The organism is Pseudomonas sp. efr-133-TYG-5, from assembly GCF_030209175.1.
Classification (GTDB): domain Bacteria; phylum Pseudomonadota; class Gammaproteobacteria; order Pseudomonadales; family Pseudomonadaceae; genus Aquipseudomonas.
The window spans coordinates 684,402-1,601,857 of record NZ_JARVSM010000001.1 but is presented as its reverse complement, the minus strand read 5'-3'; the positions used below and the strand labels follow the sequence as shown (position 1 = coordinate 1,601,857).

The following is a 917,456-nucleotide window of genomic DNA, read 5'->3' as shown; positions in this document are numbered from 1 at the left end:
ACAGATCGTCGGGGTCGGGGAGGGTGGGGTGTTGTTCTTCGACCAGCAGCCAGGCGATGGCCGTGGCATAACGCAGGTTGACGGTCAGTTCCAGGTGCGGGCCGCTGAGGAAAGCGTGCTGGCTGGCCAGCCCGCGTACCAGGCTGGCGCGGTCGGGATCCAGCGCCAGGTAATGATCCCAGAGCGCCTGGTGGCGGTGCTCGGCGATCCGGTACAGGCCGTGGCCACGGCGGTCATGCAGGGCGGAACCGAGGGCGGACTGACTGGCGGCAATACCCAGCAGCAGGGATTCGGCAGTTGCGCAGTGGCGTCCCAGGTAAATCAGGGTGGGACGGATCACGAAGCGGCACAGTTCGCTGGCAGCGATACCCATAAGGCCCTCGAAACACGAAGTGGGCGGCGGGCCTGAAGGGGAGCTTGGCAGCTGTGGATCGGATCAGGCCCGCCGAAAGCGGATCATGCCGCTTGAGTTGAAGTGTAGTGTCATATTCGCGACGTAAAGGCCTGTTTTTAAAATATTTCCGGGCGGCTGTTATAACCGTTATATCGGAAGGTACTTAAGCGGATTGCGTAAAAAGAGAAACATCGGGCAATAAAAAGCCCCGCGTTTCAAGCGGGGCTTTTGCTTTTGCAGCCTTTTTGCCGTCTCAGGCGATCAGGGCCTGACGGGTACGCTCGATCACGGCCTGCAGCGGTTCGGCGCTGGAGTATTGATCGGGGTACAGACGCTCGCTGTGGCGGGCGATCCCGTGTTCATTGACCACGGTGAAGCTGAAGCAGCCTTTGCGAGCGGCCATGATCAGGCAGTTCATTGGTGCAAAAGCGTTGGTTAGGGTGCGAATGGCATCCTGAGTATGGATTTGAGTAGACATAGTTATTAGGTGTTCCTACAAATGACACGGATAAGAACCGTGCAACGTTAAAACGTTCCAGTAACGTCGACCACCATTGGTCGAACGAAGAACCCGACTGGAACAAAGCAGCCAGTTTGAAGCGCTATTAAGTTGGCGCGCTTGGGCTGGCAGGTAGGTACTTAGGAGGACAGGCATCACAACGAGGGCAGAGGTTCTGGGCCCGGGGTGAAGATCCTGATCAATTTGCAGGCTGGTTCGGTCAGAGTAATTGCTCTTCGCGACACCCTTTGCATTCATTCAAAGGCTGTGCCGTCGCAAGATTTACCTGGAAACCATCGAGGGGTCGTTCCCGCTTTTTTCGGCGCCGGCTTCTGTGCAAGAAGGTTGACCGTGGGGATGTGTTCGACCGGAATTGACTTTCAGCTTGGTACTAACGCCGCGGATACTAGCGGATGCGTTCGTTGAACGCAAACCCGATTGCAAAAAAAGCGCACATGCAGGAGCCACTGAGGCAGCGGATACCCGCGCTTGCTCTGCAATGGCTCAGATTTCGACCGCCTGTCGCCTGGCAATCCGCGCCGCTATCCACGTCTGGCGCGGTTATCCCCGGCGCGGATGGCAAAACGACCCGAAAAAGCGCATCGATATAACCGCGTAACAGGTACTTGTGCACATTAGTTGCGCAGGCTGTAACGGCGCTGTCACACCGAACCTGACCCCGGTGGCTGCCTGTATCGAAAGTTTAAGTCAATGAAAAACATCGCTTTTTTTAACTGGTGAAAAAATCGTCAGTTTGACTGCGAGCCCCATTCCACAAGGCTTTGCGCGGGTTGGAGGGCGGTTGTCCACTGAGTTATCCACAGCTTCTGTGGATTGTCCCTAGCGCTTGCTCTAGCACGGGCGTGCCGGGTTTTTTTCGACTTTACCTGTGCGAAAAAAAGAGTAGAGTGGCGCGCCTTCCGATCTGCCCTACAGTGCTTTATGAAGTTTCGCTCAGTATCAGACGCTGTTACCTCGCAACCTCCCGGTGTTACCGCTCCCAAGCGATTTTCCGTACGTGTGGCCGAATGGCTGCTGGACAGCCCGCGCCTGGGCGCCACGCAGAATGCCAAGCACTTGGCTGGCCGCCTGCTCAAGCAACCGGCGCGGGAAGGCGTGGTTGCTGCGCAGAGCCGTCTCGGCCAGTTGATGTGCCGTGAATGCGGCAACGCCCGCGATCGGCGTATCGGTCAGGACCTGCTGCGCCAGGCCGCCCGCGCCGGTGATCGACGCGCGCAACAGGAACTCGGCCTCATCGAAGACTGAGCTGTCCAAGACCTGACGCCTTGGTTAACCTTCAGGCTTTATCGGATCGGCGGGAATGACTATGGCGATGGACTTGACCAGCGTGCTGCTCGGCCTGGCGGGCGCGGGGTTGCCGCTGCTGGCACTGGCCTGGCAACTGCAGCGCCGGGCCGCCAGCGCCCAGGCTGACGTCGCGCTGCTCGAGGAGCGTCTGGCCATGGCGCAGATGGCCCAGGATGGCCTCAACGCGCAACTCGAGGCCTGCCGCGATGAAATGGCCGACCTTGGCCAGGCCAATGCCGCGAAACAGGCGGATCTCGCCGCCGTGCGCCGCGAAGTCGAGCTGCTGCAGATCGAGCGCGACGACGCCCGCGACGCCGCCCACGCCTGGAATCTCGAGCGCGCCAACAAAGAAGCCGAACTGCGCCGTCTCGATGCCCAGGCCGCCTCGCTGAACGCCGAACTGCGCGAGCAACAGGAAAGCCATCAACAACGTCTCAACGACCTGCAAGGTTCCCGCGACGAGTTGCGGGCGCAATTCGCCGAGCTGGCCGGGAAGATTTTCGATGAGCGCGAACAACGTTTCGCCGAGACCAGCCAGCAGCGCCTCGGGCAGTTGCTCGATCCGCTGAAGGAACGCATCCAGTCCTTCGAAAAACGTGTCGAGGAAAGCTATCAGGCCGAGGCCCGCGAGCGCTTCTCGCTGGCCAAGGAGCTGGAGCGCCTGCAGCAATTGAACCTGCGCCTGAGCGACGAAGCGACCAACCTGACGCGCGCCCTCAAGGGCCAGAAAACCCAGGGCAACTGGGGTGAGTTGATCCTCGAACGGGTGCTGGAGCATGCCGGACTGGAGAAGGGCCGCGAGTACCAGACCCAGGTCAATCTCAAGGGCCCCGACGGCGAGCGCTTCCAGCCGGACGTGATCATTTATCTGCCGGGCGACAAGCAGGTGGTGGTCGATTCCAAGGTCAGTCTCACCGCGTATCAGCAGTACGTGGCCGCCGACGACGAGGCCCTCGGGCAGATTGCGATGAAACAGCACGTGCTGTCTCTGCGCAGCCACGTCAAAGGCCTCGCCGGCAAGGATTACAAACGCCTGGAAGGCTTGCACAGCCTCGATTTCGTGTTGTTGTTCGTGCCCATCGAAGCGGCATTTTCCGCCGCGTTGCAGGCCGAGCCGGCGCTGTTTCAGGAAGCCTTCGACCGTAATATCGTGATTGTCAGCCCGACCACGCTGCTGGCGACGCTGCGGGTGATCGACAGTCTGTGGAAGCAGGAACGGCAGAGCCAGAACGCCCGGGAAATTGCCGAGCGCGCCGGCTGGCTGTACGACAAGTTCGTGCTGTTCATCCAGGATCTGGATGAAGTCGGCAATCGCCTGCAACAACTGGACAAGGCCTACAGCGCCGCCCGCAACAAACTCACCGAAGGGCGTGGCAACCTGGTCAGTCGCAGCGAGCAGCTCAAGCTGCTTGGCGCACGGGCGAGCAAAAGCCTGCCGGCAGATTTGCTGGAGCGGGCCATGACCGACGCTGACGGGCTGGTCGAACTGCCAGAGTGAAGCTCAGGCGATCGCCGCCGCCGGCAGCGCCGACCGGATGTATGCCAATCCCGTGCAGGCGCTGCCGCCGCCGGCGGCCGTCGTTTGCTTCACAGCGGTAGATAACGACTCAACAACGCGCGCAACGCCGCCGGTTTAACCGGTTTGGCCAGATAATCCAGGCCTGCCGCATGCACCTGCGCCACGGTTTCCGGATGGCCGTCGGCGCTGATCACCACCCCCGGAATCGGCTCACCCAGCGTGGTGCGCAGCCAGGCCATCAGCTCGGTACCGGTTTCGCCGTGATCGAGGTGATAGTCCACCAGCGCCAGTTGCGGGCGCACGCCGTCGCTGAGCAGCGCTGCGCATTCCTCGCGATTGCGCGCCGTCCACACCTGGCAGCCCCAGCGGGTCAGCAGGCTGTTCATGCCGATCAGGATGCTGTCTTCGTTGTCGATGCACAGCACCTGCGCGCCGCCGAGCAGTTTGCCATTGAGCTCCACCGCCGCGCTGGTCGGCACTGCCTGCGCCCGGGCCAGCGGCACGCGGACACTGAACACACTGCCGCGCCCCGGCCAGGATCGCACGCGCAGCGTGTGGCCGAGCACCCGACACAGGCCATCGGCAATCGCCAGGCCCAGCCCGAGACCTTTCTCGGCGCGGGTCTGATGGCTGTCGAGGCGTTTGAACTCCTCGAAAATCACCTGCTGCTTGTCTTCCGGAATCCCCGGCCCGCGATCCCACACCTCCAGGCACACCTCGCCGGCGCGGCGGCGTACCCCGAGCAGAACCGGGCCCTTGGCATAGCGAAAGGCGTTGGTTAGGAAGTTCTGCAGGATCCGGCGCAGCAGCTTGATGTCGCTGTCGATGCGCAAGTGGCTGCCGCGCACGCGGAAACTCAGGCCCTGTTCCTGGGCCAGCGCCTTGAATTCGGCGCCGAGGGTGTCGAACAGTTCGTTGACCGCGAACGGCTTGCGGTCCGGGTTGATCTTGCCGTTTTCCAGGCGGGAAATGTCCAGCAGGTCGCTGATCAGGTCTTCGGCCGAGCGCAGTGAACTGTCGAGATGCTGCACCAGTTTCTGCGCCTCGCCGCTCAAGCCATCTTCCTGGTGGGAGAGGGCAGCGGAGAACAGCCGCGCGGCGTTCAGCGGTTGCATCAGATCGTGGCTGACCGCCGCGAGGAAGCGGGTTTTCGACTGGTTGGCAGCCTCGGCGTTGCCCTTGGCCTCGGTCAGCGCGAGGTTGAGTTGCGACAGCTCCTGGGTGCGTTCGCTGACCCGTTGCTCCAGCCCTTCGTTGGCTTCGGTCAGCGCCTGCTCGGCTTCGCGGAACGCGGTGATGTCGGTAAAACTCATGACAAAGCCGCCGCCGGGCATCGGGTTGCCGATCAGCTCGATCACCCGGCCGTTGGGGAACAGCCGTTCCGAGGTGTGCGCGCGGCCCTGGCGCATCCAGTGCAGGCGTCGGGCGACGTGCACTTCCGCCTCGCCGGGGCCGCACAGACCGCGTTCGGCGTTGTAGCGAATGATGTCGGCAATCGGCCGGCCGACGCTGATCAGGCCGTCCGGGTAGTTGAACAGCTCCAGATAGCGACGGTTCCAGGCCACCAGTTTCAACGACTGGTCGACCACGCTGATGCCCTGGGTGATGTTTTCGATGGCGCCTTGCAGCAGGGCGCGGTTGAACTGCAGCACTTCCGAAGCTTCGTCGGCGATCCGCACGACGTCCTCCAGCTGCATTTCCCGACCTTCAATGGCGGCTTTTACTACAGCGCGCGTCGAAGAGGCGCCAAGTACGCCGGCCAGCAAGCGTTCGGTGTGGGCGATCCATTCGCCGTCGGCATTCTGATTCGGGTTGAAGCCTTTACCCTGGCGGTAGGCGAAACGAATGAAACTCTGGCGGGCGCGTTCTTCGCCGACAAAGCGCGCGGCCAGTTGCAGCAGGTCGTCAATCTGCACCGCCAGCATCGAGCGTGCACTCGGCCGCGCGCTGATTTCCTGGCCGATGAAACGACCGGCCTGCCAGTGTTCCGAGACGCGGGTGCGCGACAGCACCGAAACCCAGGCGAACAGGGTGAAATTGCCCGCCAGCGACAGCACCACGCCTTGGGTCAGCGGGGTGATCGGCAGGTTCAGCGGGTTGCTGTGCAGCCACGCCAGGCCGGGGAACGCCTCCAGCGACCAGCCGAGGCTGCGCGCGGCAATCGGCAGGATCAAGGTGTAGAACCACAGGAAGGTACCCGTGGCGAGTCCGGCGAACACACCGCGGCGGTTGGCCTGTTTCCAGTACAGCGCGCCGAGCATGGCCGGGGCCAGTTGTGTCACCGCCGCGAAGGCGATCTGGCCGATGGTGGCCAGGCTCGCGGTCGAGCCGAGCAGGCGGTAGCTGACATACGCCAGCAGCAGGATCACCACGATGCTGACCCGGCGCACCGAGAGCATCCACTGGCGGAACACCTCGAACGGGCGCTCGGCATTGTTGCGGCGCAACAGCCAGGGCAGCAGCATATCGTTGGAGACCATGGTCGACAGCGCCACGCTGGCGACGATCACCATGCCGGTGGCCGCCGACGCGCCACCGATAAAGGCCAGCACCGCCAGGGCCGGATGGGCCTGGGCCAGCGGCAGGCTGATGACGAACGAGTCGGGGATGACCGAGCTGGGCAGCATCATCTGCCCGGCCAGGGCAATCGGCACGACAAACAGCGCTGCCAGGGCGAGGTAGGTCGGAAACACCCATTTGGCCAGGCGCAGGTCCTGCGGATCGATGTTTTCCACCACGGTGACGTGGAACTGCCGGGGCAGGCAGATGATCGCCATCATCGCCACGCCGGTCTGCACCACCATCGACGGCCAGTTGATGGTTTCCTTCCAGTACTGCTCCAGGCGCGGCGCGAGCATCGCCTGGTTGAACAGGTCGTCGAAGCCGTCGTACAGGCCGTAGGTGACGAAGGCGCCGACGGCGAGAAAGGCGAACAGCTTGACCAGCGATTCGAAGGCAATCGCCAGCACCATGCCCCGGTGGTGCTCGGTGGCGTCGAGGTTGCGCGTGCCGAACACGATGGTGAACAGCGCCAGCACCAGCGACACGATCAGCGCGGTGTCCTGGGCGCGGGTGCCCATGGCGTCGGCACCGGCGCCGATCAGCAGGTTGACGCCGAGGACGATGCCCTTCAGTTGCAGGGCAATATAAGGCAGCACGCCGACCAGGCAGATCAGTGCGACCACCACCGCCAGCGATTGCGATTTGCCATAGCGGGCGGCAATGAAGTCGGCGATGGAGGTGATGTTCTCCTGTTTGCTGATCATCACCATTTTCTGCAGGACCCACGGCGCGCCCAGCAACAGCAGGATCGGCCCCAGGTAGATCGGCAGGAATGACCACAGCTGTTCGGCGGCCTGGCCGACCGCGCCGAAGAAGGTCCAGCTGGTGCAGTAGACCGCCAGCGACAGGCTATACACCCACGCCCGCACCCGTGGCGGCAGGGGCGCGCTGCGACGGTCGCCGTAGAAGGCGATAGCAAACATGATGGCCATATAGGCCAGGGCGACGGCGGCGATCAGCCCGGTGGACAACGACATGCAACACTCCCGACAGAAGACTCCCCGGCACTCCTGCCCGGGCGAACAGTCTCGCACGCGCGCGGCGGTTAGTCAGTGTCGACCAAGGTCGTGGCGTGGCCGGGTGTCGCAGGTGTGAAACCGGGTGGTTTTTGGAGTGACCGTTCAGGCCTCATCGCTGGCAAGCCAGCTCTCACAGGGATCTTCAGTGGACGCATATCCTGTGACATCACAGATCCTGTGGGAGCTGGCTTGCCAGCGAAAGCGTCAGTCCTGTTGTAGCGCAATATCGATCAACCGATGCAGCTCATCCACCTCCAGTGCCGCCGCCGAAAACAGAATGCGGAACACCACCGGCGCCACCACCAGATTGATCAGACGATCAACACTCGGCGCGGCTTCGCTCGGGTGACGCTCAATGATGGTCTGCAACTGCGCGCCGAGGATCGTCACGCAATACCCCGGCGTGGCACTGGCCTGCACGTCGCGCATCATGTGGCGCCCCGGCTCCGAGCTCATTTCATCGAGGTACTGTTCGGCCCAGGCGCGGATATCGCCGCGCAGGCTGCCGGTCTGCGCCGGTTCGCTGTCGGGGCGCATGCGGGCCAGGGCGACGTCGGCCAGCAGGGCGGCCAGATCGCCCCAGCGCCGGTAGATGGTCGACGGCGTAACGCCGGCGCGCGCAGCGATCTGCGGCACGGTCACGCTGGCACGGTCCTGTTCGTCGAGGAGTGCGCGGACAGCCGAGTGAATCGATTCCTGCACCCGGGCGCTGCGACCACCCGGGCGTAAACCTTCTTTAATAGTCATGCGCCAGACCTTAACACAAAGAATTTGCTTTAAGCTCAGGCCGCGAGCACACTGCGTAAAAGCAAAAAATTAGCTTTTGCGGAGTGTGCCCATGTCCAGCCTTGTTTCGAAGCGTTCCAGCCTGTGGTTTCTGGCGATCACCTTGCTCAGTTTTCTCGCCGCTTCCACGGCACCGACGCCGTTGTATCACCTGTATCAGGAGCAACTGCACTTTTCGGCAGCGGTGCTGACCCTGATTTTCGCCGTCTACGCCTTGAGTTTGCTGGCGGCGCTGCTGACGGTCGGCTCGTTGTCGGACCACCTGGGACGCAAACCGGTGATTTTCGCGGCTGTCGTGCTGAATGCGTTGGCGATGCTGCTGTTCATCCATGCCGACAGCGTGGCCTGGCTGATCGGCGCGCGGGTGTTGCAGGGCTTTGCCACCGGCATGGCCACGGCGGTGCTCAGTGCGACGCTGCTCGATACCGACCGGCAGCAGGGGCCGCTGGTCAACAGCGTCGCGCCGTTGTTGGGCATGGCCTTGGGTGGTTTGGGCTGCGGGCTGTTGGCCGAATTCGCACCAGCGCCGTTGCAGTTGACCTACTGGCTGCTGCTGGCGCTGTTTGTGTTGCAGGGGCTGTATGTCTGGCGACTGCCGGAAAGTGTCGCGCCGCAAGCCGGGGCCTGGGCTTCGCTGCGACCGACCCTGCATGTGCCTGTTCAGGCGCGTTCGACCCTGTGGCGCGTGCTGCCGCTGAACACTGCGACCTGGGCCCTCGGCGGCTTTTTTGCCTCGCTGGCGCCGTCGCTGGTGCGCACCGCCACTGGTTCGACTTCGAACCTGATCGGCGGCGCTACCGTTTCGGCGTTGACCGTGACCGGTGCCTTGATGATCTTCACTCTGCGCAATCGCCCCGCGGGCAAAGCCCTGCAAATCGGCGCCAGCCTGTTGCCTATTGGCGTGCTGCTGATTCTGCTCGGCGTGCACAGTGCCAGTCTGGCGCTGTTTTTCTTCGGCACGCTGGTCGCCGGTTGCGGCTTTGGTTCGGGCTTCCTCGGCGCGGTGCGCAGCCTGGTGCCACTGGCCTTGCCGCATGAACGGGCGGGTTTGATGTCGGCGTATTACGCGCTGAGTTATCTGGCGTTCTGCCTGCCGGCGCTGCTGGCCGGGCACTTGAGCCGCAGTTACGGCCTGCTTGTTACCACCGAGGGCTATGGCGCAGTGCTGATCGTGCTGGCGCTCGCGGCGCTGCTGTTGAGCCTGCGTGCGCCAACACCAAAGGTGTGCAGCGCTCCATAAGCGCCGGCGTTTCGGTTAGCCTTGGCCGACCCTTCTTTTCACGGATCGACTCATGAAGATTATCCGCAGCAAATCCTTCACCGCCGAACGTGCCTGGGGAGCTCTCGACATTGCCAGCATGAACGGCATCACCACGCGCCTGCACTGGACCGATCAGCCGTACAAGTGGCACACCAATGACGGCGAGGAAGTGTTTGTCGTGCTCGATGGGCAAGTGCAGATGCGCTATCGCGAAGCGGGCGAGGAGAAGCACACATTGCTGGAAGTGGGCGACATCTTCTATGCATCGATCGGCACCGAGCACGTTGCCCATCCCCAGGGCGCGGCGCGCATTCTGGTGATCGAGACTGAAGGCAGCGTATAACGCATATTTATAAAACAGATAATAGATAGAGAAATTACCCGTTATATAGATATTCGATTCGGTTCTACCATGGGCTCAACCTCACCTGAGGACAGGAGTTCATGATGATATGCCCCAACAGCGCCAAATTCGGCATCAAACCCTTCAGCCAGCTTCAGCATCCGCGCGAAGTGATCCGTCAATTCACCCCGAACTGGTTCGCTGCGACCATGGGCACCGGTGTGCTGGCCCTCGCGCTGGCGCAACTGCCGGTGGCGATTCCCGGGTTGCACGCGGTGGCCGAAGGGTTGTGGCTGTTCAACATTCTGTTGTTCACTCTGTTTGCCTTCGCCTATGCCGCGCGCTGGATACTGTTCTTCGATGAGGCGCGACGGATCTTCGGGCATTCCACCGTATCGATGTTCTTCGGCACCATCCCCATGGGTCTGGCGACCATCATCAACGGCTTTCTGCTGTTCGGCCTGCCACGTTGGGGCGAGGGCGTGATTCCTCTCGCCGAGGTGTTGTGGTGGCTCGATGTGGCCATGTCGCTGGCCTGCGGCGTGTTGATTCCCTACATGATGTTCACCCGCCAGGAACACAGCATCGATCAGATGACCGCGGTCTGGCTGTTGCCAGTGGTGGCGGCGGAAGTGGCGGCCGCCAGCGGTGGCTTGCTCGCGCCGCATCTGGCCGACGCCCATGCGCAACTGGTGGTACTGGTGACCAGCTACGTGCTGTGGGCCTTTTCCCTGCCCGTGGCGTTCAGCATTCTGACCATCCTCCTGCTGCGCATGGCCCTGCATAAACTGCCGCACGAAAACATGGCCGCCTCGAGCTGGCTGGCGCTCGGTCCGATCGGTACCGGGGCGCTGGGCATGTTGCTGCTGGGCGGCGACGCACCGAGCATTTTCGCCGCCAACGGATTGCCCGGTATCGGCGAAATCGCTGCCGGGCTGGGGCTGGTCGCCGGCATCACCCTGTGGGGCTTCGGCCTGTGGTGGATGTTGATCGCGCTGCTGATCACCGTGCGTTACCTGCGTGACGGCATACCGTTCAACCTCGGCTGGTGGGGTTTTACCTTCCCGCTGGGCGTGTATTCGCTGGCGACCCTCAAGCTCGCCAGTACGCTGAACCTGGGTTTTTTCAGCGTGGTCGGCTGCGTGCTGGTGAGCTTGCTGGCGGTGATGTGGCTGATTGTTGGTAAACGCACCGTGCAGGGCGCGTGGCGCGGTGAGTTGTTTGTCTCGCCGTGTATTGCAGGTTTGAAGAAATAACCTGAAAAGTTTAGGTAAGGTGTGGCCTGGATCGCCGATCGAGATTCCAATCAGCAGATCCAGGCCATTCTCTACCGACCTCAGGGAAACACGGAAGATGAGTCATCCCTCACAGTTCAACCTGCTTCGCACCCGGCGCTTTCTGCCGTTTTTCATCACGCAATCGCTCGGTGCGTTCAACGATAACGTGTTCAAGCAGTCGCTGATCCTGGCGATTCTCTATCGGCTGACTATCGAGGGTGACCGCTCGATCTGGGTCAACCTGTGTGCGCTGCTGTTCATCCTGCCGTTCTTTCTGTTTTCGGCGCTGGCCGGACAGTTCGGCGAAAAATTCGCCAAGGACGCGTTGATCCGTCTGATCAAGCTCGCGGAAATCGCCATCATGGCAGTGGGATCGATCGGCTTCCTGTTCGATCACCTGTCGTTGATGCTGGTGGCCCTGTTTGCCATGGGCACCCACTCGGCGCTGTTCGGGCCGGTGAAATATTCGATCCTGCCGCAGGCCCTGCGCGAGGATGAACTGGTCGGCGGCAACGGCCTGGTGGAAATGGGCACGTTCCTGGCGATCCTCGCCGGCACCATCGGCGCCGGGATCATCATGTCCTCAAGCCATTACGCGCCGTTGGTGTCGGCAGCGATTGTCGGCATCGCGGTGCTCGGCTACCTGGCCAGCCGCAGCATCCCGCGAGCAGCCGCGGCATCGCCGCAAATGCGCCTGAACTGGAACATCTTCAGCCAGTCCTGGGCCACACTGCAGCTGGGCCTGGGGCAGACGCCGGCGGTGTCGCGTTCGATCGTCGGCAACTCGTGGTTCTGGTTTGTCGGGGCGATTTACCTGACGCAGATCCCGGCCTACGCCAAGGAATGGATGCATGGCGACGAAACCGTGGTGACGCTGATTCTCACCGTGTTCTCGGTAGGCATCGCCCTCGGTTCGATGCTTTGCGAGAAGCTCTCCGGGCGCAAGGTCGAGATCGGCCTGGTGCCGTTCGGCTCGTTTGGCCTGACCGTGTTCGGTCTGTTGTTGTGGTGGCATTCCGGTGGAATCCCGGACAGCGCCAGCGGCCACAGCTGGATTGAGGTGCTCGGTTTCGGCCACGCCTGGGCGGTGCTGCTGGACATCCTCGGTCTCGGCATATTCGGCGGTTTCTACATCGTGCCGCTGTATGCGCTGATCCAGTCGCGCACCGCCGAGAACGAACGCGCGCGGGTGATTGCGGCCAACAACATTCTCAACGCCTTGTTCATGGTGGTGTCGGCCATTGTCTCGATTGTGCTGCTGAGTGTGGTCAAGCTGTCGATTCCGCAGCTGTTCCTGGTGGTGTCGCTGCTGAACATCGGCGTCAACGCCTACATTTTCAAAATCGTTCCCGAATTCAGCATGCGCTTCATGATCTGGCTGCTCAGCCATTCCATGTACCGCGTCGAGCACCGCAATCTCGAGGCGATCCCGGATGAAGGCGCGGCGCTGCTGGTGTGCAACCACGTGTCGTTCGTGGATGCCTTGTTGATCGGCGGTGCGGTGCGTCGGCCGATTCGCTTTGTCATGTACTACAAGATCTACAACCTGCCGGTGCTGAACTTTATCTTTCGCACCGCCGGGACGATTCCGATTGCCGGACGTCAGGAAGACATTCAGATCTACGAAAAGGCCTTCACCCGCATTGCCCAGTATCTGAAGGACGGCGAGCTGGTGTGCATCTTCCCGGAAGGCAAGTTGACCGCCGACGGTGAGATCAATGAGTTCAAGGGCGGGCTGACGCGGATTCTCGAAGAGACACCGGTGCCGGTGATTCCGTTGGCATTGCAGGGGTTGTGGGGGAGTTTCTTCAGCCGCGATCCGAACAAGGGCGTGTTCAAGCGATTGTGGTCGCGGGTGACGCTGGTGGCGGGTGCGCCGGTGGCAGTTGAAGCGGCGGAGCCAGTGAAGTTGCAGGGGTTGGTGGGAGAGTTGCGGGGCAGCGTCAGATAATCGGTGCTTGTGCTGGCCTCATCGCTGGCAAGCCAGCGCCCACAGGTGTTCTGGATTTACACAAGATCTGTGTTCACCGCGAATCCCTGTGGGAGCGAGCCTGCTCGCGAAAGCGCTAGTTGCTCAAGCGCTGACCTTGAGGCCAATCAACCCGGTGACGATCAACGCGACACTGGCCAGGCGAATCAATGCCATCGACTCGCCAAACAGAATGATCCCGGCAATCACCGTGCCCACGGCACCGACCCCGGTCCAGATCGCATACGCCGTACCCAGCGGTAACTCCTTCATTGCCAGCCCCAACAGGCCAAGGCTGATGGCCATGGCGGCAACGGTCAGGACGGTGGGGAGCGGGCGGCTGAAGCCATCGGTGTACTTCAGGCCGACCGCCCAGCCGACTTCGAACAGGCCGGCGAAAAACAGAATGATCCAGGACATGAAAGACCTCCATCGATTGACGGGGTCGTCCCCAGAATGAATGACTCGAGCGAGCCGCAGGGTCGTCCCCGCGTGGCGCGATATGTTGCCGATCATTAACCCGGGGATCAAGTTTCGGGCTCAATCGGCTGCTTGTTGCGCCGAGGCCTCGCGGTCGTGTTTTTCGCTCATGCGCCGGAAGTACGTCGACAGCAACGCCCCGGAGATGTTGTGCCAGACGCTGAACAGCGCACTGGGCACCGCCGCCAGCGGCGAGAAATGGGCACTGGCCAGCGCGGCGCCGAGCCCGGAGTTCTGCATGCCGACTTCCAATGCCAGCGACTTGCGCTGGGCCAGTGGCAGCCCGAACAACCGTCCGGTGAAATAACCCAGCAGGTAACCGAAGCTGTTGTGCAGCATCACCACCGCCATGATCAGCAGGCCGGATTCGGCGATTTTCGCCTGGCTGGCGGCCACCACGGCCGCGACGATGATGACGATGCTGACCACCGACACCAGTGGCAGTACGTCCACCGCATGGCGAACCTTGTCGCCGAGCAGACGCTGGGCGACTACGCCGAGGATGATCGGCAGCAGGACCACCTGCAGAATCGACCAGAACAGTTCCATGAACGATACCGGCAGCCACGCCGAGGCCAGCAGCCAGATCAGCGCCGGGGTCAGCAGCGGAGCGAGGAGGGTGGTGACGGCGGCGATCGCCACCGACAGCGCCAGGTCGCCCCGGGCCAGCCAGGTCATGACGTTGGACGACGTGCCGCTCGGGCAGCAACCGACCAGGATCACCCCGACGGCAATCTCGGCGGGCAGCTGAAATACCTGGCAGAGCAACCAGGCCATGCCCGGCATGATCACGAAGTGCGCGACCACACCCAGCGCCACGCGCCACGGGTGGCGAGCGACGGCAGCGAAGTCGTCGAGTTTGAGGGTCAGGCCCATGCCGAACATCACCAGCCCGAGCAAGGGCACGATGGCGCCTTTGAGGCCGACGAACCACGTCGGTTGCAGGAACGCGAGGACCGCGAAAATCAGTACCCAGTAAGCGAAGGTATTGCCGACAAAACGACTCAATGCAGCCAGTGCACGCATGGCCTGTTCCTTATTATGTGAAAGCGTTAGGAAGCTAAGCATACGGTGCTTGCAAAAAGATCGCAGCCTTGGTCAGCGCCTGCAGGAAAACAAATCCCCTGCAGGCGCTGACCAAGGCTGCGATCCTGGCTTTTTCAGGCGCCCTCGAACCGGAGGGCGCCGGGGAGCGGTTTAGATCCCCTGTGGCGTCTCTTCACCGCCCAGCGCTTCGACCAGCGCCGGCAGGAAGTCGCCGAAGGTCAGCATCATCAGGGTGAAGCTGGCGTCGAGTTGACCGAGGGCTTCGTCGCCGCCGTCCTGCTCTGCCTGATCCTGCAACAGGTCTTCGAACTTCAGGCGTTTGACCGTCATCTTGTCGTCGAGCATGAACGACAGCTTGTCCTGCCAGGCCAGAGACAGCTGCGTAACCACTTTGCCAGTGCTCAGGTGCAGCTGGATTTCTTCGCTGGTCAGGTCCTGACGCTTGCAGCGCACGATGCCGCCGTCTTCATGGGTGTCGCGCAGTTCGCATTCGTCGAGAACGAAGAAGTCCGGCGCGGCTTGCTGGGTGGTGACCCATTCGGTCATCACCGCGGTCGGCGCGGTTTTCACGGTCAGTGGACGCACGGGCAGGGTGCCGATCACTTCGCGCAGGGTCGACAGCAGGTCTTCGGCACGTTTCGGGCTCGCCGAGTTGACCAGGATCAGGCCCTGTTTCGGCGCGATGGCGGCGAAGGTCGACGAGCGGCGGATAAAGGCGCGCGGCAGGAAGGCCTGGATGATTTCATCCTTGATCTGGTCGCGTTCCTTTTTATAGACCTTGCGCATCTGCTCGGCTTCGATCTCTTCGACCTTTTCCTTGACTGCATCGCGCACGACGCTGCCTGGCAGAATGCGTTCTTCTTTACGGGCCGCGACCAGCAGGAAATCACCGCTGACGTGCACCAGTGGAGCATCTTCGCCCTTGCCGAACGGCGCGACGAAACCGTAGGTGGTCAACTCCTGGCTTGCACATGGACGCGCCAGTTTGCTGGCCAGTGCAGTTTCCAGCGCCTCGGCATCGACAGGCAGGTCTTGGGTCAGGCGATAGATCAGCAGGTTCTTGAACCACATGGGGTGAGTCTCTCCTTTATACAAAGGGGGGCATTATTCTCTTCGCCGTGGCATAGGCCAACCCTTCTCTAAGCCTTTGGAAGGCCTGAGAAAATTAATTAAAAAAGTGCTTGCCAGAGGTGGGGGCGCTCCGTAGAATGCGCGCCACACCGAAGCGAAGGGTGATTAGCTCAGCTGGGAGAGCGTCTGCCTTACAAGCAGAATGTCGGCGGTTCGATCCCGTCATCACCCACCATTCGTTTCAAGTGTTACGCGCAGCGGTAGTTCAGTCGGTTAGAATACCGGCCTGTCACGCCGGGGGTCGCGGGTTCGAGTCCCGTCCGCTGCGCCATATTCGGTAACCTGGAACACTGAACGTCAGGTCACCACGGAAAAACCCGCTGAGGCGGGTTTTTTTCTGTCTCAAGTTTGTACCTTGTTCCATCGGGTCGCGTGAATTCATCGGTTTTCGGATTTTTTTGAAAAAACTTCAATTAAATCAACACTTTACGAAAACTTGTGGCATAATGCGCCCCGTAACGAAGCGAAGGGTGATTAGCTCAGCTGGGAGAGCGTCTGCCTTACAAGCAGAATGTCGGCGGTTCGATCCCGTCATCACCCACCATTCGTTTCAAGCGTTTCGCGCAGCGGTAGTTCAGTCGGTTAGAATACCGGCCTGTCACGCCGGGGGTCGCGGGTTCGAGTCCCGTCCGCTGCGCCATATTCGGTAACCTGGAACACTGAACGCCAGGTCACCTCAAAAAGCCCGCCAAGTGCGGGCTTTTTGCTTTCTGCGGTTTGGCTTTCGCCTGGCCTAGGGCATGAAAAAAAGCGACCTGCGGGTCGCTTTTTTTGTTTGTGCCCTCGCTTACTGGCTGGCGTTGCGGCTGTGGCGGTAATCGCTCACTGCTTCGTACACCGCTTTGCGCAAGCGGTTGATCCCGCCGATTGGCCGGTGTGCCTCGATGCCGAACCACGGATTGAACGACAGGTTGTCGCATTGCAGATTCAGTGCCGGGGTGTCGAAGTCCTGCGGCGGCAGGGTGATGCTCGCCACGGTTTCGAACGGCGAATCCTGCTCGCGCCACTCGATGCTGGTGTCCTCGATGGGCATGTACTTGTGTGCGTCCTGACGCTGAATCTGCAACACGAAACACGCCGGCACGCGATCGGTCGACAGCTGTTGATTCAAGGCGCTGCGCAGGAAGTTCGGCAGATCCCGATTCTGCTTCGGCAGGGTGTAGGCCGGGCAGTTGTCCGGGTCCGGCGCCACCCGGAACTTGGCGTTGGCGTCGCCGAATTTATACGGCGACACCGAAAAGTAGGTGCTCTGCGTCGGGCTCGGCGGCGCTGGAGACAGCGTCGCCAGGGCAATCAACAGGTGGCGGATCTGCCAGTTGCGCGGATCCCAGCCCGGAAAAAACGCCATGACCTTCTTGCCATCGGCCTGTGCCGCCACGTTCTGCCGGTATTCGGCGACATCGCTGACAAAGAAGTTCGGGTGGCTGAACATCACGAAATCCTGCTCGTGCAGGCCTTGGCGGTCGTCGAGCAGCGGCTTACCTGCTACGTCGTGCAGTTTGATCGCCATGCCCCGGGCATCGCGGATGCTGTCGAACTGCGGGTAAGCGTTGCCGTTGGACAGGCGGATCGTCGCCTGCCAGATTTTCCCCGGTTCGCTGAATACCCCCTGGCGCAACGCCTGCGCCAGATCCGGCAACACCTGTACCTGGGCCTTCACGCAGCCATGGGCCTTGGCATGGGCATCGCGCAGGTAACGGGTGCTTTCCCGGTGCTGATCGACGATGCGTACGGCTGTCTGGATCACGTCCTGGGTCATGGCCGCTTCGCCGGGCGGAATCTGCTCCACGGCCGACACCGGGCCGCGGTGCTGCCAGGCGAACCAAGCGCTCGCTGCACCCCAGCCGACCAGGCCGATGACCAGCAACAACAGCAGCAGTCTGCCGAGCCAGTGTCCCAGCCATAGCCAGAAGCGCGCCAGCAGCGAGGGTTTTCTATACGAATTGAGCATCATGGCAATTGCGCCTCCAGCGGGCCGCCCAGCACTTTCAGGTATTCCAGCAGCGCCCAGCGCTCCTCAGGCAGCAGCAACCGGCCGATCACCCCGTTGCCGCGCGCGCCGGCGCGGAATTCATGGCCGCTGTTGTGGTTGCCGGTGATCCGCGTGTCGAACACAAAGCCATTGTCGAAGGCTTCGGTGCGGTAGCCGAGGTGGCGCGGGTCGTATTCGAAGGTGCCCTTGTAGAATGTGATGGCGCGCTCGTCCTGAGGCGACAGCAACTGATAAAGGCTGGGCACCGAGCCGTTGTGCAGGAACGGTGGCGTGGCCCACACGCCGGCCAGCGGTCGGGCTTTGTAGGCGACTTTCTCGCGCACGCCGATCGGCAGGCCGAAACCGTCGAACCGGGCTTTTTCCTCGGCCGAGGTGATCCCGGCCTCGCGATAGGCGCGCCCCTCGACGAAGGCCGTGACGTAGGCCAGGCCCTTGGCCACCGAGACCTGGCTCAGATCCAGCGGTGTCTTCGGCTCGGGATGCAGCTTGACGTCCATCCGTGCCAGCTCCGCCGGGTCCCATTGCAGCGCCGTCAGGTCGAAGCGGTGGTTGGCGATGTTGTCGGCCGCACCCGGATCGGTGCCGATGACATCGACGGGGAGCATGTGCAGATGCTGCACCCAGCGTTCGCCTTCCTGGGTCACGCGCGGGACGTGACACCCCGCGCAATTCTCGGCGAACAGTGCGCGTCCCTTGGCCGCCAACGGTTTGTCGACCGCGCCGAACACCTCTTCCGGCCAGGCGGGGGGTTGCAGTTTTTGCAGGGTTTCCTCAATGGTATGCAGGTCGCGTACACGGACGCTGGAGGCATAGCGCGCATCGCCTTGCAGCGGCTGACCGTTGGCATCGAAGAAATTCAGCGTGGCGCCCACGCCCAGCGCCTCACCGATGTTGCGCGCCATCGGCTGCTGCGCCGAGCCGTTCCACTGCACCCAGTCGAATGTCCACATGTCCCACAGTTGCGGGTAATCCACCGGGGCGTTGGCCACACGGTAATTGGCGGGGGAGATCGCATCGCCGAAGGTCGCGTTGGCTATGCGTCCGAATGCATCGGTGCGCCCCGGGCCTTCCTCGGTGGGGTAGAGGCCGCGGTGAGTGTCGTTCCACGCGACTTTGACAAATGTATTCAGCGAGGCTTTGAAATCCTGGCGCAATTGCGCGTGGCGCGCCTCGTAGTCGTCGCCGAGCACGGTGCGGGCGAAGCGCTCGAATTTCCACGGGTTGTAGTACGTCGAGGCAAGGCTGGCGACCAGGGCCTGGCCGAAACTGCCGCCACGCAATGTCGGCACGCTCGAGGGCAGCACGTGTTGCGCGGCGCCGCCATCGATGCGTACTGCCTGACCGTTGAAGCGCAGTTCGCCGGTATGGCAGGCGGCGCAGGTGATGTCCAGGTAGTGTTCGCTGCTGCCGGGATTCTGATGCCGGGCGAAGCCTACCGGCAGGTTGCCGGGGTTGTCCGGCGTGGCGTGCTGTTGCGGGTCGACCAGAAAGCCGAAGCGCGCCAGGTATTGCGGGGTGGCAAAGCGCTGCTGCGAAAACGGCAGCTCGAGGGCTTCGAACCATTCGTAGCGCAGGCCTTTGACCTGGGTACCCTGGGGGGTGAAGTAATAGGTCTGGCGTTGTTCTTCAGTCCATTGCGGCAGGTAATGCACCTGTTGCGGCGGGGTCTGGAAGGGCAGTTTCGGATTGGCGATGTAGTACAAGACCACCGCCAGGGCCAGTCCCAGAAGCACTACGATCAGGATCAGCACACGGTATAAGAGGCGCAAGATAAACGTCCTTGTCGAATTGTTGCGCTGTTATGCCTGAGCCGGGCCGTATGCGGCAAGTGGCCATTACGCCAAGTGTCGTGGGAAGCGACATCAGCCGACGTGGGAGAAAGATGACAGAAGCTTCATCGTCACTTTTTTCAAATGCGTTTTAATCCCTGAACTTATCAGCGGTTTCCTGCTCTCATGCCGGTAGCCATTGGTCGTGGCGGCCTGATAAGCTCGCGGCTTTACTCGATTGCCCTTTCGGCGCATGAACAAGGAAATAGCATGAAACAGCATCGGTTGGCGGCGGCGGTAGCCCTGGTTAGCCTGGTACTCGCGGGTTGTGATTCGCAGACCAGCGTAGAGCTGAAAACCCCGGCGCAGAAAGCTTCCTACGGTATCGGCCTGAACATGGGCAAAAGCCTTGCTCAGGAAGGCATGGATGATCTGGACTCCAAAGCGGTAGCCCAGGGCATCGAAGATGCCGTCGGCAAGAAAGAACAGAAGCTGAAAGATGAAGAACTGGTCGAAGCCTTCGCCGCGCTGCAGAAGCGTGCCGAAGAGCGCATGGCCAAGATGAGCGAAGAGTCGGCAGCCGCCGGCAAGAAATTCCTCGAAGAAAACGGCAAGAAAACCGGCGTGACCACCACCGCTTCCGGTCTGCAGTACGAAGTGGTCAAGAAAGCCGACGGCCCACAGCCTAAGCCGACTGACGTGGTGACCGTTCACTACACCGGCAAGCTGACCAACGGCACCGTTTTCGACAGCTCCGTCGAGCGCGGCAGCCCGATCGATCTGCCGGTCAGCGGTGTGATCCCGGGTTGGGTCGAAGGTCTGCAACTGATGCACGTTGGCGAGAAGTACAAACTGTACATCCCTAGCGATCTGGCTTACGGCGCACAGAGCCCGAGCCCGGCAATCCCGGCCAATTCCGTTCTGGTCTTCGACCTGGAACTGCTGGCCATCAAGGATCCAGCCAAAGAAGACGCCGCTGCCAAGTAAGCAGCGCCGCTTTCAAGACAACGCCTCGCCTATGCGGGGCGTTGTTGCATCTGGTCGACGGCAAGGGTAAACAGAGCGAACCGATGCGCCTCAGCGCAGTCCTAGACTTTGAGGCTGCCCGCGCTAGACGCCCTGAGCCGCCAAGTCAATGAAATATTGGGCTTTTTTATGTGAGTAAAAAACGCCCGATCTGAGCGCAGCCCTTATGAAACGGGGCTCTCAGCGCTGAAATGCAGCTCTGTTCACAAGGTTATCCACAATTTGTGTGGATAACATTTCAACGGGAGAAATAGATGAAAGCTCCATGGAATTTCGCCCGATTTCTGCCCTTGGCCGGACGGCTGCTGGCCCGAGGCCGCCTGCCGACTCTGTTGTTCGCCGTGGCCAGCAAGGGCGCCGCGCAAGGCAACCGCCTCGGCAAATTGAAGGACGACCTGCGCCTGCTCCAGGCCCTGTGCCTGGCTTACTGGCGCGGCGAGTACCGGGCGATCAGTCCAAAGGCCATCATCTCGGTGGTGGCAGGGCTGATGTATTTCCTCAGTCCGGTGGATGCCATCCCGGATTTCATTCCGGTTTTTGGCATGCTCGATGACATCGCCGTCCTTGCCTGGCTGATGAAGACCCTCGACGATGAGCTCGGCGCATTCCGTCTATGGCGCAATCGGCAGGCGCCGGAAAAGCTGCGCGTGGTCGAGCGGCTGCCCGATACCCCTGAGCAACTTCAGTTGCAGGGCCCGAAAAAGTCCTGAATGGCGTCAGACTCTTGCACAGATAGATACCCCCCACGACCTTGGCCGCTGTTAGGATTACACTTCTAGGGAAAAGTGCCGACTCGCTAAGTGTTGTTGTCCTACGGGGTAGTCATGGATATTCAGATAATTGCACGCGATGGCGAACCCGAATACGCGGTTCTGCCGTGGGCTCAGTATCAGGCTCTACTGAAAGCAGCAGGCATCAACGAAACACCGTCGCGTCCGGCCGCAGCGCCTGTCGCGGCCACCACGGACCCGATTCTTCCAGGTCTGGATCAATTACGCAGTTTGCGCGAAGGGAAGGGCATCGCCATCGAGGCGCTGGCCCGCACGGTAGGCATCAGCCCGTCATACCTGGCCATGATTGAAAGTGGCGAGCGTCAGCCCGACGCCGCGATTCGCCGCAGCCTGGCCTGGGAGTTGACGGTGCCGGGTTGGAGGGATGAATCGTGAGCGTACGCATCAGTCGTCAACATTGGGACGGATTGCTGGGGGAACTCGATCAGGCGCGCCGACAGCGTCATCTGCTGACCTACCGGGCGCTGCTGGAACGTCTGCAACTGCCGACGCCGGCCATGCAGACCCTGACCGCCGCGCTTGAGCACCTGGCCGCACTGGACGCCAAGGCCGAGCAGCCATTGCGCAGCTCGCTGGTGATCAGCCAGGGCGCCAGCCGCCTGCCGCGCACCGGTTTCTTCGAGTGTGTCGAACGCCTGGGGCGTTTTTCCGGACCGTCCGACGGTGTCGCCGCCGCCTCCTGGCATGCTTCGGAAGTGGTGCGGGTGTTCGAGTACGAATATCCCGAATCGGCAGAGGCCTGAGTGTTTCTGCGGCTCAAGGCGCGGGCCGGGTACTGGCTCGCCCGCCGGCTGTTCCACTGGGCGTGGTTCGTCCGCCAGCCGCGCGGCTGGCATTGGCTGGAAGGCCAGTTCGCCCGCATGGCCAATCTCGGTGATGTCGGCGCCCAAAGCTTCTACGGGCACATCCTGACGTTTCGCGGAGTCGGCCTGGGCGCGCGCGAGGAAGGCGTGCGTTTGTTGCGGCTGGCGGCGCAGGCCGGCGATGGCAAGGCGGCCTATCAGGTCGGCGTGATCAGCCTCGCCGGCACGCCGAGCCAGGCCCCGGATCCCGCGCAAGCCCGACGCTGGTGGGAGATGGCGGCCAAGGCCGGGCATCCGCTGGCCGAGCTCAAATTGAAGGAATTGGCAGGCCGCGACGAGTCGCCGTGAGCCATCGGCAAAACCCAAGAACGGGGCGCGAGGGAAACCTTGCGCCCCGTTTTTTTGCGCCCGCTTGTTGATGAACCTTATTCGCAGACTTCTCCTACATCCATCGCCTACTCGCCTGACTTCTTTTCCGACTGATCCGCTGCAAAGTCCTCGCGCCTAAATTTCTGCGCGAGGGAACGTTCATGTTCGACCCGGTTTTTCATTTCACTCTGCGCACGGGATCGCGCTGATGGAGGCCGTCAGCCGTATCGAGCAGGAGCTCGAGCGCTTTCCCGACACCCTCAGCCTTTATCGCGACCAGCTCGGACACTGGTTGAACCGTGCCGCTGAGCAGATCAGTCACACCACCGATCTGCCGTCGCTGATGGGTATGGAGCGGGTCATCCGCTTCGGCGAGCAAAGCAAGGCCGTCAGCAGCACCGACGAGCAATTTTCCAGCAGCGTGGTCCAGTGCCCGAAGAGCGGCCTGTTGGAGATCGAGAGCAAGTTCGAATCGGTCTACGACATTCCGTTGGGCAACATCGCTGTCGACGTAGTGGCGGTGGAGGGCGGCGCGGTCGAGTCGATCACCCTGGATGCGCAGGGCAAGGCGTCGTTTCGCGGAACACCGGGGAAGTTCTATCGGCTGTTGGTGCACGGCGCGGTCAGCCCGGAGCAGGTCGATGGGCTTTTCGAGTCCTACGACGGACTGACCCGGCAGCTGAATGGATGGCTGCGCAGCGAGTGGCAAGGGTTCAAGCCGCAGTGGTCGCAGGACGTGCTCCCGGCGGTCGGCAACGGCATGCTGGCCGGGAGCTGGGCGGCGCTCGAGGGGGTGTGGGACAGCATTGGCCTGCTGTCGGAGATCCTTCAGGATCCGAAGCAGTTTGGTGAACGCTTGGGCAGCGGTGCGGATCAGCTGATCGAGCTGGCTGAAACGGCGCCTGAAGTGATGGCAAAACTTCAGTTGCTGGTCAGCGATGAAGCGGCGCTGTGCCTGTTACTGCGCACCGCCAGCCTCTGGCTGGACATGCTGCCCCCCAGCGAAGTGGCCGGCAAAACCGCCGAAGCGCTGTCGATGGTGGTGGTGCAACTGTTGATCGATGTGCTGATAGGCGTTGTCCTGACGTTTGTCGGCGCGGCGGCCGGTGCCGCTTATCTGACCTTGCGCCTCGCCCACCGTGGCGCGCAGCTGATCGCGGCGGTCACGCGTCTGGTCAAGGCGCTGTTCAGCATCGTCAAAACCTTCATCGACTATGTCGACCAGTACAAGGCAATCGCCGCCCGTGGCCTCGCCGCGGGCGTGAAAAAGGGCCGCCTGCAACTGCGCTGGGATGCCAGGCGCAACACGTCGCTGAAGAAAGACGAGCAACACGACGACGCCCCCGATCAAGCGAAAAACCCTAATGGCGACAGCACCGATTACGTCGAGCTGACCTGCAAGAACGGCTGCCCGGTGTCGATGGTTACCGGCGAGGAGTTGCTCACCCTCACCGACGGCGTGCTCGACGGTCTGCTGCCCTTCGAGTTCACCCGCCTGTACCGCACCAGCGCGGTGGAGATCGATGTCGGCCTGGGGTTTGGCTGGAGCCATTCGCTGGCCCATCGGCTGGAGTTTGATAGCGATGCTGTGGTTTGGGTCGATCACGAGAACCGCCGCACGCGGTTGCCGCTGCCGAGTGTCGAGCGCCCGGCGATCCACACCAGCCTGTCGCGGGCAGCGATTTTTCTGGGCGACGAGCCGGAGGAACTGATCCTCGCGCTGGCGGGGGAAGCGGCGCGGTTTTATCACTTTCGGGCTGGGCGTCTGACTGCTGTCAGCGATGCCTACGGCAATCGTCTGACGGTGCATCGGGATCTTTCCGACCGGATTCAGCGGCTGGATAACGGAGCCGGTCGTTCGCTGCTGTTGCGCTATGAGCGGGCGCACCTGATCGCGGTCGATTATCAGGTTTTTCGCGAGTCTGCCTGGCGCACCGAGCAGACGCTGGTCAGCTACCGCTTTGATGCCCGTCATCGGCTGATCGAGGCGTCGAACGCAATTGGCGAGGCTGAGCGTTACGACTACGACGACCAGCACGTCATCCTGCAACGGCAACTGGCCGGCGGTGCGAGCTTCTTCTGGGAATGGCAGCGCGCAGGCAAGGCGGCGCGTTGCGTGCGGCACTGGGCGTCGTTTTCGCAGATGGACACGCGTTACGTCTGGGATGACGCCGGTCGCGTCACGGTGCATTACGTCGATGGGGCTGAGGAAACTTACGTCCATGACGACACCGCTCGGCTGGTACGTCAGGTCGCGGCGGACGGTGGCGAACAGCTCAAGGCCTATGACGCGCAGGGCCGGCTGGTCGCCGAGCAGGATGCGCTGGGCGCGGTTACCGAGTACCGCTACGACGAAGTCGGACGGCTGATCGCGCTGATTCCGCCGGACGATGCGCCGACGTCCTACGAATACCGCAACGGCTTCCTGCACAGTCGCTCGCGCGGCGATGCCGTGTGGACGTACCGGCGCAATGCCCAGGGTGATATCACCGAGGCGGTCGATCCGGACGGCCAGGTCACCCATTACCACTTTGACGCGCAGGGACGGTTGCTGTCGATCCGTTATCCGGATTCCGGGCGCCACGTGTTCGTCTGGAACGACCTCGGCCAGTTGATCGAGGAAAGCTTGCCGGACGGTGGGGGCCGGAGGTTTTCCTACGACGCTTTGGGGCGGCGGATTACTGCGCAGGACGAGCATGGCGCGATCACCCGCCATGTCTGGGACGCCGTTGGCCGGCTGATCCAGACCACTTCGCCAAACGGCGCCACCCGCGCCTGGTCCTACAGCGCCTACGGCCAGATCACCGCCGAACGCGATGAACTGGGGCGCATCACCCGTTACGAGTATGACGACGACCTGCACCTGGTCTCGCGCCGGATCAATCCCGACGGCACACAGGTCCAGTACCGCTACGACCATGCGCAGTTGCTGCTCACGGAGATCGAGAACGAGTCCGGCGAAAAATATCTTCTGGACTACACGCCCACCGGATTGATCCGACAGGAAACCGGCTTCGACGGTCGACGCACGGCGTATGCCTACGACCGCAATGGCAACCTGCTGGAAAAGACCGAGTACGGCGACGACGGCTCGACGCTGGTCACCGGCTATCAACGAGATGCTGCTGGGCGCTTGCTGCTCAAGACCTTGCCGGACGGGGTCGAGGTCAGCTACCGCTATGACCGGTTAGGCCGGTTGGTCGGCGTCGACGACGGCCAGGATTACCCACTGGCCTTCGAATACGACGTGCAGGATCGTCTGGTGCGCGAGCATCAGGGCTGGGGCACCTTGCGTTACGCCTACGACGCCTGCGGCCAGCTCAAGCGTCTACGTCTGCCGGACAACAGCAAGCTCGACTACCACTATGCCAAGGGCGGCGCGCTGACCGCGATCGACCTCAACGGCGCCTTGCTCACACGGCACGTCTACCAGAACGGCCGCGAACAACAGCGCCAGCAAGGCCTGCTCCTCAGCGAATACACCTACGACGAACAGGGCCGCTTACGCGCCCACGCCGTAGGCCATCAACGCAATGCGCTGTACCGCCGGGACTTTGCCTACAGTGCCAACGGCAACCTCGAACTCATCGCCGACACCCGCCACGGCCAGCGCAGCTACACGTACGACGCCCTCGACCGGCTGATCCGCGTACGCCACACCCGCGACGACCTGCCGGAAAACTTCGCCCACGACCCGGCCGGCAACCTGCTGACGCAGGACCGTCCGGGCCCGACACAGATCAAGGGCAATCGCCTGCGGCTGCAGGGCGACCGCCATTACGACTACGACGCCTTCGGCAACCTGCTCCGCGAACGCCGCGGCCGCGCGCAAACACTCGTCACCGAATACCGCTACGACTGCCAGCACCGCCTGATCGGCCTCACGCGCCCCGACGGCACCAGCGCCGCCTACCAATACGACGCCTTCGGCCGACGCATTCGCAAAACCGTCGACGGCCAGACCACCGAGTTCTTCTGGCAAGGCGATCACCTGATCGCCGAAAGCAGCCCGACCCAACACCGCAGCTTCATCTACGAGCCCGGCACCTTCCGCCCGCTGGCAATGCTCGACGGCAAAGGCCCGAAACGCGCCTGCCCGTTCTACTACCAACTCGACCACCTCGGCACCCCGCAGGAGTTGACCGACTACAGCGGCGACATCGTCTGGTCAGCCAAATACAGCGCCTACGGCAAAGTCACCTCGCTGGAACTGGCGACCGAGGATTACCTGGACCAGCCGCTGCGGTTTCAGGGGCAGTACTTCGATGCGGAAAGCGGACTGCACTACAACCGGCACCGGTATTACGACCCGGAGGTGGGGCGGTATCTGACGCCGGATCCGGTGAAGCTGGCGGGTGGGTTGAATCAGTACCGGTACGTGCCGAATCCGACGGGGTGGGTGGATCCGTTGGGGTTGGCTTGTGCGCCGTGTCCGGGGGCAATAGAAGCTGATGGACCTTATAGTGAAATAGTTCCTGGTGGCGGTTTGTCTACGCATGAGGCTCAGGGCGGGCACTTAATCGCCAGACATATTGGTAGAACTGATGCGCAGTTAGCCCAGAGATTAATGGCGGAGCCACATATTCCAGCAGCCTCTACATTTTCCGATCGCGCCGGAGCCGAGGCCGCAGTTTCAGAGGCTTTGAGAGTAAATGCGCAAAAGGTGCAAGATTTTTTAAATAGCAGTAAAGGAAAGACCACTATCACCCATTATCTCAACCGGCCAGTGGGGGTGAGCTTGCTCAACGGCGCCACACATCCTCAGCCGGCACTCAAGCTCCTACTAGTCCTTAAAAAAGACCCTACACTCCCTTTAGGATATTTTTTGCTAACCGGATTTCCAGAACTATGACTCACGAATTTCCAGAGCTTCACGATTTTTTTGGGGCCTACTTTCATCAGGACTGGCTAATAGAACACGCCACTCCCGATAAAGTTATAGCAGACTTCTTACAAGCTTCCGATGCGGAAATAGTACAGTTGGTCTGTAGAGAGTTGCAGCTCCTGCTAGCTCAAAATAAAGATGAATTGGCGATGAAAGATTACTTGTTGAGAAATCTTAGTTGCTATTACTGCTATTGGAATGAGTGGGCTTCCGGTCGAGCATGGTTAAGCTATGTGTTGGCTGCACTTCAAGATGGGATACGGTTAGAGTGAAGTGCTTTCGTGGTAAGTTTGGCGGTGCATCTATACAAAGTGTTTTGCGTATTTGGATGGCTCGACTTGGTCGCTCGCATACGATTATGTGTGTTTCTGCAGGCATTAATATTTTAGACGTGCTAATCGCATGAGTTCTGCTTGTGTCGAATCACCGATGTCCGTGTTTAAGTGTTTCTACAGGTACCTGCGCGAAAAGGCTATCAATCAAATGCACGCTATACCCCGGAACATTCTTCGCATGATGCTTCGCCTGCGAAGCCATCTCCGCCACCTGACTCGCATCCAGCTGCGCGCAAGCGTCAGGATGCAAATGCACCACGCCAATGGACAATGACAGCAACGGAAACTCCTGCCGAATACCTTGGCGGTTCGGCGCAACGAAACAACCCGCTTCGAGGTGCTCCGGGCGGTAGAAGCGCCGGCACTGGCTCTGGAAGTCGTCGAGCAGTTGGTTGAGGCGTTTGCGCCAATCCTCCGGGCCGAGCACCAGCAGGAAGTCGTCGCCGCCGATGTGGCCGACGAAGTCGCGGGAGGGGTCGACGCGTTCATTGAGGCATTGCGCCAGGCACAGCAGGACTTCGTCGCCACGGCCGTAACCGTAGATATCGTTGAAGGGTTTGAAGCTGTCGATGTCGACGTAGCAGATGACCGACTCACGGCCCTGTTGCAGCAGGCGCGTCAGGCATTGCTGGATCGGCACGTTGCCAGGCAGAAGGGTCAGCGGGTTGGCGTAGCGAGCCTGCTGGATTTTCAGTTCGGTGATCAGTTTCAGCACGTCAATCACCCGGCCGAGCCCCAGATAGCTGCCGTTGAGGGTGATGATGAAGTCTTCTTCGATGCGTTGCCGGGCGCGGCTGGTGATCAGGCGACTGACCTGTTGCAGTGACTGGCTCATTTCCACGGCGAGGAAGTCGTCGCTCATCAGGCGGCTGATCGGTTTGCGCGCGAACAGGTCGGTGGCAAACGGTTTGAGCAACGCATCGGACAACGAATGCCGGTGGACGATGCCACACGGCTGACCCTGCTCGTCCAGCACGGCCAGCGAGTTGAGGTTTGCCTGGCGGCGGAAGGCTTCCAGCACGGTGGCGGTCGGCGTATCGCGGTTAACGGCCGGTTGATCGTTGAGCAGCGCGCTGAGGTCGCTGCCTTCATCGTTCAGCGCAACGGCGCTGCTGTCGTGCTTGGGCATCAACGCGCGAGCATCGCGCGGCGGCTGTTCCTGCGGGCGTCCGAGCAGGTAGCCCTGCACCAGATCGACACCCATCTCGGTCAGTACCGCCAGCTCATCCGGCAATTCGATGCCTTCGGCAATCACCTGCGCCCGCGAGGCCTTGGCGATTTGCAGGATCGAGCCGACGAACTCGCGTTTGAGGGCATCCTGATGGATGCCATCGATGAAGTGTCGGTCGATCTTTACGTAATCCGGGCGCAGTTCCGACCATAAGCGCAGGCTCGAATAGCCGGCCCCGAGGTCGTCCAGCGCAATGGAAAATCCCATGGCCCGGTAGTGATGCAAAGCGTTTTGCAGCAACTGGAAGTCATCGATTGGCGTCTGCTCGGTGAGTTCGATCACCACCTGGCTTGGCGGAATGCCGAAATCCTGCAGCAACTGCAGGGTGCGCCCCGGTTGGTGCGCGGCCTCGAGCAGAGACTCCGGTGAGACGTTGAGGAACAGCTTGCCCGGCAGCTGTTGTTCGTTGAAACGCCGACACGCGCTTTGGCGGCAGGCGATTTCCAGTTCACTGAGGCGGCCGGCCTGACGGGCGACGGCGAACAAGGCGATCGGCGAGTGCAAAGGGCTGTTGGACGGGCCGCGAGTCAGCGCTTCATAGCCGAGAATGCGTCGTTCGGAGAGGCAAATGATCGGTTGGAACAGACTGTGCAAACCGCTTTGAGTCAGGATCGAGCTCAAGGCACTCAGCTGTTCGGTCGTGGTCATGGCAATCTCTGGCGATAAAAAAAGGACTGGGAGCGCTCTCGATGAAGAGATCCGCTCCCAGTCCTTTATTGCACGACAGAATGATGACTGTTTGATGACGATCCGGGGATCGTCAGCATTAAATTGCCATCACCTTACTTCTTGGCCACCTGATTGCTCAGCTTCAGGTAATCGAGCAGGACGCGCCCGGTTTCGCTCAGGTAGGCGTCGTCTTCTGGCTTGACCTTGTCTGGCTCGGCAGCGGCAAGTGCGTCTTCGTCTTCTTTCTTCAGCTCTTTGAGCGGTTCTTCGCCTTTGGCTTTGCGACGGATGTTCTCCATCACCAGTTGCTTGGCGTCGATGTCGGCGTGCTGGGCACGACGCTCGGCTTCATTGAGGCTGACGGTTTTTTCTTCGAGCAGCTTTTGCGCCAGGGCCAGTTTGTCACGGATGAAGACGAACTCCGCGTCCTTGGCGCTGCGCGTATCGTGTTCGGCCTTGAGTTGCGCCAGGTACGGCTTGAACGGGTCGACCGCCGGTTTGATCGCGGCTTTGATGGTGTCCCACGGCATGGCTTCCGGCAGGGCGCTCTCACCGATTTCCTTGGTGTCGATCAGCGACGGGTAGTCGATGTCCGGCAGTACGCCTTGGTGCTGGGTGCTCTGGCCGGAAACCCGGTAGAACTTGGCCAGCGTCAGTTTCAGCTCGCCATGGTTCAGCGGCTGGATGGTCTGCACAGTGCCTTTGCCGAAGGTCTGGCCGCCGATGATCAGCGCACGGTGGTAGTCCTGCATGGCGCCGGCGAAGATCTCCGAAGCCGATGCGGAAAGGCGGTTGACCAGCAGCGCCATCGGGCCCTTGTAGAACGCCCCTGGGTTTTCATCTTCCAGCACGTCGACACGGCCATCGGCATTACGCACGAGTACGGTCGGGCCCTTGTCGATGAACAGGCTGGTCAGCTCGGTGGCTTCCTGCAGGGAACCGCCGCCGTTGTTGCGCAGGTCGATGACCACGCCGTCGACTTTCTCTTTCTGCAGTTCGGTCAGCAGCTTCTTGACGTCGCGGGTGGTGCTCTTGTAGTCCGGATCGCCGGCACGGAAAGCCTTGAAGTCGAGATAGAAGGCCGGGATCTCGATGACGCCGAGCTTGTAGTCCTTGCCGTCCTGTTTCAGGTTCAGCACGGATTTCTTCACGGCCTGGTCTTCGAGCTTCACCGCTTCACGGGTGATCGACACGATCTTGCTGGTCTGGTCGCTCGGCGCATTGCTTGCCGGGATGACTTCCAGGCGGACCACGGTGCCTTTCGGGCCGCGGATCAGCTTGACCACTTCGTCCAGGCGCCAGCCGACCACGTCGACCATCTCTTTGTTGCCCTGGGCAACGCCGATGATCTTGTCGGCCGGGGCCACCTGCTTGGTCTTGTCGGCCGGGCCGGCCGGCACCAGACGCACGACTTTCACCTGGTCGTTGTCGCTCTGCAACACAGCGCCGATGCCCTCCAGGGACAGGCTCATGTTGATGTCGAAGTTCTCCGCGTTATCCGGCGACAGATAGTTGGTGTGCGGGTCGTAGGACATGGCGAAGGTGTTGATGTACGCCTGGAAGATGTCTTCCGCGCGGGTCTGGTCCAGGCGCGCCAACTGGTTCTTGTAGCGCTTGGTCAGGGTTTCCTGGATCTGCTTGGAATCCTTGCCGGCGATCTTCTGCCGCAGGACTTCGTCCTTGACGCGTTTGCGCCACAGGTCGTCGAGTTCCGCGGTGGATTTGAGCCAAGGGGCGTCCTTGCGATCGATCAGCAAGGTTTCCTTGGTGGTGAAGTCCATCTTGTCGACGCCCTTGTTCAGCTCGGCAAGGGCAAAGTCCAGGCGCGCCTTGACGCGGTCCAGATAGCGCTTGTAGATGGTGAACCCGGCGTTGAGGTCGCCGCTCTTGAGGAAGTCGTCGAACTGGGTCTTCCACTTGTCGAATTCGGCGATGTCGCTGGCCATGAAGTAGCTGCGCGACGGGTCCAGCAGCTTGATGTAGCTGTCGTAGATGATCACCGAGCGGGCATCATCGAGCGGCGGCTTGCTGTAGTGGTGACGCTTGAGCAGTTCGACGACGTTCAGACTGGCGATCACTTCGTCGCGATCAGGCTGCAACTTGTCCCAGCTGTTGGCTGCGAATGTGTTGCCCGACACCGGCATGAGACCGATACCGATGAAAAGAGCGAGGGCGGTGCTGGGGAGCAGATGCTTCATGCTGATTCGACGCGGGGACAATTGATAACGCATATTAGGCCGTCTTTGAAGTCGCCGGTACCTCCACGCTCTGCAAGAAAACTGCCGTTGAGTTTTCCCACAGACCCCAGGGCCGGTCGCATAATGCAAAAAGCCCGGCGCTATAGCTTCGGGCTCAGTCCAGACTCACTATGGAGGCAGTGTGAAGGCATTGCAAGGCGTTGAAGGTCAAGTGGCATGGGTTGAAGAGCCGAGTCCTACATGCGATGTAGGACAAGTTCGCATTCGAGTGGCGGCAGCCGGCCTCAATCGCGCCGATTTATTACAGAAAGCCGGGCTTTATCCGCCGCCTCCCGGGGCCAGCCAGGTGCTCGGTCTGGAGTGTTCCGGGGTGATCAGCGAGGTCGGCGCCGGGTCCTCGTGGCAGGTCGGTGATCGGGTTTGCGCCTTGCTGGCCGGGGGCGGGATGGCCGAAGAAGTGGTCGTCGACGGACGGCATGTGCTGCCGGTCCCGGAGGGCGTGTCGCTGGTTGAGGCCGCGGCGCTGCCCGAGGTGTATGCCACCGTCTGGCTCAATGTATTTCAACTTGCTGCGCTCAAGCCGGGTGAGAAGGTTCTTCTGCATGCCGGGGCAAGTGGCATCGGTTCAGCCGCCATTCAGCTGTGCAAGGCGTTCGGCAATCCGTGCTGGGTCAGCGTCGGTTCCGCCGAGCGGTTGCGTTACTGCGAGGCTCTAGGCGCGCAGGGCGGGGTGGTGCGCAGCGGCGACCTCGACAGCCTGCGCGACTTCGGACCGTTCGACGTGATCCTCGACCCCGTCGGCGGCAATTACGCGGCGTTGAATCTCAAGCTGCTGGCGCAGGATGGTCGTTGGGTACTGATCGGCCTGATGGGCGGCCGCGAGGCGAACCTGGATCTGGCCCAGGTGCTGGCCAAGCGCGTGCAGTTGCTGGGGTCGACGTTGCGCAGCCGTGACGATCAGTTCAAGGCCGATCTGTTCAGTGACCTCAGCCAGCACGTCTGGCCGCTGTTCGCCGAAGGACGCCTGAAACCGCAACTGGCCAGGACGTTCGCCATCAAGGACGCCGAGGCAGCGTTCGCCGAACTGGCGAGCAACACAGTGGCGGGGAAGGTGGTGCTGGTGATTGACGACAGTCTGAGTTGATTGGACCGACAAGCGCAAAAGATCGCCGCCGCCGATAGCTCCCACGGGGAACACACCATCCCGATGCAGACTGCCGGCGGCGGCGATCTTTTGCTTTTATTTCCAGAGATGGATCGGCCAGCCGGCGTTTTCGGCGTGCTCGCGCAGCACCGGATCCGGATTGACCACGTGCGGGTAGTCCACCTTCAGCAGCAGCGGCAGGTCGTTGCGTGAATCGGAATAGAAGCTTGCGCCCTCGAGGTTTTCCTCTTCGGCATCCAGCCATTCCAGCAGGCGGGTGATCTTGCCTTCGCGGTAGGTCAGAGTGCCGACGGTGTGGCCGCTGTACACGCCATGCGCCACGTCCAGTTCAATGCCCAGCACTTCATCGATGCCGAGGCGGTCGGCAATCGGCTTGACCAGGTGCGTGCCCGAGGCCGAGATCACCAGAATGCGGTCGCCGGCCTTGCGGTGGGCGGCGATGGTTTTCGTCGCGTCACTGAAGATGATCGGTTCGATGAAGTCTTCGACCCACGGCCCGACCAGGTGCTCGACTTCTTCCGGGGTGCGTCCGATCAGCGGCTCGAGGCTGAAGTCCATGTAGTCTTCCATGCGCAACTTGCCATGGCTGTAGGCGTCCATCAGCTCGTTGTTCCTGCGCATGAACGACTCGGGATCGACCCAGCCCAGGCGCCCCATCTGCTCGCTCCAGAGGGTGGCGCAGTCGCCGTGGATGAGGGTTTCGTCCAGATCAAAAATTGCCAAAGCCATCGGTTCTCTCCGAGAACAGCTGCGAGCTACAAGCTTCGAGCTGCAAGAATTGGAATCAGGTTTCGCCGCAGTCTACAGCTTGAGGCTCGCAGCTCGAAGCGTGCAGCTGCTCTCAAGCCACTTCGCACAGGGCCGTCGGATCGATGGAAAGCGCCAGGCGCTGACCGTCGGGGTGCAGATCCGCCGCCGAGCGGTTGAGCACGTCCACGACCAGTTCCACCCCGCGCGCCTCGACGCGGTAGCGGATGACGTTACCGAGCAGGCTGTGGCTGCGGATCTGCGCATCGAGTTCGCCGTCGAGACTCAGCTCGATGGCTTCCGGACGAATCGCAATGCGGTGGTTGACCGGCCGTTGCAGCAGCTTCGACGCGCTGTCGGGATCGAGCAGGTTGTAGTTGCCGATAAAACCGGCGGCGAACACATCGACCGGGGCGGTGTAGAGGGTTTCGGCGTCGCCGCTCTGAACGATTTTCCCTTGGTTCATCAGGAAAATCCGGTCGGACATGGTCAAGGCTTCTTCCTGATCGTGGGTGACGAAAATCGTCGTCAGACCCAGCTCGCGCTGGATCTGCCGGATCTGTTCGCGCAGGTGCTTGCGAATCCGTGCATCGAGGGCCGACAGCGGTTCGTCCAGCAGCAACAGGCGTGGGCGAGTGACCAGTGAGCGGGCGAGGGCGACGCGCTGGCACTGACCGCCGGAGAGCTGGTGCGGATAGCGGCTGGCGAAATCGTTGAGTTCAACCAGTTTCAACACGTCGCTGACCCGCTTGTGGCTGTCGTCGGCGTTGACCTTCTGCATGCGCAGGCCGAAGGCGACGTTCTGCTCGACGGTCATGTTGGGGAACAGCGCATAGCTCTGGAACACCATGCCAATGCCGCGTTTCTGCGGCGTCAGCGGCACGATGTCGACGCCATCGAGGAGAATCTTGCCGCCATCGACCGGCGTCAGGCCGGCGATGCAGCGCAGCAGGGTGGATTTGCCGCAACCGGACGGGCCGAGCAGGGTGACGAATTCACCCTTGTTGATCTCGCAGTTGATGTCGCTGAACACCGTGGTGCCCGCGTAGTTCTTCTGCAGATGTTGGACGCTGACATAGCTCATTCGCTTTTGTCCTTGTTCAAGATGTTGGCGACCCAGGTCAGGACCAGCACAAAAAAGAAGTAGGAAATCACCAGCGCACTGGTGAAGTGGCCACTGCTGTTACGCATGTTGTTGAGGTAGACCTGCAGGGTTTCGTAGCGGGTGCCGACGAGGATATTGGCAAACACGAACTCGCCGAACAGGAAAGAGAAGGACAGCAGCAACGCCACCATCAGGCCCTTGCGCAGGTTCGGCAGGACCACCAGGAACGCCGCCTGGAAGGTACTGGCACCGAGCAGTTGCGCGGCGTCCATCAGGTCGCGCAGGTTGATCGCCTGCAGGTTGTTGGTGATCGCCCGGTACATGAACGGCAGCGCCACGGTGAAGTAGCAACCGATCAGGATCCACGGCGTACCGACCATCGCCAGCGGTCCGGAACCGTAGAGCTGCAGCAGCCCCACCGACGACACCACCGGCGGCACGGCGAAGGGCAGCAGGATCAGGATGTTCATCAGCGCATCGAGTTTCGGGAAGTGGTAGTGCACCACGAACAGCAGCGGCAGGATCAGCACCACTGACAGCACCAGCGCACCGACACACACCAGCAGCGACTGGCCGAAGGCGTGCAGGAAGCGCGGGTCGCTCCACAACTGCAGGTACCACTTGAAGGTGAAGCCGCTGGGCAGGATGGTCGCCGACCAACTGCTGGCAATCGAATAGATCAGCGTGCCCACCAGTGGCAGCAGCAGGATGGCGAACAGCAGGTAGACCACGACGCGGTGGTAGACGCCGGCCGGGCCGGATTCAGCGCGAGACATGGTAGCTCCTCTTCAACAGCAATTGATGCACGACAGTGACGAGGGTCATCAGCGCCACCAGCACCACGGCCAGGGCACTGGCCAGGTTCGGATCGAGGGAGATATCGCCGGACACCATCGCCGCGATACGGATCGGCAGCACGTTGAAGTTGCCGGTGGTCAGCGCGTAGACCGTGGCGTAGGCGCCGAGGGCGTTGGCCAGCAGGATCACGAAGGTACCGAGCAGCGCCGGGGTCAGCACCGGCAGGCCGATATGGCGCCAGAACTGCCAGCCGTCGGCGCCGAGCAGTGCCGCCGATTCGCGCCAGTCTTCGCGCAGGGCGTCGAAGGCTGGGTAGAGCAGGAGCACGCCGAGCGGGATCTGGAAGTAGGTGTAGAGCAGGATCAGGCCGGTTTTCGAGTACAGGTTGAAGTCCTCGATGATCCCCGCCTGCTTGAGCATGATGGTGATGCTGCCGTTGAACCCGAGCAGGATGATGAACGCGAAGGCCAGGGGCACGCCGGCGAAGTTGCTGGTCATGTTGGCGAAGGCGTTGACGAAGTTGCGCAGCTTCGAGTCGACCCGGCGCAATGAGTAGGCGCCGAGCACGGCGATGACGATGCCGAACACGCTCGACCAGAAGCTGATTTCGAGGCTGTACTGGATCGCTTGCAGGTAGAACTTCGAACTGAAGATCCGGCTGAAGTTGGCCAGGCCCCAGCCGGACTCCTCCGATTGCAGGCTGTTGATCATCACCCAGATCAGCGGGGCGATTTCGAAGACGATGAAGAACAGGGCGAACGGCACCAGGCACAGGGCCGCCAGCCATTTGCCGCGAGTCATGGCATTCACTTGAGCAACTCCCGGCACACAGGTTTGTCGTGGGGCACGCCAAGCAGTTCGCAGACGGTGCCGCAGAGGTCGGTCTGTTTCGGCGCGGCGTCGGCACTCAGGCTGAACGCGTCACCGAGCACGAACAGCGGCACCTGGCGTTCTTCCGGCAGCAGGCCGTTGTGCGAGCGGTCGTTGTTCATGCCGTGGTCGGCGGTCACCAGCACCTGGTAACCGGCGTCGAGCCAGCCTTGCAGGTAGTCGGCGAGAATGATGTCGGCGCTGCGCGCACTGTTGCGGTACTGCGCGGTGTCGAGGCCGTGCTTGTGCCCGGCGTCGTCGATGTTCATCGGGTGGATCAGGAGAAAATCCGGGGCGTGGCGCAGGCGCAGGTGTTCCGCGTCGGCGAACAGATGCGAATCCGGGTAGTGGTCGGTCCAGTAGAAATGTCCGTGCTGGATCGGCAGTTGCGGGTCATCGGTATGCCGGTCGCGCGCCGCCACGAACGGCGAGCGGTTGTACAGTTCGCTGACCCAGTGATAGGCCGCCGCCGCGGTTTTCAGCCCGGCGTCGCGTGCGTAGTGATAGATGCTGCGCTGGTTGGACAGGCGCGCGACATTGTTGTGGACGATGCCGCTGTCGATTGGCTTCACGCCGGTGAGGATGCACTCGTAGAGCGGTCGGGACAGGGCCGGCAGTTCGCACTCCAACTGGTAGAGCGCGGCGCGTCCTGCGCCAACGTAAGCCTGCAGATGCCCCATGGCGTGCCGGGCGACCTGAAAGTTGAGGCCGTCGAGCACGACAAGGATGACGTTGTGCTTCATAGGGGCAAGAACTCCGCGAAAACAGGAAATTTCAGATTCCACCTGGATCCCCTGTGGGAGCGGGCCTGCTCGCGAAAGCGGTGGATCATTCAACAATGATGTTGACCGAGATACCGTCTTCGCGAGCAGGCTCGCTCCCACATTTGGGGCTTCGACCAATCACACTATGGTGATTCGTCGCCTTACTTCATCTCGACGATGACTTCTTCGTTCCACTTCTGCGGCAGGGCCTTGGAGGTCTTTTCCCACGCATCGGCGTCCTTGATCGGGGTGACCTTCTTGTACTGCTCGTTCGGCAGCAGCTTGGCCTTGACGTCTTCCGGCAGTTGCAGGTGCTCGGCGCGGATCGGCCGGGCGTTGCCGCGCGCCAGGTTGGTCTGGCCGGCGTCGCTGAAGATGTATTCGCGGGTCAGCTTGGCGGCGTTCGGGTTTTTCGCGTATTTGTTGATGATGGTGGTGTAGCCGGAAATCACCGAGCCGTCGGACGGAATCAGCACCACGTAGTCATCCGGGTTGGCCATCTTGGCCTTGTAGCTCAGGCCGTTGAAGTCCCAGACCACGCCGACTTCGATTTCGCCTTTTTCCATGGTGGCGATGGTCGGGTTGGCCATCGACAGGCGACCCTGCTTGGCGATGTCAGCGAACAGCAGCAGGGCCGGCTGGATGTTCTTCTCGTCGCCACCGTTGGCCAGGGCTGCGGCCAATACGCCGTTGGCAGCTTGCGCGGCGGTGCTCACGTCACCGATGGAGACCTTGTATTTGCCGCCCTTGAGGTCAGCCCACTTGGTCGGTACTTCGGAGCCGTGCAGCAGCTTCTTGTTGACGATGAAGGCGATGGTGCCGGTGTAGGCCAGCGCCCAGTTGCCGTCCTTGTCCTTGGCCCAGTCCGGGACTTGTGCCCAGGTGCTCGGCTTGTACGGTTGCACCACGCCTTGCTTGACCGCAATCGGACCGAAAGCTGCGCCGACGTCGCCGATGTCGGCGGTGGCGTTGTCTTTTTCAGCGGCGAACTTGGCGATTTCCTGGGCCGAACTCATGTCGGTGTCGATGTGTTTCAGGCCGTATGTCTTGGCCAGATCGTCCCAGGTGCCTTTCCAGTTGGCCCAGTCATCGGGCATGCCGACGCTGTTGACGGCGCCTTCCGCTTTCGCGGCGGCTTCGAGGGTTTTCAGATCGTCTGCCGCCATGGCGGCGGTGCACATTGCAATGGTCGAGCCTAACAGTGATGCCAGGAAAAGCTGTTTCATTCCGAAGCTCCTTGGGTCGTGTTCAACGCTGCGATTGCGGTTTGTGTTGGTCTAGGTCAGCAATACCTGAGCCAATTTAAGGGGACTGGATGACACTTTGATGTCGGTGATCGCCCGGCAGGCCTTTTATTCGCCCGGTTTCGAGAGGTGCCCGCTAAGCGTAGACCATGCGCAAAGCCCCGCCTGGCAAGGGACTTGGCCGATGTATTGCAAGTTCTTGAAGCGACCGTTGGGAGGTTTTGTCATCTCTCGGTCATCTGCACTGCCTAGGCTTGCAACACCAGCAGACGGCTCGACCGTTGTGCGCTTTTGCCCCGAAACAGTGCTGGTCTAGTCCAGATAGGTAACGTTGATGCGCGATGAGGCAACCAAAGCGGTGACAGCCATTGGCCAGGTGCTGCAGGAACAGCTCGACCACGGTCTGCTGGCGCCTGGCAGCAAATTGCCGGCCGAGCGCAAGCTCAGTGAGTTGTTCGGTACGACCCGGATTACGGTGCGCGAGGCGTTGCTGCAACTGGAGGCCCAGGGCCAGATCTATCGCGAGGAGCGCCGTGGCTGGTTTGTGTCGCCGCCGCGGCTGGCCTACAACCTGATGCAGCGCAGCCACTTTCACGCCATGGTCAGTGCCCAGGGGCGGGTGCCCTCGACCGAGGTGATTTCGGCGCGCCTGCAGCCGGCGTCGGCGGCGGTGTGTGCGTGGTTGCAGTTGCCGGCGTTGTCGAGCGTGATTCAGATCTGCCGCTCGCGGCGCATCGACGGGCGGCTGGTGCTGTACGTGGAGCACTATCTGAACCCGCAGTATTTTCCGGGGATTCTCGAGTTCGATTTGAATCAGTCGATTACCGAACTGTATGCGCGGCATTTCGATCTGCATTACGGGCGGGTGCGCTTCGAGATCGTGCCGACCTCGCTGTCAGTGGACGCGGCGGCTGCGTTGCGGGTGTCGGTGGGGAGTCCGGGGTTGCGGATTGCGCGGGTCAATTACGATCAGCATGAGCGGTTGATCGATTGTGATCTGGAGTTCTGGCGGCACGATGCGATTCATGTCGGGGTTGATGTTGTTTGAGGGTTTGCCCTTGGCGGCCTCTGTGCCGACCAGGCCTCCTCTCGATGTGTTCGACTTCGCTCCCACCCCCGGATCAATCCCGCCGCTCAGCCTGCCGACGGGCCGGTGCGGCAAGATCAAGAGCTTTCGGCGAGCTGACACTCGGCCATTTGAGTGGTGAAGAGCCTGCGGTCGGCTTTTGCTTTTCTGCAGGAGTGAGCCTGCTCGCGATGGCGGCCTGACAGCCGACCTGTTTCTGACAGGCTGCACACGGTCAAATGTGGGAGCGAGCCTGCTCGCGAAGGCGCCCCCACTCTCACTTCATCTCTACTTGCCCGTCCCGGAATGGGCATACAGATAGTCCGTCGCCAACGACGCCATCGTCCTCACGCCTACCACCAGCGCCGACTCATCGACGAAGAACCCGGGATTATGGTTCGGTGCAGCTTTGCTGATGTCCTGGTCCCGTGGCGTGACGCCGAGGAATACGAACAGCCCGGGCACCTCCTTGGCGAAGAATGAAAAGTCTTCCGCACCACCCACCAGCGGTGCATTCACCACATCATCCTTGGCCGCCCACTTCAACGTCGGCAGCATTTTTTCGGTCAGGGCCGGGTTGTTGATGGTCGGGTCGTATTTTTCGATGATGGTGACGTCGGCTTTCGCGCCGCCGCTTTCGGCGATTTTTTCGATGGTCTGGCGCACGTCGGTGTGCAGTTTCTGGCGGATGCCGTAATCGTAGGAGCGGATGGTGCCGCTCATGTCCACGGATTCGGGAATGATGTTGTAGCGGGTGCCGCCGTTGATGGTGCCGATGCTGACCACCGAGGGAAAGGACGAGATGTCGGTGCGGCGGCTGACCACGGTTTGCAGGCCGACGATGGTCTGTGCGCCGACGGTGATCGGGTCGATGCCGTCCCAGGGGCGGCCGGCGTGGGTCTGTTTGCCGAGGATTTTGATGCGCAGGTCGTCGGAGCTGGCCAGGGTCGGGCCGGGGCGGTAGGCGATCTGGCCGGCGGGGACGCCAGCCCAGACGTGCAGGCCGAACACTGCGTCGGGTTTCGGTGCTTGCATCACGCCTTCCTGCACCATCATTTTCGCGCCCCAGGTGTTCTTGCCATCGGGGATGAAGTCGCTCGGGCCTTCTTCGGCGGGCTGGAAATAGAACACCACGGTGCCGGGCAGGGTGTCGCGCATGCCGCTGAGGATTTTCGACGCGCTGAGCAGGATCGCGGTGTGGGCGTCGTGGCCGCAGGCGTGCATCACGTCAACTTCCTTGCCGAGGTAGGTGCCCTTGGCTTTGGAGGCGAACGGCAGGTCGGCGACTTCCTTGACCGGCAAGGCGTCCATGTCTGCGCGCAAGGCGACGGTCGGGCCGGGCAGGGCGCCCTTGAGCAAGGCGACCACGCCGGTGCGAGCGACGCCGGTTTTGACCTCCAGCCCCATGGCTTGCAGTTGCCTGGCCACCAGGTCAGCCGTGCGTTTTTCGCTGTTGCCCAGTTCCGGGTGGGCGTGGATGTCGCGGCGCGTCTCCAGCAGCTGCGGCTCCAGGGCCTTGGCCTGAGCGGCGATCTGCTCGCGGGTGCTGTCCATTGTGGCGGCGCTGGCGTTGCCGGCGAGCAAGGTGAACACAACGGTCTGGGCCATGCGTGTCAGTTGCATCGGATCTCTCCATGGTTATTGTTGTTCTGGCTCCCTGCCTGTGACCGCGATGCCATGCCCAGGTGCTATTCCTTCGGCTGGCCACCACCGGCGGTGATCACTTGCACACTCATGCGCGGCGTGGCCAGGTCCAGCCCGGCCTCGTCGAGATGGCGTTTGAGCGACAGGTTGAAGGCGCGGGATACTTCCCACTGTTTGATCGGCGCCGTCTTGAAACGTGCGCGCAGGATCGCGCTGCCGGACTCGAAGCTTTCCACGCCCTGGATCTCCAGCGGCGACCAGATGTTGCGCCGTTGCAGCGGATCGGTACGCATTTTCTGCCCGACTTCGCGCATCAGTTTGATTGCGTCGTCGATTTCCATGTTGTACGGCACCGCCACGCGGAAAATCGCGTAGCCGAATTCCCGCGAGTAGTTCTTGATGCTCTTGATTTCGCTGAACGGAATGGTATGCACGATGCCGTCGATATCGCGCAGGCGCACGGTGCGAATGGTCAGGCCCTCGACGGTGCCGAGGTGGCCGCCGACGTCGACGTAGTCGTCGATGGCCAGCGAGTCTTCGATGATGATGAACAACCCGGTAATCAGGTCCGCCACCAGCGATTGCGCGCCGAAGCCGATGGCCAGGCCGATGACACCGGCACCGGCCAGCAGCGGGGTGACGTTCATGCCCATGTTCGCCAGGGCGACGATCAGCGCGATGATGAAAATCGCCACGAACAGCACGTTGCGGATCAGCGGCATCATCGTTTGCGCGCGGGCGTTGGCCAGGCCTTTGCGCGAGCGGGTCAGGGCATGATGCACGGCGGTGTCGCTGAGGATCCACACCAGCCAGGCGAAGATCAGCGTACCGACCAGGCTGAACAGTTTGACGCTGATGTCATGGCCTTCGCCTTCGGCAAAACCAATCAGCGACTTGCCCCAGACGCGCAGGCCCAGTTCGATGAACACCAGCCACACCAGCAGGTGGGCGAGGGTGTAGCAGAAGCTTTTCAGGCGTTCGGAATACAGCGCATGGCGTTTCGGCCCGCGCTGTGGTTTCAGCGAATGCCGGCGCACCAGACCGTTGATCACCATGCACAGCACCAGCAACACCGTGCAGATCAGCGACTGGCGCAGCGCGGTGCTGGTATCGCCGGCAGAGACGAACGTGGCGAACAGCGAGATGCCGACCAGCACCAGCGCCGGCACGTACCAGAAGGTGCCGAGGATATCGATGGTGTCACTGAGGGCGCGGCGGGTCAGGCGCCGCGACAGCGGCTGGTTGCGGATCAGGTGTGCGATCGGTCGGCGGAAACGCAGGATGAACAGGCCGGTGAACAGCGCCGCGAGGACATTGGTGATGGTTGCGGTGGTGTGTGCCAGGTGCACGCCGAGGCTCTCGACCAGGCGCGGATCGTTCAGGGCCTCACCGAATGCGGCGAAGCTGCCGATCAGCCACAGCGGGCGGAACGCCTGATGCCGCAGGATGTACAGCGCGCGATGGCGGTGCGGACCGTCGAGCAGGGAGAACGCGATGACGCAGATCGCCGAGAAACAGGTGCCGACCACCAGCGCGTAGGCCAGGACCATCGCCAGGCTCTTGCCCAGCGATGACGGCAGGACATAACTCATGTAGACGGTCATCACCAGGGCGATCAGCCACGGTCCGAGCTTGCGCAAGGCGAAGCGCAGCATGTCCAGGGCCTTGGGGTGCTGCGGCAGTTCTTCGGTGAGGCCGAAACGCATGCGCACCCGATGGCCGAGCCAGATCAGCGCGGCGGCCAGCAGGCTCCAGACCATCAGGATCATTGCGAAGGCGAAGATGATCGGCAGCCATTCACTGGCCGGGAGCATCAGCGCCGACAGTTCATCCTTGGCCAGGTCGAACTCGGCGGACCAGCGGGTAATCGGGCTGTCGGCACCGGAAAACTGTTTCTCGAAACTGGCCAGGGTGCCGCCGATCAGGCCGAGCACGCCTTCTTCCGGCGTGGCCTGGGCCTTTTTGGTGGCATCGCGCAGCTTCTTCAGGTCGCTCAGCAGCTGCGCCCGCTGCTTGTCGTTTTCCAGCGACTTGATGACTTCGTCGAGCGACTGGCCCAGCGGCTCCTGCGCCTCGGGCTGGGTCGTGCTCGAGTTGTTGAGCAGGCCCGGCAAACCCACCGCGTGGGCAGGCGCCAGCGGCAGCAATGTCATCAGACAGACAAGAAACACGGCGGGCAGGGCAAAAAGACGAGCGAACACTAGGCGGACAACCTCGCAAGGGGCGGATCGAACGAGTGTACGAGCCCGCCCGGTTCAATGCGAGCCGGGCGCGGATTATTCGTTGAGTTTGGCGAGGATCTTGTAGACCACGGTGGCGAGGATCATCAGCATGCCGATCCACATGGCGAAGACACCGGCGTTCTTGTCGCGGAAGTTGAAGCCGATGGCCAGCAGAATCATCCCGGTCAGGATCGGAATGAGCATGGCGTGGAACGAAGACATCGAGATCATGGAGACTGCCTTGTCGAAATGAATGATGTAAGTCTAGGTCTGTTTTGCTTGAGACGTTCTGATGTGTATCAGAATCGAGTCAGCCCAGAGATGAAATATGTGCGCTCTGGACTGGCGCTTTCGCGCGCAGGCTCGCTGCCACTTCGGAATGCATTCCAAAGCGGTAGCGAGCCTGCTCGCGAAGCTTTCAGGGCAACTCGCGGGAGGCGTAGAACGCGCTCAGCACCTTGACCAGGTGCTTGAGGTCATGGCTGCCGCACAGCTCGCGGATCGAGTGCATGGCGAAGGTCGGCAGGCCGATGTCGACCGTGCGCACGCCCAGGTGGCTGGCGGTGATCGGGCCGATGGTCGAGCCGCAACCCATGTCGCTGCGCACCACGAAGCTCTGCACCGGCACTTCTTCGGCCATGCACAGGTGACGGAAGAACCCGGCGGTTTCACTGTTGGTGGCGTAGCGCTGGTTGCTGTTGACCTTGATCACCGGGCCGGCGTTGAGTTTCGGGCCGTGGTTGCCGTCGTGCTTCTCGGCGTAGTTGGGATGCACGCCGTGGGCGTTGTCCGCCGACACCAGCAGGGATTTCTGGATGGTGCGCACGAACTCGTCACCTTCGGGCAGCAGGCGGCGCAGGGTCTGCTCGAGCATCGGACCGTCGGCACCGCAGGCCGAGCAGGAGCCGACTTCTTCGTGGTCGTTGCACACCAGCACGCAGGTTTCGTCGGTTTCGGCCGTCAGCAGGGCCTGCAGGCCGGCGTAGCACGACAGCAGGTTGTCGAGGCGCGCACCGGCAATGAAATCGCCATGCAGGCCGATCACCGCGGCGCTTTGCGTGTCGTAGAAGCTCAGCTCGTAATCCAGCACCACGTCGGCGTTGAGGCCGTGTTCGCGAGCCAGTTGATCGGTCAGCACCGCGCGGAAATCCACGCGCTCGTCACCGGCGAATTGCGCGAGGATCGGCGGCAGTTCGGTCTGCGCGTTGATCGCCCAGCCCTGGTTGGCTTCGCGGTTGAGGTGAATGGCCAGATTGGGAATGATCGCGATCGGTGCCTTGAAGTCGATCAACTGGCTCTCGACCTTGCCGTCGCGCCGGAAGGTGACGCGCCCGGCCAGCGACAGGTCGCGGTCGAACCACGGCGCCAGCAGCGCGCCGCCGTAGACTTCGACACCCAGTTGCCAGAAGCCCTGGCGTTGCAGTTCCGGTTGCGGCTTGACCCGCAGGCACGGGCTGTCGGTGTGCGCACCGACCAGGCGAATGCCGTCGTGCAGCGGCGAATGACGGCCCATTTTGATCGCGACGATCGAGGAATCGTTACGGGTGACGTAGTAACGACCGTTGGCTTCGACGTTCCATGTCTCGCGCTCGTCGAGGCGCACATAACCGGCGGCCTCCAGACGCTGAACGAGGCTGGCGGTGGCGTGGAACGGGGTAGGGGAGGCCTTGAGGAAGTCGATCAGGCCTTGGTTCAACTCTTCGCGCATAAGAAGCTCCAGACAGCAATGGGCGGGAGTTTAACGCATCGGCCTGATGCTTGGGGCATGACATGCAGCGCGCGTTTCAACGAGCGGCGTTCACGCGTTTTTTCAGGTAGTTCATGATCAGCCTTTCGTCTTCCGGCTTGTCCGGACGCGGCAGTTGCTGTGGCCAGCGCTGCTGTTCCAGGAGTTTTTTCTGCCGGCTTTCGTCCCAGCGCAGGATCTCGCGCGAGGCACATTCCCACCATTCATGGCGACAGGCGCTGTAGTACGGATGCTCCGGCGCAGCGCTGCCGTACAACAGGTCGCGACCGACCTTGCGCAGGGCGCCGCTCTGGTGGCGCAGCTTCCATTTGATCTTCAGGCGCTGCCAGGCGGACGGGAACGGTTTGACCCGCGGTACGTCCTGGCACAGGTCGACCAGCCGCTGGCTGAACTGCTCGCCGTGCTGGGAGAAGAAAAATCCCTGCATCGCGTGGAAGAAGCGCTTCTCGGCGAAATAGTGATAGACGTGCTTGCGCGCTTCGACCACCGGGCGCCGGCGCATGGCGAACGACAGGGCGATCTGTTCGATGGTGTGAATCTCGAAACCGCCGAGGGTCCATTCGTCGATCAGGCGGATCGACTCTGCCAGCAACTCGCCGTCGCGGTCGGTGATGCCGCACAGTCCGCTGTTGTACAGCTTGAAACCGTTGTCCGGGGTGACGCCGTGGGCGCGCAGGTCGCGTGCGAGCTTCAGATAGTCCGGGCGCTCGTAGACATCCTTCCAGTCGTATTCGAAGCGATCCATCACCGCCTGTTCGTCAGTGATGGACCTGAACAGGCTGTTCGGGTCGCTGGTGAACAAGGTGTCGGTGTCGACGAACAGGGTTTTCTCGGCCAATTGCAGGCCGGCGGCGATCGCGCAGGCCTTGCGCCGATGGTGGTAGCCGTTCTGCCCTTGCCAGCGGGTCAGCGTCGGCTCGTCGAGCAGCACGGTGTCGACGGGCCAGCCGGCGTAGTCCTGCGGACGGTCGGTGAGGATGCGGATCGCCGGCAGCTTGCCGGTCTTGGCCTGCGACAGGGCGGTTAGGATGCTGAACTTGGCCTCGCGGCGGTAGACATCCTGGTTGCCATATATCAGGTAGAGCAGTTGATGACGGGTTTTCTTGAGGGGGGTTGCCAGGGAATCAATACAACTCATCCGGAACAAAATCCTTCTAAAGCAGGCAGCTGCCGGTCAGGCAGTGCTTAAAACGGGGCCGGGCATTCGAAACGCAAACGCTCGCCGGACTGCGGATGGGTGAAGCTGAGCATGCTCGCGTGCAGGCACAGGCGCGGCCAGGCCGCGAGCGCCTGCGGATGGGCATAGAGCCCGTCACCGAGCAGCGGGTGACCGATGGACAGCATGTGTACGCGCAACTGGTGCGAGCGGCCGGTGATCGGCGTCAGTTCGACGCGGCACCAGTCAGCGCAGCGCTCCAGCACGCGCCAGAAGGTCAGGGCGTGCTTGCCGAATTCGTGATCGACGACGTGCCGCGGCTTGGTCGGCGGGTCGTAGCGCAGGGGCAGGTCGATGCTGCCGCTGTCGAGTTCCGGCTGACCCCAGCACAGCGCGGTGTAGGCCTTTTCGGTTTCACGGTCGTGAAACTGCCGCGACAGTTCGCGGTGGGTATCGGCGTCGCGGGCCAGCAGAATGATGCCGGACGTTTCCCAGTCCAGTCGATGGACGATGCGCGCTTCCGGGTAGCCGTTCTCCTGCAAGCGGGTGATCAGGCAGTCCTTGTTGTCATCGGCGCGACCGGGCACCGAGAGCAGCAGGGTCGGTTTGTCCACCACCAGTACGGCGGCGTCCTGATGGATGATGCGGATGTTGGACAACGGCATTAAAACAGCCTCGTAACAAATGCCAACGGCGGCTCAAGGCTGCCGATAACCCCTGCGGGAGCTGCCGAAGGCAACTCCTGCACGAGCATCAACAGCCTGAGCCGCCGTAGCGACTGCCGGATCGACTCAGCGATCGGGCAGGGTGATGTTGAGTTCCAGAATCGAGCAACTGCCCTGGCTTTCCAGCGCCACGTGCACGTCATCGTTACCGATGTTGACGTACTTGCGGATCACATCCACCAGTTCCTTCTGCAAGGCTGGCAGGTAATCCGGCGTGCTGCGCTGGCCGCGCTCATGCGCCACGATGATCTGTAGACGCTCTTTCGCTACCGAGGCGGTACTTGGCTTTTTGTTGGCACGAAAGAAGTCAAAAAGGTTCATTACCTACCTCCAAACAGGCGCTCGAAGAATCCCTTCTTCTCGACATCGAGGAACCGGTGTGCTTTGTCTTTGCCCAGCAGGCGGTCGACGGTATCGCTGTAGGCCTGGCCCGCGTCGCTCTGGTCGTCGAGGATCACCGGCACGCCCTGGTTGGATGCCTTGAGCACCGCCTGGGATTCCGGGATCACGCCGAGCAGGGTCACCGAGAGGATTTCCTTGACGTCTTCGACGCCGAGCATCTCGCCCTTCGAGACGCGCTCCGGGTGGTAGCGGGTGATCAGCAGGTGTTCCTTGATCGGATCTTCGCCACGTTCGGCGCGACGCGATTTGCTCGCCAGCAGGCCGAGCATGCGGTCGGAGTCGCGGACGGAGGAGACTTCCGGGTTGGTCACGACAATCGCTTCGTCGGCGAAGTACATGGCCAGGTGGGCGCCTTTCTCGATGCCCGCCGGGGAGTCGCAGACCACGAACTCGAATTGTTCCTTGAGCTCCATCAGGACTTTTTCCACGCCTTCGACGGTCAGTGCGTCTTTGTCGCGGGTCTGGCTGGCGGCCAGTACATAGAGGTTTTCCAGGCGCTTGTCTTTGATCAGGGCCTGTTGCAGGTTGGCTTCGCCGTTGACCACGTTGACGAAGTCATACACGACGCGACGCTCGCAACCCATGATCAGGTCGAGGTTACGCAAGCCCACGTCGAAGTCGACGATCACTGTTTTGTGGCCGCGCAGAGCGAGGCCGGTACCGATAGCGGCGCTGGTGGTGGTCTTACCCACACCACCCTTGCCGGATGTAACCACGAGAATCTTGGCCAAGGTGTTTCACCCCTAAGGAAGAAGGACTTTTTAGCCCCTGAAAAACATCTCTTGAAAACTACTGCAGTCGGACAGCCTTGGCTGGAATTCGGCTTTTGGCCTTTTTCCTACTTCGTTTGAGCCGTTTTCGCTACGTTTTAGAGATGCTTGGAAAATGCGGCAGTATCCGTTAAAGCCGAATGATGTTCAACACGTCGCCCGACAGGCTGACCTGTACGCCCGAGCCCCACATCGGATCGCGACGCAGGTCCTCGGAAACCTTGTAGTGGCCGGCGATGGAGATCAGTTCAGCGCTCAATTGCTGACAGAAAATCCGTGCCTTGGTGTCGCCCTTGACCCCGGCCAGCGCCCGACCGCGCATCGGGCCGTATACATGGATGTTGCCATCGGCGAGAAGTTCCGCCCCCGGGCTGACCGAAGACACCACCACCAGATCGCCACCCTGGGCGTATATCTGTTGGCCACCACGTACTGGCGTGGTGATGACGCGGGTCGGTTTGACGGTGGGCTCCGGCGGTTTTTCCGGCTTCTTCGGGGCAACGGGTTCAGCGGTTTCCAGCGGCCGTTCACGGGCGCCGGACGGGGGCAGGACCGGAATGTCGATGGCAATCGCGGCGGCGATGTCTTCGATGCGGCTGGCCCGGATCGCCAGGGTGCGCAGGCCGTGCTGGCGACACACGCGCATCAGCCCGGGCAGGTCGACGGCGCCTTCTCCAGGTGGCAGCTTGTCCAGAGCCAGGACCAGCGGTGCATTGCTGAAAAAATTCGGCGCCTGGGCGACTTTGGCGGCCAGTTGCCGATCCAGGCCGTCGAGGTCGTTGCGGGCCAGTTCCAGCACGGTAATGGCGAGCATGCTGCCCTTCAGCTGGAACACGGGATCTTGGTCTGGCGATTCGGTTTGGCTCATATCGGCATACAACGGCTTGTCACTAAAAGTGCCGAGACTTATAACGAGAACGCCCGCCAGCCGCAAGCCGGGTCGAACGATGTAGAATGCGCGGCCACTGTATTTACGGAAGCTTTAATGGATCGCCCGCGTTTTCGAAGAGCCTTTCTTTCTCCCCGCTTCTGGCCGCTCTGGTGCGGCCTGGGGCTGTTGTGGCTGATCGTGCAGCTGCCGTATCCGGCATTGCTGGCCATCGGTCGTTTTCTCGGTGCCTTGATGTATCGCTTCGCCGGCGACCGGCGGCGCATCGCCAAGCGCAATCTCGAGTTGTGCTTCCCGGAAAAATCCGCCGCCGAGCGCAAGCGCCTGCTCAAGGAGAACTTCGCCTCCACCGGCATCGCCTTCTTCGAGATGGCGATGAGCTGGTGGTGGTCGCGTCAGCGCCTGGCGAAACTGGCCCACGTCGAAGGCCTCGAGCACTTGCAGAAGGCTCAGCGCGAAGGCAAGGGCGTGATTCTGATGGCGGTGCATTTCACCACCCTGGAAATCGGCGCGGCACTGCTCGGCCAGCAGCACACCATCGACGGCATGTACCGCGAGCACAAGAACCCGCTGTTCGATTTCGTCCAGCGCCGCGGCCGTGAGCGGCACAACCTCGATTCGCTGGCCGTGGAGCGTGACGACGTGCGCGGCATGCTCAAGCTGCTGCGCTCCGGCCGGGCGATCTGGTACGCGCCGGATCAGGACTACGGCGCCAAGCAGAGTATCTTCGTGCCGTTGTTCGGCATTCAGGCGGCCACCGTCACCGCCACCACCAAGTTCGCCCGGTTGGGCAAGGCGCTGGTGGTGCCGTTCACCCAGGAACGCCTGGCCGACGGCAGCGGTTATCGTCTGGTGGTCCATGCGCCGCTGGAAGATTTTCCCGGCGAAACCGAAGAAGCCGACTGCATCCGCATCAACCAGTGGGTAGAGAGCGTATTGCGCGAGTGCCCCGAGCAATACCTGTGGGCCCACCGGCGCTTCAAGAGCCGTCCGCCGGGTGAGCCGAAGCTGTACGCCAAGCGCGGCTGATCGAGCCCTTTTCACCAGCACCATGGAGCGTTGCGATGAGCTCAGCTGAACCGGTCACAGGTTTGATTCTTTCCGGCGGCGGGGCCCGGGCGGCGTATCAGGTGGGTGTGCTGGCGGCGATTGCCGAACTGCTGCCACCGGGTGCAGACAATCCGTTTCCGGTGATCGTCGGCACTTCGGCCGGGGCGATCAACGCGGTCAGCCTCGCCAGCGGCGCCACTGACTTTCGCGCCGCCATCGAGCGCCTGACCCTGTTCTGGCAGGGCTTTCGCAGCCATCGGGTGCTGCGCAGCGACTGGCCGGGGGTGATCCACCAGGCCAGTCGCTTCGTCAGCCACAGTCTGCTCGGGCTCGGCCGGCAGTTGCCGGTGGCGCTGCTCAACAGTTCGCCGTTGCGTGAACTGCTCAATGAAAAACTGCACATGCCAGGCATCGCCGAAGCCATCGCGCGCAAGCAGTTGCATGCGGTGGCGGTGACTGCGTTCGGCTACGAGTCGGGCCAGGCGGTGACCTTCTACCAGGGCGGCGGCAGTATCGACGCCTGGCTGCGTCATCGACGCATTGGCGTGCCGACGCAATTGTCGGTGGAGCATTTGCTCGCCAGTTCGGCGATCCCGCTGCTGTTCGCACCGGTGAAGATCGGCCAGGAGTATTTCGGCGATGGCGCGGTGCGCCAGTCGGCGCCGATCAGCCCGGCCCTGCACCTGGGTGCGAGCCGGGTGCTGGTGGTGGGGGTCAGTGGCAACCCGCGCGGGTTCGATCCGCAGGAGCCGCTGCAGCGTGCGTACACCGGCCAGCAGCCGACCCTGGCGCAGATCGGCGGGCACATGCTCAACAGCACCTTCATTGACAGCCTGGAGAGCGACATCGAGCTGCTCGAGCGCCTGAACCAGTTCAGTCACTTGATGCCCGAGGGCACGCCGACCCGGGCTCTGGGGGTGGCGCCGGTCGAGGTGCTGGTGATTTCGCCGAGCCAGCCGATCGATGAAATTGCCGCGCGGCACCGCCAGGAATTGCCGGCAGCCTTGCGCCTGTTTTTGCGCGGGCCGGGGGCGACCAAGACCAGTGGGGCGGGGGTGTTGAGTTACTTGCTGTTCGAGGCGGGGTATTGCAGCGAGCTGGTCGACCTGGGGCGGCGCGATGCGTTGGCCAAGCGTGAGGCGCTATGCCGGTTTCTCGGGATCACCGAGGCCATGATTCCAGCCTGAGATTCGGGGTGCAGCAATCGCTGGCAAGCCAGCTCCCACAGGTTCTTTGGCGTACACAAATGCTGTGAACCACGCATGACCCTGTGGGAGCGAGCCTGCTCGCGAAGGCGTCTTTTCAAACGCCGCTCAGACCAGAATCAGAAGTGGAACTTCACCAGGAAACTGGTCACGTTCTGATTGGTGGTGAACGCACGGGTGTCGTCGATCCCGTACTTGTCTTTCCAGTAGTCGTACTCGACACCGACGTACAGCTGCTTCTCGCCGAAGCTCAGCGCCTTGCCCAGGTCGTACTTGATCTGCGGGTTGAAGTGCAGGTTGGCGTGGTATTCGCCTTTGCTGTTGACGTCGTTGTCGACGACCCAGTCCATGAAGCCGTCGATCAGCACGTTCGAGTTGCCGACCGGGATGGTGTAGGACCAGACCGGGGTGATCTGCCAGACGTTGTCACCGGCGCGCGCACCTTCGGTGTGACGCTGGTAGAAGTTCAGCTGGAAGTAGTCGAAGCCGGGGATCGCCAGGTCGAAGCCCGGGCCGATCAGGTAGGACTCGACATCGCCCTCACCGAATTCGTAGGTCATTGCCAGCAGCACGTCCTTGACCGGGCCGAACTCGATCTTCTGGTCGAGGATCTTGCCCAGCGACAGGCGCGGGCTGAACTCGCCGTAGTAGGTGTTGTTGCCGACACCGCCGTCAGGCTTGCCGTTGTAGAAGATCTTGTCGACGAACAGGAAGTTGTCGCCGTACTTCCAGCCATCGGCGTGCTCGAAGGTGACGGTCTGTTGAATCGCCGGGTTGACCTTGAAGTCTTTACCGTAGAGGTAGGTCAGGCTGTTGTTCTGCCATTGCAGCAGGCCGTCGGCCATGGCCTGGCCCCCGGCCAGCATCGATCCCGCAAGCATCAGGCTGGTGCACATACGTTTCATTCGGTTGCTCCCAAAGTAGGTGTTCCACGTTTATTTTTTTAAGATCGGCGCTCTGGTGTGGCGCCTTTTTTCGTTGTTGCAAAAGTCATCCGATCGGTCAGCTTCTGTGCTGTTAGCAAGAGCCGAGCCAAGGCTTTCGGAAAGCCAAAAAACACCCGTTCGGCTGCTGAAAAACAGTCGATTGCGGGTGTTTTCGGGATGCCTCGGTACTGACCGGGGCCTGGATAAGTTGGCTTTTCGGTCAGGAATTAAATTCGGGCTTTTTTTTAGACCGAATTCAGGAGGCCGCGGAGAATACTGACTCAACGGCCAGCTCTCAAGTGCCCCGCAACAGAGCACCGACGACAGGTATGGGGCACGGTTGCGGGCCATCTCAAAAGTGCACCTTCAGCAGCAGGCTGGCGGTGTTCTGATTGGTGTCGAGAGCGTGGCTGCTTTCGACGCCGTATTTGTTTTTCCAGTAGCTGTATTCGGTGCCGACATACACCTGTTTATCGCCCCAGCCCAGCGCCTTGCCCAGGTCGTATTTGATCTGCGGGTTGATGTGCAGGTTGGCGTGGTAGGTGCCGCGCGCGTTCTCGTCGTTGTCGACCACCCAATCCAGATAGCCGTCGATCAGCAGGTCGGAATTGCCCACGGGAATGCTGTACGACCAGCCCGGGGTGATCTGCCACACGCCGTCGCCGGGGCGCGGGCCCTCGGTCTGGCGGCGGTAGAAGTTCAGGGTGACATAGTTGAAGCCCGGCACCTTGAGGTCGAAGCCGGGGCCGATCAGGTAGGCCTCGCTGTCGCCTTCGCCGTACTCGTAGGTCATGGCCAGCAACACGTCCCTGATCGGGCCGAACTCCAGGCGCTTGTCGAAGATCTTGCCGAACGACAGGCGCGGGCTGAATTCGCCGTAGAACGCGTGCGGGCCTTTGTTGCGGTCTTCCTGGCCGTTGTAAAAGATTTTGTCGACGAACAGGAAGTTGTCGCCGTACTTCCATTTGTCGGCGTGCTCGAATGTCAGCGTCTGCTGGATCGATGGGTTGATCGCGAAATTCTTGCCGTACAGGTAGCTCAGGCTGTTGGTCTGCCACAGCAGTAAATCGCCGGCCATGGCTTGCGAGGCGGCCAGCAGGCCGCCACTCAACAGCAGGTTGGTTTGCGTGCGGATCATCGATTGCTCCCTCTTGTTTTTATTGTTGAGGCAGGGTGTTGCACGTCCCTGTGGGAGCGAGCCTGCTCGCGAAGAGGCGTGTCAGTCGCCATCACTGTTGAATGACACAACGCTTTCGCGAGCAGGCTCGCTGCCACAAGGTTTTGGGGTGACCGGGTTAATGCTGATGCGCGTGGCAGTCGTTGATCGCGGCGCGCTCGGCGCCACCGAGGATGTTGAACAACAGGTTCAGGGTCAGCGCGCTGAGGGTGGCCATGGCGATACCGCTGTGGGTGATCGGGCTCATCCACAGCGGCAGGTGGGCGAAGAACTCCGGGCGAACCACCGGGATCAGGCCCATGCCGATGCTCACCGCCACCAGCAACTGGTTGCGCCGGTCACCGATGTCGGCTTCCTGGAGGATCTTGATCCCGGTCGCGGCGACCATGCCGAACATCGCAATCGCCGCACCGCCGAGTACCGCCGGTGGAATCGACGCCACCAGGAACGCCGCTTTCGGCAGCAGGCTGAGGACGATCAGCAGGCCACCGGCGACGATGGTCACCGAGCGGCAACGCACGCCGGTCATCTGCACCAGGCCGATGTTCTGCGCGAAGGACGAGTGGGTGAAGGTGTTGAAGAAACCGGCCACGAACGAGGCGCCGGCGTCGCACAGCAAGCCGCGCCGCAGCATGCGTGGGCAGACGTCCTGACCGGTGATCTTGCCCAGCGCGAGGAACATCCCGGTGGACTCGACGAAAATGATCACCACCACCAGGCACATCGACAGGATCGGCGCCAGTTCGAATTTCGGCATGCCGAAGTGCAGCGGGGTGACGAACTGAATCCACGGCGCGTTGGCCATGCCGCTGAGGTCGACCATGCCGATGGCGCCGCACAGGACATAGCCCAGGCACATGCCGATCAGCACGGAAATATTCACCCAGAAACCGCGCATGAAGCGGTGGATCAGCAGGATGGTGGCCAGCACCAGGGCGGCAATGGCCAGGTAAATCGGCGAACCGAACTGCGCGGCGGCGGCACCGCCTCCGGCCCAGTTCACGGCCACGGGGAACAGCGACAAACCGATCGAGGTGATGACCGTGCCGGTCACCAGAGGCGGGAAGAAGCGCACGACCTTGGACATGAACGGTGCAATCAGCATGCCGAAGAACCCGGCGGCGATGGTCGCGCCGAAGATTCCCTGCAGACCGATACCCGGCATGCCGGCCATGGCGACCATGCTGCCGACCGCGGCGAAACTGGCGCCCATCATCACCGGCATGCGGATGCCCATCGGGCCGATGCCCAGGGACTGCACGATGGTCGCAATACCGGCAACCAGCAGGTCGGCGTTGATCAGGAAGGCGATTTCTTCACGACTCAGGCCAGCGGCCTGTCCGATGATCAACGGCACCGCGATGGCACCGCCGTACATCAGCAGAACATGTTGCAAACCGACCAGGATCAGTTGCAAGAGGGGCAAACGCTGAATGGCGGGTGCGTCGGGGATGCGCGCTTTGGACAGCTCGGACATGCAACACCTCGGATCTTTTTATTCTTGTGATTGAACAGCTGCCGGGTGGCTCACAGCTGTCCTTTTGCATCAGGTCGACCGCATCGCGGCCATTCGCGGGCAAGCCAGCTCCGACACAGGCAGTGCAAATCCTGTGGGAGCTGGCTGGCCAGCGATGTTTTCAACGATTAGTTGGTCTGGGCTCCCTGCGCGATCCAGGCACCGATCAGGTCACGTTCCTGCTGGGTCATCTGAGTGATGTTGCCCAGTGGCATGATCTGCGTGGTGATGGCTTGCGCCTGGATCCGCGCCGCGTTCTGGCGAATCTGCTCGGGGGTGTCGAACATCACACCGGCCGGTGCAGCGCTGAACAACGGGCTGGTCGGTTTGGCCGAATGGCAGACCGCGCAGCGTTCCTGGATCACGTTGTGCACCTTGTCGAACGCAGGACCGGCGTTGGACGCCTGGGCCGGAGCGGCGGCGGGTGCCGCAGGAGCAGCCGGTTGTGCCGCTTCAGCCGGTTTCGCGCCACCGCCCAGTGCCGTTTCCGGCAGCGGTTGGTACTCGATCTTCGCAGGGGCCTTGGCCACGTCCGGGGCCGTCGTCGGTGCCGGACCGGTGACGTACGCCAGGCTGATCATGCCCACCGCTGCCACAGGCAGGGTCCAGGCAAACTTGTGGCTGTCGTGACGGGTGTTGAAGTAGTGACGCACCAACACCGCCAGCACCGCGATCCCGGCCAGGATCAACCAGTTGTACTGGCTGCCGTAGGTGCTCGGGAAGTGGTTGCTGATCATGATGAACAGCACCGGCAGGGTGAAGTAGTTGTTGTGACGCGAACGCAGCAGGCCTTTGGCTGGCAGCGCCGGGTCCGGCGTGCGGTTCTCGGCGATGGCCGCGACCAGGGCGCGCTGTGCCGGCATGATGATGCGGAACACGTTGCCGACCATGATGGTGCCGATGATCGCGCCGACGTGCAGGTACGCACCACGACCGCTGAACACTTTGCTGAAACCGAACGCCGCGCCGATGATCAGCACGAACAGGATGAAGCCGAGCAGGGCCGGTTTCTTGCCCAGTGGCGAGTCGCAGAGGAAGTCGTAGATGAACCAGCCGGCGATCAGCGAGCCGATACCGATGGCCACGCCTTCAGGGCCGGTCAGGCCGCTGCCGGGTGCCACGAGGTAGAGCACCGGGTTGGAGTAGAACACCACGCACAGCAGCGCGATCCCCGACATCCAGGTGAAGTAGGCTTCCCATTTGAACCAGTGCAGGTTCTCCGGCATCGACGGCGGGGCCAGTTTGTATTTTTCCAGGTGATAGATACCGCCGCCGTGGATCGCCCACAAGTCACCGGCCAGGCCGGTTTTCGGGTTGACGCGGTTGAGGTTGTTCTCCAGCCAGACGAAGTAGAACGACGCGCCGATCCAGGCCACGCCAGTGATCATGTGAACCCAGCGCACGCTCAGGTTCAGCCATTCCAACAGATGTGCTTCCACAGTCTTTACCTCTCGCCCGTCACTCTTGTTGTCGAGTGATCGGACCTTCTCTTATTGGTGGGGGGCGAGGATCAACCGCTCATCCTCTTTGAAGAAATGCTCATCGCAGTTATTGCCTGTGCCACTGCGATCAACCACCAGGAAGTCATCCCGCTTTTCGATCGTCAGCACCGGGTGGTGCCAGACGCCGCGATGGTAATTGATGCCCTGCCTGCCGTTGGTGACGAAGGCGCGGACCAAGCCTGATACAGGTACATCGCCAAGTGGCGCGACCACGATCAGAAAGGGGTTGCCGAGCAGCGGAATGAAAGCCTGGCTGCCCAGCGGATGGCGCTCCAGCATGCTCACGGTCAGCGGCATGTCCTGCGCGTCGGCGCGGAAGATGCTGATGATCGCGTTGTCCTCTGGCGTGGCGGTTTCGACCGTCGCCAGTTTGTGGAAGCGCATGGTCGAACCGTTGTTGATCATGAAGTGATCGCTGCCGTCGGTTTCGATCACGTCACCGAAAGGGGCGAAGGCTTCTTTGGTCAGCGGTTCAATCGTCAGTGTGCGCATGCTGTTCTTCTTATCCGAATTCTGTGTTGTTTGATCTGACGCTTTCGCGAGCAAGCTCGCTCCCACAGGAATTGCGATCAATGTGGGAGCGAGCCTGCTCGCGAATGGTCGCGCCGCTTACTTCGCTACTTTGCCGAGGACACGCAGGCGGCTCACACCACCATCCGGGAACACGTTCAGACGGATGTGGGTGATCGGGCCCAGGGCCTTGATCTGCTCGACGAACGTGTGTTCGGCGTGCATTTCCAGCTTCTGGCTCGGCAGCAGTTCACGCCAGAACAGCGACTGGGTTTCGATCTGGCTGTCGGTACCGCCCTTGACGAACGCGCCTTGGATCGAGCAGGTGTCTGGGTAGTTGCCCTTGAAGTGCAGGGTGTCGACGATGATTTTTTCGATCTCGCCCGGGTGGCCCAGTGCGACGATCACCCAGTCATTGCCCGGGGTACGACGACGCGCGGTTTCCCAGCCGTCGCCCATGTTGATGCCGCGGCCCGGGTTGAGGATGTTGCTCATGCGGCCGAAGTGTTCGTCGGAGCAGGCGAGGGCGCGGCCACCGTTGAGGGCTGCAGCCAGGTCGACCTGCTCGTTGTCGCCCACCGCGGACCAGTCGCGGAACGGGATGCCGTACACGCGCAGACGGGCCACGCCACCATCCGGGTAGATGTTGAAGCGCAGGTGGCTGAACGCCTTGTCGTTGCTGATTTCGTGGTAGTGGTGGCTGTTGCCCTGCAGCTCGACGGCCGACAGCACTTCAGTCCACTGGGTGTTTTCATCAGGCTCGCCCGAGGCCAGGAAGCAGGCTTCCAGCGAGGCCGATGGCGGGAAGTTGCCGGTGAAGAATGAAGTGTCGATGTCCACGCCTTTGATCGAGCCCGGTACGCCCAGGCGGATCACCGCGCTGTCGTAGCCTTCAAAGCGCTTGCGGCGCGACTCCCAGCCGTCCATCCACTTGCCGTTGTCGTCGAACACACCCTCCTTCCACACGGCCGGGGTCGGCTGAAACAGACGATTGGCGTCTGCGAACCAGTCATCGGTGACCGAGATGATTTTGGTGCCCAGACGGGCATCGGCCAGGTTGACGAACTTCTCGAAAGGTACGGCGTAAGCTTTCATTCTTCTTGTCTGCCTTTAATAAGTTGGCTGGGGATGCTTGCAGGGCCCTGGGTGCTCTCCGCGTTTGATGCACTCGGGCCAGGCTTCGCTAGAGAGTCAGTAATCGGAACAGGGCGATCTTGTTGATCTCCGCCAGCGCGCATTTGAACTCGGTGTCGACCGGGTTGTGAATGCGCGTTTCGAACGCCGCGAGGATCTGATGCCGGTTGCTGCCTTTTACCGCCATGATGAAGGGAAACTTGAACTTGGCTTTGTAGGCGTCGTTCAGCTCGGTGAAGCGCTGGAACTCTTCGGCCGTGCATTGGTGAATACCGGCGCCAGCCTGTTCATTGGTGCTGGCTTCGGTCAACTCGCCCTGGACGGCAGCCTTGCCGGCCAGGTCCGGGTGAGCGTTGATCAGGGCCAGCTGACTGGCGTGATCGGCGCTCAACAGGATGTCGCTCATGCGCTGGTGCAGGGTTTCGATCTCGTCGATCGACGCGTCCGTGCCCAGGTCGTAGGCCTTCTCGGCCACCCATGGCGAATGTTCGTAGATGTCGGCGAAGGCTTTGACGAAAGCGTCGCGGCTCAGGCTCGACGGTTGCAGGGTTTGAAAGCGGCTCATTTAGCGGCCCCTTGGTACGGGTGGGTTGCGTGCCAGTGACGCGCGATGTCGACGCGGCGGCTGAACCACACCTGTTCATGACTTTTGGCGTATTCGATGAAGCGCTTGAGCGACGCCAGACGCGCCGGACGGCCGATCAGGCGGCAGTGCAGGCCGATCGAAAGCATCTTCGGCGCTTCGGCGCCCTCGGCGTAGAGCACGTCGAAGGCGTCTTTGAGGTATTCGAAGAAATCGTCGCCCTTGTTGAAACCCTGCACCTGGGTGAAGCGCATGTCGTTGGTGTCGAGGGTGTACGGGATCACCAGGTGCGGCTTGCCGGTCGGGTTGTTCGGTTCCCAGTAGGGCAGGTCGTCGTCGTAGGTGTCGCAATCGTAGAGGAAACCGCCTTCTTCCATCACCAGGCGCCGGGTGTTCGGCCCGGTGCGGCCGGTGTACCAGCCCAACGGGCGCTCGCCGGTGAGTTCGGTGAGGATGCGGATCGCTTCGAGCATGTGCTCGCGTTCCTGCGCTTCATCCATGTACTGGTAGTCGATCCAGCGGTAGCCGTGGCTGCAGATCTCGTGACCGGCCTCGACCATCGCGCGGATCACGTCCGGGTGGCGCTGGGCGGCCATGGCCACGGCGAAGATGGTCAGCGGAATGTCGAATTCCTTGAACAGTTTCAGAATCCGCCAGACGCCGGCGCGGCTGCCATACTCGTAGAGCGATTCCATGCTCATGTTGCGCGCGCCTTGCAGCGGCTGGGCGGCCACCATCTCGGAGAGGAACGCTTCGGATTCTTTGTCGCCGTGCAAAATGTTGCGCTCGCCGCCTTCTTCGTAATTGAGCACGAAGGACAGCGCGATGCGCGCATTGCCCGGCCAGTGTGGGTGAGGAGGGTTACTGCCGTAACCGATCAGGTCGCGTGGGTAGTCAGCGCTCACTGCAGTCTTCCTTCTTATTCGTTGACAGGTGGTGTGGCGGCCTGGCGGTGAGATGGCAGGCTGGCGTCACAGCGATGGGCTGATTGTATACAACTTTATTCGCAATTTGTAAGTCCGATTTTTCGCATTTTTCACCGACTGTCATCTTTTGCTGTTAATGGCGTAAACCTGCAAGAAACCTGCCTGACCAGTCAGCTAATGGATAAAGGGTTCAGCGCGCGCAAGGTTCAGCGGTCGATCCGCGGGAAATCGGCGGATGGCGGGGATGGTGGGAAAAATGTCGTTTTTATTGTGTACAATTTTTTTGAAAAGTGTCTTAATCAGTCGCTCGCCGCAGCTTTTCGTGCTCCGAAACGGTGCGGTCTCCTTTTCAACTGACTTCGGGAGGCGCGAAGTCTGACTGCTTTTTGCGGCCAGGCGCGCAGAATCAATGGGACGTTTGACAACACACGTTTTGGACGCTGCACACGGTTGCCCGGGCAGCTCGATCAAGGTCGAGCTGTACCGCGTTGAAGGTTCGCACCTGGAGTTGGTCGCCAGTGCGCTCACCAACAGCGATGGCCGGGTCGATGCGCCGCTGCTGCAAGGCGATGACTACCGCACCGGGGTCTATCAGGTGCAGTTCCACGCTGGCGACTACTACCGCGCCCGTGGCGTGCAACTGCCTGAACCGGCGTTCCTCGACGTGGTGGTGCTGCGCTTCGGCATCTCTGCCGAACAGGATCACTACCACGTGCCGTTGCTGATCTCGCCTTACAGCTATTCCACCTACCGGGGCAGCTGACCCCCAAGCAGCTGCCCCCACCGGGAAGCGACTGCGCATATAGCTTCTTTGGTCTTTCGCCCGCCCACACTGCGGGCTTTTTTTTGCCTGGCGCCCGCCGCGCTCAGATTCGCGGGTGATTGTCGCGGATGATCACAAACGTCTCCGGTTCATTGGCCAGGGTTTGCGGGCCGCCGCGCAGCCAGACGATCCGGTTCGTCGCATAGGCGCGCTCCACGGCCTGCGCGGCCTGTGCGCCAATCTGATCGACCAGGCTGATCTGGCCGCGCGGATCGTTGCGCGATTCCAGGTGGATGTGCCGTCCCTTGATCCGCCGCAGACTGAGAAAGAACAGGTAGTCATGCCCGGTGCGCTGGAACGCCAGCGCGGCAAAACTGGTGGTCGTGCTCGGCTCGAAAACCGTATAGCCATTGCGTGTCAGCAGCCCGGCGGTAAACCGCTTGAGGTCGTTTGCCGACTGGCTCGGCATGAAATAACGCCACTCCTGTCGAAACAGGCCCGGGTCGAAATCCAGGCGCCGCAAGCCGCCTTCGCTGTCTGCCGGCGGCAGTTCGATTTTCCGGTGGGTCGCGTGCCCGGTCAGGGGAATGGTCTGGAGCATCAGCAGCGGATCGATCAGCTCCGCACGCGGATTGCGCGCGCCTGTCTTCCAGTCGTTGAAGGCCTGGCGCAGCAGGGTCAGGCCGGCGCAATTGGCCAGGCGCGAACCGTTGGCAAGGCGGAACTGGCGTTTGGCGACATTTTGCAGCGACGTGAAGGACAGCTCGGGGAACGACGCGTTGACCGACTGCGTCATCGATTCCGGAAACGGCAGGGTCGGATCGATCTGCCAGTGATTGGCCGGTGGCACCTGGATGGCGCCGCGCGGCTGCTGCGCGTTATCGATACGCAGAATCCGGTTCAGCGTGCCGTAGTCGTAGATCATGTGGCTCGGGTTCTTGATGTAGACAATCGGGTGATCCGCGCTGCCGCGGGGCACGGTCTTGTAGCGAATGCCGGCAATGGCGATGTCTTCGGCCGAGGCGTGCTGGGAGGGGATGCCCCAATCGCTCCACGGCGCATTCGGCGCCGCGCCCCGCGAAGCAGAGGGCGCGCCGCTTTCTGTGTGCGGGCGGCCCGAGCCGGAGGCGCTGGATTGCGTTTCAGCCTCGCCAGGTGCTTCTGCCTCTTGCGTCATGTGTGGCCGTTTGGCAGGGGGTGGCGCCAGGCCGTCGTCCGGCCGGGGCAGGTGCGTGACAATCAATTGCGAGGTTGCGGCGCCGGTGTGTCCGGCAACCACCGGCCGCCATTGCAGCGTGCCTTCGACGCGCTCGAGCAGTGGGCCGGAAGGGCTGGGTTCATTGGGCAGCCTGGCCCGGTAGCGGTTTTGCGCATCCTTGCCGATCTGCACGGTGCCGCCATCGACCAGATCGACATAGGTGTACGCCCCCGCAGTGCGCAACCCGGTCACCAGGTCGGGCAGCGACAGCCGATTGACCAGCCTGGGTGCCAGGAAGTAGCTGCCGATCGGCGGCTCGCTGGAGGTGTGGTGGATGTGCGTGTCGGTGGGCAGGTCGATGATTTCAAGCGTTGGCGGCAGCGAATCCGGGGGTTGAGTGCTCGGGCCGGCAGGCTGGTCGGGAATGTCATCGGCGCCCGGGCGGGAGATGTAGATGCGCTGGCCGGCGGGAATGTCCGGCGTGGTGTCGGGAACGCTCGGCAGGCTGTCGTCGGCACCGGGTTTGGGTTTCGTGCGAATCGGTTTTTTCGGGCTCATGGATCGTTGTGCTCACGAAGTCGAGTGATTGAGCACGTGATGATCGTCAAGCCGGTCGCGAGGGGGGCGGTATATATGTCTACCGTTTGTGGGCAATTGTTTGCGCAGGTTGCCGCCACTTCGTCGGGAAGTGGCGGTGCTGTCGGTGGGTCAATGACTGCTGAGCAGGGAGGCGGCGCCCGCACCGCCGAACAGGCCGGCACTGATGCGGTTGAACCAGCTCTGACCCTTGCCTCTGCGCAGGTAGCGCGCCGCACCATGGGCGCCGAGGCCGTAGGTCAATTTGCACAGCAGGTCGAGCACCGTCCAGGTGGCGATCATCACCAGCAGTTGCGGCAGGAACGGCTGCCCGGCGTTGAGGAACTGCGGCAGGAATGCCGCGAAGAACAGAATGTCTTTCGGATTGCTGGCACCCAGCACGAAGGCGCGGCCGAACAACGCACGGAAGCGCGGAACAGGGGCGGCTTGCGGCACCTCGGCGCCGACCGAGGGCTGGCGTGATTGCTGCCAGCTCTGCCAGGCGAGGTAGAACAGGTACAACGCGCCGATGATCTTCAAGGCGCTGAAGAGTTTTTCCGATGCCAGAAGCAGCGCACCGAGGCCCAGTGCCGAGGCGCTGAGCAGGCAGATCGACGCGCTCACGCCGCCGAGAAACGCCGGATAGGAACGGCGCAGGCCGTAGTTCAGGCTGTTGCTGATCATCAGCAACGACAGTGGCCCCGGAATCAGGATCACCACCAGTGCCGCGCCGCTGAACAGCAGCCAGGTTTCCAGACTCATCACTTTCCTCCTTTTTTTGTTGTACTCGAAAATGTGCAAAAGCCCCACCCGCAAGGGTGAGGCTGTTTTGCCGCTTGAACCGCGTGACGCTTACAGGAAGATGAACTTGGCGATGAAGATCGCGCAGAGCACCCACAGGCTGACGGAAATCTCCTGGTATTTACCCGTGCCGGCTTTCAGCGCGACATAGGTGATGAAACCCAGCGCGATGCCGTCGGCGACCGAGAAGGTCAGCGGCATCATGATCGCGGTGACGATGGCCGGAATGGCATCCGTGGCTTCGTCCCATTCGATATGCGCCATGCCGCCCATCATCAGCATTGCCACATAGATCAGCGCACCGGCGGTGGCATACGCGGGAATCATGCCGGCCAGCGGGGCGAAGAACATCGCCGCTATAAATAGCACACCCACGGTGACTGCGGTAAGACCAGTCCGACCACCAGCGGCTACACCCGCGGCACTTTCCACATAACTGGTCACCGGCGGCACGCCAACCACGGCGCCGAATACGCTGGAGGCGCTGTCGGCCTTCATGGCACGCGAGAGGTTTTCGATGCGGCCGTCGGCGTTCACCAGATTGGCGCGCTGGGCCACGCCCATCAGCGTGCCGGCGGTGTCGAACATGTGCACGAAGAGGAAGGCCAGGACCACACTGATCATGCTGACGTTGAACACGCCTGCGACGTTCATCGCCATGAAGGTCGGCGCCAGGCTTGGCGGGGTCGACATGATTCCTTCGTAGTGCACGATGCCCAGGCCCCAACCGGCCAGGGTCACGGTGATGATGCTGATGAGGATTGCGCCGAAGACTTTGTGGTAGCTGAGGATCGCGATCATCAGGAAGCAGATCGCCGCGAGCAACGGGCCGGGTTCACGCAGGGAGCCGAGCTTGATCAGGGTCGCCGGGCTGTCGACGACGATGCCGGCGGTTTTCAGGCCGATCAGCCCGAGAAACAGGCCGACACCGGCGCCCATGGCGAAGCGCAGGCTGACCGGGATGCTGTTGAGCAGCCATTCGCGGATCCGCGAGAACGTCAGGATCATGAACAGCACGCCGGAAACGAACACCGCACCGAGGGCGGTTTCCCAGTTGTAGCCCATGGTGCCGACCACGGTGTAGGTGAAGAATGCGTTGAGGCCCATGCCCGGCGCCAGGCCCACCGGCCAGTTCGCGTACAGGCCCATCAGCAGGCAGCCCAGCGCGGCGGCGATGCAGGTGGCGACGAAGGCCGCACCGTGATCGATGCCGGCATCGGCCATGATGTTCGGGTTGACGAAGATGATGTAAGCCATGGTGATGAAGGTTGTCAGACCGGCAATCAACTCGGTCTTCACCGTGGTGCCGTGCAAGTTGAGTTTGAAGATGCGCTCCAGCAGGCCATGACGTAACGGCGGCGAGAGTTCCAGCGTCGATGCTTCGGATTTGCGGCTTTCCACAGCGAGTACTCCTCAAGAGTTTTATTGTTATTTCCAGGGCCGGACCCCTTGAGGGGGGTGGCAGCGGCCCTTTGAGGCTTACGCGAATTTGTTGACCGTGTAGTCAGGAACTCGCACGCAGTGGATTATGCTTTTGTATACAAATAAAGCAAATAATGTTTTTGGTTTTGTTTACGAAAGGTCAGGCGATAGGGATATATCGCCCTTGCAGGACTCAGCGCCGGCAGGCCAGCTTCCACAGGGCGCTTGGAATTCTTCACATCCGTGTACGCCGCTGTTCTTTGGGGAGCTGGCTTGCCAGCGATGAGGTCGATCCAGTCAATCAAGCTGTGACTGAGTGCTGCCAAGCGCCAGATTCACCGCCAGCCAACCGTTCACCGCCGTCTCGCCGGCCTCGGCGAACACCCGCTCGAGCAACTTCACCTGTTCATGCCGTAACGCCTGTTCAAACTTCGCACCTTCAACGGTCAATTCCAGCAGACGCTTACGCTTGTCCGCCTCCGACGCCACGCTCTCCACCAGATGCATTTCCTGCAACTGGCGCAACGGCATGTTCAGCGCCTGTTTGCTCACGCCGAGCAATCCCAGCAATTGCTTCACACTCAAATTTGGATAACGCGCGATGAAAAACACAATGCGCTGATGCACCCGCGACAGGCCACGGCGTTCGAGCATTTCATCAGCCTTGGCGGTGAACGCCTGGTAACCGAAGAAAAACGCTTCCATGGCCTGTTGCTGACTGGCCGGGCTTTTAAGGTCAAGCATATTGACGTATCCGTAGTGACTGTCGTAATTTCGGTCAATCAGTTTGACCATTTTCCTCAAGCCTCGCTAGCGGTGATCCCCATGGCTTTTTCTGAACGTGTCTCGCGCCTCAAAAGTTCTCTGATTCGTGAAATCCTCGCCGCCGCCCAGCGTCCGCAAGTGATGTCGTTCGCCGGTGGCCTGCCGGCCGAAGCCATGCTGCCGAAGGTCGATTGGGCCGACATGCCGACGACGCTGGGGCAGTACGGCATGAGTGAAGGCGAGCCGGCGCTGCGTGAAGCGCTCGCCGCCGAGGCGCGAGCCTTGGGCCTGCCGTGCGAAGCGAGCCAGGTGCTGGTGGTCAGTGGGTCGCAGCAGACCCTCGATCTGGCCGCCAAGCTGTACATCGACCAGGGCACGGAAATTCTGCTCGAGGCACCGACGTACCTCGCCGCGTTACAGATTTTCCAGCTGTTCGGCGCGACTTGCCTGACCGTGCCGCAGGAAGCCGACGGGCCGAATCTGGCGCAATTGCGCACGCGGCTGGAGCAGCATCGCCCGGCGTTCATCTACCTGATCCCGACCTTCCAGAACCCATCGGCGGTGCGCTACAGCGAGGCCAAGCGCGCGGCCGTCGCCGCGTTGCTCGACGAGTTTGGTGTGACCCTGATCGAAGATGAACCGTACCGCGAGCTGACGTTCGACGGCGGCAGCGCACAACCGATTGCCGGTCGCCTGAAGCGATCCAGTTGGATCTACACCGGCACCGTGTCGAAAACCTTGCTGCCTGGCCTGCGCGTCGGCTACCTGATCGCCAGCCCGGATCTGTTCCCGCACTTGCTCAAACTCAAGCAATCGGCGGATCTGCACACCAATCGCATCGGCCAGTGGCAGGCGCTGCAGTGGGTCGGCACGGAAAAATATAAGCAGCACCTGAGCGAACTGCGCGGTTTCTACCGTGAGCGGCGCGATGCTTTCCAGTCAGCGCTCGAAACGCACTTTGCCGATCTGGCGGACTGGAACATGCCGCAGGGCGGGCTGTTTTTCTGGCTGACGCTGAAGCAACCGCTGGATACGCGAACCTTGCTCAACACTGCGCTGGCCAACGATGTGGCGTTCATGCCGGGCGAGCCGTTCTTTCCCGAGCCTGATAAAAACCTCGGGCATTTACGCCTGAACTTCAGCCACATCGATCCGGCGCGACTGGATGAGGGGCTCAAGCGTCTGGCGGTGGTGGTGAGGCAGGCGCAACTGGAGAAAGCGGCCTGAAAAACCAATAAACCGGCTCGAGGGCCGGTTTATTTTTGTCTGTGTAATGTGTTGGTCTTGCGGGCCTCATCGCTGGCAAGCCAGCTCCCACCGGGGGTGTGAACACCACAGATCACTGTGGGAGCTGGCTTGCCAGCGATGGGGCCATAGCAACAAAACATCAATATCAGACCGCCGCAAAGCGCTTGTCGAGATAATCGATGATCACCTTGGACTCATACATCCAGGTGGTCTGGCCATTCTCTTCGATGCGCAGGCACGGCACCTTGATCTTGCCGCCCTGGTCGAGCAGCGTCTGGCGGTCCTGTTCGTTGTTCTTGGCGTCCTTGAGCGCCACCGGCACGTTCAGGCGACGCAGGGTGCGGCGGGTTTTCACGCAGAACGGGCACGCGTGGAACTGATACAGGGTCAGGCCTTTCGCGGCGGCGTTGACCTGGGCCTGCATTTCGGCAGGGCGCTGCTTCTTGCCCGGGCGGGTGATGAAGTCGAGGAAAATGATCAGTTGGCCAAGGCCGACACGAAGCGCTTTTACGAACACGTTGAAAGCCTCACGGTGCAAATGGAGAAGGGCGCGCAGCTTACCCGATTTTTCACCGACGAAAAAAAACCGGCGATCAACGCCGGTTTTTTTGTGTGACGAATTACTTGATCAGGCTGAGGAACTCGCTGCGGGTCGCCGCGTTTTCGCGGAATTCGCCGAGCATCACCGAGGTGATCATCGAGGAGTTCTGCTTCTCGACACCGCGCATCATCATGCACATGTGCTTGGCCTCGATCACCACCGCAACGCCGAGGGCGCCGGTGACTTGCTGCACCGCATCGGCGATCTGGCGGCTGAGGTTTTCCTGGATCTGCAGGCGGCGGGCGTACATGTCGACGATCCGCGCGACCTTCGACAGGCCCAGCACCTTGCCGCTCGGGATGTACGCGACGTGGGCCTTGCCGATGAACGGCAGCAGGTGGTGTTCGCACAACGAGTACAGCTCGATGTCCTTGACCAGCACCATTTCGCTGTTGTCGGAGCTGAACAGGGCACCGTTGGTGACCTCTTCGAGCGTCTGTTGATAACCGCGGCAGAGGTACTGCATGGCTTTGGCGGCACGCTTTGGCGTGTCGAGCAGGCCCTCGCGGGAGACGTCCTCGCCCAGTTGGCCGAGAATCGCGGTGTAGTTCTGTTCCAGTGTCACAGGGGCTGATTCCATAAGGGTTTCAGAGGGGTACTGTTTCTGTCTGTACCAATTTTGTACCAATCAGGCTGTTTTCGAGCTTACCGAGTTCACCCCAGTCAGTGCTGGAATTAATCCATCGGGCGTAAGTCGATAGCAACATCTGAACGCTATGACCGAGCTGAGTGGCAATAAACGCAGGGTTCATACCCGCCATGAGGCACATGGTAGCGTATGTGTGTCGGCAGTTGTATTGCCGGCGGGCGCGAATGCCCAATTCGGTCAGTGCAGCCTGGAAGTGTTTGTCGGTCACACTCGATTGTTGAATGAACTCGAAGTTCTTGGTTGGCGGGAATACATAGGGCGACTCGGCGCGTTTGCGACGGCTCTGCAAAGCGCGTTGTTGCGCCTCCAGCGCGGCTTGCTCTAGGGCGTGTAACGCTCGGCTATTGAGCATGACCTGACGCACGTTTCGGGTTTTGGTGCGCTCCTCAATCTTGTAGTCCGCGACGATCCGACACACGTTGACCAGTCGTTTTTCCTCATCGACTTCTTCCCAGCGCAGCGCCGCGATCTCGCTGGGGCGCATGCCGGTGTAGAAGGCGAACTCGAAGTACGCCGCGTAGATCCGCATCGAATGGGTCAGCGTCTTATATAGGTGTTCGATAATCTGGTTGGCCTCACTGACCGTGAAGGGATCGATGGGTTTCCTAGCCTTCACCGGCAGTTCAATGGACTCCACCGGATTACGGTTAATCAGGCCATCTTTTACCGCGGTGCCGAACACCGTCGTCAGGCGCTGAATCGCCGCGCGCTTCACGCCCGGCGTCGGCCATTCGGTATTGGCCACGACCTTGCGCAGCATCACCGACGTGATGCTGTCGATGGGTAGCATCGCCAGATACGGCATCCAGTACAAATTGAGTGAGCCGAGGTAGTTCTTGCGTGTCCCGGCCACAATCTCGCGACTGTTGAGCCACTGTTGGGCGTACTCCCCGAAACGGGGAGTCGCCGCGTAGTTGGCATATGTGGAGTTGGGGAACAGTTCGGCATAGCGCTGATCATCCAGAACGCCGTGCTTGATCAGGCTGGTTACGTTAGCGCGTAGGTCGGCGGCAGCCTTAATCCCCTTTGGCGTTTGGGGATAGGGGAGGGTTTCGCAACGGCGTTGCCCGTTCCAGGTGAAGCGAATGCGGATGGACCGTCCTGCAAATTCAACTCCGGCGGGCAATCCCATTGACTCTCGAGCCATGCTTCGTATCTCCTGAGGCTGTAATAGATGCGGCTATCGATGCTGTTCCAGATCCCTTTGGGAATGACGCCTCTGGCGCGCTTGCCTTGCAATGCCCTGCGCGTGGTACCGATCAGTTCGGCCATCTTGTCTTCTGGAATCTTGTCGAGGTGATAGGTCGGCAGCGATGGTTCTGCCGCCTCATCACACTGCGTATACCCCTCGGAAAGCTGCGCGGGCGAGCGTTTCTCAGCGTTCAGCGTTGCATTGGGAGGCGCTGCCTGGCGCAGCTTTTGGTGGGGGGCAGATGCCTCGGTAGCGGCTTGAGGAAAAGCATTAATGCATGCTGCTGCGCAGCTGAGACTGTCTACTTCGTGGGTGTAGACTCGCGTGTCGTTGCAGAGCAAAGCGGTCGACATTCGTGCTCGTACGCGAGATTGTTCGCCGCTTTGCTCTGAGATCCGATAATGAGTTGGTCCGAAGTAGGAGAGCGTGCCGTTCATGCTGCTTCTCCTTCCGTGGCAATCTGCAGAAGTTCTGCCATGGCCAGCGCCTGGTCGCGCAGGGTTCTAGTTTCGCGTTCGAGTTTTTTGCCCGTGCGGAAGGCGGCGAATGTCTCGGCGGCGATCCGAAGCTTGTCTGCGATGTCGATCAGCGTTTGGCGTTCGGGTTCGCCAAGTGCCAAGGCTTGCTGGAGACGTTTGCTGAATTGCGTCAAGTTAGCGTGGTCAGCCTTGATGAATTCGAGGGACGCTCTCAATTCGCGAATGGTCTTAGCGCTTTCGGCCTGTTGGACTGCGTCGCGCTCCTTCCTGCCGGCAGACATGCCGTCGCTATGTCCCATGAAGTAGCCGGCCCAGACTAATAGCCCGGCCAGGGCGATCAAGGCGATGAGTGCGCAGATCTGTATAGCGGTCATGTGGTGTGCTCCTGGTGACGTGGTTGGCTGGTGGTGGCAGCCGATCGGTTTGGTTTGTTACTCGTGGGTATCTTCTTGCTGTCGCTGCATGTCCTCGTCGGCCTTGTAGGCGCGGATATCGATCAGTGAGGCGACGTGCCGGATGTGGGCGTACTTCGGTGCCTTGCGGCTGGTGTCCAGCGTGGTGATGGGGAGCTGGATGCGACCGCTGCTGATCTCGGCTACGAACGACTGCTCATTGAGATTGCGGAAGTACTGCTCGCGGACTTTTTCCAGCGGGATCAAGACGTCGCCGAATATGCGGTAGAGCAGTTCGACAGTGGCTGACTCCGGGGCCGGGAGCAGGCGAAGCGGGTTTTGTGCTGTGTTGCTCATGGCTCTATTGGGCCTCCTTGCGTTGTTTTCTGCCCGGGTGGTTCCAGGCGTTCAGGCAGTGCCGTTTGGTCAGCTCGCGCAGATGTTCGGGCACTTCAAGGAGCGCGGCGTTGCGCTCCTCTCGTGTCCGCATGGCGATGATCTGGCGGGCGTATTCCCTAGGCCACGTCACGGTTGTCTGCCGGTATGGCAGGTAGGACGATGCCCAGCTGATCAGCCAGCCAGCGGATGCCGGGTTGTTTCACCCTGGTCGACTGGCTGTACTGCATGCCGAGCTGGTCGTGGTACCACTGGCCGTCCTTGATCCGCAGGTAGTCGCGGTCGCGGTTGGGGTAGGCCGGCAGGTTCCGCTCGGTGAGCAGGCCTTTTTCTCGCATGTGAGCGATGAGCTTGGGGCGGGAGAGGCCGAGTTGGATTGCGGCCTGAGCAAGGGTGCGTTCCATGGCGTCCTCCTCAAGCCGCGTGCGCGGCTGGAGTGGCCGCTGCAGCGAGGTGGTTGATGGACTCGATCACTTTGCCGTAGATCTCGATATCAGTCCCGTACGCGGTGAAGCACCTGGTGTGCGGGCTTTTGTTGCCGATGCTCAGGATGGTGGTGACGCCCGGGCGCGAGTGGGTGCGATGCAGCGCTACTTGCAGGGGGTAGTCGAAGCCCATGTCGAGGCTCAGCACGCCGCCGGTGTGTACCAGCTCGAACACGCGTTGTTGGTCCGAAACCTCGAAGCGACCATATTCCCTGGTGGCGTGGGGGCGGTGCACCAGATCGCTGGTGTTGCTTGCGTCGAATGGGCCGTTGGCAATTTCTTCGATGAAGTCGGCCAGCTTGAGGTGCGTTTTCTTGTCGTTTGTCAGGGTCAGCGTGTGGCGTTCGCTGCCCAGCGCGACAACGAAAGTGCTCTCCGTTGTGCCGCGTTCGACCTTTAGACGGAACGCCAGACACTCACGCTTGGGCGCTGTCCTGAGGACGTGGTTGAAGGTCTCGGTCAGGTTCACTTGGGCGTTGAGCAACTGCAGGGTGCGGTTGTCGATTTTGTACTTAATCATGCTGCGTGCCCTCCGCCGTTCGGATCGAATGGGGTAGGAGCGGTACGAGCTTGCTGCTTCGGTTTGCTGGTGACAAACGAGCAGCCGCTCTCGCGGGCCAGACGGCGGATCTCGAAGATTCGGAAGGGGTCAGCAGCAGCCGGATGGACGTGTAGGGTTGCTGTGGTGTGCATGGTGTTGCCTCGCTCTGTGGTGGAAGAGTGAGACAAATATCAACCAGTGGTTGCGATAAGTCAACCTTTGGTTGATTTATGATTTTGCTGCGATTCTGGGGCGCTCATTGTTATGATCACAGTAATGAAACGAGGATCATATGAAGAAAATTTACCACTACACCTCCGCTTCTTCGCTGATCGGAATGTTGACCCATAGCCAATTTTGGGCGACAGATATCGCCTTCCTGAATGATCATAAAGAACATGTTCATGGTTATGCTGCGGCACTAGCATTTATCGACCAAAAAATCGATTCGATGGTTGATCCTTATAAGGAGGTGCTCATTCGTTTTTATGAAACTCTTCGCAAATTTATTGAACCCAACGTGCTGGGTAGAGATACATATGTCGTTTCCTTTGCCAAGGATAGGGATAGTATTTCTCATTGGTTTAGCTATTGCGAAAAGAACCAAGGCTATTGCATTTGTTTTGATGAAGATTCATTTTTTGACCCTTCAGAGAAATTAGAATTTGCGACTAAATACGCCATTAAGTTCGAAAGTGTGTTGTATGAGTCATCGAGCTTTAATGAGCGATTAGAAAAAATTCTGTCTAGAGATGTAATACTTGAGGCAATCAAGAAAGGGATTGCTGCGGAAGATCATGGCAATGCAAAAGAGAAGGATAAATCAAAAAGCACAATTTTATCTCAAGTTATAAGGGACCACCACGAGCATGCCCCTAAGAGGCAACTGGAAAGAATTTTTAATGAAATTGTATTTTCTTGTGGGGCTTACAAGTTTGAAGGATTTAAGCACGAGGTTGAGCGCAGGTTAGTGCTGTCATCCAAGATAAGTCGAGTTGATGAGCGTTATGACTATAAAGAAAGTGACGTTAAGTTCAGAGAACGTAATGGGATAATTTTCCCCTATGTGCCTGTTAATTTTAACAGGAACAGTATCCAAGAGATTATTATCGGTCCATCTGGTGATTTTGAATTACGAAGAGCAGGCTTGCAAAAATTATTAGATAAAATCGGAATAGTCTGTAAAGTTACATCATCATCGACTCCATTAAGGTTTTCCTGATCTCAATTATTCAGGAATGAAAGATCCTACTACTTTTCCGCAAATATGTGTTTCTTCCGATATTTCAATTATAGGATACTGCGGATTGATAGGTTTTAAATATTGGCGTCCCGCATCCTCCACTAACACTTTAAAGGTCGCCTCGTTCGTTCTGGGAACTCTCGCGATTACTCTATCCCCTGTTTTTGTTTCAGCCTCAGGATCAACAAAAATAATGCATCCGGTAGGGTAGCTACGTCCAGGTCCCGGATTCGTCATAGAATCTCCGAGCACTTTCAAAGCATATCCATGGCTGCTAATAGGTACGGGACAAGATAACCACGATTCCGAGTCGTAGTTCTCAAAATTTGTAAAGGCCTCGCACCAAGCACCAGCTTGTACCCACGAGATCAGAGGAACCTTGCCAAAGCGTTGATTGATTTCAGTAACGTTGCTTTGCTCACCAACGGATATTCTTCGGATATTGGTGTCCCTGGTCTGCTCCTTCGGCAATACGCCGTATTCTAGCCATTCCCTTCTTACTTTAAGCCACGAGCAGAGGGCAGACATGCTGTCCGCTTCCGCCATCGCCTCACCGTTCAACCATTTGCTAATCGCTTGAGTAGTCTTGACCACCCCCACGCTTTTCAACTGCCGATGGATATCCACCCCTCGGCCGCGGCTGCGTATGCCGGCATCATCGAGGGCTTCGTGTAGGCGCTTGCTGAAAGCTGCGCGTAAAGAATTTTTATCAACCATGAGTTGAGAGTGTCATAAAGGTTGCGCAATAGTCAGTTGATATGTAATATCAACCTCAAGTTGATAAATGGAGGTTGTCATGTTGGACCCCGCAGATTTCCCGAGTGCGATTGCCTTCGCTTTTGAAGCCGTAGGCGGTATCGGGGCCGCCGCGAAGGTATGCGATAGAAGCTATCAAGCATTGAACAAATGGCGTCAGGCCGCATGTCTGCCACGAACGGATTACACAGGGGAAACCAAATACGCCGAGCTGTTGGCGACTGCGGCGAAGCATAAAGGCAATGCGTTTCAAGCGGCTTGGCTGTTGAATGCTTCGGCTCCACAAAAAGCTGCAGCGTAGACAGAAAAAAGGCAACCAATAGGTCGCCCAGTTCCTCCCGGCACGCACCACCACAGCGCTGTCGGGTCGCGATAAAGGTAGGCGGGCACACCACATGCAACCACCTCTCTTTATCGCGCTTTTCCAAGGCTCGGAAGCCTTGGTGTTGCTGCCTTTTCCACCACAGATTGGGCAGCTGTTGCGCCAGGGGTGAGCAACGGATTGCTCGCCCCGGCACGGTGCCGGTATCGATCCCGAAGATCTAGCCGGCGTTTTGGGCCCTTTCAAGCCACGCGGCAAATGTATCACCACTGCATGTCGCGCGGCACTGGCAACTTACAAGGATTAATGCCATGAGCCGTATCATTCTGAGCTCTCTAGATCGGGCGCAGCGGGAAGTTTTGCCGCTCGATCTCGCGCTTTACCATGCCGCACGGGATTATCCCGGCGGAGCCGCCGCTATCGCCGCCACCACCGGCCGAAATGCGACCACGCTGCAGCACAAGCTGTCCCCAACCCACCCCAGCCACACGGTGAACATTCAAGAGTTCGGCGAGATTCTGGAGCTGACCAAGGATCGTCGCATTCTGGATGCAGTGCATGCGTTGGTCGGTGACACGACCTGGCAGGAGCTGGCTGAGGCGTACACCAACGACATGCCCGAGACGTTAACCACGGGGATCGCCGAGTACTTCCGGCAGGTGGCGGATCTAGCGGATACCTGGGCCAAGAGTATTGGCGACGGGGTGGTTTCCGATGAGGAGCTTGCCGCTATACGCCTGCAGGTATTCCGTGGGATTCAGGGGCTGTTGGGATTGTTCAACCGCGCCACGTATGTCAACCAGACGACGCGGGGTGTTGATCGTGGCTGACATTGCTGACTTCGCAAATGACCTGGTGCAGGAACGTATCGATCAGGCGCTCGCTGCACGCAACGCCGCTAAACCTGCATTGGCGGCGCATTCGTTTCTATTCTGTGAAAACTGCGACAGCCCAATCCCCGAGGGACGGCGTTTAGCTGTTCCTGGCTGCACGCAATGCGTGAGCTGCCAGGAGGTCGAGGAGATCATGGAGGCCATCCATGCTCGATGAAGTGTTGGGGCAATTCGCGGACTACGGTCTTGAGCCTGCGCAGCCGCTGGTGTTTGGCAAGCTGACCCGGTGTAAGACTTCGCAGGACAAGGGCAAGGAAAAGAATGGCTGGTATGTCGTCCATGAACAGCACACGGAGAAAGGCGAGACGCTGATCTTCGGTGCGTTCGGTGACTGGCGTTCGGGCGAGTCTCAGAAGATCAAGGTCAAGGCCGGGCGGATGTCGCCTGAAGAGCGCGAGGTCATGCGTGCTCGACAGGAGGAGGCCAAACGCCGCGCGGCTGAGATCTCGGCTAATGCGGCACGTCGTGCGGCGAACCGGGCGGCGGGGATGTTCAAGCGCATGCCGGAAAAGGGCCGTAGTGACTATCTGGACCGCAAGCAGATCGTTGGCTTCGGCGTTCGATACGCGCCGCGCTCTGGTGCGTTTCTGGTGCCGATGAGCAATGTGCGCGACGAGATTGTCGGCCTGCAGGTGGTGTTCCCGACCAAGCAAGAGGACACCGGCCGGGACAAATCCTATTGGCCTTACGGCATGTCCAAAGAGGGGGCTTTCCATCTGATCGGGCCGCATCCGGATCCGGGCGAGCCGGTGCTGGTGTGTGAAGGCTACGCGACCGGCGCAAGCCTGCATATGGCCACGTCACTGACCGTGGCCGTTGCGTTTGATGCGGGCAATTTGCTGGTGGTTTGCAAGGCCATGCGCGAGCGCTTCGCTGGTTGCCCGCTGATCATCTGTCGAGATGATGACTGGAAGACCACGAAGCCGAATGGCGATGCGTGGAACCCCGGTGAAGAGAAAGCGAGCAACGCGGCGCTGATTGTCGGTGGTCAGGTGGTCGCGCCGATCTTTTCCGGAGAGCGGGAAGCCAAGTGGACCGACTTCAACGACCTGCATGTCGCGGAAGGTTTGGAAGCGGTGCGTCGTCAGGTGCTGGCGGTGGTCAAGCCGCCGGCCGCTGGTGGCTGGAAGGACTTGCTGGCCCGCAGTGAAAGCGGCGCGTTGATTGCGCACATGCAGAACGTCGAGTTGATCCTGGCCAATGACGAACGTTGGGCCGGGGTGATCAGCTACAGCGCGTTCAGTTCGAAGATCGTGAAGCTGCGTGCGGCGCCTTATGGTGGCGGCACCGGCGATTGGGCGGACATTGATGATGTGCGGGTGATGAAGTGGCTCGCGCAGCAGTACAACTTGCGGGTCAAGGCCTCGCATGTGATCGAGGCGGTGAGTGTGGTTGCGCATGACCATGCGTTTCATCCGGTGCGGCAGTACCTGCGCAAGCTCGAATGGGATCGCGTGCCGCGCTTGGAAAGTTGGCTCACAGACGTCATGGGGGTGAAAGCCACCGACTATTCGTCCAAGGTGGGCAAGCGCTGGATGTTGTCAGCCGTGGCGCGGGTAATGAAGCCTGGCTGCAAGGCTGACTCGGTGATGATCCTTGAGGGCGCGCAGGGTGCCGGTAAGTCGACGGCGATGAGCATTCTCGGTGGTGAGTGGTTCATGGATACGCCGTTTGCCCTGGGCGACAAGGACGGGTTTCAGGCGATCCGGGGCAAGTGGATCGTCGAGCTGGGCGAGCTGGACAGCTTCAACAAGGCAGAGAGCACCAAGGCCAAACAGTTTTTCTCCGCGTCGACGGACACCTACCGCGAGAGCTACGGCCGCCGCACGATGGACGTGCCGCGTCAGTGTGTGTTCGTTGGTACCACTAACCAGGACGAGTACCTGAAGGACGCGACCGGTAACCGGCGTTATTGGCCGGTGGCTTGTACCAAGGTGGATCTGGAGTTGTTGCGCTCTATCCGCGAGCAGCTCTGGGCTGAGGCGGTGTTCTGTTACGACGCGGGCGATCTCTGGTGGGTGACGCTGGATGAGGCGGCTATGTTCGGCGAGGAGCAGGACGAGCGCTTTGTGGTGGACGAGTGGGAAGGTCCGATTCTGACCTGGCTCGAGGAATCGCAGATCGGCGAAACCACCACCGGTAGTGAGGTGCTGGCCAGCGCGTTGAAGCTGGATTTTGGACATTGGGGCAAGCCTGAGCAGATGCGGGTCGGGGCGATCATGCATCGATTGGGATGGCGGCGAGTGCGTCTACCGGCCTTGGCCAAGAGTAAGCAGCGGCCGTGGGCTTATAAGAAGCCAGCAGGATGGGGCGGTGCTTCTGCGTTGCAGCGGGAAGCCTTCGAGGAGCCTTGTTTCGATGATTAAGGAGATCGACTCGCTGCTTCGGTTGTGGGCTCAAGAGCTGCATTCCGAACACTCGAAAGGGGGACTTGCTGGGGGGAACATGGTTGCCATGATGATGGAGAGTAATGGGCAACTGATTCGCGGGCGGCGGGCTTTTCGTGCACCGCTGGAGAGTTCTCTCGACATCGAGCTGATCGTAAACAAGCATCTCGCGCCGGAGTTGGTGACGGTCGTGCGGGAGCATTACTGCACGCTCGATGTGGATATGCGCTTGCGCTATGCCCATTGCGGTTGCGGCCGCGACACGTACTACCAGCGTTTGCATGAGGCGCATCTGCAGATCTTCGGCGTGATGATGGGGTTGACTGCGTGACCCCAGGCATTCGTCCGGCTGTTGTTGTCCCACTGGCCCGTCTTGTCCCGCTGCGCTTTGATGCAGTGGGACAGGTGCGGGCCTTGTCGTTGTTGGGCTGTCCCACTGTCCCGCTACAAAGTGCCTCCCGCCCATGTGAGCGGAGCGGGCAGCATTACGCGCGTTTCACGCGCATGCGTGTTCTTTAAATTCTTCCTTTACACGAGAAGGGAGAGAAATAAGTAGGACAGTGGGTCGAAGCTCCGAATTTAGGCGCTCTCAGGCGTCCCACTTCGATTCTGGATGGTGGGACAGATGGGACGTCGCCGAAACAGCAGAATGCCGGGGTGGGATATTCGCCGACATTCGCTAGGCGTTCCCCCGGTGTTACCCACTTATTCACCGGGTGGCATTAAACCGGGGTTGCTGCCACCGGAATCGACCTGTAAAAAGTAGTCATCTTCGATAGGTGCGACCGCAGAGAGCGGCAGGCACTACACCACCAAACCCGGCCATTGCGCCGGGTTTTTGCGTTTAGGGGTTGGCGATGACAAACGAGCAGCAAGCACTGGCAGAGATGCCGATCTGGTTAGTGATCGTCCTGGCCCTGGTCGGCGGCGTATCGGGTGAGATGTGGCGGGCAGACAAGGATGGGGCGCGGGGCTGGGCGTTGTTGCGTCGGCTCGCGCTTCGGTCCGGTGCCTGCATCGTCTGCGGGGTGTCGGCAATGATGCTGATGATTGCGGCCGGCATGACGCTATGGACGGCGGGGGCATTGGGTTGCCTCACGGCGATGGCTGGGGCGGATGTGGCAATCGGGTTGTACGAGCGCTGGGCTGCCAAGCGGCTTGGCGTTTCGGAGTCGGCTTCGACCGACCGAGGCTAGGTCGGTGGCCGGGCGGGGACGCGGATTTTCCGGGTCCTCCCCGAGGGCCACCCCCTACACGGGTTAGGGAACTCGCGGGATCTCTGCAGCTGAAAATTTGGCAGGGATGTCCGTCTTTTCAAAGGGTTAGATATGGGCAGGACAGTTAGCAAGGCCGACTTGAGCGAGATCGTCGGTCGTGATGAACGCACCCTGACCCGATGGCAGAACGACGGCATGCCTGTGACCGAGTTCGGCCTCGGTCGAGGCAACGAAAACCAATACGACACCGAAGCCGTGATTCAGTGGCTGATGCACCAAGCCTCGCTCAACGGCAAAAAAGAATCTTCGCGCGACCGACTCGACCGGATCCGCGCCGACCGCGAAGAGCTCGCTATGGCGAAGGATCTTGGCGAGGTAGTGATTGCTGCAGACCTGGTCGAGCGCTTCGAAGCCATGATTACCGCAGCCAAAGTGGAGCTGCTCAACTCCTTCCCGGATGCCTTAGCCGCCGAATTGTCAGCGCGCTACGACGTGGAAGTAGACGAGCAACTCATTCGCGACCCCATTGAAGCCATCCTGAGGAGGCTTTCTGACTATGACAAGGATGATGCCCCGTCAGATGGATATTCTGACGAACCGGACGATTCGGAGGGCCTTGAGGAAGACGGCGACTAAAGCGCTGCGCAGCGCCTGCCGCAAATGGGCACCGCCGCCTCGCATGAGCATTATTGAGTGGGCGGACAAATACCGCTGGCTCGCACCGGAAGAAGCGGCACGCCCTGGCAAATATCGCTTCGACGTGACGCCTCACCTGATCTGGCCCGGTGGGCCACTTGAGGCGCTGGATGATCCCGCTGTGAGCGAGATCGTCGGACGCAAATCGGCACAGGTTGCCTGGACTTCTGGCGTGCTAGGAAACGCCCTGGGCAAATGGATCGACATTGACCCGTCACCGATCCTGGTGTTGTTCCCCAAAGCCGAAGCGGCTAAACAGTACGTCGGCGAGAAACTCGAACCGATGATCGAAGCCACGCCACGGCTGCGCAAGAAAGTCGACCTGCGCAGCCGCAAGCTTCAACAACGGCAAGACTTCAAGCGCTTTCCCGGTGGCTTCCTCAAAATGGTTGGCTCCAACAGCCCGGCCAGCGTGAAATCCACGCCGGTGCCCCGAGTGGCGATTGAGGAGCCGGACGACTGCAATCTCAACCTGCGCGGGCAGGGCGATAGCATCAAGCTGGCTAAGGAGCGGCTAAAGACCTTTCGTCGTTCGAAAATCATCATCGGCGGCACACCAACGATCAAAGGTCTGTCGGCCATTGATGCGGAGCTCGAGCTGTCAGACAAGCGCATCGGTTTGGTGCCCTGTCACGAATGCGGGCAAGAGCACGCGCTGAGCTTCGACAACTTGCACTGCGACGAGGATCCTGAGTACCAGCACGAGGTGTACGGCAAAAAACGTCCGGAAAAGACGTTCTACTCTTGCCCGCATTGCGGCGGTATTTGGGACGATAACCAGAAGAACGCCAATCTCAAGCATGGGCGCTGGTCAGCGACAGCTGAGTTTCGCGGTATCGCGGGCTACATCCTCAACGAGCTTTACGCGACGTTTTGGGGATCGCGCTTTGAAGTGCTGATGGAGAAGAAACTGCAGGCTGAGCATGCAGCGGCGCAGGGCAACATCGGCCCGATGATTGCGTTCGTCAACAGCTCCAAGGGCGAAAGCTACGAATACCAGAGCGATGCGCCGAAGACTGACGAACTGGAAAAACGCGCCGAGCCGTACGCGGAACTCACCGCGCCCCAGGGTGTGCTTTTGGTCACCGTCGGCGTCGACGTGCAAGGTGATCGCCTGGCGCTGGTGATCACCGGATGGGGTCGGGGAGAAGAATCATGGCGTCTGTATTGGGGAGAGTTGCACGGCAACCCCATCGATCCGCATGACGCTGTCTGGCAAGAGCTGGACCGGGTCATCTCACAGCCGATTCCCCTGGTTAGTGGCGCCCAACTCGCGGTGTCGGCGGTCAGCATTGATAGCTCCGACGGTAACACCAGCGATGCGGTTTACGCCTATGTGCGAGATCGTCAACGCTACAACGTCATGGCGATCAAAGGTGCTTCCGTCGACAGTCGCGACAAAGAGATTTTCACCAAACCGCCGCAGTCGGTGGACACCTCGCAAGACAACACTAAGGCCGCGAAATACGGGTTGCGGGTCCACATCGTTGGCACGCACAAAGCCAAAACCCTGATCGACGGCCGGCTTCGGCTTAAAGGTTCTGGGCCAGGTCGTATGCACTGGTACAGCGAGATCCGCTCCGACTACTACGAGCAACTCACCAACGAAGTGCTGGCGCCGCATCCGCGTAATCCAAGCAAGATGGTTTGGCAGAAAAAGGCCGGACGGCGCAACGAAGCGCTCGACTGCGAGGTGTACGCCTTGCATGCGGCGCGCAGTCTGAAAACCCACCTGCTGCGCGATCACGAATGGGATCAGCTGGAGCAGCAACTGCTACAGCCAACACTGTTCAACACCGAACAACCGGTCGCACCGGTACCGCGCCGAGCAGTTGCTCGCGGGCGGGGCACCCGCAGTCGCGCGGGCTACTAGGAAAACAAACATGACAGACGCACAACAGCGCCTCGCGGAAGTCCGGGCGGCGATTTCTGACGTCCTCAGGAAAGGCCAGCGCCTGCGCCGTGCGGATCGCGAATTGTACCGTGCAGAGCTGAACAGCCTTCGCCTGCTGGAACAGCAATACGCCAAGGAGGTCGCGCTGGAACAGGCCCAACAACAGGGGCGCGGCCGTAACCGCATCTCATACATGAAGATCTGACTATGGGATTTTTTCGGAAAGACCCGGCCGAGTTGCTGATGCGTGAGGCAATCAAGCTCGCCAAGTCGGCAAACGAAGCCCGGCCTATCGTCGCTCAGGGCGGCGGTGGTGGTGTTGAGACTCGGTGGCGCGGTGCCTCCCGGGTGCTGCGAAGTATGGCTAGCTGGATACCCGGCCTCGGGAGCCCGCGTCGGGATCTCGACCAGAATGAGCGGCGAATGCTGGTGGCTCGCTCGCGGGATGCCATGCGCAATCACCTGATCGCCCGTGCTGCAATCACTCGTTTGCGAACCAATGTCGTCGGCACCGGACTGGTTTGTCGTGCACAGATCGATCATGACGCCCTTGGTCTTGACGAACTGCAGGCCGATGCAATCAACGCTCAGCTCGATCGTTTGTGGTCGTTGTATGCCGATGACCCGCGGGAATGTGACGCCGAGGCCTCGCTCAATCACTACCAACTGCAGGCACTGGTGTTGATATCGTCGATGGTAGGCGGTGATGTATTGGTGGCCAGTCCCGACGATGAGCGCCCTGGATGTGTGTTCAGTACCCGACTGCAACTGATCGAGTCAGACCGGGTTTGCAACCCGGCCGGGCAGCTGGACGGCGCTAACCTGGTGGACGGTGTCGAGTTTGACCAGTTCGGTGCGCCGTTGGCATATCACGTCTGCAGCGGGTACCAGAACGAATACACCTCCGGCCAAGCGCTTAAGTGGGAACGGTTGCCGGCTTTCGGAGAAGCCACTGGCCGGCGCCGAGTGATGCACGTCATGGCAGACAAGGAGCGGCCAGGGCAAAAGCGTGGCGCGCCCTATTTGGCTCCGGTGCTGGAGCCACTGCAGAAGTTGGAGCGCTACAGCAGTGCCGAGCTGATGGCGGCGGTGATCTCAGCGATGTTTACCGTGTTCATCAAAAAGACCAATGACTTTCAGGTCGGCAACCTACCGCTGACGGCGCTGGCCAATGAAGGTGACGGCGTTGGTGGTGACACCACCGGCGATGGTGAGCTGGCCTTAGGCGAGGGCGCGATCGTCGATCTGGGCCAAGGCGAGGAACCGGTGATCGCAAACCCCGCGCGACCCAACGCGCAGTTCGATCCGTTCTTTACCGCAGTTGTCAAGGAAATCGGTGCCGCGCTCGAGCAGCCGATGGAAGAGCTGTTGCTGCATTACAGCAGCAGCTACAGCGCAGCACGTGCCGCGATGTTGCAGGCGTGGCGGTTCTACAGCCTGCGCCGCTGGTGGCTGATCTGTGACTTCTGTCAGCCCAGTCGAGAGCTGCTGATTGATGAAGCGGTGGCGAGGGGGTTGATCAAGTTGCCGGGATACGCCGATCCGGCCAAACGCAAAGCTTACTGCCAAGCGATTTGGATCGGTCCGGCCCGTGGCGCTATCGATGAACTCAAGGAGGCTAACGCCGCCGGCAAGCGCATTGAAATCGGCGTCAGCAATGAAACGCTGGAAACCGCTGCAATGACCGGCGAGCCGTGGCAGCAGGTGTACCGACAGCGCGTCCGCGAAGTCGAACAACGCCGCAAGGATGGCTTGCACGTCCTGCCCAAGGGGCGCGAACAAGAAACTTCACCGCCCAATAACCCCAACGAGGACTAACCATGCCCCGCGCATTTGAGCTGGCTGCATCGCAGCCCTGGCTGATGCTGCCTGGCGCCCTGGAAAACCTGCTGACCATTGCAGATCGGATGGGCGATCCGGCAGCGCTGGAAACGCGCACAGGCAAGCGGCTGGATAACAGTCGTACCGTCAGTGTGCGCAATGGCGTGGCCATCATTCCGGTGGTCGGCCCGGTGTTTCGTTACGCCAATCTCTTCACCGAGATCAGTGGCGCGACTAGTACTCAGGTGCTGGCCACCGACCTGCAAACGGCGCTGGATGATCCCAAGGTCAACGCAATCATCCTGAACATTGACAGTCCTGGCGGCGTAGCAGCTGGCATCAACGAGCTGGCGGACCAAATCCATGCTGCCCGTGACCGTAAGCGCATCGTCGCTTACATCGGCGGTACCGGGGCCAGCGCAGCTTATTGGATTGCATCTGCTGCCAGCGAGATCGTCATCGACGAGACCGCGCTCGCCGGCAGCATCGGTGTGGTCGTTGAAGCGGTGGTCGGCGGTGAGGAAGCCAACGGTCGCAAGCGCTACCAGATTGTCAGCCGTAACGCGCCTAACAAGCGCGTGGATCTGTCCACCGAAGAGGGCCGGGCCAAGGTTGGCGAGACGGTCGACGCCATGGGCGACGTGTTCGTGGCCAAGGTGGCCCGCAACCTGGGCGTGGAACCGAAGCGCGTTCCTGAAATGGGCGACTTCGGCGGTTTGCGTGTCGGCGTAGCCGCCGTCGACTCCGGCTTGGCTCATCGCCTTGGCTCACTCGAAACATTGATCACTGAACTGGCCAAACAGGCCGCAACACAACCGAGGAAATACAACATGACCACCGTCAGCAGCACGGCGGAGTTGCGCGAGGCGCTGGCCGCCGGCACAGATCCGCAAACCATCGAGATCGCTCAAGCCAGTCAACCTGATCTTGAGAGTATTCGCACGCAAAGCCGTGAGGAGGGTGCCACCGCCGAGCGGCAGCGCATCACCGGCATCAACGCCATGGCCAGCAAGGGCTTCGAGACTGAGATTGCCGCAGCCATCGACGCCGGTACCTCCGTTGAGGCCACCGCTCTGCAGTTGTTTAAGGCGGCGCAAGATCGCGGTATCTCACTGAGCGCGATCAAGGCCGATGCAACCGGCGCATCGACGTCCATTCCAACGGGCGATGCGGCTCAGGGTGAACGCAAAGCGGTTGTGAACGCCATTGTTGAAGGCGCTTCGCGCCGCTGATTGGAGAACCTCATGAGTAACCCTGAACGCCAAACCTATGTGCCCGACCAACTGTCGGCGGGCGACTTTCCGGTGATCATCGAAAACGCCGTGATCGCCGCCGGACAGAAACTCAACCGTGGCGCGGTCCTCGGTCAGGTGAAAACCAGTGGTGAGTTTGTCCTGGCCAAAGCAGCAGCAACTGATGGCTCCGAGGCGCCAGTGGCAATCCTCGATCTGGCCACCGATTCGACCAAAGGCGCTCAGATTGCGCCTATCCGCCTGACCGGCGAAGTGCTGGCCACCCAACTCACACTCGGCGAGGGCTTCACCCTGGTGCAGGCGAAAGCTGCGCTACGTGCCTTGAGCCTGTTCGTTCGTTAATCGGAGTTATAAATGGATATTTTTGATACCCGCACCATGCTCGAAGCGGTCGAGCAGATGCCGACTGCACGCCGTTTTCTGTTGAACACGTTTTTCAACGGTGGCAGCCCAGTGACATTCCCGACCAAAACGGTCGACATCGACATTATCAAGGGCAAGCGAAAAATGGCGCCCTTCGTCCACCCTCGTCTACCTGGCAGTGTGTCGTTGCGTGAGGGTTATACCACCAGCAACTACACCCCGCCTTACATCCAACCCAAGCGCGAAACCACTGCCGAGTTGGTGCTCAAGCGCTCGGCCGGTGACAACCCGTTTTCCTCGCGTACGCCATTGGAGCGGGCAGGTCAGTTGCTTGGCAAGGATTTGCGTGACTTAGACGACGAGATCGTGCGCCGTGAGGAATGGATGTGTGCCCAAGCCCTCACCACCGGCAAGGTGCGCGTAATTGGTGAAGGGGTGGACGACACCATCGACTTCCTGATGTCCAGTGATCACAAAATCAGCCTGGGCAGCGGGCAATGGAACAGTTCTGACGGCGACCCTATCGCTAATCTGCGTGGCTGGAAACGCAAAATCGCCAAGGACTCCGGACGCACAGCCAACACGGTCGCCATGAGTGGTGAAGCACTTGATGCCTTCCAGTCCAATGCAACCGTGATGAAGCAACTCAATACTCGCCGGGTGGATATGGGGTTGATCAAACCCGAAGAGTTGCCCGACGGTGTGACCTACCTCGGTTATTTGAATGATCCCGGTGTCGACCTCTATGGCTATGACGAGTGGTACCTGGATGACGACGATGCCGAACAGCCGATGATCCCGGCCGGTGGCTTGATTCTCGGCTCGACGTCGACACGCAATGCCATGCTGTACGGCGCTATTCAAGATCTTGAGGCTGTCGAAAGTGGCTTAGTCGAGGCGGCGCGATTCCCAAAAAGCTGGGTGACCCAGGAGCCAAGCGCTCGTTGGCTGAAGCTGCAAAGTGCGGCACTGGCTGGTCTGCTCGAACCTGATGCTTTCATTTACGCCAAGGTGGTGTGACATGGCCAAAAAAGCCGAATTTCTGGTCATCGATGGTTGCGTGCAGGACGGCCGCGTCGTTGTCGTAAAGGGCGAGCCATACAGTCCGCCGAACAAAGAAATCGAGGAATCATTACTCGCTGAGGGGCGTATTGCCCCGCTCAAGGATCCGCGAGCACGAGATCTGCTGAGCCAACAGCCTGACGTTGCCGATGAAAGCGACGACCGCGGCGGTGAGTGATGGGCTTTCGCGAATTGAGCGACGACATGGATGTCTTGATTCTGGATGGCCTGGGCGATACGGCAATGGTCGGCGGTCGAGATGTCACCGGCTTCTTTTCTGCACCCTGGTTGCAGCCCAAGTTTGGCAAACTTAACACCGGGCTGCGTGAGCCTCGTTTCGAGATCCGAGTCTGCGATTCGCAGGGGCTAGAGCAGGGTATGCAGGTCAGCATCGAGTTGCCCGCTATGGATGGCGGCGGTGACTACGACCTGGTGCAGCTAGAGCCGAGCGGTGACGGCCTGGTCGCACTCATCTTGAGGTTACGCCCATGACCGTCGGTAGCTATTTCAAACCCTCGGCCGGGGGCGGGATGATCTCCATCCAGTCTTCGGCCGCAGACTTTCAGGCGTTCCAGGATTTTGCCAAGGTGGTACCGAAAGCGGCTGCAGCGGCGCATCGGCGCGCGATCAACAAGACGTTGGGCTGGTTGCGCACTCATATTGCCCGAGCGGTCAGCCGGTCGGAGCGCATTGCTGTTGCGGCGGTACGTCAGCGGTTGCGCAGCTATCCGGTTTCTGGCGGGGCCGCGAGCGGCAAACTGTGGTTTGGTTTGAATGCCATCGAGTCCAGTCGGATCGGCCGCGCGCGGCAAGCCGGCAGCGGTGTCTCGGTGGCGGGGCGGCGTTACCAGGGGGCCTTTCTCAAGAAGGTCTACGGCAACAAGCCCGACATCTGGATCCGTACAGCCAGCAAGCATTTCAATGCGAACGACTACCCCGACAGCACAGTATCGCCCGGTCGCGGGCCGAGTTCTGGGTGGGTCGCCGAAAACGGTAGTCGTTTCCCGCTGGTCAAGGCCAAGGTGTCGCTGGAACAAGCCCGACCGCACTTCGAAAGCTGGGTAAAAAAAGCGGATGAGCGCCTGCTGGAGATCCTCAAACAGGAACTTAATTTCGAGCTGCAGAAGTACCTCAAGAGGATCGGGAATGTCTGACGAACCTTTTACCCTGGACCAGCTTTATCGGGCGGTTGAACAGCAACTGAGCATGCACCTGCAAGGTGTGGCGTCGGTCATGGCCTGGCCGAATATCGCTGACCGCGTGCTTTTGCCGGCGGTTTTTCTGGAGTTGGCCGAGATCGAACCCGGCACCGATCCCGGTACCGGTGAGACGTCATTGGTCTGCAAGTTCGAGGCTCGCATCATCGTTGACCCGATCAAGCCATACCATCACCAGCAGGCTGTGCACTTGGCCACTCAACTGGCCGTGATGCTGCGAGCGCAGACCTGGGGTTTGCCAGTTGAGCCAGCCGAATTCGTTCAGGCGCTGCAGGATTGGACCCAGCCGCACTTGGATGGCTACACCGTATGGCTGGTGGAATGGACCCAGCAGGTATACCTCGGAGTCGAGGAATGGCCTTGGCCAGACCAGCAGTCAATATTGTTCGGGTTCAACAATGACGCCAAAGAGGACTTTGTCCCTGCGGAGGAAATGTGAGCGGCTACACAGGTGCTCAGCATGACCGGATGATCGCGGGAGCGATCAAGAGTTGTTATGTGGTGGCGGTGGATCTGGCAGCGTCTCCGCCGGTGTGTCGAGTATCGGACGGCGAATGGGTCAGCGCCTGGGTGCGCTGGCACAGCATCGCCGCCGGCAAGGCCCGGCACTGGCGGGCGCCGTCGTTGGGTGAGCAGGGTGCTTTGATCAGTCCCAGCGGTGACGTCTCGCAAGGCACATTTGTACCGGGCTTGTATGGCAATGCCGGCCCGCCACCGGATAACCGCGATCACGTCGAGGTCTGGCGGTTCGACGATGGTGGCTCGCTGGTCTACGACTGGCAGGCCAAGAGCTACACCGTCACCCTGCCCAGCGGCACCGTGACGATCAAGGTCGGCAGCACAGAGGCGGTCGTGACTGACAGTGCCGTTACGGTAACGGCGGCCACTATCAACATGAAAGCGGCGGTGATGATCGAGGGGGCGTTGCACGTCACCAAGGGCATCACCAGTGCTGGCGCAATCATTGATGCCGGCGGCAATAGCAATCACCACACGCATTAAATTCAATCAGACAACCCGCCGAGTGCGGGTTTTTTTACGCCTGGAGAAACACATGGCCAAGATCGTTGAAACCTCTATCCCCGAGGGACAGAGCACCGCTGAACTGGTGACGGGAACACCGGCGTTTTCAGGTCCGGATTCCTTGAAGTTCCGCGACAAACTGTACACCTCGCGCTTGCTGATCGTCCCTGGCACCGATCGCTCGTATCCGGTCTGTAAGGCGATCGTCGAGGTGCCGGCGTCCGACAGCGACGCTGTGAAGTTCCTGAAAGCCAGCGACGAATTCGAGCCGTTCAAGGAGTGACTTAGATGATCGGAATGGATCGCCACACCGGCCAACCCATTTCCGGCATCGCTCATTTGCGGCAATCCATCGCGGACATTCTCGGCACGCCGCTGGGCAGCCGCCGGCATCGGCCCGAGTACGGCTGCGGTCTACGGCGGTTTATTGACTTGCCCGTCAATGCCGGGTGGGTGAGTGCCGTACAGGCTGAAATTGCCCGTGCGCTGGAGCGTTGGGAGCCGCGCTTGAAGCTGGATCAGGTGCGGGTCATTTCCGTGATTGGCGGGCAAATCAATCTGCAAATCGCCGGGGTCTACCTGGGCGACAGCGTCACGCTAGAGGTGGCCGTATGAATATCGGGGATCTGTCGTCACTGCCGGCACCGACCGTGCTGGAGCCTCTGGACTTCGAAGAGGTGTATCAGGATGGGCTCGGCGTCTTTCGCGGCTATATGGGCGGCAACTGGACGGCCTCGCTGGAGAGCGATCCGGTGGTCAAGACGCTGGAGGTGGGGGCCTATATCAAGGTCGGTAACCGCGCCCGGGTCAATGATGCCGGCAAGGCATTACTCCTTGCTTACGCGCGCGGCGGTGACCTCGATCACCTGGGGGCCAATGTCAATTTGAAGCGCCTGGTTATTCAGGCCGCTGACCCGGCAGCGGTACCGCCGGTGCCGGAAGTCAAGGAAGAGGATGACCCGTTTCGCGAGCGCATCCAGCTGGCCTATGAGGGCCTTTCCACGGCGGGCCCGCGTAACAGCTACATCCTGCACGCACGCAATGCCTCGGGATTGGTGGCGGATGCCACCGCCGAAAGCCCGGCGCCTTGTTACGTTACGGTAACGGTGCTGGGGTCGGACGGGGAGGGTGTGGCCTCGCCGGAGTTGCTGGCCACGGTCGCTGCTGCCGTAAACGACGAAGACGTGCGCCCGGTCGGTGATCGCGTCACGGTGCAAAGTGCGCAGGTGATCCGCTATCGGATTGACGCCATTTTGCACATGGCCAGCGCTGGCCCCGAAGCGGATGCCAGCTTGGCCGAGGCGAAAAGCCGGTTGGCGGCCTGGATCAACCCGCGCAAGCGGTTGGGCGTGGAGGTCGCGCGTTCTGCTGTGGACGCGCAACTGCACGTTGCGGGCGTTGCCCGGGTGGAGCTGGTGGGATGGCAGGACTTGGCCCCTACCAAAGCGCAGGCGGCGTTCTGCACGGGCTACGACGTGAGGCTGGCGGGCTGATATGAAAAGTCTATTGCCACTCAACAGCACGCAGCTGGAACGGGCCATGGAGGCCGCATTCTTCGAAAAAACGATTGTTCCGCTGCGTGATCTGTACAACGCCGACACCTGCCCGGTGCACCTGCTGCCGCATCTGGCGTGGGCGTGGTCGGTGGATCGCTGGGACTATCGATGGCCGGAGGCCGCCAAGCGCGCGGCCATCAAGGCCTCGTTCTACATTCACAAGCACAAGGGCACGATCGGCGCGCTGCGCCGTGTGGTCGAGCCGCTGGGCTATCTGATCGAGATAGTCGAGTGGTTCAACGCGGTGCCCCAGGGCGTGCCAGGCACGTTCGCGTTGAAAGTTGGCGTGCTCGATACCGGCATCACCGAGGAAATGTATCAGGAGCTTGAACGCCTGATCGACGACGCCAAGCCCGTCTCCCGGCACCTGACCGGGCTGGCCATCAGCCTGGAAACCCAAGGCAATTTGAACATTGCCGTATCGGTGTACGACGGCGACGAAATCGACGTTTACCCGCCTGTGATGCGCGACATCGAGGTCACCGGCAGCTTTGGCGTAACCGGTCGCGAACATTCCATAGATACCCTGGACGTTTATTCATGATTGATGCGAACTCGCAGTTCTACGCGATCCTTACCAACGTGGGGATGGCCAAGCAGGCGAACGCCGACGCGCTCGGCATTGCCTGGAAAATTACCGAAATGGGCGTTGGCGATGCCAATCCCGGAGGGTTGGTTGAGCCTCCTAACCCGATCCCATCGGCCACTCAGACCAAATTGCTCAACGAGTGGCGGCGTAAGCCCCTGAATCAGCTTAAGGTCGACCCGATCAACCCGGCGGTGATTATCGCCGAGCAGGTGATTCCGGCAGATGAAGGTGGGTACTGGATTCGCGAACTCGGCTTGTACGACGCCGACGGGGATCTGGTGGCGGTGGCCAACTGTGCGCCGAGTTTCAAGCCAGTCTTGTCTCAAGGTTCGGGCCGCACGCAGGTCGTGCGAATGAACCTGATCGTCTCCAGCACCGGCAATATCAATCTCAAGATTGACCCGGCGGTGGTGCTGGCGACCCGTGAATACGTCGACAACCGAATTCAGGAAGAACTCTACAAACTCGACAGTAAGCAATCGGTGCGACTGGCGACCATGGCCAACATCGTGTTGTCCGGGCTCCAGGCGATCGACGGCACGGCGCTGGTCGAGGGTGACCGGGTGCTGGTCAAAAATCAGACCCTGGCCAAGGACAATGGCCTTTGGGTGGCTTCGGCATCAGCCTGGAAGCGCGCGCCTGATGCTGATAGCAATGCCGAGGTGACCTCGGCACTGATCGTCTCGGTCGAGCAGGGCGTGACGTTGGCCGACACGCGCTGGCAGCTGGTCACGGATGGCGCGATTGTCCTGGGCACCACGGCGCTGACGTTCCAGAACGTGACCCAAGGCTTCGCGCCGATCAACTCGCCCGCGCTGATCAGTCCCACGGCGAACACGCCGGGCCAGTTCGATAACTCGCAGCTGCTGGTCAACTCGGCGTTCATGAAACGCGTCGGGGTCGAGTACGGGGACTACACCAACTATTCCGCCTCGGCGGTGTTGACAGTGGCCGATGTCGGCAAGGTGGCGGCTTTTGCAACGGCCGGCGCCGCCGTGGCGACCCTGCCCACCGGGGGCAATATTCCTCGCGGTGCGACGGTGAGCATTCTCTGCGGTATGGGGACGCTCACGGTCACCGCAGGCGCGGGGGAGATCGTCGATGCGGTGAACTTCATCGGCAACATTTCGCTGACTCAGGGTGACAGCGCCGAGTTTATCCGCATCGGCACCCTGTGGCGCTTGATCGGCGGAACGGCTGCACTCAAATACGCGGGGGTGATGTCCGGGCAGAACTGGACGACGCAGGCGCAGTTCGACGTCAGCAAGGCGTTGGCGACGACCGAGTTTGTAAAGCGCTCGGGTGTGGAGTACGGCGGGTACATCAACTACGCCGTGTCGTCCGTGCTGACGCTTGCGGATGTCGGCCGCGTGGCGGCCTTCGGCAGCCCTGGTGCAGCCCTGACAGCAACCCTGCCCACCGGGCCCGGGCTCACCAATGGCTGCACGGTGACGATCTTTTGCGTGCAAGGCACGGTCACCGCCACGGCGGCGGTCGGCGACACCGTTGGCGCCGTCGGTGCGCCGGGCAATATTGCCCTGGCTCAGGGTGATACCGCGGTATTCGTGCGCATCGGTACGCTCTGGCATCTGATCGGCGGGTCTGTATCGCTGAAATATGCGGCTGTCATGGCCGGCGCGAATTGGCAGACGCCGCCGCAGTTCGACAGCAGCAAGTTGCTGGCGACGACCGAGTTCGTGCAACGGGCAAGCGGGAGCTATCGCGGGTTCACCTTTCTGGTGTCGAACACCGTGTTGACGGCGGCGGCGCTCGGCACCCTGGTATCTACCAGTGGCACGTTTACGGTCACGCTGCCCGCTGCAAATACGGTCGCCCCGGGCGGGGCGATTCACTTTCGCAACGTCAGCGGCGGCGTGGTTACGGTGGTGTGTGCGGGGACGGATAGCATCTACCCGGGCAGTATTGCGCCGATTACCGCGATCACCATGCAGCCCGGTGCCACGCTGGAACTGACCTGCAGCGGCGCCGGCAGCTGGTGGGCCTCGGGTTCGGCACAGCTTCAATATTCGCAGGTGTTCGGCTCAACGCCGGCTCAGTTCGACAACAGCAAGTTGCTGGCGACGACCGAGTTTGTACAACGGGCGATCGGCAACAAACGATCCTCGACGTCCATCACCTCCAGCCGCTCGTTGACCACGGCAGACCTGGGTTGCGAGTTTGTGACCTCTTCGAGCGCAAACATCTCCTTGACGATGCCGGCGCTCTCTGCAGTCGGGGATGGCGCGTCCATCCGCTTTGTGAACCTTGGCGTCGGCCGCGTCACCTTCACCTCGCCGGCGGGTGACTGTTTTATCGGTGCCTTCAACATTTCCGGCACGGCTACAAACTTCGTTCTGGAGTATTGCGACGAAATCTCTATCACCAAATACGCCGGGCTCTGGCTGGTGGTCGGGGTGGGCAGCCACGCGCAATCCCGAGCCGTTAATGGCTACAAGCGAACCAGTGGCGGGGTGATTGAACAGTGGGGTATATGGATGAGTTCGTCCACGGCGGGCGCCCCTGTCTCGGTGCTCTTCCCGCTGACCTTCACGGGCGGTGTGCTGTCGGTACAGGCGACGCCAATCGCGCCGACGGCCAGCGGTGCCGAGGCGTGGCTTGACAATAACTCGAACCTGAACGGGTTCGTCGGTCGGGCAAACGTAGCGGGCGCGCCGGTGTACTGGCGTGCTCTCGGTTACTAATTAAGGGGCAACAATGGCACTTTTTTTTCACGATAACCCGTGTGCGTTCTACGACGAGAGTTTTCACGGGGCGCGCCAAATGCTGATTCCAGACCCTGATTGGAGCCTGGGCGAGGATGACCCCGGCGAGCCGCCCATGGTGCTGGTGGATAACCCGAATTGCGTCATTCCGAAGGGGGCCAGACTGATCGAGGTTGACCAGTACCAGGCCCTGCTCGATGGCCAATCTGTGGGCAAGGTCATTGCGGCCGATGCTGACGGTTACCCGATGCTGACTGACCCGCCGCCGCCGACGGTTGAGCAGTTGGCAGAACTCGAGCGCAAATGGCGTGACGGTGAGCTTCTGGCCACCGACCAAATGGTTTCGCGTCACCGTGACGAGCTGGAGGACGGCGCCGCCACCACCCTGACCACCGACCAGTACACCGAGCTGCAGCGTTACCGCCGGGCGCTGCGCAACTGGCCGGAGAATGGCGAATTTCCATTCCTTGAGCACCGGCCGCCGGCGCCGGACTGGCTGGCCGCGCAAATCACCTGAACGCCTCGCACTGACGGGGCGTTTTTCATTGCGTTACGCGTAACACCAACACCCTCACAGCCTCGCTCATGCGGGGCTTTTTCGTTTCTGGAGATCGAGAGTTATGAGTTTTTTCCACGGCGTTACGACCACCGAGGTCAAGACGGGTACGCGCACCATTTCGCTGCCGTCCTCGGCAATCATCGGCCTGTGCGACACCTTCACCCCCGGCGTGCTGGGTGGCGGTGCCGCCAAGGCCGGCGAGCTGAAATTGATCACCAGCGAACGCGAGGCGATCGCCGCCTTCGGCGCTGACTCGGCGATCACCAAGGCCTGCCAGGCTATCTACGTCAAAGCCAAGGCGGTGATCGTGGCGGTCGGCGTTCCCAAGCTGGAAGACGCCGCGCTGCAGACCTCGGCGATCATCGGCGGCGTTCTGGCCTCGGGTCAGCGTACCGGTATGCAAGCCTTGCTCGACGGCAAAAGCCTGTACAACGCGCAGCCGCGACTGCTGATCGCGCCGGGTCATACCGCCAAGCAGGCGGTGGCCACCGCGCTCGACAGCATTGCGCAGAAGCTGCGCGCGATCGGCATCATCGATGGCCCGGGCACCACCGACGAGGCCGCGATGGCCTACGCCGAAAACTTCGGCAGTCGCAACCTGTTCATGGTCGACCCCGGCGTGCAGTACTGGGACACCGTCACCAGCAAGACCGTCGACGCCCCGGGCTCGGCCTGGGCGGCGGGCCTGTTCGCCTGGACGGATGCTGAATACGGGTTCTGGGCCTCGCCTTCGAACAAGGAATTCGCCGGCATCACCGGCACCACCCGTGCGGTCGAGTACCTGGACGGCGACGATACGTGCCGGGCCAACCTGCTCAATAACGCCAACATCGCCACGATCATCCGCGACGACGGTTACCGCCTGTGGGGCAACCGCACGCTGTCGAGCGACCCGAAATGGGCGTTCGTAACCCGCGTTCGCACGCTGTTCATCCTCATGGATGCCGTGCAGGCCGGCCACAAGTGGGCCGTCGACCGCTCGATCACGAAGACCTATGTCAGTGACGTGACCAACGGCCTAGATGCGTTCATGCGCGACCTGAAAGCCCAGGGCGCAATCATCAACTTCGAAGTGTTCCCGGATGCCGAACTCAACACGGCCAGCCAGATCGCCCAGGGCAAGGTGTATTGGCGCATCCGCTTTACCGACGTGCCGCCGGCAGAAAACCCGAATTTCCTGTTCGAAGTCACCGATCAATGGATGACCGAAGTACTTGAAGCTGCCTAAGGAGGCCTAGCAAATGATTCCTCAAACCTTATTCAACACCAATCTTTTTGTTGACGGCGTGAACTTCGCCGGCGACGTGCCGAGCCTCACGCTGCCCAAGCTGACCACCAAGACGGACGAGTATCGCGGGGGCGGTATGGCGGGCTCGATCGAGATGGATCAGGGCCTGGAAAAAATGGAAGCGTCCTTTGTCACCAAGGGCGTGCGCCGCGAATCGCTGAAATATTTTGGTTTGGCCGATGGCACGGCATTCAACGCGGTGTTCCGTGGTGCCTTCAAGGGGCAGAAAGGCGCGGTGACGGCGGTGGTCGCCACCTTGCGCGGTCGCCTGAAAGAGGTGGAACTGGGCGACTGGAAGGCCGGCGACGCCGCCGAGATCAAGCACGCCATTGCCGTCTCTTACTACAAGCTCGAAATCGACGGGCGCCTGATGTACGAAATCGACATGGTCGCCGGCATTCAGGTGATCGATGGCAAAGACCAGCTGCTGGAAGTGCGCGCCGCACTCGGCCTCTAAGGGAATAGAACCAGATGAAACAAGTGACCAATAAAACACTGCCAGCCTGGCTTTCTCTGAGTGCGGCCGGTGCTGTCTTGGCCCTCACGCGCCCGAGCCAAGCCAACGGCATCGAGGTGGAAACGCTGAACTTGCGCGCCCCGTCCGTGCGTGAGGTGCGCGCGGCTGACCGCGCTGCCAATGGCGACGAGGAGCAGCGTGAGCTGATGCTGTTCGCCGGACTGGCCGAGGTGGGGCTCAAGGATCTGGAAGCCCTCAAGCTGACGGACTATCGCCGCGTGCAGGCCGCCTATTCGCATCTGGTGCCGGATACCGACTACTCGACTTCGACGCCGTGCTGGCTGTCGATCACCACGGATCAGGCCCTGGTGACGCTGTCGTGCCCCGCATCGATCAACGGCGTGACAGTCGACAAGCTGGCATTGCGCTCGCCGACCGTGCGTGACGTGCGCGAAGCGAGCCGCGAAGCCGGTGGCGACGACGAGCAGCGCGAGCTGGTGTTGTTCTCTGCGTTGTCCGGGGCGCCTGTTGCCGATCTGGAGGGCCTGAAGCTGGTGGATTTCAACCGCCTGCAGGCCGGCTATTTTCGCCTGGACAGTGACGACGGGGTTTAACCCCGGCGTTATCAAGGCGGCCGCGAAGCGACTGGCGGCGGAAACGGGATTTTCCGCCGCAGAGATCCAGGCAATGCCGTTTGCGGAAATGGTGTGGTGGCTCACGGACTGAGCCGCCCTCGGTGATGCTGGGCAAATGGGGGCCATGATATGGCGAACAAACTCGCCCTCGGGCTGGTGATCGGCGGCGCCGTCAGTTCGACGGTCGGCACCGCGTTTAAGGACGTAACCGGGCGCATCAAGCGCCTTGAGGAAGAAGGCAAAAAGGCACGCGTGCTGCAGCGTGCGATCGGCGACACCATCCGTCTGCGTGACGAGTGGAAGAAGGCGCACGACAGCGGTGCGGCCGACGCGTCCAAATTGTTGGGCCGGTTGAATTCCAACCTCGATAGCCTGAAAAAGCAGGGCGTTGCAGTCGGGCGCCTGGAACAGGCCTATCGATCGATGGGGCAGGCGGCCAATAAAGCCGAGTTCAAGGCCCGAGGCCGGCAGCAAATCGAAGACGGCACCAAGGGCATGAAGGGCGCCGTCGGTGCGGCGGTGGTCGGTGTGGGGGCCATGGCGGTGCCCACAAAGGTCAGCGCTGATTTTGGCGCGATCGTGCGTGACATCGCGATCAAGGCCGGTATTGCCAACCAGCCGCAAGAGCAGGAGATGACGCGCAAGATCATCGACACCTCGCGCGACACGGGCATGGCACGCAACGACGTGGCCGACGTGGTCAATCAGCTGGTCGGCGCCGGCATGGATTTGAGCAAGGCACTGGAGTACGCGCCCGTCGCGGCCAAGTTCGTCGTGGGGCAAGGCTCCAGCGGCGTCGACACGGCCAAGATGATTAATGCCCTGGGGCAAAACGCCAAGATCACCGACGCCAAGCAGATGCAGCAGGCGCTTGAGGCGATCGCTTACCAAGGGCAGGCAGGCAGTTTCGAAGCGTCCGATATGGCCAAGTGGTTCCCCGAGCTGCTGGCCAACATGGGCAGCCTGGGCATTACTGGCATGGACGCGGTAACCCAGCTGGGCGCCATGCTGCAGGTGCAGATGAAACAGGCCGGCAGTTCGGACGAAGCGGCCAACAACCTGAAAAACTGGATGGGCAAGATTGGCTCGACCGACACCGTCCAGGCCTACAAGAAGGCCGGCATTGACTACAAGGGGTCGATGCAGACCGGTTTGCAAAACGGCCTTTCGACGCTTGAAACCAGCATGGCGTTGGCACAGAAATACATTCAGGCCACTGACCCGAAGCGCGCGGCCGCGATGGCCGAAGCGACAGCCAAAATCAGCAAGGAGTCTGATCCGGAGAAAGCCAAGGCCATGATGGCTTCGCTTGAGGAATCCTTGCGCACCGGCGACCTGTTCGCCGACATGCAGGTCAAGGCGGCGCTGTCGGCCTACATGCAGAACAAGGCGTTGTACAGCCAGCTCAAAAACGATTCACGCGAAGCGTCGGGCATCCTCGACAAGAACCTGGCTGAGCGGCGTCAATCGTCCTCGCAGAAATGGGCCGAGGTGGCGCAGTCGATGGACGACGCCATGCGAAGCGTGGGGGATGCGCTGCGGCCGGTGACGGACACCGTCGCCGACACGCTGACCAAGGTCACCAAGGGCATCACCTCGCTGTCTGACAGCGCGCCCGGGGTGGTCACGGGCATTGCGGCGGTCGGGGGCGGTCTGGTCGCCCTGAAAAGCATTGTCAGCACGTTCAAGATCGGCAAAGGCCTGCTCAATCTGGCGCGCGGAACGTTGGGCGGCGGCAAGGCCGGCGAGGTGCAAAAGGTCTTTGTGACCAACGCCAAGGACGGGGCGGGTGGCGAGCCCAGGGGCAAGACGGGTAAGGCGCTGTCGCTGGTCGAGAACGGGTTGAAGGCGTTCAAGGCGTTCAAGGGCGACCCGCAGGAGGGTACGGACGAAGGGGGCGAGGGCGGCGACAAGAAGCCTGGCAAGCTGGGCATTGTGTCCACGGGCCTCAAGGCCATTGCCCTGGCGAAGGACGTGGCCACCGGTGGCGGCGAAGATTCTGCAGGCGGTGACTTCGACGGCGTCAGGAAGGTGTTTGTCGTCAATGCCGGCGCCATGGGCGGCGGCGGTGGTATGGATGGCCCAGGCGAAACGCGCCGGCGCGGTCGCGGATCCCGGCGCGTTTCCCGGCGCCGGCCGCTGCCTCGGCCGGGGGGCTCGCGTCCGCCGGTGCCAATGCCACGATCGGCGGCGCCTGTGCCACGGGCACCCGCGCCGGTGCCGCGTCCCCCAGCACCGCCGGTGCCTCGGCCTCCCGTGCCCATACCGCGTCCCCCGGTGCCACCGGTGCCGGCCGTCCCAGGCGCGGCGATGGCCAAGCTGGGCGGCGTCGTTGAGGCCGTTGGCAAGGTCGGCAAGGTCGCCAAGATGATCCCCGGCGGCACGCTGCTGGAATCGGGCGCGATGGCCTATGAGGTCTTCGAGAACGCCAAGACCAAAGACGAGAAGGCCGAAGGCTACGGCGCTGCGGCGGGCAACCTGGCAGGCACCATGGCCGGCGCCGCTGCCGGGGCGGCCATTGGTTCGGTGGTGCCGATCATTGGCACGGCCGTTGGCGGTCTGATCGGGGCCTACCTCGGCAGCCAGGGCGGTGCCGCGCTGGGCGGTTCCCTGGGCAAGGCGCTGTTCGGTGGTGAAGATGATAAGCCAGCAGACAAGCCAGAACCCAAGCCGGTGCTTTCGGCGACACCGCTGATGATGGCCAACGTACCGCCGCAGGGGCCGGTGCTGGGGGATGTTGCGCGCTCGATGGCGGTCACGGCGCCTCTGCAGTCGGCGGCGCAGGCGATTCAGGCCAAGGCGCCGGAGAAACCCGAAAAGCCCGAGCCGGCCAAGGTTGAGCAGCAGTTTCAGTATTCGCTGAACATGCCGGTCACGGTGCAGGGGGATGTCAAAGATCCTCGGGCCCTGGCTCAGGATCTGATGCCGCACATGCAGCGAATGATGGCCGACGCGGCGAAACAGAATGCCGCCAAGCTGTACGACGAACCCCACGTTTAAGGAGTTTTCATGGCTTACATGGAGCAGATGCAATCAAGCCTGAAATATCTGCTGGAGGCGGCGGAAACCGGGCGGCGCGGTGTCGACGGCATGCTCAGCCCGGTCAACGGTGCTATCCGCGAGCTGACCGGCGCCACGTCGGAGCTGGAGAACATCCCGTTTATTGGGCCGGCGATCGGGGCCAAGCTGCAGCGGGTGATGCGCGGCGTCGACGCCGCGCAGGCCAAGGTCGGTCAGGTGGCGGCGGTCTATGGCCGGGCGACCCGGGCGGCCGCGGAGGTACAGGAGCGAATGGGCACCTTGAAGGAGCAGGCGGGCAAGGCGGCCACGGCTATCAACAATGTTGCCGGCAAGGTCAGCCCTTCGCTGGCCAACATCGTGCCCACCAGTTCCTTTGCCGCGGATGCCACGCCGGCGCCCGAAGCAGTGAAGCCCTTCCCGCACCTGATGATCATCCAGCCGCGCGATCCGAAGATTGAGCCGTATTACTTCAACCTGGACACCGCGGCTTTCGACGAACTGACCCGGTCGAGTGAATTCCGTTGGGCCTCGCAGGAGCGGTTGACGCGCCGGCCGGCCCAGCAAGCCGTTGGCATGGGTGAGGAAAAATTGACGCTCAAGGGCACGATTTATCCGGGCTTCAAGGGCGGCTTGAAGCAGCTCGATACATTGCGCTCGATCGGTGCCAGGCTCCAGCCACTGACCCTGACCATGGGTTATGGCGAGGTCATCGGGACGTGGTGCTTGAAGAATATCAGCGATGAACGGGGCGTGTTTTTGCACGGCGGGATAGCCCGCAAACAAGGGTTTAATCTGGAGTTTGTGCGCTATGGCGACGACATGCAGAACGTCTGAGGGGGACATGCTTGATGTCATTTGCCATAACTTCTATGGCCACCTCAACGGCACCACCGAAGCGGTGCTCGATGCCAATCAGGGGTTGGCCGACGAGCCCCAGCCTTATCGGGTGGGGATCGTGATTGTGCTGCCGGATCTGCCCCGGCCGACCGCCGGGGGGATCAGCTTGTGGGATTGATCCGGCCCAACCTCGCCGCCGCCGATTCGTTGCGTCACGCGTAACGGATCATTTTTATCCTGGCTCGCCTTGTGCGGGTTTTTTTTTGGAAAAATCAATGACCCCGATATTTCGGATCGTCGCCGATGGTGCTGACATCACCAACAAAATCAATGATCGGCTGCTGTTACTGCGCACTTCCGACAAGCCGGGCATGGAGTCCGACGAGTTCGAGCTGCGCATCGATGACCGGGATAGCCAGGTGCAGCTGCCCCGGCGCGGCAGCTCGATCGAGGTCTATCTGGGGTATGCCGAAACGGCGTCGACCCGCATGGGGCGCTACACAGTGGACACGGTCGAGGTATCCGGGCCGCCGGATACGATCGTGATCAAGGGCAAGGCGAGCGACATGCGCGGCAGCGGTAAAACGATCCGAAGCGGAAGCTGGGAAGACGTGCCGCTGTCGAAGATCGTGGTCGACATTGCCGCGCGCAACGGCTGGCAGCCGGTCTGCCCGGTGACCACCAAGGTCGTCCGGGTGGATCAGCTCAACGAGTCCGATTTTAACTTCATTACCCGGCTCGCCAAGCAGTACGACTGCACGGCCAAAGTGGCCGACGGCAAGCTGCTGGTGATGCCGCGTCAGGGTGGCCAGACCGCGAGTGGCAAGGCCTTCGGCGCGATCACCCTGACACGTAGCGACCTCAGCCGCTGGCAATTCAGTCTTGGCGATCGCAATTCGCACAAGGCGGTTGCGACCAAGCATCAGAACAAGAAGGACGGCAAGCTGGCCATCGTCACGGTCGACAATGACGACGCCCCGGATGGCCTGCCGGCGGTGCACACCGATCGGCATATCTACCCGAACAAGACCGCCGCCGAGGCGGCCGCCAAAGCCCGCTTGGCCGCGTTCAATCGCTCGACTGCCGAGGTTCGGTTGGAGATGCCCGGTCGAACGGACATCTTCGCCGAGCGCCCCATCATCGCCCAGGGCTTCAAGGTCGGGCTCGATGGCGAGTACCTGGCCGATTCAGTCGAACAAGTGTTCACCCAGTCCGGCTGGTCGACGACGGTTGAATGCAATGCCGGCAAAAAAGGCAAATCCAAAACCAAGAAAAGGAAGGAGGAAAAGCCGCTCAAGGTCGTGAGCGTCGAGAAGCAGTAAGGCACCCGATCGCCGCCTGAGTGCGGTTTTTTTATGTCTGGAGTTTTTATGTCCGTCACTGAGCAACAGCTGCAACGCATCATGCCCAACGCCCGCCGCCAAGCGGGCGTTTTTGTATCCGCCCTCAACGCAGCAATGGCGAATAGGCAAATCAACACACCGAAACGCCAAGCTGCATTTCTGGCTCAGATCGGTCACGAGTCTGGTCAACTGCAATACGTGCGGGAGCTGGGCGGCGATCAATACCTGGGCAAATACGACACTGGTGCACTGGCCGCAAAACTGGGTAATACCCCGGTGGCGGACGGCGACGGCCAGCGTTATCGCGGCCGCGGGTTGATTCAGGTGACCGGCCACGACAACTACCTGCGCTGCAGCCTGGCGCTGTTCGGCGACGAGCGATTGCTGCGTACTCCCGAGCTCTTGGAGCTGCCTCAGTGGGCCGCTGAATCGGCTGCATGGTTCTGGTCGGTGAATGGATTGAACGCGCTCGCGGATCAGAACGAATTCAATGCGATCACCCGCAGGATCAATGGCGGTCTGAATGGCCTGCAAGATCGTCTGCAGATCTGGGAGCGGGCGAGGGCGGTGCTATGCGCCTCGTCGAACTGATCCCGGCGCCGTATCGAATGCTGGCCAGCGCGGTGCTGCTGGCCACTCTGGTCGGCGGATCCGCCGCCATCGCCTGGCGAGTGCAGGATTGGCGATACGGTAGTCGGCTCAGCGAGCAGTCCAGGCTACATACCGAAATCCTCAACCAACTGGCTCAGGCTTCGGCCGCGCAACAGCGTGCCGAACAGAACAAACGTTTCGCGCTTGAGCAGCGCTTAGCGACCAGCGAACAGACCCATTATCGAGCCTTGAGCGATGCCCAACGTGATCAAGGTCGCCTGCGCGACCGCCTTGCCACTGCTGATTTGCGCTTGTCAGTCCTACTCGACGCCACCAGCGGCGCCGGCACTGGATCGATGCCCGCCACCACCGCCGCCGGCGGCGTGGTTCATGGTCCCACAAGAGCCGAACTTGACCCGGCGCATGCTCAACGAATTATCAACATCACCGATGACGGCGATCGAGGATTGATAGCCTTGGCCGGATGCCAAGCCTACGTACGGGAATTGAATAGATAGAAAATTTTACGCTTGGCAGGACGCCATAGTGCGATGAGGTTGGATGGCCACGTCCTTGTTCCGTGGCCCTCCTAGCCTTACAACATCGCCATAACGACAGTAACCCCAAGAGCCAGTGCAACAGCGGACACTGGATCAATGCCCATCAAGCCGAAGCCGATAGCCATGTCACTGAACGCACGAATGCGTTTGTGTAAAACTGCTGAACCAGCTTGATTAGTAATACCCATTGGGTACCTCCTCTAGCTGTTCTCCCAGTCTCATGTTGCAGTTGGCGGGGAGGTTCAGACTGTCTCTGCCTATTTCCTTTTTTCCGCTTGCGCGGGATTTTCCAGGAGGTCGGTGGCAGCTACCCAACTGGACCGGTTGCAGCACGATTTACTATATCGCGGTGCTGACGTACGGAAAGTGGCGAAAAGATATCACGAGGCTTTCGATTAAGCCATGAGCATTTCGTCGCTGAAAATTAATGATATATCCACACCGCGCTTGGCACAGATACTTTTCATCCAAGGTGCGTCGCACAGCAATTAAAAAAGAGCGGCCGGTCCCGATGCGTCAACATCTGGATCGACCGCCGTCCCCGCAGATTGCCCCTGCAAGTCCGGCCTAGGCTCCAGCTTCGTGCACAAAGCGCGGCGAGCCTAGCACCTGTTTATCCATACAGTAAAGGTCTTGCTTTCAATGTCTACACCCATCATCCCTTGGATGGGCGGCAAACGCCGCCTGGCCGATCGCCTCCTTCCGCTTTTTCCGCCACACGAATGCTATGTCGAAGTCTTTGCCGGCGGAGCCGCGCTCTACTTCATGAAGCCCCAGCCATCGCCGGTAGAAGTCCTCAACGACATCAACGGCGACCTGGTCACGCTTTATCGCGTTGTGCAGAACCACCTCGAAGAGTTCGTGCGCCAGTTCAAATGGGCGCTCAGCTCACGGCAGGTGTTCGAATGGCAGAAGATGACCCGCCCTGAAACTCTCACCGACATCCAGCGCGCCGCCCGATTCTTTTACCTGCAGCACCATGCCTTCGCTGGCAAGGTCTCCGGTCAGACCTTCGGCACGGCGACGACTGCCCCGGCCATCAACCTGTTGCGGATCGAGGAAAATCTTTCGGCCGCTTGGCAGCGCCTTTCCGGCACCTACGTCGAAAACCTCCCATGGCTTGAATGCGCTGAACGTTACGACCGCGCCCATACCTTCCATTACATGGACCCGCCTTACTGGCAGACCGCCGGGTACGGCGTGGACTTTTCGTTCGAGAACTACGAGCGGATGGCCGACTTCATGCGCCGCTGCAAAGGCAAGGTGATGGTCAGCATCAATGACCACCCGGAAATCCGTCACGTGTTCGAAGGTTTCCACTTCGAGACACTGGACATACGTTACACGACGACCAACCAGCGGCAGAGGAAGGCCGAGGTCAGTGGCGAGTTGGTGATCATGAATTGGGAGCCAGCAGCGCTCGGTGGCTTGTTCTGATCACCATGGCGAATATCCTGGACAACCAATTCCCCATAGCTGTAGAAGCTCGGTTAGTTTGATAAGGAACTCGACAGTAGCCATTAGGAGAAATAGCACATTCATTTTTTTACTCGCAAAGAAACCCGCCGCATTTAAGAGTGCGGTAGCTGACAGAGAGGGGGGGTGAATCTGTTTTTAAACTAGTTGTTTACTGTCGCGTTCGTCAATGGCTGATCGAAAATAATTTAAAAGTTAGATCCGAAGAATGTGTGACATCTTGTCCTAGGGCTTGAGCTGTATGGGTTTGCGCGCTTCCTACTTTGTCATAGGGTAAAAGGTGTATATGCAGCCGGGGATGAGGGTAAGAGGTGTATACATATGCTGCTTTTCCTACAGCTGTTAATTACACGGAAAATGGAAATTACGTACGTACTTAAGTAATGCATTATTGCCCCGTTTTCCGTAGTTTGGCCGTAAGTGCTTGTCATGGCTGGGTATAAATGGCGAGGTGGTTTTAAACAGATAAACTGTTAATTACACGAAAGTTGTAAAATGATGTCGTCGCACCCGTCCGTGTATCGAGCTACTCAAATGGCATTGGGGCAGACGGAGCGATGAGCGCTGCACCTTGGTTTCGGACGTTGCCAATTGCTCGATTAACCCTGAACCACTCAAACACATCTGCCGGTTCACCCTGGTGCATCACAATATCTTCTGCGCGTTCCCTGGGCGTCGCCGGGTCCAGCCATTCCCGCGCTAGCTCAGGTGAGAGGGCGATGGGCCGCCGGTCATGTACATCCACCATCCCGCCGGCGCTGTCGGCCGTGATGATCACGAAGCCGTCGTGCTCATTGGATTCTCGCCCTGCTGTTGGGTATTGCCCGATTGCGGCGCAGAGAATCGGAGTGAGGTCGCGATGCCGTATCAAATAGGGCTGCTTTTTGGGGCCGCCTTCATCCACCCATTCGAACCAATTGTTGATCGCAACAATGGCTCGATGCGGCCAGATGGCGCGGAAAAATGGTCCGTGAGCGACCTTCTCGACCCGAGCATTTATCGGTGCTGCGCGATCCTTGGCCCAGTGCGGTCGCCATCCCCAACGCACCATGTTCGCGTGTAGAAATCCTTCCTCCTGGTGGAAGAGCGCGAGCTGGGTAGTGGGGGCGGCGTTGTACCGCTCCAGAGGGAGGTCTCCAATATGATTAACGAGCGCGTTGGGCATGCCCAGTGCGGCAACAAAATCGTGAATGCCACTGTACTGCGAGAGTCGACCGCACATTGCCTGCCCGCCTATCTGATATTTCTTACAAAAATTGACCGCAAGGCTTTCAGAAAGTTAACTGTATATCCGTACAGTTCTGGAAGTCGTGCGTATGAGTTACTCAATTCTAGGTCCCATCAGTCAGGGCGGCTCGAAGGTGCCGCTGTGCCTCTTTCGCGTCCCGGCCGGATTCCCGTCGCCGGCAGCGGATCACATCGAGGCGCAGATATCACTGGACGAAGTGCTGAACATTCGCGCGCCACACGTTTACCTGGTGTCGCTCACGGGTGAAAGCATGCAGGGTGCTGGGATCTATGAGGGGGACTTGGCCATTGTCGATCGATCAATTGAGCCAGCCCACGGACACATCGTCATTGCGTTGTTGAACAATGAACCTGTGTGCAAGCGCCTCTGCATCCGCGGTAGGGAAGTCATTCTGATGTCGGAAAACCCCAAATATCCGCCACGCTACGTCCTTGAAGGTGACGAGCTGGCGATCTGGGGAGTAGTCACAAGCAGCGTGCGCAGCCATGTCTAAGGCACAGCCGGTATTCGGCCTGATCGATTGCAACAGTTTCTACGCCAGCTGTGAACGCGTGTTCCGCCCAGACCTGGCAAAGACGCCCATCGTGGTGCTGTCGAACAACGACGGCTGCGTCATCGCCCGCAGCTACGACGCCAAACCCTACGTTAAAATGGGCGAGCCGTATTTCCAGATCAAGCACAAGCTCAAGCAGCATGGCATCGTCCCGTTCTCCTCGAACTACGCCCTTTACGGCGATATGAGCGAGCGAGTCATGACCCTGATCGAGTCGATGGTGCCGGCCGTCGAGGTGTACAGCATCGACGAAGCCTTCGTCGACCTCACCGGCATCAGCGACTTGGATAGCCTCGGCCGCAAGATCCGCAGCCAGGTACTGCGTTGCACGGGCATCCCAGTCGGTGTCGGAATCGCGCACACCAAGACCCTGGCAAAGCTGGCGAACCACACCGCCAAACGCCTGCAGGCGCAAACCGGTGGCGTCGTGAATATCTGCGACCCGGTCAAACGCGACTGGGTGCTACGCAACACGGATGTCGCGGAAGTGTGGGGCGTGGGTAGGCGCATGAAAGGGCACTTGGATGCCATGGGTATCAAGACGGCGATGGATCTCGCCAGGGCAGATGCCTGGACCCTAAGAAAAAATTTTAGTGTGGTGATCGAGAAGACTGCACGGGAATTGGCTGGTACAGCTTGCCTTGAGCTGGACGAGCCGAATCCGCCCAAGCAAGAGATCTGCTGTAGCCGGATGTTCGGCAAGCGCCTCACGGAGGTAGCACCAATCAAGGAGGCCGTCGCTAGTTATGTGATGCGCGCCTCGGAAAAACTGCGTTTCCAGAATTCCCTTTGCAAGAAGATCCGGGTCAGCATTCGTACCGGAATGTTCAACCCGGATGAGGCCAAGTACGCAAATGGCGTATTGATCGAGCTGCCGTATCCAACCAATGACGTGCGCATCATTACCAAGGCGGCTGTCGACGCCGTCGAACGCGTTTTCCGGCCGGGATTCAAATACAGCAAAGCAGAAGTGATGCTTGTCAACCTTTGCCAGCCTGGTGAATTCACAGAAGACCTTTTTGCCACCACACAATCGACCGATGCGACGAGCCTAATGAGAGCGCTAGACAAAATCAACGAGAGATGGGGTAGGGGAACACTGCGGTCCGCAGGTGTGCCGATCAATCCCGATTGGGCAATGCGTCGCGAGATGATGAGTCAGAGCTACACGACCAAACTCGACCAGCTGTGGCAAATCCCATGTGTCTAAGGAAAAAGTAACGTGTCACATGATTGCCCGTTGTGGCCTTGAGGGCGAAGTCGTCGGGTTCGAATCCATTTCTCTCAATTAATAATCCAGTCGCTGCTTTACCCAAGGCTCTCGGCGATGGGTGAAAAGCAGCTCTTTGTTCGTGATTATATGACGCGACACACCCACATCAGTAAGGCAAGGGATAAGATTGGAATGGAAAACGATATGGGGAATAAGAGCAGTCGAAGCTGCGGCGATGTAGCAACAATTTTTAAACAAGCAGCAAGGTGCTTTAACATTATTCGGTACTCAAATCAGTTTATGAAGTTGAGTTCCCGGTTGATTCAAAGCACCCTGAGATCGATCTAGGGAGGATGAAGATCTGCCCAGAAACGCCCTTGTGAGGGCAGCGGGCTTGCACCTTGGAATTGAATTGATCCTAACTCCAGAGCGTCGGCTCTGCAATAGGATTAGAAGTGAGATTGGCCAGTAAGGCGCGAGTGCTCTGAGAGTCGCGGAGCGCCCAGTGTCATGTAGGTAAAATTTGCCGGCCCGTATGCAAAATAATGCCCTCAGTGCTAATGTGGGCTATATGCATACGGTTTAAAATAGTACCGTGGCTCGTGCGGGTATTTAGGCAAATAATACTCCAGTGCAACCAGGGAAAGGACGTGTTCGCTTAGCTCAGCAAGTAGATGATGCCCAGCAAAAAGTAATAATAGGTTAATCTTTTTCGAGCATGGTTACTTTTTCCTGCAATTCTGCGGCTAAAGTCTGCACCTTCAAATCTACATGCGATCCTTTATTTTCTTTGCCCAGAAGAAAGCTAAACAAAATCGCCTGAGCTTGGCTGGTTCTGTCAGATCCAATTTTGTATAATTCGTCCCGTACCGCATCCTTATATTTAGCGTTGGTTGCATTCGGGTTGCGAAGCAACTTATGATTTGGGTTCAATAACTGCAGGAAAATCTCTTCTGGGCAGACTTCGTTGATAAAGGCTACGTGTTTTTTGCACCAATTTATCCACGCGGCTAAATCTTGTCTTGTTCCAACAATGGATACATCGTTGCCTTTTAAATATTCGATGTGTTCTTTAGTTGATTTTTCTGATAGTGAGCTCGGATCAAGATCTATAATTGTTTTAATATCCAGTTGATCACCATCAAGCACCATCAAAACATTCGCATCAGTCTGAGCATAGGCGCGCGCTTGGTTTGATAACATCTCAGATGCGCCAACCTCGGCCCCAGTCACTACTATCTTTCTTGATAGTTCTTTTGGTATGTATTTGAGAGCTTTTTTTACTAATTCTTCAAGGAGGATGTCCTCTGTAACTATTGTGATTTTGTCTTTTTCTATATGTCCGAGTCTATGAAATGCTGAAGCTTTGGTAGGTTTGCTCCGAATAGTAATGCCATGCTGGCTCTCATCAAGAACTACTAGGGCCTCAACAGGTAAAAGATCTACAAACGTCGGAGAGTGCGAAGAAATAATAACTTGTAGAAATTTTTCTTTCACTACCCCCAAAATGTACTCGAGTAGTCTAGCTTGAGCACCCGGATGGAGTGATGTCTCAGGCTCGTCTAGTAAAACTAAGTCATATTTTTTAACTTTGTTGAGGGAAAGTATATAGTTGACAACAGCAAGCTCGCCACTTCCCGCGAAGCACTCAGAGTAGCTTCGTTGCTCGGTCTCGAATATCACACTGCCCGAAAAATTTCGATCATATAGAGAGTGATTGATGTATCGTGCAGATATATAATTTTTCTGCAAGATTTTATTTATTGTTTTTAAGTTGTCTTCATTGATTTCGAAGTTTTCTTTAATTCTTTCAACTCGGTAATAACTTAGTTTTTGGCGTTGCTGATCAATCGCAATTTTTAGTTGTCGAGAGTATTTGACAAAGTTGTCTTGTCTTTTTTCTAGAGTGGAATTTTCAATTGAGTAGAAATATCTTTCGAATGCACTTGAATCGTTTTTTGAGTTGATGTAATGAGGGGTGCGGTCTACTTGATTCCATCTGTCGCCGGTGTCACTCATATATTCTTGATTTAAGCGGGTTTTCTGCGGCATTTTGCTCATGCGTTCTTTCTGCGCAGGTCGAGTTGGCTCCCAGTATCCATGTCTCTTTCTACCAGACATCTTTCGGCATTGAACAATTAAGTCTATTGATTTTATATAGTGAGAGTACCAATATCGATTTTGTCTGCCGGCACCAAAGTCGATGGGGTCAACAGGTGTCGAAAACCAGAAGCGTGAGGTGCTATATTTTACTGGCATGCCCCATGCCGCTTGAAGTATTGAGCTTTTGCCTCCCCCGTTAGGACCAATGACAACGGTTACTGGAAAGTCAAAGGCAATTTTCGAATCGGGAGCGAAATTTTTAAATTTCGGAAAATTGATTTCATGTATGAATCTATCAAATTTTTTGTTTTGGAAATTGTCTCTAATTTGATTGATTAATGTTTGCAAGTTGCTCATTGACCTAGCGCCTTTGCCATTGCTTTACCGTGAGCGGCGATGAAAGGTGGAGGAAGAGCATTACCAATCATCAATCCAATAGATTCCTTTCCATGAGATATATCAAATTTATAATCGTGCGGAAAGCCCTGTAGCAATGCGGCCTCCCTCAGTGTGATAGGTCGATTCTCCTCGGGATGTAAAAAGCGACCTTTAGAGGGGTTAATGCATCCGCTTGTAATGGTCGGCGAAATATCATCCCATCGCATGCGTCCATACACATCGTTATAGCCAGTGGTGTTAGAGTGGCATTTAAGGCGCATCTCCGGCGGTAGACTATGTCTGCTGCCGCCATCCTTGGGGATCGCCGCAATCAGCGCATGAATTCTTTCACTTCTTCTTGGTGAGGAGTAATCATGGACAGAGTCTCCGCTGTCGCCTGCTTTGGGCAGATTTTCAATAACCTCCCTGACGGTGATTCTTTTATCCGACTCCGTTGCTAACGCTGGCAAACCAATTCTGCTAGCAGATAAAATCAATCTCTTGCGTCGTTGTGCAACACCGAAATTAGAAACGTCTAAGATCTTGTAGTCCACAATATAGCCATGATCTTCGAGCTCTTTTACGAATTGTAAAAACTTTTCAAACTTCGCAAGTGATGGGACGTTCTCCATCATTACCATTTTGGGAAGCGTTGAAAGAGCCAGTCGGGCGAAATCGTCGATAAGGTTGTTACGCTTATCAGCAACTGGTGCGCGGCCGTTTCTCGAGCGCAACGTAGAGAATCCTTGGCATGGCGGACATCCTGCAAGTAAGTCTAATTCCCCAGGTTTGATACCGAGGTTATCCATTAACTCACCCGCAGAAAGCTTGCTTATATCTGAGCCAACGAAAGGAACGTCTTGGTGATTTATCGAATACGTATGGCGAGCCTTACCGTCGATTTCTACGGCTCCCAAGACTTTGTAGCCAGCATCCTTCAGTCCCTGCGTCAGCCCTCCACAACCTGAAAAAAGGTCGAGCGCTGTCAAATATAAAGCCATTTAGAAGTCGCCAATGTCCAAAGTGTGAAGAATTTATCCCTAAGAACGCCCTGAGCACACATGCTAATACGTCAGAGGCACAGTATTCTATGACTCTCAAACGATCATAGATTAGAACAGCCAACCTTTCTTTTAAGAGAGGTCGAAACCTGTACCATTTTTTGTACCAGTGGATAGGTTTTCACGCGGAAAGCCGTGTTGCCCTATGTGCCCAATCCCCCATTTTATTGACCCTGAATACCTAGCAGACGCCGCTTATCATAGCGGTGTAATTCTGTTCCAGGGACATGAAACTACCTGTGGGGATTTTCGCAAAGGGCAAGGGTACGGTGGCGGACACAACCCTGCAAGTTCGGTGTGACGGCTTTATTCGTCGCGGCCTTCCATCATGGTGCGTCTGAGCATCACATACACCGCGCCGGCGCCGCCGTGTCTGGCCTGGCACGAGGTGAAGCCGAGCACTTGCGGATGCTGGCGCAGCCAGGTGTTGACGTGGCTTTTGATCATCGGCCGCTTGCCGTCCAGGCGCACGGCCTTGCCGTGGGTGACGCGCACGCAGCGGATTTCGAATTTTGTCGCCTCGGCCAGAAAGGCCCAGAGGGTTTCCCGGGCCTTTTCCACGTTCATGCCGTGCAGGTCGAGGCTGCCTTCAAACGGGATCTGGCCGACCTTGAGCTTGCGCATCTGGCTTTCCTGCACGCCGTCGCGGGCCCACATCAACTCGTCTTCCGGACCGACATCGATCACGAACTGATCGGACAGGCCATCCACGGTAGTGGCGTCAGTGCGCACCGTGGCGGACTGGCGCAGCTTGGCGATCTGGGCGCGGTCAGCCTTGGGTTTGCCGGTGTCGGCGCGATCATGCTTGATCGGCCTGACGCCTTGGATCGCACTTTTGAACAGGGAAAAATCGTCGTCTTGCATGTCAGCCTCCGCGAAGGGCGGCCAGTTTACCCAAGTCGAAACAAAACGGCCCGGCAAAAAGCCAGGCCATCGCGTCAGTCGTGTTTTTTCATCAGGTGCGGCGACATGTTCAGTTCCCGCGATTGCCGCGCGCGGCGCCGGCAACGCCGCCACAGGGCCACGCCGAAATACAGGAACAGCAAGCCGACCGCGAGAATGATCGCCGAGCCGAGCGGGGTGGCGTTCAGATCCCCGAGCGCCGGCGGGCGCCCCAGCAGGCTGGCGGCACCGGCCATCGCCAGCAGCACGCCGAACGTCGCCAGGATGGCCGCGATCGCCGCGCCGAATCGAAATCGCCAGTTGCTTTGGCCTTTGGGCCGCAAGCGGCGTGCGTCAAATCCATCGGATAACTTCATTCCGACCTTCCTCAATGGGTATCGGCCCTTCGACCGGGAGTTGACCGGGTTGTTCCTGAGGCTAGGGTAATTGCAGCAAATGCGAGGCTTTAGCGGATGAGCGGCGGCATGGGCCGCCCATCAAGGCGCGATCAGGTCGATCGGTCAGATCAGGTCCTGGGTCAAGGCGAGCGTGGCGAAGTTGTCGGCCATGATCGCCATTTCGGCCTCCTGCACCTGTGCGGCGCTGAGCACGCGGCCCTTGAACGGCAGGTCGCGGGTCGCGCAGGCGTCCTCGACCAGGGTGCAGCGGAAGCCCAGGTTCTTCGCCGCGCGCACGGTGGTGCTGACGCTGGAATGGCTCATGAAGCCGCAGACGATCAGGTCCAGCGAGCCTAGCACTTGCAGGCGATCGTACAGCTCGGTGCCGTGGAACGCGCTCGGCAGCAGTTTGCCGATGATGGTTTCATCGGCCGCGGGCTCCAGGCCCGGGATGAACTCGCCGCGCTCGCCCTGCGGATCGAACAGACCGCCGACGGTGCCGAGGTGGCGTACGTGCACGATGGGCCGACCGGCCGCGCGCGCAGCAGACACCAGTTGCTTGATGTTCGCGACAGCCGCGTCCATGCCGCTCAGGGCCAGCGGGCCGCTGAGGTACTCTTTCTGGGCATCGATGATGACCACGGTGGCATGGCTCAACGTGGCCGCTGCGTAACCGCGACCGCTGAGTTGAAACATCGTTTTTGGAACGGACATTCTGGGGCTCCTTGGGGTGGGGCTTTTGCGCCATTGTCCTCTGGCTGAGCGTTTCTGTGAATCGCTACCATCGTAGGCACCGTCGTTACTGGCCTGCAGCGTTGTCAAGTTACACGTTCTGTTCAATACCTGAGCAGAAAAACGGAAAAGTACTACCAGCAACCCGGTATTTTTCCTGCGTCGTCGTGGCGCGTTTTGACTGCTAGAATCGCCAGTCGTTTTTTCTGGAGTTCTGCGCCGTGATCACTTCCCGACTTCGTACCCTGCGTGACCATATCCGTTGGGCCGTCAGCCGCTTCCATGGGGAGGATCTGTTTTTCGGCCATGGCACCGACAATGCCTGGGATGAAGCCCGGCAACTGGTGCTGGGGGCGCTGCACCTGCCATGGGAAATTGCCGACAGCTACCTCGACTGTGCCCTCGAAGACGACGAACTGGTCAACCTGCAACGCCTGCTCAAACGCCGTATCGACGAGCGCATCCCTACCGCTTACCTGCTCGGCGAGGCCTGGTTCTGCGGCATGTCGTTCATCGTCGACGAGCGCGTGCTGATCCCGCGCTCACCGATTGGCGAGTTGATCGAAAACCGCTTCGCGCCGTGGCTGGGCAATGACCCGGCGCGGATTCTCGACCTGTGCACCGGCTCCGGCTGCATCGGCATCGCCTGCGCCTACGAGTTCCAGAACGCCGAAGTGGTGCTGGCCGACCTGTCGTTCGAAGCGCTGGAAGTGGCCAACCAGAACATCGAACGCCACGGCGTCGACGAGCGTGTGTACACCGTACAGGGCGATGGTTTCGATGGCCTGCCGGGGCAACGTTTCGACCTGATCGTGTCGAATCCGCCCTACGTCGATGCGGAAGATTTCGCCGACATGCCGGACGAATACCAGCACGAGCCGGAGCTGGGCCTGGCCTGCGGTGACGATGGCCTGAACCTGGTGCGGCGGATGCTCGCCGAAGCGGCGGATCACCTCACCGAGAAAGGCTTGCTGATTGTCGAAGTGGGCAACAGCCAGGTGCACGTCGAGGCGTTGTACCCGGAAGTGGATTTCGCCTGGCTCGAGTTCGAGCGCGGCGGGCATGGCGTGTTCATGCTGACGGCGGAACAGTGCCGCGCTCATCAGGCCTTGTTCGCTTCCCGCGTTTAAAACCTGGAAGCTTCGCGAGCAGGCTCGCTCCCACAGGATTTGTGTCGTACACCAGACCTGTGGGAGCGAGCGTGCTAGCGAATGGCCGCGCTGCGGTCTCAACCCATCAGCGGTGCGTGGCAATCCAGATCAGCAAACCGGCCTGGAACACCGCAAACGCCACCAGGCAAGTAATGGTAAAGCGCAGTCCGGCGTCTTCGCGCTTGAACTTGCTGACCTTTTCTTCCTGTTTCTTCAGCTTCACTTCCTGCTCGGCCAGATTCTGTTCGGCCTGCTGGAGCATCTGCGCGGCTTCAAGGATTTCGACGATCTGCAGCTTTTCGCTGTTCCAGTCCGCGAGCAGGTCGCCGACCATCACGTCCTTGACGCTGCCCTTCAAATGCTGGGCATCGGCGTACACCACGTCGAAACCGTGCACGCGCAAAAAGTGGTCGCGGCGCAGGCGCGTGTCCTCGTTCAGCGCGTCCTTGTTGTTCAGGTCCATGCCGTCGACGGTGTAGGCGGGCCAGCGTTTTTTCGCCCAGGCGATGCCCTGGGCCGCCATGAAGCGGCCGATGCCGCGATTCAGCGGTTCGATCTGCAAGCCGCTGTCCGGGCCGAAACGCACGCGTCGGGTGCCATGATCGACCCACACGTCGAGGTGATTCTGCTCCTTGCGCACGCGCTGGCCGGGCAGCTTGATGGCCATGCGCATCAGGCTGTGCTCCTTGCCGTGGCGTTCGGCATAACCGAATTCGACAAAGCGCAGCGGCCGTCCGCCGGTGTGCCGGTCGGTCTGCAACGGTGCCAGGCGGAGCATCTTGTGGTGCTCGACGTGAACATCCGCCCAAGGCAGCTCGACCGCTGGCGGTGCGTCTTTTTCAGCGGTGGTGTCGGGTGAAGTCTGGGTATCAGTCATAACGGCGAGATCCTGTCCAAGCCCTGCTTGTCGCCAGCCGGTACGCTGGCGACAAAGGCTTATCGGCCGTTTTTTGCAGGACTGGAGGGTAAAGAGTGCTTAACGGGGGCGAAGTCCGTCGATAAATTCGAGGATACGCGTGCCCAGTTCCGCTGCCAGCGGCAAATTCGGGTCCTTGTAGGACGCCAGTTGGCGTTTGACATCGTTGGGAACGATGCGCAGCACATGATTCATGCCGTCGATCAGTGCCAGGCTGGCGTCCGGTTTTGCCAGGTTGAGCCGCCGCGCGTCATCGACCTGCACCTGCATGTCATTGCTGCCCTGCACGATCAGCGCCGGCATTTTCAGGCGGGCGAAGGCCGCTGCCGGATCTTCGCGGAACAGCGAAATCAGGTACGGCTGCACGCTCGGCCGGAAAATCACCTGCAACGGCGCGGGCACATTGTCGTCCGGGTGTCCGGCCTTGAGGCTGTCGAGCAGTTCGTTGCTGCGCTGCATCAACGCCGGCGGCAACTGCCGGGCCAGTTGCTGGCGCAGGACCTGGTCGATCGGCCGGGCACTGCCGGACAGGGAGATCACCGCGGCGGCCCCGGCCTGCGGCGCGGCGAGGGCGGCGATCAGTGCGCCTTCGCTGTGGCCGAGCAGAATCAGCGGGCCGAAGCGCGGATCAGCCTTGAGCTGGCGGCTCCAGGCCACGGCGTCCGCGACATAGGCATCGACGCTCAGATTACGCTCGTCCGGCGTGGCCGCCAGGCTCGCGGCCACGCCGCGCTTGTCGAAGCGCACGCTGGCGACATTGTGTTTGGCCAGCACCCAGGCCAGCCGTTTGAGGCTGTCATTGCGCCCGCCGTCGGGGTTGTTGCCGTCACGATCGGTAGGACCCGAGCCGGAGATAATCAGGACAACCGGCACCGGGCTGTCGGACTTCGGCAGCAACAGCGAGCCGAAAAGTTCTCCGCTGCCGGTGTCCAGAGTGACCGGACGTTGCAGGACAGTCGCTTGGGCGAAGCCGGTAAACAGGGTAAGGCTCAAGATCAAAACTCGCAGCATCATCACGCCATCATTGGTCAGGGTGCCGGTTGGACTCGGCAACACCGCTAAGGTTCGAGGATGAACTAGTCGGTTAGCCTGCGTATACTGGCGCGCATCACGAATTTGGGTTCGATTTCACGGAGCGTCCTGCATGTCCGGCAATACCTACGGCAAGCTGTTCACTGTCACCACCGCGGGCGAGAGCCATGGTCCGGCGTTGGTCGCCATTGTCGACGGCTGCCCGCCGGGCCTGGAGATTTCCCTCGAAGACCTGCAGCGCGACCTCGATCGCCGCAAGCCGGGCACCAGCCGCCACACCACCCAGCGCCAGGAAGCCGACGAAGTCGAAATCCTTTCCGGCGTGTTCGAGGGGCGTACCACCGGTTGCGCCATCGGCCTGCTGATCCGCAACACCGACCAGAAGTCCAAGGACTACTCGGCGATCAAGGATCTGTTCCGCCCGGCGCACGCCGACTACACCTACCACCACAAATACGGCGAGCGCGATTATCGCGGTGGCGGCCGCAGCTCGGCGCGGGAAACCGCCATGCGTGTGGCGGCCGGCGCAATCGCGAAGAAATACCTGGCCAGCCAGGGCATCGTCATCCGCGGCTACATGAGCCAGCTCGGGCCGATTGAAATCCCCTTCAAGACCTGGGATTCGGTGGAAGAAAACGCCTTCTTCAGCCCGGATCCGGACAAGGTGCCGGAGCTGGAAGCCTACATGGACCAGCTGCGCCGCGACCAGGACTCGGTCGGGGCGAAGATCACCGTGGTCGCCGAGGGCGTGATGCCCGGCCTGGGCGAGCCGATCTTCGATCGCCTCGATGCCGAACTGGCCCATGCGCTGATGAGCATCAACGCCGTCAAAGGCGTGGAAATCGGTGCCGGTTTCGCCTCGGTGGCCCAGCGCGGCACCGAACACCGCGATGAACTGACCCCGCAAGGTTTCCTCAGCAACAACGCCGGCGGCATCCTCGGCGGCATTTCCTCCGGCCAGCCGATCGTCGCTCACCTGGCGTTGAAGCCGACCTCGAGCATCACCACCCCGGGCCGTTCCATCGACATCCACGGCAACCCGGTCGAGGTGATCACCAAGGGCCGTCATGACCCTTGCGTCGGCATCCGCGCCACGCCGATTGCCGAGGCGATGATGGCCATCGTGCTGATGGATCATCTGCTGCGTCACCGTGGGCAGAACGCCGATGTGCGCGTCAGCACTCCGGTGCTGGGGCAGCTTTAATGGCTGACCTGCAAGCCGCTGCGGTCTGACGGGCGTGGCGGCGCTCCCGTACTGGCGGCTGTCCAGCTTCTATCTGTTCTATTTCGCCTTGCTCGGTTCGACAGCGCCGTTTCTGGCGCTGTACTTCCATCACCTCGGTTTCAGCGCCGCGCGCATCGGCGAGCTGGTGGCGATCCCGATGCTGATGCGCTGCGTGGCCCCGAACATCTGGGGCTGGCTCGGCGACTACACCGGCAGACGCCTGGCCATCGTGCGCTTCGGCGCGGTGTGCACGCTGCTGACGTTCTCGCTGATTTTCGTCAGCCAGAGCTACGCCTGGCTGGCGATGGTCATGGCGTTGCATGCATTCTTCTGGCATGCCGTGTTGCCGCAGTTCGAGGTCATTACCCTCGCGCACTTGCAGGGGCAGACCTCGCGCTACAGTCAGATTCGCCTGTGGGGCTCGATCGGTTTCATCATCACCGTGGTCGCGCTGGGGCGTCTGTTCGAATGGCTGAGCCTGGACATCTACCCGGCGGCGCTGGTGCTGATCATGGCCGGTATTGTCCTCAGCAGCCTGTGGGTGCCGAATGCGCAACCGACGCCAGGCAGCCGGGTGGCCGGCGAGGGCTTTCTCAGGCAGTTGCGCAACCCCGGGGTGCTGGCGTTCTATGGCTGCGTGGCGCTGATGCAGATGAGTCACGGGCCGTATTACACGTTTCTGACCCTGCATCTTGAACAACTGGGTTACAGCCGTGGCGTGATCGGCATGCTCTGGGCGGTCGGTGTGGTCGCGGAAGTGCTGATGTTCATGGCCATGAGCAGGATTCTCGCGCGCTTCTCGTTGCGCCGCGTGCTGCTGGCGAGTTTTCTGCTGGCGGCGCTGCGCTGGTTGCTGCTAGGTTCGTTCGCCGAATTCCTCTGGGTGCTGTTGTTCGCGCAGGTGTTGCACGCCGCAACCTTCGGCAGCTTTCATGCGGCTGCCATTGCGTTCGTGCAACGTAGCTTCGGCGCGCGTCAGCAAGGCCAGGGCCAGGCGCTGTATGCGGCGCTGGCTGGCACCGGTGGCGCGCTCGGCGCGTTGTATTCCGGTTACAGCTGGAATGCCCTCGGCGCAACATTGACCTTTAGTATTGCCAGTCTCGCGGCACTCGCCGCTGCCGTTATCATTGCCACACGTATGCAAGAGGACAGGCCATGAGCCTTACGCGTGAACAACTCGCCCAGCAAATCGTCGACGCCGGGCGTTTTCTTTATGGCCGCGGCTGGTCGCCGGCCACCAGCAGCAATTATTCGACGCGGCTGTCGCCGAGCGAAGCGCTGCTGACGGTGTCCGGCAAGCACAAGGGCCAGTTGGGTGTGGATGACGTGCTCGCCACAGACCTGCGCGGCAACAGTCTGGAACCGGGCAAAAAGCCGTCCGCCGAAACCCTGCTGCACACCCAGTTGTATAGCTGGCGCGCGGAAATCGGCGCCGTGCTGCATACCCATTCGGTGAACGCCACGGTGCTGTCGCGCCTGACGCCGGATGACTTCATCGAGTTCGAAGACTACGAACTGCAAAAGGCCTTCAGTGGCATCTCGACCCACGAATCGCGGGTGCGTGTGCCGATTTTCGACAACGATCAGGACATTGCGCGCCTCGCCGCCAAGGTGCAGCCTTGGCTCGACGCCCATCCCGATTGCGTCGGTTATCTGATTCGCGGCCACGGTCTGTATACCTGGGGCGCGCAGATGAGCGATGCCCTGCGGCAGATCGAGGCCTTCGAATTCCTGTTTGAATGCGAGTTGAAAACCCGCAGCGTCATGAACCGCCAAGGCTGACTTCACCAGAAGCCGCCCATTCGCCTGATGAAATGCACTGCCCGACCGGTCTGCAAGAACCGGACGGCAAGGCCGATACCGAGGAATTTCCCATGAGCAGCCTGTCCGTCTATCACGTTTCCAGCCCTGACATCCCGAACAAGGTGCTGACCCATTTCGAAGATATCGCTTCGACGCTGGCCGAGCAGGGCGTGCGCTTCGACCGCTGGCAAGCCGCCGCGAAAATCCAGCCCGGTGCCAGCCAGGAAGAAGTGATCGGCGCCTACCGGGAGCAGATCGACCAACTGATGACCGAACGCGGTTACATCACCGTCGATGTGATCAGCCTCAACAGCGATCACCCGCAAAAGGCTGAACTGCGCGCCAAGTTCCTCGAAGAGCATCGTCATGGCGAGGACGAAGTACGCTTTTTCGTTGCCGGCCGTGGCCTGTTCACCCTGCACATCGACGATTACGTCTACGCCGTGCTGTGCGAGAAGAACGACCTGATCTCGGTGCCGGCCGGCACCAAACACTGGTTCGACATGGGCGAGAACCCGCACTTCGTGGCGATTCGTCTGTTCAACAACCCGGAAGGCTGGGTGGCCAACTTCACCGGCGAGGACATCGCCGGCCGCTTCCCGCGCCTGGAGGACTGAGCCGATGTCGATCAAGGTCATTCTCACCGACATCGAAGGCACCACCAGCGCGGTGAGCTTCGTGTTCGACGTGCTGTTCCCGTATGCGGCCAAGCACCTGCCGGACTTCGTTCGCCAGAACGCCACGCGCGCGGATGTCGCCGAACAACTGCAGGCGGTGCGCCGCGACAGCAATGAGCCACAGGCCGACGTCGAGCGGGTCGTGGAGATTCTTCTCGGCTGGCTCGCGCAAGACCGCAAGGCCACGCCGCTCAAGGCATTGCAGGGCATGGTCTGGGAGCAGGGTTACCAGGCCGGGCAGTTGCAGGGGCATGTGTACCCGGACGCCGTTGACGCACTCAAGCGCTGGCATCAGGCCGGTTATCGCCTGTTCGTGTATTCGTCGGGGTCGATTCAGGCGCAGAAGCTGATCTTCGGCTGCTCCGAGGCGGGTGATCTGACGCCGCTGTTCAGCGGTTACTTCGATACGACGTCGGGGCCCAAGCGCGAGGTGCAGTCGTATAGCAACATTCAACAGGCCATTGGCGTCGAGGCAGAGCAGATCCTGTTCCTTTCCGACATCGTCGAGGAACTTGACGCCGCGCAGGCGGCGGGTCTGCGAACCTGTGGCCTGGCCCGTGATGGTGGCGAGCTGGAAGGGCATGTGACGGTCGACAGCTTCATTGCCATCGAACCGGAAGCGTTCTGACTTCGCCCTGAAGAAGTCGACAAAACTCTGCAGGAACTGCCGAGTAAAACCAGGCTGCGAGGCTCGATCCAGTAAACAGCCCGCAACGTGCCGCAGCCGCTGCAAAGAGCACCGCGCAAAAACAAACAGGCCGCCCAGCGAAAGCTGCGCGGCCTGTGTTGTTTAACTCGGTGGAACGATTACAGCGAGTGATACGTCGGCAGAGCGAAACGCTGCTGGCTCTGCAGCATGGCAATCTGCGGCAGCTCGCTGGCCTGTTCGGCCAGGTCGCGGCGAATCGCGCTGATCGCCCACGACAGTTGGTCAGCGGCATGCAGCTGCTGATAGGACAGTGCGCGCTTGAACACCTTGCCGTCGCTGCTGCGCAGGGTCAGCAGAATCCCGCCATCAGGACGCGGCGCGGTGGTGACTTCGAAGTTGGAGAACAGGGAGGTAAATTTTTCTTGGATCAGGTTCATGTCTATCAGCTCCGTATGCACTTGAATGGCAAGCATGTACAGAGAGTTGCAGTGATTGTGCCAGCAGTGAAATTTAAAAAAACGCTTATAAATCAATAAGTTAAAAAATTTTCATTTTGAAGTGGTCGTGCAATCTGCATGAATGGCCATCGTGCATCCTGCATTTTGCGGGATCAGCGCCGATCCGGTTGAACCAATCCCCAAGCGCATGATCGCGCTTTGCCGCATTCCCCCTGCGGATACAAAACATTGCAAAAACCGCGTGTACAGCGGCGAAAGCGCTGACGTATTTTCGGCTCAGACCTTCGCCGCCAACGCGCCGGTTGCCGCACCTGATTGCCCGACAATAAAAATCACCGGCCTGCACGCCAAGGTCGAACGGGAGCCGCCATGAGGCACGCGCCAAGCGACACGATTACCTGGGGCATGATGCTCCGCAAGTTGCCGACCATCGCCAGGGCCATCCCGCGGGTGGTGAAGGGCATGAAAGTCGCCAATGTCACGGATCCGACGCAAACCTGCGGCCTGGGCTGGACGTTCGAGCAGGCAACCCTGCGCAATCCCCACGGCCCGGCGCTGTTGTACGGTGACGTGGTACTCAGTTACACACAGGTCAACCAGTGGGCCAACCGCATCGCGCACTATCTGCTCGGGCAGGGCGTCGGCAAGGGCGATGTGGTGGCGGTGTTCATCGAGAACCGCCCGGAATTGCTGGTGACCATCCTCGCCCTGGCCAAGGTCGGCGCCGTCAGTGCGCTGCTCAATACCTCGCAGACCCGTGACACACTGATCCACAGCATCAACCTGGTGGCCCCGGTGGCGATCGTGGTCGGCGAAGAATTGCTGCCGGCCTTCGCTGGCGTGCGCGAGCAGGTATCGATTGACGCCGCACGCAGCTGGTTCGTCGCCGACCAGGACACCTTCAGCGATCCCGGTATCGCCCCTGAGGGCTACGTCAACCTGATCAGCGCCAGCGCCGATGCGGCGGCCGACAACCCGGCCAGCAGCCGGCAAGTGTTCTTCGACGATCCGTGTTTCTACATCTACACCTCCGGCACCACCGGCCTGCCCAAGGCCGGGGTGTTCAAGCACGGGCGCTGGATGCGCAGTTCGGCGAGCTTCGGCATGATTGCCCTGGATATGCGCCCGGACGATGTCGTCTATTGCACCCTGCCGCTGTATCACGCCACGGGCCTGTGCGTGTGCTGGGGCTCGGCGATCAACGGTGCCTCCGGTTTCGCCATCCGCCGCAAGTTCAGCGCCAGCCAGTTCTGGAGCGACGTGCGCCGCTATCGCGCGACCACCCTGGGCTACGTCGGCGAGTTGTGCCGCTATCTGGTGGATCAGCCGGCCAGCGCCGAGGACAGTCGCCACGACGTGCGCAAAATGATCGGCAACGGCCTGCGCCCCGGTGCCTGGGCCGAATTCAAGACGCGTTTCGGTGTCGAGCACATCTGTGAGCTGTACGCCGCCAGCGACGGCAATATCGGCTTCACCAACATCCTCAATTTCGACAACACCATCGGTTTTTCCCTGATGGCCTGGGAACTGGTGGCCTACGATCACGACAGCGGTGAGCCGCTTCGCGGTGCCGACGGCTTCATGCGCAAGGTCGGCAAGGGCGAGCAGGGCCTGCTGCTGGCGCGCATCGATGACAAGGCGCCGCTCGACGGTTACACCGATCCGCAGAAGACCGCCAAGGTGGTGTTGCAGGACGTGTTCGCCAGCGGCGACCGCTACTTCAATACCGGTGACCTGCTGCGCAACATCGGTTTCGGCCATGCGCAGTTTGTCGATCGGCTCGGTGATACCTACCGCTGGAAGGGCGAGAACGTCTCGACCACCGAAGTTGAAAACCTGCTGCTGCAGCATCCGCAGATTTGCGAAGCGGTGGCCTATGGCGTGGAAGTCCCCAATACCAACGGCCGTGCCGGCATGGCGGCGATTACCCCGGCCGAATCCCTGGCGACCCTGGATTTTGCCGAACTGCTGGCCTTTGCCCGCCAGCGCATGCCGGCCTATGCGGTGCCGCTGTTCCTGCGGGTGAAGGTCAAGATGGAAACCACCGGCACCTTCAAGTACCAGAAAACCCGCCTGAAAAACCAGGGTTTCGACCCCGCGCAGACCGGCGCCGACCCGATCTATGCCTGGTTGCCCGGCAGCCAGACCTACGTGCAGGTCAGCGCCGAGATCCTGGCCGAGATTCATCAGGGCAAACACCGTTATTGATTCTGGCTATCAGTGCTCGTGAGAAAAAGGGGGTGACAGCGCTCGCCGCGCTCGGGAAACTGTCGGCTTTCCGATTGACCGAAAGTGGAGTTGCCCATGTCCGACCAAAGCCGCCAGATGACCCCCGAAGAAGCTGCCGAATTCACCGAGCAGGTATTCAACAAGGCGCGCGAAGGTGATGCAGTGATGCTCGATCGACTGATCAGCGCCGGCCTGCCGGTGAACCTGAAGAACAGCAAAGGCGATACTCTGCTGATGCTCGCCAGCTACTACGGCCACGTCGACGCGGTGCAGGTGCTGCTCAAGCACAAGGCCGATCCCGAGTTGCGCAACGGCAACGGCCAGAGCCCAATCGCCGGTGCGGCGTTCAAGGGTGACCTGGCAGTGGTCAAGGCCCTGGTGGAGGCGGGCGCGGAAATCGAAGGCTCGTCGTTCGACGGTCGCACCGCGCTGATGATGGCGGCGATGTTCAACCGCGTTGAAATCGTCGACTACCTGATCGGCAAAGGCGCCAACCCGCAAGCCAAGGATGCCAACGGCGTGACCGCACTGGACGCCGCGCGCACCATGGGTGCGGTCGATACCACGGCGCAGCTGGAAAAACTGCTGGCCTGACACGGTCAAAAGCTCGCAGCCTGGCGCCGCACCTGCACGGATTCCCTGCAGGTGCGGCGCCAGGCTGCGAGCTTTTGCTTTGTGCGCTATTCTTCGCGCCCTCCAAATTCCCCTTCGCTACAGGATTCGCCCTCATGAAAGCCGCTCTCGCCGAACTCATCAGCAAAATCAGCTCCGGCTGCATGGGCGAAGACGAAATCCTGAAAGTCGCCGACGAAGCGGCGCAGGCTTACGCCGATGCTGACGCCTTCCTGGCGGCCAACCCGGACGTCAACTACGACGAGACCTTCCCGATTCCGCTGGGCGAATGGGTGGTGGTCGGCAGCCTGCCGGAAACCGTGCTGTTTCAGGCGGACACCTACGTGGATCTGTTCGCGCAGATCGTCGCCTCGTTCGGCCCGGGCGTCGAATTCAACCTCAAGCCCAAGCAATTGGCGAAAACCGAGGCCCTGACCGCGCTCAATCGCATCCAAGTGCAGATGAGCAGCCTGAACAAGGAAAACGGCGGTTACACGTTGATGAACTTCAGCCAGTTGCTCGACGACGAGCTGCAGGTGGTGCTGGTCTACGGCAACGACATGGCACGGGTGCTGGACCTGTGCGCCGAAGTCGGCATTGCTGCGGCGCCGTCGCTGGAAGCGCTGAAGGTCGCCGTTCACGTCTGAACGCAATAAAAGGGAACCCTGGTCAAGCCCGTCTATCCTAAAAGTGCATGCCACCACTACGGAGCGACACCATGGGTTCCACGTTCAACGGTCTGATCGGCCTGATCATTCTTGCCCTCGATATCTGGGCCATCATCAACGTGCTGAAAAGCGGTGCCGAAACCGGGATGAAAATCCTCTGGGTCCTGCTGATCATCCTCTTGCCGGTGTTGGGCCTGATTATCTGGGCGATTGCCGGGCCGCGGGGCAATGTACGGGTTTAGCCACAGCTTTGAATGCACCCCATAACCTGGGGTAGCGGGCTCGCCAGCGATAGCAGCGCAACGGTTTCACTGAGAGGTCGCGGCGACTGCATCGCTGGCAAGCCAGCTACCACAAGGTTATGCGGATTGCCGATGAACTGAGGTTCGACCTGTCATCTTCGGCAACGTAGAATGCGCGCCTTTCCCGGGCGATCGTCTCCACGATCGGCGCCCGCGCATTCATCGGAGCACTCGACCATGACCGTCACCAAGACCAGCGAATACCTGGAAACCCTCTACGAAGGCTACGGCCAGCGTTTCCGCATGGAAAAACTGCTGCACGAAGTGCGCACCGAACACCAGCACCTGGTGATCTTCCAGAACCCGCGCATGGGCCGGGTGATGGCGCTGGACGGCGTGATCCAGACCACCGAAGCCGACGAATTCATCTACCACGAAATGCTCACCCACGTGCCGATCCTCGCCCACGGCACCGCCAAGCGCGTGCTGATCATCGGCGGCGGCGACGGCGGTATGCTGCGCGAAGTGACCAAGCACGCCAGTGTCGAGCACATCACCATGGTCGAAATCGACGGCACCGTGGTCGACATGTGCAAGGAGTTCCTGCCGAACCACTCCAGCGGCGCCTATGAAGATCCGCGCCTGAACCTGGTGATCGACGACGGCATGCGTTTCGTCGCCACCACCACGGAAAAATTCGACGTGATCATCTCCGACTCCACCGACCCGATCGGCCCGGGCGAAGTGCTGTTTTCGGAAAACTTCTACCAGGCCTGCCACCGCTGCCTGAACGACGGCGGCATCCTGGTGACGCAGAACGGCACGCCGTTCATGCAGATCGACGAAGTCAAGACCACCGCCGGTCGCCTGCGCAGCCTGTTCCCGGACTGGCACTTCTACCAGGCCGCCGTACCGACCTACATCGGCGGCTCGATGACGTTCGCCTGGGGCTCGACCAACTCGGCCTACCGCAAGCTGAGCCGTGAAGTCCTGCAACAGCGCTTCATCGGCAGCGGCATCGTCACCCGCTACTACAACCCGGAAATCCACATCGGTGCCTTCGCCTTGCCGCAGTACGTGCTGCAGGCCATCAACAAGCCAAGCAACGACTAAACCCTGCAAAACCCTGTGGGAGCGGGCCTGCCCGCGAAGGCGTTGTGTCAGTCGACCTCTGTGTTGAATGATCCAGCGCTTTCGCGGGCAAGCCCGCTCCCGCAAAGGCTTGAAGCCCACTGAATATATTTTTTTTCATGTTCGTCCGTTGCAATCCTTTTGAACGATCATTCCGGCGACAAGTCGAGATAGGTGTAAGCCCATTTGCGGGTTTGATCGAGGAGGCACCGATGCAAAAGTGGAAAGTCACTTTCGTGGATGACCACGGTGAAATTGTCGACGAGGTCTTCGAACGTGAGGAATGCCCGTCCGATGACGAAGCCGCACGGCTGATCAAGGAGCGGCTTCTTCCGGTCGCTGCCAAGCTGGATCTGAACGATCTGGAAGGGCGCACCGCCGATGCCGGGGTGAAAAACCTCAAGACCCAGAACGGCATCGAAATCCGCAGCATCACACCTGTCTGAACACTTCCTGTCATCTTGTAAACCAGGCCTTGGCAGCGCCTCTATCTTGGCGCTACTCTGCAAACGAGATCAGCGAACGGATCGCTAAGGTCTGGTCTTGTCAGCTACATGCTTGTTTCCCGTAGGCAACGCGGTTGCCGCAGCATCCGGCCAGTGGGGCGCGGTGCAGGGAATACGGAAAGTCTATCCATCAATGCGAGGGGGACGATTCATGAGCACAGCCTATCAAGAAGACATCAGCAGCAGCGTGCTGCGCCGCATGAAAGAAGGCGGTTTCGATTTTTCCCGATTCCATCCCATCGAGTTCTACGCCATTTTCCCGGACGAGGACCGGGCGCGCAGGGCGGCAGGCAAGTTTCGCGGTGAGTCCATCAATGCTCAGGTCAGCAAGCGCGACGATGGCGCCTGGCATCTGGAACTGAGCAAGGTGATGTACGCCACCTACGACGACATTGGTGATTTCGAGCAGGGCTTTTCGGCGGTGGTCGAGCCGCTGGGTGGCATCATCGAGGGCTGGGGCGTGAAGCAGGAGGTGCGCAATCGCCACCGTCTGAACTGATCGCGGGTGACAGATATCGAGCAGCGGCTGACCTTCGGGTTGGCCGTTGTCGTTTATGCACATCAAAAGATCGCAGTCTTCGGCGGCTCCTGCAGCTTAACGTGCAGGCGCTGGCGCAGGCTGCGATCTTTGGCTTTTGCTTTCAAAACGTTTCAACCAAGCAAAAAAAAGCCACCGCAGAGGGTGGCTGAAAGGGAAGACCGATAAGGACGGGAAACCGGTCAGGATCAAGGCTTTGCGGGCTGCCTGAGCCGGTCGGAGCGATTGCGCTGAACACTTCGTCAGGGAAGTTTGTCCAGCGGATGCGCGGATTATCCGCAGCCGCCGGACAGCAGTGAAATCAACTCTGGCTATGCTGGTGATAGGCGACCGCACTGCGTCGCAATGAGGCGGGGGCAATCAGGTTGGCGCATTTGTCGCACAGGAATGGTGCGGCGCGTCTGGCGTGATTATCCAACCGATTGAAATCAAAGCGTTTATGCCGATGGCACGGGCCTTGCGATGGTCCGGATGTCCGGGTGACAAGGAGTACGGCATGATCCGCACCTATTTTGATGAAATGTACGATGCCGGCGGCCACGTCCGCCCGCATTACCGGGAGTTTGCCCGTTGGCTGGCCGACACGCCTGACGAGCTGCTGGCTCAACGCCGCCGCGAGGCCGATCTGCTGTTCCATCGCGCCGGAATCACCTTCACGCTCTATGGGGACGAGCAGGGCACCGAGCGCCTGATTCCATTCGACACCATTCCGCGCAGTATCCCGGCCAGTGAATGGCGGATCGTCGAGCGCGGCTGCATCCAGCGGGTCAAGGCGTTGAACATGTTTCTTGCCGACCTGTACCACGAGCAGCGCATCATCAAGGCCGGGATCATTCCCGCCGAACAGGTGCTGGCCAACGAGCAGTACCAGTTGGCGATGCAGGGCCTGGACCTGCACCGCGACATCTATTCACACATTTCCGGCGTCGACCTGGTGCGTGACGGCGACGGCACCTATTACGTGCTCGAAGATAACCTGCGCACCCCGAGCGGTGTGAGCTACATGCTCGAAGATCGCAAGATGATGATGCGGCTGTTCCCGGAGCTGTTCGCCGCCCAGCGCATCGCGCCGATCGACCATTATCCGAACCTGTTGCTCGACACCCTGAAAAGCTCCAGCCCCATCGACAATCCCAGCGTCGTGGTGCTGACGCCGGGACGTTTCAACAGCGCATTTTTCGAGCACGCGTTCCTCGCCCGGGAAATGGGCGTGGAACTGGTCGAAGGCGCTGATCTGTTCGTGCGCGACGACAAGGTGTTCATGCGCACCACCGACGGCCCGAAAGCCGTGGACGTGATCTATCGCCGTCTCGACGACGCCTTCCTCGACCCGTTGGCGTTCCGTCCGGATTCGATGCTGGGCGTGCCGGGGCTGCTGTCCTCGTATCGCTCCGGCAACGTGGTGCTGGCCAACGCCATCGGCACCGGGGTGGCCGACGACAAGTCGGTGTATCCGTTTGTCACCGAGATGATCCGCTTTTATCTCGATGAAGAACCGATCCTCAAGAACGTGCCGACCTGGCAGTGCCGCAACCCCTCGGAACTTTCCCACGTGCTGGCCAATCTGCCAGATCTGGTGGTCAAGGAAACCCAGGGTTCCGGCGGTTACGGGATGTTGGTCGGGCCAGCGGCAACCACGGCGGAAATCGATGCGTTCCGCGAACGGATCAAAGCCAAGCCCCATGCCTATATCGCGCAACCGACACTGTCGCTGTCGACCTGTCCGACCTTTGTCGAAAACGGCATCGCGCCGCGCCATATCGACCTGCGCCCGTTCGTCTTGTCCGGTCGCGAAACCCGGGTGGTCCCCGGCGGTTTGACCCGTGTCGCCCTGCGTGAAGGCTCCCTGGTGGTGAATTCCTCCCAGGGCGGCGGTACCAAGGACACCTGGGTGGTCGAGGATTGAAGGAAGCTTGCCATGTTGAGTAGAACTGCCTCGGATCTGTATTGGATGTCGCGTTACCTGGAGCGGGCGGAAAACCTCGCACGGATGCTCGATGTCAGTTATTCGCTGTCGCTGATGCCGCAGGACGGCCGTGGCGACGGTCTGCACGAACTGGCGATGCCGTTGCTGATCACCGGCACCCTGGACGATTACCTGGAGCGTCACGGCGAACTGCATGCCGAACGCCTGCTGCATTTCTTTGCCCTCGATGCGGCCAATCCGGCGAGCATCTACAGCTGCCTCGGCGCGGCGCGCGCCAGTGCCCACGCGGTGCGTGGGCGGATCACCGCCGACATGTGGGAGAACATCAACGCGACCTGGCTGGAGATCCGCGGGATCGCCGAGCAGGGCCTGGGACGTTACGGCATGAGCCGTTTCTGCGAGTGGATCAAGGAGCGTTCGCACCTGTTTCGCGGCGCGTCCTACGGCACGATCATGCGTAACGATGCGTTCCGTTTCATTCGCCTGGGCACGTTCATCGAGCGGGCCGACAACACCTTGCGCCTGCTCGACGCGCGCTACGAAATGGCCGGCGATCGGGCCGAGGCGGTCAGCGACGGCACCGCGCACGCCTATTACCAGTGGAGTGCGCTGCTGCGGGCGTTGTCGTCCTTCGAGGCGTATACCGAGATCTACCGTGACGCACCGGGCGCGCGGCATGTCGCCGAGCTGCTGCTGTTGCGCGCCGATGTGCCGCGCTCGCTGCGCGCCTGCACGGAGGAAATCGACCAGATTCTTGCGCAACTGCCGGGGGCCAATGGCCGACCGGCGCAGCGCCTGGCGGCGGAAATGGATGCCCGCCTGCGCTACACCGGCATCAACGAAATCCTCGCCGAAGGGCTGCATGCCTGGCTCACCGAGTTCATCCCGCTGGTGCGCCAGCTGGGCAACGCCATTCACAGCTCCTACCTGGAGGCCGCATGAGACTTTCCATCAGCCACGAGACCACCTATCACTACGAAGATCAGGTGCGGGCGAGCATCCAGTACCTGCGCCTGACCCCGCATGACAGCGAGCGCCAGCACGTGCTCAGTTGGCAGCTTGACCTGCCGCGCCCGGTGCGCGCCCAGCTCGATCCGTTCGGCAATATCCTCCACGTGCTGACCATGGACGAGCCGCACGAAGCGATCATCATCGGCGCGCGTGGCCAGGTCGACATCGACGAGTTGCGCGAGGCCGAGCATGAGAGTCAGTCGGCGCTGCCGTTCCTGCGCTTCACTCGCCTGACCGAAGCCGATGAAGCGCTGCGCGCATTTGCTGACAAATCCTGCAAGCAACGCCGCGATCGCAGCGCGCTGATCGATCTGATGCACGGTTTGAACCAGCACATGACCTACACGCCGGGGTCCACCGAAGTCGCCACCAGCGCCGCCGAAGCCTTCGCCGGTCGCGCCGGGGTTTGCCAGGATCACACCCATGCCTTTCTGGCCTGCGCGCGCAGCCTGGGGATCCCGTCGCGCTATGTCTCGGGTTATCTGTACAGCGAGGATTGCGAACATCTGGCCAGCCACGCCTGGGCGGAAGCCTGGCTCGACGACGCCTGGTACAGCTTCGATGTGACGAACCAGTTGGCCCGGCCGGAGCGTCATCTGAAACTGGCGGTAGGCCTGGATTACCTGGACGCCTGCCCGGTGCGCGGCATGCGTCGGGGCGGAGGGAGCGAGCAGATGCATGCGAAGGTGTTCGTGTCACCGACGCCGGTCATCTCCGTGCAACAACAGTAGATCCGGGGTACCGCTATCGCTGGCAAGCCAGCTCCCACAGGATTAGCGCGGATGCAGAGTCAGCGCATAACCTGTGGGAGCTGGCTTGCCAGCGAAGAGGCCAGTGAAACACCCCCGACGCTTATGGCTTGACCTTGCGCCCAGCCATGTGCTGCAAATAGCCAATCAGCAACTGCAAATCCCCATCCGGCAACACCTGCGCCGAAAACCCCGGCATCTTCGCCTGCGGCCACTGGCGCAAACTCTGCGGGTCGCGAATGTAGCGCTTGAGGAAATCCGCGCCGAAATATTCGGTCGGGTTGTATGGAATGTTCAAGTCCGGACCGAACTGCGCATCGCCCGCACCGTTCAAGCGGTGGCAAGCCAGGCAGTTTTTCTGGAACAGGGCAAAACCCTGATTCACCGGGTCATGCGCTTTCAGCGCCGGATCCGGCAACAGGGCGGGGAAGCGTTCGGCTACCGGTGCCAGGCGCTTGATGCTGGCCACTTCGAATGGCCACTGCTCCGGGCTGATGTTGCCGGCCTGCGGGTCTGTCCACACCAGATAGAACGGCCCGGCGCTGTGCTTGCCCGCAGACAGAGGCGGCCATGGGTGGGCGGGATCTTCGATCGCCAGCCAGGCCCGCGCGCCCTCGGTATTGAGCAGCGGCGCCGCGGCCAGTTCGGCGGCAAAACCATCCAGCGCCACCGCTTGCAGGTGATCGTCCGGCTTGATCCCGCTCAGTAGCGCGGCCAGGGGGACGGCGCGATAAGTCATGTCCTTCTTGTAGGACACATCGTTGTTGATGGTGAGGGTTTGTACTTGAGGGTGCTTGAGCAATTCCTCGGTCTGCCAGCTGCGCGAATTCGCACCCAGCTCCAGGTTCAGTTGTGCAGCGGACAGAGGCAGGCTGAGGAGCATCGCCCCGGTCAGAATGAGCGCTTTCAAGGTGATCGCCATCCGTGTCGTGGAAGTGCGCAAAGCTTGGCACAGCCACACTGGCCCGGATAGCGGGCCAGTCATGGGTTTTGTGGCAATGAGCGATACCTGCCGCTTGATCAGCCGAGCACCTTGGTCAGGTTCGGCAAAATCAACAACAGCGTCGTGGCGAAAAGAATGAGCCCGGCTTGACGAACTTTCGGTTGTTTGAACATGGCTTGACCGCCTTTATTGTTATTTCCTGATGCCTGCCTGCATATCCATGACGGCACGCGTTGCACTTCCTGTAGCGAACGTCAGCCTCGGCAAGACCCGACGACAATGACGTACATGTTCACCTTAGGGCCCGCGTCACGCGTGGCTTAGATCTATTTCATATGTATTTGCTGCCACATGCGATAAAAAAGGCATGAGGCCTATTGCCAGCTTCTTTGCCGCCCTTTGGCTAGACAGCTTGCCGACCTGAACCGGTTCATCTGGCCGAGAATGACCGTCCGTCTGAGCATCGGCGTCAACGTCATTGAGCGCTGCGGTCATTGAATCAATGCCGGTCCGGGCCAACAGTGACAGGACGAAATTAACTCACCGCGCAGGTTCGAGGACGTCATGACCCAGGCTTTGATTTTCGACGCGTTACGCACTCCCCGTGGCAAAGGCAAGGCCGACGGTGCCTTGCACAGCGTCAAACCGGTGAACCTGGCGGCCGGGTTGCTCACCGCACTGCAGCAACGCATGGCGCTGGATACCAGCCAGGTCGATGACGTGGTGCTCGGTTGCGTCACGCCGATTGGCGACCAGGGCGCGGACATCGCCAAGACAGCGGTGCAGGTCGCCGATTGGGACGTCAGCGTCGCCGGTGTGCAGATCAACCGCTTCTGCGCCTCGGGGCTGGAGGCGGTGAACCTCGGCGCGATGAAAGTACGCTCCGGGTTCGAAGACCTGGTGGTGGTCGGTGGTGTCGAGTCGATGTCGCGGGTGCCAATGGGCAGCGACGGTGGCGCCTGGGCGCTGGACCCGCAGACCAATCTGCACAGCCATTTCACCCCGCAGGGTGTCGGCGCCGACCTGATCGCCACGCTCGAAGGCTTCAGCCGCCTGGACGTCGATACCTACGCGCTGCACTCGCAGCACAAAGCCGCGCGGGCGCGGGCCGACGGTTCGTTCAACAAGTCGCTGGTGCCGGTGCAGGATCAGAACGGCATCGTCCTGCTCGATCACGATGAGTTCATCCGCGCCGAGTCCAGCCTCGAAGGCCTGGGCAAGCTCAAGCCGAGTTTCGAAATGATCGGCCAGATGGGCTTCGACGCTACGGCGCTACGGGTCTACAGCCATGTCGAGCGGATCAATCATGTGCATACGCCGGGCAACAGTTCGGGGATCGTCGATGGCGCCGCACTGATGCTGATCGGCTCCGAGGCCAAGGGCCGCGCCCTCGGCTTGCAGCCACGGGCGCGAATCGTGGCGACGGCGGTGACCAGCACCGACCCGACCATCATGCTCACCGGCCCGGCGCCGGCAACCCGCAAGGCGCTGGCCAAGGCCGGGCTGCGGGTCGAGGACATCGACCTGTTCGAGGTCAACGAAGCCTTCGCCTCCGTGGTGCTCAAGTTCATCAAGGACATGGCCGTCGACCCGGACAAGGTCAACGTCAACGGCGGTTCGATTGCCATGGGCCACCCGCTGGGTGCCACCGGTTGCGCGATTCTCGGCACCTTGCTCGACGAACTGGAAGCCCGGCGCCTGCGCTACGGCCTGGCGACGCTGTGCGTCGGCGGCGGCATGGGCATCGCCACCATCATCGAACGTCTCTGAGCCGCGGATTCCAAGGAAAACAGCCATGACCGAAGCCATTCGTTACGAAAAAGGCCAGGACGCCATCGTCGTCCTCACCATCGACATGCCCGGCCAGAGCGCCAACACCATGAACGCGGTGTACCGCGAGGCCATGGCCGCGTGTGTCGCCCGTCTGCTGACGGACAAAGAGGCCATTGCCGGCGTCATCATCACCTCGGCGAAGAAGACCTTCTTTGCCGGCGGCGATCTCAACGAACTGATCAAGGTTGGCAAGGCAGAAGCCCAGGCTTTCTACGACATGGTGCTGACCCTCAAAGGCCAGTTGCGCAGTCTGGAAACCCTTGGCAAACCCGTGGTCGCGGCGATCAACGGCGCAGCACTGGGCGGTGGCTGGGAGATCTGCCTGGCCTGTCATTACCGCGTGGCGCTGGACGATGCCGCGGTGCAGCTCGGTCTGCCGGAAGTCACCCTCGGCCTGTTGCCGGGCGGCGGCGGGGTGGTGCGCATGGTGCGCCTGCTCGGCATCGAAAAGGCCCTGCCGTACTTGCTCGAAGGCAAGAAAGTCCGCCCGCAACAGGCGTTGCAGGCGGGCCTGATCGATGCGCTGGCGGCGGATCGCGATGAGCTGCTGGCGAAGGCGCGGGCGTGGATCCTCGCCAACCCCAATGCCGTGCAGCGCTGGGATGTGAAGGGTTACCAGATTCCCGGTGGTACGCCGGCGAATCCGAAAGTCGCGCAGATGCTGGCGATTGCGCCGTCGATCCTGCGCAGCAAGACCCAGGGCACGTTGCCCGCACCGGAGAAAATCCTCTGCGCCGCCGTGGAAGGCGCCCAGGTGGATTTCGACACCGCGCAGTTGATCGAAACCCGTTACTTCACCGAACTGACCACCGGTCAGGTGGCGAAAAACCTGATTGGCACCTTCTGGTTCCAGCTCAACGAAATCAATGCCGGCGGCTCGCGGCCCAAGGGGCACGCGCCCTACGTGACGCGGCGGGTCGGCGTGCTCGGTGCCGGCATGATGGGGGCCGGGATTGCCTATGTCAGCGCCTTGGCCGGGATCGACGTGGTGCTCAAGGACATCAATCTTGCCGCGGCGCAGAAGGGCAAGGCGCACTCGGCAGCGCTGCTCGACAAGAAAGTCGCGCGCGGCCAACTGTCCGCCGAACAGCGCGACGCCGTGCTGGCGCGCATCCACACCAGTGAAACTGACGCCGACCTGGCGGGTTGCGAGTTGATCATCGAAGCGGTATTCGAGGATCGCGAGCTCAAGGCCAAGGTGTCCGCGGCAGCGCAGGCCGTGGTCGGCCCAGACGCGGTGATCGCCTCCAACACCTCGACCCTGCCGATCACCGGCCTGGCGACGGCGGTGCCGGATCAGAGCAAGTTCATCGGTCTGCATTTCTTCAGTCCGGTGGACAAGATGCCGTTGGTGGAAATCATCAAGGGTGCCAGGACCAGTGACGAAACCCTCGCGCGCGGGTTCGACTTCGTCCTGCAGATCAAGAAAACCCCGATTGTCGTCAACGACAGCCGCGGCTTCTTTACCTCGCGCGTTTTCGGCACGTTCACCAACGAGGGCATCGCCATGCTGGGCGAGGGCGTCAGTGCGCCGATGATCGAAACCGAGGCGCGCAAGGCCGGGATGCCGGTCGGGCCGCTGGCGATCTCCGACGAAGTTTCCCTCAGCCTGATGAGCCATATCCGTCAACAGACGGCCAAAGACCTGCAAACGGAAGGAAAACCGCTGATAGAACATCCGGCATTCGCTGTGATTGACTTGCTGCTCAACGAATTCAAGCGTCCGGGCAAGGCAGCGGGAGGCGGTTTCTATGAGTATCCGGCCGGTGGCCAGAAGCATCTGTGGCCCGAGCTGAAACCCCGCTTTGAGAAGGCTGACGGGCAGATCTCGGCGCAGGACGTGCGTGATCGCTTGCTGTTCGTGCAAGCCATCGAAACCGTGCGCTGCGTGGAGGAGGGCGTGTTGACCTCAACGGCGGACGCCAACGTCGGCTCGATCTTCGGCATCGGCTTCGCGCCCTGGACCGGTGGTGCGCTGCAGTTCATCAACCAGTACGGGGTGAAGGATTTCGTCGCCCGCGCGCAGTACCTCGCCGAGCAGTACGGTGAGCGTTTCGCACCGCCGGCGCTGTTGCTGGAGAAGGCCGCCCGAGGTGAATTGTTCTAACGCGGTGGGCAGGGCATTTCCGGGCTTGCCTTGGCGGGTGGTTTCAAGGCAGGCTCTGGGGTGTTCATTATTCCCATCACGTGTCAGGTATTTTTTATGTCGCTACGCATCTGCATTCTGGAAACCGACATCCTGCGTCCGGAACTGGTCGATCAATATCAGGGTTACGGGCAGATGTTTCAGCGCCTGTTCTCCAAGCAGCCGATCGCTGCCGAGTTCACCGTGTACAACGTGATGCAGGGCGAATACCCGAGCGATGACCTGACCTTCGACGCTTACCTGGTCACCGGCAGCAAGGCCGACTCGTTCGGCACCGATCCGTGGATCCAGACGCTCAAGCAATACCTGCTGACCCGCTACGAGCGCGGCGACAAGCTGCTCGGCGTGTGCTTCGGCCATCAACTGCTGGCGCTGCTGCTGGGCGGCAAGAGCGAGCGCGCCACCCAGGGCTGGGGCGTCGGCACCCACAACTACAAACTGGCGGCCAAGGCCCCCTGGATGAGCCCGCTGCGTGAAGAGCTGACCCTGCTGATCAGCCACCAGGATCAGGTCACGGCGCTGCCGGAGAATGCCACGGTGATTGCTTCCAGCGACTTCTGCCCGTTCGCCGCCTATCACATCAACGATCAGGTGCTGTGCTTCCAGGGCCATCCGGAATTCATCCACGATTACTCGCGGGCCTTGCTCGACCTGCGCCAGGAAGCGTTGGGCACGCAGATCTACAGCAAAGGCGTGGCCAGTCTCGAACAGGAGCACCATGGCACCACGGTCGCGGAGTGGATGATGCGCTTTGTGGCGCACAAGCCCGAGGCCAAAGCCGTTTAGCCCCTGGCGTTGAGCCTGCGGCGCAGAGCACGCTCTCGCGCCGTGGGCCTACAGCCACCCCGAACGTTTGAAGCTTGCCCACAAGCTCACACAGCCGACCGTGATGAAGCCCAGCACGGCGAAATAGCCGTAGTGCCAGCTCAGCTCCGGCATGTTCTGGAAGTTCATCCCGTAGATCCCGGCCACCGCCGTTGGGAACGCGAGAATGGCCGCCCACGCGGCGAACTTGCGTTGCACCACGCTCTGGCGCGACGCTTCCAGCAGTACACCGATTTCGATGGTCTGGCTGGCGATATCGGCCAGCGTGGTCAGGTCCTCCATCTGCCGCGTGACATGGATCTGCACATCGCGGAAGTACGGACGCATGTTCTTGTCGATAAACGGGAAGCTGAGTTTTTGCAGTTCTTCGCCGATCTCGACCATCGGCGCGGCATAGCGGCGCAGACGCAGGACATCGCGGCGCAGGCCATGCAACTTTTGAATGTCATGCTCATTCAGCGCGCTGCACAGCACGTTGCGCTCCAGCTCATCGATTTCGGCATGGATCGCTTCGCCTACCGGCTGGTAATTTTCGATGACGAAATCCAGCAGCGCGTACAGTACGAAATCTTCCCCGTGCTCAAGCAGCAGCGGACGCGCCTCACAGCGTTGACGGACATGGGCGTAGGATGCCGAGTGGCCGTTGCGCGCAGTGATGATGTAGCCCTTGCCGGCGAAAATATGCGTTTCGATGAACTGCAGGATGCCGTGCTCGCGCACAGGTGAGTAGGTGACGATGAACAAGGCGTCACCGAAGGTTTCCAGTTTTGGCCGGCTGTGTTTTTCCAGCGCGTCTTCAATGGCCAGCTCGTGCAGGTTGAACTGGCGCTGCAGGTTGGACAGCTCCTGGGCACTCGGCTCTTCGAGGCCGATCCAGACGAAATGGCCTGTTTTGGCGGCCCAGGCTGCGCCTTCGTCGAGCGCAATATTGGTGACTTTCTTACCCGCGCTGTAAACCGCAGCAGCAACAACTCGACCCATGGTGGTGATTCACTTCTTCTTGGCAGATGGCAGGGGAGACAAGGCTTCAGCTTAGCCGTGTCGCTGCTTGAGAGTCAGTGAAATCTGCACAGTTCACCCGGCAAAAGAAAACCCGCACCAGGCGGGTTTGTTTTTCAGGCAGCTTGCAGTTGCTGATCCATTGCGGCGATGCATTCGCGCATCTGCTCGCGGCACTGGCTGATGAGCATGGGCATGTCGTCCATGGTCAGCCCGACAGTAGGAATTGCCGGCAGCGAGCGTATGAGAATTTTCCCGCTGCGCCAGCGATTCAGGCGCATGTGCTTGATATAGCTGCTGACACACACCGGCACGATCGGCACGCCGGCGGCAATTGCCATTTGGAATGCGCCTTTCTTGAACGGCAGCAGTTCTTCGCCAAGGTTGCGCGTGCCCTCCGGGAACACCCAGATCGAGGTGTCCTCGTGCTGCAAGGTATGGGTGGTGGTGAGCATCGACTTGCGCGCCTTGTGCGCGTTACCACGATCGATCAACACATTGCCGGCCAGCCAGAACAACTGGCCGAACAGCGGCACCCATTTCAGGCTCTTCTTGCCAATGCACACGGTGCGGCGTGGCACGACGTTGCCGAACACAAACAGATCGTAGTTGGACTGGTGATTGGCGATGATCACGCAGCTGTCGGGCTTGTTCATCAGCGGGCCGACATCGGCCTTAACCCGCAGACGCAGAATGCACATCGCCGGCAACGCGTACAGACGGGCGCATAGCCGACTGTTGTCGGGATTGAACGGGCGGCAGATCCCGAGGATCACCCCAAGCACGCCAGCCAGAATAAAGTGCAGGCCCATCAACAACATACGAAACACAAACAGCATTTTCAGGCACACCGGGACAAAAGGTGGCGCAGTGTACGGATGTGCACTGTTTTCGGCAATTGGCACTATAGAGGCGGGAGATGGCCGATGTTTAAGCGCATGTTTCCGACTTGATGGTCAGATGCGGCCTAGAGCTGTTGCAGAGTTTTCCGAGCGCGTAAGAAAAAGCCCGACACGACGGTCGGGCTTTTCTCGATCAAGCGCGAGTGCCTCAGCCCAGATGTTCCTGGTCCTGAATGATGGCGTTGTCCAGGGTTTCCAAGAGAGCCTTGCGTACCTTGAGCTTGGTGTTCTTATGTGCGGTCATGTTGATTTTCTTCAACTGACGCGCGGCAGCCAGCGCGGCACCTTGCAGTTCTTCGGCGGCAACCACTTTGTCGAGGAAGCCGGCATCCACTGCGGTCTGCGGGTCGAACATCTCACCGTTGATCACCGAACGGTGGAAAGCCGAGCGACGCAGGCGATCGCGGGCCAGCTCGATACCGGCGTGATGCATGGTCATGCCGATCTGCACTTCGTTGAGGCCGATGCTGAAAGGACCGTCGACACCAATGCGGTAGTCGGCGGACAACAGGAGGAAGGCACCTTTGGCCACGGCGTGGCCAGGGCAGGCGACGATCACCGGGAACGGATGCGACAGCAGGCGACGGGCGAGAGTCGAACCGGCGGTCACCAGTGACACGGCTTCCTTAGGGCCAGCGGTCATCACCTTCAAGTCGTAGCCACCGGAGAGAATGCCTGGCTGGCCGGTAATGATCACGATCGCACGATCGGTCACTGCCTGATCCAGCGCCGCGTTGAACGCCGCGATCACGTCCGGGGAAATGGCATTGACCTTGCCGTTGTTCAGGGTCAGGGTCGCGATACCGTCTTCGAGGTGGTAGGAGATCAACTCACTCATGACGCTATTCCTTGTAAGAAAGATGGGGCAGAAGTTACCCATCGCGGTAGGACAGGTAAAGCGCCGTGACTGACCCGCCAGTCACCGTTTCCTGGCTCGTCCAGCGTAGCGCGCCACAGGGCTGACGCATTGCCTGCCTTATATAGATGCGTCACCCACCGAAGAATGGCCGGTTTGCCATGGTCGATATCCCGAGGAAACGGGTTTCTTCGTTAACCGCATGAAAATTCTGAAAAAAACCTTTGCCATCGGAAAAGCTTTCGACTACATTAGCGCGCCTCGACAGACGCAATGCGAATGACGAGATACGGTGAAGTGTCCGAGTGGCTTAAGGAGCACGCCTGGAAAGTGTGTATACAGGAAACTGTATCGAGAGTTCGAATCTCTCCTTCACCGCCACATTCAGTAAACACAAACCCCTGATTTTCGTAGAGAAAGTCAGGGGTTTGTGGTTTCTGGCGTCTGGAAAACGGGTACCAGGAAATGGACGGGGCCTGACGCCAGCGGCGGGTGTCTGGGCTGTTCATCAATGACAGCTAAAGTCTTGCAACTCCCGTCGCAGTTAACCAGTTGGCTTCCACTAATTCCGAATTGGCACTGCGAATTGTGTGCTGCTGCATCACGCGACCGCTTGCTTGCGCCGATGTTCTACAATCGCGACTTTTCTGCGCCTACAAGGGAATGCGTACATGATTATTTCGACCACCCACGCAATCGAAGGCCGACAGATCACGGCTTATCTGGACATTGTCAGTGCCGAGTCGGTGCAAGGCGTCAACGTGATTCGCGACATGTTTGCCGGCATGCGCGACTTTTTCGGTGGGCGTTCGCAGACACTCGAGCGGGCATTGAAAGAAGCGCGAATTCAGGCCACTGACGAGATCAAGGAAAGAGCGCGGGCGTTGCAGGCCGATGCGGTGGTGGGGGTCGATTTCGAGATCAGCATGCCGGCGGGTAAGGGCGGTATGGTCGTGGTGTTTGCCACCGGCACGGCGGTGAAGTTGCGCTGAGCCTGGCTTGGCAGGTGGGGGCCCATTCACGGGCGAACAGGCCCCGACTGTCGATCAACCTTGCGGTTTGAGTAGGACAGCGCCTTTCGAGTCGTAGGTCAGTGGTGTATCGATGGCGACCAGTGGCGGCGTGCCAATGGATTCATCCGGCTGGGCTGGCTGGCTCGGATGGTAGATGACGCCAGGCTGCAGGATGGGTTTGTCCGGGTACTTGATGGTGATCTCACCCGAGGCGATCTTCTCCTTGAATTTCTCCCCCGCTGCTTTACCCGCAGCGATCTGTTCGTCCGTGAGCGTGACAACCGGCATGTTCGGGAATCCCTTGAGTTCCATGGTCTCTCCTTGAGTTTCATTGCGTGGAAAAAGGGCAACGGCCATTCATTGGGAATCTTTAGCTGGTCGGGACCAACGGTGTTAAATGGATGTAGGCCATTCGTCGGGCACCAGTCCATCTGAATCACAAGTCCAGGAATGACCGGCTAGTCTCAAAAGTCTTGGAGGTCGATATTTTTTCAGGCAAAAGTGTTTGCCGGTATCGACCCGCGTTGGCAGAGGGGCGAGACATGACTGACCCGTATATCGAAGACGACGGAGCTGAATATCCATTCAACAATTGTGTGCGCTGTGGCCAGACCGAGTACCAGGCGGGTTTCGGCGAGGATCCAGTGCAGACGGGCAAGATCAAGTCGATAGCGCCCAAGGGGCCGAAAGCCAAATTTTTGCCCAAGGTAACGGCACGTTCGAGGAAATGACTGTTCATCGAGAAGCCCCGTCATGAGCGGGTTTTTTTTTATGGGCGCGGGAAGGGATTTTTCTTACAGATAGAGGTGATTTGTTCGGGGTCTTTCACAAACTTTTCACACCCGTCGACGTAGGGTGAAGCCATCCGTTAGAAAGCAAGTCTCCAGCCCGTCTCCCCAGCGGGCTTTTTTTTGCCCGTCATAAAACCTTTTCGATAATCGCTGTCCAATCGGCGCCAATGGCCCCGTGGCAGCGGATATTGTCCGGACATTGCCAGTACGCTGGCGTGTGATCTGTGCCCTTTTTGTCATCCCTATTTGTTGAGGTTTTCGTCATGCGTTTAACTCTGCCGGCCCTGGTTCTGGGCTTACTGGTTGCTCAAGGTGCAATGGCTGCCGGTGACGGTACCGCTGCGCTTGGCGGTGGCCTGGGTGGTGCGCTGGGTAATGTGGTTGGCCAGAAAATGGGCGGCAGCACGGGTGCAGCGCTTGGCGCCGGTGTTGCGGGTGCGGCCGGTAGTGCGCTCGCCGCGAAGAAGGGCAGTCGTACCAAAGCGGCTATCGGTGGCGGTGTTGGCGCGGCAGGCGGTTCGGTGATCGGTAACAGCCTGGGCGGCAGGACTGGCGCGACGATCGGTGCGGGCCTGGGTGGCGCGGCCGGTGGCGCGGTCGGCAGCAACCTGTCCAAAGGTCACAAACGCCACTGATCCCGATCGTTTTTCTGAAAAGGCCCGGCAATCGTCGGGCCTTTTCATGGGTGAACGTTTTCCGCAATTACACCTCCAAACCTCATGATCGCCCGCTGGGCGGATTGTCCCGCTTCGGGAACTGAGAGGTTGATATGCGACTGACATTATCTGCTTTGGTACTTGGCTTGTTGGTGGCTCAGGGCGCAATGGCGGCCGGGGACGGTACTGCTGCGGTGGGCGGTGGCCTGGGTGGTGCGTTGGGCAACGTAGTCGGTGGCCAACTTGGCGGAAGTACCGGCGCGGCGGTCGGTGCAGGTGTCGGTGGCGCCGTGGGCGGTGCAGTCGGCGCGAACAAACGAAACCGTACCGAAGCCGCCATTGGCGGCGGCCTTGGCGCTGCCGGTGGTTCGGTGGTCGGCAACAGCCTCGGCGGCTCTACCGGTTCGACCATCGGTGCAGGTCTCGGCGGAGCCGCCGGGGGCGCAGTGGGCAACAACCTCGGTGATGACGGTGGAAAGTCGCACTCGGGTGGTGGCCATAAACACAAGCACAAGAATCGCCATCGCTAGTTCTGCATTGCCTGTAAAAACCCGGCCTGGTGCCGGGTTTTTCATGCCTGTGATCCAGGCATTGGAACGATTGCCTCAAGGGCTTCTCGAAGGTTTATAACGTCTCCACTATCGAGGTGCGCCATGACTCCTGAAACCGAAGGCAAAGAAGAAAAAGGCCCAAGCGGCCTGCCGTTTATCAATGATCCGGGCAATGAAGACCCAGGTTCGGTGATGGACGATGCGACGGTGCCGCTGAGTGAAGGTGATGACGAGGAAACGCCGGAGTATCCATTGCCTTCGCCGACGGATTCGTTGGGGCGGGATCAGTTGCCGCCGGATGAGGAGGCTTAGCGGGCGATTGTAGGGAGCAAAGCTTGAGATTTGACGCCCCCTCAGCGCTTCGCTTCATTGTGTTTCCGTCTGAAGCAAATTGATGACGTGCTCTAACCAGGCTTTGCCCGAAGGCCATGCGTAAGGGTAGTAATAGGCGCATCCAATTTCATCGAACAGAAACTCACGAAGCTTCTCCTCGGTTTGAGTTTCGTTTATTAACGTCTTTAGCTCGTCTTTTACTTGAGCAAGATTTTCACTGGTTGACTCAATGATAAAAAGACGGACGACGTCATCTTCTGTGTCGTGATCACATTTCCAATCTCCATGAAAATAGCCGGCTAAGAACTGGAATAATGCTGGATATTTATTATTCGCTGGCTTATATGCTGGTGCGCAAGTAATTTAGTTAAATGATACATCGATTCTATTCGCCATAACTTTGATGTATTTGCCGTTCAGTTCTGGACGGTCGAAATGAATTTCCTCATCATAAAAATCAACAAAAGAGTGAAAGGTGTCATTGTTGAAGAATCCGTAAAGGACGCAGGAGAAACCCTCACTGATCATCTTTAGCTGCTTCTGAAGCTTCCTCGGCCTGTTCTCATCAGGCAAGGCCAATAATACATATAGAATTATAGGACTCTTAAAATGGTTGATTTTACGAGCGTTATATCTGTTCTGGCGATAATATATTTTTTAAATGCGAGTGGGTTTAAAGAGCGCATTGTATTGTTATAGTTGTCGTGATTGTTTTGTCAGTATAAAAGATTTTATTTTTTAAGATTTCTGGTGAGGACATATAAGTCATCTGAAGCTGGCATTTTTTCTATTCTGTTTTCCGACAAATATTTTAGGAATTCTTCTTCGACGTTTTCCTTTCTGCAATACCTGGGATATGACAGTGGTCGATCACATGCAAATACGTAAAGTCGCCAAATATCAAATCCATCAACTCTATTGTTGGGTCCGTAATCAAAATTTATAGTTTCCGATGGGAAGTGAATAAAGCACCCAGCGCCGTGCAGCTCATATTGGATACCTTTTGTTATTTCTCCGCAGCGTTTTATTTTTTGGGTTTTCCACAGGTTAAGAATATTCCGACTGCCGAATTTTTCTTCTAATAACTTTGTGCCAATTTCGACCTTTGACAAAAAATCATTTATTAGGTCTTCAAGCGTAATGTTATGGTTGCTCATCTTCTTCTGCGGTGCTCCAATCTGTCATTGCCTACATTAGTTGCTGATTCAATTACTTCCTCGATGCTGTCTAGGCTTCCTCTATGGTCCCGTATGTTGGTTATGAGCCGTATACTTACTTTAGTCGAAGTTTGTCGAGCTGCCGCTGCGCGGTGATGCCCATCTAGAATATAAAACTCGCCGTTGTGTTCTGCCACATCTATGGGGTATTGACTGTCGTAACCACTGCCGCGCATGTTATGGGCAATCCTTTCAACCTCTCTTGTTGAGGTTTTTCCCGATAGCTCATGAGTCCGCTTCAGATGTTTTGGGTCTACGCCATGACTAATCGTAGGTGTATGCGGCTCGCCAGCATCAATCTTGGCGTAACCAACGTCGTCCGGCACAGAGCAACCCGGCTTATTCGGCGGTGGGCAGTCGGAGCTTAGCCCCAGCGGATCCACCCACCCCGTCGGATTTCGCGTGTATTGGAACTGATTCAGGCCGCCCGCCAGTTTCACCGGGTCTGGCGTCAGATATCGCCCGATGTCCGGGTCGTAGTAACGATGGCGGTTGTAGTGCAGGCCGCTTTCCGCGTCGAAGTATTGACCTTGGAAACGCAGTGGCTGGTCGAGTTGTTCTTCGTTGCTGTGGGCTAGCGCGGTGAGCTTGCCGTAGGCGTTGTATTTGGCTGACCAGACGATTTCGCCACTGTAGTCGGTCAGTTCCTGCGGCGTGCCGAGATGGTCGAGTTGGTAGTAGAACGGGCAGGCGTGTTTCGGGCCCTTGCCGTCGAGCAGTGCCAGTGGGCGGAAGGTGCCGGGTTCGTAGACGTAGCTGCGGTGGTGGTGGTCGCTGCTTTCGGCGACGAGTTGGTCGCCTTGCCAGAAGAATTCGGTGGTGGCGCCTCTGACGGTTTTGCTGATGCGCCGACCGAAGGCGTCGTAGCGATAGGTGGCGCTCTCGCCGTCGGGGCGGGTCACGCCGATCAAGCGGTGCTGGCAGTCGTAGCGGTACTCGGTGACGAGTGTTTGCCCGCGGCCGCGCCGCTCGCGGATCAGGTTGCCGAAGGCGTCGTAGTCGTAGTGGCGGTCGCCCTGCATCAGCAGGCGGTTGCCGACGACTTTTGCCGGGCCGGGACGATCCTGCATCAGCAGGTTGCCGGCGGGGTCGTGTGCGAAAGTTTCCGGCGGATCGTTGCGGCTATGGCGGACGCGGGTCAAGCGGTTCAGGGCATCGTAGTAATACGCACGCTGACCGTGGCGGCTGTCGGCGATGGACGCGAGGTTGCCATTGACCGCATAGCTGTAGTGGCGCAGGTACAACGTGCGGTTTTGTTGGTGAACCGTGTGGGCCTGCAAGCGACCTTGTTCGTCGTATTGGTAGTGGCTGGTCAGTTGACCTTGCTGGCGCTCGCGCTCCTGGCCGAATTGAAAACGATGGCGGGTTAACGACGTTCCATTGAGATCAATTCCCGCCAGCGCACCACCCTTGGCGTACTGGTAATCGAGTTTGCTGTCGTCCGGCAGACGCAGGTGCTTGAGCTGGCCGCAGGCATCGTAGGCATAACGCAAGGTGCCCCAGCCCTGATGCTCGGTGATCAAACGGTCCTGCACGTCGTACTCGAAGGCCAGCGGCTGCCCCTGATCGTCATCAACGCCGATCAAGCGGCCCAGACGGTCGTAGCGGTAAGCAACCTGATTGCCGTCGGGCAAGGTCTTGCGCCGCAGGCGCCCGGCGGTATCGCGCTCGTAAGCGGTGACCAGCGTGGAGCCGTCATCGCCAAACTCGGTTTTTTCCAGCAGGTGACCGTTGCGGTCGTAGGCGTAAGCGGTGCGTCGCCCGTCGAAGCCGGTTTCCTGCCGAATCAATCCGGTCGGCGTATAGTCCAGTTGGTATTTTTCCCCGGACTCGTTCTCGATCTCCGTCAGTCGCAGTTGCGCGTGGTCGTAGCGGTACTGGACCCGTGTGCCGTCGGGATTGATCCGGCGCGAGACCAGGTGCAGGTCGTCGTCATATTCGTAGCGGGTGACGCGCCCCTGTTCGTCCTGCGCGGCCGTGATCTGGCCGTAGGCGCTGTAGGACCAGGCGAGGGTGGCGCCATTCGGTAGCGTGGTCTGCAGCAGGCGGCCTACGGCGTCCCAGGTGTGGCGGGTGATTGCGCCGTGTTCGTCCTGCGTGGTCAGTCGCCGGCCCAACGCGTCGTAGGAAAACTGGCGCACGCCGCCGTCGGGCAGGGTTTCCGCGAGCAGTTGGCCGAGGTCGTTCCAGGAGAACAGGTGCCGGCTGTTGTCCGGGTAACGGATCGACAGCACTCGCCCCCGCGGGTCGTAGTGGTAATGGGTGACCTGACCGTCGGGATCGATCGCTTCGGTGACGGCGCCCTGGGCGTTGCGCCGCCAGGTCGATACCGCATCGCCACGGGAACGGCTGTGCAGGAAACCGTTGCGATACTCGTAGGACGTCGGCGCATCGTCCGGCGGAATCAGCGCGATCAGCCGTCCGACATCGTCGTAGCGATACTCGGTGACCGCGCCCAGCGCATCCTGCTCGGCGACCAACCGGCCCGCCGAGTCGTAGGCCTTGAGCTGTTCACCACCATCGGCCGCGACTTTACGCACCAGCCGCGCCGTGTCGTCGTGGACGTAAACCTCTTCGGTGCCGTCGACGTATTGCACCGTGACGCTGCCGGCGTCGTCCCAGACGTAGCGGGTATCCATCTGCGAAAACGACGCCCAGTGCCGCACGCAACGCGCCGCCTTGCCGGTGCGCTGCCACTCCCAGAAGAAGCTCGCGCCGCCAGTGAGCTGGCGCTGCAGGATGACGTGCTGGTCGTCGTAGTCGTAGCGCTCGCTTTCGCCGGCGGCGTTGGTCGCTTCGATCAGGCGCTGGCGGCCGTCGTAGCGGTAGCTGACCAGCGTCTGCTCGGTGTGCCAGGGCTCGGCCAGGTTCGGTGCGGGGCGAAATACCTGGTAGTCGACGGCGATCAGTTGCGTGCGCTCGTAGCGCAAGCGCAGGGCACGGCCGGCGCCGTTGTCCAGGCGCTGGATTCGCTCGAAACGGTCACGCTGCACGTGCAGGCGGTTGTTGTAGGCATCGCTGATCGCGGTCAGGCATCCGCCGCGAAAATGGTAGAAACGCGCCGTCTCACCGGCCAGGGCGAGGATCAGTTCCTCCGGCTCGTCGCCCAGAAAAATCGCCGCCCGCGACAGGCTGTTGTGGATCGCCGGGCGCTCGACACTCGGCAGCGGCAACCGCGTGCGGCGGTTTTCGTGATCGACCCAAACCACAGCATCGCCATCAAACTCCAGCCGATGCGCCAGCGAATGGCTCCAGCCAAACCCCAGGCCGACATCGATCTCCACCGCGCTGGTGCGGTACAGGCGGGTGAACTCGAAGGGCAGCAGCCCGTCGAGCACGCCGTCGGTGAGGGTGAGCAGTTCTTCGCCGGTAACCATCGACACCGGGCAGCCGTTCTTGCAGGTCAGCTGGACGCAGTCGACGCTGTCGCCGTTGGGGTTTTTCGCCTGGTCGGGGGCGTCGTCGCGCGGTTCATGACGCTCCAGTCGGGTCATGTCCTGGGACTTGTTACGGGCAATCGCTGCCGGGTTGGCCACAGTTAATACCGTGGCGTCCGCCTGGCGGATTTCCAGTGGAATCGCAGGTGTCGGATTCAAAGGCGCCTGGCGTGCATTGACCATCAGCGGTTTCAACGCCGACGCGTGCTGGTTGAGGTCGGGGGAGGGGGTCAGCAGGCTCAAGCGCAGGGCCGAGGCCGCCAGCCATTCCCGCGCCCGTGGCGACCTGACTTTTTCCAGCACCTTGCTGCTCAATTGCAGCGAGACGCCGATACCGCCGGCCACTCTCACCAGCAGGAAACTGATCAGCAATTCGATCCGAACCTCTGCAACCACCTCGGCCAGGTACTGCGGCGGCAGCATCCGCAGCCAACTGGTGAATGCGGCGAGGTGGATGAACAGCAGGGGTTCGTCGCTCAGGAGCAGCAGGCCATTGGCGATGGTCTCGGCGGAGGCCTTGAGCAAGGCATCCAACTCGATCTCGGACACGTATTGCAGAAGTTTCTCGCTGTTGGCCTGCAAGTCTGCGAGCAGGGCGAACAGCTGCCTGACGTTTTCCCAGACCTTGTGCAAGGCCGTGTCGAAACCATCCCAGTCGGCCTGCTGCAACTGGCCGAAACGCTCGCGCAATCCAGCGCTGGAGAACTCCGCCCAGCGTGGCTGGAATTCATCCCATTCCTGACGCAGCCAGCCTTCGAGGCTATCGATCAGGCCCTGGTAGGAGGCAAACAGCGTCTTGACCTGCGCAGTTGAAACACCTGGAAAGAAGGTGATGCGATAGCGTTGGCCGCGCTGGCAATCGCTCACCTCGAGAATGCCGCTGGGACCGATCATGTGATGCACCGGCTCGCCAAAGGTCTGCACGCCGTCGACATCGGCAATCAGCGGTTCCAGCATCACCGGGGTATCGCCGATCGGCACGAATCGCGCGGCCTCGAACATGTGCACCAGGGTCAACGGACCACTGGCGGGGCACATGACGACGGCTGAACCGATGGGCTTGCGGCTGTGGATCGGTGCGCTGAGGCGCACGTCGTTGCCGACCTTGAACACCTGCTCGACGTCCAGCGCCGGGCCGGTCCAGAATTGCTCGGCCCAAGACTCATAGTCGTTGAGACACAGGCGAAATTCGCGGAACAACTGCTCTGCATCAGGCTGGTCGGGGTTCAGCGCGGCGACCACCAGCAGACCGATACTGTTGTTCAGAGGCAGAAGCCGATCAGGTTGAAGCATTGGCAGTCACCGCGCATGTCGAGGGATAGGCGCGAAACTCTGCGGGGGATCGAAAAGGAAATAAGCCGGGAAAGGAGGCAATGTTTGTAGGGCGATTCGCTAAATGCGCGGGAGTCGTTCAGCCCGCTTTAAGACATTGCCCGTTGCTCAACGTCCGCCGTGCTCGTTATGCTGCTGAACCCTTTAATCAGATCCCGGCGGCGGCACGCGCCAGAACGCGCGGGATGTCATTGCTAACGGATCCGCTGATGAATGCACCGCTGAAGGCGTTCGGCCCGATCAAGGCCGTGATTTTCGATATGGACGGTTTGTTGCTGGACACCGAGGGCATTTATACCGAGGTCACCTCGCTGATCGCCGCACGGTACGGGCGCACTTTCGACTGGAGCATCAAGCAGAACATCATCGGTCGCGGCGCGGGCGATCTGGCGCGTTACGTGGTCCAGGCGCTGGAGTTGCCGATCACGCCCGAAGAGTTCCTGGTGATCCGCGAGCCATTGATGCGCGAGCGCTTTCCCAGCGCACAGGCGATGCCGGGCGCCGAGGAGTTGATTCGCCACCTCAAGGCGCACAACATCCCGATCGCCGTTGGCACCAGTTCGTCGCGCCAGTCGTTCGGTCAGAAAACCACGCTGCACCGCGACTGGTTTGCCCTGTTCGACTTCATCGTCACCGCTGACGATCCAGAGGTCGGTGCGGCGAAACCGGCACCGGATATCTTCCTCACCGCGGCCCGGCGTCTGGGCGTGGCTCCTGAGGACTGTCTGGTGTTCGAGGATTCGCCATTCGGCGTGACGGCCGCGAAAGCGGCCGGCATGACCGCCATCGCGATTCCCGATGCCGCGATGGCCGATGAAAAATACGCCCACGCCGACGGCATCCTGCGGACATTGAAAGCGTTTACCCCGAGTGCCTGCGGCTTGCCGGCGCTGGAATGGACCTGATCGACCGCTGAAACCGGTGCACAGCAAAACGCCGCCCTCTGTCATGGAAGGGCGGCGTTTTCGTTTGCGGCCGGGGGGCAATCAGGCGCCGAAGCCACCGTCGATGGTCAGGCTGGCACCGGTGATGTAGCCGGCTTCCGGGCCCGCCAGGTAGGCGACGAAACTGGCGATTTCCTCAGCCTTGCCGTAGCGCCCGACGGCCATCAGTGGAATCAGGCTGTCGGCGAACTCGCCGTGAGCCGGGTTCATGTCCGTGTCGACCGGGCCAGGCTGCACGTTATTGATGGTGATGCCGCGCGGGCCGAGGTCGCGGGCCAGGCCCTTGGTCAGGCCGACCAGCGCCGACTTGCTCATCGCATACACGCCGCCACCGGCGAAGGGCATGCGGTCGGCGTTGGTGCTGCCGATGTTGATGATGCGCGAACCTTCGCCCATATGTTTGGCGGCTTCCTGGGAGGCGACGAACACGCTGCGCACGTTGATGGCCAGGGTCTGGTCGAAATCTTCCAGTTTGAATTCTTCCAGCGGCGCGATGGCCAGTACACCGGCGTTGTTGACCAGGATGTCGAGGCGCCCGAAGGTTTCGACGGTGGCGTTGACGGCGTGGCGAATGGCGTTGGCGTCGGCACTGTCGGCCTTGATCGCCAGGGCTTTGCCGCCGTTGGCGGTGATGCTGTGTTGCAACTCTTCGGCCTTGGCGGCGGAGCTCACGTAGGTGAAGGCGACGGCAGCGCCTTCGGCGGCCAGACGTTTGACGATAGCGGCGCCGATGCCGCGGGAACCGCCTTGAATCAGAGCGACTTTGCCGCTGAGGTGTTGAGTGGTCATGTTCGATCTCCAGAGTGTTCAAGGCGGGTTGCCTTGTTGTTGGAGCCGAGTATCGGCTTGGCATCCGCGACCGTGTAGACCCTGATTGCTATAGTCTGTGTAAACCAGAAGTTTATAGTGGCGATCATGGAAACCTTCAGCAGTATCGAATGCTTTGTACGCAGCGCCGAAGTCGGCAGTTTTGCCGAGGCCGCGCGACGCTTGAGCCTGACGCCCGCGGCGGTCGGCAAAAGTGTGGCGAAGCTGGAGGCGCGCCTGGGTGTACGGCTGTTCCAGCGTAGCACTCGCAGCCTGACGCTGACGGAAGCCGGGCAATTGTTCCTGAGTGAGGTCAGCGCCAGTCTCACCACGATCCAGAATGCCGTGGCCAACCTGGCCAGCGCCGGCGGGCAGCCGGCCGGCACTTTGAAAGTCAGCATGGGCACCGTGTTCGGACGGTTGTTTATCGTGCCGCTGCTTGGCGAGTTCCTGCGACGATTTCCGGCGATCAATCCGGACTGGCACTTCGATAACCGCCAGGTCGATCTGATCGGCCAGGGTTTCGATGCGGCGATTGGCGGTGGCTTTGAATTGCCGCAGGGCGTGGTTGCCCGTCGGTTGACGCCGGCGCATCGGATCCTGGTGGCCTCGCAGGATTACCTCGACCGCCACGCGGCGATTCGCGAGCCGGATGACCTGGCGCCGCATGACGGCATTCTGATCCGCTCACCGCAGACCGGCCGCGTGCGATCCTGGCAACTGACCCATCGCAGTCGCCAGCACAACCCGCTGGTCCTGCGCGCGCGGATGACCATGAGCGATTCCGAGGCTGCCTGCGCGACGGCGCTGCAGGGCCTGGGAATCGCCTTGGTGAGCATGCCGTTTGCCGTGAGCTATCTCGACGCTGGCACATTGCAGCGGGTGTTGCCGGACTGGTACGTCGATGACGGCAACATTTCGATCTATTACGCCGAGCACAAATTGTTGCCGGGCAAGACCCGGGCGTTCGTCGATTTCGTCATCGAGCAGTTTGCCGAGCAGCGGCTGGCGCAGCGCTTCAGCGCGGTATGACGGGGTTCAGCGCCCGAACCGTCCCGCCCAGCCGATGATGGTTTTCGGCCGAGGCGTCGCGTAGGTGCGCACTTTCGAGGTCGACAACCCCAGGCGCACCAGCGATTCGGCAATGGTCACTGCTGCCGTCACGCCATCCACCACCGGCACCCCGGTGCGCTGGCGAATCTGCTCGTCGAGCCCGGCCATGCCACCGCAACCCAGGCAGATCACTTCCGCCTTGTCCTGCTGCACCGCCAGTTCCGCCTGCTGCACGATGGCTTCCAGTGCGCGCTCGGGTTCATGTTCCAGCTCCAGCACCGCCAGGCCGCTGGCGCGCACGGAGGCGCAGCGGTCCCACAGGCCGGAGAGTTTCAGGCGATCCTCGATCAACGGCACGGTGCGATCCAGTGTGGTGACCACCGAATAGGCGTGGCCAAGGAACATCGCCGTGCTCGCGGCGGCGTCGGTGATGTCCACCACCGGCACGTTGAGCAGTTCCTGCAAGCCTTCGCGGCCGTGTTCGCCGTAGCCGGCCTGGATCACGGCATCGAAGGGCTGATCGTAGGCCATCACCCGATCCATCACGGCGATGGCGGCCAGGTAGCTTTCGAAATTGCCCTCGACCGAGTCGGCGCCGAAGTACGGCGTCAGGCCGACGATTTCCGTGCCGGGGGCTGCGACCGCCTGGGCCGAGCGGGCGATGGCCTGGGTGATGGATTCGGTGGTGTTGACGTTGACCACGAGAATGCGCATGAGAAGTCCTTGTAACGGTTGGTTCTGCGGCCCGCTGCCGGGCCGCCGGAAAAAATCAGTGGCTGACGTTGTCGACGGCAATCGCTTCGCCATCGACTTCGGCGTAATGCGCCTGGCGCCTGGCAACGATCAGGTACAGCATCCCGGCAATCCCGGCACCGATCAGCCAGGAGAACGGCGACACGCTGTGGAAGCCCGGCACCAGGGCCAGGACGATGGCAATCAGCGCCGCCGGAATGAACGCCGCGACCGCGCGCAGGTTGATCCCGCGGCTGTAGTAATACGCGCCGTCGGGGTCTTCGCTGTACAGCTGCGGGACGTTGACCCGGCCTTTGCGGATCAGCCAGTAGTCGACCATGATCACCCCGTACAGCGGGCCGAGCAGGGCGCCGAGGCCGGAAAGGAAATACACGATCACCAGTGGGCTGTTGTAGAGGTTCCACGGCAGGATCAGCACCGCGAGGGTCGCGCTGATCAGCCCGGCGCGGCGAAAGGTCAGGTATTTCGGCGCCAGGTTGCTCAGCACGAAAGCGGGGGCGACGAAGTTGGCCATGATGTTCACTGCGACCGTGACGATGAGGAAGGCCAGGCAGCCGAGAACCAGGAAGAACGTGTTGGGAATCGAAGCGATGATCTCGGTCGGGCTTTCGATGATCTTGCCGTTGATCTGGAATTGCGCGCCGCAGAGCAGCACGGTGATCCCGGCGAATACCAGAATGTTGACCGGCAGGCCCCAGAAGTTGCCGATCTTGATGGTCCTGCGGCACGGGGACGAGCGGGCGAAGTCGCAGAAATTGAGGATCAGCGTGCCGTAGATCGCCAGCCACAGCGCGCCACCGGCAAAGATATTGCGCCACATTTCGCCGCCGCTCAGGGGCTCGCGAATCGACCAGGCAATGGTGGCGTTGGCCTGGGTGTACATCCAGGCGGCGAGGGCGGCGACGGTCAACAGGATCACCGGCCCGGCGAAGGCTTCGTAGCGGCGCACCATTTCCATGCCATAGGCGAGGATCGCCAGTTGCACGAACCAGATCGCCACGAAGCACACCCAGCCCAGGCTCGACAGGCCGAGGATCGAGTCATGGTCGTAGGCGGCAAAGCCAGGGTGGATGGCCGTGAGCAGTACGCGGAATACCACCGAGGCCAGGTAAGTCTGGATGCCGAACCAGGCAATGGCGATCACCGCCCGGATCAGGGCCGGAATCTGCGCGCCGTGGATGCCGAAGCTGATCCGGCTGATGACCGGAAACGGCACCCCGGTTTTCTGCCCCATGTAGCCGGACAGGTTCATGAAGAAGTACACCAGGGCCGCGCCGATCCCCAGTGACAGGAGGATCTGCCAGCCGCCGAGGCCGAGGGCATAGAGGCCGATGGCAAACGAGTAGTTGGCGATGTTGTGCACGTCGTTGGTCCACAACGCGAAGATGCTGTATTTGCCCCAGCGCCGGCCTTCGGCCTTGGTCGGTGCGAGGTCGCGGTTGTGCAGCCGCGGGCTCAGTTGCAGCGGCTCGGCAATGCCCGCATCGGGCAGGGTCTGATCGAGGGTCGAGGAAGCGGCGGGCAGATTCAGCGCGATGTTGTTATTGGAGAGACTTGTACGCATTCCGGCAGGCTCCTGATGTTCAGGCCGCGATGACTGTGCATGAGCGGGCAGGCTCGACAAATCTTCGTCGCGGCAGTGAAAGCATCACTGGTTAGGGGCATCTGCAGCCTTTACGGGATAGGGCGCTTAAGGCGTGCGGATCGAAAGTGTGTGTATGTCTTGAATTTATTGTATACAAAACATGCATGCACTTAAGCCAGATCTATGCCAGTCATTGATCTATGCAACGCTGTACTGATTTCGAAAAGTTATTGCGCAGCGCTAAGTGCCTGAAATTCTGGCGATATAAATTGACCGATCGAACAGGTATTTATTTTTGCAGGGGAATGTTGGTGGGTATCAAACAAGGCGGGGGTGTAACTTTTCAGGGCGTTGAAACGAAAAGTGCACACATAAATGGCACCGATGGTGACATTCGTGTGTACACATTTTCTGGGTCGATGGTTTGCAGCGTGCGGCCATTGCGGCCGGCTGCGTTTCTCAGGCGTTGGACTTGCTGATGATGTTCCCGGCGTGCAGCCCGCACTCTTTCTGGGTCGCTTCTTCCCACCACCAGCGGCCTTCGCGCTCATGCTGGTTCGGCAGTACCGGGCGGGTGCACGGTTCGCAGCCAATGCTGATGAAACCGCGCTCGTGCAGGCTGTTGTACGGCAACTCGAGCATGCGGATGTAGCCCCAGATCTCTTCGCTGGTCATCTGCGCCAGCGGGTTGAACTTGTACAGGGTGCGCTCCGGGGTGGAGAACGCGGTGTCGATTTCCAACACCGCCACGGCGCTGCGGGTGCCCGGGCTCTGATCGCGGCGCTGGCCGGTGGCCCAGGCCTTGACGCCGGACAGTTTGCGCCGCAGCGGCTCGATCTTGCGGATGCCGCAGCATTCGCCGTGGCCGTCCTTGTAGAAGCTGAACAGGCCTTTTTCCTTCACGAACGGTTCGAGTTTGGTGTAGTCCGGCGAGACCAGTTCGATGTCGATCTTGTAGTGCTCGCGCACCTGATCGATGAAACGGTAGGTCTCGGGATGCAAGCGCCCGGTATCGAGGCTGAACACCTTGACGTTCTTGTTCAGCTTCCAGGCCATGTCCACCAGCACCACATCCTCGGCGCCACTGAAAGATATCCACAGATCGTCGCCGAACTCGGCAAACGCGAGTTTGAGGATGTCCTGGGCGGATTTGCTGGCATAGGTCGTGGCGAGTTCCACGACGTCGAACGTTGGGCTCATCAGGGCGGCTTCCTACAGGTCAGTGGCGCTGGGCGCTCTATATGGCGGCGATGGTAACAAAAAGCGGCCGTGCTCGGGGCACCCTGTGCGTTGCGTGGTCGGGGTGGAGCCGCTAGAGTTCGGGCTCGCTCGACTCAATAAAACATTACAACGGGAGTGTCCTGTGGAAATCGCCTGTCTTGATCTTGAAGGGGTGCTGGTGCCGGAAATCTGGATCGCCTTCGCCGAAAAAACCGGAATCGAATCGCTCAAGGCCACCACCCGGGACATTCCCGATTACGACGTACTGATGCAGCAGCGCCTGCGTATCCTCGACGAACACGGCCTCAAGCTCTCCGACATCCAGGCCGTGATCGCCACCCTCGAGCCGCTCGACGGCGCCGTGGAATTCGTCAACTGGCTGCGCGAGCGCTTCCAGGTGGTGATCCTCTCGGACACGTTCTACGAATTCTCCCAGCCGCTGATGCGTCAGTTGGGTTTTCCGACCTTGCTCTGCCATCGTCTGCTGACCGACGACAGCGGGCGGGTGACGAGCTATCAGCTGCGCCAGAAAGACCCGAAGCGGCAGTCGGTATTGGCCTTCAAGAGCCTGTATTACCGGGTGATTGCCGCGGGCGATTCGTACAACGACACCAGCATGCTCGGCGAGGCGGATGCGGGGATTCTGTTCCATGCCCCGGACAACGTGATCCGTGAATTCCCGCAATTCCCGGCGGTGCACACCTTTGCCGAGTTGAAGCAGGAATTCCTCAAAGCCTCCAATCGTGATTTGAGCCTGTAGCCACCTGCTGATCGTTCCCACGCTCTGCGTGGGCATGCAGCCCGGGACGCGCTGCGTCCCCAGAGCGGACGCGTAGCGTCCATTGAGGCCTGCCCACGCGAAGCGTGGGAACGATCAGCACGCAGTCTGGTTAAAGGTTTTGCAGGGTTTCGAGCAGGACTCTGACCTTGGTGATCGACTCCTGATATTCCGCTTGCCAATCCGAATCGGCCACAATTCCGCCACCGCCCCAGCAGCACACCTGCCCATCCTTGACCAGCAGACTGCGGATGGCGATCGAGCTGTCCATCTCGCCGCGCACATCCAGGTACAGCATCGAACCGCAATACAAGCCACGACGCGTTGGCTCCAACTCGTCGATGATCTGCATCGCGCGGATTTTCGGTGCGCCGGTGATCGAGCCGCCGGGGAAGCTGCCGGCAATCAGGTCCAGGGCATCGCGATCCTGCGCCAGCTCGCCGGTGACGCTGCTGACCAGGTGATGCACGTTGGGATAGCTTTCCAGACTGAACAGCTCCGGCACCCGTACCGAACCGATGCGGCAGGTACGGCCAAGATCGTTGCGCAGCAGGTCGACGATCATCAGGTTTTCCGCGCGATCCTTGGGGCTGGCCAGCAGTTCGGCGGCGTTCGCTGCATCTTCAGCCGGGGTCATGCCACGGGGGCGAGTGCCCTTGATCGGGCGGGTTTCCACCTGGCGCTGGCTGACTTTGACGAAGCGTTCCGGCGACAGACTCAGCACCGCGCCGCCGTCCGGCAGGCTCTGGAACGCGGAAAACGGCGTCGGGCAGGCTTCGCGCAGCGCGCCATAGGCCAGCCATGGATCGCCCTGGCACGGCGCGCGGAAACGTTGGGCGAAGTTGACCTGATAGCAGTCGCCAGCCTGGATGTAATGCTGAATGCGCTCGAACGCCTGACGGTATTGCTCGGCCGAAAGATCAGCCGCCATCGGCGTGTTCAGCTTGAACGGGGTCGGTTCGGTGCTGCGCGGTTGGCTGAACACGTCGATCAGCCGCTGTTTCTCGCAGGCGCTGACCGACGGGTGAAAGACCAGCTGGCTGGTGGCTGATTGGTGATCGCTGATCAAGGCCCAGTCGTACAGGCCAAAGCGCGCATCGGGCAATTGCAGATCGTCCCGGGCCTGGCTCGGCAGGTTTTCCAGATGACGGCCGAAGTCGTAGCTCAGGTAACCGATCAGGCCGCCGGCGAAGGGCAATGGGCAGGCGTCGGGCAATTGTGCATCGCCCAGGCGGGTCAGATTGTCTCGCAGACGTTGCAGGAAATCGTCGCCGCGCTCGTCCGGCAAGACCGCCAGTTGTTCCAGCGGCCAGGCGCTGAGCAGGTCATAACGGCCCCGGTCGGCACTCGGCCGGCCACTGTCGAGCAGCACGGCGCCGGGCGCATGGCGGACGGCCGCGAAATAGTCGGCGGGGTTGGCGCGGTAGGGCAGCGGGTGTACGGAACAGGTCAACATGGGCGGGGCAGATCGGCCATCGAGGCGGGGTGGCGATTGTAGTCCTCTGCGGGAGTTGCTCCTAGAGGGATGTCGGTGATTGGCAGGTTGGCGGCAGGTATCGCGCTTGATCGTTCCCACGTCGAGGCGTCGAACCGTCTGCGTGGGAACGATCAACGATCGACTATCAGCCCTCGACCGCCGGAATATGCCCGAACATTTCCTGAGTAAACGCCACCCGTTCCTCCACCGACTCGGTCACCCCACGCGCTTTGAGCTCTTCCAGATGCGCTTCGACCGCGTGGGTGCGCAAGGTCAGCCCGCAGTCGTTGGCGATCTGGATATTCAGCCCCGGCCGCGCATTGAGCTCGAGGATCAACGGCCCTTTCTCCTGGTCCAGCACCATGTCGACCCCGATGTAGCCCAGGCCGCACAGTTCATAACAACCGGCGGCGAGCTTCATGAAACCGTCCCAGTAGGGCAGTTGCACGCCATCCACGGCGTTGGTGGTGTCGGGGTGCTTGGTGATGATGTTGTTCAGCCAGGTGCCGCGCAGGGTCAGGCCGGTGGCCAGGTCGACGCCGACACCGATGGCGCCCTGGTGCAGGTTGGCCTTGCCCCCGGACTGGCGGGTCGGCAAACGCAGCATGGCCATCACCGGGTAACCCATCAGCACGATGATGCGGATGTCCGGCACGCCTTCGTAGCTGATGCTCTTGAAGATCTGGTCGGGCGTGACCCGGTACTCGATCAGCGCCCGATCGCGGTGGCCGCCCAGCGAATAAAGGCCGGTGAGGATGCTGGAAATGTGATGCTCCAGCTCTTCGTGGGCAATGATTTTGCCTGAGACCGTGCGATAGCGGCCCTCGAAGCGGTCGGCGACGACAATGATGCCGTCGCCGCCGGCACCCTGGGCCGGTTTGATCACAAAGTCGCTGCGCCCGCCGATGATCTCGCCGAGCTTGTCGATTTCCTTCTCCGTGGAAATCACGCCATACAGTTCCGGCACATGAATGCCGGCCTCGATGGCGCGCTCCTTGGTGATGATCTTGTCGTCGACGATCGGGTACAGGCTGCGCTTGTTGTACTTGAGCACGTAGTCGGCGTTACGCCGGTTGATGCCCATGATGCCGCGGGCCTCGAGGGCCTTCCAGGTCTTCCAGAAACCGAACATCAGGCGTCAGCCTTCTTCAGGAAAGCCTTGAAACGCATCAGCTCGGTCAAGCGATAACCGCGATAGCGACCCATCGCCAGCATGAAACCGACCAGGATCAGCAGGATCGCCGGGAAGGTGAAGACGAAGTACACCAGCTCCGGCACGGTCATGATCAGGTGCGCCAGGGAGGCCGCGAACAGCGTGCCGATCGCCACTTTCAGCGCATGGCTGGCACCGCGTTCTTCCCAGGTGATCGACAGGCGTTCGATGGTCATGGTCAGGATCACCATCGGGAACAGCGCCACCGACAGGCCGCGTTCGAGGCCAAGCTTATGGCTGAACAGGCTGATGGCGGCGATCAGCACCACGACGAAGGTCAGCACCACCGACAGGCGCGGCAGCATTTGCAGCTTCAGGTGTTCCAGGTACGAGCGCAACGACAGGCCCAGTGCGGTAATCACGGTAAACAGCAGGATGCCGAAGCCCAGTTGCGTCTCGCGGAATGCCAGGGCAATCAGCACCGGCGTAAACGTGCCGAGGGTCTGCAGGCCGATCAGGTTGCGCAGAATCAGGATCACCAGCACGCCAATCGGGATCATCACCATGATCATGAAGGTCTGCTGGGTCTGCAGCGGCAGGCCGTACAGCGAGTATTCGAGGAAGTTGGCGTCGGTGTTTTCGTCGGTCAGCTTGGCCAGGCGGATCGCGTTCATCTCGCTGTTGTTGAGGCTGAACGTCACGTTGGCTTTCTTGCCGCCGTCGACCGTGATCAGGTTCTCGTCACCGCTCCACCACAGCAGGCGGTCGGTCGGCAGGCCCTGTTCGCCGGTTTCCGGGTTGAAGTACAGCCAGTCGGTGCCGTTGAAGCTGCGCAGCCACAGTTCCGGGGTCTGCGGCTGGTCGGCGACGAGGCGGATGGTGTGGACTTTTTCCACCGGCACGTGGGCGATCGACAGCAGCAGCTCGACGATTTTCGCCTTGTGCGGGGTCGAGGGATCGCCGGCCAGCAGCAGTTTGACGTTGTCGTCGTTGACGTTGTTGACCCGCTTGATCGCTTCGCCGATGAAGGTTTCGACGTCGGCCGAGTGTTGGCGGATCGGCGCGAGCAGGGCTTCGGCGGCGATTTTCTCCGGGCCTTCGATGGCCATGCTGTCGCGGAAGGTCGGGCCTTTGACCTTGGATTTTTCTGCGGTATAGCGCTTGGTCAGCACCAGGCGGTAATACAGGGTCTGGTTGCCCTTGGCGCGGCGCGCCGACCAGGTGACCTTGCGGTTGCCGTCGACGCGGTTGACCGCCACGCCGTAGTTATTGGAGATGAAGCTTTCGTTGAGACTGACGTAGTCGCGGCTCAGGGGCGGCACGAACATCTGGATCTTCACCGGATCCTTGGTGCTGGCGACGAACTCGACCTTGGCGTCGATGTTCCACAAGTCGTCGGTGGCGTCTTCCGTTACCGGGATGCCGAGCACGAAAATCTGATAGGCCGTAACCGAAACGCCCAGAAGCACCAGAATGGTGATCAGGATTTTCAGGTGGAAGGTTAGAGAACGCATTGAAATTACTCGGCGGTATGAGCGGCGATGGTGCAGGCGGGTTTGCCGGCAGCGTATTTAAGACTGGGATCGACCAGCGCATCGAAGCGTTTCAGCGCTTCGGAGCCGATCAAAAGCGGATATTGGAACGCACTACGGTCGGTCAGGTTCACTTCGATGCTGCGCAGGGCCGAACCCATGCAGATATCCAGCTCGATTACCGGACGGGCGGTGTACTTCTTGCCTTCTTCCGGGTCGTAGTCGCCAGCGCGGCGCTTGATCTTGCTGACCCGCGCCAGCGGCCGTTCGATCGGGTGCGAATGCGCCGCGTCGATGGCCAGGTAGAAACGTACCCAGGACTCGCCATTGCGTTTGAAGCGTTTGATGTCGCGGGCACTCAGCGAGGCGGTTTTTGCGCCGGTGTCGAGTTTGGCCGCGACTTCCAGATTGATGCCGTCGAGCGAGGCATATTCGTTGAGACCGTACACGGTCTTTTCCCCCGCCGCGGCGAGACCGGGCAGGCAAAACAGGGCGAAAAATGTGGGGAAGGGCTTGAGTCTCATAAATCCTGGTGCGCAGCGTTCCGTTTTCGGTTCAGGTTCCTGGCAAGACTTGCGCAAGCTCCTTCGTGTGCCTATCAGCTTTTTATGACAAGCCGTACAAATGGCCAGCAAATGCGGGCGGCATTCTAGCACGGTGGTTTTATGGCGCCAGCGCTCGCACCGGTCTATACCCCTTGGGTATTGCTGTGCGAGCGAGCCTGCTCGCGAAGGCGGTGCGTCATCCAGGCAGACGTTGGCTGACACTGCGCTTTCGCGAACAGGCTCGCTCCCACAGGGATTAACTGATCAGCGGAAGATTGCTTTGGGTTATTAGACGATTGTCGACAATGTCTATTTATCCTTTGACTGATGCGGGCTAATTGGCTAGTTTTTACCGCATTGGATTTCAAGGTGTCGACAATATGCTGGATCAACTCGATCCCCCGGTCATCAGCGGCGACGATTCGGAAACCCTCTCGGAAAACGTCTTCCGGCGCATCCAGGCGGCCATCGTCAAAGGCGAGATTGCCCCGGGCAGCAAGATCTCCGAGCCGGAACTGGCCCGCACCTACGGCATCAGCCGCGGGCCACTGCGCGAGGCCATTCATCGTCTGGAGGGGCAACGCCTGCTGGTGCGCGTGCCGCATGTCGGCGCGCGGGTGGTGTCGCTGAGCCACGCCGAGTTGCTGGAGCTCTACGAAATCCGTGAATCCCTTGAAGGCATGGCGTGCCGACTGGCGGCCGAACGCATGAGCGTCGAAGACATCGACGAACTGCGCCGGGTGCTGGAAACCCACGAGCGCGACGCGGCATTCCAGGCGGGTGTCGGCTACTACCAGCAGGAAGGCGATTTCGACTTCCACTACCGGATCATCCAGGGCAGCGGCAATCGCACCCTGACCCAGATGCTCTGCGGCGAGCTTTATCAACTGGTGCGCATGTACCGCATCCAGTTCTCCACCACGCCCAACCGTCCGCGCCAGGCGTTCGCCGAACATCACCGGATTCTCGATGCCATCGCCGACCGTGACGGCGAACTGGCCGAATTGTTGATGCGCCGCCACATCGGCGCCTCGAAACGCAACATTGCCCGTCATTATCAGGACGGCGCCAACCAGACAGCCACTGAACGAGGTGAGTCATGAGTTCCAACAAGAGCACTGCAGGCCAGCGTTTCCGCGATGCGGTCGCCAGCGAGCACCCATTGCAAGTGGTTGGCGCGATCAACGCCAACCATGCGCTGCTGGCCAAGCGCGCCGGGTTCAAGGCGATCTACCTGTCGGGCGGCGGCGTGGCCGCAGGCTCGCTGGGCGTGCCGGACCTGGGCATCACCGGCCTGGATGACGTACTGACCGACGTACGGCGCATCACCGACGTCTGCGACCTGCCGCTGCTGGTGGACGTGGACACCGGTTTCGGTTCGTCGGCGTTTAACGTCGCGCGCACCGTCAAGTCGATGATCAAGTTCGGCGCCGCCGCGATTCACATCGAAGACCAGGTCGGCGCCAAGCGTTGCGGCCACCGGCCGAACAAAGAAATCGTCAGCCAGCAGGAAATGGTCGACCGCATCAAGGCGGCGGTCGATGCGCGCACCGACGACAGCTTCGTGATCATGGCGCGCACCGACGCGCTGGCGGTAGAAGGTCTGGAATCGGCACTGGATCGCGCCGCCGCGTGCATCGAGGCGGGCGCCGACATGATCTTCCCGGAAGCCATCACCGAACTGGAGATGTACAAACTGTTCGCCAGCCGCGTGAAAGCGCCGATCCTGGCCAACATCACCGAGTTCGGCTCGACGCCGCTGTACACCACCGAGCAACTGGCGGGCGCCGACGTGTCGCTGGTGCTGTACCCGCTGTCGGCGTTCCGTGCGATGAACAAGGCGGCGGAAAACGTCTACACCGCGATCCGCCGCGACGGCACCCAGCAGAATGTCATCGACACCATGCAGACCCGCATGGAGCTTTACGATCGCATTGACTACCACACCTTCGAGCAGAAGCTCGATGCGTTGTTTGCGCAAAAGAAAGGCTGAATCAATCCCTGTGGGAGCGAGCCTGCTCGCGATGGGCGTTAACCATAACGCGGTGTCCCTGATGCGCCGAGGTGTTCCAGCTACCTTCGCGAGCAGGCTCGCTCCCACACGTTTCCCCATACAAATTCAAAAAGATTGGAGAACACAATGGCCGAAGCAAAAGTACTCAGTGGCGCCGGGCTCCGGGGCCAGGTTGCCGGGCAGACCGCATTGTCCACCGTGGGCCAGGCCGGTGCCGGCCTGACCTATCGCGGCTATGACGTGCGCGAACTGGCAGCGGATGCGCAATTCGAAGAGGTGGCGTACCTGTTGCTCTACGGCGAACTGCCGACCCAGGCGCAACTCGACGCCTACCAAAACAAACTGAGCAAGCTGCGCGACCTGCCTGCTGCACTGAAAGAAGTGCTGGAGCGCATTCCCGCCGACGCCCACCCGATGGACGTGATGCGCACCGGTTGCTCGTTCCTCGGCAACCTCGAGCCGGAGAAGGATTTCTCCGAACAGCGCGACAAGACCGATCGCTTACTCGCCGCGTTCCCGGCAATCATGTGCTACTGGTACCGCTTCAGCCACGACGGCAAACGCATCGACTGCGTCAGTGACGAGCCGTCCATCGGCGGGCATTTCCTGCACCTGCTGCATGACAAGAAGCCGAGCGAGCTGCACGTCAAAGTGATGAACGTGTCGCTGATCCTCTACGCCGAGCACGAATTCAACGCCTCGACCTTCACCGCGCGGGTTTGCGCCTCGACCCTGTCCGACCTCTACTCATGCATCACCGCCGCCATCGGTTCGCTGCGTGGCCCGCTGCACGGCGGCGCCAACGAAGCGGCGATGGAAATGATCGAACGCTTCAGCTCGCCGGAAGAGGCGATCAAGGGCACCCTCGGCATGCTCGAGCGCAAGGACAAGATCATGGGCTTTGGCCATGCGATCTACAAGGACAGCGATCCGCGCAACGAGGTGATCAAGGGCTGGTCGAAACAGCTCGCCGACGAAGTCGGTGACAAGGTGTTGTTCGCGGTTTCCGAAGCCATCGACAAGACCATGTGGGAGCAGAAGAAGTTGTTTCCGAACGCGGACTTCTACCATGCCTCGGCATACCACTTCATGGGCATCCCGACCAAGCTGTTCACGCCGATCTTCGTCTGCTCGCGCCTGACCGGCTGGGCCGCGCACGTGTTCGAGCAGCGCGCCAACAACCGCATCATCCGTCCAAGCGCCGAGTACATCGGCGTCGAACAGCGCAAGTTCGTGCCAATCGAACGTCGCTGAATGGTGAGCTGACCGGAACCAGAGAACACCGCCAAACCCTGTGGGACCGAGCCTGCTCGCGAAGACGGACTGACATTCTCCATGGATGTCGACTGATCTACCGCTTTCGCGAGCAGGCTCGCTCCCACAGTTGACGGTGTGTAACTCAGGCTTGTGTCAGCCGCCCTTTGAAACTACCGTGCCCCGAGTCCTGACCCGATGAACACAGAATTCCGCAAGAACCTGCCCGGCAGCTCCCTGGATTATTTCGACGTCCGTGCGGCGGTCGAGGCGATCCAGCCCGGCAGCTACGACACTCTGCCGTACACCTCCCGCGTGCTGGCGGAAAACCTCGTGCGTCGCTGCGACCCGGCCACGCTGACCGATTCGCTGAAACAACTGATCGAGCGCAAACGCGATCTCGACTTCCCGTGGTTCCCGGCGCGCGTGGTCTGCCACGACATCCTCGGCCAGACCGCGCTGGTCGACCTCGCCGGCCTGCGCGATGCGATTGCCCAGCAGGGCGGCGACCCGGCGCAGGTCAACCCGGTGGTGCCGACGCAACTGATCGTCGACCACTCGCTGGCGGTCGAGGCGGGCGGTTTTGACAAGCAGGCGTTCGAGAAGAACCGCGCCATCGAAGATCGGCGCAACGAAGACCGTTTCCACTTCATCAATTGGACCAAGAAGGCCTTCAAGAACGTCGACGTGATTCCGCCGGGCAACGGCATCATGCACCAGATCAACCTGGAGAAAATGTCCCCGGTGATCCAGGTGCGCGACGGCGTGGCATTCCCCGATACCTGCGTCGGCACCGACAGCCACACCCCGCACGTCGATGCGCTCGGCGTGATCGCCATCGGCGTCGGTGGCCTCGAAGCCGAGAGCGTGATGCTCGGCCGCGCCTCGTGGATGCGCCTGCCGGAAAGCGTCGGCGTCGAGCTGACCGGCAAGCTGCAACCGGGCATCACCGCCACCGACATGGTGCTGGCACTGACCGAATACCTGCGCAAACAGAAAGTCGTCGGCGCCTGGCTGGAGTTCTTCGGCGAGGGCGCGTCGGCGCTGACCCTCGGCGACCGCGCAACCATCTCCAACATGGCCCCGGAATACGGCGCTACGGCTGCGATGTTCTACATCGACCAGCAGACCATCGACTACCTGAAACTCACCGGTCGCGAAGACCAGCAAGTGCAGCTTGTCGAGCAGTACGCCAAGCTCAACGGCCTCTGGGCCGACAGCCTGAAAGGCGCGCAATACGAGCGCGGGCTGACCTTCGACCTGTCGTCGGTGGTGCGCAACATGGCCGGCCCGAGCAACCCGCACGCCCGCGTGGCGGTGTCGGACCTGGCGGCCAAAGGCATCTCCGGGCAGTGGGATGACGTGCCGGGGCAAATGCCCGACGGCGCCGTGATCATCGCCGCCATCACCAGCTGCACCAACACCAGCAACCCGCGCAACGTGATCGCCGCCGGCCTGCTGGCGCGCAATGCCAACAGGCTCGGACTGACGCGCAAGCCGTGGGTCAAGTCCTCGCTGGCGCCCGGTTCGAAAACCGTGGCGCTGTACCTCGATGAAGCGGGGCTGACCCCGGAGCTGGAGCAACTCGGTTTCGGCGTCGTCGCGTTTGCCTGCACCACCTGCAACGGCATGTCCGGCGCACTCGATCCGCTGATCCAGCAAGAGATCATCGACCGCGATCTGTATGCGACTGCCGTGCTGTCCGGCAACCGCAACTTCGACGGCCGGATTCACCCGTACGCCAAACAGGCGTTTCTCGCCTCGCCGCCGCTGGTCGTCGCCTACGCCATCGCCGGTACCATCCGTTTCGACATCGAGAAGGATGTGCTGGGCGTGGTCGACGGCCAGGAAATCCGCCTCAAGGACATCTGGCCGAGCGACGAAGAAATCGATGCCGTGGTGAAGTCCTCGGTCAAGCCGGAGCAGTTCCGTCAGGTCTACATCCCGATGTTCGCCATCCACGAAGACACCGGGCCGAAGGTCGCGCCGCTGTACGACTGGCGCGAAATGAGCACCTACATCCGCCGTCCGCCGTACTGGGAAGGTGCGCTGGCCGGCGCCCGGCCGCTGAAAGGCATGCGCCCGCTGGCCGTGCTGCCGGACAACATCACCACCGATCACCTGTCGCCGTCCAACGCGATCATGCTCGACAGTGCCGCCGGTGAGTACCTGGCGAAAATGGGCCTGCCGGAGGAGGACTTCAACTCCTACGCCACGCACCGTGGCGACCACCTGACTGCGCAACGCGCGACGTTCGCCAACCCGAAACTGTTCAACGAAATGGTTCAGGAAAACGGCAAGGTCAAGCAGGGTTCGCTGGCCCGCGTCGAGCCGGAAGGCAAAGTGATGCGCATGTGGGAAGCCATCGAAACCTACATGGAGCGCAAGCAGCCGCTGATCATCATCGCCGGTGCCGACTACGGTCAGGGTTCGTCCCGCGACTGGGCGGCCAAGGGCGTGCGTCTGGCAGGTGTCGAAGCGATTGTCGCCGAAGGTTTCGAGCGCATTCACCGCACCAACCTGGTGGGCATGGGCGTGTTGCCGCTGGAGTTCAAGCCGGGCACCGACCGTCACACACTGGCCATCGACGGCAGCGAAACCTACGACGTGATCGGTGCGCGTACGCCGCGCGCCGACCTGACCCTGGTGATCCACCGCAAGAATGGCGAGCGTGTTGAAGTGCCGGTGACCTGCCGTCTGGACACCGCTGAAGAGGTGTCGATCTACGAGGCCGGCGGTGTGTTGCAGCGCTTCGCCCAGGACTTCCTCGAAGAGTCGGCGGTCGCCGTTTAAATCACCCTTTGCCAATGCGGGTCGTTCGACCCGCATTGGCTGATTAAGGAGCACCATGGCTCACGCACCACAAATCAGAATCCCCGCCACCTACATGCGTGGCGGCACCAGCAAAGGCGTGTTTTTCAGCTTGCAGGATCTGCCCGAAACGGCCCAGGTACCGGGCCCGGCCCGCGATGCCTTGCTGCTGCGGGTGATCGGCAGCCCCGACCCATACGACAAACAGATCGACGGCATGGGCGGCGCGACTTCCAGCACCAGCAAAACCGTGATCCTGTCGAAAAGCATCAAGGCCGATCACGACGTCGATTACCTGTTCGGTCAGGTGTCCATCGACAAGCCGTTCGTCGACTGGAGCGGCAACTGCGGCAACCTCTCGGCGGCGGTCGGCTCGTTTGCCATCAGCAATGGCCTGGTCGACGCCAGCCGCATTCCGCACAACGGTGTCGCGGTGGTGCGCGTGTGGCAGGCCAACATCGGTAAAACGATTATTGCCCACGTGCCGATCACCAACGGCGCAGTGCAGGAAACCGGCGACTTCGAACTCGATGGCGTGACCTTTCCGGCGGCCGAAGTGCAAGTCGAGTTCATGGATCCGGCCGCGGAAGAAGAGGGCGGCGGCGGTTCGATGTTCCCTACCGGCAATCTGATCGATGAGCTGGAAGTGCCGGGCGTCGGCACGTTCAAGGCGACGATGATCAATGCCGGGATTCCGACGATTTTCGTCAACGCCGCCGACATCGGCTACACCGGCACCGAGCTGCAAGGCGCGATCAACAGCGACCCGCAAGCCTTGCAGATGTTCGAAACCATCCGTGCCTACGGCGCGTTGCGCATGGGCCTGATCAGTCATCTGGAGGAAGCGGCCAAACGCCAACACACGCCGAAAGTCGCGTTCGTGGCCCGGCCCGCCGATTACGTGGCGTCCAGCGGCAAGGCGATTGCCGCCGGCGATGTGGACTTGCTGGTGCGTGCGCTGTCGATGGGCAAACTGCACCACGCGATGATGGGCACGGCAGCCGTGGCAATCGGCACGGCGGCGGCGATTTCCGGAACGCTGGTGAATCTGGCGGCGGGCGGTGTCGAGCGCAATGCCGTGCGCTTCGGCCATCCCTCCGGGACCCTGCGCGTCGGTGCCGAGGCGAGCCTGGAAAACGGTGAGTGGGTGGTGAAGAAAGCCATCATGAGCCGCAGTGCGCGGGTGTTGATGGAAGGGTTCGTCCGCGTGCCGGGCGACTCTTTCTGATCCCGACACCGAGCGCACGTGGGAGCGAGCCTGCTCGCGATGACGGACTGACATTCAGGATTGAGGTCGGCTGATAAACCGCAATCGCGAGCAGGCTCGCTCCCACAGTTGTCTGCATTTCAATAAGAACAAAATCAGCCCTGAACCGAGGTCCCATCAACGAACCACTTTGAAGAGTGAATCGAACATGAGCGCCAACGTCGACTTGAACAACCGCCCCGACTACGACGCTGTCCTGCAGGACATCGCCGATTACGTCCTCACCTACAAAATCGAATCCGCCGAAGCCCTCGACACTGCCCGCAACTGCCTGATGGACACCCTGGGTTGCGGCCTGCTGGCCTTGCGTTTCCCCGAATGCACCAAGCATCTCGGCCCAATCGTCGAAGGCACCGTCGTCCCATTCGGCGCCCGAGTCCCTGGCACCTCCTATCGTCTCGATCCGGTAAAAGCCGCGTGGGACATCGGTTGCATCGTGCGCTGGCTCGACTACAACGACACCTGGCTCGCCGCCGAATGGGGGCATCCCTCGGACAATCTCGGCGCGATTCTCGCGGTGGCCGATCACCTCTCGCAAAAACGTCTGGCGAACGGCGAAGCGCCGCTGACCGTTCGTGACGTGCTGGAAGCGATGATCATGGCCCATGAGATACAGGGCGTGTTTGCCCTGGAAAACTCCTTCAATCGCGTAGGACTCGACCATGTGGTCCTGGTCAAAGTCGCCTCGACCGCCGTCACCGCCAAGCTCATGGGCGCCAATCGCGAGCAGCTGCTGTCGGCGTTGTCCCATGCGTTCGCTGACGGGCAAGCGCTGCGCACCTATCGCCACGCACCGAATGCCGGCTCGCGCAAATCCTGGGCGGCGGGGGATGCGTCCAGTCGTGGCGTGCGGCTGGCCGACATCGCGATGCGCGGCGAGATGGGCATCCCCGGCGTCTTGAGTGCCAAACAATGGGGCTTTTACGACGTTCTGTTCAGCCACACCAACAACGATCTGGCGCTCAAGCCCGAAGACAAACGCGCCTTCATCTTCTCGCGGCCGTTCGGCAGTTACGTCATGGAAAACGTGCTCTTCAAGATCAGCTTCCCCGCCGAATTCCATGCGCAAACGGCCTGTGAAGCGGCCGTGACCTTGCACCCGCAGGTGCGCAATCGCCTGCACGAAATCGACCGGATCGTCATCACCACCCACGAATCGGCGATCCGCATCATTTCCAAGGTCGGGCCGCTGGCCAATGCCGCCGACCGCGATCACTGCATCCAGTACATGACGGCGGTGCCGCTAGCCTTCGGCAATCTGGTGGCCGAGCATTACGAGGACGATTTCCACAAGGCCCACCCGATCATCGATGTGCTGCGCGAGAAAATGCTCATCGTCGAAGAACCGCGATTCACCCGCGAATACCTGGAGCCGGACAAACGCTCGATCGCCAACGCGGTGCAGGTGTTCTTCAAGGACGGTTCAAGCACGGAAAACGTGGTGGTGGAGTACCCGATCGGCCATCGTCGGCGCCGAGTCGAAGGCATTCCATTGCTGGAGGACAAGTTCAAGGCGAATCTGCTGACACGATTCACCGGGCAGCGCAGCGGCGAGATCTTCGCGTTGTGCGAGGATCAGGCGCAGCTTGAAGCGACCCCCGTGAATCGTTTCGTCGACCTGTTTGTGATCTGACCACGCGAGCATTGAAGACCAATTGCGGGCGTGAGCCTGCTCGCGCCCGCGGTGTGTCAGGCCACATCAATGCTGGATGTGCCATCGCCTTCGCGGGCAAGCCCACGCCCACAAGGTTTTGAGCCCAGCACAGCCTGCGTGAACACTCTGAAACGCTGTGGGAGCGGGCTTGCCTGCGAAAGTGCCAAAGCGCGGGCAAGCCACGCTCCCACAGGGTTTTGTTTTGAATGCAAAATCTGCGTACACCACAAGCCCTGTGGGAGCTGGCTTGCCAGCGATGGCGGCTGCAAGGACGCTACAAATCTATTTGAAGCGCCGCTCCACGCCTTTTTCCACGAGGATCTTCGCGGAAATCTCTTCCACGGAAAAATGCGTGGAGTTGATGTGCGGGATGTTCTCGCGGCGGAACAGGTTTTCCACCTCGCGCACTTCGAATTCGCACTGGGCGTAGCTCGAGTAGCGGCTGTTGGGCTTGCGCTCGTTGCGAATCGCGGTGAGGCGGTCGGGGTCGATGGTCAGGCCGAACAGCTTGTGCTGGTGCGCGCGCAGGGCGGCCGGCAGGGTCAGGCGCTCCATGTCGTCTTCGGTGAGCGGATAGTTGGCCGCGCGGATGCCGAACTGCATCGCCATGTACAGACACGTCGGCGTCTTACCACAACGCGACACGCCCACTAGTATCAGGTCCGCCTTGTCGTAATAGTGGGTGCGCGCGCCGTCGTCGTTGTCGAGCGCGAAGTTCACCGCCTCGATGCGCTCCATGTAATTGGAGTTGTGGCCGATCGAGTGGGATTTGCCCACGGTGTAGGACGAATGCTCGGTCAGTTCCTGCTCGAGCGGGGCGAGGAAGGTCGAGAAAATGTCGATCATGAAACCATTGGACGTCGCGAGAATCTCACGAATGTCCTGATTGACGATGGTGTCGAAGATGATCGGCCGGAAGCCGTCGGTTTCGGCGGCCTTATTGATTTGCTGTACCATGGCCCGGGCTTTTTCCACGCTGTCGATGTACGGTCGCGTGAATTTGCTGAAGGTAATGTTTTCGAACTGCGCCAGGAGGCTTTGACCCAGGGTTTCGGCGGTGATGCCGGTGCCATCGGAGATAAAGAAAGCAGATCGTTTCATTTGCACCTTGGGCCTTAAGCTAGTCATCAATCTTGGATATGATAGGCGCGATTTGCCGGCCGCCAATGGCCCGCATTCTCACTTATTTTCCAGGTCCAGGCCATACAACCGGCCAATGCTCTCCCGAGCCGCCGGTTTCTGAGCTTTTCCAACACAGTTAGTGGAGAGATCACCTTGGTAGAGTACGTAGTTTCCCTCGATAAGCTCGGCAAACACGATGTTGAGCATGTGGGGGGCAAGAACGCATCCCTGGGCGAGATGATCAGCAACCTGGCAGGCGCCGGTGTGTCGGTCCCTGGCGGCTTCGCCACCACCGCCCAGGCCTATCGCGACTTCCTCGAACTGAGCGGCCTGAATGATCAGATCCACAAGGCCCTCGACGCGCTCGACGTCGATGACGTCAACGCGCTGGCCAAGACCGGCGCACAGATTCGGCAATGGATCATGGAAGCCGAATTCCCGGAAAAACTGAACACCGAGATCCGCACCGCGTTCGCCGCGCTGTCGGCCGGTAACCCTGACGTGGCCGTGGCCGTGCGTTCCTCCGCCACCGCCGAAGACTTGCCGGACGCTTCGTTCGCCGGCCAGCAGGAAACCTTCCTGAACATCCGTGGCGTGGAAAACGTCATTCGCGCCGCCAAAGAGGTGTTCGCTTCGCTGTTCAACGACCGGGCGATTTCCTACCGCGTGCACCAGGGCTTCGACCACAAACTGGTCGCCCTGTCCGCTGGCGTGCAGCGCATGGTGCGCTCGGAAACCGGCACCGCCGGCGTGATGTTCACCCTCGATACCGAATCCGGCTTCCGTGACGTGGTGTTCATCACCGGCGCCTACGGCCTGGGCGAAACCGTTGTCCAGGGCGCGGTCAACCCTGACGAATTCTATGTGCACAAGGGCACCCTGGAAGCCGGTCGTCCGGCGATCCTGCGCCGCAACCTGGGCAGCAAAGCGATCAAGATGATCTACGGCGACGAAGCCAAGGCCGGTCGTTCGGTGAAGACCGTCGACGTCGACAAGGCCGAGCGCGCGCGTTTCTGCCTGACCGATGCCGAAGTCAGCGAGCTGGCCAAGCAGGCGATGATCATCGAGAAGCACTACGGCTGCCCGATGGACATCGAATGGGCGAAGGACGGTGACGACGGCAAGCTGTACATCGTGCAGGCCCGTCCGGAAACCGTGAAGAGCCGCACCCAGGCCAACGTCATGGAACGTTACCTGCTGAAAGAGACCGGCACCGTGCTGGTCGAAGGTCGCGCCATTGGCCAGCGCATCGGCGCCGGCAAGGTACGGATCATCAAGGACGTGTCCGAGATGGACAAGGTCCAGCCGGGCGACGTGCTGGTTTCCGACATGACCGACCCGGACTGGGAACCGGTCATGAAGCGCGCCAGCGCCATCGTCACCAACCGTGGCGGCCGTACCTGCCACGCGGCGATCATCGCCCGTGAGCTGGGCATTCCTGCGGTCGTCGGTTGCGGCAACGCCACCCAACTGCTGAAAGATGGCCAGGGCGTGACCGTGTCCTGCGCCGAAGGCGACACCGGATACATCTTCGAAGGCGAACTGGGCTTCGACATCAAGAAGAACTCCGTCGACGCCATGCCGGAGCTCCCGTTCAAGATCATGATGAACGTCGGCAACCCGGACCGCGCCTTCGACTTCGCGCAGTTGCCGAACGCCGGTGTCGGCCTGGCCCGTCTGGAGTTCATCATCAACCGCATGATCGGCGTCCACCCGAAAGCGCTGTTGAACTACGACGGCCTGCCGCAGGACATCAAGGAAAGCGTCGACAAGCGCATCGCCGGTTACGACGATCCGGTCGGTTTCTACGTCGAGAAGCTGGTCGAGGGCATCAGCACCCTGGCCGCCGCCTTCGCGCCGAAGAAAGTCATCGTGCGCCTGTCGGACTTCAAGTCCAACGAATACGCCAACCTGATCGGCGGCAAGCTGTACGAGCCGGAAGAAGAAAACCCGATGCTCGGTTTCCGTGGCGCCTCGCGTTACATCAGCGAATCGTTCCGTGACTGCTTCGAACTCGAGTGCCGTGCGCTGAAACGCGTGCGCAACGAGATGGGCCTGACCAACGTCGAAATCATGGTGCCGTTCGTGCGTACCCTCGGCGAAGCCAGCCAGGTGGTCGACCTGCTTGCCGAGAACGGCCTGGCCCGTGGCGACAACGGTCTGCGCGTGATCATGATGTGCGAACTGCCGTCCAACGCGATCCTGGCCGAAGAATTCCTCGAATTCTTCGACGGTTTCTCCATCGGTTCCAACGACCTGACCCAGCTGACCCTGGGCCTGGATCGCGACTCGGGGATCATCGCGCACCTGTTCGACGAGCGTAATCCGGCGGTGAAGAAACTGCTGGCCAACGCCATTGCCGCGTGCAACAAGGCCGGCAAGTACATCGGCATCTGCGGTCAGGGCCCTTCGGACCACCCTGACCTGGCCAAATGGCTGATGGAACAGGGCATCGAAAGCGTGTCGCTGAACCCGGATACCGTGCTGGAAACCTGGTTCTTCCTCGCCGAAGGCCAGGCCCAGGCTTGATACATATGTGAACGGCCCGTTCCCCTTGTGGGAGCGAGCCTGCTCCGGGCGGCGTTCCGAAGAAGGCAAAGTAACATTCAACAGTGATGTTGGCTGACACTCCGCTTTCGCGAGCAGGCTCACTCCCACAGGAGGCGGGTTTGAGATTTGAGTAGGGCGGGCTCCTGTAGATGCCGCCCTTTTTTGTGCAAGAGCATTATGCAAAGCAGCAGCAACCTATTTCCTGTCGCCCTGATCAGCGCCGAACGGCGCGGCGATCTGAGCGAAGACGTTTATCGTTTGAAACCGGGCAACAGCCCGGACTGGTCCGTGGAGATTGCGGTCACCCGCCTGGGCATGGCCGATGAACCTGCGGTGCGCGGCGTGCCGGTGATTCTGCTGCACGGCAGCTTTTCCAACCGACGCTTCTGGTTTTCGCCCAAGGGCCTGGGGCTAGGCGCTTACCTGACGCGCCTGGGTTACGACGTGTGGATCCCGGAGATGCGCGGCCACGGCCTGTCGCAGCGCAACGAGGACTACCGGCGCAACCGCGTCGCCGACTACGCACGCTACGATCTGCCGGCGATTGCCGCGTTCGTTCGCGAACAAAGTGGCCAGGTGCCGCACTGGATCGGCCATTCGCTGGGTGGCATCACCCTGGCGGCGGCGCTGGGCGGCGAATACCTCGGCGAACCGGCGGTGGCCTCGGCGGCGTTTTTCGGCACCCAGGTCAGCCGCACCTACTGGCCGTTGAAGATTCCGCCGGTGGAGTGGAGCGGGCGCTTCATTCTCAAGCGTTTCGCCCAGTTGTCCGGCTCGCGCCTCAAGCGCGGCCCGGAGGACGAGCCGATCGGTCTGGCCCTGGAAAGCATGCGCTGGTATGGCCTGTTCGGCCGTTTCGGCGACAAGGACAAGGATTGGTGGGCCGGGCTGGCCGACGTCCAGGTGCCGGTGCTGACCGTGACGGCGGCCGGCGATCATCAGGATCCGGCCTGGGCCTGTCGCAAACTGTTCGAGCAGATCGGTTCCGAGCACAAGCAGTTCATCAATCTGGGACGCGAACAGGGTTTCAAGGATAATTTCGGCCACGTCGAAATGCTGGTGAGCAAGGCAGCGCAGGCAGAGGTCTGGCCATTGGTGGCACGCTGGCTGGCGGATCAGCACACACCGTTACTGGACCAGAAGAGCGATCTGGCAGCGGCGGGGTAAGCGCGGAGCGCGGAAAAGGGCGTTTCGTTCGAGGCGGCTTGCGGCTAAGATATGACGCATTGTGCTGTTCCGGTCATATTTGGTGGCTATTTAGCTATTACGTTTCAGCGTTTGTTCAGGTTCGCTCAGCGACCATGGCATGAACTAAGGTAAACAGCGACCGCCGGGACTCGTTTCACAAGAGTGCGACATCCTTGATCGTCTTCCTTGTTACAGGAGTTTTTCGATGAACCATTACCTCACGCCTGACCTGTGCGACGCCTATCCGGAGCTGGTACAGGTGCTGGAACCGATGTTCAGCAATTTCGGCGGCCGTGATTCCTTCGGCGGCGAAATCGTGACCGTCAAATGCTTCGAAGACAACTCGCTGGTCAAGGAACAGGCCGAGCTCAAGGGCAACGGCAAGGTGCTGGTGGTCGATGGCGGCGGTTCCCTGCGCCGTGCGCTGCTGGGCGACATGATCGCTGAGAAAGCGGCGAAAAACGGTTGGGAAGGCATGGTGATCTACGGTTGCATCCGCGACGTCGACGTCATTGCCCAGACCGACCTCGGCGTGCAGGCCCTTGCCAGCCACCCGATGAAGACCGAAAAACGCGGTATCGGCGACCTCAACGTAGCGGTGACTTTCGCCGGCGTGACGTTCCATCCGGGCCACTACATCTATGCGGACAACAACGGCGTGATCGTTTCGCCGAGCCCGCTGCAGATGCCTGAATAAATCGCGGTACGCACAGGGGTGAGGATGTTCGAGGAAGAAAACGCGCAGTGGGGGCTGGTGCATGCCCTGGTGCTGGACGGTAAAGGCGGTGCGCGTTCGATAGCCCGGACTGAACTCGACGACTTGCAGCTGCAGGCCCATGAAAGCCTGTGGCTGCACTGGGATCGCAGTCATCCGCAGACCCAGACCTGGTTGCGCAAGTCCAGTGGCCTTAACGAGTTCACCTGCGACCTGTTGCTCGAAGAGAACACCCGGCCGCGCCTGCTGCCACTGGCCGATAGCGAACTGCTGCTGTTTCTGCGCGGGGTCAATCTCAATCCGGGCGCCGAGCCGGAAGACATGGTCTCGGTGAGGATCTTCGCCTCTGCGCAACGGGTCATTTCCCTGCGCCTGCGACCATTGCGCGCCACCGACGAGTTGCTCGCGTTGCTGGGAGAGGGCAAAGGGCCGAAAACCGCTTCCGAACTGATCCTGTATCTGGCGCAGTTTCTCACCAACAAGGTGCAGGACCTGGTCACCTGCCTGTCGGAACTGGTCGATGAAGAGGAAGAAAAACTGGATGCCGACGAACGGTATACCCCCGAGCACGGCTCCATTTTGCACATTCGCCGGCGTGCGGCCGGACTCAAGCGTTTCCTTGCGCCGCAGCGGGACATTTTCGGCCAGCTGACGCGGATAAAACTGCCGTGGTTCGTCGATGACGACGCTGACTACTGGAATGAATTGAACAACAGCCTGACCCGCTATCTCGAAGAGCTGGAATTGACTCGAGAGCGCATGGGGCTTGTGCTGGAGGCGGAAGACCGGCGTTTGAGCGTGCGTATGAATCGCACCATGTATCGCTTCGGGATCATTACCGGGATCTTTCTGCCGATGAGTTTTCTCACCGGCCTGCTGGGGATCAACGTCGGTGGCATTCCACTTTCCGGGAGCCCCTACGGCTTCCTGGTGGCGTGCCTGTTGATGGTCACGGTGGCGCTCGGACAATGGTGGTTGTTCCGCCGTTTGCGCTGGGTATGACGATGCAGCATGTGACCCGACCAGATTTGCCCGCGTCTTTCACAGACATCACGAGAGGTGCGTATGCACGATCCGTTTGAACAGTCTCTGCGCGACATGCTCAACGCTTCGCCGTCCAGCCGCGACGACGATGCCTGCCTGGGTCGCGTACTCAAAACCGCCAACCGCCAGGTGGGCGCCGGTGATCTTTTCAGCCTGCTGGGCCGCTGGCTGCCCGCGCTGATGATCGCCCTGAACAACGGCTCGGCCCATGTCGCGCCGGTTTCCCGTCTTCGTAAACCTACTGCTCGCACTGCTGATAAGGCTGATTGAACATGGAATTAGATCTCTGGACTCAGAGCCTCGTCACTGCAATGACTGCGTTGTGGACCAAAGTCGCCAACTTCATTCCGAATCTGTTCGGCGCACTGGTCGTGCTGCTGCTGGGTTTCGTCGTGGCCAAGCTGCTGGACACCTTGCTGTCCAAGTTGCTCGCCAAGCTCGGCCTCGATCGCCTGATGGGCGGCACCGGGCTGACCAAACTGCTGTCGCGCGCCGGCCTGCAAGTACCGATTTCGACGTTGATCGGCAAAATTGTCTATTGGTTCGTTCTGCTGATTTTTCTGGTTTCTGCAGCAGAATCCCTTGGACTCGAGCGAGTTTCAGCTACGCTGGACATGCTGGCGCTGTATCTGCCGAAAGTCTTCGGCGCCGCGCTGGTGTTGCTGGTGGGTGTGCTGCTGGCGCAACTGGCCAACGGCCTGGTACGCGGGGCGGCAGAAGGCGTAGGTCTGGACTACGCTTCGGGGTTGGGGCGTATTGCCCAGGGGCTGGTGATCATCATCAGCATCTCGGTTGCGATCAGTCAGCTCGAAGTCAAGACCGACCTGCTGAACCATGTGATTGTCATCGTATTGATTACCGTTGGTCTGGCGGTTGCGCTGGCCATGGGGTTGGGAAGCCGGGAAATTGCCGGTCAGATTCTTGCGGGAATCTATGTGCGTGAGTTGTATCAGGTTGGGCAACAAGTGCGTGTTGGCGAGGTCGAAGGCCAGATCGAGGAGATCGGCACGGTTAAAACCACATTGCTGACCGATGAGGGTGAGCTAGTCTCACTCTCCAATCGGATCCTGCTGGAGCAGCATGTGAGTAGCCGCTAACCCGGCAAACCCTGCTAATGTATGCCGCCGCAAAATGCCAGCTGACGCTGGCTGCGGTGGACATTGACCTGACTGTCGGCACGACTTGTTTTGAATAAAGCCCAAACGCTATCCACGCGCTACGACCCCCGCGAGCTCTCTGATGAGGAGTTGGTCGCGCGCTCGCATACCGAGCTGTTTCACGTGACGCGCGCGTACGAAGAACTGATGCGGCGTTACCAGCGAACATTATTTAACGTCTGTGCACGATATCTTGGGAACGATCGCGACGCGGACGATGTCTGTCAGGAAGTGATGTTGAAGGTGCTGTACGGCCTGAAGAACTTCGAGGGGAAATCGAAGTTCAAGACATGGCTCTATAGCATCACTTACAACGAATGCATCACGCAGTATCGGAAGGAACGGCGAAAGCGTCGCTTGATGGACGCTTTGAGTCTTGACCCCCTCGAGGAGGCGTCCGAAGAAAAGGCGCCGAAACCGGAGGAAAAGGGCGGACTCGATCGCTGGCTGGTGTATGTGAACCCGATCGACCGGGAAATTCTGGTGCTACGATTTGTCGCAGAGCTGGAGTTTCAGGAGATCGCAGACATCATGCACATGGGTTTGAGTGCGACAAAAATGCGTTACAAACGTGCTCTAGATAAATTGCGTGAGAAATTTGCAGGCATTGCTGAAACTTAGTTCGGCGCAAATATCTCTTACGTGTAGGCAAGTTCTGATAGACTTGCCGCCGAGTTGTCCCCCGGTTTGCGGGACTGCTTCACAATCACCAGATGGGGATTTAACGGATGAAACTGAAAAACACCTTGGGCTTGGCCATTGGTTCTTTGATTGCCGCTACTTCGTTCGGCGCACTGGCACAAGGCCAAGGCGCAGTTGAAGGCGAACTGTTCTACAAGAAGCAGTACAACGACAGCATCGATCACGTCGAAGACGGCTTCAACCCAGGCGCCTCTATCGGTTACTTCTTGACCGACGACGTAGCGTTGAACTTCACCTACGACCGTAACAACCACACCCGTTCGAACGACGGTACCGGTAGCCAGAAGCTGCACGGCGACAACTTCGGTCTGATCGCTCAGTACCACTTCAACAATGCTGGCGACGCTCTGCGTCCTTACATCGCTGGTGGTGTTAAGCACGGTAGCCTGACCAACGTTGAAGCTGACGGCCACAGCGGTCGCGATCAGTCGACTTACCTGAACGCCGGCGCTGGCGTTAAGTACTACTTCGCTGAAAACTTCTACGCCCGTGCTGGTGTAGACGCTGACTACAAACTGGACAACGGTCGCTGGAACTACGCTCCAGTTGTTGGCCTGGGTGTGAACTTCGGTGGCGGCAACAAGCCTGCTGCTGCTCCAGTTCCAGCTCCGGCTGAAGTCTGCTCCGACAGCGACAACGATGGCGTTTGCGACAACGTTGACAAGTGCCCGGACACCCCAGCCAACGTAACTGTTGACGCTGATGGCTGCCCAGCAGTTGCTGAAGTTGTTCGTGTAGAGCTGGACGTGAAATTCGACTTCGACAAGTCGGTCGTCAAGCCAAACAGCTACGCTGACATCAAGAATCTGGCTGACTTCATGAAGCAGTACCCAGCCACTCACACCACTGTTGAAGGTCACACTGACTCCGTCGGTCCTGACGCTTACAACCAGAAACTGTCCGAGCGTCGTGCAAACGCCGTTAAGCAGGTTCTGACCCAGCAGTACGGTGTTGAATCGTCCCGCGTTCAGTCGATCGGCTACGGCGAATCCCGCCCAGTTGCTGACAACAAAACTGAAGCTGGCCGCGCTGTAAACCGTCGCGTAGAAGCGCAGGTTGAAGCCCAAGCTAAGTAATTAGCTCGCCGCTTTGAGAAAAGCCCGGCTCAGGCCGGGCTTTTCTTTGCCTGCGATTTGACCTCGAACGCCCGTCTGCGGGCGTCACGCTGCGTCAGTGCCGTCCCCGACGTTGCTGTCGATCACTTGGCTGCTGTGCATTTCTCGGCCCCTGGGTGCGATTCCGACGGGATTGGTGGCCTGCAGCTGAAGGGCGCCGCCGAGGCAAAATCGGTGGATGACGCCACAGTCTGGCCTGCACGCATAGTTGGTGGGGGCTGATTGCGCCGTCGGCGTGAGGCATAGGCCAGTGCACAGGGATTTGCGCGTGCGCCTCGCGCGGTGCACGGTTGGCCGGCTATAATCGCCGCCTCTTTTCGCCGCCTCGAGTCAAAGCCGCCCATGTACACCCTGGCCCGTCAGCTGTTGTTCAAACTTTCCCCGGAAACCTCCCACGATCTGTCGCTGGATCTGATCGGCGCGGGCGGGCGTTTGGGCCTCAACGGGCTGCTGTGCAAGGCCCCGGCGTCGTTGCCGGTGAATGTCATGGGCCTGGAGTTCCCCAACCCTGTGGGGCTCGCGGCCGGTCTGGACAAGAACGGCGCGGCCATCGACGGCTTCGCGCAGCTGGGTTTCGGTTTTGTCGAAATCGGCACTGTGACCCCGCGTCCGCAGCCGGGCAATCCGAAACCACGGATTTTCCGCCTGCCGGAAGCCGAGGCGATCATCAACCGCATGGGTTTCAACAACCTCGGTGTGGATAACCTGCTGGCGCGGGTGGCAGCGGCGAAATACAAGGGCGTACTGGGGATCAACATCGGCAAGAACTTCGACACCCCGGTCGAGCGCGCGGTGGATGACTACCTGATCTGCCTGGACAAGGTCTACGCCCACGCCAGTTACGTCACGGTCAACGTCAGTTCGCCGAACACCCCGGGCCTGCGCAGCCTGCAATTCGGCGATTCGCTCAAGCAGTTGCTGGCGGACCTGGCCACGCGCCGCGCCGAACTGGCCCTGCGCCACGGCAAACATGTACCGCTGGCGATCAAGATCGCGCCGGACATGACCGACGAGGAAACCGCGCAGGTCGCCCAGGCGCTGATCGAAACCGGGATGGACGCGGTGATCGCCACCAACACCACCCTCAGCCGCGTGGGCGTCGAAGGCATGGAACACGGTGACGAGGCGGGCGGTCTGTCCGGCGCGCCGGTGCGTGAGAAGAGCACCCATACTGTGAAAGTGCTGGCCTCCGAGCTGGGTGGCAAGCTGCCGATCATCGCGGCGGGCGGTATCACCGAAGGCAAGCATGCGGCCGAGAAGATCGCCGCCGGCGCAAGCCTGGTGCAGATCTACTCCGGCTTCATCTACAAGGGCCCGGCGCTGATCCGCGAATCGGTTGACGCCATCGCCGCTCTGCGCTGATCCGTTGTGGGAGCGAGCCTGCTCGCGATGGCGTCCGTTCAGTCAACATATCCTGTGACTGATGCACTGCCATCGCGAGCAGGCTCGCTGCCACAGGTTTGTGCACAAGTAATGGGGCAGGCATAAAAAAGGGCTCCTCGAAGGAGCCCCTGGGCCGCAGCCCGCCGTCCGGGAAGGACGTGCATGGTAAGTCGTTAGCTATTCAGATTGTCGTGTCGGAATAAGTGCCCTGTGTCAGCCGACGGCGTGAAGTTCGTTGAGTCTGTGGATTCCCGCAGTGCCGGTCATACCGTCCCAGTTGTCGCCGCGTCCTTCTCGCCAGCCGTTGATCCAGGCTTGACGTACCGACGGTAGAGTAAATGGGCAAAGCTCACGGGATTTGCCACCAACGCCATATTGATATCCGCGCAAAAATGCTCTTTCCAACGGATCACGCTTAAGTCTTCTCATAGGGTGTTTCCCTCACTTGTTGACTGTTTTTGTCGCGTTGACCTCAACCGAGGTCTGGCAGAAAAACTCTGCCGTTGGCGGCTCGCTGCCGGCGTGGCGAGCCAAGGTGTTGACGCCGTTGCGACGTCAACCTGTGTGAAGTTCTAACCAATGAGTCACATCGAGGGAATGACCGTTTTGTCATAAGGACGTAACGAAAAAGATGCTATGGCCATAAGTAACAGCGTATTTGCCCAACGTTTATTGGGCAAACCCCGGTATGATCGGCCCTGCGCTGGATGATGGGGTTAATCCTTTAGTGAGAATGACCCACGCCTGCAGTCGGGTACTATTCGACGAAGGGTTGCTTTGAGTCATTTTGTTGCTCCAACTTTTTTATCTGTCCCGGCATCTAAGCTCTTTTAACCCGAGCAGCGGGGATGGAACGGCACACCTTCGTGCCACGCGGGCGCTCTTGTAGAAAAGCGCCTGATTGAAAACCGGGTCGGCAATGCGTTGCCGGTCCCACTCAGCCAAAGGCTCTGGAAATACCATGTCCGATCGTTTCGAACTCTTCCTCACTTGCCCCAAAGGCCTTGAAGGCCTGCTCATCGAGGAAGCCGTCGGGCTTGGCCTTGAAGACGCCCGCGAGCACACCTCCGCCGTGCGTGGCATGGCGACCATGGAAACCGCTTATCGCCTGTGCCTCTGGTCGCGCCTGGCCAACCGCGTGTTGCTGGTGCTCAAGCGCTTTGCGATGAAAGACGCCGAGGACCTGTACCACGGCGTGCTCGATGTCGACTGGCAGGATCACATGCTCGCCGACGGCACCCTGGCGGTGGAATTCAGCGGCCATGGCTCGGGCATCGACAACACCCACTTCGGCGCCTTGAAGGTCAAGGACGCCATCGTCGACAAATTGCGTACCCCGCAGGGCGACCGCCCGTCCATCGACAAACTCAATCCGGACCTGCGCATCCACCTGCGCCTGGACCGTGGCGAAGCCATTCTTTCCCTCGACCTCTCCGGCCACAGCCTGCACCAGCGCGGTTATCGCTTGCAGCAGGGCGCCGCACCGCTGAAGGAAAACCTCGCCGCAGCCATCCTCATTCGCTCCGGTTGGCCGCGCATTGCCGCCGAAGGCGGGGCGCTGGCCGACCCGATGTGTGGTGTCGGTACGTTCCTGGTCGAAGCCGGCATGATTGCCGCCGACATGGCGCCGAACCTGCGTCGCGAGCAATGGGGCTTTACCGCCTGGCTCGGCCATGTGCCGGCCCTGTGGAAAAAACTTCACGAGGAGGCGCTCGCGCGTGCCGCCGCCGGCCTGGCCAAGCCACCGCTGTGGATCCGCGGCTACGAAGCCGACCCGCGTCTGATCCAGCCGGGCCGCAACAACGTCGAGCGCGCCGGCCTGAGCGAGTGGATCAAGATCTACCAGGGCGAAGTCGCGACCTTCGAGCCGCGTCCGGACCAGAACCAGAAAGGTCTGGTGATCTGTAACCCGCCGTACGGCGAGCGTCTGGGCGATGAAGCGAGCCTGCTGTACCTCTATCAGAACCTCGGCGAGCGTCTGCGCCAGGCGTGCCTGAACTGGGAGGCGGCGGTCTTCACCGGCGCGCCGGATCTGGGCAAGCGCATGGGCATCCGCAGCCACAAACAGTATTCGTTCTGGAACGGCGCGCTGCCGTGCAAGCTGCTGTTGATCAAGGTCCTGCCGGATCAGTTCGTCACCGGTGAGCGTCGCACCCCGGAGCAGCGTCAGGCCGAGCGTGAACAGGCCGCGTACGACCAGACCCCGAACGAGCCGCAGGAGCGCAAGTTCAACAAGAACGGCAACCCGATCAAGCCAGCGCCGGCTCCGGCCCCGGTGATCGAGCAGCCGCGCTTGAGCGAAGGCGGGCAGATGTTCGCCAACCGGCTGCAGAAAAACCTCAAGGCGCTGAGCAAATGGGTCAAGCGCGAAGGCATCGACTGCTACCGCGTGTACGATGCGGACATGCCGGAATACGCCATGGCCATCGACCTGTACAACGATTGGGTGCACGTCCAGGAATACGCCGCGCCGAAATCGATCGACCCGGAAAAGGCGTCGATCCGTATGTTCGATGCGCTGGCGGCCATTCCGCAGGCGCTGAACATCGACAAGAGCCGCGTGGTGGTCAAGCGTCGCGAGCGGCAGAGCGGCACCAAGCAGTACGAGCGGCAAGCCGCGCAGGGCAAGTTCAATGAGGTCAGCGAAGGCGGCGTCAAACTGCTGGTGAACCTCACCGACTACCTCGACACCGGCCTGTTCCTCGACCACCGGCCGATCCGCATGCGCATTCAGAAAGAGGCCGCCGGCAAACGCTTCCTCAACCTGTTCTGCTACACCGCGACCGCCAGCGTGCACGCGGCCAAGGGTGGCGCACGCAGCACCACCAGCGTCGACCTGTCGAAAACCTACCTCGACTGGGCCCGGCGTAACCTGTCGCTCAACGGTTTCTCCGACAAGAACCGCCTGGAGCAGGGCGATGTGATGGCGTGGCTGGAAAACTGCCGCGAGGAGTACGACCTGATCTTTATCGACCCGCCGACCTTCTCCAACTCCAAGCGTATGGAAGGCGTGTTCGATGTGCAGCGTGACCAGGTGCAACTGATCGACCTGGCCATGGCGCGCCTGGCCCCGGGCGGGGTGTTGTACTTCTCCAACAACTTCCGCAAGTTCCAGCTCGAAGAAAATCTGGCCGAGCGTTATGCGGTCGAGGAAATTACCGCCCAGACCATCGACCCGGATTTCGCGCGAAACGGCAAGATCCACCGCGCCTGGAAAATCACGGCTCGTTGACGCCATGGCAAATTGGATCCACAGAGCCTTGATTTTTAAAGGCTCTGCGGTTCCTTCAGCCCTAGCCAAATTAGTGGCTAATAGCTATAACTCATCTCACGGCCAATGGGGTTTTCCCGCAGATGCTGGCGTAGTGAGTGGCTCTTATGTCGTTGCACCCCGTGCGCCCAAAGATCCTGGGTTTCATCAGCGAAGACGTCTCGGCCTGGCTGGTCGCGCTGCTGGTATTGCTCGCCGGCGGGATTCTCACGGGGCTGCTGGCCTGGGCCTCGCTCAATCAGTTTCATAATCAGCTGCGCCAGCGCTTCCAACTGCTGGCCAACGAACGCTACAGCCGCATCGAGGAGCGCTTTCAGGACCAGGAGCAACGCCTCGATGGCCTGCGACGATTCTTCGCCAACTCCGAGTCGGTGTCCCGCGCCGAATTCGATGGCTATGCCAAACCTCTTCTTCTGCGCACCCAAGCCTATTCCTACGCGCCCCGCATCACGCTCGCCCAGCGCCCTGCACTGGAGCAGGCGGTGCGTAACGAGGGCCTGAGTACGTTCACCCTGCGTGAATTGAATGGCGACGGCCAGTTGCAGATAGCCGGCAATCGTGACCAATACGTGCCGGTGCTCTACACCCAGAGCCAGAGCCGCCTGCCGACGCCGCTGGGCTACGATCTGCTGGCACAGCCACTGCGGCGGGCCACTCTCGAGCGTGCGGATAGCACCGGCCGCATGGCCGTTTCCCAGCCGCTGCACCTGGTCGGCATCGAGCCGGCCTACGCCCGGGGCGTATTGCTCCTGGCCCCGGTCATTCGCACGGGCAATCCGCGCGGACTGGCCGAGGGCTATGTCATGGCGGTGATCAGCATGCGCCAGTTGCTGGCGGACGGGCTGCCGGAAGAAAACCAGGATTTCCTCACGGTGCGTATCCTGGATCTGTCCACCGCGGACCAGCACGAGGTGCTGTTCGAGTCCTCGAACAAACCCGGTGCCAGTGATCTGGCTGCCACCCGTCTGCTGCGCCTGGCGGATCACGACTATCAGGTGGAAATGCAACCCAGCGAGGCGTTCCTGCAGGCCAACCATTCGTCCGTCAGCAGCCTGGTGATACTGGGGGCGATGCTCAGCCTGTTGCTCAGCGCGCTGCTGTACGTGCTGGTCAGTCAGCGTCAGCGGGCGTTGCGCATGGTCGAACTGCGCACTCAGGAGCTGCACGAGCGCGAACTGGAACTGCGCGGCACCCACGGCCAGTTGCGCGGAGTGCTCAACGCGGCGACCCAGGTGGCAATCATCGCCACCGACCTGCGCGGCGTCATCAACACCTTCAACCCCGGCGCGGAACAGATGCTCGGCTACCGCAGCGACGAAGTGGTCGGGCACATGACCCTGGAAAACCTGCATTTCCCCCGCGAGCTGGTGGCCCGCGCCGCCGAGCTGAGCGCGCGCTACGGCAAGAGCATTCCGACTTGCCAGGCGATGCTGGTGGAGGGCGGCGAGGTCGGCGGCCACGAGGCCCGGGAATGGACGCTGGTGCGCAAGGACGGCAGTCACTTGCCGGTGAACATGCTGGCGACCCCGGTGCTCGACGAGCAGGGCCTGTGGGTCGGTCACCTGGCCATCTGCATCGACATTACCGAGCGCAAGCGCGTGCACGAAGCCCTGGCAGCACGCGACGTGCTGTTGAAGAAGCTCAGTGCCCACGTGCCCGGTGGCATCTACCAGTTCAAAATGGAATTCGACGGCCGTTTCAGCGTGATTTACGCCAGCGACGGTATCCGCGAGATCTACGAGCTGGAGCCGGATGTGCTGCTGCTCAATGCCGAGACCATCTTCACCCGCATCCATCCGCAGGACGTGTCGCGGGTGCGCAAGTCGATCCGCGCCTCGGCGGACCTTCTCAGCCCGTGGCGCGAGGAGTACCGCGTGCTGCTGCCCGAGCGCGGCCTGCGTTGGGTGCGCGGCGAGGCGACGCCAGAGGAACTGCCGGGCGGTGGCGTGCTGTGGCACGGCTATATCTCGGACATTTCCGACCTGAAACGGGTGGAAGAGGAATTGCGCGCGCTATCGGTGACCGATTCCCTGACCGGCATTCACAACCGCCGCTATTTCCAGGAGCGCCTGACCACCGAAATGGCTCGGGTCGAGCGCGGCGGTGGCGAGCTGTCGGTGATCATGCTCGACATTGACCACTTCAAGCGCATCAACGACCAGTACGGCCATGCCGTCGGCGACCGGGTATTGCAGGCGGTGTGCGAACGCATCGGCCATCGGCTGCGGCGTACCGATGTGTTCTGCCGACTCGGCGGCGAGGAGTTCATGGTGCTGTGCCCGGACATCGACGGTGAACACGCCTACATGCTGGCCGTGGAGTTGTGGCAGGGCCTGCGCAGTGCGCCGGTGGACGTGGTGGGCGTGGTCACCGCCAGTTTCGGCATTGCCAGCTGGCGGCCGGGGGAGGGCGCGGATGCGCTGTTGCTGCGGGCCGACTCGGGGGTGTATGCCGCCAAGCAGGGCGGGCGGGATCGCGTCGAGCAGATGGATTAGCGCGTGGCGCCAGGCCGGCCGTGCCGTGGCGGCGTGTTGATCGTTCCCACGCCAGGCGCGGGAACGATCCGCTCAGCAGCGGTTACAGGGCGGCAGCGGTTTGCGGCGCCTTCGGCTGTTTGTAGAGGTCCAGCAACACCTGATCCAGCACCGACGACGCACCGAACGGCGCCTTGTCGTTGAGAATCGCCACCACCGCCCAGGTATTGCCGTTGACGTCGCGGCTGAAGCCGGCAATCGCCCGTACGGTGTTCAGGGTGCCGGTCTTGACGTGGGCTTCGCCGCGCATCGCCGTGGTTTTCAGGCGTTTGCGCATGGTGCCGTCGGTGCCGGCGATCGGCAGCGAACTGATGTACTCGGCGGCATACGGGCTGTGCCACGCGGCCTGCAGCATGTTGGCCATTTCACGGGCGCTGACCCGTTCGGCACGCGACAGGCCGGAGCCGTTCTCCATCACCAGGTGCGGCGCGGTGATGCCTTTCTTCGCCAGCCACTGACGCACCACGCGTTGCGCGGCCTTGGCGTCATCGCCATCGGCGTCGTTGCGGAATTTCTGCCCGAGGCTGAGGAACAGCTGCTGGGCCATGGTGTTGTTACTGTATTTGTTGATGTCGCGGATGATTTCCGCGAGGTCCGGCGAGAAGGCCCGGGCCAGCACCTTGGCGTTGCTCGGTGTCGCGGCGAGGCGATCCTTGCCCTGGATGCTGCCGCCCAGCTCCTTCCAGATCGCCCGCACGGCGCCGGCGGTGTAGGTGGCGTGGTCGAGCAGCGACAGGTAGGTCTGCGAGCTGCAGCCATCCCCTAACTGGCCGGCGACGGTCACGGTAACGCTGCCGTCGGCCTGCGGTACCGGGTTGTAGCGCACGCCACCGGTGCACTGCTTGGAGTTGACGGCTTTGACGGTGTTCTCGATATGAATGCTGGCAATCGGTGGCTCCACCGAAATCAGCACCCGGCCGCCGTCATTGCGCGCGACGAAACGCAGCGCCTTGAGGTTGACCAGCAGCGAATCGGGCTTGACCAGGAACGGCTTGTTCTCGTCATTGCCGTCATCGTTGAACTCCGGCAGCTGTGGCTGCACGAAGAAGCTGCGGTCGAGCACCAGGTCGCCGGTGACCTGGGTCACGCCGTTGGCGCGCAGGTCGCGCATCAGCAGCCAGAGTTTTTCCATGTTCAGCTTCGGATCGCCGCCACCCTTGAGGTAGAGGTTGCCGTTGAGGATGCCGCCGCTCAGGTCGCCGTCGGTGTAGAACTCGGTTTTCCACTGATGGTTGGGGCCGAGCATTTCCAGGGCGGCGTAGGTGGTGACCAGTTTCATCGTCGAGGCCGGATTGACCGACACGTCGGCGTTGTACACGGTCGGCGTGCCCTGGCCTTCCAGCGGAATCATCACCAGCGACAGGGCGCTGGGTTGCAGCTTGCTGGCCTTGAGGGCTTTTTCGACGTTGGGGGTCAGGGAGGTATTGAGGGTGGCAGCGGAAGCGGGCAGGGCCAGCGGCAGAAGAAGGCCGGCCAGGAGCAGAGGACGCAACGATTTGATCATATGAAGTAAAACCCTACAGCCGAGGGGAAAAAGACGAAGGCATGGATGAAAAGGCCCTCAGTGGTCATGAAAGTGTCGGCATTATGCCCCAAGGTGTTAGCGCTTGTGCCGTCCCGGGAGCGGCCAATTTGTTATTTTTTTACAAGCGGTCGGCTCCGCGGCCCAGAGAGTCGGGCAATTGGCGGCTTAAACTGCTAAAGTGCCGGCCGTTATTACTTAAGAGGATTGTTCCAATGGCGACTAACCGTTCCCAGCGTCTGCGCAAAAAACTGTGCGTCGATGAATTTCAAGAGCTGGGTTTCGAACTGAACCTGGACTTCAAAGAAGACTTGTCCGAAGAAGCCATTGACGCTTTCCTCGAAGCATTCATCAAAGAAGCCATGGAAGCCAACGGTCTGGGTTATGTCGGCGGCGACGACTTCGGTCTGGTGTGCCTGCAGAAGCGTGGCTCGGTCAACGAAGAGCAGCGCGCTGCCGTTGAAGCCTGGCTGAAAAACCGTAGCGAACTGACCGGCATGACCGTCAGCCCGCTGCTGGACGTCTGGTATCCGGAAAAGCCGATCAACCCGGCTAAGTGATACTGAAAAAAACGGCGACCTTCGGGTCGCCGTTTTTTTTGGAACCAGCAAAAGATCGCCGCCTGCACCAGCGCCTGCAAGGATCCGTGCAGGCGCAGGCGGCGATCTTCGCTGTCAGGCTTTACGCCAATTGAGAATCAGCAGGGTCAGCACCCCGGCGACAATTCCCCAGAATGCCGAACCGATGGAAAACAGCGTCAGCCCGGACGCCGTGACCATGAAGGTGATCAGCGCCGCCTCTCGCTCCTTGACCTCGGTCATGGCAATGCTCAGACCGTTGATGATCGAGCCGAACAGCGCCAGCGCGGCAATCGACAGCACCAGTTCCTTGGGCAGCGCGGCAAACAGCGCCGCCAGCGTCGCGCCGAACACCCCGGCGATGCCATAGAAAATTCCGCACCACACCGCCGCCGTGTAGCGCTTGTTGCGATCCTCGTGGGCGTGCGGCCCGGTGCAGATTGCCGCGCTGATCGCTGCCAGGTTGATGCCGTGGGAGCCGAACGGTGCCAGCAGCAACGAGGCGATCCCGGTGGTGGTGATCAGCGGCGAGGCCGGCACGTTGTAGCCGTCGGCGCGCAGCACGGCGATGCCGGGCATGTTCTGTGAGGTCATCGCCACCACGAACAGCGGAATGCCGATGCTGATGGTCGCGGCGAGCGAGAAGTGCGGGGTGGTCCACACCGGCGTCGCCACTTCCAGCTCAAAGCCGCTGAAGTCCAGCAGGCCCATCAAGCCGGACAGCGCCGTGCCGATCAGCAGCGCGGCGAGCACCGCGTAGCGCGGCGACAGGCGCTTGACCAGCAGATAGGTAAAGAACATGCCCAGCACCAGCCCGGTCCGGTGTTGCGCGGCGACGAAGATTTCACTGCCGATCTTGAACAGGATGCCCGCCAGCAGCGCGGCGGCGAGGGAGGCGGGAATTTTTTTCACCAGGCGTTCGAAGCTGCCGGTCAGGCCGCAGATCGTCACCAGCAGCGCGCAGGTGATGTAGGCGCCGATGGCCTCGCCATAGGTGACGCCGCCGAGGCTGGTGATCAGCAATGCCGCGCCGGGGGTCGACCAGGCGATGGTGATCGGCGTGCGATAGCGCAGCGACAGGCCGATGGAGCACACCGCCATGCCAATGGAGATCGCCCAGATCCACGAGGAAATCTGCCCGCTGCTCAGGCCCGCCGCTTGCCCGGCCTGGAACATCAGCACCAGCGAGCTGGTGTAGCCGGTCATCATCGCGATGAAACCGGCGACGATGGCCGAAGGCGAGGTGTCGGCCAGGGGGCGCAGTCGGGTGTACGTGGCGTCGCTCATGACGGCGGTGTTCCTTTTACAGATGGAGATCCCCGCCCTCACGCAAAGCCCTGCGGAAGCTGGCGCAGGCTGCTCCTGCCGGGGTTTGTGCGCAAAAGGCGGATTCTGCGATCAAGCCTAAACTCAAACGTAACGGATCGTTGCAATACAGCCGAGGTCACAAACAGCCATACAGTCGTGTTGCCACCATCCATTGTGTACAATCGCGCTGTTTTTTACGCGATACTTGCCAGCGACCCACTGTGCCGTATTACAGTCACGGTCAATTCGCCGCAGTTCTCCCGACTCGAGTGCCCATGAACGAACAGTTGCAACCCCTCAAGAAACAACCGCGAGCAGGCAAAGCCGGCCGCAGCGGAACCCAGGACGATATTGTCTACGCGCATATCTTCGAGGCCATCCTCGAACAGCGTCTGGCGCCCGGTACCAAATTGAGCGAAGAAGCGCTGGGGGAGATTTTCGGGGTCAGCCGCACCATCATTCGCCGCGCGTTGTCGCGCCTGGCCCATGAAGGCGTGGTGCTGTTGCGGCCCAACCGTGGCGCGGTGGTTGCCAGCCCGAGCGTCGAAGAGGCCCGTCAGGTGTTTCTCGCCCGCCGCCTGGTGGAGCGCGCGATCACCGAACTGGCGGTGCAGCACGCCACCGCCGAGCAGATCGCCGAACTGCGGCAGATGGTCAATGACGAACGCGACAGCTTTTCCCGCGGCGATCGCGGCGCCGGTATCCGTCTGTCGGGCGAATTCCACCTGAAACTGGCTGAAGCGGCGAAGAACGCGCCGCTGATCAGTTTCCAGCGCAGCCTCGTTTCGCAGACCTCGCTGATCATCGCCCAATATGAAAGCGGCAACCGCTCGCACTGTTCCTATGACGAGCACACCCAGTTGATCGATGCCATCGAGGCGCGCAACGGTGAGCTGGCGGTGGACCTGATGATGCATCACATGGACCACATCGACAGCAAGCTCAACCTCGACGAGGAAAGCGCGTCGGATGACCTGCATGCGGTGTTCTCGCACCTGTTGCAGACCAAGAAGCCTGGGCGCCCTGCGGCCAAGCTCTGAAGTAGACCGAGTTGCCCCAATCGCTGGCAAGCCAGCTCCCACGGGGCGTCTGGTGTAGCGCAAATCGGCTGAACACCGCAAAAGCTGTGGGAGCTGGCTTGCCAGCGAAAGCAATCTGACAGGCAACAAAAAATCCCCCGGGGTGAACACCACCGGGGGATTTTTTATGCCTTGGGAAAACTCAGCGCTGATGCACCAGCGCACCGGCCGCGTAGGTCTGGGCAACGGTGCGGTCATCCCCCAGCGTCATCAGCACGAACAACGTCTCGGCAATGTTGTTGGCCTGTTTCAGGCGGTAGCTGAGCAGCGGCGTGGCGTTGTAGTCCAGCACCAGGAAGTCGGCGTCCGAGCCTGGCTGCAGGTTGCCGATCCTGTCTTCCAGGCGCAGCGCCCGCGCACCGCCGAGGGTTGCCAGGTACAGCGACTTGAACGGGCTCAGCCGTGCCCCTTGCAGTTGCATGACTTTGTAGGCTTCGTTCAGCGTTTGCAGCAGCGAGAAACTGGTGCCGCCACCGACGTCGGTGCCCAGGCCGACGTTCAGTCTGTGCTTCTCGGCCATCGGCAGGTTGAACAGGCCGCTGCCGAGGAAGAAGTTCGAGGTCGGGCAGAACGAGATCGCCGAGCCGGTTTCCGCCAGCCGTGCGCATTCGTCATCGCACAGGTGCACGCCGTGGGCGAACACCGAGCGCTCGCCGAGCAACTGATAGTGATCGTAGACGTCGAGGTAACCCTTGCGCTCCGGGAACAGCGCCTTGACCCACTCGATCTCCTTGAGGTTTTCGCTGATGTGGGTCTGCATGTACAGATCCGGGTACTCGGTCAGCAACTGGCCGGCGAGGGTCAGTTGTTCGGGAGTGCTGGTCGGGGCGAAACGCGGGGTCACGGCGTAGTGCAGGCGGCCCTTGCCGTGCCAGCGCTCGATCAGTGCCTTGCTGTCGACGTAGCTCGATTCGGCGGTGTCGGTGAGATAGTCCGGGGCGTTGCGATCCATCATCACCTTGCCGGCGATCATGCGCAGGTCGAGCTTCTCGGCTGCTTCGAAGAACGAGTTCACCGATTGCGCATGCACGCTGCCGAACACCAGCGCGGTGGTGGTGCCGTTGCGCAGCAGTTCCTTGATGAAGATGTCGGCGACTTCGTCGGCGTGGGCCTTGTCACCGAACTGGCTTTCGCACGGGAAGGTGTAAGTGTTGAGCCAGTCCAGCAGCTGCTCGCCGTAGGCGCCGACCATGCCGGTCTGCGGCAGGTGGATGTGGGTATCGATGAAGCCCGGGGTGATCAGCGCGTCCTGGTAGTGGCTGATCTCGATGTCCGCCGGCAAGGTCGGCAGCAGGTCGCTGGCGTGGCCGAGGGCGCTGATCTTGCCGCCATCGACCACCAGCAGGCCGTCCTCGAAATATTCGTAGGAGGCGTCGATGCCGACTTCAGCGGGGTCGGCGATGCTGTGCAGGATGGCGGCGCGGTAGGCTTTGCGAGTCAGAGGCATGAGGGTTCTCTAATCAGTTTGAGGCTTTGAGTTTGGCGGCCTGACTGCGCCGGGAAACCGGCAGCAGTTTGGCAATCGGTTCGGCGCTGGCGCTGTGCTGGCCGAAATTGGCGTTGTAGGTGGCGATGATTTCGCCGGCGATGGAGATGGCGATTTCCACGGGCAGCTTGCCTTTGACTTCGCCGATGCCCATCGGGCAGCGCATGCGTTGCACGACACTGGCGTCGAAGCCGCGGTCACGCAGGCGGTGTTCGAACTTGGCGCGTTTGGTCTTCGAGCCGATCAGGCCGAACCAGGTGAAGTCGTTGCGCTTGAGGATCGCGGCGGTGAGTTCCAGGTCGAGCTGATGGTTGTGGGTCATGACGATGCAGTAGCTGCCGACGGGCAGGTCGTCGATTTCATCCACAGGCTCTTCGGCGACGATTTTACGCACGCCGTGGGGAATCTGTTCGGGGAATTCCTCTTCCCGCGAATCGATCCAGCGCACCCGGCACGGCAGGCTGGCGAGCAGCGGCACCAATGCGCGGCCGACGTGGCCGGCACCGAACACGGCGATCTGCGCCTGCACTTGGCCCATCGGCTCGAACAGCAACACGGTGGCGCCGCCGCAGCACTGGCCGAGGCTGGCGCCGAGGCTGAAGCGCTCCAGGTGGGTGTCCTGGCGGCCGCTGGCAAGCATCTCGCGGGCGATCTGCATGGCTTTGTATTCCAGGTGCCCGCCACCGATGGTGTCGAAGGTCTGTTTCGCGCTGACGACCATCTTCGAACCGGCGTTGCGCGGCGTCGAGCCGAGTTCTTCGATGATCGTCACCAGAACGCAGGGTTCGCCCTGGTTCTGCAGGTCGGCGAGGGCGTCGATCCAGTTGTACATGTTCACCTCGACATCTGTGGTTGTCTGTTCGGGCCTCTTCGCTGGCAAGCCAGCTCCCACCGTGATCTGTGGTGATTCCAGGATATGCGGTAAACCACAAAACCTGTGGGAGCTGGCTTGCCAGCGAAGAGCCGCACCTCGGTCCCTAGAGCGGAGCCAACTCGGTTTCAGCTTCGACCGCTTTCACCGCTTTGAGCTGGCGCATCTGCTCACAACCCCACAACACCCGTTCCGGGGTCGCCGGGGCGTCGATTTTCGGTTGGTGCTGGTAGTCGCCGAGGCTGGCCACCGCGTCCTTGATCGCGCACCACGCCGCGATGCCGAGCATGAATGGAGGCTCGCCGACGGCCTTGGAATGGAACACCGTGTCTTCCGGGTTCTTGCGGTTTTCCACCAGTTTCACCCGCAGGTCCAGGGGCATGTCGGCCACGGCCGGGATCTTGTAGCTGGCCGGGCCGTTGGTCATCAGCTTGCCCTTGTTGTTCCACACCAGCTCTTCCATGGTCAGCCAGCCCATGCCCTGGACGAAACCGCCCTCGACCTGGCCGATATCGATGGCCGGATTCAGCGAGGCGCCGACGTCGTGGAGGATGTCGGTACGCAGCATCTTGTACTCGCCGGTCAGGGTGTCGACGATCACCTCGCAGCACGCTGCGCCGAAAGCGAAGTAGTAGAACGGCCGGCCACGGGCCTGGCTGCGGTCGTAGTAGATTTTCGGGGTCTTGTAGAACCCGGTGCTCGACAGCGAGACCTGGTTGAAATACGCCAGCTGGATCAGCGCTTCGAAGGTCATGATGTGGTCACGCACGCGTACGTGGCCATTGTGGAATGCCACGTCTTCTTCGCTGACCTTGTAGTGCCGCGCAGCGAACTCCACCAGGCGTTGCTTGATCGTCTCCGCCGCATTCTGCGCGGCCTTGCCGTTGAGGTCGGCGCCGCTGGAGGCGGCAGTCGGCGAGGTGTTCGGCACCTTGTCGGTGTTGGTCGCGGTGATCTGCACGCGGTCCATTTCCACCTGGAACACTTCGGCGACCACCTGCGCGACCTTGGTGTTCAAGCCCTGGCCCATTTCCGTGCCGCCGTGGTTCAAGTGGATGCTGCCGTCGGTGTAGACGTGCACCAGGGCTCCGGCCTGGTTGAGGAAGCTGGCGGTGAAGGAAATGCCGAATTTCACCGGGGTCAGCGCCAGGCCTTTTTTCAGGATCGGGCTGTTGGCGTTGTAGCGGCGGATCGCTTCGCGGCGTTCGGCGTACTGGCTGCTTGCTTCCAGTTCGGCGGTCATTTCCTCGAGCATGTTGTGCTCGACGGTCTGGTAGTAGTGGGTGACGTTGCGCTCGGTCTTGCCATAGTAGTTGGCCTTGCGCACCGCCAGCGGGTCGAGTTTGAGATGACGGGCAATGGCGTCCATCACTTCCTCGATGGCGACCATGCCCTGCGGGCCACCGAAGCCGCGATAGGCGGTATTCGACGCGGTGTTGGTCTTGCAGCGGTGACCGTTGATCGTCGCGTCGCCCAGGTAATACGAGTTGTCCGAGTGGAACATCGCCCGGTCGACGATCGACGCCGACAGATCCGGCGAGCAGCCGCAGTTGCCGGCCAGGTCCATGGCGATCCCGTGCAGGCGCCCGGTGCTGTCGAACCCGACGTCGTATTCGACGTAGAACGGGTGGCGCTTGCCGGTCATCAGCATGTCCTCGACCCGGGGCAGGCGCATTTTGGTCGGCTGGCCGGTGAGGTGCGCGATCACTGCGCACAGGCACGCCGGGCTGGCGGCCTGGGTTTCCTTGCCGCCGAACCCGCCGCCCATGCGGCGCATGTCGACGACGATCTTGTTCATCGACACATCGAGCACTTCGGCCACCAGTTTCTGCACTTCGGTGGGGTTTTGCGTCGAACAGTAGACGATCATGCCGCCGTCTTCGGTGGGCATTACCGAGGAAATCTGCGTCTCCAGGTAAAAGTGTTCCTGGCCGCCGATGTGCAGCGTGCCCTGGATGCGATGTTCAGCGCTCGCCAGAGCGCTGGCCGAATCGCCGCGCTGATGGGTGTGGCTGTCGAGCACGAAGTGACGCTTGCGCAGGGCTTCGACCACATCCAGCACCGGCTCGAGGTCTTCGTATTCGATGATCGCCGCCATTGCCGCCTTGCGTGCGGTTTCCAGGTCTTTGGCCGCCACCGCCAGCACCGGTTGGCCGACGAACTGCACGTCGTCGATGGCCAGCAGTGGGTCACCCGGCAGCAGCGGGCCGATGTCTTTCAGACCCGGCACGTCTTCGTGGGTAATCGCAATGCGCACGCCTTCGAAGGCGTAGCAGGGTTTGGTGTCGATGCTGATGATTTTCGCGTGGGCGCGATCCGACAGCCGTGCGTAGACGTGCAGCTGATTGGGAAATTCCAGACGATCATCGATGTACTGCGCTTCACCGGACACATGCTTGGCGGCGCTGTCGTGCTTGACACTGCGGCCGACACCGCTGGTCAGGTCCTTGGCGAACAGTTCAGCCAGTTCGGCCTGGGTCTTCTCTACGGCGTGATGGTTAGACATAAGCGGTCACCCGAGTCTCGATGTGCGGTGTTTGCAGTTCGATGAAGTATTTGCGCAGCAGGTTCTGCGCGCTGAGCAGGCGGTATTCCTTGGTGGCGCGGAAGTCCGAGAGCGGCGTGAAGTCCTCGGCGAGGGCGGCGCAGGCGCGTTCGAGCACGGCGTTGTTGAACGGTTGGCCAAGCAGCACGGCTTCGCAGTGGGCGGCGCGTTTCGGGATTGCGGCCATGCCGCCGAATGCGATGCGCGCATCGGTAATCACGCCTTTCTCCACGCGCAGGTTGAACGCGGCGCAGACTGCAGAGATGTCGTCATCCAGGCGCTTGGAGACTTTATAAGCGCGGAAGCGCTGCTCGGCACTGGCGCGCGGGACGATGATCTTCTCGATGAATTCGCTTTCCTGACGGGCGGTGACGCGGTAGTCGATGAAGTAGTCTTCCAGGTTCAGCGTGCGCCGGGTTTCGCCCTTGCACAGCACGATCTGCGCGCCGAGGGCGATCAGCAGCGGTGGCGAATCACCAATCGGCGAAGCGTTGCCGATGTTGCCGCCGAGGGTGCCCTGGTTGCGGATCTGCAACGAGGCGAAGCGATGCAGCAATTCGCCGAAGTCCGGGTACTCGGCGTTCAGCGCTTCGTAGCAGTCGGAGAGGGCGGTGGCGGCGCCGATTTCGAGACGGTCGTCGAAAGTCTCGATGCGCTTCATCTCGGCGACATTGCCGACGTAGATCATCACCGGCAGGGTGCGGTGGAACTGCGTCACTTCCAGCGCCAGGTCGGTGCCGCCGGCGAGCAGGCGGGCCTGTGGATAAGCGTCGTAGAGGTCGGCCAGGTCGGCCACGGTCAGCGGCACCAGGCAACGCTTGTCGCCGCTGTTGAGTTCGCCGATATCGGTCGGCGCAATGGCTTTGAGGCGGGCAATGGTCTCGGCTTCGCGGGCATCGAACTGATCCGGCTGCTTGCCGCAACACGACTGCTCGGCGGCGGCGAGGATCGGCCGGTAGCCGGTGCAGCGGCAGAGATTGCCGGCCAGTGCTTCGTGGGCCTTGGCCTGATCCGGGGCGTCGCTGTTCTTCTGCAGGGCGAACAGCGACATGACGAAACCGGGGGTGCAGAAACCGCACTGCGAGCCGTGGCACTCGACCATGGCTTGCTGCACGCTGTGCAGTTGGCCCTGATGCTTGAGGTCTTCGACGCTGATCAGTTGTTTGCCGTGCAGCGAGGACACGAAGGTAAGGCACGAGTTGAGGCTGCGATAGCGAATGTGTTCGCGGCCGTCGTCATCCGTTTGCAGCTCGCCGACCACCACGGTGCAGGCGCCACAGTCGCCGCTGGCGCAACCTTCTTTGGTGCCGGGCTTGCCCACGTGTTCGCGCAGGTAATTGAGCACGGTCAGGTTCGGGTCCAGGGCGTGCTCGCTACGGAGTTCCTGGTTAAGTAAAAACTGGATCACGGAAGGCCTCGCAGACTCATTATTGTTGTTAACCGACGTGAACCGAATTTAGCAGGTCTGACTTTTCGGTCAATGATTTTCTGACTTAAAGGTCAGGAAAAACGGTTTTGTCGATCAGCAACGTGTCTATTCAGTATTGACCCTCGTCGAGTCCCCTGCTTTTTTGCTGGAATCGTGCCAAAAACCGCGGTGCGGGCACTCCGCCATGACCGTGCAATTGCGCTACACTGCGCCGCTTGTGCAGATCGAAGAGTTTGAAGGACAACCATGACGTTCAAGGCGCCGGACAGCCTCGCCGAGCAAATCGCTCACCACCTCGCCGAACGGATCATTCGCGGCGAAATGAAGCCGGGAGAGCGCATCCAGGAACAGAAGGTCACGCTGGCGCTGAACGTCAGTCGCGGTTCGGTCCGCGAGGCCCTGCTGATCCTCGAGCGCCGTCACCTGATCGCGATCCTGCCGCGCCGCGGCGCCCACGTCACCGAGCTGACGGCGCACAAGGTGCAGAGCCTGTGCACGTTGATGAGCGAGCTGTACATCCTGCTCGGCAACGCCGTGGCCAATGGCTGGCAGACCCAGGCCGACATGGCGCCGTTCGTGCAGATCCAGCAGCGCCTGAGCGCCAGCTACGAGCGGCAGGACATCCGCACCTTCGTCGACGACAGCTTCAACGTCATGCGCGCCGCGTACCCGTTCGCCAACAACCCGTACCTGCAGGAAACCGTCGAGAACCTGCAGCCGGCGATGAGCCGCGCGTATTTCCTCGCGCTGGAACAGCGCAAGGCGGAAATGAGCGAATTCCTCGAGCTGTTCCAGCGTCTGCTGGCCGCCGTGCTTGCCCGTGACCTGCCGCAGATCCGCATCGTGCTGACGGCTTACGCCCAGCGCAGCTGCGATCTGGTGGTGTCCGCCCTGACGGTTGCCTGAGCGTGCGGCTCAAGTGCATCAAACTGGCGGGGTTCAAATCCTTCGTCGACCCGACCACGGTGAACTTCCCCAGTAACATGGCGGCGGTCGTCGGACCGAACGGTTGCGGCAAGTCGAACATCATCGACGCCGTGCGCTGGGTGATGGGCGAAAGCTCTGCGAAGAACCTGCGTGGCGAGTCGATGACCGACGTCATCTTCAATGGCTCGACCAGTCGCAAACCGGTGAGCCAGGCGAGCATCGAACTGGTGTTCGACAACTCCGACGGCACCCTGGTCGGCGAGTATGCCGCGTACGCGGAAATCTCGATTCGGCGCAAAGTCACCCGCGACAGCCAGAACAGCTATTTCCTCAACGGCGCCAAGTGCCGCCGCCGGGACATCACCGATATCTTCCTCGGCACCGGCCTCGGCCCGCGCAGCTACTCGATCATCGAGCAGGGGATGATCTCCAAGCTGATCGAAGCCAAGCCGGAAGACCTGCGCAACTTTATCGAAGAAGCGGCCGGCATCTCCAAGTACAAGGAGCGCCGCCGCGAGACCGAAAACCGCATCCGCCGCACCCATGAAAACCTCGCCCGCCTGACCGACCTGCGCGAAGAGCTCGAGCGCCAGCTCGAACGCCTGCACCGCCAGGCCCAGGCCGCCGAGAAATACCAGGAATACAAGGCCGAGGAGCGCCAGCTCAAGGCGCAACTGTCGGCCCTGCGCTGGCAGGATCTGAACGATCAGGTCGGTCAGCGCGAATCGATCATCGGCACCCAGGAAATCAGTTTCGAGGCGCTGGTCGCCGAGCAGCGCAACGCCGACGCCGCCATCGAGCGCCTGCGCGACGGGCACCATGATCTGTCCGAACGCTTCAATCTGGTGCAGGGCCGCTTCTATTCGGTCGGCGGCGACATCGCTCGGGTCGAGCAGAGCATCCAGCATGGCCAGCAACGTCTGCGCCAGTTGCAGGACGACCTCAAAGAAGCCGAGCGCGCCCGCCTGGAAACCGAATCCCATCTGGGTCATGACCGCACGCTGCTGCTGACCCTCGGCGAAGAGCTGGACATGCTCACGCCCGAGCAGGAAGTCACCAGCGCCGCCGCCGAAGAAGCCGCCGCCGCCCTCGAAGAAGCCGAGCTGACCATGCACGGTTGGCAGGAACAGTGGGACGCGTTCAACCTGACCGCCGCCGAGCCGCGGCGTCAGGCCGATATGCAGCAGTCGCGCATCCAGCAGCTGGAAACCAGCATGGAACGCCTGGCCGAACGGCAAAAACGCCTCGGCGAAGAGCGCGCGCTGCTCTCGGCGGATCCTGAAGACGCGGCGATCATGGAACTCAGCGAACAACTCGCCGAGTCCGAAGCGACCCTCGAAGACCTGCAGACCAGCGAAGAAGCGCAGGTCGAAAAACTCGAACAACTGCGTCAGGAATTGCAGCTGGCGCTGACTGCGCAACAGCAGGCGCAGGGTGACTTGCAGCGGCTCAACGGCCGCCTGGCTTCGCTGGAAGCCTTGCAGCAGGCCGCGCTCGATCCGGGCACCGGCACCGCCGAGTGGTTGCGCGAGCAGCATCTCGCCGAGCGCCCGCGTCTGGCCGAAGGCCTGAAGGTCGAGGCCGGTTGGGAGCTGGCGGTGGAAACCGTGCTCGGCGCCGATCTGCAGGCGGTGCTGGTGGATGATTTCGCCGGCTTCGATTTGTCCGGCTTTGCCCAGGGCGATCTGCGTCTGCTCAGCCCGGGTAGCGATGGCGTGCGGGTGGCGGGCAGCCTGCTGGATAAAGTCGAGGCGCAGATCGATCTGTCGCCGTGGCTTGGCCAGGTAAAACCGGTCGACAGCCTCGAGCAGGCGTTGGCCCTGCGCGGCCAGTTGAGCGCCGGGCAGAGCCTGATCAGCCGCGACGGTTACTGGGTGGGCCGGCACTTCCTGCGCGTGCGTCGTGCCAGCGAAGCCGAAAGCGGCATGCTCGCCCGTGGTCAGGAAATCGAGACGCTGCAGGCCGAGCGGGAAGAGCGCGAGGCCACGGTCGAAGCCATGGAAACCCGTTTGCAGACCCTGCGCGCGCAACAGCGCCAGCAGGAAAACGGCCGCGAACATTTGCGCCGTCTGCTGCAGGACGAAGCACGTCAGCAAGGCGAATTGAAAGCGCAGCTGTCTGCCGGCAAGGCCAAGGCCGAGCAGTTGACCCTGCGCCGCACCCGTCTCGACGAAGAGCTGGTCGAGCTCGGCGAACAGCGCGAACTCGAGCACGAACAGATCGGCGAAGCGCGCATGCAGTTGCAGGAAGCCCTCGACGCCATGGCCCTGGACACCGAGCAGCGCGAACTGCTCCTGGCCCAGCGCGACAGCCTGCGCGAACGCCTCGACCGGGTACGCCAGGAAGCCCGTCAGCACAAGGATCACGCGCATCAACTGGCGGTGCGCCTGGGCTCGTTGCGCGCGCAGCACGATTCCACGCGGCAGGCGCTGGAACGCCTGGAAATGCAGGCCGAGCGCCTGACGGAAAAACGCGAGCAACTGAACCTGAATCTGGAGGAGGGCGAGGCTCCGCTGGAAGAACTGCGCCTGAAACTCGAAGAATTGCTCGACAAGCGCATGAGCGTCGACGAAGAACTGAAGACCGCGCAGATCGCCCTGGAAGACGCCGACCGCGAACTGCGCGAGGCGGAAAAACGCCGGACCCAGGCCGAACAGCAATCGCAATTGATCCGTGGCCAGCTCGAACAGCAGCGCATGGAATGGCAGGCCCTGACCGTGCGCCGCAAGGCCTTGCAGGATCAACTGCTGGAAGACGGCTACGATCTGCATGGGGTGATCGCGACGTTGACGCCGGAAGCCAGCGAACGTGCCGCCGAAGACGAATTGCAACGCATCGACGCGCGGATCCAGCGCCTGGGTGCGATCAACCTTGCGGCTATCGACGAGTACCAGCAGCAATCCGAGCGTAAACGTTATCTGGACGCCCAGGACGCCGATCTGGTGGAGGCGCTTGAGACCCTGGAAAACGTCATTCGCAAGATCGACAAGGAAACCCGTAACCGTTTCAAGGATACCTTTGATCAGATCAATGGCGGTTTACAGGCACTTTTCCCGAAAGTTTTCGGTGGTGGCAGCGCGTATTTGGAACTGACGGGCGAAGATCTACTCGATACAGGGGTGACGATCATGGCGCGGCCGCCAGGAAAGAAGAACAGCACCATCCATTTGCTCTCCGGTGGCGAAAAGGCGCTGACGGCACTGGCCCTGGTTTTTGCCATCTTCAAATTGAATCCGGCGCCGTTCTGCATGCTCGATGAAGTTGACGCGCCACTGGATGACGCTAACGTTGGACGCTACGCACGCTTGGTCAAAGAGATGTCGCAGACCGTGCAGTTCATCTATATCACCCACAACAAGATCGCCATGGAAATGGCCGATCAACTGATGGGGGTGACGATGCACGAGCCGGGATGTTCGCGACTGGTAGCCGTGGATGTCGAGGAGGCGATGGCGATGGTGGACGCCTAGCGGCGCAGCGGTGAGCGACGGGCTTTGAGCTACAGGCTGGAAGCTGATGGCTCTGAGCCTGAGCGAAGCGAGCCACAATTTGCGCAGCGATTTCGACAGACGGTGTAAAGTTGTCTTTGGTCGTGCTAGTTTAATGTCAATTTTTCGTATACGTGGGCAAAACGCCTGTCAGAACATAGAGTTGGCGCCACGTTTTAAAGCGGTTTGCACAATGTAAACCCCTTATTTTTCAGCATTTTTTATAGAGGCACGGGATTACATGGAAATCGGTCTGCGCGAGTGGCTGATCGTCATCGGCATCATTGTGATAGCCGGTATTCTTTTCGATGGCTGGCGCCGTATGCGCGGCGGCAAGGGAAAACTGAAATTCCGTCTTGACCGAAGTCTGTCCAACCTGCCGGACGAGGACACCAGCGCCGAGCTGTTGGGCCCGGCCCGCGTTCTGGACACGCATAAAGAACCGCAACTGGACGAACACGACCTGCCGTCGGTGAGCATGCCGGCCCGCGAAGCACGCGAGCCTCGCGAATCCGGCTCCAAGCGTGGCAAGCGCGGCAGCAACGGTCCGGCCCAGGGCGACCTGAACCTCGATCTGGACCTGGACGGCGGTCCGAGCTTCAGCAGCCGTGACGACGATTTCGCCGAAGACAGCAAACCGGCGCCAGCCGTGGTCGACAAGGATCAGCCGCAAGCCGAGGAAGTGCTGGTGATCAGCGTGATCTGCCGCGATCCGGCCGGCTTCAAGGGCCCGGCGCTGTTGCAGAACATTCTCGAAAGCGGCCTGCGTTTCGGCGAGATGGACATTTTCCACCGCCACGAAAGCATGGCCGGCAATGGTGAAGTGCTGTTCTCGATGGCTAACGCGGTCAAGCCGGGCATCTTCGATCTGGACGACATCGACCATTTCAGCACGCCGGCGGTGAGCTTCTTCCTCGGCCTGCCAGGTCCGCGTCATCCGAAGCAGGCCTTCGACGTGATGGTCGCGGCGGCACGCAAGCTGTCCCAGGAACTCAACGGCGAGCTCAAGGATGACCAGCGCAGCGTCCTGACTGCGCAGACCATCGAGCACTATCGTCAGCGCATCGTCGAATTCGAACGCCGCGCCCTGACCCAGAAGCGTTGATTGAAAAGGTTGCCTCGCCATAAAGGGGCAATCGGCAAAAACAGATTGAGCAGCCTCGGCTGCTCTTTTGCTTTATGAGAGAACACCCATGACCGCCGCCAAAACCCGCATTCTAGAGCTGCGCGCTGAACTCGATCAGCACAACTACCGGTACCACGTACTCGACGAACCGAGCATTCCGGACGCCGAGTACGACCGCCTGTTCCATGAGCTCAAGGCGCTCGAGGCGGCCCATCCGGAGCTGATCACCAGCGACTCGCCGACCCAGCGTGTCGGCAGCGTGGCGCTGACCGCGTTCACCCAGGTGCGTCACGAAGTGCCGATGCTCAGCCTCGGCAACGCGTTCGAAGAAACCGATATGCGCGAATTCGACCGTCGGGTGACCGAAGGCCTCGACCTGCCGGCCGGTGACCTGTTCGGTGGCGGCGCGGCGGTGGAATACAGCTGCGAGCCGAAGCTCGATGGCCTGGCGGTCAGCCTGCTGTATCAGGACGGCGTGCTGGTGCGCGGCGCTACCCGTGGCGACGGCACCACCGGCGAAGACATCAGCGTCAACGTGCGCACCGTGCGCAACATTCCGCTGAAGCTGCACGGCAGCGGCTGGCCGGCGACCCTGGAAGTGCGCGGCGAAGTGTTTATGTCCAAGGCCGGTTTCGAGCGCCTCAACGCCTCGCAACTGGAAAGCGGCGGCAAGACCTTCGCCAACCCGCGCAACGCCGCCGCCGGCAGCCTGCGTCAGCTCGATTCGAAGATCACTGCCAACCGTCCGCTGGAATTCTGCTGCTATGGCATCGGCCAGGTGTCTCACGATATTTCCGACACTCACATCGGCAACCTCAAGCAATTGCAGCAGTGGGGCATGCCGATCAGTCACGAGCTGAAACTGGCCAAGGGCATCGGCGAATGCCTCGATTACTACCGAGACATCGGCGCGCGGCGCAATTCGCTGGCCTATGAAATCGACGGTGTGGTGTTCAAGGTCAACAGCATTGCCGACCAGCGTGAACTGGGCTTCCGTGCCCGCGAGCCGCGCTGGGCCATCGCGCATAAATTCCCGGCCATGGAAGAGCTGACCGAACTGCTCGATGTCGAGTTCCAGGTCGGCCGCACCGGCGCCGTCACCCCGGTGGCGCGCCTGAAGCCGGTCAAGGTGGCCGGCGTCACCGTGGCCAACGCCACGCTGCACAACATGGATGAAGTCGCCCGCCTGGGCCTGATGATCGGCGACACGGTGATCATCCGTCGCGCCGGTGACGTGATTCCGCAAGTGGTGCAGGTGGTCACCGAGCGCCGTCCGGAGCATGCACGTCCGGTAGCGATTCCACAGAACTGCCCGGTCTGCGGCTCCCATGTCGAACGCACGCAACTGGTCAAGCGCAGCAAGGGCAAGGAGACCATCAGCGAAGGCGCGGTCTACCGCTGTGTCGGTCGACTGGCGTGCGGCGCGCAGTTGAAGCAGGCGATCATCCACTTCGTGTCGCGGCGCGCCATGGACATCGAAGGTCTGGGCGACAAGAGCGTCGAGCAACTGGTCGACGAGGGTCTGGTCAGTTCGCCGGCGGACCTGTATGCATTGAAGTTCGAGGATATTGTCGACCTGGAAGGTTTCGCCGAAGTCTCCAGCAACAAATTGCTGGCGGCGATCGCGGACAGCAAGCAGCCGAGCCTGGCGCGCTTCATTTATGCCCTGGGCATCCCCGATGTCGGCGAAGAGACGGCCAAGGTGCTGGCCCGCTCGCTGGGCTCGCTGGAGCGCGTGCAGCAGGCCTTGCCGCAAGTGCTGACCTACCTGCCGGATATCGGCCTGGAAGTGGCGCACGAGATTCACAGCTTCTTTGAAGACGCGCACAACCAGCAGGTGATCGCCGAGCTGCTCGGCCATGGTCTGCAGATTCAGGATCAGGGTGAGCTGGGCGCCGAGTTCGCCGCCAGCACCACGCTCGGCGGCTTCCTCGACAAATTGCACATTCCCTCGGTCGGCCCCGGTGGTGCGCAGAAGCTGGCGGACAGGTTCGGTTCGCTGCAAGCGGTGATGGACGCCGACTGGCTGGACATGCGCCAGACGTTGCCGGAGAAACAGGCCAATTCGGTGCGCGAATTCTTTGCCCAGGCGCAGCACCGGCAGATCGCTGAGGCCGCCGAGCAGCAATTGCGCGACTTCGGCATGCACTGGCAAAGCGCGAAGAAGGTCGTCGAAGGCTTGCCGCTGTCCGGCGAGACCTGGGTACTGACCGGCAAGGTCGAACTGATGAGCCGTGACGTCGCCAAGGAACACCTGGAAAGCCTTGGCGCCAAGGTCGCCGGTTCCGTGTCGGCCAAGACTCATTGCGTGGTGGCGGGGCCGGGTGCCGGCTCGAAGCTGACCAAGGCCAATGAGCTGGGCGTGAAAGTGATGGATGAAGAGGCGTTCATCGCGTTCCTCAAGGGACACGGTATCAGCGCCTGATGATCGTTCCCACGCTCCGCGTGGGAATGCCGCCGCGTCCGCGGTGACGCGGAGCGTCACGGTATGCATTCCCACGCAGAGCGTGGGAACGATCTCTGGGCGCGAATGATCTAGTCTTGGCAAGCCCCAGGGAGAGATCGCCATGTACCGCTTTTTCGAGCAGCTGAGTTCCCGCATCGTCGCGCCGTTCATGGGCGAACCCTCACGCAACAGCAAGGTCTGGCCGTGCCGCTGCGGCCAGTCGCTGTTCTTTCGCAACAGCCAGTGCCTGGCCTGCAATGCCTTGCTCGGCTACCAGCCAGAAGAGAGCCGCCTGACCTCGCTGCAGCCGGGCCCGCAGGAGGGCACCTGGACGCTCGACGTCGATCCCGATGCCGGGTTGTTCCGCCGCTGTGCCAACCTCGACACGCCGGCCGCCTGCAACTGGCTGCTGCCGGCCAATGATCACGCCACGTTGTGCGCCGCATGCAGCCTCAATCGCACCATTCCCGACCTGTCGATCGCGGAAAACCCCGAGCGCTGGCGCAAGGTCGAAATCGCCAAGCGCCGCCTGGTCGCGCAATTGATCACCCTCGGTTTGCCGGTGATCGCAAAGACCGAGAACGAAGAAACCGGCCTGGCCTTCGATTTCATTGGCGTCGACCTGGAAGGCAATGCGCCGATGACCGGCCACGCCAACGGCCTGATCACGCTCGACATCAAGGAAGCCGACGACGCCCACCGCGAACAGGTGCGCGCGCAGATGCACGAACCCTATCGCACGCTGCTCGGGCACTTTCGCCACGAGGTCGGACATTATTATTGGGATCGGCTGATTGCCAATGGCCCATGGCTCGCGGCGTTTCGCAGCCTGTTCGGCGACGAACGCGCCAGTTATGCCGAGGCGCTGGATCGCCACTATCAACAGGGCGCGCCGCTGGACTGGCCGCAGCACTACGTCAGCGCCTACGCGACCATGCATCCGTGGGAAGACTGGGCGGAAACCTGGGCGCATTACCTGCACATGATGGATGCGGTAGACACTGCGCTGGGCTTCGGCATGAGCGCGCGCGAGCTGGATTTCGACTATCAACCGTTCCCGACCAGTACGCTTTACGATCCGGAACATCCCGGCGGCGCGGCGTTCCTGGCCTTCGTCAACGCCTGGATCGAACTCGCCGGCATGCTCAACGAGCTGTCACGCAGCATGGGCCAGCCGGATTTCTACCCGTTCGTGCTGCCACCGGCGGCGATTGCCAAACTGCATTTCATCCATCTGGTGATCCAGCAGGCGGGCGGTCGAGCGGATGAGGTGCTGACCCTGTAACAGCGGGCGGGGCGGCGAGGATTTCCGGTGCGACGCATGTCCTTGAACCGGTTCAGGTTTTTTATCTGCAACCAACGGTTGTAACTTCACCTCAGATAGGTACAATGGCGCGGCTCGCCGACTGGCGAGTGTCGTTATGGTGACCCTATCGGTCCCCCCGCAACGATTACCCGTGAACCTGGTCAGAGCCGGAAGGCAGCAGCCACAGCGGGAACATTGTGTGCCGGGGTGTGGCTGGTAGGGTTACCACCTTAACGAACATTGAACGCTTCAAAGCAAACTGCATGGGTTTCGCCCACTGCGGTTTTTTTGTGCCTGCGATTTGCCTGAGCCTATTCAATCCGCGTTAACGGGCGCTTTCGGAAGCGCCGGTGTACAACCGGATCATCTCATCAATCTCCCCCGACATTTTCATCCGCAGCAACGTACGCAGGATCCGCTGCACTGGCACGCCGGGGTCGTTGCGCACATAACAGCCGATCTCCTGCTCCTGCAATACCGCCACACCCTGCAATTGTTGCCCCGGCAGCAGGCGTTGGTTGAACCAGTCGAGCGTCCACTGGTTGCTGACGGCATAGCGATAGCGGCCGGCCAGGAGTTTTTCCAGCACTTGTTCCTGGTTGCGCGCATCTTCGCGTTGCAGTTGATCGGCGTCGAACAGCGGTTGCAGGGTCGGGTAGGTGTAGCCGAGGACGGTGCCGATCGACTGCCGGGGCAGGCGTGCCGGGTCGACCTCCGGCTGGTCCGGGTGGCTGACCAGCAGGTCGCGCTGGGACAGCAGCGGAATGCTCCAGATGTAATCGCCGGACTGGTTCGGCAGCCATGACTGCGCGGCATAGCAGCGCACGTCGACCTCGCCGTGCTCCATGGCGCTCTGCACCCGGGCGCGGGGCAGGACGTTGAACTGTGCCGGCACCCCGACCTGGGTCGCCAGGCTGAGCATCATGTCGTAGAGAATGCCCTGGGTCGGGCGGCCGCGTTCGAACTGGATCAGCGGCATCGCCCAGCTGTCGGCCACGGCGAAGCGCAGCGGCGGCGCGGCCATCACGTTCAGGCTGATCAACAGTATTGCCCCCATGGCCCAGCGCATAGACGCTCCGGTAATTCCTGATCCCGAGCCGACAAAAGCCCCCGCTCATGCAGCTTAGCCAGAATAGACGAGCACACCGGATGCAATTTTGCCCTTGCTCCGCTAGCATTAGCCGCTTCTGCTTCCTTTGCCGCGACGGTTTTCGATGAGTTATCAGGTTCTTGCACGTAAATGGCGTCCGCGCTCGTTCCGCGAAATGGTCGGCCAGACCCATGTGCTCAAGGCTCTGATCAATGCCTTGGACAGCCAGCGGCTGCACCACGCCTACCTGTTCACCGGTACGCGCGGGGTCGGCAAGACCACGATTGCGCGGATCATCGCCAAATGCCTGAACTGTGAAACAGGTATCACTTCCAGCCCGTGCGGCGAGTGTTCGGTGTGCCGCGAGATCGACGAGGGGCGCTTTGTCGACCTGATCGAGATCGACGCCGCCAGCCGTACCAAGGTCGAAGACACCCGCGAACTGCTCGATAACGTGCAGTACGCGCCGAGCCGCGGGCGCTTCAAGGTCTACCTGATCGACGAAGTGCACATGCTCTCCAGCCATTCCTTCAATGCGCTGCTGAAAACCCTTGAAGAGCCGCCGCCCTACGTCAAGTTCATCCTGGCGACGACCGACCCGCAGAAACTTCCGGCAACGATTTTGTCGCGCTGCCTGCAGTTCTCTCTGAAGAACATGACCCCGGAGCGCGTGGTCGAGCATTTGACCCACGTCCTCGGCGCCGAAAACGTACCGTTCGAAGACGATGCGCTGTGGCTGCTCGGTCGTGCCGCCGACGGTTCGATGCGCGACGCCATGAGTCTCACCGACCAGGCCATCGCCTTCGGTGAAGGCAAGGTGCTGGCCGCCGATGTGCGGGCGATGCTCGGTACGCTGGATCACGGGCAGGTCTACGACGTGCTGCATGCGTTGATCGAAGGCGATGCCAAGGCCCTGCTCGAAGCCGTGCGGCACCTGGCCGAACAGGGCCCGGACTGGAACGGCGTGCTCTCGGAAATTCTCAATGTGCTGCACCGCGTGGCCATCGCCCAGGCGTTGCCGGAAGGTGTCGACAATGGCCACGGCGACCGTGACCGGGTATTGGCGCTGGCCCAGGCCTTGCCGGCCGAAGACGTGCAGTTCTATTACCAGATGGGCCTGATCGGTCGACGCGACTTGCCGCTGGCGCCGGATCCGCGCGGCGGTTTCGAAATGGTCCTGCTGCGCATGCTGGCCTTCCGGCCGGCCGACACCGCGGACGCCCCGAGGCAACCGCTAAAGCCAGTGGGGATCAGCCAGGCCACAGTTGATTCCGCAAACTCAGTGGCTGCCGCGCCGAAGCCTGCGCCGGTGGTCGCTGCGGCTGTTGCGCCGGCTGCCGCGCCTGTAGTGCCCTTTGTGCCGGCCGCAGAACCTGCGCCCGTTGCGCCGCCAGTGGTAGCCGAGCCGGAGCCAGAACTAGAGCCGGTTGCCGTCGAGGACGTCGTCGATCTGCCCTGGAACGACCCGGTCGAGCCCGCGCCTGCGCAGCAACCGGCCGTCGAACCGGTGCTGGAAACCGCCGCCGAGCAGCCTGAGCTGCCACCGATGCCGCTGCCGACGCCGGACAGCGTCGTCCCGGACGCCCCTGAATGGGCTGCCGCGCCCATTCCCGAACCGTCGGTGGCCGAAGTCGCCGCCGCCACGCCGGGGATCGACCTGGACGACGAGCCGCCGCTGGACGAGGACTACATCGAGCCGGATATCGATTCGGCCTACAGTTACCTCGACGACCTCGCCAGCGAGCATGCCGCCGAGCCGGCGCCGGAGCCCGAACCGGAACCCGCCGCGATGCCGGCCACCGGTCTGGCCCTGCAATGGCTGGAGCTGTTCCCGAAACTGCCGATCTCCGGCATGACCGGCAGTATCGCCGCCAACTGCACGCTGATCGCGGTCGATGGCGACCATTGGTTGCTGCACCTCGACCCGGCACACAGCGCCCTGTTCAACGCGACCCAGCAGCGTCGGCTCAACGATGCGCTCAACCAGTTCCACGGACGCACGCTGAGCCTGACCATCGAGCTGATCAAGCCCGAGCAGGAAACCCCGGCCCAAGCGGCGTCGCGCCGCCGTGCCGACCGCCAGCGCGAGGCGGAGGAATCGATCCATGGCGATCCGTTCATCCAGCAGATGGTGCAGCAGTTCGGCGCGGTCGTGCGGCACGATACTATTGAACCTGTCGACGCCCTGATCAGTCAGGGCTAATAACTGAAGGCGTGCGGCGTTGCCCGCCGGACGCTGTTTTGATCCAAGTACTTTTGAGGTGATTACCATGATGAAAGGTGGCATGGCCGGCCTGATGAAGCAGGCGCAGCAGATGCAGGAAAAGATGGCCAAGATGCAGGAAGAACTGGCCAACGCCGAAGTCACCGGCAAGGCCGGTGGCGATATGGTCACCGTGGTGATGACCGGCCGTCATGACGTGAAGAGCGTCAGCATCGATCCAAGCCTGGTCGAAGGCCTGAGCGAAGACGACAAAGAGATGTTGGAAGCCGTGGTTGCCGCCGCCGTCAACGACGCCGTGCGCAAGATCGAAGCCAACAGCCAGGAAAAAATGGGCAGCATGACCGCCGGCATGAACCTGCCTGCCGGGATGAAATTGCCATTCTGATTCGCCTTCGGGTGGCAGATGAGCTACACAAAATGCCAGGCATTACGCCTGGCATTTTTGTTTTCGGCGGCTGATCGTTGCCATGCTCCGCGTGGCAATGCAGCTCGGCACGCTCCGCGTCGCAAATCCAATGCCGAACACGGAGCGGTCGTTAAACTCTTCGCGCGTGGCGAGATCGAGGCCTTGACCGGAGAACGATCATCAAGCGGAACGCAGCATGCCCACCAAGGTCTGCTCCCTATACCACCGAATTCATCATTCACAGGAGACGCTGACATGTCCGATCCACTGACGCTCAATCAACGCTTCGTCCTGGCTTCGCGCCCGACCGGTGCGCCGACCCCGGAAAATTTCCGCCTGGAGCGCGAGGCGCTGCCGGAGCTGGAGGAAGGCCAGGTACTGCTCAAGACCTTGTATCTGTCGCTCGACCCGTACATGCGCGGGCGCATGAGTGACGCACCGTCCTACGCCGCGCCGGTACAAATCGGCGAAGTGATGACGGGCGGGGCTGTCAGCCGTGTCGAGCAGTCGCGTCATCCGAAATTCCACGCCGGTGATCTGGTGGTTGGCGCCACGGGCTGGCAGAGCCACAGCATCAGCGACGGCCGCAACATCATCCCGATTCCGTCCGGGTTGCCGAGCCCGTCGATGGCCCTGGGTGTGTTGGGCATGCCGGGCATGACCGCGTACATGGGCCTGATGGACATCGGCCAGCCGAAAGAGGGCGAGACCCTGGTGGTGGCTGCCGCTTCGGGCGCAGTGGGCTCGGTGGTCGGCCAGGTGGCCAAGATCAAGGGCCTGCGTGCCGTGGGCGTGGCCGGTGGTGCCGACAAGTGCAAGTACGTGGTCGAAGAGTTGGGTTTCGATGCCTGCGTCGATCACAAGGCGCCTGACTTTGCCGAACAACTGGCCAAGGCCTGCCCGGATGGCATCGACATCTATTACGAGAACGTCGGTGGGCATGTATTCGATGCCGTCGTGCCGCTGCTCAACCCCAAGGCGCGGATTCCGCTGTGCGGCCTGATCGCCGGTTACAACGCCTCGGAAGCACCAACTGGGCCGGATCGGCTGCCGGCATTGCAGCGCACGCTGCTGACCAAGCGTGTGCGTATCCAGGGTTTCATCGTCTTCGATGACTATGGCGACCGTCAGCCGGAATTCATCCGTGCCATGGTGCCGTGGGTCAGCGACGGCAAGGTCAAGTTCCGTGAAGACATCGTCGATGGCCTGGAGCAGGCGCCGGAGGCCTTCATCGGTCTGCTGGAGGGGCGCAACTTCGGCAAACTGGTGGTCAAGGTTGCCCAGGACTGAGGATTTGACGCTGGCCGGAGGCGCGGGTATAAACCGCGTCTCGTTGTTTTGTCGGACTTTTTCCCCATGAGCTTCAGCCCTTTGATTCGCCAACTGATCGATGCCCTGCGCACATTGCCGGGCGTGGGTCAGAAAACTGCCCAGCGCATGGCGTTGCAGTTGCTCGAACGTGATCGCAGTGGCGGTACACGCCTGGCCCAGGCCTTGAGCCAGGCCATGGAAGGGGTCGGCCACTGCCGCCAGTGCCGTACGCTGACCGAGGACGACCTCTGCCCGCAGTGCGCCGATACGCGCCGTGACGACACGCTGCTGTGCGTGGTGGAAGGGCCGATGGATGTCTATGCGGTCGAGCAGACCGGTTTCCGTGGGCGCTACTTCGTGCTCAAGGGCCATCTGTCGCCCCTGGATGGCCTCGGCCCGGAAGCCATCGGCATTCCGCAGTTGATGGCACGGATTGAAGAGGCGGGTACCTTCACTGAAGTGATTCTGGCGACCAACCCGACGGTGGAGGGGGAGGCGACCGCGCATTACATCGCCCAACTGCTCAGCAACAAAGGCCTGATCGCCTCGCGGATTGCCCACGGTGTGCCGCTGGGCGGCGAGCTGGAGCTGGTGGATGGCGGCACGCTGGCGCATTCGTTTGCCGGGCGTAAACCGATCTCTCTTTGAGTGGTGCGATCTCTGATTTGACGCCTTCGCGAGCAGGCTCGCTCCCACAGGGGATTTGTGAACGACACAAAGCCAATGTGGGAGCGAGCCTGTTCGCGAATGGCGCGCCTCGGTCTGCCTTACTCACACAATTGTGTTGAAAACCAAGCAAGCGCTCGGTTAACGTCGGCCAACCCTTCCGTGGAGTTCGCCGATGCCTGCCTTCCAGGAATACTTCGATCCCAGCCAGCAAATGGTCCGCGACAGCGTCAGGCGTTTCGTCGAGCGCGAGATCCTGCCGCACATCGACCTGTGGGAAGAAGCCGAGACCTTCCCGCGTGAGCTGTACCTGAAGGTCGGTGCGGCCGGCATTCTCGGCATCGGTTACCCCGAAGCGCTCGGCGGCAGCCACGAAGGTGATCTGTTCGCCAAGGTCGCCGCCAGCGAAGAGCTGATGCGTTGCGGCTCCGGCGGGCTGGTGGCCGGCCTCGGTTCGCTGGATATCGGCCTGCCACCCATCGTCAAATGGGCGCGTCCCGAGGTGCGCGAGCGCGTTGTACCGCAGGTGCTCAGCGGCGAGAAGATCAGTGCCCTGGCCATCACCGAACCCGGCGGTGGCTCCGATGTTGCCAACCTGCAAACCCGCGCTGTGCGTGACGGCGACCACTACTGCGTCAGCGGCAGCAAGACCTTCATCACCAGCGGCATCCGCGCCGACTACTACACCGTGGCGGTGCGTACCGGCGCGCCGGGATTCGCCGGCATCAGTCTGTTGCTGATCGAGAAGGGTACGCCGGGATTCACCGTCGGTCGGCAACTGAAGAAAATGGGCTGGTGGGCGTCGGACACGGCTGAATTGTTCTTCGACGATTGCCGGGTGCCCGTAGGCAATCTGATCGGCGCCGAAAACATGGGCTTTGCCTGCATCATGGGCAACTTCCAGAGCGAACGCCTGGCGCTGGCAGTGATGGCCAACATGACGGCACAACTGGCGCTGGAAGAAAGCCTGAAGTGGGCGCGCGAGCGTGAGGCGTTCGGCAAACCCATCGGTAAATTCCAGGTGATCAAGCATCGCCTCGCCGAAATGGCCACGGCGCTGGAGGTGTCACGCGAGTTTACTTACCGGCAGGCGGCGAAAATGGCGGCGGGGCACAGCGTGATCAAGGAAATCTCCATGGCCAAGAACTTTGCCACGGACACCTCGGACCGGATCACCACGGAGGCGGTGCAGATTCTCGGTGGCCTGGGTTACATGCGCGACAGTCTGGTGGAACGGCTGTACCGGGATAACCGGATTCTGTCGATTGGCGGCGGCACGCGGGAAGTGATGAACGAAATCATCAGCAAACAGATGGGGCTCTGAGCGATAGCCCCACGCGGAGGACTGATTGTTTCCACGCTCTGCGTGGGAACACCGCCCGGGACGCTCTGCGTCCCTTCCAAAGCCGAACGCGGAGCGTCCGTTGAGGCGTTCCCACGCAGAGCGTGGGAACGATCGGTGGCGCAGGGTTGCTTACATGTCAGTCAGGGCAAACTGGGTCAGGCAGAAGGTCGGAATGCCCATGTCCTGCAGGCGCTGCGAACCTCCCAGCTCCGGCAGGTCGATGATCGCGGCCGCTTCGTGCACCCGGGCGCCCATGCGGCGGATCAGGTTGGCCGCTGCGATCAACGTGCCGCCGGTGGCGATCAGGTCATCGAACATCACCACCGAGTCGCCTTCGCACAGGCTGTCGGCGTGCACTTCGAGAAACGCTTCGCCGTACTCGGTCGCGTAACCTTCGGCCAGCACGTCGGCCGGCAGTTTGCCTTGCTTGCGGAACAGCACCAGGGGCTTGTTCAGCTGATAGGCCAGCACCGAACCGATCAGGAAACCCCGCGCATCCATCGCGCCGATATGCGTGAAGTCAGCTTCCACATAGCGGTGGGCGAAGCTGTCCATCACCAGGCGCAAGGCCGTCGGCGACTGGAACAGCGGGGTGATGTCGCGAAAGATCACGCCCGGTTTCGGGAAGTCGATCACGGGGCGGATCAAGGATTTGATGTCGAAGGAGTCGAAGACCATCGTCGAAGTGTCCTGGCAGGGCTGCAAACGGCGCAGTATACCCGCGGCTGAAACGGTTCGCTCGGCCGCGGGTCGAGATCAGCCGTCGAGCGAGCCGCCGGCCAGGGCGCAGAGCTGGATCGGATCGAGGATGTGGATTTCCTTGCCCTCGGCGGCGATCAGTTCGTTCTGCTGGAAGCGGGTGAACACCCGCGACACGGTTTCCACCGCCAGGCCCAGGTAATTACCGATTTCGTTGCGCGACATGCTCAGGCGGAACTGGTTGGCCGAGAAGCCGCGAGCGCGGAAGCGCGCGGACAGGTTGACCAGGAAGGTAGCGATGCGCTCGTCGGCGGTTTTCTTCGACAGCAGCAGCATCATCTGCTGGTCGTCGCGGATTTCCCGGCTCATCACTCGCATCAACTGGCGGCGCAGCTGTGGCAGTTGCAGGGCCAGTTCGTCGAGGCGTTCGAAGGGGATTTCGCACACCGATGTGGTTTCCAGTGCCTGAGCGGACACCGGATGTTTCTCGGTGTCCATGCCGGACAGGCCGACCAGCTCGCTCGGCAGGTGGAAACCGGTCAGTTGTTCTTCGCCGGTGTCGCTCAGGCTGAAGGTCTTCAGGGCGCCGGAGCGTACTGCATAAACGGAATCGAACGTGTCGCCCTGGCGGAACAGGAACTCACCCTTTTTCAACGGGCGGCCGCGTTTAACGATTTCGTCCAGCGCATCCATGTCTTCCAGATTCAGAGAAAGTGGCAGGCAGAGAGGAGCCAGGCTGCAATCCTTGCAATGGGCCTGGTTGTGAGCGCGCAGTTTAACTGGCTCGGACATTTCTTAAATCCTTGTGGGAAAACACACATAAGCCGTAAGGGTAACCCACGGGAGGACATTCAGGCCAGTCTGTGGCGAGATTGCCCCGCGGGCATAAGGCCGCAGGGCAAACGTTGGGCATCGGGTTTCTGCGAGACTCGGCAGCCAGCGGATTCATCAGCAGAACGCTTCAGATCACCCGGGAAAAACGCTGACGGTTCTGCTGTTCCAGGTAGGCATCGAAGACCATGCACACCGACCGTACCAGCAGGCGGCCGGCAGGCAGCACGCGGATCCGCTCCCGACTCAGTTCGATCAGGCCGTCATTGGCCATGCCTTGCAGCTGCGCCCAGAGCGCGCCGAAATAGCCCTGGAAGTCGATGTTGAAGGCTTGCTCGATAGCGGCGAATTCCAGGTTGAAATTGCAGATCAGCTGTTGAATCACTGCCCGGCGCAGGCGGTCGTCGGCGTTGCACACCAGGCCGCGACTGGTCGCCAGTTGCGCGGCGGCCAGGGTGTTCTGGTAGTGATTGAGGTCGCTGCTGTTCTGGCAGTACAGGTCGCCGATCTGGCTGATCGCCGATACGCCGAGGCCAATCAGGTCGCAGTGGCCATGGGTGGTGTAGCCTTGGAAGTTGCGTTGCAGGGTCGATTCTTCCTGGGCAATCGCCAGTTCATCGTCGGGCAGGGCGAAGTGGTCCATGCCGATGTAGCGGTAACCGGCGGCGGTCAGTTGTTCGATGGTGCGCTGCAGCATCTCCAGTTTCTGCGCCGGTGCCGGCAGTTCATTGCCGTTGATCCGCCGCTGCGGCATGAAGCGTTCCGGCAAATGCGCATAGTTGAACACCGAGAGCCGGTCCGGCTGCAGGCTGATGACTTCCTCGACGGTGCGGGCGAAATTGTCCGGGGTCTGCTTGGGCAAGCCGTAGATCAGGTCGATGTTGATCGAGCGAAATTGCAGGGTGCGCGCAGCGTCGATCACCGCCCGGGTTTCTTCCAGGCTTTGCAGGCGGTTGACCGCGCGTTGCACCGCCGGATCGAGATCCTGCAGGCCGATGCTGACGCGATTGAAGCCCAGCTCGCGCAGCAGGCCCATGGTCGACCAGTCGGCCTCGCGCGGGTCGATTTCGATGCCGTAGTCGCCGGAATCGTCGTCGAGCAGGTTGAAGTGCTTGCGCAGCTGCGCCATCAGTTGCCGCAGTTCATCGTGGCTGAGGAAGGTCGGGGTGCCGCCGCCAAAGTGCAGCTGCTCGACTTTCTGCCCCGGGTCGAGGTGGCAGGCGATCAGCTGGATCTCCTGTTCGAGTCGTTGCAGGTAGGGCAGGGCCCGACCGCGATCCTTGGTAATGACCTTGTTGCAGGCGCAGTAGTAGCAAATGTTCGCGCAGAACGGCACGTGCACGTACAGCGACAACGGGCGCAGGGCCTTGCGGCTGTCGCGCAGGGCGTGGAACAGGTCGAAGGTGCCGACCTGACTGTGAAATTGCACGGCTGTCGGGTACGAGGTGTAGCGCGGCCCCGCCAGGTCGTAGCGGCGGATCAGATCAGTGTCCCAACGAATGGCGTCGAGCATGCGGGCATTCCCCCGGATAGGCTGGCAGTGTGGCGAGTCTATCGGGGCGCGGCGCGGGGGCTCTTGATTTGCATCAAGCGCATAGGAGCAAAAACTCGCCGCCTGCGGCAGCGCCTGCATCTTGAGTGCGTCGCTCTGCAAGTACTGCCGAAGGCTGCGGTGTGGGGATTTTCAATGACCCATCAGCCAGTGCTGATGCGGTCCCGGCAGGGTCCAGATGCCGAACACGATCACCAGCAAACCGCCGGCCATGCGCACGCTGCGTTTGCGCAACAGCGCGGTCACCCGTTCGGCGGCAAGCCCGGTGGCGAGCAGCACCGGCCAGGTCCCGAGGCCGAACGCGAGCATCAACAACGCACTGTCCAGCGCATTGCCCTGGCTCGCCGACCACAACAAGGTGCTGTAGACCAGTCCGCACGGCAGCCAGCCCCACAGCGCGCCGAGCAACAAGGCGCGGGGCAGCGTCGACACCGGCAGCAGGCGGTTGGCCACTGGCTGGATGTAGCGCCACAAACCGCGACCGAGGCTTTCGATGCGGGTCAGGCCACTCCACCAGCCCGCCAGATACAGGCCCATGGCGATCAGCAACAGGCCCGCCAGCACGCGCATGAACAGCGCGGCCGGGCTGTTGGCCACCGCCCATCCGGCCAGGCCAATCAGCAGCCCGGCCGTGGCGTAGCTGAGGATGCGCCCGAAGTTGTACGCCAGCAGCAGGCGAAAGCGCCGGCTGCGCTGCTCCTTGGGGATCGCCAGAGTCAGCGCGCCCATCAGGCCGCCGCACATGCCCAGGCAATGGCCGCCGCCCAGCAGGCCGAGGATCAGCGCCGAAACCAGCAGGGGCGCCAACTCAAGCATGGGGTGGCGCCTTGTCGTCCGGTTGCGCCGCTTTGGCTTCGTCCACCGCCGCGGTGTGGTTCGGGTCCTGGTCATCGAACAGGATGCTGTGGGCCGGGCCGTCGAGGTCGTCGTACTGGCCGCTGTCCACCGCCCAGAAAAAGATGTACACGGCGATGGCCACGATCAGCAGGGCGGCCGGGATCATCACGTAGAGAGCTGGCATCGGTACTCCAGGCCCGCGCGGCTCAGGCCGGCAACGGGCGGGTTTCTGACCGGCTGCCGACCGCCGGCGCACCCGGCGGGCGGGTCAGGCGCAGGGCATTGAGCACCACGGTCAACGAACTGATCGACATACCGACCGCGGCCCATACCGGAGTGATCCAGCCGAGGGCGGCGAACGGCAACATGAAGCCATTGTACAGCGCCGCCCACAGCAGGTTCTCGATGATGACCCGGCGGGTGCGGCGCGCGAGGGTGAAGGCCTGTACCAGGGCGTCGAGGCGGTTGGACAGCAGCACCGCATCGGCACTGGTCTTGGCCAGGTCGGTGGCCGAGCCCATCGCCACGCTGATGTCGGCGGCGGCGAGCACGGGCACATCGTTGACCCCGTCACCGAGCATCAACACCTTGCGTCCGTCCTTGTGCAGTTGTTGCAGCACTTGCAGCTTGTCGTCCGGACGCAGGCCGCCACGGGCCTCGTCGATGCCCAGTTCGGCGGCGACACTGGCGACCATCGGCGAACTGTCGCCCGACAACAGCAGCGTACGCCAGCCCCGCGCCTGGCACGCAGCGAGCAGGGCCGGGGCGTCGTCACGCAGGCGGTCGTCGAGGCCGAACCAGGCCAGCGGGCCATGGCCATCGCCGAGCAGCAGCCATTGCCCTGGCTCAGCCGGCATCGGCGGCACCGCTGCCTTGCTCATAGCGCAGACGAACGCGGCCTGACCGATGCGCAGGCGTTGGTCGCCGACCCGACCTTCCAGGCCCAGCCCCGGAGTGCTGTGCACATCCTCGGCGGCCAGCGGCGCACGGCCGAAGGCGCGGGCAATCGGGTGCTCGGAACGGTTCTCCAGGGCGGCGGCGAGGCTCAGGCACTGGTCGCTGTTCAGCGCGCCGAGGGGGCGGATCGAACGCAACACCAGGCGCCCCTCGGTCAGGGTGCCGGTCTTGTCGAAAATCACCGTGTCGATCTGGTTCAGGCCTTCCAGCACATGACCGCGGGTCAGCAGCAAGCCGAGTTTGTGCAGGGTGCCGGTGGCGGCAGTGAGCGCGGTCGGGGTGGCCAGGGACAGTGCGCATGGGCAGGTCGCCACCAGCATCGCCAGGACGATCCAGAACGCGCGCGACGCGTCCAGTTGCCACCACAACAGGCCGATGGCCGCCGCGGCGATCAACGACAGCAGGAGGAACCATTGCGCGGCGCGATCGGCGATTTCCGCCAGTCGCGGCTTCTCGGCCTGGGCGCGGTCGAGCAGGCGGACAATCGCCGACAGCCGCGTGTCCTGGCCCAGCGCCTGGACTTCGACCGTCAGCGCGCCTTCGACATTCAGCGTCCCGGCGGTCACCGCATCGCCCGCCGTGCGTGGTTGCGGCAGGTATTCACCGGTGAGCAGCGATTCGTCGATGCTCGACTGGCCGTCGACGATCCTGCCGTCCGCCGGCAGCACCGAGCCGGGCTGCACCAGCACGCGGTCGCCCAGACGCAGCTCGCTGAGCAGAATGCGCTCGCTCTGGCCGGCGTCATCGAGGCGCAGGCACGACGCCGGCAACAGATTGACCAGTTGCGCGGTGGCGGCGGCGGTGCGCTCGCGGGCACGGCGTTCGAGGTAGCGTCCGGCGAGCAGGAACAGCGCAAACATGCCCACCGCGTCGAAATACAGCTCGCCCACCCCGGTGATCGATGTCCAGATCCCGGCGACGTAGGCGCTGCCGATGGCCAGCGAGACCGACACGTCCATGGTCAGGTGGCGGGTGCGCAGATCGCGCATCGCCCCTTTGAAAAAGGGCGCGCAGCTGTAGAACACAATCGGCGTGGTCAGGAACAGCGCGACCCAGCGCAGGATCGTGTGCAGTTCGGGGCTGAGGTCGATGTTGAATTCCGGCCAGGTGGCCATGGTTGCCATCATCGCCTGGAACCACAGCAGACCGGCGACGCCGAGCTGGCGCAGGGCGAGGCGGTTCTCGCTGGCCAGTTGTTCGCTGGCGCGGTCGGCCTGATACGGGTGGGCGGCGTAACCGATATGACGCAGCTCGGCGAGGATCTGGCTCAGCGGCAGCTGTGCATCGGCCCAGCGCACATGCAGGCGATGGTTGGACAGGTTGAGTCGCGCCTCGGCCACGGCGGGCAGGGTGCGCAGGTGTTTCTCGATCAGCCAGCCGCACGCGGCGCAACTGATGCCTTCCATCAGTAGCGTGGTCTCAGCCAGTTCGCCCTCGTGGCGCACGAAGGGTTGCTGCACGTCGGCGCGGTCGTACAGCTCAAGCTCATCGACCAGTTGCACCGGCAACGCTTCGGGGTTGGCCGAGGCTTCGCTGCGGTGCTGGTAATAGCTGTCCAGCCCGCCGGCGACGATGGCTTCGGCCACGGCCTGGCAGCCGGGGCAGCAGAACTCGCGGGATGCCCCGAGCACGACGGCGGTGAAGCGGCTGCCCGACGGGACGGGCAGGGCGCAGTGGTAGCAGGGGGTTGGAATGGTCATGAGGCGTTCCGATGATCGTTCCCACGTTCCGCGCGGGAATGCCTCCCCGGACGCTCCGCGTCCGCTTCGGCTGGGACGCGGAGCGTCCCTGGCTGCGTGCCCACGCAGCGCGTGGGCACGATCAGAGTCAGGCTTATTTCTTCAGGTCTTCAGCGCCCTGCAGCGGTTCATCGCCCAGCAACAAATCCTTGTCATGGCTGACCAGCTCTTCCTCGAACATGCGCCACACGTGATCGTCCTGGGTACCGAGCAATTCGACAAAGCGCCGGCCTTCGATCTTGTCCGTCAGCTGGCCGATGTAGCGACCCTGTTCGGTGTCGCTGCGGGCCAGGACGATCTTGCGATCCTTCTCCGGCTGGGTCGGCGAGATCAGGTTCAGCTCCAGGGTTTTCGGTTGGCTGTCGCCGCTCAGGCGCAGGTCGACTTCGCCGGTGACCTCATCCAGGTGCACGGCGGCGCGCATCTTCAGGGTCTGCGCCAGCAGCTCACGGTCCAGCGAACGGTTGATGCCCTTGCCGGCCTCGTAGTAGTTGTCGTTGACCAGGTTGTCCGGGTTATTCACCGCAATGGTCACCATGGACAGGGTCAGGGTCACCGAACAGGCCAGAATCGCGATGATGATCCATGGCCAGAGGTGCTTGTACCAGGGACTTGCGGCGTTTGCTGCGGGCATGGGCAGTTCTCTCAACGATTTTGTGGGCCGATGAATCGGCTCTTGGCTTCGACGTGGACGCTGGCGTCATCGGCGTCCTTGAGGATGAATTTCACCTCGTTGGTGCTCGACGGCAGTTGTTCCGGGGCGCTCGACAACTCGACCGGCATGCTGAAGATTTCCCCGGCCGGGACTTTGATCTCGCGCCTGCCTTGCAGGCGCAGATCCGGCAGGCCGGTGGCTTCGAGCAGGTAGGTGTGGTCGCGCTGATCCTTGTTCATGATTTTCAGGCTGTAGACGTTTTCGATCCGCCCTTCAGCGTTCTCGCGGTACAGCACGCGGTCCTTGCTGACGTCGAAACCCACCAGCGAGCGCATGAAGAAGGCGCCCACCAGCAGACTGATCATCGCCAGCAGTACCACGGCGTAGCCAATCAGGCGCGGACGCAGTTTATGGGTTTTCTGCCCGGACAGGTTGTGTTCGGTGGTGTAGCTGATGAGGCCGCGCGGGTAGTCCATCTTGTCCATGATGCTGTCGCAGGCGTCGATGCACGCGGCGCAGCCGATGCACTCGATCTGCAGGCCGTCACGGATGTCGATACCGGTCGGGCAGACCTGCACGCACATCGTGCAGTCGATGCAGTCGCCCAGGCCCAGGGCCTTGTAGTCGACACCTTTCTTGCGCGGGCCCCGGCTTTCGCCGCGACGCGGGTCGTAGGAGACGATCAGGGTGTCCTTGTCGAACATCACGCTCTGGAACCGCGCATACGGACACATGTAGATGCACACCTGTTCGCGCAGCCAGCCGGCGTTGCCGTAGGTGGCGAGGGTGAAGAAGCCGACCCAGAAATACGACCAGCCATCGGCCTGGCCGGTGAAGAATTCGATCACCAGTTCGCGGATCGGCGAGAAGTAGCCGACGAAGGTCATGCCGGTGACGAAACCGATCAGCAGCCACAGCGCATGCTTGGCGAACTTGCGCAGGAATTTGTTGGCGCTCATCGGCGCCTTGTCGAGTTTGATGCGCTGGTTGCGGTCGCCTTCGGTGACCTTTTCGCACCACATGAAGATCCATGTCCACACGCTTTGCGGACAGGTGTAGCCGCACCACACGCGGCCGGCGTAGACGGTGATGAAGAACAGGCCGAACGCCGCGATGATCAGCAGGCCGGAGAGCAGAATGAAGTCCTGCGGCCAGAAGGTCGCGCCGAATATGAAGAACTTGCGCTCCGGCAGGTTCCACCACACCGCCTGATGCCCGCCCCAGTTCAGCCACACCGTACCGAAATACAACAGGAACAGCGTCGCACCGCCGATCATCCGCAGATTGCGGAACAGGCCGGTGAACGCACGGGTGTAGATTTTTTCTCGAGAGGCGTAGAGATCGACGCTGTTGTTCGCGTTTTTGCTCGGTGGTGTGACGTCGTGTACCGGAATCTGGTTGCTCATCATTGCATCCCACGGCAGTGGACAAACGCCTCGGTCGATACGTGCCGACCGCGGTCAGAAAGAGGTGTTGCACTGGCGCAATGATACGCCTGTCGCTCTGGCTCAAGGGTGCGACCTTTGGTCGCGTTGGGTGACGCGCGTTATTGGTGTAGCGAATGCGGTAAAGCCTGATGCAGATCAATTGACTTGTTGAGTATGGACGGTTTTGTGCTGGCGGCTAACTCATTGTTCGCCTTGGGAGCCGTGACCGAGCAAGACAAAGCGCCGCCGTCCGCTGGCCGGACCGTGGCTGGCCTTGGTCGAGCCGGCCTCGCTTGAGACCCAGGCCGGCTCGGGTTGAGGCAAGCGTGCCAGCAGGCTTCAGAGCAGCCTGCCGCCGCCCAGGCTGTCGAGATTGCCGGTTTTTCTGTGGGGTTTCGTAGTGCCTGTGGCAGCGCGTTGCACGGGTTGGCGTGGTGGCGTAGCGGACTCCCCGGGGGTGGCCGATGGTTCGATCGGATGATCAGATTCAGCAAGGGGCTGATCAACCGGGAGGCGGGCGTCGTCATCATTGAGCATGGTGGTTTCATCCTTGAAGTGGCTCCGATGCGGCTCATCGGGCCTGGGGAAGACGCTACAGGCCACCCTCCATCGAGTCCATCGGGGATATGTCGCAAGGTATGAAGCGCGAGAGGGCGGCGAAAAAAAAAGCCCCCGCCAGTGCGCTGGCGGGGGCTTTTTTCCTGCGTCGGGCGTTGGCCTTACTGGGCCTCGGCTTCCGGCGCTTTCTCACCGTGGGACAGGCTGTAGACGTACGCCGCCAGCAAGTGCACCTTGTCGTTGCCTTGCAGCTGTTCCTGCGCAGGCATCTGGCCCTGACGGCCGTAACGGATGGTCTGCTGCAGTTGCGCGAAGCTCGAACCGTAGATGAACGCGGCCGGGTGGGTCAGGTTCGGCGCGCCCATCGCTGGGGTGCCTTTGCCTTCCGGCCCGTGGCAGGCCACGCAGTTGGCGGCGAACAGTTTCTGGCCGTTGGCCGGGTCAGCCTTGGTGCCTTCCGGCAGCTTGCGGCCATCGAGGTTGGTCACGACGAACGCCGCCACGTCGGCCACGCCTTGCTCGCCGATCACTTCAGCCCAGGCCGGCATCACCGCGTGACGACCGCCCATGATGGTGGTCTTGATGGTTTCCGGCTCGCCGCCCCAGCGCCAGTCGGCGTCGGTCAGGTTGGGGAAGCCGTAGGCACCCTTGGCGTCGGAACCGTGGCAGACCGAGCAGTTGGAGGCGAACAGCCGGCCACCCATCTTCAGGGCTTGCGGATCCTTGGCCACTTCCTCGATCGGCATGGCCGCGAACTTGGCGAAGATCGGCCCGAACTTGGCGTCCGAGCGAGCCATTTCCTTTTCCCACTCGTGCACGCCGGTCCAGCCGGTCTGGCCGTTGGCGAACGCGGTCTGCTTGTCGTTATCGAGGTAGTTGTAGCCCGGCAGCAGGCCTTTCCAGTTGCCCAGGCCCGGGTACAGCACCAGGTAACCGAGGGCGAAGACGATGGTGCCGACGAACAGCATGAACCACCATTTCGGCAGCGGGTTGTCGTACTCCTCGATCCCGTCGAAGGAGTGGCCCACCGTCTCGTCGGTCTGCTCGGCGCGCTGACCCTTGCGGGTCGACAGCAACAGCCAGGTCAGGGAAAAGATCGTACCGAGACTGAGGACTGTGACGTACAGACTCCAGAATGTAGTCATTCTTTGTTACTCCTAGAAGCTTGCTCGACGTGCTTGATGGCTTCGGGATCATCCGCAAAAGGCAGCAAGGTCGCGTCTTCAAACTCCGACTTGCGCTTGGGGCTGAACACCCACAGCGCCAGACCGATGAAGGCCACCATCACGACAACGGTGCCCAGGCCACGAATCATCCCGATATCCATTAAGAATCACCGTTTGCTTTTGATGATGGTGCCCAGGCCTTGCAGATAGGCCACCAGCGCGTCCATTTCGGTTTTGCCCTTCACGGCATCCTTGGCCCCGGCGATGTCTTCGTCGGTGTAAGGGACGCCGAGCGTGCGCAACACTTCCATTTTCTTGGCCGTGTCTTTGCCGTCGAGCTTGTTTTCCACGAGGAACGGGTAAGCCGGCATTTTCGACTCCGGCACCACGTTGCGCGGGTTGTACAGGTGCGCGCGGTGCCAGTCATCGGAGTAACGACCGCCCACCCGGGCCAGGTCCGGACCGGTGCGCTTGGAACCCCACAGGAACGGGTGGTCCCAGACGCTTTCACCGGCGACCGAGTAGTGCCCGTAGCGTTCGGTTTCGGCACGGAACGGACGGATCATCTGCGAGTGGCAGCCGACACAACCGTTGGCGATATAGACGTCGCGGCCTTCCAGTTCCAGCGCGGTGCGCGGCTTCATGCCTTCGACCGGCTTGTTGGTGACGTCCTGGAAAAACAGCGGAACGATTTGGGTCAGACCACCGACGCTGACGGCGATGACCATGAAGAAAGCCAGCAGGCCAATGTTCTTCTCGACGGCTTCATGCTTCATCAGTGAGCTCCAACTACGGCAATCTTGGCGGCGGCTTCGGCTTCAGCCGGGTTCGAGGCGCGCACGGTGCGCCATACGTTGTAAGCCATCAGCAACATGCCGCTGGCGAAGAACGCACCGCCCAGGGCACGCACGATGTAGCCAGGGTGGCTGGCCTGCAGCGCTTCGACGAACGAGTAGGTGAGGGTGCCGTCATCGTTGATTGCACGCCACATCAGGCCCTGGGTGATGCCGTTGACCCACATCGAGGCGATGTAGAGCACGGTGCCGATGGTGGCGAGCCAGAAGTGCGCGTTGATCAGGCCGACGCTGTGCATCTGCGCACGCCCGAACAGTTTCGGAATCATGTGGTAGATCGCGCCGATCGAGATCATCGCCACCCAGCCCAGAGCACCGGCGTGTACGTGGCCGATGGTCCAGTCGGTGTAGTGCGATAGCGAGTTGACGGTCTTGATCGCCATCATCGGACCTTCGAAGGTCGACATGCCGTAGAACGCCAGCGACACCACGAGGAAGCGCAGGATCGGGTCGGTGCGCAGCTTATGCCAGGCGCCCGACAGGGTCATCATGCCGTTGATCATGCCGCCCCAGCTTGGCGCCAGGAGAATGATCGACATTGCCATGCCCAGCGACTGCGCCCAGTCCGGCAGCGCGGTGTAGTGCAGGTGGTGCGGGCCGGCCCAGATGTACAGGGTGATCAAGGCCCAGAAGTGCACGATCGACAGGCGATAGGAATAGATCGGACGTTCGGCCTGTTTCGGCACGAAGTAGTACATCATCCCGAGGAAACCGGTGGTCAGGAAGAAGCCCACGGCGTTGTGCCCGTACCACCACTGGATCATCGCGTCGGTCGCGCCGGAGTAGGCCGAGTACGACTTGAACAGGCTGACCGGCAGCGACATGTGGTTGACGATGTGCAGCATCGCGGTCACCACGATGAACGCACCGTAGAACCAGTTGCCGACGTAGATGTGCTTGGTTTTGCGCTTGGTGATGGTGCCGAAGAACACCAGACCGTAGGTGACCCAGACAATGGCCAGGAGAATGGCCAGCGGCCATTCCAGTTCCGCGTATTCCTTGGTGGTGGTGTAACCCAGCGGCAAGGTAATGATCGCGCCGACGATGACCGCTTGCCAGCCCCAGAAGGTGAAGGCCGCGAGGCTGTCGGAAATCAGTCGCGTCTGGCAGGTTCGCTGCACGACATAGTAGGAAGTGGCAAACAGTGCACAGCCACCGAAGGCAAAAATCACCAGGTTTGTGTGCAACGGGCGCAGGCGTCCAAAGCTCGTCCACGGCAGACCGAAATTCAACTCCGGCCAGACCAGTTGCGAGGCGATGAAGACACCGAGCCCCATGCCAAGGATCCCCCAGACCACCGTCATGATGGCGAACTGGCGGACTACCTTATAGTTATAAGCAGTCGGACTGATTGCTGTGCTCATTCTAAGGTTCCACGGTTTGGGTGTTTTATTAGGATTAAAATCGGCCGCAAGTATGGAGAAAGCAGGGGGTCAATGCAACGCGCCATGACCTGGGTCAATGCTTTCGAACGCTGATTCTGCGGCCTTTCCATGCGCCGCGTAAGGACAAAATCGGCCTCTGTCAAAATGTCGCAGCGGACGAAAAAAACCGGGGCTTCGGGTTACATGTAACCGGGTGTGTTGAAAAGCCGCGAGCGGCAGACGGACGGCATCTGGCGCGACAGCCGGTATCTACCGGCCTCTGCCGCCTGGTCAGTCAGCCGCTGGGGCGAACACAGCGCCTGGAAGCAACCCCGAACCGGCACGCGCCAGTCCGCATCGAGCAAGCGTAGACCCGAATCCGGGGAACCGAAAGGCGCGGGTGTGAAGGGTGCGACAATGCGTCGCAAAGGGGCGGGGTACTGCCGCACCGAGAATGGTGCGGCAGTGGTGCATGCAATGACTGCTATTTATTGTCCTCGGTAATAAGTTTTTCTGTGTTCAATCCATGGCTAAGGCTGTACACATAAGCGGCCAGCAATTGCACTTTATCGTTGCCCAGCAACTCGCTCTGCGCGGGCATATGGCCCTGGCGGCCATGGCGAATGGTCTGCTCGAGCTGAGTCAGGCTGGTGCCGTAGATAAACCCGGCCGGATGGGTCAGATTCGGCGCGCCCATCGCTTCAGTGCCCTGGCCGGCTGCCCCATGACAGGCGACGCAGGTGGTGCTGAATGCTTGCTGTCCGGCCTGCAGGTCGGCCTTGCTGTCGGCGGGCAGCGGCAGGCCGGCCAGTTCATGACGCACGTACGCGGCGACGTTCTTCACGCCCGCCTCGCCGAGCACTTCGCCCCAGGCCGGCATTGCCGCCATCCGCCCGCCCATGATGGTGGTCTTGATGGTCTCGGCACTGCCGCCCCAGCGCCAGTCGCTGTCGGCGAGGTTGGGGAAGCCGAATGCACCCTTGGCGTCGGAGCCGTGGCACACCGAGCAGTTGGAGGCGAACAGACGGCCACCCATTTTCAGCGCCTGCGGATCCTTCGCCACTTCTTCCACCGGCATGGCCGCGAATTTGGCGAAGATCGGCCCGAATCTGGCGTCGGCCTTGTTCATTTCCTTTTCCCACTCATGGACGCCGGTCCAGCCGTCCTCGTAGCCGGGCAGGACACCTTTCCAGTTGCCCAGGCCCGGGTACAGGATCAGATAGCCGACGGAGAACACCAGGGTGCCGGCGAACAGCATGAACCACCACTGCGGCAGCGGGTTGTCGTACTCCTCGATGCCGTCGAAGCTGTGGCCCATGGTCTGGTCGACGCTGCCCTTGGTTTCGCCCCGGCGGGTGCCGATCAGCAGCCACGTCAGGCCGATCAGGCTGCCGATGGTCAGTACGCAGATCCACGTACTCCAGAAGGTGGTCATGACCGGGTACTCCTTGTTTCAGATGCGGGGGTAGTGTCGGGTTGCGGCTCGTCGGCGAACGGCAGCAGACGCGCTTCGGCGAATTCCGGCGTGCGCTTGCGGTTGAAGACCCACAGGGTCAGGCCGACGAAGGCGACGAACACCACGACGGTGCCGAGGCCGCGGATCAGGCCTGCACTTATTTCAAAGCCCATTTCAGTGACCATGGCTCACCTCTTGCTCTTGATCGCAGTGCCGAGCACTTGCAGGTAGGCGACGAGGGCGTCCATCTCGGTCTTGCCCTTGAGGCTGGCCACCGCACCGCCGATGTCGTCGTCGGTGTACGGCACGCCGAGGGTGCGCATGGTCTTGAGCTTGGTTTCGGTGTGGCTGCTGTCGACCGCTTGCGTCACCAGCCATGGGTAGGCCGGCATTTTCGATTCCGGCACGACGTTGCGCGGGTTGTACAAGTGCGCGCGGTGCCAGTCATCCGAGTAGCGCGCACCGACCCGCGCCAGGTCCGGGCCGGTACGTTTCGAGCCCCACAGGAACGGGTGATCCCACACGCTTTCACCGGCCACCGAGTAATGCCCGTAGCGTTCGGTCTCGGCGCGGAACGGGCGGATCATCTGCGAGTGGCAACCGACGCAGCCTTCGCGGATGTAGATGTCACGGCCTTCCAGTTGCAGCGCGGTGTAGGGTTTCATGCCCTCCACCGGCTTGTTGGTGACGTCCTGGAAGAACAGCGGGACGATCTGGGTCAGGCCGCCGATGCTCACGGCGAACACCATGAGCAACATCAACAGGCCGACGTTCTTTTCAATCGTTTCGTGTTTCATGGCGGACTCCTCAGGCCATCTGCGCGGCAGCAACGACGTCAGCAGGCTGCGAGGCCCGCACGGTGCGCCAGGTGTTGTAAGCCATCAGCAGCATGCCGCTGAGGAAGATCGCCCCGCCAATCAGCCGCACGACGAAGCCCGGGTGGCTGGCCACCAGGGTTTCGACGAAGGAGTAGGTCAGCGTGCCGTCCTCGTTCACTGCACGCCACATCAGGCCCTGGGCGATGCCGTTGACCCACATCGAGGCGATGTAGAGCACGGTGCCGATGGTGGCGAGCCAGAAGTGCGCGTTGATCAGGCCGATGCTGTGCATCTGCTCTTTGCCGAAGACTTTCGGGATCATGTGGTACAGCGCACCGATGGAAATCATCGCCACCCAGCCGAGCGCGCCGGCGTGAACGTGGCCGATGGTCCAGTCGGTGTAGTGGGAGAGGGCGTTGACCGTCTTGATCGCCATCATCGGACCTTCGAAGGTCGACATGCCGTAGAACGCCAGCGAGACCACGAGGAAGCGCAGGATCGGGTCGCTGCGCAACTTATGCCAGGCGCCCGAGAGGGTCATCATGCCGTTGATCATGCCGCCCCAGCTCGGCGCCAGCAGAATCAGCGACATCACCATGCCCAGCGACTGCGCCCAGTCCGGCAGCGCGGTGTAGTGCAGGTGGTGCGGGCCGGCCCAGATGTACAGGGTGATCAGCGCCCAGAAGTGCACGATCGACAGGCGATAGGAATACACCGGGCGTTCGGCCTGTTTCGGCACAAAGTAGTACATCATCCCGAGGAAACCGGCGGTGAGGAAAAAGCCCACGGCGTTGTGCCCGTACCACCACTGCACCATGGCGTCGGTGGCGCCCGAGTACAGCGAGTAGGATTTGGTCAGGCTCACCGGCAACTCAAGGTTGTTGACGATGTGCAGGATCGCCACGGTGATGATGAACGCGCCGAAGAACCAGTTGCCGACGTAGATGTGCTTGGTCTTGCGCTGCATGATCGTGCCGAAGAACACGATGGCGTAGGCGACCCAGACGATGGTGATCAGGATGTCGATCGGCCATTCCAGCTCGGCGTATTCCTTGGAGCTGGTGTAACCCAGTGGCAGGCTGATCGCCGCCAGCAGGATCACCAGCTGCCAGCCCCAGAAGCAGAACGCGGCGATTTTCGGCGCGAACAATTGCGTCTGGCAGGTGCGCTGCACCGAGTAGAACGAACTGGCGAACAGCGCGCAGCCACCGAAGGCGAAGATCACCGCGTTGGTGTGCAGCGGGCGCAGGCGGCCGAAACTGGTCCAGGGCAAATTGAAGTTGAGTTCCGGCCAGACCAATTGGGCGGCGAGAAAAACCCCGAGCCCCATGCCGACGATGCCCCACACCACCGTCATAATGGCGAATTGGCGGACCACCTTGTAGTTGTAGGCGGTACTGATAGAAGTGTTCATGGTTCCCCATCCACGGTTCAGCCGAAGCGAGCGCGCGCAGCGCGTCCTTCGCCTGGAGTTATAGGCAGACTAAAAGCGAGGCAAGCATGGACAAACAGCACAAGGCCAGTATTGACGGGGATCAATGGGCGCAGTGCGTGCGGGATCACGGGTGGCTTTGGGATGCCGCTGTTGGTGAGGCTTCGGCGACTCTGATCCTGGCGCATGGGGCGGGGGCGCCGATGGACAGTGAGTGGATGACGGTTATGGCTGGGCGCCTTGCTGCATTGGGCGTGAACGTGTTGCGGTTTGAGTTTCCTTATATGGCGCAGCGGCGGGTTGATGGCAGCAAACGCCCGCCAAATCCGGCGCCGAAATTGCTTCAGTGTTGGCGCGAAGTGTTCGCTGAAGTGCGACGTCATGTCGCTGGGGTGTTGGCCATTGGTGGCAAGTCCATGGGCGGACGGATGGCCAGTCTCCTGGCCGATGAGCTTGGCGCTGATGCGTTGGTTTGCCTCGGTTATCCGTTTTATGCGGTGGGGAAACCGGAGAAGCCTCGGGTTGAGCATTTGGCTGGTTTGCAGACTAGGACGTTGATTGTTCAGGGGGAGCGGGATGCTCTTGGCAATCGGGACGCTGTCGAAGGGTATTCCTTATCGCCGGGGATTGAGGTGTTTTGGTTGGGGGCGGGGGATCATGATTTGAAGCCGCTCAAGGTTTCCGGGTTTACGCATGAGCAGCATTTGGCTTCGGCGGCGCAGAAGGTTGCCGGGTTTCTTCGGTGAGGTTTGGTTTGGGGTGTATATCCGTTGCTGCGGTTATGGCGGCTTAGGGTTCCGCCCTTACGGCGGGTCACTTTTTACAAACGCCTAAAAAGTAACCAAAAACGCTTGCTCCTGCGTGCGGCCCGCTCGCTAAAGCTCGGGGTTCCTTCGCTCCGGGATCCATCCGGGCGCAGCGCCTACGGTTTGCTTCGCTGCACCTCCTCTCGCTGTGTTTGGCTGCGCCAAACGGTCGCTGCGCTCCCACTCCCGGATGAATCCCTCCACTCAGCCTCCCGACGTCGCCCGTGGATCAAGATCAAAAGCGGTACTCGAGCTAACGCTCATCGTGTTGAGTGGTGAGAAGCGGATGCGGGCTGCTTTTGCTTTCTGTGGGAGCCAGCCTGCTGGCGATGGCGGCCTGATAGCCGACCAGTTCTTGCAGACTGCACGCAAGCTCTGTGGGAGCTGGCTTGCCAGCGATGGCGGCCTGACAGCCGACCAGTTCTTGCAGACGCACGCAATCCTGTGGAAGCAGGCTTGCCAGCGATGGCGGCCTGACAGCCGACCAGTTCTTGCAGACTGCACGCAATCTCTGTGGGAGCTGGCTTGCCAGCGAAGGCGGCCTGAATGCCGACCAGTTCTTGCAGACTGCACGCAATCCTGTGGGAGCTGGCTTGCCAGCGAAGGCGGCCTGACAGCTGACCAGTTCTTGCAGATTGCGCGCAATCCTGTGGGAGCTGGCTTGCCAGCGAAGGCGGCCTGAAAGCCGACCGGTTTCTTGCTAGCAGTATGCAAGCCCTGTGAGAGCCAGCCTGCTGGCGATGGCGGCCTGATAGCCGACCAGTTCTTGCAGACTGCCCGCAATCCTGTGGGAGCTGGCTTGCCAGCGAAGGCGGCCTGAAAGCCGACCGGTTTCTTGCTAGCAGTATGCAAGCCCTGTGGGAGCCAGCCTGCTGTGATGGCGGCCTGACAGCCGACCAGTTTTTGACGGGTGCAGTTATCCAATGTGGGAGCGAGCCTGCTCGCGAAAGCGGTCTGCCAAAGCACAACAAAGGAACAGTCAAACATCCGGCCTTTTGGTGCTTAAACGTAGTCCTGCAAGCACGTTTAAAGTACACGAACCGTTACGCCATAAGGGCTACAACACCTTGCGTCGTTACCTACGCGTACGCCAGAATCCGCCGGCTTACGCGGCTATGGGCCGGGCGATATCGTTCCCCCGTCACTGAAAATCAGTGATCGGGTTTGGTAGCCCGCTTCGGTACGGTCGTATAGCGTCACCTTATGCAGCCGCTTTTCGGGCCGCGTTTTATATGGTGGACATGCGTGGGGCTCATTCGTGAGCGCCGGGTTTCCGTATCGACCGGTCTACCAACCCGCGCATGGCCGCCACCCATCGTTTGGTAGCGAGGGTGATGGCTCCTATTTTCTCGATACGGAGCTTCATCCATGTTCAAAGTCACACCCAATCCACCAAAAACCGAAACACCCCTCCACGACCCCGAGCTTGAGTCTCAGAAGACAAAAGAAGCCGCTGACCGCGCACTCGACTATTACCTCGGCCCCGAAATCCCGAAGTACTTCCCACCCAGGTCCCGCCCCATCTACATGGTCGATCCCACGCTCGATGACGAAACACTGCTCGTCGAAGCCAGTGAATCACTGTCGTCAGCCAATGCCATGGCCGGCAATATCGCCAACTCGGTGAAAGGTCCTGAGCGCAAACCGCTGCTGGCGCTGCAACAGCTGATCATGTTGAACGAGCTGCTGGTCAATCGACTGCTGGACAGACTGCGCTTGCCGCAGTAATCGCCAGCTCTAAAGTTGTACGTTTCAGCGGGGTAAAAAAAGCCCGGATGCTTTCTCTCTCCGGGCTTTCAAAATCACCAGATTGATCCTCCTCGATAATCGGGAGGCAGCCTGCCGGTGATCACAAATTTATCGAATGCTTTCTGCCCATCACGCGCCGCTCGCTGCACATCAAGGAATGTCAGTTCACCCCGGACTTTCTTTCTCACAGGTTCGTCGGTCCTGACCATCGGATTCTGCGTAGGTGATGTATCCATTCTGGCTAGCCCGTGTGAATAGGTTTGAACGACAAAGTAGAGCCGGGCTTCAACGCGTGCCAGTCAGTTGGGGCTGATTCAGTTGTAGGCACTGTCCGCGCTTTTTGAATGAGATTTTCGCCGGCAGACTGGGCCTCTTCGCGGGCAAGCCCGCTCCCACAAGGATGGTGGTGTTGCGAGGTTTTGTGGCCACTGCGAAACCCTGTGGGAGTGGGCTTGCCCACGAAGAGGGCGGTGCTGGCCACATCCATTTCAGACAGGCAACAAAAAACCCGGAAGCTCGCGCTATCCGGGTTTTTCGTATTACCCATCCAATCAGCGGTTAAACCGCTCCACCAACGAATACTGCGTGTTGGCCGTCTTGGTCAGTTCTTCACTCAGCAACGCCGAGTTATGCGCCTGTTCCGAGGTCTGATCCGCCAGTTCCGAAATGTTGCTGATGTTGCGGCTGATTTCTTCAGCCACCGCACTTTGTTCTTCGGTCGCCGCGGCGATCTGGGTGGTCATGTCGGTGATGTTGGCCACCGCTTCACTGATGCCGACCAAGGCCTGATCCGCTTCCAGCACTCGCGCCACACCTTCTTCCGCCTGGCGATGGCCGGCTTCCATGGTTTGCACAGCGCTGGATGCAGTCTGCTGCAGCTTGGCGATCAGGGCATGGATCTGCCCGGTGGATTCGCTGGTGCGTTGCGCCAGTTGGCGGACTTCGTCGGCGACTACGGCAAAACCACGGCCCATCTCACCGGCACGTGCGGCCTCGATGGCGGCGTTGAGGGCGAGCAGGTTGGTCTGGTCGGCGATGCCTTTGATCACGTCGACCACGCCGCCGATTTCGTCGCTGTCCTTGGCCAGTTGGGTCACGGTCAGGCCGGTTTCACCGACCACCACCGACAGACGCTGGATGGCTTCGCGGGTTTCGCCGGCGATGTCGCGGCCGCGACCGGTCAGGCGATTGGCTTCCTGGGTGGCGTCGGCGGTGCGCTGGACGTGGCTGGCCACTTCCTGCGTGGTGGCAGCCATCTGGTTGACGGCGGTGGCGACCTGTTCGGTTTCCACGCGCTGGCGTTCCAGACCGCTGGAGCTGTTGTGCGCCAGGGCGTCGGACTGTTTGGCCTGATCGGTCAGGTGCTCGGCGGTGTCCTGCAGACGGGTCAGGCAGGTTTTCAGGCGGGCTTCCTGGCTGAGAATCGACATTTCCAGACGCGCCTGGGCGCCACGGCTGTCGGTGTACATCTGCGCGATCAGCGGGTCGGAGGTGGTCTGTTCGGCCAGGCGCAGCAGGCGCTTGAGGCCGCGTTGCTGCCACTGCAGGCCCATCAGGCCCAGCGGTACCGACAGGCCGGCAGCGAGGGCAAAGCCCCACTGCGAGTTCAAAGTCGCGCCGATCACGAAGCTCAGCTGGCTGACCAGGATGAACGGCAGCCAGTCCTGCAGCACCGGCAGCCATTTGTCGCTGGAAGGGATCGCCGACTTGCCTTGGTTGATGCGTTGGTAGAGCGCTTCGGCACGGCGGATCTGTTCGGCGGTGGGTTTGATCCGCACCGACTCGTAACCGACCACCTGGTTGCCGTCGAACACCGGTGTCACGTAGGCGTTGACCCAGTAATGGTCACCGGATTTGCAGCGATTCTTGACAATGCCCATCCATGGCAAGCCTTGTTTCAGTGTGCCCCACATGTGCGAGAACACCGCGGCCGGGACGTCAGGGTGACGGACCAGGTTGTGCGGCGCGCGGATCAGCTCTTCACGCGAAAACCCGCTGATCTCGACGAAGGCGTCGTTGCAGTAGGTGATCACGCCCTTGGCGTCGGTTGTGGAAATCAACCGCTGCTGAGCCGGGAAAGTCCGTTCGCGTTGTGTAATGGGCTGGTTGTTACGCATGGTTTTTCAATCCGCAAGGCTTTGAAAGGTTGTCGGCGCTGACAGGAAATTATTGAAGTTTTTTTTCAGTAATAAGTACGGCGTCGCAAAACCGGCCTTGCTTCAACCCGCCAGCATCGGATAGGTGAACAGGCCGAAGTGCAACAGGTTCAGGCCGAAGTGCGTGGCAATCGCTGCACCCAGTCCGCCAAAACGGTAGGCCAGACCATAGCCGACGCCCGCCAGGCCCGCCAGCAGCATCCACTGCCAGCCGGCTCCCGCGTGCGCCACCCCGAACAGCAGGGAAGCCAGCAGTAGCGCAAGGTTGTCGCCGTAGGGCAGGTGTTTGAACTGGCGGCTCAACCCGCCCTGGATATAGCCGCGGAACAGCGCCTCTTCGACCAGCGTGACCAGCAGCAGATTGTTCAGCAGCCACAGCCACGACTGCTCGGGCCATTTCGGTGCCCAGGCGATCATGCCCAGCAGCTCCGCGCCGCCGAGGGCCAGGATCACGCAAAGGGGCAGGGCGAGGGCGCTGGCGTAGGCCGTCAGGCGCAGCGAACGGCGCGCGACGATCCACGGGCAGACCAGCAGGAGCCAGAAGCCGATCAGCGGTTTATCCAGGTTGAGGTACATTGCGAACGGTACGGCGTCGTCGGTGAGGCGTTGCGGCGCGATCGCCCGGCCGTTGTAGAAGCCGGGCAACCAGTGCAAGGCCAGCGCCACGGCCAGCACAATGAACAGACCATGGCCAAGAAAACGCGCGACCGGGACGCTGCGCAGGTGCACGGCAAAACCGGCGAGTACCAGTAATCCCAGGGTAATCAGCGCCAGCCAGCCGAACTGGCCGACACTCAACGCCAATGCGTAGCCGAGACCGAGAAGTGCCAGATAGGGCCATGGCAGCGCCTTCATCGAAAGTCCTTGTGCAGAATTGAGTGGAAGGGCTTTCTACACGGACGCGGGCGTGGGGACAAGTAAAGGTGTGGCGGGAGGTGGGGGCAGTACTTGGCGGGTGGTTCACATAAGTACCTGTGGGAGCTGGCTTGCCAGCGATGACGACTGTGTAGCCGATATATTCATCGACTGACCCTCCGCTATCGCTGGCAAGCCAGCTCCCACAGGTTTTTTTGCATGGCAATCAATCAGCGCAGAGCGAGCCTCGCCGCCGCCCGCTCGGTGATTTCCGTGCGCAGTTTCAACGACGGCGCCGCACGGTGCCGGGCCTCGTCGACCACAGCGCTCGGCGCCGTCTGCGGGCTGCCCGAATTGAATGGCGGGGCGGGCGCGTACTCGAGTTGCAACTGGATCAATTGCGCGGCATCGGCGCCGACCAGTTCCTCGGCCAGCACCAGGGCAAAATCGATCCCCGCGGTAATCCCGCCACCGGTAAACAGATTGCCGTCGCGCACCACCCGATCCTGCACCGCAATCGCGCCCAGTTTTGGCAGCAATTCGTGATAGGCCCAGTGTGTGGTCGCACGTTTGCCTTGCAGCAGGCCCGCCGCGCCGAGCACCAGCGAACCGGTACACACCGAGGTCACATAGCGCGCCCGGGCCGCTTGCGTCTGGAGGAAAGCCAGGGTCTGCGCGTCTTCCATCAGCGGGCCCACGCCTGCGCCGCCGGGCACGCAGATCACGTCCAGCTGCGGGCAGTCGTCGAACGTGCGGGTCGGTTTCAGCACCAGCCCGGTGCTCGCGGTGACGGGCACCAGATCCTTCCAGACCAGATGCACCTGCACGTCCGGCAGCGAGGCCAGTACGTCATACGGGCCGGTCAGGTCGAGTTGCTGCACTTGGGGAAACAATAGAAAACCGATCTGCAACGCCATGGCTTTAGCTCCATTGAAAAGGGGTGGACGGCTTTACTGTAGGCGCGTAGGTTCTGGCGCATACGCCAATCACCCCACGAATTACGCCAAATGCCGAAAACCATCCACGTTCTTGCGTTCACCAACGTGCAGTTGCTCGACGTCACCGGGCCGCTGCAGGTGTTTGCCTCGGCCAACGATATCGCTCGCCAGCAGGGGCGGCCTGCACCCTATGCGCCAATCGTGATCGCCAGTGGTGGCGGGGCGGTGAATTCCTCGGCCGGGTTGGCCCTGGTCGCCGAGCCGCTGCCGCAGCAGGCCAGCGACACCCTGATCATCGCCGGTGGTTGGGGCGTCTATGCGGCGGCCGAAGATGCCGCGCTGGTGAATTGGGTGCGTGAACATGCCAGCGGCTGCCGGCGCGTGGCTTCGGTGTGCACCGGGGCGTTTCTGCTCGCGGCCAGCGGCTGGCTCGACGGGCGTCGCGTGGTCACCCACTGGACCCGCTGCGAGCAACTGGCCCGGCAGTATCTGCGCTTGCAGGTCGAGCCGAATCCGATCTTCATCAACGACGGCCCGGTCTGGACCTCGGCAGGCGTCACCGCCGGTATCGACCTGGCGCTGGCCATGGTCGAGGACGATCTCGGCCGCGACATGGCCCTGGAGGTCGCCCGGCAACTGGTGGTGTTCCTCAAGCGTCCCGGCGGGCAGTCGCAGTTCAGCGTGACCCTGGCGCTGCAGAAACAGGGCAATCGCTTCGACGAGCTGCACGCATGGATCGCCGAAAACCTCACCTGCGATCTGGGCATCCCGACCCTGGCTGAACAGGCCGGCATGAGCGAACGCAGTTTCGTCCGCCATTATCGCGCCGACACCGGCCAGACCCCGGCCCGGGCCATCGAGCTGATCCGCGTCGAAACCGCGCGGCGCCTGTTGAGCGACACCGGCCTGCCAATCAAACGAGTCGCGGCCAATTGTGGTTTCGGCAGTGAAGAGACCTTGCGTCGCAGTTTCCTGCGGGCCATGGGCGTGACGCCGCAGGCGTATCGGGAGCGGTTTTCGCTCAGCGCTGGAGCAGATCCCGTAATGCCTTGAGGGTTTGCTGCGGGGCTTCCTCGGGAATGTTGTGGCCGATACCGGCCAGCACACGCCTTTCGTAGGGGCCGGTGAAGTGCGCAATGTCTTCATCTTCTACCGACGCCGGGCCGACCCCGTCGTCGGCACCGCATAGGGAAATAGTCGGTACGCTGATCGGCGGTTGCCGGATCAAGGCGTCTTCCATCCATTGCAGCGCCGGATCACCCGGCGCGTACATGAAACGATGACGGTAGGAGTGAATCACCACGTCGACGAAGTCCGGGTTATCGAAGGCCGGGGCCGTCAGCGGGTATCGCTCGGCATTGCGGCTCCAGGTCGGCGACCACAGGTTCCAGAGCAACGCACAGAAAGCACGGCGGTTGTGAGTCAGGCCTTCTACGCCGCGCGGGGTATGAAAATAGTACTGATACCAGAGCCGATGCTCGGTCTGCGGATCCAGCGGCTGGGCGGACATGGCAATGTCCTGCAGGTTATAGCCGTCCCCCGTCACTAACCCGCGCACGCGATCGGGAAACAGCGCCGCGAAGATGCAGGCGGCCCTACCGCCCCAGTCATAACCGCACAGCGTGGCTTGCTCGATCCCCAGCGCATCCATTAACGCCAGCAAATCCTCAGCGAGCGCCGCTTGCTGGCCGGAGCGCAGGGTTTCCGGGTGATTGAAGCGGGTTGGCCCGTAACCGCGCAGATACGGCACGATCACCCGATAACCCTCGGCGGCCAGGACCGGGGCAATTTCGTCGTAGGCGCGGGGAGAGTAGGGGAAGCCGTGGAGCAGGATGACCGCGGCGCCAGTCGCCGGGCCATGCTGCTCGAGCGCAATATTCAGCGTGGGTGTCAGGACGTGGTGTACGGCGGGGATCCCCATCACGGCGAACTCCAGAGCAATTAACCTCAGGCAACCCTAGACCACACGGCTACGCTTGTCTGTCGACCTAGACCTCGGCTTCCGCCACCTGATTGAAATACTTCGCCCGATCCGGGGTGAACGTCACCACCATTTGCGTCCGTGAACAGGTCAGCGCGCGTTCGGCCGTCAGGTCGATATCCAGATCTTCGCCACGCAGGCCCTGCCACTGTGCAAGGTATTTCAGCGAGCCGTATTTTTCGTTTTTCTTCAGGCTGCGGCTGACTCCGCCTTTCCAGCCGAGCACCGGCAGTTCGTCGGCGCGGCAGCGCTGGGCGAGGTCGGGGAAGCGGGCGGCGCGCTGGCGGCCGATTTCCCAGCATTTGATCAAGCCCTTGTCGGCGGCTTCCCACAGGTCGCTGCGGGTCAGGCCCGTGCGCAGTGGGGTATCGATGTGGCGGTGGATACGCTGGCTCATTCTGCTTCCTTGGATCGGGTTTTGTTGGACAGCTCCGCTGTTCCCGTTGCGGTGGATGGTAGGGGTGGTTGTAACAGCTGGCAACAAGGTATTTCGGGGTGTAAGTGCAAGTTGCCGGTTAGGCGAATCATCAAAATTGTTGAGCATTTGTAGGAAGTAGCATCGCTTAGTTGCAGACGAATGGTTGGCCCGGGCGTCCGGTTCGCTTGCGAGGCAATAATCTGGCGCAGGCGCGAACTGTAAAAAAACAGATAGGCCGCAAAAAATTTGTACGGCAATCATCCGCAAGACATTTCTCGCAAAACAACGTTGAAGCAGATACTTCTGACAAGAGTCGGCGTTTTTTCTATGGGGCAGTGGATTCCCGACTTGACCGACCTGTCGTCGATCGGTCAAGCAGACGTGCAACTGTCATGTCGGGGATGACATCTCCTTTATTTTTTTCAAGTAACAACTGAACAGGCGGTCGTCGAACTCGGGTTCCTGAATGTCACTGTCCTGCAGGAAGCGCTGGACATTGCAGCAGTCCCAAAGGTAGGTGTTCTGATAGAGCTCGACCGTGGATTTTCCGTCGACGATGCTGTCGGTGAACAGGCTGGACAACGGGTAAAGGGGGGCCATTTGATTGCCGGACCATAACGCCACCCAGTCTTTGAACGGAATTTTTTCAAACTGCTGGTCGAGGTGTTCGCCAAGCCGTTGAAAAAAGTCTTGAAGGGTCAGGTTTTTCTCCGCAGAGGGGATGAGGTTGAATTTTTTGCCCAGTGCCAGCGGATTGCGGGAGATGTGCGCAATTGCGCTGGCCATGTAGTCCACCGTAGTCAGGCCTTCACGCAGGTTTTCCAGATCAGGAATGGCTTTCAATGCCATGCATGTGCGTACCAGCCCGCTCCACCATTGGTATCTGGCAAATTCGCCGCTTTTGCTGTGACAGGTCGCATAGCCCAGGCGAAATGTCATCAGTGGCAATCCCCTCGAGGCTGCCAGGTCGGCAATTTTCTCCATGACCCATTTACTGCGCACGTAGCCCAGGTCGGTGAGTACGGCCGGGAGATTCTGGTCGATGTCGTCGTCTTCACGCATCGTGGACCTTCCCGTGAACAGGTGTCCCCAGCTATACACTGAAATCGTCGACAGCAAGATCAAGGGTTTGAGCCGAGTACACGCAGCAAATTCGATAATCCGCTTGAGCCCCTTCACGTTGTCTTTCTTCATATACGAATACGGTTGAATGAAGTTGACGGCGCTGGCTGAGTGATAGATGAGCTCAACCTCTTGGCTCAGGTAGTCGTAGACCTCCTGCGCCAGCCCTAGGCTGGGCTCGGAGAGATCACCCGGATAGGTATGAATGCGAGCAAGCTCGTTGGCTGCCGGGCGGATGTTGTAGCGCTCGAAGGTGGCCATCATCCGCTGCCGCGCCTGCGCCGGGCTGCCGGCCCGGATCGGGCAGTGAACGTGCGCAGTACCACTCGACAACTGGGTTTGCAGCAGGTGCACGCCGACGAATCCGCAGGCTCCGGTCAGGAGGATATGGGTGGGTGAGGTCAGTTGTCTTTCATCGAAGTCATCCGCGGGATCGAAGGGCGTTGGCAGGCTGACTTCCTCTTGCAAGGCGAGCACCGGTTCGCTTTCCGATACGTGAACGTGGCTGTCTTGTCTTTGCTGAAGTCTGTGCGCCAGTGCACGAATGCTCGGCGACTGGTAGATGTCCCTGATGTACGCCCCGACCTGCAGTCGTTGGGCAATATCCTTGAGAATGGCCGCGGCCATCAGGGAGTTTCCACCCGCCTCGAAAAAGTGGTCATCGATGGTGAAATCGGCATGCCGCAGATGCTGTTGCCACACCGCAGCGATGACTCGCTGTGCCTCATTTTCGACGTTGATGACGTCAGCCCGGGTTTGTGCGTTGCACAGTTGCGCTCTGAGTGCTGACTTGTCGGTTTTGCCATTGGGTGTCTGCGGAATCGAGTCAAGCAAGATGTAACGACTTGGCAGCATGTAGTCCGGTACAACACCTTTCATGTGCGTCTTCATGCTGCCGACAAGTTCGGCGGCAGCTCCCTCAGCGGCGACGACAAACGCGACAAGGCGATGACCCGCCGGGCCATCCCAATCATCCAGCAGGACCACAGCCGTCGCGACGTGCGGATGTTTCAACAGCGCGACTTGCACCTCTGCCAGTTCGACCCGGTAGCCGCGGATCTTCACTTGATCGTCATTACGACCCAGGTACTGAATGCTGTTATCCGGCAACACACGACCGAGATCGCCTGTGCGATATGCCCTTTGATCCAGATCGACCAGGTTGATGAATCGTTGCGCTGTCAGGTCCGGACGATTCAGATAGCCGCGAGCCAGGCACGGGCCGCTGATGAACATTTCACCGATCTCGCCTGCGGGCACTTGATGCAACTGTTCATCAAGCAGGTAGATCTGCGTATCGGCAATCGGAAATCCGATAGAGGCCACCGCATCGGCACGCGGGTCGTCGAAAATGCGACAGGTTGCATAAATCGTCGTCTCCGTGGGGCCGTAGTAATCCACCAGGGTGTACGGCAGATGACGGGTTTCGACGTGCGGCAACTTTTCTCCTGCGGTGAACAGATAGCGCAGCGCCAGGTTCCGATTGACGGGGTGGCGAACCAGCTCACTGACCAGAATCGTTGGCACATAAGCATGGGTAATGTGGTGTTCGCAGTAGAACGTCAGGAGGTCAGGAACGCAGAGGCGTGTTTCTTCGGGTAAGAGAAACAGGCAGGCCCCGGCCGCCAGGGTGGACCAGATCTCCCATTGAGATACGTCAAAGCCAACCCCGGCCATCAGTGTCGTACGGCAATCGGGCGTCATCGCGAATCGGGCGTTGTGCCATTCAACCACGGTGTACAAAGCGTGATGTTCAATCACGACACCTTTAGGTTCTCCCGTGGTACCGGAGGTGAAAATCACGTAGACGACATCGTGGTCAGAGGGGGGATCCGCAAGGGGCGGGTTCGCTGAAGAAGTGGCAAGCAATGCGTCGACGGCGAACGCCGGCACGCGCAGATGGCTGGCGTATTCAGCGTCCGTCACCAGCGCAAAGCCGCTCGAGCATTGTTCGATGATGTTGTTCTTGCGCAGGTCGGGTTGCCTGGCATCGATGGGGACATAGCTGGCGTTGATTTTCATGACGGCCAGTTGAGCGATGACCAGTTCAATCGAGCGATGCCCGATGATGGGGACAAGGTCGCCGGGAATGACTTTCTTTTGAATCAGGCAGTTTGCAAGCCGGTCGCTTTGCTGGTCGAGATCGGCGTAGGTGATCTGTCGATCAGGTCCGTGCACTGCAATGTGATTGGGATGGCGTTCGATACTGCGTTTGAAAAGCTCCAGAATTGTTTGACGTTGCATGATGACGCTCCGGTCAGCGCCCCGTCCAAACCGCATTTTGTTCTGGTGTAGCCAAAAAATTGTGGGGCAACAGCGATTCTAGATTCCGCTGGCAGTGGCTTGCTGCCGGGAATCTAGAACCGTTCTTCATAGGCTATCGCGACGGGTCATATCGTCCTTGAGCCGTCACGGCTGCCACTCACTTTTCTCTCCGCTTAAACGCCGATCGAGAAAGCTCGCCGCACTGATCAACGCCAGATGCGTCAGCGCCTGCGGCGTGTTGCCCAGGTGCCGGCCATGGCTGTCGAACTCTTCGGCATACAGACCCAACGGGTTGGCGTAGCGCAGCAGTTGTTCGAATTCGAGGTGAGCCTTTTCCACCTGACCGGCGCGGGCCAGGCATTCGACGTACCAGAACGAGCACGCGGCGAAGGCGCCTTCGGTGCCGCTGAGGCCATCGATGCCGGCCTCCTCGTTGCGATAGCGGTAGACCATGCCGTCGCGCACCAGGGTTTTTTCGATGGCTTGCAGGGTCGACAGCCAGCGCGGGTCCTTGGCGCTGACGAAACGCACCAATGGCATCAACAGCATCGAGCCATCGAGGGCGGTGCCGCCCTGATACTGCACGAAATGGCCGCGCTCCTCGTTCCAGAAGTTGTTCCAGATGTCGGCGTAGATCGCCTGGCGGGTTTCGTCCCAGCGCGCGAATGGCGCGGGCAGCGAGCGTTTCGACGCCAGGCGGATCGCCCGGTCGAGCGCCACCCAGCACATCAGCCGCGAGTGCAGAAAGTGATGTTGCTCACCGCGCATTTCCCAGATGCCGACGTCCTTGGTCTGCCAGGTCTCGCACACCTGGTCGACCACTTCCTGCACGTGCTGCCAGCCTTCGTGGGAAATCGCATCGCCGTACTTGTTGACCAGATACACCGCGTCCATCAGCTCGCCGAAAATATCCAGCTGGATCTGGTCATAGGCGCCGTTGCCGATGCGCACCGGTTGTGCCCCGCCATGGCCGGCCAGGTGCGTCAGTTCGGTTTCCGGCAGCTCCTGGCGGCCGTCGATGGCGTAGAGGATGTTCAGCTTCATCGATTGCCCGCTGCAATCGCTGACCCGCCCGCGCAGCCAGCGCATGTAGCCGTTGGCTTCGTCGACGAAGCCCAGGCGCATGAACGCATAGACGGTGAACGAGGCGTCGCGGATCCAGGTATAGCGATAGTCCCAGTTGCGCTCGCCGCCGGGGGTTTCCGGCAGGCCGAAGGTGGCGGCGGCGAGGATCGCGCCGTGTCGGCGGGACGTCAGCAGCTTCAGCGCCAGCGCCGAGCGATTGACCATTTCCCGCCAGCGGCCCCGGTAAATCGACTGGCCGATCCAGTCGCGCCAGAATTTCAGCGTGCGTTCGATGCACAGCTCGCCGGCTCCGGCGGCGAAGCGTGGATCGTCGCTGGCGCCGAGCATGAACGCGGCGTGCTGATCCTGCTTGAGGGTGAAGTGGGCGACCGCTGCCTGCCCGTCGACCTGCATCGGTTGATCCGCGGCCAGGCGCAGGGTCGGTTGCCCGCTCGCACTGAAGGTGACGTCCTGCTCGTCCATCTGCGCGCGGGTGTCGGCGCGGGCGTAGTCATGGCGTACCGCGCAACGCATATGAAAGGTCGCCTGGCCGCTGACCACGCGCACCCGGCGCATCAGCAATGGCAGGCTGTCGTCGTTGTCGCCGATGGGCAGCAGGTCGGTGATTTCCACCACTGCGCTTTCACTCAGCCAGCGGGTCTGCAGGACATTGGTGTCCGGCAAGTAGATCTGCTCGCGACGCGCATCGGGCAGGTCCGGCGCCAGCTGGAAAATCCCGGCGTCGGGTGTGTCGAGCAGCGAGCAGAAGATCGACGGGCTGTCGAATTCCGGCCAGCAGAAAAAATCCACGCTGCCCTTGTCGTTGACCAGTGCGGCACTGCGCAAGTCGCCGATGATGCCGTGGGCGTCGATCGGGCTTTGTCGTTCAGGATGCTGCTCAGCCATTGCCACGGAACTCCGGATAAAGACTCATGCCGCCGTCGATGAACAGGGTGGTGCCGACGATGTAGTCGGACGCATCAGAGGCGAGGAAGACCACGGCGTTGGCGACGTCTTCGACGTCACCGATGCGCCCGTAGGGAATCAGTTTGAGCAGTTGTTCGGCGGCCTCGCCTTCGGTGACCGCGCTGTTGATCGCGGTGCGAATCGCCCCCGGCGCAATGCCGTTGATGCGAATGCGCTGCTGGCTGACTTCCTGGGCCAAGGTCTGCATCAGCTGGTCGACGCCGCCCTTGGACGCCGCGTAATTGACGTGCCCGGCCCACGGTATGCGCTGGTGCACCGAGCTCATGTGGATGATCTTGCCGGCCGCCCGCGACACGCCTGCGCGGATGCCCTGGCGATTGAAGATCCGCAGTGCGGCGCGGGCGCAGAGGAACTGGCCGGTGAGGTTGACGCCAATCACCGCGTTCCAGTCGGCCAGCGACATATCCACCGCCGCGGCGTCTTTTTGCAGGCCGGAGTTGGCCACCAGAATGTCCAGTGCACCAAAGGCATCGAGGGTCTGCTGGAACAGCCGCTCGACGTCTTCTTCCTTGGAAACATCCGCCGCAATGGCGATGGCCTGGCCACCGTCGGCGACGATCTGCCGGGCCAGTGCTTCGGCCGGTTCGGCCTGGCGGTTGTAGTTGATGACCACGGCAGCACCGGCGGCGGCCAGGGCTTTGGCGGCTGCGTGGCCGATGCCGGAACTGGCGCCGGTGACAAGTGCCACCTGACGGGCGAGAGAAATCTGCATGCGAAGTCGCGCCTTGGGTTGAGGGCTTATTTAGCTGACTGATGAGCGACGGCGAGAGTTCATCAGGGTTCATGAAAAGATCGACAGGTTTCGCTTCGGCGCTGGCGTATCCGTATGGGACGCGGAGCGTCCCGGGCTGCATTCCCACGCGGAGCGTGGGAACGATCAGTGCGCGGACGGTTTGTCGCCTCGACGTAGGAACGATCAACAACGCGGAGTGTGGGAACGATCATCATGCGGCAGCGATTGCCCCTGCGCGCGTTGGGGACTTCACATTCCACCAACAATTGCGCGCTTCCCCGGCCGTCAGGCTTTGTGGCAACTTGGCGGCCCCTGATGAGGCTGCACCCATGGCAAATCCTTACCGCGAACTGTTCACCGCCCCCGGTGCCCGCGCTTTTGTAGTCGCCGGAATGATCGCGCGCATGCCGATTTCCATGACCGGCATCGGCGTGATCACCATGCTCTCGCAATTGAAGGGCGGCTATGCGCTGGCGGGTGCGGTGGCGGCGACGTTTGCCCTGGCCACGGCGTTTTGCGCGCCGCAAGTGTCGCGGCTGGTCGACCGTTTCGGCCAGGGGCGGATTCTTCCGGTGTCGGCGCTGATCGGCGGCGGGGCGTTGCTTTTGTTGCTGCTCTGCACCCGTTTGCAGGCGCCGACCTGGACCCTGTTTGTCTGCGCGGCGCTGGCCGGGTGCATGCCGAGCATGTCGGCGATGGTGCGGGCGCGCTGGACGGAAATCTATCGCGGCCAGCCGCAATTGCAGACCGCCTACGCGCTGGAATCGGTGCTCGATGAAGTGTGCTTCATCGTCGGCCCGCCGCTGTCGGTGGGGCTGTGCGTGGCGGCGTTTCCTGAGGCCGGCCCGCTGGCGGCGCTGGTGATGCTGGCGATTGGCGTGACCGCGTTCGTCGCCCAGCGCAGCACCGAGCCGCCGGTGCATCCGCACGAGTCGCAGCATCAGGGCTCGATCATTCGTTCCACGGACGTGCAATGGCTGCTGCTGTTGATGGTTGCCATGGGCATGATCGTCGGCGTGGTCGATGTGGTCAGCGTCGCGTTCGCCCAGCAGCAGGGCCAGCCGGCGGCGGCGAGCATCGTGTTGTCGGTGTACGCCATCGGTTCCTGCCTGGCGGGCATCGCGTTCGGCGCGATGCGCTCGAAGCTGCCGCTGCCGCGCCTGTTTCTGTACGGCGGATTGGCGACGGCAGTGACCACGTTGCCGCTGTTGCTGGCGAGCAACATCTTTGGCTTGTCCCTGGCCGTGTTCGTCGCGGGCCTGTTCTTTTCGCCGACCCTGATCGTGGCGATGGCGTTGATCGAGCGCATCGTACCGCCCGCCAAACTCACCGAGGGCCTGACCTGGCTGGTGACCGGCCTGAGCATCGGAGTGGCCATCGGCGCCGCCGGCTCCGGCGCACTGGTGGATGCCTTTGGTGCACGCAGCGGTTTCTGGCTGGCGATAGCCGCCGGGGCGGTGGTGCTGGGTTCGGCGGTGCAGAGCTTTCGTCACCTCAAATGAGGCCGGTTACCAGCCTCGTCCCGAATTCACCCAGAAGTTCACCGACAGCGACGTCGACACCGACTCCACTTGATGGAACCAGCCTTCGGGCAGGAACAGCAGGTCGCCGGCCTCCAGGGTCACGCGCAGAAAGGTCACGTTGCGTGCGGCGGGGAAGCGCTCGTAGTCCGGCGCGTCCGGGTTGAAGTCGCAGCCATCCAGGCCACCTTCCGGCGCAGTGGACCAGGTGCCCAGCGCTTCGCGGTGGTGCGGCGCGGCGAGGGTGAATTTCTTCTGCCCCCAGACCTGGGCGAACAGGTTGTCGGAGTCGTCGCGGTGCAGCGGCGTCAGCGTACCCTTGGGGCCGATCCAGATGCGTGGCGGGATGAACAGCGCGGCGTCGAAGTAGGGCGGGTATTGAATCTGTTGCATCAGGGCGGCCGGCAGGATGTTGTTGCCCATGTACGCCGGCGGCTCGCCGTCCGCGCCTTTGACCGCCGGGCTGTCCAGCGAAGCGATGAAGTCGGCCATCGAGGTGGAGCGAAAATCGCGCTCGGTGGAGAAGGTTTTCTTCACGTAATCGCCATGACGGGTGATGCCCTGCAGTTCGGCGAAATGCACCAGCGACTCTTCGCGGCTGAGCTTGAACAGCGGCCAGTCGTGCAGGGCGTTGCTGATGACCACTGGCGTGCCGGCGGGCAGGTAACGCTCCTTGAACTCCCGAGGCGATAGCTCACTGCGCGGCCGACGTTCGATGACGGTCTGCAGCGGTCGTGCGGCGGTGATGGTTTCACTGCGGCGCGGTGGCGTCGGGTAGCGCTTGTTCATGTCGACCTTCTGCGCCGGCGCCCCGCCGTAGCGGGCGTGGTCGATGATCTGCGGCAGCATCGTCGCCAGGCCCATGTTGCCGCCGATCTTCAGGCGACCGCTGGCGAACAGTTCTTCGACGTTGGCGGTGCCGCTGAGGATCCCGGCAAAATCGTCCGGCGCCACTTCAATGGTCACGTCCGGGTTGGGGTGGCGACCGGCCTCGGTGCGGGTGCTGGCCGTGACCTGCGACCAGCACGCCAGCTGCGGACCCAGGACGAATTGGAAAACACCTTCGATGCCGACGGCACCGGCATTGGCGAACAGCTTGCCCAGGATGGTCTGCAGGTCCACGGTGACTCCTCGTTGTTGTTTTGGCCTGAACGGTTAACGAGGGTTTGCCCGGGGAATTTAGCCGTCTTCGACTAATTTGCCCGGTCGTTGATCCGTAACCTCTGGAAGAGACATTTTTCGAGGGAAGCGTGGTGACCAAGTTGACCCTGCTGTGCCTGCCGTACTCCGGTGCCAGTGCCATGGTTTACAGCCGCTGGCGGCCGAAGCTGCCGCAATGGCTGCAATTGCAACCGGTGGAGCTGCCGGGGCGTGGCGCAAGGTTCAACGAACCGCTGCACACCGACATGCGCGTACTGGCGCTGCAACTGGCCAGGGAACTGCGCCCGACGCTCAAGGCGCCTTATGCGCTGTTCGGCCATAGCCTGGGCGCGTTGCTGGCCTGCGAAATCGCCCATGCACTGCGCGCTCTGGGCTGCCCGGAGCCGGTGGCGCTGTTCGCTTCGGGGACGGCGGCACCGACCATGCGCGCCGATTACGACCGCGGTTTTGCCGAGCCCAAGACCGACGCCGAACTGATCGATCAGTTGCGCACGCTCAACGGCACCCGCGAAGAAGTGCTGGCCAACCAAGAATTGATGAGCCTGACCCTGCCGATCCTGCGCGCGGATTTCCTGCTGTGCGGCAAATTCCAGCCGTTGCAGCGCCCGCTGCTCAATTGCCCGGTGCATGTGCTGGGCGGCAAGGCCGACAAGGCCGCCACCGAGCAATTGATCGGCTGGAGCAAGGAAACCTCGGGCAGCTTCTCGGTGGACATGCTGGCCGGTGGGCACTTCTTCATTCATGAGCACGAAGCTCGGGTGCTCAAGGTGATCAAGGATCAACTTGAGGTGCATTACCGGCGCCACGCGCTGGCCGTCAGCGCCTGAGTTTCAACTGGCGACTGCAGGCTTTTTGCCAGGCAGTCGCTCCCTCTTGTGGCTTGCAGCTTTGAGCTTGCAGCTGCCCCTCTGACAGTTGTTCTCATTCGCTAATTTTTCCGGTCTGCATTCGTTTTATAGGGACGACGTGCCTTTGTGCTGCCTGCCTACTGATCCGGATGCCAAGAAATGAATGCAGAAGACTCCTTGAAACTCGCTCGCCGGTTTATCGGGTTACCCCTGGAAAAGCGCCAGATGTTCCTGGCTGCGCTGGCGAAAGAAGGGGTGGATTTTTCCCGGTTTCCGATTCCCGCCGGGGTCGAGGCCGAGGACCGGCAGGCGCTGTCCTATGCGCAGCAACGCATGTGGTTTCTCTGGCATCTGGACCCGCAAAGCGGCGCCTACAACCTGCCGGCCGCGGTGCGCCTGACCGGTCGCTTGAACCAGTCGGCGCTGGAACAAGCCTTCGCCAGCCTGATCGAACGTCACGAAACCCTGCGCACGGTGTTCCAGCAGCAGCCTGACGACAGCCTGCGGCAAGTGCCGCTGCAACAGCCGCTGGACATCCAGCGCAGCGACCTCAGCGCTTTGCCGGCCGGCGAACGCGAGGCCCGGGTGGCCGCCGCCGCGCAGGAGCAATCGCTGCTGCCGTTCGACCTGGCCAACGGCCCGCTGCTGCGGGTGTGCCTGTTGCAGCTGGCCGAGCAGGAACACGTGCTGCTGCTGACGCTGCACCACATCGTCTCCGACGGCTGGTCGATGAACGTGTTGATCGACGAATTCTGCCGCTTCTATGACGCTCACGATCAGGGCGGCACTGCCGAGCTGCCGCCGCTGGCGGTGCAATACAGTGACTACGCCCTGTGGCAGCGGCGCTGGCTGGAGGCGGGCGAACAGCAGCGCCAACTCGACTACTGGCTGGCGCAGATGGGTGACGAACACCCGGTGCTGGAATTGCCGCTGGATCACCCGCGCCCGTTGCTGCCGAGCAATCACGGGCAGCGCCTGGAAAGCGTGGTGGACGCCGCGCTGGTCGAGCAATTGCGCGACATCGCCCGTCAGCACGAGGTGACGCTGTTCATGCTGTTGCTCGCCACCTTCAATATTCTGCTGCACCGTTACACCGGCCAGACCGACCTGCGCGTCGGCGTGCCGATCGCCAACCGTAACCGCCGGGAAATCGAAGGGCTGATCGGTTTCTTCGTCAACACCCAGGTACTGCGCGTCGAACTGAACGGGCAGACCGCCATCGCCGAGCTGCTGCGTGATCTCAAGGAAACTGCCCTCGGCGCCCAGGCCCATCAGGATTTGCCGTTCGAACGTCTGGTCGAGGCGCTGAAACTGGAGCGCAGCCTGAGCTACAACCCGCTGTTCCAGGTGATGTACAACCACCAGCCGGAAGTCGCCGATGTCACCACGCTCAAGGTCGGCAGCGGTCTGGAGCTGGGCGTCATCGAGTGGCAAAGCCGCAGCACCCAGTTCGACCTGAGCCTGGACACCTACGAGAAGGGCGGGCAACTGCACGCGGCGTTCACCTACGCCACGGATCTGTTCGAGCCCGCAACCATCGAACGCATGGCGCGGCACTGGACACACCTGCTGCGCAGCCTGGTCAGCAATCCGCAGCAGCGCGTCGGTGACATCGCGTTGCTGGAAACGACCGAGCTGGAACAGCTGACTCACGACTGGGGCCGCCACGACAGCCAGTGGCCGAGCGAGCGCCCGGTGCATCAACTGTTCGAAGCCCAGGCTGCGCTGACGCCGGATGCCGTTGCACTGATTTTCGATGGCCAGCGCCTGACTTACGCCCAGCTCAACGCCCGGGCCAATCGCCTGGCGCGCACGCTGCTGGCGCAAGGCGTCGGCCCGGAGGTGCTGGTGGGCGTGGCGGTGGATCGCGGCCTGGAGCTGATCGTCGCCATCCTCGCCGTGCTCAAGGCCGGTGGCGCTTACGTGCCGCTGGATCCGCAATACCCGCGTGATCGCCTGCTGGGCATGATCGAAGACAGCGGCAGCCGTTTGTTGCTGAGCCAAAGCCATCTGCTCGCGCATCTGCCGGTGCCGCAGAACGTCCGGAGCCTGTGCCTGGATCAGGCCGAAGCCTGGTCCGACGCCGATGAAAGCAACCCGCAACTTGCCGTGTGGGCCGACAACCTCGCCTACGTGATGTTCACCTCCGGCTCCACCGGGCGCCCGAAAGGCGTCGGCATCAGCCACGGTGCGTTGAGCAAGCACGCGTTCGCCTCGCAGCGTTACTACGGCTTGAGCGCGGCTGATTGCGCGCTGCAATTCGCGACCTTCAACTTCGATGCCTTCGGCGAGCAGCTGTTCGGCCCGCTGACCTGCGGCGCCTCGGTGGTGTTGCGCGGCAATGAGGTGTGGGACAGCGAAACCCTGTACCGGAACATTGTCGAACTCGGCATCACGGTCATGGACCTGACCACCGCCTACTGGAACATGATCGCCAAGGAATTCGCCGCTGCCGGCCCGCGTGACTACGCGGCGCTGCGTCAGGTGCACAGTGGCGGTGAGGCGATGCCGCCGGAAGGCGTGCAGGCCTGGCGGCAGGCCGGGCTCGAACACGTCAGATTGCTCAACACCTACGGCCCGACCGAAGCCACGGTCACTGCGACCACCCTCGATTGCAGCGACTACGTGTCCGGGCGCCAGCCGTTGCCGCTGACGATGCCGATCGGTCAACCGCTGCCGGGCCGTCACACCTATCTGCTGGATGCCGATGGCCAACCGACCCCGGTCGGTGTGGTCGGTGAGTTGCTGATCGGCGGCGAGCTGCTGGCGCGCGGTTACTTCCAGCGTGCCGATCTGACCGCCGAGCGCTTCATTCCCGATCCGTTTTCCACCAGCGGCGCGCGTCTGTACCGCACCGGCGACCTGGTGCGCTACAACGCCCGCGGCCAGATCGAATACGTCGGTCGCGTTGACCATCAAGTGAAGATCCGCGGTTTCCGTATCGAGCTGGGTGAAGTCGAAGCACGCCTGCTGGAACTGAACGACGTCAGCGCAGCCGTGGTGCTCGCCGTGCAGGGCGGCAGCAGCCTGCAACTGGTGGCCTACGTGGTGCCGAAGCAGGCATCGGTGGTTGCAGCGAACCCCGATGAACAAGTCGCGGCGCGGGAAGCGATCAAGGCGCAGCTCAAGGACAGCCTGCCGGACTACATGCTGCCGACGCAGCTGCTGTTCCTCGCCGAACTGCCCCTGAGCCCGAACGGCAAACTGGACCGCAAGGCCTTGCCGGCGCCGGACGCCAGCCAGATGCAGCAGGCGTTCGTTGCGCCGCGCAGCGAGCTGGAACAGAAGATTGCCGGCATCTGGCAGGACGTGCTCAAGCTCGAACAGGTCGGCCTCACCGATAACTTCTTCGAGCTGGGCGGCGACTCGATCATCTCGATTCAGGTGGTCAGCCGCTCGCGTCAGGCCGGCATTCATTTCAGCCCCCGCGACCTGTTCCAGCACCAGACCGTGCAAGGCCTGGCCAGTGTGGCGCAGCAGGGCAGCGCTGGCGTGAGCATCGATCAGGGCCCGGTGAGCGGCGAACTGCCGTTGTTGCCGATCCAGCAAGTATTCTTCGAAGACTCGATTCCCCAGCGTCACCACTGGAACCAGGCGGTGCTGCTGCGCAGTCATCAAACCCTGAACGCCGAGGCGCTGCTTCAGGCGCTGAATGCATTGCTCGCGCACCACGACGGCCTGCGTTCGCGCTTCGTTGAAAGCACTGAAGGCTGGCGGGCCGAAGTGGCGCCAATTGCGCACGAGCCGGAACTGTTGTGGACCGCCGACACGCTGGCCGACAGCGAACTGCAAGCGTTGTACGCCAAGGCCCAGCAAAGCCTGAATCTGGAAAACGGCCCGCTGCTGCGCGCGGTGCTGGCGAACGTCGCCGATGGCAGCCAGCGTCTGCTGCTGGCGGTGCATCACCTGGTGGTGGACGGTGTTTCCTGGCGGATCCTGCTGGAAGACCTGCAACGGGCTTATCAACAGGCCGCGCAAAAAACCGCGATCAAGCTGCCAGCGAAAACCAGCGCCTACAAGGCCTGGGGCGAGCATCTGCAGGCCTATGCCGCGACCGAAGCGTTGCACGCCGAGCTGGGATTCTGGAAGCAGCAACTCGACGGCGCGGCACTCGATCTGCCCTGCGACAACCCGCAAGGCAGTCTGCAAAGTCGTCACGCCTTGGTGCTGCACAGCCGCCTCGACAAAACCTTTACCCAGCAATTGCTGCAACAAGCCCCGGCCGCTTATCGCACGCAGGTCAACGACCTGTTGCTCACCGCACTGGCGCGAGTCATCAGCCGCTGGACCGGCTACGCCGACACCCTGATTCAGCTGGAAGGCCATGGCCGCGAAGACCTGTTCGACGACGTTGACCTGACCCGCACCGTCGGCTGGTTCACCAGCCTGTTCCCGGTGCGCCTGACCCCGGCGGATTCTGTCGCGGCGGCGATTAAACAGATCAAGGAACAACTGCGCGCCATTCCGCACAAGGGCATCGGTTTCGGTGTACTGCGCCATCTCGGTGACGCAGCCACCCAGGCCAGCCTCAAGGCGCTGGCGCTGCCGCGCATCACCTTCAACTACCTCGGCCAGTTCGATGGCAGCTTCGATGCCGAGGACGGTGCGCTGTTCAGCCCGGCCGGTGACAGCGCTGGGCTGGAGCAAAGCCTCGATGCGCCGCTGGACAACTGGCTGGGCGTCGAAGGCCAGGTCTACGACGGCGAACTCGACCTGCGCTGGACCTTCAGCCGCGAGCAATTCAACGAGGCGACCATCGCCCGCCTCGCCGAGGATTACGAGCGTGAACTGCAAGCGTTGATCCGCCATTGCTGCGATGCGGATGCGATGGGCGTGACGCCGTCGGACTTCCCGCTGGCGCACATCGATCAGGCGCAACTGGACGCAATCGCGGTGCCGGCCGCCAACATCGAAGACCTCTATCCGTTGTCGCCGATGCAGCAGGGCATGCTGTTCCACACCTTGTACGAGCAGGGCAGCGGCACTTACATCAACCAGTTGTGCGTCGATGTCGACGGCCTCGATCCCGAGCGTTTCCGCGCGGCGTGGCAAGCGACCATGGACGCCCACGACATCCTGCGCAGCGGCTTCATCTGGCAGGGCGAACTGCAGGAACAACTGCAGATCATCCATCGCCAACTGGCGTTGCCGTACACGCTGCTCGACTGGCGCGAGCGCAGCGACATCGCCCAGGCCCTCAAGGATTTCACCGCCGCCGACCTGGCTGAAGGTTTCGACCTGAGCCAGGCCGGGCTGCTGCGGGTGACCCTGATCCGCGTCAGCGACACGCGTCATCACCTGATCTTCACCAACCACCACATCCTGATGGACGGCTGGAGCAGTGCGCAGATGCTCGGCGAAGTCCTGCAACGCTATGCCGGCCAGCAACCACCGCGTCCGCTCAGCCGTTACTCGGATTACATCCAGTGGCTGCAACGTCAGGACGTGGCGCTCAGCGAAGCGTTCTGGCTGCAACAACTGGCGGATTTCCACGAGCCGACGGTGCTGGCGCAAGCCGCGGCCGGCGCTGGCGAAGTGCGCAGCGAAGGCGGGCACCTGCTCAGGCATTACGATCTCGAGGCCTCGCGCACCCGGCGTTTGCACGCGTTTGCCCGGGAGCAGAAAGTCACCGTCAACACCCTGGTGCAAGCCGCGTGGCTGCTGCTGTTGCAGCGCTATACCGGCAGCGCCTGCGTGGCGTTCGGCACCACCGTGGCCGGGCGGCCGGCCGAACTGGTGGGGATCGAGCAGCAGGTCGGTCTGTTCATCAACACCTTGCCGGTGATCGCCGGCAGTCGTCCGGATCAGACCGTGGCCGCATGGCTGGCGGCGGTACAGGCGCAGAACCTGGCGCTGCGCGAGTTCGAACACACGCCGCTGGCGAGCATCCAGCGCTGGGCCGGACAGGGCGGCGAGTCGCTGTTCGACACGCTGCTGGTGTTCGAAAATTTCCCGATTTCCGAAGCGCTGCAACACGGCACCGCCCAGGGCGTGGTGTTCGGCGCAGTCGCCAACCAGGATCAGACTCACTATCCGCTGACCCTCGGCGTGACGCTGGGCGAAACCCTGGCGCTGCACATGAGCTTCGATCAGGCGCATTTCAGCGTCGCCACGGTCGAGCGCCTGAGCGCACAGTTGCTGCACGTGCTGGAGCAGTTCGCCGACTCCGCCGAGCGTCGTCTCGGTGAAATCGCCCTGGCCACGGCCGACGAACAGGCGCGGCAACAGGCGCAGAACCATCCGCAGGCGTACCCGAGCGATATCCCGGTGCACCAGCGCTACGCCCGATTGGCGGCGCAGCAGCCGGATCGCACGGCAGTCATCTTCAATGGCAAGCATTACAGCTACGGTGAACTCGATGCCCGCGCCAACCGACTGGCCCATGAGCTGGTGGCCCGTGGCGTGCGTGCTGAAGTGCGCGTCGGCGTGGCAATGCCGCGCGGTGAAGGGCTGATCGTTGCCTTGCTGGCGGTGCTCAAGGCCGGCGGCGCCTATGTGCCGCTCGACACCAGCTACCCGCGCGAGCGTCTGGCGTACCTGATGCAGGATGCTGGGCTGGCGCTGCTGCTGACCGATTCCCGGGTCTCGGCGCAGCTGCCGATCGACGACGCCATGAGCGTGCTGGAGCTGGATCGCCTCGACCTCAGCGGCCATTCGGCGCAGGCGCCGCTGGTAACGCTGGACCCGGACAACCTGGCCTATGTGATCTACACCTCCGGTTCCACCGGCAATCCGAAAGGCGTCAGCGTCACCCACGGGCCGCTGGCGATGCACTGCCTGGCCATTGGCGAGCGCTATGAAATGCGCGCCAGCGATTGCGAATTCCACTTCATGTCGTTCGCCTTCGACGGTGCCCATGAGCGCTGGCTGACCAGTCTGACCCACGGCGGCTCGTTGCTGATCCGCGACGACAGCCTGTGGACGCCGGAGCAGACCTACAACGCGATGATCGAGCACGGCGTGACCGTGGTCGCGTTTCCGCCGGTGTACCTGCAACAACTGGCCGAACACGCCGAACGCGTGGGCAATCCGCCGCCGGTGCGCATCTACTGCTTCGGCGGCGATGCGGTGCCGAATGCGAGTTTCGAACGGGTCAAGCGTGCGCTGAATCCGGAGTACATCATCAACGGCTACGGCCCGACCGAAACCGTGGTCACGCCGCTGATCTGGAAGGCCGGTCGCGAGGTGCCGTGCGGCGCTGCGTATGCGCCGATCGGCAGCCGCATCGGCGACCGCAGCGCCTACGTGCTCGACGCCGATCTGAACCTGCTGCCGCAAGGCATGGCCGGCGAGCTGTACCTGGGAGGCAGCGGCGTGGCCCGTGGTTACCTGAATCGTCCGGCGCTGACCGCCGAGCGTTTTGTCGCGGACCCGTTCAGCGCAACCGGTGGCGTGCTGTACCGCACTGGTGACCTGGTGCGCCAGCGCGCCGACGGCACCTTCGATTACCTGGAACGTATCGACAACCAGGTGAAGATCCGCGGGTTCCGCATCGAACTGGGCGAGATCGAAGCCAGTCTGCAAGCCCTTGACGGCGTGCGTGAAGCGGTGGTCGTGGCCCAGGAAAGCGCCGGCAGCAAACGCCTGGTGGCGTACGTGGTCGGCGACGCGCAACAGGCCGATTTCGCCGAGCAACTGCGGGCGCAACTCAAGGCCACTTTACCGGCGCACATGGTGCCGGCCTACGTGCTGACCCTCGAGCGCATGCCGCTGACGCCGAACGGCAAGCTCGATCGCAAGAACCTGCCCAAGCCTGATGTCAGCCAATTGCAGCAGTCTTACGTGGCGCCGCAAAGCGCACTGGAGCAGCAACTGGCAACGATCTGGCAGGACGTGCTGAAGCTGCAGCGCGTCGGCCTGACCGACAACTTCTTCGAGCTGGGCGGTGATTCGATCATCTCGATCCAGGTGGTCAGCCGTGCCCGTCAGGCCGGGTTGCGCTTCACCCCGAAAGACCTGTTCCAGCACCAGACGATCCAGGCCCTGGCCAATGTGGTACAGAGCGGCGCGCCGCTGCAGCAGATCGATCAGCAAGCGGTGACCGGCGCCACCGCGCTGCTGCCGATTCATCAGTGGTTCTTCGCCCAGCCGATTCCCGACCGTCATCACTGGAACCAGTCGGTGATGCTCAAGACCACTCAGGCGTTGGACGCTGTGGTTCTCGAGCAAGCCCTGGATGCGCTGGTGGTGCATCACGACAGCCTGCGCCTGGATTTTGCCGAACAAGGGCAGGGTTGGACGGCGCAGTACCGCGACGTCGAAACCCAGGCCGGCGAAACCGTGCTGTGGCACGTCGAGGTGCCCGATCTGGCGGCGCTCGAAGCACTCGGCAACCAGGCCCAGCGCAGTCTGCAACTGAGCGGCGGTTCGCTGATCCGCGCGGTGCTGGCAAACCTCGCCGATGGCAGCCAGCGCCTGTTGCTGGTGGTTCATCACCTAGTGGTGGATGGCGTGTCGTGGCGAATTCTGTTCGAAGACCTGCAAAGCGCTTACCGGCAGATCCAGGCGGGGGCAGCCGTGCAACTACCGGCCAAGACCAGCGCTGTGAAGGCCTGGACCGAAGCGTTGCAGGACTACGCCGGCAGTGCGCCGCTGCAAGCCGAGCTGGCTTTCTGGCAGCAACAACTGCACGGCGCATCGAACGCGTTGCCGTACGACAACCCGCACGGCGGCCAGCAACATTGCCAGGCACTGGCGATTCGCACGCCGCTGGACAAGATCCTGACCCGCCAACTGTTGCAGGAGGCCCCGGCGGCCTATCGCACCCAGGTCAACGACCTGCTGCTGACCGCGCTGGCGCGGGTGATGGTGCGCTGGACGGGAGACGACAATGTGCTGGTGCAACTGGAAGGGCACGGTCGTGAAGACCTGTTCGATCACGTCGACCTGACCCGCACCGTGGGCTGGTTCACCAGCCTGTTCCCGGCAAAACTGACCCCGAGCGCCGACCTCGGCACCTCGCTGAAACAGATCAAGGAACAGCTGCGGGCGATCCCGAACAAAGGCATCGGTTTCGGTGCCCTCGCGCATCTGGGCGACGACCACGCCCGGGCCACCCTGCAAGCGCTGCCGACGCCGCGCCTGACCTTCAACTACCTGGGCCAGTTCGACGGCAGTTTCGCTGCCGGCGAGCAAGCGCTGTTCGTGCCGACCAGCGAATCCGGCGGCGCAGAAGTCAACCTGCAAGGTCCGCTGGGCAGCCCGCTGGCCCTCGATGGCAAGGTGTTCAACGGCGAACTGGACCTGAGCTGGACCTTCAGCCGCGAGATGTTCGAACCCGCGACCATCCAGCGCCTGGCCGACGATTACCTGCAGGAACTGACCGCGCTGATCGGCCATTGCTGCGACAGTGGCAACCGTGGCGTGACCCCGTCGGACTTCCCGCTGGCGACCCTGACCCAGGCCCAGCTCGATGTGCTGGCGCCGCAACCGCAGAGCATCGACGACATCTACCCGCTGTCGCCGATGCAGCAGGGCATGCTGTTCCACACTTTGCTCGAACACGGCAACGGCGACTACATCAACCAGATGCGTCTGGACATCGAGGGCGTCGACCCGCAGCGTTTCCGCGCCGCGTGGCAAGCGGTGGTGGATGCCCATGACATCCTGCGCACCGGCTTCGCCTGGCAGGGCGATCTGGAGCAGCCGGTGCAAGTGGTGCAGCGTCGGCTCGACGTGCCGTTCCGCGTGCTCGACTGGCAGGGCCAGGCCGACTTCGATGCCGCGCTGAAAAAACTTGCCGACGAAGAACGCGCGCAAGGCCTGGACCTGACCCGCGCACCGTTGCTGCGTCTGGTGCTGGTGCGCACGGCCGCCGAACGCCATCACCTGATCTACACCAACCATCACATCCTGATGGACGGCTGGAGCAGCGCGCAGTTGCTTGGCGAAGTGTTGCAGCATTACAGCGGCCAAGCGCTGCCGCGTCCGACCGGGCGCTACCGCGATTACATCGCCTGGCTGCAACGTCAGGACGCGGCGATCGCCGAAGCCTACTGGCTGGCGGCGCTGGGCAACCTGCAGGAGCCGACGCGTCTGGCCGATGCCATCGTGCGCCCCGATGCGGGTCTGCCGAGCGTCGGTTATGGCGATCATTTCCAGGTGCTCGATGCCGGTCTGACCCAGCGTCTGGGCGAGTTCGCCCGGGCCTCGAAAGTCACCGTCAACACCCTGGTACAAGCCGCGTGGCTGCTGCTCTTGCAGCGCTACACCGGCAAGGACTGCGTGGCGTTCGGCGCCACCGTCGCCGGGCGTCCGGCGGATCTGCCGGGGGCCGAGCAGCAGGTCGGTCTGTTCATCAACACCCTGCCGGTGATTGCCGCGCCACAAGCGCAGCAGAGCCTGGCCAGCTGGCTGCAAGACGTGCAGGCGCAGAACCTGGCGCTGCGCGAGTTCGAACACACGCCGCTGGCACAGATCCAGCGCTGGGCCGGGCAGGGCGGTGACGCACTGTTCGACAGCCTGATGGTGTTCGAGAACTACCCGATCGCCGAAGCGCTGGAGCAAGGCGCGCCACCAGGCCTGCGATTCGGTGCGGTGGAGAACCACGAACAGACCAACTATCCGTTGACCCTGCTGGTGCATCTGGGCGCCGAGCTGTCGGTGCACTTCAGCTACCAGCGAGACCGTTTTGCCGATGTCAGCGTGGCGCAATTGGGGGCGCACCTGCAGCGTTTGCTAGAGCAGATGACCGAGGCGGGTGAGCGTGCGCTCAGCCAATTGCGTCTGATCGACACACTGCCGGTTGCCACCGAGTTCGCCACCGATCTGTGCATCCACCAGGGTATCGCCCGCCAGGTTGCCGCCACCCCGGATGCGCTGGCCGTGACCTTCGCCGAGGCGACGCTGACTTACGCCGAACTGGACGCCCGGGCCAACCGCCTGGCGCACAAACTGATCGAACTCGACGTCGGCCCGGAAGTGCGGGTGGGCGTGGCCTTGCCGCGTTCCGAGCAGTTGCTGGTTGCCCTGTTGGCGGTGCTCAAGGCCGGTGGTGCCTACGTGCCGCTGGACCCGGATTACCCGGCCGATCGCGTCGCCTACATGCTCGAAGACAGCCGCGCGCGCGTGTTGCTCACCGAACAGATGCTGGCGGCAACACTGACCGTGCCGTCCGACACGCAGGTGTTGCTGCTGGATCAGGTGGAGCTGGGCGGCTACCCGACTCAGGCACCGCAAACCGCAGTGACCCCGGACAACCTCGCCTACGTGATCTACACCTCCGGCTCCACCGGCAAGCCGAAGGGCGTGGCGATTGCCCACCGCAACGTCATGGCGCTGATCGACTGGTCGGCGAAGGTCTACCGTCGCGAAGACATTCAAGGCGTGCTGGCCTCGACCTCGGTGTGCTTCGACCTGTCGGTGTGGGAGCTGTTCGTCACCCTGGCCAACGGCGGCTCGCTGATCATCGCCCGCAACGCGCTGGAACTGCCGCAACTGCCGGCGCGGGACCAGGTGCGCCTGATCAACACCGTGCCGTCGGCGATCAACGCCTTGCACCGGGCCGGGCAGATTCCGCCCGGTGTGCGGATCATCAACCTGGCGGGCGAACCGCTCAAGCAAGGGCTGGTGGACGCGCTCTATCAGCAGCCGAACATCGAGCATGTCTACGACCTCTACGGTCCATCGGAAGACACCACCTATTCGACCTGGACGCGCCGCACCGCCGGTGGCCAGGCGCGCATCGGCCACGCACTGGATCACGCCGCCAGCCACTTGCTCGATGCCGATCTGCAAGCGGTGCCGCACGGCGTGTCGGCCGAGTTGTACCTGTCCGGTGCCGGCGTCACGCGCGGTTACCTGGGCAAGGCGGCGATGACTGCCGAGAAGTTCGTGCCCAACCCGTTTGCCCGCAACGGCGAGCGGCTCTACCGCACCGGCGACCTGATTCGTCAGCGCGAGGACGGTGAGCTTGAGTACATGGGGCGGATCGACCATCAGGTGAAAATCCGTGGTTTCCGTATCGAACTGGGTGAAATCGAAGCGCGGCTGCTGGCGCAACCGGGCATCAGTGAGGCGGCCGTGCTGGCCGTCGAGGCCGAGGGTGGCGCGCAACTGGTGGCCTATGTGGTCGCGCCGCAACTGCACGTGTACGACGGTGAAGCGCAGCGCCAACTGCGCGACGGACTAAAGACTGGCCTCAAGTCTTCGTTACCTGACTACATGATTCCCGCGCACCTGTTGTTCCTTGAGCAGTTGCCCCTGACTCCCAACGGCAAGCTCGACCGCAAGGCGCTGCCGGCGGTGGATGCCAGCCAGATGCAGGCCGCGTATGTCGCGCCGCAATCGGAGCTCGAGCAACAGGTCGCGGCAATCTGGCAGCAAGTGCTCAGCGTGGAACGCATCGGTCTCAACGATCATTTCTTCGAACTCGGCGGGCACTCGCTGCTGGCAGTCAATGTCGTGTCGCGCATCGCCCTGGAACTGGGCCTGACGCTGACGCCGCAACTGCTATTCCAGCACCCCGTCCTGAGCGACTTTGTCGCTCACCTCGATACAGGAGGCGGGGCAATCAACGAACAGAAACTGAACAAGCTGGAAGCCCTGCTTGACGATATGGAGGAGTTCTGATGGACACGAGTGTTGCTTTGAGGATTGCCAAGCGCTTTATCACTCTGCCGCTGGACAAACGTAAGCTCTACCTGGAAAAGATGCTCGAAGAGGGCGTCTCGCCGGCCAACCTGCCGATTCCGGAAACTCGCTCAAGCTTCGAGGCGATCCCGCTGTCCTACGCCCAGGAACGCCAGTTGTTCCTGTGGCAGATGGACCCGCACAGCACCGCGTACCACATTCCCAGTGCCTTGCGTCTGAAGGGCACGCTGGATGTCGCGGCGCTGGAGCGCAGTTTCAACGCGGTGGTCGCCCGTCACGAAAGCCTGCGTACCACGTTCGTCGAGCAGGGTGAAAGCTTCTGCCAGCAGGTTCACCCGCAGATGCCGCTGAGCATTGCGGTCGAGACGCTGGCGCCCGGTCTGGACGCCGATGCGGCAATCAAGGCCTTCGTCGAACGCGAAACCGCACGCCCGTTCAATCTGCAACAGGGCCCGTTGCTGCGGGTGGCGTTGCTCAAGGTCGGCGAAGACGATCATGTGCTGGCGCTGATCCAGCACCACATCATCTCCGATGGCTGGTCGATGCAGGTGCTGGTCGGCGAGCTGATCCAGCATTACGCCGCCGACACCAGCGGCCAGTCCCTGAGCCTGCCGCCGCTGCAGGTGCAATACGCCGACTACGCGATCTGGCAGCGCCACTGGCTGGAGGCCGGCGAGCGTGAGCGGCAGCTGAAATACTGGATCGACACCCTCGGCGGCGAACAGCCGGTGCTGGAGTTGCCGATCGATCATCCGCGCCCCGCGGTGCAGAGCTTCCGTGGCGCGCGCCTCGACCTGAACCTGCCGCCGGCGCTCGGCGATGCCCTCAAGCAACTGGCGCAGCGCGAAGGCGCCAGTCTGTTCATGGTCCTGCTGGCGTCGTTCCAGGCGTTGCTGCACCGCTACAGCGGCCAGTCGCAGATCCGCGTCGGCGTGCCGACCGCCAACCGCAATCGGGTGGAAACCGAAGGCCTGATCGGTTTCTTCGTCAACACCCAGGTGCTGAGCGCGGACGTCCACGGGCAACTGCCGTTCAAGCAATTGCTGGCGCAGGTCAAGCAAGCGGCGATGGCCGCCCAGGCGCATCAGGATCTGCCGTTCGAGCAACTGATCGAAGCCCTGCAACCGGAGCGCAGCCTGAGCCACAGCCCGGTGTTCCAGGTGATGTACAACCATCAGGCAGTCAACGATCAGGCCCAGCATCAGCGCCAGGTGCAACTGCCACAACTGAGCGTCGAAGACATCGTCTGGGAAGGCCGCACCGCGCAGTTCGACCTGACCCTCGGCACCTACGAATCCAGCGAAGGCGTGGCGGCGGAACTGACCTACGCCACCGACTTGTTCAAGCCGCAAACCATCGAGCGTCTGGCGCGCCATTGGCTGAACCTGCTGCACGGCATCGTCGCCGCGCCGGGTCAGCGGGTCGGCGAGCTGCCGCTGCTGGAAACCCGCGAACATCAAGTGCTGTTGCAGGACTGGAAACGCGTGGTCGACCACGGTGCGTCTGCACCGTGCGTGCAGCAACGCATCGCCTTGCAGGCCGAGCAAACGCCTGAAGCCACCGCGCTGATCGTCGGCGAAGACCAGCTGACTTACGCCCAGTTGAACGCCCGCGCCAACCAGCTCGCGCACAGGCTGATCGAGCTGGGCGTCGGCCCGGATCGACTGGTCGGCATCGCGGTCGAGCGCAGTGTGGAAATGATCGTCGGCCTGCTGGCGATCCTCAAGGCCGGCGGCGCCTACGTGCCGCTGGACCCGGCGTATCCGCAGGATCGACTGGCTTACATGATCGAGGACAGCGGCATCGAACTGCTGCTGACCCAAGCGCATCTGCAGGCGCTGTTGCCAGTCCCGGCGGGGCTCGCCACGCTGCTGCTGGATCAGCCGCAGGACTGGCTGGCGGCATACCCGACTACCGTGCCCGAGGTGGCCGTGAACGGCGAGCATCTGGCCTACACGATCTACACCTCCGGCTCCACCGGCAAGCCTAAAGGCGTGATGGTCCGCCATGCCGCCCTGAGCAACTTTGTCGCGAGCATGGTCGAGCAACCGGGCATCGCTGCGGCGGATCGCATGCTGTCGCTGACCACCTTCTCGTTCGATATTTTCGGTCTGGAAATCTACGGCCCGCTGCTGGCCGGCGCCGCCGTGGTGCTGACCGGCAAGGACGTGCATCAGGACCCGCAAGCGGTGCTCGAACTGATCGCCCGCCACGGTGTGACGATGCTGCAAGCCACGCCTTCGAGCTGGCGCATGTTGCTGGACAACGAACACGCTGCAACTCTCGACGGCCGCACGTTCCTCTGTGGCGGTGAAGCGCTGCCCCAGGAACTGGCGCAACGCATGCTGGCGCACTCGCCGCAGGTCTGGAACCTCTACGGCCCGACCGAAACCACGATCTGGTCGGCGCTGCATCCGCTGAGCGTGGACCACAGCCGTCCGTTTCTCGGCAAACCGATCGACAACACTGCGCTGTACATCCTCGGCAGCGATCTGCAACTCAATCCGCTCGGCGCGCCGGGCGAGTTGCTGATCGGCGGCGATGGCCTGGCGCGGGGTTACTTCCAGCGTCCTGCGCTGACCGCCGAACGCTTTGTGCCGGACCCGTTCTCGTCCACCGGCGAGCGTCTGTATCGCACCGGCGACCTGACCCGATACCGCGCCGAGGGCGTGATCGAATACATCGGGCGGATCGACCATCAGGTGAAGATTCGTGGTTTTCGCATCGAGCTGGGCGAAATCGAAGCGCGCCTGCTGGCGCTCGACAGCGTGCGCGAAACCGTGGTCGTCGCCCAGGACGGCCCGACCGGGGCGCAACTGGTGGGCTACGTGGTGCCGACGTTCGCCGAGGTGCTGGATGTCGACGGCGAAGCCACGTTGCGCGCGGCATTGAAGGCCAGCCTCAAGGCTGAACTGCCGGAATACATGGTGCCGGCGCACCTGTTGTTCCTCGCGCAACTGCCGCTGACCCCCAACGGCAAAGTCGACCGCAAGGCCTTGCCAGCGCCCGACGCCAGCCAGTTGCAATCGACGTACATCGCGCCGCAGACCGCCACCCAGCACACCGTCGCCGAAATCTGGCGAGCGGTGCTGAAACTGGAGCAGGTGGGGCTGGGCGACAACTTCTTCGAGCTCGGCGGCCATTCGCTGCTGGTGACGCAAGTCGTTTCGCGAGTGCGTCAGGCACTCAATGTCCAGGTGCCGCTGCGCACCCTGTTCGAACACAGCACGCTGGTGGATTTCGTCGCCGCGCTCGGCGTCGAGCAGCCGCAGCAGGAGCCGCCGATTGTGGCGCTGCCGCGTCTGCAACCGCTGGCGCTGTCCTACGCGCAGGAACGTCAATGGTTCCTCTGGCAGCTGGAGCCGACCAGCACCGCTTACCACGTGCCGGCCGCGCTGCGTCTACGTGGCGAACTGGACCTGCCGGCGTTGCAGCGCAGCTTCGATGCACTGATCGCCCGCCACGAATCCCTTCGCACCTGCTTTGTCGAAGAGCAGGGCCAGACGCTGCAAGTGATCCAGGCTCAGGCGTCGCTGGAGATCGCCGTCGAAAGCATCGACAGCGAGCTGGACGACGCCGCGCTGCAAGCCCTGGTCGCTGCCGAAACCCGGCACTTGTTCGACTTGCAGAAAGGCCCGCTGCTGCGGGTCAAGCTGCTGCGCCTGGCGGCCGATGACCACGCACTGATCATCACCTTGCACCACATCGTGTCCGATGGCTGGTCGATGACCCTCATGGTCAATGAACTGGTGGCGTTGTATGCCGCGCACAGCGAAGGCACGACCGCGTCGTTGCCGGCGTTGCCGGTGCAGTACGCCGACTACGCCGTGTGGCAGCGCCAGTGGATGGACGCCGGTGAGCGCGAGCGTCAACTGAGCTACTGGGTCGCGCAACTGGGCGACGGCGAACAGCCGTTGCTGGAGCTGCCGACCGATCGTCCGCGTCCCCCGGTGCAAAGCTACCGCGGCGCGCGTCAGGACATCCCGCTGAGCGCCGAACTGGCCGCCGGCCTTAAGCAGGTCGCGCAACGGGAAAACGTCACCCTGTTCGCGCTGCTGCTGGCGTCGTTCCAGACCCTGCTGCATCGCTACAGCGGCCAGGCCGACATTCGCGTCGGCGTGCCGGTGGCCAACCGCAACCGGGTCGAGACCGAAGGCCTGATCGGCTTCTTCGTCAACACCCAGGTGCTGAAGGCCGAGTTCGACAGCCAGCAGACTTTCCGCAGCCTGCTGCAGCAAGTGAAAAACACCGTGCTCGGCGCCCAGGCCCACCAGGACCTGCCGTTCGAGCAACTGGTCGATGCGCTGCAACCGGAACGCAGCCTGAGCCACAGTCCGCTGTTCCAGGTGCTGCACAACCACCAGAGCCAGGCCCGTCGGGCCGAGGGCGCGACACGTCTGGCGAAGATCGAGATCGCAGGCCTGAGCTGGGCGTCGCACACCGCGCAGTTCGACCTGACCCTCGACACCTTCGAGTCGGCGGATCACGTCTGGGCCGAACTGACCTACGCCAGCGACCTGTTCGATGCGGCCACGATGGAGCGTCTGGCGCAGCACTGGACCAATCTGCTGCACGGCATCGTCGCCGATTGCGCCCAGCGCATCGCCGAGCTGCCGTTGCACGACGCCGCCGAACGTCAGGCCACGCTGCTGCAATGGAACCCGGCCGTGGCCGATTTCCCGAGCGAGGCGTGCCTGCATCAATTGATCGAAGCGCAGGCCGCGCGTGCGCCGCAGGCGGTGGCCGTGACCTATGGCGAACAGACCCTGAGCTACTTTGAGCTCAACAGCCGCGCCAACCAGTTGGCCCACAAGCTGATTGCCAGCGGTGTCGGGCCGGACGTGCGCGTCGGGCTGGCGGTAGAGCGCAGTCTGGAAATGCTCGTCGGTCTGTTGGCGATTCTCAAGGCCGGCGGCGCCTATGTGCCGCTTGATCCGACCTATCCGCAAGATCGTCTGGCCTACATGATCGGCGACAGCGGCATTGCTCTGCTGCTGACCCAGAGTCATCTGCTCGGCCGTTTGCCGGTGCCCGACTCGGTGCGCAGCGTGATGCTCGATCAGGAGCGCGACGGCCTCGAAGGCTACAGCGAATGCAATCCGCAGGTGTCCATGAGCCCGGACAACCTGGCGTACGTGATCTACACCTCCGGTTCCACCGGTCAGCCGAAGGGCACCTTGCTCGCGCATCACAACGTGCTGCGCCTGTTCAACGCCACTGCTGCCTGGTTCGATTTCGGCCCGCAGGACGTCTGGAGCCTGTTCCATTCCTACGCGTTCGACTTCTCGGTCTGGGAAATCTTCGGAGCGCTGCTGTACGGCGGCAAACTGGTGGTCGTGCCGTACGAAACCAGCCGTTCACCGGAAGATTTCTACGCCTTGCTGTGCCGTGAAGGGATCACCGTTCTCAACCAGACACCGTCGGCGTTCAAGCAATTGATGCAGGTGGCGTGCGCTCCGCAACACGCGGCGGCGCAAACGGCCCTGCGTTACGTGGTGTTTGGCGGTGAGGCGCTGGAGGTCAAGAGCCTGCGTCCCTGGTTCGAGCGTTTCGGCGACCAGACGCCGCAGCTGATCAACATGTACGGCATCACCGAAACCACGGTGCATGTCACTTATCGGCCGATCTCCCTGGCCGACCTGCAACGCGATGCCAGCAGCCCGATCGGCGAGCCGATCCCGGACTTGTCCTGGTACTTGCTCGACGGCGACCTGAACCCGGTGGCCAAGGGCTGCATCGGCGAGCTGTACGTCGGCCGCGCGGGCCTGGCCAGGGGTTATCTGAACCGTGCGGACCTGACCGCGCTGCGCTTCATTCCCGACCCGTTTGCCGCCGATGGCGGGCGGCTGTACCGCACCGGTGACCTGGCGCGCTATCGTGCCGACGGCGTGATCGAATACGTCGGCCGGATCGACCATCAGGTGAAGATTCGCGGCTTCCGCATCGAACTCGGCGAGATCGAAGCGCAGTTGCTCGAACAGGCCGCCGTGCGCCAGGCCGTGGTGCTGGCGCAACCGGGCCTCAGCGGTCAGCAACTGGTGGCGTACCTGGTGCCGAGCGATGCGGCCCTGCTCGCCGCCGACTCAACCGAGCAAACCCAGTGGCGTGACAGCGTGCGGGCCGCGCTCAAGGAACATCTGCCGGATCACATGATCCCGGCGCACCTGTTGTTGCTCGAACAGTTGCCATTGACCGCCAACGGCAAACTCAACCGCAGTGCCTTGCCATCGCCGGATGCCAGCCAGGCGCAGCAGGCTTATCAGGCGCCGCAAAGCGAACTGGAACAGCGTCTGGCCGAGATCTGGCAGGACGTGCTGAAGCTGCCGCAGGTCGGTCTCAACGACAACTTCTTCGAGCTGGGCGGCGATTCGATCATTTCGATCCAGGTGGTCAGCCGCGCCCGTCAGGCCGGCATCCGCCTGAATCCCAAAGACCTGTTCCAGCACCAGACCGTGCAACGTCTGGCGCTGGTCGCGCAGATCGCTGACAGCGAGTCGAGCATCGATCAGCAACCGGTCACCGGCGCGGCGTTGCTGCTGCCGATCCAGCAGCAATTCTTCGAGGACGAGATCCCCGAGCGTCACCACTGGAACCAGTCGGTACTGCTCAAGCCGCGTCAGCCGCTGGCGGCCGAAAAGCTCGCGCAAGCGTTGCGGGCACTGGTCATTCATCACGATGCCTTGCGCCTGGGTTTCAGCCAGCAGGGCGGCGTCTGGCAGGCCGAGCACTTGGCGGTCGACGCCTTGCCGCAAGACTTGCTCTGGCAGGAAGACCTTGCCGATATCGCCGATCTTGAAACCTTGGGCAACCGCGCCCAGCGCAGCCTCGACCTGCAGAACGGTCCGTTGCTGCGTGCGGTGCTGGCCAATCTGGCTGACGGCACGCAACGCCTGTTGCTGGTGATCCATCACCTGGCAGTGGACGGCGTGTCGTGGCGGATTCTGCTGGAAGACCTGCAGACCGCGTATCAGCAAGCCAGCAACGCTCAGGCGCTGAGCCTGCCGGCCAAGACCAGCGCCTTCAAGGACTGGAGCGAACACTTGCAGCGCTACGCCAACGGCGCGGCACTGCAGGAAGAACTGGCGTACTGGCAGGCCTGCCTGAACGACGTCAGCAGCGATCTGCCGTGCAAGCGTGTCGACGCCGGCCAGCACAACCGTCTGGCGCAGACCGTGCAGACCCGCCTCGGCGCGGAGCTGACCCGGCAGCTGCTGCAGCAAGCCCCGGCGGCCTATCGCACCCAGGTCAACGATCTGCTGCTGACCGCACTGGCCCGGGTCATCGGGCGCTGGAGCGGGCAGCCGTCGACGTTGATTCAACTGGAAGGTCACGGTCGCGAAGCGCTGTTCGACGACATCGACCTGACCCGCACCGTGGGCTGGTTCACCAGCCTGTTCCCGGTGCGCCTGACCCCGGCCGAAGAGGTGGGCGACTCGATCAAGCGGATCAAGGAACAACTGCGCTCGATCCCGAACAAGGGCATCGGTTTCGGGGCGTTGCGTCACCTCGGTGATGCCGACGCGCAAAGCAGCCTGAAGGCATTGCCGACCCCGCGCATCACCTTCAACTACCTCGGCCAGTTCGACGGCAGTTTCCAAGCCGATGACGGCGCGCTGTTCGCGCCGGCGCCGGACAATGCCGGTCTCGAGCAAAGTCCGGAGGCGCCGCTGGGCAACTGGCTGACCCTCAACGGTCAGGTGTATGGCGGCGAATTGACTGTTGGCTGGACCTTCAGCGAAGAACGCTTCGACAGCGCCACGATTGAAGCGCTGACCCGCGACTACGCCGATGAACTCGCCGCGCTGATCGCTCACTGCCTGACGCCGGGCGTTGAAGGTCTGACCCCGGCGGACTTCCCGCTGGCCGGCCTGACCCAGGCGCAACTCGACAGCCTGCCACTGCCGGCCGCGCAGATTGCCGACATCTATCCGCTGTCGGCGATGCAGCAGGGCATGCTGTTCCACAGCCTGTACGAGCAGGCGAGTGGCGACTACATCAACCAGGTTCGCCTGGACGTCGAAGGCCTCGACCCGCAGCGCTTCCAGCACGCCTGGCAAGCGGCGGTGGACAATCACGACATCCTGCGCACCAGTTTCGTCTGGCAAGGTCAGCTAGCGCGTCCGCTGCAAGTGGTGCACAAGCAGCTGGAAATGCCGTTCAGCGTGCTCGACTGGCGTGAACGCGGTGCCGATCCGGCAGCCCTGGACCGGCTGGCGGCCAGCGAGCAGGCGCAAGGTTTCGACTTGAGCCACGGGCCGCTGCTGCGCATGGTCGTGGTACGTCTGGACGAGCAACGCTGCCATCTGATCTACACCAATCACCACATCCTGATGGATGGCTGGAGCAACTCGCAGTTGCTCGGCGAAGTCCTCCAGCGTTATGCCGGGCAAACCCTGCCGGCGCTGGCCGGGCGTTATCGCGACTACATCGAATGGCTGCAACGCCAGGACGCCAAGGTCAGTGAGCATTACTGGACCGCGCAGCTGGCCAACCTGCAGGAACCGACCCGTCTGGCCCAGGCGATTCAGCCCCAGCGCAGCGACGAGTCGCGTGCCGGTCACGGTGAACGCTACGTGTTCATCGACGCCGAGCAGACCCGACGCCTGGGCGAGTTCGCCCGTCAGCAGAAGGTCACCCTCAACACGTTGATCCAGGCCGCATGGCTGCTGCTGTTGCAGCGCCTGACCGGTCAGGAAAGCGTGGCGTTCGGCGCCACGGTGGCCGGTCGTCCGACCGAGCTCAAAGGCGTCGAGCAGCAGATCGGCCTGTTCATCAACACCTTGCCGGTGATCGCCAGCCCGCGTTCGGAATACAGCGTCGGCCAGTGGTTGCAGCGCGTGCAGGCACAGAACATCGGCCTGCGTGAGCACGAACACACGCCGCTGTTCGACATTCAGCGCTGGGCCGGGCAGAGCGGTGAGGCGCTGTTCGACAACATTCTGGTGTTCGAGAACTACCCGGTGTCCCAGGCCCTGGAAGAGGGGGCGCCGCAGGAGCTGCGCTTCGGCGAGGTCAACAACCACGAGCAGACCAACTACCCGCTGACCCTGGCGGTGAACGTCAGCGCTGAACTGTCGCTGCACTACAGCTACCAGCGCGGGCACTTCACCGATTCGGTGATCGTGCAGTTGAGCGCGCAACTGCACAACCTGCTGCAGCAAATGGTGCAGTCGGGCGAGGCCATGCTCGGCGCGCTGGATCTGCTCGACAGCGCCGAGCGCCGTTTGCTGGTCGAGCAGTGGAACGCCACCGGCATCGACTATCCGCTGGAGCAGGGCGTGCACACGCTGATCGAGGCCCAGGCCCTGCGCACCCCGGATGCGCCAGCGCTGGTGTTCGCCGGCCAGACCCTGAGCTACGCGCAGCTCAACGCCCGCGCCAACCAGTTGGCCCATGGCTTGATCGCCCGTGGGGTCGGCCCGGATGTGCTGGTCGGTATCGCAGTCGAGCGCAGCCTGGAAATGGTCATCGGCCTGCTGGCGATCCTCAAGGCTGGCGGCGCCTACGTGCCGCTGGACCCGGAATACCCGCGCGATCGCCTGAGCTACATGATCGCCGACAGCGGCATCGACCAGTTGCTGACCCAGCCGCACCTGCTGGCCAGTCTGCCGATTCCCGACGGCGTACAGACCCTGTGCCTGCAGCCGTCCGGTGCGGACTTCGCCGAGTTGCCGACGCACAATCCGCAGGTCGACTACGACGCCAGCAACCTGGCCTACGTGATCTACACCTCCGGCTCCACCGGCATGCCGAAAGGCGCAGGCAACGCCCATCGCGCCCTGACCAACCGCCTGCTGTGGATGCAGCAGGCCTATGGTCTGGACGCCAGCGACACGGTGCTGCAGAAAACCCCGTTCAGCTTCGACGTGTCGGTGTGGGAGTTCTTCTGGCCGCTGATGACCGGTGCCCGACTGGTGGTCGCGGCACCGGGCGATCACCGCGATCCGGCGAAACTGATCGCGCTGATCAACGCCGAACGCGTCACCACGCTGCACTTCGTGCCGTCGATGCTGCAAGCCTTCCTGCAGGACGCCAACGTGTCGAGCTGCGCCGGTCTGAAGCGCATCGTCTGCAGCGGTGAAGCGCTGCCGGTGGATGCCCAGGTGCAGGTGTTCGCCAAACTGCCGCAGGCCGGTCTGTTCAACCTGTACGGCCCGACCGAGGCCGCTATCGACGTGACCCACTGGACCTGCCGCGACGAAGGGCGCGACGGCGTGCCGATCGGTCAGCCGATTGCCAACCTGTCGACCTTCATTCTCGACAGCGGCCTCAATCCGCTGCCAGTGGGTGTGGCCGGTGAGTTGTATCTCGGCGGTACCGGCCTGGCGCGCGGTTATCACCGGCGTGCGGGGCTGAGCGCCGAGCGGTTCGTCGCCAACCCGTTCGCGGCCGGCGAGCGCATGTACCGCACCGGCGACCTGGCGCGCTATCGCGCTGACGGCGTGATCGAGTACGTCGGGCGCATCGACCATCAGGTCAAACTGCGCGGTCTGCGCATCGAGCTGGGCGAAATCGAAGCGCGCCTGATGGAACACGCTGCCGTGCGCGAAGCGGTGGTGGTTGCCCGTGATGTGCTGGGCAGCCAGCAACTGGTGGCATACCTGGTGCCGAGCGATCCGGCGACTGTCGACGCAGGCGATGCCGCGCGCAATGCATTGCACGACAGCCTGTCGACCTGGCTGGGCACGAGCCTGCCGGACTACATGGTGCCGGCGCACCGGATGTGGCTGGCGCAGATGCCGCTGAGCCCCAACGGCAAGCTCGACCGCAAGCGTCTGCCGACGCTGGAGTTCGCGGCTGCGCAGCACTACGTCGCGCCGGCCAATGCCGTCGAACAGACGCTGGTGGACATCTGGCAAGACGTGCTGGGTCTGGAGCGGATCAGCACCACCGACAGTTTCTTCGCCCTGGGCGGCGATTCGATCATCTCGATCCAGGTGGTCAGTCGCGCCCGTCAACAAGGCCTCGAGCTGAGCCCGAAAGACCTGTTCCAGCAGCCGACCATCCAGCAACTGGCCGTACGTACCCAGGCGACCGAGGGCACTCAGGCACCAGCGCCCGCGCTGGTCGACATGCCGTTGCACGGTTTGAGCGAGGCGCAGATGGCCGAGCTGCCCCTGCCAGCAGGGCAACTGGACGGCTTGTACCGCTTGTCGCCGATGCAGCAGGGCATGCTGTTCCTCGGCCTGAACTCGCCAGAAGCCGACCTCTACATCAACCAGGTGAGCATTCCTGTGCAGGGCCTGCAGCCGGCGCGCTTCCAGGCTGCGTGGGAAGCGGTGAGCCGTCGTCACGACATTCTGCGCACCGGTTTCCTCTGGCAGGACATGGCCGAGCCGCTGCAATTCGTCCTCGCCGATCCGCAGCTGCCGGTAAGCCTGCTCGACTGGCGCGGTCAGGATCACTCGCAAGAAGCCTTGCAGGCACTGGCCGCCAGCGAACGGGCCAAGGGGTTCGACCTCGACCGTCCGCCGCTGCAACGCCTGACCCTGGTGCAGGTGGGCGAGGCCAGCTATCAGTTGATCTGGACCTATCACCACATCCTGATCGACGGTTGGAGCAGTTCGCAGCTGATCGGTGAAGTGCTGAGCCAGTACTCCGGCCAGCCGCTCGCCGAGGCGGTGCCTTACCGCCGCTACATCAACTGGCTGCAGCAGCAGGATGGCAATGCCAGCGAAGGTTTCTGGCGCGAACACCTGAGCCTGCTCGACGAGCCGACCTATCTCGCTGACGCGGTGGCCCGCACCGGCGAAGGTCGCGGTCACGAAGCGCTGTACAGCCGTCTGGGCGAAACCCGCACCGAACAGCTCAAAGCCTTCGCCCAGTCCCAGCAGATCACCCTCAACACGCTGGTGCAGGGCGCATGGCTGATGCTGCTGAGCCGCTACAGCGGCCAGCGCTGCGTGGCGTTCGGCGCCACGGTGGCGGGGCGTCCGGCGAGTCTGCCGGCATCGGAATCGATCCTCGGTCTGTTCATCAACACCTTGCCGGTGATCAAGGACGTGCCCGCCGAGCAGGCGGTCGGCCACTGGCTGCGCGACTTGCAGGATTTCAACCTGGAAATGCGCGAGCGCGAATACACGCCGCTGTCCGACGTGCAGCGCTGGGCCGGGCGGACCGGGCAGTCGCTGTTCGACAGCATCATCGTGTTCGAGAACCACCCGATCGATCAGGCGCTGCGCGAGTGGCGCGATGACTCGCTGACATTCGGCGAGAGCGCCAGCGCCGGCCTCACCAACTTCCCGATGGACCTGATGGTCACGCTCGAAGACGGCTTGGTGATCGAGTACATGTTCCTGCGCGAGCACTTCGACCGGGCCACCGTGGAAGGCATTCGCAGCAATATGGAAGGGCTGCTGACCGCGCTTACCGAGGACGCTGCGCAACCGTTGGGCCGTATCGGCCTGCCGACCGCGCAGGTCGCGCAATCGACTTTGGTTGCCGGGCAACCGCCAGCCCTGGCGGTACATCAGCGCATCGGTGAGTGGGCCGCGGAGCGCTGCGCGCAGACCGCCGTGATCTTCAATGATCAGGCGTTCAGCTACGGCCAGATCGAGACCCGGGCCAATCGTCTGGCCCACGCGCTGATCGCCGAAGGCGTCGGCCCGGAAGTGCGGGTCGGCGTGGCGTTGCCGCGCAGCGAAAACATGATTGTTGCGCTGCTGGCAGTGCTCAAGGCTGGCGGTGCCTACGTGCCGCTGGACGCGACCTATCCTCGCGAGCGTTTGAGTTATCTGATGCGCGATTCCGGCATCGCGTTGCTGCTCAGCGATTCGTGCCTGCGTCAGGTGATGCCGGCGCAGGACAACCTGCATGTGCTGGAACTGGATCAACTGGACCTGAGCGCCCAGCCGGAGACTGCGCCGGCGGTTTCGGTAGCACCGGGCAACCTCGCCTACGTGATCTACACCTCCGGTTCTACCGGGTTGCCGAAAGGCGTCGGCGTGGCTCACGGGCCGCTGGCGATGCACTGCGAGGCGATCGGTCAGCGTTATGAAATGAGCGAGGCCGATTGCGAATTGCACTTCATGTCGTTCGCGTTCGACGGCGCCCATGAACGCTGGCTGACCACCCTGACCCACGGCGCCCGCCTCTTGATCCGTGACGACAGCCTGTGGACGGCCGAGCAGACCTACCAGGCCATGCATCAACACGGCGTGACCGTGGCGGCGTTCCCGCCGGTGTACCTGCAACAGCTGGCCGAACACGCCGAGCAACACGGCAACCCACCGCCGGTGCGGATCTACTGCTTCGGCGGCGATGCGGTGCCGGTGGCGAGTTTCGAACTGGCCAAGCGTGCACTCAAGCCGCGCTACATCATCAACGGCTACGGCCCGACCGAGACCGTGGTCACGCCGCTGATCTGGAAGGCCGGTGCCGAGGATGAATGCGGCGCCGCCTACGCGCCGATCGGCAGCGTGGTCGGTGAGCGCAGCGGTTACGTGCTCGACAGCGATCTCAATCGTCTGCCGGTCGGTATTGCCGGCGAGTTGTACCTCGGTGGCGCGCTGGCTCGTGGTTATCTGGGCCGCGCCGCTGGCACCGCCGAGCGCTTCGTGGCCAACCCGTTCAGCGCCGATGGCAGCCGTCTGTATCGCACCGGCGACCTGGTGCGCCAGCGCGCCGATGGCACGGTCGACTACCTCGGCCGGATCGACCATCAGGTGAAGATCCGTGGCTTCCGTATCGAGTTGGGGGAAGTCGAAGCACGCCTCAAGCAACAACCGGGCGTGCGCGATGCAGCCGTGGTCGCTCGCGAGGGCGCCAGTGGCAAACAACTGCTCGGCTATGTGCTGGCCGGTGCCGAAGCGTCGGTGGAAGGTCTGTGCGAACGCCTGCGCGAACAGCTCAAGGCCAGCCTGCCGGACTACATGGTGCCTGCGCACCTGATGCTGCTCGAGCGCATGCCGCTGACGCCGAACGGCAAACTCGACCGCAAGGCATTGCCGGACCCGGACGCCGAACAGCGTCAGGATTATCGGGCGCCACGCACCGAGCTGGAGAAAGCCCTGGCGAAGATCTGGCAGGAGGTACTGAAGATCGAACGCGTCGGCCTCACCGACAACTTCTTCGAACTGGGCGGCGACTCGATTCTCAGCCTGCAAGTGGTCGCTCGCAGCCGTGTGCTCAAGGCCCAGGGCCTGAGTCTGAAACTGCGCGACCTGATGCAGAAGCCGAGCATCGCCGAGCTGGTGGCCAGCGTTCAGGGCACTGCCGAGAAAGCCTCCGGGCTGCTGGCGATGAACGCCGAGGTCAAGGGCCGGGCAGCGTTGTTCTGCATCCATGCCGGTTTCGGCACGGTGTTCGATTACGAGCCATTGGCCCGTCGCCTGAGCGGTCAGCGCCAGGTGCTGGCGATCCAGTCGCGGATGTTGCTCGACCCGAACTTCAGCGATACGTCGCTGCACAGCATGGCCAGCGATTACGTGGCGCAAATCCGCGAGCAACAACCGCAGGGGCCGTATTACCTGTTGGGTTGGTCGCTCGGCGGTACGCTGGCGATGCTGATGGCGGCGCAACTGGAACAGGCGGGGCAGCAGGTGCAGTTCGTCGGTCTGGTCGACAGCTTCGTGGCCTCGGCGGCCATCAATGCCGGGGCCGTGGATGACTGGCGAGCCGATCTGCGCGACTTCCTGCGGGTCACCCTGCCGGACGCTGCCGCGCACGTGACCATCGATGGCGAGGAAACCGTGCACAACCTGCGCGCAGTGTTCAACGCTGCCATGGGCGCCGAGTCCGGGGCGTCGACGTATGTCGCGCTGGGGGCCGATGAACTGGCCCATGTGTTCAGCGTGGCGCGCCGGCTCAAGCAGTTGTCGTTGCAGCTCGACCGCTGTCCGCCGCTGACGGTGCAACCGGTCTGCTGGTGGACGCTGGGCCGAGAGGAGGAGGCGGTCGAACTGGCGGCGCAACTCGCACAGCCGGGCATGGGCGGCGAATGGCTCGATTGCGGGCACTTCCAGATCCCGCGGGATGAAACTTTCCTGTCCGAGGCTGAAGAAATCCTCGGCGAGTTCGTTGAATCAGTAGCCATGTCCTGAAACCTGCTGGGTAACCGTAAACACCACTCGGGCGCTCAAGGCGCCCGAGTGGTCTGGAGAAATTGAATGTCGTTGAATCCTGATATCGCCGCATTTCTGCAATTGGTCGGCAACGGCCGGGCCAGCGGCAAACGCGTGGGCATGCATGAGCTGAGCCCGGAACAGGCCCGCGAGCAGTTCGATCAGTCTTCGTTGCTGATGGACGCTGGCGGTGAGGACCTTGCGGTGGTCGATGAACTGCAACTGCCGGTACGTGACGGATCGCTGCTCAACGCGCGGGTCTACAGCGATCAGCCGTTGAACGCTGGGGCCGGGCGTCCTGCTCTGTTGTATTTCCATGGCGGCGGTTATGTGGTCGGCAGCCTCGATTCCCATGATTCACTGTGCCGGGCGCTGGCGGCGCTGGCCGATTGCGTGGTGGTGTCGGTGGCCTATCGACTGGCGCCGCAATTCCGCTTTCCGACCGCCGCTGACGATGCGCACGATGCCTGGCACTGGTTGGTCGCCAGCGCTCAGGACCTTGGGCTGGACAGCACACGCCTGGCGATTGCCGGTGACAGCGTCGGCGGCAGTCTGGCCACGGTGCTGGCCGCGCAATTGGCCGGTGCCGCGGTGCAGCCGCGGTTGCAGGTGCTGATTTACCCGGTCACCGACGCCAGCCGCAGCACGTCCAGCATCGAGCGCTACGCCGAGGGCTATCTGCTGGAGAAGGCATCGCTGAACTGGTTCTACAACCACTATCAGCGTGAGGCGGCCGACCGTCTCGATCCGCGTTTCTCGCCGTTGCTGGGTGCAGTCGCAGCCGATGTGGCACCGGTGTTGCTGGTGCTGGCCGAGTGCGATCCGCTGCATGACGAAGGTGTGGCGTATGCCCGGCATTTGCAGGCGGCGGGGGTCGAGGTCGAGCTGAAAGTCTACGAAGGCATGACTCATGACTTCATGCGCATGGGCGCAATCGTCGATGAGGCCGAAGAGGCGCAGCACTACATTGCCGAGCGGTTGAAGGCGGTGTTTGCGGCGCGCTGACACGCGTTGTCGAGGGACTGGAAAAGGGCCGCTGACTGCGGCCCTTTGCTTTTGCCCGGGGCTGGCTTTCGGGCAGACAGCAAAACGCCGGCAGATGCCGGCGTTCTGTTTGACGCTGAACGTGTTACCAGTTGTAGGTCACGTCGGCGGTCATGGTCCGGCCTTCGCCGTAGTAGCAGTCCAGCGTGCTGTTGCAGCTGGCGACGTACTTCTTGTCGGCGAGGTTTTCCAGGTTCATCTTCACTTTCACGCCTTTGACGTGCAGCGGCGATTTTTCCAGGTCGTAGGAGATCATGGCGTCATACACGGTGTAGGACGGGATCTGGAACGAATCTTCCTCGTAGTCCGAGCCATAGCTGCTGCGCACGTAGCGGGTGCCCAGGCCCATGCCCAGACCGGCCAGCGACGTGGACTGGTCGAAGCTGTAGTCGATCCATGCCGATGCGGTCAGCGGCGGGCTCATGGCCAGGGTGCGACCTTCGCGACCGTCGTTGACGCTGCGCCACTTGATCTGGTTACGCGACACCGAGGCCAGCAGGCGCAGGTTCTGGGTCACGTTGACCTTGCCTTCCAGTTCCACACCGCGCGAGCGCACCGAGCCGCTCTGGCTGCTGAAACCCGGGTTGAGCAGGTCGTTGGTCAGCATGTTGCTCTGGTCGATCTGATAGGCCGACAACTGGATGAAGCCGTCGATGGACGTCGGTTCATACTTGACGCCGACTTCGTACTGTTTGCCTTCGGTCGGTTTGAACGGGCTGCCGTTCATGTCGGCACCGGTCTGTGGCAGGAACGACTCGGCGTAGCTCACGTACGGTGTCAGGCCGTTTTCGAACTCGTAACCGAAGCCGGCGCGACCGGTGAACTTCTCGTCCTTGATGTTCGAGCGGTTGCCGCCCAGCGGTTCCTTGTTGATGGTTTCGGCGAAGTCATAACGACCGCCGATGGTCAGGAACCACTGGTTCCAGCGCATCTGGTCCTGGGTGTACAGGCCGGTCTGCTTGACGGTGTTGTCCCACTTGTAAGGCTGGCGGAAGTTGAATTCGCTGCCGTACACCGGGTTGTACAGGTCGATGGCCGGGCCCTGGCGGTCATAGCGGCCGAGGAACTTGGTGTTGAAGTGGTAGTAGTCCACGCCCAGCAGCAGGGTGTGATCCACTTCGCCGGTCTTGAACTTGGCCTGGGCGATGTTATCGATGCCGTAGACCTTGTTGTCCTGGGCCCAGTCGACGCCAAAGCGAGTCTGGCGGCTTTCGTCGTCGGCGCCGGTCACTGGATTGGGTTCGAACGAGTAACCGTGCAGCGGTGCAACATAACGGTCGTTGAGTTGCGCGTAACGAGCGTTCTGCTTGAGGGTCCAGACATCGTTGAGTTCGTGGGCGATCTCGTAGCCGACCACGAATTGCTCGCGGTCGTACTTGTTCACGCCCGGCTCGCCGAGGAACAGGCTGCGACTGATGCGACCGTTGGCGCTGCGGAACACGGTGCCGTTGGCGGGCAGGCCCTGAGCTTCCGGGGTGTCACGGTCTTTCTGGTACTGGCCGTACAGGGTAATGCTGGTGCTGTCGTTCGGCAGCCAGGTCAGGCTGGGCGCGAGCATCATGCGGTTCTGGTCGGCGTAGTCGATCTGCGAGTTGCTGTCGTTGACCACGCCGGTCAGGCGATAGAGAAACTCGCCCTGGTCGTCGATCGGGCCACCGAGGTCGAACGCGCCGTATTTGCGGTCGTAGCTGCCGCCACCGATGATGACTTCGTGCAGCGGTGTGGCGGTCGGGCGCTTGCCCACCATGTTGACGATACCGCCTGGCTGGTTCTGGCCGTACAGCACAGACGCCGGGCCTTTGAGCACTTCGATGCGCTCCAGGCTGTACGGGTCGATCTGCAGCGAACCACCGGTGCTGCCGCCGCCGTAAGGCAGGTGCAGGCCGTCGAGGTACAGCGGGGTCGGCGAGAAGCCGCGGGACGTCGGTTCGTCGAAGATCTTCACCCGGTCGGAGAAACCGCCACCCGTCATGCCCGCGGTGTAACGCAAGGCTTCGGTGACCGATTGCGAACCGCGCATCTTGATTTCGTCCTGGGTGACGACGTTGATGGTCTGCGGGATTTCCTTGAGCGCGGTATCGGTCTTGGAACCGGTGGCGCTGCGCTTGGCGACGATGCCGTCGACCGGGCCCCACGCCGATTCCTGCGCCGCCGTGATGCTGGTCGGCGCCAGGTCCAGGCTCGCAGCGTTGCCGCGCACGCGCAACGCAACGCTGTTGCCCTGCACGCTGTAGGCGATGTCCGTGCCCTGCAGCAATTGCGCGATCGCCGCAGTCGGTTCCAGGTTGCCGCTGACGGCGGTGCTGCGTTGACCGCTGACTTCGTCCGGGCTGTACAGCACTTGCAGATTGGTCTGGCGACCGAATTCCTGCAGGGCGCTCCCCAGCGACTGCGCAGGAATGTTGATCGCCACGGCCGCTGCCTGCGCCTGGCCGATCATCGGCAAGGTGAGGGCCAGGGCGCATAGGGCTGGAACGGTTGTGCGGAAGGAACGGCGGATCAGCAGAGCCTTGGCGAGCGGGTTGAGTCCGTGCGGTGCGGGCATTGTTCTTCTACTCTTCAAAGTGTTGACTGAGAACTATTTCTATTAACTTTAAGTAAGACGTTGAGCCTTCCGAAAACCGGAAAGGCTCAACGCACTTTTTTTACAGAATTTTCACAATCAGGCGGGCTGCAGCTCGGTGACCACTTTGCCGGCGCTCATGCGCACCAGTTGGTCGGCGACGTCGAAGTAACGATCGTCGTGGGAAATGACGATGATGGTCTTGCCCAGACGCTTCAGGTCCGGTAGCAGTTCGGTGTAGAAAATCCGCCGGAACGTCGGGTCCTGGTCCGCGGCCCATTCGTCGAATACCAGCACCGGACGCTCTTCCAGCCACGCGTTGATCAACGCCAGACGCTTGCGCTGGCCGGTGGACAGATCGGTGGTGGTGAACGAGCCGTCACGCACGCTGACCTTGTGCGCAATCTCCAGGCGCTCCAGGTATTTGTTGGCGTCTTGCGGAATGTGCGTGTCGCCCTGGACCACGTCGTCGAACAGGTAATAGTCGGCGAAGATCGTGGTGAACAGCTGGCGATAGTCGTCGCGGGTGAGGGCGGTCACGACCTGATCGTTGAGGCGGATCTCACCCTGCTGCGGCGCGTACAGGCCCAGCAGCAGCTTGATCAGGGTGGTCTTGCCGCAACCGTTTTCACCGACGATGAAGATGATGTCGCCCTGATCGATCTTCAGGTTCACCGGCCCCAGGCGGAACGGCGCAGCGCCTGCCACGCTCGGGAAACTGTACGCGACGTCGCTGAGTTCCAGGCTGTGCACCGGGGTCTTTTCGTTGCCCTGATCGCTGAGCAGCAAGTGCGGTTCGGGCGAGGAAAACTGCTCGGACAACTCGGCGATACGGCGGAACGCGATCTGCGCCCGGCCAACGATCGGCAGAGCGGCCATGACGTGTTCCAGCGGGCCTTTCATGTACAGCAGCACCAGCACGAAGCCGCTCATCACTGCCTTGTCGGCACTCGGCCACAGCGATTGCAGGGCCAGTGCCAGCCCGATCACCACGAAGAACAGCATCGAACCGAGCGTCTTGGCGACCACATAGATGTTCACCGAACGCACCTGGGTATCGCAGATCTGATCGGCGGTGGTCTGGATGCCCGAGACGAACATGCGCTGACGGCGTGGACGGTGGATGCGCAGTTCCTTGGCGCCTTCGGCAATCGCGTTGTAGTGCTTCTGCAGTTCGTCTTCGTGGTCGCGGGCCTTCATGAAGCCTTGCATGCCACGGCCTTGGGCAATGTACTGGATGACCGTGCCAAGCAGAACCGCTACCGCCATCATCAGGAACATCGGCCACGACAGCATTGCCAGGTAACCCATGCAGCCGAGGGTCACCGTCATGGAGATGGCCAGCGGCGAGAAGGAAAAGGCGAAATCGCTGATGGTGTCGACGTCGTGGGTCAGCACCGGGATCAGCCGATGGCTGCGGTAGCGTTCGATCTGCTCGATGGGCGCCGACAGCACTTTTTCGCCCAGCTCTTTGCGCAGCTTGGCGATGATGTGCTGGCCGACGTAGTTGGTGCCGATGTCGGAGAAGATCGAACTGGCCAGGGCCAACAGGCACAGGCCGGCGAATACGGCGACCACGGTGCTGGTCAGGCCGGCTTCGGAATGCAGCGCGTTGTTGATCGTCGCCAGCAGCGCCGTGACGCTCAGGCCGCCGACCATGCCGAGCAGGATCGAGCCGGCAACGATCAGCCGAAAGGGTTTGAGCAGGGCGAACAATTCATTGATCACCCCGCGTGTTGGTTTGCTCATGGAGGTTCCCTGCGTGAAAGAACGGCGAAGGCCGGGATCGGCTGCGGGCTTCGCCTGGGTGACGTAGAGGGCAGTGGCGCGTCGCAATGGATCGCGCCATCTGTAGAACGACTGGCGGGAGGGTTAATTTAGCGTGGCGGCAGGGGTGTTACAGATCCCGCGCCACGCGGAAACCGATCCAGTCGCCGCGCTCGTCGGGCGCCAGTGCGTTGCGGTTGCCGGAGCGCGAGAACACCGGCGCTTCGCCCCAGTCGTTGCCGCGGATGCGCTTGAACTGGCATTTGCCGGTCTGCCAGGCACTGCCGTCGCTCGGTGCGCCTTCGTAGTTGTCGTTGTAGCAATCGGCGGTCCATTCGTAGACGTTGCCGTGCATGTCGTACACGCCAAAGGCGTTGGGCGCGAAGCTGCCGGCCGGTGCGGTGAAGTTGTAGCCGTCGGCGGCGCCGTAGGTGTTGGCGTGCTTGGCGATGCTGTATTCCTTGCCCTCATCGAACGGGAACGGGAACGGCCCGCTGGTGCCGCCACGGGCGGCGTATTCGCGCAGGGATTCACTCACCAGCCGATACGGCTTGCCGGTCTTTTTCGACAGCCACGCCACGTAGTCGTTGGCTTCGGCGAAGTTCATGCACACTGCCGGATGCCTGTCGGTGTACTGCTTGCGCGGGTCGCTGCCGGCATAGTCCGGCACTCCGGCCTTGCACGCGCGGCCCGGGCGCTCATCGCCGTCGGGCATCGTGTATCCGGTGTCCTTGAGGTAGGCGAACCACTCGCCCTTGAGCACCTGGAAACGGCTGATCGCCAGCGGTCTGGCGAACGTCACCGGGTGCATCGGGCCTTCGTCGGGCTCGCGGCCGACTTCATCTTCCGGAGTGCCCATGGTGAAGGTGCCGGTGGGCAGCACGACCATTTCCGGGCAGTCCTTGCAGTCCTTGAACACTTTGCCCGGTGCTGGCGGGGTGGCGGCTTGTGCAGCGCTTGGCAGCAGGCACGCGGCGAGGGCGGCGAGCATCAGCGCCGGCAGGGTGGGCAAGGCAGAACGAGGCAGTTCACTGTTCATTTCGAGTCTCGTCAAAGGAAGGAAATCGTTGGCACTCAAAGCGCCCGGTCGAGCACCGCCAGCAAGCGGTCAATCTGCGCTTCGTCGTTGAGCAGGCCCGGTGCGGTGCGGATCACCGGCCCGACATCGCGCTCCACGGCGTCGGCCACCACCTTATTGGCCATCAGGTGGGCGGCGATCCTGTCGCTGTCCTGACCCTTGACCCGGAAGAAGGTGAAACCGGCGGAAAATTCCGCGCTCAACGGCGTGACCAGCTCGATCTGCGGGCGTTGCAGCAGGCGTTTTTTCAGGTAGCCGTTGAGCTCATGAATACGCGCCTGCACGTCGGCCTTGCCCAGTTGCAGGTGCAGCTTGAACGCCTCGCTCAGTGCCCAGCGATGCTCGAACGCGTGGTAGCCGCCGGGCGTCATGGTGGTCGAGAAGTGCTCGGCCTCGGAAAAGGTCGGGATGATCGGCGTGACGTATTTCACTTCCGGCGTGCGGCTGACCACGATCCCGGTGCCGCGCGGACCGAACATCCATTTGTGCGTGCCGGCGATGAAGAAGTCGCAGTTCATTGCCGGGAAACTCACGTCTTCCACGCCGAAGCCGTGCACACCGTCGACGACATAGATGATGCGATCGGCTTCGCTGCGACCCCGGTTGTGTTTGTCGACCAATGCACCGATGTCGCCGAGCGGCAGTTTCACGCCACTGCCGGAATGCACCCAGCACATGCCGAGCACACGGGTCTGCGGGCGGATGCTGCGATCGATGTTGGCCAGCAGTTCATCTTTGCTGATGCGGTACGGATCCTCGAACAGGCGAATCTTGCGCACCTTGGTCCCGTCGCGCTGGGTACGCAATTCGAGGATGGTGTGGGTCGCGTAGTGTTCGTGTTCGGTGGTGAGAATTTCCTGATCGGCGCGCACCTGGACGCCGCCGTAAATCATCGCCAGGCCTTCGGTGGTGCTGCCGGTCAGGGCAATCTGGCGAGCATCGGCCTGCACATACCTGCCGGCCCAGGCGCGCACGTCTTCTTCACGTTTTTCGGTGACGCCGTGGTCCCAGTCCATCGCCAGCCCCGGATTTCTGTCGAGGGCGGCGCGATGCATCTCGATCGCCTCGCGCACCGGGCGCGGGTGCGTGGTGACGAGGAAATTGGAGAAGTGCAGCCAGGCCGGATCCTGATCGAACAACTGCTGCAACTGCGCCCACTTTTCGCGTGGCAGCGGTGCGGCGGCGCTGGCAGCGCTGGCGATGTTCGGCAGGCTCGCGCCCAGTGGCAGAGCGGCAGCGAGGATCCCGGCCTGTTTCAGAAAGTCACGACGGTTGCTCATGGCGTGGCCACTTCCCGGCCAGCGGCCAGGGCCGGTTTGGCGGATTTTTCCACCTGATCCCAGACTCGCAGGAAGTTGCCCCCCCAGAGCTTGGCAATGTCGGCTTCGGAGTAGCCGCGCGACAGCAGTTCGGCGGTGACATTGCGGATTTCGCCGACGTTCTCCCAGCCTTTGACGCCGCCACCTTCGTTGAAGTCGGAGCTGATGCCGACGTGGTCGATGCCGATCTTGCGGACGGTGTAGTCGATCGCGTCGCCGAGGTCCTTGAGGCTGGCTTTCGGCTCTTCTTCGAGGATCGCGTAGAGCTGGCCGGCATACTCGCCGAACTTCTGCTCGGACCACGCGGAGATGATCGGATCGCCCGGCATCAGGGCCACGGCGAGGTTCGGCAGCGGCGGCAGGTCGAAGCGCTTGCGCAGTTCATTGAGCTTGTCCTGGGTGCCTTGGGTCAGCGGTCGCAGGTACTGCGAGAAACCGACGATCTGCACCACGCCGCCGCTGTTCTTGATCAGCTGCATTTCCTTGTCGCTGAGGTTGCGCGGGATATCGACCATGGCGCGCGGCGCCGAGTGCGACGCCACCAGCGGCGTGCGGCTCAGTTGTGCGACTTGTTCCAGGGCCTTGCTCGACATCTGCGACACGTCGATGATCACGCCCAGGTCGTTGAGGCGCTTGACCGCTTGCTTGCCCAGGTCCGAGAGGCCGTCGAGGGCGTCCGGCGAATCATTGAAGAACGGCAGCGGCCGCGACGAGTCGGCCCAGTCGTTGTTGCCGATGTAGCTGAAGCCGAACATGCGCATGCCGCGCGCCGTCCACAGGTCCAGCTGGTTCAAGTCGTGGCCCAGCGGGTAGGCGTTGAGCATGCTGATGAAGATCGCGAACTTGCCTTCGCCGTGCAGCCGCCGGAAGTCGTTGGCGGTGTAGGCGATGCCGACCTGGTTGGGGAAGTCGCGGACCATCCCGGAAATGATCTTGTAGCGGATTTCCTGCTGGTTGCGCGCCTCGTCGACGAAGCCGGCGGTGGGCTTGTGCGGGGCGTTCGGGCCGTTCCAGATTTCCGGCCAGCCGAAAATCGTCAGTGCTGCGCCGGACAGCCGACCGCGATTGGCCTTGACCAGGTCGAACTGCTCGCTGCCGTCCTTGTCGACTTCGTTGCCGGTGGTGCCGAAGTTCTGGGTGATGGTGATGTGGCTGTCGAACGAAAGCATGTGCTCGTGCAGTTCTTCGGCCTGCTGCATGACTTTGACCGGGTAGCCGGGGTTGTCCTTGAACCAGATGTCCCAGACCGCGAAACCGGCGCCGGCGCTGATCGCCAGGGCCAGTGGCAGGCCGATGAATAGAGCCTTTTTCGAACGTGGTGTTGTCATTGCCATCTCAGTCAGGTTCGCCGTCGAGGTACAGGCGCGGAGGCCTTTGTTATCTGGGAAGAACGAGCGGGCACGGGGGAAAATTAGTCCGCCGCGTTGGCGCTTAAATTTGTTCGGTCAGCAAACGTTCTAGCTTGGATAAAGCCTGCTTCAGGGCTGAACACAGGTAGGGCAATGAGGATTTCTCGACGATGGTTCATGGCAGGCCTGGCGCTGACCGGCGCTGCCGTGCCTGCAGCTTATTTCGGGCATCGCGAATGGACGAAGCCCGACCCGACGATCACGCCCGGTGAGGCATCGTTCGATGTCGCCGACGTGGCCGGGCAGCGCTTGGCGAATGCGCTGCGCGGGGTCTGGAAGATCCGTTTCGTGGGGCGTGACGCGGGTCTCGACGGCTTGCCGCTCGAGGGCCTGGAAGTGTTCATCGACATCGGCCAGAAGGGCCGGGGCGTGTGCGGCTTCCTCGATACGCCGGAGCGTTTGCGCGCTGCCGACACCCCTCGTTACCGCATTCTCGGCGATCTGGCCGGGGCCGAGGCCTCCAGACTCAGTTGGCGCCTGCTGGGCGCCGGTGGCAGTGTCGACTATGAACTGAACATGGTCCTCGACGAGGTCTGGGCCGATTTCGGCAATGCCGGCAGCGGCACCCTGAGCGGCACGGTGCAGCGTCTCGACCGCGCACTGGCCCTGCCGGCCGAGGATCACCGCTTCATTGCGGTCAAATGCCTGTTCCCGGAAGCGCGGCAGCGGACGCCGTTGAATCCGACACTGCTGGCGTGGCTGGTGTCGCCCGAGCATCGGCTGTTTCACCAGGTCTGGCACGCGACGCGGGACAAGTGGCACGCCTTGTCCGAAGACAAACGCAATGCCTTGCGCGGCCTCGGCTGGCAGCCCGGCCCGCGCGACCTGGAGCGTGATGCTCGCGGTCCGCGCAAGGATCGCAACGGTTCGGGCGTCGACTTCTTCTTCATGCACCGCCACATGCTCGGCACGGCGCGCTCGATGCAGGATCTGCCGTCATGGTCGTTCTTCCCGTTGCCGCAGCCGGAGCTGGTGCGCGACCGTGTCGGGTTTGCCCGTTACTTCGATAACCACGACGGCACCTCGCTGCCGCCGACCTGGCTGGCCGAAGGTGATGACGAGTACGCGCAATGGGTCAGCGACATCAAGACCGCCGAGACCTACCAGAGCAATTTCGAGGTCTGGGAGTCGCAATACCGCGATCCGCAATATCTGTCGAAGCTGACCCTCGGCCAGTTCGGCTCTGAAGTGGAGCTGGGGCTGCACGACTGGTTGCACATGCGCTGGGCGTCGGTGCCGCGCGATCCCTCCAATGGTCAGCCGGTGCCGTTGGCCCGCGATCTGGATGACTTCGCGGCACGCTGGTTCGCCCCGGAAAACGACTTTCTCGGCGACCCGTTTTCATCGCATGTGAACCCGGTGTTCTGGGCTTTCCATGGCTGGATCGATGACCGTGTCGAGGACTGGTTCCGTGCGCACGAGCGTTTCCATCCGGGGCAGGTCACCCGGCTGCAAGTCAATGGCGTGAAATGGTTTGCTCCGGGTCGCTGGGTGGAAGTGGCTGATCCGTGGCTCGGCCCGAGCACGCACGGTTGCAGCACCACGCCGGGCCTGCAGGTCGGCAAGTCAGTGGAAATGGACCCGGAAACCATGAAGCTGGCGCTGCGCATCACCTTTGGCGAAGACGAGAAGAAACTCGAAGGGTTGTTCCGGCGAGTACCGAAGCGGCCGTGGTACGCACGTAATCTGAAGGCCAAGACCAACGCGGTCTGAAGACCGCATCACCGTTCAACTGGCAGGCTCGTTTGCACAACGATCGCGTCCATGGAAATGGCATGCGCTCACGGTGGGAGCAAGCCTGCTCGCGAAAGCGGTCTCGAGTGCGCTGCGCCTACAGCGTCTGCCACCCACCGCCGAGTGCCTTGTACAGCGCCACGCTCGCCTGCAACCGCGACAGGCGCAATTGCACATTCAGATCCTGCGCCGCGTACAGCGTGCGCTGGGTTTCCAGCACCGTCAGCAAATCCTCGGCGCCGGCCTGATAGCGGCTCTGGGCGATATCGAACGCGGTCTGCGCCTGATTCAATTCTTCACTTTGCCATTGCCGCTGTGCGTCGAGTCCGCGAATCCCGTTGAGGGCTTTTTCGACGTCGGCGAAACCGTTGATGATCGCCCCGCGATAGGTTTCCAGCAGTTCTTCCTGGCGTGCCGTGGCCTTGTCGCGCTCGGCGCTGAGGCGACCGTTGTTGAAGATCGGTGCGACCAGTCCGGCGGTGAGGTTGTAGAACGGGCTGCGAATGAGGTCATCGAACTGGTTGGCCCCGGAGCCCAGTTGGGCGGTGAGGGTCACGGTCGGCAGCATGGCCGCGCGGGCGACTTTGACGTCGGCCGCGGCCGACGCCAGTTGCGCTTCCGCGCGGGCGATGTCGGGGCGACGGCTGAGCAGATCGCTGGGCACGCCGGCATCGATGGTCGGCCATTGCAGTCGCTCGAACGGTTCTACGCCGGTCTGCAGCTCCTGCACCGGCCGGCCCAGCAGGGCGGCGAGGCTGATCAGGGCATCCCGTGCCTGTTGTTGCACCAGCGGCAATTGCCGTTGCTGGGCGGCCACCAGGCTTTTCTGCTGGGCCAGCTCCAGCGCGGTGGCCGAGCCCGAGTCGAAGCGGGTCTGCACCAGTTTCAGCACGTTCTGCGCGTTGGTCAGGTTGAGTTCGGCGATGCGACTTTGCTCACGCAGCGACAAGGCTTGCGCATAGGTGTTGGCCACGCTGCTGAGCAAGGTCAGTTCCACGGTCGCCCGGTCGAACTCGCTGGCTTGCAGGGCAAGCTGCGCACTGTCGCGGGAGGCGCGTTTACCGCCCCAGAAGTCGATTTCGTAGGACGCGCTCAAATTCGCATCGAAATAATCCACTGCCTTGTTGCTGCTGTCCGCGTCGAGTTGGCTGTAGCCATTGCCGCGCAGCAGTTTCTGCCGATTGGCGTTGACCCCGGCCTTGATTTCCGGCAACTGCGAGCCGCCGGCGATCACCGTGCCGGCCTGGGCCTGGCGCACCCGGGCGACGGCGGCCGCGAGGTCGAAGCTGCCGCGCCGGGCCTGTTTGATCAGGCGGTCGAGCTCGGGGCTGCCAAACTGTTTCCACCATTGCGGATCGACGCGCGCAACCCTGGCGTCGTGGGGCGACTGCCAGGTGGCGGGCGGTTGCAGGCCGCTGTCGGGACGCTGGACGGGACTGCCGCAGGCGCTGAGCAACAGGCACACGGTCAACAGGCTGAGGCGCGGTTTCATAGATCGATCATTCACTGGTAAGGGCCGTCACCGGGTCGAGTCGGGCAGCTTTGCGGGCCGGCATGAAGCCGAAGACAACACCGGTCACGAGGGCACAGCCGAAGGCGCCGAACACCGCCAGCAAGGAAAACGCCACGGCAACTTCGCTGAGCATCAGCACGCCGCCGACGATCAGCGCCAGGGCGATCCCGGCGATGCCGCCGACCACCGACAGCATCACCGCTTCGGTGAGGAATTGGCGCAGGATGTCGCGCTGGCGGGCGCCGGTGGCCATGCGAATGCCGATTTCGCGGGTGCGTTCGCGTACGGTCATGAGCATGATGTTCATCACCCCGATGCCGCCGACCAGCAGCGAGATCGCGGCAATCGAACCGAGCATCAGCGACAGGGTGTTCTGCGTGCGCGCTTCGGCCTGGATCATCGCGGCGTTGTTGGTCAGCTCGAAATCCTTCTTGCCGTTGTGCAGGCGCAGCATCAGTTGCTCGATGGCGTGTTCCGCTTCCTTGACCTTGCGCGCGTCCGCCGCGGCAATCGCCACGTACTCGGGGTCGCGTGTGCCGAACAGCCGCACGCTGGCGGCGGAGTAGGGGATGGCGATGCGGTCGTCGCTGTCCTGATCGCCGGAGCTCGCCCCTTTCTCCTGAAGTACGCCCACCACCTGGAAGGGCACGTTCTCGATCAGGATGTATTGGCCGATGGGGTTGGCGACGTCCTTGAGCAGTTTGTCGCGAACCTTTTTGCCGATCACGGCCACGGCGCTGGCGTTGCGTTCGTCGGCCTCGGTGAAGTAGCTGCCCTGGACCACTGGCCAGTTGAAGATCGCCGGGAAGTTGGTGTCGTTGCCGCCGACGTAGCTCAGGTGGTCGACGTTGCCGAAACGCACGCCAGCCTCGGCGCCGTTGACCGGCATGATGCGTTGCACCTGCGGCAGGCTGGCCAGCGCCGAGACATCGGCGAGGCTGATGATGCCCGGCGGCGTGCGCGGATTGGGGGCCGAGCCGCTGAGGTAAATGATGTTCGAACCGAACGCGCCCATCTGCGCCATGACCTGGCGTTTGCTGCCTTCGCCGACCGCGAGCATGACCACCACCGAAGCGACGCCGATGATGATGCCGAGCAGGGTCAGCGCCGTGCGGAAGCGGTTGATCCACATGACGCGCCAGGCGGCGTGCAGGGCGTCCACCAGTTCACCTTTCCACGCGCCGGTGGCTTCGGCGCCCTCGGCCAGACGCTGGCGCAGGTCGACCGCTTGCAGGGCGCCGGGATTGGCGGTGGTCTGGGCGTCGGGATTGTCCCGGGCGCTGTCGCTGATGATCAGGCCGTCGCGAATCTCGATGATGCGCTTGGCCCGCGCCGCCACTTCGCGGTCGTGGGTGATGAGAATGACCACGTGGCCCTGGCTCGCCAGTTCGTCGAGCAACGCCATGACCTCTTTGCCGCTGTGGCTGTCGAGGGCGCCGGTGGGTTCGTCGGCGAGGATGATGTGGCCGCCGTTCATCAGCGCCCGGGCAATCGATACCCGCTGCTGTTGACCACCGGACAACTGATGCGGACGGTTGCCGGTGCGCGAGGCCAGGCCGAGTCGGTCGAGCAGCGCGGCGGCGCGGGCGTGGCGTTCGGCGGCGGGTGTGCCAGCGTAGATCGCCGGCATCTCGACGTTTTCCTGGGCCGAGGCGGACGGAATCAGGTGATAGCCCTGGAACACGAAACCGAAGGCTTCACGCCGCAGCCAGGCCAGTTCATCGGTGTCGAGGCCGGCCACGTTTTCCCCGGCAAAACGGTACTCGCCGGACGTCGGCCGGTCGAGGCAGCCGAGGATGTTCATCAGCGTCGATTTGCCGGAACCGGACGCGCCGACAATCGCCACGAACTCGCCGGCATGGATCGTCAGGTCGATCCCGCGCAGCACGTGAACTTCGGGAGCATCACCACCGCCGTAGGCTTTGCGGATGTCCTGCAGCTCGATCAGGGGCGTGTGCATTCAGCCTCCGTTGCCGTCGGCCGGGCCGATCAGCAGGTGATCGCCTTCGTTCAGGCCTTGCAGTACCTGAACTTTCAAGCGATCGCTGATGCCGGTGTGCACTTCACGGGACTGCACGTCGCCATTGGCGGCGATCACTTGCGCAGTCTGGCGGTCGGCGCGGGCAGTGGCTTGCAGGGCGGCAACCGGCGCGGTGAGGACGTCTTTGGCCTGGCTGGCGACGAAGAACACCTGGGTGGTCATCTCGGCCATCAGCGCGTTGTCGGCGTTTTCGACATCCAGCAGCACGGTGTACAGCACCACGCGGGCGCTGCCGCTTTTGCTCGCACTGGCCGGGCTGCCGCCGCCCTGGCTGGTCTGGTCGAGCGGCTTGGGCGGCACCGGCAGAATCTGCCGCACGGTGCTGCTCCAGCGTCGCTGGCCGCCGCTGAGGGTGGTGAAGTAGGCCGTCATGCCCGGTTTGACGTGGCCGATGTCGGCTTCGGAAACCTCCGCCCACACGGTCATCGGTGACAGCTTGGCGATGCGCAGGATCAGCGGTGTCTGTTGTTGGGCGTTGAGGGTCTGCCCTTCGCGGGCATCCAGGGCAGCCACGGTGCCAGCCATCGGCGCGTAGATGCGGGTGTAGCCGAGTTCGGCCTGATCGCTGCGCAGGCTGGCTTCGGCCTGACGGATCTGCGCCTGGAACATGTCGATGCGCGCCTGGGTGGCTTTCAGTTCGGCGCGGGCAGTCTGCACGTCTTCTTCGCGGGTGGCGCCGCCGGCGGCGAGGTGCTGTTGGCGCTGGTATTTCTGTTGCGCGAGTTCGTGCTGGGCCTTCTGTTCCTGTAACTGGGCCTTGAGGTTTTCGATGGAAAAGCGCCCGGCGTCGAGTTTGGCCTTCTGTGTCGACGGATCGATCTCCACCAGCAGTTGACCTTCCTTGACCACGTCGCCGACTTCCACGTGGATCTTCTGGATCTGTCCTGACGCCTGGGCGCCGACATCCACATACCGCCGTGGTTGCAGAGTGCCCAGCGCGGTGACGCTGCTTTCGATGTCGCCGCGGGTCACTTGCACGGTGGCGAACCTGTCCCGGCCGGGCGGCAGGATCTGCCAGGCGGCGTAGGCGACAACAGGGATCAGACAGAGGACTACGAGCAGGGCGCGTCGGGCGGGGCGGGGACGTTTCATGCAGGGTTCCGGCCAGTGGAAATCGGCCCGTCGTCCAGCGGGCGCTGAACGCTGCCGCCAGGGGCGACAGACACGGGGAGCTGTCCTGTAAACGAGGCATGCACGCGGGAATTTAAGCGGGGACACACGATGTTACACGTATAGATCAGCACTATTTGGCGGGCAACGACAAACACCACTTTAAATCTATATGAGAATTACTATAAATTACGCGCCTCACGTTGCCACTATCTTGCTACCGCCTGTCAGACCCTGGCGGATCAGTGCCCCCAAGGAAAGAAACCGCCGCCTGCGGCCGGGAGTCATGTTGGAAAACTACTATCGAGAGCTGGTGTGTTTCCTCAACGCCAAGCTCGGCAACCGTCAGGTCGCCGAAGATGTGGTGCATGACGCCTACGTGCGGGTCCTGGAGCGCTCCAGCGACACACCGATCGAGCAACCGCGAGCCTTTCTCTACCGCACTGCGCTGAACCTGGTGATCGACGATCATCGGCGCAATGCCCTGCGCCAGGTCGAACCACTGGACGTGCTCGACAGCGAAGAACGCTATTTCACGCCGTCGCCGCACAGCACGCTCGATCACGGCCAGCGCCTGGAGATGCTGCAACGCGCCCTGGCCGAGCTACCGCCGCTGTGCCGCGACAGTTTCCTGCTGCGCAAGATCGAAGGCCTGTCGCATCCGGAGATCGCCGCGCAACTGGGGATTTCCAAGGCGCTGGTGGAAAAGCACATCGTCAACGCGATGAAACATTGCCGCGTGCGCATCAAGCAATGGGACGCCCATTGAGCCGTCGTCGTTAAATTTTATTTCCCTGTCCTCGTTCCTACTCAACAGACGACCTGCTGTCCTGCTTCAGGGCCGGCCGGTCACCCAAGCTCTCCCTCCGCGCTGTTCGGGGGTTCATCCAGAGGACACTGGAAATGACACAGGCAATTGCATCGCCCATCGTTCACGACCTGATCGGCGTCGGTTTCGGCCCTTCGAACCTGGCGCTGGCCATCGCTCTGCAAGAGCGCGGCGCGACCCAGGGCGAGCTGGATGTGCTGTTCCTCGACAAGCAACCGACCTACAGCTGGCACGGCAACACGCTGTCGACGCAGAGCGAGTTGCAGATTTCCTTCCTCAAGGATCTGGTGACCCTGCGCAATCCGACCAGCCCGTACTCCTTCGTCAATTACCTCAAGCACCACGGCCGTCTGGTGGACTTCATCAACCTCGGCACCTTCTATCCGTGCCGCATGGAGTACAACGACTACCTGCGCTGGGTCGCCGCGCAGTTCACCGAGCAGAGCCGCTACGGCGAAGAGGTGCTGACCATCGAGCCAGTGCTGCACAACCAGCAGGTCGAAGCGTTGCGGGTGATTTCCCGCGGGACGGACGGCCAGCAATTCGTGCGCACCGCGCGTTCGGTCGTGGTCAGCGCCGGTGGCACGCCGCGCATTCCCGAGGCGTTCAAGGCGCTGAAGGGCGATTCGCGGGTGTTCCACCATTCGCAGTACCTGGCCGAAATGGCCAAGCAACCGTGCGTCAACAACCAGCCGATGAGCATCGCCATCATTGGCGGCGGGCAGAGCGCGGCGGAAGCCTTCATCGACCTCAACGATTCATTCCCGTCGGTGCAGGTCGACATGATCCTGCGCGGCTCGGCGCTGAAACCGGCGGACGACAGCCCGTTCGTCAACGAAGTGTTCTCGCCGGAGTTCACCGACCTGATCTTCCAGCAGAACAGCAGCGAGCGTGAGCGCCTGGTCAACGAGTACCACAACACCAACTACTCGGTGGTCGACATTGACCTGATCGAGCGCATCTACGGCATCTTCTACCGGCAGAAAGTCTCGGGCATCGCCCGGCATGCCTTCCGTACCCTGACCACGGTCGAGAAAGCCAGCGCCACCGAGCACGGCATCGAATTGACCGTGCGCAACAATGCCACCGGCGAAGTCACCGTGCGTGCCTACGACGCGGTCGTGCTGGCCACCGGTTACGAGCGCCAGACCCACCGCAAACTGCTGGCGCCGCTGCAGGAATATCTGGGCGACTTCGAAGTCGACCGCCACTACAAACTGATCACCGACGAGCGCTGCAAGGCCGGCCTGTACATGCAGGGCTTCTGCCAGGCCAGCCACGGTCTGAGCGACACGCTGCTGTCGATCCTGCCGATCCGCGCGGACGAGATCGCCGGCTCGCTGTATGAGCATGGCAAGCACCGTGGGCATCGTTCGATGGCGGACCTGCTGCTGGCGACTGCCAGCTAAGTAGCCTTTTCAGCCAGACCGTTGATTGTTCCCACGCGCCGCGTGGGAATGCAGTCCGGGATGCTGTTGATCGTTCCCACGCTCTGCGTGGGAATGCCTCAAGGAACGCTCAGCGCTCAATGGGACGCAGAGCGTCCCCGGCTGCATTTCCACGCAGAGCGTGGGAACGATCTCGGCGATCTCGTCGGCAATCCTGAACCCTTCCTGAACACCCGCCACAATCCCCGACACACTTGCTTTTGCCGGTTTACTCTCCAGACATCGGGGCGTAAGCTTCGCGCGTTTTCATCAATAGCGGAGACCCACAGTGGGTACTTGTTCGAGTGACAGTTGTCGGCCGGTCCTTGTAACCGGCAGATTCTCGGCAAGATAACGCGCATCTTTCTGTGCCGTTGTCTCGCCGAACAGCGAGCAGCGGCATCCCGATCATGACCGGTCCCGGTCATGTCCCGACGTCCTTCTCATCGACACTGAAAAGCCTGTGAAGTCGACTTTACGTCGTCATCGCAGCCCTGTCGACACGCCTGTCTTTTCCGACCGGTGTGCCACGCCTTGCCGTGCCGTTTTCACGGTGGCCAAGGCGTGGACGTACCTGCTTGACGGTTTCCCGGCTGACCAGAGGGGCACCAGCCATGAAACTCACGCTCAAGGAATTTTTCGCAGGCTTCCTGCGCACCCGCCACATCGCCCGGCACTTCCGTCGCCTGGCGTTGCTGGAAACCATCAACGACACCACGGTCAGCCGTGAAGTGCCGCCCACCCTGGCCAACACCCTGGTCGATGCTGCGCATTGCGACGCCGGCGTGCTGCTGGCCAACCTCGGCACCCACACCGACGGCCTCACCGATTTCGAAGTCGATGCCCTGCGCGCGCAGCATGGCCTCAACGAAGTCGAGCACGAGCAGCCGCTGCCGTGGTGGACCCATCTGTGGCACTGCTACAAAAATCCGTTCAACCTGCTGCTGACCCTGTTGGCGGTGATCTCGTGGCTGACCGAAGACCTCAAGGCCGCCATCGTGATTTTCTCCATGGTGGTGCTCTCGACCCTGCTGCGCTTCTGGCAGGAAAGCAAATCCAACCAGGCCGCCGACGCCCTCAAGGCGATGGTCAGCAACACCGCCACGGTGATGCGGCGCGACGCGCCACGGATTGAATTGCCGATCAGGCAACTGGTGCCCGGCGACCTCATCGTGCTCTCGGCCGGCGACATGATTCCTGCCGATTGCCGGGTGCTCAGCGCCAAGGACCTGTTCGTCAGTCAGGCAGCGATGACCGGTGAATCGATGCCGGTGGAGAAATTCCCGCGCCAGCAGGACCGCGACACGCACAACCCGCTGGAGCTGGACAACATCCTGTTCATGGGGACCAACGTGGTCTCCGGAACCGCCGTGGCGGTGATCCTGACCACCGGCAACAGCACCTATTTCGGTGCGCTGGCGCAACGGGTCGGCGCCACGGATCGGGCGGTCACGTCGTTCCAGCAAGGGGTGAACAAAGTCAGCTGGCTGTTGATCCGTTTCATGTTCGTCATGGCGCCGCTGGTGCTGTTCATCAACGGTTTCACCAAGGGTGACTGGACCGAGGCGTTGCTGTTCGCCCTGTCGATTGCCGTGGGCCTGACCCCGGAAATGCTGCCGATGATCGTCACCTCGACCCTGGCCAAGGGCGCGGTGTTCCTGTCGCGCAAAAAAGTCATCGTCAAGCGCCTCGACGCCATCCAGAACTTCGGCGCCATGGACGTGCTGTGCACCGACAAGACCGGCACCCTGACCCAGGACAAGATCTTTCTGGCGCGCAACGTCGATGTCTGGGGGCAAGACTCCGACGACGTGCTGGAAATGGCTTACCTCAACAGCTACTACCAGACCGGGCTGAAAAACCTGCTCGACGTGGCCGTGCTGGAACACGTGGAAATCCACCGTGAGCTGAAAGTCGGCACGGCGTTTCGCAAGGTCGACGAGATCCCGTTCGACTTCAATCGCCGGCGCATGTCGGTGGTGGTCGAGGGGCGCGGGCAACCGCATCAACTGATCTGCAAAGGCGCGGTGGAAGAAGTGCTGGCGGTGTGCAGCCGCGTGCGGCATGGCGACGTCGACGAAGCCTTGAGCGATGAATTGCTGGCGCGGATCCGTCAGGTCACCGCAGCATTCAACGCTGAAGGCTTGCGCGTGGTCGCGGTGGCCGCGCGGTCGATGCCGCAAGGGCGCGACACCTACAGCCTGGCCGATGAACAGGAACTGACGCTGATCGGTTACGTGGCGTTCCTCGATCCACCGAAGGAAAGCACCGCGCCGGCGCTCAAGGCCCTGGCCGAGCATGGCGTGGCGGTCAAAGTGCTGACCGGCGACAACGAGTTGGTGACCGCGAAGATCTGCCGCGAAGTCGGCCTGGCGCAACAGGGCCTGTTGCTCGGCAACGACATCGAGCGCATGAGCGACGCGCAACTGGCGGTGGCGGTGGAAACCACCAACGTGTTCGCCAAACTGACGCCGTCGCACAAGGAACGCATCGTGCGCATCCTCAAGGGCAACGGTCATGTGGTCGGCTTCATGGGCGACGGCATCAACGATGCGCCCGCGCTGCGCACCGCCGACATCGGTATTTCCGTGGACAGCGCGGTGGACATCGCCAAGGAGGCGGCGGACATCATCCTTCTGGAGAAGAGCCTGATGGTGCTGGAGGAGGGCGTGCTGGAGGGCCGCCGCACCTTCGCCAACATGCTCAAGTACATCAAGATGACCGCCAGCTCGAACTTCGGCAACGTGTTCTCGGTGCTGGTGGCCAGTGCGTTCATTCCGTTCCTGCCGATGCTGCCGATGCATCTGCTGGTGCAGAACCTGCTCTACGACATCTCGCAGATCGCGATTCCGTTCGACAACGTCGACGCCGAGATGCTCAAGCAGCCACAACGCTGGCAGCCGGGGGACGTCGGGCGCTTCATGCTGTTCTTCGGGCCGATCAGTTCGATCTTTGACATCACCACGTTCGCCTTGATGTGGTACGTGTTCGATGCCAACACCCCGGATCACCAGACCCTGTTCCAGTCGGGCTGGTTCGTGGTGGGGCTGCTGACCCAGACGCTGATCGTGCACATGATCCGCACGCCGAAGATCCCGTTCCTGCAGAGCCGTGCCGCCATGCCGCTGCTGGTGATGACCGCAATCATCATGGCAGTGGGGATCTTCTTGCCGATGGGGCCGCTGGCGCATTACTTCAAGCTGCAGGCGCTGCCGTCGCTGTACTTCGTGTTCCTGCCGGTGATCCTGCTGGCGTACATGGCGCTGACCCAGGCGGTGAAGGGCTTCTACATCCGCCGGTTCGGCTGGCAATAACAGCAGGACTCGTGGCAGCAAGCCTGCTCGCGAAAGCGCAGTGTCAGCCACTGCAGCTGTGGCGCAAAGAACGCCTTCGCGAGCAGGCCCGCTCCCACAAGGGACTGCCGGGTTTTCAAGGAAATGACGATGCAAGCCATCAACAACCTCAACCTGACCTCGCTGCTCGACACCCTGGTCAGCCTCAGCGCCGCCTTCATTCTCGGCGGCCTGATCGGTTTCGAACGCCAGTACCGGCAACGCACGGCGGGCCTGCGCACCAACGTGCTGGTGGCGGTCGGCGCGGCGATTTTCGTCGACATGGCCAACCGTCTCGGCGGTGCCGAAGGCGCGGTGCGGGTGGTCGCCTACGTGGTCTCCGGGATCGGTTTTCTCGGCGCCGGGGTGATCATGCGTGAAGAGGGCAACGTCCGTGGCCTGAACACCGCGGCAACGCTGTGGACGTCGGCGGCGGTCGGTGCCTGCGCCGGTGCCGACCTGCTCGCCGAGGCGGTTCTGGGCACATTATTCATCCTCGCGGCCAACACGCTGCTGCGGCCGATCGTCAACAACATTAACCGCCAGCCACTGGACGTGGTCTCGGCGGAAGTCACCAACATCGTCTACGTGATTGCCCGCCGCGCGCAGCAGAAAGCCGTGCTGGCCTTGCTCGAAGCGGAACTGGAGCGCAGCAATTACCCGGCCAGCGATGTCGACGTGCATGCCTTTGGCGCCGACGAAGTTGAAATCGAGGCGACGCTGGCGACCACCTCGGTCGATGGCGATGAACTGGATGCGCTGGTGGCGCGGATCTCGACATCGGCGCTGGTGGTACAGGCGTTCTGGAGTCCGAGTACCACCGAGTGAGATCGTCGGGCAATCCGGATGAGTGGCGGTTTTTTTCGGAATCGTCCTACAGAGGTTGCTCAGGGGCTTGGGTAGTCTTGCCCGCACCTGGAGCCGCCATCGACTGGAATCGACGATGACCCACAAAGCCTTGCGTATCCTGATTGCCGACCCGCAGCACTTTCAGCGGATGAAGATCGAGCGGATCTTCAACCGCCTCGACTGCTACCGCATCGCCCCGGTGCAAAACCTCGCTGAACTGCTGACCCTGGTGGATTATGGCTGCGAGCCGTTCGATGTACTGGTAATCAACGCGCAACTGGCGGGCGGTCGCCTCGATCTGCACGGCTTCCTGCTGGATCAGCCGCACGTTCGCCGAGCACTGGTCTACAACGCTCCTGACTCCGGGGTTTTCCACGACAGGCTGACGATCAGCCAGGCGCCATTGCCGGCGGCGGCAGCCATCGAGCACCTGCTGGCATCGGCCATAGCATCGCGGGGCCGTCCCGCCGAGGCTCGATCGCGGCTGGGCCTGCGGGCCTGAGCACAGTTTCTTCGATTGCACAACTGTCAGGTCTGACAGGTGCTTATGCGCAATGGCCGTGCAACAGTCATTGCGCAGCCACCGGGCGTGTCGTTCCAGGCGGAGCGGCGGCGTCCCCGTCACGTATTGCTACCGGGAGTGGTCATGAGTTCAGCCTTGATCGTCGACGATCATCCGGTGGTGGTCGCCGCCGTCAAACTGGTTCTGGAAACCCAGGGCTACACGCAAATTCACGTGGCGTCCCGTGGCGTCGATGTGGTGCCGATGATTCGCGAGCACACGCCGGAGTTGATCGTGCTCGACCTGAAGCTGGAGGGCATGAGCGGCCTCGAAGTGCTGGAGCGGATCCGCGCGATCGGCCTGAGCTGCAAGGTGGTGATTTTCACCTCCAGCGAGCCGGTGCATTATCTGCCGCGCTGCCGGCGGGCCGGAGCGATGGCCTACGTCACCAAGTCGGCGCAATTGCAGCAATTGCAGAGCGCGATCAAGGCGGTGCGCTCGGGTTACACGTTCTTTCCGGAAATGCCGGATGCCAGCGTCGGCCAGTTCGACATGCAGAGTAACGAGCGCGCGTTGATCGATCTGCTCTCCGACCGCGAATTGCACATTCTGGTGCAACTGGCCCACGGCAAGCCCAACAAGCTCATCGCCAGTGAAATGAACCTCAGCCACAAGACCGTCAGCACCTACAAGACGCGCCTGATGATGAAGCTCGGCATGGGCTCGCTGGTGCTGCTGCGCGAGCTGGCAAAACGTAACCAGTTGCTCTGAGACATCGAGCATGAGGCCGCTGCAATGGATTGTCTGCCTGAGCCTGATGTTCGTCGGCGTGCTGCAGGCGCAGGAAACGACGCCAGCGTTGCAGATCGTCAGCCGCGACCGCCTGGAAAACGTCCAGGTGCGCCTCGATGAGGCGGATCGCCAGTGGCTGCGCGAACACGCGCTGCTGCGCCTCGGTGTTTCCGGGCCGGACTACCCGCCCTTCGAATTGACGCGCCACCAGCAGGAACTGGAGGGCCTGACGCCCGACTACGCCGAGGCGGTGGCGCAGGTGCTGAATGTGCGGATCGCCGTCAGGCGTTATGCCGACCGGGACACCGCCATGGCCGCGCTCAAGTCCGGCGAACTGGATCTGCTGGGCACCTCGAACAACTTCGAGATCGCCGACCCGGCGTTGGTCCTGTCCCGGGCCTACGCCGAGGATCAGCCGATGTGGGTGACCCGGCTCAACGCGCCATTGCCGGCGGATCTGGCCGGTAAACGGATTGCCATGGTCGAGGATTACCTGCCGGCATCAACTGTCCAGCGCGCTTATCCGGACGCCACCCTGGTGCGCTACGCGTCGATCCTCGATGCCCTCGGCGCGGTGGCGTTCGGCCGCGATGACGTGTACCTCGGCGACTTCATCAGCGCCTGCTACCTGATCAACACCCACTACCGCAATGACCTGCAGCTGGCCGGGGCGTCCGGGCTGGATGCCAATCCGTTCGGTTTCGCCCTGGCGCGCAGCAACGTGCGTCTCAAACGTCTGGTGGACAAGGCGCTGCTGGCAATTCCCATGGAGCAGCGCCTGGCCATGGAGCTGCGCTGGAGCGCCGGCCGTGCCGACATGGCCGTGCAGTCGCGGGTAAGCCTGAGCGCCAGCGAGCAGGTGTGGCTCGAACAGCATCCGCGGGTGCGGGTGGGCGTCATCGATGACTTTGCGCCGTTGACGTTTTTCGATGCCGAGGGGCGGTTCAGCGGCCTGACCGCGCAATTGCTCAAGCTGATCGGCCAGCGCAGCGGCCTGACGTTCGAGATCGTGCGCGGGCAGTCCCTGGAGCAGCAGGTCGAGCAGATCAAGCGCGGTGAACTCGACGTGTTGCCGGTGCTGACGCCGAGTAGCGAGCGTGAGCTGCAACTGCGCTTCACCCGAGCCTACATGAACAGCCCGTTTGTCCTGGTCACCGATGCAAAAGCACAGGCGCTGCGCGGCCTCGATGATATGGCGGGCAAGCGCCTGGCGATCTATCGCGGCAATACCCTGCGTGATTATCTGCTGGCGCAGGTGCCGCAACTGCAGCTGGTCGAGGTGGCGACCCCAGCGGCTGGCACGCAGGCGGTGCTCAACGGCCAGGCCGACGCGACCTTGAGTTCGTTGCTGGTGGCGCGCTACCTGATTGATCGGCAGTACCGCGCGCGGATGCGCATCGTCAGCACGGTCGGCGATCAACCGGCGCGAATCGCCATGGCCACCGCACCCGAGGCGGCGCAGTTGCATTCGATCCTGAACAAGGCGTTGCTGACCATCGCCCCGCAGGAAATGGACGATCTGGTCGCGCGCTGGAGCCATCAGGTGGTGGTCAACGACAGTTACTGGCAGCGCCACCGCCGGCAGATTCTCCAGGGGTTTGCCGCGGCCGCCGGGTTGTTGCTGCTGGCGCTGGCCTGGATCGCTCTGCAGCGCCGGCAGATTCGCCAGCGCCAGCAATGGATGCGCCAGTTGCAGCAGGCCAAGGACGCCGCCGACGAGGCCAACCGCGCCAAATCGACCTTCCTGGCAACCATGAGCCACGAAATCCGCACGCCGATGAACGCCTTGCTCGGCATGCTCGAACTGGCCCTCAAGCACGCCGACGCCGGTGTGATCGATCGTCCGGCCATCGCCGTGGCATCCAGCGCCGGCCAGCAGTTGCTGGCACTGATCGGTGACATCCTCGACATCGCACGGATCGAAGCCGGGCATCTGAGCCTGGCCCCCGAGCGGGTCAATCTGCGCCAACTGGTAGCCTCGGTGGCGCAGGTGTTCGAGGGGCTGGCGCGGCACAAGCAGCTGCTTTGGCATGTCGACCTGGATGCGCGCAGTGACGTCGACGTGCAGCTTGACCCACTGCGGTTCAAGCAAGTGCTGTCGAACCTGCTGAGCAACGCCATCAAGTTCACCGAGGCGGGCGAAGTCAGTCTGTCGTTGCTCGCGGCGCCGACGCCGGCCGGGACGATGGCGGTCACGCTGGTCATCGAGGACAGCGGCATCGGCATCAGCGCCGAAGACCGGCAACGCCTGTTCGCTGCGTTCGTGCAGGTCGGCGACCGTACGGACATGGCGCGCACAGGTTCCGGCCTGGGTCTGGCGATCAGCCGCTCGCTGTGGGACATGATGGGCGGAGATCTGGCGCTGGACAGTGCACCGGGGCGTGGCACGCGGGTGGTGCTGCGCATCGACGTGCCGTTGCTGGCGGCAGAGCCATCGTCCATGGCCCCGGTGCAGCGAGCGACAGCGCCGTTACGGCCACTGACGGTGCTGGTGGTCGACGATCACCCGGTCAACCGCCTGCTGCTGTGTCGCCAGTTGAGTGAACTCGGCCACGCTACCGTCGAAGCGGGCGACGGCGAACAAGGGCTGGCGACGTGGTGCGAGCAGGCGTTCGACGTGCTGATCACCGACTGCAACATGCCGCGCCGCAGCGGTTACGAACTGGCGCGAGCAGTGCGTGAGCGGGAGACGGCGACGGGCAGGGCGCGTTGTTGGATTTTCGGTTTCACGGCCAATGCGCAGGTCGAGGAAAAGCACCGCTGTCGGGCTGCCGGCATGGATGACTGCCTGTTCAAGCCGATTCTGCTGGAGGATTTGCGTCAGGCGTTGAACGGCGCTGCGAGCGACGCGCGCGCAATCGAACCGCCAGCCGTCGAAATCGACCTCAGTGCGCTGGAACAGTTGGCGGCAGCGAATCCGGCAATCCTCCAGCGCTTGCGCCAGGAAGTGCTGAACAACCTGCAACTGGATCTGCAACGCCTGGAGGCGCTGAGTCAGCAGCGCGATCGCGCGGGGCTGGCCGACCTCGCCCACCACATTCTCGGTGCCGCGCAAATGATTGGCGCGGCGCGAGTGGCTGCGGCATGCCGGGTGCTGCAACAGGCCTGCCCGGATGCGGACACCGCCGGGCTGGCGGCGGCGGTCGAGGCATTGCGCGAGACCCTGCTGGGCCTCGCGCAACGCTTGCAGGGCTAGCCGGTCAGTCCCACTGCGGGGCAATGCCCTTGGGGCTGGTCAGGCGCTGGCCGCGCTCGAGGGTGGCGATCAAGGCCATGTCGGCCGCGCTCAGGGTCAGTGCCGTGGCGCCGAGGTTGCTTTGCAGGTTGGCGCGTCGGGTCGACGACGGGATCACCGCGTAGCCCTGTTGCATGGCCCAGGCCAGGGTGACCTGCGCCGGTGTCGCTTGCAGGCGTTCGGCGATCTGCTGGATCAGCGGGTCCTTCAGCACCTCACCGTAGGCCAGGGTCATGTACGACGTGATCTGGATGCCCTGGCTGCGGGCGAAGTCGGCGACCTTGCGGTTTTGCAGGTACGGGTGCAGCTCGATCTGGTTGGTCGCAATGTGCTCGGCGCCGACGGCGGCAATCGCCTGTTGCAGCAGATCGATGGTGAAGTTCGACACGCCGATCTGCCGGGTCAGGCCCAGGCGTTTGGCTTCCAGCAGGGCACCCATGAATTCCTCCACCGGCACCTGGTCCTGCGGTGATGGCCAGTGGATCAGGGTCAGGTCGAGGTAATCGGTCTGCAGTTTTTGCAGGCTCTCCCTGAGGCTGTCGATCAGCCGATCCCGAGCGAAATTGGCCACCCAGATCTTGCTGGTGATGAACAACTCGTCACGGGCGATACCGCTGGCGGCGATGGCCTCGCCGACCTCGGCTTCATTTTCGTAGATCTGCGCGGTGTCGATGACCCGGTAGCCGAGTTCGAGGGCGGTGCTCACCGAATCGATGACCACCTGGCCTTGCAGGCGAAACGTACCAAGACCGAAAGCGGGAACAGACATGCATGACTCCAGGGTGACAGTGGGAATGGCCAGGAGTATCGGTGTCAGCGCCGCGGAGAAAAACCGTCAGTGGGACAAAGCACTGTTGAGTGCAAGTCACGAATCCGCCTGAGGTCTGTGTTGGCAGGCCGAGAGCGGCTGTCGAGTCGTTCCATAGATGGGACGATCAGGCCGACATTCGGGGTCTAGTGGCAAATACGTTGCGGATTTAAGATGAATTCATGTCCACCCTCTCTTCAGGAGCCAGCATGAAAAACATTCTTGGCGTTTTCCCCAGCCCTCGCGGCCATTGGGTCGGCGATGGTTTCCCGGTGCGCACGCTGTTTTCCTACGACAATCTGGGCAAGCACATCAGCCCGTTCCTGCTGCTCGATCACGCCGGGCCTGCTGAATTCTCCCCAACCACCGAACGGCGTGGCGTTGGCCAGCATCCGCACCGTGGTTTCGAAACGGTGACGATTGTCTACGACGGCGAGGTCGAACACCGCGATTCCACGGGCAGCGGCGGCAAGATCGGCCCCGGCGATGTGCAGTGGATGACCGCGGCGTCCGGCATCCTGCATGAGGAATTCCATTCCGCCGACTTCGCCAGAACCGGCGGCAGTCTGGAAATGGTCCAGCTGTGGGTCAACCTGCCGGCCAAGGACAAAATGGCCGCCCCCGGTTACCAGACGATTGTCGACGCGCAGATTCCCGACATTGCGCTCAAGGACGGCGCCGGTCGCCTGCGGTTGATCGCCGGTGAATTCGACGGCCAGACAGGCCCGTCGCGCACCTTCACGCCGATCGACGTGTGGGATTTGCGCCTGAACGCCGGCAAGTTGCTGACCCTCGACCTGCACGAAGGCCGCAATACCGCGCTGGTGCTGTTACGCGGCACGGTGCGGGTCAATGGCCAGGAAACGCTGGGGCCGGGCCAGTTGGCGCTGCTCGAGCGCGAAGGTCGGCAATTGACCCTCGAAGCCAGCGAAAACGCCGTGGTGTTGCTGCTCAGCGGCGAGCCGATCGATGAGCCGATCGTCGGCCATGGCCCGTTCGTGATGAACAGCGAACAGGAAATCCATCAGGCCTTTGCCGACTTCCAGTCTGGACGTTTCGGACGCATGCCGGCCTGATTCGCGGCGCCTTCAACCCCCTGGGAGCCAACCGGCTCCCAGGTTTTTTTGCGCCGCGGATGCCGGCGCCCATTCCGCCAAATCAATTGCTCCTACACTATGGCCAATCTGTGCGATCTTCTCGCGATTGGCCATTGTCGGAGTTGTTTGATGCTGTCTCTGCTCACCGAACATCCGTTGTTCTGCGCGTTGATTCTGATCCTGGTCGACCTCGGTCTGTGGCGCCTGATCAGCTCCCGAGGCAGCGAATGGAAGCTGCTGGTGCGGGTGCTGATCTTCAGCCTGTTCAGCATTCTGCTGTTCAACGAAGGCCTCAACCCGATGGAGCCGGCGCCGTGGGCCGACAATGTGCCGCTGCACCTGGCGGCGACCGGGTTGCAGATCGGCTGGTGGCTGTTCGGCGCGCGCACCCTGACCGTGTTGATCGGTGCGGTGATGATGCAGCGGGTCGGGCATACCGGGCGGCTGTTGCAGGATTTGCTCGGCGCAGTGATTTTCCTCATCGCGATCATTGCGGCGCTGGCCTATGTCCTGGATCTGCCGGTCAAAGGCGTGCTGGCCACGTCCGGCGCGCTGGCGATCATCGTCGGCCTGGCGTTGCAGAGCACCTTGAGCGACGTGTTTTCCGGAATCGTGCTCAACACCACCAAGCCCTATCAGCTCGATGACTGGATATCCATCGACGGCACCGAAGGCCGGGTCACCGACATCGACTGGCGTGCCACGCGCCTGCAGACCAGCCAGGGCAGCATGGCGGTGATCCCCAACTCGCTGGCGGCCAAGGCCAAGATCATCAACTTCAGCCGGCCGAGCAACATGTTCGGCGTGGCCGTCAGTGTCCAGGTCAGCCCTCATGCGCGGCCGAGCGCGGTGATCGACGCGCTGGAGCGGGCAATGCAGGGCTGTCGCCAGTTGCTCGACAATCCCGCGCCGAGCGTGGCGCTGAAAAGCTCCGGCAGCGTCGGCGTGGAATATGAAATCAGCGGTTTCGTCGCGTCAATGAACGAGAAGCGCTCGGTGCGCAATCAACTGTTCGACCTGGCGTACCGGCATCTGCAGGCGTCCGGGGTCAATCTGCTGTCGAACAATGAACCGAGCACACCGAGCAACCTCTCGCGGCCGCGGGCCTTGCTCGACAGTTCGCCGATCTTTTCCACGCTGCGCCAGGAGGAAAAGGAAACCTTCAGCCAGAACATGACCCTGCAGACCTTCCGCGCCGGCGAGACGATCCTCGAGGCGGGAGAGGTCAGCGATCACCTGTTCATTATCGAGTCCGGCGTAGTCAGCGTGACGTTGACCCGCCACGGCGCGCCTTTCGAATCCGGACGCATGGGGCCGGGCGAGGTGATCGGCGAGGCCGGGATCCTTTCCGATTCCTCGGTGCCGGCGATGTTTGCCGCGAAAACCTTCTGCGCCCTCTATCGCATCGAGAAGTCCTACCTCAAACCGTGCCTGGATGCCCGCCACGACATCAACGATGCGATGAAAGCGCTGCTCGATTTCCGCCTGCACAAGGCGCAGGCCCTGACCCAGGAGACGCCGGTGGCCGAGCCGAAAAAGGGCTTCCTCAACTGGTTGCGGCATCGCGTTTAAGGTCGACGCAAAGCGTACTGCGCCAGCTTGTCTTCGAGGTTCTGCCGCACCTGCGGCCATTCGTCATCGATGATGCTGAAGCGCACCGAGTTGCGCTTGCGGCCGTCCGGCATGATCCGTTCATGGCGCACGATGCCCTCCTGTTGGGCACCGAGACGCAGGATGGCGTTGCGCGACCGGTGATTGTTCTCGTCGGTGGTGAACTGCACGCGCACGCAGTCGAGCACTTCGATGGCGTGGCGCAGCAGCAGGTATTTGGCCTCGGTGTTGACGAAGGTTTTCTGCAACCGCGCGGCGATCCAGCTGCTGCCGATTTCCAGCTTGCGGTTGTGCCGGTCGATTTTCCAGAAACGGGTCGAACCGATGACTTCGCCGGTTTCGCGCAACACGATGACAAACGGCATGACGGTGCCGGCATCCCGCCCGTCGAGGGCTTTTTTCAGGTAGCTGTCGACGGTGCTCGCCGAGGGTACGACGGTTACGGTGAGATTCCACAGCTCACCATCGGCGGCGGCGTGAAGCAGGGCGTCGGCGTCGGCATATTGCAGGGGGCGCAGGAGGATGCCCTGGCCGTGCAGCGTGGGTTGCATGAGGGCGGTTCCCGGCAGTCAGGTGAGCGCCTATTACGCCGCAGCGGGCCGATCCGATGCAACCTGCGTAGCGCCCGCAGGGTCAGATTTTTTACATTTCCCGGGCAGGAGCGTCAGACGATGAAAAAACTGCGGATCGCCACCTTCAACGTCAACGGCCTGCGTGCGCGTCTGCCCAACCTGCTGGACTGGCTCAAGCGCGAACAGCCCGACATCGCCTGCCTGCAGGAACTCAAGTCGGTGGACAGTGCCTTTCCCGCCGCCGAGCTGGAAGCCGCCGGTTATGGCGCGATCTGGCACGGTCAGGCGTCGTGGAACGGGGTGGCGATCCTCGCCCGCGATGCGCAACCGCTGGAGAGCCGGCGCGGTTTGCCCGGCGATCCCGCCGACACGCACAGCCGTTACCTCGAAGCAGCCGTGCATGGCGTGTTGGTCGGTTGCTTGTATCTGCCCAACGGCAACCCGCAGCCGGGGCCGAAGTTCGACTACAAACTGGCCTGGTTCGAACGCCTGATCAGTTACGCCAAGGATCTGCAGCGCAGCGACCATCCGGTGGTGCTGGCCGGTGACTACAACGTCGTGCCGACCGATCTGGACATCTACAACACCCGTTCCTGGCTCAAGGATGCGCTGCTCCAGCCGCAGAGCCGCGAGTGCTATCAACGCTTGCTGGACCAGGGCTGGATCGATTCGCTGCGGCACCTGTACCCGGAGGACCGGCTCTACACCTTCTGGGATTATTTCCGCCAGCACTGGCAGAAAAATTCCGGCCTGCGCATCGACCATCTGTTGCTCAACCCGGCGCTGAGTCCTTATCTGGTCGAGGCCGGTGTCGATGCCTGGGTGCGCAACGAACCGCATGCCAGCGACCATGCACCGACGTGGATTCGTATCGATTCGCGCAAGCGCCGTTAGCCACGATTGGCGAAATCAATTGTCGGTCCGCGCCACGAATCCCGTATACATGGCGACCATCGGCGGAATGATCCGCGGCGCCATGCATAAGGACCGAGCAATGAGCGAGCCACGCCTGAACGATGTGCACCTGTACCTGCAGCGCCTGGGGTTCGCCACACGGCCCGCGCCCACCCTGGAAACATTGCAGCAACTGCAACGGCGCCACACCAGCACATTTGCCTTCGAGAATCTGTCGACCATCGGCGGCGCGCCGGTGCCGATCGACTTGCCCTCGGTGGAGCGCAAAGTCCTGCATGAAGGGCGGGGCGGCTACTGCTACGAACTGAACAATCTGTTCCTGGCGCTGTTGCTGGAGCTCGGTTTCGAGGCGCGCGGAATCAGTGGCCGTGTGGTGCTGGGCCAGCCGGAAGGCAGCTGGACGGCGCGCACCCATCGTTTGAGCCTGGTGCACATCGACGGCGTGCGCTACATCAGCGACGTCGGCTTCGGCGGCATGGTGCCGACCGCGCCGCTGATCCTCGACAGCGAAAGCGCGCAGGCCACCCCGCATGAGGCTTATCGTCTCGACAGGCAGACTGACGGCTATCTGCTGCGAGCCCAGGTCGCCGGCGAGTGGCGGCCGGTGTACCTGTTCGATCTGCAGCGCCAGGAAGCCATCGATTACAGCATCGGCAACTGGTACGTCTCGACCCATCCCGATTCACCGTTCGCCCAGCGCCTGATGGTCGCGCGCACCGGCGACGGTTGGCGCCGCACGTTGAACAACGGCAGTTTTGCCATCCACCGCGTGGGCGCCGAGAGCGAACGGCGTGAGCTGACAGACGTCGATGAACTGCTCGAAGTGCTGGTGGACGAGTTCGGTATCCGCCCACCCCCGTATCCTGCGCTCAGGCCAGCGCTCAAGCGTCTGCTCGAGACGAACCCGCCAGCACCGTAAAACGCCACAGGCCAGCGCCTGCGACACCAATGGCGCGGCGTGCCCAGCAATCTCCGCTAAAGGCATCGACCTCGATGACGAAGGGGTCGATGACGGTCCAGGCTGAGCGCTGTCTGCTCAGCGTTTCCCCGCAGTCCATGCTCAGAAGATAGTTGCCGCTCGTGACCTTGCAGGGTAGGGCGCTCCTGCCGCGCTCTATCGGTCAACTCCACCTGGATCTGCGCGACAGAGGTCGTACAACCGTTGATGATTTGTTGTATACAAAAACATGGACACTTGTCGCGAGTTTTGAATACAGTGTGCGCATAACAAAAACCAGGGAACCCCCCCACCATGAAAACGCCCCATGTTTCACACCAACGGCCCGAGGATGAAAATCTCGGGGTCGGCGCGAATATGGCTTACGGCCTGCAACATGTTCTGACCATGTACGGCGGTATCGTTGCGGTGCCGCTGATCATCGGTCAGGCCGCCGGGCTGTCGCCCGCGGACATCGGTCTGTTGATTGCTGCTTCATTGTTTGCGGGGGGGCTGGCGACGTTGCTGCAAACCCTGGGTCTGCCGTTTTTTGGCTGTCAGTTGCCGCTGGTGCAGGGCGTGTCGTTTTCCGGTGTGGCGACCATGGTGGCCATCGTCAGCAGTGGCGGGGAGGGCGGCTTCCAGTCGGTGCTCGGCGCAGTGATTGCGGCGTCGCTGATCGGCCTGTTGATCACGCCGGTGTTCTCGCGGATCACCAAATTCTTCCCGCCGCTGGTCACCGGTATCGTGATCACCACCATCGGCCTGACCCTGATGCCTGTCGCCGCGCGCTGGGCCATGGGCGGCAACAGCCACGCGCCGGACTTTGGCAGCATGCAGAACATCGGCCTGGCAGCGGTTACGCTGGTGCTGGTGCTGCTGCTGAGCAAAGTCGGTAGCGCGACCATCTCGCGCTTGTCGATTCTGCTGGCGATGGTGATCGGTACGGTGCTGGCGGTGTTCCTCGGCATGGCGGATTTTTCCAGCGTGACCCAGGGGCCGATGTTCGGCTTCCCGACGCCGTTCCATTTCGGCATGCCAACCTTCCACTTTGCGGCGATTCTGTCGATGTGCATCGTGGTCATGGTGACGCTGGTGGAAACCTCGGCGGACATTCTCGCCGTCGGTGAAATCATCGACACCAAGGTCGACTCCAAGCGCCTGGGCAATGGCCTGCGCGCTGACATGCTGTCGAGCATGATCGCGCCGATTTTCGGCTCTTTCACCCAGAGTGCCTTCGCCCAGAACGTCGGGCTGGTGGCGGTCACCGGGATCAAGAGCCGCTACGTGGTGGCCACCGGCGGCCTGTTCCTGGTGATCCTCGGCCTGCTGCCGTTCATGGGGCGGGTGATCGCGGCGGTGCCGACCTCGGTGCTCGGCGGCGCCGGTATCGTGCTGTTCGGCACCGTGGCGGCGAGCGGGATTCGCACGCTGTCCAAGGTCGATTACCGCAACAACGTCAACCTGATCATCGTCGCCACTTCGATCGGTTTCGGCATGATCCCGATTGCCGCGCCGAACTTCTACGACCACTTCCCGAGCTGGTTCGCGACCATTTTCCACTCCGGCATCAGTTCCTCGGCGATCATGGCGATTCTGCTCAACCTGGCGTTCAACCACTTCACCGTCGGCAACTCCGATCAGCAGTCGGTATTTGCCGCGGCGGAAGAGCGGACCCTGCGTTATCGCGATCTGGCGGCGCTGCGTGAAGGCGATTACTTCAGCGACGGCAAGCTGCACGATTGCGATGGCAACGAAGTACCGGTGATCGAGCCCGATGAGCACGATCATGGGCACGGTGCACCGAAGGTGCAGGTGAAGAGCGGCGAGCACGTCTGACGCCTGCCTCTGAATAGCAAAGGGCCGATTTGCCAAGCGCACATCGGCCCTTTTTCATAGGCACGGCAAGAGGATCGCAGCGTTCCGAGCTTTTCGAGCGCCCACAAAAAAGCCCCTGAATCTTTCGATTCAGGGGCTTTGCTATTTGGCTCCACAACCTGGACTCGAACCAGGGACCCAGTGATTAACAGTCACTTGCTCTACCAACTGAGCTATTGCGGAATTGGTGCGTATGTTACTGATTCAAAAAGGGAAGTCAAGCATCGAGTGTAAAATTTCCGATGTCGGCAGGACGGACGGCGATTTGTCAGTGATTAGCGATTACCAGAATCGCCTCACAGGTCTACCATGGTCGCCCGGAAGTGGTCACACGCGCTGCCGGCCATTCGCCGAAAAGGTACGCGCCATGACTCAAACCGTTCTGATTTCTCTTTCCCGCGAGGTGCTTGTATGAGCGTCACGCAAATCAGTCTGCCCAAAGGGGTCGGCCCGCACGCCGAAAAACTCTTCGACGCTATCACCCAGGCCAGCACCGTTGAAGAGCTGAACCGCGCTGGCGGCAAGGCCGAAGGGTTCGTGCTCGGTCTGGAAAGCACCAAGGCGATCAAAAGCCAGATCGCCGAATCGCTGTACGTCGCCTATGACGATGCGGCCACTCAACGGGCGACGGAACTGGCTTAACCGCCGAAAGTGATCGTGCCCAGCATGAATTTGGCGTAAGCCGCCGTCAGCGCCAGTTGCACCAGCCACAGGGCCAGGCCGCCGAGGAAGACGCCCGCTGCGACTTGCAGCACCAGGCTTTTGTCGCGTTTGACCGTGGTGCGGGGGATGAAGTCATCCAGGTCGTCACGGTCGGCGCGCAGGTTGTCGTTTTTCATTGGGGTTCTCGCAAAATTCTTGGATGTGTACGAAACCTGTGGGAGCGAGCCTGCTCGCGAATGCTGTCAGCCACCATCAATGGCGACTGACCCACCGCATCCGCGAGCAGGCTCGCTCCCACAATTCAGATTTGTGTGCAGTTTAGAGGGAATGTTGCATTCCTTCGGACAAATAAAAAACGGGAAGCCCAGGGCTTCCCGTTTTTCATGACAAAGCGAAATCAGATGACCTGAACGATGGCGTCCGTCACAGCCTTGATGTTGCGCTGGTTCAGCGCGGCGACGCAGATGCGCCCGGTGTCCAGGGCGTAGATGCCGAATTCGTTGCGCAGGCGGTGCACCTGTTCAACGGTCAGGCCGGAGTAGGAGAACATGCCGCGCTGACGGCCGACGAAGCTGAAGTCGCGCTGCGGGGCTTTTTCCGCCAGCAGAGCAACCATCTGTTCGCGCATGCCGCGAATGCGCAGACGCATTTCCGCCAGCTCGGCTTCCCACTGGGCGCGCAGTTCCGGGCTGTTGAGCACGGCGGCGACGATGCTTGCACCGTGGGTCGGCGGGTTGGAGTAGTTGGTGCGGATCACGCGTTTGACCTGCGACAGCACCCGGGCGCTTTCTTCTTTCGATTCGCTGACGATCGACAGCGCACCGACGCGCTCGCCGTACAGCGAGAACGACTTGGAGAACGAGCTGGACACGAAGAAGGTCAGGCCGGACTCCGCGAACAGGCGTACGGCCGCGGCGTCTTCGGCGATGCCGTCACCGAAGCCCTGGTAGGCCATGTCGAGGAACGGCACGTGGCCTTTGGCACGCACGACGTCGAGCACGTTGTTCCAGTCCGCCGGGCTCAGGTCGACGCCGGTCGGGTTGTGGCAGCAGGCGTGCAGGACCACGATCGAGCCATTCGGCAGGGCGTTGAGGTCTTCGAGCAGGCCGGCACGGTTGACGTCGTGCGTGGCGGCGTCGTAGTAGCGGTAGTTCTGCACCGGGAAACCGGCGGTCTCGAACAGCGCGCGGTGGTTTTCCCAGCTTGGGTCGCTGATTGCCACGACGGCGTTCGGCAGCAGTTGCTTGAGGAAGTCGGCACCGATTTTCAGCGCGCCGGTACCGCCGACCGCTTGAGTGGTGACCACACGACCGGCCGCCAGCAGCGGCGAGTCGTTGCCGAATAGCAGCTTCTGCACCGCCTGGTCGTAGGCAGCGATGCCGTCGATCGGCAGGTAGCCGCGGGAGGCGTGCTGAGCGGCGCGAATGGTTTCGGCTTCGATAACGGCGCGCAAGAGTGGAATTCGCCCCTCTTCGTTGCAGTACACACCGACGCCCAGGTTGACCTTGTCGGTCCGGGTATCGGCGTTGAATGCTTCGTTGAGGCCCAGGATTGGATCGCGGGGTGCCATTTCGACAGCGGAGAACAGGCTCATTATTACGGCGGCTCTGAATGGAGAGTGGAGGGACGTGTCGCGCTCCAGCCGAATGCACTAGAGCGGTGCACAAACGGGGAGCTAGTATAGAGGCCATCACTGACCGCTGGCGACAGGCGAAACGGCTTTTACGGTAAGTTTTTCCGATTATTTCTCGACCGTTAGTCGATTGGATGTGTCAGAGAATGTACCGGATGTAGGACGTTTGCCTTGAAAGGCGCGGCAATCGACTCCACATTCAGCACAATCCTGATTTTTCCTCGGGCGACATCGCTCGTATGCGGTCTTTCCCGTGGCAGGCCGGTTGACCCGGAGCGTCACGACCCAGAGGTGTTTAATGTCCGAATTCCAGCTTGTCACCCGCTTCGATCCCGCCGGCGATCAACCCGAAGCCATTCGCCAGATGGTCGAGGGCATCGAGGCCGGGCTGGCGCACCAGACGCTGCTCGGCGTAACCGGCTCGGGCAAGACCTTCAGCATCGCCAACGTGATTGCCCAGGTGCAGCGCCCGACCCTGGTGCTGGCGCCGAACAAGACCCTGGCCGCGCAACTGTACGGCGAGTTCAAGTCGTTCTTCCCCAACAACGCTGTCGAGTACTTCGTTTCCTACTACGACTACTACCAGCCGGAAGCCTATGTGCCGTCGTCCGACACCTTCATCGAGAAGGACGCGTCGATCAACGACCACATCGAGCAGATGCGCCTGTCGGCAACCAAGGCGCTGCTTGAGCGCAAGGACGCGATCATCGTCACCACGGTGTCGTGCATCTACGGTCTGGGCAGCCCGGAAACCTATCTGAAGATGGTCCTGCACGTCGATCGCGGCGACAAACTCGATCAGCGCGCGCTGTTGCGGCGTCTGGCCGACCTGCAATACACCCGCAACGACATGGACTTTGCCCGCGCCACATTCCGCGTGCGCGGCGATGTGATCGACATTTTTCCGGCCGAATCCGACCTCGAGGCGATCCGCATCGAGCTGTTCGACGACGAGGTGGAAAGCATTTCCGCGTTCGACCCGTTGACCGGCGAAGTCATCCGCAAGCTGCCGCGCTTCACCTTCTACCCGAAGAGTCACTACGTGACGCCGCGGGAAACCCTGCTCGACGCCATCGAGGGGATCAAGGTCGAGTTGCAGGAGCGCCTGGAATACCTGCGCAGCAACAACAAGCTGGTCGAAGCCCAGCGTCTGGAGCAGCGCACGCGTTTCGACCTGGAAATGATCCTCGAGCTCGGCTACTGCAACGGTATCGAAAACTACTCGCGCTACCTTTCCGGGCGCCCAGCAGGCGCGGCGCCACCGACGCTCTACGATTACCTGCCGGCCGATGCCCTGCTGGTGATCGACGAATCTCACGTCAGCGTGCCGCAGGTCGGTGCGATGTATAAGGGCGACCGCTCACGCAAAGAGACGCTGGTGGAATACGGCTTCCGCCTGCCATCGGCGCTGGACAACCGGCCGATGCGCTTCGACGAGTGGGAAGGGGTGAGCCCGCAGACCATTTTCGTCTCGGCGACGCCGGGCAACTACGAAGCCGAGCACGCCGGGCGAGTGATCGAGCAGGTGGTGCGGCCGACCGGTCTGGTCGACCCGCAGGTGGAAGTGCGGCCGGCGTTGACCCAAGTCGACGATCTGTTGTCGGAAATCACCAAGCGCGTGGCAGTCGAGGAACGGGTGCTGGTCACCACGCTGACCAAGCGCATGGCCGAGGACCTGACCGATTACCTCGCCGATCATGGGGTGCGCGTGCGTTACCTGCACTCGGACATCGACACCGTGGAGCGCGTGGAAATCATCCGCGACTTGCGCCTGGGCACCTTCGATGTGCTGGTCGGGATCAACCTGCTGCGCGAAGGCCTGGATATGCCGGAAGTCTCGCTGGTGGCGATTCTCGACGCTGACAAGGAGGGCTTCCTGCGTTCCGAACGTTCGCTGATCCAGACCATCGGCCGTGCGGCGCGCAACCTCAATGGCCGGGCGATTCTGTACGCCGACCGCATGACCGGCTCCATGGAGCGAGCCATCGGCGAAACCGAACGCCGGCGCGACAAGCAGATTGCCTTCAACCTGGCCAACGGCATCACCCCCAAAGGGGTGTTCAAGGACGTCGCCGACATCATGGAAGGCGCCACCGTGCCGGGTTCGCGCAGCAAGAAGCGCAAGGGCATGGCCAAAGCGGCCGAAGAAAACGCCAAGTACGAAGCCGAACTGCGCTCGCCCAGCGAGATCACCAAGCGCATTCGTCAGCTGGAAGAAAAGATGTACCAGTTGGCGCGCGACCTGGAATTCGAAGCGGCGGCGCAGATGCGCGATGAAATTGCCAAGCTGCGCGAACGGCTTCTGGCGGTTTGATCTTCGTCGCCTGACTGGGTCTCTTCGCTGGCAAGCCAGCTCCCACAGGTTTTTTTGGTGCTACACATGTTGTGTACACCATCAATCTCTGTGGGAGCTGGCTTGCCAGCGAAGGGGCCGGTCCAGGCACCACAAAAATCAGTGCGCCTCCCCAGCCTTCAAACCCGCCGGCAATTTCTTGGTCAGCAGGATCGCCAGCATGCTGACCCCCAACGCAATCCCGACAAAGTGAAACGCATCGTTGTAGGCCATGATCAGCGCCTGCTGGTGCACTATTTCGCTCAACTTGCCCAGCGCTGCCGTATCGCTGCCAAACCGGTCCGTCATCGACGCCAGCCGCTCGGCGACCTGCGGATTGGTCGGCACCACCGCTTCACGCAGATAATCGAAGTAGGTCTTGGTCCGTGCATCCAACAGCGTGGCGAGCAGGGCGATGCCGATGGCGCCGCCGAGGTTGCGCAGAATATTGAACAGACTCGATGCCGAGCCCGCGTCCTGCGGCAGGATGTACGCCGTGGCGATCAGCGAAATGGTCACCATGATCAGTGGCTGGCCCAGTGCGCGGATGATCTGGATCTGGTTGAACTGCGGCCCGGCGAAGTCCGGATTGAGCACGCCGGAGGAAAAACTCGCCAGGCCAAACAGGCCGAAACCCAGGGTGCACAGCCATTTCGGCGAGACGAACTTCATCAGCTTCGGCACCAGCGGAATCAGGAACAGCTGCGGCACGCCCATCCACATGATCACTTCGCCGATCTGCAGGGCGTTGTAGTTCTGGATCTGCGCCAGGTACAGCGGCAGCAAATAAATTGATCCATACAGCCCGACGCCCATGCCGAGGCTGGAAATGCTCGACAGGCCGAAGTTGCGATTGCGCAGGATGCCGAGATTGATCAATGGATTGGGCTTGGATATCTGCACGATGACGAAGGTGATCAGGCTCAGCAGGGCGATGCTGCCGAGGGTCACGATCAGGTTCGATTCGAGCCAGTCCTTGCGATGACCTTCTTCGAGAAACACCTGCAGGCAGCCCAGGCCGACGCCCAGCGTGAGGATGCCGGTGTAGTCGGTGCTTTTCAGCAGTTCCCAGTGCGCCTCCTTCTTCTCCAGGCCGTACATCAGCCCGGCGATCATGATCAGCCCCGGCGGGATGTTGATGTAGAAGATGTATTCCCAGCCCCAGTTTTCCGTGAGCCAGCCGCCGAGGGTCGGGCCGATGGACGGGGCGAAAGTGGCGGTCATGGCGAACATTGCCATGCCTTTGGCGCGGTGGTGTTCGGGGAGCTTGATCAGGGTCAGGGTGAACGCCAGGGGGATCAGCGCGCCGCCGGTGAACCCCTGCATGGCGCGAAAGACGATCATGCTCTCCAGGCTCCAGGCCATCGAGCAGAGCAAGGAGGAAATCAGAAAGCCCAGCGACACCCACACCGCCAGCCGCCGCGCCGAGAGCAACTGCACCAGCCAGGCGGTCAGCGGAATCATGATGATTTCCGCCACCAGGTACGAGGTGGAAATCCACGAGCCTTCTTCCAGGGTGGCCGACAACGCGCCCTGGATGTCCTTGAGCGACGAGTTGGTGATCTGGATGTCGAGCACCGCCATGAAGGCGCCGAGCATCACGCTCATCACCGCGATCCAGTCCCGTCGGGTCGGCTCGCCAACGGGGCGGATCAGTTGATCACCGGCCATTGTCGGGGGCGTCTTTGATATTCACGGTCGCGGTGACTGACATGCCCGGGCGGATCTTGCCATGCAGCGGGTTGTCGGCCTTGAAGGTCAGTTTCACCGGAATCCGTTGTACGACTTTGGTGAAGTTGCCGGTGGCGTTGTCCGGCGGCAACAGGCTGAACTGCGCGCCGGAGGCGGCGAACAGGCTGTCGACTCGTGCTTCGATCGGCGTGTCGCCATAGGCATCGAAGATCAGTTCGGCTTTCTGCCCGGGCTGCATGTGGCCGATCTGGGTTTCCTTGAAGTTGGCCTGCACCCAGATGTCTTCGTCGGGGACGATCGACAGCAGGTACGCGCCAGCTTGCACCACCTGGCCATTGCGCGCGGCACGCTGGCCGATCATGCCGCTGATCGGCGCATGGATTTCGCTGCGGGTCAGGTTCAGTTCGGCTTGCGCCAGATCGGCGCGGGCGTTGGCAATCTGCGCATCCAGGCGTTTGATCTCGGCGGTCAGCGCGTTGACCTGCTGGCGCTGGCTCTGGGCGTCGGCCTGGGCCTTGGCCACCTGTGAACGGGCAATGTGGTTGTCGGCGGAGAGAGTGGTCACGCGCTCTTCGGAGACAAACCCAGGCTTGCGCAGGGCCTGCGCGCGGGACAAATCGAGCTGCGAGCGCCCCAGCGAAGCCTGGGAGGCGGCGACTTGCGCGTCGCTGGAGGCAATCAGGCTCGATTGCTGGGTCAGCTTGCTCTGCGCTTGCAGGCGTTCGGCCTCGCGAGTGGCGAGGGTGGCGTTGGCGCGATCGACGGCCAGGCGGAAGTCATTCGGCTCGAGGCGCACCAGCAACTGGCCTTTTTCCACGTGCTGGTTGTCCTGCACCAGGACTTCGTCGATCCGCGCGCTCAACTGGCTCGAGACGCGGGTGATCTCGCCCTGGACATAGGCGTTGTCGGTGCTTTCATAAAAGCGCCCCTTGAAAAACCAATGGGCGAAAAAGCCCCCGGCGATCAGCACGACGAGCAGCAGGAAGATAAACAGGCGACGCTTGAGTTGGGCAGGCATGGGCAAACTGTAGTCGAGGAATTGTAAGGAAAGTTATCAGCAGGCGAATCTGGCATACAGCCGATGAGCGGTAAATGCCATCGGCTGATATTCGGCCATTCACTGCGCCCTACGGGCATTCCAGACGCAACCTTGGCTTAAATGCCCTGCCCGCTGGAGCGGGGCGGGTGTCGCCTGTTACCATTCGCCGCTTGATTGTTCTTTGCTTTTCATTCTTTTCGAGACATGCCATGACCACCGTCCGCACTCGCATCGCGCCATCGCCTACCGGGGATCCCCACGTAGGTACCGCTTACATCGCATTGTTCAACTACTGCTTTGCCAAGCAGCACGGCGGTGAGTTCATCCTGCGCATCGAAGACACCGATCAGTTGCGTTCGACCCGCGAGTCCGAACAGCAGATCTTCGACGCCCTGCGCTGGCTGGGTATCGACTGGAGCGAAGGCCCGGACGTCGGCGGCCCGCACGGCCCGTACCGACAAAGCGAGCGTGGCGATATCTATCAGAAGTATTGCCAGCAGCTGGTCGACATGGGGCACGCGTTCCCGTGCTTCTGCACCGCCGAAGAGCTCGACCAGATGCGCGCCGAACAAATGGCGCGCGGCGAAACCCCGCGTTACGACGGCCGCGCGCTGCTGCTGTCGAAGGAAGAAGTCGCTGCGCGTCTGGCGGCTGGCGAACCGCACGTGATCCGCATGAAGGTGCCGACCGAAGGCGTCTGCGTGGTGCCGGACATGCTGCGCGGCGATGTCGAGATCCCGTGGGATCGCATGGACATGCAAGTGCTGATGAAGACCGACGGCCTGCCGACGTACTTCCTGGCCAACGTGGTCGACGATCACCTGATGGGCATCACCCACGTGCTGCGTGGCGAAGAATGGCTGCCATCGGCTCCGAAACTGATCCTGCTGTACGAATATTTCGGCTGGGAGCAACCGGAGCTGTGCTACATGCCGCTGCTGCGCAATCCGGACAAGAGCAAGCTGTCCAAGCGCAAGAACCCGACGTCGGTGACGTTCTACGAGCGCATGGGCTTCATGCCGGAAGCGATGCTCAACTACTTGGGGCGCATGGGCTGGTCGATGCCGGACGAGCGCGAGAAGTTCTCGCTGCAGGAAATGGTCGACAACTTCGACCTCAAGCGTGTGTCCCTCGGCGGGCCGATCTTCGACATCGAGAAGCTGTCGTGGCTCAACGGCCAGTGGCTGCGCGATCTGCCGGTGGAAGAATTCGCCGCGCGCGTGCAGAAGTGGGCGTTCAACGCCGAATACATGATGAAGATCGCGCCGCTGGTCCAGGGCCGCGTTGAAACCTTCAGCCAGGTTGCGCCGCTGGGTGGGTTCTTCTTCGCCGGTGGCGTGAGTCCGGATGCCAAGCTGTTTGAATCGAAGAAGCTCTCGGGCGATCAGGTGCGTCAGCTGATGCAATTGATCCTGTGGAAGCTGGAAAGCTTGCGCCAGTGGGAGAAGGACAGCATCACTGCGACGATCCAGGCGGTGGTCGAATCCCTCGAGCTGAAACTGCGCGATGCGATGCCACTGATGTTCGCGGCAATCACCGGCCAGGCGAGTTCTGTGTCGGTGCTCGATGCGATGGAAATCCTTGGCCCGGACCTGACCCGTTTCCGTCTGCGCCAGGCCATCGACCTGCTGGGCGGCGTGTCGAAGAAAGAAAACAAAGAGTGGGAAAAGCTGCTGGGCGCGATCGCCTGAGCCTTTGTGATCAACCCTGTAAGCGCTGACGCAGCCGGCGATCTTTTGATCCTGCTTCGCAAAAGATCGCCGGCTGCGGCAGCCCTTGCAGGTCTGCGGGGTGAGCAAAGCTCCCGGATTTTCGGGGGGAGGGCGGTAAGTGATTGTTATGCCGACAAAAAATTTTGAAATTTTTCAAAAATAAGTTTGACAGGCTTTCGATACGCCCTTAAGATTCGCCCCGTCCTCAGCGATGACATCAACGATGAGGGGCTATAGCTCAGCTGGGAGAGCGCTTGCATGGCATGCAAGAGGTCGACGGTTCGATCCCGTCTAGCTCCACCAATTTACACTTCGAGGTCTGGCCACACCGGCCTTGAAGCGATCAGTACTCAGCACTGGTCAGTTGTATAGAAGGGTTTGCGTCCCCTTCGTCTAGTGGCCTAGGACACCGCCCTTTCACGGCGGTAACAGGGGTTCGAGTCCCCTAGGGGACGCCAGTTTTACAGAAGCGATGTTGCAAGATGTCGCTCCGCCGCGAGGCGAAAAATCCGGGGCTATAGCTCAGCTGGGAGAGCGCCTGCATGGCATGCAGGAGGTCAGCGGTTCGATCCCGCTTAGCTCCACCAATTTACACTTCAAGGTCTGGCCACACCGGCCTTGAAGCGATCAGTACTCAGCGCTGATCAGTTGTAGAAGGGTTTGCGTCCCCTTCGTCTAGTGGCCTAGGACACCGCCCTTTCACGGCGGTAACAGGGGTTCGAGTCCCCTAGGGGACGCCACGATTACCCGCACTGCGGGATTTTTAAGGGTCATTCAATTATTGAATGGCCCTTTTGTTTGTCTGGCGTTTGGCCAAATCTCCTTTTTCCCTAACACTGTGCTTCAGACCAGCGGTCACATTCATGACTTGCAGAATATTATTATGATAATAATATTCTAATCGTAATATTCGGAGGCGACGATGAACGACAAGAAAGCTCAAACCCGCGAACGCATCCTCAAGGCCGCCAGCGCCGCGCTGATTCAGCGTGGCCCGGCCGAGCCAAGCGTGGGTGAAGTGATGGGCGCAGCCGGCCTGACCGTCGGTGGCTTCTATGCGCACTTCGAAAGCAAGGACGCGATGATGCTCGAAGCGTTCAAGCAACTGCTGGGTCGACGCCGCGACCTGATTGCCGACATGGATGCCGAGCTCACGGGCGAAGAGCGTCGCGCCCTGGTCGCGGCCTTCTATCTGTCGCGCAAGCACCGTGATTCCAGCGATTCGGCATGCCCGATCCCGGCCTCCATCGGCGAGTTGGGGCGCTTGCCGGAAGCCTTCCGCATCGCCCTGAACGAGCACATGGAACTGATGATCGCGCAGCTGGCGTCCAGCCCCGAAGACACTGATAAAGCGTTGGCCGACGTGGCCTTGATGGTGGGTGGCCTGGCGCTCGCACGCGCGCTCGGCCCAGGTGATTTATCCGATCGATTGCTGCGCGCCGCCAAGTCGGCGGTGCGTTGAGCTGAAGGCAACAAGGCCTGAGGAGAGAGCGATGAGCACGTTGAAGTGGGTTCGCGGCGTTAATGGCACCTTGGGCTGGTTTGCACCGAAACTGGTAGCGAGCAAAATGCGCCTGGCGTTCATGACGCCGCGCGAACTGCCACCGCGGGATTGGGAGCTGCCTCTGCTGGCAAAATCGGAACGCATCACCCTGCGTTTCGGCCTCTCGGCGCTGCGCTGGGGCCAGGGGCCCACCGTGCTGCTGATGCACGGCTGGGAAGGCCGTCCGACCCAGTTCGCCTCGCTGATCACCGCACTGGTCGAATCCGGTTACACCGTCGTCGCTCTCGACGGTCCGGCCCACGGCCGCTCGCCGGGGCGCGAAGCCAATGTGGTGCTGTTCGCCCGCGCCATGCTCGAAGCCGCTGCCGAATTGCCGCCGCTGCAGGCGGTCATCGGCCACTCCATGGGCGGCGCCAGTGCCATGCTCGCCGTGCAACTGGGCCTGCGCACCGAAACCCTGGTGAGCATCGCCGCGCCGGCACGCATTCTTGGCGTACTGCGCGGGTTTGCCCGCTACGTCGGCATGCCACCGCGGGCGCGCTCGGCGTTCATCCGCCAGGTCGAGCAGGATGTCGGCATGCGCGCGGCGACCCTCGATGTCGCGCACTACCAACTGGATATGCCGGGCCTGATCGTGCATGCCGAAGACGACACATTCGTCTCGGTCAAGGAATCGCAGCTGATCCACGAAGCCTGGTTCGACAGCCGCCTGCTGCGTCTGGAGAGCGGCGGTCATCAGCGCGTGCTGGCCGACCCGCGGGTGATTGAAGGCGTCTTGTCACTGCTGGCCGGGCGCAGCTTGCAGGCGCGCCAATCGGCCTAAGCATCCGTTACACTGCCCCGGTGAATTTTCTGACCGGAGTGGGGCATGGGCTGGGATCGAGCAACGCCGTTTACCATTGATCTGCAAGTGGGCGCCGAGGACATCGACGGGCTAGGGCACGCCAACAACGCGGTTTACGTGACCTGGCTCGAACGCTGCGCCTGGCGCCACTCGCAGCGTCTGGGCCTGGACCTGGTCGAATACCGGCGTCTGGATCGGGCGATGGCGGTGGTGCGCCACGAAATCGATTATCTCGCCGCTGCCTACGAAGGCGACGAGCTGCAACTGGCAACCTGGATCGTCGACTGGGACCAGCGCCTGAAAATGACCCGGCACTTCCAGCTGATTCGTTCTAGCGACAACACTACGCTGCTGCGCGCGCAGACCACGTTTGTCTGCATCGAACTGTCCAGCGGCAAGCCCAAGCGCATGCCGGCGGAGTTCATCGAGGGTTATGGCCCGGCGATCCAAAGTCCGGAAACAGCCCAAATCTGACCTGTAGGAGTGAGCCTGCTCGCGATAGCGGAGTGTCAGCGGATGCACATGTAGCTGATCCACCGCTTTCGCGAGCAAGCCCGTTCCCACAATGATCCCGCGATAAACCACAAAACCTGCTGCAGACCTCAATCCCTGTGGGAGCAGGCTCACTCCTGCAAGGGATCTGCGGTTTGTCTCGTAATCCAGTAAACTGCCGCACGTTTTTTCTTCTTGAGTAGTGTTTTTCCCATGCAAATTGCTCTGGCGCCGATGGAAGGCTTGGTCGACGACATCCTGCGCGATGTGCTGACCCGTGTCGGCGGTATCGACTGGTGCGTGACCGAGTTCATCCGGGTCAACGATCAGTTGCTCACCCCGGCCTATTTCCACAAGTTCGGCCCGGAACTGCTCAACGGCGCGCGCACCGCATCCGGGGTGCCGCTGCGCGTGCAGCTGCTGGGTTCCGATCCGGTGTGCCTGGCGGAAAACGCGGCGCTGGCCTGCGAACTGGGCTCCGAGGTGATCGACCTGAACTTCGGTTGCCCGGCCAAGACCGTGAACAAGTCCCGTGGCGGGGCGGTGCTGCTCAAGGAGCCGGAACTGCTCAACCAGATCGTCGAAACCGTGCGCCGCGCCGTGCCCGCGCATATTCCGGTGACCGCCAAGATGCGCCTGGGCTTCGACAGCCCGGACGGTTCGCTGGTCTGCGCCACCGCCCTGGCCGAGGGCGGCGCCGAGCACATCGTGGTTCACGCGCGGACCAAGGTCGACGGTTACAAGCCACCGGCCCATTGGGAGTGGATCCCGCGGGTGCAGGACGTGGTCAAGGTACCGGTGTTCGCCAACGGCGATATCTGGAGCGTCGAGGACTGGCGGCGGTGCCGGGAAATCAGCGGCGTGGAAGACATCATGCTCGGTCGCGGCCTGGTGTCGCGGCCGGACCTGGCCCGGCAGATCGCTGCGGCGCGCGCCGGCGAAGAGGTGGTCGAGATGACCTGGGCCGAGTTGATGCCGCTGATCCAGGACTTCTGGCTGCAGGCCAAGGCGCAAATGACCGCGCGGCAGTCGCCGGGCCGTCTGAAGCAGTGGCTGGCGATGCTGACGCGCAATTATCCCGAGGCTGCCGAGCTGTTCAGCGTGTTGCGGCGCGAGACCGAGCCGGATCACGTCTCGCGTCTGCTGGGTTTGCCGGTGGTTGAAGCCGCCTGAAAAAAATCTGCGAATAATCTCTTGAAATCAATTGAGCGGTCCCTATCTAAGGGTTACGCGATGCCGAATTCGGGTCGCGGAGACAAAAAAACTTGCTGATTGTTTTCAGGAGATTTGAACCATGAGTACCGCTTTTTCCCTCGCTCCACTGTTCCGTTCCTCGGTAGGTTTCGACCGTTTCAACGACCTGTTCGAAACCGCCCTGCGCAATGAGCCAGGCAGCAGCTACCCACCTTACAACGTCGAAAAACACGGTGACGACCAATACCGTATCGTCGTGGCGGCAGCCGGTTTCCAGGAAGAAGACCTGGAGCTGCAAGTCGAGAAAGGTGTGCTGACCATCAGTGGTGGCAAGCGTGATGCCAACGAAGGCGTGACGTACCTGCACCAGGGCATCGCCCAACGTGCATTCAAGCTGTCCTTCCGCCTGGCCGATCATATCGAGATCAAGGCTGCGGATCTGAGCAACGGTCTGTTGAGCATCGACCTGCTGCGAGTGATCCCGGAAGAGGCGAAAGCCAAGCGCATCCCGATCAACGGAGCGCAGCCGGCCCTGCAGCACTAAGCGCAAGCCGCTGGTAAAAAAATCCGATGCCGTCATGGCATCGGATTTTTTTATGCGCGCGATTCAGGTGCTCAGGCTTCGCTCAGATCGCGCATCAGCAGCCCGAACTGCAAATCCACCGCATCCGGAATCGGCAGGTAAACCGTGTGCCCGTCGCCCGGCGCCACGTCGATCGCTTCGCCCTGGTGGTTGCACAGTTGGCTCAGGTCGAAATGGAAATTGCCCTTGGGGGTCATCAGTTCCAGATGATCGCCCAGCGCAAAGCGATTTTTCACCTTGACCTCGGCCAGGCGATCGCGGCGCTCGCCGGTCAGCTCGCCGACAAACTGCTGACGTTGCGAGACCGAACTGCCGTTCTGGTAATTCTGGTATTCGTCATGCACATGCCGGCGCAGAAACCCCTCGGTATAGCCGCGCTGGGCCAGGGACTCGAGGTCGTGCATCAGGCTGCGGTCGAAGGCGCGGCCGGCCATCGCGTCGTCGATTGCCCGGCGGTAGACCTGGGTGGTGCGGGCGCAATAGAAGTGCGACTTGGTACGGCCCTCGATTTTCAATGAATGCACGCCCATGCGGGTCAGGCGTTCGACGTGCTGCACGGCGCGCAGGTCCTTGGCATTCATGATGTAGGTGCCATGCTCGTCCTCGAAGGCGGGCATCGACTCGTCAGGGCGATTGGCCTCCTGCAGCAGGAACACCTGATCGGTCGGCGCCCCGATGCCCAGGGTCGGCTGGGGTTCGCAGGTCTGCACAATCTCGCCGAGCTGGTTTTGCGTGGCCTCGATAGCCGAATACTTCCAGCGGCAGGCGTTGGTGCAGGTGCCCTGATTGGCGTCGCGCCGGTTCATGTAGCCCGACAGCAGGCAGCGCCCGGAGTAGGCCATGCACAGCGCACCGTGGACGAATACTTCAAGTTCCATGTCTGGCACCTGCTCGCGGATTTCAGCGATTTCTTCCAGCGACAGTTCCCGCGACAGGATGATCCGGCTCAGCCCTTGCTGCTGCCAGAACTCGACACTCGCCCAGTTCACGGTGTTGGCCTGTACCGAAAGGTGGATCGGCATCTGCGGGAAATGCCGGCGCACCAGCATGATCAGGCCTGGGTCGGACATGATCAGGGCGTCCGGCGCCATCTCGATCACCGGGGCCAGGTCCTTGAGGAAGGTCTTGAGCTTGGAGTTGTGCGGCGCAATGTTGACCACCACGTAGAAGCGCTTGCCCTGGGCCTGGGCCTCGCGAATGCCGAGCGCCAGGTTGGCGTGGTCGAACTCGTTGTTGCGCACCCGCAGGCTGTAGCGCGGCTGGCCGGCGTAGACCGCATCGGCACCGTAAGCGAAGGCGTAGCGCATGTTTTTCAGGGTGCCGGCGGGGGCCAGCAGTTCCGGGGCGGCGAGGGGCAAGGTGAGGTTCATGGCGGCGTCGGTGGCAAAAGCGCGGCAGGGTAGAGCAGTTGCGCCCGAGGTTTATTGATCTGGATCTATGCTGCATGAACAAACAGGGCACTCGCGCGGGCGGGCGCTGACTAAGTTGGGCGGGTGCGCGTGGCGCCTGACTGACATGGACTGGACATGAACCAAAAGAGTCTGCAATTCAAATCCCTCACCATCCTGCTGTTTCTGGTGACGGTCGCCTTCATCTGGATTTTGCTGCCGTTCTACGGCGCGGTGTTCTGGGCGGTGATTCTCGGCATCGTCTTTGCGCCGCTGCAGCGGCGCCTGCAGCTGAAGTTCGGCTGGCAGCGCAACCTGACCTCGCTGTGCACCCTGAGCATCTGCCTGGTGATCGCGATTTTGCCGGTGATCATCATCAGCGTGCTGCTGGTGCAGGAAGGCGCGACGGTCTACAACAATATCGAAAGCGGCAAGCTGGATATCGCCGCGTATCTGGCGCAGTTCAAGCACAGTCTGCCGCCGTACTTCCAGCATCTGCTCGATCGCTTCGGCATGGGCGAGCTCAACGGCCTGCGCGAGAAAATCGTCAAGGCCTCGATGCAGGGCAGCCAGGTGCTGGCGACTCAGGCGTTCAGCTTCGGCCAGGGCACGTTCGAGTTCGTGGTGAGCTTCTTCATCATGCTTTACCTGCTGTTTTTCTTCCTGCGCGATGGCGCCGAGCTGGCGCGCAAGGTGCGCTCGGCGGTGCCGCTGGAGGAGCAGCACAAGCGTCGTTTGCAGCTGAAATTCAATCGGGTGGTGCGCGCCACGGTGAAAGGCAACCTGCTGGTGGCGATCACTCAAGGGGCGTTGGGCGGGGCGATTTTCTGGTTTCTCGATATTCCCAGCGCCTTGCTGTGGGCAGTGCTGATGGCGTTTCTGTCGCTGCTGCCGGCGGTGGGGGCGGGCATCGTCTGGGGCCCGGTGGCGGTGTACTTCCTGCTCAGCGGGATGATCTGGCAGGGTGTGGTGCTGGGACTGTTCGGCGTATTCGTGATCGGCCTGGTGGATAACGTGCTGCGCCCGGTGCTGGTGGGCAAGGACACGCGGATGCCGGACTACATGATCCTGATCTCGACCCTGGGCGGCATGGCCGTGTTCGGTCTGAACGGCTTCGTCATCGGGCCGCTGATCGCGGCCCTGTTCATGTCGAGCTGGGCGCTGTTCATCGAGACCAAGCCGAAAGTCCAGCTGCCTTAGGCGTGGAACGGTGTGTCGACGATTTTCTGCGACAGCGCCTGGGCGGCGGGCAGAGAAGTGAGCGGGCCGCTGATCGGCTCGCCGTCGCGCACCAGATACCAACAGGCGAGCAATCCCAGCTCTCTGAGTGATGCGGGAACGGCGCTGCCGATAACGGACATGATTTGAACCTGAGCCATGACAAGTACCTCCATCGATCTATGGAGCTACCTTAGGGACTTGCCGGTTTCAGCGACAATCAACGTTTTCGATAGTGGTCATTGACGCCAGTGAGGACTGTTTCAGTCGACCACCTGATCGAGCATGTGCACGATCTCGTGTTCGTTGAGCAGGCCCTTGCGCACCAGGTTTTCCGCCAGCAGCGAGAGAAACTTGGCGCTGCGGTGACCTTCCAGGTGCTTGAGTTCGGTCAGCGCGTTGTACACCTTGCTCGAGGTGCATAGACCGACAATGCGGTGCGGGTTCTGTGTAGGCATTTCGTCGTCCTTGTTTTTATCAACCTGTTGTTTACGGACGGATTCAGAGTGCGGTTCCGTCATGACAAATGCATGACCGTTCTGCGTTTCGCCCCCAACGGTCAAATCCATCATGCCGACTTTAACGGTTGAAACTGTCCCGATAGCGACGTTGGCGCGATTTTTTCAGACGCTGGCCGACGGACGGCCATAAAAAAGCCCCGCTCGATAGCGGGGCTCCAGAGTGGCGCTTACCAGCGCGGACCACCGTAGTAGTGCGGGCGACCGTAGTAACCACGGGGCGGGCCGTAGTAGACCGGGGCCGGCTGCACGTAGACCGGTTGTTGCACGTACACCGGCGCCGGCTGGTAGTAGACCGGTGGTGGCGGTTGCTGCACGTAGACGGGCTGCGGCTGAGCGTAAACAGGCTGTTGGACGTACACCGGCCGGTCCTGATTGATCAGCGCCGAGCCGATGATGGCCGAACCGACGATCGCACCAAAGACCGCCGGGCCCTGCCAGCCACCGCCGTGGGCTTCTGCCTGACCTGTGATCGCGCATGCACCAATCAACAAGGCCACGATGGGGAGTTTACGAATCATGATAAATCCTCGGTTCTTCGACCCGGGCGTCCGGCCTGCAACAGGCGCGGGATAGCGCGGGGATACTTCTAAGACAGCGAAATTCGGAAAATCAGCACAGCGGCTGGGTAAATTTTGTGTAAGGTCTGTACCGACTTCCTTACCGGTCGCCGTGCATCGGCCGCGATGCCCGTTGTAGACCCGCTTTATGATCGTTCAGAACCCGGTGGTCTGGCTAATCCCGTCCATCCGAAAGTGCATTCGAAGGAGCTTTTCATGCAGATGAACCCGAACAAAGACACCCAATTATGCATGTCCCTGTCGGGGCGTCCGGGGAATTTCGGCCTGCGCTTTCATAACCATTTGTATGAACAGTTGGGTCTGAATTTCTACTACAAGGCGTTCAGCAGCCAGGACCTGCCCGGCGCCGTGGGCGGGATCCGGGCCCTGGGCATCCGTGGCTGCGGCGTGTCGATGCCGTTCAAGGAAGCGTGCATCGCGCTGGTCGATGAGCTGGATGCCTCGGCGGCGGCGATCCAGTCGATCAACACCATCGTCAACACCGCCGGCCACCTCAAGGCCTACAACACCGATTACATTGCCATCGCGCAATTGCTGCAAACCCACGCCGTCCCCCAGCAATCGACCTTCGCCTTGCGCGGCAGCGGTGGGATGGCCAAGGCCGTGGCCAGTGCCTTGCGCGATGGCGGCTACCGGCATGGCTTGATCGTCGCGCGCAACGAGCGCGCCGGGCGGGCGCTGGCTGATTCCCTCGGTTATCGCTGGCAGGCCGAGCTGGGCGACGAGCGCCCGCAGATGCTGATCAACGTCACCCCGATCGGCATGACCGGCGGCGCCGAAGCCGAGCAACTGGCGTTCGAGCCCGAAGTGATCAAGGCTGCCGACACCGTGTTCGATGTGGTGGCGATTCCTTCGGAAACCCCGCTGATCGTGCGCGGCCGTGCCGAAGGCAAGCGGGTCATCACTGGCCTGGAAGTCATTGCGATCCAGGCGCTGGAGCAGTTCGTGCTGTACACCGGCGTGCGGCCGACGGTGGAGCAGTTCGAGGCCGCGGTGGCGTTTGCCCGTAGCTGATCAGGGTATCCGCGGCAAGGATCACGCTGGACGGCAGACGCTGCTGGCCAGCGATGAACCCTATACTGCGCCTTCAGCAAGCTGAGACTTGCCCTCTACAAAAAACCGAGGTTCGCATGCATCCGCCCATTCTCAACCTGCATCAGGTCGAACTCCAAGCGCTGCCCGAAGCGCTGGCCCCGGAAGGTGAAACCGCCGGGCGCTACCAGCAACGCATGGCCCGCATTGGCCAGCAACTGGGGGCGCAAAAGCTCGGTTATCGCCTTTACGCGCTGCCGCCGGGCATGCGCGGCAGTCCGTTTCACAGTCATCGGGTCAATGAGGAAATGTTCTACGTGGTCGCCGGGGAAGGTGAGGTGCGCCTCGGTGCCGAGCGCTTTGCGATCCGCGCCGGTGACGTGATTGCCTGCCCGCCCGGCGGCCCGGAAACCGCGCACCAGATCATCAACAGCAGTGCGGCGGAGCTGCGTTACCTGGCGGTCAGCACCCAGCAGCAACCGGATATCTGCGAGTACCCGGACTCGAACAAATATGCGGTGATGGACAACTTCAACGTCGATGCCCAGGGCAATGCTTCAGGTTTTGTCGCCGTGGCGCGCCAGGCGGACGGGGTGGATTACTGGGACGGCGAGTAGCCGACCCTGCAACCGAGGGAGCACGCGGGCTCCCACGGTTTGCGGCGCTTATTCGAGGCGCGCCAGGCGTTCTTCCAGCGCGGCGATCCGCGCTTCCAGCTCTTCGATCCGTTCCACCGACACCGCGCCGCCGGCACTGCGCTCCTGCGGGTTGTGGCGTGCCGCGAGAATCGCCTCGATGTCGGCGGGATCACCCAGGGCGTGGGTGTAGCGGTCTTCGCGCTGACCGGCCTGACGCGGGATCAGTACCGCCAGCCCCCGGGCAATCAGGCGCTCGAGCTGATGCACGACCTGCTCGGCGTCTTCGAATTCGTGCATGCGACCGCTGCGGGTTAGCAGTTCATTGACGGTCTGCGGGCCGCGCAGAAACATCAGCCCGGTGAGGATCAGCTGTGGCGGAATCAACTCGAGCGCCTTGTCGACCTTGTGCTCCCAGCGGTCGGCACGGCTGCCCATGACCAGTTTGGCGAAACCCCGGCCCTCAAGCGCCCGCAGGCTTTGCCCGACCTGACCCTGGGTCAGGTTCATCACCGGTTCGCGGCTGGTCTTCTGATTGCAGGCCAGGACCAGGGCGTTGAGGGTCAGCGGATAGGTTTCCGGGCTGGTGGCCTGCTTCTCGATCAGTGCACCCAGGATGCGGATTTCCGTGGCGTTTAGCCGCGGTTCGTCGAAGGTTGCTTCAAGTTCTGTGGTCATCGCGCGTTCCCTCTGCAGTCGAAGGCGCCTAGCCTAATCCTTGCTGGATAAAAGACAAGCCGCGGCGTCGGCGAGCACGGCTATAATCGCTCCACGATTCACTCTGCCACCACACGAGACTGTCATGACCATTTCCCTGTACGCCGCATCCGTCCCGGTTTTCCAACAAATGCTCAATGCCCTGAGCGATGTGCTGAAGAAGGCCGAGGCCCACGCCACCGAGAAAAACATCGACCCGAACGCATTCCTGCAGGCGCGCCTGTTCCCGGACATGTTCCCGCTGGTGCGTCAGGTGCAGATCGCCGTCGACTTCGCCAAAGGCGTTTCTTCGCGTCTGGCCGAAGTCGAAATCCCCAAATATGACGACAGCGAAACCACCTTCGCCGAGCTGCAAGCCTTGATCAACAAGGTCCTGGCCTTTATCGGCGAGATCAAGCCGGAGCAGATCAACGGCAAGGAAGGCATCGAAATCGTCACCCGTCCGGGCACGCCGAAAGAGAAGCGCTTCAGCGGCCAGGCTTACCTGCTGAGCTACGGTCTGCCGCAGTTCTTCTTCCACGTCACCACGGCTTACGATCTGCTGCGCCACAACGGCGTCGAAATCGGCAAGCGCGATTACATGGGCGCGTTCTAAACCACCCGCCAATAAAAAACCCGCCTTGGCGGGTTTTTTATTGGCTCGAAACCAGCGATCGCGGCCTCAGGCTGAACGCTGGACCTTGGCTTCTTCACCCAGGCACGCCGCGGCGGTAAACAGCACGTCGGTGGACGAATTCAGCGCGGTTTCGGCGGAGTCCTGCAGCACGCCGATGATGAAACCGACCGCTACCACCTGCATGGCAATCTCGCTCGGAATACCGAACAGGCTGCACGCCAGTGGAATCAGCAGCAGCGAGCCGCCGGCCACACCCGACGCACCGCAGGCGCAAATCGCCGCGACAACGCTGAGCAGAATCGCCGTCGGAATATCCACCGCGATACCCAGGGTGTTCACGGCGGCCAGGGTCAGCACGGTGATGGTGATCGCCGCGCCGGCCATGTTGATCGTGGCGCCGAGCGGAATCGATACCGAATAAGTGTCTTCGTGCAGGCCCAGGCGCTTGCTCAGTTCCAGGTTGACCGGAATGTTCGCCGCCGAGCTGCGGGTGAAGAACGCGGTGATGCCGCTTTCGCGCAGGCACTTGAGCGTCAACGGGTAGGGGTTGCGGCGCAGCTTCCAGAACACGATCAGCGGGTTCATCACCAACGCGACAAACAGCATGCAGCCGAGCAGCACGGCCAGCAGGTGTGCGTAGCCGACCAAAGCGCCGAAACCGGAAGTGGCGAGGGTCGAGGCCACCAGGCCGAAGATCCCCAGGGGCGCGAAGCGGATCACCACGCGCACGATCAGAGTCACGCCGTTGGACAGGTCGCCGACCACTTCGCGGGTGGTGTCGCCGGCATGCCGGATCGCCACGCCCATGCCGATCGCCCAGGCCAGGATGCCGATGAAATTGGCGTTCATCAGCGCGCTGACCGGGTTGTCGACCACGCTCAGCAACAGGCTCTGCAGGACTTCACCGATGCCGCCCGGCGCAGTCACCGTGACGTTATCAGTGGCCAGCACCAGGTGCGACGGGAACACCGTGCTGGCAACCACGGCCACGACCGCTGCGCCAAAGGTGCCCAGCAGATACAGGAACAGGATCGGCCGGATGTGGGTTTCCTGGCCATGCTTGTGGTTGGCAATCGAGGCCATGACCAGCACGAACACCAGGATCGGCGCCACGGCCTTGAGTGCCGAGACGAATACCTTGCCGATAAACGCGGTACCTTTCGCCGCTTCCGGGGCGAGCAGCGCCAGGGCGATGCCGGCAATCAGGCCGATCAGGATCTGGGTGACCAGGCTGAGATTTTTCAGGCGTTGCAATAGAGAAGGGGATGAAGCGGTCATGACGGCGTCTCTGATTTTTTATAGGGTGCAGGGTGCGTGAAACCGGTGGCGAATCGGGGGCAGACCACAGGTACGAACCAAAAGGGCTGACGCGGTATCAACGCCCTGAAACAGGCCATTGAATAGGGTGTACGTTTTGCAGGGCGCGGACTTTATCACAGCGTAGGCCTGATCCTTCAGGCCTGTGACGATCTGCCACCCGAATCGGCGACAAGATCGACAGGTTTGTGCAAGTCAGTCAGGAAACACTCTGTTAAGATTCTCCGTCCTCATTTTCAAGTTCTGCCAGCGGGCCCTCGGGTCATCGCTGGTGTCGTCGTTTTGCTGGAGTTTGCCATGCTGTTGCCCATTCTTCTGTTGTCTGCCGCCGGGTTCACGGTGCTGACCACGGAATTCGTCATCGTCGGCCTGCTGCCGGCGATCGCTCGCGACCTTGAGGTCACGATCCCGCAGGCTGGCCTGCTGGTGACCCTGTTTGCCTTCACCGTGGCCCTGTTCGGGCCGTTCCTCACGGCCTATTTTGCCCGCTTCGAGCGGCGCCGGCTGTTCATCACCATCCTGATCATGTTCGGCCTGGCCAATACCGTCGCGGCGCTGGCACCGAACATCTGGGTGATGGCGATTGCCCGCCTGATCCCGGCGCTCGGCCTGCCGGTGTTCTGGGCGCTGGCCAGTGAAACCGCGGTGGACATCGTCGGCCCGGACTACGCCGGTCGCGCCATCGCCAAGATCGGCTTCGGCATCGTTTGCGCCACGGTGTTCGGCATTCCGGTGGGGACGCTGATTTCCGACGCCTTCGGCTGGCGCAGCGCTTTCGGCATCCTGGCGGTGATCGCCTTCGCCAAGGCCTTGCTGCTGTTCGTATACCTGCCGAAAACCAGCCTGCACCAGCATCAGGTCAGCTTCGCCTCACAGTTCAAGATCCTGCGCAGCCCGCTGATGCTCGGCCATGTGCTGTTGTCGATCCTGGTATTCAGCGGCATGTTTACCGCCTATACCTACCTGGCCGACATTCTCGAACGCCTGGCCGGGTTCAACGGCACCGTGGTCGGCTGGTGCCTGATGGGCTTCGGCGCGGTCGGGCTGATCGGCAACTCGCTGGGTGGCCGTGCCGTGGATCGCCATCCGCTGGGCGCGTCGGTGCTGTTCTGTGCGTTCATGATCGCCGGCATGGTGTCGCTGGTGCCAAACATCCATTCGCCGTTGGGGCTGGCGGTGGCGATGGGGATCTGGGGCATCACGCAGGCGGCGCTGTTCCTGGTCAGCCACGTGCGCCTGATGAAAGCCGCGCCGCAGGCACCGGCCTTTGCCGCTTCGCTGAATATCGCCGGTGCCAACCTCGGCATCGGCCTGGGCGCGATGATCGGCGGCCGGGTGATCGACAATGCCGGCCTGGGCTTCCTGGGTTTCGCCGCTGCCGGTTTCATCCTGTTGTCGGTGTTCCTCGCCATGGTGCTGATGACCCTCAAACCGCGCGACGAGTGCGCGCAGCCGTCATAACGCGGTAAACAGCTCGCGTCGGGCACCTTCGGTAATCGCCACGATGCCGGGGTGCTTGACCTTGCGCTCCACCGAAATCGCGTAGAACGATTCGCTCACCGCGTCGGTCTGGCCGATCAGTTCGACGCCGTACTGGCGCTTCACCTCCTCGGCAATCACGCTCGGGCCGATGAAAATCCCGCTGCCGGACTGACCGAACGCCTGCATCAATGCACTGTCATCGAACTCGCCGACGATGCGCGGCTGGATCTGCTGCTCGGCGAACCAGCGCTGCAAGCGGCTGCGCACCACGGTTTCCGCCCCGGGAATCAGCAGTGGCGCACCGTTGAGGCTGCGCGGGAAATCCTGACCGTATTGCGCCGCCAGTTCGGCGGTGGCGAAGAAACTGATGCCGCATTCGCCGAGTTTCTGGCTGTAACCCTTGATGTCCAGGTGCGACGGCATCGGGCTGTCGGAGATCACCAGATCCAGGCGCTGGATCGCCAGATCCGCCAGCAACCGCTCCAGTTTGTCCTCACGGCAGGTGATGCGCAGCGGTTCGCTGAGCTCCATGGTCGGCGCAATCAGGCGATAGACGATGGATTTGGGCACCACATCGGCCACGCCGACGCGGAACAGGATCTGCTGTTCGTTGGGCTGGGCGCGCAGCATCAGCTCCAGTTCTCCACCGATCTGGAACATCTGCTCGGCATAGGGCAGGGCCTGGCGCCCGGCCTCGGTCAGTTCCAGCTGCCGTCCGACCCGCTGAAACAACTCGATGCCATACGTCTGTTCGAGCAGGGAAATCTGTCCGCTGATGGTTTGCGGGGTCAGGTTCAGCTGTTCGCAGGCGCGTACGATGCTGCCGGTCTTGGCGACCACCCAGAAGTAATGCAGTTGGCGGTAGTTGAGCATGGTCTCGGGTCCGTCGAATACAGTTCGTATAAATCGAAGTATAGCCGCTAAAAATACGAATTTTCCTGAAGTGTTTGTCTCCCTAGAATGCCCAGCCATCGACGGACGGTCGCAGGCCGACGTCTGTTCTATCGAGGGAAGCATGATGAAACTGAAAAACACTGCATGGCTGATTGCGTCTTTACTGGTTCTGGCCGGTTGCGATCAGGCCGAGAAAAGCGCGCAGCAGTTGCTGGGGCAGGCGGCCGAAAGCGCCAAGCAGGCCATCGACGACACGCACAAGGCCGCCGAGCAGGCCCTCAGTGACGCTACCGGCAATTTGATCGGCAAGAAAGAAGCAACGGAACAGGACTCGGAGAAATCCGAATCTTCCTCCCAGGAAATCTAAACCGTCTTACGAGAGTCAGGACTGACCCATGGAATATCTGTTAGAACTCGCCGCCAGCCCCACCGCCTGGGTTGCCCTGGCCACACTGGTGGTGATGGAAATCGTGCTCGGCATCGACAACCTGATCTTTATCTCGATCCTGACCAACAAGCTGCCCGAGCAGCACCGGCAGAAGGCGCGCCGCATCGGTATCGGCATGGCGCTGATCCTGCGTCTGGCGTTGTTGAGCACCATTGCGTTCATCGTCCAGTTGACCGAGCCGGTCATCGAGATCCTCGGCCAGGCATTCTCCTGGAAGGACATGATCCTGATCGCGGGTGGCCTGTTCCTGGTCTGGAAGGCGACCACGGAAATCCATCACAGCATGGACCCGGCGCCGGAAGATCCGAAGACTGCTACATCGACCGTGACCCTGGGTTTTGCCGCCGCGATCGGGCAGATCCTGATGCTGGATATGGTGTTCTCCATCGACAGCATCATTACCGCGGTCGGCATGACCGAACACCTGCCGATCATGATTATCGCGGTCGTGGTCTCGGTGCTGGTGATGCTGCTGGCAGCTGATCCGCTGGCCAAGTTCATCAACGACAACCCGACGGTGGTGATGCTGGCGCTGGGCTTCCTGATCATGATCGGCATGACGCTGATCGCCGAAGGCTTCGGCGCCCACGTGCCGAAAGGCTACGTGTACGCGGCCATGGCGTTCTCGGCAGCGATCGAGGTGCTGAACATGATGTCGCGTCGCGCCAAACAGAAGAAGCTGAGCGCGCAAGCGTAATCGGCAGCGCTAAACAAAGGCCGCCTGTACTCGCCAGAGTCCAGGCGGCCTTTTTATTTGCGTGGGGTGAGACAAATCAGTGTGCGGTCGCGTGGCGGGTGCGCGGCTCGACGGATTTTTTCACCGCAGGGGAGTGGACGGGGTGGTGGCGCCGGGAAATACGCAGTACGCCCCACAGCATGGCGGTGGCGACGGCCAGCCAGCCGGCAATCAACATTACGATGGTCATGGTCAGGCTCATGTGTGCCTCCTCTTTGCCCTGCGCCGGGCTCACGCTTTTTCGGCTCTTGTCTTAGTGACAGTCTAGTCACTGACGTGTTTCAGGCTATTGACCAAAGGTCGGTGATGACCAATCACTTCGCTCTATGCAATCGCGGGGTCTGCGGTTTAAGGCTATACCGCAGGCGTGCGCCGTCCTATGATCGTCGGTCAAGCCGGAGCATGATGACCGGCACCTGATCAAGAGAGTGAAGATGGAGCAGCTATTTTCTCGGATGCGCGTGGCATTGCTGGTGGCCGGTTGCGTGGCCACGCTGGCGGGGTGCGCCGGCAGTGTCGCGCCGGAGGTCAAGCGCCTGCCGGAGCGGGTCGAACTCAGCGGTACGTTCTATCGCGGCGAAGCCCATCAGAGCGGGCCGCAAGTGCTGGCCAGCCTGCTGTCACAGCAGGGCATCGTGATCACGCCGGGATTGCTGGAAAAACCCCTGCACCTGCCGGGTGCCGAGGACAAGTTGCAACAGAATCTGCAAAACCTTGCCCGCGAGTACGGCATGGTCGTCTATCCACTGGACAATAAGCTGCCGGCATTGCTGACCCAGGTTGCCGCCGGTTATCCGGTGATGGTGCGTTTCAGTGAGGGCTCGGCGTTCTGGGCGGAGCCGCGCTACGCGATTCTGTCCGGTTACGATCGGCAGAAGCAGAACGTCCTGCTGCGCGCCGGGATGAATCGGCGCGAACTGATGAGTTTCAGTGCCTTCGAGTCAGCCTTCGAGAAATCCGGCGGCTGGGCGGTGTTGATCCAGAAACCGAACCAGCTGCCCGCCGCCGTCGACCCGCAACGCTGGCTGAAAGCGGCCGACGAGCTGGCGCAGGCCGGGCAGGAACGCGAAGCCGCGCAGGCGCGCAAAACCCTCGCGGCGCACTGACGGCCCGTTCGTCACTTGCCGGGCACCCCGGCGCGCGTCACGCCTCTGAAGAACAATGCCCGGTATTTCCGGGCCACGTTCTCAGGAGGCGAACATGGCAATTCCCCAATCTCCCAGCGGCCCGCACTCGTCCGAGCATTCCAGTGGCGATGATCTCGGCTTCGATCCGGATTCGCCGGATCTGGATGATCCGCAGGTCGATCCCGTTGGCCCGGCCAAAGCGCCGAAGGACGTCAAGCCTGGCGAGGACAACAAGCGCCCGGCCGAGCCCTATGACCCGTTGGCCAATCTCAAGCCTTGAGGCGAGGTGCGTATGAGTACCGATTCGAGTTTCGACGACCATAAGCCCGACAGCGTGCCAACCACGCCAGAGCAGGACGTGGATCCGGTGCTGGATCCGGACAGCCCGATGCGCGATCCGCTGGCCCGGCCGGCAGTGGTGACGACGGAGCATCCGCATGACCCCAGTGCCGGGGACGGCATCCCGGATGACGACAAGATGCCGCTGCCCAACGACTGAAATGACAGGCGAAAAAAAGCCCCGGGGATCCGGGGCTTTTTTTCTGCTGGCGATTTATTTGGAGGCTTCGACGACGCCACTCTGGCGCGCCTTGAGGTTCTTCTCGGCCTTGTACTGTTGGGCCACGGCAGGCACGCTGGCGCTGCGGCCGGTCTCGACCCAGCTGCGGATACGGCTCGCATCGGCGAAGTGCGTGTATTTGCCGAACGCGTCGAGAATCACCAGAGCCACCGGGCGGTTGCCCATTTTCGTCACCAGCACCAGGCAATGACCGGCCGGATTGGTAAAGCCGGTCTTGGTGATCTTGATGTCCCAGTCGGCCTTGTTGACCAGGTGATCGGTGTTGCGGAAACCCAGGGTGTAATTGGGGTTACGGAAGGAAACGGTCTTTTCCTTGGTGGTGGTCAGTTCGCTGAGCAGCGGGTATTTGTGTGCGGCCACCAGCAGTTTGCTCAGGTCGCGCGCCGTTGAGACGTTGCGCTCCGACAGGCCGGTGGGTTCGACGAAGTGCGTGCTGGTCATGCCCAGCGCCTTGGCCTTGGCGTTCATCGCGGCGATGAACGCGGCATAACCGCCCGGATAGTGGTGGGCGAGGCTGGCGGCAGCGCGGTTTTCCGAGGACATCAGGGCAATCAGCAGCATCTCCCGGCGTGGCAGTTCGCTCTTGAGCTTGACGCGGGAGAACACGCCTTTCATTTCCGGGGTGTTGCTGATGTCGACGTTAATCCATTCGTCCATGTTCTGACGGGCTTCCACCACGACCAGGCCGGTCATCAGTTTGCTCACGGAAGCGATCGGCACAATCACGTCCGGGTTACTGGAATAAATGACCTTGTTGGTCTGCAGATCCATCAATAGGGCGCTGCCGGAAGCGATTTTCAGCGAGGAAGCGTCGCGTGGAGCGGCGGTGGTTTCGGCGGCGTTGACCGTGGGCGTGAGAAATGTGCCTGAAAATGCGAAAACCAGACTCAGGATGGAAAGACGAATATTCACGCGGGCGAACTCATGAAGGTTGGAAATGCCGTTATTTGTAACGGGCTGTGTCGTAAAAGCGACGCATTTTAGGAGTATGGCTGAAGAACTGTCGATGGTTGTTTGTGGGGCATGAAAAACTCGTGAAAACGCCTGTAAAAATAGGGGTTTCCGGCGAACGGTAAAGGTTTTTTCGAGGACATGAAAAACCCCGCACAAGGCGGGGTTCTCGGAGCATGGAAAATGCCGATCAGCTGTGCAGGGTTTCTGCCGCGTAGAGGGTGTTTTCCAGCAGGCAGGCTCGGGTCATCGGCCCGACGCCGCCCGGTACCGGGGTGATCCAGCCGGCGCGGGGCAGGGCGGTTTCATATACCACGTCGCCGACCAGTTTGCCGTCGTCCTGACGGTTGATGCCGACGTCGATGACGATTGCGCCTTCCTTGATCCATTCACCCTTGACCAGGCCCGGCTTGCCGGCGGCAACCACCACCAGGTCGGCGCGACCGACGTGGCCGGCCAGATCCTTGGTGAAGCGGTGGGTGACGGTCACGGTGCAACCGGCCAGCAACAGCTCCATGGCCATCGGCCGGCCGACGATGTTGGACGCGCCAACCACCACCGCGTCCATGCCGTAGAGATCCGCACCAGTGCTTTCCAGCAGGGTCATGATGCCCTTGGGTGTGCATGGGCGCAGCAGCGGGATGCGTTGGGCCAGGCGGCCGACGTTATAAGGATGGAAGCCGTCGACGTCCTTGTCCGGACGAATGCGCTCCAGCAGTTTCGAGGCGTCGAGGTGTTCCGGCAGCGGCAGTTGCAGCAGGATGCCGTCGATTGCCGGATCGTCGTTGAGACGATCGATCAGCTCGGTCAGCGCTTGCTGGGTGGTGTCGCAGGGCAGGTCGTAGGCTTGAGAGAGGAAGCCGACCTCTTCACAGTCTTTACGCTTGTGCGAGACATAAACCTGAGAGGCAGGATCGCTGCCGACCAGGATCACCGCGAGGCCGGGAGTGCGCAGGCCTTGCTGGCGACGCTCGGCAACTCGTTGGGCGATCTGCTGGCGCAGGCTGGCGGCGATCGATTTGCCGTCGATTAGTTGTGCAGTCATTGCGCGTGATTAACCATCGAGAGGGGGAAAAAAGAGAACGCATTCTCGCATGTCAGACGGTGAGGGCAAAGGCGCTTGGTCTGCAAATTCCCCTAAGCCCTTTAATTAAATGAATTTTTTTCAAAAAGGATTTGACGGTCTCTGGGTGGCTCTATACTATTCGTCGCACTTGTCGGGCACAGCCTAGCACTGGTTAAGAAGGTTGAGCGGAATTACGGTTCTGCGAAGCTGAAAAGCACTTAGTTTGTAGTCCTTCAAGGGTACAGATTAACAAGGCGCCCGTAGCTCAGCTGGATAGAGCATCCGCCTTCTAAGCGGATGGTCGCAGGTTCGAGTCCTGCCGGGTGCGCCAATCAGGCAGCTTTGGCACAAGTAACGCGATATGGTGGGCGTAGCTCAGTTGGTAGAGCACGGGATTGTGACTCCCGTTGTCGTGGGTTCGATCCCCATCGTCCACCCCATATTTCGAAAGGCGCCAGATTTAACGGTCTGGCGCCTTTGCTTTAAAAGGCTTCATCTGCGGATGTGGTGGAATTGGTAGACACACTGGATTTAGGTTCCAGCGCCGCGAGGCGTAAGAGTTCGAGTCTCTTCATCCGCACCAATCAAAGCTTCATTCAAGCCGCTGGCCTGATGAGGTTCTACAAAGAAGTTGTTTGGCTTCTTTGGCACGCAATATGGTGGGCGTAGCTCAGTTGGTAGAGCACGGGATTGTGACTCCCGTTGTCGTGGGTTCGATCCCCATCGTCCACCCCATATTTCGAAAGGCGCCAGATTTAACAGTCTGGCGCCTTTTTTGTTTTACGGATTCGCGTTTCCGCGGCTGCTGGTTACGGGTCGCAGGGCAGGGCACTTCGTCGTATTTATGTATCGCGATGATGCTGCATTGCCCGCCGGTCTTGCTGCAAGGTCGGTTGTCGGGGGAATGTTTGGCGACCGCTTCTATATATAGAAGGGTTGGTGCAGAGCCCTGACTTGATTGGCTGTATTTGCAAACAGGGCGAGGCATAACCGTTTGTCTTCGCCTTCAAAATGCCTGCTGCTTTTTTACCCGTTTTCAGTAGGGTGACTTCTTGAGTTTGACCCACTAGAATGCATGCCCTTGATTCTGGGGTCGGAAACGGCCGGCTTACGTCTGTGCAACGAGGAATATCCATGCAAGTTTCTGTTGAAAATACTACTGCTCTTGAGCGCCGCATGAGCGTCACCGTGCCGGCTGAGCGCATTGAGAGCCAGGTCAACAAGCGTCTGCAGCAGACTGCCCAAAAGGCCAAGATTGCTGGCTTCCGTCCAGGCAAAGTGCCAATGAGCGAAATCAAGCGCCGCTTCGGTGCCGATGCTCGTCAGGAAGCTGTTGGTGATGTGATCCAGTCGTCCTTCTACGAAGCTGTGGTTGAGCAGAAGCTGAACCCGGCCGGTTCGCCGTCGATCGAGCCAAAGTCGCTGGAAGCTGGCAAGGACCTGGAATACGTTGCCGTATTCGAAGTGTTCCCTGAGTTCACCGTTGCCGGTTTTGACGGTATCACCGTTGAGCGCCTGAGCGCTGAAGTGGCTGACGCCGATCTGGACAAGATGCTGGACATCCTGCGCAAGCAGAACACCCGTTTCGAAGTGACCGAGCGTGCTGCGCAGAACGAAGACCAGCTGAACATCGATTTCGTTGGCAAGGTCGACGGCGAAGCGTTCGCTGGCGGTTCCGCCAAGGGCACTCAGCTGGTGCTGGGTTCCGGTCGCATGATCCCTGGCTTCGAAGAAGGCCTGGTGGGTGCGAAAGCGGGCGAAGAGCGCGTTCTGAACCTGACCTTCCCTGAGGACTATCAGAACCTCGACCTGGCTGGCAAAACCGCCGAGTTCACCGTGACCGTCAACACCGTTTCCGAGCCGAAACTGCCTGAGCTGAACGAAGAGTTCTTCGCGCAATTCGGCATCAAGGAAAGCGGTCTGGAAGGCTTCCGCACCGAAGTTCGCAAGAACATGGAGCGTGAACTGCGCCAGGCGATCAAGTCCAAGGTGAAGAATCAGGTCATGGACGGTCTGCTGGCCACCAACCCGATCGAAGTGCCAAAGGCGCTGCTGGCCAACGAAGTTGATCGTCTGCGCGTGCAGGCTGTTCAGCAGTTCGGTGGCAACATCAAGCCTGACCAACTGCCGGCTGAGCTGTTCGAAGAGCAAGCCAAGCGCCGTGTCGTGCTGGGTCTGATCGTGGCTGAAGTGGTCAAGCAATTCGACCTCAAGCCTGACGAAGCTCGCGTTCGCGAAATGATTCAGGAAATGGCTTCGGCTTATCAAGAGCCTGAGCAGGTTGTGTCGTGGTACTACAAGAACGAGCAGCAGCTGAACGAAGTCCGTTCGGTTGTGCTGGAAGAACAAGTTGTGGATACTGTTCTGCAGAAAGCTAGCGTGACCGACAAATCGGTCTCTTACGAAGAAGCGGTCAAGCCGGTAGAAGCTCCAAAAGCCGACTGATTGCTGCTGCGTTAGAAGTACACACCATAAGCCAGCTCTCGAGCTGGCTTATGCGTATTCAAGACATAACTATTTGGGAGTGACTGCAGAGCATGTTCCGTAATTCTTATATTCAGCAGAACTCTGATATCCAGGCCGCCGGCGGCCTGGTCCCGATGGTTGTCGAGCAATCCGCTCGCGGCGAGCGCGCCTACGACATTTACTCGCGTCTCCTCAAGGAGCGCGTGATCTTTCTGGTGGGTCCGGTAGAGGACTACATGGCCAACCTGATCTGTGCGCAGCTGCTGTTCCTTGAAGCGGAAAACCCGGACAAGGACATCCATCTCTATATCAACTCGCCAGGCGGTTCGGTAACGGCGGGCATGTCGATCTACGACACCATGCAGTTCATCAAGCCGAATGTATCGACCACCTGCATTGGCCAGGCATGCAGCATGGGCGCATTCCTGCTGACCGCAGGTGCGCCGGGCAAGCGCTTCTGCCTGCCCAACTCGCGTGTGATGATTCACCAGCCTCTGGGCGGTTTCCAGGGCCAGGCCTCGGATATCGAAATCCATGCCAAGGAAATCCTCTTCATTCGCGAGCGTCTGAACACGCTGATGGCCAAGCACAGCGGTCGTACTCTGGAAGAAATCGAGCGCGATACCAATCGCGACAACTTCATGAGTGCAGAAGCTGCGAAGGAATACGGCCTGATCGACGAAGTGATCAACCAGCGCCCAGCGTAAAATAAGCAGCTCAAAATAGGCTTGGTCGGCACGTCTGATCAGCGGCGGGCTTGAAAAAGCCCGCAATAGCCTTCATCTTGTGTTGCAAGCCTATCGGATTTGGATCGAACGAATGACTGACACCCGCAACGGCGAGGACAACGGCAAGCTGCTCTATTGCTCCTTCTGTGGCAAAAGCCAGCATGAAGTGCGCAAATTGATTGCCGGCCCCTCGGTCTTTATCTGCGACGAGTGCGTCGACCTGTGCAATGACATCATCCGTGAGGAGGTGCAGGAAGCACAGGCCGAAAGCAGCGCGCATAAATTGCCTTCGCCTAAAGAAATCAGCGGCATCCTTGACCAGTACGTAATTGGTCAGGAGCGTGCGAAGAAGGTTCTGGCCGTAGCGGTGTACAACCACTACAAGCGCCTGAACCAGCGTGACAAGAAAAGTGACGACGTCGAACTCGGCAAGAGCAACATCCTGCTGATCGGCCCGACCGGCTCGGGCAAGACCCTGTTGGCCGAGACACTCGCGCGGTTGCTGAACGTTCCGTTCACCATTGCCGACGCAACCACCCTCACCGAGGCGGGTTACGTGGGTGAAGATGTCGAGAACATCATTCAGAAACTGTTGCAGAAGTGTGACTACGACGTGGAAAAGGCCCAGATGGGCATTGTCTACATCGACGAAATCGACAAGATTTCCCGCAAGTCCGACAACCCGTCGATCACCCGTGATGTTTCCGGTGAAGGCGTGCAGCAGGCCTTGCTCAAGTTGATCGAAGGTACGGTCGCTTCCGTTCCGCCGCAAGGTGGCCGCAAGCACCCGCAGCAGGAATTCCTGCAGGTCGACACCCGTAACATCCTGTTCATCTGCGGCGGTGCGTTCTCCGGTCTGGAAAAGGTTATTCAAAACCGTTCCACCAAGGGCGGCATCGGCTTCAACGCAGAAGTACGCAGCAAGGAAGAAGGCAAGAAAGTCGGTGAATCCCTGCGTGAAGTCGAGCCTGACGATCTGGTCAAGTTCGGTCTGATCCCGGAATTCGTTGGCCGTCTGCCGGTCCTGGCGACGTTGGACGAGCTGGATGAGGCTGCGCTGATGCAGATTCTCACCGAGCCGAAGAATGCCCTGACCAAACAGTATGCCAAGCTGTTCGAGATGGAAGGCGTGGATCTGGAGTTCCGTACAGACGCGCTGAAATCGGTCGCCAAGCGTGCCCTGGAGCGTAAAACCGGTGCCCGTGGCCTGCGTTCGATTCTCGAAGGTGTGCTGCTCGACACGATGTATGAAATCCCCTCGCAGTCTGAGGTGAGCAAAGTCGTGATCGATGAAAGCGTCATCGAAGGCAAGTCCAAGCCACTGTATATCTACGAAAACAGTGAGCCGACGGCCAAGGCAGCGCCGGACGCGTAAGCGCCCACTCTGCCGGAACAAAGAAGGGGCCTTCGGGCCCCTTTTCTTTTAGTACTTTTTTACATCCGCTTTGTGCTTGTTTTTTTTCAAGGCAGCCCCCATCTTGGTTTCAAGCTTAATTCCATCTGATTACGGCCATATGGCCGCCGTAGAGGCGAAATCATGAAGACAACCATCGAATTGCCTCTCCTGCCATTGCGTGATGTCGTGGTTTATCCGCACATGGTTATCCCGCTGTTCGTGGGGCGCGAGAAATCCATCGAAGCCCTCGAGGCAGCGATGACGGGTGACAAGCAGATCCTCCTGCTGGCCCAGAGAAACCCGGCTGACGATGATCCCGGTGAAGAGGCTCTCTATCGCGTAGGTACCATCGCCACCGTTCTGCAGCTGCTGAAGCTGCCTGACGGCACCGTCAAGGTTCTGGTCGAAGGCGAGCAGCGCGGCGCCGTGGAGCGCTTCAGTGAGGTCGACGGCCACTGCCGTGCCGAGGTGTCGTTGATCGACGAAGTCGACGCCGCCGAGCGCGAATCGGAAGTGTTCGTGCGCAGCCTGCTGTCGCAGTTCGAACAATATGTGCAGCTGGGCAAGAAAGTCCCGGCTGAAGTCCTGTCATCCCTCAACAGCATCGATGAGCCGGGCCGCCTGGTCGACACCATGGCCGCGCACATGGCGCTGAAAATCGAGCAGAAGCAGGAAATCCTCGAAATCATCGATTTGTCGGCCCGGGTCGAGCACGTTCTGGCGCTGCTGGACGCCGAGATCGACCTGCTGCAGGTTGAAAAACGCATTCGTGGTCGGGTCAAGAAGCAAATGGAGCGCAGTCAGCGTGAGTACTACCTGAATGAGCAGATGAAGGCCATTCAGAAAGAACTCGGCGACAGTGACGAAGGCCACAACGAAATCGAAGACCTGAAGAAGCGCATCGACGCTGCCGGTCTGCCGAAAGACGCCCTGGCCAAGGCTACCGCCGAGCTGAACAAGCTCAAGCAGATGTCGCCGATGTCCGCCGAAGCCACCGTGGTTCGTTCCTACATCGACTGGCTGGTGCAGGTGCCGTGGAAGGCCCAGAGCAAGGTGCGCCTGGACCTGGCCCGCGCCGAAGACATTCTCGACGCCGATCACTACGGTCTCGAAGAGGTCAAGGAACGCATCCTCGAATACCTCGCCGTGCAGAAACGCGTGAAGAAAATCCGTGGCCCGGTGTTGTGCCTGGTCGGTCCTCCTGGCGTGGGTAAAACCTCGCTGGCGGAGTCGATTGCCCACGCCACCAACCGTAAATTCGTGCGCATGGCCCTCGGTGGCGTGCGTGACGAAGCGGAAATTCGCGGTCATCGCCGGACTTACATCGGTTCGATGCCGGGAAGATTGATTCAAAAGATGACAAAAGTGGGCGTGCGCAACCCGCTGTTCCTGCTCGACGAAATCGACAAAATGGGCAGCGACATGCGTGGCGATCCAGCCTCGGCGTTGCTGGAAGTGCTCGATCCGGAGCAGAACCACAACTTCAACGATCACTATCTGGAGGTCGATTACGACCTGTCGGACGTGATGTTCCTCTGCACCTCGAACTCGATGAATATCCCACCGGCGCTGCTCGACCGGATGGAAGTGATCCGTCTGCCGGGCTACACCGAGGACGAGAAGATCAACATCGCAGTCAAGTACCTGTCGCCAAAGCAGATTCAGGCCAACGGCTTGAAGAAGGGCGAACTGGAATTCGACGAGGAAGCGATCCGCGACATCATCCGTTACTACACCCGCGAAGCCGGTGTACGTGGCCTCGAGCGGCAGATTGCCAAGGTCTGCCGCAAGGCGGTCAAGGAGCATGCCCTGGAGAAACGCTTCTCGGTGAAAGTGACAGCCGACCTGCTCGAGCACTTCCTGGGTGTGCGTAAGTTCCGCTACGGCCTGGCCGAGCAGCAGGATCAGATCGGTCAGGTGACCGGCCTGGCCTGGACTCAGGTTGGCGGCGAGTTGCTGACCATCGAAGCCGCCGTGGTACCGGGCAAAGGGCAGTTGATCAAGACCGGCTCGCTGGGCGATGTAATGGTCGAATCGATCACTGCGGCGTTGACCGTGGTGCGCAGTCGCGCCAAGAGCCTGGGTATTCCGCTGGACTTCCACGAGAAGCGCGATACCCACATTCACATGCCGGAAGGCGCGACGCCGAAGGATGGCCCGAGCGCCGGTGTGGGCATGTGCACCGCCCTGGTGTCGGCATTGACCGGCATTCCGGTACGTGCCGATGTTGCCATGACTGGCGAGATCACATTGCGTGGTCAGGTATTGGCAATTGGTGGTCTGAAGGAAAAACTGCTCGCGGCTCATCGCGGCGGAATCAAGATCGTGATTATTCCGGAAGAGAACGTGCGTGATCTGAAGGAGATTCCTGACAATATTAAGCAGGATCTGCAGATCAAACCGGTTAAATGGATTGACGAGGTCCTGCAAATTGCGCTGCAATACGCGCCGGAGCCCTTGCCGGATGTGGCTCCCGAGATAGTTGCCAAGGACGAAAAACGTGAGTCTGACTCTAAGGAAAGAATTAGCACGCATTAGTACGCATTTGCCTGGGGGGCTTCCTTGACAGCTTTTTAGAGCCCTTGTTATAAAGCGGCTCTTAAGTGTCTGTAGGCCATTCAGCACTGGTTTTTGCTTTCACCAAAAAACTTAGAATCATACTCAAATAGATATAAGGGGACTTAGAGTGAACAAGTCGGAACTGATTGATGCTATCGCTGACTCCACTGATTTGCCGAAAGCTGTTGCTGGCCGTGCGTTGGACGCTGTCATCGAGTCCGTCACTGGCGCTCTGAAGGCCGGCGACTCCGTTGTACTGGTCGGTTTCGGTACTTTCTCCGTGACTGATCGTCCGGCTCGCACCGGTCGTAACCCACAGACCGGCAAAACTCTGGAAATTCCAGCTGCTAAAAAGCCAGGTTTCAAAGCCGGTAAAGCCCTGAAAGAAGCTGTCAACTAAGTTTGATTCAGGTTTTTACCCATCCGGGTCGGGGTCATGCCTGACTTGGCAGCGGAGCGGTAGAGCAGGGGGCTGAAACAGTCGCCTGCTAAACCGGGATCGAGGGTTCGAGCCCTGTCCGCTCCGCCAGTTACGAGAAGGCGCATCCTCGGATGCGCCTTTCTTCTATCCGGATTCTACCCACGCTCCACGGTTGCCTAAATTGAAGTTCAACCGTTTCTGGGGGACGCATGCTGCAGAATATCAGGGACAATTCACAAGGCTGGATTGCCAAGACCATTATCGGGGTCATCGTTGCACTGATGGCCCTGACCGGTTTCGATGCCATTTTCAAGGCCACGACGCACTCCAACGAGGCGGCCAAGGTCAATGGCGAAGAAATCAGCCAGAACGAGCTGAGCCAGGCGGTGGATATGCAACGCCGCCAGCTGATGCAACAGCTGGGCAAGGACTTCGACGCTTCCTTGCTCGACGAAAAAATGCTGCGCGACTCGGCCCTCAAAGGCCTGATCGATCGCAAACTGCTGCTGCAAGGCGCAGAAAAATCCAAGTTCGCCTTCTCCGAAGCCGCACTCGACCAGGTGATTCTGCAAACCCCTGAATTCCAGGTGGATGGCAAGTTCAGCTCCGAGCGCTTCGACCAGGTGATCCGTCAACTGGGCTACAGCCGTATGCAGTTCCGCCAGATGCTGGCCCAGGAAATGCTGATCGGCCAACTGCGTGCGGGCGTGGCCGGCAGCGGTTTCGTCACTGATGCCCAGGTGCAGTCGTTCGCCCGTCTGGAAAAACAGACTCGCGACTTCGCCTCCCTGAACATCAAGGCTGACCCGGCCGCGGTGAAGTTGACCGACGATGAAGTCAAGGCTTACTACGACGAGCACGCCAAGGAGTTTATGACTCCCGACCAAGTGGTCATCGATTACCTGGAACTGAAGAAGGCTTCGTTCTTCGATCAGGTTGCCGTCAAGGACGAAGACCTGCAGGCGGCTTATCAGAAAGAGATTGCCAACCTGTCGGAACAGCGTCGCGCGGCGCACATCCTGATCGAAGTGAACGACAAGACCACCGAGGCCCAGGCCAAGGCGAAGATCGAGGAAGTCCAGGCGCGCCTGGCCAAGGGCGAGAAGTTTGAAGCACTGGCCAAGGAGTTCTCCCAGGACCCTGGTTCGGCCAACAATGGCGGTGACCTCGGTTACGCCGGTCCTGGCGTTTACGACCCGGCTTTCGAAAAAGCCCTGTACGCGCTGTCCAAGGATCAGGTTTCCGCGCCGGTTCGCACCGATTTCGGTTTCCATCTGATCAAGCTGCTGGGTGTCGAAGCACCGGAAGTGCCAAGCTTCGCCAGCCTCAAGGACAAGCTGACCCGCGAGCTGAAGACCCAGCAGGTCGAGCAGCGTTTCGTCGAGGCGACCAAGCAACTGGAAGACGCTTCGTTCGAGGCCTCCGACCTGGCGCAGCCGGCGCAGGATCTGAAACTGACCGTGCACACCTCCAAGCCGTTCGGCCGTGAAGGTGGCGAAGGCATTGCGGCCAACCGCGCCGTGGTGACTGCCGCGTTCAGCACCGAAGTCCTGGATGAGGGTGCCAACAGCACCGCCATCGAGCTGGATCCGGAAACCGTTGTCGTGCTGCGCGCCAAGGAGCATCTCAAGCCTGCGCAACTGCCGCTGGAAGCCGTGTCCACGGCCATTCGCGCGCAGTTGACCAAGGAGCACGCCAGCGCTGCCGCCAAGACCAAGGCCGAGCAACTGATTGCCAGCCTGCGTGATGGCAAGACCCCGCTCGACGGCGCGATCGACGGCCAGAACTGGAAAGTCACCGAAGCGGCCACCCGTGCCCAGGACGGTGTCGATCCAGCGGTACTGCAAGCGCTGTTCCGCATGCCGAAACCGGCGGCCAAGGACAAGCCGACCTTCAGCAGCGTGACGCTGGCTGACGGCAGCCTGATGATCCTGCGCCTGAACGGTGTCAATGAAGCTGCTGCGCCGACCGATGAAGAGAAGGCGCAATACCGTCGCTTCCTTGCTTCGCGTATCGGCCAGCAAGACTTCGCGGCTTACCGCAAGCAGCTTGAAAGCGAAGCGGACATCAAGCGTTACTGATGTCTGACTGAGTGGCAGGACCAGAGCCCCGGATGAACATCCGGGGCTTTTTTTTGCCCGTCAGGTTGCCCGGGGAAAGCCATGACGGCGGGCGTTGAAGGTCGCCGACAGCGTCAGCACCAGGATGGCCACGACGATCCACGGAAACGTCTCGACGCCGACGTTGCCCAGCAGCAGGCCGCCGGCCAGGCCACCGCCGGCAATGCCGACGTTCCACAGAGTCACCAGCATCGATTGCGCGGTGTCGGCGGCGTCCCTTGCGGTTTTCGCTGAAGCGGTCTGCAACAGCGAAGGCATCGCGCCGAAGGCCAGGCCCCAGACGCCGGTAGCGAGGTAGACCACGCTCGGCCACTCACGCCAAAGCCCCAGGGCAATGGCCGCGAGCATGAACAGCATGGCACTGATCAATGCCAGCTCGCGCAGCCAGCGATCGATCAGGCTGCCGACGATCCACAGGCTCAGCACCGAGGCCAGGCCGAACACCAGCAGCACCCGGTCGATGTCGTCGCCAAGCCCCGAGGGTTGCAGGAAGGGCGCGATGTAGGTGTACAGCAGATTGTGCGCGACCACGTAGGTCAGGGTTACGAACAGCACGGATCTCACGCCCGGCAGGGTAAACACCTGACGCAGCGGCAGGCGCTTGCTGGCACGCTCGCCGGCAAAGTCCGGCACTTGCCAGCGCACCCAGAGCACCAGCAGCAGCGTCAGTGCGGTCATGATCGCGAAGCTCAGGCGCCAGCCGATCGCGGTGCCCAACAGTGTGCCCGCCGGAATTCCCAGCGACAGCGCAACGGGTGCGCCGAGCATGGCCACGGTGATGGCACGTCCTTGCAGGTGCTCGCCGACCATGCGGCTCGCGTACCCCGCAAGCAACGCCCACAACAGTCCGGCAAACACGCCGGCAATCAGTCGCGCAAGCAGCGTCAGCCAGTACAGATCCGACAGGGCTGTAATGCTGTTGGCGATGGCAAAGCCGCCGATCGCCGATAACAGCAGCGGTCGCCGACGCCAGCCACGGGTGGCGATGGTCAGCGGAATGGCCGCCAGCATCGAGCCGAGGGCGTACACCGTGACCAGTTGCCCGACCAATGCCTGCGAGACGCCCAGGCCGCTGCTCATTTGTGGCAACAGGCCAGCGGGCATGGCTTCGGTCAGCACCGTGATGAAGCCGGCAGTGGCGAGCGCGAGCAGTGCGCCAAGGGGCAGGCGTTCGCGCGCCTCGACCGGGTGGTCGAGGGACGGGGAGGTCAGTTGTGCATCGTTCATGGGGTCAGCATCCGTTTTGCCGAAGGTGATGAAGGCCATAGGGTAGGGCGCTGTGTATTAGGGAAAAACAGGTTATGGTTCCGAACATATCGGACCTGGATGTCGGCAATCGGAGAATGGGTATGGATAGCCTGGGCAGTATCGCGGTGTTCGTGCAGGTGGCGGAAACCCGCAGTTTCACTGAGGCGGGGCGCCTGCAAGGGGTGTCGTCTTCGGCGGTGGGCAAAAGCATTGCCCGCTTGGAAGCGCGGCTCGGCGTGCGCTTGTTTCACCGCACGACCCGCAGCATCACCCTGACCAGCGAAGGCGCGTTGTTTCTCGAGCGGTGCCGCAAGATTCTCGCAGAACTGGAGGCTGCTCAATTCGAGCTGTGCGACGCCACATCGGCGCCGCACGGCAAGCTGCGAGTCAGCCTGCCGCAGGTGCACGGGCTGGTCATGCCGGTGATGACCGAGTTCATGGCGCTGTTTCCCCAGATCGAGCTGGATCTGGACCTCACCGATCGCATGGTCGACGTGGTCGAAGAGGGCTTCGACGCGGTGATCCGCACCGGCCAACCGCGGGACTCCCGCCTGATGGCGCGGCCGTTGGGAGAATTTCACATGGTGCTGGTCGCCAGCCCGGACTATCTGCGCCAGCGCGGCGTACCGGCGACGCCTGCCGACCTGGCGGATCACGCCTGCCTGCGCCACACGTTCCACGCCACTGGCAAACTGGAGCCCTGGCCGCTGGTGCGCGAGCCGGGCGCGGTCGAACCGCCGTTGCCGACGCGCCTGGTCAGCACCTCCATCGAGGCGGTGAGCCACGCGGCGCTGGCCGGCATGGGCATCGCCTGCCTGCCGGACTTCATGACCCACGAGGCGGTTGCGCAAGGGCGTCTGCAGCGAGTGCTGGACGCGCACCTGGCGCATGTCGGCCAGTTCTGGGTGCTGTGGCCATCAAGTCGCCACGCGACCGCCAAATTACGCGTGTTCGTCGATCATTTGGCGGCTCGACTTTTTCCTGTCGACCACGCTCGGTAGAGTTGTAACTGTTTTAAGACACTAATCGGTGCGCCGCCGGGCTGCGATCTGTTGCACAATACGCCCCGGACCGTTTTCCCTCAGGATGTTTAATGTTGAATTCTATTCCCGTGCGTTTCATCGGGTTGGCGTTGTTGCTGACCGCCGCTGCCGGCTGTTCCAAGGACAAGCCGATCTACGAGCATGAGAACTTCGACGACTCCGGCACGTTCTCGCGCAACTATCCGGTCACCGACACTGCCAGTTGCGAAGCGGCCCGCCGCGCGTTGCTCAGCCAGGGCTACATCATCACCAGCAGCGACCCGAAACTGGTCAGTGGCCACAAGAGCTTTCAGCAGACCGGCGAAACCCACCTGGAAATCAGTTTCAACGTGGTCTGCGCCGATGACGGCAGCGCCGGCCACCATGCCACGGTGTTCGCCAATGCCTTGCAGGATCGCTATGCGCTGAAGAAGACCAATAACTCCGCCAGCCTCGGGGTCGGCGTGCTCGGTTCGGTGTCGATGCCGATTGGCTCGTCGGACGATTCGATGGTCAAGGTGGCCAGCGAAACGGTGTCTTCGCAGAAGTTCTACGAGCGCTTCTTCACGCTGGTCGAGCTGTTCCTGCCGGCCGAAGCGAAGAAAGCCGCGCACATTACGGAAAAACCCAAGACCGACCTGGGCGTGCCTGAAGCCAAGGCCGCGCCGGCCGCCCTGGCACCGGCTGCAGCGCCGGCCCCGGCGGCCACGCCCGCACCGGCAGCAGAACCGGCGGCGACACCCTCGCCAGCGCCGGCCGACGTTGCGCCGGTCAGTGCCGAACCCGTCGCCCCGCCGGCCGAAGCGGCTCCGATCACTCCGGCCCCTGCGGCTGAACCCGCCCCGGCGAGCGAGACCATCACGCCGCCGACCAATCCAAGCGATCTGCCGCCACCGTCCGAGCCGATTCCGGCCATGCCTGCCACTGGGCAGTGACCCGCGGGGGAGCGAGTGCGCTCGCTCCCGTCCACTGGCGCTGAGGCGACGCTGGAAAAGCTGACCCTGCCATCAAAAAATCCCGTGATAAATTCCTGAGCGCCTGCTACGTTTCAAACATGAAGGCCGGGTTTCATTTTTCCTTCATGCGGGCACTTTATGCTCGAGGCGCTGGTCCTTTGTTCAGGACCATTTTTAGCGAGCAGTCAGGGGGATTACACGATGGATGATTATCAAGAAGAGCTGCTCGAATATCAGGCCTACGAGCTGGACTCCCCGGAGCCGGCGGAAGACGCCACCGAGCTGTAAGGCGTCAGGCGGTCTTGCGGTGACTGCGACGGAACTCGCCAGGGGTCTGGCCGTTCCAGCGCTTGAAGGCGCGCTGGAAAGCTTCGGCTGAGGCAAAACCCAGCAGGTAGGCGATCTCGCCGAACGCCAGTTCGGTGTCGCGAATGTAGGTCATCGCCAGGTCACGGCGCGTGTCGTTGAGGATCGCGCGAAACTGCGTGCCTTCCTCGGCAAGTTTGCGCCGCAGCGTCCAGGTCGGCAGCTTCAGGCGCGCCGCCACTTCCTCCAGGTCGGGTTCCCGGCCACCATTGAGCAACGGCCCGAGCAATTGCGTGATGCGTTCACGTAGGCTGCGGGTGCGGGTCATCTGCTCCAGTTCGCGTTCACACAGTTGCAGCAGGTGCCGCCAGGTGCTCGGGCAGTGCTGCGGGTTGCGCAGGGCGAGGCTGGCCAGGCTCAGGCGCAACTGGTTCTGTTCGGCGCCGAACTGGATCGGCGACTCGCCGAGCACGGCGTAGGCGTCGCGGTAGTCCGGGGTATCGAACTCGATTTCAATGCGCTCGGCACGCAGCGCAGCACCGCCGACACTGCCGAGCTGGTGCAGCCAGCCGGCAATGATCGAATCCACCACAAAGCGGTTATAGGCGTTGTACGGGCTGATCGAGTAGAAGCGCAGCCAGGCGCCGTTGGCGTCCTCATGGAAGCTCGACTGGCCGCGATAGTTCGAGCCATAAAGCGGTTCGAAACGGATCAGGCAACGGGCAGCCTCGCGTACGGTCGGGGCCTGGGCGGCCGTGACACCGGCCAGGCCGGCCTGGCTCAGGCGACTCAATTGGCCCATGCGCAGCCCCAGCGCCGCGTCGCCGGTCAGCTGAATCGCGGCGTGGCCCAGGCGCATGTAGCGCGGAATCGACAGGCGTGCCCCGGCTTCCGCGAGCCGGGCGGCGTCGAGGCCGTACTGCTCGAGCAGCGGCACGGGGTCAATGGCATGGCTGCGCACGGCATCGGCGAGGCTGTGGACGAAGCCCACCGACAGATCCCCGAGACGCATCGGCAGCGGCTTCATGCTTACAACCAGAGATTGAGCAGGCGTGCACCGCGCGCTTCGCCATCGGCGAACTGCTGGCCGTTGCTGCTGAGGAAGCTTTGCCCGGAACTCGGTTTGTCCCAGAACTGCCCGCGCAGGAACACGCTCATGCCGGCAATTGCCCGGCTGCTGGGTGGTTGCGCGGTCAGCGTGAGGCGATGCCAGGCCTGGCCTTCGCTGACTTCACCGGGCTTGAGGCTGACCGAACTCGGTGTGCTCAGACCCTTGTAGCCGCGCCACGGCTGATCCCAGACGCCGTGGCCGATGACGAATGCCGGCACCGCGATCAGTTGTGCGCCTTGCTCGTCGAGTTTGCGGTAGTTGTCGGGGTACCAGCTGTCGCTGCCGATCAGTACACCAAGGCGCCCGGCCGGAGTGTCGACCACAGTGACCAGGTGCGCGTCGTTGGCTTGCAGCACTTCGCGCTGGTCGAAGATCGGATGCATCTGCCGCTGTGGCTGGCCGAGTGGCAGGCCGTCGCTGCCGAACACCACGCTGCTGTTGAACAACGGGCCGCTGCCGACCTTGAGCCGGCCGTCGATCACGCGCGGCTCCGGGAGGACGATGGAGCCGGCCACCAGGGTGACGTGAAACTCTTTGGCCAGGCCGCCGAACAGCGCCTGGTAATCCTTGGCCATGTCGCGGGATTTCATGCGCAGGTGGGCGTCGTCGAGGCGGTTGCTGCCGCTGGCGCTGAGCCACGCGCGGGCGAAGCGCAACGGGTTGCTCGCCGCCAGCCAGTTCATCGCTTCGGCGAGGGTGGGCGCCTGGTACAGCTCGTCTTTCTCGCCGCTGATCATCAGCCAGGTGCCAATGTGCTCGGGCAGCACCACCACGGTTTTTTCGTTCAGCAGGCCCTGATCCTGAGCCTGTTGCAGATAGGCCGCGAGCTTGCGATGCAGGCGTGCCGGGCTCTGGTAATCGGTGGGGAACAGTTCCGGCTGGATGCCCAGCAGGTTGCCATGGTCGGCGGGCGTGCCCTGGTCGACCGCCAGCCTGATGCGCAGGTCCGACAAGTAATGCCCCACCGGGCGGTCGGCCGCCCACATGGCGTAGGCAGCAACGGCGGCCACAAGGGCCATGGAAAAAGTCAGGTACAAAAGTCTGCGCATGAAAACCAACAACAACCGGGTACAGGGTGTGGCGACTAGGGTAGGGCCCATGCCTGCGCTTGCCAAGGGGCGCTGCTCATTTGGATCAATAAGTTGTCAGTTACGGTCATTGAGTGACAGCGACGCGACTCTTAGTCTGTCGAACATGACTGACGGGGGACGCAGAGCTCCCGCACTTTTTCCGTGATCGCTCGTTGTGGAGTTACCGATGACCGCCGCTCATTACCCGCACCTGCTGGCCCCGCTGGACCTGGGATTCACCACGTTGCGCAACCGCACCCTGATGGGGTCGATGCACACCGGCCTGGAAGAGAAGCCGGGCGGTTTCGAGCGCATGGCGGCTTATTTTGCCGAGCGTGCCCGGGGCGGCGTCGGCCTGATGGTCACCGGCGGCATCGGCCCGAACGACGAGGGCGGGGTGTATTCCGGCGCGGCCAAGCTGACCACCGAAGAGGAAGCGCTCAAGCACCGCATCGTCACCCGTGCGGTGCATGATGCGGGCGGCAAGATCTGCATGCAGATCCTCCACGCCGGGCGTTACGCCTACAGCCCGAAACAGGTCGCGCCGAGTGCGATCCAGGCACCGATCAACCCGTTCAAGCCCAAGGAGCTGGACGAGGAAGGCATCGAGAAGCAGATCAGCGATTTCGTCACCTGTTCGCTGCTGGCACAGAGCGCCGAGTACGACGGCGTGGAAATCATGGGCTCGGAAGGCTACTTCATCAACCAGTTCCTCGCCGCCCACACCAACCACCGTACCGACCGCTGGGGCGGCAGCTACGAAAACCGCATGCGCCTGCCGGTGGAAATCGTCCGCCGCGTGCGCGAAGCGGTCGGCCCGAACTTCATCATCATTTTCCGCCTGTCCATGCTCGACCTGGTCGAGGGTGGCAGCACCTGGGAAGAGATTGTCCTGCTGGCCAAGGCCATCGAGCAGGCCGGCGCAACGATCATCAACACCGGCATCGGCTGGCACGAAGCGCGGATTCCGACCATCGCCACCAAAGTGCCGCGCGCCGCGTTCAGCAAGGTCACGGCCAAGCTGCGTGGCTCGGTGTCGATCCCGTTGATCACCACCAACCGCATCAATACCCCGGAAATCGCCGAGCAGATCCTTGCCGAAGGCGACGCCGACATGGTGTCGATGGCGCGCCCGTTCCTCGCCGACCCGGACTTCGTCAACAAGGCTGCCGAAGGCCGCGCCGACGAAATCAACACCTGCATCGGCTGCAACCAGGCCTGCCTCGACCATACGTTCGGCGGCAAACTCACCAGTTGCCTGGTCAACCCGCGCGCCTGCCACGAAACCGAACTCAACTACCTGCCGGTCAAGCAGATCAAGAAGATCGCCGTGGTCGGTGCCGGCCCGGCGGGTCTGTCCGCCGCTACCGTGGCCGCCGAGCGCGGGCATCAGGTGACGCTGTTCGATTCGGCCAGTGAAATCGGCGGCCAGTTCAACATCGCCAAACGCGTGCCGGGCAAGGAAGAGTTCTACGAGACGCTGCGCTACTTCAAACGCAAGTTGCAGACCACGCATGTCGAGGTGTGCCTGAACACCCGCGTCGACGTGGCGCAGCTGCTGGAGGGCGGCTATGACGAAATCATCCTCGCCACCGGCATCGCCCCGCGTGTCCCGGCCATTGCCGGCGTGGACAACCCCAAGGTGCTGAGCTATCTCGACGTGATCCTCGAGCGCAAACCGGTCGGCAAGCGCGTGGCCGTGATCGGCGCCGGCGGTATCGGTTTCGATGTCTCGGAATTCCTCGTTCATCAGGGCGTGGCCACCAGCCAGGATCGCGCCGCGTTCTGGAAAGAGTGGGGCATCGATAGCCACCTCGAAGCGCGCGGTGGCGTGGCCGGGATCAAGGCCGAGCCGCATGCGCCGGCCCGCGAAGTGTTCCTCCTGCAACGCAAGAAAACCAAGGTCGGCGACGGCCTCGGCAAGACCACCGGCTGGATTCACCGTACCGGCCTGAAGAACAAGCAGGTGCAGATGCTCAATAGCGTCGAATACCTGCAGATCGACGATCAGGGGCTGCATATCCGTATCGGCGAAACCGGCGAGCCGCAAGTGCTGGCGGTGGACAACATTGTCATCTGCGCCGGCCAGGATCCTCTGCGCGAACTGCACGATGGCCTGGTGGCCGCGGGGCAGAACGTTCATCTGATCGGTGGTGCCGACGTGGCGGCCGAACTGGATGCCAAGCGTGCAATCAATCAGGGTTCGCGCCTGGCCGCCGAACTCTGAGTACAACCCTGCAGGCGCTGCCAAAGGCTGCGCCTGCAGGATGTTGGGCTGCTGTTAGAATGGCTTTTTTCTGCTGCTGCGGCGCCCATGCTTGTTCCTTCCGACTGGCTCCCCCAAGCCCCCCTCGAACGACTGCAACTCGGCTGGCTCACTCACGCCGGCATCGACGTGGCGATCCTGCGCCTGGACCGCATCGACCCGCTGATCAGCGGCAACAAGTGGTTCAAACTCGTCGAACACCTCAAGGCCGCCGACCGCGCGGGTGCCGCCGGCATCATCAGCCTGGGCGGTGCGCACTCCAATCACCTGCATGCACTGGCGGCGGCGGGCAAGCGTCTGGGCTTCGCCACGGTCGGGCTGCTGCGCGGCCATCCGCAGGTCACCCCGACCGTGGCGGATCTGCAGGCGTTCGGCATGCAGTTGCACTGGCTGGGCTACGCCGGTTATCGCGCCCGTCACCAAGCGGATTTCTGGCAACCGTGGCAGGCGCTGTACCCGACGCTGCAGGCAGTGCCCGAGGGCGGTGGCGGCTGGCTGGGCGCGCAGGGCTGCACGGTGCTCAAGACACAGGTTGAGCAACAACTGCCGCGCCTCGGCTGGGATGATTTTCACGGCTGGTGGCTGGCCTGTGGCACGGGCACGACCCTCGCCGGGCTGGTTCTTGCCGAGGCCGGCGAGCGGCGGGTGTACGGCGCCCTGGCCGTGCCGGAGGATCATGGCGTAGCGCCGCAGGTCGAGGCGATTGTCCGTGAAGCCGGGCAGGCCAATCCGCGTTACCAGCTGATCGACGCCAGCCGTGGAGGATTCGCCAAGGTCGACGCGGCGTTGCTCGCGTTCATCGCGCAGAGCGAGCAGGTCAGCGGCGTGCCATTGGAGCCGCTGTACACCGGCAAAGCGCTGCTGGCACTGCGCCGGGAGGTCGAGGCGGGACGGTTCGCCCCTGGCACGCGGCTGGTCTTCGTCCACACCGGTGGCTTGCAGGGGCGTCGCGGTTTACCCCAGAGCGGCGAATGAGCCGCGCGAGCATCAGCCGCGCTTGGGCATCATCCGCAGCAACGTGTTATCGCCGACCACGTAGTGGTGATAAATCCCCGCCAGCGCATGCAGTCCGATGAGCCAGTAACCGAGGGTGCCGATCAGCACATGCCAGTGCTCGATCTGTTTGGCGAACGCCTTGTCCTCGTTCACCAGCAGCGGCAGATCGAAGCCGTAGAACATCACCTGATGGCCCTCGGCGCTGGTAATCAGCCAGCCGAGAATCGGCATGGCGATCATGAACAGGTACAGCGCCCAGTGCATCAGCCGCGCGAGCACGGTCTGCCAGTGCGGCGACGCCGGGAAGATCTGTGGCGCCGGCCCCAGGCTGCGGGCGAGCAGGCGAAACCACACCAGCACGAACACGGTCAGGCCGAGCATGTAGTGCACTTCACGGATCAGCGTGCGGCCACCGCTGCCCTTGGGAAAGACGCCGCGCAACTCCATGCTGGCGTAGACCAGCACCAACAGCACCAGCATCAGCCAGTGCAGCAGGATCGATACGGTGCTGTAGCGCGATTGCGAGCTTGTCCACGGCATACGGTGTTTCCTCACAGGTCCGGGCTGACGCGCGCCATTGCGCGCTGACCGCATGCTTTAACTGTAATCCGCTTTGGCGGATTTGCCCGACGCTGCTCGGCCTGTGAAAGGGCTGGATCAGGGCTTTGCCATAAAAAAACGCCAGTGTCGGCCGGACACTGGCGTTTTCTGTTTGCGGCGCAGACAGCGATCAGGCGCTTTGCGGCATCTCGCCGTTGGCCAGGCGCTTGTTGATGTCGGCGATAACGTCCGGCAGATCGCTGATGGTGTCGATCATGTAATGCGGCCGCGAGCCTGCAAACAGCGCGTGGATACGCGTGCGCTCGGCGGCCAGGGTGTCGCTGCTCAGCGCACGGAAGCCCTCGTAGTCCAGGCCCAGGGCGTTGCCGGAGCAGATCAGCGCCACGGTCCACATCCCGGCGCGACGGCCTTCGAGGATGCCCGGCACGGTGTCGTCGATCTTCACGCAGGCGGCGACATCGTCGATGCCCAGGGCAATCACGTTGGCCAGGGCCTGGGCCGGCCATGGGCGACCGTTGGGCACTTCGTCGGTGGCAACCACATGGTCGGCAACGTAGCCGTTGGTGGCGGCCAGTGCCACGACCTTGTCCATCACCTGCTTCGGATAGCCGGAGCACGAACCGATCTTGATCCCCTGCTGGCGCAGGCCGGCGATGGTTTCCAGTGCGCCGGGAATCAGCGCCGAGTGTTCGGCGATCTTCTCGATCTGCAGCGGCATGAAGCGGTTGTAGATGGCCGTGACATCGTCGTCGGTCGGATAACGGCCGAACGCCTTGCGATAACGCTCGGCAACCTGCGGCTGGTCGCACAGGGTGCGGATGTGGTCCCACTTGCCCATGCCCATCGGGCCGCGGGCTTCGTCGATGGACACCTGGACGTCGAATTCGGCGAAGGCTTCGACAAAAATCTGCGTTGGCGCGAAGGAACCGAAATCGACCACGGTGCCGGCCCAGTCGAGGATGGCGGCTTGCAGCTTGCTTGGGTTGGTGTAGTTCATGGCAATCAAAATCCTGAGTTGGTAATACAGCTCAAATGTGGGAGCGGGCTTGCTCGCGAATGCGCTGGCACATTCAACATTGATGGCGGCTGACACTCCGCCTTCGCGAGCAAGCCCGCGCCCACAGCAGATTGGTGGTGTTGTTCAGATCGCTGACACTTCCATCTCGCGCAGCACTTCACCCACCGCCGCAACGGCTTCGCGCATCTGCGCCGGGGTGACGTGGCCGATGCAGCCGACCCGGAAGGTTTCGACCTGGGTCAACTTGCCGGGGTAGAGGATGTAGCCCTTGGCCTTGACCCGCTCGTAGAAGTCCTTGAACTGGTAGCGCGGATCTTGCGGCGCATGGAAGGTGGCGATGATCGGTGCCTGGATCGCTGCGGGCAGGAAACTGCGCAGCCCCAGCTTCGCCATCTCTTCCATCAGCGCCTGGCAGTTGGCCGCGTAGCGCGCATGGCGGGCAGGCAGGCCGCCTTCTTCGTTGTATTGCAGCAAGGCTTCGTGCAGCGCGGCGACTACGTGGGTGGGCGGCGTGAAGCGCCACTGACCGGTCTTTTGCATGTAGGTGAATTGGTCGTAGAGGTCCATGGCCAGCGAATGCGAGTTGCCGGCGGCAGCGGCCAGGGATTGCTTGCGGGCGAAGACGAACCCCATCCCCGGCACGCCTTCCAGGCATTTGCCGGAGGCGGCGATCAGTGCATCGAACGGCACTTGCCGGGCATCCACCGGCAGTGCGCCGAAGGAACTCATGGCATCGATAATCAGGCGTTTGCCATGTTGCTCGACCACGGCGGCGATGTCCGCCAGCGGGTTGAGAATGCCGGTGCTGGTTTCACAGTGGATCAGCGCGACGTGAGTGATATCGCCGTCGGCACGCAGCAGCCGATCGACATCGGCCGCCGTGGTCGGCTCATCTTCGGCGGTTTCAAAGGTGCTGAACGCGCGGCCGAGCACTTCGCAGATCTTCGCCAGGCGCTTGCCGTAGGCGCCGTTGATCAGCACCAGTACTTTGCCGTCGCGCGGCACCAGGGTGCCGATGGCGGCTTCGACGGCAAAGGTGCCGCTGCCTTGCAGAGGCACGCAGTGGTGGGTCGCGGCGCCGTTGAGGATCGCCAACAGTTGCTCGCAGAGGCTGGCGGTCAGTTGGTTGAAGCGGTCATCCCACGAGCCCCAGTCGACCAGCATGGCCTGGCGGGTACGGGCCGATGTGGTCAACGGGCCGGGAGTGAGCAGGATGGGTGCGGCAGTACTCATTCGGGTGTCCTCGCGAAAGCGCTGTGGGATGAAGCTACGGGGCTTAAGTTGCAATTCGCCGAGCCATCAATCAAATTGTTTGTTGTTATGCCAGCCATCAGTGAGGGTTATTCATGAACCTGTTTCAGCTCCGCGCATTCGATGCCGTGGCCCGCGAGGGCAGCTTCACCCGCGCGGCGGCGCGGCTGTTCATCAGTCAGCCGGCGGTCACCGGTCACATCAAGGCGCTGGAAGAGCACTACCAGATCACCTTGCTGCGGCGCACCGCGCGTCGGGTCGAGCTGACCGAAGAGGGCACCAAACTGGCGGCCATCACCCGCGCGATGTTCGGTCTGGCCGAGGAGGCGCAGGCGCTGCTGGAAGCCAACCGGCAGTTGCTCACCGGTCGCCTGGAAGTCGCGGCGGACGGCCCGCACATGGTCATGCCGATGCTCGCCAGCCTGCGCGCACGGTATCCGGGGATCACGGTGAATCTGCGTCTGGGCAATGCTCAGGAAACCCTCGCCGCGCTGTTGTCGGAGCACGCGGACGTGGCGGTGCTGACCGAGGTGGAGCCGCGCAAGGGCCTGCATCTGCAAGCGTTGAGTCAATCGCGGATCTGCGCGTTGGTGCCGGCCGGGCATCCGTGGGCGACGCGCAGCGGTGAGGTCAGGCTCAAGGAGCTGGATCAGGTGATCATGGTGTTGCGCGAACCGAGTTCGATTACCCGGCGCACGTTTGATCAGGCCTGTGCGCAGGCCTCGGTGAGTCCACGGGTATTGCTCGAACTGGACAGCCGCGAGGCGGTGACGGAGGCGGTGGCGGCTGAGTTGGGGGTGGGGGTGGTGTCGTCGGTGGAGGTCAGCCATGACCCCCGTGTCGTCGCGATTCCCATTGCCGGAGACGGGCTGGTGAACCGGCACATGATCGGCTGCGTGGAGCGGCGGCGGGAGTTGCGATTGATTCAGGCGTTTTTCGGTCTCGCGCCGGCCTGATACTGCGAGTCAAGGCTATTCGCGAGCAGGCTCGCTCCCACATGGAATGCCTCTCTGCTGTGGGAGCAGGGTGGGTCCCAGATCGGCATGCCTTCAACTTTGGGGGACAGGCTGGGTACCCGATTAGAATGCCTTTCAACTGTGGGTGCAGGCTGGGTCCTAGATTGGAATACCCTTTCAACTGTGGGTGCAGGTTGGCTCCTAGATTGGAATGCCTTTCAACTGTGGGTGCAGGCTGAGTCCTAGATTGGAATGCCCTTTCAACTGTGGGTGCAGGTTGGCTCCTAGATTGGAATGCCTTTCAACTGTGGGTGCAGGTTGGCTCTCAGATTGGAATGTCTTTCAACTGTGGGAGCGAGCCTGCTCGCGAAGGGGGCAGGCCTGCCTACAGGAGGCTTTCGCGCACCATCTCGAGGAACGTCGCCACCACCCGCCGCGAACTCTGTTCACGCAGACACACCAATGTCTCGGTCAAGCGCCGGGTGCAATCGGTAATCGGCAACGCGCAGACCCGCGAGTCCGCGCCGAATTCCGCCGCCGACACCACCCCCACGCCGATCCCCACCACCACCGCCTCGCGCGCCGCTTCGCGGCCTTCGACCTGGATCGCCGGGCGGATGCGCAGACCGGCGCGGTCCATTTCTTCCTCGAGGGTCTGGCGGGTCACCGAACCATGCTCGCGCAGCACCAGCGGCGTGTCGTCGAGGTCGGCCAGGCAGATCGACGCGCGTTCGGCCCACGGGTGATGGCGCGAAACGAACGCCACCATCGGATCGTTGCGCAGCGGCACGCACAACAGACGTTCATCACTGACATCGCGGCCGAGCAGCGCCAGATCGGCCTGGTAGTTGAACAGGCGAAACAGCGATTCATCGGTGTTGCCGGTTTCGATCTTCACGCTGATCCCCGGGTAGCGCTCGCAGAAACGCGCGATCTGCGGCAGCACGTGTACCGGCGCGTCCACCGCCAGGATCAGGCTGCCGGTCTGCAAGGCCTGGGATTCCTGCAACAACTCCTGGGCCTCGGCTTCGATCACGAACAGGCGCTGAGTGATCGCCAGCAGGCGCTCGCCGAGATCCGTCAGGCGTACCGAACGCTTGTTGCGATGAAACAGCAACACGCCAAAACGCTCCTCGAGTTTGCGCACCTGGTCGGAAATCGCCGGTTGCGTCAGATAAAGACGCTCGGCGGCTTTGGTGAAGCTTCCATGCACGGCCACCGCGTGGAAGGCTTTGAGCTGGGAGTGGGAGACCGACATGCTGACTCCAGTAACAAGCTGGGCTTATGTGTGAAATACGATAAATCGATTTTATTTATTAAACAGTAATTGCTTTGATCGGCTCACGCCAGCGCTGAGCGCCCGTTCGGGGCTCCACACTGGCGATGAGCCTGTGCGTGCAACAGCAGGACTCATCTGACCGGTATCGCCGTAGGGACGGGGTGATATCGCAGTGCTCAACAATAAAAAACACAGGCGTTTACTTACCGATTCTGCCGGCACACTCACACCCTGAGGTCAGAACCACAATGAACAAGCACATCGGCACCATCGCGCGTTGGCGCGTGCAGATCTTCGCTGTCACCTGGCTCGCTTACGCCGCGTTCTATTTCACCCGCAAAGCTTTTTCGGTGGCCAAACTGGGCATCGCCGAAGACCCGACCTTCATGCTCGACAAAATGGCCATGGCCAACCTCGATGCGATCTACCTGGCGGCGTATGCCATCGGCCAGTTCACCTGGGGCATGCTCGCCGACCGCTTCGGCCCGCGGGTGGTGGTGCTCGGCGGCCTGCTGATTTCCGCCGCGGCGGCGCTGGTGATGGGCAGTTTCGCCACGCTGCCGATCTTCGCCACCTGCATGCTGGTCCAGGGCCTGGCGCAGTCCACCGGCTGGTCGGGGTTGTGCAAGAACCTCGGCAGCTTCTTCCCCGCCCAGCAGCGTGGGCGGGTGCTCGGTTTGTGGAGTTCCTGTTATGCATTCGGCGGTCTGGTGGCGTCGCCATTTGCCGGTTGGTGGGCGTATACGCTGATCGGCAGCTGGCACGCTGCATTCATTTCCAGCGCGGCGGTGGTCGCGGTGGTGGCGTTGCTGTTCTTTATCTTCCAGCGCAACAAGCCGGAAGACGTCGGCCTGCCGGCGGTGGAAGCGGAACCGCAGCTGAGCGCCGAGGAAACCGCAGCCAACAGCCAGCTCAGCGTGTGGGAGCCGTTGAAGGAAATCCTGCGCAACCGCACAGTGCTGGTGCTCGGTCTGGCTTACTTCCTGTTGAAACCGGCGCGCTACGCGATTCTGTTGTGGGGCCCGGTGATCGTTTTCGAGCAGATGCCCACCGTCGGCAAGGTGGGCGCGGCGATCATTCCCACGTCGTTCGAACTGGCCGGGCTGCTCGGGCCGATCATGATCGGCATGGCCTCGGACAAACTGTTCGGCGCGCGCCGCATGCCTGCCTGCGTGCTGAGTCTGCTGGCGCTGACCGTGACCCTGGCGCTGTTCATGGGTGCCTTGCATACCGGCAGTGTGGCGCTGGTGGTGGCGCTGCTGTTTGTCATGGGCCTGACCCTGTACGGCCCGGATTCGATGATCAGCGGCGCGGCGGCGATCGACTTCGGCAAGGCCAAGGCCGGCGCCACTGCGGCCGGCTTCGTCAACGGCTGCGGTTCGGTCGGTGCGGTGCTCGGTGGTCTGCTGCCGGGCTATTTCGACTCGGTGACGGTGTTCATCGTCTTCGCCGGGTGCGCAATGTTCTCGGCGCTGGTGCTGATTCCCCACTGGAACAGTCGCCCGGTCGGGGTCATGGAGCTCCGTGCCGCAGTGCCCAATCACGCCCTGACGATCAAACCCCTGCGTAACTGAACAACCTTGCCTCGCGGCCTGCTGCGGCGTTCGCGGCAGGCTGTGTCGTGGGCAACTGACGGGAGAATCCCATGAGACCTTTCTGGCTCGAGCAGGCCTTGCTGGCCGACGCGTGCGAACCCTGTCCGACGCTGCACGGCGAAGTACGCGCCGACGTGTGTATCGTCGGCGGTGGCTACACCGGGCTGTGGACGGCGATCATGCTCAAGCAGCAGAACCCGCAACTCGATGTGCGCCTGGTCGAGGCCGACATCTGCGGTGCCGGCGCCAGTGGCCGCAACGGCGGTTGCGCGCTGTCGTGGTCGGCCAAGTATTTCACTCTGGAACGTTTGTTCGGCGTGGCGGAGGCGGTGCGCCTGGTCAAGGAATCGGAACGCAGCATCCACGCCATCGGCGCGTTCTGCGAACAGTACGGCGTGGACGCCGACTACCGCCTCGACGGCACCTTGTACACCGCGACCAACCGCGCCCAGGTCGGCTCGACCGACGCGGTGATCGCCGCGCTGGAGCGGCACGGCATCAACTCGTTCACGCAACGGCCGCTCGCCGACGTGCAGCGCATGGCCGGTTCCACCAGGCACCTGGAAGGCTGGTTTTCCCCGGCCGCCGCCAGCGTGCAACCGGGCAAACTGGTGCGCGGTTTGCGTCGGGTGGCGCTGCAACTGGGGGTGACCATCCATGAAAACACGGCGATGACCGGCCTTGAGGAAGGCCGCCCGGCGCGCATTCACACCGCTGCGGGCTGTGTGGTCGCCGACCGCGTGGTGCTGGCGATGAACGCCTGGATGGCCCGGGCGTTCCCGCAGTTCGAACGCAGCGTGGCGATCGTTTCCAGCGACATGCTGATCACCGAGCCGCGCCCCGATCTGTTGCAGGCCATCGGTCTGACCAGTGGTGTGACCGTGCTCGATTCTCGGATCTTCGTGCACTACTACCACAACACCGCGGACGGCCGGATCATGCTCGGCAAGGGCGGCAACACCTTCGCCTACGGTGGGCGCATGCTGCCAGTGTTCGATCAGCCGTCACCGTATGCCGGGTTGCTCAAGCGCAGCCTGGCGGATTTCTTTCCGGCGTTCGCCGACGTCAAGGTCGACGCAACGTGGAACGGCCCGTCGGATCGTTCGGTCACCGGCCTGCCGTTTTTCGGCCAGATGAGTGCCAGCGGCAACGTGTTCTACGGCTTCGGCTACTCCGGCAGCGGCGTCGGCCCGTGTCACATGGGCGGACAGATTCTGGCGTCACTGGTGCAGGGGCTCGACAACCCGTGGACCCGTTCACCCCTGGTCAACGGCCCGCTGGGGTATTTCCCGCCCGAGCCGATGCGCTATCTCGGCTCGTTGCTGGTGCGCAATGCCATTCGCCGCAAGGAACGCGCCGAAGACCACGGGCGCCGGCCTCGGCCACTGGACGTGCGCCTGGCCAAATTCGCGGCGGCGGCGGGCAAGGCCGACAAAGCCTGAGCGCGCTCAGCGTCGGCCGGGGCTGCGCAACCAGTCGAGCAACAGGCTGTTGTCCGGCGTTGCGTGGTTGCTGCGCGGCGCCGGATCGTGGCCGGTGCCCAGGCATACGATGGGACGGTCCGGGTCGCTGTCGAGAAAACTCACCCACACGTCACTGCCGGCGCGCGGCAGCGCCGATGGGCTGAGGCGCCCGTCGGCGCTGGTGGCGGCAATCGGCAGGTACACAGGGGCGTCGTCGCCCGCCGTCAGCTGCGGCCACAACTGCACGGCGATACGGCCCTGATCGTCGAGCTGCGCCGGTTGTCCGGGTGGGCCGAGCACGCGCGCCAGGTGATAGCCGGGGATGTTCGGCCGCGGCTGTTGCAGCGCCGGGCGAAACTCGGTCGACCAGGGCAGGGCGGTGAACTCGTTGTGATACCGATGGCTGACCGGCGTTGGCTCGAGGATCGACGATTGCTGGCCCTGGTGGCGCAACTCGGTAATCAGCCATGGCTCGTTGAAAGACGCTACCGGGTGCTCCGTTACATGCAGCAAGCTCGCGCAGCGCAGTCCCGGACAGTCGCTGCGGCCCTGGACAAAACGGTACTGGCAGCGCTGCCGCTCCAACTGGCGGCGACTGCGGCGTTCGGCGTGGCGCTGTGCGCAGGACAGCCGCCGCGCGGTATCGGCAGGGTGGGCCAGGGGGTGATTGGCCGCCAATGGATCGGCGGCCGGCTGGCCGCGATTGCGAATGCCCGGCAGCGTCAGTGGCAAAGCGGCGTCATGGCGCTGGAACAGGCTACTGACAGCGGGGGCGTGGCCTTCCTGCAGGGGGTCGAAGGCCAGCAACCGCGGCTCTTGCGGCAGGCGCATATTGTCATCGGCGAACACCACGACATGGCCGTCGCTGCGATGCTCGAAGTGGTAGTGGATGCCTTCTTCCTCGCACAGGCGCTGCAACAACGCCAGGTCGCTTTCCTCGTACTGGATGCAGAAATCGCGCGGCGGGTAATGGCCGGGGCTGAGGTTGAGCTGATAGCTGTCGGCCGGCAGGTGATGTTCGTCCAGCAGTTGCTCGAGGATCTGCGCCACGCTGCGGTGCACCAGCACCCGGCGCCGCGGAGCAGCGTCGAGGACCTGCAGCGCCGGCACCAGTAGCAGGCGATAACTCAGGCGATGGCTGGCGCGGTGCTCGCAACTGGCGCTGTGGATGATGCCGTGAATCACGTGTTCGTCATCCAGGCGCAAACAGGCGCTCTGATGCAGCAACGTCGTCGGTGCCAGGGCGGGCGCGAGACCCAGCACTTCAATGTCGAAACGGAACGGCTGATTGAGCGCCTCCTGGCCGCTGAAACGCAGGACCGGCAGGCATAAACCGCCCGCGGTCAGGGTCAGGGTAAACGGACTTTCCTTGTCGTTGAGCATCGAACAGGCTCTGTCAGGCAATACGGGCGACAGAGGGTACGAAAACGCGCTGGGCAATGGTCATGTCAAAGCGACTTTTCAGAATCACCCTACAAGCTTTGGTGAATATGTCGATTCGGCGACGGATTTTTTGGTCGATTGCCGGGTTTAGGCCGTATAAACTTGGCGCCCATGCGTCGGCCAATAGATGTCTCGGCGCCACAGATCAAGAGAGTGAGTAATGGGCGCACAGTGGAAGGTTAAACACAAAGAAGCGGCAGCCAACGCCAAGGGGAAGATCTTCGGCAAACTGGTGAAGGAAATCACCATTGCTGCACGCAACGGTGCCGATACCGCCACCAACGCACACCTGCGTCTGGTGGTCGAACAGGCCAAGAAAGCCTCGATGCCCAAGGAAACCCTGGATCGCGCCATCAAGAAAGGCGCCGGCCTGCTCGGTGAGACCGTGCAGTACCACCGCGTGACCTACGAAGGTTTCGCCCCGCACCAGGTTCCGCTGATCGTCGAGTGCGTCACCGACAACATCAACCGCACCGTCGCGGAAATCCGCGTGGCCTTCCGCAAGGGTCAACTGGGCGCCTCCGGTTCGGTGGCCTGGGACTTCAACCACGTCGGCATGATCGAAGCGTCGCCGGACACCCCGGACGCCGATCCGGAAATGGCCGCGATCGAAGCCGGTGCCCAGGATTTCGAAGCGGGTGAAGAGGGTGCGACCCTGTTCCTGACCGATCCGACCGACCTCGACGCCGTGCAGAAAGCCCTGCCCGAGCAAGGCTTCACCGTGCTGTCGGCCAAGCTCGGCTACCAGCCGAAGAACCCGGTCAGCGGCCTGAGCGCCGAGCAGATGGCGGAAGTCGAAGCGTTCCTCGAAGGCCTCGACAACCATGACGACGTGCAGGACATGTTCGTCGGTCTGGCCGGCTGATCTGCCGCTGAACTGATCGGTGGCGAGGGCGCAGGCGTCCTTGCCACCGAGCGCGCCGCCGCTACAGCTCCTGCAGCTGTTGCAACACCTCACCGAAGCTCGGCCGCGCCAGCACCTGCGCCTGGCAGCAACGCTGTTGCAGCTGCTCCAGGGCCTCGCGCTGCTGATCGCTCAGCCCCGCGTCGATGCGCTCCAGCAATTCCCCCAGCAAAATCCCGAACGCCCGCACTTCGATGCGTTGCAGTGCGCGGGTTTCCGTGTTGTCCGTGGTGGCATGGAACGACGCCGCACCGAAGTCACCCAGCAGGCACTCGCCCTGATCGTTCAAGAGAATGTTGTGGCCGTACAGATCGCCATGGGTGATGCCGTGCTGATGCAGGTGTTCGGCCACCGAGGCAATGCCGCGGGCGATGCGCAACGCGACGTCGGCACTGAAGCGGCAATCCTCGGCGTACACATCCCGCGAGCATGACGCCAGGCTCGGCAGCGCGGCCAGATTGCGATAGCTCGGGTCGATCAGTTGCATCACCAGCCCTTGCTGGCCGTGCGGATGATTGCCGATCCGGCCTTCGACGCGGATCAGGTTCGGATGCAGTCCGGCGGTGATACAGGCATTCATTTCATGCAGCGGCGAGCCATCGCTGGTCATTTCGCCCTTGTACAGCTTGACCGCCACAGCCACCGCCGGTTGACCGGCGCGGTGCCATTGCGCCCGCGAAATCACTCCGGAGGCGCCTTCGCCCAGCCGCTGCTCCAGCTGCAATGACGCCCAGTCGATGAAAGGCGTGGCCTCCAGTGCAGCGGCGTCGGCCTCGGTTTCCAGCGGATTGCCGGCGTAGGCCAGCCAGGTCAGGCTCGGCAGGCTCAGCAGCCATTGCGGCAGTGCGCTCAGGCGGTTGGCGGCGATGCGAATCAGCTCCAGGCGATGGCAGTTGTGCAACGACGGCGGCAGCGCTTGCAGGCGATTGCCGGCCAGCATGAGTTTCTGCAGCAGCGGCCGTTCGCCGAGTTCCGTGGGCAGGCTTTCAATGGCGTTGTCGGTGAGGATCAGCCAGCGCAGCAGCGGCGGCAGGGCCGCGCCGGGCACGCGGGTGATGCCATTGGACTTGAAGCCGATCATGCTCAACGCCTGGCACTGCCCCAGGCATCGCGGCAGCTCGGTGAAACGGTTGTCGGAGCAGAACAGCACCCGCAGGCGGGTCAGCCGGTGCAGGTCATCGGGCAGGCTGCTCAGGGCATTGCCACTGAGGTTGAGGATCTCCAGGGTGTCGGCCAGCGCGAAAATCTCCGCGGGAAACTCGGTCAGGCCGCAGGACAGATCCAGGCGAGTGATGCCGGACAACTCGCCGGAGCGCAATTGAGCAAGGGTGTGCATGGACAGGCTCGCTGTGACGGAAGAAGGGCGCGCGGCGGCGCAAATGGCCGACATGATAGCGGCAGGCGGGCGATCAGCGCAGCGCTGCCGCTCGCAACCTCACGGCGCGTCGTGGACTTCCTGCAATTGCCCGAGCCGGCTGCGTGTGCGCGCCAGGTCGATGGCGTCGCCGCCGAGGCTTTCGCGCAGCGGCAGGCGACCGAGCAGGGTCAGGTGCTTGTCCTGGTCGTAGAGCACGTCAATCAGGTTGATGAAGCGCTGTTGCGCGGCAATCGAGCATGTGCCCAGTTCCGGCAGGTCGTCGATGATCCACTGGTCGAAGCGCCGGCACAGCTCCAGATAGTCCATCACTGCCGAGGGTTGCTCGCACAGGTCGCTGAAAGTGAAGCCGACCCGCCGCTCCGCGCACAGGCGGGCCTGGAAGTGGCGGGTGCCGACCGGCAGTGCCAGCGGCGGGGCATCCTGCGGCGGCAGGTTCAGGCGCTGGCGCTGTGCAGGCGTTGCCGGCCACACGTAGTGGCCCTGGGTAAACAGTTGATGCGCGTGGTTGCGCGCCTGACTGCGGTAATCGTGGGGGCCGCCGACTTCCATGACCTGCATGCGTGCGTTGATCAGGTCGATCACCGGTTTGAACCTGGCGTGATACAGCGGGTTGGGCAACAGGCCCTCGGGGGCGTAGTTGGACGTCACCAGCAGCAGGATGCCGCGCTTGAACAAGGCCTTGAACAAACGGGTGATGAGCATGGCATCGCCGATGTCATGCACATGGAATTCATCGAAACACAGCACCCGGCAATCTTCGAGCAGGGCGTCCAGGGTCGCGCCCAGCGCATCGTCGAGATGACGATGGCTGAACATGCCCTGATGCAATTGGGCGAAGAACTGATGGAAGTGCAGGCGGCGCTTCTGCTCGATCGGCAGGGCCTGGAAAAAACCGTCGAGCAGCCAGCTCTTGCCGCGCCCGACGGCGCCGTACAGGTACAGGCTCGGCGGGGTCTGGCGGCTTGCGCCGAGCAACAGGCTGGCCTGCTGGGCCATGCTGTCGATCACCCGCTGCTGGCTGTGGCTGAGGGTGTAGCCCTGGGCGTGCGCCTTGTGTCGGAAGTAATCGCGAATAGTCTGGGCATGGGCACAATGCCCCGCACGGGCCGGCGTACCTTTGCCGAACAGGCGGCGCAACACGGCCCAGCGTTGGGTCGCCAGCGAACGTTTGGGCGGTCGAGCGGGCACTGTCGGGTTTCTCCGTGGTGGTCTGGCCGGCTCCCCCGAGCGCGACGGCGTAGTTTAACCAGACGGATAGTTTGCCTTCCACCGCGGTTCGTCGACGGCAGGGCCGTGGCTGCACGCTGTTGTGCGGCGTGTATAGCTTTTTTCGGCGATATAGACGCTGTTCTGGCCAATCTTTCGAAACATATCCCGGCAGAAACCTGGATCCAATCGACTGGCGGATTCTTCGACCGTTGCTAACCTGAAACACAGTAACGCCACCGCCAGGGAATGCGAAAGTGAATGGGAGAGCGGTCTTGGGTCTGCTGGGGGTGCTGGTTGCGCCAGCCTACGCGGCGGATTTGCAGGTCGAAGTGCGGGTCGATGTGCAACGCGGTTGCCAGTTGATCGGCCAACAGCGCGAGGCCGGTATCGAACAGCTCGGTGTGCTCGATTTCGGCAGCACCGCGCGTCTCGACGATCCCGCCGGGTCACTCGGCGCGGCGCTGACCAACCAGCGTCTGCCGCGCCTGGAGTGTAACCCGGACACGCCGTATCAGATGCGGGTCGACGGTGGCCTGCACGGTGGTGTCGGCGAAGTGCGCTACATGGCCGGCGCAGTGGGGAGCAAGCCGATTCCGTACCGCTTGTACCAGGACGCCGCGCGGCGGCTGCCGCTGGTGGTGGATGTGCCGGTCAGCGGCCGGGTGCCGGACAGCGGCACGGTCGAGTTGCCGCTGTACGCGCGGATCGAACGGCTGGCCGAGGTGCCGCGGGTCAGCCGCTACTCGGATCTGGTCAAGGTGACGGTCACCTGGTGACGATTGCAAGCCGCCGGATACGGCTTGCGCAGGGAAGGGCGCTCAGCACTGAGCGCAATGGCTGGAGTGATCCTGAAGGAGTAGGACGGCAATGACAGGCAAGCACTGGCTGCTGATCGCCACGGGCACGCTGCTGTTGCTCACTGAAGACGCGCAAGCGGCGGTCAGCGGGCAGATCAATGCGCGGCTGACGCTGATGGCGGGCTGCGAAGTGACCAATTCCTCCAGCCCTGCGAGCCCGGTGGGCGATCTCGGCAAGCTGGATTTCGGCCAGCAGGGCCCGACCTGGAACGCGCCGATCAAGGCCAGTCTCGACTCCGCAGCCAGCGGCAAACTCAATGTGGCGTGCAACCCTTCGGTGACCGGTTTCACCGTGACCATCGATGGCGGCACCCATGGCGACGGCACTACCCGGCGCCTGAGCAACGGGCGTCAGACCATCCCCTATCAACTGTTTCTCGATGCCTCCGGCAGCCGCAGCTACAGCATCGGTCAACAACACAATTTCGCTGTCAGCAACGGTGCGCAGATACCCATCCCGGTATTTGGCTCGGTGGTGGCGAATACCCGCGCAGTACCGGCCGGTGTCTATACCGACACCCTGACGGTGACGCTCGATTGGTAAACCGTAGAGGAAGGACACCATGCGCAAGATTGCATCAAGGATCGGTTTGTCGCTGCTGGGCCTGACATTGGCCTCCAGCCTCAATGCCGCCACCACGGTCACCGGCCAGATCACCTCCAGCCTGACCCTGATCAGCAGTTGCCAGGTCAATGGCGCCGGTGGCTCCAGCGGCCTGAACTTCGGTGCGTTGAATTTCGGCACCGCCAACAGTCTGTTCACCACGGCGACCGGGCAGGTGTTGGGCGGGGGCGGCGGCGCGCTGTCGATTCTCTGCTCCAGCGGCACCACGCCGACGGTCAAGGTGCGCGCCGGGGCCAACGACGGCAAGTCGCCGGGCGGTACCCGCGCGCTGTACGACGGCGTCGCCAACTATGTGCCGTACGACCTCTACACCGATGCCGGCCACTCGCAGCTGCTGGCGATCGACGGGGTCATCAGCCTCGCCGCCAGTACCGGGGTGGCGCAGACCGTGAATATCTACGGCCAGGCGGTGGGCAAGGCCGGACTGCCGGCGGGGACCTACACCGACACCATTTCCGTCGAACTGACGTTCTAGCGCCATGGGCCGGCAGGGTTGTGCGGCACTGCTGATGCTCTGCGCCGGGAGTGTACCGCTGCCGCTGGCGGCAGTGACCAGCCAGAGCTTCCAGGTCAGCGCCACGATCACCCCGGGTTGCCTGGTGGTGGGCGGTGCGTCGAATTACGGCGGGTTGAACTTCGGCTCACGCTCGGCCCTGGCCACCGGTACGGTGCAGGTCGCGCTCACCGGTGGCGTGCAGTTGCAATGCACGCCGGGGGTGACGCTGAACATGAGCGTCGATGGCGGCCAGTACAACAGCAGCGGGCGGCACATGCAGCTCAACAGCGGCAGTGCGCGGGTGGCTTATGCGCTGTTTCGCGATGCGGCCTACAGCCAGAGCCTGGGCATCGGCCAGAGCGTAGCGGTGGCCTACAGCGATGCCAATAACATCAGCCTGCCGATCTACGGCCAGGTGCAGTTGCCGGGCAATCAGCCTGGGGGAACTTACAGCGATGTGTTGCAGGTGCAGCTGTCGTGGTGATGCGAGGTTTGAATTGCCGACAAGGAGCAGGTTTATGGGGTCATTCACGACAGGGCAAGCGCTGCGGCGCGGCATCCTGCTGGCGTTGCTCATGGGGGCGGCTGTCGGGGCGCAGGCCGCCAGTTCGGTGCTGATCTGGCCGATTGACCCGGTGCTGGAAGCCGACCAGCAGGCCAGTGCGTTGTGGCTGGAGAATCGCGGCAACGAAACCGCCAACCTGCAGATCCGCGTGTTCGGCTGGAGCCAGAACGGTTTCCAGGAGCAGTACCAGAACCAGCGCGACGTCATCGGCAGCCCGCCGGTGGCGAAGATCGAGCCGGGGCAGAAACAACTGGTCCGCCTGACCCGGACCAAGGCAGTGCCGCCGGGACAGGAACTGGCCTATCGGATCATCATCGACGAAATCCCTTCGGCCGAGGTGCCCAGCGCGGAGAACGGCAAGACCGCGGCCGCCATCCGCTTCCAGATGCGTTACTCGGTGCCGCTGTTCGCCTATGGCGCGGGGTTGTGGAGCAAGGAAGACGCCACGCGCCCACGCGATCCCAAGGGCATCGGCGTGCCGCAACTGAGCTGGCGCACGGTGACCGTGGACGGTCGGCCCTATGTGGAGGTGCGCAATCAGGGCGCGGTGCACGCCCGCCTGACCGATGTCGCGGTAAAACAGGGCGGGCAGAACAAACCGCTGGCCGAAGGCCTGCTCGGCTACGTCCTGCCGGGCGCGGTCATGCGCTGGCCGGCCCCCGGGCCACTGGCCGCGGATCCGGTGTTGCAGGGCCGGATCAACGGCACCGCGCAGGTGCAGAGCATCACCCCGGCACGCTGACAGGCCGGCGATTCGCCACGCGGGCCAACGGTCTCGCCACTCTGCACAAGGGCGGCAGCGGCTGAAGAGGTATCAGGAGGATTGAGTCCATTGACGGACGTACAGCGCTAATGAGCTCGGGATGGGCTCGCCGTATTCAGCGTCCGTTGTGGCTCATGACCGGCGCGTGTTGCCTGATGTTCAATCATCCATCCGGGGCCGGCGAACTGCCGCCGCCCCCCAGCGGCATGGAGGCCGTGAGCGATGCACAGTTGTTTCTCGAGCTGGTGGTCAATCAGATGAATACCGGGCGGGTGGTGGCGGTGGAGCAGCGGGGTGGGCGCCTGTTTCTGCCGGCCAGCGTCCTGCGCGACACCGGCATGATGCTGCCCGAGACGGTCGGCACCGAAGTCGACCTCGACAATCTGCCGGGACTGCACAGCGACTACGACAGTGTCGGCCAACGGCTGCTGCTCGATGTGCCGGTGCAGTGGCTGCCGGCGCAGTTCATCGGCAATCGCCAGGTGTATCCGCGCGCGCCGGCGCTGAGCAGTTTCGGCGCGCTGTTCAACTACGACCTGTACCTGAACGACACCGATGACGCCGGCACCTACCTGGCGGCGTGGAACGAAGTCCGGGTATTCGACAGCTGGGGCACCTTGTCCAACACCGGGCAGTATCGGCGCACGCTGTCGGGGGACGCGGTCAGCAGCCTGGACAACGGTTACCTGCGTTACGACACCACCTGGCGTTACTCCGACGATGAGCGAATGCTCACCTACGAGGCCGGTGACGTGATCAGCGGCGCCTTGCCCTGGAGCAGTTCGGTGCGCCTGGGTGGCGTACAGTTTTCCCGCGACTTCGCCGTACGCCCGGATCTGGTCACCTACCCGCTGCCGCAGTTCGCCGGGGAAGCGGCGGTGCCGTCGTCGGTGGATCTGTTCATCAACGGTTACAAGTCCAGCAGCGCCGATCTGCAGCCGGGGCCGTACACCCTGACCAATATTCCCTTCATCAACGGTGCCGGCGAGGCGGTGGTGGTGACCACCGATGCGCTGGGGCGGCAGGTGTCGACCACCGTGCCGTTCTACGTCACCAGCAACCTGCTGCAAAAAGGCCTGAGCGATTTCTCGATCGCCGCCGGGACCTTGCGCCGCGACTACGGCCTGAAGGATTTCAGTTACGGCCCGGGGGTCAGCTCGGGCAGTGCGCGCTACGGTGTCAGCGACAGCTTCACCCTCGAAGGTCACGCTGAAGCGGCCGATTCGCTGACCCTGGGCGGCCTCGGCGGCAATCTGCGCCTGGGCAATTTCGGCGTGCTCAACAGCGCAGTCAGCCAGAGCCGTTTCGCCGGCGACGCGGGCCAGCAACTGAGCCTCGGTTACCAATACAACAGCCAGCGCTACAGCTTTTCCTACCAACGCCTGCAACGCCGCGACCAGTATGCCGACCTGAGCGTGGTCGACAGTCCGTACATGAACCTCAGCCGCCGCAGCGAGCAGGCAACGCTGAGCCTCAACCTCGAGCGCTGGGGCAGCCTCGGTGCCGGCTATTTCGACATTCGCGCCGCCGACGATACGCGCACCCGCCTGGTCAACCTGAGCTGGAGTAAACCGCTGTGGCGCAACAGCAGTTTCTACCTGTCGGCCAACCGCGAAATCGGTGACAGCAACTGGGCGCTGCAGGCGCAACTGGTGATCCCGTTCGATCTGCGCGGAAGCCTCGCGATCAGCAGCGAACGCAGCAAGAACGGCCAGTCGCAGCAACGGCTCAACTACAGCCGCGCGGTACCGTCCGAGGGCGGGGTGGGATTCAATCTGGGCTACGCCAAGGGCGACGGCGCCGATTATCGCCAGGCCGACCTGACCTGGCGCCTGCAATCGGTGCAACTGCAGGCCGGGGTCTACGGCACTTCCGCGGCCGAAACCCGCTGGGCCGATGCCAGTGGCTCGCTGGTGTGGATGGACCAGCAGGTGTTCGCCGCCAATCGCATCGACGACGCCTTTGTCGTGGTCAGCACCGATGGCTACGCCGATATTCCAGTGCGCTACGAAAACCAGCAGGTCGGCCAGACCGATCGCAACGGCCACTTGCTGGTGCCATGGAGCAGCGCCTACTACCGCGGCAAATACGAAATCGATCCGCTGAACCTGCCGGCCAACGTGCGCAGTCCGAACGTCGAGCAGCGCGTCGCCGTGCGCCGCGGCAGTGGCTACCTGCTGGAGTTTGCGCTGAGCCGGGTGGTCGCCGCGAGCATTGTGCTGGTGGACGCGCAACAGCATGAATTGGCGCTGGGCAGTGGCGTGCTGCACGAGCAGAGCGGCACCCACACGGTGGTCGGCTGGGACGGTCTGGTCTATCTGGAAAACCTCCAGGCGCAGAACTCGCTGCGGGTCACGCTCGCCGATGGCAAGACCTGCCAGGCGCAGTTCAACGTCGATATGCAGCAGGATCAGGTGCCGCTGATCGGGCCGTTGGTGTGTCAATGAACCGCGCGCGGCTCTGCCTGTGGCTGGCGCTGCTGGTGCCGGGAGCGGCGCAGGCGTTGTGTTCGGTGGTCAGCACCACGCCGGCGGCGTTCGGTTCGATCAGTTCGATTGCCGTGCGTACCACCTCGCAGCCCAGCTCTACGCTCAACGGTGGCTTGAGTTGCACCGGATCACTGCTGACCCTGCTCAGCAGCAGCGATCACTTCTACGCCACCGTCACCTCGACGCAGAGCGGCCTGGTCGGGCCGACCGGCGATGTCATCGGCTACACCGTTTACGCCAATAACAGCACCAGTTATCCGCTGACTCGCGGCAGTGCCTACGATTTCGCCCGCAACGGCATCATCGATGCGCTGGGGCTGCTCGGCGGTACGGTGCCGAAAACCGTGCCGCTGTATTTCGCCACCACGATTGGCAGCAACGTCGCGGCGGGGGTGTACAGCGAAACCCTGAGCATCTTCTGGAACTGGAACTACTGCTCGGGGATCGGCGTCGGCGGACTTTGCCTGGGCCGTGACGTCAACAACGGCACCACCACCCTGACGATCAATCTGACCGTGGCCAACGACTGCACCATCACCGCGCCGAATATCGCCTTCGGTAGCGCTCCGGTGGTCAGCGCCTTCACCCCGGTAACGGGGCAGACCATCAACCTTGCCTGCACCAAGGGCAGCGCCTACACCGTGGGCCTGGGCGACGGGCAGAACCCGGTGAGTGCCGGCGGCCGGCGGCGCATGGTTGCCGCTGGCAATTACCTGGCCTACGACATCTTCAAAAGCGCCGGGACCACGCGTTGGGGCAGTGTCGGCGCCGCGCGCCGGGCGAGCACCGACGCCGAAGTCAATCCGGGCAACGGCTTGGGTACCGGCAGCCAGATCTTCAACTACAACGCGAAGATCTACACCGACCAAGCCACCCCGCCGGCCGGCACCTACCTGGACAATGTGGTGCTCGACGTGGGTTTCTGAGCGCGCCGGCAGGGCGAATTTCCCAGGGCAGGCAGCCGACGCCGCGGGTTTCAGAATGGCAGAGACTGTTTGAGCTGTTGTGCCGCCGGTGAGCCAGCGGGGCTGACCAGCGCGTAGTTGTAGCCGCCCCCCGACCAGTAATCGGCCTGCAGGTCACCGTCGTTGCGACTGCCGCGCGGCAGGAAGGTGTTTTTCGGTCCCGGCGGGCGCACATAGAAGCTGATCTTGTGGCCGCCGCGATCCTCGTACATGACCATCGCCGCCGCGCCCTCATCGGTGCTGAGCAGGCGTGCACTGACCGGTTGAAACCCGGCTGCGCTCAGATCCGGCAGGCGGCTGGCGCGGCTGAAGTAGCGGTCCAGCCATTGCTGCAGGCCGCCATCGCTGGCCGTGTAGTCCGCCGGCAGCAGGCCTTGCTGGGCGATCAGGCGATAGGCCTGCAAGGCGTCGGTCATGGGCGCGGGCGCGTGCACCAGGGTCATCTCGCGGGCTTGCCAGCCACTGAAGCCACCGACGCCGACCGCCACGAGCAAGACGGCGGCGCTGGCCAGGTGCCGCCGTGACTGGCGCTTGAGGCGTCGGCGAATCATGGCCGGATCGAGATCGGCATTGACCGGTTGTTGCAGCGCACCGCCAAGCGCCGCGCGCAGTTGTTGCGCGTCGTGTTGCCAGGCGCGCACTTGCACAGCGGTGTCCGGATGACTGGCCAGCCAGGTGTCGAGCAGGCGTCGGTCGGCCTCGCTGAGCTGGTGGTCGACGTAAGCGTGCAGGTCACGCTCGCTGGGAGGCAGGCTGATCATTTGAGTCTCCGCAGGGAAGGGCTGCTGATTTCGCCGTCGCTGAGCTGGCGCAGCGCCTGACGAGCGCGGGACAGGCGCGACATGACGGTGCCGGTGGGCACCTCGAGGATTTGCGCGACGTCCTTGTAGCTCAGGCCTTCCACCGAAACCATCAGCAGCAGGGCGCGCTGCTCGGTGGGCAGGCGGTCGAAGGCTTGCAGGGTCGACTGGGCGATGACCGTGCGCTCCACCGAGGGTTCGGCGTCGTCGCGGCCGGTGAAGAATTCGAGCATTCGCGCGTAACGTCGCGAACGCCGATTGGCGTCGAGGAACTGCCGATAGAGGATCGCGAACAGCCAGGCGCGCAGGTCACCCTCGGCGCGCCTGGCGGCCCAGCTCGACAAGGCCCGCTCCAGGCTGGCCTGCACCAGATCGTCGGCGCTGCTGCCGTTGCGCGTCAGCGACAGCGCGAAGCGGCGCAGTCTGGGAATGATTTCACGCAGTTGTTCGTCGATTTCGCTCATGAAGTTCTGCTAGTCACTACGCTGTGGACTAGGAAGACGCCCGGCGTTCGAGGTTATTCCACGTTCGGAAAAATAAATACCGGCCCGTGGAATAAATCCTCGCGACGCGCGTCTTGCTGATTCTTCCTACTTGTGGCCGATGGCCCTGGAGTCGTTCATGGTTGATCGCACCTCACCCCCCGGCGGGCCGCAGCGCCCGCCATTGAGTGCCGCGAGCCTGGTGTTGCGTCTGGGCGGCATTGCCGTCGTGGTCGCCGCCGTCGCCGGAGCTTTTGCCTACGTTCATGGCAACCTTGACCCACAGCGCCTGACCCCCAAAGCGCTGGTCGACGTGCTGGAAAAGAACAACGGCGTGCATCCCGGGTTTCGTCGCAACCACGCCAAGGGCGTGTGCGTGATCGGGCATTTCGAGAGCAGTGGCGAGGCGCGGGTGTATTCCGCCGCGCAAGTGTTCAATGAACCGCGCACCCCGGTGGTCGGCCGTTTTGCGCTGCCGGCGGGCAACCCGTATGCGCCGGACAGCGCCGTGCCGATCCGCAGCCTGGCGCTGCGTTTCACCCAGGCCAACGGCCAGCAGTGGCGCACCGGGATGAACAGCATGCCGGTGTTCCCGGTCGGCACGCCTGAGGCGTTCTATCAGTTGCAGCAGGCGCAGTCGCCCGACCCTGCCACCGGCAAGCCGGATCCGGCCAAAGTCCCGGCGTTTTTTGCCGCGCACCCGGAAACCGTGCCGTTTCTGACCTGGGTGAAAACCGCCAAGCCGTCCGCCAGTTATGCGACGGAAACCTACAACAGCGTCAACGCGTTCTATCTGGTCGACGCCAGCGGCAAGAAGCAGGCCGTGCGCTGGAGCATGGCCCCGCTGGCCCAGGACGCTGCGGGTGCCAGCGCACCGGAGGGCGCTGACTTTCTTGAAAAGGATCTGGTGCAGCGCCTCGCCGCCGCACCGCTGCGCTTTCAGTTGAACATCACCCTGGCCAGCGCCGATGACCCGGTCAACGATGCCAGCAAAGCCTGGCCCGCCGGGCGCAAGGTGCTGAATGCCGGCACCCTGGTGCTGGAGAAAACCCAGCCGCAACTCAGTGGTGAGTGCCGCGACATCAACTACGACCCGCTGGTGCTGCCGGCCGGCATTCAGGGTTCCGACGACCCGTTGCTCGCCGCCCGTTCCGCCGGGTATGCCGATTCCTACCTGCGTCGCACCAGCGAAGTCAGCCAGTTGCCGACCACCCGACAGGAGGCTCGCCCATGAGCACGCAACCGACCCATTTCAATCCGCTGGCGCGGCTGCTGCACTGGCTGATGGCGCTGATGATCATCGCCATGCTGTTTATCGGTGCCGGTATGGTCACCTCGGTTTCGGCACGGCATGAGTGGCTGCTCAATCTGCACAAGCCGCTGGGCATTGCGATTCTGTTGCTGGTGGTGGTGCGCCTGGTGGTGCGGTTCTCCACCCGCCAACCGCCGTTGCCGGAGGATCTGCCGGGCTGGCAGGTGATGGCGGCCAAGGCTTCGCATGTGTTGCTGTACGCGCTGATGCTGGTTCTGCCCTTGTTGGGCTGGGCGATGATCAGTGCGGCGGGCGATCCGGTGATGCTCAGCCATTCCTTGCAACTGCCGTCGATTGTGCCGGCGGATGCGCAGGTGTTCGCACTGCTGCGCAAGGCCCATGGCTATCTCGCCTACCTGCTGTTCCTGACGGTGCTGCTGCACCTGGCGGCAGCGCTATTCCACGGCTGGGTGCGTCGTGACGAGGTGCTCGACAGCATGTTGCGCGGCCGCGATCGCGGCTAGTTAGCTCGCTGGCGTGGCGCATCGCGACGGTGCGCCACGTTTTACCGTCAACCACCAGTAGCCCAGCGCCAGGCTATTGATCGCGGCACCCAGCAGGCACACGCCGAGCCAGCCGGCCCAGGCGTACATCGCCGTCGAACCGATCGACCCGAGGGCGCTGCCCAGCGAATAGAACAGCATGTAGCCGGCGGTCAGGCGGCTCTGCGCCTGCGGGCGGACGCTGTAGATCATGCTCTGGCTGGTGACGTGCACTGCCTGCAAGCCCAGGTCCAGGGTAATCACCCCGAGCAGCAGCGCCCACAGCGACGACTGGGTGAGGGCGATCGGCAGCCACGAAGCGAGCATCAGCAGCAGCGACAGACCGCTGACCCACTGACCGTATCCGCGATCCGCCAGATGGCCGGCCCGCGCGGCAGCCAGCGCGCCGGCGGCACCGGCGAGGCCGAACAGACCGATTTCACTGTGCGACAACGACAGCGGCGGGGCGGCGAGTGGCAGCACCATCGGCGTCCACAGCACCATCGCGCTGGCGAACGTCAGCAGGGCGAGGATGGCGCGCTGGCGCAGCACGGGTTCTTCCTTGAACAGGCTGAACACCGAGGCGATCAGTTGTGCGTAGGGAGTGGTCGCTTGCGCGGTTTCGTCCTTGGGCAGCACGCGCAGCAACAGCAGCGCCATCACCAGGGTCAATCCGGCGGACAACAGATAGATCGAGCGCCAGCCGGCCAAGTCGGCCATGCCGCCGGCGACGGTACGCGCCAACAGAATACCGACGACGATGCCGCTGGTAATCACCCCCACCACTCGGCCACGGACTGCGGGCACGGCGAGCGTCGCGGCGTAGGCCACCAGCACCTGGGTGACGACGGCCAGCAGACCAGTGAGGCTCATGCCTAGCAGCAACCAGGCGCTGTTGCTGGCCAGGCCGATCATCAGCAGCGCCAGTGCCGACAACAGCGTTTGCGTGACGATCAGGCGTCGGCGGTTGAGCAAGTCGCCCAGCGGCACCAGCAACACCAGGCCGATGCCGTAGCCGATCTGGGTCAGGGTGATGACGATGCCGATGGTCGCTGGCGCCATGGCGAAGCTGGCGGCCATGGCGTCGAGCAGCGGTTGTGCGTAATACACGTTGCCCACTGCCAGGCCGCAGGCGATCGCAAACAGCAGCACCACGCCACTGCCGAGGGTTTGAGGTTGCATGGATCCATTCCTTTTGTGGTTTCAACTTGAAACTGAATTCACGGTAGGTAATCTGGTTTTAATTTGCAACCTGATCCCATAAAAAAAGATCGCAGCCAGGCTGCGATCTTTTTTTGAAAGCGGGGCGCCAGAGAATCAGCGCAGGCTGTCGACCATGTCGGCGATCGTGGTCAGCACGTCCTTGCCCAGTTGTTTCGAGCGTTTGCCCGACCAGCCCGTGAGCGGGTTCGGCGCATCGTCATGGTCCTTGAACGGCATCTCCAGGGTCAGCGCCAGGCAATCGTATTTCTGCCCGACGCTGTTGCAGGCCAGCGTCATGTTGGCCTGACCCGGTTCGTCGCGGGTGTAGCCGTATTTGGTCTGGAAATCCTTGGTGGTGCGTTTCAGGTGGTTGCGGAAGCGTTCTTCGAGTTGCTCCAGACGCGGCGTATAGCGCGGATTGCCTTCGCAACCGGCAGTGAACACGTGGGGGATTTCTTCGTCGCCGTGGACGTCGATGAACAGGTCGACGCCGTACGTTTCCATCTGCTGCTGGACGAACAATACCTCCGGGCTGAGTTCCTGGCTGGCGTTCTGCCAGGCGCGGTTCAGGTCCTGGCCCATGGCGTTGGTGCGCAGGTGCCCGTGGAAGGCGCCGTCGGGGTTCATGTTCGGCACCAGGTACAGGTCGGCGCTGGCCAACAGCTGGTTGAGAACCGGGTCGTCCTGGCGCTCCAGGCGTTCGATCACGCCCTCCATGAACCACTCGGCCATGTGCTCGCCGGGGTGCTGCTGGGCGATGATCCAGATCTTGCGTCGACCTTCGGCGCCGCTGCCCTTGCGCAGCAGCTGGATATCGCGACCCTCGACGCTTTTGCCGGTGGCCAGCAGCTCGGTGCCGGCCTTGGTCAGTGCCTGTTCGATCAGCCAGTCGTGGCGACCGCGGCTGTAGGGTTCGAAGTAGGCGAACCAGGCGTGGGTCTGCGTGGCTTCGAGGCAGAAGCGCAGGCAATCGCCTTCGAAAATGGTCGGAATACGGAACCAGTTGACGTGATCGTAGGAGGCGACCGCCTGGTAACCGGTCCAGGCCTTGTTGTAGGAAGACTGGCTGGCGTTGTTCAGGCGAAACCAGTGTTCCTGGCCGACATGCAGGCCGCTGGCCTTGAAGTGAAACCACTGGAAATGCGCGCTGCGGGTGTCCGGGCGGATGGCCAGAACCGGGCTGAGCGGATTGCTGATATCGATGACTTGGATGTTGCCGCTGTCGAAGTTGGCGCTGATGTCGAACGAGGATTTGGCCACGGTCATAATCGGTTCCTGAATATGATTTTTATGGCGCTACTGTACACGCAAGACTGCGCTGAAACCGAGGGAAATTGCCGGGTGTGGCGGGGGGCGTCCTCCATGACGCGCAGGCAGCTTAGAGACTGTGCGATTGATTCTCAAGTGCTAATTGCCATTAGTTTGCCCCAATGTCGGCGGGCTCTGCTTGCCATTCGATAGTCTTTTGATATTATCCGCGCCATCGAATTTGCAGCACCCAAAGACTTCATTAGCCTGAAGACTCAAGCCAGAAAACTGGCAAAAAAAAGACCCGGCAAAAAGCCGGGTCAAAAACCGTGATTAGCCTGATGAGGAGATAGTCCAGAAGACCGACCTAAGGTCTCTGGTCCATCGACTGATCTCGCGACCAGCTGCTTGCAATAATAATCATTATCATTTGCAAGTCAAACGTTTTTATCTGCGCGATTGGAAAATTCTTTCCTGTCCGTTCGAACGCGTGCTCAGCGTTCACCGCGATCCAATGCGTGATCGACCATCGCCCGTGCCATATCCACCATGTGTACCGCCGAAAAGGCCAGGTCGCGATTGACCCCCTGCAGATTGTCCGCGGCCTTGAACGCCGTCGCGGCCGCGCAACGCAACAGGTCGGACGCATGCACCAGGGATTCTTCATTGCTCAGGTTGCGGTTGACGCCGAAGAAGCGATCTTCGTTGCTCGGTTCTGAAACAGCCGGTTTCAAGTAGTAATCCAGTGCGCGCTGGGCCGCCGCGTTGCCTTGCGGCGTGTTCAAACGGGTGTCGAGGTCCGGTTCGGGCAGGTCATTGCAGGTGTTGTTCATGATGAAGTAGCACTCCTTGGTCGATGGAAAATCCGTGTCTTCAGCATAATACCCAGCGTATTTGTGACCAGAATTTAAATACTACAATATGTGTTTTGCTGGCCGAAGGCGGGGCACGTATGGTGCCGCACATGGATAAATGGATTGAATTGGTCAAGGCCAAAATGAGTGAACTCAAAATCACTCAAGTCGAACTCGGCGAACGCGTCGGCATGTCCCAGGGCGGTATCGGCCACTGGCTGAACAAGCGTCGCGAGCCGGGTGTCACGGAAATGAACAAGGTGCTGAAAGCCCTGGGCATGGATTTTCTCGAAGTGGCGCTGGTCATCCGCGAGCCGCAGGCCGACGCCGACGACGAAATGCCCCTGGCGCAGAAGTACAACCCGTACTTCCGCTATCCGGTAAGCGACTGGCGCGTGTCGTCCGAGGTGCGCGAAAGCGCAACGGCGTATGCGACCACCCAGGACAAGCGCCGCTTCGAACTGACGGACTATCACGCCCGTGGTCCGGCGTTCTGGCTGATCGTGGCGGGTAATGCGATGACGGCGCCGAGCGGCCCGAGCATCGCTGAAGGCATGTTGATCCTGGTGGACCCGGCAGTGGAAGCGGTGCCCGGCAAACTGGTGATCGCCCAGTGGCAGGACAGTGACGAAGCGATTTTCCGTCAGCTGATCGAAGAGGGCGGCCAGCGTTACCTGATGCCGCTCAATCCGACCTGGCCGAAAGCGCTGTTCACTGACGAGTGCCGGATCATCGGCGTCGTGGTGCAGGCAACAGCCAGGTACTGAGTCGGATCGATCCTACTTCGTTGTAGGATCGATCCTTTTCTTCAGGCCTCTTCCAGCTCGACCAAGGTACTGCCTTCACTGACCATTTCGCCTTCCTGGCAATGCAGCGCCTTGATCACGCCGGCACGAGGCGCGCGGACGCTGTGCTCCATCTTCATCGCTTCCAGCACCACCAGTTGCGCGCCGGCTTCCACCGCTTGCCCGGCTTCGACCAGCACGCGCACGATGCTGCCGTTCATCGGTGCGGTCAGGCCGCCCTGATGGCTGTGGCTGGCTTCGACAGCGCTGATCGGGTCGAAGCGTTCGACGCGACGCAGTTCGCCATCCCATTGCAGATACACTGCCTCACCCTGACGAATCGCCCGCAGCCGACGCCGTACGCCATCCTGCTCGATCAGCAATTGATCGCCCACCAGCGTCGCGTTGCCGCCTGCATCCAGGGTCATCGCCCGGTCCTGATCTTCACAGCTCAGGTGCAAGGAAATTTCCCGCGGCAGACCGGCGCGCAAACCATTGCTCAGCGCCCACGGCGAAGCCGCATCATCACCCCGCACGACATCGGGCAGACTTTGCGCGAACGCCTGCGCGGCGGCGTGCCAGAACGCGTCGCCGAGTGTGGCGGGCGCCGGCAGCAACTGCTCCTGATAACGCGGAATGAACCCGGTATCCAGCTCTGCCGCTGCGAACGCCGGATGCGCGATGATCCGCCGCAGGAAGTTGATGTTGGTTTTCAGCCCGCCAATGGCGAACTCATCGAGCATGCTCAACAGGCGCAAGCGCGCCTGTTCGCGATCCGCGCCCCAGGCGATCAATTTGCCGAGCATCGGGTCATAGAACGGCGACACCTGATCGCCTTGCTCGACGCCGCTGTCCACCCGGCGCCCCGGCCCCTCATTCGATTCGCGATACAACTCGAGGCGCCCGGTGGCCGGCAGGAAATCATTCGCCGGATCCTCCGCATACAAACGCACTTCAATTGCATGGCCGTGCAGCGGCACTTGTGCCTGGGTGATCGGCAGCGTTTCGCCGCGCGCCACGCGGATTTGCCAGGCCACCAGATCCAGCCCGGTGATGGCTTCGGTGACCGGGTGCTCGACCTGCAAGCGGGTGTTCATTTCCATGAAGAAGAATTCGCCGCGCGCGTCCAGCAGGAATTCCACGGTGCCGGCGCCGACGTAACCGATGGCCTGCGCCGAGCGCACGGCCGCTTCGCCCATCGCCCGGCGCAACTCGGGGCTCAGGCCGGGTGCCGGGGCTTCCTCGACGACTTTCTGGTGGCGACGCTGGATCGAGCAGTCGCGCTCGTTGAGGTACAGGCAGTTGCCATGCTGATCGGCGAACACCTGGATTTCCACGTGGCGCGGCTTGAGCAGGTACTTCTCCACGAGCATGCGCGAGTCACCGAACGACGACTGCGCTTCCCGCTGCGCCGAGGCCAGGGCTTCGGCCAGCTGGCTGACGTCCTCGACCACTTTCATGCCCTTGCCGCCGCCCCCGGCGGTTGCCTTGAGCAGCACCGGATAGCCAATGCGTTCGCAGGCATCGCGGAACGTGTCGAGGTCCTGCGCTTCGCCGTGATAGCCCGGCACCAGCGGCACACCGGCGGTTTCCATCAGCGCTTTGGCGGCGGATTTGCTGCCCATGGCATCGATGGCCGCGGCAGGCGGGCCGAGGAAGATCAGCCCGGCCGCTTCGATGGCGCGGGCGAACCCGGCGTTTTCCGAAAGGAAGCCATAACCCGGATGGATCGCCTGGGCACCGCTGGCCTTGGCCGCGGCGATCAGTTTGTCGATCTGCAGATAGCTGTCGGCGGCCTTGCTGCCTCCGAGGTCGACGCGGATATCCGCTTCGCGGCTGTGGCGCGCCTCGCGGTCGGTGGCGCTGTGCACGGCAACGGTGGTCAGGCCCAGGGCCTTGGCGGTGCGCATCACCCGGCAAGCGATTTCGCCGCGGTTGGCCACCAGCAGAGTGGTGAGTACGGGGGCGCTCATCAACGCGGCTCCTTGGTGGTGGTTGCGGCTTGCCAGCTCGGCGCGCGCTTTTGCAGAAACGCGCGCAAGCCTTCCTGGCCTTCGGGGCTGACCCGGATGCGGGCGATGGCATTCTCGGTGTAGCGGCGCAGGGCCGGGGTCAGTGCGCCGTTGCCGACTTCGCGCAGCAGATCCTTGCTGGCGCGCAGGGCGGCAGGGCTGTTGAGCAGCAGATTGTCGATCCACTGTTCGACCTTTTGCTCCAGCTCGGCGGCCGGGAAACTCTCGCAGAGCAAGCCGATTTCCCGCGCCCGTTGGCCGTCGAAGCGCTCGGCAGTCAGGGCGTAACGCCGCGCCGCGCGCTCGCCGATGGCTTGCACCACGAATGGACTGATCACCGCCGGCGCCAGGCCGATGCGCACTTCCGACAGGCAGAACTGTGCGTCATCGGCACCGATGGCCATGTCGCAGCAACTGATCAGGCCCAGCGCACCGCCGAACGCCGCGCCTTGCACCACGGCCACGGTCGGAATCTTCAGTTTGGCGAGGTTGTACATCAGCTCGGCCAGTTCGCGGGCATCGTCGAGGTTGGTGTGGTAGTCGAGTTCCGCCGATTGCTGCATCCACGCCAGATCCGCACCGGCGCTGAAGTGCTTGCCACGGCCGCGCAGCAGCAGGAAGCGCAGGCTGGCGTCGCTGGCCACTTTGTCCAGCGCGAGGATCAGCTCGCGGATCATCTCGGCGTTGAACGCGTTGTTCTTTTCTGCGCGGTTGAGCCACAGGGTGGCGAAACCCCGTGGGTCGTTGTGCAGTTCAAGGGTGTTGAAGTCGCTCATATTCATCCGTCTCCACGGTTCCGTGGCAGCGGGCCGGCTGGCGAAGAACGCTACGCGGGCGTGCCGATACACCGCGCTGAAGCCTTCGCGAGCAGGCTCGCTGCCACAAAAAAGCATCACATCCGGAACACGCCGAAGCGGCTCGGTTCGATAGGCGCGTTCAACGACGCGGACAAGGCCAGGGCAAGTACATCGCGGGTCTGCGCCGGGTCGATGACACCGTCGTCCCACAGGCGTGCACTGGAGTAGTAGGGGTGACCCTGTTCTTCATACTGGTCGAGGATCGGTTGCTTGATGTCGGCTTCCTGCGCGGCACTGAAGGCTTGCCCGCTGCGTTCGGCCTGCTCGCGCTTGACCTGCACCAGCACGCCGGCCGCCTGCTCGGCGCCCATCACGCCGATCCGCGCGTTCGGCCACATCCACAGGAAACGCGGGTCGTAGGCACGGCCGCACATGCCGTAGTTGCCGGCGCCGAAACTGCCGCCGATGATCACGGTGAATTTCGGCACCTTGGCGCAAGCCACGGCGGTGACCAGTTTGGCGCCGTGCTTGGCGATGCCGCCGGCCTCGTATTTCTGGCCGACCATGAAACCGGTGATGTTCTGCAGGAACAGCAGTGGAATGCCGCGCTGGCAGGCCAGCTCGATGAAATGCGCGCCTTTCTGCGCGGCCTCGGCGAAGAGGATGCCGTTATTGGCGAGGATCGCGATCGGGTAGCCGTGCAGATGGGCGAAACCGCACACCAGCGTGGTACCGAACAGCGCCTTGAATTCGTCGAACACCGACCCGTCCACCAGCCGCGCGATCACTTCACGCACATCGAACGGCTGCTTGGCATCGGCCGAGACCACGCCGTACAACTCGTCGCTGCTGTACAGCGGCGCGATCGGCGCGCGTTGCTGCACCTCGCCGAGCTTGCGCCAGTTGAGGTTGGCGATGCTGCGGCGGGCGAGGGCGAGGGCGTGTTCGTCACTTTCGGCGTAATGGTCGGCCACCCCGGACACCTTGCAGTGCACATCGGCACCGCCGAGGTCTTCGGCGCTGACCACTTCACCGGTGGCGGCTTTCACCAGTGGCGGGCCGGCGAGGAAAATCGTTGCCTGGTTGCGCACCATGATCGCTTCGTCCGCCATCGCCGGCACATAGGCGCCACCGGCGGTGCAGGAGCCCATGACCACGGCAATCTGCGGAATGCCCATGGCGCTCATGTTGGCCTGGTTGAAGAAGATCCGCCCGAAGTGCTCGCGGTCCGGGAACACCTCGTCCTGACGCGGCAGGTTGGCGCCACCGGAATCCACCAGATAGATGCACGGCAGGCGATTCTGCTGGGCGATGGTCTGCGCGCGCAGGTGTTTCTTCACGGTCAGCGGGTAGTACGAGCCGCCTTTCACCGTCGCGTCGTTGGCGACGATCATGCACTCGACACCTTCGACCCGGCCGATGCCGGCGATCACGCCTGCGGCCGGGACGTCTTCGCCGTACACCGCGTGCGCGGCGAGCTGGCTGATTTCCAGAAACGGTGAGCCCGGATCGAGCAGGCGGTTGATCCGCTCACGCGGCAGCAATTTGCCGCGCGAGGTGTGCCGTTCCTGGGCTTTCGCGCCCCCGCCCTGGGCCACCTGGGCGAGCAGGGTGTGCAAGGCGTCGACCTGTTCGAGCATCGCCGCCCGGTTGGCGGCGAACTCCGCTGAACGGAGATTGAGCTGGGTATGCAGGGTAGCCATGTGCAGCTCCGTTTAGCGGGTTTCGTTGAACAGTTCGCGCCCGATCAGCATGCGTCGGATCTCACTGGTGCCGGCGCCGATTTCGTACAGCTTGGCGTCGCGCAGCAGGCGCCCGGCCGGGAATTCGTTGATGTAACCGTTGCCGCCGAGAATCTGGATCGCATCCAGGGCCATTTGCGTGGCGCGTTCGGCGGTGTAGAGGATCACCCCGGCGGCGTCCTTGCGCGTGGTCTCGTTGCGTTCGCAGGCCTGCGCCACGGCGTAGAGGTAGGCGCGGCTGGCGTTGAGCTGGGTGTACATGTCGGCGACCTTGCCCTGGATCAGCTGGAATTCGCCGATGCTCTGGCCGAACTGCTTGCGATCGTGGATGTACGGCACGATCAGGTCCATGCACGACTGCATGATCCCGGTCGGGCCGCCGGAGAGCACCACGCGCTCGTAATCGAGGCCGCTCATCAACACTTTCACCCCGCCGTTGAGTGCGCCAAGGATGTTCTCTTCCGGCACTTCGACGTCATCGAAGAACAGCTCGCAGGTGTTGGAGCCGCGCATGCCGAGCTTGTCGAACTTGTTGCTGCGGCTGAAGCCTTTCCAGTCGCGCTCGACGATGAACGCGGTGATGCCGTGCGGGCCTTTTTCCAGGTCGGTCTTGGCGTAGATCACGTAGGTGTTGGCGTCAGGGCCGTTGGTGATCCAGGTCTTGCTGCCGTTGAGCACGAAGCGGTCGCCGCGCTTGTCGGCGCGCAGTTTCATCGACACCACGTCGGAACCGGCATTCGGCTCGCTCATGGCGAGGGCGCCGACGTGTTCGCCGCTGATCAGTTTCGGCAGGTATTTGCTTTTCTGTTCGTGGTTGCCATTGCGGTTGATCTGGTTGACGCAGAGGTTGGAGTGGGCGCCGTAGGACAACGCCACCGAGGCCGAACCGCGGCTGATTTCTTCCATCGCCACCACGTGCGCCAGGTACCCCAGGCCGGCGCCACCGTACTCTTCCGACACTGTGATGCCAAGCAGGCCCATGTCGCCGAATTTGCGCCACATGTCGGCGGGGAACAGGTTGTCGTGGTCGATCTGTGCGGCGCGCGGGGCGATCTGATCGGCGACGAAGGACTGGACCTGATCGCGCAGCATGTCGATGGTTTCACCGAGGGCGAAGTTCAGGGATGGGTAGCTCATGGGTCACCTTTTGGCTTTTTTGTCGGGTGGGGAGGGCGGTTGGACAGCTCTCACCTTTACGTTAACGTAAGCCTGTGACGGATGGCTGTCAATCACCCTTTACGTTAACGTCAACTTAAGCGAGAGTAGGGTCAGTTCTGAATGGTCGGAGCTGTTCGAGGCTCCGTTCCAACACCCACTAATAAAGACAATAGGGGTCGTCATGGATCAACCCAGTGCAAACCCGGCGCGCAGCTACACCCGCGGTTCCCAGGACAAAGCCTTGCTGGCGATGACCATCGGGCAGAAGTTCGACCAGACGGTGGCGCAATACCCCGACGCAGAAGCGCTCGTCGTGCGCCATCAGCAGCTGCGCTATTCCTGGCGGCAACTGGCCGCCGCGGTGGATCTGCACGCCAGAGCGCTGCTCGCCCTGGGTCTGCAGGCCGGCGACCGCTTGGGCATCTGGGCACCGAACTGCGCGCAGTGGTGCATTACTCAGTTCGCCACGGCGAAAATCGGCGTGATCCTGGTCAACGTCAACCCGGCCTACCGCAGCTCCGAACTGGAATACGTGCTCAGGCAATCCGGCTGCCAATGGCTGGTCTGCGCCGGGGCGTTCAAGTCCTCCAACTACCACGCCATGCTGCAAGGCCTGGTGCCGGAACTGGCCGAACACTGCATTGGCCAAGTGCGCAGTGAGCGTCTGCCGGAGTTGCGCGGGGTGATCAGCCTCGACGCGCAGCCACCCTCGGGTTTCCTGCCGTGGTCACAATTGTCGGACATGGCCGCCAGCGTCACCCCGCAACAACTCAGCGAATGTAGCGCCAGCCTGCACTTCGATCAAGCGGTGAACATCCAGTACACCTCCGGCACCACCGGTTTCCCCAAGGGCGCGACCCTGAGTCACTACAACATCCTCAATAACGGTTACATGGTCGGCGAAAGCATCGGCCTGACCCCGACCGATCGCCTGGTGATCCCGGTGCCGCTGTACCACTGCTTCGGCATGGTCATGGGCAACCTCGGCTGCATCACCCACGGCAGCACGATGATTTACCCCAACGATGCGTTCGATCCGTTGCTGACCCTGCAAACCGTCGCCGAAGAAAAAGCCACCGGTCTGTACGGCGTGCCGACCATGTTCATTGCCATGCTCGATCAGCCGCAACGGGCTGCGTTCGACCTGTCGACCCTGCGCACCGGAATCATGGCCGGTGCCACCTGCCCGATTGAAGTGATGCGCCGGGTCATCAGCGAGATGCACATGAGCGAAGTGCAGATCGCCTATGGCATGACCGAAACCAGCCCGGTGTCGCTGCAGACCGGCCCGGCGGACGAGCTCGAACTGCGCGTCACCACGGTCGGCCGCACGCAGCCGCAACTGGAAAGCAAGATCATCGACGAGGCCGGCAACCTGGTGCCGCGCGGCACCATCGGCGAGCTCTGCACCCGTGGCTACAGCGTGATGCTCGGTTACTGGAACAACCCGCAGGCGACCGCCGAGGCCATCGACGAGGCGGGCTGGATGCATACCGGCGATCTGGCGAGCATGAACGAGGAGGGTTACGTGAACATCGCCGGGCGCAACAAGGACATGATCATCCGTGGCGGCGAGAACATTTATCCGCGCGAGCTGGAAGAGTTCTTTTTTACCCACCCGGCAGTGGCGGACGTCCAGGTGATCGGCATTCCGTGCTCACGTTACGGCGAGGAAATCGTTGCCTGGATCAAGTTCCATCCCGGGCACAGTGCGACCGAGCAGGCGCTGCAGGCGTGGTGCAAGGAGCGCATCGCCCACTTCAAGACGCCGCGGCATTTCAAATTCGTCGAGGAGTTTCCGATGACGGTGACGGGCAAGATCCAGAAATTTCGCATGCGTGAAATAAGCATCGAAGAGTTAAAAACAATCGAACGCTAACCATCACCCCTTGTGGGAGCTGGCAAGCCAACTCCCACAGGAGTGTTCGGGAATTCGGGAATCGCAGGAAGCACAAAGGGGAGCCGAAGCTCCCCTTTAATTTTGTCGTCGCGTGCTCTTTTTATTATTGAGGGGCGGTCTGTTGTTGTTTTTGGCAACCGTGGCCCTTTACCGCTGTTTTTGGCGATCCCCATCCGGGATCAAGAGCAAACGTATTTTTTTGAGCGCTGATCTGCTTTCTCGCCAAGCGATCCAACCGATTCGGGAGCTACCTGAAGGTAGTTTTATTGTTCTCTGCCCGGTTGCGGGTCACTCCTGGGAGCACCCTGAAAAACACACCTTCTCCAAAAAAATCTGTTAGCTGCGTCTCTGCCGTGTTGTTTTTGTTATGTCAGAGTCGGTACGTCTTATTTTTATTGGTTTGCTGCTTTTTATTCTTGTTATGCCATAGAGATAGCAGAAGCCGTGCCAACTTTTTGAAACCCTTGTAAATCAAGGGCTTGAGATTTTTGAAGGATTTTTCCTTCAGGCAAAACCAGACAATTTGTTTCCGTGTTACTCGCTTGTGCCCACGTTTCGCGCTCGGCGGTAACACCGTCCCCCCTCACTGTGCGCTGCGAGCCTTGGCCACGCGCGAACCGGTCGGGCGACCCAGTACCGCACTGATCTGCTGGCCGGCGGCAATCAAGGCGTCGAGGTCGATACCGGTCTCGATCCCGAGGCCATTGAGCAGGTACACCACGTCTTCGGTAGCGACGTTACCGCTGGCGCCCTTGGCGTACGGGCAGCCGCCGAGGCCGGCGATCGAGCTGTCGAACACCGCGATGCCTTCCAGCAGGCTGGCATAGATGTTGGCCATGGCCTGGCCGTAGGTGTCGTGGAAGTGCCCGGCAAGCTTTTCCCGTGGCACTTGCGCCGACACCACGTCGAACAACCGCCGGGTCGCGCCTGCGGTGCCGGTGCCGATGGTGTCACCCAGCGAAACTTCATAGCAGCCCATCGCATACAACTCGCGGGCCACCATCGCCACTTGCTCGGGGGCGACTTCGCCTTCATAAGGGCAGCCCAGCACACAGGAGACGTAACCGCGCACGGTAACGCCGTGCTGTTTCGCTGCCTCCATGATCGGCGCAAACCGCGCCAGGCTTTCGCTGATCGAGCAATTGATATTGCGCTGCGAGAATGCTTCAGAGGCGGCGGCGAACACCGCGACTTCCTTTACGCCGGCAGCCAATGCATCTTCAAAACCGCGCAGGTTCGGCGCCAGCGCGCCATAGGTCACGCCGGGCTGGCGCCGGATCTGCGCGAACACTTCAGCGGAGCCGGCCATCTGCGGCACCCATTTCGGGGAAACGAAACTGCCGACTTCGATATAGCCAAGGCCGGCGGCGCTCAAGGCGTCGACCAATTGCACCTTGTCAGCCACGCTGATCGGCTGGGCTTCGTTTTGCAGGCCATCGCGCGGGCCGACTTCGATCAGGCGTACTTGGGAGGGGAGGGACATGGGATTGACCTGCTCTGCTGAATTCGAGGAGAACCCTTGAAGGGGAGATGTTGCGTTCAATTACTGCGCTGGCTGCTGGCTCTTGAGCGTCTGCTCCAGCGCCTGCACACAGCGCTCTTCGGCGGTGTCGAGTTCGAGCTTCATCTGTTCGATGTCGAGCAGTTGCTGTTCCAACTGTGCGCGGCGCTCGCTGATCTTCGCCAGCATGCTGTTGAGCTGTTTGGTGTTACCGCTGGACGGATCGTAGAGTTCGATCAGCTCGCGGCATTCGGCCAGCGAGAAACCGATGCGCTTGCCGCGCAGGATCAGCTTCAGGCTGACCTTGTCGCGGGGCGAATAAATGCGTTCCTGGCCGCGACGCTCAGGGCTGAGCAGGCCTTGCTCTTCATAAAAGCGAATGGCCCGGGTGGTGATGTCCAGCTCGCGGGCGAGGTCGGAAATGCTGTAGGTCTGGCTGCTCATGGAAGCGCTCGAGAAAGGGTCTTGGCGCTAAGCTAATGGCAGGTTGACGTTTACGTCAAGGGTGAAACGGATCGCAGCCCGCGGCAGCTCGCGCCGGTTGATCGGTCGCGCGGCTGCGATCGTTGCGCCTGGTTACGCCTGCTGCTTGTCGAGCTTCTTCTCGTGCGCCGTGACCTGCTGGCACAACTCGATCATCTGCTCGCGCATCCAGCGGTTGGCCGGGTCCTGGTCGGTGCTTTCGTGCCAGTACAGGTGCGTCTCGACCGGTGGCACATCATTGACCGGCAGGTTGAACGCATGCAGCTCATGGCGGCGGGCGAAGCGCTCGGGCACGGTCATGACCATGTCAGTCTGCTGCAACACCTGCGAGGCCATCAGGTAATGCTGCGAGCGCAGGGCGATCTTGCGCTGAATGCCCATTTTGCCCAGTGCCAGGTCGACATGGCCCAGGCCGCTGCGGCGACTGGAAATATGGATGTGGGTCAGCGACAGGTAATCGTCGAGGGTGAATTTTTCCTTGCCCGCCAGTGGATGGCCCTTGCGCATCGCGCAGACGTAGCGGTCTTCCATGAGTTTGACGTGGCGCACCTGTGGGTCGGTATTGAGCGGTGCGTCGACGGCGAAGTCGAGGCGGCCGGCGGCCAGTTCCTTGGTGGTTTCCCGGCGTTTGGACAGGAAGCTTTCGATGATTACCGTCGGCGCCAGGCGGCGCAGGCGCTGGAACAGCGGCGGCAGGATCACTGCTTCGGTGAGGTCGGTCATGCTGATGCGGTAGGTCTTGACCGCCTGCGACGGGTTGAAAATCCGGCTTTCCTGCACCGACACGCGCAGCAACGACAGGGCGTTGCGCACCGGGCCGATGATGTTCTGCGCCATCGGCGTGGGGACCATACCCTGGGCGGTACGCACGAACAGCGGGTCGTTGAAGGTTTCGCGCAACCGCGCCAGGGCATTGGATACCGCGGGCTGCGTGATGCCGACGATCTGCCCGGCGCGGGTCAGGTTGGCTTCGGTGTAGATCGCGTCGAAGACGATGAAAAGGTTGAGGTCGACCTTGCTCAGATTCATTACGCGGCTCTCTTCTTATAGGGACGGGGCTGACCCGGAAAATCAACCAATCATATATCGGTGATGAATGTTAATACACGCCGAGAATAGGCTAGGTAAATTATCAACGCTGTTCTAGCATCGATTGCATGACTTAAACAACCTCTGCCACAGAAGGTAATTGCTCATGGATTTCGCTTATTCGCCCAAGGTTCAGGAACTGCGTGAGCGCGTGACCGCGTTCATGGACACTTACGTCTACCCGGCCGAAGCCGTGTTCGAGCGCCAGGTCGCCGAAGGCGATCGCTGGCAGCCAACGGCGATCATGGAAGAGCTGAAAAGCAAGGCCAAGGCCGAAGGGTTGTGGAACCTGTTCCTGCCGGAATCGGAACTCGGTGCCGGCCTGACCAACCTCGAATACGCACCGCTGGCGGAAATCATGGGCCGTTCGCTGCTGGGGCCGGAGCCGTTCAACTGCTCGGCGCCGGACACCGGCAACATGGAAGTACTGGTGCGCTACGCCAACGAAGAACAGAAACAGCGCTGGCTCGAACCGCTGCTGCGTGGCGAGATCCGCTCAGCGTTCGCCATGACCGAGCCGGACGTCGCCTCGTCCGACGCGACCAACATGGCCGCCCGCGCCGTGCGCGACGGTGACGAGTGGGTCATCAACGGCAAGAAATGGTGGACCTCCGGCGCCTGCGACCCGCGCTGCAAGATCCTGATCTTCATGGGCCTGAGCAACCCCGACGCGCCACGCCACGCCCAGCACTCGATGATCCTCGTGCCGGTCGACACCCCCGGGGTGAAAATCCTCCGTCCGCTGCCCGTGTTCGGCTACGATGATGCGCCGCACGGTCACGCCGAGGTGCTGTTCGACAACGTGCGGGTGCCGTACGAAAACGTCCTGCTCGGTGAAGGACGCGGCTTCGAAATTGCTCAGGGGCGCCTGGGCCCAGGGCGGATTCACCACTGCATGCGCTCGATCGGCATGGCCGAGCGCGCCCTGGAATTGATGTGCAAGCGTTCTGTCAGCCGCACCGCATTCGGCAAGCCATTGGCGCGCCTGGGCGGTAACGTCGACAAGATTGCCGACTCGCGGATGGAAATCGACATGGCGCGCCTGCTGACCCTGAAAGCGGCGTACATGATGGACACCGTGGGCAACAAAGTGGCCAAGAGCGAAATCGCGCAGATCAAGGTGGTTGCGCCGAATGTGGCGCTGCGCGTGATCGACCGGGCGATCCAGATGCATGGGGGTGCCGGGGTGTCCAACGATTTCCCGCTGGCCTACATGTATGCCATGCAACGCACCCTGCGCCTGGCCGATGGCCCGGACGAAGTGCACCGCGCGGCGATCGGCAAGTTCGAGATCGGCAAGTACGTGCCGAAGGAAATGCTGCGCAGCGAGCGCTGATTCAGCACCTCACCCCGGATCGATCCCACGCAGAGCGTGGGATCGATCGCCCGCCTGACGCCTCGCCGTGGGAGCGATCAGGACACCCGATTCAGTAAACCCAAACCTCGACCCGCCGATTCTTGATCCGGCCTTCATCCCCGCTGTTGGCCGCCACTGGCATCAGCGCGCCAAAGCCGCGCACCTCGCGCAATACCACGCCGTTCTTGACCAATTCCCGGCGTACCGCCATCGCCCGCAGCTTCGACAGTAAATCCGCCCGGGCCGGATCGTCCTTGGCGTCGCCGAAACCCACCAGGGTGACCGCGCGGTCGATCTTGTCGTGGCGCTTCATATAGTCCAATACCCGCGCCAGGTCCTGGCGGGCCTTGTTGTCGAGGCTGGCGCTGCCTTCCTCGAAACGGAAGTTCACCGTCAGACGTTGCGCATGCCGGCTGAGCGATTGATAGCCCTCGGGCATCAGCGGATTCGGTGTTACCGCGATGGCCTGCACGGTCTGCGCGATAAACCCGTTGGCGGCGACAATCGCCTGGCCCTGGCGGCTTTGCGCAAACTCGACCAGCGCTTTGGCCCAGGGGTTTTGGCTGTCGGGCGGCAGATAGAAGAACAGCCGTCGGGACAGCGGGTAGTCCTCGGTGGCGATCAGACTGGTGAGCGGTAGCATGGCCTGGGATTGGCCGTCGATAATCGCCACGGCTCTGGCCTGGCGCACGTAGGGCAGGCCGATGAAGCCGATGGCCTGCGGGTCGGCGCTCACCGCGTCGGACAATTGCTCGCTGGATTCGAAACGTTTCGCCGCGCTGCTCAGGGATTTCCCACGACGGCTGAGGACCAGTTCCTTGAACGTGTCGTAAGTGCCGGATTGGTCATCCCGCGCATACAGATGAATAGTCCCACCGCTGCCGCCGAGTTCTTCCCAGGTTTTAGCCTCGCCGCTGAAGATCCGCGCCAGTTGCTCGGTGTCCAGTTGCGGTAACGGATTGTCCGGATGGAGGATGATCGCCAGGCCGTCGATGGCGATGACTTGCTCGGCCGCGGGGCTCTTCAGGTCGCCGCGGGCTTGCAGGCTCTGCAGTTCGCTGTCCTTGATCGGACGTGACGCGGCGGCGAGATCGGCGCTGGCGGCTTTCAGCGCGGTGAAACCGGTGCTCGAACCATGGGCGGCGATTTCCACCACGACGCGCTTGCCCTGGGCGGTCTGGCCGACGAGCCGTTGTTCGTTGGCAGTGTCGGGGTTTTCGCGATGGATTTTCAGCACGCCTTGTTGCTGCAGCAGGCCTTCGACCAGCGCCGGGCCGAGTGCCGCGCCGATGGTGTTGGAGCCTTGAATGCGCAGGACCGGGCCGTTTTCAGGAAGGGGCAGGGTCGCGGCGGTTGCCGTCAGCCACGCACTCGAGAGAAAAACGCACAGAACACGCAGGATCATGCCGGCACCGAATCAGGCCAAGGGGATTGCCGGGGAGATTAAGTCAGGTGCATGACCGAAAGATGACAGTCGAACAGGCCGCCGCCTGCGTCAATGCCTGCAGTGCGTGCGTCTGCAGGCGCGGGCGGCGAGCTTTTTCATCCTGCAGGGCAATCAGCTCAATTCAAGCCAGATCGGTGCATGGTCGGACGGTTTTTCCATGCCGCGCAGTTCATAGTCCACGCCGGCATCCTTGACCCGTGGCAACAGGCCATGGGAGGCGAGAATCACGTCGATCCGCAGACCGCGCTTGGGCTCGTCCTCGAAACCGCGGCTGCGGTAGTCGAACCAGCTGAACATGTCGGTCACGTCTGGGTTGAGGTGGCGATAGCTGTCGGTCAGGCCCCAGTTTTTCAGGCGCGCCATCCACTCGCGCTCTTCCGGCAGGAAGCTGCATTTGCCGGTTTTCAGCCAGCGCTTCATGTTGTCCGGGCCGATGCCGATGTCGCTGTCTTCCGGGGAAATATTGACGTCGCCCATCACCACCAGCGGTTGTTCATTGTGGAACTGGCTTTCCAGCAGGGCTTGCAGATCGCTGTAGAAACGCTGCTTGGCGGGGAATTTGGTCGGGTGATCGCGGCTTTCGCCCTGCGGGAAATAGCCGTTCATGATGGTCACCGGCACGCCGTTGGCGTCGGCGAAGGTGCCCCAGATGAAGCGGCGCTGGGCGTCTTCTTCGTCGGTGGCGAAACCTTTGTGAATGGCAATCGGCTCGCGTCGCGAAAGCAGGGCGACACCGTAATGGCCTTTCTGCCCGTGGAAATACACGTGATAACCCAGCGCCCGCACTTCTTCGAGCGGGAACTGGTCGTCGTGGACTTTGGTTTCCTGCAGGCCGATGACGTCCGGCTGATGCTTGTCGATCAGCGCCGCCAACTGATGCGGACGGGCGCGCAGTCCGTTGATGTTGAAGGAAACGATCTTCATGGTCGGCAGTCCTGGCAAAAGGGCGATGCTAGCTGACATGTAGGATCTGGGCCAGTGTGGGGTGAGTCGATTCGTTGTGAGCTGTCAGAGATGCGCCGCCAGTGGCGAGGGTCGTGCGGTCGAAGATCGCGGCTTGGTCTATACCTGTGGGGAACTGTGCCAACGCTGAAAGGTTCGTACCAACAAGAGCGCGGTCATGTGAGCCGCGCCTCGGGGAGAATCACCGTCATGCCTGAAACCCAGACCGCCATTGCCGACATTCATATGCTCGACCGCGGTTATTCCCGCGAAGCCCGTTCTCTGTTGTACCAGGCCTACCGACACGAGCCGACCTTCGCCTACCTGTTCGAGGCCGAGCGCCCGGGCTATGAGCAGCGCGTACGCGCGACCGTGCGCGAGCTGGTCAAGCAGCACTTCCTGCAGGATCTGCCGGCCATCGGCCTGCTGGTCAACGACCGGTTGATCGGCATCGCGCTGATCGCGCCGCCGCAACGGCGCCTGGGCGTCACCGAGAGCTGGGCCTGGCGCCTGCGCATGGTGTTGAGCACCGGTTTTCGCTGCACCCGACGCTATCTCGAATATCACGCTGCGGTCGAAGCCTGCGTGCCGACGGATTCGGTGCACATGCTGCCGCTGCTGGGCATTCACCCGCAATTCCAGGGCAAGCATTTCGGCGAACAGTTGCTGCAGGCCGTGCACAACTGGTGCGCGGTGGACGAAAGTTCGCAAGGCGTGGTGCTCGACACCGGCAATCCGCGTTACCTGGAGTTCTACAAACGCCAGGGTTATGAAGAAATCGGTGAGGTGGCGGTCGGGCCGGTGCGCGAGCACGTGTTTTTCCACGCCAATCCGCAAGTGTTACAAACAGCAACGGCTTAGAGGTCGAACTTTACCGGCACCCCAGGCTCTATCACGCTCCCAAGCTCGTGATAGCATCCGCGCCTATGAAGTTTCCAGGAAGATTTACCAGCGGTTTGCTGATGCTGTTCGCCAGCGTCGCAGCGCTGGCGCAAAGTGAATTGGATGTGCGGATCAAACCGTCCAACGATGAACTCAAAGCCAATATAGAGGGCTATATCGGCAGCCTCGGCGATCGTGACGCAGAAGCCTTGCAGCGCTTCAGTCGCGGCGCCGAGGAACAGGCGCGCAAGGCCGCCCAGGCCCTGGGCTATTACCAGCCGCAGATCGACAGCGAAGTGAAGGGCGGGGAAAAGCCGCGCCTGGTGCTGACGATCGAACCCGGCGAGCCGATCCGCTTGCGCAACGTCACGGTGCGCGTCGACGGCCCGGCGGCCTCGCTGAAATCCTTTCGCCTGCCCAAGAGCGACATGCTCAAGCCCGGTGCGGCGCTCAACCATGGTCGCTACGAAGACGCCAAGCGCCTGATCCAGAACCAGGCCTCGCGCTTCGGTTTTTTCAGTGGTCATTTCACCAGCCAGAAGCTGCTGGTCGATCCGCGCGCCGGCGTCGCCGACATTGAACTGATCTACGACAGCGGTCCGCGCTATGCCCTGGGCAAAGTCAGTTTCGAGGGCGACACGCCGTTCGACGAAGACCTGCTGCAACGCATGGTGCCGTTCAAGGCTGGCGAGCCGTATGACTCGGAACTGATCGCCGAACTCAATCAGGCCCTGCAATCGAGCGGTTATTTCGAAGGCGTGCGGGTCGACGCCGCGCCGACGGCGGCGAAGAACGAGGTGATTCCGGTGGCGGTCAAGCTCGACACGCGCAAGCCGCGCACCATGGGCCTGGGCCTCGGCTATTCCACCGACGTCGGCCCGCGGATCAAGGCCAACTGGACCCGCCACTGGGTCAATCCGCAGGGCGACAGCTATGGCTGGGAGGCCGAACTGTCGGCGCCCCGGCAGAACGTCGGGCTGTTCTATGACATCCCGCTCGATCCGCCGCTGACCGACAAACTGCGCTGGGCCGGCGGCTATCAGTACGAAGACATCGACGGTTCCGACACCCTGAGCAAACTGCTGACCTTCGGCCCGGAATGGCACAGCAAGTTGCCCAGCGGCTGGCAGCGGGTGATCTCGCTGAAGTGGCAGCGCGAGGAATACCAACTCGGCGACGACTCCGGCCTGAGTACCTTGCTGATGCCCGGCATCAGTTATTCCTACCTGAAAAGCGACAACCGCATCGATCCGCACCACGGCTATCGCCTGACCTTCGAAAGCAAGGTCGCCAAGGAAGGCCTCGGCTCGGACAACAACCTGCTGTATGGCACGGCGCTGGTCAAAGGGCTGACCACGGTGTTCGACAAGCACCGCTTCCTCGGTCGCGTGCAGGTCGGCGGCAGTGCCACCAACGGTTATGCCTCGGTGCCGCCGTCGCTGCGCTTCTTTGCCGGTGGCGACCAGAGCGTGCGTGGTTACGATTACCAGAGCCTGTCCCCGGAAAACTCCGAAGGCGACCGCATCGGTGGCCGCTACATGATCGCCGGCAGCGTCGAGTATCAATATTCGATTGCCGAGAAGTGGCGAATCGCGACGTTTGTCGACCAGGGCAACTCTTTCAACAAGCTCGAACTGCCGAGCCTCAAGACCGGGGTCGGCATCGGTGTGCGCTGGGTTTCGCCGGTGGGGCCGCTACGGCTCGATCTGGCCCACGCGCTGGACGACGATGGCGGCATCCGGCTGCACTTTTCCATGGGGCCTGAGCTGTGAAGCGTGGTTTGAAAATTTCGGCTCTGGCGCTGCTGTCGCTGGTGCTGCTGATGGTTTTGAGCATCACCGCGGTGCTCGGCACGCAGGCTGGCAGCCGTTGGGTGCTGGGTCTGGTTCCGGGCCTGAGCGTCGAAAACTTTCAGGGCCGCCTCGGTGGGCAATGGAGCGCCGATCATCTGTTGTTGCAGCAGGACACCCGCCGCGTCGAACTGAATCGGGCGATCTTCGCCTGGTCGCCGCTGTGCCTGACGCGCATGACCCTGTGCATCGAGCAGCTCAAGGCCGATACAGTCAGCCTGCAATTGCCGCCGAGCGAGGAAACCCGTGAAAGCGCTCCGATCGCGCTGCCTGATCTGCAATTGCCCGTGGCCATCGAGCTGGGCGACGTGCAGGTCGGCAGCCTGTTGTTCAACGGCAGTGAAGCGTTGAAAGGCCTGCAACTGGCGGCGCACTGGACGGCCAAAGGCATGCAGATCGACAGCGTGAAACTGCAACGCGACGAGTTGAGCCTGAATCTGTCGGGCCTGCTGCAACCGACCGGCAACTGGCCGCTGAACATCAGCGGTGACCTGACCTTGCCGTCGCCCGCTCCCGAGCCGTGGACGCTGGCGCTGAACATCGACGGCGACTTGCTGAAAACCCTCAACCTGCACGCCGACAGCCGTGGCTACCTGGACGGCCAGTTGCGCGGCGAATTGCAACCGCTGGCGGAAAACCTGCCAGCCAAGGTACGCATCACCTCGGACGCGTTCAAACCCAGCGCCGATCTGCCGGATACCCTGCAATTCAATCAACTGGTGTTGACCGGCGAGGGCGATCTGAAGAACGGCTACCAGCTCGACGGCCATGCCACGCTGCCCGCCGACAAAGGCCCGGTGGCGCTGCTGCTCAAGGGTAAGGTCGATGCCAGCGGCGCGCAGATCGCCGGCCTCGACCTCAGTGCCAACGACAAGCAAAGCCTCAAACTCAGCGGCAGCGTCGACTGGAGCAAAGGCCTCTCCGCCCAAGCCACGATCAACTGGCAGGATTTCCCGTGGCATCGGCTCTATAACGAAATCGACGAGCCGCAAGTCGCCTTGCGTACCTTCACTGGCGAAGTCTCCTACACCGATGGTCAATACCTGGGTAACTTTGCCGCCGCCCTGGATGGGCCGGCGGGGGCATTCACCCTGAGCAGCCCGTTCAGCGGCAACCTGCAACAGATCGCCTTGCCGCAGCTGCAGATGCAGGCCGGGCAGGGCCAGGCTGAAGGGCATGTCAACGTGCGGTTCGCCGATGGCATTGCCTGGGACACCGCGCTGGAGCTGTCGGCGCTCAACCCGGCGTACTGGGTCGCGGAGTTGCCGGGCACCCTGGCCGGGCCGTTGAAAAGCCGGGGCGAGATGAAGAACGAGCGCCTGAGCCTCAGCGCCGACCTCGACCTCAAGGGCAAGCTGCGCGGGCAACCGGCAATCCTCCAGGCCAAGGCTGACGGTGCCGGCGAGCAGTGGAACCTCAATGCGCTGCAAATCCGCCTCGGCGACAACAGCATCAGCGGCAAGGGCAGCCTGCAACAGAAGCTTACCGGCCAGATCGACATCAAGTTGGCGCGCCTGGCCCAGCTCTGGCCGCAACTGCGCGGGCAGGTCATGGGTCAGGTCAACGTCGCCGGTACGCTGAAAGCGCCGCAAGGCAAGCTCGGCCTGCAAGGTTCGCAACTGGCGTTCCAGGACAACCGCCTGCAAAGCCTCAACCTGGATGCGACGCTCGACAGTGCGCAACGGGCGAAGATCGACCTCAAGGGCAGCGGCATTCAGGCCGGCGACACCAATCTGGGCGTGTTGACCGCCAGCGCTCAGGGCGACATCAAGCGCCAGCAACTCAACCTCGATCTGCTCGGGCCGAAGCTGAAACTGGCCCTTGGCTTGGACGGCACTCTGGACCAGGGCAACTGGCGCGGCCGTCTGGCCAGCGGCGACATTCAGGCTGGCGGCCAGGACTGGAAATTGCAGAGCCCGGCGAAACTCGAGCGTCTGGCCGACGGCAAGATCAACTTCGGCGCGCATTGCTGGCTGTCCGGCAATGCCAGTCTGTGCGGCGAAGACCAGCGGCTGCTGCCCGAGCCGAAGCTGCGCTATCACCTCAAGCAGTTCCCCATCGAAAGCCTGGCGCAATGGTTGCCCAAGGATTTCGCCTGGCAGGGCCGGCTCAACGCCGACCTGCAACTGGACTTGCCGGCCAGCGGCCCGAACGGCGCGGTCAGCATCGATGCCAGCGGCGGCACCCTGCGCATAAAGGAAAAGCAGCAGTGGCTGGATTTCCCCTACCAGACGCTGAAACTGACCAGCAAGCTGACGCCCAAGCGCGTCGACACCGACCTCAACTTCGTCGGCGGCAAGCTCGGCGAATTGAACGTGCAGGCCCAGCTCAATCCGCTGCCGAAAAACAAACCGCTGAGTGGCTCGTTCCGTTTGAGCGGGCTGGATCTGTCGGTGGCGCGGCCGTTTGTGCCGATGGTGGAAAAACTCACCGGGCGTCTCAACGGCAGCGGCACGATTTCCGGTGGTCTGCTGGCGCCGCTGGTCAACGGCACCGTGCAGTTGAGCAATGGTGAAGTCGCCGGGCCGGAACTGCCGATGGAGCTGCAGGCGCTGCAACTGCAAGCGGTGATCGCCGGGGAAAGCGTGCGCCTGGACGGCGGCTGGAAAAGCGGCCCGAACGGGCAGGGCAGCCTCAACGGCAATATCGCCTGGGGCCAGGCGCTGGTGGTCGATCTGGCGCTCAAGGGCGCGCAGCTGCCGGTCAGCGTCGAGCCGTACGCGAAGCTCGAAGTGGCGCCCGACCTGAAGATCTCCATGGCCGGCGACGAGCTGGCGATTGCCGGCAAGGTGCTGGTGCCCAAGGGCGAAATCACCGTGCGCGAACTGCCGCCATCGACGGTGAAAGTCTCCGATGACACGATCATCGTCGGCCAGCAGACCGAAGAGGGCAAACCGCCGCTGGCGATGAAAATGGACATCGACGTGGTGGTCGGCCAGGACCGACTCGCCTTCAGCGGATTCGGCCTGACCGCCAACGTGCAGGGTCAGGTGCACATTGGCGACAACCTCGACACCCGTGGCGAGCTGTGGCTCAACGACGGCCGCTACCGCGCCTACGGACAGCGCCTGAGCGTGCGCCGGGCGCGCCTGCTGTTCGCCGGGCCGCTCGATCAGCCGTACCTCGATATCGAGGCGATCCGCCAGACCGACGACGTGATTGCCGGTATCCGCCTGAGCGGCAGCGCCGAGCAGCCGACCACGCAGATCTTCTCCGAACCGGCAATGAGCCAGGAGCAGGCGTTGTCCTACCTGGTGCTTGGACGCCCGTTGAGCACCAATGGCGAGGACAACAACATGCTCGCGCAAGCGGCGTTGGGCCTGGGCCTGATGGGCAGTTCCGGCGTGACCAGCAGTCTGGCCAAGGACCTCGGCATCCAGGATTTCCAGCTCGACACCCAGGGCAGCGGCAACACCACCAGTGTGGTCGCCAGCGGCAATATCTCCGAGAAACTCAGCCTGCGTTATGGCGTCGGCGTGTTCGAGCCGGCCAACACCATTGCCTTGCGTTACAAACTGAGCAAGAAGGTCTATGTCGAAGCGGCCAGCGGCGTCGCCAGTTCGCTGGACATCTTCTACAAGCGCGATTTCTAGGCGCGCGTCCCCCTGACCGGATCGTCGCGCGGCGATCCGGTCTGTGCAGAATGTATTAGACTCAGCGCAGCCTGAGCGCTGCGCGGTTTGCGGCTGCCCGAAGAGAACAGGGACGCCTATGGTCCGCTTGAGTATGGTCCTGCTCGGTAGTGATTTTGTCCGCCAACGTTGGTCGGCGCTGGCGCTGACGGGCGTTGTCTGGGGCGCGGCGGGCGTGGCCATCTTCATCGATGCGCTGGATGGCGTGCTGTATTTCCCGTTGCATGTGTTCGGCTATCTGCTGTTGCTCGAAGCCCTGATCATTCTGCTGGTGCCGGCACCGCACACTGGCACCGCCGCGGTCCTGCGCAAGGCGCGAGGCCTGGCGTTTCTGGTGCTGGGCCTGCTGATCGTCGACAGGCAACATGCCGCCAGCCTGATTCTGGCGCTGCTGTTTGGCGGGGCGTTTCTGCTCGATGGCGTGTTTCGACTGGCGGCCGCCGGGGTGGTGCGCTTTGTCGGTTGGCGCCTGTCCGTGCTCACCGGGTTGTTTGAAATCGGCTTTGGCCTGTTCATCTTCGAACCGTATCCGACGCTGTACAAGGGCACGGTGCCGTTCTGTATCGGCATGAGCCTGTTTCTTTCGGGTTGCGCCTTGTTGCGACAAGCCGTGCGCTTCAAACGCCAGCCAGCACAGACAAGCCCAGTTGCGGTCAATACGCCGGCCAGCGGCGACGCCTTGGTGATTCACGTCTGGACTCCCAGCGGCACCGTGGATGACACCCTAGTGCGCAATCGGCTGCTCAACCGCTACATCGCGGCAGTCGATATCAACGGCGTGATCTCCGCCGGCCATGCGGCGCTGGAATGTGGCCCGGACATTTACATCAGCCATTACCCGCAGGATGACATCGATCGTTCGGCGGGAGATTTCGTGCGCTTGCTGCGGGCGACGCCGAACAACGATGTCGCCGGCAGGTTCCTGCCTGACTATGCGGGGGAGGTGGCCGACTGGTGCCCGTCTTCGGTTCAGGTCAGTTTTGCCCACTACGACGCCCGGCGGTTGCAGGCGTTCTGGGCTGAGTATCGACAGAACAGCACGTACAACCTCACCAGCCGCAACTGCTCGAGTGCCGTCGCCCATAGCCTCGAAGCGGCCCTTGAAGGGGCGATGAATCGTGGACATTCGAGCATGCTCGACTTCGCCCGAGTCATTTTCAGCCCCGAGTTCTGGGTGGCCGCGCAGGTGCGCAAGCGCGCCGAGGTGATGGCCTGGACGCCGGGGCTGGTGCTCGATTACGCACGGGCGCTGCATGCTGCAATCGAGCCCGCGCCACCGGGCTGGCACAGCATTTATGCCGTGACCAGGCGTGCCTGTGGCTATGCAGTCACCGCCTTGCGCGGGCGCGAAGTGCATCCCCTCCAGCCGCCGGCGGCTGCCCAGCCTTCCGACGACGCCTGACACCTTTAAACCGAGTTGTCCCAATCGCTGGCAAGCCAGCTCCCATAGTGTCCGTGCTGCACTCAAAATTCACGTACACCGCAGAAACCTGTGGGAGCTGGCTTGCCAGCGAAAGCGTCCGCCTGTCTGTTACAAAACCCAGTCCACTGGTCAACTAATTACCAAGCTCCCTAACTATTCCGTTGACATTCGCTGCCTAGGCAGTAACATCTCGACATACATTCACTGCCTAGGCAGTTATTAGGTGAGCAAATGAAGCATTTCACCCCCGACGAATTCCAGCATTGCCATCTCGGCCTGTTGCTTGGCCGCGCCGCGCTGCTCAAGGACCGGATCATCGACACCCACATGGAACCCCACGGCATCACTGCCGCGCAGTTCAAGGTGTTGATCATCATGGCCCAGTTCGGCGTCGACACCCCGGCCGAGCTCTGCCGGCACCTGTCGCTGGACAGCGGTTCGATGACGCGCATGCTCGATCGTCTGGAACAGAAAGGCTTCCTGGTTCGCCAGCGCAGCGCAGGCGACCGACGCCAGGTGCAATTGAAACTGACCGAGCAAGGCCAGCAACTGGCCGATCGCCTGCCGCACATCGGTGCCGACGCGATGAATGAACTGGCCGGCGCCGTCACCCCGGACGAGTTGAAAACCCTGGAATACATCCTCAAGAAAATTTTGCTGGCGGCCGGTGACCCGATCACCCTCCAGCGCTTAGGTGAACACAATGAGCGGTAAAACCTTGCGCAGCAGCCTGACCCTGGTGCTTTCGGCGATGATCCTCGCTGGTTGCGCCAACTACAGCGGCCTCGACACCCAGGGCCAGAACCTGGATGCCAAGACCCTGAAGACCGGGCAATCCCTCAACGGCGTGACCCTGTCAGCGGCCGCGTGGCCAAAAAGCGACTGGTGGACCAGCCTCGGCGATCCGCAGCTCGACGGCCTGATCCGCGAAGCCCTGCACGACAACCCGGACATGCAGATCGCTGCAGCCCGCGCCCATCAGGCCAGTGCCGCCGCCTACGCCGCCGATGCCGAACGCTATCCGACCCTCGACGCCAGCGCCGGCATCAGCCGTTCGCGCCTGGCCAAGGATCAGGATCCGCGCGGGCAGGGCGATGCCTACGCCACCGTGCGTAACGTCAGCGCCGGTTTCAATTACAACTTCGACCTGTGGGGCGGTCAGCGTGACGCCTGGGAAGCCGCGCTTGGCGAAGCCCGCGCCGCGGAAGTCGACCGCCAGGCCGCGCAACTGACCCTCGCCGCTGACGTGGCCCGGGCCTACAGCGACCTCGGCCAGGCCCATATCATTTATGACCTGGCCAGCGAAGACCTCAAGCGCACCCGGCAGATGCTCGACCTGAGTCAGCGCCGACTGGGCGCCGGCATCGACAGTCAGTATCAGTTCCAGCAGACGCAAAGCCTGGAAGCCAGCTCCGAAGCCAGCCTGATCGACGCCGAAAAACGCCTGAACAGCGCGAAAATCGCCCTGGCCGTGCTGCTGGGCAAAGGCCCGGACCGCGGCAGCGAAATCGCCCGGCCGAAAGTCCTGCAGGCCAGCGCCGTGGCGCTGCCATCGGTGCTGCCGGCAGAACTGCTCGGGCGGCGTCCGGATCTGGTCGCCGCGCGCTGGCGCGTCGAGGCAGCGAGCAAGAACATTGCGGCAGCCAAGACCCAGTTCTATCCGAACCTGAACCTGTCGGCAGCGGCCGGTGCCGAATCCTTGCTGGGTGACGCGATGTTCGGTTCGGCCAGTCGCTTCTTCAATATCGCCCCGACCCTTTCGGTGCCGATTTTCGATGGCGGACGCCTGCGCGCCAACCTCGACTCGCGCGACGCCGATTACGACCTGGCGGTGGCGCAGTACAACAAGAACCTGGTCAAAGCCCTTGGGGATGTCAGCGACACCATCAACCAGTTGCGTGACATCGGCCGCCAGATCGGCGCCCAGCAGCACGCGACCGAGATCGCCCAGGACTCCTACAACACCGTCGTCCAGCGCTACGGCTCCGGTATCGGCAACTACCTGGACGTGCTCAGCATCGAGCAGCAATTGCTGCAGGCCCAGCGTCAGCTGGCCAACCTCAATGCCGAGCAGATCGACCTGTCGATTCAACTGATGCAAGCGCTCGGTGGCGGCTACCAGGGTGAAACCCTGACCGCAGCCAACGCCACTCCAGCCACCGCGCACAACTAATTCAAGGTATTTGTCATGGCCACTGCCGAACACACTCAACCTCAAGACAACACACCCGACACCGGCAATCCGCGCAAACGCAAACTGATGCTGCTGGTGCTGGCCGTGGTGGTGCTCCTCGCCGGTGCCGGCGTCTGGGCCTATCACGAATTCATCGGACGCTGGAACGAAAGCACCGACGACGCCTACGTCAACGGCAACGTGGTCGAGATCACGCCGCTGGTGACCGGCACCGTGGTCAGCATCGGCGCCGATGATGGCGATCTGGTCCACGAAGGCCAGGTGCTGGTCAACTTCGACCCCAACGACGCCGAAGTCGGCCTGCAAAGTGCCCAGGCGAAACTGGCGCGCACCGTGCGTCAAGTGCGCGGCCTGTACAGCAACGTCGATGGCATGAAAGCCCAGGTCAATGCGCAACAGGCTGAAGTGCAGAAAGCTCAGGACAACTACAACCGCCGGAAAAACCTCGCCGCCGGCGGGGCGATTTCCCAGGAAGAGCTGTCCCACGCCCGCGACGACCTGACCTCGGCGCAAAACGCCCTGGCCAATGCCAAGCAGCAACTGAAAACCACCAGTGCGCTGGTCGATGACACTGTGGTTTCGTCGCACCCTGACGTGATGTCGGCCGCTGCCGATCTGCGCCAGGCCTACCTGACCAACGCCCGTAGCACCCTGATCGCGCCGGTTACCGGTTACGTCGCCAAACGCACCGTGCAACTCGGCCAGCGCGTGCAGCCGGGCACCGCGCTGATGGCGGTGATCCCGCTGGATCAGCTGTGGATCGATGCCAACTTCAAGGAAACCCAGTTGCGTGACATGCGCATCGGTCAACCGGTGGACATCGAGTCCGACATCTACGGCAGCGATGTCAAATTCAGCGGCACCGTCGACAGCCTCGGCGCCGGTACCGGCAGCGCGTTTGCCCTGTTGCCGGCGCAGAACGCCACCGGTAACTGGATCAAGATCGTCCAGCGGGTGCCGGTGCGGATTCACATCAATGCCGAAGAACTGGCCAAGCATCCGCTGCGCGTCGGTCTGTCGACCAACGTCGAGGTCAATCTGCATGACCAGAGCGGCCCGGTCCTGGCCCAGCAGCCGCCGCAACAGGCCTCGTTCAGCACCAACGTCTACGACCGCCAACTGGCCGAAGCCGACGCGATGATCGCCCAGTTGATCCATGACAACAGCGCTGCGGTCAGCAAGACCGCGCAACGCTGAATCGAGACTTTGGCACGACCCCTTGTGGGAGCGAGCCTGCTCGCGAAAGCGGAGTGTCATTCGCCGTTGATTTGTCTGGTACACCGCCTTCGCGAGCAAGCTCGCTCCCACAGGGGTGGCGGTGTTCATCAGCACGCGGCGCCAACCTGGTTTCATAGGATTCGCGATGAGCAATAACGCTTCTTTCACGCCGCCCAGCCTGTTGCTCAGCACCATCGGCCTGTCGCTGGCGACCTTCATGCAGGTGCTCGACACCACCATCGCCAACGTGGCGCTGCCGACGATTTCCGGCAACCTGGGCGTCAGTTCGGAGCAGGGCACCTGGGTCATCACCTCGTTTGCCGTGAGCAACGCCATCGCGCTGCCGCTCACCGGCTGGCTGAGCCGGCGCTTTGGCGAGGTAAAGCTGTTTCTCTGGGCCACCATGCTGTTCGTGCTGGCCTCGTTCCTCTGCGGCATCTCCACCTCGATGCCGGAACTGATCGGTTTCCGCGTGCTGCAAGGCCTGGTGGCCGGGCCGCTGTACCCGATGACCCAGACCCTGCTGATCGCGGTCTATCCCCCCGCCAGGCGCGGCATGGCCCTGGCGTTGCTGGCGATGGTCACGGTGGTGGCACCGATTGCCGGGCCGATTCTCGGCGGCTGGATTACCGACAGCTACAGCTGGCCGTGGATCTTCTTCATCAACGTCCCGATCGGCATCTTTGCGGTGATGGTGGTGCGTTCGCAACTGGCCAAGCGGCCGGTGGTCACCAGCCGGCAACCGATGGACTATGTCGGGCTGATCACGCTGATCATCGGCGTCGGTGCGTTGCAGGTGATCCTCGACAAGGGCAATGACCTGGACTGGTTCGAATCGAACTTCATCATCATCGGCGCGGCGATTTCGCTGATCGCGCTGGCGGTGTTCATCATCTGGGAAATGACCGACCAGCACCCGGTGGTCAACCTGCGCCTGTTCGCCTATCGCAATTTCCGCATCGGCACCCTGGTGCTGGTGCTCGGCTACGCCGGGTTCTTCGGCATCAACCTGATCCTGCCGCAGTGGTTGCAGACGCAGATGGGCTACACCGCGACCTGGGCCGGGCTGGCCGTGGCGCCGATCGGCATTTTGCCGGTGCTGCTGTCGCCGTTTGTCGGCAAATATGCGCACAAGTTCGACCTGCGCCTGCTGGCCGGGCTGGCGTTCCTGGCGATCGGCCTGAGCTGCTTCATGCGCGCCGAGTTCACCAACGAGGTGGACTTCCAGCACATCGCCCTGGTGCAGCTGTTCATGGGCATCGGCGTCGCGCTGTTCTTCATGCCGACCCTGAGCATCCTGATGTCCGACCTGCCGCCGAGCCAGATTGCCGATGGTGCGGGCCTGGCTACCTTCCTGCGGACGTTGGGCGGCAGCTTCGCGGCGTCGCTGACCACGTGGATCTGGATTCGCCGGGCGGATCAGCATCACGCCTACATGAGCGAGAGCATCAGCACCTTCGAGCCAGCGACGCGCGAGACCTTGCATTCGCTGGGTGGTGCGAGCCAATCGGCCTATGCGCAGATGGATCAGATCCTCACCAGTCAGGCGTACATGCTCTCCACCGTGGATTACTTCACGCTGCTGGGCTGGGGCTTCATGGGCTTGATTCTGATTGTGTGGCTGGCCAAGCCGCCGTTTGCGGCGAAGGCAGGTCCGGCCGCAAGCGGTCACTAAGGCATTACGTGGGCAAAAAATGTGGGAGCGAGCCTGCTCGCGAATGCGGTACGTCAGTCAGCACTGAGCTGTCCGATTCACCGCTTTCGCGAGCAGGCTCGCTCCCACATTGGGTTTTGTGTTGTGTCAGTTGGCAGGGGCGGGCAGTGCTGGCGGCGGGGCAAAGTCGAACGGCGCCAGGGCAAACCCGCTCTCATCCACCTGCAACGCCCAGCCCTGACGATCCCAATCGCCCAATACAATCCGTTTTGCCGCCTGATCGCCGATCTGCAACTTGTGGATCGCCGGCCGGTGGGTGTGGCCGTGTACCAGGGTTTTCACCCCGTACGCCTGCATGATCCGCGGAATTTCCTCCGGCGTGACATCGACGATGTCATTGGCCTTCATCCGCGTCTGCGCGCGACTTTCGCTGCGCAGCTTGCGCGCAAGCTTGTGGCGGGTGCGCAATGGCAGGTGACGCAGGATGAACAGGGTGAGCGGGTTGCGCAGGTAGCGGCGCAGCTTCATATAGGCTTCATCGCGGGTGCACAGGCTGTCGCCGTGCATCAGCAGCACCGGTTCACCGTTGAATTGCACGACACTCGGGTCTTTCAGCAGGGTGCAGCCGGCCTGTTTGCAGAAGGCCTGGCCGAGCAGGAAGTCGCGATTGCCGTGCATCAGGAATATCGCCGTGCCGCTGTCGCTGAGTTCGCGCAGGGCCTGGCAGATGGAACGCTGGAAGGGGGTCATGGCATCGTCGCCAATCCACGCTTCGAAAAAGTCGCCGAGAATGTACAGCGCACTCGCCGAGCGGGCGCGTCCGGCGAGCAAATCCAGAAACGCCCGGGTGATGTCCGGGCGCTCCTCTTCCAGATGCAAGTCTGAAATCAGCAATATCACGCTTCGATGATCTCGGCTTTCTCGATGATCACGTCGTCGCTTGGTACGTCCTGGTGGCCAGCCTTGGAACCGGTGGCGACTTTCTTGATGCTGTCGACAACGTCGGTGCCCTGGGTCACTTTACCGAACACCGCGTAGCCCCAGCCCTGCACGTTCTTGCCGCTGTGGTTGAGGAAGGTGTTGTCGGCGACGTTGATGAAGAACTGCGCCGAAGCCGAATGCGGCTCCATGGTGCGGGCCATGGCGATGGTGTACTTGTCGTTGGAAAGGCCGTTGTCCGCTTCGTTCTGGATGCTTGGACGCTTGTCTTTCTTTTCCTTCATGCCTGGCTCGAAACCGCCGCCCTGGATCATGAAGTTGCCGATGACGCGGTGGAATACGGTGTTTTCGTAGTGACCGGCTTTGACGTACTCGATGAAGTTGGCCACGGTGATCGGGGCCTTCTCGGCGTTCAGTTCGATGACGATGTCGCCATGGTTGGTGGTCAGTTTGACTTGAGTCATGATCGCTACTCTTTATAAGGAATTCGTGGTCTTGGAGCGCCAGGCCCCGCAACCGGTTCAGCCTGTTCCGGCCAAGGAGCGCAGTTTAGCGTGACAGGCGCGAATTTCGAGGCTGTTTTTCAAAACCCGGCGATTAAATGCATGCCTTTATCGGGCCTGCTCTGTCAGCCCCTTGACAGCATCGGCTATGATAGCGGCTTTGTTTTGTCTGGCCCCCACTGCGGCCGCGCACCTGTAAGTCAAGGATCCTATGAGCAAGCCCACTGTCGACCCTACCTCGAATGCCAAGTCCGGCCCTGCCGTGCCGGTCAATTTCCTGCGGCCGATCATCCAGGCGGACCTGGACTCGGGCAAGCACACCCAGATCGTCACCCGTTTCCCGCCTGAGCCCAACGGCTACCTGCACATCGGCCACGCCAAGTCGATCTGCGTGAACTTCGGCCTGGCCCAGGAGTTCGGCGGCGTCACGCACCTGCGTTTCGACGACACCAACCCGGCCAAGGAAGACCAGGAATACATCGACGCAATCGAAAGCGACGTCAAATGGCTGGGTTTCGAATGGTCCGGCGAAGTGCGCTACGCCTCGCAATACTTCGACCAATTGCACGACTGGGCGGTGGAGCTGATCAAGTCCGGCAACGCCTACGTTGACGACCTGACTCCGGAGCAGGCCAAGGAATACCGTGGCAGCCTCACCGAGCCGGGCCGCAACAGCCCGTTCCGCGAGCGTTCGGTGGAAGAGAACCTCGACCTGTTCGCCCGCATGAAGGCCGGCGAGTTCGCGGACGGCGCCCGTGTGCTGCGCGCGAAGATCGACATGGCCTCACCGAACATGAACCTGCGCGACCCGATCATGTACCGCATCCGCCACGCCCATCACCACCAGACCGGCGACAAGTGGTGCATCTACCCCAACTATGACTTCACCCACGGTCAGTCGGACGCCATCGAAGGCATCACGCACTCGATCTGCACCCTCGAGTTCGAAAGCCACCGGCCGCTGTACGAGTGGTTCCTCGAGCACCTGCCGGTGCCGGCCAAACCACGCCAGTACGAATTCAGCCGGCTGAACCTGAACTACACCATCACCAGCAAGCGCAAGCTCAAGCAACTGGTCGATGAAAAGCACGTCAACGGCTGGGACGATCCGCGCATGTCCACGCTGTCGGGCTTCCGTCGCCGTGGCTACACGCCGAAATCGATTCGCAACTTCTGCGAAATGGTCGGCACCAACCGTTCCGACGGCGTGGTCGACTTCGGCATGCTCGAATTCAGCATCCGTGACGACCTCGACCACAGCGCCCCGCGTGCCATGTGCGTACTGCGTCCGCTGAAGGTGGTGATCACCAATTACCCGCAGGACCAGGTCGAAAACCTCGAACTGCCGCGTCACCCGAAAGAAGACATGGGCGTGCGCGTCCTGCCGTTCGCCCGGGAAATCTACATCGACCGTGAAGACTTCATGGAAGAGCCGCCGAAGGGCTACAAGCGTCTGGAAGCCGGTGGCGAAGTGCGTCTGCGCGGCAGCTACGTGATCCGTGCCGACGAAGCGATCAAGGACGCCGACGGCAACATCGTCGAGCTGCGTTGCTCGTACGACCCGGACACCCTGGGCAAGAACCCTGAAGGCCGCAAGGTCAAGGGCGTGATCCACTGGGTGCCGGCCGCTGCCAGCGTCGAGTGCGAAGTGCGTCTGTACGATCGCCTGTTCCGCTCTCCGAACCCGGAGAAGGCCGAAGACAGCGCGAGTTTCCTGGACAACATCAACCCTGATTCGCTGCAAGTGCTGACCGGTTGTCGTGCTGAACCCTCGCTGGGCCAGGCACAGCCGGAAGACCGTTTCCAGTTCGAGCGCGAAGGCTACTTCGTCGCGGATATCAAGGACTCGAAACCGGGCGCGCCGGTATTCAACCGTACCGTGACCCTGCGTGATTCGTGGGGCCAGTGATCAAGTCTTAAGGAAACATCGTGCTTACGATCTACAACACGCTCACCAAGAGCAAAGAGGTTTTCAAGCCGCTGGATGGCAACAAGGTGCGCATGTACGTGTGCGGCATGACCGTGTACGACTACTGCCACCTCGGCCATGGCCGCAGCATGGTCGCGTTCGACCTGGTGACGCGCTGGCTGCGTTTCAGCGGTTATGACCTGACCTACGTGCGCAACATCACCGACATCGACGACAAGATCATCAACCGCGCCAACGAGAACGGCGAGTCGTTCGAAGCGTTGACCGAGCGCATGATCGCCGCGATGCACGAAGACGAAGCGCGCCTGAACATCAAGAAGCCGGACATGGAGCCGCGCGCCACGGATCACATCCCGGGCATGCACGCGATGATCCAGACCCTGATCGACAAGGGCTTCGCCTACGCCCCGGGCAATGGCGACGTGTACTACCGCGTCGCCAAGTTCATGGGCTACGGCAAGCTCTCGCGCAAGAAGATCGAAGACCTGCGCATCGGCGCGCGCATCGAAGTCGACGAGTCGAAGGAAGACCCGCTCGACTTCGTCCTGTGGAAAGCCGCCAAACCGGGCGAGCCGAGCTGGGAATCGCCATGGGGCGCCGGGCGTCCGGGCTGGCACATCGAGTGCTCGGTGATGTCGACCTGCTGCCTCGGTGAGACCTTCGACATTCATGGCGGCGGCAGCGACCTCGAGTTCCCGCACCACGAAAACGAAATCGCCCAGAGCGAAGCGGCCACCGGCAAGACCTACGCCAACGCGTGGATGCATTGCGGCATGATCCGTATCAATGGCGAGAAGATGTCCAAGTCCCTGAACAACTTCTTCACCATTCGCGACGTGCTCGACAAGTACCACCCGGAAGTCGTGCGTTACCTGCTGGTGTCCAGCCACTACCGCAGCGCGATCAACTATTCGGAAGACAACCTCAAGGACGCCAAGGGCGCCCTGGAGCGTTTCTACCACGCGTTGAAAGGCCTGCCGAACGTGGCGCCGGCCGGTGGCGAAGCGTTCGTCGAACGTTTCACCACGGTGATGAACGACGACTTCGGCACGCCGGAAGCCTGTGCGGTGCTGTTCGAGATGGTGCGTGAGATCAACCGCCTGCGCGAGAGCGATCTCCAGGCCGCGGCCGGTCTGGCGGCGCGCCTGAAGGAACTGGCCAGCGTCCTCGGTGTGTTGCAGCTCGAGGCCGATGACTTCCTGCAGGCCGGCGCTGAAGGGCGTGTCGATGCGGCCGAGGTTGACGCGCTGATCGCTGCACGGCTGGCGGCACGCGCTGGCAAGGACTGGGCCGAATCCGACCGCATCCGCGACCAGCTCACCGCCATGGGCGTGGTGCTGGAAGACGGCAAGGGCGGCACGACCTGGCGCCTGGCTGACTGATTGCTGTGCCCGCTACCAACAAAACCCGCCTTGTGCGGGTTTTTGTTTTTCAGCGCAAAAGCACCCTCACCCCAACCCGCTCCCGGCGGGAGAGGGGACTGATCGGGGAATGCTCTGGAAATGCGCCAATCTGAAGGATTGTCACCGAGTCCATAATCACCCCGGTTCCTCAGGTCGATGTACGGCGCCAGACACCGCGGTCGGCTGGGTGAGGGGCAAGGCGGTGCCCTCATTCGCCAGGCTGGCGCAAGCGTTTGTAGAGGGTATTGCGGCTGACCCCCAAGCGTCGCGCCAGGTGCGAAATATTGCCCCCGGCGGCCTTGAGTTCGCGGTTCAACGCTTCGGCATCGTTCAGATCTATCCCCAGGGGCACGGCGCTTTCCACCGGCTCCATCTCCAGATCGACAAAAAAGTCATCCGGCAGATGCTCCGGCCGTACCGGTTGTTCTTCGGCCATGGCCAGCGCCACCTGCATCACGCTGCTGACCTGGCGCAGATTGCCCGGCCACGGGTGACGAATGAACAACTCAAGCACCTCATGGCTCAGCCCTGCCCATTGGCTCGGCTCGCGATGCTGTTCCCACAGGCGCTTGAACAGCGCTTGCTTGTCACTGCGTTCGCGCAGCGGCGGCAGCTCCAGGGTCAGGCCACCGATGCGGTAATACAGATCCTCGCGAAACCGGCCCAATTGCACCTGTTCGCGCAACGAGCGATTGGTCGCCGAGATGATCCGCAAGTCCACCGGAAACAGCTCGCTGCTGCCCACCGGCTGCACGCAGCGCTCCTGCAGCACCCGCAGCAGCCGCGCCTGGGTCGGCAGTGGCATGTCGCCGATTTCGTCGAGGAACAGCGTGCCTTTGTCGGCCTTGCGGATCAGGCCGATGCTGCCTTTCTGGTTGGCGCCGGTGAATGCGCCTTTTTCATAGCCGAACAGCTCGGATTCCACCAGTTCGGCGGGGATCGCCGCACAGTTCACCGCGATGAACGCCTGTCTGTTGCGCGAACTGGCCTGGTGCAGGGCTTTGACGAACACTTCCTTGCCGACTCCGGTTTCGCCGTGGATCAGCAGCGGAATGTCTTTCTCCAGCAAGCGCTCGGCCTGGCGCACGGCTTTTTCCACGCGGCTGTCGCCAAAGTGCAGGGTGTTGAGGCTGATCGCGCTGGCGGCGGCGCTCCTCGACGCAACCGGCTCTGGCGCGGCGAACACGCGGGGCTGGATCGGCATTTGCTTTGGCCGCTTCAACAGGCACTGGAAGCGATTGCGCCCGGATGTCTGCAAGGCAAACGGCAGGCCCTCGGGCTGGTTGAGCAGTTCCAGCAACGATACCTTGAACAGGCTCTCGACACTGACCCGCGACAGGCGTACGCCGAGCAAGTTGTCGGCACGGCGGTTGGCCGACAGCACCTGGCCGCTCTCATCGAAAATCAACAGCCCGGCCCACTGACTGTCGAGGTTGTTCAGGCCGGTGTTGAACGTCAGTTGAAAGTGCTGGCCGTGGAACAGGTTGAGGATCAGCCGGTTCTCCACGGTCTGGCTCATCATCTTCACCATGCCGAGGGTGTGCGAGGGCGGCAGGTAGCTGTCGCTGGACACATCGAGCACGGCGATGACCTTGCGCTCGGCATCGAAAATCGGCGCGGCGGAACCGGTCATGAAGCGATTGGCCTTGAGAAAATGCTCGTCATGTTCGATATGCACGGCCTGCTCGCAGGCCAGCGCGGTGCCGATGGCGTTGGTGCCGCTGCAGCGTTCCATCCAGCTCGCGCCGGCCTGGAAGCCGCGCGCCAGGTTCGGCTCGATAAAGCGCTGGGTGCCCCACGAGGTGAGGACCTGGCCCTGATTGTCGGCGAGCATGATCAGGCAGTTGGAATTGCTCAGGATGTTTTCGTAGTAGGGCAGCACTTCCTGGTGAGTGGTCTGCACCAGCGCGTGATGACAGTCGAGCAACTGCGCGATGCCACTGGCGGGCAACTGATCGAAGGCCGGCGCACTCTGGTGGTTGAGGCCGAAGGCGCGGCAGCGTTGCCAGGAATGCTGGACGATGGCGTCATGGGACAGCGGCGGGGCAGGTGCGGCCATGGCAGTGGGCCTCTGATGCAGCGATTTTATTATTGTTATGAAACCAATCTTCGAAACCTGCACAGATCCCCGTGGGAGCGGGCTTGCTCGCGAATGCGCAGTATCAGTCAGCAAATCAGTTGAATGACACAGCGTATTCGCGAGCAGGCCCGCTCCCACATTGGATCGATGTTCACGAAATCGAGCAAAAAGCGTTCATAGAGTGTTGTTCACTATTGTTCATTGTCAATCGTCCAACTGTTCAAATGTGTTCAGCAATGAACGCTCGTTCGCCACGTTTTCGGCTGTTTTCGCGGTAAATCAAGCACTTGCCATTTCTGGCACGAAAGTCGCTCCAGTGCACCGGTCGCTTGACTCCAATAATAAAAAGGCCGAGCCATGTCACTTACCCTGGAGCACGTCAGCCGCACCGTCGAGGGCCAGACCTGGATCGACGACGCGAGCCTGAAATTCGAACCCGGATCCTTCAACGTTCTGCTGGGCCGCACGCTGTCCGGCAAGACCAGCCTGATGCGTCTGATGGCCGGTCTGGACAAGCCCGACAGCGGGCGCATCCTGATGAACGGCGTCGATGTCACCCAGCGCCCGGTGCGCCTGCGCAATGTGTCGATGGTCTATCAGCAGTTCATCAACTACCCGACCATGACCGTGTTCGAGAACATCGCCTCGCCGTTGCGCCAGGCCGGCGTCTCGAAGGAGATCATCCACAGCAAAGTGCAGGAAACGGCGCGCATGCTGCGCATCGAGAAATTCCTCCAGCGCTATCCGCTGGAGCTGTCCGGTGGCCAGCAGCAACGCACCGCGATGGCACGGGCGCTGGTCAAGGATGCCGAGCTGATCCTGTTCGACGAACCGCTGGTCAACCTCGACTACAAACTGCGCGAAGAATTGCGCCAGGAAATGCGCGAGCTGTTCAAGCTGCGCCACACCATCGCGATCTACGCCACCACCGAACCCAACGAGGCCCTGGCCCTGGGCGGCACCACGACCATTCTGCACGAAGGCCGGGTGATCCAGAGCGGCCCGTCGACCGAGGTCTATCACCAGCCGCAAACGGTGCTGGCGGCCGAACTGTTCTCCGAACCGCCGATCAATCTGATGCCGGGACGGATTGCCGGCAACGAAGTGAGTTTCGCCAATTTCGTGCACTTTCCGCTGAACGTCGACCTGCGTCCGGTGGGCGAGGGCGAGTACCGCTTCGGCGTGCGCCCCAGCCACATCTCGCTGGTGCCGAGCAACGACGACGACCTGGAACTGGCGGTGACCGTCGAGGTGGCGGAGATCAGCGGTTCGGAAACCTTCCTGCACGTACGCAACGAGCATTTCCTGCTGGTGCTGCACTTGCCGGGTGTTCACGAATACGACGTCGATGCGCCGATCCGCATCTACATCCCCACCCATAAACTGTTCGTCTTCGATGCGCAGGGCCGGCTGGTGCAGGCGCCGGGCCGGCGTGTCGCGAGGGTTGCCTGATGGCCGAAATCCGTTTGCAGCACCTTGCCCACAGTTACAGCAAGCACCCGAGCGGCGCCGAGGACTACGCGATCCGCGAGATGGACCACATCTGGGAGCAGGGCGGCGCCTATGCACTGCTCGGGCCGTCCGGTTGTGGCAAGTCGACCTTGCTCAACATCATTTCCGGTCTGCTCAGCCCGTCCCAGGGCCACGTGCTGTTCGACGGCAAAGCGGTCAACGACCTGACCCCGGAGAAGCGCAACATCGCCCAGGTGTTCCAGTTCCCGGTGGTCTACGACACCATGACCGTGTTCGACAACCTGGCCTTCCCGCTGCGCAACCAGGGCCTGGCCGAGGCGAAAGTGCACAGCAAGGTGCAGGAAATCGCCGAAGTCCTCGACCTGCAGAACCTGCTGAGCAGGAAGGCGCGCAACCTCACCGCCGACGAAAAACAGAAAGTCTCCATGGGCCGTGGCCTGGTGCGCGACGACGTCTCGGCGATCCTCTTCGACGAGCCGCTGACGGTGATCGACCCGCACCTGAAATGGAAGCTGCGGCGCAAGCTCAAGCAGATCCATGAGCAATTCAACATCACCATGGTCTACGTCACCCACGATCAGCTCGAAGCCTCGACCTTCGCCGACAAGATCGCCGTGATGTACGGCGGCCAGATCGTCCAGTTCGGCACGCCGCGCGAGTTGTTCGAGCGGCCGAGCCATACGTTTGTCGGCTACTTCATCGGCAGCCCGGGGATGAACCTGATCGAGGTGCAGCCGCAGCCGGGCGGAGTCGGGTTCGCCTCGACGCATCTGCCCCTGTCCGACGCCTTGCAGCGCCATATCGAACACGGCCAGTGGAAAAATCTGAAGGTCGGTATCCGCCCGGAGTTCATCCATGTCTGGGACGAGCCCTTCGATGACGCCATGCAGGCACGCGTCGTACACGTCGAAGACCTCGGCACCTACAAGATCATGACCCTCGACCTGGACGGCGCGCCGCTGAAAGTGCGCCTGGCCGAAGACAAACCGGTGCCGCAGGGCACGGCCTACATCAGCTTTCCGGCGCAGTGGCTGATGGTCTATGCCGACGAATTCCTCCTCGAAGTTCCTGACCACGAAGCGATTGCCACCGAAAACGAGGCGCAGCCATGAACAAGGTGCAGAACAACAAGGCCTGGTGGCTGGTGCTGCCGGTATTCCTGCTGGTGGCGTTCAGCGCGGTGATCCCGATGATGACCGTGGTCAACTATTCGGTGCAGGACATCTTCGATCAGTCCAGCCGCTATTTTGTCGGCGCCGACTGGTACAAGCAGGTGTTGCTCGATCCGCGCCTGCACGATTCGCTGCTGCGCCAGTTCATCTATTCGGCGTGTGTGCTGCTGATCGAGATCCCGCTGGGCATCGCCATCGCCCTGACCATGCCGACCAAGGGCCGCTGGTCGTCGGTGGTGCTGATTGTCCTGGCGATTCCGCTGCTGATCCCGTGGAACGTGGTCGGCACCATTTGGCAGATCTTCGGCCGCGCCGACATCGGGCTGCTCGGCTCGAGCCTGAACGCCCTGGGCATCAGCTACAACTACGCGGCCAACACCATGGACGCCTGGGTCACGGTGCTGGTGATGGACGTGTGGCACTGGACATCGTTGGTGGCGCTGCTGTGCTTCTCCGGGCTGCGCGCAATTCCCGATGTGTATTACCAGGCAGCACGCATCGATCGCGCCTCGAACTGGGCGGTGTTCCGCCACATCCAGTTGCCGAAGCTCAAGAGCGTGTTGCTGATCGCGGTGATGCTGCGCTTCATGGACAGTTTCATGATCTACACCGAGCCCTTCGTGCTCACCGGTGGCGGGCCGGGCAACTCCACGACCTTCCTCAGTCAGACCCTGACCCAAATGGCTGTAGGCCAATTCGACCTGGGACCGGCGGCGGCATTTTCGCTGGTGTACTTCCTGATCATCCTGCTGGTGTCGTGGCTGTTCTACACCGCCATGACCCACAACGATGCCAACCGCTGAGGCCCGGCCATGAGCAAGAGAAAGCTGATTCCGTTGCTGGTGTACATCCTGTTCCTGCTGGTGCCGATCTACTGGCTGCTGAACATGTCGTTCAAGAGCAACACCGAAATCCTCGGCGGGCTGACGCTGTTTCCGCAGGATTTCACCTGGCACAACTACAAGGTGATCTTCACCGACCCGAGCTGGTACACCGGCTATCTCAACTCGCTGTACTACGTCAGCCTGAACACGGTGATCTCCCTGAGCGTGGCGCTGCCGGCGGCGTATGCGTTTTCGCGCTACCGTTTTCTCGGCGACAAGCACCTGTTCTTCTGGCTGCTGACCAACCGCATGGCGCCACCGGCGGTGTTCCTGCTGCCGTTCTTCCAGCTGTATTCGTCCATCGGCCTGTTCGACACGCACATCGCCGTGGCGTTGGCGCACTGCCTGTTCAACGTGCCGCTGGCGGTATGGATTCTCGAAGGCTTCATGTCCGGGGTGCCCAAGGAAATCGACGAAACGGCCTACATTGACGGCTACAGTTTCCCCAAGTTCTTCGTGAAGATCTTCATCCCGCTGATCGGCTCCGGCATTGGTGTCACGGCGTTCTTCTGCTTCATGTTTTCCTGGGTCGAACTGCTGCTGGCGCGCACGCTGACTTCGGTCAACGCCAAGCCGATCGCGGCGGTGATGACGCGCACGGTGTCGGCGTCCGGTATCGACTGGGGGGTACTGGCGGCGGCGGGGGTGTTGACCATCCTGCCGGGCATGCTGGTGATCTGGTTTGTCCGCAACCACGTGGCCAAGGGCTTTGCCCTGGGCCGGGTCTGAGGAGCGAATGATGGAATGGATGAGCTGGACCGTCCCGACGGCGGCATTTTTCATCGCAATCGGCTTGATCCTGGTGGGCATGACCACCTGGGAGCTGCGTTCGCCGAGCATTCTGCGGCGAGGTTTTCTACCGATTGCCACCACCCGTGGCGATCGTTTGTTCATCGGTCTTCTCGGCAGCGCCTACCTGCATCTGCTGGTAATCGGCGTCACCGACTGGAGCATCTGGGTGGCGTCCGCGTTGTCCCTGGTGTGGCTGTTGGCTGTGATGCGTTGGGGCTAGTCGAATCGCTCGGCAATCGTGCTCCGGAACTTAAACAGGAGGTCTCTATGTTCGACAAAAACAATAAGCTGCGACATAGCATTTCATTGGCAGCCATGCTGGCACTCAGCGGTTTGAGCGCATCGGCCTGGGCCGATGCGTACGAGGACGCGGCAAAAAAATGGATCGGCAGCGAATTCAAGCCGTCGACCCTGACGGCCGATCAGCAGCTTGAGGAATTGAAGTGGTTCATCAAGGCTGCGGAGCCTTTTCGCGGGATGGAGATCAAGGTCGTCTCGGAAACCCTGACCACCCACGAATATGAATCCAAGGTCCTGGCCAGGGCGTTCAGCGAAATCACTGGGATCAAACTGACCCACGACCTGCTGCAGGAAGGTGACGTGGTAGAAAAAATGCAGACCGTGATGCAGTCGGACAAGAACATCTATGACGGCTGGGTCAACGACTCGGACCTGATCGGCACGCACTTTCGCTACGGCAAGACCGAATCGATCACCGACCTGATGGCCAACGAAGGCAAGAACTTCACTTCGCCGACCCTCGACATCAAGGACTTCATCGGCATTTCCTTCACCACCGCGCCGGACGGCAAGATCTACCAGTTGCCCGACCAGCAGTTCGCCAACCTGTACTGGTTCCGCGCCGACTGGTTCGAACGGGCCGACCTGAAAGCCAAGTTCAAGGAAAAATACGGTTACGAGCTCGGCGTCCCGGTGAACTGGTCGGCCTATGAAGACATCGCCAAATTCTTCAGCGAAGACGTCAAGGAAATCGACGGCAAGCGCATCTACGGGCACATGGACTACGGCAAGAAAGACCCGTCGCTGGGCTGGCGCTTCACCGATGCCTGGTTCTCCATGGCCGGTGGCGGTGACAAAGGCCTGCCCAATGGCCTGCCGGTGGACGAGTGGGGTATCCGTGTCGAGGACTGCCATCCGGTCGGTTCCAGTGTCACCCGTGGCGGTGATACCAACGGCCCGGCAGCGGTGTTCGCGACGACCAAATATGTCGACTGGCTGAAGAAATACGCGCCACCGGAAGCGGCGGGCATGACTTTCTCCGAATCCGGCCCGGTGCCGTCCCAAGGCAACATCGCCCAGCAGATCTTCTGGTACACCGCGTTCACCGCCGACATGACCAAACCCGGCCTGCCGGTGGTCAACGCCGACGGCACGCCGAAGTGGCGCATGGCCCCGTCGCCGCGCGGGCCGTACTGGGAAAATGGCATGAAGCTCGGTTATCAGGACGTGGGTTCGTGGACGTTCATGAAATCGACGCCGGAGAAACAGAAACTCGCAGCGTGGCTGTACGCGCAGTTCGTCACCTCGAAAACCGTGTCGCTGAAGAAAACCATCGTCGGCCTGACGCCGATTCGCGAGTCGGACATCAACTCGCAGGCGATGACCGATCTGGCGCCGAAACTCGGTGGTCTGGTCGAGTTCTACCGCAGCCCGGCCCGCGTGCAATGGACGCCGACCGGGACCAACGTGCCGGACTATCCACGCCTGGCACAGCTGTGGTGGAGCCACATCGCCGAGGCCGCCAGCGGCGAGAAGACTCCGCAGGAGGCCCTCGACGGTCTCGCCAAGGATCAGGACGCGATCATGACCCGTCTCGAACGCTCCAAGGCCCAGGCCGTGTGCGCGCCGAAAATGAACCCCGAGCGCGACGCGCAGTACTGGTTCGACCAACCGGGGGCGCCGAAACCGAAACTGGCCAACGAGAAACCGCAGGGCGAAACCGTGAGCTACAACGAACTGCTGAAGTCGTGGGAGGCGGCGCGCAAGTAAGCGCAGCACGGGCAAGGCAAAAACGGCACCGTGAGGTGCCGTTTTCATTGGGCGCGGGTCAGACCTGTATCGCCAGATCGGTGTACTGCGCAACCAGCGGATCGGCAGTCAGCAGTTTCATCGGCTCGCTCAGCGCTGTGGCAACGATCAGCCGATCGAACGGATCACGATGCAGAGGCTCGAGGTCTCTCACGGCAATGGCGTGTTCCGACGTGACGGGCAATTCGATAAAACCACTGTCAAGGCTGAATTGCCGAATCTGTTCAAGGTCCACCTGCAACTTGCCGAGACCGACCTTGATCGCCATTTCCCAGAATGTCGCGGCACTCACGTAGATTTCGCCGGCGTTTTCGATGGTCGTTCGGGCTTTGCTGGAAAGCCTGGCGTCATCACTCAATGCCCATAGCAAAATATGTGTGTCGAGTAGCAGCCTCATCCGAGGTTGCCCTCGAACGCGTCCAGCGTGGCGTCCGACAGTGGCGCATCGAAGTCGTCAGGTACTTGCAGTATGCCTTTCATCGCGCCAATTCGCGGCCCATGGGCTTTTGCGACCGGCACCAGGCGAGCGAGCGGGCGACCGTGCTTGGCGATCGTGATGATCTGCCCAGACGCGGCGTCATCGACGAGTTTCGATAAATTGTTTTTGGCTTCGGCCAACGGGACGATGATCATCATGCTTCCTCCATATTCTGGACAAATATAGCCAGAATTTTCGAGGGCAACAAAGTCCAGCGTTGATTCGACGCTATTGGATGGATGCACGGCTTGCCTGCCTGTAGTGAAAGTGGTGATTACGCCATGACGGTCATGCGATAAAACTGAAACAACTCGGCTTGCCCCGGTTCGAGCACTTTGGAAGGTGCGCCGAGGCGCGCGTGTTGCGCATAACCTTTGCCGGAACCACGGGCCCGGTGAGTACCGTTGCCGTAAATATCTACCTGCACGGCCAGGACCTTGCGACCGACGGTGCGTGTGACCGGCGTCAGCCCCAGGTGCGACAGCTCGGCGAGGATACCCGCCGTCAGTTCGCGTTCGGCGATTGTGGTCTGGTGCATGAGATTGCTTTCCCGATTGAGCCTGCCCCGAAACAGTCGCCTGGAACGCGTGGCCCCCGGCGCAGCTGTCACTCGCCAGCCAGTTCCGCCAGCTCTTCTTCGGTCGGTTGCAAGGCTTCGATCTGGTCGGCGCCAGGGCTTTCCTGCTTGTCGAGTTCGTCGATTCGGTTGGCGTTCCAGCTACCCATGTAACCCATTGGCATGTTCCTCATTGGTGGTGGTTTGCGTGTGCCGTTGCAAGCACGAGTCGAATCTAGAGGTGCGGCGCGGCTGGGGTCAAAGATGTCCAGACGTTGCCGATCACAGATTCTGCCTGTGTCGAAATACGTACTGGCAAAGCGTGAATTGACCACCGGGCAGAACAGTTGCGAGCGCATGAACAGCGCTCTGCAGGGCAGGCGAGCGTCGCTCGTCGAGCTCCATCGGCGCCGGCAGGATCAGATTGTTTAACCGCAGGCAGGGCTTTGTAGTGCGGATGTGTCGGAGATTTCAGCGCAAGATTGCTGCACATTCGTCAAGAGACTTTGCGCCTCACCATTTGCGCCGGACACGTGATGACTTTTCCTATGCCAGCAGGGAAGCAACGTACATCTCAGCCACTAGAACCCGTCGTGTCGGCGTTGTTGCCGGTGTTCGGCGGGTTGTCGATGATGCTCGACAAGCGCAAGGTGTCTGCCGCGACAGCAGCAAGTGATGCCCTGTCGCTTGTACGGTTCAGTTCAGGCGAATACCCGCAAGATCACTGCAACGCTGCAAATCGTCACAAATCCTGCACATGAGTAGCCAAACAGGCGTGCCGGAATAATCAGCCAGCGCCGAAGCCGTAATGGCAGATCATTGATCGCGGCGATGGCATCGGGATCGCTTTGGCGCAGAAAGTCGTCGTCCAGTAACACCACGAAGGCAATGTGGTAGAGGCGGCAGGCTCGACCATAGACGCTGTCCCCCAGTACCCGCCGATTGCGCCCGACGAAGTAGGATTGTTCGAGGAACGACTCGATTTCGGCCAGTTTGAAAAAACTCACCCAGGTGCGCACGAACAGTGCCGCCACGGCTATTGCCCCACAGGCGATCAATCCGGCAAGGCACAGCAGTTGCAGGTCGCTGGCCGGCGTGGAGAAGACTGTGGTCAAGCGTGCGACAGCCAGCCAAAGCCCAAGCAGCACGGCACCCGTCCACGCGGTGCGCAGGAGGTGGCGTGGCACGCTCAGCCACTGCTCGAGGTTTTTCGGAAAGCGCTCGGCCGCCATCACCGCGTGGCGCTCGAGCATCAGCGGATAGCCCACACGCCCCGTCAGTGCGGCCAACTGCCTGACTCGCTTGATTCGCCCGAACGGGCTGTTGCCCAGGCGCTTGCGCTCCTTGCCGACATAGTCGCAAGTGATGAAGTGCGCCTCCATCCGCTCAAGGTACGCATAGGCGGCGAACAAGGTGATTGCCTGACTCAGGCAGACCAGCAGCACGATAACTGCCCATGAGCAGCGGTCAATGAGGTCGATCACAGTAATCCTTGTCGTTGATCCACCTGAGTCCGATTCAGGCACGGGTGCTTGGGAACGCCTTCTTTACCCGATAGCGTGCAGGGCTTCAAGCGAACGAATGAGGTGAACGGCAAAAGATCGCATGCGCCCTGCAGGCGCTGCCGCAGGCGGCATCTTGGCTGTCGACGGCCGAAAACAAAAACGGCACCCGAAGGTGCCGTTTTCATGGGTAGCCAGTCGAGCAATCAGCCCGCCAGACCTGCCTGCTGAACCAGGGTCAGCAATGGCTGCGGGTACACACCGAGGAAGAACGCGACCACGGCGATGGCCAGCAGCATCACGCCGCCTGCCTTCTGTTCCCAGTGCAGCTGGGCGTCGTGGCGGCGCAGGTTCGGCTCGATCAGGTACAGGGTGACCATCACGCGCAGGTAGTAGAACACGCCGATGGCGCTGCCCAGTACCAGCGAACCGACCAGCCACCATTGGTGCGACTCGACACCGGTAGCGATGATGTAGAACTTGCCGATGAAGCCGGCAGTCAGCGGGATGCCGGCCAGGGACAGCATCATCACGGTCAGTACGGCGGTCAGGTACGGACGGCGCCAGAACAGGCCGCGGTACTCGTACAGCGCGTCGGCGTCACGGCCGTTGTACGGCGAGGACATCAGGGTGATCACGCCGAACGCGCCGAGGCTGGTGATCACGTAGGTGACCAGGTACACGCCGATGGCTTCCACCGCCAGACCCTTGCTCGCCACCAGCGCGATCAGCAGGTAGCCGAAGTGCGCGATGGACGAGTAACCGAGCAGACGCTTGAGGTTGCTCTGGGTCAGGGCCAGCAGGTTGCCGAACAGGATCGAGGCGATGGCGATGATGGTCAGCACGTTGCTCAGTACGCCACTGCTGGCAGCAGGGGAGATCTGGAACAGACGCACCATCACCGCAAACACGGCAACCTTCGACGCCGTGGCGAGGAACGCGGCCACCGGCGCCGGAGCACCTTCGTAGACGTCCGGCGTCCACAGGTGGAACGGAACCAGCGACAGCTTGAACGCCAGGCCGATCAGCATCATGCCCAGGCCCAGTTGCGCCAGCGAGCTCGGCAGGTTGGTGGTGGCCAGGGCCTGGCCGATACCGACGAAGCTCAGCGAACCCGAGTCGGCGTACAGCAGCGCCATACCGAACAGCAGGAACGCGGACCCGGCGGCCGACAGCACCATGTACTTGATGCCGGCTTCCAGCGAACGCTTGTTGAAGAACGCGTAGGCCACCAGACCGTAGACCGGTACCGACAGCAGTTCCAGACCGATGAACAACCCGGCCAGGTGCTGCGCGCTGACCAGAACCAGGCCACCGGCGGCGGCCATCAGGATCAGCAGGTACAGTTCTTCACGGTTGCCCGGGTAACCCGAACCGCCGTCGCCGAGGTAGGCGTGGGCGAGGGTGACGCAGGCGAGGGTGGCGACCAGGATCAGCGCCATGTACAGGCAGGCGAAGGTGTCGATTTGCAGCAATGGGGTCACGGCCAGAGGCGCGACTTTCAGGGCTGGCAGGATCGACAGCAAGGCCAGGTTCAGGCCAGCGACCGAGATCAGGAAGGTCTGCGAGTGGTTGCGGCGCCAGGCGATTGCCAGCATCACCACGATAATGGTGAGGCTGGTGATCAACAGTGGCGCAAGCGCAATAAAGTGTTGAATCGTGAATTCCATAGCGCTCTTACCGGGCCGAAGCGAGTTGAGTGAAGGCGGTGCCGAGCCACTGCTGCACGCCATGCATCGTGGCGGCGGAAGTGTCGAGGAACGGTTGCGGGTAGACGCCGAGGTAAATCAGCAGCACCGCAAGGCCCAGCACCATGATCAGTTCGCGACCGTCCATGCCATGCAGGATCGAATCCGATTTCGACGGACCGAAGTAGGCACGGTGGATCATGATCAGCGAGTAGACCGAACCGAACACCAGACCGGAAGTGGCAATCGCGGTGATCCACGGAGCACTGGCGAACGTGCCGATCAGGATCAGGAACTCGCCGACGAAGTTGCCGGTACCCGGCAGACCCAGGGAGGCGGCTGCAAAGAACAGGCTGATCGCCGGCAGGTAAGCGATACGCGACCACAGACCGCCCATCTCACGCATGTCACGCGTGTGCAGACGCTCGTACAGCTGACCGCTGAGGATAAACAGTGCCGCAGCCGACAGACCGTGCGCCAGCATCTGGATCACGGCACCCTGCAGCGCCAGTTGGCTGCCGGAGTAGATGCCGATCAGGACGAAGCCCATGTGGGAAACGGACGAGAAGGCGATCAGACGCTTGATGTCGGTTTGCGCGAACGCCAGGAACGCACCGTAGAAGATCCCGATCAGACCGAGGGTCATGGCGATCGGCGCGAACTCGGCCGAGGCATTCGGGAACAGCGGCAGGGCAAAGCGCAGCAGGCCGTAGGCCGCGGTTTTCAGCAGGATACCGGCGAGGTCGACGGAACCGGCAGTCGGTGCCTGGGCGTGGGCATCAGGCAGCCAGGAGTGGAACGGCACCACCGGCAGCTTGACCGCGAAGGCGATGAAGAAGCCGAGCATCAGGATGTACTCGGTGGTCATCGACATCTTGGTTTTCAACAGGTCGGCGTAGTTGAAGGTAATCACGCCGGTGTTGTTGAAGTTGACCAGCACCAGACCGAGGATCGCCACCAGCATGATCAGGCCGGAAGCCTGCGTGAAGATGAAGAACTTGGTCGCGGCGTAGATCCGGGTTTTCTTGCCGTCCGAAGAACTGTGACCCCAGAGCGCGATGAGGAAGTACATCGGCACCAGCATCATTTCCCAGAAGAAGAAGAACATGAACAGGTCGAGGGCGAGGAACACGCCGACGACGCCGCCCAGGATCCACATCAGGTTCAGGTGGAAGAAGCCAACGTGACGCTGGATCTCTTTCCACGAGCAGAGTACCGAGAGGATACCCAGCAGGCCGGTCAGCAGGATCATCAGCAGCGACAGGCCGTCGAGGGCCAGGTGCACGTTGATGCCGAAGCGCTGGATCCAGACGTGCTTGAACTCAAGCGCCCAGGTCGGATCGGCGCCAGGCGCCGGTGCAAATGAATAGTCACCGTGGGCCCACAGCCAGAGGCCGAGGGCGAGTTCCAGGGTCATGGTCAACAGCGCAATCCAGCGCGGGAGGGTGGCGCCGAAGCGTTCACCCATCCAGCACAGCAGGCCGCCGATGAAGGGGATCAGGATTAGCCAAGGCAGAATCATGACGGGCTCGTTTCCTTTCGCAAATTCGCAAGGTTCATATCAGACCGCTACCAGCACGATGGCGCCGATTACCAGCACGGCACCAGCAGCCATCGAGGCGGCATACCAACGCAGTTGACCCGTCTCGGTGCGGCTCAGGGCGGTGTGACCACCCTTGGCCATACGCGGGATCAGACCGATGGTCTGGTCGAGCGGGTCTCTGCGCAGGACATGGCTGATCGCAAGGTACGGCTTGACGAACAGTTTGTCGTAGATCCAGTCGAAGCCCCAGGCAGCGAACCACCAGGCCGAAAGGAAGCGGCCGATGCCGCTGTTGGCGATTGCCGTCACGAAGCGACGCTTGCCGAGGAACAGCACGGCTGCCAGCAGGATACCGGCCAGGGCGATGGCGCCCGAGGCGATTTCCAGGCTGTGCTTGGCTTCGCCACCGGCATGGCCAACGCTCTGCGGCAGGACGCCGTGCAGCGGTGGCACGATCATGGCGCCGACGAAGGTCGACAGCACGATCAGTACCGACAGCGGCAGCCAGTGAGCGATGCCGTGACCGGCGTGGGCTTCGGTCTTGGCTTCACCGTGGAACGCGATGAAGATCAGGCGGAAGGTGTACAGCGAGGTCATGAACGCACCGACCAGGCCGGCGTACAACAGACCGTTGTTACCGCTGGCGAAGGCTTCCCAGAGGATTTCGTCCTTGGAGTAGAAGCCTGCGGTCACCAGCGGCAGGGCGGCCAGGGCAGCACCACCGACGATGAAGCTGGCGTAGGCCAGCGGCAGTTTCTTCCACAGGCCGCCCATCTTGAAGATGTTCTGCTCGTGGTGGCAGGCCACGATCACCGCACCGGACGCAAGGAACAGCAGGGCCTTGAAGAACGCGTGGGTCATCAGGTGGAAGATCGCGCCTTCCCAGGCGCCAACGCCCAGCGCCAGGAACATGTAGCCGATCTGGCTCATGGTCGAGTAGGCGAGGATACGTTTGATGTCGGTTTGCACCAGCGCGGCGAAACCGGCCAGCACCAGCGTGACACCACCGACGATGCCGACTAGGTGCAGGATGTCCGGCGCCAGGGCGAACAGACCGTGGGTACGGGCGATCAGGTAAACGCCCGCGGTCACCATGGTGGCGGCGTGGATCAGTGCCGATACCGGGGTCGGGCCGGCCATCGCGTCCGCGAGCCAGGTCTGCAGTGGCAGTTGCGCCGATTTACCGACCGCACCGCCCAGCAGCATCAGGGTGGCCAGGACGATCCAGAAATCGCCGACCTTGAAGTGCTCGGGCGCCTTCACCAGCAGTTCCTGGACGTTCAGCGTGCCCAGTTGCTGGAACAGGATGAACAGGCCGATGGCCATGAACACGTCGCCGATACGGGTGACGATGAAGGCCTTGAGTGCGGCGTTACCGTTGTTGCGGTTGCTGTAGTAGAAACCGATCAACAGGTACGAGCACAGGCCCACCCCTTCCCAACCGAAGTAGATGAACAGCAGGTTATCGCCGAGGATCAGGAACAGCATGCTGGCGATGAACAGGTTGGTGTACGAGAAGAAGCGCGAGTAGCCGTCTTCGCCACGCATGTACCAGGAGGCGAACAGGTGGATCAGGAAGCCCACGCCGACCACCACACCGAGCATGGTCACGGACAGACCATCCAGGTACAGGGCGAAGTTGGGCTGGAACCCTTCCACCGACATCCAGCGCCACAGCACCTGGGTGTACACGCCACCTTCCGGCGGTGCGACGTTGAACTGCCAGATCACGTAGGCCGCGACGATGGCAGACAGGCCGATGGAGCCGACGCCGATCAGCGCCGAGAGGTTTTCCGAGAAGCGGCCGCGCGAGAACGACAGCAGCAGGAACCCGATCAGAGGGAATACGAAAGTCAGAAAGAGTAGGTTCATCCGCGCATCTCACTGGCAGCGTCGATATCGAGCGTGTGGAAGCGGCGATACAGTTGCAGCAGGATCGCCAGGCCAATACTGGCTTCGGCGGCTGCCAGGCTGATCACCAGGATGAACATGATCTGTCCATCCGGTTGCGCCCAGCGGGCGCCCGCAACGATGAAGGCCAGGGCAGAGGCGTTCATCATCACTTCCAGACTCATCAACACGAACAAAATGTTGCGGCGGACCATCAGGCCGACCAGACCAAGGCAGAACAGGATGCCGGCGACGGCAAGCCCATGTTCGAGAGGGATAGCAGGCATGTCTTACTCCTTCGCCTCGTTACGGCCCAAATGGAACGCCGTGACGGCTGCGGCGAGCAGCAGCATCGAGGCGAGTTCGACCACCAGCAGATACGGGCCGAACAGGCTGACGCCCACGGCTTTGGCATCGACGGTGGTGTGGCCGATGGCCTGACCGCTCTGGTGAGCGAACAGCACATACAGCAGTTCGGCCAGCAGCAGGGCGGCGAGAATCACCGGCCCGGCCCAGATACCGGGCTTGAGCCAGGTGCGTTCCTGCTGCACCGAGGCCGGGCCCAGGTTCAGCATCATCACCACGAACACGAACAGCACCATGATGGCGCCGGCATAGGCGATCACTTCCAGTACGCCGGCGAACGGTGCGCCGAGTGCGAAGAAGGTCATGGCCACGGCGATCAACGAGATGATCAGGTAGAGCAGGGCGTGCACGGGGTTGGTGTTGGTGACCACGCGCAGCGTGGACACAACAGCGATACCCGATGCGAAATAGAAAGCGAATTCCATCGTTCTTCCTTAAGGCAGCAAGCTCTTCACGTTGATCGGTTCGGCTTCGTTCTGCGCGGAGCCTTTCGGCTTGCCAGCGATTGCCATACCTGCAACACGATAGAAGTTGTAATCAGGGTTTTTGCCGGGGCCGGAGATCAGCAGATCTTCTTTCTCGTACACCAGGTCCTGACGTTTGAACTCGGCCATTTCGAAATCCGGTGTCAGCTGGATCGCGGTGGTCGGGCAGGCTTCCTCGCAGAGACCGCAGAAAATGCAGCGCGAGAAGTTGATACGGAAGAAGTCCGGGTACCAGCGACCGTCTTCGGTTTCAGCTTTCTGCAGCGAGATGCAACCGACCGGGCAAGCCACGGCGCACAGGTTGCAGGCTACACAGCGTTCTTCGCCATCGGGGTCGCGGGTCAGGACGATGCGGCCACGGTAGCGTGGCGGCAGGTAGACCGGCTCTTCCGGGTATTGCAGGGTGTCGCGCTTGCGGAAGCCATGGCCGAAGACCATGACCAGGCTGCGCAACTGGGTACCGGTACCCTTAACGATGTCGCCAATATATTTGAACATGGGTCAAATCCTCACTGAACCGCAACCGCAGGCGTGTTCCACAACACGATTGCAGCGGTCACCAGCAAATTGATCAGGGTCAGTGGCAGGCAGAATTTCCAGCTGAAATCCATCACCTGGTCATAACGCGGACGCGGGATGGACGCGCGCAGCAGGATGAACAGCATGATGAAGAACGCGGTCTTCAGTGCGAACCAGACGAAGGACAGTTGCGGCAGGATGCCGAACGGACCGTGCCAGCCACCGAAGAACAGGGTGACCAGCAGCGCCGAGATCAGGATGATGCCGATGTATTCACCGACGAAGAACATGCCCCATTTCATACCGGCGTATTCAATGTGGTAACCGTCGGCCAGTTCCTGTTCCGCTTCCGGCTGGTCGAACGGGTGACGGTGAGTCACGGCGACGCCTGCGATGAAGAAGGTACAGAAGCCGAAGAACTGCGGAATGATGAACCACAGGTTCTGCGCCTGGTACTCGACGATGTCGCGCATGTTGAACGAGCCGACCTGGACCACGATGCCCATCAGGGCCAGGCCCATGAACACTTCGTAGGACACGGTCTGCGCCGAGGCACGCAAGCTGCCCAGCAGGGCGAACTTGTTGTTGCTCGACCAGCCGGCGAACAGCACCGCGTAGACCGACAGACCGGCCATGGCGAAGAAGAACAGCAGGCCGATGTTCAGATCCGCCACGCCCCAGGTCGGGGTGATCGGGATGATCGCGAAGGCGATCAGCAGGGCGGACATGGCCACCACCGGTGCCAGGGTGAAGATCACCTTGTCGGCAAACGGCGGGGTCCAGTCTTCCTTGAAGAACATCTTCAGCATGTCGGCGGCGATCTGGAACATGCCGAACGGGCCAACGCGGTTCGGACCGTAACGGTCCTGCCACCAGCCCAGCAGGCGACGTTCGACAAAGCTGAGCAACGCGCCCGCGACCACCACGGCCAGCAGGATCACGATGGCCTTGATGACCGTCAGGAGCACATCGATCACTTCAGGGGTGAACCAGGTCATTGCGCTGCCTCCTGCAGACCGTCGACGGATGCGCCGGCGAATGCCGGTGGAATGCCGGCGATGCCCGCAGGCAAGGCCACCAGGCCTGCGCCCAGTTCTTCATTGATGCGCAGCGGCAGACGCAGGGTCTGACCGGCGACGTTCAGGCTCAGCAGGGCACCGTCGTTGACGCCCAGGCGATCCGCTTCGGACTTGGCCAGCGCCACGTATGGAGCCGGGATGCGTTCCTGCACCGGCGCGGCTTTCGACGAGTTTTCGTCGCTGCCGAACAGGTGGTAGAACGGCACGGCTTGCCAGGTGCCCGGTGCCGGGTTGAACGCACGCGGTGCGGCCGCGAACCAGTTCAGCGAATCGCCCGTGCTTTCGATCAGGCGGGTGCCCGGGTCGCCAGCACGCAGGTGACCACCGACTTCGTCCTGGAACTTGTTCCATGCTTGCGGCGAGTTCCAGCCTGGCGACCAGGCAAATGGCACTTGCTGACGCGGTTCGGCAGAGCCCGAGTAACCTTCCATGGAGAAGGCGAACGCGGTGTCCTTGTCTTGCGGGGTGCGTGGTTCGTGAACGCTGATGTCGGCACGCATCGCGGTGCGACCGGAGTAACGCAGCGGCTCACGCGCCAGTTTCAGGCCCTTGATGCGGAACGCGGCAGACGGCGCGGCATCGACGATACGCGCCAGTTGCTCGGTGCTCGAGGCAACGGCAGCGGTGACGTGGTCGAGTTGCGTCCAGTCGATCGGCTGGTTCAGCAGGGTAGCGCGCAGGGCGTGCAGCCAGCGCCAGCCTTCGTGCACGAGGATGCTCGCGTCCATGTATTGCGGATCGAAAACCTGGAAGAAGCGCTGCGCGCGACCTTCCTGGCTGACCAGAGTACCGTCGCCTTCAGCGAAGCTTGCGGCTGGCAGAACCAGTTGCGCGCGGTCGGTGGTGGCGGTCTTCTGATGGTCGGCAACGATCACCACTTTCGCCGCGTTCAGCGCGGCATCGACCTTGGCTTTCGCGGTGCGGGTGTACAGATCGTTTTCCAGCACGACGATGGCGTCGGCCTGGCCGTCGATCACCGCTTGCAGCGCCGCGTCGACCGATTCGCCACCGAGCATGGCCAGGCCGAGGCTGTTGGCTTCCGGCACGATCAGGCTGATCGAACCGTTTTTCTCGCGCAGCTTCAGGGCCTTGGCGATGTTCGCCGCCGCTTCGATCAGGGCTTTGGAGCCCAGCGAAGTACCGGCGATGATCAGCGGACGCTTGGCCGCGAGCAGGGCGTCGGCGATGCGCTTGGCGAGTTCCAGGGCTTCGGCGTCCAGACCTTCGACGGCCGGCGCGCTGGCGTCCAGGGCGTGAGCCACGGCGAAGCCGAGGCGGGCCAGATCGTCAGGAGCGGCGTGTACACACTCTTCGGCGATGTCGTCGAGCTTGGTTTCGGCCAGGCTGGCGATGAACAGCGGGTTCAGTTCGTGCTGACCGATGTTCTTCACTGCGGCGTCGAGCCACGGCTGCACGCGCATGGCTTCGGCCATGTCTTCAGCCTTGCCCTTGACCGACTGACGCAGGGCCAGGGCCATGCGGGCGGCAGTCTGGGTCAGGTCTTCGCCGAGGACGAAAATGGCGTCGTGGTCTTCGATGTCGCGCATGTTCGGCACGGGCAGCGGGCTGTCCTTGAGCACTTGCAGAACCAGACGGATGCGCTCCAGCTCGGAGGCTTCGATACCGGAGTAGAAGTGCTCGGCGCCGACCAGCTCACGCAGGGCGTAGTTGCTTTCCAGGCTGGCACGCGGCGAACCGATACCGACGATGTTGCGCCCGCGCAGCAGGTCGGCAGCCTTGTCCAGCGCCTGATCCAGGCCCAGCTTGGTGCCGTCGGCCAGCAGCGGCTGACGTGGACGGTCGGTGCGGTTGACGTAGCCATAACCGAAACGGCCACGGTCGCACAGGAAGTACTGGTTCACCGAACCGTTGAAACGGTTTTCGATGCGCCGCAGTTCGCCGTAACGCTCGCCCGGGGAGATGTTGCAACCGCTGGAGCAGCCATGGCAGATGCTCGGCGAGAACTGCATGTCCCACTTGCGGTTGTAGCGCTCGGAATGCGTCTTGTCGGTGAACACACCGGTCGGGCAGACCTCGGTGAGGTTGCCGGAGAATTCGCTTTCCAGGGTGCCGTCTTCAACGCGACCGAAGTACACGTTGTCGTGGGCGCCGAACACACCGAGGTCGGTGCCGCCGGCGTAGTCCTTGTAGAAACGCACGCAGCGGTAGCAGGCGATGCAGCGGTTCATTTCGTGGGAAATGAACGGGCCCAGTTGCTGGTTCTGGTGGGTGCGCTTGGTGAAGCGATAACGGCGCTCGTTGTGGCCGGTCATCACCGTCATGTCTTGCAGGTGGCAGTGACCGCCTTCTTCGCACACCGGGCAGTCGTGCGGGTGGTTGGTCATCAGCCATTCGACAACGCTGGCGCGGAACGCCTTGGATTCTTCATCGTCGATGGAGATCCAGGTGTTGTCGGTGGCCGGGGTCATGCAGGACATGACGATGCGACCACGGGTGTCGTTCTCGTCGGTGTACTGCTTGACCGCGCACTGGCGGCAGGCCCCGACGCTACCAAGCGCGGGGTGCCAGCAGAAATAAGGGATGTCGAGGCCCAGCGACAGACATGCCTGTAACAGGTTGTCTGCCCCGTCGACTTCGAGCGCTTTGCCGTCTACGTGGATAGTGGCCATGGTTCAAAGGTCTTCGTTGGCCCGGTGTCAGCGGGCGTGGCTAATGGAATCTTGTTATCCGTCCGAATCCAGTCAGCCCCGAAAGGCGTCATCGGACGAAAGGCGAAGGGCACGGACCCTTCGCCTTTTTAAGCGTTTACGCGCCGACTACGATCGGCCTTGCCAGAGGCGGGACGGCGGCGCTTGCAGGCGCGATACCGGCTTCGAACTCTGGACGGAAGTATTTGATGGCGCTGCCCAGCGGCTCCACGGCACCCGGTGCGTGAGCACAGAAGGTCTTGCCCGGGCCGAGGAAGCCGACCAGACCCAGCAGGGTCTCGATGTCGCCTTCGCGACCCTGGCCGCTTTCGATCGCGCGCAGCAGCTTCACGCTCCATGGCAGACCGTCGCGGCAAGGGGTGCAGAAACCGCACGACTCACGGGCGAAGAACTCTTCCATGTTGCGCAGCAGCGACACCATGTTGATGCTGTCGTCCACCGCCATGGCCAGGCCGGTCCCCATGCGGGTGCCCACTTTGGCGATGCCGCCGGCGTACATCTGGGCGTCGAGGTGTTCCGGCAACAGGAAACCGGTACCGGCGCCACCTGGCTGCCAGGCCTTGAGCTTGTAACCGTCGCGCATGCCGCCGGCGTAGTCTTCGAATAGCTCGCGTGCGGTCACGCCGAAGGGCAGTTCCCACAGGCCCGGGTTCTTCACCTTGCCGGAGAAGCCCATGAGCTTGGTGCCCATGTCTTCGCTGCCGTCGCGGGCCAGCGATTTGTACCAGTCGACGCCATCGGCGATGATCGCCGGCACGTTGCACAGGGTCTCGACGTTGTTCACGCAGGTCGGCTTGCCCCACACGCCGACGGCGGCAGGGAAGGGCGGTTTGGAGCGCGGGTTGGCGCGGCGACCTTCGAGGGAGTTGATCAGTGCGGTTTCTTCACCGCAGATGTAACGCCCGGCGCCGGTGTGGACGAACAGCTCGAAATCGAAGCCGCTGCCCAGGATGTTCTTGCCCAGCAGGCCGGCTGCCTTGGCTTCTTCCACGGCACGGTTGAGGTGCTTGGCGGCGGTGGTGTATTCGCCACGCAGGAAGATGTAGCCACGGTAGGTTTTCAGCGCGCGGGCGCTGATCAGCATGCCTTCGATCAGCAGATGGGGCAGTTGCTCCATCAGCATGCGGTCCTTCCAGGTGTTCGGCTCCATTTCATCCGCGTTGCACAGCAGGTAGCGGATGTTGATGGATTCGTCCTTGGGCATCAGGCCCCACTTCACGCCAGTGGGGAAGCCCGCACCGCCGCGACCCTTGAGGCCGGCGTCTTTCACGGTCTGGACGATGCCGTCCTGGTCCATCTCGGCGAAGGCCTTGCGCGCAGCGGCGTAGCCGTTCTTGGCCTGGTACTCGTCGAGCCATACGGCTTCGCCGTCGTCACGCAGGCGCCAGGTCAGCGGGTGAGTTTCGGCCGAGCGCTTGATGCGGTTGGCCGGACCAAAAGATGTCAGGGTCATACGTAGCCCTCGAGCAGTTTGGCGACGCCAGCCGGCTGGACATCGCCAAAGGTGTCGTCATCGATCATCAGCGCCGGTGCCTTGTCACAGTTGCCCAGGCAGCAGACCGGCAACAGGGTGAAACGACCGTCGGCCGTGGTCTGGCCCAGGCCGATGCCCAGATTGTTCTGGATTTCGCTGACCACCGACTCGTGGCCGCCGATGTAGCAGACCATGCTGTCGCAGACGCGAATGATGTGACGGCCGACCGGTTGACGGAAGATCTGGCTGTAGAACGTCGCCACGCCTTCAACGTCGCTGGCCGGGATGCCGAGGATCTCGCCGATGGCGTACAGGGCGCCGTCCGGCACCCAGCCACGTTCCTTCTGGACGATCTTCAGGGCTTCGATCGACGCCGCGCGCGGGTCTTCGTAGTGATGCAGCTCGTGCTCGATGGCCGAGCGCTCGGTTTCACTCAAGGTGAAACGGTCTGTCTGGATAAGCGTGCTGTTCATGCTTAGCGGTCCACGTCGGCCATAACGAAATCGATACTACCCAGGTACGCAATCAGGTCCGCGACCATGCTGCCTTTGATCACCGAAGGGATCTGCTGCAGGTGGGCGAAGCTCGGAGTACGGATCCGGGTACGGTAGCTCATGGTGCCGCCGTCGCTCGTCAGGTAATAACTGTTGATGCCCTTGGTCGCTTCGATCATCTGGAAGGATTCGTTGGCCGGCATGACCGGGCCCCACGAAACCTGCAGGAAGTGCGTAATCAGGGTTTCGATGTGCTGCAGCGTGCGCTCTTTCGGCGGCGGCGTGGTCAGCGGGTGATCCGCCTTGTACGGGCCTTCCGGCATGTTGCGCAGGCACTGGTCGATGATCTTGATGCTCTGGCGCATCTCTTCGACGCGCACCATGCAGCGATCGTAGGCATCGCCATTGGCCGCCAGCGGTACTTCGAATTCGAAGTTCTCGTAGCCGGAGTAGGGGCGCGCTTTACGCAGGTCGAAGTCGCAACCGGTGGAACGCAGGCCGGCACCGGTGACACCCCATTCCAGGGCCTCTTTGGTGTTGTACTGCGCGACGCCGATGGTCCGGCCCTTGAGGATGCTGTTCTGCAGGGCCGCCTTGGTGTACTCGTCGAGGCGCTTCGGCAGCCATTCGACGAAGTCTTTCACCAGTTTGTCCCAGCCGCGCGGCAGGTCGTGGGCGACGCCGCCGATGCGGTACCAGGCCGGGTGCAGACGGAAACCGGTAATGGCTTCGATCACCGTGTACGCCTTCTGGCGGTCGGTGAAGGTGAAGAACACCGGGGTCATGGCACCAACGTCCTGGATGTAGGTACCGAGGAACAGCAGGTGGCTGGTGATGCGGAAGAACTCGGCCATCATGATGCGGATGACGTCGACCTTCTCCGGCACCTTGATGCCGGCCAGCTTCTCGACCGAGAGCACGTACGGCAGGTTGTTCATCACGCCGCCGAGGTAGTCGATACGGTCGGTGTACGGGATGAAGCTGTGCCAGGACTGACGCTCGGCCATCTTCTCGGCGCCACGGTGGTGGTAACCGATGTCCGGTACGCAGTCGACGATTTCTTCACCGTCGAGCTGCAGGATGATGCGGAACGCACCGTGCGCCGAAGGGTGGTTCGGGCCGAGGTTGAGGAACATGTAGTCCTCGTTCGGGCCGGAACGCTTCATGCCCCAGTCTTCCGGGCGGAAGCGCGCGGCTTCTTCCTCGAGCTGCTGCTTGGCGAGGTTGAGGCTGAACGGATCGAATTCGGTAGCGCGCGCCGGGAAGTCCTTGCGCAGCGGGTGACCTTCCCAGGTCGGCGGCATCATGATGCGCGACAGGTGCGGGTGACCTTTGAAGTCAATGCCGTACATGTCCCAGACTTCACGCTCGTACCAGTTGGCGTTCGGCCAGATACTGGTGACGGTCGGCAGGCTGAGGTCGCTTTCGGACAAGGCGACCTTGATCATCACGTCACTATTACGCTCCAGCGACATGAGATGGTAGAACACGGTGAAATCCGCACCGCTCGGCAGGCCTTGACGCTTGGTACGCAGACGCTCGTCCACGCCGTGCAGGTCATAAAGCATGACGTACGGCTTGGGCAGGTTGCGCAGGAAGGTCAGGACTTCGACGAGTTTGGCGCGGGCCACCCACAGCACCGGCATGCCGGTGCGGGTCGGCTGGGCGGTGAACGCTTCGGCGCCAAAACGGTTGTTGAGTTCGACGACCACATCCTGGTCGTCTGCCTTGTAAGGCGGGATGTACAGAGCACTGCCTGTAGTCATGGTTATGTTTTCGCTTTCGGTCAACGTAAAGAATGAAGCCAGCTTCTCGTTTCTTTGTCAGAACAGATCTGGATCAGACTTCGTCAGGGCTGCGCAGGTTGGTTACCTGAATACGCTGTTCGCGGCGCTGTTCCTTTTGCGAAGGCATGTCGGCGCGATAAACGCCTTGATCGCCAACGACCCAGGAAAGTGGGCGACGCTCCTGGCCAATCGATTCCTGCAGCAGCATCAAGCCTTGCAGGAACGCTTCTGGACGGGGCGGGCAGCCAGGTACGTAGACGTCCACGGGCAGGAACTTGTCCACCCCCTGAACCACGGAGTAGATGTCGTACATGCCACCGGAGTTGGCGCACGAACCCATGGAGATAACCCACTTCGGCTCGAGCATCTGCTCGTACAGGCGCTGGATGATCGGCGCCATCTTGATGAAGCAGGTACCGGCGATAACCATGAAGTCGGCCTGACGCGGTGATGCCCGGATAACTTCGGCGCCGAAGCGCGCGATGTCGTGGGGCGCCGTGAAGGCGGTGGTCATTTCCACGTAGCAGCACGACAGGCCGAAGTTGTACGGCCACAGGGAGTTCTTACGTCCCCAGTTGACCGCGCCACTCAGCACGTCTTCCAGCTTGCCCATGAAAATGTTTTTGTGGACTTGATCTTCTAACGGATCGGCAACGGTTTCCCGCTGGCCAATCGGATATTGCTCGTTAGGAGCATCAGGGTCGATCCGGGTGAGATTGTATTGCATTGCCAAAGCCTCATTGTTTCAGCTTCGCCTGCCGCTTGCGACGAGCTTCCGGAGCCCAGTCAAGGGCCCCCACTCGGAACAGGTAGACAAGACCTGCCAACAGAATTGCTATGAAAACGAGAGCTTCGACGAATCCGGTCCAGCCGCTTTCGCGGACGGACACAGACCATGCAAAGAGAAAGAGGGCTTCGATATCGAAGATCACGAACAGCATCGCGACCAGATAGAATTTGGCTGAGAGCCGCAAGCGGGCGCCACCTGTAGGTAGCATGCCGGACTCGAACGGTTCGTTTTTGCTGCGGCCCCAGGCTTTTGACCCGAGGAGGCTGGAGACGCCGAGCATGAAGGCACACAGGCCGACTACACCCAGAAGGAAAATGGCAAAGCCCCAGTTGTGGGCCATGAGTCCTGTCGCTTCGGGCATGCTGGAAATCCTTAACAGAGAGCAAAGGTCTCTGAGCTTGATAAAGAAATAAGGCAGTGACGATATGTCGCAGCAATCAATCGCGCTGATTTTATGGCTAAACACCCGGCAAGTAAAATTCCTATAGCGAAATTATTTATTGGAATAAGGACATAGCGCACCTCGAAGGCCCCGCAGCCCATGCGTTGCGGGCATTAGCCGGGATTCCGTCAATTATGTTTTGTAGGAAATGTAACGAGCATAGTTGCTGCTAAATGATAATCAATATTGTTTGGATCGGTTTTGTAAGTATTTAGCGGGTGGCCAGTTGGGAAGTTGTCTTATATGCACGTTACTGCAAGTAGCGGCGGCCCCCGTTTTAGCTGATTTTTCTGACGTCTGTACCGCTCTGGATCAATGTTTTTCAGGACGGTTCGACACAGGACCTGTCGGAGCAGACTTGCCCGCGATTTGCGGTGTATGAGTTCGCCCATGCGCTGAAGCCGAAATCGTCATCGCGGGCAAGCCCGCTCCCACGGGTTTTTCAGGCCGGAGCAACCTGCGGGCAAAAAAACGCCCCGAACCAGTCGGGGCGTCAGTTGTGCGGCAGTGCGGTTAGCTTTCTATACGATCCGCAAAGGCCGTTTGCTCAGCGAAGTCGACTCAGTGGAACTGTTCTTCTTCGGTCGAACCGGTCAGCGCGGTCACCGAGGACGAACCGCCCTGGATCACGGTGGTCATGTCGTCGAAGTAGCCGGTGCCCACTTCCTGCTGGTGAGCCACGAAGGTGTAACCCTTGGCGGCGTCAGCGAATTCCTGCTCCTGCAGCTTCACGTAGGCAGTCATGTCGTTGCGGGCGTAGTCGTGCGCCAGGTTGAACATGCTGTGCCACATGTTGTGAATGCCGGCCAGGGTGATGAACTGGTGCTTGTAGCCCATGGCGGACAGTTCGCGCTGGAACTTGGCGATGGTCGCGTCGTCCAGGTTTTTCTTCCAGTTGAAGGAAGGCGAGCAGTTGTACGACAGCAGTTGGTCCGGGTATTCCTTCTTGATCGCTTCGGCGAAGCGACGCGCCTCGTCCAGGTCCGGCTTGGCGGTTTCGCACCAGATCAGGTCGGCGTACGGGGCGTAGGCCAGGCCACGGGCGATGGCCTGGTCGAGACCGGCGCGAACCTTGTAGAAACCTTCCTGGGTGCGCTCGCCCGTCACGAATGGCTGGTCGTACGGGTCGCAGTCGGATGTCAGCAAGTCAGCGGCGTTGGCGTCGGTACGGGCCAGGATGATGGTCGGCGTACCGGCAACGTCGGCCGCCAGGCGCGCAGCAACCAGCTTCTGTACCGCTTCCTGGGTTGGCACCAGCACTTTGCCGCCCATGTGACCGCATTTCTTCACGGACGCCAGTTGGTCTTCGAAGTGCACGCCGGCGGCGCCTGCTTCGATCATGCTCTTCATCAGCTCGTAGGCGTTCAGTACGCCGCCGAAACCGGCTTCGGCGTCAGCCACGATTGGCGCGAAGTAGTCGATGTAGCCTTCGTCGCCCGGGTTCTTGCCGGCTTTCCACTGGATCTGGTCGGCGCGACGGAACGAGTTGTTGATGCGCTTGACCACGGTTGGCACCGAGTCCACCGGGTACAGCGACTGGTCCGGGTACATCGATTCGGCGGAGTTGTTGTCCGCAGCCACCTGCCAGCCGGACAGGTAGATCGCCTGGATACCGGCCTTGACCTGTTGCACAGCCTGGCCGCCGGTCAGGGCGCCCATGCAGTTGACGAAATCTTTCTCTGGGCGGAAGGACGGCTTGGCACCCTGGGTCACCAGGTTCCACAGCTTCTCGGCGCCCATTTTCGCGAAAGTGTGCTCAGGTTGAACCGAGCCACGCAGACGGACGACGTCAGCAGCGGAGTAAGTGCGAGTCACGCCTTTCCAGCGCGGGTTTTCAGCCCAGTCTTTTTCAAGGGCTGCAATTTGCTGTTCGCGTGTCAGTGCCATGGAGATAAACCTCGTCGCGTCTTTATGAAAAGTTGTTCTGCGGTGGAAAATTCCTGCGCTCGCTGACCAGAAGCTTAGGGGGTCAGGGCGGGTTCGGCGGGGTAGGCGACGGGATGAACGATGGGCTCGAGGGGAAAGTGAGCAGGTAAAGGCGAACTGGCGGGCGCATTCGGGCGTCGTGGGCCGTTATACGAACTACAGTGTGATGCCGGGTTACCTAATTACGCTTCCGTCCCTCGGGACAACTTCGTTCCAGTCGGCAACCTCGTCAAACACACCTTGTGGGCGGTACAGACACGAAACGGCTCGCGGGGTAGGTGCGAACGTCGCTTCGAAGGCCCTTGCCAGGGCCCCTGATTAGCGGGAGCGAGGCCATCATGCCTTCGCTTTTTTGCCTCGTCAAACGTTTTGTAGTGCTTTTTTTCAAGCACTACATCTTTCGTCTAATACGACTAATCAGTCAGTTTTCGGTGCTTTAGTCCAGGGCGTCGACTTTCACTCGCAAGGTCATGTCATCCCGGCCTTGAGTCGAGTAGCTGCGGGCCAGGCCCTGTTTATCGGCCTGAGTCTGGCGATTCACACCGGCGAGGGTGATCCATTCGCCGAGGCGTCCGGTGACGGTTGTGTCGGTGCTTTGCACGTTCACTACATCGGGACGTTCCTGGCTCATGCGGTCACGGTTGGTACTGATGGCCAGGTGAACGGTGTCGCCGGTGACGCTGGCGGTGACATAAAACCCCTGCGTGACGTTGCGATATTGGGTCTGGCTGCTGTAGCCACCGTAGGAATCGCTCTGGCTGCTGGTGATCGGCACGCTCTGGCCGACCTGGATCAGTGCCGGCGCACCTTCGCTGGCCTGCACTTGCTGGATGCCGCCGTCGCGGCTGGCGGTGCTGCGGCTGATGATGCGGGTCTGCGCGCCGTTGACCGAGTAGCCTTCGTCGCCACGGCCGTTGTTTTCGTTGGTGTCGACGGTAATCAGCAGGCGCTTGGGGGCGGTATCGAGCTGCGCGAGCAGGTTCTTCAGTTCCTCGATCTTGCCCGGTTCGGCCTTGACGATCAGCTGGTTGCCGTAGGCGCTGACCTGGCCGTCCTTGCCGATGAAGTCCTGCGCTACCGGCAGCATGTCGGCGCTGGTGTGGTATTTGAGGGGCACGATTTCTGTGGCTGCCAGCACCGAAAAGCTGCAACCGAGCAGCAGGGTGGTGAGCAGGGTGCGTAGGGACATGTCCGTTATCTCCGCTTTCGAAAGGCTTGATATTGCCAGTTTGTCGGCCCGCGGTGGGGCAAGTTGAATCGTAGACAGCAAAACGCCCCGGCATCGTGAGATGGCGGGGCGTTTTGTGGTGTGCTCGCGGGCTTCTTCGCGAGCAGGCTCGCTCCCACATTCAATCTCTGCCTGACACAAAAATCGTGTCCGCTGGAAATCTCTGTGCGAGCGAGTCTGCTCGCGAAAGTCGCGGCTGCGTCTTATGCCGAATGGCGAACCATATCGACATGCGGAATCCCGGCTTCGAGGAATTCCTCACTGACCAGGCTGAAGCCCAGGCGTTCGTAGAACGCCGTGGCCTGCACCTGCGCGCTGAGCATTTGCTGCTGCAGGCCACGGGCTTCGGCTTCGGCGATGACCGCTTGCATCAGCGCATCGCCGACCTTCATGCCGCGCCAGTCCTTCAGCACCGAAACCCGGCCAATGTGCCCGTCAGGCAGCAGGCGGGCAGTACCGATCGGAAAGTCGCCCTCGAACGCCAGGAAATGCACGGCGGTGGCGTCGTCGGCGTCCCATTCCAGCTCGGGTGGCACCGATTGTTCGGCGATGAACACCGTTTCACGAATGCGCCGGATCTCGGCGTTGTCCTTTTGCCAGTCTGCGACACGTACGCGAATCTTATTCATCGGCGAACCCCAGGCTGCCCTGCTTGACCAGTTCGCACAGCAGGCCGCGACCATCCTCGTCGCTCAGCCATTCGCCGAGGTTGTCGACGTGCAGCGCGTCGGCGGCGCAGATCATCTTCAGCAGCTCGCGCAGTTTGCCCGGCAGGTAGCGGCTCTGGCCGCTGGCGAACAGCAGCAGGTCGTCATCGACTTCCGACCAGGCCAGGCGCGCGCTCGGGTTGCGGATCAGCACGGCGCCGTCTTCCAGAGCGGCGAGGAAATCCTCTTCCTCGACGTCTTCCGGGCCGACCACCAGTTCCGGGTAGCGCGGTTCGGTCATGTACTGGCCGAACCAGGTCAGCAGCAGGCGCTCGTCGCTCATGTGTTCGGCGAGCAGGCTCTTCAGGCGGTCCAGCGCATCGTGCTGAATCTGGTGCGGATCGGCCGCCGGCTGGGCGTCGGCGTCGGTGTAGCGCTCTTCGTCCGAGAGGAACTGGCTGAGGAAATCGGTGAAGTGGGTCAGCACTTCCGAGGCGCTCGGGGCGCGGAAGCCGACCGAGTAGGTCATGCAGTTGTCCACGGCGACGCCGCAGTGGGCCAGGCGCGGTGGCAGGTAGAGCATGTCGCCCGGTTCCAGGACCCACTCGGCGGTTTCTTCGAATTCGGCGAGGATGCGCAGGTCGGCGTGCTGCAGCAGCGGGCTCTCTGAGTCGCACATCTGGCCGATTTTCCAGTTGCGCTTGCCGTGGCCCTGGAGCAGGAACACGTCGTAGTTATCGAAGTGCGGACCGACGCTGCCACCTGGCGCGGCGAAGCTGATCATCACGTCGTCGACGCGCCAGCTCGGCAGGAAGCGAAAGTTTTCCAGCAGCTCGCTGACTTCCGGTACGAACTGGTCGACCGCCTGCACCAGCAGGGTCCATTCGGTTTCCGGCAGTTTGCTGAATTCGTCTTCGGCAAACGGGCCGCGACGCAATTCCCATGGGCGCTCGCCGTGCTCGATGACCAGGCGCGATTCGACTTCTTCTTCCAGGGCCAGGCCGGCCAGTTCGTCGGCATCGATCGGGCTTTCGAAGTCAGGAATCGCCTGACGGATCAGCAGGGGTTTTTTCTGCCAGTAGTCGCGCAGGAATTCGCGCGCCGTGAGGCCGCCCAGAAGTTGAAGAGGAATATCGGAATTCATATGTAACCTATTGAAAAAAATCACTTTTCAGACGGGAATAAAAACGCCCGGCGCGGCCGGGCGTCTCAAACGGGTCAAGCGGTCGATCAGATGCGTTTGGCTTGTGCCACGGCGTTGCCGATGTAGTTGGCCGGCGTCAGTTGTTTCAGCTCGGCCTTGGCGGCGGCAGGCATGTCCAGGCCATCGATGAAAGTCTGCAGGGCTTCAGGGCTGATGCCCTTGCCACGGGTCAGTTCTTTCAGCTTTTCATACGGGTTTTCGATGTTGTAGCGGCGCATCACGGTCTGGATCGGCTCGGCCAGGACTTCCCAGCAGGCGTCCAGGTCTTCGGCGATCTTCTGCGCGTTCAGTTCCAGCTTGCTGATGCCTTTGAGGCTGGCTTCATAGGCGATCACGCTGTGGGCGAAGCCGACACCGAGGTTGCGCAGCACGGTGGAGTCGGTCAGGTCGCGCTGCCAGCGCGAGATCGGCAGCTTGCTCGCCAGGTGCTGGAACAGCGCGTTGGCGATGCCGAGGTTGCCTTCGGAGTTTTCGAAGTCGATCGGGTTGACCTTGTGCGGCATGGTCGACGAACCGATTTCGCCGGCAATGGTGCGCTGCTTGAAGTAACCCAGGGAGATGTAGCCCCAGATATCACGATCGAAGTCGATCAGGATGGTGTTGAAGCGCGCAATGGCGTCGAACAGCTCGGCGATGTAGTCGTGCGGCTCGATCTGCGTGGTGTACGGGTTGAAGCCCAGGCCCAGTTCGTCTTCGATGAAGGCGCGGGCGTTGGCTTCCCAGTCGATCTGCGGGTAGGCCGACAGGTGTGCGTTGTAGTTGCCCACGGCGCCGTTGATCTTGCCCAGCAGCGGCACGGCGGCGACTTGAGCGATCTGCCGCTCGAGACGGTAGACCACGTTGGCCAGCTCTTTGCCCAGGGTGGTCGGCGAAGCCGGCTGACCGTGGGTGCGCGACAGCATCGGCACGTCGGCGAAACGGATCGCCAGTTCGCGGATGGCGTTGGCAGTCTGGCGCATCAGCGGCAGCATCACGTCGTCACGGCCTTCGCGCAGCATCAGGGCGTGGGACAGGTTGTTGATGTCTTCGCTGGTGCAGGCAAAGTGGATGAATTCGCTGACCTTGGCCAGTTCCGGCAGCTTGGCCGCCTGCTCCTTGAGCAGGTATTCGATCGCCTTGACGTCGTGGTTGGTGGTGCGCTCGATCTCTTTGACGCGCTCGGCGTGCTCCAGCGAGAAGTTTTCAGCCAGTTCGTTGAGAACGGCGTTGGCCTCGGCGGAAAAGGCAGGCACTTCCGGGATGCCGGCGTGGGCGGCCAGGCGCTGGAGCCAGCGCACTTCAACCAGAACACGGGCACGGATCAGGCCGTACTCGCTGAAAATAGGGCGCAGGGCCTGGGTTTTGCCGGCGTAGCGGCCGTCAACAGGGGAAACCGCAGTGAGCGAAGAGAGCTGCATGGGGTGTTCTCGGACAGTCGGGCAACGAAATGGGGCGCGTATCATACATGAAAAAATCCGCCGATCCGCTGCCAACTGACCGGCGTATTACGCGTTACTGACGTGAAGCGGTGTTGCAGGCGCAGTTCAGCTGCTGCGCATCAGCGGATAAAGCTCTTTGAGCAGCTTGCGGCGACTGATCACCAGCTGCCAGCGATGACCGCCGAGCTGGCGCCACAGGCGCGCCGAACGGATGCCGGCGAGCAGCAGGGCACGGATCTTCGAGGCATTGCTCGGTTGCTGCAGGTTGCGCATGTCGCCGTGCACCTGGATGCGCTGGCGCAGGGTGCTCAGGGTGTCCTGGTACAGCGCGCCACACGCGGCGATGACGTTTTCGTGGGCCGGGCCGAAATGCTCGACCTGCGACTGGATTTGCGGCAGGCGCTTGCCGATGGTGTCGAGCATGTCGTCGCGCTTGGCCAGTTGGCGCTCCAGGCCGAGCATCGACAACGCGTAGCGCAGCGGTTCACGCTGCAGGGTGCTCGGGTCGCGTTCGAGGGCGCCAATCAGCGCGCGGTAGCCTTCGCGCAGATTGATGTCGTCGCCGCCGTATACGTCGAGGGTGTCCTTCGGATCGCGCACCAGCAGACTGCCGAGCATGCAGCTCAGGCCGGCTTCGTTGGTCTGCCCGGTCTTGGCGATGCGGTCGACCAGCACGGCGGCGAGGAACACGCCGCCGAGTGCCGTCAGTTGCTCCTGAGTCGGGCTCATGCCTGGCCGCTCCACGGCTCGGCGACTTCGATCACGCCGCCACCGAGGCAGACTTCACCGTCATAGAACACCACGGACTGGCCCGGGGTTACCGCACGTTGCGGTTCGTCGAACACGGCGCGGTAGCCGCTGGCGGTTTTTTCCAGGGTGCAGGCCTGGTCGCTCTGGCGATAGCGCACTTTCGCCGTCAGGCGCAGCGGCTGGCTCAGGTCGATCGGGTTGACCCAGTAGATTTCCGAGGCGAGCAGGGCGCCGGAGAACAGCCATGGATGGTTGTTGCCCTGGCCGACAATCAGTTCGTTGCTGTCCAGGTCCTTGCGCAGTACGTACCAAGGCTCGTCGCCGGCGTCTTTCAAGCCGCCGATGCCCAGGCCCTGGCGCTGGCCGATGGTGTGGTACATCAGGCCGTGGTGGCGGCCGATGACTTCGCCTTCGGTGGTCTTGATCTCGCCCGGCTGCGCCGGCAGGTATTGCTTGAGGAAATCACTGAAGCGCCGCTCGCCGATGAAGCAGATCCCGGTGGAATCCTTCTTCTTGGCGGTGGCCAGTTCATATTTCTCGGCAATGGCGCGCACTTCGGGTTTTTCCAGCTCGCCGACCGGGAACAGGGTCTTGGCGATCTGCTCGCCGCCGACGGCGTGCAGGAAGTAGCTCTGGTCCTTGTTCGGGTCGAGGCCCTTGAGCAGTTCGGTGCGGCCATCGATGTCACGACGGCGCACGTAGTGGCCGGTGGCGATCAGGTCGGCGCCGAGCATGATGGCGTAGTCGAGGAACGCCTTGAACTTGATTTCGCGGTTGCACAGGATGTCCGGGTTCGGCGTACGCCCGGCCTTGTATTCGGCCAGGAAGTGCTCGAACACGTTGTCCCAGTACTCAGCGGCGAAGTTGGCGGTGTGCAGCTTGATGCCGATCTTGTCGCACACGGCCTGGGCATCCGCCAGGTCGTCCATGGCGGTGCAGTATTGCGTTCCGTCGTCTTCTTCCCAGTTCTTCATGAACAGGCCTTCCACCTCGTAGCCCTGCTCGATCAGCAGGAGAGCGGAAACGGAAGAGTCCACGCCGCCGGACATGCCGACAATGACGCGCTTCTTGGATGTGTCAGAAGGGGCTGGATCACGCATAGGGATTCAATGAGTGTCTTGAAAAAGGACGCGATTCTAACAGGCCGGAGCCCGCAAGGCTAAAGAGAAGGGCGGATCAGTTCGAGGCTGAAGCGATGGCCGGCCAGATAATCGTCGATGCAACGGATGATCAGCTCGCTGCGCCAGTTGTCGCGCTGGGCCAATAATTCGTCGCGGGTCAGCCACTTGGCGCCGACGATGCCGTCGTCCAGCTGATAGTCCGGGTGATGTTTCACGGCTTTGGCGCTGAAGCATACGCGTTGATAAGTCACGCCGTTGCTCGGCGCGGTGTACAGGTAAATGCCGATCACGGCGGTCGGTTCGACGTCCCAGCCGGTTTCCTCGAGGGTTTCGCGGATGGCGGCATCGATCAGGGTTTCGTCCGGATCGAGATGCCCGGCAGGCTGGTTGAGAACGTTACGCCCGGCCTTGTGCTCTTCGACCATCAGAAAGCGGCCATTGTCCTCGACGATGGTGGCGACGGTGATGTGGGGGAGCCATTCCATCATTCTTCCTCGATTTCCAAAACTTGAAACACTATCCCTGTGGAAGCTGGCTTGCCAGCGCTAGCGCTGGGTCAATCACCATCAATGGTGGATGGGAAACAGTCATCGCTGGCAAGCCAGCTCCCACAGGGTTCTGAGTTGATTGACAAATGGGCCGCAAACACAAACCCCGGCGCAGGGCCGGGGTTTGTGATGTTCCCTTTACAACCTTATACCAGCGCAGCAATCGCCGCGTTGAAGGTTGCGCTTGGGCGCATGGCCTTGCTGATCAGCTCGGCATTTGCGTGGTAGTAACCGCCGATGTCGACTGGCTTGCCCTGCACGGCGTTGAGCTCGGCGACGATGGTCGCTTCGTTCTCGGTCAGGGTCTTGGCCAGGGTCGCGAACTGCGCTTGCAGTGCAGCGTCTTCGGTCTGGGCAGCCAGAGCCTGAGCCCAGTACAGCGCCAGGTAGAAGTGGCTGCCGCGGTTGTCGATGTTGCCGACTTTGCGCGATGGCGACTTGTTGTTGTCGAGGAACTGGCCGGTGGCCTGATCCAGGGTCTTGGACAGTACCAGGGCTTTCGGGTTGTTGTAGTTCACACCCAAATGCTCGAGGGACGCTGCCAGGGCCAGGAACTCGCCCAGCGAATCCCAGCGCAGGAAGTTTTCTTCCAGCAGTTGCTGCACGTGCTTCGGTGCCGAACCGCCAGCACCGGTTTCGAACAGACCGCCACCGTTCATCAGCGGCACGATCGACAGCATCTTGGCGCTGGTGCCCAGTTCCATGATCGGGAACAGGTCGGTCAGGTAGTCGCGCAGTACGTTGCCGGTCACCGAAATAGTGTCCTTGCCTTCGCGGGTGCGCTGCAGGGTGTACTTCATGGCGTCGACCGGGGCCATGATCTGGATGTCCAGACCCGCGGTGTCGTGATCCTTCAGGTAAGCCTGAACCTTCTCGATCACTACGCCGTCGTGGGCGCGCATCGGGTCCAGCCAGAAAATGGCCGGAGTGCTGCTTGCGCGAGCGCGGTTGACGGCCAGCTTGACCCAGTCCTGGATCGGCGCGTCCTTGGTCTGGCACATGCGGAAGATGTCGCCGGCTTCAACGGCCTGCTCCATCAGCAGCTTGCCCTGGCTGTCGGTGACGCGAACCACGCCGTCGGCCTTGATCTGGAAGGTCTTGTCGTGCGAGCCGTACTCTTCGGCTTTCTTCGCCATCAGGCCGACGTTCGGCACGCTGCCCATGGTGGTCGGATCGAACGCGCCATTGGCCTTGCAGTCTTCGATCACCGCCTGGTAGATGGTTGCGTAGCAGCGATCCGGGATCACCGCCTTGGTGTCGTGCAGCTGGCCGTCGGTGCCCCACATCTTGCCGGAGTCACGGATCATCGCTGGCATCGAGGCGTCGACGATGACGTCGCTCGGCACGTGCAGGTTGGTGATGCCTTTGTCGGAGTTGACCATCGCCAGCGCCGGACGAACGGCGTACACCGCTTGAATGTCGGCTTCGATCTGCGCCTGCTGCTCGGCCGGCAGGGCCTTGATGCGGGCGTACAGGTCGCCGATGCCGTTGTTCAGGTTGAAGCCGATCTGGGCCAGCACGTCCGCGTGCTTGGTCAGGGCGTCTTTATAGAACTCGGCAACGATCTGGCCGAACATGATCGGGTCGGAAACCTTCATCATGGTCGCTTTCAGGTGAACCGAGAGCAGTACGCCCTGGGCCTTGGCGCTTTCGATTTCAGCGGCGATGAACGCGCGCAGGGCGTTTTTGCTCATCACGGCGCAGTCGAGGATCTCGCCGGCCTGAACGGTGGTTTTTTCTTTCAGGACGGTCGTGCTGCCGTCCTTGGCGATCAGTTCGATCTTCACGGCGTCAGCGGCGTCGATCAGGGCGGCTTTTTCGCTGCCGTAGAAATCGCCGGTGCTCATGTGAGCGACGTGGGACTTGGAGTCCTTGGCCCAGGCGCCCATCTTGTGTGGGTGCTTGCGCGCGTAGTTCTTGACCGACAGCGGTGCACGGCGGTCGGAGTTGCCTTCACGCAGGACCGGGTTCACGGCGCTGCCCTTGACCTTGTCATAACGCGCCTTGGCGTCTTTGTCGGCGTCGCTGGTCACGGTTTCCGGGTAGTCCGGCAGGTTGTAGCCCTGGGCTTGCAGTTCTTTGATCGCGGCTTGCAGCTGTGGAACCGAAGCGCTGATGTTCGGCAGCTTGATGATGTTGGCTTCAGGCGTAACGGCCAGGTCGCCCAGTTCGGCGAGGTGGTCGGCTACGGCTTTGTCGCCCAGTTGCTCCGGGAAGCTGGCCAGGATGCGCCCTGCAAGAGAGATATCGCGGGTTTCCACGGCGATATCGGCCGAGGCGGTGTAAGCCTCGATGATCGGCAGCAGGGAATAGGTGGCGAGGGCTGGAGCTTCGTCGGTGAAGGTATAGATGATCTTCGAGCGGGTGGGCATATTCGGATTAACTCTCTCTTCTTTGCTAAAGCGTGCGCAGAAACTCGAGGGGCGCCGGGTAAGCGCGTTCGTTCAAAGTCATCCATGAACCGAGTGTCGAGATTTCTTCGCGGTGATGTTGGGTGCATCAGTAGAGCGTCAAGCAGTCGGACTGCGGTAACAGCCCGACCAATCAGGCGGAAAGTCTCGTGCTAGAGAGGCCAGCCGTCGTGACCCTGTGGTCAGCGGGCGGCATTATACATAGGTAGCTGGCAATCTGCCGATGGTTCATATGCAACGATTCTCGTCCATTGGTCTAAAGGTCGCAGGGCGGGGTGGGGCGTAGAGTCGTCGCGAATGCTTGATTTTGGCGCTTTTCCCTTTGCTTTCAGGCTTGTACGAAACGAGATGTGTCCATGCCCGGAACATAGGGTTTGCGTGTTGATTCAACTGGGTTACGCTCGAACCAAGCCAGATGTTCAATCCAATCAATGGAGTTCAGCATGGGTTACAAGAAGATTCAGGTTCCAGCCGTCGGCGACAAAATCACCGTCAATGCAGACCATTCTCTCAATGTTCCTGATAACCCGATCATCCCCTTCATCGAAGGTGACGGCATTGGTGTCGACATCAGTCCGGTGATGATCAAGGTTGTCGATGCTGCAGTTCAAAAGGCATACGGCGGCAAGCGCAAGATTTCCTGGATGGAAGTCTACGCCGGGGAAAAAGCCACCCAGGTTTACGATCAGGACACCTGGCTGCCCCAGGAAACCCTGGACGCGGTCAAGGATTACGTGGTTTCCATCAAGGGCCCGCTGACCACTCCGGTCGGTGGCGGCATCCGTTCGCTGAACGTGGCCCTGCGCCAGCAACTCGACCTGTACGTCTGCCTGCGCCCGGTGCGCTGGTTCGAAGGCGTGCCAAGCCCGGTGAAAAAGCCTGGCGACGTCGACATGACCATCTTCCGCGAGAACTCCGAAGACATCTACGCCGGCATCGAATGGAAGGCCGGTTCGCCCGAAGCGACCAAGGTCATCAAGTTCCTCAAGGAAGAAATGGGCGTCACCAAGATCCGATTCGACGAAAACTGCGGCATCGGCGTCAAGCCGGTTTCCCGCGAGGGCACCAAGCGCCTGGCGCGCAAGGCGCTGCAATATGTGGTCGACAATGACCGCGACTCGCTGACCATCGTGCACAAAGGCAACATCATGAAGTTCACCGAAGGTGCCTTCAAGGAATGGGCCTATGAAGTGGCGGCCGAAGAGTTCGGCGCGACCCTGCTCGACGGCGGCCCGTGGATGCAGTTCAAGAACCCGAAAACCGGCAAGAACGTCGTCGTCAAGGATGCCATCGCCGACGCCATGCTCCAGCAGATCCTGCTGCGCCCGGCCGAATACGATGTGATCGCGACCCTCAACCTCAACGGCGACTACCTCTCCGACGCCCTGGCGGCGGAAGTGGGCGGTATCGGCATCGCGCCGGGCGCCAACCTGTCCGACACCGTGGCGATGTTCGAAGCGACCCACGGTACCGCGCCGAAATACGCCGGCAAGGATCAGGTCAACCCGGGGTCGTTGATTCTCTCCGCGGAAATGATGCTGCGCCATATGGGCTGGACCGAGGCGGCGGATCTGATCATCAAGGGCACCAACGGCGCGATCGGCGCCAAGACCGTGACCTACGACTTCGAGCGTCTGATGGATGGCGCCAAGCTGGTTTCGTCGTCCGGCTTCGGTGATGCGCTGATCTCGCACATGTAAGCGAAAACCGCTGCAACAAAAAACCGCCCGGCTCGAGTGATCGAACCGGGCGGTTTTTTATTGGCTGGCGGTTTACGCGGGCGTCAGCTGGTGACCGATTGGGTCTGCACGCTGGCCGGAGCAGCCTCCTGGGCGGCGTCGACGGCGCGGATGCTCACGGCATGCAGGCCTTTGGGGCCTTGCACGATGTCGAATTTGACGAGCTGTCCGGCCTTCAGGGTTTTGTACCCGTCCATTTCAATGGCCGAATAATGGGCAAAGAAATCAATGTCCTTGCCGTCTTCGTCGCGACCTTCGCGGGCGTCGGTGTTGATGAAACCGAATCCCTTGGCATTGTTGAACCATTTCACCTTGCCGACAGCCATGCTCAAATCCCTCTGCAACAGACTCCAACGCTGGAGTATCATCCAATTCATCCGCAGTCGAATCCGTGAATAAAGATTGACTCGGCGGATCTTTTTTACCCACTGTGGGCTCTATTGGTTGTAACACCGTTTTCCCGATAGTCAAGGTGACCGGGCAGTCGGAGTTGAAAACGTGTCAAACCGCCCCCACCACTGTATTTGCACAACTGACGAACCTTTCTTTCCATGCATGCAATCAGCCAGATTCGACTAACATTCAATCAGGATCGCCCTGATTTACACGACGACGATTCAGCGGGTATTGCTGTTCAGGAAGCAAAGCCTGCGTTACAGGCGCCGCCGATGTACAAGGTGGTTTTGTTCAACGATGACTACACACCGATGGATTTCGTCGTCGAAGTGCTCGAGGTGTTTTTTAACCTGAATCGCGAGCTGGCGACCAAGGTCATGCTGGCCGTTCACACAGAAGGACGGGCAGTATGTGGAGTGTTTACCCGCGACATCGCCGAGACAAAGGCCATGCAGGTCAACCAGTACGCCAGGGAAAGCCAGCATCCGCTACTCTGTGAAATCGAGAAGGACGGTTAATCGCCGACCACTTGGGTATGAGGTGAAGCTATGTTAAACCGCGAGCTCGAAGTCACCCTCAATCTTGCCTTCAAGGAGGCTCGTTCGAAGCGTCATGAATTCATGACCGTCGAACACCTGCTGCTGGCCCTATTGGACAATGAGGCTGCCGCCACCGTTTTGCGTGCCTGCGGCGCGAACCTCGACAAACTCAAGCACGACCTGCAGGAGTTCATCGACTCCACCACGCCATTGATCCCCGTCCATGACGAAGATCGCGAAACCCAGCCAACCCTGGGCTTCCAGCGTGTATTGCAACGTGCTGTCTTTCACGTACAGAGCTCGGGCAAACGCGAAGTGACTGGCGCCAACGTGCTGGTTGCAATCTTCAGTGAGCAAGAGAGTCAGGCGGTGTTCCTGCTGAAACAGCAGAGCGTTGCGCGCATCGATGTCGTCAACTACATCGCCCACGGCATTTCCAAGGTGCCGGGGCATGGCGATCACTCTGAAGGTGAACAAGATATGCAGGACGACGAGGGCGGTGAGTCTTCTTCTTCAGGCAATCCTCTGGATGCTTATGCCAGCAACCTCAACGAACTGGCGCGCCAGGGGCGGATCGATCCACTGGTCGGGCGCGAGATGGAAGTCGAGCGTGTCGCGCAGATCCTCGCGCGCCGGCGCAAGAACAATCCGTTGCTGGTCGGCGAGGCGGGCGTGGGCAAGACCGCGATCGCCGAAGGCCTGGCCAAGCGCATTGTCGACAACCAGGTGCCGGACCTGCTCGCCAACAGCGTGGTTTATTCGCTCGATCTCGGTGCTCTGCTCGCGGGTACCAAGTATCGCGGCGATTTCGAGAAGCGCTTCAAGGCGCTGCTCAATGAGCTGAAAAAGCGCCCGCAGGCGATCCTGTTCATCGACGAGATCCACACCATCATCGGTGCGGGTGCCGCGTCCGGTGGCGTGATGGATGCCTCGAACCTGCTCAAGCCGCTGCTGTCGTCGGGTGATATCCGCTGCATCGGTTCGACCACGTTCCAGGAATTCCGTGGCATCTTCGAGAAGGATCGGGCCCTGGCGCGTCGTTTCCAGAAAGTCGATGTCGTCGAGCCGTCGGTGGAAGACACCATCGGCATCCTGCGTGGCCTGAAAGGTCGTTTCGAGCAGCACCACAACATCGAGTACAGCGACGAGTCGTTGCGTGCCGCTGCCGAACTGGCTTCGCGCTACATCAATGACCGGCATATGCCGGACAAGGCCATCGACGTGATCGACGAGGCGGGCGCCTACCAGCGTCTGCAGCCGGCGGAAATGCGCGTCAAGCGCATCGAAGTACCGCAGGTCGAAGACATCGTGGCCAAGATCGCGCGGATTCCGCCGAAACACGTCACCAGCTCCGACAAAGAGTTGCTGCGTAACCTCGAACGTGACCTGAAACTCACCGTGTTTGGTCAGGATGCGGCGATCGACTCGCTGTCGACCGCCATCAAACTGTCGCGCGCCGGGCTCAAGTCGCCGGACAAGCCAGTCGGTTCGTTCCTGTTCGCCGGTCCTACCGGTGTCGGTAAGACCGAGGCTGCGCGGCAACTGGCGAAAGCGCTGGGCATCGAACTGGTGCGTTTCGACATGTCCGAGTACATGGAGCGCCATACCGTATCGCGTCTGATCGGTGCGCCTCCAGGTTATGTCGGCTTTGACCAGGGCGGTCTGTTGACCGAAGCGATCACCAAGCAGCCGCACTGCGTGCTGCTGCTCGATGAAATCGAGAAGGCGCATCCGGAAGTCTTCAACCTGCTGCTGCAGGTGATGGACCACGGTACGCTGACCGACAACAACGGGCGCAAGGCGGACTTCCGCAACGTGATCGTGATCATGACCACCAACGCCGGCGCCGAAACGGCCGCGCGTGCTTCGATCGGTTTCACTCATCAGGATCATTCGTCCGATGCGATGGAAGTGATCAAGAAGAGCTTCACTCCGGAATTCCGCAACCGCCTGGACACCATCATTCAGTTTGGTCGCCTCAGTCACGAGGTCATCAAGAGTGTGGTGGACAAGTTCCTCACCGAACTGCAGGCGCAGCTGGAAGACAAGCGGGTGCTGCTGGAAGTCACCGATGCGGCGCGCAGCTGGCTGGCGGCCGGTGGTTACGACTCGGCAATGGGCGCACGCCCGATGGCGCGTCTGATCCAGGACAAGATCAAGCGTCCGCTGGCGGAGGAGATTCTGTTTGGCGAACTGGCCGAGCATGGCGGTGTGGTGCACATCGACATCAAAGACGGCGAGCTGACCTTCGACTTCGAGACCACGGCGGAAATGGCCTGACGGCTGGCGGTAAAGCGAAAGGCGCCTTCGGGCGCCTTTTTGCTGTCTGCGATTTTGGTTTTAGTCGTGGGGATGTGCCCCAGAACCTCAAACCCAAAACACAGATACAAAAACGCCCGGCATTAAGCCGGGCGTCTTGTATTGACTTGATTAGCGAGCGCGGTAAGTGATGCGCCCTTTGCTCAAGTCATAGGGCGTCAGCTCGACACGCACTTTGTCACCGGTAAGAATACGAATGTAGTTCTTGCGCATCTTGCCGGAAATATGCGCGGTTACGACGTGCCCATTTTCCAACTCCACACGAAACATGGTGTTGGGCAGGGTGTCGACGACAGTGCCTTCCATTTCGAAGCTGTCTTCTTTCGACATGCAGTAAAGCCCTCGGTATCCAATGAATGGCCCGGTGCAACTGCGCCAGGCAAAAGCGGCGTGCATTGTGCCCGAAAAATGGGGTTTACGCCAAGGGGTTTAGGGTTTGCGTTTAGTTGAGGACGACCCAGCGCTGATTAATCAGTAGTTCAATGGGGCGATACTGGGTCTTGTAGTTCATCTTTTTGCAGTTTTTGATCCAGTACCCCAGGTACACCGCTTCGAGGCCCAGGCGCTGGGCTTCGGTGATCTGCCAGAGGATTGCGTAACGGCCCAGGCTGCGGCGTTCTTCCTCCGGCTCGTAAAAGGTGTAGACCGCCGACAGACCGTTGGGCAGCAAATCGGTGACGGCGACAGCCAACAACCGTCCGTCGAGCCGGAACTCGTAGAAGCGCGAGAAAGGCAGGTCACGCACCAGAAACGTCGAGAACTGATCGCGGCTCGGCGGGTACATGTCGCCATCGGCGTGACGCTGTTCGATGTAGCGCTGGTACAGGTCGAAATATTCTTCACTGAACGCTGGTTTGACCGGGCGCACCTGCACATCGGCGTTGCGCTTGAAAATACGCTTCTGCTGTCGGTTAGGGTTGAACTGCGCCACCGGAATGCGCGCAGGCACGCAGGCATTGCAGTTCTGGCAATGCGGGCGGTACAGGTGATCGCCGCTACGACGAAAGCCCATTTCCGACAGGTCTGCGTAGACATGCACATCCATGGGCTGGCTCGGATCGAGGAACAGGGTCGTGGCCTGCTCCTCGGGCAGATAACTGCAAGAGTGGGGCTGAGTGGCATAGAACTTCAGGCGCGCCAACTCGGTCATGATCAACCCTCGGGATAAGCTGGTGAATTAAGTGTAAGCCACGCGCGCAAAAGTCGCTCAGCAAACCCAGGTGGCGCGATGCGGTTGATCCAGGTGTCGGGCCAGATAATCGGCGAATGCGCTGCGGGAGATGGCACGCGCGCCGAGGCTGTGCAGATGATCGGTCGGCATCTGGCAGTCGATCAGCACGAATCCTGAGTCTTTCAGGTGCCGTACCAGCGTGGCAAAGCCGAATTTCGAGGCGTTGTCGGCGCGACTGAACATCGATTCGCCAAAAAACAACTGACCCATCGCCAGGCCATACAGGCCGCCGACCAGTTCGCCTTGATCCCAGACTTCCACCGAATGGGCGAACCCGCGGCGGTGCAGTTCGACGTAGGCGTCCTGCATGGCCTGGGTGATCCAGGTGCCGTCGGCATAGTCGCGGGGCGCGGCGCAGGCGCGGATCACGGCAGCGAAATCCTGATCGAAGGTCACCTGATAACGCTGTTGGCGCAGCAGTTTGGCCAGGCTGCGCGAGACGTGCAGTTCGTCGGGGAACAGCACGGTGCGTGGATCGGGCGACCACCAGAGAATCGGCTGGCCTTCGGAAAACCACGGAAAGCAGCCATGGCGATACGCCTGGATCAGGCGATCGGCAGAAAGATCGCCACCGGCGGCCAGCAACCCGTTGGGGTCGCGCATGGCCTTTTCCAGTGGCGGAAAAGTCAGGGTGTTGCGTTGTAACCAAGTCAGCATGGCATCCGGGCTTGCAGAAGGGGAGGGCGGTGGGCGCCTGGGCCCGCGGTAAAGTGTGCCGTTAAATGGCGCGATTGTCGTGTCGATCCTGCGTGACCTGTGCGTCGCTGCAACTTGCCGTCAGGGACGCGGTCGTAAGCGAGCATCCCGGTCGCCTGCGAGGCGTCTGCGCTGAGTCTGGCGGGGGATTTGCCCGCGGACTGCCGCGGTGCTGGGAGCATGCTTCGCTACGTTCATCAAATACACCTCATAAGCCTTTGTCACAAAAGACAATGCATGCTCAAATTGGGTCGCAGGGCCGGCGTGCTTGGCTATGCTTGAGCAGGAGGTCTGAAGCATGGCATCGCACGCACAAACCCGTACAATGCCGGGCTGTTACAGAATATTCGCCGGGTGCCCGGTTTATAAAAACCGCGGTGCAGTGTTAAAAGTAGTCTCAGTTGCGCCCGTCAACTTTTTTACCTGCCTGGATTGGGCAGTTTTTTATCGTCATTCAATAGATGGACGCGCCTCTGGCGCAGGAAAAGAAGCGTTTTGAAGAAATCCACCGAAGCACCAAAAACAGTCGTTCCGCTCTGGCGCCAGCATTTGCACTACCGACTCAAGGAAGGTGCTCTGATCGCCATCGGTGCCTTGTGCCTGTTCCTGATGATGGCCTTGCTGACCTACGGCAAGGACGATCCGGGCTGGAGCCACAACAGCAAGATCGACGACGTGCAGAATTTCGGCGGCCCGGCCGGTTCCTACAGCGCCGACATCCTGTTCATGGTGCTGGGCTACTTCGCCTACATCTTCCCGTTGTTGCTGGCGATCAAGGCCTATCAGATCTTCCGCCAGCGCCACGAACCCTGGCAGTGGAGCGGCTGGCTGTTCTCCTGGCGCCTGATTGGCCTGGTGTTCCTGGTGCTGTCTGGCGCCGCGCTGGCGCACATCCATTTCCACGCGGCCACCGGTCTGCCGGCGGGCGCTGGCGGTGCCCTGGGCGAAAGCCTGGGCGACCTGGCCCGCAACGCGCTGAATATCCAGGGCAGCACGCTGCTGTTCATTGCGCTGTTCCTGTTCGGCCTGACGGTGTTCACCGACCTGTCGTGGTTCAAGGTGATGGATCTCACCGGCAAGATCACCCTCGACCTGTTCGAGCTGTTCCAGGGCGCGCTCAATCGCTGGTGGTCCGCGCGCACCGAACGCAAGCAACTGGTCGCGCAATTGCGCGAAGTCGACGATCGCGTACACGACGTCGTGGCGCCGACGGTTACCGACAAGCGCGAGCAGGCCAAGGTCAAGGAACGCCTGATCGAACGTGAGCAGGCCCTGAGCAAGCACATGTCCGAGCGCGAGAAGCAGGTGCCGCCGGTCATCGCCCCGGCTCCGGCCAAGGCGCCCGAGCCGAGCAAGCGCGTGCAGAAAGAGAAGCAGGCGCCGCTGTTTGTCGACAGCGCGGTGGAAGGCACCTTGCCGCCGATCTCGATTCTCGATCCGGCGGAAAAGAAACAGCTCAACTACTCGCCGGAGTCCCTGGCTGCGGTGGGCCACCTGCTGGAGATCAAGCTCAAGGAGTTCGGCGTCGAAGTCACCGTCGATTCGATCCATCCCGGCCCGGTGATTACCCGCTACGAAATCCAGCCTGCCGCGGGCGTGAAAGTCAGCCGCATCGCCAACCTGGCGAAAGACCTTGCGCGTTCCCTGGCCGTGACCAGCGTGCGTGTGGTCGAGGTGATTCCGGGCAAGACCACGGTCGGTATCGAGATTCCCAACGAAGACCGGCAGATCGTGCGGTTCTCCGAAGTGCTGTCGACGCCCGAGTACGACAACTTCAAATCGCCGGTCACCCTGGCCCTGGGCCACGACATCGGCGGCAAACCGGTCATCACCGACCTGGCGAAGATGCCGCACCTGCTGGTCGCCGGTACGACCGGTTCCGGTAAGTCGGTGGGCGTCAACGCGATGATCCTGTCGATCCTGTTCAAATCCGGGCCGGACGACGCCAAGCTGATCATGATCGACCCGAAAATGCTCGAGCTGTCGATCTACGAAGGCATTCCGCACCTGCTGTGCCCGGTGGTCACCGACATGAAGGACGCGGCCAACGCCCTGCGCTGGAGCGTTGCCGAGATGGAGCGGCGCTACAAGCTGATGGCGAAGATGGGCGTACGTAACCTGTCCGGCTTCAACGCCAAGGTCAAGGAAGCCCAGGACGCCGGCGAGCCGCTGAGCGATCCGCTGTACAAGCGTGAAAGCATCCATGACGAAGCGCCGCTGCTGCAGAAGCTGCCGACCATCGTCGTGGTCGTCGACGAATTCGCCGACATGATGATGATCGTCGGCAAGAAGGTCGAAGAGCTGATCGCCCGGATCGCGCAGAAGGCCCGTGCGGCCGGGATCCATTTGATTCTCGCGACCCAGCGCCCGTCGGTGGACGTGATCACCGGTCTGATCAAGGCCAACATCCCGACCCGTATGGCGTTCCAGGTCTCGAGCAAGATCGACTCGCGCACCATCATCGACCAGGGCGGCGCCGAACAATTGCTCGGCCACGGTGACATGCTCTACATGCCGCCGGGCACCAGCCTGCCGATCCGTGTGCACGGCGCGTTCGTTTCCGACGATGAAGTGCATCGGGTGGTCGAAGCCTGGAAACTGCGTGGCGCGCCGGAATACAACGACGACATTCTCAATGGCGTCGAAGAGGCAGGCAGCGGTTTCGAAGGCAGCAGTGGCGGTGGTGACGGCGACGATCCGGAAGCCGATGCGCTGTACGACGAAGCCGTGCAGTTTGTCCTGGAAAGCCGCCGGGCCTCGATTTCCGCTGTACAGCGCAAGCTGAAGATCGGTTACAACCGCGCCGCACGGATGATCGAAGCCATGGAAATGGCCGGCGTCGTCACCGCGATGAACACCAACGGTTCGCGTGAAGTCCTGGCCCCGGGGCCGATGCGCGACTGATGCCAGGCCCGGTTTCACAAGCAAGGGATGGCGCAATGACGCGCCGTCCGCTCTCCCACGAGTATTCAAGAGGATTCCCATGCGTCTTATCCGCATGCTGCTGCCAGTACTGGCGTTGACGACATTCACGGCCCACGCCGATGACAAGGACGTGGCACGCCTGACCCAGCTGCTGGAAACATCCAAGACCCTGACGGCACGCTTCTCGCAGCTGACCCTCGACGGCAGCGGTACCCAGTTGCAGGAAACCGCTGGTGAAATGTCGCTGCAGCGCCCGGGCCTGTTCTACTGGCACACCGAAGCACCGGCCGAGCAGACCATGGTTTCCGATGGCAAGAAAGTGACCCTGTGGGACCCGGATCTCGAGCAGGCGACCATCAAGAAGCTCGACGAGCGCCTGACCCAGACCCCGGCGCTGCTGTTGTCCGGTGATGTGTCGAAGATCAGCCAGAGCTTCGACATCACCGCCAAAGAGGCCGGTGGCGTGATCGACTTCACCCTGAAGCCGAAAACCAAGGACACCCTGTTCGACAGCCTGCGCCTGTCGTTCCGCAACGGCCTGGTCAATGACATGCAACTGATCGACAGCGTCGGCCAGCGCACCAACATCCTGTTCACCGGGGTGAAGGCCAACGAAGCGATCCCGGCGTCGAAGTTCAAGTTCGACATCCCCAAGGGTGCCGATGTCATCCAGGAATAAACCCAGAGGTTTCAACGCGACGTGATGGATCTGTTTCGCAGTGCACCGATTGCCCAGCCGCTGGCCGCACGTTTGCGCGCGACCAACCTGGACGAGTACGTCGGACAGGAACACGTGCTCGCGCGCGGCAAGCCTCTGCGCGAGGCGCTGGAGCAGGGTGCCCTGCATTCGATGATCTTCTGGGGCCCGCCGGGCGTGGGCAAGACCACCCTGGCGCGGCTGCTCGCGGAAGTCTCGGATGCGCACTTCGAAACGGTCTCGGCAGTGCTCGCCGGGGTCAAGGAAATCCGTCAGGCGGTAGAAATCGCCAAGCAGCAGGCCGGGCAATACGGCAAGCGCACGATTCTGTTCGTCGATGAAGTGCACCGTTTCAACAAGTCGCAGCAGGATGCATTCCTGCCGTATGTCGAAGACGGTACGCTGATCTTCATCGGCGCCACCACCGAAAACCCTTCGTTTGAATTGAACAACGCTTTGTTGTCGCGGGCGCGCGTCTATGTGCTCAAGAGCCTCGATGAAACCGCGCTGCGCAAACTGGTGCAGCGCGCGCTCACCGAAGAGCGCGGCCTGGGCAAGCGCAACCTGACCCTCAGCGATGAAGGCTTCCAGATGCTGCTGTCGGCCGCCGACGGCGACGGTCGGCGCCTGCTCAATCTGCTGGAGAACGCCTCCGACCTGGCCGAAGACAACAGCGAAATGGGCACCGAGCTGCTGCAAAGCCTGCTCGGTGATACGCGGCGGCGTTTCGACAAGGGCGGCGAAGCGTTCTACGACCAGATTTCCGCCTTGCACAAATCGGTGCGCGGCTCCAATCCGGACGGCGCGCTGTACTGGTTCGCGCGCATGATCGACGGCGGTTGCGATCCGCTGTACCTGGCCCGACGCGTGGTGCGCATGGCCAGCGAAGACATCGGCAACGCCGATCCGCGCGCGCTGAGCCTGTGCCTGGCGGCGTGGGAAGTGCAGGAGCGCCTCGGTAGCCCGGAAGGCGAGCTGGCAGTGGCCCAGGCCATCACCTACCTGGCCTGCGCGCCGAAAAGCAATGCGGTGTACATGGGCTTCAAGACCGCGTTGCGGGCCGCCGCCGAACACGGTTCGCTGGAAGTGCCGCTGCATCTGCGCAACGCACCGACCAAGCTGATGAAGCAGTTGGGCTACGGTGACGAATACCGCTATGCCCACGATGAACCGGACGCCTATGCCGCCGGCGAAGACTATTTCCCGGAAGAACTCGAACCGATCCCGTTCTATCAGCCGGTGCCTCGCGGCCTGGAATTGAAGATCGGCGAGAAGCTCAACCACCTCGCCCAACTCGATCGCCTGAGCCCCCGGCAGCGGAGAAAATAGTGATCCCACTGATTGTTGCAGTCTCGGTCGGCGGGGTTGCCGGCACCCTGTTGCGCTTCGCCACCGGCAATTGGGTCAACGCCAATTGGCCGCGGCACTTCTATACCGCGACGCTGGCCGTTAATATCGTGGGCTGTCTGCTGATCGGCGTGTTGTACGGTCTGTTTTTGATACGCCCGGAAGTACCGATCGAGGTGCGTGCCGGGTTGATGGTCGGCTTCCTCGGGGGGCTGACGACTTTTTCATCCTTTTCACTGGATACGGTGCGCCTGCTGGAAAGCGGGCAGGTGCCGCTGGCCCTGGGCTATGCGGCGATCAGCGTATTCGGCGGGCTGCTCGCCACCTGGGCCGGCCTGTCCCTGACCAAACTTTGATAACGAGAAACCGACATGCTCGATTCCAAACTGTTACGTAGCGACCTTCAGAACGTAGCGGCCCGCCTGGCTTCCCGTGGCTTTGCCCTGGATGTCGCGCGCATCGAAGCGCTGGAAGAACAGCGCAAGACCGTACAGACCCGCACCGAAGCACTGCAGGCTGAACGTAATGCGCGCTCCAAATCCATCGGGCAGGCCAAGCAGCGCGGCGAAGACATTGCGCCGCTGATGGCCGACGTCGAGCGCATGGCAGGCGAGTTGAGCGCCGGTAAAACCGAACTGGACGCGATCCAGACCGAGCTGGATTCGATCCTGCTGGGCATTCCCAACCTGCCGCACGAATCGGTTCCGGTCGGCGAAGACGAAGACGGCAACGTCGAAGTGCGCCGTTGGGGCACGCCGACCGTATTCGACTTCCCGGTGCAGGATCACGTGGCCCTGGGCGAGAAGTTCGGCTGGCTGGATTTCGAAACCGCCGCCAAGCTGTCCGGCGCGCGTTTCGCCCTGCTGCGCGGCCCGATCGCGCGCCTGCACCGTGCTCTGGCGCAGTTCATGATCAATCTGCACGTCACCGAGCACGGCTACGAAGAGGCCTACACGCCTTATCTGGTCCAGGCGCCGGCGCTGCAAGGCACTGGCCAGTTGCCGAAATTCGAAGAAGACCTGTTCAAGATCGCCCGCGAAGGCGAAGCCGATCTGTACCTGATCCCGACCGCCGAAGTGTCGCTGACCAACATCGTTGCCGGTGAAATCGTCGATTCGAAACTGCTGCCGATCAAGTTCGTCGCCCACACCCCGTGCTTCCGCAGCGAAGCCGGGGCGTCCGGTCGTGACACCCGCGGCATGATCCGCCAGCACCAGTTCGACAAGGTCGAGATGGTGCAGATCGTCGAGCCGGCGAAATCCATGGAAGCCCTGGAAAGCCTGACCGCCAACGCCGAGAAGGTCCTGCAACTGCTGCAGCTGCCTTATCGCACCCTGGCGCTGTGCACCGGCGACATGGGCTTCAGTGCCGTGAAGACCTACGACCTCGAAGTGTGGATTCCAAGCCAGGACAAGTACCGCGAAATCTCCTCGTGCTCGAACTGCGGCGACTTCCAGGCCCGGCGCATGCAAGCGCGTTTCCGCAACCCGGAAACCGGCAAGCCTGAGCTGGTGCACACCCTCAACGGTTCCGGCCTGGCGGTCGGCCGTACGCTGGTGGCGGTGCTGGAGAACTACCAGCAGGCCGACGGTTCGATCCGTGTGCCGGATGTGCTGAAGCCGTACATGGGTGGCCTCGAGGTCATCGGCTAAATGAAATATCTGCCGCTGTTTCACAACCTGCGCGGCAGTCGTGTGTTGGTTGTCGGCGGGGGGGAGATTGCCTTGCGCAAATCCCGCCTGCTGGCCGATGCCGGTGCGCTGCTGCGGGTGGTCGCACCTGAAATCGAGGCGCAACTGCGCGAGCTGGTCGTCGCCAGCGGTGGCGAATGCCTGCTGCGTGGTTACGTCGAAGCGGATCTGGACGGTTGCGGGCTGATTATCGCCGCCACCGACGACGAAACGCTCAATGCGCAAGTCTCCACCGATGCCCATCGGCGCTGCGTGCCGGTCAACGTGGTCGACGCACCGGCCCTGTGCAGCGTGATCTTCCCGGCGATCGTCGATCGCTCGCCGCTGATCATCGCGGTGTCCAGCGGCGGCGATGCGCCGGTGCTGGCGCGGCTGATCAGGGCCAAGATCGAAACCTGGATTCCCTCGACCTACGGCCAGTTGGCCGGGCTGGCGGCGCGCTTCCGCAATCAGGTGAAGAACCTGTTCCCGGATGTGCAGCAGCGCCGTGGTTTCTGGGAAGACGTGTTCCAGGGCCCGATTGCCGACCGGCAGCTGGCCGGGCAGGGCGCCGAGGCCGAGCGTCTGTTGCAGGCCAAGATCGATGGCGAAGCGGACATCACCACCGGCGAGGTGTACCTGGTCGGTGCCGGACCGGGTGATCCGGACCTGTTGACCTTCCGCGCCTTGCGCCTGATGCAGCAAGCCGACGTGGTGCTGTACGACCGCCTGGTGGCGCCGGCGATTCTCGAGCTGTGCCGTCGCGATGCCGAGCGCATCTATGTCGGCAAGCGTCGTTCCGATCATGCGGTGCCGCAGGATCAGATCAACCAGCAACTGGTCGACCTGGCCAAGGCCGGCAAGCGTGTGGTGCGCTTGAAGGGCGGTGATCCGTTCATCTTCGGCCGTGGCGGCGAGGAGATCGAGGAACTGGCGGCGCACGGCATTCCGTTCCAGGTGGTCCCCGGTATCACCGCGGCCAGCGGTTGTGCGGCGTATGCCGGGATCCCACTGACGCACCGCGATTACGCGCAGTCGGTGCGTTTCGTGACCGGGCACTTGAAGGACGGCTCCACCGATCTGCCGTGGTCCGACCTCGTCGCACCGGCGCAGACCCTGGTGTTCTACATGGGCCTGGTGGGCTTGCCGATCATCTGCGAGCAACTCATCCAGCATGGGCGTGCGGCCGATACCCCGGCGGCATTGATCCAGCAGGGCACCACGGTCAATCAGCGGGTCTTCACCGGCACGCTGGCCGATCTGCCGCGGCTGGTGGCGGAGCATGAAGTGCATGCGCCGACCCTGGTGATCGTCGGCGAAGTGGTGCAACTGCGCGAGAAACTGGCGTGGTTCGAAGGGGCTCAGGCGCAAGTCTGAGTCTTTAAACAAGATCGCAGCCTGCGCCAGTGCCTGCACGGTTCAAACGTAAACCGTGCAGGCACTGGCGCAGGCTGCGATCTTTTGCTTTCAGAGGTTACGCCACACGCCTTTGCCATTCAGCCGCGCCCGGTCATGCGCCGCGCGGAAATCCTGCTCAGGTCCTTTCGGCACCACGCCGGTCGGGTTGATGGTCTTGTGGCTGCCGTAGTAGTGATGCTTGATGTGCTGGAAATCCACTGTCTCGGCAATCCCCGGCCACTGATACATTTCCCGTAGCCAGTTCGACAGGTTCGGATAATCGGCAATCCGCCGCAGGTTGCACTTGAAGTGCCCGTGGTAGACGGCGTCGAAACGGATCAGCGTGGTGAACAGGCGCACATCCGCTTCGGTCAGGTACTCACCGCTCAGATAACGGTTGGCGCCCAGCAACTGTTCCAGATGATCCAGTTCGGCAAACACATCATCGAACGCTTGTTCGTAGGCCTGCTGCGAGGTGGCGAACCCGGCGCGGTATACGCCGTTGTTCACGGCCGGGTAGATGCGCTCGTTGAGTGCATCGATCTCGCCGCGCAGGGGCGCCGGGTAGAAATCCAGGTCATTGCCGGTGAGGTCATCGAAAGCGCTGTTGAACATGCGGATGATCTCCGCCGATTCGTTGCTGACGATGCGCTTGAGCTTTTTGTCCCACAGCACCGGCACGGTGACGCGGCCGGTGTAGTCGGCGGTGTCAGCGGTGTAGCGCTGGTGCATGAAGTCGAAGTGATCGAGTTTGTCGCCGGTGGAGCCGAGGTTCTGGTCGAAGGTCCAGCCGTTTTCCAGCATCAACCAGCTGACCACCGACACGTCGATCAACGTTTCCAGGCCTTTGAGCTTGCGCAGGATCAAGGTGCGGTGCGCCCATGGGCAAGCCAGGGAAACGTAGAGGTGATAGCGTCCGGCCTCGGCGGCAAAACCGCCTTCACCACTCGGGCCAGGCTCGCCGTCACGCGTGACCCAGTGACGCCGTTGCGCCTGTTCGCGCTGGAATGCGCCGTCCTTGCTGCTTTCGTACCACTTGTCCTGCCAGCGGCCTTCGACTAACAAACCCATGTTCAAGACTCCTGAAACCAATAATCGTTGGAGTCGAGTCTATTCCGCTGAGTTCGAACAAAAAGCGCAAAGATCGGGCGCGAATGATCGGTTAAATCGATTTGTTGCGCGCAGCCCAGTATTGCTCGGCGGTGGCGAACGCCTGTTCGCGGCTCTGGCCGAGGCCCCGCAGCGCCAGGGCCATGGTCGAAATCAGTGCCAGCTGCGGATAGCTGTCGATCACCTCGCCGCGCCAGACCGCTTTCAGATGTTCGACGTCCAGCGACGCCGGTTTTACGTGGCGCTGTGCCGACAGCTGAGGCCATTCCTCGTCCCAGCTCACGCCGCCGGTGGTGCCGTAGAGGTGACTGTCGGCATCGGGATTGATCTCGATTTCGCCGCCGTCGCCCTTGATGACGATGGCGGTATCGCCGAGCAAACCGCTGGCGTCGCGATGCACAGCCTGATAGCCCGGGTGGAAGATACTTTGCAGCCCGCACCGCGCGCCCAGCGGATTGAGGATCCGTGCCAGCGAATGGATCGGCGAACGCAGGCCGAGGGTGTTGCGCAGGTCGATCATCCGTTGCAGCTGCGGCGCCCAGTCCACCAGCGGCATGAAGGCCAGGCCGCCGTTGTCCAGTGCCGCGCCAACCTGCTGCCAGTTGCGGCACAGCGGGATGCGCAGTTCGCCGAGCAATTGTTCCGAGTACAAACGGCCAGCAGTGTGCGCGCCGCCGCCATGCATGAAGATGCGCACGCCGTTTTGCGCCAGGCATTTGGCCGCCAGCAGGTACCACGGCAGGTGGCGTTTCTTGCCGGCGTAGGTCGGCCAGTCCAGGTCGACCGCCAGCGCCGGTGCCTGCAAGCGCTCGCGCAGGGCCTCGGTGAAACCGGCCATCTCTTCGGCGCTTTCTTCCTTGTGCCGCAGCAGCATCAGGAAGGCGCCGAGCTGGGTTTGCTCGACGGCTTCGTCAAGCACCATGCCCATGGCTTCCCGGGCTTCGGCGCGGGTCAGGTCGCGGGCGCCGCGCTTGCCTTTGCCGAGGATGCGCACGAATGTCGCGAACGGATGCTCGGCTGGCGTTTCGAGGGTCAGCGCTGGGTAGTCGGTCATAGGCAATTGGTCGGTTTGGGCAGGCCCGCCAGCTTCGCGGCGAGTTTGGCGGGGGTGCCGTTGAACAGGCGGTTGAGGTGCAGGCTGTTGCCCTTGTCCGGGCCGAGCTTGAGCGCGGTGTACTTGATCAGCGGCCGGGTGGCCGGGGACAGCTGGAATTCGGCGTAGAAGCTGCGCAGCAGTTCGAGGACTTCCCAGTGCTCGGCGCTCAACTCGATGCCTTCGGCGGCGGCGAGGGCGCTGGCGACGTCGGCCGACCAGTCGTCGAGGTCGACCAGGAAGCCGTCCTTGTCCAGTTCAATGGCGCGAGCGCCGATGGTCAATGCTTTCATAACCAGCTGTTGACCTTGTCGTGGTGGATCGACAACTCGACGAAGGCCGGGTAGTCGATGGCTTCGGCCCAGTGCGGAACCTCCACGGCACGGGCCTGCAGGTCTTCGGCCAGGGCAAACAGTTTTACCCGGCGCGCCGCCAGCGTATCGAACGGCGCGGTGCCCGGTTGCAGGGCGTACACCGCGTCGCCGGACAACAGCAGGGCATCGGCAGCGCCGATCACGCGCAGGCAACTGCTCAGGCGCTCGTCGCCGAACGGGGAATGAGACAACACATGCAAAGTCGACATCAGAGGGTGATCACCTGGTCGTAACGGTCAATAAGGGCGGTGATTTGCTCGGCGGCCAGCGCTTGCGCCTCGTCCAGCGACAGCGCGCCGAGGCCGCGGGTGCTGGCGCTTTCGGCGCAGTAGAACAGGGCCTCGACGCCGAACATCGGCAATGCCTGCAGGTTGGCACTGAGGTCTTTCTGCTGCACTGCCCTGGCATTTTGTCCTGCCGCCAGTTGCAGCACGCCGTCATCGAGAAACAGCAGGCCGATCGGCAGATCGAAGGCGCCGCCGGCCAGCACGATGTCCAGCGCCTCGCGGGCGGCGGGGCCGGACCACGGCGCCTGGCGGCTGATAATCAACAGGGATTTGGCCATCTCACGCGCCTCCGAAACAGATCAGGCGGTCGGCGTCTTGCACCGCATCGTGCAACTGGCCGAGTCCGGACAGCTCCCACGGGGCGCTGACAGCCACCGCGTCACGCTGATAGCGCTGGGCTTCTTCGCCGTTCAGCACGCCACGGCGCAGGGCGGCGGCGATGCATACCACGCCGTCCAGTTGCTGCTCGGTGATGAAGGTGCGCCATTGTCTGGGCAGGTCCGGTTCGTCCTGCGGCGTAACCACCGCGTCGGAGGCGTTGTGGACGCCGTCCTGATAGAAAAACAGCCGGACGATCTCATGCCCGCCGGCCAGTGCCGCCTGGGCGAACAGCAGGGCGCGGCGCGAGGAGGGCGCGTGGGCGGCGGAAAACAGCGCAATGGCGAACTTCATGACGGACTCGATCAGCGAAACTGCGGCCATGATAAAGCTTTCTCGGCGGAGCGGCTAAGGCGATCTTGCCACAGCCGCTGTCGGCGTTTTCAGCGTGGCATGTAGCCCAACTGCCAGCGCCGCGGGATCTTCAGCGACAGCAGGCCGATCAGCGCCGCCAGCAGGCCGCTGACGAACAGGGCCCTGAGCCCCAGGTGATGCTCCAGCACGGCGCCGATCACTGCGCCGATGAACATGCCGCTCCACGGCACCAGTTGCACGCGCCAGCCGTTTCGCCGCTCGCCGAGCATCCAACGGCCCAGGCCGCGACCGAACCGCGACAGTGCACCGGTGACGTACGTCAGCCCGACCGCCAGGCCGTTCACTTCTTCCACCGCCGCATTGAGCATGCCCATGGCGATGATCGCCGCCAGCAGCGCCGGCAGCTGCACGTCGGACGGCCAGGCGGCCGCGCCGCAGAGCAGGGTGGCGATGCACAGCAGCAGGGGCAGCGCACGCCGCCCGCCAAATCGACCGACCACGACGCCGAGGGCATTGCCGACCACGAACGTGGCGACCAGCAGCACCAGCCGTAGTGTCAGGCCCATGTCGCCAGCACTGATCGCCACGGCCAGGCGCGTAGTGTTGCCACTCATGAACGAGACGAAGTCGCCACTGGCCATGAAGCCGATCGCATCGGTCATGCCGGCCAGGACCGAGAGCGCGGCCACCAGCGCCAGCCCCACGCGACCGCGCCATTTCTGCGTGTGCAGATGGCCGGGGCTGGCGCGGTGGGTCGGGGCGGATGGCAACATGGGCAACGGGTCCTTGAGCGGTGACTAAGGTTCTATGCCATACAGATCGCAGTATTCCAGCCAGTCCATGCCGGCCATTTCCGCGACTTCGCGATGCACCTCCAGGCGCTGCGCCTGATATTCCTCGGACGAAGCGGCGGTCAGTTGCAGAGTCAGTTCCCAGGCGAACAAGCCCTGGCTTTCCGCCTCCGCCTCGAACGCCTCATGCAGGCGTTCTTCGCGATATTGCGCCGGGGTTTCGCCTTTGGCCTGGGCCAGGAGCGGGTTGAGATGGTCGAGACTTTCGCGCAACTCGGGGCGCGCATCGAGAAACAGTTTCAGGGCGTGTTCGTGTCGTTGGTCGGTGGCCGCCATGGGCTTTCCTTATCGGGCTGGTTGACCATAGGGTGCCGCAGCGGCCGGCACCTGTCGCGCTCTAAATGCAGTAAAGCAGAACGATTCTGCGTGCCACGGTGCTACAGTCCGCTTTTTTCCGGATGAGCGAATGCAATGCGAATTCTGATGGTAGCGCTGGCGGCGACCGTGCTGGCCGGTTGCGCAGGTTCGGTGATGGACGATGCCCGCACCAGGACCCCTTACAAGACCCTGACTTCGGAGAAACCCGAGAAAGTCGTGGCCCAGTGCGTGCAGTTTTCCTGGCAGGACGAAGCCGTGTTCGGCGTCGATGCCGCCGCGTACCTGGAGCCGGGCAAGCAGGGCGGTTCGACGGTCTACACCCGTTCGGCCGAGTCGTTTGTCGATATCAACAGTGACGCGTCGGGGACGACGCTGAATTACTACGCGCAGCAGGATGATTTTGTCGCCAAACGCCGTCTGGCGGCATTGGCGACCTGCCTGTAAGCGGTCATGGCGGCAGTTGCCATCAGCGCGAGTCGACTCGCGCCGATGGCCCTGGCGCTCAGCCGTTCAGGCGTTTCTGAAAGAAATGGCGCTTGTGGCCCGGCGGATAATCCAGCAGTTCGCCGAACTGGCTATAACCCAGTTTCTTGTAGAAGTCCGGCGCCTGAAAATCGAAGGTATCGAGCCAGACGCCGATGCAGCCCTGTTCGCGCGCCAGATCTTCTGCCATCTGCATCAGTCTTGAGCCGATGCCCTGGCCCCGGCCTGCTTCGGGCACCGCCAGCAAATCGACAAACAGCCATTGGCAGACCTGGCGCCCGTACAGACCGCCGAGGATGGCGTCGTGCTCGTCGCGCACCAGCAGCGTCAACGGTTCCGATTTGGCGATCCCGGCCTTGGCAACGTTATAGGCGTGCAGCGGGGCCAGGATGGCCAGGCGTTCCTCTTCCGTGGAGTGTGGCGACAACTCGATCCGCAAGTTCATCTGCGCTTCCTTGTGGGCAGTGGACGGGCAGCCTAGCGCGCCGCGCCGATTTCTTCCATCCCTGCAAAAGCCGTGGAACCGCCGCTTGCGCGCCGGGGTCTAGGCTTTAACGGCGTCATCCCGGACGCGTTCACCGAGGACCTTCCATGAATATTTTCGAAGCCCTGCGCGAAAGCCACGACCGTCAGCGCGCCTACGCCAAGACTTTGATCGAAACCAGCGGCGACACCCCGGAGCGTGTCGCGGCGTACAAGCAGCTCAAGGCCGAACTGCAGGCCCATGAGACGGCAGAAGAGCGGCACTTTTATATCCCGCTGATGGAGTTCGATAACGGCGTCGACCTCAGCCGCCACGCCATCGCCGAACACCATGAGATGGACGAGATGATGGAAGAGCTGGACGAGACCGAGATGTCCAGTCCGGCCTGGCTGGCCGCGGCGAAAAAGCTTTCGGACAAGGTCCATCACCACCTCAAGGAAGAAGAGCAGAAGTTCTTCCAGATGGCCGGCAAGCTGCTCGATGACAAACAGAAGGAACAGCTCGCCGGTCAGTATCAGAAAGAGTTCAAGGCACAGTTGTCCTGAGCCATGAATGCAGGTTCTTGTGAGTTCGGCGTGTAGTCCTTCTGCCATGCGTGGCGTGCGAGTCGGTGCAATGCACTGTATTTATATCCAGTGTTCTGGCGGGTTTGCCAGGAATTGACCGACACGCTGCGACAAATCCGCCGATGGACAAAAAAACCAGCTCCGCTAGGTTGAAGGCCTCTCCTCGGAAAGGAGAGTTCTCAAATCAACGGAGTGAACAACATGAATCAACCACAAGCTCAAACCCAACTGCGACACGGTCGCGTGATTTCCCCGGCCAGCCGCGGCGCGGTGGCCATCGAGCAGGGATTGCTCGAGGCCTGGCAGGTCAACGAAATGGAAGGTGGCAAGAACTTCCCGGCGCTGGTGGCCGGGCCGTTTCCCGCGCCTTTCGAGTCGGACAACCCGAGCGTCGTGCCGCCGGCCGATGGCTACATCCTCAGCGGCGGCAAGACCGATGCGCGTGATTGCGTGAACTTCACCGCGGCCGAAATGAGCAAGAAGCTCGGTCGTCCGTTCGACTGGCCGCTGCTCAACGTCACGCCCGGGCAGATCCTCGAAGTGAAGTGGGAATACACCGCGCCGCACACCACCCGTGGCTATCGATGGCTGATCACCAAGGATGGCTGGGATCCGCAGCAGCGCATCAGTCGCGCGCAACTGGAGGCACAACCGTTCGCCGAGGATTTCTATCCGCAGGTGCCGTACTACAGTCATGCGGCGGAATTGAAAGCCAAGGTCAATCACGCGGTGAAACTGCCGGCCAACAAACGCGGCCATCACGTCATCGTGCTGATGTGGATCGTTGCCAACACCGGCAACGCCTTCTACCAGGCGTTCGACGTCGACTTCAAATAAGTCCGCGTTCTCTCTCACACGTTCTGAAGGATTAGAACATGGCAAACATCGACTTCACCTTGTTGCACACCCAGGCGAGCGACGCTGCGTCGCTGATGCCGAGCATTGCCGGCAAGAAGATCCTCATGGGCTTCTGGCACAACTGGCCGGCCGGTCCGAGTGACGGCTACCAGCGTGGCCAGTTCGCCAATGTCGCCCTGGAAGAGGTGCCCAAGGAATACAACGTGGTCGCCGTGGCGTTCATGAAGGGCAACGGCATCCCGACGTTCAAGCCGTACAACGTTTCCGATGCCGAGTTTCGCCGGCAGGTCGGGGTGCTCAACAGCCAGGGCCGGGCGGTGCTGATTTCCCTCGGCGGCGCCGATGCGCACATTGAGTTGCGTAGCGGCCAGGAGCAACCGCTGGCCAATGAAATCATCCGTCTGGTGGAAACCTATGGCTTCGACGGTCTGGACATCGATCTTGAGCAGAGCGCGATTGATTTCGCCGCCAACAAGACCGTCCTGCCCGCCGCGCTGAAGCTGGTCAAGGATCACTACGCCGGCCTGGGCAAGCACTTCATCATCAGCATGGCGCCGGAATTCCCGTACCTGACCAGCAACGGCAAGTACCTGGCCTACCTGCAGGCGCTGGATGGCTACTACGACTTCATCGCCCCGCAGTTCTACAACCAGGGTGGCGACGGTGTCTGGGTGCAGGAGGCCAACAATGGTGCCGGTGCGTGGATCGCGCAGAACAACGATGCGCTCAAGGAGGACTTCCTCTACTACCTGACCGAGAGTCTGGTGACCGGCACTCGTGGCTTTACCCGGATCCCGGCGGACAAGTTCGTCATTGGCCTGCCAGCCAACGTCGATGCCGCCGCCACCGGTTATGTCAGCGACAAGAACGTGGTCGGCAACGTACTCAAACGCCTGGCGATCAAAGGTCTGCCGATCAAGGGGCTGATGACCTGGTCGGTGAACTGGGACAACGGCACCAGCAAGGATCGGGTGCCGTACAACTGGGAGTTCAGTCGGCGCTACGGGCCGTTGATTCATGGCGCGAGCCTTTCCGCGCAGGCATCCGATGCGGTCGTGCACGACATCGCAAGCCAGCGCTGAGTAGCGGAAAAGCCCGGTAGCGCTGCCGGGCTTTTTTCGTAGGGGCAGCGGTTTTTTTCGCCTACCATGGGCGCTTCCCATGAACACAAAGGATCAGGCGTCATGCCCAACACCGCCGAGCGGATCAACATCGTTGAAACCCAAGTGTTGTCCCACGACTGGTATCTGCTGAAGAAAATCACCTTCGATTACCTGCGCAACGACGGCGCCTGGCAACGTCAGACCCGCGAGGTCTACGACCGTGGCAACGGCGCGGCGATTCTGCTGTTCAATCGCGACAAGCGCACGGTGGTGCTGACGCGCCAGTTTCGTCTGCCGGTCTTTGTCAACGGCCATGACGGGTTGCTGATCGAGGTGGCGGCGGGGCTGCTCGAAGGTGCGGCACCGGAGCAACGGATTCGTGCCGAGGCCGAGGAAGAAACCGGCTATCGCGTGCATGACGTGAAAAAGGTGTTCGAGGCTTACATGAGCCCGGGATCGGTGACCGAAAAACTGCACTTCTTCATTGCCGAGTACGACGTGCAGGCAAAGGTCAGCGACGGCGGCGGTCTGGAGGAGGAGACGGAAGAGCTGGAGGTGCTGGAGTGGCCTTTCGAGGAGGCGCTGGCGGCCTTTGCGCGTGGTGAGATCTGCGACGCCAAGACCATCATGCTGTTGCAGTACGCGGCGATGAACAAACTGTTTGCCTGATCTGCCGAGCAGATCGTCTAGAACAGATCCGCGGTCTCGCCAACCCGCGGGCCGTTGCCGCCTTCAAGGGTCAACAGGTGCGCCTTGGCTTCGAGGCCACCGGCAAATCCGGTCAGTTTCCCGGAAGCACCGATCACCCGATGGCACGGCGCAATGATCGAGATCGGATTGCGCCCGTTCGCAGCGCCTACTGCCCGCACCGCGGCGGGGTGGCCGATCTGAACGGCAATTTCGCTGTAGGTGCGGGTCTCGCCAAAGGGAATGGTCAGCAGCGCCGCCCAGACCTTTTTCTGAAAGGCGGTGCCGGCAAAATCCAGTTCCAGCTCGAAAGCCTGGCGGGTACCGGCGAAATATTCTTCCAGCTGCCGGGCGGTGTCGCGCAGCAGCGGATGCTCCGGCGCTTCGCTCATCGGCCCCAGGCGCACGCGATCGGGTTTGTCGTTTTCCCAGAGGATGGCTGCCAGTCGCGCGCCGTTCGCGACCAGCTTCAGCTCGCCGACCGGCGAAGGCAGGGTGATGAACGTGTAGGCCATGGGCAGCAACTCCGGAGCGCGGCGGCAAAGTGTCCAGCATACTGCCGGATCGGGGAGGCGCAAACCGCAATCGCGACCATACTGCTGGGTGCTCTTCAAGCGCTTTCCCTCTGTGTTGCACAGAGCCTAAAAACAAGAAAAGAGATCGACTCATGAAGTACGAACCTTTTGCCAAGTCGCTGATAGCGACCGCTCTGACGCTCAGCTGCCTCATGGCCCACGCCGCTTCGGTGGCACCGGTGGCCGCGGAAAACGGCATGGTGGTCACGGCCCAGCACCTGGCCACCCACGTCGGTGTCGATGTATTGAAAAACGGCGGCAATGCCGTCGATGCGGCGGTCGCCGTCGGGTATGCGCTGGCGGTGGTCTATCCCGCGGCGGGCAACCTTGGCGGCGGTGGTTTCATGACCATTCAACTGGCCGACGGACGCAAGACCTTCCTCGATTTCCGCGAAAAAGCGCCACTGGCCGCGACGGCCGACATGTACCTCGACAAGCAGGGCAACGTCATTCCGGACCTGAGCACCCGTGGTCACCTCGCGGTTGGGGTACCCGGCACGGTGTCGGGCATGGAGCTGGCGCTGAGCAAGTACGGCACCAAACCGCGCAAGGAGATGATCGCTCCGGCGATCAAGCTGGCCGAAGACGGCTTTGAACTGGAGCAGGGCGACGTCGAGCTGCTGGAGTACGCCACCGATGTGTTCAAGAAGGATATGCGCGACTCCGGCTCGATTTTTCTGAGCAACGGCGAGCCGATGCAGGTCGGCCAGAAACTGGTGCAGAAAGACCTCGGCAAGACCCTGCGCAGCATCTCCGAGAAAGGCGCCGACGGCTTCTATAAAGGCTGGGTGGCCGACGCCATCGTCACCTCGAGCCAGGCCAACAAGGGCATCATCACCCAGGCCGACCTCGACAAATACAAGACCCGCGAACTGGCCCCGGTGGAGTGCGACTATCGCGGCTACCACGTGGTGTCGGCGCCGCCACCGAGCTCCGGCGGTGTGGTGATCTGCCAGATCATGAATATCCTCGAAGGCTATCCGATGAAGGATCTGGGCTTCCATTCCGCCCAGGGCATGCACTATCAGATCGAAGCGATGCGCCATGCCTATGTCGACCGCAACAGCTATCTCGGCGACCCGGATTTCGTCAAGAATCCGATCGAGCACCTGCTGGACAAGAACTACGCGACCACGCTGCGCAACGCCATCGCGCCGCAGAAGGCTGGCGTCTCGGCCGAGCTGAAACCGGGAGTCGCGCCCCACGAAGGCAGCAACACCACGCACTATTCGATTGTCGACAAGTGGGGCAACGCGGTGTCGGTGACCTACACCCTCAATGACTGGTTCGGCGCCGGGGTGATGGCGAGCAAGACCGGGGTGATCCTCAACGACGAAATGGACGACTTCACCTCCAAGGTCGGCGTGCCGAACATGTACGGCCTGGTGCAGGGCGAGGCCAATGCGATTGCTCCGGGCAAGGCGCCGCTGTCGTCGATGAGCCCGACCATTGTCACCAAGGACGGCAAGGTGGTGATGGTGGTCGGTACGCCGGGCGGCAGCCGGATCATCACCGCGACGCTGCTGACCATGCTGAACGTCATCGACTACGGCATGGGCCTGCAGGAGGCCGTCGACGCGCCACGCTTCCACCAGCAATGGATGCCGGAGCAGACCAACCTCGAAGACTACGCGGCCAGCCCGGACACGAAGAAAATCCTCGAGAGCTGGGGCCACAAGTTCGCCGGCCCGCAGGATGCCAACCACATCGCGGCGATCCTGGTCGGTGCGCCGTCCCTGGGCGGCAAGCCGGTCGGCAAGAATCGTTTCTACGGTGCCAACGATCCACGGCGCAACACCGGGTTGTCATTGGGTTACTGAGGGGCGTAAAAAGGGGGCGGACCCTGGTCCGCCCCCGTCTCGAAGTCCGATCAAGGAAGGCACATCATGACCACCGCATTGCTCATTATCGACGTCCAGCATGCCTTGTGCGTCGGCGAGTACCAGTGCTACGACATTGCGCGCGTGATCGACACCATCAACGACCTCAGCACTCGCGCACGCGAGGCGGGGGTGCCGGTGGTGCTGATCCAGCATGAAGAAAAGGACAGCCCGCTGGCCCATGGCGCCGAAGGCTGGCAACTGGCCCCGGGGCTGCTCACCGGCGCTGACGATCTGCGGGTACGCAAGACCACCCGCGATTCGTTCTACCAGACCCCCCTGCAGAAGCTCATCCCCAGCGAAGACTTCGAGCGCCTGGTGATCTGCGGCCTGCAGACCGATTACTGCGTCAACGCCACCGTGCGCCAGGCGCATCAACTGGGCTACGACGTGGAACTGGTCGCCGACGCGCATTCCACCGTCGACAACGGCAACATGAGCGCCGAAGACATCATCGCCGAACACAACAAGGACCTCGCGCACCTGAGCGGTTCCGTGGCGCGGATCGATGTGAAGCCGGCGGCGGATATCCGCTTCTGAGCAGCGCCACCGTGCGCGACCGGCGATTGAAAAAATCCAGCGCATCGACAGCCCGGGCGCGGCATACTGCCGCCGCCTCAGGAATGGAATCTATCGATGCTCGCTGTCAATTTCCGTCACGCCTTGCTGCTGACAACCCTGGTTTTCACTGCCCATGGCCATGCCGCCAGTTTCGACTGCGCGGCTGCATCCAGCCCGGTTGAAAAAGCCGTTTGCGCGGACCCGTATACCTCGAGTCTGGATGAGAAACTCGGCTCGCTGTGGCCGTCGGCGCTGGCGAAAGTCGCTGACCCGAAGGCGCTCAAGGCGGCCCAGCGCCAATGGCTGAAGAATCGCAGTCTCTGCCACGAGCAACTCGCCTGCCTGCGTCGGGAGTATCTGCAGCGGCTTGTCGAACTCGAGTACACCGGCAAACCCTTCAACTGGAATGCGACCTGGCAACGCATTCCCGCAACCCCGGCCTCTGCGGCGCAGATAACCACCCAGCGGCGTGACGCCACGCACATCACCTTCGATATTACGGCGCAGGAGGGCGGCAATTCCGGTGATCTGGATGGCGTTGCGCTGTTGAAGGGCAGCCAGGCCGACTACGCCGAAGGGCAATGCACGCTGAGTTTCAGCGCCGTCAACGGCCTCTTGCAGGTCACGCAAAACGGCAGCGATGCAGACTGCGGCGGCGGCATGGGTGTCTACTACGCCGGCCAGTACGTGGCCTCCGAGCGACCCTTGCGGTTGGACTTCGATCTGCTCAGCCTCGGCCTGGCCCGTTCGCTCGAGGAGAACCGGATGCTGCAGCAGTTGCTCAAGGCGGATTATCAAGTGCTGGTGGACCTGTCCGGTTCGATGCTGACTGCTGATCCGAGTGCCGACGTGCCGGGCAGTCAGGTTGCAGAAATGTGGATGCGCGGCCTGGGCGGCACGGCGTTGTACATGAGCGCGCCGGATGGCCAGGTGTGGGTCATGCTGATGGCTTACGACGCTCAGGGCCACTCCCACGTGCGTTACTACACCAACGTCGCGCAATGGAAGACACGCTTGCCCGAGGCCATGCAGGCCTGGTACGCGCGCCGCTCGGGGGATGAAGCGTTGCCTCTGGATTACATGCCCTGAGCGTTCACGTGGCAAACAACACGCCGCGGATCTCCCCCTCGCGCGGCGCCGCCACGCCGCCGAGCACCAACCGCGTAATGGTCTCGGCCGCCGTCGCATAGTCCTCATCCTGCGGCACTTCGCGACCGGTGATGCAGCCCATCTGCCAGCCGATATTGGTGTAGGTACGGGTCGCCGACCAGATGAACAGCATCAAATGTTCGGGATCGACTGGCGCCAGCAAGCCGCGGTCGATCCAGCTGCGCAGACAGTCGACATTACGCCGGGCCTCGGCGTGCAGCAGGTCGCGGCATTCGTCGGGCAACTGGCGACCGCCGAGCAGCAGTTCGCCGCTGAACACCTTGGCGATGGCCGGATGCTCGCGGGCGATGCGGATGCGCGCCGCGACGTAGGCACGCAGGCCGATCAGCGGATCGTCGCTTTCGCGCAGCACCGCCGAGGCTTCCAGCAGCGGCTCGACGAAGCCGAGCAGAACCCGGCCGTAGAGGTTTTCCTTGCTGCGGAAGTAGTAATACAGATTGGCCTTGGGCACGCCGGCGCGGGCGGCGATGTCGCGGGTCTGCGTGGCGTCGAAGCCGTTGGCGGCGAACGCTTCGCTGGCGGCGGCGAGGATCAGTTGCTGATTGCGTTCGCGGATGCTGCTCATGGACGACATGGAGAGGTTCTGGCGAATTCGGCTTCGCAATATACAAAACTATATAGCGCGGAAGCCAGCGTACTCGATGGCGCGCGCTATGCTGGTTCAGACATTCAGCGCAATCAGGGCAGGGGAAATGGCTATCGAGGCAGTGCGTGCCCATGTGGATCGGCTTGATGCCGTCGCCGGACTATTCGATGCCTATCGCGGCTTTTATGGCCAGCCAGCGAACCTGGCGCAGTCGCGGGCGTTTATCGCCGAACGCATGGCGGCTGCCGAGTCGGCGATTTTCCTGGCTGAGGACGAGCAGGGCGCTGCCCTGGGTTTCGTCCAGCTTTACCCGACGTTTTCGTCGATCGATGCCCATCGCACCTGGTTGCTCAGCGACCTGTTCACCGCGCATGAGGCTCGGGGCCGGGGTGTCGGGCGATTGTTGATGAATGCCGCGCGTGACTTCGCGCTGGCCACCGGGGCCAAGGGCCTGGTGCTGGAAACCGCCACCGACAATTTCACCGCCCAGGGTTTGTATGAGTCGCTGGGCTATGTACGCGACAGCGGTTACTACACCTACATCCTCGACCTGCGGACAAGCTGAGCGGCAGTAGATTTTTCGGCTTTTTCTTGCCACAGCTCTTTTCCCGAAAGCGGGCGATCACTAGAATCCGCCCCGGCTCTCCGCAATGGAGGCTCTTTGCTATCATTTAGGGAAGACATCATGCAATTCGGGAAAATCCTGGCACTGGGCCTGGCACTGACGCTGGGCGGTTGCGCCAGTTTTACCAAGGACGAGGTCGCTCCGGTGACACTGCCGTCGATGGCCAATTACGCCAACAAACCCAATGTGTACGTCGATTTCGATTTCTACCAGGGCGAGCCGAGAAGCGCTTCCGCCGTGGAAATGCCGCAAGCGCGGGACATGCTCAAGCCGCAACTGCAAAGCGTGCTCAAGGATTCCGGCCTGTTCGGTCGCGTGACGTTTGACCAATTCGAAAAGCAGCCAGGCGACTACAGCCTGCGCTTGAAAATGTACAACCATCCGCCGAATGGCGGTGAGTTGGCGCTGGCGTTCATCAGCGGTTTGACCATGACGGTCATCCCGGCCTACGCCACCGACCAGTACACCATGAGCCTGGAAACCCTCGATCAGCAGGGCCAGCCGCTGACCACCGCGAGCAACCATGACGCGGTCGGCACCTGGATGGGCATCTGGTTCATTCCACTGGCGTTCAATACGCCGAAAGCGGCGGTGACCGATACCTTCACCCGTCAGGTCAACGCGTTGCTCAAGGAATGGGCCGACAGCAATCGGCCGAAATACTCGGGTATCTGATCCGCGCCTGACGATGCTGAAGGACAAAAAAAGAGCCGCGATTGCGGCTCTTTTTTTCGCCCTTACTTCAGGGCCTGGATGAACTGCGGATCGCTGTACAGTGCACTCAGCAGATCCTTGAGCATCGGGTTGTAGGCGTTGGCGGCGTTGGGAATCGCAATGGCGCCGAAGAAACTGCTGCCCCACTGGTGGCTGACATCCTTGGTCGCGTCGTACAGCACATCCTTGCCGTCGAGCAGGGTGAAGCGCGCGGCGATCTTGCCGTCACCGCTGCCCATGCCAGCGTTCAACTGGTTTTTCACCACCAGCACTTGCAGGTGACGGGAGGCGTTCGGGTCGAGCAGGCCAGCCTTGCGCAGTTCTTCGCTGATGGCGTCCTGGATGTGCGCCGGGATGCTGCCGGTTGGCGAGCTGATCGGGTTCGCCCGTACCACCAGCGAGCCTTCGCCCGGGGCAGCGGTGACTTGCGGGTTGCCGAGCGCGTGCAGCGGCGGGGTCTGCTTGAGCTTCTGCACGTTGTCGTAGCTGGGCTCATAGCGGGTCATGGTCACCCCGCAACCTTGCAGCAGCAGGGCCAGCAGCGGGACCAGCAGCAGAGATTTTTTCACGGCATTTCCTTGCGTGTAGAAAAGAGGGGGCGAATTATGGGCAGAGTGCCATCATCGAGCAAGCGGATTGCCCCGACTCGTTAACACGGGCGCAACATGCCCTCGATCTGCGCCAGTTCCCAGGTGCTCAGCAGGCTGACCGCATCGGTGCCGAAGCGTTGCCGGGTGTCGTGCGTCCAGACGCGACCGTCGGGACAACGACACTGGCCGCAGTGATGCAGGTGCTGGCCGTCGAAGTCGAGCTGCAACAGCCAGCCCTCGATATCGACTTCGAGCGCGCCGCCCTGCGTGCTCACTGTCTGGAGCGGGCGCACGCCCAGCGCCGCATCGCGCAGGCGTTGGCAAACTTCACGGGTGGTCAATTCACTCGGCATGGCCGCTCTCGATCAGGCAAAACAGCGCGCAAGCATAGAGCGCCAGCGATTGGCTGTCAGCGACGGTGGCCCGAACCCGGACAATTCCGTAACATCCGCAACCCTGTTTTTTTCCGCGAATATCCGCGGCCGTGCCCGACGGCCGCTCTGTCAGGTAAGCCATGAAACCGATTCGTCTGCGTGCCGATGTCCTGGCCGGACTCACCACCTCGTTTGCCCTGTTGCCCGAATGCATTGCGTTCGCGCTGGTGGCCCACCTCAATCCGCTGATGGGCCTGTACGGCGCCTTCATCATTTGCACGCTGACTGCGCTGTTCGGCGGGCGGCCGGGCATGGTGTCCGGGGCGGCTGGTTCGATGGCAGTGGTGATCGTCGCGCTGGTGGTGCAGCACGGCGTGCAGTATCTGCTGGCGACGGTGCTGCTCGGCGGCGTGATCATGGTCGCGTTCGGGCTGCTGCGCCTGGGCAAACTGGTGCGGATGGTGCCGCATCCGGTGATGCTCGGCTTCGTCAACGGCCTGGCGATCATCATCGCGCTGGCGCAACTGGAGCATTTCAAGCGCGGTGACAACTGGCTCAGCGGCACACCGTTGTACCTGATGACCGGGCTGGTGCTGCTGACCATGGCCATCGTCTACGTCCTGCCGCGCCTGACCAAAGCGGTGCCGCCGGCACTGGTGGCGATCCTCGGTGTGGGCCTGCTGGTTTACCTGCTCGGCCTGCCGACCCGCACGCTCGGTGACATGGCGCACATCGCCGGCGGCCTGCCGACGCTGGCCCTGCCGGATATTCCGTGGGATCTGCAGACCCTGCGCATCATCGCCCCTTACGCGATTCTGATGGCGCTGGTCGGCCTGCTGGAAACCTTGCTGACCCTCAACCTCACCGACGAAATCACCGAAACCCGTGGCTACCCGGATCGCGAGTGCGTGGCGCTTGGTGCGGCCAACATGGTGTCCGGTGTGTTCGGTGGCATGGGCGGCTGCGCGATGATCGGCCAGACCGTGATCAACCTCAGTTCCGGCGGGCGCGGGCGTTTGTCCGGCGTGGTGGCCGGGGTGTTGATTCTGTTGTTCATTCTGTTTCTGTCGCCGCTGATCGAGCGTATTCCGCTGGCGGCGCTGGTGGGGGTGATGTTTGTGGTGTCGCAGCAGACGTTCGCCTGGGCGTCGTTGCGGGTGCTGAACAAAGTGCCGCTCAACGATGTGCTGGTGATTATCGCGGTCACCACCATTACCGTGTTCACCGACCTGGCGACGGCGGTGCTGTGCGGGATCATCATCGCTGCGCTGAATTTCGCCTGGCAGCAGGCCCGGGAGTTGTACGCCGACGAACATCTGGAGGCGGATGGCAGCAAGCTCTATCGCCTGCACGGCACGCTGTTTTTTGCCTCGACCACAGCGTTCCTCAATCAGTTTGACCCGGCCAACGATCCGGCCCGGGTGACCGTCGATTGCCGGCATGTGAGTTTTGTCGATTACTCGGCCATCGCCGCGCTGAAAACCCTGCGCGAGCGCTATGCCAAGGCGGGCAAGCACTTGCAGGTGTTCCACTTGTCCGAGCGGTGCAAGACATTGCTCAAACGTGCCGGGGTCGATCACGACTGAGACCGACCCCGAGCACCGATCAGGCATCGATCGCCGGGAAGTCGATGTCCGTCAGCGCGACGTTGTTCAGGTAGTTGGTCAGCGTCTGCGCGGCGACGATGGCGATCACTTCGATGATCTTTTTGTCGTCGATGCCGGCGGCGCGGGCGCTGGCAATCTGCTCGTCGCTCAGATGACCGCGGGTCTGCGTCAACTGCTGGGCGAGGGCGGCGAAGGCGTTGAGCCGGCCATGCCGGGCCTCGACAATGTCCGCCGCCGACAGCCCGGCCTTGCTGGCAAACAGGCTATGCGCGGCCAGGCAGTAGTCGCAGCCGTTGACCTGCGACGTGGCGAGGTACACCGCTTCTTTTTCCTTGGCGCTCAGTGAAGTCTTGCCCAGGGTGGTGGAAATCTGCACGTAGGCATCCAGCGCAACCGGCGCGGTGGCGAGGGTCTTGAACAGGTTGGGCAGGAAACCGATTTTTTTCTGTACGCCTTCCAGCACCGGGCGAGTGGCGTCGGTGGCGGTGTCGAGGCTGATCGGGGCAATGCGGCTCATGGTGATTCTCCAGAAGTCCGGTGCGAAGTGCGCCGGGGATGGAGGTGATGCTACCGAGCGTGGCTGGTGCTTTGGCGGCAAATCGTCGAGGATATGCGACAGATCGTCCAAACCTGCCACCGAGGATGTCATCCGTGGATCGCCTGTCGACTTTGCTCAGCCATTTCGGCGTCAACGCCGGTACGTTCCATAGCGGCACGTTTTGCGGAATCAGCGCTTACGGTGGCGAGCAGACCTGCGGGCACGTGCATCTGCTGCAGGCCGGCCAGTTGCGGCTCAAACCGGGCAATGACCCGGAGCTGCACCTCGACGAACCGACGCTGATTTTCTTCCCTCGCCCACTCGCCCATCGGCTGTTTGCCGACGAAGCCATGGACACCCGCCTGGTCTGTGCCTCGCTGACCTTCGACGGTGGCGCGGGCAATGCGCTGGCGACGGCGCTGCCGGATTACCTGGTGCTGAAACTCGCCGAGTTGCCGGAAATGGCCAACACCCTGGAGTGGCTGTTCAAGGAGGCGTTCGACGGCCACTGCGGGCGCGAAGCGGTGATGGATCGGTTGTTCGAGTTGTTGGTGATCTTGCTGCTGCGCCACCTTATCAGTCGGCGTGAACAGCAACCCGGCATGCTCGCCGGGCTGGCCGATCCGCGTCTGTCGCGCGCCTTGAACCTGATCCATGAGCAACCGGGCAAAGCCTGGAGCGTCGCCGAACTGGCGGGCGCGACGAACCAGTCGCGGGCCAGTTTTGCCGAGTATTTCCGCCGGGTGGTGGGGCAGACGCCGGTGGATTACCTGGTCAGCTGGCGCATCAGCCTGGCGCAGAAACGCCTGCGCGAGGGCCGGCCGATTGCGTTGATCGCCGAGGAGGTCGGCTATGACAGTCCGTCGGCGCTGGCCCGGGCGTTTCGGCGCAAGACCGGGCTCAGCCCGCGCGAGTGGAAAGCCGGCGCCGGTTAGCTATCGGGCGAATTTCTTCGCTCCGGCCACGCAGAGAATCACACCCAGGGTCACCGCCAGCATGCCGAGGCTGACCTGTTCGTGCAGCAGCGTCGCCGCCAGCGCCAGGCCGAAAAACGGCTGCAACAACTGCAATTGCCCGACCGCCGCGATCCCGCCCTGTGCCAGCCCGCGATACCAGAACACGAAGCCGATGAGCATGCTGAACAGCGACACGTAGGCCAGGCACGTCCACGCCGCAACGCTGATGCCACTCAACGAGGCGGGTTTGAGCCAGACGCTCAGCGCCGCCATCAGCGGTAGCGCCACCACCAGCGCCCAGCAGATCACCTGCCAGCCGCCGAGCGTACGCGACAGTTTGGCGCCTTCGGCGTAACCGAGGCCGCAGGCGAGAATCGCCGCCAGCATCAGCAGATCGCCGGTGGGCGATGCACTGAGCCCCTGGGCAATCGCGAAGCCGACCACCAGCGAACTGCCCAGCAGCGAGAACAGCCAGAACACCGGACGCGGCCGTTCACCGCCACGCAGCACGGCAAAAATCGCCGTGGCCAGCGGCAGCAATCCGACAAACACAATCGAATGAGCTGACGTCACGTGTTGCAATGCCAGCGCCGTCAGCAACGGAAAACCGAGCACCACGCCCAGCGCCACGATCACCAGCGACAGCCATTGCTCGCGGGCCGGCCGCCGTTCGCGAAACAGCCACAGCAACGCCACCGCCAGCAGTCCGGCGATGGCCGCGCGGACCACGGTGAGGAACACCGGATCGAACTCCAGCACCGCCAGGCGCGTGGCCGGCAGCGAGCCGCTGAAGATCACCACGCCGATGAAACCGTTGATCCAGCCACTGGTTCTTTCCAGGGCCGGGTTGCTCAGAGGTGTTGTTCGTTCCATGTTCAGTCACGCTCAATAGTGGGGTTGCCTGCGAGCCATGCTAGGGCGGAGAATCAGCACAATCAAAAAATTGTCATGGATACATCCGCCATGCCGCGTTCCCGCTACAAGACCCTGGTCGACACCCTTGCCGCCGACATTCGCAGCGGGCGCCTGTTGCCCGGCACACGGCTGCCAACGCACCGGCAACTGGCGACCAGCGAGGGGCTGGCGCTGGTCACGGCGTCGCGCGTGTATGCCGAACTGGAAGCCATGGGGCTGGTCAGCGGTGAAACCGGGCGCGGCACTTTTGTCCGCGAAATCTCGCTGCCGCCGGGGCACAGCGTCGATCAGAAAGACGTCGCGGTGGGCATGGTCGACCTGAATTTCAACTACCCGGCGGTGCCCGGGCAGGCGGAATTGCTGCGCACGGCGCTGCGCCAATTGGCGCTGTCCGGCGACCTCGAAGCGCTGCTGCGCTACCAGCCTCACGCCGGGCGTCAGCATGAGCGCGCCTCGATAGCCCGGCACCTGCAAAGCCGTGGCCTGCGGGTCGACGCCGAGCAGGTGCTGATTGTCAACGGCGCGCAGCAGGGGTTGGCGGTGGCGCTGATAGCGTTGTGCAAACCCGGTGACGTGATTGCCGCCGACGCCTTGACCTATTCCGGTTTCAAGGTGCTCGCCGAGGCGCTGCATCTGGAGGTGGTGGCGATTGCCGTGAGTGAGCAGGGGCCGGACCTGCAGGCGCTGGAAAAACTCTGTCGCACGCGTCCGGTACGCGCCGTGTACAGCATGCCGACCCTGCACAATCCGCTCGGTTGGGTGCTGTCGCTGGCGCAGCGCGAGCAATTGGTGGCGATTGCGCGGCGGCATGATCTGACGCTGATTGAAGATGCAGCCTACGCCTTTCTGGTGGATAACCCGCCGCCGCCACTGGCCGACCTGGCGCCCGAGCGGACGATCTACGTATCTGGCCTGTCGAAAAACATCGCCACCGGCCTGCGCGTCGGTTTCATCGCCGCGCCGTTGCCGCGAGTGCCGGCGCTGGAACGCGTCATTCGCGCCACCACCTGGAACACGCCGGGGGTGATGACCGCCATTGCCTGTGGCTGGCTCGACGACGGCACGATCACGCTGCTCGAAGCGCAGAAACGCAGCGACGCCCGCGCGCGCCAGGCCCTGGCCCGGGACATTCTTCGAGACTTGCCGTGCATCGGCCATCAAGCCTCGTATTTTCTCTGGCTGCCGTTGCCGGAGGATGCCCGTACCGATCAGGTGGTGGTCGAGTTGATGCAGCAGCACATTGCGGTGTCGATTGCCGAACCGTTCGTGGTGTCGGCGCACGTGCCGCATGCGATCCGTATTGCCTTGGGGTCGGTGCCGATGGACGTGCTGCGTGAAGCGCTGCTCAAGGTGCGGCAGGTAGTGGCCGCCTACAGCTGAGTGAGGGCACAAAATGCTACCCTTGCCGCCGCCCGATTGATGCCGACCCGGATACCGCAATGAACCCGACTGCCTTGTTGACTCTCGCCCTGTCCCTCAGCGCTGGCCTGCTCAGCACGCCGACCCTCGCGGCGGGTGATGCCGAGGCGGGCGGCAGACTGTTCCCGCGCCTGTGCGGCGGTTGCCATCAGGTCGGCGAATCCGCCCGCCCCGGATTCGGCCCGCAACTCAATGGCATCTTCGGTCGCCCGGCCGGCACCTCGGCCAACTACGTCTATTCCGATGCCATGAAAAACGCCGGGCTGACCTGGAATCGGGAGACCCTGACGGCCTACCTGAAGGACCCGAAAGCCGTGGTGCCGGGAACGCGGATGATCTTCTGGGGGCTGAGCGACGAAGAGAAAATCGACGACTTGCTGGCCTATCTGCAGACGTTCGCGCAACAACCCCAACCCTGATTTTGCTCGCTCAAGGCAGGCGACTGCGCGATTGACTACGCAGCTCTGGACCCGACTCAAAACCAACACGTGAGTTGATCCGCGCACGCCGGGCGCCCGTTGCGGGCGGCCAGCGGGCAAGTGACGGTTATCGTCAGGCGACCTGGTTGCGGCCCGCTGCTTTCGCCTGGTACAGCTGCTGGTCGGCGCGCTTGATCAGCATCGCGTGGCTGTTGTCCGCCGGATCGGCGAGGCCGACGCCAATGCTCACAGTCACGTGGCCGACCTGCGGGAAGTGCGCCCCGGCCACTGCCACGCGGATCTTCTCGGCAACCACTTCAGGGGTGTCCGGTTTGGCGATTTCCGGCAGCAGCACGGCGAACTCTTCGCCGCCATAGCGCGCGACGAAATCGGTGCTGCGGATGCTCATCTGGATCAGTTGCGCCAGTTGCCGCAGCACGTCATCACCGACCGCATGACCGTAGTTGTCGTTGATGCGTTTGAAGTGGTCGGCGTCGATCAGCAGCAGCGCGAACGGCCGTCCGGTGCGGCGGAACAGCAGGCTGTACTCGGTGAGCTTTTCATCGAAGCGGCGGCGGTTGTAGACGCCGGTCAGGGCATCGTGGGTGGCCAGGCTCAGCAGCTCGGCGTTGGCCTGGGTGAGGGCGGCGGTGCGTTGCGCGACCGTGGCTTCCAGGGACGCATTGGCCTCCTGCAATTCACGCTCCTTGCCGAGCAACGATTGGGTCATGGCATCGATGGACTGGCCGAGCTGGGCGATTTCCCGCACCGGGTGCTGCAATTGAAATTGCGCGCCGGGTTGCTTGTCCTGCACTTGTTTGGCCGCGCGCGCCAATTGCTCGATCGGCCGGCTGAGGTGCAGCGCCAGGTAATACGCGACCAGGCCGAAGACCACGGCGGCGACCACGCCGAGCAACAGCAGTTTGTACAGCAGCAGGCGTGCCGGTTGCAGCGCCGAGTCCAGCGGCTGGCGCACAGCGATCGACCACGACAGCGCCGTGCTCGACGGCGTGGGTACCGCGACCATGCTGGTCAGGTAGCCATCGCCCGCGGTCCATCCGGGTGACTGCGGTGCATTCGCCGCCAGTTGCTGGCCAACCAACGCTTCCGGATACAGCACTTTGCCGTCGTGATCGATAATCAGCGCTTCGATATCCGGCGTCGCGCCCCTGTGCGATTGCGCGGCCGATTCGACGATGCGCGTTACCCAGCTCCAGTGTGCGTGGGCGCCGAGCACGCCGATCACCTGGCCGTCGGCATTGTGGATCGGCGCGGCAAAATCGATGAAGCGCAGCGGCTCACCGTTCGACTGGCCGGGCAGCAACTTGGCGAGCAGCACCGCTTCATGCGGATCACCGGTGTACTCGCCGCGCAGGCCGGCCTGGAACCACGGTCGTTGCTGCACCGACTGCCCGACCAGCAAGCCATTGACCGCCTGGTGGACGTGGCCCTCGCTATCCGTCACGCCCATCCACGCGTACTCGGCGCGCGCCTGGGTGCGCAGTTGCATCGACACCAGAATCGACGGGTTATCCAGATCGCCACGCTCCAGGTGCGGCGCGCGGCTGAGCAGGTACACCTCCAGCTGCCGCTCGCGCAGTTGCTCGCCCAACAGCGCCGCCGCCGAACGCGCGGTGCTCAGCAGCGCGTTGCCGCTGGCCTGTTTGATTTGTTCGGTGGCGATGTGGCCGACGTAGAAGCCCACGCTGAGCAGCGTCAACAGGGATAAACCGGCAAACCAGAGGGTCAGGTGGCTGCGCAGACTGGCGTTGATCATGAGGGGCGTTCTTTATTGGAGTGGCGCCATGGTATGCGTAATCGCCGAGCGGGTGCCAGCGACGTGCTTCACGAAACCTGGCGACGTTGATACCAAAGAGCCACTACCTCCGGTAAAGTGTGCGCCGCCCGAGAGATGGATCCCGGGCGTTTTCCCATGGAGTTTCGCAGTGAAATATCTCAGCAAAGTAGTCGCCGCCGCACTGTTCGGTGTGGTTCTGGCAGGTTGCACCGGCACCCCGATGAACACCAAACAATACGACAGCAGCCAATACACCGTGATTGGCCACAGCGAAGCGACGGCCACCGGTCTGCTGCTGTTCGGCGTCATCCCGATCCAGCAGAACAGCCGCTTCGTCCGCGCCCAGAACGCCGCGATCAAGGCCAAGGGCGGCGACGCCATGATCAACACTCAGGTCCAGGAAAACTGGTTCTGGGCCTGGGTCCTGACCGGTTACACCACCAAGATTTCCGGTGACGTGGTCAAGCTGAAAACCGTGCAGTAAGCGCCGGTTGAATGCAAAAAAGCCCGGCTGATCAGACCGGGCTTTTTATTGTGTAGCGTTAGCCAGATCGATTCAGGCCACGCGGCGTTCGATCAGACGATCCGAGCCACCTTCGGCTACACGGCGTTCCTGCAGACGATCCGAACCACCTTCGGCTACACGGCGTTCCTGCAGACGATCCGAGCCACCTTCGGCTACACGGCGTTCCTGCAGACGATCCGAGCCACCTTCGGCTACGCGGCGCTCCTGCAGACGATCCGAGCCACCTTCGGCTACGCGGCGTTCCTGCAGACGATCCGAGCCGCCTTCGGCTACGCGGCGCTCTTGCAGACGATCCGAGCCACCCTCAGCCACACGACTTTCAATCAGCCGATCCGAACCGCCTTCGGCGATCATGGTGTGCGCGGGTTTCGCTGCGAAAGCGTTGACTGCCAGAACCGAGAAAGCGATGCCGAGAAGGATTTGGCGTTTCATGATCGTGTGCTCCGGGGTGTTGTGGTTAGGTATGGAGCAGATGTTACGCCGCGGATTTTTTATGAGAACTTCATTGGCGTGATGGTGACTATCGACGCCAGCAATGGCTGCCAGCGCCGCGATTCACGGCGCCGTCGGGCGCACGCACAACTCGCCGGTGGCGCGGGTCAGGGCCAGTTCATGCAACGTGTCGTGGGCCAGACCGCGACGTGCCTTGGCCAGCCAGGCCGGGCAATTCGCATCGTGGCGATAGGGCGTGAAGTCGGCGTACTGTTGCAGCAGCCGGGTTTGCAGCTCATCCAGACGCGGGCGAATCTGCTGCGCCAGATCCGGCCGCGTCGTCGCCGGCGCGGCACCTGCCGCTTGCCACTGTGCCAACAGACCGTATTGCACCAGCTTGTTGGCCTCGATTTGCGCCGCGAGCAATTGCGCCACGTCATCCGGATCGAGTTGACGTGCGCTGGCCAGGGTGCGGGCGTTGGCAATCACCTGGGCTTCACGCGGACCGTCCTGGATCGGCTTGCCGCTGTCCCATTTGGTCAGGGCGACCAGGTCGGCGATGTTCAGGCGTTCGTTGAGCGTTGCCAGCAAGGGTTGCAGAACTTCCGGCGCGGGCGCGACGGCAGCGGCCTGCACCGTGCCGGCACCTAGCGCCAAAACGATGCAGCTGAGCAAGTGTGAAGGTCGGAGCATGGTAGATTCTCGATGGGCCTGAAGGACGCATTTGATGGTCAAGTACGGATACGAAGTTAAACGGAGTTAGCAAATGTTGCACGCCACGCTTCACCGGCTGATCACCGAAGACCCCGCACGCATGAAGGTTCTGCAGCTCGTCAGGGAGTTGCATCTGAGTGATTGCTGGGTGGCCGCCGGGTTCGTGCGCGGTCGGGTCTGGGACCACTTGCACGGTCGGCCGTCTTCGCCATTGCCGGCCGATGTCGACGTGATCTGGTTCGATGTCGAGGACACCTGTGCCCAGCGCGATGCCGCGTTGGAGGCGACGCTGCGGGCAATGGATGACAGCGTCAACTGGTCCGTCAAGAACCAGGCGCGCATGCATGCGCGCAACGGCGATCAGCCCTATGCCTCGGCGACCGCAGCGATGAGGTGCTGGCCCGAGACCGCCACGGCTGTCGCTGTGCGGTTGACCGCCGCAGACCGTATCGACATTGCTGCGCCGCTGGGTCTGGAAGACCTGTTTTCCTTGCGGGTGCGTCCGACGCCGCGATTCCTCGCCGAGAAGTACCCGGTTTACCTGGAGCGCGTTCGCTCGAAGAACTGGCAGCGCACCTGGCCGCGCCTGGATGTGCAGATGCAGTGATGAGCGCGCTGCCACCTCGTCCCGGTCGAATGGCTGCAGGGCAAATCAGCCGCAGCGCAATTGCCTCGCACCAGTGGCAAACCATCTAGCGTAATATCCCCGAACTCTGCCCCGAGACGGAAACTCATGCCAACCCCCACCCAACATCCCCTCTGGAAAACCTACTTCCTGTTCCTGGCCCCCATGGTGTTGTCCAACTTCCTGCAATCGATGTCAGGCACGGTCAACAGCATTTATATCGGCCAGATGCTCGGGACGCAGGCGTTGGCGGCGGTGTCCGGAATGTTTCCGATCATCTTTTTCTTCATCGCCCTGGTCATCGGTCTGGGCGCCGGGGCAGGGGTGTTGATCGGGCAGGCGTGGGGCGCGCGCGAGCCGCACATGGTCAAGGCGATTGCCGGGGCGACGTTGTTGCTCGGGGTGTTGATCGGTCTGGTCGCGGCAGTGCTGGGCAGCGTGTTTGCGCGGCCGGCGTTGCAGGGGTTGGGGACACCGCTGGACGTGCTGGACGATGCCGTCGCGTATGCCCATGTGATGATGTGGATTCTGCCGTCGCTGCTGGTGTTCGTGCTGTTCACCCAGTTGTTGCGCGGGGTCAGCGATACGCTGTCGCCGCTGCTGGCACTGATGGTGTCGACCTGCGTCGGGCTGGCACTGACGCCGGCACTGATTCGCGGCTGGTTCGGCTTGCCGCAGTTGGGGATCCAGAGTGCGGCGTTCGCCGGCCTGGCCGGTAACCTGGCGGCCATGGCGTGGCTGGCGTGGCGGCTGATTCGCAAGGGCCATCCGCTGGCGCCGGATCGCGAGTTTTTTGCAGCGCTGCGCCTGAACCGCGGAATCCTCGGCAAAGTCTTGCGCATCGGGCTGCCGACCGGGGTGCAGATGATCGTGCTGTCGCTGTCGGAGCTGGTGATTCTGGCGCTGGTCAACCAGCACGGATCGCAGGCGACGGCGGCCTATGGCGCGGTGACGCAGATCGTCAACTACGTGCAGTTCCCTGCGCTGTCGATTGCCATCACCGCGTCGATCCTCGGCGCCCAGGCCATCGGCGCCGGGCGTCTGGAACGCATCGCGCCTATCCTGCGCACCGGGCTGTGGATCAACGTCTGCCTGACCGGTGGCCTGATCGTGCTCGGCTACCTGCTGTCGCACTGGCTGCTGGGGCTGTTCCTCACCGAAGACGCCACCCGGGCGATGGCCGAACATCTGCTGCACATCATGCTCTGGAGCCTGCTGGTGTTCGGCTTCCAGGCAATCATCGGCGGCATCATGCGCGCCAGCGGCACGGTGCTGGTACCGGTGGCGATCGCCATTATCTGTGTGGTCGGCGTGCAGTTGCCGGCGGCGTACTGGCTGGACGCGCGGTTCGGCCTGCAAGGGGTGTGGATGGCGTTCCCGGTGGCGTACCTGGGGATGCTGGTGTTGCAGACGCTTTACTACAAACTGGTCTGGCAGCATCAGAAGATCGAGCGGCTGGTGTGACGGGGTGGCGTTGATCGTCAGCCGCCGTGCTGGCGTTATCGGCGGATGTTTGCTTAAGTCAATCGAACCCCTCCCGGGCCTCTGCGGAGAATCCCATGTCGATCCGCCTATCGTTGGCTGCCGCGTGTTGCCTGAGCGTCATGCCGTTGGCGCACGCCGTGGAATACACCCGGGTCAACACCACCGCCAGCCAGATCAGTTTCACCTTCAACCAGATGGGCTCGCGAATGTACGGCACGTTCGGCAAGTTCGAGGCGACGCTGGCGTTCGATAGCGAAAACCTCGCCGCGGCCCGCACCACGCTGCACATCGACCTCGCCAGCATCGATGCCGGCAGCGAAGACGCCAATACCGAGCTGGTGAAACCGGCGTGGTTCGACACGGCGAAGTATCCGCTCGCGGTGTTCGAATCGAGCGCTTTCACCCAGGTCGGCGACAACCGTTATTTGATCGCCGGTAAGCTCACCCTCAAGGGCATCACCCGCGACGTGCAGGTGCCGGTCGAACTGAAACCGGACAGCCAGATCGGCATCTTCGACGGAGAACTGGTGCTCAGGCGCGACGAGTTCGGCCTCGGCGCGGGGGAGTGGGCGGACACCGTGGTGTCGAAGGATATCGACATCAAGTTCAAGGTGGTCGCCCCCCAGCAGTGACCGGCCTCAGTAGGCGCGCCAGTGACCTGGCACCCAGCGCCATTGATTGCCGGCCCAGCGGTAATGCCCGGCCACCCAGTGATAGCCCGGCGCAGGCATGACCGGAACCACTTCCACCGGTGGTGGCGGACGGTGCGGACGCGCGGGTGCGATCACGCAGCCGGACAGGGTTATCGCCACCAGGGCGCTGGCGAGCAAGGTTTTCAAGGTTCGCGACATGTTGATCTTCCGGGTCGATGACGTGGGCGGGCGCGCGACGATCAGCGCGCCCAGTGACCTTCAATCCAGTACCAGTTGGGCCCGCGGGCCTGCCAATGCCCGGGCTTCCAGCGCGCACCGTAGCGCACCGGTTGCCAGTGCCCCGGCACCCAGGCATAGCCGCGGCCGTCCCAGCGCCAGTGGCCGCGATCCCAGGCATAACCGGGACGGGCGCCGGGCATTGGCTCCATGCGCAGCGGCGGCGGCGCCTGACGGATGATCATTTCGGGTTGGGCAAACACCGGGGCGCTGCTCAGCGCCACAACCGTCAAGGGCAGCGCCAGCCATGCCTTTCGCCATTTCGACAAAGAACGCCAAACGTTCATGACAACTCCTCAAGGCCTGCGTCGGGAAGTGAACGCAGCTGAAGAATTTGACGCCGAATCGGCGAAAGATCCGCTGCCGGGCGGATGAAATTTTTGTCAGGCTCGAGCGCGCAGTATGATGTCGCCGATTACCGCCGGAGTTCACCCGCCATGCCCTGCATCACCCACTACAAAGCGCCGTGCCCCGAGGGCGTCAACAGCCAGATTCTGCAGATGGTGGTCGACTACCTGACCGACATCAGCGCGGTCGGCCTCGGCCCGAGCAACCTCTTGTACAACGTCTACCAGTACGCGGTCGGCTACGAGGTGCATTTGTATCTGGAGGCGTTGAACGGTGAGAAGGGCACGGAAGTGGAGCTGCTGGTCGCCACCGCCGAGGACGACCCGGAGCAGGTCATCGGTTTTCTGTTGTACCTGCCGGTGCAGGGCGACTGGGAGGCGTGCAACGTCGCTTACCTGGCGGTGCGCGAGGGCCATCGGCGCCAGGGTGTGGCGCGCAGCTTGATTGGCGAGATGCTCGCACGCTACCCGCACGCCGAACTGACCTGCAGCGTCGGCAAGGTGCCTTATTTCGAAGCGCTGGGCTTCGAGGTGATCGGCCAGCGCGAGACGCAAGTGCTGATGAGCACCCGCCATTACCGCAGCAACGGCCTGCGCGGATTCATCGACACCACACCGATCTACCGTTCCCTGGAAGTGCAGCAGATCCACACCTATCTGCTGCAAAAGCATGGCAAGCGGGCGATGCTCGATGCCGAGAAACAGCGCGACCGCCACCTGGATCAGGTAACCCGCCACACCGAAGCGTTCGTGCGGCAGCGCATGACGTTGCATTGAATGTGCGGCGTCCTGCCCGACGCTTTGGCGCTATAGCTGATTCCACTGGTTGATTGTGGCGAGCAGTTCGCTGATTCGCTCAGGCAGATCAGTGCCAGGCTTGAACGAATGGTCGAATGTTTGATATTCCTCACGGAAAAATTCGGCGATATCAGTCTTGGAGTAACCGCTGTCCTTGACCACCCGGCCATCGACGATGCTGAAATAGCGCTCGAAGAAGGCTGTCGGCAGGTAGCTTTCCATTGTGTATTCCTGAGTCAGCCAGGACGCTACATCCTTGAGGAATCTGGACTTGGTTAGCTCAGTACCGCCGGGCTTGCTGGCATCAAGGAAGTCCAGGTCGCGATCCATCACCACAAACGAGTTGCGATTGATCCTGAACATGTCGATCAATCCTGCTTCGTGGTTGGCGCTGTAGTGCTTGAGCATGGAACCGCCATAAGGAAGGAACGCGTAGTCGTGGTTTTCCTTGGGCGCTGCCGTTTTGTTCTTCTGGCTAAGCAAGTCGATCCAGTGCAGCAGGTACAGCTTGTCCGAGGCGCCTTCGACCCAGATAACACCGTTGGCCTGACTGACATCACTGGGTCTGACTCCAAGCAACGACAGGACATGGCTCTGTTCGGTGAGATCGCGTGCTTCAAACCCGTCAACTTCAAACAACGCTACGTCTTCGATCGCCCAGGCTCGCACATCGATCATTGCGGGGGCGTGAGTGGTGATGAACAGTTGCAGTTGCCTTTGCGGATCGCTCGCCATCTCGCCGAGCCTGCGCATCAACAGACGTAACAACGTCGGATGCAGATGCGTTTCAGGTTCTTCGATAACGCAGATCGAGCCGTGGGGAACTTCAGCCAGCCAGCCAAGCAGGCCGCCAAATGCCCTCCAACCGGAAGGCAGCAGTGTCATCGGAAGAAAATTGGGCTGCATTTGATCGTCATTGAAAAAGACTTTGAGCAACCCTTCGTCAGTGATCGAAATGGCAGGCCAGGGATTATCCAACAGCCATTGCGCCTCCTCATCGATTTCATCGCGAGTGTCATTGCTGCTGTCGGCATCAGGGTCGAAGTCAGGTCGATCCATGCTCGACTGACGAGGATGCAGTGGATAGGCCAGCAAGCCCACCAGCCGGCTGGCTTCGGCATTTAACGCAGCGATAAAGGCAGGAAGTGATGTGTCTCGTTCGTCGTGATGTGTGCGAACGCAAACCTTGAGATTGAGCGTGGTTGTCAGTGTCGACAAAGTTTCAGGAACTGTGCCGTGTTCGATTATGTCATGGGTCAGAGCGCTTATGCCGTAGGGGCCTTTTACCTTCATCTCGACGGCATAAACCTGGGGCTTGCGGATTGTAAATTGAACATCGAAGCGACGCCGGTCATTGAACTCGACGGCGAATGTCGAGCGGGTAGACGAGCCGATATTTTCGCGGGAGATGTGGGTCAGTACCTGCGAGTCCGAGCAGCAGCGGATGATGTCGACGATGGTGGATTTACCGCCGCCATTGGGACCGATGATGACGTTGATTCGTTTGGGAGCAAGAGCCGATAGTGTAGGTGCCCGGGACTTTTCCTTGTTGTGGTTGAGGCGCAGCTTTCTCAAACCTTCGAAGGCGATGGAGGTGATATGCATGAATTCGGGAATCAACAGACCTGAGGTGAAGGTGGCGTTGTAACCGAGTCAGGAATCGCTCGCGTAACGCACCATAATGGCTCAATGATACCGCTTTCTCACCGGTGGTCGGAGTATTCAAGGGGCTTTTCGCACGGACAAAAAAAGAGCCTCAAAGCTCTTTGATGGGGAGGAAGTAGAGCCCTCGAGGCTCAAGATGCGCATGAAGCCAGGCGTGGGCTTGATTGGGGTTCAGAGCACCCGCGCCTACGCAGCAGAGCTGCGTCACTCCATCCTAGGAAGGTGCGCGGGGGCGCTCAAGTACCGTCAGTCAGCTGTGTGAGTGGCGCCGGCGGTGGCCCTTGCGACCATCGCCAGGATCGTCGCGAACAGCTCGTCACGGGCCTGCGCGGCGCTGATTTCCGCGCTCGCCGCGGCCTGGGAAAGCGCTTCGGCGGCGCCCAGCATGGCGCGCAGGCCGGCCTGGGTGATTGCGCCTTCGCCCACAAACGGCGACAGCACTTTGCGACATTTCTCCAGGAAGATCGCCTCGTATTCGCGCTTGATCTTCTCCAGCTCCGGCGTGCTCGCCAATGCGGCAATCACCCCGCCAATCTCGTTGCCCTGGGTCAACACGCACTCGACATACGCCGTGGCGATCACCGCGGCGGTGGCGTTCAAGGTCGGCTCGCAGTCGGCGAGTGCGGCGTCCATCACGGCGGTCTGGCGCTTGTCGAAATCTTCGTACAGCGCCGCGAGCAGACCGGGCCGGCTCACAAAGTGGTCATAGACCACCGGTTTGGTGACGCCGGCCTGTTCCGCCAGATAGCCCAGCGTCAGGGCGTCGCTGCCCTGAGCGCGCACCACTTGCCAGGCTACGTCGAGCAATTGGCGCTGGCGATCTTCGCGGGACATGCGCCGCCGAGGGGCGGTGGCAGGGGAATTTTCAAGGGTTGACATCGCTAATATACCAAACGTAACTTACTGATCGTAACTTACCAAGAGTATATAGCCCTTGGTCAGCGCCACCAACCGGAGATTTGCCCATGCACGCCTTGATTGTTGTCGACCATGACGATAGCCGTTCGCTGACCCACGCGTTGGCACAGGAGATAGCCCGAGGGCTGTCCGCAGCCAATCCGGCCAACACTTTTGAAATAGCCGACCTGCACGCCGAAGGTTTCGATCCGCGTTTCACCAAAGCCGACTGGGCCGTGCATCACCGCGAATCCCGGCCACCGGCGGATGTGCTGGCCGAGCAGGCGCGGATCGACCGCGCCGACGCACTGGTGCTGGTCTTCCCTGTGTTCTGGTGGGCCATGCCGGCGCTGCTCAAAGGCTGGATTGACCGCGTGTTCAGCAACGGCTGGGCGTTCGATTTCAATGGCAACGAGAAATTGGTGAAAAAGCTCGGGCACTTGCGTGTGCATCTGGTCGGCGTCGGCGGCGCGGATGAAGACGTCTACGCGCGCCACGGCTATGGCGCGGCGATGCAAGTGCAGATCGATCACGGCATCTTCGATTACTGCGGGGCGACGGTGGCGGGATCGACGAAGTTGCTCGACTCGGAGTTGCGCGATGCGGCGGTGCAATTGCAAGCCGCACGCGAACTCGGCGCCGGGTTGTTTCGCTGAACCCTGCAGGGCCGGCGAGCCGGCGCCTGCGGGGCGGCGGTCAGCGGGTGCCGGGCCAGCCGGCCTTGTCGAGCGCGGCGAGCAAGGTCGGCGCATCCAGCCCCGGCACCGCGTGTCCGTTGCCGACCGTGCTGTCGCTGGCGAGCAGGGCGTTGATGATGGCCTCTTCAACGGCTTCGGTGGCCGCGAGGAACAACTCGCTGATGTGGTCGTTGTTGACCATGCGCAGTCCGTCGCAGGTCGGTGCGCCTTTGCCTTCGTAGGCGGCCGGCGGGATCTGTGCGTTGCCGGTGGCGAAGGCGAGGAAGATGTCGCCGCTATGGTCTTCATTGCCGCCGCCGGTACGCGCCAGGCCGAGGCTGGCCCGTTGCGCCAGGCGCGTGCACTGGTGTGGCAACAGCGGCGCATCGGTGGCCAGGCAGACCACGATCGAGCCCATGCCCGGATGCGGCAGCGCCGCGCGCAGGAATGGCGAATCCACTTGCTCCATGTAGCGCCCGACCGGGTAACCGTCGACGCGCAATTCGCTACGGATGCCGTGGTTGGCCTGCACGATGGCGCCGACGGTCCAGCCACCCTGGGCACGGCTCAAGCGGCGCGACGCGGTGCCGATGCCGCCCTTGAACTCATGGCAGATCATGCCGCTGCCACCGCCCACCGCGCCTTCCTGCACCGGGCCGTCCACCGCGGTGTGCAGGGCCTCGGCGACGTGTTCGGGTCTGACGTGAAAACCGTTGATGTCATTGAGCAGGCCGTCAAAGGTTTCCAGCACCACCGGCATGTTCCAGTAGAGGCGACCATCATCGGCTTGCTGCGCACGGTCCAGCGCGATCAAGGCATCGCGCACCACGCCAAGGCTGTGGGTGTTGGTGAAGGCGATCGGGCTGGTCAGCAGTCCGGCTTCGCGAATCCATTCCAGCCCCGTGGCATCGCCGTTGCCGTTGAGCACATGCACGCCGGCAAAGCACGGCTGCGCGTTGGTCGAGCCGGCGCGCGGTTCGATCAGGGTGACGCCGCTGCAAATGTCACGACCGGTCGCGCTTCGACCGCGCACATTGCTGTGGCCGACCCGTACGCCGGGCACGTCGGTAATGGCGTTGAGGGGGCCGGGTTGCAGTTGGCCGATACGGATATTGAGGTCGCGGGCACGTGGTTTCATTGAGGCGGTTCTCTCGGTAAAAGGCAGAAAAATCATGCAGGGGGCTTACTGGCCGTTCTTGACCTTGCTCCACACCCGGGTGCGCACGCGTTCGGTGGCTTTGGGCAGCGGTTCGAGGGTGTACAGCGTGGCCAGCGCTGCCGCCGACGGGTACACCGCCGGGTTGTCGCGGGTGGCGGCGGCGACCAGCGCGGTGGCGGCGCGGTTGCCGTTGGGGTAGGACAAGTGATCGCTGACCGGGGCAATCACCTCCGGCCGCAGCAGGTAGTCGATGAACGCCAGGCCCTGAGTCGGATGCGGCGCATCCTTGAGCAGCACCAGGGTGTCGAACCACACCGGTGCGCCTTCCTTGGGCAGGCTGTAGGCGATCTTCACGCCGTTGCCGGCCTGCTCGGCGTTGGTCTTGGCTTCGAGCATCGCCCCCGACCAGCCGACCGCCACGCAGATGTTGCCGTTGGACAGATCGCTGATGAATTTCGACGAGTTGAAGTAGGCGATGTGCGGGCGCAGCTTGAGCAACAGTGCTTCGGCCTTCTGGTAGTCCTCGGGGCGCGTGCTGTTGGGCGGCAGGCCGAGGTAATGCAGGGCCACCGGGAGCATTTCCGCCGGCGAGTCGAGCATCGCCACCCCGCACTGGCCGAGCTTGGCCAGGTTTTCTTCCTTGAACACCAGGTCCCAGGAATCCACCGGCGCCTGATCGCCCAGTGCGGCGCGGACCTTGTCGACGTTGTAGCCGATGCCGTTGGTGCCCCACAGGTACGGCACCGCGTACTGGTTGCCCGGGTCGTTGTTGGCCAGTTTCGCCAGCAGGTCGCTGTCGAGGTTTTTCCAGCCCGGCAGTTGCGCACGCGGCAGCGGCGTCAGGGCGCCGGCCTTGATCAGGGTCGGCAGGCTGAAGTTGCTCGCCACCACCACGTCGTAGCCGCTGCGGCTGGTCATCAGTTTGCCTTCGAGCACCTCGGCGCTGTCGAAGGTGTCGTACACCGGCTCGATGCCGCTGTCGCGCTTGAAGTCGTGCAGGGTGTTCGGGCCGATGTAGTCGTACCAGTTGTAGACGTGCACGGTTGGCGCTTCGGCCGCCATGGCGGCGGTTGCCAGCAGACAGGTGCCGAGGCCCAACGCCGTCCGGCAACCCCGGTTGATATACCCACGATGACCACGCATGATGCGGCACTCCTGGCCTGTGCAGGCCGGTGATAAACAGGAGTGGTCAGCCTATCGGGCGCGCCACGCCTGACCCATTCCCATCATGGGTTACTCGAAAGGGGTAGAGCGTGGACGCGTTGTTGCAGGAACTGCCGGTGCATCAGAGTCTGTCGCGGGTATTCGCCAGTGTTGGCCAGGACGGTTTCTGGCGGGCGCTGGTCGACACCGTGCGGCTGCTGGTGCCGTTGGACAACGCCCTGGTGGCGTTGATGAGCGCGGGACGGGTGCCGCAGTTGCTGATCGACTTCGACAGCCAGGGCCGCGCCGACGAGCAGGAAGAACTGGCCGGTTACAGCGCCGGCATGTACTTGCTCGATCCGTTCTACCAGGCCGCCAGCGCCGGCATTGCCGATGGCCTGCACAGCCTCGCCGCGGTCGCGCCGGATCAGTTCCTGCACAGCGAGTACTACCAGAGTTACTTCCGCTCTGTGGTCGGCGCCGATGAATTGCAGTTCATGGTCAATGTCAGCGGTGGCGTACTGGGGTTGTCACTGGGGCGCGCAACACCGTTCGAGCTGGCCGAGCAGGGCCGTCTGCTGTGCGTGCGCGACTGGGTGCTGGCGGCGATGCGCCGTCACGTGCAATTGCTGCCGCCGCAGGGGCCGCTGGCGGAGGCGGGCGTCGGCGATCTGGCGACGCTGCTCGATCGCTTCGACGCGCGCCTGACCGCCCGCGAAATCGATACCGCACGACTGATTCTGCAAGGGTTCTCGAGCAAGGCGATCGCCCAGCAGATGAGCATTTCCCCGGAGACGGTGAAGGTGCATCGGCGCAATCTGTACCACAAGCTCAACGTCACCGGGCATGGCGAGTTGTTTGCGCTGGTACTGCGCCCGCGCTGAGCGTGTTCAGTCGATACGCTTGAACACCAGCGCCTTCAGACCGCTCTGCGGATCGATATCGGGGAACTCGGGCGGGTTCTCCAGGCGCTGTTGGAATTGCAGGCTCGGCGCCTCGCGGGTGACACCATCGATCAGGAAGTCGGCGCCGAACGCCGGATCGTTCATGCACGCCAGCACGCTGCCCTGCGGGCTCAGCAGTTCCGGCAGGCGGCGCAGCACGCGCTGGTAATCCTTGGTCAGGAGGAAACTGCCTTTCTGGAACGACGGCGGGTCGATGATCACCAGATCATAGGGGCCGCTGTTGATCACCTTGCCCCAGGACTTGAACAGGTCGTGGCCAAGAAAGCTGACCTTGCTCAGGTCGTGGCCGTTCAAGCGGTGATTGTCGCGGCCCCGGCTCAGCGCCGCGCGCGACATGTCGAGGTTGACCACATGGCTGGCGCCGCCCTCGATGGCCGCCACCGAGAAGCCGCAGGTGTAGGCGAACAGGTTCAGCACGCGCTTGCCGGCGGCCTGCTCACGTACCCAGTTGCGCCCGTAGCGCATGTCGAGAAACAGCCCGGCGTTCTGCTTGCGGCCGAGGTCGACGCGGTACTGCAAGCCGCCTTCGACAATGCTCATCTCGTCGATTTCCGTGCCCAGCAGCCACTCAGCAGTGCTTTGCGGCAGGTAACGGTGCTGGATCAACAGGGTGTGCGCACCCGACTGCTGCCACGGCGCGGAGCCGGCGAGGTCCAGCAGCAGGCGCTTGAGCGCTTCGAGCTGAGCGGCCTGCGGTTCCTTGAACAGCGAGACCAGCACCACGCCTTGCAGCCAGTCCACGGTGAGCTGTTCCAGGCCCGGCCAGCAACGCCCGCGTCCGTGGAACAGGCGCCGGGTTTCGCGCGGTGCCGAGGTCAGCGCGGTGAGCAGGTGGGCGTGCAGGGTGGCGAGGGCTTCAGCGTTCATCAATCGGGATCGGCAAGCAAAAGGGCCGGCATTTTAACCAGAAAAACCCCGCCGCGACGGTCCGTCGACCGGACGTTGTTGAAAAGACCTGTATCAAAAATGAATTTCTGTACAAGCCGCTGCTCATACCAGATAAGCAGCGGGGTTCAAGCCGCTAAACCGTTAATGCAATTCAGGGAGTGCCAGTTCATGAGTCCAATTTCGACATCGAGCGCGCACCTTCCTGGCGGATTGATCCTGGTGGTCGAGGACGATCCGTTGATTCTGGAGTTTCTGTGCGAAATTCTTCAGGAGGAAGGTTTCAAGGTCGAACCGCAGACCAGCGCCGATGCGGCTTCGCAATATCTCGAGGAGCATGCGCCGGAAGTCGCGCTGTTGCTCACCGACATCACCATGCCCGGCACCCTCAATGGGGCGGACCTGGCCAATCTGGTCGGCGAACGCTGGCCGGACAAACCGGTGATGGTCATGTCCGGCTACGAGACCCCGGAGACTTCCGGGGTCAAGCACCCGGTGGCGTTCATCAAGAAGCCCTGGGCCATCGGCCAGTTGCTCGACTGCGTCGACGGCGCGTTCAAGTCCAAGGCGCCACGTCTGCACTGAGGTCTGCGCAAGTGCTACATTGCCGGGCTATCGGCCCGGCCCCTTGCCAGAGGATGTGAATCTTTGTCTGCTCACGATGCTGTTTTCCACCGCGCGTTCGGCGCGTTTTTGTTCGACATGGACGGCACCGTCCTCAATTCCATTCCCGCCGCCGAGCGCATCTGGTCAGCCTGGGCGGTGCGCCATGGCGTCGACGTCGAGACATTTCTGCCGACCATTCATGGCGTGCGTGCGATTGACACCATTCGCCGCTTGAACCTGCCGGGCGTCGATGCCGAGGCGCAGGCGGCGTTCATCACCGAAGCGGAAATCGCCGACGTCGAGGGCATCATCGAGATCCCCGGTGCCGCAGCCTTTCTCCAGGCCTTGCCGGCACAGCGCTGGGCGATAGTGACGTCGGCGCCACGGGATCTGGCGTTGCGGCGCATGGCGGCGGCGGGAATCCCCGAACCGGCGGTGATGATCACGGCCGAAGACGTCAGCGCCGGCAAGCCGGATCCGGCCGGTTATCGCCTGGCGGCCCGGCGCCTGGGGCTCGAGCCGGCTGATTGCCTGATTTTCGAAGACGCCAGCGTTGGCATCCAGGCAGCCGAAGCCGCCGGCGCGGCGCTGATGATTGTCACCACCACGCACCAGCATCCGCTGCAAACCGCGCACGCGACTGTCGCCGGTTATGACGCGCTCGCCTTCAGCGTCGATGGTGACGGCCGCCTGCACCTGCAACCCCGCTGACGCCTGCAGGTCAGTAGATTCCCGGCAGCAAGCGCCAACTGCGCGCGCAATAGGCGTCGTATTCGGCGCCGAACTGCGCCCGCAGCAGCGCTTCTTCCGAGTGAATGCGGGCGATCAGTGGAATCAATGTCAGCGCGGCCAGCACGATCCCCACCACCGAGCGAAACGCCAGCGCCCATCCCAGGGCATTGACCACCAGGCCCAGGTAACTGGGGTTGCGCAGATGGCGGTAGATGCCGTCGGTGACCAGCCGATGCCCCGGCTGGATCGCCACCAGGCCGCTGAAGCGATGGCCGAGGACGAATACCGGCCACAAACGCAACGTGCCGCCGACGATAAACAGCCATGCGCCGAGCCAGCGCACGCCTTCGCCACCCAGCGTCCAGACATCGAGGCGGTCGCAATACGCCGGCAGGAAGCCGCTGACCACACCAATCACGGCGAACGCCGGAATCACCCAGCGGTTGGCCCGATCCTCGCGTTCGCCCGAGCTCAGGTTGACCTCGCTGAACAGCGACGCCACCACCATCGCCAGGGTCGCCAGTGCGACCACAACCAGCGCTCCGTGGGAAAAGAACACCGCCACACCGCCGATGCCCCCTACCGCCAGGCCCAGATAGGCGAGCGTGGCCAACACCGCGACAACGGTCATTTGCGCAGACATTTTCATGGGCACCTCACGGCTGATCCGTTCAGTGTAGATCCCCGCTGTGCGCGGCGCGCCCGCTGGCGGGGCGGGGTGCCCAGCGCTCAGGCCGGTGCGGTGCCGCCCTCTGTCAGCACCGTGCGGAACGTCTCCACCAGTGGCCGCAGGTTGATCCGGTGCGACGCTGCCCACAGCGGTGTGGTGAGCGCCAGCCACGGCGCTTCGCGCAGCACCACGCCGGGCGGGGCGTTGTGGCTCAGGCCTTTCTGGATCATCGCGATGCCCAGCCCCGAGGCCACCAGACCGAGCGCGGTCAACGGCTCGGTGGCCTGGTGCGTCAGCGCCTGCTGTTCGGGCAATGCCAGCAGCCTCGGCTCGTCGAGCACCCGGAAACCGAGCAGATTGGGTCGTCATGCGTCGGCGGCTGGCTGACAAGGGCAATATCCAGACTACGCTGTCGCAGACCTTCGAGTGGCTCGGCGCACCTGAGGTTGCGCGACATGCACGTTGGGCCGAGCCACCCGCAGCACGCGCAGGGCCAGCCGATTTCCCTGGCCAATCCGGCGGTCGCGGCGGTGATTGCGGCCGCGTTCCGGCAGGCAATGCGCGAAGCGAAACTGGTTTCTGAACGAGCGCCGCTGCCCGGTCAAACGATCGCAGCGAGTGGTGACTCCTACCGTGGAGGTGTGCAATGAAGATTGATCTGAGTGGCAAACTGGCGATTGTCAGCGGCAGCACGGCCGGCATCGGCCTGGGGATCAGCCAGTCCCTGGCCGAATCCGGCGCCACGGTGGTAGTGATCGGCCGTGACACGGCCAAGGTCGAGCAGGCGCTGGCGAGCATTCGTGAAAAAGTCCCGGCTGCGCAGCTGCGTGGTTTGACCGCGGATCTCGGCACCGCCGAAGGCGCGGCGAAACTGTTCGCCGCCGAGCCGAAGGCCGACATCCTGGTGAACAACCTGGGGATCTACAACGACGTGGATTTCTTCGAAGCCGCGGACAGCGAGTGGACGCGCTTCTATGAGGTCAACGTGATTTCCGGCGTGCGCCTGGCCCGGCATTATGTACCGGCCATGGTCGAGCAGGGCTGGGGCCGGGTGATTTTCCTGTCTTCGGAATCCGGTGTGGCGACGCCGGCCGACATGATCAACTATGGCGTGACCAAAAGCGCCAACCTCGCGGTGTCCCATGGCCTGGCCAAACGTCTGGCGGGGACCGGGGTCACGGTCAACGCGATTCTGCCGGGGCCGACCTTCACCGATGGCCTGGAACTGATGCTCAAGGACGCTGCCGCCGAGTCCGGCCGCAGCCTGCGCGACGAGGCCGATGCCTTCGTGCAGAAGGCCCGTCCGACTTCGATCATCCAGCGGGTGGCGGATGTCGAGGAAGTGGCGCACCTGGTGACGTACATTGCTTCACCGTTGTCCTCGGCCACCACCGGCGCTGCGCTGCGGGTCGATGGCGGCGTGGTCGACAGCCTGACCATCTGAATCGGAATTGTTCTGGAGAGACGTTTAAACATGGCAACTGCATCAGCATCGATCGACATCCCGGCCTCGGCCGATCAAGTCTGGCAATTGATTGGCGGCTTCAACACGCTGCCCGACTGGCTGCCGTTCATTCCCAGCAGCGAACTCAGCGAAGGTGGACGCGTGCGTACCCTGAAGACCGCCGACGGCGCAGTGGTCATCGAGCGTCTGCAAGCGTTCGATAATGCCGCCAGGACTTACAGCTACTCCATCGAACAGGCGCCGTTTCCGGCGACCGATTACCTGGCGACGATCAAGGTCGAAGCCCAGGGGCAGGGTGCGCGGGTGACCTGGTCGGGACGCTTCACCGCCCAGGGCGTCAGTGATGAGGAAGTGGTGGCGTTGTTCAGTGGCATCTATCAGGGCGGTCTGGAGGCGCTGCGCGCCAACTATCCGGCCTGATGCGGGCAAAGATCGCAGCTTGCGCGGTCAAGTGCGCACTTGAGGCACTGGCGCAGGTTGCGTTCTTTTTTGCCGTTTCACGACGGTGAAATCAGATGCTGTTGGCAATTGAGCAGCAGTTTCGCTCCCCCCAGTTCACTGCTGCCCACCTCCAGTTCGAAGCCATGCAGGCTGACAATCGCCGCGACAATCGACAGCCCCAGGCCGAAGCCACCTTGCGGTTGCCCGCCCTCGGCGCGGTAGAAGCGCTGGAACACCGCTTCGCGCTCGGATTCGGGAATGCCCGGGCCGGAGTCGTGCACTTCGATCCGCGTGTGCCCGCCATCATTGATGCCGCGCAGAATCACCGTGCCGCCGGGCGGGGTGAACTTGATCGAGTTGCTCAACAGGTTGGCCAGTGCCTCGAACAGCAAGGCCCGGTCGCCGTTCAGTGGCGGCAACGATGGCGGCATGTCCAGCGCGAAGTTGAGTTGATCGTCCTCGGCCAGCGGCAGGTAAAACTCGTGCAGCTCCTGCAACAACTGCCGCGGATCCAGCTCGACAAACCCCGAACGGCGCTGGCGATCCTCCAGTTCGGAAATCCGCAACAGGCCACGAAACCGCGCCATCAGCGTATCCGCCTCGGCCAGCACCAGGTCCAGTTGCGCGGCTTCCTGCGAGCCTTCGCCGGCCTGCTGCTGCATGCGGTACAGCTGCGCACGCAGGCGGGTCAGCGGGGTGCGCAAGTCATGGGCGATGTTGTCGCAGACGCCTTTGACTTCGTTCATCAGCCGCTCGATGCGTTCGAGCATGGCGTTGACGATGGCGGCGAGCATGTCCAGTTCGTCGCGGCGGTTGGACAGCGGCAGGCGCCGGGTCAGGTCGCCGGCGACGATGGCCTGGGCGCTGGCCTGGATCGCGCGGATCCGTCGCAGCGGGCGTCGGCGCAGCAAATGCCAGCCGGCGATGCCCGGCAGGATGGTCAGCGACACCCCCCAGAACAGCGCATGCAGAATGATCCGTGTCACGGCGAACAGCGAGCCGTTGTCGCGCAACAACACCAGCCAGCGGCCATCGCGGGTCTGCGTCGCGACCGCATCGCAGCTGTCGGCCGGCAGGGTCGGGTCATCGGAGTCGGCGCAGTCGGCGAGCATGTGGATCTTGCCGTCCAGCGGCAGGCCCTCGGGGATCTGCTGCAAGGCACCGCCGAGGTAATTCTGCTCGGCGTCGAACAGGCCGTAGGCGTCGATGCCGCGAATGTCGAACGTCATGCTCGCGGCCAGCGCTTCTTCCAGTTGCTCGCCCTGGAAGTGCGAGAACAGATGCTGGCGTTGCATCAGCGAATGCTTGGCCAGGTTGTCGAGATAGCCGGACACTTCGAAGTACATGACCCCCATGAGGATCGCGCTCCAGGCCACGAACAACGAACTGTACAGCGCCAGCAGCCGGCTGCTGGAGGAACGCCAGCCGTCAGACGGGTTCGGCAATGACATAACCCGAGCCTCGCACCGTGCGGATCAGCGGGACATTGCCCGGTGGATCGATTTTCTTGCGCAGGCGGCCGATGTGCACGTCGATCAGGTTGGTGCCGGGGTCGAAGTGATAGCCCCAGACTTCCTCGAAAATCATCATCCGCGAGAGGATCTGGCCGCTGTTGCGCATGAGGAATTCGAGCAGCTTGTACTCGGTCGGCAGCAGCGTCAGCACCTGCTCGGCGCGGCGCGCCTCGTGGCTGATCAGGTCGAGTTGCAGGTCGGCCACCTGCAACGTGGTCGGCTGCGTGCCGCCGCTGTTCTGCCGGCGCAGCAGCACTTCGACGCGCGCGGCCATTTCGTCGGTGGCAAACGGCTTGGTCAGGTAATCGTCGCCGCCGGCGCGCAGGCCGCGCACGCGTTCATCGACATCGGACAGGGCGCTGATCATCAGAATCGGCGTGGCCACGCCCATGGTGCGCAGCGTGGTGACGATGGCCAGGCCATCGAGTTCCGGCAACATGCGGTCGAGCGTAATCAGGTCGTAGTGGCCGCTGACGGCGCGGTCGAGGCCTTCACGGCCGTTGTCCACCCAATCCACGTCGAGGCCGTGGCTGCTGAGTTCGGCGACGATCTCCCGAGCGGTCACGGCGTCGTCTTCGATGGTCAAGATACGAGTCATAGGCAGGCCTGCTGATCGGTTCAAACGGAATGGCAGCATTTTGCCAAGATTTTGCCGCGTCGCTTTAAATTAACTTTCATGTTGTAGCCGCGATTGCCTGAGGCGGCGGATTTATTTTTCCGCAACATTGATATCATCCGGCCATTATCTCGACCAGGAGTGGCGCGGTGCGTGGTTTGATTCGTTGTGGCTGGATGCCCATCACGGGCTTGTTGCTGGCGCTGTGCAGCGCTGCGACCTGGGCAGGTAACACCCCGTGTTCCGGGACAAAGGGTGGCATCGACCGGTGTGACGGCGATCTGTTTGTCTGCAATGACGGCTCGATCAGCGGCTCGAAGAAAAGCTGCGCGGCGCTGTTTGGCGACCCCAGCCCCGCGCGCCCGCAGCGCTTTCTGCAACGTGACGAGGGCTGTGCGTGCGGCACTGGCGCGTTCTGCACCGGACCGCGCGGGGGCGTCTACTGCCTGACTCCCAGTGGCAATAAAAGCTACAAACGCAAATAACGCGCTGGCCAAGCAATGCAGAAAACCCGCTGTTATTCGGCGCTTGTTGCAAATTGCATGGTCCTAGGAAGTTCAGTCTTTTTAACTAATTGAAATATAAAGATTTATTAAAAGTTGGCGACTGGCACGGTCACTGCAATTCATCTCGTGACGAGTTGTAACACCATTTTTCATGCCTGGAGCACTACAACAATGAATAGATCCTCTGATGGGTTTTATCCTGCCTACGAAGGAGAGTCGAGCAACGTCTCAGGCGTGTCCTGGGGTGCGATCTTCGCAGGTGCCGCCGCGGCGGCCGCCTTGTCGTTGATCCTGGTGCTGCTCGGTTTCGGTCTGGGTTTCTCTGCCGTTTCACCGTGGGCCGGGGAGGGCGTCAGCGCCAAGGGCCTGGGCATTTCGACGATTGTCTGGCTGGCGGCGACGCAGATCATCGCTTCCGGCCTGGGTGGCTATATCGCCGGTCGCCTGCGGGTGAAGTGGGCCAACATGCACGGTGACGAGGTGTACTTCCGCGATACCGCGCACGGTTTCCTCGCCTGGTGCGTCGCTACGCTGGTGACCGCGACCCTGGTGGTCGGCTCGGTCAGCAGTATCGTCAGCGGTGGTGTGCAGGCCGGGGCCAGTGTCGCCGGTGGTGCCGCCAGTGCCATGACCCAGGCAGCCGGCAGCGCTGCGGCCAATACCGACAGTGATCAGTACGGTTACTTTGTCGACAGCCTGTTCCGCGACGACCGTCCGGCCGCCGTCAGCGATGATGCCGCCCGTGGCACCGTCACCCGGATCTTCGCCCAGAGCCTGGCCAACGGTCAGCTGAGCGCCGAGGATCGTACGTATCTGGCGCAACTGGTCGCTCAGCGTACCAACCTCAGCCAGGCTGATGCCGAGCGTCGTGTCGACGAGATCTATGCGCGTACTCAGAAAGCCATTGCCGACGCCAAACTGAAGGCGCAACAGGCCGCTGATACCGCCGCCAAAGTGGCTGCCTGGACCTCGCTGTGGATGTTCATCGCGCTGCTGGCCGGTGCGTTCTTCGCCAGCCTCTCGGCCACCTTCGGCGGTCGTCGTCGCGATGCGGTCGAGTATGTCGAAGTCGAAACCTACACCACCACGACCACGCTGCCTCCAGTCCGTTAAACAAGGAGAATCACCATGCGCTCACTTCTACTGTTTTTCCTCGGTGTACCGATCCCGATCATCATTCTGATCGCCCTGTTCGTACACTGATTGTTGCGGGGCTCATGCCCCAGCCGCTGCCACCTTCGGGTGGCAGCGGCTTTTTGCATTCTGCAGGCGCTGCGGCCGCTGTCCGACGCCATGGGGCGTGGCGGCGTGCCAGGCGACGAACGCAGAACCGTCCGGTCATTTTCATCGACCTGGATCAATGTTCCCGGGGCCGATATCCCCTAACGTAAAAGATCCAGGCCCTTGCCGCTGGATCGACTACATTGCTTGCGCGCCTGTTGTTGCGCTGACGGAGTCACCCCAGCCGGCCGATTGAACCCCGTAAGGCCCCTGCGCCGGCGCGGTGTAGTGCAGCAAGGAGCTGTCGCAATCTCACCTGAACCTTTCACGGATGATTAACGCAATGCACTGCCTAGAAAGAACCTTTGATATCCAGCCCCTGGCGCAGGCGGATATGACCGTGCACATCAACGGTCAACCGGTCACTGCCGCCATTGGCGAAACCGTCCTCAGCGTCATTCAGTCCCTCGGCCTGCGCCAGGTCGCGCGCAACGATCACAACCAGATCAGCGGTGCCTACTGCGGCATGGGCGTGTGCCAGTGCTGCCTGGTGAAAATCAACGGCCGGCACAAGCGCCGCGCCTGCCAGACCGTGGTCCGCGACGGCATGCGCGTCGAAACCCAGGTCAATCGCCTCAACACGCAGGAGGCGCTATGAGCCTCGATCCGGTGATTGTCGGCGGCGGGCCGGCGGGGATGGCCGCCGCCATCGAACTGGCCCGCCACGGCGTGCGTTGCACCTTGCTCGAAGAAGCCTCGCGCCTGGGTGGCGTGGTCTATCGCGGGCCGCTGCGCGACGGTGTGCAGCTCGACTATCTGGGGCCGCGCTACAGCGAAGCACTGGGCAGACTGCACGGTGATTTCCAGGCGCAATCGGGCCTGATCGACGTGCGCCTCAACCATCGCGTGGTCGGCGCCGAAGGCACGCGTTCGCTGGTGGTGCTCGATGGCGACGAGCAACTGCAGGAATTTCACTATGCGCAGTTGCTGCTGGCGGCCGGTTGCCACGAGCGCAGTGTGCCGTTTCCCGGCTGGACGCTGCCGGGGGTGATCCTGCTCGGCGGCTTGCAGCTGCAAATCAAGAGCGGTGTGGTCAAGCCGCAAGGTCCGGTGCTGATTGCCGGCACCGGGCCGCTGTTGCCGCTGGTGGCGTGTCAGCTACATGCGTCAGGCGTGCGCGTGGCCGGCGTCTACGAGGCCTGTGCCTTCGGCAAGATCGCCCGCGAGAGCCTGGCGCTGCTGAACAAGCCGCAACTGTTCCTCGACGGTCTGAGCATGCTCGCCTACCTGAAGTTGCACGGTATTCCGATGCACTACGGCTGGGGTGTGGTCGAGGCTCACGGCGACGGCGAGTTGAGCAGCGTCAGCGTGGCGCCGTACTCGGCGACGTGGGAGGCCGACCTGACGCGGCTCGAACGCATCGAGGCGCAGACCCTGGCGGTGGGTTACGGCTTTATCCCGCGCACGCAATTGAGCCAGCAGATGGGCCTCGATCACGGCTTCAGCGACGATGGCTATCTGCGTGCCAACGCCGACATTTGGCAGCAAAGCAGCGAGGCGCACGTGCACCTGGCGGGGGACATGGGCGGCATCCGCGGCGGCGAGGCGGCGATGCTGGCCGGCAGGATCGCCGCGACGTCGATCCTGCTGCAACGCGGGGTGCTCGAGGAAGACCTGGCGCGGGTGCGGCGCGACCGCTACCTGGGCAAACTCAAGGCCATCGTGCGCTTCCGGGCGGCGGTGGATCGCTACACCGAGCGCGGCGTCGGGCAAACGGCATTGCCGGCGGCCGACACCGTGATCTGTCGCTGCGAGCACGCCACCCGTGCCGACATCGACCGCGCGCTGGAGCAGGGCGTGCGCGACATCGCCAGCCTGAAAATGCGCACCCGGGTGAGCATGGGCGATTGCCAGGGGCGGATGTGCGTCGGCTACTGCAGCGATCGGCTGCGCCAGGCCACCGGGCGTCAGGATGTCGGCTGGCTGCGGCCGCGCTTCCCGATTGATCCGATCCCTTTTTCCGCGTTCCAGTCCCTCGGCACGGAGGCCGCTGCTCATGAGTAAGTTCTATGACGTGGTCATCGCCGGCGGCGGTGTGATCGGCGCGTCGATTGCCTATCAACTGTCCAAGCGCAAAAACCTCAAGGTCGCGCTGATCGACGCCAAGCGTCCGGGCAATGCCACCCGCGCCTCGGCCGGTGGCCTGTGGGCCATCGGGGAGTCGGTGGGGCTGGGGTGCGGGGTGATTTTCTTTCGCATGATGTCGGCCAACCGCAAGCGCGCCACTCAGGGCGCGGCGGTGGCGGTGGATGCGAGCACGCCGCACATTCTGCCGCCGTCGTTTTTCGAGTTCGCCTTGCAATCCAACGCGCTGTATCCGGCGCTGCACCGCGAGCTGGTGGACAACCATGGGATGGATTTCAAGTTCGAGAAGACCGGGCTGAAATTCGTCATTTATGACGATGAGGATCGGCTCTACGCTGAACATATCGTTGGCTGCATTCCGCACCTGGCCGACCAGGTGCGCTGGCTCGATCAGGCGGCGCTGCGTGCGGCTGAGCCGAGCGTCAGCCATGAAGCGCGCGGGGCGCTGGAATTCCTCTGCGATCATCAGGTCAGTCCATTCCGCCTCGCTGACGCCTACACCGAAGGCGCGCGGCAGAATGGCGTGGAGATGTTCGTCAACACCAACGTCACCGGCGTGCTGCATCACGGCACGCGGGTCACCGGGGTGCAGACGGCCGAGGCCGGCGTGTTCCACTGCAAGACCCTGATCAACGCGGCCGGTGCCTGGGCGGCGGATCTCAGCGAGTGGGCCACCGGCGTGCGCATTCCGGTGAAGCCGGTGAAAGGCCAGATCCTGCTCACCGAGCGCTTGCCCAAGCTCCTCAACGGCTGCCTGACCACCAGCGACTGCTACGTGGCGCAAAAGGACAACGGCGAGATCCTCATTGGCAGCACCACCGAGGACAAAGGCTTCGACGTCAGCACCACCTGGCCGGAAATCGCCGGCCTGGTGCAGGGGGCGGTGCGCTGCCTGCCGGAACTGGCCGACATCAACCTCAAGCGCACCTGGGCCGGCTTGCGGCCGGGCTCGCCGGACGAACTGCCGATTCTCGGGCCGATGCGCGGGGTCGAGGGCTATCTGAATGCCTGCGGACATTTCCGCACCGGCGTGCTGACCTCGGCGATCACCGGGGTGCTGCTGGACAAGCTGATCAACGATGAAGCACTGCCGCTGGACATCACGCCGTTTCTGGCGGATCGGTTTGAAGTGGCGTCGGCCAAAGAAGAGAGGGCGCTGGAGATAGCCTGAGCCTGCTGGGTCCCACCTGATCGTTCCCACGCGCACGGTTCGCCGCCTGGACGTGGGAACGATCAGGGTTATCGGCGGGGGCTCAGGACTTGCCCGATTGTTCTTCCAGTTGATCCGACTCGAACAGCCGGGCCAGTTCCGCCCGCGCTTCCTGGGCGGTCTGCAGCACTTTGGCCGCGTCGTCGTACACCGCGTGTTGGGCCTCGAGCACCTGTTCGTCATGGTGCTTGAAGCGCTTGATCCGCGCGTCTGCCTGGGCCTGGGTCAAGCCAAGGCCAACCAGCGTACGACGGCTCATTTCGAGGCTTGAGTAATAGGTCTCCCGGATCGGATCGGCCCCCACATCCACCAAACGATGCACGTGCTGGCGGTTACGCGCCCGGGCGATGATCTTCATGTGCGGGTAGAGCTTGCGCACGATCTCAGCGGTCTTGATGTTGGTTTCCGGATCGTCGGTGGCGATGACGAAATATTCCGCTTCCCCGACCTTGGCGGCGTTGAGGATTTCCGGCCGCATCGGGTCGCCGTAGAACACCGGTACGCCGCCGAAACTGCGCGACAGCTCGATGGTTTCCACCGAGGTGTCGAGGGCGACGAACTTGATGTTCTGTGCACGCAGGATCCGCGCCACGATCTGACCCATCCGGCCCATGCCGGCGATCACCACGCGTGGGGTTTCGGTGTCGATCTGGCGGAATTTCTCCGGCACTTCCACCGGCTGCACCTTCGGGCTGACCAGCCGTGCGCAGATCAGCAGCAACAGCGGCGTGACGGCCATCGATAGAGTGATGGTCAGTACCAGCAGGTCATACAGACGCGGTTCGAACAGGCCCTGATCGCGACCGATCTTGAACACCACAAACGCGAATTCACCACCCGCCGCCAGCACGATGCCGAGGCGAATCGCGCTGACCTTGTTCAGCCCACCGGCCAGACGCCCGACCACAAACAACAACGGCAACTTCAGGGCGATCAGCAGCAGAGTCAGCCCCAGCACCGTGATCGGCGCACTGAGCAACAGACTGAGGTTGGCGCCCATGCCGACGCTGATGAAAAACAGCCCGAGCAGCAGGCCCTTGAACGGCTCGATCTGCGCTTCCAGCTCATGGCGATATTCCGAATCCGCCAGCAGCAGGCCGGCGAGAAACGCGCCCAACGCCATCGACACACCGACCATATCCATCAGCCACGCCGTGCCGATCACCACCAGCAACGCGGTGGCGGTAGACACTTCCGGCAGACCGGTTTTCGCCACCACGCGGAACACCGGGCGCAACAGATAACGCCCGCCGATTACCACGACGGCGATGCTGCCCAGCACCTGCAAACTGTGGCGCACATCGTCGGCGGTGCTGGTGTGGTGATCGACGCCCGCGAGCATCGGCACCAGCGCGATCAGCGGGATCGCGGCGATGTCTTGGAACAGCAGAATCGCAAACGCCAGACGACCGTGCGGGCTGGTCAGTTCCTTGCGTTCCGCCAGGCTTTGCAAGCCGAACGCGGTGGACGACAGCGCCAGACCCAGGCCCAAGACGATCGCACTGTTCAGCGGTTGGCCGAACACCGACAACGCCAGCACGCCAATCACCGAACCGGTCAGCAGCACCTGCGCCAGACCGACGCCAAACACCGATTTGCGCATCACCCACAAGCGTCGCGGCGACAGCTCCAGACCGATGATGAACAGCAGCAACACCACGCCCAGTTCCGAGATATGGCTGACACTCTGCGGATTGCCGATCAGGCCCAGCACCGACGGGCCGATGATCACCCCGGCAAACAGATAACCGAGCACCGCGCCCAGTTGCAGGCGCTTGGCCAGGGGCACGGTGAGCACGGCGGCCAGGAGAAAGACGACGGCGGCTTGCAACAGATTGCCTTCATGGGGCATGAGCGGGACTCCAGTAACGCGGTACGGCGGGGGGCGACAAGGATAAAGGTTGCAACGATTGAAGATCCACTGACGATCCAACTGTCGGAGCGAGCTAGCTCGCGAAAAGGATCTGTCAGACGGCGTGTCTGCTGAATGACACACCACTTTCGCGAGCAATCTCGCTCCCACAAAGGGCTCGGACGATCTCAGGCCATGTGAACACTCTAGGGCAGCACATGCTTGAGCAGATGTGCTTCTGTAATAATTTGCATCAATTGGTTACATTTATAGCCTCAGCGAATCAATTCCTTTCGAGTCCGCCATGGCCATCAACTTCGACCTCAACGACCTGCAAGCCTTTCGTGCGGTGGTCGAGCAAGGCAGTTTCCGCAAGGCCGCCGACACCGTGCGCATTTCGCAACCGGCGCTGAGCCGGCGTATCGAAAAGCTCGAAGATGCCCTCGGCGTGAAACTGTTCGAGCGCACCACGCGCCGGGTCAGCCTGACCCAGGCCGGGCGCGGTTTCATCCCGCGGGTCGAACGTTTGCTCGATGACCTCGACCTGGCGCTGCTGGGGATCAGCGAGGTTGCCTCCAATCGACTCGGCCACGTCACCGTCGCCTGCGTGCCGTCGGCGGCGTACTACTTCATGCCGCGGGTGGTCGCGCACTATCACCGGCAATTTCCCCGGATCAAAGTCAAAGTCCTCGATTCCAGTGCGCACGACGTGCTCAGTGCGGTCGTCGAGGGCGCGGCGGATTTCGGCTTGAGTTTCATGGGCACCCAGGAGGCCGGCGTCGATTTCGAGCCGCTGGTGCAAGAGAGTTACGTGGTGGCCTGTCGCCGCGATCATCCGCTGGCCGGGCGCAGCAGTGTGACGTGGGACGAGTTCTATCAGCAGGATTACATCTCGCTGGACAAGACCTCGGGCAACCGCTTCCTCCTCGATCAAGCGCTGAGTCGGGTGGTGCCGCAACGGCCGAGCATCTGCGAAACCCTGCATGTGACGACGATGATCGGCCTGGTGGAAGCCGGGCTCGGCGTGGCGGCGGTGCCGCTGATGGCGATGCCGGCTGCCGATCACCCGATCCTGACGCGGGTGCCGCTGACCGATCCGCAGGTGATGCGCAGTGTCGGCATCCTCAAGCGCCGGGGTCGCACGCTGACCCCGGCGGCGTTGGAGCTGGAGCGCCTGGTGGTGGCAATGAAAGTCCAGGCGCCGACGGTCAGCGCTTGACCGAGTCGAGGCCGGTAGCCTGCACATCGGCCTGGGCGGCCGGCGCGGCGAGGTAGGCGAGCAGGGCCCGGGCTTCGGCCGGGTGTTGTGCGCCGACCGGAATGCCGGCGGCGAAACGCGTCACCGACTGCACTGATTCCGGAATCTTCGCCACGAAACTCACCCCTGGCACCGGCAGCAACTCGCTGACCTGCTGGAAGCCCAGTTGATAGTCGCCGGTGGCCACCACCGAGCCCACCGGGATTTTCGCAATCATCTTCGCTTTCGGCTTCAACTGCGCTTCGATGCCGAGTTTGTTGAACAGCTGCTGCTCGATGTACACGCCGCTGGCGCTATCGGAGTAGGCCACCGATTGCGCCTCGAGCAGAGTTTTCTTCAGCGCCTCGACGCTGCTGATGTCCGGTTTCGGCGCACCTTGGCGCACCACCAGGCCGATCCGCGAATCCGCCAGTTCCACCCGCGAGGCCGGGTCGACCTTGCCTTGCTTGATCAGGTCGTCGAGGGCGTAGCCGACCATGATTACCACGTCGGCCGGCTCGCCGCGGGCGAGGCGATTGGGGATCGCTTCCGGTGCCTTGCCCATCGACGGGCCGAGGCTGGTGTCGAGGGTGTTGCCGCTGGCCGCGGCGAATTTCGGCCCGAGGATCTTGTAGGCGGCGGTGAAGCCGCCGGAGGTCATTACCCGCAGTTCTTCGGCCTGGGCCAGGGCGTTGAAGGCAAGGCCGGCGAGCAGGGCGCTGACAGTCAAAAGTTTGTTCATGGGGGATTTCCTCAGGCTGCGGCGGGTTGCAGACGACCGCCGGCACGGCGATACAGATAAAGAGTGGCGCACAGCGCGCAGAGTGCGCCGATGCTCATCCAGTAACCCGGAGCCGCCTTGTCGCCGGTGTACTGGATCAGGAAGGTCGACATCGCCGGCGTGAAGCCGCCGAAAATCGCAGTAGCCAGGCTGTAGGCCAGGGAGAACCCGGCCACGCGCACTTGCACCGGCATGATTTCCGTCAGCGCCGGAATCATCGCGCCGTTGTACATGCCATAGATGAACGACAGCCACAGCAGCGACAGCAACATGTGACTGAAACTCGGTGCCTGGACCAGGTACGACAGCGCCGGGTAAGTGGTGGCCAGCGCCAGCAGCGCCATGGCAATCAGCACCGGCCGGCGGCCAATGCGATCCGACAGCGCGCCGCCGATCGGCAGCCAGAAGAAGTTCGACACGCCTACCAGCAGAGTCACCAGCAACGCATCCGCGGTGCTCAGGTGCAGCACGGTTTTACCGAAGGTCGGCGCGTATACGGTGATCAGGTAGAACGCCGTGGTGGTCAGGGCGACCATCAGCATGCCGCCGAGCACCACGCCCCAGTTCTGGCCCAGGGTACGGAACACTTCAGCCATGCTCGGGCGATGTTTGCGCGCCGCGAATTCTTCGGTTTCCGCCAGGTTGCGCCGCAGCACGAAAATGAACGGCACGATCATGCAGCCGACGAAGAACGGAATCCGCCAGCCCCACGCCGCGACCGCGTCCGGCGCCATCCATTGGTTCAAGGCATAGCCCAGCGCCGCGGCGACAATGATTGCCACTTGTTGGCTGGCCGACTGCCAGGCGGTGAAGAAACCCTTGCGGCCCGGGGTGGCGATCTCGGCCAGATACACCGACACACCGCCCAGCTCCGCACCGGCCGAGAAGCCTTGCAACAGCCGGCCGATCAACACCAGCGCCGGGGCAAACAGGCCGATGGTTTCGTAACCGGGCACCAGCACAATCAGGATCGTGCCGCTGGCCATGATCGACAACGTGACGATCAGGCCTTTGCGCCGGCCGACGTCGTCGATGTAGGCACCGAGCACGATGGCGCCCAGTGGGCGCATCAGGAAACCGGCGCCGAACACGGCGAAGGTCATCATCAGGGACGCGAACTCACTGCTCGCCGGGAAGAACACCGCCGCGATCTGCGTGGCGTAGAAACCAAACAGGAAGAAGTCGAATTGTTCGAGGAAGTTGCCCGAGGTGACCCGGAAGATCGCACTGGCCCGCGCGCGACCGGAGGTCAGGGGGCGTTGGGATGAGGCTGTCATAGAAAAGTACTCCACCGCTTTTATGACGTGCGCGACGGGAGGGCGGCGCACGGTTTTTATTGAGGCGGATAGTGGCGCAAGGTGATCGATCTGTTAATTGCATAGTTGGCATGCATTGATGCGCAGGGCGGATCAATGCCCTGCGTGTGTTGCCAGAAGGTCTTCAGACGGCGTTGAGCGTTGCCGCTGTCGATGCGGCTGGTGCCGGTTCGTCACTCGGTCGAGGGGTCGCCAGCAGCGGCGGCACGGGGCAGTCGAGCAAGTCCGCGAGGGCGCGGAACAGCTCGGCTTCGGCGACGGTGATCACCCCGTCGTGCAACACGCAGCGGGTCATTGCCGCGAGCATGGCGGGACGTTCTTCCGGCATCAGGTGACGCAGGCGTTTGATCGCGGCTTCCAGTCCTGGCAGATCCTCCAGCTCCGGGCGCAGCTCCTGCGGTTGCTCGAACGGCAGATCTTTCCAGGCGTACTGCAGGGCCTGCACGGCGGCTTGCGCCTGGTTCTGCCCGGCGCGGGTCAGGGCGTTCAACAGCACCAGCAGTTCCTCGGCGCACTGGAACAGGCCGAACTTGAACTGCACCGGCGGCGCGCCCTCGACATTGCGTTCGACGATGCGCAGCAGAGTCCATTCGAGCAATTCGGTTTCGTTATCGGCGTCGATCAGCTGTTGCATGTTGCGCTTCAACGCGGCAAACGGTTTTTTGCCCAGGCGCTTCAGGCTGGGGATGGCCAGGTCCAGCAGCGGCAGGCGCAGACCGGGGTTCAGCGCCGCCAGAGGTTCACGCATGGCCTGCAGGGTATTGAACAGGGTGCGATCGACGAGGCTTTCCAGTAGCGCCAGTTGCTGTGTCAACAGCGAGTCGTAGCGCGACAGCAACAGCCCGTACACCAGCGCCTGGGCGCTGTCGGTGCTGCGCGCGGCGAGCTTGAGTTTTTGCGGAATCGCCTCGAGCATGCGCCGGGCTTCGGCCAGATGTTCGGGGTGGGGCGCGCCGATGGACGCCACGGCACCCTGCAGCGCATTCAAGTCATACAGCACGGCCGTCGCTGCTTCGGGGACGCCGCTGAAGGCATCGGCCACCGGCAGCACGGGTCTGGCCACCATGGAATCCTGGGGCGGTGCGGCAATTTTGACGAAGGTGCCGTCCCAGCTGGCGTCGATTCTGCGGATGCGCTCACTCAAGTCCGGGTGCGTGGCCATCAGGTCATAGCTGGAACTGCCGGAACCGAAATACAGGTGGCTGAACTCGGCGGCGCGGGCAGCCTTGAGGCTCGAGCCCAATTCGTAGCCACCGATCTTTTTCAGCGCGCCGGCGATGCTCTGCGGGTCGCGGGTGTATTGCACCGCGGTCGCATCGGCGAGGAACTCGCGCTGGCGGCTGACCGCTGCCTTGATCAGGTTGCCGAAAAACGTCCCCGAGTAACCGACGATGCACAGGATCGTACCCGCCATCACCGCGAGGATCGCGGGTCGCGAGCGATCGACCGGGGTGCGGCGGACATCCTCCATGCCGCGCAGAATAAAGCTGCCCGCGAGGCCGAGCACGAGGATGCCGTGCACCACGGCGACCAGGCCCGTGTTCAGGCGCATGTCACCGTTATAGATGTGGCTGAATTCGTGGGCGATGACGCCTTGCAGTTCGTCGCGCGAGAGCAGGGTGATCGCCCCTTGGGTGACACCGATGACGGCGTCCTGCGGGGTGAAGCCCGCGGCGAACGCATTGATGCCCAGATCCGGCAGCAGGTACAGCGAAGGCACGGCGATGCCGGACGCCAGGGCCATTTCTTCCGCGACATTGACCAGGCGGCGCTCTTCCAGCGTCTGCGCGCTGTGGTTGATCAGCCGCCCGCCCAGACGGCGCGCAATCACTTTGCCGCCGCCGCGCAGTTCGGCGTATTTGACCAGGCCACCGAGCAGCACCGTAGTTGTCACCACCACCGATACGGCGATGAACATCTGCGCACTCAATTCCAGATCCATGACGATATTGCCGTCGCCGTCCGACACCGGCACGGTGAGCAGCATGCAAGTCATCAGAATCAGACTCAGCACCGCCAGAAACATCAGGATGACGAGCAGCACCGTGAGGCGCTTGGCCTGGCGCTGTTGTTGAAAAAAGTTCATCGAGCCTTCCTTGGGCTTGCGGATTAGAAAGACACCTTGGGGGCGGTCTTGATGGCCAGGGTGTCGGCGAATTTCAGCGGCGCGGCATCCTCGCGATGGCCGAAACTGGCGGCCAGCAGCACGGCCGGGAAACTTTGCTTGAGCGTGTTGTAGGCCATGACCGCGTCATTGAAGGCCTGGCGGGCGAAACTCACGCGGTTTTCGGTGCTGCTCAATTCCTCGCTCAGTTGCAGCATGTTCTGCGAAGAGGTGAGTTGCGGATAGGCTTCCAATGTCAGGTTCAGGCGTCCCATCGCGCTGCTCAGGGCACTGTCGGCGACACCCAGTTGCGCAATGTGTTGCGCATTGCCCGGCTGCGCCTGCGCCGCTGCGAGACCGGCCACGGCGGCATTGCGCGCGGCGACCACCGCTTCCAGGGTTTCCCGTTCGTGCGCCAGGTAGCCCTTGGCAATCGCCACCAGATTGGGAATCAGGTCATAGCGGCGCTTGAGCTGGACTTCCAACTGGGCAAAGGCATTGCGGACTTCGTTGCGGCGTGCGACCAGCGCATTGAACAGGTACGTGGCGTAGAGGGCGCCGAGTCCAAGCAGGAGCAGATTGACGACAAGGTAGGTGCTCACGGTGATGTCCTTTCACTCGGTGGAATTTTGCGCGGCATCTTAGCGCAAATGCAGCGGCCAGCGTGGTTGGCGATCACTGCACTGGCCTGGGACAAATCCGCCAACGGCAAGGAATGATTCCGGCGCGGCGCAGTCGGAGTTCAGGTAACGCAAATCTATGGAGGTTCACCGATGAACAACAAGACCCTAATCGCCAGCCTGGCCCTCGTCGCCGGCATCGCCGGGATCACCCCGATCGTTCAAGCGGCCGAAACCTCGAGCGAGCCCGTCGCCCAGTCGCCGACCGGCAACCGTGACCTGAAAGTCAACGACCGCGCCCCGGACATTTACCAGCGTAGCGAAAAAGCCATCAGCAACTGGAAGCAGAAGGGTCTCAAGCAACCCGAGCCGCAGTCGCAATGGGTACAGATCAATGACAAGTACGTGATGGTGATGATTACCAACGGTACGATCGTCGACATCAAACCTGTGGAGCGCTAACGCTCACGCGACCACTGGCCATGGACGGCTGCCTGCATCCGAGCGCCATTGCGATAAAACGCGCACCGCGTGAGCAATGGCCGATGCAGCCAGCGACCTGCCCCCCGACTGCCAGTGCCGCATCCCTACCTTTGAAAATCGAGTATTGGCAATCGGCCTTGGTGCAATGGCAACGTTCACGGCAATTGGCCCTTGTCCCAAAGATGCACCAGATCACCGGGTGCCTGATCTTCCGGCACTTTCAGCACCATTTCGCCCGACTTGTAGCGCATCTCGATCTGATAGAAGCGCTGATCGCCCCGCCCGGATTCGCCACTGTCGAGCGGCAGGCAGCCCTCCAGTACCGAACAGATGCGCGTACGCTGGCTGATATCGCATTGGGCAAATTCAATTTCCCGCGGGCGACTGAGGCTGTGAATCGCCGCCACGCCACCCTGACGGGACACGCGCACCACGGAATCGTCGCCCAGATCGGGCAGATTTTTCATACAACCTCCACGGATAATTCGATACCGACCTGGGCCCAGCCCTGCTGCACCGCGCTGACTTCTCTAGCGCCGAAGCGTTTGCCCGCGTGGTCGACGGTCAACCGGGCAAAAGCGTCGAACGTTGCATCCGCGCTCAGGCGCTTGTCGCACAGCGTGTCGTACCAGATGCGCCCGGCCTTTTCCCAGGCAAATCCGCCCAGGGCCCGGGCCGCCAGATAGAACGCGCGGTTGGGAATCCCGGAATTGATGTGCACGCCGCCATTGTCTTCCGTGGTGATGACGAACTTGCGCATGTGCTCGGGCTGCGGATCCTTGCCCAGCAACGGATCGTCGTACGCGGTGCCCGGATGCGACATCGAGCGCAGGCCCTTGCCCTTGATCTTCGGTGTGAGCAGGTCGGCGCCAATCAGCCAGTCGGCCTGCTCGACCGTGTGGCTGAGGGCATACTGCTTGGTCAGTACGCCGAACACATCCGACAGCGATTCATTCAGCGCGCCGGACTGGTTGGAATAGATCAGCCCGGCTTCGCTCTCGGTCACGCCGTGAGCCAGTTCGTGAGCGATCACATCCAGCGAGCGGGTGAAACGCTGGAAAATCTCGCCGTCACCGTCGCCGAACACCATCTGCGCGCCATTCCAGAAGGCATTTTCGTAGCCCTGGCCATAATGCACGCTGCCGATCAGGGCAAAACCCTGATTGTCGATGGAATCGCGCCCGAGCACCTTCCAGAAGAAATCATAGCTGGCGCCCAGCGCGTCATAGGCTTCGTCGACCGCCGGATCGCCCGACGCCGCCTGGCCTTCAAGGCGCACCGCCATCCCCGGCAGCAACATCTTGTTCTGCGCGTCATACACGCTGCGCTGGGCCAGGCCGGGCTTGCCCCGCGTCGGCAGGAGCGCCTGGGCCGGGCCGCGCACGGGTTGGCCGGGGTTGGGCAACAGGCTGCGCACATGATTGAGGGTGAGCATCGCCGCACTGCGCTGCGGCTCGGAACCATGGGCAATGATTCGATTGAGGATGTACGGTGGAATGAAACTGCGCAGCGGTCGTGAGTCGGTCATCTGAGCTTCCCTGGCTGAATGCGATGTCGATAAACATGTGAGCAGCGGCGAGAGTTTCCGTTCCATGCATTGCCATTGGCGACGGTTTCTGCGAAAACCTGCGCCCGCGCCCCGACCGGGCCAACGTTAACGAGTTAAGAACATGACCGACGAACTGCAAATCATCGACCTGCAAGCAGGTGACGGCAAAGCCGCCGTCAAAGGCGCGCTGATCACCACCCAATACACCGGATGGCTGGAGGACGGCACCGAGTTCGATTCTTCCTGGAGTCGCGGCAAACCGTTCCAGTGCGTGATCGGCAGCGGCCGTGTCATCAAGGGCTGGGACCAGGGCCTGATGGGCATGCGCGTCGGCGGCAAGCGCAGACTGCACGTGCCGGCGCACCTGGGTTACGGCGAGCGGACGATGGGCAAGATCCCGCCGCACTCGAACCTTGTGTTCGAGATCGAGTTGCTGGAAGTGCTGACGCGCGACGATTGAAGCAAGCGTCCTCAGGATCGCCAAAACCCGCTGCCTCCGTGACCGGACGCAGCGGGTTTTTTATTCATGGCACCCGGCAGGATCGCAGGCGCCAGTGGGCCGCGCTGCGTCTTGCCTGATCTGCGCTGATCTTTTTACCCGCGCCGCCACTTGTGCCACCGGGCCCGATCAGCGACTATGTCCGGCATATAGGGGTAGGGGGTATAGGTATGTCGCACATTCATGAACACAAGGAAGATCTGCTCAACCGCGTGCGGCGCATAGCCGGGCAGGTGCAGGCCGTGGAAAAGGCGCTCGAAGGCGATGCCGAGTGTGCCAAGACGCTGCATCTGGTCGCGGCGATTCGCGGAGCGGTCAATGGCCTGATGGACCAGTTCATCGATGCCCACGCCCGCGAACACGTCGCCCGTCCGGGGCTCAGCGACGAAGCGCGCGCCCAGGGCGTGGAAGAGTTGCTGCAAGCCATCCGTCGTTATTCCAAGTAGAGCGCGCCACCATGACCCTGACACCGAAGGCTGACCACTTCAGCCACGATCACCAGTTTCTCGGCGCCTCCCACGACGAGAACGCCCGGCGCACCTTGTGGGTGGTGGCGCTGACGTTCGTGATGATGATCGGCGAGATTGCCGCCGGTTACCTCACCGGCTCCATGGCATTGCTGGCCGACGGTTTTCACATGGCCACCCACGCCGGCGCATTGGGCATCGCGGCGGCTGCCTATGGTTTTGCCCGGCGCAATGCAAACAATCGCCGCTACAGTTTCGGCACCGGCAAGGTCGGCGATCTCGCCGGATTTGCCTCGGCCATGGTGCTCGGCCTGGTGTCGCTGGGGATTGCCGGCGAGTCGATCCTGCGCCTGTTGCAGCCCACCAGCGTGGCGTTCGGCGAGGCGACGGTGATTGCCGTGGTCGGCCTGGCGGTGAATCTGCTCAGCGCCTTTCTGCTGATGGGCCATCACGGGCACGACCATGGCCATCATCATGACCATGACCACGCGCATGGCCACGACGCTCATCACCATCACGACAACAACCTGCGTTCAGCCTATGTGCATGTGCTGGCCGATGCCCTGACTTCGGTGCTGGCCATTGCTGCGCTGCTCGCCGGGCGCTACCTGGGCTGGGTGTGGCTGGACCCGGTGATGGGCATCGTCGGTGCGATGGTCATCGGCAAATGGGCCTACAACCTGATGCGCGACAGCGCCGCGGTGCTGCTCGACGCCACCGACGAACCGCTGGCGGCGCAGATCCGCGCACGCCTGGAAACCCCCGGCGACGTGCGCATCAGTGACTTGCACGTGTGGCAGGTCGGCCCGCAGGCACGGGCGGCGATTGTCAGCGTGGTGGCGGCTGACGGAGTCAGCGCGCAGACGATCCGCGAACGCCTGGCACCGCTGCATGAGTTGTCGCACCTGACCGTCGAACTGCGCAGCGGCTGATCGCTGGAACCTGCTTTGCACCTTGTGCCAGGCCACCAGACTCGATACTGTACGCATAACCAGTATCGAGTCCACGCCATGCAAATCATCGACAAGCTCAGCATTCTCGCCGACGCCGCCAAGTACGATGCCTCCTGTGCCAGCAGCGGCGCGCCCAAGCGCAGCTCCGAGGGCAAGAGCGGCCTGGGCTCCACCGACGGCATGGGCATCTGCCACAGCTACACGCCGGACGGGCGCTGCGTGTCGCTGCTGAAAATCCTCCTGACCAACTTCTGCCTCTACGACTGCCAGTACTGCGTCAACCGCCGTTCCAGCGATGTGCCCCGCGCGCGCTTCACGCCGGAAGAGGTGGTGGCGCTGACCTTGGACTTCTACCGGCGCAACTGCGTCAGCGGCCTGTTCCTCAGCTCGGGGATCATCCGCTCGGCGGACTACACCATGGAACAGCTCAATCGTGTGGCGCGGCTGCTGCGCGAGGAGCACGAATTTCGTGGCTACATCCACCTCAAGACCATCCCCGAAGCCGACCCGGCGCTGATCGCCGAGGCCGGCCGTTATGCCGACCGCCTGAGCGTCAACATCGAACTGCCGACGGACGCCAGCCTGCAGACCCTGGCCCCGGAAAAACAGCTGGGTTCGATCAAGCAGGCCATGGGCACGATCTACACCGGCGTGCAGACCGTACTCAACGAGCCGCGTGCACCGAAATTCGCCCCGGCCGGGCAGAGCACGCAGATGATCGTCGGCGCCGACGACACCGACGACAGCACCATCCTGCATGGCGCCCAGGCGTTGTACGGCAATTTTCGTCTGCGCCGGGTGTATTACTCGGCCTTCAGCCCGATCCCCAACAGTCCGAAAAGCGTACCGCTGGCTGCGCCGCCGCTGATGCGCGAGCACCGTTTGTATCAGGCCGATTTCCTCTTGCGCAGCTATGGCTACAGCGCCGGGGAATTGCTCAAGGGCCCCGGCAACCTGGCGCTGGACATCGACCCGAAGCTGGCCTGGGCGCTGCAGAATCGCGAGGTGTTTCCGCTGGACCTGAACCGCGCCGAACCGGCGTTGATCTCGCGCATTCCCGGCATCGGCCTGCGTACCACCGAGCGGCTGGTGGAACTGCGCCGGCAGCGGCGCATTCGCTACGAAGACCTGGCCCGCATGCGCTGTGTGCTGGCCAAGGCCAAGCCGTTTTTCATCACCAGCGACTATCACCCGCAGCAGGCGGAAGTCACCAGCCAGATGCTCTATCAGCAACTGCGTGACCGGCCGCTGCCGCAGCAGATGGGGTTGTGGGGATGATCAACCTCGATTGCGACGATCTGTTCGCTACCTGGCGCCAGCAGGCGCGATGGCTGCTCAGCCATGAGGTCGACCCAAGTCTGGTCAGCTGGGCGGCGGAAGGTGTCGGGGATCTGTTTGCCAGTGAGCATTCGGTTCCAGAGGGGCAGGGGCCGTTTCAGGCACGGATCCCGCGGGCGTTGCTCGACACCCTGGAACGCGCCGCGCGCTATCGCGGCGAGCAGCGCTGGAGCCTGTTGTACGAAGTGCTGTGGCGGGTCAGTCACGGTGACCGCACGGCAATGATGGCCGGCGACCAGCTGGGCAGCGAGCTGCAGCGGCGGATCAAGCAGGTGCAGCGCGAAGCCCATCACTTGCACGCGTTCGTGCGCTTCATCGAACGACCGGCGGGCAGTCCCGGCCCGCAATATGTGGCCTGGCATGAGCCGGCGCATGACATTCTGCACAGTGCCAGCGAGCATTTTGTCGGGCGCATGGGTCGCCATTCCTGGCTGATCGCCACCCCGCGCGACGGGGTTTATTACGATGGCGAGCAGTTGCTTCATCAACGCCGCTGTCCGCTTGAGTGGCAACAACTGGCACAGAACGTCGACGACCCGCATGGCGAATTGTGGTTGACTTATTACAGTCACATCTTCAATCCGGCGCGGTTGAACGAGAAGGTCATGCAGGGGCACTTGCCGACGCGGTTCTGGAAAAACCTGCCGGAGGGCGAGTTGATTCCCGGACTGATTACCCAGGCGCGGATGGGCAAGCAGCAGAACGGCCAGGCCAGCGGGATTGCCGCACGGGGCGGCAAGCGTATTGCGTTGAAGTAGAAGATCCGAAGAATATCGCCACCTGCGGCAGCTCCTACAAGGGGCACCGCGTTTCTCCTGCAGGCGCTATCGGGCGGCGATCCTCGGATTCTGCGGTTCAAGAAACACAAAGCCCGCCATCAATCACTTGATGGCGGGCTTTTGTGCATCAGCGGCCGTCAGTTCAAACCTTGACGATCCAGCCCGCTGGCGCTTCGACGTCGCCGGTCTGCACGCCGGTCAGCTCCTTGTAGAGCTTCTGGGTGACCGGGCCGACTTCGGTTTCGCTATGGAACACGTGCAGGTGGTCGTTGTAGCTGATGCCACCGATCGGGGTGATCACCGCTGCGGTACCGCAGGCGCCGGCTTCCTTGAAGTCCGACAGCTTGTCGATGAACACGTCGCCTTCGACTACTTCCAGGCCCAGGCGGGTCTTGGCCAGTTCGATCAGCGACAGGCGGGTGATGCCTGGCAGCACCGACGGCGAGTTCGGGGTGACGAACTTGTTGTCGTGGGTGATCCCGAAGAAGTTGGCCGAGCCGACTTCCTCGATTTTCTTGTGGGTCAGCGGATCCAGGTAGATGGCGTCGGCGAAGTGCGCCTTCTTGGCCTGGGAGCCCGGCATCAGGCTGGCAGCGTAGTTGCCACCGACCTTGGCCGCACCGGTGCCTTGAGGCGCGGCGCGGTCGAAGGTGGAAATCTGGAAGTTGTGCGGGGTCAGGCCGCCCTTGAAGTAGGCGCCGACCGGAATCGCAAACACCGAGAAGATGAACTCCGGCGCGGTACGCACGCCGATGTTGTCACCCACGCCGATCACGAACGGGCGCAGGTACAGCGCGCCGCCGGTGCCGTAAGGCGGGATGAAGCGCTCGTTGGCGCGAACCACTTGCTTGCACGCTTCGATGAACTGCTCGGTCGAGACATGCGGCATCAGCAGACGGGCGCAGCTGCGCTGCATGCGTGCGGCGTTCTGGTCCGGGCGGAACAGGTTGATCGAGCCGTCCTTGCAACGATAGGCCTTGAGGCCTTCGAAGCACTGCTGGCCATAGTGAAGGGCCGTCGAGCCTTCGCTGATGTGCAGCACGTTGTCTTCGGTCAGGGTGCCTTTGTCCCACTCGCCATTGTGAAAGTACGACAGATAGCGTTTGTCGGTCTTGATGTAATCAAAACCCAGCTTGTCCCAGTTGATGCTTTCGTTACCCATGACACCCTCTATCACTGAACAACCGTCGAAACGGTTCAAGGCTTCTGACGTTTTTTGGATGGGCACAACAATACTTCATTCTTGAGCGGTTTCGCAGCCCGGACGATGGGGGGATTGGCAAAAATCGTAGCTTGCTTATTAAATTCCCATCATTCCTCTATCTTTCTGCTCTTTTGTGGCGAGGGAGCTTGCTCCCGCTCCAGTGCAGCACTGGTAAAACCGGCCATCGCGGTGCATCAGGTGTACCGCAGTGGCAGGGTTTGGGGCCGCTTCGCAGCCCTGCGGGAGCAATCTCCCTCACCACAAAAGCTGGGCGTTACAGGTGCAACGCATGCCCCAGAGCACGCAATGCCGCTTCCTGCACCGCTTCACCCAAGGTCGGATGGGCATGGATGGTGCCGCCGATGTCTTCCAGCCGCGCGCCCATTTCCAGGCTCTGCGCGAACGCGGTGGACAATTCCGACACCCCGACACCGACCGCCTGCCAGCCGACAATCAGATGATTGTCGCGACGCGCGACCACCCGCACGAAACCGCTTTTTGACTCCAGGGTCATTGCCCGGCCGTTGGCGGCGAACGGGAAGCTGGAAACGATGCAGTCCAGCCCGGCAGCCTTGGCTTCGTCCGGCGTCCTGCCGACCACCACCAGTTCCGGGTCGGTGAAGCACACGGCGGCGATGGCGGTCGGGTTGAATTCGCGGTGTTTGCCGCTGATCAGCTCGGCGACCATCTCGCCCTGAGCCATGGCGCGGTGCGCCAGCATGGGCTCGCCGCTCAGATCGCCGATGGCATAGACGTTGCGCATGCTGGTCTGGCAGCGGCTGTCGATCTTGATCGCCGAGCCGTTCATGTCCAGGTTCAGCGCTTCGAGGTTCCAGCCCTGGGTGTTCGGTTTGCGCCCGACGGCCACCAGCACCTGATCGGTTTCCAGGCTCAGCGTGTCGCCGTTCGGATCGCGCACCTGCAGGGTGCCGTCGAAACCCAGCACGCTGTGCTTGAGATAGAGCTTCACGCCCAGTTGCTTCAGCGCTTCGTGCACCGGTTGCGTCAGCTCGGCGTCGTAGGCCGGGAGAATACGCTCCTGCGCCTCGACCACGCTGACTTCGGCACCCAGCTTGCGATAGGCAATGCCCAGCTCCAGGCCGATGTAGCCGCCGCCCACCACCACCAGGCGCTTAGGCACGGATTTCGGCGCCAGCGCTTCGGTGGAGGAGATGATCGGCCCGCCGATCGGCAGGATCGGCAGGTTGACACTGGTCGAACCGGTCGCCAGCACCAGATGCTCGCAGTGGATACGGGTGTCGCCGACGTCAACGGTCTTGCCGTCGACAACCTTGGCCCAGCCGTGGATGACCTGAACCTTGTGCTTTTTCAGCAGCGCGGCAACGCCAGTGGTCAGGCGATCGACGATGCCATCCTTCCACTCGACGCTTTTATTGATGTCCAGGGTCGGCGCGGCAACGCTGATGCCCAGCGCCGAATGCTGGTTGTGATGCTGCGTCTGGTGGAACTGCTCCGCCACGTGGATCAGCGCTTTCGACGGAATGCAGCCGATGTTCAGGCAGGTGCCGCCCAGCGACTGGCCTTCGACCAGAATCGTCGAAATGCCCAGTTGCCCGGCGCGAATCGCCGTGACGTAACCGCCGGGACCGCCGCCGATGATCAGCAGCGTGGTGTTCAAGGTTTGCATGGCATCACTCCACAAACAGGGTCGCGGGTTGTTCGAGCAGGCCGCGAATGGCCTGGATGAAGAGTGCCGCGTCCATGCCGTCGACCACGCGGTGATCGAAGGAACTGGACAAGTTCATCATCTTGCGGATCACCACCTGGCCTTTGACCACCATCGGCCGCTCGACGATTTTGTTCACGCCGACAATCGCTACTTCCGGCAGGTTCAGCACCGGCGTACTGACGATGCCGCCCAACGCGCCGAGGCTTGTCAGGGTGATGGTCGAGCCGGACAGTTCATCGCGGCTGGCCTTGCCATTGCGTGCGGCATTGGCCAGGCGGGAGATTTCCGCGGCGCTGTCCCACAGGCTGCGCGCCTCGGCGTGACGCACCACCGGCACCATCAGGCCGACGTCGCTCTGCGTGGCGACACCGACATGCACCGCGCCGAGGCGGGTGATGACCTGCGCTTCGTCGTCGTAGCGGGCGTTCATCTGCGGGAAGTCGCGCAGGGCCACGACCAATGCGCGCACGAGGAACGGCAACAGGGTCAACTTGCCACGGCTGGCGCCATGTTTTTCGTTGAGGTGGGCGCGCAGCTCTTCAATGGCGGTGACGTCGATTTCCTCGACGTAGCTGAAGTGTGCGGCGCGCTGCGTGGCATCCTGCATGCGCTGGGCGATCTTGCGGCGCATGCCGATCACTGGAATCTGTTCTTCGTCGTTGCGCTGGGCGTACGCCGCAGCTGCCGGCGCCGAAGCGTTGGACTGACCCTGCGCCAGATAGGCCTCGAGGTCGTCGTGCAGGATGCGCCCGGCCGGGCCGCTGCCACGCACCAGACGCAGTTGAATGCCCAGGTCCAACGCGTGCTTGCGCACGGCAGGCGAGGCGAGTGGACGCTCATCGGCCTCGCGGGCAACCATCGGGCCCTGGCACACCGCTGCCGGACGCGGAGCAGCCGCGGCGGCAGGCTTGCTCTCGACTGCGACTTCAACTTGCGCTGCAGCAGGCGGCTCTTTCGCAGCCACAGGCGCTGGCGCGGCGGACTCTTTCAGATTGCCGGCGCCTTCGACTTCAATGCTGATCAGCACACTGCCGACCGCCATCACTTCACCCGGCTGACCGCCAAGGGCGATGACCTTGCCGTGGACCGGCGACGGAATATCGACCATGGCCTTGTCGGTCATGACATCGGCCAGCACCTGGTCTTCGACGACCAGGTCACCGACCTTGACGTGCCACTGCGACAGTTCGACTTCTGCGATGCCTTCGCCGATGTCCGGCATCTTGATAACGTGCGTGCCCATTCAGACCTCCATGACCCGTTTCAACGCCGCGCCCACTCGGGACGGCCCAGGGAAATACGCCCACTCCTGCGCGTGCGGGTAGGGCGTGTCCCAACCGGTGACGCGTTCGATCGGCGCTTCCAGGTGATGGAAGCAGTGCTCCTGCACCAGCGACACCAGTTCGGCGCCGAAACCGCAGGTGCGGGTGGCTTCGTGCACCACCACGCAACGGCCGGTCTTCTTCACCGATTTGACGATGGTGTCCAGGTCCAGCGGCCACAGGCTGCGCAGGTCGATGACTTCGGCGTCGACGCCGCTTTCTTCAGCGGCGACTTGCGACACGTACACGGTGGTGCCGTAGGTCAGCACGGTGACGTCCTTGCCCGGCCGGGTAATCGCGGCAACGTCCAGCGGCACGGTGTAGTAACCGTCCGGCACTTGCGCGGCCGGGTGTTTCGACCACGGGGTTACCGGGCGGTCGTGATGGCCGTCGAACGGGCCGTTGTACAGGCGTTTGGGCTCGAGGAAGATCACCGGGTCATCGTTTTCGATGGAAGCGATCAGCAGGCCCTTGGCGTCGTACGGGTTGGATGGCATCACCGTGCGCAGGCCGCAGACCTGGGTGAACATCGCCTCGATGCTCTGGCTGTGGGTCTGGCCGCCGTAGATGCCGCCGCCGCAAGGCATGCGCAGGGTCATCGGTGCGGTGAATTCGCCGGCCGAGCGATAACGCAGGCGCGCCGCTTCGGAAATGATCTGGTCGGACGCCGGGTAGACATAGTCGGCGAACTGGATCTCGGCCACCGGACGCAAACCGTAGGCGCCCATGCCGACGGCGACGCCGACGATGCCGCTCTCGGAGATCGGCGCGTCGAACACCCGCGAGGTGCCGTACTTGGTCTGCAGGCCTTCGGTGCAACGGAACACGCCGCCGAAGTAGCCGACGTCCTGACCGAATACCACCACATTGTCGTCACGCTCAAGCATCACATCCATGGCCGAGCGCAGGGCCTGGATCATGGTCATGGTGGTCGTGGTCATGGCGGTTTCCAACTGAATATTGTTGTTGTGATCGTTCATGTCAGATCCCCAACTGCTGACGCTGGCGCTTCAAGTGCTCCGGCATCTCTTTGTAGACGTCTTCGAACATGGTCGCGGCGCTCGGAATCTGCCCGCCGGCGAGGGTGCCGTACTGTTCGGCCTGTTTCTGCGCGGCGATCACTTCGGCTTCGAGCTCGGCGCTGACCGCGGCGTGTTCCTCTTCCGACCAGTGGCCGACCTTGATCAGGTGCTGCTTGAGGCGGGCAATCGGATCGCCCAGCGGGAAGTGGCTCCAGTCGTCGGCAGGACGGTATTTGGAGGGATCGTCGGAGGTCGAGTGCGGACCGGCGCGGTAGGTGACCCACTCGATCATGGTCGGACCGAGGCCACGGCGGGCGCGCTCGGCAGCCCAGGCGGAGGCGGCATAGACCGCGTAGAAATCGTTGCCGTCGACGCGCAGCGAGGCGATGCCGCAGCCGACGCCGCGTCCGGCGAAGGTGGTGGCTTCACCGCCGGCGATGGCCTGGAAGGTCGAGATTGCCCACTGGTTATTGACCACGTTGAGGATCACCGGCGCGCGGTAGACGTGGGCGAAGGTGAGGGCGGTGTGGAAGTCGGATTCGGCGGTAGCGCCGTCGCCGATCCAGGCCGAAGCGATTTTCGTGTCGCCCTTGATCGCCGAGGCCATGCCCCAGCCCACACCCTGGATGAACTGGGTGGCGAGGTTGCCGGAGATGGTGAAGAAACCGGCGTCCTTGACCGAGTACATGATTGGCAGCTGACGACCCTTGAGCGGATCGCGCTCGTTGGACAGCAACTGGCAGATCAGGTCGACCAGCGGTACGTCGCGGGCCATCAGGATGCTTTGCTGGCGATAGGTCGGGAAGCACATGTCATCGATGTTCAGCGCCAGGGCCTGGGCGCTGCCGATGGCTTCTTCGCCGAGGCTCTGCATGTAGAACGACATTTTTTTCTGCCGCTGGGCGACCACCATGCGGTTGTCGTAGATCCGCGTCTTGAGCATGGCGCGCATGCCCTTGCGGAGAATCTCGACCGGCACGTTTTCCGCCCACGGGCCGAGGGCGTTGCCCTGGTCGTCGAGCACGCGGATCAGGCCACGGGCGAGGTCGGCGGTGTCCGCCGGTTCAACATCGATGGAAGGTTTGCGCACCGTACCGGCATCGGTCAGATGCAGGTAGGAGAAGTCGGTTTTGCAGCCTGGGCGGCCCGAGGGTTCGGGGACGTGCAGACGCAGCGGTTCATACGCTTGGGTCATGGCTTCTACGCTCGATCTTGTGAATTTCTTGTAGTGAGCTGGCAGTCATTCTTCGATAAAAGAAATCTTGTCCTACAACAATCATAGGCCCGGGGCAGAAGAATATTTCTCTCTGTTTCGTTGCGCTGGCGACCATTTGCAGATAGAAATTCTGCATAAACATAAAAAACAGGTGGTTTTGTCTCATGCGCAAACTGGACCGTACCGATATCGGCATTCTCAACAGCCTTCAGGAGAACGCGCGCATCACCAACGCCGACCTCGCGCGCTCGGTGAATCTGTCGCCGACGCCGTGTTTCAACCGGGTCAAGGCCATGGAGGAACTGGGGCTGATTCGCGAGCAGGTGACGCTGCTCGACGCCGACCTGCTGGGGCTGCATGTCAACGTGTTCATTCACGTCAGCCTGGAAAAGCAGGTCGAGGAAGCGTTGCAGCATTTCGAAGAGGCGATTTCCGACCGCCCGGAGGTCATGGAGTGCTACCTGATGGCCGGCGACCCGGATTACCTGATCCGCGTTCTGGTGCCGACCATTCAGTCGCTGGAGCGCTTCATGATGGACTTTCTGACCAAGGTGCCGGGGGTGGCGAACATTCGCTCCAGTTTTGCCTTGAAGCAGGTGCGCTACAAGACGGCGCTGCCGTTGCCGGCGAATGGTTTGACGCTGGGCAGTTAAAGCTGGTTGATCGGCACCTTCAGATACACGACGCCGTTGTCTTCGGCCGCGGGAAAATTCCCCGCCCGCACATTCACCTGAATCGCCGGCAGCAACAGCGTCGGCATGCCCAGCCCGGCATCACGCTTTGTGCGCATCTCGACGAACGCGGCCTCATCAATCCCGTCATGCACATGAATATTGCTTTTGCGCTGCTCGCCGACGGTGGTTTGGCACTGCGACTCGCGGCCTTCCGGCGGGTAGTCGTGGCAGACGTAGAGCTTCACGCTGGCAGGGAAGGCCAGCAGTTTGTGGATCGAGTTGAACAGCTGATGCGCGTCGCCGCCGGGGAAGTCGCAGCGGGCGGTGCCGACGTCGGGCATGAACAGCGTGTCGCCGACCAGAATCTGTTCGCCGTCGATCAGGTAAGCCATGTCCGCCGGGGTGTGGCCGGGCACGTGCAAGGCGGTGGCCTTGAGGTTGCCGATCTTGAACGACTCGTTCGGCGCGAACAGGTGATCGAACTGCGAGCCGTCGACGCAGAATTCCGGCTCCAGGTTGAACAGCGCCTTGAACACGTTCTGCACTTTGCTGATCGACTGGCCGATCGCAATTTTGCCGCCCAGTTCGCGGCGCAGGTACGGCGCGGCAGACAGGTGATCGGCGTGGGCATGGGTTTCCAGCAGCCACTGCACCTGCAAGCGGTGTTCACGGACGAAGGTGACGATTTTGTCGGCCTGCACGGTGCCGGTGCGACCGGCAGCGCCGTCGTAATCGAGTACCGGATCGACGATTGCACACTGCCCGCCATCGGCTTCGTAGACCACATAGCTGTAGGTCGAGGAGGCGGGGTCGAGGAAAGCTTCAATCTGCGCGGGCATGGACACCAACCTGAGCGAGGGAAATGGGTTGCAACACTTTATCTAAAAACATAATGTTCGCAGCTTAAGTGACGTTGAAGGCATCGTGCAAATGCAATCCAGTCTGACCGAATGTGAAGTTGCCCAGTTGCGGGCGTCCGCCTCCAAGGCCTGCGCGCTGCTCAAGGCGCTGGCCAATGAGGATCGCCTGTTGATCCTGTGCCAGCTGACCCAGGGCGAGCGCAATGTCGGCGAACTGGAAAAAATGACCGGCGTGCGCCAGCCAACCCTGTCCCAGCAATTGGGCATCCTGCGCGATGAAGGCCTGGTAGCGACCCGACGTGAAGGCAAGTACATCTTCTACGGTCTGGCCAGTCCTGAAGTGATTCAGGTGATGAAGACCCTGTCCGGGCTGTATTGCGGGGCGGTGCTGAAAAGTCTCGGCCATCAATAAATGTCAGCCACCACAATACAAACCCTGGGGGAGCTGGCTTGCCAGCGATGGCGGAGTGTCAGTCGCCATCAATAGCGGCTGACAAGTCCCTTTCGCTGGCAAGCCAGCTCCCACAGGGTGAGTGGTTTGATTCGAAAAAATCCTTGCGTGCAGCCATAAGGAACAAGCAATGAACGATCAACACTGGGGCCCATCCATCAGTGCGGACATCGTGGTCATCGGCGGCGGCACCGCCGGCATCGGTTTCGTCGCCAGTCTGCTCAAGCGTGATCCGACTGCGCAGATCACCGTGATCGAGCCGAGCGCTCAGCACTATTACCAACCGGCGTGGACGCTGGTCGGCGGTGGCGCCTACGACGCCAGGGACACTGCCCGGCCGATGAGCAAGGTGATGCCGCGTCAGGCCACCTGGATTCAGGCGGCGGTGACCGCTGTCGACCCGGACAAGCGCCAGTTGACCCTCAACGATCAACGCACCGTCTCCTACCGGAACCTGATCGTCTGCCCCGGCCTGCGTCTGGCCTGGGAGAAGATCGAAGGCCTGCAGGAAAGCCTCGGCCAGCACGGCGTGACCTCCAACTACAGCTATCAGCATTCGCAATACACCTGGGATCAGGTGCAGAAACTGCGCGGCGGCAAGGCGCTGTTCACTCAGCCGGCGATGCCGATCAAATGTGCCGGCGCGCCGCAGAAGGCGTTGTACCTGTCGTGCGATCACTGGCGCAGGACCGGTGTGCTGAACAAGGTAGCGGTGGAATTCAACCTGGCCGGCGCGGCGCTGTTCGGCGTTGCGACGTTCGTTGCGCCACTGATGAAGTACATCGAAAAGTACAACGCGCAACTGGCCTTCAACGCCAACCTGGTCAAGGTCGACGGCCCGGCGAAAACCGCCTGGTTCGAGATCAAGGATGCTGCCGGCAACGTCACCACACAGGCGAAAACCTTCGATCTGCTGCATGTGGTGCCGCCGCAGGTCTCACCGGATTTCATCGCGCACAGTGCGCTGGCCGACGCTGCTGGCTGGTGCGAAGTCAACCCGCACAGCCTGCAACATCCGCGTTACCCCGAGGTGTTCGGCCTCGGTGACATCTGCGGCACGACTAACGCGAAAACGGCTGCGGCGGTGCGCAAGCAGGTCGTGGTGGTCGCGGAAAATCTGCTGGCCCTGCGCAAGCAACGACCGCTGCCACTGAAGTACGACGGTTACGGCTCGTGCCCGCTGACGGTGGAGAAGGGCAAGGTGATCCTCGCCGAGTTCGGCTACGGCGGGAAGTTGCTGCCGACCTTTGCCCTCGACCCGACCGTGCCGCGGCGCTCCGCGTGGTGGCTGAAGGCGACGCTGCTGCCGTGGTTCTACTGGCACGGCATGCTCAAGGGCCGCGAGTGGCTGACCGGTTTGTCGAAGGTCGACTGAGGGCATCCCATGTTGCTGGCGAGTCTGTTTGGCGTGGTGATGGGCCTGGTCCTCGGCTTGACCGGGGCTGGCGGTGGCATTCTGGCGGTGCCGGCGCTGGTTCTCGGCCTGGGCTGGAGCATGACGCAAGCGGCGCCCGTGGCGCTGTTCGCGGTCGGCAGTGCGGCGGCAGTCGGGGCGATCGACGGTTTGCGCCATGGTCTGGTGCGCTACCGCGCGGCGCTGCTGATCGCGGGGCTCGGCGCGGTGTTTTCGCCGCTGGGCATCTATTTCGCGCACCAGTTGCCGGAGCAGATCCTGATGATCCTCTTCAGTCTGCTGATGGTCATGGTGGCCTGGCGCATGTTGCGCCGCGAACGTCAGCAGGAAGGGCCGAGCGATCACGGCCACGCGAGTTGGGGGCAGAAAAACTGCATGCTCAACGAGCAGACCGGGCGTTTCGACTGGACCGCCAAATGCACCGCGACCCTTGCGGCGTTGGGCGCGGTGACCGGTGTGGTTTCGGGGTTGCTCGGCGTTGGCGGTGGTTTCCTGATCGTGCCGGCGTTCAAGCAACTGACCGATGTGCAGATGCGCGGCATCGTCGCCACGTCATTGATGGTGATCAGCCTGATTTCGGCGATTGGCGTGATCGGCGCGTTTCATGCCGGGGTGCGCATCGACGGTGTTGGCGCGGCGTTCATCGGCGCCAGCATCGTCGGCATGATCCTCGGTCGCAGGCTCTGCGCGCGGGTGCCGGCGCGGGCCTTGCAGGTGGGGTTTGCCAGTGTCTGCCTGGTGGTCGCGGCTTACATGCTGCTGCGCGCCTGAGGTCGCGCAGCCGAACCATCGCAGCCTGCGCCCGTGTGCTCCTGCAGGCACGGGCGCAGGCTGCGGTCGTTCAGCGGATTACAACACCAGATGCGGCAACCACAGCGAAATCGCCGGAATGTAGGTCACCAGCATCAACACCAGAAACAGCACCGCGTAGAACGGCAGCAGCGCCTTCACCGTGCTTTCGATACTGACCTTGCCCACCGCCGAACCGACGAACAGCACCGCGCCCACCGGTGGCGTTATCAGGCCGATGCCGAGGTTGACCAGCATGATCATGCCGAACTGCACCGGGTCGACGCCGATGCCGAGAATCACCGGCATCAGGATCGGCGTGAGGATCAGAATCAGCGGCGCCATGTCCATCACGGTGCCAAGCAACAGCAGCATGACGTTGATGCACATCAGGATCACGTAGCGGTTGTCCGACAGGGTCAGGAACAGCGTGGTGATCTTCGCCGGAATCTGCATCAGGGTCATGATGTAGCCGAAGCTGGCGGCGAAGCCGATCAGGATCATCACGATGGAAATGGTGCGAACCGTGCGGTGCATCAGTTTCGGCAGTTCACGCCACTTGTAGTCGCGGTAGATGAACATGGTCACGAAGAACGACCACAACACAGCGATGGCCGCCGATTCCGTGGCGGTGAAAATCCCCGAGAGGATGCCGCCGAGGATGATCACCATCGCCATCAGGCCCCAGAGGGCTTCGCCGACGATTTTCAACGCCTGGCGCATCGGGATGACTTCACCCTTGGGGTAGTCGCGTTTTTTCGCGAAGATCAGGCACAGCACCATCAGGCAGGCGCTCATCAGCAACCCCGGCACGACGCCCGCCATGAACAGCGAGGCAATCGAAACCGTACCACCGGCCGCCAGGGAGTAGAGCACGGAGTTATGGCTGGGTGGCGTGAGCAGGGCTTGCACCGAGCCGCTGACGGTCACCGCGGTGGAGAAATCCCGTGGATAGCCCTTGCGTTCCATTTCCGGAATCAGCACCGAACCCACCGACGCGGTGTCGGCCACCGAGGAACCGGAGATCGCGCCGAAGAAGGTCGAGGCAACAATGTTGACCAGCGACAGACCACCGCGCACAAATCCCACCAGCACCCCGGCACACGCCACCAAACGCCGGGACATGCCGCCCTCGGCCATGATCGCACCGGCCAGGACGAAGAACGGAATGGCCAGCAGCGAGAATTTGTTCACCCCCGACGCGACCTGGATCATCACCGCCTGGAACGGGATGTCGATCCACCATGCACCGATCAGCGCGGCGGCGCCCAGCGCATAGGCGACTGGCATGCCGATGAGGATCAATACGATAAAACTGCCCAGCAGAATCAGAGCGTCCATTAAGCGCCACCTTCACTTTCTTCAACCAGATCGAACTGCACGACCCGCCGTTTGCTCTGGTCACCGAGCAAGAGTTTTTCCACGACGAAAACCAGCGTCAGCAAGCCGCCCACGGGAATCGGCAGATAGGTCACGCCAACCCGCAGATCGGGCAGGGCCGCCATGAACTGGTTCCAGGTGGACATGCACAACTTGGCGCCCCAGATAGTCATGAAAATGCAGATCGACGCCATGAGCAGTTGCGAGAATATCGCCGCCGCCGATCTCAGCGGTGCTGGCATGCGGTCGGTGAGCATGGCCACGGCCATGTGCGCGCCGGCGCGGTAACTGGCGGCGGCACCGATGAAGGTGAACACCATCATCAGCAGGATCGCCGTCGGCTCCGGCCAGCTCGAGCCGGTGCCCAGCACGTAGCGGGCGAACACGCCCCAGGGAATCATCAGGGAAATCGCCAGGACGGAAAGACCGGCGACCCAGATGCACGTCATGTAGATCTTGTCGTTGATACGCAGCAGTAGATTCTTCATCGGGTTCCACCGTAACCGGGCGCGCCTGAGTCATCAGGAGCACCGGGCCTGGTCAGTGAGGACGGAGCGGGAGGCGTTACTGAACGGCTTCGATTTTCTTGATCAGGTCGGCGTACTTCGCGCCGTACTTTTCCCGGACCGGTGCGGTGGCGTCGTAGAAGGGTTTCTTGTCGACCTGAATGAACTCGACGCCAGCGGCCTTGAGTTTTTCTTCGCTGGCAGCGGACTTGTTGTCCCACAGCACGCGTTCTTCAGCCTGGGCAGCCTTGGCGGCGGTCTTGACCAGCGCCTGTTGATCGGGGGTGAGTTTTTCCCAGGTGATTTTCGACATCACAATCGGCTCTGGCAGGATCAGGTGACCGGTCAGGCTGTAGAACTTGGCATTCTGGAAGTGGTTGTGTTCGAGCAGGGTCGGCGGGTTGTTCTCCGCGCCGTCGATCACGCCGGTCTGCAAGGCGCTGAAGATTTCCCCGGTGTCCATGGCGATACCGTTACCGCCCATGGCGTTCATCATGTCGATGAACATCGGGTTGCCCTGGACACGGATCTTCATGCCCTTGAGGTCCTCGAGCTTGCGTACCGGTTTCTTGGTGTAGATGTTGCGCGTGCCGCCGTCCATCCAGGCCAGGGCCACGAGGCCGAATTCGGAGTTGGTGATTTTGTCGAGGATCTCGTCGCCCACCGGGCCATCGATGACGTTACGCATGTGTTGATGGTCGCGGAAGATGAACGGCATGTTGAACACGTTCACGTCCGGCACCACCGGGCCGACGATACCCAGGCTGACGCGAGACAGCTGTACCGCGCCGACTTGCATCTGCTCGATGACTTCCTTTTCAGAGCCCAGCACGCCGCCGGGGAAGTATTGGAAGGTCAGTTCGCCGTTGGTTTCCTTGGTCAGGGTCTTGCCCATGTTTTCTTCGGCCACCACGGTTGGATAACCGGCGGGATGGATGTCGGCGAATTTGAGTTGCAGGGCCTGGGCGGCGCCAGTGAAGCTAAACATCAGCGGGAGTGCAGCGGCCAGCAAGGTGCGTTTGAAGTACATGGGGGTGAGTCTCCAGTCTTGTTATTGTTGTGTTCAAGGCGCAGCGGTGCAGCAGAGCGGTTAAAGCAGATCGTTGAACAAGGGTTCGGCAAGGCCTTTGACGTTTGGCTTCAACGCGAAAACGCCGCCGGCCAGGGATTGCGGATCGCGGTCGTCGCCGGGACGAATCGAGGCGACAAACAACGTGTCCATGTCGCTGCCGCCGAAGGCACACATCGTCGGTTTCTTCACCGGCACCTGCAGCGAGAAATCGAGGCGGCCGTCCGGGGCAAAACGATGAATCAGTCCGGCGTCGTTGGCGCAGATCCAGTAGCAGCCTTCGGCATCCACGGCGGCGCCATCCGGGCGGCCGGGGAAGTGGTTCATGTCAACGAAGATCCGCCGGTTCGACGGCGTGCCGGTCTCGGTGTCGTAATCGAAGGCCCAGATCAATTGCACGTGCGGATGTGAATCGGACAGGTACATCGTCTTGCCGTCAGGGCTGAAGCCGAGGCCGTTGGGCACGATGAAGCCGTCGAGCGGCGCTTCGATCACGCCTGACGGGCCGGCGCCGTAGCGGTAGAGGCGGCCTTCAGGCGCGTTCAGGCCCATATTGAGCACCATGCTGCCGGCCCAGAAACGGCCCTGGCGGTCGCAGCGACCATCGTTGAGGCGCATGTCCGGTCGGCTGTGTTCGACGGTGGCGAGCAATTCGCTGTCGAGGCTGCCGTCGCTGTGCGGGTGCAGATGAAAAAAGCCGCTCTGCATGCCGGCAACCCAGCCGCCACCGCTGTGACAGGCGATGCAGGCGAGCATCTGCGGGGTTTTCCAGGCCTGCACATGGCCGGAGGCAGCGCTCCAGCGTTGCAGTCCGCCGTTGGGAATATCGACCCAATACAGCGCGTTTTCCTGCGGCACCCAGACCGGGCTTTCGCCCACGGCGTTGCGAGCATCGACGATCAATTCGGCTTGCATACTCATTCCTTTGCGTCGTTGGCAGAGTGTTCAGTCGCCGAAGGGGCCGGCCGCGACGAACGCGCCGCCCTGATAGATCCGCGCCGGGTCGTCGGCGGCGGGCATCGGCTGCGCTTCGACTTTCTCGCGGAACACTTCGGAGCTGTCCTTCGCTTCGAAACCGAGGTGACTGGCGAAGCGGTTGTCCCACCAGACGTCCTTGTTGGCGGACATGCCATAGACCACGGTATGGCCGACGTTGGGTGTGTACAGCGCGCGCTCGAGCAATTGGGTGAGGTCGTCGAAGCTCAGCCAGGTGTGCATCATTCGGCGGTTCTGCGGCTCGGGGAACGAGGAGCCGATGCGGATGCTGACGGTCTCGATGCCGTAGCGATCGAAGTAGAAACTGGCCATGTCTTCGCCGTAGGACTTGGACAATCCGTAGTAGCCGTCGGGGCGGCGGGCGCAGCTGGCGTCAAGCGGCTCGTCCTGTTTGTAGAAGCCGATGACGTGGTTGGAACTGGCGAAGATCACTCGCTTCACACCATGGCGGCGTGCAGCTTCGTAGATGTGAAACACGCCGCAGATGTTGGCGCCGAGGATTTCTTCGAAAGGCCGCTCGACGGAGACACCGCCGAAATGCAGGATCGCGTCGACGCCTTCGACCAGTTGGTGCACGGCGTGTTTATCAGCCAGATCGCAGGGGACGATTTCTTCGCGGTCATCCACGGCCGGGGCGAGGGCGGCAATGTCTGACAGGCGCAGGACATTGGCATAAGGGCGCATACGTTCGCGCAGGACTTTGCCCAGGCCACCGGCAGCGCCGGTCAGCAGCAGACGGTTGAACGGGGCACGTGGAGCAGAGGTAGACGTCATGGCAATCCCTTACACGTTGTTATTAGGTTCGTTGTAGGTTGTCGTATGACTGCGCTGAAGTATCGGTAGGCTTTCCAGAACTTGTCAACGCGACTTTTGCTGTAAATGACGGAAGGGGCTCATTCACTTTGCAATCACCGCGACGCCTTCGTTGCAATGCAATTCCTTTTGGAAGCGCACCTGCTCGCGACGACGCTGTGGCAATTGACATCAAGGGTGAATCTGTCGCCGCCATCGCTGGCAAGCCAGCTCCCACAGGTATCAGCGTTGTCTTCGTTTACCGCATTCAGCACAAAATCCTCTGGGAGCGGCTTGCCCGCGATGAGGCCGATCCAGCAACTCTGGCATCGACTGACAACGCGCCTTCGCGAGCAGGCTCGCTCCCACGGGGTAAAGAGAGGTCTGCTTACAACAACGAAATCGGATAGCTGATAAAGACCCGGTTCTCGTCGAACTCGTTGGTGCTGAAGTCCCGGCGTATCGTCGCGTTGCGCCATCTCACATTGAGGTTTTTCAGCGGCCCGCTCTGCACGGTGTATCCCAGTTCCGACTCGCGGCCCCATTCCTTGCCGTCGGTAATCGCCCCGGTGTGCACGTTATCGCCGCTGATGTAGCGGTTCATCAGGGTCAGGCCGGGAATGCCGAGGGCAACGAAGTTGTAGTCATGACGCAACTGCCAGGAGCGCTCTTTGGCGTTGTCATAACTGGCGTTGTAGCTGTCGTTGGCCAGGGTGCCGCCGCTGGTGCCGTTGACCCGCATCCACGCGTCGTCGCCGCTGAGTCGTTGCAGGCCGACATAGAAGGTGTTGCCGCCGTAGCGGGCCGAAAGCAGGGCGAACGCGGTCTTGTTATCGAGGTCGCCGGCCTGGGCGCTGCCGTCTTCCTTGCCAGTGAAGAAACCGAGGTTGGCGCCCAGCGTCCAGTCGCCCAGTGGTTGGCTGTGGCTGAGGTTGAAATACTGCTGTTGGTAGATGTCGCTGAGTTCGGCGTACCACACGCCGACCAGGGTGCGCTTGTCGTTGAAGGTGTATTCGCCGCCGCCGAAGTTGAAGCGATCGGAGGTGAACGCGCCGCGGCCGTTCATCGACATGTCTTCCATGCTGGCATCGTTGCGCGGGCTGTTGCCACGGAACTGCCCACCGTAGAGGGTCAGGCCGTTGATTTCGGTGGAGGTGATCTGGCCACCGCGAAAGGTCTGCGGCAACGAGCGACCGTCGTCCGAGCGCAGGATCGGCAACACCGGCATCCATTCACCCACCTTCAGTTCGGTCTTCGACACCTTGGCTTTGAGCGCTACACCCAGTCGTCCGAAATTGTCCGCGGGGCGCCCGTCATCGTGGATCGGCAGCAGTTGCGTACCGCCGGTGCCTTTGCCGCCATCGAGTTTCTGCGAATACATTCCCAGCACATCGAGACCGAAACCGAGCGTGCCTTGGGTGAAGCCGGACTTGGCATCGAGGATGAAGTTCTGCGTCCACTCTTCGGCTTTGCCCTGCGGGTAGTTCGGATTGACGAAGTTGCGATTGAAGTAGGCGTTGCGCAGGTTCAGCGTGGCTTTGCTGTCTTCGATGAAGCCTTCGGCGTCTGCGCTCATCGGCAAAACCAGGGCTAGGCTGCCGCAGCCGATCAAACTCAGGCTGGAACGCGGGCGGGGCATGCAAATACGGGACGTGCGAACGGAATTGCAGACGAGTGTGCTCACGGTGACGCTCCCTGTTTCATTTGTTGTTCTTATTATTTGTCGTACGTCGTCGTACAACATGGTTGCGGATATTTGCGAGGTTTTCCGCAAAAGTCAACAGGGCTTTTTACGATGACTTGCGCGAGTCGGCAGCCCTGCAAATGCTGCAAAGAGGGCTGCTTCAGGCGTTTTTACCGGTTGTAGAACGCCTCGGTGTCATCGATCAGCGGGTCTTTTTCGTTCAGCACAATCTGCGCAATCCGATCCTTGCGCATGAAACTCACCTTCGGATGCGCCTGGGCGTAACGAATGAACCGCTCCATCGCCTCGACCATCGCCGGGGTGCCGCCGATGCGGTCGTGCAGACTCACCGACATCATCCGCCGCTTGCTCGCACCTTCGGCGTAGAGACGATCGAACTCCAGCACCAGTTGTTGGTAGAACTGCTCGGCGGAGAAGTGCCGTCCCTCGATCAGCACGATGTCGTTATTGCGCAGGGTGTAGGGCACCACGGCGAATTTTTTCCCGCGCACCAGGGTCACGAACGGTTCGTCGCGGCTGACGTCGTCGATGTGGTAGGTGAAGTTCAGGTCCTGCAGCACTTTCAGCGTATTCGGACTGCGCCGCAGCCAGTTGGCGTTGTAGCCGACCGAGCGCTGGCCGGTGAGTTTTTCCAGCGCCGCCACGCCGTCGCCGATGAACTGTTTTTCCTCGGCGTAATTCATGTTGTAGGAATCGGCCCAGCGCATGCCGTGTGCGGCCAGTTCATGCCCGCGCGCGGCAATTGCCCTGGTGAGTTCCGGGTGCTTGAGGGCGGCCTCGCCGACCACGTGGGAGGTGACCTTGATGCCGGTGCGGTCCCACAGATCGAGCAGGCGCCACAGGCCTTCCTTGTAGCCGTAGTCGAACCAGGTCTGCGCCGGCAGGTCCGGGTAGCCCTTGGGCAGCGGGCTGCCGGAGAAGGGACTTTCGGCGCCTTCGGGCTGGCCGCCGGTTTCGAATTGCATCGACACCGAAATCACCAGTTGCGAGCCGTCCGGCCATGGCCGTTGCTGGGCGAAAGCGAGAGCGGGCAGCAACAGGGTCGCGGCCAGCAGGTTTTTCAGCAGACGCGGGGAGCGTTGCCAGCGGGGAGTGGTCATAACGGGCACCTTGCAGGTTGAGAAGGGCTGCAAGGGTGGCAGTTGCCCGGCGCAGGAAAAATCCGTTGCGGGCGAGAGGACCTTTAAACAGAATTTACGAATCCACCACGAAACCTGTGAGGGCGGGCGTGCCCGCTATAACGGTCTGCCAGGCACCCTGTTGCCGAGCCGACTGCCGTCATCGCCGGCAAGCCAGCTCCCACAGGATTGTGGGTTTGCCGCAAGATTTGCGGCAAACTCCCGGCAACACAAGCACAAGGCCTTTCAATGGATCGATACGCCCCGCGCGACTGGCAGCCGCACGAGAAGCCCAGTCTGCCCGGTTCCCCCTCGACGCCGCTGCACTCCAACCCCAAGCGCCTGGCCTACGCGCTGGTCGGGCTGCTGGTGGCGGTGACCGGTGGTTTGGGCAACTCGCTGGTGGTCGCCAACCTGCCTTACCTGCAAGGCGCGCTGGGCGCGACCACGGCGGAGATGGCCTGGCTGCCGGCTGCGTTTGTGATGACCAATGTGTCGATGAACCTGCTGCTGGTGAAGTTTCGCCAGCAGTTCGGCCTGCGCGCGTTCACCGAAGTGTTTCTGGTGCTGTATGCGCTGGTGACGTTCGGCCATCTGTTCGTCAATGACCTGAGTTCGGCCATCGCGGTGCGGGCGGCGCACGGCATGGTCGGTGCGGCGCTGAGTTCGTTGGGCCTGTATTACATGATCCAGGCATTTCCGGCCAAGTGGCGGTTGAAGGCGCTGGTGCTGGGCCTCGGTGCGTCGCAATTGGCCCTGCCGCTGGCGCGCCTGTTCTCCGAAGACTTGCTGCAGATTGCCGAATGGCGCGGTTTGTACCTGTTCGAACTGGGCATGGCCTTGCTGTCGCTGGGCTGCGTGTTGCTGCTCAAGTTGCCGCCCGGTGATCGCTTCAAAACCTTCGAGCCGCTGGACTTTCTGACCTTCGCCATTCTCGCCAGCGGCGTGGCACTGCTTTGCGCGGTGCTCTCGCTGGGGCGCATCGACTGGTGGCTGGAGGCCAACTGGATCGGCTATGCGCTGGCGGCCTCGATTGCCCTGATCCTCGCGGGCCTGGCGATCGAGCACAATCGCAGCAACCCGATGCTGATGACCCGCTGGCTCGGCAGCGGCACGATGATCCGCCTGGCGCTGGCGGTGACCCTGATTCGCATGGTTACCTCGGAACAGTCCACCGGCGCCGTCGGTTTCATGCAGAACCTCAACATGGGTTATGAGCAACTGCACAGCCTGTATGTGGTGATGCTGATCGGCAGCATCGCCGGGTTAGCGACCAGCGCCCTGACCATCGACCCCAAGCACCTGCTGATGCCGCTGATCATCTCGCTGGCGCTGATGGCCACCGGTTCGGTGATGGACAGTTTTTCCAACAACCTGACCCGCCCGCAAAACCTGTATTTCAGCCAGTTTCTGCTGGCCTTCGGCAGCACGTTTTTTCTGGGACCGACCATGGTGTTCGGCACCCGCAACGTGCTGACCAATCCGCGCAATCTGGTGAGTTTTTCGGTGTTGTTCGGGATCTGCAACAACCTCGGCGGCCTGCTTGGCGCGGCGTTGCTGGGCACGTTCCAGATCGTGCGCGAGAAATTCCATTCCGGTCATCTGGTCGAGCATCTGACGCTGTCCGATCCGCTGGTGGCTGCCCGTGTGCAGAGCGGCGGGTCGGCTTACGGTTCCTTGCTGGCCGACCCGAGCCTGCGCAATCTGGCCGGGATTCGCAGCCTGTCGAACGCGGCCACTCGCGAAGCCAACGTGCTGGCCTATAACGATGTATTCATGCTGATCGCCGTGATTGCGGTGCTGACCATGATCTGGCTGTCCATTCGTGCGCTGTGGCTGATGAGCACCACCAAAGCCGTCGACCCAGCGCCTTCCGTACCTCCTAGCGGTGCTTCCAATTCATGACCGAACCGACCACCACAACCACCAATGCCATCGCCGCCACCCCGGAAGGCGTGGCACCGCCGTCCTCGCCGAACACCGAGCCGCGCTCGCTGCGGGTGCGGATCATTTCGTCGCTGGGCTTTGCCGCGATCGCCATTGTCGGCGTGCTGATCGTGTTGTACGCCTGGCAACTGCCACCGTTCAGCAGCGCGGTGGAAACCACTGAAAATGCCCTGGTGCGCGGGCAGGTGACGATCATCGGCCCGCAGCTCAGCGGCTATGTCTTCGAGGTGCCGGTGCAGGACTTCCAGTTTGTGAAGGCCGGCGACCTGCTGGTGCGGCTCGATGACCGCATCTATCAGCAGCGCCTCGATCAGTCGCTGGCGCAACTGGCGGTGCAGAAAGCGGCGCTGGCCAACGTCGTGCAGCAGCGCAACAGCGCCGAAGCCACGATCAAGTTGCGCCAGGCGGTCCAGGCCGACAGCGAAGCGCAGTTGCGCAAGAGCGAGGCTGACCTGCGCCGCAACAAAGAACTGGTGCGTGACGGCTCGGTGTCCAAGCGCGAGATGGACGTGGCGCTGGCGGCCAATGCGCAAAGCGTCGCGGCGGTGGCGCAGGCGAAGGCCAATCTGGAAATCGCCCGTCAGGACCTGCAAACGGTGATCGTCAACCGCGGCTCGCTGGAGGCGGCGGTGGCCAGTGCCGAAGCGGCGGTGCAACTGGCGCGGATCGACCTGTCGAATACGCGCATCTACGCCCCGCGCGACGGTCAGCTCGGCCAGATCGGCGTGCGCCTCGGTGCCTACGTCAACTCCGGGGCCCAACTGATGGCGCTGGTGCCGGACCAGAAGTGGGTGATCGCCAACATGAAGGAAACCCAGATGAACAACGTGCGGGTCGGGCAACCGGTGCATTTTACCGTCGATGCCTTGAACCACCGGCGCTTCACCGGGCATGTGCAGCACATCTCGCCGGGCACCGGTTCCGAATTCGCCCTGTTGCAGGCGGACAACGCCACCGGCAACTTCGTGAAAATCGCCCAGCGGGTGCCGGTGCGGATCACCATCGATCCGGATCAGCAGGAGATCGAACGGCTGCGTCCGGGGATGTCGGTGGTGGTCAGCATCGACACCGCAGCGGGCGACACACAACCGCACTGATCGCAGCAGATCCTTTGCAGGCGCACTCCTGCAAGGGGTCTGCGCTGGGTTCAGGCCGCGATCATCGGCGGCAGGGTCCCGAGCAGCGAGACGGCCGCCACAGCGCCCACCCCCAACAACCACTCCATGACCACACTGCGTTTGAGCGCGCCCATCCGCTGTTGGCAATCATCGATCCGCAAGCGGTTGAACAACGCCAGTGCGAGCATGCCCAGCACCAGCGTCGCCTTGATCAGCAGAATCAGGGCAAAGCCGCTGAACAGCGGCGTCGGCCACCACTGGCCGGTCAGCACGCGCACGTTGATCAACCCGGTGATCAGCAGCCCGGTCACCAGCCAGTATCCGACACCGCTGAAGCGTCGCAACACAGCACGCGGCTCACTCGGCTGACGCAAGATCATCAGCAGCAGCAACAGCCCGCCGAGCCACGCGGCGACGCAGGTGAGGTGGATGAGCTGGTTGAGAATCAGCAGTTGCCCGCTCAAGCCATCGAGCATCGCCCCGTGACCGACCGGCGCCAGCGTTGCCAGCAGCGCACCGCTCAAGCCCAGCCGTAATGCCAGGTTTGAACGCCACGGTGTGAACAGCAATGCCAGCAGTAGCGCATTGATCAGCAGATGCCAGCGCCACACCTGGCCGAAAAACGTATTGCCCAGCACCACAGCAAGCGTGTTCGGGTCGAACGCCGCCGCCGTCGAACCGGCCATGCTCGCGGTGATCAACAGCGCCCAGGCAATGCCGCTGGCCAGTGCAGTGGCCGTCAACCAACGCACCAGTCGCGCCAGATGCCGGTCCAGCTCCGGTGCCTCACGGGTGAGCAGCAGCGGGCGGAACAGCCAGACCCCGAACAGCAGCAGCACCACGATGAAATGCACAAAACGGCACAGCACCAGCGCTTCACTCATGAGTTACTGGCCGACCTTGAACTGGTAGGCGCCTTCGCTCTTGTGCGTGTCGACCGACACCGCGTGCCATTCGACCTTGTACTGGCCGGCGGTCAGCGGCGCTTCGGGCGTGACGATCAGGGTCTTCTTGTCGCCGTCGGTGGTCAGCGGCTTGACCTTCACCGGCTCGCCGTCGCGAGTGACAATGACCTTGGTGAAGCTGGCCTCGACGCCTTCGGAAAACACCAGGCGCAGTTCGCTGGGTGCGGCGACGCTGCTGTCGGCAGCCGGGGTCTGGCTTTTCAGGTGCGCGTGGGCAAACGCCTGCGAGGTGATGAACAGCGTCGCCAGCAGGGTGCTGGTGCCGAGCAGTTTTTTCAGTGTCATGGGCAATTCCCTTTCAGTGAATGACGACACACAGCGTAGCCTTTTACGACGACTTCAGGCGCATATGAATGACCGGAAACGGCCGGCCTTCGCCATCGAGCGGCGAGCGGCCGATGTCTTCGAAACCGTAGTGCAGGTAGAAGCCGTGGGCCTGCGGATTCTGTTCGTTGACGTCGACCTTGAGCAGCGGGCGGGCGACGTGATCGAGCAGCCGGCGGCCAACGCCCTGACCGCGTCGGGCCGGATCGATAAACAGCATTTGCACGGTGTCCGCGTCGGTGGCGATGAAGCCGGCCGGGGTCTGGTCGGGGTTTTCCGCGACCCAGACATCGAGCGCCGGCAGGTAGGCGTCGCGTACCAGCGGCAGCAGGCGGAAGATGTCGTCCTCGGGGAGGAAATCATGCGTGGCGCGTACCGAGCGTTCCCACAGCGCGGCGAGCTGCGGATCGTCCGCGGCGATGCGTTTGCGAATGTTCATGGGCAGGGTCCTTCAGGCAACGCAAGGAGAAGGGGGGCGATCCTAAACCAGAAAAAAGCCGCTGTGTGTGAAGAATCGTTCTCGCCTGTCGCCCGCGTGCCTGAGCGGATGCTAGTCTTCAACAACGTTGTCGTCAGGGAGCCCACATGGGCAATCACAAGATCGAGATCCGTCGCAGTAACGTCGAGAAAATCCTCCTGGCGGCGGAAAAGGTATTCGCCGAAAAAGGTTTCGGCGGCACGGCCATGGCCGACATCGCTGCCGAGGTGCAACTGCCGCGCTCCAATCTGCATTACTACTTCAGCACCAAGAGTGAGCTGTACAGCGCGGTACTGTTCGACCTGCTCGAAGTGTGGAAGCAGGACGCGCTGTGCTTCGAGATGTTCGACGATCCGCGGGTGGTGCTCAGCAGCTATATCCGCGCCAAGATGAACCACTCGCGCAGTCGCCCGTACGGTTCGAAAGTCTGGGCCAACGAAATCATCCACGGCGCCCCGACCCTCGGCGAGGCGCTGGACGCCAGCCTGTACGACTGGGCGAAGATGAAAGAGGCGAAGATCCGCCAGTGGGTGGAGGACAAACGTATCCTGGCGGTGGAGCCGTCGAGCCTGCTGTACATGATCTGGGCGTCGACTCAGCACTACGCCGATTTCGATCACCAGGTGAACATTCTCAATGACCATCAGCCGCTGTCGGACATGCAGTTCGAGCGGGCGGTGCAGACGGTGACCGGTGTGATCCTGCGGGGGATCGGGCTGGAGCCTTGAAGGATGGCTTGCAACCGATGGCTCATTCGCGAGCAGGCTCGCCCCCCACAGGGGAATGCATTGCAAATGTGGGAGTGAGCCTGCTCGCGAAACGTCGGGTCAGACGCCGCCGACCTTAAGCAGAGACGTGGTACGGGTTGCGCGGATCATGATTCCAGTCCAGGAACGGCTTGCCCGTGTCCATCGGCACCATCTCGATGCAGTCCTGCACCGGGCAGGTGATCTGGCACAGATTGCAGCCCACGCACTCGGCATCGATCACTTCATATTTATGCGTACCGTCAGCCTGACGCAGGCTGCTGATCGCCTGGTGCGAAGTGTCCTCGCAAGCGATGTGGCAACGCCCGCAACCGATGCACGCCGCCTGGTCGATTTTCGCGATTACCTGATAGTTGATATCGAGGTACTTCCAGTCCGTGGTGTTGCCCACCGCGCGCCCGGAAAAGTCGGCGATGCTGGCGTAGCCCTGACTGTCCATCCAGCGCGACAGGCCATCCTGCATTTCCTCGACAATCCGGAAACCATGCAGCATTGCCGCGGTGCACACCTGCACCGCGCCGCTGCCCAGCGCGATGAACTCCGCCGCATCGCGCCAGCTGCCGATGCCCCCGATGCCACAGATCGGCAGGCCCTGGGTCTGCGGGTCGCGGGCGATCTCGGCGACCATGTTCAGCGCAATCGGTTTGACCGCCGAGCCACAGTAACCGCCATGCGTGCTTTTGCTGCCGACGGTGGGCAGCGCGACCATGTGCTGGAGGTCGACGCTGGTGATTGAGTTGATGGTGTTGATCAACGACACCGCGTCCGCACCACCGCGATGCGCGGCGCGGGCGGCGACGCGGATGTCAGTGATATTGGGAGTCAGCTTGACGATCACCGGCAGCGAACAATAGGTCTTGCACCAGCGCGTCACTTGCTCGACATATTCCGGCACCTGGCCGACCGCCGCGCCCATGCCGCGTTCGGGCATGCCGTGCGGGCAGCCGAAATTCAGCTCGATGCCGTCGGCCCCGGTGGCTTCCACCAGCGGCAGGATGTGTTTCCACGATTCCTCGACGCACGGCACCATCAGCGAGACGATCAGCGCACGGTCCGGCCAATCCTTCTTCACCTGAGTGATTTCGCGCAGGTTGATCTCCAGCGAGCGGTCGGTGATCAGTTCGATGTTGTTGATGCCCAGCACTTCGCGGTTGTTGCCGTAATGCGCCGAGTAGCGCGACGACACATTGACCGCCGCCGGGTCTTCACCGAGGGTTTTCCAGACCACGCCGCCCCAGCCGGCCTCGAAGGCGCGCACCACGTTGTAGGCCTTGTCGGTCGGCGGCGCGGAGGCCAGCCAGAACGGATTGGGCGCTTTGATGCCAGCGAAGACAATCGACAGATCGGCCATTTATGCAGCCTCCACATTGAGCATCAGTTGAGCGTTGATCGCCTCGGCGGCGCGCTTGCCGTGTTGTACGGCTTGCACGGTCAAGTCCTGGTCGAGACTGGTGCAGTCGCCGCCGGCATACACCCCGGGGATGCTGGTACGCAGGTTGTCGTCGACCTCGATCCGCTCGCCCTGACGCTTGAGTTCGCGCGCCAACGGGTCGGCGAGGGCGCTGCTGTCGAAGGCCTGGCCGATGGCTTTGAAGATCGCGTCGGCGGCCAGCTCGAAGGTTTCCCCAGTGGTTTGCAGGCGCCCGTCGACCAGATGGGTGCGGGCGAAACGCATGCCGCGCACCCGGCCCTGCGCGTCGAGCAGAACTTCCTGCGGTTGCGCCCAGGTCAGCAGGCGCACCTGATTGGCCTTGGCGATGTCCTGTTCGTGGCCGGTGGCGCCCATGTCCGCCGCACCTCGGCGGTACACCAGATTGACGTCACGGGCCCCGAGGCGGGCCATTTGCACGGCCATGTCGATTGCGGTGTTGCCGGCGCCGAGGACGATGCAGCGTTCGGCCAGCGGCAGTTGCGTGAGGTCATCGGCCTGGCGCAGTTCGCGGATGTAATCGGTGGCGGCGAGCAGGCCGGGGGCGTCCTCGTGGGGCAGGCCGAGTTGTTTGCTGGCGTTGAGGCCGAGGCCGAGGAACACCGCGTCGAACTGCTGGTGCAATTCGCTGAGGCTGAGGTTGTCGCCGAGTTTCTGCCCGTGGCGGATTTCGATGCCGCCGATCTGCAGGAGAAAATCCAGTTCGCGCTGCGCGTAGTCGTCGACCAGTTTGTACTTGGCGATCCCGTATTCATTGAGGCCACCAGCCTTCTGCCGCGCTTCGAAAATCACCACGTCATGGCCGTGCATGGCGCTGCGGTGGGCACAGGACAAACCAGCGGGGCCGGCGCCGACCACGGCGATGCGTTTGCCGGTAGCAGCGGCGCGCTTGAACGGGTGTTCGTTGAAGTGGGCGTTGTCCACGGCATAGCGCTGCAGCAGGCCGATGAGCACCGGCGCGCATTCCTGGGCGTTGTTGCGCACGCAGGCTTGCTGGCAGAGGATTTCCGTCGGGCAGACTCGCGCGCAACTGCCGCCGAGGATGTTCGCCGAGAGGATTTTCTGCGCCGCACCGGGCACGTTGTCCTGATGGATATTGCGAATGAACGAGGGAATATCGATTTCACTCGGGCACGCATTCACGCACGGCGCATCGTAGCAATACAGGCAGCGCGAGGCTTCCAGGTGTGCCTGCCGGGCGTTGAGCGGTGGCGCCAGATCAGTGAAATGGCCGGCGAGGGCGGCCGCACTTTCGTGCGGATGCGGGAGATGGTTCAGGGTCTCGATCACGGTTTTTTGCCTCACGGTTATTGAGGTTCTCTGCCTCTGTCGGGCAGTGGTTTTTGTGTCGTTAGGGAGGGCCTCTTCGCGAGCAGGCTCGCTCCCACAGGGGAATGCATTTCAAATGTGGGAGCGAGCCTGCTCGCGAAGGCCGAAGGCCTGGATTTCAGCGTTTCACTGCAGTCGGCTTGTGCAACTCAGCCCGCTTGCTCAGCAGATCGAACACCGCCGGGTACGCCGGCCGTTCGATATACCGTCCGGCCCCGCGCTCGGCGCGCAAGTCGCCGTCGGCCCACACCAGCCGGCCCTGGCTGACGGTGTGGCTCGGCACGCCGCGCACGGTCTTGCCTTCGAAGATGTTGAAGTCGACCTGCTGATGGTGGGTCTTGGCGGAAATGGTGCGGGTGCCTTGCGGATCCCACAGCACCAGGTCGGCATCGGCGCCGACACGGATCGCGCCTTTGCGCGGATAGAGGTTGAAGATCTTCGCGGTGTTGGTGGAGGTGAGGGCGACGAAGTCCTGCATCGACAGGCGGCCGCTGTTCACTCCTTCATCCCAGAGCACGGCCATGCGGTCTTCGATGCCGGCGGTGCCGTTGGGGATCTTGCTGAAGTCGTCGCGGCCAGCGGCTTTCTGTTCGGCGCAGAAGCAGCAGTGGTCGGTGGCGGTGGTGTGCAGGTTGCCGCTCTGCAGGCCATGCCAAAGGGCGTCCTGGTGCCCGCGCGGGCGGAACGGCGGACTCATCACGTAGCCGGCGGCAGTCTGCCAGTCGGGGTGCTGGTAGACGCTGTCATCAAGCAGCAGGTGCCCGGCCAGCACTTCGCCGTAGACCGGTTGGCCTTTGCTGCGGGCGTAGGTGATCTCGTCGAGCGCTTCCTTGGTCGAAACGTGCACCAGATACAGCGGGGTGCCGATGGTCTCGGCAATACGAATCGCCCGGCTCGCCGCTTCGCCTTCGACCTGTGAGGGTCGCGACAGCGGATGCGCCTCCGGTCCCGTAATGCCCTGGGCCATCAACTTGCGTTGCAGGTGATACACCAGCTCGCCGTTTTCCGCATGCACGGTGGGCACTGCGCCGAGTTCCAGGCAACGCTCGAAACTCGCCACCAGGGTGTCGTCGGCGGCCATGATCGCATTCTTGTAGGCCATGAAATGCTTGAAGCTGTTGATGCCGTGATGGCTGACCAGCTCGGCCATTTCCTCGCGCACCTGCTCGCTCCACCAGGTGATGGCGACGTGAAAACCATAGTCCGATGCGGATTTCTCCGCCCAGCCGCGCCATTGCTGGAACGCTTCGAGCAAAGACTGCTGCGGATTGGGAATGACGAAATCGATGATCGACGTGGTGCCGCCGGCGAGCCCCGCCGCGGTGCCGCTGTAGAAATCCTCGCTGGCTACGGTGCCCATGAATGGCAGCTGCATGTGGGTGTGCGGGTCGATGCCGCCGGGCATCAGGTATTGGCCGCTGCCGTCGAGTACTTCGGCACCGACGGGAATATCCAGATTTTCACCAATGGCCTTGATCACGCCATCGGCGCAATAGACGTCGGCGCGGTAACTTTCATCATGCGTAACAACGGTGGCGCCACGGATCAACAGAGACATTCCGAGTTCCTCGCAGGCATGACCGACTGGTATCGGTTCTAGGTGTTTTATTGTTCAGGTCGCCAACCGTGTATTCCTGTCAGCGCTGTCAGGAATAGAAACTAGTCGCAGTCTTGCAATTGAGCAAGATTATTTTTTATAAGCTTATGCGTGTTTTAAGTTCTTGAAAAATAACGATAAAAATACAAAATCACCAAAATGGGGAGGCTGTTCACCATTTTGACGCACTTGACAGGATGGAAATATGGTCAAGATTTCCTATGTGAAATCAGCCGCTTGAAGTTGTGCTGCGGGTGATGGGCCACGACGAAAAAAAGTTGCAGTGCACCAGATTGAGTCCTGACAGTTCGGACAACTTGGCAAACGTTTAGCCTGAGCGTGCAGACAAGTTTTCGAGAACTCTTCCGGTGAATAATTAAAACTGTGAAATATCAGAAAGTTGCAATGCGTTGGTAGCACCGCCCGAGCGTCAGACGGAGTACCCGGCACGTTTATTGATGCCGCCGCTGACAGCATGGCCGGTGCATGAAAGTTGTCAGTTCCTCCGGCCATCGTCCGGCTCGCACATGAGTGTGCCAGCCGCCTGATGAGCAAAAAATAATCAGAAGAACAGTGGAGCGGCCATGCAACAGAACAGATCGCAAGTGACCGAGCGCGACGGCTTGTTCGAACTCGAAGCCGGCAGCGACGTCCTCGACAGTCCCCGTTACAACCACGACATGGCACCCACCAAGGTGCGCGAACGAACCTGGAACAAATGGCACATCACTGCGCTGTGGGTCGGCATGTCGATCTGCGTGCCGACCTACACCCTCGGTGGCGTGCTCACCGCGTATTTCGGTCTGAGCGTCGGCGAGGCACTGCTGGCGATTCTGTTTGCCAACATCATTGTGCTCATCCCTCTGACGCTGAATGCGTTTCCCGGCACCAAGTACGGCATCCCGTTCCCGGTGCTGCTGCGGTCGTCGTTCGGCATTCTCGGTTCCAACGTGCCGTGCCTGATCCGCGCGCTGGTGGCGTGCGGCTGGTTCGGCATCCAGACCATGTTCGGCGGGCTGGCCATTCACCTGTTTCTCGGTTCGGTGTTCGAGGGCTGGAAATCCCTCGGCGGGACGGGGGAGGTGATCGGCTTCATGATTTTCTGGACGCTCAACCTGTGGGTGGTGATTCGCGGCGCCGAATCGATCAAGTGGCTGGAAACCCTGTCCGCGCCCTTGCTGGTGGCGGTCGGCGTCGGCCTGCTGGTGTGGGCGATGCCCAACGTGTCGATGACCGAGTTGCTGGCGATTCCACCCAAGCGTCCGGAAGGCGCCAGTGTGGTCAGTTACTTCGCCGCCGGGCTGACGGCGATGGTCGGTTTCTGGGCCACGCTGTCGCTGAACATCCCGGACTTCAGCCGCTACGCCAAGAGCCAGAAAGACCAGATTCTCGGGCAGATTTTCGGCCTGCCGCTGACCATGTTCCTGTTCGCCGCACTGGGTGTGGTGATGACCGCGGCCTCGGTGAAACTGGTGGGCGTCAGCGTCTCCGACCCGGTCAGTCTGATCGGCCATATCCAGAGCCCGGTGTGGGTCGCGGTGGCCATGGCGCTGATCATCATCGCCACGCTGTCGACCAACACCGCGGCGAACATCGTCTCGCCGACCAACGACTTCCAGAACATTGCGCCGAAAGTCATCAACCGCAGCAAAGCAGTGATCCTCACCGGTTTTGTCGGCCTGGCGCTGATGGCCCACGAGCTGCTGAAAAAACTCGGCCTGATCGTTTCCGACGTCAGCCTGGAAACCGTCTATTCGAACTGGCTGCTGGGCTATTCCAGCCTGCTCGGGCCGATTGCCGGGATCATGGTGGTGGATTATTTCCTGATCAAGAAGCAGCAACTGGACCTCGCCGGACTCTATCGCGATGACGTCTACCCGGCGTGGAACTGGGCCGGTTTCATCGCGTTCGGCGTGCCGGTGGTGTTGACCCTGCTGTCGCTGGGCAGCGATGCGTTCAGCTGGTTCTACAGCTATGGCTGGTTTACCGGCTCGGCGCTGGGCGGCCTGATCTATTACGGGTTGTGTGCGATGCGGGCACAGCCTTCGGTCGTGAAATCGGCGGTGTGACTGAGGGACCCATCGCTGGCAGCCAGCTCCCACAAGGATCAAGTCGTACACAAACCATGAGTTCACTCAAAACCTGTGGGAGCTGGCTTGCCAGCGATGGCGGCCTGGAAAACACCACAGAAATACCATAAGAAACTGCCTGAGGAGATCCCCATGAACGCAGCCGTAGACGTTCTGCAATCGACCCATCAGCATATCAATCGCGACCGCCTGTGGGCCTCGCTCATGGAACTGGCCAAACTCGGTGCCACGGTCAAGGGCGGGGTCTGTCGCCTGGCCCTGACCGACCTCGACCGCCAGGCCCGCGACCTGTTCGTGCAGTGGTGCAAGGACGCCGGCTGCAGCGTCACCGTCGATGAGGTCGGCAACATCTTCGCCCGCCGCCGGGGGCGCAATCCGGACCTGCCGCCGGTGATGACCGGCAGCCACATCGACACCCAGCCCACCGGCGGCAAGTTCGACGGCTGCTTCGGCGTGCTGGCCGGGGTCGAAGTGCTGCGCACCCTCAATGACCTCGGCGTGGAAACCGAAGCGCCGCTGGAAGTGGTGGTCTGGACCAACGAAGAAGGCTCGCGCTTCGCCCCGTGCATGATGGGCTCGGGGGTGTTCGCGGAAAAATTCACCCTGGAAGAGACCCTGGCCAAGGTCGATGCCGAAGGCGTCAGCGTCGGCGAGGCGCTCAATGCCATCGGTTACGCCGGGTCTCGCAAGGTCAGCGGGCACCCGGTCGGTGCCTATTTCGAAGCACACATCGAACAAGGACCGATTCTCGAAGACGAGAAGAAAACCATCGGCGTAGTGCTCGGCGCTCTGGGGCAGAAGTGGTTCGACCTGAAACTGCGCGGTGTCGAAGCCCACGCTGGTCCGACCCCGATGCACCTGCGCAAGGACGCCCTGGTCGGCGCCTCGGTAATTGTCGGTGCAGTCAACCGCGCCGCTCTCGGCCATCAACCTCACGCCTGCGGCACCGTCGGCTGCCTGCAGGCCTACCCCGGCTCGCGCAACGTCATCCCCGGCGAAGTGCGCATGACCCTCGACTTCCGCCACCTGCAACCGGAGCGGCTGGATTCGATGATCAGCGAGGTGAAACAAGTCATCGAGGCGACCTGTGAAGAGCACGGCCTGACCTTTGAACTGACCCCGACCGCCGACTTCCCGCCGCTGTACTTCGAAAAGGGCTGCGTCGACGCGGTGCGTGGCGCGGCGAAAGGCCTGGGCCTGTCGCACATGGACATCGTCAGCGGCGCCGGCCACGACGCGATCTTCCTCGCCGAACTCGGCCCGGCCGGGATGATCTTCGTACCGTGCGAAGGCGGCATCAGCCATAACGAAATCGAAAATGCCGCACCGGATGATCTGGCGGCGGGGTGCGCGGTGCTGTTGCGGGCGATGCTGGCGGCTTCGGCGGCAGTAGCGGGAGGGCAGCGCGCGGCCTGACTTCAAACTGTCATCTGTTCGTGCGACGTTGCCGCCCCGGAAAAGGAAGTCAGGGACGCGCAATGTCGCCCATCAAAGTCATCACCTCAGGCTCGGCGTATCTGGACATCGACGCCTACGCCTGCTGCATCGCCTACGCCGAGTTGCTCAATCTGCAAGGCATTTCCGCCCGCGCCGTCAGTAGCGCAGCAGCGAACCGCAGCGTGTCGCCGAGCGTCCTGAGTTGGCGCGCTACTTTCCACCCATACACCCCGCAGGCCAACGACGAATTCGTCCTGGTCGACGTGTCCGACTATCAGCATTTCGACCCATTGGTGGTGCTCGAACAGGTGGTGGAGGTTATCGACCATCACCCCGGTTTTGAACGCTACTGGGATGAACGCCTGGGTTCAGCCGCCGATATCCGCCCGATTGGCGCGGCGGCGACACTGATATTTCAGCGCTGGCAAGCCGCCGGTCTGCTTTGGCGAATCAGCCAGCAAAGCGCGGCATTGCTGGCCACGGCGATCCTCGACAACACACTCCACTTCAGCGGGCAAATGACCACCGAACTGGATGTTCGCGCCTATGACTTGTTGGCGCGGCAGGCGAGGCTGCCGGCGAACTGGCCCGAGCAGTATTTCCTCGAATGTCAGGCAGCCATCGAGTCAGATCTGCATGCCGCGTTGGCGGCGGATCTGAAACGCTTCAAACCGGACAGCAACCTACCGGCGGTTTTCGCACAGATGACGGTGTGGGATGCCGACGGATTGATCCGCGAGCAGCGCAACGAGATCTGCCAATGGATGGCCGGGCAGGGTGACGACTGGGTGCTCAACGTCATCGGCATCCGTGACGGCCAGAGTTGTCTGCTGGCTGGGCCAATGGTCAGCCAGCAGAAGTTGAATAGCTTGTTGCCGCTGCAATGGCAGTCGGCAATGGCTGTGGTGAAACCTTCGCGGCTGCGCAAAGAACTGTTGCAGCTGGGGCTGAACCTCAACCCGGCCTGATGCGCTGATCAACCTGGACGGTCATTCCTGCCAGCAGGGCCCTGGCGTCGGTCAGGGCCGCTCGGGTTGCCCAGATCCAGCAACCGTCGTTCGAGCAAAACATTCTCCAGGGCCTGACGCTCGACCGGCGCCATTTGGTGTTCGCGCTTTTTCAGCTCGAGCAGAATCGGGCTGGACCAGGTGCGATAGGTCTGTTCGATGTTGCGACGCGACGTCATCAGTCTCTCCTTGATCAAGAGCCCGGTGGCGCTGGCAGGGGCTCAATCCGATGAGGGCTTAACCTTAGTCGACAAAACTCGGGTACGCGAATGACTCTCTTTTTGTGGGAGCTAGCTTGCCAGCGATAACGGTTGGTCAGTCACGGCTGTATTGCCTGACAGTCCGCGTTCGCTGGCAAGCCAGCTCCCACAGGGTTTTGTCTTGCAGGGGGATCCGCGGTCAATCGTCGACGTTCATCATCGCCTGCACACCCTCCCACGCTTCGGCGCGCATGCGCTCGATGTCCAGCCCCGGTATCACGCCGTTATCGACCACGATCCGTCCGCCCACCAGGCTGTATTTCACCGTGATCGGTTCGCCGGCCACCACCGGTGCAACGGCGCGGTCGTGGAAGCCGAAGAAGCGTGGATGGTCGAGGCTGTAGATCACCAGATCCGCTGCCTGGCCGACTTCCAGCGTACCGACCGCGCCCAGTCCCAACACCTGCGCACCGCCCGCCGTGCCCCAGTGGATCACATCTTCGGCGGTGGTGGCGGCAGCACCTTGTTCGGCGCGGTGCAGCAGCCACGCGGTGTTGGCTTCGCCGACCATGCTTCCGGATTCGTTGGACGCCACGCCGTCGACGCCGAGTGAGATCGGCACGCCGGCATCGAACATTTGCGGCACCGGGGCGACGCCGCTGCCCAGGCGCGCGTTGCTCACCGGGCAGTGTGAAATGCCCGTGCCGGTTTGCGCGAGCATGCGGATTTCGCCGGGTTGCAGGTGCACGGCGTGGGCGAACCACACATCGGGGCCGAGCCATTCGTGTTCGGCGACGAATTCCACCGGCAGGCAGTTGTACTTGTCGCGGCAGAAATTCACGTAGTTCTGCGTTTCCGACAGGTGCGTGTGCAGGCGCAGACCGAGGCCGCGCGCGGTGTGCGCCAGTTCGCGCAGCAGGGTCGGCGGTAGCGAGAAGGTCGGCGTGGTGGGTGCGACAACGACCCGGCGCAGGGCGTCTGGGATGTCCTGGTGATAGCGCGATTTCAGGCGCTCGATGTCGCCGACCATTTGCTCGAGGCTTTCCGGTTGCAGCGCGGTTTTCGAGAAGCCCGGATGCGCGCTGGCCGATTCCAGTGCGCCACCGCGGCACAGCACGAAACGCAGGCCGAAATCTTCGGCCAGGTCGAACAGCAGGTCGCCGGTCTCGGTGCTGCCGTGTGCGTGGTAAAGGTAGTGATGATCGGCGCAGGTGGTGACGCCGGACAGCAGCATCTCGACCATGCCCAGGCGTGCGGCGATCCGCGCCAGTGGCGGGGTGAAGCGGTTCAGACGCGGGTAGGGCACGCTCGCCAGCCAACCCTGCAGATCCTGATTCAAACCTTCGGGCACGGCTTTGAGCAGGTTCTGGAACAGGTGATGGTGGGTGTTGATCCAGCCCGGATAGACCACACAGTTGCGCGCATCGATGACCCGTTCGCCGGGTTGCGCGTCGAGGTTGGCGGCCATGGCGGCGATGCGTCCGTTGACCACGCGAATGTCCACTGCACCGGCCCGGGCACTCGGGCCGCGCAGGCCGGTCATCACCGCGACCGGGTTTTTGATCAGGATGTTTTGAAGTTGAGTCATGGGCAGGCTCCAGTCAGAGGGTGTGCGAGGCGGATTTGCCGGTTGTGGTTTCTGGCACGCTGACGCCGTTGAGCGCCGCGTTGAGCAGCACTGACACCAGGCAGGCGATGACCACGCTGCTGTGCAGGAACGGCTGTGACCACTCGGGCATTTGTTTGAACAGGGTCGGCGCGAGCACCGGTACCAGCGCCGCGGCGATGGTGAAACCGACGATCAGCACGTTGTAGCGATTGCGTTCGTAGTCGACCTTGGCCAGGGTCTGGATGCCGGCCGCGGCGACCACGCCGAACATCGCGATGCCGGCACCGCCCAGCGCCGCTGTCGGCATCGACGCGATGATCGCCCCGGCCTTGGGCACCAGCGCGATCAGGCACATCAGCAAGCCACTGACCGCCACCACCCAACGGCTGCGCACACCGGTCAGGATCACCAGGCCGACGTTTTCCATGAAGGCGATGAACGGGAATGCCGCGAACATCCCGGCGATGGTGCTGGCCAGGCCATTGGCGCGCAGGCCGTTGATCACCTGTTGGTCTTCCACCGGTTTGTCGACGATGTCGCCAATGGCCACGAACAGCCCCATCGACTCGACCATCTGCACAATCATCACCACCACCATGGTGGCGATGGGGATCAGGCTGAACGTCGGCAGGCCGAAGTAGAACGGGTAGGGCACGGTCAGCCAGGGCGCCTCTTCGACGCTGTGGAAATTGCCCATGCCCAGACCGTAGGCCAGACCCGCACCGACCAGCATGCCCACCAGCACCGCCATGTTGCGCAGCAGCGGACTGCCATAGCGATTGACCAGCAGAATGGTCAGCAGCACCACCACCGCCACCGCGAGAAAGGCCGGGGCGCCGAAGTTGCTCGCGTTGCGCCCGCCGCCGACCCATTCGTAGGCAATCGGGAACAGCTGCAAGCCGATCACCGTGACGATGCAGCCGGTGACCACCGGGGGGAAAAACCGCCGTAATCGGCCGACGAAGGGCGCCATCAGCAGGGTGAAGATACCGGCACCGATCACGGCCCCGCAGATCCCGGCAAACCCCACCTCGGGGTTGCTGCCGATGGCAATCACCGGGCCGACGCTGCTGAACGCCACGCCTTGCAGAATCGGCAGGCGCACGCCGAATTTCCAGAAGCCGACGGTTTGCAGCAGGGTGGCGATGCCGGAGCAGAACAGCGTGGTGCTGATCAGCACCACGGTGTCGGCGTGGGACATCTTCAGGGCACTGGCGACAATCAACGGCACGGCGATGGCGCCGATGTACGAGACGGCCATGTGTTGCAGGCCGAGGGTGAGCATCTGGCGCACCGGCAGAACGCGGTCAACGGGATGCACGGTGGAGGAAGGAGTGGCTGACGACATGGGAAACACCTCTGGCTGTTTTTATGCGGTAGAGAGGGGTATTCGTCTGATGCCGCGCACCTCAGGAACACAGTGCAACCCTGTGGGTGCTGGCTTGCCAGGGATGGCGATTTAGCAGTCACCACCTTTATCAACCGGCAAGCCAGCTCCCACAGGTTTTGTGTTGGGCAAAAAATCTGGCATCAGTCATTCGTGCGCGGAACCGCCATCCACCGGCTCCGATGCCTTGTTCAGCCTGCCAGGCAGGCGGCAAAGCCCTGGTTCAGTGCCGCACGATCCAGGTCGCGGCCGATGAACACGATCTTGCTCGAACGCGGCTCCGTGCCCCAGGCGGTCGAGGCGCGGAACTCGACCAGGCTGTGCACGCCCTGCAGCACATAGCGCTGGTCCTCGTTGGCCACGGCGAGCACGCCTTTCATGCGGTACAGGTTGTCGGCCTGGGAGGAGCGCAACTCGCTGATCCAGCGGTGGAACGCCATCAGGTCGACCGCGCCTTCGACGGCGATGCCCACCGACGACACGCTCGGGTCGTGTTCGTGGTCAGGCCCTTCATGATCGTGGTGGTCATGGTGATCGTGCTGCTCAGCGCCGATTTCCATGAGCTTCTGCGTGCACTCGAACGCGCCGATACCGAGGATTTTCGTCAGGTCGATTTGCGCGTGGGTCGAGGTCACCAGGTCTGCCGTGGCATTCAAGCCACGGATCTTGCCGCGCAAGGCTTCCACCTCGGCGCTGCTGACCAGATCGACCTTGTTGATGACGATGCGGTCGGCACAGACGATTTGATCCACCGCCTGATTGTCGACCCCATCGAGCTGCAGGTCTTCCAGGTGCTGGGCGATGTGCCTGGCGTCGACCATGGTCACGATGGCATCGAGTTCGACTTCCTCGGCGATCGGGTCGTTGATGAAGAAACTCTGGGCTACCGGGTACGGGTCGGCGAGGCCGCTGGTCTCGATCAGGATGTGATCGAGGCGCACCGGACGCGCCACCAGTTCGCGGACGATGCGCACCAGGTCCTCGCGAACCTCGGCGGTGCAGCACACGCAGCCGTTGACCATTTCGTAGATCTCTTCGGTCTCGGAACTGAGCACCAGGTCGCCGTCGATGCCGACCTCGCCGAACTCGTTTTCGATCACCGCGATCTTGCGTCCGTGGTTCTCTTTGAGGATGTAGTTGAGCAGGGTGGTTTTGCCGGCACCGAGGAAGCCGGTGAGGATGGTGACCGGGATTTTGGTGTTGGGGGTTGGGGCGTTGAATGGGCTGTTCATCTGGAGCTCCTTACCTGTGTTTTTTCTCGGGGTGCGATCAACTGTGGGAGCTGGCTTGCCAGCGATGGCGGTGTGTCATTCACCCGTGATGCCGACTGATCTATTGCTTTCGCTGGCAAGCCAGCTCCCACAGGGGCCGGGGTGTTCTCTCCAGCGGGTGGCGACACCGGCATCCAGGCCGAACAAGTCGAGGACGCGGCCAAGGCTGTGGTCGACCATCTGCGCCAGGTTCTCCGGGCGGGCATAGAACGCCGGGACCGGCGGCGCGATGATTCCGCCCATTTCGGTGACGGCGGTCATGTTGCGCAGGTGGGCGAGGGTCAGCGGCGTTTCCCGGGCCATCAACACCAGGGTGCGGCGCTCTTTTAGGGTGACGTCGGCGGCGCGACCGATCAGTCCCGAGGACGTGCCGCAGGCGATCTCCGCCAGCGTGCGCATCGAACACGGTGCGACCACCATGCCCAGGCAGCGGAACGATCCGCTGGCGATACCGGCGGCGACGTCATCGGCACGGTGATAGTGGCTGGCGCGGGCAATGACGTCGGCCAGTTTGTAGTCGGTTTCGTGGGCCATGGTCAGCAGCGCGGCGCGGCTGACGACCAGGTGACTTTCGATGTCCAGTTCGCTCAGTAACTCCAGCAGACGCACGCCGTAGACAAAACCGGAGGCGCCGCTGATGCCGACCACCAGCCGTTGGCGATTCATGCTGGCAGCCCTTTGAGCAACGCCCGCGCGCGTTCGAGCACCGCCGCATCGAGCTGCGCCTTGATACCGTCGAAGCCTGAACCGCGCGTGGCATCCAGGCCCATGCGGGAGGTGGTGCCGTTGACCGAGGACGACGGATCCAGCGGACTGCCGGGCAGGCCGTCGATCATGAACAGGTCCAGATGCGGCTGGAAATGCGTGGCCAGCGCCCACAACACCTGGCTGTCGTCGCTGATGTCGATATCGCTGTCCACCGCGATCACGCTTTTCAGGTAGGGATCCCAGCCGAGCAGGGCCAGCATGATCTGCCGCGCCTCGCCGTCGCGGCTCTGATCCAGCGCCACGTAGCAATGAAAGTGGGTGCCGGAATTCGGATAGTGCACGGCGGTCACTGCGGGGAAACGTGCCTTGAGCTTCTCGCTCATTTCCGCCTCACGGGGCAGGCGCGCCAGAGTCAGGTGCTCGGCGTAGCGGCCGCCCATCACGTCCACCAGCCAGGCATCCTTGCGCCGCAGCAGGGTGTCGACACGCAGCACGTTGTTGGTCGAGCGATCCGAGGAATAGCCGCTGAACTCACCGAACGGGCCTTCTTCGGCGTAGGCCGCCGGATCGATGGCGCCTTCGAGGACGAACTCGGCGTAGGCCGGCACGCCGATGCCGTAGCGCGGGGTCTTGACCAGCTCCAGCGGTGCCCCGAACAGGCCGCCGGCCACGGCGCGTTCATCGCTGCCGTAGGGCAGGCGTGCGGCGGCCGCGAGCATGAACAGCGGATGGGCGCCGATCACCATGGCCACACGCAATTCTTCGCCGCGTTCACGGGCGGTCTGCAGCATCCGCCACAGGTGGCCGCGCGAGTGCAGACTGGTGGCCAACGCCTGGCGCGCATGGCGCATCGAGCGGTGGTAACTCATGTTGGCGATGCCGGTCAGCGGGTCCTCGGCGATGATGATCGCGTTGGTGATGTACGGACCGCGATCGCTGTCGAAATGCTTGAGCATCGGCAGCAGCGCCAGGTCCAGTGCCTCGCCTTCGAATACCTCATCGAGGATCGGTCCGCTTGCCACGTAGCGCGGCGCGATGGGCTGGTTGGCGCGGGTCTGGAAGGTTTCGTGAAGCTGCCCCGGCGTTACCCCGAACAGGCGGGCGATGCGGGTCCGCGAAGCGAACAGATTGGTCGCCACCGGCACGCCGAGGTTGCCGACCTGGGTGCAGATCAGCAACGGATCGCGCCCCTGCGCGGCGAGGGCATCGACCAGGGCAGTGACGTCCTGATCGGCAGAAACGGTTTGGGTGAGGGTCAGCACATCGTCCGGGTACTCACGGCGATAGGCATCGATGAACACGTGGAAGTCCTGAGAATCGCCGAGCGTCGAACGGGTCATGGTTTCACCTCGTAAAAAGCAGGCACGCAGGGGTGAGAAAGCGTTCGATCGAGCAGCCGTTGGCCTGCCGGTCGAGCGAACGCCGGATCATCTTCGCGCCTGTAAAGTCGCTGTGTTGCCCACATGAAACACTGAGAAACCCGGGTGGGAACGAGCCCGCTCGCGAACGCGGCGTGTCATTCAGTGGTGAAGGTGACCGCTCCACCGCCTTCGCGAGCAGGCTCGCTCCCACAGGGGATTGTCTGGCTACAAGTAGGTGGTGGTCAGGCGTATGTCCGCCTCGGCCAGGTCCTTCGGCGGTGGCGTCGGCTCGATCCCGCACAACCGGGCGATGTTGTTGCCCAGGTAGTCCTCCAGATGATCCTCATCGATGCCCAGGCCCTGCGGCGCCGGCGAGCACAACACCTCGAGTTCGCGCAGCCACATGCCCGGTTCGTTGGGTGGCGAATCGGTGCCGAACACGATCTTGTTGCGCGGCAGCTCCTTGGCGAACTCGACGATCCGCGATTGGAAACACCAGCCCGATTCGCAGTACACGTTCGGCGTGTCCATGGCCATCCAGAACGCCTCGAACGAGTAATTGCCGCCGGTCTGGATGCCGAAGTGGCCGATGATGAAGTTGACCATCGGGAATTCGCGGATGATCGGGTAGAACATCGTCGGAATGGTGTACGGGCCGTCGCCGGTGTGGATCAGCACGACGATGTTGTACTTGGCGCAGACCTTCATCGCCGGGCGCAGCCAGTCCAGCGCACGGTCCGGGCGATAGCCGTGCATGTTGGCGTGCAGCTTGAGCATCTTGAAACCGTATTCCTTGATGTGGAATTCCAGCTCCGCCGCACCGTTTTCCGGTCCCCAGCGCGGGTTGAAGTTGAAGTTGCCGATGAAACGGTCCGGGTACTTCACGCAGAGCTCGGCGACGTACGACATGTAGTCACGCACGCCTTCGCGGCCACGGCGGTTGCCGTCGCGATAACCGGTGTTGCCCGGCGGTGGCTGGATGAAGCCCATGTCGATGCGGCGCGGCTTGCCGTTGATGATGTACGGGCCGTCCATCAGTTTGAGCATGCGCTCGCCGGTGAACGGTTCGCCGGTGTGGCGCCAGGCCTCGTCGACCAGATTGGTAGGGTGCAGATGGGTGTCGATGATCATCGGTTCAGCTCCTGGCCAGTTGGGTGGTGACGGGGCGCTTGAGTTGCGCCTCTGCCTCGATGACGGAACGTGGCGGCGCAGTGGGCTCCAGGCCGATCATCCGTGCGGTGTTGTTGCCCAGGTAGTCTTCGAGGGTGTCTTCGTCGAGGTTCAGGCCCTGCGGCGGTTCGTGGCAGAGCACTTCGAGCAGGCGCAGCCACATGCCCGGCTCGTTCGGCGGGGTGTCGGTGCCGAACAGGATCTTGTGCGTCGGCAGGACCTTGGCGAACTCGACGATCCGCGATTGCAGGCACCAGCCCGATTCGCAGTAGACGTTGGGCAGCTCCATCGCCCATTGCATCGGTTCGAACACATAGACGCCGCCGGTCTGCACGCCGAAGTGGGCCATGATGAAATCGACGTTGGGGAATTCCTTAATCATCGGCACCCATTCCGACGGGATGCTGTACGGCCCGTCGCCGGTGTGCAGCTTGACCGGGATGCCCAGCTCGGCGCATTTCTCGAACGCCGGGCGCACCCAGTCCAGCGCACGGTCGGGCCGGTAGGCGTGCATGTTGGCCTGCATCTGGACCATTTTGAACCCGTGTTCCTTGACGTAGCGCTCGATTGCCTCGACGCCGTTTTCCACGCCGCAGCGCGGGTTGTAGACGAAGCAGCCGATGAAACGGTCCGGGTAGGTCTGGACCATTTTCAGGGTGTAGGCCATGTAGGCGTCGATGGATTCACGGCCCGACAGGTCGCCGTCGGTCCAGGTGTAAATGGTGTTGCCTTGCGGTGGCTGGATGAACGCTTTGTCGATGCGGCGCGGCTTGCCGTTGACCAGGTACGGGCCATCCATCATCTCCAGCAGACGCTCGCCGGTGAACGGGTCACCGTCGTGCCTCCAGGCGAGGTCCACCAGGTCGGTGGGATAGCAGCTGATATCGATGATCATTGCAGTCGATCTCCTGATAGCGGGGAAGGGAGCCTTGCGGCTCTCGGCATCCACGTCCCGGGCAATCGGCCGTTGCTATGCGCAGCACTCGCGCATTCCCTCGCCTGTTCGCATCCGGCCCGGGTGGGTGGCTGCTGGGGGCGAGTATTGGAAGGCGGGGGAGGGTTCGTACAATATTAATTGGGCGCGGTGGTGATACTTGGGCGATATGGTTCGGATTTCAGGGTGAATGTGCCGACGCCATCGCTGGCAAGCCAGCTCCCACAGGTTTTTGTGGTGTGACACAGATCGGATTGGCACTTCGATCCCTGTGGGAGCTGGCTTGCCAGCGATGGCGTCAAGTTTGTGTACGCAGGGCCAACTGTTTGATGGCTTCAACCACCGGCGCCACCCGTTCGGCCTGGCCGTGCGGCCACAGCGCATAGAGGTTGTAATGCGCGGCAATCTGCGCTTGGTTCAACGCCACCAGCCGTCCACTGCGCAATGCATCGGCCGCCAATAAACCACGTACCAGCCCGGCACCCACGCCAGCTTCAGCGGCAGCAATCAGGTTCGCCGCATTATCGAAAATCACCCGCGCCGCGGGTTCCACCGGGGGCATCCCGGCCGCATCCAGCCACGGAATCCACGAGCGCCGCGTATAGCCCAACAGCGGCAACTGCAGAATCTGCTCCGGGCTCAGCGGCAACTGCAGACCATAGCGCTCAAGCAGCGCCGGTGAAGCCACGGCCAACACCCGGTCGCCGCAGATCTGCGTCATCTCGCAGTCATCCCAATCGCCATAGCCATACCGCAACGCCAGGTCGATGCGCTCGAAACTGCTGCGATCACTGCGCGGCATCGACAGCAGCGTCACCTCGTAATCCGGCAGACCGTCGAGCAACTCCGGCAGGCGTGGATTGAGCCAGCTCTGCGCCAGTTCACTGTCAACATCCAGCGTCAGGCGCTGGGCGACGCTGCGGTTCTTCACCGAGGACAGCGCCCGGTCAATCTGCGCCAGGCCATCGGACAGTACGCTGGCAAACAATTGCCCGGCATCGGTCAGGTTGCTGCCGCCACCTTCGCGGACGAACAACGGCTGGCCGATGAAGTCTTCGAGTGCGCGGATCTGCTGGCTGATCGCGCTGTGCGTGAGGTCGAGCTTGCGCGCGGCGCTGGAGAAACTGCCGCTGCGCGCGGCGTGGATGAACGCGCTCATGGACTGCACCGACGGGTATCGCTTGTACATGTTGTTAGTCCTGCTTACAGCGGTTGGCAGAAATCGTCGCTGGCCGCGTTTTGCCCGGGCTCCCAATAATCGGTCACCAGGCCTGCACAAAGACGGGCCGCTCTTTCGGAGCCTGACAATGATCGAATTCACGGTAAACGGCGAACGACGCGAGCTGGATGAAGCGTCCCCCTCCAAGCCCTTGTTATGGGTGTTGCGTGACCAGTTGCAGCTCACCGGGACCAAGTTCGGCTGCGGCATGGGCCTGTGCGGAGCCTGCACCGTGCACCTGGACGGCGTCGCGGTGCGCTCCTGCCAGTTGCCGCTGGCCGCCGTCGCGGGCCACAGCATCACCACCATCGAAGGTCTGTCGCCGACGCAAAGCCATCCACTGCAACTGGCCTGGGTGGCCGAAGATGTGCCGCAATGCGGCTACTGTCAATCCGGGCAGATCATGTCGGCGGCAGCCTTGCTCAACACCGGGGCGGCGGTGACCGACGATTCGATCCGTAACGCGATGTCGGGGAATATCTGCCGTTGCGGCACGTATGGGCGGATCAACAAGGCGATCAAGCGCGCGGCGAATGCGCCGAAGGAGGCATGATGCGCCTGCACGACGAGAGCTTGCCCGAACCGTCCCGCCGGGTGTTTCTCAAGCACACCGCGACAGCCGCTGCGGGTCTGGCGATTGCCCTGTATCTGCCATCCGGCATGGCGGCAACCGACTCTGAGGCCCCGGCACCGGTCACTGAATTCGAACCCAACGCCTGGGTGCGGATCTTCCCCGACGGCACGGTAAAACTGGTGGTGCACAAGCACGATTCCGGCACCGGTACGCAGACGGCGCTGGCCGCGTGCGTGGCCGAAGAGCTGGATGTCGATCCGATGACGGTGCAGGTCATCACCCCGGAAGATCCGTTCTTCGAGACCTACATCCATCCGGTCTGGAAAGTCTTCTCCACCGGTGGCAGCACCAGCGTGTCGCTCGAATACGAGCGCTTGCGCACGGCCGGGGCCACCGCCCGGGCGCTGCTGATCACGGCGGCAGCGCAGCACTGGCAGGTCAGCCCCGACAGCTGTACCACCGAGGAAGGCCGGGTGGTGCACCTGGCCAGCCAGCGTAGCCTCGGCTACGGCGAACTGGTCGCTGTCGCAGCAAGTCTGCCGGCGCCGGCCCACGTCACCCTGAAGGATCCGGCGCAGTTCAAGTACATCGGCAAACTGCGCCACAAGCGAGATGCGTCCGCCAAGGTCTGCGGGTGCTTCAAGTACAGCATCGACGTGCAGTTGCCGGGGATGCTGGTGGCGGTGATTGAGCGAGCGCCGGTGATCGGTGCCAAAGTGATCAGCGTCGATTCGGCGGCGGCCTTGCAGGTGCCGGGCGTGCGCAAAGTGATTGCCGTTCCCGGGCGTCCGGACGTGCTCGGCGGCAACCTGGAAGGCGTCGCGGTGCTGGCCGAGACGTTCTGGGCGGCGCAGCAGGGGCGCAAACTGCTGCAGATCAAATGGAGTGAATCGCCCCTGGCCGGGTTCGACAGCGCAGCACTGGCCAAGGCGCAAGCGGCCGCTATTGCCGACCCGCAGAGCCAAACCGTCAAGGCCATGACTCATGGCGATGTCGATGCGCAATGGCCACACGCGGCGCAGCTGATCGAAGCCGATTACCACATGCCGTACAAGGCGCAGAACCCGCTGGAGCCGATCTGCATCACCGCACACGTCAAGGACAACGCGATCACCTATTGGGGTGGCGTGCAGGTGCCGTCGTCGGCGCTGGAAGCGGCGCAAACCGTGTGCGGCATCGGCAAGGACAAGGTCACCATCAACGAACGGGTGTCTGGCGGCAGCTTCGGCGCGCGGGAGGCCAAATACTGGTTGTTCGAAGTGGCGTATCTGGCGCAGCAGACTGGCGTGCCGGTGAAGTTGCTCAACAGCCGCGAAGACGAAATGCACGCGCTGTTCAATCACCCGGCGACACTGCACCGGGTCAAAGGCGCGCTCGACGCCCAAGGCAAACTCAGCGCTCTGCAACTGCACGCGGTGTCACCGGCCTCGCCGGAGCAGTGGGAACCGGGATACTTCGAACGCCCGGACCATATGGACTACAGCACCACCGAGGCGCTGACCGCGTGGGACTTCGCCTACCGTCCGGCGCATCTGCAACTGAACTGGGTCAAGCACGAAAGCCACGTGCCCAGCGGCTGGTATCGCTCGGTCAGCTTCATTCCCAATGTGTTCGCCGTGGAAAGCTTCATGGATGAACTGGCCCATGCGGCGGGCGCCGATCCGCTGGCGTTCCGCCTGGCCCACATGCAGGAACGGCCACGGCATGTGACCGTGCTCAAACAGGCTGCCGAGCGCGCCGGCTGGGGCCAGCCATTGCCGCCGGGCACCGCGTTGGGGATGGCGACCCATCAGGGCTACAGCAGTTTTATCGCGGTGGTGGCCCGGATCGCCACGGTCGATGGCAAGCCGAAGGTCGAGAAGCTGACCTGCGTGGTCGATTGCGGTCTGGCGGTGTCGCCGGGCGGCGTCGAGGAGCAGATCTACGGCGGCCTGATGTGGGGCCTGGGCCATGCGTTGTTCGATCGGCTCGACATTCAACAGGGCCGGGTGGTGCAGAGCAATTTCCACGACTATCGCGTGGCACGCCTGTCGGACATGCCGGCCACGGACATCGTGGTGCTGGACGGCGAGCCGGGCAAACCCGGTGGCGTCGGCGAGTTGGGCAGTCCGTCGGTGGCCCCGGCAATCGCCAACGCCTTGTTCGCGCTGACCGGCGTACGTCAGCGTTCGACCCCGCTGAGCCTGGGATAAGCCGCCATGGACCTGCGTCTGCTGCGCTATTTCATGGCCCTGGCCGACGAGTTGCACTTCGGCCGCGCCGCCGAGCGCCTGCACATTTGCCAGCCGCCGTTGAGCCAGCAGATCCGCCTGCTGGAGGAAGAGCTCGGCACGCCGCTGTTCGAGCGCAGCCATCACCGGGTCGAGCTGACAGCGGCAGGGCAGATGCTCAAGGAGCAGGCGCCGCTGGTGTTCGAGCAACTGGAGCGGGCGCTGGACCTGACGCGCCAGACCGGGCGCGGGCAACTCGGCGAGCTGGAAATCGGCATGATCAGCTCGGTGATGGTCGGCGTGTTGCCCCGCGCCCTGCACCTGTTTCGCGAGCGTTATCCGCAGGTGACGTGGCGCCTGCATGAAATGACCCCGGCGGCGCAGGTCAAGGCGTTGAAGGAAAAACGCATCGACGCCTGCGTGTTCCGCGTCGGTTATGACGACCCGCAATTACGCAATGAATTGCTGATCTACGAGCCGATCCACGTGGTCATGCCGGCGGATCATCCGCTGGCCCGGCGCGAGGTGCTGGCCCCGGCCGATCTGGCCCGGGAACCGTTCGTGGCGCTGGAGCTGAAGCAGTCGCGGTTTGCCCATTTCCTCTATCAATGTTGTCTGCAGGCCGGGTTCACCCCGCAGATCCGCCAGCAGGTGATCGAGGTGCAGACCTTGCTCAGCCTGGTCCGCGCCGGTTTCGGTGTGGCGTTGTTACCGGCATCGATCGAGCAACTGGCGCCGGCGGGCCTGGTGTTCCGCCGCCTGACGCCAGCGTTGCCGGAGGTGCCGCTGTACGCGACGTACCGTGCCGACGACACCTCGCCGGTGCTCAGGCTGTTCCTCGATACGTTGCGCGAACTGGCCGAACTGCCCACTGCTGGCATTTGATCGGCACGTTCACCGCCGGCTGCGGTCGTAATCTTCACACGTGGGTACTTGTGGAGAACCGATGAGCCAGGACGTCTTGACCACCGAAACCAATCGTCGCCAGTTGCAACAGATCATCGCCGCGCTGTCGGACGGGGTGATTCTGCTGGAGCTCGACCAGAGCATTCTCTGGGCCAACGAGGCCGCGCTGCGCATGCACGGCGTCACGCGCGTCGGGGAGCTGGGGCGCAATGTCAGGGAATATGCCGAGTGTTTCACCCTGCGTTATCGCAATAACCACGCCCTGACGATGGAGCAATACCCGATCAGCCGGGTGGCGAACGGCGAGACGTTCAGCGACGTGCTGGTCGAACTGACGCCGGTGGATGACGACCGCACCTGGGTGCACAGCGTGCGCAGCATGGTGCTCACCGACCGTGACGGCGAGCCTGAGTCGCTGGTGTTGATCATGAGCGACGTCACCGACTGGGCCAACGCCGAGCAGCGCTTCGAGAAAACCTTCAATGCCAACCCGGCGCCGGCGGTGATCTGCCGGCTCAGCGACCTGCGTTACATCAAGGTCAACCCGGGTTTCCTGGAGATGACCGGCTACAGCCGCGATCAAGTGATCGGCGCCTCGACCTACGAACTGGATATCTTCGAGCAGGCCGAGCGCAAGGAGCTGGCGATCCAGCGTTTGCGCGACGTGGCGACCATCCCGCAGATGCAGGCCGAACTGCGCCTGCCCGACGGCAGCCGCAAACAGGTGATCGTCGCCGGTCAGCCGCTGGTGCTCAATGACGAGGACTGCATGCTGTTTTCCTTCGTGGACATGGAGCTGCGCCACAAGGCCGAAGTCGCCTTGCGCCAGAGCGAGGAACGCTTCGCCAAGGCATTTCGACTGAGCCCGGTACCGATCCTGATCTGCAGCAGCGACGAGCAACGGGTGATCGATGTCAACCAGGCGTTCCTCGATACCCTGGCCTACGACAGCGACGACGTGATCGGCAAAACCGTGACGCAGCTGGAATTTATCGATGACCAGGCGGCGCGCACGCGTCTGTTGGCGGCACTGGAGAAAAACGGCCGGATCGACCGTGTCGATGTGCGGGTGCGCAGGAAAGACGCCGAACTGCTGGAATGCGCGCTGTCGGCTGACACCGTGAATATCGAGGACAGCCCGTGCTACCTGCTGGTGCTGATGGACATCACCGAGCGCAAACGCACCGAGCTGGAGCTGGTCGCGGCAATCGAGGAAGTGATGAAGGATGCGTCGTGGTTCAGCCGCACGCTGATCGAAAAACTGGCCAATGTGAAAAAGGTCAACTCGCCGCAGTTGCCGAGCGTGTCGTTCACCGATCTCACCGCCCGCGAACGCGATGTGCTGGGGCTGATCTGCGAAGGGCTGGCGGACAAGGAGATCGCCGCGCGGCTGAAACTGGCGCCCAATACCGTGCGCAATCATGTGGCGACGGTGTATTCCAAGCTCGACGTGCACAGCCGCAGCGAGGCGATCGTGTGGGCGCGCGAGCGCGGTCTGTTCTCCGGAGCGTGGAACGCCAAGGGCCAGCGTTGAGGTGCAAATGCACTAGTGCAGGCAGTGCAATTTGAGGTTCTTGCGCGCAGGTGATGTTCTTAGTCTGTTGGGGTGCGATACAGGTCCGAGCGATCTGGTCGCGTCCCCTTCGCAACAGTTTAAGGATCGATCCCATGAGTCAGTCGTCTTTCATTGAGTCATGCCGGGTGCGGCGTTGCGTGGAGCAGCCGGGATGATTTACCTGGCGCAGTTGCGCGCACACCTTGAACGCAGTTTTTCACCGTTGGCCTGTGATTGTTCGGTTTCCGGCGATCATTCGCTGACGGTGAAGTTGTATCACCCGGCCTCCGGGCAGGTCGATCTGGTGATCAGCGGCCTGAGCCTGGATTCGTTGCGCACGCCTGAGGCGGTAGCGGCCCTGGTCGAAGAGTTGCGGTACGAGCTGGAGATCGCTTCTCTGCAATCTTCCACGGACCCGGATCTGGCTTGAGCCTTGGCGGCCCGTCAGCCGCGCCGTTGCAACCGCGAATGCATCCAGTACTCCGGCGGGTGCCGCCGCTGATCGCGATCTTTTGATTTCCCCTCCCTTGCGTCCAACGCAGAATCGACAGCCCGTCGCGCCGGATGTGTCCATTTCACTGGCACTTGCGGGGCACTGGGCTATAAGGAATGAGTGGTCAGGTTTCCGTAGCCGGGTGCTGCTGTGCGCGGTGGCGGGAGTGGGTCTTCCATTTGTCGCGGGTCATCCTATGAACAATCTTGGGAAACGCGTGTGTTCACCGTTGTCGCTGGCTGTTGTGGTGGTGCTGCTCGGAGGGTGTGCCAGTCCGCCACCGCCACCACCGGCCGCGCCGCCTCCGCCGCCGGAGCGTACTTGCCAGGTCCTCGAGAATACCGAGGTGGCGGGCGATATGTACGTTGACGGGCAGGTCACTCGGCACATCACGACCACCCGCTGTGTCACGCAGTAGGGTAGGTGATGTCAGTTGAGGTGGGGCTTGAGCGGATTGTGCCGGCGGCCGATCTGCTCGGGGGCGCGCAGTTTGCTGCACAAGCTGGCGCCGGCGGCGATCCTCGCTAAAGGCTCGTCGCCGGCAGCCGCAGCGCGAGGAATCAGGACAGGAAACCGCCGTCCACGTTCAGCGCCACACCGGTGGTGTAGCTCGACGCATCGCTGGCCAGATACAGCACGGCACCGGCCATTTCACTCGGGTCGGCGACGCGCTTGAGCGGGATCTGCGTCAGTGCCTGCTTGAGAATCGCATCATTTTTCACCAGCGCCGAGGCGAACTTGGTGTCGGTCAGGCCCGGCAGCAGGGCATTGCAGCGGATGCCGAACTGCGCGCATTCCTTGGCGAACACCTTGGTCATGTTGATCACTGCGGCTTTGGTCACCGAATAGATGCCCTGGAAAATCCCCGGCGAAATGCCGTTGATCGAGGCCACGTTGATGATGCTGCCGCCACCGTTCTCGCGCATCAGCTTGCCGGCTTCCACCGACATGAAGAAGTAACCGCGGATGTTCACGTCGACGGTTTTCTGGAACGCGCCCAGATCGGTGTCCAGCACGTTGCAGAACTGCGGGTTGGTCGCGGCGTTGTTGACCAGAATGTCGAGACGGCCGAACTGCTCCTTGATCCCGGCGAAGACCTGGCTGATCTGTTCCATTTCACCGATGTGGCAGGCGACGGCCGTGGCCTTGCCGCCGGCGGCGATGATCGCGTCGGCGACGTGCTGGCAGCCGTCGAGCTTGCGGCTCGAGACGATCACGTGGGCGCCTTGCTGGGCCAGCAGTTTGGCGATGGCTTCACCGATGCCACGGCTGGCACCGGAGACGAAAGCGATCTTGCCGTCGAGGTCGAACAACTGAGTCTTGGACATGGAATTCCCTTGTTTTGGCGCCGTAGTCAGAGGCTGGATTTCGAAATGACCTGCAAGCTCATCTGCTCCAGCAGTTTGTTCATGTGAATGAACTGCGCGAAGCGTTTGTCCTGGGTCTGGCCGTGGTAGAAGCGGTAGTAGATCTGCTGCACGATGCCGGCCAGGCGGAACAGGCCGTAGGTGTAGTAGAAGTCGAAGTTGTCGATGCGGATGCCTGAGCGTTCGGCGTAATAGTCGACGAATTCGCGGCGGGTGAGCATGCCCGGGGCGTGGCTCGGCTGGCGGCGCATCAGTTGCACCGGGGCCGGGTCGTCGGCCTGGATCCAGTAGGCGAGGGTGTTGCCCAGGTCCATCAACGGATCGCCGAGGGTGGTCAGTTCCCAATCGAGCACGCCGATGATCTGCATCGGGTTGTTCGGGTCGAGGATCACGTTGTCGAAGCGGTAGTCGTTGTGGACGATGCTCGAGGTCGGGTGATCGGCCGGCATTTTATCGTTGAGCCAGGCTTTGACCTGCTCCCAGTGCGGCGCATCCGGGGTCAGGGCCTTTTCGTAGCGTTCGCTCCAGCCCTTGATCTGACGGGCGACGTAGCCTTCCGGCTTGCCCAGATCGCCGAGGCCGCAGGCGTTGTAGTCGACGCGGTGCAGTTCGACGAAGCGGTCGATGAAGCTCTTGCACAGGGCTTCGGTTTTCGCCGAGTCCAGGCCCAGTTCCGGCGGCAGGTCGGAGCGCAGGATGATGCCCTTGACCCGCTCCATCACGTAGAACTCGGCACCGATCACCGCTTCGTCGGTGCAGTGCACGTAGGCTTTCGGGCAGTACGGAAAACCGTCGCGCAACTGGTTGAGGATGCGGAATTCGCGGCCCATGTCGTGGGCAGACTTGGCCTTGTGGCCGAACGGCGGGCGACGCAGGACGAACTCCTGGCCCGGGTATTCCAGCAGATAGGTCAGGTTCGACGCCCCGCCGGGAAACTGGCTGATCTGCGGGGTGCCGGTCAGGCCCGGAATGTGCGCCTTGAGATACGGATCGATCAGGCTGGCATCGAGTTCTTCGCCAGAGCGGATACGGGTGGACTGGTCAGTAAGCGCCATGCTTATCCCTTCTGCTTATTTTGGAGGCCAGACATCATTGGCTAATCTAATGGCGCGCAGCGGTGCCCACAAGCGCGCCCGGGTCTTATAGGCTAGCGTGTTGCCGGATAATCAGCGTTCCGAATGCGGCGCTGGCGCCTGCGCTCAATGCACGCGTCGACTGTCCAGCTTCGGCGGCAATGGCAGCGGCGTCAGCACCGGTTGCCCGGAGAAGAATGCCTGGAGGTTTTTCCCCACCAGCTCCACCGTGCCCTGGGTCGCTTCCGGCGACAGGCCGGCGACATGCGGGGTGAGGATCACGTTGCTCAGGGTTTTCAGCGCGTCCGGCACCTGCGGTTCATGGTCGAATACGTCCAGCGCGGCGCCGGCGATTCGCCGTTGTTCAAGGGCGCTGATCAGATCGGCGCTGACGATCACGCTGGCGCGGGCGATATTGACGATGAAGCCATTCGGCCCCAGCGCATCGAGTACTGCGCGGTTGACCAGGTGTTTGGTGCCGAGCCCGCCGGGCGTCGCCACGACCAGGAAGTCAGAGGCGCGGGCCAGTTCGGTCGGGGTCGAGCAGAACGCGTAGGGCACGTCGCTGCGCACCTGGCGGTTGTGATAGCTGATCTGCATGTCGAAGCCATGGCCGGCGCGCCGGGCAATCGCCATGCCCACCGCACCCAGCCCGAGAATGCCCAGGCGCTTGCCGGCGAGCGACGGGCGCATGATCTTCGGCCACTCGCCACGGCGCACGGCGGCATCGCAGCGCGGAATGTCGCGCACCAGCGCCAGCAGCATGGCCATCGCATGGTCGGCCACCGACGAGGCGTTGACCCCGGCGCCATTGGTCACGGTCAACCCGCGATCACTGGCGGCCTGCAGGTCGACCTGTTCGTAACCGGCGCCGATCACGCAGATGATCTTCAGCGCCGGCAGGGCGGCGATTTCTTCGGCGTACAGGCCCAGCGGGCCACGGGTCAGCACGGCATCGATACGGGCGCCGTGGGTGGCGATGGCCTGGGCGCGCTCGGCGGGCGTGGGGGCGAGGATCAGGTGGAAGCCCTGTCGTTCGAGAATCGGCAGGTAGTCATTAATGGTTTCAACCAGTACCAGAACGGTTGCGGGCATTGCTCGGCTCCTGTGATCGTCGGCTTGCGTACGCGAAATTCGGTTCAGAGTGCTGATTCCAGAGCGGTTTGGCAATCCTCGGCAAGCGCCGGCTCCGGCCTCGCATCAGCCAGTGTAGAAGCTGATGCGCGGGCGCGGGCGGGCGCCGATCAAAGTGCACGGCGGCCGTCCGGTTGCGCCGCCAGGCGTCGATGCGCAGGGTGTCGTCGGGCGCTCAACTGGCGTATTGGGCGATGCCGTTGCCGAACGACCAGTTCTCCTTTTTCACTTCCACCAAATTGATGAATACGTCCTCGCGGCGTACCGCCAGGTGCGTGTGCAGATTCTGCGCGATGGTCTGGTACAGCGCTTTCTTCTGCTCCAGCGTGCGGCCTTCGTTGAGGGTGATCTGAATGATGACCAACTGGTCGCTGCGCGGGATGCCCAGGTACTGCGGGTCGAAGATGAAATGCTCGCCGTCGTGCTCGGCGAGAATCTGAAAATTGTCATGCTCGGGCACGTTGATCGTGTCGCGCATGGCGGCATAGATCTGCTCGCCGACGCGCTTGGCGAAGGTGGGATCGGGGCGTTTCTGGAGTTCGACGCGAACGAGGGGCATGAAGTGGCTCCGTAGGTAGGGGCTGAGGACGCTGTCAGACCATTCGCCATTGGGTATAGCCGATAAATGCTGTTCGGTGGGCTGTTTAAGGATGCTCGGCGATAGCCGCCCTGTCTGGCGAAATTTATCGACTTTGCCTACGAGCCGCGTGGGGCTCATCCGCTATTCCGCAGACGACGAAGGAGCAATGATTGGGCTCACAAAAACGGCAAGCACACTTCAGGGCGCCATAGACAGCCCGAGTGTCAATGGCAGACAGCCAAGGACGGCCCATGTTTCTGGACGAGCGCGACAGCGTGGAACTCGAAAAGCTACAGACTGAAACCCAAAGGCTCGCCGCCGAAAGACGCAAGCTTATGGCCGAGGAATTCAAACTGAAACGAGAGACGTTCTTTTACCCAATAGTAGTGGGAGCCGGGGTTGTGACCGCACTGGCCGCCGCGGGAGGATTTTTCCTCAAGCTCTAACGCGCTGAATGCTGGCGCATTGTTGATTAAACGACCACATGGCTCAACGCCGAGCCGCTGCAGACCGGTCCGACCAGGAAAAATGCCTCATGAAAACGTACAACCGCAAAGCAAGACTCGAGCAGATGCAGCGAGAGCACGACGAGCTTTACAGGGAAATGCTGACGCTGACCCCGGCCGAACTCCGCGCAGCCCTGATACCGTTCGGTATTGGCATGCTCCTGGCGACGATAGGCATCGTGATTGCCATGGTCGTCGTCCGCTGTGTGTGAGCACGCCGTCTTGCCAGTACCGGTGCCACGGCTTGTCGGAAAACGACATTGAGCATGCCCATTGGCGACAGGTATTTTGCCAAAAACGACAACCTGCCATCTGCTCCGCATAACCATTCCTCAGCTAAGTCTTTGCTTCTGCTCATTTATCCAGGAGAATCGCGCCCCTGTTTCGGTTGCGACGTTTCTGTCGGTTTTTTCCGGCGCGTTTCGACCGAGTGGCAAGTGACCGGAATGCGGAGATCCGACCGGATGAATGATCAGGCCAATAGCGTCGACGAACGCTATGAAGCGGCGGCACCAGCTGAACTTTCGAGCTGGAGTCGCCATGACACCACCTGGATGTTGGGACTGTTTGGGACGGCCATCGGCGCCGGTACCCTGTTTTTGCCGATCAACGCGGGCCTGGGTGGCTTCTGGCCGCTGGTGATCCTGGCGCTGCTGGCATTCCCCATGACGTTCTACGCACACCGCGGCCTGACCCGCTTTGTGCTATCCGGTCGTGAAGGCGCCGACATCACCGAGGTGGTCGAACAGCATTTCGGCATCAAGGCCGGCGCGCTGATCACCTTGCTGTACTTCTTCGCGATCTTCCCGATCCTGCTGATCTACAGCGTCGGCCTGACCAACACGGTCGCCAGTTTCCTTGAGCATCAATTGCACATCACGCCGCCACCGCGCGCCTTGCTGTCGTTCGTGCTGATTCTCGGCCTGCTGGCCGTGGTCCGTTGCGGCGAGCAGGCCATCGTCAAGGCCATGAGCCTGATGGTCTACCCGTTCATCGTCGCGCTGCTGTTCCTCGCGGTGTATCTGATTCCGCACTGGAACGGCGGCATCCTCGCCACCGCATCGCAGGTGCCGGCACCGTCGGCGCTGCTGCACACGCTGTGGCTGGCGATTCCGGTAATGGTGTTCTCGTTCAACCACTCGCCGATCATCTCGGCGTTCGCGGTTGACCAGAAGCGCCGCTACGGCGTGCACGCCGAGGCGCGCAGTTCGCAGATCCTGTCCCGCGCGCACGCACTGATGGTGCTGATGGTGCTGTTCTTCGTCTTCAGTTGCGTGCTGACCCTGTCGCCGGAACAACTGGCCGAAGCCAAGGCGCAGAACCTGTCGATCCTGTCTTACCTGGCCAACCATTTCAGCAACCCGACCATCGAGTTCGCCGCGCCGCTGATTGCCTTCGTGGCGATCTCCAAGTCGTTCCTCGGCCACTACATTGGTGCCAGCGAAGGCTTGAAAGGCCTGATCATCAAGAGCGGCAAGCGTCCGGGTGCCAAGGCTCTGGATCGCATCGTCGCAGCCATCATGCTGGTGGTGTGCTGGATCGTCGCCACGCTGAACCCGAGCATCCTCGGCATGATCGAAACCATCGGCGGCCCGGTCATCGCGGCCATCCTGTTCCTGATGCCGATGTATGCGATCCGCAAGGTGCCGGCCATGGCGCGCTACCGCGGTCAGGCGTCGAACGTGTTCGTCACTGCCGTGGGCCTGGTGGCGATTTCGGCGCTGATCTATTCGCTGAGCGCTTGAGATCCAGCACAGGATCCCAATTGACTGCGTGAAACAGAAGGGCCGATCTGCCTCGCAGATCGGCCTTTTTTGTGCCTGCGATCTTCGCGGGCAGGTCAACTCCCGCAAAGTGATCCTCCCCACGCAGAGCGTGGGACCGATCAGCGCCAGCCGTTCAGCAGGCATAAAAAAACGCCGCTCATCTCGCGATGGGCGGCGTTTTTCATTGCGTTGCAGCGTTAGGCTTGAACGACCGGGATCTTGGCGTTCGCAGCGGCTTCACGGAACTCGGCAATCTGGTCGAAGGACAGGTAGCGGTAGACATCGGCCGCCATGCTGTCGATCTTGCCAGCGTATTCCATGTACTCCTCGACGGTCGGCAGGCGACCCAGGATCGAAGCAACGGACGCCAGTTCGGCCGAGGCCAGGTAGACGTTCGCGCCGTCGCCCAGACGGTTCGGGAAGTTACGCGTGGAGGTCGAGACCACGGTGCTGTTCGGCTCGACGCGTGCCTGGTTACCCATGCACAGCGAGCAGCCTGGCATTTCCATGCGCGCGCCAGCCTTGCCGTAGATGCCGTAGTAGCCTTCTTCGGTCAGTTGGTGAGCGTCCATCTTGGTCGGCGGCGACAGCCACAGACGGGTTGGCAGCTGACCCTTGACCTGATCCAGCAGTTTGCCGGCAGCGCGGAAGTGACCGATGTTGGTCATGCACGAACCGATGAACACTTCGTCGATCTTCTCGCCAGCAACGCTGGACAGCAGACGGGCGTCGTCCGGATCGTTCGGCGCGCACAGGACTGGCTCGCTGATGTCGGCCAGATCGATTTCGATGACTTCGGCGTATTCGGCGTCGGCATCGGCTTCCATCAGCTCAGGGTTGGCGATCCAGGCTTCCATCGCTTGTGCACGACGTTCCAGGGTACGCGCATCGCCGTAGCCTTCGCCGATCATCCAGCGCAGCAGGGTGATGTTGGACTGCAGGTACTCGGTGATCGATTCTTTCGACAGCTTGATGGTGCAACCGGCAGCCGAACGTTCGGCCGAGGCGTCGGACAGTTCGAACGCCTGTTCCAGGGTCAGACCTTCCAGGCCTTCGATTTCCAGGATGCGGCCGGAGAAGGCGTTTTTCTTGCCTTTCTTCTCGACGGTCAGCAGACCGTTCTGGATGGCGAAGTAAGGAATGGCATGAACCAGGTCACGCAGGGTGATGCCAGGTTTCATTTTGCCTTTGAAGCGCACCAGGATCGATTCCGGCATGTCCAGCGGCATGACGCCGGTGGCGGCGGCGAACGCGACCAGACCGGAACCGGCCGGGAACGAGATGCCCATCGGGAAACGGGTGTGCGAGTCGCCACCGGTACCCACGGTGTCCGGCAGCAGCATGCGGTTCAGCCACGAGTGGATGATGCCGTCGCCCGGACGCAGGGATACGCCGCCACGGGTCATGATGAAGTCAGGCAGGGTGTGGTGGGTGGTTACGTCGATCGGCTTCGGATACGCCGCGGTGTGGCAGAAGGACTGCATTACCAGGTCAGCGGAGAAGCCCAGGCACGCCAGGTCTTTCAGTTCGTCACGGGTCATCGGACCGGTGGTGTCCTGAGAGCCGACGGTGGTCATCTTCGGTTCGCAGTAGGTGCCAGGACGTACGCCTTTGCCTTCTGCCAGGCCGCAGGCCTTGCCGACCATTTTCTGCGCCAGGGTGAAGCCCTTGGTGCTTTCAGCCGGAGCTTCCGGCTTCTTGAACAGATCGAACGGCGGCAGACCCAGTTCGGCGCGAGCCTTCTCGGTCAGGCCACGGCCGATGATCAGCGGGATACGACCGCCGGCACGGACTTCGTCGAGCAGCACAGGGGTCTTCATTTCGAAGGTGGTGATGACTTCGTCGGTACCGTGCTTGCAGACCTTGCCAGCGTGCGGGTACAGGTCGATCACGTCGCCCATGTTCATGTTCGAGACGTCGAACTCGATTGGCAGTGCGCCGGCATCTTCCATGGTGTTGTAGAAGATCGGAGCGATTTTGCTGCCGAAGCAGAAACCGCCAGCGCGCTTGTTCGGCACGTAAGGGATGTCGTCGCCGAAGAACCACAGCACCGAGTTGGTCGCCGATTTACGCGAGGAACCGGTACCGACCACGTCACCGACGTAGGCGATCGGGAAGCCCTGGCCGCGCATTTCTTCGATCTGCTTCATCGGGCCGGTCTTGCCTTGCTCGTCCGGAACGATGCCGTCACGGGCCATTTTCAGCATGGCCAGGGCGTGCAGCGGGATGTCCGGACGCGACCAGGCGTCTGGCGCCGGGGACAGGTCGTCGGTGTTGGTTTCGCCGGTGACCTTGAACACGCGCAGGCTGATCTTGTCGGCCAGCACCGGGCGTTTCTTGAACCACTCGCCGTCAGCCCAGGATTGCAGCACGGCCTTGGCGTGAACGTTGCCGTTCTTGGCTTTTTCAGCCACGTCGTGGAAGGCATCGAACATCAGCAGGGTGTGCTTGAGTTCTTCGGCGGCCACTGGCGCCAGCTCGGCGTTGTCCAGCAGTTCAACCAGGGTCACGATGTTGTAGCCGCCCTGCATGGTGCCGAGCAGTTCTACCGCGCGCTTCTTGTCCAGCAGAGGGGAGGTGACTTCGCCTTTGGCCAGGGCCGACAGGAAACCGGCTTTGACGTAAGCGGCTTCGTCCACTCCTGGTGGTACGCGATTGGTGATCAGGTCAACGAGGAAAGCTTCTTCGCCAGCCGGAGGATTCTTCAGCAGCTCGACCAGGCCTGCAGTTTGTTCGGCGTTAAGCGGCTGGGGAACGATACCCAGGGCTGCACGCTCTTCGATATGTTTGCGGTAGGCTTCAAGCACAGTTATTACCCTCATCAGTGGTCCCAAATGGGTGTCCGGGACGCTCATCCCGAAATTGCCGTACTCATGCACCTCACGACGTTGTGGGTCGCCTGGTCAGAATTACCGGCAATTCCTTACAGAAGCTGCTTTCAAAGTTTTACGCCTGCAGAACGGGGAGCTGATGAGGGTTGGCGTTGGGCTTTTCCCCGCTGGAAAAACCCTTCGCCAACACCGCTCTGAAGGAACGACTGTGCTCGTGACGCTTTGAAAACAGCTTCTAACGGACATTGGCGCCTTAAAAGGCTGGCTGATTCTACGGCAAAAAAAATTTAAAGGTAAGTCGCGCTCTATTGGACTTTGGTGGCGGGCCCGGCGTGCGCGGCAAAGTCCGCGCGCCGCCCCGACCTTGCAGTTTGAGGGGTGATGTATGGCCGACAAAGGGCTAACATGCCGGCCTGTTCCGCGTTTCAGTGTTTGCCCGATTTATGCCCAATCAGACCATCAAGACCCCGTGCGTCGGCCTCTGCTCCACCGTTTACGGTGATCTGGTGTGCCGTGGCTGCAAGCGTTTCCACCACGAAGTGATCCACTGGAACGGTTACGACGAGGAGCACAAGCGTGCGGTGTGGTTGCGTCTGGAACAATTGCTGTCACAAGTGATGGCGAGCAAGGTCGAGGTCTTCGACCGCGCGCTGCTGCGCCAGCAGCTGGAACAGCGCAAGATCCGCTTCGTGCCGCATCAGTCGGAATATTGCTGGGCCTACCAGCTGATCGCCCGGGGCGCGCGGGTGATCATTAATCTGGAAGCCTACGGCATGGTGCTGCTGCCGGAGTTTCGCGAATGGAACCTGCCGGAATTGCGCGACGCCATTGATCGGGAATTCTTCCTGCTGTCGGAAGCGCATTACCAGCGCTACATCGCGCCGGGTTTCCTGAAAGACGCCTTCGGCGCCTAGAAGCTTCGCGAGCAGGCCTGCTGCGACAATGATCGGAGTGGAATGCAGATCCTGTGGGAGTCTGGCTTGCCAGCGATGAGGTCGGTGCATCCAGGATCAATGCTGACTGACCCAGCGCTATCGCTGGCAAGCCAATTCCCACAGGGGAATGCATTCCAACCGTGGGAGCGAGCCTGCTCGCGAAGGCGCCGGTTCAGGCAGCGTATTGCTCAGTGTTTCACCGCCAACTCCACCAGATGATCCTCAACCTCCTGCGGTTTGAGCACCAGCACGTCGCTTTCCAGCGCATCGAGCACCACCTCGGCCGTATTGCCGATCAGCGCCCCTGACAGCCCGGTGCGCGCCACGGTGCCGATCACGGTCACCGCCGCCTGCAGCTTGTGCGCCATGAACGGAATCAGCACATCCGCCGGGCCTTCCTCGATATGCAGGTGCGCGTCGTCGATATCGAACTCGGCCTGGAACGCGCGGCACTGCTCGCGATAGCGCGCTTCGATGGTTTCCTTGAGCTGGAAAGTCGGATCGGCGGCCGAGAGCATCGGCGACGGATGCGCAGTGATTACATGCAGGTGCCCCTTGGCCAGGCTGGCGATGTCGTAGCCGTGGTCGATGATCGTGGTGTGCAGGTGCCGATGCTCGCCGTCGGCGTTGCCCACGTCGACGGCGGCGAGAATCACTTTGTCCTTCCACGAACCGGCGGTTTTCACCAGCAGCACCGGAGTCGGGCAGTGACGCAGGAGTTTCCAGTCCGCCGGGGTCAGCAGGGCCTTTTTCAGCGGGCTGTCGGGGAAGTGTTGCTTGATCACCAGCCCGCAGCCTTCGGCCTGCTGCACGTCGACGATGGTTTCGTGCAGGCTGTCGTTCCACGCCTGCTCGGTGGTGACGCTGTAGCCGTCCGCCAGCAGCGCCGCCTTGAGCACGGCGAGCATGCCGGCGTGGTCATGCTTGCGGTCGCACACCAGCAGGTGCAGATGCGCCTGCGTGACCCCGGCGATCAGCTTGGCGCGCTTGAGCGCCAGGCTTTCCGCATGTTCGGGTTCGATGACCACCAGAATGCTGCGAATGGCTTGCATGAGTGAGTCTCCAGCAATGAAAAGGCACGGCGTTGCACAACTATAGTTGCTGCGCATCGGTCCGCGACTTGATGCATATCAACGCGTGCGGCTGGTGGTCTGCGGGCAGGCCGGTATAATCGGCGGCCTTCGCTTGAACACCTTTTTGACCGTGAGTCCCATGATCCTTCCCGAAATTCACGAATTCCTTGGCTGTCGCACCCCCGATGCCTGGGTTCAGGCCGCGCTGGCCGATCAGGAAACCCTGCTGATCGACCACAAGAACTGCGAGTTCAAGGCCGCCAGCACGGCGTTGAGCCTGATCGCCAAGTACCATTCCCACGTTGATCTGATCAACATGATGTCGCGCCTGGCCCGGGAAGAACTGGTGCACCACGAACAGGTCATGCGCCTGATGAAACGGCGCAAGATCGAACTGCGCCAGCTGCATGCCGGTCGTTACGCGTCAGCCCTGCGCAAAGTGGTGCGCAGCCACGAACCGGTGAAGCTGGTCGACACCCTGGTGGTCGGCGCCTTCATCGAAGCGCGCAGTTGCGAGCGCTTCGAAGCGCTGGTGCCGCACCTGGACGAAGAACTCGGCAAGTTCTATTTCGGCCTGTTGAAAAGCGAGGCGCGGCACTTTCAGGGCTACCTGAAACTGGCTTACCAGTACGGCGATGCGAAGGATATCGCTCAGGTGATCGACAAGGTTCGTGCTGCCGAGCAGGAACTGATCGAGTCGCCGGATGAAGAGTTCCGCTTTCACAGTGGCGTGCCTGTCGCCGCTTGAAGACCCACCAGCGCTCGCACGGATCGCAGGGCAAATGCGGGGCGATCTTGCGCTCAACTGTTAAAAACTCTTAAGAGTATGAAACATCGACGAAAACCGGCCCGCGCGGCCGGTTTTTGCTGTCTGTGCTGAACGTCGCGGCCGCGAATGCCGCCATAATGGCGCCCACTTCACACATGGGTTGGCGCGCGGACGTTATGGATAACCTGGGTTTTGGCAGAGTCTTGCTGGTGGAAGACGATGAGCGGCTGGCTGCGCTGATCGCGCACTTCCTCGAACAACACGGCTACGAGGTGCGCACCGTGCATCGCGGTGATTTGGCCATGGCCGCGTTCCTCGAGTTTCGCCCGAAAGTGGTGGTGCTCGACCTGATGCTGCCGGGGCAGAGCGGCTTGCACGTGTGCCGCGAGATCCGCAGCGTGGCCGACACGCCGATTGTCATCCTCACCGCCAAGGAAGATGACCTCGACCACATCCTCGGCCTGGAGTCCGGCGCCGACGACTACGTGATCAAGCCGATCAAGCCGCCGGTGCTGCTGGCACGCCTGCGCGCGCTGCAACGGCGTCAGGTGCCGGACACCAGCGTGGTCAGCGCGCTGGAGTTCGGCCGGCTGAGCATCGACCGCAGCTGCCGCGAAGTGCGCCTGGCGGGCGACAGCATCGAGCTGACCACCATGGAATTCGAACTGCTGTGGCTGCTGGCCAGCGCCGCCGGGCAGATCCTCTCGCGCGATGACATTCTCAACCGCATGCGCGGCATCGCCTTCGACGGCCTCAACCGCAGTGTCGACGTGTACATCAGCAAATTACGCAACAAGCTCAAGGACAACCCGCGCGAACCGGTGTGCATCAAGACCGTGTGGGGCAAGGGCTACCTGTTCAATCCGTTTGCCTGGGAGTTGTAGATGCTGCGGCTATTTCTCGGTCTGTTCCTGGTGATGACGGTCGGCCTGGTGCTGGCCCTGCAAACCGTCGAGCGCACGTTCGATGCGCTGCTCGATTACCAGATGCAGGATTACAACCGCGAAGCCGTGCGCGGCCAGGCCTGGACGCTGGGCGAGCAGTTGCGCGGCCTCGACGGCCCGGCCCGCGAGCAACACCTGCAAGCGATTCGTCCGCACTACGGCCTCGGGCTGAGTCTGGTCCAGGCCGATCAGCTGGCATTGACCGACAAGGAACAGGCCGAGCTGGCCCAAGGATTGTTGGTGATCCGCGACAAGTACACGCAATACATCGGTGCGATCGATGGCGGCTCGCAATTGCTCAGCATCAAATTGCCGCCGGAGCCGAGCCTGATGCCGTTCTATATCGCCGCGGCGTACCTGATGATTGCGGTGCTGATCGGCATCGTGCTGTTCTTCTGGGTGCGCCCGCACTGGCGCGACCTGGAAAAACTGCGCCTGGCCGCCGAGCGTTTCGGCGACAACGACCTGTCGGTGCGCATCCAGCTGTCCAGGCGCTCGAACATCCGCGACCTCGCCGAGCACTTCAACCTGATGGCGGCGCGCATCGAGGGCCTGATCGCCAACCAGCGCGAACTGACCAACGCCGTGTCGCACGAATTGCGCACGCCGATTGCGCGGCTGTCGTTCGAGCTCGACCAGCTCAAGCAGCAACCGGATGCCAGCCAGAATCGCGAACTGATCGCCGACATGTACGCCGACCTCGGCGAACTGGAGGAAATGGTCTCCGAACTGCTCACTTATGCCAGTCTCGAGCGCGGCGCCACGGTGATCAGCCGCGAGAACATTCAGGCAGCCAATTGGCTCGACAGCGTGGTCGGCAGTGTGGCGCTGGAGGCGGAGGCCGCCGGGGTGCAGTTGTCGATTGGCGAATGTCGCGTCGAGGAAGTGCGCATCGAACCGCGCTTCATGGCGCGGGCGGTGATCAATCTGCTGCGCAATGCCATTCGTTATGCCGAGCAGCGGGTCGAGGTGTCGCTGGTGCGCATTGGCGATCAGTACCAGGTGCTGGTCAATGACGACGGGCCGGGGGTGCCGCCGGCCGGGCGGGAAAAGATTTTCGAACCGTTTTCGCGCCTGGATGCCAGCCGCGACCGCCGTACCGGCGGCTTCGGTCTGGGCCTGGCGTTGGTGCGGCGGGTGTCGCAGTCCCATGGCGGGCACGTCGAGGTCGGCGATTCGCCGTGGGGCGGGGCGTCGTTTCGCATGACCTGGGCGCATCAGGACTGATCTGCGTTGGCGGTTCCGGCCCTATCGCTGCAAGCCAGCTCCCACAGGTTCCTGGGCGTACACAAAACCTGTGGGAGCCGGCTTGCCAGCGATAGGGTCATCAATCACGGCACAAAACCCTGCTCATTTGACCAAACCCAAGCGTTCGTGCCACTGCGCAATCGACTCCTCGGGATACAGCGCAAACTGCTTGTCCTTGGGCCTGGCATCCACTTCAACCCACGGCGCCTTCGACCCCAGCATCAAATGCGTGTGTTCCGGCGGTACCGGCAGCGGGGTATCGATGGCCGAGGCGAACGGGTGGATCAGCTCCGGCCACTCAGGGCTGAACAACCATAAACCGCTGCCGCACTGTGAGCAGAAATGCCGTTCGGCGCTGCTGCGGTGGGCGCGTTTGTCACCGGCACTTTTCATTTTCGCGTGGTAGATCGAGATATGTTGGCGACCCCGGACTTTCAGGCTGCTGGCGTCGCCGCCGAGGTTGATCGCATAGCCGCCCCCGCCCTGGGTCTTGCGGCAGATCGAGCAGTAGCAGCGTTGATAGGGGTAGGGATGGGCGCTGGTCAGGCTGAACGTGACGGCGCCGCAGTGGCAGGAACCTTCGAGGTGCATGAGGGGGCCTCCGGTTGGCTGAAGTGGTGCGGTTCAGCCTAGAAGAATTGTGTGAATGTGCCGACGGCATCGCTGGCAAGCCAGCTCCCACAGCGATTTATGGTGTGCGCGGCTTTGCCATTCGACACAAAACCCGTGGGAGCTGGCCTGTGGGAGCTGGCTTGCCAGCGAACAACGATAACGCGCTGGCACTGGACGCCCACCGCCAGCCCGGTCAGCATGTCCGACAAAAAAGGCACCCTCCCATGCGCAGACTCCCCTCACTGGCCGCCCTAAGAACCTTCGAATGCGCCGCGCGCCACGCGCATTTCGGCCGGGCAGCGGCGGAACTGTGCGTCACCGACAGCGCCGTCAGCCACCAGATCCGCCAGCTCGAAGAGCAATTGGGCGTGGCGTTGTTCATCCGTGAAGGCCGGCAGATTCGCCCGACCATCGCCGCCGGGCGCCTGATGCAGAGCCTGCAACAGGCCTTCGAACTGATCGGCGATGCCTGCGACGAACTGCGCGATCCGTCCTCGCTGGCCGTGCTGCGCCTGGCGGTGACCGCCGAGCTGGCGCAGAAGTGGCTGATGAGCCGCCTCAGCGATTTCTATGCGCGTTACCCGCACATCACCTTGCACCTCTACGAACAACCGATCGACGCCACGGCGCCAGGGGAAGACATCGACCTGGCGATCACCTACGGCACCGGCCCGGTGGACAGCAGCGCCTATTTCGTCCGGCCGTTGCCGGCGTTGCAGTTCTTCCCGGTATGCAGTCCCGGCCTGTTCAACCAGGGCATGCTGAAAACCCCGAAAGACCTGGCCCGGCATTGCCTGCTGCACGACGATCAGGACGGCAAGACCTGGACTGCGTGGCTGACCAGCCATGCCGGCGATCAACGCCCCGAGCGCCAGTTGTACTTCGCCCATGCCGGCCTGGCGCTGGAAGCGGCGGCGCAGGGGCAGGGCGTGGCAATGGGCGACAACCTCACCGCGCAGGAAGATTTGCAGAGCGGGCGGCTGGTGCGCCCGTTCACCTCGAGCATGACCGCCCTCGGCCAATACGCACTGGTTTGCGAGCGGGTGCGGCTGGAGCGGCCAGCGGTGTCGCAGATCCTCGAATGGTTCAACGATCAGTTGGCCGATTGATGAGTTGAATTCAACTGTTCCGAAATAATCATCGTTGGCGGGGCGCTCGCCCGCGACCGTAGCCTGTGGTCATTCCCATCCCCGAGACGAGGTTTGACCATGGCACGTTTGCTCGACACCACCCCGAAACAGGACGGCTTCCGTCTGCCCGGCGAATTCGAAGCCAAGGCCGGCTGCTGGCTCGGCTGGCCGGAGCGCACCGACGTCTGGCGCAACGGTGCGAAACCGGCGCAGAAAGTCTGGGTGCAGATTGTCACGGCGATCTCCCATAGCGAACCGGTCACCGTGTGCGCCTCCGCCGCGCAGTTCGCCACCGCCCGCCGCCAGTTGCCAGCGCAGGTGCGCGTGGTGGAAATGACCTGCAACGACACCTGGTTTCGCGACAGTGGCCCGTGCTTCGTGGTCAACGACCAGAGCGGCGAAGTGCGCGGCGTCGACTTCGAATTCAACGCCTATGGCGGCCTCGACGGCGGCCTCTACTACCCGTGGGACAAGGACGACCAGATCGCGAGCAAGATCCTCGAAATCGAGCGCTTCGACCGTTATCGCGCGCCGTTGATCGCCGAACTCGGCGGCATCCAGAGCGATGGCCAGGGCAGTATCCTGACCACCGAGCAATGCCTGCTCAACCGCAATCGCAACCAGCATCTGGGCAAGGCCGAGGTCACCCGACGCCTGACCGATTACCTCGGCGCCGAGCAAGTGATCTGGCTGCCGCGCGGGTGCAAGTTCGACGAAACCGACGGCCACGTCGACGATCTGGCGTGCTTCGTGCGTCCCGGCGAAGTGGTGCTGCAATGGACCGACAACCGTGATGACCCGCAGTGGGAGATCTACCAGGAGGCCTACGACATCCTGCGCAGCACCCGCGACAGCCGTGGCCGCGAGTTGATCGTGCACAAACTGCCGCAGCCCGACGTGCTCGAGTGGACCGCCGAAGAAGCCGACGGCCTCGACCAGCAGGACAGCACCCACACCCGCCAGGCCGGCACGAAGATCTGCGCGTCGTACATCAACTATTACGCTGGCAACCGTTCGATCGTGGTGCCGCTGTTCGGTGACCGCAACGATAACGTCGCCCTGGCCACCCTCGCCGAGCTGTTTCCGCAGCACAGGATCGTCGGCATCGACAACTCGCGGGAAATCCTCCTCGGCGGCGGCAACGTCGCGTGTATCACCATGCCGCAATACGCCGGCCGGCAAACAGGAGCCTGAGCATGCGCCTGCACAAACTGAGTAAAGCGTTACTGCTGGTGCTTGCACCCCTGTGTGTGCAGGCGGCCGAAACCGCCAGGCCGGTGGTCAATCTGTATATCTGGGGCGAGTACCTGGCCCCGGATACCCTGAAGAATTTCGAGGCGCAGACCGGCATTCATGTGGTCGCCGATCATTTCGATTCGCTGGAAACCGTAGAGACCAAACTGCTTACCGGGCGCAGCGGCTACGACCTGGTGCTGACCGCTGGCCAGCATTTGTCGCGGGCCATCGAGAGCGGCGCGATCCAGCCGCTGAACAAGCAACAGATTCCGCACTTTGCCGGGGTTGGCGAGGAATTCCGCGAGCACATGGCGGTGTTCGATCCGGGTAATCGCTACGCCGGGATCTATGCCTGGGGCACCACGGGCGTCGGTTATCAGGAGGAGGCGATCAGGCAGCGTCTGCCGGACGCGCCGCGCGACAGCTGGGCGATGCTGTTCGACCCGGCGGTGGTGGCGAAATTTGCCGATTGCGGGGTGAGTCTGCTCAACGATCCGAATGAAGTGTTCGCCGCCGTCATGAAGTACATGGGCCTGGACATCAACCGCCAGAGCCTCGACGACCTCAAGCTCGCCGAGCAGCAGCTGGCGAAGATCCGCCCGTACATCCGCTATTTCGACAACGACCTGAACATCAGCGACCTGGCCAATGGCAACACATGCGTGGCGATGTCGTGGAACGGCAACGTCGCCATTGCGGCGGGCCAGGCCGAGGCGGCCGGCAAACCGTTCAAGCTCACCTACCGGATTCCGAAGGAGGGCACGCTGATCTGGTTCGACGCCATGGTCATTCCCAAGGACGCACCGCACCCGCAGGCGGGGCTGGCGCTGATGGATTACCTGATGACCCCGCAGGTGATCGCGCCGATCACCGACACCATTCACTACGCCAATGCGATCACGGCAGCGGATGCGCTGATCGATCCGGCGATTCGCAATGACCCGGGGACGTATCCGCCCGAGGCGGTGAGGGCTTCGCTGTACAGCAAGAATGACAATGGCAAGGCGTTCAACCGGGCGTTGATTCGGGCGTTCAGCAAGTTGAAGTCCGGTCTCTGAAAAACACCCTTCATCGGGCTCGGTGCCCTCTCCCGCTCGGAGAGGGCCAAGCGGGCGGCGTGCCGCTCAGGGGTTCTTCGGCACCCGCCACAGATACCACGCCGCCACCGTCCGAAACGGACGCCAGGCCAACCCAAGCTCAATCATCTGCTTGCGCGTCGGCTGCACGTCCAGCCCCTTCAAGCGCCGATAACCCTCGCGCACACCGAAATCATCGGCGGGCAGGATGTCCGGGCGTTCCAGGCTGTAGATCAGCAACATTTCGACCGTCCAGCGCCCGACGCCGCGCAGGCTGACCAGACGCTCGATCAACGCCTCGTCAGCCAGCGCCAGCGCCGTGGCGTAATCCGGCACCACGCCGTCCAGGGTCGCCTGGGCAATGCCCTGGATCGTGGCGATCTTGCCCGCGGAAAACCCGCAACCGCGCAGTTGTTCAAACGGCGTCGCCAGGAGCTGCTCGGGACGCGGGAACGTCTGCCCGGCAAACAACCCCACCAGGCGCCCGACAATCGCATCGCCCGCCCTGGCGTGCAGCTGCTGATAGGCAATCGCCCGCACCAGCGATTCGTAAGGATCGCGCGTCGGGTGCGGCCGATGCAGGCACGGGCCGACCGCGGCGATGTGGCGTTGCCAGTCGGCATCGACCGCGGCGAGAAACGCGCTCGCCGCCTGATAGCGATCGGGCATGGTTACTTGAGCAAGCCGTTGACGTCGGCATAGCTCAGCGCCTGCCACTCGCGGCTATCGAGCCGGCCACTGGCGAGGAAGCTTTTCACCAGCGACGCCATCGCGCCGTAGAGACATTCGGCGATCCCGGAGCCGGCGCTCAAGCGGCGCACGCCCAGGGCTTGCAGCTCGGCCGGCGAGGGCAGGCCGGCGACACCGAGGACGTTGACCGGCAGCGACGTGCCTTTGCAGATCGCTTCGATTTCGTAGGCGGCGCTCACCCCGGCGGCGAACAGACCATCGGCGCCGGCGGCTTGATACAGGCGGGCGCGGTGCAGGGTTTCGGCGACGCGATCCTCGGCCGGCACCAGGCTTTTCAGGTAAACGTCGGTGCGCGCATTGATGAACAGCTGCACATTGCGCCTGGCGGCAACCTGCCGGGCCACTTCGATCTTGCGCACCAGCAGCTGCGCAGTGCCGCTGCCGTCCTCGATGTTGATCCCCACCGCACCGGCCGCGATCACCGCGTCGACGACCTCGGCGACCCGCCCGAGGTCATCGGAATAACCGGCCTCGATGTCCACGCTCAGCGGCACCTGGATCACTCGGGCGATGGCTTCCACGCTGCTGATCAACCGTTCGAGGGGCAGGGTGTTGCCGTCAGGGTAGCCGTGGGCCCAGGCCACGGCGGCGCTGCTGGTGGCGACGGCGGTGCCGCCCAGCTGTTCGACCAGTCGCGCACCGGTGGCGTCGGCGACGTTGGTCAGGATCAGCAAGTCCTGCTGGTGCAACTGGTGAAAGCGAGTATCGAGCGTGCTCATCGAGATCCCTTCTGGTGGTGGCTCAGAAAGCCAGTGGTTGCGTGAGTTGCACGGCGGCATTTTCCAGGCGCAGCAGAAACGCCTTGCGCGGCTGCCCACCACCATAGCCGGTCAGCGAGCCGTCCGCGCCAATCACCCGATGACACGGCACCACGATCGACAGGCGATTGTGCCCGTTGGCCAGGCCCACCGCTCGGCTGGCGCCGGGTTTGCCCAGCCGTGCGGCGATGCTGCCGTAGGTGCTGGTCTGGCCATAGGGAATCCGCTGCAGTTCGCCCCACACCTGACGGGCGAACTCGCTGCCGGGCAAGTGCAACGCCACCGTGAACTCGCTGAGTTTGCCGGCGAAGTACAGCGCCAGTTGCTGTTCGATCTGCTGCAAGTGAAGGTTATGCCCCGGCGCGACCACGTAGCCATGGCGGTTTTGCAATGCTTCGACCTCGCGGGTCAGCGCCGGCCGGTCAAGGAACTCCAGCAGGACCAGGCCCCGCCGTTCCGCCATGGCGATCATCGGCCCCAGCGGCGTCGTCAGGCGGGTGAACAGCAGCGGCTCGCTGGCCGCCGCGCGCCCGGGGGTGATGTGGAACGACTTCTGGAAGGCATCGCGAAAACCGCTGAGGGACTCATAGCCGGAATCGAATGCCGCATGGTCGATGGACGTGCCTTGCCTGATCCCGCCCAGGGCCATGCCGAGCCGACGGGTGCGCAGCCACGCATGGAAGGTCATGCCGAAATGCTGCTTGAACCAGCGCCGCAGTTTCAGCGGTTCGATGCCCTGGGCGAGCAGTTGCGCATCGCTCCAGCGCGTCTCCGGTTCAGCGTCCACCGCGTTGAGCAGGCGCTGCACCCAGTCCGGGGCGATGGCGGCGGCGTCCAGCGGTTTGCAGCGCAGGCAGGCGCGGTAACCCGCCGACAGGCAGTCGTCGGCGTGGGCGAAGAACTCGACGTTCTCCGGTTTCGGTTTGCGCGCCGTGCAGCTGGGGCGGCAGAAGATCCCGGTGGTTTTCACGGCCGTGAAGAACACGCCTTCGTAGGCGGTGTCGCGTTCGAGCATGGCGCGAACCATTTCGGCGTGGGGCGGCAGGACAGCGGTATGTATATTCATGGGCTGAGAGTAAATCCAGCTTTTCGATGGCTCCACCGAAAAATCGACAGTGAATTTTTGTGATTCTGCAGCACAATCAGTGGGTCGCTCGTCGAGGAACTCACAGCATGCATCCCTTCATCATCCAGCACATCGATCACATCGTCCTGCGCGTCGCCGACATGCAGCGCAGCATCGACTTCTATCAGCGGGTGTTCGGCGCCGAGGTGGTCAGGCGCAATGAAAAGCTCGGCCTGGTGCACCTGCGTGCCGGTACGTCCATGATCGACCTGGTCGATCTGCAAGGCGAGCTCGGCCGCAAGGGCGGCGGGGCGGCCGGGACCGAGCGGCGCAACGTCGATCACTTCTGCCTGCGCATCGAGCCGTTCGACGAAGCGGCGCTGCTCAGTCATCTGCAGTCCTGCGGCCTGGCCGTGGACAAAGCCGCCAGCCGTTTCGGTGCCGAGGGGTACGGCCTGTCGCTGTACTGCTTCGATCCGGACGGCAACCAGGTCGAGCTCAAGGGCCCGTCCGCCGCTTGACGCTCAGGCCCGCTTCGCCATCAGCAACACCGAAGCCGCCGCCGCCAGCAGCCCCGCGCAGCAGCGGTTGAAGAGACGCTTGCCGCGCGGCTCGGCGAACCAGCGGCGCATGTGCAGGCCCATCCAGGCGTAGGCGCTGATGGCGATCCATTCCAGCAGCAGGAACAACACCCCCAGCACCGCGAACTGCGGGCCCATGGCGCGGCCCGGATCGATGAATTGCGGCAGGAACGCGGTGAAGATCAGGATTGCCTTGGGATTGCCTGCGGCTACTAAAAACTCCTGACGCGCCAGGGCCAGAAGCCCGTTTGCCGGTGCTGCAACGGCGCCTTCGGCGGCAGGATTGGCCCGCCACAGCTGCCACGCCAGATACAGCAGATACCCCGCACCAACAATCTTGATCGCATAGAACAACAGTTCGGACGTTTGCAGCACCACCGCCAGCCCCGCCGCCGCGAGGGCGATCATCCCGGCGAACGCCAGCAAACGACCGATCCCGGCCATGCAGGCGCGACGATAGCCGTAGCGGGTGGCGTTGCTGACCGACAGCAGGTTGTTCGGCCCCGGCGCCATGTTCAGGGCGAAACAGGCCGGGAGGAAAAGGGCGAGGGTGGCGAGATCCATGGTGCGGGCTCCGGTGGTGACAGCGGTTTTTTATCACGGCGCAGGGCCCGCTGTACCGTACAGTCAGGCGCGAGTGTCGTGGTACAGCCGGGCGCAAACAGCGGCATCGACCAATGCGCGTTGATCGGCGTTTTCGAACTTTATGGCACTTTGCTAACTCGAAAACGGACACAAAGACTGTGTTTGGTCAGAAAAAACCACCTTTACAGTCAGAAAAAACGCCATGTCGTGTTAGATTCACGCCACGTTTTTTCACCCCCCATGGCCGCAGGCGGCCCACTGTACGAGCGACATAGATGCAAGCAAAGGCCCGTGAGGTTTATGTGCCACCGGTGCTGCAAGATCTGCGCTCCGGCACCGCCGAACTGCACATCGCACTGGAAAAACGCCTTCCCTTTTTTTCCGATTCTCTTGATTTGCGCGCTTTCGAGCGGCTGATACGGGCTTATTACGGCTTTTATCTGCCGCTGGAGCAGGCGTTGCAGGACAGTCAGGCGCTGCCTGGCGACTTCGACCTGACGCCGCGCCTGAAGGCTGCCACCCTGCGTGGCGATCTGCAGGCGTTGGGCGTGTCCACTGCCATCCCGATGTGCCCGCAGCTGCCGCTGATCGACTCTGCCGCCGCGTGCCTGGGCGTGTTGTATGTGCTCGAAGGCGCGACGCTGGGCGGGCAGATCCTGCGCCGCGAGATCGCCGCGCGGCTGGGCCTGGACGCCGGCAACGGCGCGGCATTTCTCGACGTCTACGGCGCCGCCACCGGCCGCCGCTGGCGCGACTTCATCGAATACCTGGGCAGCCGCCCGCTGACCGCCGCCGAACGCGCCGCCGTGGTCGCGGCAGCCTACTCCACTTTCAGCTGTTTCGAGCGCTGGCTCGAAAGCCAGGAGGTTCTGCTATGAACCCGCAAGACAAAGAAGCGTTTGAACAATTGCTGGCCAACTGCGCCGACGAGCCGATCCGTTTTCCTGGCGCGATCCAGCCGCACGGCCTGCTGCTGACCCTGAGCGAGCCCGACCTGACCATCGTGCAGATCAGCGCCAACGTCGAAACCCTGCTCGCGCGCCCGGCCCACGAGATGATCGGCCAGCCGCTGGATGCGTTGCTCGGCGCCGAGCAGGCCGGCGAGGTGCGCCAGGCGCTGCAGCAACCGTTGCTGTCCGATGCGCCACCGCTGCACTTTCGCCTCAACGGCACGGCGTTCGAAGGATTGCTGCACCGCCATCAGGGCGTGTTGATCCTCGAACTGGAAATCCATGTCGAAAACTTCCAGCCGCGCAACATCGCCGGTACCGAAACCCACCTGGGGCGCATGCTCCAGCGCCTGCAAGCGGCCAAGACCCTGCAAGCGCTGTACGACATCAGCGTCAAGGAAATCCAGGCCATGACCGGTTACGACCGGGTGCTGATCTATCGCTTCGAAGAAGAGGGCCACGGCCAGGTCATCGCCGAAGCGTCCGACCCGTCGATGGAAGTCTTCAACGGCCTGTTTTTCCCGGCGTCCGACATTCCCGAGCAGGCGCGCGAGTTGTATCGCACCAACTGGCTGCGGATCATCCCCAATGCCGACTACGAGCCGGTGCCGCTGCTGCCCAAGCTGCGTCCGGATACCCAGACCCCGCTCGACCTGAGCTTCGCCACCCTGCGCAGCGTGTCGCCGATCCACTGCCAGTACATGAAGAACATGGGCGTGCTGTCGTCGATGAGCATTTCCCTGCTCAAGGGCGACAAGCTCTGGGGCCTGATCAGCTGCGGCAACCGCGAGCCGTTGCATGTGCCGCACGAACTGCGCGTTGCCTGCCAGACCATCGGCCAGGTGCTGTCGCTGCAGATCAGCGCGATGGAAGCGCTGGAAGTCAGTCGCCAGCGCGAAGAGAAAGTCGAGGCGCTGGCGCTGCTCAATCAGGCGATGATCGACTCGCCGCAGAATGTCTTCGACGGCCTGGCCAATCAGCCGCAAGTCCTCATGGCGCTGACCAACGCCGGCGGCATTGCAATCATCGAAGACAAGCAATTGCACCGTTACGGCAACTGCCCGGAGCCGGAAGACATCCGTGCCCTGCACAAATGGCTGCAGGAAAGCGGCGAGCCGGTGTTCGCCAGTCATCATCTGGCCAGCGTCTACCCGCCGGCCGCGCAGTATCAGCAAGTGGCCAGCGGCGTGCTCGCCATGAGCCTGCCGAAACCGGTGGACAACGGCGTGCTGTGGTTCCGCCCGGAGGTCAAGGAGAACATCAACTGGAGCGGCGACCCGCGCAAACCGCTGGACCTGGAAAACTCTGACGCCGGCCTGCGCCTGCGCCCGCGTACGTCGTTCGAGATCTGGAAGGTCGAAATGGCCGGGATCTCCACCAAGTGGAGCCACGGCGATCTGTTTGCCGCCAACGACCTGCGCCGCTCGGCACTGGAAAACGACCTGGCGCGCCAGGTGCGCCGCGAACAGGAAGCGGTGCGCGCCCGCGATGAGCTGGTGGCGGTGGTGTCCCACGACCTGCGCAACCCGATGACGGTGATTTCCATGCTCTGCGGCATGATGCAGAAGGCCTTCAGCTCCGACGGCCCGCACACTTCGCGACGCATCTCCACGGCCATCGACACCATGCAGCAAGCGGCCGGGCGCATGAACACGCTGCTGGAAGACTTGCTCGACACCTCGAAAATCGACGCCGGACGCTACAGCATCGCCCCGCAGCGGCTCGACGTCGGGCAGATGTTCGAAGAGGCGCAGGCGTTGCTGGCACCGCTGGCGCTGGACAAGGACATCAGCATCTCGTTCGCGGCCGATCCCGACCTGACCATCCATGCCGACCCGGAGCGGCTGTTCCAGGTGTTGTCGAACCTGGTCGGCAACGCCATCAAGTTCACCCCGCGCCTGGGCACGGTCGGCGTGCATGCGACGTCGGTGGGCGACGACATCGTCTTCACCGTGCGCGACAGCGGCGAAGGCATTCCCAAGGAACACCTGCCGCACGTGTTCGACCGTTACTGGACCGTGAAGGAAGGCAACCCGACCGGCACCGGTCTCGGTCTGTACATCACCCAGGGCATCGTCGAGGCCCATGGCGGGCGCATCGAGGCCGAGAGCGAGCCGGGGCAGGGCAGTGAGTTCCGCTTTACCGTGCCACGCCTGGACTGAACGAGCGGCTCAGCATTGGGGGGCCTGCAACATGGCCACCCATTCTGCGGCGAATCGATGGCAGTCGCCGGGCCAGCGCGCCGTGAGCAGTCGTCCGTCGCGCACCACAAATCCCGCTTGCGGTTGCTGCGCGCAATCGCGTCTGGCGATCAGCGGCCCGCGTATGAAATCGGATTGGCTGGCCAGTGCGGTTTTCACTTCCGCTTCGACGGTCTGCCGGTAGGTGCGGTAGTAACGCCCCAGCCACAACGAGGTCAGCAGCCATGCCGGCAACTCCATGGTTGCCGCCAGCAACGCCGTCACCTTGCGCCCGAACAACAGCGAACGCCCGGTGTCGGGATCGAGCGTGCGTGCCAGCAACAGCACGCCATGACACACCGCCGCGACGGGTTTTTCGGCCTTGAAAAATTGCAGGGCGATCTGCTGGGCCTGCTTGGACTCCAACAGCGTGCGCATGCCTTTGGCATGACCGCCGGGGATCAGCAGACCGTCAAAAGCGTTCGTGTCGACAGCGGCATACGCCAGTGGCTGCCTGAACGCATCGGACTCGATCATCTGCGCGTAGCTGTGCAGATCGGCCTTGCGCGTCATCAGCATCGAATTCAACAGACCGAAGCCGATATCCACCAACCGTGGGTCGGCGTGGGCAGGCAAGCCTTGGGGCGTGGCAAAGCGTACTGCGATGCCCGCCTCGCGCAGCGCCTGCCAGGGCACGCTGCTTTCGGTGGGATCGTAATCGGCAGAGGGCAGCAGAATCAAAATCATCGAGGACAGACTTCCAAGTCGAGAGTAATCGCCTGGCCATAGCGTAGTGGGTCTGCGCGTGCGGGGGTAATTTCCTTCAATACCGCCCGCTGTGTGCTGGCTACTGTGGGCGCCTTGTTCCTCGATTTGAAGCAGGTGTGCGATGAGTCTGATTGTGTCGATGGCGGCGTTTGCCCTGGTCGCGTCCATTACCCCCGGGCCGGTGAATATCGTCGCGTTGAGTTCCGGCGCGCAATTCGGCTTTCGGGCCAGCCAGCGGCATGTGGCCGGGGCGACGCTGGGGTTTGTGCTGTTGCTGGTGTTGATGGGCCTGGGCCTGCACGAAGTGCTGACGCTGTGGCCGTCGTTGACCCGCGTGGTGCAACTGGCCGGCGTTGCGTTTCTGCTGTTCATGGCCTGGAAACTGGCCGCGGATGACGGGCAGTTGAACAGTACGGATTCGGCGCGCGCGCCGTCGATGCTCTACGGCGCGGTGATGCAATGGCTCAACCCCAAGGCCTGGCTGGCCTGCGTCGCGGGCATGGGCGCGTTTGTCGCCGATGGCGAGGCGCGACTGGTCTGGCAGTTTGCGGCGGTGTATCTGGTGATCTGTTATCTGTCAGTGGGCTGCTGGGTGTATGCCGGGACGTTTCTGCGCGGCTACCTGAACAACCCGGCGGGGATGCGCCTGTTCAACCGGAGCATGGCGGCGTTGCTGGCGTTGAGTGCGGGGTATCTGTTGTTGCCGTGAGGCTGGCGGCCCTTGGGTTTAAAGGTGTTTGAGGTAGCGTCCGGCAAACCAGAACGCCTTGCGCCTTTGCCTACGTATTGCGCCAGAATTCGCGGATTTGTTTGTCTTGAGTGCCGGCTGTCGAGGATTGTGCAACTGATTATGCTCGGATAACTGGTGGTGAATCGGACGCTGAACGATCTAGAGGTGGCGGCAGAACCTCGAGCCTGAGCGTTGAAATTGAAGCGGCCCTTTACGGGGCCGTTTTTGCGTCTGCGGGAACACCGCTCAACAGCGACCATTCGTCTTGAAATTACGCTCACCTGTCAGATCTGACAGGTGACGGTTCTCTTCTATCGCGGTGTGATGGGACTCGTCCCGAAGATGGCTTCTCACCGTACGCCAGGAGAGCAACATGAGCATTAACATCAATTCGACACAGATCAGCGCCTTGCTCAAATTGTATCCGATGGCGATTCCGGGCGCGGTAGAAAACCTGCTACCGGAAGGAACGTACCACCTTGGCATTCCTGAGAGTATTCATTCGCCGTCCACCGCCCTCGGCATGGTGATCGACCCTGTCACGTTGTTTTCCACCGACTTTGCAGCGGGTGATTCGGTAAGGCTGTGGGCCAACGGCCAGGCGACATCTGTGATCAAGCCTATAAAACCGGGCGAAGAGCAGGATCCTATTTGGATGGAGTTGCCTTGGGGATGGTTGAAGGATGGCCTCAATACTCTCTACTACGAAGTCACCCGGATCAGCGGTAATAAAAATAAGTCCGATCCGATACTGAACCTGCTGTTCAACAACCCGGTTTCCGATATCACGGCCAGCCATCCGCCCATCATCAGCCCCGGGCAGCCGGCCACCTTCACCCTCACGCGTGCCTATCCGCGCGCCTATGACGTGATGACGCTGACCGTGGGAACGTGGAGCAAGACAATTTCCAGCGTCCATCCTGCCGACCCGGTCACATACACCCTGACGACCACTGACCTGCAGCAGATCGGTGACGGTACCCGCACGGTGAGCGCGATGGTCATCGATCAACTGAGTAACAGTCACGTGTCGCCGACGTCCTCTATCGTCATTACCGGCAACACACTTGTATTACCGCCTCCCACCGTCAAGGGACAGACAGGCAACAATTTCGATTCGACCTTGCAGAATGTCGAAGTATGGGTGCCTCAGGGCACTCTTCTGCCCACTGACGAGATCCACGCCAATTGGGAGGGCGCGATCAGTGCGCCGGGCGCGTCCTTCACCAGTCCGAAACGACTGGTCAGTGCCGGGCTGACGTTCGTGGTACCGCGTTCGGTACTCGCCTATAGCCTGGGCAAAGTGGTCAATGTTACCTACGTCATCAAACGCAATGGCGTTACGACCTCATCGCAAGTCCTGCCATTGAATATCCTGCCATTGCCGGTCACGGCGCTGATCCCGCCGAAAATCGTGGAAGCGGATGCCAATAACGTGCTCGACGTTGCCGCACTGGGTGCCCGGAACGCCACGATTCATGCTTTGCTCTGGACGCTGATTGCCGATGGCATGCCGTGCTGGCTTTCGTTGGAGGGCAAGAAACCGGACGGTTCAGCGCATAACCTGGCCTTGTGGGAGGGGCTGCCGGCGCGGGTCAATCCGCTGTGGGTCAGCCAGGGTTTCTGGCCTGAGGCGTTGCTGAACAGTTACCTGAAGCAACTGGGAGATGGCACCTCACTGCGCATCAAGTTTGCAGTGTCGATGGACATGAGCAATGTCAGGGCGACGGCAGTGGAGTTTCCGGATCGGGCTTACACGATCAAGGTGGTGGCCGTCGTCAACGCAACCATCACCAAGGTGAACGAGAACACCGCCACCGGTGCGCTCGTTGCGAATGGCGGGTCAACCACGGCGACCACCCTGGTGATCAGCGGTACGGCGAGTCCGGGTCAACAGGTTGAGGTGCGCAATCACAATACTGTACTCGACACGGTCCCGGCCAATGCTCAAGGTATGTTTTCTTACTCTCATTTGTCAGCTTTGCCGGGAGCGCGCAGATATACGGCCAAGGGACTTTACGGTTCGGAGGTAGTATCGCTACCTTGGACGGTGAATGTATTTGCGTACGGTACAATTGCAGTTCCCCAATGTCGGCACCTGGCTATCAATTCCAGCGGCACACGTCTCTTTGTCGCAAGTGCTCCAGGTTTTCCCTCTCCGCACCATGCGACACTCATTGATACGGTCACCCGGGAAGTAATCAAGGTTCATCAAACTACCTATCCCACGTTCATCACGGTGCATCCTGATGACAGCAAAGTATATTTTAACGATCAGGCGAACCTTGTTGAGATGGATTCAAGCAACTTTACAGTTATTCGCACACAGTCAGATGGCTTGAATAGATATCCGTATGACATGGAAATTAATCCCGATGGAAAATATTTTTATGCGATCTGGCAGCTGCCAGACACTACATTTGGTGAGTTGGCAATTTACAATTCTTCAAATTTTCAGATAGTTAAAAGAATCAACTTGCAAAGCTCCGTTTATGAGATTGCTGTAAGTAGAGACGGTAGTCGAGTATATGTAATTAATGTTGGTGGCGATGAGGAAAGCGTCAAGGGTTCGGTTTCGGTTGTTGATGCTCGCAGTTTGAGCCTTATTAAGCACATCGACGTAGGTTCTCGTGTTTATTCAATAGGAGTGAGCCCAGACGGAAATTTTGTTTACGTGCTCTTGGAAAATCTCAGGTCATTTGTCGTGATAGATACACTAAGCCTGGTTGTCGTTCGCACTGTTACGCTGGAGGCCACAACCTATGCGTTTGCGGTGGGGGCGGATGGCAAGTTTATTTATCTCAGTGTCGGAACCAAAGTAATGAAAATGGATGCTGTAACTTTCAATAGTGTGTCAATTTGGGAGAAGGTAACGTTTTATGCAGTTGTGGTGAGTCAGGATCAGAAGATGTTGTATGGGAGTAATTCTCAGGAGAACTTGATTTATGCAATCCCTATTGGCTAGGTCGGAAAATGGAAAATTGAGGATCATTTATTTGTCCGTGGCAAATGAGGGTCAGTAACTTTGCCCGTTACACTCACTGCCCATAGCGATGAGCGCCGTTTTATATTTCACCCCCGATACTGCCCCGGCGTCGCCGCCAGATGCTGTTTGAACGCCCGTTGAAAATGCGCCTGATCGGCGAAGCCGGCCTCCAGTGCGACGTCGGCGATCAACTGGCCGCGGCGCAGGCGTTCGCGGGCGAACTGGATGCGCTGGTTGACCAGGAAGGCGTGGGGTGTCATGCCGTAATGCTGCTTGAAGGCACGGATCAGGTACGACGCCGACAGCTGCGCGGCGGCGCAGATGTCCTCGAGGCTGAGCAGCTCGGTGCAGTGTTCGCGGATGTATTCGGCGGCGCGCTGCAGTTTGCAGTTCGGCTCGCGTAGCGCGGGTTGCGCCGGGTTCAGGCGCAGTTGTAGGTCGCTGAAGAACTCCACGGCCGCGCTGTGTTTGCGCAGCACGTCCTGTCGGGCGTCGACCAGCACGCTGTAGAACGTTTGCAAGTCATGGAACAGCTGCGCATCGCTCAGGTGCGTGGTGGAAAAGCGCCGAAACGTAAGGTCTGCGCCGAACCCCATCTGATGCTGCAAATCCGTCAGCCAGGGCGTTTCGACGTACAGCATCAGGTACGACCACGGCTGGTCATTGATCGGATTGCAGGCGTGGACGTCACCCGGGTTCATCAACACCACGGTGCCGGCGGCGACTTCGAATTGCGCGTGCTCGTGTACGTACGTGCTGCGGCCGGCGGTGATCGCGCCGATCGAAAAGTGCGCGTGGGAATGCCGGGAATAACAGACTTCGCGGCCATCGGCGATGGCCCGCGCTTCGATGAAGGGCAGGGCCTCGTCGCGCCAGAAACGCGGGGCTTGTTCAGGTTTTTTGGCGGCAGCGTGCTTCATCTTTTTATTCCCGGCGGGCCAGGGCTGGAGTGTATTAGCTCTGGCCGGCAAAGGCTCGCTCGAGTTCGGCGATGTCGAGTTTTTTCATCCCGAACATGGCCTGCATGGCCCGTTGGGCCTTGGTCTGGTCGGGGTCGGTGATCATGTGCATAAACGCGACCGGTACGATTTGCCACGACACGCCGAACTTGTCCTTGAGCCAGCCGCATTGCTGCGCTTCCACCGGTCCGCCGGCACTGAGATTGCCCCAGAAGTGATCGACTTCTTCCTGGTTCTGGCAATTGACCTGAAACGAAATGGCTTCACTGAATTTGAACTGCGGCCCGCCATTGAGCCCGGTGAACGTCTGGCCGTCGAGTTCGAAACTGACCGTCATCACCGCGCCTTCGGGGCGGCCGTGGAATTCCTGGCCGACCTTGCTGTAGTGGGTCAGGGCGGTGATTTTCGAGTGATCGAAGATCGCGCAGTAAAACTTGGCCGCCGCTTCGGCCTGGTCGTCGAACCACAGGCACGGCGTGAGTTTCTGGAAGCGTTGCATGGCAGTCATCCTCGGCAGGTTAGACAGGCTGGATTAACAGCGTAGTCAGTCCTTGCTCGACTGGCGGGGCCGTGGATCGAATGGTCGGCGTCCGCCGCAATGGTGGTGTAGTCATAGTGACTCTCTTGCAAGTCAAAATGACTTTAAACCAGCTGAGTCAATATGACTCCACAGAACGCAATGTACTGATTTTCCTCACTTAAAAAACTGGCACGACAGTTGAAAGGGTTGACGTACCCACTGAACCGCTCAGGAGTACGAAACCATGTTCGCTTTCTTCGAGAGTCCGCTTAACGTCCTGCACCTGTCGAGCAAGTTGCTGGGCGCCGGCCTGGTCATGCTGCTGGCCGGGATCTACGGCGCTTACCTGTACGCGGGCGCCATGCCGATAGCTGCGCTGGTGGCCCTGCACGCTATGACCATCATCGGCCCGACGCTGCTGAAGATCGGCTACGTGATGCGCTTGTTGGCCCAGCATCGGTTGGGGCAGCGCCGCGCGCGGGTTGCGGCGGCATAGGTTTCAGCGCCGGGGCTCGGCCACCAGGAGCAACGACTGCGGCAGCGCACTCTGCGGATGCTGCGGCTCCTGCAGGCTGGCCAGTTGAAAACCGGCCATGTCCAGCGCGTTGAGCCAGCTCGCCAGGGTGCGGAAGTACCAGGGCATCGGTTGCCACTGGCCTTTGAAACCGGCGAAAGCCTCTTCGCGCCAGCCATCCTGATAATCGCCCCCGGCGACCGCCCACGGATGCAGGGTCTGGATCACCAGCGCCCCGCCGGGAGCCAGCAGGGCATGCAGGGTGGCGAGCAGCGGGATGATGTCCTGATGCAGCAGGGAAAAATTGGCGCAGATCAAGTCGAAGTCGCGGCCGATGTCGACCTTTGCGTCGAGCAGATCCTGGTAACTGGCCACATGCACGGGCGCAGAGCCGGCCGCGCGCGCCGCGTCGACCAGCGTCGCATCGCCATCGACGCCGACGCTGCTGATTGCGCGGTCCGCCAGCGCCCGGAGCAGCCAGCCTTCGCCGCAACCGAGGTCGAGCACCCGCTCGGGCTGGCGGCTCATGATCGCCAGCAGGATCGCCTGGTCGGTAACCTGCAGGCGACTGTCGATCGCACCGCTGCGGATGGCGTCGATCCAGGATTGCGCGTTGTGCTGCCAGCTCTGCAGCAGCGTGGCTTCGGGGGAGGGCATGGCGATCTCCGCGGGGGTGGGGTGACGCCAAGGATAGGCCAAATCGCAGGCGTGTCAGCGGATGGCCTGCTCCTCGGCCGGTTGCGCATCGATCAGGCGAATCCTGTTGCGCCCGCCGCGCTTGGACTCATACAGCGCGGCATCGCCTTGCTCGATCAACGCCGCGAGGTGTGCCGGTGGCTGGACAAACCGCGTGGCGCCAATGCTCAGCGTCACGGCGGCGGGGGTGGGGAAGGTCTGCGAGGCTTGCTGATGAAACTGGTCGCGCAAACGGCTGCCCAGTTCGACCACATACTCGCGGGAGGCATTGCTCAGCAGAATGACGAATTCGTCACCGCCCAGGCGGGCCGCCAGCGCCTCTTTCGGCAGTGCCGCGCGAATCATTTCACTCAACGCGATCAGCAAGCGGTCGCCGGCCGTGTGGCCGTAGAGGTCGTTGACCAGTTTGAAGTTGTCGATATCGATCAGCAGCAGGGCCCCGGGGCGCGCGCTGGAGACTTCCGCCAGCAAGCGCCGCGAACGATCTTCGAGGGCGCGGCGGTTGTACATGGCGGTCAATGGGTCACGGGCGGCCAGGCGGGCGATCTGTTTCTCCCGGCGGTAACGCTCGGTGCCGGTCATCGACAACGCAATGAGCATGATCGCCATTGCGCCTTCGACCAGGGAAATCTGAATGATCTCGCCCCGGAACGCGGCCAGATCGATCAAGGTGCCCGGCACCACCGCAGTGATTGCCTTGGCCAGGTAGAACAGGCCGTGGATCAACAGCACGTAGCACAGTTGCACGGCGCCCACGCCCAGTGACTTGCCATGCGGACGCAGTAGCTGGCTGGCGCGCAACATCAACAGGGCAATCAGCAGCGAGTTGGCCATCAGCATGATCTTCGACCACGACGGCTCGTCGGGTAACAGCAGCAGGCTCAGCCAGACCAGGAACACCAGGTACCAGGCACGCGACAGGCGCGTCTGGGTGAACCGTGTCACGCCCAGCAGGAACAGCCAGTGCGCAACCACCAGTAAACCGTTGGCGAACCAGATGCCGATCAGCGGATAACCATTGGCGCGCAGCAGGGCCAGGCTCGAGCCGACGGTGATGGTGGCGAAACCGGCGCTCCAGAACAGCAGGGAGGATGCGCGGATGCTGCGCCATTCGACCGCCAGGTACAGGGCGGCCGCCGCGGCCAGGGCGGTGGAAATGGTCAGCATCGTGAGAGGATCGAGCGCCATGAAAGAACAGGTCTGCCTGAATAGTATTAATGGGCCACGATTGTAAGCGTTCCCCCCTTGAGCTGCTATTTTCACTCACCGGATATTCCATTTTCAGGCGAGGTGTCCCATGGGCCGATTGACCGGCGGTTGTCTGTGCGGCGAGGTGCGGATCGAGGCGTCAGGGCGACCCTACAGGGTTGGCGTTTGCCATTGTCTCGATTGCCGCAAACACCATGGCGCGCTGTTTGCCGCGTCGGCGATCTTTCCCGCGGCAGCGGTGACGATCAGCGGCGAAACCCGCGACTATGCCGGGCGACACTTCTGTCCGCGTTGCGGTTCATCGGTGTTCGGCCGCAGTGGCGACGAAGTCGAGGTGAATCTGGGCGCGCTGGATGCAGCGGATCAGTTCAAGCCCACCTATGAGCTGTGGACGGTGCGTCGCGAGTCGTGGCTGCCGGCCTTTCCATTGGCCCGACACTACGAGCGAGACCGCCAGGCAACGGGCCGAACTGAAGAGTAGCCGGGGTCAGGCAGGGTGCCTGACCCCGGCCACCACGATCAACCGCGAATGAACGCCAGCAGATCCGCGTTGATCGTTGGCGCTTCGGTGGTCGGCATCCCGTGGGGGAAGCCCGGATAAATCTTCAGCGTGCTGTTTTTCAGCAATTTCGCCGACAGCACGCCAGCGTTTTCATAGGGCACGATCTGATCGTCGTCGCCGTGCATCACCAGCACCGGGATCGAAATGCTTTTCAGGTCCTCGGTGAAGTCGGTCTGCGAGAAGGCGACGATGCCGTCGTAGTGGGCCTTGGCGCCGCCCATCATGCCTTGGCGCCACCAGTTCAGGACCACCGCTTCCGAAGGTTCGGCACCGGGCCGGTTGTAGCCGTAGAACGGGCCGGCCGGCACATCGTGATAGAACTGTGAACGATTGGCCGCCAGTTGCGCCTGAAGATCGTCGAACACCGATTTCGGCAAACCGCCGGGGTTGCTCTCGGTTTTCACCATCAATGGCGGCACGGCGCTGATGATGGCGGCTTTCGACACCCGATCTTCGCCATGCCGGGCGATGTAATGAATCACCTCGCCGCCACCGGTGGAGTGTCCGACATGCACGGCTTTCTGCGTGCCCAGATGGTTGACCACCGCCGCCACATCGTCGGCGTAGTGATCCATGTCGTGGCCGTCCCAGACCTGGCTCGAACGCCCGTGACCTCGGCGATCATGGGCCACGACGCGGAAGCCCTGTGCGAGGAAGAACAGCATCTGCGCGTCCCAATCGTCGGCGCTGAGGGGCCAGCCGTGGTGGAAGTGGATCACCGGGGCGTCTTTCGGGCCCCAGTCCTTGTAGAAAATTTCGACGCCGTCTTTCGTTGTGACATATCCCATGTTCGTTACTCCTGAAAATGCGGAACGTAAACCTGAGGGGTTAGGACAAGCGTTATCAACTCTAGGATTGAAGTGCACTTCAAGGTCAAGCAGGTTCCGAACGGTCATCGTCGCGGCATGGCTGCCGTGAGGCGCTGCGGCAATGACCGGTGGTCGCGACGGCTGGTCGTCGGGGCAAAATGCGCTTAGCTGAAAGGGATAAGCCGAGGCGTGCGCAGCCATCGCGAGCTGTGCCGCGCCCTTCAGAACACCGTGAGTCTGAGGAAGTCCCCCGATGCTGACCTTGAACATCAATGGCAAGGATCAGGAGCTCGATGTCCCCGCGGACATGCCGTTGCTCTGGGTCCTGCGCGACGTCGCGCACCTGACCGGCACCAAATTCGGCTGCGGCATGGCCCAGTGCGGCGCCTGCACCGTGCATGTCGACGGGGCGCCGCTGCGCGCCTGTATCACCCCGGCCACCGCCGTCGCCCATGGCCAGAAGATCCTCACCATCGAAGGCTTGTCGACCGACGGCTCACACCCGGTGCAGCAGGCCTGGGCCGAGCTGGACGTGGTGCAGTGCGGCTACTGCCAGTCCGGGCAGATCATGTCGGCCGCCGCGCTGCTGGCGAAAATCCCCAAGCCCAGCGACAGCGACATCGACCAGGCCCTCTCCGGCAACATTTGCCGCTGCGGCACCTATCCACGCATTCGGGCCGCGGTAAAACGCGCCGCCGAGCTCGGTTGAGCCGGCGCGGGGAGAAACTTGATGAACAGTTCTGTATCCCGTCGCGCTTTTCTCAGGGGCAGCGCGCTGCTGGGCGGTGGCCTGGTGGTGGCGTTCGTCGTTCCCGGCGGCCATCGCTTTGCCCTGGCGGCCGAGAATGAAGGCAAGGTGTTCGCGCCGAATGCGTTCCTGCGCATCGCCGCCGACAACAGCGTCACCGTGTTGCTGGGGCACTCGGAAATGGGCCAGGGCATCTGGACCGGCCTGACCATGTTGATCGCCGAGGAACTCGACGCCGACTGGGCGAAGATCCGCGTCGAGCACTCGCCGGCCTCGGCCGCCGACTACGGCATGCCAGGTTTTGGCGGCATGCAGATCACCGGCGGCTCGACCTCGACCTGGATGGAGTTCGACCGCTACCGCCTGGCGGGCGCTACGGCGCGGCAGATGCTGGTCGAGGCCGCGGCCAGGCGCTTCGAGGTGGCGGCCTCGACGATTCGCACCGAAGCAGGCGTGGTGATCGCCGGTGACAAGCGCGCCACCTACGGCGAACTGGCGGACGCCGCCGGGCAATTGCCGGTGCCCGATCCGAAATCGATCACCTTCAAGGAGGCCAAGGACTGGAAAGTCATCGGCAAACCGACCAAGCGTCTCGACACCCCGGAAAAAATCACCGGCCGCGCCAAATTCGGCATGGACGTGCAGTTCGATGGCCTGATGACCGCGATGGTCGCCCGCGCACCGGTGTTCGGCGCCAGCGTGAAATCCTTCGAAGGTGCGCAGGCGCTGGCGATCCCGGGCGTGCATAAAGTGGTGCAAGTGCCGACCGGGGTGGCGGTGATCGCCGAGCATTACTGGGCGGCGAAACTCGGTCGCGATGCGCTGAAAGTCGACTGGGACCTTGGCCAGCACGCGGACCTGAGCAGCGAAAAACTCCTCGCCGAGTTTCGCAAACTCGCCGCCACGCCGGGCACTTCGGCCGCTCAGGCCGGCGACGCCAAGGGCCAATTCGCCAAGGCCGGGAAGAAAATCGACGTCGAGTACAGCGTGCCGTACCTGGCTCACGCACCGATGGAGCCGCTCAACTGCACGGTGAAAATCAGTGCCGAGCGCTGCGAGATCTGGACCGGCACCCAGTTCCAGACCCTCGATCAGATGGTCGCCGGCAAGATCACCGGGCTCAAGCCGGAACAGGTGGTGATCCACACCGAATTTCTCGGCGGCGGGTTCGGCCGGCGCGCCAACCCGACCTCGGACTTCGTCGCCGAAGCCGTGCAGGTGGCGAAGGCGGCGGGGTTGCCGGTGAAAACCGTGTGGTCGCGCGAGGACGATATCCGTGGCGGCTACTACCGTTCGATGTTCCTTCATCAGGCGCGAATCGGCCTCGGCGCCGATGGCCTGCCGCAATCCTGGCAGCACGTACTGGTCGGCCAGTCGATCATGGCCGGGACCATGCTCGAGGCGACCATGGTCAAGAACGGCATCGACCAGACTTCGGTCGAGGGCGTGGCCGACAGCCCCTATGTCAAGGGCCTGGCCAACCATCAGGTCGAGCTGCATTCACCGCAGACCGGCATCAATGTGCTGTGGCTGCGTTCGGTGGGGCACAGCCACACCGCGTTCGTCATGGAGTCGCTGGTCGACGAAATGGCCACGGCGGCCGGCAAGGACCCGGTGGAGTACCGGCGCACGCTGCTCAAGGAACATGCACGGCATCTCGGCGTGCTCAACCTGGCGGTGGAGAAGGCCAACTGGCAGGCGCCGCTGCCCGACGGCCATGCCCTCGGCGTGGCGGTGCACGAGTCGTTCGGCAGCTATGTGGCGCAGGTCGCCGAGGTCTCCCAGGACAATCTGCAGATCCGCGTGCACCGGGTGGTGTGCGCGGTGGACTGCGGGATTGCGGTCAACCCGCAGAGCATCGCCGCGCAGATGGAGTCGTGCATCACCTTCGGCCTCGGTATGGCCCTGCACAGCAAACTGACGCTCAAGGACGGCCAGGTGGTGCAGTCCAACTATCACGACTATCAGGTGCTGCGCCTCAACGAGATGCCGGTGGTCGAGGTGCACATCGTGCCCAGCACCGACAAACCCGGCGGCATCGGCGAGGCCGGTGTGCCGCCCACTGCGCCGGCGGTGGCCAACGCGGTGTTCGCCCTGACCGGGCAGCGCCTGCGCGAACTGCCGCTGCAACTGTCGGGGGTGTGACATGAAACGTCATCTGATGCTGGGAACGGTACTGCTGCTCGGTCTGGGCGGGTATGCCTCGGATCTGTTCGCCGACGACCAGCAGGCGCTGCAAGCCTTCGGCACGGTACAGAAAGTGTTTCAGAGCCCGCGTTGCCAGAATTGCCACATTCCTGGCGATTCGCCGCTGCAATTCGACGCCGGCCTGCCGCACGCGATGAACGTGGTGCGCGGCCTGGACGGCAAGGGGGCCGCCGGGTTGCCGTGTGCGACCTGCCACGCCGAAAGCAATCCGCCGGCCAGCTACGGCCCTCACGCGCCACCTGGCGCGCCGCACTGGAGCCTGCCGCCGGCCGCGCACAAAATGGCCTGGATCGGCCTGCCACCGGATCGCCTCTGCGCCATGATCAAGGACCGCGCCAGCAACGGCGATCGCGACTTCGCCGCGCTGCTCAAGCATGTCAGCGAGGACAAACTGGTGCTGTGGGGCTGGAACCCCGGAGCAGGGCGTGCGCCGGTGCCGGTGCCGCACGATATTTTTGTTACCCAGTTCAAGCTTTGGGCAGATGCCGGCGGGCCATGCCCGGTGGCGGGCAGTTGAAGGTGGGTGGCGGCTGAGAATCACGCTACTCTAACGGCCACTGACCCCGATGGAGTGTGTGATGCTGGCCCCGAGCAAACCCGTCAACGAAGCCGCGCGCATTCAGGTGCTGCATGGCCTGAATGTCCTTGATTCGGCGCCCGAAGAGCGCTTCGACCGGCTGACCCGCCTGGCCAAGCGCCTGTTCAACGTACCGATTGCGCTGGTCACGCTGGTGGACAAGGATCGCCAGTGGTTCAAGTCCTGCGTCGGCCTCGACGTCAATGAAACCTCGCGCGATGTGTCGTTCTGCGGTCACGCGATCCTTCAGGACGAACTGCTGCTGGTGCCGGACGCCAAGCAGGACGAGCGCTTCCACGACAACCCGTTGGTGACCGGCGCGCCGAATATCCGTTTCTACGCCGGCTATCCGCTGACCGTGCCCAATGGCAACAAAATGGGCACGCTGTGCCTGATCGACACCCAGCCCCGCCAACTCGACGACGAAGAACGCGCCTTGCTGCGCGACCTGGCCGGCATGGCCGAGCAGGAGCTGATGGCGGTGCAGATGGCGAGCATGGACGAGCTGACGCTGCTGTCCAACCGGCGCGGTTTCAAGACCCTGGCCCAGCACGGGCTCGACGCCTGCAAGCGCCTCGACAGACCGGCGACGCTGCTGTTTTTCGATCTCAACGACTTCAAGCAGATCAACGATCTCTACGGCCATGCCGAGGGCGACAACGCGCTGAAGACTTTCGCCGACGTGCTGCGCATCGCCTTTCGCGAAAGCGACGTGGTCGGGCGCCTCGGTGGCGATGAGTTCGTCGCGTTGCTGACCGGCTCCAGCCATGTCGAAACCACGGCGATCATGGCGCGGCTCAAGGAAATTCTCGACGAGCGCAATGCCATGCTGCAGCGCGGTTATGACATCCGTTTCAGTGTCGGCCAGATCGAATACGACCCTCAGCGCCATGACAACGTGGCGACCTTGCTGGCGGATGCCGACTCGGCGATGTATGCGCACAAGCAGGCATTGAAGCGACGCTAGGGTCTGGCGCCGGCGCGGATGATCCGCGTCGGCCGTACCGCACTCATTTGGCAAACAATTGGCCGATGTCCTTGAACGCCTTGAATTCCAGGGCATTGCCGCACGGGTCGAAGAGAAACATGGTCGCTTGCTCGCCGACCTGGCCCTGAAAACGAATCCCCGGCTCGATGACAAACTGCGTACCCAGCGCCTGCAAGCGCTCGGCCAGCGCCTGCCAGGCCTGCATCGTCAGCACCACGCCAAAATGCGGCACCGGCACGTCGTGACCGTCCACGGCGTTGGTGTGCGCGGCTTCCTGGGCGGCGTTCTTCGGCGCCAGATGAATCACCAGTTGGTGGCCAAAGAAATTGAAGTCGACCCAGTGCGTACTGGAACGGCCTTCTTCCAGACCAAACACGTCGCGATAGAAATGCCGCGCGGCGGCCAGGTCATACACCGGAATGGCCAGATGAAAAGGGCTGAGAGGCATGTGATCAATCTCGGTCAACGATGGGGTAACGCCAGTTTACCGCTGTGCTTTTCGATGGAAAGACGATAGTTTTTTCGTCGAGCTCAAATTATTTCGATCAATCGAGAAGCCCATGCTGCGTGAACTGAAAACCTTTCTCGCGGTGGCCCGTCACGGCACCTTCGCCGCCGCCGGCCTGCATATCGGCCTGACCCAATCGGCGGTCAGCGCGCAGATTCGCAACCTGGAACAGGCGCTGGGGGTGCGCCTGTTCGACCGCACCGGGCGCCAGGCCATCCTCAATCCGGCCGGGCAGCGCGCGGTGCCGCTGGCCGAGGAAATGCTCGCGACTTTCCAGCGCATGGCGGTCAGCGAAGCGGCGGGCGAATATCGCGGCGAACTGAAAATCGGCGCCGTGGCCACCGCGCAAACCGGGCTCTTGCCGCACGCCCTGGTGCGCCTGCGCCAACAGGCGCCGGGCCTGGAGCCCAAACTGGTGCCGGGGGTGTCGCTGAACCTGCTGAGTCAGGTCGATGCCGGTGAAGTGGACTTGGCGATCATGATCAAGCCGCCGTTCGAACTGCCCAAGGAACTGTCGGCGCAGGTGATCCGCCGTGAGCCGTTCGTGCTGATCGTGCCGCTGACTGTCGATGGCGACGAGCCGTTGCAGCTGCTTGCCGAACAGCCCCACGTGCGCTACGACCGCAACTCGTTCGGCGGCCGACTGGTGACGCGATTCCTGCGCGAACAGCGCCTGGAGGTCCGTGTCGCGCTGGAGCTCGACGAGCTGGACGCCATTGTGAAGATGGTCGAGTGCGGCCTCGGCGTTTCGCTGCTGCCGAAGGCCGGTTTGTGGCTGGAGCAGCCGTTGAAAGTGCGGGTGATCGAGCTGGCTGAACTGACGTTCTATCGCGAACTGGTTCTGCTGCAGCGCTACAGCCAGCGTGGATTGCCGATCCAGCAGATGTTCGCCAGTTGCCTGCAGTGAAAAAGCCACCGCCGTGAGTATTGGCCGGTAAAGACACCGATATGGCCCGGCCGGACCATCGAACTGTCAGATCTGACAGGTGCCAACGCCGCCTGGTGCGCGCAATAGTCCTTCCTGTCAGCGCGTCGGCTCTTCGCCACTCGATTGCGAGTGCACGGGCGAGCAGGGCGCAACTACCTGAAGGATGCAGACCATGGCCGCTCCGAACCACTTCGACGATCGCGCAAAACCTGGCGATCTGGATACGACGTTTGCCGACAACGGCATCTTCACCTTTCCAGCCTCCTGGGGCTCGATCCGCTCCATCGCTGCCGATTCCCAAGGGCGCCTGGTGCTGGTGGCCTGGGCCTCGCCTGAGTTTTACCTGTGCCGCATCCTCGCGGACGGCACGCTGGATCGGCAGTTTGGCCGCGACGGTGTCACCGCGTGGACCTTCGAGCCGCAGACCGACTCGTTGCCGGCCAAGGTGATGGTACAGGCCGATGGCAAGATTCTGGTGCTGGGCGCCGCCGGCAACAATCCGAACCAGCGGGTGACGATGTTGACCCGCTTCAACGAGAACGGCAGCCCGGATCTGGTGTTCGGCAATAAAATCATTCCCGGCAAAGAGTTCAGCGGCCCGCAAGGTTGTCTGCAGCAGGATGGCAAGGTCCTGGTGCTGGTGGTCAGGGGCGTGGATAACAGCGATGAGCAGATCAGCCTGCTTTATCGCCTGCAGGCCAACGGCGAGATCGACCGGGAGTTTTTCGAACAGGGGTTCATCAAGCTCAAACTCGACGGTGCGCAACTGCGCGGCGAAGCCGTGACCGTTACGCCGGACGGGCGGATTCTGGTGGGGGTCACGGCGCGGCGAGAAAATGACATGCCATTGACCAAAGCCGTTGCCAGATTCCTCCCGGATGGAACACTCGATCACTCTTTCGGCCAGGCGGGCTGGTGGGAGTCCGAAGGCATCACCTCCTTGATCAATATCGCCGCAGACCCGCAGGGCATTGTCTGTGTCGGCTATCACACGACGCCGGACCAGGGGCGTTTTGCGAGCATCTCCAGACTGACCCCTGACGGCGCCTATGCACCGACATTCAATAATGGCCAATCCCTCCATATCGATATTCCCGCCGACAGGCCTGGCTACTTCGTTAAATGCAATTCAGCGTTGGTCCAGACCGACGGGAAAATCGTCGTGGCCGGTGATGCTGGATTCGAATCCCACGCCTTCTGGCTGCGACTGTTGCCCGATGGCAGTCTCGACCCGGATTTTGGCGAGCAAGGGCTGGTGGTGCATGACCGGCGAACCGCGTTCTGGGATGTGCATCAGCAACATGCCCGCCAGCGCATGCTGGCGGCCGTGGATCAAATGCCGGCGCGCCTGCCGTGTGTATTGGGGATCTGGCTCGGGGAAACCGGTGAGTGAACCTGGAGCATTACGCTGGCGTGTTGCTCAGTGTTCGGCGGGCATTGGTTGACGCAATGCCAGTGCCACCCTTCAGAAGGAGGAAAACCATGGCAATTGAAGACCGCTCCATCCACCTGGCCGCTGCGGGTGAACTGGATCCTGCGTTTGCCAACAACGGTATTTATGCGATTCCAACGTCCAGGGGCTCGATCAGGTCGATCGTGATCGATGAACAGGGGGCCATGCTCCTGGCGGTCTGGGTCACATCGCGGATCTGGATTTATCGCGTCTTGCCCGATGCAACGCTGGACCCGCAGTTTGGCCGCAATGGTGTCATTGAGTGGGAGTTCATTACCGGCGTCGATTCGCTGCCGGCCAGGCTGATGTTGCAGGCGGACGGCAAGATTGTCGTGATCGGCCAGGTGGGGCTCGATCCCTTTCGCCGCGAGACGGCGCTGACGCGGTTTAATCCCAGTGGCAGTCCTGATCTGATTTTCGGCAATAAAATCATTTCCGGTGCAAATGCCTGGGGGCCTACCGGTTGTTTGCAGGCAGACGGCAAGATACTGGTGCTGGTGCACCGATCGGACCCACAGAATCAACGGACAACCGAACTTCATCGACTGCTGGCCAATGGCGAAGTCGACCTGGCGTTTGGCGGGCAAGGTTTCATCGAGGTTCGTTTCAATGATGCGCGCTCCGAAGGCGCGGCTGTCGCGGTCACCGACGATGGCAAAATCCTCGTGGGCGGAACTGTCAGACGGGAGGGCGAAAACCCCTGGACCCAGGCGGTGGCCAGATATTTCCCGGGCGGCGGGCTCGATGCTTCATTCGGACGCGCCGGTTACTGGGAGTCGGAACACAATTACACAATGGAAAACATGTCCGTCGATGCCAACGCCATCGTGTGTGTCGGCCATGGCGTGAGCAACGCGGGTCTGCGTGTCGCGTGCATCTCCCGATTGACGGCTGATGGGCTAGACGACCCGACGTTCAATGACGGGCGAACCGTTGTTGTCGACATTCCCTCGCAAGTACCCGGCTACGAGGTGAATTGCCGATCGGTTGCAATCCAGGCCGACAACAGCGTGGTCGTCGGCGGTCTGGTGGGGCCTTATCCAAACGCATACTGGTTGCGTCTTTTGCCGGATGGCCGTCTCGATTCGGATTTTGCCGATCAAGGAATCAAGGTGTATGAGCGGCCCAGCCTTCTGTACGACTTGCAGATCCTGGCCAATCAGCAGCGTCTGCTGGCGGCGGTGGATGACAACGATCCGCGCAAACCCTACGTGCTCGGCATTCAACTGCAATAAACGGCGGCGAATGGCGCGCGCCGACAGCAAAAAAAACCCGCCAATCGGCGGGTTTTTTCCTGGCTAGGCGAAGATCACTCTTCGATGTTGCCCATGGCGGTGGTGTTGAAGCCGCCGTCCACGTACATGATTTCACCGCTGATGCCCGACGCCAGGTCGGAGCACAGGAAGGCGCCGGCGTTGCCGACTTCTTCGATGGTGACGTTGCGGCGCAGTGGGGTTTGCGCTTCGTTGGCGGCCAGCATCTTGCGGAAGTTCTTGATGCCCGAGGCCGCCAGGGTACGGATCGGACCGGCCGATACGCAGTTGACGCGGGTGCCGTCCGGGCCCAGGGAGCCGGCCAGGTAACGTACGCCGGCTTCCAGCGAAGCCTTGGCCATGCCCATGACGTTGTAGTTCGGCATGGTGCGCTCGGCGCCCAGGTACGACAGGGTCAGCAGGCTGCCGTTGCGGCCCTTCATCATTTCGCGACCGGCCTTGGCCAGGGCCACGAAGCTGTAGGCGCTGATGTCGTGAGCGATGCGGAAACCTTCGCGGGTGGTGGCTTCGGTGAAGTCGCCGTCCAGTTGGTCGCCCGGGGCGAAGCCGACGGAGTGCACGATGCAGTCCAGGCCGTCCCACTTCTTGCTCAGTGCTTCGAAGACCTTGGCGATTTCTTCATCGCTGGCCACGTCGCACGGGAAGCACAGCTCAGGGCTCGAGCCCCAGCCCTGGGCGAATTCTTCGACACGACCTTTGAGTTTGTCGTTCTGATAAGTGAAGGCAAGCTCAGCGCCCTCGCGATGCATGGCGGCAGCGATGCCGGATGCGATGGACAGCTTGCTGGCGACACCGACGATCAGTACGCGCTTACCGGCGAGAAAACCCATGTGTTGCTCCTCTTTCAGGTTATTGCGCAGTGGCTGGTGCCAGAAAAGCGGCCTCCAGCAACTGCTGTGTATACGGATGTTGGGGGGCGGCAAAGATGCTTTGCGCGTCTCCCTGTTCGACCACTTGGCCATGCTTGACCACCATCAGCTGGTGGCTCAGCGCTTTGACGACAGCCAGGTCATGGCTGATGAACAAATACGTCAGGTTGTACTTGGCTTGCAGTGAACGCAACAGCTCCACCACTTGCCGCTGCACCGTGCGGTCGAGCGCCGATGTCGGCTCGTCCAGCAGGATCAGCGCCGGTTTGAGCACCAGGGCCCGGGCAATGGCGATACGTTGCCGCTGCCCACCGGAAAATTCGTGGGGGTAGCGGTGCCGGGTTTCCGGATCCAGACCTACCTCCTTCAATGCCGCGATAATCGCTGCTTCCTGTTCCGCCGGCGTGCCCATCTTGTGGATCCGCAGGCCCTCGCCAACGATGTCGCTCACGCACATCCGCGGGCTCAGGCTGCCAAATGGGTCCTGGAACACCACCTGCATCTCCCGGCGCAACGGGCGAACCTCGTTCTGCGTCAGGCAGTCTAGCTGCTTGCCCTCGAAACGGATCGCGCCCTGGCTGCCGATCAGCCGCAAAATCGCCAGGCCGAGGGTGGATTTGCCGGAACCGCTTTCGCCGACGATCCCCAGCGTCTGCCCCTGGGGCAGGCTGAAATTGATGCCGTCCACCGCCTTGACGTGATCCACCGTGCGCTTGAGCAGGCCTTTCTTGATCGGGAACCAGACTTTCAGGTCTTCGACCTCGAGCAGCGGCGCGCCGATTTTATTGCTCGCCGGGCCTCCGCTGGGCTCCGCGCCAAGCAGTTCCCGCGTGTACGGATGCTGCGGCGAACGGAACAACTCTGCGCACGATGCCTGTTCGACGATGCAACCGCGCTGCATGACACATACACGATGCGCAATTCTTCGCACCAGATTCAAATCATGGCTGATCAGCAGCAGCGCCATGCCCAATCGAGCCTGCAATTGCTTGAGCAGGTCGAGGATTTTCAGCTGAACGGTCACGTCCAGCGCAGTGGTCGGCTCGTCGGCGATCAGCAGTTCCGGTTCGTTGGCCAGGGCCATGGCGATCATCACCCGCTGGCGCTGGCCACCGGACAATTCGTGGGGCAGGGCCTTGAGGCGCTTGTGCGGCTCGGGAATGCCGACCATCTCCAGCAGCTCGAGGGTACGCCGGGTCGCGACTTTGCCGGTCAGCCCCTTGTGGATGCCCAGCACCTCGTTGATCTGCTTCTCGATGGAATGCAGCGGATTGAGCGACGTCATCGGCTCCTGAAAGATCATCGCGATGCGGTTGCCGCGAATGTGGCGAATGGTTTTTTCTTTCAGTTCCAGCAGGTTCTGCCCGGAGTAGGTGATGCTGCCGGACGGATGGCGGGCGATCGGATACGGCAGCAGGCGCAGGATCGAGTGCGCCGTCACCGATTTGCCCGAGCCGGACTCACCGACCAGGGCCAGGGTTTCGCCACGCTTGATGTCGAAACTGACGCCTTCGACCACACGGTGTACGCGCTCGCCCAGGCCGAATTCAACGGCGAGGTCGCGCACTTCGATCAGATTGTCCTGATTCATTTCACTTCCTCGGGTCGAAGGCATCGCGAGCGGACTCGCCGATAAACACCAGCAAACTCAACATCAATGCCAGCACGGCAAACGCGCTCATGCCCAGCCACGGCGCCTGCAGGTTGGATTTGCCCTGGGCCACCAGTTCACCCAGCGACGGACTGCCGGCCGGCAAGCCGAAACCGAGGAAATCCAGTGCGGTCAGGGTGCCGATGGCGCCGGTGAGGATGAACGGCATGAAGGTCATGGTCGAGACCATGGCATTGGGCAGGATGTGGCGGAACATGATCGCACCGTTCTGCATGCCCAGCGCGCGTGCCGCGCGCACGTACTCGAGGTTGCGCCCTCGGAGGAATTCGGCGCGCACCACGTCGACCAGGCTCATCCACGAGAACAGCAGCATGATGCCCAGCAGCCACCAGAAGTTCGGCTGCACAAAACTGGCGAGAATGATCAGCAGGTAGAGCACCGGCAGGCCCGACCAGATCTCCAGGAAACGCTGCCCGGCGAGGTCGACCCAGCCGCCGTAGAAACCCTGCAGGGCACCGGCAATCACGCCGATGATCGAACTGAGCACGGTCAGCGTCAGGGCGAACAGCACGGAAATGCGGAAGCCGTAGATCACCCGTGCCAGTACGTCGCGGCCCTGGTCATCGGTGCCCAGCAGGTTGTCCGCCGAAGGCGGGGCGGGGGCCGGGACTTTCAGGTCGTAATTGATGCTCTGGTAGCTGTAGGGAATCGGCGCCCACAGAATCCAGGCGTCCTTGGCCTTGAGCAGCTCGCGGATGTACGGGCTCTTGTAGTTGGCTTCCAGCGGGAATTCGCCGCCGAAGGTGGTTTCCGGGTAACGCTTGATCGCCGGGAAATACCAATGGTTGTCGTAGTGCACCACCAGCGGCTTGTCGTTGGCGATCAGCTCGGCGCCGAGGCTCAGGCCGAACAGAATCAGAAACAGCCACAGCGACCACCAGCCACGCTTGTTGGCCTTGAACAGTTCGAAACGCCGGCGATTGAGCGGGGACAGGTTCATCTCAATGCTCCCGGCTGGCAAAGTCGATGCGCGGATCGACCAGGGTGTAGGTGAGGTCACCGATCAGTTTCACCACCAGTCCGAGCAGGGTGAAGATGAACAGCGTACCGAACACCACCGGGTAATCGCGGTTGATCGCCGCTTCGAAACTCATCAGGCCGAGGCCGTCGAGGGAGAAAATCACCTCCACCAGCAGCGAGCCGGTGAAGAAGATGCCGATGAATGCCGAAGGGAAACCGGCGATCACCAGCAGCATGGCGTTGCGGAACACATGGCCGTACAGCACGCGGTTGCGCGTCAGGCCCTTGGCCTTGGCAGTCACCACGTATTGCTTGTTGATCTCGTCGAGGAAGCTGTTTTTGGTCAGCAGGGTCATGGTCGCGAAGTTGCCGATCACCAGCGCAGTCACCGGCAGCGCCAGGTGCCAGAAGTAGTCGAGGACCTTGCCGCCCAGGCTCAGCTCATCGAAGTTGTTCGAGGTCAGCCCGCGCAGCGGAAACCAGTCGAGGTAGCTGCCGCCGGCGAACACCACGATCAGCAGGATGGCAAACAGGAACGCCGGGATCGCGTAGCCGACGATGATCGCCGAACTGGTCCAGACGTCGAAATGGCTGCCATGCCGGGTGGCCTTGGCGATCCCCAGCGGGATCGACACCAGGTACATGATCAGCGTGCTCCACAGCCCGAGGGAGATCGACACCGGCATCTTTTCCTTGATCAGGTCGATGACCTTGGCGTCGCGGAAGAAGCTGTCGCCGAAGTCGAGGCGCGCGTAGTTCTTGACCATGATCCACAGGCGTTCCGGGGCCGATTTGTCGAACCCGTACATGTGCTCGATTTCCTTGATCAGCGCAGGGTCCAGGCCCTGCGCGCCGCGATAGGCGGAGCCGGCCACCGAAACTTCGGCGCCGCCACCGGCGATGCGGCTGGTGGCGCCTTCGAAGCCTTCGAGCTTGGCGATCATCTGCTCGACCGGCCCGCCGGGCGCGGCCTGGATGATCACGAAGTTGATCAGCAGGATGCCGAACAGGGTCGGAATGATCAGCAACAGTCGTCGGAAAATGTAAGCCAGCATCTGATTACTCCGTGCCCACAGGTTCGGCTTGCAGTTGGGTTTCGACTTCTACCGCCGGTTTGGTATCGGGTTTGACCCACCAGGTATTAATGCCGATGTCGTACTTGGGGGAGACTTTCGGGTGACCGATGTGGTTCCAGTAAGCCACGCGCCAGGTCTTGATGTGCCAGTTGGGGATCACGTAGTAGCCCCATTGCAGGACGCGGTCGAGGGCGCGGGCATGGGCCACCAGGCTCTTGCGCGAATCGGCGTTGATCAGCTGCTCGACCAGTTGATCGACCACCGGATCCTTCAGACCCATGGTGTTGCGGCTGCTGGGTTTGTCGGCGGCGGCGCTCATCCAGAACTCGCGCTGCTCGTTACCCGGCGAGTTGGACTGCGGGAAACTGCCGACGATCATGTCGAAATCCCGTGAACGCACGCGATTGATGTATTGCGAAACGTCGACGCGGCGGATCACCAGGTCGATGCCGAGGTCGGCGAGGTTGCGCTTGAACGGCAGCAGCACGCGCTCGAACTCGGTCTGCGCGAGGAGGAATTCGAGGCTTACCGGTTTGCCGGTGGCGTCGACCATTTTGTCGTCGACGATTTTCCAGCCGGCCTCCTGCAGCAATTGATAGGCCTCGCGCTGCTGGGCGCGGATCATGCCGCTGGCGTCGGTTTTCGGGTTTTCGAATGCTTCGCTGAACACCTGGGCCGGCAACTGGTTGCGGAACGGCGCGAGGATTGCCAGTTGATCGGCGTCGGGCAGGCCGGTGGCGGCCATTTCCGAGTTCTCGAAGTAGCTGCGGGTGCGCGCGTAGGCGCCGTTGAACAGCTGCTTGTTGGTCCATTCGAAATCGAGCAGCAGGCTCAGCGCCTGACGCACCCGCACGTCCTGGAAAACCGGACGACGCAGGTTGTAGACGAAGCCCTGCATGCCGGTCGGGTTGCCGTTGGGGATCTGTTCCTTGATCAGGCGCCCCTCGGTCACTGCCGGGATGTTGTAGGCGTTGGCCCAGTTTTTCGCGGTCATTTCCAGCCAGTAGTCGAACTGCCCGGCCTTCAGTGCCTCGAGGGCCACGGTGTTGTCGCGGTAGTAATCACTGGTCATCACGTCGAAGTTGTAGAAACCGCGATTGACCGGCAGGTCCTTGCCCCAGTAGTCCTTGACCCGTTCGTAGCGCACCGAGCGCCCGGCCTTGACCTCGGCCACCTTGTACGGGCCGCTGCCCAGCGGAATCTCCAGGTTGCCCTTGTTGAAGTCGCGGCTGGCCCACCAGTGTTTCGGCAGCACCGGCAACTGGCCGAGGATCAACGGCAGTTCGCGGTTGTTGGTGTGCTTGAACCTGAACAGCACCTTGAGCGGATCTTCGGCGATCACCTCGGCCACATCGTTGTAATAGCCGCGATACAGCGGCGAGCCGTCCTTGGTCAGGGTCTGGAAGCTGAACACCACGTCCTCGGCACGCACCGGGTGGCCGTCGTGGAAACGTGCTTCGGGGCGCAGGTAGAAGCGCACCCAGCTGTTGTCCGGCGCCTTTTCGATCTGGCTGGCGATCAGGCCGTACTCGGTGAACGGTTCGTCGAGGCTGTGCTTGGTCAGGGTGTCGTAGATCTGCCCGATGTCATCCGCCGGCACGCCTTTGCTGATGAACGGGTTGAGGCTGTCGAAGCCACCGAACCCGGCCTGGCGGAAGATCCCGCCCTTGGGTGCGTCGGCATTCACGTAATCGAAATGCTTGAAGTCGGCCGGGTATTTCGGCGGCTCGTTGTACAGGGTCACGGCGTGTTGCGGGGCGGCGCAGGCCAGCCCGGCGAACAACAGGCCGCCGGCCTGCACGAGCAGGGCGCGCAAGGGCTTCATTGAACGTTCTCCGAAGACTTCAGCCACCACGCGCTCAGGCCCAGGGTGTAGGGCGGCGTGGTGACGAAGGCGAACCGGTTGCGGTACGCCAGACGGTGATAATTGAGGTACCAGTTGGGAATGCTGTAGTGCTGCCAGAGCAACACGCGGTCCAGGGCCTTGCCGGCGGCGACCTGTTCATCGCGGGTGCGCGCGGCGAGCAGTTGCTCGAGCAGGTGGTCGACCACCGGGTTGGCAATGCCGGCGTAATTCTTGCTGCCCTTGATCCCGACCTGGCTCGAGTGGAAATACTGCCACTGCTCAAGGCCGGGACTGAGGGTCTGGTTCAGGGTCATCAGGATCATGTCGAAGTCGAACTGATCCAGGCGTTGTTTGTACTGCGCGCGGTCCACCGTGCGCAGGCGCGCGTCGATGCCGATGCTGTTGAGGTTCTCGATGTACGGCTGGAGGATGCGTTCCAGGTTCGGGTTGACCAGCAGCAGTTCGAAGCTCAGCGGCTGCCCTGCGGCGTTCTGCAAGCGCTGGCCGTTGAGCTTCCAGCCGGCCTCGGCTAGCAGCGCCAGCGCCTTGCGCATGGTGTCGCGGGGGATGCCGCGGCCGTCGGTCTGCGGCAGGGTGAACGGCTCGGTGAACAACCGCGCAGGGAGCTGCTCCTTGTACGGCTTGAGCATCAGCCATTCGTGGCCGACCGGCAGGCCGCCGGCGCTGAATTCGCTGTTGGGGTAGTAGCTGGTGGTGCGTTTGTAGGCGTCGCTGAACAGCGTGCGATTGGTCCACTCGAAATCGAACATCAGGCCCATGGCCTCGCGCACCTTGACGTCGGCGAAGGTCGCGCGCCGGGTGTTCATGAACAGGCCCTGGCTCTGGGTCGGGATCTGGTGCGGGATCTGCGCCTTGATCACATCGCCTCGGCGGATCGCCGGGAAGTTGTAGCCGTTGGCCCAGTTCTTCGCCTGATGTTCGATATAGATGTCGAATTCGCCGGCCTTGAAGGCTTCGAAGGCGACGTCGCTGTCGCGGTAGAACTCGACCTCCATGCGATCGAAGTTGTACTTGCCGCGATTGACCGGCAGGTCCTTGCCCCAGTAGTCCTTGACCCGCTCGAACACCAGTTGCCGCCCCGGCGTCACCGAAGTGATCCTGTACGGTCCGCTGCCCAGTGGCGGTTCGAACGTGGTGGCCTTGAAATCGCGGCCCTTCCAGTAGTGCTGTGGCAGTACCGGCAACTCCCCGAGGCGCAGAATCAGCAACGGATTGCCGGAACGCTTGAGCACGAAGCGGATGCGCTGTGCATTGAGGATGTCGACGCGCAGCACTTCCTGCAGGGCGGTGCGGTACAACGGGTGGCCTTCCTTGAGCAGCAGGCGATAGGAAAACGCCACGTCGTAGGCGGTGATCGGCGTGCCGTCGTGGAAACGCGCCTGCGGGCGCAGGTTGAACACCACCCAGCTGCGATCTTCGCTGTACTCCACCGATTGCGCAATCAGGCCATAAGTGGAGGCCGGCTCGTCGCCGGACGGTGCGTACTGGCCGGTGCCGACCATCAGCGGCTCGTTCAGCTCGTTGATGCCGTACTGCAGGAAATTCGCCGTGGTGACCGGGCTGGTGCCCTTGAAGGTATAAGGATTGAGCGTATCGAAGGTGCCAAACGCCATCACCCGCAAAGTACCGCCCTTGGGCGCTTGCGGGTTGACCCAGTCGAAGTGGGTAAATCTGGCCGGGTACTTGAGCGTGCCGAACTGCGCATAACCGTGGCTTTCGGTAATCGTCGCGCTTGCGGGGGAGCTCAAGGCCAGGCTGATCAGGAGCAGGAGGAGGGGACGCTTCAAGTCAGATCCGATCCAGGCGGCTTGGGCTTTGTGGGCCGTACAGTAACAGCTTGTCCGGACAGGAAAAAGATCGCGGGTTAATGCGCGCTTAATCGCTGCCGCGAAGAGCCGCTCACCCTGAGCTTCTCCCGGAGGAAGAGGGCAGTGACCGCGGTGTCCCCTGGTACGACGCCGAGCTGAACGATCGAGTCGAGCGCGGAATTTGATCAGCTCCCGATCGGCCCCCTTTGTGCTCGCTCCCTTGGGGGCGGTCCGACGTTTCGGGAGGGCTGGGGCAAGGGTCTCAGGGGTTCCATAAAAACCGCATGCAAAAAAAAGCCCCTGGATTCCAGGGGCTCGTCTGTCAGTGCGGCTGATAAACCGTAAGCATCTGCCCCGGTTTCAGTGCCTTGCCCGCACCCGGGTTCCAACGCTTGAGATGCTGCATCTCGACGTTGAAGCGCTTGGCCACCACGTACAGCGTGTCACCGCGCTTGACCTTGTACTGGGTCTGCTTGCTGTCGTCGCTGGCCTTGCTCTTGCTGTTGGCCGCGATCACGGTGTTGACCCGACCACCGCTGCGCGCAGGGCTGCGCTTGGTGGTGTCCTGCATGACCAGGGTCTGGCCGACCTTGAGGTTCTTGCCGGTCAGCTTGTTCCAGCGTTGCAGGTCCTTGACTTCAACCTTGTTGGCCTTGGCGATGGAGCCGAGGTTGTCGCCACGCTTGACCCGGTAGGCTCGCTTGAGCTGGGCGACTTCACGGCTGTCGACCCCTTCGAACACCGGTTTCAGCGAGCGCGGGCTTATCAGCTCTTCCGGCCGCATGGTCTGCAGGCTCGCAGTCAGCAACTGCGCCTTCGAGGTCGGCACCAGCAGGTGCTGCGGGCCGTCGATGGTGGTGCGTTGCTTGAAGGCCGGGTTGAGCTGGAACAGCTCGTCTTCGTCGATGTTGGCCACCGCAGCGACCTTGGACAGGTCCATGCGCTGGTTGATTTCGACGACCTGGAAGTACGGTTCGTTGGCGATCGGGTTGAGGTTCACCCCGTACGCTTCCGGTGCCATGACCACTTGCGACAGCGCCAGCAACTTCGGCACGTAGGCCTGGGTTTCCGCCGGCAGCGGCAGGTTCCAGTAGTCGGTGGGCAGGCCGAGTTTCTCGTTGCGTTCGATGGCGCGGCTGACCGTGCCTTCACCGGCGTTGTACGCGGCCAGGGCCAGCAGCCAGTCGCCGTTGAACATGTCGTGCAGGCGGGTCAGGTAATCCATTGCCGCGGTGGTCGAGGCCGTGATGTCGCGACGACCGTCGTAGAAACGGGTCTGGCGCAGGTTGTAGTAACGCCCGGTGGAAGGGATGAATTGCCAGAGGCCCACGGCGTCGGCCCGGGAATAGGCCATCGGGTTGTAGGCGCTCTCGATCACCGGCAACAGCGCCAGTTCCAGCGGCATGTTGCGTTCTTCAAGGCGTTCAACGATGTAATGAATGTAGAGACTGCCGCGTTCACCGGCGTTCTCGAGGAAAGAGGGGTTGCTGGCGAACCACAGGCGCTGCTGCTCGATGCGCGGGTTGACGCCCAGGCCTTCCTGCAGCTGGAAGCCGCCGCGCATCCGTTCCCAGATATCCTGGGGCACTTGCGGGCTCGGCTTCTCGCTCAGCCAGATCGGCTTCTGCTTGGCTCGCGCAGCCATGTTCGGCGTATGGGTCGCTTCAGGCTGCGGAGCATGGCTGGAACAGCCCGCCAGCGTGGCGGACACAGCCACCGCGATGGCTTGCGCCAGGCGGGTCAATGCGTCTGAATTGACGGACTTACGTATGGATGACGACATTGGCTGGAAGTAAGTTCCGGGCAAAAATGTCGGGCGATTCTAGAAAGCGCACCCCTTGCGGTCAACCATTCAGAATTTTTGTACCAAGTGGTGAGTGCCCTAGAACTTATCTTTCCACGCACGCAGGGCCGCAAAAACCTCGCTCGGCGCCCGGTTTTGAGCGCCGTTCCGTTCGTCCACTTTTTGTGTAACTAATGTTTCAGCGGTGCGTAGAAACGGATTGGTGAGCTTTTCCAGCGCCAGGGTCGAGGGCAGGGTCATGACGCCGTTCTGCCGTTGCTGAGTGACTTTTTCCAGACGGGCGGCAATGTCCGGGTTGCCCGGTTCGACGGCGGCAGCGAATTTCAGGTTGCTCAAGGTGTACTCATGGGTGCAGTAGACCAGCGTATCCTCGGGCAGGGCGGCCAGTCGGCTCAGCGAGTCGTGCATCTGTTGCGGCGTGCCTTCGAACAGGCGCCCGCAACCGGCGGCGAACAGCGTGTCACCGCAGAACAGCAGGCCATGGTGGTAGTAGGCGATGTGCCCCAGGGTATGCCCCGGCACGGCGTAGACGGCGAAATCCCAGCCCAGCACGCGAACGCTGTCGTTGTCGTTGAGCGCGACGTCCCGGCCCGGGATGTTTTCGCTGGCCGGACCATAGACGGTGGCGTTGCTGGCCTGTTTCAAGGCCTCGACGCCACCGACGTGGTCATGGTGATGGTGGGTGATCAGAATGTCGCTGAGCACCCAGCCCGGGTGCGCGGCAAGCCAGGCCTGCACGGGCGCGGCGTCGCCCGGATCGACCACCGCGCAGCGCTGGCTGGCATGGTCCTGTAACAACCAGATGTAGTTGTCGGTGAAGGCGGGCAGGGCACTGATCTGTATCATCTTCGGGTTCGCCAAGCGGGAAACATTGGCGCATCTTAGAGGTTCCTGGCGCGTTGGAGAATGACATGACCGATAAAGCATTCGCTCAGGCTGATCCGGACTGGCTGGCCCTGATCGGCGCAGCCCGTGAATGGCTGGCTGGCCCGCTCGGGCAATTTCTGCTGGATGAAGAGCGGCGCATGCTCGAAGACGAGCTCGGCCGCTTCTTCGGGGGCTACCTGGTGCATTACGGGCCGTCTGCCGAGACCCCGCCGGCGGCGCCGCAGGTGCAGCGCAACGTGCGGCTCGGGGCACCGTTGCCGGGCGTCGAGATCGTCTGCGAAGAGCAGGCGTGGCCGTTGAGCGAGCACGCTGCCGACGTGGTGGTGCTGCAGCATGGCCTGGATTTCTGCCTGTCGCCTCACGGTCTGCTGCGAGAAGCGGCCAGCAGCGTGCGGCCCGGCGGGCATCTGCTGATCATCGGCATCAACCCCTGGAGTACCTGGGGCCTGCGCCATGTGTTCGCCCATGACGCGTTGCGCCGGGCGCGCTGCATCTCGCCGTCGCGGGTCGCCGACTGGCTCAACCTGCTCGGCTTCGCGCTGGAGAAACGCCGCTTCGGGTGCTATCGTCCGCCGCTCGCGTCGCCCACGTGGCAGGCCCGACTGGCCGGCTGGGAACGCAAGGCCGGTGACTGGCAACTGGCCGGTGGCGGCTTCTATCTCTTGGTGGCGCGCAAGATCGTGGTGGGCCTGCGGCCGGTCCGTCAGGAGCGCCGCGAGCCGATGGGCAAGCTGATTCCGCTGCCGATGGCCAAGGTCAATCGCCGCCGCGTCGAACCGTAAACCTTCTTTTTATAGTGGCCGGATCTGCTCCGGCCGCGGCCTTCGTCGATCCACAAGCGGCGGGGCCAGGCATTTCTGGATAGATTGGCATGAGCGAAAGCGTCGACAACGTAGAACTGTTCACCGACGGCGCCTGCAAGGGCAACCCCGGTCCCGGCGGCTGGGGCGCCTTGCTGGTGTGCAAGGGCGTCGAGAAGGAACTGTGGGGCGGCGAAGCCAATACCACCAACAACCGCATGGAACTGCTCGGCGCGATCCGCGGCCTCGAAGCCTTGAAGCGGCCCTGCGAAGTGCTGTTGGTGACCGACTCGCAATACGTCATGAAAGGCATCAACGAGTGGATGGCCAACTGGAAAAAACGCGGCTGGAAAACCGCCGCCAAGGAGCCGGTGAAAAACGCCGACCTCTGGAAACAGCTCGATGAGCAGGTCAACCGCCACAAGGTCACCTGGAAATGGGTGCGCGGCCACATCGGCCACCACGGCAACGAACGCGCCGACCAGTTGGCCAACCGGGGTGTCGACGAAGTGCGCGGTTACAAGCAGAGCTGATGACCGGCGCTGCACGGTGGTACGCCCCGTTCGCGAGCAGGCTCGCTTCCCCATTGGAATGCGCTTTCCTGTGGGAGCGAGCCTGCTTGCGAATGGGCGCGACACGGTCTGACTGAAACACCCCGGCGAGCGTGTTAACATCGCCGCTTTTGCACGATTGACCCCGTTGAGAGCTGAACACTGATGGCCACCAGATCCGTTGTACTCGATACCGAAACCACCGGCATGCCGGTGACCGACGGCCACCGGATTATCGAAATCGGTTGCGTCGAACTGATCGGGCGGCGCCTGACGGGCCGGCATTTCCACGTGTATCTGCAGCCGGATCGCGAGAGTGACGAAGGCGCAATCGGGGTTCACGGCATCACCAACGAATTCCTCGTCGGCAAACCGCGCTTCGCCGAAGTCGCCGACGAGTTCTTCGAGTTCATCAACGGCGCGCAGCTGATCATCCATAACGCGGCGTTCGACGTTGGCTTCATCAACAACGAATTCGCCCTGATGGGTCAGCACGACCGCGCGGACATCACCCGGCACTGCTCGATCCTCGACACCCTGATGATGGCCCGGGAACGTCACCCGGGGCAGCGCAACAGCCTCGACGCCTTGTGCAAACGCTACGGCGTCGACAACTCCGGCCGTGAACTGCACGGCGCCTTGCTCGACTCGGAGATTCTCGCCGACGTCTACCTGACCATGACCGGCGGCCAGACCAGCCTGTCGCTGGCCGGCAATGCCTCCGACGGCAATGGCACGGGGCAGGGCGCGGACAACTCGGCCACGGAAATCCGTCGTCTGCCGGCCGACCGCCAGCCCGGGCGCATCATTCGTGCCACGGAAGACGAACTGGCGCAGCATCTGGCGCGTCTGGAAATCATCGCCAAGTCGGCCGGTGCGCCGGCGTTGTGGACACAGATCGCCGAGGCCGACGCGCAGGCATGATCCTTCGGCAGGGCCCGAAGCTCAAAGCATCGCAGCCTGCGCCGGAATGCCCGCTGCTGCAGTAACGGCCGCAGACTGCGATCCTTTAGCCTTTGGAAGTACTGACAAGTGGCCACCCTCGCCACTTTCGCTGCAACCCTCTACCCTGAGTGCATTGGCGGATTCGATTCCGCCGTCTCGGGACACTGAGCTCCATGTACAAAGACTTGAAGTTTCCGGTGCTGATTGTCCATCGCGACATCAAGGCCGACACCGTCGCCGGTGACCGCGTCCGTGGCATCGCCCGCGAGCTGGAACAGGAAGGCTTCAGTATCGTCTCGGCCACGGACTACGCCGAAGGGCGTCTGGTGGCTTCGACTCATCACGGCCTGGCCTGCATGCTGATTGCCGCCGAGGACGCCAGCGCCCACTCGCATCTGTTGCAGAACATGGCCGAACTGATCGGGCTGGCCCGGGTCCGGGCGCCGGATCTGCCGATCTTCGCCCTCGGCGAGCAAGTCACCCTGGAAAATGCCCCCGCCGATGCCATGGCCGAGCTCAATCAATTGCGCGGCATTCTCTATCTGTTCGAAGACACTGTGCCGTTTCTTGCCCGGCAAGTGGCGCGGGCGGCGCGCAAGTACCTGGATGGGCTGCTGCCGCCATTCTTCAAGGCCTTGGTGCAGCACACTGCCGACTCCAATTATTCCTGGCACACGCCTGGCCATGGCGGCGGCGTGGCGTATCACAAAAGCCCGGTGGGCCAGGCGTTCCATCAGTTTTTCGGCGAAAACACCTTGCGTTCGGATCTGTCGGTGTCAGTCCCGGAGCTCGGTTCGCTGCTCGATCACACCGGCCCGCTGGCCGAAGCCGAGGCGCGTGCGGCGCGCAATTTCGGCGCCGATCACACCTTTTTCGTGATCAATGGCACCTCGACCGCCAACAAGATCGTCTGGCATTCCATGGTCGGGCGCGATGACCTGGTGCTGGTGGATCGCAACTGCCACAAGTCGGTGCTGCACGCGATCATCATGACCGGCGCGATTCCCTTGTACCTGTGCCCGGAGCGCAATGAACTGGGCATCATCGGCCCCATTCCGCTGAGCGAATTCAGCCGTGAATCGATCCTCGCCAAGATCGACGCCAGTCCGTTGACCAAGGGCCGGGAGCCCAAGGTCAAACTGGCGGTGGTGACCAACTCCACCTATGACGGGCTGTGCTACAACGCCGAGCTAATCAAACAGAGCCTGGGCAACAGCGTCGAGGTATTGCATTTCGATGAGGCGTGGTACGCCTACGCGGCGTTCCACGAATTCTTTGCCGGGCGCTATGGCATGGCCACCTCACGCAGCGCCGACAGTCCGCTGGTGTTCACCACCCATTCCACGCACAAATTGCTCGCGGCGTTCAGCCAGGCTTCGATGATCCACGTGCAGGATGGCGGTGCGCGGCAGCTCGATCGCGACCGTTTCAACGAAGCGTTCATGATGCATATCTCGACATCGCCGCAGTACAGCATCATCGCCTCGCTGGACGTGGCCTCGGCGATGATGGAAGGTCCGGCCGGGCGTTCGCTGTTGCAGGAAACCTTCGATGAGGCGCTGAGTTTTCGCCGCGCCCTGGCCAATCTGCGCCAGCACATTGCAGCGGATGACTGGTGGTTCTCGATCTGGCAGCCGCCGGGCGTGGAAGGCATCGACCGGGTGCAGACCGCAGACTGGCTGCTGCAGCCCGAGGCCGACTGGCACGGCTTCGGCGAAGTCAGCGACGACTATGTGCTGCTCGATCCGATCAAGGTCACGTTGGTCATGCCGGGCCTGACCGCCGGTGGCGCGCTGAGTGACAAGGGTATTCCGGCGGCGGTGGTCAGCAAGTTTCTCTGGGAGCGCGGGCTGGTGGTGGAGAAAACCGGCCTGTACTCGTTCCTGGTGCTGTTTTCCATGGGCATCACCAAGGGCAAGTGGAGCACGCTGCTCACCGAGCTGCTGGAGTTCAAGCGCAGCTACGACGCCAACGTCAGCCTCGCCACCTGCCTGCCCTGTGTCGCCCAGCAGGACACCGCGCGTTACCGCGGCATGGGCCTGCGTGACCTGTGCGATCAACTGCACGCCTGCTACCGCAGCAATGCCACGGCCAGGCATCTCAAACGCATGTACACCGTGCTCCCGGAAATCGCCATGAAGCCTGCTCACGCCTACGATCAACTGGTGCGCGGCGAAGTCGAGGCGGTGCCGATCGATGAGCTGGAGGGGCGGGTCGCGGCGGTGATGCTGGTGCCGTATCCGCCGGGCATTCCATTGATCATGCCCGGCGAGCGCTTTACCGAGGCGACCCGCTCGATCATCGACTACCTGAAATTTGCCCGGACGTTCGACGCCAGTTTCCCGGGCTTCGTCGTCGATGTGCATGGACTGCAACATGAAGATCAAGGCAATGGGCGGCAGTACACCGTCGATTGCGTCAAGGAATGAGGACTTTTCCCAGTATGCAACCGGTGATGAATCCGAAATACCCAGGGCTGTCGGTGCGGGTCGCCGACGATGGCTTTGCCGCGTATATCTGGGGCAGCGACTTCAGTTTCGAAGTCGCTGCCTACGGGGCGGCGCAGATCGGCAGGGCGGTGGAGCAGTGGGCGGTGACGCCAATCGTGCCGTACCGCAAGTGCTACGGTATCGACCCTGAAGAATTCAGCAGCTTTCGCGATGCCGCCGACAGCGCGATCTTCATGGCGTACCTCGACGACGAGCCGGTCGGCCACCTGGTGATCAGCACCAACTGGAACGGCTTCGCCCATATCGACGAACTGGCGGTGCATGCCCCGGCGCGTCGCCATGGCGTGGCCAAGGCCTTGCTCGACGTGGCGCAGTTCTGGAGCCGCAAGAAGAAACTGCCGGGCATCATGCTGGAAACCCAGAACAACAATCTTGGCGCCTGTCGTTTGTACGAGCGCTGCGGTTATGTGATTGGCGGCATCGACCATCTGCGCTATCGCGGTATCGACCCGAACACCGCCGAAGTGGCGCTGTTCTGGTATCGATTGTTCGATAATCCGCTGGAAAACCCGCTCAGCTCGCCAGCATCGCCTCGGCTTGTGCCGTGACGATGCCGAGCAGGGCCTGAATCGCTGCCGAGGGCTTTTCGTGCCTGAAGGTGAGGGCGTAGAGGCTGATCGGCACCGCCGGTGACAACGGGCAGACGTCGAGTCCGGCGGCGCGCGCGCCAAGGGCGGTGAACGGGTCGACGATGGCCAGGCCTTCACCCGCCTCGACCATGCTGCGCATCATCAGCTGGGTTTGCACGCGGGTCTGGATCCCAGGCGCCGGGCGCAGGGCCTGCAGCTTGTGTTCCAGCGCCGGGCTCAACGGCTCCTGGCCCTCGAGACCGACCATCGCCTGGCCGGCCAGGTCCTGCACGGAAATGTATTTCTGCCTGGGCTGCAGCCAGCCGTGGGGCGCGAGCAGTTGCAGTTTGCCCTGGGCCAGGACCTGGCAATCGATGTCGGGGTGTTCGGGGTCGTGCAGGCTCAGGCCCAGATCGCTTTCGCGCAGCAACAGGCTGCGGACAATCGCATGGGTGGCATCGCTGAGCAGTGTACAGGGGGCGTCCGGCAGGCGCCGGCGCAGGGCGGCAAGACTTTGCGGGAGCAATTGCTGCGCCAGGGGCGGGGTGCCGATGATACGCAACGGCGGTGCAAGGTACTGGCGCAGGCTGCTGGCCAGGCGTTGCACGGGCTCCAGCGCGGCATACACGTGGGCGATTTCGGCCTGCAGGGCGCGGGCTTCAGGCGTGGCCTGCAAGCGTCCGCGAACGCTGGCAAACAGCATGAACCCCAGTTGACTCTCGGCGTCGCGCAACAGGTCTTCGACCTCGGCTGCCGGCAATTGCAACCATTCGGCAGCGGTGCCGACGTGACCGGTCTGCAAAAGCGCCTGAATCACTTCGATATGACGTAAACGCATGCGTGAAGTCCATGTCCGAGCGGTTGGGGTCAGTGGCTGAATCCTACCCCAACTCGGCGTGTGTGACTTCTGCTCATAACGCCCGGTTATGAAGCGACGGTGGGCTCGGGCTCGCGGATCAGGGTGATGCCCGATTGCACCAGCAGGAACTCGTTGTCCGCGACCTTGTTGACGCGATCGCCAATGGCCAGCTTGTAAGTGGTGACAGGCTCCATGCCGGTGAAACCGTCTGCCGACGGGTTGGATTCCTGGAATTCATGCACGGAATAAACGCGGCCTTCCGCATCTCTTGCATGGAACTGACCGACGAGTACTGCTGCCATCTGCTTAGAACCTCTGGAGATAGAACGCTTGATTTGCGGCTTGGTAGACCGTCGTCAAGCGCGGTAAGTTTTCCTACGGGAAAAAAATAATCAGGACGCAGGAAATTCCTTCGTCGTCTGGTGGAACCGGCGCCGGATCATCTATAACTACACGCTCCTCCCCACGCACAGTCGAGAGTCTTCCAATGAGCAATGTCTATAACGTCGCCGTAGTGGTCGGCAGCCTGCGCAAAGCGTCGATCAACCGCAAAGTCGCCCTGGCACTGGCGGAACTGGCGCCGCCGAACCTCAAGCTGAGCATTGTCGAAATTGGCGATCTGCCCCTGTACAACGAAGATATCGACGGCGATTCACCGCCGGCAGCCTACAGCACTTTCCGTCAGCAAGTGCGTTCATCCGACGCGGTGCTGTTTGTCACCCCCGAATACAACCGTTCGGTGCCGGCGCCGTTGAAGAATGCGATTGACGTCGGCTCGCGGCCTTATGGCAAGAGCGCCTGGAGTGGCAAGCCGGGTGCGGTGATCAGCGTATCGCCGGGCGCCATCGGTGGTTTTGGCGCCAACCAGCACTTGCGCCAGTCCTTCGTGTTTCTCGACGTACCGTGCATGCAACAGCCGGAAGCCTATCTGGGCGGTGCCGGCAATGCGTTCGACGAAGCGGGCAAATTGAGCGAGTCGGTCAAGCCGTTCCTGCAGAATTTCATCAATGCCTACGGGCAATTTGTGGAACAACACAAAAAATAATCTGGTCAGAGCTGCGATAAACCAGAGATCCTGTGACAGCGGGCTTGCTCGCGAAAGCGCTGTGTCAGACAACCTCTCGGTTGCCGGCCTGGCGCTTTCGCGAGCAAGCCCGCTGTCACATTTGGATCTCCATTCATTTGATATTTGAAGGTTGTTGCGAATGCTCGCTGCGTCGTTGATTTTCCTGCTGACCATTACCCTGGTGATCTGGCAACCCAAAGGCCTGGGGGTCGGCTGGAGCGCGACGTTCGGCGCGATCCTGGCGCTGATCTGCGGCGTGGTGCACCTGAGCGATATTCCGCTGGTGTGGCAGATCATCTGGAACGCCACCGGCACCTTCGTGGCGCTGATCATCATCAGCCTGCTGCTCGACGAAGCCGGTTTTTTTGCCTGGGCGGCGCTGCACGTGGCGCGCTGGGGGCGGGGCAGCGGGCGCAAGCTGTTTGCCTTCATGGTGTTGCTGGGGGCGCTGGTGTCGGCGCTGTTCGCCAATGACGGTGCGGCGCTGATCCTCACGCCGATTGTGATTTCGATGCTGCTGGCCCTGCGCTTTTCGCCGGCGGCGACCCTGGCGTTCGTGATGGGCGCCGGTTTCATTGCCGACACCGCGAGCCTGCCGCTGGTGGTGTCGAACCTGGTCAACATTGTCTCGGCGGACTTCTTCCACATCGGCTTCAACCGTTACGCGGCGGTGATGGTGCCGGTGAACTTCGTCAGCGTCGCCGCCACGCTGGGGGTGTTGCTGTGGTTCTTCCGTCGCGACATTCCGCAGACCTACGATCCCGAGCAACTCGAGCACCCGCAAACCGCAATCCACGACAAAGCCACGTTTTACGCCGGTTGGGCGGTGTTGGTGATCCTCCTGGTCGGCTGTTTCGCGCTCGAGCCGCTGGGCATTCCGATCAGCGCGATTTCGGCGGTGTGCGCCGCGTTGCTGCTGGGCATCGCCGCTCGCGGGCACAAAATCTCCACGCGCAAGGTGATGAAAGAGGCGCCGTGGCAGATCGTGATTTTTTCCCTGGGCATGTACCTGGTGGTCTACGGCCTGCGCAACGCCGGGCTCACGGATTATCTGGCCGGATGGCTGAACGTCTTCGCCGGTTACGGTGTGTGGGGCGCGGCGCTGGGGACCGGGCTGCTGACGGCATTGCTGTCGTCGGTGATGAACAACCTGCCGACGGTGCTGGTCGGTTTGCTGTCGATCGATGCCAGCCAGGCCACCGGCGTGGTCAAGGAGGCGATGATCTACGCCAACGTGATCGGCAGTGACCTGGGGCCGAAAATCACCCCGATCGGCAGTCTGGCGACCCTGCTCTGGCTGCATGTGCTGGCGCGCAAGGACATCCGCATCGGCTGGGGCTATTACTTCAAGGTCGGCATCGTGCTGACGCTGCCGGTGTTGTTGGTGACCTTGGCGGCGTTGGCAGTGCGCTTGTCCATCTAGACCGCATTGGGCCCTTCGCGAGCAGGCTCGCTCCCACATGTTCAATGGCAATTGAGCAATTGAGCAATTGAAATGTACGCCCCCTGTGGGAGCGAGCCTGCTCGCGAAGAGGCCGCTGGGGGCGCAACGAGTCTCAGGCCTGCCCCGGTACATTCGGCCAAAGGTCCGCCACCAGAAACAAGCGCTCCGCCTCTTCCCATTCCCCTTGTGCATTCTCGATCAGGCGCACCATCAGTTGCGCCGGGGCCAGCGGCTCCAGCTCGTCCAGCCACTGCTGCAGATGTTCAACACTCCAGGTCTGATCGGCCGGATAGTGCGCCGGCGCCAGCCAGGCGTGGCGGGGCAGGGGCTGCCAGCGGCCGGGCGGACGCTGGGCAACGAACGCCGGCCAGTCGCGCTGATGCAGCCAACTGCCCCGCAGGTGTTGCGGATGTGCGCTCCGCGGCGGTTCAGCGCGGCCCGGCCACGGGTACAGCAGATAGCCACCCAGCCACAACTGTGCGCTGAACGCTTCGATATCCAGTGCGGCCAGCGCGGCGCGGCTCTCCGGGCGGGCGGAGATCGGCAGCTGATGCTCGCTCAGGTGCGCCAGTTTGCGGTCGAGACGGTCATGGCAGCCGGGGCCGAGCCACTGTGCCGGATCCTGGCCGTCGCCGTTCTGCGGGCCGAGGTAGAGCTTGATCGCCAGTTCCAGGTGATGGACGCCGTCGCGGTCGCGTAGGAGCATGTCCAGCTCGCCGAGGGTATGGCCCTCGCGGCGAATCGGCAGGTTGGCGGCGATCAGCTCGATGCCCGGCGCCTGTTCCACGGCAAACTGCCACAACCGCTCGTAATACAGCCCCAGGCGCCGGGTGCGGGCCTGGGACAGCCAGTGCAGCAGGCCGTAGCTGTCGCGGTCGAGCTGGCGCAGCCAGTGTTCCAGGCGTTCGGGATCGTCCACCCAGTCGCTGCCGGCCAGCGGATGGCGCTGCGGCCACGGGGTGGTGGCCAGCATCGGCGGGGCGAGGATCACCCACGCCAGGTCGCGCACCTCCGGGTGGCGCAACTGGTGGGGCAACTGCAGCAAATCGGGAAATAGGATCATGTTGGCAGGATAGCCTTAAACGTGAGCACACCCTTGAGGCTGAAAGGATTTTGTCTATCGCAGGCTTTCGCCCATAATCGTGCTTTTCGCGTTTTCGATTGTCCGCAGAGGTCCCATGGAGCAATTTCGTAATATCGGCATCATCGGTCGCCTGGGCAGTTCGCAGGTGCTGGATACCGTCCGCCGACTGAAACGCTTTCTGCTCGACCGGCACCTGCATGTGATCCTCGAAGACACCATCGCCGAAGTGCTGCCGGGCCACGGCCTGCAAACCTCGTCGCGCAAGATGCTGGGTGAAGTCTGCGACATGGTCATCGTCGTCGGCGGTGACGGCAGCCTGCTCGGCGCCGCCCGGGCGCTGGCGCGGCACAACATTCCGGTGCTGGGAATCAACCGCGGCAGCCTCGGTTTCCTCACCGATATCCGCCCGGACGAGCTGGAAATCAAGGTCGCCGAAGTGCTCGACGGCCATTACCTGGTGGAAAACCGCTTCCTGCTGCAGGCCGAAGTGCGCCGCCACGCCGAAGCCATCGGCCAGGGCGATGCGCTGAACGACGTGGTTCTGCACCCGGGCAAATCGACGCGGATGATCGAATTCGAGCTGTACATCGACGGCCAGTTCGTCTGCAGCCAGAAGGCCGACGGCCTGATCGTCGCCACGCCGACCGGTTCCACCGCGTATGCGCTGTCCGCCGGTGGCCCGATCATGCATCCCAAGCTCGACGCTATTGTGATTGTGCCGATGTACCCCCATACCTTGTCGGGCAGACCGATCGTGGTCGATGGCAACAGTGAGCTGAAAATCGTCGTGTCCAAAGATATGCAGATTTACCCGCAAGTCTCCTGCGACGGGCAGAACCACTTCACCTGCGCCCCGGGCGACACCATTACCGTGAGCAAAAAAGCGCAGAAACTGCGGCTGATCCATCCGCTCGACCACAACTACTACGAAGTCTGCCGCACCAAGCTCGGCTGGGGCAGCAAGCTGGGTGGTGGAGGCGACTGATGCTCGATCCCGCGCGTAGCTACGACCTGATCGGTGACGTGCACGGATGCGCCCTGACGCTGGAACACCTGCTTGACCGGCTCGGTTACCACAAGCAGGGCGGGGTCTGGCGGCATCCTTCACGCATGGCCGTGTTCGTCGGCGACATCATCGACCGCGGCCCGCGGATTCGCGAGGCGCTGCACATCGTCCACGACATGGTCGAGGCCGGTCAGGCGCTGTGCATCATGGGCAACCACGAATTCAACGCGCTGGGCTGGAGCACCCCGGCGCCACCGGGCAGCGGCAAGCAGTTCGTGCGCGAGCACACGCCGCGCCATGCGCGCCTGCTGCACGAAACCCTGACCCAGTTCGAACAGCATCCGGGCGACTGGCACGACTTCCTGCAATGGTTCTATGAACTGCCGCTGGTGGTCGATGCCGGGCGCTTCCGGGTGGTGCACGCGTGCTGGGATGCCGGCCTGATCGAGCCGCTGCGCGGGTTGTTCGCGGATGCGCGGATCGATGAGCACTTCCTCCAGGCTTCGGCGGTGCCCGGCAGTTTCGCCTGCACCGTGTTCGACCGCCTGCTGCGCGGCACTGACATGCGTCTGCCCGATGGCCTGACCATGACCAGCGGCGACGGTCTGGTGCGGTCGTTCTTCCGCACCAAGTTCTGGGAGGACGACCCGCAGACCTACGGCGACATCGTGTTCCAGCCCGATGCGCTGCCGGAGCCGGTGGCACAGAAGCCGCTGACTTCCAGTGAAAAGAATTCCCTGCTGCGGTATGGCGCCGACGAGCCATTGCTGTTCGTCGGCCACTACTGGCGCAGCGGCAAACCGGCGCCGATCCGGCCGAACCTGGCGTGCCTGGATTACAGCGCGGTGCTCTACGGCAAACTGGTGGCCTATCGTCTGGATCAGGAAACCCGTCTCGATCCGCATAAATTCGTCTGGGTCGATGTCGAGCGGCCGGAGGTGCTGCGATGAGTGCGATAGCGGTATTACGCCTGCCGCTGGCGGTGGATCTGAGCGGTTTCGTCAAACTGCTGCAGCGCATGCAGGTGCCCCATCGCGTCAGCGAAGAGGCCGGCGAGCAGGTGTTGTGGGTGCCGGCGGAAATCAGCGATGACGTGCGTTCGCTGTACGAGCGGTTTCCGGCGGGCGATCCCGAGCAGCAACTGGACATCCCGGAAGCGCAGCCGCTCAAGCGCCCGGGCTTCATCGAGCAACTCAAGCACGCCAGGGCCACCGGGTTGATCCTGCTGCTGAGCCTGCTGGTCGGGGTCCTGACTCTGCTCGGTGACAACCTCGAGACGCTGCGCTGGCTGACCTTCCTCGACTTCCGCGTGGTCGGCGACTACATCCACTTCACGCCGCTGGCCGACAGCCTGGCAGCGGGGCAGTGGTGGCGCCTGTTCACGCCGATGCTGATTCACTTCGGCATCCTCCACCTGGCCATGAACGGCATGTGGTACTGGGAGCTGGGGCGGCGCATCGAATCGCACCAGGGCAGCGTCAACCTGATCGGCCTGACCCTGTTGTTCAGCCTGGTGTCCAACTACGCACAGTATTATTTCAGCGGCGCGACCCTGTTTGGCGGCCTGTCCGGCGTGCTCTACGGCCTGCTCGGGCATTGCTGGATCTTCCAGCTGCTGGCGCCGAACCCGGCCTATCGGCTGCCGCGCGGCGTGCTGGTGATGATGCTGGTGTGGCTGCTGCTGTGCCTGTCCGGACTGGTGTCGATGATCGGTTTCGGCGAAATCGCCAACGCCGCTCACGTCGGCGGGTTACTCATCGGATGCTTCACCGGTTTGTTGGGTGGTTTGTACAACCGCCGTAAACTGGCCGCCTAAATTTTCTGCATGAAGAGCACGGAGACCCTGATGTCCTCTTTTAACGAACTGATCAAGAACATCACCCCGGACATCTACGAGAGCCTGAAACTGGCCGTGGAGATCGGCAAGTGGTCGGACGGTGGCAAGCTCACCGCCGAGCAGCGTGAACTGTCGTTGCAGGCGATGATCGCCTGGGAAATCCAGAACCTGCCCGAAGAACAGCGCACCGGTTACATGGGCCCGCAGGAATGTGCGTCGAAGTCGATCGAAGTGCCGAACATCCTGTTCAAGTCGGATGCCATCCATTGATCGAGATTGGCCGCGGTGCAATCAGCAAGATGTCGGCACGCCTGGACGGGCCGCACGTGCAATACGCGTTTCGTCTGGATGACGTCGAGGTGCCGGTCAATCCGTTGATCGGCTCGACGCTGCGTCTGGAGTTTCTGGGGGCGATCCACTGCTCCCATTGCGGGCGCAGAACCAAGACCAGCTTCAGCCAGGGTTACTGCTACCCGTGCATGACCAAACTGGCGCAGTGCGATATCTGCATCATGAGCCCGGAGCGCTGCCACTTCGAGGCAGGCACCTGCCGCGAGCCGGCGTGGGGCGAGAAATTCTGCATGACCGACCACGTGGTCTACCTGGCCAATTCGTCCGGGATCAAGGTCGGCATTACCCGCGCCACCCAGCTGCCGACGCGCTGGCTCGACCAGGGCGCCAGCCAGGCGCTGCCGATCATGCGCGTGGCCACGCGCCAGCAGTCGGGCTTCGTCGAAGACCTGTTCCGCAGCCAGGTGGCCGACAAGACCAACTGGCGCGCCTTGCTCAAGGGCGATGCGCCGGCGGTGGATCTGGCCCAGGTGCGCGATCAGCTGTTCGAAAGCTGCGCCGCCGGCCTGCAAGGTTTGCAGGAACGCTTCGGCCTGCAGGCGATCCAGACCATAGCCGATGTCGAACCGTTGGAAATCCGCTATCCGGTCGAGCAGTACCCGGCCAAGATCGTCAGTTTCAACCTGGACAAGAACCCGATTGCCGAAGGCACGCTGTTGGGGATCAAGGGCCAGTACCTGATCTTCGACACCGGTGTGATCAACATTCGCAAGTACACGGCCTATCAGCTCGCCGTGCATCAATAAGGACACCAGCATGCGCACCGAACAACCGAAGATGATCTACCTCAAGGACTATCAGGCGCCCGAGTACCTGATCGATGAAACACACCTGACCTTCGAGTTGTTCGAGGACCACAGCCTGGTCCACGCGCAGCTGGTGATGCGCCGCAACCCGGCGCAGGGCCCGGGCCTGCCGCCGCTGGTGCTCGACGGCCAGCAGCTGGAGCTGCTGTCGGTGAGCCTGGCCGACCAGGAACTGAGCGCCGCCGATTACCAGCTCAGCGACAGCCACCTGACCCTGCAGCCGAACAGCGAACGCTTCACGCTCGACACCAGCGTGCGCATCCACCCGGAAACCAACACGGCGCTGGAAGGCCTGTACAAGTCCGGCACGATGTTCTGCACCCAGTGCGAGGCCGAGGGCTTTCGCAAGATCACCTATTACCTCGACCGTCCGGACGTGATGAGCAAGTTCACCACCACGGTGGTGGCCGAGCAGCACAGCTATCCGGTGCTGCTGTCGAACGGCAACCCGATTGCCTCCGGCCCTGGCGAAGACGGCCGGCACTGGGCGACCTGGGAAGACCCGTTCATGAAGCCGGCGTACCTGTTCGCGCTGGTGGCCGGTGATTTGTGGTGCGTCGAAGACAGCTTCACCACCATGACCGGGCGCAACGTCGCGCTGCGCATTTACGTCGAGCCGGAAAACATCGACAAGTGCCAGCACGCGATGAACAGCCTGAAGAAGTCGATGCGCTGGGACGAAGAGGTCTACGGCCGCGAGTACGACCTGGATATCTTCATGATCGTCGCCGTCAACGACTTCAACATGGGCGCGATGGAGAACAAAGGCCTCAATATCTTCAACTCCAGCGCCGTGCTGGCTCGCGCCGAAACCGCCACCGACGCCGCGCACCAGCGGGTCGAGGCGATCGTCGCCCACGAATATTTCCACAACTGGTCGGGTAACCGCGTGACCTGCCGCGACTGGTTCCAGCTGTCGCTCAAGGAAGGCTTCACCGTGTTCCGCGACGCCGGGTTCTCCTCGGACATGAACTCGGCCACGGTCAAGCGCATCCAGGACGTGGCGTACCTGCGCACCCACCAGTTCGCCGAAGATGCCGGTCCCATGGCCCACGCCGTGCGCCCGGACAGCTTCATCGAAATTTCCAACTTCTACACCCTGACCGTGTACGAGAAGGGCTCGGAAGTGGTCGGCATGATCCACACCCTGCTGGGCGCCGCGGGCTTCCGCAAGGGCAGCGACCTGTACTTCGAACGCCACGATGGCCAGGCCGTGACCTGCGATGACTTCATCAAGGCCATGGAGGATGCCAACGGTGTCGATCTGAGCCAGTTCAAGCGCTGGTACAGCCAGGCGGGCACCCCGCGTCTGGCGGTCAGCGAGGCTTACGACGCGGCGGCAAAAACCTACAGCCTGACCTTCCGCCAGAGCTGCCCGGAAACCCCGGACAAAGTGGAAAAACTGCCGTTCGTGATTCCGGTCGAACTGGGCCTGCTCGACAGCCAGGGCAACGAGATCGCCCTGCGCCTGGCCGGTGAAGCATCGGCGCAAGGCACGACCCGGGTCATCTCGGTGACCGAAGCCGAGCAGACGTTCACCTTCGTCGACGTTGCCGAACATCCGCTGCCATCGCTGCTGCGTGGCTTCTCGGCACCGGTGAAACTGAGCTTCCCATACAACCGCGACCAGCTGATGTTCCTGATGCAGCACGACAGCGACGGGTTCAACCGCTGGGATGCCGGCCAGCAACTGTCGGTGCAGGTCCTGCAGGAACTGATCGCCCAGCAGCAGAAGGGCGAGAGCCTGGTGCTCGATCCGCGCCTGATCTCGGCGCTGAAAACCGTGCTGTCCGACGAGTCGCTGGATCAGGCCATGGTCGCCGAAATGCTCTCGCTGCCAAGCGAAGCGTACCTGACCGAAATCAGCGAAGTGGCCGACGTCGAGGCGATTCACACCGCCCGCGAATTCGCCCGCAAGCAACTGGCCGACAACTTGTTTGAAGCACTGTGGCTGCGTTATCAGGCCAACCGTGACCTGTCGAAGCAGACGCCGTACGTGGCCGAAGCAGAGCATTTCGCCCGTCGCGCGCTGCAGAACATCGCGTTGTCGTATCTGATGCTCAGCGGCAAGCCGGAAGTCCTCGCCGCGGCGCTGGAGCAATTCGACACCTGCGACAACATGACCGAGCGCCTGACCGCGCTGGCGGTGTTGGTCAACTCGCCGTTCGAAGCGCAGAAGGCCCAGGCGCTGGCGACCTTCGCCGAGCACTTCAAGGACAATCCGCTGGTCATGGACCAGTGGTTCAGCGTCCAGGCCGGCAGTCCTCTGCCAGGCGGGCTGGAGCGTACCAAAGCGTTGATGCAGCACCCGGCGTTCAACATCAAGAACCCGAACAAGGTGCGGGCGCTGGTCGGTGCGTTCGCCGGGCAGAACCTGATCAATTTCCACGCCGCCGACGGTTCGGGTTATCGCTTCCTTGCCGATCTGGTGATCGAGCTCAACGCCTTCAACCCGCAGATCGCCTCGCGGCAATTGGCGCCACTGACCCGCTGGCGCAAATACGACAGCGCGCGGCAGGCGCTGATGAAGGCTGAGCTGGAGCGAATTCTGGCGTCGGGGCAGCTGTCGAGTGACGTGTATGAAGTGGTCAGCAAAAGCCTGGCTTAAGCAGGGATAACACCAGACCTTGTGGGAGCGGGCTTGCCCGCGATGGCGGCGGCAGATTCAACGTTGAGGTTGAATAATCTACCGCCATCGCTGGCAAGCCCGCGCCCACAGGTTTTTGCGTTTTCGGTTATTTCAGATCAAACCGATCCAGCTCCATCACCTTGGCCCACGCCGCCACGAAGTCCTTGACGAACTGCTCCTTCGCGTCAGCACTGGCATACACCTCGGCCAGCGCGCGCAGGATCGCGTTGGAACCAAACACCAGGTCGACCCGCGTCGCCGTCCACTTCACGCTGCCGGTTTTACGGTCGCGTCCTTCGAACTCGTCCGCCGCCGCTGAGGTGGGTTTCCACTCCACGCTCATGTCCAGCAGGTTGGTGAAGAAGTCGTTGGTCAGCGCTTCAGTGCGGGACGTGAACACGCCATGCCGGCTTTGCCCGACGTTGGCGCCCAGCACGCGCAAACCACCCACCAGCACTGTCATCTCCGGTGCGGAGAGGGTGAGCAGTTGCGCCTTGTCGATCAGCAGCGCTTCGGCCGAAACGGTGTATTTGCCCTTGCTGTAGTTGCGGAAGCCGTCGGCAATTGGTTCGAGGAAGCCAAACGACTCGACGTCGGTTTGCTCCTGCGTCGCATCGGTCCGGCCGGGATTGAACGGTACGGATACCGAATGCCCGGCGTTTTGCGCTGCTTGCTCGACCCCGGCATTACCCGCCAGGACGATCAGGTCCGCCAGCGAGACTTTCTTTCCGGATGAGCCGGCGTTGAACTCGTTCTGGATGCCTTCGAGGGTCTTCAGCACCTTGTCCAGCTGTTCCGGCTGGTTGGCCTGCCAGAATTTCTGCGGTGCCAGGCGCAGACGGCCGCCGTTGGCGCCGCCACGCTTGTCGGAACCACGGAAGGTCGAGGCGGCCGCCCACGCGGTGGACACCAGTTGCGATACCGACAGGCCGGAGGCCAGCACTTTGCTTTTCAGCGCCGCCGCATCGTTGCTGTCGATCAGCGGGTGAGTGACGTCGGGAATCGGGTCCTGCCACAGCAGTTCTTCGTTCGGCAGTTCTGGCCCGAGGTAGCGCGACAACGGCCCCATGTCACGGTGAATCAGCTTGTACCAGGCACGGGCAAAGGCGTCGGCCAGCTGATCCGGATTGGCCAGGAAGCGCCGGGCGATCGGCTCATAGATCGGGTCGAAACGCAGCGCCAGGTCGGAGGTGAGCATGGTCGGCGAGAGTTTTTTGCTCGGGTCGTGCGCATGCGGCACGGTGCCGGCACCGGCGCCGTTTTTCGGTCTCCACTGATGCGCGCCGGCGGGGCTCTTGAACAGCTCCCACTCGAAACCGAACAGGTTCTCCAGGTAGTTATTGCTCCACTGGGTCGGGGTGGTGGTCCAGGTCACTTCCAGGCCGCTGGTGATGGTGTCGGCGCCTTTACCGGTGCCGAATGCGTTTCTCCAGCCAAAGCCCTGTTCTTCCAGGCCCGCCGCTTCCGGTTCGGGCCCGACATTGTCGGCAGGGCCGGCGCCGTGGGTCTTGCCGAAGGCGTGCCCCCCCGCGATCAGCGCCACGGTTTCTTCGTCGTTCATGGCCATGCGGCCAAAGGTTTCGCGGATATCGCGACCCGACGCCACCGGGTCCGGGTTGCCCTCAGGGCCTTCCGGGTTGACGTAAATCAGGCCCATCTGCACCGCTGCCAGCGGGTTTTCCAGGTTGCGTTCGCCTTGATCGGTGCGGCTTTCCTCTTTGCCGTGCAGATCGGGTTCGGCGACTAGCGTGCCGTCACCGGGTTCCTGCATGGCCGACTTGTCTTTGCCGTAGCGGCTGTCGCCACCGAGCCATTCGTGCTCCGAGCCCCAGTACACATCTTCATCCGGTTCCCAGGAATCCGGGCGGCCGCCGGAGAAGCCGAAGGTCTTGAAGCCCATGGATTCCAGCGCTACGTTGCCGGTGAGCACGATCAAATCGGCCCAGGAAATATTCCGGCCATATTTCTGTTTGATCGGCCACAGCAGGCGCCGGGCCTTGTCGAGGCTGACGTTGTCCGGCCAGCTGTTGAGTGGCGCGAAGCGTTGCTGGCCGGAGCCGGCGCCCCCGCGGCCATCGGCGGTGCGATAGGTGCCGGCGCTGTGCCAGGCCATGCGAATGAACAGCGGGCCGTAGTGGCCGAAGTCCGCCGGCCACCACTCCTGGGAGTCGGTCATCAGTGCGGTCAGGTCGCGTTTCAGGGCCTGGAAGTCGAGGCTCTTGAAGGCTTTGGCGTAGTCGAAGTCCTTGCCCAGCGGATCGGACTTGGGCGAGTGCTGGCTAAGGATCTTCAGGTTGAGTTGATTCGGCCACCAGTCACGGTTCGTCGTGCCACCACCGGCAGCATGATTGAACGGGCATTTCGATTCATTTGCCATGTTCGGGTCCTTATCAGGTCTTGTGCGGCCGGCTCGTGCCGACTTCGGACTTGTAAGGCTAGACCCGACTTGGCAAGTCGGCTAATAGGCCGACTATTGGAGGCCGATAGGCCCAGTCTTTCACCGCGCGCAGAGTGGCCGTGGGGTCAGCTCGACTGCGCGGTGTCGTCGTCCGCCATGGCGTCCAGCGGATCTTCCTGGCCGGGCACCTCGGTAATCACGCTGAAATCGCTGACCTCGACCGCTCCCTGGCCATAGCCCAGCAGGTGGAACGAGAACGCCTTGCGCGGCTGCGGATTGTCGAAGCTGAAATCCATCTCCAGCGGTTGATCCGCGGTGGCGACCATTTCCGCCGGCAGGCCGAGTTGCACGTCCTGTTCGAATTCCTTGGCCTTGAGCTGGATATACGCCGCTTGCTGCGGGTCCACCGAGCGCACGGTCAGGCGCACCCGGGTGTGCGAACCCTTGGGCATCTCCAGGTATTGTGCGCCGATCAGGTTGTCGGCCCAGTCGTCGTTGATCTGCGCCTGCAGCGGGATGACGTTGTTGCTGCCGAACTGGTAGTGCTGGTTAAGCGGGGTGCGCAACAGTGACAGGTCCAGCGCCGTGGCGCGGGCAGCGATCTGGCGGGCGCGCTGGCCGCTGTAATTGCCCTTGAAGGTGGCGTTCTCGGCGATGAAACCGGCGCTGGCGTAGTAGCGGCAACGGCGCGGCATGTCGCACTCGGCGAGGATGCCCTGGCCGTCGTGGTAGCGCAGCTTGCCGTTGGTGAACGACATGATTTCGCGCCCGCTGTCGTAGTCACGAAACAGCGAGCGGCCGCTGAGGGCCGACGGCACCGGCAGGTCGAAGTAGTCGAGAATCGATGCGCTCAGGTCGACATGACCGTAGACCCCGGCGTTCAGGCGCGGCAGTTGCGCCTGCTCCGGGGCGAGGGTGAGGTTGAAGCCCCAGGACGACGCGAGGCGTACGCCATCGATGCCATGGGATTCATCCGACGTGATCACCACCAGGGTGTCCTCGAGCACGCCCTGGCGTTCGAGGCCGCTGAGGAATTGTTCCAGCGCATCGTCCAGATAACCGACGGCGGCCTGCTTGGGCGTGTCGTAGCGCTGCAGATAGTCTTGCGGGGCGGAGTAGGGCTGGTGCGTGCCAACGGTCAGCAAGGTCAGCATCCACGGCTGTTTCTGCTGTTTCAGCTGGCCCACGTACTCCAGCGCACCTTCGAAGAAGGCCTTGTCATCCTTGCCCCAGGGAAACTCCAGGTGATTGGCGTTGGTGAACCATTCCAGGCCATGGGTCGCGTCGAAGCCGATGTGCGGCATGATCTTGTCTTTGGCCATGAAGCGCAGGCCGGCACCTTGCAGGTAATGGGTGGCGAAACCGTTCTTGCGCAGTTGCGCCGGCAGGCAGGCCTGGTTGCGTTCGTGCTGGGTGAGCATTTCCACGCCTTTGGGCGTGCCGTTGTTCAGCTTGTCGTAGTCACCGCAGAGCATGGCGTACAGGCCGCGAATGGTCTGGTGAGTGTGCAGGACGTAATCCGGGGTGTTCATGCCGCGCTCGGCCCAGCGGCTGAGGTTGGGCATCAGGTCTTCCTGATAATGACTGCCGATGGCTTCGCGGTTGGCACCGATGTAGGCACCGGGGATGCCTTCGAGGGCGATGATCAGCACGTTGCGCGCCCGGCCCGGGGCGGCCAGCAACTTGTGGCCGTTGAGGTCGAGGTCGGTGAGGCCGGTCATCGCCGGGGGAATCTCATCGACATCGCCGGCCAGCCAGTCTTCGGCCTGCATCTGGCCTTCGGCGACCTGCGTCGCCAGCAACTGGTGCGGCAGGTTGTACAGGCGCCAGGCATCGGCGTCGCTGGGGGCGAGAATTTGCGCACCCCAGTGCGCGCCGAACAGCAGCAGCGGTGCCGCCCACACGGCGCGCGGCAATGCCGGGGCCGGCGTGGCGCGGCCCGCCCAGTGGCTCAGCAGCCACAGCAGCAGCGCCAGCAGCAGGGCAATGCCCACGCCCGGATGGGCCAGGCCGCCACCCGTGGAGTTCTCCACGAACTGCGGGTCGAACAGATAATGCAGATCCTCCGGATTGGGCATGCGTCCTACGGCACTGACCAGCTCCGCCGTGGCCACGCTCAACAGCGCGCAGAACAGCAGCAGTGGCAACGCCAGCCACCATGGCCGGCGATGCAGCAAGACCACCAGCAGACTGCCGATCGCCAGGTCCGACAGATAGCCGAACGGGCTCGACCAGCCAAGCGCCGCGCGCAGGCCCAGCGGCACGACCAGCACCAGGAACACCAGAGAAAACAGGCGGGCATGGGGATGCCGCAGCCGCTGAAAAAGTGCGCTCACAAAAAAGACCTTCCAGCCATCAAATCTTCATAAAAGTGTGCCCGATGATAACAAGGGCAGGCTGTCGGATCGCGGTTTTAAACAGGTCAGACTTTTCCTGAAAAAACGTAATCGACGGCGCTCAGCCCGTGCAGGCATTGCGTTGCCTTCGATGCAGGCGCGCGCAGGGCGGCGCCAGGGCCGCGAATTTATTGTTTCAGGCTGTTTAACCGAGTCGCCGTCCACAAGACGTGTCTGGCTGGCAGATTGCTAACAATCGGTAGTCATGCATGCCTTTAATCGTCGGCCGCGGGCAATCGCTGTCTGACTGAAAGTGGTGCGTGTTGCACGCAATCTGTGCGCATTTGTTGGGTTGTACGCTTGGAGGGGCCGGAATCAAGGGGGCGCGCAAGTGGCATCAGGTTTGCTAGCAATGTTCTGACGAACACTCGCCCTCAGGAGAATAACAATGTTGCCGACGCGCTTTTCGCTCAAACGTCTGCTGCCTTGCGCAGCCTTCACCACGTTGTTGCTGACCACCGCGGCGCATGCCGGCGAACCGATCAAGGTCGGCCTGGTGGCCGCGCTGTCGGGGCAGTCGGCAAAGTCCGGCGAAGCGCTGACGCGCGGCCTGAGCATCGCCATCGACGAGGTCAACGCGGCGGGCGGGGTGCTTGGCCGGCCACTGGAGCTGGTGCGTCGCGACGATGAGAGCAACCCGTCCAAAGGCATGCTGGCGGCACGCGAGCTGATCCAGCGGGAGAAGGTCACGCTGTTGTTCGGTGGCCTCGATACCCCGGTGTCGCTGGCGATCGTGCCGCTGGCCAATCAGTTGAAGGTGCCGTTCATGGGCATCTGGGCCGCCGGCACCAAGATCACCGAGAATGGCGCCGCAGACAATTACGTGTTCCGCGTCTCGGCGGTCGATGAACTGGTGGACGAAGCGCTGGTGGATTACGGCGTGCGTACCCAGGGCATGCACAAGCCCGGATTGATCCTGATCAACAACCCCTGGGGTGAATCCAACGAGGCCGGGTTCAAGCGCGCACTGGACAAGCGCGGCCTGAGCAACGCCGGGGTCGAACGGATTCAGGACAGCGACCTCGACGTGGTGCCACAACTGGCGCGGCTCAAGGACGCCGGGGCCGACAGCCTGTTGCTGGTGGGTAACGTCGGGCCGTCGGCGCAGGTGGTCAAGTCCCTCGATCGCATGGGCTGGAACGTGCCGGTGGTGTCCCACTGGGGGCCGGCGGGTGGACGCTTCGGCGAACTGGCCGGGGCCAATGCCGGGCGCGTGCATTTCATCCAGACCTACGTCTTCACCGAGCACAACTCGCCGCGTGGCGACGCGGTGCTGGCCGCGCTCAAGCAGCGTTATGCGGTCAAGACGCTGGCCGACGTCACCCCGGCCGTCGGTATCGCCAATGCCTACGATGCGCTGCACCTCAGCGCCCTGGCCATCACCGCCGCCCGCAGCACCGACGGCAAAGCGGTGCGTGACGGCTTTTACGCGATCCAGAACTACGACGGCCTGATCAAGGATTATCGCCAGCCATTCAGCAGTAGCCGGCACGATGCCCTCGGCCCCCAAGACTACGTGTTCACCCGTTTCGACGGTGATCGCATCGTTCCCGTCGCTCCCTGATTGTTCCGCACGGATCGGTGTGCGGATGCGCGCCGGTCGGAGGATTTGTGCATGATCACCACCACACTTCTGTCCGGGCTGGGCCTGGGCAGCATGTATGCCTTGCTGGCCCTGGGGTTCCACATCACGTATGTGGTGTCGCGCACGGTCAATTTCGCCCAGGGCAGCGCAATGATGCTCGGCGCGGTGCTGGGCTACAGCTTCAGCATCACCTGGCAATGGCCGGCGTGGCTGGCGTACCCGGCGGCGCTCGCGCTGGCGGCAGTGTACGGCCTGCTCATCGAGCGTTTTCTGGTGCGCCCGTTTCACGCCCGTGGCTCGCAGGCGTGGCTGATGGCAACGGTGGCCGGCGGCATTCTGCTCGACAATCTGGTGCTATTCAGTTTCGGCAAGGAGCCGCGCCAGTTCGTCAGCGTGCTGACCGAGCACAGCGTGCAACTGGCCGGCAGTCAGGTGTCGCTGTTGCAACTGCTGATCCCGCTGATCGGCGCCGGTGTGGCGCTGGCGCTCTGGCTGGTGCGGCGCCACACGCGGCTGGGCAAGGTGCTCGAGGCCTGTGTGCAGAACCCGCAAGCAGCGATGCTGATGGGCATTCGCGTGAAGCGGGTGGTGGCGGTGTCGTTCGCCGTGTCGACCGTGTTCGCCGCGGTGGCCGGGTTGTTGATTGCGCCGCTGTTCAGCGTCAATGCCGACATGGGCACCTTGTTTGGCCTGAAGGCCTTTGCCGTGGCGATTCTTGGCGGAATCGCCAGTGCCGGCGGGGTGTTTGGCGCCGGCTTGCTGTTCGGTCTGGTGGAAGCGCTGGTGACCTTGTACTTCGGCTCGGCGTTCACCCAGATCTTTACCTTCGCCCTGGTCATCGTGACGCTGGCGATCCGTCCGGATGGCCTGTTCGGCCTCAAATCATGGGTGAAAGTATGAGCACCGCACGTCACTCCCTGGCGCCTGTCGCGCTGCTGGCCCTGGCAGTGTCTTGCGCCGTCGCCGCATTCCTGCTCGACAGCTATTCGCTGCTGGTCCTGACCCTCTGCGCCCTGGCGACGGTGGTTGGCGTGGGCCTGAATATTCTGATCGGCCTGACCGGGCAGATGTCTTTCGGGCACATCGCCTTTTACGCCCTGGGCGCGTACGCGTCGGCGCTGCTGACACTGGCCGGCTGGCCGTTGCCGGCGGCCATGGCGGTGGCGGCGCTGGTCAACGCCATGGTCGGCGGGTTGCTGGCGATTCCGGCATTGCGGGTCAAGGGGCCGTACCTGGCGATGATCACCATTGCCTTTGCCTTCGTCGTGCACCACAGCCTGATCGAATGGCGCAGCGTCACCGGTGGCTCCAACGGCCTGATGGGCATCCCGATGCCGGCGCTCGGCAGCCTTGATCCGGCGATTACCCTGGCGTTGATCGCAATTGCCCTAATGACCGTGGCGCTGGCGTTTTACCTGCGTCTGCGCAGCAGTGGCTGGGGGCTGGCGATGCTCGCGGTGAAGTCGTCGGAGATTGCCGCGCGCTCCCTGGGTCTGAATCCGGTGCTGGCGAAAACCCTGGCCTTCGCGCTCTCGGCGGCGTTGACCGGGCTGGCTGGCGCGCTGCTCGCGCCGTTGATGATGTTTATCAACCCCGAGTCGTTTCCGTTCAGCCAGTCGATCCTGTTCGTGCTGGCGGTGATCGTCGGCGGCAGCGGCACCCTGTTCGGGCCGCTGCTTGGTGCCTTGCTGATTGTCTTGTTGCCGGAAGCCTTGTCGGATTTCGCCGAGTACCGCTTGCTGATTTTCGCCGCGCTGCTGCTGTGTGTGTTGTGGCTGGCGCCGGACGGTGTGCTGGGCGCGCTGGCCCGGCGCTGGTGGCGACCGCTCGACCGACGGGCACCGGCCGTGGCCGATTCGGCGCGTCTGCGGGAGTTTTTCCATGGTTGCGCAGGGGCGTTGCGGGTCGACGATATTGGCATCCGCTTCGGCGGTGTGCAGGCGGCGCAGCATGTCAGCCTGCAGGCCAGGGCCGGCAGTATCACCAGCCTGATCGGACCCAATGGCGCCGGCAAGAGCACGGTGCTCAACCTGATCAGCGGGTTCTACCGGCCCGATCAGGGCAGCATCCGCCTCGATGACGGCGAGTCGCTCGCCGGCTGGCCTTCCTGGAAAGTCGCCCGCGCCGGCATCGGTCGAACCTATCAGACGACTTTGCTGTTCGCCGAACTGTCGGTGCTGGAAAACCTGCTGGTGGCGATGCAGGGCGGGCGCATGGGCTCCCCGATGCGTACCGCCAGTGCAGAGCAGAAGGCGTTGGCGCTGGACCTGCTGGCACTGGTCGGCTACAGCGGCTCGGTGAACCTCCCGGCCGAACAGTTGCCGCATGTCGACCGGCGGCTGGTGGAGATTGCCCGTTCGCTGGCCAGCCGTCCCAAGGTGTTGCTGCTGGATGAGCCCGCGGCCGGGCTGGGCCGCCAGGACACTGATCGACTTGCCGGCCTGCTGCGGCGCCTGGCGGGTTTCGGCCTGACGATCATTCTGGTGGAGCACGACATGCCCTTGGTAATGGCGGTGTCCGAGCGCTTGTTGGTGCTCGACGCCGGCAAGCCGATTGCCTGGGGGACGCCGGCCGAAGTGCGCGCCAATCCGCAGGTGATCGCGGCCTATCTGGGCGTCACCGAATATCAGGCGCAACCGCGGCTGCAGGCCTGGAATGGCAGTCGCGACGCGCGCCTGTTCATCAAGAACCTGAGCATCGACTACGGCGCCGCGCCGGTGGTGGAGGGCGTCGACCTGACCGTCAATCCCGGTGAACTGGTGGCGATTCTCGGCGCCAATGGCGCGGGCAAGTCGAGCATCCTGCAGTGCCTGGCCGGGTTGCATCGCGCCTCGGGCGCCAGCAGCATCCTGCTGGACGACGTCGAGATCAGCGCGTGTGATGCCAGTGAAATCGCCACGCGCGGACTGGCCCTGGTGCCCGAAGGGCGGCAGATGTTCGGCCAGTTGAGCGTACGCGACAACCTGTTGCTCGGCAGTTACGCACGCCGCGAAGCGTTCGATGCCGACGCCGAGATCGAAGCGATCCTGCGGCGCTTCCCGCGTTTGCGCGAGCGCATCGACAGCCCGGCGGGTCTGCTGTCGGGCGGTGAACAGCAGATGGTCGCCGTCGGCCGCGGGCTGATGGCCAAGCCGCATATCCTGCTGCTGGACGAGCCGACGCTGGGGCTGTCGCCGGCGATGATCGGCGAACTGTACGACGCCCTCGCGACGTTGCGCGACGAAGGCATGACCCTGTTGCTGGTCGATCAGATGGCCAACCTGGCCCTGCAAGTCGCCGATCGCGCCTACGTGCTGGAGAACGGGCGTATCGTCAACAGCGGCAGCGCCGCGCAATTGCGCGACGACCCGCAACTGGAAGCCGCTTACCTGGGTGAAGGAACACTGGTATGAAAACCTTGAAGATCACCGGTTCGCGCAGCGCTGAACGCTACGTGCGCGAGGGTTTTTTTGTCGCCGCGCCCCTGCCTGGCGAGGCTTGCGAAACCCTCGACATCGGTGCCGGCTATCTGCACCCGGGCCTGGTCGAAACCCACATTCATCTGGACAAGGCGTGCATCCTCGACCGCTGCCGGTTGCAGGCCGGCACGCTGGCCGAAGCCATCGCGCAAACGCGGCTGGCCAAGGCCGCTTTCACCGAGCAGGACGTCTATCAACGCGGCGCGACGGTGCTCGAACAGGCCATCGTCCAGGGCACGATGCACATGCGCACGCATGTCGAACTCGACCCGCAGATCGGCCTGACCGGGTTCAACGCGATCCGCCGGTTGCAGGCCGACTACGCCTGGGCGATCACCCTTGAGCTGTGCGTGTTTCCCCAGGAAGGTCTGCTCGATAACCCCGGCACTGAGGCGCTGCTGTGTGCGGCACTGGAGCAGGGCGCCGAAGTGCTGGGCGGCTGTCCGTACATGGATCGCGATCCGGCGGCGCAGATTCGCCGCTTGTTCGAACTGGCGGTGCACTACGACCGTGACCTCGACCTGCACCTGGATTTCGACCTCGACCCGGCCGGCATGACCGTGCCCGAGGTGATCCGCTGCTGTGAATTGCACGGCTGGGGCGGGCGGGTGACCATCGGCCATGCCACCAAGCTGTCGGCGCTGCCGCTCGGACATTTGCGCGAGATCGGCCAGGCACTGGCGGCGGCCGGGGTGCAGGTCACTTGCCTGCCGTCCACGGACCTGTTTCTGACCGGGCGCGAGCAATTTCACAACAAGCCGCGCGGCCTGGCACCGCTGGAGCAACTGCACGCGTGCGGGGTGACCTGTTCGATCTCGACCAATAATCTCGGCAATCCGTTTACCCCGTATGGCGACGCATCGCTGGTGCGCCAGGCCAATCTGTTTGCCAACGTCAGCCAGTTGGGCACCGAAGCGCAGTTGCAGCGTTGCCTGGATTGGGTGTCGTGTGAATCGGCGCGCCTGCTGCGCCTGAGCCGTTACGGTCTGGAGCCGGGCTGTCGCGCCGATTTCCTGGTGTTCGAGGCGCCGACGCCGGCCGCCGTGGTGGCGCAGATCAGTGCGCCGCTGATGGGCTTCAAGGCCGGGCGCAAGACGTTCGAACGGCGTGCGCCGCAGGTCTGGCGGCCGCAGTGATCAGAGTCCGGCGAGGGCCTCGCGCAGGTTGATGTCCGGCTCGGGCTGCTGTTCCAGGGCGAGCTGGGCTTCCAGCTCGTCGAGGTGTTCCAGCATCACCGCCACGGCCTTGTCGCGTTCACCCTGTTGCAGCGCGGTGATGATGTCCTGGTGTTCGTCCGAGGCACAGGACGGCACGTCATTGCGCTGATACAAGGCGACGATCAACGAACTGCGCACCATCAGGTTGGCGAGGATTTCGCTGAGTACGCTGTTGCCGCAGATCTCGCCGAGCATCAGGTGAAATTCGCTCAGCTCGCGGACGATGGCCCGGCGATCGGTGGCGTTGGTGGCCGCGCGTTCGTTGTTCAAGTGGCGGCTGATGCGTTCGTGCTGCTTGTGCATGATCGCCGGGGTGATGCATTCGACGATCGCCCGCTCGATGGCTCGGCGGGCGGCGAACACTTCCCGTGCTTCGCGCGCGCTGGGTTGCGCCACCATGGCGCCGCGATTCGGTTCGATGGTGATGATGCGCTGCATGGCAAGGCGCTGCAGTGCCACCTGGACGTGGTTGCGGTTGGCTTGCAGGGTCTCGACGATTTGCGCCTCGATCAGCCGCGTGCCGGGCTTGAGCCGATGCTGGGCGATGGCCCTGGACAGCACATCGACGATGCGCTGGACTTCGAGTTGTTTGGCGGTAACGGTCTGTGAGGCCATCGTTTCCTCTATGGCGGCGACGCGGCAGAAGCGAATGCGGCGGGCATTATCCGCCAGCGCCGGTCGCCCGGCAAACGCCGATCTCAATCGCTCTGGCCCAACGCGCAACCCTGGCCGCGCGGGTCGTGCTGCGCGTGGCGGCGGCCGTCGGGATACAGCGCGATGATGCCGGCCTGGCCGGTGTAGGCGTTGAGCGGGGCGATGCTTTCCACGCCGTGTCCGAGCGCGGCGAGGCCGCTGATCACCGCGTCACCGACATCGGCTTCGAGCTTGAGGTTGTCGCTGCCGTCGAAAAAGCTGCGCCCGAGCAGAAAACGCGGGGTGCGCAAGGCCCGGTCGATCGGTTGGGCGAAATCGATCAACTGGCTGGCAAGTACCAGTTGGGTCTGTGGCTGGCCGTCGCCACCCTGGGTGCCGAAGAACATCCGGCGCCCGTCGTCGGCGACATAGCAGGACGGATTGAGGGTGTGCGCCGGACGTGCGCCCGGCGCCCAGGCGTTGCGATGACCGGGTTCGCTGCTGAATCCGGCGGCGCGGTTTTGCCACAGCACCCCGGTGTCGCCCATCACCACGCCGGAGCCGAAGTCATGGAACAGACTCTGGATCAGACACGCCGTGCGGCCCTCGGCGTCGGTGGCGGCCATCCACGCCGTGTCGGCCGGGCGACCCGCTTCGTTCCAGGGCTGGGCCTGGTGCGGATCGATGCAGGCGGCGTAGCCGGCGGCGGCCTCAGCGTTGAGTGTGGCGGCGAAATCCCAGTCCGAGCGGCGCGGGTCGTGCAATTCGGCGTTGCGCCGCAACAAGCCCTGTTTGATCGCCTCGACCAGGTGGTGATAGTAGGCAACCGTGCCATTGCCGCACGCGGCCAGATCGCGTTGCCCGAGGGCGAGCATGGCTTGCAGCGTGTACAGACCCTGGCAGGGCGGGGCAACGTTGAACAGACGTCCCTGGCGATAGCGGATCGACAGCGGCGGCACTTCTGCGGCGGTCGTTGCTTGCAGGTCGGCCAGGCTCAGGCCGCAGTCCAGCCGCGCGAACTGCTCGGCGAAGGCATGGGCCAGCTCGCCCTGATAGAAGTCGCTGATGCCGTGGCGGGTCAGCTGTTCCAGGGTGTCGGCCAGCTGTGGCTGGCGCAGCACATCGCCGGCACGCAGCCAGCGGCCGGCGGTCTTGCACAGCGCGTGCAGGTCGGGAAGGGTGTCGATCAACGCTTCGCGGTGGCTCTGCCAGAACAGTTGCGACGCCGACACCGGCACCCCGGCGCGGGCAATGTGCACGGCGTCGGCGAGCAACTGGCGCCAACCCAGGCGCGAGCTCCATTCGCCGGCGCTGATCCGCTGCGCGGTGCGCCAGCTGGCCAATGCCCCGGCGGTGGTCGCCACGCTGGCCGGTCCGCGCAGGTCGATGCGGCCGCTGCCGGGCAAGCGCTGACCCGCCTGGCCGATCCCCATGATGGTGCGCACCTGTCCATCATGCAGCAGCCACAAGGCATCGCCACCCAGCCCGGTCATGTGCGGATACACCACGCCGAGCACCGCGCTGGCGGCCAGCATGGCGTCGATTGCCGTGCCGCCGGCATCGAGGATTCGCAGGCCGGCAGCACTGGCTTCGGGGTGGGGAGAGCAGATAACGCCACGGCGGGATTCGGCCATCATTGCGGTTGGCTCCTTATTGCTAGCTAGAAATTTATTCTTGGCTAGCAATCGCTGTGCCGATCTTCGGATGCCTGGAATCTGGGCAGTTACGACCCTTTCGGGTGCAGAGCTTTGGGTGCTATAGATATGCAATATCGGTATTTAAATTAGCTTTTTTATAGCGATAAAGTTCACAGCTTCCGTCTCATTTCCAAGCTGCGAGGATGCCATGGCCACACCGTTCAAACGTTCCGCGCTGGCCCTGTTGGCCGCGAGTACGCTGCTCAGCGCCGGCGTGCATGCCGAAGGCAAGATCAGCATTGCCCAGCAGTTCGGCATCGGTTACCTGATTCTCGATGTGGTGCGCGACCAGCACTTGATCGAGAAACACGGCAAGGCGCAGGGCCTCGACATCAAAGTCGACTGGAACAGCATTTCCGGCGCCACCGCGATGAACGAAGCGCTGCTGACCGGCGCGCTGGACGTGGTCTCGGCGGGAGTGCCGCCGATGCTTACGGTGTGGGATCGGACCAAGGGCAAGCAGAACGTCAAGGCCATCGCTTCGCTCGGCTCGATGCCCAACTACCTGCTGACCAACAACCCGAACATCAAGAGCCTGAAGGATTTCAGCGACAAGGATCGCATCGCCGTTCCAGCCGCTGGCGTGGGCTTCCAGTCGCGCACCCTGCAGATCGAAACCGCCCGGCAATTCGGTAACGACCAGTACAAGAAATTCGATGACATCTCGGTCAGCCTGCCGCACCCGGACGCCACGGCGGCGCTGATCGCCGGCGGTTCGGAAATCAACTCGCACTTCTCCAGCCCGCCGTTCCAGTACCAGGCGCTGCAGAGTCCCAACGTGCACAAGGTGCTGAGTTCCTACGACGTGCTCGGCGGCCAGGCGACGTTCAACGTGCTCTACACCACGGAAAAATTCCACGACGAAAACCCCAAAACCTACAAGGCGTTCTACGACGCCCTGGCCGAGGCGGAGAAAATCATCAAGGCTGACAAACCTGCCGCCGCCCAGGCCTACATTCGCGTCGAGCAGTCGAAGTTGCCGCTGGCGCTGGTCGAGCAAATCGTCCAGGACCCGGAAATCGATTTCACCGTGGTGCCGCAGCGTACATTCATCTACGCCGAGAAATTGCAGGAGCTGGGTGTGCTGAAGAACAAGGCGGACAGCTGGAAGGATTACTTCTTTGAAGAGGCCCATGGCGGCGCGGGCAGCTGATCGCACAGGGGCAACAGGGCGTTGCCCCTTGCTGGAGGGTTATTGCCCTGGCGCATCATCGAAAATGCTTTCAATCGGCAGGCCGAACGCCCGGGCAATCTGGAAGGCCAGCGGCAGGCTCGGGTCGTAGCGTTCGTTTTCGATGGCGTTGATGGTCTGGCGCGACACGCCAAGACGTTCGGCCAGTTCGACCTGCGACCATGTGCGCTCGGCGCGCAGTTCCTTCAGACGGTTTTTCATTGGTAGCGACGCTTGGCGATGCGCAAACCGATCATCCACATCAGCCCCATCACCGGCCACACCCACAACCAGGGGACGTGCGGCGCGCCGACGGTTTCCAGAAAACCGTAGGTGAAGGTCAGCATGGCCGAGGCCGCGAAGGCAAAACCCAGGGCTTCGAACTGGATGCGCAGGTACATTTCGTCGAGCCGGCGCATGTCACGCACCACGGTCCAGCAAAACAGGGCGACCGGGATCATCGGCAACAGGACGATGACCGTGCGCAGCCAGGCGTTGGCCTCGCCCAGGTACAGCAATGCCCATTGCGATGCCAGCAGCACCAGGACGTACAACGCCATTGCGGCGGCCATTTCCTTATTGAAGTGCTTCATTTTCAACTCCCTGTGTAAAAGACGCTTTACATGTTCGTCGAAGCGTTCGCTGATGTAAAGCATGCTTTCCATCATCGGTCTGATCGCTGGGTACCGTCCGCGTGTCCGTTTCGCCGGTGCCCGGCAAACCCGCGTCTATAGTGAGAAAGCTGTGCGAATCGGGTGGCGCCTCAGGACCCTGGGGCGCCGTGAACTCAGGTTGTTATTGCTCAGGAGATCGCCATGAGTCAGATCGAAAAAGTTCTCTATACCGCCAAGACCCACACCACCGGCGGGCGCGATGGGGCGTCACGCAGTTCCGACGGGATCCTCGACGTCAAGCTGTCGTCCCCCGGCACCAACGGCGGCGGGACCAATCCGGAGCAGCTGTTTGCGGCCGGTTGGTCGGCGTGTTTCATCGGCGCGCTGAAAGTCGCCGCGCAGCAGCAGAAGGTCAGCCTGCCAGCGGATGTGGCGGTGGATGCCGAGGTAGATCTGGGCACCAACTCCGGTGGCTATCTGCTGCAGGCTCGGCTCAATGTGAGCCTGCCGGGGCTGGACCGCGAGGCGGCGCAGAAACTGCTGGAAACCGCGCATCAGCTGTGCCCGTATTCCAAGGCCACGCGCAACAATATTGATGTCGAGGTGAAGCTGGCCTGACGCGCAATGCAAACGGGGCGGCATGATCGTCGATCATGCCGCCCCGCGTTTTTTCAGTCGGCAGCGATCAATGCATCTTGCTGTGATCGTGGCCTTCCATGTTAGTCAGCGAGCGTACCGGCGCCTTGATTTCGATGGCCTGTTTTTCGCCCTTGGCGTTCTCCACGGTCAGGGTCAGCGCCACGCTGTCGCCTTCCTTCAACTGGCCGCTCAGGCCCATCAGCATGACGTGGTAGCCGTTCGGATCGAACTTCACCGCTTTGCCGGCCGGCAGGTCGACCGAGTCGACCGGGCCCATGCTCATCACGTCGTTCTTCATGCTCATTTCATGAATCTGCACGTCCTTGGCTACCGGCGAGGCAACGCTGAGCAGTTTGCTGTCGCTGTCGGCGGTGAGGGTCATGAACGCGCCGCTGGCGGACTGGGTCGGCACGGTCGCACGCACCCAGGCGTCGCTGACGCTGGTTTGTGCCGACGCGTTCAGCGCCAGGCCCAGCAGGGACAGACCGAAAACGGCGCGTTTGATGTTGTTCAGAACGGGATGCATCAGCAAACCTCCATGACGGTGAGCAAATCTTCCGTGCACTCTTGTGCCGAAAGCGAGGTAGACAGACCCAGGCGCAGTTCGCCGCGCGAGTCGTAAACGTAACTGGTGGCGGTGTGCGAGATGGTGTAGGTGTCGCCTGCCGGGACCTTCTCGAAGAACACGTCGAATTCCTTGGCCGTGGCCTGGGTTTCTTCGAGCGTGCCGTACAGCGCGACGAATGTCGGGTCGAAGGCTTTGACGTAGGCGTCGAGGATCTGCGGGGTGTCGCGCTCAGGATCGAGGGTGATGAAAATCACCTGCAGGCGGTCGCCATCCTTGCCCATCAGCTTTTTGATCTGCGCCGCGCGGGCGAGGGTGGTCGGGCAGACTGCCGGGCACTGGGTGAAGCCGAAGAACACCATCGGCATCAGGCCGCGGAAGCTCGACAGCGTCATGGTTTCGCCTTCGGGATTCTTCAGCTTGAAGGTGCGTCCCATGATCTTGTTACTCAGATCCTTGCCGTACTTGTACGACAGTTGGCCGCGGGTATCACAGCCGGCGAGCAGGCCGAGACCGAGCACGCCCATTCCCGCAAGCACCTTGCGGCGAGTCAACAAAGCCGTCATTTCATACCGCCTTTTCGAGCCCGCCGGTCGGCAGGACAGGCGGGCGGTTAACCGTAAAAGCGGCGCATGATACCAAAATGATCCGCCGCGCCGGCCTTCGATCACCGGGCAATGTCGGATCGGGCGACAAAAGGTGTAAGAAAACATGACGCAGGGTGCGTCACGGTTGGCCTGTGTGGTTCAAGGCACGATTCGAACATCATCGGCGATGACCACGCCACTGGGCGATGATCGGAACAGGCAATTGACGACTCCGCCGACGTTGTTCTTCAAGAACCATGCAGGAATGACGCCTTCCAGCAGCGTGGAGCCGCTGTAATTCGTCAGGTGCAGGTCGACCGTGCTGTTGACTCCCGTGAAGATGAGTCGCTCGACGTTGGAAGCCGTTGTGGCCTGGATTTTTGCCCCGGGCGCCGTGGTCTTTGCCAGAGAAATGGTTTTGCTCGCCGCGTCGAAACCGTCGATTTCATACGGCAGGAACTGACTGATTTTATCCGCCATGGAATGTGCTCCTTTTCGAACTGACCCAGTTGCCAGTGCGGACAGCTTATAAGTGGGCGAGATGGAGCTACAACTGTCATTACTGACAGGTTTATAAGGAAGTTCGTAATAACCATCGACGGTTATATAACTCTTGATAAGTGTGGCTGTGAGCCTCCTGGCTGCGCTACATCGCCGCTACCCGCGCCAGCAAAAAACTCGAACCAATGGAAATCGGCTCTGGTCTGTCAGTTATCGGCCACCGCGATGTGAGTGGCCCACCGGCAGGCAGGAGCAAGCACATGATTGGCGTCGTCATCCCCGCTCACAACGAAGAAGCATGGCTTGCACAATGCCTGGAGTCGGTCCTGACCGCGGCGGCGCATCCGCTGCTGGCGGAACCGGTGGAAATTCTGGTGGTGCTCGACAGCTGCACGGATGACTCGGCGCAAGTGGCGCACGAGATGGGGATCAAGACCCTGGTCACCGACGGGCGCAATGTCGGGGAGGCCCGATGCGCCGGGGCGGCGGCGTTGATCGTCGCCGGGGCGCGCTGGCTGGCCTTCACCGATGCCGACACGGTGGTTGCCCCGCACTGGCTGGTGCGCCAGCTGGATTTTCAGGCCGATGCGGTGTGCGGCACGGTCAGCGTCGACAGTTGGGCGGAGCACCCGGTGCACGTACAGACGCGCTACGAGAGCCTGTATCAGGCAGTGGAAGGTCACCGGCATATTCACGGTGCCAACCTGGGCGTGTGTTCGATGGCGTATCAGCGGGCGGGCGGTTTCCGGCCGCTGCCGGCCCATGAAGACGTGCATCTGGTGCGCGATCTGGAGCGTGCCGGTGCGCGGATTGTCTGGACCGCGACCAACAGCGTGGTCACCAGTGCTCGCAAGCACAGCCGTTGCCGGGAAGGTTTCGGCGATTATTTGCAGGCCCTGGGTGCGGGCTGAGGCGGGTGGCATTCCATCCGTCGCGGATGAGGAACGACTGGTCGTGGGCTTCGCTCTACCGAATCACATCCCCAAGAGGTCATCCCTATGTTCGATCAGCGAAAGAAAGAATCCCTGGCGGCATGGCGCAAACTGGCCACGCAAGCGCAACTGCGCATGGATCCCGAACAGCAATACGACGAGCTGCTGAAAGCGGCCGACGACATGGAAGAGCAGGGCCTGATCACCAGCGCCGAATGGCGGCAGCTGGTACGCGATGCCGGCAATGTGTTTACCGAGTCCCGCGAGGGCCAGGTGCAAAGATAAAAAAAGGCCCGACAGCGGTCGGGCCTGGTGTTCACGCCAATCAATCACGCCGCCAGGTTGCCGGCGGACATCTCCTTCTTGTAACTGGCTTTCAACGCTTCCATCTGCTCGCCCAGCTCATCGAGCCGGGCCTTGCCGAGGAGTTTTTTCGCCTGCGGAAACATCTCCGTTTCTTCCTCTTCGATGTGGTGCTCCAGCAGCTCCTTGACCACTTTCACCCGACCGGCAAACTCCGGGGTACCCGGGTCGGTGAGCTTCAGATCGGGCAACACCAGGGAATCGACGGTGCGGTGTTCCTCCTTGGCTTCGTAGTACATGACGTCCTGTTCCTTGCCGCCGGCTTCCTTGAATGCGGGGTAGAGGATTTCTTCTTCCAGGCGCGTGTGGATGGTAATTTCCATCTCCAGTTTGCTCAGCAGTTCGCTGCGTTTTTTCAGGGCGCGCTCGGTGGATTCGCTCAGTTGGCTGAGGATGGCTTTGACTTTTTCGTGGTCGGCTTTCAATAGGTCGATGGCGTTCATGGGGTGTGGCCTCTGCTATCACGGAACAAACACAGGCCGTTGTCCCACGGCGCTGTGCAATCCATTGGGTACTCGCATTTGCCGTGCCAGCCCGGGTCAAGAAAAGTTTCTTTACCGATCAAGCAGTTGCGTCGCTGCAGGCATAAGGCCTTCGTGCAGCCTGCCTGAATCGTCGCCCGTCGCCATTGCAGATCACGGCTCGATCGTGCGCGCCACGAAGCGCAATTAATCGAAACTTCGCCGATGGCAGGGCTGTCCAGTCCTTTACGACGACTGCCTGCCGCGCGGCCTTCAGCAGCGGCGGGCGGCCATGGGCAATGCACAGAGTGAGGGTTCTCATGACGCAGACAGTGGGTGATTTTCTGGTTGAACGACTCAGTCAATGGGGCGTGACACGCATCTTTGGTTATCCGGGGGACGGCATCAACGGCGTGTTCGGCGCCTTGAGCCGCGCCCAGGGCAAGATCGAATTCGTCCAGGCCCGGCATGAGGAGATGGCCGCGTTCATGGCTTCGGCGCACGCCAAGTTCACCGGCGAACTGGGGGTGTGCATCGCCACTTCCGGCCCCGGTGCCTCGCACTTGATCACCGGACTCTACGATGCGCGGCTCGATCACATGCCGGTGCTGGCGATTGTCGGCCAACAGGCGCGTACGGCATTGGGTAGTCACTATCAACAGGAGCTCGACCTGGTGTCGATGTTCAAGGACGTCGCCGGGGCTTTCGTACAACAGGCAGCGGCGCCTTCGCAGGTGCGCCATTTGCTCGATCGCGCAGTGCGCACGGCGATTGGCGAGCGGCGGGTGACGGCGTTGATCCTGCCCAACGATCTGCAGGATCTCGAATACAAGGCCCCGGCACGCGCGCACGGCACGGCGCATTCCGGGGTCGGTTTCAGCAAGCCACGGGTGCTGCCTTACGAGGCCGACCTGCAGCGCGCCGCCGATGTGCTCAATGCCGGGGAGAAGGTGGCGATTCTGGTCGGCGCCGGCGCGCTGGGCGCCAGTGAGCAAGTGTTCGCCGTCGCCGAAAAACTCGGTGCCGGGGTGGCCAAGGCGCTGCTCGGCAAGGCCGTGTTGCCCGACGAACTGCCTTGGGTGACTGGCAGCATCGGCCTGCTGGGGACCGAACCGAGCTACAAGTTGATGACTGAATGCGACACCCTGCTGATGATCGGTTCGGGGTTTCCCTATGCCGAGTTCCTGCCCAAGGAGGGTCAGGCGCGCGGGGTGCAGATCGACTTGCAGCCGGACATGCTGGGCCTGCGTTATCCGATGGAGGTCAATCTCTGTGGCGATGCGGCCGAGACCCTCGCCGCGCTGGCACCGTTGCTGGAACACAAGACCGCGCGCAAATGGCGCAAAAAAATCGAGGGCTGGCGTGGCAGCTGGGACAGAACCCTCGAGAAACGCGCCATGGCCAAAGCCGATCCGGTCAACCCGCAACGGGTAGTGTTCGAGCTGTCACCGCGATTGCCCGAGCAGGCGATCATCACCAGCGACTCCGGTTCCTGCGCCAACTGGTTTGCCCGTGACCTGAAAATTCGCCGAGGCATGAAATGCTCGCTGTCGGGCGGACTGGCCTCGATGGGCGCCGCCGTGCCCTATGCGATTGCGGCGAAGTTTGCCTTCCCGCAACGCCCGGTGATTGCGCTGGTGGGTGACGGTGCGATGCAGATGAACAACATGGCCGAGTTGATTACCGTCGCCAAGTACTGGCGGCAGTGGGACAGCCCGAAGTGGATCTGCGCGGTCTTCAACAACGAGGACCTCAACCAGGTGACCTGGGAGCAGCGGGTGATGGAGGGCGATCCGAAATTTGTCGCCTCGCAAAGCATTCCGGACGTGCCGTATCACCTGTTCGCCATTTCCATCGGCCTGAAGGGGATCTTCGTTGATCGCGAAGAGGACGTTGCAGCGGCCTGGGAGCAGGCGCTGGCGTCGGAGGTGCCGGTGGTGATCGAGTTCAAGACCGACCCGAACGTGCCGCCGCTGCCACCGCATATCAAGTTGGAACAGGCGAAGAAGTTCGCCACGACGCTGCTCAAGGGCGACCCTGATGAAGCCGGGGTGATCGTGCAGACGGCGAAGCAGGTGCTGGGTGCCGTGCTGCCCGGTGGCAAGCGCAAGTGATTGTGCGCTCGAGGCCGCTCAGGTGACGCGGCCTTTCCTGTGTCGCGAGGGCTCCGGCTGCACGTTTCTGGAAGCGTGCAGCAACAGCGCGAACGCCGTTTTGTCGACGGGGCGACTCATGAAGTAACCCTGCACTTCGTTGCATTGATCCCTGCCGAGGATGTCCAGTTGCTCCTCGGTTTCGACGCCCTCGGCCGTCACCGTCAGGCCCATGGCCTTGCCCAGGCCGATGATCGCCTGTACCACCGCGCGGTCATTGGCGCCGCTGCTGATGGAGGCGATGAAACGCTTGTCGATCTTGATCCCGTCGAACGGATAGGCACGCAGATAGCCCAGCGACGAATAGCCGGTGCCGAAGTCATCCATGTTCAGGCGCACCCCCAGTTCCTTCAGTGCATTCATCGTGGTCAGCGCACCATCGGTGTCGTTGAGCATGACGTTTTCGGTGATTTCCAGTTCCAGGCGACTGGCCGGCAAGCGCGTGCCGACCAGCACCTGGCGTACATCTTCGACCACATCGCTGTGGGCGAACTGCGCGGGTGACAGGTTGACCGAGAGCAGGATGTCCTGCGGCCAGGTCAGCGCCGTTTCGCAGGCCTCACGCAGCACCCAGCGGCCGAGCGGAACGATCAGGTCGGTCTGTTCGGCGAGGGGAATGAACACGTCCGGGCCGAGCAGGCCCTTGGTCGGATGTTGCCAGCGCACCAGGGCCTCGACCGAGACGATCTGCTTGCCATCGATCTTGTAGCGCGGCTGGTAGTGCAGGACGAACTCATCGTTGACCAGCGCCCGGCGCAGATCGTCCTCCATTTGCCGACGTGTCTGGATCTGATCGCTCATGTGCGCTTCGAAATAGCACCAGGTGTTCTTGCCTTCGGATTTGGCCTGATACAGGGCGATATCCGCGCAACGGATCAGTTCCGTAGGCACGAAGCCCTGGCGCCGGCTCAGGGCGATGCCGACGCTGGCACCGATGTGCAGCGGATGCTGCTCGAAGAGCACCGGCTGATGCAGGTTGCCGATCAGGCGGGTGCAGAATTTGTCGATTTCATGATGGGTGTCCATGCCGTTGAGCACCACCACGAACTCGTCGCCACCGAGGCGGGCGACGATGTCGTGATCGCGGGTGCATTCGCGCAGGCGCGCGGCGACTTCCTGCAACACGGCATCGCCGGCCGGATGGCCCAGGGAATCGTTGATCGGCTTGAAATTGTCCAGGTCGATCATCAGCAGCGACAGGGGCGGCGCGTGTTCCTTGAGCAGCAGTGCTTCATCCAGATAACGCGCGAGTTTGTTGCGATTGGGCAGGCCGGTAAGCGCGTCGTGCATCGACAGGTGCTGGATCTGCGCATGTGCCGCCACTTCGTCAGTGATGTCGCTGGCGGTGCCGCGAAAGCCGACGACGGTCTGCTGGTCGAAGATCGGGCGGGCGGAGAGGCGACAGTGGCGTTGCTGGCCGGATCGGTCGCGGTAGGTGCAACGCAGGTCGCTGGTCGGGCTGGCCTCCGTCAGTTTCTTCAGCCACAGCTCCAGTGGTGTGGTGTCGCAAAAGAGCAGCTGGCCAATATCCTGGCCCAGCCATTGCGCCTGGTCATAGCCGGTCACCTCGCTGAAGCGTGCCGAGAGATAGGTCAGGGCCAGGTGCTGGTCGACCTCCCAGATCCAGTCCGACGCGGCCTCGGCCACGGCTCGAAAGCGCTCTTCGCTGGCCTCCAGGGCACGGTTGGCGGCTGCCAGTGCCTGGTTGGTCGCCTGCATCGTGTCGAAGCTCTGGTCGACGTAGCGCGAGGAGCGCATGGCATGGCGAAAGAAGTACGCGGTCAACAGCGTCAGCACCACCAGAGTGACCGCGAGCGGCGGCAGCAACGACCACAACAGTTGCCGGCCGGGCCGCTCGAGGTCCTCGATGAGGCTGTAGCCGGTGCTGTCCAGGGCCACCCTTGGCTGATCGGCGGCAATGGTTTCGTCGGGGGCGAGGGTCAGATTGTTCAGGCCATAAGCGCTGCCGATCTTGCGCAATTTGGTCGGGGTCAATTGGTCGACGAAGACCAGCACAGAGGTCTGCTGTGGATCGCCCAGTGGCCGTTCATCGTTGGGAATGATCGCCGCCGCCGTGACCAGCGCCGGCCAGCCCTCGAACAAGGTGTACGTGCTGATGGGGTCGGCGATGTTGGCCTGGCTGTGCACCTGATCCACCAGCGTGGCGGCCGGCACCTTGAGGAACGAGGATATGTCCGCGTCGAGCAACTGGCCGCGGATGACTGCGTACTTGGTGCGTTGCCGGTCAAGAACGAACACGCCTTCGTAGCCGTCGCTGGTGAACAGGGTCTTGCCGATGTTCTGCTCGGTGAACGCCCATTGCGTATCGATCTGGTCGTGCAGGTGTTCGTAGGCCGTGGTCCAGTAGGCATAACTGGTGATGTAGCTTTTCGACGCGGTGATGCGGTTCTCCAGTGCCCGCGCCGAGTAGAACTGGTTCTGGCTGACATCCTCGGCGTCGAGGTGCCGGGCGATACTGAACAGGGCGCTGACCGCGGCAAACACGCCGACGACAAACAGCAGGCTTACGGCGAAGGCCAGGCGCCGGGTGACCGCGCGTTGCGGGGTGGGGAGGGGAGCTGCAGCGGTGGAAATATCCATTTGCTCGTCCTTGATCCGGGTGTCATGCGCATCTGGAACAATGCGCTCGGCGTTTTGTTCAGATCTTCTGCAATCCGCTGAGCCCAATGGCGAAAAGCATAGTGAAGAGGCTCGCGCTTCGCCCTGGCGAATTTGAACTGGATCACACTTTGTTCAAATGTTCGGCGGCGCTGAGGACACATGAGGTGAGACATACACAGCCCGAGCCCACCCGCTACGGCGTACCAGAACCGCCCCGCAAGGGCGGTTTTTTTCGCCTGCGAATTGACCGTCAGCCCAGTGCCAGCGCTCCGGCCTTGGCCACCTGCGCGTCCTGCTCGGCCTTGACCCCGGAGACGCCGATGGCGCCGATCACCTGGCCGTCGAAGACAATCGGCACGCCGCCCTCGAGCGACGTCAGCAGCGGTGCCGACAGAAAGGCATGGCGGCCGCCGTTGACCATGTCCTCATAGCCTTTTGATTCGCGCCGGCCAAGCGCGGCGGTGCGGGCTTTTTCCGTGGCGATGTAGGCGCTGATCGGCGATGCGCCGTCGAGGCGTTCGAGGGCCAGGGGATGGCCGCCGTCATCCACCACGGCGAGGCTCACCGGCCATTGGTTGTGCAGCGCCTCGTTGCGCGCGGCATCGAGGATCTTGCGGATTTCCACCTGACTCAGAATGGCTTTGCTGTTCATCACCGTGCTCCATTGACGCGGGCGGGCATGGCCGCGTCGACCAGTTCGATCCAGTGGCGCACCGGCGTGCGCCCGGCGCCGTCAAGGTGTGATTGACAGCCGATGTTGGCGGTGACAATCAGTTGCGGATGACCGCTTTCCAGGGCATTGAGCTTGTTGTCGCGCAGTTGCCGCGCCAGTTCCGGCTGGGTAATCGAGTAGGTGCCGGCCGAGCCACAACACAGGTGGGCGTCGGGCACGCTGGTGAGGTTGAAACCCAGGCGCGTCAACAACGCTTCGACGGCGCCGCCGAGCTTTTGCGCATGCTGCAAGGTGCACGGGCAATGGAACGCCAGGCGTTGATCGCCGTGCACGCCGAGGGTCTCCAGCGGTTCGTCGCGCAACACTTCCACCAGATCGCGGGCCAGGGCGCTGACTCGCCTGGCCTTGTCGGCATAGGTGGGGTCGGTACTGAGCAAATGGCCGTAGTCCTTGACGAAAGCACCACAGCCGCTGGCGGTCTGCACGATGGCTTCGGCACCTTGTTCGATGGCCGGCCACCAGGCGTCGATGTTGTGGCGGGCGCGGTCGAGGCCGGCAGCCTGCGCATCGAGGTGATAATCCACCGCGCCGCAGCAACCGGCCGCGCGTGCCGGTGTGACGCTGATGCCCAGTCGATCGAGTACCCGCGCCGCCGCCGCATTGGTATTAGGTGACAGCCCCGGCTGCACGCAGCCTTCGAGCAGCAGCACCTGACGTGGATGGTGGGTGACGGGACGCGGCGCGGCAGCCGGGGTGCTGCGTGGCAACTTCGCCTGCAGCGGCCCCGGCAGCAACGCGCGCAAGACCTGGCCGCTGCTGACCAGGCTCTTGAACAGAGCAGGGTTGGGTACCACGCTGCGCAAGCCCTCGCGCAGCAGGCGCTGACCGAGTGAGCGCGGCACGGCGGCGTCGACCACTGCGCGGCCGATATCCAGCAGGTTGTGATAGTCCACACCGGACGGGCAGGTGGTTTCGCAATTGCGGCAGGACAGGCAGCGATCCAGATGCTCCTGGGTCTTGCGTGTCACCGCCTGGCCTTCGAGCACCTGTTTGATCAGATAGATGCGCCCGCGTGGGCCATCGAGTTCATCGCCGAGCAGTTGATAGGTCGGGCAGGTCGCATTGCAGAACCCGCAGTGCACGCAGCTACGCAGGATGCTTTCGGCCTCGGCGGCGCGCGGCAGTTGTTGTGATTGGGGGCTGAGAGTGGTTTGCATGGTTCACAGCTCCGCGTACAGACGGCCCGGGTTGAAGATGCCCCGCGGGTCGAGCTGGCGCTTGAGGTTGCGCTGATAGTGCAGCAGCGCGGGCGGCAGGGGCTGGAAGGGGTCGTCGAGCAGCCCGTGGCTGTAGCACGTCGCATGGCCACCGACCTCGCCGACTACTTTGCGGATAAACGCCGCTTCGGCCGCTGACTTGAGCCAGCGTTGGGCGCCGCCCCAGTCGAGCAATTGCGGCCCCGGCAAGGCCAGGGGCGGCGTGTTGTTGGGCACCGACAGCCGCCACAGTGGCTGATCTTCGTTGAAGAAGCCCAGGCGCTGCTCATTCAGGTCGGCCCAATAGCCCGCCTCCAGCAACTCGCCACCGAGGCGATCATGCGCTGCCGTCACCGAACCTTCGCCGCCCTCCAGACGCAGATGCAGACGCTCGCCATCGTGGCACGCCGCACTGATGGGCAACGGCTGCTGGCCCCATTCGGCCAGGCGCTGCAGGGCGCGCTCGCTGCTCATCGGCAGACTGATGCTCAGGCACTGGCGCGGTTTGGGCAGCACCTTGAGCGAGACCTCGGTGATGACCCCGAGCGAACCGAAACTGCCGGCCATCAGGCGCGACAGATCGTAACCGGCGACGTTCTTCATCACCTCGCCGCCGAAGCGCAGATGCTTGCCGTAGCCGGTGATGATGCGCGTACCGAGGACGAAATCGCGTACCGCGCCAGACCACGGCCGGCGCGGCCCCGACAAGCCGCTGGCCAGCATGCCGCCAACGGTGGCGTCGTCGGCGAAGGCCGGTGGCTCGCAGGGCAGCATCTGCTGCGCGGCGTCGAGCACGGCGAGCAACTCGGCCAGCGGCGTGCCGCAGCGCACCGTCACCACCAGTTCGGTCGGGTCGTAACTGACGATGCCGCGATGGTTGCGGGTGTCGAGAATTTCGCCGGCGCCGATGCGCCCGAGGAAGGCCTTGCTGTTCGCTCCCTGGATGCGCAGCGGCGTGGCATTTTCCAGGGCCTGGTTCACCTGTTCGAGCAGCGCTGCGCTGTCGTCGAAATCCGCTGCGTTGCCCATCAAAAGCGCTCCAGTTCAGGGAAGGGCAGTTGCCCGCCGTGTACGTGCATCGCACCGAATTCGGCGCAGCGGTGCAGGGTCGGAATATTCTTGCCGGGATTGAGCAGGCCACCGGGGTCGAACGCCGCTTTGACGGCATGGAACAGGGTCAGCTCGTCGCTGTTGAACTGCGCGCACATCTGGTTGATTTTCTCCCGGCCGACACCGTGTTCGCCGGTGATGCTGCCGCCGACGCTGACGCACAATTCGAGGATCTTGCCGCCGAGGGCTTCGGCGCGGGCGAGTTCGCCGGGTTGATTGGCGTCGAACAGGATCAGCGGGTGCATGTTGCCATCGCCGGCATGAAAGACGTTGGCAACCCGCAGGCCGTAGTCGGAGGACAACTGCGCAATGGCGTGCAGCACGCCCGGCAATTCGCGGCGGGGAATGGTGCCGTCCATGCAGTAATAGTCCGGCGACAAGCGGCCCACCGCCGGGAAGGCATTCTTGCGGCCGGCCCAGAAGCGCACGCGCTCGGCTTCGTCACGGGCCTGGCGCACTTCGCTGGCACCGGCCTGTTCCAGCACCTGGCGGACGCGGTCGCAATCGTCGTGGACATCGGCTTCGACGCCGTCGAGTTCGCACAGCAGAATCGCTTCGGCATCCACCGGATAGCCAGCGTGAATGAAGTCCTCGGCGGCGCGGATCGCCAGGTTGTCCATCATTTCCAGGCCCCCGGGAATGATCCCGGCCGCGATGATGTCGGCGACGGCGCGGCCTGCCTCCTCCACCGAGTCGAACGCGGCCAGCAGCACTTTGGCGGTCTGCGGTTTGGGCAGCAGTTTGACGGTGACTTCGGTAATCACCCCGAGCATGCCTTCGGAGCCGGTGAACAGGGCGAGCAGGTCGAAGCCGGGAGAATCGAGGGCGTCGGAGCCGAGGGTCAGGTGCTCGCCGTCGACGGTGAGGATGTCGACCTTGAGCAGGTTGTGCACGGTCAGGCCGTACTTGAGGCAATGCACGCCGCCGGCGTTTTCCGCCACGTTGCCGCCGATCGAACAAGCGATCTGCGACGACGGATCCGGCGCGTAATACAGGCCGAACGGCGCCGCGGCCTGGGAAATCGCCAGGTTGCGAACCCCGGGCTGAACCCGTGCGGTGCGGGCGGCGGGGTCGATGTGCAGGATCTGATTGAAACGCGCCATCACCAGCAGCACGCCTTTCTCCAGGGGCAGGGCGCCGGCGGACAGTCCGGTGCCGGCTCCCCGGGCGACCACCGGGACCCGCCGTTCGTGGCAGAGGCGCAGCACGCCTTGCACTTCCTCGATGTGCCGCGGCAATACCACCAGCAACGGCGTGGTGCGGTAGGCGGAGAGACCGTCGCATTCGTACGGTCGCAGCTCTTCCTGCTGGTGCAGGACCTCCAGCACCGGCCACTGTTCGTGCAGCGCCTGCAACAGCGCGGCCCGGTCGACGTCCGGCAGCACGCCGTCGACGCGTTCATCGTAGAGAATGTTCATGATCGGTGGACGGTCCTCCATTTGTTGTTATCAGAGGTATTCCCGTGGGCAGCTCCCCCATCATTGAGCTGCGCGCACCGTTGAGTAAAGCTCGCTATTCGATTCGCGGGTGCTGTTGGACCAAATGCTCACGCTTGGCCTGCAGCTCGGCGATTTCGTTATCGATGTCTTCGATCTTCTGCTCGATGTTGTCGTGATGCTCCTGCAGCAGCTCGCGGGCTTCTTCCAGGTCGGACGCCGCTGGCGCTGCGCCGCGCAGCGGCTTGTTCGCGGTTTCCTTCATGGTCACGCCGGTGATCAGGCCGACCAGCGCAATCACCATCAGGTAATAGGCCGGCATGTACAGGTCTTGCGTGGCTTCTACCAGCCAGGCCACGGCCGTCGGCGTCAGGCCGGCGATCAGCACCGAGACGTTGAAGGCGCTCGCCAGGGCGCTGTAGCGGATGTGCGTGGGGAACATCGCCGGCAGGGTGGAGGCCATCACGCCGATAAAGAAGTTGAGCAGCACCGCGAGGATCAGCAGCCCGGAAAAGATCAGGCCGAGCTTGCCGCTGTTGATCAGCATGAACGCCGGAATGGCGAGGATGAACAGGCCGATGCTGCCGCAGATGATGAAGGGGCGCCGACCGATCTTGTCACTGACGAAGCCGATCATCGGCTGCACGAACAGCATGCCGACCATGATCGCGATGATGATCAGCACGCCATGGTTTTCGCTGTAGTGCAGGTTGTGGGTCAGGTAGCTGGGCATGTAGGTGAGCAGCATGTAATAGGTGACGTTGGTCGCCGCCACCACGCCGATGCAGGTCATCAGGCTACGCCAGTGCTTGGTCGCGACTTCCTTGAACGACACTTTCGGACCACCGGCCAGGCCTTCGCGGTCACCTTGCTCAAGCTTCTCGACATGCTGCTGGAACGCCGGCGTCTCTTCGAGTGCGTGACGCAGATAGAGGCCGATCATGCCCAGCGGCAGGGCCAGGAAGAACGGCAGGCGCCAGCCCCATTCCTCGAATTTCTGGTCGCCAAGAATCGTCGAGATCAGCACCACCACGCCGGCACCGAAAACGAAGCCGGCGATGGAGCCGAAGTCGAGCCAGCTGCCGAGGAAGCCGCGCTTGCGGTCCGGGGCGTATTCGGCGACGAAGATCGAGGCGCCGGTGTACTCGCCGCCGACCGAGAAGCCCTGAGCCATCTTGCACAGCAGGAGCAGGATCGGCGCCCAGATGCCGATCGAGGCATACGAGGGAATCAAACCGATGGCGAAGGTGCTGAGCGACATGATGACAATCGTCGCCGCGAGGACTTTCTGCCGCCCGTACTTGTCACCCAGCGCGCCGAAGAACAGGCCGCCCAGCGGCCGGATCAGGAAGGGCACCGAAAAGGTGGCCAGCGCGGCGATCATCTGTACGCCGGGATCGGCGCCGGGGAAAAACACTTTGCCCAGCACATAGGCGACAAAGCCATACACGCCAAAGTCGAACCATTCCATGGCGTTGCCCAGTGCCGCGGCGGTGATCGCCTTGCGCATCTTGGCGTCGTCGACAATGGTGATGTCCTTCAACCCGATGGGATTGACGCGGTTTTTACGTGATTTCATCCTGGTCACTCTGTAGCTGATCGGTCTTGATGCAAGCCGCCTGGCCCCGTATGACGCGGGCCAGAGCGGTTTGTCTGGGTCGATGCCATCTAATTGATGGCACGGCTTCTTTCAGATCAGATACAAGAGGACACGAAAAAATTCACAGCCCGCGGTCATTTTTCTTGACGACGCCGCGGCTCACTGTGCCCGGTCAAAGCGGAAGGATGCGCCGTATGCCGAGTCCGGCAGGTGACTGGCGCCATCGTCGCGCAAACTCGAGCGGAAAGTGCCGCGTTGCGGTTCGGTGCGATACAGGCCGCGTTTCTGCAGTTCGGGAATGATCAGTTCGACGAAGTCTTCCAGGCTGCCAGGGCTGATCAGCGGATTGAGCATGTAGCCGCTGGTGCCGGAGATTCGCGCGTGCTCTTCGATGCGTTCGGCGACCTGCTGCGGCGTGCCGACCAGGATCAGGTCGCTGCCCCGGGTAACGCTGGCGAAACGCTGTTTGACGTCCCCGGCGGTCAGCGGCTTGCCGCTGCCATCGGGGCGCATCACGTAGGAGGTCAGGCCTTCGGTGTGCGTCGAGAGCGCGTCGCCGTCGGCGTAGCGGCTGATGTCGATGCCGGTGTCGCCGGCGTAGCTGACCAGTTGCGCCTGCAGGTGATAGTTGCTCTGCAATTCATCGTATTTGCGCTGCGCTTCGATTTCGGTTTTTGCAGTGACGATGCGCAGTACGGTCAGCGATTTCACGTCCTGCCGTTGCCGGCCGCGCGCCTCGGCCTTGGCCCAGATGTCTTCCAGGCCCTGGCGGATTTCCTGCGGGTTGGACTTGGCAATGAAGATCAGCTCGGCGTGCTTGGCGGCGAATTCGCGGCCGCGCCCCGACCAGCCGGCCTGGATCAGCAGCGGCGTACGCTGCGGCGAGGGCGAAGTCAAATGCGGCCCGGCGACCCGGTAATGCTCGCCCTCATGGTTGATCGGCCGTACCCGCTCACCTCGGGCATAGAGCTGGCGAGCCTTGTCGGCGACCACGGCGTCGTCGGCCCAGCTGCCTTCCCAGAGTTTGTACACCACGTCGAGAAACTCTTCGGCACGTTCGTAGCGGTCATCGTGCTTGATCATCTGCTCCAGGCCGAAGTTGCGCGCGGCGCTGGACAGGTACGAGGTGACGATATTCCAGCCGACCCGGCCATTGGTCAGGTGGTCGAGGGTGCTGAAACGCCGCGCGTGGGTGAACGGATGCTCGTAGCTGGTGGTGACGGTGACGCCGAACGCCAGATGCTCGGTGAGCGCCGCCAGTGCCGGGATGATCATCAAGGGATCGTTGGCCGGCGCTTCCACCGCCCATTTCATCGCCGCATCGGCATTGCCGCCGAACACGTCGTAGAAGCCCAGCACATCGCCAAAAAACAGCATGTCGAGGTGTGCCTGGTCGGCGATTCTCGCCAGGTTCGACCAATAGCCCAGCGAGTTGATGCGCAGGCGCTCATCCGCCGGATGGGTCCACAGGCTGGGCGCACCACCGCAGCCGACGCTGGCTTGTTCGTAGAGTGCAAACAACAGAGGTTTTCGATCGGACATCGTGGTTCCTGCAACAAAGTCGTGATTCGGGACGGGGGTCAGCGTTGCTGCTTGAAGCCTCTGCCGTAATGGCGTTCGAGGCGGTGCTGGATCAATTCGAGGCCGATGGACAGCAGCCAGTAAATCACCGCTGCAGTGGTGAGCATTTCGATGTAGCGGTAGGACGAGCGGCCGTACGACTGCGCGAGGAACATCACTTCCCAGACGCCCATGACCGAAATCAATGAAGAGTCCTTGAGCATTGATATGAACTGGCTGGTGGTCGGCGGAATAATCGTGCGCATGGCCTGCGGCAGAATGATGTGCAGGAACGTCGCCGCCGGCTTCAGCCCGAGTGCCGCCGCCGCTTGCCGTTGACCGGGGGCGACGGCCTGGATGCCGGCGCGGAAGATTTCACTCAGATAGGCGCCGTAGTTGAGCGACAGCGCGATGATCCCGGCGCTGATCGCCCCCGGTACGACGCCCAGTTGCGGCAGGCCCAGATAGATCAACAGGATCTGGATCAGCAACGGCGTGCCGCGAAAAAAGGAGGCGTAGAAGCTGGCGATGCCGAACGCCACGGCGCTGCGTGACAGGCGCGCCAGTGCGGTGACAAAACCCAGCAGCAGGGAAATCCAGATCGAGCACAAGCAGAGGAAAACGGTCAGCGCCGCGCCCTGCAGGAAACCGTTCGGCCCCAGGCGCAGGCCGACCAGGTTCGGCCACTTGTCGAGAATGATCGAAAATTTCAGGTCGAAGCTCAGGAAGAACAGCACGCACACGCCGAACAGCGCCGCCCAGGTCAGGTACAGCCGCGTGCGAAAGCCGAACCACTGACGCCAGCGCTGCGCCCGGGGTTCGGCGGCCAGTGCCGTTTTGGCTGGATGAGGATTGAGGGCTGTCATTGGCTGATATCGGCGCCGATCCACTTCCTGGAGAGCTTGCTCAGGGTGCCGTCCGTCTTGAGCTGCGCGACGACGTCGGCGACCTTGGCGTTCCACTGTGGATCGCCTTTCTCTACCGCGACGACGTTCGGTTCGGCATACAGCGTGTCACCGGCGATCTTGAAGCGCGGATCCTGGGCGATGCGTTCGCGCGCGGTGATCAGGTTGGTGACCATGGCATCCAGACGTACGCCTGTGCCCAGGGCAAGGTCCTGGAAGGCCACCGTTTCGTTGTCGTACGGCGCGACCTGCACACTGTCGAACGGATAGTGCAACGGTCTGTCTTCGGCGCCTTCGATGACCAGATCCTTGTTCAGGTAGGCCTCGTAGGTCGAGGCGCTGATCACGCCGACTTTCTTGCCCGACAGGTCCTTGCCGGCGGTGATGTTGTTGTCGTTGGCGTTGACCACAATCACCGCCGGTGACTGGTAGTACTCGACGGGGAAATCGAACACTTCGGCGCGGGCCTTGCTCGGAGTCATTGAGCACACGCAGATGTCGTAGCGCCCGTTCCAGTGGCCCGCGGCAATCACGTCCCACGACGGCGTTTCCAGTTGCAACTTGAGGCCCAGGCGTGCGGCCACGGCTTTGGCCACGTCGACGTCGAAGCCGTCGAGCTGGTTCTGTTCGTTGAGGAAGGAGAAGGGCGGGTAACTCTCCATCAGCACGCCGGTCAGCACACCCTTTTCAGTGACCCGGTCGAGAATCGGCCCGGCGAATGCGGCGGAGCAACTGGTGGCCAATGCCAGGCCGAGGGTCAACAGTGCCGAGGTCTTCACGTACAGGTGCTCCAATCAGATAAGTTCTGATTAGATTAAAACGCACTATAAAATTTGTTTGTACTTTGTTTTTTGCATATCAAGCTTGCTGGGGGCTATATCGATTGGTCGCTACTTGCGCAGTTGCGCCGGACTGACCCCCAGCCGCTGACTGAAGGCACTGGTCATGTGCGCCTGGGAGTTGAAGCCGCAGGCCAGGGCGATCTGGGCGAGGCTGGCGGTCGAATCGCGCAACAGCGCCCGGGCCCGGGCGAGGCGGCGGTCGATCAGATAACTGTGCGGGCTCTGGCCGGTGGCGCTCTTGAACGCGCGCATGAAAAAGCCCTCGGACAAGCCCAGCACCTGCGCCATCGCCTGAATGCTCAGCGGGCCTTCGAGGCCGGCATCGATGAACTCGTCGAGCAGGCGCATGCGGCTGCGGGTGAGCGAACCGCGCGGGGGTGTCTGCGCTGCGCTGGCCTGCGCGCGCTCCGCCAGGGCCAGCGCCCAGGCTTCACAGTCATCCTCGCCGGGGCGCAGCAGGGCGCGGCGCAGGTGCAGGGCGAGCAGGGTGGCTTGCGGATCAATACGATTGTTGAAGGCGGCATCCCCCGGCAAAGGCCTGCCGTCGCTGCGAATGACCCGCAGGTATTCACCACCTCGAGGCGACTCGGACAGCACGTCACACCCAGCGGGGACGAAGGCCAGCCCGTTGGGCAGGGCCTCGAACGGGCGCACCCGGTCGCTGCCGATGGCATGCACGCCGCGCTGGCTGTCGAAGGCAAAACCGATCGCCGATTGCGTCGCCACGTAGCGGGTCGCGTAGGCGGCGCCGGGTAGCAGCTCGATCGTCCACGGCCCGGCCTCGACACGACGTATCGTTGCTTCACGGGGCGGGGCAGGCGGACGCTTGTGCTGGCTCATGCAACGCATAGTAGTGAAGTGCGCGGGCAAAAGTCAGGTCAGTTTTTTGAAAGCCGACATGCCGTCCGGGGGCTAAGGTGCGGCAAAGCCTCAGGAGGATGAGCGATGTACACACTGACTCTCGACGATCTCGAACAAGCCGCCCGCCAGGTGTACCGGGTGATGCCGGCGACCGCCCAGTACCGCTGGCCATTGTTGGCCGAACGGCTGGGTTGCACGGTGTGGGTCAAGCACGAGAACCACACGCCGACCGGTGCTTTCAAAGTGCGCGGTGGCATCACCTTCATGCACTGGCTGCGCCGCGAATTCCCGCAGGTCAAAGGCATTGTCTCGGCGACGCGCGGCAATCACGGCCAAAGCCTGGCGTTGGCCGCCAGTGCCGCGGGGTTGAAGGCGTTGATCGTGGTGCCGCAGGGCAATTCGCTGGAAAAGAACAACGCCATGCGCGGCTTTGGCGGCGAAGTGGTCGAGTACGGCGAGGATTTCGACGAGGCCCGCGAAGAGGCCGCGCGCCTGGCGCACGTGCACGATCTGTATCTGGTGCCGCCGTTCCACACCGAACTGGTCAAGGGGGTGGCGACCTATGCTTTGGAGCTGTTCAGCGCGGCGCCCGATCTGGACACGGTCTACGTGCCGATCGGCTGCGGCTCGGGTATCTGTGCGGTGATCGCCACCCGCGACGCATTGGGCCTGAGCACCGAAGTGGTGGGCGTGGTATCGACCGAAGCGGCGGCGGCAAAGTTGTCGTTCGAAGCCCGGGCCATCTGCGAGACCGCATCGGCAAACACCTTCGCCGATGGCCTGGCGGTGCGCAAGCCGATTGCCGAGGCGTTCGACATTTACGGCGCGGGGGCGGCGCGGGTCGTCGCGGTCAGCGAGGAGGAAATCGCCGCAGCCATGCGCGTGTACTACAGCGATACCCACAACCTCGCCGAAGGGGCCGGGGCTGCGGCACTGGCGGCCTTGATGCAGGAACATGGACGGATGCTGGGCCGAAAGGTCGGGGTGATTCTTTCCGGGGGCAATGTCGATCGCTCGGTGTATGCGCGGGTGATTGGCTGACTGCGCCGCGCCGCTGTCCAGGCTGGATGCGTACCCGGTGCCGGCCCTGGTTCCGCATCCGCGGCGATAGCGGGCGGACTCCGTCCGGCACGGTTGTTCGCCAGAGAGGGCGCGACCAATCAACCCTTCGCCGCGCTGACAATGACCTCCACCAACAAGCGCGGATCCGCCAGTTTGGCCTCGCCACAGGCCCGTGCCGGTGCATGGCCTTCGGGCACCCAGGCATCCCACACGGCGTTCATCGCTGCGAAGTCGCCCATGTCGGCCAGCCAGATGGTGACTTGCAGCAAGTCTTGCCGTGACGCCCCGGCCTCCGTCAGCAGGGCGTCGACGCGGGCCAGGGCGTCGCGGGTCTGTCCGGCAATGTCGTGGCGGGTTTCGCCGACCTGGCCGGCCAGGTACACCGTATTGCCGTGGATGACGATCTGGCTCATGCGCTGGTTGCCGTGTTTGCGCTCGATGGTGGGCATCACATAGTTCTCCTGTGGGGCGACTCAGAAACGTTGCACGGAAAAGTGCTCGAGCCAGGCGGGTGCCTTGCCGGCGATGCAGTCGGCGACCAACTGGCCGGTGGCACCGGCAAGCGTCAGGCCCAGGTGTTGATGGCCGAAGGCATAGATCAGCCGTGGCTCGTTCGGTGACGCGCCGATGACGGGTAACGAGTCCGGCAGCGAGGGGCGAAAGCCCAGCCACTTGCGCGCCACCGGTTCGGTCAGGCCGAGAACCTGGCGTACACGGCTCTCCAGGTAGTCGAAGCGCCGGGGGTTGGCCGGGTCGTTGATCGATCCGAGTTCCACCGTGCCCGCGACCCGCAGGCGCCCGGCCATTGGCGTCATGTAGAACGCGCTTTCCACCGGACAGCAAGGGCGGTTGAGCAGGGTGTCCTGCAGGTCGAACTCGATGTGGTAACCGCGCTCGGTATCCAGCGGAATGTGATCACCGACTTGCCGCGCGAGCGCCGCCGACCAGGCACCGCCACACAGCACGACCCTGTCGGCACGGTAGGTCTGGCCTTCGCCACTGCGCAGCTGCAGGCCATCGCCCTGGCGTTGCAGGGTGGTGATGGTGGCTCGATGCAGGGCGCCTTCGGCCACCAGCGGCGCCGCCAGTGCCTCGATGAAGGCGCGAGGGTCATCCATGTGCGAGGACTCGGGAAACAGGATGCCGGCCACGGCCTTGCCTGCCAGTGCGGGTTCCAGTTGTGCGACATCGGCGGCATTGAGCACCTGCTGGGCGATGCCCAATGAGCGCCGCAGTTCGATGGCGGCCTGGGCATTGGCGAAGCCGTGCTCGCTGCCGTAGGCATAGATGCAACCGTTGTGACGCAGATGGCGATCGGCTGCGGGACTGTCGGCCAGCAAGGGCGCGTAGCCGCTGTAGGTGAGTTGCAGGATCTGGCTCAAGGCCCGCGTGTTGACCTCGCAGCGCGAGGGCCGGCATTCATTGAGAAAGCGCAGCAACCAAGGCATCAGTTGCGGCAGGCGCGCCCAATTGATGACGAAGGGCGAATCCTTCGAAAACAGCAGCGACGGAATCGCTTTCAGCAACGAAGGCTGGGCAATCGGCATCACGCCATAAGGGGCCAGGGTGCCGGCGTTGCCATAGGACGCCCCGGCGGCAATCGCCTCGCGCTCCAGCAACAACACCCGGTAGCCCTGGCGACGCAGCCAGAGTGCGCTGGCGACACCCACGACGCCTGCGCCGATAACGGCAATTTCACAATGAACGGGCTGTGTCATGTCCTCAGATCCGGTTGTGCATATAGAGATGTCCCTGGCGGGCCAGCTGACTGATTACGCCAAGCGCCTTGACCAGCTGCGCCCGTGACAGGGCAGCCGAGATATTGATGCGGACCGCTTGCGGCGACAGTTCCGGACGCAGGGTGAAGGCGCCCCCCGCGAGCAACACCACGCCGCGCTCCTGGCACAGACGGGCGAAGCGCGAGCCGGTCCAGGGTTGCGGCAACACGAGCCAGGCATGAGTGCCCGTCGCACTGTGCTGGAATTCCAGACCGTCGAGATGCGTGGCCAGCAAGGCCTGGCGGCTGCGCAATTCTTCGCGCTGTTCGGCGACCAGTTGCTCGGCGTGTCCGTCCTCGATCAGGCGGGTGGCGATCAGCGCCGTCAGTGGCGAGGTGCTCCAGCAATCGATGCGTTGCATCGCGGCGATGTCCTGCACCAACGGTTGGGGAGCCATGACAAATCCCATGCGCAGGCCCGGGGCGATGCACTTGGACAGCGCCGAAATGTAGATCGTCCGTTCCGGCAGCAGCGCGGCGAAGGCCGGCGGTGACTGATCCAGCAACGGTCGGTACACATCGTCCTCGATCACCAGCAGGTTGGTTTCGCGAATCACGCTCGCGAGCTCTTCGCGACGCCCGGCATCGAGCGTAATCGCGGTCGGGTTATGGATCGACGGCACCAGAAACAGCAGCCGTGGCTGGTGTTCGGCACACGCCGCCCGCAGTGCATCGGGTGACATGCCCCGCGCATCGGCATCGACGCCGACCAGAATCAGGCCGAGCGAGCGGCACAGGGCGTTGATGCCTTGGTACGTCACGCTGTCGGCCAGCACGGTGTCGCCGCTGTTGGTCAGGCTGCGCAGGGTATTGGCAATGCCGTGCTGGGCACCTTCGACAATCAGCATCTGGCTGGCCTGTGCCTGCACGCCGGTGTGACGCAACCATTGCGCGGCGGCTTCGCGGGCCCAGAGCGGGCCTTCGGACGGGTGATAGTCCTTCATGTCGGTAAAGCGCGGATCGCCTGAGAGCTTGGGCAGCAACTGCCCCAATACGCGATTGAAACCGTCGGTGGCCGGGCGATTGACGCTCAGGTCGACGGTACCCGGATCATTGCTCGGCGCAGATTGAAACTGCGCCGCCGGATGCCGTGGCTGGGCGACCTGGGTGCCGCGACCGGGGCGGCTTTCGACCAGGCCTTTCTGTTGCAGCACCGCCATGGCTTTGGTCACGGTGGTGATATTGACCCCCAGTGCGCTGGCGAAATCGCGGTGCGGTGGCAGACGTTCGCCCGGCTTGAGCCGGCCGTTGCCGATCGCCTCGGCCAACGAGTCGGCCAACTGCGCATAAAGCGTTTCTGCCTTGTCTCGTTGCAAGGCTGCACCAGCCTTGAGTTCGTCCAGCAGTTGTTCGAATTGACTCATGATGCTTTATCCCTGCTTGTCATGCTTGCAGCAAGACAATAAGCAAATTTGTATTGCTTTTTATCCGATACAACGCCCATTGACAAGCTAAAAAACCGTGATTAGTGTGTAAGTTGTAATGCTTGTCATGCAACACAATAAGAAAATAGCTGCCATGCCGCAGTTAAACGGGTACGCACATGACTATCAAACCGTTCCGGCCGGGTTCGATCCCGGCTTGCAGACACCACCAAGCCCTGCGCCAGACAGCTGGCGGCACAGAGTATCCGGTGTGTTGTCCCCCTCACGCAAAGTCTTCGATGAAATTGTCTGGTCGGTCGACCTCATCCATTACTGCGCAGGTCTTGCCATGAACAACGTTCAGCCAAACCAGAACCAGGCTTCTCGCCAACGCCTCAGCGGGGCGTTGCGCCAGCGTCACATCACCATGATTTCCCTGGGCGGGATCATCGGCGCCGGACTGTTCGTCGGCAGCAGTGCCACGATTCAGGCGATCGGCCCGGCCGCTTTCCTCAGTTATCTCGCTGCCGGCATCGTGGTCATGCTGGTGATGCGCATGTTGGGTGAAATGGCCGTGGCGTTGCCCGGTGTCGGGTCCTTTACCGAATACGCCCGGATTGGCCTGGGCAACTGGGTCGGGTTCACCAGCGGCTGGTTGTACTGGTATTTCTGGGTGATTGTGGTGGCGGTGGAAGCGGTGGTCGGCGCCAACATCCTCGAACAATGGATAGCGCTGCCCGCCTGGGTGATCGGTCTCAGCCTTCTGGCCGTGATGACCGCGATCAACTGCCTGTCGGTGAAGTCCTATGGCGAATTCGAATACTGGTTCGCTTCGCTGAAAGTCTTCGCGATCATCGTGTTTATTTTCGTCGTCGGCGCCTACCTGTTCGGATTCGCGCCGAGCACTGGCGCGCTGCTGGGTAATCTGGTGAATGACCGCGGCTTCATGCCGTATGGCGTGAGCGCGATTCTGGCTGGCGTGCCGACGGTGATTTTCGCCGTCGGCGGGGCGGAGATCGCCACCATCGCCGCTGCCGAATCGGACGACCCCTCGAAGAACGTGGCGAACATGACCCGCTCGGTGATTTTCCGCGTCATCACGTTCTACGTCGGCTCGATCTTCCTGATTGTCTGCGTGGTGCCCTGGGGGCAGATCGTGGCCGGGCATTCGCCGTTCGTGGCGGCGCTGGACGTCATGCGCATTCCGGGCGCGGCAATGATCATGCAGGCGGTGGTGCTGGTGGCGGTGTTGTCGGCACTGAATTCAGGGTTGTATGTGTCTTCGCGGATTCTCTTCGGCCTCAGTCAGCGGGGCGACGCGCCGGCGCAGCTGGCAGTGCTGACCGCACGCAAGGTGCCCAGGGCAGCGGTGCTGCTCAGCAGTGTGATCGGTTACATCGCGATCATGGCGGCGATCATTTCGCCGCAGGGAGTGTTCCTGTTTCTGGTCAATGCTTCCGGGGCCGTGATGCTGTTCGTGTACCTGGCGGTGGCGCTGGCGCAGATCAAGGTTCGACGCCAGGTCGAAGCCACGGCGCCGAGCCGGCTGACCCTCAGGATGTGGCTGTTTCCCTGGCTGTCCTATGCTGTGGTGGCAGTCATTGCGGGCGTTCTGGTCGCCATGGCATTCCAGCAATCGCTGCGTACCCAGTTCCTCGCCAGCCTGGTCAGTCTCGGCGTGGTCTCCGCGGCGTATTGGCTGCTCAAGCGTCGTCGCCAGCAGACCCCCACAGCGCATGTCAGCGCGATCGACATCCTCGCGGGCCTGTCGACGCGTTCGTGAATCCCGGAAGCGTTCGAGCCAGGGACGGCAATGGAGTGGTAAGGCTTGTACCGGTCAACACAATAAATTTGCCAACAGGTGACCTATGTCCGATTTCAAGTTTGCTCCCCAGGGTTTTTCTCGGCGCGGATTGCTCAAGGCTGCCGGCTATGGCTCATTGGCGGCACTGGTCGCCAGTGCGACCGGGCCGATGTCCTTCGCGTTAGCCGCCGACAAGCCGATCAAGACCGTGCGCCCCGGCTACCTGACCGCCGCCTGCCTGGGCGATATGCCCTTGGGCGCGTTGCGCGAAGGTGTGCCGATCGGCACCGATCTGGAGTTGCTCAAACTCATTGCCGACCGCCTCGAACTCAAGCTCGATGTGCTGACCATGGGCTTCCCGGCGGTGGTCGAGGCGGTGCGCTCCGGGCGTGCCGACTGGTTCGGTGGCAACTTCGCCTGGAATCCGATGCGTTCGAAGATCCTGCTGCTCACCGACCCGGTGTTCTACACCGGCGCCTACGTGATCATGCGCGACAGCGAGCCGTTCCAGACCTCGATCACGGTCAACGATGTGAAGGGCCGTACCATCGGCGCCATCACCGGTTACTTCACCATCCCGGACATGAAGAAAATCGACGGTGTGAAGGAGGTCAAGCTTTACGACAACACCGATTCCTGCCTGCGCGACGTGCGCGCCGGGCGCCTGGATTTTGCCGTGCTGGACGCCCCGACCATCGACTACATGATCCTTCAGGATCCCAGTCTCAAGCTCAAGCAGATCCCCATGGCCTACGACGAGAGATTCCCCAGCCTGACCGCCAAGTTCGAGGCGATCTGGGGCGTGCATCCGCAGAACCAGGATCTGTTCGATGGCGTCAACCAAGGGCTGCGCTGGTTGAAGGCGACGGATCAGATCCGCCCGATCCTGGCCAGGTACGGGATCAAGAATCCGGATTACCTGGTGCCACCGGCCAAGGACCCGCGGATCGGCGTCGACCGTGACGAGCAGGGCAATCTCATCGGCCCGTTCGAACATGCGCCGCGTGATTTCAGTCAGGCCTTTGCCTGAGTCGTCTTGTCATTCACTTACGGACATTGCTCATGGCTGAATCCACTCCACTGGTGCGCATCGAAGGACTGTACAAGTCCTTCGGTAGCCTGGACGTTCTCAAAGGCATCGACCTCAATGTGCAGCAGGGCCAGAAAATCTCGCTGATCGGGCCCAGCGGCTCGGGCAAGACCACCTTGCTGCGTTGCGTCAATTACCTGGAAGAGCCGACCCGCGGTGACATCTACATCGATAACGCACTGATCGGCCAGCGCCTGGTCGGCACGCGCAAGGTGCCCATGAGCGACAGGGAACTGGCGCGGATGCGCACCGGGATCGGCATGGTGTTCCAGCGCTTCAATCTGTTTCCGCACCTCTCGGTGCTGGAGAACATCATCCTCGGTCCGCTCAGGGTCCAGCAGCGCGAACGCCGTGAGGCGGTGGCGATGGCCGAGGACCTGCTGAACAAAGTGGGCATGTTCGCCAAGCGTGACGTGTACCCCGAGCAACTGTCGGGCGGCCAGCAACAGCGTGTCGCCATTGCCCGGGCCCTGGCGATGCGGCCGAAGCTGATGCTGTTCGACGAAGCCACTTCGGCGCTCGATCCGGAACTGGTCGGCGAAGTGCTTGGGGTGATGCGCAAGCTCGCGGAGGAGGGCATGACGATGATTATCGTCACCCACGAAATGCACTTCGCCGAGAGCGTCTCCGATCAGGTGATCTTCATGGCCGACGGCAATATCGTCGAGCAGGGGCCGCCGCGGCAGATCTTCCGCGAGAGCCAGGTCGAACGCACTCGTTCTTTCATTCGTGCCGTGCAGGAGCATTGATCGATGATCGATTCCGCTGCCCTGCACAAAGCCCTCGAGATGCTGCCGTACTTTTTGCACGTGCTGGGCATCGGCGCCTTGACCACAGTTGGCCTGACGGCCGCCGCGTTCGTCGTGGCAGCCGTATTGGGCTTCTGTCTGGCGCTGATGCGCCTGTCGCGCAGTCGGTTGCTGAGCCTGATCGCCAGTGTCTATCTGGAGATTTTCCGTAACATTCCGATCCTGACCCAGCTGTTCATCCTGTACTTCGGCCTGACCTACATCGGCATTACCCTGCCGGCGGTCGGTGCGGCGATCATCGGCTTCGGCCTGAACGGCGCGGCGATCCTGTCCGAGGTGTTCCGTTCAAGCATCCGCACCATCGACCGCGGGCAAAGCGAAGCGGCATGGTCCATCGGCATGACGCGATCGCTGGCGATGCGCATCATCGTGCTGCCCCAGGCCTTCAAAGTGGCCATTCCGGGGATGGCCAACTTTGCCATCGGCCTGCTCAAGGACACCTCGCTGGCCTCGGCAGCTGCCGTGCCGGAGCTGACCTTCAAGGCGAAAATGCTGGTCAGCGAGACGTACCAGACCAACCTGATCTACTTCCTGCTGGCCATGATCTACCTGATCCTGAGCCTGATGCTTTCGCATTGGGCCGCTCGCACCGAGCGCCGCCTCAACGTCGTCAAGGAGCATTGACATGGGTTATGGCGAGTTGTGGGAAGCCACGCATGTCGAGCTGCTGTCGGCGGCGTGGGCGACGCTTCAATTGGCCTTCGGCGCGCTGGTGATCGGCCTCATCGTCGGCTTGCTGGTGGCGCTGGCACGTCTCTCGGGGAGCCGGCCGCTGCGGCGTGCGGCGTTGATCTACATCGAGGTGTTCCGCGGCACCCCGGCTCTGGTGCAGCTGTTCATTGTCTATTTCAGCCTGAGCGAAATCGGCGTGCAGTTCAGTTCGTTCCAGGCGGCGATGATCGGCTTGGGGCTGAATGCGGCCGCCTACCTGTCGGAGATCTACCGTGCGGGACTGGAGGCGGTGCCCAAAGGGCAGGTCGAGGCCGCGAAGGCGATTGGCATGCCGCGTCTCAAAGTGCTGCGCTGGGTGGTACTGCCGCAGGCCATTCGCATTGTTCTGGCGCCCATTGGCAATGTGGCGATCTCGCTGTTGAAGGACACTTCGGTGGCGTCGCTGATCGCCGCGCCGGACCTGATGCTGCGTGCCCAGGATCTGAGCTCGGTGTACTTCATGCCACTGGAGATCTACATCCTGGTCGGCGCGATTTACTTCGTGCTGTGTTATCCGCTGTCGCTGGGCGTGCGATTACTGGAGCGCAAGACCCGGCATTGAGGCCTGGGGTCGTCGGTGCTGGCGCGACGCCCCCGCGTTCAAGTCAGGGCAAACGGCAGGCGCTCCTTGAACCAGTTGATGGCGTGGGCCTTGAAGGCTTCGGCGGGTGGTGTCAACGGATAGCGCTGGTCGCAGGCGAGGACGATACGCTGGGTCGGCAGCGCTTCCCGGATCGCCCGGCAGACCAGCGGCTGGCCGTCGTAACTGTGGTCACCGAAGGGCCGGGTGTAGGTCAGCGCCACGCCGAAGCCATTGGCCACAAGGCTGCGCTGAAACTCGAAGCTGCGTGCGCGCTGGACGCTGTGCGGCGTCAGTCCGTGGACATTGAACAGGTCCAGCACATGCTGGGCGCTGTGGATCTGCTCCGTCACCACCAAGTTGCACTCGGCGAGTGCGTGCAGGCTGACCCGGGTTTCGCCGGCCAGCGGGTGATCGGCCGCCAGCAGGGCGTGGGCCGTCAATTGGCACAGCGGGGTGCGCTGCACATTCGGCGGTAACCCCAGGTCGTAGGTCAGTGCCAACTCGAGAGCGCCCTCGGCGAGGCGCTTGCCGAGGTATTCGAAGTCGCCCTCATGCATCTCGACCGTGACCTGTGGATGGTCATGGTGCACGCGCCTGAGGATCTGCGGCAGGCAATACGGCGCCAGATCCTCGTAGCAGCCCAGCACCAGCTCCCCGGAAAAGTCGCTGCTGTCGGTGCCGATATCAGCAAAGCTGCGGGCCTCGGCCATGACCCGTTTGGCCCGAGCCATGACGGTGCGACCGAAGGGCGTCAGCGACACGCCGAGACCGCGCTGGCGCACGAACAGCGGTTGCGCGAACAGCGCCTCCAGTTCGCTGATGGCGGTGGAGATCGAGGGCTGGGAAACGTGCAACTCTTCGGCGGCCAGCGTGAGGTTGCCATGCTTGGCGGCGGCGAGGGCGTAACGCAGTTGACGCAGGCTGAACTTCATAAGGTTTTCTTCGGTGATAGATCAATACATATTATTTTATCCTTTCTGAGTGTCATGAAATATTGGCCCTGCGACCACCTTTATTTCTGCCGACGGGAGTTTCAGGTCATGACACGCAGTGCTTACACCCTTGATGAAAAAGACATCGAAGCTTTCCAGCGCGACGGGGCAGTCTGCCTGCGCGGAGTGTTCAGTGACTGGATCGAAACGATCGCCGCCGGTGTCGAGCGCAACCTTGCCGAACCGGGCGTCTATGCCAGTCGCTATGTCGAGCCGAACGACCAGCCGGGCGGCTTCTTCGATGACTACTGCAACTGGCAGCGGATCCCGGAATTCCGCGCCATGGTCGAGCAATCTCCGGCCGCCGCTGTCGCTGCCGCCGTGATGCGTTCGAAGTCGGCACAATTCTTCCATGACCATGTGCTGGTCAAGGAGCCGGGCGCGCAGAAAGCCACGCCCTGGCACCAGGACATTCCCTACTACTTCGTCGAAGGCAACCAGCACGTCAGCTTCTGGATCCCCGTGGACCCGGTGCGCGAGTCGACATTGCGTCTGCTCGCCGGCTCCCATCGCTGGGAGAAGGGCATCAAGCCGGTGCACTGGGCCGATCAGAGTGATTTCTACAAGGGCGTCGACGGCTACCGAGACGCGCCTGACCCCGACTCGGAGGAGGGCATGCAGGTATTGGAATGGGAGATGCAACCGGGCGACGCGGTGCTGTTCGATTTCCGCACCGTGCACGGCGCCAGGGGCAATGCGTCGGCGCAGCGGCGACGGGTACTGTCGCTGCGCTGGCTCGGCGACGACATACGCTATCTGGAGCGTCCGGGACGGACGTCTCCGCCGTATCCAGGGCATGCCATGCAGACCGGGCAACGGCTGCGGGAAGACTGGTTTCCAACGATTTACCCAGGCGTTTGAGATTGACCCAGAGGCCGGGTGTGCACCGTTCAGGCGCACACCCGTGCCGCCATCGTCCAGTCACTGTGTTGGAGCGTGCGATTGTGAATAGCAAAAAGAATCTGCTGGCCTCACTGCTAACCCTCGGTGTCCTTGCGGGCAGTGCGACGAGCCAGGCCGCCGATTGGTGCGAGTCGGGCAAACCGGTGAAATTTGCCGGGCTCAATTGGGAAAGCGGCATGTTCCTGACCGACGTCTTGCAGGTGCTGCTCAAGACCGGCTACGGCTGTGCCATCGACACGTTGCCGGGCAACTCGATCACCATGGAAAGCGCCTTGAGCAGTAACGATATTCAGGTGCTGGCCGAGGAGTGGGTCGGGCGTAGCGAGGTCTGGAACAAGGCCGCGGACACCGGCAAGGTGGTGGGCGTCGGCGCCCCGATCATCGGGGCCACCGAAGGCTGGTACGTGCCGCGTTATCTGGTCGAAGGCGACAGCCAGCGCAATATCAAGGCCAAGGCCCCGGAGTTGAGAAACATCGCCGACCTGAACCGCTACGCCGCACTTTTCAAGGATCCGGAAGAGCCGGGCAAAGGCCGTTTCTACAACTGCCCGGCCGGTTGGACCTGTGAGCTGGAAAACAGCGAGATGCTCAAGCGCTATGGCCTGGAAGCGAGCTACACCAACTTCCGCCCGGGTACCGGGCCGGCGCTGGATGCGGCGGTCCTGTCGAGCTACAAACGTGGCGAACCGATCCTGTTCTACTACTGGTCACCGACGCCGTTGATGGGCCAGGTCGATCTGCTCAAATTGCAGGAGAAGCCCGGCGTCGATAAAAAGATCAGCATCCAGGTCGGACTCTCCAGCGTGTTCCATCAACAGGCACCGGAGTTGGTCGCGGTACTGGAAAAGGTCAACCTGCCGATCGATCTGTTGAACCAGAACCTGGCGCGGATGAGCAAGGAACACATCGACTCGGCGAAACTGGCGAGGATGTTCTTCAAGGAGCACCCGGAAATCTGGCACACCTGGGTCAGCGACGCGGCGGCGAAAAAAATCGACGCATCGCTGTAGTCGTTCGCACAGCACGGATGCCCCTTGATCTGGCGCTGGAACGCTCATGTCGACAGGGCCTCGCGGCGTATCCCCGTGCGCCCTGAAGCTTGCACTTTGCTGATAACGCTCAGCGTCCTCGCGGGCTGGGCTCATCGCCGATGCAGTCAGGCTGGTTGGGGCCGATGTTGATCATCACCGCGGAGACGTTGGGATCGTCGCGGTAGCCCCAGTCAATCGGGCCGCCATCGCTGACCAGGTCATAGATTGCGCTTTCACCCAGCAACTGGCCGTTGCGGTGATCGTACAGGCGAAAGAATGCCGGCACTTCCCAACGCACGAACCAATGGGTCTGTTCCTGTTCATCCGGGTGCGACATGGGGTGAAAGAAACCGGGCAGTACCCAGAACGGCTTGAATACCTGCACGCGGTAGCAGCCATTGGGGCTGATGATGGGCGCGCCCGATGGCTTGGCCAGGGCCTTTTCCCACCACTGTGACGCGGCCCACAGCGCGGCGCACAGCACAATCAGCATGAATGCTCGCGAACGGATAAGGTTTTTCATGCGTGCGGTCCTTGCTGGAGATTGTCTGTGAGACGCGGCTGCCCGGACTCGCCGTCGCCTTGGCCGATCGCCGGCAAGCTATGCAGAAATGCGTCAATCCGGCGTTTCCCGCGCAGGTGCAGCACCGGGACGTGTGGCCCGCTGGCCAGGCGTATGTGCTCGATGCCGGGCCGATAGCCACGGTCGAAATTCCACACGAAATGCAGAAAGGTCAGAAACGCTCGATCGAGCTTTTCCTTGCAGCCCGGCGCAAGGTCGGCACGCGGGCGGTTCATCACGCTGCGCAGGAGCACCCGGGTGAAACAGACGAGGCGCGGGGTATCGAGCCAGATGATCAGGTCGGCGCGAGGCAGGCGCAGGTCAAAGGTGCGTCGTGCGTAGTTGCCTTCGCAAATCCACGCGTCGCTCGCCACGGCTGCGCCAACCTGGGTGCGGAACTGCTCGGCGTCGGGCTCGACCCAGCCGGGTTGCCAGAACAGCGCGTCGAGGTGAATCACCGGCACGCGCAGGCGCTGGCCAAGCGCCCGGGCGAGGGTGGATTTGCCGCTGCCGGCATTGCCCAGAATTACAATCCGTTGCATGAAGACGTCCTGTCGCGCAAAAAGCCGGCAATTGTGCAGGTTCTGCGGGGCGGGTTAAAGGCCGGGCGTGGAAATAAGTGTTGGCGCCTTATTGTGCTTGTGATCGGTCGCGCCTAGCGCTTATAAGAGCCACTTTTACTCCCGAATCAAAGGATGCAAAGCATGAGCAGTGCCTGGAACGAAGGGTATTTCACCGACGAAGGCTACACCTACGGGTATAGCCGGGAAATCAATCCGGTTTTCCAGCGCTACTGCCTGTTGCTGCGCGGTTACAGCAGTCTGGAAAACCCTGATGGCGTGCACTGCGAACTGGGTTTTGGCCAGGGCGTGTCGATCAACATCCATGCCGCGGGCAACCCGGGCTCCTTCGTTGGCACGGACTTCCATCCGGGCCACGCGGCGCATGCCCGTGCGTTGGCGAACGACTGGGGCAGCGATGCCCGGCTGTACGATGACAGCTTCGAGCAACTGCTGGCGCGCACCGACCTGCCGCAGTTCGACAGCATCAGCCTGCATGGCATCTGGACCTGGGTCAGCCGCGACAACCAGGCCCTGATCGTCGAGTTCGCCCGCCGGCATCTCAAGCCAGGTGGCCATTTGTACGTCAGCTACAACTGCTTCCCGGGCTGGTCGCCGTCGGCGCCGTTGCGCAATCTGTTCAGCCTGCATGATCGCTTTGCCTCGCAGCCGGCTGCCCGGCCGGCCGAGCGGATTGACGCCGCGCTGCAATTTTCCGAGGCGCTGTTGGCGGCCAATCCCAAGTACGCGAGCGCCGCGCCGAACCTCGGCGCCAAGCTGCAAAGCGTCAAGGGCCAGGATCGCCAGTACGTCGCCCATGAATACTTCAACCGTTCCTGGGACTGCATGTACTTCGCCGATGTGGTCGATGCCCTGGCGCCGGCCAAACTCGACTACGTGACCACGGCGGTGCCGCTGGATGCGGTGGATGCGCTCAACCTGAGTGCCGAAGGCACGGCCTTCCTCAACACTGTCGCGCATCCGGTCATGCGCGAGCAGGCGCGGGATTACTTCGTCAATCAGCATTTCCGTCGGGATCTGTATGTGCGCGGCGCCAACCGCTTGTCCGCCGCCGAACACCGCGAGCGCATGCTCAGCAGCCGTTTTGTCCTGCTGCAGGTCGCCGAAAGCGTGCCCGACAGCGTCACGGGCCCGGCAGGGGCTGCCTCGCTGCAGGCCGAGATCTACACGCCCTTGCTCGCAGCGCTGGCCGCCGAGGACTACGTGCCGAAAACCTTGCGGCAATTGTCGGCCGCCGTGCCGTCGTTGCCTTATGCCGACGTGGAGCAGGCGATCAACGTGCTGATCGGTATGAGCGTGTTGGCGCCGTGCCAGAGCGAGGCCGCCGAGAAGCTGGTGGTACCGCGCTGCAACACCCTCAACCTGCAACTGTGCCGACGCGCGCTGTACAGCAACCGGATCCAGGTGCTGGCCAGCCCCGTCACTGGCGGCGGCGTACTGGTCAGCCGCTTCCAGCAACTGTTCCTGATCGCGATCAAGCAAGGCCGCAAACACCCCGCCGAATGGGCGCAGCTGGCCTGGGGCATCATCGGCGGTCAGGGCGAAGGCCTGCTCAAGGACGGCAAGGCGCTGACCACGGCCGACGAGAACCTGGCTGAACTGACGGAGCAGGCCCAGGCCTTCGCCGAAAAAAACCTGGTGATTCTGCTGGCCCTGAAAATCATTTAAGCGATGGCGCGGCGTGCGGGCGGGGCTGGCTGGACGCCTGCCACCGCGCGCGCCTGCCACGGCGACCGTGCCGGCCCCCACGCCGTCGTTGTATTGCGTGCTGAATGCATATTAGATTCAGCGGATCACATCACATCACGGCAAAGTGCCGCCTCGCATTTTATGTAGCAGCCAGGTTCAGGTGGAACGCATGGAATTGTCTGACCTTCAGCGCGAGCAGGATTTTTCCATAGCCGAGCAGGTCAATACGGACCGCTTGCATCAGTTGTTCCGCCAATCCGTTTCCGCGGTGATCGGCAGCTACCTCGCCGCCCTGATGCTGTGCGGGTTGTGCTGGGATCGTTTTGATCACGGCGATGCCTACGGGTGGCTGGTGCTGTTGACCGGTTCGACGCTGCTGCGCATTGCCATGTTCGTGGCCTATTTCCGCAGCGACGAGCGTGAACGTACACCCCGGCGCTGGGAGCGAACCTACTGGGCGACCCTGGTGCTGTCCGCCGGCATCTGGGGGGCGGGCGCCTTCGTCGTCATGCCCGCTGACGATCTGTTGGCGCAGGCGCTGGTCATGCTGTTCACGGTGGGCATGTCGGTGAGTGCGGTGTCCTGCTATTCGGCATATCGCTACATGACGCTGGTGTCCATGGCGCTGGTGCTGTTGCCGTGCACGCTGTGGCTACTGTGGCAACCGACCACCCTGCAAGTCGGCATGGCGCTCGCCGTGCTGGTCTTCGCCTCGTTCGTCGCGCGGGCCACGCGGAAAATGTCCGATGCCCTCGAGGCCGCTTTTCGCCTGACGCGGGAAATGGAACGGGCGCATAACATTTCCCGGCTGGCCGCCCAGACGGACGAACTGACCGGCCTGAACAATCGCCGGGCGTTCTTCGAGCGCGCGCAGCAACTCTTTGAGGATTGCCGGCGCAACCACCTGAGCCTGTGTGCCGTGATGCTCGATATGGACCATTTCAAGCATATCAACGACACCTACGGCCATCAGGTCGGCGACCGCGTGTTGCGGCAAATGGGCGGCATCATCGGCACCTGCTTGCGTGACAAGGATGTGCATGGCCGGTTGGGCGGCGAGGAGTTCGCCATTTTGCTGCCTGACACGTCGATCGAGCGCGCGCTGGAAATGCTCGAAGCGCTGATCGCGACGATGCCGCGGGTGATGACGGGGCCAGTGCATCGCATCACTGCCAGCCTCGGTGTCGCCGCAATGGGAGCGGGCGATGGCGATCTGCACAGCCTGATGAACAATGCCGACAAGGCCCTGTACCGAGCCAAGGCGTTGGGGCGCAATCAGATTGCGGTGGCTGATCCGGCGTAACGCCGCCGCTGTTCAGCGGGCAGGTTCGCTGCTGGCCGACGCGATGCACTGCGTGATCCATGTATGGCTGTGAGCCAGAACGCTGTCGGCCATCGCCGTCGGGAAATGGATGAAGCCATGGGCTGACGCCGGCAAAAGATGCACCTCGACCGGCGCTGACGCCTGCCAGCGTGCGGCCAGTTCGAGAGTATCGTCGCGCAACGGGTCCAGTTCACCGGCAAACATCAGGGCAGGGGGGAAGTCGCTGAAATCACCATACAGCGGCGACAACGGTGCCTGTCGCCGTTGTTCGTCATCGGCGTCCGGCGTCAGCAGGCGGAACGCCTCGACCATGCCGGGGCCATCGAGCAACAGCGTGGCTGCCGGTGCGTTGCGCACGCTCGGCGTGCCGGTCAGGTCGTAGACGCCGTAATACAACAGCGCGCCGCTCAGGCGCTGCAGCAAATCGGGCCATTGCCTGAGCCTGAGCATCGTGGCCACGGCCAGATGGCCGCCCGCCGACTCACCCACCACCACCACCGGCAGATCAGCGAACTCACGCGCGCTCAACAGCCAGCGCGCGGCGCACAGGCAGTCGTCCATCAAGCCTTCGACCGGCGTATCGACGGCCAGCCGATAATCGACCGAGACCACCGCGACACCACAGGCGTTGACGATGGCAGCGTTGAGGTCGTCATTCATCTGCGCATTGCCGATCACCCAGCCACCGCCGTGTATATCCAGCACCACGCCTTTGACCGGACCGTTTGGCCGGATGATGCGTACCGGCACCGATGCACCTTGCACCGTCACCACGCTGGTTTGTGCCTGGAGCCCCTGTTTGCGCAGCTTGTTCGCCGCGCCAAGCTGACTGCCTCGCAGCAGCGCCTGAATCAGGCGTGGCGTCAGGCGATTGCGAATCCTGAAGCGCGGCAGCCAGGCCAGTTTCTGGTTGAAACGGCGCATTTGCGCGATTTGCCGTTCGCCTGTCCACGGCATCGGAGCAGCAGTCTTGTCCATGTCAGCCTTCACGGGTTGTTGCGCAGGATGGAAAAATTCAGCGCGGCGGCGACGCACAGCCACAGCAGATAAGGCAGCAGTAACAGCCCGGTAAGGATATCGAGTTGCAACGCCAGAATCACCATGGCTGCCACCACGCACCAGAGCAGCGTCAGGATCACCATCGCGGCCAGGAGACGATGGGCGCCAAAAAACACCGGCGTCCACAGCGTGTTCAAGGCAATCTGCGCCGCCCACAGCGCCAGTACCGTTGCGCTGCCCGGGATCAGGGTCAGGCGATAGCCGGCCCACGCGAGCAGCAGGTAGATCGTCGTCCAGGCCAGCGGAAACAGCCAGTTCGGCGGAGTGAAGCCGGGCTTGTTCAGCGACGCATACCAGGCGCCGGGTTTGAACATGATTCCGGTGCTCGCTGCGGCACCGCAGGCAATCAGAAATATCCAGAAGGTCATCGTCAGTCCTTGGCCGAGGCCGGCTCGCGGGTGGGCAACGCCCATTGCAGTCTCAAGGTTCGATGCCGGGTGCGCGGAAAAGTCCGCTGGATCTGCGGATTTTTTTCAATTGCGTTGCGCTGTCGCATTCCTGATGGGAATGCAGTAAATAAAATTAATGAATTTTTCTTATTGTAGAGGCTGGCGTAGCTTGATTTCAGGCCATGGAGAATCGCCTTGAAATCATCCGCACTCAACGCTGCTGACAAATTCGACGACGCCCGCGCCGCTGAGTATGGCCGTCAAAGCCGTATCGCGCTGGCGGGTTATGACGCCTGCCAGGACCTCGCCGCGTGCATGCTGGCGGCGAGCCTGGAGCCGGCATCTGCGGCGCAGATACTCGTCGTTGGCGCCGGTGGCACGGCGCAGGAAATCATTGCGATGGCCGCGCTTGAACCGCACTGGCTCTTCACCGCTGTCGATCCGTCCGCCGCCATGCTCGACGCGGCCAGAGCGCAATTGCAAGCGCACCACTTGCTCGAACGTACCGTCATTCACCACGGCCATCTCGAAGACCTGGCGGCAAGCGCGTCTTTCGATGCCGCGACCTTGATTGGCGTGCTGCATCATCTCGAAGGGGATGTCGCCAAGCGGCAAATTCTGCACTCGATCAACACGCGGCTCAAACCGGGTGCGCCGCTGATTGTGGCGGGCAATCAATACGCCTACGCCAGCCAGCCGTTGCTGCTGGCGGCCTGGGGGCAACGCTGGCGACAACATGGCGCCAGTGCCGATGAGGTACAGGCCAAGCTCGGCAAAATCCTTCAGGGCGCGGATCCGCCGCATTCCGAGGCGGTGGTGCAACAGCTGTTGCATGACAGCGGATTCGGCGACGCCACACGTTTTTTCAGCAGCCTGTTCTGGAGCGCCTGGCTGGCACGCAAAACGGCTTGAAGCCGCCGTTGCCGGTCAGGAAGGCCGTGCGGTCTGCTCGAAGGCTTGAATGCTTTGAAAAGTGGCAGCAGGGGTTAAGTCTCGGCGCCACAAGCCATGGCCCATTGCTGCGCTTTTGTTCTTGTGATTCGGGGAGCGCGCAAAAATTTTCTGCTCTGGTTTTGCCTCCAACTTCAGGTCAGCAAACAGGATATGGCAGTCAATAGACTTAGCCAGAAGTCTTTCCCGACCCGGTTACTGCTGGAGGCTATACATCGCACGTTCGACGTCGATGGCGCGCCAAGGGAATGCCTGTCCATTGCGGTCCCGCCAGTATGACCCTTCACCCTTCTCATTGCGCTGGCTGGCGTTGGTCGACAGCGCAATGCAATACCGTTGGTAATGTTCGAAATTCTCCTTCACCAGGCTGACGTAGCCTGCGCGAAGTTTGAATCCGTATTGAGTGAATTTCCGGGCAATGACCGAGTCGATGACGCCGCATTTGTCAGGTGCGAGAAACGCAACCACTTTGGATGCAAAAGCAAACTGCAGTTGCGGCAATCCACACAGAACACGTATCGCGCCGGCAAAATCCCCTGCATCGACCAATCGTATTGCCTGGCGAATCAAGCCGACGGCCTCACCCGGTGCGAAGTCCACCAGCCCCCGCCGACGACGGGGCTGGCCGCGATGCAAAAAGTTGGCTCCGTTGATAGCGGTGCGCACCTTGGACAGGGCACGAGCAGCGTTGGTACGGCCGTTGGAACCCGCGTAATGGCCCCAATAGAGGACGCTCAAGTAACCCATCAGCACGCAGTCGTCTTCGTTTGAACGCAGCAACTGGTGATGGTAGTGGTCCAACTGCGAAGACGTGGCAAAGGCAGTGTGAGCGTGTTGTGCGACAGTGCCGCGCAGGCCTACCGTTGGATAGGCATAAGCCTCTCGACTTTTCTTGAATTCCATAGAAGAGAACCGATAGCAAAATGGCACTATGCCATAGGGCACGTTTCTGGCAAAGGCGCTCAAGTCAAAGTGGCGTTAGCCTGTCCACCCGCATCTACGCCTATTTAATCGGTCCGGACAGACATCAAGTCACTGACCCGCGCCACCAGTGTGTCGACTGCAAACGGCTTGGTCAGCACCTGCATCCCCGGGCCGAGCTGGCCGGCGCCGATCACGGCGTTTTCGGCGTAGCCGGTGATGAACAGCGTCTTCAGGTTCGGACGGATTTCGCGGCCGGCGTCGGCCATCTGCCGGCCGTTCATGCCTCCCGGCAGGCCGACATCGGTAATCAGCAGATCGATGTGGGTGTTCGAGCGTAACGCCTGCAGGCCGGCGACGCTGTCCGCCGCTTCGATGACGGTGTAGCCCAGTTCGCTGAGCACCTCCGACAACAGGACGCGCACGGTCGGTTCGTCGTCGACCAGCAGGATGGTTTCGCCGGCCTTGGGAAACGGCGCTGCAACGTTCGCCTGGTCGTCGTTGTTCTGCACGGCGCTGCCGGCGTAGCGCGGCAGATAGATGCACATGGTGGTGCCCTGGCCGACTTCCGAGTAGACGCGCACCTGACCGCCGGACTGCTTGGCGAACCCGTAGATCATCGACAGGCCCAATCCCGTGCCCTGGCCGAGCGGCTTGGTGGTGAAAAACGGGTCAAAGGCCTTGGCGATGACATCGGCGGTCATGCCGGTGCCGGTGTCTGTCACGCACAGGCACAGGTATTGCCCGGCGGGCATGTCCAGCGCCTGGGCCGATTCGGGCGCAATGCTGCGATTAGCCGTTTCGATGGTAATCCGCCCGCCGTCGGGCATTGCATCACGGGCATTGATACACAGATTGAGCAGGGCGTTTTCCAGTTGGCTGGCATCGACCAGCGCCGGCCAGAGATTCGCCGCACCGATCGTCTCGACCAGGATGCTCGGGCCCACCGTGCGCTGGATCAGCTCGGTCATGCCGATCATCAGCGAGTTGACGTCGGTCGGGCGTGGGTCGAGCGTCTGCCGACGCGAGAACGCCAGCAGGCGATGGGTCAGGGCCGCGGCGCGCTTGGCGGCGCCCTGGGCGGTGGCCATGTATTTGTCGACGTCCTGCAAGCGGCCCTGGGCGATGCGCGTGCCCATCAATTCCAGGGCACCGGAGATCCCGGCCAGGAGATTGTTGAAGTCGTGGGCGAGGCCGCCGGTGAGTTGGCCGACCGCTTCCATCTTCTGCGACTGGCGCAGTTTTTCCTCGGCCTGCATCAGCTCGGCGGTGCGTGCCGAGACGCGCTGCTCCAGGGTGTCGTTGAGCGCGCGCAGGGCGGCGATGGCGCGGTCGCGTTCGGCCTCGACATTGCGCCGCTCTTCAACGTCGATGAGCACGCCGGGAAAGCGCCGCGGGGTGCCGTCGGCGTCGCACTCGACCCGCCCGTTGGCCTCGATCCATTGATAGTTTCCGTCGGCGCGGCGCACGCGGTACTGATGGGAATAGGCCCCGCCGCGGGCAATGGCTTCATTGATGGCGACGGTCAGACCGTCGCGATCGTCGCGGTGCACGGTTGCCATCACTTGCTCCAGGCTCAGGCCCTCACGACCCAGGGCCGGATCCAGGTCGAAGACCCTGGCAAAGGCTTCGTCGACGGCGAAGCGATCGGTCGGCAAGTCCCAGTGCCAGGTGCCGATAATGGCCCCGGCCGCGAGGGCCAGTTGTACGCGCTCGATGTTTTCCCGCGCCACGGCCTCACTGGTCAGCAGGCGTTCCTGGGCGTCGCGGCGTTCGGTGACATCGTTGAACAGGATCGCGATCTGCCGGTCGGCCGGGTCGCCGACACGCACGGCGCGAACATCGAACCAGCGTTCAAAGGTATTGGCGTAGTTTTCGAAGTTCGCCGGCTCGCCGGTCTTGGCCACATGGCCGTAGGTCTCGAACCAGAAGCGCTCCAGATTGGGGGCGAATTCGGTGACCCATTTGCCCCGCAGGTTGACGCCGCACTGACGTTCGAATGCCGGGTTGGCCTCGACGAAGAAATAGTCCACCGGGCGGTCGTCGGCATCGAATTTGACTTTGACGATGGCAAACGCCGATTCGATGGTTTCCAGGATCGTGCTGAAACGCTCCTCGCTCTGCCGCAGGGCGGTTTCGGCGCTGCGTGAGCGAGTCAGGTCGAGCATTGCGCCGATCATGCGCTCGGCGCGGCCTTCGGCATTGCGGATTACGTGGCCGCGATCCAGCACTTCGGCGTAGGAGTTGTCCTGGCAGCGGAAGCGGTACTCCGCGCTCCAGGTCGTACCGACGCCGTCGATGGCCGCGCGGATCGAGCTTTCGACACGCGCACGATCCTGCGCATGGATCTGCGCAAAGCGCCAGTCGCCGCTGGCATCGACGCTCGCCAACGGGTAGCCGTAGGCCTGTTCGAGCGCGTCATTCCAGACAATCTGGTTGTTCGTCAGGTCCCAGTCCCAGACGGCATCGCTGGTGGCCTTGACGGCGAGGCGGTAGCGTTCGCGGGTTTCGACGATTTCGCGCCCGGCCAGGTGTTCGCTGGTGCGGTCGCGGAGGATTTTCACGAAGCCCAGATGACTGTGATCGTCGGCGTACAGCGGCATCAGTTCGCCGGACGCCCAGAACCGCTGGCCGTCCTTGCGCACGTGCCAGCGTTCATCGCAGGCGCGGCCCTCGAGCAGGGCGCGTTGCATCTCCTGCTCGACGCGGCCGGCGGCACGGTCCTCGGGGGTGAAAAAGCACGCGGCGCTGTGGCCGCGGATTTCCTCGGCGGTCCAGCCCATGACATTCACCGCGCCACGATTCCAATCGGTGATGTTGCCGCTCGGGTCGGTGACGACCATGGCGAAATCCACTGCGCCATCGAAGATCGCCCGTTGCCGGGCCTCGCTGCGGGCGAGCGCCGTGCGGCTGGCGGCGAGTTGCGCGGCCATGTCTTGCGCGCCATCCGGCTGCGCCGTGGCCGTGGCGTCTGCAAGTGCCAGGCGCAGACGGAGGACCTCGGCTTCTAATGCCTCGCGAGTCAGCTGTTTCAGGGTCTTCACCACGCCTGCCTTATGAATTGTTGTGGTCTTGCTCATTCAATATATGTTTAGCGCTCTGGTGCCATCCATTGACACGGTGCGGCGCGCTTAAGTTGCACCCGGTAACGGCCCTGACTGAACGGTTCTGCGCAACCCGTCCGCCTTGCGAGCGCTCGCTCAGATCGACTCGCCGGCATCCAGCCGCGCCAACAGCGCTTCGCCGCGTTGCCAGAGTGCCTGTTGCTTGGCGGGCGGCATGCGGTCGAGGTTCTTGTACATCATGCCCATGCGCTGATTGCGCCGCAGCAGCTCGCCGTGGCGCATGAGGAAATGCCAGTACAGTGCATTGAACGGACAGGCCTCATCGCTGCTGCTTTCCCGCACGTTGTAAGTGCAGTCGCGGCAGTAGTCGGACATGCGATTGATATACTGGCCGCTGGCGCAATACGGCTTGGAGCCGAGATAACCGCCATCGGCGTGCATGACCATGCCCAGGGTATTGGGCAGCTCGACCCAGTCGAATGCGTCCATGTAGATCGCCAGGTACCACTCGCAGATCTGGCTCGGCGCAATCCCGGCCAACAGGGCGAAGTTGCCGGTGACCATCAACCGCTGGATGTGGTGCGCGTAAGCGTGTCTGAGGCTTTGCCCGATGGCCTGGCGCATGCAGTTCATCTGCGTGGCGCCGGTCCAGTAGAACTCGGGCAGCCCGCGCTGGTTGCCGAATGCGTTGCCGCTGGCGTAGTCGGGCATTTTCAGCCAGTACACGCCGCGCACGTACTCGCGCCAGCCGATCAGTTGGCGGATGAAACCTTCGGCCGCATTCAAGGCGATGCTGCCAGACCAGTAGGCCGCCTCCACATCGCTGCACAGCTGCCGCAGATCGAGCAGGCCGATGTTCAGGGCGGCGCTGATCCGCGCATGAAACAGGAACGGCTCGTCACTGGCCATGGCGTCCTGATAGTCGCCGAAGCCGGCCAGGCCATAGTCCAGGAAGTGCGCCCACAGCGCCTGGGCATCGGCGTGAGTCACCGGGTAATTGAAATCATCCAGCGTGCCGTAGTGGCTGGCGAAGCGCTCGCGCACCAGGTCGAGCACTGCGCCGGTGATCGCATCGTTGGCGAAACGCAGCGGGTAGGGCGCCTTGGTGTTCTTGGGCAAGGCCTTGCGGTTCTGCGCATCGAAATTCCATGCACCGCCTACCGGGGTGCCGTCGCCATTGAGCAGCAGGCCGCTTTTGCGGCGCATCTCGCGGTAGAAGAACTCCATGCGCAGCTGCTTTTTCCCCGCGGCCCAGGCGCGGAATTCGTGGCGGCTGCAGAGGAAGCGCTGGTCGGCATGCCAGGTGATGGTCAAGCCACAATCTTTCAGTGATTGCTCCAGACGCCAGTCGCCGCACTCGGTGACGTGAACTTCCTCAGCCTGCAGGGCGGCCTGCCAGCGCCGCAGCTCGCCCGGCACCGAACCGCTGTTCTGCGGATCGTCGAGGCTGACGTACTGCACGCGCAGACCTTGTGCCTGCAGGGCCTGGGCAAAGTGGCGCATGGCGCTGAAAATCAGCGCAATCTTCTGCGGATGATGGGCAACGTGACTGGCTTCCTCCATGACCTCGACCAGCAGCAGCGTGTCGCGCGCCTGGTCGAGCCCCTGCAACGAGGCGAGGTCGAAGGACAACTGGTCGCCCAGGACCAGGCAGAGACGGCGAACCTGGTTCATGCAACGGCACCCGGCGTCGAACGGCGCATCAATGCGCTGCCAGCGAAAAAGGAATGCGCAGCTCCTCGACGGGGCCTGCGCTCCTGCCGCACATTTCGTCGTGCACACATTGCTGCACCAGCACGCAGGGGAAGGGCGCGACCAGTTGCAACAAGTCGCGCAGGTGATTGATCGAGCGCAGGTGCAGCGGCTTCGCGGCATCGTCGAGCAATGTGAACTGGCCGTGATCGAGACGGATCCGGGCCAGATAGAAACCGCCCTCCAGCGACAGCAGTTCCAGTTCGCGCACCTCGCTGTTGGCGGCGCGTTGGGTCAGGGCTTGCAGGTTCATCGTTCACTCCTGGCCTACCACGGTAGGCGTGCTCCGTCATAAGCAAAGAACTGACCGCTGTCGGCGGCGGTCAGGCGGTCGATCAGGCTCAGCAGTTGGTGACTGGCTTCGGTTGCCGGGCGGGCTGCCGTCGCCCCGCGAAAGGGTTGCGACAGGCGGGACACCACCGTCCCCGGATGAAGGCTCAGCAAGCGGCTGTGCGGACGGCTGCGGGCCAGTTCGATCGCCGCGGTTCTGATCAGCATGTTCAGCGCGGCTTTCGAGGCGCGGTAGCTGTACCAACCGCCCAGGCGGTTATCGCCGATGCTGCCGACCTTGGCCGACAGCATGGCCATGGCCCCGTGGGGATCCAGCAGCGGCAGGAAATGGCGCAAGACCAGCGCCGGGCCCAGGGTGTTGACCTGAAACACCGCCGTGAGCGCATCCGCGTCGATCGCGGCATAGCTTTTTTCCGGTTTGATGCCATCGCGATGCAGCAGGCCTGCCGCGTGCACGATCAATTGATACGGCGCTTCGGCCTGCAGTTCGGCGGCGGCTGCGGCGATGCTGGCCGGCACTTCCAGGTCGAGCGCCGGAAAGCTGTGACGTCCCAGTTCACGCACGCTGGCACAGCGTGGATCCTGTCCCAGCCATTGCGAAAACGCCGCGCCGAGGGCGCCGCTGGCGCCGATCACCAGGGCGCGATAACCGTCGCCGAGGGAGGTCATGGTGAAGGCGGCGCTCATGGTGTCGCTCCGCCGGATTGCCGGCGGAAGAACAAGGTCACCTGACCCACCTCGACACCGAACTTGGACATGCTGGTGCGATTGATCAATGTGTCCTCGTCCATCAGGTACATCCAGTCATCCATGCTCATTTCATAGGTGGAGTCGTCCACGGCCAGGTTCAGCCGGTAGCGCCAGTGCAAGGTATTGCCGGCCACTTCCCCCCTGGCTTCGCCGACCACGTCGCCGGCGCGGCCGCGCCAGCTGTTGGGGCCGTCCGGGGTGAGCGTCCAGATTCGCCGCTGGCGGGTGCCGTCGCTGTAGAGAAAGCGCTCGTCGAGAATCAGGTCATTGCCTTCACGGCGGCTGTCAATGTTGACCTCGAAACGCTTGGCGACTTCGCCGGAGCGTTTCTGGAACATGCCCCAGGCCTTCACCGGTTGACTGAAGAAGTGCTGCAGATCGAGGCGCGGCTGCTCGCCGGCATAGCGCCCGACGTCGACGCTGCCACAGCTGGACAGACTGAGCAGCAGGGTCAATACCAGCAGAAGACGGGTCATTGCATTGCTCCTGAGTCCACGGATGACGGCGAAACACGCTTTAGCATGAAGGTTTGTACATGATTTGAGTTTTGTACAGGTTTGCCCGGTGGATTTCCCTGGAAATCCGCCCAATGAACTCATCGGTGTCGGCGGATCAGCTGCAGGAACTCCTGGCGTGTCGTCGGCGAATCGCGGAACGCGCCGAGCATCACCGAAGAGGTCATCACCGAGTTCTGCTTCTCTACGCCGCGCATCATCATGCACATGTGCCGGGCCTCGATGACCACGGCCACGCCGGCGGCATCGGTGATCTGCTGCAGCGCCTCGGCGATCTGTTTGGTCAGGTTTTCCTGGATCTGCAAGCGTCGCGCGAACATGTCGACCACCCGCGCCACCTTCGACAGTCCCAATACCCGGCCGGTGGGGATGTAGGCCACGTGCGCCTTGCCAATGAACGGCAGCAGATGATGTTCGCACAGGGAATAGAGCTCGATATCGCGCACGATGACCATTTCATCGTTGGTCGATTCGAACAGCGCACCGTTGATGATTTCCTGCAGATTCATCGCGTAGCCGTGACACAGGTACTGCATGGCTTTGGCGGCTCGCTGGGGCGTGTCCAGCAGTCCTTCGCGCTCGGGGTTCTCGCCGATACCGAGGAGAATTTCACGGTAATGACTGGCCAGTAGTGGGTTCATTCGGATGTCTCGCAGCCTTGCTGCATGGAAGGGCGCCGCGATGGCGGCGGTGATTGCGACAAGCGTCTGACCGGCCGCGCACCGTGCGGGCATTCAGCGCCAGAGTGGAGCCTGAGCCACTACGGCTTTAAGTTGTACATGATTGGCGGCCTTGTATAGGTTTTTCACAAGATAGGCCGAAATCATCAGACTGACAATGCAGCCCGATGATTTTTCTGTGGATGAGAGCGCCTCACATCCCGCCGCCCCGGAAGCGGGGCGAAGGGCTGGCTACTTGTGGGCAGGTGTGCGGTGCGCGGGAGGCGGGCGCGCTGATGCGCCGATGCGCCTGGATCCGTGGGTTACGCGCGATAGACCGGGTAATCGATATACCCCTCGGCATTGCCGCCGTACACCGTGGCCGGGTTCAGCGGATTGAGCGGCCAGTCATTGGCGATGCGCGCCGGCAGATCCGGGTTGGCCATGAACGGTCGACCGAATGCCACCAGGTCGGCCAGACCGGATTCGAGCAGGCGCGCGCCCGATTGCGCGGTGTAGCGGCCGGCGTAAATGATGGCGCCGCTGAAAGTACTGCGCACCGCGCGGCGGAAGGTTTCCGGCATCGCCGGGGCATCGTCCCAGTCGGCTTCGGCGATGGACAAGTAAGCAATGCCGACGTCTTCCAGCACCTTGATCGCTTCGATGTAAGTGCTGTGCGGATCGTCCTCGACCATGCCCAGATAAGTCCGCGCTTCGTCGGTAGTGGTGAACAGCGGCGCGAAACGCACGCCGACCTTGTCCTTGCCGATGCACTCGGCAACACCACCGACGATTTCCCGTAGGAAGCGCAGACGGTTGTGCAGTGAGCCGCCGTACTGATCGGTGCGCAGGTTGCTGTGTGCGGAGATGAACTGGTTGACCAGATAGCCGTTGGCGCAATGCAGTTCGATGCCGTCGAAGCCTGCCGCCATGGCATTGCGCGCCGCCTGAATATAGAGCTGCACCAGTTCCTCGACTTCAGCGGTGCTCAGGGCGCGCGGAGCGGATGGCGGGACGAGGGCGCCGGCACCGGGCGCGGTTTCGATGAACACGCTGACGCGCTCGGTGGCCACGGCGGAGGCCGATACCGGTGCCGCGCCGCCGGGTTGCAAGGCGGTGTGGGACACGCGGCCAACGTGCCAGAGCTGGGCGAAGATCACACCCTGTGCGGCATGCACGGCGTCGGTGACTTTGCGCCAGCCGGCGATTTGCTCGGCGGTGTGAATGCCCGGCGTCCAGGCGTAGCCCTGGCCACGGGGTTCGATCTGCGTGCCCTCGGTGACCAGCAGACCGGCGCCGGCGCGTTGCTGGTAATACTCGGCCATCAGTTCATTGGCGATGTTGCCCGGCTGGGTGCTGCGCTGACGGGTGAGGGGCGGCAGGACGATGCGGTTTTTCAGGGTGTGGCCACCCAGTTTGACGGGGGTGAAGAATGCACGGTTGTTCATCGGATAAACCTTGTCTCAGCTCTAATTAGACCAGTCGACTAATCAGGCGGCGAAAAAAACACCGTGCATGACGCGCACGGTGTCGGAGAGGGATTGAGCGCGGGAATCAGGCCAGCAGTTGCAGGAGTTTTTCAGCTACAGCGGCAGAACTGGCCGGATTCTGGCCGGTGACCAGATGCCCGTCGGTGACCACATGCACCTGCCAATCGGCGCCTTTGGTGTAATGCGCACCGAGGCGCTGGAATTCGTCCTCGATCAGGAACGGCACCACTTCGGTCAGGCCGACGGCAGCCTCTTCGGCGTTGGTGAAGCCGGTTACTTGCCGCTGGCGGATCAGCGGCTGGCCGTCCGTACCCACGACATGGCGCAACACGCCAGGCGCATGGCAGACGAAACCGTGAGGCTTGTTGCTGCGGGCGAAGGCTTCGATCAACGCGATCGAATGGCGGTCTTCGGCCAGGTCCCAGAGCGGGCCGTGGCCGCCCGGGTAGAACACCGCATCGAAGTCTTGCGCGCGGACATCGGCCAGGCGCCCGGTGTTGGCCAGCGCTTGCTGGGCGGCCGGGTCGTTGCGGAAGCGCTCGGTTTCGGCCGTCTGAGCATCGGGCTCGTCGCTCTTCGGATCGAGCGGCGGCTGCCCACCGGCAGGCGAAACCAGGGTGACGTCGGCGCCGGCATCCTTGAAGGCGTAGTAGGGGGCAGCGAACTCTTCGAGCCAGAAGCCGGTTTTCTTGCCGGTGTTGCCGAGCTGATCGTGGGAAGTCAGAACCATCAAGATTTTCATAGAGCACCCTGGATTGGTCAGGTGCGATCACTGTGCGAGGAATTCGCACGCCGTCACACCGGGGAAAAATCGTTTGTCGGGGCCCAGCATAGTTTCCAATTAGACCAGTCGTCTAGTAATTTTTTTCACCAGGGTTTTTCCCCGGCAGGTGTGGCAAACTCTCGATCCTGTGAAATATACGACTGGTCTATTGTCTGGTAATTTGCCGCCCATGAAAGCGACCTACGACGACACCCGCCAACACTTGCTCGATACCGGCCACCGCATGATGGCCGAGAAGGGCTTCACCAGTGTCGGCCTCAACGAAATCCTGCAAACCGCCGGCGTGCCCAAGGGCTCGTTCTACCACTACTTCAAGTCCAAGGAGTTGTATGGCCAGGCCTTGCTTGAAGATTACTTCGTCGGTTACCTCGCCGACATGGAGCGGCGCCTGACGCTGCCCGGTTTGAGCGCCCGTGAACGGCTGATGGATTACTGGCAGGGCTGGCAGGACCGTTGCACCCTCGAAGGGCATGGCGACGAATGCCTGGTGGTCAAACTCAGCGCCGAGGTGTCCGACCTGTCCGAGGCCATGCGGCTGACCCTGCGCGATGGTGCCGAGCAGGTGGTGGCGCGCATCACCCTGTGCATCGAACAAGGCCAGGCCGAGCACAGCCTGCCGACGGGCGATGCCCGGCAACTGGCGGAAACCCTGTATCAGCTGTGGCTCGGGGCCAGCCTGCTGAACAAGCTGCAGCGCACCGGGCAATCACTGGACACCTCGATGGCAATGACCAAGCGCCTTCTGGCCGTTTGAGCGCGGTGCTCCCGGCGCCACGGATTGACGTGCGCAGTTGTACGCAGGAAGAAGGCCGGCTGAACTAAATAACTGACCAGTCAGTCAGGATGTTCAGCGATTCTTCTTCCCTTGTGAGGATTCACCATGCGCACCTACACCCTCGAATACCTGTTCAATGGCGAGCTCCGCAGCCAGACATTCGAATTCACCCAGCCGCAGCTGGCTGTCCACGAAGCGGCCATGCACCTGCTGCAACTGCATTTCGGCGATGGCGAAAACAGCCTGGTCATGCCCAGCGCCGACTCGAGCCCGGAAGAAATCCTGCAGCAGGCCGAGCTGCTCGGACTGACGCAGATCAGGATTGTCGAAGCGCCCGGCGCCTGAGCCGCGCGGGCTGGCGCCGTGGCTCACCGTTCGTCCAGCGCTCGGCACTCGTCCTGCCTGCTCGCTTCTAAATGGCAAGCACGGATTTCCCGCGCGTCAGAAGGAGAGCCCGCATGGAAATTGATGAGAATGCGCCTGGCAACACGTCCCAGCAGGTGGTAACCCGCACCACGGACAACGAAACGGGGCATGACCCGCGGCGCGATGAAGCCGAGGTGCCGTTGCCGGCAGACGACGAAGCGCCGGTCGATGAAGACATGAGCGATGTGGCGGCGACCAACTCGGTGTCCAGCGAACATCCCGAACCGAAATAATCGAGCGGCAATAAAAAACCCGGCCATTGCGCCGGGTTTTTTATTGCGTCGATCACGGCGATGACCCGCCAGGCGCGCGGTCAGAGTGCAGCCTTGACCTGCAGACCCAGCACCAGCGCGTTGTCGATGTCCTGCCCGGAAAACGCCCCCGGCTCAATGATGTACTGCATATTCGGGCGCAGCGTCAGCCAGGGCGTGGCCTGGTAGCCGTAGCCGAGTTCGATCAACTGTTCGGCGCTGTCGAGGTTCGGGAATGCGCTGCCGTTGTTCAACGCCGCGTCTTCCTGGACATCGCGACTGCGCGGATTCGGCACCGCGCGGCCGTAGCCGAGGGCGACAGTGTCGCGCGGGCGGCCTTCAAACGGCTTGTACAGGACGACGCCGGCACCATACCACTTGCTGAACGGCGAGGCCGCGGCACTGGCCGCCGAATATTGGCCAAAGGCATGCAGGCTGCGCCCTTCGGAGGTCGGTGAACGCCACACGGCCTGGTCGACCAGCAGGTAATGCCCGCCGCGGCCAGACACTTCTTTGTCGCTGTCGATGCGTTTGACGTCGGAGCTGTCGTAGTAATAGCCCAGCTTGTACTCGCCCGGCAGCTCACCTGCGCGCTTGTAGACCAGCTCGACGGGAACCACGGTGCCGGTCGTGTGTTTCGGTCCCAGATGCCAGGCGCGACTGGAATTGCCGTTGCTCTCGGGGTCGACATTGAACGCCGCTACGCGCAATTGCCAGGCCGGCGTCAGGTCGTATGTCACCCGCACGCCCAGATGGGCATTGGGGTAGTTGGTCCAGCCACTGCCACCGGACATGTTCAGCGGATGGCCGCAGAAACCGGCGTTCATGAAGTTGCAGAGAATGCCGCTGTCGAGGCCACCGAGGTCGTTGCCCATGGCCATGTACCCCAGCTTGACGTTCAGCGCCGGGGTAAACAGGCTGCGCTCGTAGCTCAGTTCGGTCAGGCGGGTGTACAGGCCGCCGTAGTTTTCCTGGATCGGCAGACGGTTGCCGACCAGATCCTCGGACGCGCTGTTGCCGCGTCGATCGTTGATGCTCAATTGGACCTTGCCGGCGTTGTCCACGCCGGACAGTTTGCTCAGGTCCCATTGCACACCGAGCTTGATGTTCTGCGAATAGCGCGCCGAACGGTGCAGGCCACCGTCAGCGTTGTATGCCATCTCGCCGCTGTAGTCGCCGGTGAACTTGAGGCCGTCTGCGTCCAGCTGATGGCGCAGGCCGCCCCAATCGCCGGTCAGGGTGTTGCGGGTAAATACATTCGAATCAGAGTCGGCGCAGGCGGGCAGGGCGATGCTGCAGGTCAGGCCCAACAGTACGCCGTTGAGCAGGCGCGAATGGGAAAAGCGAACAGGCAAAAACATGTGAATCTTCCTGCTGGAATCTTGAGCGAAAGGGCCAAACGGACGCGGCACCCGCAGGTGCCGCGCACGCTGGAATACGCCCGCGATCGACGCGGGCGCAGGGGCTTACGGCAGGGCGTAGGCCATCACGTAGTCGCCGCGATCGGTCGACTGGCGTGCGCCACCGGCGGTGATGACGATGTACTGCTTGCCGGTTTTCGGCGAGACGTAGGTCATCGGGCCACCCTGGCTGCCGACTGGCAGGCGGGCTTTCCAGACTTCTTCACCGTTGCCGCTGTTAAAGGCGCGCAGGTAGAAATCCTGGGTCCCGGCGATGAACACCAGGCCACCCTGGGTCGACAGGGTGCCGCCGAGGGTTGGCAGGCCGATCTTGATCGGCAGGTGCATGCGGATACCCAGCGGGCCGGTGTCCTCAACGGTGCCGACCGGTACTTGCCAGGCGACTTTCTGGGTCTTCATGTCGATGGCGGTCAGCGTGCCGAACGGCGGCGCCTGGCAAGGAATGCCGGCCACCGAAAGGAAGCGGTTCTTGTTCACCGCGTAAGGCGTGCCCTTGAGCGGCACCGCGCCCATGCCGGTGTTCAGCGATTCACCGCCGGAAGCAGCCTGGCCCTTGTTCTGCGACGGGATCATCTGGATCCACAGGCCCAGGCGCATGTCGTTGACGAAGATGAAGCCATGCACCGGATCGGTGGAGATGCTGCCCCAGTTCATGCCACCCAGCGAACCCGGGAAGCTCAACGATTTGTCGGTGCCCGGCGCGGTGTACAGGCCTTCATAACGCATGGACTTGAAGTCGATACGGCACAACAGCTGGTCGTACGGGGTGGCGCCCCACATGTCCGATTCAGTCAGGTGCTGGGCACCGATCTGCGGCATGCCGACCGACTTCGGCTGGGTCGGCGAGTACGGCTCGTTGGGAATGTTGGCCGCTTTGACCGGGACTTCGTCGACCTGGGTCAGCGGTTTGCCGGTGGCGCGGTCAAGCACATAGATCTGCCCGGCCTTGGTGCCGATGACCACGGCCGGTACGGTTTTGCCGTCCTTGGTGAAATCGATCAGGCTTGGCTGCATCGGCAGGTCAAAGTCCCAGAGATCGTTGTGCACGGTCTGGAACACCCACTTTTCGTTACCGCTGTCGGCGTCCAGGGCCAGGATCGAGGCACCGTAGGTGTGATCCAGCTTGCTGCGCTCGACACCATAGATGTCGGTAGACGAACTGCCCATCGGCAGGAAGACGGTGTTGGTCGCCGGGTCATAGGACATCGGCGCCCAGCTGTTCGGCGTGCTGCGGACATAGCTGGAGCCGTCTGCCGGCGCCTGGCGATCCTGCGGATTGCCCGGGTCGAACGCCCAGCGCATGGCGCCGGTCATCACGTCGAAACCACGGATCACGCCGCCCGGCATGTCGGTTTGCACGTTGTCGGCCACTCGACCGCCGACCACGACCGTGGTGCCGGCCATCAGGGGCGCGGAGGACAACTGGTAGTAGCTGTCCGGGACATCACCCAGACCGGCCTTCAGATCGACCTGACCGTTGTTGCCAAAACCCTGGCAGAACTCGCCGGTGTCGGCATCCACGGCGATCAGGCGCGCGTCGATGGTGTTGGTCAGCAAGCGGCGCTGGCAGTTGGCTGCTGGCGCTGCCACTGCAGCAGGCTGGGTGGCCGGCGACTCGCTCGGCTTGGCAACCGCGGTGGTGGCGTCGAAATAGGCCATGCCCCGGCAACGCTGCCAGACCTTGGACTGCGCGTTGATCGGGTTTTTCCAGAGTTCCTTGCCGGTATCGGCATCCAGCGCGATCAGGTTGTTGTGCGGGGTGCAGATGAACACTTTGTTGCCGATCTGCAGCGGGGTGAGCTGGTCTTCGGCACCATTGCCATCGCTCTCGGCGACGTCACCGGTGTGGTAGGTCCAGGCGATCTGCAACTTGTCGACGTTGTTGCGGTTGATCTGGTCCAGCGCGGCGAAGCGGCTACCACCTTCGGTATTGCCGTAGTGCGCCCAGTCCTTCTGCGCCTGCGCCGGCTCCACTGGCGTCAGGCCAGGGCCGGTGCCCGTTGCGGCCACGGTCGGGTGGGCGACAAACATGTTGCCGACCGCCACGGCCAACGCCACGGCCAGCACCGCGGCCAGGCCATAGGCGCCGCGACCCGCGACGCCGCCATTGGCGCGTACCAGCACCGGATAAATCAGCGTTACTGCCAGACCTATCGCGCTGAACATGAACAGCCGCGAAAACATCGGCCAGAATTCCAGCCCGACATCGCTCACGGCCCAGATCGCGGTAGCGATCAGGAACGCGGCGAACAACCAGGCGCCGGCCACCTTGCAGCGCGCGATCAGCAGACCGGCTACGGTCATCAGCAGACCGCCCGCCAGGAAGTACCACGAGCCGCCCAGGCTGACCAGTTTGACACCCCCGGCCGCCAGTGCCAGACCGAGCAGGGCGATGATCACACCCAGCCCCACCACGATGAATTTTGCTACGCCTGAGACGCGTTGACCTTGTTTCACGTTGAGAGTCCCGTTGAAAAGAGGAGGGCATTATATAGATAGCTAACTATCCAATAAATGACAGATTCGGGCCTGTGTCGACTATTCATCGGATTCACCAGGGCCGAGGATCGCAATCCGGCCCTTTTTCGCTTGAACCGCTGGTGACTGAACACGAACAACGTCAGCCCGGGCAACGCCAGTTAAAGCATAGACAGTCTTGCGCCAGATCTGCGAATGCGTACGGCTAACGGGCGTTGGCGTGCGCTGGGGGGGAGGGAAATGCGCCGCAGATGCGGCGCATTCTGAGGATGTTGGCGTGATGGCACTCATCCGCAATGGAAGGGGGGCACGCGAGGGCTGTCTGCCAGGACTTTTGTAAACATCGGCCGCTTCGCAGGCTGCGACGCGTGTCCGTCAGTCAACGGAAACGCGTCGCTGGAGAACGCTGCCGTCAGCGTGCCGCCGATCCGCCGCAGACGCCCTCAGCCTTGAGGCAATGCGCCGCACGTCCCTCCCACTTGGCAATCACCAACGGCGCCAGCGCGTTACCGAGGACATTCAACGCGGTGGTCGGCATCTCCATCAGGCGGTAGACGCCGGCGATGAACGCGATGCCCTCCAGTGGCAGCCCGGCGCTGGCCAGCGTGGCCGAGAGAATCACGAACATGAAGCCCGGCACACCGGCGGCGCCCTTGGAGGTCAGGACCATGGTCACCACCAGCAGGGCCTGGTCGGTGAAGCTCAGGTCGATGCCGTACAACTGCGCCACGAACAGCGTGCCGATGCCGAGGAACAGCGAGGCGCCGTCGAGGTTGAACGAGTAGCCCACCGGTACCACGAAGCTCACCAGTGAGGGCGGCACGCCGTAGGTTTCGAGCTTCTTCATCAACTGCGGCATCACCGCGGCGGAACTGGCGCTGGAGAAGGCCAGGATCAATTCGTCCTTGATATGGCGCATCAGGGCGAACAGGTTGATGCCGCACAGCCTGGCCACCAGATGGAGTACCACTAGGACGAAAAAGGCGATGGCCACGTAACTGACCAGAATCAACTTGGCCAATGGCAGCAGCGAGCTGAAACCGAAGTTGGCCACCGTCACCGAGATCATGCCGAACACGCCAATCGGCGAGTAAGCCATGATCATCGCCGTGACTTTGAACATCGCATCCGACACCCCGCGCAGCAGCGCTATCAGCGGATCCTTGCGTTCAGGGCTCAACCGCGACACACCGAGGCCGAACATCACCGCAAAGAACAGCACCGAGAGCAGGCTGCCCTGGGCCATGGCGTTGATGACGTTGTCGGGAATGATGCCGACGATGATCTGCCCGAGGCTATGGGCGCTGCCGGTGCTGGTTGGCAGGCTGATGACGGCGGCTTTCAGGCTGGCCAGATCCGTCCCGGCACCGGGCTTGAGCAGGTTGCCGATGACCAGGCCGACAATGATCGCCAGGGTGGTGATGGTGAAAAAGTACGTCAGCGACTTGATTCCGATACGGCCGAGGGACCTGCCGTCACCGTGACCGGCAATGCCCACCACCATGCAGGAAAACACGATCGGCACGACAATCATCTTCATCAACTTGATGAAGATATCGCCGGCGGGTTGCAGCAGGTTATCGACCAGCCACGGACGGGACTCGGGGAAGCGGTGCAACAGGGCGCCGATGGCGATGCCGGCGAGCAGGCCGAGCATGATTTGCCAGACCAGCGCGATACGGGGCGTGTGCATGGGAATGCCTCATTTGATGACAATGATTATGAGTGTTGTTCTAGGCAGTCAATGAGCAGCCGTCCGTTGGCTGTCGGGTGTTGCAACGGGCCGTCAGCGCAATTCTTGGCACGCTTCTCTGAGGCGACGGCAACCTTCTTCAATCACCTCCAGAGCGCTGGCGAACGACAGACGGATATACGGCGACATGCCGTAGGCCGCCCCGCTGACAGTGGCCAGACCGTGTTCCTTGAGGAAGTAGGCGACCAGGTCCGAGTCGCTGGCGATCAGTGTGCCGTCCGGGCTGGATTTACCCAGCAGCGCGCCGACGTTGGCGAACACATAGAACGCGCCTTGTGGTGGGGTGAAGCGCAGATCCGGGATTGATGCGAGCCGCTCGAGCATGTAATCGCGGCGTTGCTGATACACCTCGCGCATGGCGCCAATCGGCGCCTGATCCCCGGCAAACGCCGCCACCGCGGCCGCCTGGCTGATCGAACTGGGACATGTGGTGGTCTGTGACAGCAGTTTGCCGATGGCCGCGATCAACCAGGCCGGGCCTGCACCGAAGCCCAGGCGCCAACCGGTCATGGCATATCCCTTGGAAGCACCATTGACGATCAGCGTGCGTGCCTTGAGATCGGGGGCGAGCCGTGCCAGCGACACGTGTCGGGCGGCGTCGTAGACGAACTGTTCGTAGATTTCGTCGGCCATGATCAGCACGTGCGGGTGCCTGCGCAGGACGGCAGCCAGCGCCAGCAGCTCGGCTTCGGTGTACACCGCACCGCTCGGATTGTTCGGCGAATTGAGAATCAGCCATTTACTGCGCGGCGTGATGGCCTGTTCCAGTGCCTGCGGCGAGAGCTTGAAAGCGCTGCTTTCGTCGCCGGCTATGATCACCGGCGTGGCATCGTTGAGCCGGGCAATGTCCGGGTAGGACACCCAGTACGGCGTGTGCACGATGACCTCGTCACCGTGGTTCAGCGTCGCGGCCAGGGCGTGGTAGATGATGTGTTTGCCGCCACACCCGGCGACGACTTCATCGAGCCCGTACGTCAGGCCGTTGTCGCGCTCAAGCTTGGCGCAGATCGCCCGACGCAGGGCGAGGGTGCCGGTGGTGGCGGTGTAATGCGTGTCACCATTGCGCATCGCCGCGCTGGCCGCCTGGAGGATATGTTCCGGGGTGTCGAAGTCTGGTTCGCCGACCGTGAAGTTGATGATGTCCCGACCCTTCGCGCGCAACTCGCTGACCAGCGCGTTGGCGGCAATGCTCGGCGACGGCTGGATGCCGAGGACGCGCTCAGACAAGAAAGTGTTGCTCATGGTGTTCCCCTCAATCGGCCAGGCCGGCCTGTTGCAAGACCTTGTCCATCCAGCTCTGGCGCACCGCACCGGTGGCGATTTCGGCTTTCACCTGCTCTTCGTGAGCGGCGTGTTGCGCCGCGCGGCGCAGCACCTCGGCCGCGTCGGCCTGGGCGAATGCCACCAGTCCGTCTTCGTCACCGACCAGCAGATCGCCCGGCTGCACCAGCATGCCGCCGATGGAAACCGCCACGTTGATCTCCCCCGGACCGCTCTTGTAGGGGCCGCAGTGCACGACACTGCGGGCATAACACGGCGTGTCCGCAAAGCTGGCGACGTCGCGAATGGCACCGTCGATGACGAAGCCGACGCAGCCGCGTTGCTGGGCGTACAACTTGACCAGTTCGCCGATCACCGCGTTGTTGCTGTCGCCCTGGGCGTCGATTACCAGCACATGGCCGGGCTGCAACAGGCTCATGGCTTTGTAGACCAGCAGGTTGTCGCCAGGACGGGTCTTCACGGTCAAGGCGGTGCCAACCAGTTTGCCGCTGCGGTTGTAGCGGGTCAGACCGCGGGCACCGATGTGCCGACCGAGGTTGTCGCTGATGTGCGGCGTGACCACATGGGCGAAGGCTTCGAGCACTTCGGCGGCCGCCATGGGCGCGTTGGGCAGAATGCGTGAGCCGGGCAAGGACATGGGAATCTCTCCTGAGGTTTGAGCGGGCAGCCCGTGGGGGGCTGTGGCTCGATCTTAGGAGCGATCAATAAACAGTTTTAGCGATATTTTATTATGCGTTAGCATCTCTTTTTTTCATGTGGTGCCGAGATGATCACCTTCAAGCAGATCGACGCGCTGTACTGGATCGCCGAGCTGGGCAGCTTCGAAGCGGCGGCGAACAAACTCAACATGTCGCAGTCGGCCATTTCCAAGCGCATCCAGGAACTGGAAGAAACCTTCGATGTGGAGATTTTCGACCGCAGCAAACGCAATGCGCGCCTGACCGAGAAGGGCGCCGAACTGCTCGATTACGCCAAGGACCTGCTCGAGCGGCGCGATTACCTGCTGGAGCGCGTCAGTGCCCGCGAAGTCCTGGTGCGGCGGTTTCGCCTGGGCGTCACCGAACTGACGGCATTGACCTGGCTGCCGGCGCTGGTGGAGGCGCTGCGCCAGGCGTATCCGAAAGTGCAGATCGAACCGTCGGTGGAGTTGAGCAGCGAACTGTTTCGCAAACTGGAAAGCGATCAACTGGACCTGGTCATCGTGCCTGACGTGCACAGCGATGCACGATTCGTCACGACGCCATTGCAGAGCGTCGAAAATGCCTGGATGTGCGCGCCCGGGCTGATCGCCGAGGCCGATCCGGTCAGCCTCGAGGTGCTGGCAAATTGCACGGTGCTGACTCAGGGCGCCCAGTCCGGCACCGGGCTGATCTATGAGCGCTGGCTGGCCGCGCATAACGTGCAGTTGCCCAAGACGCTCACCAGTCACAACCTGCTGGTGCAAGTCGGGTTGACCCTGTCCGGGATCGGCGTCAGTTATCTGCCCAAGGCATGCCTATCGCATCTGATCGAACGCGGCGCGTTGCGCGCGCTGGTCACTTCGCCGGGGTTGCCACGGGTGCGCTACGCGGCGCTGTATCGCAGCGATCGGCAGTTCGGCCTGAACCGCAACGTGGCGCAACTGGCGCTGCAATGCTGCGATTTTTCCAGGCTGTTGCTGTAGGCCTTGAAGGGATAGGTTGCCGGCCCGAGTCGCGACCGCACTGGCGCAATCACGACTCAGGGCGACAGCGACTCAGTCCGCCAGGGTGGCGTTGTCGATCACAAAGCGATATTTCACGTCACCCTTGAGCATCCGCTCGTAGGCGTCGTTGATCTGCTCGGCGCGGATCAGTTCGATGTCGGAGACGATGCCGTGCTCGGCGCAGAAATCCAGCATTTCCTGGGTTTGTGGGATGCCACCGATCATCGAGCCGGCAATCGTGCGACGCTTCATGATCAGGTTGAACACATTGGGCGAGGGGTGCGGCGAGGCCGGTGCGCCGACCAGGGTCAGGGCGCCATCGCGTTTGAGCAGCACCAGGAACGCGTCGAGATCGTGCGGTGCGGCAACGGTGTTGAGGATGAGGTCGAAGCTCTTGGCGTGCGCCGCCATCTCTTCGGCGTTGCGCGACACCACGACCTCGTCGGCGCCCAGTTCTTTCGCCGCCTCACGCTTGGCCGGCGAGGTGGTGAATGCCACGACGTGGGCGCCCATCGCATGGGCCAGTTTGATGCCCATGTGGCCCAGGCCACCGATGCCGACCACGCCGACCTTCGTGCCCGGCCCGACGTTCCAGTGGCGCAGCGGCGAGTAGGTGGTGATGCCGGCGCACAGCAACGGCGCGACGGCGGCCAGTTGGTGCTCCGGGTGGCGAATGCGCAGCACGTAGCGCTCGTGCACGACGATGTTCTGCGAGTAGCCACCCAGGGTCCAGCCTGGCGCATCCGGGGTCGGGAAGTTGTAGGTGCCGATCATGCCGTCGCAGTAGTTTTCCAGACCGGTTTCGCAGTCATCGCAATGTTTGCAGCTGTCGACGATGCAACCGACACCGACCAGGTCGCCGACCTGGAAATCCGCCACATGGGCGCCGACCGCGGATACGCGTCCGACGATTTCGTGACCCGGTACGCAGGGGAATTGCGTGCCGGCCCATTCGGCGCGGACCTGGTGCAAATCCGAGTGGCAGATACCGCAGAAGGCGATATCGATCTGCACGTCATGGGCGGCCGGGGCGCGGCGATTGATCTGCAGGGGTTCGAGGGGTTTGTCGCCCGCGTGGGCACCATAGGCGTGTACAAGCATGGGAGCGTCCTCTGTAGTTGAGCAAAAAACCATCTTGCAGCGTGGCCTGCACGCGCCTGTAGTTCATTTCTCTGCGATGCTTGCCTGATTCTGCTCGGATTTTTTACTCGCGATGTACCTCGACAACAGGTGGCGCACGACCGAGCACAGCATCGCGCCGATCAAGGATTGCGCAGAATGCACATGGCCAATGACTTGTCCGCGATAGAAACGTAGTCTTGCCGGTTCACGTGCACGCTAAAACAATAATCAGGAGTTACTGATGCGACCCATACGCCTCGGTCTGGTGGGCTACGGCAAGATTGCCCAGGATCAACACGTTCCCGCTATCCACGCCAATCCAGCGTTCGAACTGGTGGCTGTCGCCACGCAAGGGCAGCCCTGCGCCGGGGTGGAGAACTTCAAGTCGCTGAGCGCGTTGCTTGCCAGCGGCCTGCAGGTCGATGCGCTTGCCTTTTGCACGCCGCCGCAAGGACGCTTCGCCCTGGTGCAGGAGGCGCTGGCTGCCGGCAAACACGTGCTGGTGGAAAAACCGCCCTGCGCCACCCTCGGTGAAGCGATGGCGTTGGCGAGTCAGGCCGAGCAACAGGGCGTCAGTGCGCTGTTCGCCTGGCATTCGCGCTACGCACCCGGTATCGAGGCCGCCCGTGACTGGCTCGCCACGCGCACCCTGCAACGCGTGCAGATCGACTGGAAGGAAGATGTGCGCAAGTGGCACCCGGGCCAGGCGTGGATCTGGCAACCCGGCGGCCTCGGGGTCTTCGATCCGGGCATCAACGCGTTGTCGATTGCCACTCACCTGTTGCCGTTGCCGCTGTTTGTCGAGTCGGCTGAACTGCGCGTGCCAGGCAATTGCCAATCGCCGATTGCCGCTTCGATCAACATGGCGGATGCGCGTCAGCTCGAGGTCCGCGCCGAATTCGATTTCGATCACGGCCACGACGAACTGTGGAGCATCGAGATCCGTTGCGCCGAAGGCACGCTGCGCCTGGACAACGGTGGGGCGCTGTTGAGCATCGACGGCGTGCGCCAGCCCGTATCGGAGGAGGGCGAGTACGCGGCGGTGTACCGGCATTTTCAACAACTGATCTGCGCCAACGCCCGCGATCTGGACCTGCAACCCTTGCGCCTGGTGGCCGACAGCTTTTTTGTCGGCAGCCGAACAGTGGTAGCCGACTTCCACGACTAGCGCTCAAGCGCCGGACGCGCCAACGCCTGGTCGAGTCAGGCTGAGCGTTGCAGCGAACCCGGGTCGAATGCCATGGCGGCGATTGTGGCGGCGTCAGCTACCGCCGCCCATTCGGTGGTGGCGGTGTCCGGGATTTCACGCACGGTCCATTGCTGCGGTCCCGACCAGGACAACTCGATGAACGGGCCAGCCAGTTGGTTGCCAGCAATCAGCAGCGCCACTGCGTCAGCGGGCCCCGGACACATGCCGCCCACGGCCAACGGCACGCGTTCACGCAGCAGCCTGGCGAGCAACCGCAGCAGCTCGGCCTGCGTTGCGAACGGCACGCGACGGTGCACGGCGAGTGGCTCGCTGAACAGCAGCGAGCCCGCGCCATCAGCCCCGGCATCGATTGCCGCCAGATGCACCGGGGCTGTGCCCTGACCCTTGGCGTAACGTGATTTGAGCATTGCGCTTCCTTCAATAGGTTCGGACGACCACTTGGGCGTCATGCCGGTGCTCACGGGTCTGACGGCGCGGATGTATCCTCCGCGCACCAGCGGTTGCGGCCTTGCTGTTTGGCCTGATAGAGGCAGGCATCCGCCGACTTCAACAGCGTCGCAGCGCTCACCTGCTCATCGACCGGATGTCGAGTCGCAATCCCCGCGCTGGCGGTGACATACCCCAGCGGATGCCCGGCATGTTGCAGTTTCAGCGCGCGGATGGCCTGCAGGATCGCTTCGCCAACCTGAATCGCTCCCGCGCGGTCGGTATTGGGCAGCAGCACGGTAAATTCTTCGCCCCCGTAGCGCACGGCCAAATCGCCAGGGCGTTTCACCGCTTGTTGCAGCGTCTGCCCGACCACGCTCAGGCAATCGTCACCGGCGGCATGCCCGTACTGATCGTTGTAGCGTTTGAAGTAATCGACATCGAGCATGATCAGCGACAGCGCGCAGCCCTGGCGCCGGGCCAGACGCAGCTGATCTTCCAGGGCGTTGTCCAGGCGCCGGCGATTGCCCAGGCCGGTGAGGCTGTCGGTCAGCGCCATGTCGCGCAGGGTCTGATGCGCCTCGCGGATCTCGCGTTCCATGGCGATACGCTGGCGCAACTGCTGCAGGACAACGAGGCCGAAACCGCTCAGCACGAGGATCAGGAACACCAGCACCAGGCCGTTTTTCAACAGGTCCTGTTGCCACGGCGCGATGATCGACTCGCGGGATAGGCCGGCCTCGACCACCAGTGGATAGGTGGTCAACGCGCGATAGCCGTACAGCCGCTCGGTGTCGTCGACCACCGCTTTGACTTGCGCGATGCCTTCGTTGGACGTGGGCAGGTAAGTCTTGAAAATCTCGCTGCCGGCCAGGCTTTTGCCAATCACTGAAGCAATGAACGGTCGCCGCACAAGGATCGTGCCGTCACGCCGGGCGAGCACCAGCGCGCCTTTGTCATCGATGCGGAAATCGCCGTAGTAATCGACGAAATAGCTGACCTTGACCGTACCCAGCAGCACGCCGGCGAACGAGCCGTCGGGGTTGTTCAGGCGCCGCGAGACAGGAATGATCAAGTCGTGGGTGGAGCGGCTTTGCACCACATCACCGATGCGCACATGGCGATCCTCGTGGGTGCGGTGATACTGGAAATAATCGCGGTCGGCGTTGTTGGCCGTCTCCGGCGTCACCTCCTTGTCGGTGACGATCCACTGGCCGTCGGCGCCGTAGATAAACAAGCCGTGCAGTTGCGGCATGATCTTCGATTGCTGCACCAGCAGGCTGTGGATGCGCGGCACGTCGATGTTCTGCAAGCCATCACCTTCGACTCGCTCAGCCAGCGCGGCGGTCAGCACGTCCATCTGGCGAATGGTGTCTTCGGCATGCTGCGCGGTGGCGCGAGTCAGGTTGGTCACCGAGTCACGCGCAGAGGCGAATGCCGCGCGGTAGTCACGCCACGTGCGCCAGCTCTCGACCGCCAGAAAGGCCACGACCACCACCAGCATGAAACTGACTGTCAGGCGCAACGTCGACCCGGCGCGCACAGATTTGATGGAAGCGGGCGGGGTGAGCGTGTCCGGGTTCGGCGCTGGCGACTGGCGTCCGAGCATCTACATCTCCTTGGGTGTGTTGCAGGCGCACTGCTGCGCAACATTATGACAAGGATCGCCGGGGAGGTCGGGACGGATTGGCCTTCAACTCCGTGGAGGTGTTGATTGTCCTGTCTGGGTTGACGGTTAAACGCTTTTCAGGCGATTTATCGAGCTGCGCGGCGTCAGTAATCTGTGCCCATGTTCAACGCAAGCCAACCACCACAACCAAGAAAAGGGATTCAAACATGAGCACTGCAACCTACAACCGCCTGAACAAAGACGACGCCGTAGTCCTCCTGGTCGACCACCAGACCGGCCTGATTTCGCTGGTTCAGGACTTCTCGCCGAACGAGTTCAAGAACAACGTGCTGGCCCTGGCTGACCTGGCCAAATTCTTCAACCTGCCGACCATCCTCACCACCAGTTTCGAGCAAGGCCCGAACGGCCCGCTGGTGCCAGAGCTCAAGGAGATGTTCCCGGACGCGCCTTACATCGCCCGCCCAGGCCAGATCAACGCCTGGGACAACGAAGACTTCGTCAAGGCGATCAAGGCCACCGGGCGCAAGCAGATCATCATCGCTGGCGTAGTGACGGATGTCTGCGTCGCGTTCCCGACATTGTCGGCGCTGGCTGAAGGCTTCGATGTGTTCGTGGTCACCGATGCCTCCGGCACCTTCAACACCACCGTGCAACAGGCGGCCTGGAACCGCATGACCCAGGCCGGCGCACAGATGATGAACTGGTTCTCGGTGGCCTGTGAGCTGCACCGCGACTGGCGCAACGACATCGAAGGCCTGGGTAACCTGCTGTCGCAGCGCATTCCCAACTATCGCAACCTGATGAACAGTTACTCGGCGCTGACAGCCCAGCACAAGTGACACGATGCTGATCGACAAAAGCCTGCTGGTGCACAGCAGGCTTTTGTCGTTTTGAAGGCGGGAAAATGCATGGCGCCGGCATGCGGGTCAGTCGCAAGCGCAATCAGCGCCTCTTGGAGTTGATCGCGTCCACTTTTTGCTTGATGTACTGGCACCACTGCTCGGAGTTGCGTTGCGGGACCTCGGCCTTGTCGCGAACGCCCAACTTGAACTCGATCACCGATTTCCATTCGTCAGAGCCCAGATCCGGCCCATGCCCTTGAGTATCGGCCGTGGTCAGTTGCTGCTCGATCGATTCGTACCAGGCAGCCGAGCAAGTGGGCGCAGCCTGGGCGAGGCCCGTGGCGCCCAGTAGCAACAAGGTCAAATAGCGTTTCATGTGCACTCCTTGGTCGAATGGCCACTGCTGCCGACTGAATGCTGTGCATTGCCATTGAAGACGATAAGCATCGGTTGTCCTGCCATCACCGGTTCATCCTGTTTAACGGTCATTTACCGCAGCACCTTATAAAGCAGATCGCGCCGCGCTCAAGGCATTGTTTCAGAAACGCTCCAGGCGATACGGCCGCAGTGTCGGCAGGACGCGGGCCGGCGGTGTCACGCTCGGCGACACCAGCCGCCCGATCATCTCGGTCGTCAACCGTGAGCGGGTTGCCCGGCGCAGGGTCTAGACTGAACAACGCCCCCTCCAGCGCCAGGTGAATCGCAATGATCGCAACCAACATGCGCCGATGCTCACTGTGGGGCCTGGCCACCCTGACGGTATTCAGCCTGGTACTGAGCGCAGGCTGTTCCGCCAGGAAACACGCTTCGGCGTCCGACATCGGCGACGCCTGTTACGCCAAGGCGCTGCCGACGGTGGGCGAGGGTGGTCTGGCGTGGGGCTCCAGCCTGAACATGGCGCGGCAGAAGTCGATGACCAATTGCATCCGCTACGCCGGGCGTTCCGGCGGCACGCCAGCCACCTGTCAGGTGGTATTGGCCAAGTGCAAGTAGTGGAGTAAAAAATTGACATGATTGCCTTAGGCAATTATATAGTTGCCTTGAGCAACTATCGAGCGCGTGTCATGTCCAGTCATCCTCTCTTCGCGCAAGCCGACATCGTTCGCGGCTTCAATCGTTTCTACACCCACCAGATCGGCGTGCTGCAGGAGCACCTGCTGCACAGCGACTATTCGCTGACCGAACTGCGCATTCTCTATGAACTGGCTTCGCGCGGTGACCTGACCAGCGCCGATCTGCGCCAGCTGCTCAGTCTGGACGCCGGTTACATGAGCCGGATCATCAGCCGGTTCGAGAACAAAGGGCTGATCCAGAAAGTCCGCTGCACCAGCGATGCCCGCGCTGTCCGCTTGCACCTCAGCGATCTCGGCCGCGCGATCCTCGCCCCGCTGGAGCAGGCCTCCCGCGAACAGGTCGTGGCCATGCTCGAACGCCTTTGCGAGCCACAGCAGCGGCAACTGATCGATGCCATGACGACGATTCAGACGTTGTTGGGTGGCGCGCGCGACACCACGTACATCCTGCGCGATCCGCAACCCGGCGACATGGGCACCGTCATGCAACAGCAGGCGTCGCTCTACGCGCGCGAGTACGGCTGGAACGGAGAATTCGAAGCGTTGGTGGCCGAGGTCATCGCTCAGTACCTGCGCGAGTTCGACCCGAGCGCCGAACGCTGCTGGATCGCCGAAAAGGACGGCAAGGTGATCGGCTCGGTGTTCATCGTCAGGCTCGACGAAACCACCGCCAAGCTACGCATGCTCTACGTCGACGCCAGCGCCCGGGGACTGGGCATCGGCAGTCGCCTGGTCGAGGAATGCCTGCGGTTCGCGCGCCAGGTCGGCTACAGCAGAATGACGCTATGGACGACCAGCAACCTCAGCGCCGCGCGCAAGATCTATCAGAAGGCCGGCTTCGAGCTGGTGGAAGAAACCCCGGTGCACAGCTTCGGCAAGGACCTGGTGAGCCAGACCTGGGCGCGGGCGTTGTGATCTAACCGTGAGCCGCGCCGGTCAATGTGCGCGGCCACGCAGACGCCATCCAATGCGAGTGTTACCCGGCTACCGTTCTGCACCTTTTCGGGCTCGCAATGAGCCAATAGGTAGCACGCCCTCGGCAGGAAGGCCGCCCGCTATTGCGCGTTAAATCAGGCGAATCAAGTGCTTGCCCCCTGGCGACAACCTTTGGCACGCATTGTGCTTTTTTGTATCCGTGGATAATTGGATACAAAAATACAAAAGGTACCGCCATGCAATTCGCTCCCGCCTATGACCCACGCCAACCGCTGACCGCCGAAGAGGAGGCTTACAACTTTCTTCTCGAAGGCATCTGCGGCGGTCGTTACCGCAAGGGCGACCGGCTGATCGCCGAGGACATTGCCAGTGAAATCGGCATGAGCCGGATGCCCGTGCGCGAAGCCTTTCGCCGGCTCGACGCGCAGGGCCTGGTGACGTTGCGACCGAACCGCGGCGCGATTGTCAGCGGGCTGGATGTCGAACAAATGCACGAGGTGTTCGAGATGCGCAGCGCCCTCGAGGGCCTGGCCATTCGCATTGCCGTGGCGAAGATCAGCGAACGCCAGTTGACGGCGCTGGAGCGCCTGCTCGATGAAATGGATGACTACCGCGACGAGAGCGCCGCGTGGGTCAGCCGACATCGCAAATTCCATGAATACCTGTGCAGCCTCAGCGGCCGCCCGCGTCTGGTGAAGCAGATCAGCGCGCTCTACGCGCTGATCGAAGCGCCGATGCGGCTCTGGCTGCAACACGTGGAAAAACCGTTGAGCGCGCGCGAAGAACACGTGGTGATCCTCGAGGCGATTCGCGCCGGCGATGCCGCCAGGGCCGAAGCCGTGGTGCGCGAGCACATCGAGGGCACGGTCCCCGAACTGATCCGGTTTCTGCAATCGGAAAAATAATCCCAGAGCGGGCCGCGAGCCCGCCGATGTTTTGACTTTGAGTACTGCCCCGTTACTAACCGAACTGGAGTGTCTGGTCATGCATACGTCTCGCCTGTTACTCGCTGCAATTTCCCTCGGCCTCTGTACGCAGTGGGCGGTTGCCGCTCCCGTGGTGCCGGAGCGTTTGCTCAAGGTCGACAAACTCACCTATTGCTCGGGCATGGATTCGCCGCCGCTGGTGTCCTTCGATGAAGCGCAGAAGCCCAAGGGCCTGACTGTTGACCTCGGCGTGGAAATCGCCCGGCGTCTGGGCGACAAGAAGGTTGAGTGGCGGGTGATTCCGTTTTCCGGATTGCTTCCGGCGTTGCTGGCCAAACAGTGCGACATGATCGTCGACCAGTTGTTCGACAAGCCCGAGCGCCGCGAGGTGATCGACATCGTCAACTACATGTATTCCAGTCAGGCGGTGGTGGTGCCCAAGGGCAATCCGAAGGCGCTCAAGACCCTGGCGGACCTCAGCGGGCACAAGATCGCGGTGCTCAACGGTTCGACCATCAAGACCCTGCTCGATAGCGAGAATGAAAGCCTGGCCAAGGCCGGCAAGCCGCCGATGAAACTGGTGGTCTACAACACCGACACCGACGCGTTCCAGGCCTTGCGCATCAGTCAGGTCGACGCCTACGGCACCACGGTGGAAACCGCCGGTTACTACGCCGCGATGGCCCCGGACCTGTTCGAGGAAGGGGTGCCGGCCTTCAGCCGCATCCTCACCGGCCTGGGCATCCGCAAGGACGATCCACAACTGAGCGCCGCGGTGCAGCAGATCATCACCGACATGCGCAGCGACGGCAGCTACAAACAGCTTTTGAGTCAATGGCACGTTTCCAGCGACACACTCGATTGAGGTAGACGTTGATGAACTTCAATTGGGATGTGTTCTGGCAGTACCTGTTGCAACCCAGCGGCGTGTACCTCACCGGGCTCTGGCTGACGTGCCTGATCAGTGTACTGGCGATGGTGCTGGGCTGCGTGCTGGGGCTGGCCGCCGCGCTGCTGCGCTTGTCGAAGAACCCGCTGCTGCATCTGCCGGTGCGTTTTTACGTGTGGCTGATGCGCGGCACGCCGTTGCTGGTGCAGATCGTCTTTCTCTACACGGCGCTGGCCGCGGGCGGGATTTTCCGCTTCGAAGACATCGAGCTGTTCGGCCTGGTGATCCCCGGCAACATCCAGGCCGCGATCATTGCCCTGGGCCTCAACGAAGGCGCGTACATGGCCGAAATCATTCGCGCCGGTATCGGTGCCGTGGACAAGGGCCAGTACGAGGCCGGGCGCTCCCTGGGCATGACCTTCGCCAAGCTGATGCGGCGGATCGTCCTGCCGCAAGCGTTTCGGGTCATCGTGCCGCCGCTGGGCAACGAGTTCAATGTGATGCTGAAGAATACGACGCTGGTCAGTGTGATCGGTGTGCAGGAGTTGCTGCTCAGCACGCAGATGGTCACGTCGGCAACCTTCCGGGTCTTCGAGTTGTACCTGGTGGTGGCGATCTATTTTCTCTTGCTCACGACACTGTGGGGCTTCTTCCAGCGCTGGCTCGAGCAGCGCTTCGGCCAGTCGGATCGACCCTCGTCGCCGCCACCGGCCTCCAGCCGGATGTTCGGACGGCACACGCTGAAACTGTTGAGGGGACGTTAATCATGGCGCAGCAAAGTGACGAGCTGATCATCGAGGCGCTGAACATTCACAAGTCCTTCGGCGACCTGCAGATTCTCAAGGGGATCTCCCTGCAGGTGCGCCGAGGCGAGGTGGTGGTGCTGATCGGTGCCTCGGGTTCCGGCAAGACCACGTTCATCCGCTGTATCAATCTGCTGGAAGACATTCAGGCCGGGCAGATCCGCGTCAATGGCCAGCCCATGGGCTACCGCGCCAGGGCCGACGGCAGTCTGGTGCGCGATTCGGAACGCAACATTGCCCGGCAGCGCCGGGACATCGGCATGGTGTTCCAGCGCTTCAATCTGTTCCCGCACATGACGGCGCTGGAAAACATCATCGAAGCGCCGATTCAGGTCCTCGGTGTGCCACGCAAGGCCGCCATGGAGCAGGCGCAGGCGCTGCTCAAACGTGTCGGGCTGGCGGACAAGGCCAACCACTATCCGTCGATGCTTTCCGGTGGCCAGCAGCAGCGTGTGGCGATTGCCCGGGCGCTGGCCATGAAGCCTCAGGCGATGCTGTTCGACGAACCCACGTCGGCACTCGACCCGGAAACCGTCGGCGAGGTCCTGCAGGTGATGCAGGAGCTGGCCGAGGACGGCATGACCATGGTGGTGGTCACTCACGAGATGGGTTTTGCCCGCGAAGTCGCCGACCGCGTGGTGGTGCTCGATCAGGGGGAGCTGATCGAACAGGGCCCGCCGGAACAGATTTTCAGTCACCCCAGCCATCCTCGTACCCAGGCCTTTCTCAGCCGCGTGCTGTGAAAGCGGACTTCATGAATGCGCGTTTTCAAGAGCCCTTGCCATGTTGAAATTCTCTGCTCACGAGTATCCCTATCCGTCACAGCGCCAAAGCGTGTTCGCCCGTCGCGGCATGGTGGCGGCGTCCCAGCCCCTGGCCGCGCAGGCCGGCATCGAGATGATGCACAAGGGCGGCAATGCGATTGACGCCGCGATCGCCACGGCCGCGGCATTGACCGTGGTCGAGCCCACGGGCTGCGGCCTGGGCGGCGACGCGTTCGCCCTGGTGTGGGTCAAGGATCAGTTGCACGGGCTCAGTGCCAACGGCCACGCGCCGGCAGCGCTGAGTATCGAAGCGGTCAAGGCCGCCGGCCATGCGCACATGCCGTTGTACGGCTGGACACCGGTAACGGTGCCCGGTTGTCCATCGGCCTGGGCCGAGCTTTCGCGGCGTTTCGGCGTGCTGCCGTTCGCTGATTTGCTGCAACCGGCCATCAGCCTGGCGCGCGACGGTTTTCCACTGTCGCCCGTGGTTGCCCAGCAGTGGCAGAAGGCACTGGAGGAGTTCAGTCCCCATCGCGATGCGGTGCTCGATGCCTGGTTCGACACCTTCCTGATTGACGGCCGAGCGCCCAGGGCCGGCGAGCTGTTCCGTAATCCGGCGCAGGCGCGCACGCTGGAGGCGTTGGCGGCGAGCCGTTGTGAGAGCTTGTATCGCGGCGCTTTGGCGCAGCGTCTGGATGCGCATTCGCGGGCGACCGGCGGCTATCTGCGCGCCAGCGATCTGCAGGATTACCGCGCGCAATGGGTCGAGCCGATTCACGTCAACTACCGTGGCGTGGACGTCTGGGAAATCCCGCCGAGCGGGCAGGGCCTGGTGGCGTTGATGGCGCTGAAGATTCTCGAAGGTTTCGACTTTGATCAGCGTGACAGCCAGCAGACCTGGCATCGACAGCTGGAGGCGATGAAGCTGGCCTACAGCGACGGTCTGCACTACATCACCGATCCGCTGCACATGCGGGTGGCGGTCGCCGACCTGTTGAGCGATGACTACAGCGCCCGGCGCCGTGGGCAGATCGGCGAGCAGGCGCAGCCACCGCAGCCCGGCGATCCGCATGCCAGTGGCACCGTGTACCTGGCAACGGCCGACGCGCAAGGCAATATGGTTTCGTTCATCCAGAGCAACTACCACGGCTTCGGTTCGGGGGTGGTGCTGCCTGACAGCGGCATCGCCCTGCAGAACCGCGGACAGGAATTCAGCCTCGACTCGGCGCACGCCAACTGCCTGGCACCCGGCAAGAAGACCTTCCACACGATCATCCCCGGGTTCCTTACCCGCAATGGTCAGGCACTCGGCCCCTTCGGCGTGATGGGCGGCTACATGCAGCCGCAGGGCCATGTGCAGATGGTCATGAACCTGGTGGATTTCGGCCTCAATCCGCAATCGGCGCTGGATGCGCCGCGCTGGCAGTGGCTGGGCGGCATGCAGGTCGGTATCGAGCACGGGGCCTCGCGGGATCTGGCCAATGCCCTGGCCCGGCGCGGGCACGCTGTGCAGATCGCCAGCGACCTGACGGACTACGGCAGGGGGCAGATCATCCTGCGTGACCCGGTCAGCGGTGTGCTGTGTGGCGGCACGGAGCCGCGGGCGGATTCGCACATCGCGGTCTGGTAAAGTCCGGGCGCGCGTGGAACGAGCCACGCCATCATTTTTCAGGTCACCAGCAGAGGCACCCATGAAAGGAAGCTGTGCTTGCGGGGCTGTCGGGTACGAGATCGACAGCATTGATATGCCCATCAGTCATTGTCATTGCGCGACCTGTCGCAAGACTCACGCGGCCGCGTATGTCGCCACGGCGGGTGTGCTGAAAGCGCATTTTCGCTGGACCCGAGGCCTGGATGCCTTGAGCGCTTTCGAGTCGTCACCGGGCAAGCGCCGACACTTCTGTTGTCGCTGCGGGTCGCACCTCGCTGCCGAGCGCGACGGCGCCCCGGCAATGATCGTGCGAGTGGCGACGCTGGACGAGGATCCCGCCGCGCGCCCGGAATACCACATCTGGACCGAGCACGATGTGGCGTGGCTGGAGGGCGAAGGGCTGCCCAGGTATGCGCACTGGCAACCGCAGCGACAGTAGCTGCGTGGTCGACAATGTCGCCCTTCGCGGTGCAACGCGCCGGGTGGTTGAGCGTCAGGGTTCGGCCTGGTGAGCAGTGCGCAACTTTTTGCGCACTGGCTGTGCATCTTTGCTCGTTGAAACCCTTACTCCTCAAGTAAAACAAGGCCTGTGGCCAAGTGCGCAAGAAGTTGCACACCAGTGCGCAACTTCTTGCGCACTGGTGTGCCGATGCACGCGTCCGGGCGCCCTGAAAAACCGCGTTTGCAGGCGCAGGCCTTGCCCGGTTGTGGCGATTTGATGGCTGGCACGGCTTTTGATTACGCAGACGGCACCCGCCACCTCCAGCGGCCCTTTAAAGGATTAAACATGAAACCCACCGCCGTACTCCTCGCACTCACCGCCGCCCTCGGCACCGTCAATCTGGCTCACGCCGATGATCCGGATCCTGCTGTCATGAAAAAGCAGATGTACGACATGGGCCGCAACATGTCCGGACTGATCAATCACTGCATCGACAAGGGCTTTCTCAAGGCCGATAGCGCAGAAAACGCCAAGAAGATGGTGGCATACGTGGCCGGGATACCTGGCGGCATGGACCAGAGTGACGGTGACAAGAGCGAAGCGCATGGCCGCAAGGGCGAAGCGCTGCAGAACGGCGACTACCTGAACCTCGAGCAAACCTCGTCGCTGGGCCTCAAGCAATGGTGCCAGCAGGCGGATGAAGGCATGCGCCAAGGACTGAAGTCCGTCGGGCTGTAATAGTCGCCTAGCGGTTTGTGCAATGGGAAAAACGCTCGCGTAACTGCGAGCGTTTTTTTTGCGCGGCAACCCGGCGGCGGACGCCATGAGCGCCAGCCTTACAGCGCTAAGCTAATGCAAAAAAGATATTTGTTCGCGGTTTTATATATCGTTTAGTTTTGGCTCATCGACGAATCAAAGCATCAAACCGATAGACCTCCCGATTGCCATGACGGCACGCGCTGAATCGATCACAGGGTTCTTCAGGTTTGATTCACACGGGAGTGAATCATGCCGCACACCTTGGACATCAGCACCTTACCGACCCTGGACCTTTCCTGGCTGGACGGCTCGGCGGCACAACGCCAGGCGTTCCTCGAGGATCTGCGCCACGCCGCGCGTGACGTCGGCTTTTTCTACCTGAGCGGGCACGGCATCGATGCCGGTCTGTTGCAACAGGTGCAGGATCACGCCCGGCAGTTCTTTGCCTTGCCGGACAGCGAGAAAGTCGCGGTCAGCATGATCAACTCGGCGCATTTCCGAGGTTACAACCGCGCCGCTTCCGAAATCACCCGTGGCCAACCCGACCAGCGCGAGCAGTTCGACCTCGGCGCCGAGCGCGAGCCGCTGCCGTTGCAGGCGGACAGCCCCTTGTGGGCGCGCCTGCAAGGGCCCAACCAATGGCCGCAGGCACTGCCGCAACTCAAGCCGCTGTTGCTCGACTGGCAGCGAGCGATGACCGCCATGTCCCTGCGCCTGTTGCGCGCCTTCGCCGAAGCGTTGTCGCTGCCAGCGGGTGCTTTCGACCGCCTCTACGGCGATAAACCCAACGAACACATCAAGCTGATGCGCTACCCCGGCCAGGCCTCCACGGCGAGCCAGCAGGGCGTCGGTGCGCACAAGGATTCCGGCTTCCTCAGTTTCCTCCTGCAGGACGACCAGGCCGGTCTGCAAGTGGAGATCGAAGAGGGGCGCTGGATCGATGCGCTGCCACGGGAGAACACTTTGGTGGTGAACATCGGCGAATTGCTGGAGCTGGCCACCAACGGTTACCTGCGCGCCACGGTGCACCGTGTGCAGTCGCCACCGCAGGGCAGCGAGCGCCTGTCCATCGCGTTCTTCCTCGGTGCGCAACTGGATGCGGTGGTGCCGCTGTATCCGCTGCCGACCGCGCTGCTGCGCGAAGCGCGTGGTCCGGCCAGCGATCCGCTCAATCCGCTGTTGCGCGACGTGGGCTGGAACTACCTCAAGGGCCGCCTGCGTTCGCATCCCGACGTCGCCCGGCGCTTCTACGCCGATGCACTCACCCCGCAGAACCCGACTCGCCAGGCGCTCGGCGCCTGATCCGCCACTCGATCAAGGAAGCACATCATGCTCAAGAAAACCGCATTGACCCTGGCTGTGTTCGGCGCGCTGTCGAGCGCTTTCCAGGCCCGGGCACTGGAACCGTTGCGAGTGGCTGCCGACCCGGTGCCCCATGCGCAGATTCTCGCGTACATCCAGACCATCGATCCGCAACTCAAGCTCAAGGTCATCGAGATTCCCAACGGCGTGAACTCCAACGAGCTGCTGGTGCATGGTGATGTCGACGCCAATTACTTCCAGCATCTGCCGTACCTCAAGTCCCAGGAACAGGCGCTGGGACAGCCACTGGCGGTGGCCGCCACGGTGCATATCGAACCCTTGGGCATCTATTCGCGCCGGCACAAAAGCTTCGCCGCGGTGCCGGAAAAAGGCACTGTCGCGGTGCCCAACAACGTCACCAACCTGAGCCGCGCGCTGTACCTGTTGCAGGACAACGGGCTGATCCGGCTCAAGCCCGGCTTCAAGGACCCGGCGGCCGATCAGGCCACGCCCAAGGACATCGCCGAGAACCCGAAACAGCTGAAAATTCTCGAAATCGAATCACCGCAGATCCCGCGGGCGCTGGACGATGTCGACCTGGCGGTGATCAACGGCAACTACGCACTGGAAGCCGGACTGGTACCCGCGAAGGATGCGCTGGGCCTGGAAAAGGCCGAGCACAATCCATACGCCAACATTCTGGTGACCACGCCGAAACTGCAGAACGATCCGCGCATCGCGCAGCTGGCCAAGGACCTGACCTCGCCGCAAGTGGCGAAGTACATCAGCGATCACTTCCAGGGTTCGGTGATCCCGGTGGGGGATGCCAAGCCATGATCGTCGTCGAGCAGTTGAGCAAGACTTACCCATCGGCGCCCGCGCCTGCGCTGGATCAGGTGTCGCTGAGTATTCCCGACGGCGCGGTCTACGGCATTCTCGGGCGGAGCGGGGCGGGCAAGTCGACCCTGTTGCGTTGTCTCAATCTGCTCGAACGCCCCGACAGCGGGCGAATCCTGCTCGACGGCGTCGACCTGCTGACCCTGTCGCCCAGCGACCTGCGCCGTCAGCGCCAACGCATCGGCATGATTTTCCAGGGCTTCAACCTGCTGCATTCACGCACTGTGTTCGACAACATCGCCGTGCCGCTGGAGATTGCCAACGTCGGCAAACCCTGGCGCCACGTGCGGGTGCGTGAACTGCTCGAACTGGTCGGTTTGAGCGACAAGGCACAAGCCTTTCCGTCGCAGTTGTCCGGTGGGCAGAAACAGCGCGTCGGCATTGCCCGCGCCCTGGCCGCCGAGCCGGCGTATCTGCTGTCGGACGAAGCCACCAGCGCGCTGGACCCGCAAACCACCGCGTCGATCCTGGAACTGCTGCGCGACATCAACCGGCAGTTGGGCGTGACCATTGTGTTGATCACCCACGAACTGGACGTGGTCAAGTCGATCTGCGATCACGCGGCGTTCATGGCTGACGGACGTCTGGTCGAAGCCGGCCCGGTGCCGCGCCTGCTCGCCGATGCGCAATCGCCGCTGGGCATGTCCCTGCGTCCTACCTGCGGGCTACCGCTGGGCCACGACATCCCCGGGCTGAGTTTCCTCAGGCAATACGGCGTACGGGCGGCCCAGTCATGAACCGCGCGATCGACTGGAATGAAATCCTGCAACTGCTGCTCAACGCCACTGGCGAAACCCTGTACATGGTGCTGCTCGCCGGGCTGTTCACGCTGCTGATCGGCTTGCCGCTCGGCGTATTGCTGTTCGTCAGCCGTCGCGACGGACTGTGGCCGATGCCACGCCTCAATGCCGCGCTGGGTGCGCTGGTCAATCTGGGGCGCTCACTGCCCTTTGTGGTGATGCTGATTGCATTGATTCCGCTGACGCGCCTGGTAGTGGGCACCACCCTCGGCAGCACGGCGGCCGTGGTGCCGATCACCATTGGCGCGTTTCCGTTTTTTGCGCGGATCGTCGAGAACGCCCTGGACGAAGTCGACCAGGGCCGGATCGAAGCCATCCTCGCCATGGGCGGCGATCTGCGTCATGTGATTTTCAAAGTGCTGCTGCCCGAAGCGCTGCCGGCGTTGCTGGCCGGGATCACCCTGACGCTGGTGATGCTGATCGGTTTTTCTTCCATGGCCGGTGTCATCGGCGGTGGCGGCCTCGGCGATCTGGCAATCCGTTATGGCTATCAACGCTTCAACAATCAAGTGATGGTCGCCACCGTGGTGGTGCTGGTCATCCTCGTTCAGGGCGTGCAGAGCCTGGGCGACCGGCTGGTGCGTGCGCTGGCCCATCGACGTTAAGGAATTTTATGAGTGTCGTCGTGGCCCGCGCGCCGCTGATCCAGGTGCGTGAACTGAGCAAGACCTTCGGCTCGAACCGTGCACTGGATCGCGTCAGCCTGCAGATTCATCCCGCCGAAGTGGTGGCGTTGCTCGGTGCCAACGGTGCCGGCAAATCGACGCTGGTGAAGATCCTCGCCGGCAGCCAGTGCGCCGACGGCGGCGAGATTTACATCGACGGCCAGCCTCGGCAATTCAGTTCGCCGTTGTCGGCGCGCCGGGTCGGGATTGTCGCGGTGCATCAGCAGATCAACGAGGGCATTGCGCCCGGTTTGAGCGTGGCGGAAAACCTCCTGCTCGATGAGTTGTGCAAGCCCGACGCGGACTTCTGGCTCAATCGCAGACGTCTGCTGGAGCGCGCCGCGAGCATCGCGGCCGGGCTGGGTCTGGTCTTGCCGCTGGAGCAACCGATTGAGCACCTGGGCCAGGCCGAGCGGCAACTGGTGGTGCTGGCCCGGGCCTTTGCCCTGCAGCCGCGCCTGCTGATTCTCGACGAGCCGACGGCGGCCCTGTCGGATGCCGAGGCACAGCGCCTGTTCGGCTTGATCGATACGCTGCGCAGCCGAGGCGTGGCGATCCTCTACATCTCGCACCGACTGTCCGATCTGCAACGCGTGGCCGACCGCGCCATTGTCCTGCGCGACGGCCGCCTGGCCGGCGAATTCAGCGCGCGGCAATTGCCCCAGGCGCTGCAGGCGATGCTCGGCCAGGCGCTGGCGGCACATGTCTACACACCGCGTGCCGCAGGACGTCAGGTGCTGCATGCGCGTGGGCTGAAAATCCTGCCGCGCACGCAAGCGTTCGATCTGAACCTGCACGAAGGCGAAGTGGTGGTGCTCTGCGGACTGCTCGGTGCCGGCAAAAGCGAGATCGCCGAGGTGCTGTTCGGCCTGCGCAAGGCGCTGGCCGGCCACGTGCAACTGGACGGTGTCGAAGGGCTGCCGGGCTCGCCTCGAGAGGCGATTCGCCGCGGCGTGTTCTTCGCTGCCGAGGACCGCGCCAGCCACTCGCTGGTACCGGATTTCTCCCTGCGCCGCACCCTGACCTTGCCGTTTCTCGAGCGCTTCAGCCGTGGCGGTTTTATCCGTAACCGTGCCGAAGCGGCGGCGGTCACGGCGCAGGTCGCGGCGTTGGGCATCAAGACGGCCGGCATCGATGTGCCGATGAGCGCGTTGTCCGGCGGCAACCAGCAGAAAGTCGTGCTCGGCCGCTGGTTGCTCGGGGCAGGGCGGCTGCTGATCCTCGACGAACCGTTCCAGGGCGTTGATGTGCGCGCCCGCCGCGAGATTGGCCAATTGCTGCGCGACAGCGCCGGCGCCCGCGCCACCCTGGTGATTTGTGCCGATGTCGACGAAGCCCTGGAGATCGCCGACCGCATCCTGCTGGTGCGTGATCACGCCGTGATCGGCGAGTACCCGCGAGCCGGCCTGGAGCGCGCCAGCCTGGTGGCCGCGCTGGCCGGCGGCGAGCTGGACAACCTTTCCCCGCATGCCACGCCAAGGAGTAGAGCGAGTGCCTGAATCGAGTTCGTTGTTGTCTGTCGCCCCGGCGTGGTCCGAGCGCCTGGTTCAGGCGCTGATCCGATATGGATTGCTCTGGGTGCTGGCGTTGATCGTGGTGTTTTTCAGCGCGGCGGAGCCGGCGTTCCTGCGCGTGGGCAATCTGTTCAGCATTTTGCAGTCGGTGTCGATTGTCGCGCTGCTGGCGCTGGGCGTGACCCTGACCATGGCCGTCGGCGGGCTGGATCTGTCGATCGGCGCGGTGGCGGCCATGAGCCTGATGATCGCCAGTTACGTGATGGTGGTGCTCGGCTGGGGCGCGGTGCCGGCGGTGTTGATCAGCCTCGCCGGTGGCGCGCTGGTCGGGCTGCTCAATGGCTGGCTGATCGTGAAGATGCGCGTGCCGGACATTCTCGCCACGCTGGGCAGCATGTTCCTGGTGATCGGTGTGCAACTTATTCCCACGGGCGGACGTTCGATTGCAGTGGGCATGACCTTGCCCAACGGTGAGGAGGCGCAAGGCGCATTCAGTGCGGCGTTTCTGGCCCTGGGGCGCGGACGCCTGGGCGATATCGTGCCGATTCCGGTGCTGATCACGGCCGTGGTCGCGCTGGCGGTGTGGTTGTTCCTCGAGCGCACACGCATCGGCCGCTTGTTCTATGCCATTGGCGGCAACGAGCAGGCGGCGCGGCTGGCCGGTGCGCCGGTGCAGCGCTTCAAGTTGCTCGCCTACGTGCTGTCGGCGCTGCTGGCCTCGCTCGGCGGTTTGTTGCTGGCGGCGCGCCTGGGGCGTGGCGATGTCAGCTCCGGCAACGGTCTGGTGCTGGATGCGCTGGGGGCTGCGCTGATCGGTTTTGCCGTGCTCGGGGCGAAGAAGCCGAACGCCTTCGGCACGCTGGTCGGGGCGTTGCTGGTGGCCGCGCTGCTCAACGGTCTGACCATGCTCAACGCGCCGTACTACGCGCAGGATTTCGTCAAGGGACTGGTGCTGGTGCTGGCCCTGATGTTCACCTTCGGCCTCGCGCATCGGGCGCGTTGAGCCGGTTCATTGTTGCTGCAAGGAAGATCTATGCACGGTTCAATCAAGCAGTTCGCACGTCATTGCCTCGCGGGTGCCTTGCTCTCGGCGCTGGCCGTCAGCGCTCAGGCCCAGGCGCTGGCCGGTGCCCCGGCGCCGTTCGACAAGGGCCAGGTGCAGATCGCCCTGGTCGGTTACCTGTTTTCCGGGGATTTCCCCGAAGCGTATTTGCGTGGCGTGGAGCAACAGAGCGCCGCGCTTGGCGCCAACCTGCGGGTGTTCGATGCCCGGCAGCAGGCGGCAAGCCAGGGCGAGATGATCGATCAGGCAGCCGACCTCGGCGTCGACGGCATCATCGTGCAACTGGGCCTGGCGGAAACCCTCAAGGGGCCGATTGACCGGGCCATCGCCAAAGGCATCAAAGTAGTTGCCTTCGACGTCGACTTGAACAACCCGCAAGTGACCCAGGTCGAGCAGGATCACCACGCCCTGGCGCGCCTGGCGCTGGAGCAGGCGCTCAAGGACAACGGCAATCGCTTCGACGCCGGCTACGTGTACATCAGTGGCTTCACGCCGATGGAGCGCCGCGACGAGATCTGGAGCCAGGTCAAGGCCAGCAACCCGGGGATCATCGAGAAGGCCCGGTTCGGCACGCTCAATCCGCCGATTGCCAACTCGGTGGCGGATCAGGCCAGTGCGGTGCTGCGCGCCAATCCCGGGATCAGCGTGATCTTCGCGCCGTTCGACGAGTTCGCCAAAGGCGCGAAAATCGCCGTCGACGAGGCCGGGCTGGGACGCCAGGTGAAGATCTACAGCGCCGACATTTCCACGGCCGACATCCAGATCATGAAGGAGCCGGACAGCGCCTGGGCCGCGACGGCGGCAGTCAATCCGCAGGTGGCCGGAGCGATCAGCGTGCGCAGCCTGGCGATGTTGATCGCCGGGGAAAACCCGGGTCACACCGTGTTGGTGCCGCCGACCCTGATCACCCGCCAGCAGTTGCTCGATCTGGACGTGAAAAACGTCCGCGACCTGGGGCAGAAACTGCCGGCATTCGGCGACAGCGCCAATGTCGCACGGGCGCCGTGGATTCCCGTGGCCAACTGAAAACCTTTCGCCTGACAACGCCGCCGACAGACAGCGTGGCGCTTGCCATTGTGTAAATCCCGGGAGTGACCATGCACGACAAGGCCAGACGGTTGCGCAAGAGCCGAGCGCCGCAAACCGACCCCGCGTTCGGCCAGCGGTTACCGCCGGGCCAGGTGTTGACCGAGCGCTTTCCGATCCTCCACGAAGGCGCCGTGCCGCAATATGACCTGGCGAGCTGGTCGCTGCGCCTGTTCGGTGCGCTCGACAAGCCGCTGCAGCTGAGTTACGCCGACCTGCAAGCCTTGCCGCAACGCCAGCTGCAATGCGACATCCATTGCGTGACACGCTGGTCGAAGTTCGACACGCAGTGGCGCGGGGTGCATCTGCAGGATCTGCTGCAGGCCCTGGAGATCCGCCCGGCTTCAGCGTTCGTCATGGCCCACGCCGATCATGACTATCAGGCCAATCTGCGCCTCAGTGATCTGCTGCACCCGGACAGCCTGCTGGCCACCCATTACGCCGGCCAGCCGCTGACCGCCGCGCATGGCTGGCCATTGCGCCTGGTGGTGGCGGGGCGGTACTTCTGGAAGAGCGCGAAATGGCTGCGCGGGCTCGAATTCGTCGATCAGGAACAACCGGGGTTCTGGGAGCGCAACGGCTTTCATCTGCACGCCGATCCGTTCGCCGAACAGCGTTTCAGCGGCGAGGCGCTGGATATTGCGCAAGATGCCTGGCGCGACAAGGCCTTCGATTAACGCGCTTTCGGCTTTTGTTGGTACAGCAACTAGTGAGCAACTTCAGGTTAATGTCTGGAGCGTATTTGTATGTCTGTAAAGTTGCTGTTAGTTGGTTTCAGCTGTTCTGTGGTGAACACTGCTGTTGCCCAGGCAACAGGCCAGTCGTCGGCTATAACCTAAGCGTTATTGGTTCTTTTGCACGTGTGTAGCGCTCCTCTAGCATGGGGCTTAAGGGGAGTTTGTACTAACTTTGGGGGTCTTTCGCTCAAGTGCCTTGGCACTTTGAAACACACTTTAAGCCGTTGCCGTCTATTCGAAATTCACAACTAAAGCAGACATTGCCGAGCATTGATTGCCGACGCCTTATTGTCGGTAACGGCCGGGTATCAGCTGCGATAAAGGAGCTGTTGCATGTATCACCGTTCTCGATCTTTACTGGCCATCGCCGTGTTGGGCGCCATCTGGCAATTGCCTGCGCAAGCCGAAGAAACGTCCGCGCGCGTTGACGATGACACTCGCCTGGGCACCGTGCTGGTCACTGGCACCCGCGGTACCGCGCGCACCGTACTGGATTCGCCGGTGCCGGTGGATGTGTTGACCGCCGCCGACCTGAAGTCCGCCGGCGTCGCCGACGGCGAACTCGGCCAGGCTCTGCAGACGCTGCTGCCGTCGTTCAGCATGCCGCGCCAGTCCAACTCCGGTGGCGCCGACCACGTGCGCGCGGCCCAGTTGCGCGGCATGAGCCCGGATCAGGTACTGGTGCTGGTCAACGGCAAGCGCCGGCACACCTCGGCGGTGGTCAACGACTCGTCGAAAATCGGTCGCGGTACGGCGCCGGTGGATTTCAACTCGATCCCGATCAGTGCGATCAAGCGCATCGAAGTGCTGCGCGACGGCGCCGGTGCGCAGTACGGCTCCGATGCGATTGCCGGGGTGATCAACATCATTCTCGACGACGCTCCCGAGGGCGGCGAAGTGTCCACTTCGTATGGCGCCTTTCACACCCATCAGGACGCCATCGGCAGAACCACCACCGACGGCCAGAACAATGTGACCACCGCCAAGATCGGCACGCGGCTCGGCGAGGAGGGCGGCTTCATTCGCGGCGGCACCGAGTACAAGAATCGCAACCCGACCAACCGCGCCGGCTTCGACGGTTTTGCCGACACCCCCGAGCAGCGCAACTATGTGATGGGCGACGGCCTGGCGCGGGACGTCAACCTGTGGTTCAACAGCGAACTGCCGCTGGCCGGCGGCAAGGCCTACAGCTTCGGCACCTACAATCAGCGCCACACGACCGGCGCCGAGTTCTATCGCTACCCGTCCGAGCAGCCGCAGTTCTACCCCAATGGCTACCTGCCGCAGTCGTTGGGCGACAACAAGGATGTCTCCGCCACCGCCGGTTTCAAGGGCATGATTGGCGACGAGTGGGATTTCGACAGCAGCGTCACCCATGGCCGCAACCGCTTCGAGGCTTCGACCCGGCGCACCCTCAATGTCAGCCTCGGCGAGGACTCGCCGAGCACATTCGACACCGGCGACTACGAGTTGCGCCAGACCACCAGCAACCTCGATTTCAGCCGTGAATTGCGACTGGGCGGGCGTTCCTTCGTCCTGGCGCTGGGTGGCGAATATCGCTACGAAAACTACCTGACCTACGCCGGTGACGAGGCCTCTTACATCGGCTCCGGGGCCGATGGCGCCAACGGCTTGCGCCCCAGCGAAGAGTCGGACCTGGATCGCAATGTCTTCGCCAGCTACGCCGAGTTGTCCGGCGATCTCAGCGAGCGCTTCTTCATTGACGCGGCGACCCGCTGGGAGCATTACGACGACGCCGGCAGCAAGCTCACCGGCAAGCTCAGCGGTCGCTACAAATTGACCGAGCAATGGGCGCTGCGCGGGGCGCTGTCGAACAACTTCCGGGCGCCGTCGCTGGCCCAGAGCGGTTTCCAGAACACCACCAGCAACTTCGGCGATGGCGGCACGCTGACCGACATCCGCGTGCTCTCGGTCAACGACCCCATTGCCCGCGCCCTCGGTGCCGAGAAACTCGATCCGGAAACCTCGAAGAACTTCAGCCTCGGGCTGACCTTTCAGTTGAACGAGCGCTTCGATGCTTCGCTGGACGTGTTCCGCATCGACGTCAAGGACCGCATCACCCTGTCGCAGCGCATCGGCAGCGATGCGCTGGAAAACTACATCAATGACAACTTCGGCGTGGCCGGCGTGCATGACGTCAATTTCTTCACCAACGCCGCCGACACCAGCACCCACGGCGCCGAACTGGTACTCAACTACCACCAGCCGTTGTACGACGGGCAATTGGCGCTGACCACCGCGTACACCTACAACCACACCAAAGTCACCAGCACCAAAGGCACGCCCTCGCAGCTGACGGCACTGGGGATCGGCAACGATGCGCTGGTCGGGGTCGAGGAAACCAACACCCTGACCGACGCCGCGCCGAAGGACCGCTTCATCGTCTCCGCCAACTGGGCCAGCGAACATTGGGGGCTGCTCGGCCGTTTGACCCGCCAGGGCGAAACCACCCGGGTGTTCGACTTCGGTGACTCGCAACCGGAGCAGACCTACGGCGCGGTGTGGCAACTGGATGCCGAGGTGACCTACAAATTCACCCCGAAATTCAGCGTGGCGCTGGGTGGCAACAACCTTACCGACAACTACCCGGAGCGCTCCGGTTCGGCGATCAACTACGGCGGCAACCTGCCGTACGACGTGCTCTCGCCGATCGGCACCAACGGCGCTTACTACTACGCCAGCGCCACCTACGGCTTCTGAGCCGGTCCGCCACGGACGGCGGAACATTTGCGGGAACCCTCATGAGTCATACCAACGGTCCCGGGCGCCACCTGCCGGTTCTGCAGGCGTTGCTGATCACGCTGGGCATGGTGATCACCACCGATATTCTCAAGACCGCGCCGACCGTGGCGCTGCATGTCGGTGAGGACTATTTCTATGCGGTCTGGGTGCTTGGCGGACTGGCATCGATGGCCGGGGCCCTGTGTTTTGCCGAGATGGCCAGTGCGTTTCCGCATCCGGGCGGCGACTATCATTTCCTGCGAACGGCCTATGGCGAGCGCATGGGTTTTCTGTTTGCCTGGTCGCGTTTTTCGGTGATGCACACCGGCTGGATCGCGTTGTCGGCGTTCATGTTTGCCGATTACGTGGACGCGGTGCTGCCGCTGGGGCAACTCGGTTCGGGGCTGTTTGCCGGCGCAGTGATCGCGGCGCTGGTGCTGCTCAACCTGACCGGCAAGCACATTGGTTTCATGACCCAGACCTTGCTGGTCGGGTTGCTGGCGTTGGGCTTTCTGAGCATTGCCAGCGCCGGGGTGTGGCTGGCCTGGCAGGGCATTGAGGCGCCTGCGCCGGCGCTTGTCCCGGCCGCCGCTGACAGCGGCGTCGCCGGTTTTTCTGCGGCGATGATTTTCGTCTTTCTGGCCTTCGGTGGCTGGAGCGATGCGGCTACGTTGTCGGCAGAAGTGCGTGACGGGCGGCGTGGCATCTTCATCGCCATGCTCGGCGCGTTGAGCGTGCTGCTGGTGATTTATCTGGCGCTGAACTGGGCCTTTGTCCGCGGCCTGGGTTTTGCTGGCCTGGCGGCGAGCAATGCGCCGGCAGTGGAGTTGTTGAACCGCGCATTCGGCGCGCCCGGCGTCACCCTGATTGTGCTGATGGTTGGTATCGCCGCCATTGCCACGATCAATTCGACGCTGCTGGTGGGTGCCCGTACGACCTACGCAGCGGCGCGGGATGTGCCGCAGTTGCAACGCTTCGGCGAATGGGACGCCCGCCACGGCGTGCCGCGCAAAGCCTTGCTGGCCGAGGGCGCGGTGGCGCTGTTGCTGGTGCTGTTCGGCAGTTTCACCCAGAGCGGGTTCAACACCATGGTCGAGTACCTGACACCGGTGTACTGGCTGTTCCTGAGCCTGAGCAGCCTGGCGCTGATCGTGCTGCGACGGCGTTTTCCGGACGTGCCACGGCCGGTCAGGGTGCCGTTTTATCCGTGGTTGCCGCTGCTGTTTTTTTCCCTGTGCCTGTACATGCTGGTTTCCAGCGTGACGGCGGTGGGGTGGGGTGCATTCGTGGGGATCGCTGTGTTGCTGGTCGGGGCCGTGTTGCTGGCCGGGTTGAGCCGCCGGGTGTCGACACCTCGGCAAGCTCTGCAGCAAGGCCGCGACTAGAACGAGACTTGCGCCGGTTGTGACAGGCGCAGCACGGACAAGTCGCCGGTTATGCGCTTGTACGCCAGGCGAATCGCTTCGATGTTGGCGATGTTCTTCGCGCTGTTTTCATGCAGGATCACGATGACTTTGGTCGCCAGGCGCTCCGGTTCCCGGGCCCCGTGGTCACGCCACTGGCCGTATGCATCGAATACCGTGAAACCGTCGGGAAACCGCGACGTCACTTCCTGATCGAGAAATTCGCGCCAGCGCGCGGGGCTGACGGCACCTTCCTTGCCTTCCAGCGTGCCCACCGAGAAATACAGCTCGGTGCGGATCCACTGCGCCTGCGCAGGACGCGTGGCGTCGCCTTGCAGGGTGGCACTGGCGGGATCATGGGTATGAACGGAAACGGCAGGAGGGCTGGCACAGCCGGCGACCGCAAGAAACAGCGCGGCCAGTAACAGGCGTTTTTGCATGGAACATCCCTTTTGGCAGTTGAGTGCAGGCGGGACGCATTGTAAAACGCCGGGTTAATAGCAATAAAAGATTAAAAAGTGGCTGGTTGGTTGCTTTATGGAATAAGCGCGGCCCTGGTTGTGCAGCGGGGATCGCCCTACAGCCAGGTATCCACCACGCGCCGATCGAGTTCTTCCCAATCCGCCATACCCAGCACACGGGTGGTGTTGAGGCCGCGCAGATAGCCGCGCAACTGATTGGCGACGGCCTGGACCGTCTGCGCGTCGGCGGTGCCTAGGCCGAGCACGCTTTCGTAATCGATCAGGTATTCCGCCACACGCTCGCGGAACTCGGGCAATACGGCATCGCGGATCAGGTCAAAGGTTCGCACGGCGTCATCCTCAGGGTGTTATCGGTTGTTATTGATGTCGGCCAGTCTGCCCCGTCGGCAACTATCGCTTCAAGTAATAGTGACCATCAAGAAACGCAAGTTCTGCTTTGGCGGCGATCGGCGGAAAATCGCCTCCATCGAACACGCCGCCGAAGGAATTGCGCGATGAAGACATTGACCCGACTGGCTGTAGTCGCCCTGCTGATGGGCGGGGTGGCAGCGACCGCACCGGCCTACGCGGCCGACACCGCGTCGTGCCATTTTCTGCCCATCGCCGCCAGCGGCGCCGGCCTGCAACGTTCGCAAACCGTGGGCGTGCTGTACAGCGAGAGCACTCTGGACAACCTGCAGTACCTGGAGCGCTACCACGATGTGGCACTCAACGGCGCCAAGGATGCGCTGGATGCGCGGATCCGCACGGCCTTCGTCAACAGCTCCGATCCTGAACTGGCAATTGACTGGCTGACCCATTCGCTGGAGCAGCAATTCCTCTCGGTGACGGTCTACGCCAGCCTCGATGAGCTGCTGCAGGCCCATCCGGATGTGGTGGTCATGCTCGACACCCACAATCAGTTACTGACCCAACGCAACAGTCAGGTCGAAGCTCGTTTTGCCGCCCGCTTCTACGACGCCAACCTGCAGTACATCGGCAAGGCCGAAGGCGCGATTGAAAAGCACATGCCGTCGGTGTGGGTGCACAACAAGGCTGCGCCGGAAATCGCCGCGCAGATCGAACGGCAACGGGATCTGCAACTGAGCGCGCTGCGCCAGTTCGATGATTCGCTGAAGGCGCTGGTCAGCGCCGGTTGAACAGCAACGAAGAATGGCAACGACAGCGCCCGTGACGGTGGACGTTGCCGCACGATACGAACCCTTTATTTTCAGGATTTCACCCATGCGCCCTTTGTTTTTCCCCGCCATGGCGATTGCCACGTTGACGCTGACTGGCTGTGCCTCGGCGCCGAATGACCCGACGCTGACCCTGCAGACCCACAAGACCCCTGCGCAATACGCCGAGTGCGTCGTGCCGAAACTGCAGGGCAGCGCACTGCATCCAACGGTTTCGCAGACCCAGCGCAGCTACCGCATCGTGGTGCCGAGCAAAGTCGCGGCGGACAACGTACTGGAAGCCTACAAGGCCCAGGGCGGCGGCAAGGTGTTCTTGTACGAGCGCCATTTGCTGGCCTCCAGTTTCGTACCGTCGAGTTTCGAACGCGCCGCTCAGGAATGCCTGTAACACCCGAACGTTTTTTGAAGATGCTCCTTTGGTTGGCCGCAACCAACCAATGTTTAGCCCCGCACCTTTCGGTAGCGGGGCTTTTTTTTGGCGGCGCTTTACTTGGTCGGCTGCGCTGGCGAGCGCCGCCGGCGAGGCTACGCTGGAGGGGCAGCAGCAACGCTGGCAGCGGAGGCGGGAAACATGAAGCAGGGCAGTGCGGGATTATCCAGTGCTGACGGTACAGCCGCGGCACTGATCGACGCCAGAATCCGCGAGCTCGACGACTGGCGCGGCGCGATGCTGGCGCAGATTCGCGCGATCATCCATGAAGCGGATGCCGAGGTGATCGAGGAGTGGAAGTGGCGCGGTGTGCCGGTGTGGTCGCGCAACGGCATCATCTGCACGGGCGAGACCTACAAGGCAGCGGTGAAAATGACCTTTGCCAAGGGCGCGGCGCTGGCGGATCCGGCGCGATTGTTCAACGCCAGCCTGGAGGGCAATACCCGCCGGGCAATTGATTTTCATGAAGGCGACACGATCGATGCCAAGGCCCTGAAAGCGTTGGTGCGCGAAGCAATTGCGTGTAATTCGAAGAAGAAATGAAAGCCGATCAGCGCATGCCGTGGTGCAGGCTGTGGGATCAGGAAGATTTCGGAGGGATGAAACGAGGAAGAAAATGGCAGGGGCGGCTGGATTCGAACCAACGCATGGCAGGATCAAAACCTGCTGCCTTACCGCTTGGCGACGCCCCTGTTGCTATTGCTACGGATCCGAATGGGTCCGCTGCAAGAACGGGCGGAAATTTACCAACATTCCGTCCGTGTGGGAAGCCCTCAAGCGAATAAATTTCATGGAAAACAGCGACTTATTTTCCGAACGGGTTTGCGGCTCAGATTTTACAGGCATTTGCCGCGATTGCACGGTCATGGTCGTTGGCAACTTCGACCTGGAAAGCTTGCCCAAGACCTGACGACAACCGCTCAGGAATTCATCTCATGCGCCACAATCGCCTGTGTCTCGCCGCCGCCCTCGGGCTTTCCTGCCTGCTGGCGACAGCCGCCGCGCCGGCCGCCAGTTTCGATTGCGAGCGCGCCAGCGCGGCGGACGAAAAAGCCATCTGCGCCAATCGCTCCCTGAATGACCTCGACGTCAGCATGGCGCTGCTGTACCGACTCGACCGACGCTTCCTGCCCATGGGCGGGCGTGATGCGCTGATCGGGCAACAGCAGGCCTGGCTCAAGTCCCGCAGCCAATGTGCGGCCAGCGTCAGTTGCCTGACCGCTGCCTATCAGCAGCGGATCAAGGTACTGCAAGACATCATCGATAGCCGCGTCGTCACGCAGGGACCGTTTTAACCTGCGGCGCCCGGTCAGTTGCCGTCGGCGACCTTGCGCTCAATCTCATCGACCTTGCGCTGCAGCGTCTCGGCGTCCTGTTCCTTGGTGCGGGTGGAAGAGGGCGTGATGACTTCATCGACGCCTTGCGTGTCGTTGTCCCGATCTGCGAGATCGCGCTGCACCACATTCACCGGTTTGCCGGATGTGTCGGTGGGCGGGGCGTTCGAAGTGACGGGCGATTTTCTGTCGTCGTTCATGGTGCTGACCTCCGTGGGTGTAAACGTTGGAGGCAGCGCTGACGCGCAGAGTTCGAGTTTTTTCCGGCTGACGCGGCAGACGGTCATCCGCTCCACGGCCATAACGCGCAGGCGCCGGACCGATCACGCAGGCATTTGCCCTGCGACGCAACTTGTAACATTCGCGCTGTTTTCGTTGTCGATAGTGACCAGCCCAACCTGTTGCTAGTGAGGCTGCACCGTGTTTCAACGTCTGTTGTGTTCGCTGTCCGTCCTGAGCCTGTCCATCGCCGCCGCCCAGGCTGCCGATTCCACCGCCCTCGATACCCCGCGCCTGGCGGGCATCGACAACTTCCGCGATATCGCCGGCACCACCACCGCCTACGCCACGGCCCACGATGGCACCATGCGCGCCGGGGTGTTCTACCGCTCCAATGCGCTGACGCCGACCGCAGCCGATCTGGCGACCCTCAACGGTCTCGGCATCAAGGCCATCTACGACCTGCGAACGCCGAGTGAAATCGCCGCCACGCCCGACACCCTGATCAGCGGCGCGACCTACCAGAACATCGACATCATCGGCAGCACCACCTCCGGCTCGAACATCACCAACATTTCGTTCAGCAGCGCCGCCGACGCCATCGCCATGATGCAGGAGACCAACCGCGCGTTCGTCAGCGACGCCGGCATGCGCAGCCAGTTCAGCGTGTTGTTCAACGAGCTGGCCGCGGTCGACGGTGCGGCGTTGTTCCACTGCACCGCCGGCAAGGACCGCACCGGCTGGACCGCCGCCGTGTTGCAGAGCATTGCCGGCGTCGACAGCGCGACCACCATGAGCAACTACCTGGCGACCAACGACTACACCGCCGCGCGCGTGGCGGCGACCCTCAAGGCGTTGCCGCCGAGCATGGCGGCGATCTACGCGCCGCTGCTCGGGGTGGAGGCCAGTTACCTGCAGGCCGGTCTGGATCAGGTCACCGCGCAATACGGCAGCATGGACAACTACTTGAAACAGGGGCTGGGCCTGTCGCAGGCGACCATTTATGTACTGCGCGGCAAAATGGTCGAGTACAACAGTCTGCCGGGCCAGGCCGGGTTGATCGGCAACGCCGCGGCCGGCGCGCAGCTGTTGCAGCAGTTACAGAACAGCAACCTGTCCGGCACCTACAGCGCCTACAACTACTATCTGCAATCGGCGATTGATGCCGGCAGCCTCGGCGGCGTCGAGTCCACGGTCGGCGGTCAGGTACACGCCGATGCGGCCAGTTATCTGCTGCGCCAGGACAATCTGATCGCACAGGCCGCCGCGCCCTACGCCAGCGGTACCGAGCTGAAGGTCGGCCAGTATCGTCTGTGGACCACCGCGTTGGCGGGGTATCTCGGCACGGACGGTTCTTCGCAGGCCGCCAGCAGCAACGAACACAGCCAGGGCCTGATGGTCGGTTTGACCCAGCGTTTTTCCGAGCAGCTCAGCGCCCACGCCGGTTTCGGTTACAGCCGTGGCAGTGTCGGCGGCGCGGGAGGCGAGGCGGATACCGACCTGACCTTCTTCACGGTGGGCACACGGTTTGCCCCCGATGGCCTGGAGCGCGGCCTGTTTCTCGAGGCCGCTGCCAGCGCCGGTTACCTCGACTACGCCAGCAAGCGCGAACTCGGCGGTGGCCTGGGCACGGCCAAGGGCGATAGCCACGGCAATCTCGCCGGTGCCAGCCTGGCCCTCGGTTACCGTGTGCCGGTCAGTGGCGTGATCCTTGAGCCGAGCCTCGGCGTACGCGTCAGTCGCCTGGACCTGGCCGGCTTCCAGGAGAAGGGCAGTGAACTGGCGCTCGACGTCGACAGTATCCAGCAGACCCGACGCAGCGCCGTGGCCAATCTCAACGCCGCGTTTGCTCCGGTGCCGCTGGGCGCCTGGCAACTGGTGCCGGGCGCGCGCGTCGGCTATGAGCATGTGCTCGGCGAGCATCAGGTCGACAGCGAAGGGCACCTGCTGGGCCTGGACATCGAGCAACGCGCGGCATTCGACAACCGTGACCAGTTCAGCGGCGCGGTCAATGTCATGGCCAGCCTCGGTGCCCTGAGCGTGGGCGCGGAAGTCGGCGCAATGGGCGGCGGTGACAGCCACGGTTTCAGTGGCGGCCTCAAGGCCAGCTACCTGTTCTGACGCCACCCGGGTCGCTGCTCAGCGGCGACCCGCTTACCCGCGGCTGCGCGCCCGGCAGCCGTTGCGCACGTCCGCCGGGCTGACGCCATAGGCACTCTGGAAGTACTGGCAAAACCGCCCGACGTTGCTGAAGCCGAACTGCAACGCTACCTCCGTCACCGAAGGCGCGGCGTCCTGGCTCAGCACCGCATAGGCGCGCTCCAGGCGCACCTGGCGCTGGTAGGCGACGATCGATGTGCCCTTGAAACGCCGAAAGCCCTCCTGCAGCGCGCGCAGGCTGACGTTGCTCAATTGCGCCAGATCGCTGCCGCTGACCAGCACCTGCGGATGCTCATGGAGGTAGTCGATGACCTGTTTCACATGCCGTGGCGCAATCAGTGGCTGCGGACGCTGCAGCCTTTGCGTGTAATTGTGCGGCCAGGCTTCCAGCACGGCGTCCACCAGCATTTCGCGCAAACGCGATGGCAGCAGCGTGCCGGTGCTCATCAACAGGTCGAACTCGGTGCCGGTGGCCAGGTCGATCAAAGCCTTGATGCCCTGAAACACCGCGCTGTCGAGGTCCACCTGTGGCTGGAATTGCAGCTTCTGCACGATCGGTTGGTCGAGCAGTGTCGACAGCCGTTCGGTGAGAATCCGCCGGCTGATCGACAAGCCGTGCTGGGCGTGGTTGTCGATAAAGCGCATCGAGCGCAACTCGGCCTTGTCGATGGCCAGCCCGATCTGGTTGACGCCCACCGATTCCGGGCCGTGGTCGAAGATGATCTTGCCGGCCGTGGGGATGACGAAGGTGACCTCGTCGAACGGTGCCGGAAATTGCACGGTGAAATCGCCGCGATAGTGCATGCGACGGAAACTCACGCCTTCATGGCGACCGTAGACGCCGCCGATGATGATGTTCTTCGGTGGCGGGGGAGAATCGCCGTAGCGATTGCCGAACATGCTGCTGAACAGCGCGCCGAAGTCGTCGCAGTTCATGTCGTTGGATCTGAGGATGATGTGCTGTCGCGTCGTGCTTGAGGACACCTTGGGGTTCACCTTGGCGAGAGGGCGGCGGTCGAGGAAGCGCCGGAACGTTAGCAGCGGCGAATGACAGAATCGTGACCGCGCGTCAGTTCGCGGTTATCGCGCCGCCTCGCCATGCTCGGCCCAGTGCTGTTGCAGCGCCCCCATGGCGCCTTGCACCGGGTCCCGATCGGGAAACGGCAAGGCCTCAATCGTCTTCTGTTGCGCCGGCGTCGGCGCCTGGCGACGAATATCGGCACGTTGCCCCGGCGGGTAGGCGCCGACGACCAGGAAGTCGGCGCTCGCCGCCAGGTTGCAATGGCCGATGCCGGCCGGCAGCAGCAACACATCGCCGGCGCGGACTTCAAGCTCATGCCCGTGCGGGCCGCCGAGCATCAGCCGGGCGTGGCCGGCGGCGATGCCGAGCACTTCGTGACCTTCGGTATGGTAGTGGTGATAGGCGTAGACCCCGTCGCGCCACTGCGGTGGCCAGCCGTGGGCGCGGAAGGTCGCTTCGAACAGCGCTGCCGGATCGTCGCCGACGATGGCAACGGCTGCGGGATAGATCAGCACGGGCAGGCGTGGATTGTTCGGCACCCAGCCGTTGCGTTGCAGCAGCAGGGTGTGCACGGTTGGCGAGGTGTTCATCGAGGGCGCTCCTTGTTGGGCTACGGCTGGCACAGCGGTGGTAAACCAGGGACAGCGCCGAGCCTTCGACAGTTCGCCAGACCGCTGAGCGTTCAGGCAACGAAGCCCAGCAACAACGTGGCGAGGATCACCGTCGAGGCGCCGCCGATTCGCGTCGAGATCTGCGCGAACGGCATCAGCGCCATGCGGTTGGCGGCCGACAGGATCGCCACGTCGCCAGTGCCGCCCAGGCCGCTGTGGCAGCAGGTGACGATGGCCGATTCGATGGGGAACATCTTCATCAGGTTGCCGATGAAGAACCCGGCAACGGTCATCGACACCACCACGCTGATGCACACCAGCACGTAACCGACGGAGAACACTTTCACCACGCTGTCGAGTGGCACGTAGAGCATGCCCAGACCGATCATCACCGGCCAGATGAACGCCGCCGACACCAGTTTGTAGAACGACTGCGCGCCTTTTTCCAGAGGCTCGGGCAGGACCCGGATGTATTTGAACAGCACCGCCGCGACAATCATCATCACCGGCCCCGGGATGCCGACGAGTTTTTCCAGCAGGCCGCCGAGGACGAAGAATGTGCAGATCACCAGTACGCCAGCCCCCATCACGCGCAGGTCGATGCCGCTGTCGGCGTGCTCGTTGACCTTGAACCGGTCGTTCTCGGCCCTGGCCCGAATCAGCGCGCCTTCGCCATTGATCGCCGGACGCTTGAGCGCCAGGCGTGCCAGGTAACCGGCGCAGATGATCGCGGCGATGTTGCCGACCACGGCCGCCGGCACCAGTTGCGCGACGTAGAGATCCGGCGTGCCACCGAGGATCGCCGAGTAGGCCAGCGACAACGGCAGAATTCCTTCGCCAATGCCGCCGCCAATGATCGGCACGATGATGAAGAAGAACGTGTGATAAGCGCTGTAGCCGGCGAGCTTGCCGACGATCAGGCCACTGGCGACAGCGGCCAGGGTGCCGGCGAGCAGCGGCATGAACATGCGCAGCATGCCCTGGACCAGAATGAAACGACTCATGCCCAGAATGCTGCCGACCACCAGGCTGGCAATGACGAAGTAGAGGAAATTGGCTTCCTTCATCAACATCTTTGTCGCGTCGAGGGTGGGCGCGCCGAAGAAGCCATAGAACACCAGCACCGACGGCAGCATCAGACAGAGAATGGCGCCGCCGCCGATCTCCCTGAGGATCGGCAGGCGCGAGCCCATCTGCCCGAAAAACACCCCCATGGTCATGATTACGGCCAGGCCGCCGATCATGTTTTTCGGCAAAAAGCCGAGGTGCGCCGACAGAAACACAATCACGGCGATGCCGACAAAGATCGGCAGCGGGATCACCCCGATGGGGTAATGGCGCATACGTTGCAGCCAGCTCGCAGGGCGGTGGCCGGCCACACTCAGGGGTTGCTCAAGGGTTTCGTTCATGACGCTATTTCCTCATGTTTGTTTTTATCGAGGATTCAGGAAAACCACGGTGAACCCGGCCGGATGGCGGCTCGGTGAATCGATGGTATCCTTCGCAAATTGCGTGATAAACAGTGGAAGTATGCGGCCCATGAACACAAATCGTGACCAATTGCCCTTGCCCGAAGACCTCAAGGTTTTCCTCACGGTCATCCGCAAAAACAGCTTCGCCAGCGCTGCCGAGGAGCTGGGGTATTCGCCGGCGTACGTCAGCAAACGCATCTCGGTGCTGGAAACCACGCTGGCTACGCGCCTGCTGCATCGCACCACCCGGCGGATCGCCCTGACCGACGATGGCGAGCGGGTGCGTGGCTGGGCGGAAAAGCTGCTGGGCGACTTCGATCAGTTTCTCGGTGAAATTGCCCAGGCGCGGCACCAGCCCAGCGGTTCACTGCACATCTGCAGCAGCTTCGGTTTCGGCCGCAATCATGTGGCGCCAGCGATCAGCCGACTGTCGCAGGCCAATCCGAAACTGGATATCCGCCTGGACGTGTTCGACCGCGTGGTCGATCTGGTCGGTGAGGGTTTCGATCTGGAAATCCTTGTCGGCGACGACCTGCCGGGCCAGCACATCGGGCGCAAACTGGTGAGCAATCGGCGCGTGCTGTGCGCGGCACCGGACTACCTCGAGCGCCGCGGCACGCCGCACACGCTGGCTGACCTGAAAGACCACGATTGCCTGGTGCTCAAGGAGCGCAACAACGCTTTCGGTATCTGGGAACTGACACGGGACGGGCAGGCGGAGTCGGTGCGGGTCAGTGGCCCGTTGTCCTCCAACAGCGGCGAAATCGTATTGGAGTGGGCCTTGAGTGGCGGCGGCATCCTGCTGCGCTCGATGTGGGACGTCAAGCCGTTGCTGGAACAGGGGCGACTGGTACAGGTGCTGGCGGATTACACGCAGAGCGCCAACGTCTGGGCGGTCTACCCGACGCGGCTCAGCGAGTCGGCAAAATTGCGCGTGTGCGTGGAGTTTCTCGAAGACTATTTTCGCCATCTGTCGCTGGCGTGAATGCGGCGGTTGCACGCGCTGTCGCGCGCAACCGCCAGGCGGATTGCGTCAGCTCAACCAGGGATTTTCTGCCAGGTGCCGCGCCTCGAAAGCACGAATCTGCTCGGCGCGTTGCAGCGTGGTGCCGATGGCGTCGAGCCCGAGCAGCAACGACTGCTTGCGTAACTGATCGATATCGAAGGCAATCTGCGAACCATCCGCCAGTGCAATGCTTTGCTGCGGTAGGTCGATGCTGATCTGCGCCGTCGCGGCGACGCTGATGACCGCGGCCAGGCGTTTGAACTCGGCTTCGCCCAGTTGAATCGCCAACACGCCGTTACGCTGGCAGTTGTCGTAGAAAATCCCGGCGAACGTGGTGCCGATCAGGGCGCGGATGCCGACCTGCTTCAACCCCCACACCGCGTGCTCGCGGCTGGAGCCGCAACCGAAATTCGGTCCGGTGACCAGAAAAGTCGCGGCATCCCACGGCGCCCGGTTGAGGACGAAATCCGGATTCGGCGCACCCGAGGCCAGAAAGCGCGAATCGAAGAACACGCCGCGATCCAGCCCCTGGCGATCGATGCCCTTGAGGAACTGCTTGGGCATGATCACGTCAGTGTCGATGTTGGACGCGAGGAACGGCGCGGCGCTGCCGCTGACAATATCGAACGGTTGCATGGCTCAGGCCTCCAGCGCGAATGCGCGTACGTCAGTCAAATGCCCGGTAATCGCCGCGGCGGCGACCATGGCCGGACTCATCAGGTGGGTGCGCGCACCGGCGCCCTGACGGCCTTCGAAGTTGCGGTTGGTGCTCGAGGCGCAGCGGTCGCCGGGGGCGAGCACGTCGTCATTCATCGCCAGGCACATCGAGCAGCCCGATTGCCGCCACTCGAAGCCGGCGTCGAGGAAAATCTGCGCCAGGCCTTCGTCTTCGGCCTGTTGGCGCACCAGGGTCGAGCCCGGCACGATCATCGCCCGTACGTGCGCGGCCACCCGCTTGCCGCGCACCACGCGGGCCACTTCACGCAGGTCTTCGATCCGGGCATTGGTGCAGGAGCCGATAAAGGCGTGACTGATCACCACGTCGCTGAGCGGCATGTCCGCTTCGAGGCCCATGTAGGTCAGGGCGCGTTGCATGCCCTGGCGCAGGATCGGATCGGGCTGTGCCGCCGGGTCTGGCACGCGGCTGCCGACGGGCGCGGCCTGATCGGGGCTGGTGCCCCAGGTGACCATCGGTTCCAGGGTGGCGACATCGAGGCTGACCTCGCGATCGAACACCGCGCCGTCATCGCTGTGCAGGGTTTTCCAGCGTTCGAGCGCGAGCGCCCAGGCCTCGCCCTTGGGCGCGCGCGGCTTGTCTTGCAGGTAGGCGAAGACCTTGTCGTCCGCCGCCATGAACGCGCCGCGGGCGCCGGCTTCCACGGCCATGTTGCAGATAGTCATGCGCGCTTCGATGCTGAGCGCGCTGATCGCCGGTCCGGCGAATTCGATGGCATAGCCCGTGGCACCCGCGGCGCCGATTTTCTCGATCAGGGCCATGATGATGTCCTTGGACGCAACGCCGGCGCCGAGCACGCCGTTGACCGTCACGCGCATGCTTTTCAGGCGCTTGTAGACCAGGGTTTGCGTGGCCAGAAGGTGCTCGATTTCCGAGGTGCCGATGCCGAAACCGAAGGCGCCCAGCGCACCGTAGGTGGTGGTGTGGCTGTCGCCGGCGGCCACTACCATGCCCGGCAGAATGAAACCTTGCTCCGGCGCCACGACATGTTCGATGCCCTGGCGCTTGTCGAGGACATCAAACAGTTCGATGCCGAAGTCGCGACAGTTTTCTTCGAAGTACGCCACCTGCCGGGCACCGCCGGCGTCGGGCATCGTCGCAATGCGATCGGGCGCTGTCGGGTTCACATGGTCGACCACCGCCAGCGTCGCGCGCGGCCGCCAGACCTGGCGCCCGGCCTCACGCATGCCGCTGAACGCTTGCGGGCTGGTGTATTCGTTGGCGACCTGACGGTCGATGTACAGCAACACATGACCCTGATCGTCGAGGGTGCAGACGGTGTGGCTGTCGATGTGTTTCTGGTACAGCGTTCTGGGGATGGACATGCTGGGTGCTCTATTGTCTGTTCAGGAACTACACGGGCACAGCATTATTGAACGCAGGATTTGCATCAACTGCGCACAGATGAACCTTGAAAACACGAAATGTGATTAATTCGGTTGAGATTCCGGATGTTGAGCGGAATTGATTTTAGTTGGGTTGCTAGCATGACCAGCAACCCCAGAACAATGAAAAAGGGGCACCCAGTGCCCCCTGTCGATCAGGTTTTAGGCTGGCATATGAAATGACCGGACCTCAGGAATGTTTCGTGAGAGTCAGGCGAATATACGCTCAGAATTCCCTGGTCATTGGCGCAGGCATACTGCCAGTTGCCTTCGTCGAGCATGACTTCCTTGAACTCTTTTCCATCCTGGCTGAGATAAATGACTTGGCCACTATGCTGCGATGGGAAAAGGCTGACATTTTCCAGGTGGAAACATTCGCGGATATACATCTCTGTGGGACGAGGCTTCCAGTCAAAACCTTTGTCGGAGGTCAGCAGTTGATTGGAGTAGAAACACATCAGTGTTTCGTTCATCCGGGCAACTACGATGTCCGAGTAATAATCGTTGTCGCTGGCCCATGTGCACTCGCGCCAGCTTTTGCCTGGGAGGTAGTAGCTGACGAAGGATTCGGCACTGGTTTTCTTTTTCACCATTTTGTAAAGGTAGTTGTACTTGCAGAACACCAACAGACAGGCCACGCCTGGCAGTGAGCGAATACTTTCCACCACTACTCCCTCGGCGAAGTTGGGCGTGCCATCCCAGCGCTGCCAAGCTGCATCGAGACTTTTGGTGCAGAAAATTACGCTCTTGTCGTAGCTTGAGGTTTTCGTCGAATCAAAGAGAAAACCCTTGTCGGTGTACTGATACTCGGTGCGTTCGGTAAAGCGCCACAGCCACAGACCATTGAAGCGGACGACGTCTTCAGTCCTGGAAAAACCAAAGGAAGATGGACGCTCGGGGAATTGACTCTGCCGCCAGGTGAGGGCATCGCTGGAATAGTAGAAGCCTTCGTCATAACCCACCATCAGAATCCAGATGCCATCGACGATGTCCAGTTTGCGCACGTACAAGTTGTCATTCGAAGCGTCAGGCGGCGCCAGTTGCCAGTGCTTGCGGTCTTCGCTGCGGTAGAAGCCGCCATCGTCATCGACGATCAGCCAGACTTTGCCATCGGTTTTGATATGGCGGATTTTTTCCGGGTCGCAAGGGGGATTGTCGACTTGTTGCCATTCGATGCTGAACAGATGCTCACGGCCATCCTGCTCGATGACGACTGATTGCTTCGAAAGTTTCTCCTGCTGTTTTTCCAGCAGGCGCGCTGCATGGTTTTGCGCCTTGATTGCAATGACGGACTTGTCGAACTCGCCATTTTTTAAGAAGCCGAGCTGGTCGTCAGCGTCGGAGCAGGCGTCCCTGAAGGCCGTCAGCGTATCGTCGAGTTGGCGCTCAAGGTCGCTGTACTGTTGGTACCAGTCGTCGTTGGTAGCGGAGTTATCCAACTCGTAATTTGAGTACGCCAGATTGTCGTTGAATTCGATTCGCGGGATGTTCAAGCGCCCGAACAGTGCGTTGGCCTCATACAGCGCCGTCGAGTGCTTGGCAATGAACTCTTGTACCTTCTTGCGCATATCGTTGAGGCTCGACAGACTCGAACTGCGTCCCAGTGCGTAGGCTGAACCGCCTACCGCGGAGCCGAATTTTCCGAGTAATGAGTCGCCGTCGAAAGATCCCATGAAGTAGGAGTAGTCCGATGCCTTGCTGGTGGCTGTCATGATATCCATGCTCAGTGAACTGGCATCGATACACGCTGAGTACAGTTTCTTTTTGATATCGCCAAACGTCTGATCGAAGCGCAATTCGCGGTACTGGACAATATTTTTCCAACCCTGCGTACGCTTGCTCAATTTCGTCGCTGCATCGATAACAAGGGCCTCGTCGCTGCCGTTGATGACGGCCAGCAAGTGCGGGAAGTTTTCCTTGAACTGAGCAGGCTTGAGTGTGGCAAGGATGCGCGCCACCTGCGGATTTTCGATTTTCTTCTGGCATATCGTCAGCAGGAAAAAAGCATCAAGCAGCCAGGTATAGACGTCGTCATCGTCCTTGAGCAGCGCCTGCAAGACGGGAAGGTATTCATGGGTTTTGTGGGGGCTGTCTGCAATCCCGATGACCTCGCTGACGAGTTGTGGACGGCCAGCCTTTTCCGACAGCAACGCGAGAAACTCCTGACCTGATTTGTTCAGCGTCGCTGAGTTCTCGATGCACAGTGCGAACAGATGCAGGTAGTTGCGCCGGGCTTCGTCGCTCTCGGTTTTGTCGATGAACGAATGAGAACGTATATCCGGCAGCGAGGAAGTCAGTGACAGGGTCTCCGGTTCATCTTGCTCGTCCTCTTCCTCCGGCGTTTCGTTCAGCCCATTCACGTCTTTATAGATATCGATGGCGAGCAGGCTGCCACCAATCACCTCCTCAATCAGATCACGAATACCATAGGTGGTATTCAGGCCCGAGAATTCGCTACCGAACAGCTTGGAGATAATTTTTTCGCGGGCTTCGTCGCTGTTGCACAGGTCGCCATCCCCGGTCAGGTCGATAATCTTCTCGTATTGTTCAGACAGAAAATACAGAGAGTTGAAGGCAATGCCGGAGATGTTCTTTTGAATGAAGTGAGAGTCGATCAAGTGATTGTCGAAAGACAGTTCGGTCATCGCGCGATAGCGCTCAATGCCAGCGACCTCAATCTGATCGATAAGCTCGATGATAAATTCCAGTAGCTCGATCTCGTCATCGCAGTTGACGCCCAGTTTATCCAGGGTCACCACCAGATGATTGATATCGCGCGACGTCAACATGACTTCGCGGTGCTTGCGCATGAAGTCGAAGGTCAATTCCAGTATCAGCAAAGTGCTTGGCATGGACTTGTAGCGACGCTTGTTCGCTTCAATATTCAGCGACCAACTGCTGAAACTGGTGTTGTTTTCGACATGCTGGAGCCGCCGATTGATCTTGTCGACGGCCTCTTCAAGAAAGTCGCGGGTTTCGATGATGTAGCCGTTCATCTCTCCCAGATTATTGCGAATGACTGCAATACTTTGTGCGTTGATCAGGTTTTGCTGCTGCAACTGTTTCAGGTAGTGCCATGCATATTTTTGCATCTGCAGCATGTCGACCTGGTTCTGCAACTGATTTTCGCTGGTCTTGCCACTGATCTTGCTGGCAAAGCGTTTGAAAAAACCGCTACCGGCCTGTTTTTCCAGACGTTCCTGACTTGTGGTAATGAGCCTGGAAGCATCGACTGCCAATTGTTGAGTGAGTGCTGCATTGCCTCTGTGTTGGTTAACCAGGGCGTTGACCGCCTTGAGATCGTCACCTGTCAGCGATTGATCGAAGATCTCCTGCTGCACCTCTACAGTAGTGTCCGTCATTTCAAATACCTTAAAGATTCTTCAGCTGGTTTTTCAGTCGTTTGCTTTGCGCTTCCATGGTTTTTATCTGGCTGGCGAAGTGCCGCTCGGATAAATACAGACCTTTGTGGAAGTCGGCATAGAACACTTGGGAGACGTGCAGATATTCCAGGGCCTCGTGCATGCCCATGGCTCCTCCAACCACAAGTTCGGTGCTGGCGAGCGTCAGTCGGAAGTCTTTCTCGATGTGGTTATCGAGTGCGATATTCATCGCAAGGGTGGTGATAAGTCCTCCAACCAGGCCACCCACCATTGCGCCTGCAGGGCCGCCCAGCGCACCCACCGCTGCGCCAACAGAGGCTCCCACGACTCCGGCGCCGGTCTGGAAGAGGTTTTTGCCGGTACGTGTTTCGAGTTCTTCGAGTGTCATCCTGCCGGCGGCAAACAGCACCACGCACTGCACGACATCGACGGCGCAGACCGCTGCGCCGGCAACGCCGCCGCTGGCGAAGCTGCGTTTGAACACCGAACCGGCGAACAGGCCCGGAAGCGAGCGTGCAGTGATGCTGACGGTTGCTGTCGCCACTCCTGCTTTCAAGGCGCTGTCGCCTGCAGCGATGGCGGTGTTTTGCAAGATCAGCAGCGTCGCCTGTTCGGCGCTGATCTGTCCTTCTTTAACTTGCCGGATGTACTGGAAAGTATTGATGCTGCCAGCGATGACAGTCGTGATGACTGCGGCGGAGCCCGCCGCGCGTGCACTCTGCTGGATTGTTGCTTTATTCAGAAATCCGGTCTGCATCTTCTCACGCAGGTCTTTTCCCGTTTGCGAGCCAGTGCCGACGTGCTCCGCATCCCGTTTACTCAGTGGCGTGGACTGGACGCCATCAGCGTCAAGATGTCCGCTGGCCCTGTCACGGACCTTTTCCGCCGCTTGGGAAACCTGCGGGCGAGTTTGCTGGTTCTTCAACACATCCCGTTGCGCGGAGACTTTGATACCTTCGATCTGATCCGAGGGGCCGAGGAACACATCACTGTTTTCGTAACGATGAACACCGTCTTTGGTAGAGCGAAAGGCCTTCTGTGTCGCATCGGCGTTCTTGAAATATTTCAGTTGCGCGCCCGCCACTTGTTCATCGCCTCTCATGAGCACGATATCGTGAGTCATATCGTTTTTTGCCAGGGGCGTATTGGCGAAGTTGTCGGTGAACGCGCGTACGTCCTTATCCTTGAGGATGGCATCCAGGTTGAATGATTCCGCATGCCAGGTCTCGGCGGCGAAACCACCCTTGATTGCACTGTTTTGTGCAGTCGTGGAAACCTTGGCCATGATCGAATTGGCCTGACTGATTTCGCTGATCATCCGACCGGTCTTTTCCGCCGCCTGCATGGGCCAGATCGGGCACAGGCTGACTGACTGGTTTATGGCGTTCTTGCGTTCATTATCCATGAGTGCGTCCTTGGGCGTTTTCCTGAATAGCGTTACCGGTGAATCGTTATATGCGCTGGCCGTGCTTTCACTAAACCTCTCGGTAAAGGTCTTGCATGGTTGTCAGTCGCAGACGGATTTCCTCGACCCAGACCTGAGGAGCGTGGACACGAATGTTGTCGTTGAGGCCGAATACCCACCACAGCGTTTCACGATCCAGCGAAACCTGAGCGCGCAGACGTTTCCAGGTGTGATCTGGAATGTCGCTCAGGGTTTGTTGGAGGCTCAACGGCGTTTCGCTGAGCAGGGTTGCAATCTGCGGGTGCACATCTGCCACTAACTCAACACTGTTTTCGGTTTGTCGATGGCTGAAAATGCCGGTAGCGATGTAATCGTCGACATCGAAAGAGGCGTGTAACAAAGCCGGCTCAACAAGAACGCGAACCTGCTGAATACGATGCAGGGCAAACTGACGCACATCGCTGTAACCATCCACTGACGCCAGCAGATAGCTGATGGCATGGCGAGACACCAGGCCTGCCGGATGCAAGCGAAACTGTTTGAGTTCGCCTTTGCTGCGACTCTGGTAGGTCACTTCCATTTGTTTACGCTCCAACAACGCCGCAGACACCTGCCTCCATACGTCCGGTGCGATGGCAGCGGGCAGCAGGCTTTTGCCATAAGGGATCGCTCGAACCCGTCGCGCCCAGTCGGCCAGGCCGTTGTTGCCAAGATCACCGAGAAAATTGCGCGCGCGGCGGAACTGCGGGCCGAGTTGATCCAGAACGGTCTGCGGCAGCAGGGAGTGCAGATGGCTTTGTGACAGATACAAGGCAAGCGCCGTAGGTGCGTCCATGTCTTCCAGCTTCAACGGCGCATCACGGGTGAAGCTCCAGCGAAACGGTGTTTCGCTATCGTTGCACTGCAACGAAAAGGGAATCGACAGGCGGTTCAAGTCGCGTTGAATGGAGCGCAATGTCACGGAAAAGCCCTTGTCACGGAGCTTTTCCAGCAGGGTGGGTGTGGCGATTCGTTGCGGTTCTGTGGGGATCAGGCGCAATAATGCGAACAGTCTGAGCAGCGTGTCCTTCGCTTGTGACATGACGACTACCTTGTTGTGCGTCTCAACTGGTGGCTACCTAATGGCACCAAGTTGGCGACGATGCTACTGAGGTTGATGGCTTATTGCTATCTCTAGATGTTCACACAGACGAAAGTCGAACGCCCGCATAAGAAAATCGGGGCAACGACACATCATCATGCCGGCGAAGAGTCGCGCTCTTTGCAGCCGCGCTTGAGTTCGTTGTACTCGCGGTACAGCTCGTAACCTTTCTTCAGAACCACAACGAGTCCGACCGCAGCAAGCAGGTTTTTCATAGGTAATCACTCCGGGCTTTTCAGCTATTTTCATCACTGGTGCGACAACCCGTGTCGCGTCAGTAACCAATCAATGGTCTAGTTTGAGGAACTGGTCCAGACGCGCTCGCAGAATGTCCCTGCGGCTGGCAGCCCGACGTTCGAGCTGTGGCTGGCGACATTGGGGACACTCGAGAAACCAGTCTTGATTCAATTTCAACAAATCACTGCACGGCAGCATGGTCTGTTGCCAGGCGCAGTTGCGGCAAGCGAGGGTGAACGGACGTGGAGGAGGGGGCATGGCTCAATCCTGCAGCTTTTGAATGCCTGCAGATTGCTGTTGAGGTGCGACAGATCATGTCGCGAATAGTGGGAACTTCAGCCTTTGGCTAGGCCTTTTGATGTGGGAGCGAGCTTGCCCGCTCCCTAATGGACTCCGGGGGAGCCTGCGGGTACGTCACTGCTTCGGCAATCCAGCAATCACCTTGATCTCGAAATCAAAACCGTAGAGCCAGGTCACGCCGACGGCGGTGATGTTGGGGAACGGTGCTTCGCCCCAGAACTCCGGTACCACTTCCCAGATGGTTTCGAACTTCGATTGCGGGTCGACCATGAACACGGTCACGTCCACCACGTCATCGAAGCTGCAGCCCGCTGCGCCAAGAATCGCGTTGAGATTGCGGAAGGCCAGGCGAACCTGCTCCTTCAGGTCTGGCTCGGGGGAGCCGTCTGGGTGGCTGCCGACTTGTCCGGAGACAAACAGAAAACCGTTGCGGCGCACGGCCGGTGAGTAGCGGTTGCGTTCGTAAAGCGCCTGGCGGCCAGGGGGAAAAACAACGTCTCGATGGTTCATCTCGAATGCCTCGATGGGGAAGTGGAGGCACAGTAAGGGCTTGCGCCGGGCCGATAAACGCGCAACCTTGGCGATCACTGTTTGTAAAACCCAAACAATCGACTCGCGACTGGAGGTGGCCATGGACCGTTTCGATGCGATGCAAGCCTTCGCCCGGGTAGTGGAGGCGGGCAGTTTCACCAAGGCTGCCGAGACGCTGCACATGAGCAAGACCACAGTGACGCAACTGGTGCAGCAACTGGAAGCGCGGCTGCGGGTCAAGTTGCTCAATCGCACCACGCGCAAGGTCAACGTGACGGTGGACGGCGCGGCGTACTACGAGCGCGTGATCCGCTTGCTGGCCGATATGGACGACGCCGAAAGCAGTCTGTCCGGTGCCTCGGCGTTGCCCAAGGGACGCTTGCGTATCGACGTGCCGAGCCCGTTGGCCAATCTCATACTGGTGCCGGCGCTGCCCGAGTTCTGCGCGCGCTACCCGGACATCCAGATCGACATGGGCGTCAGCGACCGCATCGTCGACATCATCGATGAGAACGTCGATTGCGTGCTGCGCGGTGGCGAACTGCGCGATCAGTCGCTGATGGCGCGGCGGGTTGCCGATCTGCAGCTCGGCGTGTTCGCGGCGCCGGGTTATCTGGCGCGTGCCGGCACACCGCGGCACCCGCGGGAGCTGGAAGACTCGCATCACCGGGTCGTCGGGTTTCTCTGGGCACACACGGGCAAGGCCGTGCCGTACGCCATGCACAATCAGCAAGAACATCTGCAGATCAAGGGGCGCCACGTGCTGGCTGTCGACGACGGCAATGCCTACCTCGCGGCCGGGCTGGCCGGGCTCGGTGTACTGTGGCTGCCGACCTACATGTCCGGCCCGCACCAGGCCCGCGGCGAACTGCTGCCGCTGTTCGAAGACTGGCGCCTCGAGCCCATGCCGTTGTACGTGGCCTATCCGCCGAACCGCCATTTGAGCCGCAAGGTGCGGGTGTTTATCGATTGGGTCGCGGAGCTGATGGCCCGGCATGCGCCGGTCGCTGCTCGGCATCTCGGACACTGAGACAACCCGCAGGAAGACCGCGAACCTTCAGCGAAAGCGCGAGGGCAGGGCCTCGGCAAACGGGTAGAAGGCAAACCATGGCCTGGCCTCTTCGAGCACCTGGTTGAAAGACGGGCGTTCGAGCAGCCGTTCGAAGTAGTCCAGCAGGCGCTGCTGGTCGGCACTAATCGGTACCAGCGTGCTGGCGTAGAACAGGGCCGGGGCAGCGGCGCAGTCGGCGAGGCTGAAGTCCGCACCGGCGATCCAGGCATGCTGCGCCAGCTGCTGGTCGAGCATGTCGTAGGCGCTGGCGAGCAGCCGGCGTTGGCCGCTGAGATCGGCATCGGCGGCGTGGATCCGGTCGACGACGATCTGCTGCATCGGGGTGTGCACATAGTTGTCGATAAAGCGATCCCACAGGCGCACTTGCAAGGCGCTGTCCCAGTCTTCGGGAATCAGCCGCCGGGGGCCGGCGAAGTAGTGGTCCAGATACTCGATGATCACGCTCGATTCCGGCACATTGCGCTGACGCGCGGAATCCTGCAGGACCGGGAATTTCACCAATGGCCACAGCGCCTGCAATTCGGCGCGTTCGGCATCGCTGGAGAGATCGATCAGGCGTTTGTCGCAAGCCGTTCCGAGTTCGTAGAGCGCGATCAGCACCTTGTGGCAGTAGGACGACAAGGGATGGTAGTAGAGGGTCAAGGCCATCTTGCAACTCCTCGCGGCGACAGTGAATGACCTACTCAGGTATAGCGCGCCTGCGCACCGCCACACACTTGATTTCCACGAGCAGCCCCGGATGCGCCAGCTCGCTGACACCGACACAGGTCCAGGCGCATTGCCCTTTGGGGAACAGGCGGTTCTTCACGTCGCGAAACACCGGCATGTGGCGGGCCATGTCGACGTGATAGGTGGTCATCTCGACGACGTCCGCGAAACCGCAGCCGCCGGCCTCGAGCACTTGCTCGAGATTTTCCCAGGCGCGGATGAACTGCTGCTCGGGGTCGGCGATGACGTGCAGGTCGGCGGTCCGGCCGACCTGGCCGGCGCAGTACAGGGTGTCGCCGACTCGCACCGCCGGGGCATAACCGGCGCGCTCGACGATGGCGTGCATGGCGTCGGGAATGATGATTTCTCGGTCGGACATTGCAGCGTGCTCCGGGGGGTTGGCGAGCGGTTACCTCGCGCGGAAGTAACGGATCAGGTGGGCGGTCTTGCTCCATCCGGCATAGCCCAGCGCGGCGAGCATCAGACCGGCAATCGCCGCGCCCACCACATTGATGCCGGTCAGGAGCAGAAAATACAGCGACAGCACGAGTATCAATGCCGCATAGGCGCACAGCGTGTGCCGAAAAAACGCCAGCAGCCACGGCACACCGGCAACCACCACCGAATGAATGGCAACGGCCAGCAGAATTTCGCGTACCAGCGCTGATGAGTCAGCGTCGGGGCCTTCTCGCGGGAGCATCAGCAAAGGCTCGTTGAGCAGCCATTGCAGCCCGCCGACGAACGCGAGGCTGATGGCGGCAATCAGCAGCAGGTTGACCGTCCGAGTGGTCATCAGGCGTCCTTGCGTCCATGGGCGGCGGCCGCCAATTGTTCGGTATCCACGCGCACGAAAATCGAATCGCCGACGGCCGTCAGCACCTCCCCGGCGTAAACCTCGCAAACCACCCGCGATTTGCGCCCGACCTCACCCTCGACCCGTGCTTTGAGGGTCAGCGGTACGCCCATCGGCGTCGGCTTGATGAACTTGATCCCGAGATTGCCGGTGACGCAGTTGATGCGCGGCAGGCTTTGCGGTTCGCGCTGCTCGGCGCGGTAGTGATAGGCCATCGCCGTCCAGTTCGAATGACAATCCACCAGCATCGCGATCAGGCCGCCATAGACCAGGTCTGGCCAGCCGCAGTACTGCGCGTCGGGCACATGTTCGGCGACAACATGCACGCCGTCCGCGTGCCAGCGGCTCTTGATATGCAGGCCATGCGGGTTGCTGCTGCCGCAGCCGAAACACACGCCATCGGGCGCGGCGGTGTCTTGCAGGGAGGTGTCGAGGGTGGACATGCCAGGATCATCCTTAAACGGTGGGTCGAACCGGGGCGGATTCTAACCCTCAAGTGCGCGTTTTGAGGATGCGCTTTTTCGTCCAGGCCCTGCGACGCAGTGGGGAGCGCACGGTTCGCTCCCCACAGGTCTTGCACGGCAGGCGTCTCAGCTGTGATTGATCTCGCGATCCTTGGTTTCCGGCAGGAAGAAAATCCCCAGAACCGCGGTCATCACGGCGATGACGATCGGATACCACAGGCCGTAGTAGATGTCCCCGGTGGCCGCCACCATGGCGAACGCCACGGTCGGCAGGAAACCGCCGAACCAGCCGTTGCCGATGTGGTACGGCAGCGACATCGAGGTATAGCGGATGCGCGCCGGGAACAACTCCACCAGCCATGCGGCGATCGGCCCGTAAACCATGGTCACGTAGATCACCAGAATGGTCAGCAGGAGCAGCACCATCGGGTAGTTGGTCTTGGCCGGGTCAGCCTTTTCCGGGTAGCCCGCTTCCTTCAGTGCGGTGCCGAGACTGGCGGTGAAGGCGTCGTTGCGGGTCTTGAAATCGGCGGCGGGCAGGCTCGTGCCTTCGAAACTCTCGATCACCTTGTCGCCAATCCGCACCTGGGCCACGGTGCCGGGTTCGGCGATCACGTTTTCGTAGGGAATGGCGCGCTTGGCCAGGATGGTTTTCGCCAGGTCGCAGGAACTGGTGAATTTGGCCTTGCCCACCGGATCGAACTGGAACGAGCACTGGTCGGGGTTGGCGATCACCTTGACCGGGTTTTTCTCCTGGGCGATGAACACGTCGGGGTTACCGTACTGGGTCAGCGCATGGAAGATCGGGAAGTAGGTCACCGCCGCCAGAATGCACCCGGCCATGATGATGCCCTTGCGCCCGATGCGGTCGGAAAGACTGCCGAAGACCACGAAGAACGGCGTGCCGATCAGCAGCGAGCCGGCAATCAGCAGGTTGGCGGTCTGCGGGTCGATCTTCAGGGTCTGCAACAGGAAGAACAGTGCATAGAACTGCCCGGTGTACCAGACCACGGCCTGGCCGGCGGTGCCACCGAGCAGGGCCATGATGACGATTTTCAGGTTGTCCCAACGGGCGAAGGACTCGGTCAGCGGCGCCTTCGACGCCTTGCCTTCGGCTTTCATTTTCATGAACACCGGCGACTCGCTCAGTTGCAGGCGAATGTACACCGACACCGCCAGCAGCAGGATCGACAGCAGGAACGGAATCCGCCAGCCCCAGGCTTCGAAGGCCTCGGTGCCCAGTGCCGTGCGACAGGCGAGAATCACCAGCAGCGAGAGAAACAGACCGAGGGTCGCCGTGGTCTGGATCCACGAGGTGAAGTAGCCGCGTTTGCCCTTGGGTGCATGCTCGGCCACATAGGTCGCGGCGCCGCCATATTCACCGCCCAGCGCCAGGCCTTGCAAAAGGCGCAGGGTGATCAGGATGACGGGGGCTGCCACGCCGATGGTCGCGTAGCCCGGCAGGAAGCCGACAATGGCGGTCGACACGCCCATGATCACAATGGTGATGAGGAATGTGTGCTTGCGCCCGATCATGTCGCCCAAGCGCCCGAACACCACCGCGCCGAACGGCCGCACGGCAAAACCCGCCGCGAAGGCGAGCAAGGCGAAGATGAACGCCGTGGTCTCGTTGACGCCGGCGAAGAAGTGCTTGGCGATGATCGCCGCCAGAGAGCCGTAAAGGTAAAAGTCGTACCATTCGAACACCGTGCCCAGGGACGAGGCAAAAATGACTTTGCGCTCCTCCTTGCTGACGCTGTGATGCGGGGCGCTGCCCGTAGACATACTGTCGATAACCGCCATGAGTCTTCTCCGTCATGCTTATTGTTGTTGCAGGCCGGAGCACCTATCACTGTTGCCGTACCCATGGCCTGGGGCTGAAGTCACATCACCAGATGCGTGAAGCCTGGACAGACTGACGGCCTCGCCGGTGGGGCGGGGTTCTCTTGAGCATAATTCGCTTTGGGGGGATATCCAGTGGCCAGCATCTGCCGCCCCCTGATCAGTGCCGTTCGTCGCCAGCACCGCACGCCGGGCGCCGTTCATCGCTCCAAAACGGCATGACCCAGACCATCAGCGCCAACGATCTGCACATTCGCCTTGAGCCGCTCAACGAAGCCGGCCTGTTCAAATGGCTGCTCGCCAGTTTCCTGATGGGCAAGCGCATTCAGGCGCAGATTGCCGCCGAGGCCTATCGGGTGATCGTCGACCGCCACCAGCGCGATACGCCGCGCAAACTCGCCCACTGCACCCACCGCGAACTGGTGCGCATGCTTGGCCAAGCGCATTACGTGCGCTACGACGAAACCACGGCCGAGCGGCTGCTCAAGCTGGCGGCCAGACTCAACGACGAATACGCCGGTCAGGTGACGAATGTGCTGGCGGCGAGCAGCGACCGCCGCGACTTCGAAAAACGTCTGCTCGCCTTCGACGGCATCGGCCCGAAGACCGTGGAAATCTTCATGCGCGAAGCGGGCAGGGTGCTGTTTTGAGCTGCCCGTCGATTGTCATCGGTTGCGCCGGCTGGAGCCTGCCGCGCGAACACTGGCCAGCCTTCCCGGTGCAAGGCACGCATCTGCAGCGCTACGCCGCACAATTCAATGGCGTGGAAATCAACAGCTCGTTCTACCGCCCGCACCAGCCGCAGACCTATGCGCGCTGGGCCGAGTCGGTGCCGGACGGCTTTCGCTTCTGTGTGAAAGTGCCGAAGTCGATCAGCCACGAGCGGCGCCTGCGCGACTGCGAGTCCGAGCTCGATGCGTTTCTCGGGCAATGTTCCGCACTCGGTGAGCGTCTGGGCTGCCTGCTGTTGCAATTGCCGCCGTCGCTGGCGTTCGATGAGTCCCTTGCCGAGGCGTTTTTCATTGCGCTGCGCCAGCGCTACGCCGGGGCGGTCGTGCTGGAGCCACGACATGAAAGCTGGGTGGCGGCCGAGCTGCTGTTGATGGCCTATCGCATCGCGCAGGCGGTGGTCGACCCTTCGCGCATCAGCAATGACACTGCGCCTCAGGGCTGGCCCGGGGTGAGGTATTGGCGGCTGCACGGTTCGCCGCGCACCTATTACAGCGCCTACGACCTGCCGTGGCTGGAAACCCTCGTCGGTCGCTTGCAGGTCGCTGCCGGCGACGGTGTCGACACGTGGTGCGTGTTCGACAACACCGCCAGCGGCGCGGCCCTGGGCAATGCGCTGCAGCTGCAGCAAATCCTGATGCCGGGCTGATGTCCTTCCAACTGCCGGGCGGGCCTGTAAACTGGCGGCCCGAAACGGCGCACGATGGCGCCGTCCTCACTGCCAGCGAAGGACTTTCCCATGGCCAACCAAGACATCACCTACACCCCGGATCCGGATGCAGACTCGATCTCTTCGGACGTCACCGCGTTCAACGGCATCCTGATGTCGACCCAGATTCCGACCCGTGCCGACGGCAGCCTGGAACTGGGCGACATCACCGCGCAAAGCGAATGCACGTTGCAGGCGCTGAAAGTGGCACTGGAAAAGGCCGGCAGTTCGATGGACCGCGTGCTGCACCTGACCATTTACCTGACCGACATGGCCGACCGCGCGGCGTTCAACGAGGTGTACAAGCGCTTCTTCGCCAAGCCCTGGCCGGTGCGTGCGGCGGTAGGGGTGGCGGCGCTGGCGGTGGAAGGGATGAAGGTGGAAGTCACGGCGATGGCCGCGAAGGCCTGATAGCAGTTCCAGATCCATCCATTTCAAGGCGGCTCGAGTGGGATTTTCAACTCTCGAGTCGCTGCAGGATTTTGGTACGCAAACCTATATTGAAATTACACAACTATACTTCTTCAAATAAGTTGTTTTTCAACTCAAGAGCAGTGCCGTATTTTTGCTTTAACGTCTCGTCATGAGTGACGATAATCAAGCAGGGCGTATTGGATGCCAGCCATTCAATGATTTTTTGCGCTGTTTTTTTGTCCAGTGCCGAAGTCGGTTCGTCCAGTATTATCGTGGATTTCTCTCTTAGAATTGCTCGGCCAATGGCGATTCGTTGTCTTTCTCCACCGCTTAGTCCACTGCCAGAAATGTCGACAAAGGTATCGAGTGATATTTCATTGTCTTGGTGTGAGAACTCCAAAAGCTTAAATACCTGGGTTAATTTCTGTGAGCTAATATTCGTAGCACCGTACAAAAGGTTGTCCTTGATGGTTCCTGGTATCAAAGTGGGTTTTTGTGGTGCTACGGAAATTTCAGAAAGTATGTATTCGCTTAATGACTCGTTTATGACGTGTCCTTTGTAGAAAGCTTTGCCTGTATAGTTTTCTTCAAGGCCTAGTAGAGTGTTTATTAGCGTGGTTTTTCCGGCGCCTGAGCGACCCGATATTATATTTACACCCGATTTGAACTGGCAGTCGACATTGTTGAGAATGGTTTTATTGTCTTTTACAAGTGACAGGCTCTCGAGAACAAAACCATGCATGCCCTGGCTTTGTTTTGGGTGGTAGGGTTCTTTGATGTTTTCTTCGAGATATTTGATGCCGTCGTTCAAGGATAGAAGATTTGCTTGTAAGTTGATTAATGTTCCTGCCAGTATATGTAACTGCATTGTGAATATCGTGATGTACCCCACAATCATCACAAAGTCCCCCGTGGTGAGGTTTGTATGATTGATTGTTCCCGATAGAATTACAAAAAAAGCCAGGACTATTCCGATTGCCAGTCCTTGGCAACCTATACGAATACCCATATGAAGGTTGGCATCTCTGATGGTATTTACGTAACTGTCGAAAAAAGATCTTCCCAGATAAAGCTCCTTGGATAGGCTGTTGTTAAGTCTGATGTCGTAAACTCGGCTGAGCCTTTCTATGGTGTAACTGGAGAGGTTGTTGTCGGCCTCAAATAGAGTTTTATGAATATTGGAGCTGGATTGGGCAACGTAGATAGATATAGCGATCAAAGCTATACAGGCGATGAGGAATAATATTGCATAAGGTGCGCCCATTACCGTGAATAAAACACCTATTGCAATAATCATTTCTATCGCAATAGGAACGATTGTCCAGAATATTCCAACAGTGACCATACTGAAACTGCCAGCAGAACGGTTTATGTCGGCGACTACGTAGCCGGGGTCAAGCTTCTGTTGTTTTTTATAAGGGTATCTGAATATCCTGGCGATAATGGCTTCGTAGAGAGTGGTATCGCACTTCGCTAAAATCCAGGCTGAGCCTACACCACGAATGTTGGAAAGAATCTGCGAGACTGTCCATAAGGCTGCATAGGATCCTGCGAAGAAAAAGAATTGGGTTGGTGCATGCTCTGCTTCGTTAAAGGTATTTGCTGCATTTCTCAATAGAATTGGTATAAGCGAACTCAGAATGCTGCAAGCGAGGAACGTCGCAGAAACAGCGGCAAAACCGATGGTGAACCAGCGATAGTTCTTCGATATTATTTTAAATGTTTTTACGTAGCGAGTGATCCAGTTCATTTGCGGATCCATTATATTTTCAGGATTTTTGAAAGTTTTCTTGGAAGATTTTTGTCATCCGCGACGACCTGTCCATTTACCTCGATCCATGCATGCGAAAGGAAATCATACAATTGAACGCCGATGAAGAAATCACAAGGCATGCCATTTTTTATCGCGCGCTTGAACAAGCAGATAGAAGACTCAAGGCATTTGACCTTAAATGGAAGTGCAAGTGATGAAAGATAAATATCGTATGCATAGCTTTCCAACGCGTGTAGACAAGAAGTTTCGTGTTTTTCTGTAAGGTGTTTTTTTGATAAGCACATGTTGTTGAATACTGCTCCTAATCCACATCGCTTGAGCTGTGCTTTAAGTCGTAAGATGTCGAGGCCAGCACGTAAAATAGGTAGTGGTCTAGTGATTTTGGATATTTGGTTTCTAATCGGTCTCCATGAATAATCGTCTATTGCTTCTTGGTTTATTTTCGCGGTTATTAAGATTTGAGTAGTGTTTGAGTGCGTTATCATATTCAGTGTGGTGAGCTTTTCTAGCATCGCACTGTACGAGTCGTCGAACCTATTTCTTTCGATTAAGATTTTTGTTTGTGTTTCGCTAAAGATTGTGTATGAATCACTTTTTTCATCAAGAATTACGAGTTGGTTTTGTATCAGAATATGGTGTATGTGTGGCTGAAAGGAAAAATCCATTTAATCCTAATCCTTCTTTATGGTTCTTTGATTAAGGATGCGCAAATGATTTTCAAAAGAAGCTGGTCGACGCCGCCGATACCCATAGCAGAACGGCTGGTCATGGTTTCTATGTGTGATAAGTTGATTAAGTTATTCTTTGCGAGCCAGCTATTTTTCAGTGTTGTCAGGATTCTGTTTTTGTGGAGTCTCAATCCTCGTTGATAGGCGCTTGTGATATGCCCCTTGTCACTTCTGAGGGGAATGGTTGGATACCTTTTAGCTATGGCTCGCCTTAGTGGGAGTCTGGTAAGGAATTCGTCGAACATGTTGTAAGGATCTTGTTTTAATGCGTACTCGATCATTTCCTTGCTTGTAAAGGGGAAGATGATTTTTGTTTCTTTATTGAAAGTTTTACTGGTCGCATTTTGAGATATGGCCTCAATTATCGCATGCTGGTGCGCTTCTCGCAGTGTTTCAGGTTTTTCGAGAGTCAAGGGAGGCGTGATCTGGGCATTGAAAAAGTCACTCCTTTGATCGGATTCGTTGTTTCGTTGCCTTCGATTTCTGAATAGAGTCTCGTATATGCTTGAACCAGTCATTTTTGAAATTTTTGTAGCTATCTTGAAAGCCTTGATGATTTTTTTTCTTCTAAATAAATCCTGAAAGGCTTCTGTTGGAACCGGGTCTAGAAATACGTGATCCCCACCGTGTCCATCCAAGATTATGTAGTCATCGCCTAAGTGACCGGATATAAAGTATCTTTCGTTCTCGAAAACTTGATCGGAGGCCATGCCTGGGGTTATCAATAAATGATTGTCCGGATCAATGGGTTGAAAGAAATGTCGAGGCTCAAATCTGAAAAAAAGATGATTTATTTGTAATGTTTTGCATGTTGCCATGGCAGCGATGCAATCACTGTTTGCGCTGAAGTCACTATCGATCCAAGTAACTGCGGCTACGCGATCTGCTCCAGCGACTTCAATTGCTGCCAGCAGCAAACACGTCGAATCGGCTCCACCAGAAAAACGCACTACCAGTTTTTTGTCATTGGTTCCACTCCGCTCTATAGCGATGCTTGAAGCGAGTATCTCAAAGGGATCATCTGTGCTATTTGGGTTGGGAGTTATAGTGTTGTAAGGGGCTATTTTGATTTCGCTTGATTTGGATTTGATGTCGTGCGTATAGATGCAGCCTGGAGGAAGTAGTATTACTCCTTCTCTATAACTTGATGTGGGTATTTTTTCAGTGTGTGAAATTTGGCGAAGGATTTCATGTTTGTCCAGTTTTTTGTTGCGGATTGTTTTCGTGTTGTTGTTTAAAATGTTTCCGTTCTCTGCGTCTATTAGGATTATTTCGCAAGAGCTTACGGGGTTGGTATGCACTATTTTGTTTTTTACAGGACTCGCGCGTAGTGAATAATGTTGTAGGTCGTGATCATGTTTTTTTTTGAATTTTCACTGCCGCTCCTTGGCTTTTGTTTGCTGATTGAGTCACCGGGTACGCAATAATGAATACCCGGTGAAATACTCAGTGATTACCTTGGCATTCTAGGGCCGCAGTCCGGTCGAAAGACGCTGTACTTTCCTTCTAAAACACATCCTCCACCGTATCCGTTGATTACCGGGGTAGCTTTGAATGTCACAAGATTTTCGAAGACGGCAGGCGCGTGAGTCCTTTTTCTTTTGAACATGAACTAGTCCTTTATTTCAGAAGGTTTGAGCAGTTTCGTGCCATTTGTGGTGAATTCTCCCGCTTCACCCAGTCACTGTTGTTTCGTGACTTGGCAACGTTAAAGTTCGGACCTGTGATGCACAAGCCGGTGGATTCCGCTGTGTTTGTAGGTAGATACGCAAGCGGTTGTAGCCTTCTTTGGTACTGCTGAAGGATCGAAATCAAAATCCGACGGGACTGCAGGAAGTGTAGGAATGGATTGGCCGATCCAGGTAGCCACCCGGCAGCACAGACGTGCCGGACGGGCGTTTCGCGGCTACAATGCGCGCCTCGACCGTGACAGCCTGACTAAAAAAACATATGTCCTTGCCCAAGCATCACCTGGAACTGCTCAGCCCCGCCCGTGACGTGGCCATCGCCCGTGAAGCCATCCTGCACGGCGCCGACGCCGTGTACATCGGTGGCCCGAGCTTCGGCGCGCGCCACAACGCCTGCAACGAGGTGAGTGAAATCGCCGAGCTGGTGGAGTTTGCCCGTCGTTACCACGCGCGGATCTTCACCACCATCAACACCATCCTGCACGACAACGAACTGGAGCCGGCGCGCAAGCTGATCCATCAGTTGTACGACGCCGGTGTCGATGCGCTGATCGTCCAGGATCTGGGCGTGATGGAGCTGGACATTCCGCCGATCGAACTGCACGCCAGTACGCAGACCGACATCCGCACCCTGGAGCGGGCCAAGTTCCTCGATCAGGCCGGTTTCTCGCAACTGGTGCTGGCCCGTGAGCTGAACCTCAAGGAAATCCGCGCGATCGCCGACGAAACCGACGCCGCCATCGAATTTTTCATCCACGGCGCGTTGTGCGTGGCCTTCTCCGGCCAGTGCAACATTTCCCATGCGCAGACCGGGCGCAGCGCCAACCGTGGCGACTGCTCGCAAGCCTGTCGCCTGCCGTACACCCTGAAAGATGAAAAGGGTGGCGTGATCGCCTACGAGAAGCACCTGCTGTCGATGAAGGACAACAACCAGAGCGCCAACATCCGTGCCCTGGTCGAAGCCGGCGTGCGCTCGTTCAAGATCGAAGGTCGCTACAAGGATATGGGCTATGTGAAGAACATCACTGCCTATTACCGCCAGCGCCTCGACGCGGTGCTCGAAGATCGCCCGGACCTGGCCCGCGCCTCCAGCGGCCGCACCGCGCACTTCTTCGTGCCGGACCCGGAAAAAACCTTCCATCGCGGCAGCACGGACTATTTTGTCAGTGAACGCAAGATCGACATCGGCGCGTTCGATTCGCCGACTTTCACCGGCCTGGCGGTGGGCATCGTCGAGAAAGTCGGCAAGCGTGACATGCAAGTGGTCACCCACGAACCGCTATCCAACGGCGACGGCCTCAACGTGCTGGTCAAGCGCGAGGTGGTGGGGTTCCGTGCCAACATTGCCGAGGCCAAGGGTGAGTTCGAGGAAGAGGGCGAGAAGCGTTATCGCTACCGCGTCGAGCCGAATGAAATGCCGGAAGGCATGTACAAGTTGCGGCCGAATCATCCGCTGAACCGCAACCTCGACCACAACTGGCAGCAGGCCTTGCTCAAGACCTCCGCCGAGCGCCGCATCGGTCTGACCTGGGTCGCCCGCCTGCGCGAAGAACGCCTGGAACTGACGGCCACCAGCGAGGAGGGCATCAGCGCCAGCGTCGCCCTGGACGGCCCGTTCGGCGCGGCCAACAAGCCGGAACAGGCGCTGGAGACACTGCACGACCTGCTCGGCCAACTGGGCACCACGCCGTACCACGCCACGTCGATCAAGCTCGATGCACCGCAGGCGTTCTTCATCCCCAATTCGCAACTCAAGTCGTTGCGCCGCGAAGTCATCGAAGCGCTGACCGCGGCGCGCGTCGCCGCTCATCCACGCGGTAGCCGCAAGGCCGAAACCACGCCGCCGCCGGTGTACCCGGAGTCGCATCTGTCGTTCCTGGCCAACGTCTACAACCACAAGGCCCGCGAGTTCTATCACCGCCACGGGGTGAAACTGATCGACGCGGCCTACGAGGCCCACGAAGAAGCGGGCGAAGTGCCGGTGATGATCACCAAGCACTGCCTGCGCTTCTCCTTCAACCTGTGCCCGAAACAGGCCAAGGGCGTCACCGGCGTGCGCACCAAGGTGGCGCCGATGCAACTGATTCATGGCGACGAAGTGCTGACCCTGAAGTTCGACTGCAAGCCATGCGAGATGCACGTCATCGGCAAGATGAAGGGCCACATCCTCAACCTGCCGCAACCGGGCAGTGTGGTCGGCCATATCAGCCCGGAAGACCTGCTGAAAACCATCCCCCGCGCACCGCACTGACAACGTAGCGAGCGCGACGCTTCGGCGTCGCGCTTGCGTTCGGCGGCGCCCGCGCTTAAAAGTCCTGTTCCAATAAAAATATCGGGCAAAACCTTGATCGAACGACGCCAATTCAGCGGTGGCATGAAGGGCAAGAACCTTCGCTACCTGAACGAGCCTTCCTCCCGGCCGGGACGCATGACCCGCACGGGGTTTGTCTTGCTGGAGCATTTCTCCCTGCCGGCGTTTACCCAGGCGCTGGATACCATTGTGACCGCCAACCTGTTGCGTCCCGGGTTGTTTTCGTCACGCACGTTCGGCCTGGACGACGGCGAAGTGGTCAGCGACCTCGGGCTGGTGATCCGTCCGGACGCCCGGCTGACGACGAGCGCTGCACAGGAACTCGATCTGTTGGTGATCTGCGGCGGATACCGCACCGAACTGAAAGCCAGCGACGAATTCATCGGCCTGCTGAAAATAGCCGCGGAGGCGGGGATAGTGCTCGCCGGTCTGTGGAACGGCGCGTGGTTTCTCGGCCGGGCCGGCGTGCTGGAGGGCTACCGTTGTGCGATTCATCCGGAGCACCGTCCGGCACTGACGGAAATTTCCAAAGCCACCCTGGTCAGCAGCGAGCCCTACGTGATCGACCGTGACCGGTTGACCGCGTCGAGTCCGTCCGGGGCGTTCCACATGGCGCTGGACTGGATCAAGAGCCTGCACGACAAGGCGCTGGTCGAGGGCATCGAGGACATTCTGGCGTTCGAGGAGTCACGTTATCGGCGGATCAAACCGAGCGAGAACATCTGCGTCAGCGCACCGTTGCGCGAGGTGATCAAGCTGATGGACGCCAACCTCGAGGAGCCGCTGGAGCTGGAGCAACTGGCGGTGTACGCCGGGCGCTCGCGGCGGCAACTGGAACGCCTGTTCAAGGAACAACTCGGCACCACGCCGCAGCGTTACTACATGGAGTTGCGCATCACCGAGGCGCGCCGTCTGTTGCAGCACACCGAGTTGTCGCAGGTCGATGTGCTGGTGGCGTGCGGGTTTGTTTCACCCAGCCACTTCAGCAAGTGCTACAGCGCGTATTTCGGTTATCGACCGTCCAAGGAAAAGCGCCTGGTCAAGTAATTGCCGCCGCAGGCGCTGACGGCGAGCTTTGCATCAGAGCAAAAACTCGCCGCCATCGTTAGCTGCTGCGCACAGCAAGGGTCTGGTCAGAGAGCGTCGGCGTCGATGATTGCCTTGGCGAACGCTTGTGGGTCTTCCTGCGGCAGGTTGTGGCCGATACCGCCGTTGATCAGGCGGAACTCATACTTGCCGGTGAAACGCTTGGCGTAATCCTCCGGCGCCGGGTGCGGCGCACCGTTGGCGTCGCCTTCCAGGGTGATGGTTGGCACATGGATGGGCGGTGCACTGGCGAGTTTCTGCTCCAGCGCCTCGTATTGGCTTTCGCCCTGCACCAGGCCCAGGCGCCAACGGTAGTTGAACAGCGTGATGGCGACGTGATCCGGGTTGTCGAGGGCGGCGGCGCTGCGGTCGAAGGTAGCGTCGTCGAAGGCCCATTTCGGTGAAGCGGTCTGCCAGATCAACCTGGCGAAATCGTGGGTGTTTTTCGCATACCCGGCGGCACCACGCTCGGTGGCGAAGTAGAACTGATACCACCATTGCAGCTCGGCCTTGGGCGGCAGCGGATTCTTGCCCGCGGCCTGGTTGCCGATCAGGTAGCCACTGACCGACACCAGCGCCTTGACCCGCTCCGGCCACAGCGCCGAAACGATATCCGCCGAACGCGCGCCCCAGTCATAGCCACCGAGTACCGCTTGTTTGATCTGCAGGGCGTCCATGAAATCGATGACGTCACTGGCCAGCGCGGCCGGTTGGCCATTGCGCACGGTCTTGTCGGAGAGGAAATGCGTGTCGCCGTACCCCCGGGCGTAAGGCATCAACACCCGGTAACCCTTGGCCGCGAGCAACGGCGCCACCTCGTCATAGCTGTGAATGTCGTACGGCCAGCCGTGCAGCAGAATCACCACCGGGCCATTGGCCGGCCCGGTTTCGGCGTAGGCGACGTCGAGCAGGCCGGTCTTGACGTGCTTCAGGGCGCCGAACGGCAGGCTAGCCAGGGCCTGGGTGGCCGCCGGTTGGCTTGCCGCGGTCGTCGCCGATTGCGCGTTGGTGGCGCTGAAAGCACCGAACTGCAACAGCGCGGTGGCGAGCAGTGACAAGCCCAGCAGACGGCGACGATGTTGAGTGGAAGGCGTGGTACGCAGTGCAGTGTTCATGGCAACTCTCCTTGGCAAGCGACGGGGGTTGGGTTCTGGCTGAACCCTGCAAACCTTGGAATCGATTGAAACGCTGCGGCGTATCCGGGGTGTTTCAGTTTTTGCGCGGTGATGTGCAGATGTGTATCGGCCGGGCATTGGTACACAGTGCGATACAAATCCCGGGCGAAAAAAAGCCCCGCACGGACGGGGCCTTGGGTTTGCCGCTAAGCCTACGCCTGGGTGACGTGTTTCGGCCCCGCCAGCGCCCAGGCGATCAGGCCAATCAGCGGTACAAAGACGATCAGTACGATCCACACCCCCTTGTTACTCGACTTTCCGGCGCTTTTGCGCACCCGGTTGATGGCCCACAACTCGATGAGCAAAAGCACGACTGCCAGTACGATCCACGTGGTTTCGATATGCATGAGCTACCTCCTGATGGTCTTTGCGTTAGGCGGGCGCAGACCAGCAGGGTTCAATAAGTTTGCAGGTGCACGGCGCTGGCGGTCTGCACAAATCTTCTAAACGTCCTGCGGGAAAGCGCGGTAACGTATTCGTCCGCCCGTGCAACGCTGACACCCTGACCCCTGGAGCCTCGCGTGGACCCATCCAACTGGATCGAACTGTCCCAGGATGCCGACACCGGCATCGAGTCGATTCGCGCGCATTTTCGTGGGCACGCCTATGACCCGCACTGGCACGACAGTTTTCTGGTCGGGATCACGGAGCAGGGCGTGCAGCAGTTCAATTGCCGGCGCGTGCGCCACTTCAGCACCCCGGGCAAGGTGTTCATGCTCGAGCCCGGCGAGATCCACGACGGCCATGCGCCGACCGAGGAGGGTTTCACTTATTCGATGCTCTACTTCGATCCGCAGTGGCTGGAGCGTGAGGTGCGTGCCTTGTTCGAACACACGCCGGATCACAGCCAACTGGGCTTTGCCGATACGCTGAGCCAGGATCCACGTCTGGCGGGCGCCATCAATCAGGCCTTCCACGCCTTGCATGAAGGCGATCTGCGCATCGTGCGCCAGGATGCCATCGACAGCTTGCTCGGTGCGCTGACCTGCCACCTCGACTGGCGCAAGCGCCTGAGCGTCGATCCGCGCCTGCCGCTGGTGGCACAGGTGGCGCGTGACTACCTGCATGCGCACGCCTATCAGGACATCGGCCTGGATGACCTGGCCCGGGCCTGCGGCGTCGATCGTTTTCGCCTGACCCGCGCATTCAAGGCCGCTTTCGGCCTGGCACCGCATGCGTATCTGATTCAGTTGCGCCTGGCCAAGGCCCGGCAGTTGCTGGCCCGGGGCGAGTCACCGGCCGAAGTCGCCAGCGCCCTCGGTTTCGCTGACCAGAGCCACATGGGGCGCTGGTTCCGTCGCGCCTATCACCTCACGCCGGCGGATTACCGCAAGCGTTGCTCAAACCTTCCAGACTGAACCGCGCCGACTGGCGACCATGGCCTCCTGTTCTGATTCGGGAGTTCACCTCATGCAATCGCTGTTGCCTTTTCTGCTGTTCGCCTTCGTCGCCTCGATCACTCCGGGGCCGACCAACATTCTGGTGATGAGCCACAGCTCCCGGCGCGGACTGGTGGCGACGCTGCCGATCATTTTTGGCGCCTGCGTGACGGCGGCGCTGGTGGTCTTGGCCGTCGGGCTCGGTGTGGGGGAAACGCTGCTGCGCTTCCCCCGCGTGCAGCAGGTCATGGCCTGGGCCGGGGTGCTCTGGTTGAGCTGGCTGGCGTGGCAGATCTTTCGCAGCTCGGCACCCTCCACCGACCCTGAGGCGGCGGGCGATAATGGCCTGGGCATGGTCGGCGCCGCCGGTTTGCAACTGATCAACCCCAAGGTGTGGATGATGGCCGTGGCGATGATCAGCGTGTTTGGTGCCAGCGGCGACGAGCGCGCACGCATATTGCTGTTGTCGTTGGCGTTTCTGCTGGTGTGTTTGCCGTGCATGACGGCCTGGGCGCTGCTCGGCGTGGGCAGTGCGCGGTTCCTTACCTCGCCGCAGGCATTTACCCGGATGAATGCCTTGCTGGCGTTGCTGTTGCTGGCATCGGCGTGGCTGACCGTGCTGGTGTGAGCGCCAGGCTCAACGCCGGCTGAACGCCAATCGCGCTGCAAACAGCAGGAAAATCATCCCTGTGGTGCGATCCATCCAGCGGATCACGCGCTGCCGGCGCAGAAACCCTGACAGCGGCCGGGTCGCGCCAATCAGCACGCACGACCAGATCAGCCCGAGCACCACGTGGATGCTGACCAGGCCGAACGTCCACGGCACCAGCGCCTGGCCTGGCGGAATGAACTGCGGCAGGAAAGACACGTAGAAAATGCCGATCTTGGGATTGAGCAGATTGCCCAGCATGCCCTTGAGAAACCAGTTGCCACCGGGTTTGTCGCTGGCTTCGACGGGCACGGGCGAGCGGCGCGGGCGCAGCAGCATGTTCAGCCCGAGCCACGCCAGGTACGCCGCGCCGCAGTACTTCAACAGGTTGTAGGCCAGCTCTGAAACGGCGACCAGCGCACCGAGGCCGAACGCCACTGCTGCGCCCCACAGCAGGCAGCCGGCATTGATCCCCAGCGTCGCGCGCAACGCCTGATGCTTGCCTTCCACGGTGGCGGTGCGCAGCACCAGCGCGGTATCCAGCCCCGGCGTCAAGGTCAGCAGGGTGGCGGCAAACGTGAAGGCGAGGAGGTTGTCGGTGATGGACATGGGCGTGCGGATCCGGGGCAGGTTGCAGGCACGTTAGCGGTTTCCGACGGGAGGATCCACAGCCGTTGCGGCGTTATCGAGGCCTGTTCGCCGTCGCAATCGTTTGAATTTCCCGACGCGGCCCGACAGAATCGCGCCCCGATCCGGCCAGAGGTGCCGGACGCTACGGGTCAAAAAGGGGCTGGGGTTGAACGAACAGACATTGTCCATGCGCCTGGAGCGCGTGGCGGCGCAGGTGCCGGCCGGTGCGCGATTGGCCGATATCGGCTCGGACCACGGTTACCTGCCGGTGGCGCTGATGCGCCGTGGCGCCATCGTCGCGGCGGTGGCGGGCGAGGTGGCGCTGACGCCGTTTCGCGCCGCCGAACGTACCGTTCGCGAGAACCGATTGGAGCAGCGTATCAGCGTACGCCTGGCCAGCGGCCTGGCGGCAATCGAACCGGGCGACGGCATCACCGCCATCAGCCTGTGCGGCATGGGCGGCGAAACGATCCGCGACATCCTCGACAGCGGCAAGGCCCGCCTGACTGGCCAGGAGCGCCTGATCCTGCAACCCAACGGCGGAGAGCAACCGCTGCGCCAATGGCTGATGGACAACGGTTACCGCATCCTTGGCGAAGAAGTGCTGCGCGAAAACCGTTTCGACTACGAAATCATCGTCGCCGAACGCGGCGCGCCGGTGACGTACAGCGCCGAGGAGCTGTACTTCGGCCCGCTGCACCTGCAAACGCGCAGCGCGGCGTTCCTGAGCAAATGGCAGCGCCGGCTGCACCTCAAACTACGTACGCTGCGCCAGTTCGCCCGGGCGCGACACGGCGTGCCTGAAGACAAGGCCCGCCACCTCGCCGAAGAAGCGCGCTGGATCAGTGAGTTGCTCGCCTGAACGGCTATGCCTGTCTGTGAATGCCTTCAGGCACCGTCCCTGAGCAACTGACTGAACGCCTCCAGTTCACTTTTCTCGACATCGGAAACCAGCACGAAGCGCATGTGGTTGGCTTGCCAGGACACCACATTGAAGCCGCGTATCGTTTCACTGTGGCGCGGTGTATCGGCCTGTGCCGTCGGCAGGATGAACACATTGATGATGTGTTTGGCGCGGCCGTAGCTGAGCGCGGCCGTCGCCTGATGTTGCAGATAATCCAGGCGCCCGCCGAGCAATGGAAAACCTTGCGCTGCGTAGTCCAGCACAGGTGGGGAAAAATCCAGTTTGCCGGTGAACCAAGGCTTTACCGTGTGCCGGTCGGACGACGCCACATCGTTCAAGTGCTCGCCCATCAGCGAGCGGACATGGCTGGAAACCGCTTCATCCATCAGCGGCTGTTCGCTGCCCGGGGTTGCCACGTACAGCACCATGGCCAGCGCCAGCGTCGTGGCGCAGAACGCCGGTGCCAGCCATTGCCGCCAGCGCTGGAGCAAGCGCGGCGTGCCAGACCGTTGGGCAAACACGCTGGTCGCCAGCGAGGCCGGCGCGGCGTAGTACGGCGCATGCTGTCTGACGCTGAGCTTGAGTTTCTTCAGTTCGTCATGTCGCCGCGCGCACCCAGTGCATTCGGACAGGTGCGCGGCCACCTGGGCTGCACTCGCCGGGTCCAGTTGCTGATCCAGGTAGCCATGCAGGCGGGTCTGGCAAACCGTGCAGTCGGTGTCATTCATGATCGTGCAACTTCAGTAGTTCGAGCTTGAGCATGGCGCGCGCCCGGGCCAGCCTCGACATGACCGTGCCGATGGGAATGTCCACGACCAGGGCAATGTCTTTGTAAGGCATGTCTTCGAGCTCCTTGAGCACAATCACCTCGCGAAATACCGGCGGCAGGGCCTGCAGGGCTTGCTCGATCAACGCGGCGCTTTCCGTGTGAATGGCCTGTAGTTCCGGGGTCTGGTTGTGGCTGAGCGCGGTGTCGTCATCACCGATGTCGTCACCGATCGCCAGCCAATGGCGCCCGGCCGACGCCTTGAGCCAGGTGTAGCTTTCGTTGCGCACGATGGTCAGAAACCAGGCCTTGGCGTTGCCGTCGGCGAAACGCTGCAGGAAGCGGAACGCACGCAGGGCGCTTTCCTGCACGACATCACGCGCGGCGCTGTCGTTGCCGGTGAGCCAGCGCGCGAGGTTGTAAGCGGCGTCCAGATGGGGCGCAATCAGTTGCTCGAATCGCTTCATAGTCGGTTCCGCACCGTCACCCCCCTATAACCGTGTGGCGCAGGGTTTTATTCCCGAAAAGGCATTTATTTTCTGCCGTGGAATAAACCCTGGCCCGGCAAGGTTTACCTCGTGTCAGCTACATCACTGTAGCCCGCCAGCGAGGACATACCGATGGACACGCAAGCGAAACCGCCACGGCGCACCGATGGCCCGCTCAACCCGGAGCGGCGCACGCTGCTCAAATGCTCGGCGTGGGCCGGTGCCGGGGTTATCTGGGCGCTGAGCGGCGGCATTCCGCGCGCCTTTGCGCTGGATGACGCAGGCAACGTCAGCGACCCCCAGGCCCTGGCCAGCACCTTTCATTTCGTGCAGATCAGCGACTCGCACATCGGCTTCAACAAGGAGGCCAACCCGCAGCCGGTGAAAACGCTGCAAGTGGCGATCGACAAGGTCATCGCACTGCCACAGCGGCCAGCGCTGATCCTGCATACGGGCGACATCACCCACTTGTCGAAAGCCGAAGAATTCGACACGGCCGCGCAGTTGCTCAAGGGCCTGCCGTCCATGGTGCATTACGTCCCCGGTGAACATGACACCCTCGACGAGGGCGGCGGCAAGCTGTATCTGGAGCGCTACGGCAAGGGCACCAAAGGCAATGGCTGGTACAGTTTCGATGATCACGGCGTGCACTTCATCGCGCTGGTCAATGTCTTCAACTTCCAGGCCGGCCATGAGGCCAGTCTGGGCGCCGAGCAACTGGCCTGGCTGGCCGATGACTTACGCGCGGTGACCGCGAGCACTCCGGTCGTGGTCTTCACCCATATTCCGCTGTGGACGGTTTATCAGCCGTGGGGCTGGGGCACCGAAGATGGCGATCAGGCCATCGCGCTGCTGCGCAAGTACGGCTCGGTGACCGTACTCAACGGCCACATTCATCAGGTGATCCAGAAGGTCGAAGGCAACATCACCTTCCACACCGCACGTGGCACGGCCTACCCGCAACCGGCTCCGGGTGCGGCTCCGACACCGGGGCCGATGACGGTGGCCGCCGAGCAGTTGCGCAATTACCTGGGCATCACCGAGGTGCGCGCCACGCAAGGCGAGCATCCGTTGGCGCTGATTGATTCGACACTGGTCTAGGCGAGGGTGGTGCGATGAAAAGACGATTTCTTGCCGCGGTGTGTCTTCTGCTGTCGACGGCGACCTGGGCGCAGGATGTGACGATTGACATCAAGGCGTTCATGTTCGAGCCCAAAGACCTGACCGTCGCCGTCGGCACCCGAGTGACGTGGGTCAACGACGACCAGATCCCGCACACGGTGGCGCAATCCCAAAAACTGTTTCGCTCGGCGGCACTGGATACCAATGACAGTTTTTCCTGGGTGTTCGATAAGCCGGGCGAGTTTGAATATTTCTGTGCGCTGCATCCGCAGATGATCGGGCGGGTGCTGGTGACTCAGTAGGTGAGGCGCAATTCGATCAGCATCCCTGATGGGGGACTGACAACGGTGGAGCTGTCGCGGGCAGCAGCGGGTGATGGTCATCCGATTTGCAACGGCTCGAACCATTCGTTCGAATCCATCCGCACCCCCCGCAACTGCGCGGTCTGCAGATGTGACGCATACAACGGCGCCGCGCAGTAGCTGATCAAGATCGAGCGGCGCCGAGTGCCGAGTGTATTGCGGCTGCCGGCGTGCACCAGGTCGGCATCGAACACCAGGATGTCACCTGCTGCACCTGACAGCTGCAGCGTCCGCGATTCGTCGTTGAAGTCCATTGGCGGTGCTCCCGGTGTTGGCCGATGACTGCCGGGAACAAGGCGGGTGGCGCCGTTCCCGGCACTGTAATCGTCGAGGAAAACCAGCGCGCCGACGGTATCGCCGGGGCGTTGGGCCGAGAGGTCGCGGTGCAGTTGCTGATGGCCGCCGCCGGCCAGAGGCTCGCGGCCTTCGGCCTGGGCGAGGAAGAAGCGTGCGCCGATCAACTCGCCGACGACGGCCAGCAGCCGTGGCAGACGACATACCGATTGCACGGTCGAATCGGTGTCCAGCTGCGAATGCCGCCAGTCACTGCCGCGCGGCACCGGCCATTGATCCGATGGCTTGACAGCGGCGTCGAAGGTGGCGCGCAGCTCGCTCAGCCACTCGGCCGCAATCGCCTGGCGCAGGAGGGTGTAGCCATCGCGATGCAATTGTTTGCGGTCGATCATGATGCTTTCGATTCCTTGTCAGCCATCCCGCCCAGGCAACACCTCATCCGGCAAACAGCGCAAGCCGGGGACTGTGGATGCGCCCCGCGGCGGCCAGATCCTTGAGCCGTTGCTGCAAAGCCGCGCGCTCGTCCTTCGGCGTGACGGGGTCGACGATCTGGTACTGGCGTTGGCACCAGCCCTCGATCTGACGCAGCCACAGGGCCTCGGCGACGGGCTCGGCATCCAGCCGTTGCAACAGGTAGGCGATCTGTTGCCAACTCGACATCAGGTTAAGGATCGCCGCGCGGCGCGAGGTCGGCAGGTCATGCCAATGGCCATCCAGCCTGGCGCGCACGCCGGCATTCAGGGCCAGCCAGGGCAACTTGTGGAGCAACCCGAGGGCAACCTGAAAGACCTTGTCCGACGGATCACCGAGCGCTTGCAGCAGTTCGTCCAGATGCTCATCGCCGAGCAGACGCACCGCCGCCTGGCGCACGCTGGGATAGTCGCAGCGCAGCGCTTCGTTGAGCCAAGGCATGTCGAGACTGACGTCGAGTTCCGCGGCCAGGCCGAGAATGCCCAGCCACGGGCGTTTGCCGCCGGGCATGTCCCGGCGCAGTCGCTCGGCGAGGACCGCCAGGGCATCGACGTCGTGGCGCGGTGCGGCCCAGCGCGCCAGATTACGGATGGCAGGCGAGGCGTCGAGCAAGGCATCGCGCAGCAGCGGCGCTGGATCCTCGACTCGGCTGAGCAGGGCGCGCAGCACGCAGACACGTACCTTGGCCCCCGGCCGCGCTAATGCCTCATGCAATAGAGGCGCAGCGTCGGCCGCCGGCAGATCCTCGCAGGCGGCGACGGCGGCCAGCCGCACGGTCAGTTCGCGATGGGCCAGGGCCAGACGCAGCAGCGATTGCGTGTCGACACCCTGTTCCAGCAATAACGCAAACAGGTAGCGTGCGGTTTTGCCCTGGCGACCGCGAAAGTGCGCGAGGACCTCGTCGCGGATCTGCGCCGATTGCAGCACGGCGCGCGCCGCCAGCAGTGTCGGCCCGTGATCGCCGCGGTGTCGCGCAGCCAATGCCATGAGCGATGGCAGGGCGAACAACAGGGCCGGCGCCTGGGCAGGCGTCAGATAGCGGTTCATTGCGGCCAGTGCCAGTTCGCGAATCTGCGGTACCCAGTCGTTCAAGCGCTCGATCAGCGCGACCAGAGCCTCGGGCGAGCTCTGCCGACTCAGTTCTCTCACCGCGACTTCGCGCACGAAGCCGTTGTAGTGAGCGCTGAGTTCGATCCAGCTGCCACTGCCGCGGGCGTTCGCCAACAGTTCCAGCGCTTCATGGCGTCGACGCTCGGCCCATGTCGATTCGGGCAAGTGCCTGCTTTTCAACCTGTCCAGCCATTCCCATGTGGAAGTCACGCATCAATCCTTTGAATCTGCCAAGAGATGGCGCGCACTTTACCAATTCGCGGTGCTGTTTGACGCGAGCAGGAGGTATCCGCGGTTGTTTGCAGGGGGAATTTCAAGAAAAGGTGCCTCTTCACAAGTCGCCTCTGCCTGTTGCACCGCTCTGGCACAGGGCTTGGCGCAACTATTAGCTGAGTCAATAACAACCATTAATTCAATGAAGTTCTCTTATCAGGGCGGCGGCGTAAGCTCAGCGCCATACCCACTCACTGCATCAAGGAGCACACACCATGAAACGCCAAATGCTTTTCGGCCTCGCTTTCTCGGTCTTCGCACTGAATGCTTTTGCCGCGGCCACCGAGACTGACCCATTGTTCAGCGACGCCGTTGCCGCGACAGAAACCAGCCCTCTGTTCAGCGATGCCGTTGCCGCCAACGAAACCGATCCACTGTTCAGCGATGCGGTTGCTGCCAACGAAACCGATCCACTGTTCAGCGATGCGGTTGCCGCCAACGAAACCGACCCGCTGTTCAGCGATGCTGTAGCGGCTGATGGCTCGGATCGTCTGCAAGGCAATCAGGTCGCCGAAGGTGGCGCGGACCGTCTGCTTGAACGCCGTGCCGTCTGAATGCACGGTTTTACCGCAGCACTCGACTGAAAACCCGACCTCACCCGTCGGGTTTTTGCGTTGCAGGGCCTGGTGGATGTTCAGCCCGCGGGCTGCGCCGGTTTCGCCAGCTCGATTCCTGCCGCGCCCAGCCGCTTGAGAATCTCGAACAGCAGATCACTTTTGGTCGTCCCGACAATCCGCGGGCTGGCCACGTAACCGGTCACCGTCAAGGTGATGCCGTCCGGGGAAAGCTTGCTGAAACGCACGAACGGCGACGGTTTTTCGAGGATGGTTTCGTGGCCGGTGTAGCTGTCGAGCAGCAGGTCCTTGACCTGTTCCGGGTCGATGTCCAGGGGGAACATCAGTTCCAGCGTCGCCACACCCTGGGCACTGCCGCCGAGGGTGACGTTGCGCAGGTTCTGCGAGATCAGTTGCGAGTTGGGCACGATGACAATCGAGCGGTCGCTGAGCTGGATTTCCGTGGCGCGTACGTTGATCCGGCGGATGTCGCCTTCGACGCCGCTGATGCTGATCAGGTCGCCGACCTTGACCGGGCGTTCGGTGAGCAGGATCAGCCCGGAGACGAAGTTCTTGACGATTTCCTGCAAGCCGAAGCCGATGCCCACGGAGAGGGCGCTGACGATCCACGCCAGGTTGGTCCATTGCACGCCCAGCGACGACAGCGTGAGCAGAATCACCACCGCGTAGCCAATGTTGGAAAACAGCGTGCTCAGCGACGCGCACATGCCCGGGTCCATGTTGGTCTTGGGCAGGAATTCGTTATCCAGCCAACGGCGCAGCGCGCGGATCAGGTAAACGCCGATCATCAAGGCCAGCACGGCATTGAGCAGGTGCCCGGGGACGATGTTCAGTTTGCGCAACCCGGCACCGCCGAGGATGGTGCCGATGTTGCTCAGCAACTGTCCGAGGGTGGTGCCGATGCCGCCGACGAACAGGGTGATCACGGCCAGCAGCAACAGCGCCGCGCGTCCCAGGCCAGCCAGCAGCACCGACATTTGCTCCAGGCGCTGATCACCGATGCCCAGCAGCTGTTTCAGCGCCTTGCCGCTGGAGTATTTGGGCGAGAACAGGTATTCGCAGCTGTCCTTGAGCAACTGGATCAGCAGGTAGAAACCGGCCAGGACGATGTAACCCCAGACCAGTTCGTAGGTGACGAAACGCGCCAGTGAAACGTAGCCGGTGAGCAGCGCCAGCAGCGAGATGAACATCGACAGGCTGGCGATGGTGAAGATCACCCCGGCCAGGGTATTGCCGGTCGCCGAGGTCTCTCCGGCGGCCACCAGCGTCTTGCGCGCGCGGCCGGTGCGTACCAGCAGCGTGACGATAATGACCATGACCACCAGCGCGATCACCCCGCGTCCGGCGATCACGATCTGGCTGCTCATGCCCGAGGCGTTGCTGACTTGCACCAGCGTCACCAGCACCAGCAGGGTGCCGGCCAGGATCCGTGGAAAGGGCTTGATCGCATGGGCCACCGTATCGTCGATGGCCGGCAGGCGCCATGACGGATGCTCGGTGGAGAGCAGCGCCCGGCTCAGGCTGGTGATCATCACGCAGGCATACACGGCCTTTTCGAATTCATCGGAGAAGGTCGCCAGCATCGGCGGCAGCGGCACGTGGCGCGTGCAGGCGTAGTACAGCAGCTGCAGGGCGATGCCGGTGGTGACCAGCGTGGCCAGGGCCGAGGCGAAGGCCAGCGAACTGCGGCGCAGACGACCTTCCGGCATGCGGTGAATGCACAGCCAGGTCAGCCAGCGGCCAGCGAGCCGGCGGCCGAAGGTCCAGGTGACCCAGGCCAGTACCACCAGCAGCGCGGTATAGAAACGCTGCCCGGGTTGCCAGGCCTCGGCACCGGTCTGCCGCAGCTGCTCGAGGAAAAACCGCATGCGTTGGCGATCATCCGTCGACGGATCGAGCAGCGGCGACCAGAACAGCGGGCTGAGAATGCTGTGGGTGCCGAGGGTCAGTTCACTTTCCAGCAGACTGCGGCGAATGGTGGCGATCTGGTTAATCAGGTCGCTGGCATTCTGCTTGAGCGTGGCGAGGTTGTTCAGCGCGGTATCGACCTTGTTTTTCTGCTCGATGAGCATGATCCGCTGCACGGCAAGGTCCGCCTGTTCGGCGGCCACGGTCTGCGCGGGCTCGACCCCCAGGACATTGAGCTGCACCGCCAGTTGCGCCTGCTGCGGCAACAGCGAGGCCGAGAGCCGGTCGATGTCCAGGATGAACGCCTGCACCTGGTCCTGCGGGCCTTCGAGCTGGTTGTAATTGTTCGCGGCGGAGATCTGCTGCTTGAGCCCGTCGAGGCGTTGCTGCAGCGCTTGCAGGTCGCTCTGCGTCACGCCCGGCAATGGCGCGTCGACGCTGTTGCCGGCGGGGTCCGGCGCAGCGGCGGCGAACGCCGTCGTCAGCCCGGGGCCGAGCACGATCGCGACGATCAAAAGCAATGACTTCAAGGCGTTGCGCATGAGCGGGCTCGATGGCGGTTGATCACACAGTCTATGAGGTTAGGTGATCGGGCCGGGCGTCGAGGAAAACTTTCCGCCATCAGCGCAGCACCCCGTGACGTACGGGGGCTGCGCCACGCTCAGAAGGCGTAGGGGATGCTCACTTTGGCCCAGAGCATTTCGCCTTCCGGGCGGTTCTCGACGTCGAACTCCTTGGCCCAGCGAATCTCCGCGCTGGCGTATTTGAGAAAGGTGAAGTGCAGCGCCGGACCGATGGCGAACACCTTGCCGCGCACACCGTCGTTGACGTCTTCGCCGGCGAACTGCACGGTATGGCCGAACTGTCTGTCGTCGGTGGTCTGCTTGAGGTAGTAGCCGTTGAGGCCGAGCATCAGGTCATCGGTGATCCTGTAGCTGGCCGAGTAATCGAAGTGGAAGATCTGCCCCGACTTGTAGTCGGTGTCCTTGTTCTTCTCGTTGAAGCTGTAGGTGGTCTTCATCGACACCTCGGTCTTGTCCGTGGGCAACCAGGTGAAGGAGAACAGCGGCTTGTAGGTGTAGAAGTTGTTGCTGGTGTTGGCCAGGCGATCGACGCTGTATTCACCGGTGGGTACGGTGATTTCCACGGCGGCGCCGAGGGTCAGGTTCTTGCCCATGTCCCACAGGATGATCGGCGCGATGGTGGTGTCACCCATGCCTTCGCGGGTGTCGCTGAGGCCGAACACCGAGACTTCCTGCTTCAGCCACGGCTGGGCGATGTAGCCGGCCAGGCGGCCGCCGAAGATCCGCACCGGGCTCAGGTAATCGATGCGCGGGATGACGGCGGTGGATTCGATTTCGACATTCGGCACTTTGCCGCCCAACGAGCTGATGTTGAGTTTCGTCGACTTGTAGTGGTTGTAGTAGACGTTGAACGCGACCATGTTCTGCGGAAGGCTGTCGACCTCCAGCGGCAGCATGAAGAAGCCGTCGGTGCCGGGGCCGATGTTGTCGACGCCGGCCTCGGTGGCCAGGGCGGGCAGGGTAGCGCCGCCGGCTGCCAGGAGCAGGGCGAGGCGCAGTGGGGAAGTCGCGCGATGGGGGATCATGTCCGTCCTCATTATTATTGTGGTTGACCGCACCGCCGGCACGCAGGGCGTCCGGCACCATAGAAATAAGCCCTTGGCGCCCGCCGGGGCAGGGTATTGGCGGACACGTAGGGGGACTTCTGCGGACAGCCCGCCGACCCTGTGCTAACTTCTTTCGACATAACCGGTTACAAAAATAACAATTCAGCGTGATCCGGAATGTCCAGCCCCATGAACGCAAAAATTCACGACCCCACCTACGAACTGGCGCTGGTGTCGCCGTTCCTCCTGCAAACCCTGGCCGAAGTCGCCGCCAACAAGGGCGTCGAGCCGGAGAGCCTGTGCCGTGGCCTGGGCTTTACCTGCGACGACCTGCAGGATCCGGCCCAGCGGATTTCCTATCGCCAGGCCGTGGCAATGATTCAACGTGCGCTCAAGGCCTTGCCCAATCAGGGGCTGGGGTTGTGGGTCGGTGCGCAGAACGTGCTGGGCACCCTGGGCCTGCTTGGCCATGTGCTGTCGCTGTGCAAGAACCTGCGCGATGCGTTCGCCCTGGGCATTCGCCACCAGCACACCTCGGGCGGGATCGTGGTGTCGAGCGTCGATGTCGTGGCTGGGCAGGTGCACGTCGACGTCGAGTGCCGCTTGCCGTTCGCCGAAGTGCAGGTGTTTGCGGTGGAGGAGTTTTTCGCCAGCCTGCTGGTGTATGGCCGGGCGCTGGTGGGCAACGCGTTCAAGCCGATTGCCGTCGAGTTCGTCCATGCGGCGCCGGATTACCTGACGGAATATCAACGTCTGCTTGGCCCGGACGTGCGTTTCGGCTGCCTGCACAATCGCATGTTGATCGATGTGCAATGGCTGGACGTGAACCTGCCCAATCACCATTCCCTGGCGTTGCGCCAGGCCGTCAAACTGCTTGAGCTGGAAGCGGCGCAGGTGCATCAGAAGCTGGACCTGATCCAGGCCGTCGAGCGGGCGATTGCCCGGGACCTGAGTCGCGGCAGCCACATCGAGAAGATTGCCGGTGACCTGAACATGAGCAGCCGCACCCTGCGCCGGCGCCTGACCGAACATGCACTGACTTTCGAAGCGCTGCTGGAGCAAGTGCGTCAGGCGCGGACGATGAGCCTGCTGGCCAACCCGGACATGCCCATCGAGCGCATCACCGAGGAAGTCGGCTACAGCGATGTGCGCAGCTTTCGCCGGGCGTTCAAACGCTGGACGGGGATGAGCCCGAGCGCGTGGCGCAATGAGGGCTCCGCGGCCTGACTGAGAACTGCAGCCCCTCACAGCGAGGGGCTTTTGCGGTCATTGAAGCCCACACAAAAATGCTGGCTACAGGTAAACTCCGCGCACTTTCCCAAGGAGTTCACATGAGTTACTACCAGCCGGGCATTCTCGCCACCCCTGTTCCGCCACAAGCACGTCACCTGTTTTTCGCCCTGCAGTCGGTTGAAGCTCTGCCGCAGGCGTTCGACAACCTGATGAATCTGGTGGACGGCAAGTCGGCGGTGGTCGGTTTGGGTGAATCCCTGGTCAAGGCGATGAATGTGCAAGTCGCGGGGCTGCGCAGTTTTCCGGCGCTGAGCGGGGTGGGTGTGGAAAACCCGTCGACCCAACACGCGCTGTGGATCTGGCTGCACGGTGTCGACCGGGGCGAGTTGCTCAACCGCAGCACTGCTGTGGAAGCGGCGCTGGCGCCGGCCCTGCGCCTGGTGCAGATGAACGAAACGTTCCGCCACAAGGACGGCCACGACCTCACCGGTTATGAAGACGGCACCGAAAACCCCCACGATGAGGCCGCGATGGCCGCGGCGTTGCTCGGCGAGGGCGCCGAAGGTCTGGTGGGCGGCAGCTTCGCCGCGATCCAGCAATGGCAGCACGACCTCAAGGGCTTCCATGCCTTGTCCGCCGCAGACAAGGACAACATCATGGGCCGGCGCCTGAGCGACAACGAAGAGATCGATGACGCTCCGGTTTCTGCTCACGTCAAGCGCACCGCCCAGGAAAGCTTCGCCCCCGAGGCGTTCGTCGTCCGGCGCTCGATGCCGTGGATCGAAGGCGAGCGTGCCGGCCTGATGTTCCTCGCGTTCGGCTTCTCCCTCGACGCGTTCGAAGCGCAACTGCGGCGCATGAGCGGGCTGGAAGACGGCATCGTCGATGGCCTGTACCGCATCAGCCGGCCGATCACCGGCGGCTACTACTGGTGCCCGCCGCTCAAGGACGGCCACCTCGATCTGCGCGCACTGCGCATCGGCTGAGGAACGACCATGGACGTTGTGCGTTGGGGCATGATCGGGTGCGGCAGCGTCACCGAGCGCAAGAGCGGGCCGGCCTTCTACAAGGTACCCGGCTCGGCGCTGGTGGCGGTGATGGGGCGGCGCCGCGAAGCGGTCAGCGATTACGCGACACGACACGGCATTGCGCGGTTCTACACCGATGTCGATGCGCTGCTCGCCGATCCCGAGGTGGATGCGGTGTACATCGCCACGCCACCCGACACGCACCACGCCTACAGCCTGAAAGTCGCCGCCGCCGGCAAGCATTGCTGCGTGGAAAAGCCCATGGCGCTCCATGCCGGGCAAAGCCGGGAAATGCAGCAAGTGTTCGCCGCTGCCGGCCTGCATCTGTTCGTGTCCTACTACCGGCGTTCGCTGCCGCGTTTCCAACAGGTGCGGCAATGGCTGGAGCAGGGGCGCATCGGCGAGGTGCGGCACCTGAGCTGGACGTTGACCAAAGCGCCGTCGCCACTGGACCTGAGCGGGAGCGCCAACTGGCGCACCGATCCGGCGGTGGCCGGTGGCGGCTACTTTGCCGATCTGGCCAGCCATGGTCTTGACCTGTTCCAGTACCTGCTCGGCGACATCGTCGAAGTCGCCGGCTTCACCGCGCGTCAGGCCGGGTTGTACGCGGCGGAGGATGCGGTCAGCGCCAGTTGGCGCTTTGCCAGCGGGGCGCTGGGCATGGGCTGCTGGAGCTTTGTCGCCGATCGCCGCGAGGATCGCGTCGAAATCATCGGCAGCCAGGGGCGCATCCGCTTTTCCGTATTCGACGAGCATCCGGTCGAGCTGCACGCCGATGAACACCTCAGCCTGCAGATCCCCCATCACGAGCATATCCAGTGGCACCACGTGCAAGGCATCAACGCGCATATCCGCGGTGAATCGCAGCATCCAGCACTGGCCGAGCAGGCGCTGAAGACCGATTGGGTGATGGACCAGATTCTCCGGCGCTGAAGTCGTTGTGCTTGCACAAGCGCATCTAAGGTTATGCCCAAACAATATTTCTCAAGCTTGTCATAACGTCTCTAAGATCACGTCATAACTCGTTATAACAAGTGATCCCGCGATGACCGATAACGTTCTATCCCTGAGCAGCGTGCCGCTGCACACGCAATTGCGCGATGTACTGCGTGCGCGCATCCTCGACGGCGAATACCCGCAAGACAGCCAGATGCCCTCCGAAAGCGAACTCGGTGCGCTGTTCAAAGTCAGCCGCATCACCGTGCGTCAGGCACTGGGCGATCTGCAGAAAGAAGGGCTGATCTTCAAGATCCACGGCAAGGGCACCTTCGTCGCCAAGCCGAAAACCTTTCAGAACGTCAGCAGCCTGCAAGGCCTCGCCGAGTCCATGACCGGGCGCGGCTACGAGGTGATCAACCGCCTGCGCAGCTTCAAATTCATCCCCGCCGACAAGCGTGTCGCCGAACGCCTGCAAGTGGCCGAAGGCGAAATCGTCGCGCAAATCAAACGCGTACGGCTGATCAACCGCGAGCCGATCTCGCTGGAAATCACCTACCTGCCCAAAGCTATCGGCGAGCGCCTGGAGAAGGCCGACCTGGTCACCCGCGACATCTTCCTGATCCTGGAAAACGACTGCGCCATCGCCCTCGGCCACGCCGACCTGGCCATCGACGCGGTGTTGGCCGACAGCGACCTGACCCAGGCGCTGAACGTCGAGGCCGGCTCGCCGATCATGCGCATCGAGCGCCTGACCCACGACGCCCACGGCCAGCCGCTGGACTTCGAACACCTTTACTACCGTGGCGATGCGTTCCAGTACCGCCTGCGGATCGACCGGCAAAAAGGGGCGTGACATGAGCCGCAAGACCCTCGAACAGGAATACGACATCGTCGTCATCGGCGGTGGCACCGCTGGCCCGATGGCCGCGATCAAGGCCAAGGAAAACAACAAGGCGCTGCGCGTGCTGCTGGTCGACAAGGCCAACGTCAAGCGCAGCGGGGCGATCAGCATGGGCATGGATGGCCTGAACAACGCGATCATTCCTGGCCACTCGACACCCGAGCAATACACCAAGGAAATCACCATCGCCAACGACGGCATCGTCAACCAGGCCGCGGTGTACGCCTACGCGACGCACAGTTTTGCAACCATCGAGCAGCTCGACCGCTGGGGCGTGAAGTTCGAGAAGGATGAAACCGGCGATTACGCGGTGAAAAAGGTCCACCACATGGGCGCCTATGTGCTGCCGATGCCGGAGGGGCACGACATCAAGAAAGTCCTCTATCGCCAGTTGAAGCGTGCGCGGGTGAGTATCACCAATCGCCTTGTCTGCACGCGTTTGCTGACCGACGAGGAGGGCGCCGTCAACGGTGTGATGGGCTTCGACTGCCGCAGCGCCGACTTCCATGTGATCAAGGCCAAAGCGGTGATTCTCGCCTGCGGTGCGGCCGGACGCCTCGGTCTGCCGTCCTCGGGCTACCTGATGGGCACCTACGAGAATCCGACCAATGCCGGCGACGGCTACGCGATGGCCTATCACGCCGGGGCCGAGCTGGCGAACCTCGAATGCTTCCAGATCAACCCGCTGATCAAGGATTACAACGGCCCGGCCTGCGCTTATGTCACCGGTCCGCTGGGCGGTTACACCGCCAACAACAAGGGCGAACGCTTCATCGAGTGCGACTACTGGAGCGGGCAGATGATGTGGGAGTTTCACCAGGAACTGGAAAGCGGCAACGGCCCGGTGTTCCTCAAGCTCGATCACCTGGCCGAGGAAACCATCCAGAACATCGAGGAAATCCTGCACAGCAACGAGCGCCCGAGTCGCGGCCAGTTCCACGCCAACCGCGGCACCGACTACCGCACGCAGATGGTCGAGATGCATATCTCGGAAATCGGTTTTTGCAGCGGCCACTCGGCGTCCGGGGTGTGGGTCAACGAGCGCGCCGAAACCTCGGTGAAAGGTTTGTACTCGGCCGGTGACATGGCCGCGGTGCCGCACAACTACATGCTTGGCGCGTTCACCTACGGCTGGTTTGCCGGGCACAACGCCGCCGATTTTGTCGCCGGTCGTGAGTTTTCCGCGCTTGATGAGGCACAGATCGAAAAGGAAAAAGCGCGGGTCTACGCACCGCTGGAGCGCGAGCATGGCCTGCCGCCGGCGCAGGTCGAGTACAAGCTGCGGCGCTTCGTCAACGATTACCTGCAACCGCCGAAAGTGACCAAAAAAATGGAAATCGGCCTGCAACGCTTCAGTGACATTGAACGCGATCTCAACGAGATGAAGGCCAACAACGCCCACGAATTGATGCGCGCCATGGAGGTCAGCGTGATCCGCGACTGCGCCGAAATGGCCGCCCGTGCTTCGCTGTTTCGCGCGGAAAGTCGCTGGGGCCTGTACCACTATCGGGTCGACCACCCGCAACGCGACGACCACGAATGGTTCTGCCACTGCCACCTGAAGAAGGATGAAGACGGCCGGATGAGCAGCTTCAAGAAAGCCGTCGAGCCCTACATCATCCCGCTCGATGCCGAGGAAATGCAGGCCTACGACCGTCTGCGAGTCGGCGCCTTCGCTGCTTGATGCATCACTGACAGAGAGTCCGAACCATGGCCTATCAAGCCCAGGAAATCTTCTTCCGCTCCAACGCCCCCGTCACCGTCGACGAGGACAAATGCATCGCCGAAAAGGGCTGCACCGTGTGCGTCGACGTCTGCCCGATGGATCTGCTGGCGATCAACCCGGCCACGCAGAAGGCCTACATGGCCTTCGATGAATGCTGGTACTGCATGCCTTGTGAAAAGGACTGCCCGACCGGTGCCGTCAAAGTCGAAATCCCCTATTTACTGCGTTGACCGGTCGTCCGCTTTCGCGAGCAGGCTCGCTCCCACAGGGGAAAGACGCCAGCCGCTGATAATGAGTACACCGAAGAGTATGTGGGAGCGAGCTTGCTCGCGAAGAGGCCCGCACAGACAACCCCAAAGCCATCCGGAACACCCGGACGCTGAACTGAAAAAACACCCCTCGTTTCCCACCGCGCCCTGATCGCGGCGGAGACGAACATCCTATAAATGATTCGAGGGGATTCAACCATGTTGCGTGCAGCAATCGCCGGTCTGGTACTGGCTTCGTTCACCTTGTCGGCCTCGGCCGAAACCATCCGCATTGCCATCGGCACCCAGGACAGCACCATCAACTGCGCCGCCGGCGGCCTGTTGATTCGTGAACTCGGCTTGCTCGACAAATACCTCCCGCACGACGGCGCTTACAAGGACGCGCAATACGACGTGCAGTGGAAAAACTTCACCAGTGGCGCGCCGCTGACCAACGAGATGGTCGCCGGCAAACTCGACTTCGGCGCCATGGCCGATTTCCCCGGCGCGTTCAACGGCGTGGCGTTCGAAACCGCCGGCAAGCACAGCCTGTTCATCAGTGTGCTGTCGGGCAGTATCAAGGGCAGCGGCAACGGCATCGTGGTGCCGAGCGCTTCGGGTGTGCAGGCGCTGAGCGAGCTCAAGGGCAAGACCATTTCGGTGCCGTTCGCGTCCACGGCCCATGGCATGTTGCTGCGCGCGGTGGCGGAGCAGGGCTGGGATCCGCTCAAGGATGTCAACATCATTGCCCAGCCGCCGGAGGTCGCCGGCTCGGCGCTACAGGCCGGCAAGATCGACGCGCATGCCGACTTCGTACCGTTCGCCGAGCTGTTTCCCAGCCGTGGCTTCGCGCGCAAGATCTATGACGGCGCCCAGGCCAATGCGCCGACATTCCACGGCGCGCTGGTGGACCAGGCCTACGCTAAAAAGTATCCGGAGATCGTCGTTGCTTACCTGCGCGCCAGCATCGAGGCCAATCAACTGCTGGCCGCCGAACCTGAGAAATACAGCGAGTTGATCGCCAAGGTCACCGGCGTCGATGCCGAGGTCAATTACCTGTTCCACGGCCCGCTGGGCGTTCAAACCCGCGACCTCAGCTGGAAGCCGGAATACCGCCAGGCTGTCGGCACTGCCATCGACACCCTGAAATTGCTCAAGAAGGCTGATCGTGGGCTCGACCTGAACACCTTTATCGACGACCAGTACATCCGCGCTGCCTTCAAGGCTTCGAATCTGGACTACAGCGCGCAACTCGCCAACTACGCGCAGACGCCGTTGAAAGCGCAGGATGCGGCGACCGGCAAAGCGATCACAGACTTCAGCCACGTCGCCGAAATCTGGGTGCGCGGCGAAGACAAGGTGCGCCAGTACGCCTCCGCCGAATCGGCCTTTACCGCGCTGGCCGCCTTGAAGCAGGAAGGCAAGAACATCCGGGCGGTGTATGCCCAGGCGAGTGACAGCGGGATCAAGTTGCTGGCGGAGCAGGCGTGGTTTGCCAGTGATGCGCAGGGGCGCCTCAGCGCGTTCCTGCTCAAAGGCCAGGCCCAGCAGTTCGCCACGGCCCAGGGCGGCAAAGTCCTCGGCTTCACCGACGCGACCACCCAGGCCGTCGCCACCCGCTGATTAACAGATCGCTCCCACGCTCCGCGTGGGAACGATCAGAGGTGACCTATGTTTTCACGCTGGATCCCCCGAGCCGCCTCACTGCTGCTCTGCCTGCTGTTCTGGCAACTCGCCGCCAGCCACCACTGGAACCTCGGCCTGGTCACCTTCGCCAACGTGCCAACCCCAGTGGCCGTGATCGAAGCTGCCCTCGGCCTGGGCGACTCCGGCAAGCTCATCCAGCACCTGGGCGCCAGCCTCGGCCGAGTCTTTGCCGGCTACCTCGCCGCACTGGTGATCGGCATCGCCCTGGGCCTGGCCATCGGCCGTTCAAAGTGGGCCGAAGACCTGCTGCTGCCGCCACTGGAAGTGCTACGGCCGATCCCGGCGGTGGCGTGGATTCCCCTGGCGATCCTGATGTTCCCGTCGTCCGAGCTGTCGATGGTGTTCATCACCTTCACCGGTGCGCTGTTCCCGATTCTGCTCAACACCGTGCACGGCGTCGAAGGCGTCGATCCACGCCTGATCGCCTCGGCAAAAAGTCTCGGCGCCGGGCGTCGGGCGATGCTGCTGGAGGTGATCCTGCCGGGTGCCGCGCCCAGCATCATCACCGGGCTCGCCATCGGCATGGGCACCTCGTGGTTCTGCCTGGTGACCGCCGAGATGATTTCCGGCCAGTTCGGCATCGGTTACTACACTTGGGAGTCCTACACCATCCAGAACTACGCCGACATTGTCGTCGGCATGTTGCTGATCGGCGTGCTGGGCATGGGCAGCAGCCTGTTGATCAAACGCCTGGGCGGACTGTTCACGCCCTGGCATCGACCACGAGGAAAAGCCTGATGAGCGTGATGCAAACCCCGGAAGGGCGGATCGACATCCGCCAGTTGTCGATTGTCCTCGGCGAGGGCCGGCAAGCGTTCGAAGCCGTGCAAGGCCTGGACTGCCAGATCGAGCCGGGCCAGTTCGTGTGCATCCTCGGCCCCTCGGGTTGTGGCAAGTCGACGTTGCTGGGGGCGCTGGCCGGGCACCTGCAACCTCAGGGCGGCACGCTGAAAGTCGATGGCGCCGAGGTATCCGGTCCATCGCCGCAGCGTGGCATGGTGTTTCAGCAGCACACGTTGTTTCCGTGGCGCACGGTGCGCGACAACGTAGCGTTCGGCCTGAAGATGCGCGGCATCGGCAGAGGCGAACGCCAGCGCGCGGCGCAGGAAATGCTGCAACTGGTCGGTCTCGAGGATTTTGCCGAGCGTTGGCCGGATCAACTTTCCGGCGGCATGCAGCAACGGGTGGAAATCGCCCGGGTGCTGGTCAACCGGCCACGCCTGCTGCTGATGGACGAGCCGTTCGGCGCGCTGGATGCCCTGACTCGCCTGAGCATGCAGGAACTGCTGCTGGACATCTGGACGCGGATTCGCACCACCGTGGTGTTCGTCACCCATGACATCGACGAAGCCTTGTTTCTCGCCGATCGCCTGCTGGTGATGAGCGCACGACCCGGACGGATCATCGAAGACCTGCGCCTGGACTTCCCGCGCCCACGCACCACTGAACTGGTCACCAGCCATGAGTTTTCGCGCCTCAAGCGCCATTGCCTGGACCTGCTGCGTCACGACAACGACCGGCCGCTGCCGCGCCTCAATCCGCTCGGCCTGCCTCCCGAAAACCCTTTACCGCGATTTGCCCTATGACCTCATTGTTTGCTGTGACCGATAACGACGACATTCTTGCCCTGCAACCTCGCCTGACCGCTGACGATGCCGGGGTGCGCCGGATTGCCCTGATCGAGCTGGCCGATCTCGAGGAACCCGACGGTTTGCTCTGGCTGGTCGAGCGCCTGGCCGTCGACCCCGCCGAAGAAGTGCGTGCCGAAGCGGCGCGCCTATTGGAAGCCTGGGAAGACGAACCGGTGGTTGCGGCGCTGTGCCAGGCACTGACGGATCCTGCGCCGGCGGTGCAAGCCGCTGCGGCGCAGAGTCTGAGCCTGCTCAAAACCGAAGCGGCGGGCAGGGTGATTCTGCCGTGGACCGCCCATGCCGAAACCGGGGTGCGGATTGCCGCGTTCCGGGCCTTGCGTGAATTGCGCTTCCCCGGCGCTGCACCGGCCGCGATTCAGGCGCTGAACGATGCCGATGCCAGTGTTCGTCGCGAAGCCGTCGGCGTGCTCGGCTGGCTCAAGCAACTCGACGCACTGCCGGCCTTGGCCCGCTTGGCCAGTGATGATCCGGATACCGAAGTACGCCGCGCCGCCACCGGTGCACTGGGGCTGGCGAGTGGGGCTGAGGTGCTGCCGGCATTGCGTAAAGCCTTGCAGGACGGCGCCTGGCAGGTGCGCGAAGAAGCCGCGACCACCCTCGGCAAGGTCGGCCACACCGACGCCGGGCCCGCGCTGATCGAAGCCTTGGCCGACGACTACTGGCAAGTTCGCCTGCGCGCCACCCGCAGCCTCGGCCGTTTGCGCTACGTGCCGGCTCTCGACGCCTTGATCGACACCCTCGGCCATCGCATCAGCAACCTGCGCAAGGAAGCCGCGCTGGCCCTCGGCGAACTGAATGACCGCGGGGCCGTGGCGGCATTGCAGGCCGCGCAGGACGATGGCGATCCGGAAGTGCGCAAAGCCGTGCGCATTGCCTTGAGTCAGTTGCAATGAATCCGCTGTCAGTCGGTAATTCCCAAGGTGAACAGCGGTTACGGCTGAGCTGGCCGGATGGCCGCGAACAGCTGCTCGACCATGCCGAACTGCGCCGCCAATGCCCGTGCTCGCAATGCCGGGCGTTTCGCCTGCGGGGCACGCCACCCTCGGTTGACCCGCGTGTGCGGGTCATCGAATTGAACGCTCAGGGGTACGGCCTGCAACTGGTGTTCAGCGACGGCCATCAACGCGGGATTTATCCGTGGGCCTATCTGGCGCAGCTGAGCGAGATCACTGTCCCGCCGTCATCGCCGGCCGACAGCCGTGGAAAATATCCAGCGCGGGCTGATACAGCGAGGTCTTGACCTCGAACAAGCCCAGTACCGAATGGAACAGGTTGTCATGGCTCAGGTCCGCTGCGGCGCGCTTGCCTTGCAGGCAGCCGCGGTCGATACCCAGCTGCGCCAGGGTGTTGTTGCCGAACCACATCACCATCGGCACATGGGTCTGGGCTTCCGGGGCCAGGGCGTAAGGCGCGGCGTGCAGGTACAGGCCGTTCTCGCCCAGGGATTCGCCATGGTCGGAGACGTACAGCATCGAGGTGTCGAGGCTGTCCTGATTGTGCTTGAGCAGCTCGATGACCTTGGCCAGGAAATGATCGGTGTAGAGGATCGTGTTGTCGTAGACGTTGACCAGCTCATCGCGGCTGCAACTGCCCAGCTGATTGGTGTGGCAGATCGGTTTGAAGCGTTCCATGTCCTTGGGATAGCGCTCGTAGTATTCCGGGCCGTGGCTGCCGTCGGCGTGCAGGACGATGATGGCGTGGCCCTTGAGGCTGTCGATGTAGGCTTGCAGGTCGGCCAGCAGCGCTTCGTCGAGGCAGTTGTTGCCGTCGCAGAAGGGCCCCGGCTGGTTCTTCGCGATGTCGCGGTTCGGCACCCGCAGGCAGGTGCCCTTGCAGTCGCTGTTGTTGTCCAGCCACAGCACCTGCACGCCGGCCCGTTGCAGGATATCCAGCAGGCCCTGGTAGGTTTTGCCTTTCTTGTCGCTGTAGTCCTCGCGCGGGAACATCGAGAACATGCACGGTACCGACACGGCCGTCGAGGTGCCGCAGGAGTGCACGTTGCTGAAGTTGAGGATGTCCAGTTTGCTCAGCTCGGGATTGGTCTCGCGCTCATAGCCGTTGAGCGAGAAATGGTCGGCGCGGGCGGTTTCCCCGACCACGAAGATCATCAGCGATTTCTTCTCGCGGGCCGCCGCTTTGGCGCTCATCACCGCATCTTCGCCGATGGCCTGCACCACGAAGTGCTTCTTGATCCCCAGGCGTTGCTTGGCGTACTTGCTGATCGCGTAGATGTAGTTGGTCGGGTTGATGAAGTGGGTGAGCTTGTCTTCCTCGCGAAAGATCGGCGCGTAGGTCGAGTAGAACGCGCCCACCGAAGCGCCGATCACCAGGACGCAGGCGACGATCACCAGCACCTTGTTGAGCAAGCCGCGAAAGAACGGTCGATAAACCACCGGCCAGCGCCAGATCAGCACGGCTGGCAGTACGCCGAGCAGCAGCACATAGGCCAGCAGCTTGCCGCTGAACAGCGCGGTGGCCTCGGCGGGATTGGTTTCAAAGACGTTCTGGATCATCACCGTGTCGATGGTGATGCCGTATTCGTTCATGAAATACGCGGCGCAGGCCGAGAGCAGGGCGACCAGGGTCAGCGCCGGCTTCAGCGTCCAGCGGAACGACACCAGGGTCAGCAGCAGGGTGATCGCCGCCCACAGAAACAGGCCGAAGGAGACAAAGAACGCCAGTTTGTGCGCACCTTGCAGGGTGATCAGTGTGGCCAGCGCTTTCCATGTCGCCAGGTTGTACATCGCCACCAATGCCAGGGAAAACAGCAGCACCAGGCGGGTCGGAGTGATGGACGGTAAACGCAGTCCTTTGCCCAAAGCCATTCGAATCGTTCCTCTACATGAATGGAAAACACCTACGGTTACGCGTGTAACTGTAGAAGAACATTAGTAAAAATTCCGTAAACATCCTGTCACATATTTGCGCGCGGCTTCTCGGTGGCGCTACCTGACTGGCGGTGCTTGTCAGGAAAATCCCACAGGAGTACAAATGTACTCCATGACGACTCTGACTCCCCGCCGTACCGCCATTCTGACCTTTATCCGCGAACGCATCGCCGAACACGGTCAGCCCCCAAGCCTCGCTGAAATCAGCGAGGCTTTTGGTTTTGCCTCGCGCAGCGTGGCGCGCAAGCATGTGCTGGCGCTCACCGAAGCCGGCTTCATCGAGGTCAATCCGCATCAGGCCCGGGGCATTCGCCTGCTCAATCAGCCGCCGCGTCCGGAGCTGCTGGAGATTCCGGTGCTCGGTCGGGTGGCCGCCGGTGCCCCGATCGGCGCCGATGCCGACATTCACCAGCGCCTGATGCTCGACCCGGCGCTGTTCTCCCGGGTGCCGGACTACATGCTGCGGGTGCAGGGCGACTCGATGATCGAGGACGGCATCCTCGACGGCGATCTGGTCGGTGTGCGGCGCAACCCCGAAGCGCTCAACGGCCAGATCGTGGTCGCGCGGCTCGACGGCGAGGTCACCATCAAACGCTTCGAGCGCCACGGTGCCGAGGTTCACCTGTTGCCACGCAACCCGGCGTACCAGCCGATTGTGGTGCGGGCCGACCAGGACCTGGCGATCGAAGGGGTGTTCTGCGGTCTGGTGAGGCAAGGCTGATGGGCGTCGTCGTTGCTCTGGATACCCTGTTCAATGGCGGCCAGGTCTGGAAAGGCCGGCCTGCGCCACCGGCCGCCAGTCCGCAACCCACCGGCCACGCGGCGCTGGACGCGGCCCTGCCCAGCGGCGGCTGGCCGGAAGCGGCACTGAGCGAAATCCTCCTTGCCGCGCCCGGCGTCGGCGAACTGCAACTGGTGTGGCCAACCCTGGCGCGGCTGTCGGCAGCGGGTGAGCGCATCGTGCTGGTGGCGCCGCCATTCGTGCCGTATCCGCAGGCGTGGGCCAATGCCGGGGTCGATTTGCGTCAGCTCGCGGTGATCCAGGCCAGCGAACGCGAGGCGTTGTGGGCGGCGGAACAATGCCTGCGCTCGGGCAGTTGCGGCGCGGTGCTGTGCTGGCCGCACAAGGCCGATGACCGCGCGTTGCGGCGCCTGCAGGTGGCGGCGGAAACCGGCCAGACCCTGGCCTTCGCCTGGCGTTCGCTGAGCGAGGCGCTCAACCCGTCACCTGCGGCCTTGCGCATTGCCATCGACGCCAAGCCTGGCCAATTGCGCGTGCTCAAGTGCCGTGGCGGGCTGGCACGTACGGCGCCGATTGCTTTCGCCGTCGGGCACTGAGGTCGCCATGCGCTGGGTGTGCATTCTGTTTCCGCAATTGGCCCTCGACGCCGTGTTGCGGCAAAGCCCCGATCCGGAAAAACCGCTGGTGTTGCTCAGTGGCCCGGCCCAGCGCCGCGTGCTGCAAGCGGTGAACGCCTCGGCGCGAGCGCTGGGCCTGCGTCCCGGCCAGTCGATGACGGCGGCGCAGGCCTTGAGCAAGGGTTTTGCCAGCGCCGATTACGACGTTGCCGAGGTCGAGCACTGGCAACAGTTTCTCGCTGCCTGGGCCTATCGCTTCAGCGCGCAGGTCAGCGTGCATTATCCGCGCACGGTGGTGTTCGAGATCGAGTCCAGCCTCGGCCTGTTCGGCTCATGGGCACAGTTCGAGGCGCGCTTGCGGGCGGAGCTGACCGAGCTGGGCTTTCGTCATCGCATCGTCGCCGCGCCCAACCCGGTGGCGGCGCGGGTGCTGGCCAACGCCTATGACGGCCTGGTAGTGCCGGACGGCGAAGCCTTGCGCTACCACCTCGGGCAACTGCCCATCGACCGCGTCGGCCTGGAACCGAGCGTGGCCACGGCATTGGCGCGCATGGGCCTGCGCAACCTCAATCAGGTGCAGGGCTTGCCGCGCCAGGCGCTGGCCCGGCGTTTCGAGGCGGCGATGCTCAAGCACCTGGACATGCTGTTCGGAGCCCGACCGCTGGCGCTGGCGTTCTACCTGCCGCCGGATCGCTTCGATGTGCGGATCGAGCTCAACTTCGACGTGCAGTCGCATCAGGCGCTGCTGTTCCCGCTGCGGCGCCTGACCGCTGACCTGGCGGCGTTCCTGTGCGGACGTGACAGCGGCGTGCAGCGCTTCGACCTGCACCTGGAGCACGCCGGGCTGGCGGATACGCTGATCAAGGTCGGCCTGCTCAGCGCCGAACGCGATCCGGCAATGCTCTTTGAACTGGCCCGTGGGCGCCTGGAGCAGGTAACGGTCGAGGCGCCGGTGCGCGGTTTTCGCCTGCGTGCCGAAGATCTGCCGAGCTTCGTGCCGCAGTTTCAGGAGCTGTTCGATGACCGTCCGCAGCAGACCCTGCCCTGGGAGCAACTGCGTGAACGCCTGCGCGCGCGACTCGGCGACGATGCGGTGCAGGGCTTGCGCTTCCAGGCCGACCATCGCCCGGAGTGCGCGTGGCAGCACGCCGACGACCGGCAGCCTTGTGCGGCGTTGCCGGGGCTGCAGCGGCCGGGCTGGCTGTTGACGGAGCCGCAGGCCGTGGCCGAGGGCTCGGCGCGGATTCTCATGGGCCCGGAGCGCATCGAGTCCGGCTGGTGGGACGGCGGCGACGTGCGCCGCGACTATTACCTGATCCAGAACCGTAGCGGCCAGCAGGGCTGGGCCTATCGCGCGGTGGGTGAGGGCGGCCCGTTGTGGCTGCAGGGCTGGTTCGCATGAGCACGGGTTACGCCGAACTGCACTGCCTGTCGAACTTCAGCTTCCAGCGCGGCGCCTCCAGTGCACTGGAGCTGTTCCAGCGGGCGAAAAAACATGGCTATCAGGCGCTGGCGATTACCGACGAGTGCACCCTGGCGGGGATTGTCCGCGCCTGGCAAGCGGCGAAATCCGTTGAGCTGCCGCTGATCATCGGCAGTGAAATTCGCATCGACAACGGTCCGAAACTGGTCCTGCTGGTGGAAAACCTCGCGGGCTATCAGGCGTTGTGCGGTCTGATCACCCGCGCCCGCCGGCGCACGCAGAAAGGCCAGTATCAGGTGCTGCGCGAAGACTTCAGCGCGCCGTTGCCGGGCTTGCTGGTGCTGTGGGTGCCGGACGCACTGGATGACCTAGAGGAGGGCCGCTGGCTGCACCAGACCTTCGGCGAGCGCCTGTGGCTGGCGGTGCAGTTGCATTGCGGCCAGGACGACCAGCGGCGTCTGGCCGCGTCGTTGCAGTTGGCCGCCACGCTGGGGATTGCCGCGGTGGCCTGTGGCGATGTGCACATGCACGCCCGAGGGCGGCGCGCCTTGCAGGACACCATGACCGCGATCCGCCATCACCTGCCGGTGGCCGAAGCCGGATTGCGCCTGTACCCCAATGGCGAGCGCCATCTGCGCAGCCTTGAGGTGGTGACCGCGCTGTATCCGCCGGCCCTGCTGGAGGAATCGCTGAAGCTGGCCCGGCGGTGCACCTTCGACCTGGGCCAGTTGCAGTATCAATATCCGAAAGAGCTGGTGCCGCAGGGGCACACCGGCAGTTCCTGGCTGCGTCAGTTGACCGAAGAGGGCATCGCCTGGCGCTGGCCGCAAGGCCCTCAGGCGAAAGTGCTCAAGCAGATCGACGATGAGCTGCAACTGATCGCCGAACTCGGCTACGAAAGCTACTTCCTCACCGTGCACGACGTGGTGCGCTTCGCCCGCGAGCAACACATCCTCTGCCAGGGCCGGGGTTCGGCGGCCAACTCGGCGGTGTGCTTTGCCCTGGGCATCACCGAGATCGACCCGGACCGCACCACGCTGCTGTTCGAGCGCTTCATGTCCAGAGAGCGCAACGAGCCGCCGGACATCGACGTCGATTTCGAACACGAACGCCGCGAAGAAGTCCTGCAATACGTGTTCCGACGGTATGGCCGCGGCCGTGCTGCGTTGACGGCGGTGGTCAGCACCTACCACGCCGCCGGTGCAGTACGCGACGTGGCCAAGGCCCTGGGCCTGCCGCCCGACCAGGTCAATGCCTTGGCCGACTGTTGCGGCCACTGGAGCGATGAGACCCCGCCACTGGAGCGTCTGCGTGAAGGCGGTTTCGACCCCGACAGCCCGGTGCTGCGCCGGGTCTTGAGCCTGACCGGGCAACTGATCGGGTTCCCCCGGCATCTGTCGCAGCACCCCGGCGGTTTCGTGATTTCCGAACAGCCGCTGAACACCCTGGTGCCGGTGGAGAACGCCGCGATGGCCGATCGCACCATCATCCAGTGGGACAAGGACGACCTCGACGCCGTCGGCCTGCTCAAGGTGGATATCCTCGCTCTGGGCATGCTCAGCGCGATCCGCCGCTGTTTCGACCTGCTGCGCCGGCATCGCCAGCTCGACCTGAGCCTGGCGACGATCCCGGACAAGGACCAGCCGACCTACGACATGATCAGCCGTGCCGACACCATCGGCGTGTTCCAGATCGAGTCACGGGCACAGATGTCGATGCTGCCGCGCCTGCGGCCGCAGGAGTTCTACGACCTGGTGATCGAAGTGGCCATCGTCCGCCCGGGGCCGATCCAGGGTGGCATGGTGCATCCGTACCTGCGCCGCCGGAACAAGGAGGAGCCGGAAACCTATCCGTCGCCGGAACTTGAAGTAGTGCTCAAACGCACTCTTGGCGTACCGCTGTTCCAGGAGCAGGTGATGCAGATCGCCATTGTCGCCGCCGACTACAGCCCCGGCGAGGCCGACCAGCTGCGCCGCTCCATGGCCGCGTGGAAACGCCACGGCGGCCTGGAGCCGCACAAGGAACGGCTGGCCGCCGGGATGAAAAAGAATGGCTACACCGAGGAGTTCGCCGCGCAGATCTTCGAGCAGATCAAGGGCTTTGGCAGCTACGGGTTTCCCGAGTCCCACGCCGCCAGTTTCGCCTTGCTGACCTACGCCAGTTGCTGGCTCAAGTGCCATGAGCCGGCAGCGTTCGCCTGTGCGCTGATCAACAGCTGGCCGATGGGCTTCTACAGCCCGGACCAGATTCTCCAGGACGCCCGGCGTCATCATTTGCAGATCCGTGCGGTGGACGTGCGCGCCAGCGACTGGGATTGCAGCCTGGAACCGATTGCCGGAGCGCAACCGGCCATTCGCATGGGCCTGCGGATGATCAAGGGGTTTCGCGAGGACGATGCCCGGCGTATTGAAGCGGCGCGCAGCCGCGGGGCATTTGCCGATGTCGCCGACCTCGGCGAGCGGGCCGGGCTCGACAGTCGCGCGCAGGCACTTCTGGCGGATTCCGGGGCGCTGCGCGGCTTGGCCGGCCATCGCCATCGGGCACGCTGGGAGGTCGCCGGGGTGGAGAAGCAACTCGGTTTGTTCGCCGGCCTGCCGAGTCAGGAAGAGCCTCGGGTGACGCTGCCCAAGCCGAGTGTCGGCGAGGATCTGCACGCCGATTACGCGACGCTCGGCACCACGCTGGGGCCGCACCCGCTGGCGCTGCTGCGCGGCGAACTCAAGGCCCGGCGCTGTCGCAGTTCGCGCGAATTGCTCGACGTCGAGCATGGCCGTCCGGTCAGTGTCGCCGGGCTGGTCACCGGCCGGCAGCGCCCTGGCACGGCCAGTGGCGTGACCTTCGTCACCCTCGAAGACGAGTTCGGCAACGTCAACGTGGTGGTCTGGCGTGATCTGGCCGAACGGCAGCGCCGGGTGCTGGTGGGCTCGCAATTGCTCAAGGTCGACGGCCGCTGGGAGCGCGAAGGCGAAGTACGCCACCTGATCGCCGGGCGGTTGAGCGACTTGAGCCCGTTGCTGGATGGCATCCGTGTGCGTAGCCGCGATTTTCACTGAGGCACGGGGCGGGCGGCGTTCCCGCGCGGCGCGCGGGAACGTTCAACGGACGGCCGTTATTTGGCCGCGGGCCAGCACCGCTCGCCACCCCCCGGTGCCTCCGTCCATGCCTGCAACGAGCGGGTCGGCAGGTCGAAGTAATCGCGGGTGCGCGCGTAGCCATGGCCGCCCATACGACCGATCGCGTCCAGGCCCAGTTGGTCGATGTACAGGGTTTGCGGGTCGATCAGTTCGTCACGTACGTGGGCCATCAGCACTTCGCCAAAAATGATCTCGCGGGACTGGCCGATGTTCAGCGCCATCATTCGCCGACACTCCAGCGCCACTGGCGCCTCACCGATTCGCGGGCATTTGACGGCGGTGCCGGGAATCGCCGTGAGGCCGGCGGCGGTCAGTTCATCGAAGCCGGGGGCGAACGGCACGGCGCAGACGTTCATGGCTTCCACCAGCGCGTCGCTGACGATGTTGACGGTGAATTCCTGGTTCATCTGGATATTGCGCGTGGTGTCCTTGGGGCTCTGGTCGCCGTAGTTTTCCACGCCCAGCGCGAGGATCGGCGGATCCGCCGACAGTGCATTGAAGAAGCTGAACGGCGCGGCGTTGACCCGGCCCTCGGCATCGATCGTGGTGACCAGGGCAATGGGCCGGGGCACTACACTGCCGATCAGAATCTTGTATTTTTCCCGTGGGCTGAGCTGGCTGAAATCGAAGCTGTGCATAGTAGAGGTCTCTAGGCGAGTGGATCGATGGCGCTCAACGGCGCCTCGGCGCTGTAGGCATCGGCGAACGGAATGGCCGGCTGGAACAGGGTTTTCCAGTCCGGTCGGCCAGGCGCCCGGTCGCTGTGGCTGCGCATGAGTTTGTTGTATTGAAGTTGTGCCTGGCGTTGCAGGGCGGAGTAGTCGACGCCGCTGACCTGACCGTCGTGCATCACGCAGCGACCGTCGATGTAGCTGGCGATGCAATCGTCGCCGCGGCCGGCCAGCAGCAGGTTTTTCAGCGGATCGAACAGCGGCCCGAGATGCAGGCCGCGCAGGTTGAACACGGTGATATCGGCTTTGGCCCCGGGTGCCAGGCGCCCGAGGTCGTCACGCCCCAGGGCTTTGGCGCCGCCGAGGGTGGCGGCGTTGTACAGGTCGAGGCTGCTGGTCAGTTGCGGCCCACCCTCGAGCAAGCGGGCGATATTCAGGCCATGGCGCATGTTTTCCAGCAGGTCCGCCGGCCACGTGTCGGTGCCCAGCGCGAAGTTGATGCCCCGGGCGCGATAACGGCCGAACGAGTGCAACGCTTCGCCATCGCGGGCGAACACCAGCGGGCAGTGCACCAGGCTGGCGTCGGCATCCACCAGGCGCTGCAGATCGTCATCGCCGGCGGTGTAGATGCCGTGGGGCAGCACGGCGTGAGGGTTGAGCAGGTCCAGTTGTTTCATCCAGCCCAGTGGCGACACCCCGCGCAGGCGCAGCACCATGGCGAATTCACTGGGCGACTGGCAGCAATGCAATCGCAGCGGCGCTTGCAGTTCGCGGTTCAGCGCCGCCGTGCGCCGCAGCAGGGCCGGGGTGCAGGTCTGGATGCGATCGGGCAGCAGGGCGCCACGAATCAGGTCGCCGTGGCTGCCGTTGAAATCGGCGAAAAACCGTTCTGCCGCTGCCAGCCCCGCCAGGCCCCGGGTTTCATCCCAGTGATGGCCGAGGCTGCCGTCGGTGCGCCAGTAACTCATGCCGCTCATGTAGCACGGCCCCAGGTACGTGCGCAGGCCCAGTTCGGCGGCGACCCCGGCCACGGCGGCAAACTCGTCGTAGGTTTCCGCCCACTCGCGGTAATACATCGAGGTGATCGGCATGGCCGTGGTGATGCCGTTACGGATCAACTGGGTGAAGGCGTAGCGGTACTTGAAGACCTCTTCGTCGGCGCTGTAGCTTTCGCGCGGCCCGGCGGCCAGGTATTGCTCGGACCACATGCGGCCCATGGCCTGTTCGTCGCCGTTGTCCAGGGTCAGTACGGTGGAGTCGAGATCGCCGAGGGCGTCGAGGTCGATGAACCCGGGACCGATCAGCGCATTGCCGTAGTCGACCCACTGGTCCACCGGCCCGCTGTAACCGCGGCCGACAAATTCGATGCGCGAGCCGCTGAAGACCACTTCGCCGTCGCGCCACAGCACATGCCGGGAGCCGTCGAAGCCGACCACGCAACTGGCCTTGAGACCGATGCGTTTCACAGCCGGCTGCTCAGCAAGCGAGCGCCGCTGGCGATCAATTCACCGCCGCGATAGACCTGCCGCAACGGGCGCGCCACCACCGCCTCACCGAGGGTTTCCACCGGCATCAGCAGAAAGTCTGCCGGCCGGCCGAGGTCGATGCCATAGTCCTCGATCCCCAGCGCCTGGGCCCCATTCTCCGTCGCCGCCGCGAATGCCGCCGCCAGTTCCTCGTCCTTGCCCAGGTCGAAACGCAACGCCAGCAGCATCGCTCGCTCCAGCATGTCGCCATTGCCCATCGGCGACCACGCATCGCGAATGCCGTCAGAGCCCAGACAGACGTTGACCCCGGTTTCGCGCAGCGCCAGAAATGGCGGCGCGGCGCAATCGGCCGGCGCCGAACTCATCAGCGAGATGCCCAGCGCCGCCAGCCGCTCGGCCAGCGGTTGGACCTGGCTCCACGGCAGCATGCCGAGGCAATAGGCGTGGCTGATCATCACCCGCTGTTGCAGGTTGAAATGCTCGGTGTAATCGGCGATCCGGGCGATCTGCCACAGGCCCAATTCACCTTTGTCGTGCAAGTGAATGTCGACGCCACGGCCGAACTCGGCAGCCAGTTTGAAGACGAAATCCAGTTGCGCGATGGGGTCGTTGTCGATGCCGCAGGGGTCGAGGCCGCCGACGTTTTCCACGCCCAGGGCCATGGCCTCGCGCATCAGCGCGGCGGTGCCGGGGCGGCTGATCAGGCCGGTCTGCGGGAAGACCACCAGTTGCAGGTCGATCAGGTCTTTGTAGCGTTCGCGCAATTGCTGCATGGCCTCCACGTGGCGCAGGCCGAATTCCGGGTCGATGTCGACGTGGCAGCGCATGGTCAGCGAACCGCGGGCGATGCAGTTTTCCAGCAGCGCGCCGGCACGTTCGGCGATGGGCGCCTGGACTTCGCGCAGCACCCGGCGTTCGTTGCTGATGTAGTCCTTGAGCGTCGGCCCGGCGCTGTTCGGCCGCCACGGTTGGCCGTACAGGGTTTTGTCGAGGTGGACGTGGCTCTCGACCAGCGGGGCGGTGAGCAGCTGGTTCTGGCCGTCGATGTCGTTGGCGGCCAGTGGTGCAGGGGAGGCCGGGCGGCGTTGGCTGAACCGGCCGTTTTCGATCAGCAGGTCTTCGGCAGGGGCGCCGTAGGGGCGGATGTTTCTGAGCCAGTGTGGTTGGGTCATTGGTTTACCTCAGGTTCAGGGGTGTCCGGGCGGGCCTCATCGCTGGCAAGCCAGCTCCCACAGGTTCAAGGTCTGCGCAATTTCTGTGAACGACACAGATCCTGGTGGGAGCTGGCTCGCCAGCGATGGCCGCGCCGCGGTCTCAAGCAAAAAAGGTCAGCCCTTGAGCTTCGACCAGATCCGATCCTGCAGCTCGCGCGCCTTGTTGCTGCATTCCTTTTCCGGGCGCAGGCGCGAGGCGTATTCGTCGGGCATGTTGATGGCGTCCATGACTTTCCATTTCGGATCGAGCAGCGCATCGCTCTGGATGCCGTTGGCGTAGGCGATGGCGTTCGACACGGCGGCAGCGTTTTCCGGTTTCATCATCCAATCGATGAAAATTTTCGCGTTGCCCGGATGCGGCGCGCTTTTCGGTACGGCGAAGTTGTCCTGGAACATCGCCAGGCCTTCGCGCGGATAGACGTACTTGATCGTGCTCTTCTGCAGCGTCGCGCGGGCGGTCGAGCCGTTCCAGTTCTGCATCATGATCACTTCGCCGGAGGCCATGCGGTCGACGGTGTTGTCCGAGCTGTACATCTTCAGGAACGGCTTCTGTTTCTGCAGCAGCTCGAGGATGCGCTTGGCGTCCTGCGGGTTCTCCGTGCACTCGTCGACGTTGAGGTAATGGCTGGCAGCGTTGATCACGCTGCTGGACGTGTCGAGGGCGGCGAGCTGGCCTTGCAGTTCCTTGCGTGGTTCGAAAAATTCTTTCCACGAGTCGTCGAGCTTGCCGCCGGGCACCCGCGCGCTGTCATAGGAGAACCCGGTGGTGCCCCACAGGTACGGCGCGGAAAACTTGCGCCCGGGGTCGAAGCTCGGGTCGCGGAACGGCCCTTTGACGTACTGGAAATTGCTCAGGCTCGGCGTGTCGATCGCCAGCAGCAGATCCTGCTTGATCAGCGTTTGCATGATCGACTGCGATGGCACGATCACGTCATACGCCGCGCCGCCGGCCTGCAACTTGGCGAGCAGGGTTTCATTGCTGTCGTAGCCGTCCATGGTGACCTTGATCCCGGTTTCCTTTTCGAACTTGGCCAGCAAGTCCACCGGGTAGTAGTCGGTCCAGTTGTAGAAGAACAGCTCCTTGGGCTCGGCGGCGTGGGCACCGAAGGCAGTGAAACAACTCAGGGCCAGACCGGACATGGCCAGACGCAGGTTTTTGACTTTCATGGCAGCGCTCCAGGTTTATTGTTGTTTACCGCGTTGGCCGAGCCAGAAGGCCAGGACCACCAGGACGATGGAAATCACCAGCATCAGCGTCGAGATCGCATTGATCTCCGGCGTCACGCCGGCCTTGATCGCCGAGAAGATGTACACCGGCAACGTGGTCGAACCGGGGCCGGCGACGAAGAACGTCATGATGAAATCGTCGAGGCTGACCACGAACGCCAGCACCGAACCGGACAGCACGGCCGGCCACAGCAGCGGCAGCGTCACGCGCCGAAGCACCTGCCAGGGATTGGCATAGAGGTCGTTGGCCGCTTCCAGCAGACTCTTGTCCAGGTCGTTGAGTCGCGCCCGGATCGGCAGGTAGGCGAACGGAATGCAGAAACCGATGTGCGCCACGATCACCGTCAGCAACCCGAGCTTGATCCCCAGCGCCATGAACAGCAGCAGCGTCGCCACGGCGGTGACGATTTCCGGCAGGATCAGCGGCAGGTTGATCCCGCCCTCGATCATTTTCTGCCCGTAGAACGGCCGGTAAGTCGCCAGCGCCGCGAGCAGGGCAATCGCCGTGGCGCACACCGTGGCGATGCTGGCGACGATGAGCGAATTCAGCGCGGCGGTCTGGATCGACGGGTTGGCGAGGATTCGCCCGTACCAGGCGAACGAGAACTCGGTCCACACCGTCGCCGAACGGTTGGCGTTGAAGCTGTAGACGATCAATACCAGGATCGGCAGGTACAGGTAGGCGAGGATCAGCAGGCTGACTTCGCGGGTCGCGGGGAGTTTTTTCAGGTGCAGAGAGATCATGCCTTGGCTCCCCGGTTGAGGGTTTTTGCCGCGCTGCGGCTATACAGGGCGTAGAGCACCAGCGACAGCAACAGGATGCCGAGCAACAGGAACGACAGCGAACTGCCCAGCGGCCAGTTGCGCGCCGTGCCGAACTGCTGCTGGATCAGGTTGCCGATCATCAGCGTCTTGCCGCCGCCGAGGATCGCCGGAGTGATGAAGGCGCCGAGGCTCGGCACGAACACCAGCAGGGCACCGGCAATCACCCCCGGCATCGACAGCGGCAGGATGATCCGCCGCAGCGCGTGCCAGCGGTTGGCACCGAGGTCATAAGCGGCTTCCACCAGGCGCCAGTCGAGTTTTTCCAGGGTCGAATAGATCGGCAGAATCATGAACGGCAGGAAGCTGTAGACCAGGCCGACGCTGACCGCAAAGTCGTTGTAGAGCAGGGTGATGCCGCCCGCACTGGGAAACAGTGCGTTGAGGCTCTGGGCGACCCAGCCCTGTTCGCGCAGGATGATCAGCCACGCGTAGTTGCGGATCAGCAGGTTGGTCCAGAACGGGATGGTGATCAGCAACACCATCAGGTTGCGCCGGCGCGGCGTCAGGCTCGACATCCACAGCGCCACCGGGAAGCCGAACAGGAAACACAGCAGCGTGGTGCCGCCGGCCTGCAGCACCGAGCGCAGCAGCGCCTGGGCGTAGACCCAGTTCAGTTCCAGTTCGCCGTCGAAGCCTTCCTGGAAAAACAGCTGCACGTAACTCTGCAGTTGCCATTGCGCCTGCCAGTCGACGCCACCGTAGGTGTTGCGCGGCAGCAGGCTGATGTAGCCCATGATCCCCAGCGGAATGGCGATCAAGGCAAGCAGGGTCAAGACCACCGGGCTGAGCAACAGCGCGCGGTTGAGGGACGGGGAAGTGCTGCTGACGCTCATCTCAGGCCTCCATCAGCAGGCAGGCCTGCGGCGGCAGATGCACCGCGACGCGCTCGCCCACGGCGCGTGCGCGGTTCAGGCCTTCGTTGTTTTCACGCAGCATGACTTTGATGTCGTTGTTCAGGCGGCACTGATAGAGCGTCGCGGTGCCGACATACAGCACCGCCTCGATCACCCCGCGCAGGTGATGCGGCTGGCTGGCATCGACCAGTTGTGAACGCTCCGGGCGAAACGCCAGTTGCACGCTGCTGCCGTCGATCCCCTGCGGCTGGCAGGGAATTTCCACCGGCATGCCATGGGGCACGAAGATGTTCTGATTGTGCAGATCGCGCTTGAGCTGGCCGGGGAGAAAGTTGATGTCGCCGATGAACTGGGCGACGAAGCGATGTTGCGGGTGCTCGTAGATGTCGGTCGGGGTGCCGATCTGCAGGATCTTGCCGGCGGACATCACGGCGATACGATCGGACAGGGTCAGGGCTTCTTCCTGATCGTGGGTGACGAAGATGAAAGTGATCCCGGCTTCCTGCTGCACGCGCTTGAGTTCGACCTGCATTTCCTTGCGCAGCTTCAGGTCCAGCGCCGACAGCGGTTCATCCAGCAACAGCACCTTCGGCTTCGGCGCCAGGGCCCGGGCCAGCGCCACGCGTTGCTGCTGGCCGCCGGAGAGTTCCGCCGGTTTGCGCCCGGCCAGGTGGGCCATCTGCACCAGCGCCAGCATCTCGTCGACCCGTGCGGGAATGACCTTGCGCTCAAGACCCTGCATCTCGAGGCCGAAGGCGATATTCTGCGCCACACTCATATGCGGAAACAGTGCGTAACTCTGGAACACCGTGTTGACCCGGCGCTTGAATGGCGGCAGGTGATTGACCGTTTCACCGGCCAGGCGGATTTCGCCTTCGCTGACCTGTTCGAATCCGGCGATGGTGCGCAGCAGGGTGGTCTTGCCGCAGCCGGACGGGCCGAGCAGGGTGAAGAATTCGTTGTCGGCAATGTTGACCGAGACGTTGTCGAGGGCCGGCGCGAGGCCAGGATCATCAGAGTAGCGTTTGGAAACGTTACGCACTTCAATTGCTATTGGTTGACCCATAATGGTGCAATCCTCTAATTATTGTATGCAATATCTGAATGCAATTTAGAAATACCCGGATTAATCTGCGCGTGCAACCCCCTTTTTCCTGGCTGCACTGTCGTCGCGGCAGTCGCCAGGGCCGCGTTGCCCGCACTGAAGGAGCTTTTGCATGACCGAAAAGAAACTGGAGACCACGGTCGACCGCGTCTACCAAGGGGTTTACGAGGCGATCAGCAAGCGTTCGCTGCGACCGGGGATGAAGCTGGGCGAGGCGTCGCTGGCGGAATTGTTCAACGTCAGCCGCACGTCGGTTCGCGCTGCGCTCAAGCAATTGGAGGCGGACGGCCTGGTCACCACCGAGCCCAATAAAGGTGCGTCGGTGTCGTTGCCCAGTGATGAAGAAATCCGCTCGCTGTTCGAGACCCGGCGGCTGATCGAGATCGGCATCGTCACCGAACTGTGCCGGCGCAAGGACAGCGCCGCGATGCAGGACCTGCGCGATCACCTGTTGCTGGAGGATGAAGCCCATGCGGCGGGCGACCACGAACGGCTGATTCACCTGCTCGGTGAATTCCACATCAAACTGGCACGCAGCCTGAACAACCCGGTATTGCTCGACTGGTTCCAGAAACTGATTTCCCGCGCGTCGCTGTACGCTGCCGCGCTGGATGACGACAGCCACCAGGCCTGCCGTGACGATGAGCACCTGCGCTTGATCGAGTACATCGAGGCGGGCAACCAGAACGCTGCCATCGAGCTGACCTGCATGCACCTCAACGGCATCGAAAAGGCCATTCTCGACGTCGCCGCCCAGCTGAAAACTGGCTACCATCCGCTCAAACATTTGATCGAAGTCTGAGCCTGGCCGAGAGCGAAATCGGCTATACCTCAAATGAAACCATTGGCGCCGCCCGGGCTCGAAACAGACGGGTGCGGCGTCACTGGGCGTTGTCAATGATCGGTCACACACCACAGGACATTGAGCGAGTCGATGCAGTTTTTATCCGATAGCCATGGGTGCGACGGCTGGAAAGGCGAGATGGCCGGGCGCATTCGCGCGTTCGACTGGAGCCGGACTGACCTGGGCCCGCTCCAGGCCTGGTCGGCCAGCCTGTGCAGCGCCGTGCAACTGATGCTGGCCTCGCCACTGCCGATGGTCATGCTCTGGGGCCGGGCCGGTTACATGATCTACAACGATGCCTATTCGGAGTTCGCCGGCGGCCGTCATCCGTATCTGCTCGGCTCGCCGGTGGAACTGGGCTGGCCGGAGGTCGCCGATTTCAACCGGCATGTGGTCGACACCTGCCTGGCCGGCGGCACCTTGTCGTTCCGCAACAAGGAATTGGTGCTGCTGCGCGACGGTGTTCCCGAAGATGTCTGGATGGACCTGTATTACAGCCCCGTGGCCAACGACGACGGGATTCCCGCCGGGGTCATGGCCATGGTCGTCGAAACCACTGAATTCGTGCACTCCGAACGCCGGCGCCAGGCTGCCGAGGCGGCGTACCGCGCCGACAACGAGCGGGTGCGTCTGGCGCTGAACGCCGGGGCCTTGCTCGGCTCGTTCGTCTGGGACGTGAAAAACAATGTGCTGTCGGCGGACGAGCGTTTCGCCCGTACGTTTTCCTACCCGCCCGATCAGGACCTGAGCAATCTGCCGCTGGACGTCACCGAGGCGCACATCCATGCCGATGACCTCGCCTGGGTGCGGGAGCGGATCGACCACGCGGTGCGCACCGGTGAGCCGTACAACGCCGAATATCGCGTGCTGCGTGCCGATGGCAGTTACCTGTGGGTGTTGGCCAGTGGCTGCTGCGAGTTCGACGCACAGGGCGAGGCGTTGCGGTTCCCCGGCGTGCTGATCGATATCCACGAACGCAAGATCGCCGAAGAGTCCCTGCTGAAGTTCACCCGCAACCTCGAGCAGCGCGTGGCGGCGGAGGTCGATGCGCGACTGGCTGCTGAAGAGCAACTACGCCAGTCGCAGAAGCTCGAAGCCATCGGCGGGCTCACTGGCGGTGTCGCCCACGACTTCAACAACCTGCTGCAAGTGATCGCCGGCAACCTGCACCTGCTGGCCCGGCACGAGCCGAACAACGCCAACGTGCAGCGGCGGGTCAGCGCCTCGCTGGCGGCGGTCGAGCGCGGGGCCAAATTGTCGTCGCAGCTGCTGGCGTTTGCCCGGCGCCAGCCGTTGTCGCCGGCGGTGTGCGATCCGCGACAGATTTTCGAGGGGGTCGGTGAGCTGCTGCAGCGCGCCCTGGGCGAGACCATTCAGATCGACGTGCAGTTGCCGCAGCAACCGTGGCACATCAACGTCGACCGCAATCAATTGGAAAACGCCATTCTCAACTTGGCGATCAATGCCCGCGACGCCATGAAAGGCGAGGGCACCATCGGCCTGAGCGCACAGAACATCTGCCTCGACCATTCGTTCTGCGCCGGCAAGGGCATCGTCCCGGGCGACTATGTGCGGGTTTCGGTCAGCGACAGCGGGGTGGGTATCGCTCCCCATCTGCTCGAGCAAGTGTTCGAACCGTTCTTCACTACCAAGGCCGACGGGCAGGGCACCGGCCTCGGTTTGAGCATGGTGTTCGGCTTCGTCAAGCAGAGCGGCGGCCACGTCGAGATCGACAGCCAGATCGGCGAGGGTACGCGGGTACAGCTGTATTTCCCGCGCAGCCTGCGCGCACTGCGCCACGAGACGCCGGTTATCGATGAAGGCCTGGGCGGTGGCCACGAGACCATTCTGGTGGTCGAGGACAATGAAGCGGTGCGCGCCTCGGCGGTCGAGCTGTTGCGCGAAGAAGGCTATCGCGTGCTGACCGCCGGCAATGGCGATGCCGCCATGCAGATCCTGCTCGACGGTGCGGAAGTCGACATGATCTTCACCGACGTGGTCATGCCGGGGCTGATCAAGAGTTCCGACCTGGCGGCCTGGGCCAAAGTGCAGGTGCCGCCCGTGGCCGTGCTGTTCACCTCCGGGCATACCCGCGACATCATTTCGCGCAATCACCAGCTCAGCCCCGACACCCACTTGCTCGGCAAACCCTACAGCCCCGAAGCGCTGTTGCAGATGTTGCGTTCGGTGCTGGGTGGCTGAGGCCGCCCGGCAGCGACGTATTTCACACCTTTCGTTCAAGGCAGGCCGATGACTACCAAGCGTATCTCCAAGGCACCCTCCGGCATGGTTCGGGTGCGTGGCGCCCGTGAACACAACCTGAAGAACGTCGACGTCGACATCCCCCGCGACGCCCTCGTGGTGTTCACCGGCGTATCCGGTTCGGGCAAATCCTCGCTGGCGTTTTCGACCTTGTATGCCGAGGCGCAACGGCGCTATTTCGAATCGGTGGCGCCTTATGCCCGGCGGCTGATCGACCAGGTCGGCGTGCCGGATGTCGACGCCATCGAAGGCCTGCCGCCCGCCGTGGCCCTGCAGCAGCAGCGCGGTACACCGAGTACGCGCTCGTCGGTGGGCAGTGTCACCACGCTGTCGAGCCTGATCCGCATGCTCTATTCGCGCGCCGGCAGCTATCCGCCAGGGCAACCGATGCTCTACGCCGAGGACTTTTCGCCGAACACTCCGCAAGGCGCTTGCCCGCAATGCCATGGCCTGGGCCGGGTGTATGAAGTGACCGAAGCGCTGATGGTGCCGGACCCTAACCTGACCATCCGCCAGCGTGCGGTGGCGTCCTGGCCGCTGGCCTGGCAAGGGCAGAACCTGCGCGACATCCTCGTGACCATGGGCATCGACGTCGATATCCCCTGGCGCAAACTGCCGAAAAAACAGCGTGACTGGATTCTCTTCACCGAAGAAACCCCGACTGTGCCTGTGTACGCCGGACTGACGCCGGAAGAAACCCGCGTCGCCCTCAAGCGCAACATGGAGCCGAGCTATCAAGGCACGTTCATCGGCGCCCGCCGCTACATCCTGCACACGTTCACCCACTCGCAAAGTGCGCTGATGAAAAAGCGTGTTTCGCAGTTCATGCTCGGCAGCCCGTGCCCCTTGTGCGACGGCAAGCGCCTCAAGCGTGAAGCGCTGTCGGTGACTTTTGCCGGCTACGACATTGGCGAGCTGTCGCAGATGCCGCTGCTGCAAGTCGCCGAGGTGCTGAAGCCGGTGGCCGCCGCGACGTATCTGGAGCACGCCGATGAAAGCGGCGAAACCCTCAGCCACGCGCAGACCCGCGAGGCCCGCCAGCAGCGCGTCGCCCACGGCGCCAGCGGCCATGCCAACGCGCCGGATGTGCGGCATACGCCGAACCTGTCGCTGGAGAAACGCCTGGCCGCGCAACGCATTGCCGAAGACCTGCTGGAGCGGGTCAGCACCTTGACCGATCTCGGCCTCGGCTACCTGGCGCTGGAGCGCAGCACGCCGACCCTGTCGTCCGGTGAGTTGCAGCGCCTACGCCTGGCTACACAGTTGGGGTCGCAGCTGTTCGGCGTGATCTATGTGCTCGACGAACCTTCGGCCGGTTTGCATCCGGCCGATGGCGAGGCGTTGTTCGAAGCGCTGCAGCGTTTGAAGGCTGACGGCAATACCTTGTTTGTCGTCGAGCATGACCTGGAAACCATGCGCCGCGCCGACTGGCTGATCGATGTCGGCCCGGCGGCCGGCGAGCAGGGTGGGCGCGTACTGTACAGCGGCCCGCCGGCCGGGTTGGCCGCGGTCAGCGAGTCGCAGACGCGGGCTTATCTGTTCGCCGAACAGCAACGGCCGACGCGCGTCGCCCGCAAACCGTCAGGCTGGTTGAAGCTGGACGGCATCACTCGCAACAACCTGAATAATCTCAGCGCCGAGTTTCCTCTGGGCTGCTTCACTTCGGTGACCGGTGTCTCCGGTTCCGGCAAGTCGAGCCTGGTCAGCCAGGCGTTGCTGGAACTGGTCGGCGCGCAATTGGGCCGCCCGGCCAGCGATGCGCAAGAGCAGGAGCTCAGCCTCGAGGACGACACCCCGCAGGTCAGCAGCGGTCAGGTGGTGGCCGGGCTGGAGTCGATCAAACGCCTGGTGCAGGTCGATCAGAAACCCATCGGTCGCACACCGCGTTCCAACCTGGCGACCTACACCGGGCTGTTCGACAACGTGCGCAAGCTGTTCGCCGCCACCCCCGAAGCACAGGCGGCGGGTTACGACGCCGGCCAGTTTTCCTTCAACGTCGCCAAGGGCCGTTGCCCGACCTGCGAGGGCGAGGGTTTTGTCAGCGTCGAGTTGCTGTTCATGCCCAGCGTCTATGCGCCGTGCCCGACCTGCCATGGCGCCCGTTACAACCCGGACACGCTCGCCGTGCACTGGCAGGGGCTGAGCATCGCCCAGGTGCTGCAGTTGACCGTGGACGAGGCCGTGAGCGTGTTTGCCGAGCAGGCGGGCATCCACCGCTCGCTGGAAGTGCTGCGCGATATCGGCCTGGGCTATCTGCGCCTCGGCCAGCCGGCGACGGAGTTGTCCGGCGGCGAGGCGCAGCGGATCAAACTGGCCACCGAGCTGCAACGCAACCAGCGCGGTGCCACGTTGTACGTGCTCGACGAGCCGACCACCGGACTGCATCCGCGTGACGTCGATCGCCTCCTCGAACAACTGGACACGCTGGTCACGGCAGGGCACACGGTGATCGTCGTCGAGCACGAAATGCGCGTGGTCGCGCAGAGCGATTGGGTGATCGATATCGGCCCTGGTGCGGGGGATCAGGGGGGCCGGATCGTCGTGGCTGGCACGCCGCAGAAAGTCGCGGCGAACAAGAAGAGTCGCACCGCGCCGTTCCTGGCCCGCGCGCTGTCGAACCAGCGCTGAAGCGAGGACGGCAGTGCGCACAATCGCCCGGCCAGCGTCGATCTTTTGAACGATTGCCCATCGCGCGGCTTCGAATCATCAAGGCCCGGCTCATTTGAGTCGGGCTTGATTCGATGAATGAGGTGCGTATGAACGAGCAATCGACGCAACAGCAGAACCCTTCCGCCGAACCGATCAATCGCAACGATCCGGCGATTGACCCGCAGGTGCCAGGGCAACCGGCGCCGACGCAACAACAGGGCGAGGGCAAGCAGGCGCAAAGTGCCGATCCGGCGGTGGACCAGAAGAACCAGCACACCGACAACGACAATGAGTTCAGCCCCGGCTTCAAGCCCGAGCCGGATCGGGCCCAGCCCGGTGATGACACCGACGCCGACATCGACACCGACGGCGGTTAGTCGCTGCATAAACAAAGAGGCCGCATCGATCGATGCGGCCTCTTTGTTTATGCAGTGCAGGAAATTTACTTGCTTGGATGCTTGGCTTGCAGCTCTTTGGCCTGGGCCAGGTGTTTTTCCAGCGCCGGGAGCATTTTCTGCGCGAAGGCTTTCAGTTCCGGGGCGCCTTTGACCTTGTCGTCGGTCACGGTGTTGGCTTCTTTCTTGAACAGCTCGATGGTCTCTTCGTGGGCCTTGACCTGATTGTTGGCGTAGGCTGCGTCGAAGGATTCATCGCGCATGTCGAGGATCTTTTCCTTGGCCTGTTTGACCAGGGTGGTTTCGTCGGGAACCTTGATGTCGTTGGCCTTGGCGATGCTCGCCAACTCATCGTTGGCCTTGCCGTGATCGGTGATCATCATGTTGGCAAATGCCTTGATGTCGGCCGAGGAGCTTTTTTCCAGCGCCAGGCGGCTGGTTTCGATCTCGGCAATGCCACCGGCTGCGGCGTCGTCGACAAAACTGTTGGAAGTGGCAGCGAAGGCGCTGCCCATGCCGCAGCTCAAAGCGACAGCGAGGGCCAGGTGACGCAGGTTGAATCCGTCCATTGATGTTTCTCCACGCAGGTTGTTGTGAGCGTTGTTCAATGGAGCGACGCGCAGCGGCAAAGGTTTGATCGGATTTGCCAAAGGACGACGAACGGCCACCGCTGGTCAGACAGGAGGTCGACAGAACCCGACAACCGAGGCCATTCTGATAACTGGCTGGCGCAATCAGTCGCGCTGGCTGCCGATCAATTGACGGAGGTGTTCCATGCCGGTTTCCCATGACCTGTTCCAGGATTTGAAGATATCGAAGGAAGAGATCCAGCAAAAACGCACCGAGGATCCATTTCTGGATTCATTGATCAACAAATACGCCCAGGCCGACGCCGAAGTGGTCAAAGCGGAAACCGCCACGTCGGACGCGCCCAGTGACGATGTGCTGAAGAAACTCAAGGAGAAGCGTTTGCTGGTCAAGGACAAGATCGTCCAGCAATTGCAGGCGCGTTCCTGAGCATCGGCTGATCCGCCGACCATCGGTGGCGGATCCTTTTGAACGCCGTGACCACCTGGCACCTCGAATGTTCAGAGTCCGAATTCATCGACTCCTTGCGAGGTGCCCCATGGCCGATCCGAAATTCCCCAGCGAACAACAGGGTGCATTCGACCCGGTTCCGACCCATCCCGAACCCAACAGTCCGGCGCACACCACGGCCTATCCCGAAGAAGAGCCGGAACCGGATCAGTTGCCGACGGATGAAGATCCGGAAAAATTCGACAAGTCGAGTAACTGAGGCAGTGCCGGCAAGCCAGCGTGTGCAGGCGCTGGCTTGCCTGCGATAGCGGGCATCCTCCTGGGTTACTGCAACGCGTCCGCCAACGGCAGCCGCGCCATGTGCGTGGCTTTCAGCGAGCCGAAATACAACCAGTCGCCATACTCTCGCGCCGTGGTAATCGGCGAGTAATTGCCGTTGCTCGCGTCCTGCAGATTGGCGATGACCTTGCCCTCCAGGTCCAGGCCCAGCACGAAGCCGCGCTTCTCCACCGGTTTGGGCAATACGGTGAGGGCACGCACGATCATCTTGCGCACGAACGGATGCGCGGCAGTGCCATCGAGCAACGGATTGCGCGGCGCATACAGCGCCACCCAGAAGCGCTCGCGACCGTTGAAGGCGAGGTTGTCCGGCAGTCCCGGCAGGTTGTCGATGAACAGGTCATGCGTGCCGGCCTTGGGCCCGGTCAGCCAGTAACGGCTGATGCGGTAGGCTCCGGTTTCGTTGACCAGCACATAGGCGTCGTCAGGGCCGAGGGTGACGCCGTTGGCAAACTCCAGTTTGTCCAATAGCACGCTGGTCTTGCCGGTCTGGAAGTCGTAGCGCAGCAGGCGCCCGTCGCCACCGTGCTCGATGATGGCCTCGCCGTCGTGACCGTAGCCCCAGCGACTCGACGCGTCGCTGAAGTAGGCGTAATGCCCGGACTTGTCGATCGCCACGTCATCGGTGAAACCGAAGGCCAGGCCATTGGCGGCGGTGGTCAATGCCACCAGTTGCCCCTGGGCATCGAGCGACAGCAACCCCTTGACGCCATCGGCAATCACCAGCAGACCATTGGGGTGCCGCGCCAGACCAAGGGGACGGCCGCCGGTGTCGGCCAGCACCTTGCGCTGCTGACCGTCGAGGCTGCTCTGGATCAGGCGCCCGTCATGCAGCCCGGTGATCAGCAAATCGTTTTCCAGCAACAGAGCCTCGGGCCCTTCGATGTCGCTCGGGCCGATCCGCTCCACGCGCTTGAGCCGTTGGTTATCGGCGTATACCCCCTCGGTCAGCGACGGTGCCGGTGGCGGCGTCCAGGCCACGGGCTCGACGCGGGTCGGCAGCAACAACAGGAATGCCACAACGACGATGATCAGCAGCCCCACGCCCTGAAGCAGCTTCATGCGCTGGCCCGCACGGAGGCCAGGGACTGCACCGCTCGCTCACGCAGGGCGAGCATCGAGGCTGCCGACTCGCGCTCGATGCGCCGTTTGAGCAGCAACTGATTGGCCACGCGCATGGCCAGGCCCTCGAACCGGTAATCCAGGGTGCGGATGAACCGCGTGCCACTGCCCTCAGCCGAACACTCATAGGTCAGCAGCAACGATAGGCCGTGATCGCCCTGGGCCCGCGCGCACCAGCGCCGACCGGGCAGGTACTCGGTCACTTCCCATCGCAGGTGCCCCGAGCGGCCGCCGGCATGGATGTCCTCGGCGAAGCGTGCACCGGCATGCAGCGGCCCGGCGGGGCCCTCGATCTTCAGCGACGACGGGTGCCATTCCGGCCAGCGAGTGACGCTGGCCGCGTAGGTGAGGACGGCAATCGGCTCGCCGGCGATGTCGATCTGGTGCTGCATGCGGGTCATGGGCGTTCTCGAAAGGCTCAGCGGCGTGGGTTCCGGTTCCCAGTAGAGGGTGCCGAACAGGTAGTCCATCAATGGCAGGACGATATTGAAATTGCGCTCCTGCATGCGCTCGCGGCGGTGATGCAGCTCATGCAGGCGGCGCATCTGGCGAATCCACGGCAGGCGGGTCAGCGGATTGCTCGCCGGCAAATGTTCGAGCGCGTGAAACACTTCATAGGTCAGGTAACCGAGGACCATGCAGGCGCCGAACAACCCGGCGACGTTGGTATTGACCTGCGCGATCAGCCACCACAAGGGCAGGGTGATGACCAGGGTGTGCAGCACGATTAGCCACGCCGGGAACAGGATCACCCGCCAGTCGCGGGCGCTGTCGTAGGTCATGTGGCCGGAAGTGAAAAAACTGTGATGGTCGCCGGCGTGGCGGGCGTAGAACATTTTCGCCAAGCTTTTCTTGTGATGCCCCAGGTGCCGGTGCACCGCGTAGACGCCAGCGTTGAACAGCAGCAGGGTCAGCGGCACGGTCAGCCATTCCAGCGCCTGCACCCGGTGCACAGCGCTGCAGAAGGCGCCGATGGCCAGGAGGCCGAACAGCATCACGAAGGTGCCGTGCAGCCACGGGTTATAACGCCGATGGATGGCGGCGCGGTAGCGGCTGCGGAACGCTTCGGTGGTCTGCCTCACTGCGGTCACCTGCGGGATTGTTGTTATCCCAGCAGCGTAGCCGATCCCGCGTCGGCGGCAGGGCCAACCTTGAGGACACAAATGCCATCATTCGGTGCAAAGCGGTCGTGGGCGCCCGGACTCAGCTCAACGGATTCCAGCGTTGCGACCAGTCGTCATCGGCGCGGATCACTTCGCGCAGCAGGTCGAACGCCTGTTGCAGGGTCGCCGAGTCCCGGTCGCGCGAATACACCAGGTAGGTCGGATAGCCGAACTCCGGCGCTTTGGTCACCGTCTCCAGCGCGCCGCTCTCCAGGTAGGTGCGAACCACGCGGGTGCGGAAATAGCCGCTGCCGCCGTTTTCCAGAATGTATTGCAGGGCCAGCGGGCCGAGATTGAAACCCAGCGCCGCCTTGGCTTTTTCCGGCAGCGCGGCGTCGTGCTGGCGGCGGAAGTCCGGGCCCCAGTCGATATAGACGTAGGGATCGGGGCGGTCCGGGGTACGCACCAGAATCAGTTTTTCTTCCAGGACCTGCTCGACCTGCAGGCCTGGCCAGTATTCCGGCTGGTACACCAGCGCGGCGTCGAGCACGCCGAGTTCGAGCTGGCGCAGCAGGTTCTCGCCGTCGCGGATTTCCATGCGCAGGGCGTGGCTGGGAATTTTCTCGCGCAGCTCGGCGGCCCAGCTGAGCATCAGCGGATTGCACAGGCTGACTTCGCCGCCGATGTGCAGCACGTCGCGATAGCCCTCCGGCAGCGGCAGGTCGCGGCGCGCGGCTTCCCAGGTCTGCACCAGTTGGTTGGCGTAGACCACGAAGGCCTCACCGTTGGGCGTCAGTTTGGCCCCGGCGCGGTTGCGCACGAACAGGGTGCTGCCCAACTGGCTTTCGAGCTTCTGCACGCGGGCGGTGATCGCCGTTTGCGTGACGAACAGCTTCTGCGCCGCCGCCGCGAGACTGCCGTGACGGACGATTTCCAGAAAGGTACGGGCGAGGTCGATGTCCATGGGCGGGCCGATGCATGAGGTGCGCGCATTGTAAGGGCTGGGCGGCAACGCGTCATCGGTCATAACGGCGCTTGGCCCAGCCCTTCGCGGTCACCGCGCCAGTTCAACCTCACGCACGCGCGCCCAGTCCGCCACCAGCCGCGCTGGCGTGCCGCAGACCTTGCGCTTGTAGACGAAGTGGCGGCACTTCTCGGCAAACTGACTGCGGTTGTACAGCATGTCTTCCTGCATTTCCTGCAGTTCGTTTTCGCGGCATTGCTGGATCAGCACCGTGTCGACGCGCAACTTGCGTTCGCGAATGGCGGCGTAGGTCGGATCGGTCAGCGCGGCATTGGCCCTTTGCAGCAGCCACAGCGCGAACTCGTCCGGGCAGCGCGGGCCGACTTCCTGGATCATGCCCAGTTGCAACGCCTGGCCTGCGCTGATCGGCAGGCAAGCCTGGGTCAACTGCTCGGCCATGGCCGGGCCGACAGCGCGGGGCAGGCTGTAGGTCCAGTATTCCGAACCGTACAGGCCCATGCTCCGGTAGTGCGGGTTGAGCACGATGTCGGCGCGGGCGAACACGATATCGGCGGCCAGGGGCAGCATCACTCCGCCTGCCCCGGCGTTACCGGTGATGCCGCTGACCACCAGTTGCCGCGCGTTGAGCAGTTCGGCGCAGACGTCGTCGATGGCCTGGATATTGGCCCAGGCCTCGGCCCCCGGATCTTCGGCAGCCTGAATCACGTTCAGGTGCACGCCGTTGCAAAAGCTGCCGCGGCCGCCGCGAATCAGCAGCACCTGGGTGTCGCGGGCCTTGGCCCAGCGCAAGGCCTCGACCATGCGTTGGCACTGCTCGGTGCTCATCGCGCCATTGTAGAACTCGAACGTCAGCTCGCCGACGTGACCGCACTCTCGGTAACGCAGTGGCTGATAGGCCTCGGTGCTGAACGGCGCATGGGCCACCGACCAGTCCAGCAGCGGCACCCGCGCCAGTCGCTCGGCCAGGACATGCCGCGCCGGGCGCTTGAAGGTTTCTTCGCCGGGTTGCGGTTTGCGCCGCAGCGCGCCGATCCACAGGCTGTGATCGCCGGTCGCCACCAGCACTGCGTCGTCATGCACCGCAAGGATTTCACCGGGCACGCCGCTGCGCTCGTCAAGGTGGGCGTCGTACACGTAGTACTGAGCGCCGGCGAGGCTGGCCAGCACACCGGGCTGCCCGTCTGCGGCATCGATGCAGCGCTTGATGAAGCGCGCGCAGTCATGCCAGCTGAAGCTGCGGTCGTCCTGTTTCATGTTCGGCTGCAAGTGTCCGCGCACGTTCGGATCGGCGTAGTCCAACGCCACCGGGACGAAGCCGTCGACGAATTTTTCCACGACTTCGCGAATGCAGCGCATGCCTGCGTCGCTGACCCGGCCGTTGTACAGCTCGGACTTGCGCAGGCCCGCCGGCAGGTTGAATTCGCAGGTGGCCCAGACCGGCCCGGCGTCCATTTCCTCCACCGCTTGCAGCGCGGTCACGCCCCAGGTCGGCAGCTCGCGGGTGATCGCCCAGTCCAGTGCACTGGCGCCACGGTCACCGACGATGCCGGGGTGAATGATTACCACCGGGCGCTGCGGGTTGCTCCATAACACCTGGGGGACACGGTCCTTGAGGAACGGGCAGATGACCAGGTCGGCGCCGCTGTGTTCGATTTGCGCGCAGACCGCGGCTTCGTCGGTGAACAGCACCACGCTGGGTGAATGCCCGGCCTGGCGCAGTTCCAGCCAGGCGCGTTGCGTCAGGCCGTTGAATGCCGACGACAGTAGAATAATCTTGAGTGATCGCATGTTTGCTCTTCCTTGCAGGGGATAGCCGCTGGCTCCCGGGAGCCGTCCGTGGCTTTCGATGGAGACGCAAGGTTAGAGAGGGCTGTGGCGCGCACCACTGATCGAGGTCAACGTTGTGTCAGCCAATGTTGCCGAGGCGATCAACTGTCTTATGCATCATCGTTTGCGTGGGGTGATTTCTTGTTGCTGCAGTGCTCGGTGTGCAGCTGGCGCCGTTTACCCAGGCCAAGACGCACGAATCCCGCCACAGGGGCGGGATTCGTGGGGTAATCCGGCAGGCTTCGCATGGGCGAAGCCGCGGTATTACGAAGGGAACAGCTCGGACAGTTTCATCGACAGCATCATGTCGCCTTCAACGCGCAGCTTGCCGCCCATGAATGCTTGCATGCCATCGGTTTCGCCGCTGACGATGTCTTTCAGGGTTGCACTGTCCAGCACCAGGGTGCAGTTGGCGTCGGCGTTTTCGCCTTCCTGAATGTCGCAAGTGCCGTCTTTGACGATCAGGGCGTAGTGCTTGTCTTCGTCAGTGATGTTGAAACCGAAGACCAGATCCAGACCGGCAGCAGCGGCTGGGTTGAACTTGGCTTGCATTGCTTTTACGGCATCGGCTACGGAGGTCATTGTTCGATCCTTTTGGGTTGATTGCAGCAGGGTCACAGTAATCCGGACTCAGCGGAAAGTGATGAGTTCCGGGGCCTTCAACAATTGCAGGTGCGCATGACTGTTGAAGGAAGCCAGGGCCACCTCGCGGCCGCGGAATTTCAGCTGGTTGAGCGAGGTGTTGACGATTTGCCAGTTCAGCTCGAATGCCTGGCTGGCCGGCATCCGGGTAATCAGGTGGAGCAGGGCGGTGATGGTTCCGCCCGAGGTGAACACGGCGATTTTCTGGGTGTTGTCGGCTTGTTCGAGGATGCGCTGCAGACCGGCCTGCACGCGTTCGACAAAGCCCAGCCAGCTCTCCAGGCCCGGGGTGTCGTAGGTGCCGGCCAGCCAGCGTTCGATGATCAGGGCGAAGATGCGCTGGAACTCGCCACGGTTCTGCGCGGCGTTGCGCAGGATGTCGAGCGCTTCCGGCTCGTCCGCGAGCATTGCCGGCAGCAGCGCACGAATCACCGCATCGGCGTCGAACTCGTTGAACGCGGAATCGATTTCCAGCGGCGGTATCGCCAGACCCGCCGCAGCGAGCTGTTCCAGCGCACTGTTGGCGGTGTGTTGCTGGCGGCGCAGGTCACCGGACAGGCAGCGGTCGAAGCGGATCCCCAGCTCGGCCAGGTGGCGACCGAGGATTTCTGCCTGGCGCACACCGGTCGGCGAGAGAACGTCATAGTCGTCTGCACCAAAGGAGGCCTGGCCATGTCGAATCAGATAGATGCTGCCCACGTCCGCGTCATCCCGGTACGTTGAAGGTTGAGGCGAGGTTATGGGGATGCAGGTGAGCTGTCAATGAAAAAACATACGCTTGTTTGAAATGCCCGTTACAGGCCTGTTGCCAGAGGTTTCACGGCTGGCCGATGAAGCGGCGCATGGGTATGCTGGCGTTATCCCGCGTGTGTTACACGACCGCGCATCGTTTGAAGGAGTCCCTGTGGAGTTTTTGACTGAATATGCCGGTTTCCTGGCCAAGACCGTGACCCTGGTCATCGCCATCCTGGTGGTGCTGGCCAGTTTTGCTGCGCTGCGCAGCAAGGGCCGGCGCAAGTCGGCTGGCCAGTTGCAGGTCAGCAAGCTCAATGATTTCTATAAAGGCCTGCGCGAGCGCCTGGAGCAGACCCTGCTCGACAAGGATCAGCTCAAGGCCCTGCGCAAGGGCCAGGCCAAGTCCGAGAAGAAGCAGAAGAAACATCCCGAAAGCAAACCACGGGTATTCGTGCTGGATTTCGACGGTGACATCAAGGCGTCGGCCACCGAGAGCCTGCGTCACGAAATCACTGCGCTGCTGACCCTCGCCACGCCCAAGGATGAAGTCGTGCTGCGCCTGGAAAGCGGTGGCGGCATGGTCCACAGCTATGGCTTGGCTTCGTCGCAACTGGCGCGTATCCGCGAGGCGGGCGTACCGCTGACCGTGTGCATCGACAAGGTCGCGGCCAGCGGCGGCTACATGATGGCCTGCATCGGCGAGAAGATCATCAGCGCGCCGTTCGCCATTCTTGGCTCGATCGGCGTGGTGGCGCAGCTGCCCAACGTCAACCGTCTGCTGAAAAAGCACGACATCGACTTCGAAGTCCTGACCGCCGGCGAGTACAAACGCACGCTGACCGTGTTTGGCGAAAACACCGAGAAGGGCCGGGAAAAATTCCAGGAAGACCTGGACATCACCCATCAGCTGTTCAAGAACTTTGTCGCCCGCTATCGCCCGCAGCTGGCCATCGACGAAGTGGCCACCGGTGAAGTCTGGCTCGGTATCGCCGCGCTGGACAAGCAACTGGTCGACGAACTCAAGACCAGCGACGAATACCTCGCCGACCGCGCCAAACAGTCCGAGGTCTACCACCTGCATTACGCCGAGCGCAAAAGCCTGCAGGAACGCATCGGCATGGCGGCCAGCGGTTCGGTGGATCGCGTGCTGCTGAGCTGGTGGAGTCGTCTGACCCAACAGCGTTTCTGGTAAGCGCAACAGGGGGCTGGCCCGTGGCAATCACGGACCAGCCCCCTGGCATTTGCCCTGGCGCAATGTGCGCTACATAGTTGTTTTTGCGCCTCGAATTGTTGTTGCTTGCAGCCGTTCATTCATCAGCTATTCGCGCTTTTTCCAGGTAAATCCCACCCTTAAGCTGGTTGTTCCCAACTGCTTCAAGGTGGTTTTACATGGAAGTCAAATCAAGCAGTACCAAGGTGCCGGCGATGACACCTGCCGAGCAGGGTGTCTTCTTCGATCTGTTGAAGAGGCAGATTCCGGCCTGGCTGCTCGAAGCGCCCGAGAATGTCCGTACCGCGCTGTATAAAAGCCTCAAGGCCAGCTATCGGTCACGCAGTGCCGCGCGTGAGGAAATGCGCGCCTTCAAGTCCCCGGAAAATTACTGCTCGCCGCTACTGGCCAAGGCAATGTCCGACAAACTGGGCAAGCCCTTGCAGGTCGAAGGCGTGGTTTTCCAGCATGTGCGCTCCACTTCCAGCCTGCTCGGGTTGCGCAAGAAGCTGGTGCTGCCGATCAATCGCGACCTGCTGACCGCCGCCTGCGAGAACTTCGAAGCCAGCGAAACCAAGGCGCAGAATTACCACGACAGTTCCTTGATCTACATCCCCGAACAGATCACCGGCCGGGCCAACGACATCCTGTCGATCCAGCCCCATGAGTTTGCCCAGCTGTGCCGCACGCTCGATCTCGGCAAAAGCTACCAGGGCCATGTCACTGCGCTGTTCGGCACCGCAAGCCAGACGGGTAGCCTGCAGGAAAAATCCTTGGCCTATGCCCGCGACCGTTTTGAAGTCGAACGCCACGTGGCTTACCTGCAGAAGCACATCAGTGCCGATGTCTATGCAATGCTCGAAGCCGTCAGGGAGCGGCAACCGACAATCACCCTGGGCAGCAATACCCTGGGTCTGCAGCGTCTGGAAATGCTCGACACGCAGCTGCATGGCCCGATGTTCATCGGCCCGGTCAGCGAACGCAAGGATGAAGATTACCGCTGTGTGGTCTACCTGCCGGGCGATCCGCTGCATCCGTTGAAAGAGTACGCCTCGTTCACCCACTTCGAAGTCGAGCTGAGTAAACGCCTGCGCGACGCTGAGTACCTCAGGTTCTTCAAGCGCTTCATCCGGTTGCAGGATCGCAGCGGCTTTGTCACGGCGCTGTCTGAACGCCTGTTGTCCCTGAGACATCCCAGCCTGCCCGCGGACAAGGCCTACGCGGCGATCACCGGTGTCGATCTGCGGGAGGCGCAGAAGCACGATATGTTCCTGGCGATGTTTCAGCAGCACGCCGAACAGGTGCGGGCCGATGCGCGATTGCTGGTGGTACCGACCGACGACGAGGACGAGAAGACTCGTCTGGCGAGGCTGGAGACGTACAAGGTAATAGGGCTGAACACCATGTTGTTCGTGGCCTCGTTCGTCCCGGTGATTGGCGAAATCCTCCTCGCCGTGGCCGGTTACCAGATGCTGAAAACCATCTATGAGGGGCTGTCCAGCTGGGCCGCGGGCGAGCAGGAACAGGCCACGGACTACCTGTTCGATACTCTTGAAAACCTGATCGTGATGGCCACGTTGGCGGCGGGCGGCAAAGTGGTGGGCGCCGCTTACCGCGCGGTGAGGGCGTCGGAGTTTGTCCTGCGCCTGCGCACCGTGCCGATTGCCCCGGGGGTGCTGCGTCTGTGGAACGCCGACCTGAGCGCCTACCGCCTGCGGCACCGGCTGCCCCGCAACATCCGGGTGGACGAGCGCGGCCTGGTCTGGCAACACAATGCCCGTTACCTGCGCATCGGCAAGGACCATTACGCCGTGCATCCCCGGCAGGATAGCGACGCCTGGGAGGTGCAGCACCCGCGGCTGTCCGGACGTTATTCACCGGTGCTCGAAACCAACGGTGTCGGGGCCTGGCGGCACGATTCGGAGCTGGCCGAGGACTGGAACCTGCTGACACTGTTCCGTCGCCTCGGCTACCGTCAGGAGGAGGTGCCCGATGCCCAGGCCCTGCAGATTCTTGCCGCCATCGGCGTCGACGAGCAGCCCTTGCGCCAGCTGTTCGTCGAGCCACGCAGGCCGATGGCGATCCTCGCCGATACCGTCAGGCGCTTTCGCGCCGATACCGCCGTGAATCAGTTCATCCAGCAGATACGCGATCCTTTGACCGCCTACACGGCCGATGCCGATCTGCAATTGTCTCTCCTGGTGGCCGACGCAAAATGGCCAAAAGAGCTGGCCGTGAGTGTTGTCGATATTCTCGGCAGCGAGCTGCAGCGCTATGGCCGAACGAGCGCCACGCAGACGCTGAAACTGCCCCAGGCGCTGGTCGACAAGGGCGAATTTCATGCAGCGCTGGTGACCGCCCTGGACACGCAGCAACGTTCGCGATTGCTCGGCGAAGGGCTCAGCGACCAGGCCAGTCAGGTTGCGCGGCTCACCGAATTGATTGCTGACAGCGCCGGGCGGTCGCGCCTGGAGCTGTTCAACCGTCTCGATCGGCGCACCGATCGGTTGGCCGAGCCCAATGCCGAACCGGTGCGCAAGGCGTTTGCCGGATTGCCGGCAAGCGTCGCCGATGAACTGGCACTCAATGCCGACGCCGGGGAATGGCAGGAGCTGGAGTCTGACAAACTGCCGCTGCGCCTGGCGGAGGAGGCTCGCCGTTATGCCCAGGTCGTACGCCTGAACCGCGCCTATGACGGCTTGTATCTGGATGCGGCCAATGGCCTGGGCAGCGATCTGGTGGTGCTCGATGCGCTGGCCAATCTGCCGGGTTGGCCCGACGATGTGTCGATCGAAATCGTCGAGTGGGCGGTGCCGTCCGAGGAACGGGCGAAGATCGGCACGGCGAATGCGCCGCAGCGGATTTACATCGAAGCGTTCCGCGACCGTTATGAAGCGTTCGATGGCAATGACAAGGCCTTGGCCAGCCATCCCGCACGCACCCGTGCGCTGTTTTTTCAGACGCTGTGGGAAAGCCTGCCCGTGCACGCGCGAAAAGCGCTGGGGGTCGAGACCAATGATGGCGGGGTCGGTCTGCGCCAGAAAATCACCTCGCTGGCCTTGCAGCGGCGCGCCGCGTTCGCCCGTCTGCTTGAGGACAACACGCTGCGCGAAGGCTATCGCTCGCCCATGGGCCTGGCCGATCGTCTGGTCGAGCGCTCCGTGTGGCTGACCGAGCCACCGCCGGATGCGCGGCCAGCATGGTCGCCGGTGCTTATCCGACGCGCCCGCGAGCTGTTTCCCTCGCACTCGCTGACGCAAATCAAGCACTTCCTGATGACTCTGGAGCGTGACGAGGTGCTGGCGATCCGCACTCTGGAGAGCCTGCGCCAACAGTACCTGACGCTGCGCAATACGCTGGAGCAATGGGTGCATCGCGAAACCCATTATCAGCTCGACGAGGGGCCGCGACGCACAGTCCCCAGGCACAGCAAGGCACGCGCTGCGCAGGCTATTCTCCGGGCCTGGCGCCGCGAGTCAGACGCAGCCTGGCAGGCGTCGCAGATGCTCTACGGGCTGACACTGGATGCGCAGCCGTTGGGTGAGTTGCCGGTGCTGGTCGGCGATTTTCGTCACATCGGTGCGCTGGAGATGAACAACGTCGGGGCCAGTGCCGGGCTGAATGCGTTTCTGCATAACTTCATCAACCTGCATGCCTTGAGCCTGACCGGCAACGGCCTGACCCGCGTACCCCAGGCCATTGCCGCGATGCCACGGTTGACGCAACTGGACCTGAGCAACAACCGGATTCTGCTGACCGCCGACGCCGCAACCCAGCTGGGTGCGAAGGAGCATCTGCAATCGCTGAACCTGAGCTTCAACCCCGCTCTTGGCCGTGTGCCGAACGTCACGGGGCTGCGTCGCCTGCGTCATCTCGCCCTGCGCGGCACCGGGATCAGCCAGTGGCCGGTCGGGGTGGATGCGCTGGCCGAACTGCAGACGCTGGACCTGCGCGACAACCGGATCGCGACCCTGCCGGCCTCGCTGTTCAAGGCCCGCCCCGAGCTGAACCGTGGCACCAATGTCGATGGCAATCCGCTCTCGGTCGCGAGTCTGCAGGCGATCAGCGCGTATCAGCAATCCAGCGGCATCAGCCTCGGCGTGATCACTGCCGATTACATCGATCCGCCTTCATTGCTGCCGCGCTCCGACACGCAAGGCGCGCAGTGGGTAGCCGGTCTGTCGAGTGCCGATGTCGAGCGCATGCAACTGACCTGGTCGGCGCTGGCGGCGTATCCAACGTCCAGGGATTTCTTCCTGGTGCTCGAGCAACTGCGCAACACCGCTGATTACACCCGTCAGCATTCGCTGCTCGCGACGCGCGTATGGCACGTGCTGCAGGCCGCAGCGGAGGATGACGACCTGCGCAATTCGCTGTTTCGCATCGCGCGCCTCGGGCGGGTCAGTGCCAGCGACAGCACCCGGGTCTTCAGTGATCTTGAGGTGCGCGTGCTGAGCTATCGCGCCGTGGTGGCGGCGCGCACCGGCGCGCAGTCCCTGGAGGGCGAACTGGTGCGCTTGCTGCGCGGCCTGTTCCGCCTGCAGGAGGTCGAACGTCAGGCCTCGATTGAGATCGGCAGTCGCGCCCTGAGCGGTTCGATCAACCGCCAGCAGGCACTGGAATTGAGCCTGATTTACCGGGTCAGGTTGGCGCAACGCCTCGATCTGCCGGCGCAACCGCGGGCCATCACCGTGCAGCTGGACGTTGAGGTCAGCGAGGAACAACTGGAAAAGGCCTACGGTGAAGTGGCGAAGGCGGAAAACACCCCGGCGTTGCTGGCATGGATCAATCAACAGGGGTTCTGGACGGAGTATTTGCACACCACTTATCAGCAGCAGTTCGTCGGCGTCATTGAAACTACGGCCGACGCGCTCGCGCGGGTGGATGCACAGAGTGGCCTGCCACGCGCCGAGGCGACCCGGCGGATGAATGCCATCTACGAAAATTTCCGGAATGAAAACCTCAGGCTGCGCCAGGCACTCACGGCGCAGGCACTGGCTCGCCATCCCGGTCTGGCCGTTCCCGCCAGCAAAGCGTCAGGCAGTCGACCCCAGGGTTGAGGAACAGAAAAGGGCAGGGAGGATGAAGCGCCTCGAGCCCGGGTGTCCGGGCTCGAGGTGCGCGATCAACGGCGACGGAACAGCGGCAGCGGTTCGTCAGTGGCGGCCTGATAGGTCACCGAGAAGTCCTGGAGGCTTTCCAGGGCGTCGTACGGGTCTTTGTCGGCGCGCAGGGCGAACGCATCGAAACCGCAGCGGCGCATGTAGAACAACTGGTCGCGCAGCACATCGCCAATGGCCCGCAGTTCGCCTTTGAAGCCGTAGCGGTCGCGCAGCAGACGCGCGTTGGAGTAGTTGCGGCCGTCGGTGAACGCCGGGAAATTCAGGGCGATCACCTGGAACTGCGCGACGTCGTCACCGATTTCCTCGGCTTCTTCATCGGCGTCCAGCCACACACCCAGGCCGCCGTCACGGGCCTTGAGGGCGTGGGCGTGCTCACGCCACAGGGCCAGCGGCACGATCAGGTCGTCGCAGTTGGAAATGCCGTCGAGGGTCGCGTCCTTGGGCAGCAGGTGCCAGGTTTCGTCGACGACTTCGTTGTTCTTAATGATTCGCTGCATAGACGCGTTCCTTGAAGAGGTCGATGCCAATACGCTGGTAGGTGTCGATGAAACGCTCGTCTTCGGTGCGTTGTTCAACGTACACGTCGATCAGCTTGGAGATCACATCCGGCATGTCTTCCTGGGCGAAGGACGGGCCGAGGATCTTGCCCAGGCTCGCGTCACGGCTGGCGCTGCCGCCGAGGGACACCTGGTAGAACTCTTCACCTTTCTTGTCCACCCCGAGAATGCCGATGTGACCGACGTGGTGGTGACCACAGGCGTTCATGCAACCGGAGATGTTCAGGTCCAGCTCACCGATGTCGAACAGGTAATCGAGGTCGTCGAAACGGCGCTGGATCGATTCGGCGATCGGGATCGACTTGGCGTTGGCCAGGGAGCAGAAATCACCGCCCGGGCAGCAGATGATGTCGGTCAGCAGGCCGATGTTCGGGGTGGCGAAACCTTGCTCGCGCAGCTCGCCCCACAGGGTGAACAGCTGGCTCTGCTCGACGTCGGCGAGAATGATGTTCTGCTCGTGGGACGTGCGCAGTTGTCCGAAACTGTAGCGCTCGGCCAGGTCGGCGACGGCGTCGAGCTGCTTGTCGGTGATGTCGCCCGGGGCAACGCCGGTCGGCTTCAGCGACAGGGTCACGGCGACATAGCCCGGCTTCTTGTGCGCCAGGGTGTTGCGGGTGCGCCAGCGGGCGAAACCCGGGTGTTCCTTGTCGAGTTCGGCCAGCGCGGCGTCCTGGTTGTCCAGGGCCTTGTAGTCCGGGTCGACGAAGTGCTTGGCGACGCGGTGCAGTTCGGCTTCGGTCAGCGTGGTCTGGCCGCCGCGCAGGTGTTCCATTTCCGCATCGACTTTCTGTGCAAAGACTTCCGGCGTCAGTGCCTTGACGAGGATCTTGATCCGCGCCTTGTACTTGTTGTCACGACGGCCATAGCGGTTGTAGACCCGCAGGATCGCATCGAGGTAGCTCAGCAGGTCCTGCCATGGCAGGAACTCGTTGATGAAGGCGCCGACCACCGGGGTACGGCCCAGACCGCCACCCACCAGCACGCGGAAGCCCAGCTCGCCGGCTTCGTTGCGCACTGGCTCCAGGCCGATGTCGTGGACTTCGATGGCCGCACGGTCAGCGGTCGAACCGTTGACGGCGATCTTGAACTTGCGTGGCAGGTAAGCGAATTCCGGGTGGAACGTGGTCCATTGACGGACGATTTCGCACCATGGGCGCGGGTCGATCAGCTCATCCGCAGCGACGCCGGCGAACTGGTCGGTGGTGACGTTGCGCAGGCAGTTGCCGCTGGTCTGGATCGCGTGCATCTGCACGGTGGCCAGTTCGGCGAGGATATCCGGGATGTCTTCCACGGCTGGCCAGTTGAACTGGACGTTCTGCCGGGTACTGATGTGGGCGTAGCCCTTGTCATAGTCGCGGGCAATCTTGGCCATCATGCGCACCTGACGCGAAGTCAGCTGGCCGTAAGGCACTGCCACCCGCAGCATCGGCGCGAAGCGCTGGATGTACAGGCCATTTTGCAGGCGCAGGGGGCGGAATTCTTCTTCGCTCAGCTCACCTGCCAGATAGCGTCGGGTCTGATCACGGAACTGCTTGACGCGGTCCTCGATGATCCGCTGATCGTACTCGTCGTATACGTACATATAAGTCCTGTTCTCAGGCTTGGGTCACTCGGAGGGGCACTCGCGTTTTCGCTTTGCCGCAGTCCAATATGCCTCTGCAATTCTGCGCGCACGGCCGCGCACTCCCAACGGAGCCGGGGCAATATACCCGTTTGCGTTTATGCGCAAAAGTGATGTTTGAGTATATGTAAAGAACCAAATCGCCTAACGAGAACGGCTATCAACTAACCCACATTTGTCGTGCGGACAATCATCGTCTTAACTGTGGTCGAGTCTTTCTGCAATCACCGATAAAACCGACAAGAGGCGATGCAATGAGCAATCCAACCAAAGCAAGGAAAAGCGATAGCAGCGTTGATGCCTGGGCGATTCTGTTTTTGATCATCCTGGTCGTTGGCACAGCGGTATTCTGGGTCAGCCACCAGTAAACGACCTCTCCGGGCCCGCCACCGACGATTGTCGGACAAAAGGCGGGATCAGGCGCTAATGGCCGGCGTTCTCAAGGCTATAATGCGCGGCCGTTTTTCCCTGGGCCCGGATGCTTCATGCGCAAGATCTTTCATTTCAGCCTGCTGCTGTGCAGCGTTGCCTTCGGCAGCGGCGCACGGGCGGAGTCCGTGCTGTTCCTCAATCCCGGCTCGACCCGGGAAGCGTTCTGGGTGAGTTACTCGCAATTCATGCAGGCCGCCGCCCGCGACCTGGGCATTGATCTGCAGATTCAGTATTCCGAGCGCCAGCCCGAACTGACCCTGGCCCAGGCCCGCGTCGCCTTGCAGGGCGAGCATCGTCCCGACTACCTGATGTTCGTCAACGAGCAATATGTGGCTCCGCAGATCCTGCGCATGGCCAGCCAGAGCGGGGTGAAGCTGTTTATCGTCAACGCCGCGCTGACCCCCAACCAGCAAAGCCTGGTCGGCGAGCGTGCCGACCGGATCGGCAGCCTGGTGCCCAATGACGAGGAGGGTGGCTACCTGATGATGCAGGAGTTGATTCGCCTGCACCCGCCGGTGGCGCCGGGCGAACGCATCGAGCTGCTGGCGTTCTCCGGGCTGAAAATCACCCCGTCGGCGCAGCTGCGCGAAAAAGGCATGCAGCGCGCACTTGCCGAGCATCCGCAGGTGCAGTTGCGCCAGCTGGTCTACAGCGGCTGGACCCAGGAGCGGGCCTATGAACAGGCGCGGCAGTTGCTGGGGCGCTATCCGAAGGTGTCGCTGGTGTGGTCGGCCAACGACGAGATGGCCTTCGGCGCGATGCGTGCCTTCGCCGAGGCCGGCAAGGTGCCGGGCAAGGACGTGCTGTTCAGCGCGGTCAACGCATCGCCGGCGGCGCTGCAGGCCAGGCTCGACGGTCGCCTGAGTGCCTTGCTCGGCGGCCATTTCACCCTCGGTGGCTGGGCCTTGGTGGAAGTGCATGACCATGCGCAGGGCGTCGACCTTGACCAGTACGGCGGCCGCGACCGGCAGATCCCGTCGTTGCAGCTGATCGACCGCGAGCAGGCCCGGCAGCTCCTGGCCATGGGTGCGGCGCCGGACTACGGCGTGCCGTTTCGCAAGCTGTCGGCGAAGGGGCGGCCGCCCACGTACCGTTATCCGTTCAACCTGCAGATGCTGATGCACTGACGCGTATCAGACGCCTGCCAGATGCAGCACCAGTTTGACGATGGCAAACAGCGTCAGGGCGAACAGCGCGGTGAACGCGATCCCGAGGATCACGAAATGGCTGGGCTTGCCATGGGTGAAATCCCTGGCCCGGTTCTTGCCGCTTTGCACCCCGAACGCGGCCGCCATGACGCTGTGCAGCATCTGCCAGAAGCTTGGCGGTTTGTTGTCGACTGGATCGTCCATAAATCCCTCGTCTTGAAGTGGGCCCTGTGAGCATAGCCAATCCTGCGTTGACTGCCGTTCACGAAACGCCTTGTAAAGCGATGGACGGGACCCGGATAACTATCTACCGCAAACCGCGACGCCCCGAATGATCTGCTGAAGCTCCCATTTTCAGGAGCGAGAGCATGTCCGAATCTCTTCCGTCCGCGCCTCACGGCGAACACCGACACGTGACCCGCAGCATTCACGCGCCGTTGCTGGAACAGTCGATCCCGGATTGGCTGAACCAGGCGACAGCGCAGCATCACGAGGGATTGCGGAACACCCACGCGCCGCTGCCGCCGTGGTATCGCAAGGCTGCCAGGCAGCAGCGCAAGGCGTTCGATGAAAGCCTCGCCGCCAGCTTCAACGCGCAGAGCCGATTCGCTCGGACGATGGCCGATCTGCACGATATCCATGCCTTCGCCGGACCCCTGCTGGCGCGCAAGCTACGCGATATGTTCAGCGTCGAGCTCGACCTCGACAACACGTTCCTGCTCCTGGTCCAGGCGATCGAGGCGGGGATCTGGGGGATTGAAGTCGGCACCTTCGAAGTGTCGCGGATGTCCCTGCTGCAAGCCGCGCTGCACAACTTCGAAGCGGCGGAGGGCGAACACGGCGCCTTTCACCGATCGTCGGCGTTCTACCGCAGGAATGGCTCGTCGGGCTGGCAGGAGGCGATCAGCCCGTCGATGTCGGTTCGCCAATTCATTCAAGCCTGTCGCGCGCTGGACATCGGTGCGCAATATCAGCAGTACCTGAAGCGTTTTCTCTACCCGCAAAGCAGCGTGGAGTTACAGAACCTGCGCGAACAATTCATTGCCGTGCAGAAAACCGCTCTGCGTGCGGCGGCTGAGCGAGCGCTGTTGCAAAACGATATCGAACCGCAGGATCACGCCTCGATCCTGGCGATCATCGATGGCCAGTTACAACCGTGCCAAGGCGAGAAACGTATCTGGTTCTGCGAGTTGGGCTTGATGAAACGGCGTTTGAACGGCTGCCTGTGCCTGGCGATTGGCGCAAGGTTCGAGGCGCCGACCGAACTGCTGCTGTACATCCCCGATGATCCATACCATCCGCTGAAACGCTACCGGGCCGAGCACCTGGAAAGCGCGCTCAGGCAGCGCTTCACCCAACACCAGGCCAGCTCGGCCGAGCACTCGGGCGCTGCGGCCTACCAGCGCTTCTTCAGCCGCTTCGTACCTTATGCCGACCGTGCGTACTATTTCAGCCAGTTCACCTGCGACGCCGCGGATGCGACGTTCGTCAGCAAGTATTGGTCCTACCTGCGGCTGCTCAATGATTGGCTCAATGGTTTCAGCCCGCTGCCCAGCGTTGCGCTCAATCATTTGCCGCCCGCGCCTGCGATCCGCCAGGTGCCCAGCGCAGACCCTTTTCTCGCGCCGGTGTGCATGCCGTTCAAGGGGCGGTTTTTCTGGGATGACAATATTGATCCGTGGGATTACCTGTTCGAACGTCATCGCGAGCAGATGATCGACGACGCGCGAAGCTACGCCGTGCCGTCGGCGGAGATCGATGCCCGGGTGCGCAAGGCGTTGTTCGCCAAGCTGTTGGGTATCGGCATGCTCGCGTTGAACACCTTGTCGATGTTCGTGCCGGTGCTGGGTGAAACGATGATGGCGGTGATGGCGTGCCAGTTGCTGGAGGAGTCCATCGAAGGCGTGGTCGAGTGGAGCGAGGGCGACCGCAAGGCGGCTACCGCGCACTTGGCCGACATCGCACAGAACCTGCTGTTGCTCGGGCTCATGGCCGGTGTCGGCAAAGGGTTCGACCGGCTGTTGGCGGCGGATGCGACGCCCGTCATCGAGGATTTGCACCCGGTCACCTTGCCCGACGGCAGCCGCCGACTTTGCCGCGCCGAACTCGATGGATATGAAATGCCAGGGCCGTTCAATCCACAGACCGGGCCCGATGCGCAAGGCCGGTACGAGTGGGACGGCAAAACCGTCATCCGCATCGACGGCCGGGTGTACGAGCCGTTCTACGACCCTGCCCAGGCGTGCTGGCGCATCCGCCATCCCGTTGACCCGCAGGCCTATCAGCCGATGTTGACCCACAACCGTGCCGGCGCCTGGCGCCACACCCTGGAAAATCCGCTGGGCTGGAGCCGGATCCAGCTGTTGCGGCGCCTGGGACACGTCGCCGATGCCTATTCCGACTCGCAACTGCTGCAGATCGCCGATATCAGCGGCGTCAGCGACAACGCGTTGCGCAGGGTGCACCTGGACAATCGGCTGCCGCCGCCCGAGCTGGTCGATGCGCTGCGTCTGTTCGACGCCGACCGCAGTGTCGCGCAGGTGCTCGAGCAGATCGTCGGCGAGCGCGCTATCGACGAACGCTACCTGCTGGCTTTGCACCTGGTCAGCGAGTTGCCGGGCTGGCCTGCCGGGCGGATTGTGCAGGTCTTTGAACATCCGCGTCTCACCGGCCCGCGGATCGAATACGGCTTCGATCGCCTGACCGCCGACACACCGCGCAAACCGCCGATCCGCATGAGTCGCTTCGATGTGCTCAGTGGGGAATTGCCGATGCGTGTCCTGGCGGCATTGGAAGAGTCCGAGGTAATCGCGTTGCTGGGACCGGAGCTGGCCCGGGACCGGGGCTGGCGACCGCAGGCGCTCCGGGACCGGATTGCCGCTTACGCCCAGACTCGTCGGCCGGCGCTGTTCGACAGCCTTTATCGCCGCAATGCCACGGCAGACCCTTGGGTCACCAAGTTGCAACGGGTCTTTCCCGGGCTCAGTGACGCAGCGGCGCAAGAGATACTGGCCCACGCCGATGCGCCCGACCTGGCTACCCTGCATACCAGCGGTCGGGTGCCACATGCGATGCTTGAAGAGGCGCGCTGGTATGCGCGACGCGGGCGCCTGACGCGCACGCTCGCCCAGCTGCAAATGGACAACATGCTCTCGGCCGACACTCGACGCCTGGCCTTGCACACCTTGAGCCGGTTGCCGGGGTGGACCGACGATGTGCGTCTGGAAGTGCGCGTCGGCCACATCGCAGGGCGTCTGCTCGACGCCATTGGCAGCGAGACCGCTGGCCTGCGCGGCTACGTGGTGAAAAAAGGCCCGGTCTATCAGGCGTTCAATGAGCGCGGTGAAGCATTGAATGCGCCGTCGGCGTCGGCGGACAATTTCTACGCCTCGGTCATGCAGGCCTTGCCCGCCGCCACTCGACGGGCGCTTGGCGTGGCGCAGGCGGGGCAGAGCCTAGCGCTGCAGCGAGCGATCCGTGTCTACGCCACCGAACATGTCGCCGACAGCGCCGCAATCCTCGCGCCCCACGGGCCGGGGCGACGGGCGTTCGTGCCGCCGCAGCGGATCAGGGAACACCTGCTGGGCTACCCGACCAGCGGTGAGGGCGCGGCCGGTGCCGCGGGCCTGAACACCGCGTTGGTGGTGCGGATTCAGCAACTCTACCCGGGCCTCAAATTTACCGGGGCCAATGGCTTTCTACTCAACCTGCTGCGGGCTGGCAAAACCGAACCGCAGATCCTGCAGTTGCTGGAAGAGCTTCGCCAGCAATGGTTGAGCCTGCGCAACACCCTGGATACGTGGGCCGAGTGGGGGAGTAACCTGCGACAGAAAAGCCTGGTCGTGCTGAACCTGAAAGTTGCCTGGCGCAACGGGCCTCTGGCCGAAGAAAAGCCAGCGTTACGCCGTCTCGAACTGATCAGCGACGAACCGTTGCCCGCACTGAGCGTGGATTTTCCCCACATTTCGCTGTTGCGCCTGCGCCTGCCCAACTCCTCCGAGGCGCAAATACGTGACTTGCTGGTGCGTTTTCCTGAGCTCAAGTACCTCGACCTGCGCGACAGTCGCTTGATCGTCGACCCGATACCTGCCGAGAACGCTGCCGGGTTAGTCGAACTCGACTTGTCCGGCAACCCGTTGTACTGGCTGGATGTCGCGTCGATGTCGAACCTGCGCACCCTTATCCTCAAGGACACGCGAATGCAGTCCTTGCCGCACGGCGCGGAACATCTTCCGCACCTGAGCTGGCTGGATTTGCGCAACACGCTGATTCGCGAGCTGCCGCCGGGGTTCCTGGCGCGCGATGACATGCTGCTCAACTGCAATCTGGCGGGCACTACACTGACCCCGCAAACCTGGCTCGAGCAGCAGATTGCCAACTATCGCTACGAAGTCGCCCATGGCCTGCCCCATGGCGCACTGGAGCGATTTCACCTGGAGCAAACGCCTGAAATCGATACGCAGCCCATCGAGAACGGCACGCTGCTGGCCAGCCGATTGTTGCCGTTTCCGCCGGAGCTGCCAGCCAGCGAGAACCTGCCGTCGTTTATCGAGCGCCTGCAAAGAATCGATGCCGAGTTGAATGAGGACGAGGCCCGGCAAGTGATCCAGCGACTGCGTGACGGTGCCAGCGACGAACAGGTCAATGCGCGTCTCAACCACTGGGGCGAGCGCTTCGCCGCGCTCACCCGGCAACTGAACGGCTGGGTGTTCTCGCGCCGCAGCGGCAGTCCGTTGTACGGAGGGCGCTGGTCATCGTCGCAGGGGCGCAGTGAAGCGGCGGCTCGCATCATCGCCTGCTGGAAAAAAGGCCTGGCGGGGGAGGCGGTCGGCGACGCGCGGGTCCTCGATCTGGAGGCTGTTCATGGCCTGGGCGCACTGCCTGCACTGCCGCCGGAGTTCACTCATGTCGAGGCATTGAATCTGCGCGGGAATGCTTTCAATGAGGCCGACCTGCAGGGGTTTCTGCCGGCGTTCCCCCGGTTGCGCTGGCTCGAACTGGGCCTCAATGACCTGAGCAGCGTGCCCCAGGCCATCGCCGACATGCCGGTACTGGAGGAGCTGGGCCTGTCCGCCAACCGCTTTGCCGATATGCCGTCGCTGGTCCGGCAATTGAGCCATCTGGCGCACTTGCGTTGGCTCAAGTTGAACTACAACCGTTTCAAAGTGTTCGACGGCCCGGTCCTGCAGGCATTGCCGGGCCTGCAACGGCTGGAGTTGAGCTACAACCAGTTGAACCGCTTCGTGGGGCCGGTCAGCCACGCGCTGCAACGCCTGCTGTTAACCGGCAATAGCTTGGCGGAGTGGCCCGACGGTGTCCTGCAGGCGCCCAATCTCGAGTACCTGGGCCTGACCGGCAATCCGATCGCCGAGATTCCCGTAGAGGCCTTCGATGGCAGCCACGATCGCTTGCTGGCGGGGACGCGTATGTCCAGCGACCAGCGCCACCTGTCCGCAGACAACCTGCTGCGGATCAGAGCGTATCTGGACCGGGTGGGTGGAACCCGCGCGCTGGGCATCAGCCGACAGAAACTGGAGAAATGGATCGCCGCTGACCAACGGCAAGTGTCCGACGACACGGACCTCGATACGTCCACGGACGATTCGCAGAAGTAGCCCGCTGCCACCTGCGACGGCCTGCAGGCCCGGTGCCGTTGGAGCGACACCAGGGGCTTGCAGCACCGCAAGCGATGCTTAGTCGTCGTACCCCAGGTTCGGCGCCAGCCAGCGCTCGGTGACGCTCAACTCCTGGCCCTTGCGCGAGGTGTAGCTGGCGACCTGGTCCTTGTCGATCTTGCCCACCGCAAAGTACTGCGCCTGCGGGTGAGCGAAGTACCAGCCGCTGACGGCTGCCGCCGGGAACATCGCGTAGTGCTCGGTGAGAAACACGCCGCTGCGGCCGGCACGCAGTTCCTGCGCCTCGGGATCGAGCAGGGCGAACAGCGTGGCCTTCTCGGTGTGATCGGGGCACGCCGGGTAGCCCGGGGCAGGGCGGATGCCGGAGTATTGCTCCTTGATCAGCGCTTCGTTGTCGAGCGCCTCGTCCTTGGCGTAACCCCAGTGCTCTTTGCGCACCTGCTGGTGCAGCCACTCGGCGCAGGCTTCGGCGAGGCGGTCGGCTAGGGCCTTGACCATGATCGAGTTGTAGTCGTCGCCAGCGTCCTGATAAGCCTTGGCCACTTCTTCGGCGCCGATGCCGGCGGTGGTGATGAAGCCGCCGACATAGTCGGTCACTTCGCTGTCCTTCGGTGCAACGAAGTCGGCCAGGGAGAAGTTCGGCTTGCCGTCGGTCTTGATGATCTGCTGGCGCAGGTGATGCAGGCGCGCCAGAGGCTTGCCGTCGTCGCCGTACAGCTCGATGTCGTCGTCATGCACCTGGTTGGCCGGCCAGAAACCGAACACCGCACGGGCGCTGATCAGCTTCTCGTCGATCAGCTTGCCGAGCATTTCGCGCGCGTCCTTGTACAGCGCGGTGGCGGCTTCACCCACCACTTCGTCTTCGAGGATGCGCGGGAACTTGCCGGCCAGGTCCCAGGAGATGAAGAACGGCGTCCAGTCGATGTACTCGGCCAGTACGTTGAGATCGATATTGTCCAGCACGCGGGTGCCGGTGAAGGTCGGTTTGACCGGGGTGTAACCGGCCCAGTCGAACTGTGGTTTCTTGGCGATTGCGGCGGCGTAGCTCAAGCGTTCGGTGCGGGCACTGCGGTTGGCGGTGCGTTCACGCACGTCGACGTAATCGGCGCGGGTCTTCTCGACGAAACCGGCCTTGAGTTCCTTGGACAGCAACTGCGTCGCCACGCCGACGGCGCGCGAGGCGTCGGTGACGTAGACCACCGCGTCGTTGCTGTACTTGGGCTCGATCTTCACCGCCGTGTGCGCCTTGGAGGTGGTCGCGCCGCCGATCATCAGCGGCAGATGGAAGTCCTGGCGCTGCATTTCCCGGGCAACGTGGACCATTTCATCCAGCGACGGCGTGATCAGGCCGGACAGGCCGATGATGTCGCACTTCTCTTCGCGGGCCACTTGCAGGATCTTTTCCGCCGGGACCATCACTCCGAGATCGACGATGTCGTAGCCGTTGCAGCCGAGCACCACGCCGACGATGTTCTTGCCGATGTCGTGCACGTCGCCTTTTACCGTGGCCATGAGGATCTTGCCCTTGGCTTCCGGCTTGTCGCCTTTTTCCAGTTCGATGAACGGGATCAGGTGGGCCACGGCCTGTTTCATCACGCGCGCCGATTTCACCACTTGCGGCAGGAACATTTTGCCGGCGCCGAACAGGTCGCCGACGATGTTCATGCCCGACATCAACGGGCCCTCGATGACTTCGATCGGACGGGCGAACGACTGCCGCGACTCTTCGGTGTCTTCGACGATGTGCGTGGTGATGCCCTTGACCAGCGCATGCTCCAGACGCTTGTTGACGTCCCAGCCACGCCACTCTTCGGTCTCGGCTTCCTTGACGCTGCCGTCGCCCTTGTACTTGTCGGCGATGGCGAGCAGGGCGTCGGTGCCTTCCGGAGTGCGGTTGAGGATCACGTCCTCGACGGCGTCGCGCAGCTCCTGCGGGATCTGGTCGTAGATTTCCAGCTGCCCGGCGTTGACGATGCCCATGGTCAGGCCGGCGCGGATCGCGTACAGCAGGAACACCGAGTGGATCGCCTCGCGCACCGGGTTGTTGCCGCGGAACGAGAACGACACGTTGGACACGCCGCCGGAACTCAGCGCGTACGGCAGTTCGTCGCGGATGTAGGCACAGGCGTTGATGAAGTCCACAGCGTAGTTGTTGTGTTCTTCGATGCCGGTGGCCACGGCGAAGATGTTCGGGTCGAAGATGATGTCTTCCGGCGGGAAGCCGACTTCGTTGACCAGGATGTCGTAGGAGCGTTTGCAGATTTCCTTCTTGCGCGCCTCGGTGTCGGCCTGGCCGGCTTCGTCGAACGCCATCACCACCACTGCCGCGCCGTAGCGTTTGCACAGCTTGGCGTGATGGATGAACTGCTCGACGCCTTCTTTCATGCTGATCGAGTTGACGATGCCCTTGCCCTGGATGCACTTCAGGCCCGCTTCGATCACTTCCCATTTCGACGAGTCGATCATGATCGGCACGCGGGAGATGTCCGGCTCACCGGCGATCAGATTGAGGAAGGTCACCATGGCCTTCTTCGAATCGAGCATGCCTTCGTCCATGTTGATGTCGATCACCTGCGCGCCGGCCTCGACCTGCTGCAGGGCGACTTCCAGGGCTTCGGTGTAGTTGTCCTCGCGGATCAGGCGGGCGAACTTGGCGGAACCGGTGATGTTGGTGCGCTCGCCGACGTTGACGAACAGCGAGCTGCGATCGATGGTGAACGGCTCCAGACCCGACAGGCGGCAGGCCTTGGGAATATCCGGAATCTGCCGAGGCGCGTAACCGGCCACGGCTTTGGCGATGGCTTCGATGTGCCCCGGGGTGGTGCCGCAGCAACCGCCGACGATGTTGAGGAAGCCGCTCTGGGCGAATTCTTCGATCACCTTGGCAGTGTCGACCGGCAGTTCGTCGTACTCGCCGAATTCGTTCGGCAGGCCGGCGTTCGGGTGCGCGGAGACGTGGGTGCCGGCCTTGTCCGACAGTTCTTCCAGGTACGGACGCAGCTCGCGGGCGCCGAGGGCGCAGTTGAGGCCGACCGAAATCGGCTTGGCGTGGGCCACGGAGTTCCAGAAGGCTTCGGTGGTCTGGCCCGACAGGGTACGGCCGGAGGCGTCGGTGATGGTGCCGGAGATCATGATCGGCAGCTCGATGCCCAGTTCTTCGAACACGCCTTGTACGGCGAAGATCGCCGCTTTGGCGTTGAGGGTGTCGAAGATGGTTTCGATCAGGATCAGGTCGGCGCCGCCCTCGATCAGGCCTTTGCTGGCCTCGGTGTAGTTTTCCACCAGTTCATCGAAGGTGACGTTGCGGTAGCCGGGGTTGTTGACGTCCGGCGACAGCGAGCAGGTGCGGCTGGTCGGGCCGAGGACGCCGGCGACAAAGCGTGGCTTGGCCGGGTTCTCGGCGGTCTTGGCGTCGGCAATCTTGCGCGCCAGGCGGGCGCCTTCTACGTTGAGTTCATAGGCCAGCTCTTCCATGCCGTAGTCGGCCATGGAAATGCGCGTGGCGTTGAAGGTGTTGGTTTCCAGAATGTCGGCGCCGGCATCCAGGTAGGCCTTCTCGATACCCCCGATCACGTCGGGACGGGTGATGACCAGCAGGTCGTTGTTGCCCTTGACGTCGCTCGGCCAGTCGGCGAAGCGTTTGCCGCGATAATCCTGCTCTTCGAGCTTGTAGCTCTGGATCATCGTGCCCATGCCGCCATCGAGAATCAGGATGCGCTCTTTGAGGGCTTGCTTGAGAGCTTGAAGGCGGACGCTGCGATCGGACATTGGGACTACTCGAAAAGACCATGACGAAGGGCCGGGATCATAACAAACCTGTGCGGTTTTGGAGCATGTGGCACTTTTGCATGAATATCGTTCATGTTGGTACGAACGTCATACTGTAGAATCGCTGCGTTTTTTTCAGGATCGGGATCAAGGGCATGTCGTACCGCGTCATCAGCACTGTGTTGCTGTTTTTAAGCTGGGGCGCCGTGGCGCAGGAACCCGCGATCTCCTATACCCGTGACATTCAGCCGATCTTCACCGAAAAGTGCGTGGCCTGCCACGCGTGCTACGACTCCGCCTGCCAGTTGAACCTGGGCAGTGCCGAGGGCGCGACGCGCGGCGCGAGCAAGATGCCGGTCTACGATGGCGAACGCAGCCAGGCCGCGCCGACCACCCGGTTGTTCTACGACGCCTTCGGCAAACGTGCCTGGCAGCAGAAAGGCTTCTATTCGGTGCTTGACGCTCAAGGCAGCCAGGCGGCGCTGATGGCGCGCATGCTGGAGCTGGGCCACACAACCCCGCTGACCCCCAACGCCAAATTGCCCGAAGACATCGTCCTCGGCCTGCAACGGGAAAACATGTGCGCGATGCCCGCCGAATTCGACGGTTACGCCGGGGCGCACCCGAAAGAGGGCATGCCGCTGGCGGTAACCGGCCTGACCGATCAGCAGTACCAGACCCTGCAACGCTGGCTGGCGTCCGGTGCTCCCATCGACGAACAGGGCCTGGTGCCGAGCGCCAGCGAAACCCGGCAGATCGTGCAGTGGGAAAACCTGCTCAACACGCCCGGCGCGCGGCAGAGCCTGGTCGGACGCTGGCTGTTCGAGCACTGGTTCCTCGCTCATATCTATTTCAAGGATGGCGAGCCCGGGCATTACTTCCAGTGGGTGCGTTCGCGCACGCCAACCGGCCAGCCGATCGATCTGATTGCCACCCGCCGTCCCAACGATGATCCGGGCACCCAGGTGTACTACCGCCTGTGGCCGGTGCAAGGGGTGATCGTGCACAAGACTCACATCACCTATCCGTTGAGCGCGGCGAAGATGGCGCGGGTCAAGAGCCTGTTCTACAGCGGCAACTGGCAGGTCAATGCCTTGCCGGGCTACGGCCCGCAGAGCCGGGCCAACCCGTTCGCCACGTTCGAGGCGATCCCGGCCCAGGCGCGCTACCAGTTCATGCTCGATAACGCCGAGTACTTCGTGCGCACGTTCATTCGCGGCCCCGTCTGCCGTGGGCAGATCGCGACCGATGTGATTCGCGACAACTTCTGGGCGCTGTTCCAGGCCCCCGAACACGACCTGTACATCACCGACCCGAACTATCGCGGCCAGGCCACGCCGCTGCTGGCGATGCCGGGGCAGAACGACGATGTCGGCAGCGTGCTGAGCCTGTGGCATGACTACCGCAACAAGCGCAACCAGTACGAGGCGTTGCGCCGCGACAGTTACGCCGATGCGCCGCCCCCGAGCTGGTCGACCCTGTGGGCGGGCAATGACAATGCCTTGCTGAGCATCTTCCGCCACTTCGACAGTGCGTCGGTGACCAAAGGCCTGATCGGCGAAGTGCCGCAAACCATGTGGCTGTTCGACTACCCGCTGCTCGAGCGCACTTACTACCAGTTGGCGGTGAATTTCGACGTGTTCGGCAACGTCTCGCACCAGGCGCAGACTCGCCTGTATTTCGACCTGATCCGCAATGGCGCCGAGCAGAACTTCCTGCGCCTGATGCCGGCCGATTCCCGCGAGGCCTACCTCGACGATTGGTACCAGAGCAGCGGCAAGTTCAAGATGTGGCTGGATTACGAAGCCATCGACGACGACAAGCCGACCGCGCTGAAACTCGACGAAAAAGACCCCAAGCGCGACTTCGCCCGGCAGTTGCTGGCGCGTTACGGCGATCTCAATGCGCGGCCGGATCCGCTCAACCGCTGCGAGGACGCCTACTGTTCGCGGCCGAACATCGACCCGGCGCTGCAAAACGCCGAGCAGGCCCTCAGCCGCCTGACGTCGCGGCCGGCGGCCGGCCTCAAGGTCATCGATCAGTTGCCGGAGGCGACCATGCTGCGCGTCGAGACCCGCAGCGGTAAACGCGAGGTCTACAGCCTGATGCGCAACCGTGCCCACAGCAACGTGGCGTTCCTGCTCGGCGAATCGCTGCGTTATCAACCGGGACTCGACAGCCTGACCATCTACCCGGGCGTGCTCAGCAGCTACCCGAACTTCATGTTCAATATCCCCGCCGAACAGGTGCCGGCCTTCGTCGATGCCATGGAAAACGCCAGGGACGCCTCGCAGTTCGAGAAAATCGTCGAGCGCTGGGGCATTCGCCGCAGCCATCCGCAGTTCTGGTTCTACTTCCATGACCTGAGCCAGTACCTGCACGAAACCGAGCCGGTGGAAGAGGGCGTGCTGGACATGAACCGCTACGAGAATCTTTGATCGTTTGAGGCCGGCCTGCTGTCCGAGACTCTGGTAGCACCGCAAAAACCTGCAGGCACGAGCCTGCTCGTGATGGCGTCAGGGCATTCATGATGAAGCTCGCCTGAAACGTCGCCACCGCGAGCAAGCTCAGCCCTGCAAGGGGCTGGCGGTGGTTTTCAGAGGCGTGGACGGGAGCCGGTCATGTTGATTTCAGTGCAGGCCCTGCGTGCGTTTGCGGCGTGGACCGTGGTCTGTCACCACTTCATGCAGATTTTCTTCGACTTCAAGGCGCGCGGGCCGATCGGGCAGTTGTTCATCGACAAGGGTGCCGTCGGGGTCGATATCTTCTTTGTCATCAGCGGTCTGGTGATCTTCCTGTCCACCGAGGGCAAAGACCTGCCGCCCGGGCGATTTCTGCTGTATCGGCTGTTCCGCATCGTGCCGGCGTATTGGCTGTACACCCTGTTGATGGCGCTGTTGGTGGTGTTCGCCCGGCCGCTGTTACCGGATCAGAGCGTCGACTGGGGGCATTTCCTGCTGTCGCTGCTGTTTATTCCTACGCAGAACCCGGGCGGCTACGGCATTTATCCGACCCTGAACGTCGGTTGGACCCTCAACTACGAAATGCTTTTCTACGTGCTGTTTGCCTGGGCGCTGCTGTTTCGCCTGCAGGTACGGCTGTTGGTGGTGGCGGCGCTGCTGTTTGCCGTTTGTCAGGCGTGGACAGGGTTTGGCTGGGTCAGCACGTTCTATCGCTCGGACATCGTCTACGAGTTTCTCCTCGGAATCGGCATCGGCATGCTTTATCGCCGGGGCTGGATCGGTCCCGGCCTGTGGCTGCCGATCCTCGGGATCGGCGCAGCGCTGCTGGCGATCTATCACTTGCCGCCGGCGCCTCGGTTGTTGAACTGGGGTGTGCCGAGCGCCGTGCTGGTCATGGCGTGCATGGCGCTGGAGCGTTACGTCGAGGGTAACCGTGTGCTCAAACTGCTTGGCGACTGCTCGTACTCGGTGTACCTGATGCACGTTCTGGTGTTGTCGGCGGGCGGGTTCCTCGCGCGCGCGTACGGAATCAACCCGTACCTGATGTTCATCCTGTGCGCGCTGGCGATTGGCGTGGGCTCCTGGTTCAGCTACCAGTGGGTGGAAAAGCGCAGTTACCAGTGGCTCAAGGCAAGCATCGACGGCAAACCGACGAACTGAGCGATGCGAACTATTCCTACGTAAATACTAGGACTTTGTCCCGGCCGCCGATTGGCGTAAACTGCGCCCAAGCCTGCGAGGAGTTTCCATGACCGCTATTACCATTACCGACGCCGCCCACGATTACCTGGCCGATCTGCTCTCCAAGCAGAACACCCCGGGCATCGGCATCCGCGTCTTCATCACCCAGCCTGGCACCCAGTACGCCGAAACGTGCATTGCCTACTGCAAGCCGGGCGAAGAAAAACCCGAAGATACCGCGCTGGGGCTGAAAAGCTTCACCGCCTACATCGACTCGTTCAGCGAAGCGTTTCTTGACGATGCCGTCGTCGACTACGCCACCGACCGCATGGGCGGCCAGCTGACCATCAAGGCGCCAAACGCCAAAGTACCGATGGTCAATGCCGACAGCCCGATCAACGAGCGCATCAACTATTACCTGCAAACTGAAATCAACCCGGGCCTGGCCAGCCACGGCGGTCAGGTCAGCCTGATCGATGTGGTCGAGGACGGCATCGCCGTGTTGCAGTTCGGTGGTGGTTGCCAGGGCTGCGGCCAGGCCGACGTGACCCTCAAGGAAGGCATCGAGCGCACCTTGCTCGAGCGCATCCCGGAGCTCAAGGGTGTACGTGACGTGACCGACCACACGCAGAAAGAAAACGCCTACTACTGAGTAAGGTGTGCACTGCGGACATGAAAAACGGCGCCCCGTGAGCGCCGTTTTTTATTGGGTAAGGAAAAACGTCGCAGGCTGTTCAGGGCCTGTAGAGATGCGCATGCCCGGCGCGATACAGCGACGACTCGCTGAACACCTCGCTGCCCAGCACCCGGCCCACCAGGATCAACGCCGTCCGCCGGAACCCCTTGGCCTCGACCTTCGCGGCAATATCCGCCAGCGTGCCCACCACCCAGTCCTGGTCCGGCCACGTCGCCCGATGAATCACCGCAATCGGGCAATCGGCACCGTAGTGCGGCAGCAGTTCGGCAAGGATCTTCTGTAGGTGATTGACTCCCAGGTGAATCGCCATGGTCGCGCCGTGCTGCGCCAGATTGCCCAGTTCCTCGCCTGCCGGCATCGCGGTCTTGTCGGCATAGCGGGTCAGAATCACACTTTGCGACACGTCCGGCAGGGTCAGTTCGGCACCCAGAAGCGCGGCGCAGGCCGCGGTGGCGGTGACGCCGGGAATGATCTCGAACGGGATCTGCAGCTCGCGCAGGCAGCGGATCTGCTCGCCGATCGCGCCGTACAGGCTCGGATCGCCGGAATGCACACGGGCCACATCCTGGCCGTTGTCGTGGGCGGATCTGATCAGGTCGATGATCTGTTCCAGATGCAATTCGGCGCTGTTGACCACGGTTACGGCACGATGACCTTCGAGCACGGCGGCGGGTACCAGCGAACCTGCGTAGATAATCACCGGGCAATTGCGGATCAGCCGCTGGCCTTTGACGGTGATCAGTTCCGGGTCGCCGGGGCCGGCGCCGATGAAGTAGACGGTCATCGTTGAATCCTGTGAAAACGCTGTTTATGAGCGCGCAGATGAAGATTGCTCATGATCGAAGGCGGGGATTATCGGCGGTTTACGCGGCGCCGGCCAATGCCAGGGTGGCCTGGGCAAACTTTTGCCGGGAGATCAGCAGTTTGGCCGGGGCCCGCATCAGTTGTTCGGCGAGGGCGAGCGCAGCGCTTTCCGCTACGCCGTAGCAGCCGGTGCGCTCATAGGCGATCTGTGAATGGTGGCTCAGGCGCGGCTGGTAAACGGCCAGTTCGGCGCTGCTGAAGTACAGCAGCGGTAGCGCCAGTTGCGCGGCCAGTTCCTGCAGGCCCGGTTCATCGCACTTGAGATCGATACTGGCCAGGGCCTGGACCGCCTCAAGGTCGATCTGGTGGGCCTGCAAGGCCTGGTCGAGCAATGCGCGCAGCGTGCTGGCGGGGCAGCCTCGCTGGCAGCCCAGGCCGACCACCAGGGTCGGCGCTGCGCGGGTATCACTCATGCGTGGTATTGGCCTGCGCTTTTGCGACGGAACAACCAGGCGCTGATCAGGCCCAGGGCCAGCCAGAACGCGACGTTGGTCAACTGCGAAGCGATTTTGAACTGCGCTTCCAGGGCCTCCGGGGCCAGCATCGAATGCACTTGCGGTTGCGGCGCGCCGATCACGTGCGGCACGGCCAGGATCGCTACGCCGAGGAGCTTCATCAGCCAGTTGTGGCTGAAGGCGATCAAGGCCAGGCCGACCGCGGTGGATGCGGCAGTCCCGATCCACCACATCTGCCGCGAGGCGAGATCCGCCGCGGCGGTGCCCGGCAGTTCCGGCGGCAGGCCCAGGGTCGGCGCCAGCACGAACGTCGCATAACCAGCCAGGCCCCAGAGCAGTCCTTGCGAAGTCTTGGTCGGTGCACGCAGGGTGTACAGGCCCGCCAGCATCAGGGCGAACCCGACGGCGACCACCAGGTTGCCACCCGTGGTCGATGCCACGCGCTGCCAGCCGTCTTCCGGCTCCCAGGCTTCGGCATCATGGCTGTGCGCGGCGGTACCGGCGGCGTGTTCGTGAACCGGCGCCACCGGCTCGGATTTTTCGTAGGTTTCCGCCTGGAGAATCAGCGGCGACACCCAGAAGCTCTGCATCAGGGTGAGCAGCAGGGCGGCCAGCAGGCCGCTGAAACCGGCGGTTTGCGCGATACGCTTGATCATGTCGGTAGGTCTCAGTGGCACGGGAACGCGGCGCTGTGGCGGGTATCGTGGGCGGCGTTGTGCACCGCTTCGATGTGCGAGAAACCGGCGAAGTAGACCAGGCTGGCGCCGAGGATCGACGCGAAGATCGCGGCGCCCAGGCGTTGGCTCAGGGTGGTGCTGCTGGCGGAGCGGGTGTCCGTGCTGCGAGTGCTGGTGATGATCGACATGGCGCTTCCCTCTGGAATGTCAGCGGGTGAACAGAGCGCATGAGCACCCCTGCGAGACAGGCACGCAGAGGTTCGAACAGCGCCCGCCCACCGCGGGTTTGTTATGTGCAGTGACGCCTTGGCGCACTGTGTGTTGCGGGCCGGTCTCCGGGCTCGCGAGGGGTCGGCACCAGGCCCACCGACAAGCATCACCTTCCCATGCCGCTGGCACAGTGGATCTGACGCTTCACTCGCTTACCGTTGCGGGGGCAGCACCGGACTGACATGGCTTCAGAGTAAAGCACATGATTCACCGGTTTCCCGTTTCACCCTGTGAAGGGCACCCGTAACAAGTTGTGTAGGAGAGCATGGGCGAGGGATTCGCGTCAATCGACGCCTACCGCATCGCCAGCATCACGTACACCGCCAGGGCGATCAGGAACGCATAGTAGGACTTGATGCGCGTCAGGCTCAGCAACCAGGCCAGGGCCACCGGCACGATCCACGTCAACGACGCGGTGTGCTGGCTGGCCAGCGGGTAGAGCGACCCTGCCAGGAGGCTGACCAGCATCGCCACCGAGGTGTATTTGCCCAGACGGTCGATAAAGCTGCGCGCGCCACCGGACAGCCGCTCGACATCGACCGCCAGCGGCAACAAGCGGCAGACCGCTGAAACCAGCGCGCAGATCAGCACGTACAGCCAGAAGGTACTAGGTTCGGTCATAGGCATAACTCGTCAGAACGGTGACCACCAGCACCAGCAGCAGGCTCACTTCGCCCAGCCACAGCAAGCCTGCGGCGGTGGCCAGGCCGGCGATCCATTGCGCATGGAAACTGTGCCGGTCGCGGGCCATTTTGCCCAGCGAGGCACTGATGAAGATCGCGATCACCACGCTGACGTGGTCCATCACGGCGTTGTCGGCCAGGCTGGCGAAGCAGTAACCGGCCATGGTGCCGAACAGGGCGGCGGCGTACAGCAGGAAACATACGGTGTTGGCGTACGCGCGGCTGATCGGTTGCTGTTCCTTGCGGATCGACATCAGCGTGAAGGCCGCATTGGCCATTACCGCCAGCGCCGGAACGAAGGTTTTGATCGGTCCCTCGAGGCTGGATTTCAGGCTCAGGGTAAACACCAGAAAACGCAGGTTGATACTCAACGCCGAGACCAGCACGCCAAAGGCGTTCAGCAGGTGTGCGGGCGTTTCCAGCAGGGTCAGTTGCAAGGGCGAGGCCATCACCGTACCGCTGAACACCACCATGGCCGGCAGGTCGAGGCCATGGCGGCGCCCGAGCATGCCGATCAGGGTGAAGGTCAGCAGCAGCGAGAACACGAACGGCAGCGCATCGCGGATGCCGGTCACGATCTCGCTGGGCGCCGCCGCTTTGCCCAGGGCGGACTCAGCCGGCATGGGTGCTGTGCCGCGCGCCGGCCAGCAATTGCTCGACACCGTGTTTGTAGGCCAGGGCCTTCTCCAGGTAGTACTCGGTGGAGAAGCGCGGGATGAACTCTTCGACCACGGCCACGCCGCGATAACCGTTGACGGCAAAGCGATTGAGCACATCGCTCAGGCGCAGGTTGCCCTCGCCGATCGGCAGATGCTGGTGGTGCGTGTCGTTGAGGTCGGCGATGTGCAGGTGGCGGGTCACCGGCGCCAGATCGGCGATGGCGGCGAACAGGCTCTCGCCATACGGCAGCAACGAGCACAGGTGGGTTACGTCGATGGTCACGAAGCAGCCGGTTTCCTGGTGAAAGCGCAGGTGCTCCTCGACCGTGAACACCGGAAACTTCGGCCGCTGGCCGCCCATGTTTTCCAGGCACAGCGCGATGCCCTGGGTGTTGCAGCGCGCCTTGACCTGATTGATCGCCACGATCAGGTTGTCGAGCAGTTCGGTGTTTTCCAGTTGATCCTTGTAGCCGGGATGGAAGGTCACGCTGGTGGCGCCGGCCTCACGGGAGAAATCCACGGCGGCGCTCAGGCAATCCACAGCCTGGGCGCGTTCGGCCAGATCCGGGGAGCACAGGTTGTACTGGCGGCCCCACCACCCGGCATGCACGGTCAGCGTGATGCCGTGCTGTTCGGTGAAGTGGCGGATCTGCTGCGCCAGCGCGACGCGTTGGGCGCTGTCCAGCGACCAGAAAACCTGTTCGGCGTCTTCGCCGATTTCGAACTCCACCGCTTTGAAATGCCGGGCCAGATCGGTGATCGAACCGAGGATGTCCGCCGGGTTGTCGTAGACGTTGGTGGAGAAGGAGATCAGCGGAAAGTCCGGGCTGATCGGGCCATCGATGCGGTACAGCGTGTCATGGGTGGTCATTGCGCCTGTCCTTGCGTGGTGAACCGTGAGTGGGAAATCGCAGCGTTGAAGAGCGCCGGGTCGTCCGCGTCGCTGCAGGCCAGCAGCACGTAGCCGTGGCGGTCGGCGGAGCGGCGGATGGGGCGGCCGAATCTGTCGTGGTTGAGGCTCGCGCGCAGCGCAAACGGCTGTTGCAGCAGGCGTGCCTGGAGGGGTTGCGGGTCGGTCGCGCGGTCGGCCTCGATGTAGCGGATCGCCATGCGCGCATAGGTTTTCTGCGGTTCTGGCAGCGACGTGCCGGTCATTGCAGCGATGGTGCTGGCCGCCAGGTGAACGCCGGTGGTCTTCCAGACCATTTCCCAGATCTGATCGCCGCCGAAGCGGGTCTGGGTCTCGATGAAGTGCAGTCGCTCACCGTCGAGCTTGACCTCGGTATGCGCCGGGCCCCAGCGGTTGCCCATGCGCTCGAGCAACCACAGCACGGCCTGTTCGATCTGCACACGGCTGGCGTCGTCAAGGCCGGCAGGAAAGTCATGCCCGGTCTCGACGTAACCCGGCGCGCCGCTGGTGTGTTTACGGGTGATGCCGAGAATCCGGTGGCGGCCATCCAGGCTCAGCGACTCGACGCTGTATTCATCGCCGCCGGCGAAGGCCTCGATCAGGTTGCTGCCCTCCAGCGGCAGATGATCGACATCCTCGGGCCTGTCGATGGCGTAGACGCCTTGGCTGCCCGAGCCGCTGACGGGTTTGACAATGGCCGGGCCATGCTGCCGCACGAAGGCGCGCACTTCCTCGCTCCCGGTGACGGCGGCGGCCGGCAATTCGTAGCGGCTGCCCTGCAGCAATTGGCGGAACAGCAGTTTGTCGCGACTGACTTCGACGCTGCGCAGGCTGTTGTGCACGATGCCCAGCTGTTCACCCAGCAGGGAGGCCGGCAGCAGGCCGAGTTCCGAGAACGACACCACGGCAGCGAAGGGGCGCTGGCGGTGCAGTTGCTCCAGGGTTTCGCGGTAGGACGGCAGATCGGCAATGTCGTGCGTCAGTACCAGCGTCGCGTGCTGGCGCTGATAGTCAGACACATCCCCAGGTTGCTGGACGAGGGTGAAGCGAAACTGATGGTGCGTATCCCAGTCCAGTCCGGAATCGCGCCCGCCAATCAGCAGAATGTGTTTGGTGTCCGTCGTGTCCGGGTTTTCGCCGTAGACGTCGAGGTCGGCGACGGCCAGCAGCGATTGGCGCAGGCTGGCGGTGTCGGGCTGCCTGAACTCGATGTACAGGTAGTTCTGGAAGCCGTTGCTGACCGGACCGATGGCATCGCCCGGATTGACGTAGGCGTACCAGCGCTGGAAGCCCGGCAACTGGCTGATGCGTTCGGCGCCGTGCAGGCCGTCATAGCGTCGGTCGGTGCGGGCGAAAGGCGTGGCAATACCGAACGGCTGCGGCGTCTGGTTCGCCGATGGCAGCGCTTGCGCGGACAGCGCGCGGTGGTAGCAGACGTCCAGCGACAGCGCCCAGGCCTGGCGAATCACGTGAATCCGGCTGCCACCGGGGCGTGCGCCGACTTCGAGAACCCTCGGCCCGCGAGCGGTGAGAATGAACTCGACATGGGCAAACGTGCCCGAAAGCTCGAGCGCCTTCACCGCGTCATGGGCCAGGCGATGGCAACGTTCTTTCAGGGCCGCATCGGGTTCCAGCAGCGACGGCGTGTAGCGGGCGAAATGGTGAAAGTCACCGCGGCCGATATCGACACCGGCGATCACGTCGACAATCGGAAAACTGCTGATCGTGCCATCGGCGGCGATGGCGCAGTCGATGGAGTGGTTGGAACCCTGCAGGAACTCCTCCAGCAGCAACTGCTCGGTTTCCCGACTTTTGCCCGCCACATAACGCTGCAACGCCGGCCATTCGTGATGCGCGTAGTCGTGCAGCTCGTGCTGATCGTGGATGCAGCGCACGAACAGGCTGCTGTAGAGGTTGGCCGGCTTCAGAATGAACGGGTAGGGCAGTTCAGCAGGGCGCGCCAACAGGTCGTCGATCTGCACTTCGCGGGATATGACGTGCAGGTCCGGGTTGTGCGACTGCTGGAAGCGCTGACGCTGCAGCACCTTGTCCAGAGTGTTTTCCACGTTGCGGTGCAGGTGGGCCAGCGCGGGCAGCGCCGCACACAGCCGCGCGGTGATCGCGACGTAACCCTCGCGGAAATTCAGCACGCTGGTGAACCCGTGTTCGTCCAGCAGCCGTTGCGTCAGAGCGAGCAGTTCCGCGCTCAGCCCCTTGGAGAAATCGTACGACGCCACGGCTGCGATTCTGCTCGCATCAGCGATCTTGCTGGTCTTGCGGCTGTCGGCGATCAACAACGGCGTGATGCCCTCAGCGATCAGCCCTTCGTATTCACCGTCGCGGATATTGCCGATGATCAGGCAGGCAGGTGCTTTCATTGGCACGCCTCCTGGTCGAAGCTGTAGTGGATCTGGTTCAGGCGCTGGCAGATGTGCGCCAGGCGGATCCGGTCGCCACCGTTGGCGACGCCGCTCAGCACATGGCGAATGATGTGCGCCAGGGCATCGAGATCCTCGCTGCTGATCCCCAGGCGAGTGATTTCCTGCAGGCCGAAGCGCAGACAGTCGCGGCCATTGACCTGTTTATTGTTGACCCGGATGCCCAGCTCATTGAGCTGTTGTGCGGCTTGCCGGGCCTGCTCGCCTTCGAGCAGGAGCAGGTGCGTGTCGGTGGGGTGCAGTGTCCAGCCTGGCAGATCGGCCAGCGCAGCGTGCAACTGGCGGGTATTGGCGCACATGCGTTGCGCGTAGGCCTGGCCGTAATGCCGGGTTTCCACCAGGGTGACGAACAATTGCAGCAGGCCGGGCAGGTTGGGCGACGAGATCAGGCCAGCGCTGAGCGTTTGCTCGATCTGTGCGGCCAGATCGGCACGCCGCGCCACGATCAGCGCGCGGTGCGGGCCGGCGAGGGATTTGTGCGTGTTGCCCTGAAGGATATCGGCGCCGTCATCGAGCGGGTTGGGAAAGGCCTGCCCGGCAATCAACCCCAGGGTGTGCGAGGCATCGTAAATAATCAGGGTGCGCTCGAGGCCCTGGCGGTTGAGCAAGGCGCGCAATGGCTTGATCGCGATCGCCCGGGTGGTCAGGCCATGGTCGAGCAGCACGGCGGCGGGGCGGGTTGCCAACGCTTGCAGGAGGCGGGCGAATTGCTCGAGGTCGATTTGCCCGTCCGCGGTCAGGCTGACAAATGCGCTGTGCCGACCGATTTTTTCCACCAGCGGCCCGGTTGCAAAATGCCCACCGCTTGCGGGCGCCAGCGACACAATGGTGTCGCCCGGTGCGGTCAGGGCAGTCAACACGCTCAGCGTGCAATGCACGCCGGACAACACGCGGTACTCGACGAACGGCGCGTTGAACATCGCTTGCACGGCCTGGGTCGCCAGCGCCTTGAGGGTTTCCACTTCCGGGAAATGCTCGACATGCATGCCGTTGAATTCGGCGGCATAACGCTGGCCGTCGATGGCCTGGGCGTTGAACAGATAACGCTCGTAATGCCGGTTCTGCCCGAGGGTGCGCGCAGTTTCGGACAATATGTTTTCGTTGGCGGTCAACGATAAAGTGCAAGTTCGGCGTGCGCAGGCTTGTTGGAACTGCTCAATAATAAAGTTATGCGCGCCGGGTGTACTGACTGAAAGTGCATGCGTCGAGTAGTTCATTAGTAGTCCGCCAGGTCGAAGTCGATAATCAACATGTCGCGGCTGCCGCGATCCGAATTAATGCCAGATGTTTGCAATGGGGAAACTTCGTGCAGAAGTATTCGGTCATTCAATACGGCGGTTTCCATGTAGTTGCTCAAAGTTGCATGGAATACACAGTCGCCATTGTCATTGAATATTCGACTTTCACCGCCGCTGACATGCTGGCGTTGAATCAAGTGCTGAAAGACGAAATCGTGGCCGTCGCGATGGCGGCCTTCGGGGGTGGCTTGGCCGGCATTGCCCTGATCGCAGAGGATGCGGAACTGATGGCAGGTCACCAGCCAGTCGCGCGGGCCGAGCGTCAGGTCCATCAGCGCCAGGTCGGCGGCGAGCAGTGCGTGCAGGACCGGGGAGTCGATGAATGCCGCTTCGCTGCGGCTGTAGGTGCGCTGGACGCCGCCCAGCAACGGGTTGTGCGCCTGGGCCTGAAAAAAATGGCAGTCTGGCAGCGGCGTCCACTGGCGTTGTCGTTGCCGGTATTCGAACTTGCAGATGCGCCGTTCGCGGATGCCGTTCGCCGGGCTCAGGTAGGCATCGCGGTGCAGATGCTCCCAGGTGGCGTTGAATGCGCGGCACTCTTCGCGCCCCAACAGGGCAACTTGGGCCGCCGGATAATGCTCACTGTGTGCATAGTGGCAATTAACCAGTAGTTGGGAAAGTTCCTTCAGTACGGCATCGTCGGAGTGCCGCAATGCGTTGCCGGCACTCATGTTGCGGACACGCAAGTCTGAACGGCAGAAATAGACAGGATCAAACACTGATAATAATCAGGCATGCAAGAAGTCCTTTCTTGTGTGATTCATAGTCCTTATGAATCTTCATAGTTCATATCTTGTATTAAATTATCAATTCGGTTTTTGTAAAGATATGTAAACGAAGTGTTCGAGCGCTCTAGTCCGAGGCTGTGCGCGATGTCAGGTTTAATATCGCGTTGAATAGTATGTAAGAGATAACCTACAACTAATTTTTAAGTGAGAACTGTTCGCGATTGATATATGAAAGTTCGATGGCGTTATAACGACAATGCCGCAAACGTTGACCCGCCTGGCGTGCATGCGTAGCCTTGCGCTTTCGAGGTTCTTCGACAGCTGTCGAAGCTAAGAAGGGAACGCGGTTCAAGCCGCGGCTGCCCCCGCAACTGTGAACGGTGCTGTTCGTTGCCACGCCACTGCCAACTCCTTGCCAGGAGCCAGCGGGAAGGCGCAGCGAATGCCGGGCCCATGGCCCGAACACCGTCAGCCAGGAGACCTGCCTCGAGACAGATTCTCACTACAACCGGGCGGGGTGATCCGGTGGCGAACGCTTCCGGCGCGTGTCTGCGTGGCCGGTTCTCGTCCCGTATGCCCGCCACCTTGCCAAAGGGCATCCGATGAAAACACTGGCCAAACTCCCCGTCACCATCGTCACCGGTTTTCTCGGCTCGGGTAAAACCACGTTGCTGCGGCACATGCTCGACAACGCCCAGGGGCGCCGCATCGCGGTGATCGTCAACGAGTTCGGCGAGCTGGGCATCGACGGCGAAATCCTCAAGCAGTGCAGCATCGGTTGCACCGAAGAAGAAGCCACTGGCCGCGTCTACGAACTGGCCAACGGCTGCCTGTGCTGCACGGTGCAGGAAGAGTTCTTTCCGGTGATGCGTGAACTGGTGGCCCGGCGCGGCGACCTCGACCACATCCTTATCGAAACCTCGGGCCTGGCCCTGCCGAAACCGCTGGTGCAAGCCTTCCAGTGGCCGGAAATCCGCAGCGCCTGCACGGTTGACGCGGTGATTACCGTGGTCGACAGCCCGGCGGTGGCTGCCGGTACGTTCGCTGCGTTCCCGGATCAGGTCGACGCACAACGCAAACTCGACCCGAACCTGGATCACGAATCGCCACTGCACGAGCTGTTCGCCGACCAACTGGCCAGCGCCGACCTGGTGATCCTCAATAAAGCCGACCAGACCAGCGCCGAAGACCTGGCCCGGGTACGCCTGGAAGTCGCCGAAGAACTGCCGCCGGCGGTGAAAATCATCGAGGCCAGCAACGGCCGGTTGCCGCTGGACGTGCTGATCGGCCTCGGCGCCGGTTCCGAAGAGCACATTGACAGCCGCCACAGCCATCACGATCACCACCACGACGGTGATGACGATCACGATGACCACGATCACGACGCCTTCGATTCGATCTCCATCGAACTGCCACAGGCTGACGAAAGCCTGTTGCTCGACGCGCTGACGCAACTGGTTGTGCAGCACGGCATCCTGCGTGTGAAGGGCTTCGCGGCGATTCCGAACAAGCCGATGCGCCTGCTGATCCAGGGCGTGGGCACGCGTTTCGACAAGCACTTCGACCGCCAGTGGGGCGCCGATGAGGCGCGGGTTACCCGTCTGGTATTGATCGGCCAGGCGCTCGACGCCGCCCAACTCGAAGCGCAACTGCGCGCCGCGCTCAGCGTTTAAGCCATGCACCTGCTCAGGACCCAGCCCGGCGGTTTCGTGTCGGATGACAACATTGCCGACCTTGGACAAACCCCCGCCGAGCTGGTGATCCTGTGCAGCGGCGATTCCAGCCTGGCGCTGCTCGCCGAAGCCGCGCAACAGCTGCCCGAGGATTACCCGAGCCTGCGTCTGGCCAACCCGATGCAGGTGCAGAATCACGCGTCGGTCGATCTGTATGTCGACGAGGTGTTGCGCCATGCCAAGGTGATTCTGATCTCGCTGCACGGCGGCATCGCGTATTGGCGCTATGGTGTCGAACGACTGGTCGAGCTATCCGAACGTGGCGTGCAAGTGATTCTGGTGCCGGGTGATGATCGCCCCGATCCGGAGCTCAGCGACCTCAGCACGGTCGCTGCCGAAGACCGCGACCGGCTCTGGCAATTCCTGCGTCAGGGCGGCATGGCCAACGCGCTGGATTTCTTCCATTGCCTGGCCAACCGCTGGCTGGCGCGCGATTACGCCTGGGGCGAACCGCAGGCGTTGCCGCGCACAGCGATCTACCACCCCGATAAAAACACCGCCGCCCTGAGCGACTGGCAAGCCGATTGGCAGCCGGAGCGCCCGGTGGCGGCGGTGTTGTTTTATCGCTCGCATTTGCAAGCGGCGAACACTGCGTTCATCGATGTGTTCTGCCAACGCTTGCAGGCGGCGGGGCTCAATCCGTTGCCGATCGCCGTCGCCAGCTTGAAAGAGCCCGGCTGCCTGTCAGTGGTCGAGGACTGGTTGGACGAGGTCCAAGCCGCGGTGATTCTCAACACCACCGGCTTCGCCCAGTCCAGCCCGGAAGCGCCGCACCTGCGGCCGTTTCGCCGCAATATCCCGGTGATCCAGGCCATCTGTGCCCAGGACAACGAGCCGGGCTGGCGCGCCAGCGAGCAGGGCCTGGGCCCGCGCGATCTGGCGATGCACATTGCCTTGCCGGAACTGGACGGGCGCATCATCAGCCGGCCGATCAGCTTCAAGGACCTGGCCTGGCGCAGCGAGCGCAGTCAGTCCGATGTGGTCTGCTACCGCGCCGCTGCCGAACGCATGGATTTCGTCGCCGAACTGGCGCGGCGCTGGAGCGATCTGGCGCGCGTGCCGAACGCTGAAAAACGCATCGCGCTGATCCTCGCCAATTACCCGACCCGCGACGGCCGCATTGGCAACGGCGTCGGCCTCGACACGCCGGCGGCGGCGCTGAACATCCTGCGCGCGATGCAGGCCGAGGGTTATCCGGTCGCGGCGGACCTGCCGGCCAGCGGCACCGAGCTGATCCAGCGATTGCTCGGTGGCGTCAGCAACGACCTCGACAGCATCGATCAGCGCCCATGCCAGCAAAGCCTGGCGCTGGACGAATACCTGACGCTGTTCAACGCCTTGCCTGCGGCCAATCGTGCGGCGGTGCTGGAGCGCTGGGGCGCGCCCCAGGACGATCCGATGTACCGCGCCGGGCGGATGATGATCGCTGGTCTGCGCTTGGGCCTGACGTTTGTCGGTATTCAACCGGCGCGCGGTTATCAGGTCGATCCGAGCGCGGTCTATCACGACCCGGACCTGGTGCCGCCCCACGCCTACCTGGCGTTCTATTTCTGGCTGCGCCAGACCTACGGCGCGCATGGCGTGATCCACGTCGGCAAGCACGGCAACCTGGAATGGCTGCCGGGCAAGGGCGTCGGGCTGTCGGAGAATTGCTGGCCGGATGCACTGCTCGGGCCGTTGCCGAATATCTATCCGTTCATCGTCAACGATCCGGGCGAGGGCGCCCAGGCCAAGCGCCGCACTCAGGCAGTGATCATCGATCACCTGATGCCGCCGCTGACCCGCGCCGAAACCTACGGCCCGTTGCGCAACCTGGAACTGCTCGCCGACGAATATTACGAAGCGCAACTGCTCGATCCGCGCCGCGCCCGGGAGTTGCAGCGCGACATCCTGCAACTGGTGCGCGAGACGCAGATCGACCGCGAGTTGCAACTCGATGCCGGCCTCGACAGCGACGCCGACGCGGCGATCTGGCTGCCGCGTCTCGACACTTACCTGTGTGATTTGAAGGAGTCGCAGATCCGCGACGGCCTGCACATCTTCGGCGAATCGCCGAGCGGGCGTTTGCGCCTCGATACGCTGCTGGCCTTGCTGCGCATCCCGCGTGGCGACGGTAAAGGTGCGCAGTCGAGTCTGCTGCGCGCGTTGGCCAAGGCGTTTGAACTGGGGTTCGATCCGCTGGATTGTGCGTTGGCCGATCCGTGGCTTGGCCCGCGTCCGGCGCCGCTGCAAAACGTCAGCGACGAGGTCTGGCGCACCGCCGGTGACAGCCGCGAACGTCTCGAACTGTTCGCCACCCAATTGATCGCGCAGGCACTGCACATTTCCTGTGGGAACGAGCCGGCTCGCGAAAACGCTGTTTCAGTCGAGATTGATTCAGCGGACTCAGCACATCCGCCAGCAGCCTCTCTCCTGCAGGATCCGCGCTGGACTGAAGTCAGCGCGATCCTCGACCACCTGCGCGAAGTCGTCGCGCCACGCCTGGACGCCTGCGGCCCGGCGGAAATGCGTGGCTTGCTCGATGCCCTCGGCGGCCGCTTCGTTCCGGCCGGGCCGAGCGGTGCGCCGAGTCGCGGGCGTCTCGACGTACTGCCGACCGGGCGCAATTTCTATTCGGTGGACGTGCGCAACCTGCCGACGACCACGGCGTGGCGCATCGGTTTCCAGTCGGCCAACCTGATTCTCGAACGGCATTTGCAGGATCACGGCGACCACCTGCGCCAGCTCGGCCTGTCGGTGTGGGGCACGGCGACCATGCGCACCGGTGGCGATGACATCGCCCAGGCCATGGCGCTGATGGGCGTGCGCCCGGTGTGGGCCACCGGCAGTCAGCGCGTCGACGACTTCGAGATTCTGCCGCTGAGTCTGCTCGACCGGCCGCGGGTCGACGTGACGCTGCGGGTGTCGGGGTTCTTCCGCGACGCCTTCGCCAACCTGATCCGCCTGTTCGATGCGGCTGTGCAAGCCGTGGCGGCACTGGATGAGCCGGACGATCTCAATCCGCTGGCCGCCAAGGTCCGCGCCGAGCGTGAAGCCTTGCTGCAGGCGGGGCTGGATGCCGAGACGGCGCGACGCCAGGCCGGGTGGCGGATTTTCGGGGCGAAACCCGGCGCTTACGGCGCGGGCGTGCAGGGCGCCATTGACGGTCGCCTGTGGCAAAGCCGCGAGGATCTGGCCGAGGTCTACCTGAACTGGGGCGCTTATGCCTACGGCGGCGCGGACGAAGGCACCGCGGCCCGCGAGCAGTTCGTCCAGCGCTTGAGCCAGGTGCAGGCCGTGTTGCAAAACCAGGACAATCGCGAGCACGACCTGCTCGATTCCAACGACTACTACCAGTTTCAGGGCGGCATGCTCGCGGCCGTGGAAACCCTGCGCGGGACCGCAGCTGCCAGTTATCACGGCGACCATAGCCAGCCGGATCTGCCGAAAATCCGCACCCTCAAGGAAGAGCTGAACCGGGTGATCCGTTCCCGGGCGGCCAACCCGAAATGGATCGACGGGGTCAAGCGCCACGGCTATAAAGGCGCCTTCGAACTGGCGGCGACGGTGGATAATCTGTTCGCCTTCGACGCCACCACGCAGTTGATCGACGATCACCAGTACGCGTTGCTGGCCGACGCTTATCTGCTGGACCCGGCGACGCGCGATTTCGTTCGCCAACATAACCCGCACGCGCTGCGGGACATGACCGAGCGCATGCTCGAGGCGCAGCAGCGGGGCCTGTGGCAGGAGCCCGGGGCCTATCGCGAAGCCCTGGAGAATCTGTTGCTGGATATCGAAGAGGATGGCTGAGCCGGCAAAAGGCGTTCACCCGCCAGCGCGCGACAGGTCGGACTGCCCGCCGGCCCGCGCCTTGATGAGACTCGCTTTCTCTCCCGCAGGGAGAGCGCTGGGGTGAGGGTCGCCCCACGAATACGCTACAACGATCAAGCACACCGATGACCACGACAGAGAAAAAAACCATGACCGATACCGCGCATTTCCCCCTCTCCGCCGTGGTCGGTGCCGATGAGCTGAAACTGGCCCTGTGCCTCAGCGCCATTGACCCGAAAATCGGCGGCGTGCTGATCGAAGGTCCGCGCGGCATGGCCAAGTCGACCCTGGCGCGCGGCCTGGCGGATCTGTTGGCCAGCGGTCAATTCGTCACCTTGCCGCTGGGTGCCACCGAAGAACGGCTGGTCGGCACCCTCGATCTCGACGCCGCCCTGAGCGCCGGTCGCGCGCAGTTTTCTCCCGGTGTGCTGGCCAAGGCTGACGGCGGCGTGCTGTACGTCGACGAGGTCAACCTGCTGCCGGATCATCTGGTGGATCTGTTGCTCGACGTCGCCGCCAGCGGCACCAACCTGATCGAGCGCGACGGCATTTCCCATCGGCACTCGGCGAAGTTCGTCCTGATCGGCACGATGAACCCGGAGGAGGGCGAACTGCGTCCGCAATTGCTCGACCGCTTCGGCCTCAACGTCGCGCTCAGCGGCCATACCGCGCCGGCCGAGCGTGGGCAGATCATTCGCCGGCGGCTGGATTTCGACAGTGATCCGCAGCGGTTCTGTGCGCAATGGCAAGCCGCGCAACAGGCGCTGCGCGAGCGCTGCGAACACGCGCGCAATGCCTTGGCAAGCATTCCGCTCGACGATGAAGCCCTGGCGCAAATCACCGAGCGCTGCTTCGCTGCCGGTGTCGACGGCTTGCGCGCCGACCTGGTCTGGCTGCGGGCAGCGCGGGCGCATGCGGCGTGGCGCGGCGCCGCGGCGATCGCCGAGCAGGACATCGACGCCGTCGCCGAATTTGCGCTGCGTCATCGCCGCCGCGAGCCCGCGGCGTCCAGCCCGCAACCGCCTGCGCAGCCCGCGGCCGATGCCCAGGCCAACCCGAGCGAAGGCCAGGGCCAGTGGGGCGACATGCCGGCGCCGGCACTCGCCACCGGCGCTCGCCGCGAAGTGCCGAGCTGGCCAAAAAAGTAAACGGCATTCGTCCCCGAGCCGCCGCAGGGGCGAATGCCAGACCCCGCGCCGGCACACTCGACAATGGCCGCCAGGGCAAACGCCGCAGCGCCCGCAGCGGTGCGGTGAACTGGCCGGGGACCCTGCTCAAGGGCCGGCCGCGGCAGCGCGCCGACCTGCTGTTGCAGGTCCGCACCCGTTCACCGCATGAGTTGTGGCTGGTGATCGTCGACGCCTCCGCCTCGACTCGGCGCCATCAGGCCTTGAGCGACGCCAAGGGTTTGCTCGCGCAAGTGTTCGACGACGCGTATCGGCAACGGGCGCGCCTGGCGCTGCTGACCGCCAGCGGTGCCGCGCCGCAATGGCAGGTGCAGGGATTGAAAGCGTCCAGCGGTCTGCGCGCCTGGCTCGAAGGGCTCGGTGCGGGCGGCGGCACCCCGTTGCTGGCGGCGCTGACCCAGGCCGAGCACTGGCTGACGCTGCGGCAAAAGCGCTTTCCGGCCGAGCAGCAGCGTTTGTTGCTGATTACCGACGGGCGTCTGAAAGACTTGCCGCAAGCGCCGCCACTGGCGTGTCCAGGCTTGTTGATCGACATCGAGCGCGGGCCGATCAGGCTGGGGCGGGCGCGACAGTTGGCGCAGGTGTTGGGGGCGGACTATCGGCATATCGATGACTCGCCTGCGCTCTGAAGTCTTGCGTTACGCGCAATTGGCCGGCGCTGCTCTATGCTGCTCAGCAGCCATTTCACAAGGAGTGAAACCATGCGCGTATTGGTCGCCAACCCTCAGGATGATTTCCGCATCAAGGCTTACGCCGGAACCAACGGCGTGCTGCTGGCCATGGACCTTGCCGAATCCCGACGCACAGGCTTGCTCGGATTCGCCATCGAAAAACAACAGGGCGACAAGCCCTGGCTGTTCCTCTTCAACAGCCTGACGTTCCCCGGCAAAGCCCACACCTTTGCGCAGTTTCACGCGACGCCAAGCGACAAGGCGCCGTTGCAGAAATTTCGTTGGGCCGATTACGCGGTCAATCCCGGCATGACCCTCCACTATCGCGTGCACCTGGTCTACGGGACGGCGGACGCCCCGGTGTTGGCCGAGTCGCTGCAACTGAGCATTACCGCGGATGACGGCCACCCGGCCAACCAGAGCGTGATCTTCAATCGCGCGGTGGCGGCCAGTCAGGCGTTCCAGCGCAAGTTTCCCGACCTCGACGCGCAGATCAGCGCGAACAAACTGATGCCTATCGAAGCTTGGCCGGACGCTGCCCGCCAGTGGCTGGAGAACGGTCTGTTGGGGCGCTTGCAGGGGTTTATCGAACGCGCGCTCGACGGGCAGTGGGCACTGGACATTGCCATCTACGAATACCAGTTGCAGGCCATCATCGACACGGTGAACGCGGCGTTCGCGCGCGGGGTGCAGTTGCGCGTGCTGTATCACGCCAGGCCCGATGACGAAGACACCACGATCAACGCGGCGAATCTGGCGAAACTGCCGGCGGCGAACAAGCGCGGGCGGGTCACCCACAGTATTTTCCATGACAAATTCATTGTCCTCAGCCGTGTCGACGCTGCGGGTGAGCGCCAGCCACAAGCGGTGCTCTGCGGCAGCACCAATTTCACGGCCAACGGCGTCTATCGCCAGGCCAACGTAGTGCACGTCCTCGACGACGCGGCCATCGGCGCCAGTTACCTGGCGACGTTCGAGCAGATCTGGGCCACGCCGGACGACGTCGGCGCCACTCGCGACTGGATCAACCAGCACAACCCGATGAATCCTCAGCGGGCGCTGTTCGCCGGGTTCTCGCCGCGCACGGGCGGCGGCGATCTGCGCGAATTCGTCGAGATCATCGACGCGGCGCAAAAGGATGTGCTGTTTGTCACGGCATTTGCCCTGCCGGAGGCGATTCTCAATGCCTTGCTCGGCCAGCCACACGACAGCGTCCTGCGTTACGGTCTGCAGAACACGGCCAGCGAAATCACCGGCTTCCATGCCGACCGCACGGCCGAATTTGCGGCCACGGCGCTGCTCAACACGGGGCTGGAGGGCTGGCTCAAGGAAAACATGAAAGGCCAGAAGGGCAACCTGCTGGTGCACACCAAAGCGGTGATCACCGACTTCACCAGCGACAACCCGACCATCATCAGCGGCAGCCACAACCTCAGCACCTCGGCCAGCCAGGGTAATGACGAGAACTACCTGATCATTCGCGGCGACACCGATCTGGCCGATCGCTATGGTCTGGAGTTGCTGCGGTTCTACGAGCACTACCGCTTCCGGTACTTCGCCAGGCAACTGGATTTGAAACAGGTGCAGCCGTTGGCCGTGGACGACCGCTGGACTCACGACTATTACCTCGAAGGCGATTTGCGCCAGCTGTCGCGCCTGCGGTTTGCCGGTCGTTAGGCCGCGGCGATTCCCTCGAGCGCAGCGCAATGCACTGGATTGCGCTGCCTGTACAGATTTTGAAATGATTTCCGGCTGTAGGAAAAGTCGCTTTAGGCTGTACGCTCCAAGGCCTTTTTCCTTTCAGGATTTGCATGAACAGCCTCTCGGAGCCTCCCAGTTACCCTTTCTCCACGCGCCCCGGCGCGGTCTTGACGCACTCGCAGCATCCGGTCTTCCGACTCCCGACTATCGTTGTTGGCGCAGCCTTCGAGCTTTCGCGCCGCGCTTTGCCGTGCCCGGCAGCCTGAATTCACTGAAGAGAGATCGAGACGTTTTATGGAATGGTTAGCGGATCCCACGGCCTGGCTGGGCCTGGCGACATTGATCGTGCTGGAACTGGTGCTGGGTATCGACAACCTGGTGTTTATCGCGATTCTCGCGGACAAACTGCCGCCGCATCAGCGCGACCGCGCGCGGATCATCGGTCTGAGCCTGGCGTTGATCATGCGCCTGGGCCTGCTGGCGAGCATTTCCTGGCTGGTCACGCTGACCCAGCCGCTGTTCGAGGTGTTCGGCAAGAGCTTCTCCGGCCGTGACCTGATCATGCTGTTCGGGGGTGTGTTCCTGCTGTTCAAGGCGACCATGGAGTTGCACGAGCGCCTCGAAGGCCATGTCGGCCAGCGCACGAGCAATAGCGCTTACGCCCTGTTCTGGCCCATCGTGGCGCAGATCGTCGTGCTGGACGCGGTGTTCTCGCTGGACGCGGTGATTACCGCCGTGGGCATGGTCGATGAGCTGGCGGTAATGATGATCGCGGTGATCATTTCCATCGGCCTGATGATCGTGGCCAGCAAGCCGCTGACCCGTTTCGTCAACGCGCACCCGACGGTGATCATGCTGTGCCTGGGCTTCCTGATGATGATCGGTTTTGCCTTGACCGCCGAAGGCCTGGGCTTCCACATCCCGAAAGGTTACCTGTACGCGGCCATCGGTTTCTCGATCCTGATCGAGGTGTTCAACCAGATCGCCCGGGCGCGGCGCAAGCGTTCGATGCAGGGCCTGCGGCCGATGCGCGAACGTACCGCCCACGCGGTGATGCGCTTGCTGGGCGGGCGCAAACTGGCGGTCGAGGAGGTTGGCGAAGAGATTTCCGATCTGCTCGACGACGGCGAGGCGCCGAGCGCCGAGCTGTTCGACCGCCGCGAGCGAGTGATGATCAGCGGCGTGCTGCAACTGGCCGAGCGACCGATTCGCAACCTGATGACGGTGCGCGCGGATGTCGACAGCATTGATCTGGCGGAGGACGCCGAGACGATTCGCACGCGTCTGATGCATTCGTCCTACTCGCGTCTGCCGCTGATTCGCAACGGCGCGGTGGATGAGCCCCTGGGCTTCGTGCACAAGAAGGAATTGCTCAAGGAGTACCTGGCCGGCAACGAGCCGAACCTCGAACACCTGGCGCGCAAGACCATCAACCTGCTCGACAGCTATTCGATCCTTAACGCACTGGAGCAGATGCGCGCTGCGTCGACGCACATTGCCTTCGTGGTCAATGAATTCGGCGACTTCGTCGGTGTGCTGACCATGACCGATATCCTCGAATCGATTGCCGGCGAGTTGCCGGATGCCAGCGAAGTCGCCGGCCCCGATGTGATCGAGGAGCAGGGCGGGTTTGTCGTCAGCGGCGCCTTGAACCTGACACGCATCCGTCAGCACACCGGTTTCGGCGCCGAGCCGACCGAGGACTATCAGACGCTCGCCGGGCTGGTGATGAGCCTGCTCGACCGCTTGCCGATGAAGGGCGACCGCCTGGACTACGAAGGCTGGCGAATGACCGTGATGGCGGTCGAGGAGCGGCGCGTGACGCGGGTGTTGCTGGTGCGCCACGCCGCAGTCACCGGCTAGACGTGGAAGGTGTAGCGATCCTTCCCGGTGTGCTTTGACTCGTACAAGGCTTCATCGGCCTTGACCAGCGCCTGGTTGAGGCTGTCGCCAGCCTCGACCCGGGCCAGGCCAATGCTGATGGTCACCGGATGCCGGGTGGGCTGCTCACGCACCACCCGGCACAGTTCGGCGGCCAGTGCCTCGACGTCTGCGCGGCACACACCGGCCAGATAGATGGCGAACTCCTCGCCACCCAGCCGCGCGTATTCGAAGTGGCTCATGACCGCCTTGATATCCGCCGCCACGCGCTTGAGCACTTCATCGCCGACGTCGTGGCCATACACATCATTGACTTTCTTGAAGTTGTCGATGTCGACCATCGCCAGGTACTGCTCATGCTCGCGTGGCACGGTTTGCAGGTGTTGTCCGGCGCTGGTCATGAACGAGCGGCGGTTGGGGATTTCGGTGAGCGGATCGTTGTAGGCCTGATCGAGCAGCAACCTGGACATGATGTAGTTGTAGAGCTTGGCCTGGCGCAGCTTGAGGAATGTGTAAATGGTCAGCGCGCAGAGAAAAATGCTGTAGCTGGCAGTCATCACGCCCCTGAGTTCGATCAGGCGCGTGGGAGTGTTGATGAACGGGTTGAGCACCAGCCAGATGATGGTTTGCGCGGCAAAGAACGCCCCGCGACTCAATGGCAGCACCGAGACGCTATAGAGCATGCTGGCTGCCGCGAGCACCAGCCAGGAACTGTGCACGTTGGCGGGAATGCCGGTGATGATCAGCCGTACGCCGATGGTCAGGATCAGCACGAACAGCAGGGTGATCAGATCGAAATGCCGGGCCTTGCGGGTAAAACCCATCACCAGGGTGAGGATCGCAAACAGCGAGATAAAAATCATCGAGCGCCAGGTGAAGCCCTGTTCACCGAGAAAACTGACGACCAGATCGAACACCAGCCAGATCGCAATGCTGGCGAGATAGATCAGTACGCTGAATGAATGCAGGCGTTCGAATTCGTGCTGGATGAACTCGGCCCGCAGTTCAGCGGGCGCGGCCTTTTTCAGCACCTGTTCTTCAATGGTTTTGTACATCGCGGCCCTGCTGTGTGCGTTGATTGTCGAGGATCACCCGGCCCCACGGCCGGTAGCGCAGGGAAAATACCGCCGTGCGATGGCAGCCGGCCGGCGTGGCGTCCGGGTTGGCGGGTTCGGCGCGGAACGGCTGGCCCTCGGCGCTGACCTGGCGAAACGCTTCGCGCACGATGCCTACGGAGCAGGGCAGTGCGCTGGCATAGCCATCGCGCACCTGTGGCGCCAGCCGGCGGGTGCCGGCGCCATCCTGCCACCACACCTGGATGCCTGTTGCACTGAGGTCCCCGAGCCAGCTGCCGGTGACCTGCGGCGCCAGCTTGCCGGCACTGAAGGCGCTGACATGCAGCGGTGCATCGAGTCTGGAAGCAAAATCCTTGAGCTGGCGCTGCAGGGTGGCCCGTCGGTCCGCCGCCAGGAAGTGCAGATCATCCAGCTCCAGCGGCAAGTACCAGCCGCTGACCTTCAGCTTCCAGTCCTGGCGCAGCTTGTACTGTTGCGCCAGCGACCGTCCGAGCTGCGCCTGCCAGTAAAACTTGAGCCCGGCGCTGTCCAGTTGCTCGATACGCTGGTAATAAGCCGGATCCATCGCCAGGCCCAGCACCAGTTGCAAGCCCTGGCGCTCAGCCAGTTTCAGGCTGTTGGCGAGCCAGCCATCGGCACCGCCAAAGTCCGAGTCGCCATAAGCCGTCCACTGTACGATCAGCGTCCGCGTACCGTGTTGCGCGGTGTCCTGCCAGATCTTTTGCCACTGCGCGGTGGTCAGGTTGGCATCGACATTCAGCGGCTGATAGAACACCCGCTCATCGGCCTGCGTCATGCTCGCGCCCAGCATCAGGCAGAAAAACACTATCCATCGAGCCATCAGAAATTCCACTCCACACCCAGCAGCACGCCATTGCCGCCTTCATACAGATTGCCGCCCAGCGACTGCTGGTACTCGGTGCGCACCGACAGTTTCGAGCGATAGGCGTTGTAGCGGTCATCGTCGTACCACCATTGCCAACGCAGACCCACACCGGTGCGCAGGTCCTGGCGCCAGTCGTTGCTCGGGTCCTGGCTGGCGAACTCGAGGAAGCCGTACGGCATCAGGGTTTGTGCGCCGTTGAACGGCAGTTTCCACGTATGGCCCTGCTGGAACCGTGACAGCCACTGGTGATCGCCTGCCTTGGTCCACCACGCGGCATCGAGGTAGAGGAAGCGTTCCTCCCAATCGCTTTCGTCCACCCGCCAGTCATTGCGGAACCGGCCCTGATCGAGAAACGACGCCGTGGCGCGCAGCAGGTAGTCGGTGCTGGTATGACCGTCCTGGCGATGGTCGTTGATCTGCTCCAGGAGTTTTTCCGGTACCAGCATCTGGCCGAGGCTCAGGCTATGGTCGTCCTGATCGTTGAACTGACTCTGCTTGTAGATCTCACCGTAGAAATTGATGTTCTGTGTGCCCCATGGCTTGTAGCGCAGGCCGACACCGGCGGCGAGCGATTGCGCATAGTTCGAGCGGCCCTGGCCGCCGAGCAGCACCCGGCCGTACACCGACAGGGAACTGCCGGCGCGACTCGGTTCGTCGCCGAGGGCGTGGTCCCACATGGCCAGTTGCACATTCTGCGAGTCGGCGCGGCGCCGCGAGCCCTGGCTGTCGTCCGGGCGCACGAAGTCGTTGGTCGACACCCCGGCCGGCGACCAGGTACTGGCGATGGTCCGGCTGTCACGCCGCGCCAGGCTTTCATGAGCGCGCCGCTGGCGATAAAGCCGTGCTTGCATACTGCCTTCCTCGTCGTCGGCGGCGACCGGATACTGTTCCAGATCGATCACCCGGCGCAGTTCCTGGCGGGCTGCGGCGCTGTTCTCGGCTTCGTCGTAGCGCCAGGCGAGGGTTTCGCCGAGACGGTAATCCTCGGGGAAATCGCGCGTGGCCTGTTGCAGGTAGGGGATTGCCAGCGCGCGATCCTCGCGGGACGCGGCGCCCGCCAGGCGCATGCCGTAATCGGCGCGATAACGCGGGTTCTGCGGCTCACGGCGCACGGCTTCGGCCAGCCACGCGGTGCTTTGCGGCAAGTCGCCGGCCTTCTGTGCGGTGACCGATGCGGCATAGAAATGCCCGGCATCCGCTGCCTGCTGCAAAGCCTGGCGTTGCCGCTGCAGGGCCTGCGAATGGTCGCCACGGGCGTCGGCGATGGCCGCACCCAATGCCCATTCGTTGGCACCCCGGGTCGTGCTCTGCTGCCAATAGCTTTCTGCGGCCTGATAGTCACCGGCGCTCAAGGCGCTGCGACTGGCGGTCAGGCGCGCGTTGTCGCTGAGTTCGCTTGTCGGCAGGCTGCGCCAGATCAGCAGCGCACCGGCGGAGTCACCGGCGGCTTCCAGGGCGTAGGCCAGTGGCAGGCGGCTGCCGCGGTCGCCGAGTCGCTCGGCCTGGCGGTAATACACCACCGCTTCCCCCGGACGATCCGGCATCGCGCAACGCCCGAGCGCGCGGTAGTCGCCCGCTGCTTGCGGATGGTCGGCGATGGCGTCCTGCACCACTGTGCATTGGCCGGTTTCTGCCAGTTGCGCCAACAGTTGGCCGCGGGTAGCACCGTCGACATGCGCGAGCAGCGAGGTGATCCGTCGTTGCCCGGCGGGCGTGGTGTCCGGCGCCGAGGCATACAGTTCGGCCAGGCGTTGCCGCGCGGCTGCCGGCAGGCGTGCGCCGTGACGGTCATAGGCGCTGCCGAGCAGTTGTTGCGCGTGCACGCGATCGCCTGAATTGACCGCCAGATAGGTCGCCTGATCCAGCGAATCGAGATTGCCGGTCTGCCGATAGTGATATTCCCAGAGCGTTTGCGCTTCGGTGCTGCGCCCCATCTTCTGCGTCAGCTCGGCCCGCCGCTTGACCACCTCGGGTGTCTGTTTCTGGCCGGCGAGCCAGATGTTCACTTTGTTGTCTTGGCCTTGCTCCTGCCAGACGTCGACGAGTTGTGCCTGGCGACGGCTGTCCCACGGCTCGGGCAAGCGGGTGTCTTGCAGCAGGTCGGTGGCTTGCAGGCGTTGGGCAAGCACCAGCCAGGTGCGCGGATCGTCCGACGGCCGACAGCCGCGTAACTGCCCCAGCGCGGCTTCCGGGTCATGGCGCGACAGCCATTCGGCGGTTTCCAGGCACGGACGCTGCAAGTCATTGCTCAAACGCTGCACGTTCGGCACGTCTTCGCTCTGGCGTGCCAGCTCCCACAGGCGCTGGCGTTGCGCCGGATCGGCAAGGTCCGAGGCCGGCAGCGATTGCATCCAGCGCAGAGCCTGTTGCTCGTGGCCTACGGCGATGGCGCGATTGATCATCGCCAGGCGCACCTGGCGTGCTGCTTCGGGGCTCGGCGCCTGCGCGAGCAATTGCTGCAAGGGTTTTTCGTCGAGGCGCTGCACATAGGCGTTGGCCAGCCGTTGCCAGGCTTCGCCATCGAGTTGCCCGCGCGCGGCCAGCGGCGCCAGTTGCTCGATGGTGCCGCTCCAGTCGCGCAGTTGTTCGGACCAGTTGGCCCGCGCCAGTCGCAGAATGTTGTCGTCGCCCTGGGGGGCCAGTTGCGCTAGCCAGTCATGGGCCTTGGCTGCACCGCCGAACTTGGCCAGGCTCAGGCTGTAGGCCTGCCATAGACGCACGCGGTCGTTGAGGCTGCTGCTGGCCATCCAGCTTTCGACCTGACTGCTGCTCGGCGGATCCTGTTCGATCCAGGTCAGGCGCAGGTCGAGCAGCGCTTCGCTGTCGTTGGGCAATGCTTGCAGCGCTTCCTTGTAGCGCCGCTGCCTGGCCAGCGACTCGACCAGCAATGTTCGGGCCTCTTCGTTTTTCGGCACCTTTTCCAGCAAATGGCGCATCAGCCGTTCGACTTCTTTCCAGTTGCCTTTTTTCGCCTCGCGGTAGCTGCGATCCATATAGGGGTAGCTGCGGAACTGCTCGAAGTCGCTCAGCGCTGCCGCGTGCAGCGTGCTGCCGGCGCTCAGACCCAGTAACAGGCCGCCGATCAGCAGGGTGTTGCGCGGTACCGGCTTCATGCGACCTCCCGGACAATACGGTAGGCGGCTTGCTGTTCGCTGGCCTGATCGGCGAGTGCCTGCTGCAGGACCTCCTGGGTAATCATGCCGCGGGAAATCAGGTGCTCACCGAGTGACATGGTTTCGGCGTCGAAATCGATCAAGGCCTGGTTGAACAGGGTTGGCGGCACCATACCGCGTACCTGCAGCAGGTTGCCGAGCAGCACCTGATGGCGGCTGACGCGTTCCAGCAGGGCGTCATCGTCCTGATGACGCTCGAGCACTTCAAGCATATGACGCACTTCCTCATTTTGCCGGGGACTGGCGTACCAGTAGCGGATTCCCAGGGTGACGCGGCCCTGAGGCGCGAGTCGGCAGCGCACCGGGCGTTGCAATTGGCGGCTGATCGCACCGAGCGAAACCTGGCTGACCGGACCTTCCGAGGCCAGCAGCAGGGTGTCGCCTTCTTCGCCTACCGGCAGCACGCCGTAGTGCGAGGCGACCCGGCGTGGCACGGCGGCGATCAGGCGTCGATCGAGCTTGAACGGATTGAGCGGCGCCCACTCCAGGTCCAGTTGTTCGGCCAGGGCCTGGACCAGTTGCGTGCTGTCGATGTATTCACGCAGCAGCAGTTCTCGACCGAGGCGACGGCGCACCGGGCTGGTGATCGCCACGCTCAGCTGTTCTTCGCTGAGCAAGCCTTTTTCCACCAGGCGCTGGCCCAGCGGGGTGCGCTGCGCCTTGGTCAGTGCCGGGAATTCATGGGTGGTCTTGTCCCAGGCCACCCGCCGCGAGTCGCCCATTTCCATGACCTGACGCAGGGCGCGCAGGTTGGCGAAGAAGTTGACGAAGTTGCTCCACATCATCCGTGGGGCCGACAACAGACCTTCGGTCAGGCCGTAATAACGCGTGACGAACCAGCCACGCTGGAACAGCCGATTGAGCAGCATCAGGCCGTTGAGCCAGAGCAGTACGGAGAGCAGTGAGCTGTCGGCGAGGATCGATGGATAGCGCCACGAATCCGGCGAGATTACGGTGACCGCCCACATGACCAGCAGCACCAGAAACAGCAGGTTGACCAGGAAGCTCAGCAGGTAGGCGATCAGGCCGCGACGGTCGCGCCAGAGAAAGTAGTTGAGCAGGCCCTTGCGACTCCAGCCGAGGTTCTTGGTGCCCTGGAAGACAATCCCGACGATCCAGCGCGACTTCTGCCGGATCGCGTGCTGCAGGTCCCGCGGGAAATGTTCACGCACGCAGATCACCTGCGAGAACTCGCGGTTCATGCCGAAGACCCAGGGCTGTTCCAGCGCCAGTTTCGGATCACTCACCGAGTAGCGGGCGAAGATGCACTTCATGCCTTTCTGTTTGAGGCGAAACCCGATGTCGTAGTCTTCGGTGAGACTCTGCACATCGAAAGCGATGCCGTCGCCATCCTCGAGCAGTGCGCTGATCGCCCGGCGGCTGAAGCAGGTGCCGACGCCGGCACTTGGCACCTGGCCAGTCAGGGCCTCGCGCACGATCACGTCCTTGCCATGGTTTTCCGCGAACTCGTCGACGTAGTGGCCGGCGGTGAAGCCTTTCCACTCCGGCGCATAGGGATAGACCGGGATCTGGATCAGATCCTTGTTGGGCAGCAGGTAGTTGAACAGGCGCAACTCCATTGGCGAAATCACGTCTTCGGCATCGTGCAGGATGAACCCGGCGAACTCGATTCTGGCTTCGCTTTCAAAGCGCAGGATCGCGTCGATGATGTTGTTCAGGCAGTCCGCCTTGCTGGTCGGACCGGGGCGGGCACAGACCACTTTGTGCACGTTGGGATAGTGCTGGCACACCGCGTCGACGTCGGCCTGGGTGTCGGCGTCGTTGGGGTAGGTGCCGACGAAGATCTGATAGTTCTCGTAGTCGATGGACGAGGCGGCCAGACGTGCCATCTCGCCGACCACGCCGACTTCGTTCCACGCCGGGACCATGATCGCCAGGGGCTTTTCGGCAATCGAATACAGGCGCTGCTCATCGGCACGCTTGAATTTTTCGTAGATACGCCAGCGGCGGATGAATTTGCGGGTCCAGTACACCAGATCGATGAACAGGTCATCGAGGCCGAGGATGAACATCAGCAGGGCGAGGGCAATCGCCACATACTTCAGACCGAACAGCACATACGCGAAGAAATCGACCCAGCCCAGGCTCATACGTCGCTACCCGCCGCCGAGCGTGCGCTCAGCCAGGCGTGCAGGCGGGTGGCGATGAGTTCACTGGCGTGGCCGTCGCCATAGGGGAAATGCACGCGGCTCATGCGCTTGTAGGTTTGTTCGTCATCGAGCAATTGACGCGCCTCATGGACGATGCGGGCCCTGTCGGTGCCCACCAGCAGCAGGGTGCCGCTTTCCAGGACGGACGGCCGTTCGGTGACATCGCGCAACACCAGCAGCGGTTTGCCGATGGCCGGTGCCTCCTCCTGGACGCCGCCGGAATCGGTAAGGATGAAATGGGCCCGGCCCATCAACCAGACGAAGTTGGGGTAGTCCTGCGGGGGCACCAGGTAGATGTTCGGTTTGTCGGCGAGCATGCCGTATACCACTTCCTGCACCAGCGGATTGAGGTGCACCGGATAGACCCACTGTACGTCCGGGTAATGTTCGGCCAGCTCGGCCAGTGCCTGGCAGATATTGCGGAAACCGTCACCGAGGTTTTCCCGGCGGTGGCTGGTGACCAGGATCATCCGGCGGTTATCGTCGAGCGCAGCCAGCGGCGAGTCGGCAGCGGGGCGCCAATCGGTCTGCCGTTGGTGCTCGCGCATCCACAGCAAGGCATCGATCACGGTGTTACCGGTGATTTCGATGTGCTCTTGCGGCACGCCTTCGCGCAGCAGATTGGCTGCCGATTTCGAGGTGGGCGGGAAGTGCAGGTCGGCGATTACCCCGGTCAGGCGCCGATTGGCTTCTTCCGGCCATGGCGCCCGCAGGTTGCCCGTGCGCAGACCGGCTTCGACATGACCAATGGGCAGTTGACGGTTGAAAGCGGCGAGGGCGGCGATGAAGCTGGTGGTGGTATCGCCATGGACCAGCACGATGTCGGGCTTTACCCGTTCGTAGGCTTGATCGAGTGCTGCGAGCAGATGTTGCGAAAGACCGTTGAGGGTCTGACCCTGGGTCATGACTTGCAGGTCTTCGTCGACGCTCAGTTCAAAGGCATCGAGAACCTGGGTGAGCATCTCCCGGTGCTGGCCGGTGGAGCAGATATTCAGCTGGATATCGGGCCACTGGCGCAGTACCCGGGCCAACGGGGCCATTTTGATAGCCTCCGGGCGAGTACCGAAAACCATCATGACGTTAAAAGACATTGACCCCTCCTGGGACATGGCAAGGCACCAGGCCGCAGAACCTGGTGCGCTATCTCTTACTGAGAAATAAATGAAAGCAGCCGTATTGGAGCTTGTCCAATAGGCCTTCGCGGCGAGTTGTTACAGATCAACTGGAACGAAAGTGCCAACGGGTGAAGGCATTTAGGTGGCACTTTCAGGAAAAGTTCCTGCGCCGTTTGTCCTTGATGGTGCGCAGAGTACGCAGGGTGCCGCGCAGCCAAAGCAGGTCATGCGCAGGTTTGCGGCGCGGGGCGGGCGCCTTGACCCTGCCGATATGTGCGGCGAAGTGCTGCGCCAGGGTTTCCTCGCTGCCGATGCCTTTGAGTTTTTTCAGCAGTTTGCCGTGGCGATAGAACAGCACGGTCGGCGTGCCGGTGACTTGCGGGTGGCGTGGCGATTCGCTGGTGTTGAGCATGTAGATGCTGGCGCGGTGGCGATACGGCTCGGCGATCTGGCGAAACACCGGGCCTGCCCATTCGCACGCCGCGCAGCGCTCATTGGCGAAGTAGAGGATCACCGGGCGCCAGGTTTTCAGCGCCTTGCGGTAGGACGGCGGGAGTGCCGCGTACGACGTTGAAGGGTTCATTGAAGCCTCCTTGGCGAAGCTGACGGGACGGCTAGACGGTAAACCAGCCGACGCTGCCCCGCACCTGTCAGAGTTGACAGGTGCGGGGTGCGCCATCGTCGTGCGCGCGCCCCGCAATGTGGCCCGAATACCCGTGGTGTGTGGCCAACGGTAGCGCCACCCCTGACTGGCGACGTGTCACTCGCGCTCCGGTGCTTCGCGCATCCTCTTGATTCAACGAGACTTTCAATCCGCTGCAGATTCCCGGCGAATCCTGTGGCACACTTTCTGCTGTCTATTCCGTAGTAACAAACCGTGTTCCGGTATAGCGGAATAAACATCATTCTGGAGTGCTTGCCATGCATCGCCGACCTTCCTTGTTCAAAGCATGTGTTTTTGTTCTCGCGGCTTCCTCCGCTGTCATGGCTGCGGCCCAGGCGGCCGACAGCAAGCTCGACAGCGTCCTGGCCCGTGGAAAACTGATCGTCGGCACCGGCAGCACCAATGCGCCGTGGCACTTCCAGGGCGCGGACGGCAAGTTGCAGGGTTTCGATATCGACATCGCCAGGATGGTGGCCAAGGGGCTGTTCAATGACCCGAGCAAGGTCGAGTTCGTCGTGCAGTCGTCCGATGCGCGGATCCCCAACCTGCTCACCGACAAGGTCGACATGAGCTGCCAGTTCATCACCGTTACCGCCAGTCGCGCGCAGCAAGTGGCGTTCACCCTGCCGTACTACCGCGAAGGCGTCGGTCTGCTGCTGCCGGCCAACAGCAAGTACAAGGAAATCGAAGACCTGCAAGCCGCCGGCGACAGCGTCACCGTGGCCGTGCTGCAGAACGTGTATGCCGAGGAGCTGGTGCATCAGGCGCTGCCCAAGGCCAAGGTCGATCAGTACGACAGCGTCGACCTCATGTATCAGGCGGTGAACTCCGGTCGCGCCGATGCCGCCGCCACCGACCAGTCTTCGGTCAAATACCTGATGGTGCAGAACCCTGGCCGCTATCGCAGCCCGACCTACGCCTGGAGCCCGCAGACCTATGCCTGCGCGGTCAAGCGCGGCGACCAGGACTGGCTGAACTTCGTCAACACCACCCTGCATGAAGCCATGACCGGCGTTGAATTCCCGACTTACGCGGCATCGTTCAAGCAATGGTTCGGCGTGGATCTGCCATCGCCCGCCATCGGTTTCCCTGTCGAATTCAAATGATCCCGTGAGAGTGGGGCGCCATCACGCGCCCCGCTCAAGGTACTGCGAACCATGAACTATCAGTTGAACTTTGCCGCCGTGTGGCGCGATTTCGACACCTTGCTGGCGGGGCTCGGTCTGGGCCTGGAGCTGGCGCTGGTGTCGATCGCCATCGGTTGCGTGATCGGCCTGCTGATGGCGTTTGCCTTGCTCTCGAAGCATCGCGCCCTGCGGGTGCTGGCCTCGGTGTATGTCACGGTGATCCGTAACACGCCGATCCTGGTGTTGATTCTGTTGATCTACTTTGCCTTGCCGAGCCTGGGAATCCTTCTGGACAAGATTCCCTCGTTCATCATCACGCTGTCGCTGTACGCCGGGGCGTATCTGACCGAAGTGTTCCGCGGCGGCCTGCTGAGCATTCCCAAGGGCCAGCGCGAAGCCGGGCTGGCCATCGGTCTGGGCGAATGGCAGGTGAAGGCCTACGTCACCGTGCCGGTGATGCTGCGCAACGTGCTGCCGGCGTTGTCGAACAACTTCATCTCGCTGTTCAAGGACTCGTCGCTGGCCGCCGCGATCGCGGTGCCGGAGCTGACCTATTACGCGCGCAAGATCAACGTCGAGAGCTACCGGGTGATCGAAACCTGGCTGGTCACCACGGCGTTGTATGTCGCGGCCTGTTACCTCATCGCCATGCTGCTGCGTTATCTCGAGCGGCGTCTGGCGATCCGCCGCTAGGAGGCTGCGATGTACGAATCCCCCAGTTGGTTGCATGCGTTGTGGGTTGCACGCGAAACGTTGTGGCAAGGCTTTCTGACCAGTGTGCAGGTGTCGGCACTGGCGATCCTGTTCGGCACGCTGCTCGGTGTGGTCGCCGGTCTGGTGCTGACCTACGGCAGATTCTGGATGCGCGCGCCGTTCCGCTTTTACGTCGACATCATTCGCGGCACCCCGGTGTTCGTCCTGGTGCTGGCCTGCTTCTACATGGCGCCGGCGCTCGGTTGGCAGATCAGTGCGTTTCAGGCCGGTGCGTTGGGCCTCACGCTGTTTTGCGGGTCGCACGTCGCCGAGATTGTGCGCGGTGCCCTGCAGGCGTTGCCGCGCGGGCAGATGGAAGCGAGCAAGGCCATCGGCCTGACGTTCTACCAGTCTCTGGGCTACGTGCTGTTGCCCCAGGCGCTGCGGCAGATCCTGCCGACCTGGGTCAACTCGTCCACGGAAATCGTCAAGGCCTCGACCTTGCTCTCGGTGATCGGCGTGGCCGAGTTGCTGCTCAGCACCCAGCAGATCATCGCCCGGACGTTCATGACCCTGGAGTTCTACCTGTTCGCCGGTTTTCTGTTCTTCGTCATCAACTACGGCATCGAATTACTCGGCCGGCACATTGAAAAGCGGGTGGCCCTGCCATGACTCAAGCTCAAGTTTCCAACGTTCAGAGCGCTCAGCCGCTGCTGGACATCCGTGGCCTGCACAAACAATACGGCGCCGTCGAAGTGCTCAAGGGCGTCGATCTGAGCATGCAGCGCGGCAACGTGGTGACGCTGATCGGCTCCAGCGGTTCGGGCAAGACCACGCTGCTGCGCTGCGTGAACATGCTCGAGGAATTCCAGGGCGGGCAGATCCTGCTCGACGGCGAATCCATCGGCTATGACGAGGTTAACGGCAAGCGTGTGCGCCACGCGGAAAAAGTCATCGCCCGCCATCGCGCGATGACCGGCATGGCGTTCCAGCAATTCAACCTGTTTCCACACCTGACTGCGTTGCAGAACGTCACCCTGGGGCTGCTCAAGGTGAAGAAAATGCACAAGGACCAGGCTGTGGCGCTCGCCGAGAAATGGCTGGAGCGGGTGGGGCTGCTGGAGCGGCGCAATCACTTTCCCGGGCAGTTGTCCGGCGGTCAGCAGCAGCGCGTGGCGATTGCCCGGGCAATTGCGATGAACCCCAGCCTGATGCTCTTCGACGAAGTCACTTCGGCCCTCGACCCGGAGCTGGTCGGTGAAGTGCTGAACGTGATCAAGGGCCTGGCCGAGGACGGCATGACCATGTTGCTGGTGACCCACGAAATGCGCTTCGCCTTCGAGGTGTCGGACAAGATCGTTTTCATGAATCAGGGACGCATCGAAGAGCAGGGGCCGCCCAAGGAACTGTTCGAGCGTCCGCAATCACCGCGGCTGGCGGAATTTCTCAAGAGCACGCGGTTCTGACTTTTCACTTTTTCAAGCAGGAGAAACATCCATGAGCATTACTCGTTACGGCACCGGCAGCACCGCCGCTGGCGGCCAGCCACGGCCCTTCGCGCGCGCCGTCGAAGCGGACGGTTGGCTGCACGTCTCCGGCCAGGTCCCGGCGGTGGATGGCGAGATTATTGTCGGTGGCATTGTCGAGCAGACCCACCAGACCATGAAGAACCTGATCGCGATTCTCGAAGAGGCCGGTTACGGCCTCGAAGACGTGGTGCGTGCCGGCGTGTGGCTGGACGATCCGCGGGATTTCAGCAGCTTCAACAAGGTTTTCGGCGAGTACTTCAAGCCTGAGCACGCCCCGGCGCGGGCCTGTGTGCAGGCGAGCATGATGGTCGATTGCAAAGTCGAGATCGATTGCATCGCCTACAAGAAGAAGCCCTGAAAGCTGTGCTGACTTCTTCGCGAGCAGGCTCGCTGCCCCATTTGAACTGCAATCCCCAGGGGGAGCGAGCCTGTTCGCGAAAGCGACTTACCAAGCGACGAAATACTCGCGATAAACTCCCGGCACTTTGAATGGGAACCACTGACATGACCGAAGACACCATCAAACGCCGGGCCCGCGGTCTGGACCGGGCGTTCGATATCCTCGATTTCCTCAAGGAAATCGGCCAGCCGTTGCGTCCGAACGACATCGCCAACGGCATTGGCAGCCCGAAATCGACGGTCTACGAGCTGGTCGCGTCGCTGCTCGAGCGGCGCATTCTCGAGCCGGTGGGCAAGGAGGGGCACGTCTACCTCGGCCGTCAATTGTATTTCCTCGGCCAGGCCCACCTGCGCCATTTCGACCTCAGTCGCGAGGCCGACCACGCGTTGCAGGAGATCGTCAGCCAGACCCGCGAGACCGCGCAGATGTGCCTGCTCAACGGGCGCAAATACACGGTGGCGCTGATGAAGGAGGGCGAGCGGCACTTTCGTATTTCCTCGGACATCGGCGAGAACGCGCCGATTCCGTGGACCGCTTCCGGGCGCCTGCTGCTGGCGCACTTGAGCGATCAGCAGATCAGCGACCTGATCGATCCGGACGACTTCATCCTGCCGGACGGAGAACGCCTGCCGATGGAGACGTTTCTCAAGGAAATCCGTCAGGCCGGCATCGACGGATTTTTTTCCTTCGACAGCGTGGCCGACACCTTTACCCATTGCTTCGCCGCCCCGGTCAAAGACCCGAACGGCGTGGCCATCTGCACCCTGTGCATTGTCGCGCCGCGCGCCGATGCCAGGAACAATTACCACGACTACCGCCGGGTCCTGATCGAGAGCGCCAACAGCCTCGCCCGGCGGATCAACGAATAGACCGCGACCGCCAGCGGACGCGAATCCGAGGAGTTCGACCATGACGACTGCCAACAATACCGCTGCCGTGGACAAGGGTGATGCCGCCATCGGCGCGCACCTGGTGCGCGACGTCAGCCTGCCGGCGCTGGTGCTGCACCGCGACGCGCTGGCGCACAACATCCACTGGATGCAGAAGTTCGTCAGCGACAGCGGCGCGGAACTGGCGCCCCACGGCAAGACCAGCATGACCCCGGCCCTGTTTCGCCGTCAGCTCGACGCCGGCGCCTGGGGCATCACCCTGGCCAGCGCCACGCAGACCCGCGCGGCCTATGCCCATGGCGTACGCCGGGTGCTGATGGCCAACCAGTTGGTGGGCACGCCGAACATGGCCCTGATTGCCGATCTGCTCGCCGATCCGACATTCGATTTCTATTGCATGGTCGATCACCCGGACAACGTCGCCGACCTCGGCGCCTACTTCGCCTCGCGCGGGGTGCGCCTGAACGTGATGATCGAATACGGCGTGGTCGGCGGTCGCTGCGGCTGCCGCAGCGAGCAGGAAGTCATCGCGCTGGCCAAGGCCATCGCGGCGCAACCGGCCCTGGCCCTGACCGGCATCGAAGGTTACGAAGGGGTGATCCATGGCGATCATGCCGTCAGCGGCATTCGGGCGTTCGCCGATTCGCTGGTGCGCCTGGCCGTGCAGTTGCAGGACAGCGGCGCCTTCGCCATCGGCAAACCGATCATCACCGCCTCGGGCTCGGCGTGGTACGACCTGATCGCCGAGTCGTTCGAAGCGCAGAATGCCAGTGGCCGTTTCCTCAGTGTGTTGCGTCCGGGCAGCTACGTGGCTCACGACCACGGCATCTACAAGGAAGCGCAATGCTGCGTGCTCGATCGGCGCAGCGACCTGCATGAAGGCCTGCGCCCGGCGCTGGAGGTCTGGGCACACGTGCAGTCGTTGCCGGAGCCAGGATTCGCGGTGATTGCCCTGGGCAAGCGTGACGTCGCCTACGACGCCGGCCTGCCGGTACCGCTGCTGCGTTACAAGGCGGGCGTGTTGCCGGCGGTGGGCGACGATGTCGGCGCCTGCAAAGTGACGGCGGTGATGGATCAGCACGCGTTCATGAGCGTGGCGCCGGGCGTGCAGCTGCGGGTCGGCGACATCATTTCCTTCGGCACCTCGCACCCGTGCCTGACCTTCGACAAATGGCGGGTGGGGCTGCTGGTGGATGAGCAGTTGGCGGTGGTCGAGACCATGGACACCTGTTTCTAAGACTTGAGACCGCGTTGCGGCCAATCGCCGGCAAGCCAGCTCCCACAGGGATCTCATGAACTGTGAAGATCGTGTGGGCGCTGGCGTGCCAGCGATGAGGCCGAATCAACCACCACCGAATCAGCAGAGACGCCAGCCGATGACCAGCCTCAGCCCCCTGGGCCCGAACACCCCGCGCATCGCCCTGATCGGCGAGTGCATGATCGAACTGCAGCAGCGCGCCGACGGCAGCCTGCAGCAAAGCTTCGGCGGCGACACCTTGAACACCGCGGTGTACCTGTCCCGTGCCCTCGGCGACAAGGCCCAGGTCGATTACGTCACCGCGCTCGGCGACGACAGTTTCAGCGACGCCATGTGCCAGAGCTGGGCCGAAGAAGGCATTGGCCTGGAATGGGTGCAGCGTCTGCCCGGTCGTTTGCCGGGCCTGTACTGCATTCAGACCGATGCCAACGGCGAGCGGCGTTTCCTCTACTGGCGCAATGAAGCGGCGGTCCGCGACTGTTTCACCACCCCGGCGGCGGAGCCGGTCCTGGCGGCGTTGGCGGATTACGATGTGTTGTATTTCAGCGGTATTACCCTGGCGGTGCTCGGCGCGCAAGGCCGCGAGAAGCTCATCCAGACCCTGATCGAAGCCCGCCAGCGCGATGCGCGGATCGTCTTCGACAACAACTACCGGCCACGTCTGTGGGCCTCACAGGAAGAGGCGCGTGCAGCCTACCGCAGCGTGTTGCCGCACATCGACCTGGCGTTGCTGACCGTGGATGACGAACAGGCGCTGTTCCATTTTGCCGACAGCGCGGCGGTATTTGATGCGTACGCGCAAATCGGTACGCCGGAGGTGGTGCTCAAGCGCGGCGCCGAGGCGTGTCTGATCCGTTGTGATGGCGAGACGTTCGAGGTGCCAGCGCAGAAGGTTGCAAGGGTCGTGGATACGACGGCGGCGGGGGATTCGTTCAGTGCGGCGTATCTGGCCAGGCGGTTGCTGGGAGGGAGCCCGGTGGAGGCGGCGCAGGCGGGGCATTTGCTGGCGAGTCGGGTGATTCAGGTGCCGGGGGCGTTGATCCCCAAGTAAGCGCTGAATGGCCGATTGCTGCGCAAGCGGTTCGCGGGCGAGCCCGCTGCCACGGGTTGTGTGTCTTACGCGGACATTGTGAGCGCGCGCCTGCTCGCGAAGAGGCCCGAAGGCCAGGCAGTCAATCGCGAAAAAACACCTGCACCAGGTGATAGCCGAACTTGCTTTTGATCGGCCCATGCACCGTGCGCAGCGGCTTCTTGAAGATCACCGCGTCAATCGCACCGACCATCTGCCCCGGGCGCACTTCGCCCAGATCGCCACCGCGTTTGCCGGACGGGCAGGTGGAGAATTTCTTCGCCAGCACGTCGAACGCTTCGCCCTTGGCGATGCGTTGTTTGAGCTGTTCGGCCTCTTCGGCGGTTTTCACCAGAATGTGGCGGGCTTGGGCTTTCATCGTGCAATACCTGTAGCGGGGTGACGGCGGGGGCGCGGATTATGCCTCAAGTCACGGTGTTTGGCTGATCATCGTGCGGATCTTGCTGGCCAGCAGCTCGATGGAAAACGGTTTGGCAACCATGTCCATGCCGTCCTCGAGAAAGCCCTGGCGCTCGGCGGCCTTCTGCGCGTAACCGGTCATGAACAGCACTTTGAGGCCCGGCCGGTTCTGCCGGGCGATCTCCGCCAGTTGCCGGCCGTTCATGCCCGGCAGGCCGACATCGGTCACCAGCAGGTCGACCCGCATGTCTGACTCGAGCAGGGGCAGGGCGCTTTTCGCGTCCGCGGCTTCATGGGCGCTGTAGCCCAGTTCCTTGAGCAGATCGAGGACCAGCATGCGCACGGCCGGATCGTCCTCGACCACCACCACGGTTTCCCCGCAGGCGACGGCAGGTGCCTCGTTCAGCGGTTCCTCGGCGTCGGCCGGGCTCTCCAGCGCATGCAGGCGTGGCAGGTACAGGCGCACGCAGGTGCCCTGGCCGGGCAGGCTGTCGAGGCTGACGTGCCCGCCGGACTGCTGGGCGAAACCATAGATCATCGACAGCCCCAGGCCCGTGCCCTGGCCAATCGGCTTGGTGGTGAAGAACGGGTCGAACGCCTTGGAACGCACCGAGGGCGTCATGCCGGTGCCGTTGTCGCTGACCGCGAGCATCACGTAATCGCCGGCCTTGACTGGCTCCAGCGTGGTGATGTCGTTGCCGTCGAGGTAGACGTTGGCGCTTTCGATCAGCAGTTCGCCGCCGTCCGGCATGGCGTCGCGGGCGTTGATCACCAGGTTCAGCAGGGCGTTTTCCAGTTGGCTGACGTCGGTGCTGACCGGCCACAGTTCGTCGGCCAGACGCAGGGTGAGCTCGATCGGATCGCCCTTGGTGCGGCGGATCAGGTCTTCCAGCGACTGGATCAGTTCGTTGACGTTGAGGGTCTTGCGGTCCAGCGACTGGCGCCGCGAGAACGCCAGCAACCGGTGCGTCAGCGCCGCCGCGCGATTGGCCGAAGACACCGCTGCCTCGGTAAACCGACCGATCTCGTCGGTACGGCCATTGGCGATGTAGCGCTGCATCAGGTCGAGGCTGCCGATGATCCCGGTGAGCATGTTGTTGAAGTCATGGGCGATGCCGCCGGTGAGCTGGCCGACCGCTTCCATTTTTTGCGCGTGCCGCAGGGCGTCCTCGGCGCGCTCACGTTCGAACATTTCGTTCTGCAATCGCTGGTTGGCCTGGGCCAGTTGTTCGGTGCGGGCACTGACCCGTTCCTCGAGGGTTTCGTTGAGGTTGCGCAGGGCTTCCTCGGTCTTTTTGCGTTCGGTTTCGTCGATCACGAAGATGTAGAAACCGTTCACCCCGCCGTCCGGGCCGAGGCGTGGCACGTAGTTCATCAGCGCATGGCGGATGCTGCCGTCGCGGTGCGGCGTGTATAGGTTGAATGAGCAGGCGCGGCCCGCCAGAGCCTCGGCGATGTACGGCGCGCGCAGGAAGTAGCCTTCTTCGCCAAGCACTTCGCGGATGGTGCGGCCGTACAGCTCTTGCGGCGTCAGGCCATACCAGTCGAGGTAAGCGGCGTTGTTCAGGCGAAAGCGTTCTTCATGGTCGACATAGCTGATCAGGATCGGCATGGCGTTGATGATCAGTTGCAGCTCGGTCTGGCTCTGGCGCAACGCCTGTTCGGTGTGTTTGCGCTCGGTCAGGTCGAGGGCGGCGCCGAGAAAACGCATCGGCCGGCCATGATGGTCCTTGTAGCAGCGGCCACGGGCGAACACCCAGCGCAGTTGTCCGTCAGGCTGCAACAGGCGGTATTCCTCGGCGTACTCGGTGCCCTCGGTGATGCAATGACGGATGCTGCGAGCGACAAATGCGCGGTCTTCCGGATGCACGCCTTGCAGGTATTCGCTTATCGGCAATTGGTCGGCCAGCGTCGGGTCGACGCCATGCAACTGGGCGAAATGCGCATCGGCGATGAAGTGGTCTTCGCCGATGTCCCAATCCCAGGTGCCGACCGCGTCGGTGGCGGCCAGCGCCAGTTGCAGGCGTTCTTCGGATTTGTGCTGGGCCTTGAGGCTGTCTTCCGAGCGTTGCTTGAGTTCGAGGGCAATGCGCCGGCGTTCGTTGGTTTCGATCGCCGTCACCAGAATCCCGGCGACCTGCGCGCGCTCATCGCGAATCGGGCTGTAGGTCAGGTCGAGCCAGAAGTCGGAATCCTGGCCGTCGCGGTGCAGGGTGAAGCGCCGTTCGCTGTAGGTGCGCACCTGGCCTTGCAGGACGGCGCTGTAGATCGGGTCGGTAAAGTCGCGAAGTTCCGGCCAGATCTGGTGCGCGGGCTGTCCGAAAGCGTGTGGATGCTTGCTGCCGGCAAGCAACGCAAAGCCGTTGTTGTAGATCTGCGTCAGGTGCGGCCCCCACAGCAACAGCATCGGCATTGGCGAGTGAATCACGATGTCCACCGCGGTGCGCAGGCTCTGCGGCCAGGTGCCGGCGGCGCCCAGTGGAGTGCGGCTCCAGTCGGTGCGGGCGATCAATGCCTGGGCGTCATCGTTGGTCGGTACAGCGTTCATCACGTCCATCCTGAAAATCGGTCGGTGAGGCGGCGTCTACTATGGTTACCAAGCGGTAGACGCTATATGGCCCGTTGCGTCACCGCACCGGGCCAATTCGTTCATTGAAAACCTCGTGGGTGCTTTTTGCCATGGAAATCGACGCGTTACTGATCCGCCTGTCCAGTCAGCACGGTTCCGATCTGTTCCTCTCCACCGGTGCGCCGCCCAGTGCGCGCATCGACGGCGTGCTGACGGCATTGAGCGAGCGGCCGTTCAAACCCGGCGAAGTGGCGGCCATCGCCAACTCCCTGATGGACGCCGAGCAGCGGCGAGAGTTCGACCGCGATCTGGAAATGAACCTGGCCATCTCGCGCACTGGCATCGGACGTTTCCGGCTTAATATCTTCAAGCAGCGCAACGATGTGTCGATGGTGATTCGCAACGTCAAGCTCGACATTCCACGTTTCGAAGATCTCAAGCTGCCCCCGGTGCTGCTGGAGACGGTGATGCTCAAACAGGGCCTGATCCTGTTCGTCGGCGCCACGGACTCCGGCAAGTCTACCTCGCTGGCCGCGCTGATCGATCATCGCAATCGCCACAGCCCCGGGCACATCATCACCATCGAGGACCCGGTCGAGTACATCCATCGGCACAAGCGCTCGATCATCAATCAGCGTGAAGTCGGTGTCGACACCCGCAGTTTCCACGCCGCGCTGAAAAACACCCTGCGCCAGGCGCCCGACGTGGTGCTGATCGGCGAAATCCGTGACCGCGAAACCATGGAACACGCGCTGAACTTCGCCGACACCGGGCACCTGGTGCTGTCCACGCTGCATGCGCACAACGCCAACCAGGCGCTGGAACGCATCGTCAATTTGTTTCCCGAAGAACGCCGGCCGCAGTTGCTGCATGCGCTGGGCAACAACCTCAAGGCGTTCGTGTCGCAGCGCCTGGTGCGCACCCTCGATGGCCAGCGGCGGGCGGCTGTGGAGGTGATGCTCGGCTCGCCGACCATTGGCGACCTGATCCGGCGCAATGAACTGGGCGAACTCAAGGGCATCATGGAAAAGTCCGTCCAGTTGGGGATGCAGACGTTCGACCAGGCGTTGTATGCCCTGGTCAGAGAAGGCGTCATCAGCGAAGAAGAAGCACTGAAGAATGCCGACTCGTTGAATAATCTGAAGTTGTCACTCAAGTTGCAGAGAGAATCCGCCAGTGCGCCTGATGAAACTTCCGGAGGCTGGGGGTTAATGGATTAGTGTCTGGCGTTACAACCGATTTTGTTTCCAGTTACTGGTAAATTCCACTCATGAATTAACCCTGGAAAGTTCTGCGCTGCCAAGTAATCTTGCGCCGCGCTGAATGATTCGGCGGTATTTAATTCAAGGTGGTTTTATGAGTATTGAAGTTGCAGGTAAAGTTCGTCAGCGCGCCATGGCAGCGCTCCAGGATCAGCAGGTTCGCGACCTGGCGGATGCACAGGAACGGGTGCTGGTTCTCCAGCAATTGAAGGACGTGCTGGATGAACAGGACGAGCAGGGCGACATCAGCTGGCAGGGTTATGAACTGGCCCTGAAGGCCGGCTCTTCGCTGCATGAGGTCTACATGCCGGGCCGTGTCATGTGGAACCGGATGCTCAGGCACACGCTGCTGATTGAAACGATCCGCGATCAAAAACCGCAGTCCCTCGATTACGTGCGGGTCACGGGCGCCGGCGAAATCGCTGTGCTGGAACGCTCGACGCTGGACTGGAAAGTGATTGCCGGGCCGAACACATTCCATCGTATTACCGGTTTTCCGGAGCAACTTTCACGGTTGGCCGATATTGCCCAACAATGTGGCGGATATATTCAATACGAGGACTTTGTCGGGATTGACCAGTGGTTGCGATTCCATGATCTGGATGTGCCGAAAAACCTCGCGCAAGTTAAAAGCCTGATCGACTTTTTCGACTTTGAAATACCCGCGGTCGAACCGCTGACAGCCTATTGGGCGCAACTAGTTGCAGAGCAACCTTCGCAAGTTGTATTGACCGCCGCGCAACAGCAATCGGTGCGCCAGGTCACGGCGCAACTGGTGCCGGCAAAAAAGCGATTGCTCGATGTGCTGTACGAGCAGAGCAAGCTGCCAGCGGCCACGCATGACAACGCGGCGCAACTGATCGGCCAACTGATTCGTCAGCCTGTCGCCCAGGGCTATGCCCGCAAATACATCGAGCTGCTCAACTGGTACGGCGCCGAGCCCGGGCAGACGCTGTCCGCAGAGGACCTGGGGCAGGTGTTGCTGACGGCGATACTGCTCGATCTCAACCCCTTCATCGGCAAAGCCAACGGGCGCAAAAGCGTCGGCAGTTTCCAGTTGTACGAGCCGTCATTCGTCGAACGCCCGGCGTTTATTGCCCTCGAAGCGCTGCACGGCCACTTGCTCAGCAATCAGTGGGTCTCGGCAGCCGCGGCGCCCCTGGCGGCGCACCTGTTGCTGGCCGAGATCGCGCCGGAGTTTGTCGTCAGGCAAGTGCCGAACACCGCGCTGCTCGGCTCGCCCGGCTGGGTTGCCTTCAGCCGTGGCGTCGCACTGGTGGAAGCGGTCAGCAAGGGCGCTGCCTGCGTGATGACTCACGCCCAGGTCATGGCCTATGCCGCACTGGAACCGGTCAGCCCGGCGCAGGAGCAGTTGCAGGCGCTGGCCCTGATCGAGCCGCTGGTGGACTGGGCGATCCTCAACGCAGTCATCACCCCGCAGACGTTGCAGCAGGACAAGAAAGCCGCGACCGAGCGCGCGGTGGCCGCCTATCAGGGTTACGCCGAAGACTTCGCCCGGATCACCCACGCCTTTGCCGCGCCACTGCCGGATCGCCAGGCGATTGCCCGCCAGGCCCTGCAACAAGCGGCGCCGGATTGCGACTTCCTCGAAGCGCCGCTGCTGTTTCAGCGGCCAGGGCTGTATGCCTCGCCAACGGCCATGTCGATACTCGATCTGCACATGTCCGGTGATTTGACCGGCGGTGCCTGGGATCTGCGCGGCGTGCATCCGACCCAGCCAGCCACCGATCTGCTCGGTGCGGTGTCCGGCAGGCCGAAACCCGCACAAGCGCCAGTGACGAGCCTCTTTAGCCGCTTCCCGCGACTGGCAGAGCTGCCCGCCAACAACATCGAGTTCCAGCGCCAACTGCGTGCGCATCTGCAGACACTTGACCAGGCCATGCTGATTCAACTGCAACTGGCGCTCGCGCAATTGCCGATTTCCGACCTGGAAGCGTTGCTGCAAAGCGAGATCAGCCTGTTCAGCGTGCGCGATTCGGCGGCCTTCACCCGCATCACGCCGATTGGCGGTCCGCTGGTGCGCGAAGAACAGGTCGAGAGCCAGCAAGGTCGCGATGCCGCGACCGGGCGCTACGGTCTGATCCTGTGTTTCACCGCGCGCGAGCGGGTCACGTGCTACGAGCTGTTCCGCCTGCGTGGCGAGATCCGGCCGAACCCTGCGCTCGGCAAGTTCCTCGTCGACAGCGGCAAGCTGCGCGGTGCCTCCCGGGCCGAGTTCAAGGGTGACCTCAAGGCGCACCTCACGCCGGCCACCAAGGAGCGCGTGCCACTCGATCTGCGCTGCTACACCGAAGGCGTTGGCGATACGCAGTCCAGCGCCAGCAGCCTGGCGATCATCGACAAGCTCGCCGTGCTGGCGGCGCCGCAGGCTTTTACCCGGCTGGCGCAGAGCGTCTACCGCAACTTCTCCGATCCGCAGCTGCTGCGCCTGGTCGAGTTCATCGTCAAGACGCATCCGCTGATCAGCCTGGATGAACTGCAGGCAATCGCCAGCAAGCCGACCGCGCTGGAGCGGGAGCGCGAGCAGGGTGAGCGCACGGCGACGTATCTGCTCGATCTGGCGGTGCCGTTCAAGAAGTGTGTCGAAGACCTGGCGAGCGGCGAGCACAACCGCATCGTCGATGGTGTGTACGGCTGCGCGATGGACAGCATTGCCCTGGTGGGCGCGTTCGCCGGTGCCGCGACCAAGGCGGCGAGCATTTCCGCCAAGGCCGTATCGCTGGGCTCGAAAAGTGCCCGCCTGGCGAAACTGATGGTGGGCACCAGCATCGCCTTGTTCAACCCCTTGGACGATGTTCCGGCGGTGCTGTCCGGTCTGGGCAAACTGCTACACAAGGGCGGCCTGCGCTTGAGCAAGGAAACCCAACAACTGCTGGCACTGGCGAAAATCCAGCTGGGCAAGACCCGGGCCGGCCAGGCCACGCAGAACGTCATCAGTGCCTCGGCGACCGCAACGATTGGCCAGGGCCACTGGCGGCCGACCGGGGCGACGGGTGAAGCGCGCTCGGTGCTGGCCGCGCGCGAGGAGTTTCGCTGGTATGCCCTGGATCGGCGCGGCAAACCCTGGGGGCAGCCGCTCGGTGACTTCAGCTACCAGGCGCCGGGGCGGTTTGTCCGGCCGTTCAAGACCTTGCCCGCCAGCTACACCCGACACTTCATCGAGCAGAGTCTGCCGCTGGCCCGGCAAAAAATCGACAACGCAATCCAGGCCCTGACCGAGCATGATTTCGCCCGCGAGCGCGCGGTCATTCTCCGGGCGCTGATGGGCTCCGATCCGGTGGATGCCCTGGACCGGATGTTGAAATACCTGAAGACCGTGCGCACCGATTTCGCCGGGGCGTCGATCAGCAACTTTCTCCTCGACCCGTTCAAGGACACCGATCACCTCGCTGCCTTCAACAAAGCCGCGTACACCCTGTGGAAAGGCGCTCGAGGTGGATCCGACACACCGTTCATCGAGGTTTATTCGCGCAACTTCAATCGGCATTTCATCCACAGCGGATTCAATCAGCACGTGGTGGCCGACGACTTGATTCATGAGATGTTTCACGGTGCGGCGGATACCGCCGATGTGAGTTATGCGCAAGAAACCCGCTCGGAAACGACGCACGGCCAGGTCCTGAACGTGACGCCGTTGCTGAACCTGGCGCGCGGTTATCTGCCGCTTCTAGCGACCGATGGCGCAGCAGGTTATCACGCGAGCAGCAGGACATTCGCCAATGCCGACTCGCTGGCCCTGACCACGGCGCTGCTCAGCCAGTTGCTCAGCGACAAGCCCACCTGCCTGCAGAACCTGGCGCTGCTGAGCGCCGCGGTCGAGACCGATCGCAACGCCAGCCTGACGCAACCGGTGTTGCTGACGCTTAACCAGGCTTGATCGATACGCCCGGCCCGCATCGGCCGGGCGTACCGTCAATGGCTCAGTTCCGGGCGCTGGCGAAACTGCTCCAGCGCCTCGGGATTGGCCAGGGCATCGGTGTTCTTCACCGGCTCGCCGTGCACCACATTGCGCACCGCCAACTCGACCACCTTGCCGCTGATGGTCCGGGGGATGTCGCTGACCTCGACAATCTTCGCCGGCACATGGCGCGGCGTGGTGTTGGCGCGGATCACCTGGCGGATCTGCTGCTCAAGTGCCGCATCCAGCTGCGCGCCAGGCTTGAGGCGCACGAACAGCACCACGCGCACGTCGTCCTGCCAGTGCTGGCCGATGGCGACGCTGTCGAGCACCTCTGGCACCTTTTCCACCTGACGATAGATTTCCGCAGTGCCGATGCGCACGCCGCCGGGGTTGAGTACCGCGTCGGAACGGCCGTGAATCAGCATGCCGCCGTGGGCCAATTGTTCGGCGTAGTCGCCTTGGGCCCAGACGCCGGGGAACAGGCTGAAATAGGATTTGCGCAGCTTTTCACCGTCGTCATCGTTCCACAGACCGATAGGCATCGCCGGGAAATGCCGGGTGCAGACCAGTTCGCCTTTTTCGCCGACCACCGCCTGGCCCGCGTCATTCCAAACTTCGACCGCCATGCCCAGGCTCTTGCCCATGATTTCGCCACGGCGCACCGGCAGCAGCGGGTTGCCGTTGACGAAACAGGAGACGATGTCGGTACCGCCGGACATCGAGGCCAGGCAGACGTCTGCCTTGACGTCGCGGTAGACGAAGTCGTAACTCTGCGGCGACAGCGCCGAACCGGTGCAGAGCAGGGTTTTCAGGCTGCTCAGGTCATGGCTGTCGCGAGGCCTGAGCCCGCTGCTTTCGAGGGTAGCGAGAAACTTCGGACTGGTGCCGAACACGCTGATGCGCTCATCGTCGATCAACTCCAGCAGACGCTCCGGGCCGGGATGGAACGGTGAACCGTCGTACAGCACCACCGCGCTGCCCACGGCCAGCGCCGAGACCAGCCAGTTCCACATCATCCAGCCGCAGGTGGTGTAGTAGAACAGGCGATCGGCCGGCCCCAGGTCGACGTGCAAGCCGTGTTCCTTGACGTGTTGCAGCAACACGCCGCCTGCGCTGTGAATAATGCACTTCGGCACACCGGTGGTGCCGCTGGAGTACAGCACGTACAGCGGATGGTTGAACGGCACCGGGACAAATTCCGGCTCGCCGCCCGGCTGATAAAACGCATCCCACAAGGTGACGTTGGCCCGGGTCTGGTAATCCTCGGCACGCGCCCGGGGCCGGGCGTAAGGCACGATGATCAGCTGTTGCAGCGATGGCAGTTGCGCGAGGATGCCGTTGATTTTTTCCGTCTGGTCGATGGTTTTTCCCGCGTAGCGGTAACCGGCGCAGGTGATCAGCACTTTCGGTTCGATCTGGCCGAAACGATCGATCACCCCGTGGCTGCCGAAATCCGGTGACGAGCACGACCAGACCGCGCCAAGGCTGGTCGTCGCCAGCATCGCCACCAGGGTTTGCCAGGTGTTGGGCATACACGCGGCCACACGGTCGCCGAGGCCGACACCGGCGGCGCGCAAGGCGGCCTGGAAGCCAGCAACCTGGGCGGCCAGTTCGGCCCAGGTCAATTGCTCGCGCTGGCCGTTTTCGGCGATGGCAATCAGCGCCACGGCATCGTCACGCCGGCGCAGCAGGTGTTCGGCAAAGTTCAGGGTCGCGCCGGGAAACCATTCGGCACTGGGCATTTGCCCGCCCTCGCGCAGCACGGCGTCGGGCTGGCTGTGAAAGCGGATGTCGAAGAAATCGACGAGCGCCTGCCAGAACGCGGGGCGCTGTTCGATGCTCCAGCGATGCAGGGCAGGGTAGTCGGCGATATGCAGCGAATGGCGTTCGTTGACGAAGCGCCGGAAGGTGTCCATGCGGGACTGGGCAATGCGTTCGGCATCGGGCTGCCAAAGAATGTCGGACATGGTTTGCCTCTGGTTTTCTGGTGGGTGCACAAGGCGAGCGTGCCGCAGCTGGACGTGGCGGACGCAAAAACGTGCTGCCGCCACGACGGCTCGGCAGGCGCAGTGGCCGATTACTGCGCCAGCCAGCCACCGTCGATATTCCACGCCGCGCCGCGTACCTGACTGCCGGCCTCGCTGCACAGAAACAGCACCAGCTCGCCCAGATGCGTCGGGGTCACGAACTCCAGCGACGGCTGTTTCTCGGCCAGCAGATCATGCTGCGCCTGTTGCGGGTCGACCCCTTTGGCGGCGCGATCATCGATCTGCTTTTGCACCAGCGGCGTCAGCACCCAGCCCGGGCAGATGGCGTTGCAGGTGATGTTGCTGGTGGCGGTTTCCAGACCGACCACCTTGGTCAGGCCGATCACCCCGTGCTTGGCCGCCACGTAGGCCGCTTTGCCGGTCGAGCCGACCTGACCGTGCACGGAGGCAATATTGACGATACGCCCCCAGTCTTTGGCGCGCATGCCCGGCAGGCTCAGGCGCGTGCTGTGGAACACCGAGGACAGGTTGATGGCGATGATCGAATCCCAGCGCTCCACCGGGAAGTCTTCAACCGCTGCGACATGCTGGATACCAGCATTGTTGACCAGAATGTCGACGCCGCCGAATTCACGCTCGGCGTAGGCAATCATCTCGGCGATCTGCGCCGGGTCGCTGACATCGGCCGGGTGGTGGCCGACCTTGCCGCCGAACTGCGCGACCTCGGCGATCACCGCCGAGGCATCGCCAAAACCGTTGAGGATCAGGTTGGCGCCGGCCTTGGCCAGCGTCAGCGCGATCCCGAGGCCGATGCCGCTGGTGGAACCGGTGACCAGTGCGGTCTTGCCCGAAAGAGTCGTCATGAATACCTCACACAATGCCAGTGGCGTAGAAAGTGCCGATTACCACAAAAACCGCCAGGGTCTTGATCAGCGTAATACAGAAAATATCTTTGTAAGCCTCGCGATGGGTCAGGCCGGTGACGGCCAGCAAGGTGATCACCGCGCCATTGTGCGGCAGGGTGTCCATGCCGCCGCTGGCCATCGCGGCCACCCGGTGCAGCACTTCCAGGGGAATGTTCGCCGCGTGCGCCGCCGCGATGAACTGCTCGGACATCGCCGCCAGCGCAATGCTCATGCCGCCCGAAGCCGAACCGGTGATACCGGCCAGCAGGGTGACGGTGATCGCTTCGTTGACCAGCGGATTGGGGATGCTCTTGAGCCAGTCGGCCAGCACCAGGAAGCCCGGCAGGGACGCGATGACCGCACCGAAACCGTATTCCGACGCGGTGTTCATCGCCGCCAGCAGTGCGCCGCTGACCGCGCTTTTGCTGCCCTCGGCGAGTTTGCTGCGAATCGCCTGGAAGCCGAACGCCAGCACCATCAGGATGCCCACCAGCAACGCGGCCTGCACCGCCCAGATCGCCGTGAGCTTGGCGATTTCCGTGGTCACCGGTGCAGCCATGCCGGGTAGCGCCAGGCTGTGGGTCTTGCCGTACCACTGCGGAATCCACTGGGTGAACAGCAGGTTCATGATGCCCACCGCGAGCAATGGCGAAAGCGCGATCCACGGGTTCGGCAACTCCAGGTCTTCGGCGGTTTCCGGCTCGTTACGCAACTCCGTGCCGTAACCTTCGCCGGCGCGCTGGGCCTTGTTGCGCTGGCGCTGGAGAAACAGCATGCCGGCGCAGAACACGAAGATCGTACCGATCACCCCCAACCACGGTGCCGCCCACGCGGTGGTGTTGAAGAAGGTGCTGGGGATGATGTTCTGGATCTGCGGGGTGCCGGGCAGGGCGTCCATGGTGAAGGAGAAGGCGCCCAGGGCAATGGTCGCCGGGATCAGGCGCTTGGGGATGTTGCTCTGGCGGAACATCTCGGCGGCGAACGGATAGACCGCGAATACCACCACGAACAGCGAAACACCGCCGTAGGTGAGCAGGGCGCAGACCAGCACGATCACCAGCATCGCCTGGCGCGTGCCGAGCAGGCGAATGGCGGCGGCGACAATCGAGCGCGAGAACCCCGACAGCTCGATCAGCTTGCCGAACACTGCGCCGAGCAGGAATACCGGGAAATACAGTTTGATGAAGCCGACCATTTTCTCCATGAACACCCCGGTGAATGCGGGCGCGACGGCGGAGGGATCGGTCAGCAGGACAGCGCCGAGGGCGGCGATGGGGGCAAAGAGAATAACGCTGTAGCCACGATAGGCCGCGAGCATCAGCAGCGCCAGGGCTGCCAAGGCGATGATCACACTCATGGAGTGCTCCTTCGATTGTTATTTTTGTGGGTGAGGCTGGACAGGAAGGAGCTTTAGCGAGAACTGTGCCATATGACTAAGTCATTGAAGTGTAAGGGAATAGTGTTGGGGTGGAGGGCGGGCGAAAGGGAATTGTCTCGTTTTGGAGAATTTATGCGGCGGGTCGGACGTCTTCGCGGGCAAGCCCGCTCCCACAGTGGTGCATATTTCTCCTGTGGGAGCGGGCTTGCCCGCGAAGCTTTCGATATAGTCCCTATATTGAGATTTGTGTCTCCCTATTGAGACTCTGCAATCCCCAGCGCAATCATCTTCTTGTACAACGTCGACCGCCCAAGCCCCAATCGCTCAGCCGCCTCGGTCACCTTGCCCCCGCATTGCGCGAGGGTGGATCGAATCAACTGGCGGTCAAAACGCTCCCTCGCCTGACTGAAGGTTTCGTGGGTGACAGGCTCTGACAGGGGCGTCAGTGTGCGCGCAACGGGGGTAAACGTACCGATTGCTGAACGAATGTCGCTTTCGGTGAGCACCAGGTCATCGCTGAGCAGCGCCGCCCGTTCCAGCACATTACGCAGTTCGCGGATATTGCCCGGCCAGGCATGCTGGCCGAGCAGCTGCAGCGCAGGGCGGTCCAGTTCGTGCTGGCTGCGCAGTTCTTCCAGGATCGCCTCGCTGAGCGCCGGCAGATCGTCGAGGCGTTCCCGCAAGGGCGGCACGCGAATCGGCAGCACGTTGAGGCGGTAATACAGGTCGGCGCGAAACTCGCCACGTTTGATCGCTGCTTCCAGATCCGTCGACGTCGCCGCGATGACCCGCACATCGCTCGAAATCACGTCATTGGAACCCACCGGTTCGAATTCTTTCTCCTGGAGCACGCGCAGCAGCTTGCTTTGCAGCGGCAGCGGCATGTCGCCGATTTCGTCGAGAAACAGCGTGCCGCCCTGGGCGATCTGCAACTTGCCGGTGCGCCCCTTGCGGTCGGCGCCGGTGAATGCACCGGGGGCGGTACCGAAGAATTCCGCCTCCAGCAGGGCCTCGGGAATCGCCGCACTGTTGACACTGACGAACGCCTTGTGCGCTCGCGGCGAAGCACTGTGAATTGCCTGGGCCAGCAACTCCTTGCCGGTGCCGGTTTCACCCAGCAGCAATACCGGAGATTCGGCACTGGCGCTGCGTCGGGCGCGGCGCTTGACCTCGAGGCTGGCGGCACTGGTGCCGATGAAGTGGGCGAAGTTGTATTTGGTCTGGCGCGCGCGCAACAGCGAGCGGGTCGAGGCCAGTTCTTCCTGCATACTCAGATAGCGCTTGAGCATCGGCGACAGCGTGCGCAACTCGTCGAACAGGGCGAAGCCGATTGCGCCGATCACCGCGCCGGCATCGTCGTGGATCGGCAGGCGCATCACCACCAGCGGCTCCTTGGGGGTGTCCTGCATGTCCAGCAGGATCGGCCGTCCGGTGCGCACCACCTCGCGCAGCAGGCTGCCGGGGATCACGCTTTCACACGGCTTGCCGATGGCGCCGGCAGCGGAGTCCAGGCCAAAGCGCCGGGCGTAGCGCTCGTTCATCCAGACGATATTCGCGTCGCGGTCGACAATCACCGTGCCTTCGCTGGATTGCTCGATGATCTCGAACAGCGAGCGGATCGCCAGGGTGCGAACCCGTTGGTAGTCCTTGAGGCTTTCGGTGGTGTTCATGACGAAGTCCATTGGCGAGGATCAGGGTGGCGCGGCAATTATGCCTAGCCCGGGTGCGCAGCCGCCAACAGCTCTTTGGTGTACGGATGCTGAGGCGCATCGAAGACGTTGTGGCTGGCACCGCGCTCCACCACTTTGCCGTCCTTGATCACGATCATGTCGTGGGCCAGCGCCCGCACCACCGCGAGGTCGTGGCTGATGAACAGGTAGGTCAGGCCGTATTTTTCCTGGAGCTGGCGGAGCAGGGCGACCACTTGTTTCTGTACGGTGCGGTCGAGCGCCGAGGTCGGCTCGTCGAGCAGGATCAACGCCGGTTTCAGCACCAGGGCGCGAGCAATGGCGATGCGTTGGCGCTGGCCGCCGGAGAACTCGTGCGGGTAACGATGACGGCTTTGCGGATCGAGGCCGACTTCCTCGAGCACGCGAATCACCTGGGCGTCGCACTCGGCAGCGCTGGACTGGCAGTGCACTTCCAGGCCTTCGCTGATGATCTGCGCCACCGACATCCGCGGGCTGAGGCTGCCGAACGGGTCCTGGAACACCACCTGCATCTGCCGCCGCCATGGGCGCAGCTGCTTCTGATCGAGGCCGTCGAGCGCGGCGCCCTGGAAGCGAATGCTGCCTTCGGAATCGAGCAGGCGCAGGATTGCCTGGCCAAGGGTCGACTTGCCGGAGCCGGATTCACCGACGATCCCCAGGGTTTTGCCGCGCTGGATGTTCAGGCTGATGCCATCGACCGCGCGCAGGTATTTCTTGCGCTGGAACAAGCCGCCGGCTACCGCGAAATCGACGCGCAGGTCGGTGACTTCCAGCACGTTCTCGCGCTCGTCACGCGGCAAGGCTTCACCTTCCGGTTCGGCGTTGAGCAGCACGCAGCTGTAGGGATGTTTCGGCGCGGTGAACAGGGTTTCGCAGGGGGCCTGCTCGACGATCTGCCCGGCCTTCATCACGCACACCCGTTGCGCGATGCTGCGCACCAGGTTGAGGTCGTGGCTGATCAGCAGCAGCGACATGCCCAGGCGCTGTTGCAAGGATTTGAGCAGCAAAAGAATCTTGCGCTGCACGGTGACGTCGAGTGCAGTGGTCGGTTCGTCGGCGATCAGCAGCTCCGGCTCGCAGGCCAGGGCCATGGCGATCATCACCCGTTGCCGCTGGCCGCCGGACAATTGATGCGGATAGGTCTTGAGGCGTTCCTGCGGTTTCTGGATGCCGACCAGCTCGAGCAGTTCGAGGATTCGCCGTTGCGCCGCTTTGCCACCCAGCCCGCGATGCAGCAACAGGGTTTCGCCGATTTGCTTTTCGATGGTGTGCAGCGGGTTGAGCGATGTCATCGGCTCCTGGAAGATCATCGCGATGCGGTTGCCACGCAGATCGCGCAAGGTCCTGGCGTCGGCGCCAAGCAGTTCCTGGCCGCGATAGCGGATGCTGCCGCTGGTCTGCGCTTCATTCTCCGGCAGCAGTTGCAGGATCGAGTGGGCGGTCACCGATTTGCCGGAGCCCGATTCGCCGACCAGCGCCAGGCATTCGCCGGGACGGATATCCAGGCACAGGTCGCGCACCACGGTCTGGCCATGGAAGGCCACGTTGAGCCCGCGGATTTCGATCAGGTTGTCTGTCATCTCAGTCTTCATCTCAGGTTCCTGGCTCAGGAGCGGGGGTCGAACGCGTCGCGCAACGCTTCGCCAATGAACACCAGCAAGGAAAGAATCAGCGCCAGGGTGAAGAACGCTGTCAGCCCGAGCCAGGGCGCCTGCAGGTTCTGCTTGCCCTGGCCGATCAGTTCACCCAATGAGGCGCTGCCGGCCGGCATGCCGAAACCGAGGAAGTCGAGGGCGGTGAGGGTGGAGATCGCTCCCGTCAGAATGAACGGCAGATAGCTCAACGTGGCGTTCATCGCGTTGGGCAGGATGTGCCGGACGATGACCTTACGGTCGGTCAGGCCCAGCGCCCGCGCTGCCTTGACGTATTCCAGGTTGCGTCCGCGCAGGAACTCGGCACGTACCACGTCCACCAGCGCCAGCCAGGAAAACAGTGCCATGATCCCCAGCAGCCACCAGAAATTCGGTTCGACGAAGCCGGACAGAATGATCAGCAGGTACAGCACCGGCAGCCCCGACCAGACTTCGAGCAAGCGTTGACCGAGCAGGTCGACCCAGCCGCCGTAATAGCCTTGCAGGGCGCCGGCCGCGATGCCGATCAGCGCGCTGACGAACGTCAGCATCAACGCGAACAGAATCGACACCCGTGCGCCGAAAATCACCCGCGCCAGGACATCCCGCGCCTGATCGTCGGTACCCAGCCAGTTCACCGACGACGGTGGGCTCGGCGCCGGTTTGTCGAGGTCGTAGTTCGGCGTGTCGTCACTGAACGGAATCGGCGGGAACAGCAGCCAGCCGCCATCCTTGCGAATCAGGTTCTGGACATAGTCGCTGCGGTAATCGGCCTGGAACGGCAGTTGCCCGCCGAACTCCTGCTCGGTGTGGCGCTTGAACACCGGGAAATACCATTGGCCCTGGTAACTGACCACCAGCGGCTTGTCATTGGCGATCAGTTCGCCACCCAGGCTGAGCAGGAACAGGCCGATAAACAGCCACAGCGACCACCAGCCCCGACGGTTTTTCTTGAAGCGCGCGAAGCGGCGCCGGCCCAGAGGCGAGAGCTTGAGCATCAGGCATTCCTCGCGGCGAAGTCGATGCGTGGGTCGACGAGGGTGTAGCACAGGTCGCCGATCAGTTTTATCAGCAGGCCGAACAGGGTGAAGATGAACAGCGAGCCGAACACCACCGGGTAATCCCGGGACACTGCCGCTTCATAACTCATGCGCCCGAGGCCATCGAGGGAAAAAATCACTTCGATCAACAGCGAGCCGGCGAAAAACACGCTGATGAACGCCTGGGGAATGCCCGACACCACCAGCAGCATCGCATTGCGGAATACGTGGCCGTACAGCACCCGGCGCTCGCTCAGGCCCTTGGCCCGCGCGGTGACCACATACTGGCGGGTGATTTCATTGAGGAACGAGTTTTTCGTGAGGATGGTCAGGGTGGCGAACCCGCCGATCACCAGGGCGGTGACCGGCAGCACGAGATGCCAGAAGTAATCGGCGATCTTGCCCAGGGTCGACAGCGATTCGAAGTTGTCCGACACCAGTCCGCGCACCGGAAACCAGTTCAGCGAGGTGCCGCCGGCAAACACCACAATCAGGAACATCGCGAACAGAAACGCCGGCATCGCGTAGCCAATGATGATCGCCGTGCTGCTCCAGATGTCGAAATGGCTGCCATGGTGCACGGCCTTGCGGATGCCCAGCGGGATCGAAACCAGATAAGTGATCAGCGTCGCCCACAGCCCGAGGGAGATGGTGACCGGCATTTTTTCCAGGATCAGGTCGGTGACCGTGGCGCCGCGGAAGAAGCTCTTGCCGAAGTCCAGTTGCGCGTAGTTCTTCAGCATCAGCCACAGGCGTTCGTGCGCGGGTTTGTCGAAGCCGTACTGTTTTTCGATGTCCTTGATCAGTTGCGGGTCGAGGCCACGGCTGGCGCGCGAGGTGCCGCTCATGGTTTCGCTCGAACCGCCGCCGACGTTACTGCCGCCGATGCCTTGCAAATGAGCGATGGCCTGCTCCACCGGCCCCCCGGGGGCAGCCTGGATGATCACGAAGTTGACCAGCAGAATGATCACCAGCGTCGGGATGATCAGCAGCAGGCGCCGCAGTATGTAAGCCCACATCAGCGCGGCCCTCCGGGTCTGCCACGGCTGATTTTCTCGGCCGTCATCTGCTGGTTGGTCAGCGGCGTGCTGCTGATTTCCCACCAGCTGTCGATCGCCTCGTCATTGCTCGCCTGCACCGTGGGGATGCCGAAGCGATTCCACCACACCGTGGAGGTGCCCGGCGGGTAATAGTTGGGAATCCAGTAGTAGTTCCACTGCAGCACCCGGTCCAGCGCATGAGCGTAATGCAGCATGTCGGATTGGGTCGAGGCGCGGATCAGGCCGTTGATGAGGGTGTCCACCGCCGGATTCTTCAGCACCATATAGTTGTTGGCACCGGGGTCGTTGGCCGAGGCCGAGCCGAAGTAGTTCAGCAGTTCACCGCCGGGGGAGGTGGTGACCGGGTAGCCGGTGACGATCATGTCGTAGTCGCGGCTCATCAGACGATTGACGTATTGCGAGGAATCGATACGGCGGATGTTGAGATCGATACCGATCTGTTTCAGCGTGCGCTTGTACGGCAGCAGCAGGCGATCCATGCCGTTCTGGCTGACCAGGAAGGTGAAGCTCAATGGCTCGCCCCGGGCGTTGACCAGCTGGTCGCCATCCGGCTTCCATCCGGCCTGCTCCAGCAGTTCGAGGGCCTGCAACTGCTTGTCGCGGATCACACCGCTGCCATCGGTTTTCGGCGCTTCGAAGACCTGGGTGAAGACTTCGTCGGGAACCTGGCCGCGCAGGGGCTCGAGGATTTTCAGTTCGGCTGCGTCCGGCAGGGCACGGGCGGCCAGGTCGCTGTTGGAAAAGTAGCTTTGCTGACGGATGTACAGGTTGCGCATCATCTGCCGGTTGCTCCACTCGAAATCCCAGAGCAAGGCCAGCGCCTGGCGCACCCGGCGATCCTGGAACATCGGTTTCTGCAAATTGAACACGAAGCCCTGGGCCGACTGCGGCGCTTCGGTGGCCAGGTGGGCCTTTTGCAGGCGGCCGTCGCTCAGCGCCGGGCTGTCGTAGCCAATCGAATAGCCAGTGGCGGAAAACTCGCGATTGTAATCGTAGGCGCCGCCACGCAGGACCTGGCGGGCGACGTCGGTGTCGCCGAAGTATTCGATACTGAAGTGGTCGAAGTTGTACAGGCCGCGGCTGACCGGGAGGTCCTTGCCCCACCAGTCGGGATTGCGCTCGAAGGTGATGCTGCGTCCGGAGTCGACCTTGCCGACCCGGTACGGCCCGCTGCCAAGCGGTGGCTCGTAACCGCCACCGCCGGCGAAGTCGCGGGTTTTCCACCAATGCTCGGGAAACACCGGCAGGGTGGCGATATCCAGCGGCAGGGTGCGGTTTTCGTTGCTCTTGAAGTCGAAACGCACGATCAGCGGCGCTTCCACTTCGACGCCTTTGACGTCGGCGAACTGGGTGCGGTAACGCAGGCTGCCCTGGGTCATCAGCAAGTCGTAGGTGTAGCGCACGTCTTCGGCGGTGATCGGCTTGCCGTCAGCGAAGCGCGCCTTTGGATTGATAAAGAAACGCAGGGACAGGCCGTCATCCGCACGTTCCATTTTCTCCGCCACCAGGCCGTAGACGGTGTAGGGCTCGTCCATCGAGCGTTGGGCCAGCGGCGAATACAGCATGCCGTCGATCTGGGTGACGCCGATGCCCTTGTCGATATACGGCAGCAAATGGTCGAAGTGGCCGATTTCGATGGCCGAACGGCGCATGGTTCCGCCTTTCGGTGCCTGCGGGTTGGTGTAGGCGAAGTGGCTGAAGCTGGCCGGGTATTTCGGCGCTTCGCCATAAACGGTCAGCGCATGCTGGGGAGCAGCGTTCACGGCGCTGGCAGCCAATAACAGGGCCACGGCAGTGAACATCAATGTGGAGAAAGCCAGTCGCATTGTCAGCCTTAGCGCCGGGTGATCGATAAGCGCAATTTGTACGCGAGCGGCGCGTCGCTCGCCAGTCGAATCATGTTTGCAAAACACAACGGCCCACCAAGGGGTGGGCCGTTGTGCAGCGCGTCGGTGGACGAATCAGTCCTGACGGCTGGTGACTTCCAGCAGGTGGTAGCCGAACTGGGTCTTCACCGGGCCTTGCACGACGTTGATCGGCGCGCTGAACACCACGGTGTCGAATTCCTTGACCATCTGGCCAGGACCGAACGAACCCAGGTCACCGCCCTGACGGCTGGACGGGCAGGTGGAGTTGGCCTTGGCCACTTCGGCGAAATCGGCACCGGCTTCGATCTGAGCCTTGAGTTCGTTGCACTTGTCTTCGCTGGAAACCAGGATGTGGCGGGCAGTGGCTTTAGCCATGGGAAAACTCTCCAATCAATTTCAGTAAAGTGCGGAGCCTACCGGATTCAGTGGCCGATTTCTCGGCAAAGTTCCATTGCACCGCTCACGGCCTGCGCGCTACAGACGCTTGGCACGCAGGCGCGCGGCATGCTCAACATACAGTTCGATGGGGTCGAAGGAGGTCATGCGCTGACCAGCGGTGCGGCGCAGGCTGGCCAGATGGTCGAGCGGGTAGTCGGAGCGGATCACTGTGCCCAGGTGGGAACTGAAGCGGCCGACGAAACCGTCGTTCTGTGCCGGTTCGGTAATGAAGTACTCCGCCAGCGCGCGGGAGATGCCTTGCAGCGAATCGATCGCGTTTGCGCCAGTTGCGGGCAGTACGCCGCTCCAGGAGAAGTAGCGGATGCCGTTGACCAGTTCGGTGCCGTGCCCGCCCCAGGTCGAGGGCAGCCCTTGCGGGTATTTGTCGTTGAAGTTGCCGACGCCCTCGGTGGTCAGCGCATTCAGCGCGGCCAGCGCACTCTGTGGCAGGGCCGCGTTGCCGCTGAGCAGAGACAGAAAGTCGGCAAACAGGGTGGCGACACCCTGCGCGACGTTTTCCGGCAGGCGCCCGGGGACCAGCGCCTTGCGCAGGAAGTCGGCCAGTTCCGAACCGTGGTTCGGTCCGCTGACCGAGGTCACCGAAGCGACGCTCTTCGGTGCAACCGCTGCTGCATAGCGTGCGGTGAGTGCGCCCTGGCTGTGGCCGATCAGGTTGACTTTGCTGGCGCCTGTGCCACGCAGCACGCAGTCGATCTGCGCCAGCAATTGCTCGCCGCGGACTTCATTGTCATGGGTGGCTGACAGGTGCGCGACGAATACGCGGTTGCCTGCCGCTTTCAGTGCCTGCTTGACATCGTGGAACAGCTCGAACGGGCCAATGCGCTCGAAGCCGAACAGGCCGTGCACCAGCAGGATGGGGTAACGGGTGGAAGCATTCCGTTGCATGTTCTTACCTTTTTCGCAGAAGTTTGGCGGTGAAATCTGCGGGCCACTCTAAAACACTCACCTCGCTGCAGACGTACGAAGCCGCCTCAGTCGTTGCGGGAAAGTGGACTAGCACCTGTACGATTCTTCGGATCTTTCTGAAATCCGGGTCGGAATATTTGGACATCTTTTCCAACCGTCCAAGGCGTTTCCGCTCGCTTGCCTACTTTCTCCATCCAGATTGCCAGTGGAGCGCAATGCATTGTGCTGACAGCGGATCCTTGCTGATTGGCGTTCAATTCAGGTTGTCGGCGCCGTCATTGACGACAGCGCCTTATCCAGGGAATGGAAATGCAAATGACGACTCAGGAAGTACACCGCGCAACGCCGTTGTCGCAACGCGCGAACCATGACATCCACCTGGCGGACGGAGGTCAGCTGCGCCTCAAGGTCGACGAGCATTCGCTGGAGATCTGCTACGACCTGCATTCCAGCGCAAGCGGCAGGCTACAGCCGCCCATGCTCGACTCGGTCGACGGTGCGGTGCTCGATCCGGCGTTGCCGCGAGGGATTGTCCGTGTTGCGCCTTATCCCGGCATGGCCTGCGGCGACAAACTGATTCTTAGGTGGGATGGGCTGGATCTTGAGGGTTATGCCTACCAGCACGAAATCGTCCGCTTCGTCAGTGAGAGCCAGGTAGGCAGGGAAGTGGTCTTCGTGGTCAAGGGCATGCACATCGCCGCACTGGATGGCGGTTCGCTGGAAGTGTATTGGACCCTGGTCAGTGCCGCCCGGTCTGCGCCATTGTGCTCCGACCGCCTGCAACTGACAGTCGGCGATGCGCCGCCGCGGCTGCTGGCGCCGCACATTGAAGAGTCGGTGGGCGCGGTGCTGGACCCTGATCGGGTCGCGCAGGGAATCTGCATCACCGTTCAGCCTTACGCGCGCATGGCGGTTGGCGACCGGGTCCTGCTGTGCTGGCAAACGGAGGGCGCTGCGCTGACGTACAGCGATAGTTTGCGGGTCGAGGCGTTTATCGTCGGCGAGGCGTTTTCGTTCTGGATTGCACCGCAAAGCGTGGCAGCGGTTCTCGGCGACAAAGCCACGGTGCGTTATCAGGTGCGGCAGAGATGCGGCACGACGCGAGAATCCGAACCGGTGCAGATTGTCTTCGCTGCGCTGAATCGGGGGATTCTGGATGCGCCTGATGTCCTCGAGTCCGAAGATGGCGTGGTGCAGGTGGACGACTCCCTGGATGGCATTACCGTGGTCATCGGTAATGCCCAGGTGCAGGAAGGCGAGTTGGTGTACCTCAAGTGTGACGGCGATTTCTTCAGCCATGCTGATGACCGGGAGATCAGTCGGGACATGGCGGGGCAGCCGCTGGTGTTTATCGTGCCCCACAAGTTCTGGCGTGAGCATGCAGGCTCGACCGTGCGTGTCGCCTACTCGGTCGAGCATCTGGACGATGTCAGTCAGGCGTCGGCGGTGACCACGGTACGCGTCGAAGCGTAGCGAGCCGCGACGGTTGCGCCCTTCCGGTCGACGAGGCGAACCGGAAGGACGTCATTGCGCTCAGGCTTGCAAGGACTGGCGCAAGCGTACGGCAGCTTCCTGCAACAGACGCTCGGTGGCATCGAAGCCGAGGCAGCCGTCGGTCACCGATACCCCGTAGCGCAGTGCCGGACTCAATGGCTGGCAGCCTTCGAACAGGTGTGATTCCAGCATCATGCCGATCAGCGAGCGGTCGCCTCGCAGGCGTTGTTGGAGCACGTCATTGAACACCGCCGGTTGTCGCAGTGGGTCTTTGCCGCTGTTGGCGTGACTGCAATCGACCATGATCCGGCTCGGGATCTTCAGGCGCTTGAGCTCGCTGTCGATACGGGCCACGCTGGCGTGGTCGTAGTTCGGTCCCTGGTGGCCACCGCGCAGTACCAGGTGCGTGTCCGGGTTGCCAGGGGTCTGGATGATTGCCGGGTGACCTTGACTGTCCACGCCGAAGTGCCGGTGTGGGTGTGAGGCCGAGCGCATCGCATCCACCGCGATCGCCACGCCACCGTCGGTGCCA

At 62.3% G+C, this 917,456-nt stretch carries 805 protein-coding genes, 15 tRNA genes, 1 other RNA gene, 4 pseudogenes and 2 riboswitches (2 of these 827 cut by a window edge); of the genes and pseudogenes, 416 read left to right on the top strand and 409 right to left on the bottom strand.

Annotated features, from left to right (window positions below; all coding sequences use genetic code 11):
- Both QRN70_RS07180 and QRN70_RS07175 read right to left on the bottom strand, forming a co-directional pair.
- On the bottom strand, positions 1-373 hold the 5' portion of the coding sequence (locus QRN70_RS07180; protein ID WP_285416633.1) for a hypothetical protein. The gene continues 110 nt to the left of window position 1, outside the view; the window shows 373 of its 483 coding nt (coding positions 1-373); the start codon lies at positions 371-373; the stop codon falls past the left edge of the window.
- A 274-nt stretch (positions 374-647) separates the two neighbouring features.
- Positions 648-872, bottom strand: coding sequence for a hypothetical protein (locus QRN70_RS07175; RefSeq protein WP_285416632.1), 225 nt, complete (start codon positions 870-872; stop codon positions 648-650).
- 963 nt (positions 873-1,835) lie between these two features.
- Here QRN70_RS07175 and QRN70_RS07170 point away from each other — a divergent pair.
- Both QRN70_RS07170 and QRN70_RS07165 read left to right on the top strand, forming a co-directional pair.
- A complete protein-coding gene (locus QRN70_RS07170; RefSeq protein ID WP_285416630.1) occupies positions 1,836-2,159 on the top strand; it encodes an SEL1-like repeat protein in 324 nt (107 codons plus the stop codon).
- Between the two features lie 175 nt (positions 2,160-2,334).
- Positions 2,335-3,699, top strand: a complete 1,365-nt coding sequence (locus tag QRN70_RS07165; protein WP_285418043.1) for a DNA recombination protein RmuC — start codon at positions 2,335-2,337, stop codon at positions 3,697-3,699.
- A gap of 89 nt (positions 3,700-3,788) precedes the next feature.
- Here QRN70_RS07165 and QRN70_RS07160 read toward each other — a convergent pair whose 3' ends face one another.
- Entirely contained in the window at positions 3,789-7,259 is a 3,471-nt protein-coding gene (locus QRN70_RS07160; RefSeq protein WP_285416628.1) for a hybrid sensor histidine kinase/response regulator, read from the bottom strand.
- A 246-nt stretch (positions 7,260-7,505) separates the two neighbouring features.
- Positions 7,506-8,048, bottom strand: coding sequence for a TetR/AcrR family transcriptional regulator (locus QRN70_RS07155; RefSeq protein WP_285416626.1), 543 nt, complete (start codon positions 8,046-8,048; stop codon positions 7,506-7,508).
- Between the two features lie 91 nt (positions 8,049-8,139).
- Here QRN70_RS07155 and QRN70_RS07150 point away from each other — a divergent pair, with 91 nt between their 5' ends.
- The 4 genes from QRN70_RS07150 to QRN70_RS07135 all read left to right on the top strand — a co-directional run bounded on the left by QRN70_RS07150 (position 8,140) and on the right by QRN70_RS07135 (position 12,919).
- Complete coding sequence (locus QRN70_RS07150; protein ID WP_285416624.1) at positions 8,140-9,327, top strand: MFS transporter; 1,188 nt, start codon at positions 8,140-8,142, stop codon at positions 9,325-9,327.
- A 52-nt stretch (positions 9,328-9,379) separates the two neighbouring features.
- On the top strand, positions 9,380-9,691 hold the full coding sequence (locus QRN70_RS07145) for a cupin domain-containing protein (RefSeq protein WP_285416623.1): 312 nt from the start codon (positions 9,380-9,382) through the stop codon (positions 9,689-9,691).
- A 104-nt stretch (positions 9,692-9,795) separates the two neighbouring features.
- The gene (locus QRN70_RS07140; protein ID WP_285416622.1) at positions 9,796-10,947 is read left to right on the top strand and encodes a TDT family transporter; all 1,152 of its coding nucleotides are present in this window, start codon (positions 9,796-9,798) and stop codon (positions 10,945-10,947) included.
- A 97-nt stretch (positions 10,948-11,044) separates the two neighbouring features.
- On the top strand, positions 11,045-12,919 hold the full coding sequence (locus QRN70_RS07135) for an MFS transporter (RefSeq protein ID WP_285416620.1): 1,875 nt from the start codon (positions 11,045-11,047) through the stop codon (positions 12,917-12,919).
- A 123-nt stretch (positions 12,920-13,042) separates the two neighbouring features.
- Here QRN70_RS07135 and sugE read toward each other — a convergent pair whose 3' ends face one another.
- The 3 genes from sugE to rdgC all read right to left on the bottom strand — a co-directional run bounded on the left by sugE (position 13,043) and on the right by rdgC (position 15,535).
- Positions 13,043-13,357: a quaternary ammonium compound efflux SMR transporter SugE gene (sugE, locus tag QRN70_RS07130; protein WP_095139452.1), complete on the bottom strand. Its 315-nt coding sequence runs from the start codon at positions 13,355-13,357 to the stop codon at positions 13,043-13,045.
- 120 nt (positions 13,358-13,477) lie between these two features.
- A complete protein-coding gene (locus QRN70_RS07125) occupies positions 13,478-14,443 on the bottom strand; it encodes a bile acid:sodium symporter family protein (RefSeq protein ID WP_285416617.1) in 966 nt (321 codons plus the stop codon).
- Positions 14,444-14,614: 171 nt separating this feature from the next.
- Positions 14,615-15,535: a recombination-associated protein RdgC gene (gene rdgC, locus QRN70_RS07120; RefSeq protein ID WP_285416616.1), complete on the bottom strand. Its 921-nt coding sequence runs from the start codon at positions 15,533-15,535 to the stop codon at positions 14,615-14,617.
- Between the two features lie 159 nt (positions 15,536-15,694).
- On the opposite strand from rdgC, the gene QRN70_RS07115 reads away from it, so the two are divergent.
- The 4 genes from QRN70_RS07115 to QRN70_RS07100 all read left to right on the top strand — a co-directional run bounded on the left by QRN70_RS07115 (position 15,695) and on the right by QRN70_RS07100 (position 16,235).
- Positions 15,695-15,770 (top strand) — tRNA-Val (locus QRN70_RS07115).
- Between the two features lie 19 nt (positions 15,771-15,789).
- Positions 15,790-15,866, top strand: a tRNA-Asp gene (locus QRN70_RS07110).
- A 197-nt stretch (positions 15,867-16,063) separates the two neighbouring features.
- Positions 16,064-16,139: transfer RNA gene (locus tag QRN70_RS07105), tRNA-Val, on the top strand.
- Between the two features lie 19 nt (positions 16,140-16,158).
- Positions 16,159-16,235: transfer RNA gene (locus tag QRN70_RS07100), tRNA-Asp, on the top strand.
- Between the two features lie 147 nt (positions 16,236-16,382).
- Here the strand turns inward: QRN70_RS07100 and QRN70_RS07095 are convergent.
- Both QRN70_RS07095 and QRN70_RS07090 read right to left on the bottom strand, forming a co-directional pair.
- Complete coding sequence (locus tag QRN70_RS07095) at positions 16,383-17,519, bottom strand: catalase family protein (protein ID WP_502941569.1); 1,137 nt, start codon at positions 17,517-17,519, stop codon at positions 16,383-16,385.
- A gap of 26 nt (positions 17,520-17,545) precedes the next feature.
- Positions 17,546-19,357, bottom strand: coding sequence for a di-heme-cytochrome C peroxidase (locus QRN70_RS07090; protein ID WP_285416614.1), 1,812 nt, complete (start codon positions 19,355-19,357; stop codon positions 17,546-17,548).
- 270 nt (positions 19,358-19,627) lie between these two features.
- Between QRN70_RS07090 and bamJ the strand changes: the two genes are divergently transcribed.
- The 7 genes from bamJ to QRN70_RS07055 all read left to right on the top strand — a co-directional run bounded on the left by bamJ (position 19,628) and on the right by QRN70_RS07055 (position 27,503).
- Positions 19,628-20,344, top strand: a complete 717-nt coding sequence (gene bamJ, locus QRN70_RS07085) for a BamJ family beta-barrel-assembly machinery protein (RefSeq protein ID WP_285416612.1) — start codon at positions 19,628-19,630, stop codon at positions 20,342-20,344.
- 293 nt (positions 20,345-20,637) lie between these two features.
- Positions 20,638-21,093 carry a YkvA family protein gene (locus tag QRN70_RS07080; RefSeq protein ID WP_285416610.1) on the top strand — a complete coding sequence of 152 codons (456 nt, stop codon included), beginning with the start codon at positions 20,638-20,640 and terminating at the stop codon, positions 21,091-21,093.
- Between the two features lie 114 nt (positions 21,094-21,207).
- Positions 21,208-21,549, top strand: coding sequence for a helix-turn-helix domain-containing protein (locus QRN70_RS07075; RefSeq protein WP_285416608.1), 342 nt, complete (start codon positions 21,208-21,210; stop codon positions 21,547-21,549).
- The gene (locus QRN70_RS07070) at positions 21,546-21,917 is read left to right on the top strand and encodes a hypothetical protein (RefSeq protein ID WP_003223109.1); all 372 of its coding nucleotides are present in this window, start codon (positions 21,546-21,548) and stop codon (positions 21,915-21,917) included. The genes QRN70_RS07075 and QRN70_RS07070 overlap by 4 nt, the downstream gene beginning before the upstream one ends.
- Complete coding sequence (locus tag QRN70_RS07065; protein WP_285416607.1) at positions 21,918-22,325, top strand: SEL1-like repeat protein; 408 nt, start codon at positions 21,918-21,920, stop codon at positions 22,323-22,325. It abuts the gene before it with no gap.
- A gap of 229 nt (positions 22,326-22,554) precedes the next feature.
- Positions 22,555-27,198: an RHS repeat protein gene (locus tag QRN70_RS07060; protein ID WP_285416606.1), complete on the top strand. Its 4,644-nt coding sequence runs from the start codon at positions 22,555-22,557 to the stop codon at positions 27,196-27,198.
- A complete protein-coding gene (locus QRN70_RS07055; protein WP_285416605.1) occupies positions 27,195-27,503 on the top strand; it encodes a contact-dependent growth inhibition system immunity protein in 309 nt (102 codons plus the stop codon). Before QRN70_RS07060 ends, QRN70_RS07055 begins: the two co-directional genes overlap by 4 nt.
- A gap of 151 nt (positions 27,504-27,654) precedes the next feature.
- Here the strand turns inward: QRN70_RS07055 and QRN70_RS07050 are convergent, their stop codons facing one another.
- Both QRN70_RS07050 and QRN70_RS07045 read right to left on the bottom strand, forming a co-directional pair.
- On the bottom strand, positions 27,655-29,445 hold the full coding sequence (locus tag QRN70_RS07050) for a bifunctional diguanylate cyclase/phosphodiesterase (protein ID WP_285416603.1): 1,791 nt from the start codon (positions 29,443-29,445) through the stop codon (positions 27,655-27,657).
- 134 nt (positions 29,446-29,579) lie between these two features.
- Positions 29,580-31,664, bottom strand: coding sequence for a carboxy terminal-processing peptidase (locus tag QRN70_RS07045; RefSeq protein ID WP_285416602.1), 2,085 nt, complete (start codon positions 31,662-31,664; stop codon positions 29,580-29,582).
- Positions 31,665-31,845: 181 nt separating this feature from the next.
- Between QRN70_RS07045 and QRN70_RS07040 the strand changes: the two genes are divergently transcribed.
- Positions 31,846-32,808, top strand: coding sequence for a zinc-binding dehydrogenase (locus QRN70_RS07040; protein WP_285416601.1), 963 nt, complete (start codon positions 31,846-31,848; stop codon positions 32,806-32,808).
- Positions 32,809-32,904: 96 nt separating this feature from the next.
- Here the strand turns inward: QRN70_RS07040 and QRN70_RS07035 are convergent, their stop codons facing one another.
- The 6 genes from QRN70_RS07035 to QRN70_RS07010 form a co-directional block, all read right to left on the bottom strand.
- The gene (locus QRN70_RS07035; RefSeq protein WP_285416600.1) at positions 32,905-33,558 is read right to left on the bottom strand and encodes an HAD family hydrolase; all 654 of its coding nucleotides are present in this window, start codon (positions 33,556-33,558) and stop codon (positions 32,905-32,907) included.
- Between the two features lie 112 nt (positions 33,559-33,670).
- A complete protein-coding gene (locus QRN70_RS07030) occupies positions 33,671-34,660 on the bottom strand; it encodes an ABC transporter ATP-binding protein (RefSeq protein ID WP_285416598.1) in 990 nt (329 codons plus the stop codon).
- Entirely contained in the window at positions 34,657-35,457 is an 801-nt protein-coding gene (locus tag QRN70_RS07025) for an ABC transporter permease (protein ID WP_285416596.1), read from the bottom strand. The genes QRN70_RS07030 and QRN70_RS07025 overlap by 4 nt, the downstream gene beginning before the upstream one ends.
- Complete coding sequence (locus tag QRN70_RS07020) at positions 35,444-36,280, bottom strand: ABC transporter permease (RefSeq protein WP_285418041.1); 837 nt, start codon at positions 36,278-36,280, stop codon at positions 35,444-35,446. The genes QRN70_RS07025 and QRN70_RS07020 overlap by 14 nt, the downstream gene beginning before the upstream one ends.
- Before the next feature lie 5 nt (positions 36,281-36,285).
- Positions 36,286-37,092: an alkaline phosphatase family protein gene (locus QRN70_RS07015; protein ID WP_285416594.1), complete on the bottom strand. Its 807-nt coding sequence runs from the start codon at positions 37,090-37,092 to the stop codon at positions 36,286-36,288.
- Positions 37,093-37,274: 182 nt separating this feature from the next.
- A complete protein-coding gene (locus QRN70_RS07010; protein WP_285416592.1) occupies positions 37,275-38,339 on the bottom strand; it encodes an ABC transporter substrate-binding protein in 1,065 nt (354 codons plus the stop codon).
- A 352-nt stretch (positions 38,340-38,691) separates the two neighbouring features.
- Here QRN70_RS07010 and QRN70_RS07005 point away from each other — a divergent pair, with 352 nt between their 5' ends.
- Positions 38,692-39,405 (top strand): UTRA domain-containing protein, encoded by a 714-nt coding sequence (locus QRN70_RS07005; protein ID WP_285416591.1) that lies wholly within the window; start codon positions 38,692-38,694, stop codon positions 39,403-39,405.
- A gap of 306 nt (positions 39,406-39,711) precedes the next feature.
- On the opposite strand, the gene QRN70_RS07000 is transcribed toward QRN70_RS07005, so the two are convergent.
- The 9 genes from QRN70_RS07000 to minC form a co-directional block, all read right to left on the bottom strand.
- Positions 39,712-41,046, bottom strand: a complete 1,335-nt coding sequence (locus QRN70_RS07000; protein ID WP_285416590.1) for an amidohydrolase — start codon at positions 41,044-41,046, stop codon at positions 39,712-39,714.
- Positions 41,047-41,111: 65 nt separating this feature from the next.
- Positions 41,112-43,268, bottom strand: a complete 2,157-nt coding sequence (locus QRN70_RS06995; protein ID WP_285416589.1) for a mechanosensitive ion channel family protein — start codon at positions 43,266-43,268, stop codon at positions 41,112-41,114.
- Positions 43,269-43,343: 75 nt separating this feature from the next.
- Positions 43,344-43,520, bottom strand: coding sequence for a hypothetical protein (locus tag QRN70_RS06990; protein ID WP_201148638.1), 177 nt, complete (start codon positions 43,518-43,520; stop codon positions 43,344-43,346).
- A 187-nt stretch (positions 43,521-43,707) separates the two neighbouring features.
- Positions 43,708-44,997 carry a M18 family aminopeptidase gene (locus tag QRN70_RS06985; protein WP_285416586.1) on the bottom strand — a complete coding sequence of 430 codons (1,290 nt, stop codon included), beginning with the start codon at positions 44,995-44,997 and terminating at the stop codon, positions 43,708-43,710.
- A 76-nt stretch (positions 44,998-45,073) separates the two neighbouring features.
- Entirely contained in the window at positions 45,074-46,174 is a 1,101-nt protein-coding gene (locus QRN70_RS06980; RefSeq protein ID WP_285416585.1) for a hypothetical protein, read from the bottom strand.
- A 47-nt stretch (positions 46,175-46,221) separates the two neighbouring features.
- Positions 46,222-46,857: an RluA family pseudouridine synthase gene (locus QRN70_RS06975; RefSeq protein WP_285416584.1), complete on the bottom strand. Its 636-nt coding sequence runs from the start codon at positions 46,855-46,857 to the stop codon at positions 46,222-46,224.
- Positions 46,858-46,983: 126 nt separating this feature from the next.
- Positions 46,984-47,238 (bottom strand): cell division topological specificity factor MinE, encoded by a 255-nt coding sequence (minE, locus tag QRN70_RS06970; protein ID WP_003223146.1) that lies wholly within the window; start codon positions 47,236-47,238, stop codon positions 46,984-46,986.
- Positions 47,238-48,050 carry a septum site-determining protein MinD gene (minD, locus tag QRN70_RS06965; protein ID WP_285416581.1) on the bottom strand — a complete coding sequence of 271 codons (813 nt, stop codon included), beginning with the start codon at positions 48,048-48,050 and terminating at the stop codon, positions 47,238-47,240. The genes minE and minD overlap by 1 nt, the downstream gene beginning before the upstream one ends.
- A 169-nt stretch (positions 48,051-48,219) precedes the next feature.
- Positions 48,220-48,957 carry a septum site-determining protein MinC gene (gene minC, locus QRN70_RS06960; RefSeq protein ID WP_285416579.1) on the bottom strand — a complete coding sequence of 246 codons (738 nt, stop codon included), beginning with the start codon at positions 48,955-48,957 and terminating at the stop codon, positions 48,220-48,222.
- Positions 48,958-49,074: 117 nt separating this feature from the next.
- Here minC and QRN70_RS06955 point away from each other — a divergent pair, with 117 nt between their 5' ends.
- Positions 49,075-50,007 carry a lipid A biosynthesis lauroyl acyltransferase gene (locus tag QRN70_RS06955; protein ID WP_285416578.1) on the top strand — a complete coding sequence of 311 codons (933 nt, stop codon included), beginning with the start codon at positions 49,075-49,077 and terminating at the stop codon, positions 50,005-50,007.
- A 35-nt stretch (positions 50,008-50,042) separates the two neighbouring features.
- Complete coding sequence (locus QRN70_RS06950) at positions 50,043-51,215, top strand: patatin-like phospholipase family protein (protein WP_285416577.1); 1,173 nt, start codon at positions 50,043-50,045, stop codon at positions 51,213-51,215.
- A 137-nt stretch (positions 51,216-51,352) separates the two neighbouring features.
- Here QRN70_RS06950 and QRN70_RS06945 read toward each other — a convergent pair whose 3' ends face one another.
- From QRN70_RS06945 to puuE, 8 genes are all read right to left on the bottom strand, one after another.
- The gene (locus QRN70_RS06945) at positions 51,353-52,138 is read right to left on the bottom strand and encodes an outer membrane protein OmpK (protein ID WP_285416575.1); all 786 of its coding nucleotides are present in this window, start codon (positions 52,136-52,138) and stop codon (positions 51,353-51,355) included.
- A 373-nt stretch (positions 52,139-52,511) separates the two neighbouring features.
- Positions 52,512-53,297 carry an outer membrane protein OmpK gene (locus tag QRN70_RS06940; protein ID WP_285416573.1) on the bottom strand — a complete coding sequence of 262 codons (786 nt, stop codon included), beginning with the start codon at positions 53,295-53,297 and terminating at the stop codon, positions 52,512-52,514.
- Between the two features lie 157 nt (positions 53,298-53,454).
- Positions 53,455-54,813 carry a nucleobase:cation symporter-2 family protein gene (locus tag QRN70_RS06935; protein WP_285416571.1) on the bottom strand — a complete coding sequence of 453 codons (1,359 nt, stop codon included), beginning with the start codon at positions 54,811-54,813 and terminating at the stop codon, positions 53,455-53,457.
- 167 nt (positions 54,814-54,980) lie between these two features.
- A complete protein-coding gene (locus QRN70_RS06930; protein ID WP_285416569.1) occupies positions 54,981-56,291 on the bottom strand; it encodes a urate hydroxylase PuuD in 1,311 nt (436 codons plus the stop codon).
- A 51-nt stretch (positions 56,292-56,342) separates the two neighbouring features.
- Positions 56,343-56,846 carry an ureidoglycolate lyase gene (locus tag QRN70_RS06925; RefSeq protein ID WP_027613342.1) on the bottom strand — a complete coding sequence of 168 codons (504 nt, stop codon included), beginning with the start codon at positions 56,844-56,846 and terminating at the stop codon, positions 56,343-56,345.
- A gap of 117 nt (positions 56,847-56,963) precedes the next feature.
- A complete protein-coding gene (alc, locus tag QRN70_RS06920; protein WP_007960036.1) occupies positions 56,964-57,959 on the bottom strand; it encodes an allantoicase in 996 nt (331 codons plus the stop codon).
- An 88-nt stretch (positions 57,960-58,047) separates the two neighbouring features.
- Entirely contained in the window at positions 58,048-58,563 is a 516-nt protein-coding gene (uraD, locus tag QRN70_RS06915) for a 2-oxo-4-hydroxy-4-carboxy-5-ureidoimidazoline decarboxylase (protein ID WP_285416567.1), read from the bottom strand.
- Entirely contained in the window at positions 58,560-59,486 is a 927-nt protein-coding gene (gene puuE, locus QRN70_RS06910) for an allantoinase PuuE (RefSeq protein ID WP_003223169.1), read from the bottom strand. The genes uraD and puuE overlap by 4 nt, the downstream gene beginning before the upstream one ends.
- A gap of 430 nt (positions 59,487-59,916) precedes the next feature.
- Here puuE and uraH point away from each other — a divergent pair, with 430 nt between their 5' ends.
- A complete protein-coding gene (gene uraH, locus QRN70_RS06905; RefSeq protein WP_011333195.1) occupies positions 59,917-60,270 on the top strand; it encodes a hydroxyisourate hydrolase in 354 nt (117 codons plus the stop codon).
- A gap of 103 nt (positions 60,271-60,373) precedes the next feature.
- Here the strand turns inward: uraH and QRN70_RS06900 are convergent, their stop codons facing one another.
- From QRN70_RS06900 to QRN70_RS06885, 4 genes are all read right to left on the bottom strand, one after another.
- Positions 60,374-62,026 (bottom strand): hypothetical protein, encoded by a 1,653-nt coding sequence (locus tag QRN70_RS06900; RefSeq protein ID WP_285416564.1) that lies wholly within the window; start codon positions 62,024-62,026, stop codon positions 60,374-60,376.
- 150 nt (positions 62,027-62,176) lie between these two features.
- Positions 62,177-62,806: a LysE family translocator gene (locus tag QRN70_RS06895; protein ID WP_285416563.1), complete on the bottom strand. Its 630-nt coding sequence runs from the start codon at positions 62,804-62,806 to the stop codon at positions 62,177-62,179.
- A 90-nt stretch (positions 62,807-62,896) separates the two neighbouring features.
- Positions 62,897-64,246, bottom strand: coding sequence for an NCS2 family permease (locus tag QRN70_RS06890; RefSeq protein WP_285416562.1), 1,350 nt, complete (start codon positions 64,244-64,246; stop codon positions 62,897-62,899).
- 318 nt (positions 64,247-64,564) lie between these two features.
- On the bottom strand, positions 64,565-65,011 hold the full coding sequence (locus tag QRN70_RS06885; RefSeq protein WP_285416561.1) for a MarR family winged helix-turn-helix transcriptional regulator: 447 nt from the start codon (positions 65,009-65,011) through the stop codon (positions 64,565-64,567).
- Positions 65,012-65,092: 81 nt separating this feature from the next.
- Between QRN70_RS06885 and QRN70_RS06880 the strand changes: the two genes are divergently transcribed.
- Positions 65,093-66,259 carry an aminotransferase-like domain-containing protein gene (locus QRN70_RS06880; protein WP_285416560.1) on the top strand — a complete coding sequence of 389 codons (1,167 nt, stop codon included), beginning with the start codon at positions 65,093-65,095 and terminating at the stop codon, positions 66,257-66,259.
- 166 nt (positions 66,260-66,425) lie between these two features.
- On the opposite strand, the gene QRN70_RS06875 is transcribed toward QRN70_RS06880, so the two are convergent.
- The 8 genes from QRN70_RS06875 to QRN70_RS06840 all read right to left on the bottom strand — a co-directional run bounded on the left by QRN70_RS06875 (position 66,426) and on the right by QRN70_RS06840 (position 70,994).
- Positions 66,426-66,797 carry a glutathione S-transferase N-terminal domain-containing protein gene (locus QRN70_RS06875; RefSeq protein WP_285416559.1) on the bottom strand — a complete coding sequence of 124 codons (372 nt, stop codon included), beginning with the start codon at positions 66,795-66,797 and terminating at the stop codon, positions 66,426-66,428.
- Between the two features lie 103 nt (positions 66,798-66,900).
- Positions 66,901-67,446 carry a GTP cyclohydrolase I FolE gene (folE, locus tag QRN70_RS06870; protein WP_218189694.1) on the bottom strand — a complete coding sequence of 182 codons (546 nt, stop codon included), beginning with the start codon at positions 67,444-67,446 and terminating at the stop codon, positions 66,901-66,903.
- A 22-nt stretch (positions 67,447-67,468) separates the two neighbouring features.
- On the bottom strand, positions 67,469-68,617 hold the full coding sequence (locus QRN70_RS06865; protein WP_285418038.1) for a tyrosine-type recombinase/integrase: 1,149 nt from the start codon (positions 68,615-68,617) through the stop codon (positions 67,469-67,471).
- Complete coding sequence (locus QRN70_RS06860) at positions 68,518-69,159, bottom strand: hypothetical protein (RefSeq protein ID WP_285416558.1); 642 nt, start codon at positions 69,157-69,159, stop codon at positions 68,518-68,520. The genes QRN70_RS06865 and QRN70_RS06860 overlap by 100 nt, the downstream gene beginning before the upstream one ends.
- On the bottom strand, positions 69,156-69,575 hold the full coding sequence (locus QRN70_RS06855) for a hypothetical protein (protein WP_285416557.1): 420 nt from the start codon (positions 69,573-69,575) through the stop codon (positions 69,156-69,158). The genes QRN70_RS06860 and QRN70_RS06855 overlap by 4 nt, the downstream gene beginning before the upstream one ends.
- Positions 69,576-69,632: 57 nt before the next feature.
- On the bottom strand, positions 69,633-69,950 hold the full coding sequence (locus tag QRN70_RS06850; protein ID WP_285416556.1) for a pyocin activator PrtN family protein: 318 nt from the start codon (positions 69,948-69,950) through the stop codon (positions 69,633-69,635).
- Positions 69,951-70,108: 158 nt separating this feature from the next.
- Complete coding sequence (locus QRN70_RS06845) at positions 70,109-70,393, bottom strand: phage antirepressor KilAC domain-containing protein (RefSeq protein WP_285416554.1); 285 nt, start codon at positions 70,391-70,393, stop codon at positions 70,109-70,111.
- 10 nt (positions 70,394-70,403) lie between these two features.
- Positions 70,404-70,994: a hypothetical protein gene (locus tag QRN70_RS06840; protein ID WP_285416553.1), complete on the bottom strand. Its 591-nt coding sequence runs from the start codon at positions 70,992-70,994 to the stop codon at positions 70,404-70,406.
- Between the two features lie 313 nt (positions 70,995-71,307).
- Here QRN70_RS06840 and QRN70_RS06835 point away from each other — a divergent pair, with 313 nt between their 5' ends.
- On the top strand, positions 71,308-72,237 hold the full coding sequence (locus QRN70_RS06835; protein WP_285416552.1) for a DUF2971 domain-containing protein: 930 nt from the start codon (positions 71,308-71,310) through the stop codon (positions 72,235-72,237).
- 6 nt (positions 72,238-72,243) lie between these two features.
- Here the strand turns inward: QRN70_RS06835 and QRN70_RS06830 are convergent, their stop codons facing one another.
- Positions 72,244-72,975, bottom strand: coding sequence for a LexA family protein (locus QRN70_RS06830; protein WP_285416550.1), 732 nt, complete (start codon positions 72,973-72,975; stop codon positions 72,244-72,246).
- 79 nt (positions 72,976-73,054) lie between these two features.
- Here QRN70_RS06830 and QRN70_RS06825 point away from each other — a divergent pair, with 79 nt between their 5' ends.
- From QRN70_RS06825 to QRN70_RS06660, 33 genes are all read left to right on the top strand, one after another.
- The gene (locus QRN70_RS06825) at positions 73,055-73,315 is read left to right on the top strand and encodes a hypothetical protein (protein WP_285416549.1); all 261 of its coding nucleotides are present in this window, start codon (positions 73,055-73,057) and stop codon (positions 73,313-73,315) included.
- Positions 73,316-73,647: 332 nt separating this feature from the next.
- A complete protein-coding gene (locus QRN70_RS06820) occupies positions 73,648-74,166 on the top strand; it encodes a phage regulatory CII family protein (RefSeq protein WP_177413691.1) in 519 nt (172 codons plus the stop codon).
- Positions 74,159-74,386 carry a TraR/DksA family transcriptional regulator gene (locus QRN70_RS06815; protein WP_083369365.1) on the top strand — a complete coding sequence of 76 codons (228 nt, stop codon included), beginning with the start codon at positions 74,159-74,161 and terminating at the stop codon, positions 74,384-74,386. Before QRN70_RS06820 ends, QRN70_RS06815 begins: the two co-directional genes overlap by 8 nt.
- Complete coding sequence (locus QRN70_RS06810; RefSeq protein WP_285416544.1) at positions 74,376-76,595, top strand: virulence-associated E family protein; 2,220 nt, start codon at positions 74,376-74,378, stop codon at positions 76,593-76,595. The genes QRN70_RS06815 and QRN70_RS06810 overlap by 11 nt, the downstream gene beginning before the upstream one ends.
- Positions 76,588-76,947, top strand: coding sequence for a PA0613 family protein (locus tag QRN70_RS06805; protein ID WP_285416542.1), 360 nt, complete (start codon positions 76,588-76,590; stop codon positions 76,945-76,947). Before QRN70_RS06810 ends, QRN70_RS06805 begins: the two co-directional genes overlap by 8 nt.
- A 526-nt stretch (positions 76,948-77,473) precedes the next feature.
- The gene (locus QRN70_RS06800) at positions 77,474-77,812 is read left to right on the top strand and encodes a phage holin family protein (protein WP_285416541.1); all 339 of its coding nucleotides are present in this window, start codon (positions 77,474-77,476) and stop codon (positions 77,810-77,812) included.
- A 132-nt stretch (positions 77,813-77,944) separates the two neighbouring features.
- The gene (locus tag QRN70_RS06795; protein WP_285416539.1) at positions 77,945-78,469 is read left to right on the top strand and encodes a DUF1441 family protein; all 525 of its coding nucleotides are present in this window, start codon (positions 77,945-77,947) and stop codon (positions 78,467-78,469) included.
- A complete protein-coding gene (locus tag QRN70_RS06790) occupies positions 78,414-80,402 on the top strand; it encodes a phage terminase large subunit family protein (RefSeq protein WP_350224497.1) in 1,989 nt (662 codons plus the stop codon). Before QRN70_RS06795 ends, QRN70_RS06790 begins: the two co-directional genes overlap by 56 nt.
- Before the next feature lie 10 nt (positions 80,403-80,412).
- The gene (locus QRN70_RS06785; protein WP_285416537.1) at positions 80,413-80,628 is read left to right on the top strand and encodes a hypothetical protein; all 216 of its coding nucleotides are present in this window, start codon (positions 80,413-80,415) and stop codon (positions 80,626-80,628) included.
- A gap of 2 nt (positions 80,629-80,630) precedes the next feature.
- A complete protein-coding gene (locus tag QRN70_RS06780) occupies positions 80,631-82,241 on the top strand; it encodes a phage portal protein (RefSeq protein WP_285416535.1) in 1,611 nt (536 codons plus the stop codon).
- A gap of 2 nt (positions 82,242-82,243) precedes the next feature.
- Positions 82,244-83,476, top strand: coding sequence for a S49 family peptidase (locus QRN70_RS06775; RefSeq protein ID WP_285416533.1), 1,233 nt, complete (start codon positions 82,244-82,246; stop codon positions 83,474-83,476).
- Between the two features lie 12 nt (positions 83,477-83,488).
- Positions 83,489-83,839, top strand: a complete 351-nt coding sequence (locus QRN70_RS06770; RefSeq protein WP_285416532.1) for a head decoration protein — start codon at positions 83,489-83,491, stop codon at positions 83,837-83,839.
- Positions 83,840-83,851: 12 nt separating this feature from the next.
- A complete protein-coding gene (locus QRN70_RS06765) occupies positions 83,852-84,880 on the top strand; it encodes a major capsid protein (RefSeq protein ID WP_285416530.1) in 1,029 nt (342 codons plus the stop codon).
- Position 84,881: 1 nt separating this feature from the next.
- Positions 84,882-85,100 (top strand): hypothetical protein, encoded by a 219-nt coding sequence (locus QRN70_RS06760; RefSeq protein ID WP_285416529.1) that lies wholly within the window; start codon positions 84,882-84,884, stop codon positions 85,098-85,100.
- Positions 85,100-85,414 (top strand): head-tail joining protein, encoded by a 315-nt coding sequence (locus tag QRN70_RS06755; RefSeq protein WP_285416528.1) that lies wholly within the window; start codon positions 85,100-85,102, stop codon positions 85,412-85,414. The genes QRN70_RS06760 and QRN70_RS06755 overlap by 1 nt, the downstream gene beginning before the upstream one ends.
- Positions 85,411-86,076, top strand: coding sequence for a hypothetical protein (locus QRN70_RS06750; protein WP_285416527.1), 666 nt, complete (start codon positions 85,411-85,413; stop codon positions 86,074-86,076). Before QRN70_RS06755 ends, QRN70_RS06750 begins: the two co-directional genes overlap by 4 nt.
- Entirely contained in the window at positions 86,069-86,578 is a 510-nt protein-coding gene (locus QRN70_RS06745; protein WP_285416526.1) for a hypothetical protein, read from the top strand. The genes QRN70_RS06750 and QRN70_RS06745 overlap by 8 nt, the downstream gene beginning before the upstream one ends.
- A gap of 29 nt (positions 86,579-86,607) precedes the next feature.
- Complete coding sequence (locus tag QRN70_RS06740; protein ID WP_285418034.1) at positions 86,608-87,141, top strand: phage baseplate assembly protein V; 534 nt, start codon at positions 86,608-86,610, stop codon at positions 87,139-87,141.
- 52 nt (positions 87,142-87,193) lie between these two features.
- The gene (locus QRN70_RS06735) at positions 87,194-87,445 is read left to right on the top strand and encodes a hypothetical protein (protein ID WP_285416525.1); all 252 of its coding nucleotides are present in this window, start codon (positions 87,194-87,196) and stop codon (positions 87,443-87,445) included.
- A 5-nt stretch (positions 87,446-87,450) separates the two neighbouring features.
- A complete protein-coding gene (locus QRN70_RS06730) occupies positions 87,451-87,777 on the top strand; it encodes a GPW/gp25 family protein (protein ID WP_285416524.1) in 327 nt (108 codons plus the stop codon).
- The gene (locus QRN70_RS06725) at positions 87,774-88,655 is read left to right on the top strand and encodes a baseplate assembly protein (RefSeq protein WP_285416523.1); all 882 of its coding nucleotides are present in this window, start codon (positions 87,774-87,776) and stop codon (positions 88,653-88,655) included. Before QRN70_RS06730 ends, QRN70_RS06725 begins: the two co-directional genes overlap by 4 nt.
- Position 88,656: 1 nt before the next feature.
- Positions 88,657-89,262, top strand: a complete 606-nt coding sequence (locus QRN70_RS06720; RefSeq protein ID WP_285416522.1) for a phage tail protein I — start codon at positions 88,657-88,659, stop codon at positions 89,260-89,262.
- Positions 89,259-92,009: a phage tail protein gene (locus tag QRN70_RS06715; RefSeq protein WP_285416520.1), complete on the top strand. Its 2,751-nt coding sequence runs from the start codon at positions 89,259-89,261 to the stop codon at positions 92,007-92,009. The genes QRN70_RS06720 and QRN70_RS06715 overlap by 4 nt, the downstream gene beginning before the upstream one ends.
- A 13-nt stretch (positions 92,010-92,022) precedes the next feature.
- Positions 92,023-92,547, top strand: a complete 525-nt coding sequence (locus tag QRN70_RS06710; RefSeq protein ID WP_285416518.1) for a tail fiber assembly protein — start codon at positions 92,023-92,025, stop codon at positions 92,545-92,547.
- 103 nt (positions 92,548-92,650) lie between these two features.
- The gene (locus QRN70_RS06705; RefSeq protein ID WP_285416516.1) at positions 92,651-93,817 is read left to right on the top strand and encodes a phage tail sheath subtilisin-like domain-containing protein; all 1,167 of its coding nucleotides are present in this window, start codon (positions 92,651-92,653) and stop codon (positions 93,815-93,817) included.
- A gap of 13 nt (positions 93,818-93,830) precedes the next feature.
- Positions 93,831-94,334, top strand: a complete 504-nt coding sequence (locus QRN70_RS06700; RefSeq protein WP_285416514.1) for a phage major tail tube protein — start codon at positions 93,831-93,833, stop codon at positions 94,332-94,334.
- A gap of 14 nt (positions 94,335-94,348) precedes the next feature.
- Positions 94,349-94,948 carry a phage tail assembly protein gene (locus tag QRN70_RS27755; RefSeq protein ID WP_502941530.1) on the top strand — a complete coding sequence of 200 codons (600 nt, stop codon included), beginning with the start codon at positions 94,349-94,351 and terminating at the stop codon, positions 94,946-94,948.
- A 150-nt stretch (positions 94,949-95,098) separates the two neighbouring features.
- Entirely contained in the window at positions 95,099-97,969 is a 2,871-nt protein-coding gene (locus QRN70_RS06685) for a phage tail tape measure protein (protein WP_285416512.1), read from the top strand.
- 9 nt (positions 97,970-97,978) lie between these two features.
- Complete coding sequence (locus tag QRN70_RS06680) at positions 97,979-98,824, top strand: phage tail protein (protein WP_285416511.1); 846 nt, start codon at positions 97,979-97,981, stop codon at positions 98,822-98,824.
- Positions 98,799-99,005 (top strand): tail protein X, encoded by a 207-nt coding sequence (locus QRN70_RS06675; protein ID WP_285416509.1) that lies wholly within the window; start codon positions 98,799-98,801, stop codon positions 99,003-99,005. Before QRN70_RS06680 ends, QRN70_RS06675 begins: the two co-directional genes overlap by 26 nt.
- Before the next feature lie 97 nt (positions 99,006-99,102).
- Positions 99,103-100,149 (top strand): phage late control D family protein, encoded by a 1,047-nt coding sequence (locus QRN70_RS06670; protein ID WP_285416507.1) that lies wholly within the window; start codon positions 99,103-99,105, stop codon positions 100,147-100,149.
- A gap of 48 nt (positions 100,150-100,197) precedes the next feature.
- The gene (locus QRN70_RS06665) at positions 100,198-100,761 is read left to right on the top strand and encodes a glycoside hydrolase family 19 protein (RefSeq protein ID WP_285416506.1); all 564 of its coding nucleotides are present in this window, start codon (positions 100,198-100,200) and stop codon (positions 100,759-100,761) included.
- Positions 100,743-101,279: a lysis system spanin subunit gene (locus QRN70_RS06660; RefSeq protein WP_285416504.1), complete on the top strand. Its 537-nt coding sequence runs from the start codon at positions 100,743-100,745 to the stop codon at positions 101,277-101,279. Before QRN70_RS06665 ends, QRN70_RS06660 begins: the two co-directional genes overlap by 19 nt.
- 77 nt (positions 101,280-101,356) lie before the next feature.
- Here the strand turns inward: QRN70_RS06660 and QRN70_RS06655 are convergent, their stop codons facing one another.
- Positions 101,357-101,509, bottom strand: coding sequence for a hypothetical protein (locus QRN70_RS06655; protein ID WP_285416502.1), 153 nt, complete (start codon positions 101,507-101,509; stop codon positions 101,357-101,359).
- Positions 101,510-101,963: 454 nt separating this feature from the next.
- Here QRN70_RS06655 and QRN70_RS06650 point away from each other — a divergent pair, with 454 nt between their 5' ends.
- On the top strand, positions 101,964-102,758 hold the full coding sequence (locus tag QRN70_RS06650) for a DNA adenine methylase (protein WP_285416501.1): 795 nt from the start codon (positions 101,964-101,966) through the stop codon (positions 102,756-102,758).
- A gap of 565 nt (positions 102,759-103,323) precedes the next feature.
- Here the strand turns inward: QRN70_RS06650 and QRN70_RS06645 are convergent.
- Positions 103,324-104,019 (bottom strand): SOS response-associated peptidase family protein, encoded by a 696-nt coding sequence (locus QRN70_RS06645; protein ID WP_285416499.1) that lies wholly within the window; start codon positions 104,017-104,019, stop codon positions 103,324-103,326.
- 94 nt (positions 104,020-104,113) lie between these two features.
- Between QRN70_RS06645 and QRN70_RS06640 the strand changes: the two genes are divergently transcribed.
- Positions 104,114-104,539 (top strand): LexA family protein, encoded by a 426-nt coding sequence (locus QRN70_RS06640; protein ID WP_285416497.1) that lies wholly within the window; start codon positions 104,114-104,116, stop codon positions 104,537-104,539.
- Positions 104,532-105,809 (top strand): translesion error-prone DNA polymerase V subunit UmuC, encoded by a 1,278-nt coding sequence (gene umuC, locus QRN70_RS06635; RefSeq protein WP_285416495.1) that lies wholly within the window; start codon positions 104,532-104,534, stop codon positions 105,807-105,809. Before QRN70_RS06640 ends, umuC begins: the two co-directional genes overlap by 8 nt.
- Before the next feature lie 705 nt (positions 105,810-106,514).
- On the opposite strand, the gene QRN70_RS06630 is transcribed toward umuC, so the two are convergent.
- From QRN70_RS06630 to QRN70_RS06610, 5 genes are all read right to left on the bottom strand, one after another.
- Complete coding sequence (locus QRN70_RS06630) at positions 106,515-108,272, bottom strand: ATP-dependent nuclease (protein ID WP_285416494.1); 1,758 nt, start codon at positions 108,270-108,272, stop codon at positions 106,515-106,517.
- A complete protein-coding gene (locus QRN70_RS06625) occupies positions 108,269-109,294 on the bottom strand; it encodes a DNA cytosine methyltransferase (protein WP_285416492.1) in 1,026 nt (341 codons plus the stop codon). Before QRN70_RS06625 ends, QRN70_RS06630 begins: the two co-directional genes overlap by 4 nt.
- Positions 109,295-109,660: 366 nt before the next feature.
- On the bottom strand, positions 109,661-110,218 hold the full coding sequence (locus QRN70_RS06620) for a Smr/MutS family protein (protein ID WP_285416490.1): 558 nt from the start codon (positions 110,216-110,218) through the stop codon (positions 109,661-109,663).
- 74 nt (positions 110,219-110,292) lie between these two features.
- Positions 110,293-110,613 (bottom strand): hypothetical protein, encoded by a 321-nt coding sequence (locus QRN70_RS06615; protein WP_007960009.1) that lies wholly within the window; start codon positions 110,611-110,613, stop codon positions 110,293-110,295.
- Positions 110,614-110,757: 144 nt separating this feature from the next.
- Positions 110,758-111,348 (bottom strand): cysteine hydrolase family protein, encoded by a 591-nt coding sequence (locus QRN70_RS06610; protein WP_285416489.1) that lies wholly within the window; start codon positions 111,346-111,348, stop codon positions 110,758-110,760.
- A gap of 239 nt (positions 111,349-111,587) precedes the next feature.
- Here QRN70_RS06610 and prmB point away from each other — a divergent pair, with 239 nt between their 5' ends.
- Positions 111,588-112,496, top strand: coding sequence for a 50S ribosomal protein L3 N(5)-glutamine methyltransferase (prmB, locus tag QRN70_RS06605; RefSeq protein WP_285416488.1), 909 nt, complete (start codon positions 111,588-111,590; stop codon positions 112,494-112,496).
- 106 nt (positions 112,497-112,602) lie between these two features.
- On the opposite strand, the gene QRN70_RS06600 is transcribed toward prmB, so the two are convergent.
- Together QRN70_RS06600 and QRN70_RS06595 are read right to left on the bottom strand one after the other, a co-directional pair.
- Positions 112,603-113,394, bottom strand: a complete 792-nt coding sequence (locus QRN70_RS06600) for a hypothetical protein (protein ID WP_285416487.1) — start codon at positions 113,392-113,394, stop codon at positions 112,603-112,605.
- Between the two features lie 99 nt (positions 113,395-113,493).
- On the bottom strand, positions 113,494-114,447 hold the full coding sequence (locus tag QRN70_RS06595; RefSeq protein WP_285416486.1) for an alpha/beta hydrolase: 954 nt from the start codon (positions 114,445-114,447) through the stop codon (positions 113,494-113,496).
- 130 nt (positions 114,448-114,577) lie between these two features.
- On the opposite strand from QRN70_RS06595, the gene aroC reads away from it, so the two are divergent.
- The 5 genes from aroC to mtnC all read left to right on the top strand — a co-directional run bounded on the left by aroC (position 114,578) and on the right by mtnC (position 118,798).
- Positions 114,578-115,669: a chorismate synthase gene (gene aroC / locus QRN70_RS06590; protein ID WP_285416484.1), complete on the top strand. Its 1,092-nt coding sequence runs from the start codon at positions 114,578-114,580 to the stop codon at positions 115,667-115,669.
- Positions 115,670-115,703: 34 nt separating this feature from the next.
- On the top strand, positions 115,704-116,849 hold the full coding sequence (locus QRN70_RS06585) for an MFS transporter (RefSeq protein WP_285416482.1): 1,146 nt from the start codon (positions 115,704-115,706) through the stop codon (positions 116,847-116,849).
- A complete protein-coding gene (locus QRN70_RS06580) occupies positions 116,846-117,472 on the top strand; it encodes a methylthioribulose 1-phosphate dehydratase (protein WP_285416481.1) in 627 nt (208 codons plus the stop codon). Before QRN70_RS06585 ends, QRN70_RS06580 begins: the two co-directional genes overlap by 4 nt.
- Before the next feature lie 92 nt (positions 117,473-117,564).
- A complete protein-coding gene (locus QRN70_RS06575; RefSeq protein WP_285416480.1) occupies positions 117,565-118,110 on the top strand; it encodes a 1,2-dihydroxy-3-keto-5-methylthiopentene dioxygenase in 546 nt (181 codons plus the stop codon).
- Between the two features lie 4 nt (positions 118,111-118,114).
- Positions 118,115-118,798 (top strand): acireductone synthase, encoded by a 684-nt coding sequence (gene mtnC, locus QRN70_RS06570; RefSeq protein ID WP_285416478.1) that lies wholly within the window; start codon positions 118,115-118,117, stop codon positions 118,796-118,798.
- A gap of 179 nt (positions 118,799-118,977) precedes the next feature.
- Here the strand turns inward: mtnC and QRN70_RS06565 are convergent, their stop codons facing one another.
- The gene (locus QRN70_RS06565) at positions 118,978-119,256 is read right to left on the bottom strand and encodes a DUF3509 domain-containing protein (RefSeq protein WP_285416476.1); all 279 of its coding nucleotides are present in this window, start codon (positions 119,254-119,256) and stop codon (positions 118,978-118,980) included.
- A 142-nt stretch (positions 119,257-119,398) separates the two neighbouring features.
- Between QRN70_RS06565 and QRN70_RS06560 the strand changes: the two genes are divergently transcribed.
- From QRN70_RS06560 to QRN70_RS06510, 11 genes are all read left to right on the top strand, one after another.
- The gene (locus QRN70_RS06560) at positions 119,399-119,650 is read left to right on the top strand and encodes a hypothetical protein (RefSeq protein ID WP_285416475.1); all 252 of its coding nucleotides are present in this window, start codon (positions 119,399-119,401) and stop codon (positions 119,648-119,650) included.
- A complete protein-coding gene (locus QRN70_RS06555) occupies positions 119,647-121,485 on the top strand; it encodes a long-chain-acyl-CoA synthetase (protein WP_285416474.1) in 1,839 nt (612 codons plus the stop codon). The genes QRN70_RS06560 and QRN70_RS06555 overlap by 4 nt, the downstream gene beginning before the upstream one ends.
- 96 nt (positions 121,486-121,581) lie before the next feature.
- The gene (locus QRN70_RS06550; protein ID WP_285416473.1) at positions 121,582-122,100 is read left to right on the top strand and encodes an ankyrin repeat domain-containing protein; all 519 of its coding nucleotides are present in this window, start codon (positions 121,582-121,584) and stop codon (positions 122,098-122,100) included.
- 134 nt (positions 122,101-122,234) lie between these two features.
- Entirely contained in the window at positions 122,235-122,765 is a 531-nt protein-coding gene (locus QRN70_RS06545; protein ID WP_285416471.1) for a hypothetical protein, read from the top strand.
- Between the two features lie 71 nt (positions 122,766-122,836).
- The gene (locus tag QRN70_RS06540; RefSeq protein WP_007960694.1) at positions 122,837-123,028 is read left to right on the top strand and encodes a PLDc N-terminal domain-containing protein; all 192 of its coding nucleotides are present in this window, start codon (positions 122,837-122,839) and stop codon (positions 123,026-123,028) included.
- Positions 123,029-123,265: 237 nt separating this feature from the next.
- Positions 123,266-124,141, top strand: coding sequence for a polyamine aminopropyltransferase (gene speE, locus QRN70_RS06535; RefSeq protein WP_285416469.1), 876 nt, complete (start codon positions 123,266-123,268; stop codon positions 124,139-124,141).
- A 230-nt stretch (positions 124,142-124,371) separates the two neighbouring features.
- Positions 124,372-124,605, top strand: coding sequence for a hypothetical protein (locus tag QRN70_RS06530; protein ID WP_285416468.1), 234 nt, complete (start codon positions 124,372-124,374; stop codon positions 124,603-124,605).
- Between the two features lie 211 nt (positions 124,606-124,816).
- Positions 124,817-125,164, top strand: a complete 348-nt coding sequence (locus QRN70_RS06525; protein WP_285416466.1) for a ribonuclease E inhibitor RraB — start codon at positions 124,817-124,819, stop codon at positions 125,162-125,164.
- A gap of 535 nt (positions 125,165-125,699) precedes the next feature.
- On the top strand, positions 125,700-127,109 hold the full coding sequence (locus tag QRN70_RS06520; RefSeq protein WP_285416464.1) for a circularly permuted type 2 ATP-grasp protein: 1,410 nt from the start codon (positions 125,700-125,702) through the stop codon (positions 127,107-127,109).
- A gap of 12 nt (positions 127,110-127,121) precedes the next feature.
- Positions 127,122-128,072 carry an alpha-E domain-containing protein gene (locus QRN70_RS06515; protein WP_285416463.1) on the top strand — a complete coding sequence of 317 codons (951 nt, stop codon included), beginning with the start codon at positions 127,122-127,124 and terminating at the stop codon, positions 128,070-128,072.
- Positions 128,069-128,872 (top strand): transglutaminase family protein, encoded by an 804-nt coding sequence (locus QRN70_RS06510; RefSeq protein WP_285416461.1) that lies wholly within the window; start codon positions 128,069-128,071, stop codon positions 128,870-128,872. Before QRN70_RS06515 ends, QRN70_RS06510 begins: the two co-directional genes overlap by 4 nt.
- 121 nt (positions 128,873-128,993) lie before the next feature.
- On the opposite strand, the gene QRN70_RS06505 is transcribed toward QRN70_RS06510, so the two are convergent.
- Positions 128,994-129,812: a c-type cytochrome gene (locus QRN70_RS06505; RefSeq protein ID WP_285416459.1), complete on the bottom strand. Its 819-nt coding sequence runs from the start codon at positions 129,810-129,812 to the stop codon at positions 128,994-128,996.
- A gap of 585 nt (positions 129,813-130,397) precedes the next feature.
- On the opposite strand from QRN70_RS06505, the gene QRN70_RS06500 reads away from it, so the two are divergent.
- From QRN70_RS06500 to QRN70_RS06490, 3 genes are all read left to right on the top strand, one after another.
- Complete coding sequence (locus QRN70_RS06500) at positions 130,398-131,603, top strand: acetyl-CoA C-acetyltransferase (protein ID WP_285416458.1); 1,206 nt, start codon at positions 130,398-130,400, stop codon at positions 131,601-131,603.
- Between the two features lie 25 nt (positions 131,604-131,628).
- Positions 131,629-133,773, top strand: a complete 2,145-nt coding sequence (locus tag QRN70_RS06495) for a 3-hydroxyacyl-CoA dehydrogenase NAD-binding domain-containing protein (RefSeq protein ID WP_285416457.1) — start codon at positions 131,629-131,631, stop codon at positions 133,771-133,773.
- Positions 133,774-133,869: 96 nt separating this feature from the next.
- The gene (locus QRN70_RS06490; protein ID WP_285416456.1) at positions 133,870-134,598 is read left to right on the top strand and encodes an amidotransferase; all 729 of its coding nucleotides are present in this window, start codon (positions 133,870-133,872) and stop codon (positions 134,596-134,598) included.
- Between the two features lie 48 nt (positions 134,599-134,646).
- On the opposite strand, the gene QRN70_RS06485 is transcribed toward QRN70_RS06490, so the two are convergent.
- The 3 genes from QRN70_RS06485 to QRN70_RS06475 form a co-directional block, all read right to left on the bottom strand.
- A complete protein-coding gene (locus QRN70_RS06485; protein ID WP_285416455.1) occupies positions 134,647-135,618 on the bottom strand; it encodes a magnesium and cobalt transport protein CorA in 972 nt (323 codons plus the stop codon).
- 134 nt (positions 135,619-135,752) lie between these two features.
- On the bottom strand, positions 135,753-136,475 hold the full coding sequence (locus tag QRN70_RS06480) for a 1-acylglycerol-3-phosphate O-acyltransferase (protein ID WP_285416453.1): 723 nt from the start codon (positions 136,473-136,475) through the stop codon (positions 135,753-135,755).
- Positions 136,476-136,686: 211 nt separating this feature from the next.
- A complete protein-coding gene (locus QRN70_RS06475; RefSeq protein WP_285416452.1) occupies positions 136,687-137,376 on the bottom strand; it encodes a crotonase/enoyl-CoA hydratase family protein in 690 nt (229 codons plus the stop codon).
- 309 nt (positions 137,377-137,685) lie between these two features.
- Between QRN70_RS06475 and QRN70_RS06470 the strand changes: the two genes are divergently transcribed.
- Both QRN70_RS06470 and QRN70_RS06465 read left to right on the top strand, forming a co-directional pair.
- Positions 137,686-137,775, top strand: a tRNA-Ser gene (locus tag QRN70_RS06470).
- 290 nt (positions 137,776-138,065) lie between these two features.
- Positions 138,066-138,386 (top strand): YbjQ family protein, encoded by a 321-nt coding sequence (locus tag QRN70_RS06465; RefSeq protein WP_285416450.1) that lies wholly within the window; start codon positions 138,066-138,068, stop codon positions 138,384-138,386.
- A 54-nt stretch (positions 138,387-138,440) separates the two neighbouring features.
- Here QRN70_RS06465 and QRN70_RS06460 read toward each other — a convergent pair whose 3' ends face one another.
- A complete protein-coding gene (locus QRN70_RS06460) occupies positions 138,441-138,719 on the bottom strand; it encodes a hypothetical protein (protein ID WP_285416449.1) in 279 nt (92 codons plus the stop codon).
- Between the two features lie 230 nt (positions 138,720-138,949).
- Here QRN70_RS06460 and QRN70_RS06455 point away from each other — a divergent pair, with 230 nt between their 5' ends.
- The 4 genes from QRN70_RS06455 (at position 138,950) to QRN70_RS06440 (ending at position 140,717) form a co-directional block, all read left to right on the top strand.
- A complete protein-coding gene (locus tag QRN70_RS06455) occupies positions 138,950-139,138 on the top strand; it encodes a hypothetical protein (protein WP_285416447.1) in 189 nt (62 codons plus the stop codon).
- 323 nt (positions 139,139-139,461) lie between these two features.
- Positions 139,462-139,833 carry a glycine zipper domain-containing protein gene (locus QRN70_RS06450; protein WP_285416446.1) on the top strand — a complete coding sequence of 124 codons (372 nt, stop codon included), beginning with the start codon at positions 139,462-139,464 and terminating at the stop codon, positions 139,831-139,833.
- Between the two features lie 134 nt (positions 139,834-139,967).
- Entirely contained in the window at positions 139,968-140,384 is a 417-nt protein-coding gene (locus tag QRN70_RS06445) for a glycine zipper domain-containing protein (protein WP_285416444.1), read from the top strand.
- Between the two features lie 123 nt (positions 140,385-140,507).
- Positions 140,508-140,717 (top strand): hypothetical protein, encoded by a 210-nt coding sequence (locus QRN70_RS06440; RefSeq protein WP_285416442.1) that lies wholly within the window; start codon positions 140,508-140,510, stop codon positions 140,715-140,717.
- 54 nt (positions 140,718-140,771) lie between these two features.
- Here the strand turns inward: QRN70_RS06440 and QRN70_RS06435 are convergent, their stop codons facing one another.
- The 4 genes from QRN70_RS06435 to QRN70_RS06425 all read right to left on the bottom strand — a co-directional run bounded on the left by QRN70_RS06435 (position 140,772) and on the right by QRN70_RS06425 (position 146,685).
- On the bottom strand, positions 140,772-141,101 hold the full coding sequence (locus tag QRN70_RS06435; RefSeq protein ID WP_285418030.1) for a contact-dependent growth inhibition system immunity protein: 330 nt from the start codon (positions 141,099-141,101) through the stop codon (positions 140,772-140,774).
- Positions 141,102-141,311, bottom strand: coding sequence for a UCP019853 family protein (locus tag QRN70_RS27750; protein ID WP_502941526.1), 210 nt, complete (start codon positions 141,309-141,311; stop codon positions 141,102-141,104).
- 158 nt (positions 141,312-141,469) lie between these two features.
- Entirely contained in the window at positions 141,470-141,895 is a 426-nt protein-coding gene (locus tag QRN70_RS06430; protein WP_285416441.1) for a DUF6896 domain-containing protein, read from the bottom strand.
- Entirely contained in the window at positions 141,892-146,685 is a 4,794-nt protein-coding gene (locus QRN70_RS06425; RefSeq protein WP_285416440.1) for an RHS repeat-associated core domain-containing protein, read from the bottom strand. The genes QRN70_RS06430 and QRN70_RS06425 overlap by 4 nt, the downstream gene beginning before the upstream one ends.
- A 248-nt stretch (positions 146,686-146,933) precedes the next feature.
- Between QRN70_RS06425 and QRN70_RS06420 the strand changes: the two genes are divergently transcribed.
- On the top strand, positions 146,934-147,629 hold the full coding sequence (locus tag QRN70_RS06420; RefSeq protein ID WP_285416439.1) for an HAD-IA family hydrolase: 696 nt from the start codon (positions 146,934-146,936) through the stop codon (positions 147,627-147,629).
- Positions 147,630-147,710: 81 nt separating this feature from the next.
- Here QRN70_RS06420 and QRN70_RS06415 read toward each other — a convergent pair whose 3' ends face one another.
- Positions 147,711-148,457: a 3-oxoacyl-ACP reductase family protein gene (locus QRN70_RS06415; protein WP_285416438.1), complete on the bottom strand. Its 747-nt coding sequence runs from the start codon at positions 148,455-148,457 to the stop codon at positions 147,711-147,713.
- A 126-nt stretch (positions 148,458-148,583) separates the two neighbouring features.
- Here QRN70_RS06415 and QRN70_RS06410 point away from each other — a divergent pair, with 126 nt between their 5' ends.
- Positions 148,584-149,507, top strand: a complete 924-nt coding sequence (locus QRN70_RS06410; RefSeq protein ID WP_285416437.1) for a LysR family transcriptional regulator — start codon at positions 148,584-148,586, stop codon at positions 149,505-149,507.
- A gap of 6 nt (positions 149,508-149,513) precedes the next feature.
- On the opposite strand, the gene QRN70_RS06405 is transcribed toward QRN70_RS06410, so the two are convergent.
- The 3 genes from QRN70_RS06405 to QRN70_RS06395 form a co-directional block, all read right to left on the bottom strand.
- Complete coding sequence (locus QRN70_RS06405; RefSeq protein ID WP_285416435.1) at positions 149,514-150,242, bottom strand: aspartate/glutamate racemase family protein; 729 nt, start codon at positions 150,240-150,242, stop codon at positions 149,514-149,516.
- Positions 150,243-150,297: 55 nt separating this feature from the next.
- Positions 150,298-151,845: an NCS1 family nucleobase:cation symporter-1 gene (locus QRN70_RS06400; RefSeq protein ID WP_285416434.1), complete on the bottom strand. Its 1,548-nt coding sequence runs from the start codon at positions 151,843-151,845 to the stop codon at positions 150,298-150,300.
- A gap of 480 nt (positions 151,846-152,325) precedes the next feature.
- Positions 152,326-153,066 (bottom strand): phosphoadenylyl-sulfate reductase, encoded by a 741-nt coding sequence (locus tag QRN70_RS06395; protein ID WP_285416432.1) that lies wholly within the window; start codon positions 153,064-153,066, stop codon positions 152,326-152,328.
- 163 nt (positions 153,067-153,229) lie between these two features.
- On the opposite strand from QRN70_RS06395, the gene thrH reads away from it, so the two are divergent.
- A complete protein-coding gene (thrH, locus tag QRN70_RS06390; protein ID WP_285416431.1) occupies positions 153,230-153,847 on the top strand; it encodes a bifunctional phosphoserine phosphatase/homoserine phosphotransferase ThrH in 618 nt (205 codons plus the stop codon).
- Positions 153,848-153,977: 130 nt separating this feature from the next.
- On the opposite strand, the gene pabB is transcribed toward thrH, so the two are convergent.
- From pabB to rloA, 4 genes are all read right to left on the bottom strand, one after another.
- A complete protein-coding gene (gene pabB / locus QRN70_RS06385) occupies positions 153,978-155,321 on the bottom strand; it encodes an aminodeoxychorismate synthase component I (protein WP_285416430.1) in 1,344 nt (447 codons plus the stop codon).
- Positions 155,322-155,487: 166 nt separating this feature from the next.
- Entirely contained in the window at positions 155,488-156,474 is a 987-nt protein-coding gene (locus tag QRN70_RS06380) for an alpha-L-glutamate ligase-like protein (protein WP_285416429.1), read from the bottom strand.
- The gene (rloB, locus tag QRN70_RS06375; RefSeq protein WP_285416428.1) at positions 156,474-158,009 is read right to left on the bottom strand and encodes an osmotic stress tolerance membrane protein RloB; all 1,536 of its coding nucleotides are present in this window, start codon (positions 158,007-158,009) and stop codon (positions 156,474-156,476) included. Before rloB ends, QRN70_RS06380 begins: the two co-directional genes overlap by 1 nt.
- Before the next feature lie 5 nt (positions 158,010-158,014).
- The gene (rloA, locus tag QRN70_RS06370; protein WP_007916436.1) at positions 158,015-158,551 is read right to left on the bottom strand and encodes a retropepsin-like aspartic peptidase RloA; all 537 of its coding nucleotides are present in this window, start codon (positions 158,549-158,551) and stop codon (positions 158,015-158,017) included.
- A gap of 404 nt (positions 158,552-158,955) precedes the next feature.
- Between rloA and QRN70_RS06365 the strand changes: the two genes are divergently transcribed.
- The 6 genes from QRN70_RS06365 to prpD all read left to right on the top strand — a co-directional run bounded on the left by QRN70_RS06365 (position 158,956) and on the right by prpD (position 167,551).
- Positions 158,956-159,675, top strand: a complete 720-nt coding sequence (locus QRN70_RS06365) for a GntR family transcriptional regulator (RefSeq protein WP_285418028.1) — start codon at positions 158,956-158,958, stop codon at positions 159,673-159,675.
- Complete coding sequence (gene prpB, locus QRN70_RS06360) at positions 159,672-160,565, top strand: methylisocitrate lyase (RefSeq protein WP_285416427.1); 894 nt, start codon at positions 159,672-159,674, stop codon at positions 160,563-160,565. The genes QRN70_RS06365 and prpB overlap by 4 nt, the downstream gene beginning before the upstream one ends.
- Positions 160,566-160,712: 147 nt before the next feature.
- Complete coding sequence (gene prpC, locus QRN70_RS06355) at positions 160,713-161,840, top strand: bifunctional 2-methylcitrate synthase/citrate synthase (RefSeq protein WP_285416426.1); 1,128 nt, start codon at positions 160,713-160,715, stop codon at positions 161,838-161,840.
- 198 nt (positions 161,841-162,038) lie between these two features.
- A complete protein-coding gene (gene acnD / locus QRN70_RS06350; RefSeq protein WP_285416425.1) occupies positions 162,039-164,633 on the top strand; it encodes a Fe/S-dependent 2-methylisocitrate dehydratase AcnD in 2,595 nt (864 codons plus the stop codon).
- A 55-nt stretch (positions 164,634-164,688) separates the two neighbouring features.
- A complete protein-coding gene (prpF, locus tag QRN70_RS06345; RefSeq protein ID WP_285416424.1) occupies positions 164,689-165,879 on the top strand; it encodes a 2-methylaconitate cis-trans isomerase PrpF in 1,191 nt (396 codons plus the stop codon).
- 187 nt (positions 165,880-166,066) lie between these two features.
- On the top strand, positions 166,067-167,551 hold the full coding sequence (gene prpD, locus QRN70_RS06340) for a 2-methylcitrate dehydratase (protein ID WP_285416423.1): 1,485 nt from the start codon (positions 166,067-166,069) through the stop codon (positions 167,549-167,551).
- A gap of 303 nt (positions 167,552-167,854) precedes the next feature.
- Here prpD and ppsR read toward each other — a convergent pair whose 3' ends face one another.
- Positions 167,855-168,673, bottom strand: a complete 819-nt coding sequence (gene ppsR / locus QRN70_RS06335) for a posphoenolpyruvate synthetase regulatory kinase/phosphorylase PpsR (protein WP_129391417.1) — start codon at positions 168,671-168,673, stop codon at positions 167,855-167,857.
- A gap of 174 nt (positions 168,674-168,847) precedes the next feature.
- Between ppsR and ppsA the strand changes: the two genes are divergently transcribed.
- The 9 genes from ppsA (at position 168,848) to QRN70_RS06290 (ending at position 178,527) form a co-directional block, all read left to right on the top strand.
- Positions 168,848-171,223, top strand: coding sequence for a phosphoenolpyruvate synthase (gene ppsA / locus QRN70_RS06330; protein ID WP_285416422.1), 2,376 nt, complete (start codon positions 168,848-168,850; stop codon positions 171,221-171,223).
- 198 nt (positions 171,224-171,421) lie between these two features.
- Positions 171,422-172,411 carry an alpha/beta fold hydrolase gene (locus QRN70_RS06325; protein WP_285416420.1) on the top strand — a complete coding sequence of 330 codons (990 nt, stop codon included), beginning with the start codon at positions 171,422-171,424 and terminating at the stop codon, positions 172,409-172,411.
- A gap of 226 nt (positions 172,412-172,637) precedes the next feature.
- The gene (gene rraA, locus QRN70_RS06320; protein ID WP_285416418.1) at positions 172,638-173,129 is read left to right on the top strand and encodes a ribonuclease E activity regulator RraA; all 492 of its coding nucleotides are present in this window, start codon (positions 172,638-172,640) and stop codon (positions 173,127-173,129) included.
- A gap of 24 nt (positions 173,130-173,153) precedes the next feature.
- Entirely contained in the window at positions 173,154-174,149 is a 996-nt protein-coding gene (cmaX, locus tag QRN70_RS06315) for a divalent cation transporter CmaX (RefSeq protein ID WP_285416416.1), read from the top strand.
- A gap of 63 nt (positions 174,150-174,212) precedes the next feature.
- A complete protein-coding gene (locus tag QRN70_RS06310) occupies positions 174,213-174,461 on the top strand; it encodes a hypothetical protein (protein ID WP_007951986.1) in 249 nt (82 codons plus the stop codon).
- A gap of 2 nt (positions 174,462-174,463) precedes the next feature.
- The gene (locus QRN70_RS06305; RefSeq protein WP_008048604.1) at positions 174,464-175,288 is read left to right on the top strand and encodes a mechanosensitive ion channel family protein; all 825 of its coding nucleotides are present in this window, start codon (positions 174,464-174,466) and stop codon (positions 175,286-175,288) included.
- A gap of 90 nt (positions 175,289-175,378) precedes the next feature.
- Positions 175,379-175,969: an RNA polymerase sigma factor SigX gene (sigX, locus tag QRN70_RS06300; protein WP_011333251.1), complete on the top strand. Its 591-nt coding sequence runs from the start codon at positions 175,379-175,381 to the stop codon at positions 175,967-175,969.
- 107 nt (positions 175,970-176,076) lie between these two features.
- Positions 176,077-177,126 carry an OmpA family protein gene (locus QRN70_RS06295; RefSeq protein WP_285416414.1) on the top strand — a complete coding sequence of 350 codons (1,050 nt, stop codon included), beginning with the start codon at positions 176,077-176,079 and terminating at the stop codon, positions 177,124-177,126.
- A gap of 381 nt (positions 177,127-177,507) precedes the next feature.
- Positions 177,508-178,527, top strand: a complete 1,020-nt coding sequence (locus QRN70_RS06290; protein WP_285416412.1) for a quinone-dependent dihydroorotate dehydrogenase — start codon at positions 177,508-177,510, stop codon at positions 178,525-178,527.
- 234 nt (positions 178,528-178,761) lie between these two features.
- On the opposite strand, the gene rmf is transcribed toward QRN70_RS06290, so the two are convergent.
- A complete protein-coding gene (rmf, locus tag QRN70_RS06285; protein ID WP_003223300.1) occupies positions 178,762-178,977 on the bottom strand; it encodes a ribosome modulation factor in 216 nt (71 codons plus the stop codon).
- 532 nt (positions 178,978-179,509) lie between these two features.
- Between rmf and rlmKL the strand changes: the two genes are divergently transcribed.
- Positions 179,510-181,780, top strand: a complete 2,271-nt coding sequence (gene rlmKL / locus QRN70_RS06280) for a bifunctional 23S rRNA (guanine(2069)-N(7))-methyltransferase RlmK/23S rRNA (guanine(2445)-N(2))-methyltransferase RlmL (RefSeq protein ID WP_285416410.1) — start codon at positions 179,510-179,512, stop codon at positions 181,778-181,780.
- A gap of 146 nt (positions 181,781-181,926) precedes the next feature.
- A complete protein-coding gene (locus QRN70_RS06275) occupies positions 181,927-184,314 on the top strand; it encodes a sensor domain-containing diguanylate cyclase (RefSeq protein WP_285416408.1) in 2,388 nt (795 codons plus the stop codon).
- Positions 184,315-184,396: 82 nt separating this feature from the next.
- Here the strand turns inward: QRN70_RS06275 and dacB are convergent, their stop codons facing one another.
- Positions 184,397-185,857 (bottom strand): D-alanyl-D-alanine carboxypeptidase/D-alanyl-D-alanine endopeptidase, encoded by a 1,461-nt coding sequence (gene dacB, locus QRN70_RS06270; protein ID WP_285416406.1) that lies wholly within the window; start codon positions 185,855-185,857, stop codon positions 184,397-184,399.
- A gap of 233 nt (positions 185,858-186,090) precedes the next feature.
- On the opposite strand from dacB, the gene QRN70_RS06265 reads away from it, so the two are divergent.
- Positions 186,091-186,435 (top strand): YggL family protein, encoded by a 345-nt coding sequence (locus tag QRN70_RS06265; protein ID WP_285416405.1) that lies wholly within the window; start codon positions 186,091-186,093, stop codon positions 186,433-186,435.
- Positions 186,436-186,549: 114 nt separating this feature from the next.
- Here QRN70_RS06265 and QRN70_RS06260 read toward each other — a convergent pair whose 3' ends face one another.
- Positions 186,550-187,740, bottom strand: a complete 1,191-nt coding sequence (locus QRN70_RS06260; RefSeq protein WP_285416404.1) for a benzoate/H(+) symporter BenE family transporter — start codon at positions 187,738-187,740, stop codon at positions 186,550-186,552.
- A gap of 296 nt (positions 187,741-188,036) precedes the next feature.
- Here QRN70_RS06260 and QRN70_RS06255 point away from each other — a divergent pair, with 296 nt between their 5' ends.
- Positions 188,037-188,801, top strand: a complete 765-nt coding sequence (locus QRN70_RS06255; RefSeq protein WP_064378756.1) for a GntR family transcriptional regulator — start codon at positions 188,037-188,039, stop codon at positions 188,799-188,801.
- A gap of 181 nt (positions 188,802-188,982) precedes the next feature.
- Here the strand turns inward: QRN70_RS06255 and guaD are convergent, their stop codons facing one another.
- The 4 genes from guaD to xdhA form a co-directional block, all read right to left on the bottom strand.
- Positions 188,983-190,287, bottom strand: coding sequence for a guanine deaminase (gene guaD / locus QRN70_RS06250; protein ID WP_285416403.1), 1,305 nt, complete (start codon positions 190,285-190,287; stop codon positions 188,983-188,985).
- Positions 190,288-190,300: 13 nt separating this feature from the next.
- Complete coding sequence (gene xdhC / locus QRN70_RS06245; protein WP_285416401.1) at positions 190,301-191,158, bottom strand: xanthine dehydrogenase accessory protein XdhC; 858 nt, start codon at positions 191,156-191,158, stop codon at positions 190,301-190,303.
- 145 nt (positions 191,159-191,303) lie between these two features.
- A complete protein-coding gene (gene xdhB / locus QRN70_RS06240; RefSeq protein WP_285416400.1) occupies positions 191,304-193,703 on the bottom strand; it encodes a xanthine dehydrogenase molybdopterin binding subunit in 2,400 nt (799 codons plus the stop codon).
- The gene (gene xdhA, locus QRN70_RS06235; protein WP_285416399.1) at positions 193,696-195,150 is read right to left on the bottom strand and encodes a xanthine dehydrogenase small subunit; all 1,455 of its coding nucleotides are present in this window, start codon (positions 195,148-195,150) and stop codon (positions 193,696-193,698) included. Before xdhA ends, xdhB begins: the two co-directional genes overlap by 8 nt.
- Before the next feature lie 267 nt (positions 195,151-195,417).
- Between xdhA and QRN70_RS06230 the strand changes: the two genes are divergently transcribed.
- The 6 genes from QRN70_RS06230 to ffs all read left to right on the top strand — a co-directional run bounded on the left by QRN70_RS06230 (position 195,418) and on the right by ffs (position 204,686).
- A complete protein-coding gene (locus QRN70_RS06230; RefSeq protein ID WP_285416398.1) occupies positions 195,418-196,077 on the top strand; it encodes a GntR family transcriptional regulator in 660 nt (219 codons plus the stop codon).
- A gap of 2 nt (positions 196,078-196,079) precedes the next feature.
- Positions 196,080-199,568: a chromosome segregation protein SMC gene (smc, locus tag QRN70_RS06225; protein WP_285416396.1), complete on the top strand. Its 3,489-nt coding sequence runs from the start codon at positions 196,080-196,082 to the stop codon at positions 199,566-199,568.
- 259 nt (positions 199,569-199,827) lie between these two features.
- Entirely contained in the window at positions 199,828-200,691 is an 864-nt protein-coding gene (gene zipA / locus QRN70_RS06220; protein ID WP_285416394.1) for a cell division protein ZipA, read from the top strand.
- A gap of 88 nt (positions 200,692-200,779) precedes the next feature.
- Entirely contained in the window at positions 200,780-203,137 is a 2,358-nt protein-coding gene (gene ligA, locus QRN70_RS06215; protein WP_285416392.1) for an NAD-dependent DNA ligase LigA, read from the top strand.
- A gap of 142 nt (positions 203,138-203,279) precedes the next feature.
- Positions 203,280-204,443, top strand: coding sequence for a zinc-binding metallopeptidase family protein (locus QRN70_RS06210; protein WP_285416391.1), 1,164 nt, complete (start codon positions 203,280-203,282; stop codon positions 204,441-204,443).
- A 146-nt stretch (positions 204,444-204,589) separates the two neighbouring features.
- Positions 204,590-204,686, top strand: an RNA gene (gene ffs / locus QRN70_RS06205) — signal recognition particle sRNA small type.
- Between the two features lie 103 nt (positions 204,687-204,789).
- On the opposite strand, the gene QRN70_RS06200 is transcribed toward ffs, so the two are convergent.
- Positions 204,790-205,533, bottom strand: a complete 744-nt coding sequence (locus tag QRN70_RS06200; RefSeq protein ID WP_285416389.1) for a substrate-binding periplasmic protein — start codon at positions 205,531-205,533, stop codon at positions 204,790-204,792.
- A gap of 145 nt (positions 205,534-205,678) precedes the next feature.
- Here QRN70_RS06200 and dnaX point away from each other — a divergent pair, with 145 nt between their 5' ends.
- The 5 genes from dnaX to QRN70_RS06175 all read left to right on the top strand — a co-directional run bounded on the left by dnaX (position 205,679) and on the right by QRN70_RS06175 (position 211,485).
- Entirely contained in the window at positions 205,679-207,757 is a 2,079-nt protein-coding gene (gene dnaX / locus QRN70_RS06195; protein ID WP_285416388.1) for a DNA polymerase III subunit gamma/tau, read from the top strand.
- Positions 207,758-207,824: 67 nt separating this feature from the next.
- Positions 207,825-208,163: a YbaB/EbfC family nucleoid-associated protein gene (locus QRN70_RS06190; protein ID WP_003223337.1), complete on the top strand. Its 339-nt coding sequence runs from the start codon at positions 207,825-207,827 to the stop codon at positions 208,161-208,163.
- Positions 208,164-208,439: 276 nt separating this feature from the next.
- Complete coding sequence (gene curA, locus QRN70_RS06185; protein ID WP_285416386.1) at positions 208,440-209,474, top strand: NADPH-dependent curcumin/dihydrocurcumin reductase; 1,035 nt, start codon at positions 208,440-208,442, stop codon at positions 209,472-209,474.
- 66 nt (positions 209,475-209,540) lie between these two features.
- Positions 209,541-210,143 (top strand): recombination mediator RecR, encoded by a 603-nt coding sequence (gene recR, locus QRN70_RS06180; RefSeq protein ID WP_003223341.1) that lies wholly within the window; start codon positions 209,541-209,543, stop codon positions 210,141-210,143.
- 193 nt (positions 210,144-210,336) lie between these two features.
- Positions 210,337-211,485, top strand: a complete 1,149-nt coding sequence (locus QRN70_RS06175) for an acyl-CoA dehydrogenase family protein (protein WP_285416384.1) — start codon at positions 210,337-210,339, stop codon at positions 211,483-211,485.
- 150 nt (positions 211,486-211,635) lie between these two features.
- Here QRN70_RS06175 and QRN70_RS06170 read toward each other — a convergent pair whose 3' ends face one another.
- The 16 genes from QRN70_RS06170 to ccoN (QRN70_RS06095) form a co-directional block, all read right to left on the bottom strand.
- Positions 211,636-212,184 (bottom strand): adenine phosphoribosyltransferase, encoded by a 549-nt coding sequence (locus QRN70_RS06170; protein ID WP_285416383.1) that lies wholly within the window; start codon positions 212,182-212,184, stop codon positions 211,636-211,638.
- Positions 212,185-212,262: 78 nt separating this feature from the next.
- Positions 212,263-212,997, bottom strand: a complete 735-nt coding sequence (gene fnr / locus QRN70_RS06165) for a fumarate/nitrate reduction transcriptional regulator Fnr (RefSeq protein ID WP_103303904.1) — start codon at positions 212,995-212,997, stop codon at positions 212,263-212,265.
- Between the two features lie 169 nt (positions 212,998-213,166).
- Entirely contained in the window at positions 213,167-214,549 is a 1,383-nt protein-coding gene (gene hemN, locus QRN70_RS06160) for an oxygen-independent coproporphyrinogen III oxidase (RefSeq protein ID WP_285416380.1), read from the bottom strand.
- A 171-nt stretch (positions 214,550-214,720) separates the two neighbouring features.
- Complete coding sequence (locus QRN70_RS06155) at positions 214,721-215,404, bottom strand: sulfite exporter TauE/SafE family protein (RefSeq protein ID WP_285416379.1); 684 nt, start codon at positions 215,402-215,404, stop codon at positions 214,721-214,723.
- Entirely contained in the window at positions 215,397-215,609 is a 213-nt protein-coding gene (gene ccoS / locus QRN70_RS06150; RefSeq protein ID WP_285416378.1) for a cbb3-type cytochrome oxidase assembly protein CcoS, read from the bottom strand. The genes QRN70_RS06155 and ccoS overlap by 8 nt, the downstream gene beginning before the upstream one ends.
- A gap of 22 nt (positions 215,610-215,631) precedes the next feature.
- The gene (locus tag QRN70_RS06145; RefSeq protein WP_285416376.1) at positions 215,632-218,082 is read right to left on the bottom strand and encodes a heavy metal translocating P-type ATPase; all 2,451 of its coding nucleotides are present in this window, start codon (positions 218,080-218,082) and stop codon (positions 215,632-215,634) included.
- 133 nt (positions 218,083-218,215) lie between these two features.
- On the bottom strand, positions 218,216-218,755 hold the full coding sequence (locus QRN70_RS06140) for a FixH family protein (RefSeq protein WP_285416374.1): 540 nt from the start codon (positions 218,753-218,755) through the stop codon (positions 218,216-218,218).
- Positions 218,756-218,766: 11 nt separating this feature from the next.
- Positions 218,767-220,182 carry a cytochrome c oxidase accessory protein CcoG gene (gene ccoG / locus QRN70_RS06135; protein ID WP_285416372.1) on the bottom strand — a complete coding sequence of 472 codons (1,416 nt, stop codon included), beginning with the start codon at positions 220,180-220,182 and terminating at the stop codon, positions 218,767-218,769.
- Between the two features lie 740 nt (positions 220,183-220,922).
- Positions 220,923-221,906, bottom strand: a complete 984-nt coding sequence (gene ccoP / locus QRN70_RS06130) for a cytochrome-c oxidase, cbb3-type subunit III (protein WP_285416370.1) — start codon at positions 221,904-221,906, stop codon at positions 220,923-220,925.
- Positions 221,903-222,088, bottom strand: a complete 186-nt coding sequence (locus QRN70_RS06125; RefSeq protein ID WP_003175465.1) for a CcoQ/FixQ family Cbb3-type cytochrome c oxidase assembly chaperone — start codon at positions 222,086-222,088, stop codon at positions 221,903-221,905. Before QRN70_RS06125 ends, ccoP (QRN70_RS06130) begins: the two co-directional genes overlap by 4 nt.
- 6 nt (positions 222,089-222,094) lie before the next feature.
- A complete protein-coding gene (gene ccoO / locus QRN70_RS06120; protein ID WP_285416368.1) occupies positions 222,095-222,703 on the bottom strand; it encodes a cytochrome-c oxidase, cbb3-type subunit II in 609 nt (202 codons plus the stop codon).
- Entirely contained in the window at positions 222,703-224,145 is a 1,443-nt protein-coding gene (ccoN, locus tag QRN70_RS06115; RefSeq protein WP_285416366.1) for a cytochrome-c oxidase, cbb3-type subunit I, read from the bottom strand. The genes ccoO (QRN70_RS06120) and ccoN (QRN70_RS06115) overlap by 1 nt, the downstream gene beginning before the upstream one ends.
- 484 nt (positions 224,146-224,629) lie before the next feature.
- Entirely contained in the window at positions 224,630-225,580 is a 951-nt protein-coding gene (gene ccoP / locus QRN70_RS06110; RefSeq protein ID WP_285416365.1) for a cytochrome-c oxidase, cbb3-type subunit III, read from the bottom strand.
- Complete coding sequence (locus QRN70_RS06105; RefSeq protein WP_285418026.1) at positions 225,577-225,774, bottom strand: cbb3-type cytochrome oxidase subunit 3; 198 nt, start codon at positions 225,772-225,774, stop codon at positions 225,577-225,579. Before QRN70_RS06105 ends, ccoP (QRN70_RS06110) begins: the two co-directional genes overlap by 4 nt.
- Positions 225,775-225,789: 15 nt before the next feature.
- A complete protein-coding gene (ccoO, locus tag QRN70_RS06100) occupies positions 225,790-226,398 on the bottom strand; it encodes a cytochrome-c oxidase, cbb3-type subunit II (RefSeq protein WP_285416363.1) in 609 nt (202 codons plus the stop codon).
- A gap of 10 nt (positions 226,399-226,408) precedes the next feature.
- Positions 226,409-227,833, bottom strand: a complete 1,425-nt coding sequence (ccoN, locus tag QRN70_RS06095; RefSeq protein WP_285416362.1) for a cytochrome-c oxidase, cbb3-type subunit I — start codon at positions 227,831-227,833, stop codon at positions 226,409-226,411.
- An 86-nt stretch (positions 227,834-227,919) separates the two neighbouring features.
- Between ccoN (QRN70_RS06095) and QRN70_RS06090 the strand changes: the two genes are divergently transcribed.
- On the top strand, positions 227,920-228,597 hold the full coding sequence (locus QRN70_RS06090) for an alpha/beta family hydrolase (protein WP_285416360.1): 678 nt from the start codon (positions 227,920-227,922) through the stop codon (positions 228,595-228,597).
- Between the two features lie 1,428 nt (positions 228,598-230,025).
- On the top strand, positions 230,026-230,385 hold the full coding sequence (locus QRN70_RS06085; protein ID WP_285416358.1) for a DUF6124 family protein: 360 nt from the start codon (positions 230,026-230,028) through the stop codon (positions 230,383-230,385).
- Positions 230,386-230,957: 572 nt separating this feature from the next.
- Here the strand turns inward: QRN70_RS06085 and QRN70_RS06080 are convergent.
- The 3 genes from QRN70_RS06080 to inhA form a co-directional block, all read right to left on the bottom strand.
- Positions 230,958-232,523, bottom strand: a complete 1,566-nt coding sequence (locus QRN70_RS06080) for a methyl-accepting chemotaxis protein (RefSeq protein ID WP_097087658.1) — start codon at positions 232,521-232,523, stop codon at positions 230,958-230,960.
- A gap of 102 nt (positions 232,524-232,625) precedes the next feature.
- A complete protein-coding gene (locus tag QRN70_RS06075) occupies positions 232,626-233,417 on the bottom strand; it encodes a CPBP family intramembrane glutamic endopeptidase (protein ID WP_285416356.1) in 792 nt (263 codons plus the stop codon).
- A 230-nt stretch (positions 233,418-233,647) separates the two neighbouring features.
- Positions 233,648-234,334 carry an isonitrile hydratase gene (gene inhA, locus QRN70_RS06070; RefSeq protein ID WP_285416354.1) on the bottom strand — a complete coding sequence of 229 codons (687 nt, stop codon included), beginning with the start codon at positions 234,332-234,334 and terminating at the stop codon, positions 233,648-233,650.
- A gap of 90 nt (positions 234,335-234,424) precedes the next feature.
- On the opposite strand from inhA, the gene QRN70_RS06065 reads away from it, so the two are divergent.
- Positions 234,425-235,408 (top strand): GlxA family transcriptional regulator, encoded by a 984-nt coding sequence (locus QRN70_RS06065; RefSeq protein ID WP_285416352.1) that lies wholly within the window; start codon positions 234,425-234,427, stop codon positions 235,406-235,408.
- On the opposite strand, the gene QRN70_RS06060 is transcribed toward QRN70_RS06065, so the two are convergent.
- From QRN70_RS06060 to QRN70_RS06040, 5 genes are all read right to left on the bottom strand, one after another.
- Positions 235,377-236,276 (bottom strand): alpha/beta fold hydrolase, encoded by a 900-nt coding sequence (locus QRN70_RS06060; RefSeq protein ID WP_285416350.1) that lies wholly within the window; start codon positions 236,274-236,276, stop codon positions 235,377-235,379. The genes QRN70_RS06065 and QRN70_RS06060 overlap by 32 nt on opposite strands.
- A 67-nt stretch (positions 236,277-236,343) precedes the next feature.
- The gene (locus tag QRN70_RS06055; protein WP_285416348.1) at positions 236,344-236,733 is read right to left on the bottom strand and encodes a hypothetical protein; all 390 of its coding nucleotides are present in this window, start codon (positions 236,731-236,733) and stop codon (positions 236,344-236,346) included.
- Positions 236,734-237,144: 411 nt separating this feature from the next.
- Positions 237,145-240,120, bottom strand: a complete 2,976-nt coding sequence (locus QRN70_RS06050; RefSeq protein ID WP_285416346.1) for an amino acid adenylation domain-containing protein — start codon at positions 240,118-240,120, stop codon at positions 237,145-237,147.
- Between the two features lie 165 nt (positions 240,121-240,285).
- The gene (locus QRN70_RS06045; protein WP_285416344.1) at positions 240,286-242,112 is read right to left on the bottom strand and encodes a glycoside hydrolase family 15 protein; all 1,827 of its coding nucleotides are present in this window, start codon (positions 242,110-242,112) and stop codon (positions 240,286-240,288) included.
- A complete protein-coding gene (locus QRN70_RS06040) occupies positions 242,105-242,905 on the bottom strand; it encodes a glucose 1-dehydrogenase (protein ID WP_285416342.1) in 801 nt (266 codons plus the stop codon). The genes QRN70_RS06045 and QRN70_RS06040 overlap by 8 nt, the downstream gene beginning before the upstream one ends.
- 350 nt (positions 242,906-243,255) lie before the next feature.
- Here QRN70_RS06040 and QRN70_RS06035 point away from each other — a divergent pair, with 350 nt between their 5' ends.
- The gene (locus tag QRN70_RS06035) at positions 243,256-244,428 is read left to right on the top strand and encodes an MFS transporter (protein ID WP_285416340.1); all 1,173 of its coding nucleotides are present in this window, start codon (positions 243,256-243,258) and stop codon (positions 244,426-244,428) included.
- Positions 244,429-244,434: 6 nt separating this feature from the next.
- On the opposite strand, the gene QRN70_RS06030 is transcribed toward QRN70_RS06035, so the two are convergent.
- Positions 244,435-245,568 (bottom strand): cupin-like domain-containing protein, encoded by a 1,134-nt coding sequence (locus tag QRN70_RS06030; protein ID WP_285416338.1) that lies wholly within the window; start codon positions 245,566-245,568, stop codon positions 244,435-244,437.
- Between the two features lie 128 nt (positions 245,569-245,696).
- On the opposite strand from QRN70_RS06030, the gene QRN70_RS06025 reads away from it, so the two are divergent.
- From QRN70_RS06025 to QRN70_RS06010, 4 genes are all read left to right on the top strand, one after another.
- A complete protein-coding gene (locus QRN70_RS06025; protein ID WP_285416336.1) occupies positions 245,697-246,434 on the top strand; it encodes a thioesterase II family protein in 738 nt (245 codons plus the stop codon).
- Between the two features lie 180 nt (positions 246,435-246,614).
- Positions 246,615-259,025 (top strand): non-ribosomal peptide synthetase, encoded by a 12,411-nt coding sequence (locus QRN70_RS06020; RefSeq protein WP_285416334.1) that lies wholly within the window; start codon positions 246,615-246,617, stop codon positions 259,023-259,025.
- A complete protein-coding gene (locus QRN70_RS06015; protein WP_285416333.1) occupies positions 259,025-274,087 on the top strand; it encodes a non-ribosomal peptide synthase/polyketide synthase in 15,063 nt (5,020 codons plus the stop codon). Before QRN70_RS06020 ends, QRN70_RS06015 begins: the two co-directional genes overlap by 1 nt.
- A gap of 66 nt (positions 274,088-274,153) precedes the next feature.
- A complete protein-coding gene (locus QRN70_RS06010) occupies positions 274,154-275,113 on the top strand; it encodes an alpha/beta hydrolase (RefSeq protein ID WP_285416331.1) in 960 nt (319 codons plus the stop codon).
- A gap of 124 nt (positions 275,114-275,237) precedes the next feature.
- On the opposite strand, the gene QRN70_RS06005 is transcribed toward QRN70_RS06010, so the two are convergent.
- From QRN70_RS06005 to pvdM, 5 genes are all read right to left on the bottom strand, one after another.
- Positions 275,238-277,697, bottom strand: coding sequence for a TonB-dependent siderophore receptor (locus QRN70_RS06005; RefSeq protein ID WP_285416330.1), 2,460 nt, complete (start codon positions 277,695-277,697; stop codon positions 275,238-275,240).
- Positions 277,698-277,814: 117 nt separating this feature from the next.
- A complete protein-coding gene (locus QRN70_RS06000) occupies positions 277,815-279,464 on the bottom strand; it encodes a cyclic peptide export ABC transporter (RefSeq protein ID WP_285416329.1) in 1,650 nt (549 codons plus the stop codon).
- 148 nt (positions 279,465-279,612) lie between these two features.
- Entirely contained in the window at positions 279,613-280,521 is a 909-nt protein-coding gene (gene pvdO / locus QRN70_RS05995) for a dihydropyoverdine dehydrogenase (RefSeq protein WP_285416327.1), read from the bottom strand.
- 35 nt (positions 280,522-280,556) lie between these two features.
- Positions 280,557-281,840, bottom strand: coding sequence for a pyoverdine-tailoring periplasmic protein PvdN (gene pvdN / locus QRN70_RS05990; protein ID WP_285416326.1), 1,284 nt, complete (start codon positions 281,838-281,840; stop codon positions 280,557-280,559).
- On the bottom strand, positions 281,837-283,207 hold the full coding sequence (pvdM, locus tag QRN70_RS05985) for a pyoverdine-tailoring dipeptidase-like protein PvdM (protein ID WP_285416325.1): 1,371 nt from the start codon (positions 283,205-283,207) through the stop codon (positions 281,837-281,839). Before pvdM ends, pvdN begins: the two co-directional genes overlap by 4 nt.
- A 174-nt stretch (positions 283,208-283,381) precedes the next feature.
- Between pvdM and pvdP the strand changes: the two genes are divergently transcribed.
- A complete protein-coding gene (gene pvdP, locus QRN70_RS05980; protein ID WP_285416323.1) occupies positions 283,382-285,001 on the top strand; it encodes a pyoverdine maturation tyrosinase PvdP in 1,620 nt (539 codons plus the stop codon).
- 118 nt (positions 285,002-285,119) lie between these two features.
- Here the strand turns inward: pvdP and QRN70_RS05975 are convergent, their stop codons facing one another.
- The 3 genes from QRN70_RS05975 to QRN70_RS05965 are packed head-to-tail and all read right to left on the bottom strand — an operon-like array spanning position 285,120 to position 289,668.
- A complete protein-coding gene (locus QRN70_RS05975; RefSeq protein ID WP_285416322.1) occupies positions 285,120-286,514 on the bottom strand; it encodes an efflux transporter outer membrane subunit in 1,395 nt (464 codons plus the stop codon).
- A gap of 7 nt (positions 286,515-286,521) precedes the next feature.
- Positions 286,522-288,495 carry a MacB family efflux pump subunit gene (locus QRN70_RS05970; RefSeq protein ID WP_285416321.1) on the bottom strand — a complete coding sequence of 658 codons (1,974 nt, stop codon included), beginning with the start codon at positions 288,493-288,495 and terminating at the stop codon, positions 286,522-286,524.
- Positions 288,496-289,668, bottom strand: coding sequence for an efflux RND transporter periplasmic adaptor subunit (locus tag QRN70_RS05965; protein ID WP_285416320.1), 1,173 nt, complete (start codon positions 289,666-289,668; stop codon positions 288,496-288,498). It lies immediately after the preceding gene.
- A 304-nt stretch (positions 289,669-289,972) separates the two neighbouring features.
- Between QRN70_RS05965 and QRN70_RS05960 the strand changes: the two genes are divergently transcribed.
- From QRN70_RS05960 to QRN70_RS05930, 7 genes are all read left to right on the top strand, one after another.
- Positions 289,973-290,455 (top strand): sigma-70 family RNA polymerase sigma factor, encoded by a 483-nt coding sequence (locus QRN70_RS05960; RefSeq protein WP_285416319.1) that lies wholly within the window; start codon positions 289,973-289,975, stop codon positions 290,453-290,455.
- A 134-nt stretch (positions 290,456-290,589) separates the two neighbouring features.
- Positions 290,590-291,924 carry a lysine N(6)-hydroxylase/L-ornithine N(5)-oxygenase family protein gene (locus QRN70_RS05955; protein ID WP_285416317.1) on the top strand — a complete coding sequence of 445 codons (1,335 nt, stop codon included), beginning with the start codon at positions 290,590-290,592 and terminating at the stop codon, positions 291,922-291,924.
- Positions 291,925-292,556: 632 nt separating this feature from the next.
- Positions 292,557-295,256 carry a magnesium-translocating P-type ATPase gene (mgtA, locus tag QRN70_RS05950; RefSeq protein WP_285416315.1) on the top strand — a complete coding sequence of 900 codons (2,700 nt, stop codon included), beginning with the start codon at positions 292,557-292,559 and terminating at the stop codon, positions 295,254-295,256.
- A gap of 129 nt (positions 295,257-295,385) precedes the next feature.
- Entirely contained in the window at positions 295,386-296,102 is a 717-nt protein-coding gene (locus QRN70_RS05945; RefSeq protein WP_285416313.1) for an MgtC/SapB family protein, read from the top strand.
- Positions 296,103-296,217: 115 nt separating this feature from the next.
- A complete protein-coding gene (locus tag QRN70_RS05940; RefSeq protein WP_285416311.1) occupies positions 296,218-296,625 on the top strand; it encodes a chemotaxis protein CheY in 408 nt (135 codons plus the stop codon).
- Between the two features lie 144 nt (positions 296,626-296,769).
- On the top strand, positions 296,770-297,396 hold the full coding sequence (locus QRN70_RS05935) for a response regulator transcription factor (protein ID WP_285416310.1): 627 nt from the start codon (positions 296,770-296,772) through the stop codon (positions 297,394-297,396).
- A 10-nt stretch (positions 297,397-297,406) separates the two neighbouring features.
- Entirely contained in the window at positions 297,407-300,613 is a 3,207-nt protein-coding gene (locus tag QRN70_RS05930) for an ATP-binding protein (RefSeq protein WP_502941524.1), read from the top strand.
- Positions 300,614-300,617: 4 nt separating this feature from the next.
- Here QRN70_RS05930 and dkgB read toward each other — a convergent pair whose 3' ends face one another.
- Positions 300,618-301,421: a 2,5-didehydrogluconate reductase DkgB gene (gene dkgB / locus QRN70_RS05925; protein WP_285416308.1), complete on the bottom strand. Its 804-nt coding sequence runs from the start codon at positions 301,419-301,421 to the stop codon at positions 300,618-300,620.
- Positions 301,422-301,669: 248 nt separating this feature from the next.
- Between dkgB and QRN70_RS05920 the strand changes: the two genes are divergently transcribed.
- Entirely contained in the window at positions 301,670-302,536 is an 867-nt protein-coding gene (locus tag QRN70_RS05920) for a pirin family protein (protein ID WP_285416306.1), read from the top strand.
- A 150-nt stretch (positions 302,537-302,686) separates the two neighbouring features.
- Positions 302,687-304,129 (top strand): mechanosensitive ion channel family protein, encoded by a 1,443-nt coding sequence (locus QRN70_RS05915; protein WP_285416305.1) that lies wholly within the window; start codon positions 302,687-302,689, stop codon positions 304,127-304,129.
- Here QRN70_RS05915 and QRN70_RS05910 read toward each other — a convergent pair.
- Positions 304,126-304,719, bottom strand: a complete 594-nt coding sequence (locus QRN70_RS05910; protein ID WP_285416304.1) for a GNAT family N-acetyltransferase — start codon at positions 304,717-304,719, stop codon at positions 304,126-304,128. The two genes, QRN70_RS05915 and QRN70_RS05910, sit on opposite strands and share 4 nt — an antisense overlap.
- A 120-nt stretch (positions 304,720-304,839) precedes the next feature.
- Here QRN70_RS05910 and xth point away from each other — a divergent pair, with 120 nt between their 5' ends.
- From xth to QRN70_RS05895, 3 genes are all read left to right on the top strand, one after another.
- On the top strand, positions 304,840-305,634 hold the full coding sequence (gene xth / locus QRN70_RS05905) for an exodeoxyribonuclease III (protein ID WP_285416302.1): 795 nt from the start codon (positions 304,840-304,842) through the stop codon (positions 305,632-305,634).
- 100 nt (positions 305,635-305,734) lie between these two features.
- Positions 305,735-306,574 carry an arylamine N-acetyltransferase family protein gene (locus tag QRN70_RS05900; protein ID WP_285416300.1) on the top strand — a complete coding sequence of 280 codons (840 nt, stop codon included), beginning with the start codon at positions 305,735-305,737 and terminating at the stop codon, positions 306,572-306,574.
- Between the two features lie 333 nt (positions 306,575-306,907).
- Entirely contained in the window at positions 306,908-308,431 is a 1,524-nt protein-coding gene (locus tag QRN70_RS05895) for a nucleobase:cation symporter-2 family protein (protein ID WP_285416298.1), read from the top strand.
- A gap of 146 nt (positions 308,432-308,577) precedes the next feature.
- Here QRN70_RS05895 and QRN70_RS05890 read toward each other — a convergent pair.
- Positions 308,578-308,653 (bottom strand) — tRNA-Asn (locus tag QRN70_RS05890).
- 228 nt (positions 308,654-308,881) lie between these two features.
- On the opposite strand from QRN70_RS05890, the gene QRN70_RS05885 reads away from it, so the two are divergent.
- The gene (locus QRN70_RS05885; RefSeq protein ID WP_285416296.1) at positions 308,882-309,112 is read left to right on the top strand and encodes a hypothetical protein; all 231 of its coding nucleotides are present in this window, start codon (positions 308,882-308,884) and stop codon (positions 309,110-309,112) included.
- Here QRN70_RS05885 and QRN70_RS05880 read toward each other — a convergent pair.
- On the bottom strand, positions 309,109-309,309 hold the full coding sequence (locus QRN70_RS05880) for a hypothetical protein (protein WP_285416295.1): 201 nt from the start codon (positions 309,307-309,309) through the stop codon (positions 309,109-309,111). The two genes, QRN70_RS05885 and QRN70_RS05880, sit on opposite strands and share 4 nt — an antisense overlap.
- Before the next feature lie 221 nt (positions 309,310-309,530).
- On the bottom strand, positions 309,531-310,727 hold the full coding sequence (locus tag QRN70_RS05875) for an amino acid aminotransferase (RefSeq protein ID WP_285416294.1): 1,197 nt from the start codon (positions 310,725-310,727) through the stop codon (positions 309,531-309,533).
- A 337-nt stretch (positions 310,728-311,064) separates the two neighbouring features.
- On the opposite strand from QRN70_RS05875, the gene uvrB reads away from it, so the two are divergent.
- Positions 311,065-313,080, top strand: a complete 2,016-nt coding sequence (uvrB, locus tag QRN70_RS05870; RefSeq protein WP_285416293.1) for an excinuclease ABC subunit UvrB — start codon at positions 311,065-311,067, stop codon at positions 313,078-313,080.
- A gap of 138 nt (positions 313,081-313,218) precedes the next feature.
- Here uvrB and QRN70_RS05865 read toward each other — a convergent pair whose 3' ends face one another.
- Both QRN70_RS05865 and QRN70_RS05860 read right to left on the bottom strand, forming a co-directional pair.
- Positions 313,219-314,769, bottom strand: a complete 1,551-nt coding sequence (locus tag QRN70_RS05865) for an MDR family MFS transporter (protein ID WP_502941522.1) — start codon at positions 314,767-314,769, stop codon at positions 313,219-313,221.
- On the bottom strand, positions 314,759-315,808 hold the full coding sequence (locus QRN70_RS05860; protein ID WP_285416292.1) for an HlyD family secretion protein: 1,050 nt from the start codon (positions 315,806-315,808) through the stop codon (positions 314,759-314,761). Before QRN70_RS05860 ends, QRN70_RS05865 begins: the two co-directional genes overlap by 11 nt.
- Positions 315,809-316,038: 230 nt before the next feature.
- On the opposite strand from QRN70_RS05860, the gene gltX reads away from it, so the two are divergent.
- From gltX to QRN70_RS05810, 10 genes are all read left to right on the top strand, one after another.
- Complete coding sequence (gene gltX / locus QRN70_RS05855) at positions 316,039-317,520, top strand: glutamate--tRNA ligase (RefSeq protein WP_285416290.1); 1,482 nt, start codon at positions 316,039-316,041, stop codon at positions 317,518-317,520.
- 248 nt (positions 317,521-317,768) lie between these two features.
- Positions 317,769-317,844 (top strand) — tRNA-Ala (locus tag QRN70_RS05850).
- Between the two features lie 79 nt (positions 317,845-317,923).
- Positions 317,924-317,999, top strand: a tRNA-Glu gene (locus QRN70_RS05845).
- Positions 318,000-318,052: 53 nt separating this feature from the next.
- Positions 318,053-318,128 (top strand) — tRNA-Ala (locus QRN70_RS05840).
- A 77-nt stretch (positions 318,129-318,205) separates the two neighbouring features.
- A tRNA-Glu gene (locus QRN70_RS05835) sits at positions 318,206-318,281 on the top strand.
- Between the two features lie 182 nt (positions 318,282-318,463).
- Positions 318,464-319,003, top strand: a complete 540-nt coding sequence (locus QRN70_RS05830; protein WP_285416289.1) for a TetR/AcrR family transcriptional regulator — start codon at positions 318,464-318,466, stop codon at positions 319,001-319,003.
- Between the two features lie 31 nt (positions 319,004-319,034).
- Positions 319,035-319,868 carry an alpha/beta fold hydrolase gene (locus tag QRN70_RS05825; RefSeq protein WP_285416288.1) on the top strand — a complete coding sequence of 278 codons (834 nt, stop codon included), beginning with the start codon at positions 319,035-319,037 and terminating at the stop codon, positions 319,866-319,868.
- Positions 319,869-319,913: 45 nt separating this feature from the next.
- Positions 319,914-320,363, top strand: coding sequence for an acyl-CoA thioesterase (locus tag QRN70_RS05820; protein WP_285416287.1), 450 nt, complete (start codon positions 319,914-319,916; stop codon positions 320,361-320,363).
- Positions 320,364-320,594: 231 nt separating this feature from the next.
- Complete coding sequence (locus QRN70_RS05815; protein ID WP_285416285.1) at positions 320,595-321,554, top strand: tRNA dihydrouridine synthase; 960 nt, start codon at positions 320,595-320,597, stop codon at positions 321,552-321,554.
- Between the two features lie 121 nt (positions 321,555-321,675).
- The gene (locus QRN70_RS05810) at positions 321,676-322,119 is read left to right on the top strand and encodes an Hsp20 family protein (RefSeq protein ID WP_285416283.1); all 444 of its coding nucleotides are present in this window, start codon (positions 321,676-321,678) and stop codon (positions 322,117-322,119) included.
- 71 nt (positions 322,120-322,190) lie between these two features.
- On the opposite strand, the gene trhP is transcribed toward QRN70_RS05810, so the two are convergent.
- Positions 322,191-323,528 carry a prephenate-dependent tRNA uridine(34) hydroxylase TrhP gene (gene trhP, locus QRN70_RS05805; RefSeq protein ID WP_285416281.1) on the bottom strand — a complete coding sequence of 446 codons (1,338 nt, stop codon included), beginning with the start codon at positions 323,526-323,528 and terminating at the stop codon, positions 322,191-322,193.
- A 156-nt stretch (positions 323,529-323,684) separates the two neighbouring features.
- Between trhP and QRN70_RS05800 the strand changes: the two genes are divergently transcribed.
- Complete coding sequence (locus QRN70_RS05800; protein WP_285416279.1) at positions 323,685-324,746, top strand: AI-2E family transporter; 1,062 nt, start codon at positions 323,685-323,687, stop codon at positions 324,744-324,746.
- Here QRN70_RS05800 and QRN70_RS05795 read toward each other — a convergent pair.
- The 3 genes from QRN70_RS05795 to QRN70_RS05785 form a co-directional block, all read right to left on the bottom strand.
- Entirely contained in the window at positions 324,743-324,925 is a 183-nt protein-coding gene (locus QRN70_RS05795) for a hypothetical protein (RefSeq protein WP_285416278.1), read from the bottom strand. The two genes, QRN70_RS05800 and QRN70_RS05795, sit on opposite strands and share 4 nt — an antisense overlap.
- A 102-nt stretch (positions 324,926-325,027) precedes the next feature.
- Entirely contained in the window at positions 325,028-325,222 is a 195-nt protein-coding gene (locus QRN70_RS05790) for a hypothetical protein (RefSeq protein WP_217830574.1), read from the bottom strand.
- A gap of 230 nt (positions 325,223-325,452) precedes the next feature.
- On the bottom strand, positions 325,453-325,803 hold the full coding sequence (locus tag QRN70_RS05785; RefSeq protein WP_285416277.1) for a hypothetical protein: 351 nt from the start codon (positions 325,801-325,803) through the stop codon (positions 325,453-325,455).
- Positions 325,804-326,058: 255 nt separating this feature from the next.
- Here QRN70_RS05785 and QRN70_RS05780 point away from each other — a divergent pair, with 255 nt between their 5' ends.
- Positions 326,059-326,877: a shikimate 5-dehydrogenase gene (locus QRN70_RS05780; protein WP_285416276.1), complete on the top strand. Its 819-nt coding sequence runs from the start codon at positions 326,059-326,061 to the stop codon at positions 326,875-326,877.
- 116 nt (positions 326,878-326,993) lie between these two features.
- Positions 326,994-327,512 carry a cupin domain-containing protein gene (locus QRN70_RS05775; RefSeq protein ID WP_285416274.1) on the top strand — a complete coding sequence of 173 codons (519 nt, stop codon included), beginning with the start codon at positions 326,994-326,996 and terminating at the stop codon, positions 327,510-327,512.
- Positions 327,513-327,560: 48 nt separating this feature from the next.
- Here QRN70_RS05775 and QRN70_RS05770 read toward each other — a convergent pair whose 3' ends face one another.
- Positions 327,561-328,208 (bottom strand): YceH family protein, encoded by a 648-nt coding sequence (locus QRN70_RS05770; protein ID WP_285416272.1) that lies wholly within the window; start codon positions 328,206-328,208, stop codon positions 327,561-327,563.
- 124 nt (positions 328,209-328,332) lie between these two features.
- Here QRN70_RS05770 and QRN70_RS05765 point away from each other — a divergent pair, with 124 nt between their 5' ends.
- Entirely contained in the window at positions 328,333-328,842 is a 510-nt protein-coding gene (locus QRN70_RS05765; RefSeq protein WP_285416271.1) for a DUF1993 domain-containing protein, read from the top strand.
- 66 nt (positions 328,843-328,908) lie between these two features.
- Here QRN70_RS05765 and sstT read toward each other — a convergent pair whose 3' ends face one another.
- Positions 328,909-330,141, bottom strand: coding sequence for a serine/threonine transporter SstT (gene sstT / locus QRN70_RS05760; RefSeq protein WP_285416269.1), 1,233 nt, complete (start codon positions 330,139-330,141; stop codon positions 328,909-328,911).
- 336 nt (positions 330,142-330,477) lie between these two features.
- Between sstT and QRN70_RS05755 the strand changes: the two genes are divergently transcribed.
- On the top strand, positions 330,478-331,641 hold the full coding sequence (locus tag QRN70_RS05755; RefSeq protein ID WP_285416267.1) for an MFS transporter: 1,164 nt from the start codon (positions 330,478-330,480) through the stop codon (positions 331,639-331,641).
- Here QRN70_RS05755 and nhaR read toward each other — a convergent pair.
- Positions 331,636-332,535, bottom strand: a complete 900-nt coding sequence (gene nhaR / locus QRN70_RS05750) for a transcriptional activator NhaR (protein ID WP_285416265.1) — start codon at positions 332,533-332,535, stop codon at positions 331,636-331,638. The two genes, QRN70_RS05755 and nhaR, sit on opposite strands and share 6 nt — an antisense overlap.
- A gap of 145 nt (positions 332,536-332,680) precedes the next feature.
- Between nhaR and QRN70_RS05745 the strand changes: the two genes are divergently transcribed.
- Together QRN70_RS05745 and QRN70_RS05740 are read left to right on the top strand one after the other, a co-directional pair.
- On the top strand, positions 332,681-332,923 hold the full coding sequence (locus QRN70_RS05745) for a hypothetical protein (RefSeq protein WP_285418020.1): 243 nt from the start codon (positions 332,681-332,683) through the stop codon (positions 332,921-332,923).
- 28 nt (positions 332,924-332,951) lie between these two features.
- Positions 332,952-333,701: a TerC family protein gene (locus tag QRN70_RS05740; protein ID WP_285416263.1), complete on the top strand. Its 750-nt coding sequence runs from the start codon at positions 332,952-332,954 to the stop codon at positions 333,699-333,701.
- A 76-nt stretch (positions 333,702-333,777) separates the two neighbouring features.
- Here the strand turns inward: QRN70_RS05740 and QRN70_RS05735 are convergent, their stop codons facing one another.
- A complete protein-coding gene (locus QRN70_RS05735; RefSeq protein ID WP_285416261.1) occupies positions 333,778-333,942 on the bottom strand; it encodes a hypothetical protein in 165 nt (54 codons plus the stop codon).
- Positions 333,943-334,174: 232 nt separating this feature from the next.
- Between QRN70_RS05735 and QRN70_RS05730 the strand changes: the two genes are divergently transcribed.
- The 3 genes from QRN70_RS05730 to QRN70_RS05720 all read left to right on the top strand — a co-directional run bounded on the left by QRN70_RS05730 (position 334,175) and on the right by QRN70_RS05720 (position 335,366).
- The gene (locus QRN70_RS05730) at positions 334,175-334,846 is read left to right on the top strand and encodes a peptidase C39 family protein (protein WP_285416256.1); all 672 of its coding nucleotides are present in this window, start codon (positions 334,175-334,177) and stop codon (positions 334,844-334,846) included.
- A 94-nt stretch (positions 334,847-334,940) separates the two neighbouring features.
- Complete coding sequence (locus QRN70_RS05725) at positions 334,941-335,147, top strand: DUF6021 family protein (RefSeq protein WP_285416254.1); 207 nt, start codon at positions 334,941-334,943, stop codon at positions 335,145-335,147.
- Between the two features lie 12 nt (positions 335,148-335,159).
- Complete coding sequence (locus tag QRN70_RS05720) at positions 335,160-335,366, top strand: hypothetical protein (protein WP_285416253.1); 207 nt, start codon at positions 335,160-335,162, stop codon at positions 335,364-335,366.
- Between the two features lie 54 nt (positions 335,367-335,420).
- Here the strand turns inward: QRN70_RS05720 and pbpG are convergent, their stop codons facing one another.
- Complete coding sequence (gene pbpG / locus QRN70_RS05715; protein WP_285416252.1) at positions 335,421-336,359, bottom strand: D-alanyl-D-alanine endopeptidase; 939 nt, start codon at positions 336,357-336,359, stop codon at positions 335,421-335,423.
- A gap of 229 nt (positions 336,360-336,588) precedes the next feature.
- Positions 336,589-337,443, bottom strand: a complete 855-nt coding sequence (gene folD, locus QRN70_RS05710) for a bifunctional methylenetetrahydrofolate dehydrogenase/methenyltetrahydrofolate cyclohydrolase FolD (RefSeq protein WP_285416251.1) — start codon at positions 337,441-337,443, stop codon at positions 336,589-336,591.
- Positions 337,444-337,718: 275 nt separating this feature from the next.
- On the opposite strand from folD, the gene QRN70_RS05705 reads away from it, so the two are divergent.
- The 10 genes from QRN70_RS05705 to QRN70_RS05660 all read left to right on the top strand — a co-directional run bounded on the left by QRN70_RS05705 (position 337,719) and on the right by QRN70_RS05660 (position 347,115).
- Positions 337,719-337,795 (top strand) — tRNA-Arg (locus QRN70_RS05705).
- A gap of 33 nt (positions 337,796-337,828) precedes the next feature.
- A tRNA-His gene (locus tag QRN70_RS05700) sits at positions 337,829-337,904 on the top strand.
- Between the two features lie 58 nt (positions 337,905-337,962).
- Positions 337,963-338,047, top strand: a tRNA-Leu gene (locus QRN70_RS05695).
- 76 nt (positions 338,048-338,123) lie between these two features.
- A tRNA-His gene (locus QRN70_RS05690) sits at positions 338,124-338,199 on the top strand.
- Between the two features lie 399 nt (positions 338,200-338,598).
- Positions 338,599-339,909: a trigger factor gene (gene tig, locus QRN70_RS05685; protein ID WP_285416249.1), complete on the top strand. Its 1,311-nt coding sequence runs from the start codon at positions 338,599-338,601 to the stop codon at positions 339,907-339,909.
- A 92-nt stretch (positions 339,910-340,001) separates the two neighbouring features.
- Positions 340,002-340,637, top strand: coding sequence for an ATP-dependent Clp endopeptidase proteolytic subunit ClpP (clpP, locus tag QRN70_RS05680; protein WP_007951559.1), 636 nt, complete (start codon positions 340,002-340,004; stop codon positions 340,635-340,637).
- Positions 340,638-340,749: 112 nt separating this feature from the next.
- A complete protein-coding gene (clpX, locus tag QRN70_RS05675) occupies positions 340,750-342,033 on the top strand; it encodes an ATP-dependent Clp protease ATP-binding subunit ClpX (RefSeq protein WP_285416247.1) in 1,284 nt (427 codons plus the stop codon).
- A 162-nt stretch (positions 342,034-342,195) separates the two neighbouring features.
- Complete coding sequence (lon, locus tag QRN70_RS05670; RefSeq protein WP_285416245.1) at positions 342,196-344,592, top strand: endopeptidase La; 2,397 nt, start codon at positions 342,196-342,198, stop codon at positions 344,590-344,592.
- Between the two features lie 148 nt (positions 344,593-344,740).
- The gene (locus QRN70_RS05665; RefSeq protein ID WP_285416243.1) at positions 344,741-345,013 is read left to right on the top strand and encodes an HU family DNA-binding protein; all 273 of its coding nucleotides are present in this window, start codon (positions 344,741-344,743) and stop codon (positions 345,011-345,013) included.
- Positions 345,014-345,243: 230 nt separating this feature from the next.
- On the top strand, positions 345,244-347,115 hold the full coding sequence (locus QRN70_RS05660) for a SurA N-terminal domain-containing protein (protein ID WP_285416242.1): 1,872 nt from the start codon (positions 345,244-345,246) through the stop codon (positions 347,113-347,115).
- Between the two features lie 60 nt (positions 347,116-347,175).
- Here the strand turns inward: QRN70_RS05660 and QRN70_RS05655 are convergent, their stop codons facing one another.
- A complete protein-coding gene (locus QRN70_RS05655; protein ID WP_285416240.1) occupies positions 347,176-348,381 on the bottom strand; it encodes an MFS transporter in 1,206 nt (401 codons plus the stop codon).
- A gap of 122 nt (positions 348,382-348,503) precedes the next feature.
- Between QRN70_RS05655 and QRN70_RS05650 the strand changes: the two genes are divergently transcribed.
- The 3 genes from QRN70_RS05650 (at position 348,504) to QRN70_RS05640 (ending at position 350,668) form a co-directional block, all read left to right on the top strand.
- Positions 348,504-349,403, top strand: a complete 900-nt coding sequence (locus tag QRN70_RS05650; protein ID WP_285416238.1) for a LysR family transcriptional regulator — start codon at positions 348,504-348,506, stop codon at positions 349,401-349,403.
- A 92-nt stretch (positions 349,404-349,495) separates the two neighbouring features.
- A complete protein-coding gene (locus QRN70_RS05645) occupies positions 349,496-350,359 on the top strand; it encodes a DUF2242 domain-containing protein (protein WP_285416237.1) in 864 nt (287 codons plus the stop codon).
- Positions 350,360-350,518: 159 nt separating this feature from the next.
- The gene (locus tag QRN70_RS05640) at positions 350,519-350,668 is read left to right on the top strand and encodes a hypothetical protein (protein ID WP_285416236.1); all 150 of its coding nucleotides are present in this window, start codon (positions 350,519-350,521) and stop codon (positions 350,666-350,668) included.
- A 4-nt stretch (positions 350,669-350,672) separates the two neighbouring features.
- On the opposite strand, the gene QRN70_RS05635 is transcribed toward QRN70_RS05640, so the two are convergent.
- A complete protein-coding gene (locus tag QRN70_RS05635; protein ID WP_285416234.1) occupies positions 350,673-351,713 on the bottom strand; it encodes an AraC family transcriptional regulator in 1,041 nt (346 codons plus the stop codon).
- A gap of 2 nt (positions 351,714-351,715) precedes the next feature.
- Positions 351,716-352,846, bottom strand: coding sequence for a carbon-nitrogen hydrolase family protein (locus QRN70_RS05630; RefSeq protein ID WP_285416232.1), 1,131 nt, complete (start codon positions 352,844-352,846; stop codon positions 351,716-351,718).
- Between the two features lie 208 nt (positions 352,847-353,054).
- On the opposite strand from QRN70_RS05630, the gene QRN70_RS05625 reads away from it, so the two are divergent.
- Both QRN70_RS05625 and QRN70_RS05620 read left to right on the top strand, forming a co-directional pair.
- Positions 353,055-355,094 (top strand): NADPH-dependent 2,4-dienoyl-CoA reductase, encoded by a 2,040-nt coding sequence (locus QRN70_RS05625; RefSeq protein ID WP_285416231.1) that lies wholly within the window; start codon positions 353,055-353,057, stop codon positions 355,092-355,094.
- 87 nt (positions 355,095-355,181) lie between these two features.
- Positions 355,182-356,108 carry a 1-aminocyclopropane-1-carboxylate deaminase/D-cysteine desulfhydrase gene (locus tag QRN70_RS05620; RefSeq protein WP_285416229.1) on the top strand — a complete coding sequence of 309 codons (927 nt, stop codon included), beginning with the start codon at positions 355,182-355,184 and terminating at the stop codon, positions 356,106-356,108.
- 12 nt (positions 356,109-356,120) lie between these two features.
- Here QRN70_RS05620 and QRN70_RS05615 read toward each other — a convergent pair whose 3' ends face one another.
- From QRN70_RS05615 to QRN70_RS05605, 3 genes are all read right to left on the bottom strand, one after another.
- Positions 356,121-356,669, bottom strand: coding sequence for a cytochrome b (locus QRN70_RS05615; protein ID WP_285416228.1), 549 nt, complete (start codon positions 356,667-356,669; stop codon positions 356,121-356,123).
- Between the two features lie 190 nt (positions 356,670-356,859).
- Positions 356,860-357,687, bottom strand: a complete 828-nt coding sequence (gene phnX, locus QRN70_RS05610) for a phosphonoacetaldehyde hydrolase (RefSeq protein WP_285416225.1) — start codon at positions 357,685-357,687, stop codon at positions 356,860-356,862.
- A gap of 144 nt (positions 357,688-357,831) precedes the next feature.
- Entirely contained in the window at positions 357,832-358,941 is a 1,110-nt protein-coding gene (locus QRN70_RS05605) for a 2-aminoethylphosphonate--pyruvate transaminase (RefSeq protein ID WP_285416224.1), read from the bottom strand.
- Positions 358,942-359,054: 113 nt separating this feature from the next.
- On the opposite strand from QRN70_RS05605, the gene QRN70_RS05600 reads away from it, so the two are divergent.
- Positions 359,055-359,915 (top strand): LysR substrate-binding domain-containing protein, encoded by an 861-nt coding sequence (locus QRN70_RS05600; protein ID WP_285416223.1) that lies wholly within the window; start codon positions 359,055-359,057, stop codon positions 359,913-359,915.
- 385 nt (positions 359,916-360,300) lie between these two features.
- Here QRN70_RS05600 and QRN70_RS05595 read toward each other — a convergent pair whose 3' ends face one another.
- The gene (locus QRN70_RS05595; RefSeq protein ID WP_285416221.1) at positions 360,301-361,173 is read right to left on the bottom strand and encodes a LysR family transcriptional regulator; all 873 of its coding nucleotides are present in this window, start codon (positions 361,171-361,173) and stop codon (positions 360,301-360,303) included.
- 269 nt (positions 361,174-361,442) lie between these two features.
- Here QRN70_RS05595 and QRN70_RS05590 point away from each other — a divergent pair, with 269 nt between their 5' ends.
- On the top strand, positions 361,443-362,768 hold the full coding sequence (locus QRN70_RS05590; protein ID WP_285416220.1) for an MFS transporter: 1,326 nt from the start codon (positions 361,443-361,445) through the stop codon (positions 362,766-362,768).
- 71 nt (positions 362,769-362,839) lie between these two features.
- Positions 362,840-364,231 (top strand): FAD-dependent oxidoreductase, encoded by a 1,392-nt coding sequence (locus tag QRN70_RS05585; protein WP_285416219.1) that lies wholly within the window; start codon positions 362,840-362,842, stop codon positions 364,229-364,231.
- Between the two features lie 6 nt (positions 364,232-364,237).
- Here QRN70_RS05585 and QRN70_RS05580 read toward each other — a convergent pair whose 3' ends face one another.
- Entirely contained in the window at positions 364,238-365,635 is a 1,398-nt protein-coding gene (locus QRN70_RS05580) for a type VI secretion system Vgr family protein (protein ID WP_285416217.1), read from the bottom strand.
- A 220-nt stretch (positions 365,636-365,855) separates the two neighbouring features.
- Between QRN70_RS05580 and QRN70_RS05575 the strand changes: the two genes are divergently transcribed.
- Positions 365,856-366,560 (top strand): YebC/PmpR family DNA-binding transcriptional regulator, encoded by a 705-nt coding sequence (locus tag QRN70_RS05575; protein WP_285416216.1) that lies wholly within the window; start codon positions 365,856-365,858, stop codon positions 366,558-366,560.
- A gap of 61 nt (positions 366,561-366,621) precedes the next feature.
- Here QRN70_RS05575 and QRN70_RS05570 read toward each other — a convergent pair whose 3' ends face one another.
- Together QRN70_RS05570 and zapE are read right to left on the bottom strand one after the other, a co-directional pair.
- Positions 366,622-367,935, bottom strand: a complete 1,314-nt coding sequence (locus QRN70_RS05570) for a protein kinase (RefSeq protein ID WP_285416215.1) — start codon at positions 367,933-367,935, stop codon at positions 366,622-366,624.
- Between the two features lie 99 nt (positions 367,936-368,034).
- On the bottom strand, positions 368,035-369,165 hold the full coding sequence (gene zapE / locus QRN70_RS05565) for a cell division protein ZapE (protein ID WP_285416213.1): 1,131 nt from the start codon (positions 369,163-369,165) through the stop codon (positions 368,035-368,037).
- 275 nt (positions 369,166-369,440) lie between these two features.
- On the opposite strand from zapE, the gene QRN70_RS05560 reads away from it, so the two are divergent.
- From QRN70_RS05560 to QRN70_RS05530, 7 genes are all read left to right on the top strand, one after another.
- Complete coding sequence (locus QRN70_RS05560) at positions 369,441-369,962, top strand: Csu type fimbrial protein (RefSeq protein ID WP_285416211.1); 522 nt, start codon at positions 369,441-369,443, stop codon at positions 369,960-369,962.
- Between the two features lie 91 nt (positions 369,963-370,053).
- Positions 370,054-370,587, top strand: a complete 534-nt coding sequence (locus QRN70_RS05555; RefSeq protein ID WP_285416209.1) for a Csu type fimbrial protein — start codon at positions 370,054-370,056, stop codon at positions 370,585-370,587.
- Between the two features lie 19 nt (positions 370,588-370,606).
- On the top strand, positions 370,607-371,143 hold the full coding sequence (locus tag QRN70_RS05550; protein ID WP_285416208.1) for a Csu type fimbrial protein: 537 nt from the start codon (positions 370,607-370,609) through the stop codon (positions 371,141-371,143).
- A 4-nt stretch (positions 371,144-371,147) separates the two neighbouring features.
- On the top strand, positions 371,148-371,648 hold the full coding sequence (locus tag QRN70_RS05545; protein ID WP_285416207.1) for a Csu type fimbrial protein: 501 nt from the start codon (positions 371,148-371,150) through the stop codon (positions 371,646-371,648).
- A 34-nt stretch (positions 371,649-371,682) separates the two neighbouring features.
- Positions 371,683-372,471 carry a fimbrial biogenesis chaperone gene (locus tag QRN70_RS05540; protein WP_285416205.1) on the top strand — a complete coding sequence of 263 codons (789 nt, stop codon included), beginning with the start codon at positions 371,683-371,685 and terminating at the stop codon, positions 372,469-372,471.
- A 110-nt stretch (positions 372,472-372,581) separates the two neighbouring features.
- Positions 372,582-374,939, top strand: coding sequence for a fimbria/pilus outer membrane usher protein (locus tag QRN70_RS05535; protein WP_285416204.1), 2,358 nt, complete (start codon positions 372,582-372,584; stop codon positions 374,937-374,939).
- Positions 374,936-375,907, top strand: coding sequence for a Csu type fimbrial protein (locus tag QRN70_RS05530; protein ID WP_285416202.1), 972 nt, complete (start codon positions 374,936-374,938; stop codon positions 375,905-375,907). Before QRN70_RS05535 ends, QRN70_RS05530 begins: the two co-directional genes overlap by 4 nt.
- A 50-nt stretch (positions 375,908-375,957) precedes the next feature.
- Here the strand turns inward: QRN70_RS05530 and QRN70_RS05525 are convergent, their stop codons facing one another.
- Positions 375,958-376,707, bottom strand: a complete 750-nt coding sequence (locus QRN70_RS05525; RefSeq protein ID WP_285416201.1) for an anti-sigma factor family protein — start codon at positions 376,705-376,707, stop codon at positions 375,958-375,960.
- Positions 376,704-377,210 (bottom strand): sigma-70 family RNA polymerase sigma factor, encoded by a 507-nt coding sequence (locus QRN70_RS05520; RefSeq protein WP_285416200.1) that lies wholly within the window; start codon positions 377,208-377,210, stop codon positions 376,704-376,706. The genes QRN70_RS05525 and QRN70_RS05520 overlap by 4 nt, the downstream gene beginning before the upstream one ends.
- A gap of 157 nt (positions 377,211-377,367) precedes the next feature.
- Between QRN70_RS05520 and QRN70_RS05515 the strand changes: the two genes are divergently transcribed.
- Both QRN70_RS05515 and QRN70_RS05510 read left to right on the top strand, forming a co-directional pair.
- Complete coding sequence (locus QRN70_RS05515; protein WP_285416199.1) at positions 377,368-378,462, top strand: catalase family peroxidase; 1,095 nt, start codon at positions 377,368-377,370, stop codon at positions 378,460-378,462.
- A complete protein-coding gene (locus QRN70_RS05510) occupies positions 378,459-379,004 on the top strand; it encodes a cytochrome b (RefSeq protein WP_285416198.1) in 546 nt (181 codons plus the stop codon). The genes QRN70_RS05515 and QRN70_RS05510 overlap by 4 nt, the downstream gene beginning before the upstream one ends.
- Here QRN70_RS05510 and QRN70_RS05505 read toward each other — a convergent pair whose 3' ends face one another.
- The 3 genes from QRN70_RS05505 to QRN70_RS05495 all read right to left on the bottom strand — a co-directional run bounded on the left by QRN70_RS05505 (position 379,005) and on the right by QRN70_RS05495 (position 382,306).
- A complete protein-coding gene (locus QRN70_RS05505) occupies positions 379,005-380,204 on the bottom strand; it encodes an MFS transporter (protein ID WP_285416197.1) in 1,200 nt (399 codons plus the stop codon).
- A 135-nt stretch (positions 380,205-380,339) separates the two neighbouring features.
- Positions 380,340-381,491: a M14 family metallopeptidase gene (locus QRN70_RS05500; RefSeq protein WP_285416195.1), complete on the bottom strand. Its 1,152-nt coding sequence runs from the start codon at positions 381,489-381,491 to the stop codon at positions 380,340-380,342.
- Positions 381,492-381,967: 476 nt separating this feature from the next.
- Positions 381,968-382,306 carry a DUF6124 family protein gene (locus QRN70_RS05495; protein WP_285416194.1) on the bottom strand — a complete coding sequence of 113 codons (339 nt, stop codon included), beginning with the start codon at positions 382,304-382,306 and terminating at the stop codon, positions 381,968-381,970.
- 131 nt (positions 382,307-382,437) lie between these two features.
- On the opposite strand from QRN70_RS05495, the gene QRN70_RS05490 reads away from it, so the two are divergent.
- Positions 382,438-383,094: a LexA family protein gene (locus QRN70_RS05490; RefSeq protein ID WP_285416192.1), complete on the top strand. Its 657-nt coding sequence runs from the start codon at positions 382,438-382,440 to the stop codon at positions 383,092-383,094.
- A 41-nt stretch (positions 383,095-383,135) separates the two neighbouring features.
- Here the strand turns inward: QRN70_RS05490 and QRN70_RS05485 are convergent, their stop codons facing one another.
- The 4 genes from QRN70_RS05485 to QRN70_RS05470 form a co-directional block, all read right to left on the bottom strand.
- On the bottom strand, positions 383,136-385,085 hold the full coding sequence (locus QRN70_RS05485; protein ID WP_285416190.1) for an acetyl/propionyl/methylcrotonyl-CoA carboxylase subunit alpha: 1,950 nt from the start codon (positions 385,083-385,085) through the stop codon (positions 383,136-383,138).
- Positions 385,085-385,900, bottom strand: coding sequence for a gamma-carboxygeranoyl-CoA hydratase (locus QRN70_RS05480; protein WP_285416188.1), 816 nt, complete (start codon positions 385,898-385,900; stop codon positions 385,085-385,087). Before QRN70_RS05480 ends, QRN70_RS05485 begins: the two co-directional genes overlap by 1 nt.
- Before the next feature lie 116 nt (positions 385,901-386,016).
- A complete protein-coding gene (locus QRN70_RS05475) occupies positions 386,017-387,624 on the bottom strand; it encodes a carboxyl transferase domain-containing protein (RefSeq protein WP_285416186.1) in 1,608 nt (535 codons plus the stop codon).
- A gap of 12 nt (positions 387,625-387,636) precedes the next feature.
- Positions 387,637-388,800, bottom strand: a complete 1,164-nt coding sequence (locus QRN70_RS05470; protein WP_285416184.1) for an isovaleryl-CoA dehydrogenase — start codon at positions 388,798-388,800, stop codon at positions 387,637-387,639.
- A gap of 202 nt (positions 388,801-389,002) precedes the next feature.
- Between QRN70_RS05470 and QRN70_RS05465 the strand changes: the two genes are divergently transcribed.
- Positions 389,003-390,700 carry an AMP-binding protein gene (locus QRN70_RS05465; RefSeq protein WP_285416183.1) on the top strand — a complete coding sequence of 566 codons (1,698 nt, stop codon included), beginning with the start codon at positions 389,003-389,005 and terminating at the stop codon, positions 390,698-390,700.
- 604 nt (positions 390,701-391,304) lie between these two features.
- Here QRN70_RS05465 and QRN70_RS05460 read toward each other — a convergent pair.
- The 3 genes from QRN70_RS05460 to QRN70_RS05450 all read right to left on the bottom strand — a co-directional run bounded on the left by QRN70_RS05460 (position 391,305) and on the right by QRN70_RS05450 (position 393,734).
- Complete coding sequence (locus QRN70_RS05460; protein ID WP_285416182.1) at positions 391,305-392,204, bottom strand: hydroxymethylglutaryl-CoA lyase; 900 nt, start codon at positions 392,202-392,204, stop codon at positions 391,305-391,307.
- Positions 392,205-392,264: 60 nt separating this feature from the next.
- Positions 392,265-392,666, bottom strand: coding sequence for a MerR family transcriptional regulator (locus QRN70_RS05455; RefSeq protein WP_285416181.1), 402 nt, complete (start codon positions 392,664-392,666; stop codon positions 392,265-392,267).
- Between the two features lie 132 nt (positions 392,667-392,798).
- Positions 392,799-393,734, bottom strand: a complete 936-nt coding sequence (locus tag QRN70_RS05450) for a LysR family transcriptional regulator (RefSeq protein WP_285416180.1) — start codon at positions 393,732-393,734, stop codon at positions 392,799-392,801.
- Between the two features lie 166 nt (positions 393,735-393,900).
- On the opposite strand from QRN70_RS05450, the gene QRN70_RS05445 reads away from it, so the two are divergent.
- Complete coding sequence (locus QRN70_RS05445; protein ID WP_285416178.1) at positions 393,901-395,130, top strand: acyl-CoA dehydrogenase; 1,230 nt, start codon at positions 393,901-393,903, stop codon at positions 395,128-395,130.
- Positions 395,131-395,221: 91 nt separating this feature from the next.
- Here QRN70_RS05445 and QRN70_RS05440 read toward each other — a convergent pair whose 3' ends face one another.
- Both QRN70_RS05440 and xthA read right to left on the bottom strand, forming a co-directional pair.
- Positions 395,222-396,556: a substrate-binding domain-containing protein gene (locus tag QRN70_RS05440; protein WP_285416177.1), complete on the bottom strand. Its 1,335-nt coding sequence runs from the start codon at positions 396,554-396,556 to the stop codon at positions 395,222-395,224.
- Positions 396,557-396,709: 153 nt separating this feature from the next.
- Entirely contained in the window at positions 396,710-397,522 is an 813-nt protein-coding gene (xthA, locus tag QRN70_RS05435; RefSeq protein WP_285416175.1) for an exodeoxyribonuclease III, read from the bottom strand.
- A 228-nt stretch (positions 397,523-397,750) separates the two neighbouring features.
- On the opposite strand from xthA, the gene QRN70_RS05430 reads away from it, so the two are divergent.
- From QRN70_RS05430 to QRN70_RS05395, 8 genes are all read left to right on the top strand, one after another.
- Entirely contained in the window at positions 397,751-398,401 is a 651-nt protein-coding gene (locus tag QRN70_RS05430) for a GNAT family N-acetyltransferase (RefSeq protein WP_285416174.1), read from the top strand.
- 65 nt (positions 398,402-398,466) lie between these two features.
- Positions 398,467-400,194, top strand: a complete 1,728-nt coding sequence (locus QRN70_RS05425) for an autotransporter assembly complex protein TamA (RefSeq protein WP_285416172.1) — start codon at positions 398,467-398,469, stop codon at positions 400,192-400,194.
- The gene (locus QRN70_RS05420; RefSeq protein ID WP_285416170.1) at positions 400,191-403,865 is read left to right on the top strand and encodes a translocation/assembly module TamB domain-containing protein; all 3,675 of its coding nucleotides are present in this window, start codon (positions 400,191-400,193) and stop codon (positions 403,863-403,865) included. Before QRN70_RS05425 ends, QRN70_RS05420 begins: the two co-directional genes overlap by 4 nt.
- Positions 403,866-403,983: 118 nt before the next feature.
- Positions 403,984-405,306 (top strand): HdeD family acid-resistance protein, encoded by a 1,323-nt coding sequence (locus QRN70_RS05415; RefSeq protein ID WP_285416169.1) that lies wholly within the window; start codon positions 403,984-403,986, stop codon positions 405,304-405,306.
- 252 nt (positions 405,307-405,558) lie between these two features.
- A complete protein-coding gene (locus QRN70_RS05410) occupies positions 405,559-406,041 on the top strand; it encodes a MarR family winged helix-turn-helix transcriptional regulator (RefSeq protein ID WP_285416168.1) in 483 nt (160 codons plus the stop codon).
- Positions 406,031-407,500 carry an efflux transporter outer membrane subunit gene (locus tag QRN70_RS05405; RefSeq protein WP_285416167.1) on the top strand — a complete coding sequence of 490 codons (1,470 nt, stop codon included), beginning with the start codon at positions 406,031-406,033 and terminating at the stop codon, positions 407,498-407,500. The genes QRN70_RS05410 and QRN70_RS05405 overlap by 11 nt, the downstream gene beginning before the upstream one ends.
- Before the next feature lie 15 nt (positions 407,501-407,515).
- Positions 407,516-408,718: an HlyD family secretion protein gene (locus QRN70_RS05400; RefSeq protein WP_285416166.1), complete on the top strand. Its 1,203-nt coding sequence runs from the start codon at positions 407,516-407,518 to the stop codon at positions 408,716-408,718.
- 166 nt (positions 408,719-408,884) lie between these two features.
- Positions 408,885-410,414 carry a DHA2 family efflux MFS transporter permease subunit gene (locus QRN70_RS05395; RefSeq protein WP_285416165.1) on the top strand — a complete coding sequence of 510 codons (1,530 nt, stop codon included), beginning with the start codon at positions 408,885-408,887 and terminating at the stop codon, positions 410,412-410,414.
- 126 nt (positions 410,415-410,540) lie between these two features.
- Here the strand turns inward: QRN70_RS05395 and lpxH are convergent, their stop codons facing one another.
- Together lpxH and QRN70_RS05385 are read right to left on the bottom strand one after the other, a co-directional pair.
- Positions 410,541-411,293 (bottom strand): UDP-2,3-diacylglucosamine diphosphatase, encoded by a 753-nt coding sequence (gene lpxH / locus QRN70_RS05390; protein WP_285416164.1) that lies wholly within the window; start codon positions 411,291-411,293, stop codon positions 410,541-410,543.
- On the bottom strand, positions 411,290-411,796 hold the full coding sequence (locus QRN70_RS05385) for a peptidylprolyl isomerase (RefSeq protein ID WP_285416163.1): 507 nt from the start codon (positions 411,794-411,796) through the stop codon (positions 411,290-411,292). Before QRN70_RS05385 ends, lpxH begins: the two co-directional genes overlap by 4 nt.
- Positions 411,797-412,046: 250 nt before the next feature.
- On the opposite strand from QRN70_RS05385, the gene QRN70_RS05380 reads away from it, so the two are divergent.
- Entirely contained in the window at positions 412,047-413,744 is a 1,698-nt protein-coding gene (locus tag QRN70_RS05380) for a glutamine--tRNA ligase/YqeY domain fusion protein (RefSeq protein WP_285416162.1), read from the top strand.
- A 20-nt stretch (positions 413,745-413,764) separates the two neighbouring features.
- On the top strand, positions 413,765-415,147 hold the full coding sequence (gene cysS, locus QRN70_RS05375) for a cysteine--tRNA ligase (RefSeq protein ID WP_285416161.1): 1,383 nt from the start codon (positions 413,765-413,767) through the stop codon (positions 415,145-415,147).
- A gap of 229 nt (positions 415,148-415,376) precedes the next feature.
- Here the strand turns inward: cysS and QRN70_RS05370 are convergent, their stop codons facing one another.
- A complete protein-coding gene (locus tag QRN70_RS05370; protein ID WP_285416160.1) occupies positions 415,377-417,227 on the bottom strand; it encodes a sigma-54-dependent Fis family transcriptional regulator in 1,851 nt (616 codons plus the stop codon).
- 378 nt (positions 417,228-417,605) lie between these two features.
- Between QRN70_RS05370 and QRN70_RS05365 the strand changes: the two genes are divergently transcribed.
- From QRN70_RS05365 to QRN70_RS05340, 6 genes are read left to right on the top strand one after another with little or no spacing between them, the layout of a single operon-like run.
- Entirely contained in the window at positions 417,606-418,700 is a 1,095-nt protein-coding gene (locus QRN70_RS05365) for an ABC transporter ATP-binding protein (protein WP_285416159.1), read from the top strand.
- Positions 418,700-419,833, top strand: coding sequence for an ABC transporter ATP-binding protein (locus tag QRN70_RS05360; protein ID WP_285416158.1), 1,134 nt, complete (start codon positions 418,700-418,702; stop codon positions 419,831-419,833). The genes QRN70_RS05365 and QRN70_RS05360 overlap by 1 nt, the downstream gene beginning before the upstream one ends.
- The gene (locus QRN70_RS05355; RefSeq protein ID WP_217830491.1) at positions 419,830-420,696 is read left to right on the top strand and encodes a carbohydrate ABC transporter permease; all 867 of its coding nucleotides are present in this window, start codon (positions 419,830-419,832) and stop codon (positions 420,694-420,696) included. The genes QRN70_RS05360 and QRN70_RS05355 overlap by 4 nt, the downstream gene beginning before the upstream one ends.
- A 9-nt stretch (positions 420,697-420,705) precedes the next feature.
- Positions 420,706-421,506: a carbohydrate ABC transporter permease gene (locus QRN70_RS05350; protein WP_027614646.1), complete on the top strand. Its 801-nt coding sequence runs from the start codon at positions 420,706-420,708 to the stop codon at positions 421,504-421,506.
- A 10-nt stretch (positions 421,507-421,516) separates the two neighbouring features.
- Positions 421,517-421,789, top strand: coding sequence for a DUF2160 domain-containing protein (locus QRN70_RS05345; protein WP_285416157.1), 273 nt, complete (start codon positions 421,517-421,519; stop codon positions 421,787-421,789).
- Positions 421,790-421,836: 47 nt separating this feature from the next.
- On the top strand, positions 421,837-423,579 hold the full coding sequence (locus QRN70_RS05340) for an ABC transporter substrate-binding protein (RefSeq protein WP_285416156.1): 1,743 nt from the start codon (positions 421,837-421,839) through the stop codon (positions 423,577-423,579).
- Positions 423,580-423,637: 58 nt separating this feature from the next.
- On the opposite strand, the gene QRN70_RS05335 is transcribed toward QRN70_RS05340, so the two are convergent.
- The 27 genes from QRN70_RS05335 to QRN70_RS05205 form a co-directional block, all read right to left on the bottom strand.
- On the bottom strand, positions 423,638-424,015 hold the full coding sequence (locus QRN70_RS05335) for a type II toxin-antitoxin system VapC family toxin (protein WP_285416155.1): 378 nt from the start codon (positions 424,013-424,015) through the stop codon (positions 423,638-423,640).
- The gene (locus tag QRN70_RS05330; RefSeq protein WP_502941517.1) at positions 424,012-424,341 is read right to left on the bottom strand and encodes a type II toxin-antitoxin system Phd/YefM family antitoxin; all 330 of its coding nucleotides are present in this window, start codon (positions 424,339-424,341) and stop codon (positions 424,012-424,014) included. Before QRN70_RS05330 ends, QRN70_RS05335 begins: the two co-directional genes overlap by 4 nt.
- A gap of 29 nt (positions 424,342-424,370) precedes the next feature.
- Positions 424,371-424,634, bottom strand: coding sequence for a hypothetical protein (locus QRN70_RS05325; RefSeq protein WP_285416154.1), 264 nt, complete (start codon positions 424,632-424,634; stop codon positions 424,371-424,373).
- A gap of 68 nt (positions 424,635-424,702) precedes the next feature.
- Positions 424,703-424,831 carry a hypothetical protein gene (locus QRN70_RS05320; protein WP_285416153.1) on the bottom strand — a complete coding sequence of 43 codons (129 nt, stop codon included), beginning with the start codon at positions 424,829-424,831 and terminating at the stop codon, positions 424,703-424,705.
- Between the two features lie 522 nt (positions 424,832-425,353).
- On the bottom strand, positions 425,354-426,136 hold the full coding sequence (locus QRN70_RS05315) for a hypothetical protein (protein ID WP_285416152.1): 783 nt from the start codon (positions 426,134-426,136) through the stop codon (positions 425,354-425,356).
- Between the two features lie 224 nt (positions 426,137-426,360).
- On the bottom strand, positions 426,361-427,824 hold the full coding sequence (gene nuoN, locus QRN70_RS05310) for an NADH-quinone oxidoreductase subunit NuoN (protein ID WP_085712396.1): 1,464 nt from the start codon (positions 427,822-427,824) through the stop codon (positions 426,361-426,363).
- A 7-nt stretch (positions 427,825-427,831) separates the two neighbouring features.
- On the bottom strand, positions 427,832-429,364 hold the full coding sequence (gene nuoM, locus QRN70_RS05305; RefSeq protein ID WP_003223785.1) for an NADH-quinone oxidoreductase subunit M: 1,533 nt from the start codon (positions 429,362-429,364) through the stop codon (positions 427,832-427,834).
- Between the two features lie 39 nt (positions 429,365-429,403).
- Entirely contained in the window at positions 429,404-431,257 is a 1,854-nt protein-coding gene (gene nuoL / locus QRN70_RS05300) for an NADH-quinone oxidoreductase subunit L (protein ID WP_285416151.1), read from the bottom strand.
- On the bottom strand, positions 431,254-431,562 hold the full coding sequence (nuoK, locus tag QRN70_RS05295; RefSeq protein WP_003180046.1) for an NADH-quinone oxidoreductase subunit NuoK: 309 nt from the start codon (positions 431,560-431,562) through the stop codon (positions 431,254-431,256). Before nuoK ends, nuoL begins: the two co-directional genes overlap by 4 nt.
- 3 nt (positions 431,563-431,565) lie before the next feature.
- The gene (nuoJ, locus tag QRN70_RS05290; protein ID WP_003223793.1) at positions 431,566-432,066 is read right to left on the bottom strand and encodes an NADH-quinone oxidoreductase subunit J; all 501 of its coding nucleotides are present in this window, start codon (positions 432,064-432,066) and stop codon (positions 431,566-431,568) included.
- A 9-nt stretch (positions 432,067-432,075) separates the two neighbouring features.
- Complete coding sequence (gene nuoI / locus QRN70_RS05285; RefSeq protein ID WP_003223795.1) at positions 432,076-432,624, bottom strand: NADH-quinone oxidoreductase subunit NuoI; 549 nt, start codon at positions 432,622-432,624, stop codon at positions 432,076-432,078.
- 11 nt (positions 432,625-432,635) lie between these two features.
- Entirely contained in the window at positions 432,636-433,643 is a 1,008-nt protein-coding gene (gene nuoH / locus QRN70_RS05280; protein ID WP_285416150.1) for an NADH-quinone oxidoreductase subunit NuoH, read from the bottom strand.
- The gene (gene nuoG / locus QRN70_RS05275) at positions 433,640-436,354 is read right to left on the bottom strand and encodes an NADH-quinone oxidoreductase subunit NuoG (RefSeq protein WP_285416149.1); all 2,715 of its coding nucleotides are present in this window, start codon (positions 436,352-436,354) and stop codon (positions 433,640-433,642) included. The genes nuoH and nuoG overlap by 4 nt, the downstream gene beginning before the upstream one ends.
- Before the next feature lie 136 nt (positions 436,355-436,490).
- Positions 436,491-437,846 (bottom strand): NADH-quinone oxidoreductase subunit NuoF, encoded by a 1,356-nt coding sequence (nuoF, locus tag QRN70_RS05270; RefSeq protein WP_285416148.1) that lies wholly within the window; start codon positions 437,844-437,846, stop codon positions 436,491-436,493.
- A complete protein-coding gene (nuoE, locus tag QRN70_RS05265; RefSeq protein ID WP_003223804.1) occupies positions 437,843-438,340 on the bottom strand; it encodes an NADH-quinone oxidoreductase subunit NuoE in 498 nt (165 codons plus the stop codon). The genes nuoF and nuoE overlap by 4 nt, the downstream gene beginning before the upstream one ends.
- A gap of 2 nt (positions 438,341-438,342) precedes the next feature.
- Positions 438,343-440,127 (bottom strand): NADH-quinone oxidoreductase subunit C/D, encoded by a 1,785-nt coding sequence (gene nuoC, locus QRN70_RS05260; RefSeq protein WP_285416147.1) that lies wholly within the window; start codon positions 440,125-440,127, stop codon positions 438,343-438,345.
- A 73-nt stretch (positions 440,128-440,200) separates the two neighbouring features.
- Positions 440,201-440,875, bottom strand: coding sequence for a NuoB/complex I 20 kDa subunit family protein (locus QRN70_RS05255; RefSeq protein WP_285416146.1), 675 nt, complete (start codon positions 440,873-440,875; stop codon positions 440,201-440,203).
- Positions 440,876-440,885: 10 nt separating this feature from the next.
- A complete protein-coding gene (locus QRN70_RS05250) occupies positions 440,886-441,299 on the bottom strand; it encodes an NADH-quinone oxidoreductase subunit A (RefSeq protein WP_003223812.1) in 414 nt (137 codons plus the stop codon).
- Between the two features lie 642 nt (positions 441,300-441,941).
- A complete protein-coding gene (gene aceA, locus QRN70_RS05245; RefSeq protein WP_285416145.1) occupies positions 441,942-443,267 on the bottom strand; it encodes an isocitrate lyase in 1,326 nt (441 codons plus the stop codon).
- Positions 443,268-443,742: 475 nt separating this feature from the next.
- Positions 443,743-444,495 carry a secretin N-terminal domain-containing protein gene (locus QRN70_RS05240; protein ID WP_285416144.1) on the bottom strand — a complete coding sequence of 251 codons (753 nt, stop codon included), beginning with the start codon at positions 444,493-444,495 and terminating at the stop codon, positions 443,743-443,745.
- A 242-nt stretch (positions 444,496-444,737) separates the two neighbouring features.
- Positions 444,738-445,163 carry a GNAT family N-acetyltransferase gene (locus QRN70_RS05235; protein WP_003223818.1) on the bottom strand — a complete coding sequence of 142 codons (426 nt, stop codon included), beginning with the start codon at positions 445,161-445,163 and terminating at the stop codon, positions 444,738-444,740.
- Entirely contained in the window at positions 445,156-446,325 is a 1,170-nt protein-coding gene (locus tag QRN70_RS05230; protein WP_285416143.1) for a ribosomal protein uL16 3-hydroxylase, read from the bottom strand. Before QRN70_RS05230 ends, QRN70_RS05235 begins: the two co-directional genes overlap by 8 nt.
- 86 nt (positions 446,326-446,411) lie before the next feature.
- Positions 446,412-447,782: an adenylosuccinate lyase gene (gene purB, locus QRN70_RS05225; protein WP_285416142.1), complete on the bottom strand. Its 1,371-nt coding sequence runs from the start codon at positions 447,780-447,782 to the stop codon at positions 446,412-446,414.
- A gap of 126 nt (positions 447,783-447,908) precedes the next feature.
- A complete protein-coding gene (gene hflD, locus QRN70_RS05220) occupies positions 447,909-448,532 on the bottom strand; it encodes a high frequency lysogenization protein HflD (RefSeq protein ID WP_285416141.1) in 624 nt (207 codons plus the stop codon).
- Positions 448,529-449,653 (bottom strand): tRNA 2-thiouridine(34) synthase MnmA, encoded by a 1,125-nt coding sequence (gene mnmA / locus QRN70_RS05215; RefSeq protein ID WP_285416140.1) that lies wholly within the window; start codon positions 449,651-449,653, stop codon positions 448,529-448,531. The genes hflD and mnmA overlap by 4 nt, the downstream gene beginning before the upstream one ends.
- A 59-nt stretch (positions 449,654-449,712) precedes the next feature.
- A complete protein-coding gene (locus QRN70_RS05210; RefSeq protein WP_285416139.1) occupies positions 449,713-450,159 on the bottom strand; it encodes an NUDIX hydrolase in 447 nt (148 codons plus the stop codon).
- 209 nt (positions 450,160-450,368) lie between these two features.
- A complete protein-coding gene (locus tag QRN70_RS05205; RefSeq protein WP_285416138.1) occupies positions 450,369-452,594 on the bottom strand; it encodes an NADP-dependent isocitrate dehydrogenase in 2,226 nt (741 codons plus the stop codon).
- 482 nt (positions 452,595-453,076) lie between these two features.
- On the opposite strand from QRN70_RS05205, the gene icd reads away from it, so the two are divergent.
- On the top strand, positions 453,077-454,333 hold the full coding sequence (gene icd / locus QRN70_RS05200) for an NADP-dependent isocitrate dehydrogenase (RefSeq protein ID WP_285416137.1): 1,257 nt from the start codon (positions 453,077-453,079) through the stop codon (positions 454,331-454,333).
- 83 nt (positions 454,334-454,416) lie between these two features.
- Here icd and QRN70_RS05195 read toward each other — a convergent pair whose 3' ends face one another.
- Positions 454,417-454,698, bottom strand: coding sequence for a cold shock domain-containing protein (locus QRN70_RS05195; RefSeq protein WP_285416136.1), 282 nt, complete (start codon positions 454,696-454,698; stop codon positions 454,417-454,419).
- 225 nt (positions 454,699-454,923) lie between these two features.
- Between QRN70_RS05195 and clpS the strand changes: the two genes are divergently transcribed.
- Positions 454,924-455,286, top strand: a complete 363-nt coding sequence (gene clpS, locus QRN70_RS05190; protein WP_015094394.1) for an ATP-dependent Clp protease adapter ClpS — start codon at positions 454,924-454,926, stop codon at positions 455,284-455,286.
- A 30-nt stretch (positions 455,287-455,316) separates the two neighbouring features.
- Complete coding sequence (gene clpA / locus QRN70_RS05185; protein WP_285416135.1) at positions 455,317-457,587, top strand: ATP-dependent Clp protease ATP-binding subunit ClpA; 2,271 nt, start codon at positions 455,317-455,319, stop codon at positions 457,585-457,587.
- 150 nt (positions 457,588-457,737) lie between these two features.
- Here the strand turns inward: clpA and infA are convergent, their stop codons facing one another.
- The 3 genes from infA to aat form a co-directional block, all read right to left on the bottom strand.
- Positions 457,738-457,956 (bottom strand): translation initiation factor IF-1, encoded by a 219-nt coding sequence (infA, locus tag QRN70_RS05180; RefSeq protein WP_002553999.1) that lies wholly within the window; start codon positions 457,954-457,956, stop codon positions 457,738-457,740.
- Between the two features lie 112 nt (positions 457,957-458,068).
- A complete protein-coding gene (locus QRN70_RS05175; RefSeq protein ID WP_285416134.1) occupies positions 458,069-458,776 on the bottom strand; it encodes an arginyltransferase in 708 nt (235 codons plus the stop codon).
- 57 nt (positions 458,777-458,833) lie between these two features.
- Positions 458,834-459,514, bottom strand: a complete 681-nt coding sequence (aat, locus tag QRN70_RS05170; protein WP_285416133.1) for a leucyl/phenylalanyl-tRNA--protein transferase — start codon at positions 459,512-459,514, stop codon at positions 458,834-458,836.
- Positions 459,515-460,048: 534 nt separating this feature from the next.
- Between aat and QRN70_RS05165 the strand changes: the two genes are divergently transcribed.
- The 6 genes from QRN70_RS05165 (at position 460,049) to cysG (ending at position 467,569) form a co-directional block, all read left to right on the top strand.
- Entirely contained in the window at positions 460,049-462,457 is a 2,409-nt protein-coding gene (locus QRN70_RS05165; protein ID WP_285416132.1) for a DNA translocase FtsK, read from the top strand.
- Between the two features lie 79 nt (positions 462,458-462,536).
- A complete protein-coding gene (lolA, locus tag QRN70_RS05160; protein ID WP_285416131.1) occupies positions 462,537-463,157 on the top strand; it encodes an outer membrane lipoprotein periplasmic chaperone LolA in 621 nt (206 codons plus the stop codon).
- A gap of 24 nt (positions 463,158-463,181) precedes the next feature.
- The gene (locus tag QRN70_RS05155; protein ID WP_285416130.1) at positions 463,182-464,504 is read left to right on the top strand and encodes a replication-associated recombination protein A; all 1,323 of its coding nucleotides are present in this window, start codon (positions 463,182-463,184) and stop codon (positions 464,502-464,504) included.
- Complete coding sequence (crcB, locus tag QRN70_RS05150) at positions 464,504-464,878, top strand: fluoride efflux transporter CrcB (RefSeq protein ID WP_285416129.1); 375 nt, start codon at positions 464,504-464,506, stop codon at positions 464,876-464,878. Before QRN70_RS05155 ends, crcB begins: the two co-directional genes overlap by 1 nt.
- Positions 464,879-464,893: 15 nt before the next feature.
- Positions 464,894-466,174, top strand: coding sequence for a serine--tRNA ligase (gene serS, locus QRN70_RS05145; RefSeq protein ID WP_285416128.1), 1,281 nt, complete (start codon positions 464,894-464,896; stop codon positions 466,172-466,174).
- Positions 466,175-467,569 (top strand): siroheme synthase CysG, encoded by a 1,395-nt coding sequence (gene cysG, locus QRN70_RS05140; RefSeq protein WP_285416127.1) that lies wholly within the window; start codon positions 466,175-466,177, stop codon positions 467,567-467,569.
- A 90-nt stretch (positions 467,570-467,659) separates the two neighbouring features.
- Here cysG and QRN70_RS05135 read toward each other — a convergent pair whose 3' ends face one another.
- From QRN70_RS05135 to QRN70_RS05100, 8 genes are all read right to left on the bottom strand, one after another.
- Entirely contained in the window at positions 467,660-468,661 is a 1,002-nt protein-coding gene (locus QRN70_RS05135) for a glutathione S-transferase family protein (RefSeq protein WP_285416126.1), read from the bottom strand.
- A 91-nt stretch (positions 468,662-468,752) separates the two neighbouring features.
- Positions 468,753-469,754 (bottom strand): glycosyl transferase family protein, encoded by a 1,002-nt coding sequence (locus tag QRN70_RS05130; protein WP_285416125.1) that lies wholly within the window; start codon positions 469,752-469,754, stop codon positions 468,753-468,755.
- Positions 469,751-470,086, bottom strand: a complete 336-nt coding sequence (locus tag QRN70_RS05125) for a TusE/DsrC/DsvC family sulfur relay protein (protein ID WP_285416124.1) — start codon at positions 470,084-470,086, stop codon at positions 469,751-469,753. The genes QRN70_RS05130 and QRN70_RS05125 overlap by 4 nt, the downstream gene beginning before the upstream one ends.
- A complete protein-coding gene (gene tusB, locus QRN70_RS05120) occupies positions 470,083-470,376 on the bottom strand; it encodes a sulfurtransferase complex subunit TusB (RefSeq protein ID WP_285416123.1) in 294 nt (97 codons plus the stop codon). Before tusB ends, QRN70_RS05125 begins: the two co-directional genes overlap by 4 nt.
- Entirely contained in the window at positions 470,376-470,732 is a 357-nt protein-coding gene (tusC, locus tag QRN70_RS05115) for a sulfurtransferase complex subunit TusC (RefSeq protein ID WP_285416122.1), read from the bottom strand. Before tusC ends, tusB begins: the two co-directional genes overlap by 1 nt.
- Position 470,733: 1 nt before the next feature.
- Positions 470,734-471,126, bottom strand: a complete 393-nt coding sequence (gene tusD / locus QRN70_RS05110; RefSeq protein WP_285416121.1) for a sulfurtransferase complex subunit TusD — start codon at positions 471,124-471,126, stop codon at positions 470,734-470,736.
- Positions 471,127-471,215: 89 nt separating this feature from the next.
- On the bottom strand, positions 471,216-471,920 hold the full coding sequence (locus tag QRN70_RS05105; RefSeq protein WP_285416120.1) for a YoaK family protein: 705 nt from the start codon (positions 471,918-471,920) through the stop codon (positions 471,216-471,218).
- 24 nt (positions 471,921-471,944) lie between these two features.
- Entirely contained in the window at positions 471,945-472,274 is a 330-nt protein-coding gene (locus tag QRN70_RS05100; RefSeq protein WP_285416119.1) for a DUF6388 family protein, read from the bottom strand.
- A gap of 135 nt (positions 472,275-472,409) precedes the next feature.
- Here QRN70_RS05100 and QRN70_RS05095 point away from each other — a divergent pair, with 135 nt between their 5' ends.
- A complete protein-coding gene (locus QRN70_RS05095) occupies positions 472,410-472,760 on the top strand; it encodes a hypothetical protein (RefSeq protein WP_285416118.1) in 351 nt (116 codons plus the stop codon).
- A 58-nt stretch (positions 472,761-472,818) separates the two neighbouring features.
- Here the strand turns inward: QRN70_RS05095 and QRN70_RS05090 are convergent, their stop codons facing one another.
- Positions 472,819-473,244 carry a GNAT family N-acetyltransferase gene (locus tag QRN70_RS05090; protein ID WP_285416117.1) on the bottom strand — a complete coding sequence of 142 codons (426 nt, stop codon included), beginning with the start codon at positions 473,242-473,244 and terminating at the stop codon, positions 472,819-472,821.
- Positions 473,245-473,390: 146 nt separating this feature from the next.
- Between QRN70_RS05090 and QRN70_RS05085 the strand changes: the two genes are divergently transcribed.
- The 4 genes and pseudogenes from QRN70_RS05085 to QRN70_RS05070 all read left to right on the top strand — a co-directional run bounded on the left by QRN70_RS05085 (position 473,391) and on the right by QRN70_RS05070 (position 476,479).
- Positions 473,391-473,828: a hemerythrin domain-containing protein gene (locus tag QRN70_RS05085; protein ID WP_285416116.1), complete on the top strand. Its 438-nt coding sequence runs from the start codon at positions 473,391-473,393 to the stop codon at positions 473,826-473,828.
- Between the two features lie 222 nt (positions 473,829-474,050).
- Complete coding sequence (locus QRN70_RS05080; protein WP_285416115.1) at positions 474,051-474,686, top strand: lytic polysaccharide monooxygenase auxiliary activity family 9 protein; 636 nt, start codon at positions 474,051-474,053, stop codon at positions 474,684-474,686.
- A gap of 38 nt (positions 474,687-474,724) precedes the next feature.
- A pseudogene (locus QRN70_RS05075) lies at positions 474,725-475,726 on the top strand (chitinase); the annotation flags it as partial.
- A 165-nt stretch (positions 475,727-475,891) separates the two neighbouring features.
- Positions 475,892-476,479, top strand: a complete 588-nt coding sequence (locus QRN70_RS05070; protein ID WP_285416114.1) for an NUDIX domain-containing protein — start codon at positions 475,892-475,894, stop codon at positions 476,477-476,479.
- Between the two features lie 17 nt (positions 476,480-476,496).
- On the opposite strand, the gene QRN70_RS05065 is transcribed toward QRN70_RS05070, so the two are convergent.
- Positions 476,497-477,012 carry a methylated-DNA--[protein]-cysteine S-methyltransferase gene (locus QRN70_RS05065; protein ID WP_285416113.1) on the bottom strand — a complete coding sequence of 172 codons (516 nt, stop codon included), beginning with the start codon at positions 477,010-477,012 and terminating at the stop codon, positions 476,497-476,499.
- A gap of 152 nt (positions 477,013-477,164) precedes the next feature.
- Between QRN70_RS05065 and ggt the strand changes: the two genes are divergently transcribed.
- The 3 genes from ggt (at position 477,165) to QRN70_RS05050 (ending at position 480,602) form a co-directional block, all read left to right on the top strand.
- Complete coding sequence (gene ggt, locus QRN70_RS05060) at positions 477,165-478,892, top strand: gamma-glutamyltransferase (protein WP_285416112.1); 1,728 nt, start codon at positions 477,165-477,167, stop codon at positions 478,890-478,892.
- 66 nt (positions 478,893-478,958) lie between these two features.
- Entirely contained in the window at positions 478,959-479,492 is a 534-nt protein-coding gene (locus QRN70_RS05055) for a cysteine hydrolase family protein (RefSeq protein ID WP_285416111.1), read from the top strand.
- Positions 479,493-479,588: 96 nt separating this feature from the next.
- A complete protein-coding gene (locus QRN70_RS05050; protein WP_285416110.1) occupies positions 479,589-480,602 on the top strand; it encodes a lysozyme inhibitor LprI family protein in 1,014 nt (337 codons plus the stop codon).
- A gap of 4 nt (positions 480,603-480,606) precedes the next feature.
- Here the strand turns inward: QRN70_RS05050 and QRN70_RS05045 are convergent, their stop codons facing one another.
- The gene (locus QRN70_RS05045; protein WP_285418015.1) at positions 480,607-481,248 is read right to left on the bottom strand and encodes a TetR/AcrR family transcriptional regulator; all 642 of its coding nucleotides are present in this window, start codon (positions 481,246-481,248) and stop codon (positions 480,607-480,609) included.
- Positions 481,249-481,375: 127 nt separating this feature from the next.
- Here QRN70_RS05045 and QRN70_RS05040 point away from each other — a divergent pair, with 127 nt between their 5' ends.
- Both QRN70_RS05040 and QRN70_RS05035 read left to right on the top strand, forming a co-directional pair.
- Complete coding sequence (locus tag QRN70_RS05040) at positions 481,376-481,834, top strand: GNAT family N-acetyltransferase (protein ID WP_285416109.1); 459 nt, start codon at positions 481,376-481,378, stop codon at positions 481,832-481,834.
- A gap of 120 nt (positions 481,835-481,954) precedes the next feature.
- Positions 481,955-482,569, top strand: a complete 615-nt coding sequence (locus QRN70_RS05035; protein ID WP_285416108.1) for a hypothetical protein — start codon at positions 481,955-481,957, stop codon at positions 482,567-482,569.
- 62 nt (positions 482,570-482,631) lie between these two features.
- Here the strand turns inward: QRN70_RS05035 and QRN70_RS05030 are convergent, their stop codons facing one another.
- The 3 genes from QRN70_RS05030 to QRN70_RS05020 form a co-directional block, all read right to left on the bottom strand.
- Complete coding sequence (locus QRN70_RS05030; protein ID WP_285416107.1) at positions 482,632-483,177, bottom strand: hypothetical protein; 546 nt, start codon at positions 483,175-483,177, stop codon at positions 482,632-482,634.
- Positions 483,178-483,257: 80 nt separating this feature from the next.
- Positions 483,258-483,551, bottom strand: coding sequence for a DUF7693 family protein (locus QRN70_RS05025; protein ID WP_285416106.1), 294 nt, complete (start codon positions 483,549-483,551; stop codon positions 483,258-483,260).
- Positions 483,541-483,714, bottom strand: a complete 174-nt coding sequence (locus QRN70_RS05020) for a hypothetical protein (protein ID WP_285416105.1) — start codon at positions 483,712-483,714, stop codon at positions 483,541-483,543. The genes QRN70_RS05025 and QRN70_RS05020 overlap by 11 nt, the downstream gene beginning before the upstream one ends.
- Between QRN70_RS05020 and QRN70_RS05015 the strand changes: the two genes are divergently transcribed.
- Entirely contained in the window at positions 483,713-485,158 is a 1,446-nt protein-coding gene (locus QRN70_RS05015) for a SulP family inorganic anion transporter (protein ID WP_285416104.1), read from the top strand. The two genes, QRN70_RS05020 and QRN70_RS05015, sit on opposite strands and share 2 nt — an antisense overlap.
- Positions 485,159-485,177: 19 nt before the next feature.
- On the opposite strand, the gene QRN70_RS05010 is transcribed toward QRN70_RS05015, so the two are convergent.
- Positions 485,178-485,696: a carboxymuconolactone decarboxylase family protein gene (locus QRN70_RS05010; RefSeq protein ID WP_285416103.1), complete on the bottom strand. Its 519-nt coding sequence runs from the start codon at positions 485,694-485,696 to the stop codon at positions 485,178-485,180.
- A gap of 134 nt (positions 485,697-485,830) precedes the next feature.
- On the opposite strand from QRN70_RS05010, the gene QRN70_RS05005 reads away from it, so the two are divergent.
- Positions 485,831-486,652, top strand: a complete 822-nt coding sequence (locus QRN70_RS05005) for an AraC family transcriptional regulator (protein ID WP_285416102.1) — start codon at positions 485,831-485,833, stop codon at positions 486,650-486,652.
- On the opposite strand, the gene QRN70_RS05000 is transcribed toward QRN70_RS05005, so the two are convergent.
- Positions 486,653-487,546: a DMT family transporter gene (locus tag QRN70_RS05000; protein ID WP_285416101.1), complete on the bottom strand. Its 894-nt coding sequence runs from the start codon at positions 487,544-487,546 to the stop codon at positions 486,653-486,655. It lies immediately after the preceding gene.
- Positions 487,547-487,636: 90 nt separating this feature from the next.
- Between QRN70_RS05000 and QRN70_RS04995 the strand changes: the two genes are divergently transcribed.
- Positions 487,637-488,968 (top strand): aminotransferase-like domain-containing protein, encoded by a 1,332-nt coding sequence (locus QRN70_RS04995; protein WP_285416100.1) that lies wholly within the window; start codon positions 487,637-487,639, stop codon positions 488,966-488,968.
- A 59-nt stretch (positions 488,969-489,027) separates the two neighbouring features.
- Positions 489,028-489,426, top strand: a complete 399-nt coding sequence (locus tag QRN70_RS04990) for a c-type cytochrome (RefSeq protein WP_285416099.1) — start codon at positions 489,028-489,030, stop codon at positions 489,424-489,426.
- Between the two features lie 133 nt (positions 489,427-489,559).
- Here QRN70_RS04990 and QRN70_RS04985 read toward each other — a convergent pair whose 3' ends face one another.
- A complete protein-coding gene (locus QRN70_RS04985) occupies positions 489,560-491,203 on the bottom strand; it encodes a sensor domain-containing diguanylate cyclase (protein WP_285416098.1) in 1,644 nt (547 codons plus the stop codon).
- 169 nt (positions 491,204-491,372) lie between these two features.
- Between QRN70_RS04985 and QRN70_RS04980 the strand changes: the two genes are divergently transcribed.
- Entirely contained in the window at positions 491,373-491,708 is a 336-nt protein-coding gene (locus tag QRN70_RS04980; protein ID WP_285416097.1) for a hypothetical protein, read from the top strand.
- A 72-nt stretch (positions 491,709-491,780) separates the two neighbouring features.
- Here the strand turns inward: QRN70_RS04980 and QRN70_RS04975 are convergent, their stop codons facing one another.
- Positions 491,781-492,182, bottom strand: a complete 402-nt coding sequence (locus tag QRN70_RS04975) for a hypothetical protein (RefSeq protein WP_285416096.1) — start codon at positions 492,180-492,182, stop codon at positions 491,781-491,783.
- Positions 492,183-492,305: 123 nt separating this feature from the next.
- Entirely contained in the window at positions 492,306-492,875 is a 570-nt protein-coding gene (locus tag QRN70_RS04970; RefSeq protein WP_285416095.1) for a chorismate mutase, read from the bottom strand.
- A gap of 73 nt (positions 492,876-492,948) precedes the next feature.
- On the opposite strand from QRN70_RS04970, the gene QRN70_RS04965 reads away from it, so the two are divergent.
- The 3 genes from QRN70_RS04965 to QRN70_RS04955 all read left to right on the top strand — a co-directional run bounded on the left by QRN70_RS04965 (position 492,949) and on the right by QRN70_RS04955 (position 495,638).
- Positions 492,949-493,503: a nucleotidyltransferase family protein gene (locus QRN70_RS04965; protein ID WP_285416094.1), complete on the top strand. Its 555-nt coding sequence runs from the start codon at positions 492,949-492,951 to the stop codon at positions 493,501-493,503.
- Positions 493,504-493,629: 126 nt separating this feature from the next.
- Entirely contained in the window at positions 493,630-494,985 is a 1,356-nt protein-coding gene (locus QRN70_RS04960; RefSeq protein ID WP_285416093.1) for an MATE family efflux transporter, read from the top strand.
- 95 nt (positions 494,986-495,080) lie between these two features.
- On the top strand, positions 495,081-495,638 hold the full coding sequence (locus QRN70_RS04955) for a YceI family protein (protein WP_285416092.1): 558 nt from the start codon (positions 495,081-495,083) through the stop codon (positions 495,636-495,638).
- A gap of 6 nt (positions 495,639-495,644) precedes the next feature.
- Here QRN70_RS04955 and QRN70_RS04950 read toward each other — a convergent pair whose 3' ends face one another.
- Together QRN70_RS04950 and QRN70_RS04945 are read right to left on the bottom strand one after the other, a co-directional pair.
- Positions 495,645-495,857 (bottom strand): YXWGXW repeat-containing protein, encoded by a 213-nt coding sequence (locus tag QRN70_RS04950; protein ID WP_285416091.1) that lies wholly within the window; start codon positions 495,855-495,857, stop codon positions 495,645-495,647.
- A 41-nt stretch (positions 495,858-495,898) separates the two neighbouring features.
- The gene (locus QRN70_RS04945) at positions 495,899-496,222 is read right to left on the bottom strand and encodes a YXWGXW repeat-containing protein (protein WP_285416090.1); all 324 of its coding nucleotides are present in this window, start codon (positions 496,220-496,222) and stop codon (positions 495,899-495,901) included.
- Positions 496,223-496,372: 150 nt separating this feature from the next.
- Between QRN70_RS04945 and QRN70_RS04940 the strand changes: the two genes are divergently transcribed.
- The gene (locus tag QRN70_RS04940; protein ID WP_285416089.1) at positions 496,373-497,059 is read left to right on the top strand and encodes a GNAT family N-acetyltransferase; all 687 of its coding nucleotides are present in this window, start codon (positions 496,373-496,375) and stop codon (positions 497,057-497,059) included.
- Positions 497,060-497,089: 30 nt separating this feature from the next.
- Here QRN70_RS04940 and QRN70_RS04935 read toward each other — a convergent pair whose 3' ends face one another.
- Positions 497,090-498,685, bottom strand: a complete 1,596-nt coding sequence (locus QRN70_RS04935; protein WP_285416088.1) for an ATP-dependent nuclease — start codon at positions 498,683-498,685, stop codon at positions 497,090-497,092.
- A 306-nt stretch (positions 498,686-498,991) separates the two neighbouring features.
- Entirely contained in the window at positions 498,992-499,624 is a 633-nt protein-coding gene (locus QRN70_RS04930; RefSeq protein ID WP_502941514.1) for a TetR/AcrR family transcriptional regulator, read from the bottom strand.
- An 86-nt stretch (positions 499,625-499,710) separates the two neighbouring features.
- Here QRN70_RS04930 and QRN70_RS04925 point away from each other — a divergent pair, with 86 nt between their 5' ends.
- Complete coding sequence (locus QRN70_RS04925) at positions 499,711-500,298, top strand: NAD(P)H-dependent oxidoreductase (RefSeq protein ID WP_285416086.1); 588 nt, start codon at positions 499,711-499,713, stop codon at positions 500,296-500,298.
- Positions 500,299-500,338: 40 nt separating this feature from the next.
- Here the strand turns inward: QRN70_RS04925 and QRN70_RS04920 are convergent, their stop codons facing one another.
- Complete coding sequence (locus tag QRN70_RS04920) at positions 500,339-501,457, bottom strand: DmpA family aminopeptidase (RefSeq protein ID WP_285416085.1); 1,119 nt, start codon at positions 501,455-501,457, stop codon at positions 500,339-500,341.
- A gap of 45 nt (positions 501,458-501,502) precedes the next feature.
- Positions 501,503-502,621: a polyamine ABC transporter substrate-binding protein gene (locus QRN70_RS04915; RefSeq protein ID WP_285416084.1), complete on the bottom strand. Its 1,119-nt coding sequence runs from the start codon at positions 502,619-502,621 to the stop codon at positions 501,503-501,505.
- A gap of 110 nt (positions 502,622-502,731) precedes the next feature.
- Here QRN70_RS04915 and QRN70_RS04910 point away from each other — a divergent pair, with 110 nt between their 5' ends.
- Positions 502,732-503,505 carry a helix-turn-helix transcriptional regulator gene (locus QRN70_RS04910; RefSeq protein ID WP_285416083.1) on the top strand — a complete coding sequence of 258 codons (774 nt, stop codon included), beginning with the start codon at positions 502,732-502,734 and terminating at the stop codon, positions 503,503-503,505.
- A gap of 6 nt (positions 503,506-503,511) precedes the next feature.
- Here the strand turns inward: QRN70_RS04910 and QRN70_RS04905 are convergent, their stop codons facing one another.
- Positions 503,512-504,453 (bottom strand): class I SAM-dependent methyltransferase, encoded by a 942-nt coding sequence (locus QRN70_RS04905; RefSeq protein WP_285416082.1) that lies wholly within the window; start codon positions 504,451-504,453, stop codon positions 503,512-503,514.
- 189 nt (positions 504,454-504,642) lie between these two features.
- On the opposite strand from QRN70_RS04905, the gene QRN70_RS04900 reads away from it, so the two are divergent.
- The gene (locus QRN70_RS04900) at positions 504,643-505,056 is read left to right on the top strand and encodes a response regulator (protein WP_285416081.1); all 414 of its coding nucleotides are present in this window, start codon (positions 504,643-504,645) and stop codon (positions 505,054-505,056) included.
- 63 nt (positions 505,057-505,119) lie between these two features.
- Positions 505,120-505,788: an HAD family hydrolase gene (locus QRN70_RS04895; protein WP_285416080.1), complete on the top strand. Its 669-nt coding sequence runs from the start codon at positions 505,120-505,122 to the stop codon at positions 505,786-505,788.
- 10 nt (positions 505,789-505,798) lie between these two features.
- Here QRN70_RS04895 and QRN70_RS04890 read toward each other — a convergent pair whose 3' ends face one another.
- Positions 505,799-506,458 (bottom strand): methyltransferase family protein, encoded by a 660-nt coding sequence (locus QRN70_RS04890; protein WP_285416079.1) that lies wholly within the window; start codon positions 506,456-506,458, stop codon positions 505,799-505,801.
- Positions 506,459-506,538: 80 nt separating this feature from the next.
- A pseudogene (locus tag QRN70_RS04885) lies at positions 506,539-506,973 on the bottom strand (type 2 periplasmic-binding domain-containing protein); the annotation flags it as partial.
- A 24-nt stretch (positions 506,974-506,997) separates the two neighbouring features.
- On the opposite strand from QRN70_RS04885, the pseudogene QRN70_RS04880 reads away from it, so the two are divergent.
- The 3 genes and pseudogenes from QRN70_RS04880 to QRN70_RS04870 form a co-directional block, all read left to right on the top strand.
- A pseudogene (locus tag QRN70_RS04880) lies at positions 506,998-507,129 on the top strand (aldo/keto reductase); the annotation flags it as partial.
- Complete coding sequence (locus QRN70_RS04875) at positions 507,126-507,923, top strand: SDR family NAD(P)-dependent oxidoreductase (RefSeq protein WP_285416078.1); 798 nt, start codon at positions 507,126-507,128, stop codon at positions 507,921-507,923. The pseudogene QRN70_RS04880 and the gene QRN70_RS04875, both read left to right, overlap by 4 nt.
- A gap of 30 nt (positions 507,924-507,953) precedes the next feature.
- Positions 507,954-508,364 carry an SRPBCC family protein gene (locus QRN70_RS04870; protein ID WP_285416077.1) on the top strand — a complete coding sequence of 137 codons (411 nt, stop codon included), beginning with the start codon at positions 507,954-507,956 and terminating at the stop codon, positions 508,362-508,364.
- Positions 508,365-508,441: 77 nt separating this feature from the next.
- Here QRN70_RS04870 and QRN70_RS04865 read toward each other — a convergent pair whose 3' ends face one another.
- On the bottom strand, positions 508,442-509,836 hold the full coding sequence (locus tag QRN70_RS04865) for a sensor histidine kinase (protein ID WP_285416076.1): 1,395 nt from the start codon (positions 509,834-509,836) through the stop codon (positions 508,442-508,444).
- On the bottom strand, positions 509,814-510,497 hold the full coding sequence (locus QRN70_RS04860; protein WP_285416075.1) for a response regulator transcription factor: 684 nt from the start codon (positions 510,495-510,497) through the stop codon (positions 509,814-509,816). Before QRN70_RS04860 ends, QRN70_RS04865 begins: the two co-directional genes overlap by 23 nt.
- Before the next feature lie 167 nt (positions 510,498-510,664).
- Between QRN70_RS04860 and QRN70_RS04855 the strand changes: the two genes are divergently transcribed.
- The 5 genes from QRN70_RS04855 to hcnC all read left to right on the top strand — a co-directional run bounded on the left by QRN70_RS04855 (position 510,665) and on the right by hcnC (position 515,558).
- Positions 510,665-511,000 carry a YdcA family protein gene (locus QRN70_RS04855; protein ID WP_285416074.1) on the top strand — a complete coding sequence of 112 codons (336 nt, stop codon included), beginning with the start codon at positions 510,665-510,667 and terminating at the stop codon, positions 510,998-511,000.
- Positions 511,001-511,192: 192 nt separating this feature from the next.
- On the top strand, positions 511,193-512,134 hold the full coding sequence (locus QRN70_RS04850; protein WP_285416073.1) for a hypothetical protein: 942 nt from the start codon (positions 511,193-511,195) through the stop codon (positions 512,132-512,134).
- 451 nt (positions 512,135-512,585) lie between these two features.
- A complete protein-coding gene (gene hcnA / locus QRN70_RS04845) occupies positions 512,586-512,900 on the top strand; it encodes a cyanide-forming glycine dehydrogenase subunit HcnA (protein WP_285416072.1) in 315 nt (104 codons plus the stop codon).
- A complete protein-coding gene (hcnB, locus tag QRN70_RS04840) occupies positions 512,897-514,306 on the top strand; it encodes a cyanide-forming glycine dehydrogenase subunit HcnB (RefSeq protein ID WP_285416071.1) in 1,410 nt (469 codons plus the stop codon). The genes hcnA and hcnB overlap by 4 nt, the downstream gene beginning before the upstream one ends.
- A complete protein-coding gene (hcnC, locus tag QRN70_RS04835; protein ID WP_285416070.1) occupies positions 514,299-515,558 on the top strand; it encodes a cyanide-forming glycine dehydrogenase subunit HcnC in 1,260 nt (419 codons plus the stop codon). Before hcnB ends, hcnC begins: the two co-directional genes overlap by 8 nt.
- Before the next feature lie 82 nt (positions 515,559-515,640).
- Here the strand turns inward: hcnC and QRN70_RS04830 are convergent, their stop codons facing one another.
- Positions 515,641-517,449, bottom strand: a complete 1,809-nt coding sequence (locus QRN70_RS04830) for a monovalent cation:proton antiporter-2 (CPA2) family protein (RefSeq protein ID WP_285416069.1) — start codon at positions 517,447-517,449, stop codon at positions 515,641-515,643.
- A gap of 304 nt (positions 517,450-517,753) precedes the next feature.
- Between QRN70_RS04830 and QRN70_RS04825 the strand changes: the two genes are divergently transcribed.
- Entirely contained in the window at positions 517,754-518,668 is a 915-nt protein-coding gene (locus tag QRN70_RS04825) for a LysR family transcriptional regulator (RefSeq protein WP_285416068.1), read from the top strand.
- Here the strand turns inward: QRN70_RS04825 and QRN70_RS04820 are convergent.
- The 4 genes from QRN70_RS04820 to QRN70_RS04805 all read right to left on the bottom strand — a co-directional run bounded on the left by QRN70_RS04820 (position 518,658) and on the right by QRN70_RS04805 (position 523,495).
- Entirely contained in the window at positions 518,658-519,428 is a 771-nt protein-coding gene (locus QRN70_RS04820) for a substrate-binding domain-containing protein (RefSeq protein ID WP_285416067.1), read from the bottom strand. The genes QRN70_RS04825 and QRN70_RS04820 overlap by 11 nt on opposite strands.
- Before the next feature lie 11 nt (positions 519,429-519,439).
- Positions 519,440-520,744 (bottom strand): MFS transporter, encoded by a 1,305-nt coding sequence (locus tag QRN70_RS04815; RefSeq protein WP_285416066.1) that lies wholly within the window; start codon positions 520,742-520,744, stop codon positions 519,440-519,442.
- 163 nt (positions 520,745-520,907) lie between these two features.
- Entirely contained in the window at positions 520,908-522,869 is a 1,962-nt protein-coding gene (locus QRN70_RS04810; protein WP_285416065.1) for a M48 family metallopeptidase, read from the bottom strand.
- Positions 522,870-522,892: 23 nt separating this feature from the next.
- Complete coding sequence (locus QRN70_RS04805) at positions 522,893-523,495, bottom strand: LemA family protein (protein ID WP_285418013.1); 603 nt, start codon at positions 523,493-523,495, stop codon at positions 522,893-522,895.
- 165 nt (positions 523,496-523,660) lie between these two features.
- On the opposite strand from QRN70_RS04805, the gene QRN70_RS04800 reads away from it, so the two are divergent.
- On the top strand, positions 523,661-523,969 hold the full coding sequence (locus QRN70_RS04800) for an RcnB family protein (RefSeq protein ID WP_285416064.1): 309 nt from the start codon (positions 523,661-523,663) through the stop codon (positions 523,967-523,969).
- A gap of 176 nt (positions 523,970-524,145) precedes the next feature.
- Here QRN70_RS04800 and QRN70_RS04795 read toward each other — a convergent pair whose 3' ends face one another.
- On the bottom strand, positions 524,146-524,457 hold the full coding sequence (locus QRN70_RS04795; protein ID WP_285416063.1) for a protealysin inhibitor emfourin: 312 nt from the start codon (positions 524,455-524,457) through the stop codon (positions 524,146-524,148).
- Positions 524,454-525,518: a M4 family metallopeptidase gene (locus QRN70_RS04790; protein WP_285416062.1), complete on the bottom strand. Its 1,065-nt coding sequence runs from the start codon at positions 525,516-525,518 to the stop codon at positions 524,454-524,456. Before QRN70_RS04790 ends, QRN70_RS04795 begins: the two co-directional genes overlap by 4 nt.
- Before the next feature lie 142 nt (positions 525,519-525,660).
- Here QRN70_RS04790 and QRN70_RS04785 point away from each other — a divergent pair, with 142 nt between their 5' ends.
- The 5 genes from QRN70_RS04785 (at position 525,661) to QRN70_RS04765 (ending at position 529,554) form a co-directional block, all read left to right on the top strand.
- Positions 525,661-525,999: an FKBP-type peptidyl-prolyl cis-trans isomerase gene (locus tag QRN70_RS04785; RefSeq protein ID WP_285416061.1), complete on the top strand. Its 339-nt coding sequence runs from the start codon at positions 525,661-525,663 to the stop codon at positions 525,997-525,999.
- 209 nt (positions 526,000-526,208) lie between these two features.
- Positions 526,209-526,484, top strand: a complete 276-nt coding sequence (locus QRN70_RS04780; protein ID WP_285416060.1) for a metal/formaldehyde-sensitive transcriptional repressor — start codon at positions 526,209-526,211, stop codon at positions 526,482-526,484.
- An 11-nt stretch (positions 526,485-526,495) separates the two neighbouring features.
- A complete protein-coding gene (gene dmeF, locus QRN70_RS04775; protein ID WP_285416059.1) occupies positions 526,496-527,437 on the top strand; it encodes a CDF family Co(II)/Ni(II) efflux transporter DmeF in 942 nt (313 codons plus the stop codon).
- A gap of 78 nt (positions 527,438-527,515) precedes the next feature.
- Positions 527,516-528,736, top strand: a complete 1,221-nt coding sequence (locus QRN70_RS04770; RefSeq protein ID WP_285416058.1) for a putative DNA modification/repair radical SAM protein — start codon at positions 527,516-527,518, stop codon at positions 528,734-528,736.
- A complete protein-coding gene (locus QRN70_RS04765) occupies positions 528,733-529,554 on the top strand; it encodes a TIGR03915 family putative DNA repair protein (protein WP_285416057.1) in 822 nt (273 codons plus the stop codon). Before QRN70_RS04770 ends, QRN70_RS04765 begins: the two co-directional genes overlap by 4 nt.
- A 163-nt stretch (positions 529,555-529,717) precedes the next feature.
- Here the strand turns inward: QRN70_RS04765 and QRN70_RS04760 are convergent, their stop codons facing one another.
- From QRN70_RS04760 to QRN70_RS04740, 5 genes are all read right to left on the bottom strand, one after another.
- On the bottom strand, positions 529,718-530,737 hold the full coding sequence (locus QRN70_RS04760; protein WP_285416056.1) for a branched-chain amino acid aminotransferase: 1,020 nt from the start codon (positions 530,735-530,737) through the stop codon (positions 529,718-529,720).
- Between the two features lie 316 nt (positions 530,738-531,053).
- Positions 531,054-532,427, bottom strand: a complete 1,374-nt coding sequence (gene lpdA / locus QRN70_RS04755; RefSeq protein WP_285416055.1) for a dihydrolipoyl dehydrogenase — start codon at positions 532,425-532,427, stop codon at positions 531,054-531,056.
- 4 nt (positions 532,428-532,431) lie between these two features.
- A complete protein-coding gene (locus QRN70_RS04750; protein ID WP_285416054.1) occupies positions 532,432-533,712 on the bottom strand; it encodes a dihydrolipoamide acetyltransferase family protein in 1,281 nt (426 codons plus the stop codon).
- On the bottom strand, positions 533,713-534,771 hold the full coding sequence (locus QRN70_RS04745) for an alpha-ketoacid dehydrogenase subunit beta (protein WP_039762207.1): 1,059 nt from the start codon (positions 534,769-534,771) through the stop codon (positions 533,713-533,715).
- Position 534,772: 1 nt separating this feature from the next.
- Positions 534,773-536,008 carry a 3-methyl-2-oxobutanoate dehydrogenase (2-methylpropanoyl-transferring) subunit alpha gene (locus QRN70_RS04740; protein WP_007965287.1) on the bottom strand — a complete coding sequence of 412 codons (1,236 nt, stop codon included), beginning with the start codon at positions 536,006-536,008 and terminating at the stop codon, positions 534,773-534,775.
- A 185-nt stretch (positions 536,009-536,193) separates the two neighbouring features.
- Between QRN70_RS04740 and bkdR the strand changes: the two genes are divergently transcribed.
- Positions 536,194-536,682 carry a Bkd operon transcriptional regulator BkdR gene (gene bkdR, locus QRN70_RS04735; protein ID WP_016985245.1) on the top strand — a complete coding sequence of 163 codons (489 nt, stop codon included), beginning with the start codon at positions 536,194-536,196 and terminating at the stop codon, positions 536,680-536,682.
- Here the strand turns inward: bkdR and QRN70_RS04730 are convergent.
- On the bottom strand, positions 536,679-537,542 hold the full coding sequence (locus tag QRN70_RS04730) for an MBL fold metallo-hydrolase (protein WP_285416053.1): 864 nt from the start codon (positions 537,540-537,542) through the stop codon (positions 536,679-536,681). The genes bkdR and QRN70_RS04730 overlap by 4 nt on opposite strands.
- A gap of 91 nt (positions 537,543-537,633) precedes the next feature.
- Between QRN70_RS04730 and QRN70_RS04725 the strand changes: the two genes are divergently transcribed.
- The 3 genes from QRN70_RS04725 (at position 537,634) to QRN70_RS04715 (ending at position 540,199) form a co-directional block, all read left to right on the top strand.
- Complete coding sequence (locus QRN70_RS04725) at positions 537,634-537,975, top strand: ArsR/SmtB family transcription factor (protein WP_007965280.1); 342 nt, start codon at positions 537,634-537,636, stop codon at positions 537,973-537,975.
- A 169-nt stretch (positions 537,976-538,144) separates the two neighbouring features.
- Positions 538,145-539,389 (top strand): NAD(P)/FAD-dependent oxidoreductase, encoded by a 1,245-nt coding sequence (locus tag QRN70_RS04720; RefSeq protein WP_285416052.1) that lies wholly within the window; start codon positions 538,145-538,147, stop codon positions 539,387-539,389.
- Between the two features lie 9 nt (positions 539,390-539,398).
- A complete protein-coding gene (locus tag QRN70_RS04715; RefSeq protein ID WP_285416051.1) occupies positions 539,399-540,199 on the top strand; it encodes a sulfite exporter TauE/SafE family protein in 801 nt (266 codons plus the stop codon).
- A 78-nt stretch (positions 540,200-540,277) separates the two neighbouring features.
- Here QRN70_RS04715 and QRN70_RS04710 read toward each other — a convergent pair whose 3' ends face one another.
- The 7 genes from QRN70_RS04710 to QRN70_RS04680 form a co-directional block, all read right to left on the bottom strand.
- The gene (locus QRN70_RS04710; protein ID WP_285416050.1) at positions 540,278-541,558 is read right to left on the bottom strand and encodes a TRAP transporter large permease; all 1,281 of its coding nucleotides are present in this window, start codon (positions 541,556-541,558) and stop codon (positions 540,278-540,280) included.
- Positions 541,558-542,085, bottom strand: a complete 528-nt coding sequence (locus tag QRN70_RS04705; RefSeq protein ID WP_285416049.1) for a TRAP transporter small permease — start codon at positions 542,083-542,085, stop codon at positions 541,558-541,560. The genes QRN70_RS04710 and QRN70_RS04705 overlap by 1 nt, the downstream gene beginning before the upstream one ends.
- A 76-nt stretch (positions 542,086-542,161) precedes the next feature.
- Positions 542,162-543,133 carry a TRAP transporter substrate-binding protein gene (locus QRN70_RS04700; RefSeq protein WP_285416048.1) on the bottom strand — a complete coding sequence of 324 codons (972 nt, stop codon included), beginning with the start codon at positions 543,131-543,133 and terminating at the stop codon, positions 542,162-542,164.
- A gap of 60 nt (positions 543,134-543,193) precedes the next feature.
- Positions 543,194-544,087 carry an SMP-30/gluconolactonase/LRE family protein gene (locus QRN70_RS04695; protein ID WP_285416047.1) on the bottom strand — a complete coding sequence of 298 codons (894 nt, stop codon included), beginning with the start codon at positions 544,085-544,087 and terminating at the stop codon, positions 543,194-543,196.
- A gap of 30 nt (positions 544,088-544,117) precedes the next feature.
- Positions 544,118-544,942 (bottom strand): NAD-dependent epimerase/dehydratase family protein, encoded by an 825-nt coding sequence (locus QRN70_RS04690; protein ID WP_285416046.1) that lies wholly within the window; start codon positions 544,940-544,942, stop codon positions 544,118-544,120.
- A 406-nt stretch (positions 544,943-545,348) separates the two neighbouring features.
- Positions 545,349-546,599: an OprD family porin gene (locus tag QRN70_RS04685; protein WP_285416045.1), complete on the bottom strand. Its 1,251-nt coding sequence runs from the start codon at positions 546,597-546,599 to the stop codon at positions 545,349-545,351.
- A gap of 215 nt (positions 546,600-546,814) precedes the next feature.
- Positions 546,815-547,765, bottom strand: coding sequence for a polysaccharide deacetylase family protein (locus tag QRN70_RS04680; protein WP_285416044.1), 951 nt, complete (start codon positions 547,763-547,765; stop codon positions 546,815-546,817).
- A 267-nt stretch (positions 547,766-548,032) separates the two neighbouring features.
- On the opposite strand from QRN70_RS04680, the gene QRN70_RS04675 reads away from it, so the two are divergent.
- Together QRN70_RS04675 and QRN70_RS04670 are read left to right on the top strand one after the other, a co-directional pair.
- On the top strand, positions 548,033-549,688 hold the full coding sequence (locus tag QRN70_RS04675; protein ID WP_285416043.1) for an MFS transporter: 1,656 nt from the start codon (positions 548,033-548,035) through the stop codon (positions 549,686-549,688).
- Entirely contained in the window at positions 549,685-550,827 is a 1,143-nt protein-coding gene (locus QRN70_RS04670; RefSeq protein WP_285416042.1) for an HlyD family secretion protein, read from the top strand. The genes QRN70_RS04675 and QRN70_RS04670 overlap by 4 nt, the downstream gene beginning before the upstream one ends.
- A gap of 50 nt (positions 550,828-550,877) precedes the next feature.
- Here the strand turns inward: QRN70_RS04670 and copD are convergent, their stop codons facing one another.
- The 3 genes from copD to QRN70_RS04655 are packed head-to-tail and all read right to left on the bottom strand — an operon-like array spanning position 550,878 to position 552,576.
- Positions 550,878-551,732, bottom strand: coding sequence for a copper homeostasis membrane protein CopD (gene copD, locus QRN70_RS04665; RefSeq protein ID WP_285416041.1), 855 nt, complete (start codon positions 551,730-551,732; stop codon positions 550,878-550,880).
- A gap of 3 nt (positions 551,733-551,735) precedes the next feature.
- Complete coding sequence (gene copC, locus QRN70_RS04660; RefSeq protein WP_285416040.1) at positions 551,736-552,098, bottom strand: copper homeostasis periplasmic binding protein CopC; 363 nt, start codon at positions 552,096-552,098, stop codon at positions 551,736-551,738.
- A gap of 43 nt (positions 552,099-552,141) precedes the next feature.
- Complete coding sequence (locus QRN70_RS04655) at positions 552,142-552,576, bottom strand: GNAT family N-acetyltransferase (RefSeq protein ID WP_285416039.1); 435 nt, start codon at positions 552,574-552,576, stop codon at positions 552,142-552,144.
- 146 nt (positions 552,577-552,722) lie between these two features.
- Here QRN70_RS04655 and QRN70_RS04650 point away from each other — a divergent pair, with 146 nt between their 5' ends.
- Positions 552,723-553,343 (top strand): TetR/AcrR family transcriptional regulator, encoded by a 621-nt coding sequence (locus QRN70_RS04650; RefSeq protein WP_285416038.1) that lies wholly within the window; start codon positions 552,723-552,725, stop codon positions 553,341-553,343.
- A 115-nt stretch (positions 553,344-553,458) separates the two neighbouring features.
- On the opposite strand, the gene preA is transcribed toward QRN70_RS04650, so the two are convergent.
- The 3 genes from preA to hydA all read right to left on the bottom strand — a co-directional run bounded on the left by preA (position 553,459) and on the right by hydA (position 557,698).
- Positions 553,459-554,733, bottom strand: coding sequence for an NAD-dependent dihydropyrimidine dehydrogenase subunit PreA (gene preA, locus QRN70_RS04645; RefSeq protein ID WP_285416037.1), 1,275 nt, complete (start codon positions 554,731-554,733; stop codon positions 553,459-553,461).
- Positions 554,734-556,101 carry an NAD(P)-dependent oxidoreductase gene (locus QRN70_RS04640; protein WP_285416036.1) on the bottom strand — a complete coding sequence of 456 codons (1,368 nt, stop codon included), beginning with the start codon at positions 556,099-556,101 and terminating at the stop codon, positions 554,734-554,736.
- A 157-nt stretch (positions 556,102-556,258) separates the two neighbouring features.
- Complete coding sequence (gene hydA / locus QRN70_RS04635) at positions 556,259-557,698, bottom strand: dihydropyrimidinase (RefSeq protein WP_285416035.1); 1,440 nt, start codon at positions 557,696-557,698, stop codon at positions 556,259-556,261.
- 623 nt (positions 557,699-558,321) lie between these two features.
- Here hydA and QRN70_RS04630 point away from each other — a divergent pair.
- The 3 genes from QRN70_RS04630 to QRN70_RS04620 all read left to right on the top strand — a co-directional run bounded on the left by QRN70_RS04630 (position 558,322) and on the right by QRN70_RS04620 (position 562,232).
- Positions 558,322-559,806: an NCS1 family nucleobase:cation symporter-1 gene (locus tag QRN70_RS04630; protein ID WP_285416034.1), complete on the top strand. Its 1,485-nt coding sequence runs from the start codon at positions 558,322-558,324 to the stop codon at positions 559,804-559,806.
- 153 nt (positions 559,807-559,959) lie between these two features.
- On the top strand, positions 559,960-561,243 hold the full coding sequence (locus tag QRN70_RS04625) for a Zn-dependent hydrolase (RefSeq protein ID WP_285416033.1): 1,284 nt from the start codon (positions 559,960-559,962) through the stop codon (positions 561,241-561,243).
- 71 nt (positions 561,244-561,314) lie between these two features.
- Positions 561,315-562,232 carry a DHH family phosphoesterase gene (locus tag QRN70_RS04620; RefSeq protein ID WP_285418011.1) on the top strand — a complete coding sequence of 306 codons (918 nt, stop codon included), beginning with the start codon at positions 561,315-561,317 and terminating at the stop codon, positions 562,230-562,232.
- Between the two features lie 8 nt (positions 562,233-562,240).
- On the opposite strand, the gene QRN70_RS04615 is transcribed toward QRN70_RS04620, so the two are convergent.
- The 9 genes from QRN70_RS04615 to QRN70_RS04575 all read right to left on the bottom strand — a co-directional run bounded on the left by QRN70_RS04615 (position 562,241) and on the right by QRN70_RS04575 (position 572,100).
- Entirely contained in the window at positions 562,241-562,450 is a 210-nt protein-coding gene (locus tag QRN70_RS04615) for a hypothetical protein (protein WP_285416032.1), read from the bottom strand.
- Positions 562,451-562,670: 220 nt separating this feature from the next.
- Entirely contained in the window at positions 562,671-564,059 is a 1,389-nt protein-coding gene (locus QRN70_RS04610; protein WP_285416031.1) for an amidohydrolase family protein, read from the bottom strand.
- 13 nt (positions 564,060-564,072) lie between these two features.
- A complete protein-coding gene (locus QRN70_RS04605; protein ID WP_285416030.1) occupies positions 564,073-565,428 on the bottom strand; it encodes a nucleobase:cation symporter-2 family protein in 1,356 nt (451 codons plus the stop codon).
- 230 nt (positions 565,429-565,658) lie between these two features.
- On the bottom strand, positions 565,659-566,699 hold the full coding sequence (locus tag QRN70_RS04600; protein WP_285416029.1) for a CobW family GTP-binding protein: 1,041 nt from the start codon (positions 566,697-566,699) through the stop codon (positions 565,659-565,661).
- 75 nt (positions 566,700-566,774) lie between these two features.
- The gene (locus tag QRN70_RS04595) at positions 566,775-567,404 is read right to left on the bottom strand and encodes a UbiX family flavin prenyltransferase (protein WP_285416028.1); all 630 of its coding nucleotides are present in this window, start codon (positions 567,402-567,404) and stop codon (positions 566,775-566,777) included.
- Entirely contained in the window at positions 567,401-568,786 is a 1,386-nt protein-coding gene (locus tag QRN70_RS04590) for a UbiD family decarboxylase (RefSeq protein WP_285416027.1), read from the bottom strand. Before QRN70_RS04590 ends, QRN70_RS04595 begins: the two co-directional genes overlap by 4 nt.
- A gap of 246 nt (positions 568,787-569,032) precedes the next feature.
- Positions 569,033-569,938 carry an amidohydrolase family protein gene (locus QRN70_RS04585; protein ID WP_285416026.1) on the bottom strand — a complete coding sequence of 302 codons (906 nt, stop codon included), beginning with the start codon at positions 569,936-569,938 and terminating at the stop codon, positions 569,033-569,035.
- 4 nt (positions 569,939-569,942) lie between these two features.
- Positions 569,943-570,872, bottom strand: coding sequence for an amidohydrolase family protein (locus tag QRN70_RS04580; protein WP_285416025.1), 930 nt, complete (start codon positions 570,870-570,872; stop codon positions 569,943-569,945).
- Positions 570,873-571,209: 337 nt separating this feature from the next.
- Complete coding sequence (locus tag QRN70_RS04575) at positions 571,210-572,100, bottom strand: LysR substrate-binding domain-containing protein (protein WP_285416024.1); 891 nt, start codon at positions 572,098-572,100, stop codon at positions 571,210-571,212.
- Between the two features lie 118 nt (positions 572,101-572,218).
- On the opposite strand from QRN70_RS04575, the gene QRN70_RS04570 reads away from it, so the two are divergent.
- The 5 genes from QRN70_RS04570 (at position 572,219) to QRN70_RS04550 (ending at position 577,805) form a co-directional block, all read left to right on the top strand.
- Entirely contained in the window at positions 572,219-572,683 is a 465-nt protein-coding gene (locus QRN70_RS04570; RefSeq protein WP_285416023.1) for a (2Fe-2S)-binding protein, read from the top strand.
- Entirely contained in the window at positions 572,683-574,896 is a 2,214-nt protein-coding gene (locus tag QRN70_RS04565) for a xanthine dehydrogenase family protein molybdopterin-binding subunit (RefSeq protein WP_285416022.1), read from the top strand. The genes QRN70_RS04570 and QRN70_RS04565 overlap by 1 nt, the downstream gene beginning before the upstream one ends.
- A 6-nt stretch (positions 574,897-574,902) precedes the next feature.
- Complete coding sequence (locus QRN70_RS04560; protein ID WP_285416021.1) at positions 574,903-575,799, top strand: LysR substrate-binding domain-containing protein; 897 nt, start codon at positions 574,903-574,905, stop codon at positions 575,797-575,799.
- Between the two features lie 61 nt (positions 575,800-575,860).
- Positions 575,861-577,354, top strand: coding sequence for a helix-turn-helix transcriptional regulator (locus QRN70_RS04555; RefSeq protein WP_285416020.1), 1,494 nt, complete (start codon positions 575,861-575,863; stop codon positions 577,352-577,354).
- Positions 577,355-577,547: 193 nt separating this feature from the next.
- On the top strand, positions 577,548-577,805 hold the full coding sequence (locus QRN70_RS04550; RefSeq protein WP_285416019.1) for a DUF1652 domain-containing protein: 258 nt from the start codon (positions 577,548-577,550) through the stop codon (positions 577,803-577,805).
- A 623-nt stretch (positions 577,806-578,428) separates the two neighbouring features.
- On the opposite strand, the gene QRN70_RS04545 is transcribed toward QRN70_RS04550, so the two are convergent.
- The 4 genes from QRN70_RS04545 to QRN70_RS04530 all read right to left on the bottom strand — a co-directional run bounded on the left by QRN70_RS04545 (position 578,429) and on the right by QRN70_RS04530 (position 582,001).
- Positions 578,429-579,196, bottom strand: coding sequence for an SDR family oxidoreductase (locus QRN70_RS04545; RefSeq protein ID WP_095120260.1), 768 nt, complete (start codon positions 579,194-579,196; stop codon positions 578,429-578,431).
- A gap of 26 nt (positions 579,197-579,222) precedes the next feature.
- Positions 579,223-580,290 carry a phosphotransferase family protein gene (locus QRN70_RS04540; RefSeq protein WP_285416018.1) on the bottom strand — a complete coding sequence of 356 codons (1,068 nt, stop codon included), beginning with the start codon at positions 580,288-580,290 and terminating at the stop codon, positions 579,223-579,225.
- Between the two features lie 144 nt (positions 580,291-580,434).
- Positions 580,435-581,403, bottom strand: coding sequence for a 2-hydroxyacid dehydrogenase (locus QRN70_RS04535; RefSeq protein WP_285416017.1), 969 nt, complete (start codon positions 581,401-581,403; stop codon positions 580,435-580,437).
- A 214-nt stretch (positions 581,404-581,617) separates the two neighbouring features.
- Positions 581,618-582,001, bottom strand: a complete 384-nt coding sequence (locus QRN70_RS04530) for a tautomerase family protein (protein ID WP_285416016.1) — start codon at positions 581,999-582,001, stop codon at positions 581,618-581,620.
- 272 nt (positions 582,002-582,273) lie between these two features.
- Between QRN70_RS04530 and QRN70_RS04525 the strand changes: the two genes are divergently transcribed.
- The 3 genes from QRN70_RS04525 to QRN70_RS04515 all read left to right on the top strand — a co-directional run bounded on the left by QRN70_RS04525 (position 582,274) and on the right by QRN70_RS04515 (position 584,273).
- Positions 582,274-582,468, top strand: a complete 195-nt coding sequence (locus QRN70_RS04525) for a hypothetical protein (RefSeq protein ID WP_285416015.1) — start codon at positions 582,274-582,276, stop codon at positions 582,466-582,468.
- Positions 582,469-582,557: 89 nt separating this feature from the next.
- Positions 582,558-582,740 carry a hypothetical protein gene (locus tag QRN70_RS04520; protein ID WP_285416014.1) on the top strand — a complete coding sequence of 61 codons (183 nt, stop codon included), beginning with the start codon at positions 582,558-582,560 and terminating at the stop codon, positions 582,738-582,740.
- 252 nt (positions 582,741-582,992) lie between these two features.
- Positions 582,993-584,273: an HAAAP family serine/threonine permease gene (locus QRN70_RS04515; RefSeq protein ID WP_285416013.1), complete on the top strand. Its 1,281-nt coding sequence runs from the start codon at positions 582,993-582,995 to the stop codon at positions 584,271-584,273.
- A gap of 218 nt (positions 584,274-584,491) precedes the next feature.
- On the opposite strand, the gene acnB is transcribed toward QRN70_RS04515, so the two are convergent.
- The gene (gene acnB / locus QRN70_RS04510; RefSeq protein WP_285418009.1) at positions 584,492-587,101 is read right to left on the bottom strand and encodes a bifunctional aconitate hydratase 2/2-methylisocitrate dehydratase; all 2,610 of its coding nucleotides are present in this window, start codon (positions 587,099-587,101) and stop codon (positions 584,492-584,494) included.
- 467 nt (positions 587,102-587,568) lie between these two features.
- On the opposite strand from acnB, the gene QRN70_RS04505 reads away from it, so the two are divergent.
- Positions 587,569-588,039: a DUF1289 domain-containing protein gene (locus QRN70_RS04505; RefSeq protein WP_285416012.1), complete on the top strand. Its 471-nt coding sequence runs from the start codon at positions 587,569-587,571 to the stop codon at positions 588,037-588,039.
- A gap of 209 nt (positions 588,040-588,248) precedes the next feature.
- Here QRN70_RS04505 and uspL read toward each other — a convergent pair whose 3' ends face one another.
- Positions 588,249-589,112, bottom strand: a complete 864-nt coding sequence (gene uspL / locus QRN70_RS04500) for a universal stress protein UspL (RefSeq protein ID WP_285416011.1) — start codon at positions 589,110-589,112, stop codon at positions 588,249-588,251.
- 160 nt (positions 589,113-589,272) lie between these two features.
- Between uspL and QRN70_RS04495 the strand changes: the two genes are divergently transcribed.
- From QRN70_RS04495 to QRN70_RS04485, 3 genes are all read left to right on the top strand, one after another.
- A complete protein-coding gene (locus QRN70_RS04495) occupies positions 589,273-589,881 on the top strand; it encodes a MiaE family protein (RefSeq protein ID WP_285416010.1) in 609 nt (202 codons plus the stop codon).
- A gap of 197 nt (positions 589,882-590,078) precedes the next feature.
- A complete protein-coding gene (locus tag QRN70_RS04490) occupies positions 590,079-590,786 on the top strand; it encodes a winged helix-turn-helix domain-containing protein (RefSeq protein ID WP_285416009.1) in 708 nt (235 codons plus the stop codon).
- The gene (locus QRN70_RS04485; protein WP_285416008.1) at positions 590,787-592,073 is read left to right on the top strand and encodes an ATP-binding protein; all 1,287 of its coding nucleotides are present in this window, start codon (positions 590,787-590,789) and stop codon (positions 592,071-592,073) included.
- Positions 592,074-592,196: 123 nt separating this feature from the next.
- Here QRN70_RS04485 and QRN70_RS04480 read toward each other — a convergent pair whose 3' ends face one another.
- On the bottom strand, positions 592,197-592,685 hold the full coding sequence (locus QRN70_RS04480; protein ID WP_285416007.1) for a GFA family protein: 489 nt from the start codon (positions 592,683-592,685) through the stop codon (positions 592,197-592,199).
- 245 nt (positions 592,686-592,930) lie between these two features.
- Here QRN70_RS04480 and QRN70_RS04475 point away from each other — a divergent pair, with 245 nt between their 5' ends.
- The 3 genes from QRN70_RS04475 to QRN70_RS04465 all read left to right on the top strand — a co-directional run bounded on the left by QRN70_RS04475 (position 592,931) and on the right by QRN70_RS04465 (position 596,130).
- The gene (locus tag QRN70_RS04475) at positions 592,931-593,815 is read left to right on the top strand and encodes a LysR substrate-binding domain-containing protein (protein ID WP_285416006.1); all 885 of its coding nucleotides are present in this window, start codon (positions 592,931-592,933) and stop codon (positions 593,813-593,815) included.
- Between the two features lie 99 nt (positions 593,816-593,914).
- Positions 593,915-595,030, top strand: a complete 1,116-nt coding sequence (gene aguA, locus QRN70_RS04470; RefSeq protein ID WP_285416005.1) for an agmatine deiminase — start codon at positions 593,915-593,917, stop codon at positions 595,028-595,030.
- A gap of 2 nt (positions 595,031-595,032) precedes the next feature.
- Positions 595,033-596,130 (top strand): extracellular solute-binding protein, encoded by a 1,098-nt coding sequence (locus tag QRN70_RS04465; RefSeq protein ID WP_285416004.1) that lies wholly within the window; start codon positions 595,033-595,035, stop codon positions 596,128-596,130.
- 66 nt (positions 596,131-596,196) lie between these two features.
- On the opposite strand, the gene QRN70_RS04460 is transcribed toward QRN70_RS04465, so the two are convergent.
- Genes QRN70_RS04460 through QRN70_RS04450 form a run of 3 tightly spaced genes read right to left on the bottom strand, consistent with a single transcriptional unit; the run spans position 596,197 to position 598,722 of the window.
- Complete coding sequence (locus QRN70_RS04460; protein ID WP_285416003.1) at positions 596,197-596,817, bottom strand: DNA-3-methyladenine glycosylase family protein; 621 nt, start codon at positions 596,815-596,817, stop codon at positions 596,197-596,199.
- 2 nt (positions 596,818-596,819) lie between these two features.
- Complete coding sequence (locus tag QRN70_RS04455; protein WP_285416002.1) at positions 596,820-597,617, bottom strand: isocitrate lyase/PEP mutase family protein; 798 nt, start codon at positions 597,615-597,617, stop codon at positions 596,820-596,822.
- A 22-nt stretch (positions 597,618-597,639) separates the two neighbouring features.
- Positions 597,640-598,722: a bifunctional transcriptional activator/DNA repair enzyme AdaA gene (locus tag QRN70_RS04450; RefSeq protein WP_285416001.1), complete on the bottom strand. Its 1,083-nt coding sequence runs from the start codon at positions 598,720-598,722 to the stop codon at positions 597,640-597,642.
- A gap of 107 nt (positions 598,723-598,829) precedes the next feature.
- Between QRN70_RS04450 and QRN70_RS04445 the strand changes: the two genes are divergently transcribed.
- Positions 598,830-599,243, top strand: coding sequence for a VOC family protein (locus QRN70_RS04445; protein ID WP_285416000.1), 414 nt, complete (start codon positions 598,830-598,832; stop codon positions 599,241-599,243).
- A 3-nt stretch (positions 599,244-599,246) separates the two neighbouring features.
- On the opposite strand, the gene QRN70_RS04440 is transcribed toward QRN70_RS04445, so the two are convergent.
- Entirely contained in the window at positions 599,247-599,867 is a 621-nt protein-coding gene (locus QRN70_RS04440) for a LysE family translocator (RefSeq protein ID WP_285415999.1), read from the bottom strand.
- A gap of 296 nt (positions 599,868-600,163) precedes the next feature.
- Here QRN70_RS04440 and QRN70_RS04435 point away from each other — a divergent pair, with 296 nt between their 5' ends.
- Together QRN70_RS04435 and QRN70_RS04430 are read left to right on the top strand one after the other, a co-directional pair.
- The gene (locus QRN70_RS04435) at positions 600,164-600,766 is read left to right on the top strand and encodes a biliverdin-producing heme oxygenase (protein WP_285415998.1); all 603 of its coding nucleotides are present in this window, start codon (positions 600,164-600,166) and stop codon (positions 600,764-600,766) included.
- Complete coding sequence (locus QRN70_RS04430) at positions 600,763-603,000, top strand: ATP-binding protein (RefSeq protein WP_285415997.1); 2,238 nt, start codon at positions 600,763-600,765, stop codon at positions 602,998-603,000. The genes QRN70_RS04435 and QRN70_RS04430 overlap by 4 nt, the downstream gene beginning before the upstream one ends.
- 9 nt (positions 603,001-603,009) lie before the next feature.
- Here QRN70_RS04430 and QRN70_RS04425 read toward each other — a convergent pair whose 3' ends face one another.
- Entirely contained in the window at positions 603,010-603,765 is a 756-nt protein-coding gene (locus tag QRN70_RS04425; RefSeq protein WP_285415996.1) for a type 1 glutamine amidotransferase domain-containing protein, read from the bottom strand.
- 142 nt (positions 603,766-603,907) lie between these two features.
- On the opposite strand from QRN70_RS04425, the gene QRN70_RS04420 reads away from it, so the two are divergent.
- On the top strand, positions 603,908-604,495 hold the full coding sequence (locus QRN70_RS04420; RefSeq protein ID WP_285415995.1) for a LysE family translocator: 588 nt from the start codon (positions 603,908-603,910) through the stop codon (positions 604,493-604,495).
- A gap of 394 nt (positions 604,496-604,889) precedes the next feature.
- Positions 604,890-607,481: a YncE family protein gene (locus QRN70_RS04415; protein WP_285415994.1), complete on the top strand. Its 2,592-nt coding sequence runs from the start codon at positions 604,890-604,892 to the stop codon at positions 607,479-607,481.
- 107 nt (positions 607,482-607,588) lie between these two features.
- Here QRN70_RS04415 and QRN70_RS04410 read toward each other — a convergent pair whose 3' ends face one another.
- Together QRN70_RS04410 and QRN70_RS04405 are read right to left on the bottom strand one after the other, a co-directional pair.
- A complete protein-coding gene (locus QRN70_RS04410) occupies positions 607,589-608,422 on the bottom strand; it encodes an AraC family transcriptional regulator (RefSeq protein WP_285415993.1) in 834 nt (277 codons plus the stop codon).
- A gap of 34 nt (positions 608,423-608,456) precedes the next feature.
- Entirely contained in the window at positions 608,457-608,960 is a 504-nt protein-coding gene (locus tag QRN70_RS04405) for a VOC family protein (RefSeq protein ID WP_285415992.1), read from the bottom strand.
- 265 nt (positions 608,961-609,225) lie between these two features.
- Between QRN70_RS04405 and QRN70_RS04400 the strand changes: the two genes are divergently transcribed.
- Positions 609,226-609,477 (top strand): transmembrane sensor/regulator PpyR, encoded by a 252-nt coding sequence (locus QRN70_RS04400; RefSeq protein WP_285415991.1) that lies wholly within the window; start codon positions 609,226-609,228, stop codon positions 609,475-609,477.
- Between the two features lie 3 nt (positions 609,478-609,480).
- On the opposite strand, the gene QRN70_RS04395 is transcribed toward QRN70_RS04400, so the two are convergent.
- Together QRN70_RS04395 and QRN70_RS04390 are read right to left on the bottom strand one after the other, a co-directional pair.
- Positions 609,481-610,152, bottom strand: coding sequence for a class I SAM-dependent methyltransferase (locus QRN70_RS04395; protein WP_285415990.1), 672 nt, complete (start codon positions 610,150-610,152; stop codon positions 609,481-609,483).
- A 54-nt stretch (positions 610,153-610,206) separates the two neighbouring features.
- Positions 610,207-611,379, bottom strand: a complete 1,173-nt coding sequence (locus QRN70_RS04390) for a GGDEF domain-containing protein (protein WP_285415989.1) — start codon at positions 611,377-611,379, stop codon at positions 610,207-610,209.
- Positions 611,380-611,488: 109 nt separating this feature from the next.
- Between QRN70_RS04390 and QRN70_RS04385 the strand changes: the two genes are divergently transcribed.
- Complete coding sequence (locus QRN70_RS04385; RefSeq protein ID WP_285415988.1) at positions 611,489-611,881, top strand: GFA family protein; 393 nt, start codon at positions 611,489-611,491, stop codon at positions 611,879-611,881.
- Positions 611,882-611,919: 38 nt separating this feature from the next.
- Here QRN70_RS04385 and QRN70_RS04380 read toward each other — a convergent pair whose 3' ends face one another.
- Complete coding sequence (locus QRN70_RS04380) at positions 611,920-612,750, bottom strand: alpha/beta fold hydrolase (protein ID WP_285415987.1); 831 nt, start codon at positions 612,748-612,750, stop codon at positions 611,920-611,922.
- A gap of 274 nt (positions 612,751-613,024) precedes the next feature.
- Here QRN70_RS04380 and QRN70_RS04375 point away from each other — a divergent pair, with 274 nt between their 5' ends.
- The 4 genes from QRN70_RS04375 to QRN70_RS04360 all read left to right on the top strand — a co-directional run bounded on the left by QRN70_RS04375 (position 613,025) and on the right by QRN70_RS04360 (position 617,271).
- The gene (locus QRN70_RS04375) at positions 613,025-613,480 is read left to right on the top strand and encodes a (2Fe-2S)-binding protein (protein WP_285415986.1); all 456 of its coding nucleotides are present in this window, start codon (positions 613,025-613,027) and stop codon (positions 613,478-613,480) included.
- 21 nt (positions 613,481-613,501) lie between these two features.
- The gene (locus QRN70_RS04370; RefSeq protein ID WP_285415985.1) at positions 613,502-615,664 is read left to right on the top strand and encodes a xanthine dehydrogenase family protein molybdopterin-binding subunit; all 2,163 of its coding nucleotides are present in this window, start codon (positions 613,502-613,504) and stop codon (positions 615,662-615,664) included.
- Between the two features lies 1 nt (position 615,665).
- Positions 615,666-616,244, top strand: a complete 579-nt coding sequence (locus tag QRN70_RS04365; RefSeq protein WP_285415984.1) for a hypothetical protein — start codon at positions 615,666-615,668, stop codon at positions 616,242-616,244.
- 61 nt (positions 616,245-616,305) lie between these two features.
- Positions 616,306-617,271 (top strand): sensor domain-containing diguanylate cyclase, encoded by a 966-nt coding sequence (locus QRN70_RS04360; protein WP_285415983.1) that lies wholly within the window; start codon positions 616,306-616,308, stop codon positions 617,269-617,271.
- A 43-nt stretch (positions 617,272-617,314) separates the two neighbouring features.
- Here the strand turns inward: QRN70_RS04360 and QRN70_RS04355 are convergent, their stop codons facing one another.
- The gene (locus tag QRN70_RS04355) at positions 617,315-617,740 is read right to left on the bottom strand and encodes a VOC family protein (RefSeq protein WP_285415982.1); all 426 of its coding nucleotides are present in this window, start codon (positions 617,738-617,740) and stop codon (positions 617,315-617,317) included.
- 112 nt (positions 617,741-617,852) lie between these two features.
- Between QRN70_RS04355 and QRN70_RS04350 the strand changes: the two genes are divergently transcribed.
- The 3 genes from QRN70_RS04350 to QRN70_RS04340 all read left to right on the top strand — a co-directional run bounded on the left by QRN70_RS04350 (position 617,853) and on the right by QRN70_RS04340 (position 621,416).
- A complete protein-coding gene (locus QRN70_RS04350) occupies positions 617,853-618,707 on the top strand; it encodes a LysR family transcriptional regulator (protein WP_285415981.1) in 855 nt (284 codons plus the stop codon).
- Positions 618,708-618,900: 193 nt separating this feature from the next.
- Complete coding sequence (locus tag QRN70_RS04345; protein ID WP_285415980.1) at positions 618,901-620,121, top strand: NHL repeat-containing protein; 1,221 nt, start codon at positions 618,901-618,903, stop codon at positions 620,119-620,121.
- Positions 620,122-620,210: 89 nt separating this feature from the next.
- The gene (locus tag QRN70_RS04340; RefSeq protein WP_285415979.1) at positions 620,211-621,416 is read left to right on the top strand and encodes an NHL repeat-containing protein; all 1,206 of its coding nucleotides are present in this window, start codon (positions 620,211-620,213) and stop codon (positions 621,414-621,416) included.
- Positions 621,417-621,490: 74 nt separating this feature from the next.
- Here QRN70_RS04340 and fabI read toward each other — a convergent pair whose 3' ends face one another.
- The 8 genes from fabI to gloB form a co-directional block, all read right to left on the bottom strand.
- Complete coding sequence (gene fabI / locus QRN70_RS04335; protein WP_053119821.1) at positions 621,491-622,285, bottom strand: enoyl-ACP reductase FabI; 795 nt, start codon at positions 622,283-622,285, stop codon at positions 621,491-621,493.
- A gap of 19 nt (positions 622,286-622,304) precedes the next feature.
- Positions 622,305-623,915, bottom strand: a complete 1,611-nt coding sequence (locus QRN70_RS04330) for an ABC transporter ATP-binding protein (protein ID WP_285415978.1) — start codon at positions 623,913-623,915, stop codon at positions 622,305-622,307.
- Position 623,916: 1 nt separating this feature from the next.
- Positions 623,917-624,936: an ABC transporter permease gene (locus tag QRN70_RS04325; protein WP_285415977.1), complete on the bottom strand. Its 1,020-nt coding sequence runs from the start codon at positions 624,934-624,936 to the stop codon at positions 623,917-623,919.
- 1 nt (position 624,937) lies between these two features.
- Positions 624,938-626,011, bottom strand: coding sequence for a microcin C ABC transporter permease YejB (locus QRN70_RS04320; RefSeq protein ID WP_260523131.1), 1,074 nt, complete (start codon positions 626,009-626,011; stop codon positions 624,938-624,940).
- 4 nt (positions 626,012-626,015) lie between these two features.
- A complete protein-coding gene (locus QRN70_RS04315) occupies positions 626,016-627,857 on the bottom strand; it encodes an extracellular solute-binding protein (RefSeq protein ID WP_285415976.1) in 1,842 nt (613 codons plus the stop codon).
- On the bottom strand, positions 627,854-629,686 hold the full coding sequence (locus QRN70_RS04310; protein WP_285415975.1) for an extracellular solute-binding protein: 1,833 nt from the start codon (positions 629,684-629,686) through the stop codon (positions 627,854-627,856). Before QRN70_RS04310 ends, QRN70_RS04315 begins: the two co-directional genes overlap by 4 nt.
- 343 nt (positions 629,687-630,029) lie before the next feature.
- On the bottom strand, positions 630,030-631,490 hold the full coding sequence (locus tag QRN70_RS04305) for a transglycosylase SLT domain-containing protein (protein ID WP_285415974.1): 1,461 nt from the start codon (positions 631,488-631,490) through the stop codon (positions 630,030-630,032).
- Positions 631,491-631,589: 99 nt separating this feature from the next.
- A complete protein-coding gene (gloB, locus tag QRN70_RS04300) occupies positions 631,590-632,357 on the bottom strand; it encodes a hydroxyacylglutathione hydrolase (protein ID WP_285415973.1) in 768 nt (255 codons plus the stop codon).
- 65 nt (positions 632,358-632,422) lie between these two features.
- On the opposite strand from gloB, the gene QRN70_RS04295 reads away from it, so the two are divergent.
- From QRN70_RS04295 to QRN70_RS04275, 5 genes are all read left to right on the top strand, one after another.
- Positions 632,423-633,181: a methyltransferase domain-containing protein gene (locus tag QRN70_RS04295; protein ID WP_285415972.1), complete on the top strand. Its 759-nt coding sequence runs from the start codon at positions 632,423-632,425 to the stop codon at positions 633,179-633,181.
- A gap of 89 nt (positions 633,182-633,270) precedes the next feature.
- Positions 633,271-633,732, top strand: a complete 462-nt coding sequence (gene rnhA, locus QRN70_RS04290) for a ribonuclease HI (RefSeq protein ID WP_285415971.1) — start codon at positions 633,271-633,273, stop codon at positions 633,730-633,732.
- Between the two features lie 183 nt (positions 633,733-633,915).
- Positions 633,916-634,674 carry a DNA polymerase III subunit epsilon gene (gene dnaQ, locus QRN70_RS04285; protein WP_285415970.1) on the top strand — a complete coding sequence of 253 codons (759 nt, stop codon included), beginning with the start codon at positions 633,916-633,918 and terminating at the stop codon, positions 634,672-634,674.
- A 194-nt stretch (positions 634,675-634,868) separates the two neighbouring features.
- On the top strand, positions 634,869-637,124 hold the full coding sequence (locus tag QRN70_RS04280) for an Orn/Lys/Arg family decarboxylase (RefSeq protein WP_285415969.1): 2,256 nt from the start codon (positions 634,869-634,871) through the stop codon (positions 637,122-637,124).
- A 14-nt stretch (positions 637,125-637,138) separates the two neighbouring features.
- Positions 637,139-637,753 carry a GNAT family N-acetyltransferase gene (locus QRN70_RS04275; protein WP_285415968.1) on the top strand — a complete coding sequence of 205 codons (615 nt, stop codon included), beginning with the start codon at positions 637,139-637,141 and terminating at the stop codon, positions 637,751-637,753.
- Here the strand turns inward: QRN70_RS04275 and QRN70_RS04270 are convergent.
- On the bottom strand, positions 637,719-638,612 hold the full coding sequence (locus tag QRN70_RS04270; RefSeq protein WP_285415967.1) for a LysR substrate-binding domain-containing protein: 894 nt from the start codon (positions 638,610-638,612) through the stop codon (positions 637,719-637,721). The genes QRN70_RS04275 and QRN70_RS04270 overlap by 35 nt on opposite strands.
- A gap of 86 nt (positions 638,613-638,698) precedes the next feature.
- Positions 638,699-638,935: a hypothetical protein gene (locus QRN70_RS04265; RefSeq protein WP_285415966.1), complete on the bottom strand. Its 237-nt coding sequence runs from the start codon at positions 638,933-638,935 to the stop codon at positions 638,699-638,701.
- A gap of 185 nt (positions 638,936-639,120) precedes the next feature.
- Between QRN70_RS04265 and QRN70_RS04260 the strand changes: the two genes are divergently transcribed.
- Both QRN70_RS04260 and QRN70_RS04255 read left to right on the top strand, forming a co-directional pair.
- A complete protein-coding gene (locus QRN70_RS04260; RefSeq protein WP_285415965.1) occupies positions 639,121-639,678 on the top strand; it encodes an NADPH-dependent FMN reductase in 558 nt (185 codons plus the stop codon).
- 160 nt (positions 639,679-639,838) lie between these two features.
- Positions 639,839-641,122 (top strand): arsenic transporter, encoded by a 1,284-nt coding sequence (locus QRN70_RS04255; RefSeq protein WP_285415964.1) that lies wholly within the window; start codon positions 639,839-639,841, stop codon positions 641,120-641,122.
- A 133-nt stretch (positions 641,123-641,255) separates the two neighbouring features.
- On the opposite strand, the gene QRN70_RS04250 is transcribed toward QRN70_RS04255, so the two are convergent.
- The gene (locus QRN70_RS04250; RefSeq protein WP_285415963.1) at positions 641,256-642,206 is read right to left on the bottom strand and encodes a DUF1853 family protein; all 951 of its coding nucleotides are present in this window, start codon (positions 642,204-642,206) and stop codon (positions 641,256-641,258) included.
- Between the two features lie 115 nt (positions 642,207-642,321).
- Between QRN70_RS04250 and QRN70_RS04245 the strand changes: the two genes are divergently transcribed.
- The 6 genes from QRN70_RS04245 to pepN are packed head-to-tail and all read left to right on the top strand — an operon-like array spanning position 642,322 to position 648,835.
- Positions 642,322-643,212, top strand: a complete 891-nt coding sequence (locus QRN70_RS04245; protein WP_047528343.1) for an NAD(+) kinase — start codon at positions 642,322-642,324, stop codon at positions 643,210-643,212.
- Positions 643,209-644,183 (top strand): metallophosphoesterase, encoded by a 975-nt coding sequence (locus tag QRN70_RS04240; RefSeq protein WP_502941568.1) that lies wholly within the window; start codon positions 643,209-643,211, stop codon positions 644,181-644,183. Before QRN70_RS04245 ends, QRN70_RS04240 begins: the two co-directional genes overlap by 4 nt.
- Positions 644,180-645,049, top strand: coding sequence for a rhomboid family intramembrane serine protease (locus tag QRN70_RS04235; RefSeq protein WP_285415961.1), 870 nt, complete (start codon positions 644,180-644,182; stop codon positions 645,047-645,049). The genes QRN70_RS04240 and QRN70_RS04235 overlap by 4 nt, the downstream gene beginning before the upstream one ends.
- Positions 645,050-645,079: 30 nt before the next feature.
- Positions 645,080-645,340: a YeaC family protein gene (locus QRN70_RS04230; RefSeq protein ID WP_285415960.1), complete on the top strand. Its 261-nt coding sequence runs from the start codon at positions 645,080-645,082 to the stop codon at positions 645,338-645,340.
- Entirely contained in the window at positions 645,337-646,167 is an 831-nt protein-coding gene (locus QRN70_RS04225; RefSeq protein ID WP_285415959.1) for a DUF2797 domain-containing protein, read from the top strand. The genes QRN70_RS04230 and QRN70_RS04225 overlap by 4 nt, the downstream gene beginning before the upstream one ends.
- 10 nt (positions 646,168-646,177) lie before the next feature.
- Positions 646,178-648,835 (top strand): aminopeptidase N, encoded by a 2,658-nt coding sequence (gene pepN / locus QRN70_RS04220; RefSeq protein ID WP_285415958.1) that lies wholly within the window; start codon positions 646,178-646,180, stop codon positions 648,833-648,835.
- A gap of 127 nt (positions 648,836-648,962) precedes the next feature.
- On the opposite strand, the gene katG is transcribed toward pepN, so the two are convergent.
- Together katG and QRN70_RS04210 are read right to left on the bottom strand one after the other, a co-directional pair.
- Positions 648,963-651,233: a catalase/peroxidase HPI gene (gene katG / locus QRN70_RS04215; RefSeq protein WP_285415957.1), complete on the bottom strand. Its 2,271-nt coding sequence runs from the start codon at positions 651,231-651,233 to the stop codon at positions 648,963-648,965.
- A gap of 146 nt (positions 651,234-651,379) precedes the next feature.
- Positions 651,380-653,590, bottom strand: coding sequence for an LTA synthase family protein (locus QRN70_RS04210; protein WP_285415956.1), 2,211 nt, complete (start codon positions 653,588-653,590; stop codon positions 651,380-651,382).
- 448 nt (positions 653,591-654,038) lie between these two features.
- On the opposite strand from QRN70_RS04210, the gene QRN70_RS04205 reads away from it, so the two are divergent.
- Genes QRN70_RS04205 through QRN70_RS04190 form a run of 4 tightly spaced genes read left to right on the top strand, consistent with a single transcriptional unit; the run spans position 654,039 to position 659,829 of the window.
- Positions 654,039-655,214: an ABC transporter substrate-binding protein gene (locus QRN70_RS04205; RefSeq protein ID WP_285415955.1), complete on the top strand. Its 1,176-nt coding sequence runs from the start codon at positions 654,039-654,041 to the stop codon at positions 655,212-655,214.
- A 51-nt stretch (positions 655,215-655,265) separates the two neighbouring features.
- Positions 655,266-656,135 carry a branched-chain amino acid ABC transporter permease gene (locus QRN70_RS04200; protein WP_285415954.1) on the top strand — a complete coding sequence of 290 codons (870 nt, stop codon included), beginning with the start codon at positions 655,266-655,268 and terminating at the stop codon, positions 656,133-656,135.
- A complete protein-coding gene (locus QRN70_RS04195; protein WP_285415953.1) occupies positions 656,132-658,627 on the top strand; it encodes a branched-chain amino acid ABC transporter ATP-binding protein/permease in 2,496 nt (831 codons plus the stop codon). The genes QRN70_RS04200 and QRN70_RS04195 overlap by 4 nt, the downstream gene beginning before the upstream one ends.
- Positions 658,624-659,829, top strand: coding sequence for an amidohydrolase family protein (locus tag QRN70_RS04190; protein ID WP_285415952.1), 1,206 nt, complete (start codon positions 658,624-658,626; stop codon positions 659,827-659,829). Before QRN70_RS04195 ends, QRN70_RS04190 begins: the two co-directional genes overlap by 4 nt.
- Here the strand turns inward: QRN70_RS04190 and QRN70_RS04185 are convergent, their stop codons facing one another.
- Both QRN70_RS04185 and QRN70_RS04180 read right to left on the bottom strand, forming a co-directional pair.
- On the bottom strand, positions 659,830-660,525 hold the full coding sequence (locus tag QRN70_RS04185; RefSeq protein WP_285415951.1) for a GntR family transcriptional regulator: 696 nt from the start codon (positions 660,523-660,525) through the stop codon (positions 659,830-659,832).
- A gap of 83 nt (positions 660,526-660,608) precedes the next feature.
- The gene (locus QRN70_RS04180; RefSeq protein ID WP_285415950.1) at positions 660,609-662,180 is read right to left on the bottom strand and encodes a gamma-glutamyltransferase family protein; all 1,572 of its coding nucleotides are present in this window, start codon (positions 662,178-662,180) and stop codon (positions 660,609-660,611) included.
- A gap of 208 nt (positions 662,181-662,388) precedes the next feature.
- Between QRN70_RS04180 and QRN70_RS04175 the strand changes: the two genes are divergently transcribed.
- On the top strand, positions 662,389-663,393 hold the full coding sequence (locus tag QRN70_RS04175; protein WP_285415949.1) for an ABC transporter substrate-binding protein: 1,005 nt from the start codon (positions 662,389-662,391) through the stop codon (positions 663,391-663,393).
- A 39-nt stretch (positions 663,394-663,432) separates the two neighbouring features.
- Here QRN70_RS04175 and QRN70_RS04170 read toward each other — a convergent pair whose 3' ends face one another.
- Together QRN70_RS04170 and QRN70_RS04165 are read right to left on the bottom strand one after the other, a co-directional pair.
- Positions 663,433-663,633, bottom strand: coding sequence for a helix-turn-helix transcriptional regulator (locus QRN70_RS04170; RefSeq protein ID WP_285415948.1), 201 nt, complete (start codon positions 663,631-663,633; stop codon positions 663,433-663,435).
- Positions 663,630-664,004, bottom strand: coding sequence for a hypothetical protein (locus QRN70_RS04165; RefSeq protein WP_285415947.1), 375 nt, complete (start codon positions 664,002-664,004; stop codon positions 663,630-663,632). The genes QRN70_RS04170 and QRN70_RS04165 overlap by 4 nt, the downstream gene beginning before the upstream one ends.
- A 222-nt stretch (positions 664,005-664,226) precedes the next feature.
- Between QRN70_RS04165 and QRN70_RS04160 the strand changes: the two genes are divergently transcribed.
- Complete coding sequence (locus QRN70_RS04160) at positions 664,227-664,643, top strand: organic hydroperoxide resistance protein (RefSeq protein ID WP_285415946.1); 417 nt, start codon at positions 664,227-664,229, stop codon at positions 664,641-664,643.
- 67 nt (positions 664,644-664,710) lie between these two features.
- Here the strand turns inward: QRN70_RS04160 and QRN70_RS04155 are convergent, their stop codons facing one another.
- The 3 genes from QRN70_RS04155 to QRN70_RS04145 all read right to left on the bottom strand — a co-directional run bounded on the left by QRN70_RS04155 (position 664,711) and on the right by QRN70_RS04145 (position 666,296).
- Positions 664,711-665,190 (bottom strand): copper chaperone PCu(A)C, encoded by a 480-nt coding sequence (locus tag QRN70_RS04155; RefSeq protein ID WP_285415945.1) that lies wholly within the window; start codon positions 665,188-665,190, stop codon positions 664,711-664,713.
- On the bottom strand, positions 665,190-665,795 hold the full coding sequence (locus QRN70_RS04150; RefSeq protein ID WP_285415944.1) for an SCO family protein: 606 nt from the start codon (positions 665,793-665,795) through the stop codon (positions 665,190-665,192). The genes QRN70_RS04155 and QRN70_RS04150 overlap by 1 nt, the downstream gene beginning before the upstream one ends.
- A 180-nt stretch (positions 665,796-665,975) precedes the next feature.
- A complete protein-coding gene (locus QRN70_RS04145; RefSeq protein WP_285415943.1) occupies positions 665,976-666,296 on the bottom strand; it encodes a hypothetical protein in 321 nt (106 codons plus the stop codon).
- Positions 666,297-666,577: 281 nt separating this feature from the next.
- Between QRN70_RS04145 and QRN70_RS04140 the strand changes: the two genes are divergently transcribed.
- Entirely contained in the window at positions 666,578-667,228 is a 651-nt protein-coding gene (locus QRN70_RS04140) for a glycosyltransferase family 2 protein (protein WP_285415942.1), read from the top strand.
- An 87-nt stretch (positions 667,229-667,315) separates the two neighbouring features.
- Positions 667,316-667,534, top strand: coding sequence for a hypothetical protein (locus QRN70_RS04135; protein WP_285415941.1), 219 nt, complete (start codon positions 667,316-667,318; stop codon positions 667,532-667,534).
- A 44-nt stretch (positions 667,535-667,578) separates the two neighbouring features.
- On the opposite strand, the gene QRN70_RS04130 is transcribed toward QRN70_RS04135, so the two are convergent.
- A complete protein-coding gene (locus QRN70_RS04130) occupies positions 667,579-668,055 on the bottom strand; it encodes a PA2171 family ribosome-binding persister protein (protein ID WP_285415940.1) in 477 nt (158 codons plus the stop codon).
- A 338-nt stretch (positions 668,056-668,393) separates the two neighbouring features.
- Here QRN70_RS04130 and QRN70_RS04125 point away from each other — a divergent pair, with 338 nt between their 5' ends.
- Positions 668,394-670,187 (top strand): thiamine pyrophosphate-requiring protein, encoded by a 1,794-nt coding sequence (locus QRN70_RS04125; RefSeq protein WP_285415939.1) that lies wholly within the window; start codon positions 668,394-668,396, stop codon positions 670,185-670,187.
- A gap of 18 nt (positions 670,188-670,205) precedes the next feature.
- Here the strand turns inward: QRN70_RS04125 and QRN70_RS04120 are convergent, their stop codons facing one another.
- From QRN70_RS04120 to QRN70_RS04075, 10 genes are all read right to left on the bottom strand, one after another.
- On the bottom strand, positions 670,206-672,827 hold the full coding sequence (locus QRN70_RS04120) for a bifunctional diguanylate cyclase/phosphodiesterase (RefSeq protein WP_285415938.1): 2,622 nt from the start codon (positions 672,825-672,827) through the stop codon (positions 670,206-670,208).
- A 271-nt stretch (positions 672,828-673,098) separates the two neighbouring features.
- Positions 673,099-673,500 (bottom strand): heme-binding protein, encoded by a 402-nt coding sequence (locus QRN70_RS04115; protein ID WP_285415937.1) that lies wholly within the window; start codon positions 673,498-673,500, stop codon positions 673,099-673,101.
- Positions 673,500-674,738: a glycolate oxidase subunit GlcF gene (gene glcF / locus QRN70_RS04110; protein ID WP_285415936.1), complete on the bottom strand. Its 1,239-nt coding sequence runs from the start codon at positions 674,736-674,738 to the stop codon at positions 673,500-673,502. The genes QRN70_RS04115 and glcF overlap by 1 nt, the downstream gene beginning before the upstream one ends.
- A 3-nt stretch (positions 674,739-674,741) precedes the next feature.
- Entirely contained in the window at positions 674,742-675,806 is a 1,065-nt protein-coding gene (gene glcE, locus QRN70_RS04105; RefSeq protein ID WP_285415935.1) for a glycolate oxidase subunit GlcE, read from the bottom strand.
- On the bottom strand, positions 675,806-677,305 hold the full coding sequence (gene glcD, locus QRN70_RS04100; protein ID WP_285415934.1) for a glycolate oxidase subunit GlcD: 1,500 nt from the start codon (positions 677,303-677,305) through the stop codon (positions 675,806-675,808). The genes glcE and glcD overlap by 1 nt, the downstream gene beginning before the upstream one ends.
- A 94-nt stretch (positions 677,306-677,399) precedes the next feature.
- Positions 677,400-678,902, bottom strand: a complete 1,503-nt coding sequence (proP, locus tag QRN70_RS04095; RefSeq protein ID WP_285415933.1) for a glycine betaine/L-proline transporter ProP — start codon at positions 678,900-678,902, stop codon at positions 677,400-677,402.
- Between the two features lie 180 nt (positions 678,903-679,082).
- Positions 679,083-680,465, bottom strand: a complete 1,383-nt coding sequence (locus tag QRN70_RS04090; RefSeq protein ID WP_285415932.1) for an LLM class flavin-dependent oxidoreductase — start codon at positions 680,463-680,465, stop codon at positions 679,083-679,085.
- Positions 680,466-680,503: 38 nt separating this feature from the next.
- Positions 680,504-681,349 (bottom strand): amino acid ABC transporter permease, encoded by an 846-nt coding sequence (locus QRN70_RS04085; protein ID WP_285415931.1) that lies wholly within the window; start codon positions 681,347-681,349, stop codon positions 680,504-680,506.
- On the bottom strand, positions 681,346-682,167 hold the full coding sequence (locus QRN70_RS04080) for a transporter substrate-binding domain-containing protein (protein ID WP_285415930.1): 822 nt from the start codon (positions 682,165-682,167) through the stop codon (positions 681,346-681,348). Before QRN70_RS04080 ends, QRN70_RS04085 begins: the two co-directional genes overlap by 4 nt.
- A gap of 111 nt (positions 682,168-682,278) precedes the next feature.
- Positions 682,279-683,079, bottom strand: a complete 801-nt coding sequence (locus tag QRN70_RS04075; RefSeq protein ID WP_285415929.1) for a helix-turn-helix transcriptional regulator — start codon at positions 683,077-683,079, stop codon at positions 682,279-682,281.
- Positions 683,080-683,175: 96 nt separating this feature from the next.
- Between QRN70_RS04075 and QRN70_RS04070 the strand changes: the two genes are divergently transcribed.
- Positions 683,176-684,132, top strand: a complete 957-nt coding sequence (locus tag QRN70_RS04070) for a threonine dehydratase (RefSeq protein WP_285415928.1) — start codon at positions 683,176-683,178, stop codon at positions 684,130-684,132.
- Between the two features lie 119 nt (positions 684,133-684,251).
- On the opposite strand, the gene QRN70_RS04065 is transcribed toward QRN70_RS04070, so the two are convergent.
- The 3 genes from QRN70_RS04065 to QRN70_RS04055 are packed head-to-tail and all read right to left on the bottom strand — an operon-like array spanning position 684,252 to position 687,294.
- Positions 684,252-684,602 (bottom strand): RidA family protein, encoded by a 351-nt coding sequence (locus QRN70_RS04065; protein ID WP_285415927.1) that lies wholly within the window; start codon positions 684,600-684,602, stop codon positions 684,252-684,254.
- Positions 684,603-684,626: 24 nt separating this feature from the next.
- Positions 684,627-685,871: an NAD(P)/FAD-dependent oxidoreductase gene (locus QRN70_RS04060; RefSeq protein ID WP_285415926.1), complete on the bottom strand. Its 1,245-nt coding sequence runs from the start codon at positions 685,869-685,871 to the stop codon at positions 684,627-684,629.
- Between the two features lie 4 nt (positions 685,872-685,875).
- Positions 685,876-687,294 (bottom strand): aminotransferase-like domain-containing protein, encoded by a 1,419-nt coding sequence (locus tag QRN70_RS04055; RefSeq protein WP_285415925.1) that lies wholly within the window; start codon positions 687,292-687,294, stop codon positions 685,876-685,878.
- Positions 687,295-687,643: 349 nt separating this feature from the next.
- Here QRN70_RS04055 and QRN70_RS04050 point away from each other — a divergent pair, with 349 nt between their 5' ends.
- The 5 genes from QRN70_RS04050 (at position 687,644) to QRN70_RS04030 (ending at position 692,270) form a co-directional block, all read left to right on the top strand.
- On the top strand, positions 687,644-689,077 hold the full coding sequence (locus QRN70_RS04050; RefSeq protein WP_095669312.1) for an amino acid permease: 1,434 nt from the start codon (positions 687,644-687,646) through the stop codon (positions 689,075-689,077).
- Between the two features lie 85 nt (positions 689,078-689,162).
- On the top strand, positions 689,163-690,128 hold the full coding sequence (locus QRN70_RS04045; RefSeq protein ID WP_285415924.1) for an ABC transporter substrate-binding protein: 966 nt from the start codon (positions 689,163-689,165) through the stop codon (positions 690,126-690,128).
- A gap of 32 nt (positions 690,129-690,160) precedes the next feature.
- Entirely contained in the window at positions 690,161-690,937 is a 777-nt protein-coding gene (locus tag QRN70_RS04040) for an amino acid ABC transporter ATP-binding protein (RefSeq protein WP_285415923.1), read from the top strand.
- A 3-nt stretch (positions 690,938-690,940) separates the two neighbouring features.
- A complete protein-coding gene (locus QRN70_RS04035; protein WP_285415922.1) occupies positions 690,941-691,621 on the top strand; it encodes an amino acid ABC transporter permease in 681 nt (226 codons plus the stop codon).
- A gap of 1 nt (position 691,622) precedes the next feature.
- Entirely contained in the window at positions 691,623-692,270 is a 648-nt protein-coding gene (locus QRN70_RS04030) for an amino acid ABC transporter permease (RefSeq protein ID WP_285415921.1), read from the top strand.
- 38 nt (positions 692,271-692,308) lie between these two features.
- On the opposite strand, the gene QRN70_RS04025 is transcribed toward QRN70_RS04030, so the two are convergent.
- Entirely contained in the window at positions 692,309-693,223 is a 915-nt protein-coding gene (locus tag QRN70_RS04025; RefSeq protein WP_285415920.1) for a LysR family transcriptional regulator, read from the bottom strand.
- Between the two features lie 108 nt (positions 693,224-693,331).
- Here QRN70_RS04025 and QRN70_RS04020 point away from each other — a divergent pair, with 108 nt between their 5' ends.
- Together QRN70_RS04020 and QRN70_RS04015 are read left to right on the top strand one after the other, a co-directional pair.
- Entirely contained in the window at positions 693,332-694,144 is an 813-nt protein-coding gene (locus tag QRN70_RS04020; RefSeq protein WP_285415919.1) for a phytanoyl-CoA dioxygenase family protein, read from the top strand.
- A gap of 83 nt (positions 694,145-694,227) precedes the next feature.
- Positions 694,228-695,196, top strand: a complete 969-nt coding sequence (locus tag QRN70_RS04015; RefSeq protein ID WP_285415918.1) for an ABC transporter substrate-binding protein — start codon at positions 694,228-694,230, stop codon at positions 695,194-695,196.
- A 109-nt stretch (positions 695,197-695,305) separates the two neighbouring features.
- On the opposite strand, the gene QRN70_RS04010 is transcribed toward QRN70_RS04015, so the two are convergent.
- On the bottom strand, positions 695,306-695,740 hold the full coding sequence (locus tag QRN70_RS04010; protein WP_285415917.1) for a hypothetical protein: 435 nt from the start codon (positions 695,738-695,740) through the stop codon (positions 695,306-695,308).
- Complete coding sequence (locus QRN70_RS04005; RefSeq protein ID WP_285415916.1) at positions 695,737-696,321, bottom strand: P-loop NTPase family protein; 585 nt, start codon at positions 696,319-696,321, stop codon at positions 695,737-695,739. The genes QRN70_RS04010 and QRN70_RS04005 overlap by 4 nt, the downstream gene beginning before the upstream one ends.
- A 162-nt stretch (positions 696,322-696,483) precedes the next feature.
- On the opposite strand from QRN70_RS04005, the gene QRN70_RS04000 reads away from it, so the two are divergent.
- Positions 696,484-698,028, top strand: coding sequence for a methyltransferase regulatory domain-containing protein (locus QRN70_RS04000; protein WP_285415915.1), 1,545 nt, complete (start codon positions 696,484-696,486; stop codon positions 698,026-698,028).
- Between the two features lie 190 nt (positions 698,029-698,218).
- Positions 698,219-699,352: a GGDEF domain-containing protein gene (locus tag QRN70_RS03995; RefSeq protein WP_285415914.1), complete on the top strand. Its 1,134-nt coding sequence runs from the start codon at positions 698,219-698,221 to the stop codon at positions 699,350-699,352.
- Between the two features lie 12 nt (positions 699,353-699,364).
- Here the strand turns inward: QRN70_RS03995 and QRN70_RS03990 are convergent, their stop codons facing one another.
- Together QRN70_RS03990 and tspO are read right to left on the bottom strand one after the other, a co-directional pair.
- Complete coding sequence (locus QRN70_RS03990) at positions 699,365-700,351, bottom strand: alpha/beta hydrolase (protein ID WP_285415913.1); 987 nt, start codon at positions 700,349-700,351, stop codon at positions 699,365-699,367.
- Between the two features lie 8 nt (positions 700,352-700,359).
- On the bottom strand, positions 700,360-700,800 hold the full coding sequence (gene tspO, locus QRN70_RS03985; RefSeq protein ID WP_285415912.1) for a tryptophan-rich sensory protein TspO: 441 nt from the start codon (positions 700,798-700,800) through the stop codon (positions 700,360-700,362).
- 216 nt (positions 700,801-701,016) lie between these two features.
- Here tspO and QRN70_RS03980 point away from each other — a divergent pair, with 216 nt between their 5' ends.
- On the top strand, positions 701,017-701,733 hold the full coding sequence (locus tag QRN70_RS03980; protein ID WP_285415911.1) for a class I SAM-dependent methyltransferase: 717 nt from the start codon (positions 701,017-701,019) through the stop codon (positions 701,731-701,733).
- Positions 701,734-701,967: 234 nt separating this feature from the next.
- Here QRN70_RS03980 and QRN70_RS03975 read toward each other — a convergent pair whose 3' ends face one another.
- From QRN70_RS03975 to QRN70_RS03935, 9 genes are all read right to left on the bottom strand, one after another.
- Entirely contained in the window at positions 701,968-702,675 is a 708-nt protein-coding gene (locus QRN70_RS03975) for an 8-oxoguanine DNA glycosylase OGG fold protein (protein WP_285415910.1), read from the bottom strand.
- 104 nt (positions 702,676-702,779) lie between these two features.
- Complete coding sequence (locus QRN70_RS03970; RefSeq protein WP_285418007.1) at positions 702,780-705,626, bottom strand: PAS domain-containing hybrid sensor histidine kinase/response regulator; 2,847 nt, start codon at positions 705,624-705,626, stop codon at positions 702,780-702,782.
- Positions 705,627-705,893: 267 nt separating this feature from the next.
- Positions 705,894-707,432 carry a cryptochrome/photolyase family protein gene (locus QRN70_RS03965; RefSeq protein ID WP_285415909.1) on the bottom strand — a complete coding sequence of 513 codons (1,539 nt, stop codon included), beginning with the start codon at positions 707,430-707,432 and terminating at the stop codon, positions 705,894-705,896.
- A 28-nt stretch (positions 707,433-707,460) separates the two neighbouring features.
- Complete coding sequence (locus tag QRN70_RS03960; RefSeq protein ID WP_285415908.1) at positions 707,461-707,763, bottom strand: DUF6482 family protein; 303 nt, start codon at positions 707,761-707,763, stop codon at positions 707,461-707,463.
- Between the two features lie 14 nt (positions 707,764-707,777).
- A complete protein-coding gene (locus QRN70_RS03955; RefSeq protein ID WP_285415907.1) occupies positions 707,778-708,488 on the bottom strand; it encodes an SDR family oxidoreductase in 711 nt (236 codons plus the stop codon).
- Complete coding sequence (locus QRN70_RS03950) at positions 708,485-709,027, bottom strand: DUF3833 domain-containing protein (protein ID WP_285415906.1); 543 nt, start codon at positions 709,025-709,027, stop codon at positions 708,485-708,487. Before QRN70_RS03950 ends, QRN70_RS03955 begins: the two co-directional genes overlap by 4 nt.
- Before the next feature lie 119 nt (positions 709,028-709,146).
- Positions 709,147-709,707, bottom strand: a complete 561-nt coding sequence (folE, locus tag QRN70_RS03945) for a GTP cyclohydrolase I FolE (protein WP_285415905.1) — start codon at positions 709,705-709,707, stop codon at positions 709,147-709,149.
- A gap of 341 nt (positions 709,708-710,048) precedes the next feature.
- On the bottom strand, positions 710,049-711,173 hold the full coding sequence (locus QRN70_RS03940) for an alkene reductase (protein ID WP_285415904.1): 1,125 nt from the start codon (positions 711,171-711,173) through the stop codon (positions 710,049-710,051).
- A gap of 106 nt (positions 711,174-711,279) precedes the next feature.
- A complete protein-coding gene (locus QRN70_RS03935; RefSeq protein WP_285415903.1) occupies positions 711,280-711,957 on the bottom strand; it encodes a type 1 glutamine amidotransferase domain-containing protein in 678 nt (225 codons plus the stop codon).
- A 211-nt stretch (positions 711,958-712,168) separates the two neighbouring features.
- Between QRN70_RS03935 and curR the strand changes: the two genes are divergently transcribed.
- The 3 genes from curR to QRN70_RS03920 all read left to right on the top strand — a co-directional run bounded on the left by curR (position 712,169) and on the right by QRN70_RS03920 (position 713,433).
- Positions 712,169-712,753, top strand: coding sequence for a TetR family transcriptional repressor CurR (gene curR, locus QRN70_RS03930; RefSeq protein ID WP_285415902.1), 585 nt, complete (start codon positions 712,169-712,171; stop codon positions 712,751-712,753).
- A 126-nt stretch (positions 712,754-712,879) separates the two neighbouring features.
- A complete protein-coding gene (locus tag QRN70_RS03925; RefSeq protein WP_285415901.1) occupies positions 712,880-713,119 on the top strand; it encodes a hypothetical protein in 240 nt (79 codons plus the stop codon).
- Positions 713,120-713,232: 113 nt separating this feature from the next.
- Positions 713,233-713,433: a hypothetical protein gene (locus tag QRN70_RS03920; RefSeq protein WP_285415900.1), complete on the top strand. Its 201-nt coding sequence runs from the start codon at positions 713,233-713,235 to the stop codon at positions 713,431-713,433.
- A gap of 80 nt (positions 713,434-713,513) precedes the next feature.
- Here the strand turns inward: QRN70_RS03920 and QRN70_RS03915 are convergent, their stop codons facing one another.
- The 5 genes from QRN70_RS03915 to QRN70_RS03895 all read right to left on the bottom strand — a co-directional run bounded on the left by QRN70_RS03915 (position 713,514) and on the right by QRN70_RS03895 (position 721,021).
- Positions 713,514-714,806, bottom strand: a complete 1,293-nt coding sequence (locus QRN70_RS03915) for a carbohydrate porin (protein ID WP_502941567.1) — start codon at positions 714,804-714,806, stop codon at positions 713,514-713,516.
- A 111-nt stretch (positions 714,807-714,917) separates the two neighbouring features.
- Entirely contained in the window at positions 714,918-717,329 is a 2,412-nt protein-coding gene (locus QRN70_RS03910; RefSeq protein ID WP_285415898.1) for a glucose/quinate/shikimate family membrane-bound PQQ-dependent dehydrogenase, read from the bottom strand.
- Between the two features lie 433 nt (positions 717,330-717,762).
- On the bottom strand, positions 717,763-719,043 hold the full coding sequence (locus QRN70_RS03905; protein WP_285415897.1) for a cation:dicarboxylate symporter family transporter: 1,281 nt from the start codon (positions 719,041-719,043) through the stop codon (positions 717,763-717,765).
- 93 nt (positions 719,044-719,136) lie between these two features.
- Entirely contained in the window at positions 719,137-720,345 is a 1,209-nt protein-coding gene (locus tag QRN70_RS03900) for a pyridoxal phosphate-dependent aminotransferase (RefSeq protein ID WP_285415896.1), read from the bottom strand.
- Positions 720,346-720,355: 10 nt separating this feature from the next.
- On the bottom strand, positions 720,356-721,021 hold the full coding sequence (locus tag QRN70_RS03895) for an RraA family protein (protein WP_285415895.1): 666 nt from the start codon (positions 721,019-721,021) through the stop codon (positions 720,356-720,358).
- Between the two features lie 129 nt (positions 721,022-721,150).
- On the opposite strand from QRN70_RS03895, the gene QRN70_RS03890 reads away from it, so the two are divergent.
- Positions 721,151-722,047: a LysR family transcriptional regulator gene (locus QRN70_RS03890; protein ID WP_285415894.1), complete on the top strand. Its 897-nt coding sequence runs from the start codon at positions 721,151-721,153 to the stop codon at positions 722,045-722,047.
- A 72-nt stretch (positions 722,048-722,119) separates the two neighbouring features.
- Here the strand turns inward: QRN70_RS03890 and QRN70_RS03885 are convergent, their stop codons facing one another.
- Positions 722,120-723,169: an NAD(P)-dependent alcohol dehydrogenase gene (locus tag QRN70_RS03885; protein WP_285415893.1), complete on the bottom strand. Its 1,050-nt coding sequence runs from the start codon at positions 723,167-723,169 to the stop codon at positions 722,120-722,122.
- 262 nt (positions 723,170-723,431) lie between these two features.
- Between QRN70_RS03885 and QRN70_RS03880 the strand changes: the two genes are divergently transcribed.
- Positions 723,432-724,358 (top strand): Gfo/Idh/MocA family protein, encoded by a 927-nt coding sequence (locus QRN70_RS03880; RefSeq protein ID WP_285415892.1) that lies wholly within the window; start codon positions 723,432-723,434, stop codon positions 724,356-724,358.
- A 35-nt stretch (positions 724,359-724,393) separates the two neighbouring features.
- On the opposite strand, the gene QRN70_RS03875 is transcribed toward QRN70_RS03880, so the two are convergent.
- Positions 724,394-724,807 carry a hypothetical protein gene (locus QRN70_RS03875; protein ID WP_285415891.1) on the bottom strand — a complete coding sequence of 138 codons (414 nt, stop codon included), beginning with the start codon at positions 724,805-724,807 and terminating at the stop codon, positions 724,394-724,396.
- A 50-nt stretch (positions 724,808-724,857) separates the two neighbouring features.
- The gene (locus QRN70_RS03870; RefSeq protein WP_285415890.1) at positions 724,858-726,435 is read right to left on the bottom strand and encodes a sensor domain-containing diguanylate cyclase; all 1,578 of its coding nucleotides are present in this window, start codon (positions 726,433-726,435) and stop codon (positions 724,858-724,860) included.
- Positions 726,436-726,662: 227 nt separating this feature from the next.
- Here QRN70_RS03870 and ycaC point away from each other — a divergent pair, with 227 nt between their 5' ends.
- Positions 726,663-727,295 (top strand): isochorismate family cysteine hydrolase YcaC, encoded by a 633-nt coding sequence (gene ycaC / locus QRN70_RS03865; protein ID WP_285415889.1) that lies wholly within the window; start codon positions 726,663-726,665, stop codon positions 727,293-727,295.
- A 103-nt stretch (positions 727,296-727,398) separates the two neighbouring features.
- On the opposite strand, the gene QRN70_RS03860 is transcribed toward ycaC, so the two are convergent.
- Complete coding sequence (locus QRN70_RS03860; RefSeq protein ID WP_285415888.1) at positions 727,399-727,674, bottom strand: hypothetical protein; 276 nt, start codon at positions 727,672-727,674, stop codon at positions 727,399-727,401.
- A gap of 329 nt (positions 727,675-728,003) precedes the next feature.
- Here QRN70_RS03860 and QRN70_RS03855 point away from each other — a divergent pair, with 329 nt between their 5' ends.
- The 19 genes from QRN70_RS03855 (at position 728,004) to QRN70_RS03765 (ending at position 747,732) form a co-directional block, all read left to right on the top strand.
- Positions 728,004-728,291 (top strand): hypothetical protein, encoded by a 288-nt coding sequence (locus QRN70_RS03855; protein WP_285415887.1) that lies wholly within the window; start codon positions 728,004-728,006, stop codon positions 728,289-728,291.
- 71 nt (positions 728,292-728,362) lie between these two features.
- Positions 728,363-729,286 carry a bifunctional helix-turn-helix transcriptional regulator/GNAT family N-acetyltransferase gene (locus QRN70_RS03850; RefSeq protein WP_285415886.1) on the top strand — a complete coding sequence of 308 codons (924 nt, stop codon included), beginning with the start codon at positions 728,363-728,365 and terminating at the stop codon, positions 729,284-729,286.
- A gap of 257 nt (positions 729,287-729,543) precedes the next feature.
- Positions 729,544-730,212, top strand: coding sequence for a GntR family transcriptional regulator (locus QRN70_RS03845; protein ID WP_285415885.1), 669 nt, complete (start codon positions 729,544-729,546; stop codon positions 730,210-730,212).
- Between the two features lie 79 nt (positions 730,213-730,291).
- Complete coding sequence (locus tag QRN70_RS03840) at positions 730,292-731,098, top strand: ABC transporter substrate-binding protein (protein ID WP_285415884.1); 807 nt, start codon at positions 730,292-730,294, stop codon at positions 731,096-731,098.
- Positions 731,099-731,109: 11 nt separating this feature from the next.
- Entirely contained in the window at positions 731,110-731,886 is a 777-nt protein-coding gene (locus tag QRN70_RS03835; protein ID WP_285415883.1) for an amino acid ABC transporter permease, read from the top strand.
- Between the two features lie 2 nt (positions 731,887-731,888).
- Positions 731,889-732,668, top strand: a complete 780-nt coding sequence (locus tag QRN70_RS03830) for an amino acid ABC transporter ATP-binding protein (RefSeq protein WP_285415882.1) — start codon at positions 731,889-731,891, stop codon at positions 732,666-732,668.
- A 40-nt stretch (positions 732,669-732,708) separates the two neighbouring features.
- Positions 732,709-734,319, top strand: coding sequence for a gamma-glutamyltransferase family protein (locus tag QRN70_RS03825; RefSeq protein ID WP_285415881.1), 1,611 nt, complete (start codon positions 732,709-732,711; stop codon positions 734,317-734,319).
- Positions 734,320-734,380: 61 nt separating this feature from the next.
- Entirely contained in the window at positions 734,381-734,779 is a 399-nt protein-coding gene (locus QRN70_RS03820; protein ID WP_285415880.1) for a GFA family protein, read from the top strand.
- Positions 734,780-735,127: 348 nt separating this feature from the next.
- A complete protein-coding gene (locus QRN70_RS03815; protein WP_285415879.1) occupies positions 735,128-735,520 on the top strand; it encodes a hypothetical protein in 393 nt (130 codons plus the stop codon).
- 270 nt (positions 735,521-735,790) lie between these two features.
- A complete protein-coding gene (locus QRN70_RS03810) occupies positions 735,791-736,843 on the top strand; it encodes an isopenicillin N synthase family dioxygenase (protein WP_285415878.1) in 1,053 nt (350 codons plus the stop codon).
- Between the two features lie 27 nt (positions 736,844-736,870).
- Positions 736,871-737,680, top strand: a complete 810-nt coding sequence (locus tag QRN70_RS03805) for a MetQ/NlpA family ABC transporter substrate-binding protein (protein ID WP_285415877.1) — start codon at positions 736,871-736,873, stop codon at positions 737,678-737,680.
- Positions 737,677-738,477: a methionine ABC transporter ATP-binding protein gene (locus QRN70_RS03800; protein WP_285415876.1), complete on the top strand. Its 801-nt coding sequence runs from the start codon at positions 737,677-737,679 to the stop codon at positions 738,475-738,477. Before QRN70_RS03805 ends, QRN70_RS03800 begins: the two co-directional genes overlap by 4 nt.
- Positions 738,474-739,145: a methionine ABC transporter permease gene (locus tag QRN70_RS03795; protein WP_350224496.1), complete on the top strand. Its 672-nt coding sequence runs from the start codon at positions 738,474-738,476 to the stop codon at positions 739,143-739,145. The genes QRN70_RS03800 and QRN70_RS03795 overlap by 4 nt, the downstream gene beginning before the upstream one ends.
- An 8-nt stretch (positions 739,146-739,153) precedes the next feature.
- Entirely contained in the window at positions 739,154-740,704 is a 1,551-nt protein-coding gene (locus QRN70_RS03790) for a sugar ABC transporter ATP-binding protein (protein ID WP_285415875.1), read from the top strand.
- The gene (locus QRN70_RS03785) at positions 740,697-741,722 is read left to right on the top strand and encodes an ABC transporter permease (protein ID WP_285415874.1); all 1,026 of its coding nucleotides are present in this window, start codon (positions 740,697-740,699) and stop codon (positions 741,720-741,722) included. Before QRN70_RS03790 ends, QRN70_RS03785 begins: the two co-directional genes overlap by 8 nt.
- A 30-nt stretch (positions 741,723-741,752) precedes the next feature.
- Positions 741,753-742,808, top strand: coding sequence for a substrate-binding domain-containing protein (locus tag QRN70_RS03780; protein WP_285415873.1), 1,056 nt, complete (start codon positions 741,753-741,755; stop codon positions 742,806-742,808).
- 71 nt (positions 742,809-742,879) lie between these two features.
- Positions 742,880-743,545, top strand: a complete 666-nt coding sequence (locus QRN70_RS03775; protein WP_285415872.1) for a sulfite oxidase-like oxidoreductase — start codon at positions 742,880-742,882, stop codon at positions 743,543-743,545.
- Positions 743,546-743,938: 393 nt separating this feature from the next.
- A complete protein-coding gene (locus QRN70_RS03770; protein ID WP_285415871.1) occupies positions 743,939-746,326 on the top strand; it encodes a TonB-dependent receptor plug domain-containing protein in 2,388 nt (795 codons plus the stop codon).
- A 41-nt stretch (positions 746,327-746,367) separates the two neighbouring features.
- Complete coding sequence (locus QRN70_RS03765; protein WP_285415870.1) at positions 746,368-747,732, top strand: APC family permease; 1,365 nt, start codon at positions 746,368-746,370, stop codon at positions 747,730-747,732.
- On the opposite strand, the gene QRN70_RS03760 is transcribed toward QRN70_RS03765, so the two are convergent.
- Together QRN70_RS03760 and QRN70_RS03755 are read right to left on the bottom strand one after the other, a co-directional pair.
- Positions 747,729-748,190, bottom strand: a complete 462-nt coding sequence (locus tag QRN70_RS03760; protein WP_285415869.1) for a DUF3574 domain-containing protein — start codon at positions 748,188-748,190, stop codon at positions 747,729-747,731. The two genes, QRN70_RS03765 and QRN70_RS03760, sit on opposite strands and share 4 nt — an antisense overlap.
- A gap of 137 nt (positions 748,191-748,327) precedes the next feature.
- Entirely contained in the window at positions 748,328-748,561 is a 234-nt protein-coding gene (locus QRN70_RS03755) for a hypothetical protein (RefSeq protein WP_285415868.1), read from the bottom strand.
- A 165-nt stretch (positions 748,562-748,726) separates the two neighbouring features.
- On the opposite strand from QRN70_RS03755, the gene QRN70_RS03750 reads away from it, so the two are divergent.
- From QRN70_RS03750 to QRN70_RS03740, 3 genes are all read left to right on the top strand, one after another.
- Positions 748,727-749,371: an ATPase gene (locus QRN70_RS03750; RefSeq protein WP_285415867.1), complete on the top strand. Its 645-nt coding sequence runs from the start codon at positions 748,727-748,729 to the stop codon at positions 749,369-749,371.
- An 85-nt stretch (positions 749,372-749,456) separates the two neighbouring features.
- Positions 749,457-749,798, top strand: a complete 342-nt coding sequence (locus tag QRN70_RS03745; RefSeq protein ID WP_285415866.1) for a YajG family lipoprotein — start codon at positions 749,457-749,459, stop codon at positions 749,796-749,798.
- A 183-nt stretch (positions 749,799-749,981) separates the two neighbouring features.
- Positions 749,982-750,383 (top strand): DUF1801 domain-containing protein, encoded by a 402-nt coding sequence (locus QRN70_RS03740; RefSeq protein WP_285418004.1) that lies wholly within the window; start codon positions 749,982-749,984, stop codon positions 750,381-750,383.
- A gap of 74 nt (positions 750,384-750,457) precedes the next feature.
- On the opposite strand, the gene QRN70_RS03735 is transcribed toward QRN70_RS03740, so the two are convergent.
- Positions 750,458-750,532: transfer RNA gene (locus QRN70_RS03735), tRNA-Gln, on the bottom strand.
- Between the two features lie 243 nt (positions 750,533-750,775).
- On the opposite strand from QRN70_RS03735, the gene QRN70_RS03730 reads away from it, so the two are divergent.
- Entirely contained in the window at positions 750,776-751,135 is a 360-nt protein-coding gene (locus QRN70_RS03730; RefSeq protein ID WP_285415865.1) for a lysozyme inhibitor LprI family protein, read from the top strand.
- A gap of 14 nt (positions 751,136-751,149) precedes the next feature.
- On the opposite strand, the gene QRN70_RS03725 is transcribed toward QRN70_RS03730, so the two are convergent.
- Positions 751,150-751,374, bottom strand: a complete 225-nt coding sequence (locus QRN70_RS03725; RefSeq protein WP_285415864.1) for a hypothetical protein — start codon at positions 751,372-751,374, stop codon at positions 751,150-751,152.
- A 220-nt stretch (positions 751,375-751,594) separates the two neighbouring features.
- On the opposite strand from QRN70_RS03725, the gene QRN70_RS03720 reads away from it, so the two are divergent.
- The gene (locus QRN70_RS03720; RefSeq protein WP_285415863.1) at positions 751,595-753,514 is read left to right on the top strand and encodes a tyrosine-protein phosphatase; all 1,920 of its coding nucleotides are present in this window, start codon (positions 751,595-751,597) and stop codon (positions 753,512-753,514) included.
- A gap of 33 nt (positions 753,515-753,547) precedes the next feature.
- Here the strand turns inward: QRN70_RS03720 and QRN70_RS03715 are convergent, their stop codons facing one another.
- From QRN70_RS03715 to QRN70_RS03705, 3 genes are all read right to left on the bottom strand, one after another.
- Complete coding sequence (locus QRN70_RS03715; RefSeq protein ID WP_502941505.1) at positions 753,548-754,537, bottom strand: AraC family transcriptional regulator; 990 nt, start codon at positions 754,535-754,537, stop codon at positions 753,548-753,550.
- Between the two features lie 96 nt (positions 754,538-754,633).
- Positions 754,634-755,164: a cupin gene (locus tag QRN70_RS03710; RefSeq protein ID WP_285415862.1), complete on the bottom strand. Its 531-nt coding sequence runs from the start codon at positions 755,162-755,164 to the stop codon at positions 754,634-754,636.
- 92 nt (positions 755,165-755,256) lie between these two features.
- On the bottom strand, positions 755,257-756,594 hold the full coding sequence (locus QRN70_RS03705) for a 2-hydroxycarboxylate transporter family protein (protein WP_285415861.1): 1,338 nt from the start codon (positions 756,592-756,594) through the stop codon (positions 755,257-755,259).
- A gap of 130 nt (positions 756,595-756,724) precedes the next feature.
- Here QRN70_RS03705 and QRN70_RS03700 point away from each other — a divergent pair, with 130 nt between their 5' ends.
- On the top strand, positions 756,725-757,642 hold the full coding sequence (locus QRN70_RS03700; RefSeq protein WP_285415860.1) for a LysR substrate-binding domain-containing protein: 918 nt from the start codon (positions 756,725-756,727) through the stop codon (positions 757,640-757,642).
- A gap of 48 nt (positions 757,643-757,690) precedes the next feature.
- On the opposite strand, the gene leuD is transcribed toward QRN70_RS03700, so the two are convergent.
- The 6 genes from leuD to QRN70_RS03670 form a co-directional block, all read right to left on the bottom strand.
- Positions 757,691-758,299 (bottom strand): 3-isopropylmalate dehydratase small subunit, encoded by a 609-nt coding sequence (gene leuD / locus QRN70_RS03695; RefSeq protein ID WP_285415859.1) that lies wholly within the window; start codon positions 758,297-758,299, stop codon positions 757,691-757,693.
- Between the two features lie 3 nt (positions 758,300-758,302).
- A complete protein-coding gene (gene leuC / locus QRN70_RS03690; RefSeq protein ID WP_285415858.1) occupies positions 758,303-759,724 on the bottom strand; it encodes a 3-isopropylmalate dehydratase large subunit in 1,422 nt (473 codons plus the stop codon).
- A 215-nt stretch (positions 759,725-759,939) separates the two neighbouring features.
- Positions 759,940-763,146, bottom strand: a complete 3,207-nt coding sequence (locus QRN70_RS03685; RefSeq protein WP_285415857.1) for a beta propeller repeat protein — start codon at positions 763,144-763,146, stop codon at positions 759,940-759,942.
- 10 nt (positions 763,147-763,156) lie between these two features.
- A complete protein-coding gene (locus tag QRN70_RS03680) occupies positions 763,157-764,572 on the bottom strand; it encodes a glycine zipper 2TM domain-containing protein (RefSeq protein WP_285415856.1) in 1,416 nt (471 codons plus the stop codon).
- Positions 764,573-764,642: 70 nt separating this feature from the next.
- Complete coding sequence (locus tag QRN70_RS03675; protein ID WP_285415855.1) at positions 764,643-765,653, bottom strand: helix-turn-helix transcriptional regulator; 1,011 nt, start codon at positions 765,651-765,653, stop codon at positions 764,643-764,645.
- Between the two features lie 711 nt (positions 765,654-766,364).
- On the bottom strand, positions 766,365-766,760 hold the full coding sequence (locus QRN70_RS03670) for a RidA family protein (protein ID WP_285418001.1): 396 nt from the start codon (positions 766,758-766,760) through the stop codon (positions 766,365-766,367).
- Between the two features lie 121 nt (positions 766,761-766,881).
- Between QRN70_RS03670 and QRN70_RS03665 the strand changes: the two genes are divergently transcribed.
- Positions 766,882-767,811: a LysR family transcriptional regulator gene (locus tag QRN70_RS03665; protein ID WP_285415854.1), complete on the top strand. Its 930-nt coding sequence runs from the start codon at positions 766,882-766,884 to the stop codon at positions 767,809-767,811.
- 27 nt (positions 767,812-767,838) lie between these two features.
- On the opposite strand, the gene QRN70_RS03660 is transcribed toward QRN70_RS03665, so the two are convergent.
- The 5 genes from QRN70_RS03660 to QRN70_RS03640 form a co-directional block, all read right to left on the bottom strand.
- The gene (locus QRN70_RS03660) at positions 767,839-768,501 is read right to left on the bottom strand and encodes a glutathione S-transferase family protein (RefSeq protein ID WP_285415853.1); all 663 of its coding nucleotides are present in this window, start codon (positions 768,499-768,501) and stop codon (positions 767,839-767,841) included.
- A gap of 31 nt (positions 768,502-768,532) precedes the next feature.
- The gene (locus QRN70_RS03655) at positions 768,533-768,940 is read right to left on the bottom strand and encodes a RidA family protein (protein WP_285415852.1); all 408 of its coding nucleotides are present in this window, start codon (positions 768,938-768,940) and stop codon (positions 768,533-768,535) included.
- A 30-nt stretch (positions 768,941-768,970) separates the two neighbouring features.
- The gene (locus QRN70_RS03650; protein WP_285415851.1) at positions 768,971-769,354 is read right to left on the bottom strand and encodes a hypothetical protein; all 384 of its coding nucleotides are present in this window, start codon (positions 769,352-769,354) and stop codon (positions 768,971-768,973) included.
- Positions 769,354-769,857: a PaaI family thioesterase gene (locus QRN70_RS03645; RefSeq protein ID WP_285415850.1), complete on the bottom strand. Its 504-nt coding sequence runs from the start codon at positions 769,855-769,857 to the stop codon at positions 769,354-769,356. Before QRN70_RS03645 ends, QRN70_RS03650 begins: the two co-directional genes overlap by 1 nt.
- 147 nt (positions 769,858-770,004) lie before the next feature.
- The gene (locus tag QRN70_RS03640) at positions 770,005-771,681 is read right to left on the bottom strand and encodes an MFS transporter (protein WP_285415849.1); all 1,677 of its coding nucleotides are present in this window, start codon (positions 771,679-771,681) and stop codon (positions 770,005-770,007) included.
- A gap of 257 nt (positions 771,682-771,938) precedes the next feature.
- Between QRN70_RS03640 and QRN70_RS03635 the strand changes: the two genes are divergently transcribed.
- The 3 genes from QRN70_RS03635 (at position 771,939) to QRN70_RS03625 (ending at position 773,569) form a co-directional block, all read left to right on the top strand.
- Complete coding sequence (locus QRN70_RS03635) at positions 771,939-772,370, top strand: HhH-GDP family DNA glycosylase (protein ID WP_285415848.1); 432 nt, start codon at positions 771,939-771,941, stop codon at positions 772,368-772,370.
- On the top strand, positions 772,367-773,098 hold the full coding sequence (locus QRN70_RS03630; protein WP_285415847.1) for a DUF72 domain-containing protein: 732 nt from the start codon (positions 772,367-772,369) through the stop codon (positions 773,096-773,098). The genes QRN70_RS03635 and QRN70_RS03630 overlap by 4 nt, the downstream gene beginning before the upstream one ends.
- Positions 773,099-773,188: 90 nt before the next feature.
- On the top strand, positions 773,189-773,569 hold the full coding sequence (locus tag QRN70_RS03625) for a RidA family protein (RefSeq protein ID WP_285415846.1): 381 nt from the start codon (positions 773,189-773,191) through the stop codon (positions 773,567-773,569).
- A 103-nt stretch (positions 773,570-773,672) separates the two neighbouring features.
- Here QRN70_RS03625 and QRN70_RS03620 read toward each other — a convergent pair whose 3' ends face one another.
- Genes QRN70_RS03620 through QRN70_RS03610 form a run of 3 tightly spaced genes read right to left on the bottom strand, consistent with a single transcriptional unit; the run spans position 773,673 to position 777,375 of the window.
- Complete coding sequence (locus QRN70_RS03620) at positions 773,673-775,322, bottom strand: ATP-binding cassette domain-containing protein (protein WP_285415845.1); 1,650 nt, start codon at positions 775,320-775,322, stop codon at positions 773,673-773,675.
- Positions 775,323-775,333: 11 nt separating this feature from the next.
- Positions 775,334-776,011 (bottom strand): lasso peptide biosynthesis B2 protein, encoded by a 678-nt coding sequence (locus tag QRN70_RS03615; RefSeq protein ID WP_285415844.1) that lies wholly within the window; start codon positions 776,009-776,011, stop codon positions 775,334-775,336.
- A 17-nt stretch (positions 776,012-776,028) separates the two neighbouring features.
- Positions 776,029-777,375: an asparagine synthase-related protein gene (locus QRN70_RS03610; RefSeq protein ID WP_285415843.1), complete on the bottom strand. Its 1,347-nt coding sequence runs from the start codon at positions 777,373-777,375 to the stop codon at positions 776,029-776,031.
- A gap of 649 nt (positions 777,376-778,024) precedes the next feature.
- On the opposite strand from QRN70_RS03610, the gene QRN70_RS03605 reads away from it, so the two are divergent.
- Both QRN70_RS03605 and souR read left to right on the top strand, forming a co-directional pair.
- Positions 778,025-780,013 carry a peptidase U32 family protein gene (locus tag QRN70_RS03605; protein ID WP_285415842.1) on the top strand — a complete coding sequence of 663 codons (1,989 nt, stop codon included), beginning with the start codon at positions 778,025-778,027 and terminating at the stop codon, positions 780,011-780,013.
- Between the two features lie 123 nt (positions 780,014-780,136).
- On the top strand, positions 780,137-781,120 hold the full coding sequence (gene souR / locus QRN70_RS03600; RefSeq protein WP_285418000.1) for a transcriptional regulator SouR: 984 nt from the start codon (positions 780,137-780,139) through the stop codon (positions 781,118-781,120).
- Between the two features lie 86 nt (positions 781,121-781,206).
- Here the strand turns inward: souR and QRN70_RS03595 are convergent, their stop codons facing one another.
- On the bottom strand, positions 781,207-782,274 hold the full coding sequence (locus QRN70_RS03595; RefSeq protein ID WP_285415841.1) for an alpha/beta fold hydrolase: 1,068 nt from the start codon (positions 782,272-782,274) through the stop codon (positions 781,207-781,209).
- Between the two features lie 212 nt (positions 782,275-782,486).
- Positions 782,487-782,681, bottom strand: a complete 195-nt coding sequence (locus QRN70_RS03590) for a PLDc N-terminal domain-containing protein (protein WP_285415840.1) — start codon at positions 782,679-782,681, stop codon at positions 782,487-782,489.
- 174 nt (positions 782,682-782,855) lie between these two features.
- On the opposite strand from QRN70_RS03590, the gene QRN70_RS03585 reads away from it, so the two are divergent.
- Together QRN70_RS03585 and QRN70_RS03580 are read left to right on the top strand one after the other, a co-directional pair.
- Positions 782,856-783,692 (top strand): AraC family transcriptional regulator, encoded by an 837-nt coding sequence (locus QRN70_RS03585; protein ID WP_285415839.1) that lies wholly within the window; start codon positions 782,856-782,858, stop codon positions 783,690-783,692.
- A 52-nt stretch (positions 783,693-783,744) separates the two neighbouring features.
- Complete coding sequence (locus tag QRN70_RS03580) at positions 783,745-784,341, top strand: LysE family translocator (RefSeq protein ID WP_285415838.1); 597 nt, start codon at positions 783,745-783,747, stop codon at positions 784,339-784,341.
- Between the two features lie 9 nt (positions 784,342-784,350).
- On the opposite strand, the gene QRN70_RS03575 is transcribed toward QRN70_RS03580, so the two are convergent.
- Positions 784,351-784,971, bottom strand: coding sequence for a LysE family translocator (locus QRN70_RS03575; protein ID WP_285415837.1), 621 nt, complete (start codon positions 784,969-784,971; stop codon positions 784,351-784,353).
- A 187-nt stretch (positions 784,972-785,158) separates the two neighbouring features.
- On the opposite strand from QRN70_RS03575, the gene QRN70_RS03570 reads away from it, so the two are divergent.
- Positions 785,159-785,854: a tRNA (adenine(22)-N(1))-methyltransferase gene (locus tag QRN70_RS03570; protein ID WP_285415836.1), complete on the top strand. Its 696-nt coding sequence runs from the start codon at positions 785,159-785,161 to the stop codon at positions 785,852-785,854.
- A gap of 26 nt (positions 785,855-785,880) precedes the next feature.
- Here QRN70_RS03570 and QRN70_RS03565 read toward each other — a convergent pair whose 3' ends face one another.
- Positions 785,881-786,624, bottom strand: a complete 744-nt coding sequence (locus QRN70_RS03565; RefSeq protein ID WP_285415835.1) for an anti-sigma factor family protein — start codon at positions 786,622-786,624, stop codon at positions 785,881-785,883.
- Entirely contained in the window at positions 786,617-787,129 is a 513-nt protein-coding gene (locus QRN70_RS03560; RefSeq protein ID WP_285415834.1) for a sigma-70 family RNA polymerase sigma factor, read from the bottom strand. Before QRN70_RS03560 ends, QRN70_RS03565 begins: the two co-directional genes overlap by 8 nt.
- A 153-nt stretch (positions 787,130-787,282) precedes the next feature.
- Between QRN70_RS03560 and QRN70_RS03555 the strand changes: the two genes are divergently transcribed.
- Together QRN70_RS03555 and QRN70_RS03550 are read left to right on the top strand one after the other, a co-directional pair.
- Positions 787,283-788,251 carry a metallophosphoesterase family protein gene (locus QRN70_RS03555; protein ID WP_285415833.1) on the top strand — a complete coding sequence of 323 codons (969 nt, stop codon included), beginning with the start codon at positions 787,283-787,285 and terminating at the stop codon, positions 788,249-788,251.
- 14 nt (positions 788,252-788,265) lie between these two features.
- On the top strand, positions 788,266-788,574 hold the full coding sequence (locus QRN70_RS03550; RefSeq protein ID WP_285415831.1) for a cupredoxin domain-containing protein: 309 nt from the start codon (positions 788,266-788,268) through the stop codon (positions 788,572-788,574).
- 77 nt (positions 788,575-788,651) lie between these two features.
- On the opposite strand, the gene QRN70_RS03545 is transcribed toward QRN70_RS03550, so the two are convergent.
- The gene (locus QRN70_RS03545; RefSeq protein WP_285415830.1) at positions 788,652-789,320 is read right to left on the bottom strand and encodes a phytanoyl-CoA dioxygenase family protein; all 669 of its coding nucleotides are present in this window, start codon (positions 789,318-789,320) and stop codon (positions 788,652-788,654) included.
- Between the two features lie 43 nt (positions 789,321-789,363).
- Complete coding sequence (locus QRN70_RS03540; RefSeq protein WP_285415829.1) at positions 789,364-790,719, bottom strand: PBS lyase; 1,356 nt, start codon at positions 790,717-790,719, stop codon at positions 789,364-789,366.
- A gap of 278 nt (positions 790,720-790,997) precedes the next feature.
- On the opposite strand from QRN70_RS03540, the gene QRN70_RS03535 reads away from it, so the two are divergent.
- Complete coding sequence (locus QRN70_RS03535; RefSeq protein ID WP_285415828.1) at positions 790,998-791,336, top strand: hypothetical protein; 339 nt, start codon at positions 790,998-791,000, stop codon at positions 791,334-791,336.
- A gap of 80 nt (positions 791,337-791,416) precedes the next feature.
- Here the strand turns inward: QRN70_RS03535 and QRN70_RS03530 are convergent, their stop codons facing one another.
- Together QRN70_RS03530 and QRN70_RS03525 are read right to left on the bottom strand one after the other, a co-directional pair.
- A complete protein-coding gene (locus QRN70_RS03530) occupies positions 791,417-793,807 on the bottom strand; it encodes a DUF3772 domain-containing protein (RefSeq protein WP_285415827.1) in 2,391 nt (796 codons plus the stop codon).
- A 119-nt stretch (positions 793,808-793,926) separates the two neighbouring features.
- The gene (locus tag QRN70_RS03525) at positions 793,927-794,874 is read right to left on the bottom strand and encodes a SphA family protein (RefSeq protein WP_285415826.1); all 948 of its coding nucleotides are present in this window, start codon (positions 794,872-794,874) and stop codon (positions 793,927-793,929) included.
- 210 nt (positions 794,875-795,084) lie between these two features.
- On the opposite strand from QRN70_RS03525, the gene QRN70_RS03520 reads away from it, so the two are divergent.
- From QRN70_RS03520 to QRN70_RS03470, 11 genes and pseudogenes are all read left to right on the top strand, one after another.
- Complete coding sequence (locus tag QRN70_RS03520) at positions 795,085-796,122, top strand: AraC family transcriptional regulator (protein WP_285415825.1); 1,038 nt, start codon at positions 795,085-795,087, stop codon at positions 796,120-796,122.
- A 104-nt stretch (positions 796,123-796,226) separates the two neighbouring features.
- The gene (locus tag QRN70_RS03515; RefSeq protein WP_285415824.1) at positions 796,227-797,114 is read left to right on the top strand and encodes a Dyp-type peroxidase; all 888 of its coding nucleotides are present in this window, start codon (positions 796,227-796,229) and stop codon (positions 797,112-797,114) included.
- Between the two features lie 9 nt (positions 797,115-797,123).
- Positions 797,124-798,089 (top strand): Gfo/Idh/MocA family protein, encoded by a 966-nt coding sequence (locus QRN70_RS03510; RefSeq protein ID WP_285415823.1) that lies wholly within the window; start codon positions 797,124-797,126, stop codon positions 798,087-798,089.
- A gap of 112 nt (positions 798,090-798,201) precedes the next feature.
- A complete protein-coding gene (locus QRN70_RS03505; protein WP_285415822.1) occupies positions 798,202-798,948 on the top strand; it encodes a GntR family transcriptional regulator in 747 nt (248 codons plus the stop codon).
- Position 798,949: 1 nt separating this feature from the next.
- The gene (locus QRN70_RS03500; RefSeq protein WP_285415821.1) at positions 798,950-800,680 is read left to right on the top strand and encodes a fumarate reductase/succinate dehydrogenase flavoprotein subunit; all 1,731 of its coding nucleotides are present in this window, start codon (positions 798,950-798,952) and stop codon (positions 800,678-800,680) included.
- 26 nt (positions 800,681-800,706) lie between these two features.
- A complete protein-coding gene (locus tag QRN70_RS03495) occupies positions 800,707-800,952 on the top strand; it encodes a 4Fe-4S dicluster domain-containing protein (protein WP_007959413.1) in 246 nt (81 codons plus the stop codon).
- Positions 800,953-801,189: 237 nt separating this feature from the next.
- Positions 801,190-802,593 (top strand): ABC transporter substrate-binding protein, encoded by a 1,404-nt coding sequence (locus tag QRN70_RS03490; RefSeq protein WP_285415820.1) that lies wholly within the window; start codon positions 801,190-801,192, stop codon positions 802,591-802,593.
- A gap of 48 nt (positions 802,594-802,641) precedes the next feature.
- Positions 802,642-803,415, top strand: coding sequence for an ABC transporter permease (locus tag QRN70_RS03485; RefSeq protein ID WP_285415819.1), 774 nt, complete (start codon positions 802,642-802,644; stop codon positions 803,413-803,415).
- Positions 803,415-804,263: an ABC transporter ATP-binding protein gene (locus tag QRN70_RS03480; RefSeq protein ID WP_285415818.1), complete on the top strand. Its 849-nt coding sequence runs from the start codon at positions 803,415-803,417 to the stop codon at positions 804,261-804,263. Before QRN70_RS03485 ends, QRN70_RS03480 begins: the two co-directional genes overlap by 1 nt.
- Positions 804,260-805,222, top strand: a complete 963-nt coding sequence (locus tag QRN70_RS03475; protein ID WP_285415817.1) for a HEAT repeat domain-containing protein — start codon at positions 804,260-804,262, stop codon at positions 805,220-805,222. The genes QRN70_RS03480 and QRN70_RS03475 overlap by 4 nt, the downstream gene beginning before the upstream one ends.
- Positions 805,219-805,491, top strand: a pseudogene (locus tag QRN70_RS03470) (DUF971 domain-containing protein); the annotation flags it as partial. The gene QRN70_RS03475 and the pseudogene QRN70_RS03470, both read left to right, overlap by 4 nt.
- Before the next feature lie 4 nt (positions 805,492-805,495).
- On the opposite strand, the gene QRN70_RS03465 reads toward QRN70_RS03470, so the two are convergent.
- The gene (locus QRN70_RS03465) at positions 805,496-807,154 is read right to left on the bottom strand and encodes a phosphoethanolamine transferase (protein WP_285415816.1); all 1,659 of its coding nucleotides are present in this window, start codon (positions 807,152-807,154) and stop codon (positions 805,496-805,498) included.
- Positions 807,155-807,320: 166 nt separating this feature from the next.
- On the opposite strand from QRN70_RS03465, the gene lexA reads away from it, so the two are divergent.
- Genes lexA through QRN70_RS03445 form a run of 4 tightly spaced genes read left to right on the top strand, consistent with a single transcriptional unit; the run spans position 807,321 to position 813,052 of the window.
- A complete protein-coding gene (lexA, locus tag QRN70_RS03460) occupies positions 807,321-807,938 on the top strand; it encodes a transcriptional repressor LexA (RefSeq protein ID WP_285415815.1) in 618 nt (205 codons plus the stop codon).
- Positions 807,938-808,555 carry a translesion DNA synthesis-associated protein ImuA gene (gene imuA / locus QRN70_RS03455; RefSeq protein ID WP_285415814.1) on the top strand — a complete coding sequence of 206 codons (618 nt, stop codon included), beginning with the start codon at positions 807,938-807,940 and terminating at the stop codon, positions 808,553-808,555. The genes lexA and imuA overlap by 1 nt, the downstream gene beginning before the upstream one ends.
- Positions 808,556-808,562: 7 nt before the next feature.
- Positions 808,563-809,978, top strand: a complete 1,416-nt coding sequence (locus tag QRN70_RS03450; RefSeq protein ID WP_285415813.1) for a Y-family DNA polymerase — start codon at positions 808,563-808,565, stop codon at positions 809,976-809,978.
- Positions 809,975-813,052, top strand: coding sequence for an error-prone DNA polymerase (locus tag QRN70_RS03445; RefSeq protein ID WP_285415812.1), 3,078 nt, complete (start codon positions 809,975-809,977; stop codon positions 813,050-813,052). The genes QRN70_RS03450 and QRN70_RS03445 overlap by 4 nt, the downstream gene beginning before the upstream one ends.
- 56 nt (positions 813,053-813,108) lie before the next feature.
- On the opposite strand, the gene QRN70_RS03440 is transcribed toward QRN70_RS03445, so the two are convergent.
- From QRN70_RS03440 to QRN70_RS03410, 7 genes are all read right to left on the bottom strand, one after another.
- On the bottom strand, positions 813,109-813,771 hold the full coding sequence (locus tag QRN70_RS03440; protein ID WP_285415811.1) for a flavin reductase family protein: 663 nt from the start codon (positions 813,769-813,771) through the stop codon (positions 813,109-813,111).
- Between the two features lie 11 nt (positions 813,772-813,782).
- The gene (locus tag QRN70_RS03435) at positions 813,783-815,270 is read right to left on the bottom strand and encodes an amidohydrolase family protein (RefSeq protein WP_285415810.1); all 1,488 of its coding nucleotides are present in this window, start codon (positions 815,268-815,270) and stop codon (positions 813,783-813,785) included.
- Complete coding sequence (locus QRN70_RS03430; protein WP_285415809.1) at positions 815,267-816,463, bottom strand: amidohydrolase family protein; 1,197 nt, start codon at positions 816,461-816,463, stop codon at positions 815,267-815,269. The genes QRN70_RS03435 and QRN70_RS03430 overlap by 4 nt, the downstream gene beginning before the upstream one ends.
- A gap of 156 nt (positions 816,464-816,619) precedes the next feature.
- Positions 816,620-817,672 (bottom strand): extracellular solute-binding protein, encoded by a 1,053-nt coding sequence (locus QRN70_RS03425; protein ID WP_285415808.1) that lies wholly within the window; start codon positions 817,670-817,672, stop codon positions 816,620-816,622.
- Between the two features lie 15 nt (positions 817,673-817,687).
- The gene (locus QRN70_RS03420; protein WP_285415807.1) at positions 817,688-818,476 is read right to left on the bottom strand and encodes an ABC transporter permease; all 789 of its coding nucleotides are present in this window, start codon (positions 818,474-818,476) and stop codon (positions 817,688-817,690) included.
- Complete coding sequence (locus QRN70_RS03415; RefSeq protein WP_285415806.1) at positions 818,473-819,390, bottom strand: ABC transporter permease; 918 nt, start codon at positions 819,388-819,390, stop codon at positions 818,473-818,475. The genes QRN70_RS03420 and QRN70_RS03415 overlap by 4 nt, the downstream gene beginning before the upstream one ends.
- Before the next feature lies 1 nt (position 819,391).
- Positions 819,392-820,477, bottom strand: a complete 1,086-nt coding sequence (locus tag QRN70_RS03410; protein ID WP_285415805.1) for an ABC transporter ATP-binding protein — start codon at positions 820,475-820,477, stop codon at positions 819,392-819,394.
- A 151-nt stretch (positions 820,478-820,628) separates the two neighbouring features.
- On the opposite strand from QRN70_RS03410, the gene QRN70_RS03405 reads away from it, so the two are divergent.
- From QRN70_RS03405 to QRN70_RS03390, 4 genes are all read left to right on the top strand, one after another.
- A complete protein-coding gene (locus tag QRN70_RS03405) occupies positions 820,629-821,318 on the top strand; it encodes a GntR family transcriptional regulator (RefSeq protein WP_285415804.1) in 690 nt (229 codons plus the stop codon).
- Between the two features lie 132 nt (positions 821,319-821,450).
- Entirely contained in the window at positions 821,451-823,562 is a 2,112-nt protein-coding gene (locus QRN70_RS03400) for a hybrid sensor histidine kinase/response regulator (protein WP_285415803.1), read from the top strand.
- Positions 823,563-823,610: 48 nt separating this feature from the next.
- Positions 823,611-826,250 carry an excinuclease ABC subunit UvrA gene (locus QRN70_RS03395; protein ID WP_285415802.1) on the top strand — a complete coding sequence of 880 codons (2,640 nt, stop codon included), beginning with the start codon at positions 823,611-823,613 and terminating at the stop codon, positions 826,248-826,250.
- A gap of 128 nt (positions 826,251-826,378) precedes the next feature.
- Positions 826,379-826,648 (top strand): hypothetical protein, encoded by a 270-nt coding sequence (locus QRN70_RS03390; protein WP_285415801.1) that lies wholly within the window; start codon positions 826,379-826,381, stop codon positions 826,646-826,648.
- A gap of 65 nt (positions 826,649-826,713) precedes the next feature.
- Here the strand turns inward: QRN70_RS03390 and QRN70_RS03385 are convergent, their stop codons facing one another.
- A complete protein-coding gene (locus QRN70_RS03385) occupies positions 826,714-827,235 on the bottom strand; it encodes a DUF4142 domain-containing protein (RefSeq protein WP_285415800.1) in 522 nt (173 codons plus the stop codon).
- A gap of 205 nt (positions 827,236-827,440) precedes the next feature.
- On the opposite strand from QRN70_RS03385, the gene QRN70_RS03380 reads away from it, so the two are divergent.
- A complete protein-coding gene (locus QRN70_RS03380; protein WP_285415799.1) occupies positions 827,441-827,683 on the top strand; it encodes a DUF465 domain-containing protein in 243 nt (80 codons plus the stop codon).
- A 109-nt stretch (positions 827,684-827,792) separates the two neighbouring features.
- Positions 827,793-827,963, top strand: coding sequence for a hypothetical protein (locus QRN70_RS03375; RefSeq protein WP_285415798.1), 171 nt, complete (start codon positions 827,793-827,795; stop codon positions 827,961-827,963).
- A gap of 65 nt (positions 827,964-828,028) precedes the next feature.
- On the opposite strand, the gene QRN70_RS03370 is transcribed toward QRN70_RS03375, so the two are convergent.
- The 6 genes from QRN70_RS03370 to QRN70_RS03345 form a co-directional block, all read right to left on the bottom strand.
- Positions 828,029-829,105, bottom strand: coding sequence for an SMP-30/gluconolactonase/LRE family protein (locus QRN70_RS03370; RefSeq protein ID WP_285415797.1), 1,077 nt, complete (start codon positions 829,103-829,105; stop codon positions 828,029-828,031).
- Positions 829,102-830,247 (bottom strand): sterol desaturase/SRPBCC family protein, encoded by a 1,146-nt coding sequence (locus QRN70_RS03365; RefSeq protein WP_285415796.1) that lies wholly within the window; start codon positions 830,245-830,247, stop codon positions 829,102-829,104. Before QRN70_RS03365 ends, QRN70_RS03370 begins: the two co-directional genes overlap by 4 nt.
- 121 nt (positions 830,248-830,368) lie before the next feature.
- Entirely contained in the window at positions 830,369-831,232 is an 864-nt protein-coding gene (locus QRN70_RS03360) for a LysR family transcriptional regulator (RefSeq protein ID WP_285417998.1), read from the bottom strand.
- 90 nt (positions 831,233-831,322) lie between these two features.
- A complete protein-coding gene (locus QRN70_RS03355; RefSeq protein ID WP_285415795.1) occupies positions 831,323-833,041 on the bottom strand; it encodes a hydrogenase maturation protein in 1,719 nt (572 codons plus the stop codon).
- A gap of 303 nt (positions 833,042-833,344) precedes the next feature.
- Positions 833,345-833,662 carry an SCP2 sterol-binding domain-containing protein gene (locus QRN70_RS03350; protein ID WP_007967870.1) on the bottom strand — a complete coding sequence of 106 codons (318 nt, stop codon included), beginning with the start codon at positions 833,660-833,662 and terminating at the stop codon, positions 833,345-833,347.
- Between the two features lie 48 nt (positions 833,663-833,710).
- A complete protein-coding gene (locus QRN70_RS03345) occupies positions 833,711-834,421 on the bottom strand; it encodes a histidine phosphatase family protein (RefSeq protein WP_285415794.1) in 711 nt (236 codons plus the stop codon).
- 205 nt (positions 834,422-834,626) lie between these two features.
- Between QRN70_RS03345 and sohB the strand changes: the two genes are divergently transcribed.
- Positions 834,627-835,649, top strand: a complete 1,023-nt coding sequence (gene sohB / locus QRN70_RS03340; RefSeq protein WP_285415793.1) for a protease SohB — start codon at positions 834,627-834,629, stop codon at positions 835,647-835,649.
- Positions 835,650-835,846: 197 nt separating this feature from the next.
- Positions 835,847-840,727 carry an NEL-type E3 ubiquitin ligase domain-containing protein gene (locus tag QRN70_RS03335; RefSeq protein ID WP_285415792.1) on the top strand — a complete coding sequence of 1,627 codons (4,881 nt, stop codon included), beginning with the start codon at positions 835,847-835,849 and terminating at the stop codon, positions 840,725-840,727.
- A gap of 65 nt (positions 840,728-840,792) precedes the next feature.
- Here QRN70_RS03335 and QRN70_RS03330 read toward each other — a convergent pair whose 3' ends face one another.
- On the bottom strand, positions 840,793-841,287 hold the full coding sequence (locus QRN70_RS03330) for a DUF934 domain-containing protein (protein WP_285415791.1): 495 nt from the start codon (positions 841,285-841,287) through the stop codon (positions 840,793-840,795).
- A complete protein-coding gene (locus QRN70_RS03325) occupies positions 841,271-842,929 on the bottom strand; it encodes a nitrite/sulfite reductase (protein ID WP_285415790.1) in 1,659 nt (552 codons plus the stop codon). The genes QRN70_RS03330 and QRN70_RS03325 overlap by 17 nt, the downstream gene beginning before the upstream one ends.
- A 524-nt stretch (positions 842,930-843,453) precedes the next feature.
- Between QRN70_RS03325 and QRN70_RS03320 the strand changes: the two genes are divergently transcribed.
- Complete coding sequence (locus tag QRN70_RS03320; RefSeq protein ID WP_285415789.1) at positions 843,454-844,527, top strand: ABC transporter substrate-binding protein; 1,074 nt, start codon at positions 843,454-843,456, stop codon at positions 844,525-844,527.
- 6 nt (positions 844,528-844,533) lie between these two features.
- Here the strand turns inward: QRN70_RS03320 and QRN70_RS03315 are convergent, their stop codons facing one another.
- Positions 844,534-844,752, bottom strand: a complete 219-nt coding sequence (locus QRN70_RS03315) for a DUF2970 domain-containing protein (RefSeq protein ID WP_285415788.1) — start codon at positions 844,750-844,752, stop codon at positions 844,534-844,536.
- 164 nt (positions 844,753-844,916) lie between these two features.
- On the opposite strand from QRN70_RS03315, the gene QRN70_RS03310 reads away from it, so the two are divergent.
- A complete protein-coding gene (locus tag QRN70_RS03310; protein WP_285415787.1) occupies positions 844,917-850,163 on the top strand; it encodes a leucine-rich repeat domain-containing protein in 5,247 nt (1,748 codons plus the stop codon).
- A gap of 78 nt (positions 850,164-850,241) precedes the next feature.
- Here the strand turns inward: QRN70_RS03310 and metH are convergent, their stop codons facing one another.
- Positions 850,242-853,952, bottom strand: coding sequence for a methionine synthase (gene metH / locus QRN70_RS03305; RefSeq protein ID WP_285415786.1), 3,711 nt, complete (start codon positions 853,950-853,952; stop codon positions 850,242-850,244).
- A gap of 155 nt (positions 853,953-854,107) precedes the next feature.
- Between metH and QRN70_RS03300 the strand changes: the two genes are divergently transcribed.
- The 3 genes from QRN70_RS03300 (at position 854,108) to nfuA (ending at position 858,248) form a co-directional block, all read left to right on the top strand.
- Positions 854,108-856,390: a fatty acid cis/trans isomerase gene (locus QRN70_RS03300; protein WP_285415785.1), complete on the top strand. Its 2,283-nt coding sequence runs from the start codon at positions 854,108-854,110 to the stop codon at positions 856,388-856,390.
- A gap of 183 nt (positions 856,391-856,573) precedes the next feature.
- Positions 856,574-857,575, top strand: coding sequence for an acyltransferase family protein (locus tag QRN70_RS03295; RefSeq protein ID WP_285415784.1), 1,002 nt, complete (start codon positions 856,574-856,576; stop codon positions 857,573-857,575).
- An 88-nt stretch (positions 857,576-857,663) separates the two neighbouring features.
- The gene (gene nfuA / locus QRN70_RS03290) at positions 857,664-858,248 is read left to right on the top strand and encodes a Fe-S biogenesis protein NfuA (protein WP_007959519.1); all 585 of its coding nucleotides are present in this window, start codon (positions 857,664-857,666) and stop codon (positions 858,246-858,248) included.
- 82 nt (positions 858,249-858,330) lie between these two features.
- Here nfuA and cobM read toward each other — a convergent pair whose 3' ends face one another.
- From cobM to QRN70_RS03240, 10 genes are all read right to left on the bottom strand, one after another.
- On the bottom strand, positions 858,331-859,077 hold the full coding sequence (cobM, locus tag QRN70_RS03285) for a precorrin-4 C(11)-methyltransferase (protein ID WP_285415783.1): 747 nt from the start codon (positions 859,075-859,077) through the stop codon (positions 858,331-858,333).
- A gap of 79 nt (positions 859,078-859,156) precedes the next feature.
- Positions 859,157-859,570, bottom strand: a complete 414-nt coding sequence (locus QRN70_RS03280; protein ID WP_285415782.1) for a cobalamin biosynthesis protein — start codon at positions 859,568-859,570, stop codon at positions 859,157-859,159.
- The gene (locus tag QRN70_RS03275) at positions 859,567-860,268 is read right to left on the bottom strand and encodes a CbtA family protein (RefSeq protein ID WP_285415781.1); all 702 of its coding nucleotides are present in this window, start codon (positions 860,266-860,268) and stop codon (positions 859,567-859,569) included. Before QRN70_RS03275 ends, QRN70_RS03280 begins: the two co-directional genes overlap by 4 nt.
- 11 nt (positions 860,269-860,279) lie before the next feature.
- Entirely contained in the window at positions 860,280-860,477 is a 198-nt protein-coding gene (locus QRN70_RS03270) for a CbtB domain-containing protein (protein WP_285415780.1), read from the bottom strand.
- Positions 860,478-860,598: 121 nt separating this feature from the next.
- A riboswitch (cobalamin riboswitch) is annotated at positions 860,599-860,819 on the bottom strand.
- Between the two features lie 34 nt (positions 860,820-860,853).
- Complete coding sequence (locus tag QRN70_RS03265) at positions 860,854-861,180, bottom strand: hypothetical protein (protein WP_285415779.1); 327 nt, start codon at positions 861,178-861,180, stop codon at positions 860,854-860,856.
- Complete coding sequence (locus QRN70_RS03260; protein WP_285415778.1) at positions 861,167-861,865, bottom strand: AzlC family ABC transporter permease; 699 nt, start codon at positions 861,863-861,865, stop codon at positions 861,167-861,169. Before QRN70_RS03260 ends, QRN70_RS03265 begins: the two co-directional genes overlap by 14 nt.
- Entirely contained in the window at positions 861,855-862,772 is a 918-nt protein-coding gene (locus QRN70_RS03255) for a sugar phosphate isomerase/epimerase family protein (RefSeq protein ID WP_285415777.1), read from the bottom strand. Before QRN70_RS03255 ends, QRN70_RS03260 begins: the two co-directional genes overlap by 11 nt.
- Positions 862,769-865,189 carry an ATP-grasp domain-containing protein gene (locus QRN70_RS03250; RefSeq protein WP_285415776.1) on the bottom strand — a complete coding sequence of 807 codons (2,421 nt, stop codon included), beginning with the start codon at positions 865,187-865,189 and terminating at the stop codon, positions 862,769-862,771. Before QRN70_RS03250 ends, QRN70_RS03255 begins: the two co-directional genes overlap by 4 nt.
- Positions 865,186-866,466 carry a hypothetical protein gene (locus tag QRN70_RS03245; RefSeq protein WP_285415775.1) on the bottom strand — a complete coding sequence of 427 codons (1,281 nt, stop codon included), beginning with the start codon at positions 866,464-866,466 and terminating at the stop codon, positions 865,186-865,188. Before QRN70_RS03245 ends, QRN70_RS03250 begins: the two co-directional genes overlap by 4 nt.
- A complete protein-coding gene (locus tag QRN70_RS03240) occupies positions 866,466-867,218 on the bottom strand; it encodes a 2OG-Fe dioxygenase family protein (RefSeq protein ID WP_285415774.1) in 753 nt (250 codons plus the stop codon). The genes QRN70_RS03245 and QRN70_RS03240 overlap by 1 nt, the downstream gene beginning before the upstream one ends.
- A 347-nt stretch (positions 867,219-867,565) precedes the next feature.
- A riboswitch (cobalamin riboswitch) is annotated at positions 867,566-867,778 on the top strand.
- 99 nt (positions 867,779-867,877) lie between these two features.
- Between QRN70_RS03240 and cobW the strand changes: the two genes are divergently transcribed.
- From cobW to QRN70_RS03210, 6 genes are all read left to right on the top strand, one after another.
- Positions 867,878-868,948, top strand: a complete 1,071-nt coding sequence (gene cobW / locus QRN70_RS03235) for a cobalamin biosynthesis protein CobW (protein ID WP_285415773.1) — start codon at positions 867,878-867,880, stop codon at positions 868,946-868,948.
- Positions 868,949-868,951: 3 nt separating this feature from the next.
- Positions 868,952-872,800, top strand: coding sequence for a cobaltochelatase subunit CobN (gene cobN, locus QRN70_RS03230; RefSeq protein ID WP_285415772.1), 3,849 nt, complete (start codon positions 868,952-868,954; stop codon positions 872,798-872,800).
- Positions 872,801-872,970: 170 nt separating this feature from the next.
- Positions 872,971-873,969, top strand: coding sequence for a magnesium chelatase ATPase subunit I (locus QRN70_RS03225; protein WP_285415771.1), 999 nt, complete (start codon positions 872,971-872,973; stop codon positions 873,967-873,969).
- The gene (locus QRN70_RS03220) at positions 873,897-874,637 is read left to right on the top strand and encodes a vWA domain-containing protein (protein WP_285415770.1); all 741 of its coding nucleotides are present in this window, start codon (positions 873,897-873,899) and stop codon (positions 874,635-874,637) included. The genes QRN70_RS03225 and QRN70_RS03220 overlap by 73 nt, the downstream gene beginning before the upstream one ends.
- 72 nt (positions 874,638-874,709) lie before the next feature.
- Positions 874,710-876,356: a phospholipase D-like domain-containing protein gene (locus QRN70_RS03215; protein WP_285415769.1), complete on the top strand. Its 1,647-nt coding sequence runs from the start codon at positions 874,710-874,712 to the stop codon at positions 876,354-876,356.
- 318 nt (positions 876,357-876,674) lie between these two features.
- A complete protein-coding gene (locus QRN70_RS03210) occupies positions 876,675-878,243 on the top strand; it encodes a TerC family protein (RefSeq protein ID WP_285415768.1) in 1,569 nt (522 codons plus the stop codon).
- Here the strand turns inward: QRN70_RS03210 and QRN70_RS03205 are convergent.
- The 6 genes from QRN70_RS03205 to QRN70_RS03180 form a co-directional block, all read right to left on the bottom strand.
- Entirely contained in the window at positions 878,240-879,316 is a 1,077-nt protein-coding gene (locus tag QRN70_RS03205) for a GGDEF domain-containing protein (protein ID WP_285415767.1), read from the bottom strand. The two genes, QRN70_RS03210 and QRN70_RS03205, sit on opposite strands and share 4 nt — an antisense overlap.
- Entirely contained in the window at positions 879,300-880,178 is an 879-nt protein-coding gene (locus tag QRN70_RS03200; protein WP_285415766.1) for a DUF4434 family protein, read from the bottom strand. The genes QRN70_RS03205 and QRN70_RS03200 overlap by 17 nt, the downstream gene beginning before the upstream one ends.
- Positions 880,178-883,336, bottom strand: a complete 3,159-nt coding sequence (locus tag QRN70_RS03195; protein WP_285415765.1) for an NfrA family protein — start codon at positions 883,334-883,336, stop codon at positions 880,178-880,180. The genes QRN70_RS03200 and QRN70_RS03195 overlap by 1 nt, the downstream gene beginning before the upstream one ends.
- The gene (nfrB, locus tag QRN70_RS03190; RefSeq protein WP_285415764.1) at positions 883,333-885,507 is read right to left on the bottom strand and encodes a cyclic di-3',5'-guanylate-activated glycosyltransferase NfrB; all 2,175 of its coding nucleotides are present in this window, start codon (positions 885,505-885,507) and stop codon (positions 883,333-883,335) included. Before nfrB ends, QRN70_RS03195 begins: the two co-directional genes overlap by 4 nt.
- Entirely contained in the window at positions 885,504-886,658 is a 1,155-nt protein-coding gene (gene wecB, locus QRN70_RS03185) for a non-hydrolyzing UDP-N-acetylglucosamine 2-epimerase (RefSeq protein ID WP_285415763.1), read from the bottom strand. The genes nfrB and wecB overlap by 4 nt, the downstream gene beginning before the upstream one ends.
- 175 nt (positions 886,659-886,833) lie before the next feature.
- On the bottom strand, positions 886,834-887,265 hold the full coding sequence (locus QRN70_RS03180; protein WP_285415762.1) for a thioredoxin family protein: 432 nt from the start codon (positions 887,263-887,265) through the stop codon (positions 886,834-886,836).
- 338 nt (positions 887,266-887,603) lie between these two features.
- Here QRN70_RS03180 and QRN70_RS03175 point away from each other — a divergent pair, with 338 nt between their 5' ends.
- The 8 genes from QRN70_RS03175 to QRN70_RS03140 all read left to right on the top strand — a co-directional run bounded on the left by QRN70_RS03175 (position 887,604) and on the right by QRN70_RS03140 (position 894,294).
- Positions 887,604-888,452, top strand: a complete 849-nt coding sequence (locus tag QRN70_RS03175; RefSeq protein ID WP_285415761.1) for a transporter substrate-binding protein — start codon at positions 887,604-887,606, stop codon at positions 888,450-888,452.
- 51 nt (positions 888,453-888,503) lie between these two features.
- On the top strand, positions 888,504-889,166 hold the full coding sequence (locus QRN70_RS03170) for an amino acid ABC transporter permease (RefSeq protein WP_285415760.1): 663 nt from the start codon (positions 888,504-888,506) through the stop codon (positions 889,164-889,166).
- Positions 889,167-889,175: 9 nt separating this feature from the next.
- Positions 889,176-889,838, top strand: a complete 663-nt coding sequence (locus tag QRN70_RS03165) for an amino acid ABC transporter permease (protein ID WP_285415759.1) — start codon at positions 889,176-889,178, stop codon at positions 889,836-889,838.
- Positions 889,835-890,632: an amino acid ABC transporter ATP-binding protein gene (locus QRN70_RS03160; protein WP_285415758.1), complete on the top strand. Its 798-nt coding sequence runs from the start codon at positions 889,835-889,837 to the stop codon at positions 890,630-890,632. Before QRN70_RS03165 ends, QRN70_RS03160 begins: the two co-directional genes overlap by 4 nt.
- A 31-nt stretch (positions 890,633-890,663) precedes the next feature.
- Positions 890,664-891,053, top strand: a complete 390-nt coding sequence (locus tag QRN70_RS03155) for a RidA family protein (RefSeq protein WP_003225452.1) — start codon at positions 890,664-890,666, stop codon at positions 891,051-891,053.
- 146 nt (positions 891,054-891,199) lie between these two features.
- Complete coding sequence (locus QRN70_RS03150) at positions 891,200-891,964, top strand: IclR family transcriptional regulator (RefSeq protein ID WP_285415757.1); 765 nt, start codon at positions 891,200-891,202, stop codon at positions 891,962-891,964.
- 40 nt (positions 891,965-892,004) lie between these two features.
- Positions 892,005-893,222, top strand: coding sequence for an amino acid deaminase (locus QRN70_RS03145; RefSeq protein WP_285415756.1), 1,218 nt, complete (start codon positions 892,005-892,007; stop codon positions 893,220-893,222).
- 139 nt (positions 893,223-893,361) lie between these two features.
- Positions 893,362-894,294 (top strand): sugar kinase, encoded by a 933-nt coding sequence (locus QRN70_RS03140; RefSeq protein ID WP_285415755.1) that lies wholly within the window; start codon positions 893,362-893,364, stop codon positions 894,292-894,294.
- A 121-nt stretch (positions 894,295-894,415) separates the two neighbouring features.
- Here the strand turns inward: QRN70_RS03140 and QRN70_RS03135 are convergent, their stop codons facing one another.
- Both QRN70_RS03135 and QRN70_RS03130 read right to left on the bottom strand, forming a co-directional pair.
- Positions 894,416-894,691: a peptidylprolyl isomerase gene (locus tag QRN70_RS03135; RefSeq protein WP_285415754.1), complete on the bottom strand. Its 276-nt coding sequence runs from the start codon at positions 894,689-894,691 to the stop codon at positions 894,416-894,418.
- Positions 894,692-894,742: 51 nt separating this feature from the next.
- Positions 894,743-897,280 (bottom strand): PAS domain-containing hybrid sensor histidine kinase/response regulator, encoded by a 2,538-nt coding sequence (locus tag QRN70_RS03130; protein WP_285415753.1) that lies wholly within the window; start codon positions 897,278-897,280, stop codon positions 894,743-894,745.
- 131 nt (positions 897,281-897,411) lie between these two features.
- Between QRN70_RS03130 and QRN70_RS03125 the strand changes: the two genes are divergently transcribed.
- Together QRN70_RS03125 and QRN70_RS03120 are read left to right on the top strand one after the other, a co-directional pair.
- On the top strand, positions 897,412-898,521 hold the full coding sequence (locus QRN70_RS03125) for a PilT/PilU family type 4a pilus ATPase (RefSeq protein WP_285415752.1): 1,110 nt from the start codon (positions 897,412-897,414) through the stop codon (positions 898,519-898,521).
- A gap of 136 nt (positions 898,522-898,657) precedes the next feature.
- Complete coding sequence (locus QRN70_RS03120) at positions 898,658-902,461, top strand: hypothetical protein (protein ID WP_285415751.1); 3,804 nt, start codon at positions 898,658-898,660, stop codon at positions 902,459-902,461.
- A 35-nt stretch (positions 902,462-902,496) separates the two neighbouring features.
- On the opposite strand, the gene QRN70_RS03115 is transcribed toward QRN70_RS03120, so the two are convergent.
- The 10 genes from QRN70_RS03115 to QRN70_RS03070 all read right to left on the bottom strand — a co-directional run bounded on the left by QRN70_RS03115 (position 902,497) and on the right by QRN70_RS03070 (position 915,409).
- The gene (locus QRN70_RS03115) at positions 902,497-904,452 is read right to left on the bottom strand and encodes an acetoacetate--CoA ligase (protein WP_285415750.1); all 1,956 of its coding nucleotides are present in this window, start codon (positions 904,450-904,452) and stop codon (positions 902,497-902,499) included.
- 110 nt (positions 904,453-904,562) lie between these two features.
- A complete protein-coding gene (gene hbdH, locus QRN70_RS03110) occupies positions 904,563-905,336 on the bottom strand; it encodes a 3-hydroxybutyrate dehydrogenase (protein ID WP_285415749.1) in 774 nt (257 codons plus the stop codon).
- Positions 905,337-905,343: 7 nt separating this feature from the next.
- Positions 905,344-906,735: a GntP family permease gene (locus QRN70_RS03105; protein ID WP_285415748.1), complete on the bottom strand. Its 1,392-nt coding sequence runs from the start codon at positions 906,733-906,735 to the stop codon at positions 905,344-905,346.
- A 275-nt stretch (positions 906,736-907,010) separates the two neighbouring features.
- Positions 907,011-908,426, bottom strand: a complete 1,416-nt coding sequence (locus QRN70_RS03100; RefSeq protein ID WP_285415747.1) for a sigma-54 interaction domain-containing protein — start codon at positions 908,424-908,426, stop codon at positions 907,011-907,013.
- Between the two features lie 44 nt (positions 908,427-908,470).
- Positions 908,471-910,045, bottom strand: a complete 1,575-nt coding sequence (locus QRN70_RS03095) for an ABC transporter ATP-binding protein (RefSeq protein WP_285417996.1) — start codon at positions 910,043-910,045, stop codon at positions 908,471-908,473.
- A gap of 26 nt (positions 910,046-910,071) precedes the next feature.
- Positions 910,072-911,094, bottom strand: coding sequence for an ABC transporter permease (locus QRN70_RS03090; RefSeq protein WP_285415746.1), 1,023 nt, complete (start codon positions 911,092-911,094; stop codon positions 910,072-910,074).
- Entirely contained in the window at positions 911,094-912,155 is a 1,062-nt protein-coding gene (locus QRN70_RS03085; protein WP_285415745.1) for a microcin C ABC transporter permease YejB, read from the bottom strand. Before QRN70_RS03085 ends, QRN70_RS03090 begins: the two co-directional genes overlap by 1 nt.
- Entirely contained in the window at positions 912,155-914,023 is a 1,869-nt protein-coding gene (locus QRN70_RS03080) for an extracellular solute-binding protein (protein ID WP_285415744.1), read from the bottom strand. The genes QRN70_RS03085 and QRN70_RS03080 overlap by 1 nt, the downstream gene beginning before the upstream one ends.
- Before the next feature lie 135 nt (positions 914,024-914,158).
- On the bottom strand, positions 914,159-914,440 hold the full coding sequence (locus QRN70_RS03075) for a peptidylprolyl isomerase (protein WP_041478733.1): 282 nt from the start codon (positions 914,438-914,440) through the stop codon (positions 914,159-914,161).
- 99 nt (positions 914,441-914,539) lie between these two features.
- On the bottom strand, positions 914,540-915,409 hold the full coding sequence (locus tag QRN70_RS03070) for an esterase/lipase family protein (RefSeq protein WP_285415743.1): 870 nt from the start codon (positions 915,407-915,409) through the stop codon (positions 914,540-914,542).
- A 330-nt stretch (positions 915,410-915,739) separates the two neighbouring features.
- Between QRN70_RS03070 and QRN70_RS03065 the strand changes: the two genes are divergently transcribed.
- Complete coding sequence (locus QRN70_RS03065) at positions 915,740-916,903, top strand: hypothetical protein (protein ID WP_285415742.1); 1,164 nt, start codon at positions 915,740-915,742, stop codon at positions 916,901-916,903.
- A 60-nt stretch (positions 916,904-916,963) separates the two neighbouring features.
- Here the strand turns inward: QRN70_RS03065 and QRN70_RS03060 are convergent, their stop codons facing one another.
- Positions 916,964-917,456, bottom strand: the final stretch of a protein-coding gene (locus tag QRN70_RS03060) for a 3-deoxy-7-phosphoheptulonate synthase (protein ID WP_285415741.1). 584 nt of this gene lie beyond the right edge of the window; 493 of the gene's 1,077 nt are visible here — the last part of the coding sequence; its start codon lies beyond the right edge, outside the window — the gene reads right to left on this strand; it ends in the stop codon at positions 916,964-916,966.

Excerpts from the sequence above, each read along its gene's own strand:
- QRN70_RS04280 (WP_285415969.1), top strand. The coding sequence starts at position 634,869 with ATGTACAAAGACTTGAAGTTTCCGGTGCTGATTGTCCATCGCGACATC.
- QRN70_RS04185 (WP_285415951.1), bottom strand. The coding sequence starts at position 660,525 with ATGGCCTCACAGACCGTTACCGCCAAACAACTCGAAGTCCAGCGCATC.
- QRN70_RS04400 (WP_285415991.1), top strand. The coding sequence starts at position 609,226 with ATGTTCGCTTTCTTCGAGAGTCCGCTTAACGTCCTGCACCTGTCGAGC.
- QRN70_RS06720 (WP_285416522.1), top strand. The coding sequence starts at position 88,657 with ATGAAAAGTCTATTGCCACTCAACAGCACGCAGCTGGAACGGGCCATG.
- QRN70_RS04975 (WP_285416096.1), bottom strand. The coding sequence starts at position 492,182 with ATGAAACGCCAAATCCTTCTCGGCATCGCTTTCTCGGTTCTGGCAGTC.
- QRN70_RS06210 (WP_285416391.1), top strand. The coding sequence starts at position 203,280 with ATGTACCGCTTTTTCGAGCAGCTGAGTTCCCGCATCGTCGCGCCGTTC.
- QRN70_RS06685 (WP_285416512.1), top strand. The coding sequence starts at position 95,099 with ATGGCGAACAAACTCGCCCTCGGGCTGGTGATCGGCGGCGCCGTCAGT.
- QRN70_RS05615 (WP_285416228.1), bottom strand. The coding sequence starts at position 356,669 with ATGCCGTGGACAAGCTCGCAATCGCGCTACAGCACCGTATCGATCCTG.
- QRN70_RS03940 (WP_285415904.1), bottom strand. The coding sequence starts at position 711,173 with ATGAACAACCGTGCATTCTTCACCCCCGTCAAACTGGGTGGCCACACC.
- QRN70_RS03275 (WP_285415781.1), bottom strand. The coding sequence starts at position 860,268 with ATGATCAAGCGTATCGCGCAAACCGCCGGTTTCAGCGGCCTGCTGGCC.
- QRN70_RS04415 (WP_285415994.1), top strand. The coding sequence starts at position 604,890 with ATGAGCATTAACATCAATTCGACACAGATCAGCGCCTTGCTCAAATTG.
- QRN70_RS06615 (WP_007960009.1), bottom strand. The coding sequence starts at position 110,613 with ATGAAGTTATCCGATGGATTTGACGCACGCCGCTTGCGGCCCAAAGGC.
- QRN70_RS03095 (WP_285417996.1), bottom strand. The coding sequence starts at position 910,045 with ATGACAGACAACCTGATCGAAATCCGCGGGCTCAACGTGGCCTTCCAT.
- nuoH (WP_285416150.1), bottom strand. The coding sequence starts at position 433,643 with ATGACCTGGTTCACCCCTGAAGTGATCGATGTGCTCCTGACGGTCATC.
- QRN70_RS03605 (WP_285415842.1), top strand. The coding sequence starts at position 778,025 with ATGTCCTTGCCCAAGCATCACCTGGAACTGCTCAGCCCCGCCCGTGAC.
- QRN70_RS06445 (WP_285416444.1), top strand. The coding sequence starts at position 139,968 with ATGCGACTGACATTATCTGCTTTGGTACTTGGCTTGTTGGTGGCTCAG.
- QRN70_RS03995 (WP_285415914.1), top strand. The coding sequence starts at position 698,219 with ATGGAATTGTCTGACCTTCAGCGCGAGCAGGATTTTTCCATAGCCGAG.
- QRN70_RS07030 (WP_285416598.1), bottom strand. The coding sequence starts at position 34,660 with ATGAGCTATGTCAGCGTCCAACATCTGCAGAAGAACTACGCGGGCACC.
- QRN70_RS05425 (WP_285416172.1), top strand. The coding sequence starts at position 398,467 with ATGAAGTTTCCAGGAAGATTTACCAGCGGTTTGCTGATGCTGTTCGCC.
- QRN70_RS04830 (WP_285416069.1), bottom strand. The coding sequence starts at position 517,449 with ATGCCCCATGAAGGCAATCTGTTGCAAGCCGCCGTCGTCTTTCTCCTG.
- QRN70_RS06625 (WP_285416492.1), bottom strand. The coding sequence starts at position 109,294 with ATGGCTTTATATTTGACAGCGCTCGACCTTTTTTCAGGTTGTGGAGGG.
- QRN70_RS04420 (WP_285415995.1), top strand. The coding sequence starts at position 603,908 with ATGAGTCTGATTGTGTCGATGGCGGCGTTTGCCCTGGTCGCGTCCATT.
- QRN70_RS06770 (WP_285416532.1), top strand. The coding sequence starts at position 83,489 with ATGAGTAACCCTGAACGCCAAACCTATGTGCCCGACCAACTGTCGGCG.
- QRN70_RS03280 (WP_285415782.1), bottom strand. The coding sequence starts at position 859,570 with ATGAGTGATACCCGCGCAGCGCCGACCCTGGTGGTCGGCCTGGGCTGC.
- QRN70_RS06655 (WP_285416502.1), bottom strand. The coding sequence starts at position 101,509 with ATGGGTATTACTAATCAAGCTGGTTCAGCAGTTTTACACAAACGCATT.
- QRN70_RS05130 (WP_285416125.1), bottom strand. The coding sequence starts at position 469,754 with ATGACCGACTACCCAGCGCTGACCCTCGAAACGCCAGCCGAGCATCCG.
- QRN70_RS06785 (WP_285416537.1), top strand. The coding sequence starts at position 80,413 with ATGACAGACGCACAACAGCGCCTCGCGGAAGTCCGGGCGGCGATTTCT.
- QRN70_RS05125 (WP_285416124.1), bottom strand. The coding sequence starts at position 470,086 with ATGAAAGCATTGACCATCGGCGCTCGCGCCATTGAACTGGACAAGGAC.
- QRN70_RS06670 (WP_285416507.1), top strand. The coding sequence starts at position 99,103 with ATGACCCCGATATTTCGGATCGTCGCCGATGGTGCTGACATCACCAAC.
- QRN70_RS05630 (WP_285416232.1), bottom strand. The coding sequence starts at position 352,846 with ATGCGCAGACTTTTGTACCTGACTTTTTCCATGGCCCTTGTGGCCGCC.
- QRN70_RS04990 (WP_285416099.1), top strand. The coding sequence starts at position 489,028 with ATGAACCCGACTGCCTTGTTGACTCTCGCCCTGTCCCTCAGCGCTGGC.
- QRN70_RS06800 (WP_285416541.1), top strand. The coding sequence starts at position 77,474 with ATGACAAACGAGCAGCAAGCACTGGCAGAGATGCCGATCTGGTTAGTG.
- QRN70_RS03505 (WP_285415822.1), top strand. The coding sequence starts at position 798,202 with ATGACCGATAACGTTCTATCCCTGAGCAGCGTGCCGCTGCACACGCAA.
- cobW (WP_285415773.1), top strand. The coding sequence starts at position 867,878 with ATGAAAACACTGGCCAAACTCCCCGTCACCATCGTCACCGGTTTTCTC.
- QRN70_RS06805 (WP_285416542.1), top strand. The coding sequence starts at position 76,588 with ATGATTAAGGAGATCGACTCGCTGCTTCGGTTGTGGGCTCAAGAGCTG.
- prpB (WP_285416427.1), top strand. The coding sequence starts at position 159,672 with ATGAGTTCCAACAAGAGCACTGCAGGCCAGCGTTTCCGCGATGCGGTC.
- QRN70_RS03730 (WP_285415865.1), top strand. The coding sequence starts at position 750,776 with ATGCGCCACAATCGCCTGTGTCTCGCCGCCGCCCTCGGGCTTTCCTGC.
- QRN70_RS03870 (WP_285415890.1), bottom strand. The coding sequence starts at position 726,435 with ATGCTCGGACGCCAGTCGCCAGCGCCGAACCCGGACACGCTCACCCCG.
- QRN70_RS03845 (WP_285415885.1), top strand. The coding sequence starts at position 729,544 with ATGCAATTCGCTCCCGCCTATGACCCACGCCAACCGCTGACCGCCGAA.
- QRN70_RS03150 (WP_285415757.1), top strand. The coding sequence starts at position 891,200 with ATGACCGAAGACACCATCAAACGCCGGGCCCGCGGTCTGGACCGGGCG.
- QRN70_RS04410 (WP_285415993.1), bottom strand. The coding sequence starts at position 608,422 with ATGAAGCACGCTGCCGCCAAAAAACCTGAACAAGCCCCGCGTTTCTGG.
- QRN70_RS03310 (WP_285415787.1), top strand. The coding sequence starts at position 844,917 with ATGTCCGAATCTCTTCCGTCCGCGCCTCACGGCGAACACCGACACGTG.
- QRN70_RS04045 (WP_285415924.1), top strand. The coding sequence starts at position 689,163 with ATGTCCGATTTCAAGTTTGCTCCCCAGGGTTTTTCTCGGCGCGGATTG.
- QRN70_RS06305 (WP_008048604.1), top strand. The coding sequence starts at position 174,464 with ATGGAATTAGATCTCTGGACTCAGAGCCTCGTCACTGCAATGACTGCG.
- QRN70_RS06860 (WP_285416558.1), bottom strand. The coding sequence starts at position 69,159 with ATGAACGGCACGCTCTCCTACTTCGGACCAACTCATTATCGGATCTCA.
- QRN70_RS06020 (WP_285416334.1), top strand. The coding sequence starts at position 246,615 with ATGAATGCAGAAGACTCCTTGAAACTCGCTCGCCGGTTTATCGGGTTA.
- dacB (WP_285416406.1), bottom strand. The coding sequence starts at position 185,857 with ATGATCAAATCGTTGCGTCCTCTGCTCCTGGCCGGCCTTCTTCTGCCG.
- QRN70_RS04495 (WP_285416010.1), top strand. The coding sequence starts at position 589,273 with ATGATCCTTCCCGAAATTCACGAATTCCTTGGCTGTCGCACCCCCGAT.
- QRN70_RS03685 (WP_285415857.1), bottom strand. The coding sequence starts at position 763,146 with ATGACGGACACTACTGTAGAGGTGCAGCAGGAGATCTTCGATCAATCG.
- QRN70_RS05530 (WP_285416202.1), top strand. The coding sequence starts at position 374,936 with ATGAACCGCGCGCGGCTCTGCCTGTGGCTGGCGCTGCTGGTGCCGGGA.
- QRN70_RS05860 (WP_285416292.1), bottom strand. The coding sequence starts at position 315,808 with ATGCCTGCCCAACTCAAGCGTCGCCTGTTTATCTTCCTGCTGCTCGTC.
- QRN70_RS03960 (WP_285415908.1), bottom strand. The coding sequence starts at position 707,763 with ATGAACCTGCAAGCCCTGACCCAACGCGCCGCCAACAGCGAGGTGCGC.
- QRN70_RS06400 (WP_285416434.1), bottom strand. The coding sequence starts at position 151,845 with ATGCGTACAAGTCTCTCCAATAACAACATCGCGCTGAATCTGCCCGCC.
- QRN70_RS06940 (WP_285416573.1), bottom strand. The coding sequence starts at position 53,297 with ATGATCCGCACGCAAACCAACCTGCTGTTGAGTGGCGGCCTGCTGGCC.
- QRN70_RS05545 (WP_285416207.1), top strand. The coding sequence starts at position 371,148 with ATGGGCCGGCAGGGTTGTGCGGCACTGCTGATGCTCTGCGCCGGGAGT.
- QRN70_RS03535 (WP_285415828.1), top strand. The coding sequence starts at position 790,998 with ATGAAACGCCAAATGCTTTTCGGCCTCGCTTTCTCGGTCTTCGCACTG.
- QRN70_RS04615 (WP_285416032.1), bottom strand. The coding sequence starts at position 562,450 with ATGACGTCGCGTCGCAACATCGAACAGACCTATCGCACCTGGTCCAGC.
- ccoP (WP_285416365.1), bottom strand. The coding sequence starts at position 225,580 with ATGACCACCTTCTGGAGTACGTGGATCTGCGTACTGACCATCGGCAGC.
- QRN70_RS03410 (WP_285415805.1), bottom strand. The coding sequence starts at position 820,477 with ATGGGTCAACCAATAGCAATTGAAGTGCGTAACGTTTCCAAACGCTAC.
- QRN70_RS04040 (WP_285415923.1), top strand. The coding sequence starts at position 690,161 with ATGGCTGAATCCACTCCACTGGTGCGCATCGAAGGACTGTACAAGTCC.
- QRN70_RS04380 (WP_285415987.1), bottom strand. The coding sequence starts at position 612,750 with ATGGGATATGTCACAACGAAAGACGGCGTCGAAATTTTCTACAAGGAC.
- gloB (WP_285415973.1), bottom strand. The coding sequence starts at position 632,357 with ATGATACAGATCAGTGCCCTGCCCGCCTTCACCGACAACTACATCTGG.
- QRN70_RS03375 (WP_285415798.1), top strand. The coding sequence starts at position 827,793 with ATGGCCGATCCGAAATTCCCCAGCGAACAACAGGGTGCATTCGACCCG.
- hcnA (WP_285416072.1), top strand. The coding sequence starts at position 512,586 with ATGCACTGCCTAGAAAGAACCTTTGATATCCAGCCCCTGGCGCAGGCG.
- QRN70_RS06660 (WP_285416504.1), top strand. The coding sequence starts at position 100,743 with ATGCGCCTCGTCGAACTGATCCCGGCGCCGTATCGAATGCTGGCCAGC.
- QRN70_RS04405 (WP_285415992.1), bottom strand. The coding sequence starts at position 608,960 with ATGCAACGCTTCCAGAAACTCACGCCGTGCCTGTGGTTCGACGACCAG.
- ccoS (WP_285416378.1), bottom strand. The coding sequence starts at position 215,609 with ATGCCAGCTCTCTACGTGATGATCCCGGCCGCCCTGCTGATCGTGGCC.
- QRN70_RS05825 (WP_285416288.1), top strand. The coding sequence starts at position 319,035 with ATGAGCACGTTGAAGTGGGTTCGCGGCGTTAATGGCACCTTGGGCTGG.
- QRN70_RS06900 (WP_285416564.1), bottom strand. The coding sequence starts at position 62,026 with ATGAGCCCGAAAAAACCGATTCGCACGAAACCCAAACCCGGTGCCGAC.
- inhA (WP_285416354.1), bottom strand. The coding sequence starts at position 234,334 with ATGGCGTTGCAGATCGGTTTTCTATTGTTTCCCCAAGTGCAGCAACTC.
- rmf (WP_003223300.1), bottom strand. The coding sequence starts at position 178,977 with ATGAGAAGACTTAAGCGTGATCCGTTGGAAAGAGCATTTTTGCGCGGA.
- QRN70_RS03215 (WP_285415769.1), top strand. The coding sequence starts at position 874,710 with ATGCGCGTATTGGTCGCCAACCCTCAGGATGATTTCCGCATCAAGGCT.
- wecB (WP_285415763.1), bottom strand. The coding sequence starts at position 886,658 with ATGTCTTTTAACGTCATGATGGTTTTCGGTACTCGCCCGGAGGCTATC.
- QRN70_RS04770 (WP_285416058.1), top strand. The coding sequence starts at position 527,516 with ATGCAAATCATCGACAAGCTCAGCATTCTCGCCGACGCCGCCAAGTAC.
- metH (WP_285415786.1), bottom strand. The coding sequence starts at position 853,952 with ATGTCCGATCGCAGCGTCCGCCTTCAAGCTCTCAAGCAAGCCCTCAAA.
- clpA (WP_285416135.1), top strand. The coding sequence starts at position 455,317 with ATGTTAAACCGCGAGCTCGAAGTCACCCTCAATCTTGCCTTCAAGGAG.
- QRN70_RS03775 (WP_285415872.1), top strand. The coding sequence starts at position 742,880 with ATGCACGACAAGGCCAGACGGTTGCGCAAGAGCCGAGCGCCGCAAACC.
- QRN70_RS06515 (WP_285416463.1), top strand. The coding sequence starts at position 127,122 with ATGTTGAGTAGAACTGCCTCGGATCTGTATTGGATGTCGCGTTACCTG.
- QRN70_RS06845 (WP_285416554.1), bottom strand. The coding sequence starts at position 70,393 with ATGGAACGCACCCTTGCTCAGGCCGCAATCCAACTCGGCCTCTCCCGC.
- QRN70_RS04780 (WP_285416060.1), top strand. The coding sequence starts at position 526,209 with ATGTCGCACATTCATGAACACAAGGAAGATCTGCTCAACCGCGTGCGG.
- QRN70_RS05525 (WP_285416201.1), bottom strand. The coding sequence starts at position 376,707 with ATGATCAGCCTGCCTCCCAGCGAGCGTGACCTGCACGCTTACGTCGAC.
- QRN70_RS03100 (WP_285415747.1), bottom strand. The coding sequence starts at position 908,426 with ATGAACACCACCGAAAGCCTCAAGGACTACCAACGGGTTCGCACCCTG.
- QRN70_RS03935 (WP_285415903.1), bottom strand. The coding sequence starts at position 711,957 with ATGAAAATCTTGATGGTTCTGACTTCCCACGATCAGCTCGGCAACACC.
- QRN70_RS03405 (WP_285415804.1), top strand. The coding sequence starts at position 820,629 with ATGACCGAAAAGAAACTGGAGACCACGGTCGACCGCGTCTACCAAGGG.
- nfrB (WP_285415764.1), bottom strand. The coding sequence starts at position 885,507 with ATGAGCCTGGGCTGGGTCGATTTCTTCGCGTATGTGCTGTTCGGTCTG.
- QRN70_RS03355 (WP_285415795.1), bottom strand. The coding sequence starts at position 833,041 with ATGCGATCACTCAAGATTATTCTACTGTCGTCGGCATTCAACGGCCTG.
- QRN70_RS04160 (WP_285415946.1), top strand. The coding sequence starts at position 664,227 with ATGAGTCAGATCGAAAAAGTTCTCTATACCGCCAAGACCCACACCACC.
- QRN70_RS06945 (WP_285416575.1), bottom strand. The coding sequence starts at position 52,138 with ATGAAACGTATGTGCACCAGCCTGATGCTTGCGGGATCGATGCTGGCC.
- QRN70_RS07175 (WP_285416632.1), bottom strand. The coding sequence starts at position 872 with ATGTCTACTCAAATCCATACTCAGGATGCCATTCGCACCCTAACCAAC.
- QRN70_RS03840 (WP_285415884.1), top strand. The coding sequence starts at position 730,292 with ATGCATACGTCTCGCCTGTTACTCGCTGCAATTTCCCTCGGCCTCTGT.
- QRN70_RS04370 (WP_285415985.1), top strand. The coding sequence starts at position 613,502 with ATGAACAGTTCTGTATCCCGTCGCGCTTTTCTCAGGGGCAGCGCGCTG.
- QRN70_RS06145 (WP_285416376.1), bottom strand. The coding sequence starts at position 218,082 with ATGACCATTCCAACCCCCTGCTACCACTGCGCCCTGCCCGTCCCGTCG.
- QRN70_RS04760 (WP_285416056.1), bottom strand. The coding sequence starts at position 530,737 with ATGGGTAACGAAAGCATCAACTGGGACAAGCTGGGTTTTGATTACATC.
- QRN70_RS03920 (WP_285415900.1), top strand. The coding sequence starts at position 713,233 with ATGGAAATTGATGAGAATGCGCCTGGCAACACGTCCCAGCAGGTGGTA.
- lpdA (WP_285416055.1), bottom strand. The coding sequence starts at position 532,427 with ATGCAAACCTTGAACACCACGCTGCTGATCATCGGCGGCGGTCCCGGC.
- ggt (WP_285416112.1), top strand. The coding sequence starts at position 477,165 with ATGAAGTACGAACCTTTTGCCAAGTCGCTGATAGCGACCGCTCTGACG.
- QRN70_RS03615 (WP_285415844.1), bottom strand. The coding sequence starts at position 776,011 with ATGGATTTTTCCTTTCAGCCACACATACACCATATTCTGATACAAAAC.
- QRN70_RS03385 (WP_285415800.1), bottom strand. The coding sequence starts at position 827,235 with ATGGACGGATTCAACCTGCGTCACCTGGCCCTCGCTGTCGCTTTGAGC.
- QRN70_RS03175 (WP_285415761.1), top strand. The coding sequence starts at position 887,604 with ATGCATCGCCGACCTTCCTTGTTCAAAGCATGTGTTTTTGTTCTCGCG.
- alc (WP_007960036.1), bottom strand. The coding sequence starts at position 57,959 with ATGAAAGCTTACGCCGTACCTTTCGAGAAGTTCGTCAACCTGGCCGAT.
- ligA (WP_285416392.1), top strand. The coding sequence starts at position 200,780 with ATGACCGCCGCCAAAACCCGCATTCTAGAGCTGCGCGCTGAACTCGAT.
- QRN70_RS04630 (WP_285416034.1), top strand. The coding sequence starts at position 558,322 with ATGCAACAGAACAGATCGCAAGTGACCGAGCGCGACGGCTTGTTCGAA.
- QRN70_RS04595 (WP_285416028.1), bottom strand. The coding sequence starts at position 567,404 with ATGAATCGCCAACGGCTGGTGGTCGGCATCAGCGGCGCCTCCGGTTTT.
- QRN70_RS06825 (WP_285416549.1), top strand. The coding sequence starts at position 73,055 with ATGTTGGACCCCGCAGATTTCCCGAGTGCGATTGCCTTCGCTTTTGAA.
- QRN70_RS03545 (WP_285415830.1), bottom strand. The coding sequence starts at position 789,320 with ATGATCGACCGCAAACAATTGCATCGCGATGGCTACACCCTCCTGCGC.
- QRN70_RS06705 (WP_285416516.1), top strand. The coding sequence starts at position 92,651 with ATGAGTTTTTTCCACGGCGTTACGACCACCGAGGTCAAGACGGGTACG.
- QRN70_RS04270 (WP_285415967.1), bottom strand. The coding sequence starts at position 638,612 with ATGCGTTTACGTCATATCGAAGTGATTCAGGCGCTTTTGCAGACCGGT.
- QRN70_RS04065 (WP_285415927.1), bottom strand. The coding sequence starts at position 684,602 with ATGCCCACCATCGAGCGCAAACACGGCAACCAGCGCATGAGCCAGATC.
- QRN70_RS03595 (WP_285415841.1), bottom strand. The coding sequence starts at position 782,274 with ATGAACACTGCACTGCGTACCACGCCTTCCACTCAACATCGTCGCCGT.
- QRN70_RS04010 (WP_285415917.1), bottom strand. The coding sequence starts at position 695,740 with ATGAAAAACCTTATCCGTTCGCGAGCATTCATGCTGATTGTGCTGTGC.
- purB (WP_285416142.1), bottom strand. The coding sequence starts at position 447,782 with ATGCAGCTCTCTTCGCTCACTGCGGTTTCCCCTGTTGACGGCCGCTAC.
- QRN70_RS05035 (WP_285416108.1), top strand. The coding sequence starts at position 481,955 with ATGCAATTCGGGAAAATCCTGGCACTGGGCCTGGCACTGACGCTGGGC.
- QRN70_RS07050 (WP_285416603.1), bottom strand. The coding sequence starts at position 29,445 with ATGACCACGACCGAACAGCTGAGTGCCTTGAGCTCGATCCTGACTCAA.
- QRN70_RS05370 (WP_285416160.1), bottom strand. The coding sequence starts at position 417,227 with ATGGCCGCACCTGCCCCGCCGCTGTCCCATGACGCCATCGTCCAGCAT.
- ccoN (WP_285416366.1), bottom strand. The coding sequence starts at position 224,145 with ATGAGCACAGCAATCAGTCCGACTGCTTATAACTATAAGGTAGTCCGC.
- nuoL (WP_285416151.1), bottom strand. The coding sequence starts at position 431,257 with ATGAACCTACTCTTTCTGACTTTCGTATTCCCTCTGATCGGGTTCCTG.
- copD (WP_285416041.1), bottom strand. The coding sequence starts at position 551,732 with ATGAGTGAAGCGCTGGTGCTGTGCCGTTTTGTGCATTTCATCGTGGTG.
- cysG (WP_285416127.1), top strand. The coding sequence starts at position 466,175 with ATGAAATATCTGCCGCTGTTTCACAACCTGCGCGGCAGTCGTGTGTTG.
- tusD (WP_285416121.1), bottom strand. The coding sequence starts at position 471,126 with ATGAAGTTCGCCATTGCGCTGTTTTCCGCCGCCCACGCGCCCTCCTCG.
- QRN70_RS03090 (WP_285415746.1), bottom strand. The coding sequence starts at position 911,094 with ATGCTCAAGCTCTCGCCTCTGGGCCGGCGCCGCTTCGCGCGCTTCAAG.
- QRN70_RS07160 (WP_285416628.1), bottom strand. The coding sequence starts at position 7,259 with ATGTCGTTGTCCACCGGGCTGATCGCCGCCGTCGCCCTGGCCTATATG.
- QRN70_RS03200 (WP_285415766.1), bottom strand. The coding sequence starts at position 880,178 with ATGGCTCGATGGATAGTGTTTTTCTGCCTGATGCTGGGCGCGAGCATG.
- QRN70_RS06465 (WP_285416450.1), top strand. The coding sequence starts at position 138,066 with ATGATTATTTCGACCACCCACGCAATCGAAGGCCGACAGATCACGGCT.
- QRN70_RS03655 (WP_285415852.1), bottom strand. The coding sequence starts at position 768,940 with ATGTCCGACCGAGAAATCATCATTCCCGACGCCATGCACGCCATCGTC.
- QRN70_RS05400 (WP_285416166.1), top strand. The coding sequence starts at position 407,516 with ATGGCCACTGCCGAACACACTCAACCTCAAGACAACACACCCGACACC.
- QRN70_RS06980 (WP_285416585.1), bottom strand. The coding sequence starts at position 46,174 with ATGAGTTGTATTGATTCCCTGGCAACCCCCCTCAAGAAAACCCGTCAT.
- ccoN (WP_285416362.1), bottom strand. The coding sequence starts at position 227,833 with ATGAACACTTCTATCAGTACCGCCTACAACTACAAGGTGGTCCGCCAA.
- QRN70_RS03180 (WP_285415762.1), bottom strand. The coding sequence starts at position 887,265 with ATGAACCCTTCAACGTCGTACGCGGCACTCCCGCCGTCCTACCGCAAG.
- QRN70_RS03590 (WP_285415840.1), bottom strand. The coding sequence starts at position 782,681 with ATGCATATCGAAACCACGTGGATCGTACTGGCAGTCGTGCTTTTGCTC.
- QRN70_RS04050 (WP_095669312.1), top strand. The coding sequence starts at position 687,644 with ATGAACAACGTTCAGCCAAACCAGAACCAGGCTTCTCGCCAACGCCTC.
- QRN70_RS04255 (WP_285415964.1), top strand. The coding sequence starts at position 639,839 with ATGCTCGCTGCGTCGTTGATTTTCCTGCTGACCATTACCCTGGTGATC.
- QRN70_RS06810 (WP_285416544.1), top strand. The coding sequence starts at position 74,376 with ATGCTCGATGAAGTGTTGGGGCAATTCGCGGACTACGGTCTTGAGCCT.
- QRN70_RS04570 (WP_285416023.1), top strand. The coding sequence starts at position 572,219 with ATGATCGAATTCACGGTAAACGGCGAACGACGCGAGCTGGATGAAGCG.
- nuoI (WP_003223795.1), bottom strand. The coding sequence starts at position 432,624 with ATGTTCAAATATATTGGCGACATCGTTAAGGGTACCGGTACCCAGTTG.
- QRN70_RS04250 (WP_285415963.1), bottom strand. The coding sequence starts at position 642,206 with ATGATCCTATTTCCCGATTTGCTGCAGTTGCCCCACCAGTTGCGCCAC.
- trhP (WP_285416281.1), bottom strand. The coding sequence starts at position 323,528 with ATGAACCTCACCTTGCCCCTCGCCGCCCCGGAACTGCTGGCCCCCGCC.
- QRN70_RS05955 (WP_285416317.1), top strand. The coding sequence starts at position 290,590 with ATGACACAGGCAATTGCATCGCCCATCGTTCACGACCTGATCGGCGTC.
- QRN70_RS04545 (WP_095120260.1), bottom strand. The coding sequence starts at position 579,196 with ATGTCCAAGACTCAGTTGTTCGACCTCGACGGCAAGATCGCTTTCGTC.
- QRN70_RS07155 (WP_285416626.1), bottom strand. The coding sequence starts at position 8,048 with ATGACTATTAAAGAAGGTTTACGCCCGGGTGGTCGCAGCGCCCGGGTG.
- QRN70_RS04180 (WP_285415950.1), bottom strand. The coding sequence starts at position 662,180 with ATGATGGCCGAATCCCGCCGTGGCGTTATCTGCTCTCCCCACCCCGAA.
- QRN70_RS03335 (WP_285415792.1), top strand. The coding sequence starts at position 835,847 with ATGGAAGTCAAATCAAGCAGTACCAAGGTGCCGGCGATGACACCTGCC.
- QRN70_RS06490 (WP_285416456.1), top strand. The coding sequence starts at position 133,870 with ATGTCGCTACGCATCTGCATTCTGGAAACCGACATCCTGCGTCCGGAA.
- QRN70_RS04740 (WP_007965287.1), bottom strand. The coding sequence starts at position 536,008 with ATGACCCAAGCGTATGAACCGCTGCGTCTGCACGTCCCCGAACCCTCG.
- QRN70_RS06650 (WP_285416501.1), top strand. The coding sequence starts at position 101,964 with ATGTCTACACCCATCATCCCTTGGATGGGCGGCAAACGCCGCCTGGCC.
- QRN70_RS06230 (WP_285416398.1), top strand. The coding sequence starts at position 195,418 with ATGACGTTCAAGGCGCCGGACAGCCTCGCCGAGCAAATCGCTCACCAC.
- ppsR (WP_129391417.1), bottom strand. The coding sequence starts at position 168,673 with ATGAAACGATCTGCTTTCTTTATCTCCGATGGCACCGGCATCACCGCC.
- QRN70_RS06380 (WP_285416429.1), bottom strand. The coding sequence starts at position 156,474 with ATGTTCGGTTTCTGGAAGACCTGGAAGGCCCTCGAGGCCCGCGGCATC.
- QRN70_RS05880 (WP_285416295.1), bottom strand. The coding sequence starts at position 309,309 with ATGAAAAACGACAACCTGCGCGCCGACCGTGACGACCTGGATGACTTC.
- QRN70_RS07140 (WP_285416622.1), top strand. The coding sequence starts at position 9,796 with ATGATATGCCCCAACAGCGCCAAATTCGGCATCAAACCCTTCAGCCAG.
- rraA (WP_285416418.1), top strand. The coding sequence starts at position 172,638 with ATGAACCATTACCTCACGCCTGACCTGTGCGACGCCTATCCGGAGCTG.
- gltX (WP_285416290.1), top strand. The coding sequence starts at position 316,039 with ATGACCACCGTCCGCACTCGCATCGCGCCATCGCCTACCGGGGATCCC.
- QRN70_RS05365 (WP_285416159.1), top strand. The coding sequence starts at position 417,606 with ATGTCACTTACCCTGGAGCACGTCAGCCGCACCGTCGAGGGCCAGACC.
- pvdP (WP_285416323.1), top strand. The coding sequence starts at position 283,382 with ATGAGGATTTCTCGACGATGGTTCATGGCAGGCCTGGCGCTGACCGGC.
- QRN70_RS04935 (WP_285416088.1), bottom strand. The coding sequence starts at position 498,685 with ATGCATATCACCTCCATCGCCTTCGAAGGTTTGAGAAAGCTGCGCCTC.
- QRN70_RS05580 (WP_285416217.1), bottom strand. The coding sequence starts at position 365,635 with ATGCTCAACGACAAGGAAAGTCCGTTTACCCTGACCCTGACCGCGGGC.
- QRN70_RS05335 (WP_285416155.1), bottom strand. The coding sequence starts at position 424,015 with ATGAGGCTGCTACTCGACACACATATTTTGCTATGGGCATTGAGTGAT.
- QRN70_RS04205 (WP_285415955.1), top strand. The coding sequence starts at position 654,039 with ATGTTGCCGACGCGCTTTTCGCTCAAACGTCTGCTGCCTTGCGCAGCC.
- aroC (WP_285416484.1), top strand. The coding sequence starts at position 114,578 with ATGTCCGGCAATACCTACGGCAAGCTGTTCACTGTCACCACCGCGGGC.
- nhaR (WP_285416265.1), bottom strand. The coding sequence starts at position 332,535 with ATGCTCAACTACCGCCAACTGCATTACTTCTGGGTGGTCGCCAAGACC.
- QRN70_RS06640 (WP_285416497.1), top strand. The coding sequence starts at position 104,114 with ATGAGTTACTCAATTCTAGGTCCCATCAGTCAGGGCGGCTCGAAGGTG.
- QRN70_RS05940 (WP_285416311.1), top strand. The coding sequence starts at position 296,218 with ATGACCCACAAAGCCTTGCGTATCCTGATTGCCGACCCGCAGCACTTT.
- QRN70_RS04480 (WP_285416007.1), bottom strand. The coding sequence starts at position 592,685 with ATGCACCTCGAAGGTTCCTGCCACTGCGGCGCCGTCACGTTCAGCCTG.
- QRN70_RS04000 (WP_285415915.1), top strand. The coding sequence starts at position 696,484 with ATGAGCAGTGCCTGGAACGAAGGGTATTTCACCGACGAAGGCTACACC.
- QRN70_RS03510 (WP_285415823.1), top strand. The coding sequence starts at position 797,124 with ATGGACGTTGTGCGTTGGGGCATGATCGGGTGCGGCAGCGTCACCGAG.
- QRN70_RS04915 (WP_285416084.1), bottom strand. The coding sequence starts at position 502,621 with ATGCGTGGTCATCGTGGGTATATCAACCGGGGTTGCCGGACGGCGTTG.
- QRN70_RS05065 (WP_285416113.1), bottom strand. The coding sequence starts at position 477,012 with ATGGCCTACACGTTCATCACCCTGCCTTCGCCGGTCGGCGAGCTGAAG.
- QRN70_RS05250 (WP_003223812.1), bottom strand. The coding sequence starts at position 441,299 with ATGCCCGAAGCGACAGGACTCATGGCCCACAACTGGGGCTTTGCCATT.
- QRN70_RS05595 (WP_285416221.1), bottom strand. The coding sequence starts at position 361,173 with ATGTCGGTCTCCCACTCCCAGCTCAAAGCCTTCCACGCGGTGGCCGTG.
- QRN70_RS03145 (WP_285415756.1), top strand. The coding sequence starts at position 892,005 with ATGACGACTGCCAACAATACCGCTGCCGTGGACAAGGGTGATGCCGCC.
- QRN70_RS05000 (WP_285416101.1), bottom strand. The coding sequence starts at position 487,546 with ATGGAACGAACAACACCTCTGAGCAACCCGGCCCTGGAAAGAACCAGT.
- QRN70_RS06830 (WP_285416550.1), bottom strand. The coding sequence starts at position 72,975 with ATGGTTGATAAAAATTCTTTACGCGCAGCTTTCAGCAAGCGCCTACAC.
- QRN70_RS03625 (WP_285415846.1), top strand. The coding sequence starts at position 773,189 with ATGGCCAACCAAGACATCACCTACACCCCGGATCCGGATGCAGACTCG.
- xth (WP_285416302.1), top strand. The coding sequence starts at position 304,840 with ATGAAAAAACTGCGGATCGCCACCTTCAACGTCAACGGCCTGCGTGCG.
- QRN70_RS04445 (WP_285416000.1), top strand. The coding sequence starts at position 598,830 with ATGCATCCCTTCATCATCCAGCACATCGATCACATCGTCCTGCGCGTC.
- QRN70_RS03250 (WP_285415776.1), bottom strand. The coding sequence starts at position 865,189 with ATGAAAGCACCTGCCTGCCTGATCATCGGCAATATCCGCGACGGTGAA.
- QRN70_RS06480 (WP_285416453.1), bottom strand. The coding sequence starts at position 136,475 with ATGCTGTTTGTGTTTCGTATGTTGTTGATGGGCCTGCACTTTATTCTG.
- QRN70_RS06395 (WP_285416432.1), bottom strand. The coding sequence starts at position 153,066 with ATGAGCCCAACGTTCGACGTCGTGGAACTCGCCACGACCTATGCCAGC.
- pepN (WP_285415958.1), top strand. The coding sequence starts at position 646,178 with ATGCGCACCGAACAACCGAAGATGATCTACCTCAAGGACTATCAGGCG.
- QRN70_RS05645 (WP_285416237.1), top strand. The coding sequence starts at position 349,496 with ATGTTGAATTCTATTCCCGTGCGTTTCATCGGGTTGGCGTTGTTGCTG.
- QRN70_RS03645 (WP_285415850.1), bottom strand. The coding sequence starts at position 769,857 with ATGTCCACCCTCGACACCTCCCTGCAAGACACCGCCGCGCCCGATGGC.
- QRN70_RS04920 (WP_285416085.1), bottom strand. The coding sequence starts at position 501,457 with ATGAAACCACGTGCCCGCGACCTCAATATCCGTATCGGCCAACTGCAA.
- nuoC (WP_285416147.1), bottom strand. The coding sequence starts at position 440,127 with ATGACTACAGGCAGTGCTCTGTACATCCCGCCTTACAAGGCAGACGAC.
- QRN70_RS04950 (WP_285416091.1), bottom strand. The coding sequence starts at position 495,857 with ATGTCGCGAACCTTGAAAACCTTGCTCGCCAGCGCCCTGGTGGCGATA.
- QRN70_RS03740 (WP_285418004.1), top strand. The coding sequence starts at position 749,982 with ATGAAGCAGGGCAGTGCGGGATTATCCAGTGCTGACGGTACAGCCGCG.
- QRN70_RS04685 (WP_285416045.1), bottom strand. The coding sequence starts at position 546,599 with ATGCCCCGCCCGCGTTCCAGCCTGAGTTTGATCGGCTGCGGCAGCCTA.
- QRN70_RS04865 (WP_285416076.1), bottom strand. The coding sequence starts at position 509,836 with ATGTCATTGCCGAACCCGTCTGACGGCTGGCGTTCCTCCAGCAGCCGG.
- QRN70_RS04560 (WP_285416021.1), top strand. The coding sequence starts at position 574,903 with ATGGACCTGCGTCTGCTGCGCTATTTCATGGCCCTGGCCGACGAGTTG.
- QRN70_RS03925 (WP_285415901.1), top strand. The coding sequence starts at position 712,880 with ATGCGCACCTACACCCTCGAATACCTGTTCAATGGCGAGCTCCGCAGC.
- QRN70_RS05210 (WP_285416139.1), bottom strand. The coding sequence starts at position 450,159 with ATGGAATGGCTCCCCCACATCACCGTCGCCACCATCGTCGAGGACAAT.
- QRN70_RS03070 (WP_285415743.1), bottom strand. The coding sequence starts at position 915,409 with ATGCAACGGAATGCTTCCACCCGTTACCCCATCCTGCTGGTGCACGGC.
- uraH (WP_011333195.1), top strand. The coding sequence starts at position 59,917 with ATGGGACGTTTGACAACACACGTTTTGGACGCTGCACACGGTTGCCCG.
- QRN70_RS06955 (WP_285416578.1), top strand. The coding sequence starts at position 49,075 with ATGGATCGCCCGCGTTTTCGAAGAGCCTTTCTTTCTCCCCGCTTCTGG.
- QRN70_RS05490 (WP_285416192.1), top strand. The coding sequence starts at position 382,438 with ATGGATAAATGGATTGAATTGGTCAAGGCCAAAATGAGTGAACTCAAA.
- QRN70_RS06645 (WP_285416499.1), bottom strand. The coding sequence starts at position 104,019 with ATGTGCGGTCGACTCTCGCAGTACAGTGGCATTCACGATTTTGTTGCC.
- QRN70_RS05345 (WP_285416157.1), top strand. The coding sequence starts at position 421,517 with ATGGAATGGATGAGCTGGACCGTCCCGACGGCGGCATTTTTCATCGCA.
- QRN70_RS05800 (WP_285416279.1), top strand. The coding sequence starts at position 323,685 with ATGAACCAAAAGAGTCTGCAATTCAAATCCCTCACCATCCTGCTGTTT.
- QRN70_RS04155 (WP_285415945.1), bottom strand. The coding sequence starts at position 665,190 with ATGCATCCCGTTCTGAACAACATCAAACGCGCCGTTTTCGGTCTGTCC.
- QRN70_RS04860 (WP_285416075.1), bottom strand. The coding sequence starts at position 510,497 with ATGACTCGTATCTTGACCATCGAAGACGACGCCGTGACCGCTCGGGAG.
- QRN70_RS06520 (WP_285416464.1), top strand. The coding sequence starts at position 125,700 with ATGATCCGCACCTATTTTGATGAAATGTACGATGCCGGCGGCCACGTC.
- QRN70_RS06290 (WP_285416412.1), top strand. The coding sequence starts at position 177,508 with ATGTACACCCTGGCCCGTCAGCTGTTGTTCAAACTTTCCCCGGAAACC.
- prpC (WP_285416426.1), top strand. The coding sequence starts at position 160,713 with ATGGCCGAAGCAAAAGTACTCAGTGGCGCCGGGCTCCGGGGCCAGGTT.
- QRN70_RS06420 (WP_285416439.1), top strand. The coding sequence starts at position 146,934 with ATGAATGCACCGCTGAAGGCGTTCGGCCCGATCAAGGCCGTGATTTTC.
- QRN70_RS03450 (WP_285415813.1), top strand. The coding sequence starts at position 808,563 with ATGCGCTGGGTGTGCATTCTGTTTCCGCAATTGGCCCTCGACGCCGTG.
- folD (WP_285416251.1), bottom strand. The coding sequence starts at position 337,443 with ATGACTGCACAACTAATCGACGGCAAATCGATCGCCGCCAGCCTGCGC.
- QRN70_RS03350 (WP_007967870.1), bottom strand. The coding sequence starts at position 833,662 with ATGACCTCCGTAGCCGATGCCGTAAAAGCAATGCAAGCCAAGTTCAAC.
- rloA (WP_007916436.1), bottom strand. The coding sequence starts at position 158,551 with ATGAGACTCAAGCCCTTCCCCACATTTTTCGCCCTGTTTTGCCTGCCC.
- QRN70_RS03530 (WP_285415827.1), bottom strand. The coding sequence starts at position 793,807 with ATGCGCAACGCCTTGAAGTCATTGCTTTTGATCGTCGCGATCGTGCTC.
- ccoO (WP_285416363.1), bottom strand. The coding sequence starts at position 226,398 with ATGAAACACGAAACGATTGAAAAGAACGTCGGCCTGTTGATGTTGCTC.
- QRN70_RS03875 (WP_285415891.1), bottom strand. The coding sequence starts at position 724,807 with ATGCTCAAATCACGTTACGCCAAGGGTCAGGGCACAGCCCCGGTGCAT.
- QRN70_RS04720 (WP_285416052.1), top strand. The coding sequence starts at position 538,145 with ATGAACGATCAACACTGGGGCCCATCCATCAGTGCGGACATCGTGGTC.
- QRN70_RS06415 (WP_285416438.1), bottom strand. The coding sequence starts at position 148,457 with ATGACCACTCAACACCTCAGCGGCAAAGTCGCTCTGATTCAAGGCGGT.
- QRN70_RS06040 (WP_285416342.1), bottom strand. The coding sequence starts at position 242,905 with ATGCAGATTTCTCTCGCCCGTCAGGTGGCACTTGTCACCGGCGCCAGT.
- dnaX (WP_285416388.1), top strand. The coding sequence starts at position 205,679 with ATGAGTTATCAGGTTCTTGCACGTAAATGGCGTCCGCGCTCGTTCCGC.
- QRN70_RS05355 (WP_217830491.1), top strand. The coding sequence starts at position 419,830 with ATGAACAAGGTGCAGAACAACAAGGCCTGGTGGCTGGTGCTGCCGGTA.
- QRN70_RS03955 (WP_285415907.1), bottom strand. The coding sequence starts at position 708,488 with ATGAGCGCCGCCTTCACCATGACCTCCCTCGGCGACGGTTATCGCGCC.
- QRN70_RS04035 (WP_285415922.1), top strand. The coding sequence starts at position 690,941 with ATGATCGATTCCGCTGCCCTGCACAAAGCCCTCGAGATGCTGCCGTAC.
- QRN70_RS03700 (WP_285415860.1), top strand. The coding sequence starts at position 756,725 with ATGAACACAAATCGTGACCAATTGCCCTTGCCCGAAGACCTCAAGGTT.
- katG (WP_285415957.1), bottom strand. The coding sequence starts at position 651,233 with ATGGCAAATGAATCGAAATGCCCGTTCAATCATGCTGCCGGTGGTGGC.
- cobN (WP_285415772.1), top strand. The coding sequence starts at position 868,952 with ATGCACCTGCTCAGGACCCAGCCCGGCGGTTTCGTGTCGGATGACAAC.
- QRN70_RS04670 (WP_285416042.1), top strand. The coding sequence starts at position 549,685 with ATGACCGAACCGACCACCACAACCACCAATGCCATCGCCGCCACCCCG.
- QRN70_RS04020 (WP_285415919.1), top strand. The coding sequence starts at position 693,332 with ATGACACGCAGTGCTTACACCCTTGATGAAAAAGACATCGAAGCTTTC.
- QRN70_RS04970 (WP_285416095.1), bottom strand. The coding sequence starts at position 492,875 with ATGCTCCGACCTTCACACTTGCTCAGCTGCATCGTTTTGGCGCTAGGT.
- QRN70_RS03210 (WP_285415768.1), top strand. The coding sequence starts at position 876,675 with ATGGAATGGTTAGCGGATCCCACGGCCTGGCTGGGCCTGGCGACATTG.
- QRN70_RS04675 (WP_285416043.1), top strand. The coding sequence starts at position 548,033 with ATGGATCGATACGCCCCGCGCGACTGGCAGCCGCACGAGAAGCCCAGT.
- QRN70_RS04655 (WP_285416039.1), bottom strand. The coding sequence starts at position 552,576 with ATGAACATTCGCAAACGCATCGCCGCGGACGATCCGCAGCTCGCCGCG.
- QRN70_RS03085 (WP_285415745.1), bottom strand. The coding sequence starts at position 912,155 with ATGTGGGCTTACATACTGCGGCGCCTGCTGCTGATCATCCCGACGCTG.
- QRN70_RS04005 (WP_285415916.1), bottom strand. The coding sequence starts at position 696,321 with ATGCAACGGATTGTAATTCTGGGCAATGCCGGCAGCGGCAAATCCACC.
- QRN70_RS04245 (WP_047528343.1), top strand. The coding sequence starts at position 642,322 with ATGGAGCAATTTCGTAATATCGGCATCATCGGTCGCCTGGGCAGTTCG.
- QRN70_RS04750 (WP_285416054.1), bottom strand. The coding sequence starts at position 533,712 with ATGGGCACGCACGTTATCAAGATGCCGGACATCGGCGAAGGCATCGCA.
- QRN70_RS07005 (WP_285416591.1), top strand. The coding sequence starts at position 38,692 with ATGCGCGATGAGGCAACCAAAGCGGTGACAGCCATTGGCCAGGTGCTG.
- QRN70_RS04055 (WP_285415925.1), bottom strand. The coding sequence starts at position 687,294 with ATGAGTCAATTCGAACAACTGCTGGACGAACTCAAGGCTGGTGCAGCC.
- QRN70_RS04540 (WP_285416018.1), bottom strand. The coding sequence starts at position 580,290 with ATGGCGCTTACTGACCAGTCCACCCGTATCCGCTCTGGCGAAGAACTC.
- QRN70_RS05475 (WP_285416186.1), bottom strand. The coding sequence starts at position 387,624 with ATGGCTACCCTGCATACCCAGCTCAATCTCCGTTCAGCGGAGTTCGCC.
- QRN70_RS03265 (WP_285415779.1), bottom strand. The coding sequence starts at position 861,180 with ATGACCGAACCTAGTACCTTCTGGCTGTACGTGCTGATCTGCGCGCTG.
- QRN70_RS04425 (WP_285415996.1), bottom strand. The coding sequence starts at position 603,765 with ATGATTTTGATTCTGCTGCCCTCTGCCGATTACGATCCCACCGAAAGC.
- glcD (WP_285415934.1), bottom strand. The coding sequence starts at position 677,305 with ATGAACATTCTCTACGATGAACGCGTCGACGGCGTGCTGCCGGACGTC.
- QRN70_RS05325 (WP_285416154.1), bottom strand. The coding sequence starts at position 424,634 with ATGCACCAGACCACAATCGCCGAACGCGAACTGACGGCGGGTATCCTC.
- QRN70_RS04600 (WP_285416029.1), bottom strand. The coding sequence starts at position 566,699 with ATGAACAGCCCATTCAACGCCCCAACCCCCAACACCAAAATCCCGGTC.
- QRN70_RS06835 (WP_285416552.1), top strand. The coding sequence starts at position 71,308 with ATGAAGAAAATTTACCACTACACCTCCGCTTCTTCGCTGATCGGAATG.
- clpP (WP_007951559.1), top strand. The coding sequence starts at position 340,002 with ATGTTCCGTAATTCTTATATTCAGCAGAACTCTGATATCCAGGCCGCC.
- QRN70_RS07150 (WP_285416624.1), top strand. The coding sequence starts at position 8,140 with ATGTCCAGCCTTGTTTCGAAGCGTTCCAGCCTGTGGTTTCTGGCGATC.
- QRN70_RS05480 (WP_285416188.1), bottom strand. The coding sequence starts at position 385,900 with ATGAGCGACTTCAACACCCTTGAACTGCACAACGACCCACGGGGTTTC.
- QRN70_RS06510 (WP_285416461.1), top strand. The coding sequence starts at position 128,069 with ATGAGACTTTCCATCAGCCACGAGACCACCTATCACTACGAAGATCAG.
- QRN70_RS03830 (WP_285415882.1), top strand. The coding sequence starts at position 731,889 with ATGGCGCAGCAAAGTGACGAGCTGATCATCGAGGCGCTGAACATTCAC.
- imuA (WP_285415814.1), top strand. The coding sequence starts at position 807,938 with ATGGGCGTCGTCGTTGCTCTGGATACCCTGTTCAATGGCGGCCAGGTC.
- hbdH (WP_285415749.1), bottom strand. The coding sequence starts at position 905,336 with ATGACGACTCTTTCGGGCAAGACCGCACTGGTCACCGGTTCCACCAGC.
- QRN70_RS07135 (WP_285416620.1), top strand. The coding sequence starts at position 11,045 with ATGAGTCATCCCTCACAGTTCAACCTGCTTCGCACCCGGCGCTTTCTG.
- QRN70_RS04900 (WP_285416081.1), top strand. The coding sequence starts at position 504,643 with ATGAGTCCAATTTCGACATCGAGCGCGCACCTTCCTGGCGGATTGATC.
- QRN70_RS03820 (WP_285415880.1), top strand. The coding sequence starts at position 734,381 with ATGAAAGGAAGCTGTGCTTGCGGGGCTGTCGGGTACGAGATCGACAGC.
- QRN70_RS05455 (WP_285416181.1), bottom strand. The coding sequence starts at position 392,666 with ATGAGCAGCCAGACCTACAGCATTTCCGACCTCGCCCGCGAGCTGGAC.
- QRN70_RS05830 (WP_285416289.1), top strand. The coding sequence starts at position 318,464 with ATGAACGACAAGAAAGCTCAAACCCGCGAACGCATCCTCAAGGCCGCC.
- QRN70_RS04135 (WP_285415941.1), top strand. The coding sequence starts at position 667,316 with ATGTTCGATCAGCGAAAGAAAGAATCCCTGGCGGCATGGCGCAAACTG.
- QRN70_RS04650 (WP_285416038.1), top strand. The coding sequence starts at position 552,723 with ATGGGCAATCACAAGATCGAGATCCGTCGCAGTAACGTCGAGAAAATC.
- QRN70_RS05360 (WP_285416158.1), top strand. The coding sequence starts at position 418,700 with ATGGCCGAAATCCGTTTGCAGCACCTTGCCCACAGTTACAGCAAGCAC.
- QRN70_RS06060 (WP_285416350.1), bottom strand. The coding sequence starts at position 236,276 with ATGGGGATCCCCGCCGTACACCACGTCCTGACACCCACGCTGAATATT.
- QRN70_RS03815 (WP_285415879.1), top strand. The coding sequence starts at position 735,128 with ATGAAACCCACCGCCGTACTCCTCGCACTCACCGCCGCCCTCGGCACC.
- QRN70_RS03300 (WP_285415785.1), top strand. The coding sequence starts at position 854,108 with ATGTCGTACCGCGTCATCAGCACTGTGTTGCTGTTTTTAAGCTGGGGC.
- QRN70_RS04130 (WP_285415940.1), bottom strand. The coding sequence starts at position 668,055 with ATGAACGCCATCGACCTATTGAAAGCCGACCACGAAAAAGTCAAAGCC.
- QRN70_RS03315 (WP_285415788.1), bottom strand. The coding sequence starts at position 844,752 with ATGGACGATCCAGTCGACAACAAACCGCCAAGCTTCTGGCAGATGCTG.
- QRN70_RS04515 (WP_285416013.1), top strand. The coding sequence starts at position 582,993 with ATGAATGATCAGGCCAATAGCGTCGACGAACGCTATGAAGCGGCGGCA.
- QRN70_RS05810 (WP_285416283.1), top strand. The coding sequence starts at position 321,676 with ATGAGTACCGCTTTTTCCCTCGCTCCACTGTTCCGTTCCTCGGTAGGT.
- aguA (WP_285416005.1), top strand. The coding sequence starts at position 593,915 with ATGGCACGTTTGCTCGACACCACCCCGAAACAGGACGGCTTCCGTCTG.
- fabI (WP_053119821.1), bottom strand. The coding sequence starts at position 622,285 with ATGGGTTTTCTCGCCGGTAAGCGCGTACTGATCGTCGGTGTCGCCAGC.
- QRN70_RS04190 (WP_285415952.1), top strand. The coding sequence starts at position 658,624 with ATGAAAACCTTGAAGATCACCGGTTCGCGCAGCGCTGAACGCTACGTG.
- QRN70_RS04680 (WP_285416044.1), bottom strand. The coding sequence starts at position 547,765 with ATGACCACTCCCCGCTGGCAACGCTCCCCGCGTCTGCTGAAAAACCTG.
- QRN70_RS04490 (WP_285416009.1), top strand. The coding sequence starts at position 590,079 with ATGGATAACCTGGGTTTTGGCAGAGTCTTGCTGGTGGAAGACGATGAG.
- QRN70_RS06010 (WP_285416331.1), top strand. The coding sequence starts at position 274,154 with ATGTCGTTGAATCCTGATATCGCCGCATTTCTGCAATTGGTCGGCAAC.
- QRN70_RS06525 (WP_285416466.1), top strand. The coding sequence starts at position 124,817 with ATGAGCACAGCCTATCAAGAAGACATCAGCAGCAGCGTGCTGCGCCGC.
- QRN70_RS06440 (WP_285416442.1), top strand. The coding sequence starts at position 140,508 with ATGACTCCTGAAACCGAAGGCAAAGAAGAAAAAGGCCCAAGCGGCCTG.
- ccoO (WP_285416368.1), bottom strand. The coding sequence starts at position 222,703 with ATGAAGCATGAAGCCGTCGAGAAGAACATTGGCCTGCTGGCTTTCTTC.
- QRN70_RS03760 (WP_285415869.1), bottom strand. The coding sequence starts at position 748,190 with ATGCAAAAACGCCTGTTACTGGCCGCGCTGTTTCTTGCGGTCGCCGGC.
- QRN70_RS06460 (WP_285416449.1), bottom strand. The coding sequence starts at position 138,719 with ATGGAACTCAAGGGATTCCCGAACATGCCGGTTGTCACGCTCACGGAC.
- QRN70_RS06975 (WP_285416584.1), bottom strand. The coding sequence starts at position 46,857 with ATGCCGTTGTCCAACATCCGCATCATCCATCAGGACGCCGCCGTACTG.
- QRN70_RS05230 (WP_285416143.1), bottom strand. The coding sequence starts at position 446,325 with ATGAATTCCGATATTCCTCTTCAACTTCTGGGCGGCCTCACGGCGCGC.
- QRN70_RS04875 (WP_285416078.1), top strand. The coding sequence starts at position 507,126 with ATGAAGATTGATCTGAGTGGCAAACTGGCGATTGTCAGCGGCAGCACG.
- QRN70_RS06620 (WP_285416490.1), bottom strand. The coding sequence starts at position 110,218 with ATGCAAGACGACGATTTTTCCCTGTTCAAAAGTGCGATCCAAGGCGTC.
- lexA (WP_285415815.1), top strand. The coding sequence starts at position 807,321 with ATGTACTCCATGACGACTCTGACTCCCCGCCGTACCGCCATTCTGACC.
- QRN70_RS03320 (WP_285415789.1), top strand. The coding sequence starts at position 843,454 with ATGCGCAAGATCTTTCATTTCAGCCTGCTGCTGTGCAGCGTTGCCTTC.
- QRN70_RS03780 (WP_285415873.1), top strand. The coding sequence starts at position 741,753 with ATGCACGGTTCAATCAAGCAGTTCGCACGTCATTGCCTCGCGGGTGCC.
- ccoP (WP_285416370.1), bottom strand. The coding sequence starts at position 221,906 with ATGACTACATTCTGGAGTCTGTACGTCACAGTCCTCAGTCTCGGTACG.
- QRN70_RS05535 (WP_285416204.1), top strand. The coding sequence starts at position 372,582 with ATGAGCTCGGGATGGGCTCGCCGTATTCAGCGTCCGTTGTGGCTCATG.
- QRN70_RS05465 (WP_285416183.1), top strand. The coding sequence starts at position 389,003 with ATGGATCAACCCAGTGCAAACCCGGCGCGCAGCTACACCCGCGGTTCC.
- QRN70_RS03770 (WP_285415871.1), top strand. The coding sequence starts at position 743,939 with ATGTATCACCGTTCTCGATCTTTACTGGCCATCGCCGTGTTGGGCGCC.
- tig (WP_285416249.1), top strand. The coding sequence starts at position 338,599 with ATGCAAGTTTCTGTTGAAAATACTACTGCTCTTGAGCGCCGCATGAGC.
- QRN70_RS05385 (WP_285416163.1), bottom strand. The coding sequence starts at position 411,796 with ATGACTCAAGTCAAACTGACCACCAACCATGGCGACATCGTCATCGAA.
- hemN (WP_285416380.1), bottom strand. The coding sequence starts at position 214,549 with ATGCTCGACGCCATTCGTTGGGACACTGATCTGATCCGCCGCTACGAC.
- QRN70_RS05395 (WP_285416165.1), top strand. The coding sequence starts at position 408,885 with ATGAGCAATAACGCTTCTTTCACGCCGCCCAGCCTGTTGCTCAGCACC.
- pvdO (WP_285416327.1), bottom strand. The coding sequence starts at position 280,521 with ATGAACAGTGAACTGCCTCGTTCTGCCTTGCCCACCCTGCCGGCGCTG.
- QRN70_RS05865 (WP_502941522.1), bottom strand. The coding sequence starts at position 314,769 with ATGGCCGGTGATCAACTGATCCGCCCCGTTGGCGAGCCGACCCGACGG.
- QRN70_RS03430 (WP_285415809.1), bottom strand. The coding sequence starts at position 816,463 with ATGACCCAACCACACTGGCTCAGAAACATCCGCCCCTACGGCGCCCCT.
- QRN70_RS03990 (WP_285415913.1), bottom strand. The coding sequence starts at position 700,351 with ATGGACAAGACTGCTGCTCCGATGCCGTGGACAGGCGAACGGCAAATC.
- QRN70_RS05010 (WP_285416103.1), bottom strand. The coding sequence starts at position 485,696 with ATGAGCCGCATTGCCCCGATCAGCCTCGACACCGCCACCGACGCCACT.
- QRN70_RS05205 (WP_285416138.1), bottom strand. The coding sequence starts at position 452,594 with ATGCCCACCCGCTCGAAGATCATCTATACCTTCACCGACGAAGCTCCA.
- QRN70_RS05725 (WP_285416254.1), top strand. The coding sequence starts at position 334,941 with ATGGCAATTCCCCAATCTCCCAGCGGCCCGCACTCGTCCGAGCATTCC.
- QRN70_RS03550 (WP_285415831.1), top strand. The coding sequence starts at position 788,266 with ATGAAAAGACGATTTCTTGCCGCGGTGTGTCTTCTGCTGTCGACGGCG.
- QRN70_RS05965 (WP_285416320.1), bottom strand. The coding sequence starts at position 289,668 with ATGAAACGTCCCCGCCCCGCCCGACGCGCCCTGCTCGTAGTCCTCTGT.
- QRN70_RS03465 (WP_285415816.1), bottom strand. The coding sequence starts at position 807,154 with ATGGCTTTGGGCAAAGGACTGCGTTTACCGTCCATCACTCCGACCCGC.
- QRN70_RS05930 (WP_502941524.1), top strand. The coding sequence starts at position 297,407 with ATGAGGCCGCTGCAATGGATTGTCTGCCTGAGCCTGATGTTCGTCGGC.
- sstT (WP_285416269.1), bottom strand. The coding sequence starts at position 330,141 with ATGACCGCTTCATCCCCTTCTCTATTGCAACGCCTGAAAAATCTCAGC.
- QRN70_RS04850 (WP_285416073.1), top strand. The coding sequence starts at position 511,193 with ATGAATAGATCCTCTGATGGGTTTTATCCTGCCTACGAAGGAGAGTCG.
- QRN70_RS03580 (WP_285415838.1), top strand. The coding sequence starts at position 783,745 with ATGCAATCGCTGTTGCCTTTTCTGCTGTTCGCCTTCGTCGCCTCGATC.
- QRN70_RS05485 (WP_285416190.1), bottom strand. The coding sequence starts at position 385,085 with ATGAGCGCCCCCGTACTCACCACTCTGCTGGTGGCCAACCGCGGCGAA.
- QRN70_RS05410 (WP_285416168.1), top strand. The coding sequence starts at position 405,559 with ATGAAGCATTTCACCCCCGACGAATTCCAGCATTGCCATCTCGGCCTG.
- QRN70_RS06675 (WP_285416509.1), top strand. The coding sequence starts at position 98,799 with ATGGCGACGACATGCAGAACGTCTGAGGGGGACATGCTTGATGTCATT.
- pabB (WP_285416430.1), bottom strand. The coding sequence starts at position 155,321 with ATGTTGACCTGTTCCGTACACCCGCTGCCCTACCGCGCCAACCCCGCC.
- glcE (WP_285415935.1), bottom strand. The coding sequence starts at position 675,806 with ATGGGCAACGCAGCGGATTTCGACGACAGCGCAGCGCTGCTCGAACAG.
- QRN70_RS07080 (WP_285416610.1), top strand. The coding sequence starts at position 20,638 with ATGAAAGCTCCATGGAATTTCGCCCGATTTCTGCCCTTGGCCGGACGG.
- QRN70_RS06545 (WP_285416471.1), top strand. The coding sequence starts at position 122,235 with ATGAAAGCCGCTCTCGCCGAACTCATCAGCAAAATCAGCTCCGGCTGC.
- QRN70_RS04460 (WP_285416003.1), bottom strand. The coding sequence starts at position 596,817 with ATGCCCGATCGCTATCAGGCGGCGAGCGCGTTTCTCGCCGCGGTCGAT.
- QRN70_RS06540 (WP_007960694.1), top strand. The coding sequence starts at position 122,837 with ATGGGTTCCACGTTCAACGGTCTGATCGGCCTGATCATTCTTGCCCTC.
- ycaC (WP_285415889.1), top strand. The coding sequence starts at position 726,663 with ATGAGCACTGCAACCTACAACCGCCTGAACAAAGACGACGCCGTAGTC.
- hcnC (WP_285416070.1), top strand. The coding sequence starts at position 514,299 with ATGAGTAAGTTCTATGACGTGGTCATCGCCGGCGGCGGTGTGATCGGC.
- QRN70_RS04315 (WP_285415976.1), bottom strand. The coding sequence starts at position 627,857 with ATGAAGCCCTTGCGCGCCCTGCTCGTGCAGGCCGGCGGCCTGTTGTTC.
- QRN70_RS07170 (WP_285416630.1), top strand. The coding sequence starts at position 1,836 with ATGAAGTTTCGCTCAGTATCAGACGCTGTTACCTCGCAACCTCCCGGT.
- QRN70_RS06740 (WP_285418034.1), top strand. The coding sequence starts at position 86,608 with ATGATCGCGGGAGCGATCAAGAGTTGTTATGTGGTGGCGGTGGATCTG.
- QRN70_RS07055 (WP_285416605.1), top strand. The coding sequence starts at position 27,195 with ATGACTCACGAATTTCCAGAGCTTCACGATTTTTTTGGGGCCTACTTT.
- QRN70_RS04505 (WP_285416012.1), top strand. The coding sequence starts at position 587,569 with ATGCCCAATCAGACCATCAAGACCCCGTGCGTCGGCCTCTGCTCCACC.
- QRN70_RS06775 (WP_285416533.1), top strand. The coding sequence starts at position 82,244 with ATGCCCCGCGCATTTGAGCTGGCTGCATCGCAGCCCTGGCTGATGCTG.
- QRN70_RS05015 (WP_285416104.1), top strand. The coding sequence starts at position 483,713 with ATGAAACCGATTCGTCTGCGTGCCGATGTCCTGGCCGGACTCACCACC.
- QRN70_RS04295 (WP_285415972.1), top strand. The coding sequence starts at position 632,423 with ATGACCGATAAAGCATTCGCTCAGGCTGATCCGGACTGGCTGGCCCTG.
- QRN70_RS04275 (WP_285415968.1), top strand. The coding sequence starts at position 637,139 with ATGCAACCGGTGATGAATCCGAAATACCCAGGGCTGTCGGTGCGGGTC.
- QRN70_RS03640 (WP_285415849.1), bottom strand. The coding sequence starts at position 771,681 with ATGGCGGTTATCGACAGTATGTCTACGGGCAGCGCCCCGCATCACAGC.
- QRN70_RS04985 (WP_285416098.1), bottom strand. The coding sequence starts at position 491,203 with ATGATCAACGCCAGTCTGCGCAGCCACCTGACCCTCTGGTTTGCCGGT.
- QRN70_RS05540 (WP_285416205.1), top strand. The coding sequence starts at position 371,683 with ATGGGGTCATTCACGACAGGGCAAGCGCTGCGGCGCGGCATCCTGCTG.
- QRN70_RS03575 (WP_285415837.1), bottom strand. The coding sequence starts at position 784,971 with ATGTCCATCACCGACAACCTCCTCGCCTTCACGTTTGCCGCCACCCTG.
- QRN70_RS06190 (WP_003223337.1), top strand. The coding sequence starts at position 207,825 with ATGATGAAAGGTGGCATGGCCGGCCTGATGAAGCAGGCGCAGCAGATG.
- QRN70_RS04610 (WP_285416031.1), bottom strand. The coding sequence starts at position 564,059 with ATGACTCAACTTCAAAACATCCTGATCAAAAACCCGGTCGCGGTGATG.
- QRN70_RS03970 (WP_285418007.1), bottom strand. The coding sequence starts at position 705,626 with ATGGCCGCGCAACTCGCCGCCAGCCGCACGGCGCTCGCCCGCAGCGAG.
- QRN70_RS04235 (WP_285415961.1), top strand. The coding sequence starts at position 644,180 with ATGAGTGCGATAGCGGTATTACGCCTGCCGCTGGCGGTGGATCTGAGC.
- QRN70_RS03155 (WP_003225452.1), top strand. The coding sequence starts at position 890,664 with ATGAGCATTACTCGTTACGGCACCGGCAGCACCGCCGCTGGCGGCCAG.
- QRN70_RS03885 (WP_285415893.1), bottom strand. The coding sequence starts at position 723,169 with ATGCTTGTACACGCCTATGGTGCCCACGCGGGCGACAAACCCCTCGAA.
- QRN70_RS05730 (WP_285416256.1), top strand. The coding sequence starts at position 334,175 with ATGGAGCAGCTATTTTCTCGGATGCGCGTGGCATTGCTGGTGGCCGGT.
- QRN70_RS03555 (WP_285415833.1), top strand. The coding sequence starts at position 787,283 with ATGGACACGCAAGCGAAACCGCCACGGCGCACCGATGGCCCGCTCAAC.
- QRN70_RS06855 (WP_285416557.1), bottom strand. The coding sequence starts at position 69,575 with ATGACCGCTATACAGATCTGCGCACTCATCGCCTTGATCGCCCTGGCC.
- aat (WP_285416133.1), bottom strand. The coding sequence starts at position 459,514 with ATGCTGACTTGGTTACAACGCAACACCCTGACTTTTCCGCCACTGGAA.
- QRN70_RS05900 (WP_285416300.1), top strand. The coding sequence starts at position 305,735 with ATGAGCGAGCCACGCCTGAACGATGTGCACCTGTACCTGCAGCGCCTG.
- recR (WP_003223341.1), top strand. The coding sequence starts at position 209,541 with ATGAGCTTCAGCCCTTTGATTCGCCAACTGATCGATGCCCTGCGCACA.
- QRN70_RS03680 (WP_285415856.1), bottom strand. The coding sequence starts at position 764,572 with ATGGATAATGAACGCAAGAACGCCATAAACCAGTCAGTCAGCCTGTGC.
- QRN70_RS06275 (WP_285416408.1), top strand. The coding sequence starts at position 181,927 with ATGTCGTTGCACCCCGTGCGCCCAAAGATCCTGGGTTTCATCAGCGAA.
- QRN70_RS07125 (WP_285416617.1), bottom strand. The coding sequence starts at position 14,443 with ATGCGTGCACTGGCTGCATTGAGTCGTTTTGTCGGCAATACCTTCGCT.
- QRN70_RS04075 (WP_285415929.1), bottom strand. The coding sequence starts at position 683,079 with ATGCGTTGCATGAGCCAGCACAAGCGTCCGCCTGCCCCGCCCCGTGAA.
- QRN70_RS04340 (WP_285415979.1), top strand. The coding sequence starts at position 620,211 with ATGGCAATTGAAGACCGCTCCATCCACCTGGCCGCTGCGGGTGAACTG.
- nuoN (WP_085712396.1), bottom strand. The coding sequence starts at position 427,824 with ATGGAATTCACGATTCAACACTTTATTGCGCTTGCGCCACTGTTGATC.
- QRN70_RS05655 (WP_285416240.1), bottom strand. The coding sequence starts at position 348,381 with ATGAACGATGCACAACTGACCTCCCCGTCCCTCGACCACCCGGTCGAG.
- fnr (WP_103303904.1), bottom strand. The coding sequence starts at position 212,997 with ATGTCCGAGCCAGTTAAACTGCGCGCTCACAACCAGGCCCATTGCAAG.
- cmaX (WP_285416416.1), top strand. The coding sequence starts at position 173,154 with ATGTTCGAGGAAGAAAACGCGCAGTGGGGGCTGGTGCATGCCCTGGTG.
- QRN70_RS05415 (WP_285416169.1), top strand. The coding sequence starts at position 403,984 with ATGGTCCGCTTGAGTATGGTCCTGCTCGGTAGTGATTTTGTCCGCCAA.
- QRN70_RS03415 (WP_285415806.1), bottom strand. The coding sequence starts at position 819,390 with ATGAGCGTCAGCAGCACTTCCCCGTCCCTCAACCGCGCGCTGTTGCTC.
- QRN70_RS04230 (WP_285415960.1), top strand. The coding sequence starts at position 645,080 with ATGTCCTCTTTTAACGAACTGATCAAGAACATCACCCCGGACATCTAC.
- QRN70_RS04390 (WP_285415989.1), bottom strand. The coding sequence starts at position 611,379 with ATGGCGCTCGATCCTCTCACGATGCTGACCATTTCCACCGCCCTGGCC.
- QRN70_RS03240 (WP_285415774.1), bottom strand. The coding sequence starts at position 867,218 with ATGAGTGCCGGCAACGCATTGCGGCACTCCGACGATGCCGTACTGAAG.
- xthA (WP_285416175.1), bottom strand. The coding sequence starts at position 397,522 with ATGAAGATCGTTTCCTTCAACATCAACGGACTGCGCGCCCGTCCGCAT.
- umuC (WP_285416495.1), top strand. The coding sequence starts at position 104,532 with ATGTCTAAGGCACAGCCGGTATTCGGCCTGATCGATTGCAACAGTTTC.
- QRN70_RS06295 (WP_285416414.1), top strand. The coding sequence starts at position 176,077 with ATGAAACTGAAAAACACCTTGGGCTTGGCCATTGGTTCTTTGATTGCC.
- QRN70_RS06575 (WP_285416480.1), top strand. The coding sequence starts at position 117,565 with ATGAGCAGCCTGTCCGTCTATCACGTTTCCAGCCCTGACATCCCGAAC.
- QRN70_RS04710 (WP_285416050.1), bottom strand. The coding sequence starts at position 541,558 with ATGGACGCTCTGATTCTGCTGGGCAGTTTTATCGTATTGATCCTCATC.
- QRN70_RS05605 (WP_285416224.1), bottom strand. The coding sequence starts at position 358,941 with ATGAGTACTGCCGCACCCATCCTGCTCACTCCCGGCCCGTTGACCACA.
- QRN70_RS05495 (WP_285416194.1), bottom strand. The coding sequence starts at position 382,306 with ATGAACAACACCTGCAATGACCTGCCCGAACCGGACCTCGACACCCGT.
- QRN70_RS04140 (WP_285415942.1), top strand. The coding sequence starts at position 666,578 with ATGATTGGCGTCGTCATCCCCGCTCACAACGAAGAAGCATGGCTTGCA.
- QRN70_RS06325 (WP_285416420.1), top strand. The coding sequence starts at position 171,422 with ATGCAAAGCAGCAGCAACCTATTTCCTGTCGCCCTGATCAGCGCCGAA.
- QRN70_RS05755 (WP_285416267.1), top strand. The coding sequence starts at position 330,478 with ATGCTGTTGCCCATTCTTCTGTTGTCTGCCGCCGGGTTCACGGTGCTG.
- QRN70_RS06950 (WP_285416577.1), top strand. The coding sequence starts at position 50,043 with ATGAGCTCAGCTGAACCGGTCACAGGTTTGATTCTTTCCGGCGGCGGG.
- rnhA (WP_285415971.1), top strand. The coding sequence starts at position 633,271 with ATGAGCGAAAGCGTCGACAACGTAGAACTGTTCACCGACGGCGCCTGC.
- QRN70_RS05650 (WP_285416238.1), top strand. The coding sequence starts at position 348,504 with ATGGATAGCCTGGGCAGTATCGCGGTGTTCGTGCAGGTGGCGGAAACC.
- nuoM (WP_003223785.1), bottom strand. The coding sequence starts at position 429,364 with ATGATTCTGCCTTGGCTAATCCTGATCCCCTTCATCGGCGGCCTGCTG.
- QRN70_RS04765 (WP_285416057.1), top strand. The coding sequence starts at position 528,733 with ATGATCAACCTCGATTGCGACGATCTGTTCGCTACCTGGCGCCAGCAG.
- mtnC (WP_285416478.1), top strand. The coding sequence starts at position 118,115 with ATGTCGATCAAGGTCATTCTCACCGACATCGAAGGCACCACCAGCGCG.
- QRN70_RS06840 (WP_285416553.1), bottom strand. The coding sequence starts at position 70,994 with ATGATTAAGTACAAAATCGACAACCGCACCCTGCAGTTGCTCAACGCC.
- QRN70_RS05240 (WP_285416144.1), bottom strand. The coding sequence starts at position 444,495 with ATGTCCCTACGCACCCTGCTCACCACCCTGCTGCTCGGTTGCAGCTTT.
- QRN70_RS05500 (WP_285416195.1), bottom strand. The coding sequence starts at position 381,491 with ATGACCGTGGCCAAATCCTCGTTCGACATCAGCGCCAACTTCGACAGC.
- QRN70_RS05350 (WP_027614646.1), top strand. The coding sequence starts at position 420,706 with ATGAGCAAGAGAAAGCTGATTCCGTTGCTGGTGTACATCCTGTTCCTG.
- QRN70_RS06680 (WP_285416511.1), top strand. The coding sequence starts at position 97,979 with ATGGCTTACATGGAGCAGATGCAATCAAGCCTGAAATATCTGCTGGAG.
- QRN70_RS07000 (WP_285416590.1), bottom strand. The coding sequence starts at position 41,046 with ATGCAACTGACACGCATGGCCCAGACCGTTGTGTTCACCTTGCTCGCC.
- hflD (WP_285416141.1), bottom strand. The coding sequence starts at position 448,532 with ATGAGCCCGACTCAGGAGCAACTGACGGCACTCGGCGGCGTGTTCCTC.
- nuoJ (WP_003223793.1), bottom strand. The coding sequence starts at position 432,066 with ATGGAATTCGCTTTCTATTTCGCATCGGGTATCGCTGTTGTGTCCACG.
- QRN70_RS05445 (WP_285416178.1), top strand. The coding sequence starts at position 393,901 with ATGGATTTCGCTTATTCGCCCAAGGTTCAGGAACTGCGTGAGCGCGTG.
- QRN70_RS03965 (WP_285415909.1), bottom strand. The coding sequence starts at position 707,432 with ATGAACCAGGTTCGCCGTCTCTGCCTGGTCCTGGGCGACCAGTTGTCC.
- QRN70_RS06630 (WP_285416494.1), bottom strand. The coding sequence starts at position 108,272 with ATGAGCAACTTGCAAACATTAATCAATCAAATTAGAGACAATTTCCAA.
- QRN70_RS04325 (WP_285415977.1), bottom strand. The coding sequence starts at position 624,936 with ATGAACCTGTCCCCGCTCAATCGCCGGCGTTTCGAACTGTTCAAGGCC.
- QRN70_RS05520 (WP_285416200.1), bottom strand. The coding sequence starts at position 377,210 with ATGAGCGAAATCGACGAACAACTGCGTGAAATCATTCCCAGACTGCGC.
- QRN70_RS03225 (WP_285415771.1), top strand. The coding sequence starts at position 872,971 with ATGACCGATACCGCGCATTTCCCCCTCTCCGCCGTGGTCGGTGCCGAT.
- QRN70_RS04785 (WP_285416061.1), top strand. The coding sequence starts at position 525,661 with ATGACCGACGAACTGCAAATCATCGACCTGCAAGCAGGTGACGGCAAA.
- QRN70_RS05095 (WP_285416118.1), top strand. The coding sequence starts at position 472,410 with ATGCGAATTCTGATGGTAGCGCTGGCGGCGACCGTGCTGGCCGGTTGC.
- QRN70_RS05090 (WP_285416117.1), bottom strand. The coding sequence starts at position 473,244 with ATGAACTTGCGGATCGAGTTGTCGCCACACTCCACGGAAGAGGAACGC.
- QRN70_RS03825 (WP_285415881.1), top strand. The coding sequence starts at position 732,709 with ATGTTGAAATTCTCTGCTCACGAGTATCCCTATCCGTCACAGCGCCAA.
- QRN70_RS03325 (WP_285415790.1), bottom strand. The coding sequence starts at position 842,929 with ATGTACGTATACGACGAGTACGATCAGCGGATCATCGAGGACCGCGTC.
- QRN70_RS04150 (WP_285415944.1), bottom strand. The coding sequence starts at position 665,795 with ATGACGGCTTTGTTGACTCGCCGCAAGGTGCTTGCGGGAATGGGCGTG.
- QRN70_RS07035 (WP_285416600.1), bottom strand. The coding sequence starts at position 33,558 with ATGGCTTTGGCAATTTTTGATCTGGACGAAACCCTCATCCACGGCGAC.
- QRN70_RS03395 (WP_285415802.1), top strand. The coding sequence starts at position 823,611 with ATGACTACCAAGCGTATCTCCAAGGCACCCTCCGGCATGGTTCGGGTG.
- QRN70_RS06200 (WP_285416389.1), bottom strand. The coding sequence starts at position 205,533 with ATGCGCTGGGCCATGGGGGCAATACTGTTGATCAGCCTGAACGTGATG.
- QRN70_RS05320 (WP_285416153.1), bottom strand. The coding sequence starts at position 424,831 with ATGGGTTACATGGGTAGCTGGAACGCCAACCGAATCGACGAACTCGAC.
- QRN70_RS06090 (WP_285416360.1), top strand. The coding sequence starts at position 227,920 with ATGGACAAACAGCACAAGGCCAGTATTGACGGGGATCAATGGGCGCAG.
- QRN70_RS06085 (WP_285416358.1), top strand. The coding sequence starts at position 230,026 with ATGTTCAAAGTCACACCCAATCCACCAAAAACCGAAACACCCCTCCAC.
- QRN70_RS06760 (WP_285416529.1), top strand. The coding sequence starts at position 84,882 with ATGGCCAAAAAAGCCGAATTTCTGGTCATCGATGGTTGCGTGCAGGAC.
- QRN70_RS06125 (WP_003175465.1), bottom strand. The coding sequence starts at position 222,088 with ATGGATATCGGGATGATTCGTGGCCTGGGCACCGTTGTCGTGATGGTG.
- QRN70_RS04810 (WP_285416065.1), bottom strand. The coding sequence starts at position 522,869 with ATGAACTTTTTTCAACAACAGCGCCAGGCCAAGCGCCTCACGGTGCTG.
- QRN70_RS05080 (WP_285416115.1), top strand. The coding sequence starts at position 474,051 with ATGAATCAACCACAAGCTCAAACCCAACTGCGACACGGTCGCGTGATT.
- QRN70_RS06075 (WP_285416356.1), bottom strand. The coding sequence starts at position 233,417 with ATGAAGGCGCTGCCATGGCCCTATCTGGCACTTCTCGGTCTCGGCTAC.
- QRN70_RS07075 (WP_285416608.1), top strand. The coding sequence starts at position 21,208 with ATGGATATTCAGATAATTGCACGCGATGGCGAACCCGAATACGCGGTT.
- QRN70_RS03710 (WP_285415862.1), bottom strand. The coding sequence starts at position 755,164 with ATGAACACCTCGCCAACCGTGCACACCCTGCTGCTGCAACGCAACGGC.
- QRN70_RS05020 (WP_285416105.1), bottom strand. The coding sequence starts at position 483,714 with ATGGCTTACCTGACAGAGCGGCCGTCGGGCACGGCCGCGGATATTCGC.
- QRN70_RS04115 (WP_285415937.1), bottom strand. The coding sequence starts at position 673,500 with ATGAACAGCAAAGCCATTCTGAGTCAGGTGGAAATCCGCAAGATCCTC.
- QRN70_RS05785 (WP_285416277.1), bottom strand. The coding sequence starts at position 325,803 with ATGATTCGTAAACTCCCCATCGTGGCCTTGTTGATTGGTGCATGCGCG.
- QRN70_RS05235 (WP_003223818.1), bottom strand. The coding sequence starts at position 445,163 with ATGAATAAGATTCGCGTACGTGTCGCAGACTGGCAAAAGGACAACGCC.
- QRN70_RS06730 (WP_285416524.1), top strand. The coding sequence starts at position 87,451 with ATGATCGGAATGGATCGCCACACCGGCCAACCCATTTCCGGCATCGCT.
- QRN70_RS04395 (WP_285415990.1), bottom strand. The coding sequence starts at position 610,152 with ATGCCCTCCCCCGAAGCCACGCTGCTGCAGAGCTGGCAGCACAACGCG.
- QRN70_RS04365 (WP_285415984.1), top strand. The coding sequence starts at position 615,666 with ATGAAACGTCATCTGATGCTGGGAACGGTACTGCTGCTCGGTCTGGGC.
- xdhC (WP_285416401.1), bottom strand. The coding sequence starts at position 191,158 with ATGTACAACTGGATCGACGCCCTCGCCGACCTGCAGAACCAGGGCGAA.
- QRN70_RS06555 (WP_285416474.1), top strand. The coding sequence starts at position 119,647 with ATGAGGCACGCGCCAAGCGACACGATTACCTGGGGCATGATGCTCCGC.
- QRN70_RS04820 (WP_285416067.1), bottom strand. The coding sequence starts at position 519,428 with ATGAACAAACTTTTGACTGTCAGCGCCCTGCTCGCCGGCCTTGCCTTC.
- lolA (WP_285416131.1), top strand. The coding sequence starts at position 462,537 with ATGCGTCTTATCCGCATGCTGCTGCCAGTACTGGCGTTGACGACATTC.
- QRN70_RS06595 (WP_285416486.1), bottom strand. The coding sequence starts at position 114,447 with ATGATGCTGCGAGTTTTGATCTTGAGCCTTACCCTGTTTACCGGCTTC.
- QRN70_RS03445 (WP_285415812.1), top strand. The coding sequence starts at position 809,975 with ATGAGCACGGGTTACGCCGAACTGCACTGCCTGTCGAACTTCAGCTTC.
- nuoK (WP_003180046.1), bottom strand. The coding sequence starts at position 431,562 with ATGCCTGCTATCCCTCTCGAACATGGGCTTGCCGTCGCCGGCATCCTG.
- QRN70_RS03330 (WP_285415791.1), bottom strand. The coding sequence starts at position 841,287 with ATGCAGCGAATCATTAAGAACAACGAAGTCGTCGACGAAACCTGGCAC.
- QRN70_RS04930 (WP_502941514.1), bottom strand. The coding sequence starts at position 499,624 with ATGTCAACCCTTGAAAATTCCCCTGCCACCGCCCCTCGGCGGCGCATG.
- bamJ (WP_285416612.1), top strand. The coding sequence starts at position 19,628 with ATGAAACAGCATCGGTTGGCGGCGGCGGTAGCCCTGGTTAGCCTGGTA.
- QRN70_RS05135 (WP_285416126.1), bottom strand. The coding sequence starts at position 468,661 with ATGGGTTTGTTAGTCGAAGGCCGCTGGCAGGACAAGTGGTACGAAAGC.
- QRN70_RS04535 (WP_285416017.1), bottom strand. The coding sequence starts at position 581,403 with ATGCCCGCAACCGTTCTGGTACTGGTTGAAACCATTAATGACTACCTG.
- QRN70_RS04890 (WP_285416079.1), bottom strand. The coding sequence starts at position 506,458 with ATGAAAATGTCTGCGCAAATGACCGTTGTCGCGGTGTTGGCCACGCTC.
- QRN70_RS04525 (WP_285416015.1), top strand. The coding sequence starts at position 582,274 with ATGTTTCTGGACGAGCGCGACAGCGTGGAACTCGAAAAGCTACAGACT.
- QRN70_RS03075 (WP_041478733.1), bottom strand. The coding sequence starts at position 914,440 with ATGGCTAAAGCCACTGCCCGCCACATCCTGGTTTCCAGCGAAGACAAG.
- QRN70_RS04385 (WP_285415988.1), top strand. The coding sequence starts at position 611,489 with ATGGGCCGATTGACCGGCGGTTGTCTGTGCGGCGAGGTGCGGATCGAG.
- QRN70_RS04705 (WP_285416049.1), bottom strand. The coding sequence starts at position 542,085 with ATGAAGAATCTACTGCTGCGTATCAACGACAAGATCTACATGACGTGC.
- leuD (WP_285415859.1), bottom strand. The coding sequence starts at position 758,299 with ATGCAACCGTTCGATATTGTCAGCGGCAGCGCCGCGCCGTTCCTCGCG.
- QRN70_RS06755 (WP_285416528.1), top strand. The coding sequence starts at position 85,100 with ATGGGCTTTCGCGAATTGAGCGACGACATGGATGTCTTGATTCTGGAT.
- QRN70_RS03295 (WP_285415784.1), top strand. The coding sequence starts at position 856,574 with ATGTTGATTTCAGTGCAGGCCCTGCGTGCGTTTGCGGCGTGGACCGTG.
- QRN70_RS06485 (WP_285416455.1), bottom strand. The coding sequence starts at position 135,618 with ATGGGTCGAGTTGTTGCTGCTGCGGTTTACAGCGCGGGTAAGAAAGTC.
- QRN70_RS06820 (WP_177413691.1), top strand. The coding sequence starts at position 73,648 with ATGAGCCGTATCATTCTGAGCTCTCTAGATCGGGCGCAGCGGGAAGTT.
- QRN70_RS03950 (WP_285415906.1), bottom strand. The coding sequence starts at position 709,027 with ATGACCCGTCTTCTGCTGGTATTGACCCTGCTGCTCAGTCTGTCCAGC.
- QRN70_RS06550 (WP_285416473.1), top strand. The coding sequence starts at position 121,582 with ATGTCCGACCAAAGCCGCCAGATGACCCCCGAAGAAGCTGCCGAATTC.
- QRN70_RS05910 (WP_285416304.1), bottom strand. The coding sequence starts at position 304,719 with ATGCAACCCACGCTGCACGGCCAGGGCATCCTCCTGCGCCCCCTGCAA.
- folE (WP_285415905.1), bottom strand. The coding sequence starts at position 709,707 with ATGAACCCACTACTGGCCAGTCATTACCGTGAAATTCTCCTCGGTATC.
- QRN70_RS03835 (WP_285415883.1), top strand. The coding sequence starts at position 731,110 with ATGAACTTCAATTGGGATGTGTTCTGGCAGTACCTGTTGCAACCCAGC.
- QRN70_RS07045 (WP_285416602.1), bottom strand. The coding sequence starts at position 31,664 with ATGAAGCATCTGCTCCCCAGCACCGCCCTCGCTCTTTTCATCGGTATC.
- QRN70_RS05070 (WP_285416114.1), top strand. The coding sequence starts at position 475,892 with ATGCCCAACACCGCCGAGCGGATCAACATCGTTGAAACCCAAGTGTTG.
- QRN70_RS04200 (WP_285415954.1), top strand. The coding sequence starts at position 655,266 with ATGATCACCACCACACTTCTGTCCGGGCTGGGCCTGGGCAGCATGTAT.
- QRN70_RS03890 (WP_285415894.1), top strand. The coding sequence starts at position 721,151 with ATGATCACCTTCAAGCAGATCGACGCGCTGTACTGGATCGCCGAGCTG.
- QRN70_RS03440 (WP_285415811.1), bottom strand. The coding sequence starts at position 813,771 with ATGCACAGCTTCGATTTCAGCCAGCTCAGCCCACGGGAAAAATACAAG.
- rloB (WP_285416428.1), bottom strand. The coding sequence starts at position 158,009 with ATGCGTTCTCTAACCTTCCACCTGAAAATCCTGATCACCATTCTGGTG.
- QRN70_RS06990 (WP_201148638.1), bottom strand. The coding sequence starts at position 43,520 with ATGATCTCGATGTCTTCGTTCCACGCCATGCTCATTCCGATCCTGACC.
- QRN70_RS04700 (WP_285416048.1), bottom strand. The coding sequence starts at position 543,133 with ATGTACTTCAAACGCACCTTGCTGGCCGCTGCACTCCCGCTGATGTTT.
- QRN70_RS05405 (WP_285416167.1), top strand. The coding sequence starts at position 406,031 with ATGAGCGGTAAAACCTTGCGCAGCAGCCTGACCCTGGTGCTTTCGGCG.
- QRN70_RS07020 (WP_285418041.1), bottom strand. The coding sequence starts at position 36,280 with ATGACTCGCGGCAAATGGCTGGCGGCCCTGTGCCTGGTGCCGTTCGCC.
- QRN70_RS04090 (WP_285415932.1), bottom strand. The coding sequence starts at position 680,465 with ATGTCCGATCGAAAACCTCTGTTGTTTGCACTCTACGAACAAGCCAGC.
- ccoG (WP_285416372.1), bottom strand. The coding sequence starts at position 220,182 with ATGAGCAACCAGATTCCGGTACACGACGTCACACCACCGAGCAAAAAC.
- QRN70_RS03520 (WP_285415825.1), top strand. The coding sequence starts at position 795,085 with ATGAACGCAAAAATTCACGACCCCACCTACGAACTGGCGCTGGTGTCG.
- QRN70_RS04330 (WP_285415978.1), bottom strand. The coding sequence starts at position 623,915 with ATGAATCAGGACAATCTGATCGAAGTGCGCGACCTCGCCGTTGAATTC.
- QRN70_RS04025 (WP_285415920.1), bottom strand. The coding sequence starts at position 693,223 with ATGAAGTTCAGCCTGCGTCAACTGCGTTACGCCCTCGCCGCCGCCAAG.
- QRN70_RS03360 (WP_285417998.1), bottom strand. The coding sequence starts at position 831,232 with ATGGACATCGACCTCGCCCGTACCTTTCTGGAAATCGTCCGTCACGGC.
- QRN70_RS04555 (WP_285416020.1), top strand. The coding sequence starts at position 575,861 with ATGAGCCAGGACGTCTTGACCACCGAAACCAATCGTCGCCAGTTGCAA.
- QRN70_RS03675 (WP_285415855.1), bottom strand. The coding sequence starts at position 765,653 with ATGTCACAAGCGAAGGACACGCTGCTCAGACTGTTCGCATTATTGCGC.
- proP (WP_285415933.1), bottom strand. The coding sequence starts at position 678,902 with ATGAAATCACGTAAAAACCGCGTCAATCCCATCGGGTTGAAGGACATC.
- QRN70_RS06405 (WP_285416435.1), bottom strand. The coding sequence starts at position 150,242 with ATGCGCATTCTCGTGGTCAACGTCAACACCACCGAATCCATCACCCAG.
- QRN70_RS03560 (WP_285415834.1), bottom strand. The coding sequence starts at position 787,129 with ATGAAGCGATTCGAGCAACTGATTGCGCCCCATCTGGACGCCGCTTAC.
- QRN70_RS03895 (WP_285415895.1), bottom strand. The coding sequence starts at position 721,021 with ATGTCCTTGCCCGGCTCACGCATTCTGCCCAACGCGCCCATGGCGGCC.
- minC (WP_285416579.1), bottom strand. The coding sequence starts at position 48,957 with ATGAGCCAAACCGAATCGCCAGACCAAGATCCCGTGTTCCAGCTGAAG.
- QRN70_RS04260 (WP_285415965.1), top strand. The coding sequence starts at position 639,121 with ATGAGCAATGTCTATAACGTCGCCGTAGTGGTCGGCAGCCTGCGCAAA.
- QRN70_RS03515 (WP_285415824.1), top strand. The coding sequence starts at position 796,227 with ATGAGTTACTACCAGCCGGGCATTCTCGCCACCCCTGTTCCGCCACAA.
- QRN70_RS06530 (WP_285416468.1), top strand. The coding sequence starts at position 124,372 with ATGCAAAAGTGGAAAGTCACTTTCGTGGATGACCACGGTGAAATTGTC.
- QRN70_RS04605 (WP_285416030.1), bottom strand. The coding sequence starts at position 565,428 with ATGTCGTCAGCCACTCCTTCCTCCACCGTGCATCCCGTTGACCGCGTT.
- uraD (WP_285416567.1), bottom strand. The coding sequence starts at position 58,563 with ATGAGCCGCTTTCAAACCCTGCAACCGTCGAGCCTGAGCCGCGACGCT.
- QRN70_RS03120 (WP_285415751.1), top strand. The coding sequence starts at position 898,658 with ATGAGTATTGAAGTTGCAGGTAAAGTTCGTCAGCGCGCCATGGCAGCG.
- QRN70_RS05790 (WP_217830574.1), bottom strand. The coding sequence starts at position 325,222 with ATGCCTACACAGAACCCGCACCGCATTGTCGGTCTATGCACCTCGAGC.
- QRN70_RS03880 (WP_285415892.1), top strand. The coding sequence starts at position 723,432 with ATGCGACCCATACGCCTCGGTCTGGTGGGCTACGGCAAGATTGCCCAG.
- QRN70_RS06885 (WP_285416561.1), bottom strand. The coding sequence starts at position 65,011 with ATGCTTGACCTTAAAAGCCCGGCCAGTCAGCAACAGGCCATGGAAGCG.
- QRN70_RS04085 (WP_285415931.1), bottom strand. The coding sequence starts at position 681,349 with ATGACAGCCCTCAATCCTCATCCAGCCAAAACGGCACTGGCCGCCGAA.
- QRN70_RS06155 (WP_285416379.1), bottom strand. The coding sequence starts at position 215,404 with ATGCTTGAGTTGGCGCCCCTGCTGGTTTCGGCGCTGATCCTCGGCCTG.
- QRN70_RS06665 (WP_285416506.1), top strand. The coding sequence starts at position 100,198 with ATGTCCGTCACTGAGCAACAGCTGCAACGCATCATGCCCAACGCCCGC.
- nuoF (WP_285416148.1), bottom strand. The coding sequence starts at position 437,846 with ATGACCCTGACATCTTTTGGTCCGGCCAACCGCATCAAGCGCTCGGCC.
- dmeF (WP_285416059.1), top strand. The coding sequence starts at position 526,496 with ATGACCCTGACACCGAAGGCTGACCACTTCAGCCACGATCACCAGTTT.
- hydA (WP_285416035.1), bottom strand. The coding sequence starts at position 557,698 with ATGTCTCTGTTGATCCGTGGCGCCACCGTTGTTACGCATGATGAAAGT.
- QRN70_RS03080 (WP_285415744.1), bottom strand. The coding sequence starts at position 914,023 with ATGCGACTGGCTTTCTCCACATTGATGTTCACTGCCGTGGCCCTGTTA.
- QRN70_RS04375 (WP_285415986.1), top strand. The coding sequence starts at position 613,025 with ATGCTGACCTTGAACATCAATGGCAAGGATCAGGAGCTCGATGTCCCC.
- QRN70_RS03660 (WP_285415853.1), bottom strand. The coding sequence starts at position 768,501 with ATGGCCTTGACCCTCTACTACCATCCCTTGTCGTCCTACTGCCACAAG.
- QRN70_RS07015 (WP_285416594.1), bottom strand. The coding sequence starts at position 37,092 with ATGAAGCACAACGTCATCCTTGTCGTGCTCGACGGCCTCAACTTTCAG.
- QRN70_RS05045 (WP_285418015.1), bottom strand. The coding sequence starts at position 481,248 with ATGAGCAGCATCCGCGAACGCAATCAGCAACTGATCCTCGCCGCCGCC.
- QRN70_RS04265 (WP_285415966.1), bottom strand. The coding sequence starts at position 638,935 with ATGGCAGCAGTACTCGTCGGTCAGTTCCATGCAAGAGATGCGGAAGGC.
- QRN70_RS03635 (WP_285415848.1), top strand. The coding sequence starts at position 771,939 with ATGACCCAGACCATCAGCGCCAACGATCTGCACATTCGCCTTGAGCCG.
- QRN70_RS03765 (WP_285415870.1), top strand. The coding sequence starts at position 746,368 with ATGAGTCATACCAACGGTCCCGGGCGCCACCTGCCGGTTCTGCAGGCG.
- QRN70_RS05745 (WP_285418020.1), top strand. The coding sequence starts at position 332,681 with ATGAAACTGAAAAACACTGCATGGCTGATTGCGTCTTTACTGGTTCTG.
- QRN70_RS06850 (WP_285416556.1), bottom strand. The coding sequence starts at position 69,950 with ATGAGCAACACAGCACAAAACCCGCTTCGCCTGCTCCCGGCCCCGGAG.
- QRN70_RS03790 (WP_285415875.1), top strand. The coding sequence starts at position 739,154 with ATGAGTGTCGTCGTGGCCCGCGCGCCGCTGATCCAGGTGCGTGAACTG.
- QRN70_RS03855 (WP_285415887.1), top strand. The coding sequence starts at position 728,004 with ATGATCGCAACCAACATGCGCCGATGCTCACTGTGGGGCCTGGCCACC.
- QRN70_RS05450 (WP_285416180.1), bottom strand. The coding sequence starts at position 393,734 with ATGAATCTGAGCAAGGTCGACCTCAACCTTTTCATCGTCTTCGACGCG.
- clpS (WP_015094394.1), top strand. The coding sequence starts at position 454,924 with ATGCATGCAATCAGCCAGATTCGACTAACATTCAATCAGGATCGCCCT.
- QRN70_RS04355 (WP_285415982.1), bottom strand. The coding sequence starts at position 617,740 with ATGCCTCTCAGCCCTTTTCATCTGGCCATTCCGGTGTATGACCTGGCC.
- QRN70_RS05625 (WP_285416231.1), top strand. The coding sequence starts at position 353,055 with ATGACCGCCGCTCATTACCCGCACCTGCTGGCCCCGCTGGACCTGGGA.
- QRN70_RS03800 (WP_285415876.1), top strand. The coding sequence starts at position 737,677 with ATGATCGTCGTCGAGCAGTTGAGCAAGACTTACCCATCGGCGCCCGCG.
- QRN70_RS06925 (WP_027613342.1), bottom strand. The coding sequence starts at position 56,846 with ATGCGCACACTGACGATTGAACCGCTGACCAAAGAAGCCTTCGCCCCT.
- QRN70_RS03135 (WP_285415754.1), bottom strand. The coding sequence starts at position 894,691 with ATGAAAGCCCAAGCCCGCCACATTCTGGTGAAAACCGCCGAAGAGGCC.
- QRN70_RS06495 (WP_285416457.1), top strand. The coding sequence starts at position 131,629 with ATGACCGAAGCCATTCGTTACGAAAAAGGCCAGGACGCCATCGTCGTC.
- QRN70_RS05460 (WP_285416182.1), bottom strand. The coding sequence starts at position 392,204 with ATGTCCCTCCCCTCCCAAGTACGCCTGATCGAAGTCGGCCCGCGCGAT.
- QRN70_RS05195 (WP_285416136.1), bottom strand. The coding sequence starts at position 454,698 with ATGGCTGTCGGCAAGGTGAAATGGTTCAACAATGCCAAGGGATTCGGT.
- QRN70_RS04745 (WP_039762207.1), bottom strand. The coding sequence starts at position 534,771 with ATGAACGATCACAACAACAATATTCAGTTGGAAACCGCCATGACCACG.
- QRN70_RS06715 (WP_285416520.1), top strand. The coding sequence starts at position 89,259 with ATGATTGATGCGAACTCGCAGTTCTACGCGATCCTTACCAACGTGGGG.
- QRN70_RS03975 (WP_285415910.1), bottom strand. The coding sequence starts at position 702,675 with ATGGAATTCAAGAAAAGTCGAGAGGCTTATGCCTATCCAACGGTAGGC.
- QRN70_RS03810 (WP_285415878.1), top strand. The coding sequence starts at position 735,791 with ATGCCGCACACCTTGGACATCAGCACCTTACCGACCCTGGACCTTTCC.
- QRN70_RS04925 (WP_285416086.1), top strand. The coding sequence starts at position 499,711 with ATGCACGCCTTGATTGTTGTCGACCATGACGATAGCCGTTCGCTGACC.
- QRN70_RS04730 (WP_285416053.1), bottom strand. The coding sequence starts at position 537,542 with ATGCCCGCGCAGATTGAAGCTTTCCTCGACCCCGCCTCCTCGACCTAC.
- QRN70_RS05735 (WP_285416261.1), bottom strand. The coding sequence starts at position 333,942 with ATGAGCCTGACCATGACCATCGTAATGTTGATTGCCGGCTGGCTGGCC.
- QRN70_RS04475 (WP_285416006.1), top strand. The coding sequence starts at position 592,931 with ATGCGCAGACTCCCCTCACTGGCCGCCCTAAGAACCTTCGAATGCGCC.
- hcnB (WP_285416071.1), top strand. The coding sequence starts at position 512,897 with ATGAGCCTCGATCCGGTGATTGTCGGCGGCGGGCCGGCGGGGATGGCC.
- QRN70_RS05920 (WP_285416306.1), top strand. The coding sequence starts at position 301,670 with ATGAAAAACATTCTTGGCGTTTTCCCCAGCCCTCGCGGCCATTGGGTC.
- QRN70_RS05975 (WP_285416322.1), bottom strand. The coding sequence starts at position 286,514 with ATGAAACCGCGCCTCAGCCTGTTGACCGTGTGCCTGTTGCTCAGCGCC.
- QRN70_RS03500 (WP_285415821.1), top strand. The coding sequence starts at position 798,950 with ATGAGCCGCAAGACCCTCGAACAGGAATACGACATCGTCGTCATCGGC.
- QRN70_RS07145 (WP_285416623.1), top strand. The coding sequence starts at position 9,380 with ATGAAGATTATCCGCAGCAAATCCTTCACCGCCGAACGTGCCTGGGGA.
- QRN70_RS06425 (WP_285416440.1), bottom strand. The coding sequence starts at position 146,685 with ATGCTTCAACCTGATCGGCTTCTGCCTCTGAACAACAGTATCGGTCTG.
- QRN70_RS03665 (WP_285415854.1), top strand. The coding sequence starts at position 766,882 with ATGGACCGTTTCGATGCGATGCAAGCCTTCGCCCGGGTAGTGGAGGCG.
- QRN70_RS03620 (WP_285415845.1), bottom strand. The coding sequence starts at position 775,322 with ATGAACTGGATCACTCGCTACGTAAAAACATTTAAAATAATATCGAAG.
- QRN70_RS06600 (WP_285416487.1), bottom strand. The coding sequence starts at position 113,394 with ATGACTGATACCCAGACTTCACCCGACACCACCGCTGAAAAAGACGCA.
- QRN70_RS06700 (WP_285416514.1), top strand. The coding sequence starts at position 93,831 with ATGATTCCTCAAACCTTATTCAACACCAATCTTTTTGTTGACGGCGTG.
- rdgC (WP_285416616.1), bottom strand. The coding sequence starts at position 15,535 with ATGTGGTTCAAGAACCTGCTGATCTATCGCCTGACCCAAGACCTGCCT.
- lon (WP_285416245.1), top strand. The coding sequence starts at position 342,196 with ATGAAGACAACCATCGAATTGCCTCTCCTGCCATTGCGTGATGTCGTG.
- QRN70_RS04030 (WP_285415921.1), top strand. The coding sequence starts at position 691,623 with ATGGGTTATGGCGAGTTGTGGGAAGCCACGCATGTCGAGCTGCTGTCG.
- QRN70_RS27755 (WP_502941530.1), top strand. The coding sequence starts at position 94,349 with ATGAAACAAGTGACCAATAAAACACTGCCAGCCTGGCTTTCTCTGAGT.
- QRN70_RS03850 (WP_285415886.1), top strand. The coding sequence starts at position 728,363 with ATGTCCAGTCATCCTCTCTTCGCGCAAGCCGACATCGTTCGCGGCTTC.
- QRN70_RS06430 (WP_285416441.1), bottom strand. The coding sequence starts at position 141,895 with ATGAGCAACCATAACATTACGCTTGAAGACCTAATAAATGATTTTTTG.
- dkgB (WP_285416308.1), bottom strand. The coding sequence starts at position 301,421 with ATGTCTGTTCCCGCTTTCGGTCTTGGTACGTTTCGCCTGCAAGGCCAG.
- QRN70_RS04320 (WP_260523131.1), bottom strand. The coding sequence starts at position 626,011 with ATGCTGGCTTACATTTTCCGACGACTGTTGCTGATCATTCCGACCCTG.
- tusC (WP_285416122.1), bottom strand. The coding sequence starts at position 470,732 with ATGGCCAAATCCCTGTTGATTATCAGCCGCCAGGCGCCGTGGTCCGGC.
- QRN70_RS07025 (WP_285416596.1), bottom strand. The coding sequence starts at position 35,457 with ATGTCTCGCGCTGAATCCGGCCCGGCCGGCGTCTACCACCGCGTCGTG.
- QRN70_RS03705 (WP_285415861.1), bottom strand. The coding sequence starts at position 756,594 with ATGAACGAAACCCTTGAGCAACCCCTGAGTGTGGCCGGCCACCGCCCT.
- QRN70_RS03420 (WP_285415807.1), bottom strand. The coding sequence starts at position 818,476 with ATGATCTCTCTGCACCTGAAAAAACTCCCCGCGACCCGCGAAGTCAGC.
- QRN70_RS04350 (WP_285415981.1), top strand. The coding sequence starts at position 617,853 with ATGCTGCGTGAACTGAAAACCTTTCTCGCGGTGGCCCGTCACGGCACC.
- QRN70_RS05775 (WP_285416274.1), top strand. The coding sequence starts at position 326,994 with ATGCATCCGCCCATTCTCAACCTGCATCAGGTCGAACTCCAAGCGCTG.
- QRN70_RS04485 (WP_285416008.1), top strand. The coding sequence starts at position 590,787 with ATGCTGCGGCTATTTCTCGGTCTGTTCCTGGTGATGACGGTCGGCCTG.
- QRN70_RS05575 (WP_285416216.1), top strand. The coding sequence starts at position 365,856 with ATGGGCGCACAGTGGAAGGTTAAACACAAAGAAGCGGCAGCCAACGCC.
- QRN70_RS03105 (WP_285415748.1), bottom strand. The coding sequence starts at position 906,735 with ATGAGTGTGATCATCGCCTTGGCAGCCCTGGCGCTGCTGATGCTCGCG.
- QRN70_RS05515 (WP_285416199.1), top strand. The coding sequence starts at position 377,368 with ATGGTTGATCGCACCTCACCCCCCGGCGGGCCGCAGCGCCCGCCATTG.
- QRN70_RS06255 (WP_064378756.1), top strand. The coding sequence starts at position 188,037 with ATGAACGAACAGTTGCAACCCCTCAAGAAACAACCGCGAGCAGGCAAA.
- QRN70_RS05935 (WP_285416310.1), top strand. The coding sequence starts at position 296,770 with ATGAGTTCAGCCTTGATCGTCGACGATCATCCGGTGGTGGTCGCCGCC.
- uspL (WP_285416011.1), bottom strand. The coding sequence starts at position 589,112 with ATGCAAGCCATTCGCAGCATTCTGGTGGTCATCGAACCCGAACATGCG.
- QRN70_RS05720 (WP_285416253.1), top strand. The coding sequence starts at position 335,160 with ATGAGTACCGATTCGAGTTTCGACGACCATAAGCCCGACAGCGTGCCA.
- mgtA (WP_285416315.1), top strand. The coding sequence starts at position 292,557 with ATGAAACTCACGCTCAAGGAATTTTTCGCAGGCTTCCTGCGCACCCGC.
- QRN70_RS06790 (WP_350224497.1), top strand. The coding sequence starts at position 78,414 with ATGGATATTCTGACGAACCGGACGATTCGGAGGGCCTTGAGGAAGACG.
- QRN70_RS04575 (WP_285416024.1), bottom strand. The coding sequence starts at position 572,100 with ATGTACAAGCGATACCCGTCGGTGCAGTCCATGAGCGCGTTCATCCAC.
- QRN70_RS04800 (WP_285416064.1), top strand. The coding sequence starts at position 523,661 with ATGAACAACAAGACCCTAATCGCCAGCCTGGCCCTCGTCGCCGGCATC.
- QRN70_RS05050 (WP_285416110.1), top strand. The coding sequence starts at position 479,589 with ATGCTCGCTGTCAATTTCCGTCACGCCTTGCTGCTGACAACCCTGGTT.
- QRN70_RS03750 (WP_285415867.1), top strand. The coding sequence starts at position 748,727 with ATGAAGACATTGACCCGACTGGCTGTAGTCGCCCTGCTGATGGGCGGG.
- QRN70_RS04790 (WP_285416062.1), bottom strand. The coding sequence starts at position 525,518 with ATGACCGACTCACGACCGCTGCGCAGTTTCATTCCACCGTACATCCTC.
- prpF (WP_285416424.1), top strand. The coding sequence starts at position 164,689 with ATGGCTCACGCACCACAAATCAGAATCCCCGCCACCTACATGCGTGGC.
- QRN70_RS06565 (WP_285416476.1), bottom strand. The coding sequence starts at position 119,256 with ATGAACCTGATCCAAGAAAAATTTACCTCCCTGTTCTCCAACTTCGAA.
- QRN70_RS04465 (WP_285416004.1), top strand. The coding sequence starts at position 595,033 with ATGCGCCTGCACAAACTGAGTAAAGCGTTACTGCTGGTGCTTGCACCC.
- QRN70_RS05895 (WP_285416298.1), top strand. The coding sequence starts at position 306,908 with ATGAAAACGCCCCATGTTTCACACCAACGGCCCGAGGATGAAAATCTC.
- QRN70_RS04960 (WP_285416093.1), top strand. The coding sequence starts at position 493,630 with ATGCCAACCCCCACCCAACATCCCCTCTGGAAAACCTACTTCCTGTTC.
- rlmKL (WP_285416410.1), top strand. The coding sequence starts at position 179,510 with ATGTCCGATCGTTTCGAACTCTTCCTCACTTGCCCCAAAGGCCTTGAA.
- clpX (WP_285416247.1), top strand. The coding sequence starts at position 340,750 with ATGACTGACACCCGCAACGGCGAGGACAACGGCAAGCTGCTCTATTGC.
- QRN70_RS06500 (WP_285416458.1), top strand. The coding sequence starts at position 130,398 with ATGACCCAGGCTTTGATTTTCGACGCGTTACGCACTCCCCGTGGCAAA.
- leuC (WP_285415858.1), bottom strand. The coding sequence starts at position 759,724 with ATGTCCATCCCCAGAACGCTGTACCAGAAACACATCGACAGCCACACC.
- QRN70_RS06745 (WP_285416526.1), top strand. The coding sequence starts at position 86,069 with ATGTCTGACGAACCTTTTACCCTGGACCAGCTTTATCGGGCGGTTGAA.
- QRN70_RS06140 (WP_285416374.1), bottom strand. The coding sequence starts at position 218,755 with ATGCCCGCAGCAAACGCCGCAAGTCCCTGGTACAAGCACCTCTGGCCA.
- cobM (WP_285415783.1), bottom strand. The coding sequence starts at position 859,077 with ATGACCGTCTACTTCATCGGCGCCGGCCCCGGCGACCCGGAACTGATC.
- QRN70_RS04165 (WP_285415947.1), bottom strand. The coding sequence starts at position 664,004 with ATGAAGCACTTCAATAAGGAAATGGCCGCCGCAATGGCGTTGTACGTC.
- QRN70_RS03195 (WP_285415765.1), bottom strand. The coding sequence starts at position 883,336 with ATGAAGCCGGTACCGCGCAACACCCTGCTGATCGGCGGCCTGTTACTG.
- QRN70_RS05915 (WP_285416305.1), top strand. The coding sequence starts at position 302,687 with ATGCTGTCTCTGCTCACCGAACATCCGTTGTTCTGCGCGTTGATTCTG.
- QRN70_RS06895 (WP_285416563.1), bottom strand. The coding sequence starts at position 62,806 with ATGAGTCTGGAAACCTGGCTGCTGTTCAGCGGCGCGGCACTGGTGGTG.
- QRN70_RS03475 (WP_285415817.1), top strand. The coding sequence starts at position 804,260 with ATGACCTCATTGTTTGCTGTGACCGATAACGACGACATTCTTGCCCTG.
- QRN70_RS06725 (WP_285416523.1), top strand. The coding sequence starts at position 87,774 with ATGAATATCGGGGATCTGTCGTCACTGCCGGCACCGACCGTGCTGGAG.
- QRN70_RS03065 (WP_285415742.1), top strand. The coding sequence starts at position 915,740 with ATGCAAATGACGACTCAGGAAGTACACCGCGCAACGCCGTTGTCGCAA.
- QRN70_RS03725 (WP_285415864.1), bottom strand. The coding sequence starts at position 751,374 with ATGAACGACGACAGAAAATCGCCCGTCACTTCGAACGCCCCGCCCACC.
- QRN70_RS05780 (WP_285416276.1), top strand. The coding sequence starts at position 326,059 with ATGCAGATGAACCCGAACAAAGACACCCAATTATGCATGTCCCTGTCG.
- QRN70_RS03170 (WP_285415760.1), top strand. The coding sequence starts at position 888,504 with ATGAACTATCAGTTGAACTTTGCCGCCGTGTGGCGCGATTTCGACACC.
- nfuA (WP_007959519.1), top strand. The coding sequence starts at position 857,664 with ATGACCGCTATTACCATTACCGACGCCGCCCACGATTACCTGGCCGAT.
- QRN70_RS04695 (WP_285416047.1), bottom strand. The coding sequence starts at position 544,087 with ATGCAAGCCGAATTGATCGTCGATGCTCGCAACGCCGTGGGCGAAAGC.
- QRN70_RS05600 (WP_285416223.1), top strand. The coding sequence starts at position 359,055 with ATGAACCTGTTTCAGCTCCGCGCATTCGATGCCGTGGCCCGCGAGGGC.
- tspO (WP_285415912.1), bottom strand. The coding sequence starts at position 700,800 with ATGACCTTCTGGATATTTCTGATTGCCTGCGGTGCCGCAGCGAGCACC.
- preA (WP_285416037.1), bottom strand. The coding sequence starts at position 554,733 with ATGGCCGATCTGTCGATTGTCTTCGCTGGCATCAAAGCGCCCAATCCG.
- QRN70_RS05380 (WP_285416162.1), top strand. The coding sequence starts at position 412,047 with ATGAGCAAGCCCACTGTCGACCCTACCTCGAATGCCAAGTCCGGCCCT.
- QRN70_RS03370 (WP_285415797.1), bottom strand. The coding sequence starts at position 829,105 with ATGAAGCTGCTTCAGGGCGTGGGGCTGCTGATCATCGTCGTTGTGGCA.
- QRN70_RS06935 (WP_285416571.1), bottom strand. The coding sequence starts at position 54,813 with ATGTCCGAGCTGTCCAAAGCGCGCATCCCCGACGCACCCGCCATTCAG.
- aceA (WP_285416145.1), bottom strand. The coding sequence starts at position 443,267 with ATGGCACTGACACGCGAACAGCAAATTGCAGCCCTTGAAAAAGACTGG.
- QRN70_RS03900 (WP_285415896.1), bottom strand. The coding sequence starts at position 720,345 with ATGAGCAACACTTTCTTGTCTGAGCGCGTCCTCGGCATCCAGCCGTCG.
- serS (WP_285416128.1), top strand. The coding sequence starts at position 464,894 with ATGCTCGATTCCAAACTGTTACGTAGCGACCTTCAGAACGTAGCGGCC.
- speE (WP_285416469.1), top strand. The coding sequence starts at position 123,266 with ATGACCGTCACCAAGACCAGCGAATACCTGGAAACCCTCTACGAAGGC.
- QRN70_RS05055 (WP_285416111.1), top strand. The coding sequence starts at position 478,959 with ATGACCACCGCATTGCTCATTATCGACGTCCAGCATGCCTTGTGCGTC.
- QRN70_RS06005 (WP_285416330.1), bottom strand. The coding sequence starts at position 277,697 with ATGCCCGCACCGCACGGACTCAACCCGCTCGCCAAGGCTCTGCTGATC.
- QRN70_RS04945 (WP_285416090.1), bottom strand. The coding sequence starts at position 496,222 with ATGAACGTTTGGCGTTCTTTGTCGAAATGGCGAAAGGCATGGCTGGCG.
- QRN70_RS05660 (WP_285416242.1), top strand. The coding sequence starts at position 345,244 with ATGCTGCAGAATATCAGGGACAATTCACAAGGCTGGATTGCCAAGACC.
- QRN70_RS03140 (WP_285415755.1), top strand. The coding sequence starts at position 893,362 with ATGACCAGCCTCAGCCCCCTGGGCCCGAACACCCCGCGCATCGCCCTG.
- QRN70_RS04870 (WP_285416077.1), top strand. The coding sequence starts at position 507,954 with ATGGCAACTGCATCAGCATCGATCGACATCCCGGCCTCGGCCGATCAA.
- QRN70_RS06410 (WP_285416437.1), top strand. The coding sequence starts at position 148,584 with ATGGAAACCTTCAGCAGTATCGAATGCTTTGTACGCAGCGCCGAAGTC.
- minE (WP_003223146.1), bottom strand. The coding sequence starts at position 47,238 with ATGAACCTTTTTGACTTCTTTCGTGCCAACAAAAAGCCAAGTACCGCC.
- QRN70_RS06000 (WP_285416329.1), bottom strand. The coding sequence starts at position 279,464 with ATGAGCAAACCAACACGCGGGGTGATCAATGAATTGTTCGCCCTGCTC.
- QRN70_RS06015 (WP_285416333.1), top strand. The coding sequence starts at position 259,025 with ATGGACACGAGTGTTGCTTTGAGGATTGCCAAGCGCTTTATCACTCTG.
- QRN70_RS05440 (WP_285416177.1), bottom strand. The coding sequence starts at position 396,556 with ATGATCCTGCGTGTTCTGTGCGTTTTTCTCTCGAGTGCGTGGCTGACG.
- QRN70_RS05155 (WP_285416130.1), top strand. The coding sequence starts at position 463,182 with ATGGATCTGTTTCGCAGTGCACCGATTGCCCAGCCGCTGGCCGCACGT.
- QRN70_RS03115 (WP_285415750.1), bottom strand. The coding sequence starts at position 904,452 with ATGTCCGACATTCTTTGGCAGCCCGATGCCGAACGCATTGCCCAGTCC.
- QRN70_RS06080 (WP_097087658.1), bottom strand. The coding sequence starts at position 232,523 with ATGCGTAACAACCAGCCCATTACACAACGCGAACGGACTTTCCCGGCT.
- QRN70_RS05255 (WP_285416146.1), bottom strand. The coding sequence starts at position 440,875 with ATGCAATACAATCTCACCCGGATCGACCCTGATGCTCCTAACGAGCAA.
- QRN70_RS06265 (WP_285416405.1), top strand. The coding sequence starts at position 186,091 with ATGGCGACTAACCGTTCCCAGCGTCTGCGCAAAAAACTGTGCGTCGAT.
- dnaQ (WP_285415970.1), top strand. The coding sequence starts at position 633,916 with ATGGCCACCAGATCCGTTGTACTCGATACCGAAACCACCGGCATGCCG.
- QRN70_RS05025 (WP_285416106.1), bottom strand. The coding sequence starts at position 483,551 with ATGCCGAGTGAATTGACCACCCGTGAAGTTTGCCAACGCCTGCGCGAT.
- QRN70_RS04715 (WP_285416051.1), top strand. The coding sequence starts at position 539,399 with ATGTTGCTGGCGAGTCTGTTTGGCGTGGTGATGGGCCTGGTCCTCGGC.
- phnX (WP_285416225.1), bottom strand. The coding sequence starts at position 357,687 with ATGAACTACACCAACCCAAGCAAGCTGCAAGCCGCCATCCTCGACTGG.
- QRN70_RS03270 (WP_285415780.1), bottom strand. The coding sequence starts at position 860,477 with ATGTCGATCATCACCAGCACTCGCAGCACGGACACCCGCTCCGCCAGC.
- QRN70_RS06750 (WP_285416527.1), top strand. The coding sequence starts at position 85,411 with ATGACCGTCGGTAGCTATTTCAAACCCTCGGCCGGGGGCGGGATGATC.
- infA (WP_002553999.1), bottom strand. The coding sequence starts at position 457,956 with ATGTCGAAAGAAGACAGCTTCGAAATGGAAGGCACTGTCGTCGACACC.
- QRN70_RS06105 (WP_285418026.1), bottom strand. The coding sequence starts at position 225,774 with ATGGGCTTTGAAATAAGTGCAGGCCTGATCCGCGGCCTCGGCACCGTC.
- QRN70_RS06505 (WP_285416459.1), bottom strand. The coding sequence starts at position 129,812 with ATGGCGATCACCTTGAAAGCGCTCATTCTGACCGGGGCGATGCTCCTC.
- QRN70_RS04965 (WP_285416094.1), top strand. The coding sequence starts at position 492,949 with ATGTTGCACGCCACGCTTCACCGGCTGATCACCGAAGACCCCGCACGC.
- QRN70_RS04955 (WP_285416092.1), top strand. The coding sequence starts at position 495,081 with ATGTCGATCCGCCTATCGTTGGCTGCCGCGTGTTGCCTGAGCGTCATG.
- QRN70_RS04060 (WP_285415926.1), bottom strand. The coding sequence starts at position 685,871 with ATGACACAGCCCGTTCATTGTGAAATTGCCGTTATCGGCGCAGGCGTC.
- QRN70_RS03860 (WP_285415888.1), bottom strand. The coding sequence starts at position 727,674 with ATGAAACGCTATTTGACCTTGTTGCTACTGGGCGCCACGGGCCTCGCC.
- pvdN (WP_285416326.1), bottom strand. The coding sequence starts at position 281,840 with ATGAGCAACCGTCGTGACTTTCTGAAACAGGCCGGGATCCTCGCTGCC.
- prpD (WP_285416423.1), top strand. The coding sequence starts at position 166,067 with ATGAGCGCCAACGTCGACTTGAACAACCGCCCCGACTACGACGCTGTC.
- QRN70_RS04590 (WP_285416027.1), bottom strand. The coding sequence starts at position 568,786 with ATGACCCGTTCGACGCTCGGCGATTCTCAGGACTTCCACGTGTTCATC.
- QRN70_RS04455 (WP_285416002.1), bottom strand. The coding sequence starts at position 597,617 with ATGAGCACGCTCGATACTCGCTTTCACCAGTTGCACCAGCAGGACTTG.
- QRN70_RS04070 (WP_285415928.1), top strand. The coding sequence starts at position 683,176 with ATGTACACACTGACTCTCGACGATCTCGAACAAGCCGCCCGCCAGGTG.
- QRN70_RS03400 (WP_285415803.1), top strand. The coding sequence starts at position 821,451 with ATGCAGTTTTTATCCGATAGCCATGGGTGCGACGGCTGGAAAGGCGAG.
- curR (WP_285415902.1), top strand. The coding sequence starts at position 712,169 with ATGAAAGCGACCTACGACGACACCCGCCAACACTTGCTCGATACCGGC.
- QRN70_RS05815 (WP_285416285.1), top strand. The coding sequence starts at position 320,595 with ATGCAAATTGCTCTGGCGCCGATGGAAGGCTTGGTCGACGACATCCTG.
- QRN70_RS03525 (WP_285415826.1), bottom strand. The coding sequence starts at position 794,874 with ATGATCCCCCATCGCGCGACTTCCCCACTGCGCCTCGCCCTGCTCCTG.
- QRN70_RS04580 (WP_285416025.1), bottom strand. The coding sequence starts at position 570,872 with ATGATCATCGATATCAGCTGCTATCCCACCGACCTGGTGGACCTCGCC.
- QRN70_RS06035 (WP_285416340.1), top strand. The coding sequence starts at position 243,256 with ATGGCAAATCCTTACCGCGAACTGTTCACCGCCCCCGGTGCCCGCGCT.
- QRN70_RS06985 (WP_285416586.1), bottom strand. The coding sequence starts at position 44,997 with ATGCGCGAAGAGTTGAACCAAGGCCTGATCGACTTCCTCAAGGCCTCC.
- bkdR (WP_016985245.1), top strand. The coding sequence starts at position 536,194 with ATGCGCAAACTGGACCGTACCGATATCGGCATTCTCAACAGCCTTCAG.
- QRN70_RS06735 (WP_285416525.1), top strand. The coding sequence starts at position 87,194 with ATGGCCAAGATCGTTGAAACCTCTATCCCCGAGGGACAGAGCACCGCT.
- QRN70_RS05740 (WP_285416263.1), top strand. The coding sequence starts at position 332,952 with ATGGAATATCTGTTAGAACTCGCCGCCAGCCCCACCGCCTGGGTTGCC.
- QRN70_RS04625 (WP_285416033.1), top strand. The coding sequence starts at position 559,960 with ATGAACGCAGCCGTAGACGTTCTGCAATCGACCCATCAGCATATCAAT.
- QRN70_RS05765 (WP_285416271.1), top strand. The coding sequence starts at position 328,333 with ATGACCATTTCCCTGTACGCCGCATCCGTCCCGGTTTTCCAACAAATG.
- QRN70_RS07010 (WP_285416592.1), bottom strand. The coding sequence starts at position 38,339 with ATGAAACAGCTTTTCCTGGCATCACTGTTAGGCTCGACCATTGCAATG.
- QRN70_RS07060 (WP_285416606.1), top strand. The coding sequence starts at position 22,555 with ATGGAGGCCGTCAGCCGTATCGAGCAGGAGCTCGAGCGCTTTCCCGAC.
- QRN70_RS06610 (WP_285416489.1), bottom strand. The coding sequence starts at position 111,348 with ATGTCCGTTCCAAAAACGATGTTTCAACTCAGCGGTCGCGGTTACGCA.
- QRN70_RS05590 (WP_285416220.1), top strand. The coding sequence starts at position 361,443 with ATGAACAAGCACATCGGCACCATCGCGCGTTGGCGCGTGCAGATCTTC.
- QRN70_RS05640 (WP_285416236.1), top strand. The coding sequence starts at position 350,519 with ATGCTCGAGGCGCTGGTCCTTTGTTCAGGACCATTTTTAGCGAGCAGT.
- QRN70_RS04345 (WP_285415980.1), top strand. The coding sequence starts at position 618,901 with ATGGCCGCTCCGAACCACTTCGACGATCGCGCAAAACCTGGCGATCTG.
- QRN70_RS03245 (WP_285415775.1), bottom strand. The coding sequence starts at position 866,466 with ATGAACTACTCGACGCATGCACTTTCAGTCAGTACACCCGGCGCGCAT.
- QRN70_RS05970 (WP_285416321.1), bottom strand. The coding sequence starts at position 288,495 with ATGCACACGCCCCTGATCGAGCTGCAGGACATCCGCAAAGCCTACGGC.
- QRN70_RS04520 (WP_285416014.1), top strand. The coding sequence starts at position 582,558 with ATGAAAACGTACAACCGCAAAGCAAGACTCGAGCAGATGCAGCGAGAG.
- QRN70_RS06055 (WP_285416348.1), bottom strand. The coding sequence starts at position 236,733 with ATGAGCCAGCGTATCCACCGCCACATCGATACCCCACTGCGCACGGGC.
- QRN70_RS04825 (WP_285416068.1), top strand. The coding sequence starts at position 517,754 with ATGGCCATCAACTTCGACCTCAACGACCTGCAAGCCTTTCGTGCGGTG.
- QRN70_RS05770 (WP_285416272.1), bottom strand. The coding sequence starts at position 328,208 with ATGACCACAGAACTTGAAGCAACCTTCGACGAACCGCGGCTAAACGCC.
- QRN70_RS03650 (WP_285415851.1), bottom strand. The coding sequence starts at position 769,354 with ATGACCACTCGGACGGTCAACCTGCTGCTGATTGCCGCCATCAGCCTC.
- QRN70_RS04905 (WP_285416082.1), bottom strand. The coding sequence starts at position 504,453 with ATGAACGCTGAAGCCCTCGCCACCCTGCACGCCCACCTGCTCACCGCG.
- QRN70_RS05885 (WP_285416296.1), top strand. The coding sequence starts at position 308,882 with ATGAGCGTCACGCAAATCAGTCTGCCCAAAGGGGTCGGCCCGCACGCC.
- QRN70_RS03165 (WP_285415759.1), top strand. The coding sequence starts at position 889,176 with ATGTACGAATCCCCCAGTTGGTTGCATGCGTTGTGGGTTGCACGCGAA.
- QRN70_RS03905 (WP_285415897.1), bottom strand. The coding sequence starts at position 719,043 with ATGCACACGCCCCGTATCGCGCTGGTCTGGCAAATCATGCTCGGCCTG.
- QRN70_RS04125 (WP_285415939.1), top strand. The coding sequence starts at position 668,394 with ATGACGCAGACAGTGGGTGATTTTCTGGTTGAACGACTCAGTCAATGG.
- QRN70_RS04585 (WP_285416026.1), bottom strand. The coding sequence starts at position 569,938 with ATGATCATCGACACCCATCTGCACCCTACCAATCTGGTCGACGAGGCC.
- QRN70_RS04305 (WP_285415974.1), bottom strand. The coding sequence starts at position 631,490 with ATGTCGTCATCCATACGTAAGTCCGTCAATTCAGACGCATTGACCCGC.
- acnD (WP_285416425.1), top strand. The coding sequence starts at position 162,039 with ATGAACACAGAATTCCGCAAGAACCTGCCCGGCAGCTCCCTGGATTAT.
- QRN70_RS05510 (WP_285416198.1), top strand. The coding sequence starts at position 378,459 with ATGAGCACGCAACCGACCCATTTCAATCCGCTGGCGCGGCTGCTGCAC.
- tusB (WP_285416123.1), bottom strand. The coding sequence starts at position 470,376 with ATGTCGACTTTGCATGTGTTGTCTCATTCCCCGTTCGGCGACGAGCGC.
- xdhB (WP_285416400.1), bottom strand. The coding sequence starts at position 193,703 with ATGTCTAACCATCACGCCGTAGAGAAGACCCAGGCCGAACTGGCTGAA.
- QRN70_RS03425 (WP_285415808.1), bottom strand. The coding sequence starts at position 817,672 with ATGAAAGTCAAAAACCTGCGTCTGGCCATGTCCGGTCTGGCCCTGAGT.
- QRN70_RS06475 (WP_285416452.1), bottom strand. The coding sequence starts at position 137,376 with ATGAGTGAGTTGATCTCCTACCACCTCGAAGACGGTATCGCGACCCTG.
- icd (WP_285416137.1), top strand. The coding sequence starts at position 453,077 with ATGGGTTACAAGAAGATTCAGGTTCCAGCCGTCGGCGACAAAATCACC.
- QRN70_RS03795 (WP_350224496.1), top strand. The coding sequence starts at position 738,474 with ATGAACCGCGCGATCGACTGGAATGAAATCCTGCAACTGCTGCTCAAC.
- QRN70_RS06560 (WP_285416475.1), top strand. The coding sequence starts at position 119,399 with ATGGCCATCGTGCATCCTGCATTTTGCGGGATCAGCGCCGATCCGGTT.
- QRN70_RS04550 (WP_285416019.1), top strand. The coding sequence starts at position 577,548 with ATGATTTACCTGGCGCAGTTGCGCGCACACCTTGAACGCAGTTTTTCA.
- QRN70_RS06050 (WP_285416346.1), bottom strand. The coding sequence starts at position 240,120 with ATGCAACGTCAAACAATTCTGGAGCTTTTCAAACGCAGTATCGAACGC.
- QRN70_RS03380 (WP_285415799.1), top strand. The coding sequence starts at position 827,441 with ATGCCGGTTTCCCATGACCTGTTCCAGGATTTGAAGATATCGAAGGAA.
- guaD (WP_285416403.1), bottom strand. The coding sequence starts at position 190,287 with ATGCCTCTGACTCGCAAAGCCTACCGCGCCGCCATCCTGCACAGCATC.
- QRN70_RS03255 (WP_285415777.1), bottom strand. The coding sequence starts at position 862,772 with ATGACCACCCATGACACGCTGTACCGCATCGATGGCCCGATCAGCCCG.
- QRN70_RS06580 (WP_285416481.1), top strand. The coding sequence starts at position 116,846 with ATGAGCCTTACGCGTGAACAACTCGCCCAGCAAATCGTCGACGCCGGG.
- QRN70_RS04795 (WP_285416063.1), bottom strand. The coding sequence starts at position 524,457 with ATGAAAAATCTGCCCGATCTGGGCGACGATTCCGTGGTGCGCGTGTCC.
- QRN70_RS03490 (WP_285415820.1), top strand. The coding sequence starts at position 801,190 with ATGTTGCGTGCAGCAATCGCCGGTCTGGTACTGGCTTCGTTCACCTTG.
- QRN70_RS04195 (WP_285415953.1), top strand. The coding sequence starts at position 656,132 with ATGAGCACCGCACGTCACTCCCTGGCGCCTGTCGCGCTGCTGGCCCTG.
- pvdM (WP_285416325.1), bottom strand. The coding sequence starts at position 283,207 with ATGACAACACCACGTTCGAAAAAGGCTCTATTCATCGGCCTGCCACTG.
- QRN70_RS03390 (WP_285415801.1), top strand. The coding sequence starts at position 826,379 with ATGAACGAGCAATCGACGCAACAGCAGAACCCTTCCGCCGAACCGATC.
- QRN70_RS05085 (WP_285416116.1), top strand. The coding sequence starts at position 473,391 with ATGAATATTTTCGAAGCCCTGCGCGAAAGCCACGACCGTCAGCGCGCC.
- QRN70_RS05635 (WP_285416234.1), bottom strand. The coding sequence starts at position 351,713 with ATGAAGCCGCTGCCGATGCGTCTCGGGGATCTGTCGGTGGGCTTCGTC.
- QRN70_RS04145 (WP_285415943.1), bottom strand. The coding sequence starts at position 666,296 with ATGGCGGATAAAATCAGTCAGTTCCTGCCGTATGAAATCGACGGTTTC.
- QRN70_RS04725 (WP_007965280.1), top strand. The coding sequence starts at position 537,634 with ATGCAATCCAGTCTGACCGAATGTGAAGTTGCCCAGTTGCGGGCGTCC.
- QRN70_RS05505 (WP_285416197.1), bottom strand. The coding sequence starts at position 380,204 with ATGCAACCTCAAACCCTCGGCAGTGGCGTGGTGCTGCTGTTTGCGATC.
- QRN70_RS05470 (WP_285416184.1), bottom strand. The coding sequence starts at position 388,800 with ATGAGCTACCCATCCCTGAACTTCGCCCTCGGTGAAACCATCGACATG.
- QRN70_RS03670 (WP_285418001.1), bottom strand. The coding sequence starts at position 766,760 with ATGAACCATCGAGACGTTGTTTTTCCCCCTGGCCGCCAGGCGCTTTAC.
- QRN70_RS06780 (WP_285416535.1), top strand. The coding sequence starts at position 80,631 with ATGGGATTTTTTCGGAAAGACCCGGCCGAGTTGCTGATGCGTGAGGCA.
- QRN70_RS05945 (WP_285416313.1), top strand. The coding sequence starts at position 295,386 with ATGCAAGCCATCAACAACCTCAACCTGACCTCGCTGCTCGACACCCTG.
- QRN70_RS03130 (WP_285415753.1), bottom strand. The coding sequence starts at position 897,280 with ATGAACGCTGTACCGACCAACGATGACGCCCAGGCATTGATCGCCCGC.
- QRN70_RS04440 (WP_285415999.1), bottom strand. The coding sequence starts at position 599,867 with ATGGATCTCGCCACCCTCGCCCTTTTCCTCCCGGCCTGTTTCGCCCTG.
- QRN70_RS06175 (WP_285416384.1), top strand. The coding sequence starts at position 210,337 with ATGCCTGCCTTCCAGGAATACTTCGATCCCAGCCAGCAAATGGTCCGC.
- QRN70_RS06310 (WP_007951986.1), top strand. The coding sequence starts at position 174,213 with ATGCACGATCCGTTTGAACAGTCTCTGCGCGACATGCTCAACGCTTCG.
- QRN70_RS03495 (WP_007959413.1), top strand. The coding sequence starts at position 800,707 with ATGGCCTATCAAGCCCAGGAAATCTTCTTCCGCTCCAACGCCCCCGTC.
- zipA (WP_285416394.1), top strand. The coding sequence starts at position 199,828 with ATGGAAATCGGTCTGCGCGAGTGGCTGATCGTCATCGGCATCATTGTG.
- QRN70_RS05340 (WP_285416156.1), top strand. The coding sequence starts at position 421,837 with ATGTTCGACAAAAACAATAAGCTGCGACATAGCATTTCATTGGCAGCC.
- QRN70_RS03480 (WP_285415818.1), top strand. The coding sequence starts at position 803,415 with ATGAGCGTGATGCAAACCCCGGAAGGGCGGATCGACATCCGCCAGTTG.
- QRN70_RS05100 (WP_285416119.1), bottom strand. The coding sequence starts at position 472,274 with ATGGCGGCCACCGACCAACGACACGAACACGCCCTGAAACTGTTTCTC.
- QRN70_RS06045 (WP_285416344.1), bottom strand. The coding sequence starts at position 242,112 with ATGGCTGAGCAGCATCCTGAACGACAAAGCCCGATCGACGCCCACGGC.
- QRN70_RS06260 (WP_285416404.1), bottom strand. The coding sequence starts at position 187,740 with ATGAGCGACGCCACGTACACCCGACTGCGCCCCCTGGCCGACACCTCG.
- QRN70_RS04175 (WP_285415949.1), top strand. The coding sequence starts at position 662,389 with ATGGCCACACCGTTCAAACGTTCCGCGCTGGCCCTGTTGGCCGCGAGT.
- QRN70_RS05570 (WP_285416215.1), bottom strand. The coding sequence starts at position 367,935 with ATGCACACCCTTGCTCAATTGCGCTCCGGCGAGTTGTCCGGCATCACT.
- glcF (WP_285415936.1), bottom strand. The coding sequence starts at position 674,738 with ATGCAAACCACTCTCAGCCCCCAATCACAACAACTGCCGCGCGCCGCC.
- QRN70_RS03260 (WP_285415778.1), bottom strand. The coding sequence starts at position 861,865 with ATGCCGGCTGAGTCCGCCCTGGGCAAAGCGGCGGCGCCCAGCGAGATC.
- copC (WP_285416040.1), bottom strand. The coding sequence starts at position 552,098 with ATGACACTGAAAAAACTGCTCGGCACCAGCACCCTGCTGGCGACGCTG.
- QRN70_RS03205 (WP_285415767.1), bottom strand. The coding sequence starts at position 879,316 with ATGTACAAAACCATTGAAGAACAGGTGCTGAAAAAGGCCGCGCCCGCT.
- QRN70_RS05430 (WP_285416174.1), top strand. The coding sequence starts at position 397,751 with ATGCCTGAAACCCAGACCGCCATTGCCGACATTCATATGCTCGACCGC.
- QRN70_RS04995 (WP_285416100.1), top strand. The coding sequence starts at position 487,637 with ATGCCGCGTTCCCGCTACAAGACCCTGGTCGACACCCTTGCCGCCGAC.
- QRN70_RS05875 (WP_285416294.1), bottom strand. The coding sequence starts at position 310,727 with ATGAGCCTGTTCTCCGCTGTCGAAATGGCACCCCGCGATCCAATCCTG.
- QRN70_RS04170 (WP_285415948.1), bottom strand. The coding sequence starts at position 663,633 with ATGAAAAACCGTCTGAAGGAACTGCGCGCCGAGCGCACATGGTCGCAG.
- QRN70_RS04435 (WP_285415998.1), top strand. The coding sequence starts at position 600,164 with ATGCAAGCAAAGGCCCGTGAGGTTTATGTGCCACCGGTGCTGCAAGAT.
- QRN70_RS05555 (WP_285416209.1), top strand. The coding sequence starts at position 370,054 with ATGACAGGCAAGCACTGGCTGCTGATCGCCACGGGCACGCTGCTGTTG.
- QRN70_RS06795 (WP_285416539.1), top strand. The coding sequence starts at position 77,945 with ATGGGCAGGACAGTTAGCAAGGCCGACTTGAGCGAGATCGTCGGTCGT.
- souR (WP_285418000.1), top strand. The coding sequence starts at position 780,137 with ATGAAGGGCAAGAACCTTCGCTACCTGAACGAGCCTTCCTCCCGGCCG.
- QRN70_RS04450 (WP_285416001.1), bottom strand. The coding sequence starts at position 598,722 with ATGAATATACATACCGCTGTCCTGCCGCCCCACGCCGAAATGGTTCGC.
- QRN70_RS03745 (WP_285415866.1), top strand. The coding sequence starts at position 749,457 with ATGCGCCCTTTGTTTTTCCCCGCCATGGCGATTGCCACGTTGACGCTG.
- sugE (WP_095139452.1), bottom strand. The coding sequence starts at position 13,357 with ATGTCCTGGATCATTCTGTTTTTCGCCGGCCTGTTCGAAGTCGGCTGG.
- QRN70_RS03485 (WP_285415819.1), top strand. The coding sequence starts at position 802,642 with ATGTTTTCACGCTGGATCCCCCGAGCCGCCTCACTGCTGCTCTGCCTG.
- QRN70_RS05550 (WP_285416208.1), top strand. The coding sequence starts at position 370,607 with ATGCGCAAGATTGCATCAAGGATCGGTTTGTCGCTGCTGGGCCTGACA.
- QRN70_RS06170 (WP_285416383.1), bottom strand. The coding sequence starts at position 212,184 with ATGGTCTTCGACTCCTTCGACATCAAATCCTTGATCCGCCCCGTGATC.
- QRN70_RS03160 (WP_285415758.1), top strand. The coding sequence starts at position 889,835 with ATGACTCAAGCTCAAGTTTCCAACGTTCAGAGCGCTCAGCCGCTGCTG.
- QRN70_RS04360 (WP_285415983.1), top strand. The coding sequence starts at position 616,306 with ATGCTGGCCCCGAGCAAACCCGTCAACGAAGCCGCGCGCATTCAGGTG.
- mnmA (WP_285416140.1), bottom strand. The coding sequence starts at position 449,653 with ATGCGTGATCCAGCCCCTTCTGACACATCCAAGAAGCGCGTCATTGTC.
- curA (WP_285416386.1), top strand. The coding sequence starts at position 208,440 with ATGTCCGATCCACTGACGCTCAATCAACGCTTCGTCCTGGCTTCGCGC.
- nuoE (WP_003223804.1), bottom strand. The coding sequence starts at position 438,340 with ATGAACAGCACGCTTATCCAGACAGACCGTTTCACCTTGAGTGAAACC.
- QRN70_RS05795 (WP_285416278.1), bottom strand. The coding sequence starts at position 324,925 with ATGGCTCAGGTTCAAATCATGTCCGTTATCGGCAGCGCCGTTCCCGCA.
- QRN70_RS04430 (WP_285415997.1), top strand. The coding sequence starts at position 600,763 with ATGAACCCGCAAGACAAAGAAGCGTTTGAACAATTGCTGGCCAACTGC.
- QRN70_RS06710 (WP_285416518.1), top strand. The coding sequence starts at position 92,023 with ATGGCACTTTTTTTTCACGATAACCCGTGTGCGTTCTACGACGAGAGT.
- nuoG (WP_285416149.1), bottom strand. The coding sequence starts at position 436,354 with ATGGCCACTATCCACGTAGACGGCAAAGCGCTCGAAGTCGACGGGGCA.
- QRN70_RS04690 (WP_285416046.1), bottom strand. The coding sequence starts at position 544,942 with ATGACGTCTACCTCTGCTCCACGTGCCCCGTTCAACCGTCTGCTGCTG.
- QRN70_RS03125 (WP_285415752.1), top strand. The coding sequence starts at position 897,412 with ATGGAAATCGACGCGTTACTGATCCGCCTGTCCAGTCAGCACGGTTCC.
- QRN70_RS06450 (WP_285416446.1), top strand. The coding sequence starts at position 139,462 with ATGCGTTTAACTCTGCCGGCCCTGGTTCTGGGCTTACTGGTTGCTCAA.
- QRN70_RS05960 (WP_285416319.1), top strand. The coding sequence starts at position 289,973 with ATGTTGGAAAACTACTATCGAGAGCTGGTGTGTTTCCTCAACGCCAAG.
- QRN70_RS04120 (WP_285415938.1), bottom strand. The coding sequence starts at position 672,827 with ATGGATATTTCCACCGCTGCAGCTCCCCTCCCCACCCCGCAACGCGCG.
- QRN70_RS03565 (WP_285415835.1), bottom strand. The coding sequence starts at position 786,624 with ATGAATGACACCGACTGCACGGTTTGCCAGACCCGCCTGCATGGCTAC.
- QRN70_RS03805 (WP_285415877.1), top strand. The coding sequence starts at position 736,871 with ATGCTCAAGAAAACCGCATTGACCCTGGCTGTGTTCGGCGCGCTGTCG.
- QRN70_RS06065 (WP_285416352.1), top strand. The coding sequence starts at position 234,425 with ATGCCGAAAACCATCCACGTTCTTGCGTTCACCAACGTGCAGTTGCTC.
- uvrB (WP_285416293.1), top strand. The coding sequence starts at position 311,065 with ATGTCCGAATTCCAGCTTGTCACCCGCTTCGATCCCGCCGGCGATCAA.
- QRN70_RS05105 (WP_285416120.1), bottom strand. The coding sequence starts at position 471,920 with ATGTTGCCATCCGCCCCGACCCACCGCGCCAGCCCCGGCCATCTGCAC.
- QRN70_RS05585 (WP_285416219.1), top strand. The coding sequence starts at position 362,840 with ATGAGACCTTTCTGGCTCGAGCAGGCCTTGCTGGCCGACGCGTGCGAA.
- QRN70_RS05040 (WP_285416109.1), top strand. The coding sequence starts at position 481,376 with ATGGCTATCGAGGCAGTGCGTGCCCATGTGGATCGGCTTGATGCCGTC.
- QRN70_RS06455 (WP_285416447.1), top strand. The coding sequence starts at position 138,950 with ATGACTGACCCGTATATCGAAGACGACGGAGCTGAATATCCATTCAAC.
- QRN70_RS05820 (WP_285416287.1), top strand. The coding sequence starts at position 319,914 with ATGGGCTGGGATCGAGCAACGCCGTTTACCATTGATCTGCAAGTGGGC.
- QRN70_RS04940 (WP_285416089.1), top strand. The coding sequence starts at position 496,373 with ATGCCCTGCATCACCCACTACAAAGCGCCGTGCCCCGAGGGCGTCAAC.
- QRN70_RS04815 (WP_285416066.1), bottom strand. The coding sequence starts at position 520,744 with ATGACAGCCTCATCCCAACGCCCCCTGACCTCCGGTCGCGCGCGGGCC.
- QRN70_RS04530 (WP_285416016.1), bottom strand. The coding sequence starts at position 582,001 with ATGCCCCTCGTTCGCGTCGAACTCCAGAAACGCCCCGATCCCACCTTC.
- QRN70_RS06880 (WP_285416560.1), top strand. The coding sequence starts at position 65,093 with ATGGCTTTTTCTGAACGTGTCTCGCGCCTCAAAAGTTCTCTGATTCGT.
- QRN70_RS05175 (WP_285416134.1), bottom strand. The coding sequence starts at position 458,776 with ATGACCGAGTTGGCGCGCCTGAAGTTCTATGCCACTCAGCCCCACTCT.
- QRN70_RS04565 (WP_285416022.1), top strand. The coding sequence starts at position 572,683 with ATGCGCCTGCACGACGAGAGCTTGCCCGAACCGTCCCGCCGGGTGTTT.
- QRN70_RS05620 (WP_285416229.1), top strand. The coding sequence starts at position 355,182 with ATGCTTGTTCCTTCCGACTGGCTCCCCCAAGCCCCCCTCGAACGACTG.
- QRN70_RS06765 (WP_285416530.1), top strand. The coding sequence starts at position 83,852 with ATGGATATTTTTGATACCCGCACCATGCTCGAAGCGGTCGAGCAGATG.